Origin of the sequence: Faecalibacterium duncaniae, from assembly GCF_010509575.1 — a bacterium.
Lineage (GTDB): Bacteria > Bacillota > Clostridia > Oscillospirales > Ruminococcaceae > Faecalibacterium > Faecalibacterium duncaniae.
Genome location: NZ_CP048437.1, coordinates 1,322,374 through 2,245,119, shown reverse-complemented (window position 1 = coordinate 2,245,119; position 922,746 = coordinate 1,322,374). Strand labels below are relative to the sequence as shown.

Genomic DNA, 922,746 nt, shown 5'->3' with positions numbered 1-922,746 from the left:
AAGCTCTACAAGCGGGAGCTGTTCCGGGATATCCGCTATCCGCTGGGGCGGATGATGGAAGATCAGGGTACGACATACCGCATTTTTCAGCAGTGCAGCAAGGTCGTATACCGCCCGGTGCCGCTGTATTATTACTATCAGCGCCCGGACAGCATCCTTCACCGCAGGAACATGAAGTTCTATGAGGATAAGCTGGATATGGGCTATCAGAAATATCGGGCCATCCGGGAAGCATACCCGGGAATGCCGGAGAATGATGCTGCCATGCTGAGCGTGGTGGAGCACTGCTATCCGTATCTGATGCAGGACACGGTGCGCCGCGCAAAGATGGAGGCCTTTCTGCAGGAGTGTGACCCGGCGGCGGCAAAGCTGCTCTGCACCAGCAGCCAGCGGAAGTATCAGCTGCTCAGATGCAGCCGGAGGCTGTATGCAAAACTGTTCCTGCTGAAAAACGGCCCGGCGGCAAAATAAGGGAGGAAAATTTGTGCTGAACGATACCGTCAGTATCATTGTGCCGATCTATAACAAGGAAAAGTATCTGGAAAAATGTCTGGACAGCATCCTTGGTCAGACCTATCGGGATCTGGAGATCATTCTGGTGGATGATGAGTCAACAGACAACTCCCTTGCCATCTGCCAGCGCTGCGCGGAAAAAGATCCGCGGATCAAGATATACCATAAGTCAAACGGTGGTGTTTCCTCTGCGCGAAATCTGGGACTGGAAAAAAGTACAGGCACGCTGATTTCTTTTGCTGACCCGGATGATTCACTCCATGCCGAGTGCATAGAGCGGCTCAAAAGAGTGCTGGATGAGACCGGTGCGGAGATTGCTTATTGTTACGGTCTGGATCTTCTGGGCACGACCGGACGAACCCAGACAAAGAGCGATGAGACGGAGAAAGTCAGTGTTATGCCGGTCAGACGATATGACTGGAACAGCCGGAAGGCACATACAGTGTGCTGGGGAGCAGTTTACCGCCGCGCGGTCACGCAAGACGTTGCGTTTGATACTGACTTGAAAATTGGTGAGGATACGCTGTTTCTTGCGAAATGTATCCGAAAGGCAGAAAAAATTGCCTGCATCGACAAGGCACTTTACTATTACTATGTCAACGATGACTCGGTGACGAGCGGGCATTACTCGGCAGGAAAACTGACAGAGCTGAAGGCATGGCAGCGTATCTGCAAAGTGTTTGCAGATGAACCGTTCGTGTACCGGTCTGCACGGGCCGGATATGCGCTCCGGTGCAGAGAAATTGTGGTGAAATACTGCAAGGATGATGCTTTTATGGAGCAGGCGTGTGCCGAAGCGGAACGGGAGTTTAAGAGAAATGCCGGCCCCCTTCTGCTAGGCTGGCTTCGTGCAGGGCAGTATCGGTATTTTATAAAAACGTTGTATTCGTATCTGCTCTGGAACAGCTGGCTGAAAAAGAAACAGGCCAGAAAAACTTACGAAGTGGAGATCTGAATGAAAAAGTCCCTCAGTCTGAATGCAGCGATGAGCGCATTCAAGACACTGATGAATATTATCTTCCCGCTCATCACATTCCCTTACGCTTCTAATGTTCTTCAGGTGGAAAACCTGGGCAAAGTGAACTTTGCAAGCTCCGTCTGCGGGTATTTTCTGCTGTTTGCAGGCCTTGGCATCTCCTCCTATGCGGTGCGTGAGGGCTCCCGCTATGTGAATGACCGGGAAAAACTGTCGGCTTTTGCATCGGAGATGTTCTCCATCAATATGATCTCCACGGCCCTGACCTATGCGGCATTGGCGGTGACGATGCTTTTCTGGACAAAGCTCCATGCCTATACCGACCTGATGCTGGTGCTGAGTTTACAGATTTTCTTTACGACCATCGGTACCGAATGGGTGTTCACGATCTTTGAGGAGTATACCTATATCACCATCCGAGGCCTGCTGTTTCAGGTGCTGTCCATTTTCATGCTGTTTGCCTTCGTCAAGACCCGGGATGACTACTGCATCTATGCGGGCATCACGGTGTTTGCGGCGGTAGGTGCCAATGTGCTCAACTTTTTCCGGGTCCGGCGGTACTGCACCATCTGGCTGACAAGAAGGATCGACTGGAAAAAGCACCTCAAGCCCATCCTCATCATCTTTGCATCCACGCTGGCAACGACCCTTTATGTCAGTTCGGATACCACGATTCTGGGCATTCTGGGAACAGATTACAATGTGGGCATTTACTCGGTGGCGGGTAAGATCTATGGCATTGTAAAGAACCTGCTTTCGGCGGTGCTGGTGGTGTCTATCCCGCGGCTGTCCCATTATGCGGGCGTGGGGGACAAGGCAAACTTCAACAAGCTGTTCAACAATATCTTCAACGCGCTCATCGTGGTGGTGGCTCCGGCTGTGGTGGGACTGTTTGCCCTCAGCCGGGAGGTCGTCCTCTTTATTTCCGGGGAAAGCTATCTGGATGCGGTGATGCCCCTGCAGATCCTGAGTCTTGCCCTGATCGTCTGTCTGTTTGGCTGGCTGTACAATTCCTGCGCGCTTCTGCCCTGCGGAAGAGAAAAGGAACTGTTCTGGATCACGCTGGTCAGCGGTCTGCTGAACGTGGGGCTGAACATCCTGCTCATCCCGCGGTTCCGGGAGAATGCGGCGGCCTTTACCACCCTGCTGGCAGAGCTGTGCTCCATGATACTCTGTATCCGCTGCTCCAGGGGTCTGGTCACGGTCTCAGCTGACCGGCGCACCGTTGGCTCGGTGCTCTGCGGCTGTGTGGGTATCGTTCTTGTCTGTACCGGGGTCAAGGCACTGGCTCTGCCCAATCTCATCTGCATTCTGGCGGCAGTGCTGGGCTCAGTGGCTGCATACGCGGTCATCCTGCTGGGCATGAAAAATCCGCTGGTGCTGGAATATCTGGAAAAAGCGAAGCAGAAGTTCCGGAAAACATCCTGAATGGACAGGACCCGCTGCGGGGGCGAACACTCCCTGCGGCGGGTCTTTTTCAGAAAAAACGGCGTTTTTTGGTGCGTTCCGGCAAAATCACCACATTTCTTTGCTTCTGCAACAAATGTTTGTTAATAAATTATCCATCCCCTGTCCTTGCAATACACACGCTTTTTGTTTATAATAAGGATGTACGGGGAAGTTCGCAGTGCGCGGCCCCCGATGAAGAGCAAAATTCGATTCCGAACGAAAAGAATTTGAGAGGAGTTTGTTACCATGGGTTTAGGTAAGAAAACGATCGACGATCAGAATTACTGCGGCAAGAAGGTCCTTGTCCGCTGCGATTTCAATGTCCCGATGAAGGACGGCGTGATCACCAACGAGAACCGCATCAATGCGGCTCTGCCCACCATCCAGAAGCTGGTCAACGATGGTGCTAAGGTCATCCTGTGCAGCCACCTGGGCAAACCCAAGAACGGCCCCGAGGCAAAGTTCAGCCTGGCACCCGTTGCTGTGGCTCTGAGCGCAAAGCTGGGCAAGACCGTTGTGTTCGCTGATGACGATAACGTTGTGGGCGAGAACGCAAAGGCTGCTGTTGCCGCAATGAACAACGGCGATGTCGTTCTGCTGCAGAACACCCGTTTCCGCAAGGAAGAAACCAAGAACATGCCTGAGTTCAGCCAGGAGCTGGCTTCTCTGGCAGATGCATACGTTGACGATGCATTCGGCAGCTGCCACCGTGCACACTGCTCCACCGCAGGTGTCACCGACTACATTAAGGATACCGCTGTCGGTTACCTGATGGAGAAGGAGATCAAGTACCTGGGCAACGCTGTCAACAATCCCGTCCGTCCCTTCACCGCCATCCTGGGCGGCGCTAAGGTCGCCGATAAGCTGAACGTCATCTCCAATCTGCTGGAGAAGGTCGATACCCTGATCATCGGCGGCGGCATGGCTTACACCTTCGTCAAGGCACAGGGCTACGAAGTCGGCAAGAGCCTGTGCGACGATACCAAGCTGGATTACTGCAAGGAAATGATGGCCAAGGCCAAGGAGAAGGGCGTGAAGCTGCTGCTGCCTGTGGATGCAGCCTGCATCAAGGACTTCCCCGATCCCATCGACGCTCCCGTGGATGTCACTGTGGTGCCCGTCACTGCCATCCCTGCTGACATGGAGGGCTGCGATATCGGCCCCGAGACCATGAAGCTGTTTGCCGATGCTGTCAAGGCATCCAAGACCGTGGTGTGGAACGGCCCCATGGGCGTGTTCGAGAACCCCACCCTGGCAGCTGGTACTCTGGCTGTTGCCAAGGCTATGGCTGAGAGCGATGCTACCACCGTGATCGGCGGCGGCGACAGCGCAGCAGCTGTGCAGCAGATGGGCCTGGGCGACAAGATGACCCACATCTCTACCGGCGGCGGCGCTTCTCTGGAGTATCTGGAGGGCAAGGAGCTGCCTGGTATCGCTGTGATCCAGAACGCATAAGCATCTGAACCAGCATCACTGAGGTGCGGCGGCATATACGCCGCCGCACTTTTTATTTTGGGTAATAAGATCTCTCAGGCTTGCCGACGCTCGCCAGCTCCCCATCCGGGAGGCAGGAGATGTCGTTTATCCTGCCTCTCCTGCCGGGAGAGGCGGCACCGAAGGCGGCGGGGAGGTATTTTGTGATAAGGAGATCGTTAGAATGGATAAGGCAAAGCGTAAGGCAATCATTGCAGGCAACTGGAAGATGAACAAGACCGCCACTGAGGCAGCCAAGCTGGTGGATGAGCTGATCCCCGCCGTCAAGGATGCTTCCTGTGAGGTCGTTATCTGCACCCCCTACACCGATCTGGTCACCGCTGTGGAAAAGACCAAGGGCACCAACATCCATGTGGGTGCTGAGAATGTCCACTTTGAGAAGTCCGGTGCGTTCACCGGCGAGATCAGCGCCGATATGCTGGTGGATCTGGGCGTGGAGTACGTCATCGTCGGCCACTCCGAGCGCCGCCAGTACTTTGCAGAGACCGACCAGACCGTGAACAAGCGCGCTCTGGCTGCCCTGAATGCGGGCCTGAAGGTCATCATCTGCGTGGGCGAGAGCCTGCAGCAGCGCGAGGAGGGCGTGACCGAGGAGCTGGTGCGGATGCAGACCAAGATCGCCCTGCGCGACGTGACCGCCGAGCAGATGGCAAATGTGGTCATTGCCTACGAGCCCATCTGGGCCATCGGCACCGGCAAGACCGCGACCGCTGACCAGGCCGAGGAGGTCTGCGCTCAGATCCGCAAGGTCATTGGCGAAGTGTACGGCGAGGCTGTGGCCGAGGCTGTCACGGTCCAGTACGGCGGCAGCATGAACGCCAAGAACTGCGAGGAGCTGCTGAGCAAGAAGGATGTGGACGGCGGTCTGATCGGCGGCGCATCTCTGAAGGCTCCTGATTTTGCTGTTATCGTCAATGCCGCTTCCAACGGCTGAGAAGGCCCTCTGACCTGTTTTCCCAGCGCCCGGCTGCGCCGTTTTTCCAGCGCTGTGCCGGGCGCTATTTGTTCTAAATCAAAGGAGATTCAACGTTATGTCCAAGAAACCTGTACTTCTGTGCATCATGGATGGCTTTGGCTGGGTGCCCAACGAGACCTACGGCAATGCCGTAGTCGCCGCAAAGACCCCCCATCTGGATGCCCTGATGGAAAAATATCCCATGACCACCATCGATGCCTCCGGCATGGCTGTCGGCCTGCCCGATGGCCAGATGGGCAACTCTGAGGTGGGCCACACCAACATGGGCGCTGGCCGCATCGTTTACCAGCAGCTGACCCTCATCACCAAATCCATCCGGGACGGTGAAATGTTCAAGAACCCCGTGCTGGTCAAGAACATGAAGGCCGCCATTGAGGCAGGCAAGGCCATCCACCTGATGGGCCTGGTGGGCACCGGCGGTGTCCACAGCCACGCTGACCACTGGTTCGGCGTGCTGGAAATGGCAAAGCACATGGGCGCAAAGGAAGTCTACCTGCACTGCATCACCGATGGCCGTGATACCGACCCCCACGCCGGCAAGGGCTTCCTGGCTGACCTGCAGGCCAAGCTGGATGAGCTGGGCGTTGGCAAGATCGCCAGCGTTTCCGGCCGTTACTACGCCATGGACCGCGACAACAACTGGGACCGCGAGGAGAAGGCTTACGCCGCATTCGTCTACGGTGAGGGCAACCACGCTGCCAACGCTGCCGAGGCCATTGAGGCATCCTATGCTGCCGATAAGACCGACGAGTTCGTTCTGCCCTGCGTCACCTGTGAGGGCGGCCGCGTGCAGGATGGCGATACCGTCATCTTTATGAACTTCCGTCCCGACCGTGCCCGCCAGATGACCCGCATCTTCTGCGATGACGACTTCAAGGGCTTTGAGCGCCGCGGCGGCCGCAAGCAGGTCAACTATGTCTGCATGGCCGAGTACGATGCCACCATGCCCAACTGCGAGGTCGCCTATCCTCCCGTGGAGCTGAAGAATGTTCTGGGCCAGTACCTGTCCGAGAATGGCAAGACCCAGCTGCGTATTGCCGAGACCGAGAAGTATGCACACGTCACCTTCTTCTTCAACGGCGGTGTGGAGGCTCCCTACGAGGGTGAGGACCGCTGCGTCATCCCCAGCCCGAAGGTTGCCACCTACGACCTGCAGCCTGAGATGAGCGCCCCTGAGGTGGCTGCTGAGTGCGTCAAGCGCATCGAGAGCGGCAAGTATGATGTGGTCATCCTGAACTTTGCCAACTGCGACATGGTCGGCCACACCGGCGTGTTCGATGCCGCTGTCAAGGCCGTTGAGGCTGTGGATACCGCTGTGGATCAGGTGGTCACCGCTGTGCTGAACGCAGGCGGCTGTGCCTTTATCACGGCTGACCACGGCAACGCCGAGAAGATGATGAACCCGGACGGCACTCCCTTCACCGCCCACACCACCAACGTGGTGCCTTTTGTGGCCGTTGGCTGCGGCGATGTGAAGCTGCGCGAGGGCGGCTGCCTGGCAGATATCGCCCCTACCATGCTGCCCTATATCGGCCTGCCTGTCCCCGCTGAGATGACCGGCAAGAGCATCATCGTGGAGTAAGCACTCCGCAAAAAAGCTTTCCTGAAACGCAAAAAGACCTCCCCGTGCAGGTGCTGCCTGCATGGGGAGGTCTTTTGCTGTATCGCTTAGTAGTGCAGCTGGTCAGCGGTCAGTGCTTCCAGCACCGGCAGCATGGCGGCTGCCTCGGCCTTGGCAGCGGGCAGATCCATATCGCGGTAGTTGCCGCATTCCACCTCGCTGGCACCGGGGATATCCCCCTCAAAGGCGGCCATGAAGCGGAAGGAATCCACGGTCAGCGCCAATGCCTGTGCCGGGGTCAGCCCGCGGGTGAGCAGGTAGAAGCCGGTGCGGCAGCCCATGGGGCCAACGTAGATCACGCCGTCCTTCACTGCGCTGTTGCGGGCGTAGGTGGCAAACAGGTGCTCCAGCGTGTGGGCGGCACCGGTGGTCAGGTAATCGCCCTGATTGGGCTTCTTCATCCGGATGTCCCAGGTCAGCACATCACCGTCCTGGCGGCTCAGGTACATGCCCCGGTCCAGCTTGGTGTGATCGACACAGAAGCTTGCAATGCGTTCCATGATGTTCTCCTTCAGGATCAGGCCTGCAGGCGCTGGACACTGCCGTGGGCACAATCCACAGCGATATCCAGGCCGTCGCGGATGTGGCTGCAGGCACCTGCAGCACCCACGATGGTGGGCTTGAGCAGGGAGTTGCCCACGATGGCAGCGTGGCTGTTCAGGCCGGGCTCCTCAACCACCAGAGCGGCGGCATCGCGGACATAGCCCAGCATCTCGTTGGTGGTGGAGGGAACGACCAGCACCATGCCGGGGCGGAACTTTGCCTTGACCTCCTCCAGAGTGCGGCAGACGCAGGCCTTGCCGCTTGCGGAGACCAGATCGGTCTTGCCGCGGCCCACGCCTACACCGGTGGCCAGGCAGTTGCCCACCATGTGGATCTTGATCATGTTGGTGGTGCCGGAAACGCCCACGGGCACGCCTGCGGTCACAACGGCCAGCTCGCCGTTGTGCAGGTAGCCGTTCTTCTCGGCCAGAGCGGTGGACATCTCGATCAGCTCATCGGTGCTGTGGGCGGGGCCCATCAGCAGGGAAGTGATGCCCCAGCTCAGGGAGAGCTGACGCTGCACCTGCTCGTCCATAACGCAGGCAATGATGGGCTGCTTGGGGCGGTACTTGCTCAGCAGGCGAGCGGTGTTGCCGGATTCGGACACGGTGACGATGGCGGCAGCGTTCACGTCCTTGGCGGTCAGGCAGGCAGCATGCGCGGTTGCATCGCTGACGCTGATCTGGATCTCGGCGTGGCGCTGGGAGCGGTAGTGCTCCTCGTTCTCGGTGCGCTCTGCAATGGCGGACATGGTCTTGAGGGCCTCCACGGGATAGTCACCGGCAGCAGTCTCACCAGACAGCATGATGGCGGAGGTGCCATCGTAGATGGCATTTGCCACGTCGGAGATCTCGGCACGGGTGGGGCGGGGGTTGACCATCATGCTGTCCAGCATCTGGGTGGCAGTGACGATGGGCTTGCCGAAGGAGAAGGAGCGGTCGATGATGTCCTTCTGGATGCCGGGCAGCTCGGTGAAGTCGATCTCAACGCCCAGGTCACCACGGGCCACCATGACGGCATCGGCTGCGGAGAGGATGCTGTCGATGTTGTTCACGCCCTCGCGGTTCTCGATTTTGGCAATGATGCGGATGTTGGAATCGTACTCATTCAGCAGGTTGCGGATGTCGTACACATCCTGCGCGGTGCGCACAAAGGAAGCAGCGATGAAGTCAAAGCCGTTCTGCACTCCAAAGATGATGTCCTCGCGGTCCTTCTGGCTCAGGTAGGGCATGGACAGATGCACGCCGGGCACATTGACACCCTTTTTGGTCTTGATCTTGCCGCTGTTCAGCACGGTGCAGATGATGTCGGTGTCGGTGACCTGCTCAATGTGCAGCATGATCAGGCCGTCGTCCAGCATGATGGTGCCGCCGGGCTGCACGTCCTGGGGCAGATCCTTGTAAGTGACGGAGCAGATCTCCTTGGTGCCCTCCACCTCGCGGGTGGTCAGGGTAAAGGTCTGGCCGGCTTCCAGCATCTCCACACCGTTCTTGAACTCCTTCAGACGGATCTCGGGGCCCTTGGTGTCCAGCAGGGCGGCAACGGGCTTGCCCAGCTCCTCACGCAGAGCCTTCAGCTTTGCCAGACGGCCGCCGTGCTCCTCGTAGGAACCGTGGGAGAAGTTGAAACGGGCCACGTTCATGCCGTTTGCGATCAGGTCGCGCAGGACATCGCCCTTATCGGTAGAAGGGCCCAGGGTGCAGATGATCTTCGTTTTTCTCATAAAATACCTCCAACGTTTACGCTATAATGCTCTCTATCTTGACGCAGCAGCCCAAGCTGGCTGCTCTCTGGCGGGCAGTGATTGCTTTGCGCCCGCGGCGGCAGTATACGCCAATATGGCTGTTTCAAAAAACCATACCACTATACATTATAAGCTCTTGGATACAATAGCGCAAGAAAAATCTTTGCAAAGAAACTGCTAAGATTTCATCAGGTTTGAACAAAAAACTTTCCACCACAAAGCGCTTGCATAACCGGCGGGATTTGCTTATAATGAAGGTAAGCAAAAGTGCGACTGTTCCGGGGCAGCCCGGAGGAAAATGGAGTGAAAACATATGGAAAAGCGTGTATTTTTGATCGTGCTGGACAGCTTTGGCATCGGCGCGGAGCCGGATGCAGCCGCCTTTGGCGACGAGGGCACCAACACGCTGGGGGCCATTGCAGGGCATCCCAATTTCAACTGCCCCAACCTGAAAAAGCTGGGCCTGTTCAACATTGACGGTGTGACCGCGGGCGAAAAGACCGACGCGCCCGCCGGTGCCTTTGCCCGCCTGCAGGAGCAGAGCATGGGCAAGGATACCACCATCGGCCACTGGGAGATCGCCGGTGTGGTCAGCCCGAACCCGCTGCCCACCTTCCCCAACGGCTTCCCGGAGGAGCTCATTCAGGAGTTTGAGGCAAAAACCGGCCACAAAGTCCTCTGCAATCTGCCTTATTCCGGCACCGAGGTGCTGAAGGACTACGGCGAGCAGGCCATGAAGGAAAATGCCCTCATCGTCTACACCAGCGCAGACAGCGTGTTCCAGGTGGCTGCCCACGAGGAGCTGGTGCCTGTGCACGAGCTCTACCGCTACTGCGAGATCGCCCGTGAGATGCTGAAGGGCGCGTACGGCGTGGGCCGCGTCATCGCCCGGCCCTTCCTGGGCAGCAGCGCCGAGACCTTCTACCGCACCACCAACCGCCACGACCTGAGCCTGAAGCCGCCCCGTGCCACCATGCTCGACCTGCTGAAGGAGGCCGGCAGGGATGTTATCGCCGTGGGCAAGATCTTTGATATCTTTGACGGACAGGGCGTGACCGAAAAGATCAAGACCACCGGCAACACCAATGGCATCGCCTTCACCAAGGCATTGCAGACCCGGGATTTCGAGGGTCTGGCCTTTGTGAATCTGGTGGATTTTGATATGCTCTACGGCCACCGCCGCGACGTGCCCGGCTATGCCGCCGCCGCCACCGAGTTTGACCGCTTCCTGGCCGACTTCATCCCCGGGATGCGGGAGGGCGACCTGCTGATGATTACCGCCGACCACGGCTGCGACCCCTCCTACACCAAGACCACCGACCATACCCGCGAGTATGTGCCGTATCTGGTCTGCGGCAAGGGCGTGAAGCCCGGTGTGGATCTGGGCACCCGGCTCTGCTTTGGCACCATTGCACAGACCGTGTGTGAATATCTGGGTGTGGATGCTTCCAGCCTGGACGGCCACAGCGTGCTGCAGGAGATCCTGAAGTAATATCGGCCCTCTCAGTCATGCGACAGCGTGACCGAGAGGGCTATTTTTTGTGCAAAGTCTTGAACAATATAGTCAGTTGTGGTAGACTAGCACATGCACGCCCGGTGCGTACAAAGTTTACGCCGGGCGCAGGAATTGATATGGTTTCAGAATAGAAGGAGACTATCACATGAGAATCAATCGTACTCTGGGTCTGGCACTGACCGCTGCTGTGCTGGCTGTTGCCATGACTGGCTGCTCCAATAGTGCATCCTCCACCGCATCCTCCGCTGCTTCCAGCGAGGCTGCTTCCTCTGTGGCCGCTTCCAGCGAAGCTGCCGAGAGCGAGGCCGCTGCCGCCAGCGTTGTCAGCACCGAGGATCTGGATGTGAACGGCACCACCTACTCCGCTGACTGCTACGGCGAGTTCACCCTGTCCAACGGCGACACCATGAAGCTGTGGAAGGTGAACGGCGCTTACGCAGACCTGAGCGCTCTGCCCATGAAGGGCATGGCCGAGGAGTTCCCCATCGAGGCCGAGGCCGAGCAGATCTATGTTGCTGACGTGACCAGCAACGGCGAGACCACCCGCCAGTATCTGCGCACCGACAAGGTTGGCCGCAACGGCACTGTCTCTGTCAAGACCTTTGAGCTGGGCGACGCTGAGTAATCGCGCTTCTCTGTAAAATCAGCAGACAACAAGCCCCGGACCTTTTGCAAGGCCCGGGGCTTGTGCTGTTTTATCCTGTTTTATTCTCCGCTGCTGCTGGAACCGAACAGGGCATCCAGCACGGTGGAAGCGGCCTGATGCAGGGAGTTGGCAGCAGATTCCACCTGCTCCTGCGTGGGCAGAGAGATAGAAGGTGTTTCTGCTCCGCCGGTGGATTCACTGCTGGCTTCACTCTCGGCAGGTGCTTCGGTGGAAGCCTCGCTCTCGGCAGGCGCTTCGGGGGTGGGTTCTGCGGGCTGCTCATCGGCAGGCTGTTCCGCAGGCACGCTCTCGGCAGGTTCCTCCACAATGACGCTGTCGGGCGATTCCTCCACAGAGGTGCCCGCGTTGGGGTCAGCCGTGGGGGTGAATACCTCGGTCTTTTCGGGGGTCTGCTGGGTATCGCTCACGGTGCCTTCACCGCCCAGAACGGATGCGATCAGCTCCTTGGCCTGGTTGACGGAGTTCTCATCCGGCTTCATCACATAGAGGCTCTGACCCTTTGCGGAGTAGCACTGGGAGCTCTTGCCGCTGGTGCCGGTCACGGTATAGCTCTGGATGTCCCAGTCAGACAGGCTTGCCAGCTGCATCCGCACCAGTGCGGAGATCTGCTCCTGAGAAAGGCTGGTCACAAAGCAGTCGGACACAGCATCCATCAGCTTGGAAAAACTCATCAGCACAGTGGGAGATTTGATCTTGTTCATCATGGCATCGATGACTTTCATCTGGTTGATGCCGCGCTGGATATCGCCGGAGGCAAAGGCATGGCGCTCACGGGCAAAGGCCAGAGCGCTCTTGCCGTCCAGATGGTTCCAGCCCTCGGCAAAGGTGGTGGGATCATAATAGCCGGGGCTGCCCACCGAGGTGAACGCCTGATCGGAGTAGACATCCACGCCGCCCACGGCATCGATGATGCTGATGAAGCCCGCAAAGTTGATGCGGAGGTATTGGTCCACATTGACCCCGTACAGGTTGCCCAGGGTTGCCATGCTGGTCTCCACGCCGTACAGACCGGCATGAGTCAGCTTGTCCTTGCTGTTGGTGCCCGCCAGATCAACATAGTAATCGCGGGGAGTGTTGATGAGCGCCACCCGTTTGGTGGAGGGGTTGACCACGGCAATGATGTTCACATCGCTGCGGGCCTTTTCGGTCAATTCGCCGCGGTTGTCCACGCCGCTCAGGTAGACCACAAAGGGCTCCTTGGTGATCTTGTTGGCCTCGGTGCCGGTGACAAGGCCGGAGGTCACGTTATCCAGTGCACTCAGGCCCTGCTGAGCCCAGACACAGCCCAGCGCCAGAAAGGCGCATAGGAACACCGAGAACACCCGGGATACCTTGCGGGGGGCGCTGTACTCCTGGCAGCGCTTGACCAGCAGCCAGAACAGCACCAGCAGCGCCGCAATGATGACAAGATACAGTGCGGGCAGCATCTGGGTGCGACAGAGCTGGAAGAAGGCCGCAATGCTCAGAATGGCTTGTACGATCAGCAAAACAGTACCTCGTTTCGGGTTGGCCGCGCCGGTGTCCGCATCCGGTTTGCGGCGGGGCGGCTTTGACTCCGGGGCAAGCCCGCCGGTATGCTTCGGCGGCTTGGGCGGTGCAGGCGGCGGGGTGGGAGCGGCAGTTTCCGGCGCAAAAAAGGCCGCGCTGTCCACCTCCACAGTCTTTTCTTCCGGCGGGCGGTGGCCCCGGTGGATGTGCCGGGTGCTGTCATCGTCCGTGTGGGAACGGGAAGTTTCATCAAACATAGGAATTCTCCTTTTTGACATGTCCTCAGGCAAGGGGCACGATGGTCAGAACGGCCCGTGCCGGCAGGCAGGTGGCCGTCTGATCCTCCTGCGAGATCCAGCCAAAGCTTTCGCAGATGTGGTCAGGGCAGGGGGAATCAATGAACCGTGCCGCGCCGTCCTTGACCTCGATGTGCACCGTCAGATAGCCGGTGTTGATGTCATAGACGGCATCCCTGTCCAGAGAGAGCTTCTGCACCGTGTTCGCATCGCCGTAGATCAGCTCCGCGCCCAGGGTGCTGCCGCTCTGCCCGGCACTGCGGAGGTAAAAAAGCACCCCCGCGATCACCAGAACAACAGCGGCGAACAGTAAATTGACCCAGAGATTTTTTTTCTGCTTCATGGCTCAGGCATCCTTCTGGGGGAACAGCTGTTCCAGCTCGGCCAGCCACAGGGCGGCGCAGGCATCGCTGGGCATCCGCCAGTCCCCGCGCGGCGAGAGGGTCACGCTGCCGATCTTGGGTCCGTCGGGCAGGCAGCTGCGCTTGAACTGCTGGGCAAAGAACCGCCAGTAGAAGTTGCGCAGCCATTTGTAAAGCACCGCGTCCGGGTATTCCTCCCGGCCCGCAAAGGCTGCCCTGGCAAGCCGGAAGATCTTTGCCGGGCCAAAGCCGAAGCGGAGCACATAATAAAGGTAGAAGTCGTGCAGTTCATAGGGGCCCACCAGATCCTCGGTGCGCTGTGCGATCTCGCCGTTGTCCTTGGCGGGCAGCAGCTCGGGGGACACAGGGGTGTCGAGGATGTCCAGCAGCACCTCTTTCAGGGCCGGGGTGGCGGCAATGTCGGCTTCGTACCGGACAAGGTGGCGTACCAGCGTTTTGGGCACGCCTGCGTTCACGCCGTACATGCTCATATGGTCGCCGTTGTAGGTGGCCCAGCCCAGGGCCAGCTCGGAAAGGTCGCCGGTGCCCACCACCAGGCCGCCGGTGCGGTTGGCAGTGTCCATCAGTTCCAGCGTACGCACGCGGGCCTGGCCGTTCTCGTAGGTCACGTCCAGCACGCTCTCGTCCTGGCCGATGTCCCGGAAGTGGCTGTGTACCGTGGCGGCAATGTCGATCTCGGTAAAGCTGACGTGCAGCTCGTCACAGAGGATCTCTGCATTGCTGCGGGTGCGCTTGGTGGTGCCAAAGCAGGGCATGGTCACGGCCAGCACATCGGTGGTGGGGCGGCCCAGCTGCTTCATGGCGCGGACAGCCACCAGCAGGGCAAGGCAGCTGTCCAGACCGCCCGAAATGCCGATGACGGCTGTTTTGGCGCGGGCGTGCTCAAGACGCTTGGCCAGGCCGTCGGCCTGCATCTTCAAAATCAGCTCACAGCGCTCGGCACGCAGCTGCTCGTTGTGGGGGATAAAGGGGGTGGGGTCTACCCAGCGGGTCAGCACGGTGTCGGTCAGGGCCAGGTCGAACTCCACGGTCTGGTAGCCCTCAGTGCTGGGCTCAAAGCTGGTGTTGCGTGCCCGCTCCGATTCCATCCGCTGGCAGTCCAGCTCCGTCTCGGCAGGGCCGCCTGCAAAGGGCTTCACCTCGGCCAGCAGGGTGCCGTTTTCGGCGATCAGGTCGTGGCCTGCGAACACCATGTCCTGGGTGCTCTCGCCGTGGCCTGCCGAGGCGTACAGGTAGCCGCAGAGCAGGCGGGCAGACTGGTTTTCCACCAGTGCCCGGCGGTACTCGGCCTTGCCTACCGTTTCATCGCTGGCCGAAAGATTGGCGATGACGGTAGCGCCTGCCAGTGCGTGGAAGGTGGAGGGCGGCAGGGCGCTCCACAGGTCCTCGCAGAGCTCCACGCCCAGCACAAAGCTGGGCATCTGGCGGCAGCGGAAGAGCAGGGAGGTGCCAAAGGGGACATCCTGCCCGCAGACATTCACCCACTCCACCTCGGTGGAACCGGGGGTGAACTGCCGCTTTTCATAGAACTCGCCGTAGTTGGGCAGGTACGTTTTGGGAACCAGACCCAGCAGCTGCCCACGGCAGAACACGGCAGCGCAGTTGTACAGCTTGCCCCGCACCATCAGGGGCAGGCCCATAAGGACCACGGTGTCCAGCTCCCGGCTGGCATCCAGCAGCTCCTGCAGGCCGGTCAGGGCTCCCTGCTGCAGGGTGCGCTGCAAAAACAGGTCGCCGCAGGTATAGCCGGTCAGGCAGAACTCAGGGAACACGGCCAGCTTCACGCCGCGGGCGGCGGCGGCACGCAGCTCCGTGAGGATCTGCCGGGTGTTGTAGGCGCAGTCCGCCACCCGAAGCGCGGGCGAGAGGGCTGCTGCTTTCAAAAAACCATCTTTCATCGGAGGATTTCACATCCTGTCTCTCTTGTTTGCCCACGGCGAACAACTGTGCTCCCGTGGTGAGGATAGTATACCACACTCTGACCAAAACGAAAAGAGGGCTGTTATCAACCCTCTCTGCCTCTGCGCCTGACGGCGGGGCAAAGAAGGGTTCTAACAACCCCCTGTGGATACACCAAATGGAAAACGAGATGGACCGTAAGCCGGGTTCTGTATTAAACGACGATCTGTCTAGGCCTGCCATTGCTGACAGGCTCGTGCCGCCTTCGGGACACGCGAGCAGCGCTGTACGTCCCATATAGGCGTTGCTTCCGGTAGGGTTTACAAAGCCGCATAGTCACCCATGCGCTGGTGAGCTCTTACCTCGCCCTTTCATCCTTACCGCATTGCTGCGGCGGTTTCCTTTCTGTTGCACTTTCCCTGAGGTCACCCTCGGCTGCCGTTAGCAGTTACCGTGCTCTGTGAGGCCCGGACTTTCCTCAGAGCGGTCAAAGCCGCCCCGCCGCCGTATGTTCCACTCGTTTTCTGTTCCCCATAATACCATAAAAAAACAAGATTTGCAAGTGACGATAAAATTTGGTATAATAAATTTAAATATGGCGTGAATTTTTGGGGAGGGACAAGGGATGCAGCTGCTTTTCAATGTCCCACTCGAAGCCGATGGCGTGCTGCTGCGCGGCTTTCTGCGCCGGTGTGCCGTCTCCACAGAGCTGGCCCGGGCGGTCAAATTCCATGGCAGCGGCTTTTTTGCAGACGATGCGCCCATTCTGGCCAACCGCCGCGTGCAGGCGGGGCAGACCATCCGCTTTGCGCTGCCCGCCGACGGCTCCGGCGTGGAGCCGCAGCCTGAGATCCCGGTCAGGGTCGTATACGAGGATGCTTTTGCCGTGGTGCTGGAAAAACCGCCCCATCTGGCGGTCCACCCCACACTGAACTACCCTCGGGATACCCTGGCCAACGGCTATGCCGCCTGGGCGGTTGCCCACGGCGAAAGCCCGGTGTTCCGCCCGGTGAACCGGATTGATAAAGACACCAGCGGGCTGGTGCTGGCCGCAAAAAACGGCTATGCCGCGCCCCTGCTGGCCGAGGGCGTGGAGAAACTCTACTATGCCATCGTGGAGGGTGAACTGCCCCTTGGCCCCGGGGTCATCGATGCCCCCATTGGCCGGAGAGGGGACAGCATCATCGGGCGGTGCGTGACCCCCGAGGGCAAGCCCAGCCGCACCGAGTATACCATATTAAGGGCAGCGCAGGGCCTGAGCCTTGCCGCCTGTGTTCCCGTGACGGGCCGCACCCATCAGATCCGGGCGCACTTTGCATCCATCGGCCACCCGCTGGCTGGGGACGACCTTTACGGCGGGCACCGTGACCGCATTGCCCGGCAGGCACTCCATTGCGCCCGGCAGAGTTTCCGGGTGCCGGCTTACACCGAGGTGCCCGGCGGCATCCGGTTGGAAACGCCGGTGGGGGAACACGCCCGCACCATTGCAGTGGAGAGCCCCCTGCCCGAGGATATGCGGGCATTGCTGGATGCTGAAATATGAAAATACGGTGAAACCTCTGTGAAAGCTCTGCCCAAATTTTGTGACAAGCCTTGTATCGGCCCGGGCAGAGTGTATAATTGATATGAATTTGTAACTTTCGACCCAAAACGTCAGGAAGGAGCAACCCCTTTTGATCGAAGAAAAAACAAAGGAGCCGCAGAGCCAGGCTCCTGCAGCGCCGGTGAAGGGCAGAGAAAAACTGCGAAGCTTCTGGGCAAAGGTCCAGATCTCCGGCCTGCTGCGGCGGCACCGTTTCCGCCGCAAAACGCAGCGGCACATGAATGATGTGGCCAAAAAGCTGCGGGCCAGTGCCGTGGTGCTGGCAGTTGGCGAGGCATTTTATGCACTGGGCTTTGCGGCAGAGTACATGGTGGTGCGCACAGGGCGCGGCATTGCTGCCGTGGCCCGCAGACTGGCCCGCTGGTGCAGGAATGCCCGGCATACCATCATTGCAACAGCCTTTCCCGGTGCGGCGCAGATGTTCAAGGATCTGCTGGCACCGCTTTACCTGTTTTTCAAGGGCCTCGGCGCTGTGGCGGCCCACGCCAACGTTGTGCGCCGGGAGCGGGGCTTTGGTGCTTCCGTAAAAGCGGCCGGGCGCTATTTTGTGGGCGGGCTCAAGCGCAACCTGAGCCTGCTGCCCCGGACAGCAATGTACATCCTGCCCCTGTGTATGCTGGCCGTGTTCGTCACGGTCTGGAACAGGACGATGGCCCAGCCCTATGCGCTGGCTGTGCAGGTGAACGGCCAGACCGTTGGCTATGTGGCCAATGAGGAAGTGTTCAACCTCGCAAAAGAGGATGTGATGCAGCGCATCAACTACGCCGGTTCGGACAAGACCGAGTTGACCATCGAGCCGACCTATACCATCTCCGTGACCCACAAGACCATGGACGAGAGCGAGACGGCAAACGCCATTCTGCAGAGCGCCAGTGATCAGATCAGTGAGGGCACCGCCCTGTATCTGGATGGGGAGCTGACGGCAGTCTGCTCCGATGGTGACACCCTGCGCAGCTATCTGGAGAGCCTGCTGGCCCCCTACGAGGATCAGACGGACGAGAATATCAGCGTGGGCTTTAACAAAAATGTGACGCTGGAAGATGGAATCTACTTCAACGACAGCTTTGAGGATGACAATTCCATCGAGAATATGCTGACCGGCGTGCAGCAGCAGGAGAAGATCTACACGGTCATGGCGGGCGATACCCTGTGGGACATTGCCCAGAAGAACGACCTGACCTTCCGGGAGCTGTGTGCCCTGAATACGAATTTCAAGGGTGCTCCCCTGACCGAGAACTCCAATATCCAGGAGGGCGACCAGCTGATCGTGACCAAGCAGGAGGCTCTGCTGGAAGTCCGCATTACCAAGGTGGAGACGCGGGAGGAGGAAATCCCCTTCGGCACCGAGACCACCCAGTCCAACGAGTACACCAAGGGTACCACCAAGACCCTGCAGGAGGGCCAGAACGGCCTGCGCCGCGTCACCATGCAGAACGTCTATGATACCAATGGCGTGCTGCTGGAGCAGACCATCCTTTCCACTGAGACCATCCGTGAGCCGGTGAACAAAAAGGTGGTCGTTGGCACCAAGAAGGTCACGAAGTACGGTGCGGCGGCATACATCGGCGGCAGCGGTCAGTTCATCTGGCCTGTGCCGGGCTACCGCTACTGCTCACGTTGGTATGGCAGCGGCCATAAGGGCGTGGATATCTGTGCCTCTGCCGGTACGCCCATCTATGCATCGGCGGGCGGCACCGTGACCAAGGCGGGTTATAACAAGGCCGGTGCCGGTACGGGCTATGGTTATTCTGTGATCATCAGCCACTCCGGCGGCTATACCACGGTCTATGCCCACTGCCTGTCTCTGGCGGTCAGTGCGGGCCAGACCGTGCGGCAGGGTCAGCTCATCGGCTATGTGGGCAGCACGGGCCGCTCTTCCGGCAACCACTGCCACTTCGAGATCCGCCGCAACGGCTCGTACATCGCACCGCAGAGCGTGTTCCCCGGAAAGCGATAAATCAGAACAGAACCTCTCCGTCAATGCTTCGCATTGCCACCTTTCCTAATAGGAGAGGCAAGAGAGCGGAAGCATAAACTTAGCTCCCCTATCAGGCAACAACGACGACCGCCGCCAGTGGCGGATGAAGGGAGGCGTTGTTGGGGCAGCGGCCAGCAGGACACGAGTGCAATACTTTGCACGAAGTGGACGCTGGGAGCCGCAACTCGTATGCTGGCGTGAAGCGCCGGAGAGGTTTATTTTACAAACAAAAAGGAGAATGATTATGGCAACACCCCACATCAGCGCTGAAAAAGGCGATTTCGCAAAGACCGTCCTGATGCCCGGCGATCCGCTGCGGGCAAAGTTCATCGCGGATACCTTCCTCAAGGATGTCCGCCAGGTCACCGGTGTCCGTGGAATGCTGGGCTTTACCGGCACCTATGAGGGCCGCCCCATCAGTGTGATGGGCAGCGGCATGGGAATGCCCTCCATCGGCATCTACTCCTACGAGCTGTACAAGTTCTACGATGTGGACAATATCATCCGCATCGGCTCTGCCGGCAGCTACACCGACAAAGCCAAGCTGTTTGATGTGGTGCTGGCCGCCGGTGCCGTGAGCGAGAGCAATTATGCCCGGGTCCAGAGCGGTTTTGAGGGGGATCTCACCCTGCCCAGCCAGACCCTGAACGACAAGCTGCGCGCTTCCGCCGCAAAGCAGGGCATCCCCCTGATCGAGGGCAACATCCATTCCTCCGATGTGTTCTATCGCCAGCCCTCCGATGAAAAGCCCACCTACTGGGAAAAGCTGCGGGATGAGCGCGGCTGCCTGTGTGTGGAGATGGAGAGCTTTGCCCTCTTCGCCAACGCTCAGGTTCTGGGCAAGAACGCCGCCTGCCTGCTGACCATCTCCGACAGCTTTGTCTCCCCGGAGATCACCACCGCCGAGCAGCGTCAGACCAGCTTCACCAACATGATGAAGGTCGCACTGGGCGCGGAGTACTAAGTTTATTTTTGAGAGCGAAAGAGGGCTGTTGCCAAAAAGCAACGGCCCTCTTTTTAGGTGTCAGTATAGTGCCCAAAGCAATCTCATTTAATCTACCTCGATCAAATCGTGCTCAGTGAGCTTGGCTTTTCCGGTATCGATGTCGTGGACGATCTGGCGGAGATGATTGATGTTGCTTTCCGAGTAGAACGGGTCGGCGGAAACCTCAAAGGGAATGCGGTGCTCCCGGGAAACTTTTTTGGCGAAAATCGTGAATGCCGTTGTCATAGAAAGTCCCATCTCGGCGCAAACCTCTTCCATGCTGCGTTTCAGGTCTGGATCCATCCGGAAGTTCACATTGACTGCATTTGCCATTCTAATACACCTCCTTCTTGATTCTATTATATGCGTCTGTAATGAAAAATGCAAGAACTTTCGTTACATAATAAATGAACAACGAGAAATCTCTTGAAGAATTTGAGAACACGCCGTATAATTGAAGTGCAAAAGAGGGGATGAAAGATGAACGACTTTCAACCAAATCAGGATATCTGCCTTGTACCTTATTACCCAGCCTATGAAATTGCCCTTCCGTGGTATCGCGATGCAGAAACGTTTGTTTATACTTTAGAATGAAAAGGAGGCCCCTATGACCAATCTGACTTTAGACGAAAAGAAAGCCCTGATCCGGATGGCACTGGAAGCCCGGGAGCAGGCCTATGTGCCTTACTCCGACTTTATGGTGGGTGCTGCCCTGCGGGCCGAGGATGGCCGCATCTTCACCGGCTGCAATGTGGAAAACGCTGCTTTCACCCCCACCAGCTGTGCCGAGCGTACGGCCCTGTTCAAGGCGGTGAGCGAGGGCGTGACCCGATTCACCGACATTGCCGTGGTGGGTTCCCGCCGCGGCGAGGTGAACAAGCAGATCACCTCACCCTGCGGGGTCTGCCGTCAGGCGCTGTTTGAGTTCGGCGGGCCGGAGCTGAATGTCATCATGGCAAAGACCCCCGATGATTTCATCGAGCGCAGCATGGACGAGCTGCTGCCCTTCGGCTTTGGCCCCTCCAACGTGGCTGGCAACAAAGCCGTGGAAGAGTGAGGCAGGAAGCGGATATTTTGCCAAAATTGGCGAAATAGTACGACTTTTACGCGAATTTTACAAAAAATCTGTAAAGATTTTGTAATCGGAAATGTCTTGCTTTCCTCACATGACCCGGCTATACTTGGGTCAGTAAATGTGCAAGTGTGCGCATTCCCTTTTTAAAGCGCAATTTTTAATGTATAAAAAGGAGAGTTTTCTTATGATGATTTCTCGTCGTAACTTCCTGGCTGTGGCTGGCGCTGCAGCTGCTGCCGCTGCTCTGACCGCCTGCGGTGGTTCTTCCTCTTCCACCAGCACCGCTTCTTCCACTGCTTCCTCTGCAGCTTCTGAGGCTGGCTCCGAGGCTGCCAGCAAGATCACAAAGGTCGCTCTGACCTGCGATACCGGCACGATCGATGACGAGAGCTTCAACCAGGCTTGCTGGAGCGCTGTTTCCAGCTACATGGGCGATGACTGCCAGTACTACATCCCCGAGGCTGATGCTTCCGATGAGGACCGTGAGACCATGATTCGTCAGGCTGTCAACGACGGCGCTGAGGTCATTGTCTGCGTTGGCTACCTGTATGGTGCTTCTCTGGCATGGGCTGCTGAGCAGTACCCCGATGTCAAGTTCGTCGCTATCGATGTCACCCAGGGCGATATCGGCACCGATGAGATCCCCTCCAACTGCTACTGCATCACCTTCAAGGAGGAGCAGGCAGGCTATCTGGCAGGTTACGCCATTGCCAAGGACGGCAAGACCAAGCTGGGCTTCCTGGGTGGCATGGCTGTTCCCGCTGTCATCCGTTACGGCTACGGCTTTGTGCAGGGCGCTGATGCTGCTGCTCAGGAACTGGGCCAGAACATCGACATCAACTACTTCTACGGTGGCCAGTTCTACGGCGATGCCAACATCACCTCCCGTATGGAGGGCTGGTACTCCAACGGCACTCAGGTCGTCTTTGCCTGCGGCGGCGGCATCTACACCTCCGCTGTTGAGGCTGCCCTGAAGAACAACGGCTACGTCATCGGCGTTGACGTTGACCAGAACTACATCGGCGCAAACGGCGTTGCTGATGGCACCTATGCTTACAACCCGTTCATCACCTCCGCTATGAAGGGCCTGTCTGAGGCTGTTTCTACTTCTCTGTCCGACATCGAGGCAGGCGAGTGGAGCACCATCGCAGCAACCAACGGCAACTTTGGTCTGGAGGACGGCGATTACATCGGCCTGCCCACCGATGAGGACAGCTGGAACTTCGAGACCTTCACGGTTGAGGAGTACGAGGAGCTGAAGCAGAAGATCGCTTCCGGCGAGATCGTTGTTGACAACAGCTCTGATGACGCTACCAAGCCCACCGTCAGCGAGTTCACCAACGTCACCTACATCCAGTAAAATTTGAACAGTCCGCAAGGGCTGCAGGGAACGACCCTCTCCGTCATTGCCGCCAGGCTTTGACGGAGAGGGTCGTTTTTGTCTCGCGAAAAATCGTGCAGCTTGCACAAAAGTAATACTTATAAGAGCACATCCCGCCAAAAAATCAAAAAGAAGTGTGCAAAACCGCAAAAATACGGTATAATGGTACACAGAATAGTATAGGTGTCGATTTGACACGAAAGGAGAGTGAGCAGATTGGCAGAGGATTTTGTGATCGAGATGCTCCACATTACCAAGGAGTTCCCTGGAATCAAGGCAAACGATGATATCACCCTGCAGCTGCGCAAGGGCGAGGTACATGCCCTGCTGGGCGAAAACGGCGCTGGCAAAAGTACGCTGATGAGCGTGCTGTTCGGCTTGTACCAGCCGGAAGCCGGTAAGATCCTCAAGAACGGCAAGGAGGTCGCCGTCCGCAACCCCAACGATGCAAACGCACTGGGCATCGGCATGGTGCACCAGCACTTCAAGCTGGTGGAATGCTTCAGCGTGCTGGATAACATCATTCTGGGCGTGGAACCCAATAAGCTGGGCTTTTTGCAGAAGGCTGAGGCCCGCAAGAAGGTCATGGCCCTGAGCGAGAAGTACGGCCTGCGTGTGGACCCCGACGCACTCATCAGCGATATCTCTGTTGGTATGCAGCAGCGTGTTGAGATCCTGAAGATGCTCTACCGCGACAACGAGATCCTGATCTTTGATGAGCCCACCGCTGTTCTGACCCCGCAGGAGATCGACGAGCTGATGGAGATCATGCGCGGGTTCAAGAAGGAAGGCAAATCCATCCTCTTCATCACCCACAAGCTCAACGAGATCATGGCAGTGGCAGACCGCTGCACGGTTCTGCGCAAGGGCAAGTATATGGGCACTGTGGACATCAAGGACACCACCAAGGAAGAGCTTTCCCGCATGATGGTCGGCCGCGATGTTCAGCTGCAGGTGGACAAAAAGCCCGCCGCCCCCGGCGAGGTGGTGCTGGACGTGCAGAACGTTACCATGCACAACGCCCAGCACAAGAAGGATGCCGTCAAGAACGTCTCTTTCCAGGTGCGTGGCGGTGAGATCGTCTGTCTGGCGGGCATCGAGGGCAACGGCCAGACCGAGTTTGTCTACGGCCTGACTGGTCTGGAAAAGTTCAACAGCGGCAAGGTGCTGCTGGACGGCAAGGAGATCACCAACGAGAGCATCCGTCAGCGCTCCAAGGACGGCATGAGCCATATCCCTGAGGACCGCCACAAGCATGGTCTGGTGCTGGATTACAGCCTGGAAAACAATATGGTGCTCCAACGCTACTGGCAGCCCGAGTTCCAGCACAACGGCTTTATCCGCAGTGAAAAGGTGCGGGAGTACTCCGATAAGCTGATCGCCCAGTATGACGTGCGCAGCGGCCAGGGCAGCGCCACCATCGTGCGCAGCATGTCCGGTGGCAACCAGCAGAAGGCAATCATTGCCCGCGAGATCGACAAAGACCCCAAGCTGCTGGTGGCAGTGCAGCCCACCCGCGGCCTGGATGTCGGTGCCATTGAATATATCCACAAGCAGATCGTGGATGAGCGCGACAGGGGCAAGGCTGTGCTGCTGGTCAGTCTGGAGCTGGACGAGGTGATGAACCTCTCTGACCGGATCCTTGTGATGTACGAGGGTGAGATCGTGGGTGAGTTTGACCCCAAGACCACCACGGTCCAGGAGCTGGGCCTGTACATGGCCGGTGCCCGCAAGCAGGGAAAGGAGTAAGCAGAAATGAAAAACAAAAAACTTTCCCACAACGGGCTGCAGGGTTCTGTCACCAGCGTGATGGCTGCCCTGCTGTGTATCCTGATCGGTCTGTTTGTGGGCTTCCTCGTGCTGCTGGCCATCAACCCGGCCCACGCATGGGCAGACGGCTTTGTCCGCATCCTCAAGGGCGGCTTCCATGATGCCCCCTATGGTGTCGGTAAGGAGCTGGCCAACGCCGCGCCCCTGATCATGACCGGCCTTTCCGTGGGCTTTGCCTTCAAGACCGGCCTGTTCAACATCGGTGCCGCCGGTCAGTACACGCTGGGCGCTTACGGTGCCCTCTACTGTGCCATCATGCTCAAGCTGCCCTGGTTCGTCTGCCTGCTGGCTGCGGCCATTCTGGGCGGTCTGTGGGGTGCCATCCCCGGTTTCTTCAAGGCCTACTTCAACATCAACGAGGTCATTACCTCCATCATGTTCAACTGGATCGGCCTGTACCTCGTCAATGAGCTGGTCTACCAGAACGGCACCGGCCCCATGTACGATGTGCGCAACACCCGCACCCTGAACCTGGGCAAGAACGCGGATCTCGCCCAGTCCGTTATCCCGGACTTCGGCCTGAACAAGCTGTTCCAGACCAACAGCACCACCATTGCCATCTTCCTGGCCGCTGTGGTGGCCATCCTGATCTGGGTGGTGCTGAACAAGACCACCTTTGGCTATGAGCTGAAGGCGGTCGGCCTGAATAAGAGTGCTGCCCGCTACGCCGGTATCAACGAAAAGAAGAACATCATCCTCTCCATGGCCATTGCCGGTGCGCTGGCAGGCTTTGGCGCGGGCCTGTTCTATCTGTCCAACGTGGGCCAGTGGAACCCCCTGAACTCCACCAGCCTGCCCGCCATGGGCTTCAACGGCATCTCTGTTGCCCTGCTGGCAAGCTCCAACCCCATTGGCACCATCTTCTCGGCCCTGTTCATCTCCCACATCTCGGTGGGCGGCACCTTCCTTTCCACCAAGTATTATCCCACGGAGATCGCCGACCTGATCAGCGGCATCATCATCTACCTGTGTGCATTCTCCATGCTGTTCCGCGGCAAGATCCAGAAGCTGCTGTTCAAGAATGCGGACAAGACCAATGTGAACGCAGAGCCTGCCCCGGCGGAAAAGGCCAACGCGAAGAAGGAGGGCAAGTAAGATGCTGCTTTTGATCAAATATACCCTGCTGTATGGCATCGTCCTGATGCTGGTGGCACTGGGCGGTATGTTCAGTGAGCACTCCGGCATCATCAACATCGCGCTGGAAGGCATCATGGTCATCGGCGGTGTGGCGGGTGTTCTGACCCTGACCATGCTTCCGGCCGACATGTCGCCGTTCCTGGTGGTGCTGATCTCGGTCCTGGTGGCTGCGCTGGCCGGCATGGTGTACAGCCTGCTGCTGGCCTTTGCTTCCATCAACCTGAAAGCGGACCAGACCATCGGCGGCACGGCCCTGAACCTTTTGGCCACCGCCATTGCCGTGGTCATTGCCAAGTATTTCAGCGACAGCGGCAGCGCCAAGCTGAACTATTCCAACAAGCCGTTCCTGTTCAGCATCGGCGGCCTGGAGCTGAGCATCTTTGTGCCGTTGGGCATCGTGCTGCTCGTCATCAGCTATGTGGTGCTGTACAAGACCCGCTTCGGTCTGCGCCTGCGCGCCTGCGGCGAACATCCTCAGGCAGCCGATTCTGTGGGCATCAACGTCTACAAGATGCGCTACGCGGGTGTGCTGCTTTCCGGTGCGCTGGGCGCTATCGGCGGTCTGGCATATATCGTGCCCCCTGTCCAGACCTGGAACTTTGAGGTCGGCGTGGCTGGCGCGGGCTTCCTTGCACTGGCTGTTATGATCTTTGGTCAGTGGAAGCCTTTCAACATCTGTGCCGCCGCCATGTTCTTTGCCGTGTTCAAGAGCCTGGCAAACATTGCGGACTCCACCTTCCTGGCGCAGCTCCACTGGTCCAGCAACATCTATAACATGATGCCGTTCATCGCATCCATGATCATTCTGGCCTTTACCTCCAAAAACAGCATGGCCCCCAAGGCTGAGGGCATCCCTTACGACAAGGGTTCCCGCTGAGCGAGGTTTGTTCCAAGGGCGCAGCTGCTTTTCCGGGCAGCTGCGCCCTTGGTGTTCAAAACCCGACAAAGGAGACGGAATGTGGATTGCCTTTGTCAAAAAGTCTGTTATAATGGAATTTATTGAAAGTCATACTGTCAGACAGGAGAATTGCGATGCGTATTTATGATTTGATCGCGAAAAAGCGCGATGGCGGTACCCACACCCGGGAAGAGTTGGAGACCATTGTCAACGGCTTTGTCAGTGGGGAAGTGGCCGATTACCAGATGGCTGCCTGGATGATGGCGGTCTACCTGCGCGGCATGACCAACGAAGAAACAGCCGAGCTGACGGACGTGATGGCCCACAGCGGCGTGATGGTCGATCTTTCCCCCATCCCCGGCATCAAGGTGGATAAGCACTCCACCGGCGGCGTGGGCGATAAGACCACCCTTGTGATCGCCCCTGTGGTGGCGGCCTGCGGTGTAAAGATTGCCAAGATGAGCGGCCGCGGCCTGGGCCATACCGGCGGCACCATTGATAAAATGGAGAGCGTGCCCGGCACCAGAACTGCCCTTTCGCAGGAGGAGTTCTTTGCCCAGGTGAACAAGATCGGGCTGTCGGTCATTGGCCAGAGCGAGGGCATTGCCGTGGCAGATAAGAAGATGTACGCCCTGCGGGATGTGACCGCCACGGTCAGCTGCATCCCGCTGATCGCCTCTTCCATCATGTCCAAGAAGCTGGCCTCCGGCTCCGATGCCATCCTGCTGGATGTGACCACCGGCACCGGTGCCTTTATGAAGACCGTGGACCAGAGCATTGAGCTGGCTGAGCTGATGGTCGCCATCGGCACCCACCATGGCCGCCGGGTGGCCGCCATGATCACCGATATGGACACCCCGCTGGGCCGCAACATCGGCAACAGCCTTGAGGTCATGGAGAGCATGGACGTGCTCAAGGGCAAGGGCCCTGCCGACCTGACCGAGGTCTGCCTGCAGCTGGCCGCCAATATGCTGGTGCTGGCAGGCAAGGGTACCCCGGCGGAGTGCCGCGCCATGGCACAGGCTGTGATCGCGGACGGCTCTGCTTTTGCCAAGTGCAAGGAGATGTTTGCGGCCCAGGGCGGCGACACCCGTGTGCTGGACGATTACAGCCTGTTTGAGCAACCCGCAGCCAGCTTTGAGCTGCTGGCCGAGCAGGATGGCTACATTGTGGCCAACGATGCCGAGAAGATCGGCTCTGCCAGTGTGCTGCTGGGCGCTGGCCGCCAGAAGAAGGGAGACCCGTTGGACTTTGCGGCTGGCATCACCCTGCACAAAAAGCGCGGCGACTATGTGCACAAGGGCGAAAGCCTGGCCACCTTCTACGGTGCGGCAGATAAGTTTGAAGCCGCTGCTGCGGAGTACCGCAGCGGTCTGGTCTATGGTGCGGAAAAGCCCGAGGAGGCCCCGCTGGTCTACGCCCTTGTCACCAAGGACGGCGTGGAGCGCTACTGAGAAAGCATCCTTCCCGCAAGGAGGGAGGGACGGAAAGGACATTTTCTATGAAGATCATTCTGGTGGGCTGCGGCAAGGTCGGCACAGCGCTGGCACGACAGCTCAGCGAGGAAGACCACAATGTCACGGTCATCGATACCAACAAGGCCCGTGTGGAGCATATCAGCGAATCCTATGACGTGATGGGCATTACCGGCAACGGCTCCTCCATCACAACGCTGTCCGAGGCGGGGATCGAGGAGGCGGACGTGTTCATTGCAGTCACCGGCTCGGACGAGCTGAACCTGCTCTGCTGCATGTTTGCCAAAAAGGCGGGCCACTGCCACGCCATTGCCCGTGTGCGCAACCCCTCCTACAGCCATGAGCTGGACTTCATCAAAAAGCAGATCGGCATTTCGGCCATCATCAACCCGGAGATGGCGGCGGCGCGGGAAATCTCCCACCTGCTGCGCTTCCCCGGTGCCAGCAAGATCGATACCTTTGCGGAAGGCCGGGTGCGGCTGATCAAGTTCACCCTGACCGAGGCACAGGCACTGGACGGCGTGGCCATCCGGGAGATCCCCACCCGGCTCAAGAGCGATATCCTGGTCTGCGCCGTGGAGCGCAACGGCGGGGTCATCATCCCCAACGGTAACTTTGTGCTCCAGACCGGCGATCAGGTCACTTTTCTTGCAACGCAGGAAAAGGCCCACGAGTTCTTCCAGCGTATCCATCTGGCCGTGCGCCCGGTGCGCAATGCCCTCATCGTGGGCGGCGGTGCCATTGCCTTCTACCTGAGCCAGGAGCTGCTGGAAAACCATGTCCGGGTGCGGATCGTGGAGCGGGACCTCGCCCGCTGCGATGTGCTGGCCCAGGCCCTGCCCGAGGCACAGATCCTGTGTGAGGACGGCTCCAACCGCGAGTTCCTGCTCTCCGAGGGCCTGACCTCCACCGAGGCCTTTGTGGCCCTGACCAACATCGATGAGGAAAATGTCCTGCTGACCCTGTTTGCCAAGAAGCATTCCAACGGCAAGCTGGTCACCAAGATCAACCGCCTGGAATTTGACGATATCCTGGCCGGGCTTGATCTGGGCAGCATCGTCTACCCCAAGTACATGACCTGCGATTACATCGTGCAGTATGTGCGCGCTTTGCAGAACGAGGCAGGCAGCAACATCAAGACCCTGTACCGCATTCTGGACGACCGCGTGGAGGCGCTGGAATTCACAGTCCATGAGAAGAGCCGCGCCACCGGTGTGCCTCTGAGCCAGCTCCACCTGAAAAAGAACCTGCTGCTCTGCTGCATCACCCGCGGCAACGAGATCAAGATCCCGCGCGGCGGCGATGAGATCCAGGTGGGCGACAACGTCATCGTGGTCACGCTGGAGCACGGCCTGCATGACCTGCGGGACATCGTGGAAGATTAACGGAGGCGCGGCATGAATTATGCGATCGTTCTGCGGCTGCTGAGCTACATCCTCTATTGCGAAGCCGCGCTGCTTCTGCTGCCTGCCATGGCCAGCCTGATCTACGGTGAATGGATGGTGCTGGGCGTGTTCCTGCTCACGGCAGCACTTTCTGCGGTGGCGGGCGCTCTGCTCCACCGCATCAAGCCCAAGAGCCAGATCTTCTATATGCGGGAGGGCTTTGCCACCACGGCGCTCTGCTGGCTGCTCATCAGTGTGGTGGGCGCGGTGCCCTTTGTGCTCACGGGCAGCATCCCCAACCCGGTGGATGCCATGTTTGAGACCGTTTCCGGCTTCACCACCACCGGTGCCAGCATCCTGCCCGCTGTGGAGGACCTGCCCAGGGGCATCCTGTTCTGGCGCAGCTTCACCCACTGGATCGGCGGCATGGGCGTTCTGGTGTTCCTGCTCTCCCTGCTGCCCCTGACCGGCGGTTCCCATGTCAACCTGATGAAAGCCGAAAGCCCCGGCCCCCAGGTGGATAAGCTGGTGCCCAAGGTGCAGTCCACGGCAAAGATCCTCTATGGCATTTATTTTGGCCTGACTGTCATCGAGTTTGTGTTCCTGTTGTTCGGCGGGATGCCGGTGTTTGAAGCTCTGCTGACCTCCTTTGGTACAGCGGGCACCGGCGGCTTCGGCTTCCGCAATGACAGCTTTGCCAGCATGTCGCCCTATGTCCAGTGGGTCGTGACCATCTTTATGATCCTGTTTGGCGTGAACTTCAACGCCTATTTCCTGCTGCTGATGCGCCGCTTCCGCCGCGCTGCCGCCAGCGAGGAGGTGCGCGCCTACTTTGTGATCATCGGTGTGGCTGTGGTCATCATCACGGCCAACATTTACAGCATGTACAACGGCTTGGGCGAGGCCCTGCGCCACGCCGCCTTCCAGGTGGGCTCCATCATTACCACCACAGGATTTTCCAGCTGTGATTTTGACCTGTGGCCCACCCTCTCCAAGGAGATCCTTGTCATGCTGATGTTTGTGGGTGCCTGCGCAGGCAGCACCGGCGGCGGCATGAAGGTCAGCCGCCTCCTGCTGATGGGCAAGACTGTGGGCAAGGAACTCAAGCAGGCCCTTCACCCGCAGGTGGTGGCCCCCGTCCGGATGGACGGCAAGGTGGTCAACCATGAGACCATCCGCGCCACCAATGTCTATGTGGCGGCCTACATCTTCATCTTTGCGGCATCCTTCTTCCTCATCAGTCTGGATGGCTTTGACATGGTGACCAACTTCACCGCCATTGCCGCCACGTTGAACAACATCGGCCCGGGCCTTGCCCAGGTGGGCCCCATGATGAACTTTGGCAGCTACTCCAATCCCGCCAAGCTGGTTATGATCTTTGACATGCTGGCGGGCCGTCTGGAGATCTTCCCCATGCTGGTGTTCTTTATGCCGGACACCTGGCGGCGGTTCTGAGCAAAATAACAAAGCGGATGCGCTCCCACCGGAACGCATCCGCTTTTTGCTGTATCAGGATTCCTGCGGCTTTTTCCCCAAGAGCGCCGCGCCGCTCAGCACGATGACCCCGCCCAGCAGGGCAAGGCCCGCACCGGCCTGCCCGAAGGCATCGCCGACAGCACCCACCAGAGGACTTGCAGGGATCATCAGCAGGCTGTAGGCCATGCCGTCCACGCTGATGAGGGTGGCCCGCTGGTCACTGGGAATGGCATCGTTCAGCTTCTGGCTCTCGTGGAGCAGATAGACCTCCAGCACACCCTGCACCAGCATCATGCCCAGGATGCCGCCCCAGGCGGGCGCAGCACCCACCAGTAGAGTGCCCACACCGCAGAGCAGGGCACAGGCTGTGTAGAGCCGCCGCATGGAGCGGCATCTCACCCTGCGGCCGATCTCGGTACCCGCCACGCAGGCCAGACCGCCCAGCAGCAGGGGAAGGAAGAGCAGCTCCGTGGGCCAGCCCAGCTCAACGAGCCGCTGCTGCAAAAACATTTTGGTCAGGTAGCTGGGCACGCTGATGAGGGCGCTGGATGCGATAAGCTTCACCGCCATTGGGCAGGTGCGCAGGACATGCAGGCTGTCCCGCACCAGCTGGCGGAACTGTTCGGGCAGAGCGCGCAGCGCGTGCTTTTCCCGGCTGGCCTGCGACTCAGTGACGATGGGCTCCGCAAGCAGCATATTGGCAAGGGCGGAAGCACCCTCAAAGGCGGCGTTCAGCAGATAAAAGCCCGCGTAGCCGAGAAACTGGTTCAGGATGCTGGCCATGGAGCCTATGGCGTTGGCCAGCATGGAGATCTGAGAGCCGTTGGCAGAGACCTGAATGTATTCCTCTTCGCAGCCCTCCTGCTTCAGGCTGTCGTAGAGCAGCGCCGTGGAGGTGCCGGAGAACATGGTCATGGCCAGCGCGTTCAGCCCCATGGCAAAGCAGATGGTGAACAGGTCTGACGCAAAGGCCATCAGCAGGCTTTGCAGGACCATGCACACGCCGCCGGACACGAGGGTCTTTTTCCGGCCCAGCAGGTCTGCCGCCATGCCGCTGGGCACTTCACACAGCAGGCTGACAACATGGAACACGCTTTCGGTCAGGCCGATCTCCCACAGGGAGAAGCCCCGGGCCGCCAGCAGGGCCACCCATACCGCATCCGTGATGCGCAGGCCGGAGAAGAAATCGGCAGTGTAAATGCAGGCAAGCTGCTTTTTCAAATTGAGCTTACGTTTATGGTTCATGGGGAACACCCTTTCTATTTGTCGTTGTGAAATTTCAAAATAGAAAGTGTACCCTTGCTAACGAAAGTTTGCTGTGACCAAACCCCTCCGTCAATGCTGACGCATTGCCACCTCCCCTAATAGTGGAGGCCTTGGCAATCCGTGCAGAATTTCCGGTTTCGCCAGAGGCTCCCCTACTAGGGGAGCTGACGAGCGAAGCGAGTCTGAGGGGTTCAGGCAAAACAAAAGCGCCCCACAGCAAAGCTGCGCGGCGCTGAAAATCATGCTCCACGTCTTGCTGAAAGGTTTCCTCGATTTAGCTCCCCTATGAGGGGAGCTGGCTGCGCCAAAGCGCAGACTGAGAGGTTTTGTTTCCAATAAAAGGGTACACTTCGAGCCGGAAAGTATTAAATCTGACCTTTTTTGAAAAAGATGCAGCCATTCCAACCCATCTGGGTGTACCCTCCTTTCAGTAAAACGATACGCTTACAATACCATACTTTCGGCCAAAACACAAGCAAAACCGTAAAATTCAGGGAAAAAGTGCCGCCCTGGCTTGCAAACAGGCCCAAAGTGTGGTAAGATGATATCCGGTTATGAAACCTGAATATCTTGAAAACGCAGCGACGGAGAGAGTACGCACGCAGTTCCACAGCAAAGAGAGAAGCTTCACCGGCTGAAAGGGCTTCCGCGTGGGTGTGTGCCGAAGTTCGCTCCTGAGCGGCCTGCCCGAACGGCTTCTATTAGGGCAGGACGGCGCGCCCCGTTACGGCGTTTGAGAGCCGCCCTTCTTTGTGCAGGGCGGAAACCGGGTGGTACCGCGGAGCATTGGATTTGCAAAGGCTTCGTCCCTTTTGTCCGGCCAGAAATGGCCCGGCAGGGGGACGGAGCCTTTTTTGCTGCCCCGCTTTGAAAACACGAACTGAGAAGGAGAGAATTTCCATGCAAGCAATGATCGACGAGCTGGCCAAACAGGCCGCAGAGAGCCTCGGTCAGGTCTCTTCCAAGGAGACGCTGGCCTCGTTCTGGCAGGAATATCTGAGCAAAAACGGCAAGATCCCCGCGCTGATGAAGAATCTGCGCTCTGTCGCGCCCGAAGAGCGCCCCGCCATGGGCAAGATCATCAACGAGCTCAAGCAGAAGGTGCAGGCAGACTACGATGCCGCCGCTGCCAAGGTGAAGGAGGCCGAGCTGGCCGCCCGCAACGCCGCTGAGACCGTGGACATCACCCTGCCCGCCAAGACCCGCACGGTGGGTGGTCTGCACCCCCTGACGCTGGTCACCAACCAGATTATCGACGTGTTCTCCGGCATGGGTTTTGCCGTGGCCGACGCACCTGAGATCGAGGATGACGACCACAACTTCACCCGCCTGAACGTGCCCAAGGATCACCCTGCCCGCGACATGCAGGATACCTTCTACCTGTCCGACGAGTTCCTGCTCCGCACCCAGACCTCCGGCGGCCAGATCCGCACCATGGACAGCCAGAAGCCGCCCATCAAGGTGCTGATCCCCGGACGTGTGTTCCGTTCCGATTCCGATGCCACCCACAGCCCCATGTTCCACCAGATGGAGGGTCTGGTCGTGGATAAGGGCATCACCCTGGGCGACCTGCAGGGCGCGCTGAACACCTTTGTGCAGAAGCTGTTCGGCAAGGACACCCGCACCCGCCTGCGTCCCTCCTACTTCCCCTTCACCGAGCCCAGTGTGGAGGTCGATGTCAGCTGCTTTGAGTGCGGCGGCAAGGGCTGCCCCTTGTGCAAGCACACCGGCTGGATCGAAGTTCTGGGCGGCGGTGTTGTCAACCGCAAGGTGCTGGAGAACTGCAACATTGACCCGGATGAGTATTCCGGCTTCGCCTTCGGCATTGGCATCGAGCGCATCGCCATGCTGAAGTACGGCATCAACAACATCGGCCTGATGTTCGAGAACAACCTGCAGTTCCTCAAGCAGTTCCATGAATAAGAGGGGAGAGAACAGACAATGAAAGTACCTTTCAGTTGGTTAAAAGAATTCGTTGATATCGACGTTACCGCTCAGGAGCTGGAGGAGAAGCTGTTCTCCTGCGGCTTTGAGGTGGAAGAGCTGATCCCGCTGGATGCAGGCATCAGCAAGGTGGTCGTTGGCAAGATCGTGGAGATGGAAAAGCAGGAAGGCACCCACCTGACCAAGTGTGTGGTGGACTGCGGTGATTACGGCCACGACATCCGCATTAGCACCGGTGCCGCCAATATGAAGCTGGGTGACTGCGTGCCCGCCGCTCTGGATGGCTCCACCCTGCCCGGCGGCATCAAGATCAAGGCCCGCAAGATGCAGGGCGTGGAGTCCAACGGTATGCTCTGCTCCGGCGAGGAGCTGGGCCTGAACGACGACCTGTTCCCGGGCTCTGAGGTCTATGGTCTGCTCATCCTGCCCGAGGATTCCGTTCCCGGCACCGACATCGCACCCGTTGTCGGTCTGGATGACTATATCTTCGATATCTCCATCACCGCAAACCGCCCGGACTGCCAGTCCGTGCTGGGCATTGCCCGCGAGGTCGCTGCCATTCTGGGCAAGCCCCTGCACATGCCCGCCATGGATTACAAGGCTGTCTGCGAGCCGGATGCTCCCATCACCGTCCAGGTGGAGGCCCCTGACCTGTGCCCCCGCTATATGGCGCATTACGTCCGCAACATCCGCATGGGCGAATCTCCCCGCTGGATGAAGCGCCATCTGGCCCTGTGCGGCCTGCGCTCCATCAGCAATGTGGTGGATATCACCAACCACACCCTGCTGGAAATGGGCCAGCCCATGCACGCCTTTGACCTGAACAAGGTCGCCGGCCGCACCATTGATGTGCGCCGTGCCCACGAGGGCGAGAAAATCGTGACCCTCGATGAAAAGGAGTTCACCCTGAACCCCAACAATCTGGTCATCTGCGATGCCGAGAAGCCTGTGGCTCTGGCCGGCATCATGGGCGGTGCCAACTCCGGCATGGATGAGAACACCACCAGCCTGCTGTTCGAGTGCGCCACCTTCGCCCGTGACTGCGTCCGCAAGACCAGCCGTGCCCTGGGCCAGAACAGTGATTCCTCTGCCCGCTATGAAAAGGGTGTGGACCGCAACTCTCCCGAGCTGGGCCTGGCCCGTGCCCTGCACCTGATCCAGGAGCTGGACTGCGGCGATATCACCACCCTCGAGTATGACCTGACCGATGGCCGCCCGCTGGAGCGCAAGCACATCGTGACCACCCCTGCCAAGATCTGCGGTGTGCTGGGCATCACTGTGCCCGAGCAGACCATGATCGATATCCTGCAGCGCCTGGAGTTTACGGTGGATGTGCAGGCCGATGGCAGCTGGGATGTGTCTGCTCCTCTCTACCGTGAGGATGTGGAGAGCTTCCCCGATCTGGCGGAGGAGGTCATCCGTGAGTACGGCTATGACCACATCAACCCCACCTTCCTGAACACCGCCTCTGTTACCAACGGCGGCCTGAACTATGCGCAGAAGCAGCAGCTCAAGACCAAGCGCCTGCTGGCTGCACAGGGCTTCTATGAGGCCTCCACCCTGGCCTTCTACTCCAACGCGGAGCTGGATATGCTGCACATCCCCGCTGAGGATGCCGCCCGCAAGGCCATCCGCATCCTGAACCCCATCAGCGAGAACCTGTCCATCATGCGCACCCTGCTGACCCCGTCCATGCTGAATGTCATCGTGGACAACCTCAAGAAGGGCAATGCCGAGGGCCGCCTGTTCGAGATGGCTCCCGTCTATCTGGCCAAGGAGCTGCCCATCAGCGAGCATCCCCATGAGCGTCAGACCCTCTGCATTGGTGCCTTTGGCCCCGAGGAGGACTTCTTCACCGTCAAGGGTGCAATGGAGGCGCTGGCCGCAGGCTTTGACCTGACCTTCACCTATGAGCGCGAGACCACCCCGTGGCTCCACCCCGGCATCAGCGCCGCTGTCTACTGCAACGGCAAGCGTCTGGGCGTGTTCGGTAAGCTCTCCAATGAGATCAACGGCGAGCTGGAGATCGCAAAGGACCAGAAGGACAGCCAGAACATCTATCTGGGTGAGCTGGACTATGAGGCTCTGATGTCCTGTGTGGACGGTGAGCTGCGCTATAAGCCGCTGAGCCCCTACGCTGCCGTCAAGCGTGACCTGGCCCTTGTCTGCGAGGAAAAGATCACCTGCGGCGAGATCGAGGACACCATCAAGAAGGCAAGCTCCCTCATCACCGAGGTCAAGCTGTTCGATATCTACCGTGGCGCAAACCTGGGCGAGGGCAAGAAGAGCATGGCCTTCTCCCTGACCCTGTCTGACCCCAGCGCGGAGATCTCCGCTGATCAGGTCGAGCGCACCGTCAAGAAGGTGCTGGGCAACCTGAAGTTCAAGCTGGGCATTGAGATCCGGTAAACGGTGATCTATACACAGCACTATGAGTCCCCTCTGGGCGGCATCCTGCTGGCCGCTGACGACATCGGCCTGACCGGCCTCTGGTTCGAGGGGCAGAAGTACTTTGCCCGCACCCTGGATACGGTGCATCAGGAGCAGGAGACCGCTGTGCTCTCCGAGGCCAGACGCTGGCTGGATGTTTATTTCGGCGGGCAGGAGCCGGACTTTACCCCGCCGCTCCATCCCGCTGGCTCTGCCTTTCAGCAGGAGGTGTGGGCGCTGCTGCGCCGTATCCCCTGCGGCCAGACCACGACCTATGGTGCACTGGCAAGGCAGCTTGCCGCAGAGCGCGGCCTTTCCCGGATGTCTGCGCAGGCTGTGGGCGGGGCTGTCGGACACAATGTGATCTCTATCATCATTCCCTGCCACCGCGTTGTCGGAACAAACGGCAGCCTGACCGGATATGCAGGCGGCATCAATAAAAAAGCCGCGCTGCTGAGACTGGAAATGAAAATGACGCGGTAAGAAATACGGCAAACGAAAAAATCCGAACCTTTTCCCGATGGGAAGAGGTTCGGATTTTTCTTGTGTGGTGGAGGCGATGGGAGTCGAACCCATGTCCGAAAAGAGTTCAGCGTAGGTGTCTCCGGGTGCAGGCGATCAACAACATTCCCTCCGCGTCACGCCGGTCGCCAGGCTAACGCATTGGTAGCTTCATGAGTTCCTGCCGGTCCGCAAAGCTTAGGTCCGTTCAGGTGCTGTGTCTAAAGGACGCCCCGGCCCCACACGACACAAGAGTGGGCGGAACGCGCAGCACTCAGGCTGCGAGCAACTGATAATTATTGTTGTCAGTTAATTTTTTGGAGGAGTTTAGAGCAGGTCCCCCACTGCTACCCGCTGCCCAGGCCTCGCTCCCCCCGTCGAAACCTTTACGCCCCCATAAAACACACCTTGCGGTGTGGGTAAGCTTTGAAGTTTCCGGGCAGGAATGCTGCCTGAAATCAATAGTAAACGCCGTTGGATTTAACGGCCCGGTCGATGGAGCGCTTGGCATCGCGCTTGGCGGCATCTGCGCGCTTGTCGTAGAGCTTTTTGCCCTTGCACAGGCCCAGCTCCATTTTGACGCGGCCATGCTTGAAGTAGAGCGAAAGCGGCACAAGAGTGTAGCCCTGCAGCTTGCACTGCTGGTGCAGCCGCCGGATCTCGTTCTTGTGGGCCAGCAGCCGCCGCACCCGCATGGGGTCCTGATTGAAGATGTTGCCGTGGTCGTAGGGGGTGATGTGCATTCCCTTGACCAGCAGCTCGCCGTCCTCAATATCGACCCAGCTGTCTTTCAGGTTCACGCCGCCGGCACGCAGGCTCTTGACCTCAGTGCCTTTCAGCTCAACGCCGGTCTCCAGCGCTTCCAGAACGAAATACTCGTGGCGCGCTTCCCGGTTTGTGGCAATCGTCTTGGTTGCCGGACGCTCTTTGGTCGGTGCCATTCCGCGCGCCTCCTTTCTATCGCTTTGGTATCGTTACGTTAGTATATCATATTTTTGTGGATTTTCAAGGTTACTTTTTGAAGAAACTGTAAATCTTTCCCGCAAAAAGCGCCTTACAGCTTTTTATAGCCCGCCGGTTCGTCCGCTGCACATCGCCGCTCCATCAGGTAGGTGTCCAGCCAGCGGCCGTGGCAGTCCCGGGCAATGCGCTCCCGGCGGCCCACCACGCGGAAGCCGCATTTCAGGTGCAGGCCCCGGGAGGGGGCGTTGTCCTGCAGCACCGTGGACTGCAGCGTCCAGTACCCGGCCTGTTCGGCCTCGCGGCAGAGCGCCGTGAGCAGGTGATAACCCAGCCCCTTGCCCCGGAATTTTTCCCCGACATAGATGCTCACCTCGGCCACGCCGCGGTAGCACCAGCGGGGGTCTACCCGATGCAGGGCTGCCCAGCCGGCCACGACCCCATCATCCAGCACCACCAGGCGGCATTCCCGGGTATGGGATGCGTCCCAGGCGGTGTAGGGCGGGCAGTTGGTCTGGAAGGTGGCGTGCTCGGTGGCAATGCCCTCCAGATATATTTTGGACACAGCAGTCCAATCCTCCGGCATCATGGGCCGGACTGTGATCTCACTCATATTCCTATCCTGACCGGAGCCGCAATGCTCCGGTTTCCCCTCATTGCGTGTGCAATATCTTTTTTCAGTATAGCAGAATCTGCCGCAAATCACAATGGAAACCTGTTCACCTCAGGCCGGGCAGAGTGTCCGGAATCTGAATACCCGGCCCCTCGGAAGCGTGGAGATCACAACGCATGGATTTTGCGGACAGATTTGTTTTGACAATACCGGCGGGTGTGATACAATAGAACAAAAACCAACCGGTGTCGCCTGTGCAGTCTCATATTATAGTCCTCTGTATGGGAAAATGCAATCAGGGCGGTGCCGGGAGAAAGGAACGGAACATGAAACAGGCAAAACGAATCGCCGCGATGGTGCTGTGTCTGCTGGCACTGCTGGCCCTGCCCGCCGGTGCCGTAATGGAAAAGGGAGAGCCCAACATCACGGCCCAGACCACCATGAAGGAAGTGCGCAACAACCCGGGCATCAAGAACTCCGGCTTCTACACCTACTCGCAGGATAAGGACTGCCCGCCGGGTCAGGCTCTGTGGGAGATGACCACTGTGGAAGGCTACACCAACGAGTATGTGGCCGAAGGCTGTGCCAAGGGGCTGAATCTGGTCATTGAGAACTACAACAATGGCGTGCAGGTCACCCACTCGTTCTACACGGATGCGGAAAAGGCGGCGGACCGCACCAAAAACAACACCGGCCTGTTCTATTTCCCGGCCAAGGCCGAAAATGCCAAGTTTGCGCTGATCCTGGCCGGCAGCGGTGCCAATGAGAGCGCCGAGCTGGAGGAGGGGGCCTGCACGGCCTGGCAGCTGCATGAGCTGGGCTATGCCGCCTTTATTCTGCGGTATCGCGTCTGGACGGATGCCTCCGATGATGCTCCGCTGGAAGACATCGGCCGGGCCATGCAGTACATTGAGGAACACGCTGCGGAGTTTGGCATCCAGCCGGAGCAGTACGCCATCGTGGGATATTCCATGGGCGGCCACCTGACGGGTCTGTTCGGCACGGAATCGGTGGGGTATAAGCATTACAATGTGCCCAAGCCCGCTGCCCTGCTGCTGGGCTACCCCATCAACGATATGACCTACATCAAGCCCATCTACCATGTCATTCAGGATATCGGCGCGTACGGCCCCAAATACTATACCCGGAACCTTTCGGATGAGATCACGCCGGACTACCCCGCCACCTACCACTGGCACGGTGTGAACGACACGCTGCTGAAGGAGCTGGCCTACTGGCGGCAGGGACCGCAGCTGGAAGCTGCCCTGCAGGCCAATCACGTCAAGCATGTTTACCGGGTGTTCAACAATGCACCTCACGTCTGCGGCATCGGCACAGGAACAGATGCCGAGAACTGGCTGGTGGAAGCCACTGCTTTCTGGGAAGAGCAGTGCGCCTGAGAGAAAGGATGAAACAGGATGAAAAATCTGAACGAAGCATTTGTGCATCTGAACGTCGGTCTGCCCGATGATGTGGAGCGGCTGAAGGCCGCGGGCTATTACAAAGAAGCAATGGCACGGATCGATGAATATCTGGCCGAGGACTGGACGGAGACCCAGAACAGCCCCCGCAGTCAGGGGTTGGAAATGCCGGAGTACGAGCAGCCCGCCAACCCTGTGCCCCACGGCGTGGACGCGCTGCGGGATGCCCTGCTGGTGCAGAAGGAGATCATGTGCCGCCTGCCGCAGGAATACTGCTGGAACGAGGCACAGGCCGTGGCCCGGATGCAGGGCCTTGTGCGGGATTTCACGGTGGAGGAGTTCCGCCAGCTGGTGCATGAGGGCCGGGTGGACTGGCGGTTTGTGGAAGGGGAGAAGCACTACCTTGACCGCTTTGCCGAGACGCTGATCGCCACCCGCGCCGACCTTGCTGCCCGTCAGCTCGACCCGCCTGCCCCGGCCGCGCTGGCACGGGAGCGCCGCCGCCGCATCCATGACCAGATGGAGCGGGAAGGGCAGGCCAGTGCCCGCATCACGCTGAAGACCAGCGTGGGGATGTCGGATGAGGCCTTTGCTGCTGCTCTGGCCAAGGCAAAGGCAGAGGGCCGGGAGAGCGTGCACGTCCGCGCCTGGCTGCCCATCCCGGCGGAATGCTTGGCCCAGAGCGAGATCGAGCTGCAGAGCTTTACCGAGCAGCCGGGCCGCATCGCCGATGCAAACGCCCCCCAGCGCACGGTCTGCTGGGAGGCCGACCTGACCGAAAACCGCCGCTTCGGGGTGCAGTATCGTTACAAGACAACGGCAGTCTATGCTGACCCGCTGGACTTTGTGCCTGCACCGGAACAGCCGACCTTTGATACCGAGGAGCAGGCCCCGCATATCGTGTTCACGCCCTACCTGCGGGCGCTGGCCGCGCAGCTGACCGAAGGGATCACCGACCCGGCGGAAAAGGCAAAGCGCATCTATGATTACGTTACCCTGAACGTGCGGTATCACTATCAGCCCGCCTACTTTGTGCAGGACTGCCTGCCCGACCGCTGCGCACGGAACCGGCGCGGTGACTGCGGCATTATGGCCCTGACCTTCATCACCCTCTGCCGTCTGGTGGGCATTCCGGCCCGCTGGCAGAGCGGCCTGTCGGTGTCGCCCACCGGCGTGGGCTGCCACGACTGGGCCATGTTCTACATTGCCCCCAAGGGCTGGATGTATGCCGACTGCTCGTTTGGTGCCTCCATGGCACGGCAGGGCGAGGAAGAGCTGCGCCGCCACTACTTCGGCAGCCTGGACACCGGGCGCATGGTGGCAAACCGCGCCTTTGAGGCACCCTTTGACCCACCGATGTACGGGTTCCGCTCCGACCCCTATGATAACCAGTCGGGCGAGTGCGAGGTGGACGGCGTGGGCCTTTATGGCGATGCGCTGGATACCCGGAAAGAATTGGTCGATTTCGAGGACTTATAATCAATGGAATTTTTAGCTGGATTGTACACCCTGCTGCTGGTCACCATCTGCCTGCTGCTGGCAGTGGTGCTCTGGAAACTGAACAAGCCCCGGAACGGGGGAGACTACGAGGAGCTCAAGCGCTGGATGCAGCAGCAGCTCGATGCACAGGCAAAAGACTTTGCGGCCAGACAGGCGGCAATGGCGGAGCAGAATTACACCGCCATCCGCAGCGTCAGTGAGACGCTGCAGACCTCAGTGCAGAGCATGAGCACCACGCTGGCACAGGGCCAGAGCGGCCAGCAGCAGATCCTGACCCAGCGGCTCCAGAGTCTGGAGGCCGCCAACACCCAGAAGCTGGAAGAGCTGCGCAGGACCCTTGCGGAAAACATGACCGCCCTGCAGGCCGAGAACGCCAAAAAGCTGGATGAGATCCGCCACACCGTGGATGAGCAACTGCAGGATGCCCTGCAGAAGCGGGTGACCGAGAGCTTCAAGGCTGTGAACGACCAGCTGGAACAGGTGTACAAGGGGCTGGGCGAGATGCAGAACCTTGCCGCCGATGTGGGCGGGCTGAAGCAGGTGCTCTCGGGCGTTAAGACCCGCGGCATTCTGGGTGAGATACAGCTGGGGGCCATTCTGGAAGAGATCCTGGCCCCGGAGCAGTACGAGACCAATGTAGCCACCATCCCGGGCAGCACCCAGCGGGTGGAATATGCCATCAAGATGCCGGGTGCGGACGACGGCACGGTCTGGCTGCCCATCGACTCCAAATTCCCCGGCGATACCTACGCACACTTGCAGGATGCCCAGGCCTCCGGCGATGCGCAGGCGGTGGAGAATGCCCGCCATGCGCTGGAACTGGTGCTGCGGAGCGAGGCAAAGGATATCCGGGAAAAGTATGTGGAACCGCCCTACACCACGACCTTTGGCATCCTCTTCCTGCCTTTTGAAGGATTGTACGCCGAGGTGGTGAACGCCGGTCTGCTGGAGGTGCTGCAGCGGGATTATCAGGTGAACATTGCAGGCCCCAGCACCATGGCGGCTCTGCTCAACAGCCTGCAGATGGGCTTCAAGACCCTTGCCATCCAGAAGCGCTCCGGCGAGGTCTGGCAGCTGCTGGGTGCCGTTAAGACGGAGTTTGACAAGTTCGGGCAGGGGCTCTCCAAGATGCAGCAGCGCCTGCGCCAGACCGATGAAGAGCTGGACAACCTCATTGGTGTCCGCAGCCGGGCCATCAGCCGCAAGCTCCGCAGTGTCCAGAGCCTGGATGATGCCAGCGCGGCAGCCCTGCTGGAGCTGGACAACGAGCCCGGCCGGCCGGTGGCAGCAAGACTGCCGGAGGAGCTTGAATAATCTTTAACAATGTGCTATACTAGGAACCGTTATTAGTATTATACTGCCGCTTTTCCGGCACAGCAATATGGATAGAGAGGATGTCTGCTATGAGCGTGAAAAAGATCAGCGAAGCCATTCTGGGCGTTGGTGTGGACGATACCACCATTGACCTGTTCGAGAGCCAGTACCCGGTGCCCACCGGCGTGAGCTACAATTCCTATGTCATTCTGGACGAAAAGACTGCCATTCTGGATACGGTGGACAGCCGTGCCACGGAGCCCTGGCTTGCCAACCTGACCGAGGCACTGGCCGGACGCAAGCCGGATTACCTGGTGGTCAGCCACATGGAGCCTGACCACGGTGCCAACATCGCCAGACTGGCCGCCCTCTACCCGGAAATGCAGGTGGTGGGCAACGCCAAGACTTTCCTGTATATGGATCAGTTCTTTGGGACGGATGCCGTTGCCAAGGAGCGCCGCGTGGTGGTGAAGGACGGCGAGAGCCTGAGCCTGGGCACCCACACCCTGACCTTTGTGCTTGCCCCCATGGTGCACTGGCCCGAGGTCATGGTGAGCTATGAAAGCAGTGAAAAGGTGCTCTTCTCTGCAGACGGCTTTGGCCGGTTTGGCGCTGTGGCCAGGTTTGACGAAAACGCCGACTGGGCCAGCGAGGCCCGCCGCTACTACCTGAACATCGTGGGCAAGTACGGCCCGCAGGTGCAGGCTCTGCTGAAAAAGGCCGCCGCGCTGGATATCGCCACCATCTGCCCCCTGCACGGCCCTGTGCTGACCGGCGATCTGAGCAAGTACCTGAACTACTATGACCTGTGGTCCAGCTACAAGGCCGAGGAGCCGGAGAAGATCCTGGTGGCCAGCGCTTCCATCCACGGCCACACCAGAGCCGCCGCCCACACCATGGCTGAGAAGCTGCGCGCCAAGGGTGCCAAGGTGGTGGAGATGGATCTGACCCGCACCGATGTCTCCTATGCCGTCACTGAGGCCTTCCGCTGCGGCCGGATCGTGCTGGCCTGCGCCACCTACGATGGCTTCCTCTTCCCGCCGATGGAGAATCTGCTGACCCACCTCAAGACCAAGAACTTCCAGGGCCGCACCGTTGGCCTGATGGAGAACGGCACCTGGGCCCCCATGGCTGCAAAGCTGATGCGTGCTGAGCTGGAAGGCATGAAGAACATCACCGTCTGTGATGCCGTTGTGACCATCCGCTCTGCCGCCAATGCCGCCGCTGAGGCACAGATGGATGTGCTGGCTGACGAGCTGCTGGCAAAGTAACGAATCGACCCCATAAAAAGAACGAACGCCTGCCGTGTGAGAAAAGCCCGGCAGGCGTTCGTTTTGTCTATGCGGGAGGTATAGCAGAGTAGCATCTTCGCACGGGGGTAGGCGGCAAAGTCTTTTTTGTGTGGAGTTCGCTTTTCTTTGTCAGAACAAATCGTACTGCTTCATAGTTTCAGCTTTTCGGGAATCATGCTTCTCGTAGTAGCCGATCAGGGTACCGTCCTCGTCCCGCAGGGCAACCATGTAGACATCGCGGTCATGCTTTGCGTTGTGATAGGTATAGACGATGTTGTGGCTGGTATCCGTCGCGAACCACTCGATCACCTTGCGGATGGCTTCCACCGAATGGGGGTTGTGGCAGGCCAGAAGGCTTTTGCCCAGCAGGGAAGCGCCGCCATATTTGCCGTAATCCACCACAGCGGCAGGGTTCATATAGAGGATGGTGTGATCCAGGTCGCAGATAACCACGGCCTCGCGGTCCTGGTCGATGATGCTTTTGAAATAGGCGTTCAGGTCTGCCATGATGTTGCTCCTTCTTTATTCTTATCCAGCGCGTCGAACTGTTTGACGATCTGGGGGTCTTTCAGCTTGATGACCTTGCCGGAGAGATAGCGCAGGCTGTTTTCCTCCGGGATATCCAGGAAGCTGATGCGGACGGCGCAGAGAGCCTGTGTCCGGGTGCCGGTGCGCTCGTTCATCTTGCGGTTGCCGTATTTGATATCTCCCAGCACCGGCTTGCCCAAGTAGGCCAGATGCGCGCGGATTTGGTGGGTGCGGCCCGTGACCAGGCCGATCTTGCACAGCGCAAACGGCCCGGCGGTGCGCAGAACATCCACATCGGTGATGATCTGCTTGCGGCGCTCATCCTGAGATTGGTGGGCATGGATGCTGACCTTGTTGTTCTTTTCGTCGTGCTCCCACCAGGCCGTGAACCGTCCGCTCTGGGGGATGCCCACGGTGATGGTGTAGTATTCCTTTTTGAGCAGGTCGGTGCGGATGATCTCGTTCATATCCCGCAGGGCGGCGTAGCTCTTGGCCGCGATCACCAGCCCCTCGGTGCCGCGGTCCAGCCGGTTGCAGATGCCGGGCTTGAAGCGATTCTCGCCGCCCGCATCGTACTCGCCCTTCTGGGCCAGATACTGGGTGAATGCGTCCACAAGGTTGGCATCGCCGGTGCGGTCGCTGTGGCAGAGCAGGTGGGTGGGCTTGTACAGCACGGCAATGTTCTCGTCCTCATAGATGACGGTCACCTTGGGCTGGTTCTGCTGCTTTTTGGGGGCAGGCTTGCGGGCTGCAGGCTTTGCGCCCTCGGGCGGGAAGAATTCATCGTTGATGTACAGCTCAATGAGATCGCCCGCCTTGAGCCGATCCTCGGGGGCTCCTTTTTTGCCGTTGACCTTGACCCGCTTGTTGCGGAAGCTCTTGTACAGCAGGCTGGTGGGGAGATCGCGCGTCACGCTCTGGACAAAGCGGGAAAGCCGCACGCCCTCGTCGTTTGCGGTGGCAGTAAATTGTTTCATAAGATCGTTCCTTTTATTGGATGAAAGACAAGCCCTCTCCGTCTTTGCTTCGCAAATCCACCTCTCCCAAAGGGAGAGGCAATGCATCTCCCGGGTTCAGTACATGCTGACCGAGAGCCACAAGGGGCTCTCCCTTTGGGAGAGCTGGCAAAGCCGCAGGCTTTGACTGAGAGGGCATATTGATTCATAAAAAAGCCTTTTCTCTATAATAAACCACCCTTTCTTTGAAGTCAACGCAGAATATTTCCTGTGCCCCCTTGTGTTTTGCTGAAAAAACGGTACTATTAGAGTAATAACGCAAAAGGAGAACGACCATGGCGAAGGAAAGCAGCCAGCATAAGGGGCACCGCCAGCGGATGCGCGCCCGGGTAGAGCAGTACGGACTGGAAAGTCTGGAACCCCACGAAGTGCTGGAATATGTCCTTTATATCACCAACACCCGCAAGGACACCAACGGCCTTGCCCATGTCCTCATGGACCGGTTCGGAGACTTTGCCGGGGTGCTGGATGCTTCCGAGGAGGATCTGCTGACAGTGGAGGGCGTAGGCCCCTCCACCGCCCGGATGCTGCATCTTTTGCCGCAGGTCGGCAGATACTATACCCAGTGTGCGGTCAACGGAAAAAAATGCATGAAGACCACCGACCAGCTGGTCGAATACCTGATGGCACAGTTTGCCGGGACTGTGCAGGAACGCGCCCTGCTGACTGCGCTGGATGGCCGCAGCCGCATCAAGGGGCTGTTCTGGCTGCGGGACGGCACCAGCGACCGGGTGAGTCTGGAGATCAAGGATGTGGTGGCGGCAGCCCTCAAGGGCGGTACCGACAGTGTGGTGCTCTGCCATAACCACCCCAACGGCGTGGCCCTGCCCTCGCGGGAGGATCTGATGGCCACCGAGAATATCGTCCGGGCGCTGGGGCTGGTCAAGGTGCATCTGCGGGATCACATCATCCTGACCGAGAGCGAATATTTCTCCATGCGGGAGGCCAACCGCCTGCCGTTCTACGATTTCCAGACCGGGGAGATGCTCAGGCCGTATTGATATTATAAAATAATTGTGTTATAATCAACATGAAAAGCACAACTATTTGTAGTTCTATCTGAGAACAGAAAGGAGAACTGAGACATGGCCGATGAACAGTTCCATCTCGTCTCCAACTATGCCCCCACGGGCGACCAGCCCCAGGCCATTGAGCAGCTGGTAGAGGGCGTTGAGCGGGGCGACCGCTGCCAGACCCTGCTGGGTGTGACCGGCAGCGGCAAGACCTTTACCATGGCCAACGTGATTGCCCGGTGCAACCGCCCCACGCTGGTGCTGGCCCATAATAAGACGCTGGCGGCCCAGCTCTGCACCGAGTTCCGCTCGTTCTTCCCGGACAATGCGGTGGAGTATTTTGTTTCCTACTACGATTACTACCAGCCCGAAGCCTACATCCCCAGCACCGATACCTACATTGAAAAGGACAGCGCCATCAACGATGAGATCGACCGCCTGCGCCACTCGGCCACGGCGGCGCTTTCGGAGCGGCGGGATGTCATCATTGTGGCATCGGTGTCCTGTATCTACTCTCTGGGTGACCCCATCGATTACCGCAGCATGGTCATCAGCCTGCGGCCCGGGATGCAGATGGAGCGGGATGACCTGTGCAAAAAGCTGGTCACCCTGCAATATGAGCGGAACGACATCAATTTTATTCGCAATAAGTTCCGTGTTCACGGCGACACGGTGGATATCTATCTGGCCTACATGAGCGACCTTGCCATCCGGGTGGAGTTCTTCGGGGATGAGATCGACCGCATCACGGAGTTCAACCCCGTTACCGGCACCCGGCAGAACGTGGTGAAGCATGTGGCCATCTTCCCGGCCAGCCACTACATCGTCAGCGCCGATAAAAAGGCAGCGGCCATTGAAAAGATCCGCGCCGAGTGCGACGAGCAGGTGAAGAAGTTTACCGCCGAGGGCAAGCTCATTGAAGCCCAGCGCATCCAGCAGCGAACGAACTACGACATCGAGATGCTGACCGAAGTGGGGATCTGCAAGGGCATCGAGAACTACTCGGCGGTGCTGTCGGGCCGTGCGCCGGGCAGTATGCCCACCACCCTGCTGGATTATTTCCCGGAGGATTTTCTGCTTTTTGTGGATGAGAGCCATGTGACCCTGCCGCAGGTGCGTGCTATGTACGGCGGCGACTACGCCCGCAAAAAGACGCTGGTGGAATACGGCTTCCGTCTGCCGTCGGCCTTTGACAACCGTCCCCTCAAGTTTGAGGAGGTGGAAAGCAAACTGAACCAGATGGTGTTCGTCTCGGCCACGCCGGGCGAGTACGAGCGCCGGAACAGCACCCGGATCGCGCAGCAGGTCATCCGGCCCACCGGCCTGCTGGACCCGCTGATCTCGGTGCGGCCTGTGGAGGGGCAGGTGACTGACCTGCTGGGCGAGATCAACGCCCGCACGGCGAAGAACGAGCGTGTTCTTGTGACCACCCTGACCAAGAAGATGGCCGAGGACCTGACCGACTTCTTGACCGAGCAGGGCATCAAGGTCAAATATATGCACCACGAGGTAGATACCTTTGAACGGATGGAGATCATCAAAGATCTGCGCCTGGGCTCCATCGATGTGGTGGTGGGCATCAACCTCCTGCGTGAGGGCCTGGATCTGCCGGAGGTCAGCCTTGTGGCGATCCTGGATGCCGACAAGGAAGGCTTTCTGCGCAGTGAGACCAGCCTCATCCAGACCATTGGCCGCGCGGCCCGCAACGCCGAGGGTCTGGTCATCATGTACGCCGATGAGGTGACGGACAGCATGGAACGCGCCATCACCGAGACCGAGCGCCGCCGTGCCATCCAAATGGCCTACAATGAAGAACACGGCATCGTGCCTAAGACCATCGTCAAGGCCATTGCGGACAGCATTGAGATCAGCGATAAGGCGGAGAACGCAAAGCGGAATACCCGCCGCATGGGCAAACTGGAGCGGGAAGCTGCCATCGAGCGCCTGACCCGGGAGATGAAGGAGGCCGCCAAGCTGCTAGAATTTGAGCATGCGGCCTTCCTGCGTGACCAGATCGACCGCCTGCGCCGGGGCGAGAACCCCACTGTGGACTCGGATGCCGAGACCGAGCGCAGGCAGAACCATGCACAGACACAGAGAAGAGGGAGAAAGTACCTTGGCAAACGATAAGATCGTCATCAAAGGCGCACGGGAGCACAACCTGAAGAATATTGATCTGACCCTCCCGCGCGAAAAATTCATTGTTATGACCGGCCTGTCCGGTTCCGGCAAGTCGAGCCTTGCCTTCGATACCATTTATGCCGATGGCCAGCGCCGCTATGTGGAGAGCCTTTCCAGCTACGCCCGGATGTTTCTGGGCCGGATGGACAAGCCCGATGTGGATGAGATCACCGGCCTGTCGCCGGCCATTTCCATTGACCAGAAGACCACCAGCCACAACCCCCGCTCTACCGTGGGCACCGTGACCGAGATCTACGATTACCTGCGCCTGCTGTATGCCCGGGTGGGCGTGCCCCACTGCCCGGTGTGCGGCCGTGTCATCAGCCAACAGACCGTGGATGAGATGGTGGATGCCGTGCTCAAGCTGGAGGACGGCACCAAATTCCAGGTGCTGGCTCCTGTGGTACGCCAGCGCAAGGGCACGCAGCAGAAGGAGCTGGATGCCGCCCGGCGGGGCGGCTACTCCCGTGTGAGGATCGATGGCAATCTGTATGACCTGGACGAGGAGATCACGCTGGAAAAGAACATCAAGCACACAGTGGAGATCGTGGTGGACCGCCTTGCCATGCGCAAGGGCATCCGGGGCCGTCTGGCGGATTCGCTGGAAACTGCGCTGGCTCTGACCGGCGGCATCGCTGAGGTCGATGTCATCGGTGGGGAATGCATGACCTTCAGCCAGAACTTTGCCTGCCCAGAGCACGGCATCTCCATCGGGGATCTGTCGCCCCGGCTCTTCTCCTTCAACAACCCCCAGGGTGCCTGTGAGAAGTGCACGGGCCTTGGTACGTTTATGCGGGTGGACGAGGAACGCATCCTGCCCAATAAGAACCTGTCCATCCGGCAGGGAGCCATCAAGGCCAGCGGCTGGTACTACGCCGAGGGCTCTGTCAGCGAAATGTACTACCTTGGTCTGGGTAAAAAATACGGCTTTACGCTGGACACGCCCATCAAGGATATGAGCACCGAGGCGGTGAACGCCCTGCTCTACGGCACCAACGGCGAAAAGATCGAGATGCACCGAACCAATGAGTTCGGCAGCGGTGTCTACTATAATACGTTTGAGGGCATTGTGGAGAACCTGGAGCGCCGCTTCCGGGAGACCAACAGCGAGTGGATGAAGGAAGAGATCGGCAGCTTCATGTCCGGCGTGGAGTGCCCGGACTGCCACGGCAAGCGCCTGAAGCCGGTGGTGCTGGCAGTGACCGTTGGGGATAAGAACATCAGCGAGTTCTGCGAAATGTCCATCCGGGATGAGCTGAAATTTATTGCCGAAAACGAGCCGAACCTGACCGAGAAGCAGAGGCAGATCGGCGGTCAGATCATGAAGGAGATCCGGAACCGCCTGCAGTTTTTGCAGAGCGTGGGTCTGGATTACCTGACCCTGGCCCGTGCGGCTGGCACCCTGTCCGGCGGCGAGAGCCAGCGCATCCGCCTCACCACCCAGATCGGCAGTGCGCTGTCCGGCGTGCTCTATGTGCTGGACGAGCCCAGCATTGGCCTGCACCAGCGTGACAACGATAAGCTCATTGCGACCCTGAAGAACCTGCGGGACCTCGGTAATACCGTCATCGTGGTTGAGCACGACGAGGATACCATGCGCAGCGCGGACTATATCGTGGATGTGGGCCCCGGCGCGGGCGTTCACGGCGGCGAGATCGTGGCGGCGGGCTCCGTGAAGGATATCTGTAAGGCCAAGCGAAGCATCACCGGCGATTACCTTTCCGGCCGCAAGCGCATTGCTGTGCCCCAGACCCGCCGCACCGGCAATGGAAACTTCCTGACCGTGAAAGGTGCCCGGGAAAACAACCTGCGCAACATTGATGTCCGGTTCCCGCTGGGGGAGTTCGTCTGTGTGACCGGCATTTCCGGTTCCGGCAAGTCCAGCCTGATCAATGAGATCCTGTACAAGACGCTGGCCTGTGAGCTGAACGGTGCCCGCAGCCGTGCGGGCAAGTGCGACGGGGTGGAGGGTCTTGAGTTCGTGGATAAGGTCATTGGCATCGACCAGCAGCCCATCGGCCGCACGCCCCGCTCCAACCCGGCCACCTATACCGGCGTGTTCAACGATATCCGCGCCGTCTTTGCCGAGACCCAGGATGCAAAGATGCGCGGCTATGGCCCGGGCCGGTTCAGCTTCAACGTCAAGGGCGGCCGCTGTGAGGCTTGTGAGGGCAACGGCATCCTGCAGATCGAGATGCACTTCCTGCCGGATGTCTATGTCCCCTGCGAGGTATGCAAGGGCGCGCGCTATAACCGCGAGACGCTGGAGGTAAAGTATAAGGAAAAGACCATCTCCGACGTGCTGAACATGACCGTGGAAGAGGCGGTGGTGTTCTTTGCAAACCAGCCCAAGATCGCCCGCAAGCTGCAGACCCTGCTGGATGTGGGCCTTGGCTATGTGACCCTGGGTCAGAGCGCCACCACCCTGTCCGGCGGCGAGGCCCAGCGTGTCAAACTGGCCAATGAGCTAGCCCGACGCAGCACCGGCAAGACGGTGTATATCCTCGATGAGCCTACCACAGGCCTGCACATTGCGGACGTGCATCGCCTGATCGAGGTGCTGCAGAAGCTGGTGGATGCGGGCAACACGGTCATTGTCATCGAGCACAACCTGGATCTCATCAAGTGTGCCGATCACATCATTGACCTTGGCCCTGAAGGCGGCAGCGCCGGCGGCCTGGTGATTGCCGAGGGTACGCCCGAGCAGGTGGCCGAAGTACCCGGCAGCTTTACCGGCCAGTACCTCAAGCCCCTGCTGGAAAAGGACAGGCAGTTGCGGGCCGCGGAAGCGGAAACTGCTGCAAAAGCAAAAAAGTAAAGCGGCGCTCATACGACAAAAATCATACTTTTCTTGAAAAAATCAGAAAAAGATGCAGAAAAGTGTTGACAAAACCCGGAAAGATGCGTATAATATTTGTTGTCGCCAATGCTTCGGTAGGGAGGCAGAGGACGATATCCGGGTGTAGCGCAGTTTTGGTAGCGCGCTTGAATGGGGTTCAAGAGGCCGTGAGTTCGATTCTCGCCACTCGGACCAAAAATCCAACGATTTCACGTTAGAAATCGTTGGATTTTTTTGTTTGTGGGCTGACCTCATTTGGTTTTGACCACAATTTTGACCACAATGCCAACGATTTTATCTGGTCTAATTAGTGCCGTTCCGTCCAATTTTCAGGCCGAAAACGCCTCATTGAACAACTGGATCGCACTCTGCCGAATGGATTCCTGAACATGGAGATAATGCTCAGTCATTTCGGTATCGGCATGGCCTACGATGCTCTGGATGGTCTGAATATCCACGCCCAACGCCTGCATCTGCGACACATAGGTGTGGCGGCAACTGTGCGGCGTGAGCAAGCGGACATCGCCCGCTTCTTCCAGAGATTTGCGGAATACATCCCGGAAATGGGTGGGATTGCAGGGCAAGCCGGTCTTGGGGCTTTCCCAGATGAACTGGTCGGTGGTATCCCGCAGCTTGATGGCGCACGGGCGAACATTCAGCGGCACCGGAATATCCCGGATACTGTCTTTGGATTTCGGACTGCCGATGCTGACTGTACCTTTTACGACCTTTACTGCCTGCCGGATGTGAATGACAGAGCCATCTTCTTCAATAAACTGCGGCTCCAAAGCCAGAAGTTCCTGCATTCTCATTCCAGTGCCGAGCAAAAGCCGGATGCTCAAGCCCATGCGGTCATCGGGGAGAACTTTCATTAAGTGGGCGACTTCCGCTGTGGTAAAGGCTTCCTTGCGCTTTGCGGTGCCGGTTGCCCGCATCTTTTCAGCAAGCCGGACCGGGTTACGGCGCACAAGGTCATTGGCTTCTGCCTTTTGGAAAATCTGGTAGAGCATTCCTCGTGCCTTGCTGATGTAAGAATCCGAGCGGCCATCGCGCCGCATCCCTTTCAGAAAGTTTTCAATGTCGATCGGGCGTATGACGGTCAAGGGGCGATGATAAAATCCCTCTTTGAGCATTTTCAGGCAGTATTTATAGCTTTCCTGTGTCGTGGGAGCGATATTATCCTTGTGACCCTCGAACCATGTATCTGCCCAATCCTCGAAGTACAGGATCGTGTCCAGCTGGACACCGCTGATAAGCGCATCCTGATACTCTTTCAGTTTGAGCTTGACCTCCTTCTGAGTCTTGCCATAGAAGGTCTTGAAGCGCGGCGAACCATCTTTCTGGTAGCCGTCCATCATACGTAATTCCCAGCGACCATCGCTGCGGTGGCGAAGCGTACCCTCGCCGTGTGAACGTTTGCTTGGCATATTGCCTCCTTCCTGATGTCAAGTCGTTTCGGGAATAGTATAGAAAAAGAAACCTCTTGAATCAAGGATGTCAAATCAGCCATTTACGCTGTCCGTGATCCACTGAAGAAAACGGTCTTTGGGTACGACCATCCGCTTACCGATGTGGAGCGTGGGAAAGCCATCGGAACGGAGCAGGATGTAAGCGTTGGCGCGGGAGATGCCCAGCGCAGCAGCAACATGATCGGCTGTCAGGGTGATGGGAAGCTGCTCATACGAAGTGAACTGAGAGCGCATAGAATACCTCTTTTCTCTATATGTTGTGTTAAACGAATACAGGAACACTATATATTGCGCTTTGATGTGTAACAAGGGGCATCTGCGGTTTGCGGATGCCCCTTGTGTATATGGGAGGTATGCCTGAAAATGTCAGAATTTCATCGGCAGTGCGTCTTTTCTGCACTTGCCGTTGTAGGCGGTGTAGATGGGAAAAACGTATTTTTTCCATCCGCGCAGCTTTGCGGGGTCGTCCTGCCCGATGCGGTAAATATCGACCGGGTGGATGTTGCGCAGCGCACGGAGCAGCCGTTCTTCACTGAACTCGCCGTGGTACAGCTCCACAAAGTGCATCATGCCTTTCAGAACAGATGCCCGGAACGAATCGGGCTTGCCCTCCCATGCTGCCACGATCAGCCGCATCGTTTCACAGTAGAGCGGTTCGCCCATCTGCTTGTAGAGCCGGAAAGCCGTACCAACGCAGCCGATGCGGTAATCGGTCAGCTGCTGGCTGTCATAATTGAGGCTCAATCCCACCCGGTTGGTGGCTGCGAGAAAGGCTTTGGAGATGGCATCGCCGCCCACCACCTTGGCACGGAGCTTGATGCCTGCCGTCAGCGGCGCAGAGAAGCCGTTCTGCTCGGCAAAGAGCAGGGCTTCCTGCTCCACGGTCATGCCTGTGTACACCTTGCAGAGAATCGGCAGATCTTTGCCGCCGTTGCGGAGGATGCGCCCCTCGATGGTGTGCTGCCCATCCGTTACGATGAACTGACCGTTGCGGAAACTGACCTTCGGCTCATTTGCCACATATTCGTTGAAGTGGGCGGCAATCAGTTCCACACGCTTGCGCTCCACACCGCGCTGATACAGTTCGCGGGGGTAGACCAGCTTGCTGCTGTGGATGACCATGAGCTGGTACGGCGGGTTGACATGGATGAAGGGATTGGTGTTGTCTTTCAGGCGCATCGCATTTCCTCCTTGATTCTCCAGATGTACGTTTCGGCTTCTTTCAGGATTTCAGCAACCTGCTGCTTACGCTTCGGGATGGTGAGCAGACTTGGGTTGAATGTGAAGCTGTATTCCAGTCGCTGGATCATTGCGTGTACCGCAGCTTCCAGTTCGGTGTACAGCATCATGTCCTCGACACTCCCAGCATCCTCAAAGGACGATTTGATGGGCGTGTAGGGATAGAGGGGCGGCTTACCGTCAACCACCTCAGGCGGCGCGTAAGCCGCCGTAGAACGGATGATGGGCGGAAGCCGCTGAATACTCCCCATCGGGTTCAGGGCAAGGCTGGCACGGACCGCATCATCCACCCGGCTCATTTCTTCCGGGGTGAGGTGTCCGAGATATTTCAGAACCCTGCTCTTGTCTACGGTAAAAATCTGCTCTGCCTGAACGATGGACGGAACGGAGAGAAACTCGTTCACCAGCAGGCAGTGGGTCGGCTGGGTATACTTTTTTGCCGCCTTGCTTGTCAATGTGGCCACGATCAGCGTGGGCGAGTAAAAATTTCCCACATCGTTCTGGAGAACGACTGCCGGACGATTCCCGCTTTGCTCTGAACCGATGGCGTTGTCGAAACGGGTGAAGAAAATGTCTCCACGCTGGAATTTCCAGTTTTGAATCAATAGCTGTCCTCCTTTTGCAATATGTACACCGCCCGCTGCACCTACTTGGCAGTGGGCGGTGTGTTTGTTCAGCGGTTCATCACAACGTAGTCATGACCGCGCCGGGTCTGGCAGACAGTGCAAGTGTCCATGCTCCGGTCTGCGCTGGGAACAATGGCGATTTTGAACGCCTTGGATTCTACAAAACTACAAAGGCAGACACCGCAGAGCGTGCGGATGGACCGAATCATCTCCGGGGTCAGTTCCATTTCCTCGTAGATCGCTTGCTCTAAGGTGGTACGGTCGTTTTCGTTCATAAAGCCTCCTATTATGTAGGACGAAAATGTGGATATATGGAATAAGTAAAAAGAACAGACGTGGACGAAGACCGAAAAAAGCATTCGGCCACGCCTGATTTAATAAGTTAAGGTCTCGCATATTCGCCCTCGGCTCCCTGCGAGTGGGGCATAAACATCTGGCAGCGGACTTGTACCGCTTCATTGGCATTTCAGCCACCCCGTCTGCTTTGTGACCGGGCCGCGAATTACGGAAGTATCATTATCGGAGTACCAGATAACGGAACTATTCAGTTTTCAAAGAACATGAGTGCAGACATTTCGCTCAGTGGCTTTCGCCATCTGGTGAATTGTCCTCTCACTTGGTAGGCATCGAAAACGCCTTTCAGACAACCTTAATTTGAAAGTTTTTGATAAAATTAGTGATTCTGCGGATTTTCTTACTAATATTCTGCTTTGTTGTGCCAAATACTTTAGAAATTTCAACGGTGTCATATTCTTCATAGGCGTATAGAGTAATCAGCTCAAGATCTGCATCCGACAAATTTTCAAGCGCAGACAGCAGCCGCTCGTCCTCAATCTCGCCGATCCATGTGAAGCGGCTCTTGGTTTCACGGTAGTGTTCGGTAATAGAAATGGCTTCCTGATACTTGTTCATAAGGGGCGAGTAGGCTTCTTCACCCTGCTCAAAGGACGGGGCAGCGATTTCCTGTGTGTGGTTCTGGTAAGAACGCGCAGCATTGAAAACAGACCAGTCATACTCATACATTGCCTGAATCGCTTCGATGCTCATGCCAGCGTCCTCATACTGCTTGCGCATGATAGCCCACTGACGGTCAAAGTTCTTCTTTTCCAAACCATAATTAAAGCCCATGTGTAACCTCCAAATTTTCGATAAAACGTGAAATGTCGAAAATTTGGAAACGCTACGGATATTTCGCCATCTGGGGCAGCCATGAAAAGAGGGCAAACATAAAACCTGCTCCTTTTCGGGAGCAGGCCATCTGAAGCTATAAAAAATAGCCGGACAACAGCCGACCGAAAGATTGGAGATCTTTCAGTCAAGCTGCTGCCCGGCCATTTGGTGCTACGTTTCATACATTGCCTTATGGCAATGGCCCGTTGCTCGGTGCTAACAGTCCATATTCAGAGTGCAGTGCACCCGATTGTTTTATAAATCTGATGTTTACTTGGCCCGAATGGAAAGGTCGAGCCATAACATTTTCCGGCAACGCCAGCATTTTATATGGATGAATCCAGTGCAGTCGGCGGTCATTCGATAAAGTTTTAAGTTGCACTTGGGGCAAAACTGCCAGTGTTCCGTAATTGCTTTCTTCTTATGATCAAGCATGACTTTCCCTCCCAAATATAAAGTTTGCTGCTATATCATAGGAGAAACGGTGGACTGCGGCACTTTGGCTCCAAAAGCGCAAAAACGCCAGCCTCCCATGGCGGGAAGCTGGCGCAGCATTGCACATCGGCATGATTATAGGCGGTGAAACGGAACGATTGTGCCGGTTTGTTGACATTCTGGTCTACGGCAGCAGACAGGCTTTTTTTGATGCGTTACCCCAATAAAAAATCACAGTTACCTCCACAAACGGCAACTGTGATTGGATAGCGCGTGAAATCGCCCGGACGAGTTACCGTTTTTTTATAACTCGACCGGGAAATACAAAAATCGGCATTATACTTCCTGCTCACAGGAAATACAAGGTTATACCGCGTCATTCACCAGAACGATACAATACTATTGAGGTGAACGATGATGCCGAATTCTGACTTGAAGGTACTTGGAGAAAAGGTTCGCAAAGAGCGCAAGCTGGCAGGTTTAACACAAGAACAACTTGCTGAACGCTGCCATGTTTCAACGAAGCATATCGCCAACATTGAAAAAGGCAGCATGAATCCATCTTACGAAATTCTTTTGGCGATTGCTCGTATTTTGCCGGTTTCGCTTGATGCGCTGATTACTCCGGGGATGGGCAAAACGGAAATAGAGTTAAAAGAGTTCAATCGAATCTATCTTTCCTGTCCAGAAGCAGTGCGGGAAACCTTAATGGACTCGACCCGCACACTGGCAAAGCACCTGACAGAGTTTTACAGTAAAATTGAAAATCCCTGAAAATGTTTTGCTTGTGGTACAGTATAGCATATTTTTCAAAGTCACTATACCAAAACGAACCCAAAAGCAAACCAATTTTATACCAATTCAGTCGATTCCCAAGCTGACCTGAATCTCTGTTTCCAAATCATTTGCCAATGCCGTATATAGTTCTTGTGGTGTGCGGCAAAGAATTGCATTGAAATTGATAGGGTCGCCCTCATTGAAAAGCCTTACATATCCCCAGCGGCATGGAACAACGTCCAAATAGGTCGCAGACTCTAAAAAGCTATGGAATTGGGTCAATACTTCTTCAAATGTTTGCATGGTTTGACCTCCTGAATTAAGTCATCTCTATTTTAGAATATTCTTGGTCATCTATGCAAGGATGCCGATTTCGTACAGCGTAGAAAACGATAAAGCCATACCGAAGAATCCTACTAGGATCTTACGGTATGGCTTTTATTACAGATTGCGATTCGACCGCACCAATTCCGATGATGGGACAAATTGATATCCAATGTTGGAAACCGTTTTAATATAACGGGGGTGATCTTTGTCATCCTCTATTTTCTGGCGGATTCGACCGATCGTGCTGGTGACGGCTCTCAAATAGCTTTCGCTGTCCTTATGCCAGACTGCTTCAAAGATCTGCTCCTTTGTAAACAGTTTGCCCGGATGCTGTGCCATCAAACTCAAAACACCGTATTCATAACGACTCATGTACACCTCTGTTCCGTGTTTGAAAACACGGTGGTGTTCCAAGTTGATTTCCAGATCGGGACGGCTCAGAGCGTCTGTGGGATTTCGCATCAAATCGAACCATTCAAAAATCGTCTGCTCTTGCGGTGGGCAGTGATCCTTCGTGATGCGAACAACAACTTCAATTTTTTGCATACAATAGACAATCCTCCCCCAAAGCCAAATCTATATCACTCGATATGGAAAATCGGGTGTAGCTCGCATTTCCGCATTGACCGTGCACTACGATGCCGTGTGCTTTAGCCGCCGTCGTTTTTGGAATCCCGAAAGTTCAGAGCTGCCATCAGTCATCCAAACGCGCCCGCCCAGAGAAGGTCGGTATAGAGCCATACTTGGAGAATGGCAAAAATCACTTCTGCGATCAGCAGCAGGATGCCAGCCGTTACGACGGCTTTTTTTCTTTTGCCGTCGTCCGGCAGTTAATTTTCTATTTTTTTCTTATGAGAAAAGACAATCAATCCAACCAGAAACAGAACAATAAAGCAAAATACAATGCTAATACATCCGCCAATGGTGGCCGATATAGGCACCTCATAGTAAGTGGATTTATCCGAGAAGAACATAGACACACGATATGCAAAGCTACCCGGAATGACAAAGCCTCTTTCTGAACCGATGAACAGGCAAGATACAAAGCCATATATAACTCCGACAACGCTTGTTACAATAATATTGCGGCTCAGATTGATAACGATTGCCCCTAAACAGGTCGTTACAAAAACGACAACACCGGCTTCAATTCCAAACCCGATTGCCAGCTTGAGGAACAGGGAAATACCGCCGGTCAACCTGCCAGCTCCATTGAGTATCGCCACCAATAGGCCAAATGCGATAAATAAGACAGCCGCAAAACAGATGCCGATAACGACGCTGACAGTAACTTTCGATAGAAAGAGCTTCTTCTTTGAAAACCCGTAGGTAATCCAGTTGATGTAAGTTTTGTTTTTGTATTCCTGATAAAACAGCGAACCAATCAAAATGAAGAGCACCATTGGGAAGAACATGGAAAACTGGTTATTCATAAAGAAGAACAGGTCAGCAAGTGATGTTGTGCTACTGTTGAAAATTGCTCCTGCTCCGCCGGTAATGATGGGAAGAAGCGACAACAGCAGAAGAAATACCATAAACCATTCCCGCTTCAACTTGTAAAACTCATTTTTAATCAACACTCCCATTATGCTTCCTCCCTCTGGCCGGAAGTCATAATATCCTCATACAGGGCTTCCAGTTCCTTTTCGTTATAGTCGTTTTCTACAATCTTGATGATTTTTCCGTCACGAATGAAAATAAGAACATCCGTGACAGCAGCAATCTCCGTCAGATTATGGCTTGATACCAAAATACAGTGTTGGGGAGATTTTAAGCGTTCTTTCAGAAGCAGCCGGATTTCCTTTATCCCCATCGGATCAAGACCGTTGGTAGGTTCGTCCAGCAGTAAATATTGAACATCGCCTAAAAAGGCGCGAGCAATTCCCAGTCGTTGGCGCATCCCCAAAGAAAGTTGAGAGAACAGCTTTTTTCGGGCATCCAGCAAGTTCACTTGTTTGAGCGCCACTTCGATGTTTGGTCTTTTCAGACCTAAATATTGTGCGTGGAGCTTCAAATTTTCCTCTACGGTGAGCCGGGGGTAAAAAGCCGGGTATTCAATCAAACTTCCAAAACATCTACTGGAAACGGGCTGTCCATCAGAGAGGATTTCTCCTGAAAAGGCAGTCAGACCCAGCATGGACTTAAACAGTGTTGTTTTACCGGCTCCGTTTGGCCCCAGTACACCATAGATTTTTCCTTGCTCTAAAGTCAAGTTGATGTTGGACAGCAATGCGGTATTTCCAACATTCAAATTTACATTTTTGATTTGCAGCATGAAATACCTCCGTTATTGAAAAAAGATGAAAAGCAAAAAGGCCACAGCATAAATCAAAAATGAAATACTAATGGGTTTTGATCTCTGTTTTAGTCCTTTTAGTCCATCGCTCAATACGCCATGCAAGGCCGTGAGCAGGCACACCGCCAAAGCGATGATAGAAACCACTAAAGCTACTTTAACCATTTGTTTATACCTCCTATGGCTCATACTTTACCAAAGAGGTTTAAGATTTGTTTGAGAAAAGTCTAAGGAAAGTCTAAGGATGAAAAAAGAGCCGCCGAAGCAGCCCTTTAGGAATTGACAATGGGAAACACGACTTGAATTGCAAAGATACCGTTTTGCAAGGAAGCGACAATTTGCCCGCCCATGCGGGTCACAAGTCTTTGAGCGATTGCCAATCCCAGCCCGGTTGTCTTTTTTGTTCGTGACTGGTCGGTGGTGTAAAAACGGTCAAACAAATGAGGAATATCTTCTTGCTGAATACTGCTCGACGCATTTTTAATGGTTATGACCGTTTGAGCTTCTTCTATCGCTGCGGTGATTTGATAATTTCCCTCCCCGTGAACAAGTGCATTATAAACCACATTTGAGAAAATCCGGGTCAAGGCATCTGGATCGCCCCAAATGATAGCTGGTGGATTTGGGATAACGATATAGGGGACACATTTTTTCTGTTCAAAATCGCCGTAGTATGAGGCGACAACATCCCGAAGTACACTGTGTATATCCGTATTTCTACAATTCAATTTCAGTTCGTCGGCCTCAATCCTTACAAATTCAAACAGTTGGTCGAGAAGCAGCTTTACAGCGGAAATTCTTTCTCCCGCAATCGTTGCATATTCTTTTTGCTCCCCTGTTAAATCCTGTTTCTGTAAGAGCTGGATATAGCCATTTGCTGTTGCCAGCGGCGTTCGCAAGTCATGGGAAAGACTGGTAATGGTATCTCGGAACAGTGTATCGCTCCGTTCAATTTCCTGCCCCATGCTACGATATTTTTTCAGAAGATGATTGATACTTGCAGCCAAATCCTGTATTGTCCCATCCGTTTTTTCCACCATAATTTCGGTTTGCGTATCACGGTCAATCAGAAAGTCAATCTGTTTTTTTACTTTCTGAACCAACTTTCGCTGATAAATCAGTTTCAGGGACAAAACCAGGGAAAGCATTGCAAGCAAGATACATAACACCATCATGTAGCCATCACCGCCTTTCCAAATTGCGCAAGTCCAACCTTAGAAACAGGGAGAGCGAAATGGCTGTTGGTAAAAACAGATATACTACCAGTGTCAAACAAATGGGTATTAAATCCTCCCCAAAGGTATTGATCTGCAAGCTATGAGATAGCCCTACAACCCAATACTTGTAGAGCGAATAATCCATATCCAGTGCTGTACTTATCTTTGTGAGATATAAATACAAAACCCCCAGCATAAAAAATGCGGTAATCGTAACAATGATCCGATGCCGGAGCAGGTAACTTAACAAATTGAGAAATGCAGTGTAACCTAAAAAGCACAGGCATTGAAACAAAAGAAAGACTCCGATTGCAGAAAACGAATACTTTATGTCATACCGGGATGCTCCCATCATCAGAATTGACAAATACGCAACACCAAAGCATACAAACAGAAAAAATAAAACGCCACCCCATGAGGCCAGCAGTTTTCCAAAGAATAGGTGTACTCTGCTTGTACCTTTAGAAAGTGTGATACTGTATGTGCCGGTATGAAAATCTTCTGTAAAGTACAGGCACAAAAAGAGCGTCAATGGAAAAATCAGACTGTAATCTGAAAACAGAAACTCCGTGAACGAAACCAGTGATATAACCGGAAGCATACCATTTACCGAATTGTGATAAAAGGTCAGGGCAAGCGCAAAGACAAAAAACGCAGCCAATACGAGGCAGGCCCAAAACAGGCGGCTTTTGCGGATACGGAACAACTCACTTTGCATCGTCTGAATCACTCTTTGCACCTCCTGTCATTTTCAAAAGATAGTCGGTCGGCTCCATACCGGCAAGCCAGATTTCTGATACCTCTATCCCGGAATGAACCAGCAGCGTATTGATTTCCCCGGATTGCTCATTACAATGAAAAATTCTAATCAGGTCATGACCCAACACTTCAAAATCCGGGAACTGCTGGCTTAAAATCGTAATAGCCCGTTCTAATTGTGGAGTTCTTATCTTTATGCACCGCTGGCAGCTCTCTTTCAATTCCCCAGCCGTAAGCTCACAAAGCAGCTTTCCATCTGCCATTACGCCATATTTGGATGCAAGCCGGGAAAGCAGCGTATAATCCTGTCCAGAGATTAAAAGTGTGGTATGGTTGATTTCATGCAGATAGTTCAGAACAGAAAGCAGGTGTTCACATTCTCCCTTATCTAGCCCGGAAAAAGGATCGTCCAAAATTATCATATCTGGATTTCCCAAAAGGGCAACAGCCAAATTCACTAAACGCTGGGTCGATAATGGCAATCGCCGTACCGCCTTTTTCTCTTTCAGGTTCAAATGCAGTATATCTAAAATATGGATTTCTGTGGTTCCAAAAACGGAAGAAAAATAACGCAGCATATCAGCAGGTGACAGAGAGCCGATTGTCACAGGCTTTTGTGGTACAAACCCAATCCGGCGGCGCTCCTTCTGATAGTCTATATTGCCAAATAATTGGAGCGTACCAGCTTGAGGTCTAAGTGTACCTATAATGGTTTGCAACAGTACAGATTTCCCGGCGTGATGGCCGCCATACAGTGCATAGATTTCTCCGCGTTTTACCTGAAACGCGATATTTTTAATTCCGTTTCCATCCGGGAAAACATAGGTCAACCCGGCTGTTTCCAAAGCAGTCTCCAAAATAATCATCCCCTTTCCATGCTGTCTTATTGTAGCAGACTGGTGTGCAAACTTCATAAGATTTCTCTAAGGATTAGCCCTGCATTTTGAAACCGAGGCCCCAAACCGTCTGAATATACTTTTCCTCTGGATTGACCTTGGCAAACTTCTTGCGGAGATTTCCAATGTGGACATTGATTGCATTATCGTCCCCGACAAAATTTTCATTCCACACGCTTTCAAAAATATTGTTCTTTGTGAATACCTTTGAGGGCGAGGACATCAGAAGTTGCAAAATCAGGTATTCATACCGTGTCAAAGTAATGGGGGTATTCCTGATTTTAGCCTCCATAGCTTCTGTATCAAGGGACAAGTCCTTAAAGCGAAGTATTTTGCTATTGTTGGGGGTGGTAGACTTCTGAAAGCGCCGGAGCACTGCTTCAGTCCGCACCAGCAGCTCTTGATTGTCGAATGGCTTTGTGATGTAATCATCTGCACCATTTCGTATGAGGTTCACTTTGCTGTCTATATCCGTTTTAGCGGACACACCGATAATCGGAATATCCATCGTGCTTTTCATCTTTTCCAATACTGTTTCCCCCGGTATGCCGGGCAGCATTAAATCAAGTAAAATTAAGTCAAAAGTGCCTTTCTCAATCAACAGAAGCGCCTCGCTTCCAGAATATGCAGAGGTTACGCAATAACCATGTTGGGTCAAAAGCCGCTTCGTCATATCATTGAGCAGCACATCATCTTCAATAATCAGAAGATGTGGGTGTGTTCCAGTTTCCATACTATTATCTCCTTATCATTTCTCAGATTTCCGAATTAAAGCTCACATATTATTTTAATTATACCGTCTCTGTTGCATTAGAGCAAGGCAGAACCACTTTTGAAATGAAACAAAATACTACCTTACATCAAATTTGATTACATTCTCATAACCTGACCAGAAATGTACAATGATATAGGGTGATATGAGAATGAACCAAGATGAAAGAAGGTTTGGCTTTCACGGCCTCGGGGCAGCTCTCAAACGAGCCAGAGAAGAAAAGGGCTGGACACAAGCCTATGTTGCGGAATTAGTAGACCGTGACTCCCGTACCATTATGAATATTGAGAACAAAGGTCAATATCCCAGCTTCGACCTTTTTGTTAAACTCATTACTATGTTTGACGTTTCAGTTGACCAGTTTATTCATGCGGACGGAGGGGCAAGGTCAAGCTCTTGTAGAAAGCACATTGATGTACTTCTAAACTCCATGAATGAAAAAGAGCTTGTCGTGATAGAAGCCACAGCCGAAGGCATTAAGAAAGCCAGAGAAACGGAGGTTCCAGAATAAGGACCTCTGTTTTTTTGCGCCATTTTAAGGGCTGTCGCTAAGTGGCAAGCAATGCCGTCGTATGGGATTGCCTTCATTAAAAAGCCTTACATATCCCCAGCGGCATGGAACAACGTCCAAATAGGTCGCAGACTCTAAAAAGCTATGGAAGTGGGTCAATACTTCTTCAAATGTTCGCATGGTTTGACCTCCTGAATTAAGTTATCTCTATTTTAGAATATTCTTGGTCATCTATGCAAGGATGCCGATTTCGTACAGCGTAGAAAACGATAAAGCCATACCGAAGAATCCTACTAGGATCTTACGGTATGGCTTTTATTACAGATTGCGATTCGATCGCACTAATTCCGATGATGGGACAAATTGATATCCAATGTTGGAAACCGTTTTAATATAACGGGGGTGATCTTTGTCATCCTCTATTTTCTGGCGGATTCGACCGATCGTGCTGGTGACGGCTCTCAAATAGCTTTCGCTGTCCTTATGCCAGACTGCTTCAAAGATCTGCTCCTTTGTAAACAGTTTGCCCGGATGCTGTGCCATCAAACTCAAAACACCGTATTCATAACGACTCATGTACACCTCCGTTCCGTGTTTGAAAACACGGTGGTGTTCCAAGTTGATTTCCAGATTGGGACGGCTCAGAGCGTCTGTGGGATTTCGCATCAAATCGAACTATTCAAAAATCGTCTGCTCTTGCGGTGGGCAGTGATCCTTCGTGATGTGAACAACAACTTCAATTTTTTGCATACAATAGACAATCCTCCCCCAAAGCCAAATCTATATCACTCGATATGGAAAATCGGGTGTAGCTCGCATTTCCGCATTGACCGTGCACTACGATGCCGTGTACTTTAGCCGCCGTCATTTTTGGAATCCCGAAAGTTCAAAGCTGCCATCAGGCATCCAAACGCACCCGCCCAGAGAAGGCCGGTATAGAGCCATCCTTGGAGAATGGCGAAAATCCCCCTGCGATCAGCAGCAGGATGGCGGCCGTTAACAGCAGACGTGCCGATAACTGCTCCATCTTAGGTATCCCTTTCTGTGCGAAGATAGTGCTGCGCCGGTGGCCGCCAACTGCACCAGAATTAGAACAGCAAACAGACCGAAGCTCTCATAATAGAACAGCTCATCCCTAAATAGAAGGACATCACAGAGCGCAGTAAAGGTAAGTGTCACAAAGTAAATGATATAATCTCGCAGGCTTCTGCGGATATTTTGAATTGCTAACTTCCAGTACATATCTTCCTCCCATCACCTTACGCTATCGGAGTTGCTGCGAATCGAACGCTGGAACAGCAGCCATGTACTGAGAAAGTAGCAGCTCAGCAGCAAAGCGAAAATCCCGACAATGATACCTATTTGCCGCATCAAGGCTCCGCAGCCAATATAAGCTGAGATTTCAGCAGAAACACTTTGAAGAAAATAGACAATCACAATCATTGCTACAACGATTGCCGCTGTGATCGGCATCCCAAACCAAACACCAAGCTGTTTTAGAACCAAAGTATGCAGGTCCTTCTCTTCCACTCCCATTTTTCGCAGAACCGAAAATCTGTAGTTGTTTTTTTCTGCATCTAGGAGCTGCTGAAGAGCCAGCACGGTAAGACACATCACCATCAGCACAATTGCACCATAGATCAAGGACGCTTTTAGGATAAAGTTAAGGGCGATTATACGGTTCACTTCCGTAGTACGGACAGTTGTACTGTATCCTGCCAGATTGTCTTTATCAGGATCTTCTGGATAAGAACGCCCAAGAAGCTGTTCCAGCATTTCTGCCGTTTTGAAGGGAAGCGGATATTGGGTCATCACAAATCGGTTGCTCTGTACCGGAAGCAAGACTTGCGCTATCTCGTCCGGTATGATATACACTACATCTGTATATAGATTATAGATGGATTCCCCCACAGGTTCCTGAAACACTGCATTCTCACTGAGTTTCAGAGTGCCTGCGTCCGTTTCCAGTAAAGTATGCTCAGCGATGTAGTTTTCAATATCCTTGTCCTCTGCCGCACTATGCCAGTGGGTAGCAAATTCATCCTTTTTTAAAATAATAGGTTCATATCCCAACATTTTCCGAACAGCGTTATAATCCTTCAGTGCAATCGCCAAGGGAGGAAAATCGTACTTTACCCGCTGGTGAAAGTCGCTTTTTTGAGGAAGATATTCCGAAAAAGTCAAATCGTCCTTTATCTCTATGTTGTTTTGTTCTATGAACGCAGTAATTTCCTCATAGTCTGTATCCGGAAGATTTTCCACTTCATAAACATCGTTGTAGCGGCTTGAAATTTGAATGTCATAGACTGCCCGACTATCCAAATAGCCCAGACTCCATCCTGTCAAAACTGGCGCAATGACAAACAAGCAGATAGAAAAAGTCAGGGTCACACAAATGATCGTCATCGTTTTCGTATTGGTAGCCAGCTTAGAGGAAAGCTGTCCAAACAGAAATAAACTCGTATTGTGATATTTGCGGGACACTTTAGACTCCTTCCAGTATAGGAGCGCCGCATTCGATAAATACATGACTGCGGAAATGATAAACAAAATATCCGCAACCCCAAACAGCAAATATTGATTCAGAGTTGGGGCGTCAAATCCAAGGAAGTAGGCTTTTTCCAGTTCTGCGATGGAAAAAATCGGGATAGCGGTCAATACAGCACCAGCCAGAAGCCCGCAAAGATATGGGGAAAATCCTATTTTTCTGTGTAAAAAAGAAACTGCAATTGCCCAAAGCAGCGTCACGGCAGGGAAAAGGACATTCCCCCAATACATGAGCTTTACAGGAAGTGGATATCTGGGATCGAAGTAAAAATGATATTTTACAGCACCTACCTCCAGCATCCACAGCAGCATAATGCCATAGAAAATACAGATCATCGGCATCCATCTGCTTTTATGAAGCGGTTTTTCATTCTGACGGTTTGCCGTCATAAGCTCAATAATCCTACTTTTATTGAGAATTCTGACATTCCCGACTCCAACCAGAATCTGGCAAACAACAAAGAAGCCCACGGTCAGCAGCACGGTATCTGGAAAAAAAGACCAAGAAAAAGCGTAGGGTTCCCCAAAAGAAGCAAGCAGCATAGCCGTAATGACCTGAGAAACGACCATCCCCAGAAGGATTCCCACCGACACAGAGAATATGAGCAGGAAAAAAGTCTCTCCAAAAAAGAGCAGTCCTATGGTTTTTTGCTCCATTCCCAGGGTTGCCTCAACTGCAAACTCCGATTGTTTTTTTCTCAGCATGAAACGATTGACATAGTGGATCAGAAACAACAGAAGCAGACTAATCCCGCAAATCGCCAGTTTCATACCTCCAGCCAGCAGGGAAATATTATATTCCGCACCAATGGTCGGATGATAATGGGTGCTGCTGATAGACAAAAACGCATAGAACAATGTGACACAGAGTGTCATGGTCACAATATAAATCAAATAGTCCTTTCCTGACCGCTTTGCATTTTTGAAAATGAGTTTAGTGTACATCATTCACACCCCCTCCCATCATGGTGAGGACATCCAAGATTTTTTCAAAGAAAACCCTACGAGAATCACTGCCTTTGAGAATTTCCGCGAAGATCGCACCATCTCTTAAAAAGAGAATACGATTGGCATAGCTTGCCGAAAAAGCGTCGTGTGTTACCATCAGGATTGTGGCGTCAAGGCTTTCGTTAATACTCTGGATTGTGGAGAGCAAGGCTTGTGATGAGTGACTATCTAACGCGCCGGTAGGTTCGTCCGCCAGGATCAACTTTGGCTGGTTGATAATAGCTCTGGCACAGGCACACCGCTGTTTTTGACCGCCGGACACCTGATAGGGATATTTATCCAGAATATCCGTGATATTCAGCTTTCCGGCCATTTCCCGCACCCGCCCATCAATCTCGCCTGCAGGAACCTTGTTGATAGTCAGTGCCAAGGCAATGTTTTCCGAGATTGTCAGAGTGTCCAGCAGGTTAAAATCCTGAAATACAAATCCAAGATTCTCCCGACGAAACCGGGCAATCTGTTTTTCGTTGATTTCCGTCACATCGGTTCCGTCCAGATAGATATGTCCCGCACTGACGGTATCAATGGTGGAAATACAGTTGAGCAGGGTAGTCTTGCCGGAACCGGATGCTCCCATGATTCCTACAAATTCCCCCTCCTGAACGGAAAAGCTGATGTCCTGAATTGCTTTTGTAACATTCCCGCCATTTCCGTAATATTTTTGGATATGATCCAGTTTCAAAATTTCTTTCATTGTTATCACCTCTGATCTCTATTGTAGAATAAGAGTGGCTTCGTTTGTATCAAGTTTTCTTACAAAGTTCTAACAAAAATGTAAGAAGTGCAGGACCGCAATCAGCCCTGCACTTCATGGATCAGACAGTTGATGTGAAACGCCAGGGAAATGGCGGTTCCTTGTTCCGATGATTCTGCCGCAATGCCAATGCCCAGCTTTTCACAGAGCCGTTTGCATAGGTACAGGCCAATGCCTGTGGACTGCTGGACCATACGACCATTCTGACCGGTAAATCCCTTTTCAAAGATACGGGGCAGATCGGACGCAGCAATCCCAATTCCATTGTCCTCCACGACAAGAACAACCTGATCTTGCCGTTTATGAGTAGAAATGCGGAGAACCGGTTGTTCCGTACGATACTTGACCGCATTGGCAATCAGTTGGTTCAGAATAAAGCGCACCCACTTTTCATCTGAATAAACCGTGTCCTGCATTTCCTCCACTTCCAGACGCATACCACCTTGGAGCAGCAGATATTTATTATCTGCAATCGCCTGATGCACCACTTGGGACAGTGCCATTTCCCGGACAGAATAATCTTTCTCTGTATGCTCACTGCGGGCGTAATAAAGAGCTTGTTCGGTAAAGCGGTTGGTCTTTTCCAGTTCCAGCAGAAGTTCCTTTGTCCAGTCCGTCCGGTGGTTTTCACATAGGAGTTTCATGGCAGTAATGGGCGTTTTGATTTCGTGAATCCATTGCTCAATGTATTCTTTGTACTCCAGGCGTTCTCGCTCGACTTCTCCGATCTGTTCCAACATGGATTTTCCAGCCATTTTCAAAAGCTGATAGTAAACCTGATCCTCGGCCTGTTCCGGCAGCTCCATCACTTCGGAAATGAGGTATCTTTCGGAAAGCTGCTCCGCCATATCCAGAAGTTTTTTCATCTGCCGCTTCCGTTTCCAGTAAGTGAGGACAAGTCCCGTCAGCAAAATCAATGCCCATACAATCAGGATCAATACTACTGCGGAAACCGAATTGCCGCACACCAGCAAAAATACAGTGAGTGCAGCCATACAAACAAGGTTCGTCAGCAGAAATGGTAGCCTGTTTTTCCAATATCGTCTGCTGTTCATATCGTGTACCCCTGTCGGTGCTTTGTCTTGATAAAATCCGTCAGACCGATGCCCGCCAGTTTTTCCCGGATGCGGTTGATATTGACGCTCAAAGTATTGTCATCCACATATAGCTGATTGTCCCACAAATACTCAATCATATCTCCGCGAGAACAGATTTTTCCACCGTTCTTGAACAAATAATAGAGAATTTTCAATTCGTTCTTAGTAAGTTCTACGCTCCGTCCATTATAGTCCAAACTGCTGGATTCCAAATGCAGCACCGCATCTCCATAGACGATCTGTTCCTGCTGCTGTGCGGGATAAGCTTTTTTCAGTAGGGAAGCGATTTTCGCAAGCAGGATTGCTGTGTTATAGGGCTTCGTGATAAAAGCATCGCCACCCAGCATAATGCTGTTTAATTCATCCATATCTGTATTACAGCTCGTTACAAAAATAATCGGCACCTCGGAGAAGGTACGGATTTTAGAGCATAAAGCAAAGCCATTCTCTCCGGGCAACTTAATGTCCAACAAAATCAGATGTGGCGTTTCATCCTGAATCTGTTCTATCACAGCAGAAAAATCCTTTATGCCAATCGTTGCATATCCATTTCCATTCAATAATGTTTGCAATTCTCCCTGTATCACAGGATCATCTTCAATTATCATAATTTTATATCGTTTCATGCTTTCTGCACCTTCCTTGTTTTGTCCGGCCATCAATCGGCTTTTCTGCAGTTTTGGGAATCAGCCAAACACCAGCCATCTTCACAGCGCCGGGGATACGCCCAGCAGCACAATAGTAATTTACTCTACGAGGTGTCACGCCCCACTTCTCGGCGGCCTCTTTCAATGTCATATAGTCCATTACGCACCTCCACAGAGTACATTATAGTTCCTCATCTCGAATAATGCAAGAAACATAATATGAATTATAAAGTTTAATCTTACTGCATTCTCTGAACTTAGGATACTCATTAGAATGGGGGTTAAGATAACGATATAGATGCACTTCACCTTGCCCTCATACTGCGGCAACAGGGCTTTCAGTGCTTCAAGATTATCGCCGTGGATGATCATGTTCTCACTGCCGTTGTTCTCGGTGTGCTGCCCCTGCTCATCAAAACTGTATTGCCGCTCCAGCACCCGGAAGGGAACTTCCTGATGATGGTTCACGACTTTATTTTTACCGATCCATTCCAAGGTTGGCATGGCGTTTTTCTCCAATCTAAAAATTTCAAACTGCGGACAAAAAGGACGCATTGTTGTGGCAAGCAGGGCGTCCGTATATACAAACGCCATTTTTGCGTTGCAAAATGCTTGTTGGGATAGTCCCAAACCCTTTGTGTACTGCATCCGCCGGATGCAGGCTGCGCATTTGTGCCAAATGCTTCTATAACGAAAAAGAACACCGAGGACTCTCCCCAAAATGGGAAGAATCCTCGGCGTTTTCTGTTTAGCGGGTCTGCGATTTTTCCTTGGGGTCTTTTTCCTCGGCGAAGAACAGCTCTACATTCTTCTGTGCTTTTTTCAATTCCTGCATTTCATCCCGTGCCTTACGGTAGGCTGGATAAGCAGCTTTCTTTTGAGAAAGCAGTGCGGAGTATTCGGCATCCAGTTCTTTTACCTTTGGCAACTTTTTCAAACTCGCTTCGTCAAAAGCGACTTTTGCCGCCTTGTGCAGCGTGATTTGTTCCCGGTGTTCTTCCAAAAACTTCTTGCTGTACCCAGCCTTACGGTAGGCATCATACACAGGTCGGGTTTTGGCATAGTTGACGATGTGCGCCCGCAGGACAGCAATCTCTGCCATACGTTGCTCTGCGGCCTTGATGGAATCGCCTAGTTCATGGTATCGTGCAGTCGCTGCATTTACTCGTTCCTGCATTTCTTCGATGCTGCCGATTTTATTTTCCTGTAAGAAAATCAGGGTCTTGGACATTTCTTTCAGATTATAGCGTTTTGTCCACCGTGCGTAGCCTTCGCCTTTGCCCTCGGAGAGTTTTGCCTGAATGTCCACCAACAGGTGGAACGACTGTTCTTTTGGCGGCTGCTTCTGATGTGGGCGGTGTTCTGCTTCTCCGGCGATGACCGCCTTGATCTCGTCCTCGCCATAGCCGGTGCCCAATGTGCGAAAACGGATAAAGCGTTTCTGCCGTGCGCCTTTGACCGAAGTGTGCTTTCCTCGTTTGACCTCATAGCCTTGTTGTTCCAGCTTTTTAAGAAAGATTTCAAAGTCCACAGGCTTCTCGTTCAGCAGGATGCCGTCAATTACAGAACACAGCTTGTCACGATTGCTTTCTTTGGGTGGATAAAGTGTGCGCTTTTGCCGCTCCCGGTACGGCTTGATTTCAATAACGGACAACTGATGTTCCAGACAAATCAAATCGCTCAACCGCTGCACCGCCAGCCCGGACAATAAAAAATCCCGGAATTTCCGGGTGCTGTCCAATGCAGTGGAGTTGTAGATAATGTGATTATGAATGTGTTCTCGGTCGGTATGCGTTGCGACAATAAACGCATACTTGCCTTTGGTGAAACGCATTGCCAGTTCGTAGCCCACCTTGTTGGCTTCTTCGGCGGTGATTTCACCGGGTTTGAAAGACTGTCGAATTTGATAGGCAATCACATCGCTTTTCTGCCTGCGCCCAGTCATCAACTCATACTGGCGTTTGGAGAGCATAAATTCTTCGTCTGCGGTCAATGGGCTGCACTCATAGCTGCTGACCAACTCTCCCTTGTTCGTTTTGTCAGGATTCTGCGCATAGTCCGTGCGGCTTTTCAGGCAGGCCGCAACCGACTTGCCCTTGTTTTTGTGCAGCGCGATCAAACGTGTTGCAGCCAATTCTACCACCTCCCGGCAAAAAGAAAATGCCGCACAATGGCGGCATAAAGATTTTATAATTCTGCAACCCAGCCACTGAACCATTCCACGGCTTCTACAATGACTATTCCGGCGGTGATGAGCAGGAAGCATCCAAACTCTGCCACCAGTAAAATCAAAAACTGCAGCCACTCCCGGCAGTACAGCGTATAAAGGCCGCAGCCGAAAATATACAGCATGGGCAGCGCCAGCACAAACGCCGACAGGTTCAGCGTCCATTTCAGCATCAGCGCAAGGAAAGCTGTAAGCAGCCAAAACGGGAAAACGATCATCTTAAAAACGAACCTCATATCCAGCACCTGCCTTTCTTTCACCCCTATTATAAAGGTGGCAACCACTGCATTGCAAGGATGTCGCCCCCTTATGTACCCCCGCAGTCCTCCAACTGCGGGAATTTTTATAGCTCTGCCAGCTTGGAAAGAATTTGCTTGCCAATGTCAATCAGTTCGTCCAGACGCTGCCGCAGATCCTCCATGTCAGCGGCGTAGACCCGACCGTTTTCATTGGCGGCTTTGGCGTACTGATTCAGATTGTTGCTGCAATTCTGGAGCAGATAAGCCATTCGGCGTAGCTGCGGCAGATCGAGATTCAGGCAGTATCCATCCAATGCCATTTTGCGGATATAGGCACTCAGGCTGCGGATGCCCATGCTGAACATCTTTTCATAGATGCGGTTCTTTTCTGTTTTGGTCAGGCGCAGGATGATGATTTCATCCCGCTTCTCTTTCATCGTGCATCACCATCCTTATCATAGTAGCTGCGGAACGGTTTGACAGGCTCCGGCTGATTGGTCTTTTCCCCCAGTGCAGCCAGCACAGACGGACGAATTGCGGGTGTTTCGGTTTCCTCGGTTTCTTCGGGAGCATCCTGCGAGGAACTGCGGTCACGGTCGATATTCAGTAGAGCATTCAGTTCGGCAAGGCGGGCAGACTTTTCGGCCAGTTCCTCCTCCTGTGCAAAGGGCTTTGCCACTTCGACCTCTGCGGCCTGCTTCTGCTGTTCCAGATTTTGCAGAGCATTTTCAGCGTCTGCAATTCGGTCAGCAAAATTGTCGATGGCATTGTCCAGACGAATGATGTTGCCGCGCGCATCATCGCCCAGCGACACCGGGTAGCTCAACTCTGCCCGGAGTACGGCCTGATGCTCATTCTTGAAGCTGTCGAACCGGATGTTCAGTTCAAAGCCACGGTAGGTGCCCAGCAGCATCATATCAGCATTGGGCATCTCCTGCCGAGCCAGCAGCAGCCGTTCGCCCGCAGCCTTTTTGTCATCGTACACCATGCCCTTGATGGTCATGCCGCAGAAGTTTTCTTTGTCCTGTGGATGTGCTGCTGCAATCTGTGAATCCTGTTGTAAAGCAGCAATACGGTTTTTCTGTTTCTGGATCTCTTCCGGGAATGTCTTGAGCAGCTTATCTTCCAGACGGTATTTCTGATTTTGGAAGTCACCGCGCAGAACTTTCAATTTTGCCACCTGCACGTCCAAATCCATCTTTTCCCGGATGCGCGGATCACCGGCACACAAAGCCTTGATTTCGGCGTAAGACAGAGCCTGTTCATCAATATCATCGCAGGAGCGCATGGGCGATTTGCTCGTCATGATCTGCGAGATAAACTTCTGCTTATTCTCAAGGGTCTGATAGAGGTAGGCGTCAAATGTCGATTCAGTGACGTAATTATAGACGTACACTTGTTTGTTTTGATTGCCTTGACGGATGATTCTGCCATTGCGCTGGGTCATATCGGACGGACGCCAGCCTACATCCAGATGATGCACTGCCACAAGAAGCGTCTGGACATTTGTACCGGCTCCCATTTTGGCCGTGCTTCCCAGCAGCACACGCACCTGTCCGCTGCGTACCTTGGAGAAAAGTTCTGCTTTCTTGTTCTCTGTATCTGCGTTGTGGATGAACTCGATCTCCTGTTCGGGCACACCAGCATTGAGAAGCTTGGAGCGAATATCATCATAGACGTTGAACGAACCGTCCCCCTTTGGAGTAGACATATCGCAGAAAATCAGCTGGGTCAGCTTCTGCTCCTTGGTGTCGTTCCAGATGCGCAGGACGTTGTTGACGCAGGCATTCAACTTACTGCTGGGGTCATCGGGCAAAGCCGAGTTCATCAACCGCTGGTCAAGACCAATTTTGCGGCCATCCGACGTAATTTTCAACATATTATCCACAGAAGGGTCAACAGAACCGCTGTGGACTTCGGCTGCACGTTCGCTCAACGCCTGCACCATGTCCTGTTGGATTTCCGAAGGCTTGACCACTACCGTCTCAAATTTTGCATCAGGCACCGGGAGATGAAGCTGGTCGCTGGTCTTGATATCCGCCGCTTCTTTGAACATCGCCATCAGTTCAGGAAGGTTGAAGAACTTAGCGAACCGGGTGCGTGCACGGTATCCGGTACCTTCGGGCGCAAGTTCAATGGCCGTGGTTGTCTCACCGAAGGTGGATGCCCACGCATCAAAATGGGTCAGTCCTTTCTGTTGCAAGGTGTTGTACTGGAGATAGCGCATGAGGGTGTACATCTCGGTCATGCTGTTGCTGATAGGGGTGCCTGTCGCAAAAATAACACCACGGCCTCCGGTGATCTCATCGAGGTAGCGGCATTTTCCAAACATATCGGAGGATTTTTGCGCTTCGGATGTGCTCAAGCCAGCCACATTCCGCATCTTTGTATATAAGAACAAGTTCTTATAATTTTGGCTTTCGTCCACAAATAACCTGTCTACGCCCAATTGCTCAAACGTAACCACATCATCTTTACGGTCTGCGCCTTGCAGCTTCTCCAGTTTCTGTTTCAGAGACTTACGCAGTTTTTCCAGCTGCTTTACCGTGAAATGCTCACCAACCTGTGCTTTCGCTTCTTCGATGGCCTCCTCGATTTCATCCATCTGTTCCTGAATCAAACGCTCCTGTCGTTCTGCGGACAAGGGTATCTTTTCAAACTGGCTGTGTCCGATGATCACTGCGTCGTAGTCGCCGGTCGCAATTCTCGCACAGAATTTTTTGCGATTAGCGGGTTCAAAATCTTTTTTGCTGGTAACCAGCAGCTTTGCATTGGGGTACAGGCGTAAAAACTCGCTGGCCCATTGTTCCGTCAAATGATTTGGCACGACAAAAAGACTTTTCTGACACAAGCCCAGACGTTTCAGTTCCATAGCGGAAGCCGCCATCTCAAAACTCTTGCCGGCACCGACTTCGTGCGCCAAAAGGGTGTTGTACCCATACAGCACATGGGCAACCGCATTGCGCTGATGCTCTCGCAAATTGATCTCTGGATTCATGCCCACAAAATGAATGTGGGAACCATCATACTCACGGGGCCGAGTGCTGTTAAAAAGCTCGTTGTACTTCTTTACCAGTAAGGCGCGTCGCTGCGGGTCTTTCCAGACCCAGCCAGCAAAAGCGTCCTTGATAGCCTGCTGTTTCTGCTGGGCGAGGGTGGTTTCGTTCTGATTCAGCACGCGCTTTTCCTTGCCATCCTCCACGATGGTATCATAAACGCGGCTGTCACGCAAATTTAAGGTGTCCTCCAAAATCTTGTAAGCGTTGGCTCGGCGGGTACCGTAGGTTTCAGTAGCCATAATGTCACCAAAGCCGGTAGCAGATTTATTGCTGATCCTCCATTCGGAAGTATAAGGAGAGTAGCGGACGGTAATGGCATTGTTGTAGCGGATACGATAGGGCGGCTGAAAAGTTTCCATCATGAACTGCTGCACGATAGAGGGATCAAGCCATGTGGCACCCAGCCGCACGTCAATTTCAGATGCCTCCAGATCTTTGGGCTGCGCCTTGGTCAGCGCATCCACATTGACCCTGAACTCCGGGCGGCTTTCTGCAGCAAGTTGTGCCATGCGCAGTTTATCGCGCACATTACCGGAAAGATATTCGTCCGCCGTCTGCCAGCCGGCTTCAGGGTCGTCTGCATCGGCGGCGGGATCTTTGAAGATCACACCAGACAGCTCGGTGGTGATACGCCCATAATCACCGGGTGTACCCAACAGGTCAGCCATATAAGGCAAATCGACCTTGCCGTGTTCCCCGATGGATATCGCCAGTGCTTCGCTGGGGGTATCCACACTGGTGACAACACGTTCCGGGCGAATCGTCCGCTTGGTGAACATATCCGCTTTAGATTTGAGATTTTTATTCTCATCCAGATTTTCCAATGAACAGAGCAGATAGTAGGAGCTGTCATCATCGAACAGGCGGGCATTTTTCTTATCGTTGATCAGACCGTATTTTGCGGTAAAGGCATCATAGGCGGCGTTCAAACGCTCCTGTGTTGCCTTGATATCCTCGTCCGGGTAGTCATTCAACTGCTGCTGAATCAGTTCGTTGACGATCTGCCGCAACTCCACCATACCAGCTACACGGCCTTTGGCATTATCGGACAGTTCGATCTGCGTCATGATGGAGTTCTCGCGGTAGTAAATCTCACCATCCACCACAGCATACGAGAAATTCTTCACAGCGGGGTCTGCGGGCAGCGTTTTGCGCTGCGCTTCCACATCGGCAACATCTGGGGCGGCAATCTCTGCTGCGGTGTACTGACCCTCGATGTGCTGCACCGCCTCGGCAAGCTGATCGGCAAGGCTGGTGCCCTCAAGGGGCGCAACGGTCAGATCATGACCGTACTGGGTGCTTTCCAGAGTAAGCTGTCCCAGAATCATTTCTGGATGATCTACAAAGTACTGGTTGACATTGAAGCCATTTTCGGTCTGCCCCAACTGCACCCATGTGGGTTCGATGTCCGCAGGGCGGTCACGCTTTTGCAGGAAGATGATGTCCGAAACGACCTCGGTGCCTGCATTAGCCTTAAACGCATTATTCGGCAGACGAATTGCACCCAACAAATCAGCACGCTCTGCCATGTGCTTGCGGGCGGTGCTGTCCTTGCTGTCCATGGTGTAACGGCTGGTGACGAATGCCACCACGCCGCCCGGACGCACTTGGTCGATGGCTTTCGCAAAGAAATAATTGTGGATAGAAAATCCCAGCTTGTTGTACGCCTTATCGTTGACCTTGTACTGACCGAAAGGCACGTTGCCCACCGCAAGATCATAAAAATCGCGGCGGTCGGTAGTCTCAAAGCCAGCCACGGTAATATCAGCCTGCGGGTACAGTTTTTTCGCAATGCGCCCGGTGATGCTGTCCAACTCCACGCCGTACAAGCGGCTGTCTGCCATGCTGGTGGGCAACATTCCGAAGAAGTTGCCCACACCCATGGACGGTTCCAAGATGTTGCCAGACTGGAAGCCCATCTTCTCGACCGCATCATAAATAGAACGAATCACTACCGGGGAGGTGTAGTGGGCGTTCAGGGTGCTGGAACGGGCGGCGGCGTATTCATCCTCGGAGAGCAGCCCTTTCAGTTCCATATACTCTTTTGCCCAGTTATCCTTATCCGGGTCAAAGGCATCTGCCAAACCGCCCCAGCCCACATACTGGGAAAGCACCTGCTGCTCCTCGGCGGTGGCACCCCGGTGCTCCTGCTCCAACCGGAACAGGGTACGGATGGCTTCGATGTTCCGGGCGTACTTCTGCTTAGGACCTCCGACACCCAAATCATCATCCGTGATGTGAAAATTTCCTGCGGCTTCCGGCATCGGTTCAGAGTTCAGGGCTTCGTCTGCGGCAGCAGCATCCGGAAAGGTCTGCCACTCGCCATTGACCTCCACAGAGATAGGCAACTTGTCCAGTTCCTCATCAGGTGTAGGTTCATCCCGCCGCAGACCGTCCTCGAATTGCTGCTTGTTGAGTACCTCGTTATCCCACGACTGCCCATGCGCGCTGGTGTCGATGCGAACATCCATTTCGCCTACATAGCCGATTTTGCCTTCGATGGTTCGGGTGGGAAGGTCAACAACAACTTCGTCACCGACCTTGTAATCAACAGCCTTTTCAGGAGAAACGTCAATAATTTCATCCTGCTGCTGCTCATACAGTTCCCGGATATTGGGCAACCGTTCAACCCGGAAGATGGGCTGTCCGCTGTTGGTCAAGTCCATGTCCTGCAAGCTGACGGATTTGAACATGAAGTTGACGTGATCCACACGGAAATCCCGGCCATCTAGCTTGATGATGATGCCGATCGGCAGATAATCTTCCTCTCGCAGATATTTTGTCTGGTGGTGGGTGCCATCTTCGCCTTGTCCAGCCAGATAGATGCTGTTGCCCTCGGCCCACAGCTTCTGCGATTTTGCTACCCACTCTCTGCGCAAAAAGCCGGTCACTTTGACTTTTCCCAGCGCATTTTCCTGTGACAGCAAATTAGAACGAAAAACTTCCTTTACAGTGATTGCATCTTTGTCATAGAACAGAAAATATCCGCCCAGTTCAAAGCCAATCAGGGTATTGGGGTACTGCTCTTTCAGAGCATTGTATTCGGCAGCGGCATCACCATCCAGCATTGGGAGCTGTCGTTCCGCTTCCTGCACGGCGGCACGATGCTCTTTTTCCTTATCGGTCAGGTAGCGGTCAGACTGAATCATCAGGTCGATGTATTTCTCGACCTGTGTCCAGCTTAACGTAACCTTTTGATGATCCGGGTAGTGGTCAAATTCAAGTCCTTTTCCATCATGATTTACAAAACCGCTGCTGCCATCCAGAAAATCCTGCGAATGTCCGCCGATGCCGTACTCTTTCGCCAATGCTTTAGCGCGGAGTTTGCGGTCGGGCTGTGTCTGGTACAGTTCGATGATCCGCTGCTTACCGCCTGCAAACCCTGAACCGTGCTTACGCAATTCGTTTTCGATTTCAGCCTGCGACAAAACAAAAGCGGAGGGCAATTTTTCGCTCTCCGCTTGGTCGATTTTTCCAATTTGTTCAGCTTCGGTAGGGATGTGGGCATCGAAGAAACTTAGCTGTAGATCAGTTCCGTCAGCACCAGTTCCTCGGCTTGCGCTTTCAGGCTGTTCATGTGCTGCACCCACGCCATCTGCCGGCTCTCCTTGTCCGGGGCCGGGTTCTGTTTCAGAAGCTGCTCCATGGTCTGCTGCATCTGGCTCTCTGCCGTCTGCTCCACCTCCATCAGGTGCGGGTACAGGCTCCCGTTCAGGAGCATCGTGTGGTACAGCACCGGGCGATGGTTCATCAGGTACGTCCGGCGCAGCCTGCCGTACTTGCCCAGCGGCTTCCGGGGCTGGTTCAGGGTCAGGTTCGGGAGTTGGTAGTCCCCGACGGTCGAGTAGGTCACGTTCCTGCTGTTCGTATTCATATTGGCTCCTTTCTATATTGCGGCGGCGAATGGTGGTTTTTACGGTGCGCTCAATGTTCCGCAGCACCTCCCGGCTCATGTCGCTGACGGCTGCGCCGAGGGCGTAGACACTGTCCGGGGTGGAAAAATTGTAGATTGCCTGAAAATCGTCCTTGTCGAACCACCCGGCAGGCTCAAACCCGCAGCGTTCCAGCAGCGTGTAGGTGACGCTGATTGCTGCTGCGCTTTTGAACTGCATCTCCACCCCGGCATCATCATAATCCATCAGCAGCGAACCGTCAACGATGGCACGAATGTCGCCGCCGTTGTTGTCCCAGTAATCCACCACCAGTTTCCCGGCAACATCGGCAAGCTGCTGGCTGACACGCTCCCCGCTGATGCCGTAGGTCTTGCTCAACATTTCCGAAACCGGCTGTTTCAGGTCGTCATTGTACTGCCACATCTCCGGGTCACGGGAATTGCGGCGCACCCCGGTGTCGCTCACATCAAAGACATAGTGCAGACGCGGCACACTGCTGGACTGGTCTAACAGTGCGATGCCCTTGGAGCCGCGCCGGACATAGCGGTTCATGCGATTGTTCCAGATGTCGAAGCTGGCGCAGGCAGTGGCATCAGGCCGCTGGGCGTAGATCATGAGCTGGTCTGCAAAGCTGTACTTGTACAGCCGGGATGCAGTGGTCAGGTAGTCCGTCCAGTTTTCCCAATACCGGGTCAAGCCGTTGGCTGTGCGCTGGGCAAGGGCGAGGTATTCTTCGGTTTTGCTTGGCATAGCGTTCCTCCCTTCAATCTCGTTGTAAACAAAAAAGCGAGCGGCCTTTTCAGGTCACTCGCTTATGGAATCTAAGGTATTTTATGAAAGTATTCTATCAAGACCACTTTCTTGCGGGTTATGAAAAATTTTCGGAGCAATAGCTTATGACACTATCCTAGTTGACAACCATCGACAAACTGGAATTTGACTAATCCTACATGTGCATCATATTACACTCATGTAATTATCCTCTACATAAACAGCTTTTCCATCAGCAAGCTTAATCTCATCTTTGCCGTTCGGTAATACTGTTGTTTCAGAACCATTCCAATGGGGGATAATAGGATTGTCAATAATATGTAATCCATCTGTTAAATTTCCCGCCGCATACATACTTCCTGCACTGATTCCGACATATATAAGTCCGTTTTTAATTGCATTATTAAGTATTCTATCAAAACCAGTTCTAGACATTTCACGACAAAGCACAGATACATCACCACCACTGACAAAAACAGCATCAAATTGGTTTAATTCTTCAAAAGTTAATAGCCTTGTAAGCATAAACGGGGTTGTAACATACGAAGAATAGGTTCTTTGATAGTCTTTTGAAAGAATTAATTCCAGATTGTACACTAATATATTTTCGTACTGAATTCCCATTAGAAAGAGTTCATGAAAACATATTGCAAGCGACTCTCTTGCACCATCTGTTTCAATGCCAGCTGTTGGAATATAAAGCACTTTCACATCCTTCGGACACTTTCCAATAATATCAAAGAATTTCTCTTTCATCTTATCGGTCAACCCTGCAGATGTAAGAAATAGATGTTTTCCATTCATATTCTTTTACCTCGTCAAACTCCGATTTGTCGAGTTCAGTATACCACACCGAATCCCATTGTAAAAGAGCCTATGTACGCCGCCCGCGGGCGGCAAAAGTCAGTCCGGGGGAAATTCCAATTCGGCAAACTCTGCATCGGTCAGCAGTTTCAACTTTTCGATAACACCCTCCGACAGTTCCCGCAGGGCGGTTTCATCGGGCATCGGGTAGCACTGCATGAGCCGCAGTTCGTGGATAAGCCCCAGCCGGGTGCCGGTGTTGTAGAGCATCATCAGCATCAGTTCTTCATGGTCAAAGTTCATGGCCATCCCTCGCTTTCCGGCATCCAGTTGGATTGCACTCCGGGGCATCGCACTTTTCCCTGAGATTCATCAGAACCGAAGCACGTTCCAGCTTTTTATCCAGAAACCCCTGTAAATCTTTGAAGCCGATGCTGTCCACATAATGCACAGACACCTCGCCATTGCGTTTAAGCGCGATCACATCGCTGACCGACAGGCTGTGTCCCTCAAAATCCTGCGGACGGGAGAGGTTGAACATCTGAAATAGTTCTTCCAAAATCTCGTTGTTCGGCACATCCTGCCACATGGCGGGCAGATCAGCATAGTAGGTGACCTCGTAATGCTCCGGGTCGGGCGTTTTGCCTCGACGATTCAACTCCCGCATAGAAGCAAATCTTTCATCAAGGATTTTTTCGTCATGCCGCAGCTGCATCACCATATAAACATCGCACCCCGCGTTCAGAAACTTCTGCGGGATGTCCGTCATGGGTTCACCGTCAAAATTCTGGTTCCATTTTTGCTGCATCGTCCACCTCACAGTTCCGGCGCAGAACGTGCAGACGATTTTGGCGCAGACGTATCACTTGCCAGTTCTGCCAGCTTTTCCAGTGTGGAAGGGCGATGGTCTGCACTCAGTTCCTCGGCTTCCGCAACTTTGTCCATAACGGCATCGTAGTCCTGCAGTAGCCGCCGGCCCTTTTCCATGTGGTGTGCTTCCAGAATCTGCTCACGGGCTTCCTGAATGGTCAGTTCCGGGGCATCCAACTGCCCACCGTCCATCACAGAATAATCGCTGTGGTAGAGGGTGTAGTCCCATCCATCCTCACAGGACTGGATGGCAAGATAGCCTTTGCCGCCCAGTTCCCATGCAGCCTGCTCGTCCTGTGTCTGAATTTCCGGGTAGAAGTCGGCATGGTTCCGTTCCATGACTTCGGCAAACTGGCAGATGTGGAACACATTGCCCAAACCGCCCATGTCAAAGTGATAATCATCCAGATGTTCCACCCGTGCCGTAAAACTGTGCCCATCCGGGTAATCCACCTGAATCACGCCGCCATCTGGAATGCGATAGAGGTCATCATAGTGGCTGTTGATGAGACGAATATCCTTCGGCAGCGTTTCCGGCTCCCAGATGCGCCGTCTGCCGATGCCCGCCTGTGGGATATTTTCGAGGATCTTTACGCTTTCCTGTTGGATGACCTTGCGGTCATCGTCCGAAAATTCAAACAGATACCAGTTCCGGGCAGCAGGAATGGCGTTCCGTCCATCGGGCGGCAGGTTCTTTTCCGAGATCTGCCCGCTTTCCAGCGGCTCACCAGTTACCTTGTTGTAGGTGGCAAAGCCAACGCCTGCGCCATTCTCTCGCAGATGCAAGTATTTGTCGTCATTGATGAGATAAACAGCTTCTTTGGTTTGTTCCATCAGCACCCACCTTCAAATTCCAGAGAAAACTTGCTACGGCCATCGGTCTCGGTGCCCAGCAGCACGGTGGCATTGTAGGTTTTGCCCTTAACACTCTTGCAGTCCTTCAGCCGGACCCTGCCGTCCCGCAGCAGCTTGTCTGCCACATGAGCGTCCAGCCGCTTGCCCAGACGCTTGAAGAACGCATTGTCCTTCCACAGCACGAAACGGCACTCCCGGTTCTCGCAGAACCAGCCCTTTTCACGCTCCACGACAGGCTTCCCGCAGTTCGGGCAGACACCAATAATTTTGTTTTTCATAAGCGCATTCGCTCCTTTCGCAGCCTCGGTGGTCGTTACCAGCGAGGAAATCATCTCTTTGATTTCAGTCATAAATTCACCCGGCTCCATTTCGCCATGTTCGATTTGCAGCAGTTTTGTTTCCCAATCGGCGGTCATTTCCGGGGATTGGATTGCTTCGGGCATCACGGTGATGAGGTCCTTTCCCTTGTCGGTGGGCAGCAGCACCTTGGTTTTCTTGGTGCCCTTGCGCTCCAGAAAACCCTTCTGCACCAGTTTTTCGATAGTAGCCGCTCTGGTTGCCGGGGTGCCGATGCCCTGACGTTCCACGCCCTCCGGTATACTGTCGGCACTGGCGGTTTCCATAGCGTGCAGCAGGGTGTCCTCTGAAAGCTTTTGTCAAGGGGGTGCGTGGATATTTTTCATATTATTTACGCAGATTCTCTCTCTGCTTCTGCCTGAATAATGCGTTTCAATCTGTCCTCAGCAGTCAAACCGCTACTATGGTCAAAAAACACTTTGACTTTATAATTTGTTTTGCCTTGCTTAATCACAAAAACTCCATCCGGTTTATTTTTCTCCGAATGGTTATTTGGGGTGGGTAGTGTACTGTTCACAATATTTGTCATACGATATTCCTCCTTAAATGAAAAAAGCCCGACAAGGAAAGGTCTGACAACGAAGTTCCGACAACGGACATCAGAAAACCTTTTTTCTTTATCGGGCAATACTATCTTTTTACTATTTTCTTTTTCTTTATAATATTGGTTGTCATGGTTGTCAGAGAGGGAAAAGTGCCGCAATATCAAGGCTTTCGGGATTTTTGCCCGACAACCAGACCGACAACCGGCTCGACAACCGAAGCGACAACGGGCTTTTATTTTTGCTTCAACCATTCTTCCGGAAGTCCTAACTGTTCCATTTCCTCTGTCGGGATTTCTTGAAAACCATCCATGCTGTTGTCAGGCTCGTTGTCGTTCCTGATACGCTCCCAGCCCTTTTGTCGGCGGTAAGGCTCTGGAAAATACCTCGGATTGCTGAACGCCCTCCAGCCTGTGACAGCGTTATTCATAATGTCATTGATCTCTCGCAGTTCCCATTGTTTCGGTTCGTCATAATCATGCCCCAGTGCTTCTTTGTAAAGCTGTTTGGAGCAGACTATGCTGCCGGAGTAGCGTTCCAGATAATCTAAAATCTGTCCTGCCTTTGTGTCCTCCGGCATAAAGTCCTTTTGGTGGGCTTTCAGATAATCGTTCATAGCCGGACTGAATCTCAGACGGAAATTGCCGCTTCTGTAAATCTCCATAGCTTCTGCCCACATCTGATTGATATACTCTCTGGAAGCCTGTTCATCCGCCAAAATATGAACCTCAGCCCTTTCAGGATAGACCATAACCGGAACGAAGCGGCGGTTGCCTGTTCGGTCAAGGGGAAGAAAGTCAAGGGTATTAGAAGAACCTCCAAACACACATTGTCGTTTTCTGTCTGCCGGATGTGTTTCATAGGGTATCTTATAGGTTTCCTTTTGGCGGCTCAGAAAGGACTTGATTTCTTCAATGCTCTTAGCGTTAGCGGTTGCAATCATTTCCGACATTTCAATAATCCAATGCCCCTGCATTTTGCGGTACACATTTTCATCATCCAGCTTTTTCAAGTCATCAGAGAACCAGTCATCATTGATCGCAAGCAAACGGAAGAAAGAGGACTTTCCGGCTCCCTGACCGCCTACAAGACAGAGCATTACCTCAAATTTACACCCCGGCTTAAAGGCTCGTGAGATAGCACCCAGCAGAAACAACTTCAATGCTTCATAGGTGTAATCATCTGTATCAGAACCGAGAAAGCGGTGCAGACAGAAGCGTATGCGTTCTGTTCCGTCCCATTGCAGGGCATTGAGAAAATCACAGACAGGGTGGTAACGGTTTTCATTGGCAATAACCGCAACTGCGTCTATGATTTTCTTCTCTACGGTCAATCCATAGTTTTCTTCAAAATATAGGAGCAGATATTTCACATCCACATCTGTCAATGTCGGGCTATCACGATACCAGCCGAGGGGCTTCACAATGTCGATTCTTTCGGTCAGAAGATTTTTTCGGATAGCCCCTTTCAAAAGTGGATCATATTGCAGAACACGCTTATAATTTGCGGCAGTATTATAAACCTTACCTTTCTCGCTCTGCTCTAAGCTGTTTCGGATTTCTTCTACTGTGCATGGTTCTGTCTGCTGACAGTTCTGCAATTCGCTGTTCAAGTTTTAACACCTCCTTTCTCTGTTCTGCCACAAGTGCTTTTCGTTCCTCCAATGAACCATACAGAAGAATATCAAGCAGATATTCGATATAGTTCTTCTTATGCAGTGCTTCTGCAAACAGGGGATTCCATTCCTCATCCGGCTGTTTGGGAGCGTATTTCTTTTCCCATTCTCTAAGAAGATGAAAATAATCTGTCAGCACCTTGTAGCAATGATTTTCTTCTTTTTGATATTTCTGCTCCGGTGTCGGCTCACGAATACGAGGGCGGACACTGGGCTTTTGTCGGCTGTCATAGTTAAGACCAAAATCTTTTGCAAGTTTGACAGCAGCTTCCCTCAGCCCGATACCGAATAGCTTCGCTGTCAGATCAACAGCGTCTCCGGTTGCTCCGCAGCCAAAACAGTAATAGCGTTCATCCAGCTTCATACTGGGGGACTTATCCGAGTGAAACGGACAGCACGCCATACCTGTGCGACCCACTTTCAAACCATAGGCTTCTGCGGCTTGTCGGGCTGTAACATTTTCTTTTACAACTTCAAATACATTCATGTGACTCCTTTCCTGAAACGAAAAAAGCACCTGTCATTTTCAAAACGAAAATAGCAAGTGCCTTAAAGTTCCATATTTAATTTTAGGTGCAAAAAAGCAGGAGACCTTTTCAGATTTCCTGCTTAGCAAAGCTGTGAAGATTTAATTGTAGTCAGTTTTTCTTATACCATCCGAAATTTGTACTTTAATGTTCTCTCATAACAAAAATCAATTTTGTCCTCCAACAAAAATACCGTTTGGGGGATTATCCCATATAAAATTATCCTCAGCCACTTCGCTCTCCAATGCAATTTCAATTTTATATATCCCCACATTTTTGGCATTTTCATCATCCTCACTATACATATAAAAATTCATACAATACCTTTCCTTCTCTGTCAATATGAGATACATACCATCCAATTCCGTTTTCCTTTTACCATAGTTGCTTTCACTTGATGATGCACAATCGCCCTCAAAACTTTGGATACTGCCCTCAATATAATCGAAAAAAGTAGAGATTTCAGTGTCTAAATTCTCAATGTTCTTTTTGCTTTCTTCGGAAAATAGAGATTTGAGTTTCTCTGAATCCTGTTGCTTACATGCCTCGATAATTTGTTGACACATCTTATCCGTTTCATTTTGTTCAGAGCTAAACCAGTCATTGAAATATTTGTTAGAGCAGCCTGTTAAACCGAGTATAATAATCACACCGGAAAGCAACAATACTTTTTTCATATAATTACATCCTTTACTGAATAATTGCAAAATCACTTATTGGATTAAGGTCATTACAAAAAATTTCTTACTATCATTATACTTCATCAACCTAAAGAATGGAAGATATTTTCTTGCTCCCAAAGCAAAAGCACCTGTCATTTTCAAAATAAAAACAGCAAGTGCCTTAAAGTTCCATATCCTGTTTTTTGCTTTTCGCCGGAAGTGTCCGGTTGACTTCACGCTCTGCCATTTCTTTCTTTTTGCGGCTCAACTGCTCTATAATGGAACTTTTAGCTTTCTTCTTGATTTGCTCCGTTCCGGCTTTTTTGACCTCCGGTTTCATCAGCGTGGTTTGAATTTTCTGAATGGTTGATTTCATAGCGTTTGTGATTCTTGCAATCACGCCATCCAATCGTTTCGTTGCATACTCGATTTCTTTCTTTGAAGCCTTACGCTCAGGGGAGAGAACCCATGCCTTAGACTGCTCCACCAGCTTAATATCCTCCTTGTGCGTTTCCAGTTTTACAGTATCAGCAACGACCTCAACCGCCTTGTCATAGGCAATATCGGCAACCTCGTCCACCAGAGCTTCCACATCCTCAATCTTCATCGTGAGTTCTTCTAACTTTTGCTCCTGTGCTGCCAGTTGCTCCTTTTGCTTGAAAAGAACATAGTCCTGTTTTTCCAGATAAGCACGACCACCATATTCCGGTTCTTCTTCCAGTTGTAAGCCATGCTTTTTCGCCACATCAAACAGCAGCACTCGGCAGGCTGAATCAAAAGTCATCTTGCGATTGTTTTTTCTTCCGACCGGCTTCGCTGGTGCCGGCAGTTCAAACCCCAGTGCTTCCAAAGCCTTTTCCTGTTGTGGGGCAATCTCCCCATATTGATTTTCACAGTCGAACACATGACGCTCGTGAATATGAGGGGTGCTTTCATCCAAGTGCAGCGCCCAATTCAGGATATGGACATGAGAGCCGAAACGCTCATTTACGATTTCCATAAATTCTGTGACGATCTCAATGAGCAGTTCCGGCGGAACATGATTATCAAGTGTTCCAATCTGATAGACCGTTTCCTCTGGACAGGTCTTTTTGCTTTTGAGTAAATCTCCGGTTTCCTTATTTCTTTCAGGGTGTCGGTTCTTCACATTTCTTTCATTCTGTCCGGTCACAAAATCACGATACCGCTGACGATAAAAAAGCTGTTCCACATCTTCAAAAGTGGCAGACAGCTCATTTTCCTTTTCGGGATTTTTGAAATTGCGGAAGCCATTGTAACAGTCCCAATAGAGATTTTGTTTGGCTCGTTCTTCGTCAATGTGTTCGCTGTTGGCAATGTCAAAACTGCGGTCATTGTGCTTCGGATTATAAACGCCATTCTTTCCGGCTCGTCCATTGTGTCTTGTTAATTTCACATGAGTTCCTCCTTTTCTTTTTGATTTCCCCGACAGGGGAGAAGGGCAGCGAAGCTGATTCCTTGCGGCTTTCTGCGTCAAGTAATACCCAGTACTAAGTGGCGAAACGCCACTTAACTGGGCAAGGCTGCCGCCCTTGACCTGCACAGGGGTATTGCATTCCCTGTACCCATGCACAAAGGGTTGCACCCTCTGTACTCCCGCCCGAACAAACTGACTTCGCCCCGTCTCAAGCTCTGTCAGTTCCTTCGGTTTTGCAAAACAGTCCACCGGACTATTTTGCAAAAAGAAAAACCGACGCATGATCGCTTTACGCTCAATACATCGGTTTCTTCATCTGACCTTAACGGTCATATTCAGTTGTGGCAGATTAGCCAATTTGAAAAATTATTCTGGCACATCTACTGAGTAGCTCAGACAATCGCCTCTTTTATTGCTTTCCAAATCGTTATAATACCACATATACATCGTTCTACCATATTCTTCATATTCTATAATTCCATCTGGCTTTTGACCCTCTACTTCTAATGAGTAAATTTCTTTATCATGTGCATAGCCAAAAACGAATCTGGTATCTGGATAATTTGGATTTAAGTCTTGTTGAATATCACTTATTGTTAAAGATAAATGGATAAATTTTTTGAAGTCTCCCCCATAAGTGGTATCTGGTGTAGTGGCAGATGGTGTGGCATTTACAAACGCATATTGTGTACTTTCATTTTCTATCTGTTTTTTGCAGCGTGCAATCACAAAACCTTGAACGGGATCGTTATCACTTCCTGCTCGATAGAAAATCGTATCATACTGTTTGCCATTCCATATATGCAATATTTCATCAACATGATTAAGAAAATCTTCTGGAGCTGATAAATCTTCATGTTCTGCTTTTAAGGGGGAATTCAAAATAGCTTCTTCGATAGAATTATAATATGTAAGTTTAGAATCGTCTTTTCCATTATCTGTCAACTTAAACTCGATATACTCATTTCCTTTGTTTTCTTCTTCCGGAACATAAGTATAACGACCATTTTCAATATGGTCATCATAATCAACAAACAGTCCAATACATATCAGCGCTGCAAAAATCAAAAAAACTATTCCTATAACGATTAGCAATATTTTCAAAAATTTTTTCATACAAAAGTCCACCTTCTTGCTTCATTTCAGTAAATTATATCATACCGATATGAACAATTCAATTTACACTCTATCAAGTAGTTTTTTTACTTACCTGTAACGCACATTTCTGCAAAATCCATAGTCCCCGATACTTTCCTCACGGGTGATATACAGTCGGAATTCTGTCAGCTCATGAAATAAGAAAAACCGACGCATGATCGCTTTACGCTCAATACATCGGTTTCTTCATCTGACCTTGACGGTCATATTCAGTTGTCTAACATCGTACTGTTATAAAATCTATGTCATTTACGATTTTTCTTATGCTGATTTGCCCAGTAAGATTTTACAGGGATTCTTCTTCTTTTTATGTCCTCCATAAATTCTTCTTTGTCAATATTACTATCAATGGTAAATAATTTTTCTCCATTTACATATACACGCATAGAACCTTTCTTTCTCTCGCAATAGGTAATATCTTCAAAGTGAAAAGTTCTCTTTCTTCCAAAAGTTGAACGCCATGTGATTTCATCTCCGTTCACTTCCAGTTTCCACATAATCATGTTCAATGAGCCGATTAAAGAAACAATAAAGAAAATACTAAAACCAATTGGTGGCAATAAATCATCTTGTTGAATAGCACTGGCTACCGTAGCTCCCCCAAAAAGAAACACCGCCAATACAAAAAACATAGTAAGTACTTTTTCGGTTTTTATTATATAATGCGTCCTAATTATTCCCTTTTTCTGTTCTTCCTCTCGTTCTTTAGCTCTCTTTTGTTGAAGATTTACAAGATATTTCAAAAGAAGAAGTACAACTAAATAGGGACCTATTTGTGTAATTATATTCAAACACATTCGTAAAAAATTATTCATTTTTGCCCTCCATAGTTCCAGCTATATAAAAATGATTGTTTGAAATCGAGTATTAAAAACCTCAATTTTTCATATCTCATTATACTTCATCAACTTAAAGAATGGAAGAAAAAATTTTGTGTACAGAGTTCCTGTTCAAGCCTTGTAACGCACATTTCCGCAAAATCCATAGTCCCCGATACTTTCCTCACAGGCGATAGGCAACGGTCAAAACATCAGGTCTGCACCTGACATTTTAACCGCATATCAGCCCTGATTATCACATTATCCCTGCTGGCTGTTCAGCCCATGCTTTTTCGCATATTCGCTGGCTTTCTGTCTGCGTTCCTCACTGTAAGGCGGCAGGAAACGGATAGACAGACGGGACTTTGCCAGCTCATAAGAAACACCGCCTTGAACATTGGATTTTTCCAGTCGGCAAAGGTCAGGGTACTTCTTAGCAAAAGCAGCCAACCTCTTTTTCAATCCGGCGTTGTGGGTGTAGATATTTGCCTTGTCCTCGCCCTCATTAAAGAGAACGATTGTTTCTTTCTCAATCTTCGTCAGTCTCGTCATAGCAGCCCTCCCTATGGTTTTTCAACACACGCAGCTTGCAGTAAAAGCAGCGATACCACCTTTCAACACCCTCAGCACTCAGCTTGACGGAAAGCATATAAAACAGCTTCTTCGCCACTGGATCGGGTGCAAGGGCAGCTACCATACGCAAACGCTCGACAGTTGCTTTCAGGTTCGGACAGCCAAAGGCATAAAGGGCTTCCATTTCATTCCGGTTCATCTTCATTGTGTTTTCCTCCTTAAAGTTTGATAAATGAAAAGCGACAGACACTTCATAAGGAAATACCTGTCGCTTCGTTTACGATACAAATTTGTTGGTTTTGGACTTGATAAAATCAGCAGTAAATCATTTCCTGTCTGATGATTTCTTCGGCTCGGTTACGGATAGAGTTCATGGACTGTACCCACAACATCTGATTGTCTGCTTTCATGGTTTCGGTCACGCCCTCGGCTTGTTTCATCTGCTCAATGATAAGGCTGCACCTTTCCGTTGCCTGTTCGTCCAGGTCAGCAAGGTAAGTATGCAGTTCGCCGGATAAACAGAGGGCAGAGAACCTTGTAGGGCGGTACTGCTCCAAATATGTCCTGTGCAGTCTGCCCCACATACCGATAGGGCGGTGTTCCTCCGGTAGCTTCAAGTCCGGCACATAGTAATCGCCCACAAGAACATAGTCCAGACCGTTGCTTTTGTCATGGATTCGTGATTTCAATTCTGTCATGCTATTTTTTCTCCTTTCACTTTTTGCCGATTTGATTTGCTTGTGACGTTCTGTTCAACACACACATTGCTATCAGAACTTTTTTCTTCTGCTATACGCTCATGCTCCGCAAATTCTTTTGATTTCTCACGAATCTTTTTCATATACTTACGATTGGATTCTCGTTTTCTGCGAAGTCGTTCCGCCTCTTTTTCAGCAGCAATCCTTTCTTCCTCTGTTGGTTCATGCTGCTCCACAGGTACTTGAAATTGCCCGACATAGTTAAGATATATCTCCACCTCTGTGGTGCGGTCTGCACCTTTTCCTTGTGGCTCGTGAACCAGAATTTTGTCGATAAATTCATTTATCATGGCAGGAGTAAGTTCTGTAATATTCTCATACTTTTTAACCAGCTTTAGAAAACGCTCCACATTATTTTGACCGCCTATAATCCGTTGCATATCAGCGGTGTCAGTCTCAATAATCTTGTTCAGCTCGTTCTGCTCATTTTCATAATCAGTAAGCATACTCTGAAAAAGTCTGTCCGGCAATCTTCCAATCACATTATCTTCATAGATTTTCCTGATAAGCATATCCAGTTCGTGAACTCGCTTCTGATTTCTTTCAATGCGGTTTTTTACAGTTTCAGAAACAGCAATATCTTTCATCGCCGATTCTTCTTGCAGAGAATAAACAAACTCCCGCTCATTCAAAGAAACATAATGGCAAGTCTCCTGTATGGTTTTCAGAATGATGCTTTTAAGTGCTTTTGTTGAAATATGGTGGCAAGTACAATGTCGGTCATACTTCTGATAAGCAAGATTATATGTGGAACATTCATAACAATCTGCCGGATTGGAATAACTTGTCCTTTTTTCGCCTTTGGCAGTATAGTATATTCTTTCTCGCCCTTTCCGCTGCCTGTGATTATACATCGGCGCACCACAATCAGCACAGTAAATCTTTCCGGTCAGAACATTAGGCTCGCCCATAGGATCTGCTTTTCTTACATTCTGTCTTAACTTTTGAGCAAGCAGCCATGTTTCTTCATCGACAATAGGCTCTTGTGTATCATCAAAAACCACCCAATCTTCCTTATCTGCCCTTTTCGTCTTTTTGTCCTTATAGGAATTTTTGAATGTCCTGAAGTTGACAGTCTTTCCGATATACTCTGGTCGGGCAATCAGAGTAGTAACCTGATTTCCTCGCCACATATACGGATTTTCTTTGTCATAGTTGCTTGCATGATTTCCAAGTCCCTTTTTGCCAAGATAATAAGATGGTCTTTCAATTTTTTCTTCTGAAAGTTCTCTTGCTATCTGATAAGGTCCTTTTCCCTCAATAGTCATGCGATAAATTCTGCGGACTACTTCAGCAGCTTCTTCATCAATAATCCAATGGTCGGGGTTTTCGGGGTCTTTCAAATAGCCGTATGGTGGGATATTACTTGTATGAGCGTTGCCGGAAGAACCTCTGGATTTCAGTACAGCTTTAATTTTCTTACTTGTGTCCCTGACAAACCACTCATTCATGATATTCAGAAAAGGGGCAAACTCACTGGTTTCTTGACGGTCACTGTCAATACCATTATTGATTGCTATAAATCGAACTTCCTTTTCTCTAAACAGAATGTCAGTGAAAAAACCTACTTGCAAATGGTCTCTGCCGATTCTGGACATATCTTTGCAGATACAGGCAGTGATTTCTCCGTTTTTAACACCTTCAACAAGTCTGTTCCATGAAGGTCTGTCAAAGGTCGCTCCACTCCAACCATCATCGGTAAAATGAACAAGATTCGTAAAACCATGTTTCATAGCATAATCTTCAAGCATTTGCTTTTGATGAACTATACTGTTACTCTCTCCAGCATTATCATCATCACGAGACAGTCTTTCATACAAAGCAGTAATGCCATTGCTTTTATCTTTTTTTCTTCTCATGCTGAACTCCTTTCTTCAATTCCTATCCACTCCTTACGCTCACAAAATATCACATCGGTAAAGTGCTTCGGCGGCGAGGTCTGCCCCTCTTTCAGCTCTGCATTGAGGATGCCGCACTCGATTTCCGTTGCATTAGGCAGAGCGGCGAGTTCCTGTTTCCGGTTCAGGATATCTGCCAGCACCTTGCGCTCCACCGCTTTCCAACCTTCTTCCAGAACCTCTTTGCCCTTGGCGGTAAATTCCTCCCCGGCACATTCGGTGGTCAGCAGGGTTTCCAGATACCGGAAGGGCTTGCTGACCGCCATCAGCGTCCGGGCGATGATGAGCTTCAGGACATTCTGTTCACCCTTGGGCAGTGCCTCCAGATCGGCTTGCAGCATACTGCGGGTAGGCAGGATAGCGTGGTGGTCAGTGACTTTTTCCCGGTTGACAGTACGCCGTGTCCGGGGCGCAGGCTCGTCCACATCTGCCGGGGTAATGTCGAGAAACCTTTCCAGTTCCTCGGTCAGTTCCTCCAGCATTTCCTCGTCATCGTCGGTGATATAGCAGCTATCAGTTCTGGGATAAGTGGTAAGTTTCTTCTCATAAAGACTCTGCACATAGTCCAGCGTCTGTTGTGCGCTGTATCCCAGCAAGCGGTTAGCGTCCCGCTGAAGGGTGGTCAGGTCATACAGCGGCGGCGGATTCTCGGACTTTTCCTTGTGGGTGATGCGCTGGATCGTTGCCACCATCTCCTTTCGGCAGGCTTCCAACAGGTTCTCTGCAACGGATTTTTCAGGAATGCGGCGGCTGGATGCCGTGCAGCCGCTGGTCAGTTCCAGATCTACCGTGTAGAATTTCTCCGGGGTAAAGGCGGCAATGGCAGCTTCCCGCACCACCGTCATGGCAAGCACCGGGGTCATAACACGCCCAACTGCCAGCGGTTGACCGTACAGACACGAAAAAAGCCGGGAAGCGTTAATGCCGACCATCCAGTCGGCACGTTCCCGGCAGAGTGCTGCGTTGTACAGCGCATCGTATTCAGTTGACGGTTTGAGATGGGCAAAGCCCTCTCGGATAGCACTTTCTTCCATGCTGGACAGCCACAGACGGGAAAAGGGCTTTTTGCACCCAGCCTGCTGGTACACCAAGCGGAAAATCAGTTCTCCTTCCCGTCCAGAATCGCAACTGTTCACAATACTATCCACGTCCGGGCGGTGCATGAGCTTTTGCAGGATGCCGAATTGCTTTTTGGTGGACGCAGACACAAGATACTTCCACCTTTCCGGCAGAATGGGCAAATCTGCGATACTCCATTTGACGTATTTGGCATCGTACACATTGGGCGGTGCCAGTTCCACCAGATGACCGATACACCAACTGACGAGATAGCCGTTGCCCTCAAGGTAGCCATCCTGACGGTTGGTGGCACCGAGAACTTTGGCATAGGACATGGCAACCGATGGCTTTTCCGCTACGATCAATTTTGCGATAAAAATCCCTCCAATCTGTTTCGGATTGCAATATGTAAGGCGGCAAACGCCGCCTTAAAATCAGATGGGTTCGGTATCTTCCTCGCCGGTGTCCTCCGGCTCGTCCTCGGTGGGAATCTCAAAATCGCCCTTGTCCTCGGTGTAGTTTGCATCGGGGTCAAGGGCTTCTTTTTCTGCCTGCTTTTTCTGCTTCTGCTTCATAAAGGCGTAAATGCCGCCGCCAGCAACCAAACCGACCAGCGCCAGCACGCCTAAGAATGTGGCAGCATACTTCGTGACTTTGTTGCCGCCAGTCTGTTCAGAACCGGATGCCGCCACTTCTTCTGCGGCTTTCTTAGCTTCTTCCTCGGCTTTCAGCCTGTCCTGTTCCGCCTGTGCCGCTGCTTCCTTTTCAGCGGTATAAGCATCCGCATCTTCTTCCTCCATCAAGGTAAGCAAGTCCGCCTCATCCACCAAATTCATAAAGTGGACTGTCTGCGCCCCTTTGCTGTTCCTATCAATGACCAGATAGAAGGTGGCTCCCGACTTTGACACCAGCGTAATGAACTGCTGCCCGCTGCCATCGGAATAATTGGTGTGGTAGTCGTCTACCAGCGTCAGATTGCCCTCCGGGGTCAGGGCACCAGAGGTTTCGTCCGTGACAGTGACAACATCCTCCTCCACAACTTCCGGCAGAACCGGCTGTTCCACCGGGGCGGCTTCGCCCTCAAAGGCAAAGGCGGGAGCCGCCATGCCAGCGCACAGCGCCGCCGATACCAACAGCGCACCCAGTTTTTCAATCTTCATCTGCATCGACCTCCTTTTCAAAAGTTGCACCTACGGCAGACAGCGCAGCCGGGGTCGGGGTGGCGGTTGCAGACTGCCGCAGCAGGGCGGCAAGCTGTTCCGGCGTGACCTTTGCAGTACGCACCATCTCGTTGACCTCGGCGGAATCCTCTTCCTGAATGCGCCGTTCCAGAATCTCGATGCGATTGTTCAGCTTAATGCGGCGTTCTTTCTCTTTTTCCAGCATCGCCCGCAGCTTATCCGATTTTTCGCTCATAGTAAACCCTCCATTTCATTTTGAAAGCCGTCCGAATCCGGCAAGATACTGTTGCCAGTAGGACGAATGAATATCAGCATACTTTATGGGGTCTCCGGCACTGACCATTTTTCCGTTGCCGAGATATATTCCAACGTGGCTCATCCCCGGCGTATCATACGTTCCTTTGAAGAAAACCAAATCACCGGGCTTTGCTTCTGCCTCGCTGATGTGCTGGCTCTTGTTCCACAGGCCGTTGGCGGTGGTGCACCCCACATCATAGCCGTTCTGGTTATAAACCCAGCAGACGTAGCCGGAGCAGTCAAAGCCTGTTTCCGGGGTAGAGCCGCCCCAGACATAGGGCGTGCCCACATACTTTTGGGCTTCCTTGTAGATGGCGGCAAACTCGCTATCCGTTAAGGCTTCTGCCGGAACCTGATAATCAATACCCGGTGTGCCGGAGCCATCCGAACCACCGGGCGGCAGACCGCCGTTGAACAGATAAGGCCGACCACCCAAGGTATCCTGAAAGATCTCGTAGCGCTTCCATTGGTCGTTGTCCAGTTCCTCCCGGATGACCACTTCCAAGCCACGATTGACCAGTTTAGTGTGGAAGATGCGGTACTCATAGGGCACCTGCGTGGGAACCGGGATTCCTGCCGGGCTGATGACCCAGACCGTCTTATACCGTATCTGCACCTCCACCCATGTGGTCAACTTGTACTGTTTTTTGAAGGTCTCCTTCAACTTGCCCTGCACCTCCGACCGGGTGTAATCGTCATACAGAGTCGTGAGAAAAGAGGTCAACTGCCATGGGTCATGCTCGATAGGGTCAAGGTGATACTGGTACTCGTTGTAGCCGGGGTGGTCGGTGGGGGTGCGCTTGATTTTCTTGTCCAGTTCCTTTTCTAGCTTCTTGTAGTCTTGTTCTGCGCCCCGGATGTCTCTGTCCTCGGCAGAGTACATGGTCTGCCCGGACACCTGTGTGCCGCCGGAAAAGAGGATGCCGCAGGAAGAAAAGCCGGACATGACCATGAGGATGAGCAAAATAAAAACGCCCACGATCACCAGAACGTGCGCGCTGCTTTTGGCGGCATTCATCAGCCCCTTTACGGCGGTGCTGACGGCAGTTTTGCCTTTCTCCACCGCTTGTTCCACGCCGGACCGTGCGGCAGATACACCGTTGGATGCCGCCTTACCGCCTGCGGTCTGTGCCGCTGTGCCCGAACGGGCGGCGGCATAGTAGCTTTTGTGGATTTCTTGCCGCTGTTTCCAGCGTGAAAGCCAGTTGGAGCCGCCCTCGCCAGTGCCGGATGCGCCTGCATCTTGTGGAGCAGTCGGCTCCTGTGCAGAAGATTTTGCGGTTTTGGTTCCTTTCTTGCCCTGCATCTTGGCTTTCTTCTTGAGTTTGCGGGCATATCTGCTCTTGGAAATATCCCGGACATTTCCCGCCGCTTTTTCGCCCTCGCTCAACGCTTGCACGCCGACATTTTCATCCTCGTACTGGTCAACTTCCCGGTGCACCGCAGACCGGGCGGCATGGGCGGCGTACATTTCCCGTTTCTGCGCCTTACTCAACCGGCTCAGTTCGTCCGGGGTCAGTTCCGCCTTGCCAAACCGCAGATGCTGTGCCTTTTCCGCAGCTTTATCTGCATCAGTTTTCAGCTTTTTCTTTCTGGGCACCGACTGCTCCACCTTGGTTTTCTTCGGGGGCGAGCGGGTCTTTTGGGTTGACGTTTCCTCTTTGATGTTCAGCTTCGGATTACTCATTTCTGTGTGCCCTCCGAGATCTCGTTGAGTTTAGTCGTGAGGATACGGTAGAGTTCAAGGTCTTTCGGGAAGTGGTCAACAAAGGGCAGAATCACGTTGCCGAAGAACAGCAGCCCTTCACCTTCGCCGGAGTGGGTCACATAGGAAAGCTGATGGGGCGAGATGTTGAGTTGCTTTGCGAGAATCTGTCGGTCTCCGTTGGCCTGATTGAGCATATACACAAAGTCCGAGTTCTCGAAAATGTTCGATACTTCGGGGCTTGCCAACAGATCTTTGACGTTCTGCGTTAGGGCTGTCGGGATGCCGCCCCACTTACGGAAACGCTTCCAAATCTCCACAGAATAAGCGGCAGTCTGTTCCTCTTTCAGCAAAAGGTGGAACTCGTCTGCATAGTACCGGGTGGATTTTCCGGCACTGCGGTTGGCGGTAACGCGCCCCCACACGGCATCCTGCACGATGAGCATTCCCAGCTTTTTCAGCTGCTTGCCCAGCTGCTTGATGTCGAAGCAGACGATGCGGTTGTGGATGTCCACGTTGGTGTGGTGGTTGAAGATGTTCAAAGAACCCTTGACGTAAATCTCCAATGCCGCCGCCACATGGCGGGCTTCCGGTTCGTCCTGCGTCAGCAGAGCGTTGTACAGATCTTCCAGCAGGGGCATATTTTCCGGGGTGGGATTCTCGAAATACTTGCGGTAGACCACATGAACACAGCGGTCAATGACCGTCTTTTCCACAGGTTGCAAGCCCTCTTTTCCGCCTACCACCAGTTCACACAGCGAAAGAATAAAGTCCGCTTTCAGAGCCAGCGGATTGTCCTCCTCGCTGTAATTGCTGTTGATGTCCATGGGGTTGATATACTGAGTGCTGGCAGGGCCGATGTGGATAACCTGCCCATGCAGACGCTCCACCAGCGGAGCGTATTCTGCTTCCGGGTCGCAGATGATAATATCATCGTCCGTCACCAGAAAAGCGTTGGTGATTTCACGCTTTGCACTGAAGGACTTGCCGGAACCGGGAGTGCCCAGAATCAGACCGTTGGGGTTCTTCAGCTTCTTCCGGTCCACCATGATAAGGTTGTTGGACAGGGCGTTCAGGCCGTAATACAGGCTTTCCTTACCGGACTGGTACAGTTCCTGCGTGGTAAAGGGAATGAAAATGGCCGTACTGCTGGTAGTAAGGCCGCGCTGAATCTCAATCTGATTATCGGCCAGCGGCAGAGAGGACATAAGCCCCTGTTCCTGCTGGTAATCCAAGCGGCACAGATTGCAGTTGTGCTTCTGTGCGATGGAGCTTGCCTGAAAGACATTGTTTTCCAGTTCCTGTTCGGTACGCCCGGTGTTCAGCACGAGGAATGTCACCAAAAACATTCGCTCGTTCTGGCTCTGCAATTCCTTCAGCAGGGCTTTTGCATCTCTGCCGTAGGTTGCCAAATCCGACGGAATGATGTCAATATCATATCCGGCACGGATTGCCTTCTTCTGTTCCTCGATCTTGCTGCGATCCAGTTCGGTGATGGTGCGCTTCACGGTCTTAATGGCACGGTTCTGGTCAACAGACTGGATGTGCATGGTGACGATCTGGGACGAATCCATGTCCAGAAAGTCCTTCAGCAGCTGGTCGCTGATGTCGGATGCCGTGATGCTCAGAAAACTGGCGGCGCAGTAGATGCCGCCCATCTGGAATGTCCGGGAGTTTTTGAAGGCAAAGGCGGTAGGCGCAATAGCATCCTTCACCGAAAGCCCACTTTTTACGAGGTCTTTCCAGTCGAAGTGAAACTTGGATGCGCCGTCCATGTTGAACATATCGTGCATGAGTTTCAGTCGCTGGACACCATTCAGGGGCTTTGCCTGCACACCCAGCCGGTGGAAGTTGTTCAGCAGATCGTTTTGGATGTGGTCGAGCCGGGGCTTGATCTGCGCCATGCTTTCACCCTCCACACCAAAGGTGATAAATTTGGTCTTGGTCAGACCATTATTGCCCTTGGCAAGCTGCTGGCGCAGCATCTGGGAATACTCCGCACGAACATCATCGAAACCGTCCTTCTGGAACGGAATGCGGATACTCTTTTCAAACTCGGTGCTGTCCGTTGCCATGTTCACAAAGGACAGTTCAAACTTGATGGAACTGTCGAAAAAATTGAGGAATGAACACCATTCCTCAAAAATCGCAGTCTTATCCTCCTGCTGCGCCAACTGATAATTGATATCCTGATAGGCAATCGTCCGAGTATAATAGTTCGGCTTCACCCGGCAAGTGCCATCCTCAAACATCCGCTGCATGGGGATGGACTGCTGTGCCGTGTGAGGAATAGCGGGTTTCGGCGGCGTTTTCTTGCCGCCTTTATCGGTCTTTTTCCAAAACGGAATCATGGTTCATGCCTCCTTTCATGAGCAGCGCATAGTAATTTTCGGTCTTATAAGGCCGGATTTTCGGGCGCAGGAATCGCGCCCGGACATAATATGACAGCAGCTTTTCCAGCGGCTGACCATTTTTCTCGTACATACCGAGAAAAAAAGCCGGGAGCATAACTGCCATCATGCCAAGGGTAGCGGCAGAGTTGCCGCCGGAATCCCGGAGCAAAAAGAAAAGCGGCACTCCAATCAGTGCCGCCGTTCCGAAGCAGATGAGCTGCCGCTTTGTCAGGTTGAAAGCCACTTTTGACTTCACCTTGGTCAAATCGCGAGGAACAGAAATATACGCAGCCAATAAAGCACCCCCTTTAATGCGCTCCGAGAACAGATTTCGTCACGGAGCTGGTTTTGAACAGACTGAAACAGAGCAGGACGGTGTAGCCGACAATGCCCCAGATCGAATTGATGGCATCGCCGGAAATCGCCACATTCTGAATCAACACGGCATAGATGGCCACGCAGATGAGGATGAGAAAGCCCTGAAATCCCAGCGCAAACAAGCATTTCAGATAGTTCTGTCCCATGTGGCTCTGTTCATGGTTGCCCCATGTTGCCATGGGAATCGGCGCAAGGCTCACCATACAGTAGATCTCAATCATGCGTCCGTACACAATGACGAAAATCACGGTTGAGAGGATTCTCATGGTGATGCCGATGAAGAAGCTCTGCAAAAAAAAGCCCGAAGAGTGGACCGACATCCATTTGCATCAGACTGGCTTCCAGCATCGACAGGCCGATTTCATTGACGCGAGTATTGCCCGCAATAATGCCGCTGGAATCGGACACGACTTTCTGCGTCAGGTCAAAGACTGCCATCACAATATCGAACGTGTTGGAGATGAACCATACTGAAACAGCGGTCTTGAAAATCCAGCGCATAATAAGTGCTGGCTCAAACTGCGCCATGTTGTTATGCTGGGTTATCATTTCAATCAGTTCGTAACAGGCGATAAATGTGAGGATAATGCCCGCAATCGGCAGAACCACGTTCCGGGAGAGCGATTCGATCATCGCAAAAACGCGTGGTTCAAAGGCCGATGGCCGTGTGCCGACCTGTTGCGCAATGTCACCGACCTGCTCATTTACGGCATCGAACAGCCCGGACAGGTTTGACATGATGCCAGCCGTCAGGATACCCTTTATCCAATCGGCTATGGCTTTGAGAACGGTTTCCATTCAGCAGTCACCGTCCTTTAGGTGAAGTGGTTGATAAGGGTCTTGAGAAGGTTCAGAACAAAAATAATGTGGGTCAGAAGCTGCATAATAGCACCGCCTTTCGTTGATGGGTGGATGGTCTTGCAGCAATTCACTTCCTATTATAATAGGGGCTGTTATCCACAGCGAGGATTGAAGCGATTGCGTATGTACAGGCGGAATAAATCCGCCCGCTGTTCTTAACCGAACAGGCCGCTCAGCAGAGGAATCAGGGTAATGCCGACCAGCGCGACACCGCCGCCAGCCATGAGCTGTTTTATCCCCAATTAGGTGTAAAACTCTGCTCGATGGCGGGCGGCGGCGTACAAAAAATCTATATGGTATTTTTAAGAGAACCGTCCCGGCGGGACAGGTCAGGCAGTGACCTGTTCCACCTCCGGGATGGGTTTGAGATTAAAATGAATTTCGATAGAAATGTGTCTTGTTTTATCTTCGTCAATGCGCTCATGCACGACGATTTCTTTGATTAAGCGGTTAAGGGTGGCTGCGTCCAGCTCTGTGATGTTGGCGTATTCCTGAATGGCTTCCACCCATTGTTTTGCATCATTGGCAAGCTGGACTTCATCGGACAGCCGCTTTCTGCCCTCGGACACTTTTGTTTTAAGCTCCGTCTGCTCGGTCTGTGTCTTTTCCAGCATGGTGTTGAAATTCTGTTCACTGATACGCCCTGCAATCATATCCTCATAAAGCCGCATTACCATTTTGTCCAGAATCTCAATCCGTTCCTCGTCCCTTGTAAGGGAGCGTTCCATTGCTTCCCGCTGTTCCCGCTGCTCGGCTTCACAGGTATTGGTCAAGCGGTCGGCAACCGCTTCCCCGTCCATCAGGGCAGCTCTGGCACATTCCCGGATTTTCCGCAGCACATGGCTGTAAAGGGTGTCATAGTCAATCCGATGCTGGGTGCAGTGGTTCTTTCCAAAGGCATTGTAGGTCTTGCAGGAATAAATCTGCTGAGGATGTTTTGCGTTTGTGTAGCGTACCGTCAGCGACTTCCCACACTCGCCGCATTTTATCAGTCCGGCAAACAGGCTGATTTCATTGGTCTGCCCCGGACGCTGGCGGGATTTCAGCTTATTCTGCACAATGTCAAAGCTCATGCGGTCAATCAGCGGTTCATGCTGCCCCTCCACCACAATCCAGTCCTCCGGCTTCTTTTCCCCAATCGTGCCGATTTTGAAACGGTAGTCCTTTTTCTGGGAAGCAATCGCCCCGGTGTAGACGGGATTCATCAAAAGGTCTTTGATAACGGAGAAGTCCCACATATACCGTCCTTTTTCTGGGTCTTTCTTTTCCCATTTGGTTCGGGTGTTGCGAAGCCCCCGTTCCCGGTTCCACCATGTGGGGCAGGGGATTTTTTCTTCCTCCAGCCGTCTGCGGATATAGTTCGGACCATGACCGTTCAGGGCATATCCGAAAATCAGTCGCACAATCGGGGCGGTTTCCTCGTCAATGAGCAGATGGTTTTTGTCCTCCGGGTCTTTCCGATACCCAAACGGGGCAAGACACCCGGTAAACTGTCCTTTCTGCGCTTTCAGAAGATAAGAGGAATGGACTTTCTTGGAAATATCCTTGCTGTACATCTCGTTCAGGATATTCTTGAACGGGGCAATATCGTTGTTATCCCGCAGGGTGTCGATACCGTCATTCATGGCGATATAGCGGACACCGTTTCTTGGGAAAAAGTCCTCAATCAAATGCCCGGTTTGCAGATAGTTCCGCCCCAGTCGGCTGAGGTCTTTCGTGATGACAAGGTTGATTTGCCTGCGCTCAATGGCTCTCAACATTCTCTGTAAATCAGGACGCTCCATATTAAGACCTGTGAAACCATCGTCCTGATAGACTGCCACAACCTCCCATCCCTGCTTTTCGCAGTATTTTTCCAGCATATCACGCTGGTTTGCGATACTGGCACTTTCGCCTTGCAGGTCATCGTCCTTTGACAGCCTGCAATAGACCGCCGCACGATAGCCCCCGGCAAGTGCCGAACCGATTGTTCTGTATTCCATTTCGTTCATCATAGCCATTTACCCACACAATCCAGACGGTATCTGGCTCTTTTGAACCTCATCTTCATTATAGTCTATATCTTTCTTTTTAGCAAGATATTCTTTTGTATTTGTCTTTCCGTATTTCTGGGAAATCAGGCTGACGAATACATCGGTTGCGTCCAGTTCCCCGTCAAACACAGTAGTCACATGAATCTCTGTTTTGTTTTTTGCCATAGGCAGTTATCCTCCATACATGAAAATAGCCAGACAGAGGGTGTCGGCAACGAAGTCCGACAACGGGCTTCAAAAGACCTTGCAAACAATCTCAATCTGGCGATGGTTACTATTTATACTTTTCTTTTATTTTTCTGTTGTTTTGGTTGTCATAAGGGAGAAACGCCCGGAAATAAGGGGTTTTCTCCGGCAACCGGCTCGGCAACGGGATAGCAACAGGGGGTGCAACGGGCTGTCATTTTCAGAATGGAAGCTCCATCTGTTCTGTGACCTCCACAAAGCCATCCATTGCTTTTTCAGACGGGTTGCATAAGTCCGTTGCCGGGTTTTCACGCTCCCAGCCCTTTTGTCTGCCGTATTCGGAAAACATTCTTGGATTCGGGAAGTACCGCCAGCGGTCAATGCATTGGTTCATAATCTCGTTGATTTCCCGTATTTCCCATTGCTTCGGCTCGTCAAAGGCATGGTTCAAAGCTTCCTTGTAGAGCTGCTTGGAGCAGACCATGCTCCCGGTGTACCTATCAAGATACGCCTGTATCATTCCGGCTTTGGTGTCCTCCGGCATAAAATCTCGCTGGTGTTCTTTGAGATACCGCTGCATGTCGGGGCTGAAAGCCAGCTTGAACCTGCCGCTTCGGTAAATCTCCATCGCTTCCGCCCACATCTGCTCGATATAGGCTCTGGAAGCAGCTTCGTCCTCCAAAATGTGAACCTCGGCTTGCTCCGGGTACACCATGACGGGGATAAAGCGGCGGTTGCCGGAACGGTCAAGGGGAAGAAAATCAAGGGCATTGGAAGTGCCGCCAAACACGCACTGACGGGGGCGGTCTGCCGGGTGGGTTTCATAGGGTATCTTGTAAACCTCTTTCTGCCGGCTTAAAAATGACTTGATTTCCTCAATGCTCTTGGCGTTGGCGGTTGCCATCATTTCCGACATTTCGATAATCCAGTGACCTTGCAGCTTGCGGTACACATTGTCATCGTCCAACTTCCGCAAATCATCGGAGAACCACTCGTCCCGGACTGCCAGCAGACGGAAGAAGGTGGACTTGCCAGCCCCCTGACCGCCTACCAGACAGAGCATGATTTCAAATTTGCATCCCGGCTGAAAGGCTCGTGAGATTGCACCCAGCAGGAACAGCTTCAACGCTTCATAGGTGTAATCGTCTGCGTCAGCCCCCAGAAAGTGCCGCAGGCAGAAACGGATTCGCTCTGTCCCGTCCCACACAAGGGTATTGAGATAGTCCCGGATGGGATGGTACTTGTTTTCATTCGCCACAATCCCGATGGCGTTATCAATCTTCTTCTCATTGGTAAGCCCGTAGGTTTCTTCCAGATAGAGAAGCAGATACTTCATGTCCGTATCGTTCAGGGCGGTGCTTTCCCTGTGGAAGCCGATGGGCTTTATGATGTCCTTGCGGTCGGTCAGGATGTTGTATGCGATAGCCCCGGAAAGCAGAGGGTCACGCTGGAATACGGTCAGGCAGTTCCGTATGCTCTGGCGGACACCGCCTTTCTCGGTGGTTTCCAGCCCCGCCTTGATTTCCTCAATGCTCTGGGGCGGCTGCATGGCGTTCATGGTGTTTTTTAGTTCTTGCTGCGTCTGCGGCTGCAAGCTCTGCCATTCGCTGTTCAAGCTGTATCACATCCTTTCCGTAGTCCGCAATCAAAGCCGCTTTTTCCTCTGTCTCCCCGAACAGCAGCACATCCAGCAGATATTCCACATGGGCTTGCTTTTGTAAGGCTTCCACAAACCGGGGATGAAAGGCTTCCTCTGGGGAGTGCGGGGCATATTCCGTTCTCCATGCCATAAGCAAGTGGAGATAATCGGCAAGGATACGGAAGCAGCGGTTCTTTGCTTCCTGAAACTGTTCCTCCGGGGATTTCTGCCGGGGCTTGGGCTTTTTTGCCTTTCCCGGCGGTTTCCAGTCCTCATAGGAAAGCCCAAAGTCATTTGCCAGTTGTACGGCGGCTTCTTTCTTTCCCAGCCCATACAGGGCGGCGGCAAAATCAATCACATCCCCATCCGCACCGCAGCCGAAGCAGTGGTAACGCCGATCCAGCTTCATGCTTGGGGTTTTATCATTATGGAACGGGCAGCAAGCCATCCCGTTCCGACCTACATGGATTCCATAATGCTCCGCAGCCTGTCTTGTTGTGACGGACTGCTTCACAGCTTCAAATACATTCAAATCTATCCCTCCTTGAAAATAAGAAAAGCACCTGACATTCTCTGATTGAAAATGGCAAGTGCCTGTTAAAGTTCCATATCCTGTTGTCTGTGTTTCGCCTGTGCCGGGGCGGTTCTTTGAGCCTTTTTCTCGTCTGCCTTATCCTGCAAGACTTCCTTGATGGGCTGCTTCTTAGGCGGCTCTTTACTTTCCTCTGTGCCGGGTGTGGCTTTCCGTACCCAGTAGCGGATGTCCCGCAGCTTCTTCAAATCCTCCTGTACCTCGGTCAGTGGTACTTTCAACTCTGCGATTTCTTCCAGAAGCGTTTCCTGCTCCTCTTGCAGCTCCTTTTGGGTACTGTCCTTATCATCTGGGTGCTTGGCAAGGTGGGTGGCGGCTTTTTCATACCGGGCAACCTCCGAGTGTTCCTGTTTGAATTTCTCCTTTGTTTTCTTAAAAAATATCTTCTGGTACTTCTCATAGACAGGCTTACATTCCTTGCAGTCTGTCCGGCTGGCAAGAATCCCGTCAATCACTTTGCTTCGGGCTTCCTTTGGCTTCATCTGATTGCGGTAATCTGCGGCTGATTTCCCGGAAGATTCCAGAAATGCTTCTAAGTCCTCCACAGTGGAAAGCCCCTTTTGCTGGAGATAGGACAGGGCTTCGCTGACTGCATTTAAGTCCTGTGAAGTCCCCCGATTTTGTCCAGACCTCGTCCAGTCCTTCCGTTCTTCCTTTCGTATCTCCATATATTTCATCAGTAGATTGGGAAGAAGTGTCGCTTCCTCCGCCGCCTTTTGTGCAAGCAGTTCTTTCCGTTTTTCTCCCAGCTCGGTAATCCAGCCTTTGAGGTTTTGGATAAGCTGCCGGATGGACTTCATCAGGCGGTTGGCGGCTCTGATTTCCCGGTTCAGGTTGCCGATGTTCGTCTGGATACCCCGCTTTTCCATCTGCCGGACAGCAGCTCCCTCATGGACAGTAGGGATAATATCAAGCCCCTGTCTGGCATAAGAACGCAAGTCCACACGCTCTGGGCGGTCATTGGCTTCCAGATAGCGGTTCTGGATGACCTCCCATTCATGCCGCCAGATTTCGCAATACTTCTGGTCGTTCCAATCCACCGTATCCTCCTTGTGGCTTTTCCATCTGCCGGACGGAAGTTTTATCCGTTCCCCGTTTTCGTCAAGGTCATAAACCTTGCGGCTCTTGGGAAGCCATTTTCCATGTTCGTCCATTGCCCTCATAGTGAGCATGACATGGGCGTGGGGATTGTGTCCCGGCGGATGGGGGTCATGGATTGCAAAATCAGCAATCATGCCTTTGGAAACAAACTGCTGCTCACAAAACTCCCGGACAAGGACAGCATACTGGTCGGGCGGTATCTCTCTGGGGATGGTAAGCACCCACCGCCTTGCAAGCTGGGAGTTCCATTGTTTTTCCACCGCTTCGGCGGCGTTCCATAAGGTATTACGGTCTGCATACTCCGGCGGGGCATTTGCTGGGAGCAGAATCTCATTGTGGACGATACCACGCTTTTCCGGGTAGTGCTTCACTTGCTGGTCGTATTCACAGAACAGCTTTTCGCCGCTTTGGTAAGCAGCGGCGGCAACCGCAGACTGTCGCTGGCTGCGCTGAACAATCGTGATTTCGTTGTGTGGGCAGGGCATTTCGTGTCCCTCCTTTCGGTAATTGGTGGATGGGGTGGCGTTTTACCACCTCATTTTGGCAGAAAAAAAGCAGGAGACCTTTTTCAGATTTCCTGCTCGGTGTGCCGCTATGTGGGCGGCGGGTATTTAATTGTAAAAGTTCGGGGCAAGTTGACCCGATGTGAAGCTGACAAACTTGAATTTATTTTGGCAAATCATCTTCCGCTTTAAAATTCACATTACTGCCATCGATCGAGATTGTGATCGTGTAGTTATAGATTATACCATCTTCTGTTTCCAGCTTAAATGTTACCGCACCACCTCCGAGATACTGAAAATCAGGTTCGTCAGACATTCTTGCATATGTGCCATACTGTTGAAAGTATCCGTCTGCATCAAAGAACGCAACATTGCTTGATTGCTCCTTATCGTTCCGGAAGAGTACTGCACCAACACGGTCACTGGCATGATCTGGAATTAAAACACAGTCTATGTATTCCCAATCTGTTTCTTGCACAAGAGAGAACATAGACACAATATCTTGTTCAGACCAGATTTTTCCTCCATTCAGATTACTGATATCTGTATTCTGAACCGGATTGCTGGCAGAATCTGATGTTTCTGGCATGGCGTCTTTGCTGCTACAGGCGGACATTCCTAATACACAAACCGTCATGAAAATAAAAAGCAATGCTCTCTTCATATGAATACCTCCTCAAATTCCGATTTGTTGTCATCTCCATTATACTTCATCGCCTATCGAAAAGATAGCGTATTTTATGAAACTTGTCGGCTGGGAACAGCTTGCACCGCAAGGTGTCCCCAACAGGCAAGTCCACAAAAGGGTAGCTGGCGGCAGCCAGCGCAGGGGAAGTGTAGCGTCCCCTGTATGATTTGGAGCAGACCATGACTGCGGAAAATCACAGCCCTCCGGCGAGGAGCCTTCGGAGAACGCAATGCACCAACCTCTGGGTGGTGTATAATTGCGCCCTTAGTAAACTAAGGGGTTTCCGGCTTCTCCCGTTCCAGCAGTTTTTTCAATAGTTCCTGCGTGTCCTGCCTGTGAAAAATGAGTTTCAACAACAGCATGACATCATCATCTGTCAGGCGTTCCGGCTCTTGCAGAAAACTTTCCAGCATACCGCCACGAGTACAGAGCCGGTGCGTCCGTTCCTTTCGGGTAAGCTGCTTTAACTGGTGCTGCAATGCCTTTTCATCATTGATGGCTTTCCGCAGTTTCTTTTCGCTTTTCTCCAACTCCCGATTGAGTTTTTCCAGCTTTGAAGTATCAGGCAAGGGCAGCGTCCTCCTTTCCCGGTATCAGCACATAAATCCTGTTTGGTTCTCCAACGCCCTGACGCACCCGCATGATAAGTCCGGCGTTTTCCAGTTCATTCAAAGAACGCTTGACCGTCATAGAGCTGCGGGACAGGACTGCGGCAATGGCTGTGACAGGGAAGCAGACAAACAGGATTCCGTTCTCGTCCTCCTGCCCATTGGAGAGCATAGCGTCCAACATCCGGCAGTACATGACCTTTGCGGTGCTGCTGACTGGAAACCCTGTCAACGCTCTTGGAAAAGCCATACAGGGCGGCAATGGTGTGTCTATCGTCATAAATTCAAAATTCATTCGGTGTGTTCCTCCTTTTTCTTTGCTCGTTTGGATAAATAACGGGGGCAGTCAATCACAACCGCCCGGAAGCTCTGCCTGCACCCATGCTGGCATTTCCGGCATAATTCGTTGTAAGTGACACGCCCCCGGTCATTGAGGTAAAAAGAAAGCTCATGCTTCCTCTTTTTGCTCATTCTCGGCATATTGCGCTTCCTCCCGTTTTCGTGTATGGTTTCGGGGCGATTTTCGGCAAAATTACAGCCATAGAGCCGCCTAAAATCTCCCGAAGTATCAGCGATAGGGTAGACTATCCCCCTATCAGATTGTCGTGTTTCGGTATCATTTCGGTGTCAGTTCGCCAGTTCTCCCCGGTGTCGTTCCTCCCCTGAATCTCACAGCGGCGTATCGCTCCCTTTGGTATGCTCGTTTCGGTCAGGGTTCCTCCACATCCCTGCCAAAAGTCATGGCACTACATCGCCGGGGAAGCATATCCCACACAGGCTGGTCATTCGATTGGAATAATCCATCGATGAACTACCTGTATCATAGAACATTTTTGTGCCTCGTGCGGTATGTCCACAAAGTAGGAATTAAGGGCAAAAATCAAAAATTTCCACGATTGCGGAATTGATATGGTATAATCAATTCAACGGTTATATATGTTGTCAAAAAGGGGGAACTGCTTCAATGAACGGAGCTACTACAATACAGGAACGGCTAAAAGATTTACGATTAAACAAAGGATTAAAACTGGAAGAACTGGCTGAGCAAACGGGTATTTCAAAATCGGCTCTTGGCAGTTATGAAAAAGACGACTATAAGGAAATCAATCATGGCAACCTTATCCTGCTGGCAGATTTTTATGGGGTGTCCCTCGATTATCTCTTTTGCCGGACAGAGAACCGGGCGGAGATCAACACGCCATTAAGGGAGCTGCATTTGAGCGATGAAATGGTAGCACTTCTGAAAAGTGGTCGGATTAACAACCGTCTGCTGTGCGAACTTGCCACACATAAGGATTTTATCAAGTTTCTTGCGGATATTGAGATTTATGTGGATGGGATTGCCACCATGCAGATTCAGAACCTCAATGCCCTTGTCGATACCGTCCGGCATGAAATCATTGAACGGTATCGCCCTGGCGAAGACGACCCCCATTTGAAAGTGTTGCAAGCCGCCCATATCAGTGATGATGAGTATTTCAGTCAGATGGTACGGGATGACCTCAATCTCATTATCCGGGATATTCGGGAAGCTCACAAAAAGGACAGCGAGAGTGCACCCCAGACCACCGTTGCTGATGAACTGAAAGAAAATCTGGAAGCGGTCGAAAATTTCAAGGGCAGCCGGGATGAAAAGCTCGTTGTACTTTACTGCAAGCAGCTCGGTATCAACTATAAAAATCTGTCAGACGAAGAATTTCGCTGGCTGATTCGGATTCTCAAAAAATCAAAGAAAATGGGAACGCCTATCAGCCAGAGGAAAAAACGATAAAGAAAAACCGCTGTTGCATGGTTGGGATGCCTTCCATGTAGCAGCGGTTCTTACTGTGGTTATTATTTCATTCGTTTTCTTAATATCCGGCGATAATTTGTTTCTCCCTTTGGTGCGTCCTGTATAATTTCCAACACACCATCTTCAAGCATTTTATCAATGCGATTGGAAATCCATACATCACTAATTCCAAGTTGATATTTTCCTAAAACATTACCTATGACAATAGCCATTTTGAATTGTTCTGGCTGTTCCGCAATTTCACGAAGAATGAAACTATCATATATATCTTCTGAAACGCTTTGCAATTTACCATTTAACATTGCACGCAAAGGTGCATTTTCATTTTGAAGTTGATTCCATTTCATAGCGCAAGCTGAAAGAAATACAGGCTCAGCTTTCTCTTGTAGAGTTATATAATTTCCCCATTCGCCAGGAGACACCTCACCCCATGATATTTTAGATGTCATAGCATTTTCTTTTCCATATTCCCATGTAGGTAATTTAACCAAATAAATTGTTGTCTGACAGTTTAATGGTCGAAGTTGTTTCATAAGCCAGTACATACCGCAAAGTTCATCCGGATTATAGCTATACCAAATGCGAACTTCTTCCCCAGCTACATATCGTTCAATAACTGAGGACAATGTAGTTTTAATTTTCTGTATTTTTTCTTCAACCTGATAATCTAAATCCTCTACAAACCAGACAGACAGCATTTTCTTGAGAACATTTTTCCTCTGTTCGCCAATTTCATTATCAGAAATATCTCCCACACTAAGAGCCATATCAAAACAATAAACATCACTGCTCTTGCCTCCCAATGGAATAGCATTTTCCCAAGCAATACATTCTTGTTCTTGTGCTTGAAGTTGTGCTTCTTTCATTTCATTTGAAGATGGAACACTCCCGTTTTCGTGCCTTATAAATACCGAAATTGCACTTCCTCTATATTTTCCCCTGCCGTAAGTTTGGGCAATTTTCAAACTTCCACAGGCACTCTCACTAAATACAATTTCAACCATCTGATATACCTCCGATTTAATTGCTCCTGTTTATGAATAAATCATCTCATGCAAAACAATTTCTTCTGCCCGGTTATGGATGTTATTACATCGTTGTACCCATTCCATTTGACAGGTACGCTTTAATTCCTCTGTCACGCCCTCGGTAGCTTTCATCTGCTCCATAATAGTGTCTAACCGTTCCTGTGCCTGTTCGTTCAGGTCTGCAAGATATGTCCACAATTCTCCGGTCAGTATCAATGTATTCAATCTGACTGGGTGGACTTCTCTTAAATATTCCCGGTGCATCCGTCCGTACTTTCCGATAGGGCGGTGTTCCTCCGGCAGTTTCAAGTCCGGGATGTAGTAATCTCCGACAAGGATATAATCAATTCCGTTTTCCGTTATTCTTGGTTTCAATTCGCTCATGTTCCTTACCTCCTGTGGAAGCAGGCTCGTCTGGTACTAACTCAATCACATCGGTAATCTCACAATTCAGCGTTTCGCAGATACGGGCTAATGTATCCATGCTGATGTGCTTTCCCTCTTTGCTCATGTTGGCAATCATATTTGTTGTCATACCAGCGGCAAGCCTTAAATCCTCTTTTCTCATATCACGCTCTAACAGTGTGTGCCAGAGTGGTTTATAGCTGATGTGCATATTGTTTTCCTGCCTTTCTATCCATACCACCGGGGCGGCTGCCCCGGCAGGAACTTTTCTCTTATTATAACACCAATCTTGTGAAATCACAATTTATTCTTGTAACCTGCCGCTGATACCGTCTGGATTGTGCTTTTCCTTTCTTTTTGTTACCTTTAATTAGCCATGAACTGCTTTATACCCTGACTCTTGCTGCCGGATAGCCATAGGTAAGTCTTTGATATAATCTCCAACTTTTCCCCGGCTCCACACCGTGCGTGCAGCTTTCACCGCACACGGCGTTCCATCGAATTCAGTTGCACAGGGCTTGCAATACAACTTACACACTTCGTAGCTTGAACAAGAAAAGATTTTTAATCAATCAAAGGCATTTCTGCCATCTCACGAAACTTATTCAGCTTTAAAATTTGCGTACTATCGAGATTGAGAAGATTCAGGTAAAACTTTATGGTAGCCATGTCAGAAGCATGGATAAGTTTGTGGACTGGAGCCGATATAAGAACGAGGTTTCCGTATTCATCTGTGCCGCCTTTCGCAATAGGTTTCCTGTGGTGACAGTGGATTTCATGGGCTTCCATGATTGAACCTGTCACTGCACATTTTCCATGCTGCGCTGCATACAGAGATATGCGATTATCTGCGTATTCTATCGACCTACCCTGCACAGGGTTTCGCATCAGCCAAAGCATCGTCTTAGTGTCGATGTTCAGATTCTTGTGAATCAGTTCCCGACCTTCTGGCGTATACTTGTTGACCGATTTCCTTTTGTGCTGGGCATTTCTGCTCTGAACATATCCAATAGGAACTACTGGCCGTCCATGCAGAAATCGCAGTTGACTGCTTTTTCCATACTTTTCTTTTATATAGCCCTTTTTCAGTTCACCTTTGCGTGTCAGGTCGTTCCGCAGACGATTGTGCATCTGCTTTTTGAACCCATAAGCCAGCTTTCCGAAGTCCTCAGAAACAGCCGTTGCAATGCAGTAATACTGGTGTATTCCTGCCACCACAGCATTGTAGGTCATCAGTTGCATGAACTGAGCCTTATCATCTGCCGAGTGTTCCAGCTTTTTCACTTCTTCCGTGAGCTTCTTTTGAACCTTCTTGTACGCTTTGTCGCACATATGCGATTTTACAACGTACTTGTTGCTGCGCTTTTGCACTTTCAGCTTAAAACCAAGGAATTCTGAATACTGCCGTTTCAGATTAACAATTCTCGATTTCTCCGGGCTAACATCCAGCCCCAACCGATCTTTCAACCATTTGGCTGTTGCATGATATGCCTTTACTGCATCCTCATGGGATGAGCAAAAAATCTTGAAATCGTCCGCATACCGAACCGAGTGCATTTCTTTCAGATTACTGCGCCGCAATGCCCGATAGACGTGGCTTTTTATTTCTGCACCTGAACGATTCTGCCGTATCGTGAACTCCGTTCTGGTCGGCATATTTTCCCATTGGGATGCAATCCACCAGTCCAGTTCGTTCAGCACGATATTAGCCAGCAGTGGAGAAAGAATTCCGCCCTGCGGCGTACCCTTGGTTGGGTAAATCTTTTTACCATTCGGCAGGATAACAGAGGCTTTTAGCATCTGTTTTATAATGCACAGCAGTTTCTTATCCCGAATACCAAGTGACCATATTTGCCGTATCAGCTTTGTGTGATTGATATTGTCGAAGAAGCCTTTAATGTCAAGGTCTACTACATGGTACAGGTGTTGTACCTGAATCAACCTGCAACACTGTGCAATGGCAGTTTCGGCGGAGCGATTTGGGCGAAATCCGTTAGAATTTTCACTGAACTTCGCTTCGCAGATTGGCTCCATGACTTGCAATATACATTGCTGCACGATACGGTCTGAGATTGCCGGAATCCCCAGTGGTCTGGTTTTCCCATTATCCTTTGGTATTTCCTCACGCCTTACTGGGCGAGGATGGTAATTACTGAATTTCTTCTTTACAAGGCGGACATACTCATCCTCGCTTAATTTTGCGAGATTTCGTATTGTCTTCTTATCTACACCCGGCGTTTTACTTCCATGGTTCCTTTTGATAGTTCGGTATGCCAGTTTAATGTTTTCTTCACTCTCAATGATTGCCATGAGGTGATTGAATGTTTTGCCATTCCTGCTTTCCGCATACAACGTATCAAAGATGGATTCCATGCCGTAGTATTCCGAGTTTCGGATTTTTCCTTGCTTCTTTTCTCGCCGCTCCGAAGTCAACACAGGCATCCTCTCCTTTCGGGTTGGATTTTCTTAGTCTTACTCGAAGCTGTGTTTGTTGTATCTTGATGTTACTTTCACTGAATTCGACTTGTGGCCTTCCCTCCACCGCTTACTTTTTCACGGTTTCACAGGTACTACGCCACTACTTTCACTGAAACAAAGAATGGTTATTGCCCTCTCACGAAGGTATTCCCATCCACCATCTCACAGCCTTGCAACAGGCTAAATGTTTTCAGCTTCCTGCGTTCCGATATTTCTATCATGGGCCACCTTTAGGTTCTTCCTCTAAGCCTGTACTCAATTCTTTCCGAATCGTGCCGCCTGTAACGGCACATGGACTTTCATAACAACCATTCTTACTCATCCACGAATACCTCCATATAAGGAGTACCACCATTTCGATGGTATCAACGTTTAGACTTGTACATTCAGAAGTTCGTCAGTATTTCCATACATACTAACCATGGGCGGCTGACACCCGGCATATCCGATGCACCGTCCACCTCTGGACAGCTTTCGGCTCTGACCTTGCGGCCAGAACTACGACATCTTTCTGCCGACTTCACCGAGCTTCTGACAATCGGCGGTTGCGCGCCTATGCCAGTCGGAGTATCAGTGTGGACGCTTCGGGGCGTTACTCCCTCATTTCATCCATCGAAATATCAGTTCTCCAAGATTCTGGACTTCTTTAGTCCTTCAACTTGTGCCTGACCTTTTCAGTCAGGAACGCATCGCACGGTTATCGTTGCCATAACCTTCCAGCAGGTTAATGGCACCCCAAACGCCGAGGCCAGCACCCAGAGCGACAACCAGAGTCTGAAGAACTTCGATAGCAGAGTTAAAGAATTCCATAGTCGTTTCTCCTTTATAATTGAAAACTTGTAGACCGTCCGTACACACCTGAAGCCATAATAGTTGAGCCGCAAGCTGCGGTGGGAGTTGACTTGCTGGTGTACCTCTCTGGCCGGGTAAAAATAAAGCCGCCTACCGAATCAGGCAGACGGGAGCGAATCAGCGTCCACCACGATGAACTCATCACCGGGGTGGATTTTTGCTTTTCGGTTCAGATATTTTTCAATATCGAATCGGTTCTTTTCGTCAAAATCAGAAGTGAGCTTGTAGTTCGGGTGCTGAGTCAAATCGTACTTGTCCGAGAGGAAAGGCCGCACACCGCGCAGTTGCAGGATGCACTTGCCGCCATCCATCACAGCTAACTCATCCCGGCTCAATAATTCGTGACCCAACTTGGAGTAATTTGTTCCGTAGCTTGGGCTGTTGCCGCGCGTGTCCGAGGTATTGAACGCATCAATCGTTTCCTTGCCCAGCATTTCAGACAAGTCTTTCAGTGTGCCGGGTTCCGAACCGCCGAGAAAAATCTGACTGTCCATATTGCCGATGATGGTGTCGGCATTGTCTTTGTAGATGGCCTTTAACTGGCTTTTCGCCTGCAAAACAAGGCAAGCCGAAATCTCACGGCTACGGATGGTTGCCACCAGCTTTTCCAGATTTGGAATCTGCCCGATGTTGGCGCACTCGTCAATCAGACAGCGCACATGAATAGGCAGCTTGCCACCGTACACATCATCCGCTTTGTCGCACAAGAGGTTAAAAAGCTGGGTGTAGACCATCGAAATCAGGAAATTAAAGGTGCTGTCCGTATCCGACATGATGAGGAACAGAGCTGTTTTCTTATCGCCCAGCGTATCCAGTTGTAGCTCATCATACATCGTTAAATCGCGCAATTCTTGAATGTCGAATGGGGCAAGCCTAGCACCGCAGGAAATGAGGATGGATTTTGCGGTCTTTCCGGCAGCTAATTTATAGAGCTTGTACTGCCGTCCTGCAAAGCTGTTCGGCTTCTTTTTGGCTAAATCCTCAAAGAGCAAATCAACTGGATTTTGGTATTCTTCATCGTCCTCCAGCACCTGCATGGTATTGAGCATTTCCAGCAGCGTAGCGAAATTCTGTTCCTCGACAGGGGCTTCATAATGCAGATAGGCGATAAGAGCGGTAAGCAAAAGACGTTCACTTTTCTCCCAAAATGGATCGCCGCCAGACCCCTCACCCTTGGTGTTGGTCATAAGCGTTGTCACCAGCTTCAAAATGTCTTTTTCGCTGTGAACGTAGCTGAACGGATTGTAGTGCATCGACTTTTTGAAGTTGATGGTGTTCAGAATCCTGACCATGTAGCCGTTTTTCAGAAGTGCGTTCCCACACTCGACCACGATACTACCTTTCGGGTCAGTGACCACATAGGAACTGTGACATTGTAAAAGGTTGGGCTTGAGCCAAAACCGGGTCTTGCCGCTGCCGGAGCCGCCCACCACCAGCACGTTTTTATTCCGGGCGTTCTTGGGGTCAGGCGGGCGGTTGCTCATCATCAGCCGTTCCGTTTTGGTCAGGATGATGTTGTCGGCAAACTTGGGAGCCATGAACGGCTCAATATCCTTGGCGGTGCCCCATGAAGCGTTTTGTCAAGTGCTATTTTGAGTTATTGACGCACAATCAAAGTGAAAGCGCGAAAGTGCAAAGCGCAAAGGGTCTGCACTTTGCGTTTTCAGCTTGCGGGTTCGGGCGGCTGCTTCTTCTTGATGAAGTTGTACCATTGACCGCCGACGCGCCTTGCATCCAAAACACCGCCCATGTTGCGCTTGGCGTTCTGCACCGTCCTTTCAGATATTCCGGCTTCGGCTGCGGCCTTTACAATTTCCTCGCTGGCAAGCTCTTTCCCGTCTGCAAGCAGGTCAAGTATCAGCCGTTCCGCCTGTTCGGTCTTGGTGGCCGTGTTGCCGCCCGCGCCGGATAGCAGCTCGTCGGCGGTAATGTCATACTCGCCTATCCACGAAAAGCCCGTTTCCGGGTCAAGGCAAAAGGCAACGGGCTTGCCCTCCGGCGCAAGGGAAGATTTGTCATGGACGATAACGCGCACATTTGGCTCCCGCTTCACGCGCCCAATCAGCAGGACGCTCCTTGCTGCGGCGCGGAAGTCAATAGAACCTAAGCCCCGGTATGCGCTCTGTCCTCCGGCGGCTTTATTCAAGTGTCCGATAAGGATAACGGCGCACCCGGTACGCTCGGCAACATCGGCAAGGCGGCGGAACATGGGGCGCACCTCGTTTGCCCTGTTCATGTCGGTCTTTTCGCCCATGTACGCCTGTATGGGGTCAAGGATAATCAGCCGCGCCCCGGTCTGCCGGATAGCTCTCTCTATGCGCTCGTCGGAAAGGGAAAGCCCCTGCTTGCTCTCATCAATGACAAGAACACGGTCAAGGTCTGCTTCGGCTTCCATAAGGCGGGGCTTGATGGTGTCGCCCAAACCGTCCTCGGCGGTCTGGTAAATCACATTGAATGGCTCATGCGCTGCCATGTGGGGGAACGGCTTGCGGTTGGTACAAGCGGCGGCAAGGCGTAGGGCAAAGGTGGTCTTGCCCTCGCCGGGGTTGCCTTGCACAATGGTTACTTTCCCAAACGGGATATACGGCTCCCATAGCCATTCAACGGTCTGCGTGTCAACCTCGCTCATGCGGATAATCTCGACGGTTTCTTCCTGCGGCGGCTCTTTCAAGCCGTAAACAGCTTCCCGGATATACTTCCCGTCTGTGATTTCTGCCCGGTGCTGCAATACCTCGTTCCAATCCTTGAAAAGAGGGATAAGCCGGTGGACGGTATAGCCCTCCGGCATGAGCTTTACAAGGCGGCTGCAAGCGTCGTTCCCGGCTTCATCGCTGTCAAGGCAGAGGTAAACGGTCTTGATGTTCGGACGGTCAGAGAGAAAGCGGAGCAGGGCTTTTTCTCCCACGCCGCCCAATGACAGGTAGCTTTGCTTCTGCCATTCCTTTTTGAACAGGCAGAGGAAAGAGATCAGGTCAATGGGTGCTTCAAAGACAAACAATCTTTCGCCCTCGCCCCGGTAACAGAAGTTAAAGGCTTTGTCGCTGCCTTTCACATCAAGCCGGAAGTTTCCCGCCGTTCCTTTGCTGTGGGCGTAGCGCGGTATTCCGTCCTCGTCCCGCCCCACAAATACGGCGTTGTGGTGGGCTGCGTCCTCGTAAATATCGCCGCGGGCAAAGAAAAAGCCCGTCACATCTTCATCAATGCGGCGGGCTGTTGTGAGGTAGTTCCTCGCTGTTCGGTTGTCGCTGTTTGGGGGTGGTAGCCGGAAGTCGGATAGGGACGCGGGGCAAGGTCTGTCCGGCGGCGGTGCGGCTCCCTTTTCTCCTGTGAGAAGTTCTACGGCTTCGGTGAAGCTCTTGCCGAAAAACTCCATAACAAAATCAACGGGGCCGCCGCCCTTGCTCTGGCTGTGCCTGTACCACTTGTTTCCCCGGACGGTCAAGCTGTCGTGCCGTTTCCAGCGGTATTCATTCCCGGCGCGGGTAAGCTGCTCGCCCTGTGATTGCAGGAAAGAAACAAGGTCGGCTTGGTTCGCCCGGTCTATCTGTTCTTGGGTGTAATACAAAAAGCTCAACTCCTTTCATCGTTCTAAGTCGTGCCGCTTGGCGCGGGTCTGCTCCGGCTGGTCGGCTTTCAGCGCAATGTCAACACACTTGCGGATATTGTGCAGCTCGGCAACCTCGGCGCGGGTTTCTTTCAGCTTGGTATATTCCGCTGTTCTCTGCCCGCTGAGAGTGGCGTACTCTTTTTCCCATTCAGAGATAGGCAAGGTCTTTGTCCCTTTCGGCAGATTTGCATGGAGATAGCGGCTCGCTGCGTTCCATAGCGTAAGCTCGGCGCGGTGGGCTTCCTCGTACTTGTCGCGCTTGCTCGTCCAGCCATTTTTCAGCTTTTTCAGCTCGTCGTGAATGGGCTTGTACTCGGTGTAGTTCTTCCCGTATTCAATCAGCTTTTGCAATTCTTTCATGCGCTTCTCGGCGGTTTTCATGCCCTCCCGGATAGCGTCGGCTTGGTCGCTGACAGAGGAAAGGGCAGCGTCCAGCTCGTCAAGGGTGGAAATGCCATGCTCGGAAAGATAGTTGACCGCCTTTGCAACGGTTTTCAGTTCGTCGGCGGTGTGCTGCCTTTGCCAACTCTGCGAATACTTCCGGCTCTTTTCTCTCTGAACGCTTAAATACTTCATCAGCAGATTTGCAAGGCCGGGGGATTGCGGGGGCTGCTCCGGGGCGGTTTCCCGCGCCTTGAACAGTTCGCCAATCCATTCTTTGAGCTTTCCAATCTGCGCCCGGATTTCCCGGATAAGGCGGTTTGCTTTTTGGATATTCCGGTTCAGCTCGCCTTTCTCGGTGGCTATGCCTTTCTTCTCCATTTGACAGGCCGCCACGCCCATGTGGACGGTGGGCAGCTCGTCAATGCCGCGCTCGGCGTTGCTGCGGTGGTCGATGCGCTCCGGGCTTCCGGCGCGTTCAAGGTAGGCGTTTGAAATATCCGCCCATGCCTTGCGCCATAAAAGCGCGTTGCCCTTGTCGTTCCAGCCGGTCAGGTCAACTTTGCGGGCCTTGTATTTGCCGCTTGGCAAGCGAATACGCTCGCCGTTTTCATCAAGGTCATATTCCTTTTTGGACTTCGCCGCCCATGCGCCGCGCTCGTCAAGGGGGCGCATGGTAAGCATGATGTGACAATGGGGATTGCCCTTGCCGGTGTCGTGAATGGCGTAATCAACGCACATTCCTCTGGAAACAAATTGAGAGGAACAGTATTCCCGGACAAGCCGGATCTGTTCCTCTCTGGATAACTCTATGGGAAGCGCCGCGTCAATCTCTCTGGCAAGCTGGGCGTTCCCGGCTTTCTCGTAAAGCTCCACGCTGTTCCACAAGGTTGAACGGTCAGAGAAAGAGGGCGGGGCATTGGGCGGCAGTAGGATTTCCGTATGGACAACACCGCCTTTGCGGGTGTAGTCGTGGGTCATTCCGTCCCACTCATTTGTCAACTTTTCGCCGCTTCGGTAGGCGGCTGCGGCAACGGCTGATTTGCCCTTGCCCCGGCTGACAATGCTGATATTACAATGGTAGATGGCTATGGGTATCACCTCCCGGATAGGATAATAAAACCCGCAAAAATGGTACAGACGCCAACGGCGGGTGTACTGTTTTTGTGGGTGTGCAGGGATAGCCGCGTAAGCGGCGCAAGGGGTGCAGCCCCTTGTTGCGGCAAAGCCGCCAATGTCGGTCAGAGAGGGAAGCAAGCGGCTTTCTCTCTGTGCCGACAAGCCCTCGGCAGAGCGCACGCACCCGTAAGGGTGTATAAGTGCGCCCTTTGTGCCAAAGGGATTATTCGCTTTTCCCGCCCTTGGTGCGTTTTTTCAGATAAGCCCGCGCTTCCTCGCTCGTCAAGGCAAGCCGGAGAAAGGCGGCGGCTTCCTCGTCGGTCATGGTCTTGGCTTCCGGCACAATGCTCTCAAAGACCGCACCCCGGACGATCAGCCGATGGCTGCGCGTCCTGCGTTCCTCTTGGGATAACTTTTGCCGCAACACCTTTTCCCGGTTTTCAAGCTGCCGGATTTTCTTCTTCCCGTCCTCAATCTCGGCTTGCAATTCCTCGCGGTTTTTTTCTCTCGGTTTCGTCATGGGTGGTCACTCCTTTCTACCTGTCGGCATAGAAAAAGGACAGTCGATTTCCTCGGCTGTCCTTTTGATTAGGGTGTTTGGTTTACTCCGTTCTGCTCAATAAATGGGAATATTAAATATCAATACGCCCTTTAATACATTCCTATTAAAACATCAGCTTCGATTGTCAAATGTGTGAGAGTACGCCAATCAACGCAATCTTATTCAACGCAAAAGAGAAGCGGCGTCATTTCAATAAACGACATTCTTTGTTCTGATGACAACTGTACGGTGGCTGAAACCGTTTCTCTTGAAATGGTTTTAAGATATTTCTCAAAATATTCAACGACAGACTCATTTGAATAATCTGGATTTTTCAAGTGTGCTTGCACTTTAGTCCTGATTTCCCTCAAATGATTTTTCGTAGGAATTACTTTCACAACATATCCGTTAGGAGATAGCAATCGCTGAAATTCTTTGTAGTGTGCAGGCGAAAATATGTCTAAAATACAATCCATACTTCCGTCTTTCAAAGGGATTTTTGATAAGTCAGTAACAAACCACTTCACTGCTTTGCGCTTGTCTTTTTTTGATGCAATCTGTATTGCCTCCCTTGACAAGTCAAAGGCAAAGATGTTTCGTTCTGTTCTTTGCTGTATCTGCCTTGCATAGAAACCCTCGCCGCAACCAACATCTAAAATGTTTCTTATAGATGGCGTATCAGAAATAAACTGTATGATTTTCTCCAACACAACATCATACATGCCATACTCCAAAATTTGGTGCCGGTTGTCAAAAGACCGCTTGCTGTAGTTGGTTTTGGGCGATGATTTTAACAACAAATTTACATACCCATATCTTGAAATATCAAAGCAATGTCCATGTCTACAAATTAGGCTATTGCCTTGTATATCCATTGATTTTGTGCAAATTGGGCATTGAAAATAAACCTTGCTGTCTGCAAAGCGTGATAAATTATTATTCATTTGTTTTTCCTCCGTAATTACATCTCTGATTCAATAAGCGAGTTATGCAATACGGATAACCGCAACATAACTCGCGGTTTTATCTTAATCTCATAAATGTAACCATTGTGTTGTCCTCCAATCAATTCCGCAGTATTACTCTGCTTTTAGAAAAAGTATAGCACAAAACTATGAACATTTCCACTCTATTTCAGCCTGTCGGCGGCGTTGCTCTCTCTGGCGTACCGCCGCGCCGCTTCCCGCCGTTCCTCGCTGTATGGGGCGGTCAGACGGAAAGAGAAGCGGCCTTTCTCAATGTCAAACTCCATGCAGCCCGTTTCCGGGTCTGCGTCGGTCTGGCGGCACACATCGGGGTGCTGCTCGGCATAGGCGGCAAGCCGCTTCTTCAAGTCGGTATTGTGGGTACGGATATGGATCAACGGGTCTTTCTCATCAAACCAGATGTCTGTGGTCTTTTTTTGCTTGGGAAGCCCTGTTCGCATAAACTCTCCTTTCTGCGCCCCTGTTACGCAATAGGGGCATTTTTCGGGTGTTTTCTCCGGCTCTTGACTTGGAGAAAACGGCGTTTTTGACGATAAAAACCGCCCGGACGGGGAATGTATCGTCGGGGCGGCTGTTATCGCAAAATTTCCGATTTTTCCGGCTCTTGACCGTCCTGCAAGCTGTCGGCAAGTATCACTTTGAGCAGCTTGTCGCGGAATGTTTCTGTGCCGCTGTGATTGAAAAACAATTCCGCAACGATGGTCTGTCCGTTCTTCTGTGTCGTGATGATACTGTCGGGGGTCTGTTCTGCCATAGGCGGCTCCTTTCTCCGGGCGCGAAAAAGGGATTTCCCGTAGCCCGGAAAATCCCTCTTAGTTGTCGGTATTCTGTTTTACTGTGCGGGTGCTGCGGCGGCGGCCTGCGCCTTTCTCCTTGCCCGGTATTCCCGCGCTTTCATGCGGTCATATTCCCGTTGCTTTTCAAGGTTTCGCGCCCGGTACTCCCTTGAATACTGCCGGTGGTAGGCGCGGCTCTTTTCCTTTTGGGCTTCTTCGATTTCCTCCCGCATTTGCCGGACTTCCTGCTCCGTAGGCTCTGCAAGCTGCGTCACTTCGTTCTCAAATCTGCCGATATAGTTAAAATATATCCCGATGTGCTGAACAGCCTGTTTTGCCCTTTTCTTGTCGCGCTCATGCACTTCAATCCGGCTGATAAACTCGTTGAGAATGGCGGGGGTCAGGTCAGTAAAGGCGGCATAGCGTTCCGTCAGCTTCAAAAACTTCTGCGCCCGCCCTCCCGCGTTCTCATAAGCGGATAGCTGCTCTTGGAGTGTGGCAAGCTCCGTTTTCAGTGTGTAGTATTCTTCCGAATATTTTTGCGACATTTGCTCATAGCGGTCTTGCGGGATAGTGCCGAGGGCGTTGTCCTCATAGAGCTTATTCAGCACCTTGTCAATCTGTTCAAGGCGTGTCGTGATTTGCGGGATACGTTTCTGCTGCTTCTTGGTCTGGTCGGTCTGCTGCATGGCAAGGTTCTTTTTCACTAAGGCTTCAAACTCCGCCCGGTTGCTGATAGAGTAGTCCTCGATTTTCTTCAGCACTTCCGCGACGGTCTGCATGAGCAAGTCCGCGTCGATGATGTGTGGGGAATGGCACTTGGGGTTTTTGGCTTTCCCCTTGTGATACTCGCTGCAATAGGCAACATGCCGCTTGCCGCCGTTCCTGTAATCTATGCGGATGTGCATTTTTGCGCCGCAATCCTTACAGAAAAGCAAGCCCGACAAAGGGTGGATTTCCCCGTCCCCGTTGGGGCGTCTGACGGGCGCGTTTTCCAAAATCCGCTGTGCGGTTTCAAAGTCGGCGCGGTCAATAATCGGCTCATGCACATTTTCGGTTATCTGCCATTGGCTCCGGTCTACATAGTGGTTCCGCTTGTCCCGGAAATGCTTTGTAGTCTTGAAGTTGACTACATCGCCGCAATACTCCTGCCGCGTGAGGATATGGGTCAAGGTGACTTTGTTCCACTTGTAGCGGTTATCCTCATTGAGCGCCTTGTTTTTACACGTTCCCCGTCCCCGGTCTTTCATGTAGAAAGTAGGGGTAGGGATTTGCTCCTGCGTCAGATATACGGCGATTTGGTTGCGGTTCTTCCCGCCGATAAACAGACGGAAAATAAGGCGCACAACCTCGGCGGCTTCCTCGTCGATTATCCAAAAATCCTTGTTGTCCGGGTCTTTCATATAGCCGTAGGGGGCTTCGGTGGCAATCGGCTTTCCGCTCATGCCCTTCGTTTTAATGCCGGTCTTTACTTTCTTGCTGATGTCCTTTGCGTACCACTCCGACATGATGTTGATAAAGGGCGCAAACTCCAATGTGTCGGGCTTCTCGCTGTCTATCCCGTTGTTGACCGCGATAAAGCGCACATTGTTCCGTCTGAATATCTCCATAGCGTTGCCAACTTGGAGATAGTCGCGCCCCCAGCGCGTCAGGTCTTTCATAATGCAGACACCGATTTTTCCGTTTTCTACATCGTCCATCATGCGGGAATAGGCAGAACGGTCAAAAAATCTGCCGCTTTCGTCATCGTCAATGTAGTGCCGGATATTGGTTAAGTGCTGTCCTCTGGCATAGTTCTCCAAAAAGATTTTTTGGTTCTGTATGCTGTTGCTCTCACCGCCGTCCCTGTCCTCGTCGCCCACGGAAAGGCGGGAGTAAAGGGCGGTAATTTTGCTATAATCAGTCATGTGCATAACCTCCTGTGCGTCCATGTAGGTGTCCTTTACACTTAAAATTATGCACTCCACCGGGCAGAGCCATACTCCATGCCGTGGCGGTACTTCTTGGCGTTTTTGCCACGCAGATAGACCGCAAGCCATAGCCCTGCACCGTAGCACAAACCTACCAGCAGATCCAGTGGGTGCAGGCTTGGCAGCGGGTTTGCGAATGCCAGCGGAACGGTGCCCATCATGGACATGATCTTATCGCCCAGCTCCTTGCCCTCGGCAAGCCGCCATGCTTCACCAAAGTTCGTTGCCGCCAGTCCTAACAGGAGATAGGGCAGATACAGCGCCAGTAGCTTTGTCAGCTTTTTCGTGGTCACAGTCCACGCTCCTGTTCCTTGTGCCGGACTTTGCCGGGAAGTTCCGCTGCGGCCTGCACCAGTTCGTGCAGCTTTTCCAGCACGGAGGGACGCTTGGTTTTGCTCAGCAGGGATGCCGAATATTCTTTGAAAGCGGCATTGAACGCTTCCACATCCGGGGCTTTGAAAAAGACCAGATACCGGGGCGGCACTTCGGAACTGTCCTTACGGATGGCGTAGTCGATGCCGTACTTTTTGGCGTACCGCTCAAAGCCCTTAATGTTGGTTTTGTCGATTTCCACGCTGGAAACACCCCGGTTCTGCCGCAGAAGCATACGGACACTCTGCTTGCCGCTGGATTTATCGGCCAGTAATTTTGACTGATACTGCTGAAGTGCCGTTCGTCCAGCGTTCAGAATTGTCCGGGCGGTCAGCTTCGTGGTGGACACCACGATGTTGAATGTTTTCTGCTCGACTTCTTCCTGCAATTTCACCACCATCCCTTGCCGCCTGCATCAGCGCAGCCACGAAGAAGCCGCAGAGTGCGCCGAACTCAAAAAATGCGAAACCGATGAAAAAATTCAGCATAACACACCTCAGACGATGCAAATGCAGGGCAGCTTCTGATCGTCTGCCATGAGTGTGACGCTGTGGCTCGCCAGAAACTTCTGGAAACGGTACACGTCATCAATGGTAAGCGAAATGAAGTTCCCGTCCATGTTGGCGCGTACCAGAATGACCGGGCCAGTCAGGTAACGCTTGCCCGCCATCTTCAGAACCTGTGCCGGATTGTAGCAGAGCAGCAGCGAAGTGTCGGGAAAATGGATGCTGGCATCGCTTTCATCGAAGCAGGGCAGAATGTCAGGGGCTTCATCCAGAGTAATAACCGTCAGTTCCATATCCGGCGCAATGGCGGCAAAGTAGACTTCACCGGGCTTCTTGCCACCTGCCAGAATGGTGCAGATGCGCATATCAATGGTGATCTCCTCGGAACGAATCATACGAGTAGCGGTGTTGTTCATAGGCTTTTTCCTCCATGTTTGCAAAAGAAAAAGACCCAAAGTGGGTCTTGCGTTTTATCTGATCGTCAGCGTTCAGCTTCATGCTTGCGCTTTTTCATGCGCTGGTCGAGCATCTTGAGAATTGAATTTTCGATTTGTTCTGACGAATAGTTGCTCGGAAAATATTTTTTGATAGAATCGCTCCTGAATACAACTTTTTCGGTTTTACTTTCTTCCAAAAGCCCAATGATTTTTTCTTCCATCTCTCTCGGAGTAGAGCTTTCGGGAAAATATTTCCGCAGGGTATCGTTTTTGATAACAACTTTGTCCAATTCGTCCTTTTTCGGTTCACCCATCACGGCAAAGGCAACGTCATACGAGAAATGACCTTCCTGCGCCAGCTTTTTGAGCCGTTGCGCCTGTGAAAGCGATGGGGCGTTTTGCGTGTCAGCCATAGCTTCAAGAAAATCTCGCTGCTGGCTTTCATCAAGATAAGAGAGTTCCACCGCAGGGTTAAATGAGATTTTCTTTTCGTCTACCATGTCCAGCAGTTCCGGGATAAGATTGGTTAAGCGGATAAAACGGTGTACTTGGTTGCGGCTATCACCAGCTTCTTGTCCAACAATATCAAGAGCTTGCAACTTCATCCCAACTTGGGATGAAGTTAAATCCGACCTAGCACCTTGATTTTTTAGAGCTTCCAGCTTCATTTTGTAAGCGAAAGCCCTTTCACTGGGCAGAATGTTCTCACGTTGGAGATTGCTGTCCACCATGAGCAAAACGGCGGCATCATCATCCATCTGACGGACGATAACAGGCAGGGCATCCAGCCCGGCAAGCTGTGCAGCGTGCTGACGGCGGTGCCCGGAGATGATCTCATAGCCCCCTTCCGGGCGAGGGCGGGCAATCAGCGGAGACAGCACGCCGTACTGTTCCACGCTTTCCACCGTGCGCTGCATGGATTCATCATCCAAAACCTTAAAGGGGTGGTTCTTGAAAGGGAACAGCTCTCCAATGGGAATCTGCTGCACCTGCTCCCGCTGCTGCTCCTGCCGGGATTCCTCGGTGGAGAAAATGTCATCTGCCCCTTTCAGCGACACGTTTAAGCTGTTTTTCGGCATTCGCCATCACCTCCTCGGTCAGAGATTTATAGGCTTCTGCCACCTTGCCTTTGGGGTCGTGCTGGAAAATGCTCTTACCCACGGCACTGATTTCCGCAGCACGGACAGACCGGGGAATGGTCTGGTCGAACACCTTGATCTTACTGCCGTAGGCACCTCGAATCAGGTTGTCGATCTGCTGCCCATAGTTGGTGCGGCTGTCGGTCATAGTCAGCAGGATGCCTTCGATTTTCAGCTTCGGGTTGATCTGCCGCCGGACTTTTTGGACGGTCTGTAAAAGCTGTTCCAGACCTTTCGCAGACAAGTACTGCGCCTGCACGGGAATCAGGGTGGTGTCTGCCGCTGCCAAGGCATTGACGGTCAGCATCCCAAGGGAAGGAGTGCAGTCCAGCAGAATAAAATCGTACTCCCGTTTGGCACTGTCCAGCACCTGTTTCAACATCTTTTCCCGGTTCATGCAGTTGACGAGAGACACTTCCAGCCCTGCCAGTTCGATGTTAGCAGGGATCAGGTCAACGCCCTCTGCATGGTGCAGGATGCCTTCACCGGGCGGAATACTCTGATCGTCCATGGCTTTTGCCATCAAGGTGGAAAGGGTCGTGGGCAGTTCATCGGGCTGCTGCCAGCCCATGCTGATGGTCAAGCTGCCCTGCGGGTCAGCGTCCACCAACAGGACCTTCTTGCCCTCCATCGCCAGACCGATGCCTAGATTTTCACAGGTCGTGGTCTTGCCGGTGCCGCCTTTCTGGTTGACGATGGCTATTGTGGTTGCTTTTTTTGAAATTCTCATCACCTCCGATTCGCTAAGTCGTGGTTGGTTTGGTTCTGATAGGAAAGCTGCATCGTGGTGGGTGCGTTGTACAGAGAAGCGAGCAGATATTGTTTCATGTTACGAATCGGATTGCTGTTCTCTGCAAGGCACTTCAGCACAAAGCGGATATGGTCGGCGTTCAGCTTCATAAACCGGCTGCGTACTACCTCGGCGGGCTTATCATCCCCGGCAATGTGCAGCAGCTTGCGGTTGGTGGCACAGGTATCCACCAGCAAATTCACGATTTGGTAGAGGGTATCTTCATCATCCGGGTAAAGCCGGAGCAGAAGGTCCACCTCCAAAGAGCATGAAAAATATTCTTCGAGCAGTTCGCGATTCTTCATCTTCTCCGATTCGTCGGAAAGGATAAGATTCGTATTATTCATCTCTGTTTTAGTCTCTTTCTTCTTAATACCTCGTGATTTTACCGGGTCTTGACAAGCGGTTTTAGAGCCACAAGAATCGTCATTATCACGATTCTTGACACTCTCCTTTGAAGATTCTGACGAAAAGTTTTTCACATACACCAAACATGGCTTTCCTTGCCCTCGACGTTTTCGTTCAATCAAACCAAATTTTTCAAGTTCCCGAAGCAGTCGGGTCGCTTTGTTGTCTGCGCAACGCAAAGTCCTCTTGACATCCTCAATCGTGAAGATGATGAACACGCGACCTTTTTTGTCAAACCATTCATTTTTAACAGAAAGGCTCATGCGGTCAAGCAGGATGCCGTACAGAGTTTTGGCATCGGTTGACAGATCTTGAAACCGCTGCTCCTGAAAAAGAGCCTTTGGAATGCGGAAGAACGAAAAGAGTTCTCCGGCCTGTCCGTAAAAGTAGTCAAGGGTCATACAATTCTGTCAAGGATGAAAAAACAACGATGGTTCATTGACATGGTTGACAAATCCTCCTTATAGATAATTCGTGCAAACAAAAAGCGCAACTTCGATTGGTGAAAATCGAAATTGCGCGATGTAACTTAGCTGTGGGAGAAAGGTCATTTGTCGGGGTCGTTTGACCACAATTTGACCACAAAAGGAATGAAACGTCTTGACATCCAATGAAACAGAATGGTATAATACATTTGAAATTTAACGATACTGAGTCTAGGCAGTATCGGATTGTACATTGTGTTTTCGAGAGAAGCACAATGGGGTTCAAGAGGCCGTGAGTTCGATTCTCGCCACTCGGACCAAACAAAAATAATCCGAACTTGTTTCCGATAGGAGATGGGTTCGGATTATTTGTTTTCTTCGGAAAATTCAACGCAGGTGTCCGTGGAAGATAAAATCCGAAATCATAGATTGACCGACATAAGCTACAACATGATTTCAGGAGGACACGAATATGAAGTACGATGCAAGAGCTTGTCATTTCAACATGGACACCGGATGCGTGGAGCTGCTGCTCCGGGATGGAAGAAAAATTTCCATCGACTGCACCGGGGTCGAGGATGCGTTGAATGTGACCATGGCGCAGAGGTCGGAGTTAGACTATCTCATCTACAATGACCCTCTGGCGTATGCTGATTTGATTCTGAATGGTGATCCGGAAGAATATTTGGAAACAGTAGTGGACTACTGAGATTTGAGACATAAAAGTAAGAATAATTAAACAGAAGCAGGATGCCTTTCAGTTGTTGGGTATCCTGCTTTTATAATATGAGGTAAGATGAGAAATGTCAATAGAGCTTTTGATGCTTGGAACTATTGACAAAAATATCAAAAACGCCTATAATGCTATACAGATAGCATATGCGACCGTATAAACTCGATCTGATTAAATTATGGAGGATATTTTACATGAAAAGAATTCCAGCATACTTGACAGATGAAGAAATCGCACGTAAAATTACAAAATGCGTGTCAAGTGCGACAGGAAATGATAGTCAAGAGCATAATAGAAAAATCCGGACGCATAATAGCTCTCCGTCGGCTGTATGGGATTTTATTAATACGGCGTTATGTAAGGCTTTCTATAATGATGAATGCCAGGCATATGTTGTTGCACGTGGACCATGGGAAATGGCTGTTATATACTGCAAAAAGAATGGCTGCCTTTATACTATTATGAGAGAAAAGCGTTTTGCAGAACTGCAAAGAACGCAGGCAAGAAGAAACCAATCGCATTATCTTGACCTTTTGGCAGGTATTATAAACGCTGACTTAAGAGATGATGATTTTAATCAGATGTCGATGCTCCCTGAAACACCTTCTGATCAAGAGGCGATGAAGCAGCAACTTTTGAAATTGCTGTATACTCTGGTAGATAGTCTTGACGAACTGAAAAGACACGTTTTGATACTGTTCAATGCAAACTATGAAACTGGGTTAACGGCAATTCGTGCAGTAACGGTAAATCGGATGCTCACTGTCATAGAGCAGGCTAATTGGAGCAGATACATCGATTTGAATAATGTAGCTGTGGTTGAAACGGTAGACGAAGAAAATAGCAACTTTGATACACCTGATATGGGTATAAAGCTGACTAAGAAAGCTGAGCAGCGTAAGAAAAAGGTTGCTGGACTTAAAAAGTGGGATGAAAGCGCAGAAGGCTAATTATAGGAGAAAGAGAGGGCTCGATTGCCATGCAGGGCAATTTGAATGGAGAACGCCTAAAGAAGGCAAGAATATATAGAGGATTTTCCGTTAGTGAACTAGCTGAAAAATCAGGATGTAGTCGGCAGAGCATTTATATGTATGAAAGAGAAAAAACAAAACGTGTGGACCTGAATGCGATTGAAGCTCTTGCAAGGACATTGGATTTTCCCGAACGTTTTTTCTGCGAGTCTGATATGAAAGCGGAAATTGGATCGACATATTTCCGTGCATTATTAACCACTAGCTCTAGATACAGAGAAGCCCAAACACAAAAGATGGAGTTTTTAGCCGATATTTTTGTATTTCTACAGGAATATCTAGAATTTCCACATCGCACAATACCAGATTGCTTTGGACAGACACCGGAAGAAGCAGCCGCAACCCTACGTCGAGAATGGCACCTTGGAACTCGCCCGATAGAAAATATCGTTGCGCTGGTAGAGTCAAATGGAATTATTGTAACGAAGTTTCCGGTTGAGACGAATGACATAGATGCGTTTAGTCAGTTGGTTAGAATTGGAGACGAAGATATATATTTAATCGGCTATTCAGAAAACAAAACGGCAGCTTCACGCGTTCATTTTGATATTGCTCACGAACTTGGACATATTTGCTTGCATGGTTGGAGTGAGGATATCGAAAAAATTGATCGAGATGAATTCAAAGAACGTGAGAAGGAGGCAAACGAATTTGCTGCAGCATTTTTATTACCTAGAGAAGGTTTTGCTAAAGATGCAGCAGTCAATCCCAAATCAATTCCAGCATATACAGAGTTAAAACGTAAATGGAAGGTTTCTATTCAAGCTATGGCACGGAGATCTTTTTCATTGGGTCTTATTACGATGGAAGAGTACCAAGAAATAATACGAACAATGCAGAGAAGAGGTATACGCAAACAAGAACCATTAGATAATATTTTAGTAACAGCAAGTCCAACACTTTTGAAGACTGCTGTTATGATGCTATTGACCGAGAATGTGTTCACCCCTCAAGAGTTTATGGATGAACTTTCGTACAATTATAATTTGAGCTTATATCCAAAAGAAGTCGAATCTTTATTAGATTTGCCGAATGGAACATTAGAAAAGCCGAAAACAGTTTATTTGAGCAATTTGAAACTAAAAGAATAAGTAATCAAATAGATTGAAAGCAACAAAAACAGGGTGCGCCCCGAAGGACGCACCCTGAAAAATCCACATACGACAGCGATATGTACAACAGGGCGTTCCCCGTCGGGAACGCTCTGTTTTTCTTTGCCGGAGAGATGAGCCTGTTCCACCTGCCACGCGGCAAACTCTCGCTGTCCATCCTCGCTGTTCCAGCAGGCAAGGATGGCCGGGTAGAATGCCCGCGCCAGACGGTCGATGACTTCATCGGGGTAGGGGGAAGTGTTTGTGGACTTTTTCTTTTTGTTCAAACGCACGCTCCTTTGATCATCCCACCGTGGCAAAGTCGGGCGAGAAAATCAAAGTTCCAATTTCATATCAGGCGCAAGGGCGCGGAAGTTTTCCACCCTGCACTTGCGGCTGGTGGCCCGTTGATGGCTTACAAGTGCCTGTCGTTATGCCGTTTTAGAGGATTCACCGCTGGATTCTGCAAGAACTTCGTCCAGCGTTTTCAAAAATTCAAGATGAGGTTTCAAGGCAAAGCGAAGAACTTTGACCTGTTCCGGATGCGTAAGAAGTTTCGGGTTCAAGTCGAACGTAACTTCCCAACTCTTTCGCATGAGAGATTCAGCATTGTGGAGCCGGTAGTACAGTTCGAGAAACTTTTGGGGAACATCATAGTTTTCATCAATGGTGTTGCTGGCGGCTTTCTCTGCCTGCTTCACCGTTACTTTGTTAGGCTTGACTTTCTTCGGCTTCGGCACATAATTCTTGATTTCCTCAAAAATTTCAGCCTGTTCTTCAGGCTTGGCCTTGCCGAGATTTTCGAGAAGATAATCGGGAATGTGCAGTTCCTCGCGGAAGAACCGATCACGGAAACCGGGAGACAGTTCATCCGCAACGTCAACGCCGTGGGCATAGTATTCTGCACGGCGGACTGAACTTGCGCTGCTGTGATTTTCCTGTGCAATGCGCTCACAGGTTTTCATGGGCTTCTGGTTGTGTTCAGATTGAACACCGCCAGATTTCTTTACAGTATGCTGATTGCCGCGAAATGCTTCGGTACACTTTTCAGAGGAATACTGCTTCCCCATAAGGAACTTCTTCTGCTCCGGGGTCAGATTACGCCGCCCCAACTGATTCTTGCAGATCCATGCGAGGACTTCTTCTCTGCTTTCAAATGGGAGCGGCATCGTGGAGAAAGAGATTTCGGGATGCTCCTGAACGATTTCATAACGGTTGTGTCCATCAACAAGGGTATTACCCCAGACAATCAAAGGAGAAATCAGCTTGCCTTCCTTGAGGATATTTTCTTCAAGCTGCTTAAATTCATCATCGGTCAGAGGGGGAATCTGGGACTGAAACTCCGGGTCGATTTTCAGATTGATCATACGCACACTCCTTTATCTCTCCTGCTGCGCCGGTTCTTCCTCCCGGAAAAAGGACGCAACATTCTGCTTTGCGGTTTTCAGCTTGAACAGTTCTTCCTTGGCTTCCTTGTACTGTTCGTAGAACTTTGCCTTTTCGGATGCCAGCTGCGCATACTCGGCTTCTAGCTTTTTCGGGCTGGGCAGCTTGGTGAGGTTATTTGCCTTGAAATAGGCTGCTGCCACCCGGTATGCTGTCAGCTCTGCACGGTGCTGCTCCTCAAAGGCTGCGGGTCGTTTGGCAGTCTTTAACTGCTGTGCGACATTCTTGGTGCTGGTGTAGGCTGCGATGTGATAGCGCAGCTCATTGTTGGCTTTCATGCGACCTTCGAGGTCTTTCACCACCGCCAGTGCGTCGTGATACTTGGTTTCCAGTTCAGCGATGCGCTGGTTCAAGACGTCCTCGTCGGTCAAGTCCTTTTCCTGCAGAAGCTTCACGGTCTGTGCCATAACTTTGAGATTGTGTTTCGTGAGCCAACGCTTATAGCCGATGCCCTTGCCCTCGGTCATCCTCGACTGGATGTCGATCAGTTTCCCGATGGTATCCTGCTTGAACTGCGCCTTGGGTTTGCGTTCGGCGTTTGCGTTAAGGGCAGCAAGCACTTCTGCCTTGTCGAACTTGTCCCCGAGATGTTTCGCTCGGATGAACTTCGTTCTGCCAGCGGGCAGAAAGCTAAGCTGTCCACGGCTTTCCTTGACGGCAATGCCGTGCTGCTGCATGAGCCTGTCGGAAAAATCTTCAAAGCTCGTGGCACGGTACAGCACTGAAGAAATCTGTTTCCGCAAGGTGTCTTTTACGGTTTCAAACTTCTTCTGCTTGGGCGGCTGTCCGGTTGCGGCGAGGCCTGCGTTTTCACGGTCAAGTTTCAACTGACCACGCCTACGCGCCCAATATTCAGCTTCGCTGACACGCTCTTTCGAGCCGTTGAGCAGGTCGATCTGGTACAGTCCAGCACCTTCGCACAGCTCCATGACCTCGACACGCAAGTGCCGCATGGTCTGGGCCGTGCTGGAGTGCTTCATACCCTCACACCAGTCGCGGGGCTTTTGCATATAGGGCTTGCGTTCCACTTCTCGCATTCGGATGCTGCCGATCACGATGTGGACATGGATGTTTCCCGAATGGTTGTGCCCATCGGGGTGAGTGCAGACGATGGCGGGATGACCGGGGAAGTTTTCTTCGCAGAATTTCAGGCCAAGTGCCTGTGCCTTTTCCATGGTCAAGCCGTTGTCGGCTGCATCGCGTGGGTCAAAGCTGATGATATACTGGTGGCTTTTAATATCACCATGCTGGGTGTTCTTGCCATACTTGCGGTTTGCCAGCAGACAGGCCGTTGCAAATGAGAAATCACCGCACTCAAGGGTGTCGAGCAGGTAGGATTCCCGCAGCTTCGGCTTGCCCTGTTCATCCAGAAGCTGCTTTCCGGTGAACTCATCGTGTTGGTAGATCAGGTACGCTTCAATGGCGGTGTAGTCCGAGTTCTTAGAGGCGATATGCTTGAGCGTTGCCATACAGTTCACCCAGAACTTTCTCGGCGTGCAGCCGAAATGCGGTCAGGTCTGCAAGTTCGTCAAGGAGTTTCGCCCGGATCTGTTCGGTGTCTGCACCGCCGGAATTGAAGTGCCTTGCAAGCTGGTTCAGGTTGCCGCCCACCTTGCTGCACTGAGCAAGCAGGGTGGAAACAGCGGTCAGGGTTTCTTCACCGCCGCCGGCAACGATGACCGTTTTCTCGATTTTGACGTTGTGAATGGCTCGGCGGATAAAAGTGGAGAGGGAGAGATTCAGGAGTTTGCAAGTGAGTTCCAGTGACGCTTTTTCCTCCGCTGTCACACGGAACTTGATGATGTGCGTTTTGTTGTTCGGCGTGTCGTGGCGCTGGGAATTGCTAGGGGTCAGTTGAACATTCGTTTTGGTCATTGTACCTCCTGTCTGTTCGATAACTCCTCGGTGAAGTTATGTAAGCACGACACGCCGTTCCATTCGTGCCGTAAGGCACGAATGATGAGCAGGGTTTGGGGCAGGCACGCCCCAACAAGATCACTTGGAAAACTCGCAAGAGTTTGAGAAGTGAAGTCCCGGATGGACAGGAAATTTTCAAGAATTGAAAATTTGTGGCCACGGGACGGTTCTTGCCCTCTACCGCTGCGCTCAAAACGCATTTTCAACAAATGTTTCCGAATTGTTAAGACGCAAAAATAAGTAGAGGTGGTGCTGCTCATGTAATGGGGTCACCGTTTGCTCCGAACGAAGTTCCTGCCCCTGTTTGTGCAGCGGCGTTGACGGAAAGTCGGTATCACGTCCGGTCGGCTCATGAAATTTTCAAGGTACGTTTCCCATAAAGAAAAATACCGCCCACGCAGCGCAGCGATGGATTTTGTCGGGTGAATCGGCGGCAAAATAGATCGGGTGTGTTGCGGGGCGGTTAATCTTTCAGGGATGATCCACGGCGAGGCAGTGTTCAAAATGAACACGACCACATCTTGTGGATGGTTTCAAACCAATCCACAAAATCGGTGGGATTTGTGACAGAGAATATCATGGTTTGCAGGGTGCGTCAAGATAGTTTTGTGAAATTTATTGCGATAAAGTTGTGATAGTAGGACTTATCTGCCGGAAATTGAAGCATCTTACAAAGAATTTGTGTGCACAAATTGGAAAATCAGCACATCTGTGCTATACTCAAAGCAGAATTTGTTGAGCTAAAACGGAGGTATTGAACCATGGCAGAGAAAAACACCGCCGACATTGGATTCGAAAAGCAGATTTGGAATGCTGCCTGCGTGCTTCGGGGCAATATGGATGCTTCAGAGTATAAGGGTGTCGTCCTTGGTCTTATTTTCCTGAAATATATTTCGGATCGTTTTGAAGATAAGTACAATCAGCTGGTTGCAGACGGTGATGGCTTTGAGGAAGATCGTGACGAGTACACATCGGAGGGAATCTTCTTTGTGCCTGCTGGTGCGCGTTGGAGCGATGTTTCTGCAAAGGCACATGACCCGGAAATCGGTCAGGTAATTGACGATGCAATGCGCGCTATCGAAAAAGAAAACGTGCGCCTGAAGGATATCCTGCCGAAAAATTTCGCACGCCAGGAACTGGATAAACGGCGGTTGGGCGAAGTCGTTGACCTGTTTACGAACATCAAAATGATTGAACACGGCAGCGAAAAGGACATTCTGGGACGCACTTATGAATACTGTCTGTCGATGTTTGCAGAGCAGGAAGGAAAGCGCGGAGGCGAGTTCTTTACGCCGTCCTGTGTTGTGCGGACGCTGGTGGAAGTGCTACAACCGTTTAAGGGACGAGTGTATGACCCTTGCTGCGGCAGCGGCGGTATGTTTGTTCAGTCTGCAAAATTTGTAGAGAACCATAGTGGAAATATCAACGATATCTCGATTTATGGACAGGATTCCAACCCTACCACATGGAAACTGGCGCAGATGAACCTTGCCATTCGTGGCATTGAACCCGACCTTGGAAAGTATGCGGCGGATACATTCCTTGACGACCAGCACCCGACCATGCGGGCAGACTATATCATGGCGAATCCACCTTTCAACCTGTCGAACTGGGGCGCAGAGCAGCTCAAAGATGATGTACGCTGGCAGTATGGTATGCCGCCTGCAAGCAACGCGAACTTTGCATGGCTTCAGCACATGATTTATCATCTTGCACCGGGTGGCCGCATGGGTATGGTGCTTGCAAACGGTTCGCTCTCTTCTCAGTCTGGCGGTGAAGGTGACATTCGCAAGAATATTGTGAATGCTGACCTTGTGGACTGTATCATTGCCATGCCGACACAGCTTTTCTATACGACCCAAATTCCAGTTTCGCTCTGGTTTATCTCTAAACGCAAGAAACAAGCCGGAAAAACGCTGTTTATCGATGCCCGGAAGATGGGCGATATGGTGAGCCGCAAGCTGCGTGAACTGACCGATGAGGATATAAAAAAAATTGCCGATACCTACAATGCTTATGTTAATGGTACACTGGAAGATGTAAAAGGTTTCTGCGCAGTTGTTGATACGGAGAAAATTGCAGAGCAGGATTATATTTTAACGCCGGGCCGTTATGTTGGGGTTGAGGAACAGGAAGATGATGGTGAGCCGTTTGAAGAGAAAATGGCTCGGCTGACATCTGAACTGTCGGATTTGTTCAAGCAATCGCATAAGCTAGAGGCAGAAATTAAGGAAAAGCTGGGGGCGATTGGATATCATGTCGAATGAAAAAGAATATTGGCTGTTTTTTGATACGAACGTCCTATTTCAATTGTATGATAAAAAGGCAGACTTCAATTCATTTTCATTTAATTCGACTTTTGAAAATGTTTGTGATATGCTTAGTCAACTTGATATTTATGAACGCGTGAGTGTTGGTATTCCAAAAGTAGTTTGGAATGAAATGACTCAGCAAATAATTGAGGCTCATGCTACAAGAGTTTTAGAATTTGGATCATATATTAAGAAATGGAAATTCCCAGAATACAGAGTTACTACATGCGATATTGAAGACTACCCCAATTATATCAAATCAGTTGTTGAAAGGTACAAAGAAGAACTTGAAAAGGGCCTTATCAAAATCACCGAATTATCTTTGCCAAGTGCATCAAGGTTTCAAAGTGTGATGGAGCGTGCGTTTTCTAAATTACCACCGTTTGGTGGCAAAGAGAAAAACTCAGACAAAGGTTTTAAAGATGTTCTTATTTGGGAAAGTATCTTGGAATTCACAGCACAACACGAAAATGCTAATATCATCTTCTATACAAAAGATAAAGGATACAAAGATGTGCTTGTTGACGAGTTTGAAAAGTTGTATCCTAATGCAAGTATTGCGATATTGTCGGCTGAAAATGAAATAAAAACTGTCTTAGAAGAATGGGCTAAAAGTATTGATGAGTATTCTTATCAACCTATTGGAGAGGAAAATGACGTTGATCCTTTTGCAGAGTGGGTGGAATCTCCAAACTTTGTGGTTCAATTGATTGATCATGACTATGGACTTATACCACAGAGTGCACTAGTAGCAGAAACGATTTTTAAATTGGTTGATTATGAGATGCCCACTTTATTGGATTCTAAAGATCAAAACATTAAGTATTCGATGCCTGCAACTTTGGACATAACATATATATTAAAAGATTGTACGACAATTCAAAAAGTAGCGTTAGTAAATATAATTGTTTGTAAAACATCTGAGGATGAATATGCAATAGAATCTATTCAGGTGAAGAATCCACCGGATGTGGAAGCTACTGCTTGAAGTATGAATTGCACGCTATCAAAAGCGTAGTTGGGCGAGGTGAGATAATGACTAGATTGGGTGATATATGTGAAAAAATCGGAAGCGGTGCAACTCCGCATGGAGGAAAAGAGGCATATTGCTTAGAAGGAATATCATTTGTTCGCAGTCAGAATATAGGAGATTTTTCTTTTTCTGCGAACGGATTGGCACATATAAATAATGAACAAGCAAAAAAACTTAGCAATGTGGAACTTAAACCCAATGATATACTTCTTAATATTACGGGGGATTCGGTTGCGAGAACTTGTATAATAGACTCAGAGTATTTGCCGGCTCGCGTGAATCAGCATGTTGCAATTATTCGAGGAAAAAAGGATATAGTACTTAGTAGCTATTTGCTTTATTTCTTACAATGGAAAAAGAAATATTTACTTCAACTTGCCTCTGCTGGAGCAACCCGAAATGCGTTGACAAAAAGCATGATTGAACAGCTAGAGATTGAATTGCCAACAATTGAACAGCAAAGAAAAATTGCTGGAGCGCTCGATAAAATTCAAGAAAAAATAAAGCTGAATCAGAAAATAAACGATAATTTAGAGCAGCAAGCCGCCGCATTGTTTTCAAGCCTCTATAATCGATCAAATACTGAGGTTAGATACACTGATTTAATACAAATACTCGGCGGTGGAACCCCCAAAACAGGCGAAACTGCGTATTGGAACGGTAATATTGCTTTCTTTACTCCAAAAGATGTTGGCACACCATATACATTTATCACAGAAAAGACTATTACAGAAGAGGGACTTTCACATTGCAATAGCCGACTATATCCTGTGAATACAGTTTTCGTTACGGCAAGAGGTACTGTTGGAAAAGTTGGTCTGTCCGGAGTTCCGATGGCTATGAATCAATCCTGTTATGCACTTGTCGGTAAGGAAACACATCAACTTCTTGTCTATTTTTACACCCTCAAAGCTGTTGATAGACTTAAGCATAAAGCAAGTGGAGCTGTATTTGATGCGATTACCACTAGAGATTTTGATTCAGAGCAAATCATGAAGCTATCTGATGATGATGCTAAAGCGTTTCTCTGTGTTGCAGAGCCAATGTTTCAGGAGATACTTAACAATAGCATCGAAAACTTGCGGCTTTCAACACTACGGGACTTCCTGTTGCCCAAGCTAATGTCTGGTGAGATTGACGTCTCTTCCGTTCAGCTCTAAGCTGCTAAATTATCGTTTACCAGATTTTTAATAACTCTCACCAGTGGCGGGAGATTCTATGGAGAAACTGCCACTGCCGTCGTTCTCTGAAATCGTAATAAGGAGATACGGCGATGAAAAATCAAATTATCAACGAGATACAGCGAAAAATGCTGCCGTATCTCAATAACGAACAGTTGCTGCATTTGAAAGCAGTGCTGGAAGCGTCATTTCAAGGTGTCATAATTGAAATGGGTGAAGAACAGCCAAAGGCTGAGGAACAAGATTCGGCAGCAGCGTTCATTACGGCAAAACGGATAGAGGGTTGCTCCGAGAAAACATTGACCTATTATTCAAAAACTATCGAAGCGATGCTGAATGGCGTGGGAAAATCACCGCAGCAAATTACAACGGACGATTTGCGAAGGTATCTGACGGATTATCAAACACAGCGGCGGTCAAGCAAAGTTACAATTGATAATATCCGGCGTATTCTTTCCAGTTTCTTCTCGTGGCTGGAAGATGAAGATTTTATTGTGAAAAGCCCTGTTCGTAGGATTCACAAAGTGAAAACCGCCAAAATCATCAGGGAAACGTATACGGATGAAGCATTGGAGCTGATGCGTGACAACTGCTCAACAGTACGAGATTTGGCGATTATTGATTTGCTGGCATCTTCTGGAATGCGTGTCGGGGAATTGGTGACACTTAATCGGGAGGATATCAATTTCAACGAGCGCGAATGTGTTGTATTTGGTAAGGGCAACAAGGAGCGATTGGTATACTTTGACGCACGAACGAAGATTCACCTTCAAAATTATCTGGATGAACGGTCAGATAGCAATCCAGCACTCTTTGTGACACTGAAAGAGCCACATGAGCGGTTGATGATCGGCGGTGTGGAGACAATGCTTCGTGAATTGGGACGGCGATTAAAACTGAATAAAGTGCATCCGCATAAGTTCCGGCGGACATTGGCAACATCAGCAATTGACAAAGGAATGCCGATTGAACAGGTGCAGCAGCTTTTAGGACACCAGAAAATCGACACAACTATGCACTATGCAATGGTGAAACAGCAGAATGTAAAGTTGGCACACAGAAAATATATAGGATAAGGAGTGGAATGATCTTGAATTGGGGAGAACTGATAACCTTAGAATATGGAAAACCAGTAAAGGATAAAGAATCTACAGACGGAAAAGTTCCTGTGTATGGAACAAATGGCCAGATTGGAACATCTCACCTGCCAGCGCAATGCAAACACCCTTCTTTTATTTTGGGGAGAAAAGGCGCATATCGAGGGGTACATTATTCGGATTGTCCATTTTCTGTAATAGATACAGCTTTCTATGCAGAACCTTTGACGGATAGAATAGATTTGAAATGGGCTTACTATAAATTTTTGACGTATGATATCAATGGAATGGATAGCGGTTCGGCGATTCCTTCAACAGACCGTTACCAAATCTATTCAATTGAAGTTGAAGTCCCACCACTGGAGAAGCAAAGAAAAATTGTAGCAGTATTAGATTGCATTGACAGGAAAATTAATATAAATCAAAAGGTAAACGATAATTTAGCAGCTTAGAGCTGAACGGAAGAGACGTCAATCTCACCAGACATTAGCTTGGGCAACAGGAAGTCCCGTAGTGTTGAAAGCCGCAAGTTTTCGATGCTATTGTTAAGTATCTCCTGAAACATTGGCTCTGCAACACAGAGAAACGCTTTAGCATCATCATCAGATAGCTTCATGATTTGCTCTGAATCAAAATCTCTAGTGGTAATCGCATCAAATACAGCTCCACTTGCTTTATGCTTAAGTCTATCAACAGCTTTGAGGGTGTAAAAATAGACAAGAAGTTGATGTGTTTCCTTACCGACAAGTGCATAACAGGATTGATTCATAGCCATCGGAACTCCGGACAGACCAACTTTTCCAACAGTACCTCTTGCCGTAACGAAAACTGTATTCACAGGATATAGTCGGCTATTGCAATGTGAAAGTCCCTCTTCTGTAATAGTCTTTTCTGTGATAAATGTATATGGTGTGCCAACATCTTTTGGAGTAAAGAAAGCAATATTACCGTTCCAATACGCAGTTTCGCCTGTTTTGGGGGTTCCACCGCCGAGTATTTGTATTAAATCAGTGTATCTAACCTCAGTATTTGATCGATTATAGAGGCTTGAAAACAATGCGGCGGCTTGCTGCTCTAAATTATCGTTTATGATATCAATAACTTACTTTATAATTAGAAAGGATGCTTCTATATGAGTACGAGCCTTGTGATGACAGTAGAACGAGTGAAAAATATCCTTAGCCAGAATGGACAAGTTATTGTGAGTGAAGGTAGAAACAAAAACAACCAGGCAACAGTTTTAACTGTAGGTAACGGCTGCATTATCAATTGTTGGGATAGTGGAAAGGTTAATACACAAGGGAAAAATACAGTAGAAATTGATCAGCTATTGACAGGAAAAATTGCAACTCCAACGCTTAATAAAAAAGTATTTGTTGTATACGGACACGATAATAATGCTAGAACTCAGTTAGAGGCGATGCTGCGACGGTGGGATTTGGAGCCGCTTATCATTGATCAGCTGGCATCAAAAGGCCAAACTATTATAGAGAAACTAGAAGAGTATACGGGACAAGCGAATTTTGGTATTGTTCTTGCCACACCAGATGATGTTGGCTACGCAAAAGACCATGAAGATGATAAAAAATTCCGTGCACGGCAAAATGTTGTGCTGGAATTGGGAATGTTGTTGGCAAAGATAGGACGCTCAAAAGTTGCGATTCTGCTCTCGCAGGCAGATAAAATGGAAAGACCATCAGATATTGATGGATTGATATATATTCCATTTAGCAATAATGTTGAAGAGGGAAAAGTATCCCTTGCAAAAGAATTAAAACGAAATGGATATACAATCGATATCGAAAATCTCTGATTCGGACTATCATATGCCGTGGAGGAATCATCATGCTTTCATTTACCGAGGATGCCTTTGAACAAGCGGTCATAGAGCAATTTGAAAATATGGGTTACACCCACATTTATGCTCCTGATATGAACCGAACAGATTACAGCCGCCCGCTGCTGGACGATGTTTTGCGGGATTGTCTGGTGCGGCTGAACCGGAATCTCCCGGTGATGGCGATTGACGAAGCGATTCTGAAACTGAATGATTTTGATGCGGGAAGCCTGTTGCAGAAGAATATTGTCTTTATGGACTATCTGCAAAACGGTATCACGGTCAAATACGCAGTCAAGGGTGAAGAACGGTCTTCGGTAGTAAAGCTGATTGATTATGCAGATGCGGACAAAAATGATTTCTATGTGGTAAACCAGTATACCTTCGTGGAAAATGGAAACAACCGCCGCCCGGATATTATTTTGTTTATCAATGGCTTGCCGCTGGTTTTGATGGAACTGAAAAGTCCTTCCAAGGACGAAGTGGGCGCAGAAAACGCATACAACCAGATTCGGAACTACATGAAGGACATCCCTTCGATGTTCTATTATAATGCAATCTGCGTAATCAGCGACCTTTCGACCAATAAGGCGGGAACAATCACTTCTGGACTTGACCGTTTTATGGAGTGGAAAACAAAGGATGGCGATTACGAAAATACGGCGTATGCGCAGTTTGACACCTTCTATGAGGGGATGTTCCAGAAAGCCCGGTTGCTAGATATTCTGAAAAATTTTATCCTGTTTTCCGGCGATGGGCAGAAGCTGATTAAAATTTTGGCTGGATACCACCAGTATTTTGCAGTGCGAAAAGCTATCGAAAAGGCCAAGATTGCCACTAAAACGGATGGCAAGGGTGGTGTGTTCTGGCATACGCAGGGCAGCGGGAAATCGCTGTCGATGGTATTCTACGCCCATTTACTGCAAGAAGCTTTGGATAGCCCCACCATCGTTGTGATGACGGACCGCATTGACCTTGACGATCAGCTCTACACGCAGTTCGCCAGGTGCGCGCCGTTTTTGCGCCAGACACCTGTACAGGCAACCAGCAAGGAAAATCTAAGCAAGCTGCTGGATGGTCGAAAAGCAAACGGCATTATCTTCACCACGATGTTCAAGTTTGAGCGTGGCGAAAAGCCGCTGTCCGAACGGAGAAATATTGTGGTAATGGCGGATGAAGCCCACCGTGGACAGTATGGTTTTGATGAAAAAATTGTCATCAAAGAAAATGAACAGGGTGAAAAAGAAGCACATACGGTCATTGGCAATGCCCGTATCATTCATGATGCCCTGCCGAATGCAACTTACATAGGCTTTACAGGAACACCTATTTCGGCAAAAGATAGAAATACGCGTGAAGTTTTTGGTGATTATATCGATATTTATGATATGACACAGGCGGTGGAAGATGGTGCAACGCGTCCGGTTTACTATGAGAGCCGCGTTATCAAACTCCACCTTGACCAAAATACGCTGGCCTTGATTGATGCGACCTACGATGCGCTGGAACAGCAATCGGACGCTGCAACGATTGAAAAAAGCAAAAAGATGTTGGGGCAGATGGAAAGTGTGTTGGGAGCAGAGTCTACCATTCAATCCCTGTGCGAAGATATTGTCAACCATTACGAAAAGTACCGCGCTAATCTTTTGACGGGCAAGGCGATGATCGTGGCGTATTCGCGCCCGATTGCGATGAAGATTTATCGAAAACTTCTGGAGCTGCGCCCGACATGGAATGAAAAAATCGGCGTAGTTATGACGGGTGGCAACAATGACCCGGAGGATTGGAAAGAAATCATCGGTACAAAATCTCACAAAGAAGAACTTGCCCGGAAATTCAAAGACAACGATGACCCGATGAAGATTGCCATTGTTGTGGATATGTGGCTGACAGGTTTTGATGTGCCTTCACTGGCTACGATGTATGTTTACAAGCCAATGCACGGATACAATCTGATGCAGGCCATCGCGCGTGTCAACCGCGTGTTTAAGGACAAAGAGGGCGGCTTGATTGTAGATTACGTTGGCATTGCGTCTGCCCTCAAAGCCGCTATGAAGGAGTATACCAAGCGTGACCAGTCCCGATATGGCGATATGGACATTGCCAAAGTTGCTTATCCAAAGTTTCAGGAAAAGCTTCAGGTGTGCAAAGATTTGTTGCACGGCTTTGATTTCAGCGGATTTATTGGCGGTTCTCCGTTGATGATGGCAAAGCTGGTCACTGGCGGCGTAAACTTTGTTCTGGACGCAAAAGCACCCAAGCGCAAAGATCTGTTCCTGCGAGAAGCTCTGTTGCTGAAACAGTTGCATTCGCTGTGTTCCAGCATGACCACGGAGCGGGAGCGACATGAAGCGGCCTATATGGAAGCAGTCCGTTCTACGGTGGTGAAGATCACCTATGGTGGGAGTGGCGGCAAGACACTTTCTTTGAAAGAAATCAATGCTCAAATCAATGAACTGCTGAAAGCAAGTATCCAGAGTCAAGGTGTTATCAGTTTGTTTGACAGTAAGAAGGCAGATGAAAATATCAGCCTGTTTGACCCGGCGGTGTTGGATGAAATTTCAAAAATGAAAGAAAAGAACATTGCCGTAGAAATTTTGAAAAAACTTATGGCAGAGCAAGTTTCACTGTATAAACGGACAAATGTTGTGCAGTCTCAGAAGTTTTCAGAAAAGATTACACAGTTGATGAACTCTTACTACAATGGCTTGATTACAAACGAGGAGGTCATCAAGGAACTTCTGAAAACGGCACAGGAGATTACAGAACTGTATAACAATGGTAAAAAGCTGGGCTTGACGCAGGAAGAACTGGCTTTTTACGATGCTCTAACAAAGCCGGAAAACATAAAGGACTTCTATCAAAATAATGAATTGATTGACTTGACCAGAGAACTTACGGAAATGCTGCGCAAAAATCGGACGATAGACTGGCAGAAAAAAGAAACTGCCCGTGCGAGTATGCGTAAGATGGTGAAGCACTTGCTGAAAAAATATAAGTATCCACCGGAAGATTATGATACGGCAATCAGCACGGTCATTAGCCAGTGTGAGATGTGGACTGACAACATGGTAGTATGAATTGTATGAAATGTCGTTGATTTGTGCTTGACAATCGGATTCCTTTTCTGTAAAATGATTTTAGAAAATACTATTATTGAAAATAAGAAAGGCTGTTTTATGGGAAAGATGATCTTAGATGACCTCCGCAAGCGTCTGGAACGTCTGGACGAAGACGCAGACCTGATGATCGACAATAACGACCGCTATCAGATGGTGATTGTGGGCGGCAGTGCATTCATTTTGATGGGTAAGCTGACCCGCGCCACCCATGACATTGATGCCTTGAGTGTTCCGAAAGAACTGTACAGTTTGCTTGGCAAGTACGACATCAACACCGACGTGGAAGCCTATATCGACAATTTTCCATACAATTTCCAAGATCGGCTTCAGCCATTGCCCTTTGGTGGTACAAAGGTGCAGTTCTACACACCCAGTCTGGAAGATTTGGTGATTGCAAAGCTCTGCTCTTTCCGTGACACTGACAAGGCAGACGTAGAGAGCGAGGCTGTGCGGAATTCGTTGGATTGGGATTTGCTGGAACACCTTGCAACGGATGAAGATGAGTTGAGAGCCAGCATCTTGAACGACTGGCGGTATCGGGACTTTTATATCCGTTATCAGGAGTATGTGGAGAGGTGGAGACCATGCGAAAGCTGACATTTGAGGGCTTCCTGAAGCAGTATGTGGCAGAGCTTTCTGGGGTGCAGACGGCAAGCGTCCATAAGCTGGCAGCTTGTCTAAATGAAAATCCCCGCCTGAAAGAACCGCTGTTCCTCTATGCGCTGACCTTTGATAAAGTAGAACTGCTGCTCCGCTATACCGCAAACAGTGCTGTTGCTGCAGAATATGAGCAGCTTTCCAATCGCTATTCGCTGGCGCAAATGCGACTGCTTCTGGAAAATCAATCACCAGAATTGCCGGAAGGCTATTTGAAGGTTTGGCGCAGCTATTGTTCGGTGCGGGATGCCGTCCTTGCAGACAATGACACAAAAGAGTTGATCCATCGCCGGGTATTGGAACTTCAGCAAAAAAAGAAATTGACGAATTATCGTCTCTACACAGACTTGAAGCTGAATCCGGGCAATGTGAATGCATGGCTCAAACACAACGATTCCAGCAAAATGAGCCTTGACTGTGCACGGCAGATCTACAAGTATGCAAAAAGCTACCCGTCTGTTCGATAAGAAAAAGGAAGTGAGCCTATGACCGCCGTAATCTACGCCCGCTATTCCTCGGACAATCAGCGCGAAGAATCCATCGAAGGCCAGATTCGCGAGTGTACGGCCTATGCGGAAAAGAACGGTATCACGGTCATCAAACACTACATTGACCGTGCATTTTCGGCAAAAACGGACAATCGTCCGGAGTTCCAGCAGATGGTCAAAGACAGCGGCAAAAAGCTGTTTGATGTTGTTCTCGTCTGGAAATTTGACCGCTTTGCCCGGAATCGTTTTGATAGCGCAAACTACAAGATGATCCTGAAAAAGAACGGTGTCCACCTGATCTCCGTTATGGAACCCATTGCCGAGGGTTCACAGGGCATTCTGGTGGAAACCCTTCTGGAAGGTATGGCGGAATACTATTCGGCAGAGCTGTCCGAAAAGGTGATTCGTGGCCAGACGGAGAATGCTTTGAAGGGAAAGTGCACTGGCGGTACGGGAACCATCGGCTATAAAATCGACGATGACAAGTTCTATCATCTTGACCCGCTGACCGCTCCGTTGGTACTGGAAGCCTTTCAGCAGTATGACAACGGCGATAAGATGGTAGAGATCGTAAACTTCCTCAACGACAAGGGTGTCCGCAATATGCTGGGCGGAAAAATGACCCACAGCAGCGTAAATACCATGCTGAAGAACCGCCGGTACATTGGAGAATTGTCTTTCCGGGACATCGTTGTGCCAGATGCAATTCCGGTTATTGTTCCGAAAGACCTGTTTGATCGGGTGCAGAAGCGTCTGGACAAGAACAAGCGTGCCCCTGCCTGTGGCAAGGCAGACGAGGAATATCTGCTGACCACCAAGCTGTTCTGCGGCAAGTGCGGTGCGCTGATGTTCGGCGAAAGCGGAACTAGTGCCACCGGACGCACCTACTATTATTATAAATGCGCCAACGTCAAACGGCGCAAGGGCTGCAACAAAAAGACCGTGCAGAAGGACTGGCTGGAAGATCTGGTCGTCCGGGAGACTATGGAGTTGATTCAGGACGATGCGGTGATCGACAAGATCGTTCAATTGGTCATGGATGTCCAGAATCAGGAAAACACAACGATCCCGCTGTTGGAAAAGCAACTGCGAGAGGTCAACAAAAAGCTGGACAACCTGATGAAGGCAATCGAGGACGGCTTGTACACCCGGACAACGAAAGAGCGTCTGGAAGCGCTGGAAATTCAGAAAGATGAGCTGACTGAAAAAATTGCAGATGAAAAGTTGAAAAAGCCCAGCTTCAACGAAGATTTCATTCGGTTCTGGTTGCTGAAATTTAGAAAATTCGATATATCGCAGAAAAAGCAGCGGAAAGCGCTGATTGAAATTTTTGTGAATGCCATTTTCCTGTACGATGACAGGATGCTGATCACATTCAACTACAAGGATGGCACCCAAACCGTCCGGTTTGAGGACACTTTGACCGCCGATTCGGCGGAGGAAAAAAGTTCGGATTTGTCCAGCTCTGCTGGACCATAAATCCAACGATTTCACGTTAGAAATCGTTGGATTTTTTTGTTTGTGGGCTGACCTCATTTGGTTTTGACCACAATTTTGACCACAATGCCAAAGATTTTATCTGGTCTAATTTGACATAGCAACGCTGCTTATATAGAGTGAAGCACTACTTATAAATAGTGGTGTCAGGAATTGAGATTTTGTGATACCAAAAAAGACACCCTCGCTTTTGATAGGAATCTCATGCAGGGATGTCCTTATCTCAACGCGAAGGTGTCTTAATAACGAGGGTCAGATGCCACGGAACGTAAAGGTGAACTCCACAGGCTTGGTCACATCAGGAATATACTCCGGGTGGACATTGGCACCCCAGCTGTCATCGCCGCCAACGCCCATCTGCTCGCCGATGGCACGGATGACCGTGTAATGGACCGGGGGCAGCTCGTAAGGATGCTTGGCACTCTCCATTTCATGGGGAGTGTAGGGCAGCGCAGAGAAGAACATGGGCTTTGCGGCATCTGCGGTAAACAGCAGCCCGCGACCTTTACGGTCCACTACCTTTGCCCAGCGCACAGCGGTCTTTGCACCGCACTCCTGCGGCACAAGGTACTGTGCCATGTTGTCTGCAACCTTGTTCTGGTAAATGCCAAGCTTTGCACCATGCTGACGATCCCAGTAGGTCTCCGCAGGGCCGTTTCCGTACCACTCCACCGTGTCGTAGTCAGCGTCGATCTTGAACAGTACGCCGAACTCCGGCATTGCTGCAAGTCCTTCCACCGGGTCATAGTGCAGGGTGGTCTGGATGCGGCCATCACCGAACACACGGTACTGCAGGCTGCACTCTGCTGCGGGGCTGGTCTGGAGGTTATAGAGATAGGTCACGACCACGCTGTCGGCTTCCACCTCGCAGGTGGGGTTCTGGAGGATGGTGCCGCCATGAACAGACGGAATCTCCTTGCCGATGCCCTTGGCGGTAGCGTACAGGCTTGCCAGCTTCCACTGGCCGCGAACGCCGCCCATGTTGTTGCCGCAGTCGTTGTCGGTGGGAGCGCGCCAGAAGTTGGGACGGGGAATCTCCTGAATCATCTCTTTGCCGGCATAGCGGTAGGAAGTCAGACCGCCATTCAGATCGGAGAACAAAACATCGAAATTCTCACCACGGACACCGATGTTGTGTGTACCGTGCGTAACGGTAAACGGCGTGACCTTCTTGCTGGGAATGGAACGAACCACAGCGATCACACCCTGTCCAAAGGCGATTTCATGGCCCTTCTTTGCCCAGCTGGTGTCCTCCTTCAAACGGAAGCTGATGGTCACTGCATATTCACCGGGGAGCGCAGGAACCATAAATGGCAGCGGGAAGCTGGAACGCTCTTCGGGAGCAACATCAATATGGGTCAGTTCCTGTTGCTGATACAACTTTCCATCACGGTGCAGCAGAGCAACGCAGTCGAAAGCACCCGTAGAAGTGAACAGGTTCTTATTCCAGACTTCAAATCCAGAATTGTCAATGGAAACTGCAATGTTCTGATAGCAGAACTTGACCTCCTGCATCTTGGGAGAAGGAGCACGATCACCACCGTAGGCAATGCCGTTTCCGCTGAAATTATAGTCGGTAGGACGCTCACCGAAGTCGCCGCCGTAGGCTTGGAACCACTTGCCGTAGCGGTCTTTTTTCCAGATGGACTGGTCGATGTAATCCCAGATGAAGCCGCCCTGATAGCCGCAGTCTTTCTGGTCGGCAAGTTCCGTGTACTTGTGCAAAGCACCGTTGGAGTTGCCCATAGCATGAGAGTATTCGCACTCGATATAAGGCCGCTTATCGCCCTGTGCCAGATACTCTTTAATGTCCTTCACAGTGCTGTACATATGGCTCTCGATATCGGTGGTTTCGAGGAAGCGGGGATCATTGACCACACCTTCGTAATGCACCAGACGGGTGTCATCAAAGCGGCGGACCATCTCTGCCATCTGGAGCAGGGTCTCACCACCAAACGATTCGTTGCCCAGAGACCAGATCAGAACAGCAGGATGGTTTTTGTCACGCTGGTAAGTGGAATTCATGCGGTCAAACAGGGCGGCCTTCCACTCCGGCTTATCGTTGGGCAAAACGCCCTCGATGCCGCGAATGCCCGCCTGATAGATGTCCCATGTGCCATGGGATTCCAGATTGTTCTCTGCGATCAGATACAGACCATACTCGTCGCACAGGTCATACAGTGCATCCTGATTCTGGTAATGGCTGGTACGGATGGCATTGATGTTGTTCTGCTTCATGGTGATGATATCCCGAAGCAGTTCCTCATGGGTGTGTACACCCACAGCACGACCCGTAATGGAGCTGAACTCATGACGGTTGGCACCCTTGAACACGATGCGCTTGCCGTTGAGCAGCATCCGATTGTTCTTCAACTCGAACTTGCGGAAACCGACTTTCTGCCCAGTCACCTCTACCAGATGGCCTGCATCGTCCAGCAGCTCGATTTCCAGTTCATACAGAGCCGGGTCCTCTGCACTCCACAGGTGGGGGTTCTCCACCGCATGGCTGAACAGAGCAGAGCCGCCGTTCAGTGCGATTTTTTCGGAGAACACTTCCAGTTCACTGCGGCGCAGGGTCAGACGGGCTGCGCCCTTACCCTCCACCTGCAATGCAACTTCCAGCGTGGAATGCGTAAAATCATCCCCGGCAAACAGCGTTTTGACGGATATATCTTCCAGATGCACGGTGGGGATGGCGTACAGCCACACGCTGCGGAAGATGCCGGAGAAGCGGAAGAAGTCCTGATCTTCGCACCAGCTGGAGGAAGTCCACTTGAACACCTGCACAGCAAGTTTGTTCACGCCCGGCTGTAGATAGGGAGTCAGATCGAATGCGTGTGCGGAGAAGCTGTCCTCGGTGTAACCCACATAAGACCCGTTCAGCCAAAGAGCCATGCCGCTTTCCACACCCTCGAACTCGATGTGGACGGGCTTGCCCTGCATGGATTCCGGCAGCTCGAAGTATTTTACATAGCTTGCCACCGGATTGAACCGCTGCGGGATCTCGCCCGGCTGCACTTCTTCACGGCCATCCCACGGATACTGAACATTCGCGTACTGGGGAATGTCGTAGCCCTCCATCTGGATGTGTGCCGGAACATGAATGTCATCCCAGCCGCTGCAATCGTAATCTGTCTTTTCAAAGCCGGGAATGGCACTGGTGTAGTTCTTTGCGTAGGCGAATTTCCAGATACCGTCCAGCTTCAGCGCAAGCGAAGATTCTCCTGCCAGATATTCTTCGCGGGAAGCGTAAGTACGGAAACTTGCATGAGCATTCAGCACGTTTTCCTTGAAAAAGGTGGGGTCTTTTACTTTTGCAAAATCAAATGCAGCCATAGTATTTCCTCATTTACCTTTTATAATTTTATAATATTTCTCCAGCCTCCCCGGAGGAATCGCTGGATTCCTCCGGGGAACAGCAGATGAAGGAGAAATGATAATGGCTTGTTATCAGACTGCTGCACGCAGTTTTTCATTTGCTTCTTCGACCTTCATACGAGAGAGAATGAAGGTGATGATGGCATCCAGAGCAAACGGAATCACCAGATACATGATCTTCAGCATATTGATGCAGGAATCCGGCTGAACGGTCAGAGCGCTGTCAAAATGGCTTGCTGCCAGCAGCCAGCCGGTGATGGCAGTACCCAGACCGCCGCCCAGCTTCACACCGAGAGAAGTGCAGGAGTACATCGTGCCATCCACGCGCTTATGCTTCGTCAGCCAAGTATATTCAGAGCAAGCAGCAATCGCAGCGTTCATATCGCCCTGCCAAGGACCCTGACCAAGAGCTGCGATTGCAGTAAAGAGCAGCATCAAGGTCACATTGCCGCTGCCCATGTAACCAGCTACAGCAACCAGTGCACGAGAAATCGTTGCCAGAGTATAGCTCATTACATTCAGCTTATACATTCCATTCCACTTTGCAACCAAGGTCGGGGTGAACACCAGTGCGATGATCAGAGGAATGTTGATTGCCCAAGAGAATACACCGAACAGATTCTGGTTGCCAAGGATGTAGGTTGCATAGTAGGTGCCCATGCTGATCATGGCACCGTAGATCTGCTGCAAAATGTAGGTGACGCAGATCATCATATAATATTTGTTACCAGCAAGCAGCTTTGTAGCCTGAACCAGATTGTACTTTTCGTCCTGCTCGATTTCCCTTTTGTCGGTGGTATCCACCAATTCGCCTTCCGGCAGTTCCTTCACGGAGAAAACGGAGAGGGTGTTGACAAGCAGACCGATGATGGCGTAGATGATTGCAACAGTGCGCCAACCGGCAGCACCACCGCCCAATGCCGTAACAGCACCCAGCGTGATGGACTGGATGAGCAGGCTGGTGGCAAAGGCGAACATGAAACGCCAAGAACCCATCTCGACCTGTTCGGCACTGTTCTTCGTGACGAGAGCAGTCAGTGCAGAGTAAGCAATGTTGTTGGCAGTGTAGAATACAGCGTTCAGCAGAGTATATGCGATCAGGAACCATGCGTACTGTGCAAACTGTCCCAGATTGGTCGGGATGGCGAAAATTGCCACCAGCGTAATGGCACAGCCAATGTAGCCGTACAGCATCCAAGGACGGGCTTTGCCCATCTTAGAATGCGTTTTGTCAATCAAGGAACCAAAGAAAATGTCCGTCACACCGTCCAGCAGTTTGGAAACTGCAATCAGAGTGCCGACAATACCGGGGTTCAGGCCAACGGTGTTGGTCAGATAGATCATGACGAAGGAGGACAGGAATGCATATACCACGTTGCCTGCAATATCGCCTGAACCATAGCCGACTTTATTATACCACTTTAGATAACGTTTTCCAGTCATTGTGCTTTCTCCCATCTTGCTTTTTTTGTGTGGGCGCGACCAATCTGCTGCGCATTTCAGACTGGAATTCTCATTACGCAAGTTGCCCAAATCTCTTGCGTTTCGTCTGAAAATATTATAGAATCTAATGGAACAAAAAGATATAGACAAGATGGAACAAAATATGCACAAAATCAAAGAGTTTGTGATTTTGTGATAGAACATTTCCCAAATCACTGTAAAATCTCTGAAGATGAGGAGGGCGCAGGGATGTATTTCAACTCAGGATATTTGAACAACTCCCGTTTGGATTTCAAAGACTACTCAAAGCCGCTGGTTGTAGGCAGTTGCGGCACTTATCGCTTGAAAAAACGCCCTAAGCTACCTACTTTTTGGGCAAAGGGTCGCAGAGACTATCAAATCCTCTATGTGGCATCTGGTAAAGCACACTTCTGGTTCGATGGTGTTGAGGAAGTGGTGACTTCTGGACACATGGTGCTTTATCAGCCGAAAGAAATCCAGAAGTATGTCTACTATGTAGAAGATCATCCAGAGGTGTTCTGGATTCACTTTACAGGATACGATGTCAAAAACATCCTGAACTATCACGGAATACCCTTGGACAAGCACGTTTTTTACAGCGGCACACTGCCGGATTACAAAATGCTGTTCCGAAAGATCATCCGGGAACTGCAACAATGTGAATATGGCTATGAAGACTATATTGCTTCTCTCTTCAACATCATTCTGTTTTTAGTAAGCAGGCAACAGCAGGAAAGCGAGAAAACAACTACAAGCATCCCCGAAGAAATCGAAGCCGCCGTTGCCTACTTTAACGAGAATTATAATACAAAGGTCAGTGTGGACGATTACGCAGAATCGCTGCATATCAGTACGAACTGGTTTATCCGTAATTTTAAGCAGTACATGAAAATAAGCCCTGCACAATACATCCTGTCCCTTCGGATGGTAAATGCACAAAGCTTATTGGAGAACACCGAATACAATATTGGAGAAATTGCAGAGATCGTAGGGTATGATAACCCACTCTATTTTAGCCGGGTATTCAAGAAAGAGTATGGTGTCAGTCCGGCACAGTACCGAAAGAATCTGGAAGAATCTACTGAAAAATGAGAAGGATTCCTTATAAATAAGAAGAGTAGAACTATGCCGATAAAAAATGCGATCCACAGCCAACAAGTCTACGACCCAACGGATGAATCCATCATGGCAGAGCAGGAACTTTGCATGGAGCGGCTGTATGCTTATTGAAAAAATGGTATCTACCATTTTTTACTTTAGGGAGCAGTGTCAGTTCTTCTAGCCTCATACTGGATAATGTAATGCTCCTATGAAGAGCCTCATACAATCGGTTGGCTCAATGCAAATATGTCCTCCTTTGTGGAGTTCATCAACACGCTGTCATAAGCACGGAGTTCCCCTGCGAACCAAACATTCCGATATAAAAAGGACGCTGCCGCCTCTGGGTGAGAGGTTGCAGCGTCCTTTTGGCATCAGAGGGCGAATGGTCTGTCAGATTGGACGGCTCCTAATGAATGAGATTTTAGCTTGCATTTTCCTGATTTTCAAGAATGCGCCAGCCGTCCATCAGGTCTGAATTTTCCATAATAAAGGTGTGGGCGGTATCCTGTCCCCACGAGTTGTCGTATTTCTGCATCAGATAATCGCTCAACTCGGTTCGATTTTTGAACTTCAACAAGCGATACGGCTCCTGAAAAGCGACCTTTTCGACGAAATATACTGCATCCGATGTGGGAAGCATAACGCCGACATGACCGATCATAAGAGAATTGTCCGTTTCAGAGAACTGATCGTGCAGAATCACGGAGACAAGACGAATTTTATCATCTTCCGCGAAAGAGAGACCGCATTTCTTCCATTCCTGCTGAATCGTTTTCAAATGGGTAGGAATATCGGTCGTATTGGTGGTTTTAACCGGGGCGAACAGCGCATCAAACTTTTGCCGTTCATCGCCGCAAAGGGATTCCGGGTCAGAATCCAGCGTTTCATAGTCCATAAACAGGGTGTCCTCGGCTGAGTCAAGGTCTGCCTTGCCTGTGACAGTGATAAAATCACCGAACAGCCCACAAGCGGTAATCCGACAGTTCCAGCCGGGGAAGGTATCGTATTTTTCTGTCCATGCGTCCTGCATGGAGTAAGGATCGTATTTCAGATCCGAAGGCTTGGCATTTTCAAACCCTGTGGTGAGCCATGCCGGGTCCACAGCATTGTTGAACTTTTGCACATGATCAAAGAAGGTCTGTATCCGTAGGTCGGATACGCCGGCATCCTGCAAAAGCTTGGAAAGAAGAGCTTGTGTATCCGAATCTGCCAAATTGGAGTATTCAATTTGCTGAAGGACGGGCTGAGAAGTTTTTTGAGTGCAGCCTCCTGCCAGAAGCGCACCGCAAAAAAGTGCAGCGGTGCAGACAAGAAAAGTTCGACGTTTCAAAAATGGTCACCTCGTTGTGTTTTTTGGAAAGTTTCTTTGAGTGCCGGAGTCTCAACCATAAGCGAAGAGAGCAACGCCGTTGGTCTCGTAACGAATGGTATCACAGATAAACAAAGAAAATCAATGACTTCTGTCGCATTTGACCATATATATTGTTGCAGTATCCATATCCCATACGGCTAACGCCCATTTGGGGAAAGACAATGCGGCAGTTTTCTGAACGATTTTCTTCATGTCGGACACAACAGGAGTATGCCCAAGTTGGAATAAGAATTTTCCGTTTTTTCCGAATGGAAGGTTCAAATCGCTTTCCAGATAGACGGAGGATACCAACTTGCGAAGCGCGGCACGGCAATCCCATAGGTTTCCCCATGCTGCAGTGGGAGTTTGAAGAAACGCCTCGTCCACATTATAATAGGCCGTAATCTTGATGTGCGTGAGGCTTTCCTCTGTATAAGATTTGTAGCGCCAGGAAGATCCATATGGCATCTTTTCCAGACCGATTTCACAGAGATAATGCTGCTCTTCTGAGATGTGTTTCTTCTTTTTCATACATTCTTTCGCTTGTATAATGCCGGGCAGATGTTCTTCGGCGGGGCTTCTTCCAAGAAAAATCACTCGTGAAGATTGAAACGGGAGTTTTACGGTACGCAGTGCCAGCAAGCAGGCTTTTTCTTTGCCGGGATTTATGCTATACTTATTAAATCAAATCAATGGGCAGGAGGAACCAGCGTGGAGGATTACCGCACCATCCGGGGCACGGCCACCGGCGAATATGAGGAAAAGAAGAGCCGCTTTATTGCGCAGCTCTCCTTTGCGGACAGCGAGGAAAAGGCGGTGGCCTTTTTGGAGCAGGTGCGGGCAGCCAACCGCACGGCCCGGCACAATGTCTATGCCTACCGCCTGCGGGAGGGCAACCGGGAGCGCTACTCCGATGACGGTGAACCGGCCAAGACGGCGGGAACTCCGGCACTGGAAGTGCTGCAGCACAGCGGATTGACTGACCTCATCGTGGTCGTTACCCGGTACTTTGGCGGCGTGCTGCTGGGCACCGGCGGCCTGGTGCGGGCCTATACCACCGCCACCGCCCGCGCGTTGGAAGCTGCCGAAGTGGTCACGGTACGCAGTGTGGTGGAGCTGGAAGTGACGGTGGACTACTCGCTCTACGAGCGGGCGGCGCTGCTCATCCAGGCGGCGGGGGCAAAGCTTGCAGACCCTCAGTTCACCGACCGTGTCACACTGCGCTGGCAGATGCCTGAGGGTACGGAGCCGCCCTTGCTGGAGCAGCTCCGGGAGCTGACCCGGGGTGGCGCACAGGTGAGTGTATCGCAGCCGTTCTACGCTCCGTTCTGACCTGCAAACTGACTGCCTGCCGTTATGATACAGGCTTCCCTGCGGGGAAGGCTGGCGAGCGGCAGCAAGATCGAGAAATTTTATTCGTTCCAAGACAAAAACTTTCCCCCTTCGACAGGGCGGGTGTGCTATACTTGCCGCAGACGCGGCATGGGGATCGGCTGCGCCGTGCGAGAGGAGGGGGAGAAAAAGAAAGTGAGGGTTCCTGATGGATGTACGACAGCGCACCGAAGAGATCGAGCGGCTGACCTTGGCCTCCTGGGCAACATTCAGCGATGCCAGCCGGGGCAGGGTGAGGCCCGAAGAGCAGGACCCTATCCGTCCGGTGTTCCAGCGGGACCGTGACCGGATCATCCACTGCAAGGCGTTCCGGCGGCTCAAGCAGAAAACGCAGGTATTTCTCTCGCCGGAGGGCGACCTCTACCGCACCCGGCTCACCCACACGCTGGAGGTGGCGCAGATCGCCCGCACCATCGCCCGCGCCCTGCGTCTCAACGAGGATCTGACCGAGGCCATCAGCCTGGCCCATGACCTGGGGCACACGCCCTTTGGCCACGCAGGGGAGAGCGCATTGGACAAGCTCTGCCCGGAGGGATTCCGGCATTATATGCAGAGCCTGCGTGTGGTGGACAAGCTGGAAAAGGACGGCAGGGGCCTGAACCTGACCTGGGAGGTGCGCAACGGCATCGTGACCCATACCAAGGGCACCTGGGCGGCTACCCCGGAGGGACGCATCGTCCGCATGGCGGATCAGATCGCCTTTGTGAACCACGATATCGAGGATGCCGTGCGTGCCGGTGTGCTGGACCCGGCCACCCTGCCCAGAGATTGCACCGCCGTGCTGGGTGAGACGAAGTCGCAGCGCATCACCGCCATGATCAACAGCATCCTGCGCAGCAGCGAGGGGGATGTGCAGGTGGGCGCGGAGGAAAACGAAGCCTTCCTGGCCCTCAAGGATTTCATGTACTGCACCGTCTATGTGGATCGCAGTGCCAAAAAGGAAGAGCAGAAGGTGGAAAAGGTGCTCACCGAGCTCTACGAGTATTACCTGACCCACATCGAACAGATGTCCAACTTCTACCTGCAGCTGGCCTATCAGGAAGGACGCGACCGCGCAGTGACGGACTATATCAGCGGCATGAGCGATGAATTTGCCATCCGTACCTTTGAGGATGTCTTTGTGCCCCGCAAGTGGCATGTGTTATAAAAGGAGCATCGGAATACCAAAATGATCCCACACGAATATATTGAGGAACTGACCCGCCGCACCGATATCGTGGATGTGGTGGGCAACTATGTCCAGCTCAAGCGGAAGGGCAGACTGTATGGCGGCCTGTGCCCCTTCCATAGCGAAAAGACCCCCTCGTTCTACGTCTACCCGGACACCCAGAGCTTTTACTGCTTTGGCTGCGGTGTGGGCGGCGATGTCATCCACTTCGTCCGCCGCATCAACAGCATCGACTACACCGAGGCGGTCAAGATGCTGGCTGCCCGCGCGGGAATGCCGGAACCGCAGGAGGACGATAAGACGGGCCGCCTGCGTAGCCGCATCCTTTCCATGAACAAGGAAGCCGCACGGTACTTCCACGCCTGCCTGAACTCCACGGTCGAGGAAGCCCGGCAGGCCCGGGCCTACTGGCGGCGGCGCGGTCTGGACGACAAGACCATCGTCCGGTTCGGGCTGGGCTATGCACCGGATGACGGGCAGGGGCTGTACCAGTATCTGCGCGATAAGGGGTACAACCAGCAGGAGCTGGATGCCAGCGGCCTGTTCAAGCGCAGCCAGTCAGGCCGGATCTACTGCCTGTTCTGGAAGCGGGTGATGACCCCTATCTTTGACCTGCGGGGCAACATCATAGCCTTTGGCGGGCGTGTGCTGGACGATTCCAAACCCAAGTATGTCAACAGCCCCGAGACACTGGTCTACCACAAGTCAGATACTGTGTTCGCACTGCAGATCGCCAAGAAGAGCGCTTCCCGGCGGTTCGTTCTCTGCGAGGGTTACATGGACGTTATTTCCATGCATCAGGCGGGGATCGACACAGCGGTCTGCGCCTGTGGCACGGCCCTGACTCCGGATCAGGTAAAGCTCATCAGCCAGTACGCGGAGGAAGTCATCCTGAGCTACGACTCGGATGAGGCCGGTCAGAAGGCCACCCTGCGCTCGCTGGAACTGTTCCGCAACAGCCCGGTCAAGGTGGGTGTGCTGCAGATCCCGGGTGCAAAAGATCCGGATGAGTACATCAAAAAGTATGGCTCCGAGCGGTTCAAGGCACTGCTGGACGGCGTGGGCAACGCGCTGGACTTCCGGCTGGGGCGGCTCAAGAACAAATACGACCTTAAGCAGGATGCCCAGCGGCTGGAATATGTCAAAGAAGCCGTGAATATGCTGGCGGAGCGCTCCAACCCCACCGAGCAGGAGGTCTACGCCGGGCGGCTGGCTGAGGAAACGAACATCTCCAAGAACGCCATTATGACCCAGCTTGCCGATGCAGTAAAGCGCTCCAACAGCAAACGCCGGTGGGCGCAGAATCAGGCACGGCTGCAGTCCGGTGAGATGCACCAGATCAGCGTGCCTTACAGTGCGGGCGGCTCTCAGGCGCTGGGAGTTGCCTCGGCAGAACAGCGGCTGCTGGCCGCCATGCTCCGGGAGCCCAGCTATATCCCGCAGGTGCGGGCCCAGCTCAGCCCGGAAAAGTTCGTTCTGCCCCAGCAGAAGGAGCTGTACGAAGCGTTTCTGCAGTGCCAGGAGCAGGGAATCGAGATCAGCCTTTCCACTCTGCGCCCCTTTGTGAGCGAAGAGGCGCTGAATGAGCTGAGCCGCCTTGCGGCACAATACAGCGATGTGAACTGTACGCCGGACGATATCCGGCTCTATCTGGACCGCATTGCCCGGGGCACCCCCGTGGCAGGCAAGGCGGCCGAAATGTCCAATGATGATTTGATACGGTATCTCCAGTCGATGCGAGAAAAGAAGCAGGGCACAGACCCTGCGGACGACTGACCGTTCCTCTCCTCCGGCTGGAGCTGGAAGGAGAAAGAATCATGCGGAAATTGTCGCAGACGGAAGAACTGGTGAAGATCCTGGCAGGCCGGGCCCGCCGCCATACCCTGACACCCGAGCAGATCAGCCGGGCCATGGATGAGCAGGAATACGATGTATCCGGGCTGGATGCGCTGTATGCGGCGCTGGAAGCCCGGGGCATCCGTGTAACCGAAGAAGAAGCGGACATGCCCATGCTGGATGAAACACAGATCGGGGAACTGGAGCACGAGCTCTCAGCCGAGGGCGTAGCGCTGGATGACCCGGTGAAGGCATATCTGAAGGAGATCGGCCGGGTGCCGCTGCTGACAATGGAACAGGAGCTGGAGCTTGCCCGGGCCGCGCAGGCCGGGGATGCGGATGCCCGGCGGAAACTGAGCGAAGCAAACCTGCGGCTGGTGGTCTCGGTGGCCAAACGCTATGCCGGGCGGGGGCTGCCCTTCCTTGACCTCATTCAGGAGGGAAACCTCGGCCTGATGAAAGCGGCAGAAAAGTTTGAACCTGACCGGGGGTTCCGATTCTCGACCTACGCGACATGGTGGATCCGGCAGTCCATCACCCGGGCCATTGCCGATCAGGGGCGGGTCATCCGTATCCCGGTGCATCTGGTGGAGAGCATCAACCGGGTGAAAAAGACGGCAGGGGAGCTTTTGCGCAAAAACGGCAGGGAACCCACAGCCGAAGAGATCGCCGTCCGGCTGGATATGGAGCCTGACCGGGTGCGGGAGCTGCTGCAGCTGGCGCAGGACCCCATCAGCCTGGAAACACCGGTGGGTGAGGAAGAGGATGCCCACCTGGAGGATTTTATTCAGGATGAGGAAGCAGGCGTTCCGGTGGACGAGGCCGGGCGAGAACTGCTGCGGCGGGAGCTGGCAAACGTCCTCAAGAGCCTGACACCCCGGGAGGAGCGGGTGCTGACCCTGCGCTTCGGGCTGGAGGACGGGCAGGCCCGCACCCTGGAAGAGCTGGGAAAGGAGTTCAACGTGACCCGGGAACGCATCCGGCAGATCGAGGCCAAGGCGCTGCGCAAGCTCCGCCATCCCAGCCGCGCAAAGCGACTGCGGGATTATCTGGAAGAATGAGCATGTAAGGGCACCGCAGGCAGCTGCGGTGCTTTTTGCATGGGCAGGGGAGAGCACGCATCAAGAGCCAAGGTGTACAAAATGCACAAGGGTGTTTTTGGTGAGAACGTGCAAAACTCAAAAATCAAGAGCCAAAATGCGCAAAGCTTACACGCGCCCGTGCGTACCATGAAATCGCGGGCTTGACAAAAATATTGGGCCAAAATGCGAAAAATGGCTTGACAGCAAGGCTTTTGAGGTGTATACTGCATTAGTATCACATAATGGCCTAGTGCGCCAAAAAGGGAGCTGCGCTGAAAGCGGCTGGACGGTGTTGACCGAAAAGTTTGTGAAAAGCGACGAACTTCCTTGGAGGATACGGGTCGATTTATGTGTGTGTGCTCAAATCTGACCCGTATAACGCAATATCCGTAGAGTATAAAAGTAAGGAGTGGTTGATTTTATGATGAAAGTCAAGCCCGTAAAGCTCGGCAAAACCGAGCGCATGAGCTTCTCCCACATCGACGAAGTCATCAGTATGCCGAACCTGATCGAGGTCCAGAAGAACTCTTACCAGTGGTTCCTGGACGAGGGCCTGAAAGAGGTCTTCCACGACATCGGCACCATTGAGGACTACACCGGTAACCTGGCGCTGAGCTTCGTGGACTTCCGTCTGGATAAGGAGCCCAAGTACAGCATCAAGGAGTGCAAGGAGCGCGACGTGACCTACGCTGCCCCCCTGCGCGTGACTGCCCGTCTGCTGAACAAGGAGACCGGCGAGGTCAAGGACCAGGAAATTTTCATGGGCGACTTCCCGCTGATGACCGATGCGGGCACCTTTGTGATCAACGGTGCCGAGCGTGCCATTGTCAGCCAGCTGGTCCGTTCTCCCGGCGTATTCTACGGAGATGCCAAAGATAAGGTAGGCAACGACCTGTACAGCGCAACCATGAACCCCAACCGCGGTGCATGGCTGGAGTACGAGACCGATGCCGCCAACGTGTTCTATGTCCGTATCGATAAGAACCGTAAGCTGCCTGTCACCGTGCTGTGCCGTGCGCTGGGCCTTTCCTCTGATGAGGAGATCCTGAACTTCTTTGGCGAGGATGAGCGCATCCTGGCCACTCTGGAGAAGGACACCACCAAGAACCAGGACGAGGGCCTGCTGGAGGTCTACCGCAAGCTGCGCCCCGGCGAGCCCCCCACGGTGGAGTCCGCTACCAACCAGATCAACATGCTGTTCTTCGATCCGCGCCGCTACGACCTGTCTCGTTTTGGCCGCTACAAGATGAACAAGAAGCTGTCTCTGGCCCGCCGCATCACCGGCTTTGTTGCCGCTGAGAACATCGTTGCTCCCCTGACCGGCGAGATCATCGTTGAGGCCAAGGGCAAGATCACCCGTGAGCTGGCCGAGAAGGCAGATGCCGCCGGTGTGGATACCGTTATTCTGAGCATTGATGGCAAGAAGGTCAAGGTCATCACCAACGGCTGTGTGGACGCACAGGGCTTCTTCTCCTTTGATGTCAAGGAGTGCGGCATCAACGAGCGCTGCTCCTTTGATGAGATCAAGAAGATCCTCGACACCACCTCCGATGTGGAGGAGCAGAAGGAAATGCTCCGCCGCAACCATGACCAGCTGATCGGCCGCACCGTCACCGTGAAGGACATCCTGTCCTCCATCAACTACCTGAACGGTCTGGGCCACGGCGTTGGCACCACCGATGATATCGACCATCTGGGCAACCGCCGCATCCGCAGCGTTGGTGAGCTGCTGCAGAACCAGTTCCGCATCGGCTTCTCCCGCATGGAGCGCGTCATCCGTGAGCGCATGACTCTGCAGAGCCAGGATCAGAGCGTTATCACCCCGCAGGCACTGATCAACATCCGTCCTGTGGTTGCCGCCATCAAGGAGTTCTTCGGCTCCTCTCCGCTGTCTCAGTTCATGGATCAGAACAACCCTCTGGCTGAGCTGACCCACAAGCGCCGTCTGTCTGCTCTGGGCCCCGGCGGTCTGAGCCGTGACCGCGCAGGTTTCGAGGTTCGTGACGTTCACTACAGCCACTATGGTCGTATGTGCCCCATTGAGACCCCTGAAGGCCCCAACATCGGTCTGATCTCCTATCTGGCATCCTACGCCAAGATCAACGAGTACGGCTTCGTTGAGGCTCCCTACCGCAAGGTCAAAAAGACTTACGACGAAAACGGCAAGCTGATCGATCAGGTCGTTACCGATGAAGTGGAGTATATGACCGCTGACGTTGAGGACGAGTACGTTGTTGCTCAGGCCAACGAGCCTCTGGATGAGACCAAGCACTTCATCCGTCCCCGTGTTTCTGCCCGCCGCCGCGATGACATCCTGGAAATCGATGCCGATAAGGTCGATTATATGGACGTTTCGCCCCGAATGATGGTCTCTGTTGCGACCGCCTGCATCCCCTTCCTGGAGAACGATGACTGTAACCGTGCTCTGATGGGCTCCAACATGCAGCGTCAGGCAGTGCCTCTGATGGTCACCCAGCAGCCCATCGTGGCTACCGGTATGGAATACAAGGCTGCCACCGACTCCGGCACCGCTGTTCTGGCAAAGAACGACGGTATCGTTGAGAAGATGGATGCCGACCACGTCACCGTCCGCAATGCACAGGGCGGCGTGGACAACTACCCGCTGGTCAAGTTTGCCCGCTCCAACGCAGGCACCTGCATCAACCAGCGTCCCATCGTTGAAGTGGGCGAGAGCGTCAAGGCCGGTCAGGTGCTGGCCGACGGCCCGGCCATGCGCAACGGTGAGATCTCTCTGGGTAAGAACGCCCTGATCGGCTTTATGACCTGGGAGGGCTACAACTACGAGGACGCTGTCCTGCTGAACGAGAAGATCGTCCGCGAGGATGTGTATACCTCGATCCATATTGAAGAGTACGAGACCGAGTCCCGTGACACCAAGCTCGGACCTGAGGAGATCACCCGTGATATCCCCAACGTCTCCGAGGATGCCCTGAAGGATCTGGACGAGCGCGGCATCATCCGCATCGGTGCCGAGGTCAAGAGCGGCGACATCCTGGTCGGCAAGGTCACCCCGAAGGGTGAGACCGAGCTGACCGCTGAGGAGCGCCTGCTCCGCGCCATCTTCGGCGAGAAGGCCCGCGAAGTCCGTGATACCTCTCTGCGCGTGCCCCACGGCGAGTACGGCATCATCGTGGATGTCAAGGTCTTTACTCCTGAAAACAGCGATGAGCTGCAGCCCGGTGTCCGCGAGGTCGTCCGCTGCTACATCGCTCAGAAGCGTAAGATCAGCGTCGGCGATAAGATGGCAGGCCGTCACGGCAACAAGGGTGTCGTTTCCCGTATCCTGCCGCAGGAGGATATGCCCTACCTGCCCGACGGCACCCCGCTGGACATCGTGCTGAACCCCCTGGGCGTTCCTTCCCGTATGAACATCGGTCAGGTGCTGGAAGTCAACCTGGGCTACGCTGCCAAGGCATGCGGCATCAAGGTTATGACCCCCGTGTTCGATTCCGCGCGTGAGAACGACATCGGCGATACCTTCGACACCGCCCGTGAGCTGTGGCACGGTGAGAATGCTCCCGCATATCCCACCAAGCTGCCCAAGATCATGGGTGAGAAGGGCCACATCATCGACTTCTCCAAGATCGAGCTGGACCGTGATGGCAAGACCACCGTTTACGATGGCCGTACCGGCGAGAAGTTCGATAACCGCGTTACCGTTGGTTATATGTACTACCTCAAGCTGCATCACCTGGTCGATGATAAGATCCATGCCCGTTCCACCGGCCCCTACTCTCTGGTCACCCAGCAGCCTCTGGGCGGCAAGGCTCAGTTCGGCGGTCAGCGCTTCGGCGAGATGGAAGTCTGGGCTCTGGAAGCTTACGGTGCCGCTTACACCCTGCAGGAGATCCTGACCGTCAAGTCCGATGACGTTGAGGGCCGTGTCAAGACCTACGAGGCCATTGTCAAGGGCGAACCCATCCCGCAGCCCGGCATCCCCGAGTCCTTCCGCGTTATGCTGAAGGAGCTGCAGTCTCTGGGTATGGACGTTGTGGTCCAGGACAAGGACGGCAACGAGATCGATATGCGCCAGAACTTCGACGACGAAGAGACCGGCTTTGATATGCGTGATGTTGCAGGTTCCGAGACTGTTACCAACGAGAATGAGCTGCTGAACGATTACACCATCAAGGATGCTGACGCAGGCTTCGATGATCCTTCTGTGCTGGAAGATGACAACTCCGGCAGTGCGGCTCCCGCTTCCGACGAAGTGGATTTTTAACTAGAGATTAAGAAAGGGTTCGTTTCATGGAAAACAACGTTTTCGATTCCATTAAAATCGGCCTGGCTTCTCCGGAGCAGATCCGCAACTGGAGCTACGGCGAGGTCAAGAAGCCTGAGACCATCAACTACCGCACCCTGAAGCCGGAGCGCGACGGCCTGTACTGCGAGCGCATTTTTGGACCTACCAAGGACTGGGAGTGCCACTGCGGCAAGTACAAGCGCATCCGCTACAAGGGCAAGATCTGCGATCGCTGCGGTGTCGAGGTCACCAAGGCAAAGGTTCGCCGTGAGCGCATGGGCCACATTGAGCTGGCCGCGCCCGTCAGCCACATCTGGTACTTCAAGGGCATCCCCAGCCGCATTGGCCTGATGCTGGACATCAGCCCCCGCCTGCTGGAGAAGGTCCTGTACTTTGCAAGCTATATCGTTACCAATCCCGGTCTGACCCCGCTGGAAAAGAAGCAACTGCTGACCGAGAAGGAATACCGTGAGATGCGTGAGCGCTACGGCGATGAGTTTGAGGCATCCATGGGTGCTGAGGCCATCCAGGAGCTGCTGAAGGAGATCGATCTGGATCAGCTGAGCGCTGAGCTGACCGCTGAGGTGGAAAAGTCCTCCGGCCAGAAGAAGGTCCGCATCCTGAAGCGTCTGGAGGTCGTTGAGGCATTCCGCATTTCCGGCAACCGCCCCGAGTGGATGGTCATGGACGTGCTGCCCGTGCTGCCCCCTGATCTGCGCCCCATGGTCCAGCTGGATGGCGGCCGTTTTGCCACCTCCGACCTGAACGACCTGTACCGCCGCGTGATCAACCGCAACAACCGTCTGCGCCGCCTGCTGGAGCTGGGTGCTCCCGACATCATCGTGCGCAACGAGAAGCGGATGCTGCAGGAAGCAGTTGACAGCCTGATCGACAACGGCCGCCGCGGCCGCCCGGTCACCGGCCCCAACAACCGTGCCCTGAAGAGCCTGTCCGATCTGCTGAAGGGCAAGCAGGGCCGCTTCCGCCAGAACCTGCTGGGCAAGCGTGTTGACTACTCCGGCCGTTCCGTTATCGTCGTCGGCCCTGAGCTGAAGATGGATCAGTGCGGTCTGCCCAAGGAGATGGCTCTGGAGCTGTTCAAGCCCTTCGTGATGAAGGATCTGGTCGAGAAGGGTGTTGCCAACAACATCAAGTCTGCCCGTAAGATGGTCGAGCGTGCAAAGCCCGAGGTCTGGGACAGCCTGGAGACCGTGATCAAGGGCCACCCGGTCCTGCTGAACCGTGCACCTACCCTGCACCGTCTGGGCATTCAGGCCTTCAACCCCGTGCTGGTCGAGGGCCGTGCCATCAAGCTGCACCCACTGGCATGTACCGCGTTCAACGCTGACTTCGACGGTGACCAGATGGCAGTTCACCTGCCCCTGGGCGAGGATGCCTGCCGTGAGGCCAAGATGCTGATGCTGGCTTCCGGCAACCTGCTGAAGCCCTCTGACGGCGCACCTGTTACCGTTCCTACTCAGGATATGATCCTGGGCAGCTACTACCTGACCACCGTTCGTGAGAACGAAGAGGGTGCAGGCAAGATCTTCCGTGATGAGAACGAGGCCCTGATGGCCTATGCAGAGCACGTTGTGACCCTGCACGCTCCCATCAAGGTCCGCCGCACCATGGTCATTGACGGTGTGGAGCGCACCGGTCTGGTGGATGCCACCGTTGGCCGGATCATCTTCAATAACCCCGTTCCTCAGAACCTGGGTTATATCGACCGCACCGACCCGGAGCACTGGCTGGAGTATGAGGTCAGCTTCCGCGTGACCAAAAAGACCCTGCCCGACATCATTTCCCGCTGCATGACCCGCAATGGTACCCGTGCCTGCGCAAAGATGCTGGACTCCATCAAGGCTCAGGGCTATAAGTACTCCACCCTGTCTGCAATCTCTGTTGCTGTGTGTGACGCTGTCATTCCTCCGCAGAAGGACGAGCTGATCGCTGACGCGGATAAGCAGGTCTCTCAGGTCAACAAGCTGTTCAACCGCGGCCTGATCTCTGAGAACGAGCGTTACACCCAGACCATCAACATCTGGCAGGCAACCACCGATAAGGTCTCCAAGGCTCTGGCAGCCAACCTGCCCAAGGACAACGAGATCTTTATGATGGCTGATTCCGGTGCGCGTGGTTCTATGAACCAGATCAAACAGCTGGCCGGCATGCGCGGCCTGCTGGCCAACACCGCAGGTAAGACCATCGAGATGCCCATTCGTGCAAACTACCGCGAAGGTCTGAACATTCTGGAATATTTCGTTTCTGCCCGTGGCGCTCGTAAGGGTCTGGCCGATACCGCTCTGCGTACCGCTGACTCCGGCTACCTGACCCGCCGCATGGTCGATGTCTCTCAGGAGGTCATCGTCCGTGAGATCGACTGCGGCACCACCGATGGCCTGTGGGTCTCTGAGATCCACGAGGGCAAGGAGAAGATCGAGAGCTTCCGTGAGCGTATCATCGGCCGTTACGCCGTGGGCGATGTGATCAACCCCGTCACCGGCGAGGTCATCGTACCTGAGGGCAAGATGATCGACCTGTACGATGCCAACGACATCGAGGCTGCAGGCATCACCAAGCTGAAGATCCGCAGCCTGCTGACCTGCCGCGCCAAGGTGGGTGTCTGCGCACACTGCTACGGCAGCGATATGGCAAACGGTGAGCCCGTCCAGCTGGGCGAGTCCATCGGTGTCATCGCAGCAGAGTCTATCGGCGAGCCCGGTACCCAGCTGACCATGCGTACCTTCCATACCGGCGGTATTGCATCTGCTGAGGATATTACCCAGGGTCTTCCCCGTGTTGAGGAGCTGTTCGAGAGCCGCCGTCCCAAGAGCATGGCCATTATGAGCGAGATCTCCGGTGTTGTCTCTCAGGATGACACCAAGAAGAATGTCGTCATCAAGGTCACCGGCAAGGATGAGAACGGTGCCGAGGTGGTGAAGAGCTACTCCATCCCCTTCACCCAGCATGCACGTGTCATGCCCGGCGATCGTGTGGAGAAGGGCGACATCATCACCCGCGAAGGTGTTCTGTATCCCCAGGATATCCTGGCCATCAAGGGTCTGAGCGATGTGCAGAACTACCTGATCAGCGAGGTCCAGAAGGTCTACCGTCTGCAGGGCGTTGAGATCAACGATAAGCATATCGAGGTCATCGTCCGTCAGATGTGCCGCAAGGTCCGCGTGACCGACTCCGGCTCCTCCGACCTGATCGGTGGTGCACTGGCAAACCGTCTGGAAGTTGAGAACATCAACGCCGAGCTGCAGAAGCGCATTGATGACGGTGAAGAGGGCATCAAGCTGGTCGAGTATCAGCAGGTGCTGCTGGGCATCACCAAGGCTGCCCTGGCAAACGAGTCCTTCCTGTCTGCCGCATCCTTCCAGGAGACCACCCGTGTCCTGACCGAAGCCGCCATCAAGGGCAAGGTTGACCCGCTGGCCGGCCTGAAGGAGAACGTCATCATCGGTAAGCTGATCCCCGCCGGTACCGGTCTGCCGGAGGTGCGTGAGGATCTGAAGCGCCGTGAGCAGGAGCGCGACGAGGCTGTTGCCGCTGAGCTGGCTGCAGCAAACCAGCAGTAAAACTCTGTCTGCCCGGAACTGAATCGATCCATGAGCCGCCTTTCCCTGAACGCAGGGGAGGGCGGCTTTTTTGATTTGAAACTCCCTTCGTCATTGCTTCGCAATGCCACCTCCCTCTGGGAGGGAGGCCTGCTTGGCCCGAAGCAGGGGAAAGGCCCCCTCTGAGAGGGGGCTGTCTGCGCAGCAGACTGAGGGAGTAAAGGAAAAATCGGCGGTTGAGTCCTTCGGCGAATAAAACAAAAAAATATTGGAAAAACTGTTGACATTCCTAATCAAAACGAGTATTATATAACTGTTGCGCGTCCCCATAGGGGAAGTGCGGCTAAAAAGTCGGAAAATATCCGATGTTCACTATTAAGAAAGGAGAAACAAAATGCCTACTTTTAACCAGCTTGTACGCAAAGGCCGTGAGGTCCTGGTTACCAAGAGCACCGCTCCCGCCCTGCAGAAGACTTATAACTCTCAGAAGAAGCAGTACTCTGATCTGAGCAGCCCCCAGAAGCGTGGTGTCTGCACTGCAGTTCGTACCATGACCCCCAAGAAGCCTAACTCTGCTCTGCGTAAGGTTGCTCGTGTCCGCCTCACGAATGGTATCGAGGTCACCTCTTACATTCCCGGTATCGGCCATAACCTGCAGGAGCACTCCGTCGTGCTGATCCGTGGCGGCCGTGTTAAGGACCTGCCCGGTGTGCGTTACCACATCATCCGTGGTACCCTGGATACTCAGGGTGTGGCAGGCCGTAACCAGGCCCGCTCCAAGTACGGCGCAAAGCGTCCTAAGGCCGGTGCTGCAAAGAAGTAATTGAGGACAACCGCCATAAACGGCTTTCCATTATATAAATAACAAGTCCGCATTGTGCGGAGGGTAACGGTTTATGTAAGGTCAGCTCTTTGTGACACAACGGGAGTTTTATTACTTTCGAGTACCGATGATATCATTCTGTGAAGGAGGGAAGAAAGATGCCTAGAAGAGGTAACATTGCTAAGCGCGATGTCTTAGCTGATCCTATTTACAATTCCAAGATGGTCACCCGTCTGGTCAACAGCGTGATGCTGGATGGCAAGAAGGGCGTCGCTCAGAAGATCGTTTACGAGGCTTTCTCCATGATTCAGGAAAAGACCGGCAACGATCCTCTGGAAACTTTCGAGAAGGCGATGGAGAACATCATGCCCAGCCTCGAGTGCAAGACCCGCCGTGTTGGTGGTGCTAACTACCAGGTTCCTCTGGAAGTCAGCCCTGCCCGCCGCGAGACCCTGGGTCTGCGCTGGCTGACCGCTTACAGCCGCAGCCGTGGTGAGAAGACCATGGCCCAGCGTCTGGCCGCCGAGATCATGGATGCTGCCAACAACACTGGTAACGCCGTGAAGAAGCGCGAGGATACCCACAAGATGGCCGAGGCCAACAAGGCTTTCGCTCATTTCCGTTATTGATCTGTTCTGTAGGAGGTTAATTTCATGGCTACACCCAGAGAAGTTTCTCTTCAGATGACGAGAAATATCGGCATTATGGCCCACATTGATGCTGGTAAGACGACTACCACCGAGCGTATTCTGTACTACACCGGCATCAACCACAAGATCGGCGAAGTCCATGATGGCGGCGCTACCATGGACTGGATGGTTCAGGAGCAGGAGCGTGGTATCACCATCACTTCCGCTGCTACCACCTGCTACTGGAGCCACTCTGAGACCCAGAAGGATCCGGTTGCATTCAAGAAGAACCGTCACCGCATCAACATCATCGACACCCCGGGCCACGTGGACTTTACTGTTGAGGTCCAGCGTTCCCTGCGCGTCCTGGACGGTTCTGTGACCGTTCTGGCTGCTAAGGGCGGTGTCGAGCCTCAGTCTGAGACCGTTTGGCGTCAGGCTGATGAGTACAAAGTCCCCCGCATGGTTTACGTCAACAAGATGGATACCATGGGTGCCGACTTCTTCCGCTGCATCAAGATGCTGCATGATCGTCTGCACGCTAACGGCGTGGCGATCCAGCTGCCCATCGGCCAGGAGGATACCTTCCGTGGTATCGTTGACCTGGTCGATATGAACGCTGAGGTCTACTATGACGACATGGGCAACGATATGCGCACTGAGCCCATCCCTGAGGATATGGTCGAGCAGGCCGAGGAGTACCGCAACATCCTGATCGAGGCTGTTGCCGAGAACGACGAAGTGCTGATGGAAAAGTACCTCGAGGGTGAGGAGATCACTCGTGAGGAACTGAAGGCTGCTATCCGTAAGGAGACCATTGCAAATACTCTGGTTCCCGTTACCTGCGGTTCTTCCTACAAGAACCGTGGTGTCCAGAAGCTGCTGGACGCTATCGTGGACTATATGCCCGCACCTACCGATGTCGAGGACATCAAGGGTGTGAACCCTGAGACCGAAGAGCAGGAGACCCGTCCGTCTTCTGACGACGCTCCCTTCGCAGCTCTGGCCTTCAAGATCGCAACCGATCCGTTTGTTGGTAAGCTGGCTTACTTCCGTGTCTACTCCGGTAAGGTCGAGGCTGGTACTACTGTCTACAACTCCGTGAAGGACGCTAGAGAGCGTATGGGCCGCATCCTGCAGATGCACTCCAACCACCGCAAGGATATCGACTGCTGCTATGCAGGTGATATCGCTGCTGTTGTCGGTCTGAAGAACACCACCACCGGTGACACTCTGTGTGATGAGAATCATCCCATCATTCTGGAGTCCATGAAGTTCCCCGAGCCCGTTATCCGCGTTGCCATCGAGCCCAAGACCAAGGCCGGCAACGAGAAGATGGGCATCGCGCTGGCAAAGCTGGCCGAAGAGGATCCTACCTTCAAGACCTACACTGATGAAGAGACCGGCCAGACCATCATCGCTGGCATGGGCGAGCTCCATCTGGAGATCATCGTCGACCGTCTGCTGCGTGAGTTCAAGGTCGAGGCCAACGTTGGCGCACCTCAGGTCGCTTACCGTGAGACCATCCGCAAGGAGGCCAATCAGGAGACCAAGTACGCACGTCAGTCTGGTGGTAAGGGCCAGTACGGTCATGTTAAGATCAAGATCGAGCCCAACGAGCCCGGCAAGGGTTACGAGTTCGTCAACGCCATCGTTGGCGGTGCCATCCCGAAGGAATACATCCCGGCTATCGACAATGGTATCCAGGGTGCTATGAAGTCCGGCGTTCTGGCTGGCTATCCTGTCGTTGATGTCAAGGTCACCCTGTGGGATGGTTCTTATCACGAGGTCGACTCCTCTGAAATGGCCTTCTCCATTGCAGGTTCTATGGCCTTCAAGGACGCTATGCGCAAGGCTGACCCCATCATCACCGAGCCCATCATGAAGGTTGCTGTTATCGTTCCTGATGAGTATCTGGGCGATGTCATCGGCGACCTGAACTCTCGCCGTGGCCAGATCCAGGGCATGGAGGCAATGGCAGGCACTCAGCGTGTCAACGCCTTCGTTCCTCTGGCTCAGATGTTCGGCTACGCCACCGACCTGCGTTCCAAGACCCAGGGCCGTGGCCAGTATGTCATGGAGCCTTCTCACTACGAGCCGGTTCCCAAGAACATTGCCGACCAGATCATTGCTGGCCGCACCAAGGCTTGATTGCCTGAAACAAAGTAAAATTTTGCCGGGGTAGTGTAGCTCCGGCAAAATTTCCTGTAAAAGCACTTGATTTTACAGGACAAATTTAGTAGAATAGTTTTGCAATGCAATTCTGTGTTTGCAGGACTGTTGTAACCAAATTCAATCCGATTAAGGGAGGATATTCCAATGGCTGAAAAGGCAAAATTTGACCGTTCTAAGCCGCATGTTAACATCGGCACCATCGGTCACGTTGACCACGGCAAGACCACTCTGACCGCCGCTATCACCAAGTATCTGGCACTGAAGGGCGACGCAGACTTCATGGACTATGCCAACATCGATAAGGCTCCCGAGGAGCGCGCTCGTGGTATTACGATCAACTCCGCTCATGTCGAGTACCAGACCGATGCTCGTCACTACGCTCACGTTGACTGCCCGGGCCATGCTGACTACGTTAAGAACATGATCACCGGTGCTGCTCAGATGGACGGCGCTATCCTGGTCGTTGCTGCTACCGATGGTCCCATGCCCCAGACCCGTGAGCACATCCTGCTGGCTCGTCAGGTCGGCGTGCCCTATATCGTTGTCTTTATGAACAAGTGCGATATGGTCGACGACGAGGAGCTGCTGGATCTGGTCGAGATGGAGATCCGTGAGCTGCTGAGCGAGTATGACTTCCCCGGCGACGACACCCCCATCATCCGTGGCTCCGCTCTGAAGGCTCTGGAGTCCACCTCCAAGGATCCTGATGCACCCGAGTATGCTTGCATCAAGGAGCTGATGGACGCTGTTGACAGCTATATCCCCAACCCCGATCGTGAGGAAGACAAGCCCTTCCTGATGCCCATCGAGGATGTCATGACCATTTCCGGCCGTGGTACTGTTGCTACCGGTCGTGTTGAGCGTGGCATTGCTAAGGTTGGCGATGCAATGGAGATTGTTGGCATTAAGCCCGATCGTCTGAGCACCACCATCACCGGCCTGGAGATGTTCCGTAAGTCTCTGGACTTCGCTGAGGCTGGCGATAACATCGGCGCTCTGCTGCGTGGTGTTGACCGTACCCAGATCGAGCGTGGCCAGGTTCTGGCTAAGCCCGGCACTGTCCATCCCCACAAGGTCTTCGAGTCTCAGGTCTACGTCCTGACCAAGGACGAAGGCGGCCGTCACACCCCCTTCTTCTCCAACTATCGTCCTCAGTTCTACTTCCGTACCACTGACGTGACCGGCATCATCACCCTGCCCGAAGGCACCGAGATGTGCATGCCCGGCGATAACGTTCAGATGCACGTTGAGCTGCTGACCCCCGTTGCTATGGAAGAGGGCCTGCGTTTCGCTATCCGTGAGGGTGGCCGTACCGTTGGTTCCGGCGTTGTTGGCAAGATCATTGAGTGATTTTGACCCTCTGCGCCTGTTCTAAGGCAAAAGGTTAAACTTACAAAGAGCCTTCCCATTCCGGAGAGTGGGAAGGCTCTTTTTGCGCTAACAGATCCTCTGCCCGAGATGGCAGGGGATTTTTGTTTTTGCCAAAAAGTGCTTTACAAATAAAGGTTGTTATGATATGCTGACATTAAAGAAACAAGATGTCGAAGAATGGAGGACGGCACGATGGCGTTTGACTATAAGAAGGAGTACAAGGAGTTTTATCTTCCACCCAGGAAGCCGGGTATTGTAACTGTTCCGCCGATGAATTTTGTGTCTGTACAGGGCAGGGGAGACCCCAATGAACCAGGTGGGGAATATCAGGCGGCAATGGAGTTGCTGTATGGCATTGCCTTTACCATCAAGATGAGCTACAAGGGAAGCCATAAGATCGACGGTTACTTTGAATATGTTGTCCCACCGTTGGAGGGTTTGTGGCATCAAGAGGGGGTGGACGGTGTGGACTACGCCCACAAAGAATGCTTTGAGTGGACAAGTATGATCCGCCTGCCGGATTTCGTGACCCGGGAAGTGTTCGATTGGGCCGTTCAGGAAGCGACTGCAAAAAAGAAGAAGGATTTCTCCAAAGTGCAGTTCCTCCACTATGATGAAGGACTTTGTGTGCAGTGTATGCATGTTGGTTCTTATGATGCCGAACCGGAGACGCTGGAGCAGATGGATGCTTTTGCGCGGGAACAGGGCTATGAGACTGATTTCACCGGGCACCGCCGTCACCACGAAATTTACCTCAGCGATCCGCGCCGGACAGCACCGGAAAAACTGAAAACAGTACTGCGGCATCCTGTTCGCGTAAAATAAAATCGGGAAAGTTCACAAAGACTGTCGATTTTCGTTGTGAGATGTGCTATACTAAGTCTACCTATAGAAACATCTCGAAAAAGGGAGGAGAACATCATGCAGCATGAAACTGTCATCGTGCTGGACTTTGGCGGCCAGTACAATCAGCTGATCGCGCGCCGTGTCCGCGAGAACAATGTCTACTGTGAAATCTATTCCTACAAAACAGACCTGTCGGTCATCAAGGCGAAGAACCCCAAGGGTATCATCTTCACCGGCGGCCCCAACAGCGTCTATCTGGAAGATTCGCCCACCATTGACCCCGAGATCTTCAACTGGGGCATCCCTGTGCTGGGAATCTGCTACGGCAGCCAGCTGATGATGCACCTGCTGGGCGGTCATGTCTGCCGCGCCCCTGAGCGTGAGTACGGCAAGACCGAGGTCTTTGTGGACAACAGCAGCAAGATGTTCGAGGATGTTCAGCCCTCCACCATCTGCTGGATGAGCCACAACGACTACATCGAGCAGGCAGCCCCCGGCTTCAAGATCACCGCACACACTGTGAACTGCCCTGTGGCTGCTGCAGAGAACGCCGAGAAGGGCCTGTATGCTGTTCAGTTCCACCCGGAAGTGCTCCACACCGCTGAGGGCAAGAAGATGCTCCGCAACTTCGTGTATAACGTCTGTGGCTGCTCCGGTGACTGGAAGATGGACTCCTTCGTGGAGAACAATGTCAAGGCTCTGCGGGAGCGCATTGGCGACGGCAAGGTGCTGTGTGCCCTGTCCGGCGGCGTGGATTCCTCTGTGCTGGCTGCGATGCTGGCAAAGGCCATCGGAAAGCAGCTGACCTGCGTGTTTGTGGACCACGGCCTGCTCCGCAAGAACGAAAAGGAAGAGGTCTGCTCTGTTTTTGGCCCGGGCAATGCCAACGGCTTTGATATCAACTTCATCTGTGTGGATGCCCGCGACCGCTATTTCAGCAAGCTGGCTGGTGTTACCGAGCCCGAGCGCAAGCGTAAGATCATCGGCGAGGAGTTCATCCGCGTCTTTGAGGAGCAGGCAAAGCTGATCGGCAAGGTGGATTTCCTGGCACAGGGCACCATCTATCCTGACGTTGTGGAGAGCGGCCTGGGCGGCGAATCCACTGTCATCAAGAGCCACCACAATGTCGGCGGCCTGCCCGATACCGTGGACTTTAAGGAGCTGGTGGAGCCTCTGCGCAACCTGTTCAAGGATGAGGTGCGTCAGGTTGGCCGCGAACTGGGCCTGCCTGAGTATCTGGTCAGCCGTCAGCCGTTCCCCGGCCCCGGTCTGGGCATCCGCATCATCGGCGAGGTGACCCCCGAAAAGGTTGCCATTGTGCAGGATGCAGACGCAATCTGGCGTGAGGAGATCGCCAAGGCTGGTCTGGATAAGGAGATCAACCAGTATTACGCCGCACTGACCAATATGCGCAGTGTCGGCGTGATGGGTGACGAGCGTACCTATGACTACGCTGTGGCCCTGCGTGCCGTGACCACCACCGACTTTATGACGGCTGAGAGCTACAATGTGCCCTGGGATGTTCTGGGCACCGTGACCAGCCGTATCGTCAATGAGGTCAAGCACGTCAACCGTGTGTTCTACGATTGCACTGGTAAGCCGCCTGCCACCATCGAGCTCGAGTAATTTCCACCAACTGGATTTAATCAGAAATGCGCAACCCCCGTCAGTATGAGCTGGCGGGGGTTTTGTGCGTATAGGGGCAACGATTCGGGATTTTCGAATGGTTCAAGTTTGGCAGTGGGGACTATTAAGAAAAACTTAATGGTTGGAAGGTGTGATACACCAATGAAGTTGAATGAACTAGATGTATTTGATATAATCGGTTTAATAGGAAATAGAGTTGATGGGACAAAGTTGTGATCATAAGTATAGAGTGCTTTCCTGTGGACGATTGGATGCAGTGTTTCCATCATGTGTAAAACTGGTAGTCGCGAAAATTTCAGGGATTATTATGAGGACACTGAAAAAAAGGAGGAAAGAAAATGGCAAAGGCTAAATTTCAAGACACGTTAAAAAGCGGTTTGACTGGGGTCGCAACTGTCGGGAAAAAAATTGTGGATACAGCAGGAGACGGGGCTGCTGCTGCAATCAGCAAAGGCAAGGAACAGCTTGACAAGGCAAACCAAAAGAAAGGCGAAGCACTTTCCTCGCAGCAGATGGTTGACATTCTGGATGTCTGCTATGATAAAGCACTACGGGGCATTCCGAAGGTGAGTAAGTCGGTTGATGAACTGGCAGAGGATTATTCATCGAAATACCCGACAGCGGAAAAGGCAGCAAAGGCGTTGGTGGCAAATCAATTGGTAAAGTGTACGACATCAGGTTTTCTTACGGGACTTGGCGGGATAATTACACTTCCGGTTGCGGTTCCGGCTAATGTAAGCAGCGTCCTCTATGTGCAACTCCGTATGATTGCTGCGGTAGCCAAACTGGGCGGTTATGAACCCAATACCGATCAGGTGCAGACACTGGTCTATGCTTGTATGACCGGGCAAGCAGTTGCGGATGTTCTGAAAGGTACAGGGGTCAAATTAGGTACGAAAATTGCAACAGCTAGCATTGAAAAAATTTCAGGCGCAACATTGACTCGAATCAATCAAAAAGTAGGATTTCGATTGATTACAAAGTTTGGTCAGACTGGAATCATCAATCTTGGAAAGATGGTACCGTTGGCTGGCGGTGTAATTGGTGGTGGATTTGACCTTGTGACAACGAACATCATTGCACAGAATGCCTTGAAGTTGTTCATCGAAACGACCATAGAGAGAAGTGAGCAGAATGATTCAGACACCATTGGGGAGGATTGAAATAACTAAAGATGAGAAAAAAGTCGATTGCACAATCAGAAGAGTAAGAAATGACGACCGGTGCCCAGAATTAAACGGACGATTTGCGGTTTTGATTGACTATATTCCAGATGGACAGGAGCACACGGTTTCGTGTTGTATAAAAGGGATCCGAGAATCAAAAAGTGATTTTATAGAATCAGATGAAAGAGTTGATATAAAAAGTTTCTGTAGGGAAACAACAAAGCTTTCAATTGGATTATTCAGTGATATTCCGGACGAATGGGATAAAACACCAGATGATATAATGGATTATTGGACGGAATATCTAAAGAATGGTGTGCAGTATCATATTCGGGCAGGTGCCAAGCAAGCGATATACCCTTTTGGTGTTGCGTGGATTGAGCACAAAAGTGACAAAAACGAAGTTCAGACATCGTATGGTGCAGACCCAACGATTTGGTATGATGAAATATGCGCCAAGGAAAAATTTGTGTATTGTTGCGTGAAACAGGAAATCGACAAGTGGGATCCATACGATTTCTTCCCGGAAGCACCATCAAATGAGTATGATGGCGAAAGTAAAAGAATTATGAGGAAGATAACAGTTTCCTCATTTATGAACGAAATCGCAGAAGCGGTTGCTGAAGTCTTCTCTGAATCTTTTGGTCAGGGGGAGGGCTTCTCGGCAGACTATTGCAGGAACGTAGCCGGTAAAATCAAACACAGAATAACAAAGTACGAAAACAGGTTGAAAAACAAAAGATAATACGTTATAATACTCACAGAGATCCCACTGGTTGTGTGATACTATCCTGATACTAAAAAATCGGAAAGCCACATCTACCACAGCAATCTCATGGAAAAGTGAACATCCAAGGATGGACTTACTAAACAAATTTGCTAAGTAAAGAAATAAACTTACCGAGCTCGAGTAATGGATCAAAATGCCGAAAGCCTGTATTCATGCGGGTTTTCGGCATTTGTTTTTATCAATGCATAAGAAAAGGGAAAGAAGGAATAGGTTATGCTGCCGACAAGAGATGAAGCAATGGCGTTGATTCGGGATGGTCTATCAAATAATCCGGGGCCTTGGGGAAAACATAGTTTAACAGCAGCACATTGTGCAGAAAAAATAGCAGCGGCATGTGGAGATATAGATGCGGAGAAGGCCTATGTTTTAGGCTTACTGCATGATATAGGAAGAAAATTTGGCGTAAGACATCTTGGCCATGTTTCCGATGGATACAGATTTATGATGTCGCTTGGATATGATGAGGCAGCAAAGATTTGCTTGACGCATTCTTTTAACAATCATACTCTAGATGAATACATTGGAAAGCTTGATGTTTCAGAGGAAGAGATGGAGATGATTAAGACTGAATTAGCCAGGACAGTATACGATGATTATGACCGACTGATCCAATTGTGTGATAGTCTGGCAGGAGCGGAAGGGGTTCTGGATATAGAAGATAGAATGAACGATGTAAAGAAACGGTATGGCTTTTATCCGCAGGACAAGTGGGATTCCAATATGAGATTGAAGCAATACTTTGAGAAGAAAATGAAGAAGGACATCTACCTTGTTTGTGAGAAAGACTCATTTGTGCCGGAAGAGATAGGATGATCGCAGGTCTTGCAAATGGGTTTCCTGATGGGACACTTTATGCTATAATAGGCAGGCAGCGAGGTGAAGTGTATGAAAAAAACAAGAGATCTGTTCTGGACTTTTTTGAAGATCGGTGCGTTCACATTTGGCGGCGGCTACGCAATGGTGGCCCTGCTGGAACGGGAATTTGTGGAGGACAAGCAGTGGCTGAGCCGGGAGGAATTTCTCGATATGGTCGCCATTGCGGAGTCCACGCCGGGCCCTGTGGCGGTGAACAGTGCCACCTATGTGGGCTATAAGATCGAAGGGGCAGAAGGGGCCGCGGCATCCACGCTGGCGGTCTGCCTGCCCTCGTTTGTGGTCATCTACCTGATCTCACTGGTGTTTGACCGGTTCTTGCAGCTGTCGGCAGTGGCAAGCGCGTTCCGGGGCATTCAGGTCTGCGTCATCTATCTGATCCTTTCGGCGGGGATGAAGATGCTGAAAAGCCTGTCCGGCACGGCCTTCAACAGGATCATCGTTGCCGGTGTTGTGGCGGCCATGGTGGGCTGCTCGGTGGCGGCGGTGTCCTTCTCGTCCCTCTACTACATCCTGCTCTGCGGGGCGGCAGGGGTGCTGCTCTACCTGTTAAGAAAGCTGCGGAAGGAGGAGAAAGCATGATCTACCTCCAACTGTTCCTCAATTTTCTGATGATCGGAGCGCTCTCCTTTGGCGGCGGCTACGGGATGATCTCGCTGGTGCGGGAGACCGTGCTGCGTCATGGCTGGCTGACCGAAGCAGAATTCCTGAGTTTTGTCGCCGTTTCTGAGTCCACCCCGGGCCCACTGGCAATCAATATGGCAACCTTTATCGGGTCATCACAGGGCGGCTTTCCGGGAGCGCTGATCGCTACGCTGGGGGTGGTGCTGCCCTCGTTCTTCATCATCCTGCTGATCGCGGCGGTGCTGAAAAACCTGATGAAGTATGCGGGCGTGGAAGCCTTTCTTTCCGGTGTGCGGCCCTGTGTGGTGGCCATGATCCTGGCGACCGCGCTGAACATGATGCTCTCCACACTGGGCGGCATCAAAACGCTGGCAGATGGATTTGCACCGGATGCGAGATCGATCCTTGTGTTTGCTGTTTTATGGGCGGTGCATTTTGTCTGGAAGAAGCGGACGCAAAAAGCCCCGTCGCCCATCGGAATGATTCTGTTGGCGGCGGGACTGGGAATCCTGTTCTGGGGCGTATGAGAGATCATCGCCCTTTTTTTGTGGCTCAGTGCTCCACGAATTCGCCGCGCAGGGCGAACATGTGGTCCATGGGGCCGGAGCCTTTGCCCAGATCGAGCATGGCGGACAGGCAGCCTGAAATATATGCCTTGGCCCGCTCTACGGCGGCATCCAGGGGATAGCCCTTTGCCAGATTGGAGGCAATGGCGCTGGACAGGGTGCAGCCGGTGCCGTGGGTGTTGGGGTTGGCGATGCGTTCGCCGTGGAACCACTTGCCGCTGCCGTTGCACCAGAGCAGATCGTCGGCATCATTCACCTTGTGGCCGCCCTTGCAGAGCACGGCACAGCCGTATTTTTCGCTGATGCACTTTGCGGCGGCCTCCATCCCGACGGCATCGGTGATGGTCATGCCGGACAGGATCTCGGCCTCCGGAATGTTGGGCGTGACCACCTCGGCCATGGGCAGAAGCTGCCCGGTCAGGATCTGGATGGCGCTGTCCTGCAGCAGCTTGGAGCCGGAGGTGGCCACCATCACGGGATCGACCACGATGTGCTTGGCATCGTACTGGCGCAGCTTTTTGGCAATGGTCTCAATGAGCGCAGACGACGATACCATGCCGATCTTGATGGCATCCGGGTAGATATCGGTGAACACCGCATCCAGCTGCTGGGCCAGAAATTCGGGTGTGGTCTCAAAGATTCCGGTCACGCCGGTGGTGTTCTGGGCTGTCAGAGCCGTGATGGCGCTCAGGGCAAACACGCCGTTGGCGGTCATGGTCTTGATGTCGGCCTGAATGCCTGCGCCGCCGCTGGAGTCGCTTCCGGCAATGGTCAATGCTGTCTTCATAAGGAAAATCCCCCTTTTTCCTCTCAGCATAGCACAGTCCGGCGGCATTTGCAAGGAAAACCGGCCCGCCCTCTTTTCTGCCGGAGAAAAGCGTGATAAAATAAGGCAAAAACGAAACTGGGGGAGAATACAATGAACATCACGGTATATCTGGGCGCAAACGAGGGCAATGATCCGGCCCTGAAGCAGGCGGTGCAGGAGCTGGGAAGGTGGATCGGGGAGAGCGGGAACGCGCTGGTGTACGGCGGCTCCCGCTGCGGCCTGATGGGAGAGATCGCCGAAAGCACCCTGAACGCCGGGGGCGAAGTGACCGGCGTGGAACCGGAGTTTTTTGTGCAGGGAGAGCTGCAGCACGAGGGGCTGACGGAGCTGATCGTGACAAAGGATATGACGGAGCGCAAAACAAAGATGATCGCGCTGGGGGATGCGTTTATTGCATTTCCCGGCGGCACCGGCACACTGGAGGAGATCGCTGAGGTGATGTCTAAGGTGTCGCTCAGGCATCTGGATGCGCCCTGCATCCTCTATAACCTGAATGGTTACTACGATGGCCTGAAAGCCCTGCTTGGCCGGATGATCGAAAAGGGGCTCTCCTCCCCGGAACGCCAGCAGGGGATCTATTTTGTAGAGGATCTGGAGCAGATCAAGGAAATTTTGCAGAAATCGTTTTGAAGGTCCTGTTTAGGGTCGCTCTCTGCACACCTCCTGCCGCCCTGGCATAGACCGGGAAAAGGGGGAGTGCGATTTGGAACAGATTTTCCTGACGGCGGCCGTGCTGCTGCTGCCGATGCTCTGCACCACGGCCGGTGCGGCTGGTGTGTTCCTGCTGCGGAGGACCGGGGAGCCTGCCACCCGGCGGATGCTCTGCGGCATGGCGGCGGGCATCATGCTGGCGGCCAGCGTATGGAGCCTGCTTTTGCCGGCCATTGAGCGGGCAGAGCAGGGGCCGCTGCCTGCATGGGTCCCGCCTGCCGTGGGCCTGCTGCTGGGTGCAGTAGGGCTTTTGCGGCTGGAAACGCTGGCGGGCCGCCTGCTGAATGCCGGGCCGGGCCGCTGTGGGCGGATGGTGCTGGCAGTCACCCTGCACAACCTGCCCGAGGGGATGGTGGTGGGCCTTGCTGCTGCGCTGGCCCTGCGGGGAGAACCGGATGCCATCAGCGGGGCGCTGGCCCTTGCGCTGGGCATCGGGCTGCAGAACATTCCAGAGGGAGCTGCGGTCAGCCTTCCGCTGGCGCAGGAGGGCAGGTCTAAGCGCCGTGCCTTTGCGGCGGGGGCTGCCTCCGGGCTTGTGGAGCCGTTGGGGGGCCTGCTGGCCCTTGCACTGGCCGGGTGGGTCAGTGCAGCCCTGCCCTGGCTGATGAGCCTTGCCGCCGGGTGCATGGTCTGTGTGACGGCACAGGAGATGATCCCGGAAGCCGTGGAGGCAGACGAACCGGCGGGGGTCATCAGCGTGGTGGCAGGGTTTGCCCTGATGATGGCGCTGGATGTTGCCCTATAAAATATTCTGTAACGCAAAAAGGAGACCGCGCGGTGCGGTCTCCTTTTTGTCTGTCAGTGTGCTTCTAGTATTTCGGCCTGCAGGGTATCCAGCTGCTCAAAGCTGTACAGCCGGTTCAGTGCCTCCACCAGCTCCTTTTTGGAGAGCCGGGGCGGCAGGCCCAGCGCGTTGAGCAGCTGGTATTTCCGCTCGGCACTGCCCGGGGTGCCGGAAAGCCCCCAGTTGTACAGGTCGGTGTAGGTGATCTGCCGACCCTCCGGGCGGGCAGGCGCGGCCCCGGCTTCTGCGCCCAGTGCATCCCGCAGGCATTGCAGGACGATGGCATCGTCCACGCCTTCCACGCCCAGCAGGCCTTCCTTGCCAGGCTGTGGCTTCCGCTTTTCCTTGCCATGGATGGCGGGCACATAGGCCTGCACCACGTTTTCTGCCCCCACCAGACCGGTGATGTAGGTGCGGATGCGGAACCCGGCAGCATCGGAATCGGTGAAGAGAATCAGACCGTTTTTCTTCGCCAGGGCTTTCAGCAGCAGCTGGCGTTTTTTGTCCTTGTAGATGCCAAAGCCGTCTGTCAGCAGGATCATGGCATCGGTCAGGTGGGAAAGGCGGGCGGCATCGTATTTGCCCTCCACCACCAGCACCCGGTCGGTGTGCAGCAGTTCCCGTTCACTCATCGTCCGCTCCCCGCCAGCGCCAGACGGCAGAGTGCTGCTTCCAGCAGGGTCTGCACATCCACGGGCTGGCTCTTCAAACTTTTATCGAGGTCCAGCAGCACCTGCAGGCAGGTCTCCAGCTGGCCCAGCGTGTAATGTGATGCCGTTTCGGCTGAGCGCTTGAGCCGGTAGTCGCTGCCCTTGTAGCCAAAATCCTTGAACACGGCGGCGTAGCTCTTCCGTTTGGAAGCCCCCAGCTTGACCCGGTACAGGTCTACATAACTGCCAATCATTGCGCCGGTGATGGCAATGGGCTCCTGCTGTAAGCGCAGCAGGGTCTGCAGCTTTTTGCAGGCACCGGTGGCGTTCTTGGCAGTGATCATCCGGATCATCTCAAACACATCCGCTTCCAGGCTCACGGTGCCCATCTCGGCCACCATGGCGGCGGTAACGGTCTGGTAGCCGGAAAGGGCACAGAGCTTGTCTACCTCGTTTTCCAGCAGGAAGGGATCCTCGCCGCAGCGCTCCAGCAGGGCTGCGGCAGCGCCCTCGGGCAGGGTGGTATCCTGCGCCTTGGCCCGCTCAATGAGCATCATCTTCAGCTCGTAGGGCTTGGGTTTGGAGAGCTCCTCGACAAAGCCCAGCTTTTTGCATTCAGCAATCAGCTTCTGTGCCCGCTTGCCGGTCTTGAGCTTGCTGCGCTCCAGCTCGAACACACTGCCCAGCACCACCACGGCATTTTCCAGGCTGGAAAGGGTGCTGCACAGTTCCTCCAGATCCTTGTCGCCGTAGGCGGCGGGGTCAAGCTCGGGCAGCACCACCACGCGGCGGGTGCCAAAGAAGGAGATGGTGCCCGCCGCCATGATGAGCTGCTCGATCTCGGGCGCGGCACCGTCCAGCACGGTGGTCTCCTCATCTGTGTCAGCGCTCAGTATCCGGACGGCGGCAGACACCGCCTGCCGGACAAGATACCGTTCGCTGGAATAGAAATAGTAGACCGGACAGCCGCGGTCTGCCAGCTGGCGCAGTTTGGCTTCCGTTGCCATGGCGGGGCCCCCTTTCAGAAAAGAATACCTTATAAGTGTACCCACCGGGGCGGGAAATGTCAATGCAGGAGGCAGAAGAAAAAACGACAGATGTCTTTTATCGCTTCCGCAAACGTGATATACTGAAAGAAAACGGCCTGCGCCGGAACGGAAAGGGAAGAATACGGATGAAACGAGCCTATTTCAACTGCATCCTGCTGGACGGCACCGAACAGATGGAGCCGGTGGCGCACAAGATGGTGCTGGTGGACGGGGAGAAGATCACCGCCATCGTGGAGGATACCGCCCCCTGTGAGGGGTATGAGAAGGTAGACCTTAAGAGCGGCTACCTGATGCCGGGCCTCATCAACCTGCATGTCCATCTGGCGGGCAACGGCAAGCCCAGCGCAAAGCCCCGGGATAACGCCGCACTGGTGCGCAGGATCCTGAGCAATGGCCTGACCCGGGCGGTGGCCTACCGGCTGGTGTGCAGTTACGCCAAGCTGGAACTGCTGGGCGGCGTGACCACCATCCGCACCGTGGGCGGTCTGGCAGATTTCGATACCCGCTGCCGGGACGACGCGGCAAAGGGGAAGATCCTGGCTCCCCGCATCCTTGCCGCCAACGAGGGCATCTCGGTGCCCGGCGGGCACATGGCAGGCTCGGTGGCGGTGGCGGCCCACAACAATGCCGAAGCGCTGGCCCAGCTCCGCAGGGCCGGTGAACAGGGGGTGGACCTGGTCAAGCTGATGATCACGGGCGGCGTGCTGGATGCCACCCAAAAGGGCACCCCCGGCGAGCTGAAGATGAAGCCTGAGACGGTCCGGGCCGTCTGCGATGAAGCCCACAGGCTGGGTTATCCCGTGGCTGCCCACACCGAATCGCCCGAGGGCGTGAAGGTGGCGCTGGAAAACGGCGTGGACTCCATCGAGCATGGCGCAAAGATGGATGAGGAGACCATCCGGCTCTACAAGGAGCGGGGTGCTTTCGTCTGCACCACCATTTCCCCGGCGCTGCCCTATGCACTGTTTGACCCGGCCATTTCCGGCGCTTCTGAGAAGGACCAGTACAATGGCAGGATCGTCTTTGACGGCGTGGTGGAGAGCGCCAGAACGGCCCTTGCCAACGGCATTCCGGTGGGTCTGGGCAATGATGTGGGCTGCCCCTACGTCACACAGTATGATTTCTGGCGGGAGCTGTGCTACTTCCATAAATACTGCGGCGTGAGCAACCAGTTTGCTCTCTACACGGCCACCCTGCGCAATGCCCGGCTGGCCGGTGTGGGGGATGTGACCGGCTCCATTGAAGCAGGGAAGAGCGCTGATTTCATCGTGACCCGGAAGAACCCGCTGGACGACCTGACTGCCCTGCGCCAGCTGGAGCTGGTGGTCTGCCGCGGACGTGCCGTGCACAAGCCCGCTCCCAAGCGGAACAAAACGGTGGATGCCCAGCTTGACCCGTATCTGGCATAAATGCTATAATATCCTTAAATTCCGTCCGTGCCAGAGCGGGCGTTGAAAGGATGAAACGCTTACGAAACGTCCCAAGCTTACATTGCAGCTGCAATACAATTCGCCGGTGATCCTGACCTTTTTTCTGCTCTCCCTGGGGGCTTTGTTCCTGGGGCAGTGGACAGGCGGCTGGACCACAAAGCACCTGTTCTGCGTCTATCGCGGTTCTCTGAAAGACCCACTGTTTTACATCCGGCTCTTCGGCCATGTGCTGGGCCATGCCAGCTGGGATCATTTCCTGAACAATATGCTCCTGCTGCTGGTCATCGGCCCGCCGATGGAAGAAAAATATGGCAGCGGCCCCCTGCTCAAGGGCATCCTGCTCACGGCGCTCATCTCGGGCGTTCTGCAGTGTGTGCTCTTCCCCCATACTGCCCTGCTGGGGGCTTCGGGCATCGTGTTCATGCTCATCATGCTGGCATCGCTGTCGGGCTTCTCCGGCGGCATCCCGGTGACCATGCTGCTGGTGGCGGCACTGTATCTGGGCCAGCAGGTGTATGATATCATCTTTGCGCACGATAATGTGGCGAACTTCATGCACATTGTGGGCGGTGTGTGCGGCACAGCCTTTGGGTATGTGTATGCCATGCTGCCCCGGAAACGCAGGAGACCGGCTGCCAGAAAAAAGCGATGATCAACAAACGACCCCGGAAAGCTTGACTGCAGCTTTCCGGGGTCGTTTTATGGATTATAATTCGTTCAGGACCCGCCGCGCGGCACGGATGGTCTCCTCGTTGGTCTGCCAGACCTCAAACTCGGAGAAGCCGGGCAGGCCCATGGGAACACCTTCCCGCCGGAAGGTCATCCGGCTGTCCAGCACCTGCTTGCCGGACATGTGGAAGGCGTGCGCGCCTGTCTCAGCTGCCAGAGCCGGAAGATTGGCCGGGGTCACGCCCGCGCCCACCAGGATCTCAAGATCAGGCCCGGCGGCCTCCACCAGCCGACGGAGCAGGGGAGCGCCCGCCGGGGCGCTGGCAGCCTGCCCGCTGGTCAGGATGGTGCCAAGGTTCAGCGCTTTGGCCGCTTCCAGCGCCGCAAAGGGGTCTTTGCAGACATCAAAGGCGCGGTGCAGGGTGCAGACGACCGGACGGCCAGCGGCCTTTGCAGCGGCCCGGGCGGCCGCGTAGATGGGGCGCAGTGCGTCCACGTCCAGCTCCCCCTCCGGGGTCAGCACACCGGTCACAATGCCGTCCACACCCGCCTGCACCAGCGCGGCGGCGGTCTCGGCCATCTGGGCAAGCTCATAGCGGTCGTAGCAGAAATCACCGAATCGGGGCCGCAGCAGGGCACGCACCGGCAGGCCGGTCTCGGCCTTGACCTGCCGCACCAGCGCAAGGCTGGGTGTGGTGCCGCCGATGATCAGGTCGGCGCACAGCTCCAGCCGGTCGGCCCCGCCCCGCTTTGCCGCAAGGGCGCTTGCGACACTGTCTACACAAACTTCCAATGTGTAAGTCATAAATACCTCCAAGGCCCGTCAGCATCTCTACTGACGGGCCTTTCGTTGCTTTGATAAACTTAAACCATTCTGCCAAGGGCTCCCCTACTAGGGGAGCTGGCACGCGAAGCATAACTGAGAGGTTTAATCCATTACTTTACACTTTCGAGGAACCGCACGAAACCGGCGCGGCCGGCTTCATCCAGCTTGTAGACACCGGCATCTGCCAGCACCTGCGCGAACACCTGGCCTACCTCATCCTGCAGGATCAGGTGGACGCTGTCGCTGTTCAGCTCAGGATGGCGGGCCAGGATCTCCTGTGCCCATGCGGCGTGCTTCTGCAGGGCTTCGGGGTACTGCTCGGCAGGCACCCGGGCCACCAGCATATCTGCCAGATCGAACAGCTCCTGCTTCAGGCGGCTGGGAAGGACTGCCAGACCCATGACCTCGATCAGGCCGATGTTCTCCTTCTTGATGTGGTGGAGCTTTGCGTGGGGATGGTAGACCCCCAGCGGGTGCTCCGGGGTGGTGATGTTGTTGCGCAGGACCAGATCCAGTTGATATCTGCCATCCCGCATCCGGGCAATGGGGGTGATGGTGTTGTGGGGTTCGCCGTCCGTCTCTGCAAAGATGAAGCTTGCCTCGTCGGTATAGCTGCGCCATGCGGTCAGGATCTTGTCTGCCAGCTCCACCAGACGCTCGTCATCCGCACAGGTCAGGCGGATGCAGCTCATGGGCCAGTGGACGATGCCGGCTTCCACATCCTCAAAGCCGGGGAACACCCAGCTCTTCTCGATGGGGGCCTTGGCCATGGCGAACTCGTAGTGGCCGCCCTGGAAGTGGTCGTGGCTCAGGATGCTGCCGCCCACAATGGGCAGGTCTGCATTGCTGCCCACGAAATAGTGGGGGAACAGGCCCACGAAATCTAGCAGCTTGCGGAAGGTGGCCCGCTCGATCTTCATGGGGGTGTGCTGGCTGTTGAACACGATGCAGTGCTCGTTGTAGTAGACATAGGGGCTGTACTGCAGATTCCATGCGCTGCCGTTGATGGTCAGCGGGATGATGCGGTGGTTTTCGCGGGCGGGATGGTTCATCCGGCCTGCATAGCCCTCGTTCTCCACGCAGAGCTGGCACTTGGGGTAGGCGCTCTGGGGGGCCAGCTTGGCGGCGGCAATGGCCTTGGGGTCCTTTTCGGGCTTCGAGAGGTTGATGGTGATATCCAGATCGCCGTAGGGGGTCTTGGTGACCCACTTCACGTCCCGCTTGATGCGGTAGCGGCGGATGTAATCGGTATCCTGGCTGAATTCATAGAACCAGTCGGTGGCGGCCTGGGGGCCCTCGCTTTCGTACCGCTCCTCAAAGTTGGCGCGGACAATGGAGGGGCGCGGGGTCAGCACGCCCATCAGCTTGGTGTCAAACAGGTCGCGGGCAGTGGAATTGTCCTCACACACGCCCCGGGCCACGGCATCGTCCACCAGCGTTTTCAGGATGCTCTCGAGGTCGGTGTAGCAGACATCTCCCTCGGGCTCGGTAAAGCTGTCCAGCTGCATGGTCATCAGCAGCTGATTGCGGATGTAGATCTCGTCATCGGGCAGGATGAGCCCGGTGTCCAGCCCATAGTTGACGAGCTGTTGAATGGCAGTAGAGATCACAGCACGGCACCTCCTTCCGGACGGATGGAGAGGATGTGGCACTTGCCTGCGCCCAGAATGGCCTCCATCTCAGCCTTGAAGGCATCCAGCTTCTCCAGCGGCACAAAGGCCTGCACGGTGCCGGCAAAGCCGCCGCCGTGAACGCGGACAGCGCCCGCGCCGTTCAGGAAATGCTTTGCGGCGGCAATGGTCACAGCCACTTCCTGATGCTCTTTGTACCCGGCGGGGATGACGTTCTGCAGGTATTCCCAGCTGCTGGTGCCGGATTCGTTGACCAGCTGCAGGAAGGTCTCAAAATCACCGGCGCGCAAGGCATTTACCTGCCGGGCAACGCGCTGGTTGTCGGCGTAGATGTGGAAAGCCCGGAGCACAGCCCGGTCACCGCACTGTTTGCGGCATGCGGGCAGATTTGCAATAAAGGTCTCAAAGGGCACATCCCGCAGGACTTCGCCGCCGCAGACAGCGGCCACGGCGCGGCACTCGTTGGGGATGGCGGCGTACTCATCGGTCAGGTCGGCGTGGTCTGCACCGGAATCCAGGATGCAGAGGGCAAGGCCTGCCTGAGAGAAATCCACCTGCACCGGCTCCACATCGGGGTGGGCAGGGTCGGCAAAGTCGATGGTGATAATGTTGCCCACGCTGGAGGCCATCTGATCCATCAGGCCGCAGGGCTTGCCAAAGTAGACGTTCTCTGCCCACTGGCCGATCTGCGCAATGGCGATGGGGGAGACCTTTTCGGCCATGAAGCGGTCGTTCAGGATGACACCGATCAGCACCTCAAAGGCGGCAGAGGACGAAACGCCGCTGCCCTTGGGCACATTGGAGGAGATGTACACGTCCAGGCCGGAGAGGGCAGCGCCACGCTCCTTGAAAGCCTCACACTCGCCCCGCAGCAGGGCCATGGTGGTGTTCTCTTCCTCCTTGCGGGCAGCAAGGTCGCCAAGGTCGATGACACAGAGGTCATAGCCCTCGCTCTGCACACGCAGCTGGTTCAGGCTGTTGGGGGCAGCGGCAGCGATCATGTCAATGTTCACGCTGCCGGCCAGCACCCGGCCATGCTGGTGGTCGGTGTGGTTGCCGCCGATCTCGGTGCGGCCCGGGGCGCTGTACAGTCCGGCCTCGGTGTGGGCACCAAAGGTGGCTTCCAGCCCGTCCAGCACTGCCGCATAGCGTGCGGCGTGGGCAGCGGTCTGCTCCGGCGAACAGCAGTAGAGGGAGGCCAGCCGGGCGGTATGGGTGCCGCCCGCCAGCTCCTGCTTCCAGACAGAAATAGGCTTCATCATGGCGCGTTCCTCCTCGTATAGGTGAATGATTCTTCAAAGGGCCAGGGCCCGTTCTTCTGATTCTATAATATCGGTTCTGTCGAGAAAAGACCATGTATTATTGTTGCATCTGGATGAAAGGTCAACGCAGTTCCGGCGGTCAGCTCCGGGGCGCGAAATCGCCGCCGGTGAGCCCGTCGAGGTTCAGCATCCCTTCCAGCGCGGCAATGTCGGTGGAAACATCCAGCGCATCGGAGGCAAACAGCTTGTCCAGCTGGTTTTCAAAGGCGGTGATGAGCAGATCCATGCTCCGCTCAATGCTCTGCTTTGCCTCAGTGATGTTGGTGCCCTGCACATCCTGTGCCGAGAGCTGGGCGTAGGTATTCAGCAGCTTCAGCGCGGTGGGCAGGTAGTAATCCATAAATTTCTGCAGCTGGGCTTTTTTGTCCGGGTCCTTTTTTGCCAGTGCGAAGATGCGGGCGCTGACATCCTCCAGCCGGGAGATCTTGGCCGTCATCACCGGGTCGGGGATGGCATCGTTGGCCTGCCGGAGCTGGCGCTGCAGGGCGGCATACTGATCCTCGGGAGCCGGTGCGGGTGCGGGCTCGGCGGGCCTGGGCGGCTGGGGCGCAGCGCCCCGCACCACCAGCGTGCCGGTGCGGTTGTCGATATAGGCATCGGCCCCGAAATAGCCGTGGTCGATGGCGCGCTCCACGGCGGCGCGGCCCCTGTCGGCATCAATGCCCGCGGCTGCAAAGAGCTCGTCCAGCGGGATATTATCCCGGGTCCCAACGATCTTGTCCAGCTGGCGCTCCAGCTTGCGGGCCTGCTTCATCCGCAGGCCCATGGCCAGCGCAGCGCCGCCGCCAATGGTCTGGGCCAGCGCGGTCAGAAACTCGCCCCAGTCGAACCAGTAGCCCCACAGGTCGATGATATCGGCAAGGCCTGCAAGGCCTACCACCAGAAAGATGCCGCCGAACACCGTGCAGAGGCTGGTCAGGGTCTTGTGCCACTTTTTGGCGTTCTGCTGCTCGGCAGTGGGCACATCGTGGCCATAGACCGGCTCAGTGTCCCGGGCCGGCTGACCGGCACCGGTGTCCTGGGGACGGAAATCGCTGGAATATTCCGCGTTCTCCTGCTCCTTTTTCTCGGCATCCCGGTCAATGGCACGCAGGATGAAGAACAGGATGCCCAGCCAGGGCGACATGGCGAATACTACCAGCAGGGCAATGGTGGGAATGTGGGCAAGAAAATGTTTGCTGCGTCTGGGCTCCATGGGGCAGAATCCTCCTAAAACAAAAAAGCCGTGTTCCACTTTATTATAGCGGAGCACGGCCCTTTTGTTAAGGGGGTAATTTATTTGTGGGAAAGGAAATTACTTCATCAGGCTGCAAACGGCCTCGGCGTAAGCGGCGGGATCATCCACGGGCAGGCCCTCGATCAGCTGTGCCTGTGCATAGAGCAGGCTGCTGTATTTCTTGACCTTGTCGGTATCACCGGCCTCCTGTGCGGCCTTCAGCACGGCGAACACGGGGTGGTTGATGTTCAGTTCCAGCACCTTGTCGCTCTTCACGCCCTCGCTGCCGGGCTGCTTGGAGAGCACCTTCTCCATCTCGATGGACAGGGGGCCGTCGGCGCTCAGGCAGACAGGGTGATCCTTCAGGCGGGTGGAGACCTTGACCTCCTTGACCTTGCCGTCCAGAGCGTCCTTCATGGCATCGAACAGGGGCTTGTTCTCGGCGGTGGCATCTTCAGCGGCCTTTTTCTCGTCCTCGGTCTCAAGGCCCAGATCGCCGCTGTTGACGTTCTTGAACTCCACGGTGCCGTCCTTGCCCTCGGCATCCTTGCGGGGGTAGCTGCGCATGATCTGCAGGCAGAACTCATCCACGTCCTCGGTCAGCAGCAGGACATCATAGCCCTTGTCCAGAACCAGCTCGGCGGCGGGGAGCTTGGCCAGACGGTCAGTGGAGTCACCGGCGGCAAAGTAGATGAACTTCTGCTCGGCAGGCATCTTGTCCACATACTCCTGCAGGGTGACCATCTTCTGCTCCTTGGCAGACCAGAACAGCAGCAGGTCGCGCAGCAGCTCAGCGTGCATCCCGTAATCAGAGTAAGCGCCGAACTTGATCTGGCGGCCGAACTCCTTCCAGAATGCCTCGTACTTTTCGCGGTCGTTGACCAGCATGGAGTGCAGCTCGTTCTTGATCTTCTTTTCCAGTGCGTTGTGGATCAGCTTGAGCTGGTTGTCCTTCTGCAGCATCTCACGGCTGATGTTCAGGCTCAGATCCTGGCTGTCCACAATGCCCTTGACAAAGCTGAAGTAATCGGGCAGCAGGTCTGCGCACTTTTCCATAATGAGCACGCCGGATGCGTACAGAGCCAGACCCTTCTCATACTCCTTGGTGTAGAAATCATAGGGGCGATGGCTGGGCACGAACAGCAGGGCGTTGTAGTTGGCGGTGCCCTCGGTGCGGCTCACAATGACGCGGGCGGGGTCAGAGTAATCGTTGAATTTATCCTTGTAGAAGCTGGCGTATTCCTCGTCGGTGACCTCGCTCTTCTGCTTCTTCCAGATGGGCACCATGCTGTTCAGGGTCTCAAGCTCGGTGTAGGTCTCCCACTCCGGCTTGTAGTCCTCGGGCTTGGGATCGGGTTCGGGCTTCTGGCGGCTCTTCTCCCGCTCCATCTGGATGGGATAGCGCACATAGTCGCTGTACTTTTTGACGATGGCCACGATGCCGTATTCATCGAGGAAGTTCTCGTAATTGTCGGTATCGGTGCTGTCCTTGATGTGCAGGATGATGTCAGTACCGGCGGTGTCCTTCTCGGCGGGGGTCAGCTCGTAGCCATCAGCACCGCTGGACTCCCACTGCCAGGCCTCGTCCGCACCGTATGCCTTGGAGATGACGGTGACCTTGTCGGCGACCATGAAGGCGGAGTAGAAGCCCACGCCGAACTGACCGATGATGTCGATGTTCTCGTCCTTGTTGTCCTTTTTGAAGTCCAGAGAACCAGAGTGGGCGATGGTGCCCAGGTTCTGCTCCAGCTCCTCTTTGGTCATGCCAATGCCGTTATCGGAGACAGTCAGCAGGCGATTGTCCTTGTCGCGGGTGAGCAGGATACGGAAATCGCCCTTGTTCATGCCCACGGAAGGATCGGTCAGGCTCTTATAATAAAGTTTGTCGATGGCATCCGAAGCGTTGGAGATCAGCTCACGGAGGAAGATCTCCTTGTTGGTGTAGATGGAGTTGATCATCATGTCCATCAGCTTTTTGCTTTCAGCCTGAAATTCTTTCTTCGCCATAATACAAAACCTCTTTTGTACAGTATTCAGATCCGGCCCCTCGCAAAAGGAGCGGCAATGCAGAAGAAACAACCGATGCTGCATCTTCTTAGCACTCATATCTTTCGAGTGCTAATATACACCGATGCGGGTCAAAAATCAAGGGGTTTCATAAAAAGTTCAGAAATGAACTGGAACAAAATGCCTTTTGTGCGTTGCTACAAAAAATTCATAAAGAAATAGTTGACCTTTCACAATTTTTAGCGTATACTGGTCAGCGGAAACAAACGAGGAAAGAGGAATATGTTATGGCAATGAAGCCGGAGATCTCCGTGAAGAACCTGCTGATGCAGGCATTCCTGACGGGCTGGGAACGCTCGGACAAGAGCATTTCGCAGGATGAATACTTACAGAGTGCCATTCAGGTCATCGAGGTGCTGCAGGTGGAACCTGAAAATGTCTACGCCGAGGAGGGCCTGGGCCTGACCGATGGCGATGAGGTGGATCATCTGGACGACCTGCTGCGGGCAGACGGCCAGTGGCTGTATTACGGCGTGGAGGAGGAAAACTTCTTCCTCATCCAGTGGTACCCGGACAAGGCTTCTGCCGAGGCCAAGCTGGCCGAGCTGGAAGCACTGGGCGACGGCAGGCAGTATCTGGTGGACCTGAGCCTGACCCGCGAAAATCCTTCGGCCGCTGAGAACTTCGGCAGCTCCAACCCGGTTCAGCTGCGGAGCTGAGCCCGGCGTTTCTGACAAAAAGAAAGGGAATTTTCCATGCAGCTTTCACAAACGGAACGGGAGCGCCTGTCCGCTATTCTGGAACAGTACGACCATCACCCCAAGGTGCAGGAAATGCGTGAGTTTATCCAGCACGGTGATGTGACCACCTACCAGCACTGCAAGAATGTGGTCGTGGTCAGCTGCTGGATCAACCACCGCTTCCATCTGGGAGCCGATGAGACCACGCTGGCCGTGGGGGCCTTCCTCCATGATTTCTACCTCTATGACTGGCACAAGCAGGGCTCCTTCCACGGCCTGCGGCATCTGTTTGAGATGCACGGCTTTTCCCACCCGGGGTCTGCCTGTGTGAACGCACAGCGGGTGTTCGGCATTACCAAAAAGGAGCAGAACGTCATTGCCAGCCACATGTGGCCCCTGACTTTCCGTCATATCCCGACCTGCCGGGAGGCGGTCATCGTCTGTCTGGCGGATAAATACTGCGCCATTGTGGAGAGCATGTTCCGCCGCACAAGGGTGGGCGCTGACGAAGAAGAGTGGTAAAGAAGCCGCAGCACTGTTCACATTAAAGCAAAAGACCAGAGTTGTAACGCCTTTTGGCGAAACAACTCTGGTCTTTTTTGCTGGGGCTTGTGCAACAGCCTCTTTGGAAAAGTGATCTTATTCTGCTCTCAGAGCCTTGACAGGGTCAGAGCGGGAGGCGGTTTTGGCGGGGATAAAGCCGCCCAGAATGGTCAGCACAGTTGCCAGCGCAACCAGCACCACAGCGGCCTTCCAGGGCAGAACGGCCACTACGCTGGTGCCGACGGCGATCTTCTGGATGAGCATGTTGCCCGGAATGAGCAGCAGTCTGCTGAGGCCGATGCCCATGAGGCCCGAGCACAGGCCGATGATGAAGGTCTCGGCGTTGAACACCTCGGAGATGTTCCGCTTGGAAGCACCGATGGCACGCAGGATGCCGATCTCCTTGCGGCGCTCCAGCACGCTGATATAGGTGATGATGCCGATCATAATGGAGGAGACCACCAGCGAGATGGAGACAAAGGCCACCAGCATGTTGGAGATCATGTTGATGATCCTGGTCACGGAGGTCATCAGGGTGCCCACCACATCGGTGTACTGGATCACCTTGTCTTCCGCGCCCTGCTCACGCATGGCGGCATTGTAGCTGTCCAGCACATTGAGGACCTTCGCCTTTTGCTCGAAGTCCAGCGGATAGATGTTGATCTGGCTGGGGTCGTCCTCGCTGGCATAACCAAAGGCCTGCAGGTTGCTTTCATAGGTGGCGCTGGTGGACATCATTTTCGACTTCATCAGCTCCGCCAGATCGTCCTCGGTCATGTTGAATTGGATGGCATTCCGGAACGCATCTGCGTCGATCTTCAGCGCACTTTCCATCTGGCTGCCAAGAGAGGAGAAGCGCTCGGTCATCTGACTCTGCAGGTTTGTGCTGATCTGGCCCATGGCCTGCTCCATGGCAGCGCCCAGCTGGGTCTGTAATTCGGCGGCGATCTGTTCCGAGAAGTTTGACATCACGCTGCCCATGACCTGCTGCATGGCGGCAGTAAACTGCTCCTGCAGGGCAGCGGTATCGATGAGGCTGCCCATGGAATCCTTCATCAGCTGCTGGAACTGGTCACTGGCGAGATACTGGTCAAAACCGATCTTGTCCAGCCCCAGAATGCCGTTGCCGATGATGTAATCCTTGTAGCCGGTCATCACCTTCTGGGCCAGCTGCTGCATTTTGTCGGCGGGGATGGAAATGTCCATGTTGGCGAACACGTCCGTCAGGGCGCTCATGTCGATGCCGGGCGTTTCGGCCAGATCAAATTGGAAGCTGTCCGGGTCAATGAGGGAGGAAAAATCTACGGAACCGTCACTCAGGTCGAACGCGCCGCTCAGGTCAAGATCCAACTTGCCGGGGTCGAACTGGAAGGCGCTCTCGAGCTGGTCGGTGTCAATGGAAAAGAGGGAGGCCATGTCCACGGCAGTGGTCTGCTCGGTGCCGAAGGGTTCGCCATTCAGCACATTGGTCTGCGGGTCGGCGAGCTGATCCTGCACCAGCCTGCTCTGGGCGGCGGTGTCCATGACGTGCCGGGTCAGGGAGGCGGGATAGGCGATGCCGGAGGACAGCATGGCGGCGGAGGCGTTCTCCCTGGGCTGCACCACGCCCACGATGGTCATGGTCTCGCTGTTGGCCACAAGCTCCTGCAGGAAGGCCTTGTCGTCCGATTTATCCACCCAGGTGCTGTGGGCATCGTCGTACTGGTAGCGGTCGGCCGCGTTGACCAGCTTGAAGGTGCGGCCCAGAAAATCGCTGTACCGATAGGTCTTGAAATCCTCGGGCACATCCACATTCTGGTTCTGGGCGAACTGCTGGATCATCTTGTCCAGCTCGGCGTTGTCACGCAGGCCCAGCGCGTAGAGGGCATAATCGGTGATGGAACCATCCGCACCCAGCACGGCAACACACTCGTTGTAGCTTTCGGGCCAGCGGCCTGCCTTGACCTCGTACTGGGAATGATACAGGGCATCGCTGGCGGGCAGCTGGTAGAACACGCTGGTGTTCATCATGCTGGCCATCATGTTATTGGTCGAGCTGGTGGAGCTGATGCCCAGAGCGGAAAGGGAGGAATCCGGGTTCACCTGCCGGATGCTGCCGTCCGGGTCCTGGCGGTAGATCTGAGGCTGGACATTATAGGAATACTCCACCGAGGAAACGCTCTCCCCGATGCTGCAGGCATCGCTCTCGAGGTAGGCTTTCAGGCTCTTCAGGTCGTTGGAGGTGATGCCGGAAACCATCTGGGTCACGAGCTGGCGCACCGGCACCATCCCCTCGCCGAGGTCGGGGGCGGCGGGCTGGCCGGGCAGGTCAGCAGACAGCAGGCTGGTCAGATCCATGCCGCTGCGCAGGATCTGCACCGGGTACTCGGAAAGGGTGTCCCGCTCCATATCAGCGATATACTGGTTGACACCGGTGGACAGGGAAATGATCAGCGCAATGCCGATGATGCCGATAGAGCCTGCAAAGGCCGTGAGCAGGGTGCGGGTCTTTTTGGTCCAGAGGTTGTTGAAGCTCAGGGTCAGCGAGGTCCACCACGACATGGAGGAGTGGCCCATGTTCTTGTGAACGGCAGGGGCAAGCTGAGTGGTGTCGGGCTCGTAGGGGGCGGTGTCGGAGCGGATGACACCATCCTTCAGGTTCACGATGCGGGTGGCGTACTGCTGGGCCAGCTCCGGGTTGTGGGTGACCATGACCACCAGCCGGTCCTTTGCCACCTCCTTGAGCAGCTCCATGACCTGGATGCTGGTCTCGCTGTCCAGCGCGCCGGTGGGCTCGTCCGCCAGCAGGATATCCGGGTTGTTGACCAGCGCACGGGCAATGGCAACGCGCTGCATCTGGCCGCCGGACATTTCGCTGGGGTGCTTGTGCAGCTGATTGCCCAGCCCCACCTTCTGCAGTGCCTCGGTGGCGCGGTGCTTGCGCTCTGCGCCCGAGATGCCGGAAATGGTCAGAGCCAGCTCCACGTTGGCCAGAACGGTCTGATGGGGGATCAGGTTGTAGCTCTGGAACACAAAGCCGATGGTGTGGTTGCGGTAGGAGTCCCAATCGCGGTCGGTGTACTTTTTGGTGGAGATCCCGTTGATGACAAGGTCACCGCTGTCGTACCGATCCAGGCCGCCGATGATGTTCAGCAGGGTGGTCTTACCGGAGCCGGAGGGGCCCAGGATGGCGACGAATTCGCTGTCGCGCAGGTTCAGGCTGACATCATTCAGTGCGGTCTGTACTAGGTCACCGGTTTTGTATTCCTTGCGGATCTTTTTCAGTTGAAGCATAGGCAGGCCTTTCTTATGCATGCCCGGCGGCGTGTGGGAAATGCCGGACAAAAAACAAAATAACGTAGATATGGTATCAGATGAATGTGAACAAACCGTTGCTTTTCTGGAAAGATGGTGTTATGCTGGAGAAGGTAAAAGAAACAAAAATCGACACTTTATGACGTAAATTACCAGAAATCAAGACGCAAAAAGCCGCCATTCCTGCACAGTTCGACGCATAGTGACGTTTTTTCGGGGATTGAATCTTTCCGCAGGGCCTTATAAAATAGTATCGTACAGTACGCACGGAAGAAAAGTGCGGCAAATTTAAGGCAAAGGGGAAGGTTGGATTGACGGAACGACTCGTTTCAAAGCTGCATGTCGCGCTTTTGAGCTACGACGAGCGGGAGATCCGCGTCCGGAAAAATTATCTGGAGGAGCAGAATCCGGCGATCTGCTGTGTCTGCTTCCACAGCGGCGAGGAGCTGCTGCGGGAGCTGCGCCAGCAGCGCAGTGTGGATATCGTGGTGCTTTCGAGCCAGCTGGAGGATATGGATGGGTATGAGTTCCTCAAGCGGCTCAACAGCCTGCATAACCGCCCGCTGCTGCTGTTGCAGGGGGATGACTGGTACAGCGATGCCACGGCATCGTTCCTGCGGCCGGACGGCAGGCAGTACCTGCCGGAGCGCAGCAGCCTGCTGGATCTGCTGCTGGATCTGCGCAGCTCCACGGACATCGGCATCTTCTGGGTGCTGCCGTTCTGCAAGCAGCTTTATGCGGAGTGGGGCATCCAGCAGCCGGATGTGAACTGTGAATATCTGACCACTGCGCTGCAGGTCGTCTGCGGCACAGAGCGGAAGCTGGCCGTGCGCAAGGAGATCCTGCAGACTGTGGCCGAGGAACACCACACCACAGTGGCCGCTGTGGACTGCGGGATGCGCCGCCTGATCGACGGGGTGGAAAAATACAACACCGAAGCCTGGCAGAAATTCAAGCAGGATTACGGCCTGATGGGGCATAGCGTTACCCTGGGCAAGCTGATCTATGCGGGCCGCCAGAAATTGATCGACAGCGGAACGCAGGGACGGAAGGCCGGACGATGAGAAAAAAGAGAGAGAACGGAATGGCAAAAGAGAGCGGGATGGGGGATTTCCCCCGCAAACAATTTGAGAGCGTGCTGCTGCACTCCCTGCGCATCATGGACCAGAACCGGGAATACCTGCAGATGCATCTGGCCCGGACCGGAGACGAAAGGACCCGGCAGGCGCTGGAGGATATGGGGCAGGAGAGCATCCGCCTGGAGCGCACCCTGCGGGAAATGATGGGTCTGCTGGAAGTGGAGATGAACGACAAGCCGTCCATGAAGCCGGTAGACCTGTGCTGGATCCTGATGGAGGCCGCCCAGATAGCCCCGGAGATCGAGAAGCAGCTGGGCATCCGGCTGATCGTGGATCACAGCCCGTTCCGGCGCTGCTATGTCAAGGCAGATGCTCAGGAGGCCGAGCAGCTGCTGTTTCATCTGCTTTCCAACGCCCTGCGGGCCGTAAGCCCCGGCGGGCAGATCAAGATCCGGCTCACCCGGGACGACGAGGATCTGTACCTGATCGTGGAGGACGACGGCTGCGGCCTGCCCACCGGTGAAAACTGGATGGAGAACCGCCGCCGCTTCCTGGGCGGTGTGCAGGCAGGGCTGCTGCTCTGCCGCCGCTACTGCGCCCACATGGGGTGGGTGCTTTCCCTCACGCCGCGCGGTGCCGGAAGCGGCACCCGGGCGGAGGTGCGCATCCCGCTGGCCGGAACGATGTTTCCCATTGAGGGCAGCGTGGAACTGCACACCATCCATCCGGCACTCACCACAGCGGATGGCCTGCGCTGGCAGATCCTGCGGGAGCTTGCTCTGTTGTCCGATAAAATGGAATGATACGATATTCAGCGCCCTGCTCCGGGCTTTTCCGGGGCAGGGCGTTTTTGCGTAAAAATCACTCTGAGTAAAGAATCTTAACCGGAACGTAGAAAAACAGGGGGGCTGTATTCGTGAATTTAACAAAATGTTTAACTTTTTGAGCGGAAAATACTATTTTTTGCGTGTAAAATATGATGACTGGATTGATTGTATCCCGATTTTTGAGTATAATACAACTGTATTTTTATATTGTTCCTCAGGAGGAAAAGCAAGTGAGAGTAGGTCTTGACATCGGAAGCACCACCATCAAGTGCGCGGTGCTGGACGAACATGATGCGCTGATTTATTCAACATACGAGCGTCATTACAGCCATATTCTGGAAAAGGCGCAGGAGCTGCTGCGCCGCATTGATGCAGAGCACCTGCACGGAAACAAGGCTCTGCTGAGCATCTCCGGTTCTGCCGGTATGGGCCTGGCCGACAGCTGCGGCGTGCCCTTTGTGCAGGAGGTGTTCTCCACCCGTGTGGCAGTCAAGCGGTTTGTGCCCGCCACCGACTGTGTGATCGAGCTGGGCGGCGAGGATGCAAAGATCCTGTTCCTGACCAACGGCACCGAGGTCCGCATGAACGGCAGCTGCGCCGGCGGCACCGGTGCCTTTATTGACCAGATGGCCACCCTGCTGAAGATGAGTGCCGACGAGATGAACAAGGCCGCGGAAAAGGCCGAGCGCACCTATACCATCGCGTCCCGCTGCGGCGTGTTTGCCAAAAGCGACGTGCAGCCCCTCATCAATCAGGGCGCGCGCACGGAGGATATCGCCGCCAGCATCTACAAGGCGGTGGTCAACCAGACCATTGCCGGTCTGGCACAGGGCCGCCCCATCAAGGGCAATATCCTGTATCTGGGCGGGCCGCTGACCTTCAGCAGCGTGCTGCGCAAGAGCTTTGATGAGGCGCTGGGGGTCACCGGAACCTGCCCCGAGAACAGCCTGCTCTATGTGGCGCTGGGTGCCGCCCTCTATGCGGACAAGGAGTTCGACCTCTCCGCAGTGGCCGACGCGCTGGACCAGTACGCCGCCACCGCTACTTATGCCAGTGAGCCTCCGCTCTTTGCCAACAAGCAGGAGTACGAGGAATTCCATGCCCGGCACATGTCCCACAGAGTGCCTCATGTGCCTTTCAGCGCCCAGTGCGGCCCGGTGCATATCGGCATCGACTCCGGCTCCACCACCGTCAAGCTGGTGGTGGTGGACGAGAAGAGCCAGATCCTGTACACCAATTACCAGCCCAACCTTGGCAACCCGCTGCCCCTGATCCGGGAACAGCTGATCAAGATCTACCGGGAGCACCCCGGCCTGCAGGTGGCCAGCGTGACCACCACTGGCTACGGCGAGGAACTGGTCAAGAACGCCTTCCGCTGTGATTATGGCCTGGTGGAAACGGTGGCTCATTTCACCGCCGCCAAATACTTTATGCCCGATGTAGATTTCATCATCGATATCGGCGGTCAGGACATGAAGTGCTTCAAGATCGAGGATGGTGCCATCAGCAACATCTTCCTGAACGAGGCCTGCTCCTCCGGCTGCGGCAGCTTTTTGCAGACCTTTGCTCAGGCATTGGGCTATGATGTCAAGAAGTTCGCCGCTCTCGGCCTGTTCGCAGACCGCCCCGTGGATCTGGGCAGCCGCTGTACCGTGTTTATGAACAGCTCGGTCAAGCAGGCCCAGAAGGACGGTGCTTCCATCGAGAATATTTCCGCCGGTCTGTCCATCAGTGTGGTCAAGAACGCGCTGTACAAGGTCATCCGCGCATCCAGCCCTGAGGAGCTGGGCCGCAGGATCGTGGTGCAGGGCGGTACTTTCTACAATGAAGCTGTTCTCCGCGCCTTTGAAAAAGAGATGGGCGTGGAGGTTATCCGCCCCGACATCGCGGGCCTGATGGGTGCCTATGGCGCGGCCCTGTTCGGCCTGCGCCAGAGCCATAAGAACCATCAGGAAACTTCCAGGATGATGAATCTGGCCGAGCTGGAAGCCTTCGACCAGAAGGTAGTCAGCGTCAAGTGCGGCGGCTGCGGCAACCACTGCCAGCTCACCATCAACACCTTTGCCGATGGCCGCAAGTTCATCTCCGGCAACCGCTGCGATAAGCCCGTGACCGGTAAGAGCGAGGACGACAGCCTGAATCTGTACGCCTACAAGCAGCAGCTGCTGGCCGGTTACAAGCCCGTGCCCGGCAAGCGCGGCTCCATTGGCATCCCGCTCTGCCTGAATATGTACGAGCTGCTGCCCTTCTGGCACACCTTCTGGACCAGACTTGGCTTTGCCGTGCACACCAGCCCGGTGTCCAGCCGGGGGCTGTATCTGGCCGGTCAGGCCACCATCCCCAGCGATACCGCCTGCTTCCCGGCCAAGCTGAGCCACGGCCACATCAAGGCCCTGAGCCAGATGCACCTGGATGCCATCTTCTACCCCTGCCTGACCTACAACTTTGACGAAGGTCTGGGCGACAACCACTATAACTGCCCGGTGGTGGCCTATTACCCTGAAGTTCTGGCAGGCAACTGCCCCGAGCTGGAGGGCCAGAAGTTTATCTATGACTATGTGGGCATCCACCGCCCCAAGGACTTTGTCCGCAAGATGGCAAAGGAAGTCCTGCCCAAATACTTCGGCGGCATTTCCGAAAAGGAAGTGCAGGCCGCTGCCGATGCTGCCTACGCCGAGCACGAGGCCCACATGGCCCAGATCCGGGTCAAGGGCAGCGAGATCATTGATGAGGCACGCCGTCAGGGCAAGCGCATCATCGTGCTGGCTGGCCGCCCCTACCACGTTGACCCTGAGATCAACCATGGCATCGACCACCTCATCACCCGCCACGGCGCGGCTGTTGTCACCGAGGACAGCATCTCCAACCGGGTGGAAAAGTTCCCCACCAGTGTGCTGAACCAGTGGACCTACCACAGCCGCCTGTATGCGGCGGCCAAGTACTGCACCACCCAGAAGGATATGGATCTGGTGCAGCTGGTCTCCTTTGGCTGCGGCGTGGATGCCATTACTACCGATGAGACCCGCGAGATCCTGCAGGCAGGCAGCAAGCTCTACACCCAGCTCAAGATCGATGAGATCACCAATCTGGGTGCGGTCAACATCCGTCTGCGCAGCCTGTTCGCCGCTCTGGAAGAGCGCGATGAGGCGGCAGAGGAAAAGGCCGCCCCCAAGGCAGAAGCCTGATACATAGGAGGAACCTATGGAATACAATTATCCCAAATTTACCCCGGAGATGAAGCAGACCCACACCATCCTCATCCCCAACATGGCCATTACCCAGTTCCGGCTGCTGGAATACGCCCTGCGCTACGACGGCTACAAGTGTGAGATCCTGGGCAACTGCGGCAGCGCTGTGGCACAGCTTGGCCTGAAATACGTCCACAACGACACCTGCTATCCGGCCCTGCTGGTTATCGGCCAGTTTCTGGATGCCCTGAACAGCGGCAAGTATGACCTGGATCATACGGCCCTGCTCATCACCCAGACCGGCGGAGGCTGCCGTGCTTCCAACTACATCCACCTGCTCCGCAAGGCTCTGGTCAAGGCGGGCTATCCCCAGATCCCCGTTGCCAGCCTGAACTTCTCTGGTCTGGAAAAAGACAGCGGCTTCCAGATGACCCTGCCGCTGGCCCGCCGCGCGCTGGCCTGCATTTTCTACGGCGATATGCTCTGTGCCCTGCGCAATCAGGTGGCTCCCTACGAGAACGAAAAGGGTGCCGCTGACCGGATGGTCGATCTGTGGGTCGAGCGTCTGGGCCGCGTTCTGCTGGCCGGCAAGGGCTTTACCGCCCGGGAAATGAAGCACACCTTCCCGCTCATTGCAAAGGATTTTGCGGCTATCCCCGTGACCCGGGTGCCCAAGGTCAAGGTGGGCGTGGTCGGCGAGATCTACGTTAAATACAGCCCCTTGGGCAACAACGACCTGCAGAAGTTCCTGGAGAGCCAGGACTGTGAGGTGAACTTCCCGGGCCTGATGGGCTTTGTGCAGTACTGCATCTTCAATATGGGCGAGGATCATGTCCTCTACGGCGGCAAGCTGGCCGTCAAGATGGGCACGGATCAATTGCTCAACTGGCTGGACAGCGTGGAGCGTGCCATGCTCAAGGCCACAGCCGATGCCGGATTCTACGCCCCCGGGCCCTTCAAGGAGCTGGTGGAAAAGCCCCACGGCATCATTTCGCTGGGGGCCAAGATGGGCGAGGGCTGGCTGCTGACCGCCGAGATGATCGAGCTGGTGCAGGGCGGCTACGGCAACATCGTCTGTGCCCAGCCCTTCGGCTGCCTGCCCAACCATATCGTGGGCAAGGGCATGGTGAACAAGATCCGTGCCCTGTATCCCAGCGCCAACATCACCCCCATCGATTACGACCCCAGCGCCACCCGGGTCAACCAGGAAAACCGCATCAAGCTGATGCTGGCAGTCGCCAAGGAGCGCCTGAACGCCCCGGCGCAGGCTGCCCCCCTGACGGCAGAAGAGATCGCCGGTGGTGCTCCCCGGGTCGAGACCACGGTATAATTCTTTCTAAACAGCAACACTCCCCTTCGGGCAGGACCGTGTGTCGCACGGCTCCGCCCGAAGGGGAGTGTTTTTTGTCTCAGCTGCAAAGATACCGCCGCTCGAACTCCTCAGCCGGGATGGCCTTGGAAAACCAGAAGCCCTGCGCGCCATCGCAGTCCAGCGAGCGGAGGAGCTGCACCTGCTCCTCGGTCTCGATGCCCTCGCAGATGACGTTGTAGCCCAGCCGTTTGACCAGATGTACGATCTCCCGCAGGAAATCGGTGCGCCTGCTCAGGCCGGAACGCCCCACAGCTCGATCGTGGCACCGGCGGCAAGCCGGACGTTGGTGTCCACGGTCAGGGTCAGCCTGCCGAGCTTTTGGCTGGCATCCACATTCTGGCCGCCGCTTCCGGCAGGTAAAACGACCGCAGGCGGTGCACCCGTGGTGCCGGATGCGGCAAAACAGAGATACTGCCCGAAGCAGGGAAGTGCCTGAAAGCTGGCAAAGGTGCGGGTGGGCGGGCTGCTGGCAGCACAGGGGGCAGAAGCACTGAGCAGCTGAGCACCATCGCTGGTGCTGCACACCCAGTGCAGCGTGCCCTTGGATTGGCTGCTGCCTGCCTGAAACAGCACCTTCAGCGCCTGCAGTTCGGTGGGAAAGGTGCGTTCAAAGCTGGCAGCGGCGGCGTTCAGGGACACCTTTTCCAGCAGCTCCCACTGGCCGGGATCGCTGGGGTCACCCTTTGGGCCCTGGGGGCCGGGTTCTCCCTGCGGGCCTTGCGGGCCGGGCTCTCCTTTGGGGCCGGTGGGTCCTGCGGCACCGGGTTCTCCCTGCGGTCCGGGTTCACCCTTTTCGCCCCGGAATGCACCGCTTTCCACAGCTGCTTTCAGCCGGTCGAGCAGGGCCTGCCAAGCGGGCGTGCCGGGCTGGGGCAGGGTGCTGTCCTCAGTGCCGGAGTTTTCGGCCACGCAGTAGCACACGTCCGCACTGGTCAGGGTGCGGGTGCCATCGGTGCCCTCAAAGGTGATGCGCCCCTCCCCGGGCACAGCCGTGATGAGGGCGGGCACCTCCACAAGGCCGTCCACCACCAGCGTGGAGGGGGCAGCGTTCCCATCCGGCAGGTGCCAGAAGGCCCGCAGGGTCATGCCCTGCCACTCGCCGTCGGCTTCCACCCGCAGGGCGTAGATGCCCCGGTTTCTGGTGTAGCCGAAGCGGAGCAGGCCATCGTACCCCTGCAAAGCAGCCCCGCCGCCCGAGGATAAATGGATCTGTCGTTCAATCATACAGTTTCACTCCTTTTGTCGTGATTTTTGCGTTCAAAAAGCTTGACTTTGGTTAGAGTTTCCGGTAAGATTGTGAAAAGACCGCAGAAGGTCTGGTGGATAAAATCTAACCAAAATCAGCTTGTGAGGCTATAATATCTGATTAAATTCAGAAAGTCAAGGGAAAATCTGAATCCGGTTAGAAAACCGGCGTTCTGCACAAGAAGGAGTGCAAAATTTGTGTTTTATGACTGCTACACGGCCCTGTGTCAGGCCAGAGGCATCAGCCGCAGCCGGGCCGCGCAGGAGATGGGCCTGAGCAATTCCACAGTGACCAAATGGAAAAACACCGGGGCGACCCCCTCGGGCGAGACGCTGGCCAGGGTGTCCGCCTATTTTGGCGTGCCGGTGGGGGAGCTGCTGGGCGAAGCCGTTCCATCGGTGCAGGAGGAGCGGAAGCTGCCCGAAGGGGCTGTCCCGTTCGATCCCGCTCTCACGGCTCCGCTGCTGGGCACGGTGCGTGCAGGCCTGCCCATGTATGCGGAAGAAAACATTGAGGGCTACATCCCCATCACCCGGAAGGACGGGGCACGGTACTTCTGGCTCCGTGTCCGGGGCGACAGCATGAACGCCGTGGGCATTTCGGAAAACGATGAGATCCTGGTGCGGGAGCAGCCGGAGGTGGAAAACGGCCAGCTTGCTGTGGTGATGGTCAACGGCGATGAAGCCACCGTGAAATATTTCCGTCAGGAGGGGAGCCTTGTGGTCCTGACTCCCAAAAGCTTCAACCCCGTGCACCAGCCCCAGATCTATGATCTGAAACGGGTGCAGGTGCGGGTGGTCGGCCTTGTGGTGGAGTGCCGCAAGGTGTTCTGAAAAAAAGAAGATGGCCCCTGCGGGGCAGAATAGGAGGCTCGCTATGAAATGGAGGACCGTTCTGTGCACAGCACTGTTTTTGTGCGGTACCATGCTGCTTTCTGCCTGCGGCGGGGGAGAGATGCCCAGGCCTGCGGAACCGCCCGCTTCCAGTGAGGTATCGGCTCCCTCTCAGCCGGAGGAAGTGCCCGCCCCCTCGGAATCGGCTTCTTCCAGTGAACCGGAGCCGCTTCCGGAACCGGAACCGCCCAAACCGTGGGATGGCATGGTAATCCCAGAAGGATGTAAGGCGGAGTGGAAAATAGAGCAAGGCAAGCTGGTATTGGTCAGCTATGAGTTTACGAATGGGGCAAATGTGATCCTTCCGACGGGAAAGCCGTACAGTATTGGAATGAGCTGCTTTGAAAATAACGCAAAGCTAAGGGCGGTCACAATTCCCGCAGATGTGACGGAAATCCAGTTTGGAGCATTCAAAAGTACGGGCCTATGGCAGATAATTGTTCCCGCGACAGTCAAAGAACTGGGGGATGCAGTATTTGCCGATTGTAATCAACTGGTACAGGCGGAAATTGTTGGAATACCCGAAACAGGAAAACAAACATTTGCCCGGTGTAAAGCTCTGCAAAGTGTGCAGCTTGGCGAGGGAGTGATCCGGATTGAAGAAGGCGCATTTGAACATAGTGGCCTGAAAAAGATCACTCTGCCGGGAACATTGTCGAACGTAGAGAAATATGCATTTGATTACTGCAATTTGAAAATGATCGTTTATAACGGTGATTGGGAAGCAAAGAAGAGTACACTGACAATTGGTGAACAAAACGAGGCCTTGTTAACTGCAACCCAAAGTTAAACCACCAAAAACAAACGCCGTCTCTTGTGCAAAAAGGCAAGAGACGGCGTTTTTGCGTGGAAAAGCAGAAGCAAAAAATCAGCGATGAATCGCTTGTTTATCAATTTGACCGGAATTTGTGCAACAAAAAGCCTATAAACCTATTGACATTCTAGGAAAATGGGTATATCATACGGCCAACGGAAACAAACATCCGCAAGATCAGGAGAAAAGGAGGAGAACAGACATGGACTGGAATGTGATGGTGCAATATCTGCCGCAGTATGAAAAAGCGGCCTGGCTCACCCTGCGTCTGGGCGTGGCCGGTATCTTCTGGGCTATCCTTGTGGGCCTTGTCTGCGCCGTGCTCCAGTACGAAAAAGTGCCGGTGCTGCGCCGTATCGTGGGTGCCTATATCCAGCTCAGCCGGAACACGCCGCTGCTGGTCCAGCTGTTCTTTCTGTATTACGGCCTGCCTAAGATCGGCATCAAGACCAACGCCGAGCTCTGCGGCATTGCAGGCCTTGCCTTTCTGGGCGGCAGCTACATGGCCGAGGCCTTCCGCAGTGGTCTGGAAGCCATCGAACCCATCCAGACAGAAAGTGCCCTGAGCCTTGGCATGAGCCGGCTGCAGACCATGCGCTAGCATGGGCCAACGACAACACCGAGGTCATCGCTTTTGCAAAGCAAAACTCCGGCTACACAGTCGGCATCCCCTCTCTGGGCAGCCAGGATACCATTGCCCCCGCTGTGAGCAAGGGCAACACCACCCTGCTGGACTGGATCAACGACGAGATCAAGGGCCTGGGCGAGGAGAGCTTCTTCCACAAGGATTACGAGGAGACGCTGGTGGATACCTACGGCCTTGACTATGAGGATGAGCTGGTCGTTGAGGGCGGCGAGACCAACGCATAAATCTGAACTTTAAGATGCAGTGATGAGAAACGCCCCGTGCAGAAATGTACAGGGTGTTTCTTTTGTGTGAATCTGTGCAACGATATATTGACGATGTTGCACAATATGAATATAATAAAAGTGACAAAGGAGCGTGAGAGTATGACGACGGTAAGTGTCCGGATGGATGAGAACCTGAAGCGGGATTTTGATGAGATCTGCAATGAACTGGGCCTTTCGATGACAACAGCCATCACCATGCTGGCCAAGAAGATGACGCGTGAAAAACGCATTCCGTTTGAAGTCTCGATGGATCCCTTTTATAGTGCATCCAATATGGCCGCCCTGAATGACAGCATTGAGGAAATGCGTCAGGGAAAGACTGTAACGAGAACGCTGGAAGAGCTTGAGGCTATGGAACATGAGTAAGATCACCTTCACAGAGCGGGCCTTTGCGGAATATCTGTATTGGCAGTCTCAGGATAAAAAGACGCTGAAACGGATCAACGCATTGCTCAAGGATATTTCGCGCAACCCGTATGAAGGCATTGGAAAACCGGAAGGGCTGAAAGAAAATCTCAGCGGGTATTGGAGCCGCCGGATCGATGATGTGAACCGGCTGGTCTATCGCATTGAAAATGATCTGATCGAAGTGTACCAGTGCAAGGGACATTACGACGATTGAAGTAAAAAAACGAGGACGGCCAATGGCTGTCCTCGTTTTGCTGTATCTGGGGGATTATACTTCCTCGGTCTCATCCTCGTCGTCCTCCTCGTCGGCGAGAGCTTCTGCATGGATGCGCTGGCGCAGGCGGGTGCGGAACTCCTCGGCGGGGATGCCGCTCTGGTTGGGGGTCAGGTCCGGGGCGGGCTTGCCGTCAGGCAGGTGGGCACCAAAGGCCGGCACAAAGCAGAACTTGCGCACAACAAAGATCAACGCAATGGCACCCACGCTGATGAGGTTGTCCAGAGCCGATTCGTGGCCGACCACCATGTGGCGGGCAATGGCGTAGAGCAGCACTTCCAGGCTGCTGCCGGGGCTGTGCTTGGCCAGCATCTTGATGAACTCCACGCCGATGACAATGTCCAGTGCCCGCTCAAGGAAGCCGCGGATCTCTACATCGTTGCCATCAAACAGCAGGCCCGGCATCCACTTGAGCAGGGGAATGAAGCTGAGCAGCAGGCCGATGAGCACCAGCCCGGACAGCACGATCTCCAGCAGGGTGGAGGCCTGAATGATGTAGCTGCGCAGTGCCTTGCGGCTGCGGCTCTCAACGTGGGAGGAGTGCGGGGTGTCGGAAGGATGGGACATGGTGCGGCATCTCCTTTGCTCAAAATCGTGAAACGAAAAAAGCTGACAAACTTTTCTTAAGTTTAGCAAAGGATTTGAGCAAAGTCAATGAAATGTGCCGAATTTTCTGGGAATTACTGGACGGCTACATAGCCGGAGTGCTCAATGCAGGAACGGCCTGCATCGGTGGAGAGCCATTCGTAGATCCTGCGTTCCGGGCTGTCAGCAGCGGAATCCTGCAGGATGGCGGCATAGAATTCGTTGCACAGTGGGTAGCTCTGGTCGGCGATCGTCTCGTTGGAAGGGGTCACGCCATCCACGGCCAGCAGCCGCAGGCCGGGCTTGGAGTACATCTGGTCGATGTAGTAGTAGACCGAGAAACCGATGGCATTGGCGGAGTTGTTATACTCTGCAATGCTGTCCACCAGCTCACCCATGGCGGTGGGGGCCAGCTCGGTGGGGGCCTCCATCAGCGGACCGCCCTGGATCAGCAGTTTCTGGAACAGGGTCTGGCTGCCGGAGTCCGCCCGCCGCTGGAAGGCAATGATCTCCTGATCCTTGCCGCCCACATCTTTCCAATTGGTGATCGTTCCGGCGTAGATGTCCTTGAGCTGCTGCAGGGTCAGGCTCTGCACGGGGTTGTCCTCGTTGACGATAAACACCAGCGCGTCCCGGCCAATGGCCTTCTGCTCCAGCGGGTCACCGTCAGCCTTCAGCTCCTCCTTGACGGATTCCGGGGCCTCGTAGGCGATGATGAGCTTGACCGAATCGCCGTAATTGTTGCCGTACAGGCCCAGGTTGCGCCAGGCCTGGGCCGTGGTGTTGGTGGTCACGGCGCTCCGGGCGGTCTCCAGATCCAGCCCGGTGGTGTCGGCCATGATCTGTGCGATCAGCGGGATGCAGGCTGTGCTGCCATCCGTAATGGGGAATTCATCCACGCTCAGGATGGGCTGTGCGGGCATTTCACTGGCGGCAGAAGAGGAGGATGCCTCAGAATCCGGCTGAGACGGTGCCGCCCCCGAATCAGAGGAGGCAGGCACGGTATTGCAGGCAGAGAGCAGGGCGGCGGTGGATGCCAGACCCAGACCGGTCAGGAACGCGCGGCGGGAAATTTTGACAGTACGCATGGAAAAACCTCCTTAGAAGAAACCGTTGTCCATTTCGTCGTTGCTGGAAGCGAAGATGCTCTCGGCGTAGAGCCACTGGCCGGTCAGGTCCATCCAGCCGCTCTCAAAGCCCTTGACGGCGGCGAACACGCCCTCGGGCAGGCCATTGACGCTGTTGGCGTAGTACCCGGCACAAGTGCGCAGGCCGCTCACCACCACATCGCCGTCGCTGTCCAGAACATCGTAGAGCCAGCTGCTGCCGGGGCCGTTGTAGCAGCCGTAGAAGTAGATGCCGTCCTCAGTGGAGAGCAGGGGCGAGTAGTAGTTATAGGTCTCATTCAGCTTGGCCGGGTCGAGGGTCTTGTGGATGCCATCCGGCCCGCAGATGTGGATGGCCGTTGCGTCGTAGCTGTCATTGTCATCCTGCTGGACCCAGGCCCAGCCGTTCCCCTCGGGGTAAATATGGGTACGCACCTGATTTTCCACTGGGTCGATGGTGGTATCGGTCAGCAGAACACCGGTCTGCAGGTCGAACACCCGCACGGTGCCGTCTACGGCATAGATGGCCAACGTGGCATCATCCGTATTGGCATCGTAGAGATCCTTCTCCTCGCCGGTGAGCAGGTCGTGGAACAGATACCGCCCCGCCATTTCGGGGGTGGAGGCATCTGGCTCCGTGACTGCTGCGCCGGGCACATAATACCGGATGGGCTGGTCATATTCGCAGAGCACGGCGCTTTGCTCCGTGCTGACCAGATCCACCAGCTGATATCTGCCATCGTTATACAGGCTGACCGTGCCTGCACCGGTGTACTGCTGGTAACCGGTCAGCTCCTCGCCGGTGGTGGGGTTGTACAGGCTGTCGGTACCCGTCGTGCCATCCTCGTTGTAGTGGCTCACCACCAGCCAGTCGGTGGGGGCGGAGCTGTCGCTGCTGCTGGCATAGAAGTTGGAAAGGCCGGACAGCTCTGCCTGATAGACCACCTCGCCCTGCCGATCTTGCACCTGCACGGCGCAGTAGGCGGTCAGATCATCGCCCCATTCGTTTTCCGGCACATAGTCTGCCGGGACATTGCAGACTGCAAAGGCCAGATAGCTGCCTGCTATGCTGCATCCGTAGGCGTTTTCGGGCACAGCCAGTTCCTCGCCCGTGGCAAGGTCGATCACCCGGCAATCGCCTGCGGCGTGGTTGTTGCAGGGGGCATAGGCCATCTGTTCCGGTGCGGTCAGGACCAGCAGGCTGCCGGTCAGGACGGCATCGTAGGCACGGTCAAAGGTCAGGATCTCCTTGCCGCTGCGGTCGCACAGGGCGGTTGCCCGCCCGGTGGGGGTGCCGGGGGCTGACCACTGCCGCAGATAGTACCGCACGGTGCCGGTCAGGGTATCCGGCACCAGATACACGGTCTCGCTGCTGGCGGCCTGATACAACACGGTATTGCCGCAGAGCACGGTATTGCCGCCGTTGGAGCCGTTGCTGTACAGGATGCGCAGCTTGCCGTCGTCCAGTGGAGCTGCAGCGGGGCCGGGCGTTTCCTCAGCCTGCGCGGGCTTGGAATCGGGCAGGGGCGAGGCCGGAGGCAGCAGGGAGCAGGAGGCCAGCAGCCCTGCCGCGGCAGACAGGCTGAGCACTGCACAGCCGATGCGGAGAACAGAACGTTTCATAAGCGTACCTCACAGGTTTGGCAGAATTTAACTTTCCTATTCTGATTATAATACGAATAAACCGGACGTTCAATTGCAATCGAACGTCCGGTTATGGTTACAGTTTTGTTACAGGGTTTGCTCAGACCTCGGCAGCCTCAGCTTCGTCCATCCGCACCAGCTGACGCAGGAAGGGGAAGAGGAAGGGCACGGTGACAAAGAAGGTCAGCACATCGGCGATGGGCTGGCAGATCTCAACACCCAGCAGCCCAAAGGCCCGGGGCAGGGTGAGGATAAGCGGGATGAAGAACACGCCCTGACGGCAGCAGGCCAGAAAGGTGGCCCGGCCCGATTTGCCGATGGACTGGAACAGCATGTTGCCTGCCACGATCACGGGCTGCAGCAGCATGGCAAAGCACTGGTAGCGGAAGGCAGGCAGGGCCACGGCGGTGACTTCGGGATCATCGCGGAAAAGGCGGATGAGGGTCTCGGCATTGAACCAGCAGACGGTAAGAATGACAGAGAGGAAGCAGAAGCTGGCTGCCATGGTGAACAGGCAGGCCTGCTGCACCCGGCGGTACTTTTGGGCACCATAGTTGAAGCCTGCCACCGGCTGAAAACCCTGCCCGGTGCCGATGGCCACCGAGATGATGAACATGAAGATGCGAGAAACGATGCTCATGCCGGCCACAGCAGCGTCGCCATAGCCCCGGGCGGCGATGTTCAGCAGCATTCCGCCAATGCTGTTCAGGCCCTGACGGCCAAAGCTGGGCATACCAGTCATCAGGATGGTGCCGAACTCCGCCGGGCTGTGGGTGACTGCCGTGATCCGGAACTGGCTGACCGTTTTGCCCCGCAGGAACATGGACAGTAGGATGCAGAAGCTGATGGTCTGGCTCAGGGCCGTGGCAAGGCCCGCACCGGCGGTGCCCATGCCCAGCCCAAAGATGAACAGCGGGTCCAGCGCGATGTTCAGCAGGCCGCCGGTGACCAGGCCGATCATGGCAAAGCTGGCCTTGCCCTCATAGCGCAGGATGTTGTTCATCACCAGACTGGACATCATAATGGGAGCGGCCAGCAGGATGTACCGCGCGTAGGCACAGGCATGGGGCAGGATGGTCTCGGTGCTGCCCAGCAGCATCATAAAATCGGGCAGGGTGAGCAGGCCCGCCGCTGTGATGATGCCGCCGAACACCAGCGCTGTGAAGAAGCTGGTGGAAGCAAACCGGGTGGCGGCATCGGTGTTCTGGCTGCCCAGGCTGCGGCTGATGATGCTGCCGGAGCCGTGGCCCAGCATGAAGCCCAGCGCCTGGAGAATGGCCATCAGGCTGGAAACGATGCCCACCGCACCGGATGCGCTGGTGGAGATCTGGCCCACAAAAAAGGTGTCGGCCAGATTGTAGATGCTGGTGATGAGCATGCTCAATATCGTGGGAGCCGCCAGACTCAGGATCAATTTCGGGATGGGGGTCTCCGTCATTTTGCGGAACTGCTCCGCGCTGCGGTCGGCATTTGCCATGAAAATACCTCGCTTTCTCTTTGACACGATCTTTACAAAAAAAATATTCATCTCCAGTATACCGCAGGAACTGTTTTGTATCAACCAATTCCTTGCCGGGGTTATTGCAGCAAAAGACCGCCCTGCCCGGCGGCAGAGCGGTCTTGGGTCATGGAAAAGAAGCGGAATATTACAGGGTTTTGCAGAACTCCTTCAGATAGGCGCGGAAAGCCTCGCCGATCTCGGGGTGCTGCAATGCCAGCTCCACCTGAGCCTCCACCACGCGGAGCTTGTTGCCCATGTCGTAGTGGGTGCCGGTGAACTCCACAGCGGTCATGCCGCCGCAGTTGCGGGCATACTCGGCCATGGCATCGGTCAGCTGGATCTCGCCGCCTGCACCGGGTTTGGTGTGGGCGAGGATATCGTAGATCTCAGGGGTCAGCAACACACGGCCCAGAATGGAGTAGTTGCTGAACTCCTGGCCCTTCTTGGGCTTCTCGATCATGTCATCCACAAAGAAATAGTTGTCGTGGATGGGGGTGGTCTTCAGGCTGCAGTAGCGGCTCACATCGGCCCAGGGCACAGCGGAGACACCGGCAGCCGGGCGGCCGAACTCCTCATAGGCGCGGATGAGCTGGGCGCAGACAGGATCCTCGCCCCAGATCACGTCGTCGCCGTAGATGACCACGAACGGATCGTCACCGGTAAAGGCCTTTGCCATGCTCACGGCGTGGCCCAGGCCCAGCGTCTGCTTCTGGCGCACAAAGAAGATGTTGGCAAGGTTCGAGATGCCCAGGCACTCCTCCAGCATCTTTTCCTTGCCGGGGGCGGCCAGCTTTTCTTCCAGCTCGGGGCTGCGGTCAAAGTGATCCTCAATGATGCTCTGGTTGCGGCCCAGAATGATCAGAATGTCTGTGATGCCGGACTTGACGGCTTCCTCCACCAGATACTGGATGGCGGGCTTATCCACGATGGGGAGCATCCCCTTGGGCATGGCCTTGGTGGCGGGCAGCACACGGGTGCCCAGACCAGCGGCAGGGATGACAGCCTTCGTAACTTTTTTCATGGTTCGGAACTCCTTCATCATATCATTTCAGGCTGAACGCTCAGCCGTAGACCAGATGGATCAGGGCATCCACATTGGGGCCAAGCAGCAGGGTGAACGCGCTGCCGATGACCATGAGCAGGACCAGACAGCCGAGCACGGCGGCCCAGCTGGTGCCGCCCTGAGCGCAGAGCACGGCTTTGCGCTGTGCCGCGTCCGGGAACTCCGCGCGGATGCGGCGGATCTTCTCGGCGGCACTCTGGCGGTAGAGCCACTTGCCATACAGGCCGCGCACGATCATCAGCAGGAAGCTGAGCACCGAGCAGACCCGGGAAAGGGTGAGCAGGGTGGAGGTGGAAAGCCCCGGGGCCAGGCTGCTGTCCGTGATCTGCAAAAGGTCAATGAAGGTGGGCAGGGCCAGCACCAGCTCGGCGGCAAGAAAGGCGAACGCGGGCTTCCACGCCTTGCGGTAGAAGAAATAGAACGGGCCGAACAGCATGGCCGAAAAGCTCATGGAGGTCTTGGTGTGGGACAGCTGCATCCGGCAGTAGGCGCTCAGGTAGGCAGGGGAAGCCGGGCCGATGAAATCCGCCCAGTCCTTGCAGGGGATGCCGTCCATGACCTCTTCCTTGCCAAAAGCCGCCTGATAGGTCTGACGCAGCGGGTCTACCTGCGGGGCTCCGGTCTCCTGGAACTGGCGGTAAAAGGTGGAGTAATCAAACTCCTCGCTGTGCTCATCCGAATCAACACGGTCTGCGGGCTCCTGTGCCCCCTCCGGGGGCAGGGCCGCACCGCAGCAGCGGCAGACAGATTCACTGCGCAGGGTGCGCTCGCCGCAGGCAGGGCAGGTGCACAGCTCACTTTCCTGATAAGGGAACTTCCACTCGTATCCGGCGGCGTGGGCCGGGGCATGGATGCAGCGGCCGAGCTTTTCGTAACAATCGCGGTGATAAGGCGCGCCGCAGTCGGGGCAGACAACGATGTCGTCCTGCAGTGTCAGCGGCTTGCCGCAGCCCTCACAGGGGCAGCCATAATATTTGGGCATAAGATCCTCCCGGTATGCTAGTTGAACTTATTATACTCCCTTAAAAGAGAAAAGAAAAGGCAAAAATCTTCAAAATTCCAGTAGGTTGAGTATTTTTCCTCTTTACTTTATCATGGATTCTGGGTATACTAATGAAGTATCTGTGTATAAACTGTATCTTTTGAGGGATTCTTAAAATATGATTACTACTGACGAACTGAAAGTGCAGCTGGCCGATTACGGCACCGCTGTGAAGGACCTGGAGGAAGCGCTGGCCATCGACGCTTCCCGCAAGCGCGTGCAGGAGCTGGAGCACACCATGAGCCGCCCCGGCTTTTACGATGACGCTGAGCTGAGCAAGAAGGTCTTTGATGAAGTGGGCGACCTGAAGGGCAAGCTGAACCGCTTTGAAAAGCTGCAGGGCCTGTACGATGATGCCGAGACCATGCTGGTGATGCTGGACGAGGAGTACGACCCCGATATGGTGCCCGAGGCAGAGGAAGCCGTGAACGCCGTGGGCAAGGCCGTGGACGAGCTGCAGCTGATGACCATGCTGAACGGTGAGTACGACCACAGCAATGCGATCCTGACCTTCCACGCCGGTACCGGCGGCACCGAGGCGCAGGACTGGGCCGAGATGCTGTACCGCATGTACAACAAGTGGGCACAGGCACACGGCATGACCGTGGAGGTGCTGGATTATCAGGACGGCGACGAGGCCGGTATGAAGAGCGCTTCCATGATGGTCAAGGGTGCCAACGCCTATGGCCTGCTCAAGAGCGAGAACGGCGTGCACCGTCTGGTCCGCGTATCCCCCTTTGATGCCAACGCCCGCCGCCAGACCAGCTTTGCTTCTCTGGAAGTGATGCCTGAGCTGGACAACACCATTCAGGTGGACATCCGCCCTGAGGACATCGAGATGCAGGTGTTCCGCTCCTCCGGTGCCGGCGGCCAGCACATCAACAAGACCTCTTCCGCTGTCCGTCTGATCCACAAGCCCACCGGCGTCGTGGTCAGCTGCCAGACCCAGCGCAGCCAGTTCCAGAACCGTGACTACGCCATGGAAATGCTGAAGGCAAAGCTGTATCAGATCGCAAAGCAGCAGCACATGGACAAGATCGACGACATCAAGGGCGTGCAGAATGAGATCGCCTGGGGCCACCAGATCCGCAGCTATGTGTTCATGCCCTACACCATGGTCAAGGATCACCGCACCAACTACGAGACCGGCAATGTCGATGCCGTGATGGATGGTGATCTGGACGGCTTCATCTTTGCTTACCTCAAGGCCGCCAGCCGCGGGGAACTGCAGGATACCTAAAATTTGTTATAAAATGTCAGAGGGACCTCGCCGTTGGGCGGGGTCCCTCTTTTGGTTACAGGTGCAGATATTTTCCGGTGATGCTGGCGGGATCGGCGGCCACCTGCTCCGGTGTGCCGCAGGCCACGATGCGTCCGCCGCTCTCACCGCCGCCGGGGCCAAGGTCCACGAGATAGTCGGCGTTGCGGATCACATCCAGATCGTGCTCAATGACCACCACAGTGGCCCCGCTGTCAATGAGGCGCTGGAACACGCCCAGCAGAGTGCGCACATCCAGCGGGTGCAGGCCGATGGTGGGTTCATCGAATACAAACACGGTGTCAGCCTGCCCTTTGCCCATCTCGCTGGCGAGCTTGAGCCGCTGGGCCTCCCCGCCCGAAAGGCTGGGGGTGGCCTCGCCCAGAGTCAGGTAGCCCAGCCCCAGGCTGGAAAGGGTCTGCAGCCGGCTGGCCACCAGCTTGAGGTCGGAACAGGCGGCAAGGGCTTCGTCCACGCTCATCTCCATCAGGCGGGGCAGGCTCTCGGCCTGGGTGCCGTCCTTCCGGGTGCGGTAGAGGGTGGCGGCATCCTTCTGGTAGCGGGAGCCGCCGCAATCCGGGCAGGTAATCTCCACATCCGGCAGGAACTGGATGTCCAGGCTGATGGTGCCGGTGCCGTCGCAGCCGGGGCAGCGCAGGCGGCCCGTGTTGTAGGAAAAATCGCCCGCCTTGTAGCCCTTCTCCCTGGCAAGGGGGGAGCGGGCGTAGATCTTGCGCAGTTCATCGTGGACATTGGCATAGGTGGCCACCGTGGACCGCACATTGATGCCGATGGGTGTTGCGTCAATGAGCTTGACCTGCGCAATGCCCGGTGCAGTGATGCTTTCCACATGGGCGGGCAGAGCTTCGCCCTTGGCGGCGGCCTCCAGCGCGGGGATCAGGCTTTCCAGCACCAGCGTGGTCTTGCCGGAACCGGACACGCCGGTCACTGCAATGAGCCGCCCCTTGGGCAGCCGGACTTCCAGCGGCTTGACGGTGTGGATGGCCCGGGTGCGCAGGGTGATGGTGCCCAGCGCAAAGAGCTCCGCCTCCGGGGTGCGGGTGCGGGCTGAGAGGGTGTGCAGGTCGGCAAGGAAGGGCCCGATGCGGGAAGCCGGGCTTTGGGCCACCTGCTCCACAGTGCCCTGCGTCAGGATGGTGCCGCCGTTTTCACCGGCACCGGGGCCCATCTCAATGAGCCAGTCGGCATCCCGCAGGATCTCGGTGTCGTGATCCACCAGCACAATGGAGTTGCCGTCCGCGATCAGGTCATGCATCACGCCCCGCAGGCCCTCGATGTTGGAGGGGTGCAGACCGATGGAGGGCTCGTCCAGCACATAGAGTACGCCGGTGGTGCGGTTGCGCACCGAGCGGGCCAGCTGCACCCGCTGGCGCTCCCCTGTGGAAAGGGTGGCAGCCTCCCGGTCAAGGGAGAGGTAGCCCAGCCCCAGATCCAGCAGGCGGGCAGCGGTGGCCTGAAAGGACTCGCAGATGCTTTCAGCCATGGGGCGCATCTCCACGGGCAGGGAGGCGGGCACCCCCTCCACCCACTGTACCAGCGTGTCCAGCGTCATGCGGCAGGCATCGGCCAGCCCGATGCCCCGCAGCCGGGGAGCCCGGGCCGCGGCGTTCAGGCGGGAGCCGCCGCACGCGGGGCAGGGGCCCTGCTTCAGGAACCGCTCCACCCGCTTCATGCCCTTTTCATCCGTCACCTTGGCAAGAGCGTTCTCTACGGTATAAACAGCGTTGAAGTAGGTGAAATCCATTTCGCCCGCCGCGCCGGTCTTGCTGTTCTGGTAGAGCAGATGCACTTTTTTGGCGGGGCCGTGGAACACCATGTCGCGCTCTTCCGGGGTCAGCTCCCGGAAGGGAACGTTGGTGCGCACGCCCATCTTTTCGGCGATCTCCTTCATCAGCGACCACATCAGGGTCTGCCAGGGCAGCACCGCGCCCTCGTTGATGGAAAGGCTCTCGTCCGGCACCAGAGTGGATTCGTCCACCACCCGCACGATGCCGGTGCCCTCGCAGTCTGGGCAGGCTCCGGTGCTGTTAAAGGCAAACTGCTCCGCGCCCAGCACCGGCACCTGTGCGCCGCACCGGGGGCAGTAGAGCGGGATCTCGGCCGCAATGTTCAGGCTGGGCGGCACCATGCAGCCGCAGCTGGGGCAGGGGTAGTGGGACAGCCGGGAGAACATCAGCCGCAGGCTGTTCAAAAGCTCGGTCATGGTGCCAAAGGTGGAACGCATCCCGGGCACGCCGGGCCGCTGGTGGAGGGCCAGTGCGGCGGGAACATAGCGGATCTCGTCTACCTGCGCCTTTTCGGCCTGGGTCATCCGGCGGCGGGTATAGGTGGAAAGGGCCTCCAGATAGCGGCGGGAGCCCTCGGCGTAGAGGACACCCAGCGCCAGCGAGGACTTGCCGGAACCGGACACGCCCGCAATGCCGACGATCTTGTGGAGCGGCACATCTACATCGATGTTCTTCAGGTTGTGCACCCGCGCGCCCCGCACCCGGATGGCGGCGGGGAGAGCGGAACTGGATTCGTGGTTCATCGTGTCTCCTTTCTCTGAATGGGGTCACAAAAGGCTCCCCCACAGGGGAGCCGGAAAGATCATAAACCGAGAGGATTGAACCGCTGGTGTTCGAGCTGGTCGATCACCGTCTGCGCTGCCGGTGCAATGGGGGCGGGCACTGCGGCGGGGCGGCTGAGGTAATAGCCCTGCAGCAGGTCCACGCCCAGACCGATGACGGTGCGCAGCTGGGCCTCGGTCTCAATGCCCTCGGCGATGAGTTGCATACTGCGTGCGTGCGCGTAAGCCACAATGTTGGAGACAATCTGCTGCTTGTCGCGGTCGGTGTCGATCCCGCGCACAATGGAAATGTCGATCTTGATATACCGGGGCGAGAGCTCCAGCAGGTTCAGCTCGTTGCTGTAGCCGCTGCCGTAGTCATCCAGCGCAAAGGAGCCGGAGAAGCCCGGAATGTTCCGCTTCCGTTCCAGACATGCGCGGTCCAGATCTTCCTGTTCGGTGATCTCCACCACCAGCCGCTTGAGCAGCTCGGGGTAGCGCTGAGCATATTCCTCCACATCCTCAACCGTCAGGCTGACATTGGCGATGGAGTTGATGAAGAGCAGGGCATCGCTCTGGAGCAGGCCCTGTGCCTGCATGCGCTGGAAGATCTCGCTGGAATGGAACACCGTGATCCGTTCAATCTCATACAGGCGGCCTGTCTCATGGGCCAGCTGCATGACCTGAGCGGGGGAGTGCAGGGTGGGCAGATCGACCCGCATGAGGGCCTCGTAGGCTGCGACCCGGCCGCTGCGGGCAGAGTAGATGGGCTGGAAGTGGTAGGACACCAGCTCCTCCTGCAGCAGGAGCTCAAAGTCCTGCTGGGTCTGGGCGGCGTATGCCTCCTGATGGTAGCTGCCGATATCAAAATCACACATGCGGCCCTTGTGGGAATGCTTGACCTGATACATGGCAAAGTCGGCATATTTTTTCAGGGTGAGCAGGTCGTGGCCGTCCGTGGGGTACCAGGCAATGCCGCCCGAGATGCTGATGTGCAGCTGCTTGCCGTTGGGCAGGATGGACACGCTGCGCTGCAGGGCGGCACTCAGCAGCTCCAGCTGGGCGCGGAGCTGTGCCTGATCCTGATAGCCATAGAAGAAGATCAGGAATTCATCGCCCGAAAGGCGGGAGCAGATGGTGCTGGCGGGCGTATTGGCCGCAAAGCACTGGCCGGTCTGGCGGATGTACTGGTCGCCCCAGTCGTGGCCGTAGGTGTCGTTGATCTGCTTGAGGTTGTCCAGATCCATCATCAGCAGGGCGGCACAGCCCAGCTTTTCGGGCTGCTGGAACAGCGCGTCACAGGCGCGGTCAAAGGCACGGCGGCGGTACAGGCCGGTCAGGGTGTCGTAATCGCGCTCGTGCTCAATGCGCTGCTGCTCCAGCACCGTGGTGGTCATATCCTCAGCAAGACCCACCTCGGAGGCGCTTTCGCCCAGGATATGGGTGATGCGCAGGGTGATGTAGTGGGTGCTGCCGTCGGGCTGGGGGATGGCAAAGACCTTGTTGTTGGCCGGGGACAGGCGGTAGAACCACCGCTGCTCCAGTGTGCCCATCAGGGCGCGGAAAGCCTTTGGCGTGAGCGGATCTGGCTGCTCCTGTGCAAGGCCCAGCATGGAGAAGAAGTTGTCGGTCACATAAACACTGTCATCGCGCAGCTCATAGCCGCCCAGCTCCGCACTGGCCAATTTCATAATGCGCAAAAAGCGGGTGGAGGAGTCCAGCACGTCTTTGCTCAGCTGGGTAAAGGAAGAGGAGAACTGATCCAGCTCCCGGATGCCGGTGGCGGACAGATGCGGGATGGCGGAGGAATCCGCTTCGGCCGCGGCTACCTCAGCCGAGAGCTTGGCAACGGGCCGGGCCAGCCGCCTGCTGATCAGCCAGCTGCAAACAAAGCCAACGGCCAGCGTGATCAGCATGATGAAGGAGAACAGCTGCTTCAGCCGCTGGGCGAAAGCAAAGAGCTGCACCGCGGGAACGGAGCCCACGAGAAGCCAGTGCTTGCCCGAGAAAGGGGCGTTCCGGCTGTAGAGGTTCAAGGGGGAGACCGAAGCAATGTAAAGGGCATTGCTGAAGAGGTAGCGGTGGGTATGGGCACTGTGGAGGCGCAGCGTAAGGCTTTCGTCCGCAGAACCCGGCTGCCCGTCGCAGTGGGAACGGAGCACCGGACGCAGCTGCAGTTCGGAGGCAGAGAGCTCCTCCGTATCGGTCACGGCAAGGAAATAGGTGCCGTTGTTCTGCAGCTCAGAGCAGGGCAGGTTCTCCCACAGGTAGTCGGCCAGCAGTTCCACGCCGATCACGCCGTAAACGGTGCCGTCCGGCAGGATCAGGGGCTGGCTGTAGGCAATGGCCTCGTGGGTGTCCCCGGGCACCAGATAGGATTGTGAGGTCCAGTGGCCATAATCGGAGGCGGCAAGGCTGGCTCCGTCTTTATAGGCGGCTTGGAAAGGGGGATAAAGGAAGCCCTGGTTTCCCAGTGCCCGGTAGCGGATGGTGGGGGCCCAGCTGTTGTCCGTGGCAATGGAGAGGGACTGCACCAGCTGGGCCGGTGCCCGCACGAAGGTCAGGTCGGCGTTGCGCTGGGAGGGAGCGGCATCCGGGTCGAGATCCCGCAGGTAGATGGCGGGCATGAGGCTGTCCTGCTTCCGCCTGTCCAGATCATGGGTGTTCAGGATAAGGAACACGCCGGTCACCGACTTGATGCGCAGGGTGCTGATGAGCTCCGGCGCGGCGGCTTCCAGCAGGGGATAGGCCGCGTCGCTGCTGCTGTCCAGCGTGCTCAGACTGATCTCTCCCTCGTCCAGAAGCTGCTGGGTCAGGCCATTGATGGCATCGGAAAGGCTGGTCAGCTCCTGTGCATCGTGGAAGATGGACTGAAGATACCGGCTGCGGTTGTCCACCTGCATGGCAAGGATATCCTCGGCGTTCTGGTTCAGCTGGGGGCCAAGCCGGGTGACGTGGACGGCAAAGGTCAGCAGCAGGAACTCCACCGCCAGCACAGCCAGCAGGGAGAAAAGGATGGTGCCGAAGATAGAATGGCCCGTCTGAGGGGCCTTCTGACTGTGCGGCTTGCGGTTCTGCATCTGAGAGTCTCTCCTTTTGTGGTTGTTCCAAGGGCATCTCAGCCCGCAAAGGCGCTGAGAGCGGCCAGAGTCTGGTCGTACCAGGCATCAAAATAGGCGTCGGTCAGGAACTCGGCTTCGGCTTCCTCGGGGGTCTGCCCGGCAGCCAGCCGCTCCAGCACCGTGGAACGGTCGGCAGTGACAAGGTCCTCCAGCGCGTACTGCAGGGTATTGCGGGCGCGCAGGGCATCCGGGAAGGCATGGGTGGTGTAGAGCTTGCTGCGATCGATGGCATCAATGGACAGGCTCAGCACTTTGTGGATACTCTCGGAGACCGTCAGGCCGCTGTTCTCAAGGGCGGATATGCTGTTGGCGGCATAGGTCACGGGCATATAGCCGGACTGCACCGAGAACTGCAGGTTGTTTTCTGGCTGGGTGAACCATTTCAGGAAGGCAACGCAGGCACTGATCTCGTCCTCGGTGCCCGGGATGACTACCATGCCGGCCCCCTGCTGGACGGCCACCGGCTCACAGCCTGCAAAGCTGGGGCAGGGCAGCGCGGCCATTTCGATGCCGTGGCTCTCGGTGTCGCTGGTCAGCACCTGGGTGGGGAAGAAGGAAGCGCTGGAGGAGGAACCGACATAGGCCAGCAGGCTGCCGATCTTGATATCGTCGCTGCGGAACTTGCCGCTGGCACTGCACCAGCCCTTGATGTAGGGGACATAGTAGTTATCCCACAGCTTGCGGAGGGTCGGCTTGTCAAAGTGCAGGGTCATCACGCCGTTCTCGGCATCAAAGATGGTCGTACCCAGTTCCTGTGCGCCGCAGAGCAGGTAATTGGTCAGCGCGTCGCGGCCATACAGGGCCTTGCCGTCGTTGGGCGCAGCCGTCTGGGCATCGGTCCAGTCGTAGTATTTGTGTGCGGCCTCGTTCAGCCCCTCCACGGTGGAAAGATCCGCATAGGTCACGCCTGTGGCCTCGGCAAAGGGGACAAAGTCGGTGACGTTCAGGTAGAGCAGCTCAGTGGATTTTGCTATGGGAAAGACCTTGAGCTCCCCGTTGTTCATCAGGTCGCCCTCTTCGAGAAAACCGGCGATATAGGCAGACTTCTCTTTTTCGGTCAGGTAGGGGCTCAGGTCAACGGCAAGGCCCATCTGATCCAGCGTAAAGGCGGTGTCTGCGTAGGAGGAGACGATGTTGGGGAGCTTTTCGGCACCCACCTTGCCCTCGGCGGCGGCCAGCACGCTGGTCTCCAGGTCGTTCACGCTGCCCTGACTGGAGCTTTCGACCCGGATGTTCTTCTCTTTGCCCACGGTGGAGTTGAACTGCTCCACCAGCTGGTTGAAGCATTCCAGCTGATCGCCGTTGTAGTAGGTCCAGATCGTGATGGTGGTGGGCAGCTTGCTTCGGCCGCAGGCAGTGCCGCCCAGCGCCACGGCGGCGCACAGCAGCAGACTGACGGCAGAACGAAGGATTCGTTTCATTACATTATCTCTCCCATTCCGACAAAACGGCTCACGGAAAACGGCGCGTCCTGTCGTTTCTGAAATGATACCAGACGAAGACATTGTAACACTTTTTCTGGGCGGGGGCTACTGATTTTTGAAAAAACACCCGAAAGCAGACGAAAAAAGAAAGAATCTCTGGCCTGCGCTTCCATTTTTCGTAAAGTCCGGATATAATACAAGCATAAAATACAACAAAAAGAATGGGAGAGCTTATGGCACAGAAGAAGGACGAGGGCCTGAATGGCAACGAAAAGATCGAACAGGCGGTCTGCCAGTTACAGCAGGAGCCTACACAGGAGCAGCTGGCGCATACCCTGACCGTGATCCGGCGGCGGATGCGGGAAAACGGACAGGTCGTGGTGGCGGTGGAGCCGAACCCGGCCGGTGAGCAGATGCAGCTGCGGGCCCTCCGCACGGCCGATGGGGCCAGCTGGTGGTATGCCTTTACCAGCTTTGAAGAGGAGATGAAGGGCGCGGAAGCGGTGCAGTCCACCTTTCTGGTGGAGTTTGAAAAGCTGTTGGATGCCGCACTGCAGGTGCCGGAGATCCAGGGCATCATCCTGAACCCCTGGAACCGCACCATCCAGCTGGACAAGACCCTGCTCCGGATCATCAAGGGATAAGCACGAAAGGGCCCGCCTGCCGCATTTTGGTGCGCGCAGACGGGCCCTTTTTATATGGTAAAGGAAGAAGGAGAATGGCAGATCAGGCTGCGTCGGTGCGGTCCTTCTTGAGCAGGCTCAGGATCACGGCACCCACCACGCTGCCAGCGGCCAGAGCCACGCAGTAGAGCAGGGCATGATCGACCACGGGGAACACGAAGATGCCGCCGTGGGGAGCGCGCAGGGCGCAGCCGAAGGTCATGGAGAGGGCACCGGCCAGCGCGGCACCGGCCACACAGCTGGGCAGGACGCGCAGCGGGTCGGCGGCGGCGTAGGGGATGGCACCCTCGGTGACGAAGCACAGGCCCATGACGTAGTTCACAATGCCGTTGCGGCGCTCGTCAGGGGTCCACTTCTTGGGGCAGAAGGTGGTGGAGAGGGCGATCGCGATGGGAGGAACCATGCCGCCCACCATGACAGCAGCCATGACCTCGTAGTTGCCGGAGGCCAGTGCGGCAGTGCCAAAGACGTAGGCAGCCTTGTTGAAGGGGCCGCCCATGTCAATGCTCATCATACCGGCAACGATGGCACCCAGCAGGACTTTGGAGGTGCCGCCCATGGCGTTGAGGCAGTTGGTCATGGCGGTGTTGATCATGCCCATGACCGGGTTGATGCCGCACATCACGGCACCGATGATGAGGATGCCGCCCAGCGGGTAGATCAGCATGGGGCGGATGCCGTTCAGGCTGGCGGGGAGCTTTTCGGTGATCTTCTTCAGGAACTCGACCACATAACCGGCCACGAAACCGGCCAGCAGAGCGGCCAGAAAACCGCCGGAAATGCCGGTGGTCTCACCGTTGGCAAGGCCTGCAAAGTTGGTGCCGTTCATGGCCAGCACGCCGCCCGCAAAGCCCACGGCCAGGCCGGGACGGTCGGCGATGGACATGGCGATGAAACCTGCCAGAATGGGAAGCATGTAGCCAAAGGCGGCGCTGCCCACCGTCTTGAAGAAGGAGGCGATGGGGGTGTTCATGCCAAAGTTGGAGGGGTCGATGGTGTAATCGTCCAGCAGGAAGGCCAGCGCGATCATAATGCCGCCGCCCACCACAAAGGGCAGCATGTGAGACACGCCGTTCATCAGGTCTTTGTACACCTTGCGGCCAAAGCTGTCGCCGGAGGTCTCCTCCTCGGCAGCGGCGGCACCGCCCTTGGCGTGATACACGGGAACTTCGCCGTGGGCCACCTTTTTCAGCAGCTCCTCGGGCTTGTGGATGCCGTCATCCACCCGGGCAAACAGCACGGGCTTGCCGTCAAAGCGGGCGGTCTCCACATTCTTGTCTGCAGCCACGATGATGCCGTCACAGGCTGCGATCTCGGCGCGGGTCAGCACGTTCTTGGCACCATCGGAGCCGTTGGTCTCCACCTTGGTGGGCAGGTCCAGCTTGTCACCGGCCTTGGCCAGCGCCTCGGCGGCCATGTAGGTGTGGGCAATGCCGTTGGGGCAGGCGGTCACGGCCAGAATGCGGTAGCCGCTCTGGGGGATGACCTGCTGGGTGAAGCTCTCCTCACCGAACTGGGCCTCCTCCTGTGCGTCGATGAGGGCAAGGAATTCGGCGGGGGTCCTGGCGGCCTTCAGCTTTTCCACAAAGTCCTCGTTCATCAGCATCTGCATCATGCGGGCCAGCATATCCACATGCAGGCTGCCGTTTTCGGGGGCTGCAATGGCAAAGAGCAGGTCGGTCTTGCCGTCATCCTCGGCGTTGTACTGCACCGGGGTGCTCAGACGCAGGGCGGCCAGGCTGGGCCGGGTGACCACATTCGTCTTGGCGTGGGGAACGGTGATGCCGTTGTCCACGTAGGTGGAGGCCTCATCCTCCCGGGCGTAGAGCGCCTTCTTGTAGGCTTCTGTGTCGGTGATGTTGCCGTGGGTGGCCTGCAGTTCTACCAGCCGGGAGAGGATCTCGTCCCGGTTGGAGGCCGCAGAATCCAGCTCGATGGACTTTGCGGTGAATAATTCCGTAATGCGCATAAGGGTTCTCCTTTCTCTCGTAGCGTCCTCACCCTCTCAGGCCGCTTCGCGTCCAGCTCTCCCGAAGGGAGAGCCCTTGGCAAAACCATCAACATAGCAATGACTGTCAAGACCTCCCACTTTGGGGGAGGTGGCATTGCGTCAGCAATGACGGAGAGGGTGAGCTGCCTTAAATTTGACCAAACAATTCTTCGATCTTTTCTTTCGTTGCCAGCCCAAGGCTGAACGCGGTGGCACTGCCGCAGGCGGTGCCCAGCCTGAGGGCCTGCTCATAGCTGCCGCTTTGCAGATAACCTGCCACAAAACCGGCCACCATGCTGTCGCCTGCGCCCACGCTGTTCACGACCTTGCCTTTGGGGCAGCCGATGCGGTGCACCTCGCCGTGCTCATCCACCAGCAGAGCGCCGTTCCCGGCCATGCTCACCAGCACGTTTCGGGCACCCTTTTCCTGCAGAGCGCGGGCGGCGGCGGTGATCTCTTCGTCCGTTTTCAGCTCCCGGCCCACGATCTCGCCCAGCTCGTGATCGTTGGGCTTGATCAGGAAGGGGTGATAGGGGAGGACGTTGACCAGCAGATCCTGGGTGGCATCCACCACGGCCCGCACGCCGTGGCCCTCCAGCCCTGCCAGCAGCCGCTCGTAGGTGCTCTGGGAAAGGCTCTTGGGGATGCTGCCCGCCAGAATGAGGATGTCGTCAGGCTGCAGGGTGTCCAGCTGGGCTTCCAGCTGCTGCATGGCACTTTCCGGGATGCTGGGGCCTGCGCCGTTCAGCTCAGTCTCGGTGCCCGCCTTGATCTTGACGTTGATGCGGGTCATGCCCTCGGCCAGATGGATGAAATCGGTCCGGAGCCCCTGCGCGGCCAGACCCCGCTCCAGCCAGGCACCGGTCTCACCGGCCACAAAGCCCAGAGCCACGCTCTCACAGCCCAGCTCCCGGAGCACGCCGGAAACATTGATGCCCTTGCCGCCCAGCACGCAGTCCTCCCCGGCGGCGCGGTTCACCTCGCCCACCTCAAGGGGCCTGTCGAGACGGACGACATAATCGATGGCAGGATTGAACGTTACAGTGTAGATCATACCTCGGTCTCCTTTATCAGAGTGTATTGCCGGTATTTGGGGTTGGGGCACCGGTTCGTCAGGATGGCACCGCTGTGCAGATCACAGATGACGGCGGGGTAGACCTGCGCGAATTTGGTGTCGTCCACCAGGAACCACGCTTCCCGCGCCCGGTGGAGAGCCGCAGCCTTGACGGCTGCCTCCTCGGGGTCTGGGGTGGTAAAGCCGGAACCCAGCGCCACGCCATTGGCTCCCATGAAGGCTTTGGTGAAATTGTACTGCTGGATGGCAGTCAGCGCAGCCGCCCCGATGATGGCCTCGGTCTGGGGCCGCAGCAGCCCGCCGGGCAGGAACACCCGGCAGCCTTTCTGGGCCAGCAGGCGGGCGTGGGCCACGCCGTTGGTCACATAGCTGGCGTTCAGGGCCGGGCCGCTCAGCGCCCGTGCCAGAGCCAGCGTGCTGGAGCCTGCATCCAGATAGATGAAATCTTCCGGCAGGATCAGTTCTGCCGCCGCCTGGGCGATGCTCTGCTTCTGACTGACGGCCAGCTCTTCCTTGGCGGCCATGGTAGGCTCGTCGGTGCGGAAGGGGCTGTCCGGCAGGGTGGCCCCGCCGTGCACCTTGTTCAGTTTGCCCAGCTTGTCCAGCTCGTTCAGGTCGCGCCGGATGGTGGATTCGCTTGCATTCAACGCCTCGCACAACTCCTGCACGGTGGCGGTGCGCTGCCGCGCCAGCAGATCCAAAATCAGGCTGAATCGTTCTTCTGCCAGCATCGGGAACATTCCCCCTTGTTCGATTTATATGATTGATTTTGATTGACATTGGCGGGTTCTGACCGCCTTGTACCCTTATTATAGCAAAATTTCAGTCAAAATCAATCAGATTCCGCCAAGTTTGAGCGACAAAATATTGCTCTGTTTTTTGGGCAGGATGCATAAAGAGTGGGATACAACAAAAAGGCCGACACTCCACAATGGAATGTCGGCTGAATCTCTCACCGCTTCGGTCTGGCTGTGCCAGCGCCTTGCGGAGCTCTCCTAATAGGGGAGCCAGGGATCACGGTTACTTATTCTGGATGTACTCGTCCATGGCCTTGGCGGCTGCCTTACCGGCACCCATGGCCTTGATGACGGTGGCGGCACCGGTCACGGCATCGCCGCCGGCGTACACGCCCTCACGGCTGGTCTTGCCCTCGTCACCCTCGGTGACGATGCAGCCGTGCTTGTTGGTCTCCAGGCCGGGAGTGGTGGAGCGGATCAGGGGGTTGGGGCTGGTGCCCAGGCTCATGATCACGGTGTCCACATCCATGGTGAATTCGCTGCCCTTCTTCTCGATGGGGCGGCGGCGGCCGGAAGCGTCGGGCTCACCCAGCTCCATCTCAATGCAGGTGATGGACTTGACGAAGCCTTCGTCGTTGGCGTGGATCTCCACAGGGTTGCACAGGGTCTTGAAGATGATGCCCTCTTCCTCGGCGTGCTCGACCTCCTCCTTACGGGCAGGCAGCTCGGCCATGCCGCGGCGGTAGACGATGTACACAGTCTCAGCACCCAGACGCAGGGCGCTGCGGGCAGCATCCATGGCCACGTTGCCGCCGCCCACAACGGCCACCTTTTTGCCGGTGCGGATGGGGGTCTTGCTGGTGGGCAGGTAGGCCTTCATCAGGTTGGAGCGGGTCAGGAACTCGTTGGCGGAGTACACGCCCTTCAGGCTCTCGCCGGGGATGCCCATGAAGCGGGGCAGACCGGCACCGGAGCCAACGAACACGGCCTCGTAGCCGTACTCGTCCATCAGCTCGTCGATGGTCAGCACCTTGCCGATGACCATGTTGCACTCAAAATCTACGCCCATCTTCTTCAGGCCGTCGATCTCCTGCTGCACGATGGCCTTGGGCAGACGGAACTCGGGGATGCCGTACATCAGCACGCCGCCGGCCACATGCAGGGCCTCGTAGACGGTGACCTTATAGCCCAGCTTGGCCAGATCGCCTGCGGCAGTCAGACCGGCAGGGCCAGCGCCGATGATGGCGACCTTGTGGCCGTTCCATGCGGGCACGATGGGGGCGGTGTGGACATTTTCACGGTGCCAGTCGGCCACAAAGCGCTCCAGGCGGCCGATGCCCACGGGCTCGTTCTTGATGCCGCGGGTGCACTTGCCCTCGCACTGGCTCTCCTGGGGGCAGACACGGCCGCAGACGGCGGGCAGGGAGGAGGAGCGGGCAATGACCTGATAGGCGGCTTCAAAGTCGCCCTCGGCCACATGACCGATGAACTCGGGGATATCGATGCCCACGGGGCAGCCGGTCTGGCAGGGCTTATTCTTGCAGTGGATGCAGCGCTTTGCCTCGTTCACGGCCATCTCTTCGGTATAGCCCAGTGCAACTTCCTCAAAGTTCTTGTTGCGGACGTTGGGGTCCTGGGTGGGCATGGGGCACTTTTTGGGATCCATATTGAAAGCCATCTTACTTTGCCTCCTCAGTCTTGAACAGATTGCAGGCCTTCTCGCGGGCCTTTGCCTCAAAGGGGCGGTACATGGTGCCGCGGGCCATGGCTTCGTCGAAATCGACGAGGTCACCGTCAAAGTCGGGACCGTCCACGCAGGCAAACTTGGTCTCGCCGCCCACGGTCAGGCGGCAGCCGCCGCACATGCCGGTGCCATCGATCATAATGGGGTTCATGGAGACAATGCTCTTCAGCCCGTGCTTCTGGCAGGTCTTGACGACGAATTTCATCATGATCAGCGGGCCGATGGTGATGACCAGATCATACTGGTTGCCGGCGGCCACCAGCTCGTCCAGAGCGGCAGTGACCACACCCTTGGTGCCGTAGCTGCCGTCATCGGTCATAATGCGCAGCTCGTCACTGCAGGCGTTGAACTCGTCCTCGAGGATGAGCAGATCCTTATTGCGGAAGCCGATGACGCTGTGGACGGTGCAGCCCTGGTCATGCAGCTCCTTGGCAATGGGCAGGGCGATGGCGCAGCCCACGCCGCCGCCCACAACACAGACCTTTTTCAGGCCCTCGGTCTCGGTGGCGCGGCCCAAGGGGCCCACAAAGTCATGGACGCTGTCGCCTGCGTTCAGGCTGTTCAGCTCCATGGTGGTGCCGCCCACGATCTGGAAAATGATATCCACAGTGCCCTTTTCACGGTCGTAACCGGCCACGGTCAGGGGGATGCGCTCGCTGTCCTCAAACGGGCGCACAATGATGAACTGGCCCGGCTTTGCCTTTTTGGCAATGAGCGGGGCTTCAATGACCATCTTTGTCACGGTGGGGTTCAGCGCGACCTTTTCAGTGATCTTGTACATTGCGGTTGCTCCTTTTTCTGGCAAAATCTCGGCACAAAAATACGTCTGCCCGCCCGCGCGGCACAGCAGACGTGTTTTTGTGCAACTTTTTGACAAGTTTATTATAACCTCTTTAAGAAGGGAACGCAACCGAATTTTCTTTGTGTCTGCCGCCGCAAAGCTGAAACATTTCGGTTTCATTCCGGTTTCGGCTTTGTTTTTGAAAAACAGGCGCAGACAGGCGTGTTTTGCAAAAAGTCTGATTTTTTGGAAATTTGTTGTTGACAAAGCCTGCGTTTTACGCTATAATAGCCAACGTCGCCGGGAGCGAAACCCCGGCAGACCACATGAAATGTGCGGCCGTAGCTCATCTGGTAGAGCGCCACCTTGCCAAGGTGGAGGTAGCGAGTTCGAGCCTCGTCGGCCGCTCCATTTTGTGGAAGTTTAGCTCAGCTGGGAGAGCATCTGCCTTACAAGCAGAGGGTCAGCGGTTCGAGCCCGTTAACTTCCACCATGTGGCCCGGTAGCTCAGTTGGTTAGAGCACCAGCCTGTCACGCTGGGGGTCGTCGGTTCGAGCCCGATCCGGGTCGCTGCTGCTTCTCTGGAAGCAGCTTATATGCCTCTGTAGCTCAGTCGGTAGAGCAGGGGACTGAAAATCCCCGTGTCATTGGTTCGATTCCGATCGGAGGCACTTTATATGCGGCCGTAGCTCATCTGGTAGAGCGCCACCTTGCCAAGGTGGAGGTAGCGAGTTCGAGCCTCGTCGGCCGCTCCAGACAAACAAGCCACTGCAAAACATGATTCGTCGTGTGATGCAGCGGCTTTTTTGTACATTGAAAGCTTTTTTGGAATTGGAAAAGGAGGGAAAAACGCAGTGATATTCGGAAAGTACATCAACCGGTATTACCTCAAGCATGCTCCCGTACTGCTGCTGGGCCTTGCCGCCCTGCTGACGGTGGATTACATCCAGCTTTTGATCCCGCAGCTCTACCGGCTGGTCATCAACGGGGTGAACCTTGGCCAGGTGGTGGTGAACGGTGAGACGTTGCTCTTTACCAAAGAGGTGCTGCTGCAGCACATCTGCCTGCCCATGATCTGGATCGTGGTGCTGATGGTCATTGGGCGCTTTTTGTGGCGCATCTGTTTCTTCGGCTCGGCGGTGCGGGTCGCGGCAGACCTGCGGGAGCGGATGTTCGACCACAGCCGCAGGCTGTCCCAGCAGTACTATCAGGTGAACAAGGTCGGCAACCTGATGAGCCTGTACACCAACGACCTGGACACCATTCAGGAGTGCTTCGGCGACGGCGTGCTGATGTTCTTCGACGCGCTGACCCTGGGTCTGCTGGCTCTTTATAAGATGTGGACCATGGACGTGCGGCTGACCCTGCTGGCCCTGATCCCGGCGCTGCTCATGTTTGCCATCGGCACCCAGATGAGCAAGGTGATGACCCGGCGCTGGGAGGAGCGGCAGGAGGCCTTCTCCGGCCTTTCCGATTTCGCGCAGGAGAACTTTTCCGGCATTGCGGTCATCAAGGCCTTTGTCAAGGAATACAAGGAACTGCAGGCCTTCCGGAAGCTGAACAAGGAAAACGAGGAGATCAACGTGACCTACACGAAGATCGCCACCCTGCTGGAGGTGCTGGTGACCCTGTTCGTGGAGTCCGTGGTCTGCATCATTCTGGGTTACGGCGGTTATCTGGTCTATCAGGGCCGGTTCAACGCCGGCCAGCTGGTGGAGTACATCGGCTACTTTGAGGCCATCGTCTGGCCCATCATGGCTGTGTCCATGCTGATCGAAAAGACCAGCCGCGGCAAGGCCTCCCTGAACCGCATCACCGAGCTGCTGGATGCCCCCATCGATGTGGCCGACCGCCCCGGCGTGGCCGACCTGACCGACCCCAAAGGCGGCATCGAGTTCCGCCACCTGAACTTCCGCTACCCGGACGGCGAGTACGATGTGCTGCGGGATATCTCCTTTACCATCGCGCCCGGCGAGAGCGTGGGCATCGTGGGCAAGACCGGTGCGGGCAAGACCGCCCTGGTGGACCTGCTGCTGCGCACCTATAATGTGCCGGACGGAACCCTGTTTGTGGACGGCAGGGATGTGAACAGCCTTTCCATCCACTCGGTGCGCAATGCCTGTGCCTACGTTCCGCAGGATAATTTCCTGTTCTCGGACACCATCGCCCACAACATTGCCTTTGGTGTGGACGATGCCACCCCCGAGGACATCGAGCGGGCGGCAAGCATGGCCGATGTGCGGGATAATATCGTGGATTTCAAGGACGGCTACGAGACCGTTCTGGGCGAACGCGGCGTGACGGTGTCCGGCGGCCAGAAACAGCGCATCTCCATCGCCCGCGCCCTGCTCAAGGACGCGCCCATCCTGATCCTGGATGACTCCGTCTCGGCGGTGGATACCAGCACCGAGAAGATCATTCTGGACAACCTCAAGAACAGCCGGGCAGGCAAGACCACCCTGCTCATTGCCCACCGCATTTCCACGGTGGAGCGGCTGGACAAGATCATCTTCCTCAACGAGGGCCGGGTGGAAGCCGTCGGCCCCCATGATCAGCTGTATGCTTCCTGCCCGGAGTACCGCCGGATGGTCGATCTGCAGCGGCTGGAGGATGAGACGAAGGGAGGCGAAAACGCATGATGCATCTGAATCCGTTGGTTCTGGTGGGCGCTGTCATCGGCGTGATCACCGCCCTGCTGGTGGCAGCTTATGCCGCCGCCAAGGACAAAAAGACCGCTATGGGCTTTGAGCGCAACATGGAGGACGGCGAGATCATGCGCCGCCTTGCCCGCTATGCCCGGCCCTACCTGAGCAAATTCCTCATCGTGGGCCTGCTGATGCTCTTCTCCATTGCCTACGATATCATTTCACCCCTCATCGTGGGCCGCATCGAGGAGCTGGTGGCCGGGGAGTTTGAACTCCGCGCCCTCTTCCTGGGCGTGTCAGTGTATGCAGGCGTGCTGGTGTTCTCCATGGGCAGCACCTACCTGCAGGCCGTGATCCTGCAGCGGGTGGGTCAGCGCATCATCTCCGATCTGCGCGAGGATCTGTTCAGCCACATTGAATCTTTGGCACACGAGCAGCTCAACGAGATCCCGGTGGGCAAGCTGGTCACCCGTGTGACCAACGATACCAACGCCATCTCCATGATGTTCACCAACCTCTTGGTCCAGCTGACCAAGAACAGCTTTGTCATTCTGGGCATTCTGGTGGCCATGCTCTGCCTGAACTACGAGCTGACGTTGATGGTGCTCTGCTTTGTGCCCTTCATCGTGATCTTCACGGTCATCTTCCGCAAGTTCTCCCGCCGCGCCAACCGCAAGCTCAAGAACGCGACCACCGATATCAATACCTATCTGTCCGAAAACCTGTCCGGCATCAAGGTCACCCAGATCTTTGGCCGGGAGGACGAGAAGATGGAGGACTTCCGCCAGAAGAGCCAGAAGCTGGCCCGGGCCAATCAGGAACAGATCTTCGTGTTCAGCGTGTTCCGTCCGCTGGTGTATATGCTCTATGTCAGCTCGATCCTGTGCCTGTTCTATCTGGGCGGCATGGGTCACCTGAACAACGTCAGCTTTCTGGGGCAGACCATTTCCAGCGGCACTATCGTCACCTTTTATATGTACATCTCCAAGTTCTTCACCCCCATCCAGAACCTGGCCGAGCAGTTCAACTGGCTGCAGTCGGCGCTGGCATCGGCAGAAAAGGTGTTCTCCATCATGGACATCCAGCCCAGGATGCAGGATGCCCCCGATGCCATTGAGCTGAACGAGGTGAAGGGCGAGATCGAGTTCCGGGACGTGTGGTTCAGCTACGTTCCCGGCGAGTGGGTGCTGCAGGGCGTTTCCTTCCATGTGGATGCCCGCCAGACCGTGGCCTTTGTGGGTTCCACCGGCTCCGGCAAGAGCACCATCCTCTCCCTGATCTGCCGGAACTACGAGTTCCAGAAGGGCCAGATCCTGATCGACGGCATCGACATCCGCAAGATCAAGATCTCCTCCCTGCGCAGGCACTTCGGCCAGATGCTGCAGGACGTGTTCCTGTTCTCGGGCACCATCCGCTCCAACATCGTCCTGCGGGAAGAGGGTATCCCCGACAGCGAGATCATGGAGGTCTGCCGCTACGTCAATGCCGACAAGTTCATCAACAAGCTGGACCACGGGCTGGACGAAGAGGTGCGTGAGCGCGGCAACAACTTCTCCGCTGGGCAGCGGCAGCTGCTCAGCTTTGCCCGCACCATCATCCATAAGCCCAGCGTGATGATCCTGGACGAGGCTACCGCCAACATCGACACCGAGACGGAGCTGCTCATTCAGGATTCGCTGGAAAAGATGCGCACCGTGGGCACCATGCTCATTGTGGCCCACCGGCTGTCCACCATCCAGCATGCGGACAACATCATCGTGCTGTCCCACGGTAAAATTCTGGAGCAGGGCACCCACCAGCAGCTGCTGGCCCGGCATGGCCGCTACTACCAGCTGTACACCCTGCAATACCACAAGGCGCAGCTGAACGCAGCCGAATAAACGCAGACAGAAAGGCCGCTGACCTGAGATGGGTCAGCGGCCTTTTCTGTCTGCACCGGGGGTGGAGTTGTCCGCTTCCGGATCGTCGAGGGAGCACAATTAACACTTGCAAAACAGGTGCATCGCTCGTATAATAGAATATGGTAAAATAATAAAAAAGAGAAATGGAAAGGAGGGGCCACAGGATGCAGTGGAGCGATGCGCTCGGCTACGAAGAAGTGATGACCTTTCTGCGCAGTACACCGGCGAACCTCTTTTTCAAGGATACGGAATGCCGTTATCTTTTTATTTCGGACGTTAGGACTTTCTTCCCCTACGGAGAAGGGCAGGAAGAGGATGTGCTGGGCAAGACAGATCTGGAGATCTGGAGCAGCGAGGAACAGGCCCGCTTTTATTATGAGCAGGACCAGAAGGTGCTTGCCACCGGCAAGGGAACCAGCTTTATCACCGAGGTGCCCCGGGAGGATGGGACGGCATACTATCAGATCAAAAAGAACCCCGTTGTGCTGGAGGGAAAGATCATCGGCATCGTGGGGCTTATTGGTGATATCACGGAGCGGGTGCGGCTGGAAAAACAGGCCGAGAACTGGGCCATCCACGATGAACTGACCGGTCTGTATAACCGCAACTACCTGAAGGTAAAGGGTGCCGAGCAGCTGAAGGGAGCCATCATGCCCATCACGATCATTATGGGCGACTGCAATTACCTGAAGCGTGTGAATGATGCCTACGGCCACGAGTACGGCGACCTGCTGCTCAAGCGGGTGGGCCGGGTGATCCGGGAAAACCTGCCGCCTGAGAGCGTGGCCCTGCGGATGGGCGGCGATGAATTCCTCATTGCCTGCAGCCACTTCTCTGCAGAAGAGGCCGAACAGCTGATCGAGAGGCTGCACGGGGAGCTGGCCCGCCAGAGCGACGACCGCCTCAAGCTGGATGTTGCCTTTGGATACCACACTGTGACAGAAGGCCCTTTTGATTATACCGCAGTCTACCATGCTGCCGACCGGGATATGTACCGGAACAAGCGCAAAAACCGCTGATCATACGGACGAAAAAACAGCCTCAGCCCGATCTCCCAAGGGCTGAGGCTGTTTTGGTGATCTGTTACATCAGGGCGGTGAGTACCAGCGCGCAGAGAGGGAAAACGCCATCTGCGGCGGCTTACAGGATCACATTTTTGATGAGCAGGGAAACGCTGCCGTCCGGATCGTGGAGGAACTCCAGCTCGGAATCGGAGTTCAGCAGCTCGGTGGGGATCTTGACCTCGATGCCGTTGGCGGTGCGGATGCTCCGGCTCTCCATCCGGCGGATGCGGGCAGGGGTCACGGTGACAGGGGCGGCTGCCTCTTCCAGCACCTCGCTCTTCTCCACATAGTCATCAAAGGGCACCGCGGCCAGCGGGTATTCCTCGGCCAGCTGCTGGCGCACCTGTTCCACCGATACCTGATTGTCGTTGTCGGCAGCCTGGTTGGCAATGAGCATGGCTACCTGCGCGTCGGCATGAGGCTCGTCCTCATAGGCATCCTTCACAGCCTGTGCGGCGGCCTCCTGAATGGCCTGCAGCTTCTTTTTCTCGGGCTCGGCCTGGGTATACTGGAACACAACAGAGGAGAGGTAGAACTCCTTATGGCCGTCGATGTCGTATTTCTTTTCCAGCAGGCGCATGGAGTAGTCCGTCAGGTTGACAAGCGCACCCTCCTCCACCTTGCCGCTCTGGGTGGGCAGGCAGGCCCGCTGCTGGATGATGGAGTTGACCGGGGCACCTTCCACGGTCTCGGTGTAGTGGGTGTAGCCGTTTTTATAGTTCAGCTTGAGGATGCCCAGCCAGGGCGCGCCGTCCCGGGTGAAATCCACCACGGCCAGGTCCGCCCCGGGGATGGTGGTGTGGGCGTGCATGTAATCGAACAGCACCCCCGCAATGCGGCAGGACAGATCAATGAAATCCTGATTGTGTTCCAGCTCGTTCCGGAAAGCCGAATCCGGCAGGGGGCGGCACTGGCGGATCTCATCGCTGGCCAGCAGCTTTTCGATATGATTCTGTAAGTAGGCGGTCTTTTCGGCAGTCAGCTCCATGCCGCCGCCGCTGAGCACCGGCGCGTCCAGCGTGGTGTCCAGCACATGCAAAATTGCCTGATGGATGATGATCTCCATGGGTCAAAACCTCATTTCCCGGGTGATTGTGATGTTCCTGCCCAGTATAGCACATCCGGAACAAAAAGGCGAGAGGGAGCGCAAAGGCTTGTCAACTGCCGCCTGAGATGCTACAATGGGGCTGACCAAACATCCGGACAAGCCGAAAGGGGAGTGTGTTATGGAATTTCGGGACAAACCGATGCAGAACCTCATCCGCATCAAGGAAAAGGAGATCTGCAAAAATGTGCAGGAGCTGCTGCTGGACGGTGAGCAGATCGTGGGCGCTTACAAGACCGTGCGCGATCAGGCTGTGTTCACCACCCACCGCATTTTTATGGTGGATATGCAGGGGATGACCGGTACCCGGCAGGAGATCTTTGTGCTGCCCTACCGCAAGATCCTGCATTACGGCATCAAGACGGCAGGCTTCGGTGACCCGCTGCAGACCTCGGAGCTGACGGTCTGCTTTGCGGATGAGCACGAGGCAAAGTTCGGCTTCATCGGGCAGGATGAGCTGCTGGCGGTGGCACGGGCCATCAGCCGGTGCATCCTGTAACAGAACAAACGTAAAACGCCCGCTCCGGCTTCTGACCCCGGAGCGGGCGTTTTACATTGCTGTAATATGCGAAAAAAGGAGAATGTCGAAGGGTCAGCAGGCGGCGCGCTCTCTGCGGCCGGCCTCAAGCATGTAGTGCAGAAAGCCGGTGACATCAGCAGGGTCGGTGACAGAGATGTCAAAGCCCTTGGAGGGAGCGTCCATCATCTGGAACAGCTCGGTGGCGGCGCTGTCCTTTTTCAGGTCACAGGTCTCGCCATTGGCCAGGTGCAGGAGCACACTGCCGCGGCTGGCGGCTACCTGCTGCATGAAACGGTCTTTATCAAGATACTGGATGCGAAGCATAAAAATACCTCCCACAAAGAAATGTTTTATTCTGGAAGAGTCTCCCGGGCCAGGCTGCCCGTGGGGAACGCTTCTCGGGAACCGGATCAAGCCGCGCCGGGGGTTGTTTTCCGCCCCCTGCGGTGTTATACTGTGCTTGCTGGTTCTGATGAAATAATACCACGAAACCGGCACGATAGATAGAACAAAAACACCCGATTTGTACAACAAAATCGGCATTGACAAAAAATATTCAAAGTATTGCGGAAAGGAATTGTTCAATATGGCGTTTCAGACAAGCTGTGTCTCTGCTGCCAATATCGTTACCGGGCTGACCTTCCAGCAGGATGTTGTGGCCGATGCCGAGGGGCGGGAAATGGTCCAGCATGGCAGCGCCCTGTTCCCCATTGCCTGCTACGCGGAGAACCTGAAAAGCTATTCGGTGGCCTGGCACTGGCACGAGGAGTTTGAGTACATTCTGGCCATGAAAGGCCCCCTGACGGTGGACGTGAACAAGACCCGGGTGACCCTGCAGACGAATCAGGGCGTGTTCCTGAACTCCGGCATCCTCCACGCGGTGGAGCAGGCGGAAAAAGGGGAGGCCCTGCTTCACTCGGGTGTGTTCCATCCCCGGCTGGTGGGTGGAATGGACACCATCTTCTGGCAGAAGCTCATCCGACCCATGCTCCAGCCGGATGCCCCGGCGTTTTTTCTGCTGGATGAGGCTGTGCCCTGGCAGGCGCAGGTGCTTGCCTGCCTGCGGGAAGCCTGGCAGGCGGTTGCCGTGGAGCCCTTTGATTACGAGAACCGGGTGCGTTACTATCTCTCTGCGGCGCTGCGGCTGCTGAGCACCCAGTGCGTGGGCGGCAAGACCAAGGTCTCCCAGCAGGAGCAGATCGCCGCCGAGCGGATGAAGCAGATGCTCCGCTTTGTGGAGGAGCACTATGCCGAGGAGCTGACCGTGGAACGCATCGCGGCCAGCGTGGCCCTGAGCGAGAGCGCCTGCCTGCGCAGCTTCCGGCAGATGCTGGGCATCACGCCCATCCAGTATGTCAAGCAGTTCCGGGTGGAAAAGGCCGCCGAGCTGCTCCGCTCCACCCGGCTCAAGACGGGCGAGATCGGGATGGAGTGCGGCTTTGCAGATGGCAGCTACTTCATTAAGACCTTCCGGGAGATCAAGCACTGCACACCCAAGGAATACCGCGCAAAATTCTGCTGAAATGTCTGAGATAGGAATAGGAGAAAATGATCCCCATGCAGCACAGTCTGACCCAAGGACCCATTACAAAGAATATCCTGCTGTTTGCCCTGCCGCTGATGTTCGGCAACCTGCTGCAGCAGATGTACAACATTGCCGATACCTGGGTGGTGGGCCGCTTCCTCGGCGCGGATGCGCTGGCGGCGGTGGGGTCATCCTATACCCTGATGACCTTCCTCACCTCGATCCTGCTGGGCCTGTGCATGGGCAGCGGTGCGGCTGTGTCCATGCAGTACGGCAGCGGCGAGACCGAGAAGATGCGGCAGAGCGTGTTCCAGTCCTTCCTGCTCATTGCGGGCATCGCCCTGATGCTCAACCTGCTGGTCTATCTGGGGCTGAACGGCATTCTGTGGGTGCTGCGGGTGCCCGCAGAGCTTTGCCCGCTGATGAAGGACTACCTGTTCATCGTTTTTCTGGGCATTGCGGCCACCTTTTTGTATAACTATTTCGCAAACCTTCTGCGGGCCATCGGCAATTCCGTGGTGCCGCTGGCATTCCTGGCCGTATCAGCCATCCTGAACGTGATCCTGGATCTGGTCTGTGTCCTTGTGCTTGACTGGGGCGTGAAGGGGGCCGCCGTGGCAACTGTCTTTTCCCAGTATGTGTCCGGGGTGGGCATCGGCTTGTACACCCTGAAAAAGTTCCCGCAGCTCTGCCCGAAACGGACAGACTGCAGGTGGGACCGGAAGAACCTTGCCAATATCCTGAATCTTTCGGTGATGACCAGCGTTCAGCAGTCCATTATGAATTTTGGCATCCTGATGGTGCAGGGTCTGGTCAACAGCTTCGGCACGGTCATCATGGCGGCTTTTGCGGCGGCGGTGAAGATCGATTCCTTTGCCTATATGCCGGTGCAGGATTTTGGCAACGCCTTCTCGACCTATGTGGCCCAGAACTACGGAGCCAACCAGCCGGACCGCATCAAAAAAGGGATCCGCAGTGCCGGGCTGACAAGCGCGGTGTTCTGCATCGTCATCAGCGTGCTGGTCTGCGCCTTTGCCGCCCCGCTCATGGGGATTTTCATCGACCCGGCTCAGACCGAGATCATCGCGGCGGGCGTACAATACCTCCGCATCGAGGGTGCATGCTACATCGGCATTGGCGTGCTCTTCCTGCTCTACGGCTACTACCGGGCGGTCAATCAGCCGGGGATGTCGGTCATCCTGACCATTGCTTCCCTTGGCACCCGTGTGGCGCTGGCCTATCTGCTTTCTGCCACGCCGCTGGGTGTTACCGGCATCTGGCTCAGTGTGCCCATCGGCTGGGCACTGGCAGATGCCATCGGCATTGGGTATTATTTGAAGAAGAGAGCATAAAATATCCCCCGCTGCAAAGCGTGTTATGGCACGTCAGCAGCGGGGGATATTGTTTTTTCTGGGGTTTGAGGTGATTCGGGCGGGGGCTTATTCCCCCACGGCGGGGACGTTCTGCATTGTCAAGAGGAGCTTCTGGACATCCACGCTGCCCATGTGGGTGGGCTCCTCACCCAAACGGAGAAAATCGGTCTGCTGGGCGGTAACAGTCTGCCACTGGGGCAGGTCTGCGCCGTTGGGGTTACCTGTCTTGGCAAAGTTGGTCAGGTAATCCACCATCTGAGCGCTGAGGGCGGTGTCCTTCTCAGCGAAGGGCCGCCAGCAGTGAGCCAGCGTGCCGAACCAGTACCACAGGTCGCTGGAATGCCAGGCACCACGGTCATCACCGGGGAGCTGGCGGTCGAAGAACCAGCCATAGCTGTCGGCGTTCCGGGCGCACCAGTCCTGAGCCATCTGGTAGAGATAGGGCGGAACGATATCCTCGCTGGTGAAGCCAATGAGGTAAGGAATATGGTGCTGTTCGTCGGCAGCCAGCGTCTCAGGGCCGGTCTTGACCTGGAAACGGCCATCCACCACAGGCTCACAGCCCAGACCCTTGAACTGGGGCTGGGTGCGGACGGCATCCCAGGCTGCAAACAGTCTGGCGGGGGCGAGGGCACGGAACTCGGCCAGCGTGCTGCACCCGGCGGTCTCCATGACCTGCTTCCAGAACGGGTAGTGGGCTTCGGCGGGCTTGGCCGTCAGCATCTGGCTCACGCCGCCGCCGCTGCTCATCACAGCCTTGGAGAACAGCCCCCTGGTGATGGGGGAGAGGACGAGCTGCTGGACGCTCATGGCACCGGCGCTCTGGCCCATGATGGTGATGTTGTTGGCATCACCGCCAAAGGCAGCGATGTTGGCGCGCACCCACTGCAGGGCCGCCAGCTGATCCAGAAGGGCATAGTTGCCGGTGGATCCGGCCTCATCGGCCAGCTCGGGCAGGCAGACAAAGCCCATGGGGCCGAGCCGGTAGTTGATGGTCACAGCCACGCAGCCTTTGGTGGGCCAGACGGGGCCGCCGAAGTGCTTCTCGTGGCCGCAGCCGCCGGTAAAGCCGCCGCCGTGAATGTAGAAGATGACCGGCAGTCTGTCCCCGGGAGCTGTATCGGCAGGAGCCCAGATGTTCAGGAACAGGCAGTCCTCGCTATAAGTGTAAGTCTCGCCCTTGCGGAACTCGTTGTAGTAGAAGGCTTTTCCGGGTGCGGCGGCTTCGTCATAGAAGGCGCGGGGCTGGTAACAGCAGGCACCGTACCGGGTGGCATCGTAGACACCGTCCCAGTGGGTGACGGGGACGGGGAACTCCCACCGCCCGGCGGTGGCGTAGCGGATGCCCTTGTAAGCGGCAACGCCCGGCCACTGGCAGGCCGTGCCGGAGATCACGCCGCAGGACGTAGTGCGCTCAAAGCTCATGGGGGAAACCTCCTTGTCTTACTCCGCCGCTTTCAGGCCCCGGATGTCCTCGCCCGCAAACAGGCAGGGGACAAAGGAGGAAAGGCGGCTGGAGATCTTTTCGGTGTATCGCTTTTCCAGCAGGGAACCATCCGCAATGTTGGTGGTGACGATGGTGGGCAGACCGGCTCCCAGGCGGTTGTTCAGCAGGCTGTAAAAAGTGGTGATGAAGTAGGGGGTGACGAATTCGGTGCCCAGATCGTCCAGGATCAGCAGGTCGGCGGCTGAGGCGGTGCGCAGCAGGGTCTCGGCATCCTCGGAGGAGTCGAAGCGGGCGTTTTCCAGCTTGCCGAAGAAGTCTGGGCTGGAAACGTAGATCACGTCAAAATCCTTTTGCAACACGATGCCTGCAATGGCGAGGGCAGCGTGGGTCTTGCCCAGCCCCGCGTTGCCAAAAAGCATCAGGCTCTCGCTGTTATGGTCGAATTCCTCGGCGTAGCTGCGCAGATCCTCCAGCAGGCCGCCCATGTAGGTGCGGACAGGCTCGCCCAGCTTCTCGTCCATGGTGTTGGGGTAGTACCGCAGCTCCATGGTGTCAAAACTGGAAATGGACAGGCTGGACAGCGCCTCGATCTCCTCCCGCCGCAGACCCTGCATCAGCTTGTGAACGCAGGTGCAGGTGCGGCCCTGCACGCTGCCGGTATCCTGGCACAGCTTGCAGGTGAATTTGGGCTCCAGCGCATCCGCGGGGCGGCCGCTGGCGGCCAGCAGGGCGGTGAGCTCCTGTCGGGCTTTGCTCAGTGCGGCGGCGGCTTCGGTGCGGTCTTTTCCGGCAGCGCCTGCCAGTGCGCAGCGGATGCCCCGCACCCGCACCTCGTCCTCAGCGTGGCGCAGGGCCGGGATGGCGGCCTCCGCCTCCAGCCGGGCATCCTCGGCATTGGCGCGGGCGGTCTGCCGCCGCAGAGCCACCGTGCGCAGGGCGGCTTGATACAGTTCCTGTTTGGTACGCATAAAAGCTCCTTATTCTGCAGGCGTGTCCGTCTTTTTGCGGAGCGGACGGCGGCGGGCAGCGTTCTTGAGAAAATCGTTTCCGCTGGGTTCGGCGCGGTCCACCCGGAGGTTCCGGCTGGCACCCATCCCGGCCACCGGGCCCCGCACATCGTGGACGGTGCGCAGGCCCTTGGCGTTCCAGGTCTTGAGGATGCTGTTCCAGTACCAGAGATCCCGCTTGGGTCCGGCCTGTATGGCGGCTTCCTGCACCATGGCATCATCGTAGCCGTAGACCTCGTACCAGCGGGCAATGGCCTTGCGCCCGCCAAGGGTCAGCTCGGTGTCGGCAATGCCCAGCAGGCCGCTGACGTACTGCTCCCGCTGGGCGCGCAGGGCCAGCAGCTGGAGGTGTGCGTCGGCCTGTTCGCCGGTCTCCACACCCTCGGCCCGCCAGACCTTCAATTCGTGGCTGACGGCACCCATCGTCCGCTTGCCCCGGCTGGCCACATAGGCCACGCAGAGCATGACGGTCTCGGGTGCAAAGGCCTCCTGCACATAGAAGTTTACCAGCTTTTCCATTTCAGGGTGGGTCAGCGGGCGGGCAAAGCTGGTCTGGGCGCAGTCGATGAGGGAGGAGATCATGGGGTCGGTGCGGCTGGCCGCTGCGATCTCGCTCCAGGTCATGGGGGCAGGGGCTGTGGGCTCCTCGCCCGGGGCGGCGTTCTCCTCGTACCGTTCCAGCAGACCCGCACCGGCCCAGAAGGACAGGGCACTCTCGGCGGTCATCTTGCTGCGGAGCTTTAAGTCAGCGCAGAGCTTCTCCGGGTCAGTGATACCGGTGGCCAGCACATACAGAGCCACCCGGACGTTATATTCCTCCGCAATGCCCAGCTTGGAAAAGACCAGCTGCGGCACCGGGATGGTGTCACCCTTGAATTCTTTCAGTCGATAGATCATGGTGCACCTCAGTGTTGTGTCTCGGCATCCGGTTCCGGTGCGGGCGGTGTCCAGGGCTCGCAGTCCAGGATGGACGGGTGGGCGCTCCAGCGTTCCGGTTCGGCGTTGTAGGCATCGTTCAGATATTGGGCGACTGCGGTGCGGCCCTCTTCGGTCATCGGGAAAATCTCCCGCCGCCGCAGGGCCGGATCGGTCTTGTCCAGCGTCCACGGCTCGGGCCAGAGATCCACCGTGAGGATGGCCTCTTCTTTTTTGGCCTCCTCGCTGCCGTCTGGGTCGGGGACGGAGCGCTTGCCCGGGGTGATGAGATAGCGCATCCCGTCCTCGTTGCCGCTGAATGAGTTTTTGTTCTGCAGATAGTGCAGCATGGGCACAAAGATCATGTAGAATTCCTTCCATTGTGATAATCTATCTTTCATTATAAAGCAACTGGCGCAAAAAGCAAGTTTTTTCCGCCTGCCGCGTTCCGACAGAAAAAACTGTTGACAAAACCGCTGCACTTTGCTACACTAATGGAGCAGTCCTGCAGGGTTAGCTCATCCGGTAGAGCGACTGCTTCCCAAGCAGTAGGCGGCGGGTTCGAGTCCCGTATCCTGCTCCAGAAATTAGCGCTCCAACGTGTGGTAGAGAACATGTTGGGGCGCTTTGCATTTTGATGCACTTTTGGGTGGGCGGCTTGTGCTTTGCCGGAAAATATGGTTCAATAGAGGAAAACAGGCGGGAACGCACAGTGAACAAGACAAAACGAGGTGGACACAATGAATCTGAAAGAAGCATTCCGCTATCAGAACAAGCTGCAGGCCCTTTTGGACGAGGCCCAGGGTATTCTGGACTGCGATTCCAACGTGACGAATGTGGCCAACACCTATCTGCGCCACAAGGTTATGGCAGAGGCTGAGGACGAGACGATCCTGGACCTGCCCCAGACTGAATATGCCCAGCAGATCACCGATATTGCCCGGTTCATGCTCTATCTGCTGGAGGAGAAGGGCCGCCTGTTCGCTGCCATCCGCAAGGCAAAGGATGCGCTGGACATGGATATGGACAGCGAGGTCAGTTTGAACGCTGCGCGGCAGAGCGTGGCGCGCACTTTCAAGCGAATGAATGACCTGCGCAGCTCCGAGCAGCTGCTTTCCGGCGGCGGTACCGGCTACCGTTTCAATGCAGAGGGCAACCAGATCGCCTACCGCTGTGATGTGAAGCGGGTGACCACCATCAACTATGACCGCAGGGTCATCCACGCTGCTCTGGGCAAGCTGAACCGACAGGCGGACGAGACCTCCAACCGGATCGACCTGTGCCTTGTGACCTCCCGGGTGGACTATGCAGTTCCCTTTGATGTGAACGCCAGCTTTGCCGAAGCATTTGAGACCTATCTGGAAAGCACCAATGCCTGAATAAACGCTCCACCGGCTATTTTGGGTGCGGCAAGCGCCGGGGACGCGGCTGCCGGTTCAGGTGCAGATGAACGATAACGCTGCACAGTTCCGCAAGGAAGTTTCGGTCCGGTTCACCTTACGAGCCAGCATAATTGAAAAAATCTTGCGTTCGGCTTTTCCGCCACCGCCAGACGTTTCTTCGCCGAAACCGTCCTTTGCCATTCCTCACATTCCTGCTACCGTGCTTACGTCTCCATGGGCAGGCAGGCAAGCCACCCTTTCTGAATTTGCCCCGCAGACTGCTGCGGGAGCATTTTTCCGCCTGCGGGGCGGGTGCACTGCATCCCCCATTTTGCAGGCAGAGCAAATGGCAGAAGCTGCCCTGGATGCTTGCCGTATCCAAAATGGCCGGTGCAAAACCGGAGGGATAAACGATGAAGTGCTGCAGCCCCGGCGGTAAAAAACTGCCGGGGCTGCAATTCTTGGAGGGAGTCGTTCGTATTCCAGACAAAGCAACTGAATTTAGACAAAGACGAGGTATGATCATGTCAACCAAACCGATTTGTTCCACTGCCGCAAATTGCATTGACCTGAGTGCAGCAGCACTTCATATCATTGCCATGGCGCTGATGCTGATGGATCACCTGTGGGCGACCCTTCTGCCGGCGCAGGACTGGCTGACCTGTGCCGGGCGGCTGGCGTTCCCTATCTTTGCATTTATGACAGTGGAAGGCTACTTTCATACCCGAAATCTGAAGCGTTATGCCCTGAGGCTGCTGTTGTTTGCGCTGCTTTCGGAAGTGCCCTTTGATCTGATGTATGGCGGGACATGGTTCTACCCGGTGCACCAGAACGTGATCTGGACGCTGCTGCTGGGGCTTCTGGGGGTGCATCTGATGGAAACGGTGCGCAAAAAGCAAAAGCTCTGGGTCTCGCTGCCGGTGTGCGCCGCAGTGGCAGCAGCAGGGGCGCTGCTGGGAACGCTGGGCATGACAGATTACTACGGTGCCGGTGTGCTGACCGTGTTCGCTTTTTACATTTTCCGGGGCCGGAAATGGTGGTGCCTGCTGGGACAGGTGCTGACCCTGTACTGGATCAATGTGGTGCTTCTGGGCGGGCTGATGTACCCCATCCGGCTGTTCGGCATGGAGTTTGAGCTGTGTCAGCAGGGGCTTGCGCTGCTGGCGCTGGTGCCCATCTGGCTGTATCGCGGGCGGCAGGGCTGCCACAGCAAACCGTTCCAGTATGCCTGCTACGCCTTTTACCCGGTACACATGCTGCTGCTTGTGCTGGCGCTGAATTTCGTGAACCGATAAGAACGGAACTGTATCCCTGCGGGCTATGGGTGTCCGCAATCTAATGGTATCCCGGGTGGGATCTATTCTGCACTTTCCTGAGTCTGCTCTGTGGGCTTGATGGTCTTGACCCGCAAGGTGAAATACAGAAGATGGCAGACCCACACCACTGCAATGCAGATCCTGCCGATGGGAGCATTTTTCATACAAAGAAAACCGATCGCCATGACAGCGGTGACCATTGCAATGATCTTGCATTTTGTTCCTGCTGTCATGGCTTTTTTCTGAACAAAGCTGTCCAGATGCTTTTTGTACCGTGGTATACTGAATGGAACACCCACAGGAGGTAAAATGCCCCATGAAAAAAGATAAATCGTTCCGCCCGGACCGGGTCCTCTCCTATTTCAGGGTGGAGTGGCTCCCGCTGCTCCTTGTGACCCTTTCGGGCCTTGTCTATAACATCGGTCTGCTGGCCGCGCCGTGGTTCGAGGGCCGGTTGGCCCAGTGCCTGGCGGACATCCTGGGTGGCAGTGAGGCCGCAGCCCAAATGGCGCTGCTGGTGCTGGCCTACATTGCGGTCACACTGCTGGTGCAGGCGGCGCGCTTCATCAAACGCTTTTACGTGCGCCGCTTCGCCAACAACATCAACCGCCGGATGAAGGGCATCCTGTACGCCAATCTGGTGCGGCAGAGCCGGGCAGCGCTGGAAAAAGAGGGGGCCGGTGAGCTGATGACCAAAGCCATCGCCGATGTGGATGACTGCGTGGAGGGAATGCGCAAGTTCACCACGGAGGTGTTCGACACCGGTGTGGCGCTGGCGGGCTATGCGGTCATGCTGCTGGTGTACGATTGGCGGCTGGCGATCCTGGGCCTGCTTTTTACTCCCGTGTCCTATGTCTGCGCGGCAGGGATGAAAAAGCCGGTGCAGCGCGCCGGTGCAGCCTATAAAAAGGCCGCCGGTGCCCTGAGCAGTGCCACGCTGGACCGTGCCCGGAATGCCGTGACCTACCGCATCTACAGCTGCGAGGAGGCCCGGATGGAAAAATACGAGGAGGCCCTGAGCCTTTACGAAAAGACTGCCGTGCGGAACAATGTGTGGCAGTCCGCTCTGCCGCCGCTTTATCTGGCGGCATCCGAGGCAGGGACCCTCTTCATCCTGTGGTTCGGCGCAAAGAATGTGCTGGGTACTGGCTGGAACCACTGGGATATCGCCGCCTTCACCACCTTCCTCTCCTGTTTCACCAAGCTGGTGGTCAAATCCTCCAAGGTGGCCAAGCTCTTCAACGCGGTGCAAAAGGCAGAGGTCTCCTGGAAGCGCATCAGACCCCTGATGAAAACGCCCGAGCAGCTGGATGCCCTGCAGATCCCGGCGGCACAGGAGGTGACGCTGAAAGAACTCGCCTTCTCCTATGGGGAAGAGCCTGTATTCTCCGGCCTGAGCCTGACGGCCCACCCCGGCGATATCATCGGCATCACCGGCCCGGTCGCCTGCGGAAAATCCACCCTTGGCCGCGTATTCCTCTGCGAAGCGCCCTATCAAGGCTCGGTCTGCTTTGGCGGCAGGGAGTTTTCCTCCCTGACCCCGCGCCAGATCGCCGCCACGGTCGGGTATCTGGGCCATGACCCGGAACTGAGTGCCGACACCGTGCAGAATAATGTCCTCTGCGGCAGCGAACAGGATGTCATGCCGTGGCTTGCCGCCGCGGCCCTGAAGGAGGAAGTGCTGGCCATGGAAAAGGGCACGGAGACGGTCATCGGCAGCGGCGGCACCCGCCTTTCCGGAGGGCAGGCACAGCGTCTGGCATTGGCCCGGACGCTGGCCCATCCCCGCCCGGTGCTGGTGCTGGATGACCCCTTCTCGGCACTGGACCGCAGCACCGAGGATGCGATCTTTGCCGAGCTGCAGGCGTATGCCAGGGATAAGGTGGTGTTCCTGATCTCCCACCGGCTGTACCATTTTCCGCAGATGCAGCAGATCATTTTTATGGAGGGCGGCAGAACCACCGTTGGCACCCACGAGGAGCTGATGGCAGCGGTTCCGGTCTACCGCCAGCTGTATGAAAGCCAGACCGGCCTGAAAGGGGGAGAGGGCGCATGAAAAAGAAAAATGATCACGGCGTGTTTGCTGCCGTCCGGATGGCAGCGGCTTCGCACCGCCTTCTCACGGTGGGCACGGTGCTGTGCGTGGCGGCTTCGGTGGCGGTATCCCTGTTGCCGCCCCTGCTGCTGGCCCGGGTCATCGACCGTCTGACCGCGGGCCTCCCGCTGTCCTTTCTGGCCGTGCTGCTCTACTTCGGCAGCCTTGCACTGGAAGGTGTGCTCACCTCGGCGCAGGAAAGTCTGCTGGTGCTCTTTGGCCAGAGGATGACCCATGCCCTGCGCTCGGAGATGTCCCGGAAGCTGAGCCGTCTGCCCGCTGGCACACTGGCAGAGCAGAACCCCGGCGAGGTGGCCGCCCGCTTTTCGGGCGATGTGGACACAGTGGAAGCCCTGTTCACTTCTGGCATCATCAGCATGGCGGCAGATGCCTGCCGCATCGTCTCCATCATGGGGGTCATTGCGGTAAAAAACACCGGCCTTGCGCTGATCCTGCTGCTGGTGCTGCCGCTGTTTGCCGTGTTCACCCGTTACGTCCAGAAGCGGATGCTGGCCGCGCAGTTGGACAACCGCCGCGCGGTCGCCGCAGTTTCCGGGCAGGTGCCCGAGACCCTGCACAACATCCGCACCATCCGGGCGCTGGGTCTGGAAGATTACATGGAACGCCGGTATGACCGGTGCATCGGTGACAGCTATGCCGCCATGGAGCGCACCAATTTTTATGATGCCGTCTATTCGCCGGTGGTGCTGCTGTTGAATGCCGTTGTGGTCGGCATCGTGATGCTGCTGTCCGCTTCGGGGAACGCGCAGCTCCTGACCCTGTTCGGCATGTCGGTGGGCACCTCGGTGGCCGTCATCAACTACATCTCCCGCATCTTCGCCCCCATCGAAAGCCTGGGCATGGAGATCCAGACCATCCAGTCGGCCATGGCGGGTGTCAGGCGCATCGATGCCTTTCTCGACCAGCCGGAGCGCACGATCCCGCCCGCGCGCAGGGAGGCTGCCCGGGGCGATGTGGAATTTGCGCACGTCACCTTCGGCTATGGGGAGCGGCACGTTCTGAAGGATTTTTCCATGACCGTGAAACAGGGGGAGCAGGTCACGCTGGTGGGCCGCACCGGTGCGGGCAAGAGCACCGTGTTCAAGCTCCTGCTGGGCCTGTATCAGCCGGAGGCCGGTACGGTGACCATCGGCGGCGTGAAGGTGGGGGACATCACCGACCGGGAGCGCCGCACCTGCATCGGCTGTGTGGAACAGCATTTCTCCCGCGTGCCGGGCACCGTGCTGGAACAGATCACGCTGGGAGACCCGCAGATCACCGGGGAAATGGCAAAGGATGCCGCTGCACTGGCCGGGATCGATGCTGCCATCCGGGCTCTGCCGGAGGGCTATGACACAGTCTGCACCGAGGGCATCTTCTCACAGGGCGAGTGGCAGCTGCTGTCCATTGCCCGTGCCGCCGCTGCAGATCCCGCCGTGCTGCTGCTGGATGAGATCACCGCTAATCTGGATGCCGAAACGGAGGCCCGCGTGCTGGCGGCTCTGCGCCGTGCCTCCACGGGCCGCACGGTGCTCTCTGTCTCCCATCGCGTCTATGAGGATCTTGGCAGCAGAACGATCGAGATCAGGAGCCGGGAATAACATATGAAAAAACGCCCCCTGTGCGCCGCAGCAGGCACACAGGGGGCGTTGTGGTATGCTCAATTCTTTTCGATGTAGACACTGGTGGAGGGGAAGGCGAAGTCCACGCCGTCTGCCTGCATCACGTCCATGATGTTCAGGTTCAGATCATTCTGCTGCTGCAGGAAGGTGGCATAGACGTTGGTGGTCAGGTAGGCCGAGATGAGGATGTTGATGCTGGAATCGCCAAAGCTGGTCAGCCGGACGATGTTGGTGCCCTTGTTGGTGTAAGGGCTGTTGTCCAGCATGGCTTGCAGGTCAGCCATCAGCTTCTCCAGCTGGGCACGGGTGGTGCCGTAGGTGACACCCAGCGTGAACTTATAGGGCCGCATGGTGCGCAGGGCTGTGTTCTGGACAGTGGAGGCGCAGATCTGGCTGTTGGTGATAATGACCACGCTGTGGTCCATGGAGCGGATGCGGGTGGAGCGGAAATTGATGTCGATGACCTCGCCCTCCACATTGCCCACGGTGATCCAGTCACCGATGGAAAAGGGTTTGTCCAGCAGGATGACGATGCCGCTGAACAGGTTGCTGGCGCTTTCCTGCGCGGCCAGCGAGATGGTCAGGCCTACAAGACCGGCACCGGCTACGATGCTGCCGATGGGGAAGCCGACGATCTGCGCGCAGGTGGCAACACCCAGAATGATGACCAGCACCTTGTAGGTGGTGTCCAGCAGGGAGCGCAGGGTCTTGTTGCTCCGGATCTCCGGGCTGCAGGAAGCCAGCAGCAGGTCGGCTACCTCAGAAGCGTTGTACAGGCCCTGGCAGAACAGGAGGGTCGTTGCGATCTTATAGGCCGTGAACAGAAACTTTGTCAGGCCCGGAATGGCCCACGGCAGGCTGGTCAAGGCCAGGTACAGGCCGCTGTAAAAGGCCATCCGCGCCAAAGGGCTCTGTAAGCTGCGCAGGAGGATGGGCGTGGCGGCAAAGTGCCAGCTGCGGGCCTGCAGAGCGGGAAAGATCTTCCGGCGCAGCAGCCAGCCGACCAGAAGCCCCGCAAAAACGATGACAGCGGCGCAGACAGCCCGGGCAGCCAGCGCCCACCAGCCCTCCAGCAAAAAAGGCCCGATCTCGAACCCGAGGTCACGAACGGTAAAAATCATGGCAAAAAGCTCCTTGTATCAGAAATTGTAACATCCTGTCCCACAGTATACCATATCCGGCCCGTGCAGGGCAAATAAAAAAGGGGTTGACAAGGCGGAGCAGCCGCGTTATACTTTTGGCCAGAAAGTTCGTTTCAGGGCGGGGTGAGATTCCCCACTGGCGGTACAGCCCGCGACCACCCGCAAGGGTGTTGACCCGGTGAGACTCCGGGGCCAACGGTATAGTCCGGATGCAAGAAACGGCAGGCAATACGATTTGTCTACGCGCCCTGTTGCAGTGTTTGCTGCGGCAGGGCGCGTTTTTGATTGTCTTCCCGGTTCCGAACCACGCGAAAGGGGCTTTCCAATCTTTGATTTGGGGCCAGAACGCCCCGGGAGGATATTACCATGAAGAAAAACACGACCCGCAACCTGACCGTTGCCGCCATGCTCAGTGCGGTGGCCTTTATCCTGATGTTCATCGAGTTCCCGCTCCCGATGCTCATCCCGTCCTTCGTCAAGATGGACTTCTCCGACCTGCCCGCTCTGCTGGGTGCCTTTGCCCTTGGCCCGGTGTACGGTGTGATCATCAGCTTTATGAAGAACCTGCTCCATGTGGTCATCAAGGGCACCTCTACCGCACTGGTGGGTGAGCTGTGCAACTTCATGCTGGGTGCGGTGTTCTCCGCACTGGCCGGTTACCTCTACAAGCACCACAAGAGCCGCAAGAACGCCATCATCGGTGCCGTGGCCGGTGCCGTGGCCATGGCCCTGTTCAGTGTGCCGTCCAACTACTTCATCACCTACCCGGCCTACGTCAAGTTCTACCACATGCCGCTGGAAGCCATCCTGGGCATGTATCAGGCGATCCTGCCCTCTGCAAACAGCCTTATCAAGTGCCTGATCATCTTCAATATGCCCTTCACTCTGGTCAAGGGCCTGCTGGATGCCCTGATCTGCATGTTGATCTATAAGCCGCTCTCTCCTATCCTGCATGGCCGGAAGTGAGTGACAGAACAAAAAAGAAAGGACGCGAGAGCGTCCTTTCTTTTTTGCTATTTGAGAGATTACTTCGTTTGTGTCAACTCCTGATAGCGTTTCATCAGGAACGCTACACAATCGGCTTCAGAGGTGTCCTTGACTGATAAACCATAGGCCTGCATGACGGCTCTGTCGTTTGCGATATGGGCTTTTAACAGCGGTTCAGGCATGGCCAGAGGATTATACAAATCTGCAAGACAATTGTTTGGATACATTGCTCGTGCGTTAAGAATGGCCTGTGCAGTTTGTTCTATTTTGGCTTTTTGTTCTAAGGTGGGAGTAGGCCAAGGAAAATTATTATAAACTGCGGGGGAATACCTGAAATCGCTTTTTATCCTACCACAAGTAACACGCATCCACGCATTATGAACATTAGATGTCAGAACTCCGAATTCATAGATTGTGACATTTGGAATAATACTGCAAGCGTCTCCGGCAATTACACTAGAAGGCATAAAACCAATCGGGATATACCGCCTATTCTGTGAAGAATGTCTCGGAAACACAAGATAGGTTGATAACGGTTGCCGAATTTGGCAGAAAAGGTAAGGATAATCGGCCATTTTCTGTATCCGATCTGCATTACTGCTTTTTCGCAAAGCACGGACTTTTTCAAGGCGTTCTGTGATTTCTTTTATATTTACATAATCAGAGACATTACCATCCTTAAACCATAAGCAATATCTGGAATAGCTATTTACATTATCATGTAAGAATTCTTTTGCACCTATAAAAGGCTTGATGTATTTTGCCAATACGGGATATTGTTTCTCAAGTTCTTCTTTCTCTGTTATGCTAAGTGTTAGAGCACCATCATCTGTCGGAGGACTACCGGTGGTCATTTTGGGTAAACCATTTTGAGGTTTATTAATTCTGTTTGTAATCCAAATGTCAGGAGCATCTAATAGATAGGGGTTTATATGTTCTGCCTTTGTTTTTGTTTCTTCAGTGTAAATGAATTTTGTATGAGAGCGGCTAAAGTTGGAGAAACCGATGATGACACAATGAACTGCCGCTTTTTCATTTGCCTCACTGTCCCATACAAAAGAACGATATGCGAAGTGAATTTCAGCACCAGAATCAATCATTTTCTTCCAAAATGTTGGAACGGATTCGCCCTGACAAATAGAATTCGTGGAGACAAATGCAATTTCGATATTCGTGCTGGATGTATTGATATAATCTAGCGCTTTTTTGTACCAGCAGATCACATAATCAAGTTTGGTTTCTATTTCACCCTGTCCCCAGATATCGTTCATATCGTGAGCTTGATCTTTTGTTCGGACAGATTGCCCAACAAACGGTGGGTTTCCCATGATATACGATAATTTGGAGGGGGAGATGATGGAAGCCCAATCCATCTGCAAGGCATTCCCGATATGGATATTTACATTGCTTTTTAATGGAAGGAAATCAAGATGCATTAAGACAACATCTTCAGTTTCCTTCATCATCTGGCTTTCTGCAATCCAAAGAGCGGTTTTTGCAACATCACCGGCAAAATCGTTGATTTCGATGCCGTAAAACTGGGAGATGGAGACTTTAATGGGATTCCAATTGGTATCACCAAAGATGACCTGTCCGTTTTGCAGTTCCCTTAAAATGTCATTTTCCAGACGGCGGAGCGAAATATAGGTTTCTGTCAAGAAGTTGCCAGAGCCACAGGCTGGGTCTAAAAAGGTCAGTCCGGCTAATTTGTTCTGAAACTCTTCCAGCTTCTTTTTCTTTTGCTTCTGTACACCAATTGTCAGAATCTCTGCGAATTCGTTTTTCAAATCATCCAAAAACAGCGGGTCGATTACCTTGTGGATATTCTCAATCGAGGTGTAGTGCATCCCGCCTTTCCGTCTGGTAACCGGATTCAACGTGCTTTCAAAAACAGCGCCGAAAATGGTAGGCGAAATATCCCGCCAATTAAAATGCCCGGCTTCCGCAAGAGCGTCTTTGATTTCCTGTGTGATTTTTGGAATGATAATATCCTCGTTGGCAAATAGGCCGCCGTTGACATAGGGGAATGCTTCCAGCTCTTCCGAAAGATATAGGTCGGGTCGGTCAGGATAGGGAGTATCCAAAACCTTAAACAGTGACAACAGAGCCGGACGCAGGTCTTTTGGCTCGTATTGAGCAATGTATCCGCTAAAGGAATCTTTTTGCTCAAACAGACCGGCATCCTCAGAGTAAAGGCAGAATACCAGCCGGACGCAAAGAACATTCAGGCTTTCGAGGGCTTTTTTGCTTTCTGGGTCATGGTACTGCTTCAAAAATGCATCATAGATTTTGCCAACGAGTTTGCCCGCTTCTTGTGACAAATCTACTTCTTTAGAGACTTGGATAACCTTTTTCTCCAGCAGAAAGTCCAGAAGCGAAGAATTGTGGTGAAGATCATCGATATGTATTTTTACAACATTATTTTCAGGAACGCGGGTATCCATATCGTAAATCCACAGTTCCTGAAAATTGGAAGTGATGATCCACTTTGCTTTCTCAGAAGTTGGCAGATTATCATTGTAGCGTTTGGCCTGTTCGTAAGGAGTGAGTTCGGTTCCACCGGACTGCGAGATCTTCTTGTCCAGAGGAATGCCTTCTGACTTCTGTTCAATAATGATTTTTGTTTCAGGGATATAGGCATCGATTCTTTTTGTGTTTCCGTTAACGATTACTTTTTTCTGAAACTCAATTCTGTCGGTTGCATCAGCACAACCCAGTAAGCGCTGCAAGATATCCAGCCAATAGGAGCGGTCGTCCTCGTCTTCTCTGCCTTTATTATGCCACTTTTGAATCAATTGCCGTGCCGCTTCACGCTTTTCTGCATTTGTCATAATGTAATCTCCCTGTTTTGTGTATTAAGACAGCGCGCCCTTTTCCAGCCACTTGCCCCGGGCAAGGCGGATGAGGAACAGCAGGCCCCGGATGCTTAATTCGCAGCACATGGCACCCCAAACGCCCATCAGGCCCAGCCGGGGAGCCAGCAGGAACGCCAGCGTCAGCCGGATGCACCACATGCTGAATATGTTCAGCACAAAACAGGAGGTGCTGTCGCCCGCACCCTGCATGGCACCGCTGGCCACGATGGAGGCACCGAACATGGGCTCGGCCCAGGCTTCGATGCGCAAAACCTGAGCACCCAGAGCGATGACAGCCGCATCGGTGGTGAAAAGGCTCATCAGGGTGGGGGCAAAGATCCACAGGCCAACGCCGGAAAGGGCCATGACCCCCATGCCAAGGCCGGTACACAGCCAGGCAAAACGCTTGGCCATATCCTTCCGGTTGGCACCCACGGCCTGGCCGATGAGGGTGACGGCTGCGCTCTGGATGCCGTAGCCCGCCATGTAGCACAAGCCCTCGGCATTGACAGCCAGGCTGTTGGCGGCAATGGCCACGGTACCCAGGCCGGCTACGATGCGCACCACCACCACCTGCGCCAGAGAGATGGCGGCACGTTCTCCCGCCAGAGGACCGCCGACCCACAGCAGGTTCCGCAGGCAGGAGCGGGTGATCTTCCAGGGGGCAGGCTTCCGGATGCAGAGGGGGCCTTCCCGCAGCAGCAGGATGGCCAAAGCCAACAGGCCGCCCACCACGGTGGCCAGGGCGGTGCCCAGGGCTGCGCCGGGCACACCCAGCCCGGCACCCCAGACGGTGATGCCCCGCAGCGTCCGGGTGGGGTTGATGAGGAAGAAGTTGAAGATGGCATCCAGCACACAGACCAACACGCTGATGAGGCTGGCGGTCAGGGCGTAGCCTGCCGCCCGGAGGATGGAGGTGTACATGCCCATGGCCATGGTGAAGGGCAGCGCCGTTGACCAGATGGCAAAGTAGGCTGTGGCGTTTGCCCGCAGGGAGGGGTCAGCTCCCAGCCACCCCGGCAGAAAGGGGCTGATGCCCAGGCCGAAGAGGGCAGCACCCACGCCCAGGATCACATTGAAAAGCATGGCCTGCCGCAGCACGCTGCGGGCATCATCCTGCCGGTCGGCCCCCAGATACTGGGCGATCTGGATGGAGAGGGCAGTGTACAGGCCCACCAGAACACCGTGGAGCAGCCAGGTGCTGGAGCTGACGATGCCGATGGAAGCAGTAGCTTCTGCACCGATGTGGCCCACCATGGCAGCATCGATGTATCCCATGGCAGTGACCACCAGCTGCTCCAGAATGGAGGGGATGCTCAGCGCCAGAGCCACCTGGGCCGTCTGGCGGGAGGGGATGGTCTCACCCTGCCGCATCCGGGCCGAAAGCTGTTCAAGTGAAAGTTTCATGTCTTCTCCTTTTTCTCCGATTTTCCTGTGAGACAAAAAAATACCCTCGAAAGGGCGTTTGTCTTCCCATTATAGACAGGGGGGCGAAAAATGTCAACCCATCTACCCCCGGGGTAGCCATTGCCCCGGAGATTGATTTTTTGGCCCGGGCGTGATACACTTCATTTGTATCCAGCCGTGAAAGAACAGGAACGGCCTCTGCCGCTCCGGGAAAGAGGAAAAAAACTATGCTTCAACTGCTTTCTGGCAACCCGCGCACCGTGGATGCGCTGGGCTTTCTGCTTGCATTTGCGCTGACCGCGCTGATGGACTCGGTGTTCCACGATAAGCTCCCCCACGACCATGGCCGCGCGTTTGCCGTGAACGGCGAACTCTCCAAGGGCAAGGCCCGGGGCTCCGGCCTCATCTTTGTGCTCTGCATTGCACTGGTCACGCTGGCCGTGGTGCCTTTTAAGGCAGAGTATGTCATCTACACCGTCCTGCTCATTGCGTCCATGCTCTCCGGCTATTTTGACGATGCCGCCGAGACTGCATGGAACGAGTACAAAAAGGGCCTGATCGATCTGGTCATCGCCGTTGTGGCGGGCGTGACCTACCTGAACTTCAACGGCACGGAGGTCAACTTCCTGAGCTGGAGCTTCAGCCTGCCCTATGCCGTCTACCTCATCCTCATCATCGTCCTGATCTGGGCCAGCATCAACGTGGTCAACTGCACCGATGGCGTGGACGGCCTTTCCGCCAGCCTTGCCGTGGTCAGCATCGGCACCTTCCTGCTGGCCTACTGGGAGGAACTGGGGGATTACGCCACCGCAGGCATCGTGTTCATTGGTGCCCTGCTGGCCTACCTGTGGCAGAACGCCAAGCCTTCCACCCTGCTGATGGGTGACGCGGGCAGCCGCGCCATGGGCTTCTTCCTGGCCGTTCTGGCCCTCAAGAGCAGCCACCCCTTCGCCTTCCTGCTGGCCGCGCTGGTGTTCATCGTGGACGGCAGCCTGGGCATCCTGAAGATCAGCTTCAAGCGGTTTTTGCACATCTCCATCCTCAAGAACACCCTGACCCCGCTGCACGACCATGTGCGCAAGCGTCTGGGCTGGAGCGATGAGCAGGTCGTGGCCCGCTGGCTCATCCTGCAGGCTGTGGCATCCGCCTGGCTGCTGCTGTTGGTGCGGTAAAACACAAAAAGAGATGCAGCGCCCGCACAGGAAAGCTCCTGCGCGGGCGTTTTGCTGTTCTGGTCCGGGAGGAAAGTTCCAGCTTCCGGTACAGCGTTTCCAGACAGGCTGGGTCACGAATTTCCTGCATGAGTTCACCTCATTTCTTTTGTTTCATTGTGCCATGTGTCACAAACAAATGCAAGCAAAACCCTTATAATAGGGACGAAAGTGGAGGAAAAACCAATGGATTCTATTTTTGATCTCGATCATCTGTACCGCACCTATTTCAAGATGGCGCTGCCCTCGGTGTTCGGCCTGATGGTGAGCGTGGTGTATAACCTTGCCGATACCTTTTTCATTGCGCAGTCCAACGATACGGCGCTGATTGCGGGTGTTTCGCTCTGTGCGCCGGTGTTCACGGCCCTCATGGCCTTCGGCAACATCTACGGCCAGGGCGGCAGCTCACTCATTTCCCGCCTGCTGGGACAGGACGACCGTGAGGGCACCGGCCGGGTCAGCTCGTTCTGCTTCTATGTGGCCCTGATCACGGGCGTGGTGTTGGCAGTCCTGATGATGCTGTTCCGCGTCCCGCTGCTGGGCATTCTGGGTGCGACTGTTGAGACGATGCCGCACGCACAGGCCTATTACACCGTGCTGGCCATTGGTGCCCCGGCCACGGTGCTGAACTTTATCCATTCCAACCTCATTCGCTGTGAGGGCATGGCAACCCAGTCCATGATCGGCAGCATCGGCGGCACGGTCATCAATATCATCCTCGATCCCATCCTCATCACCACAGTGGGCTGGGGCGCAGGGGGCGCGGCCATTGCCACCATTGTGGGCTACCTGTGCAGCGACCTGTACTTCCTGTGGCTGCTCCACAAAAAGAGCCGCTGCCTGTCTGTCAAGCTGTCCCAGTGCCACGTCACGGGTAAGGAGCTGCAGCAGGTTTTGGGCGTGGGTGTTACTGCCGCGCTGAGCAACCTGATGCAGAGCCTGACTGTCATTGTGATGAACCAGTTTCTCTTGCCCTATGGCAACGATAAAATTGCCGCCATGGGCATTGCCAGCAAGGTGAGCATGATCGCCCAGCTGGTGCTGGTGGGCTTCTCGTTCGGCGGCATCCCACTGTTCGGTTACCTGTACGGCGCAAAAAAGCGGGACGTGATGCGCAAGCTCATCCGCTTCTGTCTGACCTTCCTTGTCTCCATCGCCGTGGTGCTGTCCCTCATCCTCTGCCTGAATTCCGGTGCGCTGATGCAGCTCTTCGTGCAGGATGCCGGGATGATCGCCACTGGTGCGCAGATGCTCCGCTGGCAGGTCTACACCGCAGCCTTTGGCGGCGTGGCGCTCCTGCTCACGGTGCTGTTCCAGGCAACTGGTAAAATCATGCCGTCCTTCCTGCTCTCCATCAGCCGTCAGGCGTGGTGTTTCTGTTGGCACTGGTGGTCTGCGTACACCTGTTCCAGTATCAGGGCGTGCTGATGGCTCAGGCTGTGGCCGACATCCTGAGCGCTGCGCTGGCCCTTGGCCTGCTGGCGGCCAACCGCGATATCATTGCAAAACAGTAAACACAAAAAAGCCCGGAGGGCCGCTGAAAGCTGCGGTTCTCCGGGCATTTTTAGTATTCGATGCCTTTGCGCGCCTTGATGCCCTTCTGGTAGGGGTGGCGGCGGCATTTCATCTCGGTGGAGTAGTCGGCGGCATCCAGCATCCACTGCGGGGCCTTGTGGGCGGTCAGCACGCATTCCTGCGCGGCGGGACGCTCCAGAACGGCCCGCCGGAGCAGGTCTTTGTCCACCATGTCCAGCTCCCAGGCTGAACCGGCTTCATCTAAAATAAGCAGGTCGGCAGGCTCGGCCAGTGCGGCGGTCAGGTTTTCGTTCTGCACGGCCCGGGCAGCGGCCTTTTCCGCTTCGTTCATCTGGAACACGAACTTCTGCCCGCCCTTGCCCCGGAAAATTTTTGCCCCCAGCTGGGCCAGCAGAGGGATCTCGCCGCTCTGCCCGCCCTTGAGGAACTGCATGATGACAACCCGTTTGCCGCTGCCCAGTGCGCGGAGGGCAAGGCCCATGGCGGCGGTGGTCTTCCCCTTGCCGTCGCCCCAGTAAAGATGCAGCAGGCCCTGTTCCATCATCCGTTCTCCTTGGTGTACTGCACGGTCTCCACCAGATGCAGGATGTGCTGCTCCGGCCAGTCCCGGGCATCCAGCACATAGCCGCCCGCGTTGGGGCCGCACCAATCGTGAAAGCTGCGGCGGGGCACGCCAAACCGCTCCAGTGCAGCCATTTGTGTGCCGCCATGGGCCACGATGACCAGCCGTTCCTGCCCTTCGGCAAGGGCCTTGTCAATGAGGTCAGCCAGCGTTTTGCACACCCTGTTGCAGAAATCGCTCCTGCGTTCCCCGTCCGGGTGGGCAGCGTGCTCGTTTTCCTGCACCCATGCCAGATATTCCGGGTCCTGCTCCACCTGTACGAAGGTCTGGCCCTCGAACCGGCCGAAGTTCATCTCCTTCAGCCCGTCCACCGGAATGAGCTTTGCCCCGGGAAAGAACACCCGCGCCGTCTGGGCGGTGCGCTGCAGCGGGGTGACATAGACCACCTCCGGTGCAAAATCTGCCTGCCGCAGCTGGGCGATGCCCGCGGCGGAAAGGGGGATGTCCCGCTGACCCTGATATCGTTTTTGCGCGTTGTACTCCGTCTGGCCGTGACGCAGCAGATAAATGAGCATAATCGTTCTCCTTTTTGGTTTGTTCTGCACCATTATAGCCTATTTTGCAGTTATTTTCCAGCCATGCTCTTGCAATTCTTCCGCATTTCAGATATATTAAGTGGGTATGAAATTTCAGGGGAGAGAAGTGTCAATGGAGATCCGGGACCGGAAAGCAGCGCAGCGCCGGGCGGGCATCCTGGCCCGCAGGGGTCTGCCGCAGGCAGAGAGAGCGGCGGCCAATGCAGCCATCTGTGCCCGCCTTCTGGCTATGCCCTGCTTCCAAAAGGCAGAGAACCTGCTGCTCTACGCCGCTTTTGGCGGGGAGGTGGATCTTGCTGTGCTGGCAGAGCAGGCGGCCCGGCTGGGCAAAACGGTGGCCTATCCGGTCTGTGGGGAAAACTTTACCCTGACCGCCGCCGTACCGGGGCCGGACGGCTGGGAGGTGGGGGCTTACGGCATCCGCACACCGGTTCTGGAACGGGCGGCGCTCATCCGGCCGGAGGTGCTTGATCTGGTGCTGGTGCCCTGCACTGCCTTTGATGCGGCCTGCCGCCGGGTGGGCATGGGCAAGGGCTACTATGACCGCTATCTGCCCAGGTGCCGGAACGCCGTGGCGCTGGGCGTGGCCTTTGAGGCCCAGCGGGTGCCGGAAGCGGCTGCAGAGGAACAGGACTGGCGGCTGGATGGATTTGTAACAGAGAGGAAAGTATACCGTGGAACTGATGAATTTGAGCTGTGAAGGCTTTCTGGAGGAGCTGGCCAGCAAGGCGGCGGCTCCGGGCGGCGGCGGCGCTTCGGCGCTGGTGGGCGCGGCCGGTGTGGCGCTGGGCAGCATGGTGGGCAGCCTGACCGTGGGTAAAAAGAAATATGCTGCCGTGGAAGCGGACATCATTGCCCTGAATGTCCGGGCCGAGGCCCTGCGCAAGCAGCTGGAAGCGCTGGTGCAGGCCGACGCGGAGGCCTTTTTGCCCGTGGCGGCGGCCTACAAGCTGCCGAAAGAGACCCCGGAACAGCAGGCCCACAAGGCCGCGGTGCTGGAAAAGGCACTGGACAGAGCCTGCGCCGTGCCGCTGGAGGTGATGACTGCCTGCGGTGAGGGCATCGCACTGGCCGCAGAGTACGCCGAAAAGGGCAGCGTGCTGGCCCGTTCCGATGCCGGATGCGCGGCGCTGTTCTGCAAGGCAGCCATGCAGGCGGCGGGGCTGAACGTGAAGGTCAACACCCGCCTGATGGCAGACAAGGCCCATGCGGATGCGCTGGAGGCCAGAGCGGAACAGCTGCTGGCCGAGTTTGTGCCGCAGGCTGACAGGGTCTATCAGACTGTATCAAATGAGTGAGGGGAGAAGAAAATGGCTCAGATCTTGAAGGGTGCGCCCGTGGTGGCCGCCATGAACGAAGCAAACGCCGCGCGCTGTGCCGCGCTGAAGGAAAAGGGCATCGTGCCCACGCTGGCTGTGGTGCGGGTCGGCGCGCGGGAGGATGACATTTCTTATGAAAAGGGGATCGTCACCCGGTGCGGTAAGGTTGGCGTGGAGGTGCGGCAGTTCCATCTGGCGGAAGATGTTACGCAGGAGGAACTGCTGGATGTGATCCGGCAGATCAATGGGGATGCATCGGTTCACGGGTGCCTGATCTTCCGGCCCCTGCCAAAGCGGTTCGATGACCGCAGGGTCCAGGAGGCGCTTGCCCCGGAAAAGGACGTGGACGGCATCACGGACGGCTCGATGGCCGGTGTGTTCACTAATATGCCCATCGGCTATCCGCCCTGCACGGCGCAGGCCTGCCTTGAGATCCTGAAATACTACAACGTGCCGCTATCCGGCAAACGGGCCGTGGTCGTGGGCCGCAGCCTGGTGGTGGGCAAGCCCGCTGCCATGATGCTGGACCGGGAAAACGCCACCGTGACCCTCTGCAATTCCCGCACCCAGGACCTGCCCGCCCTCTGCCGGGAGGCCGATGTGCTGGTGGTCGCCATGGGCAGGCGGGGAGCCATCGGGGCCGATTGCCTGCGGGAAGGTCAGGTCGTAGTGGATGTGGGCATCCACGTCAACGAAGAGGGCAAGCTCTGCGGCGATGTGCGCTTTGATGAGGCAGAACCCATCGTGGAGGCTGTTACCCCGGTGCCTGGCGGTGTGGGCACAGTGACCACCTCTGTGCTGGTGGGCCATGTGGTGGATGCCGCATCCGCACAGTAAAACAGAAAACAACAGGCGGTGCCAGAAATTTTCGGCACCGCCTGTTGTTTTCATACGGTTGCAAGCACGGCAAGGATGCTCTGCCAGCGGGGGTTCTGCACCTGCTGCGCGGCACGGCGGGGCGCGGAAGGCGAAACCGTGCGGGCAGGACGCTGGACGCAGTCAGCCGGTTGTGCAAAGGGGGAGGCGAGTTCGGCCTGCCATCGGGCGGCCAGTGCCATGGCCTCAGGACTGGATTGCAGGGTGCGGCGCTCCGTTCCGGCCAGAAAATCGCCCAGCCAGCAGAGAATGGCCGCAATGGGCAGGCAGTCGGCGGCACGGGTAGACCAGTAGTTCCACTCGCCGCCCCGGCCCACAAAGCTCTCCACGGTGATCATGGCACCTTCCCGGGCAGATTGAGGCAGGCAGGAGCGGGAGGTGCCTGCCGCGCGGCGCAGCTCCCGCAGAATGATCTCAGTACGGCCCGTGTCCAGGGTGTCATCTCGGATGCAGGCGGAAAAGTCCGCGCTGTCCAACAGGTTTTCGGCCCGGGTGGGGAATTGCCCTGTCATCTCGCCGGATGCGTTGTGGCAGAGCTGCCAGCCCTTGCGGAACAGCTGGAAGTTCAGGTTGCGGCGGCCCATGGTGGAGTAAAACACCCGGGCGCGGCCATTGGGAGACTGCCGCAGCTCCAGATAGGCATCAGCGCCGCCCAGGTCCTGTACCTTGACGGTCAGGAGCAGGGAAGAATTGTTTTTCTGTGCGGACATGGCACGGTGCATCTCTTCAAAATAGCGGCTGGCATCCATAGCGGGTCTCCTCTCTGGTTTTGGATGATGTGTCGGAAACCATCCATCGGTTGTTCTCTGCCTGCATTATAACATATATGACAACAAAATACAACTATAAGTTTGACAAAAACCAAAATATTTTGGAAATTCGGGGATGCGAACAAACGGATTGGTTGTAAATGAAAAAGGCTTCTCCGACGGGAGAAGCCTTTTTGTGGTGGCAGGATTCAATCGCCCAGCTCCCGGATCTCATTCTGGATGAGCCGCCCAGCGGCGCGTGCCAGCTGATCCATGCCCCGGATGCGGGCGAGATTTTTGCCGTAGATGCGTTCTGCATCGTGGCTGGAGCTGTCCTCGCCCATGAACACGGCAGAAACACGCAGACCCTTGCGCCGCAGGGTGCGCACCTCGGCGGCGGCATCGTCTACGCCGTAGGAGCCGCCGTAATCACAACCCAGCGGTTGTTCCGGGCTGGGCGGTACGCGGCGGCTGTCGTTGGGGGAAGCATCTGTCAGCAGGATGAGCAGATGCCGGGGCGCGGGGCCGGGGTCAAAGCTGACCAGATCACCTGCCGCCCGCAGGGCAAGGCCGTCGCGGTTCCAGCCCGATGCAAAATACTGGTCGATCCCCTGCAGGCTTTTGTCCGCAAAGCCCTTGAGCACCCGCAGAACCGTATAGCCCCGCAGGCTGCAGAAGCTGCTGACCCGCACCGGGATGCCGCAGGCGGTAAGGCTCTGGGCCAGGATCGTGCCCTGCGCCGCAATGACCTCCTGACAGTGGAGCCGGGAAGCCGACGCGTCCAGCAGCAGGTCCACGGTGAAGGAGGGCTGATTCTCCTCCTCGGCACAGCGGAACACCCGGCTGTCGTTCAGAAGGGGAGCGCGCCAGACCCGCTCCGGGTCCAGAGCGCCGCTGCGGGCGATCCGGGCATTGGGCTGCTGGTGGACCAGAATGCAGTTGCGGATCTGCTCGGTGAGCCGGAGCACCACACTGCGGTGAAGCGCCCGGTTTTTGGCGTAGTAGGCGCGGTTGCGGTCGGCCTGCAGCTGAGCCTGCTCGGCCAGGTGCTTTGCCTCTGGTGTGGGGGCCTGTTCCGGGCTGGGCACGCCGGAGGCAAACCAGAGGCGGCACCCGAGGTGCGCCCCGGTGCAGAGCGCCTGCTCGGCCTTGCGCAGACGCTCGGGCGGATAGAGGGAACGGCCAAAGCAGCTTTCAATGTAGGCGCGGTCCTCGGCGGCATTCTGCCGCAGGGTGATGTGGGCCAGCCGCTTGTCTGCCGTGGGGCCGGAGCCGCCCGCTTCCACAGAACCGGAGTGCTCCACGGTCAGCCGGTCGGTCTTGATCATCTGGGTGGGCAGCGTTTTGGTGGCAAGAGAGGCCAGCAGCCCCTCCAGATGCAGATGAAGCCCAACTTTGTGCCGGATCTTGCCGTCAAACAGGGCAAACCTTGCAAACAGGCCCAGCAGCTCACCCTTGAGCTGGCCGGGCTGGGGCGGTTGGGAGGGAGAAAGTGCCTCTGCCAGCCGGCTTTCATAGGGGGTCATCACAGGCGGATGCCTGCCCTGTACGGTGCGCCAGCGGTCAGCCTGCATGGTGTAGACCAGCTGATTTTTTGCCATCCACTCCTGCCGCGAAAGCTTGTACTGGATGCCGAAGAAATAGTCCGCGTGGGCCCGGCGCAGCTCGGAAAGGACCGGGCGGCGGGGCAGTTCCAGCAGATAGACCGCACTTTCGAGGTAGAGCCATGTCAGATCGTCCAGCTGGCTCTCCCGGAGATCGCCGTCCCATGTGGCAAAAAGGTCGCGGAGCAGGTCGTCGCCATAGTATTTGTGCACCAGCCCCACGACACAGTTCATATAAAAATCGATCGTGCCGTCGGTGTTGTGTGCCAGGAAAAGCGGCTCAAAGCCGTAGGCTCCCGCCGCCGCCCACACCTGATTGGCGGCCCGCCGCTCCTCGGCGGTATAACTCCGGGCATCCATCAGCGGAACAGCTTTTCAGCCGTCAGGCTGGCCGGGATGCGGGCGGCGATCACGTCCCGGATCAGCCCCTGCTCGTAGGAATCAAAGGCCTTGTTGGTGATGCCCATGTCCAGCGCAGGCCCCGCGGCCACGCCCCGGCGCATCAGGCGCAGAGCGTCCAGCATTCCGCGCAGATCCAGCGCTTTGGTGGAAATTTCGGCGCTGTCGCATTTCTTTTGCAGGTCGAGGAAGAGCAGAGCAAACTGGTGCACATATTTGTCCGTCAGGTCGGCAAACTGGGCCCGCAGCAGCTTTTCAAGGTTTTCCTCCGTGATGGTGGGCATCTGGATGACTGCAAAGCGGGAAGTCAGGGCCTCGTTCAGCTCCCGGGTGCCCGCGTAGCCATAGTTCATGGTGGCGATGAAGCGGGTCTCTTCGGCCAGCGGGATGCGCTCGTAACCGGGCACATCAATGGCGCGGCGGAAGTCCAGCACGGCGTGGAGGACGGCCAGGGCCTCGTTTTTGGCCATGTTGATCTCGTCCAGCACGCCGAAGCCGCCGCACTGGGCACAGCGGTAGACCGGCCCGGGCCGGAAGGTGACCGCCCCATCCACAAAGGTGTCCATGCCGATGAGGGAGGCTGCATCCATGTTCACATGGAACGAGATGTCCCATGCGGGGCGGCCAAAGGCGGCGGCCAGATTCTCGGCCAGCACATTTTTGCCGGTGGCCTTGCCGCCGGCCAGCAGCAGGTTTTCGCCGCAGAGCAGGGCCGCCAGTGCCTGCTCCCAGACCTCCCGGCCATAATAGGTAAAGCCGGAAGCCGGGATGCGGGGGCGCAGGGCCTCGGGCAGAGCGTGGGCGGCGCGGTAATCTTCCACAGCGCGCAGCAGGTCGGGGCTGATGCCCTCCTGCCGTAATGTTTCCATCAGATCAGACATCCAAGACATCTCCTTGCGGTTGGCTTTCCCAAACCGATTTTTCAGCCTTATCATAGCACAACCGCTCCGGTTTGTGTAGGGGGCGCGGGGGCATTTTTTGCCGGATTTTTGCCCGGGAAATGCCGCAGGGTGGAACGGATCTGTGCGCTGCCGTGCAGACGAAGGAGTTTTTCGTGCCCAGGGATCGTGCGGTAGCGGATATTTTGTGGAAAGCTGTCGAAATGGCAGGTGTTCCGCGTTGTGGGTATCCACTTTTGGCTCAGAATGGTAAAAAATCCGGAAATTCGATTGACAAATCCGAATATTTATCGTATAACCTATATATGGGAACAATTCCGGAGGGAATGCGGAACTCGTGCCCCTGCCCGTTCCTGTCGGAGGAACCACGGTCTGGTTCTGGTGCCGGTGTACTTGGTTTGGTGCAGACGGTAAGTATAGATTGATTTGAAAGAGAGGAATCCCCGTTATGATGAACAATGAGATCAAAATGCCCGCTAACTTTGCTGCGATCGATGAGAACGAAATGGTGTACCTGCAGGGTGGCGCAACCACCGAGGCTACCGCTTGGGACGTGTTCCTGAACGTTGGCAAGCTGTTCAACTACATCGCCCGCGTGTTCTCCGCAGGCAGCTCCATCGTCAACAACATCAATGTTATCGTGACCACCTTCCAGACCCTGAGCACCTTCAGCCTGACCGCTAAGAACTAAGGTTTGGGCCAAAACCGAATCAGCATTCACAGGGCATCCGCTCCGGCAGGCGCGGGTGCTCTTTTTTGCTGCACAGGGCGGGAAGGCATTCGCCCCCAAATGCAGGAAAGCAGCCGTTTTTCTGCAAAGCGGGCGGATTGTCCATTGACAAGGCTCAAGAGGGTGTCGTATACTAACGATGCCTTGCAAGAAACCCCGCATCCGCGGAATAAAAGAGGAGAGAGAATATGAAAAATAACAACAGCAGCATCAAGCCCGTTGTCGCTGTCGGTATCGGCGCGGCATTGTTCTTTGTTCTGGGGCGTTTTGTGGCCATTCCCAGCCCGGTGCCCAACACCAACATCAGCCTGCAGTACGCCGTTCTGGCCCTGCTGGCTGCCATGTACGGCCCCGTGGCCGGCGGCCTGATCGGCTTCATCGGCCACACCCTCATCGACCTGTCCTGGGGCGGCAGCCCCTGGTGGAGCTGGGTCATCGCCTCCGCCTTTGTGGGCGTTGTGGTGGGCCTGTTCTCCAAGAAGCTGAACCTGCAGGAAGGCGAGTTCAGCAAGAAGCAGGTAGCTTTCTTTGCGCTGGCCAATATCGTGGCCCATCTGCTGGCCTGGATCCTGGTGGCCCCCGTGCTGGATATTGCCATCTACGCCGAGCCCGTCAAGAAGGTGTTTGCACAGGGTGCATTTGCCGCAGTGTCCAACAGTATCACCGCTGTGGTGGTGGGCGGCCTGCTGGTGCTGGCTTACACCAGAACCATCGCCAAGAAGGGCTCTCTGGATCAGGAGTGATCCCCGCATGAAACCCGGCCTTTCCATCTGCGCCGTCCGGCCCGTTGGAAAGGCTTTTTTGATGAACAGCTGAGGTACCATACCCATGGCAGAACGTAAACCCATCATCTCATTCCGCAACTTTTCCTTCCAGTACCGCGCCCAGAAGCGCCCCACCCTGACCGATATCGATCTGGAGATCTACCCGGGGGAACGGGTGCTCATTGCGGGCCCCTCCGGCAGCGGCAAGAGTACGCTGGCGGGGTGCATCAACGGGCTGAACCCGTTTTCCAACCCCGGCGCGTGCACCGGCACCCTGACCGTAGACGGTGTGGATGCGCCCCACAGCAGCCTCTTTGAGCTTTCGGCCCATGTGGGCACGGTGCTGCAGGACCCGGACGGCCAGTTCATCGGGCTGACCGTGGGCGAGGACATTGCCTTTGCACTGGAAAACAGCTGCACCCCGCAGGATGAGATGCACGCCATCACCCGCCATGCTGCCGAGCTGGTGGGCATCGAGAACCATCTCGGCTATGCGCCGCACGAGCTTTCGGGCGGGCAGAAGCAGCGGGTGAGCCTGGCGGGCGTGATGGTGGATCAGGTCAGGATCCTGCTCTTCGATGAGCCGCTGGCCAACCTCGACCCCGCCACCGGCAAGCAGGCCATTGAACTGATCGACGAGATCCAGAAAAAGACGGATACCACAGTGCTCATCATCGAACATCGGCTGGAGGATGTGCTCTGGCGGAACGTGGACCGCATCGTGCTGGTGAACGGCGGCACCATTCTGGCAGACCTGCGCCCGGATGAGCTGCTCTCGGGCAGCCTGCTGGCGGAAAACGGCATCCGGGAGCCGCTGTATGTCACGGCTCTGCGCTATGCCGGGGTGGATATCACTCCGGACAAGCACCCCGCCCATGTGGACAGTCTTGTGCTGGACGATACCGACACCCAAAAGCTCCGGGACTGGTTCACGGCCCGGCCCCGGCCCACCGCGCAGCCGGAACGGGAGCCGCTGCTGGAGGTAAAGGGCCTGAGCTTTGGTTATCAGAAGGGCCAGCAGACCCTGCGGGATGTCAGCTTCTCAATCGGCAAGGGGGAGATGGTGAGCATCGTGGGCCGGAACGGCGCGGGCAAATCCACCCTCTCCAAGCTCATCTGCGGCTTCGAGACCCCGGATGCGGGCGAGATCTTCCTGAACGGCAAGCCGCTGGCTGAGGAGAACATCCGCCGCCGCGCCCAGCACATCGGCTATGTGATGCAGAACCCCAACCAGATGATCTCCAAGACCATGATCTACGATGAGGTGGCTCTGGGGCTGCAGCGCTCCGGCCTGACCGAGGCGCAGATCCGGGAAAAGGTGGAAGCGACCCTCAGGGTCTGCGGTCTGTATCCCTTCCGCAACTGGCCCATTTCTGCACTGAGCTTCGGCCAGAAAAAGCGGGTGACCATTGCCAGCGTGCTGGTGCTTGACCCGGAGCTCATCCTTCTGGATGAGCCCACCGCCGGGCAGGATTTCCGGCACTATACCGACATCATGGAGTTCCTGCGGGGCCTGAATGCCCGGGGTGTGACGGTGGTGATGATCACCCATGACATGCACCTGATGCTGGAATACACCCGCCGCGCGCTGGTGTTCTGCGACGGACGGCTCATTGCCGACCGCACCGCGGCCGCCGTTCTGTGTGACCCCGTGCTGGTGGAACAGGCGGCCCTGAAGGAGACCAGCCTGTACACGCTGGCCAACCGCTGCGGCATTGCGCCCGCGCAGGAATTTGTAGAACGCTTTATTGAGCAGGACCGGGAGGTGAGAGAGGGTGGCCGCTAAGACTGTTTTGAATTATCTCCCCCGGGAGAGTGTCATCCATAAGATGACCGGAACCACCAAGCTGGCGTTCTTCCTGCTGTTTACCTTTGCCAGCATGATCACCTACAACACCTGGGTGCTGCTGGGCCTGTTGGTGGTCAGCCTGCTGGCCTTCAGGCTGAGCCGGATCAAATTCCGGGAAGTCCGGTTTATGATGACCTTCATGCTGGTGTTCCTGCTGCTGAACAACCTGTTCATCTTCCTGTTCGATCCCAATCAGGGTACCACCCTGTACGGCACCCGCACGGTGCTCTGCCACCTGTTCTGGCGGTATGACCTGACAGCGGAACAGCTGTTCTACATGGTCAACATCAGCCTGAAATATTTTGTGGCCCTGCCGGTGGCCATCCTCTTCATCTCTGCCACCGACCCCAGCGAGTTTGCTGCCAGCCTGAACAGCATCGGCATCTCGTATAAAGTCGGATATTCAGTGGCCATTGCCCTACGCTACATCCCCGATATCCAGCGCGACTACCACAGCATCAGCCAGGCCCAGCAGGCCCGCGGCGTGGAGCTGGGCAAAAAGGAGCCTTTCTTCAAGCGGATGAAGAACTCTGTCAACATCCTGCTGCCGCTCATCCTGACCAGCCTGAACCGCATCGACACCATTTCCAATGCGATGGAGCTGCGCGGCTTCGGCAAGAACAGCAAGCGCACCTGGTATACCCAGCGCCCCTTTGCCCGGCGGGACTTCATTGCCCTGGGCGTGGGCGCGGCCCTGCTGCTCATCAGCCTGACCGTGACCATCCGCTTTGGAAGGTTCTATAACCCATTCCTCTGAACAAAAAGACATCCCAGCACTTCCTGTTTCGGCAGGCCGTGCGGGGATGTTTTGCTTTTACAGACCGTTGGTTCAATGATGCCGCAAGAAAGAGGGGGCCGTGTTACGCCGCGTCCACGAACTCCTCCGGGTCTTCCACGGCATCGGTGATGGTCTCCTCCGCGTCATCGGAGGAGTCGGCAGGCTGCTCCGGGTGGAGCAGGGCGTTGAGCAGGTCACGGAAGTCGATCAGGCTGTCATCCACCTGCTGGTTCCGGGCCAGCAGATCCTGCACCATGTCGGGCTTGTCGGTGATGAGGTCGTCCACGCCCAGCTCCAGCATGTGGGTGGCGACCTTTTCGCGGTCGATGGTCCAGGCAGACACAGTCTTGCCCCGCAGATGGACGGCGTTGACCATGCCGGAGGTGATAAAGGTGGTCTCCACGCTGAAAAAGTCGGCATCGGGCAGGTCGTAGTAGTTGCCTACGCCCAGAGCCAGAATGTAGCCGGTGGGGTACTCAGGGGCCAGCGTCTTGACCTTGTGCAGGGTCTCGTAGCTCTGGGAGGTGATGACGCAGTTGGAGCTGTCGAAGCCGTATTCCCGCAGCAGGCGTACGGTCTCAGCCTCCAGAGCAGGGGTGGCGGCGCTGGGCTTGATCTCCACGTTCAGGCCGATGCGGCCCCGGCAGAGCTGCAGCACCTGTTCCAGGGTGGGGATCCGGGTGTCGGCAAAGCGGCTGCTGAACCAGCGTCCTGCGTCCAGCTGTGCCACCTCGGCATAGGTCAGATCATAGACTTTTGCGTTTTTGCCGGTGCAGCGTTTCAGGTTTGAATCGTGGGTCACCACGACCACGCCGTCACTGGTCATCTGCACATCCAGCTCGATGCGGTCGCCGCCCTTGAGGATGGCCGACCGGAAGGCGGGAAGGGTGTTTTCCGGGGCTACGGTGCAGTCGCCCCGGTGGAAGGTGACCAGCGGGGTCACGCCGCCTACGGCGGTGAGCAGGGCATCGTCCTGGGGCAGGGCATAGAGGTAGACGGCCATCAGCCCGGTGACCAGCGTGACCCCGGCCACCGCAGCGGTGAGCAGGGGCCAGCCGCCAAAGCGGTGCGGCTTGCCTTCCGGCAGCGCTTCCGGCGGGCAGTCACGGCAGCAATCGTAGAGGAATGCGATGATGGTGCACTGGGCCGTGGTGACCTTGCAATCCAGCAAAAAGCCGAAGAAGGGGATCTCCAACAGATACAGCGCACGGGCGAGCAGCAGCATGGCGCGGGTGCTCCGCAGGCCGATCAGCGCTGCCACGCTGTAAACCAGCAGGGAAGCTCCGAAAAAGACCAGAACAGACCGGATCAGCGCACTGAGGTTCCACCGCAGCAGCACACCGGCCAGCCGGGGAAGCTGTGTTTTGACATGGGCAGCGCTCTCCTGAACGGCATCCCACAGGTTTTTGCGTTCCAGCGTAAAGAGGGGGAGCACCAGGACCCAGAGCAGGGTAAACAGGAACGCCGCACCCAGAATGAGAAGAAAAAGCACCAGATAGAGCGGCTTTGCCCGGACAAGCCCAAGGATGTACTCCGGCACAGCCAGCTGAGAGATATAGTTGTAAGTCACGAATACATCTGTAAAGGGGATGAGCAGGGCGCAGTAAAGCAGGATGAGCCAGTTCTTGGGGAGCAGGACATGGCGGATATCCCCCAGTGACCGGACGAACAGGGAAACAGGACGCAGTGGTTCACCCCGGCGGGCCAGCGCAAACCCGTGCAGGAGGATGGAAAAGCCGTAAAGGTTCCAGCACGCCGCCAGAAGGACGATGAGCACGATCCCGCCTAAAATGGTCGGTGAAGTAAAGATCTGATGCGCATTGTTGTTGGTCAGGTAGTTTACCGGCGAACAGCGCAGTGTCAGCGACCAGATGCCATTCATGGCGGGCAGAAACAAAAGATAGGTCAGGGCTTTGTACACCAGCACGGCTGTCAGAACGGCAGCGGAGGCCCGGTGCAGCAGGGTCAGGGCATGGTTCCGGGTGTCCTTGTAGGCCCGGTGTGCCCGCGTGAGGGAGCGGAAGAGATGCTTCAATTTGGATTCCACCTCGGTACTGGGATATGGTTCTGTCATTTTACAGTAGTATATCACAAAGCCGGGAAAAATGGAAACGACACGGATCGACAGTTTGTTCCAGAGGGCACAGGCGCTTTTCAGCGGAGCAAAAGCGTGTTACAATAGGGGCAGAGTAAAACAGACAGGGGAGGAACACCCAATGCAGATCATGGATCAATTCGGTGCAGCACCGGGGGCAGAGAGCGTCCGGATGCCAGATGGCACCGAGCGGACACTGGCGGCAGAGCACGCCGCGGCCATTCTGGTCAACGAACAGCCAGCCTTCCGGGTGGTCTGCACGCCGGAGCTGCTGCCGCAGCTGGCGCTGGGCCGCCTGCTGACCGAGGGCTGGATCACTTCTGCTGACGAGGTGGAGCGGGTGGCCGTCTGCGCGCAGGGCCTCAAAATAAGCGTTCAGCTGCGCCACCCGCTGGCGGCAGCGGAACAGGCCGGGCAGGAGGTGCCCAGCTGCTGCACCGATAATCTGACGCTGGCCAGCCCGGTGCGGCTGCCGCCGCTGGCTCCGGTGCCCCAGCGGGAGATCCCCGCCGCATGGGTGGATGCGCTGGCCGATGCCATGGGGCAGGGCCTGCCGCTCTACCGTGCCACCCATGCCGTGCACAGCTGCCTGCTGCTGCGTGCGGGCAGGATCTTGTACCGGTGCGAGGATCTGGGCCGCCACAACGCGCTGGACAAGGCCGTGGGCTGCGCCCTGACAGAGGGTGTGCCGCTGGCGGAGTGTGTGCTCTTTACCAGCGGCCGGGTGCCGGTGGATATGGTGCGCAAGGCCATCCGGGCCGGTGTGCCCGCGCTGGTGAGCAAGAGTATGCCCACGGTACAGTCGCTTGAGCTGGCAGAGGAATATGGATTGAAACTGTTCATCCGGCAAAAGAAATGATTTCACCAAGAGCTTTTGAGAGAAATTGTAGGGCTTTGTTTGTGCGTATACGTTGACTAACCGGTGGAAAAGATGTTATTCTTATAACGAAGAAACCGTTCCGCACTGTTGCAGCAGGTGGAACGGCTGTTTTCGTGCCCGGGAGTTCCGGGCACAGCTGAATCAAACAGGCAGGTGATACAATTGAAGCAGGCAAATCATGCGCCGCAGTCCTTGTGGCGCAGGCGGCTGCCCGGCTATGCGGCCATGGGTGCGGCAACGCTTGCCATGGCGCTTGGCCTTGGCGGGCTGATGCACAGCCGCACCACGGTGGCCGGAACGGCTCTGCCGCTGGCAGATGCCGACGCTGCCACCTATGGTGTGAGCGCGGTGTACCAGCTGGATGACACCACGTATTATGTGGTGGGCAGCAAGCAGGGCTTCCAGAGCGAGGTGCAGGCCGGTGTGACGCTGGACCGCGACGGCAATGTGCTGGATGTGAAGATCCTGGCACAGGCCGAGACCGACAGCCTGGGTGCCCAGTGTGAGAACCCGGAGTTCACGGCCCAGTACCAGGGCGCAGCTCCCTTCACGCTGGCAGGCAAGCGCTACACTGTGACCGACCCGGCCACCGGCACGGCTTTTGCTGCCGCAGGCAGCGCCGGGACCGACGCTGCCCCCGCTGAGGCCTTTGACCCCGCCGCATGGCGTGCGGGCGATACCTCCCCGGAGGCCGAGGCTACCCGGAAGATGTATGAAGCCGGGCTGACCCTCTCGGCCCTGAACGGCCAGCCGATGGACGATGCGCTCATCCCCCCGATGGACAACAGTGCTGAGGCTGTGGCACGGCGCAAGCTGTACGCGGCGTGTCTGAGCAAGAGCGCGCAGGACGGCGAGGAACAGGCAGTGCCTTATGCAGACTGGTCCGCTGAAAAGCAGGCCGAGTACAAGCTGCAGGCCGCTGATCTGACCACCCAGGGCAGTGCGGCCGACACGGTCAGCGCTGACATGACCCAGGTGGATGCGCTTTCCGGTGCAACCATTACGTCCACGGCGGTCACGGACATCGTCAACAATTCTTATTTCTATGTAACCGAGGTGCTCTGCGCAGAGTGACCTCACGGAGGAATGGAAACCTATGGCAAAAACTGATTTTCTGACGGCTGACATGACCCGCCGTCAATTTATGAAGATCTCGGGCAAGAGCCTTGCAGGACTCACCCTTTCCGCATCTATGCTGTCCCTCTTTGGCTGCTCTCAGAAGCAGGTGGACGCCGGTGCTGTGGCGACCTGGGCACTGCCCCAGGGTCTGCTGGTGGTCAATGCTGACCTGTGCACCGGCTGCCAGCGGTGCGAGATCAACTGCACCCTGACCAACGACGGCGTGTGCTCTTCCTACATCAGCCGTGTCAAGATCCAGCGCCGCCTGAATCTGGACGGCGACGGCAACGGTCTGCTGTCCGGCACCGACAACTGCTTTGTCTACTTCCCGGATACCTGCCGCCAGTGTGAGGATCCCGCCTGCGGCAATGCATGCCCCCAGAAGGCCATTGTCACCAATGAGCAGGGCATCCGCGTGGTCGATACCGACAAGTGCATCGGCTGCGGTGCCTGCGTGGAGGCCTGCCCCTGGCACATGCCCACCGTCAACCCCGAGACCGGCAAGTCCTCCAAGTGCATCGCCTGCGGTGCCTGCGTGGCGGGCTGCCCGTCCGGCGCTCTGTCCATCGTGGACTGGGATGCCGTTACCAGCGCAGCACAGGCTGCTTACAAGGACCTGTAAGGAGGAACAACAATGGCTGAAACCTATGGCTGGGCAGGCAAGATCCTGCGCGTCAACCTGACCACCGGTGAGATCACCACCCAGGACGACGCAAAATACCATAAATATATCGGCGGTATGGGCATGGCCTACCGCATTATGTACGAGGAAGCTCCCATGGAGCTGGACCCCTATGACGAGAAGGCTCTGGTCATCTTTGGTGTCGGCCCCCTGACCGGTGCCGGCGTGCCCTGCTCCGGCCGTATGAACGTGACCTTCCGTTCTACCTGGTCCAAGGGCCACTCCATCATCGATGCACACATGGGCGGCCACATCGGCTCCATGCTGAAGTATGCCGGTTACGACGGCATCGTTGTCAGCGGCATCTCCGAAAAGCCCGTCTACCTGCGCATCGAGGACGGCGAAGTCTCTCTGGAGGACGCAAGCGAGATCTGGGGCAAGGGTACCTTTGCTGCCAACAAGTGGATGGTGGAGCAGAACGGCCGTGAGTTCGAGACTGCTTCCATCGGCCCCGCCGGTGAGAATCTGGTGGATTACTCCACTCTGAACACCAGCTTCGGCAACTCCGGCGGTGCCGGTCTGGGCGCTGCCATGGGCAACAAGAAGCTGAAGGGCCTGGCCATCCGCGGCACCGGCAGCGTCAAGGTGGCTGACCCCAAGAAGGTGCTGGAGCTGTCCAACTACATGATGGGCAACCTGATCGGCGGCAACAACAACCACAACGTGCCCGCACAGCCCCAGAGCTGGGCAGAGTACAGCGCCACCTCCGGCAAGAACCGCTGGTCCGGCGCTCCCGGCCGTATGTGGAAGAAGGCTCCCGGCGGCCCCGTGGATACCGGCGAGCAGCCCTACAACGATATCAACAAGGTGGCTCTGCGCTGCTTCAAGGGCTACTTCGACTTCGGCGCTCCGGCTGCGGAGTACACCGTGAAGAACGGCGGCTGCTCCTCCTGCCCCATCCGCTGCTACACTGAGTACGATGTGGATCCGCTGGCCGATTACGACCTGCCCACCCACAACTCCAACACCTGTATGCCCGTGCTGTACGGCACCCGCGTCTATCCGGACGGCGTGCACGATTTCAAGTACGAGGGCGACGGCACCATGGTCATCAACCTGGCATGGTCTCATGCTGTGGACGATATGGGCCTGTGGGACAACTACGGCAACCTGAACCGCGACCTGCTGTGGATCCTGCGGATGCCCCGCGAAGAGGCCACCAAGTACATCAGCGAGGCTGAGTACGACTCCCTGCCCTGGGAGTGGGAGAAGGCCGGCGATCCCCGCTGGGAGGTGGAGCTGATCCGCCGCATGGCTTACGGTGAGGGCGACCTGTCCGTGATCGCCAAGGGCACCCTGGCCATGATGGAGAAGTTCGGCCTGCCCAAGAGCTGGCTGGACCGCGACGATGGTGCCACCAACTCCAACCTGATCTACAACGGCTTCCCCAACCACCACGGCCCTGCTGAGGCATGGCAGGTGGGTATGCTGTACAACCTCGTCTACAACCGCGACTGCATGATCCACGAGATCGTCTGCGAGACCGGCTCCGGTGCTCCCTATGATGTGACCAAGAAGGTCATGGAAGACTTCTTCGGCGAGGGCTGCTACGATAAGGCCAAGGCCTACACTCCCATCAACGAGAACAAGGCAAAGCTGGCTGCATACTGCGTCAACGACAAGAACTTCCACGACTCTGCCACCCTGTGCAACTGGATGTGGCCCATGACCCAGTCTCCCTCCAAGGAGCGCGAGTACCACGGCGACCTGGATCTGCAGGCAGACTTTATGACTGCTGTTACCGGCGAGACCTATACCCAGGCCGATCTGCAGGAGGATGGTGCCCGCATCACCCAGATGCTGCGCGCGATGACCGCCATCAGCTTCCAGCAGAACTGCGGCAGCGCAAACCTGCGTCAGGAGCACGATGCCATCTGTGATTGGGTGTTCGATAAGGACCCCGACTTCAAGGCATTCGAGGAAGGCACCACCAAGCTGGACCGCGCCGACATGGAGAAGGCAAAGGATCTGTTCTACGACATCTTCGGCTGGGACCGCACCACCGGTGTGCCCACCCGCGAGACGCTGGAGAAGTATGATCTGGCTGACATGGCCGATGATCTGGAAAAGCGCGGCATCTACGCCCAGAACACCGCAGCAGCTGAATAAATCCCATAGAAAGAGGAACGATCGTCATGTTGTTTGGCAGACGTAAACCCGGCTACACCACCACTGTGGACAGCAGCGTGGACCCGGAGCAGGCCGTTCTGGACCTGCAGAAGGCAGAGCTGGCCGCCAAGAAAAAGCCCAAGGCAGAGGTGTTCGACATCGATGCCGCCAGCGAGACGGCCCGCCGCCTGAAGGAAACGGGCAGCAGCTTTGACGGCAGCGCCGCCAAGACCGGCGAGGACGTGATCGCCGCCGTGGAGCGGGAGACCGCAGAGCTTGCAGCAATGCAGGCTGCCGGGGCCGCACCCGAAGCCGCCGAAACTGCGCAGGACGAGGCCGCAAAGCCTCAGCTGCTGGATTTTCTGGCCGGTGAGCCGGAGGCTGAAAACGATCCCTTTGCGGATCAGCCTACCCAGACCGCGCCGGAGCTGCCGGAGCTGACCCCCGCGCAGGAGCTGGCCGGTTACATCCGTTCCCGCAGCGCCGCCGCGCTTATCACGCCCCACGCACTGCTGGTCAGTGAGGTGGAGAACGCCGACGAGCTGCTGGCTCAGATGCCGCAGGACCCCCAGTGTGAGGATATCGTTGTCCGTGCAGGCGCAAAGGATTCCTACTATTACTCCAACGCCAACATGAGCGACAACTACGCCATGATCGCCCAGCTCATTGAGGACAAAGACCTCTGTGTCATGTTTGCTGAGATGGTGCGCTTCAACGCACGGGTCTACCCCAGTGCTACCCCGCTGAAGTACTTCCAGCGCTCCCCCTACGGCCTTGCGCCGGAGGAGATCGAGCAGACCTGGAAGACCATGCAGGGCAGGCTGGAGTTTGCCGACATCGAAGAGCTGACCAACAATCAGAACGAGCGGTTCCTCTTCTCCACCCAGTACCTCACCCGCCGCTATGCAAAAGCCATCAGCGACGTGGATGATTTCTGCGACTAAAAGATCATACACAATTGAATAGGGTACAAGAGCTTCTTTGAGCAAGGCTGTCTAAACCCCGCAGGGGGCAGGACACCGCGCCGCAATGCTAAGGGCCAACGCCGGCATTCAAGGGTGGCAGGGGAAACCCGGCCGCCTTCCCGCAGAAGAAACGCTGCAATTTGAAAAAAAGAACTCCTCCCATCCACCGTTCCGGAGCGTTGCCTCCTTCCCGTTGCTGCAACAGCGGAAAAGGAAGCGGCTCCCTCGGCGTGGCGGCCTGCAGGCTGCCGCTCCGGGCCATGTTCGGTTTTTTGCGGGGGCGTTTTGATTTTCGGTCAAAACGTCTCCGCTTTTTTTCACCTGCCGATCGAAAAGAGATCTCCCCGGGAGTTTGTCCGGGCCATAGCGGGCAAACTGTGCCCCGGGGAGCGATGGAGGATTTTTGCAATGAAACAGCCTTTTTGCACGCCAGCCCAGGCCCTGCGCCGGGTGCTGGATGCTGCTGCGGCTCTCCCGGTGCCTGCCACGGAGCGGGTGCCGCTGGATGATGCCTGTGGGCGGATCGCAGCCCGGGACCTGTGCGCCCGGATGGATCAGCCCCCATTTGACCGGAGCCCTCTGGATGGCTATGCCCTTCACAGTGCCGACACGGCCGGGGCGGGGGAGGAGACCCCTGTCACCCTGCCGGTGGTGATGAAGCTCTACGCCGGGGATGCCCCCGCCGCTGTCCTGCCTGCCGGGTGTGCTGCCCGCATTATGACCGGCGCACCCCTGCCCCCGGGCGCAGACTGCGTTCTGATGCAGGAGCTGACCGACGGCGGGGAGGAGCAGGTGCGCATTTACGCACAGCTTCAACCCAACGCCAATGTGGTGTTCCGGGGTGAGGACATCGCCGCCGGTGCCCCCATTGCCGCTGCCGGAACTGTGCTGACCCCGGCGCACATCGGTGTGCTGGCCGGTCAGGGCATCCCGGATGCCGAGGTCTTTCGCCCCCTGACCGTGGGCGTGCTTGCTACCGGCAGTGAGCTGCTGGAAGCGGGTGAGGCCTGGGCTCCCGGCAAGATCTACGATGCCAACGGGATCCAGAATGCCGCCCGCCTGCGGCAGCTGGGCTTTGCCGTGGAGCGCACCCACTGCTCGGATGACCCGGAGGAGATCGCCGCCCGGATGCAAGAACTGCTCACCCGGTGTGATGCGGTGATCACCAGCGGCGGTGTTTCGGTGGGGCAGAAGGATTACCTGCCCACAGTGCTGGAAATGCTGCACGCGGAGCCTGTTTTTGCCGGGGTAGCTCAGAAGCCCGGCAGCCCCATGATCGCTGCACAGGTGGGAGAAAAGCTGGTGTTCTGCCTGTCCGGCAATCCCTTTGCCGCTGCTGCCACGCTGGAGCAGTATGCCGTTCCGGCCCTGCTGCGGGCCGCAGGGCGGCGGGAAGAGGACTGCATCCCGGTGCATACCCGGGGAAGGCTGACCACCGGCTTTTCCAAGCCCAGCAAGGGAACCCGCTTTCTGCGGGCCAGAGCGCTGGGCGGCCTGGTGGAGATCCCCGGCGAGGGCAACGCGGAGGCGCATTCCTCGGGCAGTCTGTCGGCCATGATGGGCTGCAACTGCCTGGTGGAGCTGCCTGCGGGCAGCGGCCCGGTGGCTCCGGGCGAAGAAGTGGAGGTACTGAACTTTGTACAGTGAAAAGAAACAGGCGCTTGCTGCCGAGCTGAGCCTGAAGCGCCCGGCTGTGCTGGCCGTGAGCGGTGCGCACAACAGCGGCAAAACGACTTTGTTGGAAAAACTCATTCCCCTGCTGCGGGCACGGGGCCTGAAGGTGGGTGTCATCAAGCATGACGGCCACGATTTTACCCCCGACGTGCCGGGCACCGACAGCTTCCGTCTGCGGGAGGCCGGGGCCGAGGGCGTGGCGGTCTTTTCGGGCAGCCGTTACCTGCTGACGGAGGAATTCCGCCTGAACGAGCAGGATCTGCTGGCCCTGTTTGAGCGCCACGGCTATGATCTGGTGCTGATGGAGGGCTTCAAGGAGAGCGGCTGGCCCAAGATCGAGGTGGTGCGCAAGGCTGTCTCGGAGGAGCCTGTCTCCTTTGAACCGCTGGCCATCGTGGGGGATGTTCCGGGGGCAGACTTTGCACTGGACGAGCCCGCAGCGCTGGCCGACTGGATCGCTGCACAGATGCCTGCATTGTAACAGGGGGAGGAAGAAACCATGAAACTGATCCGTACCGAAGACGCGGCAGGGCAGGTGCTCTGCCACGATATCACCCAGATCATCCCGGGTGAATTCAAGGGGGCCCGCTTCAAAAAGGGCCACATCATTCAGCCCGAGGATATTCCGGTGCTGCTGAGCATCGGCAAGGAAAACCTCTATGTCTGGGAGAAAAAGCCCGGCATCCTCCACGAGGACGAAGCTGCCGCCCTGCTCTACAAGGCCGCTGCCGGTCAGAATATCCACGGCACCGAGCCCCGGGAGGGCAAGATCGAATTGATCGCTGACTGCGACGGTCTGCTCAAGATCGACCGCAGGGCCCTGCTGGCGGTGAACAGCACCCCCCAGATGATGATCGCCACGATCCACGGCGACCTGCCTGTGAAAAAGGGAGCCAAGCTGGCTGGTACCCGCATCATCCCGCTGGTCATTGAGCAGGAGAAGATGGAGGCCATGCAGGCTGCTGCCGGGCCGAAGCCCATCCTGAACGTGCTGCCCTTCCACCAGAAGAAGTTTGCCGTTATCACCACCGGCAGTGAGGTGTTCAAGGGCCGCATTGAGGACAAGTTTACTCCCATCCTCGAGCAAAAGCTGGCGGTGTATGGCTGTGAGATGGCCTTCCACAAGGTCTGCGACGATGACCCGGCGGGCATCACGGCCGCCATTCTGGAAGCAAAGGCCGCAGGCTGTGAGCTGATCTTTACCACCGGCGGCATGAGCGTGGACCCTGATGACCGCACCCCGCTGGCCATCAGGAACACCGGGGCTGAAATTATTACCTACGGCGCGCCCGTGCTGCCCGGTGCCATGTTCCTGGTCAGCTATCTGGACGGTGTGCCGGTCTGCGGTCTGCCCGGCTGTGTGATGTACGCCAAGCGCACCATTTTTGACCTGCTGCTGCCCCGCCTGCTGGCCGATGACCCCATCACCGCCGAGGATATCGCCCGTCTGGGCGAGGGCGGCCTCTGCCTGGGCTGCGCCGAGTGCCACTGGCCCAACTGCGGCTTCGGACACTGCTGAAACCCTCTCAGTCAAAGCCTTTCGGCTTTGCCAGCTCCCCCGAAGGGGGAGCTTAACTAAGGTGAAAAAATATGAGTGAAAACAATCTGACACATTTTGATGCCGCCGGAAACGCTGTGATGGTGGACGTGAGCGAAAAGCCCGTCACGGCCCGGGAGGCCACGGCCCACGGCATCATTACCATGAATGCGGATGCCTTTGCCGCTGTGGAAAGCGGCACCGTGAAAAAGGGCGATGTGCTGGGCGTGGCCCGGGTGGCCGGCATCATGGCCACCAAGCGCACCAGCGAGCTGATCCCTCTGTGCCACCCGCTGCCGCTGACCAAGGTGCAGATCGAGTTTGACCTGCTGCCCGAGCGCCGGGCTGTGGAAGCGCGCTGCACGGTCAAGACCAGCGGCGTGACCGGCGTGGAGATGGAGGCACTGACCGGCGTTTCCACCGCCCTGCTCACCATCTATGACATGTGCAAGGCCGTGGATAAGGGCATGGAGCTGGGCGAGATCCATCTGGTGGAAAAGACCGGCGGCAAGAGCGGACATTACATCCGGGCGGAGGGCGGCTATGTTTGATTCCAAGGGCCGCAAGATCCATTATCTCCGCCTTTCCGTGACCGACCTGTGCAACCTGCGCTGCCGCTACTGTATGCCGGATGGCGTGGACAAGCTGGAACGGGAGGATATCCTGACCTACGAGGAATTCCTGCGCCTTGCCGCCCTGTTTGCCCGGTGCGGGGTGGATACCGTGCGGGTCACCGGCGGCGAACCGCTGGTGCGCAAGGGCGTGGAGCAGCTGGTCAAGGGGCTGAAAGCCATCCCTGGCATCCGGAAGGTCACCATGACCACCAATGCCGTCCTGTTGGAACAGCAGCTGCCCGCCCTGCTGGAGGCCGGGCTGGACAGCGTGAACATCAGTCTGGATACGCTGGACCCCGCTCTGTTTGCAAAGATCACGGCCAGGGATGAATTTGCCGCCGTGCAGGCGGGCATCCATGCCGCGCTGGAAAGCGGCATCCCGGTCAAGCTGAACTGCGTGCCCCAGGTGGGCGTAAACGAGGGTGAGCTGGAAGCGCTGGCCGCTCTGGCACAGGACAAGCCCCTGCAGGTGCGGTTCATCGAGATGATGCCCATCGGCTACGGGGCGGCCATGCCCTGTATCTCCGGCCCGGAGCTGCTGGCCCGCTTCCGCAGGCGCTGGCCGGAGCTGGCCCCGCTGCCCGGGGCCGCGTGTGCCGCGCTGGGCGACGGCCCGGCGGTCTATTACACCGTGCCGGGCTGGAAAGGGGACATCGGCTTCATTGCCGCTGTCCACGGCAAGTTCTGCGCCTCCTGCAACCGGGTGCGGCTGACCAGTCAGGGCTTTCTGCGCCCCTGCCTTGCCAGTGAGGCCGGATGTGACCTGAAAGCCCTGCTGCGCAGTGGCGCGTCTGACGAAGAGCTGCTGACTGCTATCCGTACCACCATCTGGGAAAAGCCCCAGGAACATCATTTTGAATTGAAACAGGACATCCCCGCGACCCGGGGCATGTACCGAATTGGAGGATAAATCTATGGGAAAACTTCTGGCGATCTGCACCAGCCCCCAGCGGGGCACGGTCAAGACCGAAGTGGAAAGCGCACGCCTGACCCCGGAATGGGGCATTGAGACCGATGCCCACGGCGGAAACTGGCACCGTCAGGTCAGTATGCTCAGCGCCGAAAAGATCGAGAACTTCCGCAAGAAGATCTGGGTGGACTACGGTGCCTTTGGCGAGAATTTGGTGGTGGAGGGCTACGATTTCCGCAATCTGCCCGTGACCAGCCGCTTCGCCATCGGGGACGTGGTGCTGGAAATGACCCAGATCGGCAAAGAGTGCCACAATGACTGCGTCATCAAGCAGAAGACCGGCGAGTGCATCATGCCCCGGGAGGGTGTGTTTGCCCGGGTGCTGCAGGGCGGCGAGATCCACGTGGGGGACGAGGTGACCCTGCTGCCCCCGCCGGAAAATCCGCCCCTGCGCGCTGCCGTCATCACCCTTTCCGACAAGGGCAGCCGTGGTGAGCGGGAGGACAAGAGCGGCCCCCTGATCGTGGAGATGCTCACCGCTGCAGGCTATCAGGTGGAGGAGACCATGATCCTGCCCGATGAGGCAAAGGCCCTGAAGGCACAGCTCATCCGGCTGGCCGATGGCCGTCAGGTCAACCTGATCCTGACCACCGGCGGCACCGGCTTTGCTCCCCGGGATATCACCCCGGAAGCCACCTATGCCGTAGCGGACCGCAACGCCCCCGGCATTGCTGAGGCTATGCGTTACCACAGCCTGAGCATCACCCCGCGCGGGATGCTCAGCCGTGCTGTCAGCGTGCTGCGGGGCAAGACCCTCATCGTCAACCTGCCCGGCAGCCCCAAGGCCGTGAAAGAGAATCTGGAGTACATCCTGCCCAGCCTGGAGCACGGGGTACGCATTGCCGCCGGGCTGGACGGCGAGTGTGCCCGCAAATAAGCCTGTTTCACCGCCGCGGCGTTGCTTTTGGTGCCGGGCGTGAAAATAAAAGTACAACAAAAGCATACCCACTGTAAGGAGCAAGACTATGAAAACTATGATCTCCCGCCGCGGCTTCCTGTGCGCTGCCGGCATCGCATCCGCATCTGCTGTTCTGACCGCCTGCGGCGGCTCCTCCAGCAGCACTGCATCTTCTACCGCATCCTCCGCTGCCGCCTCCTCTGAGGCTGCCTCCGGCGAGAGCGTGGAGCTGATCGTTTTTGCTGCCGCCTCCCTGACCGAGACCCTGAGCGCCATTGCCGAGACCTACTCCGCAGAGAACCCCGGCGTGACCTTCAGCTTCAACTTTGACTCTTCCGGAACCCTCAAGACCCAGATCCAGGAGGGTGCGGACTGCGACCTGTTCATCTCCGCCGGTCAGAAGCAGATGAACCAGCTGGACAGCACCGCTTCCGCTGAGGGGAACACCGAGGGCCTGGACTTTGTGGATGCCGAAAGCCGTGTGGATCTGCTGGAGAACAAGGTCGTGCTCTGTGTGCCTGAGGGCAGCAACAAGGGCATTGACAGCTTCGACAGCCTGGCCGAGCACCTGAAGGCAGAGGATATCCTGTTCTGCATGGGCAACAGTGATGTGCCCGTGGGTCAGTACACCCAGAAGATCCTGGCCTACTACGATCTGGATGAGGCAGCTCTGGCTGCTGCCGGTGTCATCACCTACGGCTCCAACGTCAAGGAAGTCACCACCCAGGTCAGCGAGGCCAGCGTGGATGCCGGTGTCGTTTACTGCACCGATGCGTACAGCGCCGGTCTGACCCCCGTGGACGAGGCTACCAAGGAAATGTGCGGCCAGGTCATCTACCCCGCCGCTGTGATGAAGAACGCTCTCCATGCCGAGGCTGCCAAGGAGTTCCTGGCTTACCTGCGCACCGACAAGGCTGCGACCGTGTTCGAGAGCGTCGGCTTCACCGCACTGTAAGCATCCGCTGGGGGAATGGTATGGACTGGTATCCCTTATGGAACAGCCTGCGCATTGCGCTGATCAGCTGCGCAGCAGTGTTCTTTTTAGGCATCTTTGCGGCCTACTACATTGCAAAGCTCCCGCGCGTGCTCAAGGGCGTGCTGGATGTGGTGCTTACCCTGCCCATGGTGCTGCCGCCCACGGTCGTGGGATATTTCCTGCTGCTGCTGTTCGGCGCAAAAAGGCCGCTGGGCATCTTTTTCATGGAACATTTCGGCGTGAAGCTGGTGATGAACTGGTACAGCGCCATCTTTGCTTCCATCGTGGTGGCCTTTCCGCTGATGTACCGCACGGCTCGCGGTGCCTTTGAGAGTTTTGACGAAACGCTGGCCTGGTCGGCACAGACGCTGGGGCTTTCCAACACATGGATCTTCTGGCGGGTGCGAATGCCCTGCTGCCGTCAGGGCATTCTGGCCGGTACGGTGCTGGCCTTTGCCCGTGCGCTGGGCGAATATGGTGCCACCAGCATGATCGCAGGCTACACGCCGGGCAAGACGGCCACCATTGCAACCACGGTCTACCAGCTCTGGCGCACCAACGATGAAGCCGGGGCCATGCAGTGGGTGCTGGTGGATATCGTTATCTCGGCGGTGGTGCTGCTGGCAGTGAACCTGCTGGAACGCAGGCAGAAGCAGGGAGGAAAGCACACATGAGCCTGGAAGTAAATGTGACCAAGCGGTTTGATGGCTTTACCCTCCACGCTGCGTTTACGGCGGGGGATACTGCCACCGCCCTTCTGGGTGCGTCCGGCTGCGGCAAAAGCATGACCCTGCGCTGCATTGCAGGCATCGTCCGGCCGGACGAGGGGCGCATCGTGCTGGATGGCCGGGTGCTGTTCGACAGCGCTCAGGGCATCGACCTGCCGCCCCAGCAGCGCAATGTGGGTCTGCTGTTCCAGAACTACGCCCTGTTCCCCAACATGACCGTGGAACAGAATATCCTCAGCGCACTGAAAAAGGAAAAGGACCCTGCCGCCCGCAGGGCCGCCTGTGCCGAGGCATTGCGGGCCATGCGGCTGGAGGAACTGGCCAAGCGCCTGCCCGGCGCGCTTTCAGGCGGGCAGCAGCAGCGTGCCGCCCTGGCCCGCATCCTGGCGGCCAAGCCCCGCATCCTGATGCTGGACGAGCCGTTCAGCGCGCTGGACAGCTACCTGCGCGAGGAGGTAGAGGGGGAAGTGGGCAGCCTGCTGGCCGGGTTTGCGGGCACGGCCCTGCTGGTGACCCACAACCGGGACGAGGCCTACCGCCTGTGCAGGGAGATGATCGTGATGGACAGCGGCGAGGTGCTCCGGGCAGGCACGACCAAGGAGGTCTTTGCCGACCCCCGCACCCGTGCTGCCGCCCGCCTGACCGGCTGCAAGAACATTCTGCCCTGCACCCGGGTGGGGGAGCATACCGTTCATCTGGCGGGCTGGGAACAGCCGCTGACCGTGGCTCTGCCGGTGCCCGAGGGCTGCCGCGCCGTGGGCATCCGCGCCCATGACTTTGCACCCTGCGCTCCCGGCACCCCCAACAGCCTGCCGGTGCAGGCTGTCTCCACCAGTGAGAATCCCTTTGACTGGAACATGATCTTCACCCTGCCCGGCGGTGAGGCCCGCCTGTGGTGGAAGGTGTCCAAGGAGACATTGGCGGCCCCGCCGCCAAAAGCACCCGCCTGCCTTACTGCCGCCCCGGAAAATATCATGCCGCTGATCTGAGGCAAAAAATCGTTTTCTCCCTGCTCCCGAAACAGAAATACGGAGCAGGGAGAATTTTTTTGAAAAAAGTACTTGACTTTATCAAGTGATGCAATTATACTAGACCTTGTCAAGTAAAGGAGATGCAAAGAGTGATCCAATCGACCATATCCTTCTACGTGATGGAGTTTTACAAGCAGTTCGCAGCCTACACCACCCAGCAGCTGCAGGAGTTTGGCCTGAGCTTTGGTATGATGTATTTTGTGATCTACGTGGGCAAACATCCCGGCTGCACCCCGGCTGAGATGACCAAAAAACTGCACCTGGACTGGGGCCACTGCCAGCGCAGCGTGATCAAGCTGGTGGAAGATGGCTTTATGACCCGGGAAAAGCAGGGCCGCAGTTATCATTTGGGGCTGACCCCGGCGGGTGAGAGAGCATTCCGGACCTGCCACCAGGTATTTTTCGATTGGGATGCACAAAATTTGAGCGGGCTGACCGAAGAGGAACAGCACCAGCTCCTGAGCCTGCTGCAAAAGGCAGCACGGACGAGGAAAGAGAGTGTGTAACATGTACGACACCATCCTGAGCCCCATTGATTACGGTGGAATGCAGCTGAAGAACCGCATTATCTTTGCCCCCACCACCTTCGGCCTTTCGGACGAGGAATATCTGGCAGAGATGGAGCGGCTGGCCAAGGGCGGCTGCGCCATGATCATCATCGGCGACGTGCCGGTGGCCAAGAGCCGGTTTGAGAAGTCCCTGTTTGACAAAAAGGGCTTTGCTTTCTATCAGCAGATCTGCGAGACTGCCCACAAATACGACTGCAAGGTCTGCGCCCAGCTCCACCAGACCGATACCGACATGATGTCCATCATCAAGTGCATCCCGGGGATGCTGATGAAAAAGATCACCCCCGACCAGCTGCGGGAGCGGATGAACGATGCCGTGGGCCCCTACATCACCAAGATGTCCCAGAAAAAGATCCATCAGATCATCGCGGGCTTTGGCAAGGCTGCTGTGCTGGCAAAGCAGGCGGGCTTTGACATGGTGCAGGTGCACGGCGACCGGATGTGCGGCAGCTTCTCTTCCGCCATCTTCAACCACCGCACCGATGAATACGGCGGCAGTGCCGAGCGCCGCGCCCGCTTTGCCGTGGAAGCTGTCAAGGCAGTGCACGCCGCTGTGCCCGGCATGGCCATTGACTACAAGCTGGCTGTCCGGCAGGAGAACCCCCATTACGGCAACGCCGGTGTGGTGGAGGAGGAACTGGCCGTGTTCGTGCCCCTGCTGGTGCAGGCAGGCGTGACCAGCTTCCATGTGACACTGGCCAACCACTCTGCGCTGGAAAACACCATCCCGTCGGCCAGCCACCCCGAGTTCAAGGAGACCGGCTGCTTCCTCAAGTTCTGCGATGAGGTGCGCCGGTATACCAGCGTGCCGCTCTGCGGTGTGGGCGGCCTGAACGACCCCGATTTTGTGGAGCAGCAGCTTGCCAGCGGCCGCATCCAGTGCGCGGCAATGTGCCGCCAGCTGCTGGCCGACCCCAACTGGGTCAACAAACTGCAGAGCGGCAATGCGGCAAAGATCCACCGCTGTGTTCGCTGCAACAAAAAGTGCCTGGGCGGCCTGATCGCCCATCAGGGCACCCGCTGTGTCTATGATGCCCTGAACGCAAAAGAACAGGGCAGCATCTGATCTCAAAGAGAATAAAGGAGAATGACCATGAGCTACGCCATCGTTTTCAGCAGCAAGACCGGCAACACCCGCCTGCTGGCCGACACCCTTCGCGCAAGCTTGCCCCAGAATGAGTGCACCTACTTCGGAGCACCGGCCCCGGAGGCACTGGAGGCTGAGACCCTTTACATCGGCTTCTGGACGGACAAGGGCCATGCCGATGACACCCTCACCGCCTTTTTGCAGACCCTGAAGGGGAAGCGGGTCTTTTTGTTCGGCACCGCAGGCTTTGGCGGCAGTGCGGAATATTTCGAGCAGATCCTGGCAGCGGTGCAGAAATCGCTGGATGAGAGCAACACGGTCATTGGAACCTATATGTGCCAGGGCAAGATGCCCATGATTGTGCGCCAGCAGTACGAAAAGATGCTGCAGCAGCCCAACCATGCACCCAACCTCGAGATGCTGATCGAGAACTTTGACAAGGCGCTGGCTCACCCGGATGCCGCAGACCTCGACCTGCTGCGCAAAAAGGCGGCAGAGGTGCAGGCATAACGGAAGAACTCTTCAAAAAAGCAGATTTTTTGAGAAAGCTGCTCCAAAACAGTTGACAGGTTCTGTCCGATGTGGTAGGATAGCGTCGAGGAAATGGAAACGGCTCCTCAAGGTGAATTGAATATTCTCGGCAAAACAGTCGAAAGGCTGTGACGCAAAGCTACAGGGCCTGTAAAATGGCAGCCAGCTGCTTCTCAAAGAAATCTTTCTTTGGGCGACCTGCTTAGATTTTCTAGGTGTTGTTTTGCTGAGTGTATTGCAGAACAACACCTTTTTTCGTTCTCAAATTTCTTCCCAAAAGAAGAAAGGCACGCAAAACTGAATATCCTCGGCAAAGCAGTCGAAAGGCTGTGACGCAAAGCTATAGGGCCTGTAAAATGGCAGCCAGTTGCTTCTCATCACCTGAGGGTCTCCACAGCGGAGAATGGGTGTTGAGTGACCTTCATCTGAAGCATCAGATGTCGATTGCCGAGTATACCAGCAATCGACACCTTTTTTCATGGGGTAACACAAAAGAGGTTCAACACCATGCGTAACGCTTCGATGAAAGTCCTGAAGAATCTGGTCTGCTGCGCCGCATTCATCTGCCTGATGTTTGTTCTGGCAATGCCCGCACACGCAGCTTCCAAGGCCGATGAGCTGCTGCAGCTCGTCAACGCAGAGCGTGCACAGGCTGGTGTGGCTCCTCTGAGCATGGGCAGCAGCGCACTGAATGCTGCCGCACAGGCCCGTGCAAAAGAACTTACCGTCAATTACTCCTACAACCGCCCCAATGGCAGCCGCGAGTTCACCATCCTGCCGGAGTACGGTGTGGACGATGTTTCCGTGGGCGAGAACTACTGGGCAGCTGCTGAGGATGCTTCGGATGTGGTCGCCGCCTGGAATCGCTACGATTTCTTCAAGGAGCGGATGCTGGACAAGGATGCCACCTCCGTTGGCATTGGCTACTACGAGGGCGGCGAGTATGGCAATTACTGGGTGATGATCTTCACCTACGCCCGCGGCACCAGTGAGAACGGTTTTGCACAGGAAGTGCTGGCGCTGGTCAACGCTGAGCGTGCAAAGGAAAATCTGGCACCTCTGGCTATGGGCGATGCCAAGCTGCAGGCCGCCGCCGATGAGCGCGCAAAGGAAGTGGCAAAGGTCGCTTCCCACACCCGCCCCGATGGCACCAACTGTTTCACCGTGCTGAAGGAGTACGGTGTGTCTGATACCGCCACCGGCGAGAATGCCGCCTGGGGCGAGACCACGCCCGAAAAAGTCGTTGCAGACTGGATGGCTTCGGAAGGCCACCGTGTCAATATCATGGACCCCGCCGCCAAGTATATGTGCCTTGGCTACAACTACGATGCCAATTCTCAGTGGGGCCACAACTGGATCCAGATCTTCGCAAAGTAAGCGGATGACTTCCATTGAGCGTTGTACGATGAAATAAAATAAAGCAAAAAGAGATGCACCCCGCTCCCTGAACCGGTTTCAGGAAGGCAGGGTGCATCTCTTTTGTTTTTTATTCTGCTGCCATCTCAGCCACATCCTCGGGGCTGAAATCGCCCAAGGGCAGGATGAGCCGGCCCAGCGTCTCCTGCGGCAGGGCGGCAAGCCGGGCACTCTCGTCCGCAATTTCGGCAGGGCAGAGGACGTGCACGCCGTCTGCACCGGTCTCTACCCGGGCGCGGTGGCCGGTGGCAATGTACTGGATGCCCAGCCGGTCAGCCGCCGCCAGCAGGGCGGGGAAGCGCAGGTCGGCCGGGGCAGCGGTCTCCTCGGCCAGCTGGCTGGCCAGTTCGCTGGCATTCAGGGTGATGCACTCGATGCCCAGAGCCTTGGCGGCTTCCTTGGCGGCATCCACAACGGGGTCATCGGTGCACAGACGCACCACAGCGCCCATCACCGCAAAGCCCTGCTGCTGTAAAATGCGGACAGCTGCTTTGCAGCCCGTGCCGCCGCACAGGCCCACCAGCACCTTGTCCTGCTGCTCATAGGTATCGAACCCGCTGCCGGGCAGAAATGTATCGCTCATCGTCCCTGTCTCCCTCCGTGTGCCTGACTTTGTGCCACGGCCAGCTGGTCGCAGCGCTCGTTTTCCGGGTGGCCTGCGTGGCCCTTGACCCAGACATAGGTGATCTTGTGCCGGGCTTCCTGCTCCAATGCCTGTTCCCACAGGTCGGGGTTCAGGGCAGGGGAGCCGTCGGACTTTTTCCAGCCCCGGCGCTTCCAGCCCCTGGCCCAGCCCTTTTCCAGCCCATTGATGACGTACTGGCTGTCAGAGCACAGCCTCACCTCACAGGGCTCCTTGAGCTGGCGCAGGGCCTCGATAAAGGCGGTCAGCTCCATCCGGTTGTTGGTGGTGGAAGCATCGCCGCCGCTGAGCTCTTTTTCGTAGACCTTGCCGTTGAAGCGGTAGCGCAGCACTGCACCCCAGCCGCCCGGGCCGGGGTTGCCGCTGCACGCGCCATCGGTGTAAACTTCGACTTGTTTCATCTGTTTCTCCCGGAACTTGAATTTTTGGATACCTCTATTTAGAGCTATTTTTCCGGTTCTGTCAAGAGGAAAACGTATCATCCCCGGCTTTTCCGGCAAAGCTTTGAATTGACAAAGTGGACAAGAAATACTATACTGTTTGTAACAAAATGCGTATAGGGGCGCACCGATGCGGTGTGTCCGGCCGGAACGGGGCAGTGCCGCGGTCGCATCGAACAGATGGACTGACAGGGCAGAAATTACTCCGTTCCGGCCATCCCAGTGCCGAAAACGGGCATGGAAGCGAAAAATTCTATACGATGGTTTCGATGGGAGCGGCGGTGCGTTTGCTGCTCCTTCACAGCAGACAGGCCGCTCGCAAAGGGGTGTGCCTGCGTTTTGTAATTGATTTTGGAGGTACCGCATGGCACAGGTCAAAGAACAGAACCCGGCTCAGGCTCAGAACAATCCGAACAGAAACAGTGAATCCGGCGGGGAAAAGCGTACCCGCACCCGCCGCCCTTATTATAACCGGCGGCCCCGCCGCGCACAGCAGCCCAAGGAGGCCGCTGTGCCCATCCACATCTACCCGCTGGGCGGTCTGGGCGAAGTGGGCAAGAACATGACCGTGTATGAGTGCAACGGGGATATGATCATTGTGGACTGCGGCCTTGTATTCCCGGACAGTGAGATGTACGGCGTGGACATGGTCATCCCCGACTTTACCTTTGTGGTGCAGAATAAGGACAAGATCAAGGGACTGCTCATCACCCACGGCCACGAAGACCACATCGGCAGCATTCCCTACCTGCTGCAGAAGTTTGATCTGCCCATCTACGGCACCCGGCTGACCTGCGGCCTCATCCGGAACAAGCTGGAGGAGTTTGGCCTGGCAGGCAAGACCAAGTTCGTGGAGATCACCCCCAAACAGAAGATCAAGCTGGGCTGCTTTACCGTGGAGCCCATCCATGTCAACCACTCCATCCCCGATTCCGTGGCCTTTGCCATTGACAGCCCCGCCGGAACGATCATCCAGACCGGCGACTTCAAGATCGATTACACCCCGCTGGCCTGCGGCGTGACCGACCTGACCACCCTTTCGGAGTATGGTCAGAAGGGTGTTCTGGCTCTGCTGAGCGATTCCACCAACGCCGAGCGCCCGGGCTTTACCGCCACGGAGCAGAAGGTGGCCGCCGGTGTCCGCAACCTGTTTGCCCGTGCCCGGAACAAGCGCATCATCATTGCGACCTTTGCGTCCAATATCTACCGCGTCCAGCAGATCATTGATCTGGCCGTGGAGGATGGCCGCAAGGTGGCGTTCAGCGGCCGCAGCATGGTCAATAACACTGCCATGGCGCAGGAGCTGGGCTATATGCACATCCCCGAGGGCACCCTTATCAGTGTGGATGAGCTGAACCAGTACCCGCCGGAGCAGGTGGTGCTGATCACCACCGGCAGCCAGGGCGAGCCCCTGAGCGCCCTTTCCCGCATGGCCTCCTGCAGCCACCGCCAGGTGCGGGTGGGCCCCGGCGACTTCATCATCATCTCCGCCAACCCCATTCCCGGCAACGAGAAGAGCGTGACCAAGATCGTCAACGGTCTGCTCCTGCTGGGTGCGGAGGTCATCTACGAGAGCATGTATGATGTCCATGTTTCCGGCCACGCCTGCCAGGAGGAGCAGAAGCTGATGCTCACCCTGACCAGACCCAAGTATTTCCTGCCCGTGCACGGCGAGTACAAGCAGCTGAAAAAGCATGCCCTGACCGCCGCGTCTCTGGGCATTCCCACCAGCAACATCCTCATTGCCGAGAACGGCTCCAACGTTATCCTGAGCCGGGACGAGATCAAGCTGGGCGAGCCTGTCACCGCCGGTGCTGTGATGGTGGACGGCCTGGGCGTGGGCGATGTGGGCAATGTGGTCCTGCGTGACCGCAAGCATCTCTCTGAGGACGGTCTGGTCATCATTGTGGCTACCGTGGACAGCAAGACCGGCAAGGTGCTGGCCGGGCCTGACCTTGTGAGCCGCGGCTTTGTCTATGTGCGCGAGAACGAGAGCCTGATGGACGGGGCCCAGAGCATTGTGGAAAACGCGCTGGATCGCTGCGTGGAAGAGCATGTGCGCGACTGGAACAGCGTCAAGACCCGGGTGCGTGAGGCGCTGAGCAGCTATATTTACCGCCGCACCAAGCGCAGCCCGATGATCCTCCCCATTCTGATGGAGGTATAAGCCGGAAGCCGCCCCGCCGGGGCAGGCAGACCAGGAGGCAGAAGATTCCATGAAACAAAAACCGAGATGGACGTTGGAAATGCTGATCGCCGCGCTGGCAGTGCTGTGTGCACTGCTGACACTGGCGCTTCTGGTGCAGCGGCCCGCAGGCTGGCCTGCGCTGGCAGTGCTGGTGGTGCTGTGGGGCATCGGCATCTGCGTTTTCCGGTATCAGCTGCGGCGCTGGACCGCCAAGTGGGTGGCTGGCGGCAGCTTTGAAAATTCCAGGACCCAATACAGCCTGGAATCCCTCTCTCAGCCGGCGGCTCTGCTTTCTGGCGAGACGGTGCTGTGGTATAACAGCCGCTTCCGCACGGCGCTGCTGGGCGGCGAGGACCGGCTTGCAGGCAGGGCACAGAAGCTGCTGCCCGGCCTGGACACCGCACAGGCGCGCACCCCGGAGGGGCAGCAGCTCAATCTGGCCGACGGTGTGTGGAATGTGCACAGCAGTACCGTGCCGGGCGGCAGCGAGAGCATGACGCTGCTCGTGTTCAATGAGGAGACCGCCCTGCGCAGGATCGAAACGGAGTACAAGGCCAGCCGCCCGGGGTACATGGTGTTCCTGGTGGACGGCTACGACGATGTGTTCAGCGATATGCTGGACAGTGAGCGCGCCCGCCTGCTGGAGGGCATCAACCGGGTGCTGGAGGATATGATCGGCCGGGGCACAGGCTTTCTGCGCCGCGTTGCCAGCGGCCGCTATATCGCCGTGGTGGAAGAGCGCCATCTGGAGCAGTATGCCCAGCGCGGCTACGATGTGCTGGATAAGATCCGTGCTCTGGACCCCAGCGTGAACCTGTCCATCTCCATTGGCATCGGGCGCGGAGCCAAGACCCTGCGGGAAGCCCAGGATATGGCCGTGCAGGCGCTGGATATGGCGCAGGGCCGCGGCGGCGATCAGGCCGCTGAGATGACCCCGGACGGCTTCACCTTTTACGGCGGCGTGAGCCACGGCGTGGAAAAGCGCAGCAAGGTGCGCAGCCGCATCGTGGCCGACCAGCTGGTCAGGCTCGTCAAGGAGGCGGACCATGTGGTCATCATGGGCCACCGGATGAGCGATCTGGATGCCATCGGCGCTGCCGAGGGCGTGCTGCGCATCTGCAAGATCTGCGATGTCCCGGCGGTGATCGCCGTCAGACGGGATGCCACACTGGCGGGCAGTCTGATCGATGCCCTGTGCCGGGCCGGCCAGGCGGATGATTTTATCGACCCCAAGGGGGCTTTGCCCATTATCTCCAAGAAAACGCTCTGCGTGGTGGTGGATACATACCAGCTGGGCCTTGTGGAAAGTAAGGAGATCCTGGAAAGGTGCGGCAAGGTGGCTGTCATCGACCACCACCGCAAGGGTGTGGGCTTCATCGAGCATGCAGACCTTGTCTGCCACGAGCCCTATTCCTCCTCGGCCAGTGAACTGGTCACGGAGCTTTTGCAGTATGTGGGCGACCGGGACGACAAGCCCAGCCGGGTGGAGGCAGAGGGCCTGCTCTCGGGCATCATGCTGGATACCCGGGACTTCACCCTGCACACCGGCGTGCGCACGTTTGAAGCTGCCGCCGCTCTGCGCCGCTATGGCGCGGAGACGGAGCGGGTGCGCCAGCTCTTTGATGTGACTATGGTGGAGTACAATGCCAAGGCAGACCTTGTGGAGGCTGCCCAGATGTACCGCAACTGTGCCATCTCGGTGAGCGGCGAGGTGCCCCCCGAGGCCCGTGTGGCCATTGCGCAGGCTGCCAACGACCTGCTGACCATCCAGAATGTGGAGGCTAGCTTTGTGGCTGTGCAGGTGGGGAGCGGCGTGAATATTTCCGCCCGCAGTCTGGGGGCGGTCAATGTTCAGGTCATCATGGAAAGTCTGGGCGGCGGCGGCCACCAGACCATGGCGGCGGCCCAGCTCAAGCATATCACCCCCGAGGCAGCCCGGGCACGCATCCAGACCGCCATCGACCAGTACCGTGAGAGCCAGAAGAAGCCGCTCTCCAAAAATGAACCTGAATCCAGAAAAAAGGAGAAGCAGGGATGAACCATTACGATTATCTCATCGTAGGCGCAGGCCTTTACGGTGCGGTGTTCGCCCAGGAAGCAAAAAAGGCGGGCAAAACATGCCTTGTGATTGATAAGCGCGGCCACGTTGCCGGAAATATCTACACCGAGAAAGTGGAGGGCATACAGGTCCACCGCTATGGGGCCCACATCTTCCACACCAGCAGCAAGGCAGTGTGGCAGTATGTGAACCGGTTCGCAGAGTTCAACCGCTACACCAACAGTCCCGTTGCCAACTATCACGGCGAGATCTACAATCTGCCCTTCAATATGAACACCTTCAATAAGATGTGGGGTGTGGTGACCCCCGCCGAGGCCAAGGCAAAGATCGAGGAGCAGAAGCGGGAAGCGGGCATCACCGACCCGAAAAATCTTGAGGAGCAGGCCATCAGTCTGGTGGGCACGGACATCTACGAAAAGCTCATCAAAGGCTACACCGGCAAGCAGTGGGGCCGCCCCTGCACCGAACTGCCGGCTTTCATCATCAAACGCCTGCCGGTCCGCTTTACCTACGACAACAACTATTTCAACGCGCTGTATCAGGGCATCCCCGATGGCGGCTATACCGCCATGGTGGAAAAGATGCTGGAGGGCATCGAGGTGCGGCTGAATGTGGATTATCTGGCCGACCGGGAGAACCTGAACGCACTGGCCGATAAGGTCGTTTATACCGGCCCGGTGGATGCCTACTTCGGCTACCGTCTGGGCGCGCTGCAGTACCGCAGCGTCCGCTTTGAGACTGAGGTGCTGGATACCGACAACTATCAGGGCAACGCGGTGGTGAACTATACCGATGCGGAAACGCCCTATACCCGGATCATCGAGCACAAGCATTTTGCGTTCGGCACCCAGCCCAAAACGGTGATCAGCCGGGAGTACAGCACCGAGTGGCATCAGGGTGACGAGCCCTATTACCCTGTCAACGATGAAAAGAATGGCGCGCTTTACGCAAAATACAAAGCGCTGGCCGATGCTGAGACAAAGGTCATTTTTGGCGGCCGGTTGGGCGAGTACAAGTATTATGATATGGATAAGGTGATCGAAGCAGCATTGGATGCGGCGGCACGGGAGCTGGGGTAACCCCACTGTCATCGAAGGCGTTGACGCAACGGTCTGAATGCTGTATACTAACCATAGAAATCCACCGGTTCCCCGGTGAGAAGTGAGGGATAACACCATGAAAGTGATTCTGAAGCAGGACGTAAAGGGCATTGGCAAGAAGGATGAGATCCATGAGGTCTCCGACGGCTACGCCCGCAACTTTCTGTTCCCGCGCAAGCTGGCCGCTGTGGCCGATGCTTCTGCGGTGAATATCGCACGCGGCAAGGAGGCCGCTGCGGATTTCCACGAGGCTGAAACTGTGGCCGCCGCACAGGCTGTGGCTGCAAAGATCGAGGGCAAGACCGTGACCATCAAGGCCAAGGGCGGCGCATCCGGCCGCCTGCACGGCAAGGTCACCGGCAAGGAAGTTGCCGAGGCTCTGGCCCAGCTGGCCGGTTCTCCCATTGATAAAAAGAAGATCGAGCTGGAGACCAAGGACATCAAGGATGCCGGTGTGTTCAACGCAAAGGTGCGCCTGTATGTCGGTGTCGTGGCTTCCTTCAAGATCATGGTGGAAGTAGAACAGGCCTGATTGAAACGCCATCTGCGCCCCCTGCCTTCAGGGGGCGTTTTTGGCGTTTTGGGAAGCTGGCTCAGTATGGAGGGGGATGAACCATGCCCAACGAACAACGACATTATTCCAATGAACTGAATCTGGAGAGTGTGGGCATCAATCTGCCCTACAATATGCAGGCCGAGCAGAGCGTGCTGGGCGCGGTGCTGCTCAAGCCTGAGACCCTGACCGATCTGGTGGAAATCATCCGGCCGGAGATGTTCTACACCCGGCAGAATGCCCAGATCTACTCCGAGATGCTGCGCCTGTTTACGGCGGACCAGACCATCGACTTTGTCACCCTGCTGGATGCCGTCATCTCCGATGGCGTGTTCCCCAGTGCGGACGAGGCAAAAGTCTATCTGACCGGTCTGGCCGAGACAGTGCCCAGTATCTCCAATGTGAAGGCCTATGCCCAGATCGTGCAGGAAAAGTATCTGGTGCGCCAGCTGATGGGCGTTGCCAAGGACATTCTGCAGGACGCGGGCGATGAGCCGGACGCTGACCTGCTGCTGGAAAACGCCGAGCAGCGCATCTACGAGATCCGCTCCGGGCGGGATTCCAGCGCGTTGACCCCGCTTTCCTCCAGCATGGTGGAGACGCTGACCAACCTGCAGAAGATCAGCGGCCCGGATGCCGACAAGTACAAGGGCATCCCCACCGGCTTCCGTCTGCTGGATACCGTCCTGACCGGCCTTGGCCGCGGCGACCTCATCATTCTGGCCGCCCGCCCCGGTATGGGCAAGACCAGCTTTGCGCTGAACATTGCCACCCGAGTTGCCATGCAGCAAAAGGTGCCGGTGGCCATTTTCAGCCTGGAAATGACCAAAGAGCAGCTGACCAACCGCATCCTTTCGGCGGAAGCTGGCATCGACAGTCAGGCTTTCCGCACCGGTGCCCTTCGCAGTGAGGACTGGGAGTATCTGGCACTGGCAACGGAAAAGCTCCACGATGCCCCCATCTATATGGACGACACCTCAGGCATCACCATCACCGAGATGAAAGCGAAGATCCGCCGGGTCAATCAGGATCCCACCCGCCCCAATGTGGGCCTGATCGTCATCGACTACCTGCAGCTGATGACCACCGGCCAGCGCAGCGAGAACCGTGTGCAGGAGATCAGCTCCATCACCCGAAACCTGAAGATCATGGCTAAGGAAATGAATGTGCCCATCATCGCGCTTTCTCAGCTGTCCCGTGCGGTGGAGAAGCAGGGCAACAACTCTTCTCACCGGCCCCAGCTGTCGGACCTGCGTGACTCCGGTTCTATCGAGCAGGATGCCGACTGCGTCCTTTTCCTTTACCGTGATTCCTACTACGCCAGCCAGAACCCCGATGGGGCAGAGGTGGATGCCGATACCGCGGAGTGCATCGTGGCAAAGAACCGCCACGGCGAGACCAGCACGGTGCCGCTGGGCTGGGATGGCGCACACACCCGCTTTATGGATGTGGACTTCAAACGCTGATGAACGACGAAACATCAAAATTGATCGCAAAAGTAGAACGCTTTGCCCGGCAGGAGCAGCTGTTTGCGCCTGCGGAGCCGGGCCGGGCTCTGCACCTGTGCGCCGCCGTTTCGGGCGGGGCCGACAGCATGGCGCTGCTGCGGGTGCTGCTGGAACTGCGGGAAGCTTTTGGGTATCCCCTTACGGCCTGCCACGTCAACCACGGCCTGCGGGGTGAGGCTGCGGACCGGGACGAAGCCTTTGTCCGGGCCGAGTGTGCCCGGCTGGGGGTGCCGCTGACAGTCTTCCGCCCGGCAGATGTGGGAATGACTGTGCCGCCCCATGCCGGGGAGGACTGGGCCCGCAGACTCCGCTATGCCTGCTTTGCCCAACTGCTGGCAGGCGGGATAGACTGCATTGCAACGGCCCATACTGCTACTGACCAGGCCGAGACCCTGTTGTTCCGGCTGGCCCGGGGCACCGGGCTGCACGGGGCAGGGGGCATCCGGCCCAGGCGGCCCGGCTACTGCCGCCCGCTGTTGGGACTGACCCGGGCCGAGACCGAAGCGCTCTGCGCCGCCTTTGGGCAGGGCTGGGTGACGGACGAGACGAACGAGTCCGATGCCTACGCCCGCAACCGTCTGCGCCATGGGGCCGTTCCGGCCTTGCGCAGCGTCAACGATGCGGCAGAGGAAAATCTGGCCCGCTTCTGTGAAAAGGCGGCCCGCGCGGACGCATACTTTTCCCGGCGGGCAGAACAGCTGCTTTCCATCGCGCGTCTGGATGCAGCCCAGACTGCCTGTAAGGCCCCGAAAGCCAGGGAGGCATGGCGGCTGAAGCCGCTGCAGGGCGCTGACCCGCTCATTCTGGAAGCGGCGCTCCATAGCCTTGTTGCTCCGGTGCGGGATGCCGAGGAAAAATACATCCGCCTGCTGGCAGAGCTGGTGGAGCAGGGGAGCGGGGCGGTGCAATTGACCGATACGGTCCGCTTCTGCGCAGGCAGCGGGATGCTCTGGCAGGAAAAGAGCCGGCCGGAAGCGGCTGCGGTCCCTGCGTTTTCGCTGTCGTTTGCCCCTGCCGATGGGGCGGAATTTGCTCTGCCTGGGGGCCAAACCCTGAAAACACGGCTTTTTGTAAGCGGTTTTCGAGAAAAAACACAGGGTGTTCATAAAAAAGACTTAAAAAATCGGGCGGATTATGCTAGAATAACCTTGTTATATTCTGCCCTTACGCTGCGCACCCGTCAACCGGGAGATCGGTTCCGGCCTGCGGGGCGGGGGCTGAGCAAGCCCCTGCGCAAATGGATGAATGAGGCAGGCATTCCTGCCGGAATACGAGAGGGCCTGCCGCTGCTGGCGGCGGGCAGTGAGATCCTGTGGGTCTGTGGGGAGGGCTTTGCCGAGGGGCTGGCCCCGGACGAGGAGACTGCACAGATCTTGCAGTTGGAATTGGAAAATGGAGGAACAACCCATGAGCATGAATGACGATATCAAGAACATCCTGGTCAGTGAGGAAGCACTGAAAGCCAAGGTTGCCGAACTGGGTGCACAGATCAGCAGAGATTACGAGGGCAGAAACCTTGTCCTCGTCTCCATCCTCAAGGGTTCGGTGGTTTTCATGGCCGACCTGATGCGGGCTGTGACCATCCCCTGCAACATTGATTTTATGGTCGTGTCCAGCTACGGCGGCAGCAATACCACCACCAGCGGTCTGGTCAAGATCATCAAGGATCTGGACGGCGACCTTTCCGGCAAGGACGTGCTGATCGTGGAGGACATTCTGGATACCGGTGTCACCCTTTCCAAGCTGGTGCCCATGCTCAAGATGCGCAACCCGAATTCCGTGAAGATCTGCACCATTCTGGACAAGCCCAGCCGCCGCAAGGCCGACATCCAGCCCGATTACGAGGGCTTCCAGGTGCCGGACGAGTTTGTGGTGGGCTATGGTCTGGACTACGATGAGAAATACCGCAACCTGCCCTATGTGGGTGTGCTGAAACCGGAAATCTACGCATAACAAAAACGAATTAGAACTGGAGTTGATCCCTTTTGCAACCGAAACGACCTCGCTTTAATCCCCTGATCCTGGCGCTGGCACTGGCCGGTGTTCTGATGATCTGGTCGGTGCTGGGCACCAGCGACAGCAGTACCGGCGGCTCCACCATGAGCTACTCGACTGTGGTGCACTACTTTGAGAACAATCAGGTTACAGCCTTCACGCTGGACCGCAACACCAGCATCATCACCCTGACGCTGAAGGAGGGCAAGCAGGAGCTGCCCGAAACCACAGGTGCCACCGCTGCCACACAGGCCTCCGGCGGTCTGCTGAGCAATATGTTCTCCTCCTCCACCTCTTCCGTGGGGGCGACCAGAAACGATGACGGCACGGTGACGGTGCGCTACAAGCTGCCCTACGCCTATGTGTTCATCGAGAACGTCCAGCAGTATATCGATTCCTATGACGCAGCCAACCCCACCGCGCCCATGGAGTACGATTACACCACTCTGAAGGAGTCCATCCCCTGGATGGAGATCCTGTTCTACCTGGGAATGCTGGGCTGCACCGGCTTCCTGCTCTTCTCCATGATGCGCGGCGGCGCTGGCGGCGGCGGTATTATGAACGTGGGCAAGGCCAAGGTGAAGGACGAGCACGAGAACAAAAAGACCGCGACCTTTGCCGACGTTGCCGGTGAGGACGAGGAAAAGGAAGAGCTGAAGGAGGTCGTGGAGTTCCTCAAGAGCCCCGACAAGTTCAACACGCTGGGTGCCCGCATCCCCCACGGCGTTTTGCTGGTGGGCCCTCCGGGTACCGGTAAGACCCTGCTGGCCCGTGCCTGTGCCGGTGAGGCGGGGGTGCCCTTCTACTCCATTTCCGGCTCCGACTTCGTGGAAATGTACGTCGGTGTCGGCGCGTCCCGTGTGCGTGACCTGTTTGATAAGGCCAAAAAGACCATGCCCTGCATCATCTTCATCGATGAGATCGATGCCGTGGGCCGTCAGCGCGGCGCAGGTCTGGGCGGCGGCCACGACGAGCGGGAGCAGACCCTGAACCAGCTGCTGGTCGAGATGGACGGCTTTGAGGCCAACGATGGTGTCATCGTGATGGCAGCCACCAACCGTGCCGACATTCTGGATAAGGCACTGCTCCGTCCGGGCCGCTTTGACCGTCAGGTCTATGTGGGCCTGCCCGATGTCAAGGGCCGCGAGGAGATCCTCAAGGTCCACACCAAGAATAAGCCTCTGGCTCCCGATGTCTCCCTCAGAGTCATCGCACAGCGCACCGCAGGTTTTGCGGGTGCTGACCTGGAGAACCTGGTCAATGAGGCCGCTCTGCTGGCTGCCCGCCGCAGCCGCAAGGCTATCACCATGGAGGACATCGAGGAAGCTTCCATGAAGGTCATGGCAGGCCCTGAGAAGAAGAGCCGCGTTGTGACTGCCGAGGAAAAGAAGCTGACCGCCTACCATGAGGCGGGCCACGCCGTGGCAGGCTTCTATTGCAAGCACCACCCCCGCGTGCACGAGATCACCATCATTCCCCGCGGCCAGGCTGGCGGCTACACCATGTATCTGCCTGAAAAAGATCGCAGCTATGTGACCAAGGGTGAGATGTTCGAGGATATCGTTTCCAGCCTGGGCGGCCGTGTGGCCGAGCAGCTGATCCTGGAGGATATCTCCACCGGTGCCTCCAACGACCTGCAGCAGGCAACCAACATTGCCCGCCAGATGATCACCAAGTACGGTTTCTCCGAGCGCCTGGGCCCTGTGGTTTACGGCACCTCGCAGGAGGAGACCTTCCTGGGTCGTGATTTCACCCAGGGCAAGGGCTACAGCGAGAGCACCGCTGCCGAGATCGACGGCGAGATGCGGGATATCATCGATGAGGCTTACGAGACCTGCCGCCGCACCCTGACGGAGCACATCGACCAGCTCCATGCGCTGGCACAGGCTCTGATGGAACGCGAAAAGCTCAACGAGAAGGAGTTCAACACCGTGATGGCCGGCGGCAAGCTGCCCCCGCGTGACGGTGACGAGCCTGCACAGGAACCCGCCGCACCGGCGGCCCCTGTGGAGACCGCAGAACCTGCCGAGAGCGCAGAGCCCGCTGAACAGGCGGAGCAGGCCGTGCTGGGTGAGGAAATGCCCGACCCGGTGCAGGATGCCCCGCAGGAAAACGAATGATCGAAGGGAGCGAGTGTCGTGGAGGAAAATTTTAACCCGGTCGCACGCACCCGGGCCAACTATTATACCCCGGGCAGCCCGGTGCAGTTCGTCTGTGTGGAACTGCTCAAGGGCGAACTCAGCGGCGAGAACGCAGTCTGCCTGACCTTCAAGAACATCTCCAAGGTTACCCTGACTGCACTGGAGATCCACTTCAAGTGTAAGGGTGTGGACGGTATCATCCTGTGTGAGGATGCCTTTGAATACCGCGAGATCGAGGTCAAGCCCGGTGAGAGCTTTGGCATGGACGATGCCGTGTTCGTGACCCAGAAGGCCATCACCAGCGTGGATGTGGTCCTGAAGAATGTATACAGCGGCAAAAAGGTCGTGCATCTGGATGCCATCAAGCGCGTCCGCCTGCCGGCCCCGCGCCGCCTGAGTCCGGAGCTGGAAAAGGCACTGGAAAGCCGGATGAACCGCACCGGCCTCAAGTATATGCCGCAGGTGTTCGAGAACGGCTGGTACTGTGCCTGCGGTTCCTTCCACCCGAAGGAAGAGGACACGGTCTACTGCACCGAGTGCGGCTGTGACCGCATCCTGCTGCAGAACGCCCTGAACACCCTGCTGCAGCCCGGCCAGAAGGCCGCCCCTGCAGAGCAGGCCCCGGCGGCGGAGGCCACCCGCGTGGTGAGCGCCGCCCCGCAGGAAGAGCCGACCCGCATCGTGGCCAGCGCGCCGGTGCAGGCAGAACCCACCCGGGTCATCCCGACGGCCCGCCCGGCAGAGCCTGTCGGCGCTCCGACCAGCTTTGCACCGCCGGTGGAACACACCCCTGTTCCGGAAGCAGAGCCTACCCGGGTGCTGGATGCCGCCACCCGCGCGGCGTTCCCCGGCAGCGGTGCAGCGGCTGTGGATGACGAGGGCACCCGTGTGATGCCTGCTGCTGCCCGCCGTGCCGCCCCGGCCCGCCAGCCGGAACCCGAGGTGGAGCAGTACGATGAGGAGGACGATGCGGAAGAGAGCCGCGACGGCATTGCCGAGACCCTCGTCCGCTGGGTCCCGCCCATCACCGCCATCGTCTGCGCAGGCATTGCGCTGTGGGGCTTCGTCTATTATCAGTTTATGATGTAAATGAATGACGGAGGAGGCTGCGCTTCCTCCGTTTTTTGGTTGTACGAAGGAGAAACGTTATGCCCGACGAAGCACTGCAAACCGCTTTTGAGATCAAAACTACCTGCGATGAGATCAGCCGCAAGTTGCTGCGCTGGCACTGGGAGAACAAACCCGGGGAGCACAGCCTGGGAGCCCTGCTGGATCACATCCGCACCCGCCAGCAGGAGAGCCCCGAATATTATGACCGTCTGCCCGATCTGGCGGGCCGAAACAGCTGGCAGCAGCTGGATACCACCCTGTGTATGCGGGTGCTGCTGGACCCTGAAAAGGATGCTGCCCGCCCGCTGGATCTGCTGGGCAATACGGAGCACCCGGCTGCTGCCCGCCGGGCCTGCAACGCGGTGCGCACTGCCCGCAACGAAGCGGCCCATGCCTCCGACCGCACGGCGGCTGCGCAGGCGGCGATCCTCTTCAACGAGGCCGTGGAAGCACTGGAAGAAGGATATGCAGGCGCACCCCTGCGCACCAGTGAGCTGGGCCAGTATTACCGGCTGGCTGAGGATTATCTGAGCCGCTGCGGGGCCAAAAAGCCCATTGCGTCGGCAGCCCCGGAAGAGAAAGCACCCCGCGCGGCAAAGTCCGGCCAGAACACTGCGGGCAGGAAGAAAGAGGGGACTTCCGGCAGTGCTTCCCGCCGCAGCAGCACAAAGCAGAACACGAGCGGCCGCAGCTCCGGCGGCAGATCCCAGAACCGGAAGCAGGGCGGCAGCCGGAACAGCCGTGCCCGGGCCAGGCAGAAGCAGAAACAGGCCAATCGCACCGTTCTGCTGGTACTGCTGGCGATCCTGGCCGTGGGTCTGCTGATTCGCGGCTTTACCATGAACTGGCAGTGAAAGAGTGAGGGAACTATGAAGCAAAAACTGATTTTTCTGGATATTGACGGTACTTTGCTGCCGCCCGGTGAGATGACCATTCCGGCCAGTGCCGTGGAGGCCATCCGGCAGGCCCGGGCCAACGGCCACAAGGTGTTTCTGTGCACCGGGCGCAACCTGCGCATGACGAAGCCGCTGCTTGCCTACGGTTTCGATGGCTTTGTCTGCTCTGCAGGCGGCTATGTAGGCTGTGATGGGAAAATTCTCGTGGATCTTCCCATGGAGCCTGCGCAGGTTGAGGGCCTGCGGGAGGTGCTGGGGCGTGCCGGTGCCGAGTGCACACTGGAAGCCCGGGATGATACTTACGGCGGCATCAGGATGATCGAGCGGTTCGCCCATTTGTTCCCCCGCAAGCCGGGGCAGCTGAACAGCGAGGCCGAGCGCTGGCGCAAAACGATGGAGTATGGCATGACCATCCGGCCCATTGAGGAATACCACGGAGAGCCGGTTTACAAGGTGGTGTTCATCGCCCCCAACGAGGCCTGCCTTGCTGAAGCAAAGCAGCTGTATGAGGATCAGTTCATCTTCTGCGAGTCCCGGCTGGGGGATAACCCGTCAGCCATCGTCAACGGGGAGCTCATCAACCGCAAGTTCAACAAGGGTACCGGCATCAAGGCTATCTGCGATGAGCTGGGGTGTTCGCTGGCCGATACCATCGGCTTTGGCGACAGCGACAATGACCTGCAGATGACCGATGTGGTAGGCATCAGCGTCTGCATGGCCAATGGCTCTGACAACCTGAAAAAGCTCTGCGACCGCATCTGCCCGGCTGTGACGGAGGACGGCGTGGCAAGGGAGCTCAAAACTCTGGGCCTGATCTGAGAGCAGCCTTCCACAAAAGAAGAGATGATAACAAAAATTCCCGCTCCATCGAGCGGGAATTTTTGTTAGAGAGGGTTATTTCTGATGGACCGCCTTGTGATATACCGCGTAGGCGATCACGGCAGAGAGGGCCTCTGTGATCCAGAAGGCGTGCCAGACACCGGTAGGGCCCATGCGGCCGCACAGCACCCACGCAATGGGTATGATGAAGATGATGTAGCGGCAGAGGGAGATGACCAGCGAGGGCACGCCCTTGCCCAGACCCTCCAGTGCGCCGGAGGAGGTGGTAGACACTGCCGAGACGATGAACCCCAGGCAGATGATCCGCAGGGCGGCCTGGCCGATGGCGATGGTCTCAGGGTTAGAGGTGAACAGACCCATCAGCGGGCCTGCAATGGTCAGGCAGAGCAGGGTGCCAATGGCCATGATCCCGGCGCTCAGGCCCAGTGTCAGGTTGTAGAGCTTGGACACACGGCCATGCTCCCGGGCACCGTAGTTGTAGCCCACCAGCGGGCGCATCCCCTGCACGATGCCGTTGGCCGGCAGGTAAAGGAAGGTCTGGAGCTTGTAGTAGATGCCCAGTACCGTCACATAGCTCTGGGAGTAGACCGCCAGTAGGCCGTTCAGGAAGGTGACCAGCAGGCTGGGCAGGGCCAGATTCAGGATGGCCGGTACGCCGATGGCATAGAGCTTGCCGTCAAGGGCGGCATCGAACCGCAGGCAGCGGCGGGAGAAGCGGACGGCGATTTCGGTGGTGCAGTAGACATAGAGGTAGACCACAAGGGAAACGGCCTGCCCGATGCCGGTGGCAAGGGCCGCACCGGCAATGCCCAGGGCGGGCACCGGCCCAAGGCCGAAGATGAGGACGGGGTCGAGGGCGATGTTGGTCACGCAGCCGGTGATCAGCGCCACCATGGCAACGTTCATCCGGCCCACGGACTGGAAGATCTTCTCAAAGGCGAGGTCTGCCATGTTGACCAGCGAGAACAGGAACACGATGGTGGAGTAGGTCACGCCCATGTCCACCAGAGCGGGATCGGTAGTGAAGCGGCGCAGGAAGCCGGGCATAATGGCAATGCAGAGGACCATGCCCAGCACGCCGTGCAGCAGGGAAAACATCATGCCGTGGGTGGCGGCCCGGTTGGCGTTTTCGTGGTCGCCTGCGCCGAGGTAGAGCGCGATCTGGGCATTGATGCCGATGCCGAAGCCGATGGCCACTGCATTGACAAAGTTCTGGATGGGAAACACCAGCGAAAGCGCCGTCATGGCCTGTTCGCTGATCTGGGCCACAAAGAGGCTGTCTACGATGTTGTACAGGCTGTTCACCAGCATCGAGATGACGTTGGGCAGGGCCATGGAGAGCAGCAGCGGGAATACCGGTCTGGTTTTCATAAAAGTATCGTTCATTTTCATTGCTCCTGAGGGTCAGATTTGGATTTGAAGGCAAAGCAAAAGCCACACAATGGCTTTTGTACCATTGTGTGGCGAAAAGTTGCAGAATGCTGTAAAAATCCACACGATATTTTATTGGCTCAAAGATACCACATCACAGGGATACTTGTCAAGGACTTTTTAAAATAAAAGTATGACTTTTTACAGTGGGCCCTTGCCCTTGACATGGGGCGCGGCGGCGGTAAAATAAGAACAGAACGCACAAAAGGAGGATCTGCCATGAAATGGATGATCGCGTCAGACCTGCACGGGTCGGCTTATTACTGCCGCAAAATGCTGGAGGCCTTTGAGCGGGAGGGAGCCGACCGGCTGTTCCTGTTGGGCGACCTGCTCTACCACGGCCCCCGCAACGACCTGCCCCGAGAGTACGCCCCCAAGGAGGTCATCCCCCTGCTGAACGGGAAAAAGGAGAAGCTGCTCTGCGTGCGGGGCAACTGTGATGCCGAGGTGGATCAGATGGTGCTGGAATTCCCCGTGCTGGCCGATTATGCGGTGCTTCCGGTGGGGCAGCGGCTTATTTATGCGACCCACGGGCATATCTATCATGTAAAAAATCTGCCGCCGCTGGCCCCGGGAGATGTGCTGCTGCACGGGCATACCCATGTTCCGGCCTGGACAGAGTTCGGGCAGGGAAATCTTTATCTGAACCCGGGTTCTGTGAGCATCCCCAAGGAGAACAGCCCCCACAGCTACATGACCCTGGAAGAAAACACAATGCAATGGAAAGAGCTGGAAAGCAGCGCTGTTTTCCATGAACTGACCCTTTGATAAAGTCCCCGGCCGGTTTTGCGGGCAGCTTGAAATTTGCCCACCGGTATGGTATGATAAAATTGAAAACAGATCGGCAAAGTTCCGCAGAGCAGTGCTGTGCGGGGCAGGAGCCTTTTTGTTTCTGCAATGAGTTAGCTAAAACTAACAAAATGACGAAAACAGCGGGCTGGACTTGTGCAGTTTGACAGGGGTGCCCGCAGATACAGTATGGAGGGGACAACAATGGTAGAAACGATCCTGAGGGTCGATGGTATGATGTGCGGTATGTGCGAGAGCCACATCAATGATGTGGTACGCAAGACCGCCCGGGTGAACAAGGTGACTTCTTCCCACACCAAGGGCGAGACGGTCATCGTCTCGGAGCAGCCGGTGGATGTGGAAACGCTGAAGGCTGCCATTGCCGAAACGGGCTACACCGTGACCGGCGTGCAGACCAGGCCCTATGAGAAAAAGGGCTTCTTCTCGTTCCTGAAAAAGTAACAGCCCGGTGTTTCTGGCCGGGCTGATCATGCAAAACAGGAGGTATCTCGTTATGAGGATCTTGGTGTACGGCGCAGGCGTTCAGGGCTGTCAGCTGGCCCACAGTCTGGCACAGAACAAGAAAAATGTGGTCACCCTGCTGGCCCGGGGCGAGTGGAAGGAGGTCATCGACCAGAAGGGCCTGACCATCCGCCATATGCTCCAGCGGAAAACAACGGTGGATCGGATGCAGACGACAGATGTGCTGGCCCCCGAGGATGTGTATGACCTTGTGTTTGTCACGGTGCAGGCCGGGCAGCTGGCCGATGTGCTGCCCATCCTCAAAGCAAACCGGAGCCAGTACTTCATCTTTGTGGGCAATGATCCCTATGCGCAGGAGATGCTGCAGGCCATGCAGCGCCCGGTGGATAAGATCGCCTTTGGTTTCCAGAACAATGCAGGCCGCCGGGAGCATGACCGGCTGGTCAGTGTGCACATGGGGATGGGAATGACCGTTGGCGGCGCAACCGCTCCCCTGTCCGGCGCGTTCCGCCTGCGGCTGCAGGCTGCCTTTGAGAGCACCCACTACAAGTTGACCTATTACAGCGATATGGACGAGTGGCTCAAGAGCCACATCGCCTTTATCCTGCCCTGCGCCTATGCCTGCTATGCGGTGGATGGGGAACTTTCCCGCACCACAGTGGAACAGCGCAGGATGATCGTGGATGCCGCCTGGGAGTGCTGTGAGATGCTGAAAGCGGCAGGTGTACCCGTGAACGATGCGGAGAACACCGACCGCTACCGCGAGGGCACCAAACAGCGGAAAAAGACCGAGCGGATGGTCTACTGGATGGCGCAGACGGTCGTTGGGAAGTGGTGCATTTCGGATCACGCCATGCGTGCGGTGAGCGAGATGCAGTATCTGGATGAAGCGTTTGCCGCCCTGCGCGCCACCACATTGGTGGAGATGACTGCCTGGGATGAACTGCGCAGATCCCTGCCCAGAAAGAAGTAAGAGCCGGAAAATGTCCGGAGCATGAGAAAAAAGCCTGTCGGTTTTTGCGCTGACAGGCTTTTTTCTATTGGTTCCGTGCCCAGAAGGCAGCAAGCTGCTGCTCCAGCTCTGTGGTGCTGCGCAGGTATTGGAGCTGGTGCCAGTGGCGGGGAAACAGGCGGGTGTATTCACCGCGGGCAAAGCGGTCATCCAGCAGAAGCACTACGCCCCTGTCTTCCTGCGTGCGGATGACCCGGCCCGCCGCCTGCAGCACCTTGTTCATGCCTGGGAAGCGGTAGGCGTAGTCGAAACCGGTGCCGCCCGCCTCGTCATAGTAGCGGCGCAGGATCTCCTGCCGGGGGTTCACCTGAGGCAGACCCACCCCCACGATGGCACACCCGATGAGCCGGTCGCCCACCAGATCCACACCCTCGCCGAAGATGCCGCCCATGACCCCGAAGCCCAGCAGCGTTTTTGCAGGGCTTGGGCCGAACTGTTCCAGAAAGGCCGCCCGGGCCGCGTCGTCCAGACCACTCTCCTGGGCCAGCGTCCCGATGTCCGGGTAACGGGCGGTGAAGTCCTCGTGCACCTGCCGCAGATAGGCGTAGCTGGGAAAAAAGGCCAGATAGTTGCCCACCTTGGCCCGGGCCAGTGCGGCCAGCGCATCCGAGACGGCCTGCACACTGGCCTCCCGGTCCCGGTAGCGGGTGGAGATGCCAGGCAGGCAGTAGAGCCCCAGATGTTCGGGCGGAAACGGGCTTTCCAGAGCCACGGCCCGGGCATCGGGGCAGCCCAGCACGGAGCGGTAGTAGCCCGGCGGGGTGAGCGTTGCGCTGAACAGTGCCGCAGCCCGCCCGGCGGCAAGGCTGGCATCCACAAAGGGGGCAGGGTCAAGGCAGAGCAGCTCCCATTCCAGCTCGCTGCCCCGGGCTGTCAGCTGGGTGACAAAATGCGCGTCGTACCGCTCTGCTGCCCGGGTGATATCCTGCACCGCAAAGTAGAGCTCCAGCAGCTGGGCGTGGGCATCGGCCTCCGGGTTGGCCTCCAGCCAGTCCTGCAAGGGGGCCTGCAGGCTGAACAGCAGTCGGAGCAGCTCCTTCGGCAGCTCTTGCAAAAAGACCGTGCCATCTTGCGCCAGCAAAGGCTCCGGCAGCGGGAAGGCGGCTTCTGCCGGTTCGGTGTCCAGAAGGCTGGTCTGTTGGGTGAGATCCTCTGCCGGCGATTCGGTGGGCGCTGGACCCCGGCGGGGGGCCAGCTTCGTTACCGCCCGGCGCGCTTCCAGAAAGCCCCTGTCTGCCTTTGTCAACGCGGTTTTCAGTGCGCTTTTTCCTTTGCCGATGGCCCGTCTGGCATCGGTCAGGCTGCTCTTGCAGAACCGTGCCGAGTACATGGCTCTGGCCCGGTCCGGCAGGTTGTGGGCTTCGTCGATGAGAAAAATGTAGTCGCCCGCCGCATCGAAAAAGCGCCGCAGGTGCACGGTGGGGTCGAACAGATAGTTGTAGTCTCCGATGACCACATCACACCACTCGCTCAGGTCCAGCCCCAGCTCAAAGGGGCAGACCCTGTGCCGCCGGGCAGTCTCGGTCAGGGCGGCCCGGTCATAGGGGACGGCGCTGTCCAGCAGGTCGGCCAGCGCATCCTTCAGCCGCTCGTAGTAGCCGTTGGCGTAGGGGCAGGCTTCCGGCAGGCAGGCGGGACGGCCCTCAGCATCCTTGCACAGGCAGGCCTTCTCCTTGGCCGAAAGGGTCACGCTGCGCAGGGAAAGCGCCGGGTCTGCCGCCCGCAGACGGGCCAGTGCATCCTCAGCAGCGGCCTGTGTCGTGTTGCGGGCGGTCAGGTAGAAGATCTTTTCCCCCTTGCCCTCGCCCATGGCTTTCAGGGCAGGGAAGAGGGCACTCATCGTTTTGCCGATGCCGGTGGGTGCCTGGCAGAACAGCCGGGTACCGCCCTTCTGCTCTGCCTTGCCCGCAGCACAGGCGCGATAGACCTCCCCGGCAAGGGCACGTTGCCCGGGACGGTAAGCTGGAAACGGAAATTGCAGGGCCCCAAGGCTCCGGTTCCGGGCTTCCACCCAGTCCAGCTGCCGCCGTGCCCAGGGAAGATACTGCCGCAGCAGGTCGTTGAGAAACGCATCCAGCTCAGCGGCGGAGAAGTGCCGGGTATAGCGGATGATCTCATCGGTGTCGGTCTGATAATAGGTCAGCCGGACATCCAGTGTTTCCAGCTCCCGCTGCTCGGCGCAGATGGCCCCGTAGACCATGCCCTGCGCCCAGTGGCAGGGGTTCATGTCCTCCGTGATGGCATCGGTGGGCACGGCGGTGGTCTTGATCTCGTCGATGACCACCGTGCCGTCCTCATCGGTAAAAATGCCGTCGGCACGGCCCTCGATGGTGAACCCGATTCCCTCCATCGTCCGCTCTGCCGTGAGGAACACCTCAGCGGCGTAGCCTTCACCCGCCGCCTTCTGGAGCCTGCGGTGGATGCGTGCGCCCTCGTTGGCCCGGTCAAAGCCGGTAAAGCGGCTGTCGATACTGCCGGTGCGGAGCAGGAACTCCACCAGCTCCCGGACAGAGAGACGGATGGTTGGCATGGGGTTCACTTCCTTTCTCTTGAAATTCTGCGCTTCAGTCAGGTTGTACAGAACAGGGCCTACCCGAGACCCAGGATCTTTTGACAATTTGCTGCAACAGCATTCACCTGGTCAAAATCCACGGCGGCCCGGTAATAAGTCTCCAGTTCATCATGGCAGTTCTTGGCCTGAGCCATCAGGGCGACAGCCTGGTCGATGAGCTCGGAGGCGGCACGGTCGTTGAAGCGCAGGCGGGCGCGGAAGCCGGACAGGTTCTCCCGGTCCACAAAGCGGGTGCAGCGCACGGCCTGCACGCCGGGCAGCTGGATGGGATGCCAGAGGTTGTCGGTCAAAAAAGCCAGCCGCAGGGCCGGGATGAAGATGTGGTCGATCTGATCTTCAGGGTGCATGGCACAGGGGCAGGTGATGATGTGGTAGCCCCGGGCCAGCGCTTCGGCCCGGATGAGTTCCAGCAGCAGGCGGGAGACCGCCCCGTAATCATCCCGGAATACCACATACCGGTCGGCCAGCGCTTCTACCGTGCCCCGGTAGAATACCATCCCCTTGGGGGTGATGGCTGAGAGCAGCCGCAGCTCCTCGCCGGCGGTGCCCTCGGTGCGGGGAAGCAGCCGGGTGCAGAGTCGCTTGACGTAGCGGCGCACCTTTTCAAAGTTGGCGCTGCAGGCCTCGGCCCGGCGGCTGTCCAGCATCAGGCTGCCCGCCGATGCGATATACCGGGCTGCCCGGCCCCGCAGAGCGGCATTCCGGGCAAACAGGGCCTTGACCTCGTCCCGGTGGGGAGCCAGCTTTCCGGCATCGATGGTGTGGTATAGGCTCACCACCAGCTCGTCAGCCCCGGGCGCGTCCGGCTCCACCACATGGGGCGCGGTGGCATCGATGATGGCGCGTTTCTGGTCGAGGAAGATGACCCCGTCCAGACTGTCCGGGTCGCTGGCGCAGTGGATCTTTTCGATGCGCTGGCCCTGCTGCTCGGCGGCCTGGGCCAGATGCTTCATCAAGGTGGATTTGCCGCATCCCGGCCCGCTTTTGATGAGAAGCATCTGCATCCCGGGCTCCCGGCGCAGAGGCTCAAAATAACCCTTGAAGCCCGCCGGTGTGGTGGCCCCCAGAAAGAAATCGGGGGAACGGCTTTGGATCGTTTTCATATCAGAACACCTCACTTTTGCTTTAGGGTATGCAAAAATGAAGGGAGATGATACTTGGAAACGGCCTTGCCCTCTCAGTCTCGCTCCGCTCGCCAGCTCCCCCAAAGTGGGAGCCCTTGGCAGTTTTTGTGAGCTTCATCTTTCTGCCAAGGCCTCTCCCTTCGGGAGAGGTGGCATTGCGACAGCAATGACGGAGAGGGTGAGCTTGTTAATATGTGTTAATATGTGTGCCCGCACACCTCGTGGATCTTCTCCCGCAGGGCCACAAAATCCGCAAAGGCGGCGGGTTTGTTCTGCGCCTGCCGGAGCAGGGCAGCGGGGTGGAAGGTGCCCATAAACCATACGCCGTTCTTTTGCACAAAGGTGCCGTGCTCCTTGGTCACGGAGAAATCGGTGCGGATCATCCGCTGGGAGGCGATGCGGCCCAGGCAGACCACGATCTTTGGCTGCAGCAGCTTGAACTGTTCCCGGAGCCATGGCATACAGGCCTCGCTCTCGGTGGGCAGCGGGTCACGGTTCTGGGGCGGGCGGCACTTGACGATGTTGGCAATGTAGCAGTTTTTGCTCCGGTCCAGATCGATGGCAAACAGGTATTTGTCCAGCAGCTGGCCGCTGCGGCCCACAAAGGGCAGGCCCTGCTCGTCCTCGCTCTGGCCCGGGCCTTCGCCCACGAACAGCACCTCAGCAGTCTGGACACCCTGCCCGAACACCACATGGGTGCGGTCAGTGCACAGCTCACATCTGCGGCAGGCAAGGCACTCGGCCTTTAATGTATCCCAATCCATAGCAGTTTGATCTCCTTGCAGCTGAATGATAATTTATTCACAAATAAAAAATGTTTTTCTCCTAAAATAATAGCACAAAAAGCCAATTTTGTCTTGAACTTTTTGCCGGGTGTGCTAGAATAAAAGAGAAAGGCATCCTTGTGTCCAACAGGCACCCGGATGTGAATATTGGATAGTTAATTCGGAGGTAATCAACAATGGCTGATATGTTCGCACCGCTGGTAGCACAGCTGAAGGCAAACCCCAAGACGATCGTTTTTACCGAGGGCAATGACCCCCGCATCCTGGAGGCAGCCAGCAAGCTGCTGGCCGAGGGCGTTCTGAAGGTTGTCATGGTGGGCAACGAGGCTGAGTGCAAGGCTGCTGCTGCCGCAGGCAATTTTGATATTTCCGCTGCTGAGATCATTGACCCTGAGAACTACGCAGGTTTCGACGAGATGGTGAACACCATGGTCGAGCTGCGCAAGGGCAAGCAGACCGCTGAAGAGTGCACCGCAATGCTGAAGAAGTCCAACTACTTCGGCACCATGCTGGTCAAGATGGGCAAGGCTGACTGCCTGCTGGGCGGCGCTACTTACTCCACCGCCGATACCATCCGCCCCGCTCTGCAGCTGGTCAAGACCAAGAAGGGCGCACACCTGGTGAGCTCCTGCTTCATTCTGGACCGTGACTTTGGCGAAGAGGGCCTGAAGCGCATTGCCATGGGTGACTGCGCTGTCAACATTGATTACACCGATACCGTTGATAAGGCTACCGGCGAGGTCAAGATCGCTGCTTCCGCAAAGCTGGCTGAGGTGGCCGTTGAGACTGCCAAGACCGCAAAGCTGTTCGGCATCGATCCGAAGGTCGCAGTTCTGAGCTTCTCCACCAAGGGTTCCGGCAAGGGCGGCACCGTTGCTCTGAGCCATGACGCTACCATCAAGGCTCAGGAGATGGACCCCGAGCTGGCTGTGGACGGCGAGCTGCAGTTTGACGCTGCCGTTGCTCCCGAAGTTGCACAGGTCAAGTGCAAGGGCAGCAAGGTCGCTGGCCAGGCCAACACCTTCATCTTCCCCTGCATCGAGGCCGGCAACATCGGCTATAAGATCGCTCAGCGTCTGGGCGGCTACGCTGCCTACGGCCCCATTCTGCAGGGCCTGAACGCACCCATCAACGACCTGTCCCGTGGCTGCAACGCTGACGAGGTCTATAAGATGAGCTTGATCACTGCCTGCCAGTCCTAACTTTTATTCAGCACTCTGCCCCTTCTGGTGTAATGCCGGAAGGGGCTTTTGTTTTGCATGTTGTTTGATGGTTTTGCCAAAGGCTCCCCCTTTGGGGGAGCTGGCGCAAAGCGCCTGAGAGGGTGAGCCCGCTGCCGGGGGCTTGCATTCTCCCCCGAAACATGCTATAATAGTCAAGCACAAAATGTGCCATGCCGGACAGCGCCTGCTGCGTGGTTCGACATACGGATGCGGGCCCTGTACGATGGGGCCGCTGTGAACCAGGTCAGGTGGGGAACCAAGCAGCCTTAAGCGGTGTGCCCCGTGCGTTTCAGTCAGCCTGCATCCGTATGCCGAGTTACGCAAGGCGGGGGTCAACCCCCGTCAGCGCTGCCCGGCTTTTTTGTTGAAAGGGGAGAAGCAGATGTATCGAGCCCTGTACCGCAAGTGGCGGCCCCAGCGGTTTGAGGACGTGGTGGCCCAGCGCGGCATCGTGACCGCACTGCGCAACCAGATCGCCACAGGCCGTGTGGGCCACGCTTATCTGTTTACCGGCGTGCGCGGCACCGGCAAGACCACCTGTGCCAAGATCTTTGCCAAGGCAGTCAACTGCCTGCATCCCCAGAACGGTGACCCCTGCGGTGAGTGCGAGATCTGCAGGGGAATCGACAACGGCAGCATTCTGGACGTGGTGGAGATGGACGCGGCCTCCAACAACGGCGTAGACGATATCCGTGATCTGCGTGATGAAACAGCCTACACCCCCAGCGCCTGTCATTATAAGGTATATATCATCGACGAGGTGCACATGCTCTCCACGGCAGCGTTCAACGCCCTGCTGAAAACGCTGGAGGAGCCGCCCGCCCACGTCATCTTTATTCTGGCGACCACGGAGATCCAGAAGGTTCCCGCCACCATCCTTTCCCGGTGCCAGCGGTACGATTTTACCCGCATCGGCCCCGAGGATATCGCCCAGCGTGTGGAGTACATTGCCGGGCAGGAGGGACTGGAGCTGTCCGGCGAGGGGGCGGAGCTCATCTCCCGCCTTGCCGATGGTGCCATGCGAGACGCGCTGTCCATTCTGGATACCTGTGCCGGTGTCACGGCAAAGATCGATGCGGACGTTGTCCGCCGGATGGCAGGCGTGACCGACCGGAGCTATCTGTTCCGTATTTCGGATGCGCTGGAAGCGCAGGATGCCGCCGCGGCACTGGCACAGCTGGCTCAACTGCGCCAGCAGTCAGTGGATGTGAAGCGGCTGACCGAGGAGCTCATTGCCCATTACCGTGCGCTGATGCTGGCGGCCCTGCCCGGCGGGCAGGCACTGCTCTCGGGTGTATCCCCGGAAGAGGAAAAGCTCTATCTGGAAAAAGGCCCCCGGATGGGGCAGCGGGAGGCGATCCGGGCCATCCGGGCTCTGGGCAACGCTCTGGAGCACATGACCCGTGGCAGTGACCAGCGGATAGAGCTGGAACTGGCCCTGTTCAGCCTTTCGGAGCCGCCCCAGCAGGTGGCGGTACAGGCTGTGCCCGTCGCCCGGCCTGCGGTCCCTGCACAGGAGGCCCCCAGACCGTTTGCGTCGGCACCGGTCAAGCCTTTTGTATGTGCACCGGCGGCATCGGCTCCCGTGCAGGAACCCTCTGTGGAACCGGCACCGATGCAGCAGTCTGAGCCGGAACCGGCACCTCAGCCCGTGGAACCGCCCAAGGCAGAAGCGGCAGCTTCTGCGGAAGAAGAGCTGCCGCCCCTGCCGGAGGAACCGCCGGTGACTTCGGAGGCTCCGCCCCCCTGGGACGAGCCGGCCCTGGCTGCGCCGCCGCAGAGAGAAGCGCCTCCGGCTCCCGCGCAGGAAGTGCCTGCGGCCCAGCCTCAGCCGGAGCCCAAGCCGGAATATACGGCTGATCCGGCGCTGAACAAGCCCCGCAAGGTGGCGGCAGAGGGAATCAATCCCTTCCCGCAGTGGGCAGAGGTCATCAAGCTCCTGCAGGAGCAGGATCCCATGCTCTACACCTACCTGAAAAAGTCCAAGGGTTACTTTGATGGTACCCGGGTGCTTATCGATGGCGGAAAGACCTTCCGGGATTTTATCCGCGCCAACAAGGAAAGCCAGAAGCTCATCAAAAAGCTGATCGCGCAGGTGTCCGGTGTGGCGGTGCCCATCGGCCCCTATGAATCCAAGACGGTCAATCGCGCTTCGGCCAACGCCGAGGAATCCCTCCGCAAGCTGGAACAGCTGGGGCTGGAGGTGTCGATTGAGGATAGTGAACGCAAAAAACGATAAAGAAAAGGAGAACCAACCATGAAAGCAAGAATGCCCGCAGGCTTCGGCCGCCCCGATATGAACTCCCTGATGCGTCAGGCCCAGAAGATGCAGGAAGATATGAAGGCCAAGCAGGCAGAGCTGGAAGCTGCTGAGTACACCGGCAGTGCATCCGGTGAGATGGTCACTGTGAAGATGAACGGCAAGCACGAGGTGCTGAGCATCACCATTAAGCCTGAGGCCGTGGACCCCGATGATATCGAGATGCTGGAAGACCTGGTGGCTGCTGCCGTCAATGCAACCGTCAAGCAAGTGGATGAGACTGCCGAGGCCGAAATGGGCAAACTGACCGGCGGCCTGAACATTCCCGGTCTTTGATCAAAGTGGAGGAGCACCATGGGTTATAATGCAGCCCCGCTGGAAAAGCTGATCGAAGAATTCAGCAAGTTCCCGGGCATTGGGCGGAAGGGTGCGACCCGGATGGCCTATCAGGTACTGAGCATGTCGGATCAGGATGCCGCCGCACTGGCGGGTGCGATCCAGAACGCCCACACCAAGCTCCACCGCTGCCGTGTCTGCCAGAATTATACCGAAGCCGAGCTCTGCCCCATCTGTGCCAGTGCCAAGCGGGACCGCTCTGTCATCTGTGTGGTGGAAACGCCCCGTGATGTGCAGGCGTTTGAGCGCACCCGAGAGTACCATGGAATGTACCATGTGCTCCACGGTCTCATCAGCCCCATGGATGGCATCGGTGCTGAACAGCTGACGGTCAAGGAACTGCTGGCCCGTCTGGGAGATGGTGAAGTGAAGGAAGTGATCATGGCCATGAATCCCACCGTTGAAGGTGAGGCAACGGCCATGTATCTGGCAAAGCTCATCAAGCCCCTGGGCATCAAGACCACCCGTCTGGCCTATGGCCTGCCCGTGGGTGCCAGCCTGGAGTATACCGATGAGACGACCCTGTACCGGGCGCTGTCTGGCCGGGGAGAACTGTGATCATTTGTATTTCAAAGCCCTGCGTTTGCGCGCGGGGCTTTGTGCTGTTTATGGGATAAAAAAGAAACACCCGGCCGGGGAAATGAAACAAATTCAAGAAATATAGAAAAAACTCAAAAAAGATGCAAAAAGGTGTTGACAGAAGGCTGGGGATATGGTATTATACTTGAGCGCCAAGGGCCGCCGGAAAGAATGACTTCTGAAAGCGGCGGAAGCAAAGCGAAAGAACCAATATGGATACGTTGAAAAAACGAGCCACAAGTTCGAAAAAAATCGAAAAGCTTCTGAAAAAAGTGCTTGACAAAAAATCACTTCTGTGGTAAAATAATCAAGTCGTCAGCCGCTAAGGCTGAGGCGCACAGGACCTTGAAAATTGAACAATATCGAAAAACTTGTAACGGAACCTATTTTCGTGTTGGAAAAACACGTTAAACAATTCCAAACAAAGTAATTCACACAGGACGCAAGCGATTGCGTGCTGAGCGAAAAAGATTTAACACTTTTAAGTGATAAATATCATTTATAAAGAGTTTGATCCTGGCTCAGGACGAACGCTGGCGGCGCGCCTAACACATGCAAGTCGAACGAGCGAGAGAGAGCTTGCTTTCTCGAGCGAGTGGCGAACGGGTGAGTAACGCGTGAGGAACCTGCCTCAAAGAGGGGGACAACAGTTGGAAACGACTGCTAATACCGCATAAGCCCACAGCTCGGCATCGAGCAGAGGGAAAAGGAGCAATCCGCTTTGAGATGGCCTCGCGTCCGATTAGCTAGTTGGTGAGGTAACGGCCCACCAAGGCAACGATCGGTAGCCGGACTGAGAGGTTGAACGGCCACATTGGGACTGAGACACGGCCCAGACTCCTACGGGAGGCAGCAGTGGGGAATATTGCACAATGGGGGAAACCCTGATGCAGCGACGCCGCGTGGAGGAAGAAGGTCTTCGGATTGTAAACTCCTGTTGTTGAGGAAGATAATGACGGTACTCAACAAGGAAGTGACGGCTAACTACGTGCCAGCAGCCGCGGTAAAACGTAGGTCACAAGCGTTGTCCGGAATTACTGGGTGTAAAGGGAGCGCAGGCGGGAAGACAAGTTGGAAGTGAAATCTATGGGCTCAACCCATAAACTGCTTTCAAAACTGTTTTTCTTGAGTAGTGCAGAGGTAGGCGGAATTCCCGGTGTAGCGGTGGAATGCGTAGATATCGGGAGGAACACCAGTGGCGAAGGCGGCCTACTGGGCACCAACTGACGCTGAGGCTCGAAAGTGTGGGTAGCAAACAGGATTAGATACCCTGGTAGTCCACACCGTAAACGATGATTACTAGGTGTTGGAGGATTGACCCCTTCAGTGCCGCAGTTAACACAATAAGTAATCCACCTGGGGAGTACGACCGCAAGGTTGAAACTCAAAGGAATTGACGGGGGCCCGCACAAGCAGTGGAGTATGTGGTTTAATTCGACGCAACGCGAAGAACCTTACCAAGTCTTGACATCCTGCGACGATGCTGGAAACAGTATTTTCCTTCGGGACGCAGAGACAGGTGGTGCATGGTTGTCGTCAGCTCGTGTCGTGAGATGTTGGGTTAAGTCCCGCAACGAGCGCAACCCTTACTGTCAGTTACTACGCAAGAGGACTCTGGCAGGACTGCCGTTGACAAAACGGAGGAAGGTGGGGATGACGTCAAATCATCATGCCCTTTATGACTTGGGCTACACACGTACTACAATGGCGTTAAACAAAGAGAAGCAAGACCGCGAGGTGGAGCAAAACTCAGAAACAACGTCCCAGTTCGGACTGCAGGCTGCAACTCGCCTGCACGAAGTCGGAATTGCTAGTAATCGTGGATCAGCATGCCACGGTGAATACGTTCCCGGGCCTTGTACACACCGCCCGTCACACCATGAGAGCCGGGGGGACCCGAAGTCGGTAGTCTAACCGCAAGGAGGACGCCGCCGAAGGTAAAACTGGTGATTGGGGTGAAGTCGTAACAAGGTAGCCGTAGGAGAACCTGCGGCTGGATCACCTCCTTTCTAAGGAGTCAGGCAGATGGAAGAACATCGAAGATGGTCGGCCATCTGGAACAGGTGACAGATACAAGCAGAGTAGATATTGTTCGATTTTGAGGGCCCTGAAAAGGACACTCAAAGACGTACCTTGAAAACTGAATAATAACTGCGAAACAAAGATTATAGTAAGTTCTTTTAAGAAATATTGCAATTTCAAAAGGAAGGGTAACAATAATCTTCGTTGGCAATAAGAGAGAATCAAGAGGATACCAAATGTTCTGAAAGAACGTTTGAAAGGTCAAGCGAACAAGGGCGCAGGGCGAATGCCTTGGCACTGGGAGCCGATGAAAGACGTGATAAGCTGCGATAAGCTTCGGGGAGCTGCAAATAAGCATTGATCCGGAGATTTCTGAATGAGGAAACTCACCTGGGTTCATACTCAGGTACAATACACTGAAATTCAAAATAGGTGTATTGAGGGAACCGCCTGAACTGAAACATCTAAGTAGGGCGAGGAAGAGACATCAAACGAGATTCCGTAAGTAGTGGCGAGCGAACGCGGAAGAGGGCAAACCGAGAGTAGAAATACTTTCGGGGTACGGACTGCTTTTAAGACTTAATCTGTTAACCGAACGGCATGGGAAGGCCGGTCAGAGAGTGTGAGAACCACGTAGGTGAAAACGGAGAGAGCTGCGCAGGATCCAGAGTACGGCCAGACACGTGAAACCTGGTCGGAATACGGGGGGACCACCCTCCAACCCTAAATACTACCCAGTGACCGATAGCGTATAGTACTGTGAAGGAAAGGTGAAAAGCACCCCGGGAGGGGAGTGAAAAAGAACCTGAAACCCTGTGCCTACAAGCACCTAGAGCGCGTCAAAGCGTGATAGGGTACTTTTTGTAGAACGGTCCGGCGAGCGATTGTATGCAGCAAGGTTAAGGACTTAAGGTCTGGAGCCGAAGCGAAAGCGAGTTTGAAAAGGGCGTTAAGTTGCATATAATGGGCCCGAAACCGGGTGACCTACCCATGGTCAGGTTGAAGTGGAAGTAAAATTCCATGGAGGACCGAACCGACCTCCGTTGAAAAGGCGGCGGATGAACTGTGGGTAGCGGAGAAATTCCAATCGAACCCGGAGATAGCTGGTTCTCCCCGAAATAGTTTTAGGACTAGCCTCAAGTTAGATACCTGGAGGTAAAGCACTGAATAGCCTAGCGGCCGAGAGGTTAGCGAAGCTTATCAAACTCAGAATGCCAGAGTATTGATGCTTGGGAGTCAGACAGTGTCAGATAAATGTCATTGTCAAAAGGGAAACAGCCCAGATCTACAGCTAAGGTCCCAAAGTCAGGTTAAGTGGAAAACGATGTGAAGATACGCAGACAACCAGGATGTTGGCTCAGAAGCAGCCACTCATTCAAAGAGTGCGTAATAGCTCACTGGTCGAGCGTCTTTGCGCGGAGAATTTAACGGGGCTAAACCTGACACCGAAGCTTAGGCAATACAGAAATGTATTGGGTAGGGGAGCGTTGTATACGCGGAGAAACAGTAGCGCAAGCGGCTGTGGAGTGTATAGAAGTGAGAATGCCGGAATGAGTAGCGCGAATGCAGTGAGAATCTGCATGGCCGAAAGCCTCAGGTTTCTGGAGGAAGGTTCGTCCGCTCCAGGTTAGTCGGGAGCTAAGGTGAGGCCGGAAGGCGTAGCCGATGCACAGACGGTAGAGATTCCGTCACCACCAAAAGAGTTAAGCACAGGGACACATATGAAGTCTCAGAGCCGGGTGTTGGTTCCGGTAGAGATCGAGGGAAATTAGTACCGAAGTCTGAGATGGAAGATGGCGAGAAAAGCTGTGTGTATTTCTGAGGTGCCCGTACCGCAAACCGACACAGGTAGGTAGGAAGAAGATTCTAAGGCCAACGGGAGAAGGGTTGTTAAGGAACTCGGCAAATTGACCCCGTAACTTCGGGAGAAGGGGTGCTCCAGAGATGGAGCCGCAGAGAATCGGCCCAAGCAACTGTTTACCAAAAACACAGGTTTGTGCTAAATCGAAAGATGACGTATACGAGCTGACGCCTGCCCGGTGCTGGAAGGTTAAGAGGAGATGTGCAAGCATTGAATCGAAGCCCCAGTGAACGGCGGCCGTAACTATAACGGTCCTAAGGTAGCGAAATTCCTTGTCAGGTAAGTTCTGACCCGCATGAAAGGCGTAATGATTTGGGCACTGTCTCAACAGCCCGCCCGGCGAAATTGTAGTACCGGTGAAGATGCCGGTTACCCGCGACAAGACGGAAAGACCCCATGGAGCTTTACTGTAGCCTAATATTGGGTTTCGATGTTGCATGCACAGGATAGATGGGACTCTGGGAAACCAAGGCTTTGGCTTTGGCGGAGAGGCCGTTGGGATACCATCCTTGCGATATTGGAATTCTAACCTGCGGCTCTGAATCGAGTCGGGGGACATTGTTAGGTGGGCAGTTTGACTGGGGCGGTCGCCTCCTAAAGAGTAACGGAGGCGTTCAAAGGTTCGCTCAGCTTGAACGGAAATCAAGCAAAAGAGTGCAAACGCAGAAGCGAGCCTAACTGCGAGACTGACGGGTCGAGCAGTAACGAAAGTTGGAGTTAGTGATCCGGTGGTATGTGAGTGGAAATGCCATCGCTCAACGGATAAAAGTTACCCTGGGGATAACAGGCTGATCTCCCCCAAGAGTCCACATCGACGGGGAGGTTTGGCACCTCGATGTCGGCTCATCGCATCCTGGGGCTGTATTCGGTCCCAAGGGTTTGGCTGTTCGCCAATTAAAGCGGTACGCGAGCTGGGTTCAGAACGTCGTGAGACAGTTCGGTCCCTATCTGTCGTGGGCGCAGGATATTTGATGGGAGCTGTCCCTAGTACGAGAGGACCGGGACGGACGTACCTCTGGCGCACCAGTTGTTCCGCCAGGAGCATAGCTGGGCAACTACGTACGGATCGGATAAACGCTGAAAGCATCTAAGCGTGAAGCCGACCCAAAGATAAGATATCCCACTGATTCAATCAGGTAAGATCCCTTGTAGACTACGAGGTTGATAGGCACGATGTGTAAGTGGAGCGATCCATTCAGCAAGTGTGTACTAATAGATCGAGGGCTTGACCACAATTCGCTTGAATTCTCAAGTCAATGACAAAATGTGAGCAGTGATTATTCAGTTTTGAAGGCACGTCCTTCATCGTAAGACAGCATAGAGAGTCTTGGAAAACAGCATCTGTTGCGAAACGCAATCCAGCTGTTGTTGCCAACGATTTTAAAAGCTGGATTGCAGTAAAAACACTGGACAAAGTAAAACAAAAATGTTATACTGAACCAGTCATATTGGTCGGTGACGATGACGGTGAGGTTCCACCTGTTCCCATTCCGAACACAGAAGTTAAGCTCACTCGTGCCCAAGATAGTTCGCTGGAAACGGCGCGTGAAAATAGGTAGTCGCCGACTTAAACAAAACCCCTGAGGAAGAAATTCTTCAGGGGTTTGTTGTTTTTGCACGGTACTTTCTTCCACTGGCAAAGAAATTGCCAAAGGCTTCTATTTCTGCCTGATTTTTTCGTACGGTGTGCTATCATAAGGCTGGAAACGCTTTTGGGAGAAACGCGTTCCCATGCAAAAAACAGTTGACAAAGGATCGGCCTGCTGTTTGACCACCACTTTTCGATCATGTGAGCATGAACTGGAAAGGAGCAGAAGAAAAATGACAAACAAGAAATTCAAGTTGGCAGCAATGTCGCTGGCTACTGCGGTTGCCGTGAGCACGGTTGGCCCCAGTGCTTCTGCGGTGACGTATTATCTGGGCGGTGGCAGTGTAACTGTTGACCAGGATAAGAATCGCGGTGCATTCAGTTATCAGGGCGAGGATAAAGGCGATGAGAACCGCACCTACGTCAACGATGAGAAAGCGAAAACTGGCGATGGTACGATCTACGTCCAGGACGGCCACGCGCCAACCACTGATAACTCCGACAATGGCACAGAGGTACCCATACCTACGGATAATGACACACAATCCACCGATGCTTCTGGCAACAACACAGAGAACAGTTCCACGTCTGAGACCACAACCACAAACACCATCACGGTCAAAGAGGATGTGACGGGTGCAACCATTGTGGTTGACGGTGTGAATGTGGATATCACCAGCACCCCGGCTGAAGTGCCCGCAGATGCCAAAGAAGATAAAACCATCATCAAGGTGGGCGAGGGTGCAGATGTTGACCTGACAGTCAAGGATTCCAACCTGACCACCGGCGGCAACGGCATTGATATTGGTGTGAATTTGGAAGGCAAGGATGAAAACAAGGAAACCAACGTTGACCTGACGCTGGATAATACCAAAATCAATCTGACCGAGAAAGATAACACCGCAGGTATTGTTGCACGGGATAACTCCACGGTGGACGTTACATTAAAGGGCAAAAACACCATTGATGGCAAGGAAGCCTTGGAGAATGCCGCCCAGGAAGCAGAAGCCGCGAAAGAAAAAGGCAAGAGCAGCCCCAACCGCAATGTGGAAGGTATCCGCGTGGGCGGCGAAAACGCAGGTGATGACAGCAGTGGCGAGGGTGCGTCCCTGACCATCAAGGGTGACGTGACCAGCGACCAAGGTTCTCTGAACATTGATCATACTTCTACCGGAATGGTGATCTCTAACGATTCTGATGTGACCTTGACGGACAACGCCGATGTGGATATCAAGCACACAGAAGCAGGTTCCAGTACGCAGGGTGGACGCGGTATCGTACAGCGGGGCGATTTGACCGTAGAGGACAAGTCCAGCCTGACCATTGACACGGTGGGCAGCGGTGCTTATAAAATCGATAATGATCAGGAAGGCTTAGTCTACGGCAACAATGGTTATGGCATTGACAGTACCGATGACATCACGGTAACAGGTGACAGCACACTGGAGATCAAGGGAACACAGAGCTCAGCAATCTATGGCGGAACCGGTTCCAGCCTGACCGTAGAGGACAGCACGCTGAACATCGACAGCAATGGCCGTGGCATCGACTATGAGGGCGGTGCCGGGGACATCACCTTCGATAATTCCGAGGTGAATATCAGCGGCAATGGCATGGGGATCTCCGTTGCTCCTGAAGGCGGCACCAACATCACATTTGACAACTCCACCGGAAGCGTCAGTGCTCAGAATGGTACTGCCATCTACGGCCCCGAGAGTAACGGAAAGGGAAAACTGACCGTTACCAACAAGAGCGAGGTCAAATTGGAAGCTCCCACAGGTATCTACGCTGGTTTTGATGAAGTAGAAATCAGCGGCAAGAGCAAGGTTACCTCCATAGGCAGTGTTGGTATGATGTTTGTTGGCGGTCAGAGTGGTGCGACCAAACTGCATGTTACCGGAGAGAGCGAATATAATCTGCAAATGAAGGGCTATGCTCATGCTCTACGTGTTAACCTAAGCAAGAATCCAAGCCGTATTCTGGTTGATCAAAATAGCAAGTTGCACCTTTCGCAGGCCACAACAGGTGCAAGTGCTATTGTTCTCGGTAACGGTGCAACTCTTACCATGGACAACGGCACCCTTATCACTGAGGGCAATTTCCGCAAAGGTAGTATCTATTCTCTGGGCACCAACTCCACCACTACCATCAAGAACGGCTCCCATGTGGATGTGAATTCTATCGTTGGCACTAAGAATGACAAGGGCCAGAAGCTCATCGTTACCGGTGGCACGCTGACCTATGATTACAAGGCCGACAATACCCTGTGGCCGGTGAACGATCAGGGCGACAAGCTGACCAATTTCCTGCTGACCAAGGATGATGCCCACGCAAACTTCGATGCCCTTTCCTATAAAGGCCAGACCTACACCTACCTCTCTGACCTGAACAAGGAGACCGGGAAGCAGTATCTCTCCGTGTGGGTGCCCGCCGCCGCACTGAACTATATGCTGGATGTGGACGGTTCCCACGACCCGGAGATCATCGGCAAGGCACTGGAAGAGCTGAAGCAGGCCGGATACAATTTCGACACTGCCTACCAGACCGCTGAGAATGGCGATCAGGTCGTTATTCTGCGGGATATGGTGGTGAACGGTAAGAGCCTGAACTTCACCAAGACCACCGATGCAGAGGGCAACACCAAGCTCATCTGGGGCAACTACGAAAAACAGGCAGAGGGTGCTCCCAGCGCTTATGACATGGTCTATGGCACCGAGTACGAGTATGAGGGCAAGACCTATACCATCGTCTGGGGCTATGAGAGCCAGAACAACCCCAACACCACCGCAGCAGCGGGCGTGCTGGATGCCTTTGGCCCGGATTCCAACGTGAAGGTCACCGGCGAGAACATCGACGGCACTGACTCCGCAAAGTATACCGTGACCATTTACGGCGCTCTGCGGGAAGTGACCGACCCTGTGATCCCCACGAACCCGAAACCGGAAACGCCCGAGGACTCCGATCCTACTCCTCCGGCTCCGGCTCCCACTACGCCGACCACCCCGGCAGTGCAGGATGCACGGCCCACCACTCCCGCCGTGGAGCAGGCAGTTGCTAAGACCACGCCCGCCCCGGAGACCCCCGTGAACCCGCCGGTACAGGATGCCCGCCCGGAGAGCGGCAAGCTGATCCAGACCGGTACCACCAACTGGATGGCAGATGTTCTGGTGCGTGCAGGCGGTGTTCTGCTGGCTGCCGGTTATCTGCTGGAGCGTAAGCGCAAGAGCATGTTCCATAAGGCACAGCACTGAACACGTTCTTGTAGATGACGTAAAAAGGTAAAATATTGAACTGGCTTGGGGCCGCTGCACAAATTTTTGTGGGGCGGCCCCACTTTTTGCAGAAAAAGGTGCTCTCGTCTCGTATTAGGGGATGAAAGCGCTTTTGATTTTGCAAAAAGGGATGAGAACGAGAATGAAAACTTCACCGTACCGCCGGAAGCACCGGCGCAGAGCCTTCCGGCGGCTGTTCTGGCTGCTGGTGCTGGCGCTGGCAACCCTGCTTCTGCTGTTGTGGCCCCGGCGGGTCACGCTGGATGGGCTGAACAGTCCCCATGCCATTTTACTGCGGGCCGACAGCGGAGAGGTGCTGGCCGAAAAGGATGCCGACAGCACGATCTATCCGGCTTCCATGACCAAGATGATGACGGCGTTGCTGGCCATAGAAGCAAACCCGGACCTCGACACGCCCGTGACCCTGCCCGAGGAGATCTTTCCGGCTCTGCAGGCCCAGAATGCCTCGCTGGCGGGGTTTCAGGCCGGGGAAACGGCCACGGTACGGGATCTGCTGTACGGGGCCATGCTGCCCTCGGGGGCCGAGTGCTGCGAAGCGCTGGCCCGGGAGGTGAGCGGCAGCGAGGAAGCCTTTGCGGCCCGGATGAACCAGAAAGCAGCAGAGCTGGGGATGACCGGCACACATTTCTGCAACCCCACCGGTCTGCACGACCCGGAGCATGTTTCCACTGTGCGGGATATGGCCCGGCTGACAGAAGCAGCCCTGCAGAACGAGACCTTCCGCAAGCTGTTTACCACGGAGCGGTATACCGTTCCGGCCACCAACTGCCACCCGCAGGGGTTCACGATGCACAGCACCCTGCTGAGCCAGCTGGACGGCACAGAGCTGCACCGTGGCCGGATCCTGGGCGGTAAGACCGGTTACACCGGGGAGGCAGGGCTCTGCCTTGCCAGTCTGGCCGAGGTGAAGGGCAGGGAATACATTCTGGTCACGGCCGGGGCAGGGGGAGACCACAGCACCGCGCCCTACCACATCGAGGATGCCGTAACAGTCTACCGCCGTGTGAGCCGGGGGTCCTGAACAGGGGAGCGGATGCGCTCCCTTTTTCTGTGCCCGGCTTTGTGGTACAATGGAACAAAACCATTCACAGAACAGGAGAACCATCATGCTCAAGGATTCACAGGTCGATCTCTGCGGCCGCACCGATTTTACCCGCACCGCGCCCCTGCTTGCCCGGGACGAGGCGTTTTCGTTTGCCTGCGCGGGCTGCGGCGGCTGCTGCCGGGGGCGGGAGGATATCGTGCTGTCGGGCTTTGACCTGTGGCGCATTGCGGCCCGCCTGCGCCTGCCGCCCCGCACCGTGGCCCGAGCGTTCTGCCGGGGAAGCATCGGGCGGGTCAGCCGCCTGCCGGTGCTGCGGCTGGCCCCGCTGAAGGAGGAGCACGGCAACTGCCCCTTCCTCACCGGGAACCACTGCGCCATCCACGATGCCGAGCCGCTGGTCTGCGCCCTTTACCCGCTGGCGCAGGAGATCACGAAGGACGGGCAGGTATCCTACTTTTTGCAGCCCACCCAGTGCGGCGGGCAGGTCATTGCGGCAAGAGTGGGGGATTATCTGACCCGTTACGATGTGCCCGCCCGGGAGGCCACCGATGTGCGCTGGGCGCAGGTGTGCATGGAGTTGGAGGATACCGTGGAGCGGCTGGACGCTCTGTTTGAGCCGGTGTTTGCCCGGCGGATGCAGGAAAAGCTGTGGCAGGCGCTGTATTACCGGTACGACTTTGCAAAAGAGTACCGCCCCCAGCTGGAAGAAAATCTGCTCTGGCTGGACGGTGAGCTGAAAAAGCTCGAAGGGATGCAGATGCGGCACAGCACCATCGAAAAAAGTGATAGATAAAATTACTTTGATTGATAATTCGGGCTGTTTCCCGGTTGTTTTGGAGCGGAAAGTGTGATATACTTCACGAGTGTAAAGCGGTAGCGCGATGCGATAGACCGCTTGAATACTGACTTTCATGCGGTGTCCTGTTGCCGCGAAAGTAGAATTGAGGGAGTAATATCATGCGTAAAATTTCTCGTCGTTCGTTCCTGTCTGCCGCCGCTGTCTGCGGCGCAGCTGCTGCCCTGACTGCCTGCGGCGGTTCCTCCAGCTCCACGGCTGCTTCTTCCACCGCTTCCTCTGCTGCGGCTTCTTCCGCAGCGGCTGACGGCCAGAAGTATACCGTTGGCATCTGCCAGCTGGTGGAGCACGCCGCTCTGGACGCTGCCACCCAGGGCTTTGAGGATGCCCTGACCGCACAGTTCGGCGAGAATGTCACCTTTGACTTCCAGAACGCCCAGAACGATTCCGCAACCTGCGCCACCATCGCCAACGGCTTTGTTTCCGCAGGCGTTGACCTGATCATGGCAAACGCTACCCCCGCCCTGCAGGCCGCACAGGCTGCCACCGACAGCATCCCCATTCTGGGCACCTCCGTCACCGAGTACGGTGTTGCTCTGGGCCTGACCGATTTCGATGGCACCGTGGGCGGCAATGTCTCCGGCACCTCTGATCTGGCTCCGCTGGATCAGCAGGCGGATATGATCACCGAGTGGCTGCCCGAGGCCACCAAGGTGGGCCTGCTCTACTGCTCTGCCGAGGCAAACAGCCAGTATCAGGTAGACGAGGTCCAGAAGTACCTGGAGGCCAAGGGCGTTACCGCCACCCAGTACGCTTTCTCTGATTCCAACGATCTGGCTTCTGTCTGCCAGAAGGCTGCCGACGAGAACGACGCAGTGTATGTCCCCACCGACAACACCTGCGCCGCCAACACCGGCATCATCGACGGCATCTGCCGCCCGGCCAAGAAGCCCGTGTTCGCCGGTGAGGAGGGCATCTGCTCCGGCTGCGGCGTGGCGACCCTGTCCATCAGCTACTACGATCTGGGCTACACCACCGGTGAGATGGCTGCCAAGGTTCTGACCGGTGAGGCCGATATCTCCACCATGCCCGTTGAGTACACCAATGTGACCAAGAAGTACAACAAGACCATCTGCGATGACCTGGGCATGACCGTTCCCGAGGGTTACGAGGCCATTGAGAAATAACAAGCGCTCAGTCCGCTTTGCAGAAAGCTCCCCTGATAGAGGCGCAGAGTTCACGCTGCAGTAACGAAGAGACTTTACAATAAAATCAGCGGAGAAGAGCGAATTTTGGTTCTTCTCCGCTTTCCCGTATCAGAAAAAAGTGTAGTTACAGGAGGAAAACGTTTTGGATATTCTTGCAAGACTTGCCAACCTGCCCGGTGCCTTGCCCGGTGCCTGTGCGCAGGGCCTCATCTGGGGCATCATGGCCATTGGTGTGTACCTGACCTACCGCATCCTGGATGTGGCTGACCTGACCGTAGACGGTTCCTTTGGCACCGGCGGCGCGGTCTGCGTTATGTGCCTGCTCTCCGGCATGAACGTCTGGGCAGCGCTCTTCATCGCCCTGCTGGCCGGTCTGGCCACCGGCCTTGTCACCGGTCTGCTCCACACCTTTATGGGCATCCCGGCCATTCTGGCTGGTATCTTGACCCAGCTGGCCCTCTACTCCATCAACCTGAAGATCATGGGCAAGGCCAACCAGTCCATCAACGTGGACAAGTACGACCTGCTGATCTCCCTGCGCTGGGTCAAGGAGATTGCCCTGCACAACCCCATCATCATGGTCATTCTGGTCAGCGCCGTGGTCATCGGCGTGCTGTACTGGTTCTTTGGCACCGAGCTGGGCTGCGGCATCCGCGCCACCGGTTCCAACCCCGCCATGAGCCGTGCCCAGGGTATCAACACCAGCTTCAATGTGGTGCTGGGTCTGGCGGTCTCCAACGGTCTGGTGGCCCTGTCCGGTGCACTGCTGAGCCAGTATCAGGGCTTTGCCGATGTCAGCATGGGCCGTGGTGCCATCGTCATCGGTCTGGCCGCTGTCATCATCGGCGAGGCCCTGTTCAGCCGCATCTTCCACAACTTTGCCCTCAAGCTGGTGTCCGTCTCGCTGGGTGCCATCATCTACTACATTGTCATCCAGCTGGTGCTGACCCTCGGCTTTGACGCAAATCTGCTCAAGCTGTTGAGCGCCTCCGTGGTGGCCGTGTTCCTGGCCGTGCCCTATTGGAAGAGCAAGTACTTCGCAAAGCCCGCGGCAAAGAAGGCACAGAAGGAGGATGCAAAAAATGCTTGAGATCCAGAATGTTTCCAAGACCTTCAACGCCGGTACTGTCAACGAGAAAACGGCCCTGAATGGTCTGAACCTGAAATTGAACGAAGGTGATTTTGTCACCGTCATTGGCGGCAACGGTGCGGGCAAATCCACCATGCTGAACGCTGTGGCTGGTGTGTGGCCCGTGGACAGCGGCAAGATCATCATTGACGGCACCGACGTGACCAAACTGGGGGAGCACCAGCGCGCCGCCTACATCGGTCGCGTGTTCCAGGACCCCATGACCGGCACCGCCGCCACCATGCAGATCGAGGAGAACCTTGCCCTGGCCGCCCGGCGCGGCAAGCGCCGCGGCCTGAGGATCGGTATTACCAAGGCCGAACGGGAGCGCTACCGTGAACTGCTCAAGAGCCTGGACCTGGGCTTGGAGGATCGCCTGACCGCCCGCGTGGGCCTGCTGTCCGGCGGTCAGCGTCAGGCACTGACCCTGCTCATGGCTACCATGAACAAGCCCAAGCTCCTGCTGCTGGATGAGCACACCGCCGCTCTGGACCCCAAGACGGCGCTCAAGGTGCTGACCCTCTCGGCCAAGATCGTGGAGGAGAACCGCCTGACCACCATGATGATCACCCACAACATGAAGGATGCCATCAAGTACGGCAACCGCCTGATCATGATGCACGAGGGCCACATCATCTATGATGTCTCCGGGGAAGAGAAGAAGAACCTGCATGTCTCCGACCTGCTGGCCAAGTTCCAGATCGCGTCCGGCGGCGAGTTCGCCAACGACCGCATGATCCTTTCTTAAAAAAGATGAAGCGGCAATAAAGTAGTTGCTTCTTAAAACATAGAGAACCCCCCTGCCGGGAGATCACCGGCAGGGGGGTTCTCTATTAGAGTATTGGGTTTGCGGTGTTATTTGTTCTTCTCGTTACGGTACGAATTACTTTTTGAACGCCTGCACTTGATTCCATGCCTTGATAACCTCTGTGCGGCTTACAGGATCAGTTGCTTCATAGGTTTCGCCGTTGTTCTTCGCGGCCTTGAGCAGGTCGTTCTCCACGGCCCAGGCAATGGCCTTGTCAGTCTCAGTGGCATTGGCGTTCAGCACGGCGGCGGGTTCAGGCTTTCCTGCATTGTTCCACACCAGTTCAGCCAGCTCACCTCGGTTTGTTGGAATAGCTGTACCGGTTGGCAGGGCGCAAATCAGATAGAACTCAGTACCCAACTGATAGGTCTGGTAGGCCAGCACCGCGGTACCCGCGGCGGCAGTACCAATGATGAGGGTAGTGCCCAGAATGTTGGGCTCTTCCTCAATGCTTGCATCCTTTGTCATGGCTTCGATAATAACATTTTCACCCGGCATGGTAAAGGTAATGGTTTCAGCCTTGGGATCAACAGCGTTCAGCACGCTGGCAGGCTTAATTGTCCACTGGTCAAAAGTCTGAGCATCGGAAAGAATGCTCTTATCAAAGGTTACTTCCACTGTTGCACCTTTTTCAATGGTAATGTCACCATTGTCATTGATAGTAGTATCCTTGCCGTTTACTTTTGCAATACCGCCAAGAAGGGATAGAGTGTAGGTGACCTTTTCTTCTTTCTGGGGAACATTGTAACTCCACTTAATCTGATTGCCAGTGACTTGATTCGCGGGAGCGGTATTTTCGGTCTCTTTGACATCAACTTTGACGATATAATCGCCCGGTTCCGTAGGGAGCCCGCGGTCATTCAATTTCTCACCGGGAACTTCATTTCCCTTATCATCATAAAATTTCTTATTGATGATATCATCAGCATTGACTTTAGCATTGTTCGATGTCACTTCTCCGGTCACTGCGTCAAACTTAAGGTCAACATCCGGGTCAATCACATCTTTTTGTGTCCATTTTGCAGTCAAGATTATATCATAGTCCGGCATGGAGAAACTATAATTGCCGTTCTCATCTGGGCCGTTCAAGGATGGGGCGGTTTCTCCATCAGGAACGGTAACTTCCCAATGATTAAAGTTATAGCCGGTTTTCTTTGTGGGTGTAGGAACGGAAACGGACGAACCATAGTCGTACGAGTTCGTTTCCTTGTTTTCGTCGTTCTCCAGTGTTACAGTATGGCTATGTGCGTTCCAATGGGCATACAAGGTGATGTTGCTGCTGACGGCTTCTGTAAATGTATATTTTATGCCGCCTTCTGCCTGTGTATACCAGCCAAGAAATGTATAACCTTCTCTTACAGGGTCGGTGGGAACTACAAACGGCTGGTCATTCGGGTAGCATTTTGCAGTTCCTAGCTTCTCGTTGCTGTAAACAGTCTGCGTGGCCATAGTGTCACTACCATTTATAGTGCCACCGTCCAAATCAAAGTTGATATCACACAGATACTGAACTTTGCTGGTTAGTGTATCATTGCCTGCGTTATTAACTCTGACTTTTTCCCAGTCTGTTTTATATCCATTATATTTTACATCATTTAGTTCTGTGCAATCTTTGAATGCGTTGCTATTTATAATGTTAATACCCTTTTCAAGGGTCACGCTTGTAAGACCTGTGCATCCATTAAATGCAAATGGGCAGATTTCATCCACACTTATGGGTACTTTTATTTCTCTTAACTCTGTACAACGCTCAAAAGCGTGACTACTGATTTTGGGAATGCCGTTTGTTAAGGTGACTTGAGATAATGCGGTATTTCCTGAAAAAGCCGTATCCATATCTGTGATGGTACTCGGAATCGTAATGCTTGTTAACTGAGAACAACCATAAAAAGCAGCTTGGCCGATTTTTGTAACACCTTCAGGGATTGTAACATTAGTTAGATTGGAACAGTTAAAGAATGCCTGGTATCCAATTTCGTCCACCGTATTAGGCAATGTAACTTCCGTAAGCGTGTTACATTTATTAAAGGCCCACGTTGCAATTTCGGTTACAGTATAGTTCCTGCCATTGCTTGAAATTGAGCTCTCAATGTTAAGTTGTGTAGGGTTTCCTGATGTACCGGAAACTGTAACTGATTCTCCATCGGCGTTAACTGTATATTTGAGGTTGCCTATCCTAATCGGAGTCGCTGCTACTGCTCCGATGGGTAGGAATGTTAACGTTATGCTGAGTGCCACTAATAGACTGACAAACCGTTTTTTCATGGATTTCCCCGCTTTCATGGATTGGTGCCGCAGAAAAACGACATAGAGTGAATGGCAAAAAAAGGTAATAATGCCAATTTGAAGAATAGCATGCATGGAATTCTCTGTCAATGGAATTGTAGGAACTCACAAAAAAGTTTGGAGGAATGTACAAGAAAAGGTTTTTCCAGCATCGCGGGCAATAAAAAAGAACCCGTCCCCGGGGAAAATCCGGGAACGGGTTGAGAGCGGAAAGCTTACCGCTTGATGTCGTAGTTCATGTTCATCAGGTTGCGGATGGAGCTGACATCGTCGGTGATGTTGGCATCGCCGTGGATGGTGTGCTTGATGGCGCTGCTTGCTACGGCAAAGTTGACCATATCCATAGCCTTATAGTTGTGCAGCATGGCATAGATCAGACCGCTGGCAAAGGCATCGCCGCCGCCCACGCGGTCCAGAATATTAAAGGTGTAGAGCTTGCTCTCAAAGGTGTGGCCGTCGTACCACATAAAGGCCTTGAGGCTGTTCTCGCTGCCGCTGTGGGCATAGCGCACATGGCGGGCAATGCACTTGAGGTTGGGGTAGCGGGCAATGAAATGCTGGAAGATCTCGTCCTGCTGCTCATAGCTGGGCTGCAGGGGCACGCCGTCCTTCCAGTCGCCCTTGCTGTGATCGTTGTCGTCCTTCCACAGGTGGTAGGGCTCAATGCCCAGCAGAACGTCAACATAAGGCAGGCACTCGGTGCAGAAATCGCGGGCTTCCTCCCAGCTCCACAGGGTAGAGCGGAAGTTGCCGTCAAAGCTGACGGTCAGGCCCTTCTTTTTGGCCACCTTGAGCATATCGATGATGAGGCCGCGGCAGTTGGGGCCCAGTGCCGGGGTAATGCCGCTCAGGTGCAGCCAGTCGTAGCCGTCCAGCAGAGCGTCCAGATCGACCTGGGAGAAGTCATACTCGGTAATGGCACTGTGCTTGCGATCATAGATGACCTTGGAAGCGCGGATGCCGTAGCCGGTTTCCAGATAATAAGTACCCAGCCGGTTGGAGGGGGTCTCGTTGGGCTCGGTCAGGATCATGGGGGTGCAATGCACATCGTTGGAGCGCAGCCAGCGCACCGCGCTCTTGCCCAGGCTGTTGTTGGGCACTACGCTGAAGAAGGTGCTGTCCACACCCAGGTTGGCCAGGGCCAGTGCAATGTTGGCCTCGCTGCCGCCGTAGCTGGCTTCAAAGCTGGATGCCATGCGGATCTTTTCGTAGTTCGGCGGAGTCAGACGGAGCATGATCTCGCCGCAGGTGATAAATTTCTGGCCGTTGGGCTCGCTGCCGAGGATGGGATTGTAGTGTTCCATAACGCTCCTCCTAAAAAAGTCGTTTCTGGGATCCATTCTATGTGAGAACACATTGTTGTATCCATTATACCGCACAGCGCACCGGATAGCAAGCAAATGCTGTTTCGGCCGAGAGAAAAAGAAAAAGAAATTTTGGTTGTTTTGACGAAAGAATCCCGCAGGGATGACGGCGGGGTTCACACCCCCGTCAGGTCAAAGCTGGGCGTATACTCTTCCTTTGCACTGCTCTTCTGCTGCATATAACCAGAACTGAGGCCCAAATCCATGGCGTAGTTGACCACCCGGCGGTATTCGTAGGTGGTGATGCGCCGCCCGATGCCGTGGTCTGCCGCCTGATAGAAGGGGGTGTACTGGCTCATCACGCTGGGCAGGAAGCACCCGGGATCGGCCTTGTTCCAAGCCGCCATCTGATCGAGCACGGCAAAGCTGTCGTCCACATGGCCAGGCAGGGCAAGGTGGCGCAGGATCACGCCCCGCTGCAGGATGCCCTCGCTGTCAAAAACAGGGCGCCCGGCCTGAGCCATCATGGTTTCAATGGCGGGCCTGGCCTGCGCAAAATAGTCCGGCGCGGCGGAAAGCTCTGCCGAAAGGGCAGGAGAAACATATTTCAGGTCGGCCAGCCAGATGTCGATGAAACCGCGCCAGGCGTGCACGCTCTCCACGGTCTCGTATCCGCCGGTGTTGCAGACGATGGGCAGATGCAGCCCCTGCGCCCGGGCCAGGTCGAGGGCGGCGATGATCCAGGGCCGCCACTGCCCAGGCGTGACAAGGTTGATGTTGTGGGCTCCCTGCGCCTGCAGGTCCAGAAAAATCTCGGCCAGGCGCTCTACGGTGATCTCCTTGCCCAGCCCCTCGGCGCTGATGGGGTAGTTCTGGCAGAAGCAGCACTTGAGGGTGCAGCCGGAGAAGAACACCGTGCCGCTGCCCCGGGTGCCGCTGATGCAGGGCTCCTCCCAGAAGTGCAGGGCAGCGCGGGCCGCTTTCAGGGTGCGGCCCGCCCCGCAGAAGCCCGTCTGCCCGGCGGCCCGGTCGGCTTTGCACTGCCTGGGGCAGAGAGTACAGGCTTCCGGCACGGCAACAGAAATGGTTTTGGGCATAATATCCAAGTCCTTTGCAAAAGATTTGACAGAATTACTTTCGTTTATTATACCATTTATGACATGGAATGTGGTATACTATGATAGAATATTATATATCATGCAAAAATACTACATATCAGACGGAGGATGTCATGCGCACCGAAAACGAGGAGATCCGGGATCATTTGAAATATCTCTCCCTGCTGGCACGGGATTACCCCTCGCAGGCGGCCGCCGCCAGTGAGATCATCAGCACCCAGGCCCTGCTCAAGCTGCCCAAGGGCACCGAACATTTTATGAGCGACCTGCACGGTGAAAACGAGGCCTTTGTCCACATCCTGAACTCGGCTTCGGGTGTCATCCGGGAAAAGGTGGACATCGTGCTGGGGGAGAGTGTGCCGGAGCAGACCCGTGCAGAGCTGGCAACGCTCATCTATTACCCCAACGAGAAGCTGCCCCAGCTCAAAGCTGGGTGCGCAGATGAAGAAGCGCTTGACCACTGGTACACAGAGACCCTGCTTCAGCTTATTGATATCTGCCGGTTGGTGTCCTCCAAGCATACCCGGCAGCATGTGCGCTCCTGCCTGCCGTCCAGCTGCGGGTATATTCTGGATGAGCTGCTCCATGCCCACTTTGAGGACCACGACAAGGACCTTTATTATGGGCAGATCGTGGGCAGCATCATCGAAAATGGCCGCGCTGACCGGTTCATTGTCCGGCTGTGTGAGCTCATCAAGCGGCTGGCTGTGGACAAGCTGCACATCGTGGGGGACCTGTTTGACCGCGGTCCCCGGCCTGATATCATACTGGACCGGCTCATGCGCCACCACCATGTGGATATCCAGTGGGGCAACCATGACGTGGTCTGGATGGGTGCCGCCGCCGGAAGTCCCATCTGCGTCTGCACTGTGCTCAAAACGACACTGGCCTACCACAACCATGCCATGCTGGAGGACTGCTACGGCATCAACCTGCGGCACCTGCAGCGGATGGCCGAGCAGTTCTACGGAAATGACGACCTGACCCTCTGGATGCCCCACACCGACGCGGCGCGCGGCCCTTACACCGAGGGCATGCTCCACCGCTGTGCCGTGATGCACAAGGCCGTGACCATTCTGATGCTCAAGATGGAGTGCAAGGTCATCGACCGCAACCCGGATTTCAAGATGCAGGGTCGGGATTTCCTGCGGCACATCGATTGGGAAAAGGGGACAGTGACCCTGAACGGGCAGGCGTACCCCCTGCGGGACACCAGCTTTCCCACCGTGGACCCGGCAGACCCCGCCGCCCTGAATGATGATGAGCGGCTGGTGCTCCGCAAGCTGGTGGAATCCTTCCGGCAGAGCGAGCGTTTGCAGCAGCATGTGGAATTTTTGTATGCCAAGGGCAGCGTTTACCACATCGAGAACGGCAACCTGCTCTACCACGGCGTGGTGCCCATGACCAGGACCGGCAGCTTTGCCGTGGAGCGGTTCGAGGAACACAACTACTCGGGCCGCGGCTTGATGGACTACTGTGACGAGCGGGCACGCTGCGGCTACTTTGCTCCCGAGGGCAGTGCGGCCCGGCGGAGCGGTCAGGACTTTTTGTGGTATCTGTGGTGCGGCAAGCTGTCGCCGTTGTTCGGCCGCAGCGCCATGACCACCTTTGAGCGGCTGTATATTGCCGACCCCGCCACCCACGAGGAAGTCAAGGACCCCTATTATACATGGTACAATGAAGAGGCCGCCTGCCGCCGCATCCTTGCGGAATTCGGCCTGCCCGGCACCAGCCACATCGTCAACGGCCATGTGCCGGTGCGGGAGAAGAGCGGCGAGAGCCCCATCAAGGGCGGGGGCCGTCTGGTCGTCATTGACGGCGGGTTCTGCCGCGCCTACCATGAAAAGACCGGCATTGCAGGGTACACGCTGGTGTACTCCAGCCGCACCATGTCCCTGCGGACCCATCAGCCCTTTGTCAGTGCCGAAAAGGCCGTGAACGAAAACATCGACATCGTGTCGCAGAAGAACATACTGGAAACGGAGAACCACCGCATTTTGGTGGAAGAGACGGACGAGGGCGAGAACCTGCGGGAGCGGGTACACGACCTGAAACAGCTGGTCAAGGCCTATCAGCTGGGCTGGATCAAGGAGACCTGCAGTGAGGATTGCGTCTGGTAAGGAGCGCTGATTGTAAAATTTTTGAAATAAGAAACAAAAATGTCGAATATCTCCGCAGATTCTGGGCAAAACAGAAAATAATCGGGCAGGGGAAAAGGGGGCTTTGCTTTTTGCCCGAAGTTGTGTATAATAAGATAGTTGTATCGTGAGGGTGTGTGCCCAGCGGTGCGCGGAGAGATCAAGCAAGAACCCTGAGTGGCCCTGCCGCTGGCGGGCCTGCGACAAGGAGATTATAAAATTGGAAAAGTTTGTTATTACGGGCGGCAAGCCCCTGCATGGCGAAGTTACCATTTCCGGTGCAAAAAATGCGGCTGTGGGCATTCTGCCTGCCACCATTCTGGCGGCAGATGTCTGTGTGATCGAAAACCTGCCGGACATCAGTGATGTGGCAGTCAGCCTGAAGATCCTGAGCACCCTGGGTGCCAGCATCAAGATGCTGAACCGCAATACCTACGAGATCGACACCACCCACCTGAACAGCACCAACGTCCCGGACGATCTGTCCCGCCAGATGCGTGCCAGCTACTACTTCCTGGGTGCACTGCTCTCCCGCTTTGGCAAGGCACAGGTGGCCATGCCCGGCGGCTGCAATCTGGGCCCCCGCCCTATCGACCAGCACCTCAAGGTGTTCAGCGCACTGGGTGCAGAGGACAGCGTGGACTACGGCATGATCACCGTGCGTGCCAAGGAACTGAACGGTGCCCATATCTTCTTTGATAAGGTCAGCGTAGGCGCTACCATGAACGGTATGCTCTCCGCTGTGATGGCACAGGGCCAGACCATTCTGGAAAACTGCGCCAAGGAGCCCCATGTTGTTGATCTGGCAAACTTCCTGAATATGTGCGGCGCGGATGTGCGCGGTGCCGGCACCGATGTGATCAAGGTGCGCGGCGTGGAAAAGATGCACGGCTGCACTTACAGCATCATCCCTGACCAGATCGAGGCGGGCAGCTACATGGTTGCCGCTGCTGCCACCGGCGGCGACGTTCTGATCAAAAATGTTACCCCCAAGCATCTGGAACCCATCACGGCAAAGCTCCGCCGTGCCGGTGTGGATGTGGAGGAATTCGATGATTCCGTCCGCGTCTCCCGCAAGGGCGATATCCTGCCGCTGAAGATCAACACCATGCCTCACCCGGGCTTCCCCACCGATATGCAGCCCCTGATGGGTGTGCTGCTCAGCGTGGCAAAGGGGACCTCCACCATCACCGAGAGCGTGTGGGATAACCGCTTCCGCTATGTGGACGAGCTGCGCAAGATGGGCGCAATGGTGCAAGTGGACGGTCAGGTGGCCGTGTTTGAGGGTGTGGACAAGCTGAACCCTGCTCCCCTGCGCGCTTCTGACCTGCGTGCCGGTGCGGCCATGGTCGTTGCTGCCCTGATGGCAGACGGCACCAGCGAGATCGAGGAGATCGGCCACATTGAGCGCGGCTATGAGAACATCGTGGAAAAGCTGCGCGGCCTGGGCGCTGAGATCAGCAAGGTGGATCGGATGCCTGCCGCACTGGAATCAGCAATGTGATCATTCAGAACCTCTCAGTCTGTTTTGCAGAAGTTTCCCTGACAGGGAGCTTTTGTGAAGCAATGACGGAGAGGTTCGTTTCTTGAGGTTTGAAATGTCTGAATTCATCTCGTTATACTCTGGCTCCTCCGGCAACTGCAGCGTGGTGCGCACGGGGGAGAAGTACATCATCATCGATATGGGAAAGGGCGTGCGCACCACCTCGGCGGCGCTCAAGGAGCTGGGCCTGAACATCAGCGATTGTGCGGGCATTCTGGTCACCCATGAGCACTCTGACCACGTCAAGGGGCTGGCCACCTTCCTCAAAAAGAATCCGCTGCCGGTATACGGTGCAGACGATACGCTGGATTTTCTGGATGCAAACGGCATTGTGCCCGCCAGCTGTGCGCTGCGCACCCTGTCCGGCGGGGAAGAGGATGTGGGAGATTTCGGCGTGACGATGTTCCCCACCAGCCACGACGTGCCCTGCGTGGGCTACCGCATCCACACCCCGGACAACAAGACCATGACCATTGCCACCGACCTGGGAGTCCTGACTCCGCCGGTGCATCAGGCCCTGAGCGGCTGTGACCTGGTGGCGCTGGAAAGCAACTACGACCTCCACATGCTCCGCAGCGGGCGGTATCCCTACTACCTGCGCTCCCGCATCGAGTCCAACCGGGGCCACCTCTCCAACGATGAGTGCTCGGCAAAGCTGCTGGAACTGATCCAGGAGGGATGCAAGAAGTTTGCCCTCTGCCATCTCTCGCAGGAGAACAACACCCCGGCGCTTGCTTTGCAGACCATGTTCAACACCCTGGGTGCGGCGGGTGTCGTGCCGGAAAAGGACTGCATCGTGCAGGCCCAACGCCGCAATGAGATCAGCCCCACGCTTACATTTTAAGAAAAAATGGCCCTCTCCATCATTGCTTTACAAAGCATGACGGAGAGGGCTATTTTTGTTGTTATGCCAGATCCGGCAGGATATCGGGCCAGAGGGCCTGCTCCTGCCGCAGGTCGGTGAAAACGCAGTCCAGATAGATCTTGTTTACAGCCGAGATGATGGTGCTGCGCAGGAGCGTGCGTGCATCATCAACATCCGGCTCCAGCTCGGAAAAGCTTTTGGTCAGGCCGAACACATAGGGCAGGTAATTCTCCAGCTCATCGCAAAAGGTATCATAGGCCTGCGCGGAGGTATAATGCGCCCGCTGCATCTTGAACAGACTGTCGATGTTTTCCATGGACAGGACATTTTTAGAAACTACGATGTAGATCAGGCAGGCCAGCTGATCCCGGGTATACTTCTTTTTGATGGGGTGGCTGATGATCCCTTTCTTAACGTAGTTGCTCACCATGGAAGCGGTGAGCTCCACCCCCTGAAATGTGCGGAAACACCCGTTGACAAACTGTACACTCTGATCCAGATAAAGCCCTACGGTGGGGAGTTCTGCATACCGGGGCAGGGCAAACCCTGCGGCGCAGGCCGCAACGCGGCGGTTTGATTCTAATTTCATGCGGACAGTATACCATGTTTTGGAAATGTGGTCAACAGGAAATTAAAAACTTTTGAAATAATTCAAGAAAACAGTTGACAGGTTTTTGAAAAACTGATATAGTGATTCAAACAACAGGAAAAACTGCGGCATCCTCTGCCGCCGGAATGGAGATAAATGCTTATGAACACCAAGATCGTTGTGGATTCCTCCGCCAGCCTGTACACCTTGCAGGGCGTGGATTTTGAATGCGTTCCCCTGAAGATCATCACCGACGATGCCGAATATCTGGACAACGGCACAATGGATGCCTTGGGCATGGCCCAGACCCTGCGTACCTATAAGGGCAAGACCTCGACTTCCTGCCCCAACGTCAGCGACTGGCTGGCCGCCTACGAGGGAGCCGACGAGGTGTATGCCATCACCATCACGGGCACTCTGTCCGGCAGCTACAATGCCGCCCAGCTGGCCGCCGAGGAGTACCAGCAGGAGAATCCCGGCAAGCGGGTGTTCGTGCTGGACAGCCTTTCCACCGGCCCGGAGCAGCGCCTGCTGGCCGAGCATCTGCGGGATCTGCTGGCTGAGGGCAGGGAGTTTGACGAGATTTGTGAAGAGATGCTCCGCTACCACAAGCACACCCATCTGCTCTTCTCGCTGGAGTCGCTGGCCAATCTGGCCCGCAATGGCCGCGTGAAGCCTGCCGTTGCTGCTGTGGCGCGGATGCTGGGCATCCGGGTCATCGGACAGGCAAGTGAGGCCGGAGAGCTGGATGTTCTCTGCAAGACCCGTGGCGAGCATGGTGCGCTGGAGCGCATCGTGCTGGAACTCAAGGAGCACGGCTACACCAACGGCAGGCTCCATATCTCTCACTGCGGCAATCCCGCTGCCGCCGAGCGCCTGAAGCACATGGTAAAGGCTGTGTTTGATGGAGCAAAGGTGGACATCAGCGAATGCGGCGGTCTGTGCAGCTATTATGCAGAGCTGGGCGGCCTGCTGGTTGGTTATGAGGACGCGGAAGCATAAGCGAATGGCCATCGGAAAAATTCTGCCACGATTGAATAGGCGCTCATAGCGGGGAAAGCCGTTGTGGGCGCTTTTTTGTTTGCAAAATCTTCCGCTCTGCGCTATACTAACAGCATCAAAAATCGCCGTGGGCGGCAGGGGAGGGATACCACATGTTCAGATTGCCTATCGTCAAGTTTTTCAGCCGCATCTTCAACCGTGTCACGATCACAGTGGTGCTGGTGGCTTTACAGGTGCTCTGGCTGCTCTGGGCGTTCTGGTCGTTCACGGCGGGGCGGGTCTGGCTGAACGGTGCCCTGAAGGCGCTGAGCATCCTGATCGTGCTGTATCTGGTGCGCAAGGATGAAAACAGCGCTTATAAGATCGGCTGGATCGTTCTGATCGGCCTTCTGCCCCTGCTGGGCGGCGCGCTTTATCTGGCTTTTGGCAACAAGGCCCCCGCCAAGCATCTGCGGGAGCGGATGCAGAAGGTGGAACAGGCCCATCAGACTGAGCTTGCCCAGCCCGAGGGCCAGACCGATGCGCTGGATATCTCCAGCCGGAACCTGAGCCGCTATGTGGCAAAGTTCGGGCCGTATCCGGCCTGGAGGGATACCGCTGCTCACTACTTTTCCTGCGGGGAGGAGATGTATCCCCAGCTGCTGGCGGATCTGGACAAGGCGGAAAAATTTATCTTTCTGGAATTTTTTATCCTCCGTTCCGGCAAAATGTGGGACGGTGTGGAGCAGATCCTCCGCCGCAAGGCCGCCCAGGGCGTGGATGTGCGGCTGATCTACGATGATTTTGGCAGCCTGCTGGGCCTGCCCAGTGATTTTGTCATCCGCATGGAGAGGGCGCATATCCGCTGCATCCCTTTCAACCCGGTGGTGCCGCTGGTCTCGCTGGTGATGAACCACCGCGACCACCGCAAGATCGTGGTGGTTGACGGCAATGTGGCCTACACCGGTGGCGTGAATCTGGCGGATGAGTATATCAATGCAGAGCAGCGCTTTGGCTACTGGAAGGATGCGGCCATCCGGCTGGAAGGAGCCGCTGTCTGGAACTTTACCGTGATGTTCCTCAATGTATGGAACGCCTTCCGCCCGCAGGAGACCGATTACACCGCCTTTGCGCCCACCCGCCTGCCCGCAGTGCAGGATGGCGTGGTGCAGCCCTACGCGGACAGTCCGCTGGATGAGGAGCCGCTGGCCGAGACGGTCTATCTGGACATCCTCTCTCAGGCCCAGAGATATGTTTATATCTATACGCCCTACCTGGCCGTGGGCGAGGAGATGCTGGATGCTCTGAAAAGTGCGGCCAAGCGCGGGGTGGACGTGCGGCTCATCCTGCCTGGGATCCCGGATAAGAAGCTGGTGTTCCGGCTCAGCCGTTCCTACTATCTGCCCCTGCTCAGGGCGGGCGTGCGCATTTATGAATTCACGCCCGGTTTCCTCCACGCCAAGTGCTATGTCAGCGATGACCGCGTGGCCGTGGTGGGCAGCATCAATATGGATTACCGGAGCCTGTTTCTCCATTTTGAGTGCGGAACACTGCTCTTCCATAACAGCCAGATCGCCGCTCTGCGGAAGGATGTGGAGCGCACCCTGCCGCAGTGCCGGGAGATCATGCGGTCCGACTGCCGCACCAATCTGCCGGGCACAGCACTGGACAGCGTGCTGCGGCTGCTGAGTCCGTTGATGTAAGCGGCTGCGCGCAGCACTCGGGGAGCTTTTCCACGCAAGTGAAACGGGCCATTCCATCGCCCGCCCTATTGCCTGCGGCAACAGGGTCCCACCCCAGCGGACACTTGCTTTGGAAAACTCCCGTCGGCTGCGTAATCTTACGCTCTTCTGGACATACTATGGGGCAAAGGCCCAACGGGCCGTGTGGAAAGGGAGCGTATCTATGAATCAGAACCATCGGGCTCTTTGGAGCTGTGCCATGGCGGCGGCGCTGCTGCTGACCGCCTGCGGCAAAACGAACGCCGGGTCGGGCAGCTCCGGCAGCATGAGCGGAAGCAGCACATCCTCCGCACAGACCCAGACAGCGGCATGGAAAACCGGTCTGGGTGTGGTGACAGAGGCCACCGATCAGGACAGGGCAGGGAAAATTGAGCTGGCAGCGGCCGCTGTCCTGCTGGATGGCGAGGGGAAACTGGAAAGTGTTCTGCTGGACGAGCTGGAAGTGTCTGTTTCGGCGGACAGCACCGGCCATGTGACCCTGCCCACCGACTGGCGCACCAAGCGGCAGAAGGGGGACGATTACCCGCTGGCCGAGGTCTCTTCCCTGAAAAAGGGCTGGGCGGAACAGGCGGATGCCTTTGCCAGTTACCTGATCGGCATGACCCCGGAACAGGTCTCCATGCTCAAAGTGGATAAAGACGGCAAGCCCACGGATGCCGACCTGCTGAGCGGGTGCACCATTGCAGTGGACCGTTACCGGGATGCCGTGACCCGGGCCTGCGCCAATGCCAGGTGTAGCGCGACACGATTTTTGAGAAATTCGGACAGGATAATTGAGAAAAAATAGCGCCGTTCTAAGAAGAAAATCTTAGGCTCGTCCAACAGCAAACGCGGCCCCCTTCAAGGTGGTCTGCGTGTACTGCGGGACGAGCCTTTGTGGTTGCCCGGGAAAGATGTAAACTGCCTTTACCTCGGGGTTTTTGCTTCACCGCTTATCTCATTCGTTGGTAGCTTCTTCCTGAGTAGCCAAATACTCAGCAACAGGAATGATATAGGCTTCGGGAAGCTCCTCGATCTCGCGCTTGCCGTTCTTGACGAGAACGGCATAGACGGCGATCATATAGGTCTTAACCTTCATTTCTGCTTACCTCCTTTTTCAAGCATTTCAACACGGGCTTTCAGCTCCGCGTTGGACTGTTCCAGCGCAGCCAGCTCTTCAAAGAGTCCAGCGATCGCCTCGTAGAGGTCGACATTCCGTTCTTCCATCTCCTCTGCCCGGTCACGGGCGATCTTGGAGATAGGTTTTTTCGGAGTCAAATACTTCATAGCTTTATTCATACGCACCTCCGAAGCCCGAGATGGAGACTTCACCCTCGAAGCCCTCATTCTTTGTGATGGTGAAACGGATATTCACGCCCCACTTGCTCGCGGTCTTGGTCTTGTTGGTGAAGTTGTAGACACGGTTGATCTGCACCATCGCCGTGATGTCCTCCCATGTGGGAACGGCGTCAAAACCGTTGTTGCACGCCTCCACCTTGGCGACCGCGCCCTCGATCTTCCACGTCGGCGTCACGAGCACCTTAGTCGCCGCTGCATCGGTCTCCTCCGGCGCGACCAGCTCGAACTTAATGACTGTCTCTTTCTTGCTGAAGGAGAATACACGGACGCTGGTGGCGAAGTTGCCGTCGACCGCCTCGATGCGGAGCTGGTGTTGTCCATTGGTAAGCGAGAGCCACTTCTCTCGGGTCAGCTCGATCGTTTCCTGCTGCCCCAGCGTTGCTTGATAGCTGCGGATCTGCACGTCATCCACGAACTCGGTGACGACCACATTGTCGCCCTCAACGTCGCTCACGGTGTAATTCTCTGCGAAACTCCCGTTCTTCAGACCGAGGGCCTTGTCCTGCCCGGAGATCGTCGGTGCGGAGTTTGTGCGTTTGAAGGTGACGCGACGGTAGGCCGTACCGCCCTTGCCGTCCGTGACGGTGATCTTGAGGGTGTTGACCGAATTAAGCCCCAGCGCATAGAGCTTCTCGGAGGTGATCGTCACGGTCAGCTCCTCGCCCTTGGGCGCATTGTTGATCGTGCGAATCGTCTCGTCGTTGAGTTCCTCCACGACGGTCAGTGTGTCGCCGTCCGCATCGTCAATGGTGTAGGCATAGGTGAAGCCGAGGTTCTTATCTCCGAGGTTGCCGTCGCTGCCGGAAATGGTCGGTGCGGAGTTTGTGCGGGTGAACGTCCACGTCCGGGTCGCTGTGCCGCCCTGTCCATCGCTGACGACGACCTTGACGGTGTGTTTACCGAGACTCAGGGAGTCGACATCGACAGAGATGGTGTTTACCAAATTTCGCGTCGGGGCAAACGACTTCGTCGTTTGCCCATCGAGCGACTCCGTCGCCGTCAAGACGTCGCCGGAGTCGGCGTCATCGACCGTGTAGGTGATCGTAAAATTGCTGTTCTTATCTCCGAGGTCTCTGTCACTGTCAGAGATCAGAGGGTCAGTGTTCAGGATTTCAAGGACGGGGCGGAAACCGACGGTCGGGAGGGAGTACGCAGCATTGAGGTTGTCCCAGTGGCGGGCCGAATAGTACCCGCGAACCGCACGGATCGACGCGTTCTCCGCCCAGGTCTCTTGACACCAGGAATACACGCCCGCCCAATGCCAAAGCTGATTATGGGGACTGTTGTGATCGGTCGTGTTGAGGTTGGTGTCCAGGTCAGAGGAAACCGGGGCAGGGAGTCCGGTGATGACTTCCTCGCGGGTGATGAACCTGTCCCACTCGTTATTGGTAGGTGTTCCTCCGGCATACCAGTCGTTATTCCGCCGGTTGCTGCCTCCGGTGAGGAGGCGGCACTTGTACTTTGCCCCGTCGATGGTGATGGTCTTTCCGGTGACATAGCCCTGCCCGTTCAAGTCATCCCACGAGACGCTGACCAGAATGACGCGGTCGCAAATGAGGAGGGTTTTGTCCCCGTCCTTGATCTTGACCCATTGGAGCTTGTTCGCGTCCGCGCTGGGAGTGTCTCCGAAGGTGTAGTTCGCCATGCTGCCGGACATCTGTGGGATGTCTCCGTAGCCGCTGTTCCCGCCTGCGGAGTCGTCAGGCCGCCACGGCTTTGTGGGCCGCTTGAGAATTGCGCCGTTGTTGTAGAATCCGCCGAGCTTGACGGTTCCGAGATATTGCGCCATAAGGGATCTCTCCTTCCGTTTTGATAAAGCGGTAGGGAGCGAATATCTTCTTCGCCAGATTGTAGGCGCAAGCCCATCGGGCGAAGCCGAGCCACGAATTGACCGATTGGACGATCGCCGCCTTCGTGATCGTGCCCTTCTGCAGCTTCTCCATCATCCGCTTGATGCGCCGCTTCTCCCGCCGTTTCGACTCGGTACGGAGAAGCAGATGCGTCGCTTTGATTTTGAAGCCGTAGGCGTTCACGCCCTGCCGCACATAGAAAATCTTGGTCTTCTGGTTGGTCTCAAGGTGCAGTCTCTCTTGGAGGAACACCTTGATCTTTGCTAACCACTCCCGGGCGATTTCCTTGTTTGGCGCTATGACGACGACATCGTCCATGTAGCGCGTGTAGAGCGTCGCACCGAGGAAGCGGATGCAGAATTGATCGAGCTCGTTGAGGTAGATGTTGGCAAAGTCCTGAGAACTCACATTTCCCAGCGGAATCCCTCTCTCACCCTCCGGCGAGCTGTCGATCACTTTGCAAAGAAGCCTGTAAAAACGGAGGAAGTCCTCGTATTTCTCGGGGTACTTCTTCTTGAGCTTCTTGAACCGCTTCGCGATGATCTGCTTGAGCACGCTGCGGTCGATGCTGTAGAAAAACTTGCGGACGTCGATCTTGATGACCGTCGCCTCGTCGCCCCACTTCATACGGGCGACCCTCATGTCATGCTGTACGTTGAAGGCAGCTCGGATGGGGCCTTTTCCGTACATACACGCAAATGAACGGTTGACGAATACCGGGCGAAAGAGCGTCTGCAGCTCCTGATGGATGACGAGCTGCACGACCTTGTCCCGCAGCGGCGGGATGTGAAGACTGCGCTCCTTCGGCTCCACGATGATCCTGTGCCGATACTTTCCCGGCGTGTACTCACTAACGCCCGCCTGTCTCGTTTTCTCAATTTTCTTGAGATCGCGCCACAGGCGCACGTTGTTCACCTCGGAATAGAGGTCGTAGAGCACGGCCTCCCGCGTGAACTTGCGGCTGCCTCGCAAGGCGGTCTTGTAGCCCGCCTCGATCGCTGACCAGCCCACGGCGTCCTCATAGCTGGAGGGTGGAGGGATCGGCGGCACGAGGGCCTTCTTGGTGTTCTTTGTGTTGTAGAGTATAATGGGGAATTTCGTCATTCGTGGCATCCTTTCCTTTTAGAACGGCTTGGCACCCATGACGCGGGTTGCTACCCACATTGTAGACCTCCCTCCGCCTCCCAATACGAGAGGGCGGGCGAAGCTCAGTCACTGTTTTTACGCCGTTTCTCAACATGGCGAAGGATTACCTCTCCCTTGAAGTATAACAAGGACACGCACCTGAAGCCGTGGCCGCAGATGACGTAATAACCTACAAGGCGGGGCGGAAACCGACGTTCGGGTTGGAGTTCGTAGCATTGTTGTTGTTCCAGTTGCGGGCCGAATTGTACCCGCGAACCGCACGGTTCGACGCCAGACAGAGATAACCCTGAGTAGGTGCTGTACTTTTTCTGATGGTCTATTTTCGGTTGTTGATGAAGAACTTTTGCAGTCCTCCAATGATGCGCCCGATCTCCTCGAGCTTTCCTTGCAGTTCCAAGAGTTTCTTCTGCGTGATGTACTTCTGGTTCTTGGCGACACCTAAAAGCACGAGCAGCAGTGTCTTCTCTGCGTCCGCCTCATCCAGCCACATGAGCCGTCTGTTGACGTTCGTGAGGTTGTTGGCCATAACAGCCGCTCGGATGAGCTTGTAGCAGGATTGCTTGATCTCTTGGCACAAGGAGAACTTCTCGGAGGCGGGGAAGTTTTTCAGCAAGGGGTATATATCCCTTTCGAGAAATATCTCAGTTTTCTTTTGTAGGACTGACGGCTCTGCCATGATACACACACCTCTTTTCCCGAACGCGGGCAAGCTCGGCGTGATCACCATAATATTCGAAGCCGTAGTCCGTGAGTTTGATCCTGACAGGCTTGCCGCTGATGATGCTGTGCCCTGTGATGAGGACGTCGGCGTCCCCTGTGAGGGACAGCCCCGCCTCCGTCTGCAGGTTCAGCACGCCATCCGGCAACCCGCCGCACTTCTCGCATACCGGGGCCAGCTCCACGAGCAAGCTCCCGATGATGCAGCTTGCTTCCTTGCGGCTGCAAGCGACCTTATACATAGATTTTTCGCGCCACAGAGTCGTAAATCCCTGACGTGATCGCGACCGAGGTCACGGTGTTGAAGTTGATAAGAAAGACATTGTTGACCATGTTGTTCAGCGTCGCATCCTTCAACACCTTAATCTCTTTCTGCGCGTCGGCAATCTGAGCCTCATGGAGAATGACCGCTTCACGGTTTGTGAAAATGCCTTCGTCCATGTGGTTCATATTCACCTGACTCACAGGCGTTCCTTCCTGAATGACCTCTCCCGTCTCAATGTCTTGGACGTGATCGAGCCACCCGATTTTTTCATAGGCTTTCATTGCTGCTTTCGACCTCCACTTCTAAGATATTATATTTGAAGGCTATATAAAGCCCCTTGCCCGGTGTTTTTGTGAAGACCCGTTCGCCCGCTGACGCGATGATGTCGCCGTCTTTGTCCACGAGCTGCACCTCGGCGACGTCACCGATCACGGTATCGTCGAAGTAAATGTAGACCCTTGCGCTTGCGCCCTGCACGAAGCGGCGGAAGGGCTCCGCTGTCTGTGGCACGCCGTTGAGCGTGTAGTCCGCATGATCGACCGAGTCAACGAACCGCTGCCCGATCTTCTGGATACCGATAGAAGTCAATGTTTTCATTCTGCTGCGCCTCCTTTCGCGTTGGTAGAGCAGCGCGTGGAGGTGGAGCATCTCAGGTAGACCTTTGCACCCTGCGCCGCCTTCGAGCCCGCCTCAATGTCCGAGGCGAAGCCCTGATAAATGGTGTACGCGCCGAAGTGATAGAACTCCTCGGAGGCTGCAAATGTGCCGACTCTCGGGAAGGGATTGCCGCCGCCCGATGCGCCGCCTTGCGCCATGACCGTCGAGGCCACGAGATGTCCTTCACTGACGATATGCGGCCACACGCCGCACACGATCTCTCCGCACCTTGGATAGCGTGAGAAGCCTGTCTGAAGCCGGGATTGAATAATGAGCCCGCCGATGGTCTCCATACCGTAGGCGGGCTTACTGCTGCCCTCCTTGACCTTGCGGACTTGCCCGTCGATGACCGAGAGATTTGTAACGCCGCTGGGCTTGGAACTGTTCAGGAAGATGATGAACTCAGCCCAGCGCTCCGCATCCTGATCGGCGAACAGTTCAATCCGGCTGCGGTCGTAGCCGAGCGCGGTCAGCGCGTAGAGAACGCCGCGCCGCGTGCCGCTCCACTGTGAGATGATCCCCTTCATGGACAGGCGCGTCCGATAGGCTTCGGCGTCCTCGCCCTCCAGTCGCGGCATATCCCGGTCTTGCCCATGCACGGGGAGCATGACCTCTGAGCAGCTTGCTACGTTCGCCTCGCTGCGCACGCGGAAGATCGACGCCTTCAGGTCGTCGAACTCGCGCCCCATGACCTTGAAGAAGATGCGGAGCTGGTTGACCGTCTTCCGGCCCTTCTTCAAGGGAGCGAAGAGCAGATCAAACATATATTCCCCGAAGGTTTCAAACTGCTTCATCCGCTCACTCCCTTTCGACCGTCACAGAGACGTCGCCGAGGGTGATGACCTTGTCCTTACCCAGCTTCACATCCGCCTCCGGCTCGGAGACCGCCGCGTTGGTGGCCCCACTGTAGCCGCTGCGGATCGCGTGGTTGATGTCGGACAGGGTCAGCTCGTTGAGCTTGCGGCTGCGGCGCACGGCCAGCAGTTCGGTGAGGATCGCCTTGACCCGGTTCTCCACCGCCTCGTCCGTGTCCGCCGTGTCGGTCGTGACCGTGACGGAGATATTCTGCGATACGGTCACAGAGGACTTCACGAGAATATTATCATACGGGCCAGCGATCTTGTCAACGGCTTCTCTTACTGCCGCAAGCAGTCCCTCCGTTGCCTCGCCCGCCGTGCCTGTCACGATGACGTCCACCGTGCCCTGCCCGCGCGGGTGGTTGCAGTCGGCCTGTGCGAACAGTACACCGGGGACTGACTCCGCCGCGTCAATGAAGGTGTCCTCCGTCGCCCGCTGCGCCAGCTCCGACCACGAGCGGAGTGTCCGCGCCCTCGCGCTCTCGTCGTCCTCGGTGTCGCTACCTTCCCGCACGATCCAGTCCTCGGCGTTGCTGAATGTGACGTCGCCGAGGTAGGTCAGCGTGCGTACGATCTGCCCTGCGGGGACGTTGTAGCGGCTGCCCTCTGTCTCGGCCTCCACCAGCACGTCCACGGAGGACGCGCCCTTTTGCAGCGTCGCCGCCTCCAGCACGAAGAATCGCAGCTCCTCGCCGTTGATGTCGAGGATGCTCTTGAAGACGTGGCCCTTGGGGATTTTGACCGCCTCGCCCGTCATGTCGGTGCGGCTGACGGTGACGAAGCCCTGCGTCTTCTGCGCCTTCTTGCGCTTTTTGGAGTAATCCGCCATCTTCAGGTCGAGCCACGCGCCGCCCGCGTGGGAGACGAACATATTGTTCAGCACGACGCGGAGCAATTCAATGACCTCGACCTTGATGCGCAGCACGATCATGAGCATCGTGTAGAACACGCCGCCCGAATGGAAGTTGCTGATGACGAAGCCCTCGTCCTTCAGCTCCTCGACCTTCTGCTCCTTCAGCTCGTCCAGCGTAGGCAGAGGGAGCACGGCGTCCAGTATTTCCTTGTCGATCATTCTGATACCACCTCCACGCTCACCGCGCCGATGATGACGTCCAGCTCGCGCCGCTCGTCCTCCTCCGCGAAGCGGAAGGAGCAGTGCAGCACGACCGCGTCATCCTCGAACGCAATACTGATCTCAATGCTTTCCGGGAGGATGACCTCCCGCTTCTGCAGCTTGAGCCGCACCCGCTGGGTGATCTCCAGACGGGTCAGCTCCGTGTCCTCGGACTGGATGAAGTCATACAGGCCCCAGCCGAACTCGGCGTCATAGAAGACGTCTCCCGGCTGCGTGAGCGCCTCAAGGACGATGTTCTGATACAGACACTCCAGCCCCGAGCAGAGCGGCGCGTCGCCGTCTGTGGCCTGTGTGAGCTGCCACTCGCTGTTGAGCCGGATGTCCGTATCGTTCAGGCCCGTCATAGCTCCACCTCCCCGATGATCGCCGGGGTGAGGTCGCCGTAGGGAAGCGCGACGGCCACGACCGCCCCGGCCTTGAACTGTTTCTTAGACTTAATTCCCGGAAGCGCGGGATAGTTGGTGTCAGGGTTGCCGAAGCGGTCGATGACGGTGAGTTTGTACTCGTACCAGTAGGAGGTGATGTGCGCCTTGAACACCTCGCCCGTCACTTCGTTGTGGACGATCAGTTCCTCAATGTCAAAGGCGTCGCTCTTTGCCGCCGAGTCGATGGTGGCGAATACGGCGGCGGGGAGCTTCAAATGCGGGAAGTCCTGCGCCAGCGTCTTCTTCATAACGGACGCGACCATTTCTTCGAGCACGTCGGTTTCCTCCTTTCGGGGTCAGAAATAGATGTAGGTGCGGATGAAGCCGGAGTCGTTGGTCTTGCTGACCACCTTGGAGACCTCGACCTCACCGCTCACCTGCGGATGGATGAGGTTTATTTTGTGGGAGTGCTTGATGAATGGCGCGGAGACCGTCTCCAGCTCCCACACGCCGCCCGCGCGGCGCAGGTTTAGGATGTTCACGCCGCGCTCGAAGGTGTAGACCTTCTTCTGTTCCGGCTTCTCGTCCCAATAGAAGACGCCGCCCGAGAAGAAGAACGGAACACGAAGCCCCCACGCCGCATTGACGGCGTTGATCGCTTGGACGGCGGTCTGCCTCCGAATGGGGAGCATTTTGCGCGTCGGGTAGGCCTTGCTGGAGAGCTTCATCTTGGACAGGCCCGCCTGTGCAAGGAAGTACGAGATCAGCTCCTGCGGCGTGGTGTCGAGGAAGGTGTCGTTGATGATCGTCTCCTCCATGAGCAGCATCTCATCCTTCAGCGCGACCTCGTTGGCATACGTCCCGCCGTCGTAGTTGCCGGAGACGAAGCCCGTGAACACGTCCTCCAGCGTGCCGTCATAGCCGAGCTGGATGGTGGCGGGGTCTTTCTTCTTGAGCGAGAGCTTCGGGCGGAACTGGCTCGTGAAGCGGATCTTCGCCCAATCATAATACGAGGACTTCGAGGAATAGATCTCAAGCTCCACGCCTTCCTCGAAGGTGTAGGAACCGGCCTGTGCCGAGATCTGCGGGTAGTACAGTTCTTTCGTTTCCACTGTGGCCTCCTTAGTACGGCATGGCGGTCACTTTGTTCATCGCCGCCGTGGCGTCCGCGTCATCCCGTGCGGGGGACTTGCCCCGTTCGTTGCTCAGGTAGCTCTTGTAGCCTGCCTTCAGATTGCTCGCCGCGCCGCCGCCGGACTTGCCGGAGCCGGAACTGGAGCCGGACTTTGCCGTGATGGTCTGCGGGATGTACTCCCACAGCTCCAGCGTAGCCGTAAGCTGCCCGCGCTTGTTTTCGCCCTTGTGGGACAGCTTCTTGAAGATGACCTTCTCCACACCGTGGGCGGCGGTGTCCTCGCTGATGATGGGGATGGGCTGCGGCACGCTCTGCCCGGGCGATCGGAAGATCGCCCGGAGCGTTGCGTATCGCTGGTACTTGGTCTGCGAGGGCGTGTCGTCGATGATCAGCTCGATGTTGACCTTGGCGTCCTCGTAGCCCGTTGCCTGTTTCGGCTTAGTGGCGCTGCCCTCGACCTCCTGCTCGTCCACCTTCGCGGTCTCAATGACCTCGATGCTTTTGACGAGACCGGGGAGGACGACGCCGTTGAGCTTGATCAGTTCGTCTTCTACATAGATCATAGCGTCCTCCTTCCTTATGCCGGGGCCGGGGCGGCGTCTTCTTCGTCGCCGGGTTCGCCGTCCTCGTTGGCCGCTGCGTAGTCCTCGACCTCCTGCAAAAGAGCGAGGAGCTGTTGCAGGTCTTTGATCTTCTTGAGGTCGACCGGGACGAGCAGCTTGTGGATGATAACCTGCTTGCCCTTACCGGAGCCGCCCTCATCGCTGCTCTCGTCCTTGTCCTTCTTCCCGCCGCCGAGGTCGACCTTCTTCTCCGGCTCGCGGTCAAGAGCGCCCTGCACCTGCTGGAGGCTCTTGTTCATCGCCTCTGCCGGGGCGTCGCCCGCCAGCGTTAGGCCGTGAGCGTAGGTAGTCATGGTGCGTTGGCCGGACAGGGTCAGTGTGGACAGCGGCCCCTCCTTCGCGTCAGAGAACGGGAGGAGGTTGCGGATCTTCTGCAAGCCGCCCTTTACGGCCTCGACCGCGCTGCTGAAGGCGGACTTGATGCCGTTTGCAAAGGTGGACACGATCCGTTTGCCGGACTCGAAGAACCACGTGACCGCGCCGGAGACGGCGTTCTTGATGTTGTTCAGGCCGTTGGAGAAGGCGGTGCGTGCGTCGGTGAACTTCTGTGAGATGCCTTGGACGATGTTGCTCATGGCCGTCGAGAACTTCTCACGGATCTCCGAGAGCTTGCCGCCCGTGAGGTTGTCGATGAAGGTGTAGCCCGCTGTGTACCAGCCCTTGACCGCCTCCATCGCCGCCGCTGCGACGCCGGAAATGCCGCCGCCGTGTTCCTCGTAGGCCGTCTTGATGTTGGACAGCTTCTCGGACACGGTCGCCTTTGCCGCGTCCATGACGGAGCCGATCACGTTCCCGATGCCTTCAAACACCGACTTCGCGACCGAGCCCACCGCCGTCAGCGTTCCCTTGAAGAAGTTGATGACGGAGTTGACCGCATTGCGGAACCACTCACACTTGTTGTAGAGTAGCACCAGCGCCGCAATGAGGGCCACAATGCCAATGACGACCCATGTGACGGGGTTGGCCAGCAGCGCCGCCGTGAAGCTCCACACCGAGGATATGAGCGGTGTGAGCGCCCCTCGCGCCAGTGCGAAGCCGCCCTTGAGTATCTTGAACGCGCTGACCGTTTTTGTCACGACGAGGCCGACGCCGGAGATCAGGGCGATCAGCGTGCCGCCTACGGCGAGGAAACCGCCCACCGCAAGAACGATGAGCATGATGACCTTGACGAGCTCTTGGTTCTTCTCGATCCACGAGCCGACCTTCGTCAGCACGCCCTCGCCCTTGCTCATCAGGTCGTTGACCGTGGGGAGCAGGGAGTTGCCGATGCTCTCAGTGACGTTGTGGATGCGCTGCTTGAGTCGCTCGAAGCGTTCCGGCTCCGTCTCCTGAATGGCGGAGGCCATCTGCTCCGTGACCGACACGCCCTTCCCGAGCGAGCCGTACATATTGACGATGTTGTCCTGCAGGTCGCCGACCTTGTTATACATCAGGTCGATGAGCGCTACGGCCTCGGTGTCGCCGAAGGCTTTCTGCAGCTCCATCTTTTCGGCGGCGTCCATTGTCTCGCCGAACTTGCCCCGCAGGATGTCGAGGATTTCCGGCATACTCAGGAGCTGGTTGTTGGCGTCTGTGAACTTGAGTCCCAGCGCCTCGCCGCCCTTGGTGGCGCTGCGGAGGAAGGCTTTGTATTTCGTGCCCGCTTCCGCGCCGCCCATCGTTGCTTGCAGCATACCCAAGACGGAGAGCTGCTCTTCCAGCGGCACCTGCGCCGTGGTCGCCGATGCGCCGAGGTTCTGGATTGCCTGTGCCATGCCGGAGCCGGAGGTCTTGAACGCTCGGACGGCGTCGGAGATGCCAGCCGAGAACATCTCGCCGAACTCCATGTCGCTCAGGTCGCTGTAGTAGTCTTTATAAATGCCGTAGCCTGTGGCAAACAGCGAGGTCATCTCGCCCGCCGTGGACTTTGTCGCCTTTGCGGTCAGGGCCGCGAGGCTTGTGAACTCTGCGACGCCCTCATCAGAGAGGGAGGCGATGCCGCTCTTGATGTCGTAGGCCGCGCTGATGAAGTCCGCCTTCGACGTGCCCGCCCACTGATCGGAGAAGCTGCGTGCGGCGTTTTCGACCGCTTCAAGGTCTTGCACGCCCAGCGAGGCCAGCTCACCCAGCGCACGCCGCGTTTCAAAGGTCGCCTCTACCGGGGCGAGCACAGCGTTTACGATCTGTGAGCCCGTCTCCTGCATCGCCGCACCCGCCTTTGCCATGCTGCCGAAGGTCTGGCTTGCGGCGTCCAGCTTGGAGACGTTTGCGCCGACCTTGGACGCCACGCCCGCCATCGGCCCGGAGAGGTTGTCGATCATGTTCATAATGAGCGACAGCTTAAATACGGACTCTAAACTCATTTTCTGCTTTCACCTCCAGTTTGAGATAGAGGCGGAAAAACGATCGGCGACGGGAGGCCGTCACTCAGGGAACGCTCGCACGATCGCCCGGGTGACGATACCCTCCTCAAGTTCCTGCATGAAGCGGGCCTTTGCGACCCATCCGAGGAACTCGTCGACGTCGTCAATCGTTTCGGGGTCAAAGGTCTCTAAGAGAGGCGGAGGCACAAAACGATAGATCTCAAGGAGCCCGCGCTCCACGAAGCTCTCCCGTACCTCCGCGACCCGTTCTCTTAGAGCTTCTTCAAATTTGCCGTACCCGTCAGGCCGAGGATCTCCGTCAGCTTATTGCCGATGGAGATCGCGATGCCGGGGTTCTCCTCCATGTCCTTCGTCAGACGCTCGGCGTCCTCGTCGATGACCGCGTCCAGCATGAACGCCTTGCTCGCCTTGGTGATGCCCTGTGCAGCGGTCTTGATGTAGCGGTCATAGCTGGGGACGGTGGGGCGCTTGAAGTAGTAGGAGAACTCTTTCTCGCTCTCATCATCCACAGGGACGGTGATGCCGACGCGGTAGAGCTTGCCGCCGTACTTGGCCTTGAGCTGTTCCTCGCTGCTGCGGGCGGGGGTCTGGTTGTTGGTGCTTTCCATAGTGTGACTTCCTCCTTGTTATTCTCAAAAATGTTGTCCTTAGACGGGTGCGACGCCGTCCTGATACACGCCGCCGACGATCATCATGTCGACGTCGACGGTGAGGCTCTTGTCGCCCTGCGCTGCCTTGTTGCTGCGCTTGGAGAACTTGACCTTCTTCAGCTCGTCGATCTTCGTGCGTGCGCCCTCGTTGGCGTAGGAGACGATGATGGAGGGCAGCTCCATCTTGTAGAAGGGAACGCCCTTCTGCTTGCAGTAGGCCAGCAGATCGTCGTAGTCGTCGCGGAGCATGGAGAGCTTGCCGGACGCCTTATAGTTGCCCGTGCCGTAGCCGCGCGGCTTGGAGCCGTAGCCGTAGACTTCCTCTATCTCCAGCTCGTCGTCATAGCTGATCTCCTGCACCTGAATGTTCAGGCCGGGGATTTTCAGATCCACGTCGCCCCAATCATAGGCTTTTCCGTTTACCTTCAGCATTGCCTGTCCTCCTCCCTTAGTTGCTGCTCAGAGCCGAGCGCCCGATGTCGATAACGACCTCGCGGATGTAGCCTCTGGAGAGGTAGCGGATGATGACGCTCATGGTCTCATCTTCGAGGAAGGTATCGTAGCAGCTCTCGTCCACGGTGGTCTCATAGGAGCTGATCTCCTTGTCCTCCACCATGCGGTCAAGCGGCACGCTGATGAACTTAGCCCGCGCGTCCAGCTCGCCCTGAATGTCCTCAAGGTCGATGTCGTCGTTCTTGAACTGCAGCGCCTTCTTGCGTGTCTCGCGGATGATCTTGTTCTTCACACGCACATCCTCGGCATAGCGGAAGTCGCTGCCGTCCTTGCACATCATCTTCGTGTGATAGACAAAGATGTCGTCAAGGCCGTCGTACTCGCGGAAGGTCATGTAGCCCGCGACGTCCAGCAGTTCAATGACGGTGCTGTCGTAGCCGATGGGAACCAGCCCCAGCAGCTTCGTCTTGGGGAAGCCCAGCGCGTCCTCGTCCTTGGTCTTGCCGATGGACACGCTCACCTTCGTCATGGCGTAGCGCCCGGAGGCGAGGCCCGCGAGGTTGACAATCTGCGTGGTGCCGTCCAGCCGCACAAGGCGACCCCATGCGGCGCAGACCTGAATGTCGGAGTTCTTGATCCGCTTACGGTCTGCCTCCATCTTCAGCGCCCAATCGCTCAGGTCACCATCCGCCTCGTCGGCGGGATAGGCGGCCTCCATGAGGAAGAAGCAGGGCTTGTGGCAGACCGTCATCAGCTCCTTCTGTGCTTCACTGACCGCCTCCCACAGCTCCACCGTGCTCTCGCCGACTATGTGGACGAACTCGAACTCCTCGCTGAAGCTCTTGATCTTCTCAATCGCGCCCAGCACATCGCCGTTCGTCATGCTCGGTGCAGTGGTCTTGAGGGTGTAGGTGTCGCGCACGAGGAAGGAACTGGGCTTCTGATCCGGCGAGCTCGCCTCGGTGAACTTGATCGTCAGGCCCGTGCCCTCGATCTCGTAGCTGCCAGTGACGGGGACGGTGATCTCATCCGAGAAGTTGTCGCCGTCGATGGAGTAGACGAAGGCTGCGGTGTTGAGCCCGCCCTGCGCGGTGAAGCGCACGGTGAGCGCGTAGGCGTTGTTGGGCGAGCCCTGCACGGTCACGCTGCCGCCGCCGTCGCCCGTCTTCGTGACCTCACCGATCGTGCCAGCGGTGCTCGCGGCGACGGGGATGCAGAACACGCGGGCCGCGCCGCCCTGCACCGCGTCCATGACCGCATCGGCCAGCGGGGACAGGCCCAGCTTGGACTTGATGGTGCTTGCGCCCATGCTGCCGAGGATGGTGATGGGCTTTTCGGTGACAGAGGGGGAGACGCCGATCTTGATGTGCAGACCGTCGCCCGTTGCCGTGGCGAAGCCGAGCAGTCCGTCCGTGACGTTGCTGCGTACATCTCTAAGCATTACTTCCTCGCCTCCTTGCTCTTACGCCCGTTCATCGGGCTGTTGTTGAACTTGGCGACGGCGGCGAGGAACTCGTCCTCCGTCATCGCCTTACCGGGCCGCCAGCCATTCGCGGCGCATACGCCCGCGTAGGTGGCACGCCCAACCTTGTGCTGCTCACGGAGCTTGTCGATCGGCACAAGCTCCGGCGCGGCAGCGCCTTCCGGCTTCTGTGTTTTAGTCGCCATCTGTAGGCTCCTTTCATGTGATCTTCTCCACGGACGTCACTCTGACATCAGTCAGAGGTGCGAAGCCCGTGTCGCGGTAAACGCCGCCGTTGAAGGTGATCATCACCTGCACGGCGACCTGTGCTTTCAGGAGTGAGTCGTCCTTGTCGACCCAATCCGCTCCCTCAATCTCAATGGGGACGAAGTTGCCGTCGATGTAGATGCCACGGTCAAGACTCGCCACAAAGCGGTCGAATATCTCCTCGACTTCATCATCGGTGTAGCCGCCGATGATCACGCCGAACGTGGTCGCCCGTTCCATGATCTTCCGCCTTTTGTGCAGCGTTCCCTCTTCGTCTCTGTATCTCTTTTTGGAACCGTTTCGGGTGAAAGTCTCACGTTCGAACAAGACCGCGCCGATGTGGGACTCCTGGCTCTTCTCCAGAGCCTTCTCTGTGGTAAACGGCTTGGACTTGATGCCCGCCGCTTTCAGCTTGTCGATGAGATATTGCTTGCTTTCCGTGTAGAGCAAGAGATCAATCCTCCTTCTGGATGAACTCCTCGACCGTCGCCTTCATCTCCTGCATATCGTCCTCTGAGAGACCGAGGAAGGGACGGGCCGGGATGGTGATGCGGACTTGCTTCTTCGTGACCCACTTGCCGCCCACCTGAAAACGGAGGGCTTTCTTCTTCCGCGCCCGGATGGTGCGGCCCGGTTCTCCGAACTGATGCGTCGCCGCATACTTGACGTTCGTGCCGACCGCGAAGCCGGAGGCGTCCGACTTGTCGTGGATGGAGTTGCGGAGCTGTGCAGACTGGATGAGCGTCTTGCCGCCCTCCTGTGCGGCGCGGATGGAGGTCTTCCATCTGCGCCCGTCCGGGCCTTTGCTCTGCTTGAACCGTTCCAGCGTCGACTCGCGCGCGCCCTCAGCCAGTGCCGCATTGATGCCCTGCTTGTCGATCTCCGAGAAGCTCCTGATCCTACGGAGCATCGCCCGCGTGTCGCCGTCGAGCCGGATGCTGTACATGGCCATGCGTTACATCCCCCTCATCTTCTCGCGGGTAAACAGGCGGCTGTTGGACTTGACCTTAAAACCACCCGCCGCTGCGCTCGCCGGGTCTTCCGTCTCCGTGCCGATGGACACCGTGCCCTCCGCGACCAGCGTGAGGAACTTGATCGCCGCGTTGTAGCGGTTCAGGTAGGTCTTCTGATCCGTCCCCTCGTCGATGCCGATGCGGGAGAACAGATTGTAGACCGCGATATCCTTGGAGAACTTGTTGATGACCCTCGGGGCCGGGGCCAGAGGGACGGCGTACCTCTTGGCGAGGTAGCCGTCGATCTCTGCGTCCGCGTCGGCGATCGCCGCATCGATGATCGGGGAGACCAGCTCTTCACGCTCGACGGGGTCTTCAATGAAGGTGTCGCCGATGATCGCGTTGAGCGCGTCATCCTTGACCATGTCCCGCACTTCAGCGCGTGTGCTGTAGCTCATGCTGGCCCTCCTTTCTGCCCCGGGCGGTTTAGGTGGTGGTGCCGTCAGAGCCGTAGGCCATCTGCCAGAAGCCGAAGCCCGCGTTGCCGCGAGAGTCTGCGCCGTAGATGAACTTCTTGCTCATGAAGACGTTGTCGTCGGTCTCGTTGGTCTTGGAGACGAACTTCGCCTTCTTGCGCTGCTGGTAGATCAGCGGCTTGACGGGACGCTTGGTGCAGAGCAGGAACCAAGCGGAGTCGCTTGCGAGGCGAGGCTCCACATGGATCTCCGCCGTGCCCTGCATGGTGTTCTTCGTGCCGTTGATGAAGTCGGCGACGAGGATGTCGCGGGCGTCCGCTTCCAGTGCGGGCGGCACGACCAGCAGGTCGGGAACCAGCGCCAGAGGGCGGCCCTTGCTGTTCTTCAGGCTCATCATGGATGTACGCGCCGTCTTGTAGGCGTCCATGCTCAGCTTCGCGGTGCCCTTGTTGCTTGCCTTGTCCTTGCCGACAGGATGGTCGGTAGCGAAGAACGCCTTGCCGTCGTAGCACTTCTCGGTGAAGCCGTTGGCCAGCAGACCGTAGACCAGCTCGTCGGGATGCAGCGCGGCGGACTCGCCGAGCATCTGAATGGAAGGATTGTAGAGGCCGATCTTGTCGTCCTCGACCGCGTTGCGGTCTACGCCGACAGTCAGCTCGAAGTCCTTGTTCTTGATGGTGTAGGCGGAGCCGGAGAGGTTCTGGATCTCGCGCTCACCGATCCACTCCCTCATGCCGGGGATGTCACCGAGCCATGCGTAGGTCTCGGATTCGCTGGTGCTGGGCACGACGGTCGCGACCTTTTCATAGGTGGGATGCTGCCCTTCAAACGCCTTGTTAAAGACCGTGTTGAAGGCGGTATAGATGCCTCTAAGGGCCTGCGGGGTGATGATCATAATGGATGTACCTCCTTACTCGATTAGCCGCCCACACTTGCGGCGGCAGCAGCGGGAATGTAGCCTCCGCACTCGACGGCGACGCCCTCGTCATCCACGCGGATGACGGTGCCAGCCACGGACGCGCCCGTGGCGAGCGCCGTGACGGTGTGGTCGTCTTCCATGTAGCAGGGCTTGAGAACATGGGCGGCGGTGATCTTATTCGCAGCGGTAGCGGTGTTGTCAAAGACGAATACGCCGCGAGCGACGCGGATGACCAACTCGCCGTCTGCGCCCGTATTTGTCACCGTCTCCTCGGCGCGGCCCACAGCGGTCAGGCTCTCGGCCTTCTTGCCGGGGATTGCGTAGCCGCTCGCGTCCAGAGCGACGAGTGCGCCCTGATAAATGGTGGTACCGCCCTTCACAGGCACCGCGATGACCTTTGCGCCGTTGGCGATCTCAGGGGTATCTCTCACATCAGTCAGTTTTGCCATGATCTTAGTCCTCCTTCATACCGTACTTCTTGACGTCGTCGGGCGAGATTCCGAGCTGCTTGCAGACCAGCAGCGTGTCGGCGTCCAGCGCGTCGCTCTTGAGGGCCTTGACGTCGTCCAGCTCAATCTTGTCCATCGGCACGATTTGCGGGGCCTTCTCCACAAAGGAGCCGAAGCCCTTCGGGTCGCTCAAGGCGTAGCTCTTAGCCCATTCTTTCTGCGCCGGGGTGATCTTACCCGCCTTCAGGGCAAGGATGACAGCGTCGTTGGCCTCGCGCTCCGCATTCTGCTGCTTGAGCGCCTTCAGCTCCTCGGCGAGGTTGACGCCGTCGACCGTGCCGCTCTTGAGCTCCATGATCTTTGCGGTCACGTCCTCGGCGGCAGCGCCCGCCTTCAGACCCAACAGCTCGCAGACAGCCTTGTTCGCCACGACGTTCTCGGGCGGCTGCTTCTCCGCTTCCTTGAGGCTGCGGTTCTCGGCGAGGCAAACCTTGAGTGCCTCCACGACCTGCTCCTCCGTGGCGTCCTCGCTCAAACCGAGCAGTTCCGCCAGCTTCTTGATGTCCATAGAATGTTGTCCTCCTTCAAAATTGTCTGAATTGACGATGGGGTTCATCCCCTCGATCGCCGGAGTGTTGGTAAGTGCCAGCGAGTGGAGCCCGACCGCCTTGTTGTCCGCCTTGCGGACATTCACGACCGGGGAGAGGTAGCGGTACTCCTTGTTCTCAAGGTACCGCGCCCCTCGGGGCGTCCACTCGACGACGGCCTTGATTTGCCCGTCCTCCAGCTTCAGCTCCTTCACCCATCCGGCTGCGGGTGCCTCGCACCCTTTGAGCGTCTGATGCTCGTAGTCAACGACGAGATCCACGCCGCGCTTGGCGATCTGCGCCTTCATCGCCTTGTAGCTCTCATCGTCTACATCAAACTCACCCTTCGAGCTGACAACGTGGCCGATGGGGAGGACGAAGATCGTCTCCGGTGCTCCCACGAGCTCCACATTGCTGCCTTTCAGGGTCAAAAAACCATCCATTTGCATCTGTCCTCCTTTGGTGTCGCCGCGAACCGCCCGGAAACGGCGTTAGAGCGCGTGCGCACGCCCCTTACTTGCCGCACCCGTCAAATTACCCTGCCGAGAGCAAAACGCGCACAGCGGGGCTCTGTGGCCTTATGGCGGAGTGTTCCCCTTTTCGCGCTCTTGGTACGCCTTTTTGAGTGGCTCGGGGTAGCCTGTGAGGTCTGGCTGATAGCGTACCTTGGCGGGGTTGGTATCGAACTGCGGGTCGGGCAGGATGTTGACGAAGCGTCCATCCTCCAGCCGCGCCGCCCTCGGTGCTTCGGTCTCCACCGTCAGCCCCCGCTGCTCCATCTGGCGCTTGGAGAGCGTCTTGACCGTGCAGCGGCACTTGAAGCCGTTGGGTGGGAACCATGTGTCCCAAATGGGATCGTCCGCCATGAACACGCGCCCATCCATCGCAAGGTGGCTCGGGCGGGTCTTTGAGTCGTTGACGGCGTCATACTGCCAGTAGGGCCGCAGCGCCTTGACGCCCGGTTCGGTCATCCGCTTGTAGTGGCCCACATTGTAGGCCGTCTGGATGTTGGTGCGGAAGATGTTCTCGGCTTGGTAGGGCGTGATGCCCTCGTAGCCCTCTGCTTCGAGGAAGTCGTTCATATTCTCGCGAAACTCCGCAAGGCTGTTACCCTCCTCCAGTGCGGCCAGCAGCTCGTCGTAGAACTTCTTGAGCACCTGCGCCTTCGTGTAGCCACTGACCGTAAAGGCGAGGGCGCGGTACTCGGCGGCGATCTGATAGAACCGCGAGGCGGTTACAGGGACGCGCTCTTTGAAGTACGCGACCGCCTCTTCAAAGGTCATGTCCTTGCGGCTGAAAAGTGCGGTGAACTCATCCATCCTCAACCACCCGCCCCTCAAGATCGGCGTAGAGCATAACCTTCTGCAGCAGCTCCTCGACCTCAGAGACATCCATCGCGGCGTAGAGTTCGGCGACGGCTGCGTCATCCTCCATCAGCTCGCGGAGCTGTTCGAGACTGTCTGCGTTCTCAATCATTTTGAGAACCGGCTCGAACGCGCGCTTGAAGCTGCCCACGCCCTTGTGGAGTGCGGCGGCGGCGAGCCTGTCAATGTGCTGCTGCGTGCCGATCGGCGCGTCAGCTCCCGCCTTGAGGGAGAGTAGCGCATCGCTTTTGAACGGCAGCACGCCGCCCATGCCGCCTCCGTAGGTGGGCTTTGCAATCTCATCACCTTCCTCCGGCTCGGGGATGGAGAACTTCTTATAGACGAAGCTCGTGGGTATCCGAAGCCCGACCTTTTCGATGAGCGTGCCGAGGATTGTCGCCGTCTGTGTCAAGTCCTCGGACTCTTCGCAGTCGAAGCGGATGTAGGGGATGCGCTTGTCCTCACCGAAGTTGAAGATGCACAGCGGGCGGATGAGGTCGCGCCGGAGGGTGGACGCCAGCGCCTTGCAGTCGGCGACGGTGAGATCGTGCCGGACATCGTTGTGCGTCTTGCTCTGTGCGTAACTGCCGCCGCCCGAGTCGGAAGTCAGCGTCTGGCCGAGGATTGCCTTGGAGATCTGTTCATCGCAGTAACGAGCCAGCCGTTCATAGAGGTCGGAGCTGGAGGTCTTCTCCGTGGTAATGAAGTCGATGCTCGTGCCATCCGGGATGATGCCCGCCGCGTCGGAGCCAATCTGGATGAGGGCTCGCATGAGCGCCGCCTTGTCGCTGTCGCTCGCTCCCGGCGCGTACTTGCCCAGCCGGAGCGGCAGACCGTAGATCTCAGCGAAGCTGACCCAGTCCTTCAGGTCGTAGTTCTTGAAGAGGTACATCCACGCCACAACACGGAGGATGCCAGCCCGAGAGGTGTGACCGCTGCGAGCCTTGTACCTGTGAACGATGAACTTGTTCGCCGGGAGCAGGATGCCCTCCGGCACGTCCTTCGTTCGCACCTTGAACGAATCGTCCAGCGTGTCCCAAAAGAAGCGTTTCTGGTGTCGCGTCTTGATGTCCTGCACCACGACGTGCCCTTCGTCATAGCCCCACAGGATCTCGGATACGGCGAAGCCCTTGCCGATTGCGTCGAGCAGGTCATTCTCCACATCCTCGAAGCTCTCGATGCCGTTGAGCTGCTCTTCGATGAAGTCGGCGATCTCCTTGTCCAGCGGTTCGTCGCCGAAGGGGATCACCTCGAAGTCAAGGCCCGTGACGGCGTTCTTGCGCGTCTGGAGCTGGCTGAATAGGTGAGGGTCTTTCTCCTCCATTTCCTCAAAGAGCTCCATCTGCCGAAGAACATCGCCCGCGTCGGCCTCTCGGAGGATCTCAGCCAGCTTGACAGGCGTCAGGCCATTGCTGGGATACTCGCTGTACTTGTCGGAGACCTGCGCCACGGCGACCTCCCGCATATCCGGGCGTCTAAGCCGGGTGACGAGCTGCTTGAGTCGGCTCATTCCCGCACCTCCTCGATGCGCCGCTGGGCCGTGACGAAGTAATCGTCATCCAGCTCGATGCCAATGAAGCGACGCCCCGTCTTCTTCGCCGCGACCAGCGTGGAACCGCTTCCGGCAAACGGGTCGAGGATGAGGTCGCCCGGTTTCGTGACCGAGGAGATGAGATTAGCCAGCAGACCAACAGGCTTCTCAGTGGGGTGCACCATCTTGGAGCTGTTGATCTTCGGGAAGGTGACGAGGTCTTTTGGGCGGCTGCCGGGGAAACTGTATTTGCCCTTAATCGCGAAGACGATGTTCTCATGCGACGGGGCAAACGCCGCCTTGGTGTCGCCCATGCCGTGGTAGACCTTATCCCAAATGACCTCGCTCTTGACGTTGAAGCCCGCGATCTTCATCGCGTCGATGAAGGTCTGCTCCACGTCCCAACGGGTAAAGCAGATCAGGCCGCCGTGCCCAGCCTCGCCGGACTTGAGCACGCGGAAGGCGTCGTAGAGGAACCAGATGAAGGGGCTCTTGTCGTTCTTGATGGACGCCCCCGTCTGAGAGACATAGTTGATGCCGTAGGGCGGGTCTGTGATGATTGCGTCGACACTCTCCGGCTCCATCTGACGGAGCACGGTGAGGCTGTCGCCGTGGATGATTGTGTTCTCTTGGATAATCATGCGCCTCACCTCCTTAGTAGGCTCCGCGCCGGAAGTCGAGGGCGCGGGCGATGACGCTTCTGTAGTCGACCCTGCGCCCGGTCTTGACGTCAAGCGCCAGCTTGACCGCCATCTGGAGGCCGTCCGGCGCATCGTCGTTCTTGCCCATCGGGTACTCGGTCATCTGCTTTAGCAGTGTCTTGTGTTTCTTGCTGAATTTGATGTAGCCATTCTTCACGAACGGCTGCAGGGACTGGATGCGTGCATCCTTGTTCTGCGTGCTGTTGATCTCCTCGATAGGGAGATACTCGCCGACCGCTGCCGCACGCTGCCGCATGATCTCGGCGAAGTAATACTGGAACTGCACCGTCTCCACGCCGAACTTGTAGTAGGGCCGCTTGTACTCCCGCTGGAGGCGTCGGCTCGCGTCGAGAGCGTCCTCAATGATCTGATCCGGCTTGCGCTTGGCGATGTCCGCGATCACGACATAGAGGTAGCCCGTCTGCGTGTCCTTTGCCAGTGCGATGATGGAGCTGGTGTCCGACTTCTTGTTCTTGCCCAGCGACGGGTCGTTCGCGCCGACGAAGAGAAACTTCGGGTCGGAGAAGTCTGGCTGCGCCTTGCCCTCGTCGTCCCAAAAGTCAAACCACTCTTCTTGGAAGGTGCAGTTCTCCGGGTCGATGGGGTCATTCTGGATCTCGCTGTTGAAGGACGCCTCACCCTCGGAGATGCGGATGACCATGAGGTCGTAGTAGGAGAGCTTCTCCTCCCATAAGACCGCCGTGCCCTCCAGCATCGCCTCGCGGTTCGCTTGGAAGAACTCCAGTGCATCCTCCTGTCGGTTGTCGTTGGAGAGATCGGTGAAGATGGATTCCCATGCGTCCCACAGCTCGCCGTTGGTGGCGAAGCTGATGACGCCCTGATAGCGCACCGACTTATAGCTCGGGTTCTTCGCTACGTTGGCCAGCAGCGCATCGAAGTGGAGCAGCGTGCCGATGTAAACGATGTCGGTGTAGGTGTCGCCCGCCTTGGAGACCGCCTTATAGAACCAGTCGCGGAGCTTCTTGCGTTGCTCCGGCGTGTTGACGTTCTCGTCGTTCTCCAGATCGTCGCAGACGATAAGGTCGGGACGCCACTGCTTGTGACGTCGGCCACGGATCTTCTTGCCCGAGCCGATTGCCTCAATCTTGACGCCGTTGGCCAGCAGGATGACAGAGGACTTCCAGACCTTGCCTTCCAGCTCGCCGAAGTCTTCCTTCAGGGCAGCGTTCTCCTCCAGCTCCGTCTTGATGTCGACGAGGAAGCCCTCGGCCTGTTCCGAGCTGTCAGAGAGGATGATGATGTAGTGCTTGTAGCCGTAGACGGCGGCGTGCAGGTCGTCCTTGAAAGTGAAGGTCGTGCTCTTGGCGTGGCCACGAGGCGCTTCGATCGCACGGCGGCACCCATCCGCGCGGCTGATCCGCTTGGCGTCCACCTCCGGGTTCATCCCCTTCAGCACGCCCTCCCGCCATATCCTGTCCAGCTCGCCGTGGAACTTGGGCGACGGGCGGACGAAGTAGTGCGCGAGATAGGCCCGCCCGAAGTATTCAAGATCGAAGGCTCCGAGCTTCCGGCGCAGTCCCTTCGGCCCGGTCAGTTCCTTTCCGGCCCTGAAGTCCTCAAGGAGCTGCGCCCGCTGCTCGGGAAAGTTGCCGTCCTTTGTGACGTACTGCTCGAACAGCTCCCGCTGATACGCGCGGTTTGCGACCGTTTCCCGGTCTTCCGGCTCTGTGAGCTTTTCGAGGTAGTCGTTCAGGTCAATCTTCGCCATCTGCCAGCACCTTCTCTCTTGCACGCTCCAGCACGTCGTGAAGCTCGCCAGCAAGCTCAGGGTGCTGCTTGATTGCCGCCATGAGCTCCGTCTCCATCTGTTCGAAGGCAAGCTCAGCTTTTTTCTTCATGTCCTGCCGGACGCGCTTTTCGTAGGTGGCGTTCCGGGCGAGGCTTGCGATGAGTCGCCCCGCCTTATCCAGCGGCATTTCCTGAAAGTCATCCTCAGCGGTGCTGACTCGCTGCATAAGCCCGTCCATGAGCACCATCGACGCCGCCTTCGTGTAGTCGAGGTCGGGGTGGGCCTCCACCGCTTGAGCGATCGCCTGAGTGCGCTGGATGGTCTGCGCTACGCGCTGCGCCGCCTGTGTGGTGCGGATCGCATAGCGCCCGATCGCTGACTTACTGATCTCGTAGCCTTCAGTCTTGAGCCATGCCGCCAGTTCTTCATAGGTGTTGGAGGTGTCCGCAAGCCGGACGTCGAGTTGCCCCTTAATATCGTCCGGGAGCTTGTCGATCGTCGAGCTGACCCGCGTCCTCCGTCGCTCCGCCTTAGACATCGATGCCCGGGTCGTTGATCGTGCCCTCGACGAGATCGACGCCCTTGCGGGTGAGCTTGATGATGGAGTCCTTGCGGTAGGCGTTGTAGGCGTTCACCGATCGGTCGGTGAAGGTCACATAACCCGCCTCCTGCAGATACTCGATCGGCTTTGAAATGTCCGGCGAGTAGATCAGGCCGTCAGCGACGAGGGCGTTTGTGATCTGACGGACGAGCAAGGCGTTCTGACTGCCTTTTGCGAGGGCTCGGACGATGTAGCCCCGGATTGCTTTGTTCTTGCTGACCTCCTGCTCGGTCAGCTCGTCAAGGATTGCCATGAGGTCACTCCTCCTTTCCTTTGGCTTTGCCTCCGTAGAGGATTTGGTCGAGCTTGTCCTCGACCCTGTTCATGACCCGAATGTAGTCCTCCCGCGTCACATAGATCAGGGGGAGGTCTGCCTTCAGGTCGTTGAGGTTCTTGTCCAGCGTCTTGATGTCCTCGGCGTTCCGCTTGTCCGCCTCTTCAAGACTGGCGAGCGTCTTCTTCATAAAGAAGGTGAGCGCCCCGACGACGACGGTGCACAGCAGCGACGCCGCCGCGCCGATGAGGGCGGTGATCTGAGAGACGTCCATGTGCCGCCCTCCTTACCGTTCCGCTTCGCCTTCGATGAGCGCACTCTCCGGGAGGGTGATGTACGGCTCGTTCTGCTTGATCTCCAGCACAGCGGCCTCGATGCACTTCGTCAAATACTCGTCGAAGCTGCCGAGGTTCTTCGTGATGACCCGCTGCGCCTCCGGCGCGATCGACGCCTTGACCTCGTCAAAGACCTGTTTGCCCAGCGCGACCAGCTCCTCGCGGCTTGCCTTGCCGCCCTTGACCGCCTCGCGCAGCGCCTTTGCCGTGGTCTGCTCCATTGCGCCCACCGACAGCGTGGCGAGGTTCGCAACGTCCTCCAAGGCGTCGTCCAGCACCTTGCGGGTGGATGCGTCCTCGATCTGCGCGGTCTGCGCCTTCAGCTTGGATGTGCCGAGCCGGATGTAGTAGACCGCGTAGGCCCCGGCGAGGGCCAGCACGGCGAGCGCAACGTTGACCAGCAGCTCGGTCGCCGCGCTCTGGATGATCTCCATGCTCATGTTTGGTGTCCTCCTTTGGATATAAAAATAAGACTATGAGCTATGCTCATAGTCTTATTTTACCGTCCCTTTCAGGAACCTTATATATGTACTGCTTCTTAGAAATGTTGTCTTAGAACGTAGTGTTTTCCGGCTCGTCGCCGTAGTCGAGAAGGCTCATCTGTCCCTCCAGCTTCCCCTCGCCGCAGAGCTGCCGCACCCACCGCTCCGTCACGCCGTACTTGCGGGCGAGCTCGGGGTGGTTGTAGCCGTTGAACTCCGCTTTGATGTGAGCGTCTCGGACGGGGCGAAGGACACTCTCCGGCTTCTGGAGGTAGATGGTCGAGCCGCCGACGACCGAGCACAGCTTGTAGTAGTTCTCGACGCCGATCGTCTCTGCGATGATGCGGTTGTCGCCGTCAGGAACCATGTCGATCGTCAGCTCCTTTACGAGGTCTTCCATGTCCCGCCCTCCGTGTCCTTACTCGCTTGCTTTCGTGAAGAGCTTCCCCAAGATGCCGAACAACTCGCCGACCGTCACCTGCTCGCCGAACTTCTGCCGCCAGAACTCGGGGGAGTTGATGACGTCAGCCTCCACGAGCGTTTCAAGCCCCTCTAACTGATACGCCGGGAACTCCGGCTCCTGCTCCTCCGGCTCGCTCGGCGTGGACGGCTGCGGCACCTCGAACGCCATGATCTGACCTAACAGGGCGACGATCTTGCTGCCGTAGCCCTTGCCCGGTACGGCCCAGCCCTTGCCGTTGGGGTTGTCGCTTGCGCCCAGCCATTCCACATACTGCGCCGAGCCCCGTGTCACGAGGGAGAAGCGCGGGTCGACGCACCCGTTCACGAGCGCCGCCTTGGAGGCGTATGCCTTCAGGTGCTGGATCTGCGCCCGGACGCCCGTGCGCGGGTCGGGGAAGGTCGCCGCCTGTCCTTTGGCGTTGCCGTTCAGCGCCCCAATGCCCGCATAGTTGTTCTGCGTGGGGAGCACGATGCCGCCGTACTTGAAAAAGCCCGTCTCGTGGAGGCTCTGCGCAAAGGCGACGTCGCCGCGCACGCCCTCGGCCTCGCCCTCTTCGAGGAAGAACTGCGCCAGCTGCTCCAGCGAGCACGCCGGGAGCTGCGGCTCCGCGTTCTTGGATCGGGCGAACAGCGCCATCTGCTGCGCGCTCGCCTTGGCCTTGCCCATGATCTCCGTCTTGCCCGTCTCCGTGGTGGTCGCGCCGCCGTTCAGCTCCGCGAGCTTCGCGGCGACCTTCTGCTTGAACTGCGCCCAATGAGGCAGGATGTACAGCGGGCAGTTCTTCCTCGCGCCCTGCACGATGGAGTCCGGGTGGCCCATCCAGTGGTTGTGCGTGTACAGCTCGTTCACGCTCAAGCCGTGCTTCTTCAGCAGCAGCGCCGCCAGCAGTACGCCGTTCTCCTCAGCCTTGCGGTCTTCCTTGCTGCCCGTGCCGTCCATGATGATCTCGATGGAGAGCGTCGTCTCGTTGCCGCCCGTGGCCTTCCGGCCATCGCCCGCGTGCCAGCCCACCTCGTCCTCTCTCAGGTTCTGCCATGCGTTGATGTCGTCGACGTAGTAGTGGACGCGGGCGTCGTTCATGTTGCCGTTAGGCCACGTCGCACGGGTGTACTGCTCGGCGTCCTCCTCCACGTTCTTCAGGTCGGCAGTGTTGTGGATGGTCACGCCCTTGACCTTGCCCGTGCCGCCCGAGAGCAGACGGTCGGCCTTGTACTGTGTGCCCTTCTTGTACGCGCCGGAGTCCTTGGGCCAGACCGCGCCCCACGGGATGATCTTCTCGTTGATGACGAGGCCATGCTCCGTCCTCGTCGCGTCTGGTGTCAATTTTGCCATGATGTGAATCCTCCTATAAATTCATGACCGGGTTGTAGACCTTCTCGACATACTCCCCGATGCTGTATTGCTCGCGCCCCTCTTTTTTGAGTTGCTGCATGAACCGATCGGTCTCCACCGCCAGCTTCATCAGCTTCAGGATGCCAACCTGCTCCGATGTCACTTCGTGCAGCTCCGGCCCCACCGTTGCCATGATCGCCTTGCGGAGGTAGAAATCTGCGGTGTAGACATCCATCTCGCTGAAATCCTCCCACACCTCCCGGGCGAACTTCTTGCGGTTGAGCCGGGGCTTATCAGGTGGGAGAACGCCGTCCGCTTGGAGCTGCTTCTTGATCGCCGCACGCTCGGCCTTCTCCCGCTGCGTGAGGCGTTTCTTCCCCTTTGGCATTACATATCACCTCCCGCTGCTTCCGCGCCGTCTCCGCCCTCCTGCGGGCCGTAGCCGAGCCTTGCGCGGTAGACATTCATCGCCCGCATGACCTGTGCGGTGGCTGCGTCGCTCGCCAGCTTCTCGCCAAGGCGCTGCCGATCCTGCGCCGTACCCTCCGTGGAGGTTGCGCGAGGGATCTCCGCCATGTCCTCTGCGTGTAGCTCTGTCAGGCGGCGGGCAACATTGGGAGGGAGTTGTTCATAGTAGACCCGCAGGAACACAAGCCCCGTGTCCCTGCAGATGTCCATGCCGCTGCGGATGCTGTCCTGCATCCGCGCTATGCGTTCCAGCGCCGCGAGGATCGCTCGTTCCTCTATCACAGCTCCGCCTCCTTCCGGCGCTGCCGTGCGAGGATTGCCTTGAGCCCTTCGATGACCTTCTCGCATTGCGCCATGTTCAGCCATTCGATGCGGTCGACATGGGCCACGCGCTTGACGAAGCCTTGAATGCGGCGCGGGTCGTCATTCCAGCCCAGCGCCTCGCACAGCGCGTAGATCTTCCGGCGCTGCGCGGTGGTGCGGATGTCGCCGCCCGTGTCCGTGCGCTTGTCCCGCACACTCCGACTCACACTGTCCTTCATGTTCTGCAGCACGCGGGCAACAGTGTTGACCTCGCCCTGCGTCAGCATCTTCATGGACTCCTTGCCTGTCTCGCGGTAGACAACCGCGTGCAGGTCTTCGTCCGTGAGGTGCAGCTCCGGCGACTTCGCGATCGCCCACAGCGTGCGGATGGAGGGCTGTTTGCGCCCAGTCCTTGCTGCTGTCATTCCGTGAGCCCCCTTCCTCAGTTGCCCGCCTTGATCTGCTCCAGCTTGGCGATGTTCACCTCATAGCCGAACACGTCGCTCTGTTTCCACGTTGCGCCCACGGCGTTCACCGTGTCCTCACCGTACTTCTTCAGAGCCTCCTTGCTGACCTTCTCTTCCACCACGATGCAGTCCGTCATCTGGCGGGACTTGAGACGGCGGATGATCTCCTCCAGCTTCTCCTTCGCCCGGGGCAGCGAGACGGATGTGGAGAGCCGGAAGCCTACCTCGCCGAACGTCAGCACCACCGACTTCGTCTTGCCCATCTCGTCCCTGTGGTCGGTGACGAAGCTCTTGATCTCGCGCTCCAGCTTGGCCACGTTGTCGTTGAGCGGCTTGCTCTGCTCCTCGGCGACCTTCTGCGCCCCTAAGATTTGCTTCTGCATATCGCTCTGGATCTCGCCCAGCGCGATCTGCGCCTCGGCGATCTGACGGAGGGCGTCGTTCACGTCCTCCCATGAATGGAGGCTCGGGGCCTCGACTACTCGTTTCCTTGCCATGTTTGCGGCTCCTTTCAATTTGTTAATGTTGCGGGCTTTACGCCCGGTAGTCTCGCTTGGTGCGCTTGCCGCGCTCCGGGGTCTCGGCGAACAGGGTCACAAGACCCATCGGCAGCGTCAGGAGGATCGCCGTCGCGTCCCGATTCTCCGGCGTCCCGCCGTAGGCCGCCATCAGGAGCAGCACGCCGGAGAGCAGGATGAGGATCGCTCCGCTGATGCGTTCTATTCTCATATTTGCTGTCCCTCCTCAAAGCATCATCATGGACGACGCCTGTGCTATGGTCTTCACCGTCACCGTCTCCTCGCCCGTCTCCTTGAGGATGCGTCGGACGTTAGAGAGCGTGCGGTCGAGCAGTCGGAAGCACCCGGTCTGCATATTGCACGCCCGCGCTTTCAACTCCACCAGCGCCTCCGGCTCGATCTGGAAGTCCGTGAGATAGCCCTCCACCTCCGAGGGGGAGAGGCCCCGCAGCGAGGCGTAGAAGTCCACCCGGTTCGCCATACGCACGAGGTAGGTCTTGATCTGTGCCTCCAGTTTCGGCTCGCCCGCAATCACAAGACCCACGTCGCTCTGATCGAACACCGCCCGCAGGATCTCCATTTTCTTCTGTGTGTACTTGCTCACCAGCTTGTCCGCCTCGTCGATGATCAGCAGGTAGCCCTTGTTCGTGTTGAAGAACTCCCGGATGCCGTTCACCCTGCGCCAGATCGTGCCGTAGCCGTTTGGGAGCCCGATGCTCCGTTCAATCGCCTCCACAAGGTCGCGGCTGCTCATGGTGTCGTCGCACTCGATGTAGGCCACGCGGGAGAGCTTCGCGTACTGCCGCAGGGCGTAGGTCTTGCCGTAGCCACTGCGGGCGACTACGATGCCGAGGCCAATGTACTCTTGACAGCTCTGGCATACACCGAGCACGGCCTTCGCGTCCCGGCTCTCAAAGAATACGGGCGTCTGCCACGTCTTGCCCTCTGACTTCGCCAACGGCGTCGTCAGGTCGACCGCCTCGCCCGTCTGCCGGGTGAGGAAGTCCGTCAGCTTGCTCTCAAGGTCGTTCGGGTTACTGTCATACTTGCCCGTGAGATACCGGGAGACGGTGGTGCGGCTGTAGCCGATGTCCTTGGCGACCGCCGCGATGCTTGAGTGCTGCGTCTGGATGTAGTTGTTCACGCGCTGTGCGAGGGGGCTGATGTTGGTGTAGATTGCGGTGCGCTCCGCTGCTGTAACTTCCATGATGTACCTCCGTTATTATTCGTTCATCGCTCTCAAAAGGGAGAGCGCCTTGTCGCCTTTGGCGTTGAGGAAGGTGTCGTCCGTGACCTTCTTCCGGCTCGCCTTGCTTGCCTGTTCCGACCGGAACATTCTGTCCTTGGGCAGGGAGACCAGCTTCTGGCTCGGCGTGGCCTTGATGGTCAGGTCGATCATGCCCACTGCATCCGAGGGCCTTGCGCCGTCCTCGAGCCGCAGCTCGTAGGGGCGGACTCGCTCCTCCAGATACTCCCTGACCTCTCGCTCGTTTCGTTTCTGATCTCGCAGATGCTTCTCCAGTGCCGCCTGAGAACAATGCGGGCCGAAGGCGAGCAGCTCGGCGGACACCGCCTCACAGATCTTCTTGCCGTCCATGTCGTACACATAGAGCTTGGTGACATCGTCGATGTCCCATTTGATGTTGACTTTCTGATTGACGTAGTAGGCGAGCTCCGTGTCCGTGTAGAGTGTGCCGAACTTGTTGATGCCTTGGTTTGTGACGCGGGCGGTCGCCGCCTTCATCAGCAGCATCGCCGCGTACTCTCGGGGTGGAGCTGCCTTTTCATAGCGCGGGCCGTTCTCGAACATCTCGATCGGCGTAACCCATTTCTCGCCCGCGTCGCTCAGGCCGCGATGCTTGCGGGTGTGATACTTGGTGTTCTTCCACTCCGTCCAGACTTCGAAGAACTCCTCCATCGTCAGCAGCTCCCCGCGCTCCAGCATCTGGTCGATGTCCTTCTGCCGCTTGGCGTAGGTCTTGGAGCCTGTCAGCGTGCCCGTGTAGCTCTCAAACCACTTGGAGAATTTCGAGCAGACCGTGGAGAAGAAGCGTTCGATCGGTTTGTCCCAAGGCTGATACGGCAGCGAGCGTCCGACCTCTTGGATGCCGATGCTCTGATAGAAGCCGACCGTTTCCGAGTCAAATGCGAAGTCAAGGTCGATTTTGCGGTGCTTGCGGTTCTGTCCGGTCATGGCCTTGGCAGTATAATCCTTGCCGTTGTCGACGTGCAGGATGTGGGGAACGCCGCCCGGATTGCTGTAGATCATTTTGACCAGCGACTCCTTCAGCGTCTGCGAATTGGCGTTGACGCACGCTACATCGCCGATGATAGCGCGGGAGCGCATATCCAGCCACGCAACCAGCTTCGGGCGCACGGCCTTGATCTTGCCGTTCGGGGCCGTCCACTGCACCCAAAAGTCGAAGGTGTGCTCGTCGCCAACAACATACTCCATGACTTGAAGGCTCGTCGCGTCGCGCTTGCCCTTCATCATCCGCTTGTTCTTCCACTCCCGCGTCCCATTGGCGGCGAGGAACCGGGCAGACTCCGCACCCCGCTGTCCCATGAGGAACTTGATATACCGGGCCACCGTCTTGATGGAGGGATACTCCTCCCACTCCCGCCGCTCCGCCTCCAGCTCAAACCGTTCATAGAGCATCTCGATCGTGCCGAGGTTCGCCGCGAACCGCTTGTCGAACCAGATGTTCTCAATGATCGCCTTCTGCTCGTCCGTCAAGCTCGGGAACGTACCCGTCTCCTTTGGCTTCCGGCACAGCGCCAGCGCCCGGAAGTAGTCCCGGCTCTTGCCGTCTTCCTTCTCCAGTTTCAGCGCCCACGCGTTCGCCTCCAGCACGTTCTTCATGTAGCGGTACAGGCTCTGCGGGCTGATCCCCAGCCCCAGCGCGTACCGCTCGGCGTAGCCCGTGCGGTCAGGGCCGTCATAGTCGATGAAGTCCTGCACCCGTGCCGCCAGCTCTACCGCCTCATAGAAGCGCTTCTTGTTCGCCTCCGTGTACTGGTTCAGGTCGGCGGTGACGTACCACGGCACGGCCTCCTGTGCTCTCTTGTCTATGATGACCTCACTCCCTTCCACCTTCTGCGCGGCTCGCCATGCCTTCCGCGCCTTTGCCGAGAGGGAGCTTGTCGAGATCAACACCTGATCCTTGCCGCCGCCCTCCCGGGCCTGTGACTTCGTTTTGTACTGCTGAGGATTGCGATAGATGCGTTGCGTCAAAGTCTTGTAGCTGACGCTCTCAAAAGCCGCTGCCTCCTCCAGCGCGATGAATACGTCCGGCACTCCGTTCCCTCCCTTCCGTGCGTCATGCCGCGATCGCCCGCTCCGCCTTCTTCGGGTCGAGCGCGAGGGCGGCGATGATCGCCGGGAGGTACTTCTCACCCGAGCGTGTCCCGTTCAGGATGTAGCTCATGTACTGCGGGCTTGTGCCTACCGTGGCCGCCAGCTCCGCCCGGCTCATATCCCGGTCAGCCAGCGCCTTCACCACCATCTTCCCGAACGGCGTCAGCCGTTTCTTCGGGCCTCTCATCGCTTGCCCTCCTTTCTCCTTGTTCTTAGATTTACTTCCGAATGACCGCCCAGCCCAGCGAGACTGCCACGCCTATAAACGCGGTGACGCTCACGGCGGGGACAGGGCAGCGCATCAGCAGCAGCGCCGCCGCGAAGCCCAGCGTCGCGAGGATGATGAGCCCCGCCGTGATAAGGAACACCGCCGCGCTTTGCGCCGTGCGCCCCGCACGCTTTCGCGCTTCCCGCTTCACTTCTCTCTCAAGTAAGTTGAGAACGAGGTCGTAGCTGCGCACGCTCTGCGCCGCTTCAAAGAATTGCTGCTCCATCCCCGGCAGCGCCCGGAACGGGTCGCGGGGGTTGCCCGCCTCCCGCAGCCGCGCTGCCGCGTTCCGCCGTGCGATGACGGTCGCGCCGATCGCGGTCTTGAGGTCTTCTGTGCTGAACATTCTGCTGCTCCTTTCCTTTGCCCTCCTGCTCGTGTATAATTGAGCTGGGCCACTGCCCGGGGAGGGGGTGTTGTCTATGGCTGATGCTACCCTTGATGTCGTCGAGCGTGTACTCGACGAAGTCGACAAGAGCCGCGATGTTGACTGGACTATTCTCGGCGAGCGTCTTCGCTCTGCCATTCTCGACTCTGGCGAGCACGTTGACGCTGGTTTCACCGAAGCTCAGAAAGCGGCGATTGTTGCCGTTTGCCGGGAAACTTATTATGCGACGTCAGTAGTCGCAAGGGCCTACACCTTCAAGGCCGTCGAGGCTCTTCTGGATCGGATCGGCGAGTGAGCGCTTCTGCTGCGTACTCCATGCGCCCCTCCCTGATCCTCTCCGCCGCCTCTCGGATTGCTTTCACTGGAGGATGGTAGTAGGCGGGAGCATCATCCGGAGCCGTCCGCTTGTCGGGCGGCTCTTTCTCTTTGATCGGCTCGCCCGTCAGCCACGTCAGCCAACATTCCCGGCAGCTCACGCCGTCGCAGTGGGCGGGGATAGTTGGCGGACAGGGCGCGGAGATGATATCCGCAATCTCGCCCGCCGTGGCCTCCGGGGCCTTGAGCAGTTCAAGTCCTGTCATGCTGCGCCTCCCGGTACTTCTTCACCGCGTGGTTCATGGTGTAGAGGCGGTTCAACTCCCGGAGCAGCCGATCATACTCCCGCTGCATCGTCTCCCTCGCGTGGCCCGTCAGCTTGCCCATCTGCCCGTCGACATCGACCGCCATGCGGAACACGTTGCGGTAGATCGTGCAGTCGTTCTCCGGGCACTCGCCGAGAAGCGCCGTCCCGAGCTGGTGGAGCTCCTCCAGCCGATGCGCCGGGATGCGCTCTGTCTCGTGCTGGAAGCCGTTGAACAGCTCGCCGCCGTCCTTGATGTATTCGTCCACCTCCCGCAGCAGGTGCCGCAGCCGGGAGAGGTCTTCAAAGCTCACGCCCTCCAGCACCGTCTCCCACGCTGCGCCCGCCTCGGCGATCTGCGCCGCATAGTGCTCGCACTCGTTCTCCTGCAGGATCTGTCCGTCCCGCAGCGCCGCAAGGTAGGCCAGCGCCTCATGCCCGCCAAGCAGGGCGGTCAGGGTGTCCTCAGCGTGCCTCACGCCCTCGATGTGCTCCCGCAGCGCTCGCTCGCTCCGCTCCCGGATGCGTAGGTCTCGTGCCTCCGCGTCCTCGTAGAGCTGTCCCAGCGGGCACTTCGCGCAAATGGCGTCCAGCTCCTCCTGCGTGTGTCCGGCCCGGTTCTTGCACCGTTCGTCGCACACGAACGCCAGCAGCTCTTCGGGGTTGCGCGGCATAGGGCCGTCCAGCCGTCCCGCGCCGAAGGTGTCCGGGTCGGTGATGACCTCGCTCTCCGGCAGGAAGCCGATCTGATGCAGCGCCATCTTGAAGCCGTAAAGCTCGTGCGCGGCGGTGCGCGGGTCGGTGTCGGGGTAGTGCTTGCTCTTGACCTGCGTGGCAAGGCGGCGCGTCCAGCCCTCGATCAGGGCGGCGGGCTCCACCGCCTCCTCGGTATAGCTCTCATTCGTTTCCACGGCGGCGGTGTAGGTGGGCGGCTCGTCCGTGATGTCCTCCTCGGACTCCAGCCCCCGTGCCAGCTCCACGGCCACCTCCAGCGTGTCCGCGTCGTCGTACTCCATCGCGCCCCGGTCGATGTCCAGATTGCCCGTGTAGACCTCCGCGTCGATCACGCCGTACTCTCCGAGGGCCGTGCCCTCGTACTCACGCTTCTCGCGGTCGTTGAACTTGACCACGAGGAAGCCGTTGATCTTCTTGATCTTTCTCATGCTGCCGTCATTCCTTTCTGCCCTGCCATCTTCAGACCGGGTGGGGCAGTTCCCGGTGACGCCCTTCCGGGCGTTTCGGCTTAGTGGTGGGTCGCTTCAAAGTTCTCAATCGCCCAGCGGTTGCCCGTGGCGTACACGGCCCGCCGCGTCCGCTCCTGTGGCGTTTCCCGCCTCGGCATGGCCGCCAGTGCCTCCATCATGCCGCACCTCGGGCAGATGTCTGTCTGGTTGTCCGCTCGCGACAGCGCGGGCGGCTCGTCGTATGCTCGCCCACACAGCGGGCAGATGTGCGGTTGCTCCTTCATGCTGCTGCTCCTTCCTGCAAAGCTCATCCGGCCAGTGGCGGGATGACGCGGATCGTGTCGTGGTACTTGTTCAGAATGATTAGCTCGCCGTTTGCTTTCTGCTTCACGACCAGCCAGTTCTCCGGGGCGAGGCCCGCTTGCCCGAGCCGGATCTTCTGCTTGCGGGTGGGCTTCTTGCCGCGTCTCATGATCTGCCTCCTTTCCTTTTCTCGGCGTTTGTGGTAGAGCAAAAGCGAACGGCGGTCGGCGGAATTAAATCTAAGAGTCGCTTAGGTGTTGGTGGGCTTTAGCAGCCCGTCAGGGTGTCGCCCTTGACCTCGTAACGATTGGGGCCGATGATGACGAAGGCCAGCATATTGGTCGTGCCGTCATGGTTGACCTGATTGATCGCCTCGTCCAGCTTGCCGTTGGTGACGTGGACTTTCTCCATGCTGCCGGTGCCGGTGTCCAACAGGCCGAAGCCGTTGGCCTCCTCCGGGGTATCTCCGACAGTGGTGAGGGCCATCTCGTCGGGGGTGATCTCGTTGCGGCCCGGTTCCAAGTTGAAACCCGCCTCCGCCTCCTTCAAGGCGTCGTTCGTCTCTTCCAGTGTGGCCTCGCCAGTGGTGTACTTGAACAGGATGTCTGCGATGTCGTTCTTCATGTTGTCGTTCTCCTTCTGAAAAACGCCTCCGCCGCTCGCTTTTACTCTACCGTTCGCCGATTTGCTATTTCATTTTCGGTCGGGGTGTGCTATGATTTACTTGCTTTATACTTAAATCAGATTACACCCCTATTATAGTCTCCGTTCGGCTACTTGTCAAGCGGAAAGTCTCTGAAAATCTACTTTTTGACGGGAGGCATTTTATGTCCGAATTAGTTGATAGAATTGAACAGGCCATAAAGGAAAAGGGCAGTAATTTCAAGCGCGTCGAGCGTGAGTGTGGTCTCGGAAATGGTACTATAAAGCGGTGGGGTGAACAGAGCCCCCGCCTCGACAAGCTCGTCCTTGTCTCCGAATATCTACAAATCTCTCTGGACTATCTCGTCTTTGGGCGTAGCTGTTCGGAGACTGCACAGGAGAATGACCGCAATGCGGCTTTCGAGCACCTCAAGCAAGAACAAGGTCTGACCTGCGACGGTTCGCCGTTGGAGGACGAGGAGGCTGATCTGATCGCCATGTATCGCCTCTTGCCGGAGGAGCAACAGGAGGACATTTTTGACCTCGTTCATCTCAAATATCGAAAGCACGTCGAACGGAAAAAAGAGTCTATTTACTGGACGTATCACAACGGCAGCTCCGCAACAAAAAGCGGCCCCGCCGAGGACGCTGAAGCCCAAGGTGGAACCGCTTGATTTTTCGCGCTGTTTTGATTTAGTTGTAAATCTGTTTTCTGTAGAATTGAAAAACGCCCGCGCCGCACTCGCAAAACGCCCGAAACCATTGAAAGCAGGGCAATTCTACAGCTTTTCGCAGTTCTGACTGAAATGTAGAATTGCTCGCCGCTTGTTTTGGCCCGGTTCGCCGCCTCGCCGCGCACGCCTCGCACGGCCAGCGCACGCCCTAATCCCCGCCGATCCGCGCCGAAAAGCCCCGTTTTCCCGAAAATTCGCACGCTCTAACGCTCCGTTAGCACGCTTGCCCCTCTTGCAATCCGCCGCCGCGTCTGCTACAATAGCAGCATGAGCCGCGAAGCTCTCGTCCTCTTGGTCTGCTGCTGTGACTTCCGGGACGGGGCCGAGCGGCTCATACCATCTAAAAGCCTCAGAAATGCCGTTATACGGGCGTTTCCGGGGCTTTTTTGTATTCTGCGTATGTGTGCGCCTCGCCGCGCCGCCGCCGTTGTGCGGCCTCGTGGGCGTGAAAAAAGCGCCGACCGCCGCCGACGCATCCTCATCTCAAGATTGTTGATAATTCGCGCCTCCGTCCCGCGCCGAAAGTCGCCGTTTCCCGCGTATTTCAAGGGTTTTCCCGCCGTCTCCCCTCTCATCCCGCCCTATCCCGCATTTCTCAAATATCCTGTCTCCCCACACCAGGGCACTGGGTGCCGCCAGGGGCGACAGGGCCGCGCTGGGCATCGAAGCGATGAACGGGACTTCGGACATCACCGCCACCGATGACAAGGATGTGAATGCGCAGGTGGATGTGAGCATCGTGGCACTGACCACCGATGCGGACCGCCGTGTGACCAGCGCCATTGCGGATATGGCTGAGCCGGCCCTGACAGTGGTGTCAGACGGCGGTGTGACAGCCCCGGATCTCGTCAAGACCAAGCTGGAGCTGGGCGAGGACTACGGGATGCGCGGCGCATCGGCGCTGGGCAAGGAGTGGTATGAGCACAGCGAGGGCTTCTGCGATGCCCTCAAGGGCAAGACCCGCACCGAGATCGCCGGGCTTTCCGGCGGCGATGCCGACCTGAAGGCTCTGTGTACCATTGACATCACCGATCTGCAAAAGGCGGCGCTGGATGCCCTGAGCTGAGGAGGAAACCCTTTTCGGTCTCACAATCGCACACCGGCTCTCCCGGATAGGTGGCATTCCGCTGCGTTTTCAGAGAGAAACCCTCTCGCCGCGTCTGGCAGCTGCCGACGCGGCGTTTTTGTTTTGTCAAATTGCCCGCTTTGCCGTGGTAAAGCGGTAAAGATTTGAGCAAACTGCGAAAAATCAGTTTTCCCCCTTGCCAAATGGCAGAAAACGCGCTATTCTATAACCACAGTTTAGCAATTTAGCATGATAAAGCAATAAAACAAAGCTGCTTGCCACTGAGGGAGGAACCGTATATGAAACGTCTTGTATCCGCATTTCTGGCCGGTGCCATGGCACTGAGCCTTGCCGCCTGCGGCGGTGCCGCTTCCACTTCCACTGCCGCATCTGCTTCGGCCTCTGCTTCCGGCAGTGCCGCCGTTTCCCAGACTGCAGGCAGCGACCTGGATTACATCAAGGGCAAGGGCAAGCTGGTCATTGGCTACACTGTTTACGAGCCCATGAACTACACCGATGCCGATGGCAACTTCACCGGTTTTGATACCGAGCTGGCAACTGCTGTCTGCGAAAAGCTGGGTGTGGAGCCGGAGTTTGTGGAGATCAACTGGGATACCAAGGTCGTGGAGCTGGATGCCAAGAGCATCGACTGCATCTGGAACGGCATGACCCTGACCGATGACATCATGCAGAACGCCGCTACCACCAAGGCTTATGCAAAGAATGCACAGGTGGTCGTTGTGAAAGATGGCACCGATTATACCTCTACCGCTGACCTGGTGGGTAAGACCGTGGTCGCCGAGGCTGGTTCCGCTGGTGAGGCCGCCATTGAGGGGGACGAGAACCTGGCACAGGCTGATTACGTTTCCAAGAGCGTTCAGACCGACTGCCTGATGGAAGTTGCCGCAGGCACTGCCGATGCCGCTGTACTTGACCTGACCCTGGCCAACGCCATGATCGGTGAGGGCACTGACTATGCCGACCTGAAGATCGTGGACGAGCTGAACGCCGAGGAGTACGGCGTGGCATTCCGCAAGGGCAGTGATGCTGCCGCCGCTGTGGATGAGGCCTTTGATGCACTGAAGGCCGATGGCACCATGCAGGCACTGGCCGATAAGTACGATCTGGCACTGGCTGACTGAATTTGTTGAAAAGCTCCTTCCGTCATCGCTATGCGATGCGACCTCCCTCGGTGAGGGAGGCTTTTTGTTGCCGATGCGTGAAAGGCTCCCGAGCAGAGGGAATTTTCACCGGCGGTGATGGAAGGGAATATGGATTCTGAATAAAAAAGGTGTGTTTTTGTGTCTGTGATTCTTATGCGCCTGTCCGGCGCGTTCCTGCTCAATTGTGAGCTCTTTGCCCTGACACTGCTGTTTGCGCTGCCGCTGGGGCTGGTGGTCTCGTTTGGCTCCATGAGCCGCTGCAAGCCGCTGGCCGGGCTGGTCAAGACCTTTGTCTGGATCATCCGCGGCACCCCGCTGATGCTGCAGATCATTGTGATCTATCTGGGCCCCGGCCTGCTGGGCATGAACAACCCCTGGCCTTCTGGCTCCGGCGGACGGATGGTGGCGGCGGTGGTGGCTTTTGCCATCAACTATGCCTGCTATTTTTCTGAGATCTACCGCGGCGGCATTGAAGCAGTGCCCAAGGGGCAGACTGAGGCCGGGCAGGTGCTTGGCATGACCAAAACACAGATCTTTTTCAAGGTGACCTTGCTTCAGGTCGTCAAGCGCATCCTGCCCCCCATGGGCAACGAGATCATCACGCTGGTCAAGGATACCTCGCTGGCAAACACCATTGCCAACAAGGAAATCATTATGATGGCCAAGGAGTATAGCGCAAAGGGCCTGATCTGGCCGCTGTTCTCCACCGCGCTCTTCTTCCTGGTGTTTGTGGGCGCACTGACCATCCTGTTCAACTGGGCTGAAAAAAAGCTCGATTATTTCCGCTGCTAAGGAGGCAGATAGATTATGGCGTTGCTCGAAGCTTCCGGTATCGGGAAAAATTTTGGCGAGACCCATGTGTTGAAGGACATCTCCCTGGATCTGGAGCAGGGTGAAGCACTGGCAATCATCGGCTCGTCCGGTTCCGGCAAAACAACTCTGCTGCGCTGCCTGAATTTTCTGGAACGGCCTGACACGGGTATTATCAAGGTGAACGGCGAGACCATGTGGGATGCCGCCGACCCTGCCACCCAGAAGGAAAGTGAGATCCGCAAAAAGCGGCTCCATTTCGGTCTGGTGTTCCAGAACTTCAACCTGTTCCCGCAGTACACGGCCTTGCAGAACGTGATGCTGGCAGGGGAACTGCTGGCAAAGGAACGTCCGGAATATCAGGCAAACAAAAAGGCCATCCACGCGGAGCTGGAACAGCAGGCGAGAGAACTGCTGGCGCAGATGGGCCTTTCGGAGCGGGCCGGCCACTACCCGCATCAGCTCTCCGGCGGCCAGCAGCAGCGTGTGGCCATTGCCCGCGCACTGGCGCTTCACCCGGATATCCTCTGCTTTGATGAGCCCACCAGCGCCCTTGACCCGGAGCTGACCGGCGAGGTGCTGAAGGTCCTGCGTGATCTTGCTGACCGCAAGACCACGATGATCATTGTCACCCATGAGATGCACTTTGCCCGCGATGTGGCCGACCGCATCCTGTTCATGGATGGCGGCGTGGTCGTGGAGGAGGGCCCGGCCAAACAGCTCATCGACCACCCCCGGGAAGAGCGTACCAGACAGTTCCTCGCACATTATTCAGAATGACCCGGACCGCCCCGGCGTGCAGAAACGCACGCCGGGGCGGTTTTATCTCTTGCACTCTGTGGGTGTCTTTTGGTATACTGATAAAAACAGGGGGGCGGAAAAATGACAGTAGCACGGAAACGAGCACTTGCAAACGCAGTGGCATCGGCCCGGATGGAGGGGCTGGAGATCTCAGAGCAGGAAAAGAGAGACTGCCTGCGCTATCTGGATGGAAAAATCGATACTGCAACCCTTGTAAGAGAAGCATTGAAACGTCAGAAAAAGCAGGAGCTGTCCCGGAGGTGACGAATGCCTTATACCATCGAAGCGGCTCAGGACGGCTGCTATCCGGGAACGACAGTCCTGGTCAATAAATTTGATCTGCATACGCAAAAAGAGCTGAATGCAGTAGAATCGGTTCTGGTTACGGCCAAAACGATACAATGGTCAGAGAACCCCCGATGTGCAGCATTTGATTTTGAGCACTATAAAGCAATCCATCGACATTTATTCGGTGAGTTGTATGATTGGGCGGGACAGGTACGGATGGTCAACCTGTCCAAAAAAGGAACGCAGTTCTGCCCGGTGGAGGAAATCCCACGGGTGAGTGCGGCGATTTTTAAGCGTCTTGCGCAGAATAATCTTCTTTGTGGGCTTGCAAGGAATGATTTTATCGCTGCATTAGTGGATCTTTATCAACGAACCAACGAGCTACACCCGTTTCGGGAGGGCAATGGGCGAACACAGCGCGTCTTTTTGTCACAGTTGGCAGAAAATGCGGGGTATGATTTGGATTTCACTGCGGTAGATCCGGACGAGTTGATGATCGCAACGATTTATGCGGCGCAGGGAATCGAAGCGCCGCTGCAACAGGCATTTGAGAAAATCGTCCAAAATGAAGAATGACCCGAACCGCTCCGGCGTGCAGAAACGTACGCCGGGGCGGTTTTGCTGTACAGAGTAGGTTTGGGCTGCTCAGGACGAATCTGGTGTGTCGGTCGCTATGTGCATCACGGAGGATGATACGCCGTTGAGCATTCCGGATGAGGAGACCCCGCCTTCGGGCAATGCCGGAACAGGTTTCTGGAGCATTCTGTTCCAGCTGCTGAAGCATCTGGCCGGGAAGCACTGAGAAATTTGAAAAAACCTCTTGAAAATTCATCACAACCTGATATAATACCCACATGAACAAAAACGTCCTGCCCATTGCGCGGCAGGGCGTTTTTGTCGGAAAAAATTCGTGTGATAAGGTCTGTGATGCTTTTCCAAGGAGGAACGTGCGTATGACGAAAGATATGACGCAGGGCAGCCCGCTCAAGCTGATTCTTGCCTTTGCGGTGCCGCTGATGCTGGGCAGCCTGTTCCAGCAGTTCTATAATCTGGCAGATACCATCATCGTGGGCCGCTTTGTGGGCGTGGAAGCCCTGGCGGCAGTCGGCAGTGTGGGCGGTCTGAACTATCTGGTGCTGGGCTTTGTCAATGGCATTGCCTGCGGCTTCTCCATCCCCATCTCGTGGACATTCGGGGCAAAAGACTATGTGGAGATGCGCCGCTACACCGCCAATGCCGTCTGGCTGAGTGTCTTTTTTGCCGCAGTGCTTACCGTGGTCACAGTGGCCATGACCCGTTCCATTCTGGTCTGGACCAATACCCCGGACAACATCATTGATCTGGCGGACATCTACATCCGCACCATCTTTATCGGCATCCCGTTTACGCTGCTGTACAACATGACCAGCGCCCTGATGCGCGCTCTGGGCGACAGCAAGCGGCCCCTGTACTTCCTGCTGGTGGCAAGCTTTCTGAACATCGGGCTGGATCTGCTCTGTATCATCACCTTTAAGATGGGTGTGTTCGGTGCGGCGTTCGCCACCGTGTTCAGCCAGGCAGTGGCCGGTCTGGGCAGCCTGTGGTACATCCTCAAGCATTATAATGAGCTACGCTGGAACAAAGAAGAAAGCCGCCTGAGCAGACAGCACTGTGTCAAGCTGTGCGGCATGGGCATCCCCATGGGTCTGCAGTGCAGCATCACGGCCATCGGTTCCGTTGTGCTGCAGGGTGCAGTCAATGGTCTGGGCAGTGACATCGTGGCAGCACAGACTGCAGGTGGCAAGGCGGCACAGTTCCTGTCCGTCCCGCTGGAGAGTATTGGCACGGCCATGACCACCTACGCCAGCCAGAACATGGGTGCCCACGACCTGAACCGTGTGAACAAGGGCGTGAACACTGCCCTGGGCATCGGCTGTGTGTACAGTGTGGCATCCTTCCTGATCCTGCGCGTGCTGGATAAGGCGTTGATCGGCCTGTTCCTTGAGAGCAGCCAGACCGAGATCATGGCCAACGCCCAGAGCTTCATCTTCTGGAACAGCGTGTTCTATATCCCGCTGGCGGTCCTTATCATTTACCGCTACACCATTCAGGGTCTGGGTTATTCCAGCCTGGCCATGTTTGCCGGTGTGGCAGAGATGATCGCCCGTGCTATGGTGGGTTTTCTGTTCGTGCCGCTGTGGGGCTATTTTGCCGCCTGCATTGCAAACCCGGTGGCCTGGTTCTTTGCCTGCTTCTTCCTGATCCCTGCATATATCGTTGTGTTCCGGAAGCTGAAACAGGAAAAAGCAAGACCGCACGCAAACCTGTAAAAATTGAGCCGCTCTTTTGCAAAACCGCAGAAGGGCGGCTCTTTTGCTGCCTAGTAGGGGAGGCCTTGGCGAAGAGGGAAAGCCTCATGCAACGCCAAAGCTGAGAGGCTGTATAGAGCAGGGCCTGCCCAATTCCTTTACAAATAACACCAAAACGATTATACTATAAATAATTATGTCACAAGGGGGTGAGGAGCATGGAGCTGGAACAGATCGAGGGAACGGTGGAGGACATTATCTACGAGAACCCGGACAACGGCTACACGGTGTTTGAAATTTCCGGCGGCGGCACGGTCACCGTGGTGTGCGGGATCGTGGGCGAGCTCCATGCGGGCGAGAGCGTGGTCTGCCGCGGTAAATATGAGAACCACGCCACCTATGGCCGCCAGTTCCACGCCCAGGAGTGCGAGACCGATATGCCGAAGGATCTGGAAGCGGTGTACGCCTTCCTTGCCAGCGGCTCCCTGCCTTATATCGGGGCGCGCACGGCCAATAAGATCATCGACAAATTCGGCGCGGCGGCGCTGGAGGTGATCGCCAACGACCCCGCCCAGCTCACCCTGATCCCCGGCATCTCGGCGGACAAGGCCGACCGCATCCAGCAGGAGTTCAAGCGGATGTTCGGAATGCGGGAACTGATCGCCTATCTGGCGCAGTTCGAGATCAGCCCCCGCCGCGCCATGGAGGTGTTCCGCGTCTTTGGCCCCAGTGCCATGCAGGCCATCTCCCAGAACCCTTATCTGCTCTGTGGGGAACCCCTGCAGCTGGATTTCCGCCATGCCGACAGCATTGCACAGTATTACCACATGGAAGGGGACTGCACCCAGCGGCTGGAAGCAGCGCTTCTCCGCACCCTGCGCCATAACGCGGGCAACGGTCACACCTGCCTGCCCCGTACGCAGCTGCTGGACACGGCATCCCACTTCATCCAGCAGCCGCCCGAAAAGCTGGCCCGTGCGCTGGACCACTGCATTGAGACCGGGCAGCTTGGCGTAAAGATGCTGGAGGCGGTGCCGTATATCTATCTGCCTGACCTGCTGGAAGCAGAACAGGCCATTGCCGACCGGCTGGCCCTGCTGGCGAAGCGGGAAAAGCAGACGGTGCGGGACCTTGATAAAAACATCCAGGTGCTGGAGCTGACCCAGGGGTTTGCCTATGCGCCCCTGCAGCGGGAAGCCATCCGCAAGGCCATGACCGAAAACTGCCTTGTGCTGACCGGCGGCCCCGGCACCGGTAAGACCACTACGGTCAACGCCATCCTGCAGCTGCTGGAGCATCAGGCAGACCGGGTGGCGCTTTGTGCCCCCACGGGCCGTGCGGCCAAACGGCTGAGTGAACTGACCGGCCGCAAGGCCTCTACCATCCACCGCCTGCTGGAGGTGGACTACTCCGGCGGCGTGGTCAGCTTCATCCACAATGACAAGAACCTGCTCAAATGCGATGTGGTCATTCTGGATGAGATGAGTATGGTGGATGTGAAGCTGTTTCAGGCGCTCATTGCAGCCCTGCGGTACAGCTGCCGCATTATTATGGTGGGCGATGCCGACCAGCTGCCCAGCGTGGGGCCCGGCAACATTCTGGGCGAGGTCATCCGCTCCGGGCTGGTGCCCACCGTCTGCCTGAACGAGATCTTCCGGCAGGCTAAACGCAGCCTTATTGTGGAGAACGCCCACCACATCATCAGCAGTGAGCCGCTGCAGAAGGGCGGTAAGGCAGACGATTTCTTCTTTCTGGAATCGGACGGCGATGCGGCACAGAAACTGGTGTGCGATCTTGTCACCACCCGTCTGCCCCGGAGCTATGGGTTTGACCCTGTCCGGGATATCCAGGTGCTCTGCCCCACCAAGCTGGGACCCACCGGTACCCAGGCGCTGAATGTGGAGCTGCAGAACCTGCTCAACCCGGAGCAGAAGGGCAAACCCCAGCTCCAAAGCGCCTCACGGGTGTTCCGGGTGGGCGATAAGGTGATGCAGGTGCGGAACAACTACGAGATCGTCTGGAACCGCATTGGCGGGGAGCAGGGCGTGGGAGCCTATAACGGTGATATCGGCATTGTGGAATCCATCAACATGCGCGACCGCTCCATGGTGGTGCGGATGGATGACCGCCGCCTGCTCTACCCGGCGGAAAACCTGAACGAGCTGGAGATCGCCTACGCCATCACGGTGCACAAGAGCCAGGGCAGCGAGTTCCCGGCGGTGGTGCTGCCGGTGGCGCAGGTGCCGCCAAGGCTCTGCTACCGCAACCTCTTCTACACCGGCGTGACCCGCGCCCGCAAATTGTGCATCGTGGCCGGGCGGCGGGATGTGGTGAACCGGATGATGTCCAATGTCCGGCAGAACCTGCGGTACAGCGGCCTGTGCGAATTGCTGAAAGAGAATCTGCCGCCGGAACAGATGGCGGCGGAATAACCTCTCAGGCGCCTTGCGCCAGCTCTCCTACTAGGAGAGGTTTGGTCTATACTTTTTTACTGGCTTATGCTACAATATAAATTGATTTGATTTCCCGCCCGAACGGGCATTTACGATAGAAAACAGGGGAGCAGAGAAAGGAACGTTTCATTATGGCACAGAATGACATCGGCATCGATCTGGGCACAACGACCATTATCATTGCACAGGCAGGGCAGGGGGTCGTGCTCAACCAGCCCAGCGTGGTGGCAATGGATACCCGCAAGAACTCCGTGCTGGAGGTGGGCGACAAGGCCCTGGCCATGGTAGGCCGCACCCCCAACTATATTTCCGCCATTTTCCCGCTGAAGGACGGTGTCATCAGCGACCACACCATGACCCGGGAGCTGATCTGCCGGTTTGTGAATCAGGTGTACAGCTCCCACATGGTCAAGCCCCGGGTGGCTGTCTGCGTGCCCGCTGCCATCACCGGCATTGAGAGTGATGCCGTGGTGGAGGCCGTGATGGCCGCCGGTGCCCGTCAGGTCTACCTGATCGATGAGCCCATTGCCGCTGCACTGGGTTCCGGCATCGACATCACCCAGCCCGATGGCCGGATGATCATTGATATCGGCGGCGGCACCACCGATATCGCTGTCCTGTCTCTGGGCGGTAAGGTCAAGGCCACCAGTGTCCGTGTGGCGGGCAACCACTATGATGACGAGATCCTGAAGCATGTCCGCAACAAGTTCAGCATTGCCATCGGTCAGCGTACCGCAGAGCAGCTGAAAAAGAATGTCGCCTGCTGCCCCCAGAAGGCTGATTTTGACGAGACGATGGAGGTCAAGGGCCGCAGCCTGCTGACCGGCCTGCCAATCAAGGTGAATGTTTCCACCAGCGACCTCTACGAGCCTGTGATGATGCTGAGTGAGCAGATCGGCACTGCCGCCCATCAGGTGCTGGAAAAGACCCCGCCCGAGCTGGCAGGCGATATCTTCCGCAATGGTGTGGTGCTGACCGGCGGCGGCGCACAGCTGCACGGCCTGCCCGAATACCTGAGCCAGGAGCTCAAGGTGGATGTGACCGTCTCGCCCGATCCCGTGAACTGCGTGGCATTGGGCACTGCCATGAGCCTGGGTCTGAACGATAAGCTGGAGACCGGCTTCCTGGATGCGACCCCCCGCATGGGCCGCCGTTAACCGGGGCCCTGACCCGGCTCGTTAAGAAATTGGAAAAGTTGCAACAAAATTTTGTTCATACTTGTTGAATCGGGTCGGGAAATATTGTATAATATTGTCAAATCGCTTTTTGCGCGCCGGGGCCTGCTCCGGAGTGCGGAGTAAATTATTATTAGGAGGAAGACCATGAATCTGGGTTCTGATGTGGTTATCACCATTACCGGTATCGTGCTGGTGTTTGCCATCCTCGTCCTGCTGATGTTCATCATCACGCTGGAAGGCAAGATCTTCGACGGTATGGCCGCCAAGAAGAAGGCAGCCAAGGAGCCTGCTGCTCCCAAGGCTGCCGCAAAGCCCGCTGCCCCCGTACAGCAGGCTGCTCCCGCCCCTGTGGTGGAGGAAGGCATTCCCGGCGATGTGGTTGCCGCAATTATGGCTGCCATCCACGCCATGGGCAATGGCAAGTACACCCTGAAGGCCGTGCGCCGTGCTGCAAATGGCTGGAGCAAGGCTGGTGTCAACGACACCACCGCACCTTTTTAACACAGGAGGAAAAACATGACACAGTTTATCGATACTCTGGTCGGTATTTTCCAGAGTTCCGGCTTCGCACGGTTCGGTGAGCCGGGCGGCTACCTCTACGCGATTATGATCTGCGTGGGCTGCTTCCTGCTGTACCTGGCCATCGTGAAGGAATTTGAGCCTCTGATCCTGCTGCCCATGGCATTCGGCATGATCCTTGCCAACCTGCCCGGCAGCGGCATCATCCACATGCAGTACTTCGTTGGTGATGGTCTCGAGCACCCGATGTGGGTCGAGATCCTGAACAACGGCGGTCTGGCCGATATGCTTTATATGGGTGTCAAGCTGGGCATTTACCCTCCGCTGATCTTCCTGGGCATCGGCACCATGACCGACTTCGCCCCCCTGATCTCCAACCCCAAGAGCCTGCTGCTGGGCGCTGCCGCTCAGTTCGGTATCTTTGGTACTTACATGGGCGCTCGTCTGCTGGCTGCTACCGGCATTGTGGACTTCACCCAGAAGCAGTCCGCTGCAATCGCCATCATCGGCGGTGCAGACGGCCCCACCGCCATCTTCGTTACCTCCCGTCTGGCACCTGAGCTGCTGGGCAGCATTGCCGTTGCGGCGTACAGCTACATGGCTCTGGTGCCCGTGATCCAGCCGCCCATTATGAAGGCGCTTACCACCAAGAAAGAGCGTACGGTCGTAATGAAGCAGCTGCGCACCGTGTCCAAGACCGAGAGGATCATCTTCCCCATCATGGTCACCATCATTGTTTCTCTGATCGTTCCCGATGCAGCCGTTCTGGTCGGTATGCTGATGCTGGGCAACCTGATGAAGGAGTCCGGCGTTGTGGATCGTATCCAGAAGACTGCCGGCAATGAGCTGATGAACATCATCACCATTTTCCTGGCTCTGTCTGTTGGCTGCACCACCTCTGCAAACACCTTCCTGAACAGCCGCACCCTGTTCATCATCGTGCTGGGTCTGATCGCCTTCTCCTTTGGTACCGCTGCAGGCGTTCTGTGCGGCAAGGTGATGTACGCCCTGACCGGCGGTCAGGTCAACCCCCTGATCGGCTCCGCTGGTGTTTCCGCTGTTCCCATGGCCGCCCGTGTTTCTCAGAAGGTCGGCCAGAGCGAGAACCCCTCCAACTTCCTGCTGATGCACGCCATGGGCCCCAACGTCGCTGGCGTTATCGGTTCCGCAGTTGCTGCCGGTATCCTGATCAACATCTTCGGCTGATTTTTCGTAAAAGCTTTGCCCGACGGTTTTATAAGCCGTCGGGCTTTTTGCGTTACTCCCCCAGTCTGCTAACGCAGACAGCCCCCTCTGAGAGGGGGCCTTTTCTTTGCCGCAAGGGATCAGGCTCCCTCCTAGAGGGAGCTGGCACGCGAAGCGTGACTGAGGGAGTAAATATGTACAACCCTCTTGAATTGTGATATACTTATAAAGTAAGTGATTTTATAGAAGAACAGGTGAAACAATGGCAGCAAGTCTCCAACAGGAATTCTGCGCTCTGCGCGATACCTATATTGAAAAGCAGTTTGGCCGCCTGAACGACATGCAGCGGCAGGCGGTATTTACCACCGACGGCCCGCTGCTCATTCTGGCCGGTGCAGGCAGCGGCAAGACCACTGTTCTGGTCAACCGCATTGCAAACCTGATCCGGTTTGGCTCGGCCCACGGTTCCAGCTGGACCCCCCGTGAGGTGACCGAGGATGATGTCAAGGCTCTGAAAACGGCAATTATGACCGGCACCGATGCGCCCGCCTGGCTGGACGGGATGCTGCGGCAGAACGCTGTTCGCAGCTGGAACGTGATGGCCATCACCTTTACCAACAAGGCGGCAGGGGAGCTGAAAGAGCGCCTGCGCAATATGCTGGGCGGCGAAGAGGGGGACGAGGTGTTTGCCTCTACCTTCCACTCGGCCTGTGTGCGCATCCTGCGCCGCTGGGCAGAATCCATCGGCTACCCCCGCAGCTTTACCATCTATGATACCGATGACTCCCAGCGCGTGATGAAGGCGGTCTATAAGGAACTGAGCATCGACGATAAGTTCTTCCCGATCAAGAGCGCCATCAACCAGATGAGCCGCTGGAAGGACCAGCTGGTCAGCCCGGAGGAGGCGCTGCGCACTCCGGCCCGGGACACCAAGGGAGCCATTGCCGCCAAAGTCTACGCCGCCTACGAAAAAAAGCTCAGGGAGGCAGGAGCCTTCGACTTCGACGACCTGATCTACCAGACCGTGCAGCTGCTGGCAGAGCACGAGGATGTGCGGGAGTTCTACCAGAACAAGTACCGCTACCTGCTGGTGGACGAGTATCAGGATACCAGCGTGGCCCAGTTCCGGCTGGTCAGCCTGCTCACCGGCCCGGAAAAGAACATCTGCGTTGTCGGTGACGATGACCAGAGCATCTACCGTTTCCGCGGTGCCACCATTGAGAACATTCTGAACTTTGAGCGCATCTTCCCCGGCACCAAGACCATCCGTCTGGAGCAGAATTACCGTTCCACCTCCAACATCCTGAATGCTGCCAACTGCGTCATCCAGCACAACACCGAGCGCAAGGGCAAGACCCTGTGGACCCGGAATGACGAGGGCGACAAGGTGCAGGTCTACACTGCCGAGAATGAGCAGGACGAAGCCATGCACATTGCAGATGTCATCGGTGAGCACCTGAAAGAGGGCGGGCATCTGGCGGACCATGCGGTGCTCTACCGCATGAATGCCCAGTCGGCCCCCATCGAAAGCTACTTTACCCGCGCGGGCATTCCCCATAAGATCGTGGGCGGCCAGCGCTTCAATGACCGCAAAGAGGTCAAGGACATCCACTCCTATATGTCCATCGTGGCGAACGCCCGGGATGATGTGCGCCTGCGCCGCATCATCAACGAGCCTGCCCGGAAGATCGGCAATACCACCGTCGATGTGATCGCTGACCTTGCCGCCCAGCAGGGGATCAGTATGCTGGAAGTCATCTCCCACGCGGATGCATACGCCAAACTCAGCCGTGCCATTATGCCGCTGCTGAAATTCTGGCAGATCTACGAAAAACTGCAGGAATCGCTGGAAACCAGGACACTGGACGAATTTGCCCAGGATGTCATTGAGGTGACCGGCTACAAGGCCATGCTGGAAGCCGATGCGGCCAAGGGCCACGAGGATGCGGCAGACCGCCTGCAGAACCTGGGCCAGCTGGTCAACAACGTCAAAAACTACTGCGATCAGCACGGAGAGGATGCTTCACTGGAAGGCTACCTGGAGGATATCGCCCTCATCAGCGACATTGACAGCTACAACGAGAGCGCTGACCAGGTGGTCCTGATGACCATCCACTCTGCAAAGGGTCTGGAATTCCCCTATGTGTTCCTCATTGGCATGGAGGAGGGGGTGTTCCCCAGCGAGATGAGCAAATACTCCGAGGCAGATCTGGAGGAAGAGCGCCGTCTGGCCTATGTCGGCATCACCCGCGCCAAGAAGGAGCTGTATATCTCCAACAGTGTCTCCCGGATGCTCTACGGCCGCACCCAGCGCAACGAGCCCAGCCGCTTCCTGCGCGAGATCGAGCCTGAGTATATAGAAGAGACCCGCAGCCCGGCGCTGGAGCGCCGTTCTTCCATGGGCTGGGGTTCCAGTTACAGTGATACCGTCCCCGGCGGGGCCTCGGGTTACTCCGGCGCGTCCGGCTGGGGCCGCAATTCCAGCAGCTTCGGCGGCCGCACCGGCGGCAGCTACCTCAACCGGGAATACAATGCCTCTGAGCGCGGCGGTTTCGGCTCCGGTTATGCAGGCCGTGGCAGCAGTGCTTCCGGGTTTGGCAGCGGAAGCAGCGCCCCGCGCGCGTCCGGCTCCTCCGGCTTTGGCGCGGGCTATGGCCGCCCCGCGGCCCCCAAGGCAGCGTCCAAACCCGTGAGCTTTCCGGGGAGCCCGGCAGCTTCCCGCCCGGCACCCACCGGCCCAAAGCATTACGAGGTGGGCGACATTGTGGAGCACAAGGTCTTTGGCCGGGGCAAGGTGCTGGCGGTCAAGGCCGCTGCCGGAGACCAGATCGTGGAGATCAACTTTGAAAAGGTCGGCGTGAAGAAAACCATGGCAAATTTTGCGCCGCTGACGAAAATCACGGAGGAATGAGAAAACTATGATGACCGTTCGATTGATCGCACATACCCCGGAACCGGAAAAGGTGGTGGCGGCAGCGGCCAAGCTCTGCTACTCCGATGCCCATATCACCGACCTGCTGGACGGCCTGACTGAGGAGAAAACGGCCAAGTTCCTGACCATGCTCAGCGACTTGGGCCATGCCAGCCCCATTGAACATGCCAGCTTCACCTTTGGTATTGAGGGTGTGAGCCGCACCCTGCTGGCTCAGATCACCCGGCACCGCATCGCATCCTTCAGTGTCCAGAGCCAGCGGTATGTCCGGCTGGACGACTTCCATTATGTCATCCCGCCGGAGATCGAGGCCATCCCTGAGGCAAAGGCAGCCTTTCTTGAGAGCATGGATGAGGATGCGAAGCGCTACCTGGACCTTGCAAAAAAGCTGGAGGACGGCCACACTGCCCGCCTGATGGCGGAGGGGATGCCCGAAAAGCAGGCCCGCGCCAAGGCCTCCAAACAGGCCAACGAGGATGCCCGCTTTGTGCTGCCCAACGCCTGCGAGACGAAGATGGTCGTGACCATGAACGCCCGCAGTCTGCAGAATTTCTTCCATCTGCGCTGCTGCTCCCGCGCTCAGTGGGAGATCCGTCAGCTGGCCGAGGAGATGTTCCGGCTGGTCTACCCGGTGGCACCCCATATCTTTGCCAAGGCCGGCCCGGCCTGTGTCAGCGGCCCCTGCCCCGAGGGCAAGATGTGCTGCGGCAGAACTGCCGAAGTCCGCGCAAAGTATGAGGCCATCAAGCAGGAGGCTGGTGTATGAGCAAAGGCAAGCTGATCGTTCTGGAAGGGCTGGACGGCAGCGGCAAGGGCACGCAGGCTAAGCTTCTGGCAAAGCACCTGACGGTGACGGATCATCTGGTAAGGGAGATCACCTTCCCGGATTATGACAGTGATTCCAGTGCGCTGGTCAAGATGTATCTGGCCGGGCAGTTCGGTGACAAGCCTGACGATGTCAACGCCTACGCGGCATCCAGTTTTTATGCGGTGGACCGCTATGCGGGGTATAAGTCGGACTGGGGCAAGTTCTACGAGGAAGGCGGCATCTTGATCGCTGACCGCTACACCACCTCCAATGCTGTGCATCAGTGCTCGAAGCTTCCGCCGGAGCAGTGGGACACATTCCTGCAGTGGCTTTTTGACTATGAATACCACCTGCTGGGCCTGCCTGCACCGGATAAGGTGATCTATCTGCAGGTTGACCCGGCGGTGAGCCAGCGGCTGATGACTGCCCGCTACCATGGCGACGAGACCAAGAAGGATGTCCATGAAAAGGACACCGAATATCTGGCCCGCAGCCGCCGGGCGGCAGAATACTGCGCCGCTCACCTCGGCTGGGATACCGTCCACTGCACGGCAGGGGAGAAGATGCGGAGCATTGAGGATATTCAGGAAGAGGTCAGAACTCTTGCTCTCGCTGTTATTTGAAACAAAAGGAGGCATCCTATATCATGTACCGTTTGATGCAGCCGTCCGATTGGGCGGAGGTGCTGGCCCTGTGGCAGGCCCAGCGCGGCGACACGGAGGAGTTTGTCCGTGGCGCTGTGGAACGCTTTGCCGGGGTGCAGAATGTCTACGTTGCGGAGGAAAACGACCACATTGAGGCTGTGGCACTGGCTGTGCCGGTGACCCTGCAGGGCCGCCCGGGCAGCTATCTGTTCGGTCTGTGCGGGCAGGGCAGCCTGCTCCTTGCGGGCCTGGTGGATACCCTGTGCGCCCAGCAGAAACTGCGGGGCGCAGGCTTTGTGGTGGCAGTGCCCGCCAGCCCGGAACACTCAACGCTGCTGCAGGATAAAGGCTTCCAAAAGGCCTTTGCCCTGCGCTGCCTGCCCCGGGAGGTGGAGCGCAACCTGTGGAGCCAGGCGGAATTCGATTCCGTGACGGCGAAAAAACTCTGCGAGCTGCGGGCAAAATACTGGCCCGACACCGTTCAGCTGCCGCCGGAGCAGATGGGGGAAGTTCTGCGGGACCTGTATTCCCGTGGTGCGACCATCGTATCCAGTGAGCAGGGCTACGGCATCTATTTCCGCAGGGAGGATACCCTTTACTTTGTGGAGATGATGGCGGAAAATGACCGTGCTGCCGAGGTGCTGATGGAAGCCGCCCGAGAGAAAGAGGTCATTGTGGAAAAGGCTGTCATCACGGTGGGAGCTGCCCAGAATCTGTTCCTGGGCGAGGGAACCCGGCAGGAGTATGGCCTCATCCGCTTTGAAGGAGAACCTTTTGATGTTTCGGAGAGCTACATGCGCCTGATGATGGACTGAAAGGAACGTGGATATGGCAGAGAAACACCAGAAAAAGAAAAAAGGCAGTGCGCTGAAGATCCTGTTGGCTGTGCTGTTGCTGCTGGTACTGACAGCCGGTGCGGCAGGCGTGTTTGCGTATAACGAGATCAACGGCAATGGAGGAAAGCCCGGTGCAGAGGTGACCGTCAGCATCCCCCAGGGCAGCGGCGTTGCTGCCATTGCAAAGGAGCTGAAGGAGGCTGGAGTGATCCGTTCGGCCTATCTGTTCCGCTGGTATGTGGGGCACAAGGGTGCCACCGGAAAACTGCAGTACGGTGATTTTACGCTGCAAACCGGCGGATATTCCTATGATGGCCTGATCGCAGAGCTGTCCACGTATGCCAAGGCGGATTCGGTGCGTCTGACTTTCCCGGAGGGTACCACCGCCATTGCAATTGCCCAGAAAATGGAGGATGCCGGTCTGTGTACTGCCGAGGAGTTTCTGGAAGAAGCCAACACCGGAGATTTCAGCGAGTACACCTTCTGGCAGTATGTCCCGGACGATGCCCCCGACCGCTTTATGAAGTGTGAGGGCTACCTCTTTCCGGACACCTATGAGTTTTTGACGGACGATACCGTGCATCATTACGTTGCAACGTTCTATGCACACTTCGATAAGCAGTTTACGGACGAGATGTACAGGGAACTGGAAAAGCAGGAGCTGACCCTGCCCGAGGTCATCACACTGGCCTCTTTTGTGCAGGAAGAAGCGGGCAACAATCAGGATTCCAATGTGGCGCAGGTGTTCCGCAACCGTCTGGCCGAAGGTTCGCCTTACCCTAAGCTCCAGAGCAACACATCCAGCTATGTCCAGAGCGATGAGGACAATAACTACCTCTGGAACTGGGTGGCTCCGTATTATGGCGGCTGGGAGGATATCCCCGAGAACATCCGGAATGCCTACGATACCTACACCTGCACCGGCCTGCCCGCCGGGCCCATCTCGAACCCGGGCCTTGCCGCGATCCAGGCTGCTCTGGCACCTCAGTGTGATGAGGAAGTCCGGGACTGCTATTTCTTTGTTACGGATCTTTCCGGTCACTACTATTACGCCAAGACCTATGCTGAACATCAGGCCAACTGCCGGAAAGCGGCTGAAGTCAATCAGAGTTTGAAGAAGTAAGTCCCTCTCAGTCCGCTATGCTGAAAGCTCTTCCGAGGGGAGTACCAATTGCGGCTCCGGAGTCAGGTTTGCAGAAACCGATCCGGTGAGGCGGCATCGCGTCAGCGATGACAGAGAGGGTGTTAAAAAGAGAGGACGATTTTATGTTACAGATCCCGGAACTGCTGGCCCCGGCAGGCGACTTGGAGCGCCTGCGTTATGCCATCAACTATGGAGCAGACGCTGTATATTGCAGCCTGCCGGAGTTCGGTATGCGGTCGGCACCTGCCAATTTTACGCCGGAGCAGCTGGCTGAGGGTGTGATCTATGCCCATGCCCGCGGCCGCAAGGTCTATCTGACCATGAATACGCTGCCCACCAATGAGGAAGCTGACCGCCTGCCCGAAGCCATCAAGGCTGCTGCCACCGCCGGTGTGGATGCCTTTATCGTGGCCGATCTGGGCGTGCTGGAAGCCTGTAAGCAGTTCGCTCCGGAGATCGATGTCCACATGTCCACCCAGACCGGCATCACCAACTGGGCCGCTGCGCGTGCCGCTTACAACATGGGTGCAAAGCGTGTGGTGCTGGCCCGTGAGATGAGTCTGCAGGATATCGCCACTCTGCGCGATAAGACCCCGCCTGAGCTGGAGATCGAGGCGTTTGTCCACGGAGCCATGTGCATGAGCATTTCGGGCCGGTGCCTGCTCTCCAATTACATGGCAGGCCGGGATGCAAACCGGGGCCAGTGCGTCCAGCCCTGCCGCTGGAAGTATTACCTCAGCGAGGAGACCCGCCCGGGCCAGCTGTATGAGATCGGCGAAAATGAGAACGGCAGCTATATCCTCAATGCAAACGATCTGTGCACTGCTCCCTTCATCGACCTCATCTGCAAGGCAGGTGTGGACAGCCTGAAGATCGAGGGCCGCGCCAAGACGTTCTACTATGTCGCCAGCGTCACCGCCGCCTACCGTAAGGCTCTGGATCAGTATCTGGCCGACCCGCTCAACGATAACTTTGAGCTGAGCGATGACGTTCTGGCCGAACTGACCCGTACCAGCCACCGGCACTACTCCCCGGGCTTCTACTTTGGCCGCGAGCAGGCCCGCCAGGCAACCGACAGCGCTACTTATATCCGTGAGTGGGAGTTTGTGGGCACTGTGGAAAGCTGGGAGAATGGTGTTGCCTCCTGCCAGCAGCGCGGCAAATGGAGCCTTGGGGATACGTTGGAGGTGCTCTGCCCGGATGGCCGCAGCATCCCGCTGCACCCGGAGTGGATCAAAAACGAGGCAGGGGAGAGCGTGGAATCCACCCCCCACGCCATGGAAAAGTACACCATCCCCACCCCGGAGCTGCCCCCCATGAGTCTGCTTCGCCGGAAGGTAGAAACTCTTGACAAATGATTCCAGAAGCAGTAAAATAATAAAGTCAAAATGAACGATGTCCTCTGGCTCTAGTGGTCAGAGGACAGTTGAGGGCTCGTAGCTCAGTTGGGATGAGCGTTCGGTTCGCATCCGAAAGGTCGAGGGTTCGACTCCCTTCGAGTCCATACAATAGAAAACCGCCCTGTCGCAGCAATACGGCAGGGCGGTTTTCTTGTTTGTAGTTCTATGAGACGGTGAAGATTATTCTGGCAGATCTGGAGCCGGTTCAAAGGTGGAAAATTACTGCTCTTCAAACCTTGAAAGTGCTAGAAATCAAGGCTTCATGCGGGTTAATGCCGTGATACACTCGTAATGGCTCGACACCTGCAAATTGATGTCATAATCGTACATTTTCAGGGTTCGTTCTGGGGAACAATGCAATGCAGGCTTGAGGAAAAGGGCGGGGGAGAGCAGAGAGGGTAGTCGTTCTGGGGAACAGGGCAATATTACACAGGGTCGTGGTTGATTACATAAACAGTGCTGCGAGAAGCACCTTCCTTATTCAACCAGTGGTCATCTACCATCTTGACTAAAAGGTTTCGTGCGCGACGCTGCCCGATGTTTAACAAAGTAGCAGCTTGGGTAGTTGTAATGGATGGATTTTCGAGGACATAATTGTAAATTTGCCGCTCTTGTTCATTTGTCGGCACTCACATTATGCTGAGGAATGTCCTGAGCAGCACTGGCGGCATTCAGTTGGTTACGATAGATATTGATACGCAAATCAACTTCACCGCCGATGAATTCTGGCTCTCGAAGACCATAGGCCTTGACTTTTCCCATGATGCGCGGAATACCACTGTCCCAATGCTCAATAAGAGATGTAAGAGGTATACTATTATGTATGGCGAGTAAGCCAATCCAAAATAATACCAACGTATGGCATTTTGGGTGATTCCTGTTGATATTTCTCTAACTCCCGTCGGCAAGATTCTTTAATATCGCCGGTGGGATGTTTGGCGACAAAGACACGAAGGTATGCAGTTAAGGCGGCCTTTCTGTTTTCCGGGATGCGTCTTTCTGAGCAGTTTAGATTGAGAGTATCACAGAGGTCTTTCTTAATAGCATCGTCAGAGGCAGTTATTTCGCCATTGGATAGATATTTGAGAGAAGATAATGTATCTGATTTTAATGGATTGACGCTTAAAGGAGCATTTTTGCGATGTGCATCGCAGGATTTTTCTTTGTCATTGTGAGCATCACGATTTCCATTACATACAGCAAGCATGTTCCGATAATCTAAGGCTTTCTCTTCAGAAGTGGCACTCTGTGGGTCAATATGCTCAATCGTTGCTTTCTTTCCTTTTTCTGGAATTCGACACATGCAATAAGCACAAATACACCCTTGTTCCTGAATTAGACGATTCAGAACTATAGTATAAACATCGATGGGAGTTCCATCGGAATTACTTTTTCCTGAGGGAGCACCATGCATATCTCGGTAGGATGCATTAGGCTGTTGTTTGTATTTCGTAAGCTCTACAGGCTCAATACCTTTATTGATTTTAATCATAGTTAATCCTCAGCGATTCTCCAAATCGAAACGAACTTCACACTCTGTCAACTTTGGATCGTTGGGATCAACAGTTTCTTTCAGATACTGAAGAATTTTAGATGCTTCTTCAAGGTTACATTCGATGGCGCTATCGAATGCTTCAAATGCTCGTACAACATTTTCGGGACGCTCAGTGGTATGCATTACGCTATGCAGAATTCCGTTGGTATCCCATCCATGCACATTATAGGGTTTAACGATTACATCGTCATTTTCCTGCTTCAGACCGAAAAGATTGTAACTGTCATCTACTTCGCTTATCACTTGAGGAGAATGCGTTGTGATGATAAATTGAATGTTCGGAAAAGTACTTTTTAATGCACCGAGAATTTTTCGCTGCCAAGAAGGGTGCATATGAAGTTCAATCTCATCGATGAGTACAATACCTTCTCCCTCAAGTGGATTGCTGCGAGAAGGGTTAGCCAGAGCAATACGACGAGCTAAGTCACCAAAGAGAGCGAGGGTACATTTCTCACCATCAGAAAGATTATCAACGCGCATTTCTAGACCATTCTTCTTGACTGTCATGCGCAGGGGACTACGTTTAACTTTTAGGTCGGAGACATTATCCAACATAGAACAGACAGCTGTGCGGACACACCCTAAAGAAACATCCTCATAATCGAAATTTTTGGTTTCTGTTTTTGTTTCGTTTTCGATGTCTTCCTGATTGCGAAACCACTCAAAAAAGGAACGAAAATCCAATTCATTCTCGCTGGCTCGCTCTAAAGCTGCCAGCTGCGAAAATTCATGATTGGTACGAATTCTAAGAGGAATGTCAAGGACGGAACGATTGGTTCCATAATTGACGAAAATGGGCATATTGTTTTCTGATCCCTCAGAGAGATAAGTTGCTGTAAATTTTTCAACAAAAGAATCGTATAAATCCTTGTATGGAATTACTCGTGGAGCTTTTCCGGGCTTGGCTTTAATATAATCTTTTCTTAAAGACAAGGTTTCACCAGCCAGGCTGAAATCAGCACCAAGGTTCATCATTCCAAAGCCAGCATGAACAGATTCTGTATTTAAGGAGCGGAAAGCAATTCCCTGAGTGTTGCTTAAACGGTTCAAAACTGGCCACATTAAATAATTAATGGCTGTCAGAACGGTTGATTTGCCAGCACCGTTTACACCGAAAAGGACGGTGCTTTTTCCCAGCAAATCAAATTGATGTTCTCTATAGCCCTTGAAGTCATGCACATAGAGGCTTGTGAGTTTCATAGGAAATCCTCCTTGTAATGGTAATTCAATATTACCATGGGTAGGCCAAAAATTCAACAAAAAGAAGTAGAGGAATTACATATAGAAAGTATTTCAGTCAGATTGATGTAGGAACTGAGAGCAAGTACCATAGCTTGTGATGTAAACTCCCTTTTGCGCGCGTGTCATAGCCACATAAAGCAGACATTTTTCGGATGTGATGGATTCTTTTTCGGAGATTGGATCCATGTGATTGATGGCAGCAGCTAGAGGAACAACGCGGTGATTGAGGGCAGCAATAAAGACGTATTTGAATTCGAGCCCCTTCACACGATGCATGGTTGCGACACGAATTCCATCAAAGTTTCGATTGTCAGGTTGATTCCGTTTGATTGCGTAAGAACGGATGCTGGCCTTTGTCAGCAGGGACAGATAATCGTTTGTAAGGTTCTTTGTACGCGCAACGATGCAAATCTCCTTTAGCAAAATACCAGAATTTTGTAGCTTCCGGATTTCAGTATAAATGAAGTTGAATTCTGCGTTTGCATCCGGGAAATTCCGAATGATAGGAGGTTCTCCGTGGGTCAAAGATTGGCATTGGGTTCCGCTATCGGTACTTTCATCCAAATCGTCAAAAGAGAGGCCCTCTAAGAAGGAGAATGCACTATGCCGAATCTCCTCTGTGGTGCGATAGTTGATCTTTAAAATACTGCTTCGGCCGCGGACATTGATACCGCATTTCGATAAGATAGGCCGATTCCGATAGATCCTCTGATGCGCATCACCCACGATAAAAAGATCGTTTGCGTGTTCCGGGCCGGCCAGAGCACGAATCAGGCGATATGCGATATCGCTTAGATCCTGTCCTTCGTCTACAATGATATGGGTATACTGCGACTTTACACTGCTGCCCTGTAAAAGTTTTGTGCACTCATACATGGCAGTATTGATGTCGCGGATCTGATGCTCTTTCATCAGATTTTGGTAGTTGTCCAGAACCTGCCATACAAGAAGCCTCTTTCTGCGGTCCAGCCGTGTGCCGCGGCCGTTTCGGGAGGCTTTCAGATATTGGTCACGCGTAATCGCTTCCTGTGAAATCACGACCCGATTCCATTCTTCCTGATAAAAAGAAACGTCGTAAGGCAGTTCCGTGTTTGCAAGAAAGAGCGCCTTTTCCCATATAGGAGCCAAGGCGTCATCGTAGCCGATCTGGAAAGAAAAGCCGGACTCGCGCATAAAGCGGCTGACCCATGCGTCAAGATGAATGACTTCAATTTTGCGTAGTTCCTCGATCGAGCAGATCTTGCGGAGATTTTCCTGAATATCTGCAGCGAGGTTCGCCGTATAGGTCGTAAAAAGAATACGCTGCTGCCCGGTGCATTGAGATGCCAGATATTTAGCGCGGTGCAGAGCGACAACCGTTTTTCCCGTTCCTGCACCACCCAGAACACGAACAGGGCCAGAGTAATTTTTCTGCGTCAGATTTCGCTGAGCCGGATGTAAAAAAACACGCCATTTTTCAAGCGGTGCAGCCATGATGCGGCGCAGTTCGTCTTCCCCTTCCACGACGACAAAGGACCGCATGGTAATGGGCTGTTCCAATGCTGCCGACAAATCCTGTGCTGCGGGAGAGGTATTGCATTCTTCGTTGGCAAGTTCCAGAACTTCTTCCATGGAAAAGCCTTCTGCAAGCCAGGCGAGATATTCGTATGCATCTGCCGGGAAGGAAGATCGCGCCTGATAAAACTGTTCTTTTGTTTCAAAGCTGCGGACATAAGGCAGCAGCGCTTCAGGAACACTCAGCCGAAGCAGATCCGCGTCTTTGAAAGCAGAAAACAGAAGCGGCTGACTGTGTGCTGCGATCGGTTCGGAAACCGTTTGTACATCAAAAACCTGAAGTGAACCGGTGTTCGGGTTTACTTCACAGCGTTTTCGGGCGGCCCACTGGTAGGCCTCATCGTGATGATCGACCCATAAAAGCAGATAAACTTCGGATTGACGAACGACAATGCCGCGGTAGGTATCATCGATACGAATGGAATATATTTTTTTATCGATACAAGAGTTTATCTTTTCGTAGTGAATTCCCGGCGAAGCAGGGTCATTCCGGAATTTGTTGACAAGTTCGGTAACTTTGCCCTGCACCTGACGGGGAAGGTGTGCAAAGGCCGTCAAAAAATCAGCGGAAATTGCGACTTTTGCAGTTGTCATACGTTCTTTCCTCCCAATAGATTGCTTAAATCAAGACCAGATAGATCGGCTGCGGTGTATATTTTCCAGCCGAGATGCTCCATCTTTTCTCGATCAATGGACTGTTCAAAAGTCATAAATCCCAATTTCTTGTCCGGCCAAGCAATTTCAATCGTTGCGATGACATTTCCATCTGCACCAGCTGCCTCAAATCCAATGAAATCTTCAGCAGGTGCTGGGATACCGCTTTTCTGTGCCAAGGCAGCGAATGCTTTCGCATCTTCGTCAAATAGCAATTCACCGATGGAATTCCATCCGGAATCGGGTGTGGAAGAGGCTTCCGCCGAAGAACAGCTGCTCTGGGAAACAGGAAGTGCGAGATAGTCCATGCGCCTGAGCCCGGTAGAAGAAACGGCAGCAAATTCTGAGGCAAACTGCATCAGATTGAAAAACTGCCAGAAACCGTTCCACTCCGGTTCGTATTTATCTGTGCGGCTGTTCTTGTCATCGTTCAGGACGGCAAAGACGGTAACAGCACCATCTGCTTTCATGGATGCAGCGGAAATGCCTGCATAGAGAGCCAGATGAGAATTTACAGCACGAGGGACCCACGCTCCATAAGCGGTCAGCCCAAAGCGGAAACTGGAATCTGTAAAATGCAGTTGATCGTTCACATCCTGAAAGACCTGATGCCATTGATCGAATGCCGCATTGTTCTTGATGAATGCCGGATCCAGCAGAGAAAGTGCATAAGCGTGTGCCTGTGCGTGGAAGATCGTTTCGGCATCCGGCAGATTCAGGTAGGCAATCAAGAGGTCAAACGCAGAGAGCTTTACAGGATCAAGTACCTCTGCATGGAGCTTTCGTACTTCGGAACGGTACATCACCTTGCCGAGCGGCATTTTTTCGACCGCTAAAACAGAAGTGGCGTAATCCCCCTGCGGGGTAAAAACGTTCTGAACATCCTTAAAACTCAGGGACCAGACCCGGAACTGCCCACTGCGGCGGAGTGCTTCACGTTTGATGGTGTCATCGGAAACGATATCCTTGTGATATAGGAAGCCGTCCGTAAACACCGCTAGGGGCTTGTGTCCGGGCGCGGCTACGGGCCAGAACACAAAATCTGGTTTACAGGGAACGGATACACCGTTGCTTGGACCCAGTGAAACCTGAGGTTCAAGTTCCCAAGCAGAGTGCTCCAGTTTGAGATAATAACTGTGTTTTCCGTTTCTTACGGTGTCACTGATATTTGCAGCACCAACTTTTAGACGGATCGCTTCCCAAAAGCGCGATTCCAATTCGCTTTCAAACAGCGGGTTTACAGGAATACTGCTGATCATATCGATTTTTTGGATATGGTCTTTACCGGAAAGAATCGTTTTCAACAGCCGAATGGCAGTTGCACGCGAAATATTACCGATCTGCTGGCTCTGGCGATACGCATATAGGCAATGATAGCAGCCGTCCTTCTGCGGATCGTCTTTGCAGGAGCAGGTTTCCATAACATGAAGGGCTTTTTCAAAAATCTGAATCAAAGAATCTTTTTCATGCATCAACTGCTTCAGATATCCCGTGCCGCCGGGAACCGAATCGTAGATCACGAGATACTGTTTGCGATAGTCGGCATCCGGGACGGGTACTTCGCTGACAGCAGCCCGGAGGTGATCGACATTGCCAAAATATTCTTTCATACCAAGCATGAAGGCCGCAACAAAGGATTCCATCCGGACGGAAGAAGAGTCCATCGTCGTAGCGGGAATCAGAAGTCGGAGAACCTCTGTGCTGAATTCACGATACAGAAACAGACATTCTTCATAGGCATCGGCCTGTGAGAGCGCAGGGATTTTGCGTGTCTTACAGGAATAGCTGTGGTTATTCGGCTTGCTGTCAGTCTGAATTTTACCACAATATTTGCAGATCCGGAACCCTTTGCGCACTTCCTCGACACCAGAAATCGATAACTTTTCACCTGTCAGGTCACTCTCGCCAAAGTTGATCTCCCGCAGCGTTGCTTTACGGACAAATTCGTAACCAAAGGGAAATTCCTCATTGTCCATGCGATAGGCACAGGAGATGTCGTGGTCCTCATCTACGTCTACAAGGAGCTGCTTGCAATAAAAGATATTAGAGCGGTCGTCGCTTTCATCACTAATCAAGCTCTTGGCGTAGTCCATGTTAGAGTAGACCATCTGCACTTTCAGCATGTTGCGCATCTGACCGGAATCGGCCCAAGCGGGGCTTCCGCATTGAGGACAGGCTGCTGTGTTCCGGCCAGCTGTTTCAAGCTGCGCATGAGAGCAGTTTGGACACAGACGCCAAAGGGCACTCTGAGCAGTTGTCAGGTCTACCTGATCGATCGTCAGTTTGCGACCATCCACATAGAAACTGTTGCTCGGTGCAAACTCACTGAGGGCAGAGGAAGCGGAGCGGTTGTATTCATAGACGAGCTTTTCATACTTTTTTCGGACAGACGGAAGTTCCTCATCGGACTTTCGGTAGAGAACCGCCCGCAGAATGATCCCAGCCTCCGGAAAAGCATAGTTGGGCAGCAATCCCTCATCGGACAAGAAGTTGAAAACGTTCTTTTTGCTGATCTCCTGCAAAACGGTCAATAGGGCCGCTTCCTCGCCCTTTAGTTCCTTGATCTCTTTGTCGTAAGAACTGTCTTTGGGCTTGTTTTCCAGCTGCTGGATCATGACCTTCAGGGAATTTACACTGTTGTGCAGGCTGTTTTGCTGCTTCTTCAAACTTTCAAAGGCATCCAGAATTTTAATGTGCATGGAACTTTCTGTGGTTCCAGTGCCGCGGGCAAATATTTGCAGCTCTTCCTTGGAGCTTTCGTCCAGATAAGCGGAAAACATCTGGACAAAAGAGTTGATCTGCCGGGAAAGTGTACTCTGCACGTAGTTGAGAAAATTGAAAGGGAACATATCGGAAGGCCGCGCATCCAGTTTCTTCAGAATAATACCGACCTTATCGGGGATAGCATCATCAGGAATGCCTTTCCGCACCCAAGAATCCATGCAAAAAGCCATGAACTGCCGTTCCAATACAGCGGAAGCGCGCAGGAAGATTTTTGGTGGTGTGACCGAACCGGAGATCATCTCTAAAGGATCTGCGTAAAAATAGAGGTCATGTGGCCGCGCATTTGCAATTGCCAAGGTCAGAGCATTGCCGTCTTTGCGTCCGGCACGGCCAACACGCTGCAGAAACTGACTTTGTGCAGGCGGCATACTGCACAGGATGACCGTGGAAAGGTCACCAATATCAATACCCATTTCCAAAGTGGGGGTACAGGAGAGAACATTGGGGTCCCAGTTGGAACGATTTTCCTTGCTACGCTTAAAATCCTTCTCCAGTTGCTCACGATCTGGGCGTTCCAGCAGGCCAGTATGCTCCCGTGCATTGATGCGCGCCAGATCGCCGGTGCTGTAAAGTCGGCCATAGTAATTGATGCCGGATGATTTATATTCGACAAGTTTACCGCCACAGGCAGACCGAGGACAGGGCGCATTTTCCCACAGCGGCAGGCTTTCGGCAGAAAACGAATACACCGCACCGCAATGTTCGCAGCGCAGCTGGATAACATCGTTTGTAAGGAAGACACGGCTCTTGTTCAGGCCATAGACTTTATAGTTTGCGGAAGAAGGCACAGATACGACAATGCCGTTCTTCACAGATTCTTCCAGAATCAGCTTGCTGATAGCACGGAAATTGAGCTCGTCAAGAATTGATTCTGTGCAGCAGAAAGCAATCCAGTCTGTGTAACGGCGCGAAGATGGTAAATCAAACTCAGAAGTAGGATGGCTTTTTCCAAGGTATTCAGCTATAAAACGAGGAATATTACGCCCGGATTGTTGACCGGGCAGCCAGCGATTGCGGTCGTTTGAAAGCATATAGCTTTTGCCATCATTGATGGTGTACTCATCAAAAACAACATCTTTAAAAGCACCATTGCACCGGAGTAGATTCAGCCAACCGATGACCATGCGCTGAAAGATTATGCGGTCTTCCCGAGACATGATACCCAGTTCGTTAACAACACGCAGCTGGACTGCTGCAGCAATCTGCTCAATATCCTCAGGAGAAAAGGAAAGAACCGAGCAAGCCGACCGTTCCAGAGTGCGTCCAATTTTACTGGTAAGACCATATTCCAGCATGATTTCATACTGGATGCGCTGCTCAATCTCATGCATCAAAATATGCGCCTGCTTGTCATCGCTGAGCTTACGATTTTGCGTCATTTCTTCGTATGCACGCTTCCAGGTTAGATTGGGCGGAATAAAAAAGCTGACAAATTCTTCATCGGTCATGTGCAGGTGCCAGTAATCCACAAACCCGGCCTGAAAATCAGCAAGGCTTTGACCTGAACCACATTCTGCGCAATAACGCTGAATTGCCGTGCGCAGACCAAACCGCCAGGTGCGGGAATTGAAAAATCCAGCGCGATGAGCAGCATCCTGCACATTATCGGAAAAGGCAAGCGTCTTTTTATCATCGTTGAAGCGGGAAGCGAACATTTGAGAAATACTGGCACTGATCTCCGTGGCACTGCGTACACCCATCAGAGAAAGTCCCCGGCGGCTGCCGCAGCAGGGGCAGATGTACTGCTTATGCTGCTTCGGGCCGGTTGTCCGAATCGGACTGGGAATCAGAATGTCCACCATGCGGGTGCCGCAGCTGGCACATTCGCTGCTGCCGTCGATCCCCAGTTTTACCTGCAGGCAGTCTGGACAGATGCGTGCAGGCAGCATTCCGGTGGGAACATTTTCATGCGGATGAGGGAAAAGCATCACGACTTTTTCATCTGCTTTAAAATATTGGTTGTAAAACGCTTCAAGATTGACAATGGTAGCGTTCTGACGCTCGTTCAGGATCGTGACCCAGCCGGTGATGCCGCAGTCACGGCAGTTGACAACGGGCAGGTGCTGTTTGGCCTGCTGTCGGTTCAGATCATGCGCAATTTTATAAGTGATGTGCTCCGCATCGACCTTGGCAACGATGCGCCGCAGTTCCCGGATCCAAAGCTGCACCTGTACATTCAGGAACGGGCGTAATTTTCGCGGCTTACCGGTGCGCGCATGAGAAACCAGTGCAAAGAGCGAGTTGAGCACAGCAGAAGCATCGGATAATTCATTCAGTGCCGGATAATGTGGTGCCAACGCTTCCACAATGCGGGAAACCTGATAGTAATTGCCCTCCGTTAGGTGCAGAACAGACTGTAGGAATACATGCTGCAGAAGAACCCGGCCCAGTTCAATGCGGCCACTGTCGGATAGAACGTCCTGCGAAAAATCCGGGAACCATGCCTTTACCGCGCACTGAAGATAGGCGGAAGGATCGTCCTCTTCGGCAAGAGCTACCAGCTGTGCAGTCTGATCTGCGGAAGGCAAGGCAAAGAATGAGGTCGACTGTCCAGCAAAAAACTCATCGGCACTGAGCCGATCCTCGGTGATGACGGCATCTCGTTCAAATGGCTCGCCAAAGATCTCCTCGGCATAATTCAGGATGGCACCGTTATTTTCCTTGGAACCCATGGTAGCAGAGGTGCCGATACAGCACAGATACCCATCGTAGATGCCAAGGCGGCGCTTGAGACGGCGCAGCAGGCAGGCAAGGTCGGTGCCTTGTGCACCATCAAAGGTATGCAGCTCATCCACTGCAATGTACTTTAGCGTTTCTGGATTATTCTGCTTCCAAAGCAGGGCATCTTTGGGGCGCACAAGCAGATAGTCCAGCATTTTATAGTTGGTTAGCAGGATATCCGGCGGACTGTTCAACAGAGTCTCGTGGTCAGTAATGATGCCATGCTCACTCATGGTGCGGGACGGAGTGCGTTCCAGACCGCCAACATACATACCGGCAGTTACATTGCCGCGCAATTCGGGGCTGTTATGAATTAGTTCTGCGATTCGCTTGGCCTGATCGGTGGCAAGGGCATTCATGGGGTAAATAATCAGTGCCTTGATGCCAGACTCCCCACGGTGCTGGTAACAGTATTCCAGAATGGGGTACAAGAAGCATTCAGTTTTGCCGGAGCCTGTGCCGGTGGCAACCAATGTAGAACGACCATCGTTTCCAGTCAGCCGTTCAAACGCTTTTTGCTGATGAACATAGGGAAGATATGCAGGGTGAATTGCCTCAAAGCAGGTTGGCATTTCCTTTGCAATACGGAAGGGCAGACGCACGGCAAGATAAGGCTCATGATAAACAGAGCCCTTCTGAGCAAGCATTTCTGCAACGGAACCTTTGAAGGGAGCGTTGCTCATAGGAAATGTGGTTTCGATGTAATCACCAATGCCTTTTTCAAGCTGGCTGGCAAGAATTGAGGGTAACATATCGCAATATACTCCTATAATTATTGATTGGATATCTTGTCGATGGGGAGAGGAATGCGCTGTTGACCGTCACTGACATATCCCTCAAGAACATCAGAAAAAAGAAGTGCAGTTTTATCGTCAATAATACCAAGTTGGCGATTTTGGAGAAGAAAAGTCATCGTTGACACAGAGGATTCACTGAGCAACTCTTTAATATAAGATTGCTCCAGACTGTATTCTTCGGCTGTTACATCATCCTTGACTACGATATTGGAAAGAAGATAAATCAATCGGGTTAATTCGGATGCGGATTCTTTAGTCTTGGCTAACAAAAATGCAGCCTGTTCATTTGTGACAGGAATAGGCTCAAATGAAGTATCTTTTGAATCCGGAACAATAGTTTGTGAAGATAGAATTTGTTCTGCTTTTGTTTGAAAAACTTGTTCAGAGAAAGGGGGTTGCGGTTGTGAGATGCCTTTGATTCTATCAATAGTATCTTGAATTTTTGGTTGTACTTTATAGTGCCAGAGTACGTGAATAAGGTCAGAAACGGACTTTTTAACTTCTGGGTCGCTAAGGATGTCACCCCAAATTTCCATTGTGGCTCCAGTAGCACGAACAAGAGCCTGCGCCATGGGGGATGAGACAGGAGACTCTTTATATACGGTTTCCGTGCGGACTGCCTCACGTTGAGAAAGTTCATTTTCTGAAATATAAGAAATATCAAGAGAAGCCTTAATATGACCAGAACTATCGCGGAGTCCATGATTGGAGCGCAGTTCACCGCTATCTAATTTTTTGAAGTCATCTTGGGACATGGTGACATTCATAGTGCGTGTTTCAAGGTTGGAACATTCTTTTTTCTTGGACAACTTGATGCCTCCAATCAAATTATAGGCCTATTATTCTTTATACTTTTCCTCAAAGAACTTCCACGCAGTTTCGTAATCCTGCTCCCGGTCACAGCGGTCAAAGGGAGCGGCGTATTCTATAGTGTGCTGTACCGGGCCGCCAGGCATGGTGTCATCCGTAATGGTACGGGCAAACACATAACCGGCCGGAGCATGCTTCATAATACCGTCCCATGGAGCATCGCCGCGCTTGATTGGCTGCACAGCACCGGCATTTTCCCACTCCGGGCGGGTGAAGCCTACACCGGTCAGGCTGCGGTTATTGGTAAAGGTGATGCGGCCGTTGGCATCATACCAAGTATCGGCCTCATAGCTCTGCAGTACCGGGAATTGGATGCGGTAAATGGTCTTGAGCTGCTGCAGGGTCATGCCCAGTGCCATGGCGGTAAGTACATCAATTTCTACCAAAGCCTGCCGCCGTTCATAGTCTGTGCGCAGGGGTGTGTCCCATGTCCACTCCGGGGTCAAAGAAGTAAAGCGAGTAGGGGAAAGGCGAGGGTCGGATTTGGACCAGGTACTGTGAGTAAAAGACGTATCAAAGCAAGTTTTCCAAAGGTTAGCGTAATGATTGGTTACACAGTTTAAGAGTAAACTACGTTCTGACATAGACAGAGCAAAAATTGATTCGTTTAATAGAGGAAGTTTTGAAGCCAAATCGAACAAAATGTCTGACTTTCCAGTTGATTTCACATAGAAATCAAAAGGAATCGAGGAAAATGTGGCAGCAAGCAAACTGATTATATTCTTATCGGAAACTGCAAGACCGAAGATGGTGTGAATATGTCCCATTCCTGGAGGAAGAAGAGCGGAAATCAAAGTCCGTTCTCCACCCTGATTTAACATCCGACGCATTACTAGGCGATATTCTTCATGATAAGAAGTGTCCCAATAGGTTTTAGGTTCACGTAGAAAATAATCGTCAATGCTACAGAAGGGAGTGTAATTTACGCGCTGGATATAGTTGGAAGAAATATTTGTCAAATCAATATTATCATAGTCGCTATTTAATTTGCAGATACTACGAGAAGATTTGAACAATGGATTTGATACACCAATGTGAGGACCGGAAATAATGGCGTCCACTGTGCTATCAGGGAAATGGACATATCTGGAAATTGTTCCATCTTTTTGTGAACCAGTTTCTTCCCACATACGAGTATTAAAAATGGAAAGTTGCATATCTCCGATAACCTTGTTTTGCTTCGAAAAACGGATCAATACTTCAAGGAGTTGCTCAACATGCAGTTGCGGCAATCGTGCTTGCTGCCATTTATCATTTCCATCAAACAATTTGGCAAAAACTTCCAACTCGCGCTGCGTGACATGGATGATGCGGTCAGGGTGGCCGGTAGTATTCCAGTCGCCATTGGCATCCTTGATGCCTGGAATCGGCGCGGAGGCTTCGCCTTGGTAACACTCTGCGATGCTTTTAGCATCGTAGAGGTTACTGATGGTGTCGAATGACACCATCAGTGGACCACCATACACATTTAGACTAAATTGTGTATGGTGGTGCACTTCGGAAAATAGCTTTCTCTCGTTTGCAAATTGAAAATGATATCGCAAACGAGGATACAGCATTTCCCGAAGTGCACCACCCTTCGGGTCGTCGTAGACGCCCTCAGGGTGTACGAAAGCGGCAATGCCGCTTTCATTCGTTTTCTCCCACGAGAGTGGAAGAAAACATTTAAACAGATTCGTTTGCTGTCCTTTCAGGGCAGGATAATTCTGCACGGCGTTCAAAAAGTTCTGTTCGCCGGAAAGCATTTCATACTCTGCAAAATACATGCTGTGCGTATGTGCATTTTCCAGTGCCGTCTGCCGTTCGTGGGTGGTCTGGGTAGCGGTCAGTTTTTTTACAGCAAACATGGGATTGGCATCCGCCAGCACGCCCTGTTCGTTCCACTCGATCTTGATCCACGGCGGGTTACCGATCATCAGGTCAAAACCGCCGCGCTCGGCAAACACATCGGCAAACTCCAGTTCCCAATGCATAAAGTGATTTTGCTGTGCAATCGTGCGAGCCAGCTTCAGCCGGGGCAAAAGGGCGCACAGTTCGTCCAAGTTGACCTGAAGCAGGATGTCAGTATCTTCTTCGTCTGCATCTTCTAGCATGGAAAGCTGCTGGGAATCACTGTTGGTGGAGTACAGCCCCACCAAGATCATGTACATATCATTCAGAAATTCGCTGCGGCTGGGCAAAAGATCAGCCTTGTCAATGGGCCAGAACCACAGGGCGCACCAGTAATCCATCGCAAATTTTAAACGAGCATAAGCACCAGCATTTTTGGCATTCTCGGAACGGTACATGGTGCGCAGCATCTGATCTTTGGTGCGCATGGAAGTATGGGAGTCCGGTTCATCATCATTGAATTTGAACACAGACAGGCTGTCGTGCGTCTGCTGCTTCAGTTGCTGACGCAGAGAAATCTGATCTTTCCAGAGCTTGTCAATCGTCTTGGAGAGTTTTTTCAGCGTTTCGATATCATCGTCACAGTAAGGAGCAGTAAATGCCTTGTTCCAGGTGTTCAAAAACTTGATTTTTGCAGGCTCCAGCTGTTTGATGACTTTGTCGGTATAACTGCACATACCGGGGTCGCCCAACAGAAAATGATAGATTTGTGTGGACAACTTGCCGCGCTTGCGCTCGGTGCCAAGGGGAACACGCTCCGGGGCTTTTTCATACCAGCGCAGACCTTTGCTGGTGGCTTGCAGGGAACTCACGCGGTAGCACTGCCGCCGGGCACCAATCAGGGAATTGTCGTTGACCAGCTGGGTACCGAACCACGGCACAAATCCATTAGGATAAATGGTGTTCAGCCACAGAGAAACCTCGGCCAGTTCCACGGCCACAGGGTTCAGGTCAACGCCGTATACATTGCGGTCCGCAATAAACATTTTGACCTTCTGCAGCTGGTTAAAGCGGTCTTCGTAGCCAATGATCTCTCCGGTTTCCTGCTCTTTACGAGAAATATAGGCTTCTGCAAGCTGATTGATCGCTTCATTCAAGAATGCTGCGCTGCCCATGGCAGGTTCACAAATGGTTAGATGCAGAATGTCATCCGCAGATTTGTCTTTCAGCAATTCCTTCAGGGCATATTTGACAAGGCATTTGGTTAGAACTTCCGGCGTATAGTAAGAAGCGGATTTTTCCCGTTCGCGGCCAGCCAAGCGGTAGATGAATGTGCCTTTGGCATACATGCGCAACTTGCCCTTTTTGTTGCCAGACGCATAGCGGACGCGTTCCTCTTCTGTATATTGTGCCAAATCAGATTCAGAAACAAAATAGCCGACATCCAGTTCATTGAAGTCAACTCCGGCGCGTTTGACCTCGTATAAATCCTGCTGTGCGATAAAGCCACGGTAGGAGAGCAGAGCTTCGTATACCGCGCCCATTTGGTTGATGCCCAAATTGGCGTAGGAAATACGCCCCCGGCGGCTATTGCGTTTGCCGGAGGCACGTGTCAGGCTCATTAAGTCGATAAAACGCAGCATGCAGCTGTTGCGCAGTTTGGTAGCATTGATCAACTTGGTGTACTCCGGGTCAAAGATATGCGCCATGAGCGGAGCAATCAAAAAAACATCGTGTATACTGTCGGCACCGGTTACTTTTTGAAATTCGGCTTCCGTTTCCGGATAACCGTTATAAATCAGGTCATAAAGTTTTGCCAGCGTTTCATGTAGATAATAGCCATCGCTCACTTCATCCACATCATCTCGGACAGCGTCGGCGATATCCCGCAGACTTTCCAACGAGTAACCTTTCAGATAACTCAGTTCACGGATGGGAGCATAGCCCAATTCTGGCCGCGCCTCAATGAACAGTATGAACAGCATCCGGTACATATAGCGCAGGCACTCCAGTGTCAGCTGTCCGGCATCCACGGGATGCTCTTCTAGGTTAATTTTCTGCCGGGTTCGCATGTCGTGGAGGACTTCATTGCCCAAAAGTTCGATACATTCACGCAGGGCATATTTTAAATCCTGTGAAACACCCGCAGCATTTTTCTGACTCTGCTCGTTTAACTCATCTAGAAGAATAGAACCGTCTTCCGGGCAGAGGGAATCTTTATGCAGTAGGACGACCATGGCTTGCAGGGTTGTGAGTTCCAAGCGAGAAAAGATGTCTTCTAATTCGAATTGCAAATAGCGTTTTTCACTCCATTTGTTCCGGTCAATCAGTGCAATCTGATTCAGCGAAATAAACAGAAGAAAACGCGGCGGCTCTGCGGCACCGAACAGAATCTGTGTGGCAAGATCCTCATTTTTCAGTTCCAGCAGGTCATCGTTGTGGACGGCACCGAAGGCATCTTCCTCTGCAATGTTACCGTCAAAGACATTGCTTTCCAGAATACCGGCATCCGATTCTCTGGAAGCAGAGAGCATGACCCATAGCAGTGGTGCACCGTTGCTCTTTTTCATTTCCAAATAAACGGGAACAGACAGAGAAGCATCTACAGGGACAAGTTCCGGGGCAGCTTCTGGATACCCAAGAGAAGCCAGGTAACGGTCTGCCATCGTGCGAATCGCAGCCAGAAGCTGCAAATTCAATGCACCGCCTGCGTAGCGGTCGTGCAAGGGATAGAACTGTCGGGCGTTTTGTCGCAGCTGTGCCCAAGGTGTGCGGATCTCTTCGGATGACTTTGCAGCCTGAGCCCAGGCAGTGATGGCCTCACCTGCATTTTCCTCAAAGATGGTCGAAAAATAGTGGTTGGTATAATATTCGTTTTTATTTGTGATACCGGTTAGATCGATGCTCATTCGGATACCCCCATCAGGACGGATACGATACGAATATATGGGTTGTTTTGAATCGTCAGGGTTTCTTTTACCCAGTTCGTAAAATCATCAAACAGTTTGTCCACCCGGCGCTCCTGCTCCTGCAGTTGACGTTCATGTTCAAATAGGGTGGTCTGATAGTACTCCTTGTGTTTTTCCTGCAGTTCAATCAGCTTATCCACCTCTGCATCCAGCTTGGGGTTCATCTCTGCCTGGTACTGCTGGTATCGCTCTGTGAGATAGGTCTTTGCCTGCGTGACTACATCGTGCAACAAGCTGCTTGCAGCAACGATGCTTTGGTTCGTGATGCAGTTTGTGTTGGGAATACGCGCGCTACGCAGTCCGGCTTTCTGGACAACCTCCTCCATGGAAAGTCGCTGAATGAATTGCCCATCCCGATACAGCAGACCAAACCATTCATCGATGAGCGGCGTGGATTTCAGGTTGGGAACACTGCCGGAAACGATGTACAACGCTTCACCGGGATACAAAACGCCGGGCAGACCCAGAACGGGAGCTTCTGCGCGTTTGAACAAAAGCCCGGCCTTATCATTGACCCAAGAGAAAATCGGGTGCAGCTTCCACAAATACTGCGAGGACGGCCATGCCGCCTCATCCATGTTCTTTTGCATGCTGGTGCGCATCTGCTCCATGCAGAAGGCTTTGTCATCCGAAAGGCGCAGTGTTTCTCCTTGCGGCATGGCTTCTTCCGGTATAAGCGCACGCAAACGGCGCTCCATTTCCGGGGTTAACCGGATATCTAGGCCAGAAACCGTTTGCAGTTCCTGAACTGGATTGCTGTCAGTCTGATTAAGGTATTGCACAGCTTGCTCCAGATATTCCTTATCGGTGAACAATGTTTCGTCGGAAACAGTTTCTGAAAGCTGCTCAATAGCAGTCTCCTCTGTTTCTGAGGCAGCGGCCATCAAAGCTTCAAAGGGGTTGAATTCCTGCGCATCGGCATCTAGACTCTGAGCAAATGTATCTGCGTCGGAACCGGATTCGATGGCTTCCGCAATCACCGTTTCTTCCTCTTCCACATTGAACTTGCCCAACAGTAAGGCAGGATCGCCGATATTTTTCAGTGCCTGCTCTTCTTTTTGAATCAGAATCTCGATGATACGCATATCACCTTTGATCTGTTTGTTATTGCTCTCAATGAGCAGATAGCGGATATCAGGGCGTTTTTGCTGACCGTAACGGTCAATGCGGCCGTTGCGCTGCTGGAATACCATCAATGACCACGGAATATCAAAGTGAATCAGGCGGTGGCTCAGATAATGAAGATTCAGACCTTCAGAAGCTACATCCGAAGCGACCAGAATGCGGGTGGAAGATTCCGTGCGGCCGAAATCTTCTACAATGCGCTGCTGCTCTGCATCGCTCATACCACCAGAAATCTCTTGGATCGCAGAGGACTTCAGCCCCAAATCAGTCCGCAGATGTTCCGCCAGATAATTCATGGTTTCGATGCGCTCGGTAAAGATCACAACGCGGTCACCAGGATCTTTGGGGTTCCATCCGTAGGAATCGCTACGCAAAAGTTCCAGCAGTTTTTGATAGCGCGTGAAGTTTTCGGGCGTGACCTGTCCCAGAGCAGTATGCAACTCTTCTAACAAGCGAATATCAGAAATATCATCTGCCGTATATTTTTTATAGAGCTTTTTCAGGCGTGCCTCGATGCTTTTGCGACAGGCTGCTGGGCTAGAAAAGAGAGATTTCTCTAAGCTTGTTTTGAACAGACGTCCAGAGCTTTTGGCTTTGCCAGCATCCATTTCCAGCTGCATTTCAGCAAGCAGGTCGAAGGCATATTCCTCCTGTGCAGAGGCGTGACAATGTTCCAATGTCACCTGCCGCTCAAGAAACGAGCCGTTGACCTGATTTTTGACATCGCTTTTAAAGCGGCGGATACACAGACCCCTGATGTCTTCCGGGGTATAATTTTCAGGGTCTGCAATGGCAGTCGGGTCCAGCATATTCATCAGGGAAGCAAAACTTTTGGCACGGCCATCGTGCGGTGTGGCCGACAGCATGATCATGGTATCACTGCGGTTGGCCAGCAGTTTTGCAAGCCGAGAACGCTGTGCCTGATGGTCACCGCGCTCGGCAACATTCTGCGCTTCATCAATGACGATAATGTCCCAATATGCTTTTTCCAAGTGTGTACGGTATTCCACATCGCGTTTTAAGGTGTCAATGGAAACGATCGTTTTATCATAGTAAAAGAAGGGATTGTAATTGGAGGGCAGACTGGCGCGGATCTTTTGGATTCGGTTGGAATCCAGCCGCACGAGCGGAATAGTAAAGCGATTCCACATTTCTTTTTGGAACTGCGTCATCATGCTTTTTACTGTAACAACTAAAATTCGCTTGCCCTTACCACGTGCAATTAACTCAGACATCAGAATGCCGGCCTCTAGAGTTTTGCCAAGACCGACAGTATCAGCAATTAGAATGCGCTGACGTGGACGCTGCAAAGAAAGTTTTGCAGGATCCAGTTGGTATGGCATGGGATCCATAGCCGCTTTGTGGCCAATATGCAAATTTGTGTCGGTGGGAAGCTGCTGCCGCCATTGACTTTCTAAATACAATAGTGACCGTTTGAAAAATGGGGATGAGTCGGCAATCAACTGAATGCTCGCAGGATCTACAATCTGAATCTGTTCGAGATCTGTGAGAAAAATGGCATCGCGATCTTTCACTAGTGGGGTGACACCGACGCAATGTAAAACTTGATGACCAAGGCTGTTTGTTTCGATCCTTTTGATGAGCCATTCTTCGTCACGAATAACAGCACGCATACCAGGTGCATAATCTGTCATTTTGAAATCTCCCTGCTTTTTATGATTTTCCGAGATATACATATAAGAGTATAATTATCATTATTCTACCACAGACAGGCACAAACATCAATTCTGCCATAAGAATTGCATGAGATTTTGTTGAAGCCGTCTAACTGCCATGGTATACTTTTATACATAGGGCAGGTGATACAAGATGTACGAAAAGCAGGGAACACCGCCGTGCGGCGCGCTGAATTCTTATATAGAACAGGTGCATCGGGGAGATTGCAGACATGTAGTTGTTCCGGAGAGTAGAGAATGGTGAATGAATAGTAGAGTAAAGTGATGCTTAAATGGAGAAAAGCTATTTGATTGGAGAAAATGGCTTATATTGGAGAAAAAACGTATTGCATCGTAAGCGAATCGGTGCTATAATATAAACTGTCAAAAGCTGAATATAAACAGACGAACAGCCGGTAGGTCGAAAGCCTACCGGCTTTTTCGTCCTATTCCACAAGCTGCTATGTACAATAAAGGGCAGGGTGAATAGATTTGGATAAGGCTTTGAATGTTAAAATTTTGTGAAAGAAACATGAAGAGTGTCTCCTTTTTGCCCGATTTCGGTGTACATAGTGAAGGCCTTTATTTCCGAGCCAGATGAAAGGAGAAAGTGGAAGTCAGGGAATTATTGCAGTTCAGAGGTAATTGCCGCTGGTCATTTGCTATGCAACAGCATGATTCGATGATAGGTAAACAAAGCAGGCGACTTTTGTAGATGCCCTGATCAATGGGCAATTGCAAAGGTTGCCTGCTTTGTAGTTCACGAGAAAATAATCGAAATGGCTGCAAATGTGAGAATTGTGTGAAAGAAACGGTAAAAAGGTTGTATTTTGCCCGAAAATCGTGCGCTTTATGAAGGCCTTTAATTTTGAGCAGCGGAAGGAAAGTGAACTTCAGAAGTTCGTTGGTCTGAAAGGCAACATGGTAGAATGGAGGTACGGATATGTAGAGAAAAAGATTGATTACACGTTAAAAACACAGGGGGGGGGAGAGAAGCCTATGAATATTACAACGAGGGATTTTTTGCAGATGCTGTATGGTAAATGCACAGAAGGATGCATTACCATCACGACGCTGCCGGATTCCAGAAATGAGCATATCCCGGTCACGGAACTGGACAAAGCAGCGGAGCGCATTAAAGTGCTGGGTACCAGTGCCAACACCTATTATTGCGTTGCACTGCGTCAGGAAGGGCTGCCATCGAGTGTCAGAGGTGGTATCGGACAGATTCACACCGTTGTTTGCATGGTGGCGGATGTGGATGTGCTGGGGCCGGCACACAAAGAAACCGCACTGCCGAAGACGGAAGAAGAAGCGATTGCATTTGTAAACAGTTTGAAGCTGAAGCCTTCCATCATTGTGCGGTCGGGCAACGGCGTGCATGCCATTTGGCCTCTGAACGAGCCGTTTATTATCCATAACGAGGATGAGCGTGAGCAGATCCGGGAACTCTCTGCCGGGTTCGGTATGTATGTCATTGCAGAGGGGCGTAAAAAGGGATGGAAACTGGACAATGTGCAGGATGTTCCTCGAATGTTTCGGGCTCCGGGTTCACTGAACTTTAAGAGCAACCCGCCGAAACGGTGCGAGGTATATAGTGCCGAGGAATTCCGCTATCCGGTAACTGCTTTTAAAGAATTTAAGCGAATTACCGAAATTGTTGAATTCCATGCAGAGAGCGATTTGGTCGGCCCTGCGGAACGTATGTGTGAAAAGTGTGCTTTTATTGATTATTGCATTGAAAATGCCGCAACACTGCCAGAGCCAATGTGGCATACGATGATCTCTATTGTTGCCGTTACGGAAGACGGTCAGAAAAAAGTGCATGAGAGGAGCGAGACATATCCCGGATATTCTTACGACCAGACAGAGGAATATTACGAGCGTGCTGCAAAAATGAGCCGTCCATGCTCCTGCCGTTATATCCGGGACTTTTTCGGATTTGATTGTCCGAAAGAGGGGTGCGGTGTTCGGGCACCGATCGTTTTTGCATACTACACTATAGAAGAACGTGTAAAAAAGTTGCTGGAAGAGGAGCTGACAGTTGATGAGGCTTTAGAAGAAAAGAATCTTCAGCTGGTACGTTATGCACGGGAACACCAGCCAATCCAGTATTTTAAGCTGAAGGAAAAATATGGCAAACTGAAGATCGGAGTCCGGGACCTTGAAAAAATGCTGACCACCACTGGTGGAAAGGCAGATATACACGAAGGCGGACAGGAGTTCTGCAAGGCATTGGAACTGGATGGCATGGAACTGAATGGACTGGTGGTGCCGAAAGGCTGGGAAGTCGATATGGAAGGAGTTCGACACATTGAATTCCTGAATGGCGTTCCCTATACAAAATCAGCCTTTTCCGCACTGGTTTATATTTCCCGGCGAATGAGGAATGTTGATGATGAAGATGTAAAGCTGGAACTGGCTTTCTATGGTGATTGCCGTTGGAGAAAAATTATCGTTCCACGCGGCGATGCAATGGATAAGAGCAAACTGGTAAAATATGCAAATCAGGGATTGCCGGTGACATCGGAAACCTCTAAAGAGGCAGTCAAATATATGGAAGCTTTTGAAACTTCCAACAAAACCGTCATTCCGCGGCACCGCAGTATCGAGCGCATGGGTTGGGTCAAGAACAGGGAATTCTTCCCTTACCACATGGAAAGCCGTGCCGCCTATGATGGTGCCGGCGAGGAAAGCCATCGGATTATCGCTGCTGTTATGCCGCACGGTGACAAAGACAAATGGATGGAGATGGCAGCAACGCTGCGCACGATGCAGGCTGCACGGGTCATGCTGGCGACATCCTTCGCATCTGTGCTGCTGCAGCCCCTTCAACAGCGGCCGTTCATCTTCCACCTCTGGGCAAACTCTCGCAGTGGTAAGACGGCGGTGCTGAAGGCAGCAGTGTCCATCTACGGCGATCCTAATGTGCTGCTGCGGAGCTATAATAGCACTGCGGTCGGCATCGAGCACACGGCAGGTACAGTGCGGAACATTCCACTGGCACTGGATGAGCTGCAGTCGCTCAGTTTGAAGTATGAAAATCTGTCTCGAATGATGTATATGCTGGGCAATGGTATTGGAAAGATGCGTGGTGACCGCATCGGTGGTACGCAGAAAATGCAGACATGGTGCAATACCATTCTGTCTACTGGTGAACAACCGATCACGGTGCAGAATTCCATGGACGGTGAAAATACGCGCGTCATGGAACTGTATGCATCACCAATCGGTGACACGGACTTTTCCAGAACAGTGCATCAGACAGCAGCGGAGAACTACGGCTTTGCAGGGCAAATGTTTATGGATTACCTGTTCCATGAATATGAGCTGGAAAAGGGCACCAGCAAGCTGCGGCAGGCTTATACAAATTTCCGGGATGAGTTTGTTTCGATGTACGCGATGCTCTATGACAAATGTACGAGCATTCATCTGGAATTTGTTGCTGTGCTTGTCTTTGCGGACTTTATTGCATCAAAGGCTGTTTTTAATGCTGGTGAGGAGGCATGTGGTGCAGCATGGGAAATGGGTTTTGAACTGCTGGAAGCACTGAAGAAAGAGCAGAAGGCAGATGCGGTAGAGCGTGCATGGGATACTGTAAAGGAATGGATCGCTTCCAATCAGGAGCATTTTGAAGTGAAGCATCTTAATGAAGTAGCACGAGAACCGCGGCTCGGAAGATATGAGCCAGGAGAAAAGAAAACCTATATCCTGCCGAATTGTCTCAGAAAAATGCTGATTGACAATGGCTTTTCCTACGAAAAGAGCATCCGTGGTTTCAAGGACCGTGGATATGTCGAAAACAGACAGGAAAACCAGCGAGTTGGAAAGAGCAGCGTAAAGGTGATCATCGCTAATATTGAGCAGGCCTATGAATACAGAAAAGCTAGTGAATTCTTCTGATAACAAAAGGATACTGCAAAATATTCGGTAACGCAAGTAACAACGGAGCCGAAATCGACGGCAAATATGGGATGTTACCACTTCGACCGCTTTTTTTGAGAGATATACCAACACTATATATAGATAATTAAAAGAGGGGATGATTATAAAAAGCTCTATATGTAATGTATATAGTAGAAGTAACAAACCTGCTAACGAGTGTCAATAGCCTGAACAAAAAATCATCAAAAATTTATTGCCGGGTGCAGTTAAGCATCCGGCAACTTTAATAAGCCGACAGCACAGCTTGTCAGCTGAAAATCATCGTAATGGTTCATCAGAAATCATCAATAGGCATCATAAGATGGCTGGGACCGTAGAAATTCAGTAACACGAGCGTAATAGACCCGCAGGAACTTCGCACTTCCTGCGACGGTATAAACGTAATAATGTTTTCCTTCGGAACGCTTTTTGTCCATAAAGCAGTAAACTGCATTTTCCGGGTTTGAGCGTGTTAAAATAATATTCGATATAATAAAAATGGTTCGCCTCAGATGCGGTGAGCCTCGTTTGGAAACATGGCGTGACTTGGATTCAAATGCACCAGACTGGAACGGCGGTGCGTCAATACCAGCAAAGGCCACCAACGCTTTCTTGTTTTTGAACCGCCGAACATCACCAATTTCGGCCATAAGAGCAGGCCCGGTAACGGGTCCGGCTCCTTCCATCTGCATCACAACCTCGTATTCGGGGAGCATTGCAGCCAACCGCTGCATTTCAAGCTGGGTGCTTTGCTTGGCCTCGCAAACGGCATTCAGGCTTTTGCAAGCCTGCGTGATCAGCATCTTTGTACTTTCGCATTTCGGAAGAGTAGCCACGCTTTCCTGTGCAAGCAGATAGATTTTGTGAGCGGTATCTGTACGGAACTTGTAGTTTTTTCGTTTGCACCAGCCCCGATAAGATTCCGTGAAAGCCTCCATGGAATATTGACAGACACAATCCTTGTGCCAATAACGCAGAAAGAAATCTACCCATTTTTCATGTCCATTCGCATTTTTGGTGTTCGGAGCAAACGCAATATTTACCCCGGAAAATGTTTGGTCAGCCAGCGCAATCAGACCGTTCCGCAACGCTGTTGCAGTCGCAGTGATCCGCTCATTTGCTCTGGATTGCATTTTAAGAAGCAGCCTGGTTTCTTCTTCATTATTGAACGGGGGCAGTATATCCCAAAAGGTAAGCGCATAGTTTGCGATTTTAAGAGCATCCGCACGGTCCGTCTTCAGCTTTCGGATCGTATTATCACTAAAATCGTGGATCAGCATCGCATTGACAACGGAAACAAAAAAGCCTGCTTCCTTTAATGTCAGCGCGATCGGTCTCCAGTACGTACTGGTATGTTCCATTACAATACGAATATCGCCTCCCAGTTTTTTGAGTGTGGATGTCAGCTTTTTTAAGTCACTGTTCGTGTGGCGGACATCGAAAGGCCGAAGTACGATTTCGCCTCCGGGTCTCCGTACCGCAACTGTGCTTTTGCTCTTAGACACATCAATACCGACGGCGGTAATAACAGCAGCTTCCATTTTTCTGACCTCCTTTAATGCCGGTTCCGCCTATGCCCATTACCGATTCAGCTTGCTTTGTGACACGAATGTACGGCAACATCTACTCAACCTGCGTCGATCGAACGCTGCAATGGAGATGGCGGAGAACAGTTTGCGCGTACGAGCGTTCAGCTCAAGCAATGCTTCGTTCTCTCAGCACATCTTCATTGTAGCTTAGGTTTGGGCATCTGTATAGCTCACTGGCTGTGAGCTTCTCAGAACCAACACCATTGTAGCAAGCAATGCAGACGTATATACATCTGCTTATTTTGCTCTGCAAAATACTTGTTGGGGAGCACCCAAACCCTTGAACTGCATCTGAAGGATGCAGGCTGTTTTAAGCAAATAAAAAGGAAAACTGTTTTACTTCTTGCGGAATTCTCCATACAGCCACTCTGCCAGCGCCGACATGATAGCCTTGTACTTGCTGGTGTCCTCAAACAGGGAAGAGAAGGTGTCCTGCGCTTCGAGATAGCTGTCCTGTGCGGCGGTGTCAAAGGCTTTGGGGAAGATGCTCTCGGTAAAGATCTGCGGGTCGGAGCTGCGCGCCAGCTTTGCCAGCTTCGGGTCAGCCAGCAGACGGTCATGCAGAGCGGTAAGCAGCACCCGGTCGGCATTGGTGAACTCACCCTTGAACTTTTCGTTGATTTTCAAAATGATCTCGTCCAGCGGCTCCTTGGGGTCGTGGCCGAGAGCACCCTTCTGGGTGACAGGCTCGTAGACGCCCTTGGCGTGTTCCAGCTCAATGGCACCGGCAAAGGTCTTTTGCAGCTTGTAATATTCCAGCTGCAATTTGCCCTCCAGATCCAGCGGAGAGACCTCGTCCGGCGGCAGCAGCTTGAGCAGGTAGGCACAGAATACGTTCTCCTTGTGCAGCTCTTCATCGAACATCCGTGCCACCTGCGAAACGTAGCCGTACCACTTGACAAGGCTGCGCAGCAAGCGGCGGAACTGGTACCGCTCGGCCTGCGTTTTCTGGTTGTAGCGGTCTGCCACCGGCTTCAAGACGCTGCTCATGCGGCCCACGGCGTTTTTATCCTGCTTGGTGCTGCGGAAATACTCCTTGGCAAAGGCTTCCACGTCTGCATCGGAATAAACGGCAAAGCTCCGCAGCTCCTTCTGGGTCTTGTAAATGAGGTCGGTGTTGACCTCCTGCTCCAGAAAGGTTTCCTGATAAAACGGCTGGAATGCCTCCCGGATGTCCTCTGCCTTGTTCACAAAATCCAGCACAAAGGTGTCGGTTTTGCCGGGACAGGTACGGTTCAGACGGGAGAGAGTCTGCACTGCCTTGACGCCCTTCAGCTTTTTGTCCACGATCATGGTGTGGAGCAGCGGTTCGTCAAAACCGGTCTGGTATTTTTCTGCCACGATGAGCACATTGAAGTTGTTGTGGAACTCCTTTTTGGTCTGGCTCTCTGCAATGTGACTGCCATCAGCGCGGACGTTCAGAGACGGCTCCGTGTACTCCACACCGCCGTCCGGCACAGCACCGGAAAATGCCGCTAAGATCTGCACATCGTCATAGCCCTGCTCGGCAATGTAGCGCTTGACCTCGTGGAAGTATCGCACCGCCGCCAATCGGCCAATCGGGAGGAGGTGACTACCATCATCTTGCCCCGCCCGCCGATCTTGTGGCTGGTGGTCTCCCGGAAGGTCTCTACAATGATCTTTGCCTTCTGGCTGATGTTATAGGGGTGCAGCTCCTCATACTTGCGGATGAGCTTCGCCGCCCGGCTGGCAGGCAGGTCGGGGTTGTCCGGGATGGTCTTGGCGATCTTGAAGCAGGTGGAATAGGTCATGTAGTTTTGCAGCACATCCAGAATGAACCCTTCCTCGATGGCCTGCCGCATACTGTAAATGTGGAAAGGGTGGTGGCTGCCGTCCGGGTACTCGGTGCCGAACAGCTCCAGCGTGGCGGCTTTTGGGGTGGCGGTAAAGGCAAAGAAGGACAGGTTCTTGTGCCGCCCGTGGGAGGTCAACTCCTTCACCAGTGCATCCTCCGGGTCGATCTCGTCCTCCGCTTTGCCTTCCAGCTCGGCATATTCCCGCAGCGCGTCCTCGGTGTCGGCAAGGGCGGCTTTCAGCTTTAAAGCAGAGGTGCCGGTCTGGGAGGAGTGCGCTTCGTCGATGATAACGGCATAGTTCTTCCCGGCGGTCTTATTCACCTCAGTGTAGATGACCGGGAACTTTTGCAGCGTGGTGATGATGATGCGTGCGCCGTTGTTGATGGCATCCCGCAGGTCGCCGGAGTTTTTGTCCTCGCCGATGGCCTCCACCGCACCCAGCGTATGGTCGAAGCCGGAGATGGTCTCCTGCAGCTGTGCGTCCAGCACGGTGCGGTCAGTCACCACGATGACGCTGGCAAACACCGGCTTGTTCTCGGTGTTGAACAGGGAAGCCAGCCGGTACGCCGTCCAAGCAATGGAGTTGGACTTGCCCGACCCGGCGCTGTGCTGGATGAGATAGTGCTGCCCGGCACCCTTCTGCCGCACATCTGCCACCAGTTTGCGCACCACGTCCAGCTGATGGTACCGGGGAAAGATCAGGGTCTTGCCGTCCTGCAGGCTCATAAACTTTTGCAGGATGTCCATCATGCTGTCCTTCTGGAACACTTCTTCCCAGAGGTAGGCGGTAAGGTAGCCGCTGGGGTTGGGCGGGTTGCCTGCGCCGCCGTCCCGCCCGGCACCGTTGGAGCCCTGATTGAAGGGCAGAAAGCGGGTGTCCTTGCCTGCCAGCCGGGTGGCCATCCACACCTCGGTCAGGTCTACGCAAAAGTAGCCCAGAATGCGCTTGTTGAACTGGAAACACACCTCCCGGGGGTCCCGGTCGTGCATCCACTGCTGTTTGGCGTTCTCCACGGTCTGCCCGGTGAACTGGTTCTTCAGCTCAAAGGCGAACACCGGGATGCCGTTTACCGCCAGCACCATGTCCACCGAGTTGTGGGTGGTGTCGGAGTAGAACCACTGCCGGTTGCAGGTGATCTCGTTTTGGGCGTAGCGCTGGGCGTCCTTCTGGTTCAGCGCAGATTCTGGCTGAAAATAGCACACCCGGAACCGCCGTCCCCGGTGCTTGAACCCATACCGCAGCACCGAAAGCAGTCCGTCCGCATCGCAGGCATTGTTAAAGGCCGTGCAGAACTTCCGCACCGGGTTTACCGGGTTCTGCTTTTCAAAAAATGCCCACTCGTTGGGCTGGGTCTTTTGCACAAAGCGGATCAGGGTATCCACAAACAGCCCCAGCTTGGGGTCGTAGCAATCCCCATTGCGGGTGTAGCCCCCGGCAGGGGAGAGCAGCGCCGCCGCAATGTCCGATTCAAACTGCTTTTCGGTGGTGTTGAGGGGCATGGTTAGACCTCCTTTTGTTATCGCCATAAAAAGTGTCTGGAACAAAGCTGCTCCAAATTTTTGTCATCAATTCCGATACTGTGAAGAATCATACAGTAAATTAAACCAGTTAGATAAAGCGCAGTTGTTACAATATGCTCATCCAAAACAGCTTGTGTTCCATGCGTAGTTCTATTGCGATAGATGATTAAATTCTGGATGTCATCTTCTGTTGGAACGATTTCAAATTTATCAAATAGCTTTCGGATGAATTTTTGATATTTGACATAAAAGAGACAGACTTTATCTGCGTCAGCGATAGTCATATATTTGAGTCTACCGCAAATCATATCGTTTGTTTTCTTTGAAAATTTTCCATTTTTCTTTTGGAAATCCTTTGCAACTTTCTGTAATTCTTTCACAAGTGACTGAAGCCGCAGTTCTTCTTGAATATAGGTGTCGTTTTTGTTGTCTTGTATAGCTGACGTAATATCATCGGATTTTTTTAGACGTGCGATTTCGCATTCCAAACAGGTTACAATCCCTTTGACCATATCGTTAGTCACTCGACCAAGGCCTTTATCATCTTCTGGCACGAAGTTCATAAAAGAAAAAGGATTGTTTTTTTGCTCACAGTAAATTAACTCAATCAAAGAAGAAAGAGTGACATCTAAATCATTGAAGCAAATATTGTTTGGGGCTTTTTTCTGAGTCACAGTAGAAGAACCTTTTGAATAAACCAAAGCGGTATCCATCAAAAGAGGAGGAAAGGATGTTTTTTCTTGTAAAGCAATTTCATCAAAGTCGACGTTCTGACGGAAAGTCATAAAAGATAACAGTGTTTTGATCTTTTCAATATGAAACGGAACCGCTCCGAAAGAAATCGGCTCTGAAAATTGAAGGGTCAAATAACGCGTCCGACCAATCAGTTCAACACGGTTCAAATCATAAGTTTCATGTGCCTGGTTGCCTGATTTAACATATATACAGGAGCCATTATAATCAAAAGAAAAGCAAAAAGGTGACTTTGGAGCAGAAAGTTGAACGGCTCCATTTACAAGTTCATATGGCGAATCGATGGAGAAAAACAATGAGTCTAAAGTTCCACCCCTGAACTCAATCGCATCGATTTTTTCCCAATTACAAGTTTCAAGATTTCCTTTTTGAATTGCATAAACATTAGAAGAAAAAATTGCAACGGTTCGGATAGGAGGCATTGTCCGACTTCCGCAATAAACAGCAATGTCGCTGCCGTCATGGGTAGTACCATGAAAGTATTTGTTGCTCTGTGCTAATTTTGAATAATCTTCGGTACGGCTAGAAGTGGCTTTGAAAGGAACGTTATTCATAATACGGAATTTGTAGTTCTCTTCATAAAATGTTGCACCGCCCTGTTCACAGTCAAGGACGCCAGACCGTGGTGAGATTTCATCCACCATAATTTTACACCTCCCTTTTCCCTGTTACAACCTCATAAATCAAACTTTTCTTATAGCTTTCCAGCTCTTTCACCAGCTGCTCCTTCTTTGCAATCAACTTGTCAATCTCGGCGCACTTGGCATCAAGGTAGTCGGTGATTTCTTTTTGTTCATCTAGTGGCGGAATGAGTATTTTCATTCGAGCAACAATGTCTTGACTGATATTGGGGTCTTTTCTTGTTCCAACAGCATATTTCATCCAATATGGTTTTAGTGCAAGCAACTGCATTAGCAGAAAAATGGGAGAAACAATTTTGCGATTGCAGACGATGGAGCAAACAGCCTGATTTGTTGCACAATCTGACATGAGTAGACCGCATTTTCCGATTGTTCCGGCACCACCGTACATGGCAACACAAACTGTGCCTTTAGGCATAATAGAGCAAGCAGATGAGGCTAAAGCCAATTCGGTTATTTTCTCTGAACTGTCATAAACAAAACCATCATTTAAATCGAGTGTACGAACCCATCTGATAGTGGCATCATCAAAAAAAGAAGATTCTTTACTTCTTAGTGGCGTGGCACCACTGGAAGTTTGACCTATGCTTCCAATTTTAGCGACACCCCAATGGTGTGGAACTAGACCAGCCCATTCAACTCCGCAATCCTTCATCTCCCGCTCACCACGCACGCCTTTGGTAACAGCTTGCGTAATAACTGCCTGCTTGAGCTTTTTGTATTCCTCAATGCTAGAGCGAGTTTTGGAAAGCATAGTGTCAATTTCAGTGCATTTTGCATTCAAGTACTGAGCAGACCGAATCTGAATCTCTTTAGGAGGAAGGGCAAGTAACATATTTGAAAAATCCCAGTACTGGATATTCTTGCCCTCACGAATGCCAACAGTAAGACTGTTTATTTTACTGATAAAACCATCTGATTTGAAAAGATACCGAAAAAAGTCATTGGAAAGGTCTTTGGTGGCATGTAATACCTGATATGCAGGGGAACATACACCCTCATAATTTGAAAACTCAAAGCCGCCTTGAAAACTACGCAGACTGATTACGAAATCTCCAATATGGATTGTTTTGAAAGTTCGTAAATCCGTGTTTTCTTTGACTTGAACAACGCCCTCTAACTGACTTTGTGGAATAACACCATATTTTTGAGTAGGAGAGAGAAGAACAAGAGCAGAGTTTCCTTTTTCGTTCCGTTGAGCAAAAAGATACTTAGCCTTTACAACCTCCCACCCCTCTGGAATCTCCCCAATCCATTCAATGGCGCTGTCTTTCATTTTACGCATTTTCTGTACCATGCTTTCCGTATTCTGCAACCAGATAGTTGACGATTGCACTACAGGTAACCATCATGAATTTGGCTTCTTCAAAAGTAACGATGCTTTCGGCTTCGTGCTCGGCATGACGTACACCACCTTGATCGCAGGCATAAGAGTAAAGTTTATCAATTCCAGAGTTAAGACAAGGATGCAATTTTAGTCCGTGCTTAGCAAGTAGTTTTAATGCTTCACAAAGAGTAGCACTGTCTTTTTCTGCAATAATGCGGCAGGTTGCTTCGACGGCACTGATACTTTCTTTGACGCAGTTTTTATAGTCTGGGTGTTCACGGTCAGATAAAAAGTTGAGAGCCTTCTTAAGGTGTTTGCGTGCGCCGTCAAAAGGCGTACAGCAGGCTTGTTCAATTTCTTTTACTTCGATTTCATCTGTAATAGGAACGATTTCACCAGATATAAAGCGGTAACCTACATACTCACTTTGGAAAAGTTCATTGAACCACTCTTGAAAAACATCGATACAATTGTTAGTGGATAAGGCAAACCAATTGCAAATATACCAAAGCAAATCTAAAACTTCGTTATAAGGAGCCTCCATTAAAACCTCTTCGATTCGGGAATAAAACTTTTCCCAATCATAATGATAACCAAGCGGTAAATGATTTAAATCTGCAAAAACATTCTGCATTAGATTTTTACAGAAAATATTTGAAAGATTTTGATCTGTAGGACCGTACTTTATATTACGAGTTTCGCATTCATGGTTGAATGTTACTTGCAAAAAATCGTAGAGTTTATTACTAATAAATGTCCGAGTTCTTTCATCAAAATCATCAATTTGCATTTGGATGTTACAAGGGTCAATGCCGGCTCTGTCACTAAATCCACCGCGAACCTTAATCATACTTTTCCGTTCCATTATTCGTCCTCCTTATGGAACAGCTCTGCCAGCCCGGCGGAGATATCCTGTTCCAGTGCGGTGATGCGCGCCACGATATCCTCTACGGCTTCCGGTGCCTGATACTCGTAGAAATAGCGGGTCATGGGGATTTCGTAGCCCACCTTGGTCTTGCTGTGGTCGATCCATGCGTCGGGGGCGTAGGGCAGAACTTCCCGGGCAAAGTAGGCGTCAATATCCTGCACCAGCGGTACGTTTTCAGTGTCACGCAGGCTGGTGTCCGGCACAGGCTTGCCACGCTTCAGGAGGATGTTGCCTGCCTCGTCCCGCTGGGGGCGCTCCACCACGATTTTGTTGTAGCCGAACTCCACGCTCTCGAACACCTTGCTCTCGCAGTAGATGCCGTTTTTGTCGCCGTACACCTTGCCGTTGGCAAATTCGCCGTAGGCGGTGACGATCAGCTCCCGGCAGGCATCGGTGATGTCGTTGCGCTTGGTGCCGATGCTCTTGCGGCGTGGCTCGAAGCAGTGGCTGGCGTCAATGAGCTGCACCTTGCCTGCACGGTGGGCGGGCTTATCCTTGCTGAGCACCCAGATGTAGGTGGAGATGCCGGTGTTCATGAACATATCGGTGGAAAGCTGGATGATGCAGTCCAGCCAGTCGTTTTCCAGAATATACTGCCGGATGTTGCTCGGGCCGCTGCCGGCATCGCCGCTGAACAGGGGAGAGCCGTTCTGGATAATGGCCATCTTGCCCTTGTTTGCCAGCTTGGCAAGACCGTTCAGCACAAAAAGCTGCTGACCATCGCTGATCTTGGGCAGACCGGGGGCAAAACGCCCCATCTCGCCCCGGGCGGCTTCGGCTTCCACCGCCTTCTGCTCCCGCTTCCAGTCAATGCCGAAGGGCGGGTTGGAGATGATGTACTGGAAGGTGAACCCGGGAAACTGATCCTCTGACAGGGTGTCACCGAACCGCATATTGTTGGGGTCGCCGCCCCGGATCATCATGTCCGCCTTGGCGATGGCAAAGGTGGAGGGGTTGAACTCCTGCCCGAAGCAGGTTACCTCAATGTCGCTGTTCAGCTCGTGGATGCGCTCCTCCATGCAGCTCAGCATCTGGCTGGTTCCCATGGCCATATCGTAAACGGTCATGCTGCTGGTATCGAGGTCGGCTTCAGACAGCAGCAGGTCGGTCATCAGGTAGATGATATCCCGGCTGGTGAAGTGAGCTCCGGCTTCCTCGCCAAAGCTCTCAGAGAACCGCCGCACCAAGTCCTCAAAGATGTAGCCGCAGTCCACGGCGCTGATCTTGTCCGGGCCAAGATAGCCCTTCCCAGAGCCGAACTCCTTGATGACGAGGTAGAGGGTGTTGCTCTCCACCATCCGCTTGATGATGTTGTCAAAGTCGAACTTTGCCAGCACGTCCTGTGCGTTGGCAGAAAAGCCGGACAGGTAATCCCGGAAGTTGGACTCAATGTTGTCCGGGTCTGCCAGCAGGGTCTCGAAGGTGAACCGGCTGGTGTTATAGAACTGGTAACCGGAGGCTTTCTGCAAAAAGCCGTCGATGACCTGCAGCTTTTTCACCTTCTCGTAGGTGTCCAGCACCGCCTGATGGGTGGGCAGCAGGCAGTCGTGGAACCGCTTCACCACGGTCATGGGCAGAATAACCAGACCGTACTCGTGGGGCTTGAACGGCCCACGCAGCATATCGGCCACGTTCCAGATCATGGCGGCTTTTTCGGCAATGTTGGCACCTACGGCGGTGATCTTATCGTTTGGCATACGTTGCTCCTTGTTTTTTGTGATAGGTGGACATCCTGATTCTACAACAATGGGTGTCCTATAAATCGGATAGCAGAATGCTTTTCCTGAAAAATGATTCTTGCGTCTATTGTACCACGATAAAAGTGGAAACACCATATTCCGGCAAAAGAAAATGCCCGCCTGAAAATCAGACGGACATACTGTAAATCATATCATCTGAAAATGCTTCAAAGCCTCCACAATCGCATCCTCTTTCTCCTTCGGACACTGAGGCTGCTTTGTATTTTCGGACTTCGCCTTGTGGTGGTTCTCTCGTACCTCCAGACCGCATTTCTGCTTGACCTGCGAGATATACAGGGAAGAAACCTTCAGCCCAGTCTGTTCCAACACACGGGCCTTGATTTCAGGATAGGTCGCACCCGTCTCCCTTAATTAAAGATATTGTTGGGTAAAAAAGAAAGGTCAGTCGATTTTGCCGATGAAGCGGTAGTAGATTTCTACTTCCTGCTCACGGCTTCCGTCCTCGCCCTTGACAGCTTCGTGGACGGTTATTTTTTCAATTAGAGTGTTCAGAAGTTCGGCGGTCAGCTCCACAGGGTTGACAAACTGTTTCATCAGGGCAATCCACTTTTCAGCATCCGCTGCGGTCTGTACGGCGGCTTCCATCGTTTCGTGAAGCTGTCTTATTTTTGTTTCAAGCTCCTTTTGCTCGTTCTGGTACTTCTCGGACAGCATATTGAAGTTATACTCGGTTATGCGTCCGGCAGACCAGTCCTCATACATTTTAGCAAACAGCCCGTCAACCTCGGCTTTACGCTTCTCTGCCTTTTTCAGCTCCGCAGCCTGCTTTTTCTTCGCAGAGTTTCTTTCCCTGTCGCTGGCATTGAGCAGCCGTTTCAGCAGATTGTCCTCGTCTTTCTGTGCCAGCATAGACCAGTATTGCAGTCTTGCAAGCACATAGGCATACAGTACATCATAGCGGATATAGTGCATGGAACACTGGCGTAATCCCTGCCCGTTCTTGCTGCAATGGTAGTACCCGTATGGGTTCTTATTCTGCTTGTTTTCCCCATAGGCTAAAGACCATCCGCAGTCTGCACATTTTATCAATCCTGCGAAAATCTGTGTCGTACCGTTTCTGCGTTTCCTGCGTCTGCTTGCAATCAGCTCCTGAACTTTTTGGAACACTTCTTCAGAAATGATGGCTTCGTGGGTATTTTCCACACGATACCATTCTTCCTGCGGCTTCCGCACCTTTTTCTTGTTCTTGAATGAAATGTTGCTCTGCTTGTTGTGAATGCTGTGACCGATGTAGGTTTCCTCTTTCAAAATGCTCTTGACCTGTGCTATCGTCCACGCATAGGCTTTTTCTGCGGGCGCACCGGCGTAGATATTGGCGAAAGTCCCGTATCTTTCATAGTTCAGCCAGCCGGGGGTAGGTACTTTTTCCTCCACCAGAATCCGTGTAATGCTGGCGGCTCCACGCCCGTGTACAGCAAGGTCAAAAATCTTCTCTACAATCCAGCGTGTTTCCGGGTCGATCAGAAGATGACCTTTTTTGTCCGGGTCTTTTACATAGCCCAGCGGTGCATAGGCTCCATAGTGTGCGCCATTGGCAAATCTTGTGTGCATGGCAGCCTTGACCTTTTTGCTGGTCTGTCGGGCGTGCATTTCATTCAGGATGTTTAAGAACGGTGCAAGCTCGCTTTCTCCGTTGATGGTGTCCACATTGTCATTGATGGCAATGTAGCGTACTCCCTTGCTGGGGAAATAGATTTCCGTGTACTGACCGGTCAGGATATAGTTTCTTCCCAGACGGGATAAGTCCTTTGTGACAACGCAGTTGATTTTCCCGTCTTCGATGTCATCAATCATCCTTTGGAAACTTGGACGCTCGAAATTTGTCCCACTCCATCCGTCGTCAATGTACTCGTCTACAACGGTCAGCCCATGCTCTGCGGCATACTGTCTAAGCATCATGCGCTGGGTCTGGATACTGCCGCTTTCCCCCTGTAATTCATCGTCACGGCTCAATCTCAAATATAGTGCAGTGTTATAAATCGTTGTATTGTATGGTTGTTTCACGGTTAAAAATCCTCCTTCTAAAAGAAACAACCCACGCTTATACAATACTCGCTGGTACAAGTATATCATAAGCGTGGGCTGATTGACAGTCGTTATTCCGTATTTTTTCAGGAAGCGGCGGCAGCGTGCTGGATCACATCTTCCAGCAGGCTGTCAAGCGGCTTCCCATCCTGTGCGAAATGCTCCGATACCTTGATACGGACTTTCCCCATGACAAAATACTGGGTGCCGTCTTTTTCGGTAAGCAGGGTGCCGCTGTTTTTGTTATTGCTCTCGTTTTTGCTTTTTGCCATAGGCAGTTACCTCCATAAATGAAATATGCCCGACAAGGGAATGTCAGACAGGTGTACAGCCGCAGACTGTCTCCGTGTCAACCAAACCGTGTCAACCGGCAGAAAAGACTTTGAAAACAATCCATAGGCGCTCTATTATTACTTTTTACTTTTTCTTTGATTTCTTGGTTGACATGGTTGACAAAGGAGAGAAATGCCCCAAATATCAGGCTTTTCCCCGTCAACCGGCTGTCAACCAAAGCGTCAACCAAACTGTCAACCGGTGGCTTTTCAGAATGGAAGTTCCATTTGCCGGGCTTCTTCTTCCGTGATTTCCTGAAAACCGTCCCCCTCCGGCGGAGCTTGGTTGACACGCTCCCAGCCTTTTTGAGAACCGTATTTCTTATACCGCTTCGGGCTTTTGTAGGCTACCCAGCCCTGTATGATGCCGCCCGCAATGCCGGTATTCATAATCTCGCAGATTGCCCGTGTCTCCCAGTCTGCCGGGGAATTTAAGTTCCCCAGCGCTTCCTCATAAAGCTGCTTGGAACATACCCTGTCGCCGGTGTAGTCCTCCAAATAGGCGTAGATCATGCCGGCCTGTGTGTCTTCCTGCATAAAGTCCTGCTGGTGGGCGTTCAGGTATCGGTTCATTTCCATGCTGAATGACAGCTTATACTTCCCACTGCGATAAACCGTCATGGCTTCCGCCCACATCTGTTCGATATACGCCCTCGCCGCCGCTTCATCGTCCAGTATGTGAACCTCCGCCCGTTCCGGGTACACCGTCACGGGGAGAAAGCGCCGGTTGCCGGTGCGGTCACGGGGCAAAAAGTCCTGCCGGTTGGTCGTCCCTCCAAATACACATTGCCGCAGCCGGTCTGCCGGATGTGTCTCATACGGCACTTTGTAGGTTTCTTTCTGGCGGCTTAAGAATGACTTGATTTCCTCAATACTCTTGGCGTTGGCTGTGGCAATCATCTCCGACATCTCGATAATCCAATGCCCTTGCAGCTTGCGGTACACATTTTCATCGTCCAGCTTTTTCAAATCGTCTGAAAACCATTCGTCCCTGCCTGCCAGCAGCCGGAAAAAGGTAGATTTCCCGGCTCCCTGACCACCAACCAGACAGAGCATGACCTCAAACTTGCTCCCCGGTCTGAATACCCGCCGGATGGCTCCCATCAGGAACAGTTTCAAGGCTTCATAGGTGTATTCGTCCGTATCGGCTCCCAGAAAGTGATGCAGGGCGTAACGGATGCGCTCTGTGCCGTCCCATTGCAGGCTGTTCAGGTAATCCCTGACTGGATGGTAGCGGTTTTCATTGGCAACAATCTTGATGGCGCTCTGCACCTTTTTCTCGCTGGTAAGCCCGTAATTTTCTTCCAGATACAAAAGCAGGTAGTTCATGTCCATGTCGGTCAGCGTGGTACTGGTGCGCTCCCAGCCCAGCGGCTTCACAATGTCAATCTGCTCCGTCAAAAGGTTCAGGCGCAGCGCCCCGCGAAACAGAGGGTCACGCTGGAACACCGTCAGGCAGTTTCGGATGCTGTTCTTCACGCCGCCTTTCTGCGTCCCCTCTAATGTTTCCCGGATTTCTGCCGGTGTCTGCGCCGGTTCCATTGTGTCCATCGTCCTTTTGACCGCTTCCTGCGTTTCCGGCGGCAAGCTCTGAAATTCGCAGTTCAAGCCGCAACACCTCCTTTCCCTGTGCGGCGATCAATGCCGCTTTTTCTTCTATTTCTCCGTATAACAAAATATCCAAAAGGTATTCTGTGTAGCTTATCCTCTGCAACGCTTCCACAAAAAGAGGATGCCAGATGGCATCCTGCGGCTGTGGGGCGTGTGCTGTTTTCCAATGCTCCAGCAGGCGCAGATAATCGCATAGCACCCGGAAACAATACCGTTCCGTTTCCTGAAATCTCTGCTCCGCTGATTTTTGTCGGGGCTGTGACCTGTTGTGACGCTTCCTATCTGGCGGCGCATTGCCGGATTTCTCATAGGAAACGCCGAAGTCCTCCGCAAGCCTGACCGCAGCTTCCCGTTTCCCCAATCCATGCAGCAAAGCGGCCAAGTCGATCACATCCCCGGAAGCCCCGCAGCCGAAGCAGTAAAAGCGGCTGTCCACTTTCATGCTGGGCGTGCGGTCATTGTGGAATGGACAGCAGACCATGCCGTTTCTCCCCACCCGGATTCCATAGAATGAAGCAGCCTGCCGGGTGGTAACAGACTGTTTCACCGCTTCAAATACATTCAAATGCTCCCTCCATAAAAATACTGGTAGCGGTAAAGCTGCCGGTTATATCATAGCTCCATCTCATGTTTCTTTCTCTGTACTGCCTGTGGCTGCTCCCTCCGGCGCAGTGCGGTATCTACGGCGTTCTGCACCTGCCGTAGCCGTATGACTTCCTCCCGGAGTGGCTTGTGCTGCGGAGACAGTTCGGCATACTCTGTTTTTAACTGTGCGTATTCCTGTTTCCATGCTTTCAGGGCAATGGGTTTTCCGTCCAGTTTTTCTTTCAAAATACGGCGGGCGGCATAAAACAGCCGTAACTCCGCATCGTGGGATGTTTCAAATTTCTCCCTCTGTTTCTTAAACTTGATATTGTTCAATTCCGTATGAACAGGTTTTAGCCGCTGGTAATTCTCGCCCTCCCGTATCAATTCCTGCAATTCCTTTATCCGGGCAGATTTCTTTTTCATGGAGTCGCTTAACGCTTCAAATTCTTCGTTGACAGAGGAAAGACGCTCCTGCAAATCCTCTAATGTGAGCAGCTTGTTTTCCGTCAGATAATTGACGGCTTCGGCAAACTGCTTTAAGTTTCCGGTTCTGGCTTTATTGCTCCATGCCCCTGCGTTGCGCTGGTTGTAATAAGCGATCAACAGGTCGGCAAGGCTCGGTGTCTGCGGTTTGGAAAGTTCTTCTTTTACCTCTGCCATCCAGACAAACAGGGCTTTGATCTTCTTCCTCACATCCTGCATGAGCCGGTTGGTGGCTTTAATCCAGCGGTTCAGTTCCCCTTTCTCGGTGCGGATGCCCTTTGCTTCCATCTGCCGGACATTAGCTCCCTCGTGGACAGTAGGTATCAGGTCAAGCCCCTGCCGCACATAGGAACGGTGGTCGATACGCACATCCAGCCCTTTTTCCTCAAATTTTGTATTAACGGCAGCCGCCCACTGCTCCCGCCAGTGTTCCAGCGTTTCCGGCTCATGCCAGTCTGTTGTATGGACAGCGTTAAACATATAATCGCCGTTTTTATCCCGGATTCGGTTTCCATCTTCATCAAGAAGATATTCCCGACGCTGTTTTTGTCCCCATGTGCCATCCGGGTTCAAAGGGCGCATGGTTGTCATCACATGAAAATGCGGGTTAGGGATGCCGCCGTCCTCTTTCTCCGGGCTGTGAAAAGCAAGGTCGGCAATCATGCCTTTTGTCACAAACTGCTCCTGTACGAACTTCCTCGCCAGCTCCATGTTTTCTTCCAGCGTCAATTCATTCTGCATGGCAATATCAAAGGAATAGGCAAGCTGTGCTTTTGGATGTTTCTCGCAGTTCTCCACAGCATTCCAGAGGGTCGCCCGGTCAAGATATATTTCCGGCGCATGGGGCGGCAGCATGATTTCCGAAGCGATCACGCCGCCCTTTTTGGTGTAGTCGCTGACTTCTCCATAGTAGCTGCTGTAAAGACGCTCCCCGGCTCGATAGGCTGCGCTGGCAATGGCGCTCTGACCGGCGCTGCGCTTGATCTGTGCGATTGAAAAATGATAAAGTGCTATCCTTAGTCACCGCCTTTCTCCTGCCCGGAAATACGGGCGTGGTTCTCTGTGGCAGACCGGATGAAATGCTCCGCCTGCGGCAGATTCAAAATGCTTTCCATGAGGGAATAAAATTCCGCTTCGGATAGCTCCTTTGTCTGTGGTGCAATGCTCTCAATAGCTGCCCCACGGGTAATCAGCCGGTGCGTCCTCTGTTTCCGGGAACCGCTTTCCAGATACGCCTGCCGGTTTTTCAAACGCTGCATTTTCCGTTTTTCCTGTTCCAGCAGGACAGTGGTTTTTTCATATTCCTGCTTCAACTGTTCCAAAGATTTTTCCATGTTCTCACATCCTTTGCTGATAAGATAAAGAAAGACCATCCGCAGACAGTCCGTGTGTCAGTGCTTCTATAAAACCCGATGAAAAGGGAAAACCGCAGAGCGGATTTCTCTTTGCGGCGGGTACACAGGGGATAGCCGCTTTAGCGGCGCAAGGGGGTGTAGCCACCTTGTCGGAGCGAAGCGAACGCAGACCTCGGATTGCTGATTTTATCAGCGGCAGAGGTAAGCTCCGCAGGACGCACGATACATGGTCTTTAGACTATGTATAGAAGTGCGCCCTTAGTTCCTAAGGGATTTTGCCGTTTCCGGCAGTCTTGTCCTTTTTCTTGGAACGCTTGGAAAGATACTTCGGGCAGTCAACCACAACCGCCCGGAAGCTCTGTTTACATTCGTGCTGGCATTTCCGGCACAGTTCGTTGTAAGTGATACGGCTGCGGTCATTTAAGAAGAAAGACCATTCCAACCGCCGCTTGTTACTCATTCTTGCCATAACCGGCTCCTTTCTCCGTTTCTATCTGATGTACGCAGATAGGCTGTTTTGATGTAGCGTCTCGGTATCATTTTTAAGTTTTTTTCCCTCTGTATGCCCCTTTGGAAAGTGCGGCAGTATTGCAAGTCAGGGAATGATACCTCACGCTTATTTGTCGCTTCCCGGTACGGTTTCGGAGCCTTTTGCCATCCATTCAAAGAAAGCAATTTTGCTGACCTTGATAAGTCTGCCCCTGCGGAACGCTGGAAAGCCGGGTGTGTGTACCAGCTCATAGGCGCTCGCTCTTGAAATTCCCATAATCCGCTGAATGTCCGCCACATCCAGAACCAGCGGTAAATCCTCGTAGCTGTTCAATCTCTTTTTATCGTTCATTCTGTTCCTCCCATAAATCAAATAGGTTAAAATGCTTCCTGTTGCCGTTCTCCCCAAAAGCCGTTTTCCTGCCCCATTCCTGCGGTGTTTCCCTGCATTGGTGCGCCGAATGCGTCACTTCTCCTGCCGGTCATATCCCTTTTGGACGGTCATTCACTTGTCAAGGTACTGTGCGGTACGAAATTACCAACCGCAATCATCATAGCGTACTATCCTTGACAAAACAATGATTCTGCGATACCATGAGTGTAACGGATATAACTGAATTATATAATTACCATAAACAAAGGCAGGGGATAGGGATGGAGAATCAGTTTATACGGCATGAGCCATGTTTTGAGAGGATTTTGTTTGTCCTGACGCTGGACAGGAAGAAAATGAAAGAGCGGATTTTGATTGGGGAAGAACAGCAGATCCGCTTCCGTCTGAACGGGAGCCAAAACGCAGAGGTGCTTTGTGATATGACACGCCCACTGGGAACTTTTTTGATAAACTTTGAGCGTGACACGGACAGAGACTGGAACTTATACGGGCTTTCTCCGCTGCGGCAAGCTCTCCACTCCAACCGATGGAAACAGCCGGAGCTGGAGCAGGCGGCAAGCGAATTTCTTTGGGAGAAATATCTTAGCAACGACCCTCTGAAAATGTATGTGGCGTTCCGTATCTGGAACAGCTATCTGCTTGCCAGAGAACCCCGTGACCGTAACGCTGCCTGTGACCGCTTCATGGATAAAATGAGCAGACTGACCGGGGTATTCCAAAACGAAACCATGAGCTTTGACAGGGAGACAGGAAAACCGAAACAATTTCAAGCTGGCAGCCTTTATTTCAAAGGCGCACCGTCAGAAGATACCCGGCTTGACCTCTGGTTCCCGGACAACCGGCGCACAGAAGAATGTGTGTCTGCCTATGCGTCCCTCTACCCGTTGATTACCTATTATCTGAACAGGCTGAATGACTGGGGGCTTTGCTTCCGGCGGTGCAAGGTCTGTGGAAAATATTTTCTGGCAAAGAGCCAGCGGTATGAGCTGTGCAGCGACAAGTGCCGAAAAGCACAGGCGCTTCAAAACAAGCGGGAATTTGACGAGAGGTCAAGAGAAAATAACTATGACCTGCTTTATAAAAATGAATGCCAGAACTGGCGCAACAAAATAAACCGGGTAAAAAATACCGCAGGCTTTCCGGCTGACCGTCTGGAAAAAATACAGGCTTCCTTTTCCGACTTTAAGAAAGAAGCCTTACAGAGAAAAAAGGCTGTAAAAACAGGAACGGCCAGCCCGAAAGAATTTACGGACTGGCTGTATCAGCAGAGTAATGTAATTGTTGAGCTGACCGAGATATGAAAAACTTTCTATCGTCAATTTCGCATTATTGCAATAACAGATTGCTTCTTCCATGAATGGTAATATTATCATCAAACTTTTGGAAGAACTATAAATGTCCGAGGCGTCTTTGATTTCGACAGAAAAACAGGCTGAATTGTTACAAAGCTCGGACATTTCAAAAGAATTTTTTGAAAAATACTAAAGAAGCGGAGCAGCTAAAATCTGCTCCGCTTCGATATGATTGATCTAAGGATGTTTTGCTATTTGATTAAACTCACTCTGTCAACCGCAATCGCTCCACAACTGGAAGGTTAACGTCAGTTTTGTAGACCCATATAGGCACAATAAGGCAGATTAGCAACACCAGTCCAGACACCAGCACCAGTGGGATAAATGGATAGAAGAAAACAGCATAATAGGCCACTTTACTAAAAATCATATATAGCAAGATGAAGATTGCTGTTCCAATGGTGACTGCAAGGGAAAGGGAAACACCCCAATAATAGAAACCTTCCATAAATAGCATTCGTTTGATTTGTCGCTTTGTCATTCCAATGCTTTCAAGAACAGCTAATTCATAGCGCCGAGTATTTACATTGACAACCATTGTATTGACAAAGTTCATGACACCAACAAGCAGCAGGATCACGGACAACCCTGTTCCTAAAACCTTTGCTGTAATGAGATATTCCTGCATTTCTTCTCGCCGTTCATATCGGGATATAATATCAATGTTAGCTTGTGATGCGGTGATTTGCTTTAATTCTTGCAGTATACTTTCGTCATGTTGACCATCCGTATCAAAGGCCACGCGGAACACTCTATATTGCGGAAAGAGTTCTTTCAAAGCTGTTTGACTAATATACAAATCAGGAGCCGTCCCTCTCTCATTGCCTCCTCCTGCTCGAAACCCTTCATTCAAATAACCGTTCGCTACAATAAAGGAATGCTGTCCGTTCTGCGTCTGGATTGTTATTTCCTGCCCTGGCTGAATAAGGCCTTCTACTGTTTTGGACAGCAGCACAACCTTTCCTTGTTCAAAGGCAGACGTGTCAATAGGCAAGTTTAAGGTTTTATTGATTTCTTCCAAATATGCACTGTCAATTCCAAAAACCCCGCTAAAAAAGTTTTGCTGATAATTTTCTAATTTTGCCGGATCAGAAAAATCAATGCCGTTTACTCCGTCTAATGACGCAAGAAACTCGTGAAATACAGCATCGTCATATACAACATCTGCTGCTACTTGAGGATAAGGTGCATAGGTCAACCTCAAATTCTCAATGCCGTCAAGCTGACCAATCTCTGAAACCATTTCGCTGGAAATTAAATCTTCTCTTTCGTGGATACTATATGTGAGTGCAAAATCGCTTACTCCCCATTGGCTCACATAATTCTCCGGGCTTAAACCATGTAATAGCCCTGTGACGACAAGGAACAAGGAAAGGCCGAAAAAAAGCGATGCAAAAACAAGGGTTGTACTCTTAGCATTACGAAAGACATTGTTCCATGCCATTCTGGACAACTTCATTTTGCTACAATTTCTGGCGCTGCTCTTTGTGCTGGCTGCTGTATATTGGAGTGCTGCTATTGGTGAAACACTTCCGGCAATTTTGGCGGGCTTCATGCTTGCAATCATAACGGTAATGAACGTAAATATGGCCGCTCCTATGAAAATAAACGGCGAAAAAGATACTTTTGTTCCCACATCAGAATTTGTTGAATACATCATATTCAGGAAGTAAGGAACAATGCCAAAGGAAACAACCGCACCAAGTAACAGGCCAATCGGAATACCAATACAAGAGATTCTGATTGCCTGCTTATAGATAATTCTCTTTATCTGCCTTTGGGTCGTTCCAATCGTTTTAAGACGGCCATAGAATTGCACATCTTTTACGACAGAGACATAAAGAATATTATAAATCAGCAGATAGCCGCTAAAGGATATAAAAACTGCTAAAATTATTACAGCTAAAATAATAGTTCCACCATTTGCCTGTTCTAATGGTACAATTTCAAATGTTTGCCCTTCTGTAAAGTCAATCTCACGCCGCAATCTTTCACAGTTTTTGTCAGCATTATCATTGCCTTGAAAACGGATCATTGCCGTAACACTATTATCCAGTGATACATTTAAGCTATCCTTAAAAGCGGATGAAACATAAACATAACCACGATTATTTGTGCGCATTGGAATGTAGTCCGTATAGTAGCCCGACAGCAAAAAGGTGTCCGTGACATAATCATAGCTATCGCCAATTTGGTATGACAACACAATTTCCATCCCTATTTGTGGATCAGAAATACCCATCTGTTCAAGCACCCATGTAGGCAACATGATTTCGCTTTTACTTAACGGATAATTTCCTACAACACCTGATATAGTAGGAAGACGGTGGTGTTCCCACTCTGTATCATTTATCCATACTACACCTAATCTTGCGTTTCTCAGTTGTTCTGTATCAACACTGCCTAAACGCTGCTGTATGCCTACGTCAAGTACAAGACTTGATTTTGAAATCTCAACCAACTGTTCTTCCGTTACATTTGTGATTCCGGCATCTGCGGTAGTTCCCATTAAGCGGATTTGTTGCATTTGGTAGGTTTCAAAGTAACTAAAGCCAATACTGAATGTCGCAGTTATCATAAATGCAGTTAGTGCCAGAGCAATGATTGCAAATAAATTACGCTGCCGTTCATGGTGCAAACTGCGCTTTGCCAGTTTCTTTTCAATGTTACTGGTATCATTTTCAAAAGGCCATGTCATAGTCTGCCACCCCCTACTTATTCCACAATTTTGCCGTCCTCAATGCGGACAATCCGATCTGCAAGACGGGCAATATCGTTGTTGTGGGTAATCATCACAACGGTTTGCCGGAACTCCGCACTGGTGCGCTTGATAAGCCCCAGCACCTCGGCGCTGGTCTTGCTGTCAAGGTTACCGGTCGGCTCGTCGGCCAGCACGATAGCCGGTTTGGTAATCAGGGCGCGTGCAATCGCCACACGCTGCTGCTGTCCGCCGGAAAGATTATTCGGCATATTTTTCAGTTTATCTTCCAGCCCCAGCAGGTGAACGATCTCGTCCAAAAACTTCTGATCCACCGTGTCCCCGTCCAGCTCCACCGGCAGGACGATGTTCTCATACACATTCAGAATAGGAACAAGGTTATAGTTCTGGAAGATAAAGCCGATGTTGCGGCGGCGAAAGATGGTAAGCTGTTCATCGTTCTTCTTTGCCAGTTCTTCGCCCCGGACGATCACGGTTCCGCTGGTGGGAGTGTCCAGCCCGCCCATCATGTGAAGCAGGGTGGACTTGCCGCTACCAGAGGTTCCCACAACAGCCACAAACTCGCCGTCCTCCACGGAGAAATTTACGCCGTCAAGGGCGCGGGTAATGTTCGGTTCTGTACCGTAATACTTTTTCAGGTCAATCGTCTGTAAAACGCTCATATTCAAAACTCCTTTCAAGGCTTCCTACCTGTTGATAAGTGTATTGTAAAACCCAAATGTCCGCGAAATGTTACAGCGGCTAAAAAAATTCATTGAAAATCGGGGGTGAAATGTTACAACGCTCGGACATTTCCGCCGAAAAACTGCCACTGGCAGCTTTATCGGCACACTGTTGCGAAAAGACTTACGGCGGGCAGCCGAGAATGACCGTCCGCCGCATTCTATTTTGTCGGCAGCATAATGGAAAATTCCGAGCCCTTGCCCGGCTCTGAAACCACTTTGATATAGCCGCCTTGCCGCGTTACGATCTCGCGGGCCAGATACAGTCCAATGCCCACGCCCTGCTGTTCGTGTACTTCTTCCTCACGATAGAAGCGCCGGAAGATGGCAGCCTGATTGCTTTCGGAAATGCCCTTGCCGGTGTCGGTCACTTTGACCTCCACATACATTTCCCACAGCACCACTGACACGGCGATTTTCCCGCCTGCCGGGGTGTACTTCACTGCATTGTCCAGCAGGTTAAAGAGGGCTTCGGATGTCCACTTGCTGTCATGGAAAACGGTCAAATCCTCCGGGCAGTCCACGGACACAGCGATTTCCTTTTTCTCCGCTGCATACACAATCCCACTCATGGCCTGCGCCACGGTATCAAAGAGGCGACCCGGTTTCTTATCCAACTGGATCACGCCCGTTTCCAGCCGTGAGGTTTTCACAAGGGCCTGAAAGAGAAAGTCCAGCTTATCCGTCTGGCTGCGGATTCCCCGGATAAAGTCGGTGCGCTCCGCCTCGGTCATGGGCTTTTCCAGCAGGGTGTCCGTCGCCATTTTCAGATTGCTTACCGGCGTTTTCACCTGATGGGAAATATCCGATACAAGGGTCTGTAACTCCTGCCGTTCCTCGTCCACCCGGCGGCGGTTCTCCTGCATGATCTGGTAAAGCCTTGCCAGCCGGTGTCCGATTCTGGCAAGCTGGGTTTCGCTGTCCTCTGGCCGCTGGGGCGCTTCATTCCCGGCGATCATGTGGTCTAAGGTCTGGCACAGGTCAGCGGTAAACTGCGACAGCCGCTTTCCAAACGCCTGCGTCAGTACAAAAATCCCCACAAGGGCGCACAGTAGCAGCGTCCCGCCTGTCAGCAGCACCGCAATCTGTTTTGTCACAAGAAACAGGGCTATGGTGATCCCGGACATGGAGAGGACAAGCTCCATTGCCACCCGGCCAAACAGCCGCTTTACCGAGAGGTTTTGAAACTTCATTTTACCTCGCCTCCCGTCCATTGATACCCCATGCCGTAAACGGTCTTGATGTAGGGTGCGCCGCCGTCGGCTTCAATCTTGCTGCGAATACGGCTGATGGAGGTTGTCAGGGTGTGTTCGTCCACAAACCGCTCGTCTATATCCCACAGCTTTTCCAAAAGCTGCCCACGGGTCAGCACTTGTCGGGGATTTTTGCGGAACAGGTTCAGCATTTTGTACTCCATCGGGGATAGGGTCAGGGGCTTGCCGTTTAGGGAAGCCGTCTGCTCCGAGAAGTCCAGAAACAGCCGCCCGTCGTCGTAAATGTCCTTGGCCGGTTTGTGGTGTTCCAGCATGGCGAACATGGCTTTGATTTTCCGCTGCAAGGCCCCGATCACAAAGGGCTTTGTGATGTAGTCCACCGCGCCCACCTCATAGCCCCGTATCTGGTCGCTCTCCTGATCGTTGGCGGTTAGGAAAATCACGATGGTGTCCGAGTGCTGGGGCTTTATCAGCTTGCACAGCTCAAAACCGTTCCCGTCCGGCAGGTTGATGTCCAGCAGCACTAAATCAAATTCCCGCTGGCGGATGGCGTCGGCGGCGGTTCTGGCATTTAGGGCAGAAGTCACGCCGTAGCCGTCTGCGGTCAGGTTGTAGGCCAACATCTTATTCAAAAAACTGTCGTCCTCGACAATTAAAATCTGCTTCACATCCTCACTTCCTTTTCTTTTTGCAAATAGTATAACAGGCAAATGTCCGCGAAATGTTACAGCGGACGGATTTTTCAAAAAAGGGTTTCTTCCTTATTATAGGATAGCCCACTTTACAATACAATGCTCAAACTATGAACAATAAAGTTTAGCAACAATGCGCTTTGCATCATTTCGCCAATCGTCCATGAACTATAAAATGTATATGGGTGATGCAGAATGGCGAAAATCGAGGACTGTCCCGGCTTTGAAACGTTCGGAGCGGATGTCAAGGCAGCTCGAAAGGCAAAACAACTTTCCCGCAGTGCGCTGGCTGACATGATACATTGTGACAGCCGGTATCTTGCGAACATCGAAAACGAAGGCACGCTGCCCAGCCTGCCGGTGGTGATTCAGCTGATAAAAATATGTGGTCTGCCCGTGGAGCGGTACTTTAACCCGGAACTCATGCGGGAAGAAAGTGCGGAACGTCAGCGGGTCAGCCACAAGCTGCAGCTTTGCCCGGAAGAATACTTACCCATCGTAGAAGGTGCCATTGACGGTGCCCTGCGAATCCATGAACAGGAAAAAGATCCCGCGTGTGTCTGATTGTCATGCACGGTCATTGAGAGGATGCAAAAGCGTCCTCTTATTTTTTTGCATTTTGCGGGCAAAACGGGAGTGTTGTGGTGTCATAGTAGTGGGGAAAGGTAACGTAGCAAGCATAGGGAGTGTAGCCACTCCCGGCAGAAATGCTTGCTGGGGAGTACCCCAGACCCCCAAGAAACGAGGTGAAACTATGACGAACCGAACCCGAAAAATTGTTCTGCGTGTTCCCGTGACGCCGGAGGAACGGGAACTTATCCGGCAGAAGATGGCTCTGCTGCACACACGGAATTTTTCTGCCTACGCCCGGAAGATGCTGATAGATGGTTATGTTGTCCACATCGACACCACCGGCATCCGGGAACAGACTGCCGAACTGCAAAAGATTGGCGTCAATGTCAATCAGATTGCACGGCGGCTGAACAGCATGGGGCCGCTGTACACACAAGATGTTGCGGACATCAAAGGAGCGCTGGCGCAGATATGGCAGTTACAAAGATACATCCTATCAAGTCAACGCTGAAAAAGGCACTGGACTACATCGAGAATCCGGTCAAGACGGATGAAAAAATACTGGTGTCCTCCTTTGCCTGCTCCTACGAAACCGCCGACATCGAATTTGAACTGCTATTGTCACAGGCCATGCAGAAAGGCAACAATCTGGCCCACCACCTGATACAGTCTTTTGCGCCGGGAGAAACCACGCCGGAGCAGGCCCACGAGATTGGCCGGCAGCTTGCGGATGAAGTGCTGCAAGGCAAATACCCCTATGTGCTAACCACGCACATTGACAAAGGGCACGTCCACAACCACATCATCTTTTGCGCCGTGGACTTGGTGAACCAACGAAAGTATGTTTCCAACCGACAGAGCTATTCCTACATCCGGCGCACCAGTGACCGGCTGTGCAAGGAACATAACCTATCCGTGGTAATGCCCGGTCAAGACCGGGGCAAGAGCTATGCCGAGTGGAACGCGCACCGAAAAGGCACGAGCTGGAAGGCGAAGCTGAAAGCTGCCATAGATACCACCATCCCGCAGGCCAAGGATTTTGACGATTTTCTGCGGCTCCTGCAGGAGCAAAGCTATGAGGTCAAGAGGGGCAAGTATGTGTCGTTCCGTGCGCCCGGACAGGAACGGTTCACCCGCTGCAAAACGCTGGGCGAAGCCTACACCGAGGAAGCTATCACCGAGCGCATCAAAGGTCGGTTCGCGGAGCGGAAGCCCAAAGAAACCCGTAAAATTTCGCTGCAGATTGATTTGGAAAACAGCATCAAGGCCCAGCAGTCCGCAGGGTATGAGAAGTGGGCAAAACTCCACAACTTGAAACAGGCTGCCCGGACGCTGAACTTTCTGACGGAGCATGAAATTGATAGTTACCCGGATTTGGAAAGCCGGGTGGCCGAGATCACCGCCGTCAGCACCGAAGCGGCCGCCGCGCTGAAAACAGCAGAGCGTCGACTTGCTGAAATGGCCGTGCTGATAAAGGATGTCACCACCTGTAAGGAACTGCGCCCACTGGTGCAGGAATATCAGCAGGCTGCTGACAAAAAGCAGTTCCGACGTAAGCATGAAGGAACCTTGATTCTCTATGAAGCCGCAGCCAAGGCCCTGAAAGAGCAGGGCTTCCAAAAGCTGCCCGACCTTTACGCACTGAAAGCCGAATATAAGCAGTTGGCCGAGCAGAAAGACCAGCTGCAACGACAGTACAATGATGCCAAACGCCAGATGCAGGAGTATGGCATCATAAAGCAGAATGTGGACGGCATTCTGCGGACAGCACCGGGAAAGGAGCAGATGCAGGAACGGTAAATCTGCACAAAATATTGTTCGGATTTTTGAATCCCAAACGCTTAGACCGGGTGGCGTTTCCGCCCGAAATCATGTAAAATAGACTTAGACAACGAAAGCGAGGAACCCTCTATGGCAGAAGTGAACGATAACGGCTCTATCCAGCTTTTTGAAGATCAGAAAATCCGTACTGCATGGGATGCAGAAAAGGAAGAATGGTATTTTTCGATTATTGATGTTATTTCTGTTTTAACTGGAACAGCCAATCCACGGCGTTATTGGAGCGACCTTAAGCGTAAGCTGAAAGCTGAGGGGGCAAATGAGTTGTACGAAAAAATCGTACAACTGAAAATGTTGTCCTCTGATGGAAAACGGTACAAGACAGATGTCGCCAACACCGAACAGCTTTTGCGTATCATCCAGTCCATCCCGTCCCCGAAAGCTGAACCGTTCAAGGCATGGCTGGCAATGGTGGGCAAGGAACGCATCGAAGAAACCATCGACCCGGAGCAAGCTATTGACCGTGCGCTTGATACCTATTTGAAGAAAGGCTACTCCGAAGAATGGATTCACCAGCGGCTTTTGGCAATCCGCATCCGCAACGAACTAACGGACGAATGGAAGAAGCGCGGAGTGCAAAAGGGCAAGGAGTACGCCATCCTGACCGATGAAATCTCCCGCGCATGGTCCGGCATGACCACGGGGCAGTACAAGCGGCTGAAAGGTCTGACAAAAGAAAATCTCCGGGACAACATGACCGATTTGGAACTTGTGCTGACCATGCTGGCGGAAGCATCTACCACGGATATTTCCAAGACTGCAAAGCCGCAGACCTTTGAAGAAAACAAGCAGGTTGCTAAACGCGGCGGCAAGGTAGCCGGTATTGCACGGCAGGCTCTTGAAGCAGAAACTGGCAAGCCCGTTATTACAGAAAAGAATGCGTTTGACTTCCAGCAGCTTGTGACCGACATTGTAGAAGATGCCGCCGAACTGCCGGAGCAGTCTGCCGAAAAGAAAGAAAAATAATAAGATTTGGAGGATTTAATATGAAAATGACTGAACCCTATAATCTGGGACTTTTAGCCCTTATTTCAGCGGCAGGGGAAATTTCTTATGAAGAATTAAAGCAACGATACCTCCCGCCTGAGCAGCCCGGCGTAATTCAAGGCGTAACGGCGAGTTTTGACAACGATATAAAAACATTGGAAAAAGAAAAATACATTTCGGTACACGGGAATATCATTCGCTTTATCAGAAAGTGATTGACAGAAAAACAGCCGGACACAGCAGCCACAAGGCCACCGTGTCCGGCTATTTTCGTTTTGACAATGACACATTACTTTGATTAAAAATAATGCGTCATTGTCAAGCTGACGGTATTATTCACCCGTAAAATCAAACCGCTGTCCGTCAAAGTCAACATCGGTCATGCGCTCCAACTTTGCAATGGTGCCGTTTGCCAGCCGCCGCATTTCCGTGTCCATATCCGGCAGGGCGGTCAGCATCCGCGCCATCGTTCGGCGGCGGTCAGAGGTGTGGTACATACAGATCAAATTTTCTTCTTCCACGCTGAAATTCATAGGTTAGACCTCCATTTCATGCTGTTTGCTGCAGGCCGCTGCCTTTTTCGGGCTGGCGGCCTGTTTCGTTTCGGAAAGCTGCTTGCGGACAGAAGCACGGGGCTTGCGAATGTTCTTATCTCGGTTCTCGTTTTTGTCAACCAGCGCGTAGATGCCAAAACGGTCTTTTACGCTGGACAGATGTAAAGATTTATACGGCAGCATGGCAATCAGCTGGTCCGTGTCCCGGCTGGATGCCAGCTTGGTGAAGTAGGGTGACACCTCCACCATAAAACGATTCTTGTCCGGGCTGTTGGGAGCAGCCAGCCGCTTCATATCGGCTACGATACGCTGTGCCTCGGCCTCGATCAGCCCGGTGTGCAATGCCGCAAGGTGTTCTTTGAAATCACCGGGCCGTGCAGGTTCCCGGCTGCGCTGCTCCTGCCGGATGGCCGCTTGCAGAAGTTCCGGCTCACGGGGCTGCATTTCATACCGCACGAACTCCCCGAAATATTTGTCCGGGCGGCTGTCGAAACGCTCTTTGGGGCCAATCTCCCGCATCCCGCTTTCGTAGATCAGACGATTGGTGCCCACGGGCAGGGCTGCATCCCGGATATGCTGGAAGTGCTGCTGATAGTCCAGTTCATACAGATTGCCTTGCACAGTTCCGTTGGCCGCGCCGGTCAGTTCCACCGCATAGGCAAGAATCCTGTCATGGGTCTGTTCACCGCAGAATTTCCATGTGTTGTAGGCTTGCGTGTCTTTGAGCAGCACGTCCCGTTCCCGGAAGCAGAATGTCCCAGAGGGCCGGGACAGCCACAACAGCAGCTTATCTTCCGGCTGATCGCTGCGGACAGCCTCCCGCAACAGCTTAATGTCATAGGCAAAATCGCTCTGATAGTACGCAGTATTCTGGTGCATGATGGCTTCCAGCGCAGCGATCACATCCATATTTTCAAATTTCTGCACGGTTTACACCTCCAATTCCCTTGTCTTTTCCCGTGGCAGTGTTTGTTTGCTCTGCTCCTTTTTTGCGGCATCCAGCTGTGCCCGGATGGACGGCTTTTTCGGTTTTGCGGTGCGGGACTTCTTGGCTTTCGGTGCCTTTTCCTCGGCCTTGACTGCGGCGGCAAGGTCCGTCAGAGAAATTTGTTCCCCGGCCTTTGCTTTGGCTTCCAACTCACCTAAAGAGGGCGCATTGTTCAGCACACCGTCAATCATGTTTTCGTTCTGTTCGGTGGAAAGCTCTGCGGTGCGCAGCGGGTTTTCCCGTAAGAACTCCGGCACCTGCTGAAAGCCCACACTGTCGCAGTAGTGGGCGGTGTCCTGCCCATTCTGGTGCAGCACCACCACATCCGAAATAGACAGCGAGTGTCCCTTGAAATCTGCCGGATGGTCCACATTGAATGTGCGGTAGATGTCCTCCAATGTGGTACCCGCAGCCAGCGGCGCGGCGTATACTTCCGTATAGTTGGCCTTGTCCACGGTCAAACCGGCAGCCTGCAGGCGGTCGTAGGGCTCAAAACGGTAATCGCGGGTGGAATCCTCATTGCGCAGCTGGTAGATGGAAAAGCCGTCCTGCTGCGGTGCTTCAAAGCCTGCCGCTGCGTATTCCTCTACGGTCATTCCGGCAGCAGCCGCTTCCTGCGTGATCTCGGTCTGCACCTGTGCCTTGTAATCCTGCAAGCTCTGGTCAAAGTCAGCCAGCTTGGGCGGTTCCGGCAAGTTATACTGGCCTTGGTTAAGCAGCGGGCGGCAGTCCTGCACATAGGCCACAACAGTGTTGTAATAGGCAGCCTGTTCCGGCGAAATGTTCTGTCCCTCCCGCAAAGCGGCGGTGGCTGCCTGCTCCATGGCCGAAAGATTGCAATGTTGTTTGAGGTACGGGATAAACTCGGTCAGCACCATTTCCCGCTCTGCCTTGTCTTGTTCCCACGCTTCCGGGCCTTTGTTGTGCAGAACAAAATTTTTCCAGTTTTCGTCCTTGGCGTAGTATTCGTGGTAACTCTGAATGTGCTGAATCAGGGAGCCATCCCCGTCCCCGAAATCCTGCCGCCCCTCGTAGTTGTCCGGCTGGCCGTTCAGGGTAAAATCAATACGGAATGCGGTCTTGTCGTACCAGCCGCCCGTGTAGCCGTCCTTTTCCCGGTCCGTGTGCTGGGCGGTGTCCAGTTCTTCAAAGACGCGGTTTGCCACGGACAGCGGCATGATTTCGCCGTCCTGCAGCTTGTCACTTTCGCTCCAAAGAATCGTGACCGTAGGTTCTGCGGCGGGGTCTGGAATTTTAACGGGTGCGGGAATTTCGTTGGCCTTTTCCGCCGCCTCTTGTAACGCCGCCAGCTTGTCGCCCAACAGGACTTCCGACACTGCGGCTGTCTGCCCCAACAGATTAAGCGCTTCCTGCCCGGCATCCGGCAGGGTCAAACCGGGCGCGTCCAACTGCCCGCCGTCCAGAGCTTTATTGTCCGGGCCGTACAGGGTGTAGTCATAGCCGGAATCACAGGTCTGGATGAACAGGGTACTGCCGTTATCCAATGCAAATGCGGCCTCCTGTGCAGCGGAAAGGTCTGCTTCCCGCTGCTGGCGCAGTTCTGCCAGATGTTCGTCCAGCGCAGAGATCAGTTCATGGGCTGCGCTGCGGATAATTTCCAGAGAGGCTTTCAGTTCGGCCAGTTCCCGGCCGGAACTCCACCCGGCCACATAGCCAAAGGAATACTCGGACGTGTCCAGCCCGTAATGCTGGCAGACGGCATAGGCCACGCTTTCGGCCTGCACCTCGCGGGTGCGGCTGTCCGGGCGGTTGGCCTGTTCCGGGTCGTCTGGGTCGATGGCGTGCAGCTTGGCATGGGCAATCTCATGGATGGCTGTCTTGATGGTCTGTAACTGGCTCATGCCCTCTTGGATGGCAATACGGTTGTCGAGCAGATGAAAATAACCATGCGCCCCGCCCTCGATGTCCTCAAACCCGATGGGCACCGGGGATGACTGCTCCAATGCCTTGAAAAAATCTTGGTAGTCCTGCACGCTGCCGGACAGTTCATTCACCGCGATAGAGGGCAGAGGTTCGCCCTCGGTCTGGCTGACATCGAACACGGACACTACCTTGAAAGCCGGAATCTGCACCGTCTTTTCTTCCGTCAGCGGCTTTCCATCCTTATCCAGAATCGGCTTGCCCTGTTCGTCCCGCTTTTCCATCTTCTGCTTCACCTTATACGGCGCAGGGGCAAGGATTTTGATACCTTTTTCGCCTTTCTTCACGGTGCGGTGGAACGTGTCTTTCCACTTGTTGAAGCCCGCCACCAGTTGGCCGCCCTGCATGGCGATCAGCAAGGTGTTGTTGAAGCTGTAATTGTGGAATTTCGCCATCGTGGTGAGGTAGGCTTTGTAGCGGTCGCTGTCGAACAGCTCTTGAATCCCTGTTTCCAGCCGGTCCGTAATTTCTTTCATCCGTTCCGCGCTGTCCTTGCCGTTTAGGATAATGGGAATAACTTTCTGCGGTTCCGTTTCAGGCTGAACAGGTGGCGGGATGTTGGCCGAATCTCGCAAAACTTCCGGCGCAGGAAAGGACAGTACCCGGTATTCCTCCGGCACAGGCTGGCTCTCGTGGACTTTCTGCCACGCGTCCCCGCTTTTGACAAGGTAGCCATACTCGGTAAACACGCCCTGCTCCTGCTGGGCCACATACCGGCCGAACTGCGCCGTGTCGATGCCGCCTTTCCATTCTTCCGGCATATTCACCATGCCGGAGCGATTCAGGTAGTAATCTCCTAGCTGGGCAGGCCCGTGCACATCCGGCAGATGCACATAGTAGTCCACGTTTTCGGGAAAGTCGGTGATTCTCCCGATGCTGAAAAGCTCACTCTGCGGGGCTTGCAGGGCGGCGTTCAGCTCTGCGCGTTCCCCGGTAGAGAGTGTTTCCAGTCGTGATGCCAGAAAGTTCAGTTCGTCCACATTGGATGCCAGCACCATGTTATAAGAAATTGCAAAACGCTTTTCTTCCTCGGCAAAGTAGCCGGAAATGAAAAGGCCCTGCGGATTATCGGACGAAATGCCGATTTGCCGCAGGGCCGCTTGTACCTGTTCGGTTGTGGTGGGCAGGTCTAGCCAGACACCATCCCTGCTTTGCTGCTGCCGATTTTGCAGCTGGATGGAAAATAATTCGCTCATTTGATCATACTCCTTTTTTGCTATCCTACGGATAGAGAGAGCCGGTTATGGCAAAATGAATGCTTCACCTTACCATAACCGGCCCTCGTATTTTTGCCTTACTCTTTGCGCTCTACCCGGTAATTGACGTACTTGCCTCCCGTATCTGCCAGAAGCACCGTTGCATCATAGGTTTTGCCTGTTTTCTCGGAGTAGAGGCCCTTTACCTTTGCCTTACCGTTTTTGAGCAGAGCGGCGGCGATCTTCGGGGTGAACGCCTTTTTGCGCTGCTCAAAGAAGCGGTCATTCTTCCACATCACGAACTGACAGCCACGATTTCCGCAGTAGAAGTTTTTCTTGCCCTCGTAGACGTTTTCACCACACCGGGGACACTTGCCGATGATAACCCGTTCCGACTGGAACAGGTTTTGCTTATCTGCACTGATACAAGAATAGGCCCTGACCAGCTGACGCACCTGCGCTTCAATTTCGGCCATGAACTCGTCCGGGTCTGCATTGCCCTTGGCAATCTCGGTCAGACGGTTTTCCCATTCAGCAGTCAGAGCGGGAGAGGTCAGGCTTTCCGGCAGAACCACCGCCAGATTGATGCCGTCCTTGGTGGGGACAAGCTGTTTGCCCTTGCGCTGCACAAAGCCCATTTGCACCAGCTTTTCCAGAATCGCCGCACGGGTGGCCGGAGTACCCAGCCCCTTGCGTTCCGCTTGGCCCAGGCCACCCTCTCTTGCTCCTGCGGAGCAATTCACCTTGTCCTCCGGCATATCCTCGGCCCCGGCCCGCTCCATTGCTGACAGGAGCGTATCTTCGGTGTAGGCTTTCGGCGGGGACGTGAAGTGTTCCAAAATATCGGCAGTCACGGAAAAAGTCTGTCCCTCGACCAGTTCCGGCAGAGTGTTCATCGCTTCCGTTTCTTCTTCACCGTCTGCTTTCATGGTGGAGCGGAACCGTTGGTCGATCTCTTTCCAGCCGGGGACAAGCACCGTCTTTCCCTTGGCGGTGAACTCGTTCCCGGCGCAGGAAAATACCGCAGTCACTGTTTCGTACTCGTGGGGTGCGGCCACCGCACAGAGCAGTTTGGAGCAGACAAGGTTCATCAGCTTGTATTCACTTTCGGCAAGACCAGTGAAACCCTGTTTTACAAATTCAGCAGTGGGAATGATGGCGTGGTGGTCCGATACCTTTTTGCTGTTCAGAATCCGGCCTACTTCCGGGGTCAAGTCAAGCCCTTGGGCAAAGGGCAGCAGCCCCATCAGGTCAGACACAAGATATTGTGCTGTCTGGCCCATATCCTCGGTCAGATATTGGCTGTCGGTGCGGGGATAGGTCAGCAGTTTCTTCTCGTAAAGCTGCTGGGCATAATCAAGGGTCTGTTTTGCCGTAAATCCGAACAAGCGGTTTGCTTCCCGCTGCAAGGTGGTCAGGTCATAGAGCTTGGGCGGCTGTTCTGTCTTTTTCTCCCGCTTGACAGAAGAACAGATAGCAGATGCCCCGGCACAGGCTTTTCTCAAAGTGTCGGCCTCGTCCATGCTAGCAATGCGTCCGCTGCCCGCTTTCAGGCTGCCGGACTGGATGCCGACCGTATAATACTTTTCTTTCTGGAAGCGCAGGATTTTTGCATCCCGGTCCACCAGCATTTTCAGTGTCGGGGTCTGCACCCGGCCTACCGTCAGGGTTTTATGGTACAGCACCGAAAACAGCCGTGTTGCATTGATGCCCACCAGCCAATCTGCTTTTGCACGGCAGAGGGCCGATTGGTACAGCGCATCGTAATCCGAATCCGGGCGCAGGTTTGCAAAGCCCTCCCGGATGGCGGCATCCTCCATGCTGGAAACCCAGAGCCGCTTCACAGGTTTTGTGCAGCTGGCCATTTGGTAGACAAAACGGAAAATCAGTTCTCCCTCCCGGCCAGCGTCGGTCGCGGCGGTCACGCTGTCCACGTCCGAGCGGTTGAGCAGGGCGCGGACGATTTCAAACTGCTGTTTCTTTTCGTCTGGGACAATGAACTGCCACGGCTGGGGCAGGATGGGCAAATCCTCATACCGCCACTTACAGTATTTTTCATCGTACTGGCCCGCCTCGGCAAAGGACACCAGATGCCCGATGCACCAGCTGACAAGATACCCGCCGCCCTGCCAGTAGCCATTTTGCTTTTCACCGGCCCCGATCACGGTGGCAATGCTGCGGGCTACACTGGGCTTTTCGGCAATCACCAGCTGAAAACTCATGTTTCATCCTCCTGTCCGTCCTCCGAATGAATCTCGATTTCAGCCGGTTCCTCGTCTGCATCCTCGTCCTCGCCAAAATCGTACTCGTCCAGATCATCGTGCCCGGTGGTATCGGCCTTGGGCTTGCGGAACTTGAAATAATAGAGGGCCGCACCGCCGCCCGCCAGAGCCAGCACCAGCAGGACAATCAGACTGCCCATGCTGGACTTCGGTTTTTCCTCTGGCGCTTCAGTGTCAGTTTTCACAGCTTCCGGGGCCGTGCAGTTGCGCAGGTTCTTTTCACACAAGGGGCAGTTTTCATTGACATCCCCGACATCACACTTCACGGTGCAGGTGCAGACTTCGGCGGCCTGCGGCTCTTCATCCAGCAGGGCCAGCAAGTCGGCATCGTCCACTTGGTTCAGGAAGTGAACAGAGGTCTCTTTGTCCTCGTTGGCACGGTCAATCAGGATGTAAAAATAATTCCCGGCTTTGGTGGTCACGGTGATAAGCTGCTTGTCGCCGTAAAAGTCATCCACCAGTGTTGCATTGCCCTTGGGCGTGATGGGCACACCCTCCGGCTCCATGCCGCCCGTAGTGGGTTCTTCTTCGATAATCTCCGGCAGAGGTTCCGGGGCCGGGTCAGAGCCGCTTGCAAAGGCGGGCATGGAGAACGAGCAGAGGCAGAGCAGGATGGCCAGCAGCCCAGCTGCAAAACGGCGGTTCCAATCAGGTTTCATTGGCGGCATCCTCCTGTTTGTGGTACGGGGTAACGGTGGGCGCGGCGTTCAGCGCACCGCTGCGCAGGAAAGCTGCGAACTCGTCCGGCTTCATGTTCATGCTGCGCACCAGCTGAATGATCTGCAAGTTTTCCTGTTCAGTCTTTGCAGCTTCCAGCTCTTTCAACTGCTGCTGGTATTCAGAGATTTTTTCTTTGAGCCGTTCAATATCGCGCTCAATGCGGGAAAGTCTTTTTGCCATACAAAATCCTTTCTGGCGTCACGGTAAACGTCCATAGCTATAAAAATGTTCCTGCCAATATTTTGAGTTGAGGTTTGTGTAAGAGATAGGGTCGCCGCAGTGCAACATGATGGAATTGCCTACATAGATACCGCAATGGCTCACGCCGGGGGTATCGTAGGTGCCCTTGAAAAACACAAGGTCACCCGGTTTGACCTGTGCGGCCGAAACAGGAGTACAGAAGTTGTAAAGGCCCTGCGCAGTCTGACGGCCCACGTTCCAGCCGGAGTGATTCAACACCCACGAAATGTAGCCGCTGCAATCAAAGCTGGTGCTGGGCGAACTGCCGCCCCACACATACGGGTAGCCGATGTACTTGGTGGCTTCCTCCATCATGGCGGCAAACTTATCATCCTTTAGTGCTTCCGGGGGAATGTCGTAATAGGTGGGCTGCTTGATGGTGGACGCATTGGGGTACTGTGCCTGCCCGAACAAATCCGGCCGGTTGCCCAGCGTGCGCATATAGAGCGAATAAGCACTGAGTTGTTCTTCGGTCAGCACTTCCACGGGCAAATGGGACAAATCCTTGTTTTTCAGCTTGACCGTGCAGATGTAGTATTCATACGGTTCTTGGTAGGTGATAACTTGCGGCACACCATACGGGCCAATAATGACCATCATTTTTGTACGGTAGCGTATCTGCATGGTCACGGTCTCGGTCAGGATGTATTGCTTTTCAAAGAGCATTTCAAGTTCGCCCTGCACCTCGGCCAATGTAAAAACGCCATCATGCAGCGCGGACAAAATCGAGATCAGCACATAGGGGTCATGCTCGATTTCATCCAGATAAAAATGATACTCGTCATAGTTGTGGGTGGCCTCGTAGGTGTCGAGATACCGTTGCAGCTTTTGTTCCAGCTTGGCATAAGCCTTCTCTGCACCCAGCATATCCTTGTCCTTGGAAAAATAAGAGGATGCCGTCACGCCGGTTCCAGCGGTGCCCGCCATCACGTTGCAGGACTGCAACCCTGTTATCAGGAGCAGAGCCAGCAGACCGAACACGGCCACGATCAGAATGGCTTTCCAGTTCTGGGCCGCAAATTCGGCCACTCGTTCGCCGCCCTCGGCTGCCAGCTTCGTTACCCGGAAACCGTTCTCTGCGGTGGCGGCTGCACCCTGCGCGGCGGCTTGTCCGGCCTGCCGTGCAGCTTTGGCATACTGCTGTTTGATACGCCGTTTCTGCCACATCCGGGAAATGGGGTTGCTGGCGGACTGCGCGATCTGCGGATTGTCCCGCAAAGATTTCTGGTAAAAGTATTCTGCATTGGCAGACATGAGCTGACGCTCTGCCTTTTCCACGGCCTTGTAGGGCTTCATCTTGTGGTGCCGGATGCCGCTGCGGATGGCTTTGGCGGTCTGACGCTCCACCAGTTCTTCACCTTTGTGGCCGCCCTCCACGCCCACATTTTCGTGTTCGACCTCGTGGATTTTTCCGTGAGCGAACAGCAATGCTTCCGGCAGCGGGCGGCTGGCCGGGTTTGGTTTCAGGCTGGGCGGGCCTTTGTCCTGCTGCTCAAACCGCAGGGTGGATTTTGCCTTGCCGCTGGCTGCATCGTAAACTTTTTCCTTGACCGGGACACGCTTCTTCGGCAGAGCGGCGCGGGCTGCATCCAGTTTGTCGGCTTTCGCTCCCGCCTTTTGGATATACGGCTGCAACGCCGGGTCTGCCCGTTCTTCCTCGGTCAATTCCAAACGGGCAGCGGAACGGTGCAGACCATCTTCACTTTCGGCGGTGGCCGCGGTTTCTGCCGCCTTTTTCGCTTTCTTTTTATTTTCATGCCCGTCCTTGATGTCCTCGGCCCGTTCCAGAATTTTTTCGGCCTTGCCCTCGGCATCCGTGGAGTAGTCCTGTTCCGCCTCCCGGCTGGAAACGTTCTCCACAGTACCAGTGGCCTGATTTTCTACCACCAGACCGTCACGGGTCATGGTCTGGGTGACTTTGGCTTTTGCCTGCAATTCTTTCAAAGTTCTTCACCTCCCATCGGGCAACAGCTTGTTTCAATGTCCGCAATGTATTTGAGAATCGGGAACACCTGCGGCGGCGAAACCGCATTGCCCAGCGTTTTCATCCGCTTGCTGCGGTTCGGCACCTCTTCGGTCAAACGCGGGATGTCGGCGGGTTCTTTAGCCCAAAGGGAATGTCCGTCCATTTGCGCGGGAAACCCATCAGCCACTCTACCCAGTCCGGGTTGAGGTAGGGCTTTTCCAGCGTGGTGGGGGTCATCCGGTAGACCACATGGGAAAGCCGCGCCGTCCACGCCTTGCCATCCTTGTTCATCTTGCGGTAACTGCCGTTCGCAGAGATTTGGATGTCCAGCCCCTTGCCCACATCCCCGGTGTCGCTGGCAAGGGGTGTGGGAAGCAGCGGAGCCGATGATGAATACCCGTTTCCGTTCGTGCCACGCGCCAACGGCAGCAGCAGGTAATACGAAAACCCGAACATCGTAACCTGCCTGCTCCAAGTCAATGAGCGTTTTGTCGAGCCCCATACGGAGGAAGCCAGCAACATTTTCTCCAAGCACCCAACGGGGCTGCAATTCCCGGATGACCCGCAGCATTTCGGGCCACAGGTAGCGTTCATCGTGGAAGCCGCACTGCCGCCCTGCGGTGGAGAACGGCTGGCACGGGAAGCCACCTGAAATGAGGGTGACGGTGCGAAGTCCTGTTTTTTCAAAGAAAGCCTCCTTTGTTACAGTGGTGATGTCCTGAAAACGGGGTACTTCCGGCCAGTGGCTTGCCAGCACAGCGGCGGGAAATGCCGCCCACTCGCATTGACAGACAGAGGTAAACCCCGCTGCTTCCGCGGCAAGGTCGATGCCGCCGATGCCGGAAAACAAGCTGAAATGTGTTAAGCTCATAGCTCCACCACCTCGCTGAGCCGGGTGGTCATGATCTTATAGAGCTGTGTGTTTTTCGGGATGGGGTTGGAAAACGGAAGCACCACGTTTTCAAAAATCAGCAGTCCTTCGCCCGGTTCCGAATTGTCGATGTACTTCTGCTGGTCTGCGGAGAGGTTCAGCCGTTCCGAAAGGATTTTACGGTCGCCGGATGCCTGATTCAGCAGCGTGATGAAGTCGCTGTTTTCCAGAATGTTCTCAATCTCCGGGGAAGAAAGAAGGTCCTTCACATTCTGGGTGGCACCTGTGGGCACGCCGCCCCATTTGCGGAAGCGCTTCCAAATCTCGGCACTGTACGCGGCGGTCTGTTCCTCTTTCAAGAGCAAGTGGAACTCGTCTGCAAAATACCATGTAGCCCGGCCTTGGCTGCGGTTCTGGGTGACGCGGCCCCATATCTGGTCCTGAATAATGAGCATCCCCAATTTTTTTAACTGCTTGCCTAACTCTTTGATGTCAAAGGCCACGAGCCGGTTGTGGATGTCCACATTCGTTTTGTGGTTGAAAACGTTCAGCGAGCCGGATACATACAGGTCGAGTGCCTGCGCTACCCGGTCCGCTTCCGGCAAGTGTTGGTCGAGCAGGGCTTGGTGCAAATCGGAGAGGATGGGCATATTCTCCGGGCAGGGGCTCGCCAGATAGGGGCGGTAGATGGCTTTCACGGCACGGTCTATCACGGTGCGTTCAATCGCTTCCAGACCTGTTTTGCCGCCCATAACCAGTTCACAGAACGACAGTACAAAATCCGATTTCAAGGCCAGCGGGCTATCATCCTCGGAGTAGTTCAGGTTGATGTCCAAAGGATTCACATAGTCCTTGCTGGTAGGCGAAAGTTTAATGACCTGTCCATGCAGCCGCTTGACCAGCGGATAATACTCGGCCTCTGGGTCTGAAATAAAAATATCGTCAGCAGTCGTTAAAAACACACTGACGATTTCGGACTTGCAGCTCATGGATTTGCCGCTGCCGGGCGTGCCCAGCTTCAAGCCGTTGGGACACCGGGCCTGCTTGCGGTCCAGCATGATCATGTTGTGGGATTTTGCGTTGATGCCGTAGTACATGGCCGCACCGCTCTGGAAAAGCTCCTGCGTTACAAAGGGCACGAACACCGCCACGTTGGAGGTGGTAAGGCTGCGCTGAATCTTTATTTGGTTGATACCCAGCGGAAGGCTGGACACAAGGCCTTGCTCCTGCTGGTAGTCCAGCCGGACAAGGGAACAGTTGTATTTCTGGGCCACACCTGCCGCTTGGAACACATCGTTGCCCAGCTTTTGTTTGGTGTCGGCCATGTTCAGCACTAAAAAAGTCAGCATGAACAATCGCTCATTTCTTGTTTGCAATTTGTTCAGCAGCTTTTTGGCGTCCTCGCCGTAAGTGGCAAGGTCGCTGGGCAGGATGTCCATGTCGTACCCGGAACGGACAGCCTTTTTCTGCTCCTGAATCTTCATGGCGTCAAGGTCTGTGATCTTCCGCTTGATGGTTTTGATGGCCTCGGTCTGGTCGATGGCCTGCACATGGAGATTGACGAGAATGCCGCTTTCCGTTTTGAGAAAGTCGGCCAGCATTTCATCCGAAAGTTCCGGCGCAAGGATTTGTAAAAAGCTCACAGCTCCATACTTGCCGCCCAAGCCAAAGGTCTTGGCCGTACCGAAACAGAGGGAGGATGGAGCCACAAAATCTTTGGTGGACAGGCCGGAGGGTGCCAGCCAGTCCCAGTCAAAGCGGAACGGTTCGCCGTCCGGGTGGAAGATGCCGTGCAGCACCTCCAAACGCGCCTGTCCGTCCATGACGTGCGCCACGCAGCCCATGGTCTTGAAATAGCCCAGCAGGTCAAGACCAATGCGGGTCAGCCGCGCCCGTGCGGTTTTTAGATTGTCTGCCTCGATGGTGAAGGTCAGGTACTTGGTTTTGACAATGCCGTTGTTTCCGCTGGCAAGCTGCTTTTGCAGGATGGCGGTGTACTCGGCGCGGATGTCGTCAAAATCATCCCCCTGCGGTGCGATCTCAAAACTTTTTGCGTACTGCACCGGGTCAACCTTGCGATTGAGAAACGAAAGCTGCACATGGATGGAGGCATCCACATAGTTGTACAGGTCGCACAGGTGTTCAAAGATGGCGGTCCTCGTTTCCGGCTGGGCCAGCTGATAGCTGATGTCCTCAAAGGCAATGCACTTGGAGAACGTGCGTCGGTCAATGCGGCACACACCGTCCGGGTAGATGGCCTCATACGGGATGGTGGCCTGTGCCGTGCGGGGCTTGCCGTCACCCTTGTACTTGCGGAGAACGGCATCAATTTCTTTTTTCTGGGCGCGGGTGAGCTTTTTGGGCTTTTCGGTTTCGCGGGGTATCGTTTTTCTGGACAATGGCCTTTACCTCCTGTTCCATTTGGTATTGCCGCACAAGGGCGGCGTAAGCATTGTTGGTCTGATAGGGCCTTTCCTTGGGACGAATAAAGCAGCACTGAATCATTTGCTGAATCACCACTTCAAGGGGCTGGCCGTGCCGCTCGAACAGAGCGAACAGCAGCCCCGGTAGCATGGCAAAAATCATCAGCAGGGCCGCCGCGCTGTTGGAAAGATAGTCCCGGGTCAAAAAATAAAGCGGCCCGCCCGTGAGGAGCGCGCCGCCGAAGCAGACCAGCTGCCGCTTGGTCAGCCCGAATAAGACTTTGGATTTTACATGGGTCAAATCTTTGGGAACGGTCACATACGCCATACGTTTTTCCTTTCTCGGCCTTAGTGGGCACCAAACACCGACTTGCTGATGCTGCCGGTCTTGAACAGACAGAAACAGAGTAGCACGGTGTAGCCCATGCAGCCCCAGATGGCCCCGGCAATGTCCGCTGCACCTGAAATGTTGCGTATCAGCACCGCATAGATGCCCACGACAATCATAATCAGGAACGCTTGGAAGCCTAACGCCAAAAGCGATTTCAAATAGTTCTGCCCGGTGCTGCGCCACTCGCTGCTGCCCATGGTCGCCAGCGGGATAGGCCCCAACGCTGTGACCAGTAGGGTAAGAACCCGGCGCCTTACCATATCACTATGGCAGGTTTCCGAGAACTCCCCTCCGAACCGGACTTACACCTCTCAGCGTATCCGGCTCTCCAGATGTCAGTCTAATTTCCCCGCGTGTAACTTGTCGTGACAGTAGACGCAGAGTGCCATTGTCTTGCGCTTACGCCCAATCATGGCGATTTCCCATTGTTTTCTGCCACTTAAATCTTTGAGTTTTCGTATATGGTGTATTTCAAGCGGCACATTCTCTGCGCCACACCACTCACACCTGTTTGCTTGCAGTCTTTTTATAAGACTATTACGCCCATAATTCTCAAAAATTCTTGCTACTATATCAGGATTTCCGCTTTCTACTTTAGTGTCCCGGCGGAACCCATTATTGTAAAACAATACCTTTCCGACCTTGCCGTTTTTCTTCGGATATTCCACAACAAAATCTTTTCCTTGACGGTACTTGCGGATAATTCTGCTGATTCGTGTCCGATATTTTCCAGCAAAGGTTTTGAGCATACTGTATCTCATTACATAGTAGAAGTTATTGAGTACAGACACGTTGTTTGCAAGTCGGTAGTAGTTATACAATCCACGGATTTCTGCGTTGTATTGGTTTAGGATTTCCAAATCGTCCAAGTGCAACAGGCGAGTGCGCCGGACAGGTTCCCAAACCTCTTTGTTTCCATTTTGTTTGTCGTATTTAATCTTGAGGGCATTGTAGGAGAACAGTCGTTTTACCCACTTATCATGGGGAACATAAAGTAAGACTTTTCCATTGTTTACCCGTCTGGTAGCCCCGGTTTTGGTCTTTTTGTTGTGTTCGCCTTTGGCGATTGTGACCTCATATCCCAAGAACTTCGCAGCGTCGTGTCCATGAGTAATCAATGTCTTTTCCTCGGACATTTCCAGATGGAGTTTGTCCCGGATAAAGCAGCCTACATCTTGTTTAATCTGTTCTGCGTCCTCTTTGCTGCCGATAACTCCAATTAAGAAATCATCGGCATATCGGATATAGCAAATCCGTTTATAGCTATCGTCCATCTGGTCGCTATACGGCATAGATTTCAGACTACGCCGCAGTTCCCGGATTTCTGCAATTAAGCCCTCTTTTTCTTCCTCGCTCATTTTAGAGAGATTTCTTTTAAGCCTTTGTTCTTTCCCCCGGCAGACATCCAGCTTCTTCTTGAACGCAGGATTGATTTTACGGCGGTTTCCGCAGTTGAATTTCTCTGCATACTCTGCCATATAGCTATCCAGTTCGTTCATGTAGATGTTTGCAAGGATAGGGCTGATGATGGAGCCTTGCGGAGTGCCGGAATAAGTATTGTGATAATTCCAATCCTCCATATATCCAGCTTTCAAGAACTTCCAGAGCAGACCGATGAAATGTTCATCTGCAATCCGCTTTCGCAAAATAGCAATCAACACATGATGGTCTACGTTGTCAAAACAGCCCTTTATATCTCCCTCAACGAACCACTTTGTCCCCGTAAAATATTTCTGCACATATTTGAGTGCCGTATGACAGCTTCTGTTTATACGGAAACCGTGGGAATAGTCGCTAAAGGTTGGCTCATAAATACTCTCTAAGATGAGCCGCACCACCTCCTGTATCAGTTTATCGTCGAATGACGGTATCCCCAGAGGACGCATTTTCCCATTGGATTTCGGGATATACGTTCTCCTTGCCGGGTTAGGCTGATAACTAAAATCCCGCATCTTTTCAATGAGGGCGTTTATCCTTGCCATTCCCATTCCGTCAATGGTTTTGCCGTCTGTTCCGGCTGTCATGTTGCCTGGTTTCGCCTGTATCCGCTGATATGCCAGCAGATAGAATTGTGGATTGTACAGGTTGCGGTATAACCGCTCGTACTTGTAGCTCTTGTTACACGCCTTGGATTTTAGGCTTTCCAACACATTTTCAGGACTTCTCATAATGCCTCACGCACCTTTCCTTTTTATGAATTGGTTGACATCCTGCCTCCCTTCGCCATGTAGACGGCTTTCCCGCCCTCGGACTACTACGGAGGCTCCGTTGCCATGCCGGATATTCAGCGTCATCTTTCTTGGGTTTTTACCCCTTGAAATTTATCGCCTTGCGGCATTACGCATAGCCGGATAGTTCCGGCGTTCCGGTTTAGGCAATCTCCAGTTAGACACTTTGGGAAAAGCGTATTGTGATGTCGGTAGTGGGTTTTCGTCCTTTTCCGCTTACTGCGGCTGGCTGTCATAAGTATCGTGCGGTCTGTGTTTACCTGTCACATTCCGCTATGACATACGGCGAATACAACCATCCTGCGCCGCCGGGTCGAGTATCCCGCCTCGGACTGCCCTTAAAGCAGTTTAGCCTTGCTCCTCATTCACAATGTTGCGTCTTGCCGCTCAGTCGTGGGTAGATGGTTTTCCCAACTTGCGATTTTTCCGATACGCTATTGTCCCCCTTGTGGTTTCCCTCCGGGGTAAATCGGATGACGCTAAAGTGACGCTTTTCACGTCTTTGATACTTTTCTTTACCGGCTTGCTAAAGCCGGGTTCCCAAAATGCCCGCACACCGCCTTTGGATGAAAAGCGGCGCTTCTGGACGCGCCGTATATCTCAATCATTCTGCCGTAGAGGATAACGGTTATCAGTACGGACATGATTTTCATACAAAGGCTTATAAGGCTCGTTTCCATGACAAGTAACAGTAGTTCGGGGATTTCCATATCTTTTAGTCCCTCCTGCATGGCGGCAAGGGCTTCGGTTACGTCGATATTCGTATCGCCGCCGATTACCCCCGCCGCGCCGGACACAATATGCTGCGCCATATCAAACACCGCCATAGTAATATCAAAGGTGTGCGTTACCAAGAAAACGGCAACAAAGGCTTTGAAAAACCACTTAAAGAACATGAACGTGTCAACGTCGTGCATATTGTTCCTTTCGGTAATCATCTGGATAAGCTCATGGCACATCACAAGGGCAAGGATGGCCGCTGCAATGGGCAGCACTACCGTTTCGGAAAGACTGCGCAGCATATTGAAAATGCCGCTGTTCCACGCCTGCGGGGTAGAGCCGACATCCGAAGCGATTTCGCCCACCTTGGCGTTCACGTTATCGAACAGGCCGGAGAGGTTGCCCGTGATGCCATCGATCAAAATGCCCTTTATCCATTTTTCGATGATCTCACTAATCAAGCAAAGATACCTCCTTTCCCGCGCCCTCCCATGTGAGCGGGAGAGCGCGGAGTAGGATTTTAAGTGTTCGTTGTTCGGAAAATTGTGGGCAGCGATGCAGGACTTAGCCCAGCAGCCCGGACAGCAGCGGGACAAGGGTCACGCCGATCAGGGCAACGCCGCCGCCCGCGACCAGCTGCTTCACGCCCTGGCTCTTTGCTTATGTGTGATAAAGAAGTAATAGAAGCGTAAAAAATTTTGCCTTTCCTATCCGATACTTGCCTTTGATATCGGATAGGGCGGGCGGTCATTCGGGCAAGTCCACTTTGCCGACGAAAGAATAGTAAATCTCAATATCCTGTCTGCGTGTGCCGTTTTCATCGTAGCTGCACTCATGCACAACGATTTTCTCTACAAACTCACGCAAGAGGGTGTGGGTCAGTTCTTCAAAGTTCATGTGCTTGCGGACAATGTTCATAAACTTTTCTGCGTTTACGGTAGCTTCCTGTGCTTTGGAAAGCTCCGCCTGTATTCTGGCAACACGCTCTTTCAATTCCTGCTGTTCGGCTTCATAGTCTGCCGAAAGCTCCGTGAAACGCTCGTCAGAAATGCGACCGCTTACGCTGTCCTCATACAGCCGCTTGAAAATAGCGGAAAGTTCACCGATACGCTTTTCGGCAGCTTCCAGTTCCTTTTTCTTGGCGGCGTTCCGGCGTTTGCCGCCGTCCTCGTTCTGCTCGATCAGCAGCTTCATAAACCGGGCTTCATGCTTTGCCGCATAGCTCGTCACTTTCCGTAGATTGGAGAGAACGCCCGCAGTCAAAAGGTCGGTGCGGATAAAATGTGCGGTGCAGTCATGGGTGCGCTTCTTGTAGTTCCCGCAGATATAGCAGTCCTGTTTCCGCTTATCGGTCTGGTAACGCTGCTGATACATGACGCTGCCGCAGTCCGCGCAAAAGAGCATACCAGAGAACAAGCCCACTTCATCATAGCGGTTCGGACGCTTGCGCTGTTTGCGTAATTCCTGCACACGCTCCCATGTCTGGGTGTCGATGATAGGCTCATGGTGGTTCTCGAAAATTGCCTGTTTCTCAATGGGATTTTCTATGCTGTGCTTGGTCTTGTAGGACGGTTTCTCCGTCTTGAAGTTCACCAAACAGCCCATGTACTCCCGGTTTTCAAGGATATGCACCACGGTATTTGTCGCCCATTTGCACTCATAGCCGGGGTGATAGCGGCGTGTGCTGCCCGTCCTGCGGTATTCCAGCGTTCCCGGCGTTGGGATTTCCTGCTCGGTCAGCATACGGGCTATCTTGGTCGGACCGTTCCCGGCAAGGCACAGACGGTATATCTGCTTGACCACGGGTGCGGCTTCCTCGTCAATGATGAAGTTTTCGTCCTCGTCCATGAGGTAGCCGTACACGGGTTTGCTCGTAACAGGCTTGCCGCTCATGCCTTTTGACCGTTTTACAGCTTTGATTTTCTTACTCGTATCTCTCACCAGCCATTCGTTGAAAATGTTCCGCAGAGGGGCAAAATCATTGTCGCCCTGTGCGCTGTCTACTCCATCGTTGATGGCGATAAAGCGGACGCCTTTTTGTGGGAAAATCATCTCGGTATACATTCCCACCTGCAAGTAGTTTCGCCCTAACCGTGACATATCCTTTACGATAACAGTAGCCACTTTCCCGGCTTCAATATCCGCAAGCATGGATTGAAAGCCCGGTCTTTGGAAGTTCGCACCAGAATAACCATCGTCCGTGTACCAGCGCAGATTGGAAAAACCGTTCTGCTTTGCGTAGGTTTCAAGAATACGCTTCTGGTTGGAAATGGAATTGCTTTCGCCTTGCAGCTCGTCCTCATGGGATAGTCTTGGATAAAGGGCAGTGATTTTCTGGGTGGTCTGTCTTAACATAAAATCCTCCGTTTCCGACAGCCAGCCCCACTATTCCGTATTTCGATTATACCACATGGGGCGGCTGTCTGTATAGCGGCTTCTGCTTCTTTACCGCCCGGTAAAATGACGATTTTTCTGTGCGGCTTGTAGCGTTAGGGCGAAAGCTGGGCTTTGTGTCCTGCGGCGGCTTCCGCCTCCAGCACTTTCATCATCTTATCGGCTGCGGTGTCGGTGGTATCTTTTTTGAAAAAGCCGGAAACGACAAGGACGGTGTTGCCCATGCGGATCTCTGTCACGCAGTCCGGGCGGCGTTCCGGGGTGGTGTTCTGCTTGTTCTCTGCCATAGGCAACTCCTTTCATTTCATCAATTCTTTTAGTCTGTTCAGCTTGGCTTGCGCCGTTTCACGGCGGAAGTTCTCTCCCGTAAAGAGGATAGGGGCGCACATTTCCAAAAGGCGGTCATAAATCCGGGCATGGGCGGTGTCCAGCGGATTTTGCAGGCTGTCCAATGTCAGATTGGTGGTAACGATTAAGGGCTTGCGGCTACGGTAGCGGCTGTCAATCACATTGTAGACCTGTTCTAAACCGTACTCTGTGCCGCGCTCCATTCCAAAATCATCAATGATAAGCAGAGGAAAACGGCAAAGACGCTCGATATACTCGTTGCGCCCCTCAAAGCTGGCGGTCAGGTCATTCAAAATCGCAGAAAAGTTCGTCATGCGGACAGCGACTTCCTGCTCCATGAGGGCATTGGCGATACACCCGGCAAAATAGCTTTTTCCTGTGCCAACTTTGCCCCATAGCAGATAGCCGATATTTTCCTCGCGCATGGTTTCCCAATGCTCCACATAGAAGTGTGCAATCTCCATTTGCGGGCATTTCCCGTTGTCATTGGCAAAAGTCCATTCCTGCATGGTGGGATTGGTAAATCCCCGGCGTTTCAAGTCCTCCACGGTGTCAAGGTGCTTTCTGCGCTGTTCGGCGGCTTCACGCTCCAAACGCTGGGCTTTCTGGCAGTCACATTCTGCCGGGTGGCGGTCACGCCCAAACAAGGCGGCTTGCTTTTCCGGGAAGTAGGTTTCTTTCGGAGTGTGACACTTGCCGCAGTAAAGCAGTCCGTCCTCGCCCATGTAGTCCTCCGGCTGTGGGGTAACAGCCGTCATATTCAAAACTCGTTCTGTAAACAGATTACTCATAAGCTCTCGCCCTCCTTGCAGGTGTATTCGGGTATGCCCTGTTTCGGGGCAGCCTTTGCGGTATCGTCTGCCGCCCATCTGCGAATAGTGGCGGCGTGGTTTTTATATTTCTTGCCCGTGGACGCGATATAGCCGGAAAGCCGCTCAATATAGTACGCCCATTTTTCGGGCAGATCCGCTTGCAGTTCGGAAAGCTCCGTATCAGTCAGAAATACATTCTCATATCTGCCATAGCTGCGGGCGAGGGCTTGTCCCTTTAACTCTTCCTCTTTTTCTAACTCTATATCTATCTCTTTCTTTATCTCTATCTCTGGTGGACGAATGTCGGACAAATGTCCGCCATTTGTCCGCGGCGGCAAAAGTGCCTTATTTTCAAGCCTTGCGGCGCGTTTCCGTTCCGCTTCGGTAGAGGATTGACCGATCATCAGCTCGATGTCGGTCATATAAAGCAGCCCGCAGTCAAGCTGCTCCACAAGCCCTAACTGCTGGAAGATGGCTAATGCCCGTTCCACCGTCCCGATTTGGTGACGGGTCAGCGTGGCTATCATCTGGGCGGTATAGGGGATATGCTCGTCAAGCTGCAATCTGCCGCCATTTTTCAGCGATTTTAAGTACAGCTTCAAGAGGATATTGGAATACAAAATCCCGTCTTTCATGTCCTCCAACAGCACAATGGAATCGCTGTCGAAGAAGTTTTCTTTCAGTTTGAGGTAGTAATATTTGCGGTTATCTGCCATTGGCGGTGTCCTCCCTGTGTTTCCATCTCTTAGAGAAATACCGGGGGCAGAGGACGATAATCGCCCGGAAGCTCTGCTTGCAGCCGTGTGTGCAGCCCCGGCAAAGGTCATTGTAGGTAATACGGTTTCGGTGGTTGAGGAAAAAACTCCATTCCAACCGCCGCTTTTTGCTCATGCGTGGCATTTCTCGCTCCTTTCTGCCGTTTCCGCTGGTATAAGCGGATAGGTCGGTAAAAATGTAGTTTCTCGGTGTCATTTTCGGGGATTTCCTGCGCTGTATGCCCCGTTTCAAAGGTGGGTAGTATTGCGGATAGGGTGCAGGGCATATCCCCGTTTTGGTATCGTTTGGGGCGGTTTTTAACGCTCCTGTTCGTGCTTTTTCTGCCTGTCTTTCTCGCCTTGCAGGATTTGGGAAAGGTTGCTTTTCACGGTATGCAGCTCCTTGACACGGGCTTTTTTCTCCCGGTATTCGTTGTAGTGGGCGTTCTTTTCGGCGGTAAGCAGCTCGATTTCCGCTTGCAGGGCTTTATGGCTTGGCAGCTTGGAAACGCCATGCGCCCGGAAATAACGGGTGGCTGCGTCCGCTATGATAAAATCGCTTTCGTGCCGTTCCCGGTAGGTGCTGCGGGCTTTCTCCGTTTTCTGCGCTTTCAGACCGTCACGGGCAGGCTTGGTCTTGGCATAGGCAAGCACCTGTGTCTGAAGCTCCTTTTTCTCCCGGATAGCAGCGTCCAGGGCTTTCAGCTTGGCGGTGCTGTCCTGTAAATCCGCATTGGCGGATACAAGGGCTGCGTCCAGTTCCTCCGGCGAATAGCCGTACTGCCCGTAGGCGGCAACGGTAGCCGCCATTTGTTTCAGATTGTGGATTGCCGCCCAGCGGTCATAGCCCACGCCTTTTCCCTCGGCTCGCTTTGCCGCCCGGTCAACCATGCGCTGAATACCGTCCTTTTCCGGTGTGGTTTGGACAGCTTTTTTGCTCTCCAAACGCTCCTTTATGCTGCGGGGGTATTCGGGTATGGCTGCTGTCTGCTCGGTGGCTCTGTGGGTGTTCTGTTCCAAAAGGGCAAGAACGGCGGCGCGGTCAAAATCATCGCCCAGCTTGCGGGCGGTAATGGGCTTTGTCCTGTCCGGCGTGAGATAGGACAGCCGCCCCCGGCTCTCCTTGACGGTCACGCCCTGCTGTAAGAGAACGGCGGCAAACTCGTCATAGCTGGCGGCAGAGGACAGTGCGGCGCGTATGATCTGCCGCAATTTTTCCTTGTCCGTTTCAAACTTTGTGGGCTTGGCGGGCTGTTCTCCGGCTGGCAAGGCAGCGGCTTCCTTGTCCAGCTTTTCCTGTCCTTTCCGCTGCACCCAATACTCACGCTCGGTAATGCGGTTCTTGCTGCCATGCAAAAGGTCGATTTGAATAGAGATTTTCCCGGTGGCACAGCTCCATGACTTCGGCTTTGAAGTATTCCATCGCTGCGTCTGTGCAGCGGTGCTTACACCCGGCGCGGGTGTCTGCTGGTCTGTCCATGTAGGGCAGGAACGGAACTTCCGCTATCCGCAGGGAATTGATAACGATATGCACATGGATATTGCCGCTGTGGTTGTGTCCGTCCGGGTGGGTGCAAACAATAGCTTGGTGTCCGGGAAACTGCTTCCGGCAAAATTCCTCGCCCAACACCTGCGCCTGGTCTACGGTCAAGCCGTTGTCTGCCGCGTCCCGTGGGTCAAAGCTGATAATGTAGTGGTGGCTTTTTACATCTTCCCGCTTCTGGTTCTTCCCATAGCGGAGATTGGAGCGCATACAGGCAACGGCAAAATCTTCGCCGCCGCAGTTCAGCGTTGCTATTCGGTAGTCCTCCCGGAGTATGAGCCGCCCGTTTTCATCAAGGGTGGGCTTCATGGTAAACTCGTCATGTTCAAAGGTGAGGTACTGCTCGGCAGCGCCATAGTCCGCATTTTTAGAGCTGATATGTTTGAATGTTGCCAACAGCGTCACCTACCTTTCGCAAGACTTCAAACTTCAAGGCGGCAAGGTCAGAAATGGCAGCGCGTATTTCAACGGACAGGGCATTGTATGGTGTGCCGTACTCGTTGAGGGCGCGGGCAATCTGATTGAGGTTGCTGCCGATTTTTCCGTATTCAGCGGTCAGCCTGCCAACGGCGGACAACAGTTCATCATTGACCGGGGAAACGGTAACGATGGGGCGAATAGTCGCCCGTGTAATGGATTGCCGGATAAATTCGGCTTGGCTCATGTCATAGTGTTTCAGCCGCTCGGTAAAGTCGGCGTATTCTTCCTCGGTCATGCGGGTTTTGACCACATGGCAGCGGTGGGGCGTGTTGTATTTTTTCTTCAAGCGTTGACCTCCTTTCTCGCCCGACAGGGCGCATGAGCAGGGTTTGGGGAAGGCACTCCCCAACAAGATTTACCAAAGGGGGCAAAACCGCAGATATGCGGATTTTGGCACCGTGGTAGAATCTTGCTCTAAGAAACTGCCGGACTGCCGTTCACTTGCTACTGCCACTTTTTCAGAAAATCTATAACCAGCTTTTTTATAAAAGGCTGCGGGCTGGCGTTCTTCCCTTACTCCCTACAACACCGCAAAAAGCAAAAATGACGGACTTTCCGGCAAGAACTTTTCCGGCGGCTCGGTCTTTCCCGACAATAAGGCGTTTCGGAAGCTGCGTTTTGCCCGCTGTCTAAAAAAACGGCAGCCTTTTTTTGGTTTCACTATCTAATACGGAACTTTTGGAAATTTGCCAAAAATGGGCGCAAAAAAAGCAGCAAATCTTTTTCGGATTTACTGCTTCATGTGCCGCTGCGGGGCGGCGGGATATTCAGTTTCTATGTTATCGGTCAAGCCGGAACTTGAACAGGCTTTCAATCAGCTTTGTTCTGATGTAGTCCTCCATATCAGAGTTGTAATAGCCGTTCATCTTAGAGAAGTAGCGGATATATCCAGCGTATCGGTCAAGGACGGCTTGTATCGCTATGGGGTCGCCCTCATGTGCCTTTATGATAATGTCATAGGGGAGAAGTCGGTTACTCATGGGACAGCACCTCCATTTCCTCTTTCAGCCGCTTCAAGGCAAGCCGTATATGCCGCCCGATTGTGCTGCGTGTCCAGCCGCTTTGTTCTCCGATTTCTTTCTGCGTCAAGTGCTGGAAGTAGTACAAAAAGATTTCTTCCTGCGTCTGTTCCGGCAATCGGGCAAGAGCAGCCGCAAGAGAACAGCTATCTAAAAGTATCGTCTGCCCCCGGACAGAGAACGGATAAGTTTCGCCATAGTCCTGCACTTGAAAATACTCGTCTGTGGTGCTTAGTTGGACAAACTTTTCTTCGGTCAGATATTCAAGGGAGATTTCCCGTTTCCATCTCGCCGCCAGCATACGGGCAGCGTCAAAGGACGCATGGCGAATAACAATCCGGCAATAGGTATCATGGGTATAGCGGATATGTTCTTGATAGGCTTCGTATTCAGTCATGGAAAATCCCCCTTTCTTCGATTATGGGAAAGGGCGGCAGCACTCCTTGCTGTCGCCCCTTGATTGCCTATCCGCAAAGGCAGGCGGGGCTGTCAACGGCAGCGCAGTATGCGCTGTTTATCTTGACCGTTGACTGGCTCGGCTGGCTTTGCTACTCGCTGATAATCGGTTTTCCGTCTTTGTCAATCAAGGGACAAATACCCCCGCCAGTTCCAAACTTTGCCACAAGGTAATTGACCCCGGTTTCTCTGTCCACTACCACATAAAAGCCTTTCACACTTCCTGCGGTTTCAGTAATTTCAAATCTTCTGCTTCCCATATAGATACCTCCCAATAGAAATCAAAGCTCTTGCTTTACAAAAATGCGATAACTGATTTGATACATCACATAGCACCATGCCAACGCCAGAAGCGGTGAGCAGCAGAGAAGAATAAATACAATCTGGTCTGTCAATGCAACTCCCAGCATAGTAAGAAGCTGATATATTCCAAAGCAAATCCCTGCCGGAATGAGGAATGATACTAATAGCAGAACACGGCCTTTTTCTGCGCCAAACTTGAACACAAGAGGAATTGACATACTTCCAAAAATAAGGGAGATTACCCATGCACCGAGTGTCAAAAACAGAAGCTCTCCAATCCCTACTATGTCGAGTACGATTTTATGTGTGATTAGGCCACCGATAAAACCAATAATCAGCCCAAAGAGGCTGCCAATGGCGCAGAAGATAGCCAGCACCATAAATTTTCCAGCAACCAATTCTTTCTTGGAAACTGGCATTATCATAGCATACCGTGTCCATTTAGAACTGTCATCAAAAGAAAAGGTTGTTACAATCATCATGCTGCACAAAATCGCACATACAAAAATATAGCCTTCTACGCCGGAAAACGGAATAAGCGCAACGGCAAAAACCACAAGGATGAATAGCATAGATTTCGCATTGTGGCCGATATTAAATAAATCTTTCAAAACAAGACTTTTCATTTTGCTTGCTCTCCTTTCACATACAGCAGCAGAATATCGTCGATTGTTGCGTCGTCCACTACGGCATTTTTATATTTCCTCCGGGCTTTTTCCTTGTCAGCTACCAGCACATTCCATTGATAATCATCTTTGCGGTAAGCCAGAATTTCCGCTTTATCGAGCTGGTCGAACAGTGCTGCGCCACAGCGGATAATACCATAGTTATAACGAAGTTCATCTTTCGTTTTACAAAAAAGAACCTTGCCCTGATGAATAAATGTAATGTAATCTGCGACTTTTTCTAAATCTGTTGTGATATGCGAGGACATCAAAATGGAATGATTTTCGTCCTGAACAAATTCAAGAAATACATCAAGAATATCATCACGCATTACAGGGTCGAGGCCGCTTGTCGCTTCGTCCAAAATCAGTAGCTTGGGGTTATGGGAAAGGGCGACGGCAATACACAACTTCATCTTCATTCCCTTGGACAGAGATTTAATTTCCTTATCCGCTGGAAGTTGAAACCGCTTTAGATAGTCTTGAAACAGATGGCCGTCCCACTGTTTGTAGGCAGCACCAGCAATTTTCCCGACTTTGGCCGGAGTGAGCGTTTCATAGAAGTTAATTCCGTCAAACACTACGCCAACATCCTCTTTGATTTGTTTTGTGGACGATAATTCCTGCCCCCAAAAAGTAACTGTTCCATCATCTTTATGAATTAAATCAAGAATAGCATTGATAGTTGTGCTTTTTCCGGCTCCATTTTCGCCAATAAGCCCCATGATTGTTCCTTTCGGAACCGAAAACGAAACATGGTCTAACTTGAAATCGGCGTATTGCTTTGTCAAGTTCTCAACCTGCAAAATAGCGTTCATAGTTAATCCTCCTCTTGATAAAATATCGTAAGTAATTCAATCAGTTTTTCCAACGATATTCCACTTATCCGCCCAATATCGGCGGCCTCTTGCAAATGTTCTTCGGCCAATCTCTGCTGTTCTTCCTGATAAAAGTCTTTGTTCTGTGCCGACACAAAACTTCCTCGGCCTACCGTCGTTTCAATAAAACCGTCCCTTTGCAAATCTTCATACGCTTTTTGAACGGTAATAACACTCACATGAATGGACTTTGCCAGCGCCCGCATAGAGGGAATAGGATCGCCGGTTTTTAACTCGCCACTCATAATCATGGCTTTTATCTGTGAAGTTATCTGCTCATAAATTGGCTTGCTCGTATTACTGCTTATGATAATTTCCACAACGCCCCTCCTTTGTTCTTTAATGTACTTATCGTACAAGTACATTATATTCAAGGCAAACACTTTTGTCAATAGGGTATTAGAAAATTTATCTTTGCTTATTAAGCAAAAGAAGCCACACAATTTGTATGGCTTCCATGAAATTCTACTTTGAAATTTTTACGGAATAACGGGCTGTTGTCTATCAACTTCTTGTGTGTTACTTTATGGCACATGAGCATTGCTGCCGGGGTTATCCTGTCCATAGCCCTCCAACAGGTTGATGCCGCCCCAGACACACAGGGCACCGCCCAGACCGACCACGATGGTCTGCAAAGTATCGACTGCGCTGTTGAAAAATTCCATAAGGTCCTCACTTTCTGCCGCTTGTTCTGCGGCACTCAAAATAAAAATTATTCGGCTGCATTTTCATCCGACAGGTCGATTTCGTACAGGTCAAAACTTTCGTCCTGTGCGACTACCTGCTGCCGTTTCCGGCGCAGACTGGATAAGAACCTGTCCACATCAAATGTGTTTTTCTTGTCCGCATCTGCAAGGTACTTGTAGTGCGGGTGCTTGGTGATGTCGAACTTCTCCGAGAAGAACGGCCTCACTCCCCGCAGCTGCAAGATGCACCTGCCGCCGTCCATGATTGCGATTTCGTCCTCTGACATCAACGCCTTTCCTAATTTTTGATAGTTCAGTCCGTGGGAGGTTTGAGAACCCCGGTTTTCGCTGGTGTTGAAACTGTCGATGGTCTCTTTCCCCAGCGCATCGGAGATCTCTTTGGCATTCTTGCCCCGCCCACTCAAAAAGAGAACAGAATCGCAGTTGTCCGAAATGATTTCGGCCGCATCCTTGTAGATAGCTTTCAGCTGCGACTGGCTCTGCAAGATGATGGATGCCGAGATTTCCCGGCTGCGGATGGTGGCGATCAGCTTGTCGAAGTTGGGAATCTGCCCAATGTTGGCGAACTCGTCCAGAATCAGCCGTACATGGACAGGCAGTCGGCCACCGTATTTATCATCCGCGCGGTCACACAGCAGGTTGATAAGCTGGCTTTGGAGCATGGCGAGAATGAAGTTGAAGGTGGTGTCCGTGTCGCTCATAATCAGGAACAGTACGGTCTTTTCATCCCCGATGGTGTCCAGCTCCATTTCATCGTCCTCCATCAGTTCACGCACTTCCCGGATGTCAAATGGGGCTAAACGGGCACCACAGCTTATCAGGATGGAAGAACGGGTCTTGCCCGCCGACAGCAAAAACTTTTTGTATTGCCGGACAGCGAAGTGATCCGGGTCTTTCTGTTCCAGCCGTTCAAACATGAGGTCCACCGGGCTTTGAAACTCCGGGTCGTCCTCGCGGGCTTCACTGGCATTTATCATTTCCAGCAGGGTGGTGAAGTTCATTTCTTCTGCCGGGGCCTCATACCAGATGTAGCCGATAAGCGCGGTGTAGAACAGCCGTTCCGACTTCACCCAAAAATCTTCTGCTGATTTCTCGCCCTCGCCCTTGGTGTTGGCGATAAGGGTATTCACCAGCTTCAGCACGTCCTTTTCCGAGTGGATGTAAACAAAGGGGTTGTACTTCATGGACTTGGAAAAGTTTATCGTGTTCAGGATTTTTACACGATAGCCTGCCCGCTGGAACATTTGGCCTGTTTCGAGAACCAGTGTGCCTTTCGGGTCTGTGACTACGAATGAGGTGGGATAATCAGACGTGGGAAAGCATTGCATGAGGTTGGGCTTCACATAGAAGCGGGTCTTGCCGCTGCCGGAGCCGCCGATCACCAGCACATTCTTGTTCCGGGCCGTCTTGGGGTCTTTGGGCCGCCCGGTCATGGTCAGGCGTTCGGTCTGGGTCAGCAGGATGTTGTTTTCAAACTTGGGGTCGATGTACGGGGCAATGTCTTTGGCGGTGCCCCACCGGGCAGAACCGTATTCCTCGCCCTTGCGGTACTTCTTGGCGTTCTTGCCCTTGCTGTACACGATGAGCCGGACAGCCACCGCACCAACAACGCCAACGCAGAGGTCAAACAGATGCAGGCTGGGCAGCGGGCTTGCAAAGGCGACAGAGATGCCGCCCGTCAGGTGGAGCAGCTTTGCCGAAGCATCCGCGCCCGCCGCCAGACGGTATGCCTGCCCGCATTTGGCGAACAGGTACACGAACAGCAGATACGGCAGATTCAGCACCAGCAGTTTTTTCAGTTCAGGCTTCATCGCTCTAACCCCCTTTGCTTAATTTTTTCTTTAGCGCGTTTCGGCTGCTGGGCCGCTTTCTGCTTGGCTGCTGCCAGCACCTTGCGGATGGAGGGCCGCTGCTCCTTGGAGAGTGTTTTGGCCGTGAACTCCCGGAACGCCTGTTCCAGATTGTCCGCATCCTTGGCCTTGAAGATCACGATGTAGTGGGGCGGCTGGGTGGTCTTGTCCTTACGCAAGGTGAAGTCCACGCCGTACTTCTTGGCGCAGGGCTTGAACGCCCCGATGTTCGCTTCCGTGACTTCAATGTTGGTCAGGGCCGCGCCGTGGGCTTTCAGCTGTTTCAGGCTTTGCTTGCCGTGGTGCAGCTTTGGCCCCTTGGCCCGGTGCTGCAAATATTTTTTCAGGGCAGCTTGCAACGCTTGGGCAGTGAGCTTGCCCGTTTTCATGGACAGGGCAATAGTTTTCTGGGTGACTTCTTCCTGCAATATGAATCCCTCCTTGTTGCAGAAAATTCAGAGCGGCAGCTAGGGTGGAACCACCAGCCGCCGCAGGTAAAGTGTTCTCATGGATGGGTACTCCTTTCGGTCAGGTGTTGGGCGGGCGGCCCCAATCGGGCTGCGCCATATCGTGCGCCACAAGGGACGCATAGTAGCTGTTGATGGTGCTGGGGGCGTTGAACAGCATGGCCCGCAGGTATTGCTTGATGTTGCGGACTTTGGTGGTGTTGTCCCGCAGGCAGTCCATGACGAACTCGATGTGATGGCTGTCCAGCTTCAAGAATTTCGCCTTGACCAACTCTGCCGGGTAATCGTCCCCGGCCACCCGGATGGACTTGCGGGAAGTGCAGACCGTTTCCAGCAGGATGTCCACGATTTCGTCCAGCTGTTCCCGGTCTATCCGGGGATTCTGGGTGAGGGTGTCATACTCGATGTTCTCCAAAATCAGGTCCCGGTAGATTTGATAGGCCGCTTCCTTTCGGTTTCCCGTCCATTCTGGTGGCGGTGCCACTGCCTCGTCCTTGTCCAAAGGCAAGGGGTTTGGGGAATGGATAGGAATGGAATCGGTATTTTGTCTCTCTTTCTTTTGTTTTTCTGTAATTAGTTTATCTTTATTTAATTGCATTGGATTTTCCAACGTAGGGTTTTCCTGCGTGGGATTCTCCAACGTTGGATTTTCCAATGTAGGTGAAACCGATGCAGGAACGGGCTGCGGCAGCTCGAAGATCACATAGTCTGCACCGCGCAGCCGCCCTTTCTCGTCCCGTTCTCTGGAACGCTGGATGTAGCCTGCCTGTTCCAGTTCCCGGATGGCCTGCCGTATCGCGTCAATGCTTTCCCGGTTGATACGGGCCAGCCCTTGCAGGGTGTAGTCCCAATCTTCCGGCAGGGAGAGCATTTGGGAGAGTAAGCCTTTGGCTTTCAGGGACAAGGCCCGGTTCCGCAGGTGGTGGTTTGACATGACCGTGTAGCCGCTGTTCTTTTCTACCCGAAAAACTGCCATTTCACGGATGCCTCCTTTCTGTTTTTGGGCAAAGAAAAAGCCGCAGGCTTTTTGTTAAAGTCTGCGGCTATGCCGATTGTTAGATATTCAATTCTTTGTGTTTCCGCACTCCATATCAATTACCACCGAAACGGTGATATGATTTTCAATGCGTTTATTGCGGAGTTTATCGCCCTCGCCATCGAACACAACATGACGAGAAAACAACGTAAAGCGGATGATTTCCACTAGATTCCTCTTTGTAGCGAAACTATCGCTTCCACATGCCTCGTCCTCGGGAAAAGGTCCACCGGCTGCACCTTTTCTGCCCGATACCCATGCTCTTCTAGCCACTTGGCATCCCGGGCGGCGGTGGAGGGGTTGCAGCTGACATAGACCACCCGGCGGGGGGACATGGTGACGACAGCGGAAAGGGTTGCTTCGTCACAGCCTTTGCGGGGCGGGTCGAGCATCACAACATCCGGGTGCAGGCCCTCGGCGGCAAGCTGAGAGGCCGCCTTACCAGCATCGGCGCAGAAGAAGCGGCTCTTTGCGGCTATGGCATCACCCATGCGGGCAGCATTGGCCTTGGCGCTTTCGATGGCCTCAGGCACGATCTCCACACCGATGAGCTCCCGGCAATGGTCTGCCATGGACAGGCCAATGGTGCCCATGCCGCAATAGAGATCCAGTAGCAGGTCATCTGGGGTCAACTGAGCATATTCTGCGGCAATGCCATAGAGCTGCTCAGCGGCCAGGGTATTGACCTGATAGAACGACAAAGGGCCCAGCTGCACAGGAACGCCGCAGAGGGTGTCCTCGATGAACCCGGGGCCGTACAGGGTGTGGGTCTCGCTGCCCAGGATCACATTGGTGTTTCTGGCGTTGACATTGATCAGGATGGTGGCGATATCGGAAAACTGCGCAGTCAGTGTGCGACAAAGCTCCTCTGCGTGGGGCAGCTTTGCCCGGGTGCAGACCAGACAGACCATGATCTGGCCGCTGTGGACACCCCGCCGCAGAAACACATGACGCACCAGCCCCTTGCCCGTCTGCTCGTCGTAGGGTTGGATGTTGTGGGCGGCAAAGAAATCGCAGAGGGTATTGCCGATCTCGTTCAGCACATCCGGCTGCAGCTTGCAGTCGGGGCAGGGTACAATGCGGTGGGTGCGCCCGGCGTAGAAACCGATGCAGGGCTTGCCATTCTTATCACGGCCCACCGGGAATTGAACCTTATTGCGGTAGCGGTCGATCTCGGGGGAGGGGAGGGGCGGCAGCACGGGTACATCCAGCCCGCCAATGCGGCGGAAAGCATCGGTAACGCTTTCGCCCTTGGCGCGCAGTTCAGCGGCATAATCCAGATGCCGCAGGCTGCAGCCACCGCAGGGGCCGGCCACTGCACAATCTACCGGGATACGGTCAGGCGAGGGAGTCTGAATGGCATCCAAAATACCGAAAGCGTAGCGGCCGCAATCTTTCACGATGCGGATGGCGGCAACGTCACCGGGGGCGGTGCCGGGTATGAACACAGCCTCGCCGTCCGGGCTGTGAGCAACGCCGCTGCCATCGTTGGACAGGCGCTCAATGGTCAGGGTCAGCACCTGATTTTTTTGTAAGGGCATGGAAATTCTCCTTTGGAATGGGATTGGGTCAGGCTTCTTCCGAAGCGGGGGCATCTGCATTTTCGCTCTGGGCGGCAATGTATTTGCTGGGCGGCATCCCCTTGGCCCGCTTGAAGACCCGGGAAAAATAGAACTGGTCAAAGAAGCCCACCGAGATGGCGACCTCTGCAATGGAAAGGTTGCCGGCCCTCAGCAGCTTGCAGGCTTCGTTGATGCGGTATTCGGTCAGATAATCGATGGGGCTCTTGCCCACATTGAGCATAAACACCCGGTACAGATGACTGCGGGAAACGCCCACGCTCTTGGCGACATCATCAATGGAGATGTCGTGCGAATAGTTGAACTGGATGTATTTGATGGCATTCAGCACATATTGATTGGAGGAGGAAGCGTTGTGGGGGCGCGTCTCGCTGGTCTCCTTCATCAGGGCAGAGATGAACAGGTAGAGGTACCCCACCATGGCAGCCTCGTCCTGAGGCTCTAACCCGCGGGAAGAATAAATGTTGGTCAGAGCTGCCCGCATTCCCTCCGGGTCCTGCGTGTGGTGCACAGGAGCAGTGTCGGTAAAGGGCAGCTGTGCCGCCAGTTTGTGAGCGCAGGCACCGTTGAAGCCGACCCAGCTGTACTCCCAGGGCTGCTGCTCATCGGCAGAGTAGCGGATGAGCTGACTGGGCCGGGCAAAGAACAGATCCCCCGGCACGACCTCAAAGGTCTTGCCGCCCACTTCAAAAGTGCCCTTGCCCGAGACCACCAGATGGATCAGGTAGTGATCCCGGATACCGGGGCCCCAGGTCTGGCCCGGGGCACAGCGTTCCAGACCACAGTTGAAGATGGATAATTCAATATTATTGGTGTAATTCTGCTTGAAGGACTGCTTGTAGACATCTGCCATGATCGTTTCCTCCAGTTGACCGCATTCTTGATTCCAGTATATCATAACTGTATCTGCAAATTCAACAAAAGTACATCCGAAACTTTGTTTTTCGCGCTGAAATTTGATTTTTTGCGGATTCAAATTGCAAAAGAGGGCGGAATGAAGTACAATAAGGCTAACCCAAGTGCATGGACCCTTCATGCACGGACTTTGCGGAGAACGTTTGTGGAGGAGGAACGGCCATGGCGACCAGTGCACAACTCAAACGGGAGATCCTTGCGGGGCAGTGGGACGAAGCGCTCTGCACGCTCTATGGCACAGAACCGGCGGTGCTGGCCCGCCAGCGGCAGCGGTATGCCGCCGCGCTGGAACAGTTTGAGCTTTACTATGGCCCCGGGCGGCAGGTGCATGTTTACTCGGCTCCGGGCCGGGCGGAGCTGGGCGGCAACCATACCGATCATCAGCACGGGTATGGTCTTGCGGCAGCGGTGACGCTGGACCTGGTCGCAGTGGCATCCCCCAGTGACGACGGTTTTATCCGGGTCAAATCCCGGGGCTTCAACAAGCTGGATGTCATTGACCTGAGCGAGGCCGAGCCTCAGCAGGGAGAGAGCACCCATTCGGCCAGCCTGATCCGGGGCATTGCGGAAGGTTTCCGGGCACAGGGAAAGACGGTGGGGGGCTTCGATGCCTATACCGCCAGCGACGTGCTCCGGGGCAGCGGGCTTTCCAGCTCTGCGGCCTTCGAGATGGGAATGGCGGCCATCCTGAACGGGGAATATGGCTGTGGCCTGACTGCGCCGGAGCTGGCGAAGATCTGCCAGTATGCTGAAAATACATATTTCGGAAAACCCAGCGGCCTGTTGGATCAGCTGACCAGTGCCGTGGGCGGGGTCATCTTTGCGGATTTTGCCGACCCAAAGAAGCCCCGGATAGAAAAGATCCACACCGCAGGGCTGCTCCCGGCAGACATGACCCTTTGCGTGACCGATACCCGGGGCAGTCACAGCGAGCTGACCGGTGAATTTGCGGCCATCCGGCATGAAATGGAATCGGTGGCGGCTTGTCTGGGCGGTAAGGTGTTGGGGCAGGTCAAGGAGCAGGAGTTCTGGACGGCTCTGCCACGCCTGCGCAGGGCCTGCGGGGATCGTGCTGTTCTGCGTGCAGTCCACTATTTTGAGGAGAATGCCCGCGCATTGGCCCAGCGGAATGCCCTGGTCAGCGGGGATTTCAATGCCTTCCTGCAGCTGATTCTGGAAAGTGGACACGCCTCTTTTGCCCTGTGCCAGAACGTTTACTGCTCCACAGACGTACGGCATCAGGGACTCTCGGTGGCGCTTGCCATCAGTCAGACTCTGCTGGAGGGGCAGGGGGGAGCCTGGCGGATGCAGGGCGGCGGCTTTGCAGGGACCATTCAGGCGTTTGTACCCGGTATGCTGACGGCAAAATATCACGACGCGATAGAAAAGGTGTTCGGTGCGGACAGCTGCTATCTGCTCCGTCTGCGGGAGCAGGGTGCCCTGCGGGTCATTTGAACATCTGGAAGCGGCCAAACAAAAAGAGCTTCACACTCCGGCAGAAGTCGGAATCGTGAAGCTCTTTCATGTTACAGGTGATATATGCTCTAAGTGACTTCTTAATCATGATTTTGTCATGGTTAGTGAAGCAATCACTTAGAGCATTTTTGTTTCAGGAGGTACAGCCATGAGAAATGAAAAAATTACCCCACTGTACGAGCGCCTGAGCCGGGACGACGAGTTACAGGGCGAGAGCAATTCCATATCCAACCAAAAACAGATGTTAGAGGATTTTGCCCGCCGGAATGGGCTGCCAAACCCTACGCACTTTACAGATGATGGTATCTCAGGCACCCGTTTTGACCGCCCCGGATTTTTGGCGATGATGGAGGAAGTGGAGGCAGGGCGTGTAGAGGCAATCGTCATCAAGGACATGAGCCGGTTGGGGCGCGACTATCTGAAGGTCGGTCAGGTCATGGAGGTTTTGCGGCAACGCGGTGTTCGTCTGATCGCCATCAACGACGGTGTGGACAGTCTGAAAGGCGATGACGATTTTACCCCATTCCGCAACATCATGAATGAATTTTACGCCCGTGATACCAGCAGGAAAATCCGTTCTGTGTTTAAGGCAAAAGGTATGAGCGGCAAGCACCTGACCGGCACTGTGATTTACGGCTACTTATGGGACGAAAAACGGGAGCATTGGCTGGTAGATGAGGAAGCCGCCGAAGTGGTACGCCGTATCTTCTCCCTCACGCTGGAGGGATATGGGCCTTATCAGATTGCCTGCAAATTATCCGCAGATCGGATTGAAATTCCCGTCGTACACCTTGCCCGCTTCAACGAGGGTGTGAACCGTTCAAAGCCGGTCAAAGACCCCTATGGATGGGGATCATCTACCATCGTGAACATTTTGAAAAAACGAGAGTATTTGGGGCACACCATCAATTTCAAGACCCGCAAGCACTTTAAGGACAAGAAAAGCCACTATGTTTCTGAGGACGAGTGGACGATCTTTGAGAATACCCATGAAGCCATTATCGACCAGCAGACCTTTGATCTGGTGCAGAAAATCCGCAGCAATGTACGGCGTTATCCAAACGGCTGGGGCGAAGCAGCTCCCCTCACAGGCTTACTCTATTGTGCCGATTGTGGCGGCAAGATGTATGTCCACCGCACCAACAATGGCAAGCGGATTTCTCAATATACCTGTTCCAATTATACCAAAGTTCCGTGTGGGACACTATGCCTTACACAACACCGTATCAATGAGAGTGCTGTTCTGACATTGGTTTCCGACACACTCCGGGCTATCGCTGAATATTCGAGAAATGACCGGACGGAATTTATTCACACTGTTCAGGAGACGCAGGTTGCTCAACAGAGTGCCGATATATCGAAAAAGCGCAGGCATCTGGCTACTGCCCAAAAGAGAGCCGGAGAACTGGAAAAACTGATTTGCAAAATCTATGAGGATAACGCCCTCGGCAAGCTGCCGGATACACGATATAAGGCGCTTGATGCACAGTATGCCAAAGAGCAGGACGCACTTGAGATTGAAATTGCGGAGTTGGAAAAGGCTGTTACCGGCTATGAGCAGAGCCAGAAATCAGCAGAGAAATTTATAGCCCTGATTGATAAGTACGAGAATTTTGACACGCTGACAAATACCATGCTCAACGAGTTTGTAGAGAAAATCCTTGTCCATGAACGCTCCCGAAAAGGCAGTCAGGATACCACGCAGGAAATTGAAATCTACTTTAATTTTTTAGGACGCTATATTCCACCATCCTTACAGCCGGTTCCTTTAACCCCAGAGGAACAGGAAGAATTGCGGAAAAGAGAAGAACGCAAGGACAGGCTCCATCAGAACTATTTGAAGCGGAAAGCCAGCGGCGCACAGAAACGGTATGAGGACAAAATCAAGGCGAAGAAAAAAGCGGAAATGGACGCTAAGAAAGCCCTGATCCGGGCTGAGGATATGAAAAAAGGTGTTTTTTCTACTATCGGGCAGCTACCAAAAGAAGAACCGCGCAAAGGCAGCATAGCAGCCAGCGCAGCAGTCTAATCATCACGGAGCAAAGGAGCATGAATATGAGTAAGTTGACTTACATTCGTTGTGGAGATTATGATATACCCAACCTAAAACTTTCTGAACAGCCGGAAACTTCTATCGGCAAGTACGGCAGGATGCGAAAGTCCTACCTGAAGGAACACCGTCCTATTCTCTACAACCAACTGCTGATGAGCGAGAAACTGTATCCGCACCTGTTAGAGATTGATTGGACAGCGCAGGAGCGCGTGGACACCATGTTGCCTCACATGATGGAGGCTGCGGGTGTCACTGAGGAACTGAAAGCCTGTGATCCTATGCGCTGGGTAGGACTGATGAACACATTAACGGCACAGATTGAGGAAATTTTAATCAGGGAACTGATTTGCAGTTGAATGGGAGGTGTGGGAAATGCTGACCTTTGAAAAGGTTCTGGAAGTGTTTCAGGCATATCTGGATGATGATCCTCTGTATGAGGTGGTGCAGACCAGCCACGGTTATACATTGATGGCATGGGAACCTCACCGGAATGACTGGTACAGCGCCGAAATACAGAAAACTCCGGAGGATTTGCGAAACGCCTTGCTGGATACATACGCCAACTTTCTGGAAGATAAGATTACCGGAAATGACCGCGATCTGACTGTGACAGAAACCGGAGAAATCCAGCAGAGGTGCCGGGAACTTTGGGAAAAGTGCCGGGAAACTTGATATAGAAACGCCAGAAGGAGGCCGCGATTATGCGTCCTCCTTCTGCTTCGCAGTCTGTTCCATTTTGAGCGCCCCGTCTATGGCACCTTCGATAATCGGCAGGTATTCTTCAGGGCAAAGCTTCAGCTTGTGGCTGACTCGTTGCCGCTGTTCGCTTTCTTCCCGCATGATCTCCGGGTTAAAATACCGTTCCACGGGAAGTCCGCAGACCTTAATCAACTGGATCATCACAGGCAGGCTCGGAATCGCACCTTGATTCTCAATGTTGGCAAGATACCGCCATTCAATCCCAACCATTTCTGCCAATGTTTTTCGTGCCAGACGCTTTGCCTCTCGTGCGGCTTTGACATCTGCGCCGAAGGTTTCAAAACCGGGACAATCTTCAACTTTCGCCATATAACATCACCCAGTTACATTGTATAATTCATACTTTGCCTGTGGAATGTTGCTATATGCAGGTTGGTTGAAGTTTATAATTCACATTCCGTTTCTTGCATTGTTCGAGAAAGAGAACTATAATGTACTCTGTGGAGGTGCGAAATGGACTATATGACATTGAAAGAGGCCGCCGAGAAATGGGGCGTGACACCTCGTAGGGTAAATTATTATTGTGCCGGTGGGCGTATCCCCGGCGCTGTGAAAATGGCCGGTGTTTGGCTGCTCCCTAAAACTGCGGAGAAGCCGCTTGATGGCCGGACAAAACAAGGAAAGGAACTACGCCATGAATAAAATTTTGATTATAGATGATGACAGAGAACTGTGCGCTTTGATTAAACGCAGCGTACAATCGGAACATATAGAAGCCGATTTTTGTAATACCGGAAAAGAGGGCTTGCAGAAATTAAAAGAGCAGGAGTATCAGCTTGTGGTGCTGGATGTGATGATGCCCGGTATGGATGGCTTTGAAACGCTGGAAGAAATCCGCAAAGAGAACAGCCTGCCGATTTTGATGTTTACATCCAAAAATGACAGCATTTCTAAAGTGCGGGGCTTACGGGCCGGGGCGGACGATTATCTGACAAAACCGTTTGATATGGACGAACTGATTGCCCGTATTGCGTCCCTCATTCGCCGCTACACCCGCTTTAATCATCAAGCCGGAGCTGTGCAAAAACTGGATTTTGATGGATTGCAAATTGACCTTGAAAATCGTTCTGTTACGACGGAAAATGGCACTTTTGAACTTCCACCAAAGGAATTTGATCTGCTCCTGTACTGCGCAAAGCATCAAGGAAAAATTTTGACAAAACAGCAGATTTATGAGGAAGTTTGGGGCGAAGAATATTTCTATGATGACAGTAACATTATGGCGATTATCAGCCGGCTTCGTAAAAAATTAGAAGTCAATCCTTCAAGCCCAAAGTATATCCAAACGGTCAAAGGGATTGGCTACCGCTTTAATAAGGAGGTATAGCCAATATGGAAATCATCGTTTTCTTGTCCATTGTGATTGCTGTTGTGGCTGTGCTGACTTCCATCGTTCTCGTTCGGCGCGTAAAAAAACAAATCGCAGAAATGACCGATGTGCTGGTTGATGTGAAAAACGGAAATGGCAACCGGCGTATTCTGTCTGCAACAAATGAATTGACAGCACCTCTTGCCTATGAAATCAATGAGATTGTTGTGTCCTATGAAAGCAGACTTTCAACTGTACGGCAGACAGAAGAAACCAACCGCCAGCTTATGACGAGCCTTTCCCATGATGTTCGGACACCCCTTACCACTCTGATTGGGTATCTTGACGCTGCACACAAAGGACTGGTCACAGGAAAAGACCGGGATGATTATATTGAAACCGCCCGACGGAAAGCCCATGATCTGAAAGAATATATTGATGTGCTCTTTGACTGGTTCAAGTTAAATTCCAATGAGTTTGCTTTGGAAATCCAGAGCGTTGAGGCCGCAGAGCTGACAAGAAATATCCTGATTGACTGGATACCGATTTTTGAGGATAAACAGGTTGATTATGACATTGATATTCCCGAACAGCCTGTCCGGGTAAGATTGGATATGGACAGCTATATGAGGATCGTCAACAATCTCATTCAAAATGTAATCGCTCACAGCCATGCAGACAAAATCAAAATTGTCCTGTCAAAGAAGGAAAATAACATGGAGCTGCTGCTGGCGGATAATGGAGTAGGAATTGAGAAAGACGATTTGAAACACATATTTGAACGGCTTTATAAGTGTGATAAAGGACGCTCCGAAAAAGGAAGCGGACTTGGTCTTTCTATTGTCCATCAGCTTGTAGAAAAGATGGGTGGAAGCATAACAGTTGAAAGCTTTCCGGGAGAAGGAACTGAATTTATGTTGCTTTTTCCTTTGGAGATTTAAGCGGGTTCCCGTCTTTATGGCGGGAACCTTTGTCATTTTTGCCGGATTTCAAATTGCAAGGTTAATGCAAGGTTGCGGCAAGGTTAATGCAAGGTTGGCGTGATAGAATACCTTACAGAACAGGAGGTTTTGAATATGGATACAAATTACATCATTGAAACAAAAAATCTGACGAAGCAATATGGCTCACAAAAGAGTGTGGCTGACTTAAATATCCATGTGAAGCGTGGGAGAATTTATGGTCTGCTGGGCAGAAACGGAGCCGGAAAAACCACTACCATGAAAATGCTGTTGGGCTTAACGAAGCCGACTTCCGGGGAGGTCAAAATCTGGGGGAAACCCTTGCAGGGGAATGAAAAGAAATTGCTGCCCCGTATTGGTAGCTTGATTGAGTCTCCCGGCTTTTATCCCAATCTGACCGGCACAGAGAACCTGCGTATCTTTGCTACCCTGCGGGGCGTACCAAACAATCATGCCATCAAAGATGCTCTGGATCTGGTAGGACTGCCTTACAAAGATAAAAAGCTCTTTTCACAGTATTCTCTTGGTATGAAGCAGCGGCTTGCCATCGCCCTTGCCGTTATGCACGATCCAGAACTTTTAATTTTGGATGAGCCGATCAACGGTCTCGATCCTATCGGTATTGCAGAAGTACGCTCCTTTATTCGGGAGCTTTGCGACGCAAGAGGAAAAACCATTTTGATTTCCAGTCACATTCTTTCGGAGATTTCCTTGCTGGCTGACGATATTGGAATTATCGACCACGGCGCATTGCTGGAAGAAGAAAGCCTTGCTGAACTGGAGCAAAAAAGCAGTAAGCATATCCGGTTTACACTCTCTGATACTGCACAGGCGGCAAGAATTTTGGAACGCAATTTCCATGAAAACCATTTTTCCATACAGGACGACCACAATCTGCGCCTGCACAACCTTGATCTGCCTGTGGGGAAAATTGTAACTGCCTTTGTAGAAAACGGATTGGAGGTATCGGAGGCGCATACCTGTGAAGAAAGTCTTGAAGATTACTTCAAGCGTGTGACAGGGGGCGAAGGAATTGCTTAAACTAATCAAATGCGAATTTTTGAAATTAAAACGGAAGCCCTTGGTATTTATTTCTCTGCTGCTTTCTGTTTTCATGCCATTGGCTTATGCTTTCTTTCTGGCAGATGTAAACACTGATGTGGATGCTGTAAATGGAGTGATGTCCAGCCTGTTCCAGCTCAGTGCTTATTTGCTTTTGATGCCGCTCCTTGTGATACTGGCTTCCAATCTGCTGTTTGAGGAGCTGGACAATGACACACTAAAAAACCTTGTTACCATACCGATAAACAGAACCAAGTTGGTGCTGTCCAAGATGCTGGTTTTGCTATTGTTTGCCGTTGGCTTTATGGCAGTTGGAGGATTGGTAAATCTTGCGGTTTTGCTGTTTCAGGGCTGGGAGCCGGTTGGGTTTTGGACCTTGTTTGGCGTTGGGATAGAAGAAGGGCTGATTATGTGGGTAGGCGCACTTCCATGTATCCTGCTCGTTGTTCTTCTTAATAAAAACTATATCGTGTCGGTCGTGATTACCTTTTTCTATACGACTGCAAATTATATCCTTTCGATGAGCGATGCGTTCCTCACACAGCCTTTTGGTTTGAATATCGGAACCCTGTTTCCGGGACCGCTGGCTTTCCGCTGGACCTTCCAATTTTATGACCAAAGCCAGACCAGTGCGGAATTGGCAGACTTGTTGGAACGGATCAGTCCGTATTTTCTGAATGGTGTTCAGGTGTTCGGTGTGATTGTTGGGGAAGCCGTTGTATTTCTTGCGCTGATTGCGTTGGTTTACCGGCGCCAGGAAATCTAAGGGGGTGTAATTATGTGGAATTTATTAAAAGCAGAATTGCTCAAGCTACGCCGGTGCCAAATACTTTGGGTGGGGCTGGTGGCGCTTGCACTCTGTCCGTTGGTGCAATATGGGAGCCAGCTGATTGTGGAGGCGGAGTACCGAAATCCAAACTATGATTTTTCCACTCTGTTTGAGAATGTTGTCTGGGGCAATACGCAGATGTTTTTTCCGATTTCACTGGTGATGATTGGCAGCTGGCTGATTGACAGAGAATCCACCCATGATACGCTGAAAAACATCATGACAATTCCTGTTTCCATGCCGAAAATGCTGGGAGCTAAGCTCTTTTGGGTCGGGATTTTTGCAGTCCTGCTGGGAATATACAGCGTTGGCGTTACCTTGATTACTGGATTGACGGTTGGATTATCGGGACTGACAGTGGAAGTGTTTTTTCATGGAGGTACACAGATCGTGTTGGCAGCTCTGACGACCTATTTGGTCTGTATGCCGCTGATCTTGATTTTTGGGCAGATCCGAGGGGCATATCTGGGAGGTTCCATTCTGGCGTTTTTCCTTGGATATAGCATGCTGTTCTTCAAAGGCGGTATCCTTGCCAGCATCTATCCGTTTTCTGCTGCGCTGATTTTAGTGGGCTTTGACATGAGTGGATATGCCGGAACAACCACAGCCCCGAATCCTTTGCTGGCAGTCATTGGGGTTGGCATCATGGTTCTCTGGGCGGTGCTGTTGTTACTGATGTCCAGTAACAAAAAAGAAATAAAATCCCGTAAACAGGCAAATTCCAAGGGAAAAGGAAAGCGTGCTGTACGCAGGAAAGGAAGGTGATACCTGTGAAGAAAATAGTTCTATCATTATGCTTGATACTGTTGGGCGCTTCTGTGCTTTCCGGTTGTACAAAAGATGAAGTTCTCGATCAGTATAACAATATTGTTCAGTCTGCTGGTTCCATAGCACTTACCGGAAATTCATCCTTACAAGGTACGAAAGAAAAAGGAATTGATGATTATACAGGAAGCTATACAGCCAACTATGAGGATTTTTCAGATACAGAGTATTTGTTCGGCGGAACTTCCATAAAGCGTGAAGCGGGTAAGGATCTGTCTATTGACTGCGCGCTGGAGGTTACGGATGGAACTGCAAAAGTATTTTGGATTTCTGGAGCTGATGAAGAAGTCACTTTGCTTGAAACAACCGGAACATATGATTGTTTCCTATTAGGAACGCTGTAAATACAAGGCTTTTCGGAGCCTACGAACCACAAAAAATAATATTTGATCTATCACATTACACAAAAAGCCGTCCGGCGTTCAAATCGGGCGGCTTTTTTGCGTGGATAGACCGGAAGGAGGCGGAAAAATAATTACAGAAATTTAACCCGCAAAATTGTGCAACTTTCACGAAAAGGAGGATAGTGAATGGCAGATGAAAAATTGAACACAGGCCCCGGTGAGGAGAAGCTCCCGGAGGCTCCCGCTCCTGTTACGGTTGACGAGCCCCAGGCTCCGGCTCCCGAACAAACTGCCGCTCCCACACCCCAGCAGGAGGGGCCTGCCCAGCCCGAGCCCGGTGATGTGGTGGTGTCCTTTGACAAAATCAATGAGCTGATGAATGAAAAGCGGCAGACAGCCCGGGCCGAGGTAGAAAAAGAGGAGGCGGCAAAAGAGCCGAAGGAGAAAACGCAGGAGGAACCTCCCACCGCTGGGGATGATGAACCTAAAAAGGCCCGTCGGGGCCGTCCCCCAAAAGAGGAAAAAGCGGATCCTGCTGGCAAGGAGGCGGCGAAGCCCCGCAAGGGCCGCCCACCCAAGGCGGATAAGGCGGCCCCCGGCGAGGCCACGCCGACTAAGCGAGACAAATTGTCCCGAAGTGGGAAAAAGGCTGCGGAGGTTAAAGCTGCCCCGGAACCCGAAAAGGCCCCACCCGAAAATGCGGCTCCGGCCCCGGAACAGGCTCCGCCTGAGCCAGCCGCTCCGCCCCGTCCTGTGGAGGAAGGAAAGCTGGTCTATCTGAAGCTTTCCGAAATGCATCCGTTCCACACATTCCGCCCCCACCCGTTTAAGGTGCGGGACGATGCCAAAATGCAGGAAACGGTAGCGTCCATCAAGGCAAACGGCGTAATGGTTCCCGGTCTTGCCCGCCCGGAAAAGGATGGCAAGGGTTATGAAATTGTGGCAGGCCATCGCCGCCATCATGGTTGTGAGCTGGCCGGGCTGGAGGAAATGCCCTTTATCGTCCGGGAAATGACTGACCACGAGGCGGTACAGGCCATGAAGGACAGCAACAAGCAGAGGGATCAGACGCTCCCCAGCGAACTGGCCGCCCTGTTGGAACTGGAAGTGGAGGACATCAAGCACCAGGGCGGGCGGCTGAAAAATGTGGCCGAGGGCGATATTGGAAAACGCTCCGTTGAGATCGTGGGCGAGGCGCACGACATGAACTATAAAAAGGTCATGCGTTATCTGCGGCTGAACTCCCTTGTGCCGGAACTGCTGGACAAGGTGGACGATAAAAAAATGGGCTTTATGCCCGCTGTGGAGATTTCCTATATCCGCCCCAAAAACCAGCGGCTGATCGCTGTTTCCATTGACGGAGAACAGGCATCCCCCTCTCTGGCCCAGGCGAAAAAGCTCCGGGAGCTGGACAAGGACGGGAAACTCAATGGTGATGTCATTGATGGCATCTTATCAGAAAAGAAAAAGGAGGATCGAGGCGTGATTATTTCTACCGCTGAACTGGAAAAGTATTTTGGCAAGGAAGCCACTCCCGCCAAAATGAAGGAGCAGATCATGACTTTGCTGGACGAGTGGAAAGAGAAACAGCCGCCCGAACTGGCGAAGGCTCCGAAAAAGATGGAGCAGGACAAGTAACCACTTCGAGACATTTTGTCCCGAGGGCCCTGCCCTCCGCATCATGGCTCTGGTGGTATATATCCCCCGTCGCCGCCTGTTTTTTCGTACAGCCGGGAGCGGGCTGTCAAGGGTGCATCGCACCGCCGTTTTACGGCGGCCTGCCCTTGACGGTCTGCCCCGGCTGTGCTATTTCCCCGGCAAGCGGCGGGGGTATATCCTCCAGAGCCGCCCCCTTTCCCATGATTGGGAAAGGGCGGGGGGATTGGGTTGAACTTTCTTATTAAAATATCGGAGGTATTGACTATGAAGCGTCCCCTTGCATACATTACCGCCGCATGGTTGAGCGGCGACAGTGAAAACGCAGAACAGGCCGCCCGCTACTGCCGGGCGGTTTATGAGGCAGGCTTTTCCCCAATCTGCCCGCCCCTTTATCTGCCCCTGTTTCTCAATGACGCAGTACCCGAGGAGCATAAAAGCGGCATCGACATGGGCCGTGACCTGCTCCGCCGCTCCCATGTGCTGGTGGTCTGCGGCCACACCATGACCGAGGCCATGAAAAATGATATTGCCGTGGCCCAGCGGCTGGGAATTACCGCCACCACCCTTGAGGGCATCCTGACCGTCAAGGGACAGGGCAAACGCTGATGGAGTCTGTTTTTGAGGCTTTCATTTCAAATCCTGCCCTTTACAGTGCGGGGCATCTGGTGGGGGAAACGCTGCATTTCCCCACCAACACGGAGGAGGTGCAGTCCCTCTTAAAGCGGATCGGCGTGGACGGGGTGCGCTGCCAGGAATACTTTATTATCTCCTTTGACAGCGACATTCTCGGCCTTTATGACTATCTGGGCGAGTATGAAAACATTGACGAGCTCAACCACCTGGCCCATCTGCTGAAGGAGCTCTCCCCATCAGAACGGGAAACGCTGGAGGCGGTTATGGACAGCGACCAGCATTGTGGCTCGGTGCAGGACTTGATCAACCTTACGCAAAATCTGGACTGCTACGACCTGCATCCCGGTGTGGACAATGAGGAAATGCTGGGCCGCCTTTATGTGGAGGATATGGAAAGTCTCGAAGTGCCGGACAATATAAAACCCTACTTTGACTTTGAAGCATACGGGCAGGACATTTCCATCAACGAAAACGGACACTTTGCACCGGGCGGCTATGTGACGAAGGTGAGTGACGATTTCCGGGAGGTCTACCACGGCCCCCAGGACATCCCCGCTGAACACAGGGTTTTTGCTTACCCTCAGCTTTCGATCCGGGAGCAGATGGCCGCTTATCAAGAAATTATTGACGGTTCCTCAAAGGAGGGGTTCCGGCGGCTGGCTGAAAAACACCATGAGGAACGGTAACTGGACTTCGAGACAATTTGTCCCAAGGCGAAAGGAGGCGGTGTAACTGATTGATGAAGAAATTTCCCGGAGCTCCATAGCGATTTCTGTCCGGGCCAGCAAGCTGACAGCCCGGGGGCTGGCCTATGTGCTCCGGGCGGCTGGCCGCCAGATCGCCAAACGGCATAAGAAAGCCCAAAGGCCCCACGGCAGGCAGAGCGTGAAAAAGCTCATGGCCCACGGCGAAAATGTGAACAGCATCGAGGTGGAGGCCCCGAAGCTCTTTGACCGCATGGCCCGCCGTTTCAATGTGGACTATGCTTTTTACAAAACCGGGCCGGACAAATACCTGCTGTTTTTCAAGGCAGGACAGGCGGATGCAATTACCGCCTGTTTTGAGCGGTACTCCCGCAGGCTGTTGGAACAGTCAAAATCCAGCCGCATCCCCATCCGGGAACAACTCAAAAAAGCGGCGGAACAGCTTGTAAAGGAACCGCCCAAAACACAGGAACGGACAAAGGAGGTGGTTCGTGAAGAACGATAGCATCAAAAAATACCTTATTCCCAACATCCCGTATCTGTTTGTCCTGTGGGCCTTTCTCAAGCTGGGGACGGCCTACCGTCTGGCGGCGGGTGCGGATTTTGCTCATAAGCTCATGGGGCTGGGCCAGACCATTGGCCCGGCCTTTGCCGACTTTGCCCCGGGGCTTGCTCCCTTTGACTGGCTCGTTGGCATTGTGGGGGCTGTGGCGTTCCGGGTAATGGTCTATGTGAAAAGTAAAAACGCTAAAAAATTTCGGCGGGATGAGGAGTATGGATCAGCCCGTTGGGGCTGTCCGAAAGATATAGCCCCTTTCGTAGATCCAAAGTTTGAAAACAACATCATTCTGACCGGGACGGAGTTCCTTACCATGAATACCCGTCCGAAAAATCCGGCCAACGCCCGCAACCTCAATGCCTGTGTGATCGGTTCGTCCGGCTCCGGCAAAACCCGGTTCTGGCTTACCCCGCAGATTTTGCAGGCCAGCGCAGACAAAAACGGCGGATGCAGCTATGTGTGTGTCGATCCCAAAGGAGGCGTTCTCGGGCAGGTGGGCCACTTCCTGCAAAAGCGTGGGTATCGGATCAAGGTGTTCAATTCCATTGATTTCACAAAATCCATGCACTATAACCCGCTGGCGTACATCCGCAACGAGGCCGACATCCTTAAATTTGTGGACGCTCTCATTTCCAACACAAAAGGCGAAGGCAAGGAAGGCGATCCATTCTGGACAAAATCGGAAACCCTGCTTTACTGCGCCCTCATCGCCTATATCATTTTTGAGGGCCCCGCCGAGGATCGGAACATGAACACATTGGTTGACATGATTTCCGGGATGGAGGTCAAGGAGGATGACGAGGATTTTATGAACGCCGTGGACTATATGTTTGCGGGCCTGGAAAAACGAAAGCCGGATTGCTTTGCGGTCAAGCAGTATAAAAAGTACAAACTGGCCAGCGGCAAAACAGCAAAGTCGATCCTTATTTCCTGCGGTGCAAGGCTGGCTCCCTTTGACATCCCCCAGCTTAGGGAGGTCATGGCCTATGACGAGCTGGAGCTTGACCGCATCGGGGATCGAAAAACGGCGGTGTTCTTTATCATCTCGGACACTACGCAAACCTATAATTTCCTTGTGGCTCTGGCCTTTTCGCAGATGTTCAATCTGCTGTGCGAGAGGGCCGACAATGTTCACGGAGGCCGCCTGCCCCATCATGTACGGGTGCTGTGGGACGAGGCCGCCAACACAGGGCAGGTTCCCCAGCTTGAAAAGATCGTGGCTGTCATCCGTTCCCGTGAGATCAGCTTAACGCTGTTCTATCAGCAGTTGGCGCAGTGTAAGGCGATTTACGATAAACACGCCGAAACCATTTTGGGAAATATGGACAGCGTGATATTCCTCGGGGGCCGGGAGGCCAGCACCATCAAGGAAATATCCGAGAACTGGCTGGGTAAGGCTACAATCTCCATGCAGACCGACAGCCGCTCCCGTGGCCAGTCGGAAAGCTACAGCCAAAATAACCAGCGGCTGGGCCGGGAGCTGATGACACCCAGCGAACTGGCGACCATGCCCGGGGATAAGTGTATTTTACAGCTTCGGGGCCTGCCCCCGTTCTATTCCCCAAAATACGATTTGAAAAAGCACCCGAACTACCGATATACGGCTGAAGCCGACAAAAAGAAAAACGCCTTTGACCTTGACCGGCTCATTAACCGCCGCAGGCGGCCCGGGCCGGACGAGCTGTGTGAGGTGTATGCCGTGGCTGTGCCGGACGATGGGCTCACAAGCGAGGACGAGGACATCCTCAATTATGATGACATCGACGATCCGGACGCCTTTGCATAAATAGGGCTTTGGGACAAAGTGTCCCGAAGTATGTAACCTGCCGCCAGAAATGGCGGCTTTTTTCATGGCCGGGAATACCCCCCGGAGAAAAGGAGGCTCTATGCAGTTTTTCACTTCCGCTATTGATACTTTGCAGACTCTTGTTGTAGCCCTCGGCGCTGGACTTGGCGTGTGGGGCGTTGTCAATCTGCTGGAGGGCTATGGATCGGACAACCCAGGTTCCAAGAGCCAGGGCATGAAGCAGCTCATGGCTGGCGGCGGCATCATCCTTTTGGGAACCACGCTGATCCCCCTGCTGTCTGGCTTGTTCTAAGGAGGGCTTATGGATTTTCTCACCGACTGGCTCACGAACTGGCTGAAAGAGCTGTTGATCAGCGGTATCATGGGGAACCTCGAAGGGCTTTTTGATACCGTCAATGCCAAAGTCGGAGAGATTGCGGTACAGGTAGGGACTACCCCGGCGGCATGGAACGCCAGGGTTTTCTCCCTCATCCGCCAGCTTTCCGAAACGGTGATCCTGCCGATTGCCGGATTGGTGCTGACCTTTGTTGCCACCTACGAGCTGATACAGATGCTTTTGGAAAAGAACAATATGCACGAGTTTGATGTGGCGAATATCTACAAATGGGTATTCAAAACCGCTTGTGCCATCCTCATTCTTTCCAACACCTTTAATATTGTCATGGCGGTGTTCGATGTGTCGCAGAGCGTGATTGCGGATGCGGCGGGGCTCATCCAAGGCTCCACCGACATTACGCCGGATATGCTGACGGAGCTGGAAATCACGCTGGAGGGCATGGACTTGGGGCCGCTCCTTGGCCTGTGGCTCCAGTCCTCTGTGATCGGGCTGACCATGCAGATCATGGGGATCATCATTTTCGTTCTGGTGTACGGAAGAATGATTGAAATATATTTAATGACCAGTTTAGCACCCCTGCCCGTTGCCACGCTTTCCAACCGGGAGCTGGGCGGCACAGGGCAGAACTACCTAAAATCCCTGTTCGCCGTAGGCTTTCAAGGGATGCTCATACTGGTCTGTGTTGCGATCTATGCGGTGCTTATTCAAGGCATCGCCACAGGCGGCGATCCGATTGGAGCGATATGGGGAACCGTGGGCTATACGGTTCTTCTGTGCTTCATGCTGTTTAAGACAGGCGGCATCGCCCAGCGCATCTTCGGGGCGCATTAAACGGACGGACTTCGGGACAAAGTGTCCCGAGGCCGGGAAAGGAGGAAACAATTTTGAGTAAGGATGTCATATTAACCCCGGAACAGATCGCCGCCGAGGAGCGGCGCTGGCTGTTTGATGCGCCGATTGCGGAGCTGGCCGAGGTAAAAGGCGTGACGGTGGACGAGGCAGTTAAGCTGCGGACGGACGCAATTTTGCAGGAGGCCGCTGTTCCCATCGAAGTTACGGTTCGCCCGATTGAGCCCCAAGGCAAGCTCATCGGCTTTGCCAGCGTCAACTATGGCGGTGTAGTGATCGACGATTTCAAGGTGGTGGATGGCAAGAACGGGATTTTCCTCGGGGCTCCCAGCAAACCCGATCCCACCAGCAGGACGGGCTACCGCTCCACGGTGCGGATCAATGACCGGGCCACCCAGGAGCGGCTCAATGCGGCGGGAGCCCAGGCGTACCATTCAGCGGTGGAAAAGCTCATCGCCCGGGCCGAGGCAGTCCGCCCCACCCCGATCAAGGAGCAGATGGCACAGGCCGCAAGGGAGGCTGGGAAGGAAAATGCCGCCCGAACCGCCCCGGCAAAGAAAAAGGAGGCCCGGAATGACAGGTGATGTGACCTCGAGACAAATTGTCCCGAAGTCTCCAGCCTGCCCGGAGGGGCTGTTTTTGATGGACGGGATTGAAGGGCTGCGCTCTTTGCCGAAGCACTCGGTTGATATGCTCCTTACCGATCCACCCTATGGCACTACCCGGAATTTTTGGGATGTGCCGCTCCCGCTCCCGGAGCTGTGGGAGGCGGTCAAGTGGGCTGTCAAACCGGATGGCGCAGTGCTGTTTTTCGCACAATGCCCCTATGATAAGGTGCTGGGGGCATCCAACCTCTCTATGCTCCGCTATGAATGGGTGTGGTACAAAAGCAGGTGTACTGGCTTTCTCAATGCAAGGCGGGCTCCCCTAAAGCGGACGGAAAACATTCTGGTGTTTTATCAAAAATTGCCCTATTACGATCCGCAGTTTGAACAGGGCAAGCCCTATAAGAAAATTTCCCGGACAGGGGACAACAGCCCCAACTATGGAAAATTCCTGCGTTCCAGCAGCGGATCAGAGGATGGCCTTCGTTTTCCCGGAAACCTGCTGGCCTTTTCTTCCGTACAGCGTACCGTCCACCCAACGCAGAAACCCGTGGAGCTGTGCGAGTATCTCATCAGAACCTATACCCGGCCCGGGGAGGTAGTGGCAGACATCTGCGCTGGCTCCGGCACGACTGCTGTGGCTGCCGTCAATACGGGCCGCCGCTTTGTATGCTTTGAAACCGCCCCGGCCTTTTACGCCCCAGCTACAGAACGCATCCGGCTGGCTACTGAGGCGGTCAAAGCCGGGCAGAAAGGAGTATGACTATCGGAAACTATTCTATCATTTACGCCGATCCCCCTTGGCAGTACCAGCGCAATAAAGTACAGGGGGCGGCAGAAAACCATTATCCCACAATGGGGATTGACGATCTGTGTGCGCTCCCGGTGGCTGATCTGGCCGCCCCGGACAGTGCACTTTTTTTGTGGGCGACTTTCCCCCAGCTCCCGGAGGCCCTGCGGCTCATAGAGGCGTGGGGCTTCCGCTATAAGTCTGTGGCCTTTGTCTGGCTGAAAAAGAATAAAAAGGCGGACAGTTGGTTTTATGGCCTTGGCTTCTGGACGAGGGGAAATGCAGAAATCTGCCTGCTAGCTACCAAGGGCCATCCCAAACGGCAGGCGGCAAATATCCATCAGTTTATCATTTCCCCGATTGAAGCCCACAGCAAAAAGCCGGACGAGGCCCGGGAAAAGATCGTGGCCCTTATGGGCGACCTGCCCCGGGTGGAGCTCTTTGCCAGACAGTCCCCGCCCGGCTGGGAGGTGTGGGGAAATGAAGTGAAAAGCACGATCCCGGACTTTGGGACAAAGTGTCCCGAGGTTAAAGGGGCCGGAAAGGAGGCTGATCCATGCCCTATGTGAATGTACCCAACGACCTGTCAAAAGTAAAAACCAAAATGGCCCTAAACCTTACCAAGCGCCAGCTCATCTGTTTTAGCTGTGCGGCGGCGGTAGGCATCCCGTCCTATCTGCTGGCCCGGGGCTCTATCGGCAATACCGGGGCCATGTTCCTTATGCTGGCCGTGATGCTCCCGGCGTTTCTTCTGGCCATGTATGAAAAAGACGGGCTCCCGGCGGAAAAGGTGCTGAAAAACATCATACGGGCCCGGTTTCTGCGGTCCGGAGTCAGGCCCTATCAGACACAAAACATTTACGCCCCCTTTGCCGAACGGGGCGCTGTGAGAAAGGAGGATGTGATTGCGAAAGGCAAATCCAACCAGCGGAAGAAAAACCGCAAAGGCTAAAAACCGGGCGGCCCTGTCCGCCCAGCAGACGATCCCCTATGTGGCGATGCATCCGGACGGGGTATGCAAGCTCCCCGGCGGGCTCTACACAAAGACCGTGGAATATGAGGACATCAATTATTCCGTGGCATCCACTGAGGATCAGACTGCAATCTTTGGCGGTTGGAGCTCATTTCTCAACTACTTTGACAGCTCCCTGCCGTTCCAGCTTTCCTTTATCAACCGCCGCTCCCACTCCCGGAGCCGCTATAAGGTAAACATTCCCCAGGCGGATGATGATTTTAACAGCGTCCGGGAGGAATTTACCGGGATGCTGAAAAACCAGATCGCCCGGTCTAACAACGGGATTGAACGCTCCAAGTACATTACTTTCGGCATCCCAGCCGGAGGGATCGTGGAGGCCCGGCCCCGTCTGGAGCGTGTGGAAGCCGATGTGATGGGCAACTTTAAGCGGCTGGGTGTTCCCTGTGAACCGATGGACGGACGGGCAAGGCTGGCCCTGCTTCACAGCCAGATGCATCCGGGCAACCGGGAACCGTTCCGCTTTTCATGGAAGGACATCCCGCAGACGGGGCTTGGCACCAAGGACTATATCGCCCCGGACAGCTTTGACTTCCGGCACTCCCGCCTGTTCCGGGTGGGCCAGTATTGGGGCGCTGTTTCCTACTTGCAGATTTTGGCGTCTGAGCTCTCGGATAAACTGCTGGCAGAAATGCTGGAGCTGGATGCGGAAATGACCGTAACCCTCCATATCCAGACGGTGGATCAGCTAAAGGCCATCAAAACCATCAAGGGAAAAATCTCCGACATCGGGAAAATGAAGGTGGAGGAACAGCGGAAGGCTGTCCGGGCCGGGTATGATCCCGACATTCTCCCGCCCGACCTCATTACCTTTTCCAAGGATGCGGCGGAGCTCCTTGCCGACCTCCAGTCCCGCAACGAAAGGATGTTCCTTTTGACTTTTACGGTAGTCAATATGGCCCCTACCCGCCAGCGGCTGGAAAATGATGTGTTTACCGTGGGCGGCATCGCACAGAAATACAACTGCGCCCTCAAGCGGCTGGACTGGCAACAGGAGCAGGGCTTTGTGTCCTCGCTGGCCCTCGGCTACAACGAAGTGGAGATCCAGCGTGGTATGACAACCAGCTCCACAGCAATTTTTATCCCCTTTATGACAAGGGAGCTGCGGATGGACGGGCAGGCCCTCTACTATGGCATGAACGCCCTTTCCCACAATGTCATTATGGCTGACCGCAAAAAGCTGAAGTCGGCCAACGGAATGTACCTCGGCTCTACAGGCTCGGGAAAATCCTTTGCGGCAAAGCGGGAACTGCTCAATGTCTTTCTGACCATCCCCCAGGATCGGATTATCATTGTCGATCCGATGGGCGAATATGCCCCGCTGGTTCGCAGGCTGGGCGGACAGGTGATCGAGATTGCCCCGGACAGCCACCACCACCTAAACCCGATGGATGTGGAGCTTAACATGGCCGCCGGGGAGAGCCCTCTTTCCATGAAGGCAGATTTCCTGCTTTCCCTGTGCGAGCTGGTGGTAGGCGGAAAGGAAGGCTTACAGCCCATCGAAAAGACAGTTGTTGACCGCTGTGTGCGGCTGGTGTACCGGGAACAGGCCCTTGGGCTTGATACGGGAAAAACCCCGCTTTTGCAGGACTTGTACGAGGAGCTCTTGAAACAGCCGGAGCCCGAGGCCCGGCGTGTGGCAACCGCCCTTGAGCTCTACTGCACCGGCTCCCTCAACCTGTTTAACCATCCCACGAATGTGAAAACCGACAGCCGGGTGGTGTGTATCGTGCTGAAAAACATGGGAGAAAACCTCCGCAAGATCGCCATGCACATCACAAATGAATTTGTGTCCCAGGCGGTAGATACCAACTTCCGGGAGGGCGTGGCGACATGGTGCTACTTCGATGAGTTCCATGTCCTGCTCCGTGATCCGCTGACCGCCAGCTATTTTGTGGCGGTGTGGAAAATGCTGAGAAAGAAAGGCTGCGTTCCCAGCGCCCTCACGCAGAATGTAAAAGACCTTCTGGCCAGCCGGGAGATTGAGAACATTCTGGATAACACCGATTTTATGATTTTGCTCTCGCAAGCTCAGAGCGACCGGGCGATTTTGGCAAGACAGCTCGGTATTTCCGAGCATCAGCTTTCCTACATTACCCACTCTAATTCCGGCGAGGGCCTGCTGTTTTACGGGAATGTGACCATCCCGTTTGTGGATCGGTTCCCGAAGGGGGAAATCTATGACCTCTTAACCACCCGACCGGAGGATATGAAGAATGAAGCGAAAACCGAATAAACCACGCCCGGAGTCCCAAACGCATACGGAACCCGGAGGCGGAGCTGCCGAGCCCGGTGGCCCTGCTTTTGGGGCTGGCTCTGAACAGGCGCCCGGGGCGGCTGGCACTTCGGGACAAAGTGTCCCAAAGTCAAAATTTCGGCAGAAAAGCCAGCAGGAACAGGCGGCGGCATCCAAGCTCCGCATGGAAAAGCGGGGCGAAAAACGGGAAGCCGCCCGGGAAAAGCTGGCAAAGCAGAAGCCGCCCAAACAAAAAGGCCCGATCCGTAAGGCGGCGGGGGCCGCCGGATGGGGCGTTCACGGCTTTGTGCATGGCAAGCTCTACGAGGTGGAGCAGGAAAATGTAGGAACGGAAGGGGCCCACCGTTCGGAACTTGCCGGGGAGGTTATCCTGCGGCATGGCTCCCGGTTTGTAAAGCGCAAAGTCCGGGAGCATCCGGCAAGGGCGGCCAGCCGGGCCGAGGCCAGGTATCAGAAAGCAGCGGCGGATTATCATTTCCACACCGCCGCACAGGAGCACCCGGAGCTTTCCCAAAACTATTTTACCCGGTACTGGCAGAAACAGCGGCTTAGAAGGCAATACCAGAAGCGGGCGAAGGAGGCCGCAAAACAGGGAGCCAAAGCCGCCGGGAAAACAGCCGCCGCCACGGAAAAGCTGACAGCCCGGGCCGCCGGGTTTGTGAAGCGCCATCCAGTCGGATGCCTGCTGGCTCTGGCCTGTGTCCTTGTGATCGTCCTGCTCCAGTCCTGTTCGTCCTCGCTGGTGTCCATCGGCAACGCCGGAGCCGGGGCGCTGGGGGCCACCACTTACCCCTCTGAGGATGAGGCGATTTTAGGGGCGGAGGCGGCTTATGCCGGGCTGGAGGCAGAACTGCAAACCTACCTTGATACCTACGAAAGCACCCACGATTATGACGAGTACCACTTCGATCTGGACGAGATCGAACACGATCCCTATGTGCTCATTTCCCTGCTGTCGGCGCTCCATGAGGGGGAATGGACGCTTTCACAGGTGGAGGGCTCCCTGCAAATGCTCTTTGACCGCCAGTATATTCTGACGGAGCGTGTGGAGGTGGAGACACGCTACGACAGCGACGATGAACCCTATTCGTGGTACATCTGCTATGTGACGCTGGAAAACAAAAACCTGTCCCACCTGCCTGTTTCCCTGTTGAGCGAAGAACAGATGTCCCGGTACTCCATCTATATGTCCACCCTCGGCAACCGTCCCGACCTGTTTCCCGACTCCCCCTATGTAGACAAATACATTACCAACCCGCCGGAGGGCTATGAGGTTCCGGGGGAATATCTGGACGATGAAACATTCGCCGCTATTTTCTCGGAGGCAGAGAAATACATCGGCTATCCCTATGTGTGGGGCGGCTCCAGCCCGTCTACATCCTTTGACTGCTCCGGCTATGTGTCATGGGTGATCAATCACTCCGGCTGGAATGTGGGTCGTCTTGGGGCGCAGGGGCTTTACAACATCTGCACTCCGACCAGCTCCCCAAGGCCCGGCAACCTTGTGTTTTTCAAGGGAACCTATGATACCCCGGGCGTGAGCCACTGTGGGATTTATGTAGGCGATGGGCGGATGCTCCACTGCGGAGATCCCATCGGATACGCAAACTTAAATACAAGCTACTGGCAGTCTCATTTTTACGCCTACGGGCGTTTACCATGATTGGAGGTCATTTATGGCAACAGCAAAAAGCATGAAAATCCAAGCCGAGATTGATAAGGTCAAGGCCAAAATCAGCGAACAGCAGGCCCGGCTCAGGGAGCTGGAGCAGAAAAAGCTGGAGGCGGAAAACAGCGAGATCGTGGACATCGTGCGTGGCATGAGCATCCCCCTTGCGGAACTGCCCCTGCTGTTTGAAAAGCTGAAAGGCGGCGGGGCTTTGGGACAAAGTGTCCCGAAGTCCGAGGATGAGGAAAAGGAGGAAAACTGAATATGAAACGGTTTCGAGTTTTGACAGCGGTGCTTTGTGCCGCTGTTTTGTTATGCGGCTTTAGCGTTCCCGCCTATGCCTACGCAGGCGGCGAGGGCGAGGACTACGGCGATCCCACAATGGAAACCCCGGCCCCGGAGCCGACTATTACGCCGGGCGAGGGCTTTTCCGAGGAGGGAAACCTTGTAACCCGTGATCTGCTCTATGACGAGCACACCAACAAGCAGTTTATTACCGTACAGACCAGCGGCGGCAATACCTTTTACATTGTCATTGATTATGACAAGCCTGTGGACGAGGAAGGTGAACAGTATGAAACCTACTTTTTCAGCGTTGTGGATGAGGGGGATCTGCTGGCCGCAGCCGAGGCCGCTGGCGTGGAACAGGCGGTCTGCTCCTGTCCGGAGAAATGTGCGGCGGGGACTGTGAATACAGACTGCCCGGTGTGCTCCGTCAATCTGGCAAAATGCGTAGGCGCAGAGCCGGAGCCCGAGCCTGCCCCAGAGCCGGAGCCGGAACCCGAGAAGCCGGGCAACGCCGGGATGATCCTTTTGGTGCTGGCTGTCATGGGCATCGGCGGCGGGGCCGCATGGTATTTCAAGATTTACTGTCCGAAACACCAGCAAGCTGACCAGCCCGAGGAGGACGATGGCGGGGAGTACCCGGACTATGACGAGTTTGAAGATGACGGCCCCCCGTGGGACGAGGAGGACGAAACCGAAGAAAAGGAGGAAATCAGATGAATTTTACCAACAGTCCCTTTGAACGAATGATGAAAGAAAAACCCCGTCCCCAGGCTCCCGCTGAGAACAGGCCGCCCAGGGGCTCCGCCTGTTATGGCTGCTGTTACTGGCGGGGGATCGCCTGTGTGTCCTGCTACAAGGAGCTTTTGAAGGCCGGGGCTGGCGGGAGGTGATGGATTGTCCCGTGAACTGACACGCAAGGAAAAGACAGCGATCCGCTCTCTTGTGGTAACATGGTGCGCTAACTATGACCGGGAATACGGATGCCTGCCGCTGGATAGCGATTGCTATATGCTGGGTAAATGCTGGACGGGATCATACTGCCGCTATTTCCGGGAGTCCGTCCTGCCCCTTGATCCGGCGCTGGAAGTGGCCCTTATGAGCGAGGGCCCAAGGCCGGATTTTAAGATATGCCCGGTATGCGGCGGGCCTGTTCCCCCGGACAGGCGGCAGGCGTACTGCTCGGCGGCCTGTGCAAAGAAAGCCCACCGCCGCCAGCAACGGGAATATATGCGGAAAAAGCGGGGTGCATCCGTTGACAATTAGGGCCTGTAAAACCCGCTTATAGCAAGGCTTTCCGGGGCCATTTCGTTGGCCTGCCGTATCATTCTACGGTCTGGCCCCGTTTGCCCCGATGCTGTCAACATCCATACAGCGGGACTTTGGGACACTTTGTCCCGAAGTACCCGCTTTCTGAGAGGAGGAATTATGCCGAAATATTACCCCATCAATGAGGAGGCCGCCCGGCGTGCCAAAAACGCCAACAGCTTTTCCGACTATGTTCCCGGCTCCGCCACCGCCGCTTACCGTGAAATGGTGGATCGGGCCTATACCCTCGGGAAACAGCAGAAAGGGCGTGTCGATCCCATGTACCACGAAAAGATTGACGGGCTCATAGACCGCTATGCCCGCAAGCTGGCGGAGAACATCAACCAGTGCAATCTCATAGATGCCCGTGTACCCTCGATCCTCATCGCCGGAGGCTCCAACTTCCCGGTGCGGAAAAAGGAAAAGCAGAACGCCGCCCGGGATAAGAATATGGGCGAATATATGCAGATCGAGGGCCTGCTGGATAAGGTGCGCTCAACAGGTATGGGCGGGATCAGCGCAGACGATGACCGGGCCGTGGAAAAGCTGGAGGCGAAGCTGGCAGGGCTGGAGGCCATGCAGGAGGAAATGAAAACCGTCAATGCCTACTACCGCAAGCATAAAACGCTGGAGGGCTGTCCCGTCCTGTCCGCCGAGGAAATTGGAAAGTTCCAGTCCTCTATGGCATCCGACTGGCGCAAAAATCCCGTACCCTATCCGTCCTATCTGCTTACCAACAACAACGCCAACATCCGCCGCACACGCCAGCGCATTGAGGATTTGAAAAGCCAGTCGGAATATGCGGGCTGGGCCTTTCCCGGGGGACGGGCGGAAATCAACGAAGGAGAAAACCGCTTGCAGCTCTTTTTTGAGGAAAAGCCATCGGAGGAACAGCGGCGGGAACTGAAAAGCAACGGTTTTAAGTGGGCTCCCAGCCAGGGAGCATGGCAGAGACAGCTTACGAAAAATGCCATATATGCGGCGGGCCGGATGGAATTTTTGCGCCCGGAGGATGGGCAGAGCCCTTACCAGCTCCAGCCCTTTGCCCGGAAAACGGAAAAGGATATGACACGATGAAGGAGGTGTATTTGTGGACAAAAATCAAGGCTATTCCATTTTGAAGGCTGTGATGCTGGAAAATGGCAGGGGCTTTGCGCTGGGGCATCATCCCACAGCTCCATCCCCCTATGTCACATGGGCCTGTTACGATGATAAGAACGGCCAGCGGCAGTATGAATGGGGACATTACGGCAACGATCTGGCCGCTATGGAACAGGATTTTTCAGACCGGGTAAAGGACTATCAGCGGCTTTACTATGTGGGGATCGTGCAGACCGAGGCCCCCGGCCTTTACAAATATTACTCTACCCAGCGGCCTGTGGACATCGGGACATTCCCCAAACCGCCCCACAATGCCCCGGATGAGATCGTCAACTATGACCGCCGCATCCCGGTGGAGGGCGGCGCATTTCTGGCATGGGGGCATCTGACTTATACAAGACCGCTGACCGAAAAGGAGGCGTCTGACTATGAGCTCCGTCCTGCCTCCGTCATTTCTGAATTATCCCGAAAAAACGATGACAGGCCCCTCTCGATTGCCCAGCAGATGAAAGAGGCCGGAGCTCTGGCCGAAGCCAGCCAGGGCGATCCCATCCATAAGAAAAAGGCCCCCGACCGGGGCGACCGATAGGAGGATTTGTATGGAAGAAAGATATAACCCGATGAAAAGTGCGGAGATCGCCACCGAGCACAATTACAATATGCTGGACGGTGTTCTCAATAACCAGGCCCCACCCCCGGAGGAAAAGGAGCTGGATAAGGTTAAGGAACCGCCCCACAAGCGCCGGAGCCGGGAACGGGAGGAACGATGACAAAGAAACGCCGCCGCCCGATCCATCTCCATGTGATGGTGTCCGAGGAGGAGCAGGCCCTTATTCAACAACGCATGGCCGAGTCGGGCATCCGCAATATGGGGGCCTATATGCGGAAAATGGCCCTCAATGGCTATGTGCTCCATGTTGACCTCTCGCCCGTCCGGGAGTTGGTATCGCTCCAGCGGCGGTGCTCAAACAACCTCAATCAAGTGGCGATCCAGGCCAACACCTACGGCGGGATTTACCCCGAGGAGATCGCCGCTTTGCAACGGGACTATGCCGCCCTGTGGGGGCCGCTGTTCGATCTGCTGAAAAAGCTCTCCGCATTGGTGGAGCTCTGATCCTGCCGGGGAGTGGCGTATGCCGCTCCCCGGTTTTCACTACTTCGGGACAATTTGTCCCGAGGTGCTGAAAGCCGGAGGCATCCTTGTTGTCCCTCCCGGACAGAGGTATAATTATCATGTAAGGAACCATAAACCACACTTTTCAAGGAGGTATCAAGCGATGCGGATCATTCTGAAACTTTTAGCGGCCCCCTTTGTTCTGGCCCTCACGCTCCTTGTGGCAGTATTGAATTTTGCTTTTTCCTTTGCGTCATGGGTGTTCTGCGCCCTGTCCTTTCTCTGTCTGATCGGAGCCCTGTTTGCTTTAATCACGGGGGATCGCTGGGGCATACAGGGGCTTGTGATCGCCTTTGCTGTTTCGCCCTTCGGCCTGCCCGCTGTGGCGGAGTGGCTCATTGACAAGCTGGACAGTCTCAACTACTCGCTAAAGAGTTTTATCACAGGATAACGCTTTGGGACAATTTGTCCCGAAGCCCCCTGCGGCGGCTGGACGGACAGCCGCCGTTTTCTTTTGGAAGGAGGTGTGCTCACGGCTACAACTTATATCCGGCCCTACAAGGTGGCGGCTGGGAAAGGCGCTGTCCAGACAATGGAGGAACGCTTTAACTATGGGCTTAATCCGAAAAAGCTGGGAGCCCTGTCCTCATACCTCTGCGATCCGGCCACGGCTCCCGCTGAGTTTCTGCTGGTAAAGAGTCAGTACCAGGCGGAAATGGGCCGGGCCGTAGAGCGTGGAGCCCTGTTTTTTCAAATCCGGCAGGCGTTCCCACCCGGCGAAGTAACAGCAGAGGAGGCCAACCAGATCGGCTATGAAACAGCCATGCGCTGGACAAAGGGAAAGTATCAGTTTTTTGTCTGCACCCACACAGACAAGAGCCACCTCCACAATCACATTTATTTCAATTCAACGGCCTTTGACCGCTCCCGGAAGTTCCATAATTTTATCGGCTCCAGCTTTGCTCTGCGGCGGCTCTCTGACCGGGTGTGCGTTGAGCATGACCTCTCTGTGATCCAAAATCCAAAACAGCACAGCAAGGGCCGGTATCTCCATTATGGCCAGTGGATTGTGGAAAAGCCGCCCTCTGCAAAACAGCGGGTGCGGCTGGCCATCGTGGAGGCTCTGAAAAAACAGCCCGCCGATTTTCCGGCGTTTCTGAGGCTCATGGAGGAGACCGGCTTTCTGGTAAAGCATGGCCGTGGCGGTGTGATCTCCTTTCTTGCTCCCGGACAGGATAAGCCCACCCGCCTGCGGGCATCTACCCTCGGGGATGGTTTTGATCCCGAGGACATCCGGGCTATGATTGCCGGGGAGCGTCCGATCCCGGAGCTCCCGCAGGAGGCTCCGGCTCCTGCCCGGCGTGTTAATCTGATTATAGACATTCAAGAGCGCATGGCACAGGGCAAGGGCCCGGCCTATGAACGGTGGGCCAAGGTTTACAATCTGAAACAGATGGCTGCTGCGCTCCAGTACCTGCGGGAAAATGATTTGATGGACTATGAGGCGCTGGCGGCCAGTACAGAAAAGGCAGTAGAGCGTTTTCACACGCTGTCCGAGGAATTGCGGCAAACGGAGGCGGAGCTGGAAAAGACCTCCGGGCTCATGGCGGCTACTGTGGACTACGCAAAAACCCGGCCTGTGTTTGACGGTTACAAGGCGGCCCGGTACAGTAAAAAATATCTGTCGGAGCATGAGGCGGAGCTTGCCGCTTACCGGGCGGCCCGGGCCACTATGAATGAGCTTTTGGACGGTGCAAAATTGCCAAAGATGGCGGATATGAAAAAGTCCCGCCAGGAATTGGCGGGAAAGAAAAAAGCCCTCTATGCGGAATACCGCAAGGCCCAGGCGGATATGCGGCAGGCTGTGGCGGTCAAAGCGAACATAGATCATCTGCTCGGCGTGACAGACGGGCGGGAAAATAAGGCCCAGGAGCGATAGCGACAGGCCGCAGACAACAGGCGCATAGCGCCGGAACTTTGGGACAATTTGTCCCGAAGTCCAGCGGGTTTGGGGAGCTCCCCAACAAGCATTTTTGCGGGCCTGCGGCCAGCAAAAATTTCGGAGTGTGGCCACACCCGAATTGCTTGCCGAAACGCGCAACCCCGGAAGTGGCGCGAAAAAACGGAGGCGCGTGTTTCTCTTTACGCATCCTCCGTTTCCTTGGCCGCTTTCATCGCTTGGATTGTAGCTTCAACGATTTTCAATTCTCTTTCGTCCAAGGCGTTCAACATGGCATCAATCCGCTTCCTGCACTCGCTCCCGCTATTCTGGGACGGGTAAAAGTATTGATCCACCGATATATCAAACATTGTGACCATCTGATAAAAGGTGTTGAAGCTTGGATGCTGACCATCATTTTCATTATACATAATGGTACGCGGAGCGCGGTCAACAATATAGGCCAGTTGCTCCTGTGTCATACCGCTGGCTTCTCTTGCACGCTTGATGGCGAGCCCTATATCGTGAAAATCAAAGCGTCTTTCATCTCGTTCTATCTTCATAACATCACCTGATATGATTTTACATTTCATGTGATATTATTTGAACGACTGTGTATTTCATACTACTGACTATTTAATTTCACATTCTTTTCTTCCAAAACTTGTATTGTTCGAGTCGAAGAACTATAATATACTCTATGGAGGTGCAGAATGGATTATATGACACTAAAAGAGGCCGCCGAAAAATGGGGCGTGACACCTCGTAGAGTAAATTACTATTGTGCTGCCGGGCGTATTCCTGGTGCTGTAAAGATGGCAACTATCTGGCTAATTCCAAAAGATGCGGAAAAGCCGATTGACGGAAGGACAAAACAAGGAAAGGAGTTGCGCCATGAATAAAATCCTGATTATAGATGATGACAAAGAGCTGTGCACTTTGATTAAACGTAGCGTACAAGCAGAAAACATAGAAGCTGATTTTTGTAATACCGGAAAAGAGGGCTTACAAAAATTAAGAGAGCAGGAATACCAGCTTGTGGTGCTGGATGTGATGATGCCCGGCATGGACGGGTTTGAAACGCTGGAAGAAATTCGCAAGGAGTACAGCTTGCCGATTTTGATGTTCACATCTAAAAATGACAGCATTTCTAAAGTACGGGGCTTACGGGCCGGAGCGGACGATTATCTTACAAAACCGTTTGATATGGATGAACTGATTGCCCGTATTGCGTCTCTTATTCGCCGCTACACTCGCTTTAATCAGCAAGCTGGAGCCATACAAAAGCTAAATTTTTACGGATTGCAGATTGACCTTGAAAATCGTTCTGTTACTACATCAAACGGCACTTTTGAACTGCCCCCAAAGGAATTTGATTTGCTCCTGTACTGTGCAAAACATCAAGGGAAAATTTTGACCAAACAGCAGATTTATGAGGAAGTATGGGGCGAAGAATATTTCTATGATGACAGTAACATTATGGCGATTATCAGCCGACTTCGTAAAAAATTAGAAGTCAATCCTTCAAGCCCAAAGTATATACAAACGGTCAAAGGGATTGGCTACCGGTTTAATAAGGAGGTGTAGTCAGCATGGAAATTATCGTATCCTTGTCCATTGTGATTGCTGTTGTGGCTGTATTGACTTCCATCGTTCTCGTTCGGCGTGTAAAAAAACAAATAGCAGAAATGACCGATGTGCTGGTTGATGTGAAAAACGGAAATGGCAACCGGCGTATTCTATCTGCAACAAATGAACTGACAGCACCTCTTGCCTATGAAATCAATGAGATCGTTGTGGCCTATGAAAGCAGACTTTCAACTGTACGGCAGACAGAAGAAACCAACCGCCAACTTATGACGAGCCTTTCCCATGACGTGCGAACGCCCCTTACTACTCTGATTGGGTATCTTGACGCTGCACACAAAGGACTGGTCACAGGAAAAGACCGGGATGATTATATTGAAACCGCCCGCCGGAAAGCCCATGATCTGAAAGAATATATTGATGTACTCTTTGACTGGTTCAAGTTAAATTCAAACGAGTTTGCTTTGGAAATCCAGAGCGTTGAGGCCGCAGAGCTGACAAGAAATATCCTCATTGACTGGATACCGATTTTTGAGGATAAACAGGTTGAGTATGACATCGATATTCCCGAACAGCCTGTCCGGGTAAGATTGGATATGGACAGCTATATGAGGATCATCAATAACCTTATTCAAAATGTAATCGCTCACAGCCATGCAGACAAAATCAAAATTGCCCTGTCAAAGAAGGAAAATAACATGGAGTTGCTGCTGGCGGATAATGGAGTGGGAATTGAGAAGGAAGATTTGAAACACATTTTTGAACGGCTCTATAAGTGTGACAAAGGACGGTCTGAAAAAGGAAGCGGTCTTGGTCTTTCTATTGTCCATCAGCTTGTAGAAAAGATGGGTGGGAGTATAACAGTTGAAAGTTTGCCGGGAAAAGGAACTGAATTTATGTTGCTTTTTCCTTTGGAGAGTTAAGCGGGTTCCCGTCTTTATGGCGGGAGCCTTTGTCATTTTACTGGATTTCAAATTGCAAGGTTAATGCAAGGTTGCGGCAAGGTTAATGCAAGGTTGGCATGATAGAATACCTTACAGAACAGGAGGTTTTGAATATGGATACAAATTATATCATTGAAACAAAAAATCTGACGAAGCAATACGGCTCACAAAAGAGTGTGGCTGACTTAAATATTCATGTGAAGCGTGGGAGAATTTACGGTCTGCTGGGCAGAAACGGAGCCGGAAAAACCACTACCATGAAAATGCTGTTGGGCTTAACGGAGCCGACTTCCGGGGAGGTCAAAATCTGGGGAAAGTCTTTGCAAGGGAATGAAAAGAAGTTGCTCCCCCGCATTGGCAGTCTAATTGAGTCCCCCGGCTTTTATCCCAATCTGACCGGCACAGAGAACCTGCGTATCTTTGCTACTCTGCGGGGCGTACCAAACAATCATGCTATCAAAGATGCTCTGGATCTGGTAGGACTGCCCTACAAAGATAAAAAGCTCTTTTCACAGTATTCTCTTGGCATGAAGCAGCGGCTTGCCATCGCCCTTGCCGTTATGCACGATCCGGAGCTTTTGATTTTGGATGAGCCGATCAACGGCCTCGACCCCATCGGTATTGCAGAAGTACGTTCCTTTATTCGTGAGCTTTGTGACGCGCGAGGAAAAACCATTTTGATTTCCAGTCACATTCTTTCGGAGATTTCCTTGCTGGCTGACGATATTGGAATTATCGACCACGGCGCATTGCTGGAAGAAGAAAGCCTTGCTGAGCTGGAGCAAAAAAGCAGTAAGCATATCCGGTTTACGCTCTCTGATACTGCACAGGCGGCAAGAATTTTGGAGCGCAATTTCCATGAAAACCATTTCTCCATACAGGACGACCACAATTTGCGCCTGCACAACCTTGATCTACCTGTGGGGAAAATTGTAACTGCCTTTGTAGAAAACGGATTGGAGGTATCAGAGGCGCATACCTGTGAAGAAAGTCTTGAGGATTATTTCAAGAGAGTAACAGGGGGTGAGGGAATTGCTTAAACTGGTTCAATGTGAGTTCGCGAAATTGAAGAGAAAAAAAATCATCCCACTTGTGTTTTTGTCCGCTTTTTTATTTCCTATTCCCATTACCTTTCTGATGGCAACACCGAGAATGTTGGAGAAGTACCCAAATAAATCAGTCCTTTTTGATGGATTGTTCAATATGGTTATGGGATATGGCGTTATTTTTCTCTTGCCGTGTATCATCGGTGTCATTGCAGCAATGCTGTTTTTTATGGAACGGGACAATGACACTTTCAAAAATTTACGCACAATCCCGGTAACAAGTACACAGATGATTATGGCAAAGATCATTGTGCTATTTATTTTTGGAGTTATCTTTTGCCTTGCTTCCATGCTTGCTACCATTGTTTGCGGCAGTTTCTCAATGGAAGTGCATGGTCTTACCTATAAACTACTTGTTGCAGTTGAACTTGGAATATTCATTACAGCGGGAACTTTGCCGATTATCGTACTTGTGGTCTTTTTCAGCAAAACATACATCTTCTCCATTCTGCTATGTGTGTTTTACAGTGTAGTGAGCCTTACCGTCGAAACATTGTTCGGAACATTGCCTAAATGGTTATGTTGGCTCATGCCTATCCCGCTTACAACGCTCTGGGGTGCGGGAGATATGGTGAAACATGGGTTTCCATTGAATGTAAATGCCTTGGAAGCAATTATTCCCTCAACCTTTCAGACGGTTATCATTCTTGGGATAATGGCTGTTGCATCAATCTCATTGATCGACTTCTTATACAAGAAAAGGGGGGAATAAAATGTATCGGATCATTAAAACAGAATTATGGAAGTTAAAGCGGTATCATATCATTTGGGCTGGTATTCTGCTAATGCTTCTTTCCGTTGGAATTACTCTTTTTGCTTCTACTGCATTAGATGGTACAGTTTGGACTTTCCCTCATTTGGTCGAACGCGTCATTCAAAATAATACGACAACCATTTTTCCTATGTGCATTACTCTGATTGCAGGATATATCATTGCTCGTGAAAAATCAGATGATACCTTAAAAAGCATTATGACAATACCTGTTTCCTACCCTGCGTTGATTGGCGGAAAACTGATTGTTTGCGGTTTCCTGTCCGTATTTTTGGGTATGGCAAGTACATTTTTTACTGTCGCTGCGGAATTACTTGTTGGCTTTCCGGGATTTTCGGTAACAGCCGTAATACAGGCTTTGATACAGATCACCCTTAATACCTTATTTTTGTATATAGCCGTAACTCCGATTATAGCCTTTACCGCCCGTATTCCTAACGGGCACATGATAGGTGTTATTCTTGCATTTGTCTATGGCTACGGGGGAATGTTCGCAGCCGGAAATATGTCCCTTGCAAATCTCTATCCGATTACAGCGAGTATGGGACTGATCCAGTACCGAAGCCATGATGCGGCTGTTCATTGGAATATAGGCTTATGCAGCCTAAGTATGATAGTCGTCTTATTGATTTCTGTGGCTATTGTAGTTACAACAAAAAATGTTTCATCCGCAAAAGTTGTTAAAAAGCCGAAAAAAACCGCCCTCAAAAAAGGCTGGTAAACAGGAGGACTTACACATGAAGAAAAAAATATTGATTGGGATTGGTGCCGGTGCTTTCGTGGCAATCTGTTTTGGTATTTTACTGCTTTCAGGTGCAGGCAGCACCTATTACTATTCACAGATCGACAACACCAAGATCGAGCAGACGGGATCTGCCGGAGGTGTAATTAACTTTGGGGGAAGCATGGACTACTCCTACACGCTGCGTTGTTATGACGAGGACGGAAACGAAAAGGACATTACCTTTGGAACATCGAGGGAATTGAAAGAGGACGCCTTTATTCGTCTGACGGTAATGCCCATTCGTGGAGTGCTGGAATGGGTTGAAGTTCAGTATGACGAGCTTCCCACAGCCGTACAAAAAGAATATACAGCACCGCAATAAAGAGAATAGATAATTGATTATCACCTAAAATATAGCTGCCGCACGACGGCAAAAGAAAAAAAGCCGTCGTACAGCAGACACATTTTCACGCGCCTATGAAATGGCGGCTTTGATTTTCAGAGCCGCCGTTTCTTTGCGTTTACACAAACCTATGACGACTTGCAGGGACACGGTAGCCGATTGGAGGTTAATTTACCGTGTCCTTCTTTTTATTTCGCAGTATCCATGACCTGCACCAGTTAAAAAAAGCGTAGCTCCCCCATCGGAGCAGTCCGGCTTTGAATGTGAAATTAAACAGTACATAACCGATAATATATTTTCATGCGCTTGTGCGGCCTTGTGTCGCGCAGGCGCATTTTGCTTTCCAGACTTCGAGACAAAGTGTCCCGAGGTGCGGTGCCGTTCTCCGCCGTTACTCCATTTCGTTTCCGACCAACCCCGAACAAACTGAAATGGAGGATTTTACGATGACTACTATCAATTTGAAAGATTTTTATTATTGGTACACGCAGGATCAGCTTATCGAAGTTTCTGACGAGGTGGCCGAGGTATTCAAGGCCGATGCCCGCTATGAAATGGCCTACCAGCGGCGGCTCTCCCGGCACAAGGCGCAGTATTCTCTGGACTGCGATGACGGGATTGAGTATTCCGCTTGCCTGCATGAGCCGACCCCGCAGGAGCTCCTTGAACGGATGGAAACCTTTCTTCGTCTGTGGAACGCTCTCAATTCTCTGCCGGAGATCCAAGGCCGTAGAATTGACGCACATATCATTCTTGGCAAGTCGATTAAGGAAATTGCCGAGGCCGAGGGCGTACATGAGGAGTCTATTCGCCAGTCGATCAAGCGTGGCCTTGAACGCATGAAAAAAAATTTTTGATTTTTTCTTCTTAACCCACTTGGAATTGATGAAAAAATGTCTCGGTTTATGAGAGGAGGTTTTCTTCTTAACGCAAGGGAATAACGGCAACCCTGAGTAAGTACGGGGAGCCAGACGGTGGGTGCGCGGTGACATTTCCCTAAAGAGATTGAGCGAACAACACCAACACTGTAAATGGGCCCGGCCATCCCAAGGCCATGATCCGGCGCTGAACAGGTTGGCTGCCTGTTCCTCCGGGCTTGTCGCTTTGCTTGCGTTGAGAGCGCCGCACAGAAAATAACGATTGTCTTTGGACAGGCCAAGTAAATATGTGCGGCGCTCTCTAATATTCAAAAACTATAATAAACCTCGAGACAAAGTGTCCCAAGGTGGAGTAAGGCAACAGACCAGCATCCCGGCGGTGCTGGTCTGTTGCGTTTCCCCACCAAACAGAGGGAGGCGTTCTATCAATCTGCGAAGGAGGTTTACCGTGAAATTAACTACACAGGAACTTGAACAAATGAGAAGCGTTGACATTGGCGCGGTGGCTGCCGAGTCCCTGCCTGATGTGAGCGGTATGACCTTTGACAATGCGCTTTCCCGAAAGGAGCGCATCTCTCGATTTTTGCAGACTGTCAAAAATCCATACTGCTTTTGCATCGGTGGTGTTGGCGTGAAAATTGAATTTGCTGAAAGCGGGCCATCTCTCCAAGATAAGCTGACGGATTTCCTGCTGCGGCAAAGAAGCGGGCTGTAACTTCGGTTACAGCTCATTTTGCTTCTTCGAGACAAAGTGTCCCGAAGCGGAGGCATCCTTGTTGTCCTCCCCGGACAGAGTTATAATATAAGTGTAATGTGATAGGGAAGGAGGAACAATGGCACGAGCAAAAAACAGAGGGTATCAGCAGAGTTTCTCTCCCTCTTACACAATCCGCCGCTGGCGGCTGGGCATCTATATCCGGCTTTCAAAGGAAGATTTGAAAAAAGGAAAAGACGATAGCAACAGCGTAAAGAACCAGCGTGACCTACTGAACGATTTTTACCGACGCAACATTGACGAGTTTGAAAGTATCACGGAATATGTAGATGACGGACATACTGGAACGGACGCTAACCGTGAAGATTTTCAACGGCTCTTGGCGGATGTCGTGAGTGGTAAAATCAACTGCGTTATAGTAAAAGACCTGTCCCGCTTCGCACGAAATTATAGCGATGCCGGAAGTTTGATCGATAACCTGTTTGTTCAAATGGGTGTTCGCTTTATCAGCCTTGCTGAGAATGTGGACAGCTACAAGAACCCCGACAGCGTTTCAAATATCATCGTTCCCATTACAAACGTGATGAACGATAATTACTGCTATCAGACTTCCAAAAAGATCCGGCAGGTATTTGATTACAAACGGCGCAACGGCCAGTATATCGGAGCATTTGCTCCTTACGGCTATGTAAAGCACCCAAAGGACAAGCACAGGCTGATTGTTGATCCCGATGCTGCTGAAAATGTCAAACTCATTTTCACAATGCTTATTCAAGGGTCATCAAAACGTGCTATCGCGCTGTACCTGAACGAACACGGCGTACCGAGCCCCTCGGCTTACAAGGTACAAAAGGGCTTGCCTGTTTCGACAAGAGGGTATGACGATCCTATGTGGGGAGTCCGCATGATCCACTCCATTCTTACCAATCCGACCTACACCGGGGATTTAGCCCAAGGCCGAAGCCGGGTGAAAAGCTACAAGGTACACCAGATTGAAGCTGTTCCCCGCGAGGAATGGGTGGAAGTGGCTGGAACGCATGAGGCCATTATCGACTATGAAACTTTCGACAAGGTACAGGCTCTCTTACAGCGTGATACCCGTACTTCCCCGAAAGGCCGTGAGGTACATTTATTCAGCGGCTTTCTGAAATGTGCCGATTGCGGGCGGGCCATTACCCGATGCGTTGGCAAGAACAACAATGTATATTATTCTTGCTCAACCTACAAGAACCGTTCCCGGACAGCCTGCACCATGCACTCAATCAAGCATGAACGGCTGGAGGCTGCTGTTCTGTTCGCTGTACAGCATCAGGTACATTTGGCTGTTTCCTACTCGGAAATCGTCACGCAGATCAATTCCGCTCCAATCAAAAAAAGCCAGTCTTACCGACTGGACGATCTGATAGCTGCAAAAGAGCGAGAACTGACAAAAATAACACGCTACAAGCAATCTCTTTATCAGGACTGGAAAGACGGTGAAATCACCCAGCAGGAATACCGGGATATGAAGGCAGACTATGAACGGCAGACTTCTGATATTTCCGCAGTGCTCACTCGTCTGAACGCTGAACGCGCAGAACTGGCAAACGGTGTAGACAACGAGCATCCTGCACTGGTAGCCTTTATGAAGTATCAGAACATTGAAGCCCTCAACCGTGAAATCTTGGTTGAGCTTGTGGACTATATCAAGGTCTATGAAAACGGTAATATCAGCGTGAAATTCAAATTTGCTGACGAGCTCCGCAAGATTGCCGAGTACATTGAAATCAACACTACGGAAGATACCGCAGTAGCGGGCTAACCCCCGCTACGAACCCCTTTGACAGTGTGTTTTCCTAATAGGCGCTAATCATATAGTGATACAATTACACTCCCTGAAGGTGGAAACTATATCGGCATTGAATGTGAAAATTTCACTGGAAGCATTGAATTGAATATGGAGTAACATTCTGCCGGACGACGGCAAAAGAAAAAAAGCCGTCGTAAAGCAGACACATTTCCACGCGCCTATGAAGCGGTGGCTTTGATTTCAGAGCCGCCGTTTCTTTTCGTTTATCCTAAACCAACGACGACCTAACACCGTGTAAATCCACGGCGGCACATAGGAGGATGCCGCCGTGTCTATGTTTGCCTTTTTTCACAGTACCCATGACCTGCACCAGCTAAAAAAAGCCTGTTCCCAGCAGCGGAGCAATGCGGTCAGAAGTATGCACTATACCATGTAATTAAACAGCAAAATATATTCCATGACGCTCGTATGGCTTTATGCCGTCCGGGCGCTTTTTTGTCCCTATGGAGCCGGAACATCGGGTCAGCATGGCCCGAACTTTATCCCCGGTGCCGCGCCCCACCACCCCATTCAGATTTTCCCAAAAAAGTCTGAATGGAGGAAGGACAGATGGAAGTTACCATCAATTATAACGGACAAGCTGTGGCCGTGGAGGTCACGCTGGAAGTCTATGAATTTCTTGATCGGGCAGATCACAAAACGGAGAACCTGTTCCATGAACAGCGGCGGCATTGGGATGGCCGGGAGTTTGACGAGTACATCATTACCACCGAGGGTGTAGGAGCCTACGGCGAAACGCCGGAAGAATACCTTTGCCGCATGGAAACGCTACATGAGCTGATGGCAGTTCTGGACACCTGTACCGAGGCCCAGCGCCGCCGGTTCCTGCTCTATGCGCTTGACGGGCTGAGCCTTGCAGAGATCGGTGTGCTGTGCGGCTGCTCCAAAGTGGCTGTGTATCAAAGTGTGGAGGCGGTCAGAAAAAAATTTATAAATTTCTTTGAGAGCAGGCTTAACGAATGACCTGTTTTCTGGCTACCAAGTGAAAGGGATCATTTCCCTTATCTCAGCGAGGGGCGGACAGCGGACGAGCTGCCCGCCTCTCCGATTTTCAGGAGGTAAGCCTATGAAAACAATCAATCTGCGGTGGATGTATCCCCACTACCGGCATGACGAGTTTGTGGATGTTACGGACGAGGTATGGGCAGCGATGTATCAGGCCCAGCGGGAGATGGAGAACTATGAGCGTCGGAAAGTCTACCACCGCGCCTACTACTCTCTGGAGGCATACAGCTGGCTGGAAAATTACGCACTGGAACACAGCAGATCGCCGGAAGATATTTTGCTGGAACGAGAAGAAATGACCACCCGCCTGCACCTGATAGCAGCTCTGCCGGTGGCTCTGGCTCATGCCACTCCGACACAGGCCCGCCGTGTTCACGCCTACTACATTGCCGGTATCAAGCAGCCGGAAATCTCCCGGAGAGAGGGCGTCCACAGCAGCAAGGTCAGCGTTTCCATCCGTCGGGGTCTGCGGAATATGCGCCGCTGCTATGATGACCTTTTTCAAACAGAGTGAGGGCGTGCCTATGCAGACCATCAATCTCAAACAATATTATCCATTTTGCAAAGAGGACATTTTTGTGGAGGTGTCCGATGAGATCGTCGAAGCGTTTCTTCTGGATAAGAGAGCCGAGGCCGCCAGAGAACGCAAGATGTTCCGGTATAAGGCGTTTTACTCCCTCGATTGTAACGATGGAATCGAAAATGCTGCAATCGGCTGGGCGCAGCCATCGCCGGAGGATCATCTGATAGAAAAAGAAGAATTAGCCGAATACGAAGAACTGATACGGCGATTGTATGAAGCCATTTCTTCCCTGCCGCCTATGCAGGCTCGCCGTGTCCACGCCCGCTATATGCTGGGTATGAAAGTGAAAGATATTGCCGCAATGGAGGGTATCACACCATCACAGGCGGGAAAATCCATCCACGCTGCACTGCGGAGGCTGCGCCGGTACTTTGCGCGTCAGAAATGGACGGTCAATCTATAAGCGTTTCCAAAGAAAAGAGGTGCATGACATGAACGAAAAAATTACAGCCCAACCCCCAAAAGAAGAACGGCAGGAAGTCCTGAAGGAGATCCGGCAGCTTGAAAACCGCAAGAAGATTTTGGAGAACAAGCAACGAAACGAAGAACGCAGGGTTCGCACCCGCCGCCTGATTGAGCGCGGAGCCATTTTGGAGGGGATTTTCCCGCTGGCTTCCAGCCTTTCCGGCGCAGAGGTCAAAGCATTTCTGATTGCCCTGTCCTATCTTCCGGGGGCTGCGGAATTGACTGCAAACCTGCCAAAATCCGGGGATATGCCATAAGTCCCTTGTTTACAAGGGCGCACTTATACACCGTTGCCGGTGCTGTGCGCCCTGCCGGGGGCGTTGCGTACTTCGTCCGCGATGGGAAGCTACGCTCCCCAAACCCCTTGTGTGCTCTGCGCAGCCAAACACCCGCTTTGCGTTTGTCCGGCTCCACAGAGCCTGTTATCCCCTCACTGAAAGGAGGTGTTCCCCATAGATTTCTGTCATATCCCCGTCAGTATCATCAAGCGCAGCGCAGGCCGTTCAGCCGTTGCCGCAGCTGCTTACCGCAGTGGAACCAAGCTGACAAATGAATGGGACGGAATGATCCACGACTACACCCGGAAAGGCGGCATTGTCCATGCGGAGATCATGCTGCCTGCCCACGCCCCGCCGGAATTTGCAGACCGTTCTATCCTCTGGAACAGCGTGGAGCAAATCGAGAAAGCAAGAGACAGCCAGCTTGCCCGCGAGATTGAGGCAGCTTTACCCCGTGAACTGTCCGGCGAACAACAGCTTGCCCTTGTGCGTGCCTATGTGAAGGACAACTTTGTAGACAAAGGAATGTGCGCCGACTTTGCTATCCATGACAAGGGAACCGGCAACCCTCATGTCCATATCATGCTGACGCTCCGGCCGTTGAAAGAAAATGGACAGTGGGGCGCAAAGTGCCGCAAGGCATACGATCTGGACGAGAATGGACAGCGTATCCCGGATGGGAAAGGCGGCTGGAAAAATCATCGGGAGGATACGACCGACTGGAACGATAAAGGAAATGTGGAGATTTGGCGGGCAGCGTGGGCAGCCTACACCAACCGGGCACTGGAATCTGCCGGTAGACCGGAGCGTATTGACCACCGCAGCTACAAGCGGCAGGGCATTGATAAAATTCCCTCTGTCCATCTGGGGCCAGCTGCCAGCCAAATGGAAAAGCGCGGTATCCGCACCGACAAGGGGGAAGTAAACCGACAGATCGTCGCCGACAACAAGCTGCTGAAAGAAATCAAAGCTCGCATTACCCGTCTTTATCGCTGGTCGAAAGCGGAAGCGGAAAAACCACAAACGCAGCAAAGCAGCTTGACCGCCTTGTGGGAAGCCCAACAGCAGTTGAACGCTCCCCGCACCCGCACCGGCAAAATCCGGGCTTTGCAGGAAAGCGCTGCACTATTCAGCTTTTTGCAGGTAAACGGCATCCAGTCTATGCAGCAGCTTCATGAAAAAATCGCTGATATGAACAGCTGTTACTATGACCTGCGGGGAAAGATCGTCAAGGCTGAGCGCCGGATCGCCATTCTTACCGAACGCGGGGAGATGTGGGAACAGTACAACCAGTACAAGTCCATCCACAAGCAGCTTGCCAAAGTAAAACCGGAAAAACGGGAACAGTTTGAGCAGCGCCACAGCCGGGAACTGATCCTGTATGATGCAGCAGCCCGGTATCTGAAAGAACTGAAAGACAGCGGCGAGGGGATCACCCCGAAGGCATGGCAGCGGGAAATCGACCAGCTGGCCGCCGGAAAGCAGACGGACACGCTTGCCATGAAATCCATGCGGGAGGAGTTGAAAGCAGTGGAACGGCTCCGCAAAACCGCCGAGCAGCTGTCCCGACAGGAAAGGGACAAGTCTCACGACCGTGGGCCGGAGCGGTAAAGGCTACCGCGTTTTGGCGTACCCCTGTCAAGTGCGTCGCGTTTCACGACATACTTTTGCATACAGAAAAACCGTCGTACAGGTTTCCCCATACGGCGGCAGACTGTTTATTTGCCGAACAAGTCGCTGTGTGTGCCGGTGCGGGCCAGCGTCAGCACCAGAACATCATCCTCTATGCGATAGACAAGCAGCCAGTCCGGGAGAATATGACATTCCCGATGACCTGCCCAATCGCCGGACAGGTCATGGTCACGGTTCTTATCCGGCAGCGGTTCGCCCATTGCCAGCAATGCTACGACCTGCTCCAGCAGCTCAATCTTCAAGCCACGCTTGATGGCTCGTTTGTAGTCCTTTTTGAAACTGGTCGTGTACTTGACGGTATATTTGGTTTCTTTCATCTTTTCAGGTCAGCAAATAACTCGTCAAGGTCATTGTAGCCCTTTACAGACGGGTCTTTTGCAATCCTTTCCGCTTCCAGCATGGCAGCAACCGTTTCTTTGTTCGGCTGTTCCAGCCTTACTTCAAAGGGAATGCCGCCTTCACGAAGCGACTGGCGCACAAAGATGTTAAACGCCGTAGTCAGGTTCATGCCAAGTTCCGTAAACAGTGCGTCCGCCTGCGCTTTCAAATCTGCGTCCATGCGGATACTGATGTTTGTGGTATTTCCAGCCATACGATCAACCCCTTTCTGCTGGCAATTATAGTATATGCCATTTGCACGAAGAAAACAATACTTTGCACGAATATTTAACAATAAATTCATTCAAGGAGGTTACCTGCTTTATGAAAGAAATCATTTATGAAGAACAACAAGACTGAACCTATCCCTGTCATGGATTACCGCCAGTACCGCAGAGCGCGGAAACTGGTGCATGAGTGCTGCAACTACATTGCCGGAAACTGTATCGCCCTGGACGATGGGGAGGAATGTATCTGTGTCCAGTCCATTTCCTACTCCCTGTTGTGCAGGTGGTTTCGGGCGGCGGTATTGCCGCAGGATAAGGAACTGGAAACGGCGCTGTTCCACCGGCTGAATGCTAAGAAATGCGCCGTATGCGGGGCGCTGTTTACCCCCGGTTCTAACCGGGCTAAATACTGCCCGGAATGTGCCGCACGCATGAAGCGGATTAACGCCGCAAAGCGCAAGCGGAAACAACGGGAGAAATGTCACGCTTTAGGGGCTGAAAAACCCTTGTAAATCAAGGCTTTTTTTGAGGGTGTCAAAGGCAGTCTGATAGATTTATCCTCTGACCCCTAAAATAGCCTTAAAATGCGTACAGAATCCCAAAAGAACCCCTAAGGAGGAACCCTATGTCAGACAATCGAAAATATTATTACCTGAAACTCAAAGAAAACTATTTTGATGATGATTCCATCGTGCTGCTGGAAAGTATGCAGGACGGTGTGCTGTATTCCAACATTCTGCTCAAGCTGTACCTGAAATCGCTGAAACATGGCGGGCGGCTCCAGCTTGACGAGGACATCCCTTACACAGCGCAGATGATCGCTACCATTACCCGCCAGCAGATCGGCACTGTGGAGAGAGCCTTGCAGATCTTTTTGAAGCTGGGTCTTGTGGAAGTGCTGGACAGCGGCACATTCTACATGAGCAACATCGAACTTTTAATAGGCCAGTCCTCTACCGAGGCCGAGCGAAAGCGGGCTGCAAGGCTTCAAAATAAGGCTCTTTCTGCGCTCCGGACAAGTGGCGGACATTTGTCCGACATTCGTCCACCAGAGATAGAGATAGAGTTAGAGAAAGAGATAGAGATAAAGAGAGAGATAGAGAAGGTACGCCCTGAAACGGGGCACCCTTCCCACACCTATGGCCGTTACCAGAATGTTTTCCTGACGGATGAAGAACTGGCAGACTTGCAGGTCAGCTTTCCTGCTGTATGGGAACAGTACATCGAAAAGCTGTCCGAGTACATGGCTTCTACTGGCAAGCGTTATCAGAGCCATGCAGCGACCATCCGGCGTTGGGCCGGTGAGGACGCTAAAAAAACGGTCACACCCTCACGCAACCGGGATTACAGCGTAAAGGAGGATGAAACTGTATGATTGAGATTACCGCAGAAATCCGGGCATTCATCGACAAGGCAGCTGCCGGTGTGGAATTGGCTGAGGACGAGTATATAGACCCGTCAGACGGGCTCATTCACTGTAAGAAATGCGGCGGCCAGAGGCAGACCGTTGTGCCATGCTTCGGGAAATCCGGCTACTTTATGCCGCACTGCATCTGCCAGTGCCAGCGGGAGGCTGAGGAGCAGCGCAAGGCTGCTGAAGAACGGCAGCGCCGCATGGAGCGTATCAAACGCCGAAAGGCACAGGGCCTGCAAGACCGTTATCTGTACGACTACACATTTTCCAATGATAACAGGCAAAACCCATTGATGGACAAGGCTCATGCCTATGTGGAGAACTGGAAAGAGGCATATAAGAGCAATATCGGGCTTTTACTGTTTGGAGATGTGGGAACCGGCAAGTCTTTTTTCGCCGGATGTATTGCCAACGCTCTACTTGACCAGGATGTGCCGGTGCTGATGACGAACTTCCCCACCATTCTGAACCGCCTGACAGGGATGTTCTCTGAGGACAGGTCAGAGTTTATTGCCAGCTTTGACGAATATGACCTGCTTATCATTGACGATCTGGGTGTAGAGCGCAGTACCGAATATGCTATGGAGCAGATGTTTTTCGTCATCGACAGCCGCTATCGCAGCCGAAGACCCATGATTATCACAACAAACTTGAAACTGTCCGAGCTGAAAAATCCGCCTGATCTGGCCCACGCCCGTATCTATGACCGTATTTTGGAACGGTGTGCGCCGATCCTCTTTGACGGGAAGAATTTCCGGGAAGAAAATGCCGGTGTCACCCGACAGGCAGCAAAAGACATTGTAAACAGTAAGCACGATTGATTTTTTACCGGGCGGCACAGACCCGTTCGGAGAAAGGAGCGCTATGAACAAAGAACCCCGTACTATGCAGATGGCAGACGCCGCTGCTGCGGCCAGAGCGCCGGAAAACACGCCAGCGATGGTAAAGAAAATCGGCAAGACGACCTACAAGGTTCATGTCCATTTCAGCAATACCAGCACAGAAACCATGAGCGATAAAATCAAGCGTATGCTCAAAAATGAAATTCAGCAGATGTGACAGACTGATAAACTAAGCCGCCTTGTGCTAAACTGATGATGGTACGCACCAAAATTTTTGTCAAGGAGGACATGAAAATGCTTTACACAGAAAAAGAGAAACATGAAATTGAGCGAGTAAAGGAAGTCTTTGCGGAACATCTGCGGCAAAGCCCTGATTTTGAATTGCTCTGGTCGGACAAGGTGGGCTATGTCTGGCTGACGATTGGCGTAAATCCAGTCTATGTGGATACCGGTATCAGGATAGAATCTGCCGCCGATCTCTGCGGCAAGTGTTTGGATGATGTTGCTACGGATGTTTTATATATGACTGGCAACGATCATGCACTGGAAGCAGCCGACCCGCTGGAGTTAGCCGAAATCAAGCGGCTCTGGGAGCCATATATCAACCAGCTGCCAGACTATGCGTATCTCTGCAAAGACCTGCTGAACGGAAAAATGTAATCTGTTAAATGAGGTGTCAGGAGCCATACAGTGCTTCTGGCACCTTTTGTGAGTTTTCTGTGAATTTGATTAAAAAGTCCTTGACAATTTGTCTCTGGGAAAACGGCTCAGATACCGCGCTGCTGCTGTTTCTGGCGCATTTCATCCGTGAAATTAGAAACGGCAGAGAAGGTATCATCGTGATAACCGAACCAGTTGGACAGGTTCTTGTAAATGTTCTCTACAAACCGGTAGCCGGAAGCAACAACATTGAACAGGAGCAGAGGTACAAACGAGATGGAGATGGAGAGGATACCCCCCTGAAAGAAGAAATCGTCCAGGTGGAGGTTATCCGTAAAGCTGTCCAATGCATCTCCCAGTTCTCCGCCGCCAAAGATCTCCGGCAGCTCTTCTTCCGGAAGCGTTGCATAAGATGCAGGCATACGCAAGTTTTCCATAAAAGGTTCCTTTCAAAGATTTACTCAGGCGGCCAGAGCTGCTGTACCTGCGGCCTGTGCCTGATTTTTGGCTTCGCTCTCGTTGTAGATGTTCCGCATATCGTTGTAGATGGACAGGAAGCTCTCAATGGCAGACCTAGCCCAGTAGTAGACATAAACGCCTGCAAAACCGGCAGCAACCACAGTCATGGTCTTGCCCACGGGAGTCTGGCGGCCCCAATAATGCTCAATGGCACCCATCGTGGTCAGACCATCGTTTCGCATGTCAATGATACCGGCAATGGTGTTGCTGATGGCAGCCTGACCCAGCATACGGACCAGGTTGACACCGACATTGACGGTGAAATTCAGGACATCCTGCGCGTTGATATTCAGCTCAAAAGCGCCGCCAACGGTGTAGACCATTTCATCTTCGGAGAGAACCGCATAGGATGCGGGCAGCTGCATCGTGCTCTGATAGGTAAATTCCATGGTGGAAAACTCCTTTCGTTCGTAAAATCCGCGCAAAGGCGGACGTGAAGCTAATTGGATTATAGCATAATTGCCCAAAAACAACAAGAGAGCGATGAAACCCAAAATGCGAAAGAATTGTGAAGATACTGTGGCTGTTTTGTAAAAAAGAAACGGCTCTGCGCGGAAATATGTGGAACGTCCTGTGCGGGATGCGGCGAAAAAATGTTGTGTGAAAATTGAAAATAATGCAAAAAGAGACGGCGGGCACCAGTTCCTCCGGAAAGGAGGGGCCAGGGCCTGCCGTCTTTGTATGGGGAGAAAAGAAGAAGGAAACGTTTTAGCAGTCTGCCGCAGCCGGGACCCGGTCATACAGTGCTGTCAGATCGGCAATGTGCTCGGCCAGCAGACTGGTAAGCGGGGTATCCAGCCGCCACTGCCAGTTGGCTCCCTGGGTGCTGGGGGTGTTGATGCGGGCCTCCGCGCCCAGATGCAGCCAGTCGGCCATGGGGATGATGGCCATATCCGAAACACTGGCAAGGCAGGCGCAGATCATAGCCTCTGTCAGATCCTCGGGCAGGCAGCGCAGGTAACGGCAGGCATAGTGGACATCCTCGGGACTGGCAGACTGCCGCCAGCCTTCGGTGGTCACATTGTCATGGGTGCCGGTGTAGACCACGCTGTTGTGAGGGTAGGTGTAGGGAAGATAGTTGCCCGGTTCCCGGCTGTCAAAGGCAAACTGCATGATTTTCATGCCCGGATAGCCGCTGGCAGCCAGCATGGTCTTGACCTCAGGGGTCAGGTATCCCAGATCCTCTGCAATGATGCCGCCCTGACCCAGGGTCTCGTGGATGGCATTGATGAAGGCGCGATCCGGCCCCTTTTCCCAGTGGCCACCCGCCGCTGTCTTGTTTCCGGCAGGGATGGCGTAGTAGCTCTCAAAACCACGGAAGTGGTCGATGCGCACGACATCATAAATGGAAGTAGCGTGCCGCATCCGGCGCTTCCACCAGGCGAAATCCTCGGCCTTGTGGCGGGGCCAGTCGTAGAGCGGATTGCCCCAGAGCTGACCGTCTGCCGCAAAGGCATCCGGGGGGCAGCCTGCCACCTGCGTCAGGTGGGTCTGGCCGTCGGTCTGGAAGAGCTCCGGCCGTGTCCACAGATCGCTGGAATCCGGGCTGACGTAGATGGGGATATCTCCCACCAGCTGGATTCCCTTGCCGTTGGCATAGGCTTTCAGGGCGTTCCACTGGGTGTAGAAGAAGAACTGCACCGCCTTGAAATAATCCACCTGCCCGGCCAGACGCTCCCTGGCAGCGGCTACGGCAGCAGGCTGGCGGGTGCGCAGGTCATCCGGCCAGTCACACAGGCCTGCCTGTCCCTGTTCGGCCTTGATGGCCATGAACAGGGCGTAATCGTCCAGCCAGAAGCTCTGTGCCGTGCAGAAGTCTTTGTACTCCACGCTGGCTGCTGCCAGCAGGCGGTCAGCGGCTTTTTGCAGCACCACCGGGCGCTGCTGGTAGAGCACGCCGTAGTCCACCGGTCCAACCGGAACCTCAGCGGGAATCTCATCGGCGGTCAGATAGCCCTGCTCGTGCAGGACACGGAAATCGATAAAGTAGGGATTTCCGGCAAAGGCGGAAAAGCTCTGGTAGGGGCTGTCACCGTAGCCGGTGGGGCCAATGGGCAGGATCTGCCAATAGGTCTGCTTTGCACGGGCCAGAAAATCCACGAACGCAAAGGCTTCTTCCCCCAGCGTGCCGATGCCAAAGGGCCCCGGCAGACTAAAAACGGGCATCAGAATGCCGCATGCTCGCATGGTGAACTCCTCCTTAGCCCTTGACAGCGCCTGCAACAACACCCTCAATGATGTATTTCTGGCAGGTCATGTACAGGATGATGATGGGGATAATGGCGATGATGATGCAGGCCATCATGGGAGCCAGCTCCACACGGCCATAGCCGCCGCGGAAGTACTGGATCGCCATGGGGATGGTGCGGTACTTCTTGATATCCAGCACCAGAGTAGGCAGCAGGTAGTCGTTCCAGACCCACATGGTTTCCAGAATGGCGGTGGAGATCATGGTAGGCTTCAGGATGGGGAACACGACCTTGAAGAAGATCTGGATGGGGTTGCAGCCGTCGATCATGGCCGCTTCCTCAATCTCCATGGGAACGCTCTTCATAAAGCCGGTGAACATGAACACGGCCAGACCGGCGCCAAAGCCCAGGTAGATGATGCAGATGTTCCAAGGGGTGTTCAGCTTGAGGGTATCTGCGGTCTTGGACAGAGTGAACATGACCATCTGGAAGGGGACGACCATCGAGAACACGATGAGCAGGTTCATAAACTTGCTGAGCTTGTTGTTCACGCGGGTCAGGTACCAGCCTGTCATGGAGCAGCACAGCAGGATGAGGGCCACGCTGGAAACGGTGATGACGAGGCTGTAGCCCAAACTGGAAAGGAAGCCCATTTTGATCACGCCGTAGACGTAGTTGGAAAGGCCAGCAAAGGTCTCACTGGTGGGCAGCTGGAACACGGTAGAGGTGGTAAAGGTGCCCTCTTTTTTCAGGCTGTTCAGCAGGATCAGGACGATGGGGTAGATCCACAGCAGGCAAAGCAGGGCCATGATGACGGTGAGAGTGTTATCCCACAACTTTTTCTGTTTAATCATTACTGCTGGACCTCCTTAGAACGGGTGAAGTGGAGCTGCGCCAGAGAGATGACCACAACGATCAGGAAGAATACCACAGCCTTTGCCTGGCCGATGCCTTTCCACTGAGCACCGGAGCGGCCATAGAAGGTGTTGTAGATGTTCAAGGCCAGCATTTCACTGGCGTTGGCAGGTTCGCCTGCGGTCAGAGCAACGTTCTGGTCGAACAGCTTGAAGCTGTTGGTCAGGGTCAGGAAGGTGCAGATGGTGATGCTGGGCATGACCATGGGCAGCTTGATCTTGAACAGGATCTCGCGGTCAGATGCACCGTCGATCTTAGCAGCTTCGATCAGGTCGCCGGGCACGCTCTGCAGACCGGCCACGTAGATGATCATCATATAACCGATCTGCTGCCAGCACATCAGAATGACCAGACCGACAAAACCGGCCTTGGCATCCAGCGCCAGCAGGGGCTTCTGCAGGTTTGCCAGCACGCCGTTGAGCAGGATCTGCCAGATGTAGCCCAGCAGGATGCCGCCGATCAGGTTGGGCATAAAGTAGACGGTACGGAAAATGTTGGTACCCTTGATGCCGCGGGTCAGCACGATTGCAATGGCAAAGGCACAGACATTGATAAGCACAGTGGAGATCACGGTAAACGCTGCCGTAAAGCCGAACGCATGCAGGAAGGTGGAATCCTGGAACACGGAAATATAGTTCTGGATGCCCACAAAGGTGGTCTTGCTCACCGTGGTGAAGCGCTGGAAGGAAAGGAAGATGCCCCAGATAAAGGGCCAGATAAAGCCGATGATGAACGCGATCAGCGTAGGAAGCACGAACACCGGCCAATATTTGCTGATGGCCTTTTGCATGATATACCTCCAAAACAAAAGGAGGCGGGCGAACAGCTCGCCCGCCTCCCATTACGGTTTACACAAATAAAAGGGGAAAGAGAAAACCGAGAATGCTTAGCCGTTTGCCAGCTTGTACTCCTTAGCCCAGCCATCGACGAAAGCGGTCACAACGCCGTTCCAGTCGCCGGTGCCTGCTGCGTAAGCGGTCAGAGCGGAACCAACGCCGTTCTTCCACTCCTCGGAAGGCATGGTGGAGAAGCACCAGTCAACACTGGTCTTGCCAGCTGCAACGTAGTCGTTTGCAATGGTGATCAGGGGGTTGGTGGAGTCCTTAGCCTTCTTGAAGGGGATGACGAAGCCCATCTTGTCAGCCATTGCGCTGGTGCCGGTCTCGGAGGTGACACACCAGTACAGGAAGTCCAGAGTAGCCTGAATGTCGGCATCAGAAGAAGCGTTGTTCACGCACCAGAAGTTCTCGGAACCGGTGCACAGACCCTGATTCTCCTCGCCATCCACGCCGATGTAGATGGGCAGCATACCCAGGTTGTCGTCGCCCAGATCCTTCACGTCATTGTAAGCCCAGGTGCCGTTCTGATAGAAGACAGCCTTCTTGCCCACGAACTCGGCCACAGCGTCGTTGCCGGTCTTGGAAGCCAGCAGGGTAGGATCGCAGGTGGAATCGGTGATGTACAGATCCCAAATCTGCTTGTAGTTGTCCAGATAGGTGCCCTTGATGGCGTCGGTGGAGCCGATGCCGTCTGCCTTGTACTCGTAGTAGATGGGCAGGTTTGCCAGATGGGTCTTGAAGCGCCAGTCAGAAGAACCGTCCATGCCAGCGGAGGTGAAAGCACCGTCCACGCCCAGCTCGGCCTTGCGTGCCTGGATATCGTCAGCGACCTTCTTCAGATCGTCAAAGCCCTTGATATCGTCCTGGGTGTAACCAGCGGCGCTCAGCAGCTCCTTGTTGTAGATGATGCCGTAGGTCTCAATGACGTATGCAATGCTGGTGACAGCGTCGCCGTCCTTCAGGGCGAAGGAGTCGCTGGTCAGCTCGCCGTACAGCTTGCTGCCGGACAGGTCGTAGCAGTAATCCTTCCAGTTGGCCAGACCCACAGGGCCGTTGACCTGGAACAGGGTGGGAGCCTCGCTCTTTTCCATCTCGCTCATCAGAGTGGTCTCATACTGGCCGGAAGCGGCGGTGACAACGGTCACAGGCACGCCGGTCTCCTTGGTGTACTCAGCGGCCAGATCCTGCCAATCCTGATCCTGCTCCGGCTTGAAGTTCAGGTAGTAGACCTTGCCGTCAGCCTTTGCAGCGGTCGAAGAACCGGCAGCAGAGCTGGCAGTGGAGGAAGCGGTGGAGCTGGAAGAACCGCCACAGGCAGCCAGACCCAGAGCAGCGGCGGATGCACCGGCCACTTTCAGGAAATTACGACGAGAGATCATCTTTTTCATAGTAGTACTCCTTCTTCTTTTGGTTAATATCTGCCACCGTCCACAGCATGAGGACGGAAGTTAGACTGAATCGTTCCGGCGGCAGGGGCAAACGCTTTCGCCCTGCTGCAATTCCGGCTGGAGCGTGACGGTCTGGGCCGGGGCTCCGTGTTCGATCTGCCGCACCAACAGCTCGATGCTCTGCAGTGCGATCTGTTCACTGGGCTGGACGATGGTGGTCATCACCGGCACGCAGTAGCGGGACATCGTGATGCCATCAAAACCGATCACTGAGACATCCTCCGGCACCCGCATACCTGCGCTCACCAGCGCCCGGATGGCACCAAAGGCGATCACATCGCTCATGGCAAACAGGGCAGTGAACTCGGCCCGGCGGGCCAGCAGACTGTTCATGGCGTGGTAGGCGGACTCGAAATCGTAGTTGCACAGGCCATAGAGTTTATCGTCAAGGACAAGCCCTGCGTCCTCCATGGCATCCTGCGCACCCAAACGGCGCATCCGGCTGGGAAAGCTGGTGGCCGGGCCGCCCAGCACCGCAATCTTGCGGTGCCCCTGTGCGATGAGATGGGAGACTGCCGCTTTTGCTGCGGCCCGGTCATCCACACCCACCATCGAGAGGTTGGGGAAGTCCAACTCATTGGAGACCAGTGTGGCCAGCACGGAGGGAACGGAGATGTTTGCAAAGCCGTTCTGGAAGTTCGTGACACTGCCGCCCAGAAAGATCATGCCCTTGGGCTTGATCTCCCGCAGGATCTTCTCGGCAGCATCGATCTCGTTGGCGTTCTCGTCCAGGTAGGAGACGATGCCGTTGTACCCATACAGGGTAGCGGCCCGCTGCAACTGAACGAGGAAGTCGGAGAAGAAGATGTTCCGGGTCCCCTTGACCACGAACACCAGACTGCGGGATTGCTGGATCTTCAGCTGCCGCGCGTTGGTGTTGGGGGTGAAGCCTGCCTCCCGCATGACCTTGAGCACATGCTCCTTGGTCTCGGGCCGGACATCCGGCCGGTCATTGATGACGCGCGAAATGGTGCTGACAGAACAGCCGCTGATGCGGGCAATGTCCTTGATCGTCATATCGCGTGCCCTCGCTTTCGGTTGGATTATCGGGAACGGTGTCGGGAACGTTTCCAGTGGCTATAGTATGGCACAATTTGTGTAAAAAATCAATCGTATTGGAGCGATTTCGTGAAATGTGTACAAAGAATCGGTTTGACGTTGTGCAGTTTGATTTGCCAACACATCAAAACACCGGCTGATTTCGGAAATTCCCGGTAACATTTCAGGAAATGCCGGGAAAACCGTACCGGTTTGTAACTTTTTGACCGGGTGATGCAATTTTATGGACGAGGGTGATCTGCCCGGAAATTGCGGGAACGGTTCCATAAGATGTTCCCAGAATGCAGTAAAAAGAAACAGGCAGACTACTGAGTGCCGGGAGCACTGCACAAACGAAAGATACAACAAAAAAGCGCTTTCACCTTGTCATCGGTGAAAGCGCTTTGCTGATTGCTGATTATTTTGAATGGGTTGATAAAGTTCTGATTAGTCGCTGACGTAGGGCATCAGAGCAACGTGACGAGCACGCTTGATGGCGGTGGTCAGTGCGCGCTGATGATAAGCGCAGGTGCCGGTCACACGGCGGGGAATGATCTTAGCACGCTCAGAGACGTACTTACGCAGACGAGGCACGTCCTTGTAATCGATGGTGTCGATGCGATCGACACAGAAGCTGCAAACCTTCTTGCGGCCGCGACGCATGGGGCGTGCGGGGCGAGAGCCTTCGGTTCTTTCAAAAGCCATTGCTTATTACCTCCTATAAGAATTGAACGGTCAGACCGTTACGGAATCAGAACGGCAGGTCATCACTGTCATCAATGACAGCAAAATCATCTGCACTGCCGGCGGAATAACTGGGAGCTGCCTCCACAGCAGCCGGACGGGCAGGGGCTGCGTTCTGGTAGGCGGGAGCAGAATTCTGATAATTTGCTCCACCGCCCTGATTGCTGCTCTTGGGGCCTGCAAAGCTGATGTTGTTGGCTACGACTTCCACAGCCGTGCGATTGTTGCCGTTCTTATCCTGATACTGGCGGGTCTGAAGAGAGCCTTCGATGGCGATCAGACTGCCTTTCTGGAAATACTTAGAAACAAACTCGGCCTGAGAACGCCAGGCAACGATATCAATGAAGTCAGCCTGACGCTGCTCACCCTGACGCACAAAATTGCGGTCGCAGGCAATGCGGAAGCTGCACACATTGGTGCCCTGGGGCGTGGTGCGGAGTTCAGGATCCGCCACAAGACGGCCCATGATAGCAACAACATTCAACATTTTACGGTCTCCCTTTCTGTCACGAAAAGATTACTCCTCGTGGGCAACGATCAGGCTGCGCATAACACCTTCAGTGATCTTGTACACACGGTCCAGCTCAGCGGGGAAGCTGGGCTCGCTGGTGAAGTTGATCACAGTGTAAACGCCTTCCTCCTCGTCGTTGATGGGGTAGGCCAGACGGCGCTTGCCCCACTCGTCGATGGAATCGATCGTACCGTTGTTCTCGATCAGGGTCTTGAACTTACCAACCAGAGCGGCGGTAGCCTCCTCGTCGAGAGCGGCGCTGGTAATCAGCATGGTTTCGTACTTTGCCATTTTGTAGCACCTCCTTTTGGACTTAAGGGCCTCAAGGTTATGAGGCCAAGGGTACACACGACATGCGGCATCGCCTGCCGTGTGCGGCGTGTCTGTTCAGACAGCAATTTATTATAGCAAGTCCCTGCTGCTTTGTCAAGCCCTGTGGGCCAAAAATCCGCACAAAAATTTGTGCTGAAGCTTTGGTGAACTTTGTCTGTTTTTTTAACGAGAAAGATTGAAAAGTATTTTGATTTTGGTTCTGAGCGGCGATATAATAAAAAAATAGGGGGTCGGGCGCGGCCGACAGCCCTATTCAATGAAATAAAACGGAGGAAGGTAAATTTATGTATTCTGTTTTTCGGAACCTTGCTATCATCATCCTCAGTGCCAAGTTCTTCGGGCTGGTGTCCCGCAAGTTCAAAGCGCCGCAGGTGGTGGGCGAGATCATCGCGGGCCTGATCATTGGGCCCTGTCTGCTGAACCTTGTGCATATCAGCGATACCATCTCGATCTTCGCAGAGATCGGCGTGGTGCTGCTGATGTTCTCCACGGGCCTTGGCACCAACCTGAAAGAGCTGATCAAGGCAGGCCCCATCGCCACCCTGATCGCCTGTGTGGGCGTGGCGGTGCCGCTGGCAGGGGGCACGCTCCTTTATAGTCTATTCTACGGCTTCTCGGCGTTGGGCAGCCAGGAGTTCTACCGCGCCCTCTTCATCGGTACCATTATGACCGCCACCAGCGTGTCCATCACCGTGGCTACCTTGCAGGAGCTGGGCCACCTGAAGAGCTTCCTTGGCACCACCATCGTCAGTGCCGCCGTTATTGATGATGTCATCGGCATCGTGGTGCTGACCTGCGTGCTGGGAGCAAGCTCCGGCACCGGTACAGGGCTGGGTAAGGTGCTGATGAACACCGTGCTGTTCTTCGCCACCGCCATCGGCGTGGGCATCATTGCCCATTTCGCCATGAAGTGGCTGGACAAGCGCAACCCCCACACCCAGCGCATCACCATCGTCAGTATGGCGTTCTGCTTTGCCATGGCCTACATTGCCGAGGCCTACTTCGGCATTGCAGACATCACCGGTGCCTACATCGCGGGCATCGTCCTGTGCACTCTGGAGGATGCCCCCTATGTGGAGCGCCGGGTGGACATCAGCAACTATGTGCTGTTTGCTCCCATCTTCTTCGCCAGCATCGGCCTGAAGACAGATATCAGCGGCCTGACCCCGGAGATCCTGCTGTTCAGCGTGTGCTTCGTGGTGGTGGCCCTGATCACCAAGATCATCGGCTGCGGGCTGGCGGCCAAGGTCTGCAGGTTCAACTGGGGTGATTCCCTCAAGGTGGGTGTTGGCATGATGACCCGCGGCGAGGTGGCCCTGATCGTGGCCCAGAAGGGCTTGGACATCGGCGTGGTGGATTCCGTCTACTTCACCGCCGTCATTCTGCTCATCGTCGTGTCCAGTGTGGCCACTCCGCTGGCCCTGAAAGCGCTGTTCACCAAAATGCCTGTGCAGCCCCATCCCAGTCAGGCAAAGCAGTAAGGGAGCTCTGCCAGAACCCTTTAGATATTTTCCAAAACGACAGCAGCACCTCACCAGAAATGGCGGGGTGCTGCTGCTTTATGGGGCGAAACGGGGCGAAAAGTTTTCGCAAACGGTGCAAAACGGGCTGAAAAGCGGGGTCCTTTTGTGAATAGTGCTAAAGAAATGGCGAAATCCTTGTAAAAAATAACAGCAGGTGGTATAATTTACCTGTAAAACGAAAATGATTGGCTCAAAAGAAACAAACTTGGAGGGATTTACATGAAAACTGTAGCGCAGACTGTGATCGAGGCAGATCGCTTCTATACCATTGCTGCCAAGGGCGGCAGTGTCATTCAGGCCGTGGAGAAGGCCACCAACGGCGGCGATATCCGCCTGGGCAAGTACGAGCACAAGCCCGAGCAGGAGTGGGCCTTTGTGCGCGAGGGTGACGGCGTGTACCGCATCCGCAACCGCGCATCCGGCAAGCTGATCGATCTGATGATGACCGGCACCGCCAATGGCACCTGGCTGCACCTGTGGGAGGATGTGGGCGGCACCTCTCAGATGTGGGCCGTGGAGCCCACCCCCGCCGGAACCGTCCGTCTGCGCTCTTCCTGGGCCAGCGGCAAGTGCATCGATACCGTGGGCATGGGTGCCAACGATGGTGCCATCCTGCAGATCTGGCAGGAGGCCGCAGGCGATGACCAGCTGTGGACCATTTCCGAGGTGAAGGACCGTGCAAAGCGTGCCCCTGCCAAGAAGGCAGAGGAGCCCGTTGTAGAGGCTGCACCTGTGGTCGAGAGCGCTCCTGCAGAGGAGGCAAAGCCGGAGGTTAAGGAAGAGCCCGTTGTGGAGGAAAAGCCCGTGGAGGAGCCTGCAAAGGCTGAGGAAAAGCCCGCTGAGCCTGTTAAGGCCGAAGAGGTGAAGGCGGAGCCTGTCAAGGCCGCCGCTCCCGCTGCCAAGGCTCCCGCAAAGAAGCCCACCGCCAAAAAGACCAGCCGCGCCGCTCGCAAAAAGGCCGCTGCCGCTAAAAAGTAAGTAATACAAGCAAAAGCAGCTGCATTCCGTAAAAACACGGAGTGCAGCTGCTTTTTTGTTGCGATCTTATAGGCCTTTCCTGCGAGGAAAACTGGAACGAAACGCCTGAGAAAGTCAGACGTGCATCATGCCGCGCTGTGCATGGATGCGGAATTTGAGTGCGGCGGCGATAAAGCCCTTGAACAGGGGATGAGCGCGGTTGGGACGGCTCTTGAACTCGGGGTGGAACTGTGCGCCCAGATGGAAGTCACGGCCGGGCAGCTCCACGGTCTCCACCAGACGGCCGTCAGGGCTGGTGCCGGAAATGACCAGCCCGGCATCCTCCATTTCCTGACGGAACTCGTTGTTGAACTCGTAGCGGTGGCGGTGACGCTCCCAGATCTCAGCCTCGCCGTAGCACTCGGCCATCTTGGTGCCGGGCTTGACGGTGCAGGGGTACTTGCCCAGACGCATGGTGCCGCCCTTGGGGATGTTGCCCTGCTGGTCGGCCATCAGGGCAATGACATTGTGGGCACCATCGGGGGTGAACTCGCTGGAATTGGCATCGGCATAGCCCAGCACGCCGCGTGCAAACTCCATCACCATGATCTGCATTCCCAGGCAGATGCCAAAGTAGGGGATCTGGTTCTCACGGGCATACTGTGCAGCCTGGATCATGCCCTCGATGCCGCGGTCACCAAAGCCGCCGGGCACAATGATGCCGTCCACGTCAGCAAACACTTCTTTGCAGGCATCCTGATCGATCAGGTCTTCGCTCTCCACCCACTTGATGTCTACCTGGCTGTCGTTCTCAAAACCGGCGTGGTACAGGCTCTCCATCACGGAAAGATAAGCGTCGTGCAGTTTGACATACTTGCCCACCAGCGCAATGGTGCAGGTCTTGCTGCGGGTGGCAATGCGGGAGACCACACCCTTCCACTCGGTCAGGTCGGCGGGGGGCACGTCCAGCTTGAGCTTTTCCACCACCACATCATCCAGACCATTGGTGTGGAGCATCAGCGGGCACTGGTACAGGCTGGGCATGGTCAGGTTCTCAATGACGCACTCAGGCTTGACATTGCAGAAGGTGCTGATCTTGCGGCGGATATCGCCGCCCACGCTGCCGTCAGCACGCAGGATGATGATATCGGGGTTCACGCCCATGCCCTGCAGCTCCTTGACGGAATGCTGGGCCGGCTTGGACTTGTACTCGTCGGAGCCGGAAATATAGGGCACCAGCACAACATGGATGTAGCAGCAGTTGTCGCGGCCCTGCTCCAGGCCCACCTGACGGATGGCCTCCAGGAAGGGCTGGCTCTCAATATCGCCGGTGGTGCCGCCGATCTCGGTAATGACCACATCGGCATCGGTAGAGGATGCCATGTTGTAGATGTAATTCTTGATCTCGTTGGTGATGTGGGGGATGATTTGGACGGTCTGACCCAGATAAGCGCCCTGGCGCTCCTTGTTCAGCACGTTCCAGTACACCTTGCCGGTGGTCAGGTTGGAATACTTGTTCAGATTTTCGTCGATGAAGCGCTCATAGTGACCCAGATCAAGGTCGGTCTCAGTGCCGTCATCGGTTACGAACACCTCACCGTGCTGCAGGGGGCTCATGGTACCCGGGTCCACGTTCACATAAGGGTCCAGCTTCTGGCTGGCGACCTTCAGTCCGCGGCACTTGAGCAGGCGGCCCAGAGAAGCCGCCGTGATGCCCTTGCCCAGACCGGAGACAACGCCGCCGGTCACAAAGATGAATTTTGCCATTTGTTCAGTCCTCCTCTAATTTATCTTTCAGAGATCATTCTTTCCCAGTGCGGATGCGCTTGCATCCGAAATAAAACATACAACACCAGATTATAATCCTAATCCTCGTAAGAATCAAGGATTTCCTGTGCAATTTCTGCACGGCTGCGCCGGGTGTCCATGGCGCGCTTTTCAATGTAGCGGTGGGCGGCATCCTCGCTCATCTGCTCCCGCGCCACCAGACAGCATTTTGCATGGCTGACCAGCCGTACCTGTGCGATCTTTTCCTGCATCCGCGCGTTTTCCTGCCGGAGCAGCTGCAGGCGGTGGTTGCTGGCCGCGGCCAGATGGATGGCCTGCAGGAACAGCGTGTTGGAGAACGGCTTGCTCAGCAGCAGTACCCCCTGCTCACTCATGGGGGTCAGCAGCTGCTCGGCGGCTGCTGCCTTGGCCAGCAGCACCACGCCTGCGTCTGTTTTTTCTACGGCAGAGGAACACAGTTCGTGACCGAACTCGTCCGGCAAAGGCGCGTTGACCACGATCAACTCAAAATCAGATTCCATCATCCTGCGCCGGGCCTCGGCACCACTGGGGATGATCGTAGGCCGGGTGTATCCCAGCTCTGCCAGCCGCGCGGAGATGTACTCGTTGGAGCTTGCTCCGGCGCTCACGATCAGAGCACGTCCCATTTGAATCGCTCCTTTCTCTTACATCCAGGCAAGGGGCCGAATCACTGCCCCTTCGTACTTTCCCTCAAAAGCGGTTCAGATGGCGTTGAAGTAGTGCACCCGCTCGTACTCTGCCGGGTCGGCGGCAGCTTTCAGGGCGGCACAGCGCTTCAGTTCTTCCTCATAGTACCGATGCGAAAGCTCTTCCGGCAGCACGCGGTGCAGAAATTCGCTCTCCTGCGCGGCCTGCACGGCCTCCTCCAGCGTGGAAGGCAGTCTTTCCAGCCCAAGACCTGCGGCCTCGGCGGGATCGAACAGGTTCTTGTTGATGGGGGCCTGCAGCACCATCCGGTGCTCGATGCCATCCAGACCGGCAGCCAGCACCAGACCCACGGCCAGATAGGGGTTGCAGGCAGGGTCAGGGCTGCGCAGTTCCATGCGGCAGTTGTTGCCCTTGACCTGCGGGATGCGCACCAGCTGGCTGCGGTTCTGGCGGCTCCAGCTCACATAGCGGGGGGCCTCGTCACAGCCAAAGCGCTGGTAGCTGTTGGGCAGGGGATTGGTGAACACGGTCAGCTCCCGGCTGTGGGCCAGAACACCTGCCATGAAGCTGCCCGCAATGCTGTCCGGGGCAATGTCGCCCTCAAACAGATTGCGGCCGTCCATGCAGAGCGAAAGGTTGATGTGCAGGCCGCTGCCTGCCTGATCCGGCAGGGGCTTGGGCAGGAAGCTGGCGTGGATGCCGTTGCGCATGGCAACAGCCCGCACGATCTGCTTGAACATCATCACATGGTCGGCTGTTTTCAGGGGGCCGGCGTAGTGGCAGTCGATCTCATTCTGGCCGTGGCCGCTCTCGTGATGGCTGTGCTGGGGGCTCATGCCCATCTGCTCCATGGTCAGGCAGATATCCCGGCGCAGGTTCTCACCTGCATCCAGCGGGGCTACATCAAAGTAGCCGCCAAAGTCGATGGGGATGCGGGTGGGGCGGCCACGGTCGTCATTCTCAAACAGGTAGAACTCGCACTCAGCCCCCACGTTGCAGGTCAGCCCCAGCTTGCGGAAGCTGCGGCTCATCTGGCGCAGGAAGCCGCGGCAGTTGCCGCCAAAGGCAGCGCCGTCCGGCTTTTCTACGTCACAGAAGAACTGCATCACCCGGCCCTCGGTGGGCCGCCAGGGCAGGATGGTCACGGTGGAAAGATCGGGCCGGAGCACAAGATCGCTCTCCTCCACCTTCATAAAACCGGCAATGGAGCTGCCGTCAAAGCAGACACCATCCTCCATGGCTTTGGGCAGGTCGCTGGCAAGCACGGCGATGTTTTTCTGGGTGCCAAAGATATCGCAGAAGGCAAAGCGGACGAATTTGACGTTGTTGTCCTCCACAAAATCAAGGATGTCCTGTTGGGTATTATAGCTCATAGTGGTTCCCTCCGAGCCGCAGGGCGCGGCAAATGGCACAACAGTGCAAAGCTGGAAAAATCGGCTTGCGTTCTTAAAAAACGCCTAAAGGCCTGCTTCGTATGCGCAAAGCAGGTCTTTAGGCTGGTGTAAGAAATAGGAAAAGGGGAATGGCTTAAAAATCCAACAACCCAGCGATGCTGATCAAGCTATGTCAGAAAGATCAGACGTAGTAGAGCATCTTGCTGTAGCTGGGCAGAGGCCAGTAGTCCTCACCGCAGATGGTCTCGGCATCGTCAGCAGCGGCGCGCAGAGCATCCATCTTGGGCAGAACGTCATCGTGGAAGGAGACAGCCTTGGCGCTTTCATCGGTCATGGCCTCAGCGGTATCCACGGCAGCCTGCAGGGCATCGATGGCATCGCTCATGGCATCTGCATCGGTGGACAGGCGGGTGAGGGTCTTGGTCTCGCTGCGCACGCTGATGGCCTCGCTGACGGCCAGCTTGGATGCAGCGGTGTTGGCAACCTCGCTCATGTAGGCGTTGATGGCAGGCAGCAGCTGCTTGCGTGCCATCTCCAGCATGGTCAGAGCCTCGATGTTGATGATCTTGGAGTAGTGCTCCATCTCGACCTCGTAACGGCTCTCCATCTCGATCTTGGTCAGGACACCGAAATCCTCCATCAGCTGGATGTTTTTCGGGTCGATCAGTGCGGGCAGGGCGGCGGGCGTGTTCTTCTTGTTGGGCAGGCCGCGGCGTGCTGCTTCCTCTTCCCACTCGGCGGTGTAGCCGTTGCCGTTGAAGATGACACGGCGGTGGTCACGGATGGTGCGCTTGATCAGAGCAATGGCAGCGCTGGTAAAGTCCTCAGCGCCCTCCAGCTCGTCGGCGTAGCCCTTCAGCTCCTTGGCAACAGCAGTGTTCAGGATGGTGTTGGCATCGCTCAGGTTCTCAGCAGAACCGGGCATACGGAACTCGAACTTGTTGCCGGTGAAGGCGAAGGGAGAGGTGCGGTTGCGGTCGGTGGTGTCCTTGCTGAACTTGGGCAGGACATCCACGCCCAGATCCATCTTCATCTTGACGGGACCGGCATAAGGAGAATCAGATGCAATGGCATCGATGACAGCTTCCAGCTCCTCGCCCACAAAGATCGAAATGATGGCCGGGGGAGCCTCGTTGGCACCCAAACGGTGATCATTGCCCGGGGTGGCTACAGAGGTACGCAGCAGATCGGCGTACTCGTCCACTGCCTTGATGACAGCGGCCAGGAATACCAGGAACTGCAGGTTCTCCATGGGCGTGTCGCCCGGATCCAGCAGATTCTCGTGGGTGGTGGACATGGACCAGTTGTTGTGCTTGCCGCTGCCGTTCACACCCTCAAAGGGCTTCTCGTGCTGCAGGCAGACCAGACCGTACTTGGGAGCGATCTTCTTCATCATCTCCATGGTCAGCAGGTTGTGGTCAATGGCAACATTGGTGGTGTCGAAGATGGGGGCCAGCTCATGCTGGCAGGGAGCCACTTCGTTGTGCTTGGTCTTGGCGGGAACGCCCAGCTTCCACAGCTCCTCGTCCAGCTCCTTCATAAATGCGGAGACCTCGGGACGGATGACACCGAAGTAATGCTCCTCCAGCTCCTGACCCTTGGCAGAGGGAGCACCGAACAGAGTGCGGCCGGTGAGGATCAGATCCTGACGTGCCTCGTAATCCTCCTTCTTGACAAGAAAGTACTCCTGCTCGGGGCCGACGGTGGTGGAGACGTAATCAACATCCTTGCCAAACAGCTTCAGGATGCGGATGGCCTGACCGGACAGTGCGTTCATGGAGCGCAGCAGGGGGGTCTTTTTGTCCAGTGCTTCGCCGGTGTAGCTGACGAAAGCGGTGGGGATGCACAGCACGTCATCCTTCACGAAAGCGTAGCTGGTGGGGTCCCATGCGGTGTAGCCGCGGGCCTCGCAGGTGGCACGCAGGCCGCCGGAGGGGAAGGAGGAAGCATCGGGCTCGCCGCGCACCAGCTCCTTGCCGGAGAACTCCATGATGGCGGTGCCGTCGCCCACGGGGCTCACAAAGCCGTCGTGCTTCTCACTGGTGATGCCGGTCAGCGGCTGGAACCAGTGGGTGTAGTGGGTGGCACCCAGCTCCATGGCCCAGCGCTTCATCACGCTGGCCACAACGTTTGCCACCTCGATATCCAGGGGTGCGCCCTTGTGCAGGGTGCGCTCCAGGCTCTTGTAAGTAGCGCTCGGCAGGCGCTCCTTCATTACATGCTCGTTAAAGACCTTGCTGCCGTAGATTTCCATAACATTTGCTGCCATAAATCCTACTCCTTACTTGATCTTATGTCTGTCCCTTCCGAAACTGTCTCCCGCCGCCGAACTGCGGCCCGGAAACAGCGAAAAGCTTTTTAACAAAAACGGCGCTGCGAGTCAGGAGGTGACCCACAGCGCCGTTGCTGTCTATGGTCTGATTATATCCCGGAACGGCTCAAAAGGCAATTGACAAAACTGACGATTCTGCACAAACACGTTCTCGTTTTTTTGGGAGATATCGTATTTGGTATTACTTTTAGATCACCTGGAACAGGAAGAACTTCAGGTAATTGGTCTCGGGCACGCCCCACAGGATGGGGTGATCCGGGGCCTGCTGCTTCACCTCAATCTGCCGCAGCTGCCGGTGGGCATCCTTTGCGGCGGCGTGCAGCATCTTGATGAACAGCTCCTCGGTGGCAAAGTGAGAGCAGCTGGCCGTGGCCAGATAGCCGCCCCGGGGCAGCAGCTTCATGGCGCGGTAGTTGATCTCCTTATAGCCGCGCATGGCGTTCTCCACCGTGCGGCGGGCCTTGGTAAAGGCCGGCGGATCAAGGATGATAAAGTCGTAGGGATGGCCCTCTTTTTCCAGCCGGGGCAGCAGCTCAAAGGTGTCCTCGCAGAGAAAATCCATGTTGGTCAGATTGTTGCGCTGGGCGTTCCGCTGGGCCATGGCAATGGCCTCGGCGCTGATGTCAGCGGCCGTGACCCGGGCAGCCCCGCCCTTGGCGGCGTTCAGCGCAAAGCTGCCGGTGTGGGTAAAGCAGTCCAGCACAGTGTGACCGGCAGCAATGCGGGCCACGGCCCGGCGGTTGTATTTCTGGTCGAGGAAAAAGCCGGTCTTCTGGCCGTTCTCAAAATCAACGTGGTAGAACACGCCGTTCTCGCAGATCTCAGTCTTGGTGCTGTCGGGGTGCGTCTCGCCGGGCAGGTCAAACCAGCCCTTGTTCTGTGCCAAACCCTCCTTGGCCCGCAGAGCCTCGTCGTTGCGCTCGTAGATGCCGTCAATGGTCTGGCCGTCAGCGCGCAGGACTTCTGCCAGCAGGGGGAAGAGGATGGGCTTGAGCTTTTCCATGCCCACGCTCAGGGTCTGGGTGACAAGGATATTATTGAATCGGTCCACGGTCAGGCCCGGGAACTGGTCAGCCTCGCCAAAGATGACACGGCAGGCGGTCAGGTCGGCGGGCTCCAGCACGGTCTTGCGGTAGGCCCAGGCGTATTCGACCCGGCGCTTCCAGAAAGCGGCATCGAAGGTGTCGTTGGCGTTGCGGGAGATGAGCCGCACCCGGATCTTGCTTTTCAGTGAGAGAAAACCGGTGCCAAGATAGGCACCCTTTGTGCTGACTACATCGACCAGCGTGCCGTTTTCAGGCTCCGCCTCCGGGAAACCCAGGATGTCGTTTTCGTACACCCAGGGGTGGCCGCCCACCAGAAGCCCTTCGGCGTGTTTGTTGACGGTGTAAACGGGGTAATTGCGAGAAGATTTCATAGTTGCTCCTGTTATAACTGGCTCGCCCTCTCAGTTTCGCTCCGCTCGCCAGCTCTCCCAAAGGGAGAGCCTTTGGCGATTTTCGATTCAGTCTCATCAAGCTTGAATACAGAGCGGCTCTTGGCTCCCCCTTTGGGGGAGCTGGCAATGCCGTCAGGCATTGACTGAGAGGGTGAGGATGCTAAAATTTCATACTGATATTTATTCTAACATAAAAACGTGCTAGAATAAATACAAAAACACAGAAACGAGGAAAACGTCATGGAAATCGAACGCAAATGGATGGTGAACGGCTGGCCGGAGGGCGAAAACCTCCCGGCTCTGCCGCTCAAGGAAGAGTTTGCCATGCGGCAGGGATATATCAGCGTGCGGCCCACCGTGCGCATCCGGGAGGAGGCGCTCAAGGGCGGCGAGACGGCCTATATCCTCTGCTTCAAGTCCGGAAGCGGGCTTGCACGGGAGGAGATCGAGCGCCCCATCGACAAGAAACTGTTTGATGAACTGGAAACAAAGATCATCGGTAAGCCCCTGATCGGGAAGATCCGCAGAAGCTACGCCCTGCCCGATGGCCTTGTGCTGGAGGTGAACCATGTGGATGAGGGCCAGCCCACTGCGTTCTGGTACGCTGAGGTGGAATACCCCACCGTGGATGCCGCCCGCAGCTGGAAGCCGGAAGCCTTTGGCCTTGCAGACTATCTGAACGATGATGTCACCGACCAGCCCGGCCAGAGCATGGGAGCCTACTGGGAACAGACCCGGAAATAAAAATGACCCTCTCCGTCGCGCAGATACGGCCGCCTTGCCCTTGGGGAAAGACGGCAGTGCAAAGCAATGACAGAGAGGGTCATTATTTTTTACTTCTTGTGGTACATCCGGTCTGCTTCCTCATAGGCGGGCTCGCAGGTCAGATACATGCCCAGCTTCTTCACGGTGTCCATATCCACGCTGGACAGGATGACGGTGGAGTGCATATCGCAGCCCTTCAGGTGGGAGAGTTGCTTGAGGGCGGCTGCAGCAGTGGGATTCTGCGCGGCCGAGCTGGACAGGGCAATCAGGATCTCGTCGGTGTGCAGGCGGGGGTTCTTGCTGCCCAGATAGTTGGTCTTGAGGGTCTGGATGGGCTCGATGGCGGCGGCAGAAACGAGGTCAAGCTCCTGGTCGATGCCGGCCAGCTTTTTCAGCGCGTTGAGCAGAGCGGAGGAAGCGGCACCCAGCAGGGGGCCGGTCTTGCCGGTGACAACGGTGCCGTCCGGCAGCTCGATGGCAGCGGCGGGGGCACCGCCGGTCTTTTCAGAGACTGCATGGGCGGCCTGCTCCACCGGGCGGCTGCCCTGGGTCAGTCCGGCCTGATTCATCAGCAGCTCCAGCTTGTAGACCTCGCTCTGGATCTGTGCGCCGTTCTTGAGGTCACACAGGGCCTTAAAGTAGCGGCGGACGATCTCATTGCGGGAAGCTTCGCAGCAGGCCGCATCATCCACAATGCAGTTGCCGGCCATGTTCACGCCCATGTCGGTGGGAGAGTGGTAGGGACTTTTGCCTGCGATCAGCTCAAACATGGCGTTGACCACGGGGAAGATCTCAATGTCGCGGTTGTAGTTGACCGCGGTCTTGCCATAGGCCTCCAGATGGAACGGGTCGATCATGTTCACATCGTTCAGGTCGGCGGTGGCAGCCTCGTAAGCCAGGTTGACCGGGTGCTTCAGGGGGATGTTCCAGATGGGGAAGGTCTCAAACTTGGCATAACCGGCCTTCACGCCCCGCTTGTATTCGTGGTACAGCTGGGACAGGCAGGTGGCCATCTTGCCGCTGCCGGGGCCGGGAGCCGTGATAACCACCAGCGGGCGCTGGGTCTCAATGTACTCGTTGCGGCCATAGCCCTCGTCGCTCACGATGCGGGCAACGTCATTGGGGTAGCCGGGGATCTTATAGTGCCGGAAGGTGCGGATGCCCAGGCTGTTCAGCCGCTTCTCAAAGGCTTCCACCTCGGGGGCAGCGGTGTACATGGTCACGCATACACTGCCCACAAACAGGCCGCGCTCCTGGAATGCATCGATGAGACGCAGAACGTCCAGATCATAGGTAATGCCATAGTCACCGCGTACCTTGCTGCTGACGATGTCCTCAGCGTTGATGACGATAACGACCTCGGCCTGATCCTTCAGCTGCAGCAGCATCTGCAGCTTGGAATCGGGCTGGAAGCCGGGCAGCACGCGGGAGGCGTGGTAGTCATCGAACAGCTTGCCGCCGAATTCCAGATACAGCTTGTTGTCGAACTGCGCGATCCGCTCCCGGATGTGCTCCGACTGCATCTGCAGGTATTTGTCGTTGTCAAATCCTTTTTTCATTCGTTGCTCCTCTTCCTGATTTCGGTTCCCATATCCTGCCCGGGCAGCGGGTTCCACAGCGGAAGTGTGCCCGGGGAATTGCACAATACAAAAATTAGTATATCATATCAGAGGAGCGGGTGCAATAAAAAATCAACAAAAGTCCCGCTCCTTCCAGCAGAGAGCTTTTGCCGGAAAGAGCGGGGCAGGGAGGAACAGTGCGGATTACAGGGTCAGCTGGATGCCGCTGAGGGTCACGGTATCCGGATCGGGCTCCTCATCCTTTGCTTTGGCGCGGGTCTGTTTGGGCAGAGCGTCCTCGTGGACTACTTTGCCGCATTCCAGCTCAGGGATGGCAAAGAAGGCCGCTTCCAGAGCATCAGGCAGCTCTACTTCACCGGTAACATGCAGGAATTCGATCTGAGCCAGCAGGTCTGCGCTCTCTGCGGGGATGACAGCATCACCCAGCACATAGAGACGGGTGCCATACCGGCGCAGGGAAGAGGCGGTCAGCTCCAGGTCGTCTTCCACCACGGCGGTGCCGTCCGGCACGATGATCAGCTCGGTGGAATCCGGGAAGAGCGGGGCCAGAACGGGCGCAAGGCTTGCGCACAGGATGGCCTTTGGAGCGGAAAAGCTGCAGCCCTTTGCGGCCAGTGCGGCAGTGTCGAGCCTGGGGTCAACCGCCAGGAAGCGATGTTCATTCCAGTACAGGCGGCTTTGCGCCCGCAGCAGGAAGGTGTTGTCTAGCTTGATGGAGCTTCCCGGCAGGAGCACTGCATCATCGGGGTAGACCGCCAGCTTTCCGTTCAGGATGCAGCGGGCGGATACCACTGCCGAGAGGCACTGCGGGCAGTAGATCATACCGTTGACCAGAATGCAGGCGTATTTCTGTAAAACCTCCGCAGCATCCGGTGTGATCATCAGCTTGCCGTTGACCACCAGTACCTGCCCGGCGGCGGTCTGGCTGGCAGAGCTCAGCGTGACCTTGCCATTGACCACACCCACCGAGACCTCCTCCGGGACATTTTTGCAGAGCATCGAATCCAGAGAAATGTTGTGCTGGCTCAGGAGCGCCTGCACCCGGGGCGAGGTCAGCGCGATCATGCAGTCCAGCTTGATCTGCTCATAGCGGTCAAGAAAATCCTCCTGCACATTGCGCAGGTCCAGGATCATAGCGTCCACGTTCAGGTTCTTTTTCATCATTTAATCCTCCGTAAGTTCAGTTTTGAGGCGATGGCGTATCTGGGCAAGGCGGCTGCGGACCGTGCCGGGCGGGAGACAGAGCAGCTGACCGATCTCGCTGGCATTGTAGCCCGCTGTATAGCGCAGGGTGAACAGCCGCCGTTCTTCCGGGGTGAGCAGAGCCAGCAGACTGGCGGCTTCCACTGTGTCCAGCGCGGAATCCGGTTCAGCACTGTCCTCTTCCGGGAAAAAGGTGCTGAGCAGCTGCTCCTCCTTTGCCGTCCGGCGGAGCTGGTCGCAGTAGAGATTCCGTGCAGTGGTAAACAGCCAGGCCTTGCACTGCCGTTCCGTAAAGCTGTTGATAAGGGTCCGGTTCTGCAGTGCCCGCAGAAAGACTTCCTGGGTCAGATCCTCCGCCCGGGCTTCGTCCCGGCAGAGATTGAAACAGAAATGCTCCAGCCTGTCCCAGAAGGTCTCGTACAGCAGCTCCCACATGGGGCTTCCTCCTTTCATTGCGTCGTTCTGCCTGTAAGACGAAGGAGACCGGGGAAGTGTTGGATAGATCCGGAGAAAAATAAACCCTCAGTCTTGCTGGCGCTCGCCAGCTCCCCTACCAGGGGAGCCTTTGGCATGGCGGTAAACAGCGTGAAACTGAGGGGAACTCCTTGATTTAATGTTTTATTTAATGTTTTGCTTCCAGTGCTTCAAGATCTTCTTTGATCTCTTCCACATCTTCTTTCAGGAACATCAGGCAGAAGCTGACGGCCAGCAGCAGGCAGGAGAACCAGATGGCCTTTGCGCCGCAGAGATCCAGCGCCAGGCTGCCCAGGCCCGCGCCCAGCGCAAACAGGAGGATGATGCCCCAGTAATAAAGGGATTTTTTCAGGGCGGCAGGATTGCGGTTGAGCACCCAGCTGCAGAGGGAGTCCATGCCGCTGCGCATGTTGCCGATGCACATGGTGCTGGCAAAGGCATAACCGTTCACCTTGCGGAAGGTCTGCACCTGCATCGCACAGGCAAACGAGACCAGTGCGTTGGCCATAAGATTCCACTCCTGCGGGAAAAAGCCCACCACGAACAGCATCACGATCTCACACAGCACCACCAGCTGCCGCCAGTGGAGCCGCTGCAGATTCTGCAGCTTCTGGTGCATCAGCTCTGCCGCGAACACGCCCAGTGCAAAGAAGCACAGGGGCACAAGATAATGCAGCACACGCCCCCACTCCCCGGCAAAGGCATGGACAGCCATCAGCACGATGTTGCCGGTCTGGGCGTTGGCAAACACCTTGCCCCGGAACAGATAGGTGTATACGTCCTGCAGGCCGCCGGACAGTGAAAGGAACATTGCCGTGCAGAATGCTTCCGACATCTGGCCGCGGCGCTTTTTCTTGGAATTCATACAAATTCCCCCTCTGTTTTTTTACCTCTATACTATAGCGCGGGTTGACGGATTTGTCAAAAACAAAAGGTGATTTTTGGCGGTTTTGACTATGTAAAACGAATATGCCTGCCATGTATTTTGCAATTGCATCCGGGTTGTGCTACAATAAGACCATTCATACAGAAAAAGGAGAATCTCCCCATGCCCAATATCATCGAGATCACGGATTTTCACGCGCCGGAGCTGGACCCCTACGCCCGCCTGACGCAGAACCAGCTGCGCAGTCGGCTGGAACCCGAAAAAGGCATCTTCATTGCCGAGAGCCCCAAGGTGATCTCCCGGGCACTGGATGCAGGCTTTGTGCCGGTCTCCCTGCTGATGGAGCGCAGGCAGATCACCGGCCCAGCGGCGGAGATCCTGACCCGCTGCGGGGATGCACCCATTTATACTGCTGACCGGGAGCTGCTGGCTGCACTGACAGGCTACGAGCTGACCCGGGGCGTGCTCTGCGCCTTTCAACGTCCGAAGCCCCGCACCGTGGAGGAGCTCTGCCGGAACGCCCGGCGGGTGGCCGTGCTGGAGGGCATTGTGGATTCCACCAACGTGGGTGCCATCTTCCGCAGCGCGGCAGCGCTGAACATGGACGCAGTTCTCGTCAATCCCTCCTGCTGTGACCCGCTCTGCCGCCGGGCCGTGCGCGTGAGTATGGGTACGGTATTTCAGGTGCCCTGGGCGCAGATCGGTGAAACGCCTGCTGATTGGCCCGAAAAGGGGCTTGCTCAGCTGAATGCCCTGGGCTTCAAGACGGCTGCCATGGCCTTGAGTGACCGTTCGGTCAGCATCGATGACGAAGCCCTTGCCCGGGAGCCGAAGCTTGCCATTGTGCTGGGCACGGAGGGAGACGGCCTTTCCCATACCACCATCGCATCCTGCGATTACACAGTCAAGATCCCCATGTCCCACGGGGTCGATTCCCTGAACGTTGCCGCCGCCAGCGCCGTGGCGTTCTGGCAGCTGGGCAAACAGTAATTCATAAGCCACACAGCAAAAAACTCCCGCCCGGAGCGCATCCGGGCGGGAGTTTTGCTATGCCTTAGAAGGATTCAAAGGAGAAATTACTTTTTCATGTAGATGTGGTGGGGCAGACCTGCAATGTACAGCGGAGTCAGTTCAGCCTGGATCAGCGGGCGGGCATACTCGAGGAATTCCTCGGTCATCTGGGTGTGATTCTCGTTCATCCAGCTCAGGGGGACCTTCTTCTCGAGGTTTGCAACTTCACTGATGGGGTGCAGCTCGGTGATGTACTGATAGGGGCTGTTGGAGATGCGCTTCAGGGCGACCATCTGACCGGTGACACCCTCAAAGGCAGCCTTGGCAGCAGCGCCGCCCACCTGGTAAGCCTCGGTGATATCGGTGCGGCTGGTCAGGTGACCAGCGCAGCGCTGCAGGGTAGACAGCTCGATACAGCGGGTCTTGGTGTCCAGATTGCGTGCGACCACATTCGCCAGATAGCGGGCGGTGCCGGTCAGTGCCTTGTGGCCGAAAGCGTCCACTGCGTGCACATCATCGGCCAGCTCGCAGACGTAGCGGCCGTCCTCGAGCTTGACACCCTCGGAAACAGCGATCACGATGCTGGGCTTCTTCTCCTGCATGACGCGGACCTTCTCAATGAAGTGCTCCACGTTGAAGGGGACTTCGGGCAGGCAGATCATATCCACGCCCTCGCAGTCATCGCTCTTGGCCAGAGAGGCAGCCGCGGTCAGCCAGCCGGCGTTGCGGCCCATGATCTCGACCACGGTGACATAATTGGTGCCGTAAACGGTGGCATCGCGGATGATCTCCTTCATCACCACACCGATGTACTTTGCCGCAGAGCCGTAGCCGGGGGTGTGGTCGGTCACCATCAGGTCGTTGTCGATGGTCTTGGGAACGCCCATGAAGCGGATGTCGCTCTGGATGCGGTTGCCGTATTCAGCCAGCTTGCCGATGGTATCCATGGAGTCGTTGCCGCCAATGTAGAAGAAGTAGCCAATGTTCAGCTTTTCCAGGATGGCGAACAGCTTCTTGTAAACGGTCTCGTCATCGTGCCAATCGGGCAGCTTATAGCGGCAGCTGCCCAGGAAGCTGGACGGGGTGCGCTTGAGCAGCTCGATATCCAGGTCATCGGTCAGCACGGTGGAAAGATCCACCACGCGCTCCTCCAGCAGACCGGCAACGCCGTTGCACATGCCGTAAACGATTTCAGCGCCGCGGCTCTTGCAGCTCTCGAATACGCCTGCCAGACTTGCATTGATGACGGAGGTAGGGCCGCCAGACTGACCAACGATTGCATTTTTACCCATGATGATTTCTCCTTTTCTTCTGTTTCGGCTTTTATATTATCGTGCAGGAGCACGAAAACAGACTACGAGGGGGGAGGAAGCGCGCAAATGAAACTTACAGGCAGATATGGCGCGGGGTACCGTTGACATAGACCGGTGTCACTTCGTCCAGGATGAGCGGGCGGGCATACTCCTCAAATGCCGCCGTCACCTGCATTCCGTCCGGGGTGATCCAGTCCAGCGGCACCTTTTTCTCCAGGTTTGCCACCTGCTGGACATCCACCGACTCGGTGATGCACTGGTAAGGGTAATCGGAAATGCGCTTGAGCGAGATCATCCGCCCGGTCTCGCCCGCAAAGGCAGCGGAAGCGGCAGCGCCGCCCACGGCGTAGGCCTCGTTCACATCGGTGCGGCTGGCCAGATGGCTGGCGCAGCGCTGCAGGGTCGAGAACTCAATGGCACGGCTCTTGCAGTTCAGGTTGTCGTGGATGAGATCGGAAAGGTACCGGCTGGTGCCGCTGAGGATGGCCTTGTGGCCAAAGGCATCCAGCTGCCCGGCGGTGGAGACCAGATCGCACAGATAGGTGCCGTCGGCTGTCTTAACACCCTCGCTGGCTGCAATGATGACATTGGGCTTGACCCGCTGCAGCTCGTCCACCCGGGTCAGGAACCTGTCCGGGTCAAAGGGAACTTCGGGCAGCAGAATGAGGTCGGGGCCTTCGCAGTCATCGCCGCCGGCCAGACAGGCCGCACCGGCCAGCCAGCCAGCGTGGCGGCCCATGATCTCGGCCACCGTCACGCTGCGGATGTTGTAAACGGAGGAGTCACGGATGACCTCCTTCAGGATGGTGGCAATGTACTTGGCGGCAGAGCCGTAGCCGGGGGTGTGGTCGGTCAGGCAAAGGTCGTTGTCGATGGTCTTGGGCACACCGATGAACCGGACGCTGCTGCCCACCTGGGCACCGTAACGGGAGAGTTTTGCAATGGTGTCCATCGAGTCATTGCCGCCGATGTAGAACAGCGCACAGATATCGTACTTGTCAAACAGGGTGAACAGCTTGATGAACGGGGTAGAGTCCACGTCCGGGTCCGGCAGCTTGTAGCGGCAGCTGCCCAGATAGCTGGACGGGGTGCGCTTGAGCAGCTCGATGCTCATGCGGTCATCCAGCAGAACGTTCAGTTCCAGCATTTCTTCCTTTAAAAGGCCCTCGATGCCGTACTTCATTCCGTAGACTTTATCGGCTCCCAGACTGCAGGCAGCTTTGTATACGCCTGCCAAGCTGGAATTGATAACGGCGGTAGGGCCGCCGCTCTGGCCGATGATGACATTTTTTGACATACGTCCTCCTTATCCAAAAGAACAACATTTCACGTCCTGCAAAGCGCGGCAAGTCCTTCTGTGTCCTCCCAGAGCCCTGCACTGCCCGGGGAAGGAGATTGCGGATGCGCGCCGCAAGTCGTACAAAAAGAATGCAGGATGTGCATCTGATTCAATGAAAACTGTGCAATTCCTGCAACAATACTATTGTAAACTATTTCTCTGTTGTATGCAAGACCTGATTGGTTGCACGGGCAAAAAAATTATGATACAATATTTGGCGTATCCTACAAAAACACAGGGTCGGTCGGAGTGCAGAATGCAAACTCTGCAATTTTTCGGGGATACTGACCGTAATGATAGAGAAAAGAAAACAGGGAAAGGCGGGAAAGAGAATGGGAATTTCACACGAATATCATTCCACCCATGGCCGGAGACGGCGCAGCAAGGCAGGCACCGGCCTGCGGCTGGCGGGGATCATTGCAGCGATCCTGCTGCTGTCGCTGGCCATCACGGCCATTCTGGAAAATGGCGAAAAGCAGAGCGAGGCTGTCCAGCAAAGCCCGGCGGCGGGCACAGCGGCCAATATCCTGGCTCCGCTGCCCATGCAGGGAGATACGGGAGCCTCAGCGGCAGACAGCGCCGGCGGTACGGCAGGGGAAGGCAGTGGAGCCGACGATGCGGCGGCTGTCACGCTGGAACAGTTCGGCCCCGCCCGGCAGGCAGCGGGGGCCTATCAGGTCAAGGCGTATGACAGCAGCGTGATCCGTCAGCCCAGCTGTGGGCAAGTGGATCTGAGTTACTTTTCGGATGCGGCCCTGCTGGGCGACAGCCTGACCGTGGGCTTCTCCGATTACAGCATCAACCTGGGCGGGGCGCTCATCTGTGGCTATACCGGCGTGGGCCCCGATGCCATCGTGAACCGCAGCGCGGTCAAGAGCAGCGTGCGCGGCTCAGAGGTGGCAATGGATGTGCTGACAGCGGCCCAGCCGAAAAAGCTCTATATCCTGCTGGGCACCAACACGCTGACCACGCTGGGGGCAGCAGACCGCTTTCTGGCCTACTATGGCCAGATGCTGGATCAGCTCAGGCAGGCCCTGCCCGGCTGCGTCATCTATGTCCAGTCCATCCCGCCGGTGCGGCCCCAGGCCGCTGCGGAAAAGCCCGGTCTTGCGTCCGATGTCCTGCGCTCTGTGAACGAGCAGCTGGCAAAGCTGGCTGCAGACAAGGGCTGTGTCTACCTTGACCTGTGGGAGACCTTTGCCGATGAGAACGGGAATCTGAAGGAGATGCTGGCGGCTCCCGATGGAGTCCACTTCTCGGCCGGAAACGGCTATGGTGCCTGGGTCACCTACCTGCGCAACCACGCAAAGTATTCGGCTTCCAACTCCTGGACTATGGGCAGCGCATACAGCGCTGAATAAAGAGCGAAACACAAAACGGCATCGCAGACCGATCGGTTTGCGATGCCGTTTTTTATGTTGATCGAGAAGGAAAGCAGCTTACTTCAGCTTGCTCTTGGCCTTCATGCGCTGGTCGTGGTTCAGGATCTGCTTGCGGATGCGCAGATTCTCAGGGGTGACCTCCAGCAGCTCATCCTGTGCCAGGAACTCCAGGCAGCCCTCCAGGCTCAGCTTGCTGACGGGGATCAGGCGCAGAGCGTCATCGGAACCGGAAGCACGGGTATTGGTCAGGTGCTTGGTCTTGCAGACGTTGACATCCACATCCTCGCCGGAAGCGGTGTAGCCGATGACCATGCCCTCGTAGACCTTTTCGCCAGCGCCCACCAGCAGGGTGCCGCGCTGCTGCGCGTTGTACAGGCCGTAGGTAACGGCATCGCCGGTCTCAAAGCTGACCAGAGAACCGGTGGAACGGTTGGCGATCATACCGGCCCAGACATCGTAGCCATCAAAGATCTGGTTGAGGATGCCTTCGCCGTGGGTATCGGTCAGGAACTGGTTGCGGTAGCCGAACAGGCCGCGGCTGGGCATCCGGAACTCCAGGCGGACACGGTCGGTGCCCAGGGACTCCATCTGCTGCAGGACGGCTTTGCGCTGGCCCAGGCCGGTCATCACAGCACCCTGATACTGGGTGGGAACGTCGATGACAACGTGCTCCATGGGCTCGTAGGTCTTGCCGTCGATGACCTTGGTCAGAACGTGCGGGGGAGAGACCTGCAGCTCATAGCCTTCACGGCGCATGGTCTCGATCAGGATGGACAGGTGCATCTCACCACGGCCCATGACGCGGAAGGAATCGGTGGTGGGAGAATCCTCCACCTTCAGAGCGACGTCCTTCAGCAGCTCTTTCTGCAGACGGTCACGGATCTGGCGGCTGGTGACGTACTTGCCCTCACGGCCGGCCAGGGGGCTGTCGTTGACGGAGAAGGTCATCTCCACGGTGGGGTCGTTGATCTTCACGAAGGGCAGCGGCTCAACCTGAGAGGGAGCGCACAGCGTGTTGCCGATGGTGACATCGGGCAGGCCGGAGAATGCAACGATATCGCCTGCGGTGATGTTGTCGCAGGGCTGGCGGCCATTGGCCTGGAAATCGTACAGCTTGGTCAGGCGGCCGCGCATCTTCAGGTCGGGGTTGTGCCAGTCGCACACGACCACTTCCTCGCCGACCTTGGCAACACCGTTCTGGATGCGGCCAATGCCGATGCGGCCAACGAACTCGTTGTAGTCAACAGAGGAGACCAGCATCTGGAAGGGAGCCTCGGGATCGCCCTGAGGAGGCTGGATGGTGTCCAGCAGGGTGTCGAACAGGGGGATCAGGTCGGTGCCGGGCACATCGGGGTCCAGGCTTGCGGTGCCCTGACGGCCGCAGCAGAACAAGATGGGGCATTCCAGCTGCTCATCGGAAGCGCCCAGATCCATCAGCAGGTAAAGCACCTCATCGATGACTTCCTTGATGCGGGCATCGGGGCGGTCGATCTTGTTGATGGCAACCACCAGGCTCAGGTTCTGCTGCAGAGCCTTCTGCAGAACAAAACGGGTCTGGGGCATGCAGCCCTCAGCAGCGTCCACCAGCAGCAGCACGCCGTTGACCATCTTCAGCACGCGCTCGACCTCGCCGCCAAAGTCGGCGTGGCCCGGGGTATCAACGATGTTGATCTTGACACCCTTGTAGGTGCAGGAGCAGTTCTTGGCCAGAATGGTGATACCGCGCTCACGCTCGATATCGCCGCTGTCCATGACACGCTCTGCCACGACCTGATTGTCACGGAAAGCGCCGCTCTGACGCAGCATGGCATCCACCAGCGTGGTCTTGCCGTGGTCAACGTGAGCGATAATGGCGACGTTGCGCAAATCGTTACGAACCATAAATAACTACCTCTCTATTTTGAATCTCTGTAGAAGTTACGTCATACGAATAAAGTTTATCTCAGTTGGGGGTGGTTTGTCAAGATTGTATAAAAACTTTTTCAAAATTTCAGCGCTTTGCCCGATAACTCTTTACACGATTTGGGCAGATGGACGCGGCGAGTTATGCTATACTAAGGGTGCAAAACCGAACTGGGAGGTGTATCTATGAAGCTCACATTTTTGGGAGCCAACCACGAGGTCACGGGCAGCTGCACCCTGCTGGAAGCAGCTGGGCAGCGCTACCTCATCGACTGCGGCATGGAGCAGGGGAAGGATGTCTACGAAAACCAGCCCTTTCCTGTGGCACCGGGTGAAATTGACGGCGTGCTGGTGACCCATGCGCATATCGACCACACAGGCCAGCTGCCGCTGCTGGTGCGCAACGGCTTCCGGGGCAGGATCTATGCCACCAAGCCCACGACTCAGCTGTGCAGCATCATGCTGCGGGACTCTGCCCACATTCAGGAGTTTGAAGCTGAGTGGAAGAACCGCAAGGCGAAGCGTGCCGGTGCCGAGCCGGTGGAGCCGATGTACACAGTGCAGGATGCCGAGGCGGCCATGCAGCTGTTCCGGGGCATGGAGTATAACACTAAGATCGAGCTGGCCCCGGGCCTTGTGATCCGCTTCATCGATGTGGGCCATCTGCTGGGTTCGTCCAGCATCGAGATCTGGGTCACTGAGAGCGGCACCACCACCAAGCTGGTCTTTTCCGGAGACATCGGCAACCAGCATCAGCCCATCATCAAGGACCCGACAACGATCCGGGACGCGGACTATGTGTTTATGGAGTCTACGTATGGTGACCGCAGCCACGGTCCCCGCCCGGACTATGTGGGGGAGCTGAGCAGGATCCTGCAGCGCACCTTTGACCGGGGCGGCAATGTGGTCATCCCCAGCTTTGCGGTGGGCCGTACCCAGGAGCTGCTCTACTTTATCCGTGAAATCAAAAAAGAGGGGCTGGTCACCGGCCACGGCAATTTCCCGGTCTACATCGACAGCCCCCTTGCCATTGAGGCGACCCGCATCTTCAAAGATACCGACCCCGACTGCTTTGACGAGGATACCCGGGCGCTGCTGGCCCAGGGCATCGATCCCATCCAGTTCCCGGGGCTGCAGGTCAGCGTGACCAGCGATGAGTCCCGGATGATCAACGCCGACCGGGTGCCCAAGGTCATCATCTCGGCCAGCGGCATGTGCGAGGCAGGCCGCATCCGCCACCACCTCAAGCACAATCTGTGGCGGCCGGAGTGCACGATCCTTTTTGTGGGCTATCAGGCCGTGGGAACGCTGGGCCGCACCCTGATCGATGGTGCCGTCAATGTCAAGCTGTTCGGTGAGACCATCGATGTGCAGGCAGAGATCTGTCAGCTGACGGGCCTTTCGGGCCATGCCGACCGCGAGGGACTGCTGGCCTGGGTGAATGCGTTCAGCCCCAAGCCCAAGAGGGTGTTTGTCATCCATGGCGAGGACGAGGTGGAGAACATCTTTGCCCAGACCCTGACCGAGCAGGGCTTTACCGCCTGTGCCCCTTACAATGGGGAGCAGTGGGCCATTGGGGCCGAGGGTGCGGTCTGCCTGCAGGAAGGCTCCCGTGTCCGGCTGGAGCACAAGCCCAGTGAGGGCGCGTCCCGCGCCGCAACGGTGTTCCAGCGGCTGGTCAGCGCCGGCAAGCGGCTGCTCCGCGTCATCGAGCACAACGAGGGCGGGGCCAACAAGGATCTTGCCAAGTTTGCCGACCAGATCAACGCCCTGTGCGACAAGTGGGACAGATAACCATAGAACCAGAAAAAACAGCACGCCGTTCGGTTTCGGCGTGCTGTTTTTGGTTAAAAGGGAAAAGGCTCTGCCGGGAGAAACGGCAGAGCCTTTTCGGGGTATGGAGAAAAGTGTGTGGGAGAAGAGCATGGAGGGCGCTACTGGTCGTCAGAGAGGCTTTGGGAGGAAGCCTTGTCTGCGGCATCCGGGGAGAAGGGGCGGTGCAGTGTTTTGTACCGCCTGTACCGGATGCCGAGCAACGTGAATACAACGCCGGTGACAAAGGAGCCGACGCTGACCACGATATAAGCATCAGCGCCGCTGTGCAGCAGCACCGAGCCGTACCCGGCCAGAACGATGGAAAGACCCGGAACATGCTCCTGATACAGCAGGGACGCAATGCCGACTGTCAAAAACAGACAAGCTGCGGAGAGAGCGCAGTTGATTCGATGTGCCCGCCTTTGACGAAGCCTGCGTGTGCGGCGGCGAATTTCCTCCATACGAACACTCGCCTTCTGGGTCATGGACAGTCCCTCCTTTTGAGAGATCATCAGAGCGGCTGCTTTCCGTCCTCTCTATCTCCTATAATACAGTTCGCGCCGATTCCTTTCACCCAAATTTGAAAAAAGTTCAAAAAAATTTCCCGCTCCGGAAAAGAGCGGGAAACGGTCAGTGAAAAACAGTGTGCCTGCCCCTGTGGAGCAGCCTTGCCGCAAACAGGGTGACGATGATGGCAGAAGGAAAGAAGTACCCGACCATCTGCCAGAAGCCGTCGGCGGTGATCAGCAGATTGTAGATGCCGTGCAGCACCATGCAGACCCCCAGAATCCCCACCGTGCCGGTGCAGGTGAGCCACGGACGGCGGAACACATAGGCCAGTGCCAGACCGGTCAGGATGCCGCAGACCAGATGCAGGGCCCCGGCGGACATGCCGCGGATGAGCAGGAAAACAAAACTTCCTGCACCGTTTTCGGTCAGGTAGCAGACGTTTTCAAAGGTAGCAAAGCCCACTGCAATGCCAATGGCCGCAGGAGTCAGCTTGTGGGAATCCGGCTCAAAGATCAAAAAGTAGAGCAGCAGAGGCAGCAGCTTCAGGATCTCCTCGCAGACAGGTGCGATCTCAATGGCGGTGGTCACGGCACTGCACTGGTGCCGCCCCATGAAAAAGCTGCTGACATAAGCCGAAAGCAGGCAGGTAGCCATGCCCAGCACCACGAACAGGGTAAAGCGCCGGGGGCTGCCCGATGTGAACAGCAGGGAGAGCAGCATGGGAAGCGCCAGGCACAAAAAGATGTTTTCAATGTAGGTCATGGGGTTCCTCCCGCAGGATATGGGGCAGGAAGCTGACCAGTGTGAGGGTCAACAGGATGTCCACAGCATAGTAAAGGTTGAACCGGGTGTAATCACGGATGAACTCGGAGGCAACGAACAGAAGGATCTGCAAGGACATTTCAAACAAAAGTGCGATCTCATAAGGCCGGAGTCGTTTTTCCTTTTGCAGGGCCGAAAAACAGAGATAGGCCAGCGCGCCAAAGGTGAGCGCCAGCACACCAGACATCAGCGGCGAAGGGCCAAACACCTGCACCCGCATGACAACTCCGGCAATGACCACCCCGGCCGCCAGCGCAAAAGGCGAGAACGGCGGGTGCAGGCCCTCCCAATAGAGGATCTCCAGCGAGAGAAAAAAGAAATACGAGGCCATCCAGGAGCATTCGGCCACATAAAACACCTGCGGCCCATGGCCCAGAATGATCAGATGGAGCAGGTAGTACAAAGTACCCATCATAAAGCTGGCGTAGCCGAACGCCAGGATCAGGCAGGAGCGGCTGCTGCGCCGGAAGGCGAGGAGAAAGGCGAGGAGCGCCATCGCAGCCAGCACGATCACCTGAAAGGTGTTGTCAATGATCTCAAAGCTCATCGTCGTCCCTCGTGTGCTTCTTTTCATTGCTGCGGCGCAGGCGGTAGAGCAGGATGGTCACGCAGGAGCCCAGCAGGAACGAGAGTACGCCCACCAGGATATAACCGTCGGCTCCGCGCTCACTCAGCATCCCGGCGGTGCCGGTGGGGGAAACATGCAGCGCGACCGATGTGCCTGCCCAGCCGGGCATGGCAAGGCCCAGGCAGACCACCAGCACAAGACAGGCCGCCATACAGCCTGCATCGATCAGCAGCATCTGCCGTGCGCGCGCCTGACGCTGCAGCTGGGCCGTGCGCTGGCGGATCAGCGCCATCCGTTCGGCATCAGTTTTCATACTGATATCCCTCCTGTTCCAAAAGTTGTTTCAGCTGCTGCTTGCCCCGGTACACAAGGTTCGTTACCTGCTGCTCGGTACGTCCCAGCACCTGTGCGGCCTGCCGGTAGCTCAGTTCTTCAAAATAGACCAGAAAAAGTGTCTCCCGGTATTCCTTTTTGAGCTTGCCCAGTGCGGCGTACAGCTGCTGGTGCTGTTCGTTCTGGAACAGCCCGGTTTCGGCCAGTGCCTCGTCCGGCAGTTCAAAAGGCAGTTCCTCCAGCGGCAGAAAAAACCGCCGCCGGGTCTTGCAGCGCAATGCGAGATTGCGCCCGGTTTTATAGAGGTAAGCCTTGAAGCAGCCATCCTGAATGGGCCGCTCTCTTGCAAAAATATGGGCAAAGGCTTCGATCATCAGATCCTCTGCCTCGTGGATATCGCCCAGCACGCCGTTGATGTAAAGGGTCAGCGCGTCGCCATACCGCTCCACCAACAGCTGAGCGGCAGCTTCGTCTCCGGCCAGATACTTCCGGTAGGCTGTTTCGTCTGAGACCATCCGGTTGTTCCTTTCCGTGTTGTACACATTTCATCTTGTCTATTTTATATAAGATGAAAGAAATTTGCAAGGGAAAATACGAAAAAGCACTCCATTCTCTTCCAATTTGTGATATAATAAACTGATTTCGCCTGTTTTTCGCGCGGAAGGCGGGCGGCTGAAATTATTGGAGGGGACAAATTTATTATGGAACGTGAAACGCTGAAATCGCGGCTGGGCTTCATCCTGCTGTCGGCAGGCTGTGCCATCGGCATTGGCAACGTGTGGAAATTTCCTTATATGGCAGGTCAGGGCGGCGGCGGAGCCTTCGTACTGTTTTACCTGCTGTTCCTGGTCATTCTGGGTCTGCCCATTATGACCATGGAATTTGCTGTGGGCCGTGCCAGCCGCAAAAGCCCGGTGCGCGCCTATCAGGTGCTGGAAAAGCCGGGTCAGAAGTGGCATATCCACGGCTATTTTACCCTGATCGGCTGTTACCTGCTGATGATGTTCTACACCACCGTTGCAGGCTGGATGCTGCACTATTTCTATATGACCGCCGCTGGAAAGCTCTCCGGCTTGAACGCAGACGAGGTGGCGGGCAAGTTCACCGAGATGCTGGCAAGCCCCGGCATTATGACCTTCTGGATGGTGTTCGTGGTCGTTCTGAGCATTCTGGTCTGCGCCAAGGGCCTGCAGAATGGTCTGGAGCGTGTGACCAAGGGCATGATGATCGCCCTGCTCCTCATCATGGTCATTCTGGCCGTGAACAGCCTCTTCATGGACGGCGCAAAGGAGGGCCTTTCCTTCTTCCTGGTGCCTGACTTTGGCCGTATGAAGGAGGTTGGCATCGTAAACACCTTGGTGGGTGCGATGAATCAGGCCTTCTTCACCCTGAGCCTGGGCATCGGTGCCATGTCTATTTTTGGCAGCTACATCGGCAAGGAACACTCCCTGCTGGGCGAGAGCGTTCGTGTGGTGGTGCTGGATACCTTTGTGGCCATCACGGCCGGTCTCATCATCTTCCCGGCCTGCTTTACATTTGGCGTGGATCAGACCGCAGGTCCCAGCCTGATCTTCATCACCCTGCCCAATATTTTTGCCAACATGGCACTGGGGCGGCTGTGGGGCAGCCTGTTCTTCCTGTTCATGGCATTTGCTGCCCTGTCCACTGTGCTGGCGGTGTTTGAGAACATCATCTGCTGCGGCATGGAGCTGACCGGCTGCACCCGTAAAAAGTCCAGTCTGGTCAACCTGTTCCTCATCATCCTGCTGTCCATGCCCTGCGTGCTGGGGTATAACCTCTGGGCCTGGGATGGCTTTGCCGTGTTTGGCGGTGCAGTGCTGGACTTCGAGGATTTCCTTGTCAGCAACCTGTTCCTGCCGCTGGGCAGCCTGGTCTACCTGCTGTTCTGCGTTTCCCGCTATGGCTGGGGCTGGGACAACTATAAAAAAGAGGTCAACACCGGCGAGGGGCTGAAGATCCACGATTGGATGCGCGGTTACCTGACCTACGGTCTGCCCGTGATCGTGTTGTTCATCTTCGCCTTTGGCATCTACGACAAGTTCTTTGCATAAGGAAATAAACCCTCTCAGTCTCGCATTCGCTCGCCAGCTCCCCAAGGAGGGCAACGCATTTGATGGGGAAGCAGCTTGCACAGCCTGAAGTCAGAGCAGCAATTGCCTCGCCTTTGGGAGAGGCGGCAGTGCGAAGCACTGACGGAGAGGGCGTTTTTGTTGGAGGACACAATGCACATTTTGATCTGTGATGATGATGCGGTATTTGCTGCCCGCGTGGAAACGCTCGTCCGGGATTTTTTTGCGCGGCGGGGCCTGCAGGTGGAATGCACCGTCTGCCACAGCGGGGAAGAGACACTGGCCCGGCGGGACCTTGATCTGTATCAGGTGGCGCTGCTGGATGTGGATCTGGACACCATGAACGGCATCTCACTGGGAAAGCAGCTGCGCCAGTGCAGCCCGGAGATCTGCCTGGTGTATGTGTCGGCCTATCTGGAATTTGCCCCGGAGGGCTACACCGTGAATGCGTTCCGCTATATCCTCAAGCGCGACCTGGACTGCCAGCTGCCCCGCTGTCTGGATGCCATTCTGCACGAGCAGGATCACCGGGCTCCCAAGACCTTGACCATCCGGCAGAACCGCACCGAGACTGAGCTGCCCTACGACAGCATCTACTACCTCGAAAGCGACCTGCGCAAGATCAACGTTTACGGAGATGTGGCTCATCAGCCCCTGTGCTCCTACTATGGCAAGCTGAACGAGCTGCCGCAGGCCCTGTTTGAGAACGGCTTTCTGCGGGTGGGGCGGAGCGCGGTGGTCAATATGAAGTACATCCGGCAGATCAGCAGCTATATGGTTACCCTGCGCAATGGGGTCAAGCTGGGCGTGAGCCGGAACGGCTATGCTGAGATCCGCAGCACCTATCTGGAATGGAAGGGGCAGTTTGGGGATGACTAAGGAAATGCTCTGGTTTCTGATGGGGCATCTGGTCTGCATTGGCCAGTGGGCGGCCTTTATCATGGTGGACCATGCATTTCTGGGCCGCGGCAGGAGATTCCGCTTCCCCTGCCTGTGGGCAGCCCTGCTGGCAGCAGTATTTCTGGCGGCCTCGATCCGGCATGACATTGGCTTTTTCAATATCGGATCTGTAATATTGAACGTCATCTACCTGTTGGTCACGGTGCTCTTTTTCGGCGGAAGCTGGAACCAGAAGCTCTCGGCCTGCCTTGTCAACGGCATTATGTGCCTGCTGACGGAAAATACAGTCAGCTACACCTTTGCCTGGTGTAAGCACATTCCGGTCCGGGAGGTCTGGCGCTACCGCAGCTGTCTGTTCCTGCTGGTTGCTGCTGTTGTGGGGGCTGGCCTGCTTGCAGCCTACATTATCCGGCGCTGGCGGCGGGAGCAGGCGTTGACCCCGCTGCAGATGTTGGTCATGTCCTTCTTTCCTGGCATCGTTGTGGTGCTGAACATCGTGCTGATGGTATCCGGCGGCAGTGAAGTGCCCAGCATGATGAATATGATGTTGACCTTTGGTCTGACCATAGCAGTGCTGATCCATCTGGGGATCGTGCAGATGGTCAACGACCAGATGCTGCTGCAGCAGACACTGATGGTGGAGGCTGTGCGCCAGAAGAAGAGCGCAGAAGCTCTTCTGGAATCCTACAAGACTCAGCGGCGGCTGACCCATGAGTTCACCAACCACACCGATGCACTGGCTCTGCTGCTTCAGCAGGGCGATTACGAGGGCGCAAAGGCCTATCTTTCCACGCTCACAAAGACCATTGCGGCGAATACCACCATTATGAACACCCACAACCCTTTATTGGATGCCCTGCTCAGCAAAAAGTACGAGGAAGCCAGCCGAAAAGGGGTTATGGTCTATTTTGATCTGCCCGATCTGCGGGATATGCCCATGGGCCAGACGGATCTTGTGATCGTGCTCTCCAATTTGCTCAACAATGCCATTGAGGCCGCCGCGCAGGCTGATCCGCCGGAGGTCTATGTGCGGATGCGGAAGAGCGAGGACGAGGTGGTGCTCTCTGTCCGCAACCGGGTGAAAAAGGACCTGAACCTCGTGGACGGCCAGCTGCCCCGCATCTCTCAGAAAGGGGCGGGCCACGGCTTCGGGCTGTGGAACGTGCGGGATGTGCTGAAAAAATACGGCGGCGAATATACCATCAGCTGCCGGGAGTGCTGGTTCCGCTTTACCTGCACCATCCCACTCCGCAAGTTATGACATGAAACCCTGCAGAATATGACATTTGGGGTGAAAGTTTCATCGGAATCTGCTACAATGAAACCAAGTTAAAGGCAGGAGCGCCTCCCCGCTGTATGGTTTGCGGCCGACAGAGGAAGGAACATCCGGGAACGCAGGCGTGTGTGCGTGGGCCGGAACGTCTTTACGAATAAAAAGTCTGACGAAGCTCTGAATGGCGATCTTGGGGGATTGCTGCAGATAGAGACCTTCTGAATGCACTGCACCTGCACGGCATCGTATGTGGGAATGGGATGCCGGGCGGTGCTGCCGGAGGGAGCTTTGTCGGGCTTTTTTTGTTTGAGATCGGGCCGGAAGGAGGACGGTGTGGAGCATGGCTGCACCTGCACGGAAGCGGGCATCCTACTGGATATCTTCACTCCGATGCGGGAGGATTTCGTGTAACAAACAAAAAAGGCAGTGCGCCGCGTGGGACGCACTGCCTTTTGCTTTTGTACCGATTATTCCGGCTTCACCTGCAGCTCCTGCTCACAGTAGATGCAGCGGTATTTGCCGTTGGAGCTCATCTCAAAGATCTGGTCGCATTCCTCTTCAATGGAGGAGATGCAGCGGGGATTGCGGCACCGCACAATGTTCACCAGACGCTTGGGGGGCTTCGGCTTTTCCTTGCGCACAGCCTTGCCGTTTTCAATCACGGTCACGCTGATGTCAGGGTCGAGGTAGGCCAGCACGTCCAGGTTCAGCCAGGAGGCATCCCCCTCAACCTTGATGATATCCTTGCGGCCGCAGTCGGCCTTGTGAGAGCGCGCATTCTGGATCAGTGCCACGTTGGCGGTCTTGTTGCCGGTGATGCCCAGCAGCTCCATCAGGCCCACAGCGGTGCCTGCCTTGATGTGGTCGATCACAATGCCGTTCTGGATCTCGTCAATATTCAGCATATCAGTTGCCCTCCTTCGGTGCCTTGGGGTCAGCAAGACCCAGCAGCGTCATGATCAGTGCCATGCGGATGTATACGCCGTTCTGCACCTGCTCAAAGTAGGCAGCACGGGGGTCATTGTCCACATCCAGCGCAATCTCGTTCACGCGGGGCAGGGGATGCAGCACTGCCATTTCAGGCTTGGCAAGGGCCATCTTTTCGCTGGTCAGAATGTAGCTGTTCTTCAGGCGGATGTAATCCTCCTCGTTGAAGAAACGCTCCTTCTGCACACGGGTCATGTACAGGATATCCAGCTCGGGCATGGATTCCTCCAGGCTCCGGGTCTCACGGTACTCGATGCCGTTGGCCTCCAGCACATCCTTGATGATGTAGTCGGGCACCCGCAGTTCCTCGGGGCTGATGAGCACAAAGCGGATGTTCTTGCAGCGTGCCATGGTCTTGATGAGAGAATGGACGGTGCGGCCGAACTTCAGATCGCCGCACAGGCCGATGGTCAGATTATCCAGCCGACCCATCCGGGTGCGGATGGTCATCAGATCGGTCATGGTCTGGGTGGGGTGCTGGTGGCCGCCGTCACCGGCATTGATGACCGGGATGCGGGAGTAGCGGGAAGCGCGGAACGGCGCGCCCTCTTTGGGATGGCGCATTGCCACGATATCAGCATAGCAGGAGACCACACGGATGGTATCTGCAACGCTTTCTCCCTTGGAAGCGCTGGAGACGGTCTCGCTCGGGAAGCCCAGTACATGGCCGCCCAGGTTCAGCATGGCCGCCTCAAAGGAAAGGCGGGTGCGGGTAGACGGCTCATAGAACAAGGTGGCGAGCTTTTTGTGAGCCGCAACGTCCTGATAAGCGGCAGGGTCGGAGCGGATGCGGTCGGCCAGATCCAGCAGAGAGGTGATCTCCTCCTGGCTGAAATCCAAGGGATCGATGAGATGGCGCATGAATTTTACCTCCGTCAAAGTAATTTTCGTAGAATGGAAAAATCGAAGAAATTTGTGTAATAACTCAGTGAGCGCATGACCGGGTGGCACAGACGGTTGAAGCAGATCTCATCCAGCAGCAGCATGGCCTCGCCGGGGGCAAGACGCATGGCAGCCCGGATGGCCTCGTCGCCGCAGCTGGCCTTGAGGTGGGCCACATTCGAGGAGATCTGCTGGTTGCATTCCTGCTCCAGGATATCGAACACGCCGCCGCTCAGGTCGATGCGGGTGTAGTCCCGGCTGCCAAAGAGGGCGCGGGGCAGATAATCGATGGAGTAGATGACCGGGGTGGTGTCGGCCAGGATGCGTTTTTTGATGCAGATGACCTCATCCCCCGGTGCAATGGCAAGATCCCGGGCAAGCTCGGCCCCGGCGCGGATGGGATAGATCTGGATGCCATCGGCGTGGGGGTAGCTGCCAAAGCTGCGGATCAGCGGGTAATATTCCAGCTTCTGGTCAAGGCGGCTGCGCAGGCCGAGCACGGTGCGGTTGACCACTGTGCCAATGCCGCGCACGCGCTCGATGTAACCGGCGCGCTCCATCTCGCTCAGCGCGTCCCGGATCACGGTACGGCTGACACCGAGTTCCGCGGCCAGATCGACCTCGGCGGGCAGGCGGTCGGCATCGGCGTAGCGGCCGGTGCGCAGTTCTTCCAGAAGCGCCGCGACGACACGGTCACTGATGACCGCACCGCCCAGGCGGATGGATGACGAAGAGCTGGATTCTTTCATGGGCTGTTCCTCCGGTTCGCGGGCGGGGCAGTGCCCGCCTGGACTTGGGAAAACCTGCCCTGCATCCCAAAAGCTGCGCCGGACAGATTCTCTTACTTTCATTATAGCATGATTTGACTTTATTTTGAATGGTAATTATACTGGAATCCAGCAGAAAGTATGATTTTATTTTTGGAGGGTTCACAAAATGGAACTGATACTGCAAAAAGTGTGTGGCCGGTCTGCACAGCTTCCCATTCGCCTGCGCCGGTGCGGCCCTGCGGATGCCGCTGCATTCTTTGCTTTGCAGAACGAAGTGCGGGCCGCCATGCCCCACCCGGAGCAGTTTGTGCCGGACACACTGGAGAATATCACGGCCTACCTGAGGGAGGACCTGTGCATCGGGGCATACGACGGCGAACGGCTGGGAGCGTACTTTATCCTGCGCTACTGCGGCCGGAGCGCACACAACTATGCGGCCTTTCTGGGGGTGCCCCGGGAGGAGTGGGAGCACTGGGCCAATGCGGACAGCGCAGTGGTCCACCCGGACTGGCGGGGCAACGGCCTGCAGCGGAAGCTGCTGGAAGCTGCGCTGCCCCTTGTCCGGCCCGGCATCGTGGGCATCGGGGCCACCGTCAGCCCGGAGAATCAATACAGCCTGAACAATGCCCTTGCCTGCGGTTTTGTCATTGCCGACCGCCGTGAGATGTACGGCGGGTATGACCGATATCTGTTAAAGAAGATGCTGTAAACAAAAACGCTCTCCTGCTGAGCACAGGAGAGCGTTTTTTGTTATGCGACCAGGCGGCTCTCTTCCTTCAGCTGATCGTTCATCTTTTTGCGCACGACCAGCAGGCAGATGAGATGCACCCCTGCGGTCAGGGCCCAGCTGATGGGATAGCTGATGTACAGCGTGCCGGTGGAGCGGAACATCCGGAAGATGGTTGCGATCCAGACCAGACGGAGCAGGCAGCTGCCCACCAGGCTGACGATCATGGGGATCACCGAGTAGCCGCGTCCGCGCAGGCAGCTGGCCAGAGTGTCCATTATGCCGCACAGGAAGTAGGCAGTGCAGATGATCTGCATCCGGGACAGGCCGGCGGCCACCACGGCTTCATCCGTGGAGTAGAAGTGCAGCAGGACTTCGCCGCCAAAGTAAGCGCCGCAGCCCAGGAACAGGCCCGCCACAGTGACGCAGAGCAGGCAGTTGCGCATGACGCGGTCGAGGTTGTCGTACCGGCGGGCACCCACGTTCTGGCTGGTAAAGGTCACGGCCGCCTGCGCAAAGGCATTCATGCCGGTGTAGATGAAGCCCTCGAGGTTGGATGCGGCAGAGTTTCCGGCCACGACCGTGGAGCCAAAGGAATTGATGGCCGACTGGATCACCACGTTGGACAGGCTGAACACAGTGCTCTGCAGACCGGCGGGCAGGCCGATCTGGATGATCTGCAGCATGGCTTTCTTGTGGATGCCCAGATGCCGCAGGTCAAGGTGCATGGCACCCTCTTCCCTGACCAGCAGCACCGTGACCATAATGGCGGATACCGTCTGGCTGAGGATGGTGGCCAGCGCCACGCCTGCCACGCTCATCTGGAACACGATGACGAACACCAGGTTCAGCACCACATTGATGACACCTGCCACCGCCAGACAGACCAGCGGGCGGCGGGTGTCACCCACGGCACGCAGCAGGGAAGCGTTGAAGTTGTACAGCATGGTCATCGGCATTCCGATGAAGTAGATCTTCAGGTAAAGGGTGGCAAGGTCAATGACATCCTCAGGGCTGGACATCAGTTCCAGCAGGCCGTGGGCTGCAAAAAAGCCCACAAAAGCCATCAGCACGCCGCCCACAAGGCTCAGGGTAACAGCGGTCTGCACCGCTTCGTGCACGCCCTGGTCATCCTTTGCGCCATAGCAGCGGGCAGCCACAACATTTGCACCCAGCGCAAGGCCGACAAACAGGTTGACCAGCAGGTTGATGAGCGCACCGTTGGAACCAACTGCTGCCAGCGCGGCGCTGCCGGCGAACCGGCCCACCACGACCACATCGGCAGCATTGAACAGCAGCTGCAAAAAGCTGGATGCCGCCAGCGGCAGGGAAAACAGGATGATCTTTTTCAGCATCGGGCCGCTGGTCAGATCACCGGCCTGGGACATTTGTGCCATGAAAGCTCCGCCTCCTTTGAAACTTCTCTCATACTCTTGCACCAAAATTGAAGCGTAAAAAATGCGCCGTGCCGTTTTGCGGCACAACGCAATTTGTAAAGAACATCTATATTATAATACAGTTTTCTGTAAAATACAAGATGCTGCGCAGGGGAGATCCTGCCTTTCCGGGACACTTCGATCAGGAATGATGGATCTGCAGCGTTTTCCAGTGCTCTTTCTTCTCATATTCTGTTGTCACGCCGTCATCCCGGTACATCCGGTACTCCGCAGATTCGCCGTCGGGCAGGAAGCTCCACAGGGTCAGGCTGGCATCATCCAGCTCAGAGGTGTTGTTGGCGGGCTGTGCCACGGGAACGATGTGACCCGGACGGAGGAACAACAGCACTTCGTCCAGCGCACAGCGGATATAGTGGTGTCCGGCGGGCAGGATCTCTTCATCGTAGTCGTCCACAGCCCGCAGGCGCAGGAGCTTCATGGGTTCGGGCAGATAGACATGCCGCCCGTGGGCATTCTGGACATAGACAGGCGCTGCCATCAGGCCCTCGCCCAGCAGAAGCTGATCTTCCACCTCCCGGGCATCGGGGTCATCCGGGTAGTCGAAGGCCAACGGCCGGAAGTAGCTGGTGTTTTCCAGCGCGGCCTTCATAAATTCGCTGTACAGGTAGGGCAGCAGGGCGTAGCGCAGACGGATCATATTGCGCACAGCGGGCAGCACCTCGGGGAAGCGGTAGTATTCCTGCATCCGGGTGCCAACTGCGGAGTGGTTGCGCATCAGCGGGGTGAGCAGACCGAACTCAAGCCAGCGCAGGGCAAGATCCGGCGTGGTATCGGAGGAGAAGCCGCAGAGGTCGGCACCGCTGTACAGGAAACCGCACATCTGGACACTGGGCATCATCTGGATGTTGGCCAGCAGCTGGGCCCAGCTGGAATTGTTGTCGCCCAGCCAGATGCCGCCATAGCGGTGGCTGCCAATGAAGCTGGAGCGGCTGTAAAGCAGGGTGCGCTGGCCCGGGCGCAGGTCGGCAAAGGCCTCGCCAGCGGCGCGGGTCATGCTGCCGCCGTAGAGGTTGTGGACCTGATCGTGGCGCACCTTCTGGCCGTCCACCTCGTGGTAGAAGCTGGCGTAGTCTGCCGGGCTGTTCATCAGTCCCATGGCACCGCCCACCACGCGCGGGAAAAACTCCTCCTGCTCAATGTTGTCCTTCTCCCGCAGGGCGGCCATATCGTTCAGAAAAGCGCGCAGCCGCTCGGGTGAGTAGAAGAGGGAGGGCTCATTCATATCGTTCCAAAAGCCCTCGATGCCGCAGTCGGTCAGGGCCTTGTATTTGTGGCCGAACCACTCCCGCACCTCAGGGCGCAGGAAGTCGGCAAAGTAGGCCTTGCCGGGCCAGACTGCCGCCACAAAGGGGGTTCCATCGGCCTTTGTGCAGAAGTATCCTTTTTCCAGCCCTTCGGTGCAGGTGGGGTCGTTGGGGTCGATGCGTACGCCTGCATCGATGATGGGCACCAGACGGATGCCCTGCGCTTTCAGGTCGGCGGAGAGCTTCGCAAGGTCAGGAAAACGTTCCTTGTTTACGGTGAAATCGGCATAGTCCTGCATATACTCGATGTCCATGCAGATCATGTCCAGCGGCAGGTCGTGCTCCTTGTACTGGCGTGCAACCTCCCGCACGTCCTCCTCAGTCTTGTAGCCCCAGCGGCTCTGTGCCAGACCGAATGCCCACTTGGGTGGGATATAGCTGCGGCCGATGAGGGTGCGGAACTCCTTGCAGATCGCATTCTCGTTCCCGCCGGAGAGGAGATACAGATCATAGTCGGGAGTCTCGGTGTGGAAAGAGAATAGATCGTGGCGGGTATAGCCGATGTCGTAATACACCTTGCCCGGGAAATCCACGAACAGGCCAAAGCAGGTGCTGCCATCCCGCACCAGCAGGAAATTGTGCGCACCATAGAAGGAAAGCTTGTCCTCGCTGTGGCGGGATTCGTCGGTGTTGTTGGTGATGTAGTGCCAGCCGCGCTTGTTGATGCCGCGGGGCATTTCGCCCAGACCGTAGACGGCAGCCTGCTCACTGAGGGTGAACCGCCAGCCGGTGCCATCGGGAGTCAGAAAGGGAACGGGGCCGCTTTCCGCCGGAAGAGACAGCACAACGCTCTGGGTGGGGAAGGGATGCCCGAAAGAAAAACGCTGGATCACAGAATAGACCTCCTGTTTCAGATAGAGTGGTTACTGTAATGATACGGCAGAAATCGTTCCGGAACAAGAGAGAAAACAGGATAAATAATGCAACAAAACAGGCGTTTTGTGGTCTGCGCAACAGCCAATACTTCTGCTGCACCTGCCTGAGCCCCTCGGGCGTGAAACTGCACGGAATGGATTGCAAACTGTCGAAGGGCTTGCTATAATAAAAGGTACTCTGAAAAGGGAGGATCTTCCATGTATCGAAACGGCATCAAGCGGCTGCTGGCGGTCATTCTGTCCCTCTGCGGCATGATCGTGCTCTCGCCGCTGCTGCTCATCCTCTGCCTTGCCATCAAAATCGATTCCCCGGGACCGATCTTTTTCAGGCAGAAGCGGGTGGGCATCCACAAACAGCATTTCAATATCCTCAAGTTCCGCACCATGCGCATCGACACCCCCCACGATATGCCCACCCACATGCTCAAGGACCCGGATCAGTATATCACCCGGGTGGGGCACTTCCTGCGCAAGACCAGTCTGGACGAGCTGCCCCAGCTCTGGAACATCTTTGTGGGCGATATGGCAGTCATCGGCCCGCGCCCGGCGCTGTGGAACCAGTATGACCTGCTGGCCGAGCGGGACAAGTATGGTGCCAACGATGTCCGCCCCGGCCTGACCGGCTGGGCGCAGATCCATGGGCGGGATGAGCTGGAGATCGTGGACAAGGCCCGGCTGGACGGCTACTATGTGGAGCACCTGAGCTTTGGCATGGACGTAAAGTGCTTCTTTGGCACCATCAGGGCGGTGCTCGACCACGACGGTGTGGTCGAGGGCGGCACTGGCACTTTGCACGAAGGGGAAAACCACAAGAAGTAAGACTGGCCCGGGCAGAATACTTGATTTATCCCCTGAAAAGCGTATAATAAAACGGTATAAGACATCAAAGGAGGATTTCCATGAATCGCACCTACATCAACGAGGTACAAAAGGAAATTGGCAATACGGTCAAGGTACAGGGCTTTATTGAAAACCTGCGCAACAGCAAGTATATGGCCTTTATCGTACTGAAGGATATCACCGGCAAGCTGCAGATCACGGTTGAAAAAGAGGATCATCCTGATCTGGTGGGCACCATCGATCAGTTGACCCCTGATTCTGTCATCACTGTCACCGGTAAGGTGGTCGAGAACGACTACGTCAAGATGGGCGGCATCGAGATGATCCCCGAGGCCATCGAGGTGGAGAGCATTGCGGATGCACTGCCCATTGCCCGCAAGGCCATTGCCGCCACCAAGAAGAAAAAGGCGGTGGAGCGTTCCAGCATCGACCAGCGCATTGATTACCGCTGGGTCGATCTGCGCACCGACGAGAACCAGCTGATGTTCAAGGCCCAGAGCTGCATGGTCAACGCCATGCGCAAGTTCCTGCTGGACCAGAACTTCATCGAGATCCACACCCCCAAGCTGATCGCTGCTGCCAGCGAGAGCGGCTCTGAGGTGTTCAAGGTGGATTACTTCGACCGCAATGCCTATCTGGCACAGAGCCCCCAGTTCTACAAGCAGATGGCAATGGCTGCAGGCTTTGAGCGCATCTTCGAGACCGGCCCTGTGTTCCGCGCCGAGAAGAGCTATACCAACAAGCATGCCACGGAGTTCTCCGGCTTCGATCTGGAGTTCAGCTACATCACCTCTTACAAGGATGTCATGGCCATGGAGGAGCAGCTGCTCAAGGCTGGCCTGCAGGCTGTGAAGGACGCATACGGCGATCAGATCCAGGAACTGTTCGGCAAGGAAGTCATCGTGCCCGAGACCCCGTTCCCCGTGGTCAAGCTGGCTGACCTGTACAAGGGTCTGGAAGAGGACTTCGGCTATGTGGTGGACGATTCCGAGAAGGGCGACCTGACCACTGAGGCCGAGCGCCTGAGCTACGACTGGGTGAAGAAGCACTATAACCACGAGTTCCTCTTCGTCACGGATTACGATGCTGAGAAGCGCGCTTTCTACCACATGCGCGACGAGAACGGCGTGCCTCAGGGCTACGACCTGATCTGGCGCGGTGTGGAGATCACCACCGGTGCCCAGCGCGAGCACCGCTATGAGGTGCTGAAGAAGCAGGCTGAGGAAAAGGGTCTGGCTGAGGATGTCAAGTTCTATCTGGAGTTCTTCCAGTATGGCTGCCCCCCGCACGGCGGCTTCGGTCTGGGCATCGACCGCCTGACCATGCTGCTGGTGGGCGAGAGCATCAAGGACGCGGAGTTCCTGTTCCGCGGCCCCAACCGTCTGACCCCGTAAGGACGGGGGTGTTCGTATGAACGCCGCAGACCATTATCTGACCCGTTATCTGGAAGCGAAGGATCTTGATCAGTACAATGCACTGCTCCGCTACACCTTTCAGGTCACGGAAGAAGAGCTGACTGCCACAGGCTGGAAGGACGATGAAATCAAGCAGTCCAAATTCCCGGTGCTGGAACGTGCCGATGTACTGGGCTGCTTTGATGGAGACACGCTGGTGTCCCAGTTTGCCGTCTATCCGCTGAAAATGAACATCTACGATACGGTCTACCATGTGGGCTTTGTCACCAGTGTCTGCACCTACCCGGAGTACACCGGGCAGGGCATTATGAAGCACCTGATGATCAAGGGTCTGACCCAGATGCACGAAGAGGGCAAATCCTTCGCCCTGCTCTACCCGTACAGCATTCCGCTGTACCATCACCTGGGCTGGGAGATCGTTTCCAACAAGATCTCGTTCAACATCAAGGACCGGCAGATCCCCACCAAGGTCAAGGCTCCCGGCTATGTCCGGCGCGTCAGCTGGGATAACACCGAGTTCCATGAGCTGCACTCCCACTTTGCGTCCATTACCCACGGCTGTCTGTTCCGCAACAGTCTGGCCTGGGAGGAATACTGGCGCTGGGATGAGGACGATACCAATGTTGCGGTCTACTACAACGTCAAGGATAAGCCCTGCGGCTACATGGTCTACCTCATCAAAAACGACATCATGCACATCAAGGAGATGGTCTACCTCAACCGCGAGGCCCAGAAAGGCCTGTGGGAGTATATCCATGCCCATGATTCCATGATCGATGAGGTGCACGGCAGCACCTATTTCAGCGAACCCATCGCCTTTGAGATGGACGACGGTGACATCAAGGAGAGCATCCGCCCCTATGCCATGGGACGCATCATCGACGTGGAGGATTTCCTCGCCGATTATCCCTGTGACCCGGACGGCGGCACCCTGTGCATCGAGCTGGAGATCGAGGACACGCTTCTGCCATGGAACGACCGGACGTTCAACGTTCGCTTTGCGGATGGGCACTGCACCATGACCCGTGAACCCGCCGAGTATCACCTGAAAATGGGCATCGGCACCTTTACCACCCTGCTGCTGGGCTACAAGACCGCAGAGCGTCTGTATGAGCTGGAGCGCATCGAGGGCAGGGAAGAGGCTGTGGAACGGCTGGATGACGTGCTCTTCCATAAGATTCCGTATATTTCGGATTACATCTGACAAAAGAAAACAACCCTCTCCGTCAAAGCCTTTTGCTTTGCCTGCTTCCCCCGAAAGGGTGAGGCGGCATTGCGAGGCAATGACGGAGAGGGTTGTTCTTTTTGACTCAGAGCAGCGTCGGCACCAGCTCGGCCAGCTTCTCAGCCAGTTGTGCGTGGCCCTTACGGGTCAGGTGCATGAAGTCGATCTGGTTGAACTCGCAGCCTTCAGCGTCCAGAAAATGGACGTTGTTGCGCTCTGCAATGATCTTGTACCAGCCGGCAACGCCCTTGGACTTCTCCACACAGCCGTCGCCCATGACCTCATCGTGGAAGCCCTCCTTGATGCGCGGAGGAGCAACCACAAGAATGTTGGGTTCCTTGCCGCCCCAGCAGTCCACGGTCTTGCACTTCTGGATCAGGCGCTCCATGCCAGCGCCAATGCAGGCGGCGTTTGCGTTAAAGCGCTCTTTCACATCGTTGGTGCCCAGCATGATGATGAGCAGGTCGATGACTTCATGGCTCTTGAGCAGGGGATAGGCCACGCTCAGAGCATCCATGGACTCGTGGATGGGGTCAGCAAAAACGGTGGTGCGGCCGGAAAGGCCCTCTTCGGTTACCAGATACTTGTCGCCCAGAGCAGTCTGCAGGCGGCAGGTCCACCGCTCGTCCTCGTTGAAGCGGATGCCGCCGTCGGCGTTATCCTTGGGGTCGGCACAATAACCGTGGGTGTTGGAATCGCCCAGGCAGAGAATATGTGTTTTCATCTCAATACACTCCTTTGATCGTTCAGATGATCAGGTTTCGCCGTGCTGCTGGCGGAAGTAATAGACTGCGCCTACCATACCGGCATCATTGTGCAGCTGGGCGGCGCGGATCTCCAGCCCTTCGGCAAAGGCGGGCATAACGGAGGCCCTGACTTTGGCAGCAATGGGCTCGATGAGCAGCTTCTGCTGGGCACTCACGCCGCCGCCGATGAGAATGAGCTGCGGGTTGAAGATGTGCACCATGCCTGCAAGGCCCTGTGCGATCTCATCTGTCCAGGCATCCAGCAGGGCCAGAACGGTCTCGTTGCCAGCCTCTGCGGCAGCAAAAATGGCGCGGCCGTCTTTCCAGGCCGGGTCCTTTTCCTGTGCGGCCCGTACCAGAGCCGTGGTGGCGGCGTAGCGCTCCCAGCAGCCGGTGGCACCGCAGGTGCAGGGGATACCGTCCAGTGCATGGGTGCGGTAGTGGCCCAGCTCACCGCCCAGTCCGCGGGCACCCTCCAAAAGGCGGCCGCCGGTCAGGATGCCGCCGCCCACGCCGGTGCCCAGGGTCACACCGATGACATCGGTATAACCCTTTGCGCCGCCGACCCAGACCTCGCCCAGCGTCATGCAGTTGGCATCGTTGGCAACGGTGACGGGTAGGCCGAAGAGCCGTTCCAGTTCGGCCTGGATGGGGCTGTTGATGTAGTTGGGAAAGTTGCCGCAGGTACCGGCCACGATGCCTTTGCGGCTGTCGATCTGGCCGGTGGCCGAAACGCCTACGCCTTCCAGCGTGTTCACGTCGATGTTCTGGGTCTCCACAAAGGCTCTGGCGGCTTTGAGCACGGTGGCCAGCACCGGGGTCTGGTAGCCGTCAAAGTTGACACTTTCTTCGGCCTTGGGGCCTACCGCGCCGGTCTCATCCACGATGCCCAGCTTGACGGCAGTGCCGCCGATATCGATCGCAAGATACTGTTTCATCTCGGTGTCTCCGTTTTACTTGTTCATGGCGTTGATGGCACCGGTGAAGCGGGCCGTGATCTCGGCAGGGCGGGTGATGGCACCGCCCACCACCAGTGCAAAAGCACCGGCTTCCAGTGCCTTGACGGCCTGTTCGGGGTAGTGGATGTGGCCCTCGGCAATGACTTTGGCGGGGCACTCGGTGGCCAGCTTGTGGACGAAATCAAAATCGATGTCGTCAATGCCCTGGGTCTCAGGGGTGTAGCCGCGCATGGTGGTGCCCACAAAGTCGGCACCGGCCTCGGCACAGGCCATGGCGTTCTCAAAGTTGTCGCAGTCGGCCATCACCAGCTGATCCGGGTACTTTGCCTTGATGGCGCGGATGAATTCAGCGGAGGTGGAACCGTCCGGGCGGAGAGCTCCCGTGCCCTGCACCGCCAGAATATCCACGCCGCAGGCCACCAGCTCGTCCACTTCCTTCATGGTCACAGTGATGTACATGGGGGTGCCGGGGTAGTCCTTTTTGATGATGCCGATCACGGGCAGGTCCACGACCTCCTTGATCTGGGTGATGTCCCGCACGGTGTTGGCACGGATGCCCACCGCGCCGCTCATGGCGGCAGCCTTGGCCATCAGGGGCATCACGCCGCCCTCCTTGGTGTACAGGGGCTCGTGCTCCAATGCCTGGCAGGAGACGATCAGCCCGCCCTTGATCTGAGCAAACAGTTTTTCCTTATCCATGATACTTATCCTCCATCTTAATCTTGACAACAGCTTTGCGGACACGATCGCAGCCGGGCATTTCCACGCCGGGGCGGTGCAGTTCACCGGGGAAGAAGAGGACGAACCGCCCCTCGCCCAGAGCGCCGAAAACGGCATCCTCGCTGTCCTTTTTGCCGATATCCGGCTGGTAGGGCTCCACCTCGGTGCCGGGGGCGGTCTCGTAGCCCCAACCCTCGCCGCCGGTCAGGTCGATCTGCAGATCGGCGTAGAGCCGGTGATATTCGGCGTGGGAACCGGTGTGGGGTTTGAGATCGGCATCCATCACATTGATGAACACCTCATCGCCGTCCACTTCGGTACGTCCCAGCGGCAGGGTATCCAGCTGGTGTGCGGCCAGAAACTCAATGGCCGTGTCGAGGTTTTTGTGGAACCCCTTGTACAGATGCAGTTGATCCAGGGTATCGCAGATCATACGCTTTCCCTCCAAAAAAGAAGCGCCCGCCTCCCCTCTGAAAAGAGACGGAGAGGGGGCGCTTGTTCAGCTTACAGTTTTGCGATGGCGGCTTCGATCATGGCCTGTGCTTCGGCCACGATGGCCTCATCCTCGGGGATCAGGCTGGGCATGGGCTCACGCACGCCGCCCAGCTCCAGACCGTACATCCGGCGCAGGATCTCTTTCTGCACGGCGTACAGGTTGCCGTGGGCCTCACACATCTTGTAGATGATGCGGTCGGCCTCATACTGGAGGGCCTGTGCTTCCTTGACCTCGCCCTTGTTGATATGCTCGTTCATGGCCAGATACAGCTCAGGCATCACGGCGTAGGTGCCGCCGATGCCGCCGTCTGCGCCGATGACGCGACCGGAGACAAACTGCTCATCGGGGCCGTTAAAGACCACAAAGTTGCCTTCGCCGCGGGCAGCGATACCGGCATCCTTGAACATCTGGATGTCCTGGGTGGGCATGGAGCTGTTCTTGACAGCCACCACGTTGGGGTTCTTGAGCATCTCCTTCAGCAGGCTCATGGTCAGGCCGGTGCCAGCCAGCTGGGGAATGTTGTAGATGACGAATTCGGTATTGGGAGCAGCAGCGGACATGTCATTCCAGTATTTTGCAATGGCATACTCGGGCAGGTGGAAGTAGATGGGGGGGATGGAGGCGATGGCATCCACACCCACGCTCTCGGCATGGCGGGCCAGCTCCACACTGTCGGCGGTGTTGTTGCAGCCAACATGTGCAATGACGGTCAGCTTGCCTTTGGCTTCGCTCATCACTGCCTCCAGCACGGCCTTGCGCTCGTCCACATGCTGGTAGATGCACTCACCGGAGGAACCGCCGACATACACGCCCTTAACGCCCTTGGCGATCAGGTGGCGGGTGAGGGCCTTGACACCCTCAGTGGAAATATTGCCCTCTGCGTCGTAGCAGGCGTAGAAAGCGGGGATAACGCCCTGGTACTTAGTGATATCTTTCATGGTTTGTCTCCTTAAGCTCCTATATGCTTATTTGTTCTGTTCACTGCATCAGCGCCCTCTTGCGGTGCCCTGCATCCGCTTCGCCCTTGGTGCGGGCCTTGCGTCTTGCAGACCGCTGCGCCAAAAATTGCTTCCTGAACATCAAGCTCCAACGCTTTTCGTTCGGTCAACGGGATCAGCGCCCTCTTGCGGTGCCCAGCGTCTGCTTCGGCCCTTGGGCGGGCCTCGCATCCTGCTGACCGCTGCGCCAAAAATCCCTCCCTGTTCCCGCCGCAGGCGGCGGTCGGGATTTTAGCCCTTAACAGCACCCATTGCGATGCCTTTGGTGAAGTACTTCTGGAAGATGAGGAAGATGATGATGATAGGCACAGCAGCCAGTGCAGCACCTGCCATGATCAGACCGAAGTCAGTGCTGTTTTCCGCCTGCAGCTTTGCAATGCCCAGAGAAATGGTCAGGTTGCTGGTGCTGGACAGCATGATCAACTGCATGAAGTAATCGTTCCAGCTGTTGATAAAGGTGAAGATGGCCAGAGCACCGATGCCCGGCTTGACCATGGGCAGCACGATGCTGATAAAGGTCTTGGCTTCACTTGCGCCGTCAATGCGGGCGGCCTCCAGCATTTCTGTGGGGATGCCCTCGCTGAACTGTTTCATCAGGAACACACCGAATGGCCAGCCGACAATGGGGAAGATGACGGCCCAGATGGTGTTGTAGAGGTTCAGGGCACTCATCTCACGCAGCAGGGGAATCAGAATGACCTGCTTGGGCAGAGCCATTGCGCACACGATCAGGGTGAACAGGAGCTGACGGCCCACAAAGCGCTTCTTGGCCAGTGCATAACCGGCCATGGCGGCGGTGATGCAGGTCAGGATCATGGAGACAACAGCCATGAACACGGTGTTGATCATCCAGCGCAGGGCAGCAGGAGCGGTGGGTCCGACCGAGAAGTAGATGGGATCGCCGTCGGCACTGAAGCGTGCACTGAAGGGGATGGCCAGCTGCCACAGCGGAGCGCTCTTTCCGGCAAACAGCTTCTGGTAGTTGGTCAGCACCCACTCATGGGGCCACCACTCGGGGGTGGTGGAGTTGATGGCTGCACCGGTTTTGAAGGAACCGGTGATGATCCAGTACAGCGGGAAGGCAAAGGTCACGGCCACGATGCTGATCAGGATCAGGGTCAGGATGGTATAGGCGCTGGCCTGCTTGAGCTTGCTGGGGTGACGCTTCAAGGGCTTTTGCTTTTTTGCGGTTGCAGCAGTTGCACTCATTGTTACGCACCTCCTCAATTATTCTGGTTGCCAGCCTTGAACTGGATCGCAGACAGGATGGCAATGATGATGGCAAGCACAACACCCATGGCGTTGCCGTAGCCGTAGCGGTACAGCTTGAATGCGGTGTAGTAGATGTAGTACATGATGGTATCGGTGCTGTGGTTGGGGCCGCCGGAAGTCAGCAGCTGGATCAGCGCAAAGCACTGGAAGGAGTTGATGGTGGTGATGACCAGGATGTACAGGGTGGTGGGCATGATGGCAGGCCACTTGATCTTCCAGAAGCACTGGAAATCGGTCGCGCCGTCCACTTCGGCAGCCTCCACGATGGATTGATCCACGTTGCCCAGGGCAGAAACATACAGAACGATGGGCTGGCCCACAGAGGTGGTCAGCAGGATGAGGATAATGCAGCCCAGAGCGAACCGCTCATCGCCCAGCCAGTTGATGTTCTTGTCGATCAGACCCAGCGTCTTGCCCAGATAGTTGAAGATGCCGTAGTAATTGTTGTACATCCACTTCCAGACAACGGTAACGGCAACGGAACCGGTGACAACAGGCAGGTAGAACACGCAGCGGAAAAGGCTGGTGGCCCACTCGGGCAGATCCACGATGGCGGAGCTGACCCACAGCGAGAAGGCGCAGGTCACAGGCACCGACACGATGACGATGATGAAGGTGTTCTTCAGAGCACCCAGGAAGATCTTATCGGCGAACAGCTCTTTGTAGTTTGCAAGGCCGACAAAGACATCGGCGCGGTTCATGGTGGAATCAAAGAAGCTCGTGACCACGCAGAGGATCATGGGGTAGATGACGAACCCCAGAAAGAAGATCAGGCTGGGCAGAAGGAAGAGATAAGATGCGATGGTCTCCTGCCGGACCAGTGCGCGGCTGCGCTTTGGCTCTTTGACTTTTACGGTGGTAGCAGCCAAGAAAATCACCAAACCTTTCGTTTAGCTCCGGTAAAATGACCGGCTCCCGACGGAACTTGCAAAAAGAATGCCCCTCCCTCGCCGGGATTATCGAGGAAGGGGCAAGGTTTATAACGTTACGATGAAAAACTCAGGTGGTGCGCTTATGCCTCGGCAGTAGCGGCAGCATTTGCGTTCTCAACAAAGGTAGCAACGGCCTGCTCAACGGGCTCGCCGGTGCCAACGCGCTGCAGCATGTTCCACCACTCGGTACGAGCAGTTGCCCAGCCCGGGGTGATCTGGTAGTAATCGCCCAGGAAGCCCATGAACTTGGTGTACTCGCTCATAATGTCGTTGCCGGCGTAGATGTCGCCAACGCTCTCGCGAACGGGGAAGTAGGTGGAAGCCAGAACGCTTGCGCCAACCTGATCGGGGTCAGCAGCGATGAAGTCGATAAAGGTCTTGGCTGCCTCGATCTTGGCCTCATCGCCGTTGTCGAAGATGCCAAAGCCCCAGATGCCGCCGCACAGCTTGGGATCGCCGCTCTCGGTGGGGAAGGCCATGGGGAAGATCTCGTCGCCGCTGTTGGTCAGGCCGGCATCGTTGTTGTCGGAGTTCAGCTGCTGTGCAATGTTCCAGCAGAATGCCATCTGCAGGGTACCGTTGCGGAACAGGGTGATCTCCTCGCCGCCGTTGATGGAAGCATCAAAGTTCACGCCCTTGGCATCGTACAGAGTCTGGATGGCCTTGATGTTCTCGGGGGAGTCGGCAGTGTACTTTGTGTGCTCAGCATCGGTGAAGGTGCCGCCGTACATGTTGTTGATGATCGCGCGGGTGCCCTGGTCGCCGCCCTGGCCGCTGCAGTAAATGGCTGCAACATTCTCATAACCGCCATTGTACAGTGCGTCAACGGTCTTGAGGAAGCCGTCGGTGCTCCAGGTGTGCTTATCAGTATCAATGTACTGGTCTGCGCCCACTTCCTTGACCTTGGTCATATTCACGGCCATGCAGTGTGCGGTCATGCACAGGGGATACTCATAGTAGTCGCCGGCTTCGTTCCTGCAGGCGGACTCAACGGAAGCGTAGATGTCCTTCTTGGCATCGTCGGTCCACAGGTCGTTCAGGGGAGCCATAACGCCCTTCTTGCCCCAGTTGGCAACCAGACGCTCGGGACCTTCCATGATCAGGTCGGGTGCGCTGCCGCCCTCGATGGCGGTGTTGACCTGGTCATCACCATTGGTGTAATCCAGGTACTCAACAGTGACCTTGATGTCGGGATATTTTGCGTTGAAGCTGGAGATCAGCTCCTGCACAGTCTCGTCCTTGCCCCAGCCGCCGATGGGGTATGTCCACAGCTTGATGTTTGCGCCAGCTGCGGTGCTTGCCGCTGCAGAAGCTGCAGTGGAGGAAGCAGCAGTGCTGCTGGAGGAGCTGCCGCCGCATGCGGCCAGTGCACCGGCTGCACTCAGGGCACCCACGGCCTTCAGGAAAGAGCGGCGAGAAATACTGTTTTTCATAAGAAACTTCTCCTTACTCATTGATGTAGTGCGATTCTGCTCTGCGGCCCTCGTGTGGGAACCGCTTCTATTGGCCTTATTATAGAAAAATATTTTCATTTTGTCTATCGGCTGTCTGCCCAATAATGAAAGAATTTTCTTGTGGATGTCGCACAATTTTAGCGAAAAAACTGACCTTTTGGGCAGGATTCACGGAAATTTTGAAAGTTGTAGCTATTTTGTAACCATTGTAGAAAAATTACACTTTTCGCTGGTGAAAATAGTTTTCACTCAAAAAAGAGGGAAAAATCCGGTAAATTGAAAAGGATTTTCACAAATAAGTCATACTAATACGGCGAATTTGGGCGCTCTGCACAGAAACGATCGCGAATTTGTAGTCAAAGCCCCTCTTGCCAAGCGGCAGGGATTCTTTTATACTTTTCTTAAAGGAAAACTTCCCGACAATGGTGTTGGCGTGTGCGGCCGGCCCTTCCGGCGGGAAACGGAGCAGGAAAAAGGAGACCATCATGTCTACGACCACAAACTTCTGGGAGCTGCTGCAGCAAAGGCAGGACGAACTGACAAAATCCGGCCGTGCTGTGGCAGATTACCTTGTCCACCATGCCGACGAGGCACAGTACCTTTCCATTTCCTCCCTTGCGCGGGAATGCAAGGTAGCAGAGGCAACGGTGTTCCGCTTCTGCCGGGCATTGGGTTTTGAGGGCTACCATGAGATGCGCATTTCGCTGGCGCAGGCCAACGCCACCGGTGCGCTGGTCAACCAGCATGAGCCGGAGCCGGGCGCTACCACCGCCAGCCTGTGTGAGCACGCCAGCGGCCTGTTTCTCACTGCCATCAACGGCACCCAGAATTCTCTTTCGCCCGAAGCCGTGGAGCAGGCTGTGGATCTGATGCGTGCGGCACGGCAGGTGTTCTGCCTGGGTCAGGGCGGCAGTATGCTGCTGGCCAACGATATCTGCGCCCGCTTTTCCAGCCTGTCCAACAAGTTCCGCACCGCAGGGGACAGTCATCTTCAGATCCTGGCTGCCAGCCTGATGGGCCCGGAGGATGTGGTGCTCTTTATCTCCTATTCCGGCGCGACCCGCGATATGCTGGAAACGCTGCGCACGGCCAAGGCATCCGGCGCAAAGATCATTCTGCTCACCCATTATGAGGATTCGCCCGGTGCAGCCATGGCAGATGTGGTGCTGCGGTGCGGCGCGCAGGAGAGCCCACTGGATTCCGGCAGCATCCCCATCAAGGTGGCGGTGCTTTATGTGGGCGAGGTGCTTCTGCTCCGCTATATGCTGGATGACCCCGAGCATACCAACGAAGCCCAGGACCGCACCAGCGAGGCGGTGGCCATCAAGTTGATCTGAACAGTAAAACAGGCGGCATCCAACTTCGGTTGGTGCCGCCTGTCTTTTCGTTATAAGAGCGCTATAGTTTCATCCGGGAGCTGCTTCTGGTAGTAGGTCACCTTCCACCGGATATTTTTCGGTTCCACCGGCGCAAAGTGGAGCGAGGAACAGGCGGTGCGGGTATCACCCTGCTGCTTTCCGCTCACAAAGATCGCCGTTGGGCCGTCTGCCCCGCCGATGATGCCAATGGCTCCATCTTCCGTGGGTGCGTCGCTTTTCCGGATGGGCTTATCACTAGAGGCGCAGTCGTTCACCTGCACCCAGCCGGTGGTCACGGCGGGGGTCAGGGTGTAAGTCATTTCCACAAATTCCCGGGGCCATTCCATGGGCGGCCCCATGTGGGGGAGGTCATTCTCCGGCAGCCGGGCCGGTTTCAGGTCTTTGACCGTCAGCACGCAGGGCACACCGGTGACGGGGTGGGCAAACTCCACAACCTTTCCGGGCGCTGCCGTGAACTGCACCGCTTCGGCAGGCTGTTCCCGCTGGGTGAGGGTCAGTGTCAGGCTGGTGATGTGGGCCGGCCTGCGCTTTGTCGCCCAGGGAAAGCTCCACTGCCGGAGATCCCAGCCCTGTTCCGGGTCAAGCCCGTAGTGCTTCACGATGTCCCGCGCGGCCTGTTCACCGCTGCAAACGATCTCCTCTTCGGAGCGGAGGGGGTTATAATACTCCCCGGCACCGCGGCTGTACTCCACGGTTTTGCCGTTGATGGCTACACTTGGCAGATAGTCAAAAGAACCAAACGGGTCCTCGGCTTCGGCCAATTCGACAACTTCCGGCGGGCATTCGTCAATATCCATCCCTTCATAAGCGGCCAACTTCTGGTAATGCGCTTCGATCGCTTCACGCTCCACCCGGCGGCAGATGTCTACAACCAGCCCTTTTCCACAAAGGTAAATCGCCGGGATGATGAAATGCTGCCCGCCCCACACCGAGTGTGCCCCGCAGGACACTTCCTGCCCGGGGCGGCCCCGATGCGGGCGGTAACAGCCCGGATTGTCCTCAAAATAAACCTTCCATTCCATCTGCGTTCCACCTTTCTGCTCAATTTTTCTCTATTGTAGCGCAGAGGGATTTTTCCGTCAACCGACGCTTTTTCGCTAGGTGCCGCTCATATCTCGCCGCCTGTCCGAATAGACTGTTTCCGAGAAGCAGACGCAGAAGGTGCGGCCTTGCCGCCCGGTGCGGACGGGAGAGAGGAGAGAGCAATTTGGAAAAACAGGAGTGTTTGGAAGCCACTGTCTGCCGGGAGATCGGGGCACGCACCGGCGGGGAGATCCTGATTGGCGTGGTGGGACCGGTGCGTACCGGCAAGAGCACCCTCATCAAGCAGTTTATGGAGCAGCTGGTGCTGCCTGCCATCGGCCCGGCGGACGCAAAGCTCCGGGCCCGGGATGAGCTGCCGCAGTCGGCGGCAGGGCGAACGATCATGACCACAGAGCCGAAGTTCATCCCGGAGCAGGCAGTGCCGCTCCAACTGGAGGGCGGCGGGGAATGCCGCATCCGGCTCATCGACTGTGTGGGATATATGGTGGAGGGAGCTATGGGCCACGAGGAGGACGAGAAGCCCCGCATGGTCAAAAGCCCCTGGTTCGAGGAAGAGATCCCCTTTGACCTTGCCGCTGAAACCGGTACCCGCAAGGTCATCCGGGATCACTCCACCATCGGCATCGTGGTCACCACCGATGGCTCCATCAGCGAGATCCCCCGGGAAAACTACCTGCCCGCCGAAAAGCGGGTGGTGGAAGAGCTGGAAGCGCTGGGCAAACCCTTTGTCATCCTGCTCAACAGCACCCGCCCGGATGCTCCGGAGACAAAGTCACTGGCCGCAGAGCTGGAACAGGCCTACGGACGCACGGTCCTGCCGGTGAGCTGTCTGGATCTGCAGAGAGATGACCTGCTGTCCATCCTGCAGCGTGTCCTCTACGAATTTCCGGTGCGGGAGCTGGATTTTGCCATTCCCCGCTGGGTGACGATGCTGGAAAAGGGTCACTGGCTCCAGAACGAGATCTACACGGCGGCACTCCAGTTTTCAGAGAAGATCAGCCGGATGAAGGATGTTCCGGCCCAGAACAGTGCCGGGGCGCTGGCTGGGGATTCGGTGCAGGAGTCTGCTCTGAGCGGCATGAACCTTTCCGACGGCGTGGTGCGGGTGACCGTTCTGCTGAAGCCAGAGGTGTTCTACCGCGTCCTCAGTGAGCAGACGGGGCTGGAAATTGGCGACGAAGCGGGCCTGATGCCCTGCATCATCGAGCTTTCCCGGGCAAAACGGGAGTACGAGAAGATCCGCAGTGCACTGGAACAGGTGGAAGCCACCGGCTACGGCATCGTGATGCCCAGCATTGAGGAGCTCTCGCTGGAGGAACCGGAGATCGTCCGGCAGGGCGGACGGTACGGTGTCCGGCTGGAAGCCAGCGCACCCTCCATCCATATGATGAAAGCCGTCATCCATACCGAGATCAGCCCCATTGTGGGCACCGAGAAGCAGAGCGAGGATCTGGTTCAGAGCCTGCTGGGTGATTTTGAAGCCGACCCGGAGAGGCTGTGGGAATCAAACATCTTTGGCAAGAGCCTGCATGAACTGGTGAATGAGGGATTGCAGAACAAGCTCCTCCACATGCCGCAGGAAGCCCGCACCCGCCTGCAGGAAACGCTGGAACAGGTCATCAACGATGGCTGCACCGGATTGATCTGTATTCTGCTGTAACATAAAACGACCCTCTCAGTCACGCTGACGCGTGCCAGCTCCCCCGAAGGGGGAGCCAACGCATCTGACAGGAAGAAAACTGCTGATTTGCAGAATCTTACCTCGAAGCTGCAATTGCCTCTCCTTTTGGGAGAGGTGGCAATGCGGAGCATTGGCGGAGAGGGTCGTTCTTATTTTTGATAAAACCTCAAACAGCCTTCAAAACTGCTCAATGTATCATGGAATCGAATCCCCTGTGCGGCCAGCTTTGAGCTGTCCATCACAAGGTTGCGGGAGAAATCAGCAGGCTCGATCTGCACCTGCACGCCCAGCGCTTCGGCAAACTGCCGGGCCGTTGTGACCATGTCGGCATCGTTCCCGCTGCCAAAATTGTATACACCGCCGGGCAGCTGCAAGGCGGGGAAGAGATGTTCCACCACTTCCCGCACCCAGCTGACACCCCGGTGATCGTGTGGCGAAAAGCGAACGGGAGTACCGTTTTGTGCGGCCTGCAGCAGGTTCAGCGGCAGATTGCCCCGGAGGGGCAGGCCATCACCGGGCAGATCGTACATCCACGGAGCCCGCAGAAGCACCGCCTCCGGGCAGAGCGCAAGGACCCGCTCCTCGGCCTCCAGCTTGTGCTGACCATAGGTATTGGCGGGGGAGAGCGGCAGCGTTTCGGGCAGGGGGCCGGGCTGGGTCACACCTGCGTACACCTGATCCGAGCTGAATGAGATCAGTTTGGCCCCGGTGTCCCGTGCGGCCTTTGCCATCCAGACAGGCAGTTCGGCGTTGGCACGCTGGGATTCCTCCGGGTGCTGCTGGCAGTAGCCGGTATCAGACAATGCCGCCAGATGCAGGATGACATCCGGCTGCACGGTTTCCACAAAACGGCGAATGGCGGATTCATCGGCAGCAGCCAGAGATCCGCGCGGGAAGGTGAAAAGCTCTGCACGGCCCTGCCACTGGTGCAGTACCCGGGAACCCACAAAGCCGGAGGATCCGGAAATTAAGATTTTTTTCATGATGTTTTCCTTGCGCGTACTTTTGCAAAACGCACTTGTTCTAAAAGAATGCTGACGGTCTTAGAAGTATCAGTCCACGAGAAACCGCCATCGTAACGGGTCAGCGTTGCATCATCTGCCAGAATGTCAATCAGTTCATCCTGCTCTGGCATGAGCCGGGCAGCCCGCAGGGTCAAATAGGTGTCCCGCGTAACAAACAGCGTGTAAGGACTTGAAACCTCAAACCAGATAGGCTCGTTGTTTTTACTGAACGTGCGCATCAGGGCTTCCCACCGGGTCTGTGTGACGCTCAGGAACACAATGGGGGTGTCCCTGTAATAACGTACCTGATAGCCGACTGTGGTGTAATAAACTCCTGTCTTTGCATTCCTGACTGCATTTTTCTGAATGGTGTGGATAGACCCGTAGGAATCAGAGGGAAGTACTTCATGGGTCTCTTCTACTACAAGATCTTCGACCGGCAGGTCCACATAAGAGTGCATCATCCAGTAGCGCCAGCCAAAGAAAGCACAGATCAGGGCCAGCAGTCCGCCCACAGCGGCCAGCGTGATTTTTACCTGCCGGGCGCGCAGATTCTTTTTTACGGTGCTCAGGGCCTCAGCGGCCTCAGCGGCCTGCTCCTCCTGTACCGCAGTTTCCTGGGGCGGGGCGTCCATTTCAGCCAGCAGGGCAGAGCAGGCGGCACAGTCGCTCAGGTGCTCTGCCACATCGGCGGAAGTCTGTTCGTCGCAGACGTGATCTTTATAAAGGGGCAGAAGGTCCTGAACCAGGTAGCAGGGTAGTTTCATAAGATGGCCTCCTTCATTTTCATTCGGGCGCGGTAAAAGGTCACCCGCGCCCAGCTTTCGGTCTTGTGGTGCAGTGCGGCGATCTCTGCAAAGGTCAGTTCGCCGTAGACCCGCAGCCAGAACACCTCCCGGTACGGTTCGGGCAGGGCATGAAGCTTCTGGTAAAGGCTCAGTGCTCCTTCCAGCTGCTCCAGTTCCTCCCCCGGCAAGGGGGCGGGGCTGGGCACATCCGTCAGAGTGTCGTCCAGCGGGGGCAGTTCCCGCTTCTGCCGCCGGTATGTATCGTCAGGGTGTTTTTGGCAATCTGACACAGCCAGACATTCAGTGCACAGCCGCCCTTGAACCCGTCAATGGCATCCAGCGCCTTGTAAAAGGTCTCCTGGGTCAGTTCTGCTGCCAGTTCCTCGTTTTGGCACAATGTCATCAGGTAAGCGTACACGGGCTTGTAATACTGTAGATAAATCTGCTCAAAACTGCGGTGCTCCATGTGCGCATCCCTCCTTTTTGGTGTGTTTTGGAACCGGTTCGCCCATAAGACGGCAAAACCGCCGGAACGTTACAAGTTTTCCGAAAAAATTTTCAAAGACCCAAAAGCCGCCATGGCCTACCCAGAACCACAGCGGCAGAAAGCTCAGTGCACCAAAAACAGTTCCAGCACAAGCACCACGGCACAGCAGGAGACGGACACCTGAAACAGACTGGCTCCGAACCATGCGGCGGCGATGCCCACTACCAGCGCGGCGGCACCGGCAATGGGGCTCTGGGTGGCGTTGATGATGGCCGGGAAGGTCATCACGGCCAGCGTTACATAGGGCACATAGTAGAGGAAGGACTGGATGAACTGGTTTTTGATGGGTTTGCGGATAAGGGTTAGTGGCAGCACACGGATGGCGTAAGAAACGGCGGCCATCACGGCGATATAGACCCAATTATTGTAGGTCATGCCTGCACCTCCTCAGTTCTGGCAGCTTCCGGTGCTTCGGGTGTAACAGGGAACAGAATGGCTGCCCCGCAGGAGATCAGCACCGTCAGCAGGATGGTGCGGGTGCCGTCCGAAAGGGAGGCGATGCCGGGCAGGCAGCCGCAGGCGAAGCTCAGGGCAAAGCTCAGCATCACCAGCACGGCAACGACCCTGTTCTTCCGGGCAGGGGGAATGATGATGGCCAGGAACATGCCGTACAGGGCCACGCTCAGGGCGCTGACCACACGCACGGGCAGCAGATTGCCTGCAATGATGCCCAGCGCTGTGCCCATGGCCCAGGCGGGGGCCGCCAGTGCTATGGCACCGTAGGTGTAGAACGGGTTCAGATAGCCGGGCCGTGCGATCGTGATGCCAAACAACTCGTCGGTGACATCGTAGCCGATGATGAGCCGGTGGAAGAACGGTGTGCCTGGGGCAAATTTCTGGGCCAGAGCGCAGCTCATCAGCAGGTAGCGCGCGTTGGCGATCAGGGTGATGATGGCAACTTCCAGATAGGTGGCACCGGCAGCGATCAGCGAAAAGGCTGCATACTCACCGGCAGAAGCATTGTTGAACAGGCTTGCAAAAAAGCCCTGAATGGGGGTCAGCCCCGCATTGCGGGCTGCAATGCCCAATGAGAACGAGACAGCAAAATAGCCCAGCGCAATGGGCACACCATCCCGCATCCCTTCGCAGAATACCTTGCGGCTGAATGCGTAGGGCTTTTGAGTGGTTTCCATGAGTGGTTACTCCTTTCCTACTTCAAGACACAAAAATAAGTATAGCACATCCGGTAGGAATTGACAAAAGAAAAAGGCTCAGGTTTTTGATCGAAACCTGAGCCTTTTTCAAAGAAGGGAGCGTGGCTTAATCCACAACATCCTCAAACTGGCTGTTGTACAGGTCAGCGTAGAAACCGCCGGCCTCAATGAGCTGGTCGTGGGTGCCCTGCTCCACAATGTCGCCGTCCCGCATGACTAGGATGAGGTCTGCATCCCTGATGGTGGACAGGCGGTGGGCGATGACGAAACTGGTACGGCCCCGCATCAGGTTGTCCATAGCAGTCTGGATGCGCTGCTCGGTGCGGGTGTCCACACTGCTGGTGGCCTCGTCCAGGATCAGGATGCGGTTGTCGGCCAGAATGGCCCGGGCGATCGTCAGCAGCTGCTTCTGGCCCTGACTGACGTTAGATGCATCCTCGTTCAGCTCCATCTGGTAGCCGCCGGGCAGGGTGCGGATGAAGTGGTCAGCATTGGCGGCCTTGGCGGCGGCAATGACTTCTTCGTCGGTGGCATCCAAACGGCCATAGCGGATATTCTCCATGATGGTGCCCTTGAACAGCCAGGTGTCCTGCAGCACCATGCCAAAGCCCTCGCGCAGGGCACTGCGGTCAAAGTCGCGGATGTCGTGGCCGTTCAGGGTGATGGAGCCGGAATCTACATCGTAGAACCGCATGAGCAGCTTGACCATGGTGGTCTTGCCGGCACCGGTGGGGCCAACGATGGCGACCTTCTGGCCGGGCTGCACATTGCAGCTGAAATCGTGGATGATGGTCTTTTCGGGCACATAACCGAACCGGACATGGTCAAAGGTGACCTGACCATCGATGCAGGCAGGGTCTGCCCGGCGGGCAGGGTCGGCCAGCTGATCCTCTTCGGGCTCGTTCAGGAACTCGAACACGCGCTCGGCAGCGGCGGCCATGCTCTGCAGCATGTTGGACACCTGTGCCAGCTGCTGGATGGGCTGGGTGAAATTGCGGACATACTGGATAAAAGCCTGGATATCGCCGATGGTGATGATGCCGTTGGCGGCAAAGATGCTGCCGACGATGGCAACAGCCACATAGCCCAGGTTGCCCACAAAGTTCATAATGGGCTGCATCAGGCCGGAGAGGAACTGGCTCTTCCAGGCAGATTCAAACAGCTTGTCGTTGGCGGCGTTGAAGTCCTCCAGCACGGCGGCCTCCCGGTTGAAGGCCTTGATGACGTTGTGGCCGGAGTAGACTTCCTCCACCTGACCGTTCACAACGCCCAGAGTAGCCTGCTGGGCCTTGAAGTATTTCTGGCTGAACCTGACCACCAGCATCACCAGTACCAGAGAGACGGGCAGGATGAGCAGTGCGATCAGGGTCATTTTGGGGCTGATGGACAGCATCATGATCAGCACGCCGATCATGGTGGTAATGCTGGTGATGAGCTGGGTCACGCTCTGGTTCAGGCTCTGGCCCAGGGTGTCCACATCGTTGGTGATGCGGGAGAGCACTTCGCCGACCGTCCGCTTTTCAAAGTAGGCCAGCGGCAGGCGGTTGATCTTCTCGCTGATCTGGCGGCGGAAATCATAGCAGACCTTCTGGGAAAGGCCGGTCATCAGCCAGCCCTGAATGAAGCTGAATGCCGCGGAGCAGAGGTACATGGCCAGCAGGGTGAGCAGGATCTTGCCGATGTAGGCAAAGTCGATGCTGCCGATCCCCCGCAGCTTGGCGATCCAGCCGGTGGCAAGGGCCGTGGTGGCCTTGGCCAGAATTTTGGGGCCTGCGATATTGAAGATGGTGGAAAGGATGGCAAAGACCATCACAACGATGAGGGAAAGCTTATACTGGCGCAATGCGCTGAGGAGCTGCCGCAGAGTGCCCTTGAAATCCTTGGCGCGCTCGGTGGTCTGTTTTCCGGGTCTCGGCATATCACTCATCCTCCTTTCCGGTGTTCAGGTCTTGCAGGTTGAGCTCCTTCTGGCTCAGCTGGCTCCTGGCGATCTCCTGATATTCAGGGCAGGTGGCCATGAGCTGCGCATGAGTGCCCTTGCCCACCAGCCTGCCGTCATCCAGCACCAGGATCTGATTGGCGTGGAGGACAGTGGAAATGCGCTGTGCCACGATGATCACAGTGGCATTGTCAGTTTCTTCCTTCAGCGCACGGCGCAGGGTGACATCTGTCTTGTAGTCAAGGGCAGAAAAGCTGTCGTCGAACAGATAGATCTTCGGGTCCTTGGCAATGGCACGGGCAATGGAGAGACGCTGCTTCTGGCCGCCGGACACGTTGGAGCCGCCCTGTGCAATGGGGCTTGCATAGCCCTCGGGCTTTGCGTCGATGAACTCGGTGGCCTGTGCGATGGAAGCCGCCTTCTTCATGCCCGCATCGGTGATCTGCGCACCGCCGAATTTCAGGTTGCTCTCGATGGTGCCGCTGAACAGAACGCCCTTCTGGGGAACATAGCCCAAAAGGCTGTGGAGCTGCTCCTGCGGCATCTCCCGCACATCGATGCCATCGATGGTCACGCGGCCGCCGGTGATATCATAAAAGCGGGGGATGAGGTTGAGCAGGCTGGATTTGCCGCAGCCGGTGGAGCCGATGATGGCTGTGGTCTCGCCGGGATTTGCGGTAAAGCTGATGTGCTCCAGTGCGTCGCTGTCGGCACCGGGGAAGCGGAAGCTGACATCCTCAAACCGGACCACGCCATCCCATTCCTTCTTTTCGAGGGAGGGCTTTGCGGTGGCAGCATCGGGATCATGGATGGAAGCCTTGGTGCGGCAGACCTCGTCGATACGGTCAGCAGCCACACCGGCACGGGGAAGCATCACGGCCACCATGGCCAGCATCAGGAAAGACATGACGATCTGCATGGTGTAGGTGATGAATGCGATCATCTCGCCCACCTGCATGTTTCCGGCATCCATGGCCTTGCCGCCGAACCAGACGATGAGCAGGCTGGTGCCGTTCATGATCAGGGTCATAAAGGGCATCATGGCCACCATGGCGCGGTTGGTGAACAGCTGGGTGCCCATCAGCTCCCGGCTGGCGGCATCAAAGCGCTTTTCCTCAAAGGATTCGCGGCTGAACGCACGCACCGGCATCACACCGGTCAGGATCTCGCGGCTGACGAGGTTCAGCTTGTCCACCAGCGTCTGCATGATCTTGAACTTGGGCATGGCGATGCTCATCAGAACCGTGATGAGCAGAAGCAGAGCGGCCACGTCCAGTACGATGATCCAGGCAAGGCCGGTGTTGCCCTGGGTGACGTGCATCACGCCGCCGATGCCCAGAATGGGAGCGTAGGCCACCATGCGAAGCAGGATGACACAGGTGAACTGCACCTGCTGGATATCGTTGGTGGTGCGGGTGATCAGGGAAGCGGTGGAGAAATTCTCGATCTCCGCGTTGGAAAAGTGGATGACCGAGGAGAAGGTCTCTCTGCGCAGCTCCCGGCCGATGGAAGCCGAAACGCGGGAGGCGATCAGGCCCACCAGAATAGCAACGACCACCATCAGCAGGGTCAGGGCCAGCATCTGGCCGCCCACACGGAAGAGGTAGGCCATCTGTACATCATGGGAAACGCCCTGTGCCTCATATTCCAGGCTGACCAGCAGGGTGGCCTGACTTGCCATGCTGGAAAGGGTGGTCTCGTCCACCTGTTCCATGGCGCTGGCCAGTTGCTGCTGGATCATTTCCCGGGAAAAACCGGGCATCTGGGCCAGGGCTGTGAACTGGGCACAAACGGCATCCAGATCTTCCGCCGTGGGAGCAGCGGTCATGGTCTCTGCTTCATCCCCGGCAGTCTCGTCCTCGCTCTGATAGCCGGACAGCGGAGCCATGGCGGCAGCGTTCTGCCTGGCAGGGGCGCTGGCATTCTGCGCCGCCGCCATATACAGCACGATATCCGGTGTGGTAACGGCCTCCTCCAGAGCGGTGCGCTCGGCATCGGTCAGGTCACTGCGGAGCTTCAGAACACCGTCGTCCTGAAGATAATATCCGTAGGCATTCTGCAGTGCATCCGCATCCTCTTCGCTCATCAAAAGCGAGAGGGCATCCAGTGTGCTTTGGCGCACAGTCTCCGGCAGGGGGCTTTCAATGCCGCCCTGCTGGATGCCGGTGTCCACGATCTTGCTCGTGTAATCCGGCAGGGAAAGGTCGCAGTAGGCTTGCACGAACAGCAGAGCCACCACGGCAAGGCAGGCGGCCCAGTGGCGGGCCAGCTGCTTGAAAATTTTACCCATTTTCGTTTTCTCCCTTCAATTTTGCTTGTTGCTCCGCATTTTCCGCTTCCACAGCCTCCAGCAGTACACCGGTCAGGGAAAACAGCTGCTCCCGCTGCTCTTCCGGGATGCGGCAGATGACCCGCTCAAAGTAACGGCTGATTGCGGCCTCGACCTGGCGGCTGGCATCCAGCCCCTTTTCCGTGGGGCGCACCAGCGTTTTGCGGCGGTCATTGGAGTCTGTGATCCGCTCAATGAGTCCATCCTGCTCCAGCTGGCGCAGCGCGCGGGAAACAGCGGGCAGGGGCTGTTTGACGGCGGCAGCCAGATCGGAAACATAGATGGTGCCATTCTGGCCATGCTCTTCAATGGTCATCAGCACGCCTTCCAGCATGATGAAATGACACTTGGGGCAGCTTTCCAGTGCCATTTTGGCACCGCGTTTGCCTTCCGTGCTCAGCCGATGCAGATAATGGACCACGGCGAACAGTTCCGGTGCGCTCTTCTGCGGCATACGATCCCTCCTTATCACTTAACAGATACAAACACTTAACACATGATAACTATTTGCTAATGACAATAATATACCCGCCTGCATCGGAATGCAAGCGGGTAAAAATGAACTTTTTGAAAACTCTGAAGATCCTGCGCATCAAGGAGAAAAAATCACTCGTGGAGCTGACGTTCTTCCACCAGACTCTCTCGTTTGCTGCTGATACGTCCCAGCCCGTAGGCCAAAAACGTGGCGCAAAGCAGGTTCAGCCATGCCAGCGATGCACCGCTGAAGGTGTTGGTAACGCCGATGAGAAGGTTTGCCAGACAGAGCAGCCTCACCATCTGTCCAATTTTGTTCAGGTGGGAGATACGGGAATCCACATCCGAAAACATATCAAAGGGACCTAGCTGGGCGCTGCGGCGGAAATATCCCCAACTGAAGCAATGCCCAACGCTCTGTGCTTCCAACTCTTCCATGAAACTTTCAAAATCCGGGGAACTGTCCAGCATGGCAAGCCGGATGATGTACTGGCCGGGTTCCGTCTTTTCAAAGGTGTAGGTGCAGAACCCGGCATTCTGCAGGGCCCAGCCCTCCTGCGCCATTTCGTTGAGCCAGCGTTCTTCTTTTTCAAATTCCCAGACCCAGAAATTCCGATGCAGCGTTTTTGTTTCACTCATACCTGTTCCTCCTGTAAAATGGCGCGGCCATTGGCAGCAAGCTCCTCCAGCCGGACCAGCTCCTGTTTGAGCACCTTCAGCCCGGCGGAGGTCAATTGGTATTCTTTTTTGCGGCTTCCGCTTTCCATGGGCAGGGGAGAGATCCACCCCTTTTCGCACAGGGCATTCAGGGCACCGTACAGGGTTCCGGCAGCCAGCCGTACCCTTCCGCCGGAGAGCTGCTGGGTTTCCTGCATGATGCCGTAGCCATGCTGCGGATGATAGAGGGAAAGCAGGATGTAGTAGGTGGATTCCGTCAGTGCCGGATGATCCATTATATCACCTCGCTTTGTATCGCTATGCGATATATCATGGATGCATTATATCGCTTCACGATATAACTGTCAAGGGGCTGAAAATAAAAAAGCTCTCCCGGAGGGGAGAGCAAAGACAAACAACCAGAGAAAACCGGTCAACGATCGTGGAACAGTCGGTTATCCACCCAGATGCAGACGCAGGCACCCAGTACCGAGATAACAAAGGAGCTGATGCTGCCGGTGGCATGGATGCCGATGAGGCCGAACAGGAACTCGCCCACAAAGCTGCCCAGAATGCCCAGCACGATGTTGCGGCCGGTGGAGGTCTGGGTGCCCATAAAGCGGTTGGCGATGTGACCGGCCAGAGCGCCTACCAGCACGCCCACGAGCAGGGAAGCCAGCAGGCCGATCAGAGAGAACAGGCCCATCAGCACGCCCACCAGAGCGCAGATCAGGGCAAGGACAATCAGGATAGACAAAGTGATCATACAGAAGCCTCCTTGGTTTCTTTTGTGGGAACGGCATTTTCTGCCGCGTACCGGCAGATGTCGTTCAGACAGCACTTTTCACATTCGGGTTTGCGGGCATTGCAGACAGCACGGCCATGCATCACAAAGCGGTGGCACAGGTCACTGCCTTCCTCCGGCGGAATGATCTTCCATAGGGCCATCTCCACCTTCTGCGGCTCCTTGATGCCATCCACCAGTCCGATTTTATTGCACAGCCGGATGCAGTGGGTGTCTGTGACGATGGCGGGCTTGCAGAACACATCACCCATGATCAGGTTGGCGCTCTTGCGGCCCACGCCGGGCAGTGCCAGCAGCTCTTCAAAGGTGGTGGGCACTTTGCAGTTGTATTTATCCCGCAGTACCCGCATACAGGCCGAGATATCCCGGGCCTTGCTACGGCCCAGCCCACAGGGCTTGACAATGGCTTCGATCTCATCGGGCTCTGCCGCAGCCAACGCTGCTACATTGGGGTATTTTGCAAACAAGTCCTGTACCACAATGTTCACCCGGGCATCGGTGCACTGAGCCGCCAGCCGGACACTGACCAGCAGCTGCCAGGCGTGGTCGTAATCCAGCGTGCAGGCTGCATCCGGATATTCTGTTTTCAGCCGGTCGATGACCTGGAGCGCCAGCTCCTTTTTGGCAGAGAGATCTTCTGCCGCAGCAGCTTTCTTCATCTGAACCCCTCGTTTCCCGTAAATGTACTATGATAATAGCATGTTTCGACTTTTTTGTAAATGGGGTTTGTGGCATCCATCTGAGAATGATTTTCATTATTGCTCTTGCTGTTCGTGTAAAAATGAGGTATACTATTTTTATATAAGGCCCATGCAGAACAGCAGGGCAGTACAGGAGGGAACGCCCGATGAATGAACCGCTGGCGCAGCGTATGCGCCCCAAAACGCTGGCCGAAGTCTGCGGCCAGCAGCATCTGCTGGCCCCGGGGCGGGTGTTCCGCCGCACCATCGAGAGCGGCCGCATCCCCAACATGATCTTTTACGGCCCGTCCGGCACTGGCAAGACCACCGTGGCCCGCATCATTGCCGAGAACAGCGGCATGACGCTGCACAAGCTCAACGGCACTTCCTGCGGCACGGGGGATATCAAGGCAGTGCTCAAGGATATCGGCACACTGGCCGGGGCGGGGGGCATCCTGCTGTACCTCGATGAGATCCAGTATCTGAACAAGAAGCAGCAGCAAAGCCTGCTGGAGTGCATTGAGGACGGAACTGTGACCTTGATCGCCTCCACCACTGAGAACCCATATTTTTACATTTATAATGCACTGCTTTCCCGCTGCACCGTGTTCGAGTTTAAATCGCTGACAGCTGCAGATGTGGAGCAGGGGCTGCGGAACGCCCTGAAAAAGCTTTCAGAGAGCGAGGGTACGCCCATCCGGATGGAGGACGATGCCTGTGCCTATCTTGCCGAGAGCGCGGGCGGCGATCTGCGCAAGGCACTGGGTTGCCTTGATTTTGCAGTGACGGCGGCGGCTCCCGAACCGGAGGGAAAACACATCACGCTGGACATGATCCAGCAGGTCACCCGCCGCACTGCCATGCGGTACGACCGGGACGGCGATGACCACTATGATATCGTGTCGGCTTACCAGAAATCCATGCGCGGCTCCGACCCGGATGCAGCGCTCCACTATCTGGCCCGGCTGCTGGAAGCCGGGGATCTGCCCTCTGCCTGCCGTCGGCTCATGGTGTGCGCCTGCGAGGATGTGGGCCTTGCCTACCCGCAGATCATCCCCATCGTCAAGGCGGCGGTGGATATCGCCAACGCGGTGGGCCTGCCCGAAGCGCGGCTGGCCCTGGCGGATGCAGTTGTGCTGGTGGCGACCAGCCCAAAATCCAACAGTGCCCATGATGCCATCAACGCCGCCATTGCGGATGTGCAGGCCGGGCGCACCGGGCCCATTCCCCGCCAGCTGCAGAACAAGCACTATGACGGCGAGGATGCGCTGGTAAAGGGCCAGAATTACAAGTATGCCCACGATTACCCCAACCACTGGGTCGAGCAGCAATATCTGCCGGATGTGCTCAAGAATACAAAATACTACACCTTTGGAGAAAACAAGAACGAGCAGGCCTCCCGCGCATATTGGGCGCGGATCAAGGGCGAAGAGAACGTATAAAGGGAAGAGAAGGAGAGAGGAAGATGCGTTATTCCAAACAGCGGGAGCTGGTGCTGCGCACCGTGGAGCAACTTTGCGACCACCCCACCGCCGAAGAGATCTTTGATAAGGCGGCCCCGGAGTGCCCGGGCCTGAGCCTGGGCACCGTTTACCGCAACCTGAACAGTCTGGTGGAGGCAGGCAGGGTGCGCCGGGTGTCCATTCCGGGCAGGGCGGATCGTTTTGATCACACCCTGTGCTGGCATAGCCACCTCTACTGTACAGCCTGCGGTGGCGTAGTGGATGCCGATGTGGATGAGAAACAGGTGATGAGGCTGGTGCGCCGCCAGAAGGATGTTGTGGTGCAGGACTGCGCTGTGGTGCTGTTCGGCCTGTGTGAAGCATGCGCCAAAAAGCAGGCAGAAGGCTGAATTGCCCCGAAGGATTCTGAAATTTGCGGTTTCCCACTTGCCCTTATGGCAGAAAGAGGGTATACTAAAAAGAGCTTTTGAAAAATAAGGATGGTTTTTATTGGAATACATTAACTTTGAACACAACGAAACGGCTGCGGAGCTGGTGCGTGCGGCTTACGACACCCCGCCGCTGGCCTTTGTACACAGCTATGGCTGTCAGCAGAACGTCAACGATGGCGAGCGCATCAAGGGCGTGCTGGTGGATATCGGCTACGGCCTGTGCGATAAGCCCGAGGATGCAGACCTCATCCTCTTCAACACCTGCGCCGTGCGTGAGCACGCCGAGCAGCGCGTGTTCGGCAATGTGGGTGCACTGAAGGGCCTGAAGGAGAAAAAGCGCGGCCTGATGATCGGCCTGTGCGGCTGTATGGCCAACCAGAAACATGTGGTGGAAAAGCTGCGCAAGAGCTATCCCTATGTCGATCTGGTCTTTGGCGTGGATGGCATCGATACGCTGCCCCAGCTCATTGCTCAGAAGCTGCAGAAGCATAAGCGCGTGCTGATGGAGCCTGCCCAGCGCCCGGTCATCGTGGAGAACATCCCCATCCGGCGCGAGAGTGAGTTCCGCGCCTGGCTGCCTATCATGTACGGCTGCGACAATTTCTGCACCTACTGCATCGTACCCTATGTGCGGGGCCGTGAGAAGAGCCGCAAGCCCGGCGATATCCTGGCGGAGTTCCGGGGGCTGGTGGAAGCAGGATACAAGGAGATCACTCTGCTGGGCCAGAACGTGAACAGCTACGGAAAGGGCCTGGAGGAACAGGTGGACTTTGCTGATCTGCTCAATCTGCTCTGCGCTGTGCCCGGCGATTACCAGATCCGCTTTATGACCAGCCACCCGAAGGATGCCAGCCACAAGCTGATCGATACCATTGCGGCCCAGCCCCACCTGTGCAAGCACCTGCACCTGCCGGTGCAGTGCGGCTCGGATGAATTGCTGAAAAAGATGAACCGCCATTACACCATCGGGCAGTACATGGAGCTGATCGAGTACGCCCGCAAAAAGGTGCCCGGCATCACCTTCTCCAGCGATATCATCGTGGGCTTCCCCGGGGAAACGGAGGAGGATTTCCAGGACACGCTGGAACTGGTGAAGAAAGTCGGCTACATGCAGCTGTTCACCTTTATCTACTCCAAGCGCACCGGCACCAAGGCAGCGGAAATGCCCGACCCCACCCCCCGCGCGGAAAAAACTGACCGGATGACCCGCCTGCTCAAGGTGCAGGACGAGATCGCAATGGATCTGGTCCGGCAGCAGGTGGGCCAGACTGTCCGGGTGCTGGTGGAAGGCTATGGCCGCAGCGACGGAACCCTCTCCGGCCGGTTGGACAACAACCTGACCGTGGAGTTTGCCGCTGACCCCGCCCTGATGGGCAGCTACGCACAGGTGCACCTGACCGGTGCCCGCGCCACTGTCCTGCTGGGCGAACTGGAAACGTGATCCCGGGGCACACCGGCCTCAATGATAATATAACTATAAAAACAAACACATCAAAGGAGATTTTTGATTATGGATTGCATCGATCTGTTCAAGCGCGCCGCCATGGCACTGCAGACTGACCCCCGTTACCTGGCTTTGGATCAGGCCCGCAAGGCAAACGACAAGGATGAGGAGCTGCAGAATCTCATCGGGGAGTTCAATCTGGCCCGCATGGATCTGAACAACGAGATCAGCAAGAGCGAGCGCAGTGATGAGCGCATCGCCGAGCTGAACACCAAGGTCAACGACCTGTACGGCAAGATCATGGCTGACGAGGGTATGACTGCTTACAACGAGGCAAAGCGCGACTGCGAGAACCTGGTCAACTACATTGATGCCATCATCAACACCGCAATGAACGGCGGCGACCCCATGACCGTGCAGGAGCCCAGTGAATCCTGCACCGGCAGCTGCTCCACCTGCGGAGGCTGCCACTAACAGGTAAAATGAGAACGCGGCTGCAAATCGCAGGCCGCGTTTTCCTTCCATTCGCAGTTACTTACTGCAAACCGACGGAAAGAAGCAAAGCGGCATAGCCCGCAGGAAAGGTGAACGATTATGGCAGAACTGTCGCCCATGATGCAGCAGTATATGGACATCAAGAAGCAGTATAAGGACGAGATCCTGTTTTACCGCATCGGCGACTTTTACGAGATGTTCTTTGACGATGCGCTGACCGCCTCCCGGGAGCTGGACCTGACCCTGACGGGCAAGCAGTGCGGCATGGAAGAGCGTGCCCCCATGTGCGGCGTGCCCTTCCACAGCTACGAGGGCTATGTGGCCCGCCTGATCGCCAAGGGATACAAGGTGGCGATCTGTGAGCAGATGGAGGACCCGTCCAAGGCAAAGGGACTGGTCAAGCGCGATATCATCCGGGTGGTCACGCCGGGCACTGTCATCGAGAGCAGTATGCTGCAGGATGACAAAAACAACTACATTGCAAGCATTTTTCTGAAAGGAAATGCGGCGGGCATCTGTTTTGCCGATGTTTCCACCGGCACGGCCCACATCACCGAGCTGAAACGGGAGAAGATCGTGCCTGCCGTGATCGCGGAGCTCTGCCGCTACCATCCCAGCGAGGTGCTGATGAATCCCGGAATGCTGGACTGCCGTGAGCTGACCGGCTATATCAAAAAGAATATGACCTGCTCTGTGGAGCTGGTGGAAGAGGAACGCTACGCCCCGGGTCTGGTGGCCATCTCGCTGGAAAACCAGTTTGGCCGCAATTGGGATGAGACGACCTCTATTGATAAAAAAGGTCTGGTGCGGTTTGCCATGGCCGCACTTCTGGAATACCTGCACACCACCCAGATCAAAGGTGTGGAGCGCCTGAAGACCGTCATCAGCTACAACGAAGCCCAGTATATGCAGCTTTCGCCTGTGACGCGGGCCAACCTTGAACTCACCGAGACCCTGCGGGGCCGCGAGAAGCGGGGAACCCTGCTCTGGGTGCTGGACAAGACCAGCACTGCCATGGGCAAGCGGCTGCTCCGCACCTGGATTGAGCAGCCGCTGCTTTCCAGCGATGCCATCAACCACCGTCTGGATGCTGTGGAAAGCCTGGTCAATCAGACCGTACAGCGCGGCGATCTGATCGAAGAACTGCATTACATCGCTGATCTGGAGCGTATGATGACCCGCACGGTCTACGGCTCGGCCACGCCCAAAGAGATCTATGCCATGGCACAGACCTGTGAGCGCCTGCCCAGCCTGCGCCAGCAGGCTGAAAGCTGCGGCTGCGCCGAACTCAGCGAGATCGTCTCCAGGATCGACCCGCTGAGCGATATCAAGGACAAGATCTATGCCGCTGTGGACCCTGACGCACCCTCTACCCTGAAGGATGGTGGCGTCATTGCCAAGGGCTACCACCCTGAGGTGGACGAGCTGCGTTCCATCCGCGATAACACCAAGGGCGTGCTGGCTCAGCTCGAGACCCGCCTGCGGCAGGAGACCGGCATCCCCAAGCTGAAGATCGGCTATAACCATGTGTTTGGCTATTTCATCGAGGTCAGCAACTCTTATAAGGCACAGGTGCCGGAGAGCTACATCCGCAAGCAGACCCTGACCACCGGCGAACGCTACATCACACAGGAGCTCAAGGAGCTGGAAAATAAGATCCTGGGTGCTCACGAGCGGCTGATCGCTCTGGAACACCGGCTGTTCAATGAGCTGCTGGAAAGCATTGGTGCCCAGCTCGACCGCATCCAGCGTACGGCCAACGCCGTAGCAGAGCTGGACGTGCTGGCCGCTCTGGCTCAGGTGGCAGCAGAAAACAACTACTGCCGCCCCGCTGTGGATGAGAGCGACCAGCTGACCATCGTGGAGGGCCGCCACCCTGTGGTGGAGCAGATGCTCAAGGGCAGTCTGTTCGTACCCAACGATACCACCCTGAACTGCGGCGAAGATCGCTGCCTCATCATCACCGGCCCTAACATGGCGGGCAAATCGACCTATATGCGCCAGAATGCGCTGATTGCCCTGATGGCACAGATCGGTTCCTTTGTTCCGGCCAGAGAGTGCCATGTGGGTGTAGTGGATGCCATCTTTACCCGCATCGGTGCGTCGGATGACCTTTCGGCAGGTCAGTCCACCTTTATGGTGGAGATGACCGAGGTGGCAGAGATCCTGAAGAACGCTACCTCCCGCAGTCTGGTGGTGCTGGATGAGATCGGGCGCGGCACGTCCACCTTTGACGGCATGAGCATTGCCCGCGCCGTGGTGGAGCACATCAGCGACCCTGCCAAGGGACTGGGCTGCAAAACCCTCTTTGCCACCCATTACCACGAGTTGACGGACCTTGAGGGCACCATCAGCGGCGTGAAAAATTACAACATTGCGGTGAAAAAGCGGGGTGAGGACATCACCTTCCTGCGCCGCATCGTCCGCGGCCCTGCCGATGACAGCTATGGCATCGAGGTGGCAAAGCTGGCCGGTCTGCCCGGCACCGTGACCCGCCGCGCCCACGAGGTGCTGCGCGCACTGGAAGCCACTGCCCCCAAGAACAAGGTGGAGCAGATGGACTTTGATGCGCTGCAGGAGTATAATTCTCCCGCAGTGCCCAGCGAGGTGCTGGAAAAACTGGATGCGCTGGATGTGGAAACGCTGACCCCCATTGAAGCGCTGAATTTCCTGTACGAGCTGAAAAAGACCTTGAAGGGCAGCCTGAACGGCTGATTTCCTGAAAAATCCTAAAAAACAGGGGAGGGAACGAATATGGCAGTCATCCATGTTCTGGACAAGCACACGGCAGAGCTCATTGCAGCCGGTGAGGTGGTGGAGCGGCCTGCTTCCGTGGTGAAGGAGCTGCTGGAAAACGCCATCGATGCCGGGGCAAGCCAGATCACCGTGACCATTGAATCAGGCGGCGTGAAGCTGATCGAGATCAGCGACAACGGTTCGGGCATTGAAGCAGAGTATATCCCCACGGCATTCATCCGCCACGCCACCAGTAAGATCCGGACGGAGGATGATCTGAACCATATCCACACCCTGGGCTTCCGTGGAGAAGCGCTGGCTTCCATTGCCAGCGTGGCGCGGGTAGAAGTACTGACCCGTACTGAGAACGACGAGTGCGCCTCCGTCTACCGCATCGAGGGCGGCGAGGATTATCCGCTGGAGCCCGGTGCACGCGGCGTGGGCACTACCATCCGGGTGCAGGATCTGTTCTACAACACCCCGGCCCGGATGAAGTTCCTCAAAAAGGATTCCAGTGAGGGTACCTTTGTGGCGGATATTGTGGCCCATGTGGCCCTGAGCCACCCCGAGGTCAGCTTCAAGTTTGTCCGGGAGGGTAAGCTGCAGTATGTCACCCCCGGTGACGGCAAGCTGCGCAGTGCCGCCTACGCGGTGCTGGGCCGGGAATTCAGCCGTGACCTCATGGAGCTGGACAATCAGGAGGGGGTCTACCGGGTGTGGGGCCTCATCACCCAGCCCAGGAGCTGCCGCGCCAGCCGCAGTATGCAGTATTTCTATATCAATGGGCGCTATGTCCGCAACCGCACCATGATGGCAGCCATGGAAACAGCGTTCAAAGGCACCACGATGCAGGGCAAGTTCCCTGGAGGAATCTTGCTTCTGGAAATGCCCGCTGACCTTGTGGATGTCAATGTCCACCCGGCCAAGACTGAGGTACGCTTTGCCCGGGAAAACGATATCTTTGACCTCGTTTATCACGCTGTCAAGCTGGCACTGGCCCAACCGGGCACCGGAGAGCGGCGTTTCGCCTTTGAAGAGGATAAAAAAGATGAAGAATCCAACAAATCGGAAATAAATGATAACGCGGCAGAAAATGATGTAAAGAAGAATAACTTTACAGGGCTTTCTGCCATCATTCCGGGCCAGGCTGAGCCGGGAACGCTCCATGAGCATACCCCTCAGCCCCAGCGGAGCTTCCGGAGCTTCACTCCGGCACCGGCAGCAGTACCGCTGTCCCGTCCGGCAACTGCAAGCCACCCGGATATCCTGCCTGTGCCGGGCACTTCCGAGGAAAAGCCGACAGAGCACAGCTGGACAACGGTTGCATCGGGCCTGCCCATCCGGCAGGATGCCACCCTGCACAGCCCGGCACCAGCTCCCACGGTGAGTGAGCCTGAAGCACCCGCCTTTGCCGCAGCGCTGGGGGAAGGTGCATTGGACATTGAACCGGACAGTGCAGATCTGCCCGAACATCAGGACCACATGGCGGCATGGGATCCTGCCCCCAAGGAGGAAATGCCTGCCGCCCCGGCTCCGCAGCAGACCTCTGCTGCAGAGGACACGCCGGAACAGCTGGGCTTTGACGTGCAGGAAGGCCCTGCCCCTCTGCGCTATGTGGGTGAGATCTTCAAGACCTACATCCTTGCCGAGCGCGGGGAGGAGATCTGCATCATTGATAAGCACGCTGCCCACGAGCGCCAGCTTTTCGAGAAGCTGGCGGCAAACTATGGGGATGTTCCGGCCCAGCTGCTGCTGGAGCCGCTGGTGGTGGAGCTGTCGGCGGAGGAAAAGACTGCCCTCCTCTCCAACCTTGAGCTGCTGGAAAGCGCAGGACTGGAGATCGATGACTTTGGCGGCAACAGCGTGTTCCTGCGCTCTGTGCCCGCGGATGTGGAACAGGGCAGCGCCGAGGATCTGCTGGTGGAGCTGGCGGATAAGCTCTCCAAAGGCAGCCGCGATGCCTTGAGCGAAAAGACCGAGTGGGTGCTCCATTCCATCTCCTGCCGCGCGGCCATTAAGGCGGGGGATAAGACCTCCCCGCAGGAGCTGATGGCATTGGCTGAAAAGATCCTCTCGGGCGAGGTGCCGCCCTTCTGCCCCCATGGTCGGCCTTGTGTTCTTAAATTGACCCGGAAGGAGCTGGAAAAACAGTTTGGACGGATCGTGTAACAAAAAGCACCCGGTGCTGGCCGTGGTCGGCCCCACGGCTTCCGGCAAGACCGCGCTGGGTGTTGCACTGGCCGAGCAGTTCGGCGGTGAGATCATCAGCGCCGATTCGATGCAGATCTACAAAGGGCTTGATGTGGGCACCGCTAAGGTGACCCCCGAGGAGACTCGCGGCATTCCGCACCATGGGGTGGATATCCTGCAGCCCGATGAACCGTTCAGCGTGGCGGATTTCACCGCGCTGGCCGGAGCGCTGGAGCATGAGATCTCCGGCAGAGGACATTTGCCCATCCTTGTGGGCGGCACCGGGCTCTATGTCCAGAGCTTTTTGTATGGTGTCCGCTTTGCTGCTGAGAAAACGCCGGACGGTTTGCGGGAACAGCTGGCCGCGGAACTGAATGAAAAGGGTCCGGAAGCCATGTATGCGGAGCTGCAGGCGGTGGACCCCGAAGCGGCGGCGGCCATCCATCCGAACAACCATGTCCGGGTGCTGCGGGCGCTGGAACATTACCGCGCCACCGGGAAAAAGCTCAGTGAGCAGAAAGCAGACTCACTCCCGCCCGAAAAGCCCTACCGGTCTCTGATCCTTGGGCTGGATTTCCCGGAGCGCGCCCAGCTCTACCGCCGCATCGACCTGCGGGTGGATCTGATGATGGAGCAGGATCTGCTGAACGAGGCAAAACGTGTGTGGGAACACCGGGACACTTATAAGACGGCGGCCCAGGCCATCGGATACAAAGAATTCTTCCCCTACTTTGCGGGGGAGAGCGCGCTTGCCCCTTGTGTGGAGAAGCTGAAACAGGCTTCCCGCAACTATGCCAAGCGCCAGCTGACCTGGTTCCGCCACATGGAGGGTATCCACTGGCTGGATGCCTCGGCCCCGGATGTCCGGGAACAGGCCGCACGTCTCACAAATGAATTTTTAGCGAAAGGATGAGCGATATGCAGGAAGAGAACCGCGAGGGCATCTCTGGCGCACTGAAAACGCTGGCCGCTGTCGTTATCGTGTTTTTGCTGCTGGCGGCATTGTATGTGGGCTATCAGGCAATGCAGGTGCTGTTTCCGCCCAATACCTACGAGACCGCCCTGCTGGCTACGGTGGAGGACACCGTGGATGCCGAGGGCGTGCTCCTGTTCGAGGAAAGCTACGTTGCGGGCGGCGGCACGCTGGGGTATCTGGTGGCAGACGGCGAACGTGTTTCGGCAGGCACAGCGGTGGCTGAGATCTACAGCGATGCAGCACAGGCCACCCTGCGCCAGCAGCTGACCCAGATCAATGACCAGATCGACCTGCTGCAGCGCTCCCAGAACACCACTTCGGTGCAGCTGGAATCCCTGCGCAAGAACCGTTCCGCTGCTCTGTACGACCTGATGAATTCGCTGGATGCAGGGGACTACGAGGATACCGATGCGGAGAAGGAAAACTACATTCTGGCCCAGAACAAACTCTGGGTCATCACCGGCGAGGTGGCCAGCTTTTCCGACCAGATCACCGCGCTGACCCAGCAGGCCGCCACGGTGCAGTCCCAGCTGGGCAATCCGTCCCAGATCACGGCCCCGCAGACGGGCTATTTCATCCGCAGCTCCAGCTCCGGGCGGCTGAACGCAGGTTCTGCCGATATCCTTGCCCTGGATGCAGCCAACCTGAAAGCCTACGTTGAGTCCTCCCCGGAGATCGCGCTGGACGGCTGCGCAGGCAAGATCGTTTCGGGCTTTACCTGGTACTATGCCGGGGTGTGCTCGGCCAAACAGGCGGAAAAGCTGCTGGGCAGGGACGGCAAACCCTTGACCAAGAGCGTTGAGATCCGCTTTCCCGGTCAGGTGGAGACGCCCCTCAAGGCAAAGGTCAGCGAGGTGAACATTGATGCGGAAAACGACATTGCACGTTTCGTTCTCTCCTGCGAGATCATCAACGGCGATGTGCTCCGGCTGAACTGTGCCGATGCCCAAATCATCGTGGGACGCAACACCGGCCTGCGGGTGCCTGCTGCTGCGGTGCACTACCTCAAGGAGGACGGCTCCGAGGCAGAGGGTCAGGGCGAGAACTACATCCCCGGCGTGTATGTGAAGTACGGCAACCTGGCCCGCTTCTGCCGCATCGACCCTGTGGACGATGCCCACCCGCAGATCACGGATGGCAATGACCTCATCGTTTTGCCCAGCGGAACGGCTGGTTCTGTTAGTCAGGTTCGGCTTTATGACGAGATTATTGTCTCCGGACAAAATTTGTATGATGGAAAACTTTTGTAGTTATTGACATCTGCGGCAAAAAATCCGATAATAGTAAAAGCTATTTGCATCTCTTTTGCAAAAGGCGCCAGGCAGCTGCGGCTGCCCGAATGAAAGGAGCAGATACTATGTCTTTCGTGGATAGTCTCAAAAAGGGCCTTTTCGGCGGTGAGGACGATTACGACGATCAGTACATCGACGATGGCCCCCAGATGGTGAACAACAACAGCGGTCTCGGCGTTGGCATGGACGATGCAGAGGAAGAGCCGGTGGAGGGTGCCCAGAAGAAGAACAAGGTGGTCAACATCCACGCCACCACCCAGCTCAAGGTCGTTCTGGTAAAGCCCGAGCGCTTTGAGGATGCCAGCACCATTGCAGACCACCTGAACAACAAGCGCACGGTCGTGCTGAATCTGGAGTCTACCAACAAGGAAGTTTCCCGCCGTCTGGTGGATTTCCTGTCCGGTGTGGCTTACGCCAACAACGGCCAGATCAAGCGCGTTGCCAACAGCACCTTCATCATTACCCCGTACAACGTGGACATTATGGGCGATCTGCTGGACGAGCTGGAGAACAATGGCGCGTTCTATTGATCCTGCTCCCAGGGCAGTGCGGGGCTTTGTGCCCGCCCGCACCGATGAAGAGCGCTTTTTGATGCGGCATGTAGAAGATCTGGCCCGCGCGGCCGAGGGACGCGGCATTGCCCGCTACTCCGGCTTTTTGAGCGACAGGGAACAGGATCTGGCCCGCGCGGCGCTGAACCGTGCCGATGTGCCGGAGAGCGACCATCATTTTGAGGGCGGCTGGCCCGGAGCAGAGCGGAAGCTGCTCTGCCTGGAGCCGGAGGGCTGCTACCCTGCAAGCCCGCTGTGCTGTGTGAAGCTGACCTGCCGCACCCTTTCCGGGGCGGCACTGCCGAGTCACAAGGATTATCTGGGCAGCCTGATGGGGCTGGAGCTGCGTCGGGAAGCGCTGGGAGATATTGTGCTCCCGGCCGATACGCCGGGCACTGCCTATGTCTTTGCGCTGGAAACGGCGGGGGAGCTCATCTGCCGGGAACTGCTGCAGGTGGGCCGGACAGAGGTCACCGCCACGCTGCTTTCGCTGGATGAGGTACCCGAATTCCCGCAGGCAGAGCGCAAAACGCAGACAGCCACCGTGTCCTCTTTGCGGCTGGACGCTGTGCTTGCGGCCATGCTCCATTGCAGCCGCGGGCAGGCGTGTGAGTGGATCGCGGCGGGCCGGGTGGAGATCAACCACCTGCCTGCAGAGAGTGCCCACGCCCCGGTGTATGAGGGTGATGTGTTCACGGTGCGCGGAAAGGGGCGCTTTGGCCTGACGGCCCTGCCCGGAAAAAGCAAAAAAGACCGATCGATCATCGAGTTTTTTCAATATTGAATGAAAAGGGAGGAAACCACTATGCTGACCCCGCAGGATGTGCGTGCTGCACAGTTTGAAAAGAACATCCGCGGCTACCGGACCGAAGAGGTGGACCGTTTCCTGGATAAAGTAGAGGAGCAGCTGAAGCAGGATGAAGATCAGGCTGAGGAGCTGCGCCGCCAGATCGCTGAGCTGACTGCCGAGAATCAGCGTCTGCACAAGGAAATGGAGAGCTACGAGGCTGACGGCGATATGCTCAAGAGCGCGCTGATCAATGCCCAGCGGATGGGTGAGAATGTCATCCGGGAAGCAAACCAGAAGTCGGAAGAGATCCTGCATCGCGCAAATCTGCGCGGTGATGATATTATCCGTGATGCCAACGAGCTGCTGCAAAAAGCCAGTGACCGCGCGGATGAGATCATCAACGAGGCAAACGAGAAAAAGCTTGCCCAGGAGCGCGAGTATGACCGCGTCCGGCTGGAAGTGACCCGCTTCAAGTCCGATGTGCTGAACCTGTACCGCAGCCATGTTGAGTCTCTGAGCCGCCTGCCTGAGTTCCAGAAGGAGGAGCCCGCTGAGGATGCTCCTGCCGAGGATGAGGCTGCAGCCGCCGATACCACTGCCGCCGCTGTGACCGAGGAGATCGCCGAGGCACAGCCCGCTGCAGCGGATGTGGATGCTGAGGATGAGGCTCCTGCGGATGAAAAGACCAGCGAGGAGTTCTGGGCACAAGACGAGAGCCAGCTCAAGCTCGACCCGCCCCCGGCCCCTGCCGCCGAGGATGAGGCTGCAGCGCCGGACTACGCCGCTTTTAAGGGCGTGAAGTTCAGCGAGTGATTCCAAAGCGTTTTAGTAAATTAGAGGAGTGTGTAACCATTGGCTAAGAATAAGTCTCAGTACGACAGTACCCTGAATCTGCCCAAGACTCTGTTTGAGATGCGTGCCGGTCTGCCCAAGAAGGAGCCCGCCATGCTGGAGGATTGGGAGAAGAACGACCTGTACAACAACCTGATCAAGCACAACGACGGCAAGCCCAAGTTTGTCCTGCACGACGGCCCTCCGTATGCAAACGGCAACATCCACATGGGCACCGCCCTGAACAAGATCATCAAGGATATCATCATCCGCGACAAGAACATGGAGGGCTTCCAGGCTCCCTATGTGCCCGGCTTTGATACCCACGGCCTGCCCATTGAGCTGAAGGCTCTGTCCTCTCTGGGCGAGAAGAAGAAGGACATCTCCAAGCTGGAGCTGCGCCAGATCTGCGAAAAGTTCGCCACCGAGCATATCGACATTATGAGCGACCAGTTCAAGCGTCTGGGTGTTATCGGTGACTTTGAGCACCCCTACCTGACCCTGAAGCCTGAGTTCGAGGCCCGCCAGATCGAGATTTTTGGCGAGATGGCCAAGAAGGGCTACATCTACAAGGGCCTGAAGCCTGTGTACTGGTGCCCCGACTGCCGCACCGCTCTGGCTGAGGCCGAGATCGAGTACGGTGAGGACGACTGCGATTCCATCTTCGTCCGCTTCCACGTTTCTCAGGACCCCAACGGCGTGCTGGCAAAGCACGGCATCCCGATGGATAAGACCTACTTCGTGATCTGGACCACCACCACCTGGACCCTGCCCGCCAACGAGGCCATCTGCCTGAACGGTGCCTTTGAGTATTCCTTTGTCAAGATCGGCGAGGAGTACCATATCATGGCCACCGAGCTGGTCAAGAGCGTGATGGATGCCTGCCATATTGAGAACTACGAGATCGTGGGCGAACCTGTTTCCGGCGCTGAGTTCGAGCTGATGCGCTATCATCACGTCTACCTGCCCAAGGAGGGTACTGTCATCCTGGGTGACCATGTCACGCTGGAAAGCGGTTCCGGCTGCGTCCACACCGCAGGCGGCCACGGCGTGGATGACTTCAATGTTTCTCAGAAGTACAACGTGCCCATCACTGTTCCTGTGGACGACGGCGGCTGCCTGACGGAGCTGGCCGGTAAGTACGCAGGTCAGCGTGTCTGGGCTGCCAACAAGACCATTCTGGCCGACCTGACCGAAGCCGGTGTCATCATGGGTCAGGTGCACATCAAGCATCAGTACCCCCACTGCTGGCGCTGCCACAACCCCATCATCTTCCGTGCCACCGAGCAGTGGTTCTGCTCTGTTGCCAAGTTCCGTGACGATGTCTACAAGGCCATCGACACCGTGAAGTGGATGCCTGACTGGGGCCACGACCGCATGAAGGGCATGGTCCGCGACCGCAACGACTGGTGCATCAGCCGTCAGCGTACCTGGGGCGTGCCCATCCCGGCTTTCTACTGCAAGAAGTGCGGCGCTTACCACATCACCGATGCCACCATCAAGGCTGTCAGCGAGCTGTTCCGCAAGGAGGGCTCCGATGCCTGGTACAAGTATGAGGCAGAGCAGATCATCCCCGCAGGTGAAGTCTGCGAGAAGTGCGGCGCTTCCGAGTGGACCAAGGATACCGACATCATGGATGTCTGGTTCGATTCCGGTTCCACCCACGCTGCCGTTCTGGAGGAGCGCCCGGAGCTGCGCTTCCCGGCCGACATGTATATGGAGGGCGGCGACCAGTTCCGCGGCTGGTTCCAGTCCAGCCTGCTGACCAGCGTGGCTGCCAAGGGCTGCGCACCTTATAAGTCCGTTCTGTGCCACGGCTGGGTCGTGGACGAGCAGGGCAAGCAGATGCACAAGAGCGCCGGCAACGGCGTGGAGCCCAGCGAGATCATCAAGGACTACGGTGCGGATATCATCCGCCTGTGGGTCGCTTCTTCCGACTACACCGTGGATGTGCGCGCCGGTAAGAATATCTTCAAGCAGCTGAGCGAGGCTTACCGCAAGATCCGTAACACCGCCCGCTTCATTCTGGGCAATCTGGATGGCTTTGACCCCAACACCGATTGTGTGGCGGATGACCAGCTGCAGGAGATCGACCGCTGGGCACTGGCCGCTCTGGATGACCTGATCGTGAATGCCAAGGCCGGCTACGATGTGTATGACTTCAACAAGGTCTATCACGCCGTCTACAACTTCTGCGTTGTTGCCATGTCCAACTTCTATCTGGATGTGACGAAAGACCGCCTGTACTGCACCAACGGTGTGGGCCGCAAGGCTGCCCAGACCACCATGTACAAGATCCTGGTCGCACTGGACAAGATCATTGCCCCCATCCTCTGCTTCACCAGCCAGGAGATCTGGGACTTCCTGCCCAAGACCGAAGGCATGAACAAGTACGTTGTGTTCGAGGCAATGCCCAAGGCAGGCCAGTACGCTGCAGACGATGCCTTCAAGGCCAAGTGGGCACAGCTCATTGCTGTCCGTGACGAGGTCAAGAAGGTGCTGGAGCAGGCCCGTGCAGAAAAGACCATCGGTGCTTCTCTGGAAGCTTCCGTTACCCTGTACTGCAATGATGCCGTCTATGACCTGCTGAACAGCATTCCCATGGACGAGCTGGCTGACCTGATGATCGTTTCCCATGTGGAACTGGTCAAGGGCGAGGGTGGTTCCGCCTCCGCTGTTGAGGGCCTGGGCGTTGCTGCTGCACATGCCACCGGCGAAAAGTGCGAGCGCTGCTGGAAGTATTCCGCGGACATCGGCACCCACGCCGCACATCCCACCCTCTGCGCACGCTGCGCAAGCGTGGTGGAAGCATAAGCCTTCCTGAAATAAACGCTGCGGCGCTCCTTTCGAGCAGGGAGCGCCGCTTTTTGGTATCAGAACACAGGCGGCAGCATGCCGCCGTTGGGAGTATTTTTATGGCATTTGTGATCTTCAATCTGCTGTGCGTTGCGGCGCTGGTCGGCCTCGATCAGGCCATCAAGTTCTGGGCTGTCAGCGCTTTGCAGCCGGTGGGCGCAATGCCGCTGATCCCCCATGTGGTGGAGCTGCGGTTCGTGCTCAACCAGGGCATGGCATTCAGCCTGCTCAGCGGCAAGCAGTTGTTTTTGATCGTTGCAACCAGCGCAGCATTGCTGCTGGTTGCTTATTGGCTGTTCTTCCGCAGCCGGAACAACCGTCTGCAGCAGGCCGCACTCATTCTGGTGCTGGGCGGCGGCATCGGCAACCTGATCGACCGTGTGCTGAACGGCGAGGTGGTGGATTACATCAACCTGCTGTTCATGCGGTTTGCGGTGTTCAATTTTGCAGATATCTGTGTCTGCGTTGGTGTGGCACTCTGGGTGCTGGTCATTTTCCTGGAGGAGCTGCACGAGGATACGAAAAAGGGCCCGAAGGAGCAGTAAGCCATGGAGCAGCGTGAATATATCGTGGAAGCCGAGGGCGCAGGCCAGCGCATCGATCGCTTTCTGAGCGGCGAGGACACCGGCCTTTCCCGCAGCGCCCTGCAGGGCCTAGTGGCTGAGGGTCATGTGCTCTGCAACGGCAAGGCCCCGGCCAAGAGCCTGAAGCTCAAGGCAGGGGATATCATCCTGCTGGAGATCCCCGATGCAAAGCCCATCGAGGCTGTGCCGCAGGAGATCCCGCTGGACATCATCTATGAGGATGCGCACCTTCTGGTGGTCAACAAGCCCAAAGGGATGGTCGTCCATCCGGCTCCCGGCAACCCGGACGGCACCCTGGTCAACGCTCTGCTCTGGCACTGCAAGGGCAGCCTTTCCGGCATTGGCGGCGAGATCCGGCCCGGCATCGTCCACCGCGTCGATAAGGACACCAGCGGTCTGCTGGTGGTGGCAAAGGATGATGCAACCCACATCGGCCTTTCCCAGCAGATGGCAGTGCACAGCGTGGAGCGGGCCTACAATACCATCGTCTATGGCGGCTTTGCCCAGGATGAGGGCTTTGTGGAGAGCAACCTGGGCCGCAGCAAGACCGACCGCAAGAAGATGGCGGTCTATCCGGCCAGTGAGCCCCACACAAAGTATGCCTATACCGGCTACAAGGTGTTGGAACGGCTGGGCGAGTTCACGATGCTGGAGTGCCGCCTGAAAACGGGCCGTACCCACCAGATCCGCGTTCACATGGCTTCCATCCACCACCCGGTGGCGGGTGACCCGGTGTACGGCCCCCACAACTGCATCACCAGCCTGCATGGGCAGTGCCTGCATGCAAAAACGCTGGGGTTTATTCACCCCATCACGGGGGAACACCTGCGGTTCGATTCTGAGCTGCCGGATTACTTCACCCGCTTCTTGACCACGCTCCGTCAGCGCACAGGAGGAAATACCCTATGAAAGAGACGACCATTGACCAGACCTTAGTCCTCTGTGATCTGGACAGCCTGCTGCTGGATGCCGCAGGCAATCTGCCCCAGCTCCAGCGGGACGTGCTGCAGCTTTTTGCCAGCAGGGGCGGCAGGCTGACCGTTTTCTCTCAGCGCTCGCCCCGGGCGGTCCGCTCTCTGTTGGGCGGGGTGCGGCTCAGTGCGCCCGCACTGGTCTGCGGCGGCACACTGGCCTACAACTTTTCGGAGGGCTCCGGCACCGCGCTGTGCAGCTTTGAGGGGATGGAGGAGTCTGTCCTGAAGATGCTGCCCTCCCTGTCCGGCGTTGGCATTGCCCTGCAGATGCGCGATGGCTCCACCCGCGCTGTGCGGATGAGCGAGGGGCTGGTGTTCCACCTCAAGCAGGAGTGGACTCCCTTTGTGCTGAGCAACGCCGCAGATGTCAAGGGCGAGGACGTTCTGCGCATCCTTTTCTATCAGGACAAAAAGCAGATGCCCATTCTGCCCACGCTGCAAAAGGCGCTGGGGGACGCGGCAGCCTTCCTGCATGCGGAGCGCCTTGCACCGGATACGCTGGTGCTTACCCCGGGCCTTGTCTCAGGCAGTGCCATGCTCAACGCCGTCTGCCCTCCCTCCGGCTATGCCGCCGAGCAGCTGACGGTGCTGGCCGGCTGCACCCAGATGCTCGACCTTGTCCATCTGGCGGGGGAGAGCGTTGTGCCTGCGGATGCCGCGCCTGAACTGCGCCTTGCCGCCAACCGGATGACCCTGACCGACCACGATGCCGGTGCAGCGGCAGAGCTTTTGTACGGCATGGTGCGCCGTGCGGAAACTTCTGCGTAAAAACATTGTAAAGCTCTCTGCAAATTCTCCGCAGAGGGCTTTCTTTTTTAGAGAAAGTCGGGTACAATGGGATGAAGAAAGCCAGTCTCACAAAAACAGAACAGAGATTTCTGTGGACAGCGGCCCTTGTCTGCGCGGTGTGCGTCGCGCTGGCGTTTGGGTTTGCCGTTCCGCGGCAGACAGGGCCGGGCCGTGCAGCCGGGAGTGAAACACCGCTCATCCAGCTGGCGCGGGTCGATCTGAACACCGCCGGGCAGGACGTTCTCTGCACCCTGCCGGGGGTGGGGGAACAGCGCGCCCAGGCCATCATCGAATACCGGGAGCAATATGGGCGCTTTGCCGCGGTGGAAGAGGCCGCCGCCGTGCCCGGCCTGACAGAAGCGGTGGTGGAAGAGTGGGATGGGCTTGCTTACGTGAGCTGAAGCGCTGCGGCGAAAGCCGCAGGTCAGGGAAAAAGGGAGTAAACTACTATGAAAGAGGATACGATCTTCATCAACCGTGAACTCAGCTGGCTGGACTTTAACCGCCGTGTGCTGGTGCTGGGCAAGGACAAGAATGTCCCGCTGGCGGAGCAGGTGAAATTCCTTGCCATTTATGGCTCCAATCTGGATGAATTTTTCATGGTGCGTGTGGGCTCTCTGCAGGAGCGCGCCAACCTTGCACGCAGTCAGAAGGACAAAGACAAGCGTGAGAACAAGACCAACATGACGGCCGAGGAACAGCTGAACGCCATCATGCCCAAGGCTGCCCATCTGCAGGAGGACTGCGATAAATACTACGAGAAGGCGCTGGAAAATCTGGATGCCTGCGGCTATAAAAAAGTGGATTTCGATGGGATGGATAAGGAGCAGGAGCGCTTCTGGAAAAAGTACTTCCAGAACGAGCTGTTCCCCATCCTCAGCCCGCAGATCGTGGACAACCGCCACCCGTTCCCGTTCCTGCGCAATAAGGAGATCTACCTCGGTGCTCTGCTCAAGGAGAAAGAGGGCCAGAGCCTTGGCATGATCCCTATCTCCAGCCAGATGGAGCGGCTGATCCTGGTGCGCCGGGAGGGAAAGACCGAGTTTGCCCTGACAGAGGAACTGGTGCTGCACTATGCGTCCCTCATCTTCGGCAAGGATGCCGTGCAGGAAAAGTGCCTGTTCCGCGTCACCCGCAACGCCGACATTGATGTAAAAGAGGGCATGATGGACCATGATATCGATTACCGCGAGATCATGGCCGACCTGCTCAAGCGCCGCCGCAAGCTGGCCGCTGTCCGCCTGCAGGTAACTCCCACGGCTCCGCAGGAGATCCTGCGTCTCCTCTGCGATAAATTAGAGTTGAGCCATAAGCGGGTGTTTGCCCAGAAGAGCCCACTGGATCTGAGCTTCTTCTACAAGCTCACCGGTAAAATGGAGGCCGAGGGCAACCCGGAGCTGTTCTATCCCTCGGCCCGGCCCATGCTGCCGCCCCAGGATTATGACCTTGCCGCTGAGGTAGAAAAACACGATGTCCTGCTCAGTTATCCGTATCAGTCCATCCGTCCCTTCATCGCGATGCTGAAAAAGGCTGCGCGGGATCCGGAGGTCATCTCCATTAAGATGACCCTTTACCGGATGGCGCGGGAATCCCAGATCGTGCAGGCCCTGATCGAAGCCGCCGAAAACGGCAAGGAAGTGGTGGCTCTGGTAGAGCTGCGTGCCCGCTTTGACGAGCAGAACAACATCGACTGGTCCAAGCAGCTGGAAGAGGCTGGCTGTACCATTCTCTATGGCTTTGATGATTACAAGGTACATTCCAAGCTGACCCTCATCACAAAAAAGGGCCCGCAGGGATACAGCTATATCACCCAGATCGGCACCGGCAACTACAACGAAAAGACCAGCGAGCTCTATACCGATTATTCGTTCATCACGGCAGATCTGGGCATCGGTGAGGAAGCCTCCAACGTGTTCCAGAACCTTGCCGTGCAGAAGCTGACGGAGACCACCGAGAAGATGCTGGTGGCTCCTCTACGCTTCAAGAGCGTGCTGCTGGACGAGATGGACCGGGTCATCAATGCCGCCAAGCTGGGCCGCCCGGCATCCATGATCCTGAAAAACAACTCCATCTCGGATCGGGATATCATCCTGAAACTTGAAGAAGCCAGCTGTGCGGGGGTCCGCATCGATATGATCGTGCGCGGCATCTGCTGTGTCCGCGCCGAGGTGCCGGGTAAGACCGAGAACCTGCATATCCGCAGTCTGGTGGGCCGCTACCTTGAGCATGGCCGCATCTACAGCTTCTACGATGGCGTGACCACCCGCATCTATATCGCCTCCGGCGATTTCCTCACCCGCAATACGGAGTGCCGCGTGGAGGTTGGTGTCCGGGTGGAGGACCCTGTCCTCATCCAGAAGCTGAGCAATATCCTGCAGCTGCAGCTGCGGGATAACGTCAATGCCCGGGAGATGCGGGCAGACGGCAGCTATCAGAAGGTGAAAGCGGCCCCCGGTGAGCCCCTTGTCAACGGACAGATGGACATGTACGATCTGCTCCGGGATGACTGGCTCGCCCGGGATGCTGCTCCTGCGGCAGAACCGGAGCAGCCTGAAATAAAGGCATCGGAACGGCCGTCTGAGCCCGAAACGAGACCGGAGCCGGTTCAGGTGGCGGAGCAGCCCGCAGAACCAGCAAAACAGCCTGCCACGGTGAAAGCAGCACCTGCTCCGGCTGTGCAGAGTACACCCATTCCGCACGCTGTTGATCGCACGGAACGGCACGGCCACCCCAGCCTCTTCCAGCGGCTCCATGACTGGCTCCGCCGGTAAATACGGAACAAGCACCCTCTGGGAAAACTCCCAGGGGGTGTTTTGGTTCTCAGTGATCTTCCTTCTGCATACACTTTCCAGAACGGAGGGCGAAAAGATGCAGGCAAAACATGGACGAGCAGGGAAACACAAGCGATATCAACGGGCGGCGGTGCTGGCTCTGACGGTGCTGCTGATCATTCTGCTGGCGGGCAGAGTGCTCCCGGTCTGTGCGGGCAAAAATGTCCCGGCGGGAGCCAGCCTGAAACAGGCAAAGCCGGGGCAGATCCTCTGCTTCCCGCTGGAAACGGCGGCGTGGCGTGTCTCTGACCCTTATGGCTGGCGGAAGGATCCCTTTACCGGGGAAAAAGCCTTCCACCGGGGCGTGGACCTTGCCTGCGGGGAGGGCACACCAGTCCTTGCGGCACTGGACGGCGTGGTGACCGCCGCCCGGCGTGGAGCCGCTTACGGCAACTATGTCCGGCTGACCCATGGAGACGGGCAGGAAACGCTCTATGCCCACATGCAGTATCTCTATGTCCGGGCCGGGGAGGTGGTTGCAGCAGGCCAGCGGCTGGGCACTGCCGGACAGACGGGCCGTGCCACCGGGGCACACCTGCACTTTGAATTTCTGACAGGCGGCATCCGGTATGATCCTTCTGCCGCACTGAGCCTGCCATGATGCGGCATCGGCTCCGGTACGGGCCGCTTGTGTTCCGGGACCCACTGCTGCTCTGCGGGACGCTGTACGTTCTGCTCTATTTCGATGCAAGCGGGTTTCTGCGGCTGGGGCTGCTGGCAGCATTCCTGCATGAGTGGGGGCACATTGGGGTATACCTTGCCCTGTTTGGGCAGTTTCCGGTCATTGAAGTCACCCTTACCGGCTTTTGTATGCGCACCCGGGGCAGGGAAATGACCCTGTGGCAGACCGCTCTCCTTGCCGCGGCAGGCCCTGCGGTGAATTTTGTGCTGGCCGGGCTCTGGATGCTTCGGCTGGAACAGCGGGCCACCATCCGGGCCAGTGCCTTTCTGGCGGCCAACCTCCTGACCGGGGCTTTCAACCTCCTGCCCATCCCGCCGCTGGATGGGGCACAGCTGGCGGCGTGCGGATGGTGGTGCCTCCAAAACAATGATTGCATTTCCCGGCAGAATCGGGTACAATAAAACGAATGAAGTAAAACTGTTCTGTCAATGGAGGAACTTGATGTTTGATCCCAAGCTGAAAGAAGCGCTGGGCCGGGTGCAGAAGCCGGGCCGTTACACCGGCGGCGAACCGGGCAGCGTGTATAAAGACAAAGAAAAGGTGGATGTCCGGTTTGCATTCTGCTTCCCGGATACCTACGAGGTGGGCATGTCCTTCCTCGGTGAGAAGATCCTGTATGAGCTGCTCAACAGCCATGAGAACTGGTGGTGTGAGCGGGCCTTTATGCCCTGGCTGGATATGAAGGCTGAGATGGAGCGGCTGGACCTGCCCCTGTACACTATGGAGAGCAAGGACCCCCTGACCGATTTTGATGCGGTGGGCTTTACCCTACAGTACGAGCTTTCCTACACCAACATTCTGGCCATGCTCGATCTGGCTCACATTCCGTTCTACGCAAAGGACCGCGACGAGCACTGGCCCCTGATCGTGGCGGGCGGTCCCTGCGCCTGCAACTCGGAGCCCATTGCGGATTTCTTTGATGTCATCCAGCTGGGTGAGGGTGAGAACCAGCTGCCTTCCATCTGCGCCGAGATCGAGCGCGCCAAGAAAGAGGGCGGTGTCTCCAAAAAGGAGCTGCTGCGCCGCATTGCAAAGATCCCCGGGGTCTATATCCCCGCCTTCTACGATGTGACCTACTTTGAGGACGGCCGGGTCAAAGCCATTACCCCCAACGAGCCGGGCATCCCGGCGGTCATCACCAAGGCCATCATCAAGGATCTGAACGAGTTTGCTCCGCCAACGAACTTTGTTGTGCCCATGGTGGGTGCCATCCAGGATCGCGCCAGCATTGAAGTGCTGCGCGGCTGTGTGCGCGGCTGCCGGTTCTGTCAGGCGGGCTTCCTGTACCGCCCCATGCGCCAGCGGGATGCCAGCCTGCTGAATAAGGCGGCACAGGATCTGTGCGCCAACACCGGCTATGAGGAGCTGAGCCTGTCCAGCCTGTCCACCTCCGACCACGGCCAGCTGGAAGAACTGCTGGATGATCTGAATGAGTGGGCCCCCAAGGAGCACGTCAGCCTCTCGCTGCCCTCCCTGCGGATGGACAACTTCTCCCAGAGCCTGATCGAAAAGACCACCAAGGTGCGCAAGAGCGGCCTGACCTTTGCGGCCGAGGCCGGTACTCAGCGCCTGCGGGATGTCATCAACAAGAATGTTACCTGGGACGAGATCGAAAAGACCTGTTCACTGGCCTTTGCCAACGGCTATTCCTCGGTCAAGCTCTACTTTATGATGGGCCTGCCCACTGAGACAATGGAGGACATCGAGGGCATTGCCGAGACCGCCCAGAAGGTGGTAGATCTCTATTACTCCAACCCCAGGCACGCCAAGGGCAGGGGCGTGCAGGTGACCATCAGCTGTGCCTGCTTTGTGCCCAAGCCCCATACGCCTTTCCAGTTCGTGCCCATGGACACGGAGGAAAGCCTGCAGGCCAAGCAGAAGCACCTGCTGGAAAGCGTCCACAGCCGCAAGATCAAGGTGAACTATCACGACAGCACCACCAGTTTTCTGGAGGGCGTATTCGCCAAGGGCGACCGCCGTCTGGCTCCTGTTATTCTGGAAGCCTACAAACGAGGCTGTTACTTTGACGGCTGGGAAGAGTGCTTCAAGTATGATACCTGGATGCAGGTGTTTGAGGATCTGGGCATTGATCCCAAGTTCTACTGCCAGCGCCCCATTGGGCTGGACGAGGTGACCCCGTGGAGCCATATGGACTACGGTGTGACCCACGAATATCTGGTGCGGGAGTACAACAAGGCCCTTGCCGCCCAGACCACCCAGCCCTGCAACCGCGCCTGCCATGGCTGCGGTGCCAATCATCTGTTAGGAGGTCCCTGCTTTGATTACAGTCAGAATCTCGTTTGAGAAAAAGAATGAGGCCTCCTACATCTCCCTGCTGGATCTGCAGCGGGTGATGCAGCGGGTGCTCAAGCGCAGCGGCCTGCCTGTGTGGCACACGCTGGGCTTCAACCCCCACATCTACATGACCTTTGCCTGCCCGCTTTCGCTGGGGCAGGAGAGCGAGTGTGAGTGCGTGGATATCAAGACCGAGGCTGAGAACCCGGACTTTGCCCAGTGGCAGACCGAACTGAACGCCATCATGCCCACCGGCATCCGCATCACCCATGTGGACCCGGTGCAGATGAAGGCTGACCTCATCGCCTTTGCCTGCTACCAGATCACCTACCCGGCAGCGGCAGCGGCTGTGCTGGAACAGTATAACGCGCTGGAAAGCGCCCCGGTGGAAAAGCACAGCAAAAAGGGCAAAAAGATCGTAGAGCTCAAGGATCACATTCCGCAGGTGGAATATACCACCGCAGGGGATCGTGTCTGCATGGAGCTCTGCCTGCCTGCCGCACAGGAGCTGAACCTGAATCCCTCGCTGCTCACCGGCTTTCTGGAAGAAAAGTTTGGTCTGCCTGCCGCCAGCGCAGGCATCCTGCGCAAGCGCTTCCTGACGGCGAATCGGCAGCTCTTTGCCTGATTTCCCGGGCAAAGAATGCCTTTTGGGCAGAACAGAAAATTTTTGGGATTATTTTGGGCAAATCGCTTGATTTTACGGGCGTTTTGTGCTATCCTATTAAGGCGTTAGTGTCCGCTGATACCACAGCGGGGTTAATGACAATATCATTAAACGGGCGGTCCTCTGACGGCAAGGTGCCGTGCATGAACGTCTAAAAACAAATGGAGGATTCAAAAATGGACGCACTGAAGATTATTTCTGAAGGCAGCATCAAGGCTGAGAAGCCCCAGTTCAACGTTGGCGATACCGTCCGCGTTGACGTTCGCATCAAGGAAGGCGAGCGTGAGCGTATCCAGGCTTTCGAGGGCACCGTCATTGCTAAGAAGCACGGCGGCGTTGCAGAGACCTTTACCGTTCGCCGCGTTTCCTACGGTGTCGGCGTTGAGCGTGTCTTCCCCATCAACAGCCCCTTCGTTGAGAAGGTCACCGTTGTCCGCAAGGGCAAGGTCCGCCGCGCCAAGCTGTTCTATCTGCGTGGTCGTACCGGCAAGGCTGCTAAGGTCAAGAGCGATATTTGATGATCCCCGCGTAAAACCGGGAGAAAAGGGACAACTTGTTGTCCCTTTTTTCTTTATTCCGGGCCAGACAAGATTGTGAGGTGCATCGGGAAATGGAAAAGCATACTTCAACACAGGAAACTGTGCGCGGACAGAATGTGTTTGAGTGGTACGAGGCGCTGATCTCCGCCGCGCTGGTGCTGGTGCTGGTATTCTCGCTGTTCTTCCGCATCATTCAGGTGGACGGCGAATCCATGGTGCCCACCCTGCAGAACGGCGATAAGCTGATCGTCTGGGGCGCGGGCTACGAGCCCCAGCGGGGCGATGTGGTCATCGTGGACAGCTACACAGCCTACGGTAAGCCGCTGGTCAAGCGTGTCATTGCCAAAGGCGGCGATGTGGTGAACATTGATTATCAGGCGGGCACGGTTTCGGTGAACGGGGAAGTGCTGCAGGAAGCCTATATCGCTGAACCGACCTATCTTGGCTATGACGTAACGTTTCCGTACACGGTGCCGGAGGGCACGGTGTTTGTGATGGGCGATAACCGCAACGCCTCGCTGGACAGCCGCTCGTCCTATGTGGGCTGCATTGATGAACGCGATATTCTGGGCAAAGTGCTGCTCTGCTTTTTGCCCTTTTCGGATTTTGGGGTGGTAAAATGAACAACGATACCCGCTTTGCAAATCAATATAACATCCAATGGTTCCCAGGCCACATGACCAAGACCCTGCGGATGATGGAGACGGAGATCCAGCATGTGGATGCCAGTCTGGTGCTGCTGGATGCCCGCATTCCACTTTCCAGCCTGAACCCCGAGGTGGAGCGCATTACGGCCCGCAAGCCAAAGCTCTATGTGATGAACAAGGCAGATCTGGCCGATCCTGCTGTGACAGAGGAGTGGATCAAATACTTCCACGCCGCCGATGCAGGCTGTGTGGCCATCAGCGCCAAGCAGAAGGGCGGTGCCAAGGCGGTGCAGACCGCCATTGAAAAGGAGCTGGCCTCGCTGCTGGAGCGCCGCCAGAACCGTGGTATGGGTGGTGCCAAAACTCAGGTGATGCTCTGCGGCATCCCCAACGTGGGCAAATCCACCTTCATCAACACCTTTGCAGGTTCTGCCCGTGCCAAGGCGGCCGACCGCCCCGGCGTGACCAAGGGCAAGCAGTGGGTCAGCACCGAAAAGTTTGACCTGCTGGATATGCCCGGCGTGCTCTGGAAAAAGTTTGATTCCAAGACCATTGCTTCTAATCTGGCCTTCATCGGCTCCATCAAGGATGATATTCTGGATGTGGAAGAACTGGCCATGAACCTGCTGGATGAGGTGCGCCGCAATTACCCCGATCTCGTGGCCCAGCGCTACAAGCTGGATGCAGAGACGCTGGCTCTGCCGCCCTACGAACTGCTGGAGGCCATCGGCCGCAAGCGCGGTCTGCTGGTGCGCGGCGGCGAGGTGAACACCGAACGCTGTGCCATCATGCTGGTGGACGAGTTCCGCGCCTGCAAGTGGGGCCGCATCTCTCTGGAGCGCCCGCCCCAGCGGGATGATCTGGCGGATTTTGCCGAGGAGGACGACGAATGAAACGGCGTTCTGACGAGGAGATCTCTGCCCCTCTGTACGAGTATGATGCCGCCATCCGTGCGCAGTACGGCTTTTTTGCCGGTGTGGATGAAGCGGGCCGCGGCCCGTTGTGCGGTCCGGTCGTTGTGGCGGCCTGTATCCTTGATCCGGAGAAGCCGGTGTACGGCATCAACGACTCCAAGAAGCTGACCGAGAAAAAACGGGAAGCCCTCTTTGATGAGATCTGCGACAAGGCGCTGGCCTATAAGATCGTCTTTGTAGGCCCGGAGATCATCGACCGGGATAATATCCTGAACGCCACCATGAGCGGCATGAAGCAGGCTGCGGAAGGGCTGGACATTGTGCCGAACCTCGTGCTGGTGGACGGCAACCGTGTCCCGGCTGCGCTGGAGATTCCCGCCCAGCCGGTGGTCAAGGGCGATGCCACCAGCGCCAGCATCGGCGCAGCATCGATCCTGGCAAAGGTCAGCCGTGACCGCTATATGATGGAGCTGGACAAGCAGTACCCGCAGTATCAGCTGGCAAAACACAAAGGTTACCCGACCAAGCTCCATTATGAACTGATCGAGCAGTACGGGATCCAGCCCTTCTACCGCCGCAGCTTCCTGAAAAAGCAGGGCTATTGGCCGGAGGGCAAGTGATGGATCGGGCCGAGACCGGCCGCACCGGCGAGGCTGTGGCTGCGCGGTATTACCAGAAGCAGGGATGTGAGCTGGTGGCCCACAACTACCGCACCCGGATGGGGGAAATCGACCTCATCCTGCGGGAGCCGGACGGCACACTGGTGCTCTGTGAGGTCAAGACCCGCAGCCCCGACCCGCTGGCCGCGCCTGCTGCGGCCGTGACCCCTGCCAAGCAGCGCAGGCTCATCCGCACCGCGGAATATTATCTCCAGCACACCGGACAGAGTGATGAACCGGTTCGTTTTGACGTTGCCGAAGTGACCCCTCTTGACAGCGGGCGCTGGATGGTACATATTATAAAGGGTGCATTTACCGCGTAATGCGGGGTGCATTGGTGGGAAAAGGCAGAAAACGGCTTTTGCCGCTGCCACAAACATGGGGTCAATGCGGGCCCCGCTGGCAAAAAGGAGCGACGACAATGCAGTTTTTCAGCACGAGAGATCATAACCGCGTGGTAAGTGCCTCTCAGGCCATTGCACAGGGCCTGTCGGATGAGGGCGGTCTGTTTGTTCCGCAGAGCTTCCCGCAGGTGGATGTCAAGGCGATCTGTGCGCTGGATTACCCCGAGATGGCTGCTGCCATCGTGGGGCAGTATCTGACCGATTATTCGCAGGAGTTCCTGCAGGAGGCCGCCAAGGCCACCTATGGTGCGGCCTTTGGCGGAAAGGCGGGCTATCTGGCCCCTGTTTCGGATGAGGTGTACTCTCTGGAACTGTGGCACGGCCCGACCTGCGCCTTCAAGGATTACGCCCTGCAGCTGATGCCGAAGCTGCTGGTGGAGGCAAAGAAAAATCTTGACCGCACCGAGAAAACATTGATCCTGGTGGCGACCAGCGGCGATACCGGCAAGGCCGCGCTGGATGGCTACCACGATATCCCGGGTGTGGAGATCGCAGTGTTCTTCCCCACGGGCGGCACCAGTGAGATCCAGCGCCTGCAGATGGTGACCCAGGAAGGCGAAAATGTGGCGGTCTACGCTGTGCGTGGCAACTTCGATGATGCCCAGACCGGCGTGAAGAAGGTCTTTGGCGACCCGGCCATTGCTGCCGAGCTGGCAAAGCGGAACATCCGCCTGTCCAGTGCAAACTCCATCAACTGGGGCCGTCTGGTGCCGCAGATCGTTTACTACTTTGCCGCCTACGCCCAGCTGCTCAAGGCAGGGAAGGTGCGCTTTGGTGACAAGGTGGACTTCTGTGTGCCTACGGGCAATTTTGGCGATATTCTGGCGGGCTACTATGCAAAGCAGATGGGCCTGCCGGTGGGCAGACTGATCTGCGCTTCCAATGAGAACAATGTCCTGACCGATTTCCTAACCACCGGTACTTATACTGCCAAGCGGGAATTCTTCAAGACCACTTCTCCCAGCATGGATATTCTGGTGTCCTCTAACCTGGAGCGCCTGCTCTATCACGTCACCGGCAGCGATGCCGAGGTGGCGGGCCTGATGAAGAGCCTGTCTGAAACCGGCAGCTATACCGTCCGGCCCGAGACGCTGGCCGCCATTCAGGAAAGCTTTGGCTGCGGCTGGAGCAGCGAGAAAGAGGTGGCAGGGGAGATCCGTGCCCGCTATGAGCAGGATGGCTATCTCTGCGATACCCACACCGCTGTGGCCTTCCATGTGGCGGGCCGTCACAAGCGCGAGGGTGTGCCCATGGTGGTGCTGTCTACTGCCTCCCCCTACAAGTTCCCCCGCAGCGTGCTGGAGGCTCTGGGCCACACTGCCCCGCAGAACGACTTTGAGGCCATGCAGGAGCTGGAAGCAGCCACCGGCCGCACTGCACCCGCAAGCCTTGCTGCCCTGCGGCAGAAGGCCGAGCGGTTCAATACCGTCATCGACCCGGAGCAGATCGCGCAGGTGGCGCTGAGCTATCAGGAATAAACCTTGTCCTGCCGGACTTAGAACAGGAGAAAAATGAATGGCACTTTATGTGCTTGGCGATACCCATCTTTCACTGGGCGCTTCCAAACCCATGGATGTTTTTCCGGGGTGGAGCGGCTATGTGGAGCGGCTGGAGCGCAACTGGCGCAAGCTGATCAAACCCGAGGACACCATCGTGCTGGCGGGTGATATCAGCTGGGCCATGCGCCTGAACGATACGCGCAGGGATTTTGCGTTTTTACAGGAGCTTCCCGGCCAGAAGCTGATCATGAAGGGAAACCACGATTACTGGTGGACCACGGCCAACAAGATGAACGCCTACCTCAAGGCTGAGGGCTTTGACACCCTGCACATCCTGCACAACAACTCCTACTCTGTGGAGGGGTATGCGCTGTGCGGCACCCGGGGCTGGCTGTTCGATGTGGGAGAACCCCACGATGAAAAAGTGATGAACCGCGAGATCGGGCGCTTAAAAATGAGCCTGGATGCTGCGGAACCGGGGTTGGAGAAGCTGGTGTTCCTGCATTATCCGCCGGTCTACACCGGCACCAGTGCTCCTGAGATCGTGGCCACCTTGAAGGCCTACGGCATCACCCGCTGTTACTACGGCCACCTGCACGGAAACGCCATCCGGTACGCGGTGCAGGGCGATGTGGACGGCATCCGGTATAAGCTTGTCAGTGCCGATGGCCTGCGTTTCTGCCCCTACCGCATCAATTAAAGGCGGGAAGTGTGGGCAAAAAGAACAAAAAGTCAAAATTTGGTCTGGCAATTGTGTCTGGAACGTGCTATAATAAGTTTTGACGCGATTGTTGCACCCAATTGAGCGCGCGCGTCCCCGCATTTCGCAAACAGAAGATACAGGACGCGGTGCGCGGTTGCAGGAGACAGGGAAGAAAACCTGTCCCCAACGCAATAGAATTTTTGAGTGGAGGATACACAAAATGAATTTCATCAAGTGCGAAAAGCTCGAGAAGAGCATGGCAGAGCTGCAGTTCTCCATCGACGCTGAGGCCTTTAAGGGCGCAGTGGCCGATGTCTTCAAGAAGGAGGGCAAGAAGTACTCCGTGCCCGGCTTCCGCAAGGGCAAGGCTCCCCGTTCTCTGATCGAGAAGATGTACGGCGCTGATGTCTTTACCTATGATGCCATCAATGAGCTGTTCCCCGCTGCTTACGAGGCAGCTGTGAAGGAAGCCGGCATCGAGCCCGTTGGCCGTCCCGAGGTTTCTGTGGATGCTGCCAGCGAGACCGAGGGCGTGACCCTGACCGTCAAGGTCGCTGTGATGCCCGAAGTCAAGGTCGGCAACTACAACGGTCTGACCGTTGAGAAGACTGTCCATACTGTTACCGACGAGGCCGTCGATGCAGAGCTGAAGCGCGTGCAGGAGCGCAACGCCCGTGAGCTGACCCGCGAGGGTGCTGCTGAGAATGGCGATATCGCTGATATCGACTTCGAGGGCTTTGTGGACGGTGTCGCTTTTGAGGGCGGCAAGGCTGAGCACTACAACCTGACCCTGGGCAGCGGCTCTTTCATCCCCGGCTTCGAGGATCAGATCGTTGGCCACTCCGCCGGTGAGGAGTTCGACGTGAACGTCACCTTCCCCGAGGAGTATCAGGCTGCTGAGCTGGCTGGCAAGGCTGCTGTCTTCAAGATCAAGCTGCACGAGGTCAAGTACAAGGAGCTGCCCGCTCTGGATGACGAGCTGGCCAAGGACTGCTCCGAGTACGACACTCTGGAAGAGTTCAAGGAGTCCATCCGCAAGAACAACCAGGAGCAGCTGGACAAGCAGGATGACCTGGCTGTTGAGAACGCTCTGGTCGATCAGGTCATCGAGAGCATGGAGGCTGAGATCCCCCAGGCTATGTACGATACCCGTATGGACGAGATGGTCAATGACTTCGCCTTCCGTGTGGAGCAGCAGGGTCTGCGCCTGGAAGACTACCTGAAGTATATGGGCCAGACCATGGATCAGTTCCGTGCTTCCTTCATGCCTCAGGCTGAGAAGCAGGTTAAGATCCGCCTGGCTCTGGAGGCTGTTGCCGCTGCTGAGAACATCGAGGCTTCCGAGGAGGATGTTTCCGCTGAGATCAAGCGCATCGCTGACCAGTACAAGATGGAAGAGGACAAGGTCCGTGAGCTGGTCAACGTTGACGACCTGAAGAAGGATCTGGCAATCAACAAGGCCATCGACTTCATCAAGAGCCACGCCAACATCGTAGAGAAGGCCGCTGAGGCTGAAAAGACCGAGGACGCTGAATAATCCAGCTGCCAAGGCCGCAATTTGCAGGAAACGCTGTTTGAAGCGTACCCTGTAAACAAAGGTTGTTAAAATTGACCGATACGGCCCTGTTTCTTTTGCCGTATCGGTCAATTTTGCAAATAGAATTATTTTTCGTATCAGGAGGCGAACTTTATGAGTTTTGTTCCTTACGTTGTCGAACAGTCGGCACATGGTGAGCGTTCCTATGATATCTTCTCCCGTCTGCTGAATGACCGCATCATCGTTCTGAGCGAGGATGTCAACGACACCTCCGCAAGCCTTGTGGTGGCGCAGCTGCTGTACCTGGAAGGGCAGGACCCGGACAAGGATATCAGCCTGTATATCAACAGCCCCGGCGGCTCTATCAGCGCAGGCATGGCCATCCACGATACCATGCAGTATATCAAGTGTGATGTCTCCACCATCTGCATGGGCATGGCCGCTTCCATGGGTGCCTTCCTGCTGGCAAGCGGCACCAAGGGCAAGCGCTTTGCCCTGCCTAACTCCGAGATCCTGATCCATCAGCCGCTGATCGGCGGTCAGGGCGGCGGCCTTTCCGGCCAGACCACCGATATCAAGATCCACGCCGAGCACATGGTGTATATCCGCGATAAGATGAACCACATGCTCAGCGAATACACCGGCCAGCCGCTGGAGAAGATCCAGCTGGACACCGAGCGCGACAACTATATGACCGCGCTGGAAGCCAAGGAATACGGCCTGATCGATGAGGTCATCGCCCACCGCTGAAACTGAAAGGCGCGGGGGAGAGCCCTGCGCGCAAAGACCCAGAATAAGGAATAACAGTTATGGCAAACAACAATTCCGGCAAAAATGAAAAAGACCTGGTGTGCAGCTTCTGCGGCAAGCATCAGGACGAAGTGGAACGGATGATCATCGGCCCCGGTGTCAACATCTGCAGCGAGTGCATCGGCCTGTGCCATGATCTGCTCTCGGATCAGCCGGAGCACCCGGAAGCAAACGGCCGCCCGGGCCGCGGCGCAAGCCGTACCCGGATGCAGGCTGTGGATGGTCTGGATATCAATATCCTGACCCCGGCTGAGATCAAGAACGGGCTGGACCAGTATGTCATTGGTCAGGATGAGGCCAAGCGTGTGCTGGCGGTCTCCGTTTACAACCATTATAAGCGCATTCTGAGCGGCAAAGGTGCGGATGTGGAACTGCAGAAGTCCAACGTTCTGCTGTTGGGCCCCTCCGGTGTCGGCAAGACTCTGCTGGCTCAGACCCTGGCCAAGATGCTGGGGGTGCCCTTCGCCATTGCGGATGCCACCACCCTGACCGAGGCGGGCTATGTGGGTGAGGATGTGGAGAACATCCTGCTCAAGCTGCTTCAGGCGGCGGATTTTGATGTGCAGAAGGCACAGGTGGGTATCATCTACATTGATGAGATCGACAAGATCACCCGCAAGAGCGAGAATCCCTCCATCACCCGTGATGTGGGCGGCGAGGGTGTGCAGCAGGCGCTGCTGAAGATCCTGGAGGGCACCGTGAGCAACGTGCCGCCCAACGGCGGCCGCAAGCACCCCCAGCAGGAGTTTATCCAGATCGATACCACCAACATCCTGTTCATCTGCGGCGGTGCCTTTGATGGCCTGGATAAATACATCCTGCGCCGCACTGATCGCTCTGCACTGGGCTTCGGCAGCAGCCTGAAGGACAACTCCGAGGATGCCCAGCGTGCCCTGCTGCGCAAGGTGGAGCCTCACGATCTGGTCAAGTTTGGCCTGATCCCTGAGCTGATCGGCCGTCTGCCGGTCATCACCGTGCTGGATGATCTGGACGAGGACGCACTGGTGCGCGTGCTCAAGGAGCCCCGCAACAGCCTGGTCAAGCAGTACAAGGAACTGCTGAGCATGGACAGTGTAGAGCTGGAGTTCACCGACGAGGCCCTCCACGCGATCGCCCGCAAGACCATTGAGCGCAAGACCGGTGCCCGCGGTCTGCGCAGCGTCATGGAAGGCATCCTGCTGCCTGTCATGTATGATGTGCCCAATGACCCCACCATCATCCGTGTCACCATCGACAAGGACACCGTGGAGGGCGGCGAGGCCCATCTGGAATACGGCGCTGTGCGCAAACGGTATAAGAACCAGACCGCCCTGAGCTGATATCTGCACTCTGCAGACAGCAGGAAAGGGATGCCCTGCCAAATGCTTCGGCTTTGGCGGGGCTTTTTTTGTAATTTGCTTGTTTCGCGCCCGGAGTTGCGGTATAATATTAAAGTCTGGATGACGGTGGTGGGAGAACTCTCTGGCAAGAACTCCTGAAACACCCGGCATCGGATACTGTGGGAAATTGGAAGTACGATAAAGGAGTGTGTTTTTTAATGGCAAACTATCTTGAGATGAATCGTGAGGAGCTCACTGCCGAAAAGGCAAAGCTGAATGAGCAGTACAAAAAGTTTCTGGCCATGAACCTGAAGCTGAACATGGCCCGTGGCAAGCCCGGCCCTCACCAGATGGATCTGGCAATGGGTCTGCTGCAGATGAACGATTACACCACCGACGCAGGCACCGATGCCCGCAACTATGGTGATCTGGAGGGCCTGCACGAGGCTCGCGTCCTGTTTGCAGATGTGTTCGGTGTCAAGCCTGAGGAAGTGTTCGTGGGCGGCAACTCCAGCCTGCAGCTGATGTACAACCTCATCAACATTGGCTATGTGTTCGGCTTCCCGGAGTCTCCCTGCCCCTGGTCTCAGGTGGAAAAGCGCAAGTTCCTCTGCCCGGTGCCCGGCTATGACCGCCACTTTGCCATCACTGAGGAGTACGGCTTTGAGCTGATCAGCGTGCCCATGACCCCCAATGGCCCCGATATGGACATTGTGGAGAAGCTGGTGGCCGAGGATGACACCATCAAGGGCATCTGGTGCGTGCCCCAGTATTCCAACCCGGATGGCTATACTTACAGCGATGAGACCATTGACCGGATGGCCAAGATGAAGACCGCTGCTCCTGATTTCAAGATCTTCTGGGATGAGGCTTACATCGTCCACCACCTGACCGAGGAGATCATCGAGACCCCTGTTCTGTTGAACGAGAGCAAGAAGTACGGCACGGAGAACCGTGTGTTCATGTTCACCTCCACCAGCAAGATCACCTTCCCCGGTGCAGGTGTTTCCGCCATTGCATGCAGCGTGGACTCCATGAAGTATATCTGCAAGCGCTTCTCCGTGATGATCATCAGCTATGATAAGATGAACCAGCTGCGCCATGTCCGCTTCCTGAAGAACAAAGAGGGTGTGTTGGCCCACATGGCAAAGCACCGCCGCCGCCTGATCCCCTGCTTTGATGCGGTCAAGACGGCCTTTTCCGAGGAGCTGACCCCCTGCGGCGACATCGCTCACTGGACGAACCCCAAGGGCGGTTACTTCATCAGCCTGTACGTTATGCCCGGCTGCGCCAAGCGTGTGGCCCAGCTGTGCAAGGAGTGCGGTCTGACCCTGACCGGTGCCGGTTCCGCCTATCCTTACCACAAGGACCCGCAGGATTCCCACCTGCGTATCGCGCCCACCTATCCCAGCCTGGACGAGGTGGAGACCGCATCTGATCTGCTCTGCGTCTGCGTAAAGCTGGCAGTCATCGAAAAGCTGCTGGCCGAAAAGGCAGAGTAAGCGTTTTATTCTGCAAAAAATCTCCTCCGTGCAGAGGTTTTTCTGCGCGGCGGAGGTTTATTATATTTTGGAGGTTTCCTGTTTTTTATGAAGACGAAAGGCAAAGCATGGCAGCTTGTTGTCACAGTGCTCCTGATCGCCGCGTTTGTCTACATGGCATTCTTTGGTGTGGCAGTCAAGTACGGTGATGTGACCAAGACCTACATCAAGGGAGCGCAGGATATCCGCTTTGGCGTGGATATCAAGGGCGGTGTCAACGTAACGTTTGCCCCATCGGACAACTACGACGCCACCGATGATCAGCTGGACGCTGCCCAGCTGGTCATTGAGAATCGTCTGGTCGGCCTGAACGTGACCGACTACGAGCTGTATGTGGATTATGACTCCGACCGCCTGATCCTGGAGTTTCCGTGGCAGTCTGGCGAGACCGATTTTGACCCCGAAGCCGCCATTGAAGAGATCGGTAGCACCGCCTACCTGACCTTCCGCAAGGGGAGCAGTGCAGACGGCGAACTGATCCTGGACGGTTCCATGGTCGAGAGCGCCGCTGCTCAGTACGGCCCGGTGAGCGGCAGTACATCCGAATATTATGTGGCCCTCAAGTTCAACGACGAGGGTGCCAAGGCCTTCGGGGATGCCACCACGGAGCTCTACCAGAGCAGTGGAACCATCAGCATCTGGCTGGATGATCAGAACGTGAGCACGGCAACGGTCAATGCGGCCATCACCGATGGTGCCGCCATCATCACCAGTTCCGCGTCCAATCCCTTCACGCAGGAGGACGTGGTCAAGATGGCCCGCCAGATCAATTCCGGTGCACTGCCTTTTGCCCTGACTGTGGACAGCTATTCCACCGTCAGCCCCAGCCTGGGCGAGAACAGCCTGAGCGCCATGGTGCTGGCCGGACTCATTGCCTATGCCCTCATCGTGGTACTGATGACTCTGCTGTATCGTCTGCCCGGCTTCCTGGCCTGCATTGCACTGGCCGGTCAGGTGGCGGCAACGCTGGCCTTCGTCTCCGGCTATTTCCCGGTGTTTGAGAGCTTTACCCTGACTCTGCCCGGCATCGCAGGTATCATCCTGGCCATTGGTATGGGCGTGGATGCCAATGTCATCACCGCCGAGCGCATCAAGGAGGAGCTGAACAACGGCAAATCTCTGGATGGCGCGCTCAAGAGCGGCTTTGCCCGCGGCCTGACCCCCATCATTGATGGCAACGTGACCATCGTTATTGTGGCGATCGTGCTGATGGGTGCCTTCGGCCCCTCGGACGGCCTGTTCGCCAAGGCCCTGCACTTCGTGTTCTTCGCCTTTGGGCCCTCCACCGCAGGCACCATCTACGCCTTTGGCTACACGCTGCTGACCGGCGTTCTGCTGAACTTTGTGTTCGGCGTGTTTGCCACCCGTGTGATGATCCGCGGTGCAGCCTCCATCAAGGCCCTGCGGAATCCCTGGCTCTATGGTGCTGTCAAGCCCGGCAAGGAAGTCAAGGAAAAGAAGCCCATCGACTTTGTGGGCCTGCGCAAGCGCTTCCTGACCATCTCCACCTGCCTGATGGCGGCCATCATCCTGTGTGCTGCAGTGTTCGGTGTCCGGCTGGATACGGAGTTTACGGGCGGTGCCATGATCACCCTGAGCTATCAGGGTGAGATCAGCACCTCCGAAGTTCAGAAGACCGCCTCCACCGCACTGGAAAACAACGGCCTGACCCTGCAGACCGGCGAGAATGTCGCCACCGGGGAGCAGACCCTGAAGATTTCCATGCCCGGCAACGAGACTGTGACCACCGATCAGGTGGAGAATCTGCTGACCTCCCTGAACGAACAGTACCCGGACAATGCCTTTGCCCAGCTGTCCCTGAGCAATGTCAGCGCTGCCATGGGCACCAAGTTCCTGCAGAAGAGTCTGGTGGCTGTGGTGTTCTCCCTGCTGCTCATCCTGCTGTATATCGGCTTCCGTTTCAAGAAGATCGGCGGCCTGACCGGTGGCCTGATGGCTGTGCTGGCTCTGCTGAACGACCTGATGGTGGTGTTTGGCACCTTTGTGCTGCTGCGCACCCCGCTGGACGGCAACTTTATTGCCGCCATGCTGACCATTCTGGGCTACTCGATCAACGATACGGTTGTGGTCTATGACCGTATCCGCGAGAACCGTGCCCTGATGGGGAAAAAGACCCCGTTCGAGGAGCTGGTCAACCACTCGGTCAACCAGTCTGCCCGCCGTACCATCATCACTACGGTGACCACTGTAATGGCACTGGGTGTGATGTGCGTGGTCTCCAAGCTGTACGGTCTGGACAGCATCTTTACCTTTGCCTTCCCGCTGATGATGGGTATGCTGAGCGGCGTGTATACCTCGCTCTGTGTTTCCACCTCCGCCTGGGTGCTGTGGAACGACCGCAAGAGCAAAAAGGCTGAAACCAAAAAAGCCTGACCGTGTTTTGCCCGACAGGCCAAGAACCAACATCAGGAGGAACGATTTATGAAATGTCCCTATTGCGGCGATGAGGAATCCAAGGTCATCGATTCCCGCCCGACCGAAGACGGTGAGCGGATCCGCCGCCGCCGTGAGTGTCTGCGCTGCCGCATGCGGTTTACGACCTATGAAGTGGTGGAGACCGTCCCGCTGATCGTCATCAAAAAGGATAACTCCCGTGAGCCTTTTGATCGTCAGAAGCTGCTCAACGCAATGCTGCGGGCCTGCGCCAAGCGCCCGGTGAGCTACGATGCACTGGAACGGGCTGTCAGCAGCATTGAGCAAAGCCTGATGAGCTCCTATGACCGCGAGGTGTCCAGTGTGCGCATTGGTGAACTGACCATGCAGGAGCTGAAAAAGATCGATGAAGTGGCCTATGTCCGCTTTGCTTCGGTTTACCAGCAGTTTGCCGATGTCGAGAGCTTTTTCACGGAGCTGAAAAAACTGATGGGCGACCGCAAAGAGAAAAACTAAGGTTCCAGCGTTAAAAGCCAGACTTTTTCGTGAACTTCACGAGAAAGCCTGGCTTTTTGTTGTGCTCACCTCAACTGTTCAGCTCAGTACAAATACCCTCAAAGAATACGATGAGAGAGCCAGGCCAGGGTCTCTACCTGAACCTGCGCCCGGCGCAGTTCCCCGAAGGCTTCCTCGGGCGCATTCAGTTCCAGATGGCCATCGGCAGCACGCAGGGCGGCTTCCAGCTCCGTGAAGTCCTGCGTGCGGAGCAGGTGGTTCATGCCTTCCCGCATGGTGTCGCAGAGCTCGGCTCCTTCGGCCAGTGCCTGCCGCGCACCGGTCAGATCGCTGTTCCGGATATCCTCCATGGCGGTGTCGATGTCATCGGAGATATCCTCGGCGAATTGCTGTACCCGGAAGCTGCTGTAAAAGGCTGCCGCCAGCAGCAGGACTACGATGCCAATGCAGACATAAATACGTTTCATGCCGCCCCCCCTTGCCGGAGCCCCGCCGTTTGACGAGGCTCCTTTTTCAGCAGAAAATAATCCTCGGTATCGTTGCCCGCCAGGATCAGGATCTCTTCCAGAAGCAGGCTGTTGGCCTGTGCGGTGCGTTCCAGCCAGGCAGCATCCTTGCCGCAGATGGTCAGGTTTTCGGCAAGCACCTGCCCGTCCAGCACAAAGGGGATGGTGGCCTGTGCCCGCTGTACCCTTGCCCCAAGGTCGGCGAGGGTAGCCGGTTCCTTTTCCGGGCGCAGAGCCACTGAGAGACTGCCGTTGGTCTCCACGACCGCATAGGAAACATCCCGGGGGTCGAACACATCTTTGCCGCGCAGCGCCTCCATCAGATCGGCGGCAGTCAGCCGCAGGGTGCGCAGGGCGTTCTGATCGATCTCACCATTCAGGATGACGGTTTTGGGCCGCCCGGACATCAGGTTGAAAAAGCGCTGACTTCTGAAGCTGAGGATTGATCCCAGCAGCTCCAGCGCTGCAATGAGAAAGAGGGGAATCAGACTGGCTGTGACCGGCACTTCTTCAGATTCAATGGAGATGGAAGCAAGATTGGAGATGAGGATGGTGGACACCAGTTCCTCAGGCTGCAGTTCCCCCAACTGACGTTTGCCCATCAGCCGCATGGCAAACAGGACGCAGAGATAGATCAGGATGGTACGGAAGATCAAGAGTTTCAAACCGGAACACCTCCCAGCGTATAACCGCCGCCCCGGCGGACAAGCTACCAGAAAGGGGGGGCGGCAAAATGGAACAGCTTTCCAGCCATCTGGCGGCAAACCTTGCGGAGCTTAACGCTAGGTTTGGCCGATCGGCAGATTTTTATGCGAAGGAGCTTGAGCTTTACCACTGCAAAGGAGCCATCGTTCTGTTTGATGGGATGGCCAGCCTGAAAGGGCTGTGGCAGCTGCTGCTGGATGCCGCCAGCCGCCGCACACCGCCCGGCCCGGCAGAACAGCTGACCGGGGAACAGGTGTTTGCGCTGTTGTTTGAGCACTCCGCACTGCCCGCAGAGCCTGCCCCTGTGGAGAACTGGGATGCCCTGATCCAGCGGCTGACGGCGGGCATGGCAGTGCTTTTGCTGGACGGATGCGCAAAAGGTATTGCCTTTTCGGTGCAGAGCCTGAACGCCCGCTCGGTGGATGAACCGGCAGGGGAGGGGAATCTCAGCGGCTCCCGGGAAGGCTTTGCGGATCTGCTCCGGGTGAATACCAGCCTGCTGCGGCGGTGCTTCCGCAATGATGCTCTGGTCATTGAGATCAATCAAGCCGATTGTGAGATGAAAACGGAGTATGCTCTCTGTTACTGCCGGGATACGGCAGACCCAAAAGCAGTGCAAAAGGTGCGGCAGACTTTACAGCGGGCCAGGCCGCAGCTGCTTTTGGATTCCAGCTACTTTGTGCCATGGCTCTTTCCCTGTAAGATCCGCACATTTGCTCCTGTGCGCTATACCGAACGGCCTATTGTGGCAGCGGCAAAGCTGCGAGAGGGGAAATTCGTCATTCTGGTCAATGGCAGCCCCTCAGCGCTGATCCTGCCCACCCTGTTCTGCGAAAACTTTGAATGCCTGGATGACTATGCAGGAACGGCCTATTTTGCATCCTTTCTGCGGGTGCTGAAATATATCTCGTTCTATCTGAGCATTTTCCTACCGGGCGTGTTCGTCTGCTGGGCAGTCTACCTGCCAGAACTCCTGCCGCCCCAGCTGCTGTTCAAAATCGAGGCCGCCGAGCAGGCAACGCCGCTGCCGCTGTTTGGGGAAATGCTTCTGGTGATCCTGATGTTGGAGATCATCCGAGAGGCTGGCCTGCGGATGCCCCAGACCCTGGGGCACTCTGTCAGCCTGATCGCTGCCCTCATCATCGGGGATGCCGCCATTGCCGCCGGACTGATGAGCACACCGGTCATCCTGACCGCTGCTGCCGCGTCCATTGCGGTGTTCGTCACGCCATCGCTGTATGAGGTGGCAACCGTTCTGCGGCTGGTGGTGCTGCTGGCAGCAGGGGTGGCTGGCCCGGTGGGACTTGCCGCCTGCGCACTGGGCGTGTTATTCGGGCTGACCCGGGTCTCGGCGCTGGGTGTGCCCTACCTGCGGGATGCCGTATTTCCCGAGGTGCCGCTCTCGCCGGACGGAGTGACCCGGCGCAGCTACCCAAAACTTTCCCGGCAGCCCTTTACCATTTGGCAAAAACGAGGTGGTTGAAGTTGGAACGATCCTGTTTCTCTGAAAAAACACTGACTCTGAGTGTGCTCACAGCAGAGTTCGCTCTGTGCGTGTTACAGACGGGTGCGCCTGTAACAGCCCGCAGTTTTCTGCTGCGCGGCCTGCCCATGACACTGGCGCTGGTTCTGATCACCGCCCTGACAGCCGGGGCAGAACAGCGTGCAGACAGTTTTTTGGGTACAGACTTGCGTTCCCGGATAGTCTGCGGCGGGCTGGGACTCTGGTTTGTCTGGGAGGCTGTGAAGACCTTCCGTCAGGCGCAGGAGCTTTGCTGGGAGAATTTTTCTTCCATGGCCATGCTGGGGCTTCTCCCGCTGCTGCTCTGGGCAGGATGGAAGCTGGAACCTTCGGTACTGGTCCGCTGTGCGCCGATCCTGTGCTGGGCGGCGGCGCTGGCGGGTTTGCTCTGCCTGCTGGGGCTGAATGGCCAGTTCCACTGGGAAAGTCTGATGATGCAAGCTGATGCTCAACCGATTATCCTGCCCCTGTATCCGGAATACTTCGCCCTACCGCTGTTCTGCCCGGCAAAGCAGGTGCGGTGCGCTGTCTGGCTTCCGGTGAAAGTTTTTATATTGGCTGGCAGCTTTGCACTCTGCATGGAACTGGTGTTTGGGGCAGGGAATGCCCTGCCCGGTATCGAGCTTTTGCGGGCGGGCAGGCTGGGCAGCATCTCCCGGTTTGATGCCCTTGTGCTGCTGGTCTGGTTGGCAGCGGCAATGTTCCGGTTTTGCGTGCTGGTGCAGGTGGTGCGTCAATTGGCCGGGCGGCTGTGGGGCAGGGCTACGCCTGCGGAGGAAAACGCATGACGGGCCAACAGCGTGCCCTCCGGTGGCTGGCGGCAGGGGTGCTGGTGTTCTGGTGCGGGGTATTTTTGCGGGCAGAGAATACCGAGAAAAGCATGGTGCGTGCCTTGATTCTTACCCCGCCCACGGTGGCGGTGCAGAGTTGGATGGTGAGCCTGCTCTACCAGTTTCCGGAAGCCGCCGCCGATGCCTCTGATGCCGCCGCAAAGGTACAGCTCTGCACCGGGCAGGGAAACACCCTGCAAACGGCTCTGACTGAAGCCGAGCGCGGCCTGCCCCGTAAAGCAAGCTACCGGCTGTGCGAGTATCTGCTTTTGAATGCCGAAACAACTTTAAAAACCATTCGACAGGCGGAGACCGTGTTGAAAGAGGAGCCGGTGCAGGGCTTGTCTGCCCGGGTCCTCTGCATGGATCTTTCCGGAGAAGAACTGGCCGCAGCAGACGGAGAAAACGAACTGTTCCCGGAACAGCTTTTGCAGGCCGTGAAGGAAGCCGCACCGCAGGCTCCGCGTCTATACGAGAGCCGGAACGCTCTTTTGGCCCCGGTGCTTATCCTGACGGATGGTGCCATTGAGAATGCGGAGGAAATGCTTCTGCTCACCGAAACAGGGAACACCCGGCTCACCCCGGCAGAGAGCCAGATGGCACAATTGCTGCTGGGTCAGAGCGGAGAACACACTTTTCCGCTGGGCAGCGGGCAGGTGACGTTCCGGCGCTGTGTGGTATCGGTGGAAGCCGAAGAAGATGGCTTTGCCGTGACCCTGACCGGCCAGCGCAGGGCGGGCACCGCTCTGCCCACAGCAGCACAGTGTGCGGCGCTGGAGCTGCTCTGCGTGCAGACCGTTCAGCGCTGCTGGGAAAACGGGTATGATCTGCTCTCTCTGGGAGCAGTCCGGGCGCTGAAGCAGGGAACAGGGCGAGAAGTGCTGACAACAAAAAACGCCTGCCCGCAGGTGCAGGCAGACGTGAGCTTTCTGCAGTTTTAGTGGGCGGTCTCAAAAACGACGGTGATGGTGGTGCCAACGTTCACTTCGCTTTCCAACTTGATGCGGGCGTTGTGGATGCGGGCAATGTGTTTGACAATTGCCAGCCCCAGACCGGTGCCGCCGGTGGCCTTGCTCCGGCTCTTATCCACCCGGTAGAAGCGTTCGAACACGCTGGATTGCGCGTCTTTCGGGATACCGATGCCGTTATCCTTGACGGTCAGGGTACAATGGCCGTCCCGGGTGCAGGAGGTGATGAGCTGAACCTTGCCGCCGGGTCGATTGTAGCGGATGGCGTTGTCGCATAGGTTCTGGCACAGCTCATCCAGCTGATCCCGGTTGCCAAGCACTCTGGCACTCTCGCCCAGATAGGTCAGGGAGATGAAGGAGCGCTGCGCGTTCAGTTTCTGACGTTCCACACAATCCTTGGCCACGTCCAGCAGATCGACCGTTTCCATGTCGGGCTGTGCATGGGTCTCGCTGACGCTGTCCAGGTGCGACAGCTGCAGGATGTCGTTCACCAGCTGGATCATCCGGCTGGCTTCTACATGGATCTTCCGGCCAAACTCGGGCACATCGGCGGGTTTGGCAATGCCGGTCTCAATGAGTTCCGCATAGCCGGAAATACTGGTCAGCGGCGTTTTCAGCTCGTGGCTGACATTGGCCGTGAAATCCTGCCGCATTTTCTCGTTGTTTTCCCGGAGCAGCCGATCAGAATGGATGCTCTCAGCAAAGGGGATGAGTTCCCGGTAGGGAACGTTTTCCTGAATGTGCTCAAGGTCATCCGTCATTTTCAGAATGGGCTGGACAAGACTGCGGGTCAGCAGCCCGGCAATCAGCGCTGCGGCACCCATCATCAGGATGCAGCTCAGGATGATGGCGGGCAGGGCCGCGTCGTAGATTGACCAGATGGTCTCAGAATCCTGGGCCACACGCAGGATATCGCCGCCGGGCAGCAGCATGGCGTAATAGTAGGTCTCGTACCCCATGGTCTGGGAATCGCGGCAGTTACGGCCTACACCCTCCCGCATGGCCTGCTGGATCTCCGGGCGGGACAGATGGTTTTCCATCTGCTGGTCAGTGGCGGATTCGAACACCACACTGCCATCTGCTGCGATCAGGGTAATGCGCAGGTCTCCGTTGACGAACACGGAGAGCTGATCCGGAGAGGAAAGCTGCTCGTATCCGGCGGAAACCAGATCAGCCTGATGCTCCAGCGAGGTCCACGCCTGTTCCCGGAACGCTTTGTGAAAGACGAAGAGACAGAGCACGGCGGTGCAGACCAGACCGACGAAGCCCATGAAAAACAGCCGGTAACTGATTTTTTCTTCCATGCTCTGCGGTTTCATTCTTCCTCGCCCTCCTCATTGTCGGCCAGCTTGTAGCCGACCTTGCGCACGGTACAGATATATCTGCCCGCGTCCCCCAGCTTTTTGCGCAGGGTGCGGATGTGCATATCCACGGTGCGGCTTTCAACAGAAATATCGGTGCCCCATACCACCTGCAGAATGGTCTCGCGGGTCACGACAAGGTTCGTGTTTTCCAGCAGCAGGCGCAGCAGACTGTATTCCTTGTAAGTCAGGTCAATATGGGTGCCGTTCACAGTCACGCTGTGGCGGGCGTTGTCCAGCAGGATCTCATGGAAGGCATAAACATTCTGCTTTTCCTCGGGGGCAGAGCGGCGCAGGGCGGCCCGCACCCGGCTCAGAAATTCCATGATGCCAAAAGGCTTAGTGATGTAATCATCTGCACCGCAGTCCAGCCCGCGCACGGTATCCAGCTCGCTGGATTTTGCTGTGACCATGATGATGGGCAGGCGGCGCAGAGCAGGGGTATTGCGGAGCTTTTTCAGGATGGAAAAACCGTCCTCACCGGGCAGCATCACATCCAGAATGACCAGCTCAGGCTCCGCGGCGCGCATGGCCTGCCAGAAAGGCTCAGAGGTTTCAAAGCTCTGTACTCCGTATCCGCTGGATTGCAGTGCATATTGCTCCAGCTCGCGGATGGCGGCATCGTCTTCTACAATGTAGATCATTTGTTGGATTCCTCCTTTGCGGCTGCGGGTGCAGTGTCGCTGTCAGGGAAGAGATAGCGCTCACGGTAACGATCCAGACGGCGCTGGAACTGTTCACTTTCCTTGGTCTCGTTGCCGTAGCGCAGGTCGTTCAGATAAGCGTGGGTATCAAAGCTGTCCTGTGCCACCTCGATCTGGGCAACAGCCACATTGCTGCAGTGGTCGCAGACACGCTCGTAGTTGGTCAGCAGATCTTCCAGAACAAAACCATATTCAATGGAACAGCTGCCGGTCTGCAGGCGGGCCACATGGCGGGCCTTGATGGCACGCACCAGTTCATCCACAACGGTCTCCAGCGGCTCGACCTTGCCGGCCAGATGCAGATCGCCTTTGCGGAATGCATCGGTGGTGCGGCTCAGCACATCCTGCACGGCCCCCTCCAGCACCTGCAGTTCCTCCTGTGCATCCTTGGAAAACTCAATGCTCTTGGCGTGGATCTCTTCGGCGGAGCTCAGAACATTTACAGAGTGATCGCTGATGCGCTCAAAATCGCTGATGGTGTGGAGCAGAGTGTTCACACTCTGGCTGTCGGCATGGCTCATTTCACGGCTGGACAGCTTGACGAGATAGGTGCCCAGTGCATCCTCATATTTGTCCACCTTTTCCTCTTCCTCCCGCACCTTCTGGGCAAGGGAATCGTCCCACTTGTGGGTCAGGCTCATGGCCTGCACCACGCCCACACGGGCCAGCTCGGCCATGTCTGCAGTGGCGGCGCGGGCACGCTCCACAGCCACGGCGGGAGTGTTCAGCAGGCGCTCATCCAGCAGAGCAAAGCTCTCTTTTTCGGCATCGTCCGGAATGGTGAGGATGGCCAACTTTTCCAGCCCATTTGCAAAGGGCAGCAGAACAGCGGTGGCCGTTAGGTTGAAGATGGAGTGGACCACGGCAATGCCCCAGGCAGTGACTGTCTCATTGACAAAGGCAAAGTCAAGCAGCAGGTTTGCACCATAGAAAATAGCCAGGAACAGGGTGACACCGATGATGTTAAAGTACAGGTGCACCATGGCGGCGCGGCGGGCATTCTTGTTGGCACCCACAGAGGAGATCAGCGCGGTGACGCAGGTGCCGATGTTCTGGCCCATGATGATGGGGATGGCACTGCCGTAGGTGATGACACCGGTGGCGCTCAGTGCCTGCAGGATACCAACGCTGGCACTGGAGCTCTGGATGATGCCGGTGACAACGGCCCCCACCAGAACGCCCAGCAGAGGATTGGAGAAGCGGATAAACAAGCTGGTGAACCACGCCTCGTTCTGCAGGGGAAGCACAGCATTGGACATGGTGGTCATACCGGTCATCAGCACAGCAAAGCCGATCAGAATGGTGCCAACACCCTTGCGCTTTTCGCTTTTGCCCATGTACAGAAGGATGCCGATAAAGGCCAGCACCGGGCTGAAGGAGGTGGGCTTGAGCATATTGATCAGGAAGCTGTCGCCCTGCAGGCCGGAAAGGCTCAGAATCCAGCTGGTGACCGTGGTGCCCACATTGCTGCCCATGATAACGCCGATGGCCTGATGCAGCTCCATGATGCCGCTGTTGACAAAGCCGACCACCATAACGGTGGTGGCGCTGGAGCTCTGGATCACGGCAGTGACGCACAGACCCAGGAAAAAGCCCTTGAGCGGGTTGTCAGTCAGTTTGCTCAGGACCTTTTGCAGCTGGCCGCCGGCCTGCTTTTCCAGCGCCTTGCCCATGATGTCCATACCGAACAGGAACAAGGCCAGGCCGCCCAGCAGGGAAAATACATTAAAAACAGTCATTTGAAGTTCCTCGCTTTGTTTGACACGTTTATTTGACGGAATGTTCTCCTATTTATGAGTATAGAGCCTGAATGTAAAATCGGAAATCCAGAGAATGTAAAAAGCGTGTAAAGTGAATGACTGTTTCCCGGTGCAGGGATGTACCATCTCTATTATAAAGGGATATGAGGGAGGATGCAACGGGATGCAGGCTCCAGAATGAAGATTTTCCGGCAGAATCATTGTAATCCGAAACCATCTCGTTTATAATAAGGGAAAGAAAAAGCGTGCCCCGCACCCGGTGTGCTGCCGGGCAGGGAGAGGAAACATTTGTGCAGGAGGAAGAACGATGGCGAATTTCAATGTTTCGCTGAAGAAGCTGACGGAAAAGGTCAGTCTGGATGTGGTCTACACCCCGAAAGGGCTGGAAGAGATCAATGTCGAGATTGCGGAGGTCAACCGCCCGGGCCTGTTCCTTGCCGGATACTATGATTACTTTGATAAGCTCCGGCTGCAGATCCTGGGTCTGGCCGAGATGAACTTTCTTTCTGGTCTTTCTGCCGAGAAGCGGTACGAGCGGCTGGACCAGCTGTTCGGCCAGCAGCCTCCGGCTGTCATCGTCTGCCGCAGTGAGGAACTGGAACCATTTCCCGAGATGCTGGAACTGGCTCAGAAGCACGGGGTGGCCCTGCTCCGCTCCAACGAGATGACCTGCACCCTGATGGGCAGTCTGATCAGCGTGCTGAATCTGGAGCTGGCACCCCGCATCACACGCCACGGCGTGCTGGTGGAGGTGTATGGTGAAGGGATCCTGATCCTGGGCGACAGCGGCATCGGCAAGAGTGAGCTGGCCATTGAGCTGGTCAAGCGCGGCCACCGTCTGGTGGCGGATGACGCGGTGGAGCTGCGCAAGGTCTCCAACCGCCAGATCATGGGCACAGCTCCGGAGAACATCCGCCATTTTATCGAGCTGCGCGGCATCGGCATCGTCAATGTGGCCCGTGTGTTCGGCGTGGGTGCGGTCAAGGAGAGCGAGAGCCTGGATCTTGTGGTCCAGCTGGAAGCATGGGACCCCACCAAGAACTATCAGCGCACCGGACTGGAGAGCGAATATTACGAGATTTTGGGCGTGAACATCCCCAGCACCAGCATCCCGGTCTCCCCGGGACGCAACCTGGCCGTTGTGCTGGAAACCGCCGCCATCAACAACCGCCAGAAGCGGATGGGCTATAATGCCGCCAAGGAGCTGCTGATCCGTCTGGGTCTGGACGGCACCGTTGAATGAAGATTACAGATAAAGGAATCCTGTTTTATGGAACGATTGAAACAACAGCTGCAGGCGGAGGAGATCCGCTTTGCCGAGAACGAATCCCTTGCTGCCCACTGCACCTTTAAAATTGGCGGCCCGGCGGATGTTTTTGCCCGGCCGGAGACGGAGGAACAGCTCTGCCGCGTGATCGCACTGTGCAAAGCGTGCGACGTGAAATATTACCTGCTGGGCAACGGCAGTAACATCCTGTTTGAGGATGGGGGCTACCGGGGCGTGGTCGTGGATACCACGGCTCTGAAAATGGGAATCGGTTTTCTGGAAAACGTCAGCCATCCGGGTGCAGAGCCTGGGGCGGTCTACGATGCAGTCATCGCAGGTGCGGGCTTGAAGCTTTCTGCTCTGTGTAAGGCGGCGCTGGACAGCAGCCTGACTGGCCTGGAATTTGCTTATGGCATCCCCGGCACAGTGGGTGGTGCAGTTTATATGAATGCCGGTGCCTACGGCGGAGAGATGAAGGATGTGCTGGTCTCTGTGACGTATCTGACCAGAGAAGGTGAGATCGTGACAGAAGATGCCGCAAACCTCGACCTCTCCTACCGGCACAGCATCTTTGAGGAAAACGGCGGCTGCATCCTGAGCGCAAAGTTCCACCTGAAGCGTGGAGATTCGGCAGCCATCAAGGCCCGGATGGATGAGCTGATGCAGAAGCGCATCGATAAGCAGCCGCTGGATAAGCCCAGCGCCGGCAGCACCTTCAAGCGGCCGGTGGGAGCGTTTGCGGCTGCCCTCATCGACCAGTGCGGCCTGCGGGGCTATCGCCACGGCGGTGCTGCCGTCAGCGAGAAGCACTGCGGGTTTGTGGTGAATCTGGGCGGCGCGACCTGCGCTGATGTGCTGGCCCTCTGCGATGAGGTGCGGGCAGTCGTAAAGGAAAAGACCGGGTACGACCTGGAAAAGGAAATTCGAGTGGTCAAGGCATAAGAGGGAAAATGGTATGGATCTTCTGATCGTCAGCGGGCTTTCCGGTGCGGGAAAATCGGTTGCGATGAACGCACTGGAGGATATCGGCTTTTTTTGTATCGACAATGTTCCGGCAGAGCTTCTGCCCAGCATCACGGCGTTCTCCAAGGCAGGCGATAACCAGCTCAAGCGGGTAGCGCTCTCCATGGATGTGCGCGGCTGCCACACCAGCGAGCAGATCGAACAGGCGCTGCACCAGCTGGATGAGCAGGGCATCGAGTATGAGATCTTATTCATCGATGCCCCGGATGATGTACTGATGCGCCGTTACAGCGAGACCCGCCGCCGCCATCCCATCAGCATTGCCGAGGGAATCTCCACCCGGGAAGCGCTGGCAAAGGAACGGCAGATCCTGCAGCCCTTCCGGGAGCGGGCAGACTACACCATCAACACGGAGTTTCTCTCCACGGCCCAGAACAAGGAGCGCATTTGTAATTTGTTTGCGCCAGATGGCGGGGCAAAGGCAGCAATGCGGCTCACCGTGATGTCCTTCGGCTTCAAGTTCGGCATCCCAGAGGATGCGAACCTGGTGCTGGATGTCCGCTGCCTGCCCAACCCTTTCTATATCCCGGAGCTCAAGCATAAAACGGGGCTGGATGAGGAAGTGGTGGATTTTGTCATGGGTCACCCGGAGGCAAAGGAACTGCTGCGCAGGTACGAAAGCTTTCTGGAGTATGCGCTGCCCCTCTATGTCAAGGAGGGGAAAAGCCAGCTGACCATTGCAGTGGGCTGCACGGGCGGCAAGCACCGCTCGATCACCTTTGCGCGGAAAATCGCGGAATATTGCAAACAACTGGGCTATCAGACCGGCATTCAGCACCGTGATGCGGCGCGCTGACCCGGCAGAGCCCGTGAGAACAGAAATGAGAGCGACATGAGTTTTGCATCCCAGGCACGGGAAGAGATCGCACAGCGCAGTTTGCAGCTGCAAAAGGATTGCTGTGTGCGGGCGGCAGCCTATGGCATCGCCTGCTTTGCCAAATATTTTGATGCACGGGGCCTTGTGCTGCAGACTGAACAGGAGCTGACCGCCCGTGTGGCCGAACAGTTGTTTGCCCGCTGCGGCGTGCAGGGCGCGGTGCTGGAAAAGCCCCGCCCCAGCGGTGTGGTATATGAGTTCGGCATCCGGGAACCGGAGCAGGTGCGCCGGATGCACGAGCTGTTCGGCACCACGGGCAGCGAGACAAGCTTGCAGATCGACCCGGGGCTCATCCGGTGTCAGACCTGCGTGAGTGCCTATATCAGCACGGCGTTCCTGTGCGGCGGCACTGTGACGGACCCACAGAAGGAGTATAATCTGGAATTTCTGACCGGACGCACCAACCTTGCAAAGGATTTTGAGGCCCTGCTTGCTGAGCATGAATTTGCGCCCCACCGTACCCGCCGCAACGGCGTAAACCTGATTTACGTCAAAAGCAGCGCCAGCGTGGAGCGCATCCTTGCGTTTATGGGAGCGGCAGAAGCTTCGGCCCGGATGAATGCCAAGAAGGCAGTCAAGCAGCTGCGCAACCAGATCAACCGTCAGACCAATTGTGATACCGCAAATCTGGGCAAAACGGCCCGGGCCAATGCCCAGACCACCCGTGCAATCCGTTTTTTGCAGGAGCAGGGTGCGCTGGAAACACTGCCCGAGGTCTTGCAGCAGGCCGCGGCCATTCGAATGGAAAATCCGGACTTGTCCCTGACAGCTCTGTGTGCCTGCTTTGACCCGCCCGTGAGCAAATCGGGACTTTCGCACCGGATGAAGAAGCTGGAAGCGCTGGCAGAGGATCTGCGCAGAAGATTGGAAGAAAACGCGGAAAAGGAGGAAACGAAATGATCGAACCCAGTGAGGGCAATAAGCAGGGAAGAGACTTCGTCCACCTCCATATCCATACAGAATACAGCCTGCTGGACGGTGCCTGCCGCATCGACCAGCTGATGGATCGGGTGAAGGAGTGTGGCCAGACTGCCATTGCCTGCACCGACCACGGTGTGATGTACGGCTGTGTGCAGTTCTACAAGGCAGCCAAAAAGGCGGGCATCAAGCCCATCATCGGCTGTGAGGTCTATGTGGCCACCCGCACCCGCTTTGATAAGGTGAACAAGATCGATGGCAACAATCATCTGATCCTGTTGTGCAAGAACGAGACAGGCTATAAAAACCTTGCCAAGCTGGTTTCTGCCGCCTTTATCGAGGGCTTCTACTCCAAGCCGCGTGTGGATAAGCAGCTGCTGGAGCAATACCACGAAGGCCTCATCTGCCTCTCTGCCTGCCTGGCGGGTGAGATCCCGCAGGCGATCCTGTCCGGCGATTACGAGCGCGCTAAGGCTTCTGCCTTGTGGTATCGCGACCTCTTTGGTGAGGGCAATTACTACATTGAATTGCAGGATCACGGGCTGGAAGAGGATAACATTGTGCTGCCCCAGCTCATCAAGCTGGCACGGGAGACCGGCATCCCTATGGCAGCCACCAACGACTCCCACTACCTGCGCAAGGAGGATGCCAAGATGCAGGCGATCCTGCTCTGCATCCAGACCGGAAAAACCATGCAGGATGCCGACCGTATGGAGTTCCAGACCGACGAATTCTACGTTAAAACAACGGATGAGATGTACGATCTGTTTGCCATGGTGCCGGATGCCTGTGCCAACACACGGATCATTGCCGACCAGTGCAATTTTGATTTTGAGTTTGGTAACACCAAAATTCCGTATTATAAGGCCCCTGGCGGCATGGACAACCAGGCGTTCTTTGAAAAGCTCTGCTGGGAGGGTCTGGAGCGCCGCTACGGTTCCAATGTGCCGCAGGCCAACAAAGACCGCCTGAACTACGAGATCAGTGTCATCAAGACGATGGGCTATACCAACTATTACCTCATCGTCTGGGATTACGTCAACTATGCCAAGAGCCAGGGAATCCCGGTGGGCCCGGGCCGTGGCTCCGGTGCGGGCAGTATCGCAGCATACAGCGTGGGCATCACTGACATTGACCCCATCCGCTATAACCTGATCTTTGAGCGCTTTCTGAACCCGGAACGTGTCAGTATGCCCGATTTCGACGTAGACTTCTGCTACGAGCGCCGCCAGGAAGTGATCGACTACGTCAACCGCAAGTATGGCGCTGACCATGTAGCCCAGATCGTTACCTTTGGCACCATGGCTGCCCGCAATGCGATCCGCGATGTGGGCCGTGTGATGGGAATGCCGTATCAGGAAGTGGATGTAGTAGCAAAGCAGGTCCCGGCGGAGCTCAAAATGACCATCAAACATGCGTTGGAGGTCTCACCGGAGCTCAGGCGGATGTATGAAACGGACCCGAAGGTGACGGAACTGCTCGACACTGCCATGAAGGTGGAGGGAATGCCCCGCCACGCTTCTACCCATGCAGCCGGTGTTGTGATTACCCCGGAACCAACGGATTACTATCTGCCCCTTGCCACAAACGATGGCCTGCCCGTGACCCAGTTCAACATGACGGAGATCGAGGAGCTGGGCCTGCTGAAGATGGACTTCCTCGGTCTGCGCACCCTGACGGTCATCCGGGATGCGGAGCTGGCCATTCAGAAAAAAGAACCGGATTTCTCCATCGCCAAGCTGGATTATGACGATCCCGAAACCTACAAAATGCTCTCCCGGGGTGAGACCGAAGGCGTGTTCCAGCTTGAATCCTCGGGTATGAAGCAGGTGCTGGTGGGCCTGCAGCCGCAGAATTTGGAAGATGTCATCGCTCTGATCAGCCTGTACCGCCCCGGCCCGATGGATTCCATCCCGACCTACCTGCGCAACCGCCATGAACCGGACAAAATCAGCTATAAGACCCCGCAGCTGGCCCACATTCTGGATGTGACCAATGGCTGCATCGTCTATCAGGAACAGGTCATGCAGATCTTCCGGGAGCTGGCAGGCTTCTCGTTCGGGCAGGCAGATAATGTCCGCCGTGCCATGAGCAAGAAGAAACACGCTGTGATGGAGGCAGAGCGGGAACATTTTGTCCACGGCTGCACAGACCCCGGCAACGAGTGCCCGGGCTGTGTGGCAAACGGCATCTCGGAAAAGATTGCAAACGAAATTTACGATGAGATGTCCAGCTTTGCGTCCTACGCATTCAACAAGAGTCATGCTGCCTGTTATGCCTATGTGGCATTCCAGACAGCCTACCTCAAGTGCCATTACCCCAGCGAGTTTATGGCTGCGCTGCTGACCAGTGTCCTGGACAACACTGGCAAGGTCATCGAGTATTCCGGCGAGTGCGCCCGGCTGGGGATCAAGGTCCTGCCGCCGGATATCAATATCTCGGGCAGCGGCTTTACTGCAGAGGACAGTGGCCGGATCCGGTTTGGCCTGAACGCCGTGAAAAATGTCGGCACCCGGCTGATTGAACGCTCCGTAGAGGAGCGGCAGGAAAAGCCTTATACCAGCCTGTACGATTTCTGCAAACGGATGCATGGTACCGAGCTGAACCGCCGCACTGTGGAAAGCCTCATCAAGGCCGGTGCCTTTGATAATCTCGGCTCCAACCGCCGCAGTCTGGTCGAAGCAACTGAGGGCGTGCTCAAGAGCATCGAGAGTGACAGCCGGAAGAATCTGGATGGTCAGATCGACCTCTTCTCGATGATGAGCGGCACGGACAATACGTCTGCCGCCGACAGCTATGAGATCAAGCCCTGCCCTGAGTATACCCACGCCGAGCTGCTCCAACAGGAGAAAGAGGTCAGCGGCCTGTACCTTTCCGGTCATCCACTGGATGCCTACCGGGAGCAGTCAGCTCAGTTTGCAACCCACACCATCAAAGCTCTGACCGGTGAGGATGCCAATGTGCCGGACAATAGCCATGTCCGCATCGTCTGCACCATTGTCAAGAGCAAAATGGTGACGACAAAGACCAACAGCATGATGGCCTATACCAGCGTAGAGGATCTGACCGGCACCATGGAGGTCATCGTGTTCCCGCGTACACTGGAAACATTCCGGGACGTGCTGCACGATAACGCGGTCGTGGTCATTGAGGGCCGCCTGTCTATCCGAGAGGATGAACCTGCCCGCCTGGTCGCCGAGAGTATTTCGCCCATTGAGGGCTATAACCCCGTCAGGCCACAGGACAACCGCCCAAATCAGATGCGGGATGCAGCCCGGCGGCTCTACGTCCGGCTGCCCTCCCGCACCAGCCCGGAGTACGCCAAGGTGGTCAATCTGCTGGAGATTTTTGACGGTGATATGCCGGTGATCTTCTATCTGGAGGACACAAAACAGAAGCTGGCGGCTCCCCGCAGGCTGTATACGTCAGGGCATCCGCTTTTCTTTGAGGAACTGCAGCGCATCGTGGGCGAAAAGAATGTTGCAACAAAATGACATGCGCAGGAACGATTCAAACCAGGTGCACGTGTGCCAAAAACAACACCAAGACGTACGCCTGTGAATTTTAATAAACTTTTAACGAAGTGCCAAAAAGGTATTGGATTCAAGCGGGAACTGTGTTATAATGTCTAAAGGCAAGTTATGATCTGAGCAAGGCGATGGAGCTGGTGCCCAAAGAGAGAGGGTAAGTGCTCCATAGGTAAATGACGAAACAATTGGAGGGAATCTTTCCATGGAAAAGCAAATCAAAACGATTGGTGTGCTGACCAGCGGCGGCGACGCTCCGGGTATGAATGCTGCAGTTCGCGCCGTTGTCCGTGCAGGCCTGCACAAGGGCTTCCGTATGATCGGCATTCAGCGCGGCTACAATGGCCTGCTGGACGGCGAGTGCTTTGAAATGAACCTGCGCAGCGTTTCCAATATCATCTCTGCCGGTGGCACCATCCTGTATACGGCCCGCTGCCTGGAGTTCAAGACCAAGGAGGGCCAGGACAAGGGCGCTGCAAAGTGCCGTGAGCTGGGCATTGACGCGCTGGTGGTCATCGGCGGCGACGGCTCCTACCGCGGTGCCCGTGAGCTGGCACACCGCGGCATTCCGATGATCGGTCTGCCCGGCACCATCGATAATGATATCGCCTGCACCGATTACACCATCGGCTACGATACCGCAATGAACACCGCCCTGGAAATGATCGACAAGCTGCGCGATACCACCCAGAGCCATGACCGCTGCAGCGTGGTCGAGGTCATGGGCCGCAATGCGGGTTACATCGCTCTGAACGTTGCCATTGCCTCCGGTGCCATGGCTGTGCTGCTGCCCGAAAAGGAATTCGATATGCAGCACGACATTCTGGATAAAATCACCGAGACGCAGCGCACCGGTAAGCGCCACTTCATTGTCATCGTTGCCGAGGGCATTGGCCACTCTCAGGAGATTGCCAACGAGATCCAGGCCCGCACCGGCATCGATACCCGTGCTACCATTCTGGGCCATGTCCAGCGCGGTGGCTCTCCCACTCTGCGTGACCGCGTGAATGCTTCCGCAATGGGCTATCACGCTGTCTGCCTGCTGGAGCAGGGTAAGTACAACCGTATCGTTGGTATGAAGGGTGAGCACCTTGTGGATTACCCCGTGGATGAGGCGTTGGAGATGACCAAGACGCTTGACCCCGTGCTCATTGACGTTTGTAATACGATTTCTATCTGAGAATAACAGACGTATCTATGTTTTATAACGCGTAAAATCAGCCCCCGGAGAACCGCAAAAAGTTCTCCGGGGGCTTTTTGTTCTGCTTTAAAGCACTTTGGCACCGTTTGCGGTCAATTTGAAGGTTGCGCCCAGCATATCCGCTGCCCCGCGGCACATCAGCATCCGCTGCAATCAAATTGCTGTAAAATCTATGTGCAAAAATAGCTTTGCATTTTCATTTCTCTTTCCAGCAAATCGAATTCGTGCTACAATGGAATCGGACAAATCAAAGAGGGGGAATCTAACATGAAAATACAATCTGTTGCCATTTTGGGCGCTGGAGCGGTGGGCTCTTACATCATCTGGGGGCTTTCTAAAAAGGATAATATCCGTCTGGGTGTGATCGCGGAAGGTGACCGTGCCCGGCGGCTGAAAGAAAGCGGCTGCGCCATCAATGGAGCAGTTTACCGCCCGGAGGTCTGGACCCCGCAGGAAGCGCAGGGCGTAGACCTGTTGGTCGTTGCACTGAAATATGGCTCACTGCCCGGAGCTTTGGAAAGCATCAAGACCGCTGTCGGCAGCAATACCGTTGTGATGAGTCTGATGAATGGTGTGGACAGCGAGGAGCTGATCGCCGCACAGGTGGGTGCAGAGCATCTGCTGTATTCCTTCATCAAGGTTGCGTCTCACAAGGAAGCGGATGGTTACCATTTTGACCCGGATGCAACACTTGGTGTAATCTATGGCGAGCGATTTGCACCGTTTGAGAGTGAACGTGTCAAGGCAGTGCGGGAACTGTTCACGGATTCCGGGGTCAACTTCCGGGTTACGGAACACATTCAGGAAGAGATGTGGAGCAAGTTCCGGCTGAACGTCTGCAACAATCTGCCGCAGGCGATTCTGGGAGCCGGTGTGGGCTGCTACCGGGACAGCGTCCACATGAAAGCCATCAGCGATGGCCTGCGCCGGGAACTGGAAGCCATTGCAACTGCACGGGGCATTGATCTGCGCATCGCAGATGCCGTCAGCCACGGATGCGCTGTTCCTGCCACAGCCCGTTATTCCACTCTGCAGGATCTGGATGCCGGACGGCATACAGAGATCGATATGTTCTCGGGAGCGCTGATGCGGATGGGAAAGGAGCTTGGGATTCCCACGCCGTATAACGAATACACCTACCACATGATCAAGGCCATGGAAGAGAAAAATGACGGCCTGTTCGATTATGATGGCACGGAGGAACCCACCTGGGCAAAATAAAGCGACTGTCTTGTTAGGATTCGGCACGTTCACTCCCGAGTCACCGGCAGCACTTTTGGCTGTATTTTGCTTTTGAAATATGGTATAATTACAGTATTGGTATTGGGAAAAGGAGAGTAAACGAACGTGGAACTGGAACAGGCACGCAAACGCGCGGAAGAGCTACGCGTGATCATTGAAAGGAACAACCGTTTATACTATGATCAGGATGCCCCGGAGCTGGAGGATTTTGAATATGACGCTTTGACCCGGGAGCTGAAAGCATTGGAAGCAGAATTCCCGCAGCTGGTCACTGCGAATTCTCCGACCCAGAAAGTGGGCGGAACCCCCAGCGGGCGCTTTGCCAAGGTGACACATGCTGTGAAGATGGAAAGCCTTTTGGATGCGTTTTCCTTCGATGAACTGCGCGATTTCGACCGCCGGGTACGGGAAGCCGGGATCGAGCCGGAATATGTCGTCGAGATCAAGATCGACGGCCTTTCCTGCAGCTTGGAATATGAGAACGGCGTACTTGTGCGTGCTTCCACCCGCGGCGACGGCGTGGTGGGTGAAGATGTGACAGCCAATGTCAAGGCTATCAAGCGTATTCCAAAGACTTTGAAAAATGCCCCGGAATATCTGGAAGTGCGCGGCGAGGTCTACATGCCGCACGATGCCTTCCAGCACCTTTGTGCGGAACAGGAATTACAGGGTGCGGCACCGTTCAAAAATCCGCGCAATGCTGCCGCAGGGTCTCTGCGTCAGAAGGATTCTAAGATCACCGGCAGCCGGGGGTTGTCCATCTTCGTATTCAACGTCCAGCAGGTGCGGGGCAGGGAACTGACCAGCCATGCCGAAAGCCTCGACTACCTCAAGAGTCTGGGCCTGCCGGTCTCCCCGCGTTATCATATCGTGCATGATATCGAGGATGCCATTGCAGAGATCGAGCAGATCGGCCAGAACCGTGCAGCACTGGATTTTGATATGGACGGTGCTGTGATCAAGGTGAACAACTTTGCACAGCGGGAACTGCTGGGCTCCACCAACAAATTCCCGCGCTGGGCCATTGCGTTCAAGTATCCGCCCGAGGTCAAGGAGACCACATTGCGCAGTATTGAAGTCGGCGTGGGACGCACCGGCGTTCTGACTCCCACCGCCTGTTTTGACCCGGTGTTTCTGGCAGGTACCACGGTTTCCCGTGCCACCCTTCACAATGAAGATTTTATCCGTCAACTGGGTCTGTGTATCGGAGATACCATTCAGGTGCGCAAGGCGGGTGATATCATTCCGGAGGTCATCGGTGTGACCCGCCACGAACCGGACGCTCAGCCTTACCAGATGCCGGAATTTTGCCCTTCCTGCGGTGCTCCGGCAGTGCACCTGGAAGATGAAGCTGCTTTGCGCTGTGTCAACCCGGAATGCCCCGCACAGGCACTCCGCAATATCATCCACTTTGCATCCCGGGATGCCATGGACATCGACGGTCTGGGCACCATGGTCGCCACGCAGCTGGTGGATAAAGGGCTGGTACACTCTGCGGCAGATCTCTATGACTTGACAATAGAGCAGCTGCTCACGCTGGAAAAGTTCAAGGAAAAGAGCGCAAACAATCTTCTGCAGGCGATCGAAGCTTCCAAGCAGAACAATCTGGATAAGCTGATGTTTGCGTTTGGAATCCGCAACATCGGCGATAAAGCCGCCGCATTGCTGGCAGAGCATTTTGGCTCTCTGCAGGCCATCCGGGAAGCAACCGAGGAGCAGATCGGCGAGATTGATGGTTTTGGCGGCGTGATGGCCCAGAGCGTGACTGAATTCTTTGCCAAGGATGGCACAACGGATCTGGTGCACCGTCTGGCCGATGCCGGTGTGAACATGCAATGGAAGGGGGAGCCCAAGGGCGATAAGCTCGCCGGGAAAACGCTGGTCGTGACCGGAACGCTGGAAACACTCTCCCGCAGTGAAGCTGAGGCACTTATCGTAAAGAATGGCGGCAAAGCAAGCGGTTCTGTTTCCAAAAAAACAGCGTATGTGGTGGCTGGTGCCGCCGCAGGTTCCAAGCTGACCAAAGCACAGGCACTGGGTGTGCCTGTGCTGACCGAGGTAGAGTTTCTTGCTATGATCGCAGAGGATAAGTCCCAGCAATAATCAGAAAACCTGTTCTAAAAAGCCCGTACAGTTTGGATGCTGTGCGGGCTTTTCTGCGCCCTGCGGGTTCTAACCTCCGGGCCGGTGCATACACTGATGGCAAAGGACACGGAAGGAGAACAGAAGATGGACGAGTATTATCAGGTGGTGCAGACACTGCCCCAATGGCTGGCAAGGCCGCTGGGGCAGCTCCCGTCAAAAGATGCGGAAACTGTACATGAGCTGCGGCTCCGGCTGGGCTGTGCTCCACAGTTTACGGTGCAGGGGTGCAGCTGCACACCTGCACAGCTGGCACCTGAACTGAATGCACTGCAAACGATGCAGCTGACCCCGTTGCAGATGGAAGAGATCCTGTTCACCCTCTGCGGCGGTTCAGTCCATACCCATCAGACAGAGATCGCACAGGGCTATGTTACACTGGAAAATGGCTGTCGGGCAGGGCTTGGCGGGCGTTTTTTGCAAAACCCGGAACAGGGCACGGTTCTGCAGGAGCTTACCTCTGTCAACCTGCGCATTGCCCGGGAAAAGACCGTTCCGCTTCCACAGGAACTGACCGCAGCATTGCGGGGGCATTTCATCGGGATGCTTCTTGTTGGAGAGCCGGGCAGCGGCAAGACCACATTGCTGCGCAGTATTGCCCGGGAGCTCGTCCGGCAGCAGAAGATCCTTTCGGTCATTGATGAACGGCGGGAGCTCTTTGCCGGGAATACACACGGCGAGGCGCTGGATGTTCTTGCCGGGCTCCCCAAGGGACAAGCAGTGCAGATGGCATTGCGCACCCTTTCGCCACAGGTGATCCTGCTGGATGAGCTGGGAGGTCTGGATGAGGTCACAGCGCTGGAGCAGGGCCTGTTCAGCGGGGTGGATTTTATTGCCACCCTTCATGCTGCCACACCCGAAGAGGCGACCATGCGCCCACAGGTAAAATATCTGATGGAGCGCGGCGCGGTGCGGGTGCTCGTCTGGCTGACCGGTAGACAAGCACCCGGCTGCATCGGGGAGGTGCGGTTTCTATGAGCCCTCTGCGCTGGTTGAGTGTCTGCTGTTTTGTCGTCTGCGGCTGGTGCGCAGGCGACAGCTTTCATCAGCAGGCGCAGGCGCATCTGGAAGCCCTGCGCAAAACCCTGGATCTGCTGGAAACGCTGCATCAGGAAATCAGCTTCCGCCGCAGTGACCTGAATCTTCTCTGCCGGAAATTGATACAGGATGGGCAGCTTCCACCAGAAACGGTTTCGTTACAAACGCTGGAGCCCTTTCCCTCCCTGACCTTAGAAGAACGCACCCGCTTCTCAGAATGTTTTTCAGGCCTGGGGCGGTTGGAAGCGGAGCAGGAGTGCAGACGGCTTGAATTGTATCAGGCACAGTTTCAGGCAGCCTTGCAGGAAGGTGAAGCTGCGGCCCGGACGCAGTCGATGCTTTCGCACAAGCTGGGCCTGGCCGTCGGGCTTGCAGCTGCCATTCTGCTGGGATGAATCAGCTCAAAAGGAGAGGACGCGGATGGAGATTGACCTTATCTTCAAAATTGCGGCCATTGGCATCATTGTTGCCGTGCTGAACCAACTGCTGATCCGCTCCGGGCGGGAGGATCAGGCAATGATGACGACATTGGCCGGTCTGGTGGTCGTGCTGTCCATCCTGGTCAAACAGATCAGTGTGCTGTTCGTTACCATCAAGTCGCTGTTTGCACTATGAGTGCAGCCGTGGCTGTGTTCGGCATTGCGCTGCTCGCGGCACTGCTCTATGCAGTTCTGGAAAAGCAGGCCCCCGCCTATGCACTCCTGCTCTCCCTTGGGGCAGCGCTGGTGCTGCTGGTGCGGGCAGGGACAAGCATCCGGACAGTACTTTCCGGCATAGCACGCCTGGCTGGACAAGCTGACAGCGGGGCTTTTTCCTGCCTTGTACGGAGTGCGGCTATCGTTCTGCTGACAGATTATACCCGCACCCTGTGTGAGGAAGCCGGGGCAGAATCTTTAGGGTGGTGTGTTGGACTGGCAGGTCGGTGTCTTGTACTGGCAGCGGCGTGGCCCTTGCTGGAAGAGATCCTGCAGACGATTGGGAGCATTGCAAGATGAAGAACTGGAAGTGGTGGGCTTTTCTGCTGGTGGGAACAAGCCTCTGCCTGTGCGCCCCGACAGTTTTTGCGGCAGAGAGTGCCGGTTTGCACACACAGCTGCCGGGAGCAGAGCTCTGGCAGCCTTATCTTGACCAAAGCCCTGTGGATGCTTTGCAGGTAGCAGAAGACCCGTGGAGCGTTCTGCAAAGTTTTTGCACTTCGTCTCTGTTCCAGACACTGCGGGAAAGCATCCGCGGTTATGCCGCACTGCTGTTGTTTCTGCTCCTGTCTGCCATAGTCAGTCTGTTTCTGGGGGAGGAAGGTGATCACAGCTGGTGTGATCCTGTCTGCGCCGGTGGGTGTGGGATCCTCCTGTGGGAACCATTGCTTGAAATTGCCCGGCAGCTGTGCGCGCAGATCGAAAGCTGGAACCGCTTTCTCTCCGGTTTTCTTCCTGTCTATGCCGGTGTTCTGATCATGGGTGGTGAGACAAGTGCCGGGGCCGCCGCAAGCGGCTTTTTTCTGACATTGCTTTGTCTGCTGGCACAGGCCCTGACGGCCTTTGTACCGCCCATTCTGGAATGCTTCCTTGCATTGAGCATGGCTTGCTGTATCACGGAACAGAGCTGCCTGGGGAACCTGTGCAAAGCGGCAGGGACACTGCTGCAAAAGGGACTTTCCCTTACTGGAAAGCTGCTGGCTGCACTGTTGGGATTCCAGCGCATCTCTGCCGCACAGCTCGACCGAACGGCGCTGCGCACAGGACAGTTTCTCACCGGCACCATTCCCATTGTGGGGCAGAGTTTGAGCGATGCTTCCGAGGCTGTTCTGGCAGGCATCCAATTGCTCAAAAGCGGCCTTGGAATGGCCGCTATCCTGATTTTATTGGCTGAGTTTCTGCCACTGTATCTCGGGATGCTTGCGCATCTGGGATGTATCATTCTCTGCGGTACGCTGTGCAGCCTGACCGGAAACAACCGTGGACAGGCACTGCTTACCTGTTTTGCTTCTGCTGTCCGGTGTATGATGGCCTGTATCGCGCTCTTTTTCGGGCTGGCCGTAACAGGAACCGCACTTCTTTTTATGCTGGGAGGCGTTTGATGCAGACATTGAAAAGCGCAGCTGTGGTCTTTTGCACTGCCTGTATCTGCGCAGAGCTGCTGGCCCGGCTCACAGGAAACAGCTGGGCCCGACGGTGCATAAAAGCCGTGGCTGGACTATATATTTTAGTGGTGCTTTTACAGGTCATCCCTCAGCTCCGGACAGAAGTTCAGTCCTTTTCTGTGCCGGATCTTTCGCCCGCATCCATGGGCACGCTGGAAGATGCCATTCAGGCTGAACTGGATGCCCGCAGCAGCGGACAGGAAGCAAAGGAGGGGAACCTTTCCGGATGAAGAGCAGGGAACAGAGCCTCTTTGCCGGTTTGCTCCAGAAGCAAAACCGCACCCAGCTCGCAATCATTCTGGGTGTGGCGGCAATGCTGCTGATCTTATTCTCAGAATTATTCTCGACCCCCGCAAAAACCGCAGCAAATGCAGGCAGTTCTGCTGCTGTTTCAGAAACTGCCTACCGGGAGCAATTGGAAACACAGCTGACAGAGCTGATCGAACAGCTCGATGGGGCAGGAAAAACCGTTGTGATGGTGACACTGGAAAGTGGGGAAGAAACGATCTATGCTGTGGATACGCAGTCCGGCCAGATGCAGAACCAGGAGACCCATGTTCTGCTGGAGGATGGCTCCGCCCTGGAAGAGACGACCTATCTGCCTGCCGTCTGCGGTGTGGCTGTTGTCTGTGATGGTGGGGGAGATGTCCGGGTCGCCGCTCGTATCACAGAGCTTGTCCGGGCACTGCTGGATCTTTCGGCCAATCGAATTTGTGTAGAACAGCGCAAAGGATAACGCACCATGTAATATAAGGAGGAAACAGCTATGAGAGCCATCTCGAAGAATACCCGCAAAGCAACAGCCATTACTCTGGCAGCAGCACTGGTCATTGCCGTTTATCTGAACTGGCAGTATGCCCGCACCGGTGTGACGCTGGAAGAGGATGCAGTCAACGTCTCTGCCGTCAGTCAGGAGACCGTTCCCGTTACGGATGAACTGATGACTGAAGCCGAAGCGGTTTCCAGTGCCAACAAGAATTATGGCGAAGCTCAGCTTGTGAGCGTTGCAAACAACAGCGGCTCCAAGTTCTTTGAAGAAGCGCGGCTCAAGCGGACCAAAGCCCACGATGAAGCCATGGACAGCATTCAGAAAGCGCTGAAATCCGCTTCTCTCTCCACGGAAGAAAAGAAGGAGTATACCAGCCAGCTGACCGGAAACCTTGCGGATCTCAACGCGGAAAACGAGATCGAGACACTGGTCAAGGCCAAGGGGTTTGCGGATTGTCTCTGCTTTCTGCAGTCAGGTCGGGCCGATCTGACTGTTATGACCTCGGGCGATGCCTTAACGGCTGCACAGGTAGCGCAGATCCGTGACATTGTGTTGAGCAAGAGCAGTGTGACAGCCCAAAATATCACCGTTGTTGAGGTAAAGTAAGGGAGCAGTTGCGGCAGACAACAGAATGTGGTAAACTAAAACAGAACAATGAAATTGAGCGCCGCTTTTCCAGCGGCGTTTTTGCAGGGAGTGCACCATGAAGGAACCAAAGCTCAAAACTGTTTACGTCTGCTCCAACTGCGGTGAAACCAGCCCGCGCTGGATGGGCCGCTGCCCCAGCTGCGGCAGCTGGAATACCATGAATGAGGATGTTGTTGCGGAAGCGCCCAAGGCAGGGCTTTCCAGCAGCAAAGCGGCAGCACCTGCCCGGCAGGAGGGTGTCACCTCGCTGACGGCCCGGCGGTTGGCCGATATCAGCACTACGGAAGAGAAAAGCCGCATCCTGACCGGCATATCGGAGCTTGACCGGGTGCTGGGCGGCGGCATCGTGCTGGGCGGCGTGGTTTTGCTCAGCGGAGAACCGGGTGTTGGCAAATCTACGATGCTTTTGCAGCTCTGCGGTGCCATCTCCAACCAGCATTCTGTTCTGTATATCACGGGTGAGGAATCTGTCCGTCAGGTCAAACTGCGTGCTGCGCGGTTGAAAGTGCCGCAGGAGAACATCTATCTTGCTGCGGAGAACGATGTGGACGAGATCTGCGGCCTGATTGAAAAGGAAAAGCCGGAGCTTGTAGTCATCGACTCTATCCAGACGATGCGCTGTATGGATCTTTCTTCCTCGGCCGGTACGGTCAGTCAGGTCAAGGAGAGCGCCGCCCGTCTGCTGGCGGTAGCCAAAAAGCAGGAGATCCCCATGTTCATTGTGGGCCATGTCAACAAAGACGGAGCCATTGCAGGCCCCAAGGTCATGGAGCACATCGTGGATACTGTGCTCTACTTTGAGGGCGACAAAATGCTGCCTTATCGCATTCTGCGAGCTGCCAAGAACCGCTATGGCTCCACCAATGAACTGGGCATGTTTGATATGACAGGGCAGGGGCTGGAGGAGATCGAAAACCCTTCCCAGATGCTTTTGGAAGGCCGTCCGCTGGGGGTTTCCGGTAACTGCGTCGCCTGTACGATGGAGGGCAGCCGCCCCATTCTAAGCGAGATCCAGGCCCTTGCCACCAAAACGAATTTCCCGGCACCGCGCCGTGCCTGCAGCGGCTATGATTATAACCGCATGAATCTGCTCATTGCCGTTCTGGAAAAACGGGCAGGGTATTTCTTTGGCAATCTGGATGTCTATATCAACATAGTGGGCGGCATTGCCCTGCGGGATACTGCCTGCGATCTGGCGGTCTGCCTGTGTATGGTGTCGTCTCTGCTGGACTGCCCCGTGAGCGATAAGCTCATTGCCATTGGGGAAGTGGGTCTGGGCGGTGAGGTGCGCAGTGTGCCCAACCTTGAACAACGCCTGCGGGAAGCCGAGCGCATCGGCTTTGAGCGGGCTGTGGTGCCAAAACATAGCCTTGCCCACCTGAACCCGGCAGATTATCCGGGCATGAAGCTGATAGGTGCGGCTTATATCTCGGATGCGATCCATGCATTGAAATCAGACCGGTTGTAACGAATTTACGGAGAAACTATGTCGATCTATCTTGATGAAAAAAATCCGGGCAAGCATCCGCCGTTTGATGATGCTTCGCCGGATATTGTGGAATATGTGCGGTACCTGGAGGTGATCGCGGGCAAAAGCGCCAACACGGCCTTCAGTTATTACTGCGATCTGCGCGGTTTTTCCCGTTTTATGAAACGCCGCCGCGGGCTGGTTCCGGCAGATACGGAGATCAAGGATATTGACCCCAAGGGTCTGGATACGGCCTTCTGGGGCAGTGTGAGCAAAGAGGACATCTATGAATACCTCTATTTTCTGAACCGCGAATGCGGCAACAAGAAATCCTCGACCGCCCGGCGGCTGGCCAGCCTGCACGGCTTTTATGATTACTTGGTCAATCAGGTCAATAAGCTGACAGAGAACCCGACTGCCTCCATCAAGCCGCCCAAGCAGGATAAAGTCCTGCCAAAATATCTGACAGCGGAACAGTCCATGGATCTGCTGGAGAGCACGCAATATCAGAGCGATTTTCCGGAGCGGGATTACTGCATGGTGGTTCTGTTCCTGAACTGCGGAATGCGGCTTTCTGAGTTGGTGGGCATGGATCTGGGCGATATCGACCTGGAACAGCGGCAGATCAGGCTCTTTGGCAAGGGCCACAAGGAACGGATGGTCTATCTGAATGAGGCCTGCGTCGAAGCCCTGCAGCTCTACCTGGCCAAACGCAACACGATGGAGGGCCTGAATCCAAAGGAAAAGGCTGTGTTTGTGACGCGCCGCCGGAAGGAGCGCATTTCCAACCGCAGGGTGGAGCAGCTCGTCACCGGTGCCATGAAAGCGGCCGGGCTCAAGGGCTTTTCCACCCATAAGCTGCGTCACACTGCGGCAACGCTGATGTATCAGACCGGCAATGTGGATATTCTGACCCTTAAGCAGCTGCTGGGTCACAGCAGTGTGGGTACAACGCAAATTTATACGCATCTGCAAGAATTTCAGGTGCGTGCCGCCATTGAGCAGAACCCGCTGGGCACGGTCACACCCGAAAAAGCACGCTTGGATACAACAAAACGGGCAGCAGGGGAGAACAGAGTGAAAAATAACGCCGATTCGATGGATGTTGAAGAAGCTGCCAGCCCGATGGAAGCTTTTGAGGGTGCTGCCAATGATGGCATCCGGGTGGATATCTCTTCTATGCCCGGGGATAAGGAAACTGTATGAACTATATCAACTTCTCTAAGAGTTATCATGTGCAGATGTTGACAAAGCGCGATATTCCGCTGATTTTAGCTCTTTGTGAGAAAAACACACAGTTTTATGAACATTGTCCGCCATTTGTAACTGAGGGAAGCATTCGGGATGATATGTGTGCCTTGCCGCAGCGCAAAATGGACGAACCTCAGGATAAGTATTATCTCGGATTTTTTGATGATGCCGAGCAGCTTGTGGCTGTGATGGACTTTATTGACCATTATCCAACGGAACGAAGCTGCTTCATCGGATTCTTTATGATGGAACGTTCTGTACAGGGACATGGCATTGGAAGCAGGATCATCACAGAGCTGTGTGTGTATCTGCACAGTCTGGGTTACGAGTATATCCGGCTGGGTTATGTGGATGGCAACAAGCAAAGTGAATCGTTCTGGAAAAAGAATCAGTTCACAGATACCGGATTGAGAAATCACACGCAGGACTATACGGTCGTTGTAATGAATCGGATGCTGTAACAGATCAAACAGATCAATAACAGGAAAAACGTGTGTAAAAAACGCAAAATACACAGTTATTGTAAAACAGGCCGCCGGAGCTCAGATTGAGCCGAGGCGGCCTTAAAAACGCCTAAAACTGGAAAAGAGGGCTTTTTCACTCCCCTATGTTTCGCATAACCTGCATTATATGAAAAGAGAATAATCAAAAAATCAGACCCTCCTCTCTCTTCCCGCTGCTGGTTCTGAGATCTCAGAGGGTCTGACCGATCAACTGTTGTTATAGAAAATATGTACCCATCACTCTTCCGACAATGGTGTGGTTTCAAAGTATGCGCAGATTGCTTCATAGTATGCACGCGCAGTCCGCTTACATCCGTCCTTACTGCCGAACTGGGCTACATCGGTATCGCTGGTCACAAAACACTGCTCTGCCAGCACTGCTGGACAATTTACATCTTCCAGAATCGTAAAGCTGCGCTCTACCCGCACTTCCTTGTGGCTGCTCTCCACCAACTGTTTTACTTCCCCTTGGTAATAGATATATCGGATTCCCCCGCGTCCCCGCAGGCTGGCCCCTGCCGCCTGCATAGCCCCGGCAAGCTGCTTTGCAAAATAATAGCTCTCCTGATGGTATGCTCGTCCCGGAACAGCCGGATAACATTCAAACCCGGCTGCGCTGGAGCCTTCGGGTGCCGAATTGCCGTGGACAGACAACAACAGATCCGGATCCTGTGCATTGGCGGCAGCGGCGCGTTCAGCAGGTTTTGCGGTGCTGTCGTAACTTTCCCGGGTGGTCAGTGGGATATAATTGGGGTCACGCTCCAGCCAGGCGCTCAAAGCCTCCGCTGTGGCAGCGGTCATCTCGCTTTCCTGCACCACTCCCCTTGCCCCTGGATCTGAGCCGCCATGTCCTGCATCGATCACAATACGGTACGGCGGCTCACCAATGGTCGGACGAAAATCATCATCGTCTACGGTCGGTGTTGGCTGTCCAATGGAGAAAGCCGCCTGCCACAGATACAGCCCAAAACTGACACCAATAAAACAGAGAACCAGAACCACTGCTCTGCCAAAGGAAAAACTATTGCCCCTTTTCTTTCTTTTGCGCTGTACCGAATGTTTTGCCATGATGACATCCCTGCCGTTTTATAAGAAACGCCCGCCCAAAGAATGATCTTCCGGACGGGCGCTGCCGGGAAACTCCCGGTATGTTTTTACTTCAATTCAACCACGGTCACACCGCTCTCGCCCTCACCGTAACGTCCCAGCCGGAAGCTTTTGACCATCCGGTTGCCGCGCAGATGTTTATGAATCGCGGTGCGCAGAGCACCGGTACCGTTGCCATGGATCAGATACACCACTGTCTGACCGTTCAGAATGGCGCGATCGATATAAGCATCCACCTCAGGCAGAGCTTCATCCACAGTCAGGCCCAGCAGATTCAGCTCCATTTTGGCCGAACGCTGCACACGCTCTACTCTGCCGTTGAGCCGGTTTGCATCGCCCGTCAGGCGGGAATAGCGCTGCTGTGCCTTGGTTTTGGGCTGAGGCTCTTTGATGAGCTTATCCGGCTGCTTCAGGCCCTTGAGCGGGATCTTGGTCTTGATGATGCCGGCACGCACCAGAACATCGCCGTTTTTATCCGGCAGTGCCAGCACGGTGGCCAGCTGGTTGAGCTCTGCAATGCAGACCTCCTGCCCTACCTTGACTTCTTTCAGTGGGACAAACTCCTTGACAGGGTTATGCACCACCTCGGTACCGATAAAGAGCTTTTCAGACTCTTTCTTTGCAATCTCGCGGGCACGTTGGGCTTTCTGCTGGGTGCTCAGGCGCTCGTCCTTCTGCAGCTGGCGCAGCTCATCGGTCAGTGCATACGCCTTGCTTTCCACCTGCTGTGCCAGCGCACGGGCCTTGGCACGGGCAGCTTCCAACTCGTTTTCGCCCTGCTGGATCAATTCATCCCGCTTTTTTTGAGCGGCCTCCAGCTGGTGAGAAGCCTCATTCTTCAGCTCCTCAACCTCGTCCTGGCTCTCTTTCAGCTGTAGCTTCAGGTCGTCCAGCTGGCCCAAAACTGCATCCAGGCGCTTATCCTCGGCAGACAGATGCTGTTGGGCTGCCTCAATGACACGCTCCGGGATGCCCAGCTTCTCACTGATGAGGAAGGCGTTGGACTTGCCGGGCACACCTACGCTCAGCTTGTAAGTCGGGCGCAGTGTCTCCAGATCAAACTCACAGCTGGCATTGACTACACCCTTGGTTTCCAGCGCAAACACCTTCAGTTCGGCGTAGTGAGTGGTTGCCATCAGCAGCACACCGCGGCGGCGTAGTTCCTCGATGATGGCCACGGCCAGCGCTGCACCTTCGGCAGGGTCAGTACCCGCGCCAAGCTCATCCAATAAGACCAGCGTGTGCGGCATGGCAAGTTCCAGAATACCGGTGATCTTCTTCATGTGGCCGGAGAAAGTAGAAAGGCTCTGTTCGATGCTCTGCTCATCACCGATGTCCACAAGAAATTCATCGAACACGCAGATCTCACTGCGTTCATCGGCAGGAATCAGGAAGCCGCACTGTGCCATTGCACACAGCAGACCCGCCGTTTTCAGGGTGACGGTTTTACCGCCGGTGTTCGGGCCGGTGATGATGAGCGAATCGTACTCTTTACCCAACGCAATGTCCACAGGTACACACTTTTTGGGGTCAATGAGCGGATGACGCGCCCGGATGAGCGAAAAGGAGCTGTCGGTGCGGACAGAGGGCTTGAATGCCTTCATATCCAGAGCCAGACGAGCCTTTGCCAACAGCACATCAATTTCCAGCATTGCCTTGTAGCTGTACTGGAACTGAGGCTCAATGGCAGCTACCTGTGCCGTAAATGCCACCAGAATGCGTTCGATCTCCTGCGCTTCTTGTGCACGATACTGCAGAATGCGTGCATTTGCTTCCACGACCGCCTGCGGCTCCACAAAGACAGTAGCACCGGTGGACGAGACATCATGGATGATGCCGCTCACCTCGCCGCGATACTCGCTCTTAACGGGCACAACATACCGTCCATTGCGAATGGAGACCACACTCTCCTGCAAATACTTGGAGGTATCCATATTGCGAACCATGCTTTCCAGCCGGTCGCGGATGCTGTTCTCCGTAGCGCGGATCTTTTTGCGCAGCTCGTTCAGGGTGTGGGAAGCCGTGTCTGCCATGGCATCCGGAGCCAGAATGGCGCTGGAGATCTGCTGCTCCAGCCCGGGCTGAGGTGCCAGCGCGTAGAACAGATCATCTGTAGGCAGGGCATCATGTTCCGAGGAGCCATACCAGCTGGTCAGGTTCTGAAAGTTGCGCAGAGCGCCGGCCACCATCAGCAGTTCCCCCATGGAGAGCACACCGCCCTTGACCGCACGGGCTACCAGAGAGCTGACACCCTCTACCCCGCCAAAGCGCGGAGACCCGTTTTTGATGAGCAGACTGTTGATGGCATCGGTCTGTTCCAGCGCGTAACGCACCTCATCAGGGTCGCACTGAGGCTCCAGAGCCAGCAGCTGCTCTCTAGCTTCCTTGCACACGCAGCCCTCGGATGCACGCGCAATGATCTTATCAAGCTCTAAAGTTTTCAAATAGCTTGTTTCCATGTTTGTTCCCTATATCAAAATTGTTTATCCCGGTCAAGGCAGAACGGATTTCAAAAAGTCGTAACTTTTCAGCGGTTTGTCCAGGTGGGTCAAAGCGTAGCGCTCTGCCACCGCAGACAGCTTTGCCAGACTGCCGACCGAGATTTTGAATGCAAATATTTTCTTATCTTCTACAAGGCAGATATGACGCAAGGCATACAAGGCACCCGTGTCCAGATTGCAGGTCTTGCCCGCCTTTTTCGCACAGTCCTCACAGAGCAGAATGCCCTCCTGCGGGTCAAGATAAAACGCGGGGCCATCGTATTTTTCACAGATCTTGCAGCAGACCAGCTGCGGCAGAAAGCCGCACTCGCTCATGGTGCGCAGCTCAAACACAGCCTTGACCACATGCAGGTCGGTTTTACCCTCGCTGATCATATACAGGCAGTTCAGCAGCAGGCGCAGTTCCTTGGCAGCTTCCTCCCCCGTAGGAGAAAGTGCCGCCGCCATCTCGGCAAGATACATGGCAAGGCTCATCCCCTCGATGGTGGAGGAAATGCCATGAAATACGTTGCGCACTTCCGCTTCTCGGATGGTGTACATATTCCGGCCGGGCAGCAGCACAAATTCAGAGTAGCAAAAAAGCCCGCAGGCGCTGAATAATTTGTTCTTCAGCCGCAGGCTGCTCTGTGCTGAGGCCGAAATGACCCCCAGCTCCGGTGTAAGAATGGTCAGAATCCGGTCAGATTCCTTGTACCGGGTCTCTTTTAACACAAGCCCAGGTGTTACGATCGTATCCATCTGCATATTCTCCCTGCCCGAGCAGTGTCCCGGGCAATGTAAAGAGAAAAATCAACGATTATTCGGGTTCTGTTTGAAGCCAAAGTTGTTCAGCAGAAACTCATTGTCCCGCCAATCTGCTTTGACCTTGACCCAGCACTGCAGGTTGACCCGGCAGCCCAGAAACTCTTCGCAGTCCGCACGGGCAGAGCTGGCGATCTTTTTCAGCATCGCACCACCCTTGCCAATGACCATGCCCTTATGGCTCTCGCGCTCGCAGTAGATATTTACATCGATATCCACCAGATCTGTACCGGGGCGCTCCTTGAAACGCTCCACCACGACCGCAATGCCGTGCGGGATCTCATCCCGCATATACAGCAGTGCCTTTTCACGGATGACCTCCGCCACCAGTTCCTTTTCCGGCATATCGGTGTAGGCATCATCGTCAAAGTAGTGCGGGCCCTCCACAGCATACTGGCTCAGGGCATCGAACAGTTCCTCACAGTGGTCGTCTGCCCGGACGCTTACGGTGTAAATGGCATCAAACACACCCAGCTCCTTGAGCTCAGCCTTGCGGGCTTCCAGATCAGCAGGCTCCTTGACAAGATCGGTTTTATTGATGACTGCAATGGCAGGGCCGCCGCTGCTGCGCAGAGCGTCCACCAGAACCATTTCCGGCTCATTCAGGGCACCGTATGGCTCAAACAGCATCATGGAGACATCCACATCCGCGATGGAATCGCTGGCCGTCTTGTCCATCCGCTTGCCAAGCTTATTGTGGGCCTTATGCACGCCCGGGGTGTCCAGCAAAACATACTGCAGAGGGCCGCGGGTCACAACGCCGGTGATGCGGGTGCGGGTCGTCTGGGGTTTGGAGGTAACAATGGCCACCTTCTCCCCCACCAGACGATTGGTTAGGCTGGATTTGCCCACGTTCGGGCGGCCGATGACCGCCACGAACACAGATGAGGTATCGTAATGCTGCTGCATGGGTGCTGCGTTTTTCAAAATTGAACTCCTATCCTTTGCCGAAATCTGTGATCATTCCGTATAGCTGACGGTGCGGGGCAGGCCAAGCTGGGTCAGCACAGCCTCTTCCTTTTCGCGCATCCGCATAGCTTCCAGACCACCGTTCTCATGGTCATAGCCCAGCAGATGCAGCATGGAGTGAACGGTCAGGAAGGCGACCTCACGCTGCAGCGGATGGCCGTAGAGCGTTGCCTGCTCCTGAGCACGTTCCATGCTGATGACGATATCCCCCAGCATCTTGCAGCCGTTGTTCTCATCCACGTCGTAAACGCCGTTTTCTCCCAGAGGAAAGCTCAACACATCGGTGGGCATCGGCTTGTTGCGATACTGGTTGTTCAGCTCTGCAATGGCAGCGTTATCCACAAAAGTCACGCTGATCTCAGCAGGCTCATCGAAGTGCTCATATTCCAGCACAGCGTTGCAGGCGCGGCGGATCAGGATCCGCAGGCCCGAAGGCACTTTTACGGCTTTCTGTGAATTGGTGATCAAAACTTTATTGGACATAACATTCCTCTCCCTTCATTTTATGCTGCAATTGCAGCTTTCCGCGTCGGTTTCAACGCTTGGCCGGGTGCGCAGCCGCTTCGTAGGCCTTGATGATCTCCTGCACCAGACGATGGCGGACAACATCCTTCTCCGTAAAATAGCACTGTGCAATGCCATCCACGTTCTTGAGAATGTGCAGCGCATCCACAAGGCCGCTGCGGGTACGGTCCGGCAGATCGATCTGGGTCACATCGCCGGTCACAACCACCTTGGAACCTACACCCATACGGGTAAGAAACATCTTCATCTGCTCCGGTGTAGTGTTCTGCGCCTCATCCAGGATGATAAAGGAATCATCCAGCGTGCGGCCGCGCATATATGCCAGCGGAGCAACCTCAATGATCTGCTTTTCCACCAGGCGCTCATAGGTCTCAGCACCCAGCATATCGAACAGGCCATCGTAGAGAGGGCGCAGGTAAGGGTCCACCTTCTGCTGCAGATCACCGGGTAGAAAACCCAGCTTCTCACCTGCTTCCACGGCGGGGCGGGTCAGCACAATGCGGGAAACATCCTTGGCCTTGAACGCTTTGACCGCCATTGCAACGGCCAGATAGGTCTTGCCGGTACCGGCGGGACCCACGCCAAAGGTCACCGCGTTCTTGCGGATAGCATTCAGATATTCCTTTTGGCCCAGTGTCTTGGGGCGGATGGGGCGGCCCTTGACCGTGACCGTGACAAAATCCTCAGTCAGCTCCCGGACACGCTGCTCCTTTCCATCGTGAGCAAGGCTCAGGCAGTAGCGCACCGTCTGATCCTCCAGCGGCGTGTGGTTTTCGATCAGGAGCAGCATCCCCTCCACGGCACGCACAGCAGCGGCCACGTTGGCCTCCTCGCCAGAGAGGCGAAGCATCGTACCCCGGCAGACTGCCGTGACAGAGAACTCCTTTTCCAATAGACGAATGTTGCGGTCACAGTTGCCAAAGATGGCAGCGGCGATCTCCACACTATCCAACTCAATACTTTTTTCGGCCATGTAGCTCCTCCAGCGGTTTATGAATTTCCACATCTATTGTACCACCAAAGGCTCAAATAGAAAACTGTGAAACTTGCACAAAATATTTTCAACATTTTGGAGCGTGTTACAAAGCAGAACCCTGAAACATAAAAAATCGATGCTGCTCTGCATTTCCGCAAAACAGCATCGATTTCATTTTATCGGATCGTAAAAAACGACTCCTCAGAAACTTTTCAATTAGAACCAGTCGCCGAAGCCCATCTTGACCAGGTTGTCGTGGCTGATCTTCAGGCTATCGAACGGATCACGGCCATAGCAGTCATCCTGCTCCACCAGGAAGTACTCGCCGCCGCCCTCCAGGCCAGCCTGGATGATAGCGGGCATATCCAGAGTGCCTTCGCCAACCTCAGCAAACTGCACAATGTTGGTGAAGTTGCTCATGAACTTCATCATGCCTTCCTTGCTGGTGAAGTCCACGCCGCCCTCGGGGATGGGCATCTCACCGATGCGGTAATCCTTCAGGTGGACCAGACGGATGCTGCCGGCATACTTCTTGATGAACTTAACAGGGTCCTGGCCGCCGCGGTGGATCCAGTGGCTGTCCAGCTCAAAGCCCAGAGCAGGAGCATTTGCGCGGATGATGTCCAGCAGGAACTCGCCGTCGTAACGAACGAACTCTACGTGATGGTTGTGGTAGTACAGGTCAATGCCGTCTTCCTTCAGCTTCAGAGCATACTCATTTGCTTCCTTGGCGAAATCCACAGCCTTCTGGTAGTTGCCCATGCAGGTCATGGGCAGCATGCCGATGCGCAGCATATCGCAGTCCAGCTTACGGCAGTCCTCAACGATCTTCTTATAGTCGTCGGGATTGCACAGGAACTCGCCGGGCATACCGGGCAGCATGGGAGAGGTGGATGCGGTGCAGGAAGAGACATTCAGGCCCAGCTCGTCGATAGCCTTGCGGAAGCCTGCAACGTTCTCAGCGGTCATGGGGACCTGAGAGATCTCAACGCAGTGATAGCCGATATCAGCCAGCTTGCCCATGCTCTCGTATGCGTCGAAGTGAGGCATCTTAGCGGGGGCAATGGTGCTCATCTGAACACCGATCAAACCTTTGTTTGCCATGGTTCATTTCTCCTTCTATCTGTGTTTTGCGGTCACGGAGCAACGGGATGGCCAGCCTTGCTGCTTGCATGGATGGCATCGATCAGCCGGATGCTCATTTCCGCATCTCTTACATGGATGTAATCGTCTGTGTTGTTCTCAATGGCACGGTAAAATTTGTTGATCAGGATGCCATGAGAAGCACCAAAATAGAACTTGGCACCGGGCAGCTTCTCATTCTCGCACAGCTTGGTGCGCACACCATCTGCGTCGATCCGGAACAAAGCATCATCCTCGATCAGGAAGGAAGCCTTTTCACAGGCAACCTTGATCTGGACGCTCTCGTTGGTGTAATCACAGTTGGTGGCAAAGAACACACCGTTTGCACCATTAGCAAAGTGCAGGCGGGCAGCTACGGTGTCCTCGACCTCAATGCCGTAATCTGCCAGCTGATTCACCGAGCCATGGATGGCATCGATGTCGCCGCACAGATAATACAGCAGATCCAGCGTGTGGACACTCTGGTTAATCATGCAGCCGCCGCCAGCAGTTTCCAGCTGGCCGCGCCAGGGTTGTTCGTCATAGTAAGCCTTGCCGCGGAACCAGGGTACAAAGCCGCGGCAGCCGATGACCTTGCCATATTCGCCGCCATCAATGATCTTTTTCAGTTCAACGGTGGTGCGGTTCAGACGATTCTGCAGGCAGATGCCGATCTTGACCTCAGGGTGCGCAGCCTCAAATTCCACGAACTCCTTGGCCTGTGCGGTGTTCAGACCCACCGGCTTCTCGCAGAAGACATTCACACCGTGGGAAGCAAAGTACTCCGACACGGGCACATGCAGGTAATGCGGCAGGCAGAGATGTACCACATCGGGATGCTCCTTTTCCAGAAGCTCCTCATAGTCCGTATAGAACGGCACGGCCTTTGCTGCAGCAGGCAGCTTTTCCTGCACAGCGGGATTGTTATCGCACACGGCACACAGTTCGATCTCAGGATTTGCCACAATGATGGGCAGATGAACCTGAAAGATGGTGCCGCAGCCAATGATCGCAGCTCTTTTCATGGAAACGCAACTCCTTGTAAGCCTGGAACAGGCATTGCTTTTTTCAGGGATACTGATTACTCGCGGACGGGGAACTTGCCCTCAGCCTCGATCAGCTTGTTCAGCTCAGCAGCATACTCCTCGGGATCGCAGGGGTTGGAGACTTCGCGGCCGGTCCATGCAGACAGCTGGCTGCTGTTTGCCAGGTTGACACCATTGATGCCGTCCTCGCCGGGAGCCAGCAGCGGGCTGCCGGTCAGGATGTGAGCAGCAAAGTTCTGCATAACGGTGGTGTGCTGGAAGCCCCAGCCATCGTTGTTCTCAAAGGTCTCTTCGGTGTACAGCTTGGAGCCTGCACCGTTGCCGCTGGTCAGCATGGCAACTTCCATCATGTTCATGTGCTCGTTCAGGTAATCCTCAGTGCAGGGGTTGCCTTCCTTATCGATGTAGTGGTAGACATGAGCGGTCTTGCTGTTGTCAACAACGATCTTGCCGCCGTCCAGGTCGATCTCCAGACGATCGGTGCCGATGGCATCGTGGGTGCAGGTGGTAAAGGTTCCGGTAGCGCCGTTAGCGAACTCGACCAGCATGGTCACGTCGTTCTCAACGCCGATGTTACGATGGCAGCCGTTGATGTTCTTGGAGAAAACCTTCACGGGGATACCGCAGATCCACTGCCACAGGTCGAGCTGATGGGGAGCCTGGTTGACCAGGACACCGCCGCCTTCGCCGCCCCAGGTAGCACGCCATGCGCTCTGCTGGTAGTAGCTGTCAGGACGCCACCAGGAGTTGATCATCCACTGAGAGCGGCGGATCTCGCCCAGCTCACCGCTGGCAACGATTTCCTTGATCTTCTGATACAGCTTGTTGGTACGCTGGTTGAACATGATGCCGAAGGAAACCTCGGGATGAGCCTTAGCGCAGGCGATCATCTTCTGAACATCCTTGCTGCGGACACCGGCGGGCTTCTCGCACAGAACGTTCATGCCATGCTCCATAGCGTAGATGGAGATCTCGTGGTGCAGATAGTGAGGAACGGTGGTGATGATGGCATCAACCGTGCCGCTGGCGATCATATCCTTCCAATCCTTGAAGAAGGGCACATCGGGGTACTGCTCCTTGCACATCTTCTCCTTCTCGGGGTCGATATCACACAGAGCGCCCAGTGCGCAGTTGTCGGGGCACGGTGCGCAGACCATGCCGGGGAACGGAGCGGGAGCGTTGGTCAGGAAGCGAGCGTAGCTGCCGCCCTGAGCACCGATACCGATCAGGCCATAACGAATCTTTCCTTCAGTCTTTTCCATTTGAATCTTCTCCTTTTTTCTGTTACGTTAGAATTTTGCCAGAATATCGCACAGTGCGTGATACTGTGCGGCGTAACCTTCAGCACCGTTTTTATACTTGTTCTCACGGATGATGTTCTTTGCATCCGTGGTCTCAAGGCTCTGCAGGCTGTCAAACAGCACCAGATGCGGCTCAAGGGTCAGGAAGCCGGTATAGCCCTCTTCCACGATGGCCTTGTGCAGCAGCTCGGGGATCTTTCCCTCGCCGGTACCGCAGAGCACATTCTCCTTGTCGGTAGAAACGGCATCCTTGATGTGGATATATACAATGTACGGGCGGAGAGCATCCCAGCATTTGGCGGTATCCTCGCCGCACTGTACAAAGTTTGCAAAGTCGAATGCGGACTTGAAGTGCGCGCTGTTCAGCGTCTGCATCAGGTCAACACAGCGGGAAAGAACATCACCATAGATATCCTTCTCGTTTTCGTGCATCAGGATCACGTCGTGCTTTTCAGCAATGGCAATGAACTTGCGCAGCTTCTCGATGACAGCGTCACGATAGTCGGCAGGATCCTTGCCTTCCGGCATAAAGAAGCTGAACATGCGGATGTACTTGCAATTCAGGACCTTAGCGATCTCGCACAGCGTTTCCAGCTGAGCACACTGCTTTTCAAAGCCCTCTTCATCGTCGATCTTGACCTTGCCAATGGGACTGCCCAGGCTGGAAACGCCAACACCAGCGGCCTGCAGGCGGGGCAGCAGATCGGTCTTGACTTCCTCAACGGTAAAGTCAGCGATTCCCTTTTTATCTGCACTGCGCAGGCTGATGTACTGCATTCCAAGCTCACGGACTGTCTTGAGCTGCTCATCAAAAGAAGAGCTGATCTCATCGGCAAAGCCGGAAATATAAATATCCTTCATAAAAATCTCCTTTTTTGTGTAGGATACAAGCCTTACTGTAACTAATATATCACAATTGTTAAAAAAATGCCGCACAAATCTTTTTTGGTTTTTTTAGCACATTGTGCAACAGTTTTTGCCGTTTTGTTGCATATCATAAAACAAGGTGCATCAAACCAATCTTGTGGGGTGAAAAAGGGAGAAAAACTGTGCAAAATGTCCATCTTTGACTTTGATTTTTTGGCAGCGAAAAACAGAACAGCAGGATTTACAATGTGAATGGCACAGGATTTACACACGACAATCATCGAACAAACTGATATATTAGGTCTTGGAGATCGGCTCCTTTGATTCTTAAGGGCCGTGGCAGACTTTTAAGAATCGAAAAGGCTGTACATCATCGGCTACACCTGCCAGTGCGTCGTTACCAAGTCGGCTCAGTCCTGCCTGACCAATGACCCTGAGCAGCGTCCCTACTTCACCATTTTTCTGGGCTGGTGCGGAGCACACCGCTTTCTGGAGCACCGCTGGAAACTGGGCATCTTCTACCTGCTTGTCGGCTGGACCGGTCTCGGCCTTGCATTTGCTCTGGTTGACCTCCTGATTGCGCTCCCCATCGCGAAGGATGAAAATGGAATGATCGAAATCTGATCTCCGTTTCATGACACGCAAAATCCCCTCAGAGCTCTGACAATGCTGTCAGAAATCTCTGAGGGGATTTTTCTATGCATGTGGTAGAAGATCTCATACTCTGCATGGCGGTGCCATCCGCCGGGGATACGTGTAATCTGCAGATAGAACAAGCCAAATGCATCCGCTGGGAACAACTCCTCTTTCCGCAAGTCCGCCATCCCGTCTCACCCTTCTCAGCGAAGATAGAACGAAGCCATACATTTGGCCAGATCCTCTGGTCGTTCTGCAAAGTTTCCATAGCGCCAGCTGTTGAAAAAACCCATATATGCCCCGATGAACGAGTTGCGGAAGTATCGATTTTCGCCCGGCAATGAAACGGGCCATGGCACAAACTGTCTTGCATCCCCGACTTCGATGTTGGAGATCAGAACAAGGATGATCTTCTCGCTCAACGCATCACTGAAAAAACTGGTCAGATGGCAATCCATCAGGACACAAAGGTTCTTTCGCTCCGCATACGTCCAGCGGAACAGCGCAGTCAGGTTTTTTTCCAGGGTACTGTACGCAGGCAACTGCCCCGCAAGCAGGGTCATCTGCCGGTCGAGATAGTAATCCAGCACATCGTCCTTGGATTCAAAGCTGCGGTAAAAGGTGGTTCGGTCGAGGTCTGCCATGTGACACAGCTCTGTGACGGAGATCTTTTCCAGCGGCTTTTTCATTAAAAGCTGAAACAGTGCCGTACAAAATGCATCCTGATTTTTCTGCGCAACGGGGTTGATATGGTTCGTGTACATTGTGCGCTGTGTTCAGCTCCTTCCTCAAAATGATTGGCTTTATTGTACCATATTCTCTGAAATCTGCAAACAATCACATTACAGATGCAAAAACGATGCGAGAATCTTTTTTGTACAGAAACAGAATAACAAAAAAGTCCTATAAACCAGACGAAATTCATCGTAGATTCATAGGACTTTTGGAGCTACTGACCTGATTCGAACAGGCGACCTGCTCATTACGAGTGAGCTGCTCTACCAGCTGAGCCACAGTAGCACGCGTTCTGCAACGATAGATAGTTTAGCATAAAAGAGAATACCTGTCAAGTACTCCCTACGCAAAAACAATTCCGGAACTTTGCAAAAAGCCATCTCGTAATGATTTGCCCTATTCAATTCTTATCGTAAGCTTCACGAACTCTTTTGCCAGGGAATTTTTTCAGCTCATATAAGTTTCGCCTGCCCTGCCAGATACAGCATTCCCACTGCCGCACCGCAAAGTGGCAGGAGCAGAAACAGCATCCAGGCAAACTGACCCAAAAGCGCGCCTGTGCTGGGGGCCTGTCCTCCGCGCCCGAAGGCGGCTGAACAGAGCCTTCCGCTTACCTGCAGTGCGGATGCGCCGAACGTGCACAGCGTTCCGGCCGCAAGGGATGCAGGGATACCGCAGACACAGAGCAGCACAAATGCTGTCCGTGGGTTCAAATCCACAAGCAGCCTGGACGAAAGCAATCCAGAGCCTGTCCCATACAGCATCGCAAAAAGGAAGATGGGCAGCGGCCCAAGGGCAGAAAGCCCCAGGAACAGCACTGCCGTCAGTGCACCTGCCACAGTGAAAAATTCCGTTCGGAACAGGCGCACTGCCCCGGCGGCATCCTGCACAGAAAACAGGCTCTGCCAGCAGTTCAGGTAATAGGAAAGCGTTTCAGCATCGCCTGCCACACAACGTGCTGCTGCCACACCCGCCAGAAAGGTCCCCAGAAGGTACGCCGCCGACAGAAGGATAGTTTCCCTGCTCAGCTTGCTTCGGCGCGCAGCGGCTCTCTCCGGTGTGTTTCCGTACCTCTCAGAGAACGCCGCCGGGATGGATCGCCTTTCTTCCTGCGATGTCTCAGGAAGAACTCCACCGTTCTTCTGTTTTAGCTGCTCTTCCTGTGCTGTCGGCATGATTGCTTCGGGCAGTGCCTTTGCCGCTGCGGTTTCCGGTGTTTCCTGATAGACCCACATACTTCCCTGTCCTCCTGTTTTTCTGCTGTAAATTCTCAATGCCGGTGCCGTTCTGTACGCAGGATGCTGAACACCCCGCCCAGACAGCCAAAAACGAATACCAGTGCAAAGCGGGTCAGCTGCATTTCCGTTGGTTCAATGCCCTCCGAAAGACCGAATCCTAGCAGAAGCAGAACAAACAGTCCGCCCTGTACAGCACCACAGATAAGGCCTCTGCTGTGATAGAAAAACGCCATGAGCCAGCCGCTGCAAAAGCTCCCGGCACAGACAATGGCACTGACCATGGGCCAGGCAGTGCTCTGCGCAAGGCTCTGGTTTGCCATCAGGTAGGCCAGCCCGGCCATGCAGGCGGCGGTGAATATCCCACCAATGCCGAATGCGGCCAGTGCTTCCAGGATGGGTAACTTCTTCTGTTCCAACATAAAAACCCGCCTCCCTGCACTACTGTATGCAGAGGGGCGGGTAAAAAAGACCTTGCTTTTAGAGATTACTTCTTTGCGTTGGCAGGAGCATTGTCCATGTTCAGCTTCTCAACAGAGCTGATCGCATTCTTGGTGAAGCGGATCTTCACACGGTCGGAACCGGTCTCCAGAACAAAGGTGTCATCCTTGATGGCGACCACACGGCCAACAATACCGCCGATGGTCACGACCTGATCACCGATCTCCAGAGCTGCACGCATGGCAGCATCCTTCTTCTCCTGCTTCTTCTGGGGACGATAGATCATAAAGTAGAGCAGGACCAGCATCAGAGCCAGGGTGAAGAACAGGCTGATATAGCTTTCAGTGGTAGTAGTCAGAAATTGCATGGGACAAAGTCTCCTCTCAAAATTCAGATAAACTCATTATAACCGCTTCTGCTCCCTCTTGCAAGGGAAAAGCATGAAAAAGCTCAAATTCTTGTATCCAGCAGCTTGACATAACGGTCATGGAAGGTGGTAAAGGTGCCTGCATCCAACTCATCGCGGATACGCTCCATCAGGTGGTTGTAGAACCACAGGTTGTGCATAACGGCCAGACGCATGCCCAGCAGCTCCTCTGCCTTGAACAGGTGGCGGATATAGGCACGGGAGTAGTTCCGGCAGGCCGGGCAGCCGCAGGTGGGGTCAATGGGGCGCTCGTCCCGCTCATACTTTGCGTTCTTGATATTGATGATGCCGCCCCAGGTGTTCAGGTGGCCATGGCGGGCATTGCGGCTGGGCATGACGCAGTCAAACAGATCCACGCCGCGGGAAACTGCCTCGATCATGTTGCCAGGGGTGCCGACACCCATCAGATAGCGGATCTTATCCTTGGGCATATAAGGCTCCACCTCGCTGATCATCTCGTACATCACCTCAGCAGGCTCACCCACGGCCAGACCGCCGATGGCGTAGCCGTCCAGCTCCAGCTCCGCGATCTGCTTCATGTGCTCTACACGCAGATCAGCAAAGGTGCATCCCTGATTGATGCCGAACAGCAGCTGGTCGGGGTTGGTGGCCTTGCCCTCCTGCTTCAGGCGGGCCATCTCAGCCTTGCAGCGCTTGAGCCAGCGGGTGGTGCGCTCACAGCTGGCTTTGGAGTACGCGTGCTGGGCAGGATTCTCCACACACTCATCAAAGGCCATTGCGATGGTGGAGCCCAGGTTTGCCTGGATCTGCATACTTTCCTCAGGGCCCATAAAGATGCGGTGGCCGTCCAGATGAGAGGCAAAGGTCACGCCTTCTTCCGTGATCTTACGCAGCTTAGACAGGCTGAACACCTGGAATCCGCCGCTGTCGGTCAGGATGGGGCCGTTCCAGCGGGTAAACTTGTGCAGGCCGCCCATATCGGCTACCAGCTGATCACCGGGGCGCAGATGCAGGTGGTAGGTGTTGCAGAGCATTACCTGGGTGCCGATCTGCTGCAGATCCTGCGCGGACAGGCCGCCCTTGATGGCACCGGCGGTGGCAACATTCTGGAAGGCAGGGGTCTGCACCGTGCCGTGCACGGTCTTGAACTCGCCCCGCCGGGCGTTGTGCTCCTGCTTGAGCAGCTTAAAAGTGGTCAAAGAAGGCATAAGTTTTTTCCTTTCTGTGTACGGAAAACAGCCGTACAGCCTTGTGCCGCCGGGCAGGCGGCAGGTTCAGAAGTGGTGGATACCGAGCTGCCGAAACGGTTCCGGCAGTGTTTTGGGCTTTTGGGAGAGCGGGTGCTGAGGGATCACAGGATCAGCATCGCATCGCCGAAGGAAAAGAAGCGGTACTTTTCCTCTACGGCAACTTTATAGGCAGCCATGGTCTTTTCGTAGCCGTAGAGGGCAGAGACCAGCATGATGAGGGTGCTTTCCGGCAGGTGGAAGTTGGTGATCAGGCCATCGATGCAGTTGAACTTGACACCCGGGTAGAGAAAAATAGAGGTATTGCCGCTGCAGGCCTTGATCTCACCATATTTTGCGGCGGCGGCTTCCAGCGTACGGCAGCTGGTGGTGCCAACGGCGATCACGCGGTGCCCGGCGGCCTTGGTTTCCCGGATGCGCTGAGCAGTCTCCTCGCTGATGGAATACCACTCACTGTGCATCTTGTGATCCGAGATCTCGTCCTCCTGCACGGGGCGGAAGGTTCCCAGACCCACATGCAGGGTAACCTCGGCAATGCCGACACCCTTGGAACGGATGGTATCCATCAGCTCCGGGGTGAAGTGCAGGCCTGCCGTGGGTGCAGCAGCGCTGCCCAGCTCCTTGGCATAGACCGTCTGATACTGGCTCTGATCTTCCAACTGCTTGGTGATGTAGGGTGGCAATGGCATCTTGCCAAATTCATCCAGTTTTTCATAAAGGGTCTCGGTGTCATAATAGAATGTAACAAACTTGTTGCCATCCTCCAGCGTTTCGTCCACCACAGCGGTCAGGGTGCCGTCACCAAAACTGACCTTGGTGCCGGGCTGCATCCGCTTGCCGGGCTTTGCCAGGCACTCCCACTGATCTCCCTTGACCTGCCGCAGAAGCAGCAGCTCGCACACAGCACCGGTAGGCTGCTTGACACCCACGATGCGGGCGGGCAGCACCTTGGAGTTGTTGACCACCAGCAGGTCACCCGGCTCAAGATATTCCGGCAGATCGCGGAAGATCCGGTGCTGGATGCTGTCGTCCTTCTGGCTCAGAACCATGAGCCGGGCCGAGTCTCTGGGGTCTGCAGGCTCCTGTGCAATGAGTTCTTTGGGTAAATCATACCAAAAATCTTTTTTTAACATACTTTGCATTTGCCTTTCCGATGATTGACACGAGTGCCGTATCAATGTTATCATAAAATCTGTATAAACAGTATCTATTATATTGCAAGGTCGGCTGGTTTGCAAGCCGTGTTCGATGTAAATTTGCTTTTATTGAAAGGAAAGGTGCTGGAAATGGAAAAACAGTATAAAGTTGGTATCGTTGGTGCAACGGGCATGGTGGGGCAGCGTTTTGTGACCCTGCTTGAGAATCATCCCTGGTTCAAGCTGACCACGCTGGCCGCGTCCGGCCGCAGCGCAGGCAAGACCTATGAGGATGCCGTTGGCAGCCGCTGGGCAATGACCACCCCGATGCCCGAGAGCGTCAAGAAGATGGTCGTGCTGGATGCCGCCAAGGTGGAAGAGGTCGCTTCTCAGGTCGATTTCATCTTCTGCGCAGTCAATATGCCCAAGGCCGAGATCAAGGCACTGGAAGAGGCTTACGCAAAGGCCGAGTGCCCTGTGGTCTCCAACAACAGCGCAAACCGCTTTACCCCGGATGTTCCCATGGTCGTGCCTGAGATCAACGCGGACCACATTGAGATCATCCCTGCCCAGCGCAAGCGTCTGGGTACCAAGCGCGGCTTCATTGCGGTCAAGTCCAACTGCAGCCTGCAAAGCTATGTGCCTGCCCTGCATCCTCTGATGAAGGAGTTTGGTGTCAACAAGGCTCTGGTCTGCACCTATCAGGCCATTTCCGGTGCAGGCAAGACCTTTGACCGGATGCCCGAGATCGTAGATAACGTCATCCCCTACATCGGCGGTGAGGAAGAGAAGAGCGAGCGCGAGCCGCTGAAGCTGTGGGGCCACATCGAGGGCGATCAGATCGTCAACGCCGAGAAGCCCACGATCACTGCGCAGTGCTTCCGTGTCCCCGTTTCTGACGGCCACACCGCCGCCGTGTTTGTAAGCTTTGACAAAAAGCCCACCCAGGAGCAGATGCTCGAGGCCTGGGCTAACTTCCGCGGCCCTGCACAGGAACTGAACCTGCCCAGCGCACCCAAGCAGTTCCTGCACTACTTCACTGAGCCCGATCGTCCTCAGCCCAAGCTGGATCGCAACACAGAGAACGGCATGGCTGTCTGCATCGGCCGCCTGCGCGAGGACACCCTGTTTGACTACAAGTTCGCCTGCATGAGCCACAACACCCTGCGCGGCGCTGCCGGCGGTGCCGTGCTGCTGGCTGAGCTGCTGGCAGCAAAGGGCTATTTTGACTGAACAACACGTTCCTGACGGAGCGTACAAAGGAGTTTTATACTATGAAGAATCCTGTCTTTACCGGCGCGGCGGTGGCAATCATCACCCCCATGTACGAAGATGGCAGCATCAACTTTGATGAGCTGGGCCGCATCATTGAAGATCAGATCGCACGGGGCACCGATGCTATTGTGATCTGCGGAACTACCGGCGAATGCTCTACCATGACCGATGAGGAGCAACTGGCCGCCATCAAGTTTACGGTCGAGACGGTCAATCACCGGGTGCCTGTTATTGCGGGTGCTGGTTCCAATGATACCGATCACGGCTGTGCACTGGCAGCAAAGTCTGCTGCCTGCGGTGCCGATGCCCTGCTGCTTGTGACCCCCTATTACAACAAGACCACACAGGCAGGTCTGGTGGCCCACTTTACCGCTATGGCCGAGGCGGGCGGCATCCCGGTTATCCTGTATAATGTACCTTCCCGTACCGGTCTGAACATCACCCCCGAGACAGCACTGGAGCTGAGCCGGAATCCGCTCATCAACGGCATCAAGGAGGCCTCCGGCAACATCTCTCAGGTGGCCAAGATCGCTCAGCTGTGCGGCGACGAGCTGAACATCTACTCTGGCAACGATGATCAGGTGGTCCCCCTGCTGTCTCTGGGCGGCAAAGGTGTCATCAGTGTGGTCTCCAATGTCAAGCCTGAGTTGGTGCACAACTGCTGCAAGGCATGGTTTGAGGGCGACACCAAAACTGCCTGCAAGCTGCAGCTGGAGATCCTGCCCTTGGCGGATGCACTCTTCTGCGAAGTAAATCCCATCCCTGTCAAGTACGCCATGAATGTGCTGGGCTGGGAGGCCGGTCCCTGCCGTCTGCCGCTGGTCGAGCCCAGTGATGCCCACAAGGAGAAGATCGAGCAGGCACTGGAGGCCGAAGGTCTGATTCAGGAATAAACAAAACAGCGCACAATGCCCGGTGGAAATGGTTCCTCCCGGGCATTTGCCGTTACAACAGAAAACGAGGAAACAAAAATGACGGATATTATCATTCAGGGCATTGGCGGCCGGATGGGTCACGCCCTCTGCGAGATGATTGCAAACCGGAGTGACTGCCGCGTGGTCGCCGGGATCGACCAGCAGGACGGTGAGCAGAACGGCATCCCCGTATACGACAGTCTGGATAAGCTGGACGGCAAGGGCGATGTCATCATTGATTTCAGCGCTCCTGTTGCTGTGGAAAAGGCACTGACCTATTGCGAAGCACACAAGATGCCCATCGTGGTCTGCACCACTGGTCTTTCCGAAGAGCTGCAGCTGAAGGTGGTGCAGCTGTCCCGCATTGTGCCCGTGTTCAAGAGCGCCAACATGTCCATCGGCATCAACCTGCTGTCGGAGCTGTGCAAGCGTGCATCGGCCATTCTGGGTGCAGACTATGATGTGGAGATCGTGGAGCAGCACCACCACAACAAGCTGGATGCCCCCAGCGGCACTGCCCTGATGCTGGCCGATGCCATCAACGAAGAGAATAACGGCGCATATCATTATGTTTACGACCGTTCCTCTGTACGCCAGAAGCGCGACCCCAAGGAGATCGGCATCAGCTCCGTGCGCGGAGGCAGCATCGTGGGCGACCACGAGGTGCTGTTCTGCGGTCCGGACGAGGTCATCACCCTCAAGCATACTGCATATTCCCGCAGTGTTTTTGCAAATGGCGCAATAAATGCTGCTGTCTATCTTGCAAAAAAGGAGCCGGGCCTGTACAATATGGGTAACATGATCGCAGAGCTGTAAGGTCTCTGCGTCTTCCACCATTTTGAGCGGCAGGAGGGCTGACGGAATGGAGCAGGCAAGACACGCGGCATCCACGAAACGACATGCGCGGCACGAACCGCAGAACCGGCGAAAACGAAAACCCGTTTTTCTGAGGATGATGGGAGTGCTGCTGGTGGCTGGTGCGGCGTTGGCCTGCTTTGGCTTCTGGCGCTTCCAGACTCCCGGCATCGTACTTGGCCCCTTTGAGGACGAGCCTTCGACCGCTGAAAGCGTTCCCCCGCCCGAACCGGAACCGCAGCCTGTTACAACCACACTGCGTTTTTCGGCCACCGGGGATAATCTGATCCATGCTCCCATCTACAAACAGGCAGCCCGCCGGGCAGCGGAAGGCCAGCGATATAATTTTGACTACTGCTACGAGCACCTGCTGGATTTTTATGCCGCGCAGGATGTAAACTGGATCAACCAGGAAACACTCTGCAGCAAGGAACTGGAGCCTTCCACCTATCCCTGCTTTTCTACCCCCGGTGAATGCGCAGAGGCTCTTTACCGGGCAGGCATCCGGGTGTTTAGTCTTTCCAACAACCACACCTACGATAAAGGTGCCAAAGGTATCGCAGCAACGCTGCGGTTCTGGGACGAGATGCCGGAAGATGTGGTCACGACCGGCCTGTGGTACGGAAAGAGCGATTATGGTACTATCCCCCTGCAGACGGTAAACGGTGTGACGATCGCCTACCTCTCCTACACCGACCACACCAATGGCATCCCGCAGAGCAGTGCAATGACAGCCAATGTCATCTACACCAGCCAGCGGGATGTGATGGAACAACAGGTACGCAGGGCGCGTGAGCTGGCCGATTTCGTGGTGGTGGGAGTTCACTGGGGCGTGGAGGATAGCCACAAGATCACCCAGACCCAGCGGGACCTCGCCCAGCAGCTTTCCGACTGGGGTGCGGATGTTATTCTGGGCACGCACCCTCATGTGGTGCAGGATGCCGAGTGGAAAACCTCTGTGGATGGCCGCCAGACCTTTGTAGCCTATTCCCTGGGAAATTTCCTCAGCACCCAGAGCAAACCGGATCAACTCATCGGTGCCATCCTGACACTGGAGCTGAACAAGACGACGGACCCGGATGGCAGCGTTCACTGCGCTGTCGCTTCCCCGCAATTACATCCCACCGTGACCCACTATGATGCCGGTAAATCCAACGTCCGCACCTACCTCTTCCGGGATTACACGTCGGAGCTGGCGCAGGCGCACGGTGTCCGGGCCGCCTACCCCAGCTTTGGGATAGAGTACATTCAGAACGTATTACAAGCCAATATTAACAGCGCGTTTTTGACGCTCGCCTGAATTTGCAGCCCTTTGGGGCAGATTGGAGTGTTCATTATGTATGGTGTTTCCAAAATCAACATTGAGCCCAGCCTGATGATGATCAGTGTGCAGGATGTGGAGTTCAAGGGCAACAGCCTGGCCCGCTACCTGCAGATCTTTGCCGATACCGGCGTTGTGGTAGATATGATCAGTCAGAGCGCCCCTCACGGTACCAACATTGATTTCAGCTTTACCGCATCTGCCAGTGATCTGACACTGGTGATGAAGGCCATCTCTGCCGCCAATCTCGACAAGGATGCCAAGGCTTCCCCGCTGATCAGCGTCGGTTACTCCAAACTGAACCTCTTCGGTGAGGACATGGTCACCAACTGCGGTGTAGCTGCCCGGGCCCTGAACGCACTGGCCATGGCTGACATCGAGGTTCTGCTCATCACCACCAGCGATCTGGATATTTCTCTGCTGGTGCGCAGTGAGAACGAGGACTCCGCTTACGATGTGCTGAAGAAGGCCTTTGAGCTGTAAGTGCCCTTCTCTATAAACATTACACAAACGTAAAAAGCCCGGCGGTATCCGATTTATGGATACCGCCGGGCTTTTATCATACGCTGTTTCTAAAAGATTACAGGGTCACTTTGTGGTAGATCTTCTTGCCCTTCTTGATGACGATACCGTTCTTCAGCTGATCAGCGGTAAAGCTGACAGTGGGAGCAGCTACCTTTTCACCATCCACCAGGACACCGCCCTGCACAACCAGGCGGCGGGCCTCGCCGTTGGAAGCGGCCAGACCGGCCTTGACCATGAGGGTCAGGATGCCGATGGAGCCATCGGTCAGATCCGCTTCGGTCAGCTGAGTGGAGGGCATGTGCTCAGTGTCGGCAGCACCGCTGAATAGGGCACGGGCAGCGTTCTGGGCCTTCTCAGCCTCTTCCTCGCCGTGCACCATTTTGGTCAGCTCGTAGGCCAGGATCTCCTTGGCCTCGTTCAGACGCTGATCCTTCCAGGTGCTCATCTCATCAATCTGCTCCAGCGGAAGGAAGGTCAGCATCCGGATGCACTTCATCACATCAGCATCGCCGACATTGCGCCAGTACTGGTAGAACTCAAAGGGACTGGTCTTGTTGGGGTCGAGCCAGACCGCATTGCCTGCAGTCTTGCCCATCTTCTTGCCCTGAGAATCAGTCAGCAGAGTAATGGTCATCGCGTAGGCATCCTTGCCCAGCTTGCGGCGGATCAGCTCAGTGCCGCCCAGCATGTTGCTCCACTGGTCATCGCCGCCGAACTGCATATTGCAGCCGTAGTGCTGGAACATGTAGTAGAAGTCGTAGCTCTGCATGATCATGTAGTTGAACTCAAGGAAGGACAGGCCCTTCTCCATGCGCTGCTCATAACACTTGGCGCGGAGCATGTTGTTGACGGAGAAGCAGGCACCCACATCACGCAGCAGCTCAACATAATTCAGGTTCAGCAGCCAGTCGGCATTGTTCAGCATCAGAGCCTTGCCCTCAGAAAAATCGATGAACTTCTCCATCTGCTTCTTGAAGCAGGCTGCATTGTGAGCAATATCCTCCTTGGTCAGCATTTTGCGCATATCGGTACGGCCAGAGGGGTCACCGATCATGGTGGTGCCGCCGCCGATCAGGGCAATGGGCTTATTGCCAGCCATCTGCAAGCGCTTCATCAGGGTCAGGGCCATAAAATGGCCTGCAGTCAGGCTGTCTGCAGTGCAGTCAAAGCCAATATAGAAAGTGGCCTTGCCGTTGTTGATGAGGTCAATGATCTCATTGTCGGTGATCTGGGCTACCAGACCGCGAGCCTGCAGTTCTTCGTAAAGGGTCATGGGATTATCCTCCTGTTTTATCGGGCAGAGGACAAAAGAAAACGCCCCCTGCCAAAAATGAATTTGGCAGAGGGCGAGAAAATCGCGGTACCACCTCTGTTTGCCGCCCCCTCACGGAAACGGCCTCACGAGTGCGCCCCACAGAGATGGGATACACTCCTGCGTTTGTAACGCTCGCACGCGGCACAGCCTACTAGCCAAAGCATTCAGCCTGCAACTCCGGGAGGTATTTCCCCTGTTGTTCTGCACACCCCTTGCACCAACCGGGGTCTCTCTGGGCAGACACTAACAAGGTACTTGTTCCCTTCAACGTCTTTCAACAAAAATCAGTTTAGCACAAATCAGCAGGGTTGTCAATCACCGGTTTCATGCTCGGCCAGCCCCAGCATCTCTCTGGCATTGGCACGGGAAAGCTCCGTGACATGGTCACCAGAAATGATATGCGCCAGTGCGTCCACTCTTCCCTCGGTATCCAGCGGGTGGATCTCGGTATAGGTTCGCTCATTCGTGATATTCTTCTGGATAAGCAGATGGCAGTCGGCCAGTGCAGCGATCTGCGCTGTGTGGGTGATGCAGAGGATCTGGTGATCTTTTGCGCTCTGTTTGAGCACCTCACCGATGCGGCTGGCCGCCTTGCCGGATACGCCGCTGTCGATCTCATCGTAGATGACCGTAGGCACTGCGTCCTTATCGGCCATGGCATTTTTGATTGCCAGCGTGATACGGCTCAGTTCACCGCCGGAAGCGATTTTTGCCAGCGGCTTGGGATCCTCACCGGGGTTTGTGGAAATATAAAACTCCACGCTGTCCTGGCCATGGCTGGCCAACGGGCCGCGGGTATGGCGCAGGGTCATGCGGACACCGGGCATGTTCAAAAAATCCAGTGTGCCGGAGATGCGCCTGTTCAATTCCTCAAAGGCTTTCAGGCGGGTCTGGGTCAGCACCTCGGCCTTATCCCGGGCAAGTACATAGAGCCGATGCTTTTCAGCCTGCAGATGCTCTGTCCGCTCCTGTGAGAATTGGATGCGGTCCAGCTCTTCCCTTGCCTGCTGTCCAAAGGCGATGATATCTTCCACAGTATCACCGTATTTTCGCTTGAGCTTGTAGATCAGATCCATCCGCTGTTCGATCTCATCCAGCTCTGCATCATTCGTCTCGTAGCCCTCCAGCCGCCCGATCAGGTCAGCAGAAAGGTCTTTTGCGGTGTAATAAAGATCCAGCAGCTGTCCGGCGGCAGCAGAAAGGCCGCTGTCCAGTTGGGCGGCTCCATCGATCGCATTGGAGGCTTCCCCCAGCAGATCAACGGCACCCGGGGCATCATCTCCGCCCGAAAGCAGCGCATAGCTCTGGGAGATGCGCTCCCGGATGGTGGAGGCATTTGCCAGCACCTTACGGCGGGCCATCAGCGTCTCCTCTTCGCCTGCGGTCAGGCTGGCATCCTCGATCTCCTGTACCTGATAACTCAGCAGATCGATCTTTCGCTGTTTTTCACCCTCATCGGTGATGATGGCATCCAGCTCCTTTTTGACCTTGATAAGCTCCCGGTAAACAGCATAATACTCCTGATACACCGCCCCGTTCTGGGCGTAGGCATCCAGGATACCCTCATGGCGGGCCGGGTTCAACAGGCCTACGGAATCGTGCTGGCCGTTGATGTTGATGAGCCCACCGCACAGTTCCCGCAGAATGGCTGCTGTGGCAGGCATTCCGTTGATGCGGCAGGTGCTCTTGCCCTCGGCAGTGATCTCACGGCTCAGGGTCAGCGCTTCTGAGCGCTCATATCCTGCCTTTTCCAGGCTGTCCAGCACTGCAGGCGGAACATCATCAAATGCCGCCCGGATGACTGCTTTTGCAGCCCCCGTGCGCACCAGATCCTTGGAGGTGCGGTTGCCCAGAATGGCATTGATGGAGTCGATCAGGATAGATTTGCCCGCACCGGTCTCGCCGGTAAGGACATTCAGGCCCTTCTCAAAATGCACGTTGGCCTTCTGGATGACTGCAACATTTTCAATTTGCAGACTGCTCAACATGTTCGTTCTCTCCTGCCTTTATTTCTGCCCGATGTAATGCCCAAGCTCGGTGCAAATGGTCTTTGCGTCCCGCTCTGAGCGGGCCACGATCAGAAAGGTATCGTCACCAGAAAGGGTGCCGACCACATTTTTCCACTTGAGTGCGTCAAACACCTCGCAGGCCGCATTGGCCATGCCAGAGTAGCACTTTACCAGCACCACATGGCCCGCAAAGTCCACCCCCAGGACAGATTCATGGAAGATGGTCTCAAACCGGGCCTGCATCTTGGGGTTAAGTGCCTCGCTGTGGCTGGAAACATAGCGGTAGCCGGTGGTGGTGGCAGCTTTGACAAGGTTCATCTCCCGGATATCGCGGGAAATGGTCGCCTGTGTGGCATCAAAACCTTCCTTGCTCAGGTACTCCAACAGAGTCTCCTGTCGGCTGATGGGATTCTCCTGGATCAGACGCAGGATGGTCTGCTGCCGCTGCTGCTTGCTTTTGTTATCCCCTCGGCTGGTGCGTCCCATGTGATCTTCTCCCTTCGTTGTGGTTGTGTCATCGTCTGCCGCGCAGTTTCTGGTCAATGGCCTGGAACTGGTCGGCCTTGCTGAAGGTGATGAGCTGCACGACCTGATCAGACAGCCGCACCTCCGCGGTGGCTCCGGCTTTTACGGAATAGCCCGCATTCCCATCACAACTGATAAAAACTTCTTCATCTGCCACCTGGCCCACACAGAGGTTGATCTTGCGCTCCTGCGCAAAAACCATGGCCGGGCTGGCAAGGCTGTGGGGGCAGATGGGTGTGACAACGATGCCCTTGGTCTGAGAATCAAGGATCGGCCCGCCTGCCGCCAGAGAATAAGCGGTGGAGCCGGTGGGCGTTGCCACAATGACACCATCGCCCCGGTAATGCTCCACCAGGATATCATCACAATAGATGCTGAAATCCACTGCCTGCTGCAGGCGGCCCTTGGTCATAACCACATCATTCAGGGCATGGCCCTCCCAGCTGTCATCCCCCAGCACACGGACATAAAGCAGCATCCGGTTATCCAGAAAATATTCACCCCGGGCTACGGCGGAGAGCTTGGCTTCCATTTCATCGACCTCACAGGTAGCCAGAAAGCCGCACCGGCCCAGATTGATGCCGAGAATGGGCTTTCTGTATTCCAGTGAGAGGTTGGCTTCATGCAGGATGGTGCCATCTCCTCCGATGGTCAGGATGACATCCGTCCGTTCCAGGCATTCCTTCTGGGTCAGATACTCCACGCCCATGGTCATGCACTCGGCCTGCAGGCCGTCCTGCATCAGCACCTGTGCCCCATGGGTCAGCAGGATCTGCGCCGCACGCTGGGAAATGCCGTAGGCCATAGCCTTGCCGGGGTTTGGGGAAATGTAGACGGTCATCGTCCGCGCCCTCCCTGATTTTATGGATTATGGTTCAGCGGTCCAGCGTAGAATGGCTGGATACCACCACCTGTTCAGCAACCGAATCATCCAGCGCACCGGGTTCATCGCTCTTCTGAACGAACATCAGATATTCAATGTTTCCCTCAGGGCCCTTGACGGGGCTGAAATCCAGTCCGCAGACCTTGAAGCCGTTGGCAGCAGCATAGCCCATGGCATTGTGCAGCACCTCACGGTGGGTGGCAGGGTCACGGACAACGCCGTTTTTGCCCACCTTTTCGCGGCCAGCCTCAAACTGAGGCTTGACCAGGCAGACACCCATAGCGTCCGGAGTGGTGATGGCCTGCGCCACCGGGAAAATATGATGCAGCGAGATAAAAGAGACATCTACACTGAAAAACTCGATTGGCTCTGCCAGCTGGTCAAGGGTCACGTTGCGGATGTTTGTGCGCTCCATATTGACCACTCGCTCATCGGTGCGCAAACTCCATGCCAGCTGACCGTAGCCCACATCCACTGCGTAGACCTTGACTGCCCCATTTTGCAGCATACAGTCGGTAAAGCCGCCGGTGGATGCGCCAATGTCCATGCAGACTTTCCCCTTGGGGGTCAGCGGAAAACACTGCATCGCCTTTTCCAGCTTCAGGCCGCCGCGGCTGACATAACCGATATCATGGCCGCGCACCTCCACCTTGGCATCCTCTTTGATCATCTCACCGGCTTTGTCTACCTTCTGTTCATTGACAAAGACCACGCCGGACATGATCATCGCCTTGGCGCGCTCACGGCTCTGGATCAGACCATGCTGAACCAGATATTGATCCAAACGAATCTTCAAGATTCTGCTCCTTTCCATGTACGGATGGCCTGTGCCAGATGTTCAGCATCCAGGCCGGTGCTCTGCTTGATCTGCGGAACCGTCGCATGGGGCAGACGCACATCCTCCACACCACGGTGGATATAAGCACCCTGCCAGCCTGCTTTCTGCAGAGCCATTTCCAGATGCTCACCGATGCCGCCGCAGGCTACGCATTCCTCCGCAAACAAAACAACGTCATATCTTGAAATTTCAGAAATAAGCTCAGGTGTAAAGGGATATATCTTTACAAGCTTATAAACATCACAGGGAACGTTCTCTTTGCCCAGAAGCTTCGCCGCAGTCAGCACATCCTCGACTTCGTCGGCGTAACTGACCATTACAGCCTTGGCATCAGGGGCGGTATAGAGCCGGTCATATTCCCTGCCGGAACAGCCAAACTGCGCCAGTGCTACGCTCTCACCACCGCGGGGATACCGGATTGCCCGGGGGCCCTGCATCTCATCACTGAGCAGGATGGGCAGCCAGTGCCGCAGTTCGGCATAGTTGGAGGGCGAATAGACAGGGATCCCCACCTGACTGAGGAAGGCCGGGTCGAAGATTCCCTGATGGGTCTCGCCGTCTGCCGGAACAAAACCGGCACGGTCGATGGCAAGGACAACATTCTCCTTCAGCAGGTTCACATCATGGATGATCTGGTCATAGGAACGCTGCAGGAAGGTGGAGTAGATGCAGACTACCGGCAGCATTCCCTGGCTGGCAAGGCCCGCTGCAAAGGTCACAGCATGCTGCTCTGCCATGCCCACATCAAAGAAGCGCTTGGGGTGGGTGTGTGCAAAGAACTGCAGGCCCGTACCATACTTCATTGCGGCCGTGATGGCACAGATCTTCTGGTTTTCCGCGCCCTCCTTGTTCAGGACATTGCCGAACACCGTCGAGAAAGACTCCTTGGGAGCCACCTCAGGGTCTGGGATGCTGTTGACCAGATCAAAGGTCGAAACACCGTGGAAGTTACCGGGGTTGCTCTCAGCCGGGGCATAGCCCTTGCCTTTCTTGGTCACGACATGTAGGAAATGGGGGCCGGGCTGCCTGTGGATATCGCGCAGGATTCCTTCAAGCTCCGGCTCATTGTTACCATCAAAAGGACCATAATAGTGGAAGCCCATATCCTCAAACATGGTCGAATGATACATTGCCCTGCGCACCATAGCCTTGCTGTTCTGGATCGCAGATTTCAGCGGCGGGCCGATGACAGGCACGCCATCCAGAAAGGAACGCACATTTTCCTTGGCATCGTAATAGCGGCTGGTGGTGCGCAGATGGCTCAGGTAGCGGGACAACGCGCCCACATTCTTGGAAATGGACATCTTGTTGTCGTTCAGGATGACCAGCAGATTGTCCAGCCCGCCGATATTGTTCATCCCCTCGTAGACCATACCGCCGGTAAAGGCACCGTCACCAATGAGGGCAACCACCTGTCCCGGCTCGCCCCGCAGCTTTTTGGCCCAGGCAATGCCCACAGCCAGCGAGAGCGCGGTGTTGCCGTGACCGGCAATAAAAGCATCATGCTCACTTTCGTTGGGGTTCGGGAAACCGGAAATGCCATCCAGCTGCCGCAGCTTGGCAAAGCCCTCGCGGCGGCCGGTCAGCAGCTTGTGGGTATAGCACTGATGGCCCACATCAAACACGATCTCATCCGTGGGGGTGGTCAGCACCCGGTGCAGAGCCACCGTCAACTCCACAGCACCCAGATTGGATGCCAGATGGCCGCCGGTCTTTGATACGTTATCCAGAAGAAATTCACGGATTTCTGCGCAAAGCTGCACGGTCTGCTGACTGGACAGCTTTTTCAGATCGCTGGGCTGAGAGATTTTCTCCAGCAAAGGCGAATTCATAAATTCACGTCCTTCTCACGTTTTGAAATGGGGCGCTCAGAGGCCCATAGGATAGAGGAAGCCGACCAGTATACCCAGTGCAAAACCGGCCATAACCTGCAGCGGAGTGTGACCAACCATCTCTTTCAGGTGCATATTCTGCAGGAAGGGATTGTTTTTCTCGGTCACTTCGATCCACTGCTCCAGCATCTTGTTCAGCACCTTGGCCTGCTCGCCGGTCTCGCGGCGCACACCCATAGCATCGTGCATGGTGATGATGGCAACAACTGCGGCCACCGCAAAGATAGCCGAATGGATACCCTCGCTGCGTGCCGTAGCAATGACCATGGCCGTTACCGTGGCGCTGTGGGCACTGGGCATACCGCCATCGCCCCACATCCGCTCCAGCTGGAACCTGCCCAGCAGGACGAAGTTGATGATGGTCTTGAGCACCTGCGCCACAAACCAGGACAACAGGGATACTGTAAGGATCTCATTGAACGTCAGGACGCTATGGATAAATTGCATGGTAGTTCCACCTTCTTATTTTTTCGGATCAGCTGCGGCGCACCAGCAGCTCTTTTGCCAGCTGCTCCAGGAAAGCGGCCTTTTCGCCAAATTCCTCGTGCAGGGAGGCGCAGGTCTCGTTGTTCAGTTTTTTTGCCAGCTCCATGGCACCCTCGGCCCCATACAAGGTCACAAAGGTGGTCTTGCCGTTCTCACTGTCGCTGCCAATGGGTTTGCCCAGCTGTTCGGCGGTGCTGGTCACATCCAGCACATCGTCCACGATCTGGAACACCAGACCAATGCCGAAAGCATAGTCCTCCAGCTCCTTGCACTGGGTCTCATTGGCCTGAGCAGCGGCAGCACCCATCTGAACAGCAGCATTGATGAGCGCACCGGTCTTGTTCCGGTGGATCAGCCGCAGCTGCTCCTCGGTGGCAGCCAGTGCCTCATATTTCAGGTCAAGCTCCTGCCCGTAAACCATGCCATGGCTGCCCGCACCAGCGCCCAAGGCCTTTGCGGCCTGCACACTGACAATGGGCGAAGCCGGCGCATTTGCGACCACGTTGAACGCCTCGGTCAATAGTACATCGCCGGCCAGCATAGCAGTGGATTCACCAAAGGCCTTGTGGCAGCTGGGCTTGCCCCGGCGCAGGTCATCGTTGTCCATGCAGGGCAGGTCATCATGGATCAGAGAATAGCAGTGCAGCATCTCGACCGCCGCCGCAAATTGCTCGGCTGCTTCAGCGCTGCCGTTGAGCATATCGCACACGGCCAGAACCAGCACTGCGCGGATGCGTTTGCCGCCGCCCAGCAGGCTGTAACGGGCAGCCCGGCAGACCTCAGATTCCTCGGGCAAAAAAGTCTCGCAGGCCTTTTCCAGTGCCTGATTTGCCCGGGCAAGATACTCTTGATACTGCTTCGCGTAATCCATGAAACTTCCTCCTTAATGTGCGGCATCCGGCCGGGGGGCCCGCTGCGCGTCGATCTCATCCAGCTGCAGCGTGGCCTTTTCCAGCGTACCGTTACAATAATCCATCAGGGATGCGGCTTCGGCATAGAGTTTGACCGATTCCGCCAGCGTTGTTTCCGGCTGCTGCATCTGTTCAAGGATGGCTTCCAGCCGGGTCATTCCATCCTCAAAGCTTTTGGGTGCTCTCATCCAGTTCCTCCACTGTATTGACCGTGCAGGTCACGCGGTGTTCCGTGCCCCGGAGTTTACAGGTCTGCCCGGGCCGGAGCGCATCCGGCGTGCAGATCCTTCCCCTATTGTCCTGCACCATGGCATAGCCGCGGGCCAGCACACCGTAGGGGTTCAGGGATGCGGCAAGTGCTGCCGTATGCTTCAGACGCAGCTCTCCGGCCTGCAGCTTACCTCTGGCGGCAGTTTGCAGCCGCCCGGCCAGAGTATCCAGGCGGGCAGCACGTTCCTCCAGCGCTGCCTGTACACCAGCACGGGAAAGCAGCTGTTCGGTCTGTTCCAGCCTATTATAACATAAACTCAGCTTAAATTGGATACAATTGTGAATATTTTCTTCCAAAGTGCATAATTTTCGTCCTTGTTCGGCACGGTCGGGCACAGCAAGCTCTGCCGCCGCTGAGGGCGTGGGCGCGCGCTGATCTGCCACAAAATCCAGGATCGTAAAATCGATCTCGTGACCAATGGCGCTGATGAGGGGCGTTTTGCAGCGGTAGGCCGCCCGGGCAATGACCTCGGCGTTGAATACCCACAGATCCTCCCGGCTTCCGCCGCCGCGCGCTACAATGATCTCGTCCACCAGCCCGCTTTTGTCCAGCCGGGTAATGGCATCGGCGATCTCCTCTGCCGCTTCAAAGCCCTGCACATTCACAGGAGCCAGCAGCAGACGCACTGCGGGCCAGCGCCGACCGATGACATTGCGGATATCCTGCAGTGCAGCACCGGTCTTGCTGGTAACAAGGCCGATACACTGCGGGAACCGGGGCAGCGGCTTTTTATGCTCCGGTGCAAACAGTCCTTCTTTGTCCAGTTTTGCCTTCAGCTGTTCAAAGGCCAGCTGTGTCGAACCGATGCCGTCCGGAAACATGTCGTTGACATAGACCTGAAACGCACCGTCCCGCTCGTAGAGGGTCACACGGCAGCGCACCACCACCTTCATGCCCTCTTCGGGCTGGAAGCCCAGCCGCCGCGCATCGGAGCGGAACATCACAGCCCTGACGCTGGCGGCTTCGTCCCGCAGGGAAAAGTAGCAGTGCCCGCTCCGGGCGTTCTGCACAAAGTTGGCGATCTCGCCCCGCAGGGCCAGATCGAACAGAACATCATTCACGTCCAGCAGATTCTTGACGTACCGGTTCAGGGCCGAGACTGAGATCACTACAGCCATAATCCAGCCCCCTGTGCGGCAAGAATGGACACACCGATGGCGTTGTCGCTGGAATACTGCCCGGGCACGAAATACACCTGCGGCAGGCGCTGCTGCACCCAGGCGCGGATGATATCACTGCTCATCACACCGCCCGCACAAACCACCGGCAGGCCGGGGTATTCCTTCTGGGCGGCTTTTGTCATCTTGACCACAGTGTCTGCCACACAGAGCAGGCAGTATTTGCAGACATACTCCGGGGTTTTGCCCTCATTCAGCAGGGCGTTGCACTGATTTTCCAGCCCCGAAAGACTGCACTGCATCCCCTTCACGCTGGATCTGGGCTTAATGGGTTCCTCACACAAGGCAGCCAGACGGGAAACTTCCACACCTGCCGGGAAGCCAAACCCCAGCTTGACCCCCACACGATCCACTGCCTGCCCGGCGTATAGGTCGGTGCTGGTGCCCAGTGTGGTGATTTCTTTTACCTCATTGCAGAGCAGAAGATCCGTTGTACCGCCTGAGATGTGGAAGAGCAGCACTTTCTGGCGGAAGAGTTCTTCCCCTTTTGCTGCAAACAGCGCTGCCGCCGCGTGTCCCTGCTGATGGGTGGTATGGATGAGCGGGATGCCCCGGGCCTGCGCAAAGGCTGTGGCCGCGCTGACACCCGCCAGGAAGCAGGGCATGTAGCTTCCCTCCACGGGGCGCGGTTTCTGGGAAACACCCACTGCCGAGATTTGGGTCAGATCAAACTCCCGGCCAAGCTCCTCCAGCATCTCGGGCAGAGCCGCGGTATGGTGGAAGAGCGCATCACTCTGCCGCAGGCCCAGTTGGCCCTCCTTGACCGGCAGAAAACGTTTCTTTGCGCAAACAACCTCTCCGGCTGTGTGAAAAACCGCCAGAGAGGTTGCATAGTTGCTTGTGTCGATGCCCAGCGTATAGTGGCTCACTGTTCTTCCGACTCCACCGGCTCCGTATCCAGACCCTGCTCACGGGCAACAGCACCCAGCAGACCATTCACGAACTGATAGTCCTCATCTGCGCCGTATTTCTTGGTCAGCTCCACAGCCTCATTGATGACAACACCGGGCTTACGCTCGTCGCCATACAGCATCTCAGCCAGAGCCAGACGCAGGACAGTCAGGCTGACGCGGGGCAGGCGCTCCATGGTCCAGTTGCGCAGATGGTCACGGATGAGGTCATCCACCTCTGCAGAGTGGCTGTAATAGGCACTCAGCAGGCGCTGGCCGAACACATCCACAGGACGCTCTTCGCCACACTCGTTGTTCGTATCCAGTGCTTCCTGCAGGGGCACATCACCAAAGGTCTGGGAAAAAGCCAGCAGGAACGCATTCTCACGGGCTTCACGACGGGGCAAAATATTTTCCATAATCTTCCTCTTCTACTTTTTATTCCTGTTCCTCAGCCGCAAGGCCGGCAATGACAAGGTTCACACGGCTTACCGTGACATTGGTCATGTTCTGAACAGCAGACTTGACATTCTCCTGTACCTTTTCGGCCACAGCAGGGATCTTTGCACCAAACTTGACCACCAGATTCAGGGTCAGTTCAGCGGTGCCGTCCCGCATCTCCACGGTAACAGGGGGCTGGATACTGGCAGCAGCCAGCAGCTCCTTGACCTTTTTGTTCTGCTTACCGCAGGAGACCTCGGACACACCGTCCACTTCCAGTGCAGCACAGCGTGCGATCTTGCCGATGACCTCGGTGGAAATTTGCAGGCTCCCGCCCTTAAGATCCATATTCTGTAAATCCATTCTATGGTCCTCCATCTAAAATAAGCGTGTGCTCATTTATTTTATTTCCATCTGTTCAGGGAAGCTTCCCTGTCATTGAATGCTTACGTCTTATTATAGCAAAGTTTTGGAATTTATACAACACCCACCTGCATTTCTTGCCATCTGTTTCTGTTCAACTTGACGGATTCCACTGCGCAAAGTGCAGACTGCCATACAACACACTGCAAAAACGAGCAGGGCACAATCCGGCGGCACCCGCCGCATCAAAAGGACCCGGGCAGGCAGAGTACTGAACACGTCCGCCTCCCCGCCCGGCAGCAGCAGATAGAACAGGGCCAATGAAAGCGGCAGATGGAGCATCCTGGCCCGGTAGAGCGGGCGCAGGGTCATTTCCGGCGGGCAGATGGTGCGCACCTGCAGCAACACGGAAAGACCCTGCACGCTCAGTGCTGCACAGCAGAGCAGGCTCCCCCATCGTCCGGTGCGGGAGGCCAGGTCACAGCCGGAGCAGACCTCCAGCAGAATGGAACAGAGTGTGCCCGCATCGGCAGGCAAAAGCGCCCCTGCCCCGGCGGCCAGCATCCGGAAAAAGAGGATAAAACCGCAGAGCTTGCAGTACGTTATGGCGGCATCGGCCAGGATCTCATCCAGCCGCGGCGGTGCAGGGGATGCTGGCGCTGCAGATCCCAATTTGACCGAACGCACTCCTGCAAACCGGTTCAGCAGGGCGGCGGTCAGATAATTTGCGGTGATCTGTGACGCAAACAGCAGCACGCCAAGCTCTGCACTGCCCAGCAGACTCTGCCCTACCGTCAGAACCACAAAGGATGGCCCGGAACAAATACAGGCAGGCAGCAGAGCGTCCGCTTCCTCAGCCGTAAGCTGACCGGTCCTGACTGCTTGCGCCGCAGCACTGGCCGCTGGTGCAAAGCCACCCAGGAACCCGATGCAGAGCACCCGTGCTGCACAGGGTGTGCGGATGCCGATGCCCCACGCCGCCAGACGGAACGGCAGGGCCAGCAGGTCGCTTTCCGGGCATTGGATGAGTAAGCGCGATACCACGAGAAACGGGAACAGCGAGAGCAGCAGCGGCCCGCTGCAGAGGGTCAGCCCTTCCCGCAGAGCAGCGGCACAAACCTCCGGCACTGCAAACGGCAGAATCCCTGCCGCCAGTGCCAGCAAAAACAAACCCATCTGATCCCATCTGAAAAGCTGATTCATACACACGCCCTCCGGTTCCATATATATGTGATACGGGGCGCAGTTTTGCCCGGCGGGGAGGGAGCGGGTGTGAAACAGCAGAAAACCGGGCGGCTCTCCCTGCGCGGCTGGTTTGGCCGGATGCTGCGCCAGCCTCCCCGGGGCTTTTACGGCCAGCCCTCTGTCTATCTGAGCGGAGGTGTGATGGAGATCGAGCACTTTCGCAGGGTGCGCACCTATGAGGAGGGCAGGCTCTGCCTGGAATTCGCGGGCGGGTTGTTCACCGTGTATGGGGACGGGCTTAGAATCGAAACGCTGGCCGCTCACCGAATTACCCTGCGGGGGCGGTTTTTACGCACAGAATTTTCCAGCAATTAGGGAGGGATGCAGCATCTTACAGCTTTGGGCCGGGGCAGCATTTTCTGCCCGGAACGGTGATACCGAGGGCCTGCTCTCCGAAGCTGCACGGACAGGCCTGCATCTCACCGACATCTTCCCTGCTCCCGGCGGCTTTACAGCCCGATGTGCGGCATGGCGTTACCTCCGGCTGGCAAAACTTGCCCGCAAGCGGCGGGTGCATCTGTGCATCCGCAAAAAGACAGGGCTGTTTTTTCTCCTGCGGCCCTACCTCCGGCGGCGGGGGCTGTGGGCCGGGCTTTTGCTGTTTGTGCCGCTTTTGCTTTGGTCACAGGGCCTTGTCTGGGCTGTGGATGCTTCTAGCCTGACGACCGGCCAGCAGGCGCGGGCCGCTTCCGTGCTGCGGGAAACCGTTTTCCTGATGCCGGGCAGTATCGTCACGCAGGAAAAACTTGCCGCCGGGGAATATGCTCTGCTGCAAAGCGGTGAGTTCTCGTGGGTCAGCCTGAATTTTCTGGATGGGCGGCTGGAACTGGAAGCGGCAGAAGCCAAACCGGTGCCGGAGATCGCCGCCGGAACGCTCCATGGCCTGCGGGCAAAGACTGCGGGTACGGTGGTCAACACAAACCTTATCAGCGGGACGATGCTGGTGGTTCCCGGGCAGGCAGTGGAAAAAGGCCAGGGACTCATCGGCACTGCCCGGGCTGAACGGAACGGCACGCTGATCTTTCAGCCTGCCGCTGGAAGCGTCCGGGCACAGTTCGAGTGGGAGTTTGCGGAAGAGCTTCCACTGACGGCTGCCGCATTCCAGCTGACCGGGAACACTGTTGTTCAGCGAAGGCTTTTCCTTGCCGGGCGGGTGTTCCCATTGCCTTCCCTTTTCTCTCCTGCGGACGATTCCACGGCGGTCACACGGCATCTTCAACCGGAGCTTCTGGGGCTGACGCTCCCGCTTTCCGTCGAGGAAACCACCTATTACGAACAGGCAGAAAGTGAAGTTCATTCCTCAGAGGATGAAGCCAGAGCACTGGCCCGTCTGCATGGCTTACAGGCCTTGCAAAATGATTACCCGGACGCAGAATTTGTGGCGCAGAAAGTAGATGTCACAACCGAGAACAATATGCTGCATTACCGGGTGGTCTACACCATCATCGCTGACATCTGCACCTGAAAACGGCCCGGAGTTTTTCGCTCCGGGCTATTTTGCTTATTTAATCTTTTTAATTTTTTCAAGTGCTTCCTTTTGTCGTTGACTTGCCGCCCGAACATACCACCGTTCTGCCCATTTCAAATCCTTCGGCACAACAATTCCATTTTCATAGAACCAGCCAAGATTGAACTGTGCATCACGGTCGCCATGTTGTGCGGCGCGTTCCGTCCAATAAAAAGCTTTTTCTAAATTTTTCTGGACACCGATGCCTTCCAAGTAAAAATATCCTACTTGGCATTCTGCCAGCGGATACCCCTTCTCTGCAAGTTGTAAATGCCCTCGAAAACATTGTTCATACTGACCCGTTTTCCAGTAGCGCTCAATCAGTTCATTGCAGGCATCAAATTCTTTGCAAGGCGTGTAATAACTTTCCATCTCAGGCTTCCGGTTCCTGCGTTTCGGCCTTTTCCTTTTTGTAGGCGGCCTTTTCTACCAACTTATTCAAGTCAAAGTGGTACTTGGTGTGGCAGAAATGACAGACGACCTCGCAGTCAGGGTCCTCATCCCGGAGCTTTTCCAGCTCCTTGCGGCCCAGGCTCAGCAGCATCTCTTCGGTACGCTCTTCACTGCAGTCACACTTGTACTGCACCTCGCGCTCATCCAGTACATTGGGGTTGAAGCCTGCCAGTGCAAGGTTCATCATATCCTCTGGGGTCTTGCCTTCCCGAAGCAGTTCAGTAACGGAAGGCATTGCGGCGATGTTCTGCTCCAGCTGGGTGATCTCGGCATCGGTGGCACCGGGCAGCAGCTGCAGCAGGAAGCCACCCGCGCAGGCAATGGTCAGGTCAGTATTCACCAGCACCCCCAGAGCGCAGACGGTAGGCACCTGCTCACTGTAAGCATAGTAGCTGGTCAGATCCTCGGCGATCTCGCCGGAGACCAGAGGCACCTGGCCCACAGTGGGTTCTTTCTGCAGGCGGTTGTCACGGATGACAGTCAGCACGCCGTTTTTGCCCACAGCACCGCCCACATCCAGATGGCCGTTTGCTTTCAGAGGCAGCTCTACCAGCGGGTGGTCGATACAGCCCTTGACATTGCCGGTGCCATCGGTACAGGCAACAACCGTGCCGGTGGGGCCGCCGCCCGCCACACGCAGCGTAATGGAATCGCCATCGTCCTTGAACATGGAGCCCATCAGGGACGCACCGGTGAGCAGGCGGCCCAGGGCTGCGCTGCAGGTCGCACTGGTGTGGTGCAGCTGCTCGGCCGTGCGGACAATCTCAGTGGAGTCCACACCGCAGAACACAACACCGCCGTTTTCAGAAATACCGCGGATCAGATTAGACATTTTCTTTTTCCTCCAATTGGGTATACTGCTTGACGGCACAGAAGAAATAGCGTTCGCTCTCTTCGGTCAGGGGGCCGAAGCTCTCACCGTCGCAGACCTTTTCCAGCACAAAGCCGTGCTTTTCCAATGCGGCTTGGATGGTATCCAGGTCATAGGTATATTCATAGAACTGTTCATGGAAGTGTTCACCGGTCTCGCGGTAGTCGATGTCCACCGTGATCTCCACCCGGCGGTCCGCAGGGTGATAGTGGTTGCGCCAGACGCAGGCAGCATCCTCTTCCTCAAAGGTAAATACATTTTCCCCCAGCACCTTCTGGTGCTTGTAAGGGGTATTCATATCAAAGAGGAACACGCCGCCCTCTTCCATGAAAAAAGCCGCGTTGGCAATGGCGGTATCCAGGTCAGGGATGTGGTTGAAGGTATCGAAGGTAGACACCGCACCCCGGATGGTGCCGTAGAGGTCAAGCTTGAGCAGATCCTGCTGCAAAAGCAGCAGCTTGCCGGAAAGGCCCAGCTGTTCCGCCTTATCCCGCACAACACAGAGCATCTCCTCGGACTGATCGATGCCGATCATATCATAGCCCGCCTGGGTCAGCATCAAGGTCAGCTCCCCTGTTCCACAGCCCAGATCGGCCAGAATGCCATCCCGGATATCGTGGGCATTCAGCTCCTGCCGGATCTGCTCATAGAGGGCATCATAGTCGGCTTCGCCGTTGAATTCATCATAGAAATAGGCAAATTCATTGTAGGCCATGGTTTACTCCGCTTCCTCGTCATCGGTGAACTCAGCCGCCACGGCCTCGTTCAACACCGCCTGCAGCTCCGGGATGCCGTAGCCGTTCTCGCCGCTGGTCAGCACCACCTTCTGGCAGCCATAGGGCAGGCAGACCTTTTCAAAATCCTCCTGTGTCTTGGCCAGCTGGCTCTTTTTGAGCTTATCTGCTTTGGTCAATGCCACAACAAAGGGGATCTGATGGTAGTGCAGATACTTCAGCATCTGCAGGTCATCTGCGCTGGGGGCATGGCGGCAGTCGATGAGCTGCACCAGCAGGGTATGATGCCGGGGAGCCTCAAAATAGCTGTTGATGAGGTCATCCCAGCGCTCGCGGTCTGCATTGCTGACCTTGGCATAGCCATAGCCGGGCAGATCCACAAAATAGCAGTTGTCCACCTCATAGAAGTTGATGGTGGCCGTTTTGCCCGGTGTACTGGACACGCGGGCAAGGTTCTTGCGGTTGCACAGCTTGTTGATGAGGCTGGACTTGCCCACGTTGGAACGGCCTGAGAAGCTGAGTTCCGGACGGTCACTTTCGGGCAGCTGGCTGGAAATGCCGTAGCTTGCAATAAAATCCGCTTTGTTGTAGTTCATCGTTTGCTCCTTTGATTAGCAGACAGCCCCCGGCTTCGGTTTTTCCGGTGCGGGCGGGATGGCCGCTTCCACCGGCTTCGCCTTTTTGGCGGGGTGCGGATGACGGGCAGAAACGCTCTTGGGCTTAAGCAGAGCGGCATTGAGCACCTGCGCGAGGTCAGACATGGGCAGGAAGGTCAGATTCTTCTTCACCTCGTCATCCACCTCGTACAGGTCCGGAACGTTATCCTTGGGGATGAGCACAGTTTTCATCCCCTCACGGTAGGCAGCCATGCTCTTTTCGCGCAGACCGCCGATGGGCAGCACATTGCCGTGCAGGGTGATCTCGCCGGTCATGGCAACATCACCGCGCACCGGGATGCCGGACAGACAGGACACCAGAGCCGTGGTCAGAGTAACACCGGCGCTGGGGCCGTCCTTGGGCACGGCACCCTCGGGGGCATGGATGTGCAGATCGCACTTTTTCAGCCGCTCAGGGTCGATGCCGTATTCCTCGGCGTGGACACGGACATAGGTGATGGCCAGCTGGGCACTTTCCTTCATCACGTCGCCCAGCGAACCGGTGACGGTGATCTTGCCGCTGCCATTGTCCATGACCTGCACCTCGATGGGCAGGGTCTCGCCGCCGATGCTGGTCCAGGCCAGACCGTTGGCAATGCCGATGGCATTGGTCCGGTTGAGAAAATCGGGCTTGACGAAGCGGGGCCCCAGCAGCTCTTCCAGGCTGCTGCCGGTCACAGAGACGTTTTCCGCCTCGCCGGACGCGATCTTGCGGGCGCACTTGCGCAGGACACTGGTGATGGTACGTTCCAGAGTGCGGACACCGGCCTCACGGGTGTAGCCGTCAATGATGCCGTAGAGCGCGTTCTGGGAGAAGGTGACTTTCCCGGCCAGACCGCAGGCCTTGAGCTGCTTGGGCACCAGATGCTTGCGGGCAATGTTGTATTTCTCCACCCGGGTATAACTGGGCAGCTCAATGACATCCATGCGATCACGCAGAGGGCCGGGAATGGCGCTCAGATCATTTGCCGTGGTGATAAAAAGCACATGGCTCAGATCAAACGGCATATCGATAAAGTGATCATTGAAGGTGGTGTTCTGCTCGGGATCAAGGGCTTCCAGCAGGGCAGCGGCCGGGTCACCCCGGAAATCGCCCGCCAGCTTGTCGATCTCGTCCAGCAGCATCAGGGGGTTGGAGCTCTTGGCGGAGATCATGGCGTTGATGATCTTGCCGGGCATGGCCCCGATATAGGTGCGGCGGTGGCCGCGGATCTCTGCCTCATCCCGCACACCGCCCAGGCTGATGCGCACATACTTGCGGTTCAGGCTCTCGGCAATGGAGCGGGCAATGCTGGTCTTGCCGACACCCGGAGGGCCGACCAGGCAGATGATCTGCCCCTTGACATCCGGAGCCAGCTTACGGACAGCCAACACCTCAAGAATGCGGTCCTTGACCTTCTTCAGACCGTAGTGGTCGCGGTCAAGGATGCGCTGTGCCTTGGCGATATCGAGGTCGTCCTCGGTAAAGCTGTTCCAGGGCAGATCCAAGCAGGTGTCCAGATAGGTGCGGATGACCGTTCCTTCCTGGTTGCTGCTCTGCATCTTGGCAAGGCGGTCCACTTCCTTGAGCAGTTTCTTCTCCCGCTCCTCGTCCAGATGCAGCTCCTGGATCCTGCGGCGGTACTCCTCGGCCTCTGCCGTGGTATCATCGTCCTCGCCCAGCTCCTGGCTGATCATGTGCATCTGCTCATGCAGGTAGTAATCACGCTGGTTCTTATCCATGGCCTCGTCCACTTTCTGGGCGATCTCCTTGTCGATCTCCAGCATCCGGCGCTCCCGATGCAGGCGTTCCACCAGCAGGCGCAGACGGCCGATGAGGGTGCTTTCCTCCATCACAGCCTGCTTATCCTCAAAGCGGAAGAGCAGATTGGCAGGGATGTACTCGCACAGGAAGGCGGGGTCGTTATTCGAGGTAACGGCAAACACCACGTCCTTGCTGATGCGGGGATTCATGGAAAGCACCGCGTCGAAGCTCGTTTTTACGTTGCGGAGCAAGGCCTCCGCCTCGGTCTCCTCCTCTGCCTTGATGGGGCGCACAGGAGCCGGCCGCACCGATGCCAGCAGGAAGCTGCCTTCGGTATCCAGCTCAGTGCGCTTGGCGCGGAACTTGCCCTCCACCAGAATGCGCACCAGATCATCCGAAACACGCATGACCTGCTTGATCTCGGCCACAACGCCGTACTGGTACATCTCCTCTGCCTTGGGGTCCTCAGCCTTCATATCCTTCTGCGCAATGAGGAACACCTCGGATTTATTCCGCACGGCCCATTCCACAGCGGCAATGCTCTTGTCACGACCTACCTCAAAATGCAGCAGGTTGTTGGGGAACACCACCAGCCCACGCAGGGCAATGGCGGGAAGATGGAGGATATTGCGCTCCACCTTGACAGTCACTTTTTCAGACATAAACTCATACCTCCCAGCTGCCCCGCGCCAAAGTGCGCTATCCCGTGGGCAGTTTTTTTGTTGGGTAAAAAATCAGATTTGATTTATTATATCGGATTCCGGCCCCGGTTGCAACCGGACGGCTCATCCTTTGCGGTTTTCCTGGATATTATAACCCAGCCGTCCCAGCGCAGGCAGCATGGCCCGCAGGGTGACACTGGTGAGCATTCCCATCACAAGACCCAGCACCAGCATAATCGGTGCATAGTAAAGGGACACTGCTGTGGAAAGGATGACACTGGCTCCCAGCAGCTGGCCGATGTTGTGGGCCAGCGCGCCGCAGACCGACAGGATGAACCAGGTAGGCCGCAGCGGGCAGTGATAGTAGAGCAGCCACATCACCAGCAGTGAGAGCAGGCCGCCGCAGAGGGAAAGAAAACCTGCCGTCCAGCCGGAGACCAGAAAGACGAAGAACGCCTTCAGCACATCCAGCACAAGGGCCTGTTTTGACCCCATGAAGAACAGGGCATACATCACCACAATATTCGCCAGACCCAGCTTCATGCCTGGCAAAAGCCCGGGGATGACCAATGTGCCCTCGATGAAGGAAAGCGCCATCGCCAGAGCAAACAGCAGGCCTGAAAGGGCGATGCTGTGCGTTTTGTTGTAATTGCGGCGGTTATAGGGCATCATTGTTCTCCTTTGCAGCAGATTATTCTTCACCAGCAGCCTGTTCGTACTGCTCCTGCTCTTCCATTGCCTTTTCCCAGGCAGCAAACAGCTCCTCCTGATGGAAGCGCAGATCACTGAGCTCATCGCTCTTTTGGCGGAGCAGATCGGGGTCATTGTAGACCTCCGGGGAGTTGATCTCATTGTCAAGCTCCACTTCCCTTGCCCCGCAGGCTTCCATTTCATCCTCGCAAGCCTTGATCTTGGCCCGCAGCTCCGCGCGGCGGCGGCGCTGCTCTTTGCCGTAACCGGCCTTGGCGGGCTGATCCCCGGCTTTTTCCGGAGCGGCAGCAGGAGCAGCACGGCCCATCAGGGCATCGTAGCTCGGATACAGGGTGGCCTTGCCATCTTCCAGATAGAGGATGGGACAGCCCAGACTGTTCATCAGATGGCGGTCATGGGTGACCATGAGCAGGGTCCCGGTGTATGCCATCAGGGCCTCGGTCAGGTTCTCGCGGGTGTAGATGTCCAGGTGGTTGGTGGGCTCGTCCAAAAACAGCAGATTGGGCCGCTCCAGCACGATCTCAGCAAAGCGCAGGCGGGCCAGCTCGCCGCCCGAAAGTGCCTCGCAGGGCTTGAACACTGTCTCGCCCCGGAAACCCAGCTTTGCCAGATGGCTGCGCACTTCCAGCTCCGTCATCCGGGGATACTTGTTCCAGATGACATCGATCACCCGGCCCTGTCCCAAACGGTTCTGCTGCTGGGCAAAAATGCTGGGCCGGGCTCCCGTACCCAGCCGCACCATGCCGCCAGAGGGGCGGCGCTTACCATCCAGCACCTGCATCAGGGTGGATTTACCCGCACCGTTGGGGCCTGCGATCACCAGCCGCTGACCCCGGCAGACCGTGTAGGTAAAAGGTTCCAGCAGGGTGCGCTCCCCGATCCTGATGGTCAGGTTCTTCATCAGCACCAACTCATTCCACGGCTCCACATCATACTCAAAGCGGAACTTGAGCTGGTTTGTTTCATCCTTTGGTGCTTCCGTGATCTCCAGCTTTTCCAGCTGTCTGCGGCGGCTCTGGGCCATCTTGGTGGTGGAAGCGCGCACAAGATTGCGGTCTACATAATCCTGCAGCTTTTCAGCCAGTGCTACATCTGCATCGTGCTGCTTCTGGCGCAGGGCATCGGCAGCTTCCTTCTGGGGCAGATAGGCTGAGAAGTTGCCCTTATAAGTGGTCATGGTCTGGAAGGAGACCTCCCAGATCCTGGTGCAGATATTGTCCAGGAAATAGCGGTCATGGCTGACGACCAGCACGGCACCGGAATAGCCCTTGAGGTAATTCTCCAGCCATTCCATGGTGGCAAAATCCAAGTGGTTGGTGGGCTCGTCCAGAATCAGGACATCCGGCTTTTCCAACAGCAGCTTTGCCAGACGAAGGCGCGTCAGCTCACCGCCTGAAAGCACAGCGATATTCTTCGTCCAGGTATCCTGCGCAAACCCCATACCAGACAGCACCTTTTTGATGTTGACGTCCATATTGTAGCCGTCAGCGGCATCAATGATGTTCTGCAAGGCATCGTGCTGTTCCAGCAGAGAGGCATCCTCCGGGCTGGCGGCCATTCTGCGCTCCAGGATCTGCATCTGGGCCATGGCATCCAGCACATGGGCAAAGCAGGAGCGCATCTCACCATAGATATCCAACGTGGGGTCGAGCTTTGCATTCTGTTCCAGATAGCCAAGCGTCACACCATGGGTCACACTGAACTCACCCTCGTAGTCCGTATACTCGCCGGTCAGGATCTTCAGCAGGGTCGTTTTGCCTGCGCCGTTCTGGCCCACGATGCCGATGCGGTCCTCCCGTTCGACACTGGCCGTGACATCATGCAGGACGATCTTCTCGCCAAAGCTCTTGCCCAGCTTTTCCAAATGTATCAGCATTGTTCGTTTTCCAATCTCTCACACAGGCCGCACAGCATTACAGCTGGTGGCGGCGATTCTTCAGGCCCACATTGGCCAGTTCCTCCGGCTCCATCACCAGCGGGTAAAGCTCTTCCAGACTGCTGATTTCATAGGTAGGAACGACCTTGCCGGGATTCTCGGCGTGGTTGGGGTTATACCAGCAGGTATCCAGCCCGGCGTTCACACCGCCCTGCACATCACTGCTCAGGCTGTCGCCCACCATCAGCACATGCTCACGGTTCTCCACGCCCAGTGCACGGAGCGCAGCATCAAAAATCTTGCGGTTGGGCTTTTCACTGTCCATTTTTTCAGAAACGAACACATCCTCCACAAAATCCAGAATGCCGGATTCCCGCACACGGCGGCTCTGCACCCGGTCAAAGCCATTGGTCACCACAGCCAATGTTGCCACTTCGGAAAGCTCCCGGAGCACGTCCAGCACGTTGGGAGCTGTCAGGTCAGGGTGGGTAGAGAGCTGATCCAGATAGAATTTGTTCATCTCCACACCGTTGCCTGCGGCATTCACTGCCTTCAGAAAGCGGGTGAACCGCTCCCCCATCAGCTTGTCCCGGCGGATCTGGCCCTTTTCCAGCTGCCGCCAGAGCTCTTCGTTGATGGTGCGGTAGGTCTGCACCGTCTCGGCATCCGGCTCAATGCCGTACTCCCGCAGGGTGTCAGCCAGCGCCTTGTTTTCCGCTGCATCAAAATCCAGCAGCGTATTATCAGCATCAAACAGAACACAGTAGTATTTTGCCATGGTTCATTACCCCTCTTTCACACTTGCGTCATTTTCCGGGACGCTTGTCCCCGATCACCGGGGAATTTTTCCCAGATCAAAAGAACAGCGAGAAGCCAGCCCCGCCCCGGCAGAGCTGGCTTCCGGTTATTCCTGAACTATCTCATAGGTTTCATCATCGGTCTGCACCGGGGAATTGTCCGTGCACGGAACTTGCGCGGTGCAGGGTTTGTCAACGTTTCTGGGCATCTGCTCCTCGGTCACGCCGTTGTCCACATTCTCCCAGTCCATCTCATACCAATCCACACTGCCATCAGTCACAGTTCCCTCACCGGGCAGCCCGGGGATCTTGATCTCTTCACAGAACATCCGGCTCCCTCCCTTCTGCCCAGCCTATGCGGGCAGACAGAAAAAGGTTTACCGGCTGGCTTCTGCTTCGGTGGAAGCGGAAGCCCCCTCTGCGGGCTCAATATCATTTTCAACCGAAGCGGAGACCGATTCACTGTTGGTCTGCTCCTTGGATTCCGTTTTGCTCTCAGAGGCAGCACTGCTGGAGGACGATGTGCTCTCTGCCTTGCTCTCCGAGCTGCTGTGAGAAGAAGAGGTGCTCTCGCTCTTGGATTCGCTCTTACTCTCACTTTCTGCCGTGCTGTGGGAAGAACTGCTGCTCGTGCTCTCAGACTTGCTGCTCTCCGAAGAGGACGCAGATGTACTGCCGGAAGAAGTAGAAGAGCTGCCGGAATTTGAGCTGGAAGCAGGCTCCGGGCTGACCGTAATGGTCAGCGCATTGCTGACCACGGCGCAGTCGTTGTACACGACCACCGCATAGATCTTATAGCTGCCGCTGGTGATGGCCGAAGCGGACACGGTGACCGTTGTATGGCCTGCGGCCTCCTTCACTTCCTGACCGTTGGCGAACCAATGCAGGTTTTCACTCTTGGCATATTTGCCCTCCAGCGCAGCCTTAAAGACATAGGAGCCGGCGGAAGCCTTGCCTTCCGAGATGTGAACGGAAGCAGCTGCAAACACGGCTGTCACGTCCAGATTCTGCTTGAAGCCGGTATCGGTACGGGTCTTGCTGGTCACGCCGTCGCTCCACTTGACGAACACATGGCCCTCCGCAGGGGTGGCCGTGACAGTCAGCGACTGGGATGCATCTGTGATGCCGTATGTCAGGCTGGTCTTGCCGCTCTCGTTCCCACAGCTCAGGGTGCCGCCGCCGCTCTTTTCCACCTGATAACGGGCCTCAAACTTAACGCTGGCAGTCTCAGAGCTGCTGACGCTTTCACTCTCGCTGGAAGAAGCGGGTTCTTCCGAGCTGGGGGCCTGCACCGCCGAGCTGGGGTTGGATACATATTCCAGCGTACGGGTGGGGATATTATTGGTGTCCGGGCGGCGATCCTCGGTCTGGTAGGCGTGGGTGCGCAGATAGTTCAACACAGCCTTGAGACCGGCGCTCTTGAGGTGGATATCACCGTCCGTGTAGTAATCCAGCTGGCCGTAGCCATTTTCTCCCTTGAGGACCTCCGCCGTATTCAGAAATCTGACCCCCAGCTGTTCACACATGTTGAGCAGTGCCATATTAAAATCATCGATCTTGGCCTGATCCATGTGGGGGTAATTGGAGTGATTCTCCGGGATAGGAGGCACCGTGTTCACGATGATATCAGTGTAGGGGTAAGCCTCCTGAATGGCTTGCACCAGCGCGGTATAGTTACTGATAAAATCAGCCACCTCCATGCCGGTGTCGTTGGTGCCAAAGGTCATCACGACGCGGCGGGGCTTCATTTTTGCCACCGCCTGTGCGATGGTGTAGTGGGTGGTGTCATTCTTAAAGGTGACAATTCCTTCGTTCAGGGCCACCTGGGTGCCAATGCCCTCCTTGGCACAGAACTGCTGCAAGGAGATCAGGCCGTTGTTATACAGACGCACGGTGTTGGAGTCTCCCAGAAACAGGGTGCTGTCCAGATATTCCGTGCCCGCATCCGCTGTTTCAGTCAGCAGAGCACTGGAGGTGTTATCGATCTGATAGTGATTGGCAAGATCTGTGCCTTCACCGTCCCCGGTGGTGTCCGTCGGCACAGAGTCTGCAGGTGTGCCGGGCGTTTCCGGCTTTCCCCGTTTGAGCAGGGTCAGGGTGATGCCTACGGTCAGCAAAGCCGCCAGTGCGCAGACCACACAGACCAGAACGGCCTGCCGCTGCAGCGATGTCATAGACTGTTTGTCCGATTGATTCTTATGATTCATGTTATATTCACCACTTATCCTATCATTCAACCGTTTGCACGGCAGGCCAGGAGCTTGTCCGTCAGTTCTTCACAACTTTCCGCCAGCAGCACCGGGCCAAAGGGCTCCAGTTCTTCCCTGCTGCCGTAGCCATACAGGGCACCGGCGGCATCCAGCCCGCAATCAGCAGCACCGCGCATATCATCGTTGCGGTCGCCCACCATCAGCACCCGCTTGCCCTGTACACAGGGCTGGGTGAGGACATAGCGCACCACTTCTGTTTTGGTATCCCGGCTCTCATCCATGGACGCGCCGCCGATGAAATCAAAGTAAGGGGCCAGTCCCTGTTCTTCCAGAATGGGGGTCACGACCACAGTCGGCTTGGAGGTTGCGGTGCAGAGCACAAATCCTGCCTCCTTCAGGCGGCGCAGCATCTCTGCCGCACCGGGGTAGGCCGTACCCTCATGGCTGCCCTTTTCGCGGTAACTCTCCCGATAGAGCTCTGTGGCCTCCTCGATTTTTGCAGGGTCAGAAAAATGCTCTCCAAAGCTCTTGCGGAGCGGCGGCCCCAGATAGCGCCGCAGGTTCACATGGGTGACATCCACGCCCATCTTGGTAAAAACTTCTTCCAGTGTATTCAGGATGCCGGGGGCGGAATCGATCAGGGTTCCGTCCACGTCAAATAAGATCACGTCATAGTGCTGCAAGTTCGTTTCCCTCTCTTTCACACATATACACGGTATAGTATAGCACAGAATTGCGCTTTCAGCAATTCCAACAAATCGTTTTTGCACTTTTTATACAAATCGGTCACAATCTGGCCTTAAAACGCAAAATGCCTGCCCGCCAGAATGCGGACAGGCAGGGGGTCGTGCAGGCTTATTGGGCTGCAGCGCCGTTATCAGCGGAGGGATAATAGAGGTTATTGGAGATAAACTCCAGCTTTTCCTTCAGCACCAGCTCCAGATTTGCCACGGCGTGCACCATGTTGGTGGCCGAATCGTTCACTTCCAGCAGCTTACACAGGTCGATCTCGTTCATGGCAAGTGCGGTTTTCATCTTCTGGCTCTCGGCGCAGAGGATGTGGCTCAGAGCACTTTCCTGCAGCGCGATACTTTCCATCAAATCGATCACAGCCTGACTCAGGGTAACACGGGGCAGGGCCGGACATTCCAACGTAGTGGGACAATTGATCGTTGCCATAGGGGACTCATCCTTTCTATATAAGGTGTACCCCATCTTATGTCCCCTGCCGTGCAGCCGTTACTGCTTTTTCTCCTGTGCAGAGATCTTTTCAATTACGCTCTGGTAACCGCCGGTTCCGTATTGGATACAGCGGTTGATACGGCTGATGGTCGCCGTGCTGATCTCTACTTCTTTCACGATCTGGTCATAGGTGCAGCCGCCAAGCAGCAGCTTTGCCGCTTCCAGCCGTTGTGCCATATCGGAGATCTCCTTTACTGTGCACAGATCCTCAAAAAAAGCATAGCACTCCTCCCGGCTCTCAAGGCTCAGGATGGCATCGAACAATGCATCTACGGTCTCGTTTTTTCTGGAATTTTTCTCAGTCATTGCGGTCTCCTCTGCGGCAAACGCCGGAACTTCTGACAGAAAGAATCATATTACGTTATCACTTTAGCACACGAAAGTGTGAAAGTCAAGTCTTTTGCGTGAATCGTTTTCAATTCAGCGTGTCAACAGTTTTCTTCTCTTCACAAGTGAAATAAAATCACCTAAAATTTTTTGCCTGATTTTCTGTCGAATTAGCACATCCTCTGAACTGCTCCGAAATATATTGACAAATTATGAAAATGGGGATAAAGTATACACAATTTTCAGGCAAAGGAGCCACAGCGTGACCTCTTTGCCGCATGAAAAGCAAAGGAAAGAGGTAAAAGAAATGAACACGCTGGTCATCGTTTTGATCGCAGCCGTGTGTCTGTTTGGTGCTTACACTCTCTACGGACGCTGGCTGGCAAACAAGTGGGGCATCGACCCTACCGCCAAGACCCCTGCGGTCGTCCATGAGGACGGCCGGGATTACGTTCCCACCAACGGCTGGACCGTTTTTGCACATCAGTTCAGCTCCATTGCAGGTGCCGGCCCTGTTACCGGTGCCATTCAGGCTGCTGCCTTTGGCTGGCTGCCTGTTCTGCTGTGGGTCCTGCTGGGCGGCATCTTCTTTGGTGCTGTTACCGACTTCGGCGCTCTGTATGCTTCTGTAAAGAATGACGGCAAGTCCATGGGTATGCTGATCGAAAAGTATATCGGCAAGACGGGCCGCAAGCTGTTCCTGCTGTTCTGCTGGCTGTTCTGCGGCATCGTTATTGCAGCGTTTGCTGACATGGTCGCTGGCACCTTCAATGCCTATGGCGCGGACGGCGCTCTGGTGGACGCTGCTCAGACCAACGGCGCTGCCGGCATGGTCTCCATCATGTTCATGGTCTTCGCTGTGGTCTTTGGCCTGATCCAGAAGAAGTTCAACTTCTCCGGTTGGAAGGAGAGCGTCATCAGCATCGTTTTCATCGTGCTGTCCTTTGTCATTGGCGCAAATCTGCCCATCATCCTGGGCAAGGCCGCATGGAGCTATATCACCTTCGTTTATATCTTCTTTGCCGCCGTGCTTCCCATGTGGCTGCTGAAGCAGCCCCGGGACCACATGACCACCTTCATGTTTGTTGCCATGATCGCAGGCGCTGTGGTTGGTCTGGTCGTTGCACACCCTACCATGAATCTGCCCGTTTACACCGGCTTCACCAACGAGAAGCTGGGCACCATGTTCCCCATCCTGTTCGTCACCGTTGCCTGTGGTGCTGTTTCCGGCTTCCACAGCCTGGTCTCCTCCGGTACTTCCTCCAAGACCGTTGAGAACGAGAAGGATATGCTGAAGGTCGGCTATGGCGCAATGATCCTGGAGAGCCTGCTGGCTGTTCTGGCCCTGTGCGTTGCCGGTGCTGCCGCTGCTGCAGACGGCACCCCCGCTGCAGGTACCCCGTTCCAGATCTTCAGCCGTGGTGTTGCCGGTTTCTTTGAGATGTTCGGCGTTCCTGCTTATGCAGCAACGGTCTTTATGACGATGTGTGTTTCCGCTCTGGCCCTGACCAGTCTGGATGCTGTGGCCCGTATCGGCCGCATGAGCTTCCAGGAGCTGTTCAGTGTGGACGACATGGAGCACGCTGAGGGCTGGCGCAAGCTGTTCTGCAACGTCTACTTCTCCACCTTCCTCACTCTGGCCTTCGGCTTCCTGCTGACCAAGATCGGCTACGCAAACATCTGGCCTCTGTTCGGTTCCGCCAACCAGCTGCTGAGCGCTCTGGTTCTGGCTACCCTGTGCGTTTTCCTGAAGGTCACCGGCCGCAGCAACAAGATGCTGTTCCCCCCGCTGATCATCATGCTGTGCGTCACCTTCACCGCTCTGGTGCAGCGCCTGATCGCCATGGTCAAGGCCATCAGCACTGCCGCTTCTGTCAGCATTCCTGCGGGCGAGACCACCTGGGGTGCCGTGTTCATTGCCAATGGCCTGCAGCTGATCCTGGCTGTCCTGCTGATCGTTCTGGGTCTGAACATTGTGTTCCACTCCTTCTCTGCTTACAAAAAGGCTGAGCACAACAGCGAGGCCAAAATCTGAGGTTTTCACGGTTTGACCGTAAAACGATAAAAATCTCCCACTGACGACATCGAACCCCGTCAGTGGGAGATTTTATTTTGTCTTTTTCAGGTCACAGCATCTTCGCCATGATGATCTCATCCCGGTAGGTGCCGTCCTTCAGCTTAAAAGCCCGGGGCTGGATGCCATAGCGCTCAAACCCAACCTTCTCATAGAGATGGATGGCACGGGCGTTATCGCTGTACACCCCCAGCTCCAGCTGTTCGAAGCCGTTGGTACGGGTCTGGTCAATGGCCAACTGCATCAGATAGCTGCCCAGACCGCAGCCCCAGTGATCTTTCCGTACGGAGATGCCTACTACGGCACGATGGCGGTATTTGATATGCGGCCGCACCTGTGCAACACCAAACTCCCCCACCAGCTTTTCTCCGGCAAAAGCGCCCACCTCAAAGTTCACAGGGCTTTCCACGAAGCCTGCGAGCCAGTTCCGCATCGCTTCCAGACTCGCTCCTTCCTCCGGGTATCGGGCCATAAAATGTGTTTCGCTGTAGATTGCATTGCGGAATGCACTCAATGCCTCCGCATCATCGGCGCATAAGCTGCGCACCGTCAGCACTTCCCCGTTGGGCAGTGTGAACGTTCTGGGTTCGATCTTCATGTTTCTCTCTCCTCTTCTTTCAGATATGTGCTCGCTCCCATTCCTGCAGAACAGCCAATTGCAGCTCGGTATGGAACCAGTGCTCTCCTTCTACCATGATGGTCAGATGTGCACCTGTCCGTTGTTTGAACTGCTCAAGCACTGCCCTGGAAGTCAGGTTATCTTTTGCGCCATAGAGCACTTGCGTGGGCACTTTCCAGCGGTAGGAATGCTCCCTCACCCAGCAGAGATACTGCCACGACAACGTCTCATCGAAATCCGTGGAAATCTCCCCTGCTTCTTTCAACTGGGCCTCACTCACATTTGCCCACTGCATCATATTGGTGATAAGATCTTCCATATCTACCACTGGTGAGAGCAAAAGAGTACTCCGTAAAGGCTTTGCCTGTAAGGCCAACATGGAAAACCAGGCTCCAATACTTGTAGCCCGCAGCGAAACATTCTTCCAACGCTCTGCAGCATAGGAATAGACCGCTTCCAACTCTGGAACCGCCACCCACGGCAGCAGCTTCTCGGAGCTGCCCTTGCGCTCTCCATGTTCGGGCAAATCAACAGCAAGAACCTGATACCCTGCTGGGCAGGCAAGCTCTGCAAACGGCAGAGCTTCTTCTTTGCAACCCATTTTGCCATGGACATAGAGATATACTTTTCGGCTTTCTTTCCCGTACAGCAAAGCAGGAATACCGCTGATCTCCAGTTTCTGTGTTTTCATCGTAACATCTCCTGTCAGATGCCGCCTTCCTTCTTTCCGGTACAGCGGCTGGTTGAGATTCTTCACTTCCAGCTTTTTCTTCATTGTAATTGTTCCTATGATAACACACTTCCCGTTCAAACACAAACAAAAAGAGCTGTGACACCCTGTTACAGGTACCACAGCTCTTAAATTCATTCAGTCAGACTGAATTACTTCACCATGCTTGCAACTTCAGCAGCGAAGTCATCAGCACGCTTCTCCAGGCCCTCGCCCTTCACGAAACGGGTGAACTTGACGATCTTGATCTCGCCGCCCAGATCCTTAGCGACCTTAGCGGTGTACTGAGCAACAGACAGATCGCCGTCCTTGACGAACTCCTGATCGACCAGGCAGTTCTCCTTGAAGAACTTCTTGATCTTGCCCTCGATCATCTTCTGCTTCACAGCATCAGGCTTGTTGGCGTTCTTGGGATCGCCAGCCATCTGAGCCAGCATGATCTCCTTCTCCTTGGCAACGACCTCAGCGGGGACAGAAGCCTCATCGACGTAGCTGGGGTTAGCAGCTGCGACCTGCATGGCGATGTCCTTGCCGTAAGCAGTGAACTCGTCCTTGCTGTCGATGTCGTTGGTGGTCTCGAAGTTGACCAGGATGCCGTGAGTGCCGCCGCCGTGGACGTAAGCAGAGCAAACGCCCTCGTAACGGACAAAACGACGAATCTTAATGTTCTCCTTGATGACCAGGATCAGGTTCTTCAGAGCCTCGTCAACGGTCTCACCAGCCTCGGTCTTGCAAGCCATCAGAGCCTCAACATCAGCAGGATTCTGCAGCATGACGACCTTGGTTGCTTCCTTGACGAAATCAACGAACTTGTCGTTCTTGGCAACAAAGTCAGTCTCAGCGTTGACTTCGATGACAACACCGACCTTGCACTTGGGGCAGTAGTCAGCGTAGACCATACCCTCGGCAGCAACGCGGCTTGCCTTCTTGGCAGCAGTAGCCAGACCACGCTCGCGCAGGATCTCAATAGCCTTCTCGAAGTTGCCGTCAGCCTCAGTCAGAGCCTTCTTGCACTCCATCATGCCGCAGTCGGTCTGCTTGCGCAGTTCCATAACGTCCTTTGCAGAAATAGCCATTTTTGTAGTCTCCCTTACACGTTATTTCACGGGTTTGTTCTGTACAGCCAAAAATCAGGCGTTGGCAGCTTCCTCAGCGGGAGCCTCCTGGTTGCCCTGCTTGCCTTCCAGAACAGCGTCAGCCATAGCGCCAGCGATCAGCTTGACAGCGCGGATAGCGTCGTCGTTGCCGGGGATGACGTAATCGATCTCGTCGGGGTTGCAGTTGGTATCAACGATAGCCACGATGGGGATGTTCAGCTTACGAGCCTCAGCAACAGCGATGCGCTCCTTGTGAGGATCAACAATGAACATAGCCTTCGGCAGGGTCTTCATGTTCTTGACACCGCCCAGGTACTTGTCCAGCTTCTCCATCTCCAGCTCGAGCTTAGCAACTTCCTTCTTGGGCAGCAGCTCGAAGGTGCCGTTCTCCTTCATCTTAGCCAGCTGATCCATACGGTCGATGCGCTTACGGATGGTGCGGAAGTTGGTCAGCATACCGCCCAGCCAGCGAGCGTTGACATAGTGCATGCCGCAGCGCAGAGCCTCGTCACGGATGGACTCCTGAGCCTGCTTCTTGGTGCCGACGAACAGGATGTCGCCGCCCTCAGCTGCAACTTCCTTCACGTAGTTGTAAGCCTCGTCCAGCTTCTTCACGGTCTTCTGCAGATCGATGATATAGATGCCGTTGCGCTCGGTGAAGATATACTTCTTCATCTTGGGGTTCCAGCGGCGGGTCTGGTGACCGAAGTGCACACCTGCCTCGAGAAGCTGCTTCATAGAAACGACTGCCATAGTAAAAATACCTCCAATATTGTTTTGCCTCCGCACACCGTGATCCGCGGCCATATCGGATGGCTTTGGACTGCCCTCCACTCCCGAAAGAGCACAAAAGGGCATAGTGATGCGTGTGTAATGCCAAATAATAATAGCACAAACAGGCGTGTGATGCAAGGGGTTTTCTCTGTTTTTTACAAGAAAATCGCGTATTTTTTGTTTATTCGCCCGTCTGAGTGCTGTTCAGGCTTTCCATGCCCATCCGGCTGAGGGCATAGCCCTTGCCGAACATCAGGTCATATTGCAGCAGCCAGTGCTTCTGGCTCCAGCTTTCCTGCAGGGAGCTCGGGGTCTGGGTGGTGGTGCCGTCCAGATTCATCACCGTGCCCCGGGTATTGGCGCGGTCGGCCACCTGCAGCTGGCGGTTCAGCAGCTGGAAATAGAGCGGCTGTTCCAGACCGTAGAGGTTCATCATCACCGGCGAGATATCGTAAGCGGCAATGGTGCCCAGATCCACGGGCTTGTCGGTGTAGTTCGACCACATCAGCAGGGTGGTCTGGTGCAGGCGCGGGTCCGCACTGGAATCGCTGGCATAGCCGCTGCTGGTAAAGACATCATAATTGGAATCAATGGGGTTGTAATGGTCGCCCCAGAACACCAGGATCACCGGCTCGTCCACCTGCGAGAAGTATTGGGTCAGCTTGCCCAGCATGGCATCGGCATCCCGGATGCCGGTCGCAAAATCTTCCAGTGCGCCGATGGTGCTGGCCTTGAGGCCCGCCGGGTGCTCTGTCACCTTCACCCGCACATCGTCCGGGTAGTTGTCTTTATTATAATTGGTATGGTTCTGCATCGTGACCGCGTGCAGAAAAACCGGTGCATCCGAGGATGTCTTCATCTTCTCATACTGCTGGATGATCTGGTCTGCCATGGAGTCATCCGTGACCAGACCGCTGGTCCAGTAGTGTCTGCGCACCTTGTTGACATGGGTCATCTGTTCCAGGCTCAGGAAGGTGTCAAAGCCCAGGTTGGGGTATGCCGTGTCCCGGCTCCAATACTTGGCCCAGAAGCAGTGAACTGCCGCCGTCTGATATCCCTGCGTCAGCTTGAGGTAATTGGGCAGCGAGAACATGGGCTTGGTCACATGCTGCTGGTAGGGCTTGCTGCCGTTGGGCAGAAAGGAAGCCGAATAGCCTGTCAGCGCTTCAAACTCCACATCGCAGGTTCCGCCGCCGAAACTGGGGCTGTACGCCCGGCCAGAAGCACTGGTCTGCTGCAGGGCGTGGAGGTTGGCAGAGACATCGGTATCAAACTGGAAACCGTACTGCTCCAGTTCCGACACATCCCAGTAGGACTCGTCCATCACATAGATGATGGTGGGCTTTTTCGCGGTCTCGTCCGCAGAGGTGGTGGCACCGTAAGATCCCGGGTAGAGCGGAGCAGTGGAATATTTCTGTGCAGCTTCGGTATCATCCAAAATCTCGTTGACAGCCTCCTCTGAATACCCCTCCGGCTTGGAGATCTCCAGATTGGTCAGATTGGTCAGAAAGCTGGTGATGACACCATAATAGCGGTAGTAGCGATCCTGCATCCAGGCATCCGGCACAATGCCAATGGCCTGTGTCACGGCAGGCTGCAGGAACACGCCAAAGAGCAGGCCGCAGGTAGCTGCCGCACTGGCAAGAAAGCCTGCCACCCGGGGCTTCCAGTTCAGCTTCTGCCGCCCTCTATAAAGGAAGAAAGACACCGCGACCAGCAGCACGATAATAACAATGGATACCACCATGCTGGTCTGGATGTGGATACCGGCCGCAGCTGCCACGCCCGCAGCCTCTGACACCTGCATCAGATCCCAGGGCAGGAAGGGCTCGCCGCGCAGCTGCAGTGTGTAGAAATTGACTGCCGCCGGGGCACAGCCCAGCACCGCCGCCAGCAGGGTCGCCAACGGTGCAAACCGGGTCAGCCAGTCCACTGCCAGCCAGCTGAGAAACAGCATGGCCCACGCCAGCAGATAGGCTTCGGCATGGGGGAAAATGTATTGGGTAAAGGTCTCCCCTGTCAGGCTGCCGCGGGCGATCCACTCCGTCAGGAACAGGATGCCCAGCGTTGCCAGCGGCGGGAAGAGCAGCCGCAGCCCATGCAGGGAAAGCGGCGTATGTTTTTTTGCGTTCATAGAGAGAAGTTCCTTTCACTTCCGGAAATCAGATTTCAAGCCGGAGCGGCAAGGCTCTGCCGCTCACGGTTCTCTATTATAATCCGATTTTTTGTAAAATCAAACCCTGATGCAGGAAAAATTCACGAAAAATTTCAGCCGTCCAGCCAGTGCCGCATTTTTTGCCAGAAACCCTGCTTTTTGGCTTCCGGCTCCGGCAGCTCCGTGCGGACCAGGATCGCGTCCACTCCCAGTGTTTCGATGTCCGTCCAGGGGATGACCAGAGTCTCGTCCCGGCCCAGCAGCCCAAACAGATGAGGCTGCCCGAGCAGCAGCAGGCTTTTGACCTGCGCCGTTGCCGGATCGAGCTCCAGATCATCGGCGCGGCCAAGGCAGGCCCCGTTGCTCAGCTGAACGATCTCCTTTGCGCACAGCTCCCGGAATTTCATCGTGATCCCCTCCCCGCAGTTTGCCTGTTTCATCCTATGCGGCGGCACAGTGCTTGATGCAGGGCGGGCAGTTGTGCTATACTGTGGGCAGAATCTTTCTGGCAGAAACATCCATACAGAATTGAGGAAACAGCGATGTATAAAAATATCATCTTTGATCTGGGCGGTGTCATGGTAGATTTCGACCCCAAGACCTATCTGGTAGACCGCTTCTGCAATGCCGAGGTAGAGGAACAGGTCTCCCAGCTGACTTTTGAAAGCGAGGAGTGGAAGCTGCTGGATGCAGGGCTTATCACCCGCTCCGAGGCCAACCTGCGGATGCTGGCCCGCGCAAAAGAATATGGCCGCGCGTTTGAGGTGCAAGGCGTGCTGGACGATTGGATGCATATCCTCCGCCCCCGCCGCCGGATGCATGAGCTGGTGCGGAAACTCAAGAGCCGTGGCTACTGCGTCTATTACCTGAGCAATATCCCCGAGGATGTGCTGGATTTTCTGACCGAGCGCGACCTCAAGGGCCTGTTCGACGGCGGCGTGGCCTCCTGCGAGGTGCACATCAACAAGCCTGACCCGCGCATCTATAAGGCCCTGCTGGACAAATACCAGCTCAAGGCCGGGGAAAGTGTTTTCATTGATGACCGGCTGGAGAATGTGCAGGCCGCCTTCCGTCTGGGCTTTGCAGGCATCCAGATGAAGGACAGCGTCGGCACACTGGTGCGCAGCCTTGCTACCTGCAGTGTGGCAATCCACTGAACAACACACAAAAACTCCCCTCTCATGCCCTGTCTGGGGCGCTGGGCGGGGAGTTTTCTGCCATTACAGATTATTTCTTTTCGTAATTCTGGCAGAAGTGCGGGGTCTCCACCTGCTGGGTGGTGCAGGAGCAGTGCTCTGTCACCTTGATCTGGGGCAGATCACACTTGCAGTTCTGCACATTGTGACGGCACTCGCAGACATCGCAGGTCACACCTGTGTTTTCCATTTCTATCGCCTCCTTGGCTCTAGGTTGCCCCGGCTTCAGGCGATTATACATGGCTGCTTATTTTCCTGCGTTTGCTTCACGCCTTGCCTTCATTGTCACGATCACATGCTTGATGGAGAGAACGGGATGCACCGGCAGCATTCTGGGCCCGGCCCAGCGCATGACAGTGCGGATCTTTTCCCGCATCTCCGGCTGATAGCAATGCACCTTGCAGGCCGAGCAAAAGGTCTTGGTCTCCATAAAGGGGCAGTGCTCAATGCGGGCCAGCGCATAATCATGCAGCTGTTGGCATTCCGGGCAGAGACTGCCTCTGAGGGTGTAATGCTGCTTGCGGCAGTAGAGCGCGATCATCTCACTGACAAGCGTTTTTTCGTCGGAACGCTTCTTTGCCAGGTCTTCCGGGGTGGTTTTGGACATTGGGACTGTTCCTCCTGCATTTTTTCCTTGCGGGCCATCCGCAGAGCCGCGCAACGCACCGCGTGACGCAAAACTGCGAAACAGGCCGTAATTCCAACAGCAACAGCCATTTCCATACACACCACCTTTCCTAAAAAGCAAAGCAGCAGGAGACCGGGTTCAGCCCCTGTTGTTCCCCTGCTGCTCTCAGGTTCGCTTGTCCGGCAAATGGGTTGCTGCGCAACTTTTAGAGTTTAACACAGCAAACCCCATTTGTCAAATTTTGCAATGTGCTTCTAATCCGGTCACCACGCTGCCAGGTCTGCACCCAGCTTGCGGCAGGCAGCCTGAACATCCTCATCCGGTGCCTCGTTGCAGATCAGACCCTCACCGTTGAGCACCTGTGCGCCATCACCCTGTGCACGCTCGACCCAGTCGTGCATCCACTGGCCGTCGCCCCAGCCATAAGAGCCGAACAGAGCGATCTTCTTGCCGTTCAGGGAGCCCTCCAGATCGGAGAACATCGGCTCAAACTCGCTCTCTTCCAGCTGCTCTGCGCCCATTGCGGGGCAGCCAAATGCAACTGCATCAAACTCTGCCAGCTTTGCGGCGTTCATTTCGCCACAGGGAACGATGGTGCCGTTTGCACCCTCTGCCACGCAGTTTGCCATGGTCTCCGTGTTGCCGGTTGCACTCCAGAATACAACTGCTACTTTGCTCATAAAGAAGAACCTCTCTTTCAATTTTGGTTAGTATATTCTAACTTTTATCTTCAAGAAATTGCTCTGCCTGACATAAGACAGAGCAATTTGGTTAGGCTTTTCTAACCATCAAAAGAATACCACAGGGCGGGCTCCTTGTCAAGAACCTTTTACAGAATTTTTCAGAGCGCTCCTCCACCCCGGCGCAGCAACAGGAACACCACCGTCAGCACGCCGTAGATCACCGGCTGGTGGAGCAGATATAGCATCAGCGAATTCCGCCCCAGCCACCCCAGCGGCGGGCAAACCGAACGACGCAGCGGACGGAGACTCTGCGCTGTTCGCTCTGCCAGATGATGCAGGTAAAAACCAGCCCAGAACAGGAAGAGCCACGGGGTCAGTGGGAAGTAATCCGTAGAGAAGAAGCCAAAGGGATAAAACCCCAGATAGGCCGTGAAGTAGTTGGCGTAGAGAAAACCCGGCAGTGTGATGAGCCAATGGCCCAGCTGCAAATAGCCATCGGCTGCATAGCGGGTGAAGTAAAACAGAAACATGCTCCCTGCAAGGCCGACCACCGGGGGCACCTTTTCCATCCACTTTTCCAGCAGTCCTGTGAAGATCATAGCCGAGCCCAGCAGGGTCAACACGCCGAACCAGACAACATCCGCAGGCATAAAGATCAGCGTGACCGCCGTGACAAGTGCGCCGCACCCAAACACCACCGCGCCTCGTTTGACCGGGTGGCGGCCCAGCGGCAGACAGAAGCCGGACAGCAAGATGAACACCCAGCAGATGGATTGCTGCCACAGTTCTCCCTGCCAGCTGCCATACCACGGTGCACGCACACCAAACAGATAGACCAGATCCCACATGCCATGGTAAAGCATCATGCTGATCAGGTCCAGCCCGCGCAGCTCGTCCAGCAGCGCACAGCGTGTGGAAGTTGATTTCATAAGACTTCCCCTTTTTCGGAATGTTTTTTTTTCATTGTACGCCCTGCCATGGATCCCGTCAAGCAAAAAAGCTGCCGTGCAGCTTTGGAACCGCACGGCAGCTTTATAATAACAGGTTCAGAAGAATGCAGGAATTACAGCTCCACGTTGAAGTAGCGCTTCAGCAGGCCCTCGAAGCCGCGGCCATGGCGAGCCTCGTCCTTTGCCATTTCGTGGACGGTATCGTGGATTGCATCCAGGTTCAGGGCCTTTGCCTTCTTGGCCAGGTCCATCTTGCCGGAGCATGCGCCGCACTCAGCCTCAGCACGCATCATCAGGTTCTTCTTGGTGCTATCGGTCACGACCTCACCCAGCAGCTCGGCGAAACGGGATGCGTGGTCAGCCTCTTCGTAGGCATAGCGCTTGTAAGCCTCAGCGATCTCAGGGTAGCCCTCGCGCTCAGCCACACGGGCCATGGCCAGGTACATGCCGACCTCGCTGCACTCACCCTCAAAGTTTGCACGCAGACCGTCAACGATCTCCTGAGGCACACCCTCAGCCTTGCCGATGCCGACCACATGCTCGGTCACATAGGTGTTGCCGGTCTTTTCGACAAATGCGGATGCAGGCGCCTTGCAGACAGGGCACTGCTCAGGGATAGAGCCTTCAGCGATATAACCACAGACGGTGCAAACATACTTTTTCATAAGAATATCCTCCATTGTTTTTCATTATGATCTTGGCCTCCCCTCTGGTACAGGGGGCCTTGCTTCTGAGCCTATTATAGCAATGATTCCTAGATTAGTCAAGACTAATTTTAAGAATTATTCCTATTTATTTTTTAGACCTGCAGGTTGCCGCTGCTCGGAGCATCGGAGCCGTTGGCAGCATCAAACTCGTAATCATTGCCGGGGAGGATGGCGTTGAGCAGAATGCCCACGATAGCAGCAATGGCCAGGCCGGACAGGTTGATGGAGACACCGCCCACAGCGAAAGTCAGACCGCCCACAGAGTTGAAGCCCAGCGCGCAGACCAGGATGACAGCGGCAACGATCAGGTTGCGGCTGTTGGTAAAGTCTACATGGTTCTCGACCACATTGCGGACACCGATCGCGGAGATCATTCCGTACAGCACAAAGCTGATGCCGCCAATGATGCCGGTGGGGATGGTGTTGATGACGGCCTCAAACTTGGGGCTGAAACTCAGGATCACAGCCATCACAGCGGCAATGCGGATGACAAGCGGATCGTAGATGCGGCTCAGGGCCAGAACACCGGTGTTCTCACCGTAGGTAGTATTGGCGGGGCCGCCCAGCAGACCAGCCATGGCAGTGGCAAGGCCGTCGCCCATCAGGGTGCGGTTCAGGCCGGGATCATTGATATAGTTGTGGCCGACCGTAGCGCTGATGGCAGCGATATCGCCCACATGCTCCATCATGGTTGCCAGCGCAATGGGGATGATGGTGAACATTGCGCTGATGAACTCAGGGCTGCCGTCGATGGCAAACAGGCCCATGGCACTCTTGTGCAGGGGGATGCCGAACCAGTCGGCAGCAGCAATGGCCTCAAAGTTGACTGCACCAGTGACCAGAGCCACAGCATAGGAGACCAGCACACCGATCAGGATGGGCAGGATCTTGACCATGCCCTTACCCCAGATGTTGCAGACAATAACGGTGCCCAGGGCCACAAAAGCCAGCAGCCAGTTGGACTCGCAGTTGGTGATGGCGGAGGGGGCCAGGATCAAACCAATAGAGATGATGATGGGGCCTGTGACCACCGGCGGAAAGAATTTCATAATGCGGCGGATGCCAAAGGTGGAGATGAGCAGGCTGACCAGCAGGTACAGAATGCCGGACAGTGCCACGCCCGCGCAGGCGTAGGGCAGCATTTTGGTATTGACAACGGTCAGGTTGCCGTCTGCGTCAGCCAGCATGGGGGCTACAATGGAAAAACCGCCCAGGTAGGCAAACGAGGAGCCAAGGAAGGCCGGGACCTTGCCCTTGGTGACAAGGTGGAACAGCAGGGTGCCCAGACCGGCACAGAGCAGAGTGGTGGAAACGCTCAGGCCGGTGAGCAGGGGCACCAGCACAGTTGCGCCGAACATGGCAAACATGTGCTGCAAGCCCAGGATCAGCATCCGTCCGGTGCCGAGCTGCCGGGCATCGTAAATGCCCTTGGAGTAATCGATCTTTTCACTCATAGAGAAGTTCTCCTTTCATCGCTGCCCAAAAAAAGAGGCATTGCCGCAGCAACGGCAGTGCCTCAATCTTCTGGAGCAGATTCAAAAAACGGGACCGGAAGGCAAAACACGCGCTCCGCAAAGTCGAACGAAACATTTTGCTCTCCCCTTCCCTGTCTGACTTTATAAAGTATACCAGAAACCCTGCCCGGATGCAATCCGTTTGCCGCAGTTTCCTCAGCTTTTGGGCCGGACATCTTGAAATATGCCCCTGTCCGCACTATAATATAACCTATTGAATTGATTTGTATTTCAAGAGGAATGTTATGATCTATCTGGACTATTCTGCAAACACCCCGGTGGATGCGCGGGTGTTGGAGCAGTTCTGTGCCGTGGAGCGCCGCTGCATCGGCAACGCCAACTCTCACCACCAGGCAGGCTCTGCCGCCAAGGCAGAGATCGATGCCGCCACCATCAAAATCGCCTCCCTGCTGGGCGTTCAGCCAGCAGAGATCATCTATACCTCTGGTGCCAGCGAGGCCAACAACTTTGCTTTAAAGGGGCTGGCCCGTCTCTCCCGCCATGCGGGCAGGCACATCATCTCCACTCCGCTGGAGCATTCTTCGGTCAGCGGCACCCTGACGGCATTACAGGAGCAGGGGTATGAGATCGACCTGCTGAACGTGAAACAGGACGGCACCGTGGATCTTGAGCACCTGAAGGATCTGCTTCGCCCGGATACCATCTGCATTGCCATAACGCTGGTGGACAGTGAGCTGGGTGTGGTGCAGCCCGTACAGGAGATCGCCGCCATCCTAAAAGCATACCCTCACTGTCATCTGCATGTGGATGCGACCCAGGCTGTGGGTAAGATCCCCGTTTCTTTTGAGGGCGTGGACACCATGAGCCTGACGGCCCACAAATTCTACGGACTGAACGGCATCGGCCTGCTGATCAAGCGGCGGAATCTGGCGCTGGAGCCTCTCATCCATGGCGGCGAGAGTACCACCATCTACCGCAGCGGCACCCCCACTGTGGCGCTGGCCTCCTCGCTGGCCTGTGCGCTTGATCTTGCCGTCACTGACCTGCCCGGACGCGTTGGCCATGTGGCAAAGCTGAATGCAGAGCTCCGCGCCGCCCTCAGCACATATCCGCTGGTGCGCATCAACAGCCCGGACCACGCCATCCCCCATGTGCTGAATCTGAGCGTCCGTAATGTCAAGGGCACCGTGTTCCAGCGGGAGCTGGATGCCAAAGGGGTCTGCGTCTCGGTCAAGTCAGCCTGCTCTTCGGATGGTCTGCCTTCGCGTGCGGTGTTTGCGGTCAGCCGCGACCGCCGCAACGCACTGTCCTCCTGGCGCATCAGCCTGAGCCATCTGACCACCGAGGACGAGATCAAAGCCTTTTTGCAGGCGTTCGATGTCTGCTACCGTGAGCTGACCGCTGTACATTAAATAAAAAGAGGAACCAACATGAAACGTGAGCTTGAACCTTATCAGATGATCGAACGCAGTATCATCAAGAAATACCGCAAGGAGCTGTGGACCCCCTTTATCGTGGCGGTAAAGCGCTACGAGCTGGTACAGGAGGGCGATAAAATCGCCGTCTGCATCTCGGGCGGCAAAGACTCCATGCTGATGGCAAAGCTGATGCAGGAACTGCAGAAGCACAGCGATGTTCCCTTTGAGCTGGTCTTTCTGGTGATGGACCCCGGCTACAATGAGATCAACCGCCAGAAGATCGAGTCCAATGCCGAGCTGCTGCACATTCCGGTGACCATCTTCGAGAGCAACATCTTTTCCGTTGCCAACAACACCGAAAAGAACCCCTGCTACCTCTGTGCCCGGATGCGGCGCGGCCACCTGTACAGCAAGGCCAAGGAGCTGGGATGCAATAAGATCGCGCTGGGCCACCACTTCAACGATGTCATTGAAACGACTGTGATGAGCATGTTTTACGGCTCCCAGATGCAGGCCATGCCGCCCAAGCTCCACAGCACCAGCTTTCCCGGCATGACCCTGATCCGCCCCATGTACTGCATCCGGGAAGAAGATATCCTGGCCTGGAAGCGCTACAATGATCTGGAATTCATCCAGTGCGCCTGCCGCTTTACTGAGAACTGCACCATGTGCGACAACGGCGGCGGTGGTTCCAAGCGGCAGGAGATCAAGATCCTGCTCCGCCGCCTGAAGCGCGACAATCCAAATATCGAAAACAGCATCTTCCGCAGCATCCACAATGTTGCCATTGATACCATGCCGGGCTATCGATCCGAGGGTGTGGACCACAGCTTCCTGGAACGATTCCATGCTATGGAAAACCGCTGAGCTGCATCCGGCATTCCTGCCTGCGCAGAATTACACTTTGTACGCGATACAACAGTAAAAAATCCCCCTCAGCTTACGCTGAAGGGGATTTTTCATGCCACCGGCGGGGCTTGAACCCGCACTCTGTCTCCAGAAAGGGATTTTAAGTCCCTCGTGTCTGCCAATTTCACCACAGTGGCGCATAGAAACCCGGCTTACAAAGCCCTGCTGCTCTGGACATTCACAGAGAGCCGGGAATAACAGGTGATGAGTCAAACATTTATCACAAGTCCGTCGTTACGGAGTTGCAAACATGTATCAAAACATGTAAGATTCACACAACGGCTATTATAATACAATAGAAACCCTGCTTTGTCAAGTTACACCTTTCCGCCATGCAGTTCCGAATACATCTTGGCGCGGCACTCGGCCACAGCGGGGGTCATATTGACATAGTGCTTATGCGGCATCTCGATGCGCAGCTCGGTCTCCCAGGTCTCTTCGGTCAGCTGCTTTGCGATATAGGCCTTTTTCTCGGCCATGCCGGGCAGTTCGATGGCCAGTTCACCGTTCAGGATATGGGGCACCAGCAGCCGCTTGACCTTGGTGGGGGTGATGGTAATGGTGCGCTCGATGGCATCCGGGTCAAGATTGACCATCTTTACCGGCTTGCCCGCTTCGATGACCTCGCCATCCATGGCGATCAGATCGCACTGGGCCTGACCATTTTCATCGTAGAGCCGCCAGGGCATTTTCTTGCCCGGGATGATGGCCTTGCTGGCAGAATCCGAGCACTTCATCTTGGGCTGATAGGTGCCATCCGGCAGCTTGACCGCCACCAGTTTATACACGCCGCCGAACACAGGGTCAGAAGCGGAGGTGATGAGATTCTCGCCCACGCCATAGGAATCAAAATGAGCATGCTCATAGAGCTCCATGTTGGCGATTTTCCGCTCGTCCAGACCATTGGAAGCCACCAGCTTGATATAGGGCTTGCCTGCGGCATCCAGTGCCTTGCGCAGGCGCTTGGAGCCACGGGCCAGATCGCCGGAATCGATACGGGCACTCTTGACGCGGCGGTTGGGGTCATTGGGGTACTTCTCGATCAGGTAGTCGTCCAGCTTGATGAGGTTGGGCAGACCGCTCTCCATGATGTTGTAGGTATCCAGCAGCAGGCTGACGGAATCCGGGTAGGTATCCGCAAAGGCCTTGAAGGCATCAAACTCCGTCGGGAAGAACTCGATGAAGCTGTGTGCCACGGTGCCAACTGCCTTGACCTCAGAGCCATACTTCATCTCAGCCAAACAGTTGGCAGTGCCGATGCAGCCGCCCAGAACAGCGGCATACGCGCCATCATTGCCTGCGCTCTCGCCCTGTGCGCGGCGGGTGCCAAACTCCATGACGCTGCGGGGCGTATGGGTGTTCAGGCCGGTCACACGGGTCGCCTTGGTGGTGATCAGGCTGTGGAAGTTCATCGTCTGCAGCAGGTAGGTCTCGATCAGGATCGCACCCACCAGGTCGCACTCAATGCGGACCATCTGCACATGGGGGTAGCAAACTGTACCCTCGGGCAGAGCGTACATATCGCCTTTCCACTTGTAGGTGCGCAGATACTCGCAGAATTCCTCGCTCATACCCTTGGTGCGCAGCCAGCGGATATCCTGCTCGTTGAAGTGATAATTCAGCAGGAACCGGGTCAGCTTGCGTTGGCCTGCGCTGATGGAGTAGCCCATGTTGTCCGGGTTCTTGCGGAAGAACATATCGAACACAAGGGTGGTGTTCTTAAAGCCGTGCAGGAACAGGCAGTTTGCCATCGTGAATTCGTAGAAATCCACCACCATGGCAGGGTTATCATAATCTTCGTCCGGAATGTACGGAACAACTTTGATCTCGTCCATGAAAAGTTTCCTCTCCTTGTACTTCGCAGCAGCGAAAAAGCCTTGCCGCTGCTGAAAAAACAGTCCCTTCTCCCCTGCCTTTGTTCCGGCAGTGCGTGGGCCTGCACCCTGTCTTGACAGGACGTTTGTACCATGATAGCATCTTTGCCGCCCGGGTGCAAGGGCTTTTGTAAATTTCCTGCGTGCAGAAAGAAAAATCTTTTTTTCGGTACTGCCAAAAGGGCCGCCCCCGAAAGCTCCGGGAGCGGCCCTGCAAGCCTGTTCAGGCTCAGCCGTTTATAATATTGGGGGTCGCATTTTTCAGCACAACGTCATGGCTGCCGCCCTCCACGATGGAGGTGGAGGAAACCACAGTCAGCTTGGCCTTCTGCTGCAGCTCGGGGATGGAGAGTGCGCCGCAGTTGCACATGGTGCTCTTGACCTTATACAGGGTGGTCTGGACACCATCGGCCAGAGGACCTGCGTAAGGCACATAGCTGTCCACGCCTTCCTCAAAGCTCAGCTTGGTGGAACCGCCCAGGTCGTAACGCTGCCAGTTGCGGGCACGGTTAGAGCCCTCGCCCCAGTACTCCTTCATATACTGGCCATTGATGCGCACCTTGTTCGTGGGGCTCTCGTCAAAGCGTGCGAAGTAGCGGCCCAGCATGACAAAGTCAGCGCCCATGGCCAGAGCCAGAGTGATATGATAATCGTGGACGATGCCGCCATCGGAGCAGATGGGCACATAGATGCCGGTCTCCTTGTAGTACTCGTCACGGGCCTTTGCGACCTCGATGACTGCGGTGGCCTGACCACGACCGATGCCCTTGGTTTCACGGGTAATGCAGATGGAACCGCCGCCAATGCCGATCTTGACGAAGTCTGCACCGGCCTTTGCCAGGAAACGGAAGCCCTCGGCATCCACAACGTTGCCTGCGCCCACCTTCACGGTGTCGCCGTAGTGCTCACGGATCCAGGCGATGGTACGGCTCTGCCACTCGGAGTAGCCCTCGGAGGAGTCGATGCAGAGCACATCCGCGCCAGCCTCGACCAGTGCGGGCACACGCTGGGCATAATCGCGGGTGTTGATGCCGGCACCGACCACATAGCTCTTGTTGGCATCCAGCAGCTCGTTGACGTTCTTCTTATGGGAATCGTAGTCCTTGCGGAACACGAAGTATTTCAGGTTGCCCTCAGCATCCACCAGCGGCAGCGTGTTGATCTTGTTGTCCCAGATGATATTGTTGCAGTCGTGCAGGGAGGTGTTCTCCGGTGCGGTGACCAGCTTCTCGATGGGAGTCATAAAGGTGGTAACGGAAGCATCATCGGGGGTGTGGTTGACACGGTAATCACGGGAGGCCACAATGCCCATCAGCTTGCCGTGAGGAGTGCCGTCGGCAGTAATTGCAATGGTGGAGTGGCCGGTGTGGGCCTTGAGCTCCAGCACATCGTGCAGGGTGGCGGTAGGAGCCAGGTTAGAATCGGAGACCACATAACCGGCCTTATAGCTCTTGACGCGGCGCACCATGGCAGCCTCGTTTTCAATGCTCTGGGAGCCGTAGATGAAGGACACACCGCCCTCACGTGCCAGTGCAATGGCCAGCTTATCGCCGGAGACCGACTGCATGATGGCACTGATCATGGGGATGTTCATTTCCAGCGGGCAGGCCTCTTCCCCCTTGCGGTACTTGACCAGCGGGGTCTTCAGGCTGACTGCCGTGGGGACATTCTCTGCAGAGGAATAACCCGGAACCAGCAGGTACTCGCCAAAGGTGCGGGAAGGTTCTTCATAGAAATAAGCCATACTCTAAACTCCTTTTTTCTTAACGCATCAACAACGGGCCAGCATCAAAATAATTCATGTTTGCTGCTTATAAATTGATTGACTATACTTTACCACAAACCCCGTCAGAATACAAACCCCAGTGGCAACAAACTTTAGAACTGTCCTTTGCGGAAAAACAGTAAAATTGACCACCAAAAACGTGCAAGGTCATACTTTTCCGCCTGACAGGCCGGTTTTCTGACACAAAGTGGAATGCAAAAAAGTCCGCACCGGAAAACCGGACGGACTTTTTTGCACACGAAGCGAGATACCGCCTGTGCGGTACAGTGGCCGACAGCTGTGAAGGAGAACAGCCGGAGGAGGAGAAGGCCCTGCACCCGATATCTCTTATTCAACAAGAAGAAAAAGATTTCAGTCTCAAAAAGCGCTCATCGCTTTCTGTAACCATATTGTAACTCTTTTGTTTCCGTTTTGCAAGACCTTTTTCGCAGATTTTGTAACATAATTGTAATTTTTCTGGATTTATTTTGTAAATTCCAGGTAGCATTCAAACGCGGCGTGCTCTTCGCGGCGGCCCACCACATACCAGCCATCGGCCGAGGGCGCATAAAACACCTCGACCTGACTGCCCATCGGGATCTCCCGGTGGTACTTGACGGAGACAAATTTCAACGGCCCGCCTTTGACCACCTCCAGCGGCAGGGCATCACAGGCGATGTCCAGATAGCAGGCGTTATTCACATGGCCGTTCAGGTCGCACAGGGAGTAGCTGGCTGTCCGGCTGCCCGCACAGGTCAGTTCCTTTGCTTTGTGCACCAGCTGGGGCAGCTCCCCTTCCAGATCCTCGTTCCAGTAACCGGGCGTATGCCAGGAGGGCTGGCGCAGGATGCACTCACGATCGGTATCCACCACGATCCACCGGCTGTCGATCAGAGCACACTCCTTCCCTGCTTCGTCCAGAATGCGGGTCAGCCGCTTCATCGAACCCTTCTTGCACGGCTCACAGGCGGTAACAAATGTCAGCTTTTCGGCGCGCAGGGGCATCCGGGTGATCTGCGCCGCCTGCTTGCCCACCAGAAATGCCGTGTGGTGCGCTTTGAAAAAAGCATCGTCCATGCCGTAGGCGCGGGCGTGGTCTGCCGCAGCCTGCTCCACATAGCGGAACAGGGCGCTGGGCTTGATCATCCGGCGGAAATCGCCGTCAGCGTTCAGGACAGTTGTATGATAGGTATATTGATTCATACGTTTCCTTTCCAAAAGAGGACCCTCTCCGTCATTGCTTCGCATTGCCAGAGGCTTTGACGGAGAGGGCCCTTTCTTCTCAATACTGATTCCGGGTCTTTTTGCGCAGCTTGCGCCAGATGTTGAAGCAGGCCAGCGCTACCATGGCAAGCAGCAGCATCAGGAACACAACGCCGCTGCCGCCCTCATTGTAGCTCTTCATCTCGCTCCACTTTACGTCGAGCTCGTTGTTGACCTCATCGCTCAGGGCGGTGAACACCTTTTCCTTGGCTTCCACTTCCTCAGAGGGGTATGCGATCTCGCTGTACTTCAGATCCTCGTCTAGGATATCCCACACCTTCTGCATGGGGGTGGTATAGCCGATATACTCCGCATTGGCCTTTCCGATGTCCGGCTCGCACATGAAGTTGATGAACATCTCCGCAGCTTCCTTGTGCTCACTGGTGGCAGGCACCGCCATGCAGTCCACCGACAGCACACTGCCCTCCTCCGGGAACACCCAGGCCAGATCCGGGTTATCATCGATCATGGTAATGGCATCGCCGGAGTAGTACACGCCGATGGCCGCCTCGCCGCCGATCATCTTATCAAAGATCTCATCCATAACGTAGGCCTGCACCAGCGGTTTTTGTGCTTTCAGGGTCTCCACCACCTCGTCCACCTCTTCCGGGGTCTCGGGGTTGATGCTGGTACCGTTCTTGAACGCTGCAATGGCGTAGGCATCACGGCTGTTATTGAACATCAGGATGTTGCCCGCGTACTGCTCGTCCCACAGGTCAGCCCATTTGGTGGGGGCATTCTCCACCATGGTTGTGTTGTAGATGATGCCGGTGGTACAGAGCATATAGGGCACGGTATAGGCGTTGGTGGGGTCATAATCCGGATCACGGTAGACCGCATCGATGTTCTGGGAGTTGGGGATGTTGCTGTAATCCAGCGGTGCAAGCATCCCCTCGGCGATCATCTTTGCCACCATGTAATCCGAAGGGATGACCACATCGTAGTTGGCCGCACCGGATTTCAGTTTGGCGTACATGGATTCGTTGGAATCAAAGGTGGTGTAGTTGACCTTGATGCCGGTAAGCTTCTCGAAGGCGGCCACCACATCCACGCTGTCATCGGAGCCGTTGGAGATGTATTCGCCCCAGTTGTAAACGTTCAGGGTGAGATTCTGGCCCTGAAAGCGGGTCCAATCGTAATCGTCCGAGACCGAAACGTCCTCGGTCACCTCAATGGTTCCGGCGGCAAAAGCGGGCGCAGCACAGCAGAACGCCATGGCCAGCGTCAGCAGCAGAACAGCAAAACGTTTCATTTTACGTCCTCCCCTCTCAGTGCCTTCTGATCCCGGCGGTACTCCCGGCTCTCCATGGCATTGGAGATGAGGATGATGGTCAGGATCACCACAAACATGATGGTGGACAGGGCATAGATCTCCGGGCTGACCTTTTTCCGGGTCATGGAATAGATGGCAATGGGCAGGGTCTCCACCGTGCCGCAGTTGAAATAGGAGATCATAAAATCATCGATGGAGTAGGTCAGGCAGATGAGGAAGGCCGACAGGATGGCCGGGCTGATCTCAGGCAGGATGACTTTGAAGAACGCCTGCCTGGGGTCGCAGCCCAGATCCAGAGCTGCCTCATACAGTTTGATGTCCAGCTGCTTGAGCTTGGGGGTCACGTTGAAGATGACATAGGGCACATTGAAGGCGATATGCGCGATCAGCAGCGTGGGCATTCCCATGATGGTATCGGGCAGCCAGGAGACTCCCTCGGCAAAGCGCTGGTAAGCCACAAACAGCAGCATCAGGGAAATGCCGGTGATGATCTCCGGGTTGACCACCGGGATATAGGTGATGTTGGTGACCACCAGGCGACTCTTGCGGCTCATGGACGCAATGCCCAGCGAGGCCGCAGTGCCCAACACCGTGGCAATGACCGCAGAGATGAGGGCCACCTCCAGTGAGACGCGCAAAGCGCTCAGGATGGCAGAGTTATGGAGCAGGCTGGTGTACCACTTGAGGGTAAAGCCTGTGAACAGTGCGTAGCCCTTGCTTTGGTTGAAGCTGAACACGATCATATAGGCAATGGGCAGGTACATGAAGCAGAAGAAGAGGATGACGTAGGCCCGCTGCATCAGGCGCAGATGTTTCGTTTTCATCAGGACACGCCCTCCATTTCATCTTCATCAAAGCTGGATGTGAAGCTCATGCAGAGCAGGACGATGATCATCAGCACAAGGCTCATGGCCGAACCGACGTTCAGGTTGTAGCTGTTGCCCAGGAACTGCATCTCGATCAGGTCGCCGATCATCAGGTTGGAGCCGCCGCCCAGCATACGGCTGATGACAAAGGTAGACACCGCCGGAACGAACACCATGGTGATGCCGGTGCTGATGCCGGGCACGCTCATGGGGATGAGCACCCGGAAAAGGGTCTGGGTGGTGGAGGCTCCCAGATCCTGTGCCGCTTCCACCAGGCTCTGATCGATCTTGGTCATACTGGTGTAGAGGGGCAGGATCATGTAGGGCACATAGTTATACACCATGCCCAGCACTACCGCGCCGGAGGTATTCAGCATGGTATAGGGGCCCAGGCCAAAAAAGCCCAGCACCGCGTTCACAGGGCCGTTGATGCTCAGCAGGCCCATCCAGGCATAGGTGCGGAGCAGGAAGTTCATCCACATGGGCAGCATGACCAGCATCAGCATGATATGCTGCTTGTTCACCCGCAGGCGGGACAGGAAATAGCCCACCGGAAATGCAATGACCAGGCAGATCACGGTAGCCACAAGGGCCAGCAGCAGACTGCGGGCAAACACCGAGCCGTAGCCGCTAACGCTGGTCAGATTGGCAATGGTGAAATTGCCGCTGCCATCGGTCAGGGCATAATAGACCACGATGATCAGCGGAACCACCGTGAACAGCACCATCCAGATAAAATAAGGATAGGCCAGCTTCTTATCGTAAATTTTCATCATTTCCCATTCAGCCCTCCGAACGTGCCATGATATGGATCTCGTTGGGACCGATGCGCATACCAATGGTCTCACCGGGGGTGCAGGCGCGGGTGGAGTGGATCAGCCACTCACGGCCCTCGCACTCAACGTGCATCTCAAAGTGAACGCCCTTGAAGATGACATCATTGACTACGCCCACCAGCTGACCCTCCACGGGGCTGACCACTTCAATGTCCTCGGGGCGGACCACCACCTGTACGCTCTGTTCCCGGGCAAAGCCGCGGTCCACGCAGGGGAACTGCACACCCGAGAAGGAGACCAGGAAGTCGCGGTGCATCACACCGTCCACAATGTTGGAATCGCCGATAAAGTCCGCCACAAAGGCATTTTTAGGCTCGTTGTAGATATCCTCGGGGGTACCGATCTGCTGCACCTTGCCGCCGTTCATCACAACGACGGTATCGGACATGGTCAGGGCCTCTTCCTGATCGTGGGTAACATAAATAAAGGTGATGTTCATCTCACGCTGCAGGCGCTTGAGCTCCAGCTGCATCTCCTTGCGGAGCTTGAGGTCCAGTGCACCCAGAGGCTCGTCCAGCAGCAGGATCTCAGGCTCATTGACCAGACTGCGGGCAATGGCAACTCGCTGCTGCTGGCCGCCGGACATCTGACCGATGCTGCGGCGCTCAAAACCCTTCAGGCCGACCACCTCCAACATATCGCGTACCTTGCGGCGGATGGTCTCTTCGTCCATCTTCTTCAGGCGCAGGCCAAAGGCCACATTCTCAAACACGTTCAGGTGCGGGAACAGCGCGTACTTCTGGAACACGGTATTCACCGGACGCTTATAGGGGGGCACACCGGTAATATCTCGGCCCTTCAGCAGCACCTGACCCGCGTTGGGTTCCAGGAAGCCTGCGATCAGGCGCAGGGTGGTGGTCTTGCCGCAGCCGGAGGAGCCCAGCAGCGTTACGAACTCTTTGTCATGGATGTCCAGGTTCAGCCCATCCAGAATGCGCTGACCGTCAAATTCCACCACGATATCGCGCAGTGAAACGATCACCGAGTTGTCCATTTTTTTACTTTTCCTCCTTAAACTCAGATACGAAAAAAGACAGGGCATCCACCCTATCCTTCGTACCAGGGCGACCAGCCCCGCACAACATCCATGACATCCGTAATATTGTGCAGTTATTCTGCCCTGTCATCGCCTATCATAAACAATCCGAACTGAAATGTCAATCACTCTGTCGAGGTTTGCCGAAACTTTACATCCGGCGCAAAAAAATCCCGCGCTGTACCAAGAATTCGCACAGCGCGGGAGTGAAACGTTTTATTCTGCTTTCAGCTGATCCGCAGGGTACAAAAGCGCACTCACCACACTGGCATCCACCGTATAAACGGAGCTGTCGCCTTCCACCATCAGGTAACAGTCGTCTGTCCCCATGGCATAGGTCAGATTGATTGTGCCATCGGCTGTGGTAACCTCTGCTGTGACCAGCGGTGCCTCAAAACCATACGCCGCCGGGTCGGCATCTGTTGCCTGTGCCGAGACATAGGTGCAGAGCGCCGAGAGGATGGCATCCACCCTTGTCTCGTCGAGGTCTGCGGCGGTGTCCCCTGCCAGCCGCCAGACAGCCTGGTAGGCGTTGCTGCCGCTCTCTGCTGCAGGCTCCGAGTTTGCTTTCAGGGTCACGGTCTCGCCATCGGCCAGCGTATAGGAGACGGCTTCGATCTCCGAGGCCGTCAGCCCCGCCGGGTTGAAGGCACCAAACAGCTCCGCCCTGGTCAACTCAAAGCAGGCGGCTTTGGTCCCCGATACCGTATAAATGACATCGCTGTTATTCTTGCGGGCATAGAGATCCCCTGTCATGGTATTGCTGGCCCCGAAGGTATAGGTTTCCGTTTTGCCCGTTGCCGTCACCTCTATGGTCAGTGCAGGCTCCGCAAAGCCGTAGTCCTCCCCTGCCTGCGGGCTCAGCTCCCGCTTTGCGTTCAAAGAGGAAAGCGCGGTGAGCATTGTGTTGCAGGCAGAGGTGTCCAGATGGTAAGCGGGATCTTCAGCCAGCGTCCAGCCATCGGCGGTATAGAGCAGGGTGTTCGTCTCACCCTGATAGTGGAGCACGATCTGCGTCAGGTCATTGCCCGAAACTGCCGCCAGCGGAATGGTTCCATCTGCGGCCGCACTGGCAGCCTGCTCTTCCCGGGCATTCCGCAGCGTCAGCAGGGCAAACACGCCGCCTGCCAGCAGGATGAGGAAAAGCAGCACCCCGAGGGTACGCCGTTTTGCTTTCATGGACAGGTCCTCACTTTCTACGCCGCAGCACGACCACCACGGCACCCACAGCCAGCAAGGCCGCAGGCAGAACGATGACAAAGAGCAGGCCCAGCGTAGAGGCGGCAATGCCTGGCACTTCCAACGGAGCTGCTTCCAGCGCCTTACTGTCGATAAGGACAGCGCTCTCCTGCCCGGCCAGCGAAGCCGCACACCCCTGCAGGAAGGTCACATTGCCCGGGATGACCTGATAGATGCCCTCATTGTCCATATTGCCGCAGTTGACCCAGATGACCTGGGCACCCGTGTCCTCATTGCGGGCGTATGCTGCCAGCGTGAAGGGACCGGCAATGTCGCCGTCCGCCTTCTCGGTGGTGGTCATCTCGTAGCCTTCCGGTTTGCTGTAAGCACTGTCCGAGCTGACCAGAAGGGCATCCGAGACCACATGCTCTGTCTCGGTCAGGGTGATGCCCTGTGCCATCTGCAGCAGAACTCTGCGGCTGGTGTTCACACCGTCCAGCGCGGTGGATTCCTCTGTACTAGCATAATCCGGCAGCAGGTAAAGGGCCGGGTAGCCATTGAGGTAATGGTTGGTGTCGCCCTCCACCACAAGGCCCTCGGTGCGGGTCAGGCCGAACTCGGCCATCACAGCATCCAGATTGGGGGTACTATAATAGGAATCCGTCAGCAGCAGCACGCGGCCTCCGTTGCTCAGATAGCTGCGCAGCTGACCCAGCTCATCCACCAGACTGCCTGCGCTGGAAAAGTCCTGCGCCGGATCGTTGATGACAAGCAGGTCACAGTCCTCGGGGATGGTCTGGGAAAGCAGGTCAAGTGCCGAGACGGTCAGGTTCTGGCTTTCCAGCGCATCGGTCAGGGTGGAAGTCAGCGCCTGCTCGCCGTGGTTGGTGGTGTAGTACACATGGCGGCTCTCTCCGCTGGTCAGCTGGTAGATGGCAGAGGTGATCCTGCTTTCACCGTCAAAGGTCACGTTGGCCGCGCCGGTGGTGGCATAATCGCTGTAATCGTAGTCGTAAAGCTCTGCAGCATCCAGCACCTTGCTCTGTTCCCCGCAGACCAGGATCAGCCCACCGGAGGTCAGATCCTGTGCGCCGTACTGGGCCGCAAAGGTCGGGTAGACTGCCGGATCTTTCAGCTCCCAAGTGATATGGCTGCTCTGGGCGGCGTATTTGTCCAGCAGCTTGGAGATGATCTGGTCCTCATTGCCGGTCTGGGCCAGATAGTAAATGGTCACATCCTGCGTCAGGTCGTCGGCCACCTGTCTGGAGCTCTCGCTCAGGGTGTAGAGCCCCGCCTCGGAGAGATCGAACTCGGTATATCTGGAAGGAATGGCCCGGACAATGAGATTGACCAGCACGGCCAGCACGATCACAGCCGCGGCAATGGCTGCCGACCACACCCCGCTGCGGAACACCCGCCCGTCACCCGAGGAGCTCTGCTTTGCAAAAAGCTTCATCTGTGTTCCCTCCTCTCAGTTCCAGCGGCGCTTCTCAATGTCCTGCGCCGTAAGGAACAGGAACACCGCCGTCACGGTCAGATAATAGACCACGGCAGGGATGGAGAAGCTGTTGTTGACAAAATCCTCAAAGGGTGTAAACAGGCACAGGGCACTCAGCACGGCGCTGAAAGCCTCGGTAAGCCATGCACTGCGGAGCAGAAACAGCCCCGTCAGGCCCAGGCAGAGCGCCGCAAAGGTCAGGCACCCCAGCACAAAGCTGCGGGTGCGCAGACCGGCCGCCAGAGAAGCCGCGCCTGCGATCCCGGTGAACACTGCCAGCGCCACGGCGCTGCCCGCATTGAACATGCTGCGCAGGCCGGGCATCAGGTAGGCCAGCAGCAGGGCTGAAAAGCCCGTCACAGCGGCAATGATCTGGTTCTCGGTCAGGCCGGAGAGAAACTCGCACAATGCAATGGCCGCACAGCCCAACAAAAAGTAGCAGAGCAGCCCCGCAAGGTTTGCGATCAGAGCAGACACGGTGCCGCCCAGCGCCCAGAGGATGAAGATCATCACCGCATCCACAGCGCAGGGCAGAGCGAACACAGCCGCCATGGCAAAGAACTTGCCCAGCACGATGCCCCACACTGAGACCGGGCTGGTGAGCAGCAGCTGATCTGTGCGGCTGTGGCGCTCCTCGGCCAGTGAGCGCATCGCCAGCACCGGGATATAGAGCAGCAGCATGAAAATGGTCTGGTAGAGGGTGTAGTAACTGAAATCCGTCAGGCCGTAGATCAGGCACCGGGCCAGAAAATACAGGCCGGAACTCGCCACCAGAAACGCCGTGAGGACGTACCCCAGCATCCCGTGAAAGAAGCTGCGGAATTCCCGCTTAAAAATAGCTGTCATTCTGCTTCCTCCTCTCCGGTTGCTTCTTCCGGTTCACCGTCGGTCAGTTCCAGAAACACCTCTTCCAGGCTCTTGCCATCGGCGGTCAGCTCCTCCAGACTGCCTGCTGCCGTCAGATGCCCTTTGGAAAGGATCAGGATCTGCTGGCAGACTGCCTGCACCTCACTGAGGATATGGCTGGACAGGATAACTGTATGTGCCCGGCCCAGCTCCCGGATGAGCTTGCGGATCTCGATGACCTGTGCCGGGTCCAGGCCGACCGTCGGCTCGTCCAGAATGATGAGCCTGGGACTGCCCAGCAATGCCTGTGCAATGCCCACCCGCTGCTTGTAGCCCTTGGAAAGGCTGCGGATGAGCCGGGGCAGAACGGTTTCCAGCCCGGTACGGTGGGCAGCCCTGCACACCTGCTCCTTCCGTTCCGCCTTTTTCACACCCTTCAGCTCGGCGGCAAAGGTCAGGTACTCCTGCACCGTCATCTCCGGGTAAAGGGGCGGCTGTTCGGGCAGGTAGCCCACACAGGCCTTGGCGGCATCGGCCTCCTCGGGCAAAGGGTGCCCTGCCACCGTCACCTGCCCACTGGTGGCAGAGAGATAGCCGGTGAGGATGTTCATAATGGTGGATTTGCCCGCGCCGTTGGGCCCCAGCAGACCACAGATCTGGCCATCTGCCACGGTAAACGAGACATCGTCCACGGCAAGATGATTGCCATACTGTTTGGTGAGATGAGAAACTTCGATCACGTTCACAACGCTCCTTTCTAAGGCAGCGCAAAGCGCTTTTTGAAGATACTGGTTTATTTTAGTCCGGAAATGTGTTCAAAATAAGGGAACGGCGTGTAAATTACAGAAAGAGAGCTTTTGTGCGGCATAACAACAAAAAACGCCGCCTCCCAAAGGAGACGGCGCTAAAAAGACCAGTAATTACTTACGGCCGAAACGCTTGTTGAAGCGCTCAACACGTCCGCCGGTGTCAACCAGCTTCTGCTTACCAGTGTAGAAGGGGTGGCACTTGGAGCAAACTTCGACGTGGATCTCGGGCTTGGTAGAACGAGTCTTAATGACGTTGCCGCAAGCGCAAGTGATAGTGCAGTCAACGTAGTTCGGATGGATACCCTGTTTCATTCTTTTTCACCTCATTTCTGGTTCTGACTTATTGGGGCCATATTATAAATGTATGTGCCCATCACAACCTTCAATATCGGCTACCCCCGCGAGCGGCCTTGGAAACGATTGCCTTAATATTATAGCACAGATCTCAGAAAAAGCAAGAGGAAATTTCAGCTTTTTTCGTGTCGTTTTTATACAGACTGTACTATGGAGTTTTATCTCAAGTTGATTTTCATTCAACTTTATGCAAGCGGCAAAGATACTCCCTGTTATATCTCTTTGCTTTTCCACGCATTCCCGTTTATTTTGATTTTTTTTCACGGAATTGCGACCTACATATTATATCACGCCCAGCCCAAAAAGAAAACCCCGCAGTTCCCGACTTCTTGACAAGCCAGCTGCTTCTGATTACAATACGAAAAAGAGCTCGCAGACGTTCTCTTTGCATATTTCAGCCATCAGCTCCGGGAAAGGATTTTTTCATGGAACCAAAAACAAAACAATATCTGCTCATAACTGTTGTAGGAGTCACACTTTTTGTGGCGCTGCTGCGGCTTTCTTCCGTTCTGACCTTTGCAGCACAGCTGGTAGACCTGGTACTGCCCATTCTGGCAGGCGGCATCCTGGCACTTTTTATCAACGTGCCTATGACTGGGCTGGAAAAACGGCTGAAACGCCTGTTCTGCAAGGCCAAAAAACAGCCCTCGGATAAAGCACTCCATCTCCTGAGCTTCTTCATCACCCTGCTAGGTGTTGTGCTGGTGTTGGTGCTGGCGCTGACATTGCTGATCCCGGAGCTGGTGCAGTCTTTTCACAGCCTCTATGTACAGATCGAAGCAAACATCCCCCGCTGGACCGCCTATCTCAGCGCACAGGATGCCGACATGGGGTGGCTGATGAGCTGGCTGGAGGGCATCGACTGGGAGCAGCTGCTTCACAGGGTCACTGACACCATCGATACTGTGCTGGTCAATGCGGTAGGTGCCGTATCTGCCACGGTAAATATCGTGGTGACCGCATCCTTTGCCCTGATCATCTCCGTTTATATGTCCGTTGGCTCAGAGAGTCTCTGCCACCACGCCCGCACATTGGTCTGCGCCTACCTGAAACCCAGCCACTCCGCCTGGCTGCTGAAGTTCTGCCGACTGTTCCGGCAATCCTTTGCAAACTTTCTGACAGGGCAATGCAGTGAGGCCGTAATCCTTGGCGTTCTCATGGCTCTTGCGTTTTCCGTTTTCAAGATCCCCTACGGCAGCCTGGTGGGAATGCTGACCGCCATCTGCGCCATTATCCCCTACGTCGGAGCGCTGATCTCCTGCGTGGTCAGCGTGTTCCTCGTGCTGTTGGTGGATCCCGTTCTGGCCGTGCGCTGCCTCATTGTTTACCTTGCCGTGCAGTTTATTGAAAACCAGTTCATCTACCCCCGGGTTGTGGGAAAATCCGTGGGACTTTCTCCGCTGTACACCCTTGTGGCCGCTATGATCGGCGGAGAGCTCTTTGGCATCATCGGTATCATCTTCTTTATCCCCCTGACGGCGGTGATCATTGAGCTTGTGAAGGAGGATGCCTGCCGACGCATACAGGCAAGAGAATCCCAGCGGTCCGGGCCGTCTGAGCAATAAATTCTTCACCCCAGTGCCACATCCAGAATCGTGGTGCGCCGTATCCGATTGCGAGACCTGCCGACTGTTCCGGTGCAGATGCAGGATTGATATGCATACAAAAATACCGCTGCTCTTGTGCATTCTCCAAACGCAAGAGCAGCGGTATTTTATTGCGCCGCTTTCGTTTTCTTTTGCAGCGCTTCGTGCATATATCCCATCAAAATCAGGATCACCAGCAGATAATACGGAAAAATCGAGATCGTGGTGTGGTTTGCGATTACGCCGAACAACGGCGGCATCAGGCAGTTGCCAATATAGGCGCTGGCCATCTGAACCCCAATGATCGCCTGTGACCTGTCCGCACCGAAGCGGCCCGGCGTTGCATGAATGATACTGGGATAGATTGGAGCACAGCCAAGACCAACCAGCAGCAGCCCTGCCAGCGTCACTGCTTCCCCAAGCGGCAGAAGAAACGCCGCTATCCCAATCGCGATGATCCCCTGCCCCATACGAACCATCTGGGTATCATCGAATTTTAAGGTCAGGAAGCCGCACAACGCCCGTCCCACAGTGATGCCGACAAAGAAAAGACTGGCAAAACCGGCGGCGGTCTCCGGCGCGATTCCCCTGTTCAGCACCAGATAACTGCTGGCCCACAGACTGGTGGTCTGCTCCAGAGAACAATAGCAGAAAAATGTGACCAGAACCTCTTTTACGCCGGAGATCCGGAAAATCTGTTTCAGGGTCAGCGCTTCTGCCGGGGCTGCTTCCCGCTCCTCGGCATTCGCACCCGATTTCGTTTTCCAGAGCGGGAGGCTCAGCAGAATAATGATCGTCAGCACCATCTGCATCACACTGATGACCCGATACCCCGTCTGCCACCCGGCACGGGAGGAAAGCGCCGCGCCCATGATGTAGGGCCCGACCGAGGCTCCGATCCCCCACATACAATGGAGCCAGCTCATGTGGCGGCTGGCAAAATGGAGCGCCACATAGTTGTTGAGTGCAGCATCCACGCTTCCAGCTCCAAGTCCATAAGGGATCGCCCACAGGCACATGGCCCAGAATGAGCTGCTGACAGAGAACCCGAACAGTGCTGCGGCGGTCATGGCAACGCTGATGGCCGTAACGCCGCCCGCTCCAAACCGGCGGGTCATCCGGTCACTTTGCAGGCTGGAGAGCACTGTTCCCACCGATATAATGCAGAAGATCACACCGGAATAGGAGACCGGAACCCCAAATCCCTGATAGATCGAAGGCCACGCTGCCCCCAACAGAGAATCCGGCAGGCCCAGACTGATAAAAGAAACATAGATCACCGCTAACAGCAGATGGATCATCTTGCATTCCTCCTTTTGATCGATACAATTATATCACAACAGAAGAAATGCTATTAGGATAAATTCCTCAATTTTGTACAACAAAAGCGTCAACATCGAAAGCACAGATTCATCATCGCACTTCCGTTCGGATCGTGAACCCATCCGGAAGGTTGGAAATTTCTTTTTTCAGGAACAATGGATAAAAAGTTTCATCCTTTAATTGAGCAATCTCTAACCATTTAAATATATGCGTATCGGTTCCCTCTGTTCGAGTGAACGTGTTTTGCCTTTCCAGCAGGCCAGCATCTGCGGTATCCATCAAAAAATAAATACATATCTCGTGATATCGGAGACCATCTGTATCTTTTGTGAAAAAAGATTGATTCAACCATAATGGCCGGGATATCTTCAGTGAAACACCAAGCTCTTCCCGAACTTCCCGTATCATCGCTTGTTCGGCCGTTTCCTCCATCATCACTCTACCCCCGGGCAGAGAGTAGTACTCTGACGGTTTGTCATGGGACATTGCCAAAATTCTTCCGTTAGAAATTATGATTGCACTCACTCTGTAATTAAACTTTTCATCGCCCATCTTAAAAGAGATATCCACTTTCCATCACGCTCCTTCACTCATTCTCATTCGTACATCCGCCCCTATTTTACCAGCAATAAGAGAACACAGCAATTTCTTCAAGCAAAAACGCCAGCGTACCATGTTTTCGCAACACGATACGCTGGTGTCTTATTGTTCTGCTGTTACCCAGCCTTCGGTGTGAGCCATCCTTTTACAGTGTCCGCATCGACCTTGCTTGCTTTTGCAATCTGCTCAATCGATACACCCTGTTCATAAAGGCTCTGTGCCATCTCAACTGCCATTTCTTTTCGGCTTTCTACTCTCAGCTCTTCCATAGCCTTGCACATTTCGCTCAACATGCTTTCGGGGCGATCCAACTGCTTACAGTATCAACATCATAGCCAAGAAGGTCTGCGATTTCTTCTACGGAATTTCCCTTCCGACTGAGTTTCAAGGCAGTCTTTTTTGCCTGTTCCATTTTACCGATTTCTACGCCTTCAGCTTTTCCCTCGGCATAGCTTTCAACTCTCAATTCTTCCATAGCCTTGCACATACTGCCCACTCCTTTTGGGTTTTCTTTCAAGTAGCGCGTTCGTTCTGCCATCAGGTCAAAGTTCATCTCCTCTGCACTGGTGCAATTGAAATCGTGCATCAGTTTTCCAATGTCAGAATCGCCACGGTACTCGCCATTGACATACAGAATATGAGTTCCATCTTCAAACGGCAAGCCCAGTGTCAAGTTTATGTTCTGAATGACATATACAGGTTTTCCGGCCTTATAGTAATCTTTTTCCGTAATGAAAATGACATAGGTATCCGGCAGTTCTCGGTAATCCTGATCCTTGTCCAGATTTTCCACATCCATCACGCTGGAATGATATCTTGCCTAGTGCGGGTCAGCTCCATTGTCAGAGCGCTGAAGGTCTTCCTGATGATGCCGTTCACGCTTCTGTGCTTCGGTTTCCTGCAACTTCCCTCACCTCCTGTTTCTATTGTTTATTTTATCATAGAGCAGTCATTTTATCAACCATCGTTCAACCGCATTAGTTGACGCTAATATAGTTCTGTACCATCATGTGCGTCACCTTCTCCGTCTGCACAATTCCCTGTTCGTTGGAAAATCTAATAAATAATCGCATCGTCTGTTCGTAGCTTCCAATCGTCTTTTGGCTCAACCCCTTCAATTCACAGTGCTCTATGAACAGCTCCACATCACGTTCCAACATAAAAACAACCTCCTGGATCATCTGCCACCCCAATGAATCCAGAAGGTTTATCGCTACGGAAGGTTTCTGTTTATCACTACGGAATCCATAATTCTATAATTCCATAGCGATAAACATTTTTCACCATCCCAGAATTACCAGCTTTGCGCACAAAATATCACGTCGGCATGTGCATCCATCACACTGCCCTCTGCCGCTTATCCAGCCGCATCTTGTCAGCGATCATCGCAATGAATTCGCTGTTGGTGGGTTTTCCCCGCAGGTTGTGGATGGTATAGCCGAAGTAGCTGTTGAGGGTATCCACATCGCCCCGGTCCCACGCCACCTCGATGGCATGGCGGATGGCGCGCTCCACGCGGCTGGCAGTGGTACCGTTTTTCTTGGCGATTTCCGGGTAGAGGCGTTTGGTCACAGCGTTGATGTACTCCGGCTCGTTCATGGTGAGCAGGATGGCATCCCGCAGGAACTGATAGCCCTTGATATGAGCGGGAACACCGATCTGGTGCAGGATCTCAGTGACTGTCAGTTCATCGCTGTCCACGCTGGTGTGCAGGATGCGCTTTTCCTGCCCGGCAGCCACCTTCAGCACGCGGTTTGCCAGAACCGTCTCGTCAAAGGGCTTGACGAAGTAGTAAGCAAAGCCCTCGTCCAGCAGCTCCTGCACCATTTCCTCGCTCTGGAACGCCCCCGTCACAAAGAAAGAGGTGTGACGTTCACCGGCTGCATTGTACTTCTGTTTCACAGCCAGCGCATCCAGCCCGGGCATAAAGGCATCCAGCAACACCACCTGGGGCCGCACTGCAAGCATTTTCTGCAGGACCTTCAGGCCGTCTTTTTCCACCACGGTCACCTCTACGCCCTTCTGCTCCAAAGCTTCACGACAGGCTGCCGTGATCTCTGCGCCAGTATCCGACATCAAAAATTTGATCTTGTCCATCGTTCATTCCTCCAATGTGTGCGGTTTTCCTTACGTTTCTGATTTTACCATAAATTCCCATGGATTTCAACTGTTATTTTTGCCATATTATGGAATCTTCAGTCGAATCAGCCTGTTTTGTTTTACCAAATCTGCTCATTTTTCCGCCGTTGCAACCTGTTCAGCCTGCTCCAGCATGGTCTGCGCGAAAATTCCATAGCCCCGTGTCGGATCGTTGACGAGAACATGGGTCACTGCGCCGACCAGCCGCCCATTCTGCAAAATGGGACTGCCGCTCATCCCCTGCACAATGCCGCCGGTCCGGGAAAGCAGGGCTTTGTCCACCACCCGGACGACCATATTGCGGCGCGGGTCGGCATCGCTGATCTTCTCGATGCGGACATGGTAGGTACGGGGCGTTTCCCCGGCGACGGTAGCCAGGATCTGTGCATCCCCCGTCTCGACCTCCTGCGCAAACGCCACCGGCATGGTTTGCCCGGAAAAGCCTGTCCGTGTTGTGCCATAAACGCCGTTTTCTCCATTGATCCGGATGCTGCCAATGGCGTGGGCGCTCAGGAACTTCCCCTTCAGCTCCCCTGGGCTGCCCACAGTGCCCATGCTGCACCCGGTGATCTCACATGGCACGATCTCCCCGCTGCGCAGAGCGATGCTTTCGCCGGTGTCGCCGTCGCTGATGGGATGCCCCAGCCCCGCAAAGACACCCTTTTCCGGGTCCACAAAGGTCAGAGTGCCCACACCGGCGGAGGAATCCCGCACCCACATGCCTGCCCGCCACTGGGCGGCAGCGGCATCCCAGACAGGGGTCAGGGTGGTGCTGCGCTGTTCCCCGCTGCGGACATAGATGACCTCTGCAGCGCTTCCCCGGGCGGCTTCCAGCGCTTCCTTCACAGCGTCATTGTTTTCCGTTCTGATCTGTCCAATGCGGATCACGCGGTCTCCCAGACGCAGTCCCGCTGCCTTTGCCGGGTTCACTGTGCTCCCGCCGGGGCTGTCGATATCGGAAAAGCCAACGATCAGTGCCCCCTCGGAGAACATTTTGACCCCGAACGGCGTACCGCAGACCGTGACCTGCGTGCGCTCCGTGACCACCGTGCGGATATTCTTGATGGGAAGCCAGCCGCCCAGTGACAGAGTGGTCTGGTAACTGCCCACGACCTGGGTACTGGCCGCATTCTGGCTGCCGTGAAACCCCATAGGTTCCACCCAGCCAAAGCGGGGCAAAAGCAAGGCCTGCCCGGGTTCCAGATAAACACGATCCGGCAGGCGGCTGTACAGCCAACCCAGCAGCAGAAACGGCAGCAGGAGAAGATACACTGCTGTCAGTCTCAGCAATCGCTGTGCTCTGTTGCGTCGTTTCACGGTCCTGCCTCCCCGGTGATAATTTGTTCTAGTATGCACCGGGACACGATCGAATATGAAACGAGGAAATTTCTATCAAAATCGCTTGACTTTCCCGGGGTAATGTGGTAGTATATTCAAGCAGTCCGCAACAACGGTTTCAAGCCTCAGAAATCCAGGATTGCAACAATTTTATAGTTGTGCGAGGGTGGCGGAACTGGCAGACGCGCACGTTTGAGGTGCGTGTGGTTTATCCTTGGGGGTTCGAGTCCCCTCCCTCGCATAAAAGAAATCCCACGGTCTAGCGATAGATCGTGGGCTTTTCTTATGCTTTCCAACCAAAGCCACAAACAAAACGGCAGGCCCGGATTCTATCCAAGGGCCTGCCGTTTTGTGTATGCAGGAGAAGGGACTTGAACCCTCACTCACTGGGAACTGGTGCCTAAAACCAGCGCGTCTGCCATTCCGCCACTCCTGCATGGAGAACTTATTTAGTTTATCAATTTTTGCGGGAAATGTCAATTCCTCTGCCTGCTTTTGTATTCTACAAATTTTCAGCGGGTCATATCCTATAAGAGATACTGCAGATCCAATGCGATTTGTCAAGGAGGTTTGGGAGATGGTTTCATGGCTGAGAGCAAACGGGAAGTTTTTATTTCGCGGGGCAGCTCTGCTTCTGGCGGGCGCAGCGGCAGGCTTTGGGCTGGGGCTGTTCTTTGCTGTGCCGGTGGGGCCCGGCTGCCAGGAAAGCGACCTGACCCCGGTACCGGATACCGGCTTTGTCTCCCCTGCTCCGGAGGCAGCCCCTGCAAGCTCATTGCCGCAGGAGGAGCCGGTGCCGGAGAAATGGGTCTGCCTGACCTTCGATGATGGCCCCAGCAAAACGACCCCGGCGGTTCTGGATGCGCTGAACGCCGCCGGGGTCAAGGCCACCTTTTTTGTGGTGGCCACGGGCTACAATGAAAAGTACCTGCCGCTCATTGCGGATGCAGCGGCAGCAGGCCACCAGATCGCGCTGCATTCTGCTTCCCATGAATACAGTGACATCTACCAGAGTGCAGATGCTTACTGGCAGGATATCACCCTGTTGAAAGAGCGCATCTCGCCCTATGTCAACACAGCTTCTCTGCATTACCTGCGCTTTCCGGGCGGCAGCACCAACACGGTCAGCCGCCGCTACGGCGGGCGCGGTGTGATGGCCGAGCTGAAACAGCAGTGTGCCGAGAAGGGATATGCCTATGTAGACTGGAATGTCTGCGCTGAGGATGCCGTGGGCGGCAAGCCCAGTGCCGGAACCATCTACCGGAATGTGGTGCGTGAGACCGGCGAGCAGACCCAGTGCATCGTTCTGATGCATGATTCTGCCACCACCCGCACCACCGCCGAGGCGCTGCCGGACATCATCCAGTGGTATCGGGATCAGGGGTTCACATTCTGCCGCGTAGAGCAAGTGTTCCCAGCACCATAGCGGCCACTGCCACAGGGAGCAGCCGCTGTAGCCAGCGCAGCAGGCGTTCCCGCCTGAGCGGCAGTCCCGTTTTGAGAGATTCCGGGAAGAGTGCTTCGCAGCAGATAGAATCGCAATAGCGGCCCTGCCCGCGCCATGCCTTATACCGGATACCGTGCCACTCAAACTCCGGGTACATTCCCCCTTTTGTGATGCAGACGGGGCTCCCTTGAGCTTCCCCATAGCGCAGCAGCACGGCTGCAAAATCCTCCGGGGTATTGATGGACTGTTCCGATACGATGAAAAAGCGTTTTTTCTGTTCGTTTTCTGCCACGGTACGGTAATCCCTGAGCCAGCCGGAGAAAAATCTGCCCGGCTCCTGCGGGTCCTGCATCCGTTTCAGGCAGTCGTCCACATCCAGCTGATCCACCTGAGGAGTCTGTTGGGTCAGCTCTGCGCAAAAGCGGATCGCACCCGCCAGCTGTGCCGCCTGCTGCTCCAGTACCGCCTGCTGTGCCTGAAGTGCTTCGCTCAGCGGCTGTTCCCCGTTGAGGACCCTCTGTATTACGGGCAGCGGCATATCCAGCATCCGAAGCATCCGGATCAGTTTCAGGGTCCGGATATCCCCGGCGGTGTAATCCCGGTAGGCATTGCCCCGGTTACGGGCAGGGGTCATCAGCCCTTCTTTTTCGTAGAAGCGGATGTTGGGGCTGGAAACTCCACTCTGTTCCGCAGCCTGTTTGATGTTCATTTGCTTCACCTCCGCCCTTACACTACACCATAAAGTCGGTTGAAGGTCAAGCATTTTTCAAAAAATAGCGCAAAAATGCCCCGGCGGGCGCAAAACCTGCCGGGGCATTCATTCTGGATCGCGCTTACTGTGCGTTGTTGAACAGGGAGAAGGCACGGTAAGCCATGTACAGGTCGTTCTTATGGATGACCTCGAAGGGAGCGTGCATGGACAGCACAGGCACACCGATATCCAGCACGGGGATGCCGCGGTTTGCGACATACTTGGCGATGGTACCGCCGCCGCCCAGATCCAGACGGCCCAGCTCACCGATCTGCCATGCAACGTTACCGTTGTCCAGCATCCGGGTAATATCACTGACCAGCTCAGCGCAGGCATCGCTTGCGGAGCCCTTGCTGCCGCCGCCGGTGTACTTGAAGATGGCAACGCCGCGGCCTGCATAAGTGCCGTTCATAGGCTCGAATGCACTTGCCCAGGTGGGATCGTAGGCAGCGGTCACGTCAGCGGACAGGCAGACGCTGTGACGGAAGGCCAGGATATCATCCTGACCGGCGGTACGGCAGAGCTCCTGCATGAAGTGGAAGGCGTACATGCTCTGCATACCGGTCACGCCGTCGGAGCCGATCTCTTCCTTATCGGTCAGGACGCAGACAGTGGTGTAAGCGGGGTTCTTGGTCTCGATCTCGGCCATCAGTGCGGGATAAGCGTCCACACGGTCATCGTGGCCATAGCCGCCCACCATGGAGCGGTCGAAGCCAACGTCGCGGCTCTTGTAAGCCGGGGTGATCTCGATCTCAGCGCGCATGAACTCCTTCTCAGTGATGCCGTACTTCTCGTTGAGCAGGATCATGGTGTTCAGCTTGACAGCTTCCTTGACGTTCTCGTCATCAACAGCATCGGAGCCGATGAGGATGTTCAGCTCCTCAGCCTTGATGCCGTCCTTCAGGGGACGGGCGTTCTGCTCGGCACCCAGATGGGGCAACAGGTCGGTGATGCAGAAGACGGGATCGTTCTCATCCTCGCCCACACGGACGGTGACGGTGGAGCCATCCTCACGGGTGAACACGCCGTGGATGGACAGAGGGATAGTGCCCCACTGATACTTGCGGATACCACCGTAGTAATGGGTCTTGAAGTAGCTCAGGTGGTCAGACTCATACAGCGGGGTGGGACGCAGGTCCAGACGGGGGCTGTCGGTGTGGGCAATGACCAGATGGAAGCCATCCTCAAAGCTCTTGGTACCGATGGTGGAAGCCACCACAGCCTTGTTGCACTGGACAAAGTAGATCTTGTCGCCGGGCTTGTAGGTTTTTTTCGGGTCGAACTGCTGGTAGCCTGCATCCTTGAGCATCTGCTCGCTCTCGGCGGCGACCTCGCGCTCGGTCTTGCCTGCATCCAGGAACTTCTTGTAGCCCTCGGCAAAGTCGTGGGCCTTCTGCTTCACGTCAGCGTCCTTATCGGCGACGTAAGCAGGCTTATAGAGCAGCTTTTCAGCCAGCTGCTGGTTCGGAGTTTTTTCTGCCATAGAATTTCTCCTGCCTTTCTCTTTCGGTATTCCTAAATATTTCAAACCGGCGCAAGCCGGTTCAAGCGGGTTTGCAGCCTGCTCAGGCTCCGTACAGCTCGGTGTACTTGGCATAGCAGGCGGTGATCTTTTCCACATAGTGGTGCATCTGGTTATAGGGGAAACCCGACAGGGTCAACCCGTCCTCTGAATGTTCCTCCTTCTGAAGCAGGGCATCCACAGTGCCCCACCCGCTGTGGTAGGCTGCGGCGGCCGTGGAGATATCGCCGTTGTAACGCACCAGGCAGAGGTGGAGGTAATAGCATCCAAAGCGGATGCTCACATCAGGGTCGTACAGGTTGCCAAAGGAAACCTCCTCCCCCAGGCCCAGCTTACTGCGGAGCCAGAGGAAGGTCTCCTCTGTCATCTGCATCAGGCCGCGCGCATCGACACTGGAAGTTGCGCCCGGGTCAAAGCCGCTCTCGGTGCGGATGAAGGAATAGACCAGCAGCGGGTCAAGGTCATACTCGGCGGCGTACTGCTCCACAAGGTCGTTGTATTTCCGCGGGTAGAGCCGCTGTTCCACCTGACGGCGCACCGGCGGCAGCGCCAGCAGGACCACACAGAGCAGAAAGAGCAGCACCAGCGTTTTCAAAAACTTTTTCAAAGCGACGTGTCCGCGCCCCCTTTCCGTGCACCCTCAGCCTGCAGCTGCTCACAGAGCGCCGCTGCCGCCGCTTCCAGCGAAGCAAGGTCAGCATCGTTGCGCAGGACAAGATCGGCCCTGGCAAGCAGGACCTCTTCCGGGGTCTGGGCGTTGAGCCGCCGTGCCGCCATCTCCGGGGCGATACCGTCCCGGGCCGCAATGCGGGCCACACTGGTGGCAAAGGGCGCAGTGACCACGCAGAGGTGGTCGCACTCTTTTTCCGCATCAGTGCCCACGATCACGGCTCCGTCTATCACAAAAAGCGGTGCTCCGGCTTCCCGGGCGGCCTGCTTCAATCTGCAGACCCGCCGGATGATCTCCGGAAGCACGAGAGAATCCAGAGCGGCCTTTCCTTCCGGCGCAGCAAAGGCGCGGTCTGCCAGCAGGCGGCGATTCAGGCTGCCGTCGGCATACAGGATATCTGCCCCGAACCGCTGGGCCAACACTGGCAGCAGCGGAGAACCGGGCAGCAGGATCTCGCGGGAGATCTGGTCAGCATCCACCAGCGGGACACCATGGGCGGCAAACACCGCCGTCACGGTCGATTTGCCGCAGCCGCTGCGGCCGGTGATCCCAAGCGTGATCATAGCTGGATCACCCGGAACGCTGCTGCACGGATCAGGCGGTTGTACACCGCCATGGACAGGCCGTCCTTTTTGGGGCAGCGGGCATAGACCACCCCGTCCCCCTGCTCATCCAGGGCGCGCAGGCTGCGGAAGATATGCTTTGCCTGATCGGCACCATCGCCCTCCCTGCCATACTCCACGCAGGGCCAGCCGAGCTTTTCGGCCTCGCCGGTAAAGCAGAGGCAGCTGGGGTTCTGGTCGGCATGGGCATCCACATAGGCCTTGAACTGCTCAAAGGTGCCGTCCAGCAGGGTGACATCTGCCTTAGGGGCGTAATGCTTATACTTCATGCCGGGGCTGCGGACAACAGCACCCTCGGGCAGCTTTTCGAGGATGGCTTTGGAGACCTCGACCTCCTCACCCAGAGCGCGCTCCAGATCTTCCAGCGTGATATGGCCGGGGCGGAACAAGGTGGGCTTTTCGCCTACCACAGAGATCACGGTACTCTCCACACCCACATCGCACTCGCCGCCATCCAGGATCAGGGGCAGACGGCCATCCATATCGGTGAACACATCCTGTGCGTTGGTGGGGCTGGGCTTGCCGGAAAGGTTCGCGCTGGGGGCCGCAAAGGCACAGCCGCTCTGCGCAATGACAGCCCGTGCCACCGGGTGGCTGGGCATCCGGATGCCCACCGTGTCCAGACCGGCACAGCACTCCGCGGCCACCTCCGGGCCGCGGGGCATGATGATGGTCAGAGGGCCGGGGCAGAACGCGGCCATCAGCAGCTGGGCACGCTCAGGCACCTCGCTGACAAGGCCGGGCAGCATCTCCGGGCCGGTGACATGGACGATCAGGGGGTTGTCCTGCGGGCGGCCCTTGGCCACAAAGATCTTTGCGACTGCCGCGCCGTTGCGTGCATCGGCGGCAATGCCGTAGACCGTCTCGGTGGGCAGGGCCACCAGCTCCCCTCTGCGCAGCAGATCAGCCGCTTTGGCGATTGCTTCGCCCTCAGCAGGTAAAATTTCAGTTTTCATTTTCATGCGATTCATCGTTCTTTCTATCTGTAAAGTAAAAATACTTTTCAATCATCAAATCAACGCAAGCATGTTATTTTTCACTGCAGTATCATTCAGCCTGTGCGTTGAGCTGACGCAGTTTTTCAGCCTGTTCATGGGTTGCCAGTGCATCAATGATCTCGTCCAGATTGCCGTCCATGATCTTATCCAGATTGTGGACCGTCAGGCCAATGCGGTGGTCAGTGCAGCGATCCTGCGGGAAGTTGTAAGTCCGGATCTTCTCGCTGCGGTCACCGGTTCCCACCTGCCCCGCGCGGTTGGCATTGATGGCATCCTGCTGTTCCTTCTGCTTCTGGGCCAGCAGGCGGCTGCGCAGGACCTCCAGTGCCTTATCCTTATTCTGGAACTGGCTGCGCTCGTTCTGGCACTCCACCACCATTCCGGTTGGGATGTGCGTGACCCGGATGGCGCTGGACGTTTTGTTGATGTGCTGGCCGCCCGCACCCGAGGAGCGGAAGGTATCGATGCGCAGATCCTTGGGGTCGATGACAAGATCCACCTCTTCGGCCTGCGGCATCACCGCCACGGTTGCCGTGGAGGTGTGGATGCGGCCCTGCGTTTCGGTCTCGGGCACACGTTGGACACGGTGCACCCCGCTCTCATACTTGAGCCGGTTATAGGCCCCTGCGCCGTTCACGGCAAGGATGGCTTCCTTGACACCGCCCAGCTCCGTCTCGTTGAGGTTCAGCACCTCCAGCTCCCAGCCCCTGCTCTGGACGTACATGGTGTACATCCGCATCAGGCTGTGGGCAAACAGCGCGGCTTCTTCGCCGCCCGCACCGCCGCGCAGCTCCATGATGACACTTTTATCATCGTTGACATCCTTGGGCAGCAGCAAAATTTTAAGATTATTTTCCAGCTGCGCCACTTCCTGACTTTTTTCGCCGATCTCCTGCTGTACCATTTCCTTAAAGTCCGGATCAAGGGTCTCGCCCTCGAGCAGGGCTTTGGCCTGAGCAAGATGATCCTGCGCCGTGGTCAGGGCCTGATAGGCCTGCACCACAGGTTCCGCCTCGTGATACTCCTGCATCAAGCGGCGGAACAGTGCGGGATCTGCCGCTGTTTCCGGCTGGTTCAGGCGGATGGAAAGTTCTTCAAACCGGTGGCTGACAGCCTCCATTTGGGAAAGCAGTCTTGACATACTGTGCAGTTCTCCTTACATGACCCAATGGTTACTCGGCAGCGCCGGGCTTGAGCACTTTCTTGATGTTTTTTTCAATTTTCGCGCGGGGCAGCATGACCTCACGGCCGCAGCCCGTGCAGCGGATCTTGAAATCCATACCGACCCGGAGCACCTCGAAGCTGGAAGCTCCGCACGGGTGTTTTTTGCGGGTCTGGATGGTATCTCCCACTGCGATATCCATATTTCTTTCCCTCCTGCCGCCCCTTTGCGGGGCAGTACCCTGTGCAGCAGGTTTCCATGCCGCACATACAGATATAGTATAAACCAAACTCGTATAAAATGCAATTGTCCGCGCATAGAGTTTTAATGCCGACACCTGCTTTGTGTGCCGACGTGCAGCGGAAAACGCTAAAATAACACAGAAAGAGGAACAAACCATGATGCAGACATTTCGTACTGAAGGCAATTACCGTTCCGCAGACCGGCTCAGCCCCGCAGAACTGCGCGCCGCCATCGCCAGCCGCGAAATTTTACAGAGCACTGCCCTTGCCTTTGACACCCAGCGCCAGCTCCGGTTCGACCTGGGCGGGGTAAAGGCCGTGATGCCCTTTGGTCAGTGTGCCGATGGGGCCGAGAGCGGCACCGTGCGGGACATTGCGGTGCTGACGCGGGTGGGCCGCCCCACCTGCTTTGTGATTGAAGGGATGGAGACCGGGGAAAACGGCCAGCCCTGCTACCTGCTTTCCCGGGCTGAGGCACAGCGGATGTGCAAGGCAGAGTATCTGGACACCTTACAGCCCGGGGACATCCTGCCCTGCACTGTGACCCACATCGAGCCGTTTGGTGCCTTTTGTGACGTTGGGTGCGGCATCAGCGCCCTGCTGCCCATCGACTGCATGTCGGTCAGCCGCATCTCCTCCCCTGCCGACCGGGTGAGTGTGGGCCAGCAGATCCTGTGCGCCATCAAAAGCCGGGATGTGCAGGGGCGATTCGTGCTGACCATCCGTGAGCTGCTGGGCACCTGGGAGGAGAACGCCGCCGGGTTCACCGTGGGCGAGACCGTGGTGGGCATTGTGCGGAGCGTGGAGGAATACGGCACCTTTGTGGAGATCGCCCCCAATCTGGCCGGCCTTGCCGAGACCTGCCCCGACCTGCACCCCGGGCAGGCGGTGAGCGTCTACATCAAAAACATCCTGCCCGATAAAATGAAGATCAAGCTGGTCATCGTCAACCACAGCCTGGGCCAGAGCCACCGGTTCGACCTGCGCTATTTCATCACCGAGGGGCATATCGACCACTGGCTGTATTCCACCCCCGAAAGCCGCAAGCGCATTGAAACAGATTTTGCGGTTGCGGCTTGCAATCCTGTCTGAAACCCTTTATACTATAAGAAAGTGATTCTTTACGGCCTGCCCTGAGGCAGTGCCGGGCAGCAATTTGAAATGACAGGGGGATGTGCAGAACGATGGCCGCCAACGATGCTTTTACCGCCGGTGTTCGTCCCGGCGGGCTGACCGACAGCACGGAGATCCGGTTGCTGTTGTGTTATCTGGTAAAGAATGCCGGGCCGATCACCCGGACGGAGATCGAGAACGCGCTGATGGAAGAACAGCTGGTCAACTATTTTGAGATCGGCTCCTGTCTGGATGATATCACCCGCCAGCAGCTGGTCACGCTGAAGGAAGATCGCTATTCCATCACCGAAAAAGGACGCAAGGTCGCGCAGGAGCTTGCCTATGACCTACCCCGCAGTGTGCGGGAGCGCGCGGTGGCGGCGGTTCTGCGCAGCCAGACCTGGACCCGCAAGGAAGCCGAGTACAGCGCCCGCATCACCGAAAAGCCGGACGGCCACTGCTCCATCCGCTGCACCATCAAGGCACTGGATCAGGAGCTGTTTTGTCTGGACATCGGCACGCCTGACCGGCTGAGTGCCGATCTGGTCAAGAAGCAGTTCATCCTCAAGGGCAACGAGATCTATCAGATGCTCATCACCAAACTGACAGAGTAACAAAGAAACGGGGCTGTTGCAAAAACAGTCCCGTTTCTTTTAGTTCCAGCACTCTGCGGCAATCAGTTCCAGCACACTGCCCGCAATGCAGCGGGCCTTATCCGAGATGAGGAAGCAGTTTTCCAGCTCTGCGCGGCGGGGGTCCACATCAGCTACCTTGAACCCTTTGGTCACCGGGTAGCCATCCCGCAGCAGCCCCCGCAGGATGCCGGAGATCTGTGTGACCACCGGCAGACGCTGACCGTCCGGCGTTTCGATCTCGGCCACAGCCTCGCCCACCTCCACAAAATCAGCGATAGAATGCAGGTTGCGGAAGATACCCGCGGCCTGTGCATGAAGCACACGCTCGGCACCATAGCCACCGATGATGCCCGGCACGCCGGAGTTGGGTGCGGCAGATCCCTCCCGGATGATGCGGCCCAGCTTGTGGCCGCGCTTGGTCTCCACCACCACGTCCACATCCTGCCCCGCCGCAAAGCCGGGGCCAAGGGCAATGGTCAGCGGAGCCATCTCCCGGGTGGTGCCCAGATTTTTCTTTGCGATGATGGCATCCACCAGAACAGCTGGCCTTGCCTGCGGCAGGCAAGCACCCGTTGGGTCTATCAGGACCGGCACTGCGTTCTGTGCCCAGACGGCATCGGCATCCGCCAGCGTCTCCACCCGGATGCCCCGCATTCCTTCCACAGCGGTCTCGCCTTCGTAAACAGCCTCGCAGAGAGACACCTGCCGACGGATGGCGGCGGGGTGGGCCGTCTCCAGCACCAGCACCCGCAGGCCAGCCGACCAGAGCCGATGCACAACACCGGTGGCAAGGTCTCCCCCGCCCCGGACAACGATCAGGTCATCACGCTTCATGGCTCATCCCTCCGGTTCCAGACGCTGCAAAAAGACTTCCATGGAGCCGCCGCAGGCCGCAATGGCGGCGGCATCGCTGGCCCCCTCTGTGGTAAAGGCAGCCAGCCTGCACGGGGCAGCCCCCGGCTCCAGCAATTCCCGCGCCAGCTGCTGGGTGCGGTACTCCATGATGCCGCCGCCCACGCTGCCCACGGCAGAGCCATCGGGCAGGACCAACATCTTGGAGCCTTCCTCCCGTGGCGTGGAGCCATGGCGGCCTACGATGGTCGCCAGCACCGCCGGGGCGGTCTGCTGTTCCAGCGCGGCCAGCAGCGCCGGGGAAAAGCCCTCGGTCTGCTGGCGGCTGTTTTTAACGGAGACGATCTCCGCAAGAATAGAAAGTGCAATCTCCTGTGCGGTTTTTGCGCCAATGGAAAGCCCAATGGGCGCGTGCAGGGCATCAATGCGCTCTTGCGGCAGCCCCAGCTCGGCCAGTTGTGTGTGCACCAGAGCCGCACGCTTCCGGCTGCCCATCATGCCCACATAGGCGGCGGGCTTTTGCAGAATAGAACGCAGGCAGGCAATATCACAGCTGTGGGCACGGGTCACGACCACAAAGTATGTCTCCTGCCCGCCGGGGATCTGCGCAAGCCCCTCTGTAAAGGGCAGGCAGAGCACAGCATCGGCCCCGGCCTGACGCAGCTCCTCCGCAAACTCGGGGCGGTCCTCCAGCGCTGTGACCGGCAGGCCCAGCAGCTTTGCCAGCCGCACCACCGACGCGCCCACATGGCCGCCGCCGCAGACCACAAGCCGCGGAGCCGCGCCAAAGCGTTCCACAAAGATGCGATGTCCGGCTGATTTCAGAATTCCACTGGAGGTCACAGCCGCCAGGGCAGGCAGATGCTCCCCCCAGAACGCAGGCAGTTTCTCCGGCCAGACCGGTGCTGTGTTCCGCAGCAGGACACGTTCCCCCTGCGACGGGCCTTCCAGCACCGTGGCCAGCAGAAAATCCCCCTCCCGGTCATGGAGTGCATTGAAAAAAGAACGGTTTCCCATCCAATTCTCCTTTATTTGTTATTGTTCTACCACCGCTGCGGCATCATAGGCAGCGGGGTCGATGCGGCTCTGCCACAGCTGCCAGTCCTCGGGCGGCATCCGCCACGCAAGGCCGCACCCGGCAGAGAGCTCCCGGGGCAGCGGAATGAGCCGCCCGGGGATGCGTTCCGCTTCGCAGTGTTTTTCCCATGCCATCGCTTCCACTGTGGTGCGGAAGGATAACACGATATAGGGTCTCTTTGCACGCATTATTTATTCCTCCGCCAGGCTGCGCACCGCACGGGCAGCGGCAAGCGCCTCCTCCCGGGTGTTGGTGTGGGAGAAGCTGAACCGCACCACACCCTGCTCCACGGTGCCCAGCGCCTTGTGCATCAGCGGAGCACAGTGCGCACCGGCCCGCACACAGATGCCGTACTCTTCCCAGAGCGCATCCGCCACCCGGGCGGAATCCTCGCCCGCCAGGTTCAGTGAGACGATGGGCGCACGCGGCGCAGTGAAGTCACCATAAAGCCGCACACCGGGAATTTCCCGGACAGTTTCGTAAAACAGGCGTGCAAGCGCATTTTCTTTTGTTTCCAACGCTTCCACGCCCTGTGTCAGGAGCCAGCGCACCCCGGCCCCCAGCCCGGCGATCCCCGGCACATTCAGCGTTCCGGCTTCCAAAGCAGTGGGCATTTCGACGGGGTGGCGTTCATCAAAGCTGTGGACTCCGCTGCCGCCCACCACAAGGGGGGCAACCTGCAGCCCGGGCCGGACATACAGCCCGCCGGTGCCCTGCGGGCCCAGCAGCGCCTTGTGCCCGGTAAAGCAGAGCACATCGATCCCCAGGGCCTGCACATCCACCGGCATGGCACCCGCTGTCTGGGCGGCATCCACGAGAAACAACAGGCCGTGCTTTTTTGCAAAAGCGGATACGAACGCCAGGTCCGTGCGGTTTCCGGTGACATTGGAAGCACCGGTCACAACCACTCCCCTGGTGTTTGGACGGAGCAGCTGCTCAAACTGCGCATAGCAGAGCACACCGTTTGCGTCCACATCCACAAAACTCACCTCACCCCCCTGCCTTTGGAGGCGGTAGAGGGGCCGCAGGACGGAATTGTGCTCACAGACCGTAGTGATGACATGATCCCCCGGGCCAAAGAGCCCGTTGATGGCCGTGTTCAGCGCCTGGGTCGCATTGGATGCAAAGGCGATGCAGGCCGGGCCTTCGGCGTGGAAGAGCTGGGCCAGCGCTTCCCGGGTCTCGTAGACGATGCGGGAGGCGTGCAGGGTGGGCGCATGGGCTCCACGGCCCGGGTTGCCCGCTGTCTGCAACGCATCCAGCATTGCCTGCCCCACCTCCGGGGGCTTGTACAAGGTGGTTGCGGCGTTGTCAAGGTAGATCACGGCTTGACCACGTTCCCGGCGTTCAGCATCTTTTCAGCGATGACATACATATTGGTCACGCCGCCCACGGCCAGCTTTTCCGTTATGCCGTAGTAGTTCAGGCAGGTGCCGCAGGTCAGGATCTCCACGCCCTCAGCTTCCAGTGCCTTCAGGTCTTCCAGCATGGGCGAACCCTCACAGGTCAGGGACGCGCCGCCGTTATAGAAGAGGATCGTCTTGGGCAGCTTGTCCTGCTGGGTCAGGGAAAACACGAAGGCCTTGAGCAGGGTCTTGCCCAGCTCCTCGGCCCCCTCCCCCATCTTGTCGGACGCGATGACCACCACTGTATCGGTGCGGGCATCCGGGATGCAGGTTTCCGCTTCTGCCTGCTGTTTCACCTTGCCCGGCACAGCGGTTTCCGCAGCAGGCGTGTCCTTGATGGTAAAGCGGACACGGTATTCCTGCTCGGCCAGTTTTTCGGAGCTGGACAGATAGCCCTTCTGCTGGGCCATCTTGGTCAGGTTCTGGACAGCGATCTCATTGTCCACCAGCACTTCCACCTCGCCGGGGCCGTGCAGCTCTGCAATGGCCTTTTTGGCCTTGACCACGGGCAGCGGACAGGCATCTCCACGGGCATCGATCTTGATCATCGGTTGTTCCTCCCTCATTCGTATGTTACTGTAATCTCCGGTGTCTGCTTTTCCCCAATGGTGCCCACGATTTTTGCGGGCAGACCCGCCGCCTGCAGCTCTGCTTCCAGGGCAGCGGCATCCTGCGGGGCCACGGCAAACAGCAGGCCGCCGGAGGTCTGGGGATCAAACAGGATCTCTTCCATCGGGAAGGGCACTTTCTCAAACCGGACAAAGGGCCCGGTGTGGTTGCGGTTGCGCTGACCGGCGGCGGTGTACAGGCAGGCATCTGCGGCCTCCCACGCACCGGGCAGCACCGGCACCGCATGGGCATCAATGACGCAGGAGAGCTTCTCCCCCATCATCTCGTGCAGATGGCCCAGGAAGCTGAACCCGGTCACATCCGTGGCGGCGTGCACCTCGTACCTGCGTGCGATCTCTGCCGCCGTTTTGTTCAGGGTGGTCATGGAACGGACGGCGGCTTCCATCTGCTCCGGAGCGGCTTCGCCCACCCGGTTGGCGGTGCAGATCAGCCCCACGCCAAGCGCCTTGGTCAGAAGAAGCTTGTCGCCCGGGCGGCCGGTATCGTTGGCCGTCAGGCGGTGCGGGTCTACAAGACCGGTCACCGACAGGCCGTACTTCACGCCGGTATCGGCAATGGAGTGCCCACCCGCCAGCGTACCCCCGGCTTCGGCCACCTTTTCGGCACCGCCGCGCAGGATCTCCCCCAACACGTTCAGATCCATGCTCTCGGGGAAGCAGACGAGATTCAGTGCCGTTTTGACCTCACCGCCCATGGCGTAGACATCGCTCAGGGCATTGGCCGCGGCGATCTGCCCGAAGGTATAGGGGTCATCGACCATCGGCGGGAAGAAATCCACCGTCTGCACCAGAGCAATGTCCTCTGTAATGCGGTAGACGGCAGCATCGTCCCGGCTGTCGTAGCCAACCAGAAGGTCGGGATCTTTTTCGCCCCGGGGCAGCTTTTCCAGAATGCGGCTCAGTACCCCGGCACCCAGCTTGGCGGTGCATCCGCCGCCGGTGCAGAAGACAATGGGGCCTTGTTCTGCCATTTCATGCACGCTCTCTTTCATCAAAATAAGCCAACACGCCCTGCACCTCATATTTTTCGTGCAAGAGCGCGAGGGTCTGTTCGCCTGCGACAATGCGGGCGGGGGCATCCGCCTGATTGAGCACCACAGAAAAACGGCGGTTCCCTACCAGTTTTCGTCCTCCCTTCTCGCTGGCCAGCAGCCTTGCCAGCAGCTCCGGGGTCAGAAGCGTTTCGGGGGCAGCGCCCAGCAGGGCGCAGGCCTGCTCCAGCCGGAAGCAGACCTCCCGCAGAGGTCTGCCCAGCGCGGACAACCCGGCCACGGCCAGCACGATATCGCTTTCCGGCAGCAGCACCGGTTCATGGGCCGCCGGAACTTTGCAGGGCATCCGTTTTGCACCGTCCGCTTCCAGAAGAACCATATCCGCCTGTGCCATCCAGCAGGTCAACTGCTCCGGCGGCAGGGCGGTCAGCTTGCCCTGCTCTGCCGGGACACCGGCCACGGCATATCGCCCTGCTGCCCAGAGGGACGCAAGAGCGGCTTCATCTGCGGCATAATTCTCCCCCGGCTGCCGGATGTGGGTGGTGGTGCTCACCAGCACCCGCCAGCCTTTGGCGGCACAATGCCGGGCAAAGGCATAGAGCAGGGTGGTTTTTCCGCCGCCGCCCACCAGCGAGACTACATGGCCCTTTTCTGCCAGAAACGGAAATTGTTTTTCCGAAAGCATCAGCGGTTTTCTTCCACCGCCATGGCGACCTGCTCCGGGGTGATGGGCAGCTCATAGAAGCGGGTGCCGATGGCATTGTAGATGGCATCCGCGATGGCGGGCAGCGGGGTGTTGATGACCACCTCACCGATGGATTTTGCACCAAACGGGCCGTTGGGCTCGTAGCTGCTCTCAAACTCCACCCGGATGTGGCCGATGTCCACACGGGCGGGGATCTTATACTGCATAAAGGAGTTCTCCATCGGCCAACCCTTGGCATCGTAGGTGATGTTCTCGGTCAGAGCCATGCCAATGCCCTGCAGGATGCCGCCCTCGGCCTGCACACGGGTCAGGTTGGGGTTGATGGGGGTGCCGCAGTCCACGCAGGCGGCATAATCCACCACCTTGACCTCGCCAGTCTCCTTATCCAGCTCAATTTCAGCTGCACCGACCATGTAGGGCGGGGGCGAAAGGGGCGAGGTGTGGGTCTCGGTGATCTCCAGCGGCACCATGTGGCCGAACTGGGAGGCGAAGGCCACCTCAGAGAGAGAGACCCTCTTCTCCGGGTCTGCGTTCAGGGAGACGAACTTGCCGTCAAAATCCACGGCATCTTCGGTCGTCTGGAGCAGCTCCGCGCCCAGCTTGCAGATCTGGCCGCGCAGCCGCAGGGCGCACTTCTCCACTGCCTTGCCGGTGACATAGGTGGTAGAGGAAGCGTAGGAGCCGGAATCATAGGGCGAGGTGTCGGTATCCGCGCCAAAGACGGTGATATTGTCCAGGTCACAGTCCAGCACCTCGGCGGCGATCTGAGCCAGCGTGGTGTCACAGCCGGTGCCCATATCGGCAGCGCCGATGATGAGGGAGTAGAAACCGTCATCGTTTACCTTGAGGGTTGCACTGCCCACATCCATGCCGGAAATGCCGGAGCCCTGCATGGCCATGCCCATACCCACGGCGCGCACCTTGCCATTGCCAAGGTCGCGCACAGGGTACTTGTTGTCCCAGTCGATCATCTCGTGGACTTTTTTCAGGCAGCGGTCCAGCGCGCAGCTGGTGTTCACAGCGCCGTAATAGGCGGGCATTACATCGCCCTCTTTGACGATGTTCATTTCACGGATCTTGAAGGGGTCCATGTGAAGTCTGGCGGCCAGCTCGTTGACGGCAGATTCCACTGCAAACAGGCCCTGGGTCGCACCATAGCCGCGGTACGCACCGGCAGACATGTGGTTGGTGTAGACCACGTCGCTGACAAAACGGAAGGCTTCGGCCTTGCCGTACAGCGGGATGGACTTGTGGCCGGAAAGGCCCACCGTTGTGGGGCCGTGCTCGCCGTAGGCACCGGTGTTGGACAGGGTGTAGAGGTCGATGCCCTTCACGATGCCGTCCTTGGTGGCACCCAGACGGACGTGCATCTCCATCTCGTGGCGGGGCGAAGATGCGGTCTGGCTCTCTTCGCGGGTGAAGATCAGCTTGCAGGGCTTCTTGGTCTTCCAGGTAACAAAGGCCGGATAGATGGCCGAGACCGCCGTCTGCTTGGCACCAAAGCCGCCGCCGATGCGGGGCTTGATGACGCGGATCATGGATTTGGGGATGTGCAGGGCGTTTGCCACATTGCGGCGGGTGTGGAACACGATCTGGGTCGAGCTGAGGATGTTCAGCCGTCCGTACAGGTCCATCCAGCAGCAGGTGCGGAAGGTCTCCATCATGGCCTGCTGACAAGCCTTGGTGTGGTAGACACGGTCGATGACAACATCGCACTTTGCCAGCACAGCATCGATGTCGCCGTCGCCGCACGCATCGTGGGCACAGAGGTTGCGCTTGTTGTCGGCACCCACGGGGCTCAGGCTCTCCCAGTTGTCCTCCGGGTGGACAAGGATGGGGTTGTCCTTCGCAGTGTGGAAATCCAGCACCGGCTCCAGCACCTGATACTCCACCTTGATGAGCTTCATGGCCTTCTCGACACACTTCTCATCCTTGCCCACCACAATGGCCACCACGTCCCCCACAAAGCGGACGTGGCGGTCAATGACCAGGCGGTCGTAGGGGCTGGCTTCGGGGTAGGTCTGGCCGGCCTGCGTGTAGCGGCGGGCGTTCTGATCCACATCCTCCCAGGTGAAGATGGCCTCGATGCCGGGCACCTTTTTGGCCACGGACGTGTCAATGCGCTCCACCATGGCGTTGGCATGGGGCGAGCGGTACAGCTTGACGATCAGGCAGTCTGCCGGGGCCAAATCATCCATGTAAACGGGCTTGCCGGTCACAAGCTGCATGGCATCCTTTTTGCGGAATGCTTTGTTGACGTTTTTCATTCGGCACCCTCCTGTTTTGCTTTTTTCCAGGCGAGGAAATTCTGGATGCCCCGCAGCTGGCCCTCGTAGCCGGAGCAGCGGCAGAGGTTGCCCGCGAGATATTCCTTGATCTCCTCCTCAGTGGGGTATTCCTTTTCCCGGAAGAGGGCGAGGGCGTTCATAATAAAGCCCGGGTTGCAGAAGCCGCACTGCTCTGCACCCTGATCGGCGATAAAAGCACCGAACTCAGCAGCCTCCTCCTGCAGGCCCTCCAGCGTGGTCACCCTGTGGCCGTCGGCACGGGCGGCCAGCACAGAGCAGGACAGCACCGGCACATCATCCAGAAAGACGGTGCACAGGCCGCAGTTGGAGGTCTCGCAGCCGCGCTTGACACTGTAACAGCCGTGTGCGCGGACAAAATCGATGAGCAGGGTGTCCGGTGCGGCCTCTGCCGTGACTTTGGTTCCGTTCAGAATAATATTCACCTGCATCTTGTCTCACCTGTTCCCTTCCAATTTCAGCACAGCGCGCTTAACCAGCACCCCGGCCAGATGATTGCGGTATTCCGCACTGCCGCGCATGTTGCTCTCCGTCCGGATGTTTGCCCGCACCTCAGCGGCAAAGCGGGCGGCGGTCAACTCCGGCGTTTCGGCGGCATTGGGCTGCAGGGTATACAGCACTGCCTTGCCAGGCCGGGCACCAATGGCAAGCCGGAAGCCCCCGGCCGTTTTCGCGGCGGCACAGGTCAGCACCGGAAAATCCGTCTGGCTGTTGCGCACCGACTGATAGCAGAACGCTGCCTGCTCTTTCGGCACGATGACCCGTACCAGGATATCCCTGTCGTACGGGCGCTGAGCATACTCCGAAAGCGGTACGATGCCGCCCTTGTAGAGCTCCACCGAAGCGTTCAGGGCCAGGAACATGGTCAGAACATCGGAAAAGCCAAAACGGCTGTAAATGCTGCCGCCCACGGTGGCAAGGTTGCGCAGCTGCACGCCCACAATGTGGCGCACAGATTCCCGCACAGCGCCCTCCGTGTAGGCATTGAGCCCCTCGTGGAGCTCGATCTGCCGCAGGGGCACCATGGCCCCGATGGAAAAGCCCTCGGCCGTTTCCTCAATTTTGTCCAGCCCAAGGCCCGACAGGTCGATGGCGGTGCCGACATTGATATTCTCCATCTTGAGCCAGATCATGCCGCCGATGACCCGATTGTTTCGCTTCTGGTTGAGCTGCCAGGCTTCCTCGAGGCTTTCGGCCCGTTTGTATTCCCGGATCGTCATCATACGCAGTACCTCTCTTTTTTCGATTGCTACTTTTATTTTATCACAAAATCCCTTATAATGCCACTGGAAAGACTGCCGCAGATCCGGCAGGTTCAGGAGGAAAGATTTTATGGCAGAGTTGTGCAGAAAAAACGCCCTCCCTTCGGTGGGATGCGTCATCATGGCATCGGGGCTGGCCCGGCGGTTCGGCTCCAACAAGCTGCTGGCCGATTTCGGGGGCCGCCCCCTGCTCTTCCGGGCGCTGGAGGTCACCGCCACCCCTGCCCTTGCCGCCCGGGTGGTCGTGACCCGCTCTGCCAAGGTAAAGGCCCTGTGTGATGCACAGGCCGTTCCCTGCCTGCTCCACAGCCTGCCGGGCCGGAACGACACTGTTCGGCTGGGGCTGGAGGCGCTGCTGGAGCAATGCCCCAATCTTGCAGGCTGCATCTTCCTGCCCGGAGATCAGCCCCTGCTGCAGCGGGAGACGCTGGAAGCCCTGATCACTGCTTTTGCCCAGACACAAAAAGAAACAGAGCGGGCGATCTTCCGGCTGGGAGCCCGGGCCGCAGATGGCCCGGACACTGTTGTCGGAAGTCCCGTTCTGTTTGGATGCGGATATTTTCCCGCTCTGCGCACCCTGCCCGAGGGCAAGGGCGGCAGTGTTGTGCTCAAGGCTCACCCTGAGCAGGTACAGATCGTTTACGCCCAGCGGCGGGAAGAACTGCTGGATGCAGATACGCCGGAAGTTCTGGAGGAGCTCTCCGCCATTGCAGCGCAATGGTGCGTCACCTGACAGGAGAGGCAAGGGCACTTCTTGGCTCCCCTGTCAGGGGAGCTGTCACCGAAGGTGACTGAGAGGTTTATACGGCCTTATCGTCCTTGGGCAGCAGCACGTTCAGCACAATGGCCACAAAGGCTGCGGGCACGATGCCGCTCTCGCCGCAGATCAGCTGGAAGAACTGGGGGGTGTGTGCCAGGATGCTGGCATTGGCACCCATGCCGTAGCCCACGCCCAGTGCAACGGAAACGATGGTCAGGGTGCGCGGGGTCATCTTTTCCTTGGTAATGAGCTGGATGCCGGACACCACGATGGAAGAGAACATCATCACGGCAGCACCGCCCAGAACGGCCTGCGGCATGATGGAGACCAGTGCGCCCAGCTTGGGGATCAGGCCGCAGAGGATCAGGAAGATGGCACCGGTAGCCAGTGCACCGCGGTTGACGACCTTGGTCATGGAGACCAGACCCACGTTCTGGCTGAAGGAGGTGTTGGGCAGAACGCCGAAGCAGGCGGCAAAGGAAGAGCCCAGGCCATCGCAGATGACACCGCCGGACAGCTCCTTATCGGTGGCCTCACGGCTCATGCCGCCCTCCATCACGCCGGAGATATCGCCCACGGTCTCCACAGCGGTGACGATGAACATGATCAGCACAGGCAGGATGGCGCGCATATCAAAAATGATCTTGACGGGAACCAGCTTGGGGATGGCAAACCAGTCGGCCTGTGCCACCTTGCTCCAGTTCAGCACCCATGCCTTGGTGAACTCCACACCCTCGGCAGTGACACCGGTGGTGGGCAGGACAAAGCCCATGATAAAGGCTGCCAGATAGCCCGCCACAATGCCGATGAGGATGGAGGAGGAGCTCAGAAAGCCCGTGGTCCAATGCTTGAAGAACAGGATCACCACCAGCACGAACACGGCCAGCAGCAGGTTTTCCGCGGAACCGAAGTCCTTGGCTGCGTTGCCGCCGCCGAAGGAGTTGACACCCACGGAGATCAGGGATAGACCGATGGACAGCACCACCGTGCCGGTGACCACCGAGGGGAAGAACTTGCGCAGGGGCTTGAGGAAGAAGCCCAGCACAGTCTCAAACAGGCCGCCCAGGATGGAAGCGCCCATGATGGCACCGTAGGCCAGCACGCCGCCGCCCATGGAAGCAGCCACACTGTTGAACACGCCCAGGAAGCCGGAGCTGGTTCCCATGATGATGGGGACCTGGCCGCCCACAGGGCCGATGGAGAACAGCTGCACCAGCGTGACCACACCGGCCACGAACATGGCGTTCTGCAGCAGGCTGACCTGCAGGTCAGCAAACTCACCGCCTGCAATGCCGCAGGCACTGGTGATGATAAGAAGCGGGGTCAGGTTGCCCACGAACATGGCAAATACATGCTGCAGGCCCAGCGGGATGGCCTGGCGAAGGGGCATCTTGGCATCAAACTGGTATGCACCCTTCTCCAACTCGATATTTTTGATCATAACTTCTCCTTTATCCAAAAGGCTTTTTTACACGACAAAAATTATTATAGCAGAGCCTTTCTCAAATTGGGAGAGGTCCGGGAGGTTTTTTGTTCATTTTTAGTTCATAAGTCATACTTTAACCTTAAATTGTTCTTCTGTGAAGCACAAAATCAGATAGATCAGCCCCCTGCTCCCGGCACCAGAAGCCTTTGAGGCGCGTCGATGGCAGTAATTCCCTCTGCAAGGTCGTTGGCAGCAAGCATCTGGGCCGGGGAGACATGGAATCGTCTGGCGATGGCAAACAGCTCCTCCCCCGCCTGTGCATAATAGATGCGCAGGCTGATCTCCGGGTCTGCCGGGGTCAGCGGCTCCCCCAGCGCGATGGAGCCCACACAGGTGTTTCCGCTCCGCTGTAGGATGGCCCCTTCTGCCTTGACGGAAAGGGTGACCTCCAGTGTGCCGTTTGCGCAGACACAGCGCAGATCCTCGGCACGGAGCCAGCACTCCGGGATCAGCTCCGCGTCCGAGGGCAGCTCCCGCTCCAGCGGCAGGGCAAGCTCCAACACCTTTTCGTAGCTTTCCAGCTCCGAAAGGCTGTTCTCCCCAAAGGAAGTCACAGTCACCCGGCTGGTCAGATCCCAGTTATTTTCCCTGTATGCCAGCAGGGCCGGGCCAAAGGAGGCAAAGCAGGCCAGAATTTTAGCTCCAGCGTCCGGCAGAGGGCCGGAGCCGGTCAGGGTCACGGTCTTATCCAGGGTGCAGGCCAGCGATTCCGTCTGTACCGTCTGCGGGGTCTGTTCTGTCTCGAATTTCGTGGAGAAGGCATCCGCCACGCACTGCAGCTGGTAGGGCCTCCATGCCCGCAGGCGCAGCATCAGGTTGGCAGTCAGGCGGCTGGGTTCCTCCCCTTCTCCCTCCGTGAGCGTAAAGCCCACCGGCTCGGCCACGCAGAGGCAGCGGCAGTCCTCGCTCAGGCCGTCCACATCCAGCACCTGATTGAAGTTCAGGTTCACGCTCTGGCCTTGCAGTGCCGGATCGCCCTCGGCACGCCAGGCACAGGAAACGACCAGCACGCCCTTGGCAACGGCTTTCCCGTTCAGGAGCTTGAGGTCTCCGACAGAGGCATTTCCGCTGAGATCCAAAACGGCGGCGGGCGGCGTGGGAAAGCGGATCTCGCCCTCGACCGTGACCAGCTTTTCCAGCACAGCGGCGCGCCGCACCCCGGAAAGGGTGACCAGTTTCTGCTCTACCCCGCCATCCGAAAGGGCCGTGATGACATCGGTTTTGACCTGCGTATGCACCGATACCACCAGCCCATACGCCCCCCGCACCTCGATGCGGCGTGGGTTGACGGTGCGGCAGTTCAGATATTCGGTCTGGCCTTCCACCTGTACGGCCCATGCCGTGAAGACGAACTCCGGCAGATCCAGCAGCTTGGTAAAGGGGAGCTTCTGCTCGGTCTGGCACAGACCCGCCCCGTCCTCGCCCTGATAATAGACCACACAGCGCAGATATCCCTCCAATTGCAGCTTGCCGGGCTGCAGCCGCTTTTGCAGCACCACCGGCCTGACAAAGCACTTGACCAGCTTGAACACCGGTGGCAGATAATCAGAGATCAGGATCTCTGTTTCCAGCGGCAGCTCTGCCTTGAGGGTACAGTTTGTCCCCGCCGCCGGCAGGGCATCCCGAAAGATCTTCAACTCCATGGTACGCGCTCCTTTCCTGTCCGCTCTTGGTGTCATTTTATTCCGGGAACAGGCAGGATAGAACGAAGCGATTTTCCGGGGATGCAAAAAGCCGCCGCACAGCGTTTCCACTGCGCGGCGGCCTTATCACAATCAGGGTTCAGGGAAAATCAGGTGCTTATTCAGCAGCCTTGGCAGCCTCGATCTGCTTGATCAGCTCGGGAACGACCTTGAACAGATCGCCCACGATGCCGTAGTCAGCAACACCGAAGATGGGTGCGCTCTCGTTCTTGTTGACAGCGATGATGCACTCGGAATCCTGCATACCAGCGGTGTGCTGGATGGCACCGGAAATGCCCAGAGCAACATAGATCTTGGGGTGGACCGTCTTACCGGTCTGACCGACCTGATGGTCAGCGGTCATCCAGCCTGCATCGGTAACGGCACGGGAAGCACCCACAACGCCGCCGCCCAGTGCAGCAGCCAGCTGCTCAGCCAGCTCGATGCCCTTGTTGACATCCTTGCTGATGCCGCGGCCAACGGAGACGATGACATCGGCACCGATCAGATCGACCAGCTTCTCAGCAGCCTTCTCGACGCTCAGGACCTCGGTCTTGATGTCGGCAGCGGACAGCTCGAAAGCGGGCTTCACGATCTGGCAGGCATCTGCCTTGGCCTGATCGAAGGGAGCCTTCTTCATAACGCCGGGGCGCACGGTGGACATCTGAGGACGGAAGCGGGGGCAGATGATGGTAGCCATCAGATGGCCGCCGAATGCGGGACGGGTCATCTTCAGGTTGCGGTCTTCCATATCGAACTTCTGCTTGGACAGGTCAATGGTGGAGCTCTCCTTCAGGAAGTCGATGTACTTTGCAGTGTCGATATCCAGATGGGTAGCATCAGCGGTCAGGCCGGTGTGCAGGCGGGCTGCGCAGCGGGGGCCCAGATCGCGGCCAATGTTGGTGGCACCGATCAGCAGGACCTCGGGCTTGTACTCGTTGACCATGTCGCAGACGACCTTGGCGTATGCGTCCGTGGTGTAATCCTTCAGCAGGGGGCTGTCGCAGACCATGACCTTATCAGCGCCATAGCCACCCAGCTCCTTGGCAATGCCGTCCACGTTATCGCCCAGCAGCAGGCCGGTGACTTCGCAGTTCAGCTCATCGGCCAGCTTGCGGGCCTCGCTGACCAGCTCGAAATCGGTGGGCATCAGTTTGCCCTGGCGCTGCTCACAAAAGACCCAAACGCCCTTGTACTCGTTAAAATCAGCCATTGTAATCCTATGCTCCTTTCATCAGATCAGGTGCTTCTTGGCCAGGATACCTGCCAGCTGTGCGGCGGTGTCGTCGCCAGTCAGCATGGTGCCTGCGCCCTTCTGCGGAGGAGTGAAGGACTTAAAGACGTTCGTCGGAGAACCCTTCAGACCGATGGTATCGACCTCGATCAGCGGATCATCCTTCAGAGCGTTGTAATCGAACACTTCCATGGGCTTGTCGTAGCAGGTAAAGATGCCATTGACGCTCATGTAACGGGGCTGGTTCAGCTCCTTGATGCAGGTCAGCAGGCAGGGAGTCTGCACCTTGACCATCATGTAGCCGTCTTCCAGCATACGCTTCACGGTCAGGGTGTTGCCATCCTTCTGGATGTCAGCCACATAGGTGACCTGGGGCAGATGCAGCTTTTCAGCGATCTGGGGGCCGACCTGTGCGGTATCGCCATCGATTGCCTGACGGCCGCAGAACACAACGTCCTCGGGGCCAACGCCGATCTTATTGACAGCAGCAGCCAGGATCTGGCTGGTTGCAAAGGTATCGGAACCGCCGAACTCACGACCGGAGACCAGAACAGCCTTGTCCGCGCCGCGGGCCAGCAGCTCACGCAGCATTCCCTCGGCCGGAGGAGGACCCATGGTGATGACAACGACTTCGCAGCCGGTAGCGTCCTTGAGCTTCAGAGCTGCCTCCAGAGCGTTCAGGTCATCGGGGTTGGTGATGGTGGCCATAGAGGCACGATCCAGAGTACCGTCTGCCTTGACGGCGACTTTGCCGGAGGTATCAGGAACCTGCTTTACACAAACAATTGCTTTCATTGTAAATCTTACCTCCCTTACTTCAGCAGAGCGCCGGAAATGACCATCATCTGCACTTCGCTGGTGCCCTCGTAGATCTCAGTGATCTTGGCATCACGCATCATGCGCTCGATGGGGTAGTCACGAGTGTAGCCGTAACCGCCGAACAGCTGCAGGCAACGGCGGGTCACATCGCTTGCGGTGCGGGCTGCGATCAGCTTAGCCTGAGCAGCCTCCACGCTGTAACGGACCTTTGCGCCATCCATGGCCTGCTGCTTCTTCAGAGCGGCAGCGTAGACCAGATACTTGGCAGCCTCAACGCGGGCCTTCATCTCAGCCAGCTCGAACTGGGTGTTCTGGAATGCGGAGATGCTGCGGCCAAACTGCTTGCGCTCCTTGACGTAGGCAACGGTCTCCTCCAGAGCGCCCTCGGCAATGCCCAGAGCCTGAGAAGCGATGCCGATACGGCCGCCGTCCAGGGTAGCCATGGCCAGCTGGAAGCCCTTGCCGCGCACGCCCAGCATACGATCCTTCGGGATACGGCAATCCTCGAAGATCAGCTCGCAGGTGGAAGAACCACGGATACCCATCTTATCCTCAGCCTTGCCGACGGAGAAGCCCGGATCGGTGCGCTCAACGATGAAGGCAGAGCACAGCTTGGTGGGACGGCCCTTCTTATCCAGAACGCGGTCGGTGACAGCGATGACGATAAAGACATCAGCAAAACCGGCGTTGGTGATGAAGATCTTGGAGCCATTCAGAACCCAGCAGTCATCCTCTTCCTTGGCAATAGTCTGCTGACCCTGTGCATCGGTACCAGCGCCCGGCTCGGTCAGGCCGAAAGCGCCCAGCCACTCGCCGCTGCACAGCTTGGGCAGGTACTTTGCCTTCTGCTCGGGGGTGCCGTTCTCATAAATAGGAGCAGCACACAGGCTGGTGTGAGCGGAGACGATGACACCGGTGGTGCCACAGACCTTGCTCAGCTCCTCCACTGCCATGACGTAGGACAGCACATCGCCGCCTGCACCGCCGACAGAGGTGGGGAAGTAAATGCCCATCATGCCCAGCTTGCCCATCTTCTCGACGGTCTCTTTGGGGAAGTACTCTTCTGCATCAACCTTCTTAGCCAGGGGCTTGACTTCGTTTTCAGCAAACTCGCGGTACATCTTCTGCACCATCTGCTGCTGCTTGGACAGAGTAAAATCCATCGCTATATCCTCCTAACGGGTGTTTTTTATCTCCCGGGGCCGGGGTTCTCCCCTTCCCGGTTGCAAACAAATTCCTCCCGACCGCTTTCCCCACGGCCGGGAGAAATGTTTATCAGAAATTACAGCTGGTCAACAGGGGTCTTGGTGCGGTCTGCGTTGTAAACGTAGAAGCCCTTGCCGGTCTTGCAACCCAGGTTGCCGCCGCGGACCATCTTGCGGATCAGCGGGCAGGCGCGATACTTGCTGTCGCCGGTCTCATGGTACAGGACATCCATGATGGCCAGGCAGATATCCAGGCCGATGAAGTCGCCCAGCTCCAGGGGTCCCATGGGGTGGTTGGCACCCAGCTTCATAGCGGTGTCGATGCCTGCGATATCGGAAACGCCCTCCATCTTGATGAAGGCAGCCTCATTGATCATGGGGATCAGGATGCGGTTGACCACAAAGCCTGCAGCCTCGTTGACCTGAACAGGGTTCTTGCCGATGGCAACGGAGATCTCCTTGATCTTCTCAACAGTCTCTGCGGGGGTGTTGCAGCCGGCGATGACCTCGATCAGCTTCATGCGGTCAGCGGGGTTGAAGAAGTGCATACCGACCAGAGGACGGCTCAGGCCCTTGCCGATCTCGGTGATGGACAGAGAGGAGGTGTTGGAAGCGAAGATGCACTCGGGCTTGCAGATCTTATCCAGCTCGCCGAAAGTGGTCTGCTTGACCTTCATATCCTCAAAAGCAGCCTCAACGATCAGGTCGCAGTCTGCGCACAGATTTTCCTTCAGGCCCGGAGTGATGGCTGCAACGATCGCGTCAGCCTTTTCCTGGGGAATCTTGCCCTTAGCAACCAGCTTCTCGTAGCCCTTCTTGATCTTTGCCAGGCCGTTCTCAGCCCACTCCTGCTTGATGTCGCACAGAGCAACGGTGTTGCCCTCAACCTGTGCAAATGCCTTTGCGATGCCCTGGCCCATAGTACCAGCGCCGATAACACCGATCTTCATAGGAAATCTCTCCTTTAATATCAAAAATTATGTAATGGATTAGTTGTTGGTGAACACTGCCTTGGGCTTCGGTTTCTCACGGCTCAGGAAGCAGGCCATGCCCTCCTGCTGATCGTGGGTCTCGAAGCAAGCGCCGAACAGCTTCTCCTCAACTTCCACAGCCTTCTCAATGGGCAGGCTGATGCCATTGTTGATGGCCTTCTTGCAGTTGCGCACTGCAATGGGAGCGTTCTTGGCGATCTTGCCGGCCAGCTTCAGCACGTTCTCCATCAGTTCAGCCTGCGGATACACGGCGTTGACCAGACCAATGCGGTAAGCCTCGTCTGCCTTGATGTTCAGGGCAGAGTAGACCAGCTGCTTTGCCATGCCCATGCCGACCAGACGTGCCAGACGCTGGGTGCCGCCGAAGCCCGGGGTGATGCCCAGACCAACTTCGGGCTGACCAAACACGGCGTTGTCAGAGCAGATGCGGATGTCGCAACTCATGGCCAGCTCATTGCCGCCGCCCAGTGCAAAGCCGTTGACGGCTGCAATGACGGGGATGGGGAAGCTCTCGATCATCAGGAACACGTCATTGCCCAGCTTGCCGAAGGCCTCGCCCTCTGCCTTGGTCATGGTGCTCATGGAGCCGATATCAGCGCCTGCAACGAAGCTCTTGTCGCCTTCGCCGGTCAGGACGATGCAACGGATGGTCTCCTGATCGACAGCCTCAAAAGCTGCCTTCAGGTCTGCCAGAACCTCGGGGTTCAGGGCATTCAGTGCCTTGGGACGGTCGATGGTGATGATCTCGACAGCGCCCTGCACCTCGGTTTTTACAAAAGCCATTGTGAAAACCTCCAATTCAGATTCTCAGTGTTTCAAAACAGCTCCCGCGCCCCGGCAGAGTCTCCGGTCTGAGCCGGGGCGCGGGCTGTCGTTCAATTCAATTCCAAAGGGGGAGCTTACATCTCAACGATGGTAGCGCAGCCCATGCCGCCGCCGATGCACAGGGTAGCCAGGCCCTTGTGAGCACCACGGTGCTTCATAGCGTACAGCAGAGTGACCAGGATACGAGCGCCGGAAGCGCCGACCGGGTGGCCCAGAGCGATGGCGCCGCCGTTGACGTTCACCTTGCTCATATCGAAGTTCAGAGCCTGGCTGACAGCCACAGACTGCGCAGCAAATGCCTCGTTTGCCTCGATCAGGTCCATATCGGCAACGGTCAGGCCGGTCTTAGCCATGACCTTCTTGGTGGCAGCGATGGGGCCCAGACCCATGACCTCAGGCTCAACACCAGCCAGAGCGCCAGCGACCCAGGTTGCCAGAGGCTCAACGCCCAGCTCCTTGGCCTTTTCTTCGCTCATAATGACCAGAGCAGCAGCGCCGTCGTTGATGGCGGAAGAGTTGCCTGCGGTCACGATGCCGTCCTTGGTGAAAGCGGGCTTCAGGGTTGCCAGCTTCTCAACCGGGGTCAGACGGGGGCCTTCATCGGTATCGAACACGGTGTCGCCCTTCTTGCCCTTGATGACAACAGGAACGATCTCGTCCTTGAAAGCGCCGTCCTTGATGGCCTTGTCGGCCTTGACCTGGCTGTTGTAGGAGAACTCATCCAGCATCTCGCGGGTGATGGGGCTGTAGCCGTACTTCTTCTGGAAGGTCTCGTTGGTGCAGACGTTCTCAGCGGTCATGCCCATATGCTTGTTGAAGCCGGTGGCATCCCACAGAGCATCGTTGACCATGGTATCGACCAGCTCGCTCTTGCCCATGGGAGCGCCCATGCGGTAGCCGTAACGGCCCTTCATCATTGCAAAGGGAGCCATGTCCATGTTCTCCATGCCGCCTGCGACCACGATATCAGCATCGCCTGCCTCGATCATCTGAGCAGCCATGTTCACGCAGTTCAGACCGGAACCGCAGACCACGTTGACGGTGACAGCGGGGGTCTCGATGGGCAGGCCAGCCTTCAGGGAAGCCTGACGGGCAACGTTCTGGCCCAGACCAGCCTGGATCACACAGCCCATGTAAACATGATCGACCTGCTCAGGCTTGACGTTTGCGCGGTTCAGAGCCTCCTTGATGACGATGGAGCCCAGCTCAGCAGCGGGGACGTTGGCAAGGGTGCCACCGAACTTACCAATGGCGGTACGGCATGCAGATGCGATAACGATCTTTTTCATGTGAATAGCCTCCTGATTGTGTATGTTGTGATTTAAGAAAGACTGTTTTATCAAAACGCCGAAGCGTTTCTTGCATAAGGAATGGGGGTCAGACGTTCTCTCCCCTGCTGCGCAGCTCGGCCATCTTCTGCTCCACGGCGGCTTCCACATTCGGAGTAACGAACTTGGAGATGCTGCTGCCGTAGCGGGCGGCTTCCTTTACAATGGTAGAGGAAAGATAGCTCCACTTGATGCTGGTTGCAAGGAACATGGTCTCGATGCCGGGCATCAGCGCATGATTGGTCTGCGCCAGCTGGATCTCGTTTTCAAAATCCGTTACCGCCCGCAGGCCCCGCACCATGACCGAAGCGTGGCGCTTCTTGGCGAACTCCACGGTCAGGCCGTCGAAGCTCTCCACCGTGACATTGGGGATACCCTTGCAGCATTCCTGCAGCAGGGCCACCCGCTCCTCCACGGTGAACAACGGGTGCTTTGCACTGTTGATGAGCACGGCCACGATCAGGTGATCATTGATCTTTGCCGCGCGCTTGATGATATCGAGATGACCTCGTGTGACCGGATCGAACGACCCGGGGTAAACTGCAGTTGCCATCGGTTTTGTCCTCCTTGCGCGCCTTTGAAAAGCGCATTGGTTCTGACATGATAGCACTTTCCAGTTTGCTGTGCAAGATGTTCTTTTCTTCTGCTACGGTATATCGTTAATTTTTAAACAATCCCACCCGCAGTGCCACGCTGCATCCTGCTACGCTATAAGTAAAGCACATCGTCAAAATTTTATCAAGTATTTTTTGTATAAAAATTATTTTTTGTGCACCAAAGAATCTCTACAAAAAGCTAAGATTTTTAGTTATATTGCATCCAGCCCTGTTTTTTGCTAGGAAAGTATTGATTCTCCCGTTTGTTAATGATATAACTAAGTTGGAATTTACAATTCCTTTATGTTATTGTAAGAGAGGATGGTTTATAATGGATTTTACGGAATTGTATGCGCAGAAGAAAATGACAGCTGACCAGGCTGCCGCGTTGGTCAAAAGCGGCGACTGGGTGGATTACGGCTGGGCTGTGAACACCCCCGTTGCAGTGGACGCTGCCATTGCAAAGCGTCTGCCCGAGCTGGAGGATGTCAACTTCCGCGGCGGCATCCTGATGTGGGTGCCCGCCATCTTCCAGATCGAGGATCCCGCTGCCCACATGACCTGGAACAGCTGGCACATGGGCGGCATTGAGCGCAAGGCCATTGCCCAGGGCTTCTCCTTCTACTCCCCCATCCGCTACTCTGAACTGCCCCGCTACTATCGCGACAGCTCTGACCCCGTGGATGTGGCGGTGTTCCAGGTGACCCCCATGGACGAGCACGGCTATTTTAACTTTGGCCCCTGTGCTTCCCACCTGGGTGCCGTCTGCGATAAGGCCAAAAAGATCATCGTTGAGGTCAATCGGAACATGCCCAAATGCCTGGGCGGCACCGAGAACTGGGTGCACATCTCCCAGGTTGCCGGTGTTGTGGAGGGCAGCAACCCGCCCATCGGCCAGATGGCCGCTGCCGGTGCCGCCACCGAGGTCGATCTGAAGGTGGCAAACCTCATCGTCCCGCAGATCCCCGACGGTGCCTGCCTGCAGCTGGGCATCGGCGGTATGCCCAACGCCATCGGCAACCTGATCGCGCAGAGCGACCTGAAGGATCTGGGCGTGCACACCGAGATGTATGTGGATGCCTTTGTGGATATTGCAAAGGCAGGCAAGATCACCGGCCGCCACAAGAATCTGGACAAGGGCCGTCAGGTCTATGCCTTTGGTGCCGGCACCCAGAAGATGTATGATTACCTGAACGACAACCCGGAGTGCATGGCCGCTCCCGTGGAGTACACCAACGACATCCGCAGCATCTCCGCCATCGACAACTTCATCTCCATCAACAATGCGGTGGACATTGACCTGTTCGGTCAGGTGAACGCGGAGAGCGCAGGCATCAAGCACATTTCCGGTGCAGGTGGTCAGCTGGACTTTGTTCTGGGCGCATACCTTTCCAACGGCGGCAAGAGCTTCATCTGCCTGTCCTCTACCTTTATGAATAAAAAGACCGGCAAGCTGGAGAGCCGCATCCGTCCCACCCTGGAAAACGGCAGCATCGTCACCGACACCCGCGCAAACGTGCACTACCTGTGCACCGAGTACGGCTGTGTGAACCTGAAGGGACTGACCAGCTGGGAAAAGGCAGAAGCACTGATCAGCGTGGCACACCCCGATTTCCGGGACGAGCTGATCGCCGAAGCCGAAAAACTGCACATCTGGCGCAGGAGCAACAAGCGCTGACATTGCCGCAGGGAATCCTGCTGTCTGCGGCAGGAATGGAGTTTCTATGACATGATGGACAAAAAACCGCATATCAAACCCTATCTCTACGGAATGTTCGCAGGCTTTGGCGCGATCAGCCTGAGCATCCTCTTCTTTTTCCTGATCTACCGCTTTCAGGGCTTCGGCAACGCCGTTTCAACCCTGACCGGCATCCTGATGCCCTTTATCTACGGCAGTGTCATTGCCTATCTGCTCAAGCCGGTGTGCAACTGGATTGAAGCATTTCTCCACAAGCTGTTCCCGGAAAGGATGCACCGCTTTGCCAACATGCTGGCCGTTGCTCTGACCATCCTGTTCGGTCTGCTGCTGATCTACGCTCTGATCATGATGATCGTGCCGCAGCTCATCAACAGTGTGACCGCCCTGTACTTCACGGCACGGGACAACATCGGCGACTTTGTGGAGTGGATCTCCAAGCAGGAGTTCATTGCCAACAACAAAAAGCTGCTGGACTTCATCGAGAGCTCTTACGACAGCCTGGATGCCAACCTGGATGCCTGGATCAAGAACACCCTGCTCCCCTCCATGCAGAACATCCTCAGCGGTGCCGCTGTGGGTGTGGTGAACGTGGTGACCTGGATCAAGAATTTCGTTATCGGCCTCATCGTTTCGGTGTATCTGCTGGCCAGCCGGAAGAAATTCGGGCAGCAGGGCAAGCTCATCCTTTATAGTTTGGTCAAGCCCCGCTGGGCCGACCTTATCATGGAGGAAGTCCGTTACGCTGACCGGATGTTCGGCGGCTTCATCAACGGCAAGATCCTGGATTCTGCCATCATCGGCGTGCTGTGCTATATTGCCTGCCTGATCTTCAAGTTCCCCAGCGCCCTGCTGGTGTCGGTCATCATCGGCGTGACCAATGTTATCCCCTTCTTCGGCCCCTTCATCGGTGCCATCCCCGCCACCCTGCTCATCCTGATCCAGAACCCCATCAAAGCGCTCTGGTTCGTGCTGTTCGTTCTGGTGCTGCAGCAGGTGGACGGCAACATCATCGGACCCAAGATCCTGGGCAACACCACCGGCCTTTCCAGCTTCTGGGTGCTGTTCGCCATCCTGCTGTTTGGCGGCCTGTGGGGCTTTGTGGGCATGATCATCGGCGTGCCGCTCTTCGCGGTCATCTATGATGTCATCAAAAAGCTGGTGTTCCACGGCCTGAATCGCAACGACGAATCCGGCATGGTAAACCTCTATCACGATGCCTTCGGTGACCCCGACGACGAGTGATCCCAAACACAATAGAATCGCAAAACCGGCTCTGTCTCCTGCATGGGAGGCGGGGCCGGTTTTTGTATTCCTACCGCATGATTTTCTCAGAGCAGCCGAGAAACGCAAAGCTCCCCCTTCCCGGCGCTGTCTCGGCGCTTGTGGAAGGGGGAGCTTCGGCTTTCAGGGCAGATATACCAAAAAGGGGATTTCAGGGGGAGTGCCTGCAATTACTGCTGATTGGGCTTCCAATCCTTATAGTTCTCGTAACGGCTCTCGCGGATCTTGGTATGGGACCAGATCTCGTCGGCGGTCGGCTGCCAGTTGGCGGCGTAGCTCTTGCACTTGTCGCACAGATGATCCACGCTTTCCGGGCTCTGGAGGTCGGTGCTGTGGGCGCCGGTCTCGTGCACCATCTTTTCCAGCAGTTCGGGGTTTTCCAGCATGGGGCAGGGGCGCAGATGGTTTTTGTTGAAGGGCTGGCCGTTGTGGTAGGCCATGAACAGCGGACTCTGCAGGATCTCCAGGATGCTGCTGTCATGGATGTTGGCATTGGAGTAGTGGATGAACACGCAGGGTTCCGCATCACCGGCGGAGTTGATGTGGAAGTAATTGCGGCCGCCGGCAATGCAGCCGCCCACGAACTCGCCGTCGTTCTGGAAGTCCATGGGGTAGAACGGGATATCGCAGGCTTCACTGCGCAGATAGCGGATGCGCTGGATCATGTACTTGCGCTGTTCGGGAGAGGGCATCAGTTCAGGCGCTGCCTCGTTGCCCACGGGCATGTAGTGGAAGTAGAAGCCGAAGTGTGCGCCCTTATCGCAGAGGAAACGCATAAACTCATCGCTGGTAACGGCTTCGATGTTGTCGCGGGTGTAGCAGATGGAGGTGCCGAACAGGATGCCGTGCTCCTTGAGCAGATCCATCGCGCGCATAACGGCAGCATAGTGGCCCTCACCACGGCGGGCATCGTTGGTCTCCGGGGTGCCCTCAATGGACAGCATAAAGGCAATATTGCCCAGACGAACCACTTCCTTGCAGAAAGGTTCATCGATCAGGGTGGAGTTGGTATAGATGGCAAACTGCACATCGTTGTGCTTCTCGGCCAGCTTGAGGATATCAGCCTTGCGCACCAGCGGCTCACCGCCGGTGAGCATGTACAGATAAACGCCCAGCTCCTTGCCCTCGGTGACGATCTTATCCATATCGTCAAAGCTCAGGTTGTTCTTGTGGCCGTACTCACCGGCCCAGCAGCCCACGCAGTGCATATTGCAGGCAGAGGTGGGGTCAAACAGGATCAGCCAGGGAATGTTGCACTGATATTTGACACGATTCTCGCGGATGGTCTTGGTGCCGCGGAAGAAGGCCTCATAGCCCAGGTTCAGGGCCGTGGTGCGGGCCACGTTGGGGTCCAGCTGGTTCAGCATACAGTTGATGAGCTTCGACCACTTGCTGTTGGGGTCGGTCAGGGTCTGCTTGGCGTGTGCGTAAGTATCCTCGCTGAAGGAATCGCCGTAGAACTGCTTTGAAAGATCTACGATCTGTCCAACCGTCTTGGCGGGGTCCTTCTCAGCGTGAGAAAGCACGAGATCCACAGTCTTGCCCAGTGCAGCACGCTGCATTTTGTGCGTCAGAGAATCAAATGCGGTATTCATTTTTATTTCCTCCAGATTCAATAGAATTTTACAGGGCTCTCTTCCCTGCCTGCCGGGCTGAATTCCCGGCGCTCAGATGATCTTATACTCCAGCAGCAGACGGCCCAGATCGGTGTCCTGTACCTTTTCTACCGCTTTGCCCAGTGCAAATTTTTTGATCCAGTTCATTTTCAGATCACTCAGGGGTTTGCCATCCCGCAGCTGAACAGCGGCGTTCAGCAGGTCGCGGACATCGTAGGTGCTGCCCCAGACCTCCGGCACGCCCCGGTCGATATCCAGCAGGGTGTACACGGCTTCCATGCCGGTGCGCATGGAATACTCGGTGGTGAAGATGGTATCCCGCTTCGTCTCGGCAAACTGGCCGATGAAGGCAAAGTTCACTGCGCCCTCCGGCACCACCGCCGGGCGGTCGCCTGCCGCGCGGGGCATGAAAAAGGCTGTGATATAGGGCATCATTACGGGCACGGTATTGGCACTGTGCTCCGCCAGGTCCTCGATCTGGTTTTCGGGGACCCCCAGATGATACAGCCACTCCATGCAGATCTCCTTGCCGGTGCAATCCCGCATGGGCTTTTTGATGTAGTCGCCGGGCGTGTTGCTGAACAGGCCGTAGATCCATCCCACAAGCTGGCCCTTGGGCTGATCCCGGAACTGGGGCTGACGGTTGAATGTCCAGCTGAGCAGCCAGCCGGAATCCCGCGCTGTGACGATGCCGCCCGTGACAGTCCTGCCGCTGAACGGGTCACGCTGGCAGATATTCTGGATGTAGGGCACGATGCGTTCGTCCAGCGTGGTGACCGTGGCGCTCATCCAGTTGGTCTGCTCCGGATCGGAGCAGAACTTCTCCGGGCGGCCAAAGGCCTCATCCTGCGCGGCGATCTTCTTCCACAGATCCCAGCCGTTGCCGGGCCGGAGGGTGGGGTTGAACACTGCAGGCTGATCCTGAGAACCGATGGAAGTGCTTTCCACGCAGCCGCCGTTGGTGATGAACACCAGATCATTCTCGGTCAGATCCACCCGTTCCGCTTCATCGTCCACCAGCAGGCAGATGGTCCTGGCCTGCTTTTTGCCCCCGGTCAGCTCAAACTCAATGTTGGTGACCTTGGTGTTGTAGTGGAAGCGCACACCGTACCCTTCCAGATAGCGGATCATGGGCAGGATCATGCTCTCGTACTGGTTGTACCGGGTAAAGCGCAGTGCCCGCAGATCAGGCAGACCACCCACATGGTGGATGTAGCGCTTCAGATAGAGCTTCATTTCCAGTGCGCTGTGCCAGTTCTCAAAGGCGAACATGGTGCGCCAGTAAAGCCAGAAGTTGGAAGAGAACACCTCCGCGTCAAAAACATCGGTGATGCGCTTATCATAGAGCTGCTCATCCGGGGTAAAAAAGAGCTTGATGAGTTCCATGCAGCCCTGATCCGAAAGACCGAACTTCCCATCGGTGTGGGCGTTCTGCCCCCGGTTTTCCGTGGCGCGGCAGAGCGAGTAGTTGGGGTCTGCCTTGTTCAGCCAGTAGTACTCATCCAGCACGCTTGCGCCCTCGGTCTCAAGCGACGGGATGGAACGGAACAGATCCCACATGACTTCAAAATGGTCATCCATCTCCCGGCCGCCCCGCATCACATAACCGATGCCGGGGTACTGGCAGCCATCACAGGCACCGCCGGGGATGGATCCCTTTTCAAAGAGATGGATATGTTCCCCTTTCATCTGACCGTCACGGACCAAGTAGCAGGCAGCTGTCAGCGCCGCCAGACCGGTGCCCACGAGATAGGCCGATTTCCGATCCACTCCCGCAGGCTTTTTCGGGCGCGCAAATGCCTCATAGTTCCCGCTGGAATAATACATTTTATTCCCTCCGTTTGCTGTGGTTTCCAGGTTTTCACCTTTCATTTTGCGCTGATCATACTGTAACATTTTGTCAAACGGAAAGCCATAAACAGAAAAAGCACCGTGATGGAAAACCCATCACGGTGCCCGGATTGATAAAATATTGTCAGTCGTCAAGATCTGCGGGGCTGCGGTCGGTGCGGAAGCGGCGGAGCGCCTGCTCAAGATTGCCATGAAGCAGAACATTCAGCCGCTCGGTCATCCGGACGGGATCCTCCTTCATATCCTTGCGGATCCATTCCAGCGCCATGCCCACCAGCGCGTATTTGTAAAAGTCGATGATGAACTGCTTGTCGGAATCCTGCACGGTAAAGCCCTGCGCACTGCGGTCTACAAAGTCCCGCAGCATGTGGTCCAGCAGTTTATATAAGTACTGTTCCAACTGCTCACGGCTCACGGAGCGGTAAACATTCATCACCAGAACTTTGTTGTCCTGCACCTGATGCAGGATATCCAGAAAGGCATCTGTCCAGTTCTCAAAGCTCTGTCTGCCCTCCAGCGCCTTGGCGGCATCTTCGACCATGATCCAATCCACGAGGTCGTAGATGTCCTTGAAGTGGTAGTAGAAGGTCATACGGTTCACGCCGCAGTCCTCGGTGATATCATTGATGGTGATCTTATTCAGCGGCTTTTGAAGCAGCAGCTTTTTCAGCGATGCCTCCAGCGCCCTTTTTGTAGTTTGCGACACGAGATCCATCCTTTCCCAGCGGCACACACTGTGCCGCCGACCGTGGTGGCCGTCCTATAGGGCCAGAGAAGTAAGAATACTTCCTTTATACTATAACGCAAATGCCCCCGGTTTTGCAAGTTCAAAATCTCTCATTTTGATATTTTTTTCACGTTCTTCTCCATTTTGCAGCCGTCCCGCCGCCTTTTTGCCGGGTTTCCGGGAGGTTCCTCTTGATTTTCTGGCTCCGGATGCTTACAATGGATGGAGTGGAACGAATGTGCGTTCCATTTATTTCTTTCTGAGTGAGAAAGGAAGGGAAAGTAAGTATGATCAAGACCATCGGATTTTTAGGCTGTGGGAACATGGGCGGTGCCATTGCGCGGGCCGTCTGCAAGGCTGCCGCCCCACAGAACGTTTATCTTGCTAACCGCACTGCCGCCAAGGCAGAGGCGCTGGCCGCAGAGCTGGGCTGCAACACCACCACGAATGCCGAAGTGGCGGGCCGCTCCGACCTGATCTTTCTGGCGGTCAAGCCCCAGATGATGGAGGCTCTGCTGGCTCCGCTTAAGTTCACCCTGAACGAGCGGCCGAGCCGCTTCATCCTGTGCAGCATGGCGGCAGGGCTTTCCATCGCGCGCATCCAGGAGATGGCGGGGGAAGATTACCCCGTGATCCGCATCATGCCCAACACCCCGGCTTCGGTGGGGGCAGGCATGATCCAGTATTGCTCCGCCAATGTGACAGCGGAGGAGGAGCAGGAGTTTCTGAAGCTGATGGCACCCGCCGGGCGGCTGGACGCTGTGCCCGAGGCCCTGATCGACGCGGCAAGCAGCGTTTCCGGCTGCGGCCCGGCCTGGGTGTATCAGTTCATTGAAGCGCTGGCCGATGGCGGCGTGGCCTGCGGCCTGCCCCGGGCCAAGGCGCAGGAATATGCTGCCCAGATGGTATTGGGCAGCGCCAAGCTGGTGCTGGAAAGCGGAAAACACCCCGGTGAGCTCAAGGATGCGGTGTGCAGCCCCGGCGGCAGCACCATTCAGGGCGTGCGCGTGCTGGAAGAGCACGGCTTCCGCGGCGCGGTGACCGATGCGGTGATTGCCGCCTACGACAAGACAAAGGAAATGGGAAAGGGTTAATTTTATGCGCATCGTCGTCAAAGTGGGCACCTCCACGCTGGCACACTCCACCGGGCGGCTGAACATCCGCCACACGGAGGATCTGGTCAAGGTACTGAGCGACCTGAAGAACGCAGGGCACGAGGTCATTCTCGTCTCGTCCGGTGCCATCGGCATGGGAGTGGGCAAGCTGTCCCTGCCCTCCCGCCCCGGTGATATGGCCACCAAGCAGGCCTGCGCCGCTGTGGGCCAATGTGAGCTGATGTACACCTACGACCGCCTGTTCACCGCCTACAACCACAACGTAGCGCAGATCCTGCTCACCGGCGTGGATGTGGAGCACGAGGGACGGCGGCTGAATTTCCAGAACACCCTGACCCGGCTGCTGGAGCTGGGTGCGCTGCCCATCATCAACGAGAACGACACCGTTGCCACTGATGAGATCACCTCTATCGGCGACAATGACACGCTGGCCGCCATCGTCACCTGCTGCATCCATGCGGATCTGCTGGTGCTGCTGAGCGACATCAACGGCCTGTACACCGCCAATCCCCACACCCACCCGGACGCAAAGCTCATCCCGGTGGTAGAGCGCATCACTCCGGAGGTGCTGGCGCTGGCAGACGGGGCAGGCTCCGCATTGGGCACTGGCGGCATGTCCACCAAGCTCCGTGCCGCCCAGATGGTAACGGCAGAGGGCGCGGACATGGTGATTGCCAACGGTTCCCACCCGGAGCTGCTCTACGACATTGCAGACGGCAGACCCGCAGGCACCCGCTTTGCGGGCAGAAAGGAGGGCTGATCCATGACGACACAGGAGATCCTGGAAGCCGCCCGCGCGGCAAGAAGCACGCTGGGCCTTTCCTCGGGCGAGGTGCGCCGCGCCGCCCTGCTGGGCATGGCAGAGGCGCTCTGCTCCCCTGCCCGCCAGCAGGCCATTCTGGAAGCCAATGCGGCCGACCTGGAAGCCGCCAGGGGGCACATCTCGGAGGTCATGCTGGACCGGCTGGCCCTGACACCGGAGCGCATCAGCGCCATGGCAAAGGGCATCCGGGAAGTGGCTGACCTGCCCGACCCGGTGGGCAAAGTTCTGCGCCGGGTGGAGCGCCCCAACGGGCTGGTCATCGAAAAGACCGCCGTGCCCATGGGCGTGATTGCCATCATCTACGAGAGCCGCCCCAACGTGACCAGCGATGCCGCCGCCCTTGCCATCAAGAGCGGCAATGCCTGCATCCTGCGGTGCGGCAGGGAGGCATGGCGCAGTGCCAACGCCATTGTAACGGCTCTTCGGGAGGGTCTGCGGGCAAACGGCCTGCCCGAAACAGCGGTTTGCCTGATCGAGGACACCACCCACGCCTCGGCCAACGCCCTGATGACGGCGGTGGGCTATGTGGATCTGCTCATCCCGCGCGGCGGGGCCGGGCTCATCCGCGCCTGTGTGGAAAACGCCAAAGTCCCCTGCATCCAGACCGGTACCGGCATCTGCCACATCTTCGTGGATGCTTCTGCCGAACAGGACAAGGCGCTGGACATCATCGAAAACGCCAAGGCCAGCCGCCCCAGCGTCTGCAACGCGGAGGAGGTTTGCCTGGTGCACCGTGACATTGCGGCAGAGTTCCTGCCCAAGCTGGCCCGGCGGCTGGGCCCTGACCGCACTGCAAAGGGGCTGCACCCGGTGGAGCTGCGGCTGGACCCGCGTGCCGCCGCCATCATCCCCGGCACCCCTGCAGGTCCTGCGGATTTTGACACCGAGTTTCTGGACTACATTCTGGCCATCAAAATCGTGGATAACGTGGAGGAGGCCGTCGGCCACATCGCCGCGCACTCCACCGGCCACAGCGAAGCCATCCTGACCCGGGACGAGGCCCATGCCGCCCTCTTTACGGCGGCGGTGGACAGCGCGGCTGTCTACGTCAACTGCTCCACCCGCTTTACCGATGGCGGGGAGTTCGGGCTGGGGTGCGAGATGGGCATTTCCACCCAGAAGCTCCACGCCCGGGGCCCCATGGGGCTGGAAGAGCTGTGCAGCTACAAGTACATTATCCACGGCAGCGGCCAGATCCGCTGAACCGTTCAATTGCGAAAACATTTTTCCGTTTTTTTCTCACAGGCCGCAGTGGAAGGACAGCGGCCTGTATTTTTGTTTTGCAGGGATGGACTGTTTTTGCTATAGAAACACTTTCGCCCCAAAATTTCGAAAATTATTTTTCCGTTTGTGTCATGATGTATTTTTCATTTCTCCATTCTGTACAAAAATAAAGTCGTACTTTTATCGGAAATTAGGGTAAAAATCCTCATTTCCCCCTTGACAGCCCCTATTTCGACGCGGTAAAACTATATTGGAAAGTATGGGAACAAGTTCGGCGGGGCGCTCTGAAGTGTGCCCGGAACTGTCCTTCTCACAACTGCAATCCATTTCAAACAGATGTCCGCATGACGACACTAGTACAAAGGAGAGAGCGAATTATGACAATTGCCATTCTTGCACATGATTCCCGCAAAGAACTTGCACTTCAGTTCTGCACCGCCTACAGTGGTATCCTGTCCCGGAACACTGTCATCGCCACCGGTACCACCGGCCGGATGTTGAACCAGGCCACCGGCTTGCCAGTTCACTGTTATCTCTCCGGAAAGCTGGGCGGCATCCAGCAGATCACCGCCCGTGTTGCCTGCGATGAAGTGGATCTGGTGCTGTTCTTCCGCGACCCGCTCCGGGCCGACAGCGGCAGCTCCAACGAGCAGAACCTGCTCCGCCTGTGTGATATGCACAGCGTACCCATTGCCACCAACATTGCCACCGCCGAGGTACTGCTCCGCGGCATGGATCAGGGGGATCTGGACTACCGGGAAGGGATGCACCCGCCGGTGATCGAGCCTCTGGCCGCTCCCCGCCGCGCCGTGTGCTGAGGACTGCCTGACATTTTTTGTGTATAGAGGGAAACGTAAAACAGCGCCGCCGAAGCTTTTCAGGGCTTCAGCGGCGCTGCATTTTTATGCGGTTTTCAGTTCATTTTCCGGGGAGTGACATCATTCCAGACCGGCCATCTGCTTGATGCTCTTCATGGCGAAGGTCAGGGTGCGGCCCATAGCCACACCGGCCATCAGGCAGGGATAGTTGTTGGCAAAGAAGCTGCCGGACATATCGCCGGTGATATACAGGCCGGGCATGGGCTTGTTATCGTTGTCCAGAGCCTGACCCTTTTCGTTGATGGCAATGCCCTGCTCAGTGGTCAGCAGAGAGGCACCCAGCCAGCAGCCGTAGAAGGGCGCGGTACGGATGGCGCTGAGGCGGTAAGCCGGCTTGCCGAAGTCCTCATCGTTCTGCTTGTCGTAGAGCTCGTTGTAGCGCTCCACAGTGGCAAGGAAGGTGTCCTTGGCAGCGCCAGTAAAGCCCATCTTGTCAGCCAGCTCGTCCAGCGTATCGCACTTGAACAATGCACCGGCCTCGATCGCCTCGTCCATCTTACCCTGAATGTACTTCTCACCGCCGTTACGGGTCTGGGCAGAGCAGCCGATGGTGTGGAAACGCTTTGCGTCCTCCAGAATGTTGGCATCGCAGATCTGTGCGTAGACACGGCCCGGCTGGTGAGCAGCAGCGTAGACGATGTCATTGTAGGGGCTGCTCTCGTTGGCAAAGCGCTCGCCGTTGCGGTTCACCTTCAGGAAGGGCTGGGTGCCGGGGTTGTACTGACGGATGGTACCAGGGAAAGCCTTGCCGCCAAAGGCAGTGTCGCTGTCCACATAGCCGCCATCCACACCGGGGGCCACGATGCCGCGGTCAAACAGCATGGGAGCGGCCTCCTTGTCCAGATTGGCACCGGCCCACATTGCAGCCCGGATGCCGTAGCCCTTATCGGAGGGAGAGTAGGAGCATGCGGTGGTGACGGAAGTGCCCAGGGGATCCAGCTGCTCCATCATGTAGGGGTTGCCGGGGAAGCCGCCACAGGCCAGCAGCACGCCCTTGTTGGCGTTGTAGCGGATGAAGTGGTCATCCTCGGTGCTCTGGGCGATGATGCCGGTAATGCGGCCATCGCTGTTCTTTTCCAGCTTGGCCAGACTGGTCTTGAAGTCCACATCGTAGCCCAGCTCCTGAATGTACTGAAGCAGCAGCTCGTTCCGGGCGGCACCACTGGAGCGATCATAGGTATACTCGATCTCGGGGTACATATAATCGGTGTTGTGCTCGGCGTTTTCTGCAGGCCACTTGGCCTCGTCGCCGTAGGTGTAGATCATCTTCACGCCGTACTTGTCCTCCATGATGGAGCGGACAAATTCGATCATCTCGGCAGACTCGTTGATCCAGGTCTTGACCACGCGCTGATCACACTTGCCGGAGGCGTAGCGGGAGACCTCGCTCAGCAGCTTGGCACGATCCATCTTGATGCCCTGTTCCTGAGCGCCAAAGCCGTCCACGGCACCCACCCAGTGACGGGTATCCTGCACATTGCCGTTCTGCTCGATGACACGGAAGTTCAGGCCCTTGGCAGCGGCATAAGCAGCAGCGAACATACCGCCGTTGCCGGCACCCACGATGAGGATGTCGGTGTCCACGGTCTCGGTGATGGCAGCCTCGTCGATGTCAGGCTCCTTGCCCAGCCAATCGGTCTCGTCGCCGGTGGGCAGCTGAACGGAAGTTACAGTTGCCTCTCCCTTTGCCTGTGCAAAGCAGCTCTTGGCGGCCTTCTTCACGGCATCGGAGGTGATGGTGGAGCCGGACACGCCGTCGATCTCGTCAGAGCCGGCGTTCAGCAGCTGGTTCTTCAGCTCCTCGGCAGCAGCAGCGCCGTAGGAAGCGGTCTCGCCGGAGGTATCGACCACAACGTCGGTCACAGCACTGTCAGAGAAGGTCATGGTGACCTTGACGGTAGAGGAAATGCCCTCAGCAGTGCCGGTGTAGGTACCGGGGGTGTAGCTGCCTGCTGCACCGGCGGAAGCGGCGGTGGAGGAGCTTGCAGCGTTGCAGGCAGCCAGTGCACCAGCGGTGACACCGGACATGGCAGCGGCAGCAGCGATCTTCAGAAAGCCTTTACGCGAGATCTTGTTCATGCTTGGATGATCCTTTCTTCTCTTTTTCTGTTCTTATTCTTCGATTTTCCTTCTTATCCGAAACGCACCGCCACAATACGGCGCAGACTTCGTTCGATAATAAATTAACACAAAGTCTGCCTGTTGTCTTTTAAGAATTCTTAAGCATCTTTGCCGTTTCTTCGCTGGAAAAATCCTGTTTCCCACTTCGTTTGACAAATAACGGTCAAACCAGAGCAGAAAAAAGCACCCACGGCTTAAGTTTCCTTAAGAAGTGGGTGCTTTGAGGATTAACGATATTTAAGACAGCAACACCATTTCAGGCTTCCGTCTCCCCTTCCGGGCGGAAAATATAGCCTTTGCCCCAGACATTTTTGAGGTAGATGGGCTTTGCAGGGTCGGGCTCGATCTTACTGCGGAGGTTATGGATATGCACCTGCACAGTGCGGACATCCCCCAGGCTCTCCTTCCCCCAGATCTTCCGGTAAAGCTCGTTTGCGGTAAAGAAGGTGTTGGGATGCCGGATGAAGAGGGTCAGGATGCGGTACTCCATGTCGGCCAGATGGATGCTCCGGCCGTCCTTTTCCACGCAATGGCTGTTGGAATCCAGCGTAAAGGCCGCACAGTGGTAGCCGCTGACGCTGGGCTCTGCGGCATCCATCTGGACACGGCGGATGTTTGCCATGATGCGGGCCAGCAGAACTTTGTGGTTGTAGGGCTTGGTCAGGAAATCATCGCCGCCCAATTCCAGTGCCCGTACCACTGTGTCTGTATCGTCCAGACAGGAAGTAAAAATGATGGGGCAGTGGTACCAGCTGCGCAGGCGCTGGCACAGTTCCATGCCGTTGGTGTCCGGCAGAAGGATATCCATCAGGATCACATCGAACTTTTCCCGGGCGTGGCTCAGCGCTTCGCCGCCGGTGTCAGCGCAGACCACCTCAAAATTCTGCTGACATTTCAAGAAATAGCTGGTAGTGTCCCGGATCACCGGATCATCTTCCACCAGAAGAATGCGGATCATGCGGTTTGCCCTCCCCTTTTCGGCGTGAATTTGCTATAATAGCTTTATCTAGTATACCGTATTTCCGGGCTGTTCTCAACCGGTTCTCCAAAGTTTTGCAGGGGGTCTTTTTATGATAAAAAAGCGATTTCTGCTTCCGGCTGCCGCCGGGGCACTGGCACTGACCATTGGGTTGGCAGGGATCTGGTTCAACCAGCGACTGCCGGCGCTGGCGGATTTTGGAGTCCCCGGCATGGACTCCGAAGCCCAATTGATGGCATGGGCTGCCCTGTTCCCGGAAAAAGGAGTGGCTGCCCTGACCTTCCGCACGGTGCTGCAGTGGATGGCCATAGCGGTATTCTGCACTCTGGGGGCGGTGGTGCTGGCCCTGTACCGATACAAGCCTCAGAAGGAACTGGGGTATTTTCTGCTGTATCTGACGGTTCTGACCCTCTGGGCTCTGGTGATCATTCTGGCTCCGGTGGGGAGTTCCGGCTGGAGCGTCTTTTTCCGCCGGGGATTCTTTACCGTCACGGTTCTGGCAGGTATTCTGCTGTGCGCCGCCCTGACAGGGGCTGTGCCGGTGTCTCACGGGCAGCGGCTCCGTTCCCTGCTTCTGACGCTGGGGTATCTTGTTCTGACGCTGATTTCCCTCAGCCGTGTACGGGCGGTGGGGCTGCTTTTGGGCATGGGCTACTGTCTGGGCATACTGATGGCAATGTATGCCCGGGGCTCCGACGCTGCCCTGCTGATGCTGTTTCCCTGTGCCATCACCATTGGCTTCCGGGTATGGGTGGTCCTGCCGGGCATGCATGTTCCGTTTTTTCAGGAGAGCGTGTTTTTCTACCTGTTCCGGTGTGCCCGGATCTACGACGCGCCTTTTACTCTGGGCTGCATGGCCTACGTCTGCCGCCGGTATGCCCTGCAATTTGACCGGGCGGAACAGCTGGCCCGGGAGCTGGATGCCAGGGTCATTCAGCGGACAAAGGCCCTGACAGAGGAGACCGAAGCCCGGAAAAGCATGATGCTGAACATTTTCCACGATCTGCGCAGTCCCCTGTTTGCGGTCAGCAGTGGCCTGGACACGCTGGAGGCTGCTCCGGAGGCCCTGCCGGCCCTGCTGCCCGCCTTACAGCAGCGGACGGCCTTTCTCCGCCGCCTGACGGAGGATCTGTTTCTGGCTGCAAAGCTGGAGCAGAAACAGGTGATGCTCAACGAGGACCGGGTATCTCTGGGGGAGGTCATCGCTGCGGTCTGTGACAGCTGCCGGGAGGAGGCTGAGAAGAAGGGCGTGGTGCTTCAGGCTCCCCCGGCTTCGGAGCTGCCGGTGTGGGGCGACCAGATCCGGCTGCAGCAGATCCTGCAGAACCTGTTGACAAATGCCATTCACTACACCCCTGCAGGAGGGAGCATCACCGTCAGCAGCCGGGTGGAGGCCGGTGCTGCTCTGGTGAGCGTCCGGGACACGGGCTGCGGCATTGCGCCGGAGGATCAGGCCGCCGTATTTGACCGGTATTTCCACACCACCACCTCTTCCAAGCACGACTCCACAGGTCTGGGACTGACCATTGCGCAGGAGCTTGCCCACCTGCACCACGGAGAAATCCTATTGGAAAGTGAAGTGGGCAAAGGCAGCTGCTTCACGTTGAAGCTTCCCCTATTACCCGCTTAACAGAGAAATCCCCCCGCCATAGGCGGGGGGATTTCTTTATAGTATCTATTTGAATTTAAGCCAGCGGGTCCCACAGCTTCATGGGCAGGGGCTCCTGATCCAGCAGGGCGCGCTGGGCATCGCTCAGCAGGCTCTTGCGGACGGTGATCTGGTAGACATTGGCCTTGAACCACTTCTCGCTGCCGATGTAGTAGCCCTTCTGGCCGGAGGCATCGCCCCAGCTGTTCTCGATCTTCCAGCGGTCAGCCTTGCCGTTCTCGTCCAGATTGACACCGCAGAACATCATGCAATGGTTCATGGTGCTTTCACGGGTGAGCAGCCGTTCGGCCTTGGTCATGCCAAAGGTCAGGCCACCCAGCACCTCGCCGTACTGGAAGCAGTCGGGGTCCCAATAACCGTTGGCGCGGTCACCGTCGGGGTGGCAGTCGCAGCTGAACATGACCCCCTCCCCTGCCTGCAGCTGACGGATGGTCAGATCCTCCAGCTCCTCCTGCGAGAGGTTCAGCCAGAACATATTCTCCTCCACCACGTCACCCATAAAGGGCTGGCAGTAGGTGCGGTTCAGCGCATGGATGGGCGAGGAGATGATGACGACGTAATCATCCAAATCATTGCCCACATATTTCTCCAGGAAGGTGTGCGGGGTCAGGTTCCGGTCGCAGTGGTAGTGCTCATCCTTGTCGGTATACTCAAAGTCAAAGCTCCTGGGGGGCTGGCCGTAGAGGATGCACAGGGCGTTGTAGATCTCCGCCAGCATCTCCTCGCGGCGGGCGGCCGTGTCCTTTCCCTCTTTTGCCATGGCCCGCAGTTCCAGCGCATCCTCCCGCAGCTTGCGGTTCAGGATGGGCAGATACTTGGCCGTGCCGGTGGAGTGGACAGTTTCCGGCATGACCCAGGAGGGCACCACGCCGTACTTTTTGATCAGGCTGATGGCCATATCCCACTGGCCGCCGTCGGGCAGCGGGTTACCCAGCAGGGTGTAGGTCTCGCGGTCGGTCAGGTCCTGATCCGCAAAGTGGAGGATGTTCTCAAGGAAGAGATTTGCCTTTTCCAGCTTATCGTAGAACGCCAGATAGGTGGGAGAGAAGGAGAAATCCTCCAGATCGCACTTGGCGATCACCCGCTGGCGCAGGACGTTCAGGGTGGAGAACATCCAGCAGCGGCCGCTCTGCTTCTGGTTGGTAATGTTATTGGTCTTGACCAGCACAGAGAAGTCCATCCGCAGCTTGGCAGCGGCGGCGGGCACAAAGGCCGCGTCCGGCAGAGCCGTGCGGGAAACTGCATTGGACATCACATTCAGCTCCGGGCGGGCAGCATAGCCCTGCTCAAAGCGTTCCAGCATCCGGGCATCAATGGGAGTAACACGATTCATTTGATTCACGCTTTCTTTAAGAAAAAATCAATCCTTGAAATAAGCATTCTGCACGGCCAGCAGGACACCGGCACGGCTTGCGGCAAAGTTCAGGCCGCCCTGCAGGTAGCAGGTGTAAGGCTCACGCAGGGGGCCGTCGCAGGAGAGCTCGATGGTGCTGCCCTGAGTAAAGCTGCCGCTTGCCATGATGACCTCATCGGTATAGCCCGGCTCCGGAGAGGGTTCCGGTGCGGCATAGCTGTCCACGGGGCTGGCGGCCTGAATGCCGCGGCAGAAGCCGATGAGGGCATCGGCGGTATCGGCATCGAAGCAGGTCACGATATCGTTGTGGTCCTCGCAGTAGCGCGGGATGGGCTTTTTGCCCACCAGCTCCAGCAGGCACTGGGCATAGATGGCGGTCTTGATGGCTTCACACACCACGCCGGGGGCATAGTAGAAGCCAAGGTACATATCACGGGGCGTTTCCAGCGTACAGCCCAGCTCCTTGCCCAGTCCGGGGGCGTTCAGGCGGTAGGCACACAGCTCCACCAGATCCTTCCGGCCCGCGATATAGCCGCCGGTGGGGGCAATGCCGCCGCCCGGGTTCTTGATGAGACTGCCCACCACAAGGTCGGCACCTGCCTGGCAGGGCTCCTTCATCTGGGTGAACTCACCATAGCAGTTGTCCACAAAGATGATGATCTCGGGGTTGGCGGCACGGGCCGTGTCGGCGATCTTCTGAATGGTATCCAGATCAAAGGCATTGCGCTGCAGGTAGCCGCGGCTGCGCTGGATATGGCAGACCTTTGCCCCCGGGGCCTTTTGAGCGATCAGCGCGTAATCCGGGGTGAAGTCGGCTTTGAGGGGGGCTTCGTCGTACCGGATGCCGTAGTCCATCAGGGTGCCGGTGCCCTTGCCCTTGCCGTCCAGACCGATCACGCCCTCCAGCGTATCGTAGGGGCGGCCGGTAGCGGCCAGCAGGGTATCCCCTGCCCGCAGCAGGCCGAACAGGGCCACCGCCAGCGTATGGGTGCCGCTCTGGAACTGACTGCGCACAAGGGCATCCTCCGCGCCCATCACCTCGGCAAAGATCTGCTCGAGCTTGGCGCGGCCGGTATCCCACAGGCCGTAGCCGGTGGTGCCCAGCATATCGGTGGAGGACATCTGGGTATCGGCAAAGGCCTTGAGCATTTTCAGCTGGTTGTAGTCCCGGATCTCCTCCATGTGACGGAAATAGGGCTGGCAGAGTTCCATGGCTTTTTCGTCCAGCGCCAGGACTTCGGGTTTGTAATCAAAAAAGTGGTTCAACATTGACATAATCTATCCTTGATCTTTATTTTCATATCGGGCATACTCTCCCAGCTTTTCAAAGCCGAGGCGGGTATAAAAGTGCACCCGTTCCGGGGAGCAGAGGAAAAGGGGCTGCAGGCCCTGCGCCGAGAGGGTGTTGGCCAGCCGGACGATAAGCCGCCCGCCGATGCCGCGCCCCCGCAATGGCTCCGCAGTCTCGCCGCAGGCCATGTAAGCCTGCTCCGTTCCAATGGCGTAAGCGCCCACGGTGCAGGCAAGCTCCCCGCCCTGCTCCAGAGCCCAGACCACAGCCCTGCCGCGGGCGCGCTTTGAGCAGAGCTCAGAGTAAAAGTCATCCCGCCGCGTGGGGCGGTCCGGAAACAGCATCTGTGCAACGGGGCCCGCCGGGGGCTCCGGGTCAAAATGCAGGGAGGCCCAGAGCGTTTCTTCCACAGCGGGTTCCGGCAGCTGCTTTCCGGGTGCCAGGCCAAAGACAGAATGGGACTTTGCACGGGCCCAGCCGGTGGGCGGTGGGCACTCAGCTTCGTCCAGGATGACCGCCTTACAGCCGCAGAAATGCAGGAAGCTGGCCAGTTCGTCCGGGTTGGCATGGCCCGCCAGCCAGGCGGTACTGCCGCCCACATCCAGCGCCAGCGTTGGCCCGGCGAAGAACCGGCCCGGCTGACTTTTGCCAAAGAGCGCCAGCGCCTGCGGCATCGTGACCCCAAGGCAGAGCTTTCCGCGGCAGGCGCTGCGGAACCGCTGCCTCTGGCGGGGCGTTCTGACCTGCGTGATCATTTCAGTGCGTTGACGATGTTCTTGAACTCGCGGCCGCGCACCTCAAAGTTGGGGTAGAGGTCGAAGGAGGCGCTGGCGGGAGACAGGATGATGATATCGCCGGGCTTTGCGGCGGCACGGGCCAGCTCCACGGCGTGCTGCATATTGTCCGCGTGCTGGATGGGCAGTGCTGCCTCGTTGAAGCCGGGGTCTTCCCGCAGGGCCTTTTCAATGCGGGGGCCGGTGGCACCCATCAGCACCAGATCCTTGACGTGGGCCACGATCTCGGGGGCCAGCGGCTCATAGGGGATGTGCTTATCGTAGCCGCCCGCAATGAGGATGACCTTCTGGTCAAAGCTGCGCAGGCCCGCAATGGTGCGGGTGGGGCTGGTGCCGATGGAATCGTTGTAGTAGAGCACGCCGTCCAGTGTGCGCACCGGCTCAATGCGGTGCTCCACGCCGGTAAAGGTGCTGCCCACCTTCTGGATGGCCTCCACGGGCACCTCTCCCCAGACTGCGGCGGCAGCGGCCAGCAGATTCTCGATATTGTGCAGGCCCCGCAGCTTGATGTCCTTCTGGGCCAGGAAGGGCGTTACCACACCGTCCTCGGCCATGCAGAGCATGTTGTCCTCTTTGCGCAGGAAGGCACCGTTGTCGGTATCGTGCAGGCGGGTGAACCAGACCTGCCTGCCCTTGCAGTCCTTCTGCATGGAGCGGCTGATTTCGTTCTCGTAGCCCAGCACGGCACGGCAGGGCGGGTTCTGGTAGAGCAGGATGTTGCGTTTTGCGTCGATGTACTCCTGCATATCCTTATGGTGATCGAGGTGGTTGGGGGTGACGTTGGTCACCACAGCGATCTTCGGGCTCTGGTGCATGCTGATGAGCTGGAAGCTAGACAGTTCCACCACAGCCACATCCTCCGGCCGGACCTCAGGCAGCATGGGCAGCAGGGCCGCGCCGATGTTGCCGCCCAGATGTACTTTGCGGCCTGCGGCCTCGTAGAACTTGGAGATGAGGGTGGTGGTGGTGGTCTTGCCGTCAGAGCCGGTCACGGCCACGATCTCGCAGGGGCAGAAATCGAAGAAAAGCTCGACCTCGCTGGTGACCATGGTGCCCGCCGCCATGGCATCCTGCAGGGGCTTTTCAAAGTAGCCCACAAAGCCGGGGGTGCGCATGATGATATCCTGGCCCTTGAAGCCGTCCAGATAGTGTTCGCCCAGGCTCAGGTCAATGCCCAGTTCCCGGATGGTAGCGGCATAATCGCCAAACTCCTCCACGCTCTTTTTCTGGTCACACAGGGTCACATGGGCCCCCAGCTCCACAAACTCCTTGATAAGGGTCTTGTGGCTGACACCGGCACCGATGAACGCCACCTTTTTGCCCCGGATGAGTTCTGCAAGCTTCTGCTGATCTTTCTGCATAAAGAAAGAACCTCCTCTATGAAAATTCAGGCTGAAATTGATTCACTACTCCATTTTACACCTTTTCCAGCCAATTGGCAACGCCAAACCTTGTTCTGGCCCCAGATGCACCGAAATCCTATCTGAATTCACAAAATGTCGATTGTCTTTTCCGACCGTTTCCGCTATACTTTAATCGTATCATTTTACAAGGAGCGCATTTTCTTGAAACATTCCCTGATCCGCTTTTCCGCAGTGGTGCTGACCATTGCGTTTGTTTTTGCCCTGACCGGCTGTGGTTCGGGCTCCAACAGCTTCACCTGGTTCGTGGACAGCATCCCGGCCAACCTTGACCCGCAGGTGGCCTCGGCTTCTGCGGATGTCATCGCCTGCGAGAACCTGTACAGCGGCCTTGTCCGCAAAGATCCCAGCGGCAAATATGAGCCTGCCCTCTGCGAACGGTGGGAGAAGTCCTCCGACGGCCTCACCTACACCTTCTACCTCAAGGACGGCCTGACTTACACCGCTGCCAAGGGCAACGCCACTGACTACGCCATCACCGCCGAGGATTTTGTGTTCGCGTTCCGGCGCTTGTTCCGGGCGGAGACCAACGCCCCCTACGCGGTGGAGTTTGCGGCCCTTGAAAACAGCGCCGCCGTGCTGGCCGGTCAGATGCCCGAGAGTGCGCTGGGAGTCACGGCCTCCGGGCCGCTGACGCTGGTGTTCCACCTGAGCAGTGCCGATGACAACTTCCTCGAGAAGCTCACCCTGCCCGGTGCCATGCCCTGCGATGAGGAATTTTTCAATTCCACCCGGGGCACCTACGGTCTGAATGCTTCGTCCACCCTTTCCAGCGGCAGCTTTTACATCTACAACTGGACAGCCAGCGGCCTGTTCCTGCGGCGTGCCCCCTCGGGCAGCCTCATCGACAGCCTGCGGCTGGTGCAGAACACCAACAGCGCCGGGCAGTCCGCCGCAGAGCTGATTGCCAACGAGAAGTGCTCTGCCGCCCCGGACGACACCGCCGCGCCCACCACCCTGACTTCCCTCTCCTACTCCGATACCACATGGAGCCTGCTGTTCAACTGCAGCAGCGTGTTTGCTTCCACCGAGCTGCGGCAGGCACTGGCCTCCGCCGCGCGGGGTGCAGCCGAGGTGCCGGACGGCGGGCTCTATGCCGCCGCCAACGGTCTGGTACCGGACGGCCTGACTGTGGACGGCATGAACTACCGGGATACCGCCGGGGATGTGACTCCCGCCGCGGTGGATGCCCGAGCGCTCTACCTCACGGCGCGGCAGACGCTGACCACCTCCGACTTCAACAAGGTCAGCCTGATGGTGCCTGCCGGTTCCGGCGTGACCAGCGCCGCCGAGGAGATCAATGGCGTGTGGCAAAAGGAGTTTTCCCTCTTCTTCTCCGTAGAGGAAGTGGATGAGGAGACCTTTGCGAAACGGCTGGCCGAGGGGGACTACACCATCGCCTTGGCCCCCATCAGCGCCGAGGGCGGCAGTGTGTACAACATGCTGAACCAGTTCACCGCAGCGGGCGGCGGCCTGACCGGCTATGCAGATTCCCTGTATGCCACCCAGCTGCAGGCCAGCACCCAGGCCACCGGAAGCTCCCGCTGCCGCCTGCTGGGCGATTGTGAGCGCCAGCTGCTCAGCGATGCCGTGGCGGTTCCTCTGTTTGCCCAGCAGAAGCGCCTGCTGATCGCACCCGGCATCCAGAACCTCATCTTTGACCCCTTTGGCCCGGTGCTGGATCTGACCTATACCACAAAAGAATGATGTGCCACAAAAAATACCGGAGCAGCCGCCTGCCCCGGTATTTTTCTTATCCCTTTTTGATGCCGAACAGCCTGCGCAGAACGCCGCGCAGACACTTCGGGCTTTTGATAACGACCACCTGCATCGCTCTCCCGCCTTTCGTGGTGTGATACCACAGTATAAGCGGCAGGACGGCAAAGTGTGCGGCTCAGGCCTTGTTCCCGGTCAGGATCGGTGTATCCGGCACCGTTTCCACGACCACCAGCGCCCCCTTGCGGGTGGAGATGGTGATGCAGTCTGAGCCTTCGGCATACTCATTGCTGACTCCCAGCGGGTAACCGGCCACCAGCACATCATCGGTGAGCTCATAATAGGAACCGCGCTCACACACGCCTTCCGCCCTGCCCTCCATGGGGAAAGCGGAGAAGTAGAAAAATTCCTCCTTCGGGTAGGCACGGGTCTCGCCGGAGCGGACAAAGGTGATGCGGCTGCGCTCATCCTGAAGCGTTGCCCGCACGCCCCGTTCTTCCAGCCCAAGGCCGGTGGCAAGATTCGAGAGGGTATGCTCGATCCGCCTGCCGCCCAGCGCCCCCAGAAGAAGCACCTCGGTAAAGCCCTTCTCACTGGCAAGCTTGGCGGCATATTCGGTGTCGGTGTCGTCCTTGACGTGAGGCAGGACGATGATATCGTCGTTCTGCTGCACCGGACAGGGAGCGGTATCGAAATCTCCCAGGATGATATTGGGCTTGCAGCCCAGCGGCGCGCAGTTGCGATAGCCTGCATCACAGGCGATGATGAAATCATCGGGGCGGAGCAGACGCTTCAGCTCCGGCGAGACTGGGCAGGCCGAGAGGATCACGCAGCGCATCACATTCCCCTCCTCTGCCAGTCCTTGACATCCTTGACTTCCTCATACATGGCACAATAGCTGTCGTACCGGGTCTGGGAGAGTTTTCCCTCGGCCAGAGCGGCACGGATGGCACAGCCCTTTTCCGTGCGGTGGGAGCAGCCCGTGAACTGACACTGCCCAAGGTAGGGCCCGAACTCCGGGAAGGCGTGCTCCAGATTCTCCTTGGGGATGAACCCGGCGCGGTTGGCTTCCAGGCTGGCAAAACCGGGGGTATCCGCAATGCGGCCCCCAAAGGCCTCAAAGATGGTCACCTCGCGGGTGGTATGGCGGCCGCGCCCCAGCTTCTGGCTGATGGCGCTGGTCTCCCGCTCGGCCTGAGGCAGCAGGGTGTTCAGCAGGGTCGATTTGCCTACACCGGAGTTGCCGCAGAAGGCGCAGAGCCGCCCGCTGATCCACTGCCTGACCTCGTCCAGCCCTTCCCCGCTGTCGTAGCGGATGGCAATGAAGGGCAGAGTAGATCTTTCATAGGCGCTGCGCAGGAACTCCACCTCACCAAGGTCAGCCTTGGTGCAGACGATGACGGGCTGCACCCCCTTGTCCACGGCGATGGCCGAGAGCTTGTCCAGCACCAGCGTGCTGGGGGTAGGCTGGGTGGTGCTGGCCACAAGGAACAGCACATCCAGATTGGCCACAGGCGGCCGGACAAACACGTTTTTGCGGGGTGCGATCTCGGCAATGACTGCCGCGCCGTTCTCGGTCTCCAGCGTCACTTCATCGCCCGCCACGGGGGTGATCTTCTGTTTGCGGAAGATGCCCCGGGGCTTGCACTCGATCACACCCTCTTCGGTCTTGACGTAGTAAAAGCCGCCAATTCCTTTTACGATATATCCCTTCATCCGTTCCTCCCTCAGGACAGCAGCGCGCTCCACCAGTCGCCCAGGCCGGTGCTCTCACTGCTGGAAGAATCGCCGCTGCTGGAAGAGCTGCCCCCGATCAGGCCGCTCCACCAATCGCTGGAGGAGCTGCCCGGCTGTTCAGCCGGGGTCTCAGGCACCGGCTCGGGGCCTGCGCTCACGGTAATGCTGACACGGCTGTTCACCTTGACGGTAGATCCTGCCGCCGGGCTCTGGCCGATGATGGTACCGGCGGGCTGGTCGCTGTACTGCTCGGTGGTGCTGCCAAGGCCCAGCTTGTTCTGCACCAGCACGGAGCGGGCATCGTTCACGCTCTTGAGACCGGTCAGGGCAGGCACCTTGGCCGTGGTGTTGACCTGCGGGCGGCTGACATAGACCACCACTGTGGAGCCTGCGGCCACCTGACTGCCCGCAGCAGGTTCGGTGCGGATGATGGAGCCTGCGGCCACGCTGGGTTCCACCGCCTGGGTGATCAAAACAGAGACCCCCAGATCCTTGAGCTGCTGCTCACCATCTGCCTGCACATAGTTGGAGACATCCGGCACGGTGACATACTGGATGCCCAGGCTGACGGTCAGGGTCACGCTCTGGCCCTCGCGGACGGTGCGGCCCGCCACCGGGGACTGCCGGTAGACGTAACCGGCGGCGTAATCGTTGCTGTAAGCCTGCTCCCAGTTGATGACGATCTGGCCGGATGCCACCTGCTGGGAAGCGTTGACCTCATCCTGGGTCATGCCGCTGTAATCTGCCAGCACCACATCAGCCTTTTCCCCCATCAGGGAGCTGGAATCATTCAGGATCATCCAGCACAGGGCCGCGCAGGCCAGTGCAAAGGCCACGGTGATGCCAAACAGCACCGGCAGGAACACGGTGCGCTTTTTCTTTTTTCTGCCTTTTGCCGGGGCACTGCCGCGCTCCGGACGGGATTCTTTTCTGGGCATAGGGGGTTCCACCACCTTTTCAGGAATTTCATCGGGGAGATAGGTGTAGTTGAACACGATGGCCGGGTTCTCTACATAGGCGTTGAGGGCTTCCAGCATCTCAGCGGCGCTCTTGTAGCGGTTTTCGGGCCGCTTTGCCATGGCGCGCTCGGTGATCTCCACCAGCCCCACCGGCACCCAGGGAGCCAGTTCCCGCAGGCTCCTGGGCTGATCCGAGATCTGCTTGATGGCCACCTCCACCACGTCATCGGCATCGAAGGGCAGATGCCCCGAGAGCATCTCGTACATCATCACGCCCACCGAATAGAGGTCACTGGTGAAGTCGGTCTCATCGCCCTTGGCCTGCTCCGGGCTGATATAGTGGACGCTGCCCATGGCCTTGCCGCCCGAGAGCTGGTTCTCAGCCCGGGAGATGCGGGCAATGCCGAAATCCATCATCCGCAGCTGGCCGTTGTCCAGCAGCATGATGTTCTGGGGCTTGATGTCCCGGTGCACCACGCCGTTGTGGTGGGCATGGTCCAGCGCTTTCAGGATCTGAGAGATAAAGTGAACGGTCTCCCGGCTGGTCAGCTTGCCGCCCCGCTCGTTCAGATACTCGCGCAGGGTCATACCGTCCACATATTCCATGACGATATACTGCAGATGGTCGCTCACCGAGACATCATACACCTTGACGATGTTGGGGTGGTTGAGCAGCGAGATGGCCTTGGACTCGTTCTTGAAACGGCGCACAAGGTCGGGGTCGTGCATGAGCTCCTGCCGCAGCACCTTAACGGCCACGACCGTGCCCTCCGGCACTGGGCCGCCCGGCCCTACAACGGCCTTGTAGACATTGGCCATGCCGCCGGTGCCGATGAGCTCCCGCACCGTGTACAGACCATCCAGCGTTTTGCCGATCAGGTTATCCATGGTGCACCTCCGTAGGTTCCACAGCCAGCAGCAGGGCGGTGATGTTGTCAGAGCCGCCGTTCTCGTTGGCGGCATCCACCAGCCGATCGGGCAGGTCGTAGAACGGGCCCTGCGCCAGCAGCTGCTCCATCTGCTCCACCGGCACCATGTTGGTCAGGCCGTCCGAGCAGAGCAGCAGCAGATCCTTTGCCTGCAGCTGCACCGAAGTGACCTCCGGCTCCAGCCGGTAATCCACGCCCAGCGCCCTGGTGATGATGTTCTTCTGGGGATGATGCTCGGCCTCCTCCTCCGTGATGGTACCGCAGTCCACCAGCTCCTGCACATAGGAGTGGTCGTGGGTGAGCTGGGTCAGTTTACCGTCCCGGCAGAGGTAGGCGCGGGAATCGCCCGCGTGGCAGAGGGTGGCTTCCCCACCCCGCACCAGGGCACAGACTGCCGTGGTGCCCATACCGGCCAGCGATTCCTCGTGGGCGGCTTTGTTGAACACATAGCGGTTGGCACTGATGAGGGCCTTTTTCAAAAAAGCTCCCTCCTGCCCTGCTCCGCACTGGGCGTACTGCTCCTGAAACACCTGTTCGATGACATTGCAGGCCCCCTGTGAGGCCTCGCGGCCGCCTTTGGCACCGCCCATACCATCACACACCAGTGCCCAGACAGCACCGCCAGGCAGCTCCCCGGCACGGTAATCATCCTGATTTTCCTGCCGGACGCGGCCCACATCCGTTTTTCCTGCTAGTTTCATAGGCTTCTCCTCTTGCGATTTACGCCTTACCATTCATTTCGTCCCGGCGCAGCTGGCCGCAGGCGGCGCTGATCTCGCTGCCAAGACGGCGGCGTACCGTGGCGTTGACCCCCAGGCTCTCCAGCTTTTTCTGGAAGCGCTGGACATTGGCGGCATCGGTAGCCGAGTAGGGGCTTCCGTCCACCGGGTTGATGGGAATGAGGTTCACATGAGCACCCATGCCCCGGATGAGGTCGGCCAGCTGTCTGGCACAGGCATCGGAATCATTGACACCGCGCACCATCGAATACTCAAAGCTGACCCGGCGGCCCGTGGTCTCCTGATAGCGGCGGACGGCGGGCATCAGCACCTCCACGGGGTAGGCATCATTGACCGGCATCATGCCGCTGCGGATCTCGTTGTTGGGGGCGTGCAGGGAGACCGAAAGAGTCAGCTGCAGCTTTTTCTCCGCCAGTTGGTCGATTTTGGGCACCAGACCGCAGGTGGAAAGGCTGATGTTGCGCATTCCGATGTTCACACCCTCCGGGGAGGAGATGTTCTCAAGGAAGCGCATGACCTCGTCAAAATTATCCAGCGGTTCCCCGATGCCCATGAGGACGATGTGGGAGATGCGCTCCCCGATGTCCTTCTGGGCGGTATAGATCTCAGAGCAGATCTCACCGGCTTCCAGGTTGCGCACCCGGCCTGCCTGGGTGGAGGCGCAGAAGCGGCAGCCCATCCGGCAGCCCACCTGCGTGGAGACGCAGACCGTGTTGCCGTAGTGGTAGCGCATGACAACGGTCTCGATGCAGTTGCCATCGGCCATCCGCAGCAGATATTTCACGGTGCCGTCCTTGGCTTCCTGCCGGCGCTCGATCTTGGGGGCAGCAATGTAAAACTGCTCTTCCAGCTTTGCCAGCAGGGTCTTGGGCTGGTCGGTCATGGCAGAAAACTCGGTGACCAGCTTCTGGTGCACCCAGTGGAAGATCTGCTTTGCCCGGAAGCCCGGCTGACCCATAGCTTTCAGCGCAGCGGTCAGCTCGGCCAGTGTCAGGGAAGAGATACAGCGTTTTTGTTCCATGGTATTCTCCTATGAATCAATACGAACCGGACGGCGGGTTCATTGCGTTTTCTGCATGGCGCAGAGGAAAAAGCCGTCCATCCCGGTGCGGGTGGGCACCGAGAGCGCCCCGTGCTCCCCCACTGTCATTCCGTCAGGGAACGCCACAGCGGGCCGGACCACCCGGAACTCCGGGTGGCGGGCAAGGAATGCCGCCACCTGCTCCTCGTTCTCGGCGGGGTCGATGGTACAGGTGGAGTAAACCAGCCGCCCGCCCGCTTTCAGCAGAGCGGCTGCTGTGTCCAGAATGGACGACTGGGTGGCCAATAATTCATCGTGGCGTGCTTTTTCCAGCGTCTTATAGCGGATATCCGGCTTTTTTGCCAGAATACCCAGGCCGCTGCAGGGGGCATCCACCAGAATGCGGTCTGCGGCGGGCAGCTTTGGGTTGGGGCGGGTGGCATCATTGCACAGGGCGGTGACATGGGCAAAGCCCATCCGTTCCACAGCGCTCCGGATGAGCCCGACCCGGTGCTCTGCCACATCGCAGCTGTACAGTGCGCCCTGCCCCTGCATCTCCTCGGCCAGCAGCAGCGTTTTACCGCCGGGTGCCGCGCAGAGGTCGATCACGGTATCGCCGGGCTTTGCCTCCACACAGAGGGCTGCCAGCTGGCTGGCCTGCCCCTCCACATGGAAACAGCCCTCCTTGAAGAGCGGGTGCTCCGCCGGGCTGCCCTCAAACTTTGCCAGCACGCTGCCGGGCACAAGGCCGGGCTGCGCGCTCTTCACGCCGCTTTCCAGCAGTTTTTCGCAGAGGGCTGCGGCATCCATTTTCAGGCAGTTGGCCCGCAGGCTGGTGCAGCCGCCGTCGGCGGTGTGGGTCAGGATGCCCAGCGCCTCCTCGGGGTAATGGGTGCGCAGAAACTCTGCCACATCCTGCCCCGCAGAGCCCAGCACCATGAGGCGCTGGGTCTCGTTCCGGAAGCGGGCAGTTTCCAGATCATAATTGCAGGCCTTGCGCAGGACGGCATTGACCAGCCCGGACGCACTCGCCTTTTTGAAGGTGCGGGTCAGCTTGACAGCCTCGTTCACCGCAGCCGACACCGGCACCTGCATATAGCGGGCCTGCGCCAGCGCGGCCCGCAGGATCTCGCGCACCTGCGGGTCCAGCCTGGCAAGGCCCTTGGGCAGGAACTGTTCCAGAATGAAATCCAGCGTGCCCTGATGTTCCAGCACGGTGTAGAAGATGGCACCGGCAAAGGCCTTATCCCGGCCCTCCAGTTTCTGGCGGCGGAGTTCGGCATCCAGCACAAGGTTCGAGAAGCCGTCCTGCTCCTGCCGGACCAGTGCAGCCACTGCCGCTGCCCGTGGATTGGCCGCCATCAGAGGGTATCCCCCGCTTTGAGACGCAGACCGGCCGCAAAGGAGGTGCCATCCATCGGCTTTTTGCCCTCAGGCACCACATGGAGCAGCTGGACCGCGCCATCGGCACAGGCCACCGTCAGGGGCTTTGTGGAAAGCACCGTGCCGGGAGCCTCACCGTTGGAGGCGGCCACGCGGCACTCGGTCACCTTGACCTTTTTGCCGCCTGCGGTCACGAACCAGGCCATGGGCCAGGGGTTCATGCCGCGCACCCAGTTGTGGATGTGCGCGGCAGTATCGGTCAGCCTGAACTCTGCCAGCTCCTTGTCCAGCATGGGGGCCAGGGTGGCATTCTCATGCTGCTGGGGCTGGGGCTTGAGGGTGCCAGCTTCCATGGCGGGCACCGCCTCACAGAGGACGCGGGCACCTACGGCGGTGACCCGGTCGAACAGCTCGCCGCTGGTCTCCTCCGGGCCGATGGCGATCTTCTCGCAGACCAGCACATCGCCGGTGTCCAGTCCCTCGTCCATCTGCATGATGGAAACGCCGGTCTCGGTGTCGCCGTTTAGAACAGCCCACTGCACGGGGGCGCTGCCGCGGTACTTGGGCAGCAGGGACACATGCAGGTTGATGCAGCCATACTTCGGAGCTTCCAGCACGGATTTGGGCAGGATGCAGCCGTAGGCCACCACCACGATGAGGTCAGGGGCCAGCGCCCGGATGTTGGCATCCTCGCTGCCGTCCCGCAGGGTGCGGGGCTGGAACACGGGGGTCCCATGCTCCAGAGCAACTTCCTTGACCGGGGGCGCGGTGAGCACCTGCTTGCGGCCCACCGGCTTATCCCGCCGGGTGTACACGCCGCAGATCTCGTGACCGGCAGCATACAGGGCCTTCAGGCACTCCGCGGCGATATCCGGGGTTCCCATGAACAGAATGCGCATCAGTTGTTTCCTTTCGCTTCACGGGCAGCCTTTTTGCCCTCCTCGGTGTCCTCGTAGAAATACTCGCTGGACTCCATGATGGTAATGCCGTCCAGATGGTCGTTCTCGTGCTGGATGCAGCGGGCCAGCAGGTTTTCGGCCTCCAGCTCGAACCAGTTGCCGTTGCGGTCCTGTGCACGCACCTTGACGGCAACGGGACGGGTCACGGCACCGTTGTGGCCGGGGAAGGACAGGCAGCCCTCGTAGGCGGTCTCCTCATCCTCAGAAACAGCCAGGATCTCGGGGTTGACGAAGTCGATGAACTTGTACTCATAATCCTCGGGGATCTCCTCGGGGGCATCGGTGGTGTCCCACACCACGAAGATGCGGCGCAGCATGCCCACCTGAGGGCCTGCCAGACCCACGCCGTCGGCGGCGATCATCGTCTCCCGCATGTCATCCAGCAGGGTGGCAAGGCGGTCGTCAAAGTTGGTCACGGGGCGGCAGACCTTGTTCAGGATGGGGTCGCCCTCTTTTACGATATTGCGGATAGCCATAGTGGTACCTCCAAAATTTGTTGTGTTGTATCAGATATCCCCGTCCGAGTGCAGATCGACCACAACAGTGGCCTTGCCGGGCAGTTTTTCCTGCTCGTAGAGGGTCAGCGTTTCCCGGATAAGGTCCCGGAAACGGCGGTCGTTGCGGCACTTGACGGTGAGTTTATAGCGGTAGGAATCGTTGATCTTTTCAATGCTGCCGGGGGTGGGGCCCAGCACCCGCAGGGGCAGGTCGGGCTGCTTGGCCGCCTGCCGGCCCAGCAGGGCCGCAAAGCGGGCGGAAGCCCGGGCCACCTCGCTCTCCTTTGGCCCGGCAAAGCCCACAACGCAGAGCCCGCAGAAGGGCGGATAAAGCCCCAGCTTCCGGTAGGCGATCTCCTGCTCGAAGAACGCGTCGTAGTCCTGCGCTGCGGCAAGGTTGAGCACCGGGTTGTCCGGGTCGGTGGTCTGGATGATGGCAAAGCCAGGGTCTTTTGCCCGGCCGCTCCGGCCCACCACCTGCGTGACGAGGCTGAACACGGTCTCATAGGCCCGGAAGCCCTGGGCAAACAGGAGCGAATCGATGCCCAACACGCCCACCAGCGTCACATCCTCGAAATCCAGCCCCTTGGCCACCATCTGGGTGCCCACCATGATGTCATATTCATGCCGGGCAAACTTTGCCAGCAGCTTTTCATGGGCATCCTTGGCGGCGGTGGTATCCTGATCCATCCGCAGGATACGGGCCTCCGGAAAGAGCTTTGCCAGCTCCTCCTCGGCCTTCTGGGTGCCAAAGCCCCGGTACTGCAGTTTTCCGCCGCAGGCGGGGCATCTGGCAGGGGGCGGGTCCATCTGGCTGCCGCAGTAATGGCAGAGCAGCTTGTGGGCCGATTTGTGGTAGACCATGGGCACGCTGCACTTCTGGCATTTGAGCACCTCGCGGCAGTCCTCGCACTGGGCCACGGTCTGGTAACCCCGGCGGTTGAGCAGCAGGATGGTCTGCTTGCCTGCCTCAAGGTTGTGCCGGATGGCATCCTCCATGGCAAGGCTGATCTCCCGGGGGTTGCCGGAGGCAAGCTCGGCCCGCATATCCACGATCTGGACTTTGGGCAGCGGGTTGCCGCCATAGCGTTTGGTCAGGCGCACCAGCTGGGTGCGGCCATGCTGGGCGGCATAATAGCTCTCGGTGCTGGGGGTGGCGCTGGCCAGCAGGAGCAGGGCCCCGTTCTCCGCCGCGCGCTGCCGGGCCACCTCGTGGGCCGAGTAGCGGGGCGCGGATTCGGAGCGGTAGGTGTGCTCCTGCTCCTCATCAATGATGACAAGGCCGATGTTTTCCAGCGGGGAGAAGATTGCGCTGCGGGTGCCCACCACGATATCCGCGCCGCCGTCCTGGATCATCTGCCATTGGAGCAGGCGCTCGGTGTGGTTGAGGGCGGAATGCTGCACGGCCACCCGCTTGCCAAATTGGCTTTTCAGCCGCAGGATCATCTGAGGGGTCAGGCTGATCTCAGGCACCAGCACCAGCGCCCGGCGGCCCATCTGCAGGCAGTGCTCGATGAGCTTCAGGAACACCAGCGTTTTGCCGCTGCCGGTCACGCCGTAGAGCAAGGCCGAGTGCGGGGCTGCATCCTCCAGCCCGGGCAGCAGCGCGTCATAGGCGGCCTGCTGCTCCTCCGTGAGAAGGATGGGCTCGTTCTTCAGCGGGATGGAAGAATACAGGTCGATGGATTTGTTCACCTTGCTGCATTCCAGCACGCCCTTGGCGCAGAGGTTGTCCAGCACCGCCCGGCTGATGCCCTTTTCCTCCAATGCAGACAGGGTGCGCTCTCCCCCGGCCAGCAGGGCCACTGCGGCCAGCTGCTTGGCGGTCGGCCTGGGCTTTGGGGGCAGCGTGCCCACCAGCTTGTAGGCATTTTCCGTGTGGCGGACGAGCTGCTTTTGAAGCACCGGGGTCACGCCGTCCTCCGCCACGGTGGGCTTGTACTGCGCGCCGTAGGGGATGACCGCCTTGACGGCCTCGTAGTAGGTGCAGAAGGTGCGCTCCTTCAAAAAGTGCACCAGCCGCAGCAGCTCCGGGGTGAGGCAGGCAGAGGCCGGGGCCACATCGAACAGGAACTTGAGCTTTGCGCTCTCCGGTTCGGCATCGCAGGCCAGCACCACGCCCATCCGGGCACGGCTCCCCCGCCCGAAGGGCACCAGCACCATGCTGCCCAGCCGGACGGTATCCTGCTGGTCGGGCATGACGGCATAGGTATAGAGTTTGTCGAAATGAAAGGTCGCGTTGCTCACTGCAACGCCTACCGTTTTGGGCATTCAGGCAGCTCCTTCAAAGCGATTTAGCGGGTCAGGCCCGCACGCTGGCAGATAACATCATAGAGTCTGGCGGCGCAGGCATCCACCTCGTCGTTGACCAGCTTGAGGGTGAATTTGTCCTGCTGGGCCAGCTCATTGCGGGCGATCTCCAGGCGCTCCCGGATGCTCTCCTCGGTCTCGGTGCCGCGGCCACGCAGGCGGCGCTCCAGCTCCTGGGTGGAGGGGGGCAGCAGGAAGATGGTGGTGGCACCGGGATACATGCGGCGGATATTGGCCGCACCATGCACATCGATGACCATGACCACCAGCTTGCCCGCGTTCAGCCGCTTGTTGACCTCTTCCTTCAGGGTGCCGTAGTAGTTGCCGTTGAAGAAGTTGTGCTCCACGACCTCATCCTGATCGATGAGCTGCTGGAACTGCTCCTTGGTGCGGTAGTAGTAGTCTACCCCTTCCTGCTCCCCGGGGCGGGGGGAACGGGTGGTGGCAGAAACCGTTTTTTCGATTTCGGGGTGGGCCTTGCGCAAAGCGCTGACCACACTGTCCTTTCCGGTACCGGCGGCACCGGAAACGACAAACAGATATTTTTCATTTTCCATGGTCTTACTGCTCCTCTTCTGTCACTGTTTTGCCCTCGGCCTGACCGGCGGCACGGCTGGCCACCGTTTCGGGCTGAAGAGCTGAAAGGACAACGTGGTCGGAGTCCATGATGAGGACGGCGCGGGTGCTGCGGCCATAGGACGCATCAATGAGCATCCCCCGCTCCCGCGCTTCCTTGACCAGACGCTTGACCGGGGCAGAATCGGGGCTGACCACAGCCACCACCCGGCCCGCGCTGACCAGATTGCCAAAGCCGATGTTGATCAGTTTCATCTTTTCCTCCGAACCATCTGAATCTCAGGGTTTACTCCAGATTCTGGATCTGCTCACGGATCTTCTCGATCTCCGCCTTCATATCCACCACGATGCGGGTGATATCCAGATCCTGACACTTGGAACCGATGGTATTGGTCTCACGGTTCAGCTCCTGGGTCAGGAAATCCAGCTTGCGGCCCACGGGCTCGTCCAGCTCCAAAATGGAACGGTACTGGGCGATGTGGCTGCGCAGGCGGACGGTCTCCTCATCCACGGCGGTCTTGTCGCCAAAGATGGCGGCCTCGGTCAGGACACGGGCATCATCGATGTTCCGGTCCTCCAGAATGACCTTGAGCTTTTCGTACAGGCGGTTGGTGTAGTTCTCCACCCGACCGGCGCTCAGGGTCTCCACCCGGCCCACGCATTCCTCCAGAAAGCGCAGGCGGTTCTCCACGTCAGCCTTCATCTTGGCACCCTCAGCGGCGCGCATCTCCACAAAGCGGTCCAGCGCCTGGGCAGTGACAGCGGAAACATCCTCCCACAGCTGCTCCTCATCCACATCGGCGTGGCGGGTGGTCAGCACATCGGGAAAGCGGGCGATCATCCCGGCGGTCACATCGTTCTTGACCTCCAGCGTCTCAGACAGGTCCCGCAGGGCCTGCTGGTAGCTCCTGGCCAGCTCCTGATTCACAGCCACCACGGTATCGGCGGCATCCACGGTCTGCACCGTCAGGCTCAGTTCTACCTTGCCGCGGGTCACCCGCTCGTTCAGCTGCTTTTTCAGGCGGCTGTCCAGATAGCTGCAGGTGCGGGGCATCCGGGAAGAATACTCAAAGTACCGGGAATTGACGCTGCGCAGCTCCACCGTGATCTCACGGCCATTGCGCACAGCAGTTCCCCGGCCAAAACCGGTCATGCTCAAAATCATGCTTTTTTCCTCGTATTCCAAAGGGTTTTCTGCGGACATTCTTCGTATATGTATCCGCTTTGGGGCACACAGACCCATGTTACGATACATATACTATATATTTTACTCTGCCGCCCCTTTTTTTGCAAGCAATGCGGCGAAAAAAATCTATTTTACCCCCTTGACAAGGGGCAGGAACAGCGCTATACTACGCATCGTGAACAGCGTTCATGTTGAGGAGGTGGTCATACGAATCCGATGGCAACGTCCAAGGAGGAGATCCTGAAAACGAGCCGGGTCCTCATCCAGCAGAATGGATGGGAAGCGGTCAACATCCGTGCAGTGGCAGCAGCCTGCGGGGTATCCGTGGGGTGCATCTACAACTACTTCGGTTCCAAGACCGATCTGGTGAGCGCGGCGGTGGAAAGCATCTGGAGCGATATCTTCCGCCACCCGGACGACCCGGCGGTGTTTGAGGATACCCTGTCCTGCATCCGCTGGATGTACCGGCAGATGGAGTACGGTTCTGAGCAGTACCCCGGCTTCTTCACCCACCACGCGCTTGGCTTTGTGCGGCAGGATACCGCCGATGGCAAGCAGCAGATGCGGCAGACCTGGCAGCACATCCTGGATGCGCTGACCATGGTGCTGACCAGGGACAAAAAGATCCGGCCAGACGCATTTACTGAGGAGTTCACCCGCCAGAAATTTGCGGGCATCCTGTTCTCCCTCATGCTTTCTGCCGTGGTGCAGCAGGATTTTGACCCCACAACGGTATTGGAGATCATCCGCAGGGCCATTTATGAAGTGTAAAAAACATCCCACAGTCTTGTGGGAGTTTTTTACGGCCAAAAGTGAACAATGTTCATATTGAGTGATGCGGGACATCTCCCCCAGCATTCCACCCACGGCAGCCTGCACATCACAACGATGCAGTCCGGCCGGCAATCGCTGACCGGATCGCGATAGAGCAGCAAAACAAACCAACCGTAAAGGAGCAACATTCTTATGAGAGCAATCATTGAGACCGTTTTCGACATCTTCTATCTGGTCACCGTGCTGACCGTAGGCATCCGCATGATCCGCGGCAGCAAGGACAACACCCAGTTCCGCCTGTTCGGCCTGATGGCCGTGGTGCTGGGCGCAGGTGACTCCTTCCATCTGGTGCCCCGTGCACTGGCACTGTGCACCACCGGCCTGGAGAGCTACGCTGTGCCTCTGGGCCTGGGCAAGTGGATCACCTCCGTGACCATGACCGTGTTCTATGTACTGCTGTACTACGTCTGGCGCAAGCGCTACCAGATCGAGGGCCAGAAGGATCTGACCATCGCCGTGTACGCCCTTTCCGCTGTGCGCATCGTGCTGTGCATGATGCCGCAGAACCAGTGGCTGACCAACCACACCCCGCTGACCTGGGGCATCCTGCGCAACATCCCCTTTGCACTGCTGGGCCTGCTGATCATCGTGCTGTTCTACCACAGTGCCAAGGAACACAAGGATCAGGCTTTCCGCTGGATGTGGCTGACCATCGTGCTGAGCTTCGGTTTCTATCTCCCGGTGGTGCTGTGGGCAGATGTCAACCCCCTGATCGGTATGCTGATGATCCCCAAGACCTGCGCCTATGTCTGGACCGTGCTGATTGGCTACAACGCCATGAAGGCCGAGAATGGCAAGAACAATTGAGACCTGCGGGAGTACAAATAAAAACAAAAAGAAGGGGCTGCTGCATCAAACGGTGCAGCAGCCCCTTCTGGTATTATGATTTAGACAGGGTGAGACTGATTGGTGTAATCAGCGTGGTCAGCGTCCACGCCCTGCTTCTTGGCATTGCGCTTCTCGAAGAACTTGGGTGCGACCTGCGGGAACATTGCGTAGGTCAGAACATCCTCTTCCTGCGTTGCCCACTTGGCGGCCTCAGCCTTCAGCTTGTCCATCTCGGGAGCCAGGGTGTCGGCAAAGCGGCAGGTAATGGGCTGCTCGTCGCCCAGGATCTTCTTGGTGAACTCGGGGCTGATGGGAGCGGGAGTCTTGCCGTAATCGCCGTGGACCAGGCCCTTGAACTCCTTGGTGACCATCTTGTAGCGCTCGCCCAGGATGACGTTGAACACAGCCTGCGTGCCAACGATCTGGCTGGTGGGGGTGACCAGCGGAGGATAGCCTGCGTCCTCACGAACGCGGGGGATCTCAGCCAGCACTTCGTCCAGCTTATCTTCCTTGCCTGCATCCTTCAGCTGCTTGAGCATGTTGGAGAACATGCCGCCGGGCACCTGATACAGCAGGGTGTTGGCATCCACGCCCAGGCTCTTGGGGCTGATCTGACCGTTGGCGATGTACTTCTCGCGCAGCTTTGCAAAGTAAGCGCGGACAACGTTCAGCTGCTTCAGATCCAGACCGGTGTCGTAATCGGTGCCCTGCAGGGCAGCGACCAGGCTTTCGGTGGCCATGTGGCTGGTGCCGCCGCTCAGGGGGCTCATGGCGGTATCAACGATGTCGGCACCTGCCTCAATGCCCTTCAGCAGGGACATGGAAGCCAGACCGGCAGTGTAGTGGCTGTGGATATCGACCGGGATGGACAGGGTGTTCTTCAGCTCCTTGACCAGATCGTAGCAGGTGTAGGGAGTCAGCAGGCCAGCCATGTCCTTGATGCAGATGGAGTTTGCGCCCATCTCCTCCAGGGTCTTGGCATACTTGACGTAGTACTCGTTGTTGTGCACGGGGCTCAGGGTGTAGCTGATGCAGCCCTGAACATGTGCGCCTTCCTTGTTGGCAGACTTAATGGCGGTCTGCAGATTGCGGGGATCGTTCAGTGCGTCGAAGATGCGGATGACATCGATGCCGTTTGCAACAGACTTCTGCACAAAGTACTCGACAGCATCATCGGCGTAGGGGCGGTAGCCCAGCATGTTCTGGCCGCGGAACAGCATCTGCAGCTTCTGGTGGGGCAGCTCCTTGCGCAGGATGCGCAGACGCTCCCAGGGGTCCTCATCGAGGAAGCGGATGCAGCTATCAAAAGTAGCGCCGCCCCAGCACTCGACAGAGAAGTAAGGGATCTTATCCATTTCGGGCAGGATGGGACGCATCTCATCCATCGTCATACGGGTGGCCAGCAGAGACTGGTGAGCATCACGCAGGACGACTTCCGTAATCTTGATCGGCTTTTTGGCCATGGTTGTCACCTCTTCCTCAGTTCTCAGTTCATGGAAACCAGAACGTCACCGGAGTTGACGGTGTCGCCCTTGTTGACGTTGACGGAGGCCACAGTGCCATCCTGAGGAGCAACGATCTCGTTCTCCATCTTCATGGCCTCGAGGATGACCAGCACGTCACCGGCCTTGACGGAAGCACCGGCTGCGACCTTGACATCCAGGATGTTGCCGGGCATGGGAGCCTTGACGGTAACGGCACCGGCAGCACCGGCGGGAGCAGCAGCCTTGGGAGCGGCAGCAGGAGCAGCCGGAGCCTTGGGTGCGGCGGGAGCAGCGGGAGCTGCAACGGGAGCAGCGCCTGCGGCGGTCTCCTCAACGGAAACGCTGTAAGCAACGCCATTGACGGTAATATTGTAGTACTTCATGGAAGGATCCTCCTGAACAAAATCAATGTATGGATTCGATGTACGGTTTACGTTCCGGAACCGCTTACAGAGCCATGTTGCCGTGCTTCTTGGGCAGGCGGGCGGCACGCTTGGTGCTCAGCAGCTCAAAGGCGGCAACCACGCTTGCACGGGCGTTGGCAGCGTCGCAGGTCATATCAGCGGCACCGGCGGCAACGGCGTTGGCAGCGCTGCACACCTCAGCGGTGTACTGGGCAGCCTTGGCGTTGGTGGCGGCAATGATGTTGTCGGAAGCGTCGATCTCGGCCTTGTACAGGACGGAGACGGCAGCGTTGGGCTCCAGAGCGCTGACGGTGCAGCCGTTGACGGCGATCTTCAGGTCAGCGTTAGCCAGAGCGGTGTAGACAGGGCCCACAGCCTTGCCGGAAAGCAGAGCCACCTTGGCGGTGGTAGCATCGGCATAGGTAGCAGCCAGACGGGCAGCCTCACGGATGCCGCCTGCGATGTCATCGGTGGCGCTGGGTACAAAGCCGTTGGTGTTGACGATGGTCAGCACGGGCACGCTGAAAGCATCGCACAGGCGGACAAAGCGGGAAGCCTTGGCCACGCAGTTGTGGCACAGGGTCTCGCCGGTGGCCACAATACCCACAGCGTTGCCGCCGATGGTTGCGAATGCGGTGTAGACGTGCTTGCCGAAGCCTGCGTACAGCTCCACAGCGCTGTCCTTGTCGATCAGGGCAGCGGCAGCCTTCTCGGGGGCAGCGCCGGCGCTCAGAACGCTGGTGGGCTGCTCGAACTCGAAGATGGCGGGGCCGGTCAGGTTGTTGGCGGGCAGCAGACCCACGATGTGGGCAGCCTTCTCGGCAGCTTCCTCAGCGTTGGCAGCCACGATGGCAGCCACACCAGCCTTGGCAGCAGCCTCGGCAGTGCCTGCGCCGGGGACCTTGTCGCCCTTGGCGGCGGAGGTGAACGGAGCGGTGAAGAACAGCTCTGCATCCTCAGCCATGACGCACACGTCAGCATTGGCAGCGCTCAGTGCGCTGGTGCCGCCGCACACGCCGGTGACGACTGCGATCTGGGGGATGACACCGGAAACCTTGGCGATGGCGGCGTTCAGCTTGGCGCTGGCGGTCAGAACGTCCAGACCCTCAGCCAGCTTAGCGCCGACAGAGTTGTAGAACGTGACCACCGGGCAGCCGGTCTGAGCAGCCATCTCCAGGACTTTGATGTTCTTCTCAACGTCCTTGACAGAGACAGCCTCGCCGTTCTGGTAAACAGCATAAGCCTGCTGACCAGCCGCATAGCCGCAGGCAGCACTCACTGCGCCGTCCGCAAACAGTGCGGTATACTCCCCGTCATCGAAAAACTTGGCGAGGATTTCTCCTTTGTTACTCTTTGAAGCCATGGTAAGACCTCCTGCTTTTCTATTTTGAGCTTTTTATTTTGAGCTTTCAAAATTAGTATCATTATACCTTATTTTGAGAGCGTTCACAAGGGCTGAAAGGCCCATTTTGCGGAAAAATTTCACAATCTTTTCCAGGATCAGACGTTTTTTGCGCCGTGAAAGCTGAAAAAACGATCACTTTCTCCGTTTTGCGGGGGCATTGCCGCTGCCCACAGGGCCCTTGGGGCGGCGAGCGGCAGCCTTGGACTGCAGTGCGGCACTGCGGGTTTGGGCGCGGCCTTTGGCAGCGGCGGCACGCAGGCCGCTGACTTCTGCCTTGGTCAGTTCACGATAGGTGCCGGGCTTGAGCATTCCCAGCTTGACCACGCCCTCGGCGTTGCGCTTCAGGCGGACGACCTCCAGACCAACGGCCTCGCACATGCGGCGGATCTCGCGGTTCTTGCCCTCTTTCAGGGTCATCTCCATCACGGTGCGGCCGGGCTCATCGGTGACGACGTTGATGGCGCAGGGCATGGTCTTGGTGCCATCGTCCAGAACAACGCCGGAGCTCATCTTCAGGATCTGGCTCTCATCGGCCCGGGGCTGCACGGTGACGCGGTACAGCTTGGAGATGCCGCCCGACGGATGGGTGACAGCCTGTGCAAAGGCACCGTCGTTGGTCATCAGCAGCAGGCCCTCGCTGTCCTTATCCAGGCGGCCCACCGGGTACAGGCGGGCGGGGATATCACTGACCAGCTCCATAACGGTCTTGCGGCCCAGCTCATCGCTGGCGGTGGTCACATAGCCGCGGGGCTTGTACAGGGCCAGATAGTAGAGCTGCTGGTTCTTCTGGATGTAGATGCGCTCGTCATCCACATGCAGCACATCCCGGTTGGGGTCCATCTTGTCGCCCACCTTGACGGGGTGGCCGTTGACCTTGACACGGCCCTCGGCAATGATCTGCTCGGCCGCGCGGCGGGAACACAAGCCCTGCTCGGCCATGATCTTCTGAATACGTTCTTCTGCCATAATAAAACTCCTTGTGCGCCTCCCGGCGCTCAAAAACGCACGCCGGAGCATGCGCTGAAAAAACTGCAAGTTGGAATCTTGCAGTTACGGCGATGTGTTGGAGGACGGCTGGCCGTCACTGCTCGCTTTTGGGAGCAGCAGGCTCGTCCTTTTTAATGAGTGCACTGACCTTTTCCACCAGTTCGGGGATCATGGTCAGGGCGCGGTCCACGGTGTTGTTGCCGTCAGAGAGCTGGATGGTGCGGACGCAGCCGTCCTTGACCACCAGGAATGCCACGGGCTGGATATTGACACCCGCGCCGGAGCCGCCGCCGAACAGATCCTTGTTGGCGGCGTTCTTGCCGTCGAAATCGGTGCCGGCAGAGGCAAAGCCGAAGCTCACCTTGGACACCGGCAGGATGGTGGTGCCGTCATCGGTGGTGATGGGCTTGCCGACGATGGTGTTGGAATCCACCATCTGACGGATCTTGTCCATCGTAACGTTCATCAGGTTTTGAATGGGATGCTCAGCCATAAATTCGGCCTCCTTACTTCTATATCGGGGAGCGGAACGCCGCTCCCACGGAACCACTTCCCTGCCCTGTACGGGCCGGGACGCGGACGCACCATACAAAAATATTATACCCGAGCTAGATAAAAACGTCCAGTACCTTTTCGCGCCAGAACGCATACAGAACGCGCAGAAGCGTGAAAACGATGGCGTAGGCCCGGGCCGTGACCCGGAAGGAGACGTGATCCTTTACGGTGGGCTCGGCGCTGCTGAAATCCGGCAGGAGCCGGAGCTGCTCAAAGTCCAGATAGAGGAACCGGTCCAGAAAACCCAGCGTCGGGTAGAGCCAGGCGTTCAGCCTGCCATAGCTGCGGGCAGTCTCGGCAGGTTCTTCGCCCCGGACACCGAGGACAACGTCGATCCGGGTGAAGCGCAGGGAGCCGATGATGGCCCGGGTGAGCTTTCCCGCCCCTTTTAAGATGGTGCAGACGATCTGCAGGGTCAGCTTCGCCTTCTGGCGGGGCGGGGTTTCTTTTTTGGGCTTCTGCCCGCCGGACGCTTTCTTCTTTTTTTCTTTTTTCTTTTTCTCCGGCTTTTCCGGCGCGGGATACCGGAACACCGGGAAGGTGATGCCCAGTGCACCGGCCTTTACCTGAAAGATGCCCTCCGCCCACTGTACATCGGCACAGAAGGGGCAGAACATGAGCAGCAGACCCAACACCAGCACCACCAGCAGCAGGATGCCCACTCCTTTTAAGAGGAACAGCAGCACCGTACCGATACCAGCGAGAACACTCCACAGGACGCTCATTGGGCCGCCTCACTTTCCGTGCCCCGCACCGGGGGCAGATCTTCCAGACTGGACAGGCCAAAGCACCGCAGGAACACATCCGTGGTGCGGAAAGCCACCGGTCTGCCGGGCAGATCGAGACGGCCTGCCTCTTCAATGAGCCCCTTTTCCAGCAGGCCCGACACACTGGAGGAGGAATCCACGCCGCGCACCTGCTCGATGAAGGCGCGGGAGACAGGCTGGTTGTAGGCGATGACGGTCAGGGTCTCCATGGCCGCCGGACCCAGCGGGATGGAGCGGCGGGTGTCCAGCACACGGCGGACGCACTCCGCAAATTCCGTTTTGGTGGCCAGCTGCCAGTGGGTGTTCAGGTGGAGCAGGCACAGGCCGCTGTCCTCTTTCTGGCAGCGCTCGTGCAGTGCTTCCAGCGCAGATTCCACGCTGGCGGTGGGCAGCTGCAGCGCCTGGGCCAGCTTGTCGGCCCCGATGGGCTCCGCGTAGGCAAAGAGCATTGCCTCCACGGCGGCACGAATTTGTTTCTGATTCATTGCTCCTCCTTTGTGCGGTCGATGCGGCCCCGGCGCATCTTCAGCTCGCCCTCCGGGCCAAGCGTCACACGGCCGCCGCGCACCAGCTCCAGCAGTGCCAGAAAGGTGGCCACGTTGGCCCCCCGGGTCTGGCGGCGGGAAAACAGCTGGTCCATCTTTTTTGCACCGCCTGCAATGAGCTGGCGCAGGATGTAGACCACCCGGCTGCTCACCGAGACCTGCGGGGCCGACACCAGCGGCTCGAACTGCTGCTGGGTTGGCATTTTTCGGACGGTGGTGCGCCCCATCAGGGCCTGCCAGCAGTCTGCCAGCACCTGCGGCGAATGGAAGAGATCATAGGTGTTGTCCCATTCCAGCCGGGCCGGGGTGCGCACGAACACGGTATATTCCTCTCCCCGCTCCCGCAGACGGGCGGCCATCCGGCGGCACTGGTCATATTCAATGAGCTGGCCGGTGAGCTCCTGCTTCATCCGCTCGCCCTCTTCACTGCGGGGCAGCAGCAGATAGCTCTTCATCTCCACCAGGTGGGCGGCCATCTCGATAAAGGCACTGGAAATTTCAGGGTCGGTGCTCTCGGCCGATTCCACCGCGCGGGTGTACTGGTCGATAAGCTCCAGAATGGGGATGTTGTGCAGATCCATCTTGTGCTTCTGCACCAGCGTGAGCAGCAGCTCCAGCGGGCCCTCAAAATCCTCCAGACGGAAGGTCAGTTCTTCTGCCACTCAGATCACCGTCCCGATGGTTGCATAATACGCAGAATAGGCGATCTGGTCGATGTAGCCGGTGCCGAGATCCAGCAGATCCCAGACCACATCATTGAAGGTGCCCAGCACGCCATCCAGCACACCGGCCCAGACAGCTGCCAGCAGGATGACGAAGATGACGCGCTCGTACCGCATGATCTGAAAGTAGATGCGCTGGGGAAGCACCACCAGCAGGATGCGGCTGCCGTCCAGCGGCGGGATGGGAATGAGGTTGAACACCGCAAGGCCCACATCCATCATCACTAAGTATTGGAGGAAGCGGGCTGCGAAAATCGTGATCATGGTGGTAGGGGCCCAATAATACAGGATCTTCCACGCCACCATGCCGAGGTAGGCCAGCAGCAGATTGGCCGCCGGGCCTGCCAGCGCGGTGAGGGCCATGCCCCACTTGGGGTTTTTGAAATTGCGGGGGTCGGTGGAAACAGGCTTTGCCCAGCCCACCCCGGCAAAGATCATGCAGAGGGTGCCCACGAGGTCAAAGTGGCGGAACGGGTTCAGGCTGATGCGGCCCTCCCGCTTTGCGGTGGGGTCGCCCAGCAGCCAGGCGGCCAGCGCGTGGCCCGCCTCATGGAACGGGATGGCAATCAGGGTCACCAGTGCCCGGATGAGATAATACATTCCTTGTGCGGTCATTCGTTTCTCCCTCAGTTGGATTTTATCCTATTGTACTATTTTTTCGCTTTTGGGGCAAGGGTTTGGCCCTGCAAGAAAAAAGTTGCGGAAAAATCAAATTTGCTCTTGCTTTTTCTCCGCATCTCTGGTAAAATAGTCAAGCTGATTATTTTGAATTCCATACTTCACTGTAGGAGGTGCAAGTACCATGGCTAAGTGTGAATGCTGCGGCAAGGGTGTTACCTTTGGTATCAAGGTTTCCCACTCTCATCGCCGTTCCAACCGTACCTGGAAGCCGAATGTCCGTCGTGTCAAGGCGGTCGTGGAAGGCTCTCCCAAGTATATCTACGCATGCTCTCGCTGCCTGCGCGCTGGCAAGGTTACCCGCGCTGTCTAAGTAGCTGCATCTGCCGGTCACTTTGTCGAGTGGCCGGCTTTTTTGTTATCTTCTGGAGGGATCGACGATGGCTCTGCCAAATGACCCGATCATGCTGCTGAGCATGATCAACCTGAAGCTGCGGGACTTCTACCCCACTCTGGACGCGCTGTGCGAGGATCTGGATGAGGACAAGGCCGCGCTGTGTGCCAGGCTTTCCGCTGTGGGGTACGCCTATGACCCCCAGCGCAATCAATTTGTGTGACAACAGGAGGATGCTGCCATGATCCAAGGGACGTATTATAAGGAATGGAGCCGGATGCTGGGCCGCGACATGGAGTTCAAGGTCTACGGCCATGCCGGTACGCCGGTGCTGGCTCTGCCCGCGCGGGGCGGCCGCTTTTACGACTGGGAAAACAACGGGATGCCCGATGCCATTGCCCCGCTGCTGAATGAGGGCAAGGTGCAGCTGTTCTGCGCCGACAGCATCGATGCCGAGAGTCTGCTGGCCGGGGACACAGCTCCCCGCCGCCGGGCCGAGATGCAGGAAAAGTATTTCAATTACCTGACAAGCGAGCTGGCTCCCCGCATCCTGACCCTGAACGGTGCCAAAAAGGACACCCTGCTCTGGGCGGTGGGCGTGGACACCGGTGCGTATCAGGCAGTGAACTGCCGCCTGCGCCGCCCCGAGGTGTTCGCGGGTGCCATCGGCCTTTCCGGCCTGTACGATGTGAGCCGTTTCCTGGGCAATGCAGCAGATGACCTGGTCCTGCGCAATGCCCCCCTGGCCTATCTGGCAGAGGAGGGCCTTGTGGACAAGAAGCTGCTGGCAAAGGCTGAGGAGAATTCCCTTCTCCTCTGTGCCGGTCAGGGCAGCTACGAGGGCGACGCGCTGGTGGACACCCAGGCCATGGCCGATGCACTGACCGACTGCGGCCTGCCCGTGCATCTGGAAGTGTGGGGCAGCGATGTCTCCCACGACTGGTACTGGTGGGGCAAAGAGCTGAATCTCTTTGCCGCCCGTGTGTTCGGCTGATGGAGGTGGAGGATGCCTGAATTCATTCTTGGTGCGCGCGGCCACGATTTTGGCCGCCATGACCCCGAGACCCTCTTTTCCTCCATCGGGCAGGCAGGCTTTGCCTGCACCCAGCTGGCCTTTCCCAAGGCGGTGGAGGGCGTAAAGAGCTATGACGATGTGACTCCTGCGCTGGTGGAGCGGGCAAGAGCGGCTGCGGCAGCATCCGGCGTGGGCATTGCCGTGGACGGCACCTATGTGGAGCTGAGCTATGTCGACGAGGACAAGCGCCGTGCCGAGGTGGCAAAGGTGCTGAGCCAGATCCCTGTTGCCAAGGCGCTGGGTGCAGGCTGCATGGGCAGCGAGACCACCAACATGGCCAAACAGCCCGGTGTGACCCGGAAGGAGGCACAGGAAGCGCTCCTGCGCAGTCTGGGCGAGATCCTGCCTGCCTGCGAAGAGCAGGGAGTGCTCTTTGCCGTGGAGTGCGTCTACTACCACGCCATGAATACCCCCGAGGCAGTGCGGATGGTGCTGGACACCATGGCAAGCCCCAACCTGCGCGTCATCTGCGATTTTGCCAACTATGTGGGCCCGGAGGCCGCGTCTGTGGATGCACAACGCCGCATCTGGGATAAGGTGGGCAGCTGGTATGGCGACAAGATCACGGCGGTCCATTTCAAGGGCCAGAACTTCCAGCCGGATGGAACGCTCTATTCCACCAGCCTGGAGGATTCCTGCGTGGACTACGCCGGCGGCTTTGAGATGCTGCGGCAGATGCCGCAGGCTTCCCTGCCCGTGCTGCGGGAGGAAGCTGTGCCCGCCCGCGCCGCAAGCGACCTTGCCTTTATGCGCAGATTCGCCTACTGATCGTTCCGGATGCTTCAAAGGCTCTGTTCCCCGTTTGGGGCGCAGGGCCTTTTGTTTTATCTTCTGCGTTCATAAAAAATTCACAATAATACCCCCCAGCCCTACTTGCAGAAACAGGACCGCCGTGCTATAATGCAGCTATGGTACAAGATACCCCCAAGGGGTAACGAAAGGAGAATAGACATGAGCGATGTGAACAAGATCCCGGAGGGCAGCTGCCCCCACTGCTCCCCCGCCCCGGCAGAAGCACCCTGCTGTGCCCCGGCTGAGGGAAGCACCGGCTGCGGCTGCCGCCACAAGCAGCGCACCGAGGAGGAGTACAAGCACCTCATCACCCGGCTGAACCGCATCGAGGGCCAGATCCGGGGCATCCGGAGCATGGTAGAAAAGGACGTGTACTGCACGGATATTCTGGTGCAGGCCGCTGCCGCCAGAAGCGCCCTGAACGGTTTTACCCGGGAGCTGATCGACCAGCACCTGAGCACCTGCGTGGCTGAGGACCTGAAAAACGGCGGTGAAGAGAAGCTGCAGGAGTTTTTGTGGATCCTGAACAAGCTCGTTTGATCCCATTCACGCAGCGTTTTTATCGGAGGGAAACAATGGAACAGTATACTGTTACGGGCATGAGCTGCGCGGCCTGCTCTGCCCGGGTGGAGAAGGCCGTAAAAGCTGTGCCCGGCGTGACCAGCTGCTCGGTGAGCCTGCTGACCAACTCCATGGGAGTGGAGGGCACCGCCAGCGCATCAGCCATCGTCAAGGCAGTGCAGGAGGCAGGCTACGGCGCAAGCCCCAAGGATGCTGCCGCCGAGACCCCCAGCGCCGAGCTGGATGCACTGGCTGACCACGAAACACCCAGACTGAAGAAACGGCTCATCGCATCACTGGTCTTTCTGGCGGTGCTGATGTATTTTTCGATGGGCCACATGATGTGGGGCTGGCCGCTCCCCCACTGGTTCGACGGCAACCACGTCGCCATGGGTCTGGTCCAGCTGCTGCTGGCGGGCATCGTAATGGTCATCAACCAGAAGTTCTTCATCAGCGGCTTCAAGGGCCTGCTCCACCGTGCCCCCAACATGGATACACTGGTGGCGCTGGGTTCCTCGGCCAGCTTTCTCTGGAGCACCTACGCCCTGTTCGCCATGACCCGCGCTCAGGTAGACGGCAACGACGTGCTCGTCATGCACTACATGATGGAGCTCTACTTTGAATCTGCCGCCATGATCCTGACCCTGATCACCGTGGGCAAAATGCTGGAGGCCCGCTCCAAGGGCAAGACCACCGACGCGCTCAAGAGCCTGATGAAGCTGGCCCCCCAGACCGCCACCCTGCTGCGGGAAGGGGCCGAAGTGACTGTGCCCATTGCACAGGTGAAAAAGGGCGACCTCTTTGTGGTGCGCCCCGGTGAGAACATCCCGGTGGACGGCCTTGTGCTGGAAGGTTCCAGCGCCGTGAATGAGAGCGCCCTGACCGGCGAGAGCATCCCGGTGGACAAGACTGCGGGAGACAAGGTCAGTGCCGCCACCACCAACCAGTCCGGTTTCCTGAAGTGCGAAGCCACCCGTGTGGGCGAGGATACCACGCTGGCCCAGATCATCCGGATGGTCAGCGATGCCGCCGCCACCAAGGCCCCCATTGCCAAGATCGCCGATACCGTTTCCGGCTTCTTCGTGCCCGCAGTCATCTCCATTTCGGTGCTGACCACCCTTGTCTGGCTGCTGCTGGGCCGGGAGTTCGGCTATGCGCTGGCCCGGGGCATTTCGGTGCTGGTCATCAGCTGCCCCTGTGCGCTGGGTCTGGCAACGCCTGTGGCCATCATGGTGGGCAACGGTCTGGGGGCCAGGAACGGCATCCTGTTCAAGACTGCCGCCTCGCTGGAAGCCGCAGGCCGCACCCAGATCGTGGCGCTGGACAAGACCGGCACCATCACCAGCGGCGAACCCCGGGTCACTGACATCCTGCCCGCGGAGGGCGTTTCCGAGAGCGAGCTGCTGACGCTGGCGGCCTCGCTGGAGCAGAAGAGTGAGCACCCGCTGGCCAAGGCAGTGCTAGCCTATGCCGAGACAGAGACCATCGCCTGCCCCGATGTGACCGATTTTGCTGCCCTGCCCGGCAATGGCCTTTCCGCACGGCTGGACGGCATGGAGATCTACGGCGGCAATGCGGAGTTCATCGCCACCAAGGCATCCGTACCCGCTGAACTCCAGGCCGAAGCCGCCCGGCTGGCCGCTGAGGGCAAAACGCCCCTCTTCTTTGGCGGTGCAGGCCGCCTGATGGGCGTGATCGCCGTGGCGGACACCCTCAAGGAGGACAGCCCCCGTGCCATCCGGGAGCTGCAGAACATGGGCATCCGGGTGGTTATGCTGACCGGCGACAACCAGCGCACCGCCGATGCCATTGGCCGGCAGGCGGGCGTGGACGAGGTCATTGCAGGCGTTCTGCCCGACGGCAAGGAGGCCGTGATCCGCAGGCTGCAGGAGAGCGGCAAGGTGGCCATGGTGGGCGACGGCATCAACGATGCCCCCGCCCTGACCCGTGCGGACACCGGCATCGCCATCGGTGCCGGTACCGATGTTGCCATTGACGCGGCCGATGTAGTCCTGATGAACTCCCGGCTCTCCGATGTGCCCGCCGCCATCCGGCTGAGCCGCGCCACCCTGCGCAACATCCACGAAAACCTGTTCTGGGCGTTCATCTACAACATCATCGGCATCCCGCTGGCTGCCGGTGTGTTCATCCCCTTCGGCCTGACCCTGAACCCCATGTTCGGGGCTGCGGCCATGAGCCTTTCCAGCTTCTGTGTCGTGAGCAATGCCCTGCGGCTGAACCTGTTCGACCTGCACAGCACCAAACACGACCGCAACCCCAAGTCTGCCGCCCTGCCCGCTGCCCCCGTGCAGCCTGCAGCGGCTGAAAATACTGCCGAACCCGTTTCGGCTCCCGTTGTCAAGGAGGACAATGCCATGAAAAAGACCCTGCATGTTGAAGGTATGATGTGCGGCCACTGCGAAGCCCGCGTGAAAAAGGCGCTGGAAGCCCTGCCCGCCGTGGACGAGGCCGTGGTCAGCCACGAGGCCGGTACCGCCATCGTCACCCTGAACGCCGAAGCTTCCGACGCAGACCTGAAGAAGGCTGTTGAGGATCAGGATTACAAGGTAACCGGCATCGAATAACGGTTGCGCAAAAAGCAGCGCCCTGTTTCCCATTGCGGGAGACAGGGCGCTGCTGCTTTTTCTGGATTCTTTGGAGATTGGGCTCACACCCAGCTGAGGATGCTTTTGTGTTCAGACTCGTACTGCTTCAGCGCAATGGCCTGCTGGTAAGCATCCAGCACCTGCTGGGCGAAATGCTCTGCCGAGTAGCGGGCGGCGGTGGCCAGAGCGTTCTGGTGCAGCTGCCCGCGCAGGGCGGGGTCCGAGATGATGGTGTTCAGTGCCGATGCAAACTCGGCTTCGTCCTTCCACTGCCAGCCGTTGAAGCCGTTTTCCACCACGCCATCCAGGCAGGGGTCCGCACGGCAGAGCACCGGCAGGCCGCAGGCCATGCCCTCGAAGTAGGTCAGACCCTGGGTCTCGCTCTGGGAGGCGCTGACGAAGATATCGCCCACGCGGTACCACCGGGGTACCTCATCGGGCTTGACCATGCCCACAAAGCGGACACGGTCGGTCAGCTTCAGCTCCTTTGTCAGTGCTTCCAGGTCAGGCCGGGCGGGGCCGTCGCCCACAAACACCAGCCACGGGCGGTTCTTCTCCGGCTGCGCGGCCAGCAGACGCACCAGCTGGGCGTGGTTCTTCTCGGCAGCCAGGCGGCCCAGCGAGAGCAGGACGGTATCCCCTTCCGGGATGCCCAGCTCTGCCCGCATCCGGGCCTTTTCCTCGCCGTTGTCCTGCGCCGGGCCAAAGGCGGTCAGGTCAATGCCGGTGGGCACTGTGACCACCGGGCAGCTGACCCCGTAGCGGTTGAGCATGGCGCGCACCTTTTCGGTGGGGGCCAGCATGAGGGAGCAATAGCCCGAGAGGATGCGGGTGGCCTTTTCGGCGGTCATCCGGCCCAGACGCTCACTGAAGAAAAGGTACTGGGTATAATCCTCGTAGACAGTATGGTAGGTATGTACCACCGGGCAGCGGCACCGACGGGCCACCCGCTGTGCCAGCATAAAGGTAGAAAATTCGCTTTGCGTATGGATGACCTCCGGGCCCCAGGCTTCCAGCTCGTCCAGCCAGTGGGAGATGGGCAGAGCGCCCGCCGCACTGATCCGCACGCCCGGGTAGACCCGCTCCGCGCTGATGCTGCCCACATACAGGATGCCGTTTTCCTCATGGGAATGGCCATTCTGGGCAAGGGTCACCACCCGCACGTCATGGCCCAGTGCCAGCAGCTGGTGGTACAGCAGCTCCACCGAGCGCACCACACCGTTGACCATTGGGGACCATGTATCTGATGCAAGAAGAATTTTCATTGGAACACCTCAGATTACCGCATAGAATAGGGGTTATGTTCTCTGTTCTATCTTTAATACGTTTCAGAGCCGCAGAATCTTGCAGATCCGCCCTGATTTTTCAAAATTTTTCCGGTTTCACCACCGAGACCGTCTCCACGCCGTAGGCTGCGAAAAGCTCCAGCGCCGCCGGGCCGATCACCTCGCCGCTGACCACGATGGGAATGGCGGGCGGGCAGGACACAGTGGGCAGAGCGCAGACCCTGCCCAGCGCAGACCCTGCCGGGATGGTCTCCTGCGGGGCAAACACGGCCTGCCGCACGGTCAGGCGCGGCTCCGCCTGCCGGGCCAGCGCACAGAATGCTTCCCGGTGCTCGGCAGGGGGTTCTACCGGGGGGATGCCCCGTGCACAGAGTTCTGCCAGAGCCGCTTCCAGCCGGGCAAAGTCCTCCGCCGGGTTTTCCGGGGTGAACATCAGCACAAGGTAGCGGGGGTCGGCATATTCGCATTCCATCCCGCTTTGCCGCAGATGGTCGGCCAGTGCCTGCCCGGTCAGGCCCAGCGCCGCCGCGTCCAGCGTCAGCTTCATGGGTTCCCGGGCGGGACCGTCCAGTGCCAGCGGCAGGGCCGTGCCCTGTGCAGCAGCCAGCGCGTTCAGGCGGGCACGCAGAGCAGCCAGCCGGTCACAGCATTCCTGCAGGCGTGCCGGGTAATCGGTGGAAAGCAGCCGGTTGCAGGTATCGAGAGACTGCAGGATCAGATAAGACGGGCTGGTGGAGCCGAACAGCGCCAGTGCGTTGCGCACAGTGCTTTCCTCCTGCACGGGGGCCTTGGGGCCCAGATGCAGGTAGGCTCCCCCGGTGAGCACCGGCAGGGTCTTGTGGCCAGAGTCACAGCAGGCCGCCGCGCCCAGGTCAATGGGGTGGCGGCTCCCGCCGGGCAGAAAGCGCAGGTAGGCCCCGTGGGCGTTATCCACCAGCAGGGGCACGCCGTGAGCATCGCAGACGGCAGAGAGGGCCGCGATGTCCTGCATCCCTCCCAGGTAATCCGGGCTGGTCAGGTAAACGCCGAAGGGTGTTCTCCCCTGCCCGGCCAGCTCCTCAAGGGCGGCGGAAAGGGCCTGCACCGTTACCGGGCAGCTGCACAGCGCGCCGGTATCCTCCGGTGCAGTCCAGAGCCACTGGATGTCGAAGTCCAGCAGAGCCGCTGCATAGAGCAGGGCTTTGTGGGCATTGCGGGCCGCCAGAAGCACCGGACGCTTGCCGGTGCGGGGCGCACCCTGCAAAGCAAGGCAGAGCATGGCCCGGATGCACTGGGAAGAACCCTCGGTGCTGTAATAGGTGTGGATCGTGCCGAACAGCCGGGTGGCGTTGGCCTCGCTCTGCGCGATGATACCCTCGGCCTCGTAGAGCTCATCGGCACCCCGGATCTCGGTGATATCCCACGGCTCACAGCCCAGCAGGCTCTGCCCCTTATGCCCCGGCATGTGGAGCCGGGCGGTGCCGGACTGGGCGTACCGCCGCACAAAATCGACAATGGGGGTGGTCATTTATTCGCAGGCCTCGCCGTCGGCGCAGGCATTGCAGGTGGAGCCCAGCTGGATGGGCACTTCGATGCCCTGTGCAGCCAGCTCCTGATTCTGAGCCACCTGGATCATAATGGCGCACTCCATCCGCTTGCGGAACAGCTCACAGCCGTACTCGTACACGCCGGTAATGCTGCCGGTTGCGTGGTAGGAGTTGGCTGCACAGCCGCCGGAGCAGTAGAGCTTTGCCCAGCAGTCCTGGCACTCCTTGCGGGCGTAGGCGTTGCAGTGCTTGAACTCGTCCCGGACTGCCGTGTTGGTGACACCCTTCCAGATATCGCCCATCAGGTACTTGGGATCGCCCACGAACTGATGGCAGGGATACAGATCGCCCCAGGGGGTCACAGCCATGTACTCGGTGCCGGAGCCGCAGCCCGAAATGCGCTTGTAGATGCAGGGGCCGCCGGTCAGGTCGATCATGTAGTGGTAGAAGGTGAAGCCGCGGCCCTCACGGTTCCGCTTGATCATCTCCTTGGCCAGGATCTCATACTGCTCCTTCAGGATGGGCAGATCTGCCTCGGTCAGAGCGCTGGGGTCACTGGGGTCGCAGACCACGGGCTCCATGCTCAGCTCGGTAAAGCCCAGATCTGCCATGTGGAAGATATCGTTGGTGAAGTCGGTGTTGTAGTGGGTAAAGGTGCCGCGCATGTAATAGCCCTTATCACCGCGCTTCTTCACGAACTCCTGGAACTTGGGCACAATGGTATCGTAGCTGCCATGGCCGGCGTAGTCCTTGCGGAAGCGGTCGTGGACTTCCTTGCGGCCATCCAGGCTCAGGACCACGTTGTGGCACTCCTTGTTGCAGAAGTCGATGACATCATCGTCAATGAGCATGCCGTTGGTGGTCATGGTGAAGCGGAAGTTCTTATTGTGGATCTTCTCCTGCTCACGGCAGTAGGCCACCAGCTTCTTGACCATATCAAAGTTCATCAGAGGCTCGCCGCCGAAGAAGTCCACCTCGAGGTTGCGGCGGCTGCCGGAATTCTCAATGAGGAAATCCATTGCCCGCTTGCCCACCTCAAAGCTCATCAGGGCACGCTCGCCCTGATAGCGGCCCTGCGAGGCGAAGCAGTAGGAGCAGTTCAGGTTGCAGGTGTGGGCCACATGCAGGCAGAGGGCCTTGACCACGGTGTTGCGGTTCTTGAAATCGAACGCGAGATCCTCATAGGTATCGGGGCTCCACAGCTTGCCGGATTCCTTCAGGCTTGCCACATCATCGATGCACTGGCGCAGGTCGGCCTCGGTCACGTCATCACGGTCGCCGTACTTTGCCATCATGGCGGCAACGATCTCGTCGGCGGTGTGGTCGGGGTACATGGCAATGACATCATACGCCACCTCATCCACCACATGCACCGAGCCGCTGCAGGTATCCAGCACGATGTTATAGCCGTTCAATTGATACTGATGTACCATTTTATTCTCCATTCCATTGTAACATAAAAAAATGCCGCCCGGCAAAGGCGGCATCCGATTTGCAGAAATTACTTGTTGCTGTTCTCGCACTTCTGGTTAGCCACACCGCAGGAAGTCTTGCAGGCAGACTGGCAGGAAGTCTGGCACTCGCCGCAGCCACCGGTCACAACGCTCTTGGTCAGGTCACGAGTAGCGATCGTCTTAATACGTTCCATAATTAAAAACCTCTCTAGCTCCAAATAGTTGATACGCAGAACCACCTGCGCATTGTTATCTTGATATAGGATAGCACGGTTCAGGGATTCTGTCAAGATTTTTGTCGCATCTTCTGCAACGCCCTGCTATAAAACCTCTCCGTCATCATCGCTGACGCTCGATGCCACCTCCCCTAGTAGGGGAGGCCTTGGCATGGCATAAAGCTTTGTCTCTTCGCCAGAGGCTCCCCTACTAGGGGAGCTGTCGAACGAAGTGAGACTGAGAGGTTGTACAAAGACGAGGCCTTACCCCACCGGCTGATACTTTTCCAATATCGTATGCAGTCCTAATTCCCGGGCCTTGCCCAATAAGTACCGGTAGCGGGCCAGAAGGGCCTGCCGCTCATAGATATGCTGTTCGATGAGGTCGGTGTCCACCTCAAGGTCGAACATCATCTCGTTCCGGTGCAGGCAGAACAGGCACTCTTTCAGCTCCTCCTCCAGCTCCGGGTGGTAGCGCTCGTGTTCGGTGTCCCGCGGAATGCGGGGCGAAAGCAGGGTCTTTTCCTTTTGCGTGGTCTGGGTCATGGCAGTTCCTCCTCTTTGTGCGTCTTTGCTTCTTCTGATTTCCAGTATATGCAAAGAACATGAGAAGGATGACGGAATCAAGCAGCCCGCAAGAACTCCTGCGAAAGTGCGTCTTTTTTCTGATTTCTGCAAAAAATTTCAAAAAAGCGCTTGACAAAGCGGCGCTTTTTCCGTATAATAGCACACGTTGAGCGGCTCACCCCGCAAGACAGACCCAAGCTGATGGGGATTTGCATAGTGGTAGTGCGGTAGACTCTGACTCTACTTGTGGGAGTTCGATTCTCTCATCCCCAACCAAAAAGACATCCGAACACTCCGGATGTCTTTTTTTGTCGTATCCGGGTTATGGAGTGCACTCCGCCCTTGCACACGAGAGGAGTATTGGACATGGAAAACATCAAGAAAAACTTCGGTTTTGGCTGTATGCGCCTGCCCATGAAGGATGGTGAGATCGATCTGGCCGAAACCAGCCGGATGGTCGATTATTTTCTGGAGCAGGGCTTCAACTACTTCGACACGGCCCACGGCTACCTTCAGGGCCGGAGCGAGACGGCGCTGAAGACCTGCCTGACCAGCCGCCACCCCCGCGACAGCTACATCCTGACCAACAAGCTGACCGGCACTTTCTTCAAAACTGAGGCTGACATCCGTCCCTTTTTCCAGAGCCAGCTGGAAGCCTGCGGTGTGGACTATTTTGATTTCTACCTGATGCACGCCCAGAGTGCAACGTTTTACCAGCATTTCAAAAAATGCCGGGCCTATGAGACCGCTTTTGCGCTGAAGGCCGAGGGCAAAATCAAGCATGTGGGCATCTCCTTCCACGATCATGCCGAGGTACTGGAGCAGATCCTGACTGACTACCCGGAGATCGAGGTGGTGCAGATCCAGTTCAACTATGTGGACTACGACGACCCCGCCGTGCAGAGCCGCAAGTGCTATGAAGTCTGCCGCAGGCACGGCAAGCCCGTGCTGGTCATGGAGCCTGTGAAGGGCGGCAACCTGGTCAACCTGCCCGAAGAGGCCCGGAAGGTGCTGGACGAGCTGCACGGCGGCAGCCCAGCCAGCTACGCCATCCGCTTTGCGGCGGGCTTCCCCGGCATGATGATGGTGCTCTCCGGCATGAGCAGCATGGAGCAGATGAAGGATAACCTCAGCTACATGAAGGACTTCCAGCCCCTGAACGAGACTGAGCTGGAAGCCGTGAAGAAGGTGCAGTCGATCTTCTGCGGCATGAACCTGATCCCCTGCACCGCCTGCCGCTACTGCACCGACGGCTGCCCCAGGCAGATCGCCATCCCCGACCTGTTCGCCGTGATGAACACCAAGCAGATCTATCACGACTGGAACGCCGACTTTTACTATAATAATGTTTATACCGGCGCAGGCCGCCGGGCATCTGACTGCATCCAGTGCGGCAGGTGCGAAAAGGCCTGCCCTCAGCACCTGCCCATCCGCAGACTGCTGACTGAGATCGCCGCGGAATTTGACAAGCAGTAAATAAAAAGAGCGATACAGCAAACGCTGTATCGCTCTTTTTTCGTTAACGGGAATTAGTAATTCAGACCGAAGCCGCTGCGGTAGTAGTTGCCGTCGGCATCGCAGTAGGCGTAGCTGCCGCCCTTGACGTTGGCGAGGATGGCGGGATCGATGTACTGATCCTTATCGTAGCCGGGCACGTCGTTGGGAGAGGCGCAGATCTCGCGCACCACACCGTCGATCTCCTGCTCGGTGATGGCAATGACGGCGGGGTCAGAGACCATGGTCAGGCTCAGCTTGCCGGTGGGGGCAAAGTCGCCGCTGATGACATCGACCTGAGCGTTCAGGGCGTTGTTCAGGGCAACGGCGCTGACGGTGTACTGGATGGTCAGTGCGTCGCAGTAGGGCTCCAGCTTGTCCAGCAGCCAGGGGTTGCAGACCACGCAGGTGCCAACCACCTTGCCGCCGCGGGCATGGATGGCATCGGCCAGTTCCTTGATCTTCTCCACGTCCTTCAGGGTGACAACAGTGACCTTGTTGCCGGTCTTTTTCTGGCTCTTGTTGCGCTCGCGCTCGTCAGTGACGATCTCGCCCATCTCGATGACAGGCATTGCGTACTGGTTGAACACCAGACCGTTGCTGATGGGCCAGACGTGCAGGTAGAGCACATCGGCTTCCTCCGGGGCGGCCACCACGGTGTAGCCCTTCTTCTCAAAGGCTTCCGTCAGGGTCTTGCGCAGAGCGGCATCCTCGTCCGTGTTGCCCAGACCGGCACCCATGGCCTGTGCCATCTGTGCAAAGCCGGAGTCCACACCCTTGAAGGTGACGATGCAGACCTTCTGGCTCTTGGCCAGAGGCAGGAGCTTCTCGTGGTTCTTGACCAGAACAACAGCCTTCTGGTTGGCCTCGTAAGCCTTCTTCTTGGCACCATCGAAGTTATCCACGCGGGCCTGATCGGCCTTGTCGGGGTCGAGGTAGGGGTTATCCACCCGCTTGGTGCGGAACAGGCTCAGCAGACGATTGTAGCTGGCGCGGTCCAGATCTGCCTTGGGCAGCAGACCGTCCTCCACAGCCTTGACGATGTTCTCGGGGTCGGTGTTGCCGCCGATGACATCGGTACCGGCAGAGATGGCCTTGGCGTAGCGCTCAGGCTCGGTGAGGTTCTCCACGCCGTAGATCTGAACGGTGGTGATGCCGGAGTCGGAGTTGACATAGCCGTCAAAGCCCATCTTGTTCCGGGCCAGATCGGTGATCAGCTCCTTGCTGTAAGCGCTGGGCACTTCCTCGGTGCTGGTCACCTCGCCCCGGTAGGTCTGGGGCACGGCACGGCCATCGGTGGCAATACGGGAGTAGTCCGGCATGATGGAAGAGACCTTGTGGTCAAAGGCGCGCTGGAACGGGGGCAGATGATACTTTTCCATCGAGCCGGGGGTGCGGTAGATGCGCCACTGGCCGATGGGCACATGGGGCTCAAAGCCATTCTCAGAGGGGGCATCGCCGGGGAAGTGCTTGATGGTCAGAACAACGGAACCCTCGTTCAGGCCGTTGTCGCCATCCTGATAGCCCTTGACCAGAGCCTCGGCAATATCGCTGGTGACATCGGGACGCTCGCCGTAAGTACCGGAGGTACGGGGCCAGCGGGGGTCAGAGGTCACATCGACCTGAGGGCCGTACATGATGTTCAGGCCCTCGGCCTTCATCATCTTGCGGTCGGTCTGGGCCATCTCATAGACCATGTCGGTGTTGCCGTCGCCAATGACAGCCGCGCCGATGCCCAGAGAGTCCGGGTAACCGATGTTGATGGGGTTGGTGTGGAGAGAGTACGGAATGGCCACGCCGCCCTTGCAGGCCTCGTATTCCAGCATCTGGGTGCCGGCGTTGTGGTACAGGGCCACCATGCCGGCCTCGCAGCGCATGTCACCGCGGTAAACACCGGCGGCAATGTGCTTTTCCAGAACGTGGCTGTCATCAATGCTGACGGTCATGCCGGGCAGAGGGCCGGGCATGGGCTTTTCCCCGGGGTTGTGGTGCTTGTAGATCTTGCCCAGCTCCAGCTTGCCTTCGGCGTTGGTGGCCTCGGCACGGGTGGGCACCACAGGGCTGTTGAACAGGGTGTTCAGCACAAGGCCTGCCTGCTGATCCAGCCGCAGGTGCTTGACCATATCCTCAGCGCGCTGCTCAGGGCTCAGCCGCCAATCCTTGTAGGGGGCCAGCTCGCCGCTGTTGTCCAGATCCTTAAAGTACAGGCCGTCCTTGACGATCACGCCGCAGGTGGTCACACCGATGTCGGGGCCGTTGACGTTGTGGAAGATGACCGGCTCAAGATACTGGTCAATGATCTGCTCGCCCTCTTCCAGAGCGTAGGGTGCAGGGATCACGCCGTCTTTGGCCTCTGCCCACTGGTCGGCGCTGGTATACCGTGTCTGCATAATGTTTCTCCTTTGTCTCTGTGCCTGCAACAGCACAGCTGATATATTACTTGCCCGTTTATTATACTTCCAGTGCAGATCGTTCGCAAGCAAACAAATAAAAAAGTCACAAACTTTGGCGTAGTATACAAGGATGCTCTGCCGGATTTATGCAACTTTCCCCTATCCTGATCCACAAACCGGGTTCGATTCCTGCTGACAATGCTGCTTAAAAATAACCCTCTCCGTCAAAGCCTGCGGCGTTGACGGAGAGGGTCGTATCCTTAATTTACCAGATCATCTGGATGCGGCCTGCGCCGTACGGATCCTCGTAGTTGAGCATGTAGCCGGGGTAATCGGCCAGCGGGCTGTTGGCGCTTGCCAGATGCGGCAGACCGTTGGCATCCACGCCGCCGAACATGGCTGCGTAGCTGGACATGACAAGGTAGTCCTCAGAGACATAGTCTTTGATGAGAGTCGCGCCATCGAACATGGCAAAACCATCGCCCAGATTGCGCAGGGTGTAGTTCATGCCGGCCAGAGCGTAGGTGGCGTTCGGGTCAAGGGGCTGATAAGTACCGGTGGTCTTGTCGTAGATCTCCACATTGCTGACACGCGGGGTGGCGGCGCTGCCGGTCCAGACATTCTTGTCGTTGGTCTGAACGGTGTTGGGGATCATGGGGTGGATCGTGTACCTGGCACCTGCCACCTGCAGGAAGCCGCCGTTCTCCTTGCCCTCAGCACCGGCAAAGCGGGCACCAAACTCCAGAGCGTCCTGGATCTGCTGGCCAGTCACGGACATCAGGCAGGCCACGTTGCCAAAGGGGCTGACGGTCTTGCAGGTCTTGAAGCTCCAGGGGCCAGCCTCCACATCGGTGCGGATGCCGCCGCCGTTCATAATGGCGACATCACAGTGGAGCTCCTCGATCTCGTTGAAGTAGGTGTAGATGCCGTCGGCCACGAAGTCGCCAAGGTTGGTCTCGCCGGAGCGGATGCGGCGCTTGCCGGTGGCGGGATCGTTGATGTAGAATTTGGTATCGCCCACTGCGATCTCCTCGCCCAGCATATCGTCCACTGCGCTGATCCAGTTGGAGGCAGTGGCGGCCACGGCAGCATCCAGACCCTCGTAGGTGTCGATGAGCTCAGTGGTGATGGTGCCGTCCGCGCCCACAGTCATCTTGCCGATGTTCTTGAAGTAAGAACCGGTCTGGGTCAGGGTGACTGCCTTGCCGGAAGCATCGGTGACCTGCTTGTTGGCCATCACGGTGTGGGAGTGGCCGTCGATGAAAGCGGTAAAGCCGTGGGTGTGTGCAATGACTTCCTCACTGGTCCAGGGAGAGGAGGAGGGGTCAACGCCCAGATGGCCCAGACCGATGATGGTGTCAGCGCCCCAGAACTCAGCCTTGTCGATGGCCTTCTGAACGGCATCGTAGAGCTTCTGGCCGTCCTCGCCGCCCAGAATATCGTAGATGTACTTGGTCTGGGCATCGTTCATAAAGTAGGCCGGGGTAGACTTGGTGAAGGTCTCGGGGGTGGTCACGCCCACAAAGGCGATCTTGCGGCCGCCCACAAAGAAGAACTTGACGCTGGGCAGAACGTTGAAGCCGGTGCGCAGATCGACCCAGTTGCAGGAGACATAGGGGAAGTCGGCTTCCTGGATCACAGCCTTGGCACGGGCCATGCCGTAGTCGAACTCGTGGTTGCCGGGGGTGGCCAGATCGTAACCGGCCTCGTTCATCAGCTCGATGATGGTAGCGCCGTCATCCATGGAGCCGTAAGCGGTGCCCTGGATATGGTCGCCTGCATCCACCAGCAGCACATCCCGGCCGGTGTCCTCGATGCTCTTTTTCAGGGCAGCAATGGCAGCATAGGTGGGCTTGGGGGACTTGTTGTCGATATAGGTGTGGACATCGTTGGTGTAGAGGATGGTCACATCCGCTTTGTCACCAAAGAAGCAATTGGTCTCCTCCGCAAAGGCGGCGGGTGCACCGACAGAAACTGCGGTCAGTGCCGTGGCAGCACCGGCAGCCTTGATAAAGCTGCGGCGGGTAATGAACTGTTTCACAGGGAAAGACCTCCTTTGATTCAACACGCTCTTTCAGCCCTCTCCTTCCATACTGTGCTGCGTTGTTTTCCCTTTTGGGGAACTGGCGGGCTTCAGCAAGACCGAGAGGGCTGTTTGTTACCTAAATCTTAACATAGAACCCCAGTTTCCGCAAGGGATTTTTGTAAAATTCGTGTCAAGGAATCCCACAATAGTCATACTGTTTTGGTAAAACGTTTGAAAATTCCGAGAAAAAGGGCAAAGCCCCGCATCCCATGGAAAGGGTGCAGGGCTTTGCCGCATTCAGAAAAGAGGGTCAGAGGATCGGGGGACGATTCTCAGACAGCATCAGATGGCATGGTATTCCTTGAGGAACTTCTCAAGGTCGGTGCCCTCGATCTTCTTGAGCACTTCCTTGAGGGCCACCCGCTGGATGAAGGGCAGATCCATATCAGTGATCTTCTTGCCGTCACGCAGTTTGACCGTTGCATCGATCAGGCTGCGGACATCGTAGGTGCTGCCCCAGACCTCGGGCACGCCGCGGTCGATGTTGAGCAGGGTGTAAACCGCTTCCATACCGGTGCGCATGGAGTACTCGGTGGTGAAGATGGTGTCACGGCCGGTCTCGGCAAACTGGCCCAGGAAGGCGAAGTTGACAGCGCCCTGGGGCACGATATCGGGGCGGTCGCCGAAGGCACGGGGCATGAAGAAGGCATCGATATAGGGCATCATCACAGGCACGGTGTTGGCGCTGTGCTCTGCCAGCCCGGCAATGTCCTCTTCGGGCACACCGATGTGGTACAGCCACTCCATGCAGATCTCGCGGCCGGTGCAGTCGCGCATGGGCTTCTTGACGTAATCGCCGGGCTTGTCGCTGAACAGGCCGTAGACCCAGACGCAGAGCTGGTTCTTGGGCTGGTCACGGAACTGCTGCTGACGGTTCAGGGTCCAGCTGAGCAGCCAGCTGGAATCCTTGACCGTGACGATGCCGCCGGTGACGGTGTGGCCGCTGAAGGGGTCACGCTTGCAGATCTTCTTGATATACTGGGGGATCTTGTCGTCCAGGGTGGTGATGGTGGCGCTTTCCCAGTTGGACAGCTCCGGCTGAGAGCAGAACTTTTCGGGATGGCCGAAGGAAGGATCCTGTGCGGCGATCTTCTTCCACAGATCCCAGCCGTTGCCCGGCTTGATGGTGGGATCAAAGCCTGCGGCCTTGTCCTGAGCGCCGATGGTGCAGCTCTCCACGCAGCCGCCGTTGGTGATGAAGAGCAGGTCGTTCTCGGTGAGGTCGATGGTCCTGCTCTCACCCTTGTGATCCACGGTCACGCTGCTGGCCTGCTTTTTGCCGCCCTCGATCCGGAACTGGACATCGGTGACCTTGGTCTCGTACTGGAAGTCCACGCCGTGATCCTTCAGGTAGGTGACCATGGGCAGGATGATGGATTCATACTGGTTGTAGCGGGTAAAGCGCAGGGCGGTGAAATCGGGCAGACCGCCGATGTGGTGGATATAGCGCTTGAGGTAGAGCTTCATTTCCAGCGCGCTGTGCCAGTTCTCAAAGGCGAACATGGTGCGCCAGTACATCCAGAAGTTGGAGGAGAACACCTCATCGTCAAAGATATCGGTGATCTTTTTATCCTGCAGCTGCTCGTCCGGGGTGAAGAAGAGCTTCATGATCTCCATGGCACCCTGATCGGAGATGGCGAATTTGCCATCGGTGTGGGCATCCTGGCCGCGGTTGACAGTGGCACGGCAGAGAGACTTGTTGGGGTCCTCCTTATTCAGCCAGTAATACTCGTCCAGCACGCTGGCTCCCTCGGTCTCCAAAGACGGGATGGAGCGGAGCAGATCCCACATGACCTCGAAATGGTTGTCCATCTCACGGCCGCCGCGCATGACATAGCCGATATCGTACTTGTAGCCGTCGCAGGCACCGCCGGGCAGCGGGTCCTTCTCAAACACATGGATGTGGCCGCCCTGCATCTGGCCGTCACGGACCAGGTAGCAGGCGGCAGTCAGGGCCGCCAGACCGGAGCCGATGAGGTAAGCAGATTTATTGTCAACGCCCTCAGGCTTTTTGGGGTGTGCAAATGCTTCGTAGTTGCCACTGGAATAATACATACTGGGAACCTCCTGTAAATCGTATTGGGAAGACCGCGTTCATGGTTCTGTGTCGTCTCCCCTTTCGTTGTGCTTAGTATACCCCAGCGGTTTTTTCAGAACAACAAACAAATCCTGAACAGTGTATAAAATTTATACAAAACACAACCATTGTCGGAAATATGACGAAACTGTGTATAACCCCCCCAGTCACCTGCGGTGACAGCCCCCGCTAATAGGGGGGGCCTTTGGCATTGCATAAAGCTTTGCAAGTCCCCCTTTCCGCACAGACTGCACCATTATGCCAAGGGCTCCCCTACCAGGGGAGCTGGCGCAAAGCGCCTGAGGGGTTTAGTCCAACAAAAAAAGCGCTCACCCTCCAGGGAAGGTGAACGCTTGCGTTTCTTTATCCGTTATTTTGTTTCGGGTGCTACCTCAAAATCGACCTTGCCAAGGTTGATATCGGCGCGGACGATGGTGATCATCATGCTGTCGCCCAGGCTCCAGGTCTTGCCGGAGGCGGGGTCAGAAAGGCGGATGCCCTCGGTGAGGGTGGTGCCGGTGGCGGTCAGGCTGGAAGCGGGCACAAAGCCCTCCACGCCGTTCTCCAGCTCCACAAAGATGCCGCGCTGGGTCACGCCGGAGATGATGCCCTCGTAGCACTCACCCAGATGGCGGCGGGCGTACTCGGCCTTGTAGTAATCCTCGGCCTTGCGCTCGATCTGAACGGCCAGCACTTCCCGCTCGCTGGACTGTTTGGAGGCCTTCTCCGCGAAATCGGTGTAGCGGACGATCATGGTCTCCTTGTCGGTGCCGCTGAGCAGGTCGGTCATCATGCGGTGGATGGCCAGATCCGGGTAGCGGCGGATGGGGCTGGTGAAGTGGGCGTAGTCCTTGAGCACCAGACCATAGTGACCCTTGGGCTTTTCCTCATAGCAGGCCTTGGACATGCAGCGGAGCATTCCGGTGTTGACGATCTGCTCAAATGGGGTGCCGCGCACGCCTTCCAGAATGGCGCTCAGCTCCTTGGGGGTGGGCACCTCCTTGGCAAAGTGGTCGTTGATGCCGCAGGCCTGCAGCAGGCTGTGCAGGCGCTCCAGCTTCTCGCCGTTGGGCTCCTCGTGGACACGGTAGACAAAGGGGATCTGCTTGACCCGGGCAAAGTGGGCGGCGCACTGGTTGGCCAGCAGCATGAACTCCTCGATCATGGCCTCGCTCTCGCCGGAGGTGCGCTTTTTCACATCGATGCAGTGGCCGTTCTCATCCAGAATGAGCTTGACTTCCCCGCTCTCGAAATCGATGCAGCCGCGCTCCTTGCGCAGGCGGGCGCGGTGGGCGTACAGCTCCTTCATGGCGGGCAGCTGATCCAGCACCTCGGCGTACTTGGCCTGCGTCTCGGCATCGGCAGTGCCGGCCAGCAGGGCGTTGATCTCAGAATACACGCCCTTGACTCGGCTGCAGATGATGGATTTGACGAACTTGTAGTCGGTCAGATTGCCGTCCTGATCCAGACGCATCAGGCAGGAGAACGCCAGGCGCAGCTCCTTCTCGTTCAGGGAGCAGATGCCGTTGGAAAGGCTCTTGGGCAGCATGGGCACGACCTGATCCGCATAGTAGACCGAAGTGGCGCGGTTGAAGGCCTCCTCGTTCAGCTCACTGCCGGGCTTGACGTAGTGGGAGACATCGGCGATGTGAACGCCCAGCTCATAGCCGCCACCGGGGAGCCGGGTCAGGCTGACGGCATCGTCGATATCCTTGGTCTCGGCGCTGTCGATGGTGAAGATGGGCAGAGCGCGCAGATCCATGCGGCCCTTGCAGTCCTCCTCAGACACGGTCATGTCCTCGAACTTCTTGGCCTCGTCCCGCACCTTCTCGGGGAAACGGGTGTGGATGTCCTTGGCATAGAGCAGGGCCTTGGCGCAGCGCTTGGCCTCCTCGCAGCTGCCAAAGCGCATGGAAACGCCCACGCGGTGATCCTCCTGCCGGGTCCCGCGCTGCAGGATCTCCACAGCCACCTTGTCGCCGTCCTTCGCGCCGCCCTCGCAGTCGCGCTGGATGGTCATGGAGATGGCCGGGCAGTCATCGGGCACGAACTTCAGGCGGCCCTCGATGCGGCGGACAGTGCCCACCATGTCGTTCTTCTGCTCGAGCACGGCAAGGATCTCGCCCTCATCGCTGCCCTCCACCCGGGGGTGGGCAAACTTTTCCACCAGAACAGAATCGCCGGGCATGGCACCGCGGGTGAAGCGGCCCGGGATGAAGATATCGCCGGATTCATCCTCCAGCATCACAAAGGCAAAGTTCTTGCCCAGCTTGACCACCTTGCAGGGCAGGGCCTTTTCGGCACGGCCGGAGCGGGCAGTGAAGAACACGCCGGACTTCTGGCAGACCACAGCATCGTGCACCAGCTCGTCCAGAGCCTCCATCACCTTGCGGTCCGCGGCACGGTCGCCGCCGAACTTTGCCTTGAGGTCCTTGACCATGCAGGGCTGGTTCTGGATGGCATGTTCAATTTTATCGCGTAATGACATATTTTTCTCCTTAACACTTTTCCGGCATTCTCCAATGGAACCCGGACAACTTCTTTCCCACGAGAGGTTTAGACAGAAAAACAGCCCCGCCTTACACGGGGCTGTACACGAGTGCTCAGGCCAGACGGCTGGCGAACACACAGGCCAGGATAGCCACCACAAAGAACACGATGCCTGCAATGCGGGTCACCTTGGCCAGCATCTGATCCGCAGGGGTCAGGCGTGCATTGTTGGCACCGCCCACACCACCGTTGATGGCACCGGCCAGACCCTGACCGTGGGTGTGCTGCATCAGGGTGAGGAGAATGATGACGGCCGAGACGACCAGCAGGATGGCACCGCCGACGATTTCAATGACAGACATGGATGGAACGCTCCTTTTATCTTTAGTTTCATAGAGACTGCATACAAATACAAGTGTATGATAGCACAAAAGCCCGGGAAATGCAAGAAAAACTGTGGGCTACGGGGCCAGAATTTCCAGCCCTGCCGCCACCCGGGCAAAGATGGCCGCGCTGGAAAAGGCAGGCTCGGCCTGCGTGTCCTGCAGCACCACGATGGTATAGCGGGGCTGCTCTGCCGGGACAAAACCCGCAAACCAGTAATTTTTCAGCTCTGTACCGCCGGAAAACTGGCCGGTCTGGGCCGTGCCGGTCTTGCCTGCCGCGGTCTGGCCGGGCAGGGCGGCCTCATGGCCGGTGCCCCCGGCCACTACACCCGCCAACAGGGCCTGCAGGGCGGCGGCGGTGCACTTTGTAAGCACCCGCCTGCTCCGGACATGGGAAAGCGCCGTGAGTGGTGTGCCGGTGGTCTCGTCCAGAGTAGTCTCCAGCAGCAGCGGGGTGCGGCAGATCCCCCCGCAGGCAATGGTGTTCATCATGGCGGCGACCTGCAGGGGGGATGCCAGCAGCTCCCCCTGCCCAAAGCAGAAATTGGCGTAGGCCCCGCTGGACGCAAGAGCCTCCCGCTCTGGCAGGACCCCCGCCGCCGTGTGCAGGGCATCGGTGAGCGGGATCGCCTGCCCGAAGCCCAACTGCTCTGCCATGGCGCGGACAGCATCGGCCCCCAGCGCCTGCCCCAGCCGGATGAAGTAGCCGTTGCAGCTCTTTTCCAGCGCGCCGGCCAGATCCACCTCACCATGGGGAATGCCGCCCGCACAGCGGAAGATCCGGCCATCCACCGCGCACCAGCCGGGGCAGGTGTAGACAAAGCCGCTCTCCCCTGCCTCCAGCGCCGCTGCCGCCACCACCGGCTTGAACACCGAGCCCACGGCATAGCACTGGAACGCCCGTTCCAGCAGGGGGCTGTCCGGGGCGTTCAGGCTGGCCGAAATGTTTTCCGGATCATAGCCGGGGCGGCTGACGCAGGCCCGCACCTTGGCGTTGGCGGTGTCCAGCACCAGGATACAGCCGCTCTGCATCGTCTCGTTGGCCACGGCCTCGGCGGTCTGCTGGATCTCCCGGGAAAGGGTCAGCTGCACCCCCACGGCCCCGCTGTCGGCGGGGGTGAGGACGGGCTCGGCCCGCAGCTTTCCCTGGGCGTTGACGGTGCAGAGCAGGGTATCCCCTGCCCCGCTGCCGGTGAGCAGTTCGTCAAAGGCGGCTTCCAGACCGGCAGCACCATGGCCCTCGCCATCGAGATACCCCAGCAGCTGCACTGCCAGCGGGGCGGCAGAGCTTCGCCGCGCCGCTGGCCAGCAGGAAACGCCCAGCGCAGAAACATCCCGGTCCACCTCCAGCAAGAACGGGGACGCGGCGTTCCGCTTCTGGTAGAGCGCCGCCTGCCCGGCGGCATCGGTGTAGGCGAACAGGCGGGCATAGCTGCCCTCCCCGGGCACGCAGAGGGCCATCCAGCGGGTGGTCTGCCCCGTGAGGAGCTGGCCCCTGTGATCATAAAAATTGCCCCGCCGGGCGGGCAGGTGGAGGGTGACCACGCTCTGCGCCGCCGCCCGGGCCCCGTAGTCCGTGTCGGAGCAGAGCCAGTACAGGCGGCAGACCACCGCCGCAAAGCAGAACAGCAAGGCCCCATACAGGGCCAGCACCCGTTTGCCGGACATGAAAACGCCCCCTCTCCCGCTTAGGATGGGCAGGAAAGGGGGCGTTGATGCGTTCAGGAGCAGATTTTTCGGACGAGCTCAGCGGCACGGGCGGCATCCTCGGCCGTGGCGGTGCCGTTGTAGCGGGCTTTGAGGTAGATCTGGCGCAGCTCGGCCTCGGCGGCAAAGTCCATACCGAAAGCGCGGCCGGTCAGGTCAAGGCTGGTATCGCCCCGCAGGATGGTCACGCCGTGGCGCTGGCAGTGGTCCAGATAGATGGCATACTCCCGCCGCACCTTGTCCACCGGGCTGAGAAAAAGCCCGGGCCAGCGGCGGACACGCTTGTGGGTGCTACGCCGCACAGTGGTGTCCGTGCAGGCAGTGTCCGTGTGCCGGAACTTCTGGCGCAGGAAATGCCGCACCACCAGCACCGCACAGAGGACCGCCAGCAGGATACCGAGCACGGTCAGCATCGACATCCCGTTGATGAGCGGTTCTGCGTTCTCGGCGGCCTTTTGGGCGTTGGCGATGACCTCATCGGTAGAAACGATCTCGGTGCGCTCCAACGGTTTGGGCGGAAAGAGGGTGAAGAGCCAGCGGATGAACTGCAGGATGCCGTGGAACAGCCAAGTCACACCCTGCACCACAATGTTGTTCAAAAACAGCTGCAACACCGGCACGATCCCGCCAAAGTAAACGGCAGATGCAGCCGCCTTTGCACCGGCAACCACAACACTGCGGCTGAGCAGGAACGGCCCTGCGCACACCGCCGCCAGCACGCCGCCGGAAAGCAGCAGATAGCCCGGACGGGTGGAGATCTCCGGGTCCTGCCGGGTGGTGCGGTTGAACCCCACCAGAAGCACCGCTGCCGCCGTCGCAAAGGGCAGGGCCACCGAAAGCACCGCGTTGGCGTTCCACAGCAGCATTGCCACTGCAAAGAAGGGCCATACCCGGCAGAGCCAGCGCAGGCGCTCGGCCTGCCGCATCGGCGAAAGGGCAAAATCGCCGGTGTAGGCCAGCAGCACCGGGTAGACTGCCGCCGGGAAGTAGCAGAGCTTGTCCGCCCCTGTAGGCAGGAGGAGCAGCGCCGCCGCGCTCAGGGCCGCAAGAGAGGTGCGGAGGGGACGGCTGCCCTCAAAGCAGGAGGCCAGACCAAAGCAGAGGGCAGACCAGACCAGCACCAGCGGCATGGGTGTCCCGCCGAAGCTGGCAGCAAAAAAGCCCGCAAAGGCATAGTAAAAGCTCAGATCACCTGCCAGGCGCAGGGTATGTAAGAACATCATGCGCCCGCCTCCCCTGTCTGGGCCGTCTCTGCGGCCATTTCCGGAGTGAGCACCAGCAGCGGAATGCCAGGCAGGGGCCGCACGGCAGCACGCACAGCTTCTTCCGGCTCCGTTGTCACCACGATGCAGCCGACCTGCTCCTGCGGGTGGTAGTATTCGGCGCAGAACCGCGCGCAGGAAAGGGAGGTCTGCCCGGTGGCGCGGCCCAGAATTTCCAACACCCTGCGGTAGTGTTCGGGGCCGTAGCCCTGCGGGGTTACCAGCGGTTTTCTCCACTCCTCACCGGAGAGAGCCGCATTGAGCAGCAGGTCAAAGGCAGCGTTTGCCGCAAAGCGGTAGGACACCGCCTTTTCTTCCAGCCTCCGGCAGATTGTGCGGGCCATGGAGTAGCAGAGCTCCGCCGGTTCCGGGTGGTCGTAATCCTTGGTATCCGCATGGACTAGCACCACTGCCCGGGGCTCAGTGGTGTAATCCCACTTTTTGACCATAAGCCCCTGCCCCCGGACGCTCTGCTTCCAGGCGATGGAACGCATGGGGTCACCGCTGGTGTAGGGGCGGTAACCCGCCGTGAGAATAGGATCCTCGTAGATATAGCGGTTCACCGAAAGCTCGCCCAGAAAACCGCCCAGCATCTCTTCCAGTTCCGGCAGAGCGCACTCCCTGGGTGGAACAATGAGCTCGTGGAAGCCCCGCTCGGTGCGGGACTGTTCCACAAGACCCAGAAAGTCGCCGCCGATGACCTGCATCGGTTCCAGCACATAGCGGCCCCGGCGTTCCAGCCTGAGGGCGGTGGAGAAATCTGCCTCCTGCCCCGGGCGCAGCCAGGTGGTGAACCGCACCGTGTGGCCCCAACCTGTCTGATCCTGCGCAATGTGGTGCTCCGCGCAGGGAAGAAACTCCTTGTTCAGGTGGAGCTTTGCCGCCAGGAACATCTTCCAACGGGGGCCGTTATTCCGGACAACGAGGTGGATCATGGCGGGCTCCCCGGCTTCCACAAGGTGATCCTCCACTTCCAGCCGCCCCTGCACATCGTCCAGGCTGTGGACTGTGCTGTAACGCTCCAGCCCAAGGGCTGTGGCCACCAATAGCAGCGCGAAGATGACGGCGCTCATTCCGCACTCTCCAGCGGCACAGTGATCTCGGCCAACAGCTTGCGCATCCGCAGAGCGGCGGCTTCGGCGTTCATGCTGCTGCCCAGAGAAATTCGGTGAGAAAGCACCGCCGGGGCCAGCCCTTTGATGTCCTCGGGGATGACGTATTCCCTGCCCTGCAAGGAGGCATACGCCTGCGCAGCCTGATAGAGTGCCAGCGCACCGCGGGTAGACACACCGCTGACAAAGCCGCTCTGTGTACGGGTAGCTTCCACGATGTCCATAAGGTAGTGCTTGACCTCCTCGGAGACCTTGACCTCCCGGTAAGCCGTGCGGACGTATGCGGTCTCCTCGGGAGTAACGACGGCCTGCAGCTCGTTCAGCACGGTCTGGGCCGAGGGGCGGGAGAGCACCTCCAGCTCCTGCTCCCGGGTCATATAGCCCAGCGACAGCCGCATGAAAAAACGGTCCATTTGGGCATCTGGCAACGGGAAGGTGCCAAAGGATTCCAGCGGATTCTGGGTGGCCAGCACCATAAAGGGCTCAGCCAGGCGGCTGGTCACGCCGTCCACGGTAATCTGCCTTTCCTCCATGGCTTCCAGCAGGGCCGACTGGGTACGGGGCGTGGCGCGGTTGATCTCGTCCGCCAGCACAAAGTTGGTGAAGAGCGGGCCGGGCCGGAACTCGAACTCACCGGACTTCTGGTTGTAGAAATTGATGCCGGTCAGATCGGAGGGCAGCAGGTCGGGCGTGAACTGCACCCGTTTGAAGTCCCCGCCCACCGTGCGCGCAAATGCACGCAGGAGCATGGTTTTTCCGGTGCCAGGCTTATCTTCCAGCAATACATGGCCTCCGCAGAGGAAGCTGACCAGAATTTTCTCGGCAGCATCCTCCTTGCCCACAATGACACGGGCACAGTTGGACACAACTTTTTCGCGGTAGGCGGTAAAAGCGGCAGTGTTCATTGGTGTTTCCTTTCCCAAAAACAATTTTTCTAAGTGTACTCTTGTTTGGAAAGGGTGTCAACAAAAAGAAGGCAGAGCCTCCCGGATGGGAAGTTCTGCCTTCTGCGGCGTATTGAATTGGTATGGGGAACCAGTGCGGCTTAGTACATGCCGCCCTTCCAAACCACACTTTTGGAGCCGAATCACGAATATCGGGAAACGTAGACTTTTGTAGAATTATCAAGGCCACAAGCCGCTTTTCCCAGATTCTCCGTTTTTGCATGATCCACGCTTTTCTACGCAAATCTACGCCACTTACCGGGTGATTGGCGTAAGTTTTGGCGTAAGTTTCGGCGTAAGAAATTCCGCTTCATACGTCGAAAATCACAGGTTGCCGGCGATCTGTTCAAAGGCCCTTTCAACCGATTCAAAGCTGCTGTGCGTGTAGACATCCAGCGTCACACTGGCATTGGAGTGTCCCATCAGGTATTGCAAGCTTTTTACATCCAGTCCAGCCTGCTGGACATTGGTGCAGAAGGTGTGTCGCAGCACATGAGGTGTAATGCGCGGAACAGGTTTGCTGTACGCCTTCTCAAACTTTCCCTGCACGCCACGCATATAGTTTTCCAAGTGCATTGCCACCTTCGGCATTCCGGACTTGTCCAGAAAGAGGAATCCGCTGCAACCATCCACCAGCGCTTCCACTTTCGTGGACGCTCTGGCTTTTACTACACGCCGCAACGCTGCACAAACGGTATCTGTCATGGGAACATTGCGGATACCGCTTTTTGTTTTCGGCGGTGTGACAAAGTAAGGCTTTTCAGCCGTCCGGCAAAGCTGCCGCCGGACATGGATACAGTGCCGTTCAAAGTCGATATCTGCTCGTGTCAGGCCATACAACTCACTCACACGCAAGCCGGTTCCCATAAGAATGACGATATCATCATAATAGTTGCCGCCATAGTCTTGAACGAATTGCAGATATTTTTCCTGCTGTTCTCTGGTCAGGGCATTGCGCACATAAGCGTCCTTCGGCACAACGTCCGACAGCTTGAACTTAAATGGATTCTTGCGGATGATGTCATCCTCTACCGCCATCTCAAACGCCGGTCTGACAACGCTTTGCAGGATTCCTATGGTGTTTTGCTTGAAACCGCTGTCATGCAGAAACACGAACCAGCCTTTCGCATCGGACAATTTTACCGTTTTGATGGCTTTTTGCCCGAAAGGGTCCGCATGAATCCGCTTGACCGCTGTGTTGTACGACCGAAGTGAATTGGGTTTCAACCCACGTTTCAGGTTCATATAGCGGTCAACCAGATCAGCCACCGTCATCTCTCCGGCGGCGTAGTCGATGCCGTCTGCCAGATCGCGCCACAGTTCTTCCTCTTTTTTCCGCAGCTCTGTCAGGGATTTAGCGTAAATACAACGCCGTTTCTTGTGGATATCGGTATAACGATAGTCGTAGGTGCCGTTTGCTCTCTGGCTTTCGCCATCCTTCAAAACACGGCCCTTGCTATCTTTGCGCTTTTCAGACATTTAGAAACTCCTTTCTGTGAAAAGCGCATATAGGGGTTAATTTTAGTATACCATACCGACCATGCGACTTCCACCGATATCGAATAGAAAAGACGTTGCATCATTCTCAAATAGAATACGCCTGCTCGATAAAGCAATCAAACAGACGGCGCTTGATCAAACGCTTGTTGCCCACCCAAAGGACAAATTTGCACTTATCCTCGTTGGTGATCTCACGCAGTTTATTGATGCCAATGCCGGAATAAGCCGCAGCTTCTTCCAGCGTCAGATTGCTCTTTTCCCAGATCGGAACTTGTCGGGACTTGGTCCCTCCATCTTGCTGATGCAAGACCGTTCCGTCGCTTGAAGTCTCCACTGGGGACTTCATTGCTTCGCAAACGCGAACTTCCTTCATAGGCAGACCTCCAATTCCTTGTAACCGAACGCCTGTAACCGGGCAGGAAAACTCTCTTTTTCTGCACACAGGGCATCCGGTGGGCTTTATACTTTTTCTTATCTTTTTAAGGTTACATGGTTACAGAAAGAGGAAAACACAGTAGCCATGCGGCCTTTGGACTGTAACTGAAGTGTAACCGAATCTGTAACCAGACGTGTAACCGCTGTTCATCAGAAGGGAAAGCCCAGCTGCTTAGCTTCTACATCCGTTATTTCGGAGAAATCTTCAGCCCCGGTTTCGGGGCTGGTTACGCGCTCCCAGCCTTTCTGAACGCCGTACTTCGGGTAACGCTTGGCGGTCTTGTGCGCCTGCCAGCCTTGAATATCGCCGCGCGAAATTCCCGTGTTCATGATCTCACAGATAGCGCGGGTCTCCCACTCTGCCGGGATGTTCGTGTTGCCCAGCGCTTCCGCATAGAGCTGCTTGGAACACACCCGGTCACCCGTGTAGTCCTCCAGAAAGGCGTAGATCATGCCAGCCTGTGCATCCTCCTGCATGAAGTCCTGCTGATGGACTTGCAGCGTTTCCTGCATGGCGGGGCTGAACGCCAGCTTGTAATTACCGCTGTTGTAGATGGTCATGGCTTCAGCCCAAAGCTGGGCGATATAGGCACGGGATTCGGCTTCATCGTCTAGAATGTGGACTTCGGCCAGTTCCGCATCCACCGGAACGGGGATAAAGCGGCGATTACCCGTGCGGTCACGGGGCAAAAAATCCTGCCGGTTGGTCGTGCCAGCAAAGACACACTGGCGCAGACGGTCGGCAGGATGGGTCTCGTAGGGGACTTTATAGGTTTCCTTCTGTTTACTGAGAAAACTTTTGATCTCCTCGATACTCTTGGCATTGGCGGTGGCAATCATCTCCGACATTTCGATAATCCAGTGACCTTGCAGCTTGCGGTACACGTTGTCATCGTCCAGCCGCCGCAGGTCATCCGAGAACCACTCATCCTTGACTGCCAGCAGTCGAAAAAAGGTGGACTTCCCCGCACCTTGCCCGCCCACCAGACAGAGCATGGTTTCAAATTTACATCCCGGCTGGAACACCCGTTTGATGGCTCCCAGCAGGAAGATTTTCATAGCTTCGCAAGTGTACTCGTCCTCCGCAGCACCGAGGAAGTGGTGCAGGACGTGGGCTATCCGCTCTGTTCCATCCCATTTCAGGCCGTTCAGGTAGTCCCGGATGGGGTGGTAACGGTTCTCGTTGGCAACGATGCGGATAGCGGATTCAATTTTCTTCTCGCTGGAAATGCCGTATTTCTCCATCCGGCGCAGGATATACTTCATGTCAGTGTCGTTCAGGGTCTTGCCGGAGCGGGGCCAACCCACGGGCTTCACAATGTCGATGCGCTCGCTCAACAGATTCAGCCGAATGGCATCGGCAAGCACATGGTCGTTCTGCAAAATCGTGATGCAGTTCTGGATTGTCCGCTGGATTTCGCCATTGGAATGTTTGGACAGCATCTCCTTCACATCCTCAACGGTTCGGGGAGTGCGTTCTTCGTTGACTTCTTTGCTCAATAAACATCACCTCGTACTATTATTGAAAACGATTTTCTGACTTTTCCGCAGTTGAAAGTGCAGATGGATTCCGCTGCGCCTGTTCTGCCTGCAAGCGGTTCAACAGTTGCAGAACGGAATCCCGTGCTTTCTCCTTGACCTGCTCCTTGCCTTTCTGCCGGACTTCCGGCTTCAGCAGCTTCTCCTGCAGACGTGCGGCGGTAGTCTGCATGGTCTTGAGGAACTTGTCCAGCACGGTGTCCAAACGGTGGGCGGCATATTCCCTCGTGGCCTGCGGAGCCTTGCGCTCCGGGGACAGCACCCACTTCTTCGTGTCCTCGATCATCCGCATATCTTCCTTGCGGGTCTCGGTGCGTACCACGTCGGTCACGACCTCCACCGCCTTGTCGTAGGCTGCTGCCGAAACTTCATCGATCAGCGTTTCCATGTCGTTGACCTTGAGGGTCAATTCGTCCAGCTTGCTCTGCTGGGCGGCAAGCTGCTCCTTCTGCTTGGCAAGGATGAAGTCCTGCTTTTCCAGATATTTGCGGTTGCCGTACTCCGCCTCTTCCTCCAAATCCAACCCATGACGTTTTGCAACCTCAAACAGCATCTTCCGGCAGGCGGCATCAAAGGTGATCTTGCGGTTGTTGCGGCGGCTGAGGGGCTTGTCCGGGTCAGGCAGGTCGAAGCCCAGTGCTTCCAATGCCTTTTCTTGCTGGGGTGCCACCTCGCCGTACTTGTTCTCGCAGTCGAACACATGACGCTCATGGATGTGGGGTGTGCTTTCGTCCAGATGCAATGCCCAGTCCAGCACATGAACGTGTTCGCCAAACTTGGCCTTGAACTCCTCAATGAACTCGGTGACGATGTTCAGCAAGTCCTCTGCCGAGGCGTGTTCATCCAGCGTTCCCAGCTGATAGATGGTTTCTTCCGGGCAGGTCTTGCGGCTGGACAACAGGTCGGGAATGGAGCGGTTGCGCTCCGTGTGCCGGATCTTGGCGTTGCGCCCGTTCTGACCTTCGATAAAGGCCGTGTAGTGGGTTTCGTAGAACTGCCGTTCTACGTCCGAGAAGGTTGCCGCCAAATCATCCGGGTCTTGTGGGTCAAGAGCCGAACGAAATCCGTGGAAGCAGTCCCAGTAGATGTTGCCCTTGGCTCGTTCCGGGTCGATGTGCTCACTGTTGGCAAGGTTGAAACTGCGGTCGTTGTGCTTGGGGTTGTAAGTGCCGTGGGTTCCGGCTCGTCCGTTGTGTCGTGTTAATTTCAGATAGACATCCCTCTTTTCCTGTATTTTTTGTGTATGGCCACTCGTGCGATCAAATCACAGGAGTGATACAATTCTTCTAAGCAACGGGTCTCGCATTTCAAGACCGTGTCTTGAAATCTTCTCTCAGAATCGAAAGGTAATCCTTTCGGAAAAGGATTTATGTGTTTGTTCTACTGCAAAGAAAGTGGCCTATCGCTCCTTCCCTCAGTGGGAGATCATGGCGTTTGTCGCTTTCTGCTTAGAAGAGTTTGCTTCTGCTCTGCAAGAAAAGTATAACAGAGAAACTCATACTCGAACAGGAACTGTGAGTTCCTAATTTTCGGTGAAAGTAGGAAACATCGTTCCCATTTCTTGTTGCATCGCTATTCTTTCTTTGCGAAAAATCACTAAGATGCTGCATCTCTGCAATTATTATAGCACCTGAAATCACTAAAGTCGTGGGCCTCGTAGGCCTATTATTGGCTCCCCAAGTGAACCTGTTTTGGTTACTTTTTCCTGATTTTAGTATAAGGTTTAGCGGGGGCTTCTTTCATTTCAACAGCTTGCCGGGAGAGTGCGCAGCAGCGGAGCTGCTGGATCTGCCGCCGTTTTGCGCCAGATAATAACCCAGTAGGATATGACGCACAGCGTCATATCACTGGGCAAGGCGTTCCCCCTTGACTCCCTTCAAAGGGCTGCGGTCTCGCCTGTCGGCTCGGTCGGTGCTTCAAAAGGCCAGTGGCCTTTTGAGGTCGCCACAGGCGACCCGCACCTCTCTGCACTCTTGCTCCGGGCAAGCTGTCCTGGAATGGACAGCTCGTCCGGCTCCGATGTAACGAGAACTGACAAATTCGTCCGTTTTCGTAATCGTATAGCACAAAAAGGCGGCCATCTGCACCCATGCAGACAGCCGCCTTTGGTTTTATGCTGTATTCTATTGGTCAATCTCTGAAGATCTTATCCAGTTCCCTTTCCATGGTGCCCGCCTTGGCAAATTCCAGCGTATCCGCCTGACGGATATGGTGGGCGGTGATGCCGTGACCCTTTGCAAAGCCCAGAATGTAGCTGATGGCAATGCGGTAGATGATCTCGGTCGGCGCAAGCCCATAGACCTGCTTGGCAAAAATGTGTTCCAGCCGGGCGTTATCGTCCGGGAAGGCTTGCCGCATCTTCTCGCTGCGGTAAAGGCGCTTGACGATTTCCGTAATGTACAGGCCGGACTTCATGTAGGGGTCCAGGAAGGTCTTGCCGGGGTCATCGAAGCAGCCGGGATTTTCCTGTTCCAGCAAGTCCACCATCTTTTTCACCACCCACTTGGGGGTAAAGATCTGGTTGGTTTTCTGGGGTGGGATGTAGTCGAAGATATCCTCGGTGCGACTCTCGTCAAAGTAATCCGCCAGTTTGACCTTCAGGTTCAGGAATTCCTTCACCGAATCGTCAAACACCACCGGGTCGAACAGGTGGCCTGCAAAGTGTTCCTCCTGTCCGGTGGCTTGGTTGATGTACGGCCCGCCGTCCCGCAAAAAGCGGAACTGCTCCAGCGTGATGCTGGTTACCTCCTGAAAGACCTTGTCCGGGATGATCCGGTCAAAGTTTGCCAGTGTCACGGTCTCGTCGCCGTAGGCCATGAGGAAGGACGGGATGGTGCGGGAGAAGCCCCGGAGATGGTCACGGACGGTGTCCTCGTAGCCCTTTTTCTCCTGCTCCTTCTGGTTGGTCTCCACGGTGCGCACGATGGTCTGCTGCATCTCCTGCGCCGTCTGCTGGATGGTGGATTGCAGCGTCTCCATCAGGGCGGCGGTGCTCTGCTGCTGCTTTGCGTCAAACTCCCGGTTCACCTGCTGGCGCTGCTGGGCGGTGGTGCAGCTTTGCAGCTGCTGGGTGCGCTGGGTCTCCAGCTGGCTCTGGTCGATGCGGTAGTTGTCCACCACCTTGTTCACCGCCACGTCCATCTTGGCTTTGGCGGTGCTCTCAAACCGCTTCTGGTCGGACAGCTTCAGGTCCCGCCCATACTCCTGCTTTGCCTGCTCCACCATAGGAGCGATGATCTCCTTGGTGATGCTCTTTTTCAGGGGTTCCAGATGCTCTTCTTTGGCAGGAGCCGGGGCATCGGTCAGGTCTTGCAGGGCGGTGTCCAGTGCCGGGGTGCTCTCGTAAATTTTCGCCCCAAATACATCCGCTGCCTTGCCGATGACGTAGCCCTCGTCCAAATCCACCTCGCCCTTGTCGTTCAGGGAGAGGTCTGCGCCGGTGTCCGGGGTGATCTGGATGGGCTTTGCCTTTGCTTCGCTGATGGGCTGGAAGTTTTGCAGAATGTCCAGCACCTCCTGCGGCGCACTGAACACGTTGGAAATGTTCTGGAACAAAAAATTGCTCTGGAAGCCCATCCGCACCACTTCTTTGGATTTGATCTTCCGGGGGATGCTGAGGACTTTTTCTGCATCCAGCGGGATCATCTCCCCTTCCTCGTCCTCGCCGATGACCGGGAAAAAGTTGAGCAGATTCTGGATGTGCGCCTTGCGCTCCTCGGTGTCGCCCTTGCCGCTGGCGGTGTCCTGTGAAAGATCGTTGGCGAACTGCTCGTAGATCAGCAGAGTGCGGGCGGGGTCAAAATCGAACACATAGGCGTTCTCTTTGCGGCGGAAGGTGCCGTTTTCGTGGAAAAGGCAGGGGTTCTGGGCACGGAATGCCGCCTGCATATACAGCGCCGGGCTTTTCAGGTTGGAGAGCATCAGCACCGCCGACCACTCCGGGATGGTGACACCGGTGGTCAGCTGCCCCACCGACAGGGTGATGGTCTTTTCGTGGTGGGCGATGGCAGCTTTTACCCGGTCAAAACTCTTCTGGTTCTCGTCCGTGTCGTCCAGCTTGCCGTCACCGGCGGCAAGGATCACCTCATAGTCCCGGAACACCGGGTGCGCCTGCAGCTTTTTCGCCAGCGCTCTGGCGCTGTCCACCCGGTTCAGCAGCCAGAAGGTGTGCTTCAGCTCGGCACGCAGTTCCGGGGTGGAAAACGGAAATTTGTTCTGGGTGGTCATGGCATCCAGAAAGCGGTCCACCTCAGCTTCGTGCTCAAAGCTGCCGCCCGACTTCACCTTGAAGAACTCGTTCAGGTCAAAGGCAAATTCCTGCGTTTCGCCGTCGATCTCCACGCCCTGCTGAATTTCGTCCCGGATGATCTCGGACATCTGGTAGGTGTAGAGGTTGAGCATGGGGAGGTTTGCGTAGGGGTTCTGCTGCCCCGGTGCGCCCTGCCAGTTCCGCTTGGCGGCCTGCTCGTCCGCGTAGGTCCAGTTGAAGATAGCATCCCCGGCAAACTTGTCGTTCGCCAGCGCCTTGAAAGGCGTGCCGGACAGGTGCAGCGTGAACTTGCGGCGAATACGGTCAAAGGCAAGGTCGGTCTTGTAGGTGTCCACGCCCTCGTGGGCTTCGTCGATGACCAGCACATCCCAGTTCAACTCGGTCAGGTGGCGCAGCTTGTCGTACTCGCCGCCGAAATACTTGGAGCCTTTCATGTCCTGCAGGCTGACGAACTCAATGCGCTTATACAGTTCCTCGCCCTGTGCGGCGGCATCCAGATAGCCCTGCTCGTCCAGCACATGGGGCTGCCCGGCAAAAGCATCCACATGGCTGACGAACAGATAGCCGGACTCCCTGCCCAGAAAGCTCACATAGTCGCTGTACCAGCTGTTGGCGATGGCAGGACGGTTGGTGACGATGAGCACCGTCTGTGCATCGACCTGCTTGCAGAAATCGTAGACGGAAAGCGTTTTGCCAAAGCGGGGCTTGGCGTTCCAGAGGTATTCCCCGCCGGGGTGGCTCTGGTAATAGGTTTTGGTGTCGCGGACAGCCCTTGCCTGCTCCTCCCGCAGGGTGTAGGCGATGGCTGCATCCAGCTGCACCCGGCCCCGGTTCATGCGGAAATCCTGAAAATACCGCCGGGACTGCTGCCCATCCAGATGGAACCACTCGTTTTTGCGGTCGTTCTCCACGTTCAGCTTGCGGAGGTAGGCGTGGAAATCGTGGTCGGTGAACACCTCGCCGCTGCCGTCATCGTAGACGGCATTGCCCCGCCACTCCTCGTGGAACAGCACATCGGCGGTGTGGGTCTGCTGTTTCAGGCGTTTGTCCACCGACTGCTCGGTGTAGCCGATCTTCGTCCAGCCGTTGTGCCGGGCAATTTCCGGGGTGGTATAGGCGTAGATCATGGGCACCACCTGCCGGGCAGTGCGCAGGGTTATGCCAGCCATTATGCCATCTCCTTTACATGGGTCTCGATAAATTCGATCTCGTCCGCGGTCAGGTCATACTTGCGGTAAAGCTGCTGGTCGATTTCCGCCACCGACTTGCTCCAATCAATGTCGGAATGGGCGGTAAAATCTTGAAGGGGAACGTATTTCCAAACAGACTTTTTGTTATCTTGGGTTACTTTTAGAACATATAGCAACGCGCGCGCAAGTTTACACTTTAGATACTTCTGAAGATTTTTAGCTTCTTCTCTCGTATCAAAGGCTCCAATACTAATAAACGTTTGCGTATGTCCAACGCCTTTTTCTCCAATATCTGAATCTGTCATAACTTCACCAAATCGTCCAGAGCCATTAGCTTTAGGGAAGAATAGCTTATATTTATCAAGATTCGGGTGTTTTGCAATGTATTTCCTATTAACGTATAAGCATACACGTTCATTTGATTTTCTGCCGAATATCTCAACACATTCATCTGCGCCTTGTTTTGTTTCAAAAAACACGATATTATATAGCTTATCAAATATGTTAGATGTCAAATCGTAGTCGTGTCCTTTGCTTATCAATGGTACTTCTTTTCCCTTTGAAATCATTGTCATTGACAGGATTTCAGGATGATCTACATACATTTGTTTAGTAAATTTATAGCTTTCTGGAGCAAATACAATATCACTAAGAGAACTCTTTATTTGCTTTTTCACCTTTTGAATGATTGTATTCAAAAGCGGATATGCCGTAAAGATTTGTATTGCACCGCATTCTTTTTCTCTGTCATGGTATGTAATAACTACGCCGCCCTTTATGTCAGTGTTATTGAAAATCTTTGCGCTATTCTGTTCATAGTACAGAACTTTCAAATGTTCGTCATTCAACATTTTTTCATTCCAAGTTTTTGGAGTTTTACCAGCGTTGAATAAAAATCGGGCGGGTGTAATAAGTTCTACCACTGATGCCATAGGATATGTGGCATCCATAAACAAGTTATAAACAGGGTTATCCGACGTTCCCTCCATCTCATCCTGATACGGTGGGTTTCCGATAACATAATCAAACTTCATGCTGGTACTCCCTTCCTGAATGGTTTCAAAGTTCTGGGCGGTTCCATGGCTGCCCTTGCGCCAATTTTTCACTTTACAGGATACCGCGGGCGGCTGCGGCTCTGCCGCCCCGAACATGGAAAAGAGGTCAAGCTGTTCTGTCTCCGGCTGGGGCTTGCCGCCGGGCACAGACAGGTGCAAGCCGTCCATTTGCCACAGGTTCCAGCTGATGATGTTGGCGATGGGTTGCAGTTCCTCTTTTGTGGGTTTGCGCTGCCACCGGGCTTGCAGATGCTCTGCATAGGTCAGCAGCAGGTTGACCCGCGCCAGCAAAAGATTATCTCCCTGATACTCATAGCCGTAGGTGGACTGCACCGCATGGGTGGCATATTTGTGCCACTCGTCCTCTGTGGCAGCGTTCTCGCTTACCACACGCAGCTTGCGGTCCAGAATGCCAATGCGCCGGGCGACCGGGATCATCTCGCCGGTGGCGGCATCGTACCGGGACGCCAGAAAGGGGGCTTCGCCGCAGGTCACCTCCAAGCGGCGGCTCTGCACATACTGCACCCATGCCGGAGTCCTGCCCTTGCAAACCGGAAACTGCACCGGCGTTTCCACCGTCTGCCAGCCTTGGAGCAGCTCCACCGTGAACTGCCCGGCGCTCTCCTCTGCCCCCAGCCCACGGAACCAGTCGGCGTCCAGTGCGTTGTTCATCTTGTTGCAGACCCATGCGGGGCTGAACACTTCGCCCTTTTTGCGGGTGCGCTGCTGCTGGGTGTCGGTCTGCTTCATCATCCGGGGCAGCACCACCTCGTAGTGGGTCAGCCCGAGCTGCTGGGTGGTAATCTGAGATCTATCCGTCACCGGTTCGTACATTACCGTTTGCAGCTCCTCCGGCGGGTCGGTGGCTCAGATGATGTTTTTACCGGTGGATTTATCTTTTAGTAGCGTATCCAGCACCGCCTGCACTTCCGGTGCGTGAAAGTCGATCAGTTGTTCCAACGGGGATTCCCTCGCTTTGCCTTAGCGTTGCGGCGGAAGTAGCATTTTTGTACTAGTTCCGCCTTATACTAGTATTATACAGCTACTTTTTGCCTTGTCTAGTATTGTACAGCCACTTTTCGTCAAAAGTAGGAGTGATTCATATACTAGTAGTAAGGAAAGGTGGTCAAGCTATGCTTGGGGAACGATTGGCAGAACTCCGCAAACTGAATGATGACACACAGCAGACCCTTGCGGACAAGCTTGGTATCTCCGTTTGGTCTATCCGTGCGTGGGAACAGGGAAAAAGCTACCCCTTCAGCAATGTGCTGCTTGCCATCTGCAAGCTCTACGGCACCTCCGCCGACTACCTGCTGGGTCTGACCGACATCGATCCCTCGGACGAGGCTCGCAAACAGCGCCAGCGCCTGACCGAAGAAGAACAAAACGAGATGCACCGCTACGAAGAATATCTGTTGTGGAAACGCAAAAAATAAGCCGCCCAGCGAGACCGTAAGGTCGCTGGGCGGCTGTTTTATCATACAAAAGTTCTAATTAAATACCTTTTAGAACTTTTCTTATTTTTCCCATATTATTTTTCAAATCATGTCGAATTTCTTCATCTTGTCCATACTCTTCTTCAGCATGCTCAATATAGGTAAAATAATTTCCTCGTTTGCTCTTTGCACCATGTTCAGAATAAAGCGTATACAGACCAGAAAGATTGATATGATTTCCTTTTCTGGTATACCCTCCTGTTTTTGCAATATTTTTTGCCTTTCTGTGCATCCGGTAATAGTATTTGGCCGTCGTTTTAGAGCGGATAAACACTTTCGTTCCATTAAACGAAAATCCTAAAAAATTGATAAATTTTTTACTATCGTCTGCACCTTTGTCTATCGCTTTTCCAATATTCTCAACCTTCTCTTCCTTATAATGAAAATATTGGGTTTTGCTCGGCTCCAATTTTAATCTAGGAGCACTTGCAATAAATGCTCTCACTTCAGAGAAGACATTCAGCGCATTATTGTTAGGTTCATCCGGCACTATCACAATAAAATCATCACTATACCGCATATAAAATCCGTGATATTGTTCAACTAGATCATGGATTTGCTTATCAACTTCCAGCATATAGAGGTTCGCCAACATTCCACTAATAGGTGATCCTTGTGGTATCCCGTAATGGTTCATATTTGGCTGTATGTGAGAACGATTGTTTTTATATTGTTCCGCTGTTAATACTCTTGATTGTTTATTGAGTGCGCGATGACCTGCTTTGTTGTCTTTCAGTTCATTTATAGCCAACAAGTCCGTCAGTTCCCATTGACTAAATGACGTGATATTCTTAAACACATTATAATGATCCTTTGGTAATCTTTCGCATTCCAATAACGAGCACCATTGCTTCTTCAAATAAGCATGGTCTAAGTTATCAAAGAAATGCGTAAAATCGCCAATCATCACATAGCAGTTTTCTGTCTTACGGATAAAATCGTAGGCCGCTTTGGAAAATTGAATATTGCTCTTTCTTAAATTTGTTCGATAGGCAACCGCAACATTAGAAATCCCATCACAAGTCGTTCGCTCGTTATATTTCTCATTCAAAATGTGACTGTAATACTGATAAATGCACCGATCAATATGTGCTGCATAGCAAATATCACGTTTTTTAGGAACTACTCCTTTTCCTCTTTTAAACTTGCTCATATCCATCTCATAATGGATAAATGGATAAAATCCATGCGCTGCAACTGCTTTTGGATTTGAAACATAATCTTTCATGCGACCGATATCTGTTCGCACATCAAAATGTGCATAATATCGCTTGCTTCTTTGAATTGTCTTCTTATCACTTAACCAAGCATCCATTGCTTTAATACCCCTAAAATGCAATATCCATCGGCACGAGGAATAGCGTCTCTAAGCCGATGGATATACGTTTGACGTGGTTACCCCTATTACCATAAAGGATTTTCAGAGTTCCCAGCTATTCTGTTAGCGCAATCATCAATTATGGTATAATTGACTGGGAGGCGATTGTCGTGATTTCATCAATCAGTCTGATTCTAGCATTTGCTACATCAGCATCAACAACCGTGTCAACTGTGCTGCTAAATATTCTCGAGAATATTCTAGCAGGAGAGTTGACAACAATCTCCTTCCCCCATACCTTTCGTATGGGGCACTTTAATTATAGCACTTTTTACCAAGTAATCAATGCTGTTCATAATAAATTAACCTGCCGTTGTGCATAGTCCGACTTATTATAACATTTTGCCGATATACTTCCGCAGTCCATCCTCTGTCCGAATATTATACTTCTCATCCACCTTTTTGAAGTACGCCTTCATCGCATCCAGCGAAATCTCCGCATGAGAAGTTTCGTCCGGCAGAAAACCCCTCCGGGCATCCAGCCAAGGGGCTTCTTTGTGGGTGATGCTTTCCAGAACCTTTCCGCTGTACATACCAAAGGTATCCAGCACCCGGTCTACCACCTCTTTGGCCTCCGGGGTGAGCGGCAGCGCACTCTCCTTCAACGGAACAAAGCGGTCATCATCAATGGGGTTGTACTTAAAATCTCGGAACAGATTATAGACATTGCGATACACCGGGCCATGCACCCACGCTTCACAAGGAGCATCAAACAGCGGTTTGTCATAAATCGCCGCATAGTTGCCCTGAATATAATACAAAAGCTTTTGCAGGGTCAGCGGTGTCACCTCATGCAGCGCTGAGAAGATATAGGCGATCACCGCCAGCAGTTCCACCGGGACAGCCACATAGAGGTTTTCCAGTTGCGTTGCAGCCGTGTAGGCCTTTTTGTAGGCGGTCTCTCCGATCTTCTCACGGTTTTGGTCCAGCAGTTCCTTCATATAGGAAGCCGATGCCAATGCGTGCAACATGATATCCGAGTACTCTTTGGACGGCACCTGCCCGGCAAGATAACGGGTGATGGTCACTTCCCCAAAGCCCAGTGCCAACGACAACGGTGCTTTGCCGATGTTGTAGAGTTTCATCAGGCGTTCGATGTCCTCCACCGTGATGATCTCCTCCGCTTTGCGGTACTGCTCATCCATTTCCTTTACGTTGTAGTCCATCAGGCCGGGAATCCCCATTTCGCCGCCGCATTCGTTGCAGAAAGCAGCCGTGATTTCAAAAGTATATTCCTTTTCCCGGATAGTCTGGTTGATTTTGATTTTCCTCAGGGTGTAGCTCGTTTCTCTGCGGCATTCTGTGCAGAAGTCCTTTCGTTCGCGCATAGTGTCCTCTCCTTCTTTTGTGCTCATTTATTTGAAGTAGTAAGTCAGCGGATGGCGTTGCTCGTGGAATGAGATCACGATGACGAATTCGTTGTCCAGCTTGTTAAACTTGATGTAAAGCGGCACCAGCTTTTCCGCTGTTCCGTATCGTTCGATCAACAGAACTTCTTTTCCAAAGATATAGAGTGTCTCATGTTCAAAGCCAGCGTGTTCATTCGGAACTGCGTCTGAGAAGTCCATTACGTTCAGATTCAGAATGATGTTTTCTGCATCCCTCATGGTAAGCAGATACGTATCAAAGAGTTTTCGATTATCCGGGCGTTTAGCATTCATATCCAGCCTGTAGCGGTGTGCTTTCACCGCACATTTCACGGCTTCAAGATAGTTCTCAACATCGGACACGCTCAGGTTCATTCAGTTCACTCCTTTTGAACATGATGGTATTTTTGCATTCTTCCATCATCATTATACTCGCGTGATTGAATTTTGTCAATATGCCATCACGCAGAAAAATTCGCTGACGCTCTGCCCGGCACAGAGTCCACCAGCGAATCGCTCTTTCTTCAAATCCCCTAGACAAAAAAATCGGCACCCGCTTTTCAGCGAGTGTCGATTTTGTTACCCTATCATGCGCTTTGATTTTTGGCGTAAGTGGCGTAAGTTTGGCGTAAATCCGCTTTTGCGCGCTCCAAAAATCAAGGATTCATGCGGTTTTTAGGCAGTTATTAGTACATGCCGCCCATGCCGCCCATGTCACCACCGGCTGCGGGAGCAGCAGGGGGTTCGGGCAGGTCAGCGACCAGGCTCTCGGTGGTCAGCACCATCTCAGCGACGGATGCTGCGTTCTCCAGAGCAGAACGGGTGACCTTGGTGGGGTCAACGATACCGGCGGCGATCATATCCTCAACAAAGACCTCGTTCTGAGCGTCGAAGCCATAGTTGGGCTTGTTGGCAGAGACGATCTTGTCGATGATGACGCTGCCTTCCAGACCGGCGTTCTTGGCGATCTGGCGCAGAGGTGCCTCCAGAGCCTTCAGGACGATCTTGGCACCGGTGCGCTCGTCGCCTTCCAGCGTGTCGCACAGGGCGCGCACAGCGGGGATGGCGTTGATGGGAGCGGTGCCACCGCCAGCGACAACGCCTTCCTGAACAGCAGCCTTGGTTGCGTTCAGAGCGTCCTCGATGCGCAGCTTCTTATCCTTCATCTCGACCTCGGTAGCAGCACCGACCTTGATGACTGCAACGCCGCCGGCCAGCTTTGCCAGGCGCTCCTGCAGCTTCTCGCGGTCGAAATCGCTGGTGGAAGCCTCGATCTGGTTGCGGATCTGTGCAATGCGGGCTGCAATGGCATCCTTATCGCCTGCGCCGCCCACGATGGTGGTGTTCTCCTTGGTGACCTTGACCTGACGGGCATGGCCCAGCATCTGAACGGTAGCGTCCTTCAGTTCATAGCCCAGATCAGCGGACACAACGGTGCCGCCTGTCAGGGTTGCGATATCCTGCAGCATCTCCTTGCGGCGGTCGCCAAAGCCGGGAGCCTTGACAGCGCAGACGTTCAGGGTGCCGCGCAGGCGGTTGACGATCAGGGTGGACAGAGCCTCGCCCTCGATGTCCTCAGCCACGATCAGCAGCTTCATGCCGTTCTGCATGACCTGCTCCAGCAGGGGGACCAGATCCTGGATGACGCTGATCTTCTTATCGGTGATCAGGATGGCGGCGTTGTCCAGAACAGCCTCCATCTTGTCGGTATCGGTGACCATATAGGGGGTCAGGTAGCCGCGGTCAAACTGCATACCTTCCACGATCTCGTTGTAGGTCTCGGCGGTGGTCTTGTTCTCCTCGATGGTGATGACACCGTCGGAGGTAACCTTCTCCATAGCCTCGGCGATCAGGCGGCCGATCTCGGGATCACCGGCAGAAATGGTGCCGACGCGGGCGATATCGTTGCTGTCCTTGACCTTCTGGCTGTGGGCCTTGATGGTCTCAACGGCCTTGGCAACAGCCTTGCTCATACCGCGGCGGATATCCATGGGGTTGGCACCGGCAGTAACGTTCTTCATGCCCTCGGTGACCATGGCCTGTGCCAGAACGGTTGCGGTGGTGGTGCCGTCGCCTGCGGCATCGTTGGTCTTGGTTGCGACCTCACGCACCAGCTGTGCGCCCATGTTCTCAAACTCGTCCTTCAGCTCGATCTCCTTGGCAATGGTCACGCCGTCGTTGGTGATGACGGGTGCGCCGAACTTCTTGCCCAGCACCACATTGCGGCCCTTGGGGCCCAGGGTGATCTTCACGGTATTTGCCAGGGTATCAATACCGGCACACAGTGCCTTGCGGGCATCCTCGCCCTGCTTGATCTGTTTTGCCATAATCAAATCGCTCCTTCAAAGCTCAAATTTCAATTTCAGAGGGGAAACTTACTCCACGATGGCCAGGATATCGCCCTGACGCACGATGGTGCACTCCTCACCGTCCACCTTGACCTCAGTACCGGAGTACTTGCTGGTCAGGACCTTATCGCCAACCTTCACGGTCATCTTGACTTCGTTGCCGTCCACGATGCCGCCGGGGCCAACAGCCACGACCTCAGCCACCTGGGGCTTCTCCTTGGCGCTGCCGGTCAGGATGAGGCCGCCCTTGGTGGTCTCCTCGACTTCAACGGCCTTGATAACAACACGGTCTGCAAGAGGAATGATCTTCATAGTTCTTGCCCTCCTATAATAAAATATAATGAAAACTTTTTTGGCACCTTCGGCCCATTCCTGCTGGGTCTCTGGTTGTTTAGCACTCCTTTTCTCTGAGTGCTAAGTGTATTGTACTCATCTTGAACTGAAAAATCAAGACCTTTTTGATTTTTCTTTTTGAACAATTTGTGACCACCCGAAAAAGTATCCTTACATCGAAAAAAGAGCAGTTCTCTTTTCCGGAGAGACTGCTCTTTTTCATCCAAATTAGTTGATTGTCTTGAAAAATGCTTGATTTACGGGCATATTCGCAGGTTTGCAAATTGATTTTACTACTCATTTACTACTTTTAACGGATTGAGCCTTGATATGCAAAAAGCACCTGCGGGCTGCCGGATAGACCGCTACACCACCTTACGCGGCACGTCGAAAAGAAAAAATAAAATAACACCACCTATAAGGCGGCGTTTCTCACTCCTACACTGGAGAACAGGAACGCTGCTTTTTTATGCCCTCATGTTACGCAGTAAGGGCAAATGAAGCCTTGATTTATGCGGCTCTTAGAGCGCGGAAATGAGAAATGCAAGGGTTGATACCTTTTCCCTCAAAACCGCGTTTCTACTGCGTAACAAATCCAACCAAAGGAGTGATGAAGCTATGGCAGTTTTCCGCGTGGAAAAGAACAAAGGTTATACGGTTATGAGCAACCACCATTTACGCAACAAGGAACTTTCCCTAAAGGCAAAGGGCTTGTTGTCGCAAATGCTCTCACTTCCCGAAGATTGGGACTACACCCTTGCAGGGCTGTCCCTTATCAACCGGGAAAGTATCGACGCTATCCGCACCGCTGTATGGGAGCTTGAAAAAGCCGGATATATCACAAGGCGGCAGGGACGCGACGAGAAAGGCAAAATGACCGCTATCGAGTACACCATTTACGAACAGCCACAGCCCCCAGCATTGGATTGTCCGGTATTGGAAAATCCAACAGCGGATAAGCCGATATTGGAAAATCCGACACCGGATAACCCGACGTCGGAAAATCCAACGCAATTAAATAAAGAACTATTAAAAACTAACTTACCCAAAAAAGAAAAATTAAATACAGATGTATCAAGTACCCATTCCATTCCTTTCCATTCCCTAAATCCCTCTCCCTTAGAGGACGCGGCACAGCCGCCGGAACGGAAGCGAAAGGAAGCGACAGACGCATACAGCGTGTATGAGGAAATCATCAAGGACAATATTGAGTACGACTATCTGATACAGGACAGATACCTTGACCGGGACAGGATAGAGGAAATCCTTGCCCTTATTCTTGAAACCGTCTGCACCAAACGAAAAACAATCCGTATCGCCGGGGACGACTACCCGGCAGAGCTTGTAAAAGCAAGGTTTATGAAACTGAACAGCGAACATATCCGCTTTGTACTTGACTGTATGCAGGAAAACACCACCAAAATCCGCAACATCAAGCAGTACATGAAAGCTGCCCTTTTCAATGCCCCGTCTACGATTGGCAGCTATTACACGTCCCTTGTATCTCACGATATGGCAGATGGTACTTTTTATGGGAAACCGAAAAAATCCGGCATACCCGATTACACCTGCAACGAGGGCGAAAGCCTGTAAACCAACCCAAAGGAGGATTTGATTATGACACAGAAAACAGGAGCTTTGATTTTTGATGAAACCGCTGACCGCTACGACATTCGCTTTGACGTAAACGACTACTACGGGGGCTTACATTGCGGCGACTGCATGGAGGTCTTTGTGCGGGGCAAATGGAAGCCTACCCGTATGGAGTACGGGGACAACTGGTATCTTGTGGGTATTCGGGCGGCAGACCTTTCCGGGCTGCGGGTACGGATTTAACAGGGCGGCGTGAAAACGGACGCTCTTTTTTCATGCCCGCCCCGCTTCCCGGCGGCGGGCATACCACCATAGAACATGAAAGGAGGACACCCATTGCAGGAGGAAACCAACGAAAAGACCATAGCCCTTTACATCAAAACCGGGAAACTGACGGCACAGCAGCTCCAAAAGGCTATGAAAGCCCTGCTTGCACAGATGAAAAAGCAGCATGACAGACAGAAAATCCCGCATGGCAAACAGACCCTAAAGCAGCTTATGAAGCAGAACGCGGGCGTTTCCAACATTGAAATCACAAAGGACAATATCAAAGCCTTTGAGAGTACGGCGAAAAAGTACGGGATTGACTTTGCCCTAAAGAAAGACAGCACCGAAATCCCGCCCCGCTATCTTGTTTTCTTCAAGGGACGGGACGCGGACGCACTGACCGCAGCTTTCAAGGAGTTTTCCGCAAAGAAGCTGACGCAGGAACAAAAGCCCTCTATCCGAAAGCTGATTGTTTCCCTCAAAGAAAAGGCGGCGGCTTTGAACGCACAGCGGGACAAAGTAAAAAACAAAGACAGGGGGATTGCAAGATGAACGCTATCAACTGGAAAAAGCTGCTGCTTCCCAACATTCCCTATCTGCTCTTTGTGTATCTCTTTGATAAAGTCGGGCAGGCGGTACGCCTTGCGCCGGGAGCTGACCTGTCCGGCAAGGTGCTGTCGCTTGGGGAGGGCTTTTCTATGGCTTTTTCAAACCCGCTTCCGAGCCTTGCCCCTATGGATTTACTGATAGGAATTTTAGGCGCGGTGCTTATCCGGCTGATTGTCTATGTAAAAGGCAAGAACGCGAAGAAATACCGGAAAGGTATCGAATACGGCTCTGCCCGTTGGGGAACTGCCGAAGATATTAAGCCCTACACCGACCCGGTATTTCAAAATAACGTGCTGCTGACACAGACGGAACGGCTTACCATGAACAGCCGCCCAAAGCAGCCGAAGTATGCAAGAAATAAAAATATCCTTGTTATCGGGGGAAGCGGCAGCGGCAAGACGAGATTTTTTGTGAAGCCCAACTTAATGCAAATGCACAGCAGCTACGTTGTAACCGACCCGAAAGGAACGGTTTTAGTTGAGTGTGGGAAGCTCTTACAGCGGGGCGGCTACCGGATAAAAGTATTGAACACGATTAACTTCAAAAAAAGTATGAAATACAATCCCTTTGCCTATCTCCGCAGCGAGAAAGATATTTTGAAACTGGTAAACACCTTGATTGCCAACACCAAAGGGGACGGGGAAAAAGCCGGGGAGGATTTTTGGGTAAAATCGGAACGGCTCTTTTACTGCGCCCTTATCGGCTACATTTGGTATGAAGCCCCGGAGGAAGAAAAGAACTTCACGACGCTGCTTGAAATGATAAATGCGTCGGAAGCCCGCGAGGACGACCCGGAATTTCAGTCCCCCGTTGACCTCATGTTTGAACGGTTGGAGGAAAAAGACCCGGAACATTTTGCCGTCCGGCAGTATAAGAAATTCCTGTTATCTGCGGGAAAAACACGAAGCTCTATCCTCATTTCCTGCGGTGCGCGGCTTGCTCCTTTTGATATTAAGGAACTGCGCGACCTTATGGAAACCGATGAAATGGAGCTTGACACCATAGGCGACCGTAAGACCGCCCTGTTTGTTATCATTAGCGACACCGACGATACCTTTAACTTTGTTGTGAGTATTCTTTACACACAGCTTTTCAATCTGCTTTGCGACAAGGCAGATGATGAATACGGCGGCAGGCTGCCCGTCCATGTGCGCTGTCTGTTAGACGAGTTTGCAAATATCGGGCAGATACCGAAGTTTGAAAAGCTCATAGCCACTATCCGAAGCCGGGAAATCTCCGCTTCAATCATTTTGCAAAGCCAGTCGCAGCTAAAAGCGATATACAAAGACAACGCTGATACCATAGTCGGCAACTGCGACACCACCCTGTTCTTGGGCGGCAAGGAGAAAACCACCCTCAAAGAAATGTCGGAAATCTTGGGGAAAGAAACCATTGACAGCTTCAATACTTCCGAGAACCGGGGGCGCGAGGTATCGCATGGGCTGAATTATCAGAAGTTAGGCAAGCAGCTTATGACCGAAGATGAAATTGCAGTCATGGACGGCGGGAAATGTATTTTGCAGCTACGAGGGGTGCGCCCGTTCTTCTCTGATAAGTACGACATTACAAAGCACCCCAACTACAAATACCTGTCCGACTATGACAAGAAAAATACCTTTGATATGGAAAAGCACCTACGGCGCAGACCTGCCCTTGTAAAGTCGGACGAACCCTTTGACTATTACGAAATCAGCGAAGCAGATTTGCAGGAGGACACCGCCCATGAATAGACGTATCCGAAAGAAAAAGGACAAGAAAATCACAGAAGCCATAAACGGGCTTATTTCCATTGCCGAGTGGCAGGAAAGACAGCGGCAGGCAGCTATCCAGCAGTTTGTAAAACGGTGTGAAGCCCTGTATGAGCAGCAACGAAAGGAGGAATTGACGCAGTAACAAAGAAAAATACAACTTACAGGATACGCGCCCCTACAAAAATTCCTATCGCTCACCCCAACAACTGAATACCGCCGCGCGGCAGACACATAGGCAGCGCGGGGAAACCGCCGAAATCCGGCGGGCTTATGACCGCGGCAGTTTGAAAACTGACCGCCGTTTTTTATGCCCTTTTACGGGGCAAGCCGCATTTACGGCAGAAAGGAGCTTTATGGAATTTTTTAACTCTGCTATCGACGTATTACAGACCCTTGTTATCGCACTGGGCGCAGGCTTAGGCATTTGGGGCGTCATCAATCTCTTAGAGGGATATGGAAACGACAATCCGGGTGCAAATGCTCATGTACGGTAGAGAAGCACAAAGCAAAACAAGGATAGCCAACCCTGCCACTATTCCGAAGTCAGGGGAACGCAATGGAAAAATTCATAGCTGTATGCTATATTTAATTAGCATTTGAACATATCAAGCTGACACAGCAATCTCTTTGCTTGCCGTTAATGCGCGTCTACCAATAGTCCGCAGAAAGCAAGAGTAGCGTAAAGGTATAAAAATTTCAAACTTCGTTGTAACGAAATTCCGATTTCTCCGTCTAACCTATGAAGCTGAAGGAGGTGATGACAAGTATGGACTATGAAAAGCTCTATAAAGCCTACTATTTACAGGTATACTCGTATACTATTTCTCTTGCCAAAAATCGTGAGATAGCAGAGGAAATCACGCAGAACACATTCTATAAGGCTGTTTCTACAACATCACAATTCAAAGGTAAGTCAGATGAATTGACATGGCTCTGCTCCATAGCAAAAAATCTTTACCATGATGAAATGCGAAGCCGTCAGCGAGTAGCTGATGTGAGTGAAATCAATGACTTGCCATCAAATGAAAATGTTGAGAACTCAGTTGCAGATTCTGACATGGCGTTCCGCATACACCTCGTTCTTCACCGTTTGGAAGAACCATACAAAGAAGTCTTTCAGCTTCGCGTATTCGGGGAACTATCTTTTTCACAAATCGCTGCAATTTTTGGAAAAACAGAATCATGGGCGAGAGTTACTTATCATCGTGCAAAGCTAAAAATTCAAGAAAGGATGGATGAAAAGCATGAGTAAACAATGCGATATTGTTCGAGATATTCTTCCGCTGTATGTTGACGGTGCTTGCAGCGAAGCAAGCGCAGAGATGGTAAAAGAGCATTTGAACGCCTGTGCTGACTGTAACGCAATTTATCAGAAATTGCTTTCTCACACGAACGAAGATGTTCTTCACGAAGAAAGCGAAAGCGTTATTATGCGCCATGAGGCAAAAGAAAAGCAGAGAGGCAGAAAAAAGATAACGATTGCTGTTCTCGTTTCCATCGCTCTTTGTATCATTGCAATTTTTACAGCTCTCTTTCTGTTACCTATAAACATTGCTTATGAGCCTGTCAAAATCGACTTCCCATTTGAGGTTGAAGATGTCGAAAGCGTTGAAATGTACCACTATGACGGAGTGCCTGCATCAGCAGAAAAGAAAGTAGTCGTTGCTGAAAATGATATAAAGACCCTGTATGATAAGTTCAAGGGCTTATCCTTAAAAGACAAAACAACTGAGGAAACTGCCGGAGCAGATGTGACCAGCTTTAGATTTAACCTCTCAGATGGAACAAGCTACGATTTGATTTACGCCTGCTATGGAGTTAAAAACGGCGAATTGAAGTCAGAAGCAGGCGGTTTTAAGTATTTTACAAGTGCGGATATTGGCTCTTATTGGAACAATTTGAATACGGAACTTGAAGCAATTCCTATCAATGAGAGTGAATTGCCGTGAGCAGATAGCAAACCCAGCCGAGCCTGTCAACGGTCAAGATGAACGGCGCAAATGCGCCGCCGTTGACAGCCCCGCCCGTCTTTGCTGTTCGGTAATCAAGAGGGCGACAGTATAAAATGCTGCCGCCCTCTGCCATTATTCAGAAAGGGGGATTTTCCATGACCGAACACGAAAAGTATCAAGAACATATCCGGCATACACACGATGCCTTTTGCAAGACTGTTATTCGCCACGCTGCCATAGACGCAGCCCGGAGCATACGGAGCCGCCGCAAGCGGGAAATCTCGCTTGAATATCTGATAGAAGAAAAACACTATCCATTCAGTACCACAGATAAATACTTTGCGGAGCAATCCGGCATGACCAGCTATCCGCTTTTCGTCTGTGGTCAGATGGTGCTTTTGGAAAGTCCAGAGCTTGCCGCAGCCCTGTCCGCACTATCACAGATGGAACAGGAAATCATTTTCTTGTACTACTTCCAACGATTGACGCATAGGGAGATTGGACGGAGATATGGACGGGCTGGCAACACAACCGGGCGGCGTATTCAGATGATTTTACGGCGGCTACGGGCAGAGTTGGAGGATTTGTCCTATGAGCCAGCTACTTCCCTATGAGACAATCGTTAAGGCAAGCGAGGGCGACCCGGAAGCTGTTGCCGCCGTCCTATCCCATTATGCGGGATATGTCCGCTCTTGTGCGAAAATGGACGGACAGATTAACACGGATATGCAGGAGCATATCGTCAGGCAACTGATAGAAAGCCTGTTGAAGTTCCGCTTTGACCGCTAAACAGAAAAGTTGTATAATTAGAGCCTGACAAATTAAACTTCAATGAGGGTAGAGCAAATGGAACAGATTATCAATTATAGAGACATACCCACAGATAAAAGGATTGACATATTAAATGCTCTTGAGCGAATAGGTTTTTTTCCGGCATACGGCGGCGTGAGAACAATGCAGAAAATTATGGAAAAGTCAGTTCCAGGTTCAGGCCCACAATTCTATTTCGTTTTCCGTGAAAATGAGTTGATAGGGTACAATTTTCTCATTGGGGACACTAAGAAATATAAAGCGTTCCCATGGCTTGCTATTAGCAATATGGATGAGCAGAAGTTGACTGTTTGTGAAGAACTGATGAAAATACAAATTGCCTTTTTTGAAGAACTCGGAATGCAAAAGATAGCAGATCATTGCGTTAGGATTATGGAAGATTACAGAAAAGGAATTGGAAAGCGGAAAGAAAGCGATTGCAGATAAATTCCATTTGAAAAACGGCTGACAATTTAATACCGCCGCCCATCACAGCGGCAGATAAGCAGTAAATCTTGAAAAGGTTTACTGCTTTTTTTGCGCCCATTTTCAAAAATCTTTGGCAAACCACACCGCCGGATTGTTGTAGGGAGCAGACAGGGAAAACAAAAAAATTTCCGTGCGTTTGCCAAAACGCCCCCTTTTCACCGTTGTAGTGGTGAACAGCGGGCAGAACACGCCGCCGCAATCGCTATATTGGTGGAGCAAGCCAGTATATCCGCAAACCAGAGCCGCCGAGGAAAGCGGTAGTTTTTTAGAGCAAGATTCTACCACGGTGCCAAAATCCGCATATCTGCGGTTTTGCCCCCTTTGGTAAATCTTGTTGGGGAGTGCCTTCCCCAAACCCTGCTCATGCGCCCTGTCGGGCGAGAAAGGAGGTCAACGCTTGAAGAAAAAATACAACACGCCCCACCGCTGCCATGTGGTCAAAACCCGCATGACCGAGGAAGAATTCGCCGACTTTACCGAGCGGCTGAAACACTATGACATGAGCCAAGCCGAATTTATCCGGCAAGCCATTACACGGGCGACCATTCGCCCCATCGTTACCGTTTCCCCGGTCAATGATGAACTGTTGTCCGCCGTTGGCAGGCTGACCGCCGAATATGGAAAAATCGGTGGCAACCTCAATCAGATTGCCCGCGCCCTCAACGAGTACGGCACACCATACAACGCCCTGTCCGTTGAAGTCCGCGCCGCCATTTCTGACCTTGCTGCCTTGAAGTTTGAAGTCCTGCGAAAGGTAGGTGACGCTGTTGGCAACATTCAAACATATCAGCTCTAAAAATGCGGACTATGGCGCAGCCGAGCAGTACCTCACCTTTGAACATGACGAGTTTACCATGAAGCCCACCCTTGATGAAAACGGGCGGCTCATGCTCAGGGAGGACTATCGAATAGCCACGCTGAACTGCGGCGACGAGGATTTTGCCGTTGCCTGTATGCGCTCCAATCTCCGCTATGGGAAGAACCAGAAGCGGGAAGATGTAAAAAGCCACCACTACATTATCAGCTTTGACCCACGGGACGCGGTGGACAACGGTTTGACCGTAGACCGGGCGCAGGCGTTGGGCGAGGAATTTTGCCGGAAGCAGTTTCCCGGACACCAAGCCATTGTCTGCACCCACCCGGACGGACACAACCACAGCGGCAATATCCATGTGCATATCGTTATCAATTCTCTGCGGATAGCCGAAGTTCCATTCTTGCCCTATATGGACAGACCGGCAGACACCCGCGCCGGGTGCAAACACCGCTGCACAGACGCGGCGATGGAATACTTCAAAGCCGAGGTCATGGAGATGTGCCACCGGGAAAATCTCTATCAAATCGACCTGCTCCATGGCAGTAAAAACCGCATTACCGAGCGTGAGTATTGGGCGCAGAAGAAAGGACAAGCCAAACTTGACAAGGAAAATGCCACCCTTGCAGCCGAGGGGCAGCCTGTAAAGCAGACCAAGTTTGAAACCGACAAGGCGAAGCTACGGCAGACCATACGGAACGCCATGAGCGGAGCTACTACCTTTGACGAGTTTTCCGCTTTACTTCTGCGGCAGGGTGTGATCGTCAAAGAGAGCCGAGGGCGGTTGTCCTACCTTGCCCCGGACAGGACGAAACCCATTACTGCCCGAAAATTGGGAGATGATTTTGACCGTGCCGCCGTTCTTGCCCTTTTGGAGCAGAACGCCCACAGAGCCGCCGAAAAGACCGCACCCATACCCGAATACCATACCGCTGAAACAAACCGCACAGAGCGAGGAAAAACGCAGAAAATCGCCCCGACAGGCAACATTCAGAGAATGGTTGACCGTGCGGCGAAGCGAGCCGAGGGAAAAGGTATCGGCTATGACCGTTGGGCGGCTGTCCATAATCTCAAACAGATGGCGGCTACCGTTGCCGCTATGGAGCAATACGGCTTTACCCCGGATGAACTGGACGCAGCCCTTGTGTCTGCCAATGCGGATTTACACAGCAGCACCGCCAAGCTGAAGCCCATTGAAACGGCTATCCGTGAGAAAAAGGACTTGCAGAAACAGGTGCTTGCCTATGCCAAGACAAGAGATGTGCGTGACGGATTGAAAAAGCAGAAAACCGATAAGGCACGCAAAGCCTACCGGGAAAAGCATGAAAGCGACTTTATCATAGCAGACGCAGCCGTAAGATATTTTCGGCAAAAAGGCATTACCAAGCTGCCCACCTATAAATCGTTGCAGGCTGAAATCGAGCAGCTTACCGCCGAGAAGAACGCCCTTTACAACGAGTACCGGGCAAATAAAGAGCGTGTCCGGGAATTGCAGACCATGAAAAGCAATCTTTCCCAAATGCACCACGGCGAGCCGAGCCGACAGAAAAAGCATGAACAGGAGCGTTAAAAACCGCCCCGAAATGATACCGAAACCAAACAAAAACAGGGATATGCCCTTACCCCTATCCGCAATACTCCCCGACCTCAAAACAGGGCGTACAGGGCAAAAAATCCCCGAAAATGATACCGAGAAGATACAGTTTTCCAGCCCTATCCGTGATACCCACGGAAACGGCAGAAAGGAGCGTACCAATGCCACGCATGAGCAACAAACGGCGGCTTGAATGGAGCTTTTTCCTCAACCACCGAAACCGAATTACCTATAATGACCTTTGCCGGGGCTGCACCCACGATTGCAAGCAGAGTTTCCGAGCCGTGATTATCCTCTGCCACCGGTATTACTCCAAGCGTTGGAAACCAAAGGAGGACACCGCCTATGGCAGATAACCGCAAATATTACTACCTCAAACTGAAAGAAAGCTATTTTGATGATGACGCTATCGTGCTGTTGGAGAGTATGCCGGACGGTATTCTCTATTCCAACATTCTCTTGAAGCTGTACTTAAAATCGCTGAAAAACGGCGGCAAGTTGCAGCTTGACGAGCATATCCCCTATACCGCCCAGATGATAGCCACGCTGACCCGTCACCAAATCGGGACGGTGGAACGGGCATTAGCCATCTTCCAGCAGTTAGGGCTTGTGGAGCAGCTTGACTGCGGGCTACTTTATATGACCGACATCGAGCTGATGATCGGTCAATCCTCTACCGAAGCGGAACGGAAACGCGCCGCAAGGCTTGAAAATAAGGCACTTTTGCCGCCGCGGACAAATGGCGGACATTTGTCCGACATTCGTCCACCAGAGATAGAGATAAAGAAAGAGATAGATATAGAGTTAGAAAAAGAGGAAGAGTTAAAGGGACAAGCCCTCGCCCGCAGCTATGGCAGATATGAGAATGTATTTCTGACTGATACGGAGCTTTCCGAACTGCAAGCGGAGCTGCCCGAAAAATGGGCGTACTATATTGAGCGGCTTTCCGGCTATATCGCGTCCACGGGCAAGAAATATAAAAACCACGCCGCCACTATTCGCAGATGGGCGGCAGACGATACCGCAAAGGCTGCCCCGAAACAGGGCATACCCGAATACACCTGCAAGGAGGGCGAGAGCTTATGAGTAATCTGTTTACAGAACGAGTTTTGAATATGACGGCTGTTACCCCACAGCCGGAGGACTACATGGGCGAGGACGGACTGCTTTACTGCGGCAAGTGTCACACTCCGAAAGAAGCCTACTTCCCGGAAAAGCAAGCCGCCTTGTTTGGGCGTGACCGCCACCCGGCAGAATGTGACTGCCAGAAAGCCCAGCGTTTGGAGCGTGAAGCCGCCGAACAGCGCAGAAAGCACCTTGACACCGTGGAGGACTTGAAACGCCGGGGATTTACCAATCCTACCATGCAGGAATGGACTTTCGCCAACGACAACGGGAAATGCCCGCAAATGGAGATTGCACACTTCTATGTGGAGCATTGGGAAATCATGCGCGAGGAAAATATCGGCTATCTGCTATGGGGCAAGGTCGGCACAGGAAAAAGCTATTTTGCCGGTTGTATCGCTAATGCCCTCATGGAGCAGGAAGTCGCTGTCCGCATGACGAACTTCTCTGCGATTTTGAATGACCTGACCGCCAGCTTTGAGGGGCGCAACGAGTATATCGAGCGTCTTTGCCGTTTTCCTCTGCTTATCATTGATGATTTTGGAATGGAGCGCGGCACAGAGTACGGTTTAGAACAGGTCTACAATGTGATTGACAGCCGCTACCGCAGCCGCAAGCCCTTAATCGTTACCACCAATCTGACATTGGACAGCCTGCAAAATCCGCTGGACACCGCCCATGCCCGGATTTATGACCGCCTTTTGGAAATGTGCGCCCCTATCCTCTTTACGGGAGAGAACTTCCGCCGTGAAACGGCGCAAGCCAAGCTGAACAGACTAAAAGAATTGATGAAATGAAAGGAGTTGCCTATGGCAGAGAACAAGCAGAACACCACCCCGGAACGCCGCCCGGACTGCGTGACAGAGATCCGCATGGGCAACACCGTCCTTATCGTTTCCGGCTTTTTCAAAAAAGATACCACCGACACCGCAGCCGATAAGATGATGAAAGTGCTGGAGGCGGAAGCCGCCGCAGGACACAAAGCCCAGCTTTCGCCCTAACGCTACAAGCCGCACAGTAAAAAATCGTCATTTTGACAGGCGGTAAAGAAGCAGAAGCCGCTATACAGACAGCCGCCCCATGTGGTATAATCGAAATACGGAATAGTGGGGCTGGCTGTCGGAAACGGAGGATTTTATGTTAAGACAGACCACCCAGAAAATCACTGCCCTTTATCCAAGACTATCCCATGAGGACGAGCTGCAAGGCGAAAGCAATTCCATTTCCAACCAGAAGCGTATTCTTGAAACCTACGCAAAGCAGAACGGTTTTTCCAATCTGCGCTGGTACACGGACGATGGTTATTCTGGTGCGAACTTCCAAAGACCGGGCTTTCAATCCATGCTTGCGGATATTGAAGCCGGGAAAGTGGCTACTGTTATCGTAAAGGATATGTCACGGTTAGGGCGAAACTACCTGCAGGTGGGAATGTATACCGAGATGATTTTCCCACAAAAAGGCGTCCGCTTTATCGCCATAAACGATGGAGTGGACAGCGCACAGGGCGACAATGATTTTGCCCCTTTGCGGAACATTTTCAACGAATGGCTGGTGAGAGATACGAGCAAGAAAATCAAAGCCGTAAAACGGTCAAAAGGCATGAGCGGCAAGCCTGTTACGAGCAAACCCGTGTACGGCTACCTCATGGACGAGGACGAAAATTTCATCATTGACGAGGAAGCCGCACCCGTAGTCAAGCAGATATACCGTCTGTGCCTTGCCGGGAACGGTCCGACCAAGATAGCCCGTATGCTGACCGAGCAGGAAATCCCAACGCCGGGAACGCTGGAATACCGCAGGACGGGCAGCACACGCCGCTATCACCCCGGCTATGAGTGCAAATGGGCGACAAATACCGTGGTGCATATCCTTGAAAACCGGGAGTACATGGGCTGTTTGGTGAACTTCAAGACGGAGAAACCGTCCTACAAGACCAAGCACAGCATAGAAAATCCCATTGAGAAACAGGCAATTTTCGAGAACCACCATGAGCCTATCATCGACACCCAGACATGGGAGCGTGTGCAGGAATTACGCAAACAGCGCAAGCGTCCGAACCGCTATGATGAAGTGGGCTTGTTCTCTGGTATGCTCTTTTGCGCGGACTGCGGCAGCGTCATGTATCAGCAGCGTTACCAGACCGATAAGCGGAAACAGGACTGCTATATCTGCGGGAACTACAAGAAGCGCACCCATGACTGCACCGCACATTTTATCCGCACCGACCTTTTGACTGCGGGCGTTCTCTCCAATCTACGGAAAGTGACGAGCTATGCGGCAAAGCATGAAGCCCGGTTTATGAAGCTGCTGATCGAGCAGAACGAGGACGGCGGCAAACGCCGGAACGCCGCCAAGAAAAAGGAACTGGAAGCTGCCGAAAAGCGTATCGGTGAACTTTCCGCTATTTTCAAGCGGCTGTATGAGGACAGCGTAAGCGGTCGCATTTCTGACGAGCGTTTCACGGAGCTTTCGGCAGACTATGAAGCCGAACAGCAGGAATTGAAAGAGCGTGTTGCCAGAATACAGGCGGAGCTTTCCAAAGCACAGGAAGCTACCGTAAACGCAGAAAAGTTTATGAACATTGTCCGCAAGCACATGAACTTTGAAGAACTGACCCACACCCTCTTGCGTGAATTTGTAGAGAAAATCGTTGTGCATGAGTGCAGCTACGATGAAAACGGCACACGCAGACAGGATATTGAGATTTACTATTCTTTCGTCGGCAAGGTGGACTTGCCCGAATGACCGCCCGCCCTATCCGATACCAAAGACAAGTATCGGATAGGAAAGGCAAAATTTTTTACACTTCTATTACTTCTTTATCACACATAAGCAAAATCACAGGGCATTAAGCAGCTTATGGCTAAGTAGATGTAATCAAGAAAAGAAAGGAAAAGCACAATCCAGACGGAACCGGCGATTGTGTCAAGAAATGTTTGTGGAATAGCAAGAACTTTGTTATAATGGGAACAGGAACCCCGGAACCGGGAGGAAGGCAGGAGGATAAATGCACATAAGCTATAAACCCCTCTGGCATACGTTGGTTGAGCGCAATATGAGGAAAGAGGACTTGCGGATTGCCGCAGGTCTTACCACAAATATGATAGCCAATATGGGTAAAGGCAAAAACATCAGCATGGAAACGCTGGTTCGTATCTGCGAAGCCCTGAATTGTGGTATCTTAGATGTAATCGAATTAGAGAAGGACGATGAATAATAGCTATTGCTATCTTTCACAAAACACCATAAGAAAAGTTTTCTTTTAATGCCGGGAGTGAAACTACCTACTTCGCCCCGGCATTTTACCTGTAAAAAAAATTTTTTGAAAAAAGTGAACCGCATACAAAGTCATGGCGAATATAGGGTGAACGGGCAATGGAGGTGAAACATTGGACGCAAGAGAAATCGAGAAATGTATTGATGAGTTCGGTACAGATATATATAGATTTTGCCTGAAACTCTGTATGGACAAATCAGAAGCAGAGGACTTGTATCAACAGACTTTTCTAAAAGCGTTAGAAATGGAATGGACACTTGACTGGGGGCAAAATCCCAAAGCACTGTTTTTTTCCTTGACGCACAATCTTTGGAAAAGCGATAGACGAAAGCAGGCCCGCCGAAATATGATTGCTCCATGTAGTAATTTGGATGATGAAGCAGAAGCAGTCTTACATTCCGACGAAAGTATTGAAGAAAGCTACTTGCAGAAAGAATTGATTTCAGAAGTTAATCGGATTATTGAAACCCTACCAGAAAAAATCCGAATACCGCTGACACTGTTTTATCTTTCTAATTGTTCCGTAGAGCAAATATCAACAATCATTAAGAAACCGCCCGGAACGGTAAAAAGCCGATTGTTTAAGGGAAGAAGTCTGATTAAGAAAAGATTGGAGGAAGCGGGATATGAAAAATGACCTTTTCAATACAGAAATTGATGAAATCATCCGGGCTTCTATGAAACTGGCTGACGAACCAGACCCGGAGTTGAACAACAAACTGAAAGCGACATTGTATCAAAAGGAAACGGCAATGCGAAAGCAACCCGCCACACGCGGTTTTTCTCTTTGGTATTTGCCGATGATTTTGAACTTAGTTACATTTATTATGCTGGCAGGTGTAGCACTAATAGTAATCAGCAATACTTATTTATCTTACTTTGCTGCTGGTATCTGTTTCTACATTGGACTGGCAGGCGTTTTGCTTACCATCGTTGGTGTTAAAAGGACAAATATGAAAGAGGATATAACAATCCGTGTTGAGAAAAGAGGTGCATTAGCGTGAATCATACAAAAAAGAACAAACTTCCGCTTTATATCGGCATTCCAGTTATTCTACTGTTAATTTTCCTGCGGTTTGGACTGTATTTTCTGAAAAGCGATGGCTTTAGCGGCCTTTCCATGCTGCTTCCCATTCTGCTTCTTTGCTTTATTCTTTTCGCCCTATGTACTTGTGGCTTCTTTGCAGCATGGGTATATCAGGATTGTAAAAAGCGGGGCGACGACCCGGTATTGTGGGCGATTGTAGTTTTTATCGCAACTCCTTTTATTGGCTTGCTGATTTATTTTCTGCGCCGTTCAGAGATAAAAGCAACGTGTCCTGCCTGCGGGCATCGAATTTCATTGAAAGCAAAATATTGTGAAGAATGCGGAACGCATATTGAAAACAAGGAGAATAATGGCGTTATGGTTAAACAGGAAACCCACCACTTAAAATTTATTGTTGCCGGTATTATCAGTATGGTGCTTATGTTGGTCTGCCTGACAGGGTTTATTGTCAGTGCTGCTACCGGAAATGGTGTAAATACGGATGTTACATCGAACGACCGAGTTTGGAATTTGGGAACAATCAGCATGAATTATGACACTTATCTGAATGGTGTTTGGAAGTTGGATTTTAGAAGTGCCAGTGATGGATTTGTGAAAGAACAAAACATGATGGTAGATGACGCAGAAACTCAAATGCTTCACGCTGATATTTCTTGCGAAACGGTGCCTGATGGAGCATCACTTACTTTGTGGCTGGTGCAGGGTGATGTATCAAAATCCTTTGATGTCACAAATCTTTCCGACCCCTTAGAGTATTCTTTGAGTGAATTTGAAAACGGGAAAATCCATGTAAGATTGCAGATCAATGGTGTGGAAGATACCATTTCAGAAATCTATGTGAAATAATAAGTTTGACCGATAAGCTGAAAAACTGAATAAAGAAAGCCAAAGCTGCCGTTGCAGGAACACCCATTCCCACAACGGCAGTTTTCATTTTCTCTTGCGCCGGAAGTTGAAGGGGCTGTTTTTAATGTTCGGCGCTTTTGACAATATCTTTTTCAATATCTTCTGTTCATCCGGCGGCAGCTTGTAGAAATCAACGCCGAGCATATTGAAAATGACCGCCCACACCTTTCCGAGATAATCCCCGGAGGATTGAATGGCTTTCCGAATATCCATCGCCACTTTCTTTGCGGCAGAGTAATCCGGCGTACTGTCAATGTCATGCTCATGGGCTTTCCGTATGTCATGGAGAATGGCGTCCCATGTTTTGTGCGTCACATGACAGAAGAAATCTTCTTCCTTTACCTCTGCGGCAAGGATAGTCTTTGAATAGAAATCATCTTCCGCCTGCTTGTATTTCTGGATGATGGTCTGCCGCTGTTCTTCCAAAGACTCATAAAGGGTGCGAAAGGTGGAGGTTGCATGGCCGTCTATGTATATCTCCGTGTCGGTCATAAGCTGCTCAAATTTATCATTGGTAGCAATCTCACACAGGAGCCGGTTATTGATACGGCCACTCTTTAGCAGCGCCACCATTTCATCATTCAGGTGCAGTTCCATCAGGGGCGTGTTTATCTGCTCCCGGTTTTCTGTCCGGCAGAACAGGTAATCAAGAGATACCTCATAGAAGTCGGCCAGCGTGATAAGATTGCCGTGGTTGATTTCCTTATTGTCGTTGGCTTCATAGCTGGCGAGGGCTGACTTTGAAATGCCGGTTTGCTGCGCCAGTTCTTCCAGATTTAAGCCCTTATCTTTGCGTAACTCCCAAAGGCGTTCCTGTATGGTAGTTGCCCTCAGCATAGGGCGCTCACTCCTTTCCGGCGGCTGTTTTCCTGCCGCTAACTGGATTATACCATACTTTCCATAATCGTGGAAATTTCCGTTTTTCGCCCCGAAATCCTACTTTGTGGATATACGGCACAGGGAACAAAAATGTTCTATGATACAGGTAGTTCATCGATGGATTATTCCAATCGAATGACCGGCCTGTATGGGATATGCTCCCCGGCGATGTAGCGCAACGACTTGCGGAAGGGAAATGGAGGAACCCTGACCACAACGAGCGTACCAAAGGGAGCGAAACGCCGTTGTGAGAGCCAGGGGCAGGAACGACATCAGGGAGAACCGGCGAAAATGAACACCGAATTGATACCGAAACACAACAATCCGATAGGGCGTAGTCTGCCCTATCCGTAATACTTCGGGGGATTTCCGGGCGGTTCTATGGCCGCTTTTTCCCTGAAAATCGCCCCGAAACACGACACTAAAATCTGCTATCCGTCTATTGCGGCTGTTACGGCTGAAATGGGCGGATTTTTGTTTAAGGAGGAACTATGCCGAGAATGCCGAAAAAGAGGCAGTTGGAACTGTCCTTCTTCCTCAATGAACGGGGGCGGGTAATGTACAACGACCTTTGCCGGAAATGCCAGCGCACTTGCAAGCAGAGTTTCCGGGCGATCATTGTGGACTGCCCCCATTATCTTTCCAAACGCTCAAAACGAAAAGTAAAGGAGGACACCGATTGAATGGAAGTTGAATTTATGACCGCAGACACCACCCTGCCGCCCTGTATGCCGCTGCCGAGAGCCATGCTGCGGCTCCCGATCAGCAGCACCGCCAAGGTCATGTACGCCCGGATGTTGGATATTGTTTTCGTATCCGGCATAGAGGACGCCAACGGGATTTTGTTTATCCATTTCCCCATCGTGGAACTGGCGGCGGCACTTGCCCGCAGTACCATGACCGTGAAGCGTTCCCTGAATGAATTGGAGGACGCCGGACTGATACTGCGGGTGCGTCAGGGCTTCGGGGAACCCAACAAAATATATGTACTCATTCCCAAGAAGGAGGACAGCCGCCTATGAATGAAAAACTGGAAAAACTCAATCAGGAGATAGAAGAAACAGAAAAGAAGCTGCGCTGGGCGCAACAGGAGGAAAAGCGCCTGACCCATCAGGCCAGGGCGCTGACCCGGAAGGAACGGACGCACCGGCTTTGCACCAGAGCCGCCATGCTGGAAAGCTACCTTCCCCACCCGGAAGCCATTACAGATGAACAGGTCAGTCTATTCCTGAAGCTGCTGTTCCACAAAGACAGCACCCGGCAGCTTATGGAAAAAGTGTTTGCCGGACACGGCACAGAGAAGGAGGGTGCAGAATGAAGATGAATTTTTCAAAAGACGAGCTGGCTATGGTCTATCAGTACGCCGCCGGTACGAAGGAGGACACCCTTGCGGGGCTGAAAGAAATCGTGCCGGTTATCCGTGACCGGCAGACAAGGGAGATTGTGGAGAGTACCATCCGAAAACTGGACGCCATCCCGGAGCCGGAGTGCCGCCGCTTTATCGCTGACACAAAGCAGCGGTTTATCCAGAAGCGGGACAATTCCATCCGGCGCAGGCTTGCCGAAGCCAAGGCACAGGCGAGGACGGAAAAGCCACATCCCAAGAGAAAAGAGCCAGACCGGGAACGGTCATAATTGCTTCCAGAGCCGCAGCCCGTGGACTGCCCCTCTGAAAGAGGGCGCAACTATACACCGGTCAAGCCGGTGCGTTGCGTCCTGCCGGAAGCCCCTTGCAGGGAGCAGATGATTTCCGCAGATTTTCAATCTGTTCCAATCATCACAGGGGAAGCTACACTTCCCCTGCGCTGGCTGCCGCCAGCTACCCCCTTTGTGGACTTGCCGCCCGGAAACACCTTGCCTTGCAAGCTGTTTCCGTTCAGCAAGTTTACAATTCCTCTATTCCCATAATTGAACGACCATAGTATAATGAAAGCAACGATACAAGCCAGTTTACTTGATAAAAGGAGGGTATGAAAATGTCGTTTTTCAAATACGGTGATAAATCCATTTTTTATAAAGAGTGTGGAACCGGCGAGCCACTTGTTTTCCTACACGGTAATACAGCTTCTTCTAAAATGTTTGAACTTCTCATGCCGCTGTATGAAGAAAATTTTAGATGTATTCTAATTGATTTCTTAGGGAACGGGCTATCCGACCGAGTAGAACATTTTTCATCTGATGTATGGTATGATGAAGCATTACAGATAATTGCGCTTACTGAACATTTACAATGTGGGAAAGTTAGTCTCATCGGAACAAGTGGCGGTTCATGGGCGGCAATCAATGCGGCATTGGAACGCCCTGACCTGTTCTACAAAGTTATAGCAGACAGTTTTGATGGCCGTACTCTTAATAGTAATTTTTCCGATAATCTCCTATCTGAAAGAAAAACGGCAAAGGCAAATTTACAGTCAAGGCAATTTTATGAATGGTGTCAAGGTACTGATTGGGAAAAAGTAGTTGACCTTGATACAGAAGCCTTATTAAATTGTGCAAAAGAAAAGCGTCCTCTATTCCATAAGCCTTTGGAAGAAATGAAAGTCCCTGTTCTATTCATGGGGAGCAAAGAAGATGAAATGTGCAGAAAAAATCTTGAGCAGGAATACAAAGAAATGGCAGCCATAATTCCGAGTGCGACAATTCAAATATTTGAGCATGGCGGACACCCCGCAATAGCTTCAAATGCTGAACAAGCTGCGAAAAGGATTTACAATTTTATTTTGGATGAATAATAAAATCGGTTTGTCTATCAATCGGGCCACCTTGACCTGAACTTTCAAAACTGAATACCAGCCGCCCACCGGCGGCACCATCGAGCAGGAAATCTTGAAACAGGTTCCCTGCTCTTTTTATGCCCGGACGCCGGGAGAAAAGCTGTTGTTCCCGTCCAGCAAGTTTACAATTCATCTATTCCCAAAGGCAGCCAGTCATAGTATAATAGAACCAGCGAGAAATCGGCTTGTAAGGGAGCAAGATAAATGGAACAAAAATTGTATCGGTTACTGGGCGTAAACCAGTATCGTAAATTTGTTATCAAGGTAAAGAAGAAATATGACCAATGGAGGGGAAAGCCTGATACAGACAATTATTTTTTGAAAGATTATTCGGAAGAAGGGATTGTTTTTCTGAAAAGCCAGTTAATAAAAAATGCCAAAATTCATTTGGTTGGCGTTTTAGTTTGTCTACCAGCCGTATTGCTTGTAGGCCGTCCGTGGATACAGGTCATTGCGCTACTTATTTTATTGCACAATTTCTATTGCGTGATGATACAACGATATAACTTAATTCGCATAAATTTATTGTTGACAAAGAAGAACAAAAAGAAAAATATATCGTAATACTCCATCTTCGGGCCACCCTGACCCGAACTTTCAAAACTGAATACCAGCCGCCCACCGGCGGCACCACCAAGCAGGAAATCATGGAACGGTTTCCTGCTTTTTCTTTGCCCGGACGCCGGGAGAAAGGAGGCTACAATCCGTCATGCCACCATGCCCGCACTTTGACCTGAAAATCGTCCAGCGCAGCAAGCGCCAGTCTGCTGTCGCTGCCGCCGCCTACCAGAGCGGGGAACGGCTGTTTTCCGAATACGACCAGAAACAGAAATACTATTCCCATAAAAGCGAAATCGTCCACACCGAAATCATGCTGCCGCCCCACGCCCCGCCGGAGTACGCAGACCGCAATACCTTGTGGAACGCCGCCGAAGCCATAGAAAAACAATGGAACTCCCAGCTTGCCCGGAGGTTCGTGCTTGCCATACCGAGGGAACTTCCCCCGGAACAATACGTCGACCTTATCCGGGACTACTGCCTGGAGTTTTTCGTTTCCAAGGGCATGATTGCCGACTTTGCCATCCATGACAAGGGGGACGGAAATCCCCACGCCCACATCCTTCTTACCATGCGGGCGATGGACGAAACCGGGAAATGGCTCCCTAAAAGCCGGAAGGTCTACGACCTTGACGAGAACGGCGAGCGTATCCGGCTTGCGTCCGGCAGATGGAAAAGCCATAAGGAGGATACCGTGGACTGGAACGACCAGAAGTACGCCGAGATATGGCGGCAGGGCTGGGCTGATACGGCGAACCGCTATCTGGAAGCCATCGGCAGCCCGGAGCGCCTTGACCTTCGCTCCTATGAGCGTCAGGGGATAGATAAAATCCCCACCGTCCACATGGGGCCAGCGGTCAGCTATCTGGAACGGAAAGGCATACAGACCAACATCGGCAACCTGAACCGGGACATCAAAGCCGCCAATTCCCTCATGCAGTCTATCCGGCAGATGGTACGCAGCTTAAAGGGCTGGCTGTCCGGCCTGAAAGAGAAAAAGGCGGCGCTGCTGGAAGCACTGGAACAGGCCAAGGAGCCGACCATCCCCGAACTGCTTTCCCGGTATCTGGATATGCGGAGCGAGGAACGCACCGGCTGGACTTCCAAGGGAAAACTGAAAGGCACTGTCGGCGATTTCAACAAGGTTATGGAAGCCCTTGACTTCCTGCGGCGGAAAGAGATCTCCACCGTGGAAAGCCTTGACGCCTATCTGGATGAAGCCAGCGCACAGGCCGTTTCCATCCGTGAGGAAATCAAGCCGATGGAGAAACGTGTGAAAGAGATTGACCGGCTGCTTTTCCATATCGGGAACTTTGAAGCAAACAAGCCGGTTCATGTGAAATATGCCGCTATCCGCTGGAAGAAACCTAAGGAGAAATATGCCGCCGACCATAAGGAGGAACTGGACGCCTACAACGCTGCCCTGCGGTATTTCAAGGTTCACCTTGATGGGGCGAAGTACAGCACAAAGAAGCTGGCCGGGGAACAGGCACAGCTTTCAGAGAATATCGCTTCCAAGACGGAAGCGCTGACTGCCGTACAGGAGGATGTAAAGATTTTGCGGGATGTGCGCCACTGGCTCAATCAGGTTTTGCCATCCGAGCAGTACCGCCAGACCGCAGAGCCGGGAAAGAAACCGTCCATCCAGCAGGCGGTCAAAGGCCGGGAGCAGCGTATCCGGGAGGAACAGGCAGAGAAACGCCAGCAGCCCCGCCGCCAGCAAAAACAGGATATGGAACTTTAACCAATCAGGCGCTTGCCTTTCCTTTGTGAGAATGGCAGGCGCTTTTTCTATTTTCAGGAGGATTTGCCTATTGAACGTATTTGAAGCCGTGAAGCAGTCTGTTACCACCCGGCAGGCCGCCGAGCATTACGGTATCCGGGTAGGAAGAAACGGGATGTGCGCCTGCCCTTTCCATAACGATAAAAACCCCAGCATGAAGGTTGACCGGCGCTTCCATTGTTTCGGCTGTCAGGCAGACGGGGATGTGATTGACTTTGTTTCCCGTCTGGAAAATATCAGCCCCAGGGAAGCCGCCCTCATGCTGGCGCAGGACTTCTCCATCCCCTATGAGGATAAGGAGCCGCCAAGCAGGAGCCGCCGCCCCCAGCCCCGTCAGGAAAGCCCGGAGCAGCAATTCCGGCGCATGGAGCGCCATTGTTTCCGGGTACTGTCCGACTATCACAATCTGCTGCACCGCTGGAAGTTGGACTATGCCCCCAAGACGCCGGACGAGGAATGGCATCCGCTTTTCGTGGAAGCCTTGCAGAAACAATCCCATGTGGAATATCTGCTGGATGTGCTGCTGTTCTCCGATATGGAGGAACGGGCTGCCCTGATTGTCAGCTACGGAAAGGAAGTGAGAAACCTTGAGCGGAGAATGGCAGACCTTGCCGCCCGAACTGCGGCAGGCCGTAGAACAGACCATACAAGAAGCCCCGCCACCCCGGAGCGTTGAGGAAGTCAAGGCCATGCTGGAAAGCACCGAGAAAGGCGGCGTGCGGAACAGTATCCACAACTGCCTGACGGTATTCCAGTATGACCCCATTCTTTCCGGGGCGGTTGCGAAAAATCTCCTGACCGAGCGCATTGACCTTCTAAAGCCCATTGGCAGGAAACGCAGAACCGGCAGCAAGGCCATGACCGACACGGACATGAAATATATCCGGCTGTATCTGGAAAAGACCTACGGCCTGACAAGCGAGAAAAAGATAGCGGACGCCGCCGACCTTGCGGCAGACGCCAACAGCTACCACCCCATCCGGGACTACCTGAACGGCCTTGTCTGGGACGGGAAAGAGCGTATCCGCTACTGCCTGCGGCACTTTCTGGGAGCCGACACGGACAACTACACCTTCCAATCGCTGCGGCTGTTCCTGCTGGGAGCTATCCACCGGGCGTTCTGCCCCGGCTGTAAATTTGAGGTCATGCTTTGTCTGGTGGGCGGTCAAGGAGCCGGGAAATCCACCTTCTTCCGGCTGCTGGCCGTGAAAGACGAGTGGTTTTCCGATGATTTGCGGAAGCTGGACGATGATAACGTGTACCGCAAGCTACAAGGCCACTGGATAATTGAAATGTCGGAGATGATTGCCACCGCCAACGCCAAGAGCATAGAGGAAATCAAGTCGTTTTTAAGCCGCCAGAAGGAGGTCTATAAAATCCCCTACGAAACCCACCCGGAGGACAGGCTGCGGCAGTGCGTGTTCGGCGGGACTTCCAACGCCCTGGACTTCCTGCCCCTTGACCGTTCCGGGAACCGGCGCTTCCTGCCGGTCATGGTCTACCCCGAACGGGCGGAGGTACACATTTTGGACGATGAAGCCGCTGCCAGAGCCTATCTTGAACAGGTATGGGCGGAAGCCATGACAACCTACAAAAGCGGCGATTTCAAGCTGTCTTTTACCCCCGAAATGATACAGTACCTCAAAGAACACCAGCGGGATTTCATGCCGGAGGACACCAAGGCCGGGATGATACAGGCGTACCTTGACCGCTACACCGGCAGCGCCGTATGCTCCAAGCAGCTTTTCAGGGAAGCCCTGAACCACCCCTTTGACGAGCCGAAACAATGGGAAATCCGGGAAGTCAACGACATTATGAACCACGGTATCACGGGATGGAAGTATTTCTCCAATCCCCGGATATTTGAAGGATACGGCAGACAGAAGGGCTGGGAACGGGAAGCCCCGGCAACGGGCGCTGACAACGGGCGTGAAAAAACGCCGGACGGATTTGTAGAGGTCACGGAGCAGATGGAGCTTCCCTTCTGAAAAATCCGGGGAAATCACAGCCGGTTGCCGACCCCGTTGCTATCCCGTTGCCGGGCCGGTTGCCGGGAAAAAGCCCGTAACTGCGGGCTTTTCTCCCCTATGACAACCAAAGCAACAGAAAAATAAAAGAAAAAGTAATAAATAACCCAACCGCCAGACAGAGATTGTTTTCGAGGTTTTTTGAAGCCCGTTGCCGGACTTCGTTGCCGACCCTCTCCTGTCTGGCTTATTTCATTTATGGAGGTAACTGCCTATGGCAAAAAACAAAACTGAAATCCATGTCACAACGGTATTTGACGGCGAACTGGACGCTACGGACGTTTTCGTGAGCCTGATTGCACAGAAATACAGCCAGAGAAATGATAAAGAATATCTTGTGAAAAAGCAAGATTTAGGATATAATAAAGACAAGGTTCAGAGTGACCGTGTTCCGTCTGGATTGTGCGGGTAACGGTTATGATGAACGGATTTGAATATACAGGCGTAGACGCAATACTGGCAGGCAGCTTCCGGGCGGCTATCTATTGCAGGCTTTCCAAGGACGATGACCTTGACGGGGAGAGCGCCAGTATCGCAAACCAGCGGGCTATGCTGGAAACCTACTGCGAGAAGCAGGGATGGGAGGTTATTGCAGTCTATCAGGACGATGGCTACACGGGGCTGAACATGGAGCGCCCCGACCTGAAACGGATGTTGAAAGCCATCGAGCGCAGGCAGATAAACCTTGTGGTCACGAAAGACCTGTCCAGACTGGGTAGGAATTACTTGCAGACCGGCTTCCTGATTGAAGATTTCTTCCCCCGAAACGGCGTGCGGTATATCGCCATGAATGACGGTATCGACACCATGCGGGACAACAACGACATTGCGCCGTTCAAGAACATCCTCAACGAGATGTACAGCAAGGATATTTCCAAGAAGGTTCATTCCTCTTATCTGCTGAAAGCGCAGAAAGGCCAGTTTACCGGCTGCCTTGCCCCCTTTGGGTATCGGAAAGACCCGGAGGACAAAAACCATCTGCTGATTGATGAGGAAACGGCCCCCATTGTCCGGCGTCTGTTTGCGTGGGCGCTGGAAGGACACGGCCCCAACTATATCCGGCGCAGGCTGGAAGAAGAAAAAATCCCATGCCCGACCTACTGGAACCGGGTGCGGGGCTTTCGGAACGTGTCAACCAAGTGGGAAAAGAAAGACCCGGTCAACGGGCGGTATATGTGGGACTTCTCCGTGATTAAGGACATCCTGATGAACCCCGTCTACACCGGCGCTATTGCTTCCCAGAAGAAGGAATACCGCTTCAAAATCGGCACTATCGGGGAAAAGAAGCCGGAGGACTGGATTGTGGTAGAGAACCAGCATGAGCCGCTTGTTGACCGCAAGACCTTTGACATCGTGCAGCGCAAGCTGAAATCCCGGCAGCGCCCCCGCCAGACCGGGGAAATCAGCCTGTTTGCGGGGCTTATCAAGTGCGGCGAGTGCGGGAAGTCGCTGACAATCCGCTACACTAACGACAAGCACCCGAAACAGATTTATTCCTGTAAGACCTACAACGCCTACGGCAAGCAGCACTGTACCCAGCACCGGGTTGAATACGACACCCTTTACAGCCTTGTGCTGAACAAAATCCGGGAGTGCGCCAGAGCCGCCCTGATGGACGGGGAAGCCGTTGCCGGGAAGCTGACCGACACCTGCGAAGCCGAGCAGAAAGGCCAGCGGGAAGCGTTGGAGCGTTCCCTTACCAAAGACGAGGAACGGATTGACGTTCTGGAAAAGATGGTGCTGCGGCTGTATGAGGATATGGTTGCCGGGCGTATCAGCGAAGCGAACTTCAATCTGCTGATGGAAAAGACGCAGGCGGAACAGGCCGAGTTGAAAGCAAAGGTCACGGAAGGCCGGAAGAAGCTGGCCGATGAAATCCGGCTTGCGTGTGACGCCCGCCAGTGGGTGGAAGCCATTCAGGAATACGCCGACATCACGGAACTGGACGCCGCCACCCTCAACCGCCTGATTAAAGAAATCGTTGTCCATGAGAGCATAGACAGCGATAAGACAAGACACATTTCTATCGAAATTCATTTCAATCTCAAACCCATCCCGGAAGTGGAGCAGGTCACAGCCTGACCTGCCCCGCCGGGGCGGTTCTAAAAAAACTCCATAGATATTTCTTGACACGCCGCCGCCCGCCATCGAGCCGGTTTCCTACACCTATTTGGGTATGAAACAGCTTATGGCGGGCGGCGGTGTTGCCCTTATCGGCACTATCCTTGTACCGCTTCTTTCCGGTCTGTTCGGATAAGTTTACGGAGGGTAGCCTATGGAGAGCATACTGGAAGCGATTAACGAATGGATAAAGGAAATCCTTATCGGAGCCATTAACGGCAACCTTTCCACTATGTTCGGGGACGTAAACGAAAAAGTAGGCACCATTGCAGCGGAGGTAGGCAAGACCCCACAGGGGTGGAACGCGAACATTTTCAACATGATACAAAATCTGTCGGAAAATGTGATTGTACCCATTGCGGGGCTTGTCATTACCTATGTCCTCTGTTATGAGCTTATCAGCATGGTAACGGAAAAAAACAATATGCACGACGTTGACACGTTCATGTTCTTTAAGTGGTTTTTCAAAGCCTTTGTTGCCGTTTTCTTGGTAACGCACACCTTTGATATTACTATGGCGGTGTTTGATATGGCGCAGCATATTGTGTCCGGCGCGGCGGGGGTAATCGGCGGCGATACGAATATCGACGTAACCGAAGCCCTTGCCGCCATGCAGGAGGGACTAAAAGATATGGAAATCCCCGAACTACTGTTACTTGTCATGGAAACGAGCCTTATAAGCCTTTGTATGAAAATCATGTCCGTACTGATAACCGTTATCCTCTACGGCAGAATGATTGAGATATACGGCGCGTCCAGAAGCGCCGCTTTTCATCCAAAGGCGGTGTGCGGGCATTTTGGGAACCCGGCTTTAGCAAGCCGGTAAAGAAAAGTATCAAAGACGTGAAAAGCGTCACTTTAGCGTCATCCGATTTACCCCGGAGGGAAACCACAAGGGGGACAATAGCGTATCGGAAAAATCGCAAGTTGGGAAAACCATCTACCCACGACTGAGCGGCAAGACGCAACATTGTGAATGAGGAGCAAGGCTAAACTGCTTTAAGGGCAGTCCGAGGCGGGATACTCGACCCGGCGGCGCAGGATGGTTGTATTCGCCGTATGTCATAGCGGAATGTGACAGGTAAACACAGACCGCACGATACTTATGACAGCCAGCCGCAGTAAGCGGAAAAGGACGAAAACCCACTACCGACATCACAATACGCTTTTCCCAAAGTGTCTAACTGGAGATTGCCTAAACCGGAACGCCGGAACTATCCGGCTATGCGTAATGCCGCAAGGCGATAAATTTCAAGGGGTAAAAACCCAAGAAAGATGACGCTGAATATCCGGCATGGCAACGGAGCCTCCGTAGTAGTCCGAGGGCGGGAAAGCCGTCTACATGGCGAAGGGAGGCAGGATGTCAACCAATTCATAAAAAGGAAAGGTGCGTGAGGCATTATGAGAAGTCCTGAAAATGTGTTGGAAAGCCTAAAATCCAAGGCGTGTAACAAGAGCTACAAGTACGAGCGGTTATACCGCAACCTGTACAATCCACAATTCTATCTGCTGGCATATCAGCGGATACAGGCGAAACCAGGCAACATGACAGCCGGAACAGACGGCAAAACCATTGACGGAATGGGAATGGCAAGGATAAACGCCCTCATTGAAAAGATGCGGGATTTTAGTTATCAGCCTAACCCGGCAAGGAGAACGTATATCCCGAAATCCAATGGGAAAATGCGTCCTCTGGGGATACCGTCATTCGACGATAAACTGATACAGGAGGTGGTGCGGCTCATCTTAGAGAGTATTTATGAGCCAACCTTTAGCGACTATTCCCACGGTTTCCGTATAAACAGAAGCTGTCATACGGCACTCAAATATGTGCAGAAATATTTTACGGGGACAAAGTGGTTCGTTGAGGGAGATATAAAGGGCTGTTTTGACAACGTAGACCATCATGTGTTGATTGCTATTTTGCGAAAGCGGATTGCAGATGAACATTTCATCGGTCTGCTCTGGAAGTTCTTGAAAGCTGGATATATGGAGGATTGGAATTATCACAATACTTATTCCGGCACTCCGCAAGGCTCCATCATCAGCCCTATCCTTGCAAACATCTACATGAACGAACTGGATAGCTATATGGCAGAGTATGCAGAGAAATTCAACTGCGGAAACCGCCGTAAAATCAATCCTGCGTTCAAGAAGAAGCTGGATGTCTGCCGGGGGAAAGAACAAAGGCTTAAAAGAAATCTCTCTAAAATGAGCGAGGAAGAAAAAGAGGGCTTAATTGCAGAAATCCGGGAACTGCGGCGTAGTCTGAAATCTATGCCGTATAGCGACCAGATGGACGATAGCTATAAACGGATTTGCTATATCCGATATGCCGATGATTTCTTAATTGGAGTTATCGGCAGCAAAGAGGACGCAGAACAGATTAAACAAGATGTAGGCTGCTTTATCCGGGACAAACTCCATCTGGAAATGTCCGAGGAAAAGACATTGATTACTCATGGACACGACGCTGCGAAGTTCTTGGGATATGAGGTCACAATCGCCAAAGGCGAACACAACAAAAAGACCAAAACCGGGGCTACCAGACGGGTAAACAATGGAAAAGTCTTACTTTATGTTCCCCATGATAAGTGGGTAAAACGACTGTTCTCCTACAATGCCCTCAAGATTAAATACGACAAACAAAATGGAAACAAAGAGGTTTGGGAACCTGTCCGGCGCACTCGCCTGTTGCACTTGGACGATTTGGAAATCCTAAACCAATACAACGCAGAAATCCGTGGATTGTATAACTACTACCGACTTGCAAACAACGTGTCTGTACTCAATAACTTCTACTATGTAATGAGATACAGTATGCTCAAAACCTTTGCTGGAAAATATCGGACACGAATCAGCAGAATTATCCGCAAGTACCGTCAAGGAAAAGATTTTGTTGTGGAATATCCGAAGAAAAACGGCAAGGTCGGAAAGGTATTGTTTTACAATAATGGGTTCCGCCGGGACACTAAAGTAGAAAGCGGAAATCCTGATATAGTAGCAAGAATTTTTGAGAATTATGGGCGTAATAGTCTTATAAAAAGACTGCAAGCAAACAGGTGTGAGTGGTGTGGCGCAGAGAATGTGCCGCTTGAAATACACCATATACGAAAACTCAAAGATTTAAGTGGCAGAAAACAATGGGAAATCGCCATGATTGGGCGTAAGCGCAAGACAATGGCACTCTGCGTCTACTGTCACGACAAGTTACACGCGGGGAAATTAGACTGACATCTGGAGAGCCGGATACGCTGAGAGGTGTAAGTCCGGTTCGGAGGGGAGTTCTCGGAAACCTGCCATAGTGATATGGTAAGGCGCCGGGTTCTTACCCTACCCTACTGTTCCGTTTCCCCTATCCCTTTTGCCACCATGACAAACCGGGAATGGGGACAGATTGGGAACAACTACCTAAAGGGGCTGTTTGCACTTGGTTTTCAAGGCTTCCTCATTATGATATGCGTCGGCATTTATGCGGTTTTGGTAGGCGAAATGGTCTTAGCGGACAACCTGCACAGCGCGATTTTTTCCCTTGCAGCCTATACCGTTATCCTCTGTTTCTCCCTGTTCAAATCCGGCGCACTGGCAAAATCTATATTCAACGCCCACTAAGGGCAGAAAGGAGGTTTTTTCTTGGCGTATGTACCTGTACCCAAAGACTTATCCAAAGTCAAAACAAAAGTCGCTTTCAATCTGACAAAGCGGCAAATCCTTTGTTTTTCAGTGGCACTTCTTATGGGACTGCCACTTTTCTTTTTGTTCAAAGACAGCGCAGGGACGAGCCTTGCGGCAATGGCAATGATTGTCGTCATGCTTCCCTGCTTCTTGGTTGCCATGTATGAAAAGCATGGGCAGCCCCTTGAAGTGGTTGTAAAGAACATCATTCAGACAAAATTGACCCGCCCCAAAGTGCGACCGTATCAGACGGAAAACCTGTATGCACTCTTGGAGAAACAGCGGGCATTAGAAAAGGAGGTATCAGCGATTGTCAAAAGGACAGACAAAAAAGACGCGGGAAGCCGCAGGAAACAGGCGTAAGCTGACCCGCGCGGAAAAGAAACAGATAGCGGCGGTTATCCGGCAGGCAAAGGGGGACGGCAAAGCCCACACCGCACAGCAGACCATTCCCTACCTTGCCATGTACCCGGACGGTATCTGCAAAGTGGCACAGCGGAAATATTCAAAGAGCATTGCCTTTGAGGACATCAACTATCAGCTTGCACAGGCAGACGATAAGACCGCCATTTTTGAAAACTGGTGCGATTTTCTCAACTACTTTGACGCAAGCGTGAACGTGCAGCTTTCTTTCATCAATCAAGGCTCACAGCAGGAACAGGCAGCGCTGGCAATCCATATCCCGCTGCAAAATGACGATTTTAACTCTATCCGCACTGAGTATTCCGATATGCTGAAATCGCAGCTTGCCAAAGGGAACAACGGGCTTGTCAAGCATAAGTACATCACATTTTCCATTGAAGCGGACAATCCGGCGGCAGCAAGGGCGCGGCTTTCCCGTATTGAAACAGACGTACTCAATAATTTTAAGGTGCTTGGGGTATCGGCGCACCCCTTATCCGGCTATGAACGCCTAAAGGTGCTGCATGGGGTATTCCACCCGGCAGGCGAGCCGTTCTCATTCTCTTATGACTGGCTGACCCCGACGGGGCTTACCACAAAGGACTTTATCGCCCCGTCCTCTTTCAAGTTCGGGGAGGGACGCTACTTTGCTATGGGGAAAAAGACGGGGGCGGTATCGTTCCTTGAAATCCTTGCCCCGGAGTTAAACGACCGTATCTTAGCGGATATGTTGGACTTGGAAACAGGCGTTATTGTCAATCTCCACATTAAAAGTATCGACCAGTCGGAAGCAATCAAGACCATTAAGCGCAAAATCACTGACCTTGACAAGATGAAGATTGAGGAACAGAAAAAAGCGGTTAGAAGCGGTTACGATATGGATATAATTCCGTCCGACCTTGCCACCTTTGGAAATGAAGCAAAGAACCTGTTGCAGGATTTACAGAGCCGCAACGAGCGAATGTTTCTTCTCACGTTCCTTGTGGTAAACATGGCAGACACGAAGCGGAAACTGGAAAATGACATTTTCGCGGCGGCGGGCATTGCACAGAAATACAACTGCGCCCTGACCCGTCTTGACTATCAGCAGGAAGCGGGGCTGATGTCCTCTATCCCTTTGGGGGAGAACCTTATCCCGATACAACGGGGACTTACCACATCAAGCACCGCTATTTTTATCCCGTTCATCACGCAGGAGCTATTTCAGACCGGGTCTGCCCTGTATTATGGGCTGAACGCTTTAAGCAACAACATGATACTCTGCGACCGCAAGCAGCTTAAAAACCCGAATGGGCTTATCTTGGGAACACCGGGCAGCGGAAAATCCTTTGCGGCAAAGCGGGAAATCACAAACGCCTTTCTCATTACTGACGATGATATTTTTATCTGCGACCCGGAAGCCGAGTATTTTGCCCTTGTCAAGCGGCTTGGCGGGCAAGTGATACGCTTATCCCCGACCGGGAAAGGCATGGACGGCAAGCCCCAGTATGTGAACCCTATGGATATGAACCTTAATTACAGCGAGGACGACAGCCCCCTTGCACTGAAAAGTGATTTTATCCTGTCTCTCTGCGAGCTTGTCATTGGCGGCAAGGAGGGCTTGCAGCCCGTTGATAAGACCGTCATTGACCGCGCCGTAAGGAATGTGTACCGGGACTACCTTGCTGACCCCGACCCGGCAAAAATGCCTATCTTGGGCGACCTTTACGACGAGCTGTTAAAACAGCCGGAGCCGGAAGCTGCCCGCATTGCAGCGGCATTGGAGCTGTATGTTTCCGGCAGTCTTAACGTATTCAACCACAGAACGAATGTGGAGCTTTCTAACCGCCTTGTCTGCTTTGACATTAAGCAGCTTGGGAAGCAGCTCAAAAAGTTAGGTATGCTCATTGTGCAAGACCAGATATGGAACCGCGTTACCATTAACCGGGCAGAAAAGAAATCTACCCGCTACTATATGGACGAATTTCACTTGCTCTTAAAAGAGGAACAGACCGCCGCTTACAGTGTGGAGATTTGGAAGCGTTTTAGAAAATGGGGAGGCATACCCACAGCTATCACGCAGAACATTAAGGACTTGCTTGCTTCCCGCGAGGTGGAAAATATCTTTGAAAACTCTGATTTTGTCCTCATGCTCAATCAGGCACAGGGCGACCGGGCTATCCTTGCAAAGCAGTTAAATATCAGCCCACAGCAGATGAAGTATGTAACCCACACCGAAGCAGGCGAGGGACTTATCTTTTATGGGAATGTGGTGCTTCCCTTTGTAGACCATTTCCCGAAAGATACCGAGCTTTACCGCATTATGACGACGAAGCCGGAGGAAGTGAGCAGCCTATGAAACAGTTAAAACCACGCGATAAAATCACGCAGAAAATGACCCGCGACGGGCTTATCGAGGTAAACGAAACACAGCAGACCGCCGAGCGTATCAGCAGCCGGGAAGCAGACAGCGACTTTTCACAGCCGGACAGTGCCGCAGCGGAACGCGTCATAGAACATCTTGACGCAGCACATACCCGAAAAGCAAACAAAAAGGAAGTCAAAAAAGAGCAGGAAGCTACTGCTTTGCGTACTTCCACTTCCCGCTTACAGTTTACCGAGGAAGAACGGGCAACGCCGGAACTGGAAACTTACATCAAAAAATCGGAAAAAGCCGCTGACCGACTGGACGCAGCAAAGGCAGCTATCCCAAAGCAAAAGAAACTGGTTAAGGAGCGCACCTTTGACGAAGCCGCAGGAAAGGCAAAGACCCGCCTGCACTTTGAGGAACAGGAAAAGCCGATACCCGGCGGCAAAGCCCACAGCAACCCGTTATCCCGCCCCGCGCAGGAAGCGGGTATTTTTGTTCACAACAAAATCCACAGCGTCGAGAAAGACAATTCCGGCGCGGAGGGCGCGCACAAATCGGAGGAACTTGCCGAGCGCGGCGCAAGGTACGGGACAAGGAAATTCAAACAGGGCTACCGCAGCCATAAGCTGAAACCCTACCGGGAAGCAGCAAAGGCAGAAAAGGCAGCGTTCAAGGCAAATGTGAACTTCCAGTATCACAAAGTCTTGCAGGAAAATCCTCAGCTTACAAGCAATCCCTTTTCCCGGTTTATGCAGAAACAAAAAATCAAACGCCAGTATGCAAAAACTGTAAAGAAAGGCGGTGCAGCCACCGCCAAAGCAACCGCCGGAGCGTCACAGACAGCAGCAAAGAAAGCGGCTGCCTTTGTAGGGCGACACCCGGCGGGCGTGATAATCGCTATCGCCGCGCTGCTTCTGTTCATCATGGTATCAGTAGGGCTTTCCTCTTGTGGGGCAATGTTTTCCGGCAGCATGAACAGCGTGTTAGGGACTTCCTACACGTCCGAGGACAGCGACCTTGTGGCAACGGAACAGAGCTATGCTGCAATGGAAAACGAACTGCAAAGTGAGATTGACAATATCGAAACCACCCACAGCGGCTATGATGAATACCGCTATGACCTTGACACTATCGGGCATAACCCACACGAACTTGCGTCTTATCTGACCGCCCTTTTACAGAGCTACACCCCACAGAGCGCACAGGCAGAGCTAAAACGGCTGTTCGGCTTACAGTACACCTTGACGCTGACGGAAGAAATCGAGATACGCACCACCACCGACGAGGAGGGCAACGAGGAAGAATACGAATACCGTATCTTGAACGTGAAGCTGACAAACAAGCCGATTGCTTCCCTTGCGGAAGAACTGCTGAACCCACAGCAGTTTGAAATGTTCAAAGTGTACTTACAGACACAGGGCAACAAACCGTTGATTTTTGGCGGCGGCTCTCCCGACGGCAGCCCGTCCGAGGATTTAAGCGGCGTGGAGTTTGTAAACGGCACACGTCCCGGAAACCCGGAGTTTATGGAGCTTGCAAAACAGCAAGTCGGAAACGTGGGCGGTTATCCCTATTGGAGTTGGTATGGCTTTAACAGCCGCGTGGAATGGTGCGCCTGCTTTGTGTCATGGTGCTACAATCAAGCCGGAAAAAGCGAACCCCGCTTTGCAGGCTGCGAATGGCAGGGCGTTCCTTGGTTCCAGTCAAGGGGACAATGGGGCGCGCGGGGCTATGAGAATATCGCACCGGGCGACGCTATCTTTTTCGATTGGGATTTAGACGGTGTTGCAGACCATGTGGGGCTTGTGCTTGGCAGGGACGGAAGCCGCGTCTATACCGTTGAGGGCAATTCCGGCGACGCCTGCAAGATAAAGAGCTATGACCTTAACTATCAATGTATCAAAGGCTATGGGCTGATGAACTGGTAAAGCAGCCCCAAAAAGAAAGGAGAAATGACCTATGGCAAACAATAAAATCGACCGTATCAATAAGGAAATCGCAAAGACCCGCGAGAAAATCACAGAGTATCAGAACAAGTTAAAAGGACTGGAAGCGCAGAAAACCGAAGCGGAAAACCTTGAAATCGTGCAGCTTGTACGCGCTATGCGACTTACCCCGCAGGAATTAAATGCTATGCTGTCCGGCGGCGGTATTCCCGGCATGAACGCCGCACCCGCTACCGAAGCGGCAGACTACGAAGAACAGGAGGACAATGCAGATGAAAAATAAACTGAAAAAGACCATGACTGCCCTTTGTGCCGCCCTTATCCTTATGGGCGGTTTTTCTGTCCCTGCCTATGCACAGGGCGCAGCCACAGAGCCGCCCGCAGGGGACGCGACCAACGACAGCAACGTAGTTGTGGAGGAAAAAGAGGAAACGCCGCCCCTTACCCCAAAGGGAAACGCAACACTGGTTGACGATTACGGCGGCAATAAGCAGCTTATCACTGTTACCACCAAAGGCGGCAACTATTTCTATATCCTCATTGACCGCGCCGCCGAGGGCGAACAGACCGTACATTTCCTAAATCAAGTGGACGAAGCCGACCTTATGGCACTGACCGAAAACGGCGAAGCTGCCAAAAAGCCGGAAATCTGTAACTGTACGGAGAAATGCGAAGCCGGAAAGGTAAACACGTCCTGCCCGGTATGTGTTACCAGTATGACAGGCTGCACAGGCAAAGAACCTACCCCAACACCAACCGAGCAGCCGGAAGAACCGAAAGGAAAAGGCGGCAATCCCGGTGTGGTGCTTGCCTTAGTCCTCTTTGCCCTGCTTGGTGGCGGCGCAGCGTTCTACTACTTTAAGTTTCTAAAGCCGAAGCAGAATGTAAAGGGCGATACCGACCTTGAAGATTTTGAATTTGAGGACTACGACGAGGACGAGCCGGAAGCAGATACCGGGGAAACTCCCGAAGATGAAGAAACGGAGGAAGAAACCCTATGACCCTGTTTACCGACAATCCCTTTGAAAAGATGATGATACAGAAACCGAACGGGCGGCGTGATAATGCTCCGCCTGTTCCTTATCCCCCGGCTTGCGCTTCCTGCCCTTACAAGGGACAGTCCCCTTGTGTTGGGTATTGCATTAGAAAGATTGAAGCAAAACGACAGCCGGAACGATAAAAAGATGTACTTTCGATATGGAATATGATATAATTGTTCCAACCATAGGAAATGATAGAGTTAAACAAATTTTTAGAGTAAGCAAAGGAGATAAAAATATGTTACCCATTTCTGATATTCTTATTCGCTCAATAAGTGGATATGTGTTTATAGTTCCAGTTTTTATATTGTATTTCTTATACCTTAAAAAATCAGGAAGAAAGCAAAGCCTTCTCCATATTACTGCTGTATTTTTATTCTATTATTATCTTTTCGGGATTTTGACCGTAACAGGTATTGGTTATACAAGCACAATATCATTTCGTCCGAGGATTTCTCTGATTCCGTTTCTCGGTATGATAAGTGGACCAATAGATACCATACTGAATGTTGTTTTATTTGTTCCTTTTGGATTTTTTCTGCCGTTGCTGTATAAGAAATATCATCACATAAAGACTGTTGTATTAACTGGTTTTCTGTTCTCTTTATCTGTTGAAATTGTTCAGATGTTTGGTTGGGGTTCAACAGATATAAATGACCTTATTACAAATACAGTTGGAGTCTGTTTAGGATATTTGGTTTATTATTTGCTATCAAAAGTCTTGCCTAATAATTTAAGAAAACAATTTCAATCTGAGAATGTCAATGATATGGTCGAAGTGCCTTTGTTTGCAATTTACACATTTATAATCATGGTTACAGTTCAACCTTGGGTAATCCATAGTTTACTCAATATTGGATAAATTTTAGTTTTGTCAAATCATTTTACTATTTCATATCGCACAATTTTATACAATCACTTGTAGGAGCAATCGAAAAATCGGTTGCTCTTTTCTTTTACCCGAAAGGAGGATTTTTATTTGATTTTAGTTATCGCAGAAAAGCCCAGTGTGGCGCAGACAATCGCTGCCGTACTTGGGGCAAAGGAAAAGAAAGACGGATTTCTCACAGGAAGCGGCTATATCGTTTCTTGGTGTGTGGGACATTTGGTAGGGCTTGCGGAAGCTGCCGCTTACGGGGAGCAGTATAAAAAGTGGAGCTATGACAGCTTACCGATTTTGCCGCAGGAATGGAAATACACCGTTTCCGCTGACAAGGAAAAGCAATTCAAAACCTTAAAGGAGCTTATGCACCGGGCAGACGTTTCCGAAGTCGTCAATGCCTGCGACGCAGGGCGCGAGGGAGAACTCATTTTCCGTTTTGTCTATGAAATGGCAGGCTGCAAGAAACCTATGCGCCGCCTTTGGATTTCTTCTATGGAGGACAGCGCAATCAAAGAGGGCTTTTCCTGTCTGAAGAACGGCAGGGATTATGACCCTCTCTTTGCTTCCGCATTATGCAGGGCAAAAGCAGACTGGCTAATCGGTATCAATGCCACCCGCCTTTTTTCTGTCCTTTACAATCATACCTTGAACGTGGGGCGCGTACAGACCCCGACCTTAAAAATGCTTGTTGACCGGGACGCAGCGATTACCACTTTCAAGAAAGAAAAATACTACCATGTACGCCTTGCATTATCCGGCGCGGAAGCTGCAAGTGAACGAATTTCAAATAAGGCAGAAGCCGACGCATTAAAAACGACTTGCGAAGCGTCGCGGGCAGTATGTACTTCCCTTGTGAAAGAGAAAAAGACCGCAGCTCCGCCGAAGCTCTTTGACCTTACTTCTTTACAGAGGGAAGCAAACCGCCTGTTCGGATATACGGCAAAACAGACCCTTGACCTTGCACAAGCCTTGTATGAAAAGCGTTTGCTTACTTATCCGAGAACAGACAGCGCATTTCTGACCGACGACATGGGCGACACAGCGGCGGGCATTATCAAGCTGCTTTGTGGGAAGTTTTCCTTTATGGCGGGAAAAGACTTCACGCCGGAACTTGGAAAGGTGCTGAACAGTAAAAAGGTATCAGACCACCATGCCATTATCCCAACTATGGAGCTTGCAAAGACCGACCTTGCCGCGCTGCCGGAAAGCGAAAGGAATATCCTTACCCTTTCCGGGGCGCGTCTACTTATGGCGACCGCTGCACCGCATACCTTTGAAGCGGTTACGGCAGTCTTTGAATGTGCCGGACAGTCCTTTACCGCAAGGGGAAAAACGGTGCTGTCCGACGGGTGGAAAGAGATTGACCGAAGATACAGGGCAGCCTTAAAGAACAAGCCCGAAACGGACGACGCAGACAGCGACACAGAAAAGACCCTGCCGCCGTTTACCGAGGGACAAACCTTTGACAATCCGGCTGCAACGGTAACGGAGCATGACACAACACCGCCAAAGCCCCACAACGAAGCGTCGCTCCTTTCTGCTATGGAACGCGCCGGAAGTGAGGACACCGACCCGGACGCAGAACGCAAAGGGCTTGGAACTCCCGCCACCCGCGCCGCTGTCATTGAAAAACTGGTAAAGGGCGGCTTTGTGGAACGAAAAGGCAAGCAGCTACTTCCCACAAAAGACGGTATCAACCTTGTGTGCGTCCTGCCGGACACCTTGACAAGCCCGCAGCTTACCGCAGAATGGGAAAACAATCTGACGCAGATTGCAAAAGGCAAGGCAGACCCCGCCGCATTTATGGAGGGTATCGAGAATATGGCGCGGGAACTGGTAAAGACCTATCCGTTTCTTTCTGATGATAAAGCGCAGATGTTCAAGCCGGAACGGGAAGCGTTGGGAAGCTGCCCCCGCTGCGGTTCTCCTGTCTATGAGGGAAAGAAAAACTACTATTGCAGCAACAAAGAATGTATCTTTACCATGTGGAAAAATGACCGTTTCTTTGAAGAACGAAAAGTAACCTTTACCCCGAAGATTGCCGCTGCACTCTTAAAATCCGGCAAGGTAAATGTGAAAAAGCTCTATTCCCCAAAGACAGGCAAAACCTACAACGGAACTATCGTATTGGCTGATACGGGCGGGAGATATGTCAACTACCGCATTGAACTGCCGAAGAAAAAATAACTGAATAGCAAGCATAGGAAAAGAGTACCCTTTTCCGTAAAATCCCTGCTTTCTCTACCGAGAACGGCGGGGATTTTTGCTTGTTGGGAAGTTTCCCAAACCCTCTGAAACCGAAGAAAGGAGGTTACACATGGCAAGTTTACGGGACACCGTAAAGGACTATCAAGAAGAATTAAGGGACGGTATCGCTTGGGTGGCGTTTTGGAAAACGGGACGCTCTTGGAACGCAGAATATTTCCACCTTGAAATGAGCGATATTCTCTACCCGGAGGACAGAAGCCGCATGGAAGAAATCAAACAGGCTGACCCTGCCGCCGTTGTGGTAAACGGCTATTACTCCGGCTATCTTGGCGAGGATAGGAACCTTGACGAGCTGACCGCCGGGGTGCGCCGCCACTACGAAAACGGATATAGCAATATCGGGGAATTTATCGAAGCCCACGACGACAGGCTGCCGCCGGAGCTTATCGAGGAAGCAAGAGCCGCCGCCCACGCTGCGGGGCTGCCTTTCTCTGAAAAAGCCTACCGGGACGGCGAAGAACCCGACCCCTATCTATTTGACGGGAGCATGAGCATGGAGGACTACGAGCTTATGCACCGCATGATTGAGAAAGAAAGGAGCGAACACATGGAACAACCGATTTTAAGCGGGTATCTTTCTAATCTTGGAAAGTACACCGAGGGCAGACCTGCGGGCGAATGGGTATCATTCCCCACGACTGCCGAGCATTTGAAAGAAGTCTTTGACCGTATCGGCATAGACGGCAAAAACTACGGGGAGCTGCATATCACAGAATACCAGTCCTCTATTGCGGGACTGGCAGGAAAATTGACCGAGCTTGAAAGCCTTGACGAGCTGAACTATTTGAGCGAACTTTTGAAAATGCAGTTTGACGACGACAGGGAAAAATTTGTTGCAGCTATGGCATACGGCGACCATACAAGGGACTTGCAGGACATTATCAACCTTGCACAAAACCTTGATTGTTACTGGCTTTATCCGTCCGTACAGAGTGAGGAAGATTACGGGCATTATCTGATTGAAGAACTGGACGAGTTGGAGCTGCCCGAAGAAGCAAAAAAATATTTCATGTATGAGGAATACGGGCGGGACGCTGCTATCAATGACGGGGGCAGATTTACCGAGCAGGGCTATATCTACAATAACCGTAATACCTTTACAGAATGGTATGACGGGCGCGACGTGCCGGAGGAATACCGGGTAACGCCGCAGCCGCCAGTACAGGAAAAGGAACAGGCAGACCTTGACGCTTCCGCAGCTATACCGACCACCGCCACAGAGCAGCCCCCGGTTCTCCCGATTATCCTATCTTCTGAAAAGCCCGCTGACAAGATGAAAGAGATTACCGACCGACTGGAACAGGGGATTTTAGGACTGTATGAAAGCGACCGTTACGCCGACTATCTGCGTACTATGTCAAAATTCCATGATTACAGCCTTAACAATACAATCCTTATCGCCATGCAGGGCGGCAATCTTGTGAAAGGCTATAAACAATGGGAAAAGGAATTTGACCGCCATGTAAAGCCGGGAGAAAAAGCTATCAAGATACTTGCGCCGTCCCCGTTTACCGTTAAGAAACAGGTGGAAAAAATCGACCCGGACACCCAAAAGCCTGTTTTCGATAAGGACGGGAAACCTGTTACCGAGGAAAAGGAAATCAAGATACCCGCCTTTCGTGTGGTATCTGTCTTTGATATTTCACAGACCGAGGGAAAGGAGCTTCCTGCCCTTACCTATGAGCTGACGGGCAACGTGGAACAATACAAGGATTTTTTCGCTGCCCTTGAAAAGACTTCTCCCTTTGCTATGGGATTTGAAGCACTAAGCGGCGGCGTAAAAGGACGCTGCAATTATGAGGAAAAGCGTATCATCATCAACGAGGGCATGGACGAATTGCAGAATATCAAGACCGCAATCCATGAAATCGCCCACGCCACGCTGCATGATACTGCCCTTGCTATGCCGGAACGCCCCGACCGCCGTACCCGCGAGGTACAGGCGGAAAGCGTCGCCTATGCTGTCTGCCAACATTACGGGCTTGATACGTCGGACTATTCTTTTGGATATATCGCCGGGTGGAGCAGCGGAAAAGAACTTGCAGAACTGAAAGGCTCTCTTGAAACAATCCGCAGCACCGCCGCAAATCTGATTGATACCATAGACGGACATTTTGCAGCAATCCAAAAGGCACAGGATAAGGAACAGACCACCGAACAGGCGCAGCCCGCACAGGAAGCTACCAAACAGCCCGAAGCAGAAGCCGCCACGCCGGAGCTTCCCGAAGAAACAGCCCCGGTACAGGAAAAAGAAACACAGCCGGAACAGGCTGCACCCGCCGCCCCTTATTATCCTATCAATGAAGCTGCCGCCAAACGTGCAAAGGATATGAACAGCTTTTCCGATTATAAGCAAGGCAGCGCGACGGCTGAATACAGGCATTATGTAGATGAAGCCGTACAAATCGCAGAAAGGCAAAAACAGCGGGTAGACCCGATGTACCATGAGAAAATCGACAGCCTGCTTGACACCTATGCCCGGAAACTGGCGGCGAACATGAATAAAGGCTATGAGATTGACGCGCGTGTTCCCTCTATCCTGATTGCGGGCGGCTCTAACTTCCCCACAAGGAAGAAAGAAAAGCAGAACGCAGCCCGCGACAGCAATTACCGGGAATGGCAGGACATACAAGGGCTTCTTGATAAAATCCGCAGTACCGGCATGGGCGGTATCAGCGCAGACGACCCGCAGGCAGTACAGAAGTTAGAAAAGAAACTGGAAAGCCTTGAAAAATCACAGGAAACCATGAAAGCCGTAAACGCCTATTACCGTAAGCACAAGACCCTTGACGGCTGCCCGCATTTGTTGCCGGAACAGCTTGAAAAATTAAAAGCGGACATGGCGAGCAGTTGGCATTTGGGGGACAAGCCCTTTGCGACTTGGGCGTTATCCAACAACAGCGCGGAAATCCGGCGCGTGAAAGACCGTATCAAATCCCTTTCACAGCAAAAAGAAATCGGTTTTGTGGGTTGGGAATTCGACGGCGGCAAGGTGGAAGCAAACACCGAAGCGAACCGTCTGCAAATCTTCTTTGAGGATAAGCCGGACGAAGCTACGCGGGAAGCCTTAAAAAGCAACGGCTTCCGTTGGTCGCCAAAAGCCGGGGCATGGCAGCGGCAGCTTACCAGTAACGCCTATTATGCGGCTGATTATGTCAAGGCGATTGCACCTCTTACCGGGGAAAAGCCTACCGAGTTACAGCGGGCGCATATCCGGGCGCAAAAGGTAGCTGCACAGGAACAATTCGCACAAGGGCAGCCGGAGCAGGAAGCCCCACAGGATAAAGACACCTTTTCCATTTATCAGATAAAAGGCGGGGACGAAACAAGGGACTTGCGTTTTGAGCCTTACGACCGTCTGATTGCCGCCGGACACCGGGTAGACGCGAAAAACTATACACTTGTCTATTCCGCACCTCTTACGCCGGGGACTTCCCTTGAAGATATTTACACCCGCTTTAATATCGACCACCCGAAAGATTTTAAGGGACACAGCCTTTCCGTTTCCGACGTGGTGGTACTTCATCAGAACGGACAGGACACCGCCCACTATGTAGACAGCTTCGGTTATAAGGACGTGCCGGAGTTTTTGCAGCCGGAAAATTATCTGAAAGCTGCCGAACAGACCACCGAGCAGAATTACAACATGATTGACGGGCAGATAAACAACACCCCGACCGCTACGGAACTGGAAGAAAAAGCAAAAGCCGGAGGACAGATTTCCCTTGCAGAATACGCCGAAGCCCTCAAAGCAGAAAAGAAACAGGCAGAGCCGGAGAAAAAGTCCTCTATCCGGGCGCAGCTTAAAGCAGCGAAAGAACAGGCACCGAAGAAACAGGCAAGACAGAAAACACAGGATTTGGAAAGGAGCTGACCTATGAAGTTACAAAAATTTGAAAATGTGGACGTTATTGCTTCCCTTGAAGCCATAATGAAACAGAACACCGCTTTTTATCAGAGCGATTTTGACATAGACAAACAGATTTTGCGGAAAGCGGCGGTAAGCCTTATCCCGGAGGACAAACGGCTTTTGTGGTTTTCCCGCCCGTCCGGGACGTGCTGCTTCCGGGAACGGGACGTTTTTCTAAAGGACACAAGGCAGCATAATACATGGCGGTTTTACGGGGAACAGACCCGCGATACTATCCTTGCCTATGCGGTGGAACTGACAGGCACAGAGCAGGAAAAAATCAAGGGCAATCTTTATGAACTGGATTATTTGCAGCATTTCCGGGAAGTAATCGAAAAATCAATCCCTGCCGACAACTACACGCTGATTTATGAGCATGGGGAGCTGACAAAGCCTGCCGGACAATATTTTGACGGGGACACTGACCCGCAACTTGGAAAGTTTATACGTTTTGAAGCACAGCCAAACGACCCGGAAGCCTTAAAAAGCCTTTTGAGGGAACAGCAAAAAAAACGAACACCGCATACGCAGAGGGATTTTCAGTTACATATCGCCGCCCTGCATGATAGACAGATTGAAACAGAAGCCCGCCGGATTGTGGAAAATGTAAAAGGGCTTGGAGAACCGGACAGCCCCGAAAAGACCCATTGTGCGGTAGAACTTTCTCCCTACTTTGTTCCACTGGCAACGGATAAGGATATGGAACGGCTGCTTTCCATGCTCCCTTACAAAAGCCTTTCCTTATCTACGTTGGAGGGCAGGCATGGAGTTTATGCGCTGATAGATAAAAGCGAGAGGAATAAAGAGATGAAACAGTCCCCTCCCTCTGTCCGGGCGCAGTTACAAACAGAAAAATCCCCAAAAGTCCCGAAAAAGACAGCAAAATCAAAACATCACGAATTGGAGGTATGAGCATGATTAGACTGACCGTTGAAGAAATGAACCTGTTGAGTATTTACCATGAGGGAAGCAAAGCACAGCTTATGGAAAATATGACGGCTGCGCTGCCGTTCATGGACGAGGATATGCGCCCCTTTGCAGAACGCACCTTACAGAAAATTTCCCCGCTAACAGAAAACGAGTATGCGGAGCTTGCCATTTTCGCCGCTGATGAAGTATGACCGGGGGTAAGCGGCTTACGCCGCCACAGAGCCGAAAAGTCAACAGCCTTGTAAAAAAGGAGTGCTGCAACTGCGAGCGCGGACACTGTATCTTACTGGACGACGGGGAGGAATGTGTCTGCCCGCAGCTTATTTCCTGTTCGCTTTTATGCAAGTGGTTTCAAATTGCCGTACTTCCTCTTGATAAGCTACTGTATGCAGAGCTTTTCAAGACAGAGGACAAAAAGCGTTGTACCGAGTGCGGCACGTTCTTTGTATCAAAATCGAACAGCGTCAAATACTGCCCGGACTGCCGGAAGCGGATTACCCGCAGACAGGCAGCCGAGCGCATGAGGAAACGGCGTGCGGCGGTTACGCGATAAGGGCAAAAAAAGCCTTGATTTACAGGGCATAAATGACGTGAAACTGGCATAGGCGATACAGAATACCTTTTCCCTTAAAATGGGGGTTCTACTGCGTAACATTTTAAAATCAGTACCTATAAAAGAACAGGGTGCGGGAGGTCATTACTGGCTTCCTGCGCCCTGTTCTTTTTGTGTCTGACTGTCTTTATCCTGCATTTCCGGCTTCGGCTGTAATTCTTTTTCTATCCGGTTCCGGTAATGGGTTTTCCTGCGGTAAAAATATTTTGTTACTTCCTGTTCCGGCAGCCATATCCCCGCAGCTTCTATCCGTTCCATAACAGCGGCAACGATTTTCCAGTTGTTGTGCTTATGCGGCTCCTGTCCCTTTTCTATCCAAAGACGGCGGTATTCCTCATAAAGCCATGTACTAATAGTTTCTTTCTGCCGTTGCTTCAAATGTCGGAACTGCTTATCTGTCCGCAGCAGCTTCCCGTCTACCTTTTTATGATTTTTTGTCCCGATTTCTTTTTTCCTCTCTTTCCATTTCTTCAAAGGGAAATTGGGGGAGGGCTTCTATCAGCTTCATTGTGATATACTGGCGCATATCTTCATCAATTTCCAGTTTGAATGTTCCGTCCGGCTGGCGTTTCTTTACAGTTGCCTGCCTGTCGATTTCGTCCTTGTAGCACATAAGCACCTTTTCCACCGCCCATGTTTCCCCGGCAACGGCGGCGCGTATGGTTTCATAATCGGGTATCGTTTGGTCTGCCATGTTTTCACACTCCTGTCTGTATTGGAATACCTTTATCCTACCACGCTTTTATGAATATTTCTACTGTAAGCGTTCGGTTTCCCTGCCCCGTTCCGGCTCTTTTTCCAGTCTTAAAATACGGTCTATGTTCTGCTTGATAACGTCGTATTCCTTGACCTGTTTTTTCAGTTTTCCATAATCAGCGTAAAGGGCTTCTTTCTGCGCTTGGAGCTTCCTGTATTCTTCCTGCATAGCGGTGAGATTGGGGAGTTTGGTAATGCCCGACGCTTTCAGTGCCTTTGCCGCCGCTTCATAAAGTATTAGACTGCTTTCATTTTTTGCCCGGTATGCGTTTTTATCCTTTGCCCTGCGGTATGCTTCATAGGTGGGTTTTGTCTTTTGGTAGGTGGCAACGTGCTTCATCAGCACCGCCATATCTGCAAGACGTTTCTCCACACTCTTTAATGCGTCTGCTGTCTTTTCATTTTCCGCGTTTATTTCTTCAATCCGGCTGATTAAATCCGCGTACTGCTCAATCTGATGTTCCGTCAAGAAATTCATAGTTTTTGCAGCCAGTTTCAGATTATGGATTTTCGCCCACTGTTCATAGCCCCGGCTCTCTTGTGCCTTGATACTGTTTTCAATGTCAATAAGCAGCGATACGCCGCGCTGCTCTTTGGGAGCTTTCGCCGTCCTTGCGCGCTTGCCTGCAATCCGTTCTTTGATTGCTTCCTCTGTATAATCTGCACCGAGGGTTTTTAAGCGGGTAAAGCGTTCCTGTCCGGGAGCGCGGCAGGAGATATATTTTCCCGGCTTTATCTCATAGCCAGCCTCCTGTAACCGCTGCAATAATTCTTCAAAACTTGCTACTTGGGGGATAAGTATATCAACGGCAATTTTTAGCTTGCCTTTCCAACTTGTTCCCGTCTTTTCCGCTTGATATTCTGCATAGCTTTTTCCCTTACTGCCTTTACCCGGAATGACAACGGACAGCCCGTTTTCCCTGCACAGCTTATCGCTCATGTTCCGTATGCCGTAGTAACTGCGCTTATTGGAATTGTACTTATGGTAGTCAACAAAGTTGACCGCACAAAAAATGATATGGTTATGGATATGCCCTTTGTCTATGTGGGTAGTCAAGACGTATTCATGCTGTCCCTTTGTTACCGCGTCGGCAAGCTGTTTTCCGATTGTGTGGGCTTTCTCACAGTCCACCTCTCCCGGTTCAAACGATTGTATCAGATGAAAGGCTAAGTTGTTCCCTTTCTGCCGAGCCTGCGACAAAGTATATTCAAACTCAATATCTGCCGTTTCATAGCTGCACCCAAAGGAGAACACAAGCGTTTTCCCGTCTGTCTTATCCGGGTTTTGGATATAATCAAGGGCTTTGCTCAACGTGCTTTTAATAGGCTTAATCTTTGTAACCGCCATATCTCCGCAAGCACCCCCTTTATTTCCTCTATGTCCTCTTGGTAGACGCTGCCTGTCGCATTGACACGCTTTGCAATCTGATTGACGTTGACCCCGATTTTCTGTATCTCCGCTGTCATGGCTTTTATGTCGCTATGGTCTGTCTGAATGATATACCCGTCAATGGCAATCTTGCGAAGATACGCCGCCATGTTTTGGGTAGGGACGAGCTTCATTTTCTGTTCAATCAATGCCCGTTCTTCCTCTGTTACATAGAATTTGATTTGTACTTTTCTTTTGCGTCCGTTCATGCAATCGTTCCTTTCCATTCCGAGGGTTTGGGACACTTCCCAACAAGCAATTTTCAACCGACGCACCGCAGGACGGGAGGGCGAAAATACGGAAAAGGGTACTCTTTTCCTATGCTTGCTAAGAAAGTTTTTTATCTTTTATGTCCTTATTTCCCTCTACGGAGAAAAAACCATTTTGCCGAACTTATGCAAAAGAAAAACGCTGCAATCTCAAAAAAGATTACAACGCTTCCGAAAATCCATATTCAATTTTGCCGGACGTTTCTATTTGTCCTCTTTTTCGACTTCTGAAATTTCCTTTGCGGTTGCTGTTACAATCCGTATGCCGTTATCGCTCATATCATCAAGCAGAGCGTCGAGCTGCCGCCGCTTTGTATCTTTTCCGACGGGCGTATCTAAAAGAAACTGGTCTACGGATATATTGTAACGGAGCATAAGCTCAAAAAAGATTTGCAGACTGGGGTGCTGTCCTTTATTCTCAATATTCGCAAGGTAGCGAGGGGAAATATACATTTCATCACTTACCTGTTTGCGGCTTTCCTTGCGTCCTGTCCGCGCAGCTTTTATCGCTTCTCCAAAGGCTTTGAAGTCATATTTTTCTACTGGTCTTTTTGCCATATTTATTCACCCAGTTACATTTTACTGTTCCCCTTTCTTCTTGGATATGTCTATACAGTTCCACTAATTAGCCATAATAGTTCATATTTATATACTTGCTATTATTCGTATGTCCGACTATAATTATACTGATATGATTTGTAGAAAGGACTTGGGTGTTATGGAATATATGTCTTGCCCCGAAGCAGCGAAGAAATGGGGAATTTCTGAAAGGCGGGTACAGGTACTTTGCAGAGAAAACCGCATACCGGGTGTTTCAAAACTTGGATATATGTGGCTGATACCAAAGGACGCTGAAAAACCGATTGACGGGAGAACAAAACGAGGAAAGGAGCTGCACCATGAATAAAGTTTTGATTATAGATGATGATAAAGAGCTTTGCGCTCTTATGAAAAAGTGCATAGAGCAGGAAAAATTATCAGCCGTAACTGTATATAACGGTATTGAGGGGGTTCGTCTAATTGATGAAAATAAAGATAGCTATTCCCTTATTATTTTGGACGTAATGCTGCCGGATATAGACGGGTTTCAGATTCTCCAAAAAATTAGAGATACAAGCAATATCCCGGTGCTTATGCTTACTGCAAAAAGCAGCGAAGAAGATAAGGTTTTCGGTCTGCGACTGGGAGCAGACGACTACTTGACAAAGCCATTTGGTATTAACGAGCTTTTGGCGCGTGTCAATTCCCTTATCCGGCGATATACCACCTTAAACCCCTTTACGGCAGACATAGACAGCATATCGTTGAAAGATATGGTAATTGACAAATTAAATCGTACAGTTACGGTCAAAGATATTCCCGTTTTGCTTACAGGAAAAGAATTTGATTTACTTCTCTTTCTTGCTTCCAACAAAGGACGAGTATTTACCAAAAAACAAATTTATTCACAGGTATGGGAGGAAGAATACGCTTTTGATGATAGCAATATTATGTCTTTTATTAGCAAATTAAGGAAAAAGATTGAGCCAGACCCCGACCACCCCTTTTACATTTTAACTGTCCGGGGTGTCGGCTACCGTTTTAACAAGGAGGCGTAACATGGATATAAATGTTTATCTTTTCATAGTGATAGCCCTTATGCTGCTTATTATTATGTATCTCCTTTTTGTCTTACGGCGTGTGCGGACCCAGCTTGCGCTGATAAAAGACGCCTTAGAGGATATAAAGGGCGGGAATTTGAACCGACGTATTTTAGCAGGCGAAAACGATATGACAAAAACAATTTGCTATGACATTAACAAAATAGCAGTAAACAGTCAGGCGCAGCTTATACGGCAAAGACAATCTGAACAGGCATATAAACGGCTGATGACAAGTCTTTCACATGATGTAAAGACCCCGCTTGCTTCTCTTGTAGGTTATCTGGAAGCGGTTGAAAACAAAATTGTTATTGGAGAGGAAAAGGACGAATATATCCATGTCGCACATGAAAAAGCCCACTATATGAAATCCTTTGTGGAAAATTTGTTTGAATGGGTAAAACTGGATTCCGGAGAGCAGATTTTTCATTTTGAAAAATTTGACCTTAACGAGTTATCCCGCAACATTATAGCGGATTGGATTCCCGTCTTAGAAAGCAATCATTTTGAATATGAGTTTGTCATACCCGAAACAGAGTATTTTATTCACATAGATGTAAACGCATATACCCGCGTACTTAACAATCTTTTTCAAAATATTATTATCCATAGTGCGGGAGATAAAATGGCACTGCATATTTGTGAAGATATACAACAAGCTAAAATTATAATTTCAGATAATGGAAAAGGAATAGCTCCCGATAAGCTGCCACATATTTTTGAAAGAATGTACCAGTGCGACCAGTCGCGGTCTGCAAAGGGAAATGGTTTAGGACTGGCGATTGCTAAAGAGCTTATCAGTGTTCACAAAGGAACCATTACCGCTGAAAACAGCTCTGATAAAGGGACTGTATTTACTATATTGCTTCCCAAAGCCCTGTAAATAACGCGGGGCTTTCCTGCTATAAAACAAGAAAAAAGCAAGGTTTCGGCAAGGTTATGGCAAGGTTGATACTATATAATGGGAGGTAGAAAGGAGGAAAAGACAATGACTATTATTTCTACTGAAATGCTGAAATGGAAACGCAATAAGACAGTCTTAGGTATCTTTATTCTAACTGCAATTTTAGGAATATTCGCAGTTGAACGTGCTTTCAGTATATCAAGAAGTAGCTCACTAATGAATAGTTTTAGTGATTTATACACATTGGCATTTAAGAACCTTACAAGTTTGTTTCTGCCTATTGTGTTGAGTATGTTTGCAACCACATTGTTCTTTGATGAACAGAAAAATGATACCTTAAAAGGACTTCTGATTATTCCGATTTCCAAAACGCAACTTTATTTTTCAAAGATAGCAGTGGTAATTTTTATGTCATTAGCACTATGTCTGCTTACTTTTGCAATCTGTATTCTTGGCGGCTTTCTTGCAGGCGGCTTTACAGATTTGAATACGGAAACAATTTTACAGGCGGGATTATTATTTTTAGCCGGTGGCGTGTTAGTTCCACTTGCAATGCTCCCCGTTATTTTTTTAGCAACATTGGCAAAGGGATATGTTCTACCGATTGGGGCTGCATTACTTTATCTTGTGCCTGTCGTGCTTATTCCGTCGGGGATTATGGGACTGCACCCACTGGCGAGTGTTATGGGAATTTATCCCTATATTTCATCTGACGCAGCAGAAATGGTTAAGAAATGGGCGGGAGGAATAGAAATAACTATATCTCCGAATATCTGTTTAATTTCTCTTTTGGTAATTGGAAGTATTTCAGCCATTGTTTCCGTACTTGCATTGCGGAAACAGACCTATTGAAAGTGAGGATATATGATGAATAAATATGTAATTGAAACAAAACAACTGACAAAAACTTATGGAGAGCAAACGGTAGTCAATTCTGTTAATATCCATGTGAAACAAGGACAGATATATGGGCTGTTGGGGCGTAATGGGGCGGGTAAAACCACAATTATGAAAATGATTTTGGGGTTGACCGATATTACTTCCGGCGAAGTAGACGTATTCGGTCAAAATATCAAAGGGAGGGAAAAAAGAGTATATCCCCGGATTGGTGCTATTATTGAAACACCCGGCTTTTATCCGAATTTAACAGGTACGGAAAACTTGGAGATATTTGCAAAACTGCGCGGTACTGCTGCGCCAAATGCAGTAAAAAACGCCTTGGAGATTGTCGGTCTGCCTTATCGGGACAAAAAATTGTTTAGCAAGTATTCTCTTGGAATGAAGCAGCGTCTTGGAATAGCAAATGCTATTTTACATGACCCTGAACTGCTAATCTTAGATGAACCCACAAACGGTCTTGACCCGATAGGCATTGCAGAAGTAAGGGACTTTATTAAGACTTTAAGTATCGAGCGCGGAAAAACAATTCTTATTTCCAGTCATATTCTGTCCGAAATTGCACTACTGGCTGATGACATCGGCATTATTGACCATGGTGTACTACTGGAAGAAAACAGCATGAATGAGCTACAAAAGAAAAACAGTAAGTATATACTTCTGCAAGTTTCTGATATACCGAAAACTTCTCTTGTTTTGGAAAGGCAGTTTGGGGTTACCGAATATTCCGTACAGGACGAACACACCCTGCGGATTTATGACACTTCGTTGGATATGGCTGCTGTCAATAAAGCTCTTGTGGTACAGGATATAGCTGTTATCAGTTCTCAGCTATGCAATGATACATTAGAGGACTATTTCAAAAAAATCACAGGAGGAGAAGGAATTGCTTAGGCTGATACAGGCAGAGTTTCTTAAACTGCGTCGAAAAAAATTTATTGTGTTAATGCTGTTATCCGCTCTTTTCATGCCACTTCTTGCAGTTTTTTATTTCAGAAGTGCTGATAAAACAGTTATTGAACCATTACAATTTTATAAGTGGACTACATTCAGCTATACAGCTTGGATTATACTTCCTGTTGTATTGGGTTTGGTTTCTACTATGCTCATGTATGACGAAAATCAAAACGATATGCTCAAACAGTTGTGGATTATACCGATTAGCAAGACAGGATATTTTTTTAGCAAATTTATTGTTGTACTGTCTTATTCCGTTTGTTTTATGTTGCTTACAGCCATAGCGTCTGTATTTTTCGGTATGCTTCCCGGTTATATAACCTTTGAATGGAATAGTATCAGTTATCTATTTAAGAAATGTATTGAAATCGCCATACTTACCGCATTTTCCATATTACCACTTTTAGCGGTTGCAGCTGCCGGGAAGAACTATATACTCCCTGTATGTGTGACACTGGTTTACACCTTTCTTAGCTTTATTTTGCTTATGGTTAATATGTACCTACACCCTCTATCCAGTGCAACAGCAATTATCATGCGAGATATTCCCGGTGTTATTTTGGCACAGGAAGTCAATATTCCGGCTGCACTTTTTTGTATCGGTATATGGACTATTGTTTCTATCGTATTTGCGTACATTTCCTTAAAGCATAGAAAGTGAGTGATTGAATGATGAAAGAATTGATTTGGGCAGAACATCAAAAACTCCGACGTTCAAAAATTGTGTTGGTCGCCATATTCGCAGTTATTATGGTTGCAATTATTGTTTTTACTCAAGGGCAGTTTTCTTTTGGGGAAAAACGCTATATAGATGACGCAGGGTGGTTTATGAACGCAGCACAGTCTTTAGCAACTTTTTTTGTTCTTCCTGCGGTTATTGCACTTTTGGGGAGCTATATGATTTGTCGTGAGGAACAAGAAGATACTATTAAATCATTACGTTTAATTCCTATAAGTGAAGCTAAAATGACGATTGCAAAATTACTTATTACTTTTGCATTTAGCGT

At 55.5% G+C, this 922,746-nt stretch carries 861 protein-coding genes, 13 tRNA genes, 3 rRNA genes, 3 other RNA genes, 17 pseudogenes, 3 riboswitches and 2 other annotated features (2 of these 902 cut by a window edge); of the genes and pseudogenes, 405 read left to right on the top strand and 492 right to left on the bottom strand.

Going from position 1 to position 922,746, the window contains the following annotated elements; all coding sequences use genetic code 11:
* The 6 genes from GXM22_RS10845 to gpmI all read left to right on the top strand — a co-directional run.
* Positions 1–471 carry the final stretch of a glycosyltransferase family 2 protein gene (locus tag GXM22_RS10845; protein ID WP_005931076.1) on the top strand. The gene continues 486 nt to the left of window position 1, outside the view, so only the last 471 of its 957 coding nucleotides appear in the window; its start codon lies beyond the left edge, outside the window; the stop codon is at positions 469–471.
* Positions 472–484: 13 nt separating this feature from the next.
* Positions 485–1,468, top strand: coding sequence for a glycosyltransferase family 2 protein (locus GXM22_RS10840; RefSeq protein WP_005931073.1), 984 nt, complete (start codon positions 485–487; stop codon positions 1,466–1,468).
* Positions 1,469–2,917 carry a flippase gene (locus tag GXM22_RS10835; RefSeq protein ID WP_005931071.1) on the top strand — a complete coding sequence of 483 codons (1,449 nt, stop codon included), beginning with the start codon at positions 1,469–1,471 and terminating at the stop codon, positions 2,915–2,917.
* A gap of 267 nt (positions 2,918–3,184) precedes the next feature.
* Positions 3,185–4,393, top strand: coding sequence for a phosphoglycerate kinase (locus GXM22_RS10830; protein WP_005931064.1), 1,209 nt, complete (start codon positions 3,185–3,187; stop codon positions 4,391–4,393).
* Positions 4,394–4,595: 202 nt separating this feature from the next.
* Positions 4,596–5,366 carry a triose-phosphate isomerase gene (gene tpiA, locus GXM22_RS10825; RefSeq protein WP_005931061.1) on the top strand — a complete coding sequence of 257 codons (771 nt, stop codon included), beginning with the start codon at positions 4,596–4,598 and terminating at the stop codon, positions 5,364–5,366.
* A gap of 97 nt (positions 5,367–5,463) precedes the next feature.
* A complete protein-coding gene (gene gpmI, locus GXM22_RS10820; protein WP_005931058.1) occupies positions 5,464–6,990 on the top strand; it encodes a 2,3-bisphosphoglycerate-independent phosphoglycerate mutase in 1,527 nt (508 codons plus the stop codon).
* An 86-nt stretch (positions 6,991–7,076) separates the two neighbouring features.
* Here gpmI and GXM22_RS10815 read toward each other — a convergent pair whose 3' ends face one another.
* Both GXM22_RS10815 and pyk read right to left on the bottom strand, forming a co-directional pair.
* A complete protein-coding gene (locus GXM22_RS10815) occupies positions 7,077–7,529 on the bottom strand; it encodes an S-ribosylhomocysteine lyase (RefSeq protein WP_005931054.1) in 453 nt (150 codons plus the stop codon).
* 17 nt (positions 7,530–7,546) lie between these two features.
* Complete coding sequence (gene pyk, locus GXM22_RS10810) at positions 7,547–9,295, bottom strand: pyruvate kinase (protein WP_005931050.1); 1,749 nt, start codon at positions 9,293–9,295, stop codon at positions 7,547–7,549.
* A 334-nt stretch (positions 9,296–9,629) separates the two neighbouring features.
* Here pyk and GXM22_RS10805 point away from each other — a divergent pair, with 334 nt between their 5' ends.
* Both GXM22_RS10805 and GXM22_RS15130 read left to right on the top strand, forming a co-directional pair.
* Positions 9,630–10,808 (top strand): phosphopentomutase, encoded by a 1,179-nt coding sequence (locus GXM22_RS10805; RefSeq protein ID WP_005931044.1) that lies wholly within the window; start codon positions 9,630–9,632, stop codon positions 10,806–10,808.
* A gap of 169 nt (positions 10,809–10,977) precedes the next feature.
* Positions 10,978–11,457 carry a hypothetical protein gene (locus GXM22_RS15130; RefSeq protein ID WP_005931041.1) on the top strand — a complete coding sequence of 160 codons (480 nt, stop codon included), beginning with the start codon at positions 10,978–10,980 and terminating at the stop codon, positions 11,455–11,457.
* An 80-nt stretch (positions 11,458–11,537) separates the two neighbouring features.
* On the opposite strand, the gene GXM22_RS10795 is transcribed toward GXM22_RS15130, so the two are convergent.
* The 4 genes from GXM22_RS10795 to rnpB form a co-directional block, all read right to left on the bottom strand.
* Positions 11,538–13,244: an LCP family protein gene (locus GXM22_RS10795; RefSeq protein ID WP_005931038.1), complete on the bottom strand. Its 1,707-nt coding sequence runs from the start codon at positions 13,242–13,244 to the stop codon at positions 11,538–11,540.
* A gap of 25 nt (positions 13,245–13,269) precedes the next feature.
* The gene (locus GXM22_RS10790) at positions 13,270–13,626 is read right to left on the bottom strand and encodes a NusG domain II-containing protein (RefSeq protein ID WP_005931035.1); all 357 of its coding nucleotides are present in this window, start codon (positions 13,624–13,626) and stop codon (positions 13,270–13,272) included.
* 3 nt (positions 13,627–13,629) lie between these two features.
* The gene (locus tag GXM22_RS10785) at positions 13,630–15,564 is read right to left on the bottom strand and encodes an NAD(+) synthase (RefSeq protein WP_005931030.1); all 1,935 of its coding nucleotides are present in this window, start codon (positions 15,562–15,564) and stop codon (positions 13,630–13,632) included.
* A gap of 183 nt (positions 15,565–15,747) precedes the next feature.
* Positions 15,748–16,085, bottom strand: an RNA gene (rnpB, locus tag GXM22_RS10780) — RNase P RNA component class A.
* Between the two features lie 105 nt (positions 16,086–16,190).
* On the opposite strand from rnpB, the gene GXM22_RS10775 reads away from it, so the two are divergent.
* The 3 genes from GXM22_RS10775 (at position 16,191) to deoD (ending at position 20,110) form a co-directional block, all read left to right on the top strand.
* Entirely contained in the window at positions 16,191–17,108 is a 918-nt protein-coding gene (locus tag GXM22_RS10775) for an RluA family pseudouridine synthase (RefSeq protein WP_005931027.1), read from the top strand.
* 130 nt (positions 17,109–17,238) lie between these two features.
* Complete coding sequence (locus tag GXM22_RS10770) at positions 17,239–19,125, top strand: M23 family metallopeptidase (protein WP_005931024.1); 1,887 nt, start codon at positions 17,239–17,241, stop codon at positions 19,123–19,125.
* A 265-nt stretch (positions 19,126–19,390) separates the two neighbouring features.
* Entirely contained in the window at positions 19,391–20,110 is a 720-nt protein-coding gene (deoD, locus tag GXM22_RS10765; RefSeq protein WP_035393670.1) for a purine-nucleoside phosphorylase, read from the top strand.
* Positions 20,111–20,197: 87 nt separating this feature from the next.
* Here the strand turns inward: deoD and GXM22_RS10760 are convergent, their stop codons facing one another.
* Positions 20,198–20,464 carry a type II toxin-antitoxin system RelB/DinJ family antitoxin gene (locus GXM22_RS10760; protein ID WP_005931018.1) on the bottom strand — a complete coding sequence of 89 codons (267 nt, stop codon included), beginning with the start codon at positions 20,462–20,464 and terminating at the stop codon, positions 20,198–20,200.
* 274 nt (positions 20,465–20,738) lie between these two features.
* Between GXM22_RS10760 and GXM22_RS10755 the strand changes: the two genes are divergently transcribed.
* The 8 genes from GXM22_RS10755 (at position 20,739) to GXM22_RS10720 (ending at position 30,767) form a co-directional block, all read left to right on the top strand.
* Positions 20,739–21,188, top strand: a complete 450-nt coding sequence (locus GXM22_RS10755; protein ID WP_005931014.1) for a cytidine deaminase — start codon at positions 20,739–20,741, stop codon at positions 21,186–21,188.
* Positions 21,189–21,390: 202 nt separating this feature from the next.
* Positions 21,391–22,566: a BMP family lipoprotein gene (locus tag GXM22_RS10750; protein ID WP_035393669.1), complete on the top strand. Its 1,176-nt coding sequence runs from the start codon at positions 21,391–21,393 to the stop codon at positions 22,564–22,566.
* 261 nt (positions 22,567–22,827) lie between these two features.
* On the top strand, positions 22,828–24,336 hold the full coding sequence (locus GXM22_RS10745) for an ABC transporter ATP-binding protein (RefSeq protein ID WP_035393842.1): 1,509 nt from the start codon (positions 22,828–22,830) through the stop codon (positions 24,334–24,336).
* Positions 24,337–24,342: 6 nt separating this feature from the next.
* The gene (locus GXM22_RS10740; RefSeq protein WP_098924759.1) at positions 24,343–25,512 is read left to right on the top strand and encodes an ABC transporter permease; all 1,170 of its coding nucleotides are present in this window, start codon (positions 24,343–24,345) and stop codon (positions 25,510–25,512) included.
* Between the two features lies 1 nt (position 25,513).
* Positions 25,514–26,431 carry an ABC transporter permease gene (locus GXM22_RS10735; protein ID WP_005930997.1) on the top strand — a complete coding sequence of 306 codons (918 nt, stop codon included), beginning with the start codon at positions 25,514–25,516 and terminating at the stop codon, positions 26,429–26,431.
* Between the two features lie 155 nt (positions 26,432–26,586).
* Positions 26,587–27,906, top strand: coding sequence for a thymidine phosphorylase (locus GXM22_RS10730; protein ID WP_005930991.1), 1,320 nt, complete (start codon positions 26,587–26,589; stop codon positions 27,904–27,906).
* 47 nt (positions 27,907–27,953) lie between these two features.
* Positions 27,954–29,312, top strand: coding sequence for a Trk system potassium transporter TrkA (trkA, locus tag GXM22_RS10725; protein ID WP_005930988.1), 1,359 nt, complete (start codon positions 27,954–27,956; stop codon positions 29,310–29,312).
* A gap of 12 nt (positions 29,313–29,324) precedes the next feature.
* Positions 29,325–30,767, top strand: coding sequence for a TrkH family potassium uptake protein (locus GXM22_RS10720; protein WP_005930985.1), 1,443 nt, complete (start codon positions 29,325–29,327; stop codon positions 30,765–30,767).
* 54 nt (positions 30,768–30,821) lie between these two features.
* Here GXM22_RS10720 and GXM22_RS10715 read toward each other — a convergent pair whose 3' ends face one another.
* Entirely contained in the window at positions 30,822–32,033 is a 1,212-nt protein-coding gene (locus tag GXM22_RS10715; RefSeq protein WP_005930983.1) for an MFS transporter, read from the bottom strand.
* A gap of 593 nt (positions 32,034–32,626) precedes the next feature.
* Positions 32,627–32,868: a binding site (T-box leader), on the top strand.
* Positions 32,869–32,954: 86 nt separating this feature from the next.
* On the opposite strand from GXM22_RS10715, the gene pheS reads away from it, so the two are divergent.
* The 3 genes from pheS to GXM22_RS10700 are packed head-to-tail and all read left to right on the top strand — an operon-like array spanning position 32,955 to position 36,911.
* Positions 32,955–33,977: a phenylalanine--tRNA ligase subunit alpha gene (pheS, locus tag GXM22_RS10710; protein WP_005930972.1), complete on the top strand. Its 1,023-nt coding sequence runs from the start codon at positions 32,955–32,957 to the stop codon at positions 33,975–33,977.
* 18 nt (positions 33,978–33,995) lie between these two features.
* Positions 33,996–36,407 carry a phenylalanine--tRNA ligase subunit beta gene (pheT, locus tag GXM22_RS10705; RefSeq protein ID WP_005930969.1) on the top strand — a complete coding sequence of 804 codons (2,412 nt, stop codon included), beginning with the start codon at positions 33,996–33,998 and terminating at the stop codon, positions 36,405–36,407.
* 3 nt (positions 36,408–36,410) lie between these two features.
* Positions 36,411–36,911: a methylated-DNA--[protein]-cysteine S-methyltransferase gene (locus GXM22_RS10700; RefSeq protein ID WP_005930965.1), complete on the top strand. Its 501-nt coding sequence runs from the start codon at positions 36,411–36,413 to the stop codon at positions 36,909–36,911.
* A 65-nt stretch (positions 36,912–36,976) separates the two neighbouring features.
* Here the strand turns inward: GXM22_RS10700 and ssrA are convergent.
* The 3 genes from ssrA to GXM22_RS10685 form a co-directional block, all read right to left on the bottom strand.
* Positions 36,977–37,325, bottom strand: a transfer-messenger RNA (tmRNA) gene (gene ssrA / locus GXM22_RS10695).
* 62 nt (positions 37,326–37,387) lie between these two features.
* Complete coding sequence (smpB, locus tag GXM22_RS10690) at positions 37,388–37,870, bottom strand: SsrA-binding protein SmpB (protein WP_005930963.1); 483 nt, start codon at positions 37,868–37,870, stop codon at positions 37,388–37,390.
* 113 nt (positions 37,871–37,983) lie between these two features.
* On the bottom strand, positions 37,984–38,502 hold the full coding sequence (locus tag GXM22_RS10685; RefSeq protein ID WP_005930961.1) for a GNAT family N-acetyltransferase: 519 nt from the start codon (positions 38,500–38,502) through the stop codon (positions 37,984–37,986).
* Positions 38,503–38,828: 326 nt separating this feature from the next.
* Between GXM22_RS10685 and GXM22_RS10680 the strand changes: the two genes are divergently transcribed.
* The 4 genes from GXM22_RS10680 (at position 38,829) to GXM22_RS10665 (ending at position 44,008) form a co-directional block, all read left to right on the top strand.
* Positions 38,829–39,902, top strand: coding sequence for an alpha/beta hydrolase (locus GXM22_RS10680; RefSeq protein WP_035393662.1), 1,074 nt, complete (start codon positions 38,829–38,831; stop codon positions 39,900–39,902).
* An 18-nt stretch (positions 39,903–39,920) separates the two neighbouring features.
* Positions 39,921–41,402 carry a transglutaminase-like domain-containing protein gene (locus GXM22_RS10675; protein WP_005930955.1) on the top strand — a complete coding sequence of 494 codons (1,482 nt, stop codon included), beginning with the start codon at positions 39,921–39,923 and terminating at the stop codon, positions 41,400–41,402.
* A 3-nt stretch (positions 41,403–41,405) separates the two neighbouring features.
* A complete protein-coding gene (locus GXM22_RS10670) occupies positions 41,406–42,737 on the top strand; it encodes a DNA recombination protein RmuC (RefSeq protein ID WP_005930953.1) in 1,332 nt (443 codons plus the stop codon).
* A gap of 89 nt (positions 42,738–42,826) precedes the next feature.
* A complete protein-coding gene (locus GXM22_RS10665) occupies positions 42,827–44,008 on the top strand; it encodes an FprA family A-type flavoprotein (RefSeq protein WP_035393660.1) in 1,182 nt (393 codons plus the stop codon).
* Positions 44,009–44,158: 150 nt separating this feature from the next.
* On the opposite strand, the gene GXM22_RS10660 is transcribed toward GXM22_RS10665, so the two are convergent.
* Entirely contained in the window at positions 44,159–44,536 is a 378-nt protein-coding gene (locus tag GXM22_RS10660) for a PAS domain-containing protein (protein WP_005930949.1), read from the bottom strand.
* Positions 44,524–45,534 (bottom strand): RluA family pseudouridine synthase, encoded by a 1,011-nt coding sequence (locus tag GXM22_RS10655; protein ID WP_035393658.1) that lies wholly within the window; start codon positions 45,532–45,534, stop codon positions 44,524–44,526. The genes GXM22_RS10660 and GXM22_RS10655 overlap by 13 nt, the downstream gene beginning before the upstream one ends.
* Before the next feature lie 314 nt (positions 45,535–45,848).
* Here GXM22_RS10655 and GXM22_RS10650 point away from each other — a divergent pair, with 314 nt between their 5' ends.
* The 4 genes from GXM22_RS10650 (at position 45,849) to GXM22_RS10635 (ending at position 51,801) form a co-directional block, all read left to right on the top strand.
* Entirely contained in the window at positions 45,849–46,574 is a 726-nt protein-coding gene (locus GXM22_RS10650; protein ID WP_005930938.1) for a JAB domain-containing protein, read from the top strand.
* An 84-nt stretch (positions 46,575–46,658) separates the two neighbouring features.
* Positions 46,659–48,716: an excinuclease ABC subunit UvrB gene (gene uvrB / locus GXM22_RS10645; RefSeq protein WP_005930935.1), complete on the top strand. Its 2,058-nt coding sequence runs from the start codon at positions 46,659–46,661 to the stop codon at positions 48,714–48,716.
* Complete coding sequence (gene uvrA / locus GXM22_RS10640; RefSeq protein ID WP_005930932.1) at positions 48,703–51,585, top strand: excinuclease ABC subunit UvrA; 2,883 nt, start codon at positions 48,703–48,705, stop codon at positions 51,583–51,585. The genes uvrB and uvrA overlap by 14 nt, the downstream gene beginning before the upstream one ends.
* Before the next feature lie 138 nt (positions 51,586–51,723).
* A tRNA-Pro gene (locus GXM22_RS10635) sits at positions 51,724–51,801 on the top strand.
* A gap of 134 nt (positions 51,802–51,935) precedes the next feature.
* Here the strand turns inward: GXM22_RS10635 and GXM22_RS10630 are convergent.
* From GXM22_RS10630 to GXM22_RS10605, 6 genes are all read right to left on the bottom strand, one after another.
* Positions 51,936–53,033 carry a tyrosine-type recombinase/integrase gene (locus GXM22_RS10630; RefSeq protein WP_242651551.1) on the bottom strand — a complete coding sequence of 366 codons (1,098 nt, stop codon included), beginning with the start codon at positions 53,031–53,033 and terminating at the stop codon, positions 51,936–51,938.
* Positions 53,034–53,108: 75 nt separating this feature from the next.
* Positions 53,109–53,309: a helix-turn-helix domain-containing protein gene (locus GXM22_RS10625; protein ID WP_005927005.1), complete on the bottom strand. Its 201-nt coding sequence runs from the start codon at positions 53,307–53,309 to the stop codon at positions 53,109–53,111.
* Between the two features lie 132 nt (positions 53,310–53,441).
* Entirely contained in the window at positions 53,442–54,254 is an 813-nt protein-coding gene (locus tag GXM22_RS10620) for a DUF6551 family protein (RefSeq protein ID WP_005930924.1), read from the bottom strand.
* The gene (locus GXM22_RS10615; protein ID WP_005930921.1) at positions 54,245–54,919 is read right to left on the bottom strand and encodes a type II toxin-antitoxin system PemK/MazF family toxin; all 675 of its coding nucleotides are present in this window, start codon (positions 54,917–54,919) and stop codon (positions 54,245–54,247) included. Before GXM22_RS10615 ends, GXM22_RS10620 begins: the two co-directional genes overlap by 10 nt.
* 68 nt (positions 54,920–54,987) lie before the next feature.
* On the bottom strand, positions 54,988–55,215 hold the full coding sequence (locus GXM22_RS10610; RefSeq protein ID WP_015538297.1) for a hypothetical protein: 228 nt from the start codon (positions 55,213–55,215) through the stop codon (positions 54,988–54,990).
* Between the two features lie 364 nt (positions 55,216–55,579).
* On the bottom strand, positions 55,580–56,068 hold the full coding sequence (locus tag GXM22_RS10605) for a hypothetical protein (RefSeq protein ID WP_005930914.1): 489 nt from the start codon (positions 56,066–56,068) through the stop codon (positions 55,580–55,582).
* Positions 56,069–56,959: 891 nt separating this feature from the next.
* Between GXM22_RS10605 and GXM22_RS10600 the strand changes: the two genes are divergently transcribed.
* Entirely contained in the window at positions 56,960–57,319 is a 360-nt protein-coding gene (locus GXM22_RS10600) for a helix-turn-helix domain-containing protein (RefSeq protein WP_005930902.1), read from the top strand.
* An 87-nt stretch (positions 57,320–57,406) separates the two neighbouring features.
* Here the strand turns inward: GXM22_RS10600 and GXM22_RS10595 are convergent, their stop codons facing one another.
* From GXM22_RS10595 to GXM22_RS10555, 9 genes are all read right to left on the bottom strand, one after another.
* Positions 57,407–57,625 (bottom strand): hypothetical protein, encoded by a 219-nt coding sequence (locus GXM22_RS10595; RefSeq protein WP_005930900.1) that lies wholly within the window; start codon positions 57,623–57,625, stop codon positions 57,407–57,409.
* A gap of 138 nt (positions 57,626–57,763) precedes the next feature.
* Positions 57,764–58,195 carry a winged helix-turn-helix domain-containing protein gene (locus GXM22_RS10590; protein ID WP_005930897.1) on the bottom strand — a complete coding sequence of 144 codons (432 nt, stop codon included), beginning with the start codon at positions 58,193–58,195 and terminating at the stop codon, positions 57,764–57,766.
* Positions 58,196–58,479: 284 nt separating this feature from the next.
* Positions 58,480–59,235, bottom strand: a complete 756-nt coding sequence (locus tag GXM22_RS10585; RefSeq protein WP_099357300.1) for an ABC transporter permease — start codon at positions 59,233–59,235, stop codon at positions 58,480–58,482.
* A complete protein-coding gene (locus GXM22_RS10580; RefSeq protein ID WP_005930891.1) occupies positions 59,235–59,924 on the bottom strand; it encodes an ABC transporter ATP-binding protein in 690 nt (229 codons plus the stop codon). The genes GXM22_RS10585 and GXM22_RS10580 overlap by 1 nt, the downstream gene beginning before the upstream one ends.
* Positions 59,925–59,936: 12 nt before the next feature.
* Positions 59,937–60,110, bottom strand: a complete 174-nt coding sequence (locus tag GXM22_RS10575; RefSeq protein WP_035393653.1) for a hypothetical protein — start codon at positions 60,108–60,110, stop codon at positions 59,937–59,939.
* Between the two features lie 107 nt (positions 60,111–60,217).
* Positions 60,218–61,120, bottom strand: a complete 903-nt coding sequence (locus GXM22_RS10570; protein ID WP_005930885.1) for a sensor histidine kinase — start codon at positions 61,118–61,120, stop codon at positions 60,218–60,220.
* Between the two features lie 7 nt (positions 61,121–61,127).
* A complete protein-coding gene (locus GXM22_RS10565; RefSeq protein ID WP_002570970.1) occupies positions 61,128–61,892 on the bottom strand; it encodes an ABC transporter permease in 765 nt (254 codons plus the stop codon).
* Positions 61,870–62,835 carry an ATP-binding cassette domain-containing protein gene (locus GXM22_RS10560; protein WP_005930880.1) on the bottom strand — a complete coding sequence of 322 codons (966 nt, stop codon included), beginning with the start codon at positions 62,833–62,835 and terminating at the stop codon, positions 61,870–61,872. The genes GXM22_RS10565 and GXM22_RS10560 overlap by 23 nt, the downstream gene beginning before the upstream one ends.
* A gap of 16 nt (positions 62,836–62,851) precedes the next feature.
* Positions 62,852–63,550, bottom strand: coding sequence for a response regulator transcription factor (locus GXM22_RS10555; RefSeq protein ID WP_005930878.1), 699 nt, complete (start codon positions 63,548–63,550; stop codon positions 62,852–62,854).
* 184 nt (positions 63,551–63,734) lie between these two features.
* Here GXM22_RS10555 and GXM22_RS10550 point away from each other — a divergent pair, with 184 nt between their 5' ends.
* Positions 63,735–64,100 carry a helix-turn-helix transcriptional regulator gene (locus GXM22_RS10550; protein WP_005930876.1) on the top strand — a complete coding sequence of 122 codons (366 nt, stop codon included), beginning with the start codon at positions 63,735–63,737 and terminating at the stop codon, positions 64,098–64,100.
* Between the two features lie 318 nt (positions 64,101–64,418).
* Here GXM22_RS10550 and GXM22_RS15305 read toward each other — a convergent pair whose 3' ends face one another.
* The 45 genes and pseudogenes from GXM22_RS15305 to GXM22_RS10300 all read right to left on the bottom strand — a co-directional run bounded on the left by GXM22_RS15305 (position 64,419) and on the right by GXM22_RS10300 (position 108,978).
* Positions 64,419–64,766, bottom strand: coding sequence for a winged helix-turn-helix domain-containing protein (locus GXM22_RS15305; protein WP_281062972.1), 348 nt, complete (start codon positions 64,764–64,766; stop codon positions 64,419–64,421).
* Positions 64,767–64,998: 232 nt separating this feature from the next.
* On the bottom strand, positions 64,999–65,127 hold the full coding sequence (locus GXM22_RS15365; RefSeq protein ID WP_005930871.1) for a hypothetical protein: 129 nt from the start codon (positions 65,125–65,127) through the stop codon (positions 64,999–65,001).
* 227 nt (positions 65,128–65,354) lie between these two features.
* Positions 65,355–67,595 (bottom strand): FtsX-like permease family protein, encoded by a 2,241-nt coding sequence (locus GXM22_RS10530; protein WP_005930867.1) that lies wholly within the window; start codon positions 67,593–67,595, stop codon positions 65,355–65,357.
* Positions 67,582–68,349, bottom strand: a complete 768-nt coding sequence (locus GXM22_RS10525; protein ID WP_005930862.1) for an ABC transporter ATP-binding protein — start codon at positions 68,347–68,349, stop codon at positions 67,582–67,584. The genes GXM22_RS10530 and GXM22_RS10525 overlap by 14 nt, the downstream gene beginning before the upstream one ends.
* Positions 68,350–68,450: 101 nt before the next feature.
* A complete protein-coding gene (locus GXM22_RS10520) occupies positions 68,451–69,464 on the bottom strand; it encodes a sensor histidine kinase (RefSeq protein ID WP_035393645.1) in 1,014 nt (337 codons plus the stop codon).
* Positions 69,461–70,132, bottom strand: coding sequence for a response regulator transcription factor (locus GXM22_RS10515; protein ID WP_035393642.1), 672 nt, complete (start codon positions 70,130–70,132; stop codon positions 69,461–69,463). Before GXM22_RS10515 ends, GXM22_RS10520 begins: the two co-directional genes overlap by 4 nt.
* Positions 70,119–70,313, bottom strand: a complete 195-nt coding sequence (locus GXM22_RS10510) for a helix-turn-helix domain-containing protein (RefSeq protein ID WP_005930852.1) — start codon at positions 70,311–70,313, stop codon at positions 70,119–70,121. The genes GXM22_RS10515 and GXM22_RS10510 overlap by 14 nt, the downstream gene beginning before the upstream one ends.
* Before the next feature lie 131 nt (positions 70,314–70,444).
* Positions 70,445–70,657 (bottom strand): annotated as a pseudogene (locus GXM22_RS10505) (site-specific DNA-methyltransferase); the annotation flags it as partial.
* Between the two features lie 244 nt (positions 70,658–70,901).
* A complete protein-coding gene (locus GXM22_RS10500; RefSeq protein ID WP_035393639.1) occupies positions 70,902–72,287 on the bottom strand; it encodes a relaxase/mobilization nuclease domain-containing protein in 1,386 nt (461 codons plus the stop codon).
* Positions 72,288–72,340: 53 nt separating this feature from the next.
* Positions 72,341–72,598, bottom strand: a complete 258-nt coding sequence (locus GXM22_RS10495; protein ID WP_417935089.1) for a hypothetical protein — start codon at positions 72,596–72,598, stop codon at positions 72,341–72,343.
* 125 nt (positions 72,599–72,723) lie between these two features.
* Positions 72,724–73,056 carry a plasmid mobilization protein gene (locus GXM22_RS10490; RefSeq protein ID WP_005930840.1) on the bottom strand — a complete coding sequence of 111 codons (333 nt, stop codon included), beginning with the start codon at positions 73,054–73,056 and terminating at the stop codon, positions 72,724–72,726.
* Complete coding sequence (locus tag GXM22_RS10485) at positions 73,053–80,321, bottom strand: DEAD/DEAH box helicase family protein (protein ID WP_005930836.1); 7,269 nt, start codon at positions 80,319–80,321, stop codon at positions 73,053–73,055. The genes GXM22_RS10490 and GXM22_RS10485 overlap by 4 nt, the downstream gene beginning before the upstream one ends.
* A 207-nt stretch (positions 80,322–80,528) precedes the next feature.
* Positions 80,529–81,146 (bottom strand): Type 1 glutamine amidotransferase-like domain-containing protein, encoded by a 618-nt coding sequence (locus tag GXM22_RS10470; protein ID WP_005930833.1) that lies wholly within the window; start codon positions 81,144–81,146, stop codon positions 80,529–80,531.
* 99 nt (positions 81,147–81,245) lie between these two features.
* A complete protein-coding gene (locus GXM22_RS10465) occupies positions 81,246–81,449 on the bottom strand; it encodes a transposon-transfer assisting family protein (RefSeq protein WP_005930831.1) in 204 nt (67 codons plus the stop codon).
* Complete coding sequence (locus GXM22_RS10460) at positions 81,439–81,954, bottom strand: YodL domain-containing protein (protein WP_005930828.1); 516 nt, start codon at positions 81,952–81,954, stop codon at positions 81,439–81,441. The genes GXM22_RS10465 and GXM22_RS10460 overlap by 11 nt, the downstream gene beginning before the upstream one ends.
* An 8-nt stretch (positions 81,955–81,962) precedes the next feature.
* On the bottom strand, positions 81,963–82,850 hold the full coding sequence (locus GXM22_RS10455; RefSeq protein ID WP_005930825.1) for an LPD16 domain-containing protein: 888 nt from the start codon (positions 82,848–82,850) through the stop codon (positions 81,963–81,965).
* Positions 82,850–83,512 (bottom strand): annotated as a pseudogene (locus GXM22_RS10450) (DNA topoisomerase); the annotation flags it as partial. The pseudogene GXM22_RS10450 and the gene GXM22_RS10455, both read right to left, overlap by 1 nt.
* A 47-nt stretch (positions 83,513–83,559) precedes the next feature.
* On the bottom strand, positions 83,560–84,024 hold the full coding sequence (locus tag GXM22_RS15295) for a transposon-encoded TnpW family protein (protein ID WP_242651550.1): 465 nt from the start codon (positions 84,022–84,024) through the stop codon (positions 83,560–83,562).
* Positions 84,006–85,370: a virulence-associated E family protein gene (locus GXM22_RS10435; protein WP_035393823.1), complete on the bottom strand. Its 1,365-nt coding sequence runs from the start codon at positions 85,368–85,370 to the stop codon at positions 84,006–84,008. Before GXM22_RS10435 ends, GXM22_RS15295 begins: the two co-directional genes overlap by 19 nt.
* Positions 85,294–85,932, bottom strand: coding sequence for a CHC2 zinc finger domain-containing protein (locus GXM22_RS10430; protein WP_005930813.1), 639 nt, complete (start codon positions 85,930–85,932; stop codon positions 85,294–85,296). Before GXM22_RS10430 ends, GXM22_RS10435 begins: the two co-directional genes overlap by 77 nt.
* Positions 85,933–86,139: 207 nt before the next feature.
* Positions 86,140–86,649, bottom strand: coding sequence for a DUF5104 domain-containing protein (locus GXM22_RS10425; protein WP_005930810.1), 510 nt, complete (start codon positions 86,647–86,649; stop codon positions 86,140–86,142).
* A gap of 166 nt (positions 86,650–86,815) precedes the next feature.
* The gene (locus GXM22_RS10420; RefSeq protein ID WP_035393635.1) at positions 86,816–88,048 is read right to left on the bottom strand and encodes a plasmid recombination protein; all 1,233 of its coding nucleotides are present in this window, start codon (positions 88,046–88,048) and stop codon (positions 86,816–86,818) included.
* 387 nt (positions 88,049–88,435) lie between these two features.
* Positions 88,436–89,185, bottom strand: coding sequence for a hypothetical protein (locus tag GXM22_RS10415; protein ID WP_005930799.1), 750 nt, complete (start codon positions 89,183–89,185; stop codon positions 88,436–88,438).
* 287 nt (positions 89,186–89,472) lie between these two features.
* Positions 89,473–90,042: a DUF6560 family protein gene (locus GXM22_RS10410; RefSeq protein WP_035393633.1), complete on the bottom strand. Its 570-nt coding sequence runs from the start codon at positions 90,040–90,042 to the stop codon at positions 89,473–89,475.
* A 264-nt stretch (positions 90,043–90,306) separates the two neighbouring features.
* Positions 90,307–90,597, bottom strand: a complete 291-nt coding sequence (locus tag GXM22_RS10405; protein WP_005930793.1) for a hypothetical protein — start codon at positions 90,595–90,597, stop codon at positions 90,307–90,309.
* Positions 90,575–90,823, bottom strand: coding sequence for a hypothetical protein (locus GXM22_RS10400; RefSeq protein ID WP_005930789.1), 249 nt, complete (start codon positions 90,821–90,823; stop codon positions 90,575–90,577). The genes GXM22_RS10405 and GXM22_RS10400 overlap by 23 nt, the downstream gene beginning before the upstream one ends.
* A gap of 109 nt (positions 90,824–90,932) precedes the next feature.
* The gene (locus GXM22_RS10395; protein WP_005930786.1) at positions 90,933–91,316 is read right to left on the bottom strand and encodes a TnpV protein; all 384 of its coding nucleotides are present in this window, start codon (positions 91,314–91,316) and stop codon (positions 90,933–90,935) included.
* On the bottom strand, positions 91,313–93,235 hold the full coding sequence (locus GXM22_RS10390) for a recombinase family protein (protein WP_005930780.1): 1,923 nt from the start codon (positions 93,233–93,235) through the stop codon (positions 91,313–91,315). The genes GXM22_RS10395 and GXM22_RS10390 overlap by 4 nt, the downstream gene beginning before the upstream one ends.
* Positions 93,232–94,668, bottom strand: coding sequence for a DNA topoisomerase (locus GXM22_RS10385; RefSeq protein WP_005930775.1), 1,437 nt, complete (start codon positions 94,666–94,668; stop codon positions 93,232–93,234). The genes GXM22_RS10390 and GXM22_RS10385 overlap by 4 nt, the downstream gene beginning before the upstream one ends.
* Positions 94,669–94,767: 99 nt before the next feature.
* Positions 94,768–95,499, bottom strand: coding sequence for a DUF4366 domain-containing protein (locus tag GXM22_RS10380; RefSeq protein ID WP_005930773.1), 732 nt, complete (start codon positions 95,497–95,499; stop codon positions 94,768–94,770).
* Complete coding sequence (locus tag GXM22_RS10375) at positions 95,483–95,749, bottom strand: DUF4315 family protein (protein ID WP_005930771.1); 267 nt, start codon at positions 95,747–95,749, stop codon at positions 95,483–95,485. Before GXM22_RS10375 ends, GXM22_RS10380 begins: the two co-directional genes overlap by 17 nt.
* A gap of 15 nt (positions 95,750–95,764) precedes the next feature.
* Entirely contained in the window at positions 95,765–97,498 is a 1,734-nt protein-coding gene (locus GXM22_RS10370; RefSeq protein ID WP_005930769.1) for a C40 family peptidase, read from the bottom strand.
* Positions 97,495–99,867: a VirB4-like conjugal transfer ATPase, CD1110 family gene (locus tag GXM22_RS10365; protein ID WP_005930766.1), complete on the bottom strand. Its 2,373-nt coding sequence runs from the start codon at positions 99,865–99,867 to the stop codon at positions 97,495–97,497. The genes GXM22_RS10370 and GXM22_RS10365 overlap by 4 nt, the downstream gene beginning before the upstream one ends.
* Positions 99,839–100,174, bottom strand: coding sequence for a PrgI family protein (locus GXM22_RS10360; protein WP_005930764.1), 336 nt, complete (start codon positions 100,172–100,174; stop codon positions 99,839–99,841). The genes GXM22_RS10365 and GXM22_RS10360 overlap by 29 nt, the downstream gene beginning before the upstream one ends.
* 43 nt (positions 100,175–100,217) lie before the next feature.
* Positions 100,218–101,085 (bottom strand): annotated as a pseudogene (locus tag GXM22_RS10355) (VirB6/TrbL-like conjugal transfer protein, CD1112 family).
* Between the two features lie 218 nt (positions 101,086–101,303).
* Positions 101,304–101,387, bottom strand: a pseudogene (locus GXM22_RS10350) (Maff2 family mobile element protein); the annotation flags it as partial.
* A 90-nt stretch (positions 101,388–101,477) separates the two neighbouring features.
* Positions 101,478–103,148, bottom strand: coding sequence for a recombinase family protein (locus GXM22_RS10345; RefSeq protein WP_099357301.1), 1,671 nt, complete (start codon positions 103,146–103,148; stop codon positions 101,478–101,480).
* Positions 103,149–103,346 carry a hypothetical protein gene (locus GXM22_RS10340; protein WP_005930747.1) on the bottom strand — a complete coding sequence of 66 codons (198 nt, stop codon included), beginning with the start codon at positions 103,344–103,346 and terminating at the stop codon, positions 103,149–103,151.
* Between the two features lie 241 nt (positions 103,347–103,587).
* Complete coding sequence (locus tag GXM22_RS10330; protein ID WP_099323099.1) at positions 103,588–104,925, bottom strand: virulence-associated E family protein; 1,338 nt, start codon at positions 104,923–104,925, stop codon at positions 103,588–103,590.
* Positions 104,894–105,538 (bottom strand): CHC2 zinc finger domain-containing protein, encoded by a 645-nt coding sequence (locus GXM22_RS10325; RefSeq protein WP_024729643.1) that lies wholly within the window; start codon positions 105,536–105,538, stop codon positions 104,894–104,896. The genes GXM22_RS10330 and GXM22_RS10325 overlap by 32 nt, the downstream gene beginning before the upstream one ends.
* Positions 105,539–105,603: 65 nt before the next feature.
* Positions 105,604–107,184, bottom strand: a complete 1,581-nt coding sequence (gene mobQ, locus GXM22_RS10320; protein WP_005930736.1) for a MobQ family relaxase — start codon at positions 107,182–107,184, stop codon at positions 105,604–105,606.
* A gap of 181 nt (positions 107,185–107,365) precedes the next feature.
* Positions 107,366–107,866: a hypothetical protein gene (locus tag GXM22_RS10315; RefSeq protein ID WP_005930729.1), complete on the bottom strand. Its 501-nt coding sequence runs from the start codon at positions 107,864–107,866 to the stop codon at positions 107,366–107,368.
* Between the two features lie 296 nt (positions 107,867–108,162).
* Positions 108,163–108,459 carry a DUF3847 domain-containing protein gene (locus GXM22_RS10310; RefSeq protein WP_002594808.1) on the bottom strand — a complete coding sequence of 99 codons (297 nt, stop codon included), beginning with the start codon at positions 108,457–108,459 and terminating at the stop codon, positions 108,163–108,165.
* Positions 108,452–108,793, bottom strand: coding sequence for a DeoR family transcriptional regulator (locus GXM22_RS10305; RefSeq protein WP_005930726.1), 342 nt, complete (start codon positions 108,791–108,793; stop codon positions 108,452–108,454). Before GXM22_RS10305 ends, GXM22_RS10310 begins: the two co-directional genes overlap by 8 nt.
* On the bottom strand, positions 108,790–108,978 hold the full coding sequence (locus tag GXM22_RS10300; protein WP_005930722.1) for a hypothetical protein: 189 nt from the start codon (positions 108,976–108,978) through the stop codon (positions 108,790–108,792). Before GXM22_RS10300 ends, GXM22_RS10305 begins: the two co-directional genes overlap by 4 nt.
* Before the next feature lie 484 nt (positions 108,979–109,462).
* On the opposite strand from GXM22_RS10300, the gene GXM22_RS10295 reads away from it, so the two are divergent.
* Complete coding sequence (locus GXM22_RS10295) at positions 109,463–110,269, top strand: helix-turn-helix transcriptional regulator (protein WP_005930715.1); 807 nt, start codon at positions 109,463–109,465, stop codon at positions 110,267–110,269.
* Between the two features lie 62 nt (positions 110,270–110,331).
* Here the strand turns inward: GXM22_RS10295 and GXM22_RS10290 are convergent, their stop codons facing one another.
* From GXM22_RS10290 to GXM22_RS10200, 19 genes and pseudogenes are all read right to left on the bottom strand, one after another.
* Complete coding sequence (locus tag GXM22_RS10290; protein ID WP_035393624.1) at positions 110,332–111,294, bottom strand: DUF3658 domain-containing protein; 963 nt, start codon at positions 111,292–111,294, stop codon at positions 110,332–110,334.
* A 30-nt stretch (positions 111,295–111,324) separates the two neighbouring features.
* Entirely contained in the window at positions 111,325–111,702 is a 378-nt protein-coding gene (locus GXM22_RS10285; protein ID WP_005930710.1) for a TnpV protein, read from the bottom strand.
* Positions 111,662–112,024 carry a helix-turn-helix domain-containing protein gene (locus GXM22_RS10280; protein ID WP_022742028.1) on the bottom strand — a complete coding sequence of 121 codons (363 nt, stop codon included), beginning with the start codon at positions 112,022–112,024 and terminating at the stop codon, positions 111,662–111,664. The genes GXM22_RS10285 and GXM22_RS10280 overlap by 41 nt, the downstream gene beginning before the upstream one ends.
* 263 nt (positions 112,025–112,287) lie before the next feature.
* Positions 112,288–114,165 carry a group II intron reverse transcriptase/maturase gene (gene ltrA / locus GXM22_RS10275; RefSeq protein ID WP_005930708.1) on the bottom strand — a complete coding sequence of 626 codons (1,878 nt, stop codon included), beginning with the start codon at positions 114,163–114,165 and terminating at the stop codon, positions 112,288–112,290.
* Positions 114,166–114,882: 717 nt separating this feature from the next.
* Positions 114,883–115,011 (bottom strand): annotated as a pseudogene (locus tag GXM22_RS10270) (Maff2 family mobile element protein); the annotation flags it as partial.
* Between the two features lie 140 nt (positions 115,012–115,151).
* A pseudogene (locus tag GXM22_RS10265) lies at positions 115,152–116,630 on the bottom strand (VirD4-like conjugal transfer protein, CD1115 family); the annotation flags it as partial.
* 86 nt (positions 116,631–116,716) lie between these two features.
* Positions 116,717–118,618 (bottom strand): AAA family ATPase, encoded by a 1,902-nt coding sequence (locus GXM22_RS10260; protein WP_035393622.1) that lies wholly within the window; start codon positions 118,616–118,618, stop codon positions 116,717–116,719.
* A gap of 15 nt (positions 118,619–118,633) precedes the next feature.
* Positions 118,634–120,298, bottom strand: coding sequence for a MobQ family relaxase (gene mobQ / locus GXM22_RS10255; protein ID WP_412700853.1), 1,665 nt, complete (start codon positions 120,296–120,298; stop codon positions 118,634–118,636).
* A gap of 85 nt (positions 120,299–120,383) precedes the next feature.
* The gene (locus GXM22_RS10250; RefSeq protein WP_016147288.1) at positions 120,384–120,680 is read right to left on the bottom strand and encodes a DUF3847 domain-containing protein; all 297 of its coding nucleotides are present in this window, start codon (positions 120,678–120,680) and stop codon (positions 120,384–120,386) included.
* 200 nt (positions 120,681–120,880) lie between these two features.
* Positions 120,881–121,645, bottom strand: a complete 765-nt coding sequence (locus tag GXM22_RS10245) for a methyltransferase domain-containing protein (protein ID WP_242651548.1) — start codon at positions 121,643–121,645, stop codon at positions 120,881–120,883.
* Positions 121,646–121,830: 185 nt separating this feature from the next.
* Positions 121,831–122,127, bottom strand: a complete 297-nt coding sequence (locus GXM22_RS10240; protein WP_005930687.1) for a P-loop NTPase family protein — start codon at positions 122,125–122,127, stop codon at positions 121,831–121,833.
* Between the two features lie 134 nt (positions 122,128–122,261).
* Positions 122,262–122,441 (bottom strand): transposon-encoded TnpW family protein, encoded by a 180-nt coding sequence (locus GXM22_RS10235; RefSeq protein ID WP_005930684.1) that lies wholly within the window; start codon positions 122,439–122,441, stop codon positions 122,262–122,264.
* 78 nt (positions 122,442–122,519) lie between these two features.
* Positions 122,520–124,394, bottom strand: coding sequence for a recombinase family protein (locus GXM22_RS10230; protein ID WP_005930681.1), 1,875 nt, complete (start codon positions 124,392–124,394; stop codon positions 122,520–122,522).
* A 32-nt stretch (positions 124,395–124,426) separates the two neighbouring features.
* Positions 124,427–124,726, bottom strand: a pseudogene (locus GXM22_RS10225) (conjugal transfer protein TraG); the annotation flags it as partial.
* Positions 124,723–125,205: a PcfB family protein gene (locus GXM22_RS10220; protein ID WP_005930674.1), complete on the bottom strand. Its 483-nt coding sequence runs from the start codon at positions 125,203–125,205 to the stop codon at positions 124,723–124,725. The gene GXM22_RS10220 and the pseudogene GXM22_RS10225, both read right to left, overlap by 4 nt.
* A gap of 96 nt (positions 125,206–125,301) precedes the next feature.
* Complete coding sequence (locus tag GXM22_RS10215; RefSeq protein ID WP_005930670.1) at positions 125,302–125,727, bottom strand: hypothetical protein; 426 nt, start codon at positions 125,725–125,727, stop codon at positions 125,302–125,304.
* A 65-nt stretch (positions 125,728–125,792) separates the two neighbouring features.
* The gene (locus GXM22_RS10210; RefSeq protein WP_035393618.1) at positions 125,793–126,827 is read right to left on the bottom strand and encodes a ParB/RepB/Spo0J family partition protein; all 1,035 of its coding nucleotides are present in this window, start codon (positions 126,825–126,827) and stop codon (positions 125,793–125,795) included.
* Entirely contained in the window at positions 126,784–127,617 is an 834-nt protein-coding gene (locus tag GXM22_RS10205; protein ID WP_005930664.1) for a ParA family protein, read from the bottom strand. Before GXM22_RS10205 ends, GXM22_RS10210 begins: the two co-directional genes overlap by 44 nt.
* Positions 127,617–128,486: a DUF6017 domain-containing protein gene (locus tag GXM22_RS10200; protein WP_005930660.1), complete on the bottom strand. Its 870-nt coding sequence runs from the start codon at positions 128,484–128,486 to the stop codon at positions 127,617–127,619. Before GXM22_RS10200 ends, GXM22_RS10205 begins: the two co-directional genes overlap by 1 nt.
* Positions 128,487–128,982: 496 nt before the next feature.
* Between GXM22_RS10200 and GXM22_RS10195 the strand changes: the two genes are divergently transcribed.
* The 3 genes from GXM22_RS10195 to GXM22_RS10185 all read left to right on the top strand — a co-directional run bounded on the left by GXM22_RS10195 (position 128,983) and on the right by GXM22_RS10185 (position 131,365).
* Entirely contained in the window at positions 128,983–129,219 is a 237-nt protein-coding gene (locus GXM22_RS10195; RefSeq protein WP_005930658.1) for a DUF6061 family protein, read from the top strand.
* A 218-nt stretch (positions 129,220–129,437) separates the two neighbouring features.
* Positions 129,438–130,193 (top strand): DUF5986 family protein, encoded by a 756-nt coding sequence (locus tag GXM22_RS10190; protein ID WP_035393615.1) that lies wholly within the window; start codon positions 129,438–129,440, stop codon positions 130,191–130,193.
* A gap of 29 nt (positions 130,194–130,222) precedes the next feature.
* The gene (locus tag GXM22_RS10185) at positions 130,223–131,365 is read left to right on the top strand and encodes a helix-turn-helix domain-containing protein (protein ID WP_035393613.1); all 1,143 of its coding nucleotides are present in this window, start codon (positions 130,223–130,225) and stop codon (positions 131,363–131,365) included.
* Here GXM22_RS10185 and GXM22_RS10180 read toward each other — a convergent pair.
* From GXM22_RS10180 to GXM22_RS10165, 4 genes are all read right to left on the bottom strand, one after another.
* Positions 131,335–131,652 carry a hypothetical protein gene (locus tag GXM22_RS10180; protein ID WP_035393610.1) on the bottom strand — a complete coding sequence of 106 codons (318 nt, stop codon included), beginning with the start codon at positions 131,650–131,652 and terminating at the stop codon, positions 131,335–131,337. The two genes, GXM22_RS10185 and GXM22_RS10180, sit on opposite strands and share 31 nt — an antisense overlap.
* Positions 131,653–131,796: 144 nt before the next feature.
* Positions 131,797–132,732 (bottom strand): ParB N-terminal domain-containing protein, encoded by a 936-nt coding sequence (locus GXM22_RS10175; protein WP_005930645.1) that lies wholly within the window; start codon positions 132,730–132,732, stop codon positions 131,797–131,799.
* 12 nt (positions 132,733–132,744) lie between these two features.
* Positions 132,745–134,280, bottom strand: a complete 1,536-nt coding sequence (locus tag GXM22_RS10170) for a relaxase/mobilization nuclease domain-containing protein (RefSeq protein ID WP_005930642.1) — start codon at positions 134,278–134,280, stop codon at positions 132,745–132,747.
* Complete coding sequence (locus tag GXM22_RS10165) at positions 134,252–134,686, bottom strand: plasmid mobilization protein (RefSeq protein ID WP_005930640.1); 435 nt, start codon at positions 134,684–134,686, stop codon at positions 134,252–134,254. Before GXM22_RS10165 ends, GXM22_RS10170 begins: the two co-directional genes overlap by 29 nt.
* An 803-nt stretch (positions 134,687–135,489) precedes the next feature.
* Between GXM22_RS10165 and GXM22_RS10160 the strand changes: the two genes are divergently transcribed.
* The 5 genes from GXM22_RS10160 to GXM22_RS10140 all read left to right on the top strand — a co-directional run bounded on the left by GXM22_RS10160 (position 135,490) and on the right by GXM22_RS10140 (position 140,803).
* Entirely contained in the window at positions 135,490–136,995 is a 1,506-nt protein-coding gene (locus GXM22_RS10160) for a class I SAM-dependent DNA methyltransferase (protein ID WP_005930633.1), read from the top strand.
* Positions 136,985–138,028 carry a PIN domain-containing protein gene (locus GXM22_RS10155; protein ID WP_005930631.1) on the top strand — a complete coding sequence of 348 codons (1,044 nt, stop codon included), beginning with the start codon at positions 136,985–136,987 and terminating at the stop codon, positions 138,026–138,028. The genes GXM22_RS10160 and GXM22_RS10155 overlap by 11 nt, the downstream gene beginning before the upstream one ends.
* The gene (locus tag GXM22_RS10150; RefSeq protein WP_157774498.1) at positions 138,025–139,233 is read left to right on the top strand and encodes a restriction endonuclease subunit S; all 1,209 of its coding nucleotides are present in this window, start codon (positions 138,025–138,027) and stop codon (positions 139,231–139,233) included. The genes GXM22_RS10155 and GXM22_RS10150 overlap by 4 nt, the downstream gene beginning before the upstream one ends.
* Positions 139,234–139,346: 113 nt before the next feature.
* A complete protein-coding gene (gene xerA / locus GXM22_RS10145) occupies positions 139,347–140,330 on the top strand; it encodes a site-specific tyrosine recombinase/integron integrase (protein ID WP_005930624.1) in 984 nt (327 codons plus the stop codon).
* Positions 140,331–140,338: 8 nt separating this feature from the next.
* Complete coding sequence (locus GXM22_RS10140) at positions 140,339–140,803, top strand: restriction endonuclease subunit S (protein ID WP_005930620.1); 465 nt, start codon at positions 140,339–140,341, stop codon at positions 140,801–140,803.
* Here GXM22_RS10140 and GXM22_RS10135 read toward each other — a convergent pair.
* Entirely contained in the window at positions 140,800–141,408 is a 609-nt protein-coding gene (locus tag GXM22_RS10135; protein ID WP_157747392.1) for a restriction endonuclease subunit S, read from the bottom strand. The genes GXM22_RS10140 and GXM22_RS10135 overlap by 4 nt on opposite strands.
* A gap of 75 nt (positions 141,409–141,483) precedes the next feature.
* On the opposite strand from GXM22_RS10135, the gene GXM22_RS10130 reads away from it, so the two are divergent.
* From GXM22_RS10130 to GXM22_RS10110, 5 genes are all read left to right on the top strand, one after another.
* Positions 141,484–142,164: a TIR domain-containing protein gene (locus tag GXM22_RS10130; protein WP_005930612.1), complete on the top strand. Its 681-nt coding sequence runs from the start codon at positions 141,484–141,486 to the stop codon at positions 142,162–142,164.
* Positions 142,165–142,196: 32 nt separating this feature from the next.
* Positions 142,197–145,268, top strand: a complete 3,072-nt coding sequence (locus tag GXM22_RS10125) for a type I restriction endonuclease subunit R (RefSeq protein WP_242962808.1) — start codon at positions 142,197–142,199, stop codon at positions 145,266–145,268.
* Positions 145,269–145,367: 99 nt separating this feature from the next.
* Entirely contained in the window at positions 145,368–145,907 is a 540-nt protein-coding gene (locus tag GXM22_RS10120) for a DUF6036 family nucleotidyltransferase (protein WP_035393607.1), read from the top strand.
* Positions 145,908–145,933: 26 nt separating this feature from the next.
* Entirely contained in the window at positions 145,934–146,434 is a 501-nt protein-coding gene (locus GXM22_RS10115; protein ID WP_242651547.1) for a transcriptional regulator, read from the top strand.
* A gap of 18 nt (positions 146,435–146,452) precedes the next feature.
* Complete coding sequence (locus GXM22_RS10110; protein WP_005930598.1) at positions 146,453–147,934, top strand: recombinase family protein; 1,482 nt, start codon at positions 146,453–146,455, stop codon at positions 147,932–147,934.
* 270 nt (positions 147,935–148,204) lie between these two features.
* On the opposite strand, the gene lacZ is transcribed toward GXM22_RS10110, so the two are convergent.
* Complete coding sequence (gene lacZ, locus GXM22_RS10105) at positions 148,205–151,288, bottom strand: beta-galactosidase, LacZ type (protein WP_005930594.1); 3,084 nt, start codon at positions 151,286–151,288, stop codon at positions 148,205–148,207.
* Positions 151,289–151,402: 114 nt separating this feature from the next.
* The gene (locus GXM22_RS10100; RefSeq protein WP_035393605.1) at positions 151,403–152,773 is read right to left on the bottom strand and encodes an MFS transporter; all 1,371 of its coding nucleotides are present in this window, start codon (positions 152,771–152,773) and stop codon (positions 151,403–151,405) included.
* A 249-nt stretch (positions 152,774–153,022) separates the two neighbouring features.
* On the opposite strand from GXM22_RS10100, the gene GXM22_RS10095 reads away from it, so the two are divergent.
* Positions 153,023–153,886 (top strand): helix-turn-helix domain-containing protein, encoded by an 864-nt coding sequence (locus tag GXM22_RS10095; RefSeq protein WP_035393602.1) that lies wholly within the window; start codon positions 153,023–153,025, stop codon positions 153,884–153,886.
* Positions 153,887–154,316: 430 nt separating this feature from the next.
* On the opposite strand, the gene GXM22_RS10090 is transcribed toward GXM22_RS10095, so the two are convergent.
* Both GXM22_RS10090 and GXM22_RS10085 read right to left on the bottom strand, forming a co-directional pair.
* Positions 154,317–155,225 (bottom strand): DUF4300 family protein, encoded by a 909-nt coding sequence (locus GXM22_RS10090; protein WP_242651546.1) that lies wholly within the window; start codon positions 155,223–155,225, stop codon positions 154,317–154,319.
* 120 nt (positions 155,226–155,345) lie between these two features.
* On the bottom strand, positions 155,346–155,888 hold the full coding sequence (locus tag GXM22_RS10085; RefSeq protein WP_035393599.1) for a hypothetical protein: 543 nt from the start codon (positions 155,886–155,888) through the stop codon (positions 155,346–155,348).
* A gap of 69 nt (positions 155,889–155,957) precedes the next feature.
* Here GXM22_RS10085 and GXM22_RS10080 point away from each other — a divergent pair, with 69 nt between their 5' ends.
* From GXM22_RS10080 to GXM22_RS10000, 17 genes are all read left to right on the top strand, one after another.
* On the top strand, positions 155,958–156,578 hold the full coding sequence (locus GXM22_RS10080; protein WP_035393597.1) for an IMPACT family protein: 621 nt from the start codon (positions 155,958–155,960) through the stop codon (positions 156,576–156,578).
* A 208-nt stretch (positions 156,579–156,786) separates the two neighbouring features.
* A complete protein-coding gene (locus tag GXM22_RS10075; protein ID WP_005930573.1) occupies positions 156,787–157,785 on the top strand; it encodes a deoxyguanosinetriphosphate triphosphohydrolase in 999 nt (332 codons plus the stop codon).
* 21 nt (positions 157,786–157,806) lie between these two features.
* The gene (gene dnaG / locus GXM22_RS10070) at positions 157,807–159,582 is read left to right on the top strand and encodes a DNA primase (protein WP_005930570.1); all 1,776 of its coding nucleotides are present in this window, start codon (positions 157,807–157,809) and stop codon (positions 159,580–159,582) included.
* 41 nt (positions 159,583–159,623) lie between these two features.
* A complete protein-coding gene (gene rpoD / locus GXM22_RS10065; protein ID WP_005930568.1) occupies positions 159,624–160,703 on the top strand; it encodes an RNA polymerase sigma factor RpoD in 1,080 nt (359 codons plus the stop codon).
* A 442-nt stretch (positions 160,704–161,145) separates the two neighbouring features.
* A complete protein-coding gene (gene rpoB, locus GXM22_RS10060; protein ID WP_099357303.1) occupies positions 161,146–164,967 on the top strand; it encodes a DNA-directed RNA polymerase subunit beta in 3,822 nt (1,273 codons plus the stop codon).
* Positions 164,968–164,993: 26 nt separating this feature from the next.
* Complete coding sequence (gene rpoC, locus GXM22_RS10055; protein ID WP_005930560.1) at positions 164,994–168,569, top strand: DNA-directed RNA polymerase subunit beta'; 3,576 nt, start codon at positions 164,994–164,996, stop codon at positions 168,567–168,569.
* Positions 168,570–168,942: 373 nt separating this feature from the next.
* A complete protein-coding gene (gene rpsL, locus GXM22_RS10050) occupies positions 168,943–169,371 on the top strand; it encodes a 30S ribosomal protein S12 (RefSeq protein ID WP_005930554.1) in 429 nt (142 codons plus the stop codon).
* A gap of 158 nt (positions 169,372–169,529) precedes the next feature.
* Entirely contained in the window at positions 169,530–170,000 is a 471-nt protein-coding gene (gene rpsG / locus GXM22_RS10045; RefSeq protein WP_005930552.1) for a 30S ribosomal protein S7, read from the top strand.
* 24 nt (positions 170,001–170,024) lie between these two features.
* Positions 170,025–172,151 carry an elongation factor G gene (gene fusA / locus GXM22_RS10040; RefSeq protein ID WP_082210757.1) on the top strand — a complete coding sequence of 709 codons (2,127 nt, stop codon included), beginning with the start codon at positions 170,025–170,027 and terminating at the stop codon, positions 172,149–172,151.
* A gap of 168 nt (positions 172,152–172,319) precedes the next feature.
* Positions 172,320–173,525 carry an elongation factor Tu gene (gene tuf, locus GXM22_RS10035; protein ID WP_005930548.1) on the top strand — a complete coding sequence of 402 codons (1,206 nt, stop codon included), beginning with the start codon at positions 172,320–172,322 and terminating at the stop codon, positions 173,523–173,525.
* A 213-nt stretch (positions 173,526–173,738) separates the two neighbouring features.
* Entirely contained in the window at positions 173,739–174,371 is a 633-nt protein-coding gene (locus GXM22_RS10030) for a GyrI-like domain-containing protein (RefSeq protein WP_035393594.1), read from the top strand.
* 96 nt (positions 174,372–174,467) lie between these two features.
* Positions 174,468–176,018 (top strand): glutamine-hydrolyzing GMP synthase, encoded by a 1,551-nt coding sequence (guaA, locus tag GXM22_RS10025; protein ID WP_005930542.1) that lies wholly within the window; start codon positions 174,468–174,470, stop codon positions 176,016–176,018.
* A gap of 359 nt (positions 176,019–176,377) precedes the next feature.
* Positions 176,378–177,202 carry an EcsC family protein gene (locus tag GXM22_RS10020; RefSeq protein ID WP_099357304.1) on the top strand — a complete coding sequence of 275 codons (825 nt, stop codon included), beginning with the start codon at positions 176,378–176,380 and terminating at the stop codon, positions 177,200–177,202.
* The gene (locus GXM22_RS10015) at positions 177,174–177,950 is read left to right on the top strand and encodes a hypothetical protein (RefSeq protein ID WP_035393593.1); all 777 of its coding nucleotides are present in this window, start codon (positions 177,174–177,176) and stop codon (positions 177,948–177,950) included. The genes GXM22_RS10020 and GXM22_RS10015 overlap by 29 nt, the downstream gene beginning before the upstream one ends.
* Positions 177,951–178,208: 258 nt before the next feature.
* Positions 178,209–178,808, top strand: coding sequence for an HD domain-containing protein (locus tag GXM22_RS10010; RefSeq protein ID WP_035393592.1), 600 nt, complete (start codon positions 178,209–178,211; stop codon positions 178,806–178,808).
* A gap of 72 nt (positions 178,809–178,880) precedes the next feature.
* Positions 178,881–179,450, top strand: coding sequence for a chromate transporter (locus GXM22_RS10005; protein ID WP_005930530.1), 570 nt, complete (start codon positions 178,881–178,883; stop codon positions 179,448–179,450).
* On the top strand, positions 179,447–180,019 hold the full coding sequence (locus GXM22_RS10000) for a chromate transporter (RefSeq protein WP_005930527.1): 573 nt from the start codon (positions 179,447–179,449) through the stop codon (positions 180,017–180,019). Before GXM22_RS10005 ends, GXM22_RS10000 begins: the two co-directional genes overlap by 4 nt.
* A gap of 25 nt (positions 180,020–180,044) precedes the next feature.
* Here GXM22_RS10000 and thiD read toward each other — a convergent pair whose 3' ends face one another.
* Complete coding sequence (gene thiD / locus GXM22_RS09995) at positions 180,045–180,845, bottom strand: bifunctional hydroxymethylpyrimidine kinase/phosphomethylpyrimidine kinase (protein ID WP_035393589.1); 801 nt, start codon at positions 180,843–180,845, stop codon at positions 180,045–180,047.
* A 132-nt stretch (positions 180,846–180,977) separates the two neighbouring features.
* On the opposite strand from thiD, the gene GXM22_RS09990 reads away from it, so the two are divergent.
* Together GXM22_RS09990 and GXM22_RS09985 are read left to right on the top strand one after the other, a co-directional pair.
* Entirely contained in the window at positions 180,978–181,517 is a 540-nt protein-coding gene (locus GXM22_RS09990) for an LOG family protein (RefSeq protein WP_005930520.1), read from the top strand.
* A 73-nt stretch (positions 181,518–181,590) separates the two neighbouring features.
* Positions 181,591–182,343 carry a ZIP family metal transporter gene (locus GXM22_RS09985; protein ID WP_005930516.1) on the top strand — a complete coding sequence of 251 codons (753 nt, stop codon included), beginning with the start codon at positions 181,591–181,593 and terminating at the stop codon, positions 182,341–182,343.
* Between the two features lie 53 nt (positions 182,344–182,396).
* On the opposite strand, the gene GXM22_RS09980 is transcribed toward GXM22_RS09985, so the two are convergent.
* Complete coding sequence (locus GXM22_RS09980) at positions 182,397–183,014, bottom strand: ribonuclease M5 (protein ID WP_005930513.1); 618 nt, start codon at positions 183,012–183,014, stop codon at positions 182,397–182,399.
* The gene (holA, locus tag GXM22_RS09975) at positions 183,011–184,039 is read right to left on the bottom strand and encodes a DNA polymerase III subunit delta (protein WP_005930510.1); all 1,029 of its coding nucleotides are present in this window, start codon (positions 184,037–184,039) and stop codon (positions 183,011–183,013) included. Before holA ends, GXM22_RS09980 begins: the two co-directional genes overlap by 4 nt.
* A gap of 167 nt (positions 184,040–184,206) precedes the next feature.
* Here holA and GXM22_RS09970 point away from each other — a divergent pair, with 167 nt between their 5' ends.
* Positions 184,207–185,490: an amidohydrolase family protein gene (locus GXM22_RS09970; RefSeq protein ID WP_035393803.1), complete on the top strand. Its 1,284-nt coding sequence runs from the start codon at positions 184,207–184,209 to the stop codon at positions 185,488–185,490.
* An 82-nt stretch (positions 185,491–185,572) separates the two neighbouring features.
* Complete coding sequence (locus GXM22_RS09965) at positions 185,573–186,163, top strand: rhomboid family intramembrane serine protease (protein ID WP_005930504.1); 591 nt, start codon at positions 185,573–185,575, stop codon at positions 186,161–186,163.
* 54 nt (positions 186,164–186,217) lie between these two features.
* On the opposite strand, the gene GXM22_RS09960 is transcribed toward GXM22_RS09965, so the two are convergent.
* The 5 genes from GXM22_RS09960 to htpG all read right to left on the bottom strand — a co-directional run bounded on the left by GXM22_RS09960 (position 186,218) and on the right by htpG (position 193,182).
* The gene (locus tag GXM22_RS09960; protein WP_005930501.1) at positions 186,218–186,985 is read right to left on the bottom strand and encodes a copper homeostasis protein CutC; all 768 of its coding nucleotides are present in this window, start codon (positions 186,983–186,985) and stop codon (positions 186,218–186,220) included.
* A 131-nt stretch (positions 186,986–187,116) separates the two neighbouring features.
* Positions 187,117–188,616: a UDP-glucose--hexose-1-phosphate uridylyltransferase gene (galT, locus tag GXM22_RS09955; protein ID WP_005930497.1), complete on the bottom strand. Its 1,500-nt coding sequence runs from the start codon at positions 188,614–188,616 to the stop codon at positions 187,117–187,119.
* Positions 188,613–189,899, bottom strand: coding sequence for a galactokinase (locus GXM22_RS09950; protein ID WP_005930495.1), 1,287 nt, complete (start codon positions 189,897–189,899; stop codon positions 188,613–188,615). The genes galT and GXM22_RS09950 overlap by 4 nt, the downstream gene beginning before the upstream one ends.
* Positions 189,900–190,038: 139 nt before the next feature.
* Positions 190,039–191,154 carry a 5-bromo-4-chloroindolyl phosphate hydrolysis family protein gene (locus GXM22_RS09945; protein WP_005930493.1) on the bottom strand — a complete coding sequence of 372 codons (1,116 nt, stop codon included), beginning with the start codon at positions 191,152–191,154 and terminating at the stop codon, positions 190,039–190,041.
* A gap of 99 nt (positions 191,155–191,253) precedes the next feature.
* Positions 191,254–193,182, bottom strand: a complete 1,929-nt coding sequence (gene htpG, locus GXM22_RS09940; RefSeq protein ID WP_035393587.1) for a molecular chaperone HtpG — start codon at positions 193,180–193,182, stop codon at positions 191,254–191,256.
* Positions 193,183–193,469: 287 nt separating this feature from the next.
* Between htpG and GXM22_RS09935 the strand changes: the two genes are divergently transcribed.
* Both GXM22_RS09935 and GXM22_RS09930 read left to right on the top strand, forming a co-directional pair.
* Complete coding sequence (locus tag GXM22_RS09935) at positions 193,470–193,901, top strand: hypothetical protein (RefSeq protein WP_035393585.1); 432 nt, start codon at positions 193,470–193,472, stop codon at positions 193,899–193,901.
* Positions 193,902–193,937: 36 nt separating this feature from the next.
* Entirely contained in the window at positions 193,938–194,444 is a 507-nt protein-coding gene (locus tag GXM22_RS09930) for an HD domain-containing protein (RefSeq protein WP_005930482.1), read from the top strand.
* 117 nt (positions 194,445–194,561) lie between these two features.
* Here the strand turns inward: GXM22_RS09930 and GXM22_RS09925 are convergent, their stop codons facing one another.
* Positions 194,562–197,738 (bottom strand): ABC transporter ATP-binding protein/permease, encoded by a 3,177-nt coding sequence (locus GXM22_RS09925; protein WP_035393582.1) that lies wholly within the window; start codon positions 197,736–197,738, stop codon positions 194,562–194,564.
* A 332-nt stretch (positions 197,739–198,070) separates the two neighbouring features.
* Between GXM22_RS09925 and GXM22_RS09920 the strand changes: the two genes are divergently transcribed.
* The 4 genes from GXM22_RS09920 (at position 198,071) to GXM22_RS09905 (ending at position 204,183) form a co-directional block, all read left to right on the top strand.
* On the top strand, positions 198,071–198,823 hold the full coding sequence (locus GXM22_RS09920) for a response regulator (protein ID WP_005930473.1): 753 nt from the start codon (positions 198,071–198,073) through the stop codon (positions 198,821–198,823).
* Positions 198,824–198,843: 20 nt separating this feature from the next.
* Positions 198,844–199,641, top strand: coding sequence for a sensor histidine kinase (locus GXM22_RS09915; RefSeq protein ID WP_035393799.1), 798 nt, complete (start codon positions 198,844–198,846; stop codon positions 199,639–199,641).
* A gap of 254 nt (positions 199,642–199,895) precedes the next feature.
* Complete coding sequence (locus GXM22_RS09910) at positions 199,896–202,850, top strand: acyl-CoA dehydratase activase (RefSeq protein ID WP_050762771.1); 2,955 nt, start codon at positions 199,896–199,898, stop codon at positions 202,848–202,850.
* Between the two features lie 16 nt (positions 202,851–202,866).
* A complete protein-coding gene (locus GXM22_RS09905) occupies positions 202,867–204,183 on the top strand; it encodes a 2-hydroxyacyl-CoA dehydratase (protein ID WP_005930465.1) in 1,317 nt (438 codons plus the stop codon).
* Positions 204,184–204,262: 79 nt separating this feature from the next.
* Here GXM22_RS09905 and GXM22_RS09900 read toward each other — a convergent pair whose 3' ends face one another.
* Together GXM22_RS09900 and GXM22_RS15360 are read right to left on the bottom strand one after the other, a co-directional pair.
* Complete coding sequence (locus tag GXM22_RS09900; RefSeq protein ID WP_005930462.1) at positions 204,263–204,475, bottom strand: EAL domain-containing protein; 213 nt, start codon at positions 204,473–204,475, stop codon at positions 204,263–204,265.
* Positions 204,457–205,449 (bottom strand): collagen-like triple helix repeat-containing protein, encoded by a 993-nt coding sequence (locus GXM22_RS15360; RefSeq protein ID WP_005930460.1) that lies wholly within the window; start codon positions 205,447–205,449, stop codon positions 204,457–204,459. Before GXM22_RS15360 ends, GXM22_RS09900 begins: the two co-directional genes overlap by 19 nt.
* 219 nt (positions 205,450–205,668) lie before the next feature.
* On the opposite strand from GXM22_RS15360, the gene GXM22_RS09890 reads away from it, so the two are divergent.
* The 6 genes and pseudogenes from GXM22_RS09890 (at position 205,669) to GXM22_RS09865 (ending at position 208,712) form a co-directional block, all read left to right on the top strand.
* Positions 205,669–206,304 (top strand): LexA family protein, encoded by a 636-nt coding sequence (locus GXM22_RS09890; protein ID WP_005930458.1) that lies wholly within the window; start codon positions 205,669–205,671, stop codon positions 206,302–206,304.
* A 43-nt stretch (positions 206,305–206,347) separates the two neighbouring features.
* Positions 206,348–207,154 carry a leucine-rich repeat domain-containing protein gene (locus GXM22_RS09885; RefSeq protein ID WP_035393580.1) on the top strand — a complete coding sequence of 269 codons (807 nt, stop codon included), beginning with the start codon at positions 206,348–206,350 and terminating at the stop codon, positions 207,152–207,154.
* Between the two features lie 226 nt (positions 207,155–207,380).
* Positions 207,381–207,779 (top strand): amino acid ABC transporter permease, encoded by a 399-nt coding sequence (locus GXM22_RS09880; RefSeq protein WP_035393791.1) that lies wholly within the window; start codon positions 207,381–207,383, stop codon positions 207,777–207,779.
* Positions 207,779–208,048, top strand: a pseudogene (locus GXM22_RS09875) (amino acid ABC transporter substrate-binding protein); the annotation flags it as partial. The gene GXM22_RS09880 and the pseudogene GXM22_RS09875, both read left to right, overlap by 1 nt.
* 141 nt (positions 208,049–208,189) lie before the next feature.
* Complete coding sequence (locus tag GXM22_RS09870) at positions 208,190–208,456, top strand: type II toxin-antitoxin system RelB/DinJ family antitoxin (protein ID WP_035393578.1); 267 nt, start codon at positions 208,190–208,192, stop codon at positions 208,454–208,456.
* Positions 208,449–208,712 carry a Txe/YoeB family addiction module toxin gene (locus GXM22_RS09865; protein ID WP_005930436.1) on the top strand — a complete coding sequence of 88 codons (264 nt, stop codon included), beginning with the start codon at positions 208,449–208,451 and terminating at the stop codon, positions 208,710–208,712. The genes GXM22_RS09870 and GXM22_RS09865 overlap by 8 nt, the downstream gene beginning before the upstream one ends.
* A gap of 54 nt (positions 208,713–208,766) precedes the next feature.
* Here the strand turns inward: GXM22_RS09865 and GXM22_RS09860 are convergent, their stop codons facing one another.
* The 6 genes from GXM22_RS09860 to GXM22_RS09835 form a co-directional block, all read right to left on the bottom strand.
* Positions 208,767–209,339, bottom strand: a complete 573-nt coding sequence (locus GXM22_RS09860) for a hypothetical protein (RefSeq protein ID WP_005930433.1) — start codon at positions 209,337–209,339, stop codon at positions 208,767–208,769.
* Between the two features lie 113 nt (positions 209,340–209,452).
* Positions 209,453–210,445 carry a PstS family phosphate ABC transporter substrate-binding protein gene (locus GXM22_RS09855; protein ID WP_035393574.1) on the bottom strand — a complete coding sequence of 331 codons (993 nt, stop codon included), beginning with the start codon at positions 210,443–210,445 and terminating at the stop codon, positions 209,453–209,455.
* Between the two features lie 12 nt (positions 210,446–210,457).
* Positions 210,458–212,086, bottom strand: coding sequence for a DUF5046 domain-containing protein (locus GXM22_RS09850; protein ID WP_005930427.1), 1,629 nt, complete (start codon positions 212,084–212,086; stop codon positions 210,458–210,460).
* A gap of 121 nt (positions 212,087–212,207) precedes the next feature.
* On the bottom strand, positions 212,208–213,584 hold the full coding sequence (locus GXM22_RS09845) for an MATE family efflux transporter (protein WP_035393572.1): 1,377 nt from the start codon (positions 213,582–213,584) through the stop codon (positions 212,208–212,210).
* Positions 213,585–213,753: 169 nt separating this feature from the next.
* Positions 213,754–214,629, bottom strand: coding sequence for a UTP--glucose-1-phosphate uridylyltransferase (locus GXM22_RS09840; RefSeq protein ID WP_035393570.1), 876 nt, complete (start codon positions 214,627–214,629; stop codon positions 213,754–213,756).
* Positions 214,630–214,669: 40 nt separating this feature from the next.
* Entirely contained in the window at positions 214,670–215,653 is a 984-nt protein-coding gene (locus GXM22_RS09835; protein WP_082210756.1) for an RING finger protein, read from the bottom strand.
* Positions 215,654–215,831: 178 nt separating this feature from the next.
* Here GXM22_RS09835 and prfB point away from each other — a divergent pair, with 178 nt between their 5' ends.
* Complete coding sequence (gene prfB / locus GXM22_RS09830; RefSeq protein ID WP_005930411.1) at positions 215,832–216,953, top strand: peptide chain release factor 2; 1,122 nt, start codon at positions 215,832–215,834, stop codon at positions 216,951–216,953.
* Between the two features lie 55 nt (positions 216,954–217,008).
* On the opposite strand, the gene GXM22_RS09825 is transcribed toward prfB, so the two are convergent.
* Genes GXM22_RS09825 through GXM22_RS09815 form a run of 3 tightly spaced genes read right to left on the bottom strand, consistent with a single transcriptional unit; the run spans position 217,009 to position 224,083 of the window.
* Complete coding sequence (locus GXM22_RS09825; RefSeq protein ID WP_099357306.1) at positions 217,009–219,522, bottom strand: excinuclease ABC subunit UvrA; 2,514 nt, start codon at positions 219,520–219,522, stop codon at positions 217,009–217,011.
* Between the two features lie 59 nt (positions 219,523–219,581).
* On the bottom strand, positions 219,582–222,620 hold the full coding sequence (locus tag GXM22_RS09820) for a putative bifunctional diguanylate cyclase/phosphodiesterase (RefSeq protein WP_005930401.1): 3,039 nt from the start codon (positions 222,618–222,620) through the stop codon (positions 219,582–219,584).
* Positions 222,621–222,658: 38 nt separating this feature from the next.
* Positions 222,659–224,083: an extracellular solute-binding protein gene (locus GXM22_RS09815; RefSeq protein ID WP_005930398.1), complete on the bottom strand. Its 1,425-nt coding sequence runs from the start codon at positions 224,081–224,083 to the stop codon at positions 222,659–222,661.
* A gap of 236 nt (positions 224,084–224,319) precedes the next feature.
* Between GXM22_RS09815 and GXM22_RS09810 the strand changes: the two genes are divergently transcribed.
* Positions 224,320–224,730 (top strand): SseB family protein, encoded by a 411-nt coding sequence (locus tag GXM22_RS09810; protein ID WP_099357307.1) that lies wholly within the window; start codon positions 224,320–224,322, stop codon positions 224,728–224,730.
* Between the two features lie 82 nt (positions 224,731–224,812).
* On the opposite strand, the gene GXM22_RS09805 is transcribed toward GXM22_RS09810, so the two are convergent.
* The 5 genes from GXM22_RS09805 to GXM22_RS09785 all read right to left on the bottom strand — a co-directional run bounded on the left by GXM22_RS09805 (position 224,813) and on the right by GXM22_RS09785 (position 231,096).
* Positions 224,813–226,738 carry a PTS fructose transporter subunit IIABC gene (locus GXM22_RS09805; protein ID WP_005930392.1) on the bottom strand — a complete coding sequence of 642 codons (1,926 nt, stop codon included), beginning with the start codon at positions 226,736–226,738 and terminating at the stop codon, positions 224,813–224,815.
* 169 nt (positions 226,739–226,907) lie between these two features.
* Positions 226,908–227,813, bottom strand: coding sequence for a 1-phosphofructokinase (gene pfkB, locus GXM22_RS09800; RefSeq protein WP_005930390.1), 906 nt, complete (start codon positions 227,811–227,813; stop codon positions 226,908–226,910).
* Positions 227,810–228,574, bottom strand: a complete 765-nt coding sequence (locus GXM22_RS09795; RefSeq protein WP_005930387.1) for a DeoR/GlpR family DNA-binding transcription regulator — start codon at positions 228,572–228,574, stop codon at positions 227,810–227,812. Before GXM22_RS09795 ends, pfkB begins: the two co-directional genes overlap by 4 nt.
* Before the next feature lie 280 nt (positions 228,575–228,854).
* The gene (gltA, locus tag GXM22_RS09790; protein ID WP_005930383.1) at positions 228,855–230,249 is read right to left on the bottom strand and encodes an NADPH-dependent glutamate synthase; all 1,395 of its coding nucleotides are present in this window, start codon (positions 230,247–230,249) and stop codon (positions 228,855–228,857) included.
* Position 230,250: 1 nt separating this feature from the next.
* On the bottom strand, positions 230,251–231,096 hold the full coding sequence (locus GXM22_RS09785) for a sulfide/dihydroorotate dehydrogenase-like FAD/NAD-binding protein (protein ID WP_035393563.1): 846 nt from the start codon (positions 231,094–231,096) through the stop codon (positions 230,251–230,253).
* A gap of 335 nt (positions 231,097–231,431) precedes the next feature.
* On the opposite strand from GXM22_RS09785, the gene GXM22_RS09780 reads away from it, so the two are divergent.
* The 8 genes from GXM22_RS09780 to GXM22_RS09745 all read left to right on the top strand — a co-directional run bounded on the left by GXM22_RS09780 (position 231,432) and on the right by GXM22_RS09745 (position 236,661).
* Positions 231,432–231,507: transfer RNA gene (locus tag GXM22_RS09780), tRNA-Gly, on the top strand.
* Positions 231,508–231,513: 6 nt separating this feature from the next.
* Positions 231,514–231,589 (top strand) — tRNA-Val (locus GXM22_RS09775).
* Positions 231,590–231,592: 3 nt separating this feature from the next.
* A tRNA-Asp gene (locus tag GXM22_RS09770) sits at positions 231,593–231,666 on the top strand.
* A 28-nt stretch (positions 231,667–231,694) separates the two neighbouring features.
* Positions 231,695–231,767, top strand: a tRNA-Phe gene (locus GXM22_RS09765).
* 8 nt (positions 231,768–231,775) lie between these two features.
* A tRNA-Gly gene (locus GXM22_RS09760) sits at positions 231,776–231,851 on the top strand.
* Between the two features lie 99 nt (positions 231,852–231,950).
* Positions 231,951–233,735, top strand: coding sequence for an ABC transporter ATP-binding protein (locus GXM22_RS09755; protein WP_163397094.1), 1,785 nt, complete (start codon positions 231,951–231,953; stop codon positions 233,733–233,735).
* On the top strand, positions 233,732–235,621 hold the full coding sequence (locus GXM22_RS09750; RefSeq protein ID WP_099357309.1) for an ABC transporter ATP-binding protein: 1,890 nt from the start codon (positions 233,732–233,734) through the stop codon (positions 235,619–235,621). Before GXM22_RS09755 ends, GXM22_RS09750 begins: the two co-directional genes overlap by 4 nt.
* Before the next feature lie 185 nt (positions 235,622–235,806).
* The gene (locus GXM22_RS09745) at positions 235,807–236,661 is read left to right on the top strand and encodes a sensor domain-containing diguanylate cyclase (RefSeq protein WP_242651562.1); all 855 of its coding nucleotides are present in this window, start codon (positions 235,807–235,809) and stop codon (positions 236,659–236,661) included.
* 121 nt (positions 236,662–236,782) lie between these two features.
* Here the strand turns inward: GXM22_RS09745 and GXM22_RS09740 are convergent, their stop codons facing one another.
* On the bottom strand, positions 236,783–237,772 hold the full coding sequence (locus tag GXM22_RS09740) for a nucleoid-associated protein (RefSeq protein WP_005932044.1): 990 nt from the start codon (positions 237,770–237,772) through the stop codon (positions 236,783–236,785).
* Between the two features lie 160 nt (positions 237,773–237,932).
* On the opposite strand from GXM22_RS09740, the gene GXM22_RS09735 reads away from it, so the two are divergent.
* The gene (locus tag GXM22_RS09735) at positions 237,933–238,310 is read left to right on the top strand and encodes a PH domain-containing protein (protein WP_035393789.1); all 378 of its coding nucleotides are present in this window, start codon (positions 237,933–237,935) and stop codon (positions 238,308–238,310) included.
* Between the two features lie 93 nt (positions 238,311–238,403).
* Here the strand turns inward: GXM22_RS09735 and GXM22_RS09730 are convergent, their stop codons facing one another.
* A complete protein-coding gene (locus tag GXM22_RS09730) occupies positions 238,404–238,655 on the bottom strand; it encodes a hypothetical protein (protein ID WP_097786533.1) in 252 nt (83 codons plus the stop codon).
* 262 nt (positions 238,656–238,917) lie between these two features.
* On the opposite strand from GXM22_RS09730, the gene GXM22_RS09725 reads away from it, so the two are divergent.
* Together GXM22_RS09725 and GXM22_RS09720 are read left to right on the top strand one after the other, a co-directional pair.
* On the top strand, positions 238,918–239,853 hold the full coding sequence (locus GXM22_RS09725) for a helix-turn-helix domain-containing protein (protein WP_035393784.1): 936 nt from the start codon (positions 238,918–238,920) through the stop codon (positions 239,851–239,853).
* 35 nt (positions 239,854–239,888) lie between these two features.
* On the top strand, positions 239,889–241,208 hold the full coding sequence (locus GXM22_RS09720; protein WP_035393930.1) for an MATE family efflux transporter: 1,320 nt from the start codon (positions 239,889–239,891) through the stop codon (positions 241,206–241,208).
* 87 nt (positions 241,209–241,295) lie between these two features.
* On the opposite strand, the gene GXM22_RS09715 is transcribed toward GXM22_RS09720, so the two are convergent.
* From GXM22_RS09715 to GXM22_RS09700, 4 genes are read right to left on the bottom strand one after another with little or no spacing between them, the layout of a single operon-like run.
* Complete coding sequence (locus GXM22_RS09715; RefSeq protein ID WP_005932030.1) at positions 241,296–242,654, bottom strand: carboxylesterase/lipase family protein; 1,359 nt, start codon at positions 242,652–242,654, stop codon at positions 241,296–241,298.
* An 18-nt stretch (positions 242,655–242,672) separates the two neighbouring features.
* The gene (locus tag GXM22_RS09710) at positions 242,673–243,644 is read right to left on the bottom strand and encodes an ATP-binding protein (RefSeq protein WP_005932028.1); all 972 of its coding nucleotides are present in this window, start codon (positions 243,642–243,644) and stop codon (positions 242,673–242,675) included.
* Between the two features lie 9 nt (positions 243,645–243,653).
* Complete coding sequence (locus tag GXM22_RS09705) at positions 243,654–244,580, bottom strand: DnaD domain-containing protein (RefSeq protein ID WP_005932024.1); 927 nt, start codon at positions 244,578–244,580, stop codon at positions 243,654–243,656.
* An 8-nt stretch (positions 244,581–244,588) separates the two neighbouring features.
* Positions 244,589–244,963 (bottom strand): hypothetical protein, encoded by a 375-nt coding sequence (locus tag GXM22_RS09700; protein ID WP_035393781.1) that lies wholly within the window; start codon positions 244,961–244,963, stop codon positions 244,589–244,591.
* A gap of 142 nt (positions 244,964–245,105) precedes the next feature.
* On the opposite strand from GXM22_RS09700, the gene GXM22_RS09695 reads away from it, so the two are divergent.
* Both GXM22_RS09695 and GXM22_RS09690 read left to right on the top strand, forming a co-directional pair.
* Positions 245,106–245,181, top strand: a tRNA-Gly gene (locus tag GXM22_RS09695).
* Positions 245,182–245,338: 157 nt separating this feature from the next.
* Complete coding sequence (locus GXM22_RS09690) at positions 245,339–245,977, top strand: hypothetical protein (protein ID WP_005932019.1); 639 nt, start codon at positions 245,339–245,341, stop codon at positions 245,975–245,977.
* A 57-nt stretch (positions 245,978–246,034) separates the two neighbouring features.
* Here GXM22_RS09690 and GXM22_RS09685 read toward each other — a convergent pair whose 3' ends face one another.
* A complete protein-coding gene (locus GXM22_RS09685; RefSeq protein WP_005932015.1) occupies positions 246,035–246,181 on the bottom strand; it encodes a hypothetical protein in 147 nt (48 codons plus the stop codon).
* A 323-nt stretch (positions 246,182–246,504) separates the two neighbouring features.
* On the opposite strand from GXM22_RS09685, the gene GXM22_RS09680 reads away from it, so the two are divergent.
* Entirely contained in the window at positions 246,505–247,275 is a 771-nt protein-coding gene (locus GXM22_RS09680; protein ID WP_035393778.1) for a TraX family protein, read from the top strand.
* 62 nt (positions 247,276–247,337) lie between these two features.
* On the opposite strand, the gene GXM22_RS09675 is transcribed toward GXM22_RS09680, so the two are convergent.
* On the bottom strand, positions 247,338–247,529 hold the full coding sequence (locus GXM22_RS09675) for a hypothetical protein (protein WP_227622094.1): 192 nt from the start codon (positions 247,527–247,529) through the stop codon (positions 247,338–247,340).
* A gap of 83 nt (positions 247,530–247,612) precedes the next feature.
* Between GXM22_RS09675 and GXM22_RS09670 the strand changes: the two genes are divergently transcribed.
* Together GXM22_RS09670 and GXM22_RS09665 are read left to right on the top strand one after the other, a co-directional pair.
* Positions 247,613–249,352 (top strand): ABC transporter ATP-binding protein, encoded by a 1,740-nt coding sequence (locus GXM22_RS09670; RefSeq protein WP_035393776.1) that lies wholly within the window; start codon positions 247,613–247,615, stop codon positions 249,350–249,352.
* Positions 249,349–250,992 carry an ABC transporter ATP-binding protein gene (locus GXM22_RS09665; protein WP_099357310.1) on the top strand — a complete coding sequence of 548 codons (1,644 nt, stop codon included), beginning with the start codon at positions 249,349–249,351 and terminating at the stop codon, positions 250,990–250,992. The genes GXM22_RS09670 and GXM22_RS09665 overlap by 4 nt, the downstream gene beginning before the upstream one ends.
* Before the next feature lie 59 nt (positions 250,993–251,051).
* Here GXM22_RS09665 and GXM22_RS09660 read toward each other — a convergent pair whose 3' ends face one another.
* Positions 251,052–252,134, bottom strand: a complete 1,083-nt coding sequence (locus GXM22_RS09660) for a mechanosensitive ion channel family protein (protein ID WP_005932005.1) — start codon at positions 252,132–252,134, stop codon at positions 251,052–251,054.
* A 126-nt stretch (positions 252,135–252,260) separates the two neighbouring features.
* A riboswitch (FMN riboswitch) is annotated at positions 252,261–252,380 on the top strand.
* Positions 252,381–252,521: 141 nt separating this feature from the next.
* Between GXM22_RS09660 and GXM22_RS09655 the strand changes: the two genes are divergently transcribed.
* Positions 252,522–253,121 (top strand): ECF transporter S component, encoded by a 600-nt coding sequence (locus GXM22_RS09655; RefSeq protein WP_005932003.1) that lies wholly within the window; start codon positions 252,522–252,524, stop codon positions 253,119–253,121.
* A 59-nt stretch (positions 253,122–253,180) separates the two neighbouring features.
* On the opposite strand, the gene GXM22_RS09650 is transcribed toward GXM22_RS09655, so the two are convergent.
* Together GXM22_RS09650 and GXM22_RS09645 are read right to left on the bottom strand one after the other, a co-directional pair.
* Entirely contained in the window at positions 253,181–255,973 is a 2,793-nt protein-coding gene (locus GXM22_RS09650) for a DNA methyltransferase (protein ID WP_097773713.1), read from the bottom strand.
* Between the two features lie 24 nt (positions 255,974–255,997).
* On the bottom strand, positions 255,998–257,404 hold the full coding sequence (locus tag GXM22_RS09645; protein ID WP_097773714.1) for an MATE family efflux transporter: 1,407 nt from the start codon (positions 257,402–257,404) through the stop codon (positions 255,998–256,000).
* Positions 257,405–257,631: 227 nt separating this feature from the next.
* Here GXM22_RS09645 and GXM22_RS09640 point away from each other — a divergent pair, with 227 nt between their 5' ends.
* The 3 genes from GXM22_RS09640 (at position 257,632) to GXM22_RS15355 (ending at position 260,129) form a co-directional block, all read left to right on the top strand.
* Entirely contained in the window at positions 257,632–258,576 is a 945-nt protein-coding gene (locus GXM22_RS09640) for an MraY family glycosyltransferase (protein ID WP_005931988.1), read from the top strand.
* Between the two features lie 225 nt (positions 258,577–258,801).
* Complete coding sequence (locus GXM22_RS09635; RefSeq protein WP_005931983.1) at positions 258,802–260,043, top strand: MATE family efflux transporter; 1,242 nt, start codon at positions 258,802–258,804, stop codon at positions 260,041–260,043.
* Positions 259,995–260,129, top strand: a complete 135-nt coding sequence (locus tag GXM22_RS15355) for a hypothetical protein (RefSeq protein WP_278319979.1) — start codon at positions 259,995–259,997, stop codon at positions 260,127–260,129. The genes GXM22_RS09635 and GXM22_RS15355 overlap by 49 nt, the downstream gene beginning before the upstream one ends.
* Positions 260,130–260,179: 50 nt before the next feature.
* Here the strand turns inward: GXM22_RS15355 and GXM22_RS09630 are convergent, their stop codons facing one another.
* The gene (locus GXM22_RS09630) at positions 260,180–260,695 is read right to left on the bottom strand and encodes a cob(I)yrinic acid a,c-diamide adenosyltransferase (protein WP_005931981.1); all 516 of its coding nucleotides are present in this window, start codon (positions 260,693–260,695) and stop codon (positions 260,180–260,182) included.
* Positions 260,692–261,288, bottom strand: coding sequence for a histidine phosphatase family protein (locus GXM22_RS09625; protein WP_035393775.1), 597 nt, complete (start codon positions 261,286–261,288; stop codon positions 260,692–260,694). The genes GXM22_RS09630 and GXM22_RS09625 overlap by 4 nt, the downstream gene beginning before the upstream one ends.
* Positions 261,289–261,421: 133 nt before the next feature.
* Between GXM22_RS09625 and GXM22_RS09620 the strand changes: the two genes are divergently transcribed.
* From GXM22_RS09620 to GXM22_RS09610, 3 genes are read left to right on the top strand one after another with little or no spacing between them, the layout of a single operon-like run.
* Positions 261,422–262,009: a 5-formyltetrahydrofolate cyclo-ligase gene (locus GXM22_RS09620; protein ID WP_035393772.1), complete on the top strand. Its 588-nt coding sequence runs from the start codon at positions 261,422–261,424 to the stop codon at positions 262,007–262,009.
* On the top strand, positions 261,993–262,607 hold the full coding sequence (locus tag GXM22_RS09615; RefSeq protein ID WP_097770577.1) for a cyclodeaminase/cyclohydrolase family protein: 615 nt from the start codon (positions 261,993–261,995) through the stop codon (positions 262,605–262,607). The genes GXM22_RS09620 and GXM22_RS09615 overlap by 17 nt, the downstream gene beginning before the upstream one ends.
* Positions 262,608–262,619: 12 nt before the next feature.
* Positions 262,620–263,465, top strand: a complete 846-nt coding sequence (locus tag GXM22_RS09610; protein WP_005931966.1) for a bifunctional 5,10-methylenetetrahydrofolate dehydrogenase/5,10-methenyltetrahydrofolate cyclohydrolase — start codon at positions 262,620–262,622, stop codon at positions 263,463–263,465.
* Positions 263,466–263,515: 50 nt separating this feature from the next.
* On the opposite strand, the gene GXM22_RS09605 is transcribed toward GXM22_RS09610, so the two are convergent.
* The 3 genes from GXM22_RS09605 to GXM22_RS09595 all read right to left on the bottom strand — a co-directional run bounded on the left by GXM22_RS09605 (position 263,516) and on the right by GXM22_RS09595 (position 267,137).
* A complete protein-coding gene (locus GXM22_RS09605) occupies positions 263,516–264,253 on the bottom strand; it encodes a hypothetical protein (protein WP_005931962.1) in 738 nt (245 codons plus the stop codon).
* 209 nt (positions 264,254–264,462) lie between these two features.
* Positions 264,463–266,217 (bottom strand): vWA domain-containing protein, encoded by a 1,755-nt coding sequence (locus GXM22_RS09600; protein ID WP_005931955.1) that lies wholly within the window; start codon positions 266,215–266,217, stop codon positions 264,463–264,465.
* Positions 266,217–267,137 carry an AAA family ATPase gene (locus tag GXM22_RS09595; protein WP_035393769.1) on the bottom strand — a complete coding sequence of 307 codons (921 nt, stop codon included), beginning with the start codon at positions 267,135–267,137 and terminating at the stop codon, positions 266,217–266,219. The genes GXM22_RS09600 and GXM22_RS09595 overlap by 1 nt, the downstream gene beginning before the upstream one ends.
* Positions 267,138–267,603: 466 nt before the next feature.
* Between GXM22_RS09595 and GXM22_RS09590 the strand changes: the two genes are divergently transcribed.
* From GXM22_RS09590 to GXM22_RS09575, 4 genes are all read left to right on the top strand, one after another.
* Positions 267,604–267,846 (top strand): hypothetical protein, encoded by a 243-nt coding sequence (locus GXM22_RS09590; RefSeq protein WP_005931949.1) that lies wholly within the window; start codon positions 267,604–267,606, stop codon positions 267,844–267,846.
* Between the two features lie 227 nt (positions 267,847–268,073).
* Positions 268,074–268,628, top strand: a complete 555-nt coding sequence (locus tag GXM22_RS09585) for an ECF-type riboflavin transporter substrate-binding protein (RefSeq protein WP_005931943.1) — start codon at positions 268,074–268,076, stop codon at positions 268,626–268,628.
* Positions 268,629–268,713: 85 nt separating this feature from the next.
* Entirely contained in the window at positions 268,714–270,435 is a 1,722-nt protein-coding gene (locus tag GXM22_RS09580) for an ABC transporter ATP-binding protein (RefSeq protein ID WP_005931941.1), read from the top strand.
* Positions 270,425–271,255: an energy-coupling factor transporter transmembrane component T family protein gene (locus GXM22_RS09575; protein ID WP_005931939.1), complete on the top strand. Its 831-nt coding sequence runs from the start codon at positions 270,425–270,427 to the stop codon at positions 271,253–271,255. Before GXM22_RS09580 ends, GXM22_RS09575 begins: the two co-directional genes overlap by 11 nt.
* Positions 271,256–271,358: 103 nt before the next feature.
* Here GXM22_RS09575 and GXM22_RS09570 read toward each other — a convergent pair whose 3' ends face one another.
* Complete coding sequence (locus GXM22_RS09570) at positions 271,359–273,311, bottom strand: glycerophosphodiester phosphodiesterase family protein (RefSeq protein ID WP_242651560.1); 1,953 nt, start codon at positions 273,309–273,311, stop codon at positions 271,359–271,361.
* Between the two features lie 181 nt (positions 273,312–273,492).
* Here GXM22_RS09570 and GXM22_RS09565 point away from each other — a divergent pair, with 181 nt between their 5' ends.
* The 18 genes from GXM22_RS09565 to GXM22_RS09480 all read left to right on the top strand — a co-directional run bounded on the left by GXM22_RS09565 (position 273,493) and on the right by GXM22_RS09480 (position 291,118).
* Positions 273,493–274,230, top strand: a complete 738-nt coding sequence (locus GXM22_RS09565) for a formate dehydrogenase accessory sulfurtransferase FdhD (protein ID WP_035393766.1) — start codon at positions 273,493–273,495, stop codon at positions 274,228–274,230.
* A gap of 183 nt (positions 274,231–274,413) precedes the next feature.
* The gene (locus GXM22_RS09560; RefSeq protein ID WP_099357311.1) at positions 274,414–275,325 is read left to right on the top strand and encodes an FMN-binding protein; all 912 of its coding nucleotides are present in this window, start codon (positions 274,414–274,416) and stop codon (positions 275,323–275,325) included.
* Between the two features lie 22 nt (positions 275,326–275,347).
* Positions 275,348–275,992, top strand: a complete 645-nt coding sequence (locus GXM22_RS09555; RefSeq protein WP_005931925.1) for a ferredoxin-like protein — start codon at positions 275,348–275,350, stop codon at positions 275,990–275,992.
* Between the two features lie 12 nt (positions 275,993–276,004).
* Positions 276,005–278,161: an aldehyde ferredoxin oxidoreductase N-terminal domain-containing protein gene (locus GXM22_RS09550; RefSeq protein WP_005931922.1), complete on the top strand. Its 2,157-nt coding sequence runs from the start codon at positions 276,005–276,007 to the stop codon at positions 278,159–278,161.
* A gap of 26 nt (positions 278,162–278,187) precedes the next feature.
* A complete protein-coding gene (locus GXM22_RS09545; RefSeq protein WP_005931919.1) occupies positions 278,188–279,105 on the top strand; it encodes a hypothetical protein in 918 nt (305 codons plus the stop codon).
* Between the two features lie 429 nt (positions 279,106–279,534).
* Complete coding sequence (locus GXM22_RS09540; RefSeq protein WP_099357312.1) at positions 279,535–280,773, top strand: molybdopterin molybdotransferase MoeA; 1,239 nt, start codon at positions 279,535–279,537, stop codon at positions 280,771–280,773.
* Complete coding sequence (gene mobB, locus GXM22_RS09535; RefSeq protein ID WP_005931907.1) at positions 280,763–281,281, top strand: molybdopterin-guanine dinucleotide biosynthesis protein B; 519 nt, start codon at positions 280,763–280,765, stop codon at positions 281,279–281,281. Before GXM22_RS09540 ends, mobB begins: the two co-directional genes overlap by 11 nt.
* Positions 281,282–281,299: 18 nt before the next feature.
* Complete coding sequence (locus GXM22_RS09530; protein ID WP_005931904.1) at positions 281,300–282,319, top strand: molybdopterin-binding protein; 1,020 nt, start codon at positions 281,300–281,302, stop codon at positions 282,317–282,319.
* Positions 282,320–282,390: 71 nt separating this feature from the next.
* A complete protein-coding gene (gene moaC / locus GXM22_RS09525; RefSeq protein WP_005931901.1) occupies positions 282,391–282,888 on the top strand; it encodes a cyclic pyranopterin monophosphate synthase MoaC in 498 nt (165 codons plus the stop codon).
* Complete coding sequence (gene moaA, locus GXM22_RS09520) at positions 282,881–283,861, top strand: GTP 3',8-cyclase MoaA (protein ID WP_005931898.1); 981 nt, start codon at positions 282,881–282,883, stop codon at positions 283,859–283,861. Before moaC ends, moaA begins: the two co-directional genes overlap by 8 nt.
* A gap of 4 nt (positions 283,862–283,865) precedes the next feature.
* Positions 283,866–284,798, top strand: coding sequence for an MOSC domain-containing protein (locus GXM22_RS09515; protein ID WP_005931895.1), 933 nt, complete (start codon positions 283,866–283,868; stop codon positions 284,796–284,798).
* A gap of 88 nt (positions 284,799–284,886) precedes the next feature.
* A complete protein-coding gene (modA, locus tag GXM22_RS09510; RefSeq protein WP_005931892.1) occupies positions 284,887–285,774 on the top strand; it encodes a molybdate ABC transporter substrate-binding protein in 888 nt (295 codons plus the stop codon).
* A gap of 20 nt (positions 285,775–285,794) precedes the next feature.
* Positions 285,795–286,469: a molybdate ABC transporter permease subunit gene (gene modB, locus GXM22_RS09505; RefSeq protein ID WP_005931889.1), complete on the top strand. Its 675-nt coding sequence runs from the start codon at positions 285,795–285,797 to the stop codon at positions 286,467–286,469.
* Positions 286,466–287,512: a sulfate/molybdate ABC transporter ATP-binding protein gene (locus GXM22_RS09500; RefSeq protein WP_005931887.1), complete on the top strand. Its 1,047-nt coding sequence runs from the start codon at positions 286,466–286,468 to the stop codon at positions 287,510–287,512. Before modB ends, GXM22_RS09500 begins: the two co-directional genes overlap by 4 nt.
* 122 nt (positions 287,513–287,634) lie before the next feature.
* Entirely contained in the window at positions 287,635–288,060 is a 426-nt protein-coding gene (gene bilQ, locus GXM22_RS09495) for a bilirubin utilization transcriptional regulator BilQ (protein ID WP_005931885.1), read from the top strand.
* A 1-nt stretch (position 288,061) separates the two neighbouring features.
* Positions 288,062–289,189, top strand: a complete 1,128-nt coding sequence (bilR, locus tag GXM22_RS09490; RefSeq protein WP_005931883.1) for a bilirubin reductase — start codon at positions 288,062–288,064, stop codon at positions 289,187–289,189.
* A 27-nt stretch (positions 289,190–289,216) separates the two neighbouring features.
* On the top strand, positions 289,217–289,720 hold the full coding sequence (bilS, locus tag GXM22_RS09485; protein WP_035393763.1) for a flavodoxin family protein BilS: 504 nt from the start codon (positions 289,217–289,219) through the stop codon (positions 289,718–289,720).
* Between the two features lie 119 nt (positions 289,721–289,839).
* A riboswitch (cyclic di-GMP riboswitch) is annotated at positions 289,840–289,915 on the top strand.
* Positions 289,916–290,040: 125 nt separating this feature from the next.
* Positions 290,041–290,116, top strand: a riboswitch (cyclic di-GMP riboswitch).
* Between the two features lie 132 nt (positions 290,117–290,248).
* Positions 290,249–291,118 carry a CAP domain-containing protein gene (locus tag GXM22_RS09480; protein WP_099357314.1) on the top strand — a complete coding sequence of 290 codons (870 nt, stop codon included), beginning with the start codon at positions 290,249–290,251 and terminating at the stop codon, positions 291,116–291,118.
* Between the two features lie 109 nt (positions 291,119–291,227).
* On the opposite strand, the gene GXM22_RS09475 is transcribed toward GXM22_RS09480, so the two are convergent.
* Together GXM22_RS09475 and rnhA are read right to left on the bottom strand one after the other, a co-directional pair.
* Positions 291,228–291,740, bottom strand: a complete 513-nt coding sequence (locus tag GXM22_RS09475) for an adenine nucleotide alpha hydrolase family protein (protein WP_005931873.1) — start codon at positions 291,738–291,740, stop codon at positions 291,228–291,230.
* The gene (gene rnhA, locus GXM22_RS09470) at positions 291,737–292,201 is read right to left on the bottom strand and encodes a ribonuclease HI (protein WP_035393761.1); all 465 of its coding nucleotides are present in this window, start codon (positions 292,199–292,201) and stop codon (positions 291,737–291,739) included. The genes GXM22_RS09475 and rnhA overlap by 4 nt, the downstream gene beginning before the upstream one ends.
* Before the next feature lie 403 nt (positions 292,202–292,604).
* Here rnhA and GXM22_RS09465 point away from each other — a divergent pair, with 403 nt between their 5' ends.
* The 11 genes from GXM22_RS09465 (at position 292,605) to GXM22_RS09415 (ending at position 306,609) form a co-directional block, all read left to right on the top strand.
* Positions 292,605–294,407 (top strand): ribonuclease J, encoded by a 1,803-nt coding sequence (locus tag GXM22_RS09465; RefSeq protein WP_005931869.1) that lies wholly within the window; start codon positions 292,605–292,607, stop codon positions 294,405–294,407.
* 49 nt (positions 294,408–294,456) lie between these two features.
* A complete protein-coding gene (locus tag GXM22_RS09460; RefSeq protein ID WP_227611337.1) occupies positions 294,457–296,466 on the top strand; it encodes a DHH family phosphoesterase in 2,010 nt (669 codons plus the stop codon).
* Complete coding sequence (gene glf, locus GXM22_RS09455) at positions 296,463–297,566, top strand: UDP-galactopyranose mutase (RefSeq protein WP_099357316.1); 1,104 nt, start codon at positions 296,463–296,465, stop codon at positions 297,564–297,566. The genes GXM22_RS09460 and glf overlap by 4 nt, the downstream gene beginning before the upstream one ends.
* Positions 297,567–297,663: 97 nt before the next feature.
* Complete coding sequence (gene rplI, locus GXM22_RS09450) at positions 297,664–298,119, top strand: 50S ribosomal protein L9 (protein WP_005931857.1); 456 nt, start codon at positions 297,664–297,666, stop codon at positions 298,117–298,119.
* 83 nt (positions 298,120–298,202) lie between these two features.
* Entirely contained in the window at positions 298,203–299,606 is a 1,404-nt protein-coding gene (dnaB, locus tag GXM22_RS09445) for a replicative DNA helicase (protein WP_005931854.1), read from the top strand.
* Entirely contained in the window at positions 299,606–301,069 is a 1,464-nt protein-coding gene (gene tilS, locus GXM22_RS09440) for a tRNA lysidine(34) synthetase TilS (RefSeq protein ID WP_099357317.1), read from the top strand. Before dnaB ends, tilS begins: the two co-directional genes overlap by 1 nt.
* The gene (gene hpt, locus GXM22_RS09435) at positions 301,056–301,601 is read left to right on the top strand and encodes a hypoxanthine phosphoribosyltransferase (protein ID WP_005931845.1); all 546 of its coding nucleotides are present in this window, start codon (positions 301,056–301,058) and stop codon (positions 301,599–301,601) included. Before tilS ends, hpt begins: the two co-directional genes overlap by 14 nt.
* 95 nt (positions 301,602–301,696) lie before the next feature.
* A complete protein-coding gene (gene ftsH / locus GXM22_RS09430) occupies positions 301,697–303,763 on the top strand; it encodes an ATP-dependent zinc metalloprotease FtsH (protein ID WP_005931842.1) in 2,067 nt (688 codons plus the stop codon).
* Between the two features lie 18 nt (positions 303,764–303,781).
* Positions 303,782–304,873, top strand: a complete 1,092-nt coding sequence (locus tag GXM22_RS09425; RefSeq protein WP_005931839.1) for a hypothetical protein — start codon at positions 303,782–303,784, stop codon at positions 304,871–304,873.
* Between the two features lie 59 nt (positions 304,874–304,932).
* The gene (locus tag GXM22_RS09420; RefSeq protein WP_005931836.1) at positions 304,933–305,748 is read left to right on the top strand and encodes a hypothetical protein; all 816 of its coding nucleotides are present in this window, start codon (positions 304,933–304,935) and stop codon (positions 305,746–305,748) included.
* Between the two features lie 15 nt (positions 305,749–305,763).
* Positions 305,764–306,609, top strand: a complete 846-nt coding sequence (locus GXM22_RS09415) for a Cof-type HAD-IIB family hydrolase (protein WP_005931833.1) — start codon at positions 305,764–305,766, stop codon at positions 306,607–306,609.
* Positions 306,610–306,684: 75 nt separating this feature from the next.
* Here the strand turns inward: GXM22_RS09415 and GXM22_RS09410 are convergent, their stop codons facing one another.
* Entirely contained in the window at positions 306,685–308,016 is a 1,332-nt protein-coding gene (locus tag GXM22_RS09410; protein ID WP_035393757.1) for an MATE family efflux transporter, read from the bottom strand.
* Between the two features lie 264 nt (positions 308,017–308,280).
* Between GXM22_RS09410 and yfcE the strand changes: the two genes are divergently transcribed.
* From yfcE to GXM22_RS09395, 3 genes are all read left to right on the top strand, one after another.
* Positions 308,281–308,829: a phosphodiesterase gene (gene yfcE, locus GXM22_RS09405; protein ID WP_005931821.1), complete on the top strand. Its 549-nt coding sequence runs from the start codon at positions 308,281–308,283 to the stop codon at positions 308,827–308,829.
* A 225-nt stretch (positions 308,830–309,054) separates the two neighbouring features.
* The gene (locus GXM22_RS09400) at positions 309,055–309,312 is read left to right on the top strand and encodes a heavy-metal-associated domain-containing protein (protein WP_035393754.1); all 258 of its coding nucleotides are present in this window, start codon (positions 309,055–309,057) and stop codon (positions 309,310–309,312) included.
* A 52-nt stretch (positions 309,313–309,364) separates the two neighbouring features.
* Positions 309,365–310,306, top strand: coding sequence for a ketopantoate reductase family protein (locus GXM22_RS09395; RefSeq protein WP_035393752.1), 942 nt, complete (start codon positions 309,365–309,367; stop codon positions 310,304–310,306).
* Positions 310,307–310,370: 64 nt separating this feature from the next.
* Here GXM22_RS09395 and GXM22_RS09390 read toward each other — a convergent pair whose 3' ends face one another.
* The 3 genes from GXM22_RS09390 to GXM22_RS09380 form a co-directional block, all read right to left on the bottom strand.
* A complete protein-coding gene (locus GXM22_RS09390) occupies positions 310,371–312,875 on the bottom strand; it encodes an ATP-dependent DNA helicase (RefSeq protein WP_005931813.1) in 2,505 nt (834 codons plus the stop codon).
* A 59-nt stretch (positions 312,876–312,934) separates the two neighbouring features.
* The gene (locus GXM22_RS09385; protein ID WP_005931811.1) at positions 312,935–314,020 is read right to left on the bottom strand and encodes a hypothetical protein; all 1,086 of its coding nucleotides are present in this window, start codon (positions 314,018–314,020) and stop codon (positions 312,935–312,937) included.
* 218 nt (positions 314,021–314,238) lie between these two features.
* Positions 314,239–314,805: a uracil-DNA glycosylase gene (locus GXM22_RS09380; protein ID WP_005931809.1), complete on the bottom strand. Its 567-nt coding sequence runs from the start codon at positions 314,803–314,805 to the stop codon at positions 314,239–314,241.
* A gap of 197 nt (positions 314,806–315,002) precedes the next feature.
* Here GXM22_RS09380 and pta point away from each other — a divergent pair, with 197 nt between their 5' ends.
* The 14 genes from pta to GXM22_RS09310 all read left to right on the top strand — a co-directional run bounded on the left by pta (position 315,003) and on the right by GXM22_RS09310 (position 332,974).
* Positions 315,003–316,028, top strand: coding sequence for a phosphate acetyltransferase (gene pta / locus GXM22_RS09375; RefSeq protein ID WP_005931805.1), 1,026 nt, complete (start codon positions 315,003–315,005; stop codon positions 316,026–316,028).
* A 228-nt stretch (positions 316,029–316,256) separates the two neighbouring features.
* Positions 316,257–316,356, top strand: an RNA gene (gene ffs / locus GXM22_RS09370) — signal recognition particle sRNA small type.
* Between the two features lie 75 nt (positions 316,357–316,431).
* On the top strand, positions 316,432–318,288 hold the full coding sequence (gene dnaX / locus GXM22_RS09365; RefSeq protein WP_035393719.1) for a DNA polymerase III subunit gamma/tau: 1,857 nt from the start codon (positions 316,432–316,434) through the stop codon (positions 318,286–318,288).
* 18 nt (positions 318,289–318,306) lie between these two features.
* A complete protein-coding gene (locus GXM22_RS09360) occupies positions 318,307–318,645 on the top strand; it encodes a YbaB/EbfC family nucleoid-associated protein (protein ID WP_005931599.1) in 339 nt (112 codons plus the stop codon).
* An 18-nt stretch (positions 318,646–318,663) separates the two neighbouring features.
* Positions 318,664–319,263, top strand: coding sequence for a recombination mediator RecR (gene recR, locus GXM22_RS09355; RefSeq protein WP_005931596.1), 600 nt, complete (start codon positions 318,664–318,666; stop codon positions 319,261–319,263).
* A gap of 519 nt (positions 319,264–319,782) precedes the next feature.
* Positions 319,783–321,293, top strand: a 16S ribosomal RNA gene (locus GXM22_RS09350).
* A 272-nt stretch (positions 321,294–321,565) separates the two neighbouring features.
* A 23S ribosomal RNA gene (locus tag GXM22_RS09345) occupies positions 321,566–324,400 on the top strand.
* A 218-nt stretch (positions 324,401–324,618) separates the two neighbouring features.
* Positions 324,619–324,735: ribosomal RNA gene (rrf, locus tag GXM22_RS09340) — 5S ribosomal RNA — on the top strand.
* Together the 16S, 23S and 5S rRNA genes form the textbook arrangement of a ribosomal RNA operon.
* Before the next feature lie 253 nt (positions 324,736–324,988).
* On the top strand, positions 324,989–328,006 hold the full coding sequence (locus GXM22_RS09335) for an autotransporter outer membrane beta-barrel domain-containing protein (protein ID WP_005936412.1): 3,018 nt from the start codon (positions 324,989–324,991) through the stop codon (positions 328,004–328,006).
* Between the two features lie 163 nt (positions 328,007–328,169).
* Positions 328,170–329,069: a D-alanyl-D-alanine carboxypeptidase family protein gene (locus tag GXM22_RS09330; protein WP_099357320.1), complete on the top strand. Its 900-nt coding sequence runs from the start codon at positions 328,170–328,172 to the stop codon at positions 329,067–329,069.
* 85 nt (positions 329,070–329,154) lie between these two features.
* On the top strand, positions 329,155–329,886 hold the full coding sequence (locus GXM22_RS09325) for a YkgJ family cysteine cluster protein (RefSeq protein ID WP_242699844.1): 732 nt from the start codon (positions 329,155–329,157) through the stop codon (positions 329,884–329,886).
* Positions 329,887–330,050: 164 nt separating this feature from the next.
* Positions 330,051–331,076 (top strand): ABC transporter substrate-binding protein, encoded by a 1,026-nt coding sequence (locus GXM22_RS09320; protein ID WP_005936402.1) that lies wholly within the window; start codon positions 330,051–330,053, stop codon positions 331,074–331,076.
* 163 nt (positions 331,077–331,239) lie between these two features.
* A complete protein-coding gene (locus tag GXM22_RS09315; RefSeq protein ID WP_005936399.1) occupies positions 331,240–332,187 on the top strand; it encodes an ABC transporter permease in 948 nt (315 codons plus the stop codon).
* Positions 332,180–332,974, top strand: coding sequence for an ABC transporter ATP-binding protein (locus tag GXM22_RS09310; RefSeq protein ID WP_005936395.1), 795 nt, complete (start codon positions 332,180–332,182; stop codon positions 332,972–332,974). Before GXM22_RS09315 ends, GXM22_RS09310 begins: the two co-directional genes overlap by 8 nt.
* Positions 332,975–333,109: 135 nt before the next feature.
* Here the strand turns inward: GXM22_RS09310 and GXM22_RS09305 are convergent, their stop codons facing one another.
* The 3 genes from GXM22_RS09305 to GXM22_RS09295 all read right to left on the bottom strand — a co-directional run bounded on the left by GXM22_RS09305 (position 333,110) and on the right by GXM22_RS09295 (position 337,721).
* Positions 333,110–335,395, bottom strand: a complete 2,286-nt coding sequence (locus GXM22_RS09305) for a leucine-rich repeat protein (protein WP_050762822.1) — start codon at positions 335,393–335,395, stop codon at positions 333,110–333,112.
* A 140-nt stretch (positions 335,396–335,535) separates the two neighbouring features.
* Positions 335,536–336,624 carry a sugar kinase gene (locus GXM22_RS09300; protein ID WP_035395021.1) on the bottom strand — a complete coding sequence of 363 codons (1,089 nt, stop codon included), beginning with the start codon at positions 336,622–336,624 and terminating at the stop codon, positions 335,536–335,538.
* A gap of 176 nt (positions 336,625–336,800) precedes the next feature.
* The gene (locus GXM22_RS09295; RefSeq protein ID WP_099357322.1) at positions 336,801–337,721 is read right to left on the bottom strand and encodes a radical SAM protein; all 921 of its coding nucleotides are present in this window, start codon (positions 337,719–337,721) and stop codon (positions 336,801–336,803) included.
* 134 nt (positions 337,722–337,855) lie between these two features.
* Here GXM22_RS09295 and GXM22_RS09290 point away from each other — a divergent pair, with 134 nt between their 5' ends.
* The 3 genes from GXM22_RS09290 to GXM22_RS09280 all read left to right on the top strand — a co-directional run bounded on the left by GXM22_RS09290 (position 337,856) and on the right by GXM22_RS09280 (position 342,267).
* Positions 337,856–339,862 (top strand): fructose-bisphosphatase class III, encoded by a 2,007-nt coding sequence (locus tag GXM22_RS09290; RefSeq protein ID WP_035395016.1) that lies wholly within the window; start codon positions 337,856–337,858, stop codon positions 339,860–339,862.
* Between the two features lie 238 nt (positions 339,863–340,100).
* On the top strand, positions 340,101–341,384 hold the full coding sequence (locus GXM22_RS09285) for a UDP-N-acetylglucosamine 1-carboxyvinyltransferase (protein ID WP_035395013.1): 1,284 nt from the start codon (positions 340,101–340,103) through the stop codon (positions 341,382–341,384).
* Between the two features lie 94 nt (positions 341,385–341,478).
* Complete coding sequence (locus tag GXM22_RS09280) at positions 341,479–342,267, top strand: MBL fold metallo-hydrolase (protein WP_005936375.1); 789 nt, start codon at positions 341,479–341,481, stop codon at positions 342,265–342,267.
* A 61-nt stretch (positions 342,268–342,328) separates the two neighbouring features.
* On the opposite strand, the gene GXM22_RS09275 is transcribed toward GXM22_RS09280, so the two are convergent.
* Positions 342,329–342,877: a DUF1836 domain-containing protein gene (locus tag GXM22_RS09275; protein WP_005936372.1), complete on the bottom strand. Its 549-nt coding sequence runs from the start codon at positions 342,875–342,877 to the stop codon at positions 342,329–342,331.
* Positions 342,878–343,039: 162 nt separating this feature from the next.
* Between GXM22_RS09275 and GXM22_RS09270 the strand changes: the two genes are divergently transcribed.
* The 3 genes from GXM22_RS09270 (at position 343,040) to GXM22_RS09260 (ending at position 346,387) form a co-directional block, all read left to right on the top strand.
* Positions 343,040–343,879, top strand: a complete 840-nt coding sequence (locus GXM22_RS09270) for a DegV family protein (protein WP_035395010.1) — start codon at positions 343,040–343,042, stop codon at positions 343,877–343,879.
* A 152-nt stretch (positions 343,880–344,031) separates the two neighbouring features.
* On the top strand, positions 344,032–345,561 hold the full coding sequence (cls, locus tag GXM22_RS09265) for a cardiolipin synthase (protein ID WP_005936366.1): 1,530 nt from the start codon (positions 344,032–344,034) through the stop codon (positions 345,559–345,561).
* A 202-nt stretch (positions 345,562–345,763) separates the two neighbouring features.
* Positions 345,764–346,387, top strand: coding sequence for a hypothetical protein (locus GXM22_RS09260; RefSeq protein ID WP_242651705.1), 624 nt, complete (start codon positions 345,764–345,766; stop codon positions 346,385–346,387).
* A 150-nt stretch (positions 346,388–346,537) separates the two neighbouring features.
* Here the strand turns inward: GXM22_RS09260 and GXM22_RS15075 are convergent, their stop codons facing one another.
* From GXM22_RS15075 to GXM22_RS09040, 45 genes are all read right to left on the bottom strand, one after another.
* Positions 346,538–346,678: a CD1375 family protein gene (locus tag GXM22_RS15075; RefSeq protein WP_005936359.1), complete on the bottom strand. Its 141-nt coding sequence runs from the start codon at positions 346,676–346,678 to the stop codon at positions 346,538–346,540.
* Positions 346,675–346,878, bottom strand: a complete 204-nt coding sequence (locus GXM22_RS09255) for a hypothetical protein (RefSeq protein ID WP_005936356.1) — start codon at positions 346,876–346,878, stop codon at positions 346,675–346,677. The genes GXM22_RS15075 and GXM22_RS09255 overlap by 4 nt, the downstream gene beginning before the upstream one ends.
* On the bottom strand, positions 346,871–348,727 hold the full coding sequence (locus tag GXM22_RS09250) for a hypothetical protein (RefSeq protein ID WP_242651704.1): 1,857 nt from the start codon (positions 348,725–348,727) through the stop codon (positions 346,871–346,873). Before GXM22_RS09250 ends, GXM22_RS09255 begins: the two co-directional genes overlap by 8 nt.
* A complete protein-coding gene (locus tag GXM22_RS09245) occupies positions 348,639–349,892 on the bottom strand; it encodes a reverse transcriptase/maturase family protein (protein WP_005936350.1) in 1,254 nt (417 codons plus the stop codon). The genes GXM22_RS09250 and GXM22_RS09245 overlap by 89 nt, the downstream gene beginning before the upstream one ends.
* A 358-nt stretch (positions 349,893–350,250) precedes the next feature.
* A complete protein-coding gene (locus tag GXM22_RS09240; protein WP_005936347.1) occupies positions 350,251–350,610 on the bottom strand; it encodes a four helix bundle protein in 360 nt (119 codons plus the stop codon).
* Positions 350,576–350,893 carry a hypothetical protein gene (locus GXM22_RS09235; RefSeq protein WP_005936344.1) on the bottom strand — a complete coding sequence of 106 codons (318 nt, stop codon included), beginning with the start codon at positions 350,891–350,893 and terminating at the stop codon, positions 350,576–350,578. The genes GXM22_RS09240 and GXM22_RS09235 overlap by 35 nt, the downstream gene beginning before the upstream one ends.
* Positions 350,886–351,197, bottom strand: coding sequence for a hypothetical protein (locus tag GXM22_RS09230; RefSeq protein WP_005936342.1), 312 nt, complete (start codon positions 351,195–351,197; stop codon positions 350,886–350,888). The genes GXM22_RS09235 and GXM22_RS09230 overlap by 8 nt, the downstream gene beginning before the upstream one ends.
* Entirely contained in the window at positions 351,184–351,513 is a 330-nt protein-coding gene (locus GXM22_RS09225) for a hypothetical protein (RefSeq protein WP_005936339.1), read from the bottom strand. Before GXM22_RS09225 ends, GXM22_RS09230 begins: the two co-directional genes overlap by 14 nt.
* Positions 351,510–352,367, bottom strand: coding sequence for a hypothetical protein (locus GXM22_RS09220; protein WP_005936336.1), 858 nt, complete (start codon positions 352,365–352,367; stop codon positions 351,510–351,512). Before GXM22_RS09220 ends, GXM22_RS09225 begins: the two co-directional genes overlap by 4 nt.
* A gap of 4 nt (positions 352,368–352,371) precedes the next feature.
* Positions 352,372–353,502, bottom strand: coding sequence for a baseplate J/gp47 family protein (locus GXM22_RS09215; RefSeq protein ID WP_005936332.1), 1,131 nt, complete (start codon positions 353,500–353,502; stop codon positions 352,372–352,374).
* Positions 353,499–353,909 carry a hypothetical protein gene (locus GXM22_RS09210; RefSeq protein WP_005936329.1) on the bottom strand — a complete coding sequence of 137 codons (411 nt, stop codon included), beginning with the start codon at positions 353,907–353,909 and terminating at the stop codon, positions 353,499–353,501. The genes GXM22_RS09215 and GXM22_RS09210 overlap by 4 nt, the downstream gene beginning before the upstream one ends.
* A complete protein-coding gene (locus GXM22_RS09205) occupies positions 353,906–354,265 on the bottom strand; it encodes a carbamoyl-phosphate synthase subunit L (RefSeq protein WP_099357323.1) in 360 nt (119 codons plus the stop codon). The genes GXM22_RS09210 and GXM22_RS09205 overlap by 4 nt, the downstream gene beginning before the upstream one ends.
* Positions 354,266–354,286: 21 nt before the next feature.
* Positions 354,287–355,042, bottom strand: coding sequence for a hypothetical protein (locus tag GXM22_RS09200; protein ID WP_005936324.1), 756 nt, complete (start codon positions 355,040–355,042; stop codon positions 354,287–354,289).
* 10 nt (positions 355,043–355,052) lie between these two features.
* Positions 355,053–355,628, bottom strand: a complete 576-nt coding sequence (locus GXM22_RS09195) for a hypothetical protein (protein WP_005936321.1) — start codon at positions 355,626–355,628, stop codon at positions 355,053–355,055.
* Positions 355,629–355,642: 14 nt separating this feature from the next.
* Positions 355,643–357,994, bottom strand: a complete 2,352-nt coding sequence (locus tag GXM22_RS09190; RefSeq protein ID WP_335341484.1) for a phage tail tape measure protein — start codon at positions 357,992–357,994, stop codon at positions 355,643–355,645.
* A gap of 96 nt (positions 357,995–358,090) precedes the next feature.
* Entirely contained in the window at positions 358,091–358,270 is a 180-nt protein-coding gene (locus tag GXM22_RS09185) for a hypothetical protein (RefSeq protein ID WP_005936312.1), read from the bottom strand.
* 32 nt (positions 358,271–358,302) lie between these two features.
* Positions 358,303–358,659 (bottom strand): DUF6848 family protein, encoded by a 357-nt coding sequence (locus GXM22_RS09180; protein ID WP_005936309.1) that lies wholly within the window; start codon positions 358,657–358,659, stop codon positions 358,303–358,305.
* A 39-nt stretch (positions 358,660–358,698) separates the two neighbouring features.
* The gene (locus GXM22_RS09175; RefSeq protein ID WP_005936306.1) at positions 358,699–359,133 is read right to left on the bottom strand and encodes a hypothetical protein; all 435 of its coding nucleotides are present in this window, start codon (positions 359,131–359,133) and stop codon (positions 358,699–358,701) included.
* 16 nt (positions 359,134–359,149) lie between these two features.
* Positions 359,150–360,595 (bottom strand): DUF2586 domain-containing protein, encoded by a 1,446-nt coding sequence (locus tag GXM22_RS09170; RefSeq protein ID WP_005936303.1) that lies wholly within the window; start codon positions 360,593–360,595, stop codon positions 359,150–359,152.
* Positions 360,595–360,822, bottom strand: coding sequence for a hypothetical protein (locus GXM22_RS09165; RefSeq protein ID WP_005936300.1), 228 nt, complete (start codon positions 360,820–360,822; stop codon positions 360,595–360,597). Before GXM22_RS09165 ends, GXM22_RS09170 begins: the two co-directional genes overlap by 1 nt.
* 13 nt (positions 360,823–360,835) lie before the next feature.
* Positions 360,836–361,333 carry a hypothetical protein gene (locus tag GXM22_RS09160; RefSeq protein WP_005936297.1) on the bottom strand — a complete coding sequence of 166 codons (498 nt, stop codon included), beginning with the start codon at positions 361,331–361,333 and terminating at the stop codon, positions 360,836–360,838.
* Between the two features lie 4 nt (positions 361,334–361,337).
* Positions 361,338–361,835, bottom strand: coding sequence for a phage virion morphogenesis protein (locus GXM22_RS09155; RefSeq protein WP_005936295.1), 498 nt, complete (start codon positions 361,833–361,835; stop codon positions 361,338–361,340).
* A gap of 3 nt (positions 361,836–361,838) precedes the next feature.
* Positions 361,839–362,294, bottom strand: a complete 456-nt coding sequence (locus GXM22_RS09150; RefSeq protein ID WP_005936293.1) for a gp436 family protein — start codon at positions 362,292–362,294, stop codon at positions 361,839–361,841.
* Positions 362,295–362,322: 28 nt separating this feature from the next.
* The gene (locus tag GXM22_RS09145) at positions 362,323–363,207 is read right to left on the bottom strand and encodes a Mu-like prophage major head subunit gpT family protein (protein WP_005936290.1); all 885 of its coding nucleotides are present in this window, start codon (positions 363,205–363,207) and stop codon (positions 362,323–362,325) included.
* Positions 363,208–363,230: 23 nt separating this feature from the next.
* On the bottom strand, positions 363,231–363,680 hold the full coding sequence (locus tag GXM22_RS09140; protein WP_005936287.1) for a hypothetical protein: 450 nt from the start codon (positions 363,678–363,680) through the stop codon (positions 363,231–363,233).
* A gap of 4 nt (positions 363,681–363,684) precedes the next feature.
* Complete coding sequence (locus GXM22_RS09135; protein ID WP_035395005.1) at positions 363,685–364,710, bottom strand: phage protease; 1,026 nt, start codon at positions 364,708–364,710, stop codon at positions 363,685–363,687.
* Positions 364,711–364,845: 135 nt separating this feature from the next.
* Positions 364,846–365,586 carry a phage head morphogenesis protein gene (locus GXM22_RS09130; RefSeq protein ID WP_005936283.1) on the bottom strand — a complete coding sequence of 247 codons (741 nt, stop codon included), beginning with the start codon at positions 365,584–365,586 and terminating at the stop codon, positions 364,846–364,848.
* Positions 365,579–367,141 (bottom strand): DUF935 domain-containing protein, encoded by a 1,563-nt coding sequence (locus tag GXM22_RS09125; protein WP_005936279.1) that lies wholly within the window; start codon positions 367,139–367,141, stop codon positions 365,579–365,581. Before GXM22_RS09125 ends, GXM22_RS09130 begins: the two co-directional genes overlap by 8 nt.
* Positions 367,138–367,803 carry a DNA-methyltransferase gene (locus tag GXM22_RS09120; RefSeq protein WP_097772095.1) on the bottom strand — a complete coding sequence of 222 codons (666 nt, stop codon included), beginning with the start codon at positions 367,801–367,803 and terminating at the stop codon, positions 367,138–367,140. Before GXM22_RS09120 ends, GXM22_RS09125 begins: the two co-directional genes overlap by 4 nt.
* A gap of 13 nt (positions 367,804–367,816) precedes the next feature.
* Positions 367,817–369,592: a phage terminase large subunit gene (gene terL / locus GXM22_RS09115; protein ID WP_005936275.1), complete on the bottom strand. Its 1,776-nt coding sequence runs from the start codon at positions 369,590–369,592 to the stop codon at positions 367,817–367,819.
* Positions 369,579–370,151, bottom strand: a complete 573-nt coding sequence (locus GXM22_RS09110; RefSeq protein ID WP_005936273.1) for a DUF3486 family protein — start codon at positions 370,149–370,151, stop codon at positions 369,579–369,581. Before GXM22_RS09110 ends, terL begins: the two co-directional genes overlap by 14 nt.
* Complete coding sequence (locus tag GXM22_RS09105) at positions 370,144–370,467, bottom strand: hypothetical protein (RefSeq protein WP_005936271.1); 324 nt, start codon at positions 370,465–370,467, stop codon at positions 370,144–370,146. Before GXM22_RS09105 ends, GXM22_RS09110 begins: the two co-directional genes overlap by 8 nt.
* Before the next feature lie 4 nt (positions 370,468–370,471).
* Positions 370,472–370,762: a membrane protein gene (locus tag GXM22_RS09100; RefSeq protein WP_005936268.1), complete on the bottom strand. Its 291-nt coding sequence runs from the start codon at positions 370,760–370,762 to the stop codon at positions 370,472–370,474.
* Positions 370,763–370,774: 12 nt separating this feature from the next.
* On the bottom strand, positions 370,775–371,263 hold the full coding sequence (locus GXM22_RS09095; protein ID WP_005936265.1) for a hypothetical protein: 489 nt from the start codon (positions 371,261–371,263) through the stop codon (positions 370,775–370,777).
* A 112-nt stretch (positions 371,264–371,375) separates the two neighbouring features.
* Positions 371,376–371,705, bottom strand: a complete 330-nt coding sequence (locus GXM22_RS09090) for a Mor transcription activator family protein (protein ID WP_005936263.1) — start codon at positions 371,703–371,705, stop codon at positions 371,376–371,378.
* An 18-nt stretch (positions 371,706–371,723) separates the two neighbouring features.
* Positions 371,724–373,100, bottom strand: a complete 1,377-nt coding sequence (locus GXM22_RS15285) for an N-acetylmuramoyl-L-alanine amidase (protein ID WP_005936261.1) — start codon at positions 373,098–373,100, stop codon at positions 371,724–371,726.
* Positions 373,101–373,113: 13 nt separating this feature from the next.
* Entirely contained in the window at positions 373,114–373,488 is a 375-nt protein-coding gene (locus tag GXM22_RS09080) for a hypothetical protein (protein WP_005936257.1), read from the bottom strand.
* Positions 373,488–373,850 (bottom strand): hypothetical protein, encoded by a 363-nt coding sequence (locus GXM22_RS09075; protein WP_005936253.1) that lies wholly within the window; start codon positions 373,848–373,850, stop codon positions 373,488–373,490. The genes GXM22_RS09080 and GXM22_RS09075 overlap by 1 nt, the downstream gene beginning before the upstream one ends.
* Complete coding sequence (locus GXM22_RS09070) at positions 373,847–374,296, bottom strand: regulatory protein GemA (protein ID WP_005936250.1); 450 nt, start codon at positions 374,294–374,296, stop codon at positions 373,847–373,849. The genes GXM22_RS09075 and GXM22_RS09070 overlap by 4 nt, the downstream gene beginning before the upstream one ends.
* 17 nt (positions 374,297–374,313) lie before the next feature.
* Entirely contained in the window at positions 374,314–374,835 is a 522-nt protein-coding gene (locus GXM22_RS09065) for a host-nuclease inhibitor Gam family protein (RefSeq protein ID WP_005936248.1), read from the bottom strand.
* Positions 374,836–374,872: 37 nt separating this feature from the next.
* Positions 374,873–375,067 carry a hypothetical protein gene (locus GXM22_RS09060; RefSeq protein WP_005936246.1) on the bottom strand — a complete coding sequence of 65 codons (195 nt, stop codon included), beginning with the start codon at positions 375,065–375,067 and terminating at the stop codon, positions 374,873–374,875.
* Positions 375,068–375,082: 15 nt separating this feature from the next.
* Positions 375,083–376,063, bottom strand: a complete 981-nt coding sequence (locus GXM22_RS09055; protein WP_005936243.1) for an AAA family ATPase — start codon at positions 376,061–376,063, stop codon at positions 375,083–375,085.
* A gap of 15 nt (positions 376,064–376,078) precedes the next feature.
* Positions 376,079–378,154 (bottom strand): Mu transposase C-terminal domain-containing protein, encoded by a 2,076-nt coding sequence (locus tag GXM22_RS09050; RefSeq protein ID WP_005936240.1) that lies wholly within the window; start codon positions 378,152–378,154, stop codon positions 376,079–376,081.
* A 22-nt stretch (positions 378,155–378,176) separates the two neighbouring features.
* Positions 378,177–378,401 carry a helix-turn-helix domain-containing protein gene (locus tag GXM22_RS09045; protein ID WP_005936238.1) on the bottom strand — a complete coding sequence of 75 codons (225 nt, stop codon included), beginning with the start codon at positions 378,399–378,401 and terminating at the stop codon, positions 378,177–378,179.
* A gap of 31 nt (positions 378,402–378,432) precedes the next feature.
* A complete protein-coding gene (locus GXM22_RS09040) occupies positions 378,433–378,828 on the bottom strand; it encodes a hypothetical protein (RefSeq protein ID WP_005936235.1) in 396 nt (131 codons plus the stop codon).
* Positions 378,829–378,904: 76 nt separating this feature from the next.
* Here GXM22_RS09040 and GXM22_RS09035 point away from each other — a divergent pair, with 76 nt between their 5' ends.
* Positions 378,905–379,165 carry a hypothetical protein gene (locus tag GXM22_RS09035; protein WP_005936231.1) on the top strand — a complete coding sequence of 87 codons (261 nt, stop codon included), beginning with the start codon at positions 378,905–378,907 and terminating at the stop codon, positions 379,163–379,165.
* A 272-nt stretch (positions 379,166–379,437) separates the two neighbouring features.
* Here GXM22_RS09035 and GXM22_RS09030 read toward each other — a convergent pair whose 3' ends face one another.
* The 4 genes from GXM22_RS09030 to GXM22_RS09020 form a co-directional block, all read right to left on the bottom strand.
* Complete coding sequence (locus GXM22_RS09030) at positions 379,438–380,652, bottom strand: hypothetical protein (protein ID WP_005936225.1); 1,215 nt, start codon at positions 380,650–380,652, stop codon at positions 379,438–379,440.
* Positions 380,653–380,732: 80 nt separating this feature from the next.
* Positions 380,733–380,957, bottom strand: a complete 225-nt coding sequence (locus tag GXM22_RS09025; RefSeq protein ID WP_035395002.1) for a hypothetical protein — start codon at positions 380,955–380,957, stop codon at positions 380,733–380,735.
* 23 nt (positions 380,958–380,980) lie between these two features.
* Complete coding sequence (locus GXM22_RS15070) at positions 380,981–381,145, bottom strand: DUF6906 family protein (protein ID WP_166444379.1); 165 nt, start codon at positions 381,143–381,145, stop codon at positions 380,981–380,983.
* Positions 381,146–381,243: 98 nt separating this feature from the next.
* Positions 381,244–381,600: a hypothetical protein gene (locus tag GXM22_RS09020; protein ID WP_005936217.1), complete on the bottom strand. Its 357-nt coding sequence runs from the start codon at positions 381,598–381,600 to the stop codon at positions 381,244–381,246.
* Between the two features lie 203 nt (positions 381,601–381,803).
* Here GXM22_RS09020 and GXM22_RS09015 point away from each other — a divergent pair, with 203 nt between their 5' ends.
* The 20 genes from GXM22_RS09015 (at position 381,804) to GXM22_RS08920 (ending at position 401,971) form a co-directional block, all read left to right on the top strand.
* Positions 381,804–382,292: a helix-turn-helix transcriptional regulator gene (locus GXM22_RS09015; RefSeq protein WP_005936213.1), complete on the top strand. Its 489-nt coding sequence runs from the start codon at positions 381,804–381,806 to the stop codon at positions 382,290–382,292.
* Between the two features lie 730 nt (positions 382,293–383,022).
* Positions 383,023–383,418 carry a hypothetical protein gene (locus tag GXM22_RS09010; protein ID WP_005936203.1) on the top strand — a complete coding sequence of 132 codons (396 nt, stop codon included), beginning with the start codon at positions 383,023–383,025 and terminating at the stop codon, positions 383,416–383,418.
* A gap of 299 nt (positions 383,419–383,717) precedes the next feature.
* The gene (locus tag GXM22_RS09005; RefSeq protein WP_005936196.1) at positions 383,718–384,560 is read left to right on the top strand and encodes a transporter substrate-binding domain-containing protein; all 843 of its coding nucleotides are present in this window, start codon (positions 383,718–383,720) and stop codon (positions 384,558–384,560) included.
* 174 nt (positions 384,561–384,734) lie between these two features.
* The gene (locus GXM22_RS09000; protein WP_005936193.1) at positions 384,735–385,373 is read left to right on the top strand and encodes an amino acid ABC transporter permease; all 639 of its coding nucleotides are present in this window, start codon (positions 384,735–384,737) and stop codon (positions 385,371–385,373) included.
* A gap of 15 nt (positions 385,374–385,388) precedes the next feature.
* Entirely contained in the window at positions 385,389–386,171 is a 783-nt protein-coding gene (locus tag GXM22_RS08995; RefSeq protein WP_005936190.1) for an amino acid ABC transporter ATP-binding protein, read from the top strand.
* Between the two features lie 102 nt (positions 386,172–386,273).
* Entirely contained in the window at positions 386,274–386,456 is a 183-nt protein-coding gene (locus GXM22_RS08990; protein ID WP_035395000.1) for an antitoxin VbhA family protein, read from the top strand.
* Positions 386,457–386,459: 3 nt separating this feature from the next.
* Positions 386,460–387,056, top strand: a complete 597-nt coding sequence (locus GXM22_RS08985) for a Fic/DOC family protein (RefSeq protein WP_005936183.1) — start codon at positions 386,460–386,462, stop codon at positions 387,054–387,056.
* Positions 387,057–387,141: 85 nt separating this feature from the next.
* Positions 387,142–387,282: a hypothetical protein gene (locus GXM22_RS08980; protein WP_156065900.1), complete on the top strand. Its 141-nt coding sequence runs from the start codon at positions 387,142–387,144 to the stop codon at positions 387,280–387,282.
* Positions 387,283–387,433: 151 nt separating this feature from the next.
* Entirely contained in the window at positions 387,434–388,789 is a 1,356-nt protein-coding gene (locus tag GXM22_RS08975) for an MATE family efflux transporter (protein ID WP_035394998.1), read from the top strand.
* A 197-nt stretch (positions 388,790–388,986) separates the two neighbouring features.
* A complete protein-coding gene (gene recD2, locus GXM22_RS08970) occupies positions 388,987–391,200 on the top strand; it encodes an SF1B family DNA helicase RecD2 (RefSeq protein ID WP_005936173.1) in 2,214 nt (737 codons plus the stop codon).
* 152 nt (positions 391,201–391,352) lie between these two features.
* Positions 391,353–392,378, top strand: coding sequence for a rod shape-determining protein (mreB, locus tag GXM22_RS08965; protein WP_005936170.1), 1,026 nt, complete (start codon positions 391,353–391,355; stop codon positions 392,376–392,378).
* Between the two features lie 165 nt (positions 392,379–392,543).
* Positions 392,544–392,900 (top strand): OadG family protein, encoded by a 357-nt coding sequence (locus tag GXM22_RS08960; RefSeq protein ID WP_005936167.1) that lies wholly within the window; start codon positions 392,544–392,546, stop codon positions 392,898–392,900.
* A gap of 15 nt (positions 392,901–392,915) precedes the next feature.
* The gene (locus GXM22_RS08955; protein WP_099357325.1) at positions 392,916–394,124 is read left to right on the top strand and encodes a sodium ion-translocating decarboxylase subunit beta; all 1,209 of its coding nucleotides are present in this window, start codon (positions 392,916–392,918) and stop codon (positions 394,122–394,124) included.
* A 241-nt stretch (positions 394,125–394,365) separates the two neighbouring features.
* Complete coding sequence (locus tag GXM22_RS08950; protein ID WP_099357326.1) at positions 394,366–397,014, top strand: ATP-dependent helicase; 2,649 nt, start codon at positions 394,366–394,368, stop codon at positions 397,012–397,014.
* Between the two features lie 7 nt (positions 397,015–397,021).
* A complete protein-coding gene (gene thyX, locus GXM22_RS08945) occupies positions 397,022–397,801 on the top strand; it encodes an FAD-dependent thymidylate synthase (protein WP_005936154.1) in 780 nt (259 codons plus the stop codon).
* Positions 397,798–398,466 carry a dTMP kinase gene (locus GXM22_RS08940; RefSeq protein ID WP_005936151.1) on the top strand — a complete coding sequence of 223 codons (669 nt, stop codon included), beginning with the start codon at positions 397,798–397,800 and terminating at the stop codon, positions 398,464–398,466. The genes thyX and GXM22_RS08940 overlap by 4 nt, the downstream gene beginning before the upstream one ends.
* 23 nt (positions 398,467–398,489) lie before the next feature.
* Positions 398,490–399,302 (top strand): GNAT family protein, encoded by an 813-nt coding sequence (locus GXM22_RS08935; protein ID WP_035394994.1) that lies wholly within the window; start codon positions 398,490–398,492, stop codon positions 399,300–399,302.
* A 13-nt stretch (positions 399,303–399,315) separates the two neighbouring features.
* Positions 399,316–400,446 carry an endolytic transglycosylase MltG gene (mltG, locus tag GXM22_RS08930; RefSeq protein ID WP_099357327.1) on the top strand — a complete coding sequence of 377 codons (1,131 nt, stop codon included), beginning with the start codon at positions 399,316–399,318 and terminating at the stop codon, positions 400,444–400,446.
* A gap of 143 nt (positions 400,447–400,589) precedes the next feature.
* The gene (locus GXM22_RS08925; protein ID WP_035394990.1) at positions 400,590–401,825 is read left to right on the top strand and encodes a peptidase U32 family protein; all 1,236 of its coding nucleotides are present in this window, start codon (positions 400,590–400,592) and stop codon (positions 401,823–401,825) included.
* 72 nt (positions 401,826–401,897) lie between these two features.
* Positions 401,898–401,971 (top strand) — tRNA-Ala (locus GXM22_RS08920).
* Positions 401,972–402,482: 511 nt separating this feature from the next.
* Here the strand turns inward: GXM22_RS08920 and GXM22_RS15430 are convergent.
* From GXM22_RS15430 to GXM22_RS08880, 8 genes are all read right to left on the bottom strand, one after another.
* A complete protein-coding gene (locus GXM22_RS15430; protein ID WP_163397089.1) occupies positions 402,483–402,629 on the bottom strand; it encodes a hypothetical protein in 147 nt (48 codons plus the stop codon).
* A 55-nt stretch (positions 402,630–402,684) separates the two neighbouring features.
* Positions 402,685–403,359, bottom strand: a complete 675-nt coding sequence (locus GXM22_RS08910) for a retron system putative HNH endonuclease (protein ID WP_147585131.1) — start codon at positions 403,357–403,359, stop codon at positions 402,685–402,687.
* A 9-nt stretch (positions 403,360–403,368) separates the two neighbouring features.
* Entirely contained in the window at positions 403,369–404,622 is a 1,254-nt protein-coding gene (locus tag GXM22_RS08905; RefSeq protein WP_005936130.1) for an AAA family ATPase, read from the bottom strand.
* Between the two features lie 93 nt (positions 404,623–404,715).
* Positions 404,716–406,812 (bottom strand): UvrD-helicase domain-containing protein, encoded by a 2,097-nt coding sequence (locus GXM22_RS08900; protein ID WP_005936127.1) that lies wholly within the window; start codon positions 406,810–406,812, stop codon positions 404,716–404,718.
* Positions 406,809–413,129, bottom strand: coding sequence for a DEAD/DEAH box helicase (locus GXM22_RS08895; RefSeq protein WP_005936124.1), 6,321 nt, complete (start codon positions 413,127–413,129; stop codon positions 406,809–406,811). Before GXM22_RS08895 ends, GXM22_RS08900 begins: the two co-directional genes overlap by 4 nt.
* 20 nt (positions 413,130–413,149) lie before the next feature.
* Positions 413,150–413,983, bottom strand: a complete 834-nt coding sequence (locus tag GXM22_RS08890; RefSeq protein ID WP_035394988.1) for a hypothetical protein — start codon at positions 413,981–413,983, stop codon at positions 413,150–413,152.
* 30 nt (positions 413,984–414,013) lie between these two features.
* Positions 414,014–418,783: an Eco57I restriction-modification methylase domain-containing protein gene (locus GXM22_RS08885; RefSeq protein ID WP_099357329.1), complete on the bottom strand. Its 4,770-nt coding sequence runs from the start codon at positions 418,781–418,783 to the stop codon at positions 414,014–414,016.
* Positions 418,780–421,623: a DEAD/DEAH box helicase gene (locus GXM22_RS08880; protein WP_035394986.1), complete on the bottom strand. Its 2,844-nt coding sequence runs from the start codon at positions 421,621–421,623 to the stop codon at positions 418,780–418,782. The genes GXM22_RS08885 and GXM22_RS08880 overlap by 4 nt, the downstream gene beginning before the upstream one ends.
* A gap of 1,020 nt (positions 421,624–422,643) precedes the next feature.
* On the opposite strand from GXM22_RS08880, the gene GXM22_RS08875 reads away from it, so the two are divergent.
* On the top strand, positions 422,644–425,547 hold the full coding sequence (locus GXM22_RS08875; protein WP_005936100.1) for a DUF927 domain-containing protein: 2,904 nt from the start codon (positions 422,644–422,646) through the stop codon (positions 425,545–425,547).
* Positions 425,548–425,873: 326 nt separating this feature from the next.
* Here the strand turns inward: GXM22_RS08875 and GXM22_RS08870 are convergent, their stop codons facing one another.
* From GXM22_RS08870 to GXM22_RS08805, 15 genes are all read right to left on the bottom strand, one after another.
* Positions 425,874–427,094 carry an IS110 family RNA-guided transposase gene (locus GXM22_RS08870; RefSeq protein WP_099045445.1) on the bottom strand — a complete coding sequence of 407 codons (1,221 nt, stop codon included), beginning with the start codon at positions 427,092–427,094 and terminating at the stop codon, positions 425,874–425,876.
* Positions 427,095–427,493: 399 nt separating this feature from the next.
* Positions 427,494–428,699, bottom strand: coding sequence for a type I restriction enzyme subunit R domain-containing protein (locus GXM22_RS15425; RefSeq protein WP_317347264.1), 1,206 nt, complete (start codon positions 428,697–428,699; stop codon positions 427,494–427,496).
* On the bottom strand, positions 428,633–430,474 hold the full coding sequence (locus GXM22_RS15420; protein ID WP_317347265.1) for a DEAD/DEAH box helicase family protein: 1,842 nt from the start codon (positions 430,472–430,474) through the stop codon (positions 428,633–428,635). Before GXM22_RS15420 ends, GXM22_RS15425 begins: the two co-directional genes overlap by 67 nt.
* Before the next feature lie 17 nt (positions 430,475–430,491).
* Positions 430,492–431,892 (bottom strand): hypothetical protein, encoded by a 1,401-nt coding sequence (locus GXM22_RS08860; RefSeq protein ID WP_035394984.1) that lies wholly within the window; start codon positions 431,890–431,892, stop codon positions 430,492–430,494.
* A 4-nt stretch (positions 431,893–431,896) separates the two neighbouring features.
* Positions 431,897–433,186, bottom strand: coding sequence for a restriction endonuclease subunit S (locus GXM22_RS08855; protein WP_147585133.1), 1,290 nt, complete (start codon positions 433,184–433,186; stop codon positions 431,897–431,899).
* On the bottom strand, positions 433,167–434,081 hold the full coding sequence (locus tag GXM22_RS08850) for an AbiJ-NTD4 domain-containing protein (RefSeq protein WP_005936073.1): 915 nt from the start codon (positions 434,079–434,081) through the stop codon (positions 433,167–433,169). The genes GXM22_RS08855 and GXM22_RS08850 overlap by 20 nt, the downstream gene beginning before the upstream one ends.
* On the bottom strand, positions 434,081–435,841 hold the full coding sequence (locus tag GXM22_RS08845; RefSeq protein ID WP_005936070.1) for a type I restriction-modification system subunit M: 1,761 nt from the start codon (positions 435,839–435,841) through the stop codon (positions 434,081–434,083). The genes GXM22_RS08850 and GXM22_RS08845 overlap by 1 nt, the downstream gene beginning before the upstream one ends.
* 444 nt (positions 435,842–436,285) lie before the next feature.
* On the bottom strand, positions 436,286–437,977 hold the full coding sequence (locus tag GXM22_RS08840) for a recombinase family protein (protein ID WP_470295040.1): 1,692 nt from the start codon (positions 437,975–437,977) through the stop codon (positions 436,286–436,288).
* Positions 437,978–438,015: 38 nt separating this feature from the next.
* Positions 438,016–438,201, bottom strand: a complete 186-nt coding sequence (locus tag GXM22_RS08835; protein WP_004849804.1) for a hypothetical protein — start codon at positions 438,199–438,201, stop codon at positions 438,016–438,018.
* 270 nt (positions 438,202–438,471) lie between these two features.
* A complete protein-coding gene (locus GXM22_RS08830) occupies positions 438,472–439,812 on the bottom strand; it encodes a virulence-associated E family protein (RefSeq protein ID WP_009321442.1) in 1,341 nt (446 codons plus the stop codon).
* Positions 439,697–440,437: a CHC2 zinc finger domain-containing protein gene (locus GXM22_RS08825; RefSeq protein ID WP_035394978.1), complete on the bottom strand. Its 741-nt coding sequence runs from the start codon at positions 440,435–440,437 to the stop codon at positions 439,697–439,699. Before GXM22_RS08825 ends, GXM22_RS08830 begins: the two co-directional genes overlap by 116 nt.
* Before the next feature lie 47 nt (positions 440,438–440,484).
* Positions 440,485–441,957, bottom strand: coding sequence for a MobQ family relaxase (mobQ, locus tag GXM22_RS08820; protein WP_074104019.1), 1,473 nt, complete (start codon positions 441,955–441,957; stop codon positions 440,485–440,487).
* A 2-nt stretch (positions 441,958–441,959) separates the two neighbouring features.
* Positions 441,960–442,277: a DUF3847 domain-containing protein gene (locus tag GXM22_RS08815; RefSeq protein ID WP_008816380.1), complete on the bottom strand. Its 318-nt coding sequence runs from the start codon at positions 442,275–442,277 to the stop codon at positions 441,960–441,962.
* A gap of 286 nt (positions 442,278–442,563) precedes the next feature.
* A complete protein-coding gene (locus tag GXM22_RS08810; RefSeq protein WP_004614949.1) occupies positions 442,564–442,767 on the bottom strand; it encodes a hypothetical protein in 204 nt (67 codons plus the stop codon).
* Positions 442,768–442,914: 147 nt separating this feature from the next.
* On the bottom strand, positions 442,915–443,139 hold the full coding sequence (locus GXM22_RS08805) for a helix-turn-helix domain-containing protein (RefSeq protein ID WP_005362423.1): 225 nt from the start codon (positions 443,137–443,139) through the stop codon (positions 442,915–442,917).
* A gap of 377 nt (positions 443,140–443,516) precedes the next feature.
* On the opposite strand from GXM22_RS08805, the gene GXM22_RS08800 reads away from it, so the two are divergent.
* A complete protein-coding gene (locus GXM22_RS08800) occupies positions 443,517–444,482 on the top strand; it encodes a DUF6076 domain-containing protein (RefSeq protein WP_270441363.1) in 966 nt (321 codons plus the stop codon).
* A gap of 256 nt (positions 444,483–444,738) precedes the next feature.
* On the opposite strand, the gene GXM22_RS08795 is transcribed toward GXM22_RS08800, so the two are convergent.
* The 4 genes from GXM22_RS08795 to GXM22_RS08780 form a co-directional block, all read right to left on the bottom strand.
* Complete coding sequence (locus GXM22_RS08795; protein WP_005936006.1) at positions 444,739–447,231, bottom strand: ABC transporter permease; 2,493 nt, start codon at positions 447,229–447,231, stop codon at positions 444,739–444,741.
* A gap of 17 nt (positions 447,232–447,248) precedes the next feature.
* Positions 447,249–447,914 (bottom strand): ABC transporter ATP-binding protein, encoded by a 666-nt coding sequence (locus GXM22_RS08790; RefSeq protein WP_005936003.1) that lies wholly within the window; start codon positions 447,912–447,914, stop codon positions 447,249–447,251.
* A 221-nt stretch (positions 447,915–448,135) separates the two neighbouring features.
* Positions 448,136–449,167, bottom strand: a complete 1,032-nt coding sequence (locus tag GXM22_RS08785) for a sensor histidine kinase (RefSeq protein ID WP_005936000.1) — start codon at positions 449,165–449,167, stop codon at positions 448,136–448,138.
* A complete protein-coding gene (locus GXM22_RS08780) occupies positions 449,164–449,856 on the bottom strand; it encodes a response regulator transcription factor (protein WP_005935996.1) in 693 nt (230 codons plus the stop codon). The genes GXM22_RS08785 and GXM22_RS08780 overlap by 4 nt, the downstream gene beginning before the upstream one ends.
* A 219-nt stretch (positions 449,857–450,075) precedes the next feature.
* Here GXM22_RS08780 and GXM22_RS08775 point away from each other — a divergent pair, with 219 nt between their 5' ends.
* The 5 genes from GXM22_RS08775 to GXM22_RS08755 all read left to right on the top strand — a co-directional run bounded on the left by GXM22_RS08775 (position 450,076) and on the right by GXM22_RS08755 (position 453,494).
* Positions 450,076–450,444, top strand: coding sequence for a helix-turn-helix transcriptional regulator (locus tag GXM22_RS08775; protein WP_005935994.1), 369 nt, complete (start codon positions 450,076–450,078; stop codon positions 450,442–450,444).
* A gap of 190 nt (positions 450,445–450,634) precedes the next feature.
* Complete coding sequence (locus GXM22_RS08770; protein ID WP_005935991.1) at positions 450,635–450,964, top strand: plasmid mobilization protein; 330 nt, start codon at positions 450,635–450,637, stop codon at positions 450,962–450,964.
* Entirely contained in the window at positions 450,925–452,253 is a 1,329-nt protein-coding gene (locus GXM22_RS08765) for a relaxase/mobilization nuclease domain-containing protein (protein WP_005935989.1), read from the top strand. Before GXM22_RS08770 ends, GXM22_RS08765 begins: the two co-directional genes overlap by 40 nt.
* Before the next feature lie 111 nt (positions 452,254–452,364).
* Positions 452,365–453,258: a BRO-N domain-containing protein gene (locus tag GXM22_RS08760; protein WP_005935984.1), complete on the top strand. Its 894-nt coding sequence runs from the start codon at positions 452,365–452,367 to the stop codon at positions 453,256–453,258.
* Positions 453,259–453,278: 20 nt separating this feature from the next.
* Positions 453,279–453,494 carry a hypothetical protein gene (locus GXM22_RS08755; protein ID WP_005935981.1) on the top strand — a complete coding sequence of 72 codons (216 nt, stop codon included), beginning with the start codon at positions 453,279–453,281 and terminating at the stop codon, positions 453,492–453,494.
* 117 nt (positions 453,495–453,611) lie between these two features.
* Here GXM22_RS08755 and GXM22_RS08750 read toward each other — a convergent pair whose 3' ends face one another.
* From GXM22_RS08750 to GXM22_RS08595, 34 genes and pseudogenes are all read right to left on the bottom strand, one after another.
* On the bottom strand, positions 453,612–453,812 hold the full coding sequence (locus GXM22_RS08750; RefSeq protein ID WP_005935975.1) for a transposon-transfer assisting family protein: 201 nt from the start codon (positions 453,810–453,812) through the stop codon (positions 453,612–453,614).
* Between the two features lie 3 nt (positions 453,813–453,815).
* Complete coding sequence (locus GXM22_RS08745; RefSeq protein WP_425350611.1) at positions 453,816–454,760, bottom strand: hypothetical protein; 945 nt, start codon at positions 454,758–454,760, stop codon at positions 453,816–453,818.
* 3 nt (positions 454,761–454,763) lie between these two features.
* Positions 454,764–457,958, bottom strand: a complete 3,195-nt coding sequence (locus tag GXM22_RS08740; protein ID WP_005935968.1) for a YodL domain-containing protein — start codon at positions 457,956–457,958, stop codon at positions 454,764–454,766.
* A 98-nt stretch (positions 457,959–458,056) separates the two neighbouring features.
* The gene (locus GXM22_RS08735; RefSeq protein ID WP_005935077.1) at positions 458,057–460,180 is read right to left on the bottom strand and encodes a DNA topoisomerase 3; all 2,124 of its coding nucleotides are present in this window, start codon (positions 460,178–460,180) and stop codon (positions 458,057–458,059) included.
* Positions 460,177–460,899: a DUF4366 domain-containing protein gene (locus GXM22_RS08730; protein WP_005935079.1), complete on the bottom strand. Its 723-nt coding sequence runs from the start codon at positions 460,897–460,899 to the stop codon at positions 460,177–460,179. Before GXM22_RS08730 ends, GXM22_RS08735 begins: the two co-directional genes overlap by 4 nt.
* Entirely contained in the window at positions 460,889–461,140 is a 252-nt protein-coding gene (locus tag GXM22_RS08725; protein WP_005935081.1) for a DUF4315 family protein, read from the bottom strand. The genes GXM22_RS08730 and GXM22_RS08725 overlap by 11 nt, the downstream gene beginning before the upstream one ends.
* 18 nt (positions 461,141–461,158) lie before the next feature.
* Positions 461,159–463,144 (bottom strand): C40 family peptidase, encoded by a 1,986-nt coding sequence (locus GXM22_RS08720; RefSeq protein WP_163397093.1) that lies wholly within the window; start codon positions 463,142–463,144, stop codon positions 461,159–461,161.
* Entirely contained in the window at positions 463,141–464,037 is an 897-nt protein-coding gene (locus GXM22_RS08715; protein WP_005935086.1) for a DNA cytosine methyltransferase, read from the bottom strand. The genes GXM22_RS08720 and GXM22_RS08715 overlap by 4 nt, the downstream gene beginning before the upstream one ends.
* Entirely contained in the window at positions 464,034–466,436 is a 2,403-nt protein-coding gene (locus GXM22_RS08710) for a VirB4-like conjugal transfer ATPase, CD1110 family (RefSeq protein WP_099357166.1), read from the bottom strand. Before GXM22_RS08710 ends, GXM22_RS08715 begins: the two co-directional genes overlap by 4 nt.
* A complete protein-coding gene (locus GXM22_RS08705) occupies positions 466,363–466,788 on the bottom strand; it encodes a PrgI family protein (protein ID WP_078784923.1) in 426 nt (141 codons plus the stop codon). Before GXM22_RS08705 ends, GXM22_RS08710 begins: the two co-directional genes overlap by 74 nt.
* 20 nt (positions 466,789–466,808) lie before the next feature.
* Positions 466,809–467,102 (bottom strand): annotated as a pseudogene (locus GXM22_RS08700) (VirB6/TrbL-like conjugal transfer protein, CD1112 family); the annotation flags it as partial.
* An 84-nt stretch (positions 467,103–467,186) separates the two neighbouring features.
* Complete coding sequence (locus GXM22_RS08695) at positions 467,187–469,019, bottom strand: reverse transcriptase/maturase family protein (protein WP_005933772.1); 1,833 nt, start codon at positions 469,017–469,019, stop codon at positions 467,187–467,189.
* Between the two features lie 653 nt (positions 469,020–469,672).
* Positions 469,673–470,260, bottom strand: a pseudogene (locus GXM22_RS08690) (VirB6/TrbL-like conjugal transfer protein, CD1112 family); the annotation flags it as partial.
* Positions 470,261–470,363: 103 nt separating this feature from the next.
* A pseudogene (locus GXM22_RS15275) lies at positions 470,364–470,459 on the bottom strand (Maff2 family mobile element protein); the annotation flags it as partial.
* A gap of 87 nt (positions 470,460–470,546) precedes the next feature.
* Positions 470,547–472,154, bottom strand: a complete 1,608-nt coding sequence (locus GXM22_RS08680; protein WP_005933734.1) for a recombinase family protein — start codon at positions 472,152–472,154, stop codon at positions 470,547–470,549.
* A 134-nt stretch (positions 472,155–472,288) separates the two neighbouring features.
* Positions 472,289–472,480 (bottom strand): transposon-encoded TnpW family protein, encoded by a 192-nt coding sequence (locus tag GXM22_RS08675; RefSeq protein WP_005946147.1) that lies wholly within the window; start codon positions 472,478–472,480, stop codon positions 472,289–472,291.
* A gap of 12 nt (positions 472,481–472,492) precedes the next feature.
* Positions 472,493–473,332 carry an ATP-binding protein gene (locus tag GXM22_RS08670; RefSeq protein ID WP_099357167.1) on the bottom strand — a complete coding sequence of 280 codons (840 nt, stop codon included), beginning with the start codon at positions 473,330–473,332 and terminating at the stop codon, positions 472,493–472,495.
* Positions 473,329–474,069, bottom strand: coding sequence for a phage replisome organizer N-terminal domain-containing protein (locus GXM22_RS08665; protein ID WP_099357168.1), 741 nt, complete (start codon positions 474,067–474,069; stop codon positions 473,329–473,331). Before GXM22_RS08665 ends, GXM22_RS08670 begins: the two co-directional genes overlap by 4 nt.
* Complete coding sequence (locus tag GXM22_RS15270) at positions 474,059–474,253, bottom strand: hypothetical protein (RefSeq protein WP_006573562.1); 195 nt, start codon at positions 474,251–474,253, stop codon at positions 474,059–474,061. The genes GXM22_RS08665 and GXM22_RS15270 overlap by 11 nt, the downstream gene beginning before the upstream one ends.
* A 173-nt stretch (positions 474,254–474,426) precedes the next feature.
* Positions 474,427–476,047 (bottom strand): annotated as a pseudogene (locus GXM22_RS08655) (relaxase/mobilization nuclease domain-containing protein).
* Positions 476,019–476,417 carry a plasmid mobilization protein gene (locus GXM22_RS08650; RefSeq protein WP_035394351.1) on the bottom strand — a complete coding sequence of 133 codons (399 nt, stop codon included), beginning with the start codon at positions 476,415–476,417 and terminating at the stop codon, positions 476,019–476,021. Before GXM22_RS08650 ends, GXM22_RS08655 begins: the two are co-directional and overlap by 29 nt.
* A gap of 493 nt (positions 476,418–476,910) precedes the next feature.
* Positions 476,911–477,111 (bottom strand): helix-turn-helix domain-containing protein, encoded by a 201-nt coding sequence (locus GXM22_RS08645; RefSeq protein WP_005933720.1) that lies wholly within the window; start codon positions 477,109–477,111, stop codon positions 476,911–476,913.
* The gene (locus GXM22_RS08640; RefSeq protein ID WP_005933719.1) at positions 477,104–477,547 is read right to left on the bottom strand and encodes a sigma-70 family RNA polymerase sigma factor; all 444 of its coding nucleotides are present in this window, start codon (positions 477,545–477,547) and stop codon (positions 477,104–477,106) included. Before GXM22_RS08640 ends, GXM22_RS08645 begins: the two co-directional genes overlap by 8 nt.
* 151 nt (positions 477,548–477,698) lie before the next feature.
* A complete protein-coding gene (locus GXM22_RS15060) occupies positions 477,699–477,866 on the bottom strand; it encodes a DUF6440 family protein (RefSeq protein WP_005933716.1) in 168 nt (55 codons plus the stop codon).
* Positions 477,867–477,887: 21 nt separating this feature from the next.
* A complete protein-coding gene (locus tag GXM22_RS08635) occupies positions 477,888–478,535 on the bottom strand; it encodes an ABC-2 transporter permease (protein ID WP_005933714.1) in 648 nt (215 codons plus the stop codon).
* Positions 478,532–479,392, bottom strand: coding sequence for an ABC transporter ATP-binding protein (locus GXM22_RS08630; RefSeq protein WP_005933713.1), 861 nt, complete (start codon positions 479,390–479,392; stop codon positions 478,532–478,534). The genes GXM22_RS08635 and GXM22_RS08630 overlap by 4 nt, the downstream gene beginning before the upstream one ends.
* 2 nt (positions 479,393–479,394) lie before the next feature.
* A complete protein-coding gene (locus GXM22_RS08625) occupies positions 479,395–479,772 on the bottom strand; it encodes a GntR family transcriptional regulator (protein ID WP_035394499.1) in 378 nt (125 codons plus the stop codon).
* A 204-nt stretch (positions 479,773–479,976) separates the two neighbouring features.
* Complete coding sequence (locus GXM22_RS08620) at positions 479,977–480,117, bottom strand: Maff2 family mobile element protein (RefSeq protein ID WP_035394346.1); 141 nt, start codon at positions 480,115–480,117, stop codon at positions 479,977–479,979.
* 47 nt (positions 480,118–480,164) lie between these two features.
* Positions 480,165–481,970: a VirD4-like conjugal transfer protein, CD1115 family gene (locus GXM22_RS08615; RefSeq protein ID WP_099357169.1), complete on the bottom strand. Its 1,806-nt coding sequence runs from the start codon at positions 481,968–481,970 to the stop codon at positions 480,165–480,167.
* A complete protein-coding gene (locus GXM22_RS08610) occupies positions 481,967–482,437 on the bottom strand; it encodes a PcfB family protein (RefSeq protein ID WP_005933691.1) in 471 nt (156 codons plus the stop codon). Before GXM22_RS08610 ends, GXM22_RS08615 begins: the two co-directional genes overlap by 4 nt.
* A 100-nt stretch (positions 482,438–482,537) precedes the next feature.
* Entirely contained in the window at positions 482,538–483,452 is a 915-nt protein-coding gene (locus GXM22_RS08605) for a DUF6017 domain-containing protein (RefSeq protein WP_005933689.1), read from the bottom strand.
* A gap of 87 nt (positions 483,453–483,539) precedes the next feature.
* The gene (locus tag GXM22_RS15055; protein ID WP_166444378.1) at positions 483,540–483,680 is read right to left on the bottom strand and encodes a hypothetical protein; all 141 of its coding nucleotides are present in this window, start codon (positions 483,678–483,680) and stop codon (positions 483,540–483,542) included.
* On the bottom strand, positions 483,680–485,053 hold the full coding sequence (gene rlmD / locus GXM22_RS08600) for a 23S rRNA (uracil(1939)-C(5))-methyltransferase RlmD (protein ID WP_035394343.1): 1,374 nt from the start codon (positions 485,051–485,053) through the stop codon (positions 483,680–483,682). Before rlmD ends, GXM22_RS15055 begins: the two co-directional genes overlap by 1 nt.
* Positions 485,054–485,081: 28 nt before the next feature.
* Positions 485,082–485,945 carry an AraC family transcriptional regulator gene (locus GXM22_RS08595; RefSeq protein WP_035394341.1) on the bottom strand — a complete coding sequence of 288 codons (864 nt, stop codon included), beginning with the start codon at positions 485,943–485,945 and terminating at the stop codon, positions 485,082–485,084.
* A 224-nt stretch (positions 485,946–486,169) separates the two neighbouring features.
* Between GXM22_RS08595 and GXM22_RS08590 the strand changes: the two genes are divergently transcribed.
* The 4 genes from GXM22_RS08590 to GXM22_RS08575 all read left to right on the top strand — a co-directional run bounded on the left by GXM22_RS08590 (position 486,170) and on the right by GXM22_RS08575 (position 490,208).
* Positions 486,170–487,462 carry a galactokinase gene (locus tag GXM22_RS08590; protein ID WP_005933674.1) on the top strand — a complete coding sequence of 431 codons (1,293 nt, stop codon included), beginning with the start codon at positions 486,170–486,172 and terminating at the stop codon, positions 487,460–487,462.
* Between the two features lie 169 nt (positions 487,463–487,631).
* Complete coding sequence (locus GXM22_RS08585) at positions 487,632–489,512, top strand: recombinase family protein (protein WP_005933672.1); 1,881 nt, start codon at positions 487,632–487,634, stop codon at positions 489,510–489,512.
* Positions 489,513–489,538: 26 nt separating this feature from the next.
* On the top strand, positions 489,539–489,892 hold the full coding sequence (locus GXM22_RS08580) for a TnpV protein (RefSeq protein WP_035394338.1): 354 nt from the start codon (positions 489,539–489,541) through the stop codon (positions 489,890–489,892).
* 16 nt (positions 489,893–489,908) lie between these two features.
* Entirely contained in the window at positions 489,909–490,208 is a 300-nt protein-coding gene (locus tag GXM22_RS08575) for a hypothetical protein (protein ID WP_005933668.1), read from the top strand.
* Between the two features lie 27 nt (positions 490,209–490,235).
* On the opposite strand, the gene GXM22_RS08570 is transcribed toward GXM22_RS08575, so the two are convergent.
* Entirely contained in the window at positions 490,236–490,604 is a 369-nt protein-coding gene (locus GXM22_RS08570) for a helix-turn-helix transcriptional regulator (RefSeq protein ID WP_005933665.1), read from the bottom strand.
* Positions 490,605–490,748: 144 nt separating this feature from the next.
* Here GXM22_RS08570 and GXM22_RS08565 point away from each other — a divergent pair, with 144 nt between their 5' ends.
* The 30 genes from GXM22_RS08565 (at position 490,749) to GXM22_RS08425 (ending at position 514,275) form a co-directional block, all read left to right on the top strand.
* On the top strand, positions 490,749–490,937 hold the full coding sequence (locus GXM22_RS08565; RefSeq protein WP_005933662.1) for a helix-turn-helix domain-containing protein: 189 nt from the start codon (positions 490,749–490,751) through the stop codon (positions 490,935–490,937).
* Positions 490,930–491,622, top strand: a complete 693-nt coding sequence (locus GXM22_RS08560) for a response regulator transcription factor (protein WP_007037412.1) — start codon at positions 490,930–490,932, stop codon at positions 491,620–491,622. The genes GXM22_RS08565 and GXM22_RS08560 overlap by 8 nt, the downstream gene beginning before the upstream one ends.
* 5 nt (positions 491,623–491,627) lie before the next feature.
* Positions 491,628–492,545, top strand: coding sequence for a sensor histidine kinase (locus GXM22_RS08555; RefSeq protein WP_002596319.1), 918 nt, complete (start codon positions 491,628–491,630; stop codon positions 492,543–492,545).
* 135 nt (positions 492,546–492,680) lie between these two features.
* On the top strand, positions 492,681–493,607 hold the full coding sequence (locus tag GXM22_RS08550; RefSeq protein ID WP_002594743.1) for an ABC transporter ATP-binding protein: 927 nt from the start codon (positions 492,681–492,683) through the stop codon (positions 493,605–493,607).
* On the top strand, positions 493,600–494,394 hold the full coding sequence (locus GXM22_RS08545) for an ABC transporter permease (RefSeq protein WP_002596320.1): 795 nt from the start codon (positions 493,600–493,602) through the stop codon (positions 494,392–494,394). Before GXM22_RS08550 ends, GXM22_RS08545 begins: the two co-directional genes overlap by 8 nt.
* A gap of 12 nt (positions 494,395–494,406) precedes the next feature.
* A complete protein-coding gene (locus GXM22_RS08540) occupies positions 494,407–495,222 on the top strand; it encodes an ABC transporter permease (RefSeq protein WP_002596321.1) in 816 nt (271 codons plus the stop codon).
* A 5-nt stretch (positions 495,223–495,227) separates the two neighbouring features.
* Positions 495,228–495,626 carry a hypothetical protein gene (locus GXM22_RS08535; protein ID WP_242651636.1) on the top strand — a complete coding sequence of 133 codons (399 nt, stop codon included), beginning with the start codon at positions 495,228–495,230 and terminating at the stop codon, positions 495,624–495,626.
* A gap of 186 nt (positions 495,627–495,812) precedes the next feature.
* Positions 495,813–497,264 carry a ParB/RepB/Spo0J family partition protein gene (locus GXM22_RS08530; protein WP_005933648.1) on the top strand — a complete coding sequence of 484 codons (1,452 nt, stop codon included), beginning with the start codon at positions 495,813–495,815 and terminating at the stop codon, positions 497,262–497,264.
* Positions 497,265–497,549: 285 nt separating this feature from the next.
* Positions 497,550–497,891: a DUF7768 domain-containing protein gene (locus tag GXM22_RS08525; RefSeq protein WP_014080816.1), complete on the top strand. Its 342-nt coding sequence runs from the start codon at positions 497,550–497,552 to the stop codon at positions 497,889–497,891.
* Positions 497,891–498,604, top strand: coding sequence for an antirestriction protein ArdA (locus GXM22_RS08520; protein ID WP_005933645.1), 714 nt, complete (start codon positions 497,891–497,893; stop codon positions 498,602–498,604). The genes GXM22_RS08525 and GXM22_RS08520 overlap by 1 nt, the downstream gene beginning before the upstream one ends.
* Before the next feature lie 46 nt (positions 498,605–498,650).
* Complete coding sequence (locus GXM22_RS08515; RefSeq protein WP_465231462.1) at positions 498,651–499,127, top strand: PcfB family protein; 477 nt, start codon at positions 498,651–498,653, stop codon at positions 499,125–499,127.
* Positions 499,114–500,967, top strand: a complete 1,854-nt coding sequence (locus tag GXM22_RS08510) for a VirD4-like conjugal transfer protein, CD1115 family (protein WP_005933642.1) — start codon at positions 499,114–499,116, stop codon at positions 500,965–500,967. Before GXM22_RS08515 ends, GXM22_RS08510 begins: the two co-directional genes overlap by 14 nt.
* 100 nt (positions 500,968–501,067) lie before the next feature.
* Positions 501,068–501,280: a Maff2 family protein gene (locus tag GXM22_RS08505; protein ID WP_014080814.1), complete on the top strand. Its 213-nt coding sequence runs from the start codon at positions 501,068–501,070 to the stop codon at positions 501,278–501,280.
* A 9-nt stretch (positions 501,281–501,289) separates the two neighbouring features.
* On the top strand, positions 501,290–502,156 hold the full coding sequence (locus GXM22_RS08500; RefSeq protein WP_005933636.1) for a VirB6/TrbL-like conjugal transfer protein, CD1112 family: 867 nt from the start codon (positions 501,290–501,292) through the stop codon (positions 502,154–502,156).
* 53 nt (positions 502,157–502,209) lie between these two features.
* Positions 502,210–502,758, top strand: a complete 549-nt coding sequence (locus tag GXM22_RS08495) for a septation protein SpoVG family protein (RefSeq protein WP_005933634.1) — start codon at positions 502,210–502,212, stop codon at positions 502,756–502,758.
* Positions 502,748–503,542: a DNA-methyltransferase gene (locus GXM22_RS08490; RefSeq protein WP_005933631.1), complete on the top strand. Its 795-nt coding sequence runs from the start codon at positions 502,748–502,750 to the stop codon at positions 503,540–503,542. Before GXM22_RS08495 ends, GXM22_RS08490 begins: the two co-directional genes overlap by 11 nt.
* A complete protein-coding gene (locus GXM22_RS08485; RefSeq protein ID WP_005933628.1) occupies positions 503,539–504,138 on the top strand; it encodes an MT-A70 family methyltransferase in 600 nt (199 codons plus the stop codon). The genes GXM22_RS08490 and GXM22_RS08485 overlap by 4 nt, the downstream gene beginning before the upstream one ends.
* Positions 504,126–504,521 (top strand): PrgI family protein, encoded by a 396-nt coding sequence (locus tag GXM22_RS08480; RefSeq protein WP_005933624.1) that lies wholly within the window; start codon positions 504,126–504,128, stop codon positions 504,519–504,521. Before GXM22_RS08485 ends, GXM22_RS08480 begins: the two co-directional genes overlap by 13 nt.
* The gene (locus GXM22_RS08475) at positions 504,475–506,838 is read left to right on the top strand and encodes a VirB4-like conjugal transfer ATPase, CD1110 family (protein ID WP_014080813.1); all 2,364 of its coding nucleotides are present in this window, start codon (positions 504,475–504,477) and stop codon (positions 506,836–506,838) included. Before GXM22_RS08480 ends, GXM22_RS08475 begins: the two co-directional genes overlap by 47 nt.
* A complete protein-coding gene (locus GXM22_RS08470; RefSeq protein ID WP_005933618.1) occupies positions 506,819–508,522 on the top strand; it encodes a C40 family peptidase in 1,704 nt (567 codons plus the stop codon). The genes GXM22_RS08475 and GXM22_RS08470 overlap by 20 nt, the downstream gene beginning before the upstream one ends.
* 13 nt (positions 508,523–508,535) lie before the next feature.
* Positions 508,536–508,790, top strand: a complete 255-nt coding sequence (locus tag GXM22_RS08465; protein WP_005933616.1) for a DUF4315 family protein — start codon at positions 508,536–508,538, stop codon at positions 508,788–508,790.
* Between the two features lie 2 nt (positions 508,791–508,792).
* On the top strand, positions 508,793–509,533 hold the full coding sequence (locus tag GXM22_RS08460) for a DUF4366 domain-containing protein (protein WP_005933614.1): 741 nt from the start codon (positions 508,793–508,795) through the stop codon (positions 509,531–509,533).
* A complete protein-coding gene (locus GXM22_RS15050) occupies positions 509,530–509,706 on the top strand; it encodes a hypothetical protein (RefSeq protein ID WP_005933612.1) in 177 nt (58 codons plus the stop codon). Before GXM22_RS08460 ends, GXM22_RS15050 begins: the two co-directional genes overlap by 4 nt.
* A 4-nt stretch (positions 509,707–509,710) precedes the next feature.
* A complete protein-coding gene (locus GXM22_RS08455; protein WP_005933611.1) occupies positions 509,711–510,079 on the top strand; it encodes a cysteine-rich VLP domain-containing protein in 369 nt (122 codons plus the stop codon).
* A gap of 162 nt (positions 510,080–510,241) precedes the next feature.
* Complete coding sequence (locus GXM22_RS08450) at positions 510,242–511,198, top strand: hypothetical protein (RefSeq protein ID WP_005933609.1); 957 nt, start codon at positions 510,242–510,244, stop codon at positions 511,196–511,198.
* A 13-nt stretch (positions 511,199–511,211) separates the two neighbouring features.
* Positions 511,212–511,811, top strand: coding sequence for a defense against restriction DarA-related protein (locus GXM22_RS08445; protein ID WP_005933606.1), 600 nt, complete (start codon positions 511,212–511,214; stop codon positions 511,809–511,811).
* A gap of 10 nt (positions 511,812–511,821) precedes the next feature.
* A complete protein-coding gene (locus tag GXM22_RS08440) occupies positions 511,822–511,992 on the top strand; it encodes a DUF4316 domain-containing protein (protein WP_005933602.1) in 171 nt (56 codons plus the stop codon).
* On the top strand, positions 511,989–512,336 hold the full coding sequence (locus GXM22_RS08435; protein WP_005933598.1) for a plasmid mobilization protein: 348 nt from the start codon (positions 511,989–511,991) through the stop codon (positions 512,334–512,336). The genes GXM22_RS08440 and GXM22_RS08435 overlap by 4 nt, the downstream gene beginning before the upstream one ends.
* A 163-nt stretch (positions 512,337–512,499) precedes the next feature.
* Positions 512,500–512,787: a CD1845 family protein gene (locus GXM22_RS08430; protein ID WP_014080812.1), complete on the top strand. Its 288-nt coding sequence runs from the start codon at positions 512,500–512,502 to the stop codon at positions 512,785–512,787.
* A 141-nt stretch (positions 512,788–512,928) separates the two neighbouring features.
* Positions 512,929–514,275 carry a relaxase/mobilization nuclease domain-containing protein gene (locus GXM22_RS08425; protein ID WP_044025051.1) on the top strand — a complete coding sequence of 449 codons (1,347 nt, stop codon included), beginning with the start codon at positions 512,929–512,931 and terminating at the stop codon, positions 514,273–514,275.
* 203 nt (positions 514,276–514,478) lie between these two features.
* Here GXM22_RS08425 and GXM22_RS08420 read toward each other — a convergent pair whose 3' ends face one another.
* A complete protein-coding gene (locus GXM22_RS08420; RefSeq protein WP_014080810.1) occupies positions 514,479–514,838 on the bottom strand; it encodes a helix-turn-helix transcriptional regulator in 360 nt (119 codons plus the stop codon).
* 150 nt (positions 514,839–514,988) lie between these two features.
* Here GXM22_RS08420 and GXM22_RS08415 point away from each other — a divergent pair, with 150 nt between their 5' ends.
* The 15 genes from GXM22_RS08415 (at position 514,989) to mobQ (GXM22_RS08345) (ending at position 527,195) form a co-directional block, all read left to right on the top strand.
* Positions 514,989–515,177, top strand: a complete 189-nt coding sequence (locus GXM22_RS08415; protein WP_007884040.1) for a helix-turn-helix domain-containing protein — start codon at positions 514,989–514,991, stop codon at positions 515,175–515,177.
* On the top strand, positions 515,170–515,862 hold the full coding sequence (locus GXM22_RS08410) for a response regulator transcription factor (protein ID WP_007884039.1): 693 nt from the start codon (positions 515,170–515,172) through the stop codon (positions 515,860–515,862). Before GXM22_RS08415 ends, GXM22_RS08410 begins: the two co-directional genes overlap by 8 nt.
* Positions 515,863–515,867: 5 nt before the next feature.
* A complete protein-coding gene (locus tag GXM22_RS08405) occupies positions 515,868–516,785 on the top strand; it encodes a sensor histidine kinase (RefSeq protein ID WP_005933586.1) in 918 nt (305 codons plus the stop codon).
* A 134-nt stretch (positions 516,786–516,919) separates the two neighbouring features.
* Entirely contained in the window at positions 516,920–517,846 is a 927-nt protein-coding gene (locus GXM22_RS08400; RefSeq protein ID WP_014080809.1) for an ABC transporter ATP-binding protein, read from the top strand.
* The gene (locus GXM22_RS08395; protein WP_005933582.1) at positions 517,830–518,624 is read left to right on the top strand and encodes an ABC transporter permease; all 795 of its coding nucleotides are present in this window, start codon (positions 517,830–517,832) and stop codon (positions 518,622–518,624) included. The genes GXM22_RS08400 and GXM22_RS08395 overlap by 17 nt, the downstream gene beginning before the upstream one ends.
* Before the next feature lies 1 nt (position 518,625).
* A complete protein-coding gene (locus GXM22_RS08390) occupies positions 518,626–519,405 on the top strand; it encodes an ABC transporter permease (protein WP_005933580.1) in 780 nt (259 codons plus the stop codon).
* Positions 519,406–519,421: 16 nt separating this feature from the next.
* On the top strand, positions 519,422–519,790 hold the full coding sequence (locus GXM22_RS08385; protein ID WP_005933575.1) for a YxeA family protein: 369 nt from the start codon (positions 519,422–519,424) through the stop codon (positions 519,788–519,790).
* Positions 519,791–520,257: 467 nt separating this feature from the next.
* Positions 520,258–520,668 (top strand): sigma-70 family RNA polymerase sigma factor, encoded by a 411-nt coding sequence (locus tag GXM22_RS08380; RefSeq protein ID WP_014080807.1) that lies wholly within the window; start codon positions 520,258–520,260, stop codon positions 520,666–520,668.
* A 499-nt stretch (positions 520,669–521,167) separates the two neighbouring features.
* Entirely contained in the window at positions 521,168–521,404 is a 237-nt protein-coding gene (locus GXM22_RS08375) for a DUF6870 family protein (RefSeq protein ID WP_005933564.1), read from the top strand.
* Positions 521,405–521,522: 118 nt separating this feature from the next.
* A complete protein-coding gene (locus GXM22_RS08370) occupies positions 521,523–523,205 on the top strand; it encodes a recombinase family protein (protein WP_005933562.1) in 1,683 nt (560 codons plus the stop codon).
* A 597-nt stretch (positions 523,206–523,802) separates the two neighbouring features.
* The gene (locus tag GXM22_RS08365; protein WP_035394329.1) at positions 523,803–524,216 is read left to right on the top strand and encodes an RNA polymerase sigma factor; all 414 of its coding nucleotides are present in this window, start codon (positions 523,803–523,805) and stop codon (positions 524,214–524,216) included.
* A gap of 103 nt (positions 524,217–524,319) precedes the next feature.
* On the top strand, positions 524,320–524,772 hold the full coding sequence (locus GXM22_RS08360; protein WP_005933558.1) for a hypothetical protein: 453 nt from the start codon (positions 524,320–524,322) through the stop codon (positions 524,770–524,772).
* Between the two features lie 10 nt (positions 524,773–524,782).
* Positions 524,783–525,244 (top strand): RNA polymerase sigma factor, encoded by a 462-nt coding sequence (locus tag GXM22_RS08355; protein WP_035394327.1) that lies wholly within the window; start codon positions 524,783–524,785, stop codon positions 525,242–525,244.
* Between the two features lie 28 nt (positions 525,245–525,272).
* Positions 525,273–525,563, top strand: a complete 291-nt coding sequence (locus GXM22_RS08350; protein ID WP_005933556.1) for a DUF3847 domain-containing protein — start codon at positions 525,273–525,275, stop codon at positions 525,561–525,563.
* A 186-nt stretch (positions 525,564–525,749) separates the two neighbouring features.
* Entirely contained in the window at positions 525,750–527,195 is a 1,446-nt protein-coding gene (gene mobQ, locus GXM22_RS08345) for a MobQ family relaxase (protein WP_007037415.1), read from the top strand.
* Positions 527,196–527,302: 107 nt separating this feature from the next.
* Here mobQ (GXM22_RS08345) and GXM22_RS08340 read toward each other — a convergent pair whose 3' ends face one another.
* Both GXM22_RS08340 and GXM22_RS08335 read right to left on the bottom strand, forming a co-directional pair.
* Complete coding sequence (locus tag GXM22_RS08340) at positions 527,303–527,593, bottom strand: type II toxin-antitoxin system YafQ family toxin (protein ID WP_002596328.1); 291 nt, start codon at positions 527,591–527,593, stop codon at positions 527,303–527,305.
* Positions 527,590–527,868, bottom strand: coding sequence for a type II toxin-antitoxin system RelB/DinJ family antitoxin (locus GXM22_RS08335; RefSeq protein WP_005924829.1), 279 nt, complete (start codon positions 527,866–527,868; stop codon positions 527,590–527,592). Before GXM22_RS08335 ends, GXM22_RS08340 begins: the two co-directional genes overlap by 4 nt.
* 126 nt (positions 527,869–527,994) lie before the next feature.
* Between GXM22_RS08335 and GXM22_RS08330 the strand changes: the two genes are divergently transcribed.
* The 5 genes from GXM22_RS08330 to GXM22_RS08310 all read left to right on the top strand — a co-directional run bounded on the left by GXM22_RS08330 (position 527,995) and on the right by GXM22_RS08310 (position 530,797).
* Entirely contained in the window at positions 527,995–528,393 is a 399-nt protein-coding gene (locus GXM22_RS08330; protein ID WP_005933550.1) for a cysteine-rich VLP domain-containing protein, read from the top strand.
* Between the two features lie 113 nt (positions 528,394–528,506).
* Positions 528,507–529,256 (top strand): phage replisome organizer N-terminal domain-containing protein, encoded by a 750-nt coding sequence (locus GXM22_RS08325; protein WP_005933547.1) that lies wholly within the window; start codon positions 528,507–528,509, stop codon positions 529,254–529,256.
* Positions 529,253–530,116: an ATP-binding protein gene (locus GXM22_RS08320; RefSeq protein WP_005933545.1), complete on the top strand. Its 864-nt coding sequence runs from the start codon at positions 529,253–529,255 to the stop codon at positions 530,114–530,116. The genes GXM22_RS08325 and GXM22_RS08320 overlap by 4 nt, the downstream gene beginning before the upstream one ends.
* A 64-nt stretch (positions 530,117–530,180) precedes the next feature.
* Positions 530,181–530,354: a transposon-encoded TnpW family protein gene (locus GXM22_RS08315; protein ID WP_015521917.1), complete on the top strand. Its 174-nt coding sequence runs from the start codon at positions 530,181–530,183 to the stop codon at positions 530,352–530,354.
* Between the two features lie 77 nt (positions 530,355–530,431).
* A complete protein-coding gene (locus tag GXM22_RS08310; RefSeq protein WP_014080225.1) occupies positions 530,432–530,797 on the top strand; it encodes a hypothetical protein in 366 nt (121 codons plus the stop codon).
* A gap of 107 nt (positions 530,798–530,904) precedes the next feature.
* On the opposite strand, the gene GXM22_RS08305 is transcribed toward GXM22_RS08310, so the two are convergent.
* From GXM22_RS08305 to rpsF, 10 genes are all read right to left on the bottom strand, one after another.
* Positions 530,905–531,219 (bottom strand): hypothetical protein, encoded by a 315-nt coding sequence (locus GXM22_RS08305; RefSeq protein WP_050762801.1) that lies wholly within the window; start codon positions 531,217–531,219, stop codon positions 530,905–530,907.
* Between the two features lie 39 nt (positions 531,220–531,258).
* Positions 531,259–531,705 carry a hypothetical protein gene (locus GXM22_RS08300; RefSeq protein WP_005933531.1) on the bottom strand — a complete coding sequence of 149 codons (447 nt, stop codon included), beginning with the start codon at positions 531,703–531,705 and terminating at the stop codon, positions 531,259–531,261.
* A gap of 319 nt (positions 531,706–532,024) precedes the next feature.
* Entirely contained in the window at positions 532,025–533,503 is a 1,479-nt protein-coding gene (gene malQ, locus GXM22_RS08295) for a 4-alpha-glucanotransferase (protein WP_035394323.1), read from the bottom strand.
* 13 nt (positions 533,504–533,516) lie between these two features.
* A complete protein-coding gene (locus GXM22_RS08290; RefSeq protein WP_005933526.1) occupies positions 533,517–534,359 on the bottom strand; it encodes a carbohydrate ABC transporter permease in 843 nt (280 codons plus the stop codon).
* The gene (locus tag GXM22_RS08285; protein WP_005933523.1) at positions 534,359–535,210 is read right to left on the bottom strand and encodes a carbohydrate ABC transporter permease; all 852 of its coding nucleotides are present in this window, start codon (positions 535,208–535,210) and stop codon (positions 534,359–534,361) included. The genes GXM22_RS08290 and GXM22_RS08285 overlap by 1 nt, the downstream gene beginning before the upstream one ends.
* Positions 535,211–535,306: 96 nt before the next feature.
* A complete protein-coding gene (locus GXM22_RS08280; protein WP_005933521.1) occupies positions 535,307–536,647 on the bottom strand; it encodes an ABC transporter substrate-binding protein in 1,341 nt (446 codons plus the stop codon).
* A gap of 60 nt (positions 536,648–536,707) precedes the next feature.
* A complete protein-coding gene (locus tag GXM22_RS08275) occupies positions 536,708–537,724 on the bottom strand; it encodes a LacI family DNA-binding transcriptional regulator (protein ID WP_005933519.1) in 1,017 nt (338 codons plus the stop codon).
* Positions 537,725–538,192: 468 nt separating this feature from the next.
* Complete coding sequence (gene rpsR, locus GXM22_RS08270) at positions 538,193–538,450, bottom strand: 30S ribosomal protein S18 (RefSeq protein ID WP_050762800.1); 258 nt, start codon at positions 538,448–538,450, stop codon at positions 538,193–538,195.
* Positions 538,451–538,496: 46 nt separating this feature from the next.
* The gene (locus GXM22_RS08265) at positions 538,497–538,976 is read right to left on the bottom strand and encodes a single-stranded DNA-binding protein (protein ID WP_005933513.1); all 480 of its coding nucleotides are present in this window, start codon (positions 538,974–538,976) and stop codon (positions 538,497–538,499) included.
* Positions 538,977–539,006: 30 nt separating this feature from the next.
* Entirely contained in the window at positions 539,007–539,291 is a 285-nt protein-coding gene (gene rpsF, locus GXM22_RS08260; protein ID WP_005933510.1) for a 30S ribosomal protein S6, read from the bottom strand.
* Positions 539,292–539,617: 326 nt separating this feature from the next.
* On the opposite strand from rpsF, the gene GXM22_RS08255 reads away from it, so the two are divergent.
* The gene (locus GXM22_RS08255) at positions 539,618–540,814 is read left to right on the top strand and encodes a cation:proton antiporter (protein ID WP_005933507.1); all 1,197 of its coding nucleotides are present in this window, start codon (positions 539,618–539,620) and stop codon (positions 540,812–540,814) included.
* A 261-nt stretch (positions 540,815–541,075) separates the two neighbouring features.
* Positions 541,076–541,834 (top strand): RICIN domain-containing protein, encoded by a 759-nt coding sequence (locus tag GXM22_RS08250; RefSeq protein ID WP_005933505.1) that lies wholly within the window; start codon positions 541,076–541,078, stop codon positions 541,832–541,834.
* A gap of 114 nt (positions 541,835–541,948) precedes the next feature.
* On the opposite strand, the gene GXM22_RS08245 is transcribed toward GXM22_RS08250, so the two are convergent.
* The 5 genes from GXM22_RS08245 to GXM22_RS08225 all read right to left on the bottom strand — a co-directional run bounded on the left by GXM22_RS08245 (position 541,949) and on the right by GXM22_RS08225 (position 549,413).
* On the bottom strand, positions 541,949–543,580 hold the full coding sequence (locus tag GXM22_RS08245; RefSeq protein ID WP_097771883.1) for a CTP synthase: 1,632 nt from the start codon (positions 543,578–543,580) through the stop codon (positions 541,949–541,951).
* A gap of 98 nt (positions 543,581–543,678) precedes the next feature.
* Complete coding sequence (locus tag GXM22_RS08240; protein WP_099357171.1) at positions 543,679–544,248, bottom strand: ANTAR domain-containing response regulator; 570 nt, start codon at positions 544,246–544,248, stop codon at positions 543,679–543,681.
* A 75-nt stretch (positions 544,249–544,323) separates the two neighbouring features.
* Positions 544,324–545,643, bottom strand: coding sequence for a glutamine synthetase family protein (locus GXM22_RS08235; protein WP_005934492.1), 1,320 nt, complete (start codon positions 545,641–545,643; stop codon positions 544,324–544,326).
* 202 nt (positions 545,644–545,845) lie between these two features.
* Positions 545,846–547,933 carry a glutamine synthetase III family protein gene (locus GXM22_RS08230; protein ID WP_097771886.1) on the bottom strand — a complete coding sequence of 696 codons (2,088 nt, stop codon included), beginning with the start codon at positions 547,931–547,933 and terminating at the stop codon, positions 545,846–545,848.
* Between the two features lie 250 nt (positions 547,934–548,183).
* Positions 548,184–549,413 (bottom strand): class I SAM-dependent rRNA methyltransferase, encoded by a 1,230-nt coding sequence (locus GXM22_RS08225; protein ID WP_005934487.1) that lies wholly within the window; start codon positions 549,411–549,413, stop codon positions 548,184–548,186.
* Positions 549,414–549,674: 261 nt separating this feature from the next.
* Between GXM22_RS08225 and GXM22_RS08220 the strand changes: the two genes are divergently transcribed.
* A complete protein-coding gene (locus GXM22_RS08220; RefSeq protein WP_005934485.1) occupies positions 549,675–550,178 on the top strand; it encodes a CYTH domain-containing protein in 504 nt (167 codons plus the stop codon).
* Positions 550,179–550,267: 89 nt separating this feature from the next.
* Here GXM22_RS08220 and GXM22_RS08215 read toward each other — a convergent pair whose 3' ends face one another.
* The 4 genes from GXM22_RS08215 to GXM22_RS08200 all read right to left on the bottom strand — a co-directional run bounded on the left by GXM22_RS08215 (position 550,268) and on the right by GXM22_RS08200 (position 554,321).
* Complete coding sequence (locus GXM22_RS08215; protein ID WP_005934483.1) at positions 550,268–551,758, bottom strand: DUF1846 domain-containing protein; 1,491 nt, start codon at positions 551,756–551,758, stop codon at positions 550,268–550,270.
* A gap of 204 nt (positions 551,759–551,962) precedes the next feature.
* On the bottom strand, positions 551,963–552,943 hold the full coding sequence (locus tag GXM22_RS08210) for a hypothetical protein (protein WP_099357172.1): 981 nt from the start codon (positions 552,941–552,943) through the stop codon (positions 551,963–551,965).
* A complete protein-coding gene (locus GXM22_RS08205) occupies positions 552,944–553,417 on the bottom strand; it encodes an RNA polymerase sigma factor (protein WP_005934480.1) in 474 nt (157 codons plus the stop codon). It abuts the gene before it with no gap.
* Between the two features lie 187 nt (positions 553,418–553,604).
* On the bottom strand, positions 553,605–554,321 hold the full coding sequence (locus GXM22_RS08200) for a YoaK family protein (protein ID WP_005934479.1): 717 nt from the start codon (positions 554,319–554,321) through the stop codon (positions 553,605–553,607).
* A gap of 183 nt (positions 554,322–554,504) precedes the next feature.
* Between GXM22_RS08200 and GXM22_RS08195 the strand changes: the two genes are divergently transcribed.
* Entirely contained in the window at positions 554,505–555,332 is an 828-nt protein-coding gene (locus GXM22_RS08195) for a TrmH family RNA methyltransferase (protein WP_005934478.1), read from the top strand.
* An 86-nt stretch (positions 555,333–555,418) separates the two neighbouring features.
* Here the strand turns inward: GXM22_RS08195 and GXM22_RS08190 are convergent, their stop codons facing one another.
* Together GXM22_RS08190 and GXM22_RS08185 are read right to left on the bottom strand one after the other, a co-directional pair.
* The gene (locus GXM22_RS08190; RefSeq protein ID WP_005934477.1) at positions 555,419–556,645 is read right to left on the bottom strand and encodes a 6-phosphofructokinase; all 1,227 of its coding nucleotides are present in this window, start codon (positions 556,643–556,645) and stop codon (positions 555,419–555,421) included.
* Between the two features lie 94 nt (positions 556,646–556,739).
* Complete coding sequence (locus GXM22_RS08185; protein WP_005934476.1) at positions 556,740–557,963, bottom strand: 6-phosphofructokinase; 1,224 nt, start codon at positions 557,961–557,963, stop codon at positions 556,740–556,742.
* Between the two features lie 374 nt (positions 557,964–558,337).
* On the opposite strand from GXM22_RS08185, the gene GXM22_RS08180 reads away from it, so the two are divergent.
* Positions 558,338–559,366, top strand: coding sequence for a GDSL-type esterase/lipase family protein (locus tag GXM22_RS08180; protein ID WP_035394488.1), 1,029 nt, complete (start codon positions 558,338–558,340; stop codon positions 559,364–559,366).
* Between the two features lie 78 nt (positions 559,367–559,444).
* On the opposite strand, the gene typA is transcribed toward GXM22_RS08180, so the two are convergent.
* Positions 559,445–561,268 (bottom strand): translational GTPase TypA, encoded by a 1,824-nt coding sequence (gene typA, locus GXM22_RS08175; RefSeq protein ID WP_097771893.1) that lies wholly within the window; start codon positions 561,266–561,268, stop codon positions 559,445–559,447.
* Positions 561,269–561,475: 207 nt separating this feature from the next.
* Here typA and GXM22_RS08170 point away from each other — a divergent pair, with 207 nt between their 5' ends.
* Positions 561,476–563,083 carry an MBL fold metallo-hydrolase RNA specificity domain-containing protein gene (locus GXM22_RS08170; protein ID WP_005934470.1) on the top strand — a complete coding sequence of 536 codons (1,608 nt, stop codon included), beginning with the start codon at positions 561,476–561,478 and terminating at the stop codon, positions 563,081–563,083.
* Positions 563,084–563,223: 140 nt separating this feature from the next.
* Here the strand turns inward: GXM22_RS08170 and GXM22_RS08165 are convergent, their stop codons facing one another.
* The 5 genes from GXM22_RS08165 to GXM22_RS08145 form a co-directional block, all read right to left on the bottom strand.
* A complete protein-coding gene (locus GXM22_RS08165) occupies positions 563,224–563,589 on the bottom strand; it encodes a hypothetical protein (protein WP_099357173.1) in 366 nt (121 codons plus the stop codon).
* Positions 563,590–563,734: 145 nt separating this feature from the next.
* Positions 563,735–564,376: a PrsW family glutamic-type intramembrane protease gene (locus GXM22_RS08160; protein WP_005934466.1), complete on the bottom strand. Its 642-nt coding sequence runs from the start codon at positions 564,374–564,376 to the stop codon at positions 563,735–563,737.
* Positions 564,363–564,983, bottom strand: coding sequence for a hypothetical protein (locus GXM22_RS08155; protein ID WP_005934464.1), 621 nt, complete (start codon positions 564,981–564,983; stop codon positions 564,363–564,365). The genes GXM22_RS08160 and GXM22_RS08155 overlap by 14 nt, the downstream gene beginning before the upstream one ends.
* Positions 564,973–565,317: a hypothetical protein gene (locus GXM22_RS08150; protein ID WP_005934462.1), complete on the bottom strand. Its 345-nt coding sequence runs from the start codon at positions 565,315–565,317 to the stop codon at positions 564,973–564,975. The genes GXM22_RS08155 and GXM22_RS08150 overlap by 11 nt, the downstream gene beginning before the upstream one ends.
* Positions 565,307–565,852: an RNA polymerase sigma factor gene (locus GXM22_RS08145; RefSeq protein WP_005934461.1), complete on the bottom strand. Its 546-nt coding sequence runs from the start codon at positions 565,850–565,852 to the stop codon at positions 565,307–565,309. Before GXM22_RS08145 ends, GXM22_RS08150 begins: the two co-directional genes overlap by 11 nt.
* Positions 565,853–566,038: 186 nt before the next feature.
* Between GXM22_RS08145 and GXM22_RS08140 the strand changes: the two genes are divergently transcribed.
* The 3 genes from GXM22_RS08140 (at position 566,039) to GXM22_RS08130 (ending at position 569,588) form a co-directional block, all read left to right on the top strand.
* Positions 566,039–567,409, top strand: coding sequence for a sodium-dependent transporter (locus GXM22_RS08140; RefSeq protein WP_005934460.1), 1,371 nt, complete (start codon positions 566,039–566,041; stop codon positions 567,407–567,409).
* A 171-nt stretch (positions 567,410–567,580) separates the two neighbouring features.
* Complete coding sequence (locus tag GXM22_RS08135) at positions 567,581–568,306, top strand: LytR/AlgR family response regulator transcription factor (RefSeq protein WP_035394482.1); 726 nt, start codon at positions 567,581–567,583, stop codon at positions 568,304–568,306.
* Complete coding sequence (locus GXM22_RS08130) at positions 568,299–569,588, top strand: sensor histidine kinase (protein WP_099357174.1); 1,290 nt, start codon at positions 568,299–568,301, stop codon at positions 569,586–569,588. Before GXM22_RS08135 ends, GXM22_RS08130 begins: the two co-directional genes overlap by 8 nt.
* A gap of 479 nt (positions 569,589–570,067) precedes the next feature.
* On the opposite strand, the gene GXM22_RS08120 is transcribed toward GXM22_RS08130, so the two are convergent.
* From GXM22_RS08120 to GXM22_RS08110, 3 genes are read right to left on the bottom strand one after another with little or no spacing between them, the layout of a single operon-like run.
* Positions 570,068–570,505 (bottom strand): aspartate carbamoyltransferase regulatory subunit, encoded by a 438-nt coding sequence (locus GXM22_RS08120; RefSeq protein WP_005934452.1) that lies wholly within the window; start codon positions 570,503–570,505, stop codon positions 570,068–570,070.
* 1 nt (position 570,506) lies between these two features.
* Positions 570,507–571,448, bottom strand: coding sequence for an aspartate carbamoyltransferase (pyrB, locus tag GXM22_RS08115; protein WP_035394477.1), 942 nt, complete (start codon positions 571,446–571,448; stop codon positions 570,507–570,509).
* A 14-nt stretch (positions 571,449–571,462) separates the two neighbouring features.
* Entirely contained in the window at positions 571,463–572,218 is a 756-nt protein-coding gene (locus GXM22_RS08110; protein ID WP_005934447.1) for a GntR family transcriptional regulator, read from the bottom strand.
* Between the two features lie 187 nt (positions 572,219–572,405).
* Here GXM22_RS08110 and GXM22_RS08105 point away from each other — a divergent pair, with 187 nt between their 5' ends.
* Positions 572,406–572,948, top strand: coding sequence for a GNAT family N-acetyltransferase (locus GXM22_RS08105; RefSeq protein ID WP_005934446.1), 543 nt, complete (start codon positions 572,406–572,408; stop codon positions 572,946–572,948).
* A gap of 41 nt (positions 572,949–572,989) precedes the next feature.
* On the opposite strand, the gene GXM22_RS08100 is transcribed toward GXM22_RS08105, so the two are convergent.
* Both GXM22_RS08100 and GXM22_RS08095 read right to left on the bottom strand, forming a co-directional pair.
* A complete protein-coding gene (locus GXM22_RS08100; RefSeq protein WP_035394475.1) occupies positions 572,990–574,363 on the bottom strand; it encodes an MATE family efflux transporter in 1,374 nt (457 codons plus the stop codon).
* Positions 574,364–574,544: 181 nt separating this feature from the next.
* Positions 574,545–576,560 (bottom strand): glycoside hydrolase family 31 protein, encoded by a 2,016-nt coding sequence (locus tag GXM22_RS08095; RefSeq protein WP_035394473.1) that lies wholly within the window; start codon positions 576,558–576,560, stop codon positions 574,545–574,547.
* A 240-nt stretch (positions 576,561–576,800) separates the two neighbouring features.
* Here GXM22_RS08095 and GXM22_RS08090 point away from each other — a divergent pair, with 240 nt between their 5' ends.
* The 3 genes from GXM22_RS08090 to GXM22_RS08080 all read left to right on the top strand — a co-directional run bounded on the left by GXM22_RS08090 (position 576,801) and on the right by GXM22_RS08080 (position 580,061).
* Positions 576,801–577,421 (top strand): sugar transferase, encoded by a 621-nt coding sequence (locus GXM22_RS08090; protein ID WP_099357175.1) that lies wholly within the window; start codon positions 576,801–576,803, stop codon positions 577,419–577,421.
* An 80-nt stretch (positions 577,422–577,501) separates the two neighbouring features.
* On the top strand, positions 577,502–578,836 hold the full coding sequence (aspS, locus tag GXM22_RS08085; RefSeq protein WP_099357176.1) for an aspartate--tRNA(Asn) ligase: 1,335 nt from the start codon (positions 577,502–577,504) through the stop codon (positions 578,834–578,836).
* Between the two features lie 16 nt (positions 578,837–578,852).
* On the top strand, positions 578,853–580,061 hold the full coding sequence (locus GXM22_RS08080; protein WP_005934434.1) for a GNAT family N-acetyltransferase: 1,209 nt from the start codon (positions 578,853–578,855) through the stop codon (positions 580,059–580,061).
* Between the two features lie 106 nt (positions 580,062–580,167).
* On the opposite strand, the gene GXM22_RS08075 is transcribed toward GXM22_RS08080, so the two are convergent.
* The 8 genes from GXM22_RS08075 to GXM22_RS08040 form a co-directional block, all read right to left on the bottom strand.
* Positions 580,168–580,806, bottom strand: a complete 639-nt coding sequence (locus GXM22_RS08075) for a GDSL-type esterase/lipase family protein (RefSeq protein ID WP_005934433.1) — start codon at positions 580,804–580,806, stop codon at positions 580,168–580,170.
* 30 nt (positions 580,807–580,836) lie between these two features.
* Positions 580,837–581,766 (bottom strand): ROK family protein, encoded by a 930-nt coding sequence (locus GXM22_RS08070; RefSeq protein ID WP_005934432.1) that lies wholly within the window; start codon positions 581,764–581,766, stop codon positions 580,837–580,839.
* 15 nt (positions 581,767–581,781) lie between these two features.
* Complete coding sequence (locus GXM22_RS08065; RefSeq protein ID WP_005934431.1) at positions 581,782–582,486, bottom strand: N-acetylmannosamine-6-phosphate 2-epimerase; 705 nt, start codon at positions 582,484–582,486, stop codon at positions 581,782–581,784.
* Positions 582,479–582,940: a NanQ anomerase/TabA/YiaL family protein gene (locus tag GXM22_RS08060; protein ID WP_005934430.1), complete on the bottom strand. Its 462-nt coding sequence runs from the start codon at positions 582,938–582,940 to the stop codon at positions 582,479–582,481. The genes GXM22_RS08065 and GXM22_RS08060 overlap by 8 nt, the downstream gene beginning before the upstream one ends.
* A 71-nt stretch (positions 582,941–583,011) precedes the next feature.
* A complete protein-coding gene (locus tag GXM22_RS08055) occupies positions 583,012–583,941 on the bottom strand; it encodes a dihydrodipicolinate synthase family protein (protein WP_005934429.1) in 930 nt (309 codons plus the stop codon).
* 291 nt (positions 583,942–584,232) lie between these two features.
* Positions 584,233–585,210, bottom strand: a complete 978-nt coding sequence (locus GXM22_RS08050; protein WP_005934426.1) for a carbohydrate ABC transporter permease — start codon at positions 585,208–585,210, stop codon at positions 584,233–584,235.
* Between the two features lie 14 nt (positions 585,211–585,224).
* Entirely contained in the window at positions 585,225–586,151 is a 927-nt protein-coding gene (locus GXM22_RS08045) for a carbohydrate ABC transporter permease (RefSeq protein ID WP_035394544.1), read from the bottom strand.
* 134 nt (positions 586,152–586,285) lie between these two features.
* Positions 586,286–587,638 (bottom strand): ABC transporter substrate-binding protein, encoded by a 1,353-nt coding sequence (locus GXM22_RS08040; protein WP_035394469.1) that lies wholly within the window; start codon positions 587,636–587,638, stop codon positions 586,286–586,288.
* A gap of 506 nt (positions 587,639–588,144) precedes the next feature.
* Between GXM22_RS08040 and GXM22_RS08035 the strand changes: the two genes are divergently transcribed.
* Positions 588,145–588,996 (top strand): MurR/RpiR family transcriptional regulator, encoded by an 852-nt coding sequence (locus GXM22_RS08035; RefSeq protein ID WP_005934417.1) that lies wholly within the window; start codon positions 588,145–588,147, stop codon positions 588,994–588,996.
* Positions 588,997–589,046: 50 nt separating this feature from the next.
* Here the strand turns inward: GXM22_RS08035 and GXM22_RS08030 are convergent, their stop codons facing one another.
* Positions 589,047–590,060, bottom strand: coding sequence for a hypothetical protein (locus tag GXM22_RS08030; protein ID WP_005934415.1), 1,014 nt, complete (start codon positions 590,058–590,060; stop codon positions 589,047–589,049).
* Positions 590,061–590,245: 185 nt separating this feature from the next.
* Between GXM22_RS08030 and spoIVA the strand changes: the two genes are divergently transcribed.
* Positions 590,246–591,742, top strand: a complete 1,497-nt coding sequence (gene spoIVA, locus GXM22_RS08025) for a stage IV sporulation protein A (protein WP_005934414.1) — start codon at positions 590,246–590,248, stop codon at positions 591,740–591,742.
* A 170-nt stretch (positions 591,743–591,912) separates the two neighbouring features.
* Here the strand turns inward: spoIVA and GXM22_RS08020 are convergent, their stop codons facing one another.
* From GXM22_RS08020 to GXM22_RS07965, 13 genes are all read right to left on the bottom strand, one after another.
* Positions 591,913–592,746: an SDR family oxidoreductase gene (locus GXM22_RS08020; RefSeq protein ID WP_005934413.1), complete on the bottom strand. Its 834-nt coding sequence runs from the start codon at positions 592,744–592,746 to the stop codon at positions 591,913–591,915.
* The gene (locus GXM22_RS08015; RefSeq protein WP_097771915.1) at positions 592,743–593,534 is read right to left on the bottom strand and encodes a zf-HC2 domain-containing protein; all 792 of its coding nucleotides are present in this window, start codon (positions 593,532–593,534) and stop codon (positions 592,743–592,745) included. The genes GXM22_RS08020 and GXM22_RS08015 overlap by 4 nt, the downstream gene beginning before the upstream one ends.
* Positions 593,531–593,845, bottom strand: a complete 315-nt coding sequence (locus GXM22_RS15260) for an RNA polymerase sigma factor (protein WP_242651664.1) — start codon at positions 593,843–593,845, stop codon at positions 593,531–593,533. The genes GXM22_RS08015 and GXM22_RS15260 overlap by 4 nt, the downstream gene beginning before the upstream one ends.
* A complete protein-coding gene (locus GXM22_RS15255; protein WP_005934409.1) occupies positions 593,767–594,021 on the bottom strand; it encodes an RNA polymerase sigma factor in 255 nt (84 codons plus the stop codon). The genes GXM22_RS15260 and GXM22_RS15255 overlap by 79 nt, the downstream gene beginning before the upstream one ends.
* Positions 594,022–594,165: 144 nt before the next feature.
* Complete coding sequence (locus GXM22_RS08005) at positions 594,166–594,477, bottom strand: AzlD domain-containing protein (RefSeq protein WP_005934408.1); 312 nt, start codon at positions 594,475–594,477, stop codon at positions 594,166–594,168.
* Positions 594,474–595,235, bottom strand: a complete 762-nt coding sequence (locus GXM22_RS08000) for an AzlC family ABC transporter permease (RefSeq protein ID WP_005934407.1) — start codon at positions 595,233–595,235, stop codon at positions 594,474–594,476. Before GXM22_RS08000 ends, GXM22_RS08005 begins: the two co-directional genes overlap by 4 nt.
* A 127-nt stretch (positions 595,236–595,362) precedes the next feature.
* Positions 595,363–597,174, bottom strand: coding sequence for an ABC transporter ATP-binding protein (locus GXM22_RS07995; RefSeq protein WP_099357177.1), 1,812 nt, complete (start codon positions 597,172–597,174; stop codon positions 595,363–595,365).
* Between the two features lies 1 nt (position 597,175).
* Positions 597,176–599,485, bottom strand: a complete 2,310-nt coding sequence (locus GXM22_RS07990; protein ID WP_099357178.1) for an ABC transporter ATP-binding protein — start codon at positions 599,483–599,485, stop codon at positions 597,176–597,178.
* Entirely contained in the window at positions 599,478–599,978 is a 501-nt protein-coding gene (locus GXM22_RS07985) for a MarR family winged helix-turn-helix transcriptional regulator (protein WP_005934397.1), read from the bottom strand. Before GXM22_RS07985 ends, GXM22_RS07990 begins: the two co-directional genes overlap by 8 nt.
* 152 nt (positions 599,979–600,130) lie before the next feature.
* The gene (locus tag GXM22_RS07980) at positions 600,131–600,637 is read right to left on the bottom strand and encodes a DUF2812 domain-containing protein (RefSeq protein ID WP_097771920.1); all 507 of its coding nucleotides are present in this window, start codon (positions 600,635–600,637) and stop codon (positions 600,131–600,133) included.
* The gene (locus GXM22_RS07975) at positions 600,634–600,951 is read right to left on the bottom strand and encodes a PadR family transcriptional regulator (RefSeq protein WP_005934395.1); all 318 of its coding nucleotides are present in this window, start codon (positions 600,949–600,951) and stop codon (positions 600,634–600,636) included. Before GXM22_RS07975 ends, GXM22_RS07980 begins: the two co-directional genes overlap by 4 nt.
* Positions 600,952–601,088: 137 nt before the next feature.
* Positions 601,089–601,421, bottom strand: coding sequence for a GlsB/YeaQ/YmgE family stress response membrane protein (locus GXM22_RS07970; protein ID WP_005934393.1), 333 nt, complete (start codon positions 601,419–601,421; stop codon positions 601,089–601,091).
* Positions 601,418–602,119: an endonuclease III domain-containing protein gene (locus tag GXM22_RS07965; protein ID WP_005934391.1), complete on the bottom strand. Its 702-nt coding sequence runs from the start codon at positions 602,117–602,119 to the stop codon at positions 601,418–601,420. Before GXM22_RS07965 ends, GXM22_RS07970 begins: the two co-directional genes overlap by 4 nt.
* Positions 602,120–602,307: 188 nt before the next feature.
* Here GXM22_RS07965 and GXM22_RS07960 point away from each other — a divergent pair, with 188 nt between their 5' ends.
* The 34 genes from GXM22_RS07960 to nrdR all read left to right on the top strand — a co-directional run bounded on the left by GXM22_RS07960 (position 602,308) and on the right by nrdR (position 640,499).
* Positions 602,308–603,582: a replication-associated recombination protein A gene (locus GXM22_RS07960; protein ID WP_005934388.1), complete on the top strand. Its 1,275-nt coding sequence runs from the start codon at positions 602,308–602,310 to the stop codon at positions 603,580–603,582.
* Positions 603,583–603,605: 23 nt separating this feature from the next.
* Positions 603,606–603,992 carry a Fur family transcriptional regulator gene (locus GXM22_RS07955; protein ID WP_005934387.1) on the top strand — a complete coding sequence of 129 codons (387 nt, stop codon included), beginning with the start codon at positions 603,606–603,608 and terminating at the stop codon, positions 603,990–603,992.
* Between the two features lie 100 nt (positions 603,993–604,092).
* Positions 604,093–605,475 carry a tRNA (N6-isopentenyl adenosine(37)-C2)-methylthiotransferase MiaB gene (miaB, locus tag GXM22_RS07950; RefSeq protein ID WP_005934386.1) on the top strand — a complete coding sequence of 461 codons (1,383 nt, stop codon included), beginning with the start codon at positions 604,093–604,095 and terminating at the stop codon, positions 605,473–605,475.
* A 69-nt stretch (positions 605,476–605,544) separates the two neighbouring features.
* Positions 605,545–605,952: a YlbF/YmcA family competence regulator gene (locus tag GXM22_RS07945; protein WP_005934385.1), complete on the top strand. Its 408-nt coding sequence runs from the start codon at positions 605,545–605,547 to the stop codon at positions 605,950–605,952.
* Between the two features lie 120 nt (positions 605,953–606,072).
* Positions 606,073–608,688: a DNA mismatch repair protein MutS gene (gene mutS, locus GXM22_RS07940; protein ID WP_005934384.1), complete on the top strand. Its 2,616-nt coding sequence runs from the start codon at positions 606,073–606,075 to the stop codon at positions 608,686–608,688.
* A gap of 39 nt (positions 608,689–608,727) precedes the next feature.
* Entirely contained in the window at positions 608,728–610,878 is a 2,151-nt protein-coding gene (gene mutL, locus GXM22_RS07935) for a DNA mismatch repair endonuclease MutL (protein ID WP_005934383.1), read from the top strand.
* A 13-nt stretch (positions 610,879–610,891) separates the two neighbouring features.
* On the top strand, positions 610,892–611,812 hold the full coding sequence (gene miaA, locus GXM22_RS07930) for a tRNA (adenosine(37)-N6)-dimethylallyltransferase MiaA (protein ID WP_005934381.1): 921 nt from the start codon (positions 610,892–610,894) through the stop codon (positions 611,810–611,812).
* Between the two features lie 5 nt (positions 611,813–611,817).
* The gene (locus tag GXM22_RS07925) at positions 611,818–613,125 is read left to right on the top strand and encodes a biotin/lipoyl attachment domain-containing protein (RefSeq protein WP_242651660.1); all 1,308 of its coding nucleotides are present in this window, start codon (positions 611,818–611,820) and stop codon (positions 613,123–613,125) included.
* A gap of 107 nt (positions 613,126–613,232) precedes the next feature.
* On the top strand, positions 613,233–613,697 hold the full coding sequence (locus tag GXM22_RS07920) for a cell division protein SepF (RefSeq protein ID WP_035394461.1): 465 nt from the start codon (positions 613,233–613,235) through the stop codon (positions 613,695–613,697).
* Positions 613,681–614,502, top strand: a complete 822-nt coding sequence (locus tag GXM22_RS07915) for a YlmH family RNA-binding protein (RefSeq protein ID WP_005934373.1) — start codon at positions 613,681–613,683, stop codon at positions 614,500–614,502. Before GXM22_RS07920 ends, GXM22_RS07915 begins: the two co-directional genes overlap by 17 nt.
* A 21-nt stretch (positions 614,503–614,523) precedes the next feature.
* Positions 614,524–615,321 carry a DivIVA domain-containing protein gene (locus GXM22_RS07910; protein WP_099357179.1) on the top strand — a complete coding sequence of 266 codons (798 nt, stop codon included), beginning with the start codon at positions 614,524–614,526 and terminating at the stop codon, positions 615,319–615,321.
* Between the two features lie 39 nt (positions 615,322–615,360).
* Positions 615,361–618,153, top strand: a complete 2,793-nt coding sequence (gene ileS / locus GXM22_RS07905) for an isoleucine--tRNA ligase (RefSeq protein WP_005934370.1) — start codon at positions 615,361–615,363, stop codon at positions 618,151–618,153.
* Between the two features lie 101 nt (positions 618,154–618,254).
* Positions 618,255–618,740, top strand: coding sequence for a signal peptidase II (lspA, locus tag GXM22_RS07900; protein ID WP_097771174.1), 486 nt, complete (start codon positions 618,255–618,257; stop codon positions 618,738–618,740).
* A gap of 3 nt (positions 618,741–618,743) precedes the next feature.
* Complete coding sequence (locus GXM22_RS07895; protein ID WP_005934364.1) at positions 618,744–619,688, top strand: RluA family pseudouridine synthase; 945 nt, start codon at positions 618,744–618,746, stop codon at positions 619,686–619,688.
* Positions 619,685–620,521: an HAD hydrolase family protein gene (locus GXM22_RS07890; RefSeq protein WP_005934363.1), complete on the top strand. Its 837-nt coding sequence runs from the start codon at positions 619,685–619,687 to the stop codon at positions 620,519–620,521. The genes GXM22_RS07895 and GXM22_RS07890 overlap by 4 nt, the downstream gene beginning before the upstream one ends.
* 71 nt (positions 620,522–620,592) lie before the next feature.
* Positions 620,593–620,943: a ComEA family DNA-binding protein gene (locus GXM22_RS07885; protein ID WP_005934362.1), complete on the top strand. Its 351-nt coding sequence runs from the start codon at positions 620,593–620,595 to the stop codon at positions 620,941–620,943.
* Positions 620,944–620,991: 48 nt separating this feature from the next.
* On the top strand, positions 620,992–623,313 hold the full coding sequence (ppk1, locus tag GXM22_RS07880) for a polyphosphate kinase 1 (RefSeq protein WP_005934361.1): 2,322 nt from the start codon (positions 620,992–620,994) through the stop codon (positions 623,311–623,313).
* Between the two features lie 97 nt (positions 623,314–623,410).
* Positions 623,411–623,974 (top strand): M23 family metallopeptidase, encoded by a 564-nt coding sequence (locus GXM22_RS07875; protein ID WP_035394458.1) that lies wholly within the window; start codon positions 623,411–623,413, stop codon positions 623,972–623,974.
* Positions 623,971–624,456: a zinc metalloprotease gene (locus GXM22_RS07870; protein WP_005934359.1), complete on the top strand. Its 486-nt coding sequence runs from the start codon at positions 623,971–623,973 to the stop codon at positions 624,454–624,456. The genes GXM22_RS07875 and GXM22_RS07870 overlap by 4 nt, the downstream gene beginning before the upstream one ends.
* A 40-nt stretch (positions 624,457–624,496) precedes the next feature.
* On the top strand, positions 624,497–626,359 hold the full coding sequence (locus tag GXM22_RS07865) for a TIGR03960 family B12-binding radical SAM protein (protein ID WP_005934358.1): 1,863 nt from the start codon (positions 624,497–624,499) through the stop codon (positions 626,357–626,359).
* A complete protein-coding gene (locus tag GXM22_RS07860) occupies positions 626,334–626,978 on the top strand; it encodes a TIGR03936 family radical SAM-associated protein (protein ID WP_005934357.1) in 645 nt (214 codons plus the stop codon). The genes GXM22_RS07865 and GXM22_RS07860 overlap by 26 nt, the downstream gene beginning before the upstream one ends.
* Before the next feature lie 215 nt (positions 626,979–627,193).
* Positions 627,194–627,535, top strand: coding sequence for a 50S ribosomal protein L19 (rplS, locus tag GXM22_RS07855; RefSeq protein WP_035394456.1), 342 nt, complete (start codon positions 627,194–627,196; stop codon positions 627,533–627,535).
* 92 nt (positions 627,536–627,627) lie between these two features.
* A complete protein-coding gene (lepB, locus tag GXM22_RS07850; protein WP_005934355.1) occupies positions 627,628–628,179 on the top strand; it encodes a signal peptidase I in 552 nt (183 codons plus the stop codon).
* Positions 628,176–629,096 (top strand): ribosome biogenesis GTPase YlqF, encoded by a 921-nt coding sequence (gene ylqF / locus GXM22_RS07845; RefSeq protein WP_005934353.1) that lies wholly within the window; start codon positions 628,176–628,178, stop codon positions 629,094–629,096. Before lepB ends, ylqF begins: the two co-directional genes overlap by 4 nt.
* Positions 629,093–629,737, top strand: a complete 645-nt coding sequence (gene rnhB / locus GXM22_RS07840; RefSeq protein ID WP_005934351.1) for a ribonuclease HII — start codon at positions 629,093–629,095, stop codon at positions 629,735–629,737. The genes ylqF and rnhB overlap by 4 nt, the downstream gene beginning before the upstream one ends.
* Positions 629,737–630,099, top strand: a complete 363-nt coding sequence (locus tag GXM22_RS07835) for a YraN family protein (protein ID WP_005934349.1) — start codon at positions 629,737–629,739, stop codon at positions 630,097–630,099. The genes rnhB and GXM22_RS07835 overlap by 1 nt, the downstream gene beginning before the upstream one ends.
* Before the next feature lie 98 nt (positions 630,100–630,197).
* Positions 630,198–631,658, top strand: a complete 1,461-nt coding sequence (gene thrC, locus GXM22_RS07830; protein WP_099357181.1) for a threonine synthase — start codon at positions 630,198–630,200, stop codon at positions 631,656–631,658.
* Between the two features lie 37 nt (positions 631,659–631,695).
* On the top strand, positions 631,696–632,379 hold the full coding sequence (locus tag GXM22_RS07825) for a metallophosphoesterase (RefSeq protein WP_005934344.1): 684 nt from the start codon (positions 631,696–631,698) through the stop codon (positions 632,377–632,379).
* Between the two features lie 223 nt (positions 632,380–632,602).
* Positions 632,603–633,919 carry a trigger factor gene (tig, locus tag GXM22_RS07820; protein WP_005934342.1) on the top strand — a complete coding sequence of 439 codons (1,317 nt, stop codon included), beginning with the start codon at positions 632,603–632,605 and terminating at the stop codon, positions 633,917–633,919.
* Positions 633,920–634,072: 153 nt separating this feature from the next.
* Positions 634,073–634,669 (top strand): ATP-dependent Clp endopeptidase proteolytic subunit ClpP, encoded by a 597-nt coding sequence (gene clpP / locus GXM22_RS07815; RefSeq protein ID WP_098922298.1) that lies wholly within the window; start codon positions 634,073–634,075, stop codon positions 634,667–634,669.
* 59 nt (positions 634,670–634,728) lie between these two features.
* On the top strand, positions 634,729–636,048 hold the full coding sequence (clpX, locus tag GXM22_RS07810) for an ATP-dependent Clp protease ATP-binding subunit ClpX (protein ID WP_097771158.1): 1,320 nt from the start codon (positions 634,729–634,731) through the stop codon (positions 636,046–636,048).
* Positions 636,049–636,266: 218 nt separating this feature from the next.
* A complete protein-coding gene (locus tag GXM22_RS07805; RefSeq protein WP_005934338.1) occupies positions 636,267–637,550 on the top strand; it encodes an aspartate aminotransferase type Ic in 1,284 nt (427 codons plus the stop codon).
* Positions 637,551–637,637: 87 nt separating this feature from the next.
* Positions 637,638–639,983, top strand: coding sequence for a protein translocase subunit SecF (secF, locus tag GXM22_RS07800; RefSeq protein WP_005934336.1), 2,346 nt, complete (start codon positions 637,638–637,640; stop codon positions 639,981–639,983).
* A 48-nt stretch (positions 639,984–640,031) separates the two neighbouring features.
* Positions 640,032–640,499, top strand: coding sequence for a transcriptional regulator NrdR (gene nrdR, locus GXM22_RS07795; protein WP_005934334.1), 468 nt, complete (start codon positions 640,032–640,034; stop codon positions 640,497–640,499).
* A 98-nt stretch (positions 640,500–640,597) separates the two neighbouring features.
* Here the strand turns inward: nrdR and GXM22_RS07790 are convergent, their stop codons facing one another.
* Together GXM22_RS07790 and GXM22_RS07785 are read right to left on the bottom strand one after the other, a co-directional pair.
* A complete protein-coding gene (locus GXM22_RS07790) occupies positions 640,598–640,966 on the bottom strand; it encodes a DUF4363 family protein (protein ID WP_005934332.1) in 369 nt (122 codons plus the stop codon).
* Positions 640,963–641,670, bottom strand: a complete 708-nt coding sequence (locus GXM22_RS07785; protein WP_005934330.1) for a DUF421 domain-containing protein — start codon at positions 641,668–641,670, stop codon at positions 640,963–640,965. The genes GXM22_RS07790 and GXM22_RS07785 overlap by 4 nt, the downstream gene beginning before the upstream one ends.
* 68 nt (positions 641,671–641,738) lie before the next feature.
* Between GXM22_RS07785 and GXM22_RS07780 the strand changes: the two genes are divergently transcribed.
* Genes GXM22_RS07780 through GXM22_RS07770 form a run of 3 tightly spaced genes read left to right on the top strand, consistent with a single transcriptional unit; the run spans position 641,739 to position 645,003 of the window.
* Positions 641,739–643,193: a spore germination protein gene (locus tag GXM22_RS07780; RefSeq protein ID WP_005934328.1), complete on the top strand. Its 1,455-nt coding sequence runs from the start codon at positions 641,739–641,741 to the stop codon at positions 643,191–643,193.
* Between the two features lie 2 nt (positions 643,194–643,195).
* The gene (locus GXM22_RS07775; RefSeq protein WP_099357182.1) at positions 643,196–644,020 is read left to right on the top strand and encodes a hypothetical protein; all 825 of its coding nucleotides are present in this window, start codon (positions 643,196–643,198) and stop codon (positions 644,018–644,020) included.
* The gene (locus GXM22_RS07770) at positions 644,017–645,003 is read left to right on the top strand and encodes a hypothetical protein (protein ID WP_005934323.1); all 987 of its coding nucleotides are present in this window, start codon (positions 644,017–644,019) and stop codon (positions 645,001–645,003) included. Before GXM22_RS07775 ends, GXM22_RS07770 begins: the two co-directional genes overlap by 4 nt.
* On the opposite strand, the gene GXM22_RS07765 is transcribed toward GXM22_RS07770, so the two are convergent.
* The 3 genes from GXM22_RS07765 to GXM22_RS07755 are packed head-to-tail and all read right to left on the bottom strand — an operon-like array spanning position 645,000 to position 648,834.
* Positions 645,000–646,349, bottom strand: a complete 1,350-nt coding sequence (locus GXM22_RS07765) for a sensor histidine kinase (protein WP_005934322.1) — start codon at positions 646,347–646,349, stop codon at positions 645,000–645,002. The genes GXM22_RS07770 and GXM22_RS07765 overlap by 4 nt on opposite strands.
* The gene (locus GXM22_RS07760) at positions 646,346–647,035 is read right to left on the bottom strand and encodes a response regulator transcription factor (protein ID WP_005934321.1); all 690 of its coding nucleotides are present in this window, start codon (positions 647,033–647,035) and stop codon (positions 646,346–646,348) included. The genes GXM22_RS07765 and GXM22_RS07760 overlap by 4 nt, the downstream gene beginning before the upstream one ends.
* The gene (locus GXM22_RS07755; protein ID WP_005934320.1) at positions 647,032–648,834 is read right to left on the bottom strand and encodes a Na/Pi cotransporter family protein; all 1,803 of its coding nucleotides are present in this window, start codon (positions 648,832–648,834) and stop codon (positions 647,032–647,034) included. Before GXM22_RS07755 ends, GXM22_RS07760 begins: the two co-directional genes overlap by 4 nt.
* Positions 648,835–649,162: 328 nt before the next feature.
* On the opposite strand from GXM22_RS07755, the gene hprK reads away from it, so the two are divergent.
* The 19 genes from hprK (at position 649,163) to GXM22_RS07655 (ending at position 668,827) form a co-directional block, all read left to right on the top strand.
* Positions 649,163–650,098, top strand: a complete 936-nt coding sequence (gene hprK / locus GXM22_RS07750) for an HPr(Ser) kinase/phosphatase (RefSeq protein WP_005934318.1) — start codon at positions 649,163–649,165, stop codon at positions 650,096–650,098.
* 27 nt (positions 650,099–650,125) lie between these two features.
* Positions 650,126–651,064 (top strand): UDP-N-acetylmuramate dehydrogenase, encoded by a 939-nt coding sequence (murB, locus tag GXM22_RS07745; protein ID WP_005934317.1) that lies wholly within the window; start codon positions 650,126–650,128, stop codon positions 651,062–651,064.
* 13 nt (positions 651,065–651,077) lie between these two features.
* Positions 651,078–651,941, top strand: a complete 864-nt coding sequence (gene rapZ / locus GXM22_RS07740; protein WP_097771954.1) for an RNase adapter RapZ — start codon at positions 651,078–651,080, stop codon at positions 651,939–651,941.
* A 36-nt stretch (positions 651,942–651,977) separates the two neighbouring features.
* Positions 651,978–652,922, top strand: a complete 945-nt coding sequence (whiA, locus tag GXM22_RS07735) for a DNA-binding protein WhiA (protein WP_005934313.1) — start codon at positions 651,978–651,980, stop codon at positions 652,920–652,922.
* Complete coding sequence (locus GXM22_RS07730) at positions 652,919–656,434, top strand: DNA polymerase III subunit alpha (protein WP_005934311.1); 3,516 nt, start codon at positions 652,919–652,921, stop codon at positions 656,432–656,434. Before whiA ends, GXM22_RS07730 begins: the two co-directional genes overlap by 4 nt.
* A 238-nt stretch (positions 656,435–656,672) precedes the next feature.
* Positions 656,673–657,647, top strand: a complete 975-nt coding sequence (gene pfkA / locus GXM22_RS07725) for a 6-phosphofructokinase (protein ID WP_097771144.1) — start codon at positions 656,673–656,675, stop codon at positions 657,645–657,647.
* Between the two features lie 288 nt (positions 657,648–657,935).
* Positions 657,936–658,889: a ketopantoate reductase family protein gene (locus GXM22_RS07715; RefSeq protein WP_097771955.1), complete on the top strand. Its 954-nt coding sequence runs from the start codon at positions 657,936–657,938 to the stop codon at positions 658,887–658,889.
* 126 nt (positions 658,890–659,015) lie between these two features.
* A complete protein-coding gene (gene ligA / locus GXM22_RS07710; protein WP_097771956.1) occupies positions 659,016–661,013 on the top strand; it encodes an NAD-dependent DNA ligase LigA in 1,998 nt (665 codons plus the stop codon).
* Between the two features lie 96 nt (positions 661,014–661,109).
* Positions 661,110–662,030 (top strand): ATPase, T2SS/T4P/T4SS family, encoded by a 921-nt coding sequence (locus tag GXM22_RS07705; protein WP_242651656.1) that lies wholly within the window; start codon positions 661,110–661,112, stop codon positions 662,028–662,030.
* Positions 662,027–662,485 (top strand): stage III sporulation protein AB, encoded by a 459-nt coding sequence (locus tag GXM22_RS07700; RefSeq protein ID WP_005934294.1) that lies wholly within the window; start codon positions 662,027–662,029, stop codon positions 662,483–662,485. The genes GXM22_RS07705 and GXM22_RS07700 overlap by 4 nt, the downstream gene beginning before the upstream one ends.
* Before the next feature lie 25 nt (positions 662,486–662,510).
* Positions 662,511–662,705 carry a stage III sporulation protein AC gene (gene spoIIIAC / locus GXM22_RS07695; protein ID WP_005934292.1) on the top strand — a complete coding sequence of 65 codons (195 nt, stop codon included), beginning with the start codon at positions 662,511–662,513 and terminating at the stop codon, positions 662,703–662,705.
* Positions 662,702–663,085: a SpoIIIAC/SpoIIIAD family protein gene (locus tag GXM22_RS07690; RefSeq protein WP_005934290.1), complete on the top strand. Its 384-nt coding sequence runs from the start codon at positions 662,702–662,704 to the stop codon at positions 663,083–663,085. Before spoIIIAC ends, GXM22_RS07690 begins: the two co-directional genes overlap by 4 nt.
* A complete protein-coding gene (locus GXM22_RS07685; protein WP_097771957.1) occupies positions 663,082–664,167 on the top strand; it encodes a stage III sporulation protein AE in 1,086 nt (361 codons plus the stop codon). The genes GXM22_RS07690 and GXM22_RS07685 overlap by 4 nt, the downstream gene beginning before the upstream one ends.
* Positions 664,167–664,460 (top strand): hypothetical protein, encoded by a 294-nt coding sequence (locus GXM22_RS07680; protein WP_005934282.1) that lies wholly within the window; start codon positions 664,167–664,169, stop codon positions 664,458–664,460. The genes GXM22_RS07685 and GXM22_RS07680 overlap by 1 nt, the downstream gene beginning before the upstream one ends.
* Positions 664,457–664,966 (top strand): hypothetical protein, encoded by a 510-nt coding sequence (locus GXM22_RS07675; protein WP_005934280.1) that lies wholly within the window; start codon positions 664,457–664,459, stop codon positions 664,964–664,966. Before GXM22_RS07680 ends, GXM22_RS07675 begins: the two co-directional genes overlap by 4 nt.
* A 30-nt stretch (positions 664,967–664,996) precedes the next feature.
* Entirely contained in the window at positions 664,997–665,605 is a 609-nt protein-coding gene (locus GXM22_RS07670) for a SpoIIIAH-like family protein (RefSeq protein ID WP_005934277.1), read from the top strand.
* 97 nt (positions 665,606–665,702) lie between these two features.
* Positions 665,703–667,115 (top strand): DNA repair protein RadA, encoded by a 1,413-nt coding sequence (gene radA / locus GXM22_RS07665; protein ID WP_082210792.1) that lies wholly within the window; start codon positions 665,703–665,705, stop codon positions 667,113–667,115.
* 18 nt (positions 667,116–667,133) lie between these two features.
* A complete protein-coding gene (locus GXM22_RS07660; RefSeq protein WP_005934271.1) occupies positions 667,134–668,321 on the top strand; it encodes a tyrosine-type recombinase/integrase in 1,188 nt (395 codons plus the stop codon).
* Positions 668,318–668,827: a GNAT family N-acetyltransferase gene (locus GXM22_RS07655; RefSeq protein ID WP_005934269.1), complete on the top strand. Its 510-nt coding sequence runs from the start codon at positions 668,318–668,320 to the stop codon at positions 668,825–668,827. Before GXM22_RS07660 ends, GXM22_RS07655 begins: the two co-directional genes overlap by 4 nt.
* A 279-nt stretch (positions 668,828–669,106) precedes the next feature.
* Here the strand turns inward: GXM22_RS07655 and GXM22_RS07650 are convergent, their stop codons facing one another.
* The 18 genes from GXM22_RS07650 to queA form a co-directional block, all read right to left on the bottom strand.
* Positions 669,107–669,937, bottom strand: coding sequence for an N-acetylmuramoyl-L-alanine amidase family protein (locus GXM22_RS07650; RefSeq protein WP_005934265.1), 831 nt, complete (start codon positions 669,935–669,937; stop codon positions 669,107–669,109).
* 86 nt (positions 669,938–670,023) lie between these two features.
* Positions 670,024–672,435, bottom strand: a complete 2,412-nt coding sequence (locus GXM22_RS07645) for an endonuclease MutS2 (RefSeq protein WP_005934261.1) — start codon at positions 672,433–672,435, stop codon at positions 670,024–670,026.
* Positions 672,436–672,468: 33 nt separating this feature from the next.
* Positions 672,469–673,215: a DNA repair protein RecO gene (gene recO, locus GXM22_RS07640; RefSeq protein ID WP_035394449.1), complete on the bottom strand. Its 747-nt coding sequence runs from the start codon at positions 673,213–673,215 to the stop codon at positions 672,469–672,471.
* A gap of 51 nt (positions 673,216–673,266) precedes the next feature.
* A complete protein-coding gene (gene era / locus GXM22_RS07635; RefSeq protein ID WP_005934257.1) occupies positions 673,267–674,187 on the bottom strand; it encodes a GTPase Era in 921 nt (306 codons plus the stop codon).
* A gap of 51 nt (positions 674,188–674,238) precedes the next feature.
* Positions 674,239–674,730, bottom strand: a complete 492-nt coding sequence (gene ybeY / locus GXM22_RS07630) for an rRNA maturation RNase YbeY (RefSeq protein WP_005934255.1) — start codon at positions 674,728–674,730, stop codon at positions 674,239–674,241.
* Between the two features lie 52 nt (positions 674,731–674,782).
* Positions 674,783–675,745: a PhoH family protein gene (locus tag GXM22_RS07625; RefSeq protein WP_035394446.1), complete on the bottom strand. Its 963-nt coding sequence runs from the start codon at positions 675,743–675,745 to the stop codon at positions 674,783–674,785.
* A gap of 219 nt (positions 675,746–675,964) precedes the next feature.
* Positions 675,965–676,852 carry a sugar phosphate isomerase/epimerase family protein gene (locus GXM22_RS07620; protein ID WP_005934249.1) on the bottom strand — a complete coding sequence of 296 codons (888 nt, stop codon included), beginning with the start codon at positions 676,850–676,852 and terminating at the stop codon, positions 675,965–675,967.
* 32 nt (positions 676,853–676,884) lie between these two features.
* Positions 676,885–677,895 carry a Gfo/Idh/MocA family protein gene (locus GXM22_RS07615; RefSeq protein WP_005934245.1) on the bottom strand — a complete coding sequence of 337 codons (1,011 nt, stop codon included), beginning with the start codon at positions 677,893–677,895 and terminating at the stop codon, positions 676,885–676,887.
* A 56-nt stretch (positions 677,896–677,951) separates the two neighbouring features.
* Positions 677,952–679,178, bottom strand: a complete 1,227-nt coding sequence (locus GXM22_RS07610; RefSeq protein WP_005934242.1) for a Gfo/Idh/MocA family protein — start codon at positions 679,176–679,178, stop codon at positions 677,952–677,954.
* Positions 679,179–679,205: 27 nt separating this feature from the next.
* Positions 679,206–680,078: a sugar phosphate isomerase/epimerase family protein gene (locus GXM22_RS07605; RefSeq protein WP_005934239.1), complete on the bottom strand. Its 873-nt coding sequence runs from the start codon at positions 680,076–680,078 to the stop codon at positions 679,206–679,208.
* A 333-nt stretch (positions 680,079–680,411) separates the two neighbouring features.
* Entirely contained in the window at positions 680,412–680,720 is a 309-nt protein-coding gene (locus tag GXM22_RS15245) for a hypothetical protein (RefSeq protein ID WP_005934235.1), read from the bottom strand.
* Between the two features lie 203 nt (positions 680,721–680,923).
* The gene (locus tag GXM22_RS07595) at positions 680,924–681,364 is read right to left on the bottom strand and encodes a hypothetical protein (RefSeq protein WP_143405710.1); all 441 of its coding nucleotides are present in this window, start codon (positions 681,362–681,364) and stop codon (positions 680,924–680,926) included.
* 300 nt (positions 681,365–681,664) lie between these two features.
* Positions 681,665–681,740 (bottom strand) — tRNA-Thr (locus GXM22_RS07590).
* Positions 681,741–681,907: 167 nt separating this feature from the next.
* Positions 681,908–682,690 carry a hypothetical protein gene (locus GXM22_RS07585; protein ID WP_005934228.1) on the bottom strand — a complete coding sequence of 261 codons (783 nt, stop codon included), beginning with the start codon at positions 682,688–682,690 and terminating at the stop codon, positions 681,908–681,910.
* Positions 682,691–682,725: 35 nt separating this feature from the next.
* Complete coding sequence (locus GXM22_RS07580) at positions 682,726–683,112, bottom strand: TIGR04086 family membrane protein (protein ID WP_005934226.1); 387 nt, start codon at positions 683,110–683,112, stop codon at positions 682,726–682,728.
* A gap of 65 nt (positions 683,113–683,177) precedes the next feature.
* Positions 683,178–683,498, bottom strand: a complete 321-nt coding sequence (gene yajC / locus GXM22_RS07575; protein ID WP_005934224.1) for a preprotein translocase subunit YajC — start codon at positions 683,496–683,498, stop codon at positions 683,178–683,180.
* 83 nt (positions 683,499–683,581) lie between these two features.
* A complete protein-coding gene (gene tgt, locus GXM22_RS07570; protein WP_005934221.1) occupies positions 683,582–684,727 on the bottom strand; it encodes a tRNA guanosine(34) transglycosylase Tgt in 1,146 nt (381 codons plus the stop codon).
* A gap of 143 nt (positions 684,728–684,870) precedes the next feature.
* Complete coding sequence (gene queA / locus GXM22_RS07565) at positions 684,871–685,899, bottom strand: tRNA preQ1(34) S-adenosylmethionine ribosyltransferase-isomerase QueA (RefSeq protein WP_099357184.1); 1,029 nt, start codon at positions 685,897–685,899, stop codon at positions 684,871–684,873.
* Between the two features lie 153 nt (positions 685,900–686,052).
* Between queA and asd the strand changes: the two genes are divergently transcribed.
* The 5 genes from asd to GXM22_RS07540 all read left to right on the top strand — a co-directional run bounded on the left by asd (position 686,053) and on the right by GXM22_RS07540 (position 690,750).
* The gene (asd, locus tag GXM22_RS07560) at positions 686,053–687,135 is read left to right on the top strand and encodes an aspartate-semialdehyde dehydrogenase (RefSeq protein WP_035394444.1); all 1,083 of its coding nucleotides are present in this window, start codon (positions 686,053–686,055) and stop codon (positions 687,133–687,135) included.
* 41 nt (positions 687,136–687,176) lie between these two features.
* The gene (gene dapA / locus GXM22_RS07555) at positions 687,177–688,070 is read left to right on the top strand and encodes a 4-hydroxy-tetrahydrodipicolinate synthase (protein WP_005934211.1); all 894 of its coding nucleotides are present in this window, start codon (positions 687,177–687,179) and stop codon (positions 688,068–688,070) included.
* Positions 688,071–688,148: 78 nt separating this feature from the next.
* Positions 688,149–688,907 carry a 4-hydroxy-tetrahydrodipicolinate reductase gene (dapB, locus tag GXM22_RS07550; RefSeq protein WP_005934209.1) on the top strand — a complete coding sequence of 253 codons (759 nt, stop codon included), beginning with the start codon at positions 688,149–688,151 and terminating at the stop codon, positions 688,905–688,907.
* Positions 688,908–688,953: 46 nt separating this feature from the next.
* Positions 688,954–690,246: a CapA family protein gene (locus tag GXM22_RS07545; protein WP_035394442.1), complete on the top strand. Its 1,293-nt coding sequence runs from the start codon at positions 688,954–688,956 to the stop codon at positions 690,244–690,246.
* Between the two features lie 36 nt (positions 690,247–690,282).
* Positions 690,283–690,750 carry an ACT domain-containing protein gene (locus tag GXM22_RS07540; RefSeq protein ID WP_005934206.1) on the top strand — a complete coding sequence of 156 codons (468 nt, stop codon included), beginning with the start codon at positions 690,283–690,285 and terminating at the stop codon, positions 690,748–690,750.
* A gap of 97 nt (positions 690,751–690,847) precedes the next feature.
* Here the strand turns inward: GXM22_RS07540 and tyrS are convergent, their stop codons facing one another.
* The 14 genes from tyrS to GXM22_RS07470 form a co-directional block, all read right to left on the bottom strand.
* On the bottom strand, positions 690,848–692,065 hold the full coding sequence (gene tyrS / locus GXM22_RS07535) for a tyrosine--tRNA ligase (protein ID WP_097771118.1): 1,218 nt from the start codon (positions 692,063–692,065) through the stop codon (positions 690,848–690,850).
* A 66-nt stretch (positions 692,066–692,131) separates the two neighbouring features.
* Positions 692,132–692,384 (bottom strand) — a binding site (T-box leader).
* Between the two features lie 34 nt (positions 692,385–692,418).
* A complete protein-coding gene (recN, locus tag GXM22_RS07530) occupies positions 692,419–694,095 on the bottom strand; it encodes a DNA repair protein RecN (RefSeq protein WP_005934201.1) in 1,677 nt (558 codons plus the stop codon).
* 18 nt (positions 694,096–694,113) lie between these two features.
* A complete protein-coding gene (locus GXM22_RS07525; protein WP_005934198.1) occupies positions 694,114–694,602 on the bottom strand; it encodes an arginine repressor in 489 nt (162 codons plus the stop codon).
* A 28-nt stretch (positions 694,603–694,630) separates the two neighbouring features.
* Complete coding sequence (locus tag GXM22_RS07520) at positions 694,631–695,482, bottom strand: NAD(+)/NADH kinase (protein ID WP_097771968.1); 852 nt, start codon at positions 695,480–695,482, stop codon at positions 694,631–694,633.
* Positions 695,483–695,516: 34 nt separating this feature from the next.
* On the bottom strand, positions 695,517–696,320 hold the full coding sequence (locus GXM22_RS07515) for a TlyA family RNA methyltransferase (RefSeq protein ID WP_035394439.1): 804 nt from the start codon (positions 696,318–696,320) through the stop codon (positions 695,517–695,519).
* Positions 696,317–698,194 (bottom strand): 1-deoxy-D-xylulose-5-phosphate synthase, encoded by a 1,878-nt coding sequence (gene dxs, locus GXM22_RS07510; RefSeq protein WP_005934168.1) that lies wholly within the window; start codon positions 698,192–698,194, stop codon positions 696,317–696,319. The genes GXM22_RS07515 and dxs overlap by 4 nt, the downstream gene beginning before the upstream one ends.
* A 36-nt stretch (positions 698,195–698,230) precedes the next feature.
* Positions 698,231–698,701 (bottom strand): divergent PAP2 family protein, encoded by a 471-nt coding sequence (locus GXM22_RS07505; protein ID WP_005934165.1) that lies wholly within the window; start codon positions 698,699–698,701, stop codon positions 698,231–698,233.
* Positions 698,702–698,729: 28 nt separating this feature from the next.
* Positions 698,730–699,611 (bottom strand): polyprenyl synthetase family protein, encoded by an 882-nt coding sequence (locus GXM22_RS07500; protein WP_097771969.1) that lies wholly within the window; start codon positions 699,609–699,611, stop codon positions 698,730–698,732.
* Positions 699,612–699,623: 12 nt separating this feature from the next.
* A complete protein-coding gene (xseB, locus tag GXM22_RS07495) occupies positions 699,624–699,839 on the bottom strand; it encodes an exodeoxyribonuclease VII small subunit (RefSeq protein WP_223383781.1) in 216 nt (71 codons plus the stop codon).
* Entirely contained in the window at positions 699,817–701,040 is a 1,224-nt protein-coding gene (gene xseA, locus GXM22_RS07490; RefSeq protein WP_005933704.1) for an exodeoxyribonuclease VII large subunit, read from the bottom strand. The genes xseB and xseA overlap by 23 nt, the downstream gene beginning before the upstream one ends.
* Positions 701,031–701,969 carry a tRNA (adenosine(37)-N6)-threonylcarbamoyltransferase complex transferase subunit TsaD gene (locus GXM22_RS07485; RefSeq protein WP_005933703.1) on the bottom strand — a complete coding sequence of 313 codons (939 nt, stop codon included), beginning with the start codon at positions 701,967–701,969 and terminating at the stop codon, positions 701,031–701,033. Before GXM22_RS07485 ends, xseA begins: the two co-directional genes overlap by 10 nt.
* Positions 701,966–702,409, bottom strand: a complete 444-nt coding sequence (gene nusB, locus GXM22_RS07480; RefSeq protein ID WP_005933702.1) for a transcription antitermination factor NusB — start codon at positions 702,407–702,409, stop codon at positions 701,966–701,968. Before nusB ends, GXM22_RS07485 begins: the two co-directional genes overlap by 4 nt.
* Positions 702,410–702,428: 19 nt before the next feature.
* A complete protein-coding gene (locus GXM22_RS07475) occupies positions 702,429–702,809 on the bottom strand; it encodes an Asp23/Gls24 family envelope stress response protein (RefSeq protein ID WP_005933700.1) in 381 nt (126 codons plus the stop codon).
* Between the two features lie 78 nt (positions 702,810–702,887).
* A complete protein-coding gene (locus GXM22_RS07470) occupies positions 702,888–703,997 on the bottom strand; it encodes a hypothetical protein (RefSeq protein WP_097771970.1) in 1,110 nt (369 codons plus the stop codon).
* Positions 703,998–704,066: 69 nt separating this feature from the next.
* On the opposite strand from GXM22_RS07470, the gene GXM22_RS07465 reads away from it, so the two are divergent.
* Both GXM22_RS07465 and GXM22_RS07460 read left to right on the top strand, forming a co-directional pair.
* Positions 704,067–704,354: a YabP/YqfC family sporulation protein gene (locus tag GXM22_RS07465; RefSeq protein WP_242651575.1), complete on the top strand. Its 288-nt coding sequence runs from the start codon at positions 704,067–704,069 to the stop codon at positions 704,352–704,354.
* Complete coding sequence (locus GXM22_RS07460; RefSeq protein ID WP_005932880.1) at positions 704,266–705,504, top strand: sporulation protein YqfD; 1,239 nt, start codon at positions 704,266–704,268, stop codon at positions 705,502–705,504. Before GXM22_RS07465 ends, GXM22_RS07460 begins: the two co-directional genes overlap by 89 nt.
* Positions 705,505–705,540: 36 nt before the next feature.
* Here GXM22_RS07460 and GXM22_RS07455 read toward each other — a convergent pair whose 3' ends face one another.
* The 13 genes from GXM22_RS07455 to GXM22_RS07395 form a co-directional block, all read right to left on the bottom strand.
* A complete protein-coding gene (locus GXM22_RS07455; protein ID WP_005932878.1) occupies positions 705,541–705,918 on the bottom strand; it encodes a tetratricopeptide repeat protein in 378 nt (125 codons plus the stop codon).
* Position 705,919: 1 nt separating this feature from the next.
* Complete coding sequence (gene hslO / locus GXM22_RS07450; protein ID WP_005932877.1) at positions 705,920–706,831, bottom strand: Hsp33 family molecular chaperone HslO; 912 nt, start codon at positions 706,829–706,831, stop codon at positions 705,920–705,922.
* Positions 706,824–707,585, bottom strand: coding sequence for a class I SAM-dependent DNA methyltransferase (locus GXM22_RS07445; protein ID WP_005932875.1), 762 nt, complete (start codon positions 707,583–707,585; stop codon positions 706,824–706,826). Before GXM22_RS07445 ends, hslO begins: the two co-directional genes overlap by 8 nt.
* A 3-nt stretch (positions 707,586–707,588) precedes the next feature.
* Complete coding sequence (gene yihA, locus GXM22_RS07440; RefSeq protein WP_005932873.1) at positions 707,589–708,200, bottom strand: ribosome biogenesis GTP-binding protein YihA/YsxC; 612 nt, start codon at positions 708,198–708,200, stop codon at positions 707,589–707,591.
* A gap of 15 nt (positions 708,201–708,215) precedes the next feature.
* Positions 708,216–710,666, bottom strand: a complete 2,451-nt coding sequence (gene lon / locus GXM22_RS07435; RefSeq protein WP_005932871.1) for an endopeptidase La — start codon at positions 710,664–710,666, stop codon at positions 708,216–708,218.
* 123 nt (positions 710,667–710,789) lie between these two features.
* Positions 710,790–711,338 (bottom strand): Gx transporter family protein, encoded by a 549-nt coding sequence (locus GXM22_RS07430; protein ID WP_005932869.1) that lies wholly within the window; start codon positions 711,336–711,338, stop codon positions 710,790–710,792.
* Positions 711,339–711,357: 19 nt separating this feature from the next.
* Entirely contained in the window at positions 711,358–713,253 is a 1,896-nt protein-coding gene (locus GXM22_RS07425; RefSeq protein ID WP_005932868.1) for an ABC-F family ATP-binding cassette domain-containing protein, read from the bottom strand.
* 37 nt (positions 713,254–713,290) lie between these two features.
* Positions 713,291–714,031: a YjjG family noncanonical pyrimidine nucleotidase gene (locus GXM22_RS07420; protein WP_099357185.1), complete on the bottom strand. Its 741-nt coding sequence runs from the start codon at positions 714,029–714,031 to the stop codon at positions 713,291–713,293.
* 126 nt (positions 714,032–714,157) lie between these two features.
* Positions 714,158–714,379, bottom strand: coding sequence for a hypothetical protein (locus GXM22_RS07415; protein WP_005932862.1), 222 nt, complete (start codon positions 714,377–714,379; stop codon positions 714,158–714,160).
* Positions 714,380–714,427: 48 nt separating this feature from the next.
* Positions 714,428–716,257 (bottom strand): SGNH/GDSL hydrolase family protein, encoded by a 1,830-nt coding sequence (locus tag GXM22_RS07410; protein ID WP_099357186.1) that lies wholly within the window; start codon positions 716,255–716,257, stop codon positions 714,428–714,430.
* Between the two features lie 26 nt (positions 716,258–716,283).
* The gene (locus GXM22_RS07405; RefSeq protein WP_035394092.1) at positions 716,284–716,943 is read right to left on the bottom strand and encodes an HAD hydrolase-like protein; all 660 of its coding nucleotides are present in this window, start codon (positions 716,941–716,943) and stop codon (positions 716,284–716,286) included.
* Between the two features lie 172 nt (positions 716,944–717,115).
* Positions 717,116–717,439, bottom strand: a complete 324-nt coding sequence (locus GXM22_RS07400; RefSeq protein ID WP_035394090.1) for an alpha-helical endospore appendage domain-containing protein — start codon at positions 717,437–717,439, stop codon at positions 717,116–717,118.
* 60 nt (positions 717,440–717,499) lie between these two features.
* The gene (locus GXM22_RS07395; RefSeq protein ID WP_005932857.1) at positions 717,500–717,808 is read right to left on the bottom strand and encodes a YerC/YecD family TrpR-related protein; all 309 of its coding nucleotides are present in this window, start codon (positions 717,806–717,808) and stop codon (positions 717,500–717,502) included.
* Between the two features lie 328 nt (positions 717,809–718,136).
* On the opposite strand from GXM22_RS07395, the gene GXM22_RS07390 reads away from it, so the two are divergent.
* Positions 718,137–719,864 carry a carbon starvation CstA family protein gene (locus GXM22_RS07390; RefSeq protein WP_005932856.1) on the top strand — a complete coding sequence of 576 codons (1,728 nt, stop codon included), beginning with the start codon at positions 718,137–718,139 and terminating at the stop codon, positions 719,862–719,864.
* A 91-nt stretch (positions 719,865–719,955) separates the two neighbouring features.
* On the opposite strand, the gene GXM22_RS07385 is transcribed toward GXM22_RS07390, so the two are convergent.
* The 6 genes from GXM22_RS07385 to GXM22_RS07360 all read right to left on the bottom strand — a co-directional run bounded on the left by GXM22_RS07385 (position 719,956) and on the right by GXM22_RS07360 (position 725,685).
* Positions 719,956–720,501: a GNAT family N-acetyltransferase gene (locus tag GXM22_RS07385; protein WP_005932854.1), complete on the bottom strand. Its 546-nt coding sequence runs from the start codon at positions 720,499–720,501 to the stop codon at positions 719,956–719,958.
* A gap of 19 nt (positions 720,502–720,520) precedes the next feature.
* Positions 720,521–721,213, bottom strand: a complete 693-nt coding sequence (locus GXM22_RS07380; protein WP_035394239.1) for an alpha/beta hydrolase — start codon at positions 721,211–721,213, stop codon at positions 720,521–720,523.
* Between the two features lie 191 nt (positions 721,214–721,404).
* Positions 721,405–722,328 (bottom strand): translation elongation factor Ts, encoded by a 924-nt coding sequence (gene tsf / locus GXM22_RS07375; RefSeq protein WP_005932850.1) that lies wholly within the window; start codon positions 722,326–722,328, stop codon positions 721,405–721,407.
* A gap of 54 nt (positions 722,329–722,382) precedes the next feature.
* On the bottom strand, positions 722,383–723,102 hold the full coding sequence (gene rpsB, locus GXM22_RS07370) for a 30S ribosomal protein S2 (RefSeq protein WP_035394088.1): 720 nt from the start codon (positions 723,100–723,102) through the stop codon (positions 722,383–722,385).
* A gap of 202 nt (positions 723,103–723,304) precedes the next feature.
* Positions 723,305–725,257: an LTA synthase family protein gene (locus GXM22_RS07365; RefSeq protein ID WP_005932847.1), complete on the bottom strand. Its 1,953-nt coding sequence runs from the start codon at positions 725,255–725,257 to the stop codon at positions 723,305–723,307.
* A 134-nt stretch (positions 725,258–725,391) separates the two neighbouring features.
* Complete coding sequence (locus tag GXM22_RS07360; RefSeq protein ID WP_035394085.1) at positions 725,392–725,685, bottom strand: PRC-barrel domain-containing protein; 294 nt, start codon at positions 725,683–725,685, stop codon at positions 725,392–725,394.
* Positions 725,686–725,820: 135 nt separating this feature from the next.
* Between GXM22_RS07360 and GXM22_RS07355 the strand changes: the two genes are divergently transcribed.
* A complete protein-coding gene (locus GXM22_RS07355; protein ID WP_005932843.1) occupies positions 725,821–726,435 on the top strand; it encodes an HAD family hydrolase in 615 nt (204 codons plus the stop codon).
* A gap of 70 nt (positions 726,436–726,505) precedes the next feature.
* Here GXM22_RS07355 and GXM22_RS07350 read toward each other — a convergent pair whose 3' ends face one another.
* The 6 genes from GXM22_RS07350 to GXM22_RS07325 form a co-directional block, all read right to left on the bottom strand.
* Positions 726,506–726,664 (bottom strand): DUF1540 domain-containing protein, encoded by a 159-nt coding sequence (locus tag GXM22_RS07350; RefSeq protein ID WP_097771984.1) that lies wholly within the window; start codon positions 726,662–726,664, stop codon positions 726,506–726,508.
* Between the two features lie 57 nt (positions 726,665–726,721).
* Positions 726,722–727,081 carry a nitrous oxide-stimulated promoter family protein gene (locus tag GXM22_RS07345; protein ID WP_005932839.1) on the bottom strand — a complete coding sequence of 120 codons (360 nt, stop codon included), beginning with the start codon at positions 727,079–727,081 and terminating at the stop codon, positions 726,722–726,724.
* Positions 727,082–727,365: 284 nt separating this feature from the next.
* On the bottom strand, positions 727,366–727,782 hold the full coding sequence (locus tag GXM22_RS07340) for a flavodoxin (protein ID WP_035394083.1): 417 nt from the start codon (positions 727,780–727,782) through the stop codon (positions 727,366–727,368).
* A 161-nt stretch (positions 727,783–727,943) separates the two neighbouring features.
* Complete coding sequence (locus GXM22_RS07335) at positions 727,944–728,714, bottom strand: heparan-alpha-glucosaminide N-acetyltransferase domain-containing protein (protein WP_035394081.1); 771 nt, start codon at positions 728,712–728,714, stop codon at positions 727,944–727,946.
* A 134-nt stretch (positions 728,715–728,848) separates the two neighbouring features.
* Positions 728,849–729,400 carry a ferritin family protein gene (locus GXM22_RS07330; protein ID WP_035394078.1) on the bottom strand — a complete coding sequence of 184 codons (552 nt, stop codon included), beginning with the start codon at positions 729,398–729,400 and terminating at the stop codon, positions 728,849–728,851.
* A gap of 134 nt (positions 729,401–729,534) precedes the next feature.
* Positions 729,535–730,896 (bottom strand): uracil-xanthine permease family protein, encoded by a 1,362-nt coding sequence (locus tag GXM22_RS07325; protein WP_099357187.1) that lies wholly within the window; start codon positions 730,894–730,896, stop codon positions 729,535–729,537.
* Between the two features lie 305 nt (positions 730,897–731,201).
* On the opposite strand from GXM22_RS07325, the gene GXM22_RS07320 reads away from it, so the two are divergent.
* Both GXM22_RS07320 and GXM22_RS07315 read left to right on the top strand, forming a co-directional pair.
* Positions 731,202–732,329, top strand: a complete 1,128-nt coding sequence (locus tag GXM22_RS07320) for a cysteine desulfurase family protein (protein ID WP_005932828.1) — start codon at positions 731,202–731,204, stop codon at positions 732,327–732,329.
* Between the two features lie 18 nt (positions 732,330–732,347).
* A complete protein-coding gene (locus GXM22_RS07315; RefSeq protein WP_005932827.1) occupies positions 732,348–733,202 on the top strand; it encodes a tRNA 2-thiocytidine(32) synthetase TtcA in 855 nt (284 codons plus the stop codon).
* A gap of 95 nt (positions 733,203–733,297) precedes the next feature.
* On the opposite strand, the gene GXM22_RS07310 is transcribed toward GXM22_RS07315, so the two are convergent.
* From GXM22_RS07310 to rpmE, 13 genes are all read right to left on the bottom strand, one after another.
* Positions 733,298–733,381 (bottom strand) — tRNA-Leu (locus GXM22_RS07310).
* A 180-nt stretch (positions 733,382–733,561) separates the two neighbouring features.
* The gene (locus GXM22_RS07305) at positions 733,562–735,079 is read right to left on the bottom strand and encodes a nicotinate phosphoribosyltransferase (RefSeq protein ID WP_005932825.1); all 1,518 of its coding nucleotides are present in this window, start codon (positions 735,077–735,079) and stop codon (positions 733,562–733,564) included.
* A gap of 268 nt (positions 735,080–735,347) precedes the next feature.
* Positions 735,348–736,862 carry an IMP dehydrogenase gene (locus GXM22_RS07300; protein ID WP_005932823.1) on the bottom strand — a complete coding sequence of 505 codons (1,515 nt, stop codon included), beginning with the start codon at positions 736,860–736,862 and terminating at the stop codon, positions 735,348–735,350.
* Between the two features lie 504 nt (positions 736,863–737,366).
* Positions 737,367–738,086, bottom strand: coding sequence for an acyl-[acyl-carrier-protein] thioesterase (locus tag GXM22_RS07295; protein WP_035394076.1), 720 nt, complete (start codon positions 738,084–738,086; stop codon positions 737,367–737,369).
* A gap of 79 nt (positions 738,087–738,165) precedes the next feature.
* Positions 738,166–739,398, bottom strand: coding sequence for an ABC transporter substrate-binding protein (locus GXM22_RS07290; RefSeq protein WP_005932819.1), 1,233 nt, complete (start codon positions 739,396–739,398; stop codon positions 738,166–738,168).
* Positions 739,395–740,243: an ABC transporter permease gene (locus GXM22_RS07285; protein WP_099357188.1), complete on the bottom strand. Its 849-nt coding sequence runs from the start codon at positions 740,241–740,243 to the stop codon at positions 739,395–739,397. The genes GXM22_RS07290 and GXM22_RS07285 overlap by 4 nt, the downstream gene beginning before the upstream one ends.
* The gene (locus tag GXM22_RS07280) at positions 740,243–741,058 is read right to left on the bottom strand and encodes an ABC transporter permease (protein ID WP_035394235.1); all 816 of its coding nucleotides are present in this window, start codon (positions 741,056–741,058) and stop codon (positions 740,243–740,245) included. The genes GXM22_RS07285 and GXM22_RS07280 overlap by 1 nt, the downstream gene beginning before the upstream one ends.
* 10 nt (positions 741,059–741,068) lie before the next feature.
* Positions 741,069–742,115, bottom strand: a complete 1,047-nt coding sequence (gene potA / locus GXM22_RS07275) for a spermidine/putrescine ABC transporter ATP-binding protein (RefSeq protein WP_005932816.1) — start codon at positions 742,113–742,115, stop codon at positions 741,069–741,071.
* A gap of 258 nt (positions 742,116–742,373) precedes the next feature.
* A complete protein-coding gene (locus GXM22_RS07270) occupies positions 742,374–743,336 on the bottom strand; it encodes a DUF4340 domain-containing protein (protein ID WP_005932814.1) in 963 nt (320 codons plus the stop codon).
* A gap of 10 nt (positions 743,337–743,346) precedes the next feature.
* On the bottom strand, positions 743,347–744,792 hold the full coding sequence (locus tag GXM22_RS07265; RefSeq protein ID WP_005932812.1) for a GldG family protein: 1,446 nt from the start codon (positions 744,790–744,792) through the stop codon (positions 743,347–743,349).
* 15 nt (positions 744,793–744,807) lie between these two features.
* A complete protein-coding gene (locus GXM22_RS07260) occupies positions 744,808–745,680 on the bottom strand; it encodes an ABC transporter permease (protein WP_005932810.1) in 873 nt (290 codons plus the stop codon).
* Positions 745,677–746,420: an ABC transporter ATP-binding protein gene (locus tag GXM22_RS07255; protein WP_394805962.1), complete on the bottom strand. Its 744-nt coding sequence runs from the start codon at positions 746,418–746,420 to the stop codon at positions 745,677–745,679. Before GXM22_RS07255 ends, GXM22_RS07260 begins: the two co-directional genes overlap by 4 nt.
* A gap of 180 nt (positions 746,421–746,600) precedes the next feature.
* A complete protein-coding gene (rpmE, locus tag GXM22_RS07250; RefSeq protein WP_005926533.1) occupies positions 746,601–746,801 on the bottom strand; it encodes a 50S ribosomal protein L31 in 201 nt (66 codons plus the stop codon).
* 524 nt (positions 746,802–747,325) lie between these two features.
* Here rpmE and GXM22_RS07245 point away from each other — a divergent pair.
* Positions 747,326–748,408 carry an AI-2E family transporter gene (locus tag GXM22_RS07245; protein WP_242651573.1) on the top strand — a complete coding sequence of 361 codons (1,083 nt, stop codon included), beginning with the start codon at positions 747,326–747,328 and terminating at the stop codon, positions 748,406–748,408.
* Positions 748,409–748,557: 149 nt separating this feature from the next.
* Here GXM22_RS07245 and GXM22_RS07240 read toward each other — a convergent pair whose 3' ends face one another.
* From GXM22_RS07240 to spoIVB, 7 genes are all read right to left on the bottom strand, one after another.
* Positions 748,558–749,730 carry an MFS transporter gene (locus GXM22_RS07240; protein ID WP_005932802.1) on the bottom strand — a complete coding sequence of 391 codons (1,173 nt, stop codon included), beginning with the start codon at positions 749,728–749,730 and terminating at the stop codon, positions 748,558–748,560.
* Between the two features lie 112 nt (positions 749,731–749,842).
* Positions 749,843–750,322: an NUDIX hydrolase gene (locus tag GXM22_RS07235; protein ID WP_035394072.1), complete on the bottom strand. Its 480-nt coding sequence runs from the start codon at positions 750,320–750,322 to the stop codon at positions 749,843–749,845.
* Between the two features lie 146 nt (positions 750,323–750,468).
* Complete coding sequence (locus GXM22_RS07230; protein ID WP_156065703.1) at positions 750,469–750,621, bottom strand: hypothetical protein; 153 nt, start codon at positions 750,619–750,621, stop codon at positions 750,469–750,471.
* A gap of 17 nt (positions 750,622–750,638) precedes the next feature.
* Positions 750,639–751,154, bottom strand: a complete 516-nt coding sequence (locus GXM22_RS07225; RefSeq protein WP_335341486.1) for a helix-turn-helix domain-containing protein — start codon at positions 751,152–751,154, stop codon at positions 750,639–750,641.
* A gap of 175 nt (positions 751,155–751,329) precedes the next feature.
* Positions 751,330–751,512, bottom strand: coding sequence for a site-specific integrase (locus tag GXM22_RS07220; RefSeq protein ID WP_035394070.1), 183 nt, complete (start codon positions 751,510–751,512; stop codon positions 751,330–751,332).
* Between the two features lie 178 nt (positions 751,513–751,690).
* Complete coding sequence (spo0A, locus tag GXM22_RS07215; RefSeq protein ID WP_005932794.1) at positions 751,691–752,449, bottom strand: sporulation transcription factor Spo0A; 759 nt, start codon at positions 752,447–752,449, stop codon at positions 751,691–751,693.
* 135 nt (positions 752,450–752,584) lie between these two features.
* Complete coding sequence (gene spoIVB / locus GXM22_RS07210) at positions 752,585–753,808, bottom strand: SpoIVB peptidase (RefSeq protein ID WP_035394068.1); 1,224 nt, start codon at positions 753,806–753,808, stop codon at positions 752,585–752,587.
* Between the two features lie 181 nt (positions 753,809–753,989).
* Here spoIVB and GXM22_RS07205 point away from each other — a divergent pair.
* A tRNA-Leu gene (locus tag GXM22_RS07205) sits at positions 753,990–754,070 on the top strand.
* 115 nt (positions 754,071–754,185) lie between these two features.
* On the opposite strand, the gene GXM22_RS07200 is transcribed toward GXM22_RS07205, so the two are convergent.
* Positions 754,186–754,265, bottom strand: a tRNA-Leu gene (locus GXM22_RS07200).
* 141 nt (positions 754,266–754,406) lie between these two features.
* Here GXM22_RS07200 and GXM22_RS07195 point away from each other — a divergent pair.
* Positions 754,407–755,255 carry a polysaccharide deacetylase family protein gene (locus tag GXM22_RS07195; protein ID WP_099357189.1) on the top strand — a complete coding sequence of 283 codons (849 nt, stop codon included), beginning with the start codon at positions 754,407–754,409 and terminating at the stop codon, positions 755,253–755,255.
* Here GXM22_RS07195 and GXM22_RS07190 read toward each other — a convergent pair.
* From GXM22_RS07190 to GXM22_RS07160, 7 genes are all read right to left on the bottom strand, one after another.
* A complete protein-coding gene (locus GXM22_RS07190; RefSeq protein ID WP_099357190.1) occupies positions 755,215–755,985 on the bottom strand; it encodes a MerR family transcriptional regulator in 771 nt (256 codons plus the stop codon). The genes GXM22_RS07195 and GXM22_RS07190 overlap by 41 nt on opposite strands.
* Before the next feature lie 124 nt (positions 755,986–756,109).
* Positions 756,110–757,510, bottom strand: coding sequence for an aminopeptidase (locus GXM22_RS07185; protein ID WP_005932785.1), 1,401 nt, complete (start codon positions 757,508–757,510; stop codon positions 756,110–756,112).
* 82 nt (positions 757,511–757,592) lie between these two features.
* Entirely contained in the window at positions 757,593–758,156 is a 564-nt protein-coding gene (locus GXM22_RS07180) for a lytic transglycosylase domain-containing protein (RefSeq protein ID WP_005932783.1), read from the bottom strand.
* Positions 758,153–758,782, bottom strand: a complete 630-nt coding sequence (gene coaE, locus GXM22_RS07175; RefSeq protein WP_005932782.1) for a dephospho-CoA kinase — start codon at positions 758,780–758,782, stop codon at positions 758,153–758,155. Before coaE ends, GXM22_RS07180 begins: the two co-directional genes overlap by 4 nt.
* Positions 758,779–759,804, bottom strand: a complete 1,026-nt coding sequence (locus GXM22_RS07170; protein WP_223454101.1) for an L-threonylcarbamoyladenylate synthase — start codon at positions 759,802–759,804, stop codon at positions 758,779–758,781. Before GXM22_RS07170 ends, coaE begins: the two co-directional genes overlap by 4 nt.
* Before the next feature lie 85 nt (positions 759,805–759,889).
* Positions 759,890–760,981: a peptide chain release factor 1 gene (gene prfA / locus GXM22_RS07165; RefSeq protein WP_035394063.1), complete on the bottom strand. Its 1,092-nt coding sequence runs from the start codon at positions 760,979–760,981 to the stop codon at positions 759,890–759,892.
* A 31-nt stretch (positions 760,982–761,012) separates the two neighbouring features.
* Positions 761,013–761,204: a DUF951 domain-containing protein gene (locus GXM22_RS07160; protein WP_005932779.1), complete on the bottom strand. Its 192-nt coding sequence runs from the start codon at positions 761,202–761,204 to the stop codon at positions 761,013–761,015.
* 196 nt (positions 761,205–761,400) lie between these two features.
* Here GXM22_RS07160 and GXM22_RS07155 point away from each other — a divergent pair, with 196 nt between their 5' ends.
* Together GXM22_RS07155 and GXM22_RS07150 are read left to right on the top strand one after the other, a co-directional pair.
* Positions 761,401–762,336, top strand: a complete 936-nt coding sequence (locus GXM22_RS07155) for a S1 RNA-binding domain-containing protein (RefSeq protein ID WP_005932778.1) — start codon at positions 761,401–761,403, stop codon at positions 762,334–762,336.
* An 80-nt stretch (positions 762,337–762,416) separates the two neighbouring features.
* Positions 762,417–762,971, top strand: coding sequence for a DUF4364 family protein (locus tag GXM22_RS07150; RefSeq protein WP_242651572.1), 555 nt, complete (start codon positions 762,417–762,419; stop codon positions 762,969–762,971).
* Between the two features lie 39 nt (positions 762,972–763,010).
* Here GXM22_RS07150 and yqeB read toward each other — a convergent pair whose 3' ends face one another.
* From yqeB to GXM22_RS07100, 10 genes are read right to left on the bottom strand one after another with little or no spacing between them, the layout of a single operon-like run.
* The gene (gene yqeB, locus GXM22_RS07145; RefSeq protein WP_005932776.1) at positions 763,011–763,826 is read right to left on the bottom strand and encodes a selenium-dependent molybdenum cofactor biosynthesis protein YqeB; all 816 of its coding nucleotides are present in this window, start codon (positions 763,824–763,826) and stop codon (positions 763,011–763,013) included.
* 3 nt (positions 763,827–763,829) lie between these two features.
* The gene (locus GXM22_RS07140; protein WP_099357191.1) at positions 763,830–764,861 is read right to left on the bottom strand and encodes an XdhC family protein; all 1,032 of its coding nucleotides are present in this window, start codon (positions 764,859–764,861) and stop codon (positions 763,830–763,832) included.
* Between the two features lie 18 nt (positions 764,862–764,879).
* The gene (locus GXM22_RS07135; protein WP_005932773.1) at positions 764,880–765,110 is read right to left on the bottom strand and encodes a putative Se/S carrier protein; all 231 of its coding nucleotides are present in this window, start codon (positions 765,108–765,110) and stop codon (positions 764,880–764,882) included.
* Between the two features lie 3 nt (positions 765,111–765,113).
* On the bottom strand, positions 765,114–766,247 hold the full coding sequence (locus GXM22_RS07130) for an aminotransferase class V-fold PLP-dependent enzyme (RefSeq protein ID WP_099357192.1): 1,134 nt from the start codon (positions 766,245–766,247) through the stop codon (positions 765,114–765,116).
* Positions 766,244–766,876, bottom strand: coding sequence for a sulfurtransferase-like selenium metabolism protein YedF (yedF, locus tag GXM22_RS07125; protein WP_035394061.1), 633 nt, complete (start codon positions 766,874–766,876; stop codon positions 766,244–766,246). Before yedF ends, GXM22_RS07130 begins: the two co-directional genes overlap by 4 nt.
* Positions 766,877–766,890: 14 nt before the next feature.
* Positions 766,891–767,928 (bottom strand): selenide, water dikinase SelD, encoded by a 1,038-nt coding sequence (gene selD, locus GXM22_RS07120; protein ID WP_035394059.1) that lies wholly within the window; start codon positions 767,926–767,928, stop codon positions 766,891–766,893.
* A gap of 1 nt (position 767,929) precedes the next feature.
* Positions 767,930–768,634, bottom strand: a complete 705-nt coding sequence (gene yqeC / locus GXM22_RS07115; RefSeq protein WP_005932762.1) for a selenium cofactor biosynthesis protein YqeC — start codon at positions 768,632–768,634, stop codon at positions 767,930–767,932.
* Complete coding sequence (locus tag GXM22_RS07110; RefSeq protein ID WP_005932761.1) at positions 768,634–770,922, bottom strand: xanthine dehydrogenase family protein molybdopterin-binding subunit; 2,289 nt, start codon at positions 770,920–770,922, stop codon at positions 768,634–768,636. The genes yqeC and GXM22_RS07110 overlap by 1 nt, the downstream gene beginning before the upstream one ends.
* Complete coding sequence (locus GXM22_RS07105) at positions 770,919–771,392, bottom strand: (2Fe-2S)-binding protein (RefSeq protein ID WP_005932760.1); 474 nt, start codon at positions 771,390–771,392, stop codon at positions 770,919–770,921. Before GXM22_RS07105 ends, GXM22_RS07110 begins: the two co-directional genes overlap by 4 nt.
* A gap of 6 nt (positions 771,393–771,398) precedes the next feature.
* Complete coding sequence (locus GXM22_RS07100) at positions 771,399–772,184, bottom strand: FAD binding domain-containing protein (RefSeq protein WP_099357193.1); 786 nt, start codon at positions 772,182–772,184, stop codon at positions 771,399–771,401.
* 109 nt (positions 772,185–772,293) lie between these two features.
* Here GXM22_RS07100 and GXM22_RS07095 point away from each other — a divergent pair, with 109 nt between their 5' ends.
* Positions 772,294–772,956: a nucleotidyltransferase family protein gene (locus GXM22_RS07095; protein WP_035394055.1), complete on the top strand. Its 663-nt coding sequence runs from the start codon at positions 772,294–772,296 to the stop codon at positions 772,954–772,956.
* Positions 772,957–773,023: 67 nt separating this feature from the next.
* Here the strand turns inward: GXM22_RS07095 and GXM22_RS07090 are convergent, their stop codons facing one another.
* The 9 genes from GXM22_RS07090 to coaD form a co-directional block, all read right to left on the bottom strand.
* Positions 773,024–774,424 carry a uracil-xanthine permease family protein gene (locus tag GXM22_RS07090; protein WP_005932756.1) on the bottom strand — a complete coding sequence of 467 codons (1,401 nt, stop codon included), beginning with the start codon at positions 774,422–774,424 and terminating at the stop codon, positions 773,024–773,026.
* Between the two features lie 161 nt (positions 774,425–774,585).
* Positions 774,586–776,112, bottom strand: coding sequence for a DUF3794 and LysM peptidoglycan-binding domain-containing protein (locus GXM22_RS07085; protein ID WP_099357194.1), 1,527 nt, complete (start codon positions 776,110–776,112; stop codon positions 774,586–774,588).
* Positions 776,113–776,269: 157 nt separating this feature from the next.
* Positions 776,270–777,364, bottom strand: coding sequence for an acryloyl-CoA reductase electron transfer subunit beta (acrA, locus tag GXM22_RS07080; protein ID WP_005932752.1), 1,095 nt, complete (start codon positions 777,362–777,364; stop codon positions 776,270–776,272).
* A 21-nt stretch (positions 777,365–777,385) separates the two neighbouring features.
* Positions 777,386–778,180 carry an acryloyl-CoA reductase electron transfer subunit gamma gene (gene acrB / locus GXM22_RS07075; RefSeq protein ID WP_005932750.1) on the bottom strand — a complete coding sequence of 265 codons (795 nt, stop codon included), beginning with the start codon at positions 778,178–778,180 and terminating at the stop codon, positions 777,386–777,388.
* A gap of 17 nt (positions 778,181–778,197) precedes the next feature.
* A complete protein-coding gene (locus tag GXM22_RS07070) occupies positions 778,198–779,367 on the bottom strand; it encodes an acyl-CoA dehydrogenase (RefSeq protein ID WP_005932748.1) in 1,170 nt (389 codons plus the stop codon).
* Between the two features lie 119 nt (positions 779,368–779,486).
* Positions 779,487–780,359, bottom strand: coding sequence for a 3-hydroxyacyl-CoA dehydrogenase family protein (locus tag GXM22_RS07065; protein ID WP_005932746.1), 873 nt, complete (start codon positions 780,357–780,359; stop codon positions 779,487–779,489).
* A 39-nt stretch (positions 780,360–780,398) separates the two neighbouring features.
* On the bottom strand, positions 780,399–781,184 hold the full coding sequence (locus tag GXM22_RS07060) for an enoyl-CoA hydratase-related protein (RefSeq protein WP_005932744.1): 786 nt from the start codon (positions 781,182–781,184) through the stop codon (positions 780,399–780,401).
* 116 nt (positions 781,185–781,300) lie between these two features.
* Entirely contained in the window at positions 781,301–782,515 is a 1,215-nt protein-coding gene (locus tag GXM22_RS07055; protein WP_005932742.1) for an acetyl-CoA C-acetyltransferase, read from the bottom strand.
* An 88-nt stretch (positions 782,516–782,603) separates the two neighbouring features.
* Positions 782,604–783,107: a pantetheine-phosphate adenylyltransferase gene (coaD, locus tag GXM22_RS07050; protein ID WP_005932740.1), complete on the bottom strand. Its 504-nt coding sequence runs from the start codon at positions 783,105–783,107 to the stop codon at positions 782,604–782,606.
* Positions 783,108–783,481: 374 nt separating this feature from the next.
* Between coaD and GXM22_RS07045 the strand changes: the two genes are divergently transcribed.
* Positions 783,482–784,828 (top strand): butyryl-CoA:acetate CoA-transferase, encoded by a 1,347-nt coding sequence (locus GXM22_RS07045; protein ID WP_005932736.1) that lies wholly within the window; start codon positions 783,482–783,484, stop codon positions 784,826–784,828.
* A 51-nt stretch (positions 784,829–784,879) separates the two neighbouring features.
* Complete coding sequence (locus tag GXM22_RS07040) at positions 784,880–786,091, top strand: AI-2E family transporter (protein WP_005932735.1); 1,212 nt, start codon at positions 784,880–784,882, stop codon at positions 786,089–786,091.
* Between the two features lie 209 nt (positions 786,092–786,300).
* Here GXM22_RS07040 and GXM22_RS07035 read toward each other — a convergent pair whose 3' ends face one another.
* The 3 genes from GXM22_RS07035 to GXM22_RS07025 all read right to left on the bottom strand — a co-directional run bounded on the left by GXM22_RS07035 (position 786,301) and on the right by GXM22_RS07025 (position 790,312).
* Positions 786,301–787,725: a radical SAM/SPASM domain-containing protein gene (locus GXM22_RS07035; RefSeq protein WP_035394052.1), complete on the bottom strand. Its 1,425-nt coding sequence runs from the start codon at positions 787,723–787,725 to the stop codon at positions 786,301–786,303.
* A gap of 72 nt (positions 787,726–787,797) precedes the next feature.
* On the bottom strand, positions 787,798–789,573 hold the full coding sequence (locus GXM22_RS07030; protein ID WP_035394050.1) for an oleate hydratase: 1,776 nt from the start codon (positions 789,571–789,573) through the stop codon (positions 787,798–787,800).
* A 148-nt stretch (positions 789,574–789,721) separates the two neighbouring features.
* Complete coding sequence (locus tag GXM22_RS07025; RefSeq protein WP_005932732.1) at positions 789,722–790,312, bottom strand: TetR-like C-terminal domain-containing protein; 591 nt, start codon at positions 790,310–790,312, stop codon at positions 789,722–789,724.
* A 299-nt stretch (positions 790,313–790,611) separates the two neighbouring features.
* On the opposite strand from GXM22_RS07025, the gene proC reads away from it, so the two are divergent.
* The 4 genes from proC (at position 790,612) to GXM22_RS07005 (ending at position 794,304) form a co-directional block, all read left to right on the top strand.
* Entirely contained in the window at positions 790,612–791,418 is an 807-nt protein-coding gene (proC, locus tag GXM22_RS07020; protein ID WP_005932729.1) for a pyrroline-5-carboxylate reductase, read from the top strand.
* A 4-nt stretch (positions 791,419–791,422) separates the two neighbouring features.
* Positions 791,423–792,199 carry a glutamate 5-kinase gene (gene proB, locus GXM22_RS07015; RefSeq protein ID WP_005932727.1) on the top strand — a complete coding sequence of 259 codons (777 nt, stop codon included), beginning with the start codon at positions 791,423–791,425 and terminating at the stop codon, positions 792,197–792,199.
* 3 nt (positions 792,200–792,202) lie between these two features.
* The gene (locus GXM22_RS07010; RefSeq protein ID WP_005932725.1) at positions 792,203–793,465 is read left to right on the top strand and encodes a glutamate-5-semialdehyde dehydrogenase; all 1,263 of its coding nucleotides are present in this window, start codon (positions 792,203–792,205) and stop codon (positions 793,463–793,465) included.
* Between the two features lie 398 nt (positions 793,466–793,863).
* Complete coding sequence (locus GXM22_RS07005) at positions 793,864–794,304, top strand: methylglyoxal synthase (protein ID WP_005932722.1); 441 nt, start codon at positions 793,864–793,866, stop codon at positions 794,302–794,304.
* 120 nt (positions 794,305–794,424) lie between these two features.
* On the opposite strand, the gene GXM22_RS07000 is transcribed toward GXM22_RS07005, so the two are convergent.
* Together GXM22_RS07000 and GXM22_RS06995 are read right to left on the bottom strand one after the other, a co-directional pair.
* Positions 794,425–796,443, bottom strand: a complete 2,019-nt coding sequence (locus GXM22_RS07000) for an FAD-binding protein (RefSeq protein ID WP_005932720.1) — start codon at positions 796,441–796,443, stop codon at positions 794,425–794,427.
* A 298-nt stretch (positions 796,444–796,741) separates the two neighbouring features.
* Positions 796,742–797,443, bottom strand: a complete 702-nt coding sequence (locus GXM22_RS06995) for a response regulator transcription factor (RefSeq protein WP_099357195.1) — start codon at positions 797,441–797,443, stop codon at positions 796,742–796,744.
* Positions 797,444–797,555: 112 nt separating this feature from the next.
* Between GXM22_RS06995 and GXM22_RS06990 the strand changes: the two genes are divergently transcribed.
* Positions 797,556–799,094, top strand: a complete 1,539-nt coding sequence (locus tag GXM22_RS06990) for a sensor histidine kinase (RefSeq protein WP_005932712.1) — start codon at positions 797,556–797,558, stop codon at positions 799,092–799,094.
* Between the two features lie 55 nt (positions 799,095–799,149).
* Here the strand turns inward: GXM22_RS06990 and GXM22_RS06985 are convergent, their stop codons facing one another.
* Genes GXM22_RS06985 through murD form a run of 4 tightly spaced genes read right to left on the bottom strand, consistent with a single transcriptional unit; the run spans position 799,150 to position 803,933 of the window.
* Positions 799,150–800,466, bottom strand: coding sequence for a C1 family peptidase (locus GXM22_RS06985; RefSeq protein ID WP_005932710.1), 1,317 nt, complete (start codon positions 800,464–800,466; stop codon positions 799,150–799,152).
* 27 nt (positions 800,467–800,493) lie between these two features.
* A complete protein-coding gene (locus tag GXM22_RS06980) occupies positions 800,494–801,756 on the bottom strand; it encodes a methionine gamma-lyase family protein (protein WP_005932709.1) in 1,263 nt (420 codons plus the stop codon).
* Positions 801,757–801,765: 9 nt separating this feature from the next.
* Positions 801,766–802,533 carry a GNAT family N-acetyltransferase gene (locus tag GXM22_RS06975; protein WP_005932708.1) on the bottom strand — a complete coding sequence of 256 codons (768 nt, stop codon included), beginning with the start codon at positions 802,531–802,533 and terminating at the stop codon, positions 801,766–801,768.
* The gene (gene murD, locus GXM22_RS06970; protein WP_005932707.1) at positions 802,530–803,933 is read right to left on the bottom strand and encodes a UDP-N-acetylmuramoyl-L-alanine--D-glutamate ligase; all 1,404 of its coding nucleotides are present in this window, start codon (positions 803,931–803,933) and stop codon (positions 802,530–802,532) included. Before murD ends, GXM22_RS06975 begins: the two co-directional genes overlap by 4 nt.
* Before the next feature lie 204 nt (positions 803,934–804,137).
* On the opposite strand from murD, the gene GXM22_RS06965 reads away from it, so the two are divergent.
* Positions 804,138–805,700, top strand: coding sequence for an ABC transporter substrate-binding protein (locus GXM22_RS06965; RefSeq protein ID WP_035394046.1), 1,563 nt, complete (start codon positions 804,138–804,140; stop codon positions 805,698–805,700).
* Between the two features lie 187 nt (positions 805,701–805,887).
* On the opposite strand, the gene GXM22_RS06960 is transcribed toward GXM22_RS06965, so the two are convergent.
* The 12 genes from GXM22_RS06960 to GXM22_RS06905 are packed head-to-tail and all read right to left on the bottom strand — an operon-like array spanning position 805,888 to position 817,985.
* On the bottom strand, positions 805,888–806,547 hold the full coding sequence (locus GXM22_RS06960) for a thiamine diphosphokinase (protein WP_005932705.1): 660 nt from the start codon (positions 806,545–806,547) through the stop codon (positions 805,888–805,890).
* Positions 806,547–807,425, bottom strand: coding sequence for a ribosome small subunit-dependent GTPase A (gene rsgA, locus GXM22_RS06955; RefSeq protein WP_035394041.1), 879 nt, complete (start codon positions 807,423–807,425; stop codon positions 806,547–806,549). Before rsgA ends, GXM22_RS06960 begins: the two co-directional genes overlap by 1 nt.
* Positions 807,426–807,436: 11 nt before the next feature.
* Positions 807,437–809,293 (bottom strand): Stk1 family PASTA domain-containing Ser/Thr kinase, encoded by a 1,857-nt coding sequence (gene pknB / locus GXM22_RS06950; RefSeq protein WP_005932703.1) that lies wholly within the window; start codon positions 809,291–809,293, stop codon positions 807,437–807,439.
* Positions 809,286–810,035, bottom strand: a complete 750-nt coding sequence (locus GXM22_RS06945) for a Stp1/IreP family PP2C-type Ser/Thr phosphatase (RefSeq protein ID WP_035394038.1) — start codon at positions 810,033–810,035, stop codon at positions 809,286–809,288. Before GXM22_RS06945 ends, pknB begins: the two co-directional genes overlap by 8 nt.
* A gap of 19 nt (positions 810,036–810,054) precedes the next feature.
* Positions 810,055–811,095 carry a dual-specificity RNA methyltransferase RlmN gene (gene rlmN, locus GXM22_RS06940; RefSeq protein WP_005932700.1) on the bottom strand — a complete coding sequence of 347 codons (1,041 nt, stop codon included), beginning with the start codon at positions 811,093–811,095 and terminating at the stop codon, positions 810,055–810,057.
* A gap of 39 nt (positions 811,096–811,134) precedes the next feature.
* Positions 811,135–812,457 carry a 16S rRNA (cytosine(967)-C(5))-methyltransferase RsmB gene (gene rsmB, locus GXM22_RS06935; RefSeq protein ID WP_005932698.1) on the bottom strand — a complete coding sequence of 441 codons (1,323 nt, stop codon included), beginning with the start codon at positions 812,455–812,457 and terminating at the stop codon, positions 811,135–811,137.
* Positions 812,457–813,377: a methionyl-tRNA formyltransferase gene (gene fmt, locus GXM22_RS06930; protein ID WP_005932696.1), complete on the bottom strand. Its 921-nt coding sequence runs from the start codon at positions 813,375–813,377 to the stop codon at positions 812,457–812,459. The genes rsmB and fmt overlap by 1 nt, the downstream gene beginning before the upstream one ends.
* A complete protein-coding gene (def, locus tag GXM22_RS06925) occupies positions 813,377–813,913 on the bottom strand; it encodes a peptide deformylase (protein WP_005932693.1) in 537 nt (178 codons plus the stop codon). Before def ends, fmt begins: the two co-directional genes overlap by 1 nt.
* A gap of 30 nt (positions 813,914–813,943) precedes the next feature.
* On the bottom strand, positions 813,944–816,205 hold the full coding sequence (gene priA, locus GXM22_RS06920) for a replication restart helicase PriA (RefSeq protein ID WP_099357196.1): 2,262 nt from the start codon (positions 816,203–816,205) through the stop codon (positions 813,944–813,946).
* A gap of 23 nt (positions 816,206–816,228) precedes the next feature.
* The gene (gene gmk, locus GXM22_RS06915) at positions 816,229–816,801 is read right to left on the bottom strand and encodes a guanylate kinase (protein ID WP_005932687.1); all 573 of its coding nucleotides are present in this window, start codon (positions 816,799–816,801) and stop codon (positions 816,229–816,231) included.
* Positions 816,802–816,805: 4 nt separating this feature from the next.
* Positions 816,806–817,075 carry a DUF370 domain-containing protein gene (locus tag GXM22_RS06910; protein ID WP_005932684.1) on the bottom strand — a complete coding sequence of 90 codons (270 nt, stop codon included), beginning with the start codon at positions 817,073–817,075 and terminating at the stop codon, positions 816,806–816,808.
* Between the two features lie 31 nt (positions 817,076–817,106).
* Entirely contained in the window at positions 817,107–817,985 is an 879-nt protein-coding gene (locus GXM22_RS06905; RefSeq protein WP_035394227.1) for a YicC/YloC family endoribonuclease, read from the bottom strand.
* Positions 817,986–818,222: 237 nt separating this feature from the next.
* Between GXM22_RS06905 and GXM22_RS06900 the strand changes: the two genes are divergently transcribed.
* Complete coding sequence (locus GXM22_RS06900) at positions 818,223–818,777, top strand: TetR/AcrR family transcriptional regulator (protein ID WP_005932677.1); 555 nt, start codon at positions 818,223–818,225, stop codon at positions 818,775–818,777.
* A gap of 195 nt (positions 818,778–818,972) precedes the next feature.
* The gene (locus tag GXM22_RS06895; RefSeq protein WP_005932674.1) at positions 818,973–819,647 is read left to right on the top strand and encodes a hypothetical protein; all 675 of its coding nucleotides are present in this window, start codon (positions 818,973–818,975) and stop codon (positions 819,645–819,647) included.
* Positions 819,648–819,727: 80 nt separating this feature from the next.
* Here the strand turns inward: GXM22_RS06895 and GXM22_RS06890 are convergent, their stop codons facing one another.
* The 9 genes from GXM22_RS06890 to GXM22_RS06850 all read right to left on the bottom strand — a co-directional run bounded on the left by GXM22_RS06890 (position 819,728) and on the right by GXM22_RS06850 (position 827,152).
* On the bottom strand, positions 819,728–821,131 hold the full coding sequence (locus GXM22_RS06890) for an oxaloacetate decarboxylase subunit alpha (RefSeq protein WP_005932672.1): 1,404 nt from the start codon (positions 821,129–821,131) through the stop codon (positions 819,728–819,730).
* A 23-nt stretch (positions 821,132–821,154) separates the two neighbouring features.
* The gene (locus GXM22_RS06885; protein ID WP_005932671.1) at positions 821,155–821,535 is read right to left on the bottom strand and encodes a biotin/lipoyl-containing protein; all 381 of its coding nucleotides are present in this window, start codon (positions 821,533–821,535) and stop codon (positions 821,155–821,157) included.
* Positions 821,536–821,599: 64 nt separating this feature from the next.
* On the bottom strand, positions 821,600–822,919 hold the full coding sequence (locus GXM22_RS06880) for a carboxyl transferase domain-containing protein (RefSeq protein WP_005932669.1): 1,320 nt from the start codon (positions 822,917–822,919) through the stop codon (positions 821,600–821,602).
* A gap of 174 nt (positions 822,920–823,093) precedes the next feature.
* Positions 823,094–823,927 (bottom strand): pseudouridine synthase, encoded by an 834-nt coding sequence (locus GXM22_RS06875; protein ID WP_035394034.1) that lies wholly within the window; start codon positions 823,925–823,927, stop codon positions 823,094–823,096.
* A 115-nt stretch (positions 823,928–824,042) separates the two neighbouring features.
* A complete protein-coding gene (gene ytfJ, locus GXM22_RS06870) occupies positions 824,043–824,441 on the bottom strand; it encodes a GerW family sporulation protein (RefSeq protein WP_005932665.1) in 399 nt (132 codons plus the stop codon).
* Positions 824,442–824,556: 115 nt separating this feature from the next.
* Positions 824,557–825,228: a DUF2953 domain-containing protein gene (locus GXM22_RS06865; RefSeq protein WP_005932663.1), complete on the bottom strand. Its 672-nt coding sequence runs from the start codon at positions 825,226–825,228 to the stop codon at positions 824,557–824,559.
* Positions 825,225–825,755: an SMC-Scp complex subunit ScpB gene (scpB, locus tag GXM22_RS06860; protein WP_005932660.1), complete on the bottom strand. Its 531-nt coding sequence runs from the start codon at positions 825,753–825,755 to the stop codon at positions 825,225–825,227. The genes GXM22_RS06865 and scpB overlap by 4 nt, the downstream gene beginning before the upstream one ends.
* Entirely contained in the window at positions 825,752–826,477 is a 726-nt protein-coding gene (locus GXM22_RS06855) for a segregation and condensation protein A (protein ID WP_005932657.1), read from the bottom strand. The genes scpB and GXM22_RS06855 overlap by 4 nt, the downstream gene beginning before the upstream one ends.
* Complete coding sequence (locus GXM22_RS06850; protein ID WP_005932654.1) at positions 826,478–827,152, bottom strand: site-2 protease family protein; 675 nt, start codon at positions 827,150–827,152, stop codon at positions 826,478–826,480.
* Between the two features lie 187 nt (positions 827,153–827,339).
* Here GXM22_RS06850 and rpmB point away from each other — a divergent pair, with 187 nt between their 5' ends.
* The 6 genes from rpmB to GXM22_RS06820 all read left to right on the top strand — a co-directional run bounded on the left by rpmB (position 827,340) and on the right by GXM22_RS06820 (position 832,562).
* Entirely contained in the window at positions 827,340–827,528 is a 189-nt protein-coding gene (gene rpmB, locus GXM22_RS06845; protein WP_005932647.1) for a 50S ribosomal protein L28, read from the top strand.
* Positions 827,529–827,595: 67 nt separating this feature from the next.
* Positions 827,596–827,772 carry a DUF4250 domain-containing protein gene (locus GXM22_RS06840; protein WP_005932644.1) on the top strand — a complete coding sequence of 59 codons (177 nt, stop codon included), beginning with the start codon at positions 827,596–827,598 and terminating at the stop codon, positions 827,770–827,772.
* A gap of 18 nt (positions 827,773–827,790) precedes the next feature.
* Positions 827,791–828,543, top strand: a complete 753-nt coding sequence (locus tag GXM22_RS06835) for an esterase family protein (protein ID WP_005932642.1) — start codon at positions 827,791–827,793, stop codon at positions 828,541–828,543.
* A 12-nt stretch (positions 828,544–828,555) separates the two neighbouring features.
* The gene (locus GXM22_RS06830; RefSeq protein WP_005932640.1) at positions 828,556–829,392 is read left to right on the top strand and encodes a sugar phosphate isomerase/epimerase family protein; all 837 of its coding nucleotides are present in this window, start codon (positions 828,556–828,558) and stop codon (positions 829,390–829,392) included.
* A gap of 183 nt (positions 829,393–829,575) precedes the next feature.
* On the top strand, positions 829,576–829,956 hold the full coding sequence (locus tag GXM22_RS06825; protein WP_097770768.1) for a metal-sensing transcriptional repressor: 381 nt from the start codon (positions 829,576–829,578) through the stop codon (positions 829,954–829,956).
* Positions 829,957–829,991: 35 nt separating this feature from the next.
* The gene (locus tag GXM22_RS06820) at positions 829,992–832,562 is read left to right on the top strand and encodes a heavy metal translocating P-type ATPase (protein ID WP_005932634.1); all 2,571 of its coding nucleotides are present in this window, start codon (positions 829,992–829,994) and stop codon (positions 832,560–832,562) included.
* Positions 832,563–832,645: 83 nt separating this feature from the next.
* Here the strand turns inward: GXM22_RS06820 and GXM22_RS06815 are convergent, their stop codons facing one another.
* The 5 genes from GXM22_RS06815 to GXM22_RS06795 form a co-directional block, all read right to left on the bottom strand.
* Entirely contained in the window at positions 832,646–833,848 is a 1,203-nt protein-coding gene (locus GXM22_RS06815) for a glycosyltransferase family 4 protein (protein WP_035394030.1), read from the bottom strand.
* A gap of 100 nt (positions 833,849–833,948) precedes the next feature.
* Complete coding sequence (locus GXM22_RS06810) at positions 833,949–835,376, bottom strand: aminotransferase class I/II-fold pyridoxal phosphate-dependent enzyme (RefSeq protein WP_005932630.1); 1,428 nt, start codon at positions 835,374–835,376, stop codon at positions 833,949–833,951.
* Positions 835,377–836,828 carry a thioether cross-link-forming SCIFF peptide maturase gene (gene scfB, locus GXM22_RS06805; RefSeq protein ID WP_035394028.1) on the bottom strand — a complete coding sequence of 484 codons (1,452 nt, stop codon included), beginning with the start codon at positions 836,826–836,828 and terminating at the stop codon, positions 835,377–835,379. It lies immediately after the preceding gene.
* Positions 836,829–836,896: 68 nt separating this feature from the next.
* The gene (gene scfA / locus GXM22_RS06800) at positions 836,897–837,043 is read right to left on the bottom strand and encodes a six-cysteine ranthipeptide SCIFF (protein ID WP_015563834.1); all 147 of its coding nucleotides are present in this window, start codon (positions 837,041–837,043) and stop codon (positions 836,897–836,899) included.
* Between the two features lie 285 nt (positions 837,044–837,328).
* Positions 837,329–837,610, bottom strand: coding sequence for a DUF2508 family protein (locus GXM22_RS06795; protein ID WP_005932624.1), 282 nt, complete (start codon positions 837,608–837,610; stop codon positions 837,329–837,331).
* A gap of 223 nt (positions 837,611–837,833) precedes the next feature.
* On the opposite strand from GXM22_RS06795, the gene GXM22_RS06790 reads away from it, so the two are divergent.
* Positions 837,834–837,907: transfer RNA gene (locus GXM22_RS06790), tRNA-Gln, on the top strand.
* A 90-nt stretch (positions 837,908–837,997) separates the two neighbouring features.
* Positions 837,998–839,107, top strand: coding sequence for an aldo/keto reductase (locus GXM22_RS06785; protein WP_005932619.1), 1,110 nt, complete (start codon positions 837,998–838,000; stop codon positions 839,105–839,107).
* Between the two features lie 53 nt (positions 839,108–839,160).
* On the opposite strand, the gene GXM22_RS06780 is transcribed toward GXM22_RS06785, so the two are convergent.
* The 15 genes from GXM22_RS06780 to GXM22_RS15240 form a co-directional block, all read right to left on the bottom strand.
* The gene (locus GXM22_RS06780; RefSeq protein WP_005932616.1) at positions 839,161–841,515 is read right to left on the bottom strand and encodes a glycoside hydrolase family 3 protein; all 2,355 of its coding nucleotides are present in this window, start codon (positions 841,513–841,515) and stop codon (positions 839,161–839,163) included.
* A gap of 268 nt (positions 841,516–841,783) precedes the next feature.
* On the bottom strand, positions 841,784–843,559 hold the full coding sequence (locus tag GXM22_RS06775; RefSeq protein ID WP_005932613.1) for a bifunctional metallophosphatase/5'-nucleotidase: 1,776 nt from the start codon (positions 843,557–843,559) through the stop codon (positions 841,784–841,786).
* 327 nt (positions 843,560–843,886) lie between these two features.
* Complete coding sequence (locus tag GXM22_RS06770; protein WP_005932606.1) at positions 843,887–845,659, bottom strand: oleate hydratase; 1,773 nt, start codon at positions 845,657–845,659, stop codon at positions 843,887–843,889.
* 392 nt (positions 845,660–846,051) lie between these two features.
* Positions 846,052–848,169, bottom strand: coding sequence for a ribonuclease R (rnr, locus tag GXM22_RS06765; protein ID WP_005932603.1), 2,118 nt, complete (start codon positions 848,167–848,169; stop codon positions 846,052–846,054).
* Positions 848,170–848,284: 115 nt separating this feature from the next.
* Positions 848,285–848,533: a preprotein translocase subunit SecG gene (secG, locus tag GXM22_RS06760; protein ID WP_005932601.1), complete on the bottom strand. Its 249-nt coding sequence runs from the start codon at positions 848,531–848,533 to the stop codon at positions 848,285–848,287.
* 99 nt (positions 848,534–848,632) lie between these two features.
* A complete protein-coding gene (locus GXM22_RS06755) occupies positions 848,633–850,225 on the bottom strand; it encodes a peptidoglycan D,D-transpeptidase FtsI family protein (protein ID WP_099357197.1) in 1,593 nt (530 codons plus the stop codon).
* A gap of 53 nt (positions 850,226–850,278) precedes the next feature.
* Positions 850,279–851,487 (bottom strand): hypothetical protein, encoded by a 1,209-nt coding sequence (locus GXM22_RS06750; RefSeq protein ID WP_005932593.1) that lies wholly within the window; start codon positions 851,485–851,487, stop codon positions 850,279–850,281.
* The gene (locus tag GXM22_RS06745; protein ID WP_005932589.1) at positions 851,484–852,599 is read right to left on the bottom strand and encodes a DUF58 domain-containing protein; all 1,116 of its coding nucleotides are present in this window, start codon (positions 852,597–852,599) and stop codon (positions 851,484–851,486) included. Before GXM22_RS06745 ends, GXM22_RS06750 begins: the two co-directional genes overlap by 4 nt.
* Positions 852,596–853,543: an AAA family ATPase gene (locus GXM22_RS06740; RefSeq protein ID WP_005932585.1), complete on the bottom strand. Its 948-nt coding sequence runs from the start codon at positions 853,541–853,543 to the stop codon at positions 852,596–852,598. Before GXM22_RS06740 ends, GXM22_RS06745 begins: the two co-directional genes overlap by 4 nt.
* 363 nt (positions 853,544–853,906) lie before the next feature.
* Complete coding sequence (locus GXM22_RS06735) at positions 853,907–855,061, bottom strand: site-specific integrase (protein WP_005932581.1); 1,155 nt, start codon at positions 855,059–855,061, stop codon at positions 853,907–853,909.
* A gap of 106 nt (positions 855,062–855,167) precedes the next feature.
* Complete coding sequence (locus GXM22_RS06730; protein WP_005932579.1) at positions 855,168–855,455, bottom strand: excisionase; 288 nt, start codon at positions 855,453–855,455, stop codon at positions 855,168–855,170.
* A 212-nt stretch (positions 855,456–855,667) separates the two neighbouring features.
* Positions 855,668–856,960, bottom strand: coding sequence for a virulence-associated E family protein (locus GXM22_RS06725; protein ID WP_082210788.1), 1,293 nt, complete (start codon positions 856,958–856,960; stop codon positions 855,668–855,670).
* A gap of 76 nt (positions 856,961–857,036) precedes the next feature.
* A complete protein-coding gene (locus GXM22_RS06720) occupies positions 857,037–858,083 on the bottom strand; it encodes a plasmid recombination protein (RefSeq protein WP_005932574.1) in 1,047 nt (348 codons plus the stop codon).
* A gap of 1,103 nt (positions 858,084–859,186) precedes the next feature.
* A complete protein-coding gene (locus GXM22_RS06715) occupies positions 859,187–862,495 on the bottom strand; it encodes a DEAD/DEAH box helicase family protein (RefSeq protein ID WP_097772257.1) in 3,309 nt (1,102 codons plus the stop codon).
* Positions 862,495–864,405, bottom strand: coding sequence for an Eco57I restriction-modification methylase domain-containing protein (locus GXM22_RS15240; protein ID WP_005932553.1), 1,911 nt, complete (start codon positions 864,403–864,405; stop codon positions 862,495–862,497). The genes GXM22_RS06715 and GXM22_RS15240 overlap by 1 nt, the downstream gene beginning before the upstream one ends.
* Before the next feature lie 299 nt (positions 864,406–864,704).
* On the opposite strand from GXM22_RS15240, the gene GXM22_RS06705 reads away from it, so the two are divergent.
* A complete protein-coding gene (locus tag GXM22_RS06705) occupies positions 864,705–865,007 on the top strand; it encodes a helix-turn-helix domain-containing protein (RefSeq protein ID WP_005932550.1) in 303 nt (100 codons plus the stop codon).
* A gap of 58 nt (positions 865,008–865,065) precedes the next feature.
* Here the strand turns inward: GXM22_RS06705 and GXM22_RS06700 are convergent, their stop codons facing one another.
* The 5 genes from GXM22_RS06700 to GXM22_RS06680 all read right to left on the bottom strand — a co-directional run bounded on the left by GXM22_RS06700 (position 865,066) and on the right by GXM22_RS06680 (position 870,472).
* Positions 865,066–866,382, bottom strand: a complete 1,317-nt coding sequence (locus GXM22_RS06700) for a reverse transcriptase/maturase family protein (protein WP_005932547.1) — start codon at positions 866,380–866,382, stop codon at positions 865,066–865,068.
* 395 nt (positions 866,383–866,777) lie between these two features.
* The gene (locus GXM22_RS06695) at positions 866,778–867,773 is read right to left on the bottom strand and encodes a type II toxin-antitoxin system antitoxin SocA domain-containing protein (RefSeq protein WP_035394022.1); all 996 of its coding nucleotides are present in this window, start codon (positions 867,771–867,773) and stop codon (positions 866,778–866,780) included.
* Between the two features lie 27 nt (positions 867,774–867,800).
* Positions 867,801–868,187 (bottom strand): hypothetical protein, encoded by a 387-nt coding sequence (locus tag GXM22_RS06690; protein WP_005932542.1) that lies wholly within the window; start codon positions 868,185–868,187, stop codon positions 867,801–867,803.
* A 311-nt stretch (positions 868,188–868,498) separates the two neighbouring features.
* Positions 868,499–870,139, bottom strand: a complete 1,641-nt coding sequence (gene groL, locus GXM22_RS06685; protein WP_005932539.1) for a chaperonin GroEL — start codon at positions 870,137–870,139, stop codon at positions 868,499–868,501.
* 48 nt (positions 870,140–870,187) lie between these two features.
* Positions 870,188–870,472 (bottom strand): co-chaperone GroES, encoded by a 285-nt coding sequence (locus GXM22_RS06680; RefSeq protein WP_005932536.1) that lies wholly within the window; start codon positions 870,470–870,472, stop codon positions 870,188–870,190.
* 639 nt (positions 870,473–871,111) lie between these two features.
* On the opposite strand from GXM22_RS06680, the gene GXM22_RS06675 reads away from it, so the two are divergent.
* The 11 genes and pseudogenes from GXM22_RS06675 (at position 871,112) to GXM22_RS06630 (ending at position 877,922) form a co-directional block, all read left to right on the top strand.
* Positions 871,112–872,086, top strand: coding sequence for a DUF6017 domain-containing protein (locus tag GXM22_RS06675; protein WP_021419790.1), 975 nt, complete (start codon positions 871,112–871,114; stop codon positions 872,084–872,086).
* Positions 872,087–872,110: 24 nt separating this feature from the next.
* Entirely contained in the window at positions 872,111–872,329 is a 219-nt protein-coding gene (locus GXM22_RS06670; RefSeq protein ID WP_004611927.1) for a DUF5348 domain-containing protein, read from the top strand.
* A gap of 93 nt (positions 872,330–872,422) precedes the next feature.
* Positions 872,423–872,905, top strand: a complete 483-nt coding sequence (locus GXM22_RS06665) for a PcfB family protein (RefSeq protein WP_021395806.1) — start codon at positions 872,423–872,425, stop codon at positions 872,903–872,905.
* Complete coding sequence (locus GXM22_RS06660; RefSeq protein ID WP_005932510.1) at positions 872,902–874,692, top strand: VirD4-like conjugal transfer protein, CD1115 family; 1,791 nt, start codon at positions 872,902–872,904, stop codon at positions 874,690–874,692. Before GXM22_RS06665 ends, GXM22_RS06660 begins: the two co-directional genes overlap by 4 nt.
* On the top strand, positions 874,685–874,855 hold the full coding sequence (locus GXM22_RS15045; RefSeq protein WP_005932507.1) for a hypothetical protein: 171 nt from the start codon (positions 874,685–874,687) through the stop codon (positions 874,853–874,855). Before GXM22_RS06660 ends, GXM22_RS15045 begins: the two co-directional genes overlap by 8 nt.
* A 211-nt stretch (positions 874,856–875,066) precedes the next feature.
* Positions 875,067–875,195, top strand: a pseudogene (locus GXM22_RS06655) (Maff2 family mobile element protein); the annotation flags it as partial.
* Between the two features lie 257 nt (positions 875,196–875,452).
* Entirely contained in the window at positions 875,453–875,965 is a 513-nt protein-coding gene (locus GXM22_RS06650; RefSeq protein WP_003533443.1) for an RNA polymerase sigma factor, read from the top strand.
* The gene (locus tag GXM22_RS06645; RefSeq protein WP_005932502.1) at positions 875,958–876,662 is read left to right on the top strand and encodes a zf-HC2 domain-containing protein; all 705 of its coding nucleotides are present in this window, start codon (positions 875,958–875,960) and stop codon (positions 876,660–876,662) included. The genes GXM22_RS06650 and GXM22_RS06645 overlap by 8 nt, the downstream gene beginning before the upstream one ends.
* 116 nt (positions 876,663–876,778) lie before the next feature.
* Positions 876,779–877,279: an RNA polymerase sigma factor gene (locus tag GXM22_RS06640; protein ID WP_005932499.1), complete on the top strand. Its 501-nt coding sequence runs from the start codon at positions 876,779–876,781 to the stop codon at positions 877,277–877,279.
* Positions 877,257–877,454 carry a helix-turn-helix domain-containing protein gene (locus GXM22_RS06635; protein WP_005921293.1) on the top strand — a complete coding sequence of 66 codons (198 nt, stop codon included), beginning with the start codon at positions 877,257–877,259 and terminating at the stop codon, positions 877,452–877,454. The genes GXM22_RS06640 and GXM22_RS06635 overlap by 23 nt, the downstream gene beginning before the upstream one ends.
* A 42-nt stretch (positions 877,455–877,496) precedes the next feature.
* Positions 877,497–877,922: a hypothetical protein gene (locus tag GXM22_RS06630; RefSeq protein WP_099357199.1), complete on the top strand. Its 426-nt coding sequence runs from the start codon at positions 877,497–877,499 to the stop codon at positions 877,920–877,922.
* A gap of 102 nt (positions 877,923–878,024) precedes the next feature.
* Here GXM22_RS06630 and GXM22_RS15120 read toward each other — a convergent pair whose 3' ends face one another.
* Entirely contained in the window at positions 878,025–878,318 is a 294-nt protein-coding gene (locus GXM22_RS15120) for a hypothetical protein (RefSeq protein WP_173016708.1), read from the bottom strand.
* Positions 878,319–878,361: 43 nt separating this feature from the next.
* Here GXM22_RS15120 and GXM22_RS06620 point away from each other — a divergent pair, with 43 nt between their 5' ends.
* The 11 genes and pseudogenes from GXM22_RS06620 (at position 878,362) to GXM22_RS06570 (ending at position 886,668) form a co-directional block, all read left to right on the top strand.
* Positions 878,362–878,760, top strand: a complete 399-nt coding sequence (locus tag GXM22_RS06620) for a plasmid mobilization protein (protein WP_035394011.1) — start codon at positions 878,362–878,364, stop codon at positions 878,758–878,760.
* Positions 878,732–880,348, top strand: a complete 1,617-nt coding sequence (locus GXM22_RS06615; RefSeq protein ID WP_005932488.1) for a relaxase/mobilization nuclease domain-containing protein — start codon at positions 878,732–878,734, stop codon at positions 880,346–880,348. The genes GXM22_RS06620 and GXM22_RS06615 overlap by 29 nt, the downstream gene beginning before the upstream one ends.
* Positions 880,349–880,533: 185 nt before the next feature.
* On the top strand, positions 880,534–880,728 hold the full coding sequence (locus GXM22_RS06610) for a hypothetical protein (RefSeq protein ID WP_005932484.1): 195 nt from the start codon (positions 880,534–880,536) through the stop codon (positions 880,726–880,728).
* Positions 880,718–881,458, top strand: coding sequence for a phage replisome organizer N-terminal domain-containing protein (locus GXM22_RS06605; RefSeq protein WP_099357200.1), 741 nt, complete (start codon positions 880,718–880,720; stop codon positions 881,456–881,458). The genes GXM22_RS06610 and GXM22_RS06605 overlap by 11 nt, the downstream gene beginning before the upstream one ends.
* Positions 881,455–882,294 (top strand): ATP-binding protein, encoded by an 840-nt coding sequence (locus GXM22_RS06600; RefSeq protein ID WP_054324685.1) that lies wholly within the window; start codon positions 881,455–881,457, stop codon positions 882,292–882,294. Before GXM22_RS06605 ends, GXM22_RS06600 begins: the two co-directional genes overlap by 4 nt.
* 12 nt (positions 882,295–882,306) lie before the next feature.
* Positions 882,307–882,498 carry a transposon-encoded TnpW family protein gene (locus GXM22_RS06595; protein ID WP_005932101.1) on the top strand — a complete coding sequence of 64 codons (192 nt, stop codon included), beginning with the start codon at positions 882,307–882,309 and terminating at the stop codon, positions 882,496–882,498.
* A gap of 136 nt (positions 882,499–882,634) precedes the next feature.
* Positions 882,635–884,242, top strand: a complete 1,608-nt coding sequence (locus GXM22_RS06590; RefSeq protein WP_005933734.1) for a recombinase family protein — start codon at positions 882,635–882,637, stop codon at positions 884,240–884,242.
* A 262-nt stretch (positions 884,243–884,504) separates the two neighbouring features.
* Positions 884,505–884,708 (top strand): annotated as a pseudogene (locus tag GXM22_RS06585) (helix-turn-helix domain-containing protein); the annotation flags it as partial.
* Between the two features lie 178 nt (positions 884,709–884,886).
* On the top strand, positions 884,887–885,411 hold the full coding sequence (locus GXM22_RS06580) for an RNA polymerase sigma factor (protein ID WP_035394353.1): 525 nt from the start codon (positions 884,887–884,889) through the stop codon (positions 885,409–885,411).
* Positions 885,401–885,778: a hypothetical protein gene (locus tag GXM22_RS06575; protein ID WP_005933737.1), complete on the top strand. Its 378-nt coding sequence runs from the start codon at positions 885,401–885,403 to the stop codon at positions 885,776–885,778. Before GXM22_RS06580 ends, GXM22_RS06575 begins: the two co-directional genes overlap by 11 nt.
* A complete protein-coding gene (locus GXM22_RS06570) occupies positions 885,775–886,668 on the top strand; it encodes a zinc ribbon domain-containing protein (RefSeq protein ID WP_005933738.1) in 894 nt (297 codons plus the stop codon). Before GXM22_RS06575 ends, GXM22_RS06570 begins: the two co-directional genes overlap by 4 nt.
* An 84-nt stretch (positions 886,669–886,752) precedes the next feature.
* Here GXM22_RS06570 and GXM22_RS06565 read toward each other — a convergent pair whose 3' ends face one another.
* Entirely contained in the window at positions 886,753–887,565 is an 813-nt protein-coding gene (locus GXM22_RS06565) for a helix-turn-helix domain-containing protein (RefSeq protein ID WP_005933740.1), read from the bottom strand.
* Between the two features lie 533 nt (positions 887,566–888,098).
* Between GXM22_RS06565 and GXM22_RS15115 the strand changes: the two genes are divergently transcribed.
* The 26 genes and pseudogenes from GXM22_RS15115 (at position 888,099) to GXM22_RS06430 (ending at position 914,827) form a co-directional block, all read left to right on the top strand.
* Complete coding sequence (locus tag GXM22_RS15115; protein ID WP_187115652.1) at positions 888,099–888,290, top strand: hypothetical protein; 192 nt, start codon at positions 888,099–888,101, stop codon at positions 888,288–888,290.
* The gene (locus tag GXM22_RS06555) at positions 888,291–888,629 is read left to right on the top strand and encodes a DeoR family transcriptional regulator (protein ID WP_005933747.1); all 339 of its coding nucleotides are present in this window, start codon (positions 888,291–888,293) and stop codon (positions 888,627–888,629) included. It abuts the gene before it with no gap.
* Positions 888,626–888,925 carry a DUF3847 domain-containing protein gene (locus tag GXM22_RS06550; protein ID WP_005933748.1) on the top strand — a complete coding sequence of 100 codons (300 nt, stop codon included), beginning with the start codon at positions 888,626–888,628 and terminating at the stop codon, positions 888,923–888,925. Before GXM22_RS06555 ends, GXM22_RS06550 begins: the two co-directional genes overlap by 4 nt.
* The gene (locus GXM22_RS06545) at positions 888,922–889,242 is read left to right on the top strand and encodes a transposon-transfer assisting family protein (RefSeq protein ID WP_005933749.1); all 321 of its coding nucleotides are present in this window, start codon (positions 888,922–888,924) and stop codon (positions 889,240–889,242) included. The genes GXM22_RS06550 and GXM22_RS06545 overlap by 4 nt, the downstream gene beginning before the upstream one ends.
* Before the next feature lie 341 nt (positions 889,243–889,583).
* Positions 889,584–890,339 carry an alpha/beta fold hydrolase gene (locus tag GXM22_RS06540; RefSeq protein WP_035394357.1) on the top strand — a complete coding sequence of 252 codons (756 nt, stop codon included), beginning with the start codon at positions 889,584–889,586 and terminating at the stop codon, positions 890,337–890,339.
* Positions 890,340–890,585: 246 nt separating this feature from the next.
* Entirely contained in the window at positions 890,586–890,945 is a 360-nt protein-coding gene (locus tag GXM22_RS06535) for a glycosyl-4,4'-diaponeurosporenoate acyltransferase CrtO family protein (RefSeq protein ID WP_005933753.1), read from the top strand.
* Between the two features lie 145 nt (positions 890,946–891,090).
* A complete protein-coding gene (mobQ, locus tag GXM22_RS06530; RefSeq protein ID WP_005933754.1) occupies positions 891,091–892,683 on the top strand; it encodes a MobQ family relaxase in 1,593 nt (530 codons plus the stop codon).
* A gap of 70 nt (positions 892,684–892,753) precedes the next feature.
* On the top strand, positions 892,754–893,398 hold the full coding sequence (locus GXM22_RS06525) for a CHC2 zinc finger domain-containing protein (RefSeq protein ID WP_005933755.1): 645 nt from the start codon (positions 892,754–892,756) through the stop codon (positions 893,396–893,398).
* Positions 893,399–893,411: 13 nt separating this feature from the next.
* Positions 893,412–894,710: a virulence-associated E family protein gene (locus GXM22_RS06520; protein ID WP_005933757.1), complete on the top strand. Its 1,299-nt coding sequence runs from the start codon at positions 893,412–893,414 to the stop codon at positions 894,708–894,710.
* 253 nt (positions 894,711–894,963) lie between these two features.
* On the top strand, positions 894,964–895,161 hold the full coding sequence (locus GXM22_RS06515; protein WP_005933759.1) for a hypothetical protein: 198 nt from the start codon (positions 894,964–894,966) through the stop codon (positions 895,159–895,161).
* A gap of 5 nt (positions 895,162–895,166) precedes the next feature.
* Positions 895,167–896,831, top strand: a complete 1,665-nt coding sequence (locus tag GXM22_RS06510) for a recombinase family protein (protein ID WP_005933761.1) — start codon at positions 895,167–895,169, stop codon at positions 896,829–896,831.
* Positions 896,832–896,922: 91 nt separating this feature from the next.
* Positions 896,923–897,006: pseudogene (locus tag GXM22_RS06505) on the top strand (Maff2 family mobile element protein); the annotation flags it as partial.
* Positions 897,007–897,024: 18 nt separating this feature from the next.
* Positions 897,025–897,618: pseudogene (locus tag GXM22_RS06500) on the top strand (VirB6/TrbL-like conjugal transfer protein, CD1112 family); the annotation flags it as partial.
* A gap of 653 nt (positions 897,619–898,271) precedes the next feature.
* Complete coding sequence (locus tag GXM22_RS06495; RefSeq protein ID WP_005933772.1) at positions 898,272–900,104, top strand: reverse transcriptase/maturase family protein; 1,833 nt, start codon at positions 898,272–898,274, stop codon at positions 900,102–900,104.
* 105 nt (positions 900,105–900,209) lie between these two features.
* A pseudogene (locus tag GXM22_RS06490) lies at positions 900,210–900,482 on the top strand (VirB6/TrbL-like conjugal transfer protein, CD1112 family); the annotation flags it as partial.
* A gap of 21 nt (positions 900,483–900,503) precedes the next feature.
* Positions 900,504–900,908 carry a PrgI family protein gene (locus tag GXM22_RS06485; protein ID WP_035394369.1) on the top strand — a complete coding sequence of 135 codons (405 nt, stop codon included), beginning with the start codon at positions 900,504–900,506 and terminating at the stop codon, positions 900,906–900,908.
* Positions 900,856–903,285 (top strand): VirB4-like conjugal transfer ATPase, CD1110 family, encoded by a 2,430-nt coding sequence (locus GXM22_RS06480; protein WP_035394372.1) that lies wholly within the window; start codon positions 900,856–900,858, stop codon positions 903,283–903,285. The genes GXM22_RS06485 and GXM22_RS06480 overlap by 53 nt, the downstream gene beginning before the upstream one ends.
* Positions 903,282–905,225 carry a CHAP domain-containing protein gene (locus GXM22_RS06475; RefSeq protein WP_370569191.1) on the top strand — a complete coding sequence of 648 codons (1,944 nt, stop codon included), beginning with the start codon at positions 903,282–903,284 and terminating at the stop codon, positions 905,223–905,225. Before GXM22_RS06480 ends, GXM22_RS06475 begins: the two co-directional genes overlap by 4 nt.
* A gap of 31 nt (positions 905,226–905,256) precedes the next feature.
* Positions 905,257–905,526, top strand: coding sequence for a DUF4315 family protein (locus tag GXM22_RS06470; RefSeq protein WP_005933780.1), 270 nt, complete (start codon positions 905,257–905,259; stop codon positions 905,524–905,526).
* Positions 905,516–906,244, top strand: coding sequence for a DUF4366 domain-containing protein (locus tag GXM22_RS06465; RefSeq protein WP_035394374.1), 729 nt, complete (start codon positions 905,516–905,518; stop codon positions 906,242–906,244). Before GXM22_RS06470 ends, GXM22_RS06465 begins: the two co-directional genes overlap by 11 nt.
* 196 nt (positions 906,245–906,440) lie before the next feature.
* Positions 906,441–907,145 carry a VanZ family protein gene (locus GXM22_RS06455; protein ID WP_022621592.1) on the top strand — a complete coding sequence of 235 codons (705 nt, stop codon included), beginning with the start codon at positions 906,441–906,443 and terminating at the stop codon, positions 907,143–907,145.
* 117 nt (positions 907,146–907,262) lie between these two features.
* Complete coding sequence (locus tag GXM22_RS06450) at positions 907,263–909,353, top strand: DNA topoisomerase 3 (protein WP_069432104.1); 2,091 nt, start codon at positions 907,263–907,265, stop codon at positions 909,351–909,353.
* Between the two features lie 130 nt (positions 909,354–909,483).
* A complete protein-coding gene (locus GXM22_RS06445) occupies positions 909,484–913,308 on the top strand; it encodes an antirestriction protein ArdA (RefSeq protein WP_005933791.1) in 3,825 nt (1,274 codons plus the stop codon).
* Between the two features lie 3 nt (positions 913,309–913,311).
* On the top strand, positions 913,312–914,256 hold the full coding sequence (locus GXM22_RS06440; protein WP_025579754.1) for a hypothetical protein: 945 nt from the start codon (positions 913,312–913,314) through the stop codon (positions 914,254–914,256).
* A gap of 2 nt (positions 914,257–914,258) precedes the next feature.
* Entirely contained in the window at positions 914,259–914,465 is a 207-nt protein-coding gene (locus GXM22_RS06435; RefSeq protein WP_015529203.1) for a transposon-transfer assisting family protein, read from the top strand.
* Positions 914,462–914,827: a cysteine-rich VLP domain-containing protein gene (locus GXM22_RS06430; RefSeq protein WP_005933796.1), complete on the top strand. Its 366-nt coding sequence runs from the start codon at positions 914,462–914,464 to the stop codon at positions 914,825–914,827. The genes GXM22_RS06435 and GXM22_RS06430 overlap by 4 nt, the downstream gene beginning before the upstream one ends.
* A gap of 144 nt (positions 914,828–914,971) precedes the next feature.
* Here GXM22_RS06430 and GXM22_RS06425 read toward each other — a convergent pair whose 3' ends face one another.
* From GXM22_RS06425 to GXM22_RS06405, 5 genes are all read right to left on the bottom strand, one after another.
* The gene (locus GXM22_RS06425; protein WP_005933798.1) at positions 914,972–915,265 is read right to left on the bottom strand and encodes a hypothetical protein; all 294 of its coding nucleotides are present in this window, start codon (positions 915,263–915,265) and stop codon (positions 914,972–914,974) included.
* A gap of 46 nt (positions 915,266–915,311) precedes the next feature.
* The gene (locus GXM22_RS06420) at positions 915,312–915,581 is read right to left on the bottom strand and encodes a helix-turn-helix domain-containing protein (RefSeq protein ID WP_005933799.1); all 270 of its coding nucleotides are present in this window, start codon (positions 915,579–915,581) and stop codon (positions 915,312–915,314) included.
* 60 nt (positions 915,582–915,641) lie between these two features.
* Positions 915,642–916,991, bottom strand: a complete 1,350-nt coding sequence (locus tag GXM22_RS06415) for a relaxase/mobilization nuclease domain-containing protein (protein WP_035394378.1) — start codon at positions 916,989–916,991, stop codon at positions 915,642–915,644.
* Complete coding sequence (locus GXM22_RS06410) at positions 916,952–917,281, bottom strand: plasmid mobilization protein (RefSeq protein ID WP_015529200.1); 330 nt, start codon at positions 917,279–917,281, stop codon at positions 916,952–916,954. Before GXM22_RS06410 ends, GXM22_RS06415 begins: the two co-directional genes overlap by 40 nt.
* Before the next feature lie 264 nt (positions 917,282–917,545).
* The gene (locus tag GXM22_RS06405) at positions 917,546–917,899 is read right to left on the bottom strand and encodes a helix-turn-helix domain-containing protein (RefSeq protein ID WP_005933802.1); all 354 of its coding nucleotides are present in this window, start codon (positions 917,897–917,899) and stop codon (positions 917,546–917,548) included.
* Between the two features lie 160 nt (positions 917,900–918,059).
* Here GXM22_RS06405 and GXM22_RS06400 point away from each other — a divergent pair, with 160 nt between their 5' ends.
* The 7 genes from GXM22_RS06400 to GXM22_RS06370 all read left to right on the top strand — a co-directional run.
* Entirely contained in the window at positions 918,060–918,248 is a 189-nt protein-coding gene (locus GXM22_RS06400; RefSeq protein WP_025578756.1) for a helix-turn-helix domain-containing protein, read from the top strand.
* Positions 918,241–918,939, top strand: a complete 699-nt coding sequence (locus GXM22_RS06395; protein ID WP_005933804.1) for a response regulator transcription factor — start codon at positions 918,241–918,243, stop codon at positions 918,937–918,939. Before GXM22_RS06400 ends, GXM22_RS06395 begins: the two co-directional genes overlap by 8 nt.
* A 1-nt stretch (position 918,940) precedes the next feature.
* Positions 918,941–919,864: a sensor histidine kinase gene (locus GXM22_RS06390; RefSeq protein ID WP_005933807.1), complete on the top strand. Its 924-nt coding sequence runs from the start codon at positions 918,941–918,943 to the stop codon at positions 919,862–919,864.
* A gap of 105 nt (positions 919,865–919,969) precedes the next feature.
* Complete coding sequence (locus GXM22_RS06385; RefSeq protein ID WP_021421428.1) at positions 919,970–920,737, top strand: ABC transporter permease; 768 nt, start codon at positions 919,970–919,972, stop codon at positions 920,735–920,737.
* 15 nt (positions 920,738–920,752) lie between these two features.
* Positions 920,753–921,676: an ABC transporter ATP-binding protein gene (locus GXM22_RS06380; protein ID WP_021421427.1), complete on the top strand. Its 924-nt coding sequence runs from the start codon at positions 920,753–920,755 to the stop codon at positions 921,674–921,676.
* The gene (locus GXM22_RS06375; RefSeq protein WP_021421426.1) at positions 921,669–922,400 is read left to right on the top strand and encodes an ABC transporter permease; all 732 of its coding nucleotides are present in this window, start codon (positions 921,669–921,671) and stop codon (positions 922,398–922,400) included. The genes GXM22_RS06380 and GXM22_RS06375 overlap by 8 nt, the downstream gene beginning before the upstream one ends.
* 8 nt (positions 922,401–922,408) lie before the next feature.
* Positions 922,409–922,746, top strand: partial view of an ABC transporter permease gene (locus GXM22_RS06370; RefSeq protein ID WP_005933814.1) — the 5' end (the start) only. 400 nt of this gene lie beyond the right edge of the window; only the first 338 of its 738 coding nucleotides appear in the window; its start codon is at positions 922,409–922,411; the stop codon falls past the right edge of the window.

Excerpts from the sequence above, each read along its gene's own strand:
- GXM22_RS10835 (WP_005931071.1), top strand. The coding sequence starts at position 1,469 with ATGAAAAAGTCCCTCAGTCTGAATGCAGCGATGAGCGCATTCAAGACA.
- GXM22_RS10830 (WP_005931064.1), top strand. The coding sequence starts at position 3,185 with ATGGGTTTAGGTAAGAAAACGATCGACGATCAGAATTACTGCGGCAAG.
- tpiA (WP_005931061.1), top strand. The coding sequence starts at position 4,596 with ATGGATAAGGCAAAGCGTAAGGCAATCATTGCAGGCAACTGGAAGATG.
- gpmI (WP_005931058.1), top strand. The coding sequence starts at position 5,464 with ATGTCCAAGAAACCTGTACTTCTGTGCATCATGGATGGCTTTGGCTGG.
- GXM22_RS10815 (WP_005931054.1), bottom strand. The coding sequence starts at position 7,529 with ATGGAACGCATTGCAAGCTTCTGTGTCGATCACACCAAGCTGGACCGG.
- pyk (WP_005931050.1), bottom strand. The coding sequence starts at position 9,295 with ATGAGAAAAACGAAGATCATCTGCACCCTGGGCCCTTCTACCGATAAG.
- GXM22_RS10805 (WP_005931044.1), top strand. The coding sequence starts at position 9,630 with ATGGAAAAGCGTGTATTTTTGATCGTGCTGGACAGCTTTGGCATCGGC.
- GXM22_RS15130 (WP_005931041.1), top strand. The coding sequence starts at position 10,978 with ATGAGAATCAATCGTACTCTGGGTCTGGCACTGACCGCTGCTGTGCTG.
- GXM22_RS10795 (WP_005931038.1), bottom strand. The coding sequence starts at position 13,244 with ATGTTTGATGAAACTTCCCGTTCCCACACGGACGATGACAGCACCCGG.
- GXM22_RS10790 (WP_005931035.1), bottom strand. The coding sequence starts at position 13,626 with ATGAAGCAGAAAAAAAATCTCTGGGTCAATTTACTGTTCGCCGCTGTT.
- GXM22_RS10785 (WP_005931030.1), bottom strand. The coding sequence starts at position 15,564 with ATGAAAGATGGTTTTTTGAAAGCAGCAGCCCTCTCGCCCGCGCTTCGG.
- GXM22_RS10775 (WP_005931027.1), top strand. The coding sequence starts at position 16,191 with ATGCAGCTGCTTTTCAATGTCCCACTCGAAGCCGATGGCGTGCTGCTG.
- deoD (WP_035393670.1), top strand. The coding sequence starts at position 19,391 with ATGGCAACACCCCACATCAGCGCTGAAAAAGGCGATTTCGCAAAGACC.
- GXM22_RS10760 (WP_005931018.1), bottom strand. The coding sequence starts at position 20,464 with ATGGCAAATGCAGTCAATGTGAACTTCCGGATGGATCCAGACCTGAAA.
- GXM22_RS10755 (WP_005931014.1), top strand. The coding sequence starts at position 20,739 with ATGACCAATCTGACTTTAGACGAAAAGAAAGCCCTGATCCGGATGGCA.
- GXM22_RS10750 (WP_035393669.1), top strand. The coding sequence starts at position 21,391 with ATGATGATTTCTCGTCGTAACTTCCTGGCTGTGGCTGGCGCTGCAGCT.
- GXM22_RS10745 (WP_035393842.1), top strand. The coding sequence starts at position 22,828 with ATGCTCCACATTACCAAGGAGTTCCCTGGAATCAAGGCAAACGATGAT.
- GXM22_RS10740 (WP_098924759.1), top strand. The coding sequence starts at position 24,343 with ATGAAAAACAAAAAACTTTCCCACAACGGGCTGCAGGGTTCTGTCACC.
- GXM22_RS10735 (WP_005930997.1), top strand. The coding sequence starts at position 25,514 with ATGCTGCTTTTGATCAAATATACCCTGCTGTATGGCATCGTCCTGATG.
- GXM22_RS10730 (WP_005930991.1), top strand. The coding sequence starts at position 26,587 with ATGCGTATTTATGATTTGATCGCGAAAAAGCGCGATGGCGGTACCCAC.
- trkA (WP_005930988.1), top strand. The coding sequence starts at position 27,954 with ATGAAGATCATTCTGGTGGGCTGCGGCAAGGTCGGCACAGCGCTGGCA.
- GXM22_RS10720 (WP_005930985.1), top strand. The coding sequence starts at position 29,325 with ATGAATTATGCGATCGTTCTGCGGCTGCTGAGCTACATCCTCTATTGC.
- GXM22_RS10715 (WP_005930983.1), bottom strand. The coding sequence starts at position 32,033 with ATGAACCATAAACGTAAGCTCAATTTGAAAAAGCAGCTTGCCTGCATT.
- pheS (WP_005930972.1), top strand. The coding sequence starts at position 32,955 with ATGCAAGCAATGATCGACGAGCTGGCCAAACAGGCCGCAGAGAGCCTC.
- pheT (WP_005930969.1), top strand. The coding sequence starts at position 33,996 with ATGAAAGTACCTTTCAGTTGGTTAAAAGAATTCGTTGATATCGACGTT.
- smpB (WP_005930963.1), bottom strand. The coding sequence starts at position 37,870 with ATGGCACCGACCAAAGAGCGTCCGGCAACCAAGACGATTGCCACAAAC.
- GXM22_RS10685 (WP_005930961.1), bottom strand. The coding sequence starts at position 38,502 with ATGAGTGAGATCACAGTCCGGCCCATGATGCCGGAGGATTGGACTGCT.
- GXM22_RS10680 (WP_035393662.1), top strand. The coding sequence starts at position 38,829 with ATGAAACAGGCAAAACGAATCGCCGCGATGGTGCTGTGTCTGCTGGCA.
- GXM22_RS10675 (WP_005930955.1), top strand. The coding sequence starts at position 39,921 with ATGAAAAATCTGAACGAAGCATTTGTGCATCTGAACGTCGGTCTGCCC.
- GXM22_RS10670 (WP_005930953.1), top strand. The coding sequence starts at position 41,406 with ATGGAATTTTTAGCTGGATTGTACACCCTGCTGCTGGTCACCATCTGC.
- GXM22_RS10665 (WP_035393660.1), top strand. The coding sequence starts at position 42,827 with ATGAGCGTGAAAAAGATCAGCGAAGCCATTCTGGGCGTTGGTGTGGAC.
- GXM22_RS10660 (WP_005930949.1), bottom strand. The coding sequence starts at position 44,536 with ATGGCAGACCTGAACGCCTATTTCAAAAGCATCATCGACCAGGACCGC.
- GXM22_RS10655 (WP_035393658.1), bottom strand. The coding sequence starts at position 45,534 with ATGAAACAATTTACTGCCACCGCAAACGACGAGGGCGTGCGGCTTTCC.
- GXM22_RS10650 (WP_005930938.1), top strand. The coding sequence starts at position 45,849 with ATGGCGAAGGAAAGCAGCCAGCATAAGGGGCACCGCCAGCGGATGCGC.
- uvrB (WP_005930935.1), top strand. The coding sequence starts at position 46,659 with ATGGCCGATGAACAGTTCCATCTCGTCTCCAACTATGCCCCCACGGGC.
- GXM22_RS10630 (WP_242651551.1), bottom strand. The coding sequence starts at position 53,033 with ATGCCAAGCAAACGTTCACACGGCGAGGGTACGCTTCGCCACCGCAGC.
- GXM22_RS10625 (WP_005927005.1), bottom strand. The coding sequence starts at position 53,309 with ATGCGCTCTCAGTTCACTTCGTATGAGCAGCTTCCCATCACCCTGACA.
- GXM22_RS10620 (WP_005930924.1), bottom strand. The coding sequence starts at position 54,254 with ATGCGCCTGAAAGACAACACCAATCCCTTCATCCATGTCAACCCGCCG.
- GXM22_RS10610 (WP_015538297.1), bottom strand. The coding sequence starts at position 55,215 with ATGAACGAAAACGACCGTACCACCTTAGAGCAAGCGATCTACGAGGAA.
- GXM22_RS10605 (WP_005930914.1), bottom strand. The coding sequence starts at position 56,068 with ATGGGCTTTAATTATGGTTTGGAAAAGAAGAACTTTGACCGTCAGTGG.
- GXM22_RS10600 (WP_005930902.1), top strand. The coding sequence starts at position 56,960 with ATGATGCCGAATTCTGACTTGAAGGTACTTGGAGAAAAGGTTCGCAAA.
- GXM22_RS10595 (WP_005930900.1), bottom strand. The coding sequence starts at position 57,625 with ATGCAAACATTTGAAGAAGTATTGACCCAATTCCATAGCTTTTTAGAG.
- GXM22_RS10590 (WP_005930897.1), bottom strand. The coding sequence starts at position 58,195 with ATGCAAAAAATTGAAGTTGTTGTTCGCATCACGAAGGATCACTGCCCA.
- GXM22_RS10585 (WP_099357300.1), bottom strand. The coding sequence starts at position 59,235 with ATGGGAGTGTTGATTAAAAATGAGTTTTACAAGTTGAAGCGGGAATGG.
- GXM22_RS10580 (WP_005930891.1), bottom strand. The coding sequence starts at position 59,924 with ATGCTGCAAATCAAAAATGTAAATTTGAATGTTGGAAATACCGCATTG.
- GXM22_RS10575 (WP_035393653.1), bottom strand. The coding sequence starts at position 60,110 with ATGGTTAAAGTAGCTTTAGTGGTTTCTATCATCGCTTTGGCGGTGTGC.
- GXM22_RS10570 (WP_005930885.1), bottom strand. The coding sequence starts at position 61,120 with ATGATGGTGTTATGTATCTTGCTTGCAATGCTTTCCCTGGTTTTGTCC.
- GXM22_RS10560 (WP_005930880.1), bottom strand. The coding sequence starts at position 62,835 with ATGAAGTTTGCACACCAGTCTGCTACAATAAGACAGCATGGAAAGGGG.
- GXM22_RS10555 (WP_005930878.1), bottom strand. The coding sequence starts at position 63,550 with ATGGAAACTGGAACACACCCACATCTTCTGATTATTGAAGATGATGTG.
- GXM22_RS10550 (WP_005930876.1), top strand. The coding sequence starts at position 63,735 with ATGAGAATGAACCAAGATGAAAGAAGGTTTGGCTTTCACGGCCTCGGG.
- GXM22_RS15305 (WP_281062972.1), bottom strand. The coding sequence starts at position 64,766 with ATGCGAAATCCCACAGACGCTCTGAGCCGTCCCAATCTGGAAATCAAC.
- GXM22_RS15365 (WP_005930871.1), bottom strand. The coding sequence starts at position 65,127 with ATGGAGCAGTTATCGGCACGTCTGCTGTTAACGGCCGCCATCCTGCTG.
- GXM22_RS10530 (WP_005930867.1), bottom strand. The coding sequence starts at position 67,595 with ATGATGTACACTAAACTCATTTTCAAAAATGCAAAGCGGTCAGGAAAG.
- GXM22_RS10525 (WP_005930862.1), bottom strand. The coding sequence starts at position 68,349 with ATGAAAGAAATTTTGAAACTGGATCATATCCAAAAATATTACGGAAAT.
- GXM22_RS10520 (WP_035393645.1), bottom strand. The coding sequence starts at position 69,464 with ATGAACAGCAGACGATATTGGAAAAACAGGCTACCATTTCTGCTGACG.
- GXM22_RS10515 (WP_035393642.1), bottom strand. The coding sequence starts at position 70,132 with ATGAAACGATATAAAATTATGATAATTGAAGATGATCCTGTGATACAG.
- GXM22_RS10510 (WP_005930852.1), bottom strand. The coding sequence starts at position 70,313 with ATGGACTATATGACATTGAAAGAGGCCGCCGAGAAGTGGGGCGTGACA.
- GXM22_RS10495 (WP_417935089.1), bottom strand. The coding sequence starts at position 72,598 with ATGATCGTTTTCCCGTTTTGGCTGCTTACAGCTTTCCTTGCGCTGATG.
- GXM22_RS10490 (WP_005930840.1), bottom strand. The coding sequence starts at position 73,056 with ATGAAAGAGAAGCGGGATGAAATCATCATCCTGCGCCTGACCAAAACA.
- GXM22_RS10485 (WP_005930836.1), bottom strand. The coding sequence starts at position 80,321 with ATGCCAAGCAAAACCGAAGAATACCTCGCCCTTGCCCAGCGCACAGCC.
- GXM22_RS10470 (WP_005930833.1), bottom strand. The coding sequence starts at position 81,146 with ATGAATGGAAAACATCTATTTCTTACATCTGCAGGGTTGACCGATAAG.
- GXM22_RS10465 (WP_005930831.1), bottom strand. The coding sequence starts at position 81,449 with ATGAACTTTGACCATGAAGAACTGATGCTGATGATGCTCTACAACACC.
- GXM22_RS10460 (WP_005930828.1), bottom strand. The coding sequence starts at position 81,954 with ATGCAGCAAAAATGGAACCAGAATTTTGACGGTGAACCCATGACGGAC.
- GXM22_RS10455 (WP_005930825.1), bottom strand. The coding sequence starts at position 82,850 with ATGGAACAAACCAAAGAAGCTGTTTATCTCATCAATGACGACAAATAC.
- GXM22_RS15295 (WP_242651550.1), bottom strand. The coding sequence starts at position 84,024 with ATGGTTGAAGCAAAAATAAAAGCCCGTTGTCGCTTCGGTTGTCGAGCC.
- GXM22_RS10430 (WP_005930813.1), bottom strand. The coding sequence starts at position 85,932 with ATGAATGTATTTGAAGTTGTAAAAGAAAATGTTACAGCCCGACAAGCC.
- GXM22_RS10425 (WP_005930810.1), bottom strand. The coding sequence starts at position 86,649 with ATGAAAAAAGTATTGTTGCTTTCCGGTGTGATTATTATACTCGGTTTA.
- GXM22_RS10415 (WP_005930799.1), bottom strand. The coding sequence starts at position 89,185 with ATGAAAAAATTTTTGAAAATATTGCTAATCGTTATAGGAATAGTTTTT.
- GXM22_RS10410 (WP_035393633.1), bottom strand. The coding sequence starts at position 90,042 with ATGAATAATTTTTTACGAATGTGTTTGAATATAATTACACAAATAGGT.
- GXM22_RS10405 (WP_005930793.1), bottom strand. The coding sequence starts at position 90,597 with ATGACGAGACTGACGAAGATTGAGAAAGAAACAATCGTTCTCTTTAAT.
- GXM22_RS10400 (WP_005930789.1), bottom strand. The coding sequence starts at position 90,823 with ATGAAGATGAACCGGAATGAAATGGAAGCCCTTTATGCCTTTGGCTGT.
- GXM22_RS10395 (WP_005930786.1), bottom strand. The coding sequence starts at position 91,316 with ATGACAGAATTGAAATCACGAATCCATGACAAAAGCAACGGTCTGGAC.
- GXM22_RS10390 (WP_005930780.1), bottom strand. The coding sequence starts at position 93,235 with ATGAGAAGAAAAAAAGATAAAAGCAATGGCATTACTGCTTTGTATGAA.
- GXM22_RS10385 (WP_005930775.1), bottom strand. The coding sequence starts at position 94,668 with ATGTCCTATGCCAAAGTTCTCGGTGCCACCAACCGTCAGGATGGCTAC.
- GXM22_RS10380 (WP_005930773.1), bottom strand. The coding sequence starts at position 95,499 with ATGCAGATGAAGATTGAAAAACTGGGTGCGCTGTTGGTATCGGCGGCG.
- GXM22_RS10375 (WP_005930771.1), bottom strand. The coding sequence starts at position 95,749 with ATGAGCGAAAAATCGGATAAGCTGCGGGCGATGCTGGAAAAAGAGAAA.
- GXM22_RS10370 (WP_005930769.1), bottom strand. The coding sequence starts at position 97,498 with ATGAGTAATCCGAAGCTGAACATCAAAGAGGAAACGTCAACCCAAAAG.
- GXM22_RS10365 (WP_005930766.1), bottom strand. The coding sequence starts at position 99,867 with ATGATTCCGTTTTGGAAAAAGACCGATAAAGGCGGCAAGAAAACGCCG.
- GXM22_RS10345 (WP_099357301.1), bottom strand. The coding sequence starts at position 103,148 with ATGGCTATGATGAACGAAATGGAATACAGAACAATCGGTTCGGCACTT.
- GXM22_RS10340 (WP_005930747.1), bottom strand. The coding sequence starts at position 103,346 with ATGGCAAAAAACAAAACAGAGATTCATGTGACTACTGTGTTTGACGGG.
- GXM22_RS10330 (WP_099323099.1), bottom strand. The coding sequence starts at position 104,925 with ATGAACGCCATGCAGCCGCCCCAGAGCATTGAGGAAATCAAGGCGGGG.
- mobQ (WP_005930736.1), bottom strand. The coding sequence starts at position 107,184 with ATGCCCTGCCCACACAACGAAATCACGATTGTTCAGCGCAGCCAGCGA.
- GXM22_RS10315 (WP_005930729.1), bottom strand. The coding sequence starts at position 107,866 with ATGAAGAGAGCATTGCTTTTTATTTTCATGACGGTTTGTGTATTAGGA.
- GXM22_RS10305 (WP_005930726.1), bottom strand. The coding sequence starts at position 108,793 with ATGAATTTTGAATTTATGACGATAGACACACCATTGCCGCCCTGTATG.
- GXM22_RS10300 (WP_005930722.1), bottom strand. The coding sequence starts at position 108,978 with ATGCCGAGAATGAGCAAAAAGAGGAAGCATGAGCTTTCTTTTTACCTC.
- GXM22_RS10295 (WP_005930715.1), top strand. The coding sequence starts at position 109,463 with ATGAACGGAGCTACTACAATACAGGAACGGCTAAAAGATTTACGATTA.
- GXM22_RS10290 (WP_035393624.1), bottom strand. The coding sequence starts at position 111,294 with ATGGTTGAAATTGTATTTAGTGAGAGTGCCTGTGGAAGTTTGAAAATT.
- GXM22_RS10285 (WP_005930710.1), bottom strand. The coding sequence starts at position 111,702 with ATGAGCGAATTGAAACCAAGAATAACGGAAAACGGAATTGATTATATC.
- ltrA (WP_005930708.1), bottom strand. The coding sequence starts at position 114,165 with ATGCCTGTGTTGACTTCGGAGCGGCGAGAAAAGAAGCAAGGAAAAATC.
- GXM22_RS10250 (WP_016147288.1), bottom strand. The coding sequence starts at position 120,680 with ATGACGAAACCGAGAGAAAAAAACCGCGAGGAATTGCAAGCCGAGATT.
- GXM22_RS10245 (WP_242651548.1), bottom strand. The coding sequence starts at position 121,645 with ATGAATAATAATTTATCACGCTTTGCAGACAGCAAGGTTTATTTTCAA.
- GXM22_RS10240 (WP_005930687.1), bottom strand. The coding sequence starts at position 122,127 with ATGCGAACAGGGCTTCCCAAGCAAAAAAAGACCACAGACATCTGGTTT.
- GXM22_RS10235 (WP_005930684.1), bottom strand. The coding sequence starts at position 122,441 with ATGGCAGAACAGACCCCCGACAGTATCATCACGACACAGAAGAACGGA.
- GXM22_RS10230 (WP_005930681.1), bottom strand. The coding sequence starts at position 124,394 with ATGGACGCACAGGAGGTTATGCACATGACTGATTATAGCAAAATTACC.
- GXM22_RS10220 (WP_005930674.1), bottom strand. The coding sequence starts at position 125,205 with ATGGTGGTGAAATTGCAGGAAGAAGTCGAGCAGAAAACATTCAACATC.
- GXM22_RS10215 (WP_005930670.1), bottom strand. The coding sequence starts at position 125,727 with ATGAACAACACCGCTACTCGTATGATTCGTTCCGAGGAGATCACCATT.
- GXM22_RS10210 (WP_035393618.1), bottom strand. The coding sequence starts at position 126,827 with ATGCCGAAAAACAGCTTAAACGTGTCGCTGAAAGGGGCAGATGACATT.
- GXM22_RS10205 (WP_005930664.1), bottom strand. The coding sequence starts at position 127,617 with ATGAGAATTTCAAAAAAAGCAACCACAATAGCCATCGTCAACCAGAAA.
- GXM22_RS10200 (WP_005930660.1), bottom strand. The coding sequence starts at position 128,486 with ATGACCCTTGACTACTTTTACGGACAGGCCGGAGAACTCTTTTCGTTC.
- GXM22_RS10195 (WP_005930658.1), top strand. The coding sequence starts at position 128,983 with ATGAAGTACGATGCAAGAGCTTGTCATTTCAACATGGACACCGGATGC.
- GXM22_RS10190 (WP_035393615.1), top strand. The coding sequence starts at position 129,438 with ATGAAAAGAATTCCAGCATACTTGACAGATGAAGAAATCGCACGTAAA.
- GXM22_RS10185 (WP_035393613.1), top strand. The coding sequence starts at position 130,223 with ATGCAGGGCAATTTGAATGGAGAACGCCTAAAGAAGGCAAGAATATAT.
- GXM22_RS10175 (WP_005930645.1), bottom strand. The coding sequence starts at position 132,732 with ATGATCAATCTGAAAATCGACCCGGAGTTTCAGTCCCAGATTCCCCCT.
- GXM22_RS10170 (WP_005930642.1), bottom strand. The coding sequence starts at position 134,280 with ATGGCAACGCTCAAGCATATCGCCTCTAAGAACTCGGACTACACCGCC.
- GXM22_RS10165 (WP_005930640.1), bottom strand. The coding sequence starts at position 134,686 with ATGACCAAAACGAATGTTCAACTGACCCCTAGCAATTCCCAGCGCCAC.
- GXM22_RS10160 (WP_005930633.1), top strand. The coding sequence starts at position 135,490 with ATGGCAGAGAAAAACACCGCCGACATTGGATTCGAAAAGCAGATTTGG.
- GXM22_RS10155 (WP_005930631.1), top strand. The coding sequence starts at position 136,985 with ATGTCGAATGAAAAAGAATATTGGCTGTTTTTTGATACGAACGTCCTA.
- xerA (WP_005930624.1), top strand. The coding sequence starts at position 139,347 with ATGAAAAATCAAATTATCAACGAGATACAGCGAAAAATGCTGCCGTAT.
- GXM22_RS10140 (WP_005930620.1), top strand. The coding sequence starts at position 140,339 with ATGATCTTGAATTGGGGAGAACTGATAACCTTAGAATATGGAAAACCA.
- GXM22_RS10130 (WP_005930612.1), top strand. The coding sequence starts at position 141,484 with ATGAGTACGAGCCTTGTGATGACAGTAGAACGAGTGAAAAATATCCTT.
- GXM22_RS10125 (WP_242962808.1), top strand. The coding sequence starts at position 142,197 with ATGCTTTCATTTACCGAGGATGCCTTTGAACAAGCGGTCATAGAGCAA.
- GXM22_RS10120 (WP_035393607.1), top strand. The coding sequence starts at position 145,368 with ATGGGAAAGATGATCTTAGATGACCTCCGCAAGCGTCTGGAACGTCTG.
- GXM22_RS10110 (WP_005930598.1), top strand. The coding sequence starts at position 146,453 with ATGACCGCCGTAATCTACGCCCGCTATTCCTCGGACAATCAGCGCGAA.
- lacZ (WP_005930594.1), bottom strand. The coding sequence starts at position 151,288 with ATGGCTGCATTTGATTTTGCAAAAGTAAAAGACCCCACCTTTTTCAAG.
- GXM22_RS10100 (WP_035393605.1), bottom strand. The coding sequence starts at position 152,773 with ATGACTGGAAAACGTTATCTAAAGTGGTATAATAAAGTCGGCTATGGT.
- GXM22_RS10095 (WP_035393602.1), top strand. The coding sequence starts at position 153,023 with ATGTATTTCAACTCAGGATATTTGAACAACTCCCGTTTGGATTTCAAA.
- GXM22_RS10075 (WP_005930573.1), top strand. The coding sequence starts at position 156,787 with ATGGATGTACGACAGCGCACCGAAGAGATCGAGCGGCTGACCTTGGCC.
- dnaG (WP_005930570.1), top strand. The coding sequence starts at position 157,807 with ATGATCCCACACGAATATATTGAGGAACTGACCCGCCGCACCGATATC.
- rpoD (WP_005930568.1), top strand. The coding sequence starts at position 159,624 with ATGCGGAAATTGTCGCAGACGGAAGAACTGGTGAAGATCCTGGCAGGC.
- rpoB (WP_099357303.1), top strand. The coding sequence starts at position 161,146 with ATGATGAAAGTCAAGCCCGTAAAGCTCGGCAAAACCGAGCGCATGAGC.
- rpoC (WP_005930560.1), top strand. The coding sequence starts at position 164,994 with ATGGAAAACAACGTTTTCGATTCCATTAAAATCGGCCTGGCTTCTCCG.
- rpsL (WP_005930554.1), top strand. The coding sequence starts at position 168,943 with ATGCCTACTTTTAACCAGCTTGTACGCAAAGGCCGTGAGGTCCTGGTT.
- rpsG (WP_005930552.1), top strand. The coding sequence starts at position 169,530 with ATGCCTAGAAGAGGTAACATTGCTAAGCGCGATGTCTTAGCTGATCCT.
- fusA (WP_082210757.1), top strand. The coding sequence starts at position 170,025 with ATGGCTACACCCAGAGAAGTTTCTCTTCAGATGACGAGAAATATCGGC.
- tuf (WP_005930548.1), top strand. The coding sequence starts at position 172,320 with ATGGCTGAAAAGGCAAAATTTGACCGTTCTAAGCCGCATGTTAACATC.
- GXM22_RS10030 (WP_035393594.1), top strand. The coding sequence starts at position 173,739 with ATGGCGTTTGACTATAAGAAGGAGTACAAGGAGTTTTATCTTCCACCC.
- guaA (WP_005930542.1), top strand. The coding sequence starts at position 174,468 with ATGCAGCATGAAACTGTCATCGTGCTGGACTTTGGCGGCCAGTACAAT.
- GXM22_RS10020 (WP_099357304.1), top strand. The coding sequence starts at position 176,378 with ATGGCAAAGGCTAAATTTCAAGACACGTTAAAAAGCGGTTTGACTGGG.
- GXM22_RS10015 (WP_035393593.1), top strand. The coding sequence starts at position 177,174 with ATGATTCAGACACCATTGGGGAGGATTGAAATAACTAAAGATGAGAAA.
- GXM22_RS10010 (WP_035393592.1), top strand. The coding sequence starts at position 178,209 with ATGCTGCCGACAAGAGATGAAGCAATGGCGTTGATTCGGGATGGTCTA.
- GXM22_RS10005 (WP_005930530.1), top strand. The coding sequence starts at position 178,881 with ATGAAAAAAACAAGAGATCTGTTCTGGACTTTTTTGAAGATCGGTGCG.
- GXM22_RS10000 (WP_005930527.1), top strand. The coding sequence starts at position 179,447 with ATGATCTACCTCCAACTGTTCCTCAATTTTCTGATGATCGGAGCGCTC.
- thiD (WP_035393589.1), bottom strand. The coding sequence starts at position 180,845 with ATGAAGACAGCATTGACCATTGCCGGAAGCGACTCCAGCGGCGGCGCA.
- GXM22_RS09990 (WP_005930520.1), top strand. The coding sequence starts at position 180,978 with ATGAACATCACGGTATATCTGGGCGCAAACGAGGGCAATGATCCGGCC.
- GXM22_RS09980 (WP_005930513.1), bottom strand. The coding sequence starts at position 183,014 with ATGAGTGAACGGGAACTGCTGCACACCGACCGGGTGCTGGTGGTGGAG.
- holA (WP_005930510.1), bottom strand. The coding sequence starts at position 184,039 with ATGGCAACGGAAGCCAAACTGCGCCAGCTGGCAGACCGCGGCTGTCCG.
- GXM22_RS09970 (WP_035393803.1), top strand. The coding sequence starts at position 184,207 with ATGAAACGAGCCTATTTCAACTGCATCCTGCTGGACGGCACCGAACAG.
- GXM22_RS09960 (WP_005930501.1), bottom strand. The coding sequence starts at position 186,985 with ATGACTTACACATTGGAAGTTTGTGTAGACAGTGTCGCAAGCGCCCTT.
- GXM22_RS09950 (WP_005930495.1), bottom strand. The coding sequence starts at position 189,899 with ATGATGAAGCCTATTTCTGTCTGGAAGCAGGAGCTGGCGGGCGGCACC.
- GXM22_RS09945 (WP_005930493.1), bottom strand. The coding sequence starts at position 191,154 with ATGGAGCCCAGACGCAGCAAACATTTTCTTGCCCACATTCCCACCATT.
- htpG (WP_035393587.1), bottom strand. The coding sequence starts at position 193,182 with ATGGCGAAGAAAGAATTTCAGGCTGAAAGCAAAAAGCTGATGGACATG.
- GXM22_RS09935 (WP_035393585.1), top strand. The coding sequence starts at position 193,470 with ATGGCAATGAAGCCGGAGATCTCCGTGAAGAACCTGCTGATGCAGGCA.
- GXM22_RS09930 (WP_005930482.1), top strand. The coding sequence starts at position 193,938 with ATGCAGCTTTCACAAACGGAACGGGAGCGCCTGTCCGCTATTCTGGAA.
- GXM22_RS09925 (WP_035393582.1), bottom strand. The coding sequence starts at position 197,738 with ATGCTTCAACTGAAAAAGATCCGCAAGGAATACAAAACCGGTGACCTA.
- GXM22_RS09915 (WP_035393799.1), top strand. The coding sequence starts at position 198,844 with ATGGCAAAAGAGAGCGGGATGGGGGATTTCCCCCGCAAACAATTTGAG.
- GXM22_RS09905 (WP_005930465.1), top strand. The coding sequence starts at position 202,867 with ATGGAATACAATTATCCCAAATTTACCCCGGAGATGAAGCAGACCCAC.
- GXM22_RS15360 (WP_005930460.1), bottom strand. The coding sequence starts at position 205,449 with ATGATTGAACGACAGATCCATTTATCCTCGGGCGGCGGGGCTGCTTTG.
- GXM22_RS09885 (WP_035393580.1), top strand. The coding sequence starts at position 206,348 with ATGAAATGGAGGACCGTTCTGTGCACAGCACTGTTTTTGTGCGGTACC.
- GXM22_RS09880 (WP_035393791.1), top strand. The coding sequence starts at position 207,381 with ATGGACTGGAATGTGATGGTGCAATATCTGCCGCAGTATGAAAAAGCG.
- GXM22_RS09870 (WP_035393578.1), top strand. The coding sequence starts at position 208,190 with ATGACGACGGTAAGTGTCCGGATGGATGAGAACCTGAAGCGGGATTTT.
- GXM22_RS09865 (WP_005930436.1), top strand. The coding sequence starts at position 208,449 with ATGAGTAAGATCACCTTCACAGAGCGGGCCTTTGCGGAATATCTGTAT.
- GXM22_RS09860 (WP_005930433.1), bottom strand. The coding sequence starts at position 209,339 with ATGTCCCATCCTTCCGACACCCCGCACTCCTCCCACGTTGAGAGCCGC.
- GXM22_RS09855 (WP_035393574.1), bottom strand. The coding sequence starts at position 210,445 with ATGCGTACTGTCAAAATTTCCCGCCGCGCGTTCCTGACCGGTCTGGGT.
- GXM22_RS09850 (WP_005930427.1), bottom strand. The coding sequence starts at position 212,086 with ATGAAACGTTCTGTTCTCCGCATCGGCTGTGCAGTGCTCAGCCTGTCT.
- GXM22_RS09845 (WP_035393572.1), bottom strand. The coding sequence starts at position 213,584 with ATGGCAAATGCCGACCGCAGCGCGGAGCAGTTCCGCAAAATGACGGAG.
- GXM22_RS09840 (WP_035393570.1), bottom strand. The coding sequence starts at position 214,629 with ATGAAAAAAGTTACGAAGGCTGTCATCCCTGCCGCTGGTCTGGGCACC.
- GXM22_RS09835 (WP_082210756.1), bottom strand. The coding sequence starts at position 215,653 with ATGCCCAAATATTATGGCTGCCCCTGTGAGGGCTGCGGCAAGCCGCTG.
- prfB (WP_005930411.1), top strand. The coding sequence starts at position 215,832 with ATGATTACTACTGACGAACTGAAAGTGCAGCTGGCCGATTACGGCACC.
- GXM22_RS09825 (WP_099357306.1), bottom strand. The coding sequence starts at position 219,522 with ATGAACCACGAATCCAGTTCCGCTCTCCCCGCCGCCATCCGGGTGCGG.
- GXM22_RS09820 (WP_005930401.1), bottom strand. The coding sequence starts at position 222,620 with ATGCAGAACCGCAAGCCGCACAGTCAGAAGGCCCCTCAGACGGGCCAT.
- GXM22_RS09815 (WP_005930398.1), bottom strand. The coding sequence starts at position 224,083 with ATGAAACGAATCCTTCGTTCTGCCGTCAGTCTGCTGCTGTGCGCCGCC.
- GXM22_RS09810 (WP_099357307.1), top strand. The coding sequence starts at position 224,320 with ATGGCACAGAAGAAGGACGAGGGCCTGAATGGCAACGAAAAGATCGAA.
- GXM22_RS09805 (WP_005930392.1), bottom strand. The coding sequence starts at position 226,738 with ATGCGCATTACGGAATTATTCACCGCAAAGTCCATCGAGCTGGATTCT.
- pfkB (WP_005930390.1), bottom strand. The coding sequence starts at position 227,813 with ATGATCTACACTGTAACGTTCAATCCTGCCATCGATTATGTCGTCCGT.
- GXM22_RS09795 (WP_005930387.1), bottom strand. The coding sequence starts at position 228,574 with ATGTTCCCGATGCTGGCAGAAGAACGATTCAGCCTGATTTTGGATCTG.
- gltA (WP_005930383.1), bottom strand. The coding sequence starts at position 230,249 with ATGGCTTTCAATATGGATCCCAAAAAGTGCCCCATGCCCACCCAGGAC.
- GXM22_RS09785 (WP_035393563.1), bottom strand. The coding sequence starts at position 231,096 with ATGTACAAGATCACTGAAAAGGTCGCGCTGAACCCCACCGTGACAAAG.
- GXM22_RS09750 (WP_099357309.1), top strand. The coding sequence starts at position 233,732 with ATGATGCATCTGAATCCGTTGGTTCTGGTGGGCGCTGTCATCGGCGTG.
- GXM22_RS09745 (WP_242651562.1), top strand. The coding sequence starts at position 235,807 with ATGCAGTGGAGCGATGCGCTCGGCTACGAAGAAGTGATGACCTTTCTG.
- GXM22_RS09740 (WP_005932044.1), bottom strand. The coding sequence starts at position 237,772 with ATGGAGATCATCATCCATCAGGCAATTTTGCATGTGCTGGACACCACG.
- GXM22_RS09735 (WP_035393789.1), top strand. The coding sequence starts at position 237,933 with ATGGAATTTCGGGACAAACCGATGCAGAACCTCATCCGCATCAAGGAA.
- GXM22_RS09730 (WP_097786533.1), bottom strand. The coding sequence starts at position 238,655 with ATGCTTCGCATCCAGTATCTTGATAAAGACCGTTTCATGCAGCAGGTA.
- GXM22_RS09725 (WP_035393784.1), top strand. The coding sequence starts at position 238,918 with ATGGCGTTTCAGACAAGCTGTGTCTCTGCTGCCAATATCGTTACCGGG.
- GXM22_RS09720 (WP_035393930.1), top strand. The coding sequence starts at position 239,889 with ATGCAGCACAGTCTGACCCAAGGACCCATTACAAAGAATATCCTGCTG.
- GXM22_RS09715 (WP_005932030.1), bottom strand. The coding sequence starts at position 242,654 with ATGAGCTTTGAGCGCACTACGTCCTGCGGCGTGATCTCCGGCACGGCC.
- GXM22_RS09710 (WP_005932028.1), bottom strand. The coding sequence starts at position 243,644 with ATGCGTACCAAACAGGAACTGTATCAAGCCGCCCTGCGCACGGTGGCT.
- GXM22_RS09705 (WP_005932024.1), bottom strand. The coding sequence starts at position 244,580 with ATGATCTATCGACTGAAAGAATTCAAGGGTGACACCATCCCGGTGCCG.
- GXM22_RS09700 (WP_035393781.1), bottom strand. The coding sequence starts at position 244,963 with ATGATCTTTGTGCCCATGCTGCACTATCTGCAGAACAAAAACTCATTC.
- GXM22_RS09690 (WP_005932019.1), top strand. The coding sequence starts at position 245,339 with ATGAATCTGAAAGAAGCATTCCGCTATCAGAACAAGCTGCAGGCCCTT.
- GXM22_RS09685 (WP_005932015.1), bottom strand. The coding sequence starts at position 246,181 with ATGGCAAAGGACGGTTTCGGCGAAGAAACGTCTGGCGGTGGCGGAAAA.
- GXM22_RS09680 (WP_035393778.1), top strand. The coding sequence starts at position 246,505 with ATGTCAACCAAACCGATTTGTTCCACTGCCGCAAATTGCATTGACCTG.
- GXM22_RS09675 (WP_227622094.1), bottom strand. The coding sequence starts at position 247,529 with ATGACAGCAGGAACAAAATGCAAGATCATTGCAATGGTCACCGCTGTC.
- GXM22_RS09670 (WP_035393776.1), top strand. The coding sequence starts at position 247,613 with ATGAAAAAAGATAAATCGTTCCGCCCGGACCGGGTCCTCTCCTATTTC.
- GXM22_RS09665 (WP_099357310.1), top strand. The coding sequence starts at position 249,349 with ATGAAAAAGAAAAATGATCACGGCGTGTTTGCTGCCGTCCGGATGGCA.
- GXM22_RS09660 (WP_005932005.1), bottom strand. The coding sequence starts at position 252,134 with ATGATTTTTACCGTTCGTGACCTCGGGTTCGAGATCGGGCCTTTTTTG.
- GXM22_RS09655 (WP_005932003.1), top strand. The coding sequence starts at position 252,522 with ATGAAGAAAAACACGACCCGCAACCTGACCGTTGCCGCCATGCTCAGT.
- GXM22_RS09650 (WP_097773713.1), bottom strand. The coding sequence starts at position 255,973 with ATGACAAATGCAGAAAAGCGTGAAGCGGCACGGCAATTGATTCAAAAG.
- GXM22_RS09645 (WP_097773714.1), bottom strand. The coding sequence starts at position 257,404 with ATGAAACTTTCACTTGAACAGCTTTCGGCCCGGATGCGGCAGGGTGAG.
- GXM22_RS09640 (WP_005931988.1), top strand. The coding sequence starts at position 257,632 with ATGCTTCAACTGCTTTCTGGCAACCCGCGCACCGTGGATGCGCTGGGC.
- GXM22_RS09635 (WP_005931983.1), top strand. The coding sequence starts at position 258,802 with ATGGATTCTATTTTTGATCTCGATCATCTGTACCGCACCTATTTCAAG.
- GXM22_RS09630 (WP_005931981.1), bottom strand. The coding sequence starts at position 260,695 with ATGATGGAACAGGGCCTGCTGCATCTTTACTGGGGCGACGGCAAGGGG.
- GXM22_RS09625 (WP_035393775.1), bottom strand. The coding sequence starts at position 261,288 with ATGCTCATTTATCTGCTGCGTCACGGCCAGACGGAGTACAACGCGCAA.
- GXM22_RS09620 (WP_035393772.1), top strand. The coding sequence starts at position 261,422 with ATGGAGATCCGGGACCGGAAAGCAGCGCAGCGCCGGGCGGGCATCCTG.
- GXM22_RS09615 (WP_097770577.1), top strand. The coding sequence starts at position 261,993 with ATGAATTTGAGCTGTGAAGGCTTTCTGGAGGAGCTGGCCAGCAAGGCG.
- GXM22_RS09610 (WP_005931966.1), top strand. The coding sequence starts at position 262,620 with ATGGCTCAGATCTTGAAGGGTGCGCCCGTGGTGGCCGCCATGAACGAA.
- GXM22_RS09605 (WP_005931962.1), bottom strand. The coding sequence starts at position 264,253 with ATGGATGCCAGCCGCTATTTTGAAGAGATGCACCGTGCCATGTCCGCA.
- GXM22_RS09600 (WP_005931955.1), bottom strand. The coding sequence starts at position 266,217 with ATGGATGCCCGGAGTTATACCGCCGAGGAGCGGCGGGCCGCCAATCAG.
- GXM22_RS09595 (WP_035393769.1), bottom strand. The coding sequence starts at position 267,137 with ATGTCTGATCTGATGGAAACATTACGGCAGGAGGGCATCAGCCCCGAC.
- GXM22_RS09590 (WP_005931949.1), top strand. The coding sequence starts at position 267,604 with ATGATGAACAATGAGATCAAAATGCCCGCTAACTTTGCTGCGATCGAT.
- GXM22_RS09585 (WP_005931943.1), top strand. The coding sequence starts at position 268,074 with ATGAAAAATAACAACAGCAGCATCAAGCCCGTTGTCGCTGTCGGTATC.
- GXM22_RS09580 (WP_005931941.1), top strand. The coding sequence starts at position 268,714 with ATGGCAGAACGTAAACCCATCATCTCATTCCGCAACTTTTCCTTCCAG.
- GXM22_RS09565 (WP_035393766.1), top strand. The coding sequence starts at position 273,493 with ATGCAGATCATGGATCAATTCGGTGCAGCACCGGGGGCAGAGAGCGTC.
- GXM22_RS09555 (WP_005931925.1), top strand. The coding sequence starts at position 275,348 with ATGGCAAAAACTGATTTTCTGACGGCTGACATGACCCGCCGTCAATTT.
- GXM22_RS09550 (WP_005931922.1), top strand. The coding sequence starts at position 276,005 with ATGGCTGAAACCTATGGCTGGGCAGGCAAGATCCTGCGCGTCAACCTG.
- GXM22_RS09545 (WP_005931919.1), top strand. The coding sequence starts at position 278,188 with ATGTTGTTTGGCAGACGTAAACCCGGCTACACCACCACTGTGGACAGC.
- GXM22_RS09540 (WP_099357312.1), top strand. The coding sequence starts at position 279,535 with ATGAAACAGCCTTTTTGCACGCCAGCCCAGGCCCTGCGCCGGGTGCTG.
- GXM22_RS09530 (WP_005931904.1), top strand. The coding sequence starts at position 281,300 with ATGAAACTGATCCGTACCGAAGACGCGGCAGGGCAGGTGCTCTGCCAC.
- moaC (WP_005931901.1), top strand. The coding sequence starts at position 282,391 with ATGAGTGAAAACAATCTGACACATTTTGATGCCGCCGGAAACGCTGTG.
- moaA (WP_005931898.1), top strand. The coding sequence starts at position 282,881 with ATGTTTGATTCCAAGGGCCGCAAGATCCATTATCTCCGCCTTTCCGTG.
- GXM22_RS09515 (WP_005931895.1), top strand. The coding sequence starts at position 283,866 with ATGGGAAAACTTCTGGCGATCTGCACCAGCCCCCAGCGGGGCACGGTC.
- modA (WP_005931892.1), top strand. The coding sequence starts at position 284,887 with ATGAAAACTATGATCTCCCGCCGCGGCTTCCTGTGCGCTGCCGGCATC.
- modB (WP_005931889.1), top strand. The coding sequence starts at position 285,795 with ATGGACTGGTATCCCTTATGGAACAGCCTGCGCATTGCGCTGATCAGC.
- GXM22_RS09500 (WP_005931887.1), top strand. The coding sequence starts at position 286,466 with ATGAGCCTGGAAGTAAATGTGACCAAGCGGTTTGATGGCTTTACCCTC.
- bilQ (WP_005931885.1), top strand. The coding sequence starts at position 287,635 with ATGCAAAGAGTGATCCAATCGACCATATCCTTCTACGTGATGGAGTTT.
- bilR (WP_005931883.1), top strand. The coding sequence starts at position 288,062 with ATGTACGACACCATCCTGAGCCCCATTGATTACGGTGGAATGCAGCTG.
- bilS (WP_035393763.1), top strand. The coding sequence starts at position 289,217 with ATGAGCTACGCCATCGTTTTCAGCAGCAAGACCGGCAACACCCGCCTG.
- GXM22_RS09480 (WP_099357314.1), top strand. The coding sequence starts at position 290,249 with ATGCGTAACGCTTCGATGAAAGTCCTGAAGAATCTGGTCTGCTGCGCC.
- GXM22_RS09475 (WP_005931873.1), bottom strand. The coding sequence starts at position 291,740 with ATGAGCGATACATTTCTGCCCGGCAGCGGGTTCGATACCTATGAGCAG.
- rnhA (WP_035393761.1), bottom strand. The coding sequence starts at position 292,201 with ATGAAACAAGTCGAAGTTTACACCGATGGCGCGTGCAGCGGCAACCCC.
- GXM22_RS09465 (WP_005931869.1), top strand. The coding sequence starts at position 292,605 with ATGGCACAGGTCAAAGAACAGAACCCGGCTCAGGCTCAGAACAATCCG.
- GXM22_RS09460 (WP_227611337.1), top strand. The coding sequence starts at position 294,457 with ATGAAACAAAAACCGAGATGGACGTTGGAAATGCTGATCGCCGCGCTG.
- glf (WP_099357316.1), top strand. The coding sequence starts at position 296,463 with ATGAACCATTACGATTATCTCATCGTAGGCGCAGGCCTTTACGGTGCG.
- rplI (WP_005931857.1), top strand. The coding sequence starts at position 297,664 with ATGAAAGTGATTCTGAAGCAGGACGTAAAGGGCATTGGCAAGAAGGAT.
- dnaB (WP_005931854.1), top strand. The coding sequence starts at position 298,203 with ATGCCCAACGAACAACGACATTATTCCAATGAACTGAATCTGGAGAGT.
- tilS (WP_099357317.1), top strand. The coding sequence starts at position 299,606 with ATGAACGACGAAACATCAAAATTGATCGCAAAAGTAGAACGCTTTGCC.
- hpt (WP_005931845.1), top strand. The coding sequence starts at position 301,056 with ATGAGCATGAATGACGATATCAAGAACATCCTGGTCAGTGAGGAAGCA.
- ftsH (WP_005931842.1), top strand. The coding sequence starts at position 301,697 with ATGATCTGGTCGGTGCTGGGCACCAGCGACAGCAGTACCGGCGGCTCC.
- GXM22_RS09420 (WP_005931836.1), top strand. The coding sequence starts at position 304,933 with ATGCCCGACGAAGCACTGCAAACCGCTTTTGAGATCAAAACTACCTGC.
- GXM22_RS09415 (WP_005931833.1), top strand. The coding sequence starts at position 305,764 with ATGAAGCAAAAACTGATTTTTCTGGATATTGACGGTACTTTGCTGCCG.
- GXM22_RS09410 (WP_035393757.1), bottom strand. The coding sequence starts at position 308,016 with ATGAACGATACTTTTATGAAAACCAGACCGGTATTCCCGCTGCTGCTC.
- yfcE (WP_005931821.1), top strand. The coding sequence starts at position 308,281 with ATGAAATGGATGATCGCGTCAGACCTGCACGGGTCGGCTTATTACTGC.
- GXM22_RS09400 (WP_035393754.1), top strand. The coding sequence starts at position 309,055 with ATGGTAGAAACGATCCTGAGGGTCGATGGTATGATGTGCGGTATGTGC.
- GXM22_RS09395 (WP_035393752.1), top strand. The coding sequence starts at position 309,365 with ATGAGGATCTTGGTGTACGGCGCAGGCGTTCAGGGCTGTCAGCTGGCC.
- GXM22_RS09390 (WP_005931813.1), bottom strand. The coding sequence starts at position 312,875 with ATGCCAACCATCCGTCTCTCTGTCCGGGAGCTGGTGGAGTTCCTGCTC.
- GXM22_RS09385 (WP_005931811.1), bottom strand. The coding sequence starts at position 314,020 with ATGAAAACGATCCAAAGCCGTTCCCCCGATTTCTTTCTGGGGGCCACC.
- GXM22_RS09380 (WP_005931809.1), bottom strand. The coding sequence starts at position 314,805 with ATGGATTGGGATACATTAAAGGCCGAGTGCCTTGCCTGCCGCAGATGT.
- pta (WP_005931805.1), top strand. The coding sequence starts at position 315,003 with ATGGCTGATATGTTCGCACCGCTGGTAGCACAGCTGAAGGCAAACCCC.
- dnaX (WP_035393719.1), top strand. The coding sequence starts at position 316,432 with ATGTATCGAGCCCTGTACCGCAAGTGGCGGCCCCAGCGGTTTGAGGAC.
- GXM22_RS09360 (WP_005931599.1), top strand. The coding sequence starts at position 318,307 with ATGAAAGCAAGAATGCCCGCAGGCTTCGGCCGCCCCGATATGAACTCC.
- recR (WP_005931596.1), top strand. The coding sequence starts at position 318,664 with ATGGGTTATAATGCAGCCCCGCTGGAAAAGCTGATCGAAGAATTCAGC.
- GXM22_RS09335 (WP_005936412.1), top strand. The coding sequence starts at position 324,989 with ATGACAAACAAGAAATTCAAGTTGGCAGCAATGTCGCTGGCTACTGCG.
- GXM22_RS09330 (WP_099357320.1), top strand. The coding sequence starts at position 328,170 with ATGAAAACTTCACCGTACCGCCGGAAGCACCGGCGCAGAGCCTTCCGG.
- GXM22_RS09325 (WP_242699844.1), top strand. The coding sequence starts at position 329,155 with ATGCTCAAGGATTCACAGGTCGATCTCTGCGGCCGCACCGATTTTACC.
- GXM22_RS09320 (WP_005936402.1), top strand. The coding sequence starts at position 330,051 with ATGCGTAAAATTTCTCGTCGTTCGTTCCTGTCTGCCGCCGCTGTCTGC.
- GXM22_RS09310 (WP_005936395.1), top strand. The coding sequence starts at position 332,180 with ATGCTTGAGATCCAGAATGTTTCCAAGACCTTCAACGCCGGTACTGTC.
- GXM22_RS09305 (WP_050762822.1), bottom strand. The coding sequence starts at position 335,395 with ATGCATGCTATTCTTCAAATTGGCATTATTACCTTTTTTTGCCATTCA.
- GXM22_RS09300 (WP_035395021.1), bottom strand. The coding sequence starts at position 336,624 with ATGGAACACTACAATCCCATCCTCGGCAGCGAGCCCAACGGCCAGAAA.
- GXM22_RS09295 (WP_099357322.1), bottom strand. The coding sequence starts at position 337,721 with ATGCCCAAAACCATTTCTGTTGCCGTGCCGGAAGCCTGTACTCTCTGC.
- GXM22_RS09290 (WP_035395016.1), top strand. The coding sequence starts at position 337,856 with ATGCGCACCGAAAACGAGGAGATCCGGGATCATTTGAAATATCTCTCC.
- GXM22_RS09280 (WP_005936375.1), top strand. The coding sequence starts at position 341,479 with ATGTCTGAATTCATCTCGTTATACTCTGGCTCCTCCGGCAACTGCAGC.
- GXM22_RS09275 (WP_005936372.1), bottom strand. The coding sequence starts at position 342,877 with ATGAAATTAGAATCAAACCGCCGCGTTGCGGCCTGCGCCGCAGGGTTT.
- GXM22_RS09270 (WP_035395010.1), top strand. The coding sequence starts at position 343,040 with ATGAACACCAAGATCGTTGTGGATTCCTCCGCCAGCCTGTACACCTTG.
- cls (WP_005936366.1), top strand. The coding sequence starts at position 344,032 with ATGTTCAGATTGCCTATCGTCAAGTTTTTCAGCCGCATCTTCAACCGT.
- GXM22_RS09260 (WP_242651705.1), top strand. The coding sequence starts at position 345,764 with ATGAATCAGAACCATCGGGCTCTTTGGAGCTGTGCCATGGCGGCGGCG.
- GXM22_RS15075 (WP_005936359.1), bottom strand. The coding sequence starts at position 346,678 with ATGAAGGTTAAGACCTATATGATCGCCGTCTATGCCGTTCTCGTCAAG.
- GXM22_RS09255 (WP_005936356.1), bottom strand. The coding sequence starts at position 346,878 with ATGAATAAAGCTATGAAGTATTTGACTCCGAAAAAACCTATCTCCAAG.
- GXM22_RS09250 (WP_242651704.1), bottom strand. The coding sequence starts at position 348,727 with ATGGCGCAATATCTCGGAACCGTCAAGCTCGGCGGATTCTACAACAAC.
- GXM22_RS09245 (WP_005936350.1), bottom strand. The coding sequence starts at position 349,892 with ATGACGAAATTCCCCATTATACTCTACAACACAAAGAACACCAAGAAG.
- GXM22_RS09240 (WP_005936347.1), bottom strand. The coding sequence starts at position 350,610 with ATGGCAGAGCCGTCAGTCCTACAAAAGAAAACTGAGATATTTCTCGAA.
- GXM22_RS09235 (WP_005936344.1), bottom strand. The coding sequence starts at position 350,893 with ATGTATAAGGTCGCTTGCAGCCGCAAGGAAGCAAGCTGCATCATCGGG.
- GXM22_RS09230 (WP_005936342.1), bottom strand. The coding sequence starts at position 351,197 with ATGAAAGCCTATGAAAAAATCGGGTGGCTCGATCACGTCCAAGACATT.
- GXM22_RS09225 (WP_005936339.1), bottom strand. The coding sequence starts at position 351,513 with ATGAAAACATTGACTTCTATCGGTATCCAGAAGATCGGGCAGCGGTTC.
- GXM22_RS09220 (WP_005936336.1), bottom strand. The coding sequence starts at position 352,367 with ATGAAGCAGTTTGAAACCTTCGGGGAATATATGTTTGATCTGCTCTTC.
- GXM22_RS09215 (WP_005936332.1), bottom strand. The coding sequence starts at position 353,502 with ATGATCGACAAGGAAATACTGGACGCCGTGCTCCCTCTGCCTACGCTG.
- GXM22_RS09210 (WP_005936329.1), bottom strand. The coding sequence starts at position 353,909 with ATGACGGGCCTGAACGATACGGACATCCGGCTCAACAGCGAGTGGCAG.
- GXM22_RS09195 (WP_005936321.1), bottom strand. The coding sequence starts at position 355,628 with ATGATCTATGTAGAAGACGAACTGATCAAGCTCAACGGCGTCGTCCTC.
- GXM22_RS09190 (WP_335341484.1), bottom strand. The coding sequence starts at position 357,994 with ATGAACATGATCGACAACCTCTCCGGGCCGATGGCGGGCGTGGCGTCC.
- GXM22_RS09180 (WP_005936309.1), bottom strand. The coding sequence starts at position 358,659 with ATGGAAAGCACCAACAACCAGACCCCCGCCCGCAGCAGCGAGGAACAG.
- GXM22_RS09175 (WP_005936306.1), bottom strand. The coding sequence starts at position 359,133 with ATGCTGAAGGTAAACGGAAAAGCCTATGATTGGGGCGACGTGGATCTG.
- GXM22_RS09170 (WP_005936303.1), bottom strand. The coding sequence starts at position 360,595 with ATGCTTAGAGATGTACGCAGCAACGTCACGGACGGACTGCTCGGCTTC.
- GXM22_RS09165 (WP_005936300.1), bottom strand. The coding sequence starts at position 360,822 with ATGGCGACTAAAACACAGAAGCCGGAAGGCGCTGCCGCGCCGGAGCTT.
- GXM22_RS09155 (WP_005936295.1), bottom strand. The coding sequence starts at position 361,835 with ATGGCCATGTACAGCATCCGGCTCGACGGCGACACGCGGGCGATGCTC.
- GXM22_RS09150 (WP_005936293.1), bottom strand. The coding sequence starts at position 362,294 with ATGAGCTACAGCACACGCGCTGAAGTGCGGGACATGGTCAAGGATGAC.
- GXM22_RS09145 (WP_005936290.1), bottom strand. The coding sequence starts at position 363,207 with ATGATCATCACCCCGCAGGCCCTTAGAGGCATCTATACCGCCTTCAAC.
- GXM22_RS09140 (WP_005936287.1), bottom strand. The coding sequence starts at position 363,680 with ATGGCAAAACTGACTGATGTGAGAGATACCCCTGAGATCGCCAACGGC.
- GXM22_RS09135 (WP_035395005.1), bottom strand. The coding sequence starts at position 364,710 with ATGGATGGTTTTTTGACCCTGAAAGGCAGCAATGTGGAGCTCGTGGGA.
- GXM22_RS09130 (WP_005936283.1), bottom strand. The coding sequence starts at position 365,586 with ATGGATGAGTTCACCGCACTTTTCAGCCGCAAGGACATGACCTTTGAA.
- GXM22_RS09125 (WP_005936279.1), bottom strand. The coding sequence starts at position 367,141 with ATGAGCCGACTCAAGCAGCTCGTCACCCGGCTTAGACGCCCGGATATG.
- GXM22_RS09120 (WP_097772095.1), bottom strand. The coding sequence starts at position 367,803 with ATGATTATCCAAGAGAACACAATCATCCACGGCGACAGCCTCACCGTG.
- terL (WP_005936275.1), bottom strand. The coding sequence starts at position 369,592 with ATGGCGAAGATTGACCTGAACGACTACCTCGAAAAGCTCACAGAGCCG.
- GXM22_RS09110 (WP_005936273.1), bottom strand. The coding sequence starts at position 370,151 with ATGTCTAAGGCGGAGCGACGGAGGACGCGGGTCAGCTCGACGATCGAC.
- GXM22_RS09105 (WP_005936271.1), bottom strand. The coding sequence starts at position 370,467 with ATGGCAATCCTTGACGAGCTGACCGAGCAGGAGGTCAGCAAGAACAAA.
- GXM22_RS09100 (WP_005936268.1), bottom strand. The coding sequence starts at position 370,762 with ATGGACGTCTCTCAGATCACCGCCCTCATCGGCGCGGCGGCGTCGCTG.
- GXM22_RS09095 (WP_005936265.1), bottom strand. The coding sequence starts at position 371,263 with ATGAGCATGGAGATCATCCAGAGCGCGGCGACCGAGCTGCTGGTCAAC.
- GXM22_RS09090 (WP_005936263.1), bottom strand. The coding sequence starts at position 371,705 with ATGGAAGACCTCGTAAAGGAGCTGACGATCGACATGGTTCCTGACGGC.
- GXM22_RS15285 (WP_005936261.1), bottom strand. The coding sequence starts at position 373,100 with ATGGCAAAATTGACACCAGACGCGACGAGGACGGAGCATGGCCTCGTC.
- GXM22_RS09080 (WP_005936257.1), bottom strand. The coding sequence starts at position 373,488 with ATGCCAAAGGGGAAGAAACGCCTCACGCAGCGGGAGAAGGCCGAGCGT.
- GXM22_RS09070 (WP_005936250.1), bottom strand. The coding sequence starts at position 374,296 with ATGACAGCAGCAAGGACTGGGCGCAAACAGCCCTCCATCCGCACGCTG.
- GXM22_RS09065 (WP_005936248.1), bottom strand. The coding sequence starts at position 374,835 with ATGGCAAGGAAACGAGTAGTCGAGGCCCCGAGCCTCCATTCATGGGAG.
- GXM22_RS09060 (WP_005936246.1), bottom strand. The coding sequence starts at position 375,067 with ATGAGAATAGAACGCATCAGCGGAGCGATCCTCATCCTGCTCTCCGGC.
- GXM22_RS09055 (WP_005936243.1), bottom strand. The coding sequence starts at position 376,063 with ATGGAAGTTACAGCAGCGGAGCGCACCGCAATCTACACCAACATCAGC.
- GXM22_RS09045 (WP_005936238.1), bottom strand. The coding sequence starts at position 378,401 with ATGAGAGGCCCGAAGAAACGGCTGACGCCGTTCGGGAAGATGGTGGTG.
- GXM22_RS09040 (WP_005936235.1), bottom strand. The coding sequence starts at position 378,828 with ATGTTCAGCACAGAAGACCTCAAGACCGCGATCGGCGCGACCGTCATC.
- GXM22_RS09035 (WP_005936231.1), top strand. The coding sequence starts at position 378,905 with ATGGCTGATGCTACCCTTGATGTCGTCGAGCGTGTACTCGACGAAGTC.
- GXM22_RS09030 (WP_005936225.1), bottom strand. The coding sequence starts at position 380,652 with ATGAGAAAGATCAAGAAGATCAACGGCTTCCTCGTGGTCAAGTTCAAC.
- GXM22_RS09025 (WP_035395002.1), bottom strand. The coding sequence starts at position 380,957 with ATGAAGGAGCAACCGCACATCTGCCCGCTGTGTGGGCGAGCATACGAC.
- GXM22_RS15070 (WP_166444379.1), bottom strand. The coding sequence starts at position 381,145 with ATGAGACGCGGCAAGAAGCCCACCCGCAAGCAGAAGATCCGGCTCGGG.
- GXM22_RS09020 (WP_005936217.1), bottom strand. The coding sequence starts at position 381,600 with ATGAAGAACGACATCGCAGACATCCTGTTCAAGTACACCACTGGCGAG.
- GXM22_RS09015 (WP_005936213.1), top strand. The coding sequence starts at position 381,804 with ATGTCCGAATTAGTTGATAGAATTGAACAGGCCATAAAGGAAAAGGGC.
- GXM22_RS09010 (WP_005936203.1), top strand. The coding sequence starts at position 383,023 with ATGAACGGGACTTCGGACATCACCGCCACCGATGACAAGGATGTGAAT.
- GXM22_RS09005 (WP_005936196.1), top strand. The coding sequence starts at position 383,718 with ATGAAACGTCTTGTATCCGCATTTCTGGCCGGTGCCATGGCACTGAGC.
- GXM22_RS09000 (WP_005936193.1), top strand. The coding sequence starts at position 384,735 with ATGCGCCTGTCCGGCGCGTTCCTGCTCAATTGTGAGCTCTTTGCCCTG.
- GXM22_RS08995 (WP_005936190.1), top strand. The coding sequence starts at position 385,389 with ATGGCGTTGCTCGAAGCTTCCGGTATCGGGAAAAATTTTGGCGAGACC.
- GXM22_RS08990 (WP_035395000.1), top strand. The coding sequence starts at position 386,274 with ATGACAGTAGCACGGAAACGAGCACTTGCAAACGCAGTGGCATCGGCC.
- GXM22_RS08985 (WP_005936183.1), top strand. The coding sequence starts at position 386,460 with ATGCCTTATACCATCGAAGCGGCTCAGGACGGCTGCTATCCGGGAACG.
- GXM22_RS08975 (WP_035394998.1), top strand. The coding sequence starts at position 387,434 with ATGACGAAAGATATGACGCAGGGCAGCCCGCTCAAGCTGATTCTTGCC.
- recD2 (WP_005936173.1), top strand. The coding sequence starts at position 388,987 with ATGGAGCTGGAACAGATCGAGGGAACGGTGGAGGACATTATCTACGAG.
- mreB (WP_005936170.1), top strand. The coding sequence starts at position 391,353 with ATGGCACAGAATGACATCGGCATCGATCTGGGCACAACGACCATTATC.
- GXM22_RS08960 (WP_005936167.1), top strand. The coding sequence starts at position 392,544 with ATGAATCTGGGTTCTGATGTGGTTATCACCATTACCGGTATCGTGCTG.
- GXM22_RS08955 (WP_099357325.1), top strand. The coding sequence starts at position 392,916 with ATGACACAGTTTATCGATACTCTGGTCGGTATTTTCCAGAGTTCCGGC.
- GXM22_RS08950 (WP_099357326.1), top strand. The coding sequence starts at position 394,366 with ATGGCAGCAAGTCTCCAACAGGAATTCTGCGCTCTGCGCGATACCTAT.
- thyX (WP_005936154.1), top strand. The coding sequence starts at position 397,022 with ATGATGACCGTTCGATTGATCGCACATACCCCGGAACCGGAAAAGGTG.
- GXM22_RS08940 (WP_005936151.1), top strand. The coding sequence starts at position 397,798 with ATGAGCAAAGGCAAGCTGATCGTTCTGGAAGGGCTGGACGGCAGCGGC.
- GXM22_RS08935 (WP_035394994.1), top strand. The coding sequence starts at position 398,490 with ATGTACCGTTTGATGCAGCCGTCCGATTGGGCGGAGGTGCTGGCCCTG.
- mltG (WP_099357327.1), top strand. The coding sequence starts at position 399,316 with ATGGCAGAGAAACACCAGAAAAAGAAAAAAGGCAGTGCGCTGAAGATC.
- GXM22_RS08925 (WP_035394990.1), top strand. The coding sequence starts at position 400,590 with ATGTTACAGATCCCGGAACTGCTGGCCCCGGCAGGCGACTTGGAGCGC.
- GXM22_RS15430 (WP_163397089.1), bottom strand. The coding sequence starts at position 402,629 with ATGGGAAAAGTCAAGGCCTATGGTCTTCGAGAGCCAGAATTCATCGGC.
- GXM22_RS08910 (WP_147585131.1), bottom strand. The coding sequence starts at position 403,359 with ATGATTAAAATCAATAAAGGTATTGAGCCTGTAGAGCTTACGAAATAC.
- GXM22_RS08905 (WP_005936130.1), bottom strand. The coding sequence starts at position 404,622 with ATGAAACTCACAAGCCTCTATGTGCATGACTTCAAGGGCTATAGAGAA.
- GXM22_RS08900 (WP_005936127.1), bottom strand. The coding sequence starts at position 406,812 with ATGACAACTGCAAAAGTCGCAATTTCCGCTGATTTTTTGACGGCCTTT.
- GXM22_RS08895 (WP_005936124.1), bottom strand. The coding sequence starts at position 413,129 with ATGTTACCCTCAATTCTTGCCAGCCAGCTTGAAAAAGGCATTGGTGAT.
- GXM22_RS08885 (WP_099357329.1), bottom strand. The coding sequence starts at position 418,783 with ATGAGCATCGATCTAACCGGTATCACAAATAAAAACGAATATTATACC.
- GXM22_RS08880 (WP_035394986.1), bottom strand. The coding sequence starts at position 421,623 with ATGACAGATTATGCACCTGGTATGCGTGCTGTTATTCGTGACGAAGAA.
- GXM22_RS08875 (WP_005936100.1), top strand. The coding sequence starts at position 422,644 with ATGAATATTACAACGAGGGATTTTTTGCAGATGCTGTATGGTAAATGC.
- GXM22_RS15420 (WP_317347265.1), bottom strand. The coding sequence starts at position 430,474 with ATGCCCCTCAACACCACCGAAAAGCAGTTTGAATCGGACATTGCGGCG.
- GXM22_RS08860 (WP_035394984.1), bottom strand. The coding sequence starts at position 431,892 with ATGGTGGATGAAATCTCACCACGGTCTGGCGTCCTTGACTGTGAACAG.
- GXM22_RS08855 (WP_147585133.1), bottom strand. The coding sequence starts at position 433,186 with ATGGTACAGAAAATGCGTAAAATGAAAGACAGCGCCATTGAATGGATT.
- GXM22_RS08850 (WP_005936073.1), bottom strand. The coding sequence starts at position 434,081 with ATGGAACGGAAAAGTATGATTAAGGTTCGCGGTGGATTTAGTGACAGA.
- GXM22_RS08845 (WP_005936070.1), bottom strand. The coding sequence starts at position 435,841 with ATGCCAAACGATAAGATCACCGCCGTAGGTGCCAACATTGCCGAAAAA.
- GXM22_RS08840 (WP_470295040.1), bottom strand. The coding sequence starts at position 437,977 with ATGATATACTTGTACCAGCGAGTATTGTATAAGCGTGGGTTGTTTCTT.
- GXM22_RS08835 (WP_004849804.1), bottom strand. The coding sequence starts at position 438,201 with ATGGCAAAAAGCAAAAACGAGAGCAATAACAAAAACAGCGGCACCCTG.
- GXM22_RS08830 (WP_009321442.1), bottom strand. The coding sequence starts at position 439,812 with ATGGACACAATGGAACCGGCGCAGACACCGGCAGAAATCCGGGAAACA.
- GXM22_RS08815 (WP_008816380.1), bottom strand. The coding sequence starts at position 442,277 with ATGGAAAAATCTTTGGAACAGTTGAAGCAGGAATATGAAAAAACCACT.
- GXM22_RS08810 (WP_004614949.1), bottom strand. The coding sequence starts at position 442,767 with ATGGCAAGAATGAGTAACAAGCGGCGGTTGGAATGGTCTTTCTTCTTA.
- GXM22_RS08805 (WP_005362423.1), bottom strand. The coding sequence starts at position 443,139 with ATGAACGATAAAAAGAGATTGAACAGCTACGAGGATTTACCGCTGGTT.
- GXM22_RS08800 (WP_270441363.1), top strand. The coding sequence starts at position 443,517 with ATGAAAGAGCGGATTTTGATTGGGGAAGAACAGCAGATCCGCTTCCGT.
- GXM22_RS08795 (WP_005936006.1), bottom strand. The coding sequence starts at position 447,231 with ATGACATGGCCTTTTGAAAATGATACCAGTAACATTGAAAAGAAACTG.
- GXM22_RS08790 (WP_005936003.1), bottom strand. The coding sequence starts at position 447,914 with ATGAGCGTTTTACAGACGATTGACCTGAAAAAGTATTACGGTACAGAA.
- GXM22_RS08785 (WP_005936000.1), bottom strand. The coding sequence starts at position 449,167 with ATGAAGTTTCAAAACCTCTCGGTAAAGCGGCTGTTTGGCCGGGTGGCA.
- GXM22_RS08775 (WP_005935994.1), top strand. The coding sequence starts at position 450,076 with ATGGCGAAAATCGAGGACTGTCCCGGCTTTGAAACGTTCGGAGCGGAT.
- GXM22_RS08770 (WP_005935991.1), top strand. The coding sequence starts at position 450,635 with ATGACGAACCGAACCCGAAAAATTGTTCTGCGTGTTCCCGTGACGCCG.
- GXM22_RS08765 (WP_005935989.1), top strand. The coding sequence starts at position 450,925 with ATGGCAGTTACAAAGATACATCCTATCAAGTCAACGCTGAAAAAGGCA.
- GXM22_RS08760 (WP_005935984.1), top strand. The coding sequence starts at position 452,365 with ATGGCAGAAGTGAACGATAACGGCTCTATCCAGCTTTTTGAAGATCAG.
- GXM22_RS08755 (WP_005935981.1), top strand. The coding sequence starts at position 453,279 with ATGAAAATGACTGAACCCTATAATCTGGGACTTTTAGCCCTTATTTCA.
- GXM22_RS08750 (WP_005935975.1), bottom strand. The coding sequence starts at position 453,812 with ATGAATTTCAGCGTGGAAGAAGAAAATTTGATCTGTATGTACCACACC.
- GXM22_RS08740 (WP_005935968.1), bottom strand. The coding sequence starts at position 457,958 with ATGAGCGAATTATTTTCCATCCAGCTGCAAAATCGGCAGCAGCAAAGC.
- GXM22_RS08735 (WP_005935077.1), bottom strand. The coding sequence starts at position 460,180 with ATGAGTTTTCAGCTGGTGATTGCCGAAAAGCCCAGTGTAGCCCGCAGC.
- GXM22_RS08730 (WP_005935079.1), bottom strand. The coding sequence starts at position 460,899 with ATGAAACCTGATTGGAACCGCCGTTTTGCAGCTGGGCTGCTGGCCATC.
- GXM22_RS08725 (WP_005935081.1), bottom strand. The coding sequence starts at position 461,140 with ATGGCAAAAAGACTTTCCCGCATTGAGCGCGATATTGAACGGCTCAAA.
- GXM22_RS08715 (WP_005935086.1), bottom strand. The coding sequence starts at position 464,037 with ATGAGCTTAACACATTTCAGCTTGTTTTCCGGCATCGGCGGCATCGAC.
- GXM22_RS08705 (WP_078784923.1), bottom strand. The coding sequence starts at position 466,788 with ATGGCGTATGTGACCGTTCCCAAAGATTTGACCCATGTAAAATCCAAA.
- GXM22_RS08695 (WP_005933772.1), bottom strand. The coding sequence starts at position 469,019 with ATGAGAAGTCCTGAAAATGTGTTGGAAAGCCTAAAATCCAAGGCGTGT.
- GXM22_RS08680 (WP_005933734.1), bottom strand. The coding sequence starts at position 472,154 with ATGTTAAGACAGACCACCCAGAAAATCACTGCCCTTTATCCAAGACTA.
- GXM22_RS08675 (WP_005946147.1), bottom strand. The coding sequence starts at position 472,480 with ATGGCAGAGAACAAGCAGAACACCACCCCGGAACGCCGCCCGGACTGC.
- GXM22_RS08670 (WP_099357167.1), bottom strand. The coding sequence starts at position 473,332 with ATGAGTAATCTGTTTACAGAACGAGTTTTGAATATGACGGCTGTTACC.
- GXM22_RS08665 (WP_099357168.1), bottom strand. The coding sequence starts at position 474,069 with ATGGCAGATAACCGCAAATATTACTACCTCAAACTGAAAGAAAACTTC.
- GXM22_RS15270 (WP_006573562.1), bottom strand. The coding sequence starts at position 474,253 with ATGCCACGCATGAGCAAAAAGCGGCGGTTGGAATGGAGTTTTTTCCTC.
- GXM22_RS08645 (WP_005933720.1), bottom strand. The coding sequence starts at position 477,111 with ATGAGTAACCGACTTCTCCCCTATGACATTATCATAAAGGCACATGAG.
- GXM22_RS08640 (WP_005933719.1), bottom strand. The coding sequence starts at position 477,547 with ATGACTGAATACGAAGCCTATCAAGAACATATCCGCTATACCCATGAT.
- GXM22_RS15060 (WP_005933716.1), bottom strand. The coding sequence starts at position 477,866 with ATGGGAAGCAGAAGATTTGAAATTACTGAAACCGCAGGAAGTGTGAAA.
- GXM22_RS08635 (WP_005933714.1), bottom strand. The coding sequence starts at position 478,535 with ATGAAAAGTCTTGTTTTGAAAGATTTATTTAATATCGGCCACAATGCG.
- GXM22_RS08630 (WP_005933713.1), bottom strand. The coding sequence starts at position 479,392 with ATGAACGCTATTTTGCAGGTTGAGAACTTGACAAAGCAATACGCCGAT.
- GXM22_RS08620 (WP_035394346.1), bottom strand. The coding sequence starts at position 480,117 with ATGGAATTTTTCAACAGCGCAGTCGATACTTTGCAGACCATCGTGGTC.
- GXM22_RS08615 (WP_099357169.1), bottom strand. The coding sequence starts at position 481,970 with ATGAAGCCTGAACTGAAAAAACTGCTGGTGCTGAATCTGCCGTATCTG.
- GXM22_RS08605 (WP_005933689.1), bottom strand. The coding sequence starts at position 483,452 with ATGGCAGTTTTTCGGGTAGAAAAGAACAGCGGCTACACGGTCATGTCA.
- rlmD (WP_035394343.1), bottom strand. The coding sequence starts at position 485,053 with ATGCCCTTACAAAAAAATCAGGTGCTGACCCTGACCATTGAGCGCCTG.
- GXM22_RS08595 (WP_035394341.1), bottom strand. The coding sequence starts at position 485,945 with ATGGCAGATGTCTACAAGCAGTCCTTCAAGCAGAATTACACCAATAAT.
- GXM22_RS08590 (WP_005933674.1), top strand. The coding sequence starts at position 486,170 with ATGGCGACCAGTGCACAACTCAAACGGGAGATCCTTGCGGGGCAGTGG.
- GXM22_RS08585 (WP_005933672.1), top strand. The coding sequence starts at position 487,632 with ATGAGAAATGAAAAAATTACCCCACTGTACGAGCGCCTGAGCCGGGAC.
- GXM22_RS08580 (WP_035394338.1), top strand. The coding sequence starts at position 489,539 with ATGAGTAAGTTGACTTACATTCGTTGTGGAGATTATGATATACCCAAC.
- GXM22_RS08575 (WP_005933668.1), top strand. The coding sequence starts at position 489,909 with ATGCTGACCTTTGAAAAGGTTCTGGAAGTGTTTCAGGCATATCTGGAT.
- GXM22_RS08570 (WP_005933665.1), bottom strand. The coding sequence starts at position 490,604 with ATGGCGAAAGTTGAAGATTGTCCCGGTTTTGAAACCTTCGGCGCAGAT.
- GXM22_RS08565 (WP_005933662.1), top strand. The coding sequence starts at position 490,749 with ATGGACTATATGACATTGAAAGAGGCCGCCGAGAAATGGGGCGTGACA.
- GXM22_RS08560 (WP_007037412.1), top strand. The coding sequence starts at position 490,930 with ATGAATAAAATTTTGATTATAGATGATGACAGAGAACTGTGCGCTTTG.
- GXM22_RS08555 (WP_002596319.1), top strand. The coding sequence starts at position 491,628 with ATGGAAATCATCGTTTTCTTGTCCATTGTGATTGCTGTTGTGGCTGTG.
- GXM22_RS08550 (WP_002594743.1), top strand. The coding sequence starts at position 492,681 with ATGGATACAAATTACATCATTGAAACAAAAAATCTGACGAAGCAATAT.
- GXM22_RS08540 (WP_002596321.1), top strand. The coding sequence starts at position 494,407 with ATGTGGAATTTATTAAAAGCAGAATTGCTCAAGCTACGCCGGTGCCAA.
- GXM22_RS08530 (WP_005933648.1), top strand. The coding sequence starts at position 495,813 with ATGGCAGATGAAAAATTGAACACAGGCCCCGGTGAGGAGAAGCTCCCG.
- GXM22_RS08525 (WP_014080816.1), top strand. The coding sequence starts at position 497,550 with ATGAAGCGTCCCCTTGCATACATTACCGCCGCATGGTTGAGCGGCGAC.
- GXM22_RS08520 (WP_005933645.1), top strand. The coding sequence starts at position 497,891 with ATGGAGTCTGTTTTTGAGGCTTTCATTTCAAATCCTGCCCTTTACAGT.
- GXM22_RS08505 (WP_014080814.1), top strand. The coding sequence starts at position 501,068 with ATGCAGTTTTTCACTTCCGCTATTGATACTTTGCAGACTCTTGTTGTA.
- GXM22_RS08500 (WP_005933636.1), top strand. The coding sequence starts at position 501,290 with ATGGATTTTCTCACCGACTGGCTCACGAACTGGCTGAAAGAGCTGTTG.
- GXM22_RS08490 (WP_005933631.1), top strand. The coding sequence starts at position 502,748 with ATGACAGGTGATGTGACCTCGAGACAAATTGTCCCGAAGTCTCCAGCC.
- GXM22_RS08485 (WP_005933628.1), top strand. The coding sequence starts at position 503,539 with ATGACTATCGGAAACTATTCTATCATTTACGCCGATCCCCCTTGGCAG.
- GXM22_RS08480 (WP_005933624.1), top strand. The coding sequence starts at position 504,126 with ATGCCCTATGTGAATGTACCCAACGACCTGTCAAAAGTAAAAACCAAA.
- GXM22_RS08470 (WP_005933618.1), top strand. The coding sequence starts at position 506,819 with ATGAAGCGAAAACCGAATAAACCACGCCCGGAGTCCCAAACGCATACG.
- GXM22_RS08465 (WP_005933616.1), top strand. The coding sequence starts at position 508,536 with ATGGCAACAGCAAAAAGCATGAAAATCCAAGCCGAGATTGATAAGGTC.
- GXM22_RS08460 (WP_005933614.1), top strand. The coding sequence starts at position 508,793 with ATGAAACGGTTTCGAGTTTTGACAGCGGTGCTTTGTGCCGCTGTTTTG.
- GXM22_RS15050 (WP_005933612.1), top strand. The coding sequence starts at position 509,530 with ATGAATTTTACCAACAGTCCCTTTGAACGAATGATGAAAGAAAAACCC.
- GXM22_RS08450 (WP_005933609.1), top strand. The coding sequence starts at position 510,242 with ATGCCGAAATATTACCCCATCAATGAGGAGGCCGCCCGGCGTGCCAAA.
- GXM22_RS08440 (WP_005933602.1), top strand. The coding sequence starts at position 511,822 with ATGGAAGAAAGATATAACCCGATGAAAAGTGCGGAGATCGCCACCGAG.
- GXM22_RS08435 (WP_005933598.1), top strand. The coding sequence starts at position 511,989 with ATGACAAAGAAACGCCGCCGCCCGATCCATCTCCATGTGATGGTGTCC.
- GXM22_RS08430 (WP_014080812.1), top strand. The coding sequence starts at position 512,500 with ATGCGGATCATTCTGAAACTTTTAGCGGCCCCCTTTGTTCTGGCCCTC.
- GXM22_RS08425 (WP_044025051.1), top strand. The coding sequence starts at position 512,929 with ATGGAGGAACGCTTTAACTATGGGCTTAATCCGAAAAAGCTGGGAGCC.
- GXM22_RS08420 (WP_014080810.1), bottom strand. The coding sequence starts at position 514,838 with ATGAAGATAGAACGAGATGAAAGACGCTTTGATTTTCACGATATAGGG.
- GXM22_RS08415 (WP_007884040.1), top strand. The coding sequence starts at position 514,989 with ATGGATTATATGACACTAAAAGAGGCCGCCGAAAAATGGGGCGTGACA.
- GXM22_RS08410 (WP_007884039.1), top strand. The coding sequence starts at position 515,170 with ATGAATAAAATCCTGATTATAGATGATGACAAAGAGCTGTGCACTTTG.
- GXM22_RS08405 (WP_005933586.1), top strand. The coding sequence starts at position 515,868 with ATGGAAATTATCGTATCCTTGTCCATTGTGATTGCTGTTGTGGCTGTA.
- GXM22_RS08400 (WP_014080809.1), top strand. The coding sequence starts at position 516,920 with ATGGATACAAATTATATCATTGAAACAAAAAATCTGACGAAGCAATAC.
- GXM22_RS08390 (WP_005933580.1), top strand. The coding sequence starts at position 518,626 with ATGTATCGGATCATTAAAACAGAATTATGGAAGTTAAAGCGGTATCAT.
- GXM22_RS08385 (WP_005933575.1), top strand. The coding sequence starts at position 519,422 with ATGAAGAAAAAAATATTGATTGGGATTGGTGCCGGTGCTTTCGTGGCA.
- GXM22_RS08380 (WP_014080807.1), top strand. The coding sequence starts at position 520,258 with ATGACTACTATCAATTTGAAAGATTTTTATTATTGGTACACGCAGGAT.
- GXM22_RS08375 (WP_005933564.1), top strand. The coding sequence starts at position 521,168 with ATGAGAAGCGTTGACATTGGCGCGGTGGCTGCCGAGTCCCTGCCTGAT.
- GXM22_RS08370 (WP_005933562.1), top strand. The coding sequence starts at position 521,523 with ATGGCACGAGCAAAAAACAGAGGGTATCAGCAGAGTTTCTCTCCCTCT.
- GXM22_RS08365 (WP_035394329.1), top strand. The coding sequence starts at position 523,803 with ATGGAAGTTACCATCAATTATAACGGACAAGCTGTGGCCGTGGAGGTC.
- GXM22_RS08360 (WP_005933558.1), top strand. The coding sequence starts at position 524,320 with ATGAAAACAATCAATCTGCGGTGGATGTATCCCCACTACCGGCATGAC.
- GXM22_RS08355 (WP_035394327.1), top strand. The coding sequence starts at position 524,783 with ATGCAGACCATCAATCTCAAACAATATTATCCATTTTGCAAAGAGGAC.
- GXM22_RS08350 (WP_005933556.1), top strand. The coding sequence starts at position 525,273 with ATGAACGAAAAAATTACAGCCCAACCCCCAAAAGAAGAACGGCAGGAA.
- GXM22_RS08340 (WP_002596328.1), bottom strand. The coding sequence starts at position 527,593 with ATGAAAGAAACCAAATATACCGTCAAGTACACGACCAGTTTCAAAAAG.
- GXM22_RS08335 (WP_005924829.1), bottom strand. The coding sequence starts at position 527,868 with ATGGCTGGAAATACCACAAACATCAGTATCCGCATGGACGCAGATTTG.
- GXM22_RS08330 (WP_005933550.1), top strand. The coding sequence starts at position 527,995 with ATGAAGAACAACAAGACTGAACCTATCCCTGTCATGGATTACCGCCAG.
- GXM22_RS08325 (WP_005933547.1), top strand. The coding sequence starts at position 528,507 with ATGTCAGACAATCGAAAATATTATTACCTGAAACTCAAAGAAAACTAT.
- GXM22_RS08320 (WP_005933545.1), top strand. The coding sequence starts at position 529,253 with ATGATTGAGATTACCGCAGAAATCCGGGCATTCATCGACAAGGCAGCT.
- GXM22_RS08315 (WP_015521917.1), top strand. The coding sequence starts at position 530,181 with ATGCAGATGGCAGACGCCGCTGCTGCGGCCAGAGCGCCGGAAAACACG.
- GXM22_RS08310 (WP_014080225.1), top strand. The coding sequence starts at position 530,432 with ATGCTTTACACAGAAAAAGAGAAACATGAAATTGAGCGAGTAAAGGAA.
- GXM22_RS08305 (WP_050762801.1), bottom strand. The coding sequence starts at position 531,219 with ATGCCTGCATCTTATGCAACGCTTCCGGAAGAAGAGCTGCCGGAGATC.
- GXM22_RS08300 (WP_005933531.1), bottom strand. The coding sequence starts at position 531,705 with ATGGAATTTACCTATCAGAGCACGATGCAGCTGCCCGCATCCTATGCG.
- malQ (WP_035394323.1), bottom strand. The coding sequence starts at position 533,503 with ATGCGAGCATGCGGCATTCTGATGCCCGTTTTTAGTCTGCCGGGGCCC.
- GXM22_RS08290 (WP_005933526.1), bottom strand. The coding sequence starts at position 534,359 with ATGATTAAACAGAAAAAGTTGTGGGATAACACTCTCACCGTCATCATG.
- GXM22_RS08285 (WP_005933523.1), bottom strand. The coding sequence starts at position 535,210 with ATGCAAAAGGCCATCAGCAAATATTGGCCGGTGTTCGTGCTTCCTACG.
- GXM22_RS08280 (WP_005933521.1), bottom strand. The coding sequence starts at position 536,647 with ATGAAAAAGATGATCTCTCGTCGTAATTTCCTGAAAGTGGCCGGTGCA.
- GXM22_RS08275 (WP_005933519.1), bottom strand. The coding sequence starts at position 537,724 with ATGACGATCAAGGACATTGCCCGCATCAGCGGCTGTTCTGTCAGCACC.
- rpsR (WP_050762800.1), bottom strand. The coding sequence starts at position 538,450 with ATGGCTTTTGAAAGAACCGAAGGCTCTCGCCCCGCACGCCCCATGCGT.
- GXM22_RS08265 (WP_005933513.1), bottom strand. The coding sequence starts at position 538,976 with ATGTTGAATGTTGTTGCTATCATGGGCCGTCTTGTGGCGGATCCTGAA.
- rpsF (WP_005933510.1), bottom strand. The coding sequence starts at position 539,291 with ATGGCAAAGTACGAAACCATGCTGATTACCAGCGCCGCTCTCGACGAG.
- GXM22_RS08255 (WP_005933507.1), top strand. The coding sequence starts at position 539,618 with ATGTATTCTGTTTTTCGGAACCTTGCTATCATCATCCTCAGTGCCAAG.
- GXM22_RS08250 (WP_005933505.1), top strand. The coding sequence starts at position 541,076 with ATGAAAACTGTAGCGCAGACTGTGATCGAGGCAGATCGCTTCTATACC.
- GXM22_RS08245 (WP_097771883.1), bottom strand. The coding sequence starts at position 543,580 with ATGGCAAAATTCATCTTTGTGACCGGCGGCGTTGTCTCCGGTCTGGGC.
- GXM22_RS08240 (WP_099357171.1), bottom strand. The coding sequence starts at position 544,248 with ATGGGACGTGCTCTGATCGTGAGCGCCGGAGCAAGCTCCAACGAGTAC.
- GXM22_RS08235 (WP_005934492.1), bottom strand. The coding sequence starts at position 545,643 with ATGAGCTATAATACCCAACAGGACATCCTTGATTTTGTGGAGGACAAC.
- GXM22_RS08230 (WP_097771886.1), bottom strand. The coding sequence starts at position 547,933 with ATGGCAGCAAATGTTATGGAAATCTACGGCAGCAAGGTCTTTAACGAG.
- GXM22_RS08225 (WP_005934487.1), bottom strand. The coding sequence starts at position 549,413 with ATGAAATCTTCTCGCAATTACCCCGTTTACACCGTCAACAAACACGCC.
- GXM22_RS08220 (WP_005934485.1), top strand. The coding sequence starts at position 549,675 with ATGGAAATCGAACGCAAATGGATGGTGAACGGCTGGCCGGAGGGCGAA.
- GXM22_RS08215 (WP_005934483.1), bottom strand. The coding sequence starts at position 551,758 with ATGAAAAAAGGATTTGACAACGACAAATACCTGCAGATGCAGTCGGAG.
- GXM22_RS08210 (WP_099357172.1), bottom strand. The coding sequence starts at position 552,943 with ATGATGAAAAAGAACCTGAACGTGGACGCTATGATCCTGGACCTGCGC.
- GXM22_RS08205 (WP_005934480.1), bottom strand. The coding sequence starts at position 553,417 with ATGTGGGAGCTGCTGTACGAGACCTTCTGGGACAGGCTGGAGCATTTC.
- GXM22_RS08200 (WP_005934479.1), bottom strand. The coding sequence starts at position 554,321 with ATGAATTCCAAGAAAAAGCGCCGCGGCCAGATGTCGGAAGCATTCTGC.
- GXM22_RS08195 (WP_005934478.1), top strand. The coding sequence starts at position 554,505 with ATGCCCAATATCATCGAGATCACGGATTTTCACGCGCCGGAGCTGGAC.
- GXM22_RS08190 (WP_005934477.1), bottom strand. The coding sequence starts at position 556,645 with ATGGGTAAAAATGCAATCGTTGGTCAGTCTGGCGGCCCTACCTCCGTC.
- GXM22_RS08185 (WP_005934476.1), bottom strand. The coding sequence starts at position 557,963 with ATGTCAAAAAATGTCATCATCGGCCAGAGCGGCGGCCCTACCGCCGTT.
- GXM22_RS08180 (WP_035394488.1), top strand. The coding sequence starts at position 558,338 with ATGGGAATTTCACACGAATATCATTCCACCCATGGCCGGAGACGGCGC.
- typA (WP_097771893.1), bottom strand. The coding sequence starts at position 561,268 with ATGGTTCGTAACGATTTGCGCAACGTCGCCATTATCGCTCACGTTGAC.
- GXM22_RS08170 (WP_005934470.1), top strand. The coding sequence starts at position 561,476 with ATGAAGCTCACATTTTTGGGAGCCAACCACGAGGTCACGGGCAGCTGC.
- GXM22_RS08165 (WP_099357173.1), bottom strand. The coding sequence starts at position 563,589 with ATGACCCAGAAGGCGAGTGTTCGTATGGAGGAAATTCGCCGCCGCACA.
- GXM22_RS08160 (WP_005934466.1), bottom strand. The coding sequence starts at position 564,376 with ATGACCTACATTGAAAACATCTTTTTGTGCCTGGCGCTTCCCATGCTG.
- GXM22_RS08155 (WP_005934464.1), bottom strand. The coding sequence starts at position 564,983 with ATGAGCTTTGAGATCATTGACAACACCTTTCAGGTGATCGTGCTGGCT.
- GXM22_RS08150 (WP_005934462.1), bottom strand. The coding sequence starts at position 565,317 with ATGAAAACTGATGCCGAACGGATGGCGCTGATCCGCCAGCGCACGGCC.
- GXM22_RS08145 (WP_005934461.1), bottom strand. The coding sequence starts at position 565,852 with ATGGTCTCAGACGAAACAGCCTACCGGAAGTATCTGGCCGGAGACGAA.
- GXM22_RS08140 (WP_005934460.1), top strand. The coding sequence starts at position 566,039 with ATGGAACGTGAAACGCTGAAATCGCGGCTGGGCTTCATCCTGCTGTCG.
- GXM22_RS08135 (WP_035394482.1), top strand. The coding sequence starts at position 567,581 with ATGCACATTTTGATCTGTGATGATGATGCGGTATTTGCTGCCCGCGTG.
- GXM22_RS08130 (WP_099357174.1), top strand. The coding sequence starts at position 568,299 with ATGACTAAGGAAATGCTCTGGTTTCTGATGGGGCATCTGGTCTGCATT.
- GXM22_RS08120 (WP_005934452.1), bottom strand. The coding sequence starts at position 570,505 with ATGCTGAATATTGACGAGATCCAGAACGGCATTGTGATCGACCACATC.
- pyrB (WP_035394477.1), bottom strand. The coding sequence starts at position 571,448 with ATGCGCCATCTCATCGATCCCTTGGATTTCAGCCAGGAGGAGATCACC.
- GXM22_RS08110 (WP_005934447.1), bottom strand. The coding sequence starts at position 572,218 with ATGAAAGAATCCAGCTCTTCGTCATCCATCCGCCTGGGCGGTGCGGTC.
- GXM22_RS08105 (WP_005934446.1), top strand. The coding sequence starts at position 572,406 with ATGGAACTGATACTGCAAAAAGTGTGTGGCCGGTCTGCACAGCTTCCC.
- GXM22_RS08100 (WP_035394475.1), bottom strand. The coding sequence starts at position 574,363 with ATGGCACAAATGTCCCAGGCCGGTGATCTGACCAGCGGCCCGATGCTG.
- GXM22_RS08090 (WP_099357175.1), top strand. The coding sequence starts at position 576,801 with ATGTATCGAAACGGCATCAAGCGGCTGCTGGCGGTCATTCTGTCCCTC.
- aspS (WP_099357176.1), top strand. The coding sequence starts at position 577,502 with ATGAATCGCACCTACATCAACGAGGTACAAAAGGAAATTGGCAATACG.
- GXM22_RS08080 (WP_005934434.1), top strand. The coding sequence starts at position 578,853 with ATGAACGCCGCAGACCATTATCTGACCCGTTATCTGGAAGCGAAGGAT.
- GXM22_RS08075 (WP_005934433.1), bottom strand. The coding sequence starts at position 580,806 with ATGAAAACACATATTCTCTGCCTGGGCGATTCCAACACCCACGGTTAT.
- GXM22_RS08070 (WP_005934432.1), bottom strand. The coding sequence starts at position 581,766 with ATGAAACAGTATCTTGCGATCGATATCGGCGGCACTGCCGTCAAGCTG.
- GXM22_RS08065 (WP_005934431.1), bottom strand. The coding sequence starts at position 582,486 with ATGGATAAGGAAAAACTGTTTGCTCAGATCAAGGGCGGGCTGATCGTC.
- GXM22_RS08060 (WP_005934430.1), bottom strand. The coding sequence starts at position 582,940 with ATGATCTGCGATACCCTGGATCAACTGCATCTGTACAAGGGGTTCCAC.
- GXM22_RS08055 (WP_005934429.1), bottom strand. The coding sequence starts at position 583,941 with ATGAAAGATATCACTAAGTACCAGGGCGTTATCCCCGCTTTCTACGCC.
- GXM22_RS08050 (WP_005934426.1), bottom strand. The coding sequence starts at position 585,210 with ATGAGTGCAACTGCTGCAACCGCAAAAAAGCAAAAGCCCTTGAAGCGT.
- GXM22_RS08040 (WP_035394469.1), bottom strand. The coding sequence starts at position 587,638 with ATGAAAAACAGTATTTCTCGCCGCTCTTTCCTGAAGGCCGTGGGTGCC.
- GXM22_RS08035 (WP_005934417.1), top strand. The coding sequence starts at position 588,145 with ATGTCTACGACCACAAACTTCTGGGAGCTGCTGCAGCAAAGGCAGGAC.
- GXM22_RS08030 (WP_005934415.1), bottom strand. The coding sequence starts at position 590,060 with ATGGAATGGAAGGTTTATTTTGAGGACAATCCGGGCTGTTACCGCCCG.
- GXM22_RS08020 (WP_005934413.1), bottom strand. The coding sequence starts at position 592,746 with ATGAAAAAAATCTTAATTTCCGGATCCTCCGGCTTTGTGGGTTCCCGG.
- GXM22_RS08015 (WP_097771915.1), bottom strand. The coding sequence starts at position 593,534 with ATGAAACTACCCTGCTACCTGGTTCAGGACCTTCTGCCCCTTTATAAA.
- GXM22_RS15255 (WP_005934409.1), bottom strand. The coding sequence starts at position 594,021 with ATGGAGCACCGCAGTTTTGAGCAGATTTATCTACAGTATTACAAGCCC.
- GXM22_RS08005 (WP_005934408.1), bottom strand. The coding sequence starts at position 594,477 with ATGACCTACAATAATTGGGTCTATATCGCCGTGATGGCCGCCGTTTCT.
- GXM22_RS08000 (WP_005934407.1), bottom strand. The coding sequence starts at position 595,235 with ATGGAAACCACTCAAAAGCCCTACGCATTCAGCCGCAAGGTATTCTGC.
- GXM22_RS07995 (WP_099357177.1), bottom strand. The coding sequence starts at position 597,174 with ATGCCGAGACCCGGAAAACAGACCACCGAGCGCGCCAAGGATTTCAAG.
- GXM22_RS07990 (WP_099357178.1), bottom strand. The coding sequence starts at position 599,485 with ATGGGTAAAATTTTCAAGCAGCTGGCCCGCCACTGGGCCGCCTGCCTT.
- GXM22_RS07985 (WP_005934397.1), bottom strand. The coding sequence starts at position 599,978 with ATGCCGCAGAAGAGCGCACCGGAACTGTTCGCCGTGGTCCATTATCTG.
- GXM22_RS07980 (WP_097771920.1), bottom strand. The coding sequence starts at position 600,637 with ATGAGTGAAACAAAAACGCTGCATCGGAATTTCTGGGTCTGGGAATTT.
- GXM22_RS07975 (WP_005934395.1), bottom strand. The coding sequence starts at position 600,951 with ATGGATCATCCGGCACTGACGGAATCCACCTACTACATCCTGCTTTCC.
- GXM22_RS07970 (WP_005934393.1), bottom strand. The coding sequence starts at position 601,421 with ATGATCACTTTGTCTATCCTGATTGTCCTTGCCCTGATCTGCGCTCTG.
- GXM22_RS07965 (WP_005934391.1), bottom strand. The coding sequence starts at position 602,119 with ATGAAGAAAGCTGCTGCGGCAGAAGATCTCTCTGCCAAAAAGGAGCTG.
- GXM22_RS07960 (WP_005934388.1), top strand. The coding sequence starts at position 602,308 with ATGAATGAACCGCTGGCGCAGCGTATGCGCCCCAAAACGCTGGCCGAA.
- GXM22_RS07955 (WP_005934387.1), top strand. The coding sequence starts at position 603,606 with ATGCGTTATTCCAAACAGCGGGAGCTGGTGCTGCGCACCGTGGAGCAA.
- GXM22_RS07945 (WP_005934385.1), top strand. The coding sequence starts at position 605,545 with ATGGATTGCATCGATCTGTTCAAGCGCGCCGCCATGGCACTGCAGACT.
- mutS (WP_005934384.1), top strand. The coding sequence starts at position 606,073 with ATGGCAGAACTGTCGCCCATGATGCAGCAGTATATGGACATCAAGAAG.
- mutL (WP_005934383.1), top strand. The coding sequence starts at position 608,728 with ATGGCAGTCATCCATGTTCTGGACAAGCACACGGCAGAGCTCATTGCA.
- GXM22_RS07925 (WP_242651660.1), top strand. The coding sequence starts at position 611,818 with ATGCAGGAAGAGAACCGCGAGGGCATCTCTGGCGCACTGAAAACGCTG.
- GXM22_RS07920 (WP_035394461.1), top strand. The coding sequence starts at position 613,233 with ATGTCTTTCGTGGATAGTCTCAAAAAGGGCCTTTTCGGCGGTGAGGAC.
- GXM22_RS07915 (WP_005934373.1), top strand. The coding sequence starts at position 613,681 with ATGGCGCGTTCTATTGATCCTGCTCCCAGGGCAGTGCGGGGCTTTGTG.
- GXM22_RS07910 (WP_099357179.1), top strand. The coding sequence starts at position 614,524 with ATGCTGACCCCGCAGGATGTGCGTGCTGCACAGTTTGAAAAGAACATC.
- lspA (WP_097771174.1), top strand. The coding sequence starts at position 618,255 with ATGGCATTTGTGATCTTCAATCTGCTGTGCGTTGCGGCGCTGGTCGGC.
- GXM22_RS07895 (WP_005934364.1), top strand. The coding sequence starts at position 618,744 with ATGGAGCAGCGTGAATATATCGTGGAAGCCGAGGGCGCAGGCCAGCGC.
- GXM22_RS07890 (WP_005934363.1), top strand. The coding sequence starts at position 619,685 with ATGAAAGAGACGACCATTGACCAGACCTTAGTCCTCTGTGATCTGGAC.
- GXM22_RS07885 (WP_005934362.1), top strand. The coding sequence starts at position 620,593 with ATGAAGAAAGCCAGTCTCACAAAAACAGAACAGAGATTTCTGTGGACA.
- ppk1 (WP_005934361.1), top strand. The coding sequence starts at position 620,992 with ATGAAAGAGGATACGATCTTCATCAACCGTGAACTCAGCTGGCTGGAC.
- GXM22_RS07875 (WP_035394458.1), top strand. The coding sequence starts at position 623,411 with ATGCAGGCAAAACATGGACGAGCAGGGAAACACAAGCGATATCAACGG.
- GXM22_RS07870 (WP_005934359.1), top strand. The coding sequence starts at position 623,971 with ATGATGCGGCATCGGCTCCGGTACGGGCCGCTTGTGTTCCGGGACCCA.
- GXM22_RS07865 (WP_005934358.1), top strand. The coding sequence starts at position 624,497 with ATGTTTGATCCCAAGCTGAAAGAAGCGCTGGGCCGGGTGCAGAAGCCG.
- rplS (WP_035394456.1), top strand. The coding sequence starts at position 627,194 with ATGGACGCACTGAAGATTATTTCTGAAGGCAGCATCAAGGCTGAGAAG.
- lepB (WP_005934355.1), top strand. The coding sequence starts at position 627,628 with ATGGAAAAGCATACTTCAACACAGGAAACTGTGCGCGGACAGAATGTG.
- ylqF (WP_005934353.1), top strand. The coding sequence starts at position 628,176 with ATGAACAACGATACCCGCTTTGCAAATCAATATAACATCCAATGGTTC.
- rnhB (WP_005934351.1), top strand. The coding sequence starts at position 629,093 with ATGAAACGGCGTTCTGACGAGGAGATCTCTGCCCCTCTGTACGAGTAT.
- GXM22_RS07835 (WP_005934349.1), top strand. The coding sequence starts at position 629,737 with ATGGATCGGGCCGAGACCGGCCGCACCGGCGAGGCTGTGGCTGCGCGG.
- thrC (WP_099357181.1), top strand. The coding sequence starts at position 630,198 with ATGCAGTTTTTCAGCACGAGAGATCATAACCGCGTGGTAAGTGCCTCT.
- GXM22_RS07825 (WP_005934344.1), top strand. The coding sequence starts at position 631,696 with ATGGCACTTTATGTGCTTGGCGATACCCATCTTTCACTGGGCGCTTCC.
- tig (WP_005934342.1), top strand. The coding sequence starts at position 632,603 with ATGAATTTCATCAAGTGCGAAAAGCTCGAGAAGAGCATGGCAGAGCTG.
- clpP (WP_098922298.1), top strand. The coding sequence starts at position 634,073 with ATGAGTTTTGTTCCTTACGTTGTCGAACAGTCGGCACATGGTGAGCGT.
- clpX (WP_097771158.1), top strand. The coding sequence starts at position 634,729 with ATGGCAAACAACAATTCCGGCAAAAATGAAAAAGACCTGGTGTGCAGC.
- GXM22_RS07805 (WP_005934338.1), top strand. The coding sequence starts at position 636,267 with ATGGCAAACTATCTTGAGATGAATCGTGAGGAGCTCACTGCCGAAAAG.
- secF (WP_005934336.1), top strand. The coding sequence starts at position 637,638 with ATGAAGACGAAAGGCAAAGCATGGCAGCTTGTTGTCACAGTGCTCCTG.
- nrdR (WP_005934334.1), top strand. The coding sequence starts at position 640,032 with ATGAAATGTCCCTATTGCGGCGATGAGGAATCCAAGGTCATCGATTCC.
- GXM22_RS07790 (WP_005934332.1), bottom strand. The coding sequence starts at position 640,966 with ATGAAACGTATTTATGTCTGCATTGGCATCGTAGTCCTGCTGCTGGCG.
- GXM22_RS07780 (WP_005934328.1), top strand. The coding sequence starts at position 641,739 with ATGGAACAGCTTTCCAGCCATCTGGCGGCAAACCTTGCGGAGCTTAAC.
- GXM22_RS07770 (WP_005934323.1), top strand. The coding sequence starts at position 644,017 with ATGACGGGCCAACAGCGTGCCCTCCGGTGGCTGGCGGCAGGGGTGCTG.
- GXM22_RS07765 (WP_005934322.1), bottom strand. The coding sequence starts at position 646,349 with ATGAAACCGCAGAGCATGGAAGAAAAAATCAGTTACCGGCTGTTTTTC.
- GXM22_RS07760 (WP_005934321.1), bottom strand. The coding sequence starts at position 647,035 with ATGATCTACATTGTAGAAGACGATGCCGCCATCCGCGAGCTGGAGCAA.
- GXM22_RS07755 (WP_005934320.1), bottom strand. The coding sequence starts at position 648,834 with ATGACTGTTTTTAATGTATTTTCCCTGCTGGGCGGCCTGGCCTTGTTC.
- hprK (WP_005934318.1), top strand. The coding sequence starts at position 649,163 with ATGGCGAATTTCAATGTTTCGCTGAAGAAGCTGACGGAAAAGGTCAGT.
- murB (WP_005934317.1), top strand. The coding sequence starts at position 650,126 with ATGGAACGATTGAAACAACAGCTGCAGGCGGAGGAGATCCGCTTTGCC.
- rapZ (WP_097771954.1), top strand. The coding sequence starts at position 651,078 with ATGGATCTTCTGATCGTCAGCGGGCTTTCCGGTGCGGGAAAATCGGTT.
- whiA (WP_005934313.1), top strand. The coding sequence starts at position 651,978 with ATGAGTTTTGCATCCCAGGCACGGGAAGAGATCGCACAGCGCAGTTTG.
- GXM22_RS07730 (WP_005934311.1), top strand. The coding sequence starts at position 652,919 with ATGATCGAACCCAGTGAGGGCAATAAGCAGGGAAGAGACTTCGTCCAC.
- pfkA (WP_097771144.1), top strand. The coding sequence starts at position 656,673 with ATGGAAAAGCAAATCAAAACGATTGGTGTGCTGACCAGCGGCGGCGAC.
- GXM22_RS07715 (WP_097771955.1), top strand. The coding sequence starts at position 657,936 with ATGAAAATACAATCTGTTGCCATTTTGGGCGCTGGAGCGGTGGGCTCT.
- GXM22_RS07705 (WP_242651656.1), top strand. The coding sequence starts at position 661,110 with ATGGCAAAGGACACGGAAGGAGAACAGAAGATGGACGAGTATTATCAG.
- GXM22_RS07700 (WP_005934294.1), top strand. The coding sequence starts at position 662,027 with ATGAGCCCTCTGCGCTGGTTGAGTGTCTGCTGTTTTGTCGTCTGCGGC.
- spoIIIAC (WP_005934292.1), top strand. The coding sequence starts at position 662,511 with ATGGAGATTGACCTTATCTTCAAAATTGCGGCCATTGGCATCATTGTT.
- GXM22_RS07690 (WP_005934290.1), top strand. The coding sequence starts at position 662,702 with ATGAGTGCAGCCGTGGCTGTGTTCGGCATTGCGCTGCTCGCGGCACTG.
- GXM22_RS07685 (WP_097771957.1), top strand. The coding sequence starts at position 663,082 with ATGAAGAACTGGAAGTGGTGGGCTTTTCTGCTGGTGGGAACAAGCCTC.
- GXM22_RS07680 (WP_005934282.1), top strand. The coding sequence starts at position 664,167 with ATGCAGACATTGAAAAGCGCAGCTGTGGTCTTTTGCACTGCCTGTATC.
- GXM22_RS07675 (WP_005934280.1), top strand. The coding sequence starts at position 664,457 with ATGAAGAGCAGGGAACAGAGCCTCTTTGCCGGTTTGCTCCAGAAGCAA.
- GXM22_RS07670 (WP_005934277.1), top strand. The coding sequence starts at position 664,997 with ATGAGAGCCATCTCGAAGAATACCCGCAAAGCAACAGCCATTACTCTG.
- radA (WP_082210792.1), top strand. The coding sequence starts at position 665,703 with ATGAAGGAACCAAAGCTCAAAACTGTTTACGTCTGCTCCAACTGCGGT.
- GXM22_RS07660 (WP_005934271.1), top strand. The coding sequence starts at position 667,134 with ATGTCGATCTATCTTGATGAAAAAAATCCGGGCAAGCATCCGCCGTTT.
- GXM22_RS07655 (WP_005934269.1), top strand. The coding sequence starts at position 668,318 with ATGAACTATATCAACTTCTCTAAGAGTTATCATGTGCAGATGTTGACA.
- GXM22_RS07650 (WP_005934265.1), bottom strand. The coding sequence starts at position 669,937 with ATGGCAAAACATTCGGTACAGCGCAAAAGAAAGAAAAGGGGCAATAGT.
- GXM22_RS07645 (WP_005934261.1), bottom strand. The coding sequence starts at position 672,435 with ATGGAAACAAGCTATTTGAAAACTTTAGAGCTTGATAAGATCATTGCG.
- recO (WP_035394449.1), bottom strand. The coding sequence starts at position 673,215 with ATGGATACGATCGTAACACCTGGGCTTGTGTTAAAAGAGACCCGGTAC.
- era (WP_005934257.1), bottom strand. The coding sequence starts at position 674,187 with ATGCAGCAGCATTACGATACCTCATCTGTGTTCGTGGCGGTCATCGGC.
- ybeY (WP_005934255.1), bottom strand. The coding sequence starts at position 674,730 with ATGTCCAATAAAGTTTTGATCACCAATTCACAGAAAGCCGTAAAAGTG.
- GXM22_RS07625 (WP_035394446.1), bottom strand. The coding sequence starts at position 675,745 with ATGGCCGAAAAAAGTATTGAGTTGGATAGTGTGGAGATCGCCGCTGCC.
- GXM22_RS07620 (WP_005934249.1), bottom strand. The coding sequence starts at position 676,852 with ATGGCAAACAAAGGTTTGATCGGTGTTCAGATGAGCACCATTGCCCCC.
- GXM22_RS07615 (WP_005934245.1), bottom strand. The coding sequence starts at position 677,895 with ATGAAAAGAGCTGCGATCATTGGCTGCGGCACCATCTTTCAGGTTCAT.
- GXM22_RS07610 (WP_005934242.1), bottom strand. The coding sequence starts at position 679,178 with ATGGAAAAGACTGAAGGAAAGATTCGTTATGGCCTGATCGGTATCGGT.
- GXM22_RS07605 (WP_005934239.1), bottom strand. The coding sequence starts at position 680,078 with ATGAAGGATATTTATATTTCCGGCTTTGCCGATGAGATCAGCTCTTCT.
- GXM22_RS15245 (WP_005934235.1), bottom strand. The coding sequence starts at position 680,720 with ATGAAACGGAGATCAGATTTCGATCATTCCATTTTCATCCTTCGCGAT.
- GXM22_RS07595 (WP_143405710.1), bottom strand. The coding sequence starts at position 681,364 with ATGGCAGACCTCGACCGAACCACCTTTTACCGCAGCTTTGAATCCAAG.
- GXM22_RS07585 (WP_005934228.1), bottom strand. The coding sequence starts at position 682,690 with ATGTGGGTCTATCAGGAAACACCGGAAACCGCAGCGGCAAAGGCACTG.
- GXM22_RS07580 (WP_005934226.1), bottom strand. The coding sequence starts at position 683,112 with ATGTTGGAACAGAAGAAGTTACCCATCCTGGAAGCACTGGCCGCATTC.
- yajC (WP_005934224.1), bottom strand. The coding sequence starts at position 683,498 with ATGCAATTTCTGACTACTACCACTGAAAGCTATATCAGCCTGTTCTTC.
- tgt (WP_005934221.1), bottom strand. The coding sequence starts at position 684,727 with ATGCCTTCTTTGACCACTTTTAAGCTGCTCAAGCAGGAGCACAACGCC.
- queA (WP_099357184.1), bottom strand. The coding sequence starts at position 685,899 with ATGTTAAAAAAAGATTTTTGGTATGATTTACCCAAAGAACTCATTGCA.
- asd (WP_035394444.1), top strand. The coding sequence starts at position 686,053 with ATGGAAAAACAGTATAAAGTTGGTATCGTTGGTGCAACGGGCATGGTG.
- dapA (WP_005934211.1), top strand. The coding sequence starts at position 687,177 with ATGAAGAATCCTGTCTTTACCGGCGCGGCGGTGGCAATCATCACCCCC.
- dapB (WP_005934209.1), top strand. The coding sequence starts at position 688,149 with ATGACGGATATTATCATTCAGGGCATTGGCGGCCGGATGGGTCACGCC.
- GXM22_RS07545 (WP_035394442.1), top strand. The coding sequence starts at position 688,954 with ATGGAGCAGGCAAGACACGCGGCATCCACGAAACGACATGCGCGGCAC.
- GXM22_RS07540 (WP_005934206.1), top strand. The coding sequence starts at position 690,283 with ATGTATGGTGTTTCCAAAATCAACATTGAGCCCAGCCTGATGATGATC.
- tyrS (WP_097771118.1), bottom strand. The coding sequence starts at position 692,065 with ATGACCCTTTACGAAGAACTGCAGGCTCGCGGTCTGGTAGCCCAGATC.
- recN (WP_005934201.1), bottom strand. The coding sequence starts at position 694,095 with ATGTTGAGCAGTCTGCAAATTGAAAATGTTGCAGTCATCCAGAAGGCC.
- GXM22_RS07525 (WP_005934198.1), bottom strand. The coding sequence starts at position 694,602 with ATGGGACGCACCAGCCGAGGGGATAACAAAAGCAAGCAGCAGCGGCAG.
- GXM22_RS07520 (WP_097771968.1), bottom strand. The coding sequence starts at position 695,482 with ATGACCGTCTACATTTCCCCAAACCCCGGCAAGGCTATGGCCTACGGC.
- dxs (WP_005934168.1), bottom strand. The coding sequence starts at position 698,194 with ATGAATTCGCCTTTGCTGGAGAAAATCTCTCAGCCCAGCGATCTGAAA.
- GXM22_RS07505 (WP_005934165.1), bottom strand. The coding sequence starts at position 698,701 with ATGCAATTTATCCATAGCGTCCTGACGTTCAATGAGATCCTTACAGTA.
- GXM22_RS07500 (WP_097771969.1), bottom strand. The coding sequence starts at position 699,611 with ATGGATTACGCGAAGCAGTATCAAGAGTATCTTGCCCGGGCAAATCAG.
- xseB (WP_223383781.1), bottom strand. The coding sequence starts at position 699,839 with ATGAGAGCACCCAAAAGCTTTGAGGATGGAATGACCCGGCTGGAAGCC.
- xseA (WP_005933704.1), bottom strand. The coding sequence starts at position 701,040 with ATGGCTGTAGTGATCTCAGTCTCGGCCCTGAACCGGTACGTCAAGAAT.
- nusB (WP_005933702.1), bottom strand. The coding sequence starts at position 702,409 with ATGGAAAATATTTTGCCCCGTCGTGAAGCCCGTGAGAATGCGTTCCTG.
- GXM22_RS07475 (WP_005933700.1), bottom strand. The coding sequence starts at position 702,809 with ATGGAGGACCATAGAATGGATTTACAGAATATGGATCTTAAGGGCGGG.
- GXM22_RS07470 (WP_097771970.1), bottom strand. The coding sequence starts at position 703,997 with ATGAATCAGCTTTTCAGATGGGATCAGATGGGTTTGTTTTTGCTGGCA.
- GXM22_RS07460 (WP_005932880.1), top strand. The coding sequence starts at position 704,266 with ATGGGGACGGGCTTAGAATCGAAACGCTGGCCGCTCACCGAATTACCC.
- GXM22_RS07455 (WP_005932878.1), bottom strand. The coding sequence starts at position 705,918 with ATGGAAAGTTATTACACGCCTTGCAAAGAATTTGATGCCTGCAATGAA.
- hslO (WP_005932877.1), bottom strand. The coding sequence starts at position 706,831 with ATGTCTAATCTGATCCGCGGTATTTCTGAAAACGGCGGTGTTGTGTTC.
- GXM22_RS07445 (WP_005932875.1), bottom strand. The coding sequence starts at position 707,585 with ATGGCCTACAATGAATTTGCCTATTTCTATGATGAATTCAACGGCGAA.
- yihA (WP_005932873.1), bottom strand. The coding sequence starts at position 708,200 with ATGAACTACAACAAAGCGGATTTTATTGCAAGCTACGGCATTTCCAGC.
- lon (WP_005932871.1), bottom strand. The coding sequence starts at position 710,666 with ATGTCTGAAAAAGTGACTGTCAAGGTGGAGCGCAATATCCTCCATCTT.
- GXM22_RS07430 (WP_005932869.1), bottom strand. The coding sequence starts at position 711,338 with ATGATGCCCTATAACCGCCGCAATTACAACAAAACGCACAGCATCGCC.
- GXM22_RS07425 (WP_005932868.1), bottom strand. The coding sequence starts at position 713,253 with ATGCTGATACATTTGGAAAAGCTGGGCAAGAGCTTTGGCGAGAAGATC.
- GXM22_RS07420 (WP_099357185.1), bottom strand. The coding sequence starts at position 714,031 with ATGGCAAAATACTACTGTGTTCTGTTTGATGCTGATAATACGCTGCTG.
- GXM22_RS07415 (WP_005932862.1), bottom strand. The coding sequence starts at position 714,379 with ATGTTCTGTGAAGAGATCAAGATCCCCGGGCTGCCCGGTGAGGGAACT.
- GXM22_RS07410 (WP_099357186.1), bottom strand. The coding sequence starts at position 716,257 with ATGAATCATAAGAATCAATCGGACAAACAGTCTATGACATCGCTGCAG.
- GXM22_RS07400 (WP_035394090.1), bottom strand. The coding sequence starts at position 717,439 with ATGGCAACGATCAATTGTCCCACTACGTTGGAATGTCCGGCCCTGCCC.
- GXM22_RS07395 (WP_005932857.1), bottom strand. The coding sequence starts at position 717,808 with ATGACTGAGAAAAATTCCAGAAAAAACGAGACCGTAGATGCATTGTTC.
- GXM22_RS07390 (WP_005932856.1), top strand. The coding sequence starts at position 718,137 with ATGAACACGCTGGTCATCGTTTTGATCGCAGCCGTGTGTCTGTTTGGT.
- GXM22_RS07385 (WP_005932854.1), bottom strand. The coding sequence starts at position 720,501 with ATGAAGATCGAACCCAGAACGTTCACACTGCCCAACGGGGAAGTGCTG.
- GXM22_RS07380 (WP_035394239.1), bottom strand. The coding sequence starts at position 721,213 with ATGAAAACACAGAAACTGGAGATCAGCGGTATTCCTGCTTTGCTGTAC.
- tsf (WP_005932850.1), bottom strand. The coding sequence starts at position 722,328 with ATGGCTATTTCTGCAAAGGACGTTATGGAACTGCGCAAGCAGACCGAC.
- rpsB (WP_035394088.1), bottom strand. The coding sequence starts at position 723,102 with ATGGCAGTCGTTTCTATGAAGCAGCTTCTCGAGGCAGGTGTGCACTTC.
- GXM22_RS07365 (WP_005932847.1), bottom strand. The coding sequence starts at position 725,257 with ATGAACGCAAAAAAACATACGCCGCTTTCCCTGCATGGGCTGCGGCTG.
- GXM22_RS07360 (WP_035394085.1), bottom strand. The coding sequence starts at position 725,685 with ATGAAATTCCGGGAGCTGTGCGCAAAGGAGATCGTTCAGCTGAGCAAC.
- GXM22_RS07355 (WP_005932843.1), top strand. The coding sequence starts at position 725,821 with ATGTATAAAAATATCATCTTTGATCTGGGCGGTGTCATGGTAGATTTC.
- GXM22_RS07350 (WP_097771984.1), bottom strand. The coding sequence starts at position 726,664 with ATGGAAAACACAGGTGTGACCTGCGATGTCTGCGAGTGCCGTCACAAT.
- GXM22_RS07345 (WP_005932839.1), bottom strand. The coding sequence starts at position 727,081 with ATGTCCAAAACCACCCCGGAAGACCTGGCAAAGAAGCGTTCCGACGAA.
- GXM22_RS07340 (WP_035394083.1), bottom strand. The coding sequence starts at position 727,782 with ATGAGCAAAGTAGCAGTTGTATTCTGGAGTGCAACCGGCAACACGGAG.
- GXM22_RS07335 (WP_035394081.1), bottom strand. The coding sequence starts at position 728,714 with ATGAAATCAACTTCCACACGCTGTGCGCTGCTGGACGAGCTGCGCGGG.
- GXM22_RS07330 (WP_035394078.1), bottom strand. The coding sequence starts at position 729,400 with ATGAAAAAGTATGTTTGCACCGTCTGTGGTTATATCGCTGAAGGCTCT.
- GXM22_RS07325 (WP_099357187.1), bottom strand. The coding sequence starts at position 730,896 with ATGAGTGAAAAGATCGATTACTCCAAGGGCATTTACGATGCCCGGCAG.
- GXM22_RS07320 (WP_005932828.1), top strand. The coding sequence starts at position 731,202 with ATGATCTATCTGGACTATTCTGCAAACACCCCGGTGGATGCGCGGGTG.
- GXM22_RS07315 (WP_005932827.1), top strand. The coding sequence starts at position 732,348 with ATGAAACGTGAGCTTGAACCTTATCAGATGATCGAACGCAGTATCATC.
- GXM22_RS07305 (WP_005932825.1), bottom strand. The coding sequence starts at position 735,079 with ATGGACGAGATCAAAGTTGTTCCGTACATTCCGGACGAAGATTATGAT.
- GXM22_RS07300 (WP_005932823.1), bottom strand. The coding sequence starts at position 736,862 with ATGGCTTATTTCTATGAAGAACCTTCCCGCACCTTTGGCGAGTACCTG.
- GXM22_RS07295 (WP_035394076.1), bottom strand. The coding sequence starts at position 738,086 with ATGAATCAATATACCTATCATACAACTGTCCTGAACGCTGACGGCGAT.
- GXM22_RS07290 (WP_005932819.1), bottom strand. The coding sequence starts at position 739,398 with ATGAAACGTTTTGCTGTTCTGCTGCTGACGCTGGCCATGGCGTTCTGC.
- GXM22_RS07285 (WP_099357188.1), bottom strand. The coding sequence starts at position 740,243 with ATGAAAACGAAACATCTGCGCCTGATGCAGCGGGCCTACGTCATCCTC.
- GXM22_RS07280 (WP_035394235.1), bottom strand. The coding sequence starts at position 741,058 with ATGAAAATTTACGATAAGAAGCTGGCCTATCCTTATTTTATCTGGATG.
- potA (WP_005932816.1), bottom strand. The coding sequence starts at position 742,115 with ATGGACAACTCGGTGATCGTTTCACTGCGCGATATCGTGGTGGAATTT.
- GXM22_RS07270 (WP_005932814.1), bottom strand. The coding sequence starts at position 743,336 with ATGAAAGCAAAACGGCGTACCCTCGGGGTGCTGCTTTTCCTCATCCTG.
- GXM22_RS07265 (WP_005932812.1), bottom strand. The coding sequence starts at position 744,792 with ATGAAGCTTTTTGCAAAGCAGAGCTCCTCGGGTGACGGGCGGGTGTTC.
- GXM22_RS07260 (WP_005932810.1), bottom strand. The coding sequence starts at position 745,680 with ATGACAGCTATTTTTAAGCGGGAATTCCGCAGCTTCTTTCACGGGATG.
- rpmE (WP_005926533.1), bottom strand. The coding sequence starts at position 746,801 with ATGAAACAGGGTATCCATCCGAACTACGTTGACTGCACTATCACTTGC.
- GXM22_RS07240 (WP_005932802.1), bottom strand. The coding sequence starts at position 749,730 with ATGATCCATCTGCTGTTAGCGGTGATCTATGTTTCTTTTATCAGTCTG.
- GXM22_RS07230 (WP_156065703.1), bottom strand. The coding sequence starts at position 750,621 with ATGGAAGAGCTGAGAGTAGAAAGCCGAAAAGAAATGGCAGTTGAGATG.
- GXM22_RS07220 (WP_035394070.1), bottom strand. The coding sequence starts at position 751,512 with ATGTTGGAACGTGATGTGGAGCTGTTCATAGAGCACTGTGAATTGAAG.
- spo0A (WP_005932794.1), bottom strand. The coding sequence starts at position 752,449 with ATGGACAAGATCAAATTTTTGATGTCGGATACTGGCGCAGAGATCACG.
- GXM22_RS07195 (WP_099357189.1), top strand. The coding sequence starts at position 754,407 with ATGGTTTCATGGCTGAGAGCAAACGGGAAGTTTTTATTTCGCGGGGCA.
- GXM22_RS07190 (WP_099357190.1), bottom strand. The coding sequence starts at position 755,985 with ATGAACATCAAACAGGCTGCGGAACAGAGTGGAGTTTCCAGCCCCAAC.
- GXM22_RS07185 (WP_005932785.1), bottom strand. The coding sequence starts at position 757,510 with ATGGCAGAAAAAACTCCGAACCAGCAGCTGGCTGAAAAGCTGCTCTAT.
- coaE (WP_005932782.1), bottom strand. The coding sequence starts at position 758,782 with ATGATCACGCTTGGGATCACCGGCCGCAGCGGCTGCGGCAAATCGACC.
- GXM22_RS07170 (WP_223454101.1), bottom strand. The coding sequence starts at position 759,804 with ATGAAAATGAAAACTGAAATTTTACCTGCTGAGGGCGAAGCAATCGCC.
- prfA (WP_035394063.1), bottom strand. The coding sequence starts at position 760,981 with ATGTCAAGACTGCTTTCCCAAATGGAGGCTGTCAGCCACCGGTTTGAA.
- GXM22_RS07160 (WP_005932779.1), bottom strand. The coding sequence starts at position 761,204 with ATGGATATCGCAGTGGGAGATACCATCCAGACCCGCAAAAAACACCCG.
- GXM22_RS07155 (WP_005932778.1), top strand. The coding sequence starts at position 761,401 with ATGATGCAGACATTTCGTACTGAAGGCAATTACCGTTCCGCAGACCGG.
- GXM22_RS07150 (WP_242651572.1), top strand. The coding sequence starts at position 762,417 with ATGTGCAGAACGATGGCCGCCAACGATGCTTTTACCGCCGGTGTTCGT.
- yqeB (WP_005932776.1), bottom strand. The coding sequence starts at position 763,826 with ATGAAGCGTGATGACCTGATCGTTGTCCGGGGCGGGGGAGACCTTGCC.
- GXM22_RS07140 (WP_099357191.1), bottom strand. The coding sequence starts at position 764,861 with ATGGGAAACCGTTCTTTTTTCAATGCACTCCATGACCGGGAGGGGGAT.
- GXM22_RS07135 (WP_005932773.1), bottom strand. The coding sequence starts at position 765,110 with ATGCGTGCAAAGAGACCCTATATCGTGTTATCCTTCCGCACCACAGTG.
- yedF (WP_035394061.1), bottom strand. The coding sequence starts at position 766,876 with ATGATCAAGATCGATGCCCGTGGAGATGCCTGTCCGCTGCCCGTGGTC.
- selD (WP_035394059.1), bottom strand. The coding sequence starts at position 767,928 with ATGGCAGAACAAGGCCCCATTGTCTTCTGCACCGGCGGCGGATGCACC.
- yqeC (WP_005932762.1), bottom strand. The coding sequence starts at position 768,634 with ATGCTTTCGGAAAAACAATTTCCGTTTCTGGCAGAAAAGGGCCATGTA.
- GXM22_RS07110 (WP_005932761.1), bottom strand. The coding sequence starts at position 770,922 with ATGAAAAACGTCAACAAAGCATTCCGCAAAAAGGATGCCATGCAGCTT.
- GXM22_RS07105 (WP_005932760.1), bottom strand. The coding sequence starts at position 771,392 with ATGCAGGTGAATATTATTCTGAACGGAACCAAAGTCACGGCAGAGGCC.
- GXM22_RS07100 (WP_099357193.1), bottom strand. The coding sequence starts at position 772,184 with ATGATGACGATCCGGGAATACAAACGGGCCGAAAGCCTCGAGGAAGCC.
- GXM22_RS07095 (WP_035394055.1), top strand. The coding sequence starts at position 772,294 with ATGGCAGAGTTGTGCAGAAAAAACGCCCTCCCTTCGGTGGGATGCGTC.
- GXM22_RS07090 (WP_005932756.1), bottom strand. The coding sequence starts at position 774,424 with ATGATCAAAAATATCGAGTTGGAGAAGGGTGCATACCAGTTTGATGCC.
- GXM22_RS07085 (WP_099357194.1), bottom strand. The coding sequence starts at position 776,112 with ATGGAGTTGAAGATCTTTCGGGATGCCCTGCCGGCGGCGGGGACAAAC.
- acrA (WP_005932752.1), bottom strand. The coding sequence starts at position 777,364 with ATGGCTGATTTTAACGAGTACAAGGGCGTTTGGGTCTTTTGTGAGCAG.
- acrB (WP_005932750.1), bottom strand. The coding sequence starts at position 778,180 with ATGAAAGCAATTGTTTGTGTAAAGCAGGTTCCTGATACCTCCGGCAAA.
- GXM22_RS07070 (WP_005932748.1), bottom strand. The coding sequence starts at position 779,367 with ATGGATTTTACTCTGTCCAAGCAGCAGCAGATGGTGCAGAAGATGTAC.
- GXM22_RS07065 (WP_005932746.1), bottom strand. The coding sequence starts at position 780,359 with ATGAAGATCGGTGTTATCGGCGCTGGTACTATGGGCCAGGGCATCGCA.
- GXM22_RS07060 (WP_005932744.1), bottom strand. The coding sequence starts at position 781,184 with ATGGCTTTTGTAAAAACCGAGGTGCAGGGCGCTGTCGAGATCATCACC.
- GXM22_RS07055 (WP_005932742.1), bottom strand. The coding sequence starts at position 782,515 with ATGAAAAAGATCGTTATCGCATCTGCATGCCGTACCGCCATTGGTAAG.
- coaD (WP_005932740.1), bottom strand. The coding sequence starts at position 783,107 with ATGGCAACTGCAGTTTACCCCGGGTCGTTCGATCCGGTCACACGAGGT.
- GXM22_RS07045 (WP_005932736.1), top strand. The coding sequence starts at position 783,482 with ATGGATTTTACGGAATTGTATGCGCAGAAGAAAATGACAGCTGACCAG.
- GXM22_RS07040 (WP_005932735.1), top strand. The coding sequence starts at position 784,880 with ATGATGGACAAAAAACCGCATATCAAACCCTATCTCTACGGAATGTTC.
- GXM22_RS07035 (WP_035394052.1), bottom strand. The coding sequence starts at position 787,725 with ATGAATACCGCATTTGATTCTCTGACGCACAAAATGCAGCGTGCTGCA.
- GXM22_RS07030 (WP_035394050.1), bottom strand. The coding sequence starts at position 789,573 with ATGTATTATTCCAGCGGGAACTATGAGGCATTTGCGCGCCCGAAAAAG.
- GXM22_RS07025 (WP_005932732.1), bottom strand. The coding sequence starts at position 790,312 with ATGGATCTCGTGTCGCAAACTACAAAAAGGGCGCTGGAGGCATCGCTG.
- proC (WP_005932729.1), top strand. The coding sequence starts at position 790,612 with ATGATCAAGACCATCGGATTTTTAGGCTGTGGGAACATGGGCGGTGCC.
- proB (WP_005932727.1), top strand. The coding sequence starts at position 791,423 with ATGCGCATCGTCGTCAAAGTGGGCACCTCCACGCTGGCACACTCCACC.
- GXM22_RS07010 (WP_005932725.1), top strand. The coding sequence starts at position 792,203 with ATGACGACACAGGAGATCCTGGAAGCCGCCCGCGCGGCAAGAAGCACG.
- GXM22_RS07005 (WP_005932722.1), top strand. The coding sequence starts at position 793,864 with ATGACAATTGCCATTCTTGCACATGATTCCCGCAAAGAACTTGCACTT.
- GXM22_RS07000 (WP_005932720.1), bottom strand. The coding sequence starts at position 796,443 with ATGAACAAGATCTCGCGTAAAGGCTTTCTGAAGATCGCTGCTGCCGCT.
- GXM22_RS06995 (WP_099357195.1), bottom strand. The coding sequence starts at position 797,443 with ATGATCCGCATTCTTCTGGTGGAAGATGATCCGGTGATCCGGGACACT.
- GXM22_RS06990 (WP_005932712.1), top strand. The coding sequence starts at position 797,556 with ATGATAAAAAAGCGATTTCTGCTTCCGGCTGCCGCCGGGGCACTGGCA.
- GXM22_RS06985 (WP_005932710.1), bottom strand. The coding sequence starts at position 800,466 with ATGAATCGTGTTACTCCCATTGATGCCCGGATGCTGGAACGCTTTGAG.
- GXM22_RS06980 (WP_005932709.1), bottom strand. The coding sequence starts at position 801,756 with ATGTTGAACCACTTTTTTGATTACAAACCCGAAGTCCTGGCGCTGGAC.
- GXM22_RS06975 (WP_005932708.1), bottom strand. The coding sequence starts at position 802,533 with ATGATCACGCAGGTCAGAACGCCCCGCCAGAGGCAGCGGTTCCGCAGC.
- murD (WP_005932707.1), bottom strand. The coding sequence starts at position 803,933 with ATGCAGAAAGATCAGCAGAAGCTTGCAGAACTCATCCGGGGCAAAAAG.
- GXM22_RS06960 (WP_005932705.1), bottom strand. The coding sequence starts at position 806,547 with ATGCGCTGCGTGATCCTCTCGGCCTGCCCAGTCTCGCCGGAGCTGAAG.
- rsgA (WP_035394041.1), bottom strand. The coding sequence starts at position 807,425 with ATGAAGGGATATATCGTAAAAGGAATTGGCGGCTTTTACTACGTCAAG.
- pknB (WP_005932703.1), bottom strand. The coding sequence starts at position 809,293 with ATGGATAACCTGATCGGCAAAACGCTGGATGGTCTGTACACGGTGCGG.
- GXM22_RS06945 (WP_035394038.1), bottom strand. The coding sequence starts at position 810,035 with ATGAAACTAGCAGGAAAAACGGATGTGGGCCGCGTCCGGCAGGAAAAT.
- rlmN (WP_005932700.1), bottom strand. The coding sequence starts at position 811,095 with ATGGAACAAAAACGCTGTATCTCTTCCCTGACACTGGCCGAGCTGACC.
- rsmB (WP_005932698.1), bottom strand. The coding sequence starts at position 812,457 with ATGGCGGCCAATCCACGGGCAGCGGCAGTGGCTGCACTGGTCCGGCAG.
- fmt (WP_005932696.1), bottom strand. The coding sequence starts at position 813,377 with ATGCGCATTCTGTTCATGGGAACCCCGGATATCGCCGCGGAGTGCCTG.
- def (WP_005932693.1), bottom strand. The coding sequence starts at position 813,913 with ATGGCTATCCGCAATATCGTAAAAGAGGGCGACCCCATCCTGAACAAG.
- priA (WP_099357196.1), bottom strand. The coding sequence starts at position 816,205 with ATGCCCAAAACGGTAGGCGTTGCAGTGAGCAACGCGACCTTTCATTTC.
- gmk (WP_005932687.1), bottom strand. The coding sequence starts at position 816,801 with ATGGAAAATGAAAAATATCTGTTTGTCGTTTCCGGTGCCGCCGGTACC.
- GXM22_RS06910 (WP_005932684.1), bottom strand. The coding sequence starts at position 817,075 with ATGAAACTGATCAACATCGGCTTTGGCAATCTGGTCAGCGCGGGCCGG.
- GXM22_RS06905 (WP_035394227.1), bottom strand. The coding sequence starts at position 817,985 with ATGATTTTGAGCATGACCGGTTTTGGCCGGGGAACTGCTGTGCGCAAT.
- GXM22_RS06900 (WP_005932677.1), top strand. The coding sequence starts at position 818,223 with ATGGCAACGTCCAAGGAGGAGATCCTGAAAACGAGCCGGGTCCTCATC.
- GXM22_RS06895 (WP_005932674.1), top strand. The coding sequence starts at position 818,973 with ATGAGAGCAATCATTGAGACCGTTTTCGACATCTTCTATCTGGTCACC.
- GXM22_RS06890 (WP_005932672.1), bottom strand. The coding sequence starts at position 821,131 with ATGGCCAAAAAGCCGATCAAGATTACGGAAGTCGTCCTGCGTGATGCT.
- GXM22_RS06885 (WP_005932671.1), bottom strand. The coding sequence starts at position 821,535 with ATGAAGTACTACAATATTACCGTCAATGGCGTTGCTTACAGCGTTTCC.
- GXM22_RS06880 (WP_005932669.1), bottom strand. The coding sequence starts at position 822,919 with ATGGCTTCAAAGAGTAACAAAGGAGAAATCCTCGCCAAGTTTTTCGAT.
- GXM22_RS06875 (WP_035394034.1), bottom strand. The coding sequence starts at position 823,927 with ATGGCAGAAGAACGTATTCAGAAGATCATGGCCGAGCAGGGCTTGTGT.
- ytfJ (WP_005932665.1), bottom strand. The coding sequence starts at position 824,441 with ATGGCTGAGCATCCCATTCAAAACCTGATGAACGTTACGATGGACAAG.
- GXM22_RS06865 (WP_005932663.1), bottom strand. The coding sequence starts at position 825,228 with ATGAGCGTCCTGTGGAGTGTTCTCGCTGGTATCGGTACGGTGCTGCTG.
- scpB (WP_005932660.1), bottom strand. The coding sequence starts at position 825,755 with ATGAATCAGAAACAAATTCGTGCCGCCGTGGAGGCAATGCTCTTTGCC.
- GXM22_RS06850 (WP_005932654.1), bottom strand. The coding sequence starts at position 827,152 with ATGACCGCACAAGGAATGTATTATCTCATCCGGGCACTGGTGACCCTG.
- rpmB (WP_005932647.1), top strand. The coding sequence starts at position 827,340 with ATGGCTAAGTGTGAATGCTGCGGCAAGGGTGTTACCTTTGGTATCAAG.
- GXM22_RS06840 (WP_005932644.1), top strand. The coding sequence starts at position 827,596 with ATGGCTCTGCCAAATGACCCGATCATGCTGCTGAGCATGATCAACCTG.
- GXM22_RS06835 (WP_005932642.1), top strand. The coding sequence starts at position 827,791 with ATGATCCAAGGGACGTATTATAAGGAATGGAGCCGGATGCTGGGCCGC.
- GXM22_RS06830 (WP_005932640.1), top strand. The coding sequence starts at position 828,556 with ATGCCTGAATTCATTCTTGGTGCGCGCGGCCACGATTTTGGCCGCCAT.
- GXM22_RS06825 (WP_097770768.1), top strand. The coding sequence starts at position 829,576 with ATGAGCGATGTGAACAAGATCCCGGAGGGCAGCTGCCCCCACTGCTCC.
- GXM22_RS06820 (WP_005932634.1), top strand. The coding sequence starts at position 829,992 with ATGGAACAGTATACTGTTACGGGCATGAGCTGCGCGGCCTGCTCTGCC.
- GXM22_RS06815 (WP_035394030.1), bottom strand. The coding sequence starts at position 833,848 with ATGAAAATTCTTCTTGCATCAGATACATGGTCCCCAATGGTCAACGGT.
- GXM22_RS06810 (WP_005932630.1), bottom strand. The coding sequence starts at position 835,376 with ATGACCACCCCCATTGTCGATTTTGTGCGGCGGTACGCCCAGTCCGGC.
- scfB (WP_035394028.1), bottom strand. The coding sequence starts at position 836,828 with ATGGTACATCAGTATCAATTGAACGGCTATAACATCGTGCTGGATACC.
- scfA (WP_015563834.1), bottom strand. The coding sequence starts at position 837,043 with ATGGAACGTATTAAGACGATCGCTACTCGTGACCTGACCAAGAGCGTT.
- GXM22_RS06795 (WP_005932624.1), bottom strand. The coding sequence starts at position 837,610 with ATGACCCAGACCACGCAAAAGGAAAAGACCCTGCTTTCGCCCCGCATT.
- GXM22_RS06785 (WP_005932619.1), top strand. The coding sequence starts at position 837,998 with ATGGAAAACATCAAGAAAAACTTCGGTTTTGGCTGTATGCGCCTGCCC.
- GXM22_RS06780 (WP_005932616.1), bottom strand. The coding sequence starts at position 841,515 with ATGCAGACACGGTATACCAGCGCCGACCAGTGGGCAGAGGCCAAAGAC.
- GXM22_RS06770 (WP_005932606.1), bottom strand. The coding sequence starts at position 845,659 with ATGTATTATTCCAGTGGCAACTACGAAGCATTTGCACACCCCAAAAAG.
- rnr (WP_005932603.1), bottom strand. The coding sequence starts at position 848,169 with ATGTCATTACGCGATAAAATTGAACATGCCATCCAGAACCAGCCCTGC.
- secG (WP_005932601.1), bottom strand. The coding sequence starts at position 848,533 with ATGTCTGTCATTGAAATCGTCGGCGGTGCCATCCTGCTGGTCGTCTCG.
- GXM22_RS06755 (WP_099357197.1), bottom strand. The coding sequence starts at position 850,225 with ATGTCCGGCAAACGGGTGCTGGCCCTGTATGGGGCCTTGCTGTTCTGC.
- GXM22_RS06750 (WP_005932593.1), bottom strand. The coding sequence starts at position 851,487 with ATGATGTTCTTACATACCCTGCGCCTGGCAGGTGATCTGAGCTTTTAC.
- GXM22_RS06745 (WP_005932589.1), bottom strand. The coding sequence starts at position 852,599 with ATGAGCGCCGTCATCTTCGCGCTGCTATTGGTGGCCACAGCCCTTGGG.
- GXM22_RS06740 (WP_005932585.1), bottom strand. The coding sequence starts at position 853,543 with ATGAACACTGCCGCTTTTACCGCCTACCGCGAAAAAGTTGTGTCCAAC.
- GXM22_RS06735 (WP_005932581.1), bottom strand. The coding sequence starts at position 855,061 with ATGTCTGAAAAGCGCAAAGATAGCAAGGGCCGTGTTTTGAAGGATGGC.
- GXM22_RS06730 (WP_005932579.1), bottom strand. The coding sequence starts at position 855,455 with ATGAAGGAAGTTCGCGTTTGCGAAGCAATGAAGTCCCCAGTGGAGACT.
- GXM22_RS06725 (WP_082210788.1), bottom strand. The coding sequence starts at position 856,960 with ATGCTGTCCAAACATTCCAATGGCGAAATCCAGCGGACAATCCAGAAC.
- GXM22_RS06715 (WP_097772257.1), bottom strand. The coding sequence starts at position 862,495 with ATGGCTGGCATAACCCTGCGCACTGCCCGGCAGGTGGTGCCCATGATC.
- GXM22_RS15240 (WP_005932553.1), bottom strand. The coding sequence starts at position 864,405 with ATGTACGAACCGGTGACGGATAGATCTCAGATTACCACCCAGCAGCTC.
- GXM22_RS06705 (WP_005932550.1), top strand. The coding sequence starts at position 864,705 with ATGCTTGGGGAACGATTGGCAGAACTCCGCAAACTGAATGATGACACA.
- GXM22_RS06700 (WP_005932547.1), bottom strand. The coding sequence starts at position 866,382 with ATGGATGCTTGGTTAAGTGATAAGAAGACAATTCAAAGAAGCAAGCGA.
- GXM22_RS06695 (WP_035394022.1), bottom strand. The coding sequence starts at position 867,773 with ATGCGCGAACGAAAGGACTTCTGCACAGAATGCCGCAGAGAAACGAGC.
- GXM22_RS06690 (WP_005932542.1), bottom strand. The coding sequence starts at position 868,187 with ATGAACCTGAGCGTGTCCGATGTTGAGAACTATCTTGAAGCCGTGAAA.
- groL (WP_005932539.1), bottom strand. The coding sequence starts at position 870,139 with ATGGCAAAACAGATCAAGCAGGGCGAGGATGCCCGCAAGGCACTGTGT.
- GXM22_RS06680 (WP_005932536.1), bottom strand. The coding sequence starts at position 870,472 with ATGAAGATCATTCCTCTTGCAGACCGTGTTGTTATCAAGGCCGTTGAA.
- GXM22_RS06675 (WP_021419790.1), top strand. The coding sequence starts at position 871,112 with ATGGCAGTTTTCCGCGTGGAAAAGAACAAAGGTTATACGGTTATGAGC.
- GXM22_RS06670 (WP_004611927.1), top strand. The coding sequence starts at position 872,111 with ATGACACAGAAAACAGGAGCTTTGATTTTTGATGAAACCGCTGACCGC.
- GXM22_RS06660 (WP_005932510.1), top strand. The coding sequence starts at position 872,902 with ATGAACGCTATCAACTGGAAAAAGCTGCTGCTTCCCAACATTCCCTAT.
- GXM22_RS15045 (WP_005932507.1), top strand. The coding sequence starts at position 874,685 with ATGAATAGACGTATCCGAAAGAAAAAGGACAAGAAAATCACAGAAGCC.
- GXM22_RS06650 (WP_003533443.1), top strand. The coding sequence starts at position 875,453 with ATGAAGCTGAAGGAGGTGATGACAAGTATGGACTATGAAAAGCTCTAT.
- GXM22_RS06645 (WP_005932502.1), top strand. The coding sequence starts at position 875,958 with ATGAGTAAACAATGCGATATTGTTCGAGATATTCTTCCGCTGTATGTT.
- GXM22_RS06640 (WP_005932499.1), top strand. The coding sequence starts at position 876,779 with ATGCTGCCGCCCTCTGCCATTATTCAGAAAGGGGGATTTTCCATGACC.
- GXM22_RS06635 (WP_005921293.1), top strand. The coding sequence starts at position 877,257 with ATGAGCCAGCTACTTCCCTATGAGACAATCGTTAAGGCAAGCGAGGGC.
- GXM22_RS06630 (WP_099357199.1), top strand. The coding sequence starts at position 877,497 with ATGAGGGTAGAGCAAATGGAACAGATTATCAATTATAGAGACATACCC.
- GXM22_RS06610 (WP_005932484.1), top strand. The coding sequence starts at position 880,534 with ATGCCACGCATGAGCAACAAACGGCGGCTTGAATGGAGCTTTTTCCTC.
- GXM22_RS06605 (WP_099357200.1), top strand. The coding sequence starts at position 880,718 with ATGGCAGATAACCGCAAATATTACTACCTCAAACTGAAAGAAAGCTAT.
- GXM22_RS06600 (WP_054324685.1), top strand. The coding sequence starts at position 881,455 with ATGAGTAATCTGTTTACAGAACGAGTTTTGAATATGACGGCTGTTACC.
- GXM22_RS06595 (WP_005932101.1), top strand. The coding sequence starts at position 882,307 with ATGGCAGAGAACAAGCAGAACACCACCCCGGAACGCCGCCCGGACTGC.
- GXM22_RS06590 (WP_005933734.1), top strand. The coding sequence starts at position 882,635 with ATGTTAAGACAGACCACCCAGAAAATCACTGCCCTTTATCCAAGACTA.
- GXM22_RS06575 (WP_005933737.1), top strand. The coding sequence starts at position 885,401 with ATGAAAAATGACCTTTTCAATACAGAAATTGATGAAATCATCCGGGCT.
- GXM22_RS06565 (WP_005933740.1), bottom strand. The coding sequence starts at position 887,565 with ATGCTGAGGGCAACTACCATACAGGAACGCCTTTGGGAGTTACGCAAA.
- GXM22_RS15115 (WP_187115652.1), top strand. The coding sequence starts at position 888,099 with ATGCCGAGAATGCCGAAAAAGAGGCAGTTGGAACTGTCCTTCTTCCTC.
- GXM22_RS06555 (WP_005933747.1), top strand. The coding sequence starts at position 888,291 with ATGGAAGTTGAATTTATGACCGCAGACACCACCCTGCCGCCCTGTATG.
- GXM22_RS06550 (WP_005933748.1), top strand. The coding sequence starts at position 888,626 with ATGAATGAAAAACTGGAAAAACTCAATCAGGAGATAGAAGAAACAGAA.
- GXM22_RS06545 (WP_005933749.1), top strand. The coding sequence starts at position 888,922 with ATGAAGATGAATTTTTCAAAAGACGAGCTGGCTATGGTCTATCAGTAC.
- GXM22_RS06540 (WP_035394357.1), top strand. The coding sequence starts at position 889,584 with ATGTCGTTTTTCAAATACGGTGATAAATCCATTTTTTATAAAGAGTGT.
- GXM22_RS06535 (WP_005933753.1), top strand. The coding sequence starts at position 890,586 with ATGGAACAAAAATTGTATCGGTTACTGGGCGTAAACCAGTATCGTAAA.
- mobQ (WP_005933754.1), top strand. The coding sequence starts at position 891,091 with ATGCCACCATGCCCGCACTTTGACCTGAAAATCGTCCAGCGCAGCAAG.
- GXM22_RS06520 (WP_005933757.1), top strand. The coding sequence starts at position 893,412 with ATGCTGGAAAGCACCGAGAAAGGCGGCGTGCGGAACAGTATCCACAAC.
- GXM22_RS06515 (WP_005933759.1), top strand. The coding sequence starts at position 894,964 with ATGGCAAAAAACAAAACTGAAATCCATGTCACAACGGTATTTGACGGC.
- GXM22_RS06510 (WP_005933761.1), top strand. The coding sequence starts at position 895,167 with ATGATGAACGGATTTGAATATACAGGCGTAGACGCAATACTGGCAGGC.
- GXM22_RS06495 (WP_005933772.1), top strand. The coding sequence starts at position 898,272 with ATGAGAAGTCCTGAAAATGTGTTGGAAAGCCTAAAATCCAAGGCGTGT.
- GXM22_RS06475 (WP_370569191.1), top strand. The coding sequence starts at position 903,282 with ATGAAACAGTTAAAACCACGCGATAAAATCACGCAGAAAATGACCCGC.
- GXM22_RS06470 (WP_005933780.1), top strand. The coding sequence starts at position 905,257 with ATGGCAAACAATAAAATCGACCGTATCAATAAGGAAATCGCAAAGACC.
- GXM22_RS06465 (WP_035394374.1), top strand. The coding sequence starts at position 905,516 with ATGAAAAATAAACTGAAAAAGACCATGACTGCCCTTTGTGCCGCCCTT.
- GXM22_RS06455 (WP_022621592.1), top strand. The coding sequence starts at position 906,441 with ATGGAATATGATATAATTGTTCCAACCATAGGAAATGATAGAGTTAAA.
- GXM22_RS06445 (WP_005933791.1), top strand. The coding sequence starts at position 909,484 with ATGGCAAGTTTACGGGACACCGTAAAGGACTATCAAGAAGAATTAAGG.
- GXM22_RS06440 (WP_025579754.1), top strand. The coding sequence starts at position 913,312 with ATGAAGTTACAAAAATTTGAAAATGTGGACGTTATTGCTTCCCTTGAA.
- GXM22_RS06435 (WP_015529203.1), top strand. The coding sequence starts at position 914,259 with ATGATTAGACTGACCGTTGAAGAAATGAACCTGTTGAGTATTTACCAT.
- GXM22_RS06430 (WP_005933796.1), top strand. The coding sequence starts at position 914,462 with ATGACCGGGGGTAAGCGGCTTACGCCGCCACAGAGCCGAAAAGTCAAC.
- GXM22_RS06420 (WP_005933799.1), bottom strand. The coding sequence starts at position 915,581 with ATGGCAGACCAAACGATACCCGATTATGAAACCATACGCGCCGCCGTT.
- GXM22_RS06415 (WP_035394378.1), bottom strand. The coding sequence starts at position 916,991 with ATGGCGGTTACAAAGATTAAGCCTATTAAAAGCACGTTGAGCAAAGCC.
- GXM22_RS06410 (WP_015529200.1), bottom strand. The coding sequence starts at position 917,281 with ATGAACGGACGCAAAAGAAAAGTACAAATCAAATTCTATGTAACAGAG.
- GXM22_RS06405 (WP_005933802.1), bottom strand. The coding sequence starts at position 917,899 with ATGGCAAAAAGACCAGTAGAAAAATATGACTTCAAAGCCTTTGGAGAA.
- GXM22_RS06400 (WP_025578756.1), top strand. The coding sequence starts at position 918,060 with ATGGAATATATGTCTTGCCCCGAAGCAGCGAAGAAATGGGGAATTTCT.
- GXM22_RS06395 (WP_005933804.1), top strand. The coding sequence starts at position 918,241 with ATGAATAAAGTTTTGATTATAGATGATGATAAAGAGCTTTGCGCTCTT.
- GXM22_RS06390 (WP_005933807.1), top strand. The coding sequence starts at position 918,941 with ATGGATATAAATGTTTATCTTTTCATAGTGATAGCCCTTATGCTGCTT.
- GXM22_RS06385 (WP_021421428.1), top strand. The coding sequence starts at position 919,970 with ATGACTATTATTTCTACTGAAATGCTGAAATGGAAACGCAATAAGACA.
- GXM22_RS06380 (WP_021421427.1), top strand. The coding sequence starts at position 920,753 with ATGAATAAATATGTAATTGAAACAAAACAACTGACAAAAACTTATGGA.